776 protein-coding genes, 80 tRNA genes, 2 rRNA genes, 2 other RNA genes, 5 pseudogenes, 5 riboswitches and 8 other annotated features (1 of these 878 running past the window's edge) are annotated in these 873,285 nt (G+C 34.4%); of the genes and pseudogenes, 652 read left to right on the top strand and 213 right to left on the bottom strand.

What is annotated here, in order from left to right:
- On the top strand, positions 1-1,280 hold the 3' portion of the coding sequence (locus tag JRC48_RS07040; RefSeq protein WP_235068875.1) for a M18 family aminopeptidase. The gene continues 16 nt to the left of window position 1, outside the view; the window shows 1,280 of its 1,296 coding nt (coding positions 17-1,296); the start codon falls outside the window, past its left edge; it ends in the stop codon at positions 1,278-1,280.
- A gap of 81 nt (positions 1,281-1,361) precedes the next feature.
- Here the strand turns inward: JRC48_RS07040 and JRC48_RS07035 are convergent, their stop codons facing one another.
- The 4 genes from JRC48_RS07035 to yidD form a co-directional block, all read right to left on the bottom strand.
- Positions 1,362-2,648: an ISL3 family transposase gene (locus JRC48_RS07035; protein ID WP_235068874.1), complete on the bottom strand. Its 1,287-nt coding sequence runs from the start codon at positions 2,646-2,648 to the stop codon at positions 1,362-1,364.
- Between the two features lie 156 nt (positions 2,649-2,804).
- Positions 2,805-4,706 (bottom strand): ABC-F family ATP-binding cassette domain-containing protein, encoded by a 1,902-nt coding sequence (locus JRC48_RS07030; protein ID WP_235070997.1) that lies wholly within the window; start codon positions 4,704-4,706, stop codon positions 2,805-2,807.
- 103 nt (positions 4,707-4,809) lie between these two features.
- Positions 4,810-5,427 (bottom strand): trimeric intracellular cation channel family protein, encoded by a 618-nt coding sequence (locus JRC48_RS07025; RefSeq protein ID WP_235070996.1) that lies wholly within the window; start codon positions 5,425-5,427, stop codon positions 4,810-4,812.
- Between the two features lie 106 nt (positions 5,428-5,533).
- Complete coding sequence (gene yidD / locus JRC48_RS07020) at positions 5,534-5,782, bottom strand: membrane protein insertion efficiency factor YidD (protein ID WP_235068873.1); 249 nt, start codon at positions 5,780-5,782, stop codon at positions 5,534-5,536.
- A gap of 146 nt (positions 5,783-5,928) precedes the next feature.
- Here yidD and asnB (JRC48_RS07015) point away from each other — a divergent pair, with 146 nt between their 5' ends.
- The 9 genes from asnB (JRC48_RS07015) to pyk all read left to right on the top strand — a co-directional run bounded on the left by asnB (JRC48_RS07015) (position 5,929) and on the right by pyk (position 18,271).
- On the top strand, positions 5,929-7,737 hold the full coding sequence (gene asnB, locus JRC48_RS07015; protein ID WP_235068872.1) for an asparagine synthase (glutamine-hydrolyzing): 1,809 nt from the start codon (positions 5,929-5,931) through the stop codon (positions 7,735-7,737).
- 131 nt (positions 7,738-7,868) lie between these two features.
- On the top strand, positions 7,869-8,636 hold the full coding sequence (locus JRC48_RS07010; RefSeq protein ID WP_235068871.1) for a DUF2953 domain-containing protein: 768 nt from the start codon (positions 7,869-7,871) through the stop codon (positions 8,634-8,636).
- Position 8,637: 1 nt separating this feature from the next.
- The gene (gene ytfJ, locus JRC48_RS07005) at positions 8,638-9,057 is read left to right on the top strand and encodes a GerW family sporulation protein (protein WP_235068870.1); all 420 of its coding nucleotides are present in this window, start codon (positions 8,638-8,640) and stop codon (positions 9,055-9,057) included.
- Between the two features lie 203 nt (positions 9,058-9,260).
- Positions 9,261-10,247 (top strand): class I SAM-dependent methyltransferase, encoded by a 987-nt coding sequence (locus JRC48_RS07000; RefSeq protein ID WP_235068869.1) that lies wholly within the window; start codon positions 9,261-9,263, stop codon positions 10,245-10,247.
- Between the two features lie 16 nt (positions 10,248-10,263).
- Positions 10,264-11,451: an acetate/propionate family kinase gene (locus JRC48_RS06995; protein ID WP_235068868.1), complete on the top strand. Its 1,188-nt coding sequence runs from the start codon at positions 10,264-10,266 to the stop codon at positions 11,449-11,451.
- Between the two features lie 130 nt (positions 11,452-11,581).
- Positions 11,582-12,541, top strand: coding sequence for a bifunctional oligoribonuclease/PAP phosphatase NrnA (locus JRC48_RS06990; protein ID WP_235068867.1), 960 nt, complete (start codon positions 11,582-11,584; stop codon positions 12,539-12,541).
- A 123-nt stretch (positions 12,542-12,664) separates the two neighbouring features.
- Positions 12,665-15,706, top strand: coding sequence for a DNA polymerase III subunit alpha (gene dnaE, locus JRC48_RS06985; RefSeq protein WP_235068866.1), 3,042 nt, complete (start codon positions 12,665-12,667; stop codon positions 15,704-15,706).
- A 111-nt stretch (positions 15,707-15,817) separates the two neighbouring features.
- Positions 15,818-16,777 carry a 6-phosphofructokinase gene (pfkA, locus tag JRC48_RS06980; protein WP_235068865.1) on the top strand — a complete coding sequence of 320 codons (960 nt, stop codon included), beginning with the start codon at positions 15,818-15,820 and terminating at the stop codon, positions 16,775-16,777.
- 60 nt (positions 16,778-16,837) lie between these two features.
- Positions 16,838-18,271, top strand: a complete 1,434-nt coding sequence (pyk, locus tag JRC48_RS06975) for a pyruvate kinase (protein WP_235068864.1) — start codon at positions 16,838-16,840, stop codon at positions 18,269-18,271.
- Between the two features lie 245 nt (positions 18,272-18,516).
- Here pyk and JRC48_RS06970 read toward each other — a convergent pair whose 3' ends face one another.
- The 5 genes from JRC48_RS06970 to JRC48_RS06950 form a co-directional block, all read right to left on the bottom strand.
- Positions 18,517-19,848 (bottom strand): ISL3 family transposase, encoded by a 1,332-nt coding sequence (locus JRC48_RS06970; protein WP_235068863.1) that lies wholly within the window; start codon positions 19,846-19,848, stop codon positions 18,517-18,519.
- 243 nt (positions 19,849-20,091) lie between these two features.
- Positions 20,092-21,416 (bottom strand): IS3 family transposase gene (locus tag JRC48_RS06965; RefSeq protein WP_370630355.1). Its coding sequence is split into 2 segments (ribosomal slippage): positions 20,092-21,008 and positions 21,008-21,416, totalling 1,326 coding nucleotides; the frame shifts between segments, so codons are not numbered across the junction.
- A 121-nt stretch (positions 21,417-21,537) separates the two neighbouring features.
- The gene (locus tag JRC48_RS06960; RefSeq protein ID WP_235068861.1) at positions 21,538-22,029 is read right to left on the bottom strand and encodes a hypothetical protein; all 492 of its coding nucleotides are present in this window, start codon (positions 22,027-22,029) and stop codon (positions 21,538-21,540) included.
- A gap of 282 nt (positions 22,030-22,311) precedes the next feature.
- A complete protein-coding gene (locus tag JRC48_RS06955) occupies positions 22,312-23,343 on the bottom strand; it encodes an FAD:protein FMN transferase (protein ID WP_235068860.1) in 1,032 nt (343 codons plus the stop codon).
- A gap of 94 nt (positions 23,344-23,437) precedes the next feature.
- Positions 23,438-24,307, bottom strand: coding sequence for an FMN-binding protein (locus JRC48_RS06950; protein WP_235068859.1), 870 nt, complete (start codon positions 24,305-24,307; stop codon positions 23,438-23,440).
- Positions 24,308-24,801: 494 nt separating this feature from the next.
- Here JRC48_RS06950 and JRC48_RS06945 point away from each other — a divergent pair, with 494 nt between their 5' ends.
- The 10 genes from JRC48_RS06945 to JRC48_RS06900 all read left to right on the top strand — a co-directional run bounded on the left by JRC48_RS06945 (position 24,802) and on the right by JRC48_RS06900 (position 36,125).
- A complete protein-coding gene (locus JRC48_RS06945) occupies positions 24,802-26,766 on the top strand; it encodes an NAD(P)/FAD-dependent oxidoreductase (RefSeq protein ID WP_235068858.1) in 1,965 nt (654 codons plus the stop codon).
- 128 nt (positions 26,767-26,894) lie between these two features.
- Positions 26,895-27,860, top strand: a complete 966-nt coding sequence (locus JRC48_RS06940; protein ID WP_235068857.1) for a polyprenyl synthetase family protein — start codon at positions 26,895-26,897, stop codon at positions 27,858-27,860.
- Positions 27,861-28,075: 215 nt separating this feature from the next.
- Positions 28,076-29,653 (top strand): glucose-specific PTS transporter subunit IIBC, encoded by a 1,578-nt coding sequence (gene ptsG / locus JRC48_RS06935; RefSeq protein ID WP_235068856.1) that lies wholly within the window; start codon positions 28,076-28,078, stop codon positions 29,651-29,653.
- 125 nt (positions 29,654-29,778) lie between these two features.
- Positions 29,779-30,282, top strand: a complete 504-nt coding sequence (locus JRC48_RS06930) for a PTS glucose transporter subunit IIA (RefSeq protein ID WP_304941309.1) — start codon at positions 29,779-29,781, stop codon at positions 30,280-30,282.
- 85 nt (positions 30,283-30,367) lie between these two features.
- On the top strand, positions 30,368-30,631 hold the full coding sequence (locus JRC48_RS06925; RefSeq protein WP_235068855.1) for a phosphocarrier protein HPr: 264 nt from the start codon (positions 30,368-30,370) through the stop codon (positions 30,629-30,631).
- A gap of 161 nt (positions 30,632-30,792) precedes the next feature.
- Positions 30,793-32,523 (top strand): phosphoenolpyruvate--protein phosphotransferase, encoded by a 1,731-nt coding sequence (gene ptsP, locus JRC48_RS06920; protein WP_235068854.1) that lies wholly within the window; start codon positions 30,793-30,795, stop codon positions 32,521-32,523.
- 120 nt (positions 32,524-32,643) lie between these two features.
- The gene (locus JRC48_RS06915; RefSeq protein ID WP_235068853.1) at positions 32,644-33,429 is read left to right on the top strand and encodes a polysaccharide deacetylase family protein; all 786 of its coding nucleotides are present in this window, start codon (positions 32,644-32,646) and stop codon (positions 33,427-33,429) included.
- 145 nt (positions 33,430-33,574) lie between these two features.
- Positions 33,575-34,438 carry a polysaccharide deacetylase family protein gene (locus JRC48_RS06910; RefSeq protein ID WP_235068852.1) on the top strand — a complete coding sequence of 288 codons (864 nt, stop codon included), beginning with the start codon at positions 33,575-33,577 and terminating at the stop codon, positions 34,436-34,438.
- Between the two features lie 17 nt (positions 34,439-34,455).
- Entirely contained in the window at positions 34,456-35,139 is a 684-nt protein-coding gene (locus JRC48_RS06905; protein WP_235068851.1) for a hypothetical protein, read from the top strand.
- Positions 35,140-35,261: 122 nt separating this feature from the next.
- Positions 35,262-36,125: an NAD(P)-dependent oxidoreductase gene (locus JRC48_RS06900; protein WP_235068850.1), complete on the top strand. Its 864-nt coding sequence runs from the start codon at positions 35,262-35,264 to the stop codon at positions 36,123-36,125.
- Positions 36,126-36,145: 20 nt separating this feature from the next.
- On the opposite strand, the gene JRC48_RS06895 is transcribed toward JRC48_RS06900, so the two are convergent.
- Positions 36,146-36,532, bottom strand: a complete 387-nt coding sequence (locus tag JRC48_RS06895) for a hypothetical protein (protein WP_235068849.1) — start codon at positions 36,530-36,532, stop codon at positions 36,146-36,148.
- Positions 36,533-36,605: 73 nt separating this feature from the next.
- Positions 36,606-37,409, bottom strand: a complete 804-nt coding sequence (locus JRC48_RS06890; protein WP_235068848.1) for a metallophosphoesterase — start codon at positions 37,407-37,409, stop codon at positions 36,606-36,608.
- Between the two features lie 458 nt (positions 37,410-37,867).
- Between JRC48_RS06890 and polA the strand changes: the two genes are divergently transcribed.
- The 19 genes from polA to radC all read left to right on the top strand — a co-directional run bounded on the left by polA (position 37,868) and on the right by radC (position 62,990).
- Positions 37,868-40,504, top strand: a complete 2,637-nt coding sequence (gene polA, locus JRC48_RS06885; protein ID WP_235068847.1) for a DNA polymerase I — start codon at positions 37,868-37,870, stop codon at positions 40,502-40,504.
- Between the two features lie 668 nt (positions 40,505-41,172).
- Positions 41,173-42,018, top strand: coding sequence for a DNA-formamidopyrimidine glycosylase (gene mutM, locus JRC48_RS06880; RefSeq protein WP_235068846.1), 846 nt, complete (start codon positions 41,173-41,175; stop codon positions 42,016-42,018).
- On the top strand, positions 42,019-42,636 hold the full coding sequence (gene coaE, locus JRC48_RS06875) for a dephospho-CoA kinase (RefSeq protein WP_235068845.1): 618 nt from the start codon (positions 42,019-42,021) through the stop codon (positions 42,634-42,636). It abuts the gene before it with no gap.
- 42 nt (positions 42,637-42,678) lie between these two features.
- Positions 42,679-43,044, top strand: coding sequence for a hypothetical protein (locus tag JRC48_RS06870; protein WP_235068844.1), 366 nt, complete (start codon positions 42,679-42,681; stop codon positions 43,042-43,044).
- Between the two features lie 62 nt (positions 43,045-43,106).
- Entirely contained in the window at positions 43,107-44,477 is a 1,371-nt protein-coding gene (locus JRC48_RS06865) for a replication initiation and membrane attachment family protein (protein WP_235068843.1), read from the top strand.
- Between the two features lie 5 nt (positions 44,478-44,482).
- Positions 44,483-45,391, top strand: a complete 909-nt coding sequence (gene dnaI / locus JRC48_RS06860; RefSeq protein WP_235068842.1) for a primosomal protein DnaI — start codon at positions 44,483-44,485, stop codon at positions 45,389-45,391.
- 84 nt (positions 45,392-45,475) lie between these two features.
- Positions 45,476-45,687: a binding site (T-box leader), on the top strand.
- A 76-nt stretch (positions 45,688-45,763) separates the two neighbouring features.
- Entirely contained in the window at positions 45,764-47,701 is a 1,938-nt protein-coding gene (thrS, locus tag JRC48_RS06855) for a threonine--tRNA ligase (protein WP_235068841.1), read from the top strand.
- A 152-nt stretch (positions 47,702-47,853) separates the two neighbouring features.
- Complete coding sequence (locus JRC48_RS06850; RefSeq protein ID WP_235068840.1) at positions 47,854-48,837, top strand: hypothetical protein; 984 nt, start codon at positions 47,854-47,856, stop codon at positions 48,835-48,837.
- Positions 48,838-48,892: 55 nt separating this feature from the next.
- Positions 48,893-49,028 (top strand) — a sequence feature (ribosomal protein L20 leader region).
- 94 nt (positions 49,029-49,122) lie between these two features.
- Positions 49,123-49,590 carry a translation initiation factor IF-3 gene (infC, locus tag JRC48_RS06845; protein WP_235070995.1) on the top strand — a complete coding sequence of 156 codons (468 nt, stop codon included), beginning with the start codon at positions 49,123-49,125 and terminating at the stop codon, positions 49,588-49,590.
- 24 nt (positions 49,591-49,614) lie between these two features.
- Complete coding sequence (rpmI, locus tag JRC48_RS06840; protein ID WP_235068839.1) at positions 49,615-49,812, top strand: 50S ribosomal protein L35; 198 nt, start codon at positions 49,615-49,617, stop codon at positions 49,810-49,812.
- A gap of 43 nt (positions 49,813-49,855) precedes the next feature.
- Positions 49,856-50,215: a 50S ribosomal protein L20 gene (rplT, locus tag JRC48_RS06835; RefSeq protein WP_235068838.1), complete on the top strand. Its 360-nt coding sequence runs from the start codon at positions 49,856-49,858 to the stop codon at positions 50,213-50,215.
- Between the two features lie 243 nt (positions 50,216-50,458).
- Complete coding sequence (locus tag JRC48_RS06830) at positions 50,459-51,544, top strand: M42 family metallopeptidase (RefSeq protein WP_235068837.1); 1,086 nt, start codon at positions 50,459-50,461, stop codon at positions 51,542-51,544.
- 768 nt (positions 51,545-52,312) lie between these two features.
- Positions 52,313-53,719, top strand: coding sequence for a hypothetical protein (locus JRC48_RS06825; RefSeq protein ID WP_235068836.1), 1,407 nt, complete (start codon positions 52,313-52,315; stop codon positions 53,717-53,719).
- Positions 53,703-54,686 carry a phosphotransferase gene (locus JRC48_RS06820; RefSeq protein ID WP_235068835.1) on the top strand — a complete coding sequence of 328 codons (984 nt, stop codon included), beginning with the start codon at positions 53,703-53,705 and terminating at the stop codon, positions 54,684-54,686. The genes JRC48_RS06825 and JRC48_RS06820 overlap by 17 nt, the downstream gene beginning before the upstream one ends.
- 428 nt (positions 54,687-55,114) lie before the next feature.
- Positions 55,115-55,337: a binding site (T-box leader), on the top strand.
- Between the two features lie 1,309 nt (positions 55,338-56,646).
- Positions 56,647-59,283: a valine--tRNA ligase gene (locus JRC48_RS06815; RefSeq protein ID WP_235068834.1), complete on the top strand. Its 2,637-nt coding sequence runs from the start codon at positions 56,647-56,649 to the stop codon at positions 59,281-59,283.
- Positions 59,284-59,600: 317 nt separating this feature from the next.
- Entirely contained in the window at positions 59,601-60,095 is a 495-nt protein-coding gene (locus tag JRC48_RS06810) for a PASTA domain-containing protein (protein WP_235068833.1), read from the top strand.
- An 18-nt stretch (positions 60,096-60,113) separates the two neighbouring features.
- Positions 60,114-61,394: a folylpolyglutamate synthase/dihydrofolate synthase family protein gene (locus tag JRC48_RS06805; protein ID WP_235068832.1), complete on the top strand. Its 1,281-nt coding sequence runs from the start codon at positions 60,114-60,116 to the stop codon at positions 61,392-61,394.
- Between the two features lie 213 nt (positions 61,395-61,607).
- Entirely contained in the window at positions 61,608-62,282 is a 675-nt protein-coding gene (locus tag JRC48_RS06800; RefSeq protein WP_235068831.1) for an SPOR domain-containing protein, read from the top strand.
- Between the two features lie 24 nt (positions 62,283-62,306).
- Positions 62,307-62,990 carry a DNA repair protein RadC gene (radC, locus tag JRC48_RS06795; RefSeq protein ID WP_304941308.1) on the top strand — a complete coding sequence of 228 codons (684 nt, stop codon included), beginning with the start codon at positions 62,307-62,309 and terminating at the stop codon, positions 62,988-62,990.
- Between the two features lie 139 nt (positions 62,991-63,129).
- On the opposite strand, the gene JRC48_RS06790 is transcribed toward radC, so the two are convergent.
- On the bottom strand, positions 63,130-63,471 hold the full coding sequence (locus JRC48_RS06790) for a DUF1622 domain-containing protein (RefSeq protein ID WP_235068830.1): 342 nt from the start codon (positions 63,469-63,471) through the stop codon (positions 63,130-63,132).
- 291 nt (positions 63,472-63,762) lie between these two features.
- On the opposite strand from JRC48_RS06790, the gene asnB (JRC48_RS06785) reads away from it, so the two are divergent.
- The 17 genes from asnB (JRC48_RS06785) to JRC48_RS06705 all read left to right on the top strand — a co-directional run bounded on the left by asnB (JRC48_RS06785) (position 63,763) and on the right by JRC48_RS06705 (position 77,833).
- On the top strand, positions 63,763-65,346 hold the full coding sequence (gene asnB / locus JRC48_RS06785) for an asparagine synthase B (RefSeq protein ID WP_235068829.1): 1,584 nt from the start codon (positions 63,763-63,765) through the stop codon (positions 65,344-65,346).
- A 22-nt stretch (positions 65,347-65,368) separates the two neighbouring features.
- Positions 65,369-65,938 carry a GNAT family N-acetyltransferase gene (locus JRC48_RS06780; protein ID WP_235068828.1) on the top strand — a complete coding sequence of 190 codons (570 nt, stop codon included), beginning with the start codon at positions 65,369-65,371 and terminating at the stop codon, positions 65,936-65,938.
- 176 nt (positions 65,939-66,114) lie between these two features.
- A complete protein-coding gene (gene mreC, locus JRC48_RS06775; protein WP_235068827.1) occupies positions 66,115-66,966 on the top strand; it encodes a rod shape-determining protein MreC in 852 nt (283 codons plus the stop codon).
- Positions 66,959-67,477, top strand: a complete 519-nt coding sequence (gene mreD, locus JRC48_RS06770; RefSeq protein ID WP_235068826.1) for a rod shape-determining protein MreD — start codon at positions 66,959-66,961, stop codon at positions 67,475-67,477. The genes mreC and mreD overlap by 8 nt, the downstream gene beginning before the upstream one ends.
- 225 nt (positions 67,478-67,702) lie before the next feature.
- A complete protein-coding gene (locus JRC48_RS06765) occupies positions 67,703-68,497 on the top strand; it encodes a M23 family metallopeptidase (protein ID WP_235068825.1) in 795 nt (264 codons plus the stop codon).
- A 15-nt stretch (positions 68,498-68,512) separates the two neighbouring features.
- On the top strand, positions 68,513-69,331 hold the full coding sequence (locus JRC48_RS06760; RefSeq protein ID WP_235068824.1) for a site-2 protease family protein: 819 nt from the start codon (positions 68,513-68,515) through the stop codon (positions 69,329-69,331).
- 48 nt (positions 69,332-69,379) lie between these two features.
- A complete protein-coding gene (locus JRC48_RS06755) occupies positions 69,380-69,754 on the top strand; it encodes a response regulator (RefSeq protein WP_235068822.1) in 375 nt (124 codons plus the stop codon).
- Between the two features lie 181 nt (positions 69,755-69,935).
- Positions 69,936-70,011: a sequence feature (ribosomal protein L21 leader region), on the top strand.
- Between the two features lie 17 nt (positions 70,012-70,028).
- Positions 70,029-70,337 carry a 50S ribosomal protein L21 gene (gene rplU / locus JRC48_RS06750; protein WP_055243284.1) on the top strand — a complete coding sequence of 103 codons (309 nt, stop codon included), beginning with the start codon at positions 70,029-70,031 and terminating at the stop codon, positions 70,335-70,337.
- A 10-nt stretch (positions 70,338-70,347) separates the two neighbouring features.
- Positions 70,348-70,659 carry a ribosomal-processing cysteine protease Prp gene (locus tag JRC48_RS06745; protein ID WP_235068821.1) on the top strand — a complete coding sequence of 104 codons (312 nt, stop codon included), beginning with the start codon at positions 70,348-70,350 and terminating at the stop codon, positions 70,657-70,659.
- 11 nt (positions 70,660-70,670) lie between these two features.
- Complete coding sequence (gene rpmA, locus JRC48_RS06740) at positions 70,671-70,955, top strand: 50S ribosomal protein L27 (protein ID WP_235068820.1); 285 nt, start codon at positions 70,671-70,673, stop codon at positions 70,953-70,955.
- 269 nt (positions 70,956-71,224) lie between these two features.
- Positions 71,225-72,508 (top strand): GTPase ObgE, encoded by a 1,284-nt coding sequence (obgE, locus tag JRC48_RS06735; RefSeq protein WP_235068818.1) that lies wholly within the window; start codon positions 71,225-71,227, stop codon positions 72,506-72,508.
- Between the two features lie 259 nt (positions 72,509-72,767).
- The gene (locus tag JRC48_RS06730; RefSeq protein ID WP_235068815.1) at positions 72,768-73,631 is read left to right on the top strand and encodes a LysM domain-containing protein; all 864 of its coding nucleotides are present in this window, start codon (positions 72,768-72,770) and stop codon (positions 73,629-73,631) included.
- A 142-nt stretch (positions 73,632-73,773) separates the two neighbouring features.
- Complete coding sequence (nagB, locus tag JRC48_RS06725) at positions 73,774-74,550, top strand: glucosamine-6-phosphate deaminase (RefSeq protein WP_235068813.1); 777 nt, start codon at positions 73,774-73,776, stop codon at positions 74,548-74,550.
- Positions 74,551-75,183: 633 nt separating this feature from the next.
- Positions 75,184-75,645, top strand: coding sequence for a peptidylprolyl isomerase (locus JRC48_RS06720; protein WP_370630398.1), 462 nt, complete (start codon positions 75,184-75,186; stop codon positions 75,643-75,645).
- Between the two features lie 102 nt (positions 75,646-75,747).
- Positions 75,748-76,302 (top strand): PepSY domain-containing protein, encoded by a 555-nt coding sequence (locus JRC48_RS06715; RefSeq protein ID WP_235068811.1) that lies wholly within the window; start codon positions 75,748-75,750, stop codon positions 76,300-76,302.
- Positions 76,303-76,386: 84 nt separating this feature from the next.
- Complete coding sequence (locus JRC48_RS06710; protein WP_235068809.1) at positions 76,387-77,163, top strand: hypothetical protein; 777 nt, start codon at positions 76,387-76,389, stop codon at positions 77,161-77,163.
- 214 nt (positions 77,164-77,377) lie between these two features.
- Positions 77,378-77,833, top strand: a complete 456-nt coding sequence (locus JRC48_RS06705; protein WP_235068808.1) for a hypothetical protein — start codon at positions 77,378-77,380, stop codon at positions 77,831-77,833.
- Between the two features lie 11 nt (positions 77,834-77,844).
- On the opposite strand, the gene JRC48_RS06700 is transcribed toward JRC48_RS06705, so the two are convergent.
- Positions 77,845-79,020: an MFS transporter gene (locus JRC48_RS06700; RefSeq protein WP_235068807.1), complete on the bottom strand. Its 1,176-nt coding sequence runs from the start codon at positions 79,018-79,020 to the stop codon at positions 77,845-77,847.
- A gap of 179 nt (positions 79,021-79,199) precedes the next feature.
- Between JRC48_RS06700 and JRC48_RS06695 the strand changes: the two genes are divergently transcribed.
- From JRC48_RS06695 to JRC48_RS06270, 86 genes are all read left to right on the top strand, one after another.
- Positions 79,200-80,060, top strand: coding sequence for a hypothetical protein (locus JRC48_RS06695; protein ID WP_235068805.1), 861 nt, complete (start codon positions 79,200-79,202; stop codon positions 80,058-80,060).
- Positions 80,061-80,174: 114 nt separating this feature from the next.
- Positions 80,175-81,206, top strand: coding sequence for a hypothetical protein (locus JRC48_RS06690; protein ID WP_235068804.1), 1,032 nt, complete (start codon positions 80,175-80,177; stop codon positions 81,204-81,206).
- 194 nt (positions 81,207-81,400) lie between these two features.
- On the top strand, positions 81,401-82,573 hold the full coding sequence (locus JRC48_RS06685) for a class I SAM-dependent RNA methyltransferase (RefSeq protein WP_235068803.1): 1,173 nt from the start codon (positions 81,401-81,403) through the stop codon (positions 82,571-82,573).
- Positions 82,574-82,774: 201 nt separating this feature from the next.
- Complete coding sequence (locus tag JRC48_RS06680; protein ID WP_235068802.1) at positions 82,775-82,975, top strand: cold-shock protein; 201 nt, start codon at positions 82,775-82,777, stop codon at positions 82,973-82,975.
- A 108-nt stretch (positions 82,976-83,083) separates the two neighbouring features.
- Complete coding sequence (locus JRC48_RS06675) at positions 83,084-83,371, top strand: rhodanese-like domain-containing protein (RefSeq protein ID WP_235068801.1); 288 nt, start codon at positions 83,084-83,086, stop codon at positions 83,369-83,371.
- A gap of 264 nt (positions 83,372-83,635) precedes the next feature.
- Positions 83,636-84,457 carry a phosphatase PAP2 family protein gene (locus JRC48_RS06670; protein WP_235068799.1) on the top strand — a complete coding sequence of 274 codons (822 nt, stop codon included), beginning with the start codon at positions 83,636-83,638 and terminating at the stop codon, positions 84,455-84,457.
- Positions 84,458-84,634: 177 nt separating this feature from the next.
- Positions 84,635-84,711: transfer RNA gene (locus JRC48_RS06665), tRNA-Glu, on the top strand.
- Between the two features lie 6 nt (positions 84,712-84,717).
- Positions 84,718-84,793, top strand: a tRNA-Val gene (locus JRC48_RS06660).
- Between the two features lie 5 nt (positions 84,794-84,798).
- Positions 84,799-84,874, top strand: a tRNA-Lys gene (locus tag JRC48_RS06655).
- Positions 84,875-84,910: 36 nt separating this feature from the next.
- Positions 84,911-84,999, top strand: a tRNA-Leu gene (locus tag JRC48_RS06650).
- Between the two features lie 9 nt (positions 85,000-85,008).
- Positions 85,009-85,085 (top strand) — tRNA-Arg (locus tag JRC48_RS06645).
- A gap of 6 nt (positions 85,086-85,091) precedes the next feature.
- Positions 85,092-85,168: transfer RNA gene (locus tag JRC48_RS06640), tRNA-Pro, on the top strand.
- Positions 85,169-85,186: 18 nt separating this feature from the next.
- A tRNA-Ala gene (locus tag JRC48_RS06635) sits at positions 85,187-85,262 on the top strand.
- 25 nt (positions 85,263-85,287) lie between these two features.
- Positions 85,288-85,364: transfer RNA gene (locus JRC48_RS06630), tRNA-Met, on the top strand.
- Positions 85,365-85,377: 13 nt separating this feature from the next.
- Positions 85,378-85,470, top strand: a tRNA-Ser gene (locus JRC48_RS06625).
- Between the two features lie 17 nt (positions 85,471-85,487).
- Positions 85,488-85,563, top strand: a tRNA-Met gene (locus tag JRC48_RS06620).
- A gap of 123 nt (positions 85,564-85,686) precedes the next feature.
- A tRNA-Asp gene (locus tag JRC48_RS06615) sits at positions 85,687-85,762 on the top strand.
- 8 nt (positions 85,763-85,770) lie between these two features.
- Positions 85,771-85,846 (top strand) — tRNA-Lys (locus tag JRC48_RS06610).
- A 37-nt stretch (positions 85,847-85,883) separates the two neighbouring features.
- Positions 85,884-85,972 (top strand) — tRNA-Leu (locus JRC48_RS06605).
- A 9-nt stretch (positions 85,973-85,981) separates the two neighbouring features.
- Positions 85,982-86,058: transfer RNA gene (locus tag JRC48_RS06600), tRNA-Arg, on the top strand.
- Positions 86,059-86,070: 12 nt separating this feature from the next.
- Positions 86,071-86,147 (top strand) — tRNA-Glu (locus tag JRC48_RS06595).
- Between the two features lie 8 nt (positions 86,148-86,155).
- Positions 86,156-86,231, top strand: a tRNA-Thr gene (locus JRC48_RS06590).
- Between the two features lie 14 nt (positions 86,232-86,245).
- Positions 86,246-86,319, top strand: a tRNA-Trp gene (locus JRC48_RS06585).
- A gap of 2 nt (positions 86,320-86,321) precedes the next feature.
- Positions 86,322-86,397, top strand: a tRNA-His gene (locus JRC48_RS06580).
- Positions 86,398-86,403: 6 nt separating this feature from the next.
- Positions 86,404-86,477: transfer RNA gene (locus JRC48_RS06575), tRNA-Gly, on the top strand.
- 526 nt (positions 86,478-87,003) lie between these two features.
- Positions 87,004-87,080, top strand: a tRNA-Glu gene (locus tag JRC48_RS06570).
- Positions 87,081-87,086: 6 nt separating this feature from the next.
- A tRNA-Val gene (locus JRC48_RS06565) sits at positions 87,087-87,162 on the top strand.
- 37 nt (positions 87,163-87,199) lie between these two features.
- Positions 87,200-87,275, top strand: a tRNA-Thr gene (locus tag JRC48_RS06560).
- Between the two features lie 3 nt (positions 87,276-87,278).
- Positions 87,279-87,363: transfer RNA gene (locus JRC48_RS06555), tRNA-Tyr, on the top strand.
- Positions 87,364-87,371: 8 nt separating this feature from the next.
- A tRNA-Gln gene (locus JRC48_RS06550) sits at positions 87,372-87,446 on the top strand.
- Between the two features lie 5 nt (positions 87,447-87,451).
- A tRNA-Lys gene (locus tag JRC48_RS06545) sits at positions 87,452-87,527 on the top strand.
- A gap of 36 nt (positions 87,528-87,563) precedes the next feature.
- Positions 87,564-87,652, top strand: a tRNA-Leu gene (locus tag JRC48_RS06540).
- A 9-nt stretch (positions 87,653-87,661) separates the two neighbouring features.
- A tRNA-Arg gene (locus tag JRC48_RS06535) sits at positions 87,662-87,738 on the top strand.
- 6 nt (positions 87,739-87,744) lie between these two features.
- Positions 87,745-87,821 (top strand) — tRNA-Pro (locus JRC48_RS06530).
- Positions 87,822-87,839: 18 nt separating this feature from the next.
- Positions 87,840-87,915 (top strand) — tRNA-Ala (locus JRC48_RS06525).
- Between the two features lie 25 nt (positions 87,916-87,940).
- Positions 87,941-88,017, top strand: a tRNA-Met gene (locus JRC48_RS06520).
- A 13-nt stretch (positions 88,018-88,030) separates the two neighbouring features.
- Positions 88,031-88,123 (top strand) — tRNA-Ser (locus JRC48_RS06515).
- A gap of 17 nt (positions 88,124-88,140) precedes the next feature.
- Positions 88,141-88,216: transfer RNA gene (locus tag JRC48_RS06510), tRNA-Met, on the top strand.
- Positions 88,217-88,339: 123 nt separating this feature from the next.
- Positions 88,340-88,415 (top strand) — tRNA-Asp (locus JRC48_RS06505).
- Positions 88,416-88,423: 8 nt separating this feature from the next.
- Positions 88,424-88,499 (top strand) — tRNA-Phe (locus JRC48_RS06500).
- 15 nt (positions 88,500-88,514) lie between these two features.
- Positions 88,515-88,590: transfer RNA gene (locus tag JRC48_RS06495), tRNA-Asp, on the top strand.
- 9 nt (positions 88,591-88,599) lie between these two features.
- A tRNA-Lys gene (locus JRC48_RS06490) sits at positions 88,600-88,675 on the top strand.
- Positions 88,676-88,712: 37 nt separating this feature from the next.
- Positions 88,713-88,801, top strand: a tRNA-Leu gene (locus tag JRC48_RS06485).
- Between the two features lie 9 nt (positions 88,802-88,810).
- Positions 88,811-88,887, top strand: a tRNA-Arg gene (locus JRC48_RS06480).
- Positions 88,888-88,899: 12 nt separating this feature from the next.
- Positions 88,900-88,976 (top strand) — tRNA-Glu (locus JRC48_RS06475).
- A gap of 8 nt (positions 88,977-88,984) precedes the next feature.
- Positions 88,985-89,060, top strand: a tRNA-Thr gene (locus JRC48_RS06470).
- Positions 89,061-89,074: 14 nt separating this feature from the next.
- Positions 89,075-89,148, top strand: a tRNA-Trp gene (locus JRC48_RS06465).
- A 2-nt stretch (positions 89,149-89,150) separates the two neighbouring features.
- Positions 89,151-89,226: transfer RNA gene (locus tag JRC48_RS06460), tRNA-His, on the top strand.
- 6 nt (positions 89,227-89,232) lie between these two features.
- Positions 89,233-89,306, top strand: a tRNA-Gly gene (locus JRC48_RS06455).
- A 705-nt stretch (positions 89,307-90,011) separates the two neighbouring features.
- Positions 90,012-90,088: transfer RNA gene (locus JRC48_RS06450), tRNA-Glu, on the top strand.
- Between the two features lie 6 nt (positions 90,089-90,094).
- A tRNA-Val gene (locus tag JRC48_RS06445) sits at positions 90,095-90,170 on the top strand.
- 13 nt (positions 90,171-90,183) lie between these two features.
- Positions 90,184-90,259, top strand: a tRNA-Thr gene (locus JRC48_RS06440).
- Between the two features lie 3 nt (positions 90,260-90,262).
- Positions 90,263-90,347, top strand: a tRNA-Tyr gene (locus tag JRC48_RS06435).
- 10 nt (positions 90,348-90,357) lie between these two features.
- A tRNA-Gln gene (locus JRC48_RS06430) sits at positions 90,358-90,432 on the top strand.
- A 5-nt stretch (positions 90,433-90,437) separates the two neighbouring features.
- Positions 90,438-90,513: transfer RNA gene (locus tag JRC48_RS06425), tRNA-Lys, on the top strand.
- 37 nt (positions 90,514-90,550) lie between these two features.
- Positions 90,551-90,639, top strand: a tRNA-Leu gene (locus tag JRC48_RS06420).
- Between the two features lie 9 nt (positions 90,640-90,648).
- Positions 90,649-90,757, top strand: a 5S ribosomal RNA gene (gene rrf, locus JRC48_RS06415).
- 6 nt (positions 90,758-90,763) lie between these two features.
- A tRNA-Asn gene (locus tag JRC48_RS06410) sits at positions 90,764-90,840 on the top strand.
- A gap of 10 nt (positions 90,841-90,850) precedes the next feature.
- Positions 90,851-90,927 (top strand) — tRNA-Glu (locus JRC48_RS06405).
- Positions 90,928-90,935: 8 nt separating this feature from the next.
- Positions 90,936-91,011, top strand: a tRNA-Thr gene (locus JRC48_RS06400).
- Between the two features lie 22 nt (positions 91,012-91,033).
- Positions 91,034-91,110 (top strand) — tRNA-Met (locus JRC48_RS06395).
- Between the two features lie 13 nt (positions 91,111-91,123).
- Positions 91,124-91,216 (top strand) — tRNA-Ser (locus tag JRC48_RS06390).
- 17 nt (positions 91,217-91,233) lie between these two features.
- Positions 91,234-91,309: transfer RNA gene (locus JRC48_RS06385), tRNA-Met, on the top strand.
- A gap of 123 nt (positions 91,310-91,432) precedes the next feature.
- Positions 91,433-91,508: transfer RNA gene (locus tag JRC48_RS06380), tRNA-Asp, on the top strand.
- An 8-nt stretch (positions 91,509-91,516) separates the two neighbouring features.
- A tRNA-Phe gene (locus JRC48_RS06375) sits at positions 91,517-91,592 on the top strand.
- A gap of 6 nt (positions 91,593-91,598) precedes the next feature.
- Positions 91,599-91,674 (top strand) — tRNA-Val (locus JRC48_RS06370).
- A 10-nt stretch (positions 91,675-91,684) separates the two neighbouring features.
- Positions 91,685-91,759, top strand: a tRNA-Gln gene (locus JRC48_RS06365).
- A 5-nt stretch (positions 91,760-91,764) separates the two neighbouring features.
- Positions 91,765-91,840 (top strand) — tRNA-Lys (locus JRC48_RS06360).
- 37 nt (positions 91,841-91,877) lie between these two features.
- Positions 91,878-91,966 (top strand) — tRNA-Leu (locus tag JRC48_RS06355).
- A 9-nt stretch (positions 91,967-91,975) separates the two neighbouring features.
- A 5S ribosomal RNA gene (gene rrf, locus JRC48_RS06350) occupies positions 91,976-92,084 on the top strand.
- A 6-nt stretch (positions 92,085-92,090) separates the two neighbouring features.
- Positions 92,091-92,167, top strand: a tRNA-Asn gene (locus tag JRC48_RS06345).
- Positions 92,168-92,173: 6 nt separating this feature from the next.
- A tRNA-Pro gene (locus JRC48_RS06340) sits at positions 92,174-92,250 on the top strand.
- 13 nt (positions 92,251-92,263) lie between these two features.
- Positions 92,264-92,337: transfer RNA gene (locus JRC48_RS06335), tRNA-Trp, on the top strand.
- Between the two features lie 2 nt (positions 92,338-92,339).
- Positions 92,340-92,415, top strand: a tRNA-His gene (locus JRC48_RS06330).
- Positions 92,416-92,421: 6 nt separating this feature from the next.
- Positions 92,422-92,495, top strand: a tRNA-Gly gene (locus JRC48_RS06325).
- 102 nt (positions 92,496-92,597) lie between these two features.
- Positions 92,598-93,932, top strand: a complete 1,335-nt coding sequence (locus tag JRC48_RS06320) for a CoA-disulfide reductase (RefSeq protein WP_235068798.1) — start codon at positions 92,598-92,600, stop codon at positions 93,930-93,932.
- An 83-nt stretch (positions 93,933-94,015) separates the two neighbouring features.
- Positions 94,016-94,324: a hypothetical protein gene (locus tag JRC48_RS06315; protein WP_235068797.1), complete on the top strand. Its 309-nt coding sequence runs from the start codon at positions 94,016-94,018 to the stop codon at positions 94,322-94,324.
- Positions 94,325-94,423: 99 nt separating this feature from the next.
- Positions 94,424-98,824 carry an AAA domain-containing protein gene (locus tag JRC48_RS06310; RefSeq protein WP_235068796.1) on the top strand — a complete coding sequence of 1,467 codons (4,401 nt, stop codon included), beginning with the start codon at positions 94,424-94,426 and terminating at the stop codon, positions 98,822-98,824.
- A 115-nt stretch (positions 98,825-98,939) separates the two neighbouring features.
- Positions 98,940-99,016: transfer RNA gene (locus JRC48_RS06305), tRNA-Glu, on the top strand.
- A 130-nt stretch (positions 99,017-99,146) separates the two neighbouring features.
- Positions 99,147-99,222, top strand: a tRNA-Thr gene (locus tag JRC48_RS06300).
- A 6-nt stretch (positions 99,223-99,228) separates the two neighbouring features.
- A tRNA-Val gene (locus tag JRC48_RS06295) sits at positions 99,229-99,304 on the top strand.
- A gap of 10 nt (positions 99,305-99,314) precedes the next feature.
- A tRNA-Gln gene (locus tag JRC48_RS06290) sits at positions 99,315-99,389 on the top strand.
- Between the two features lie 5 nt (positions 99,390-99,394).
- Positions 99,395-99,470, top strand: a tRNA-Lys gene (locus JRC48_RS06285).
- Between the two features lie 62 nt (positions 99,471-99,532).
- A tRNA-Leu gene (locus JRC48_RS06280) sits at positions 99,533-99,616 on the top strand.
- Positions 99,617-99,842: 226 nt separating this feature from the next.
- Positions 99,843-101,033 carry a transposase gene (locus JRC48_RS06275; RefSeq protein WP_235068792.1) on the top strand — a complete coding sequence of 397 codons (1,191 nt, stop codon included), beginning with the start codon at positions 99,843-99,845 and terminating at the stop codon, positions 101,031-101,033.
- Positions 101,034-101,357: 324 nt separating this feature from the next.
- Positions 101,358-102,413 carry a patatin-like phospholipase family protein gene (locus JRC48_RS06270; RefSeq protein ID WP_235068789.1) on the top strand — a complete coding sequence of 352 codons (1,056 nt, stop codon included), beginning with the start codon at positions 101,358-101,360 and terminating at the stop codon, positions 102,411-102,413.
- Between the two features lie 93 nt (positions 102,414-102,506).
- On the opposite strand, the gene JRC48_RS06265 is transcribed toward JRC48_RS06270, so the two are convergent.
- Positions 102,507-102,647: a hypothetical protein gene (locus tag JRC48_RS06265; RefSeq protein WP_235068788.1), complete on the bottom strand. Its 141-nt coding sequence runs from the start codon at positions 102,645-102,647 to the stop codon at positions 102,507-102,509.
- A gap of 138 nt (positions 102,648-102,785) precedes the next feature.
- Complete coding sequence (locus tag JRC48_RS06260) at positions 102,786-104,150, bottom strand: sodium-dependent transporter (RefSeq protein WP_235068787.1); 1,365 nt, start codon at positions 104,148-104,150, stop codon at positions 102,786-102,788.
- Positions 104,151-104,423: 273 nt separating this feature from the next.
- Between JRC48_RS06260 and JRC48_RS06255 the strand changes: the two genes are divergently transcribed.
- From JRC48_RS06255 to JRC48_RS06225, 7 genes are all read left to right on the top strand, one after another.
- A complete protein-coding gene (locus JRC48_RS06255; protein ID WP_235068786.1) occupies positions 104,424-104,738 on the top strand; it encodes a DUF1540 domain-containing protein in 315 nt (104 codons plus the stop codon).
- A gap of 99 nt (positions 104,739-104,837) precedes the next feature.
- On the top strand, positions 104,838-105,539 hold the full coding sequence (locus JRC48_RS06250) for a 5'-nucleotidase (RefSeq protein ID WP_235068785.1): 702 nt from the start codon (positions 104,838-104,840) through the stop codon (positions 105,537-105,539).
- A 189-nt stretch (positions 105,540-105,728) separates the two neighbouring features.
- A complete protein-coding gene (locus tag JRC48_RS06245; RefSeq protein ID WP_235068779.1) occupies positions 105,729-106,700 on the top strand; it encodes a 5'-nucleotidase in 972 nt (323 codons plus the stop codon).
- A 239-nt stretch (positions 106,701-106,939) separates the two neighbouring features.
- Complete coding sequence (locus tag JRC48_RS06240) at positions 106,940-107,875, top strand: aldo/keto reductase family oxidoreductase (RefSeq protein WP_235068778.1); 936 nt, start codon at positions 106,940-106,942, stop codon at positions 107,873-107,875.
- Positions 107,876-108,020: 145 nt separating this feature from the next.
- Positions 108,021-108,827 (top strand): hypothetical protein, encoded by an 807-nt coding sequence (locus JRC48_RS06235; protein WP_235068777.1) that lies wholly within the window; start codon positions 108,021-108,023, stop codon positions 108,825-108,827.
- Between the two features lie 822 nt (positions 108,828-109,649).
- Complete coding sequence (locus JRC48_RS06230) at positions 109,650-110,093, top strand: DUF4430 domain-containing protein (protein ID WP_235068776.1); 444 nt, start codon at positions 109,650-109,652, stop codon at positions 110,091-110,093.
- Position 110,094: 1 nt separating this feature from the next.
- Positions 110,095-110,598: a hypothetical protein gene (locus JRC48_RS06225; protein WP_235068775.1), complete on the top strand. Its 504-nt coding sequence runs from the start codon at positions 110,095-110,097 to the stop codon at positions 110,596-110,598.
- Between the two features lie 25 nt (positions 110,599-110,623).
- On the opposite strand, the gene JRC48_RS06220 is transcribed toward JRC48_RS06225, so the two are convergent.
- Positions 110,624-111,442, bottom strand: a complete 819-nt coding sequence (locus tag JRC48_RS06220) for a site-2 protease family protein (protein ID WP_235068774.1) — start codon at positions 111,440-111,442, stop codon at positions 110,624-110,626.
- A 489-nt stretch (positions 111,443-111,931) separates the two neighbouring features.
- Between JRC48_RS06220 and JRC48_RS06215 the strand changes: the two genes are divergently transcribed.
- The 8 genes from JRC48_RS06215 (at position 111,932) to JRC48_RS06180 (ending at position 121,852) form a co-directional block, all read left to right on the top strand.
- Positions 111,932-113,089 (top strand): YecA family protein, encoded by a 1,158-nt coding sequence (locus tag JRC48_RS06215; protein WP_235068772.1) that lies wholly within the window; start codon positions 111,932-111,934, stop codon positions 113,087-113,089.
- A 318-nt stretch (positions 113,090-113,407) separates the two neighbouring features.
- Entirely contained in the window at positions 113,408-114,403 is a 996-nt protein-coding gene (locus JRC48_RS06210; RefSeq protein ID WP_235068770.1) for a LacI family DNA-binding transcriptional regulator, read from the top strand.
- Positions 114,404-115,288: 885 nt separating this feature from the next.
- Positions 115,289-116,728, top strand: a complete 1,440-nt coding sequence (locus JRC48_RS06205; RefSeq protein ID WP_235068767.1) for a sucrose-specific PTS transporter subunit IIBC — start codon at positions 115,289-115,291, stop codon at positions 116,726-116,728.
- A 93-nt stretch (positions 116,729-116,821) separates the two neighbouring features.
- Positions 116,822-118,294 carry a sucrose-6-phosphate hydrolase gene (locus tag JRC48_RS06200; protein ID WP_235068766.1) on the top strand — a complete coding sequence of 491 codons (1,473 nt, stop codon included), beginning with the start codon at positions 116,822-116,824 and terminating at the stop codon, positions 118,292-118,294.
- Between the two features lie 14 nt (positions 118,295-118,308).
- Positions 118,309-119,256, top strand: coding sequence for a carbohydrate kinase (locus tag JRC48_RS06195; RefSeq protein WP_235068765.1), 948 nt, complete (start codon positions 118,309-118,311; stop codon positions 119,254-119,256).
- A gap of 162 nt (positions 119,257-119,418) precedes the next feature.
- Positions 119,419-119,712, top strand: a complete 294-nt coding sequence (locus JRC48_RS06190; protein ID WP_235068764.1) for a hypothetical protein — start codon at positions 119,419-119,421, stop codon at positions 119,710-119,712.
- Positions 119,713-119,785: 73 nt separating this feature from the next.
- On the top strand, positions 119,786-120,865 hold the full coding sequence (locus JRC48_RS06185) for a hypothetical protein (RefSeq protein ID WP_235068763.1): 1,080 nt from the start codon (positions 119,786-119,788) through the stop codon (positions 120,863-120,865).
- A 120-nt stretch (positions 120,866-120,985) separates the two neighbouring features.
- Positions 120,986-121,852, top strand: a complete 867-nt coding sequence (locus JRC48_RS06180) for a patatin-like phospholipase family protein (protein WP_235068762.1) — start codon at positions 120,986-120,988, stop codon at positions 121,850-121,852.
- A 483-nt stretch (positions 121,853-122,335) separates the two neighbouring features.
- Here JRC48_RS06180 and JRC48_RS06175 read toward each other — a convergent pair whose 3' ends face one another.
- A complete protein-coding gene (locus JRC48_RS06175) occupies positions 122,336-123,130 on the bottom strand; it encodes a hypothetical protein (protein WP_235068760.1) in 795 nt (264 codons plus the stop codon).
- A gap of 670 nt (positions 123,131-123,800) precedes the next feature.
- Here JRC48_RS06175 and JRC48_RS06170 point away from each other — a divergent pair.
- The 6 genes from JRC48_RS06170 (at position 123,801) to yajC (ending at position 129,224) form a co-directional block, all read left to right on the top strand.
- The gene (locus JRC48_RS06170; RefSeq protein ID WP_235070971.1) at positions 123,801-124,592 is read left to right on the top strand and encodes a formate/nitrite transporter family protein; all 792 of its coding nucleotides are present in this window, start codon (positions 123,801-123,803) and stop codon (positions 124,590-124,592) included.
- Positions 124,593-124,878: 286 nt separating this feature from the next.
- A complete protein-coding gene (ruvA, locus tag JRC48_RS06165) occupies positions 124,879-125,439 on the top strand; it encodes a Holliday junction branch migration protein RuvA (protein WP_235070970.1) in 561 nt (186 codons plus the stop codon).
- Positions 125,440-125,602: 163 nt separating this feature from the next.
- Positions 125,603-126,604, top strand: a complete 1,002-nt coding sequence (gene ruvB, locus JRC48_RS06160) for a Holliday junction branch migration DNA helicase RuvB (RefSeq protein WP_235070969.1) — start codon at positions 125,603-125,605, stop codon at positions 126,602-126,604.
- A 76-nt stretch (positions 126,605-126,680) separates the two neighbouring features.
- Positions 126,681-127,712 (top strand): tRNA preQ1(34) S-adenosylmethionine ribosyltransferase-isomerase QueA, encoded by a 1,032-nt coding sequence (queA, locus tag JRC48_RS06155; protein ID WP_235070968.1) that lies wholly within the window; start codon positions 126,681-126,683, stop codon positions 127,710-127,712.
- A gap of 31 nt (positions 127,713-127,743) precedes the next feature.
- On the top strand, positions 127,744-128,880 hold the full coding sequence (gene tgt / locus JRC48_RS06150) for a tRNA guanosine(34) transglycosylase Tgt (protein WP_255703628.1): 1,137 nt from the start codon (positions 127,744-127,746) through the stop codon (positions 128,878-128,880).
- Between the two features lie 77 nt (positions 128,881-128,957).
- Entirely contained in the window at positions 128,958-129,224 is a 267-nt protein-coding gene (gene yajC / locus JRC48_RS06145) for a preprotein translocase subunit YajC (protein WP_235070966.1), read from the top strand.
- Positions 129,225-129,269: 45 nt separating this feature from the next.
- Here the strand turns inward: yajC and JRC48_RS06140 are convergent, their stop codons facing one another.
- The gene (locus tag JRC48_RS06140) at positions 129,270-129,647 is read right to left on the bottom strand and encodes a TIGR04086 family membrane protein (RefSeq protein ID WP_235070965.1); all 378 of its coding nucleotides are present in this window, start codon (positions 129,645-129,647) and stop codon (positions 129,270-129,272) included.
- A gap of 109 nt (positions 129,648-129,756) precedes the next feature.
- Between JRC48_RS06140 and JRC48_RS06135 the strand changes: the two genes are divergently transcribed.
- Entirely contained in the window at positions 129,757-130,425 is a 669-nt protein-coding gene (locus JRC48_RS06135; RefSeq protein WP_235070964.1) for a DUF421 domain-containing protein, read from the top strand.
- 77 nt (positions 130,426-130,502) lie between these two features.
- Here the strand turns inward: JRC48_RS06135 and spoVB are convergent, their stop codons facing one another.
- Complete coding sequence (spoVB, locus tag JRC48_RS06130) at positions 130,503-132,029, bottom strand: stage V sporulation protein B (protein ID WP_235070963.1); 1,527 nt, start codon at positions 132,027-132,029, stop codon at positions 130,503-130,505.
- 82 nt (positions 132,030-132,111) lie between these two features.
- Here spoVB and recJ point away from each other — a divergent pair, with 82 nt between their 5' ends.
- The 17 genes from recJ to JRC48_RS06045 all read left to right on the top strand — a co-directional run bounded on the left by recJ (position 132,112) and on the right by JRC48_RS06045 (position 153,863).
- A complete protein-coding gene (gene recJ / locus JRC48_RS06125) occupies positions 132,112-134,337 on the top strand; it encodes a single-stranded-DNA-specific exonuclease RecJ (RefSeq protein ID WP_235070962.1) in 2,226 nt (741 codons plus the stop codon).
- Positions 134,327-134,839, top strand: a complete 513-nt coding sequence (locus JRC48_RS06120) for an adenine phosphoribosyltransferase (RefSeq protein WP_235070961.1) — start codon at positions 134,327-134,329, stop codon at positions 134,837-134,839. Before recJ ends, JRC48_RS06120 begins: the two co-directional genes overlap by 11 nt.
- Positions 134,840-135,087: 248 nt before the next feature.
- A complete protein-coding gene (locus tag JRC48_RS06115; protein WP_235070960.1) occupies positions 135,088-137,280 on the top strand; it encodes a bifunctional (p)ppGpp synthetase/guanosine-3',5'-bis(diphosphate) 3'-pyrophosphohydrolase in 2,193 nt (730 codons plus the stop codon).
- Between the two features lie 12 nt (positions 137,281-137,292).
- Positions 137,293-137,733, top strand: coding sequence for a D-aminoacyl-tRNA deacylase (dtd, locus tag JRC48_RS06110; protein WP_235070959.1), 441 nt, complete (start codon positions 137,293-137,295; stop codon positions 137,731-137,733).
- Between the two features lie 41 nt (positions 137,734-137,774).
- Positions 137,775-137,992 (top strand) — a binding site (T-box leader).
- A gap of 101 nt (positions 137,993-138,093) precedes the next feature.
- Positions 138,094-139,497, top strand: a complete 1,404-nt coding sequence (gene hisS / locus JRC48_RS06105; protein WP_235070958.1) for a histidine--tRNA ligase — start codon at positions 138,094-138,096, stop codon at positions 139,495-139,497.
- A 15-nt stretch (positions 139,498-139,512) separates the two neighbouring features.
- Positions 139,513-141,270, top strand: a complete 1,758-nt coding sequence (aspS, locus tag JRC48_RS06100) for an aspartate--tRNA ligase (RefSeq protein ID WP_235070957.1) — start codon at positions 139,513-139,515, stop codon at positions 141,268-141,270.
- Between the two features lie 421 nt (positions 141,271-141,691).
- Complete coding sequence (locus JRC48_RS06095) at positions 141,692-142,372, top strand: hypothetical protein (protein ID WP_235070956.1); 681 nt, start codon at positions 141,692-141,694, stop codon at positions 142,370-142,372.
- A 12-nt stretch (positions 142,373-142,384) separates the two neighbouring features.
- Positions 142,385-144,490, top strand: coding sequence for an LCP family protein (locus tag JRC48_RS06090; protein ID WP_235070955.1), 2,106 nt, complete (start codon positions 142,385-142,387; stop codon positions 144,488-144,490).
- 194 nt (positions 144,491-144,684) lie between these two features.
- The gene (locus JRC48_RS06085) at positions 144,685-146,211 is read left to right on the top strand and encodes a hypothetical protein (RefSeq protein WP_235070954.1); all 1,527 of its coding nucleotides are present in this window, start codon (positions 144,685-144,687) and stop codon (positions 146,209-146,211) included.
- Between the two features lie 23 nt (positions 146,212-146,234).
- Entirely contained in the window at positions 146,235-147,236 is a 1,002-nt protein-coding gene (locus JRC48_RS06080) for a glycosyltransferase family 2 protein (RefSeq protein ID WP_235070953.1), read from the top strand.
- A gap of 20 nt (positions 147,237-147,256) precedes the next feature.
- Positions 147,257-148,222, top strand: coding sequence for a glycosyltransferase family 2 protein (locus JRC48_RS06075; RefSeq protein WP_235070952.1), 966 nt, complete (start codon positions 147,257-147,259; stop codon positions 148,220-148,222).
- A 94-nt stretch (positions 148,223-148,316) separates the two neighbouring features.
- On the top strand, positions 148,317-149,504 hold the full coding sequence (locus tag JRC48_RS06070; protein WP_235070951.1) for a glycosyltransferase: 1,188 nt from the start codon (positions 148,317-148,319) through the stop codon (positions 149,502-149,504).
- Entirely contained in the window at positions 149,494-151,077 is a 1,584-nt protein-coding gene (locus JRC48_RS06065; protein ID WP_235070950.1) for an O-antigen ligase family protein, read from the top strand. Before JRC48_RS06070 ends, JRC48_RS06065 begins: the two co-directional genes overlap by 11 nt.
- Positions 151,077-152,051 carry a glycosyltransferase gene (locus tag JRC48_RS06060; protein ID WP_235070949.1) on the top strand — a complete coding sequence of 325 codons (975 nt, stop codon included), beginning with the start codon at positions 151,077-151,079 and terminating at the stop codon, positions 152,049-152,051. Before JRC48_RS06065 ends, JRC48_RS06060 begins: the two co-directional genes overlap by 1 nt.
- A gap of 13 nt (positions 152,052-152,064) precedes the next feature.
- On the top strand, positions 152,065-152,529 hold the full coding sequence (pssD, locus tag JRC48_RS06055; protein WP_235070948.1) for a PssD/Cps14F family polysaccharide biosynthesis glycosyltransferase: 465 nt from the start codon (positions 152,065-152,067) through the stop codon (positions 152,527-152,529).
- Positions 152,526-152,996 carry a glycosyltransferase gene (locus JRC48_RS06050; protein WP_235070947.1) on the top strand — a complete coding sequence of 157 codons (471 nt, stop codon included), beginning with the start codon at positions 152,526-152,528 and terminating at the stop codon, positions 152,994-152,996. The genes pssD and JRC48_RS06050 overlap by 4 nt, the downstream gene beginning before the upstream one ends.
- A 12-nt stretch (positions 152,997-153,008) precedes the next feature.
- Complete coding sequence (locus tag JRC48_RS06045) at positions 153,009-153,863, top strand: beta-1,6-N-acetylglucosaminyltransferase (RefSeq protein WP_235070946.1); 855 nt, start codon at positions 153,009-153,011, stop codon at positions 153,861-153,863.
- Between the two features lie 73 nt (positions 153,864-153,936).
- Here the strand turns inward: JRC48_RS06045 and ssrS (JRC48_RS06040) are convergent.
- Positions 153,937-154,126: non-coding RNA, 6S RNA (gene ssrS / locus JRC48_RS06040), on the bottom strand.
- Between the two features lie 345 nt (positions 154,127-154,471).
- Positions 154,472-154,657, bottom strand: a non-coding RNA gene (gene ssrS, locus JRC48_RS06035) — 6S RNA.
- A gap of 355 nt (positions 154,658-155,012) precedes the next feature.
- On the opposite strand from ssrS (JRC48_RS06035), the gene JRC48_RS06030 reads away from it, so the two are divergent.
- The 13 genes from JRC48_RS06030 to JRC48_RS05970 all read left to right on the top strand — a co-directional run bounded on the left by JRC48_RS06030 (position 155,013) and on the right by JRC48_RS05970 (position 166,952).
- Complete coding sequence (locus tag JRC48_RS06030; RefSeq protein WP_235070945.1) at positions 155,013-155,774, top strand: ThiF family adenylyltransferase; 762 nt, start codon at positions 155,013-155,015, stop codon at positions 155,772-155,774.
- Between the two features lie 25 nt (positions 155,775-155,799).
- The gene (gene msrA / locus JRC48_RS06025) at positions 155,800-156,309 is read left to right on the top strand and encodes a peptide-methionine (S)-S-oxide reductase MsrA (protein WP_235070944.1); all 510 of its coding nucleotides are present in this window, start codon (positions 155,800-155,802) and stop codon (positions 156,307-156,309) included.
- Positions 156,310-156,408: 99 nt separating this feature from the next.
- Positions 156,409-157,455, top strand: coding sequence for an RnfABCDGE type electron transport complex subunit D (locus tag JRC48_RS06020; RefSeq protein WP_235070943.1), 1,047 nt, complete (start codon positions 156,409-156,411; stop codon positions 157,453-157,455).
- Between the two features lie 132 nt (positions 157,456-157,587).
- Positions 157,588-158,664 (top strand): AI-2E family transporter, encoded by a 1,077-nt coding sequence (locus JRC48_RS06015; protein ID WP_235070942.1) that lies wholly within the window; start codon positions 157,588-157,590, stop codon positions 158,662-158,664.
- Positions 158,665-158,937: 273 nt separating this feature from the next.
- A complete protein-coding gene (deoC, locus tag JRC48_RS06010) occupies positions 158,938-159,600 on the top strand; it encodes a deoxyribose-phosphate aldolase (protein ID WP_235070941.1) in 663 nt (220 codons plus the stop codon).
- Positions 159,601-159,629: 29 nt separating this feature from the next.
- On the top strand, positions 159,630-160,343 hold the full coding sequence (gene deoD, locus JRC48_RS06005) for a purine-nucleoside phosphorylase (RefSeq protein ID WP_235070940.1): 714 nt from the start codon (positions 159,630-159,632) through the stop codon (positions 160,341-160,343).
- 646 nt (positions 160,344-160,989) lie between these two features.
- A complete protein-coding gene (gene yfmF / locus JRC48_RS06000; protein ID WP_235070939.1) occupies positions 160,990-162,264 on the top strand; it encodes an EF-P 5-aminopentanol modification-associated protein YfmF in 1,275 nt (424 codons plus the stop codon).
- Positions 162,264-163,553 carry an EF-P 5-aminopentanol modification-associated protein YfmH gene (gene yfmH, locus JRC48_RS05995; protein ID WP_235070938.1) on the top strand — a complete coding sequence of 430 codons (1,290 nt, stop codon included), beginning with the start codon at positions 162,264-162,266 and terminating at the stop codon, positions 163,551-163,553. The genes yfmF and yfmH overlap by 1 nt, the downstream gene beginning before the upstream one ends.
- A 411-nt stretch (positions 163,554-163,964) precedes the next feature.
- Positions 163,965-164,342: a single-stranded DNA-binding protein gene (gene ssb, locus JRC48_RS05990; RefSeq protein WP_235070937.1), complete on the top strand. Its 378-nt coding sequence runs from the start codon at positions 163,965-163,967 to the stop codon at positions 164,340-164,342.
- Positions 164,343-164,565: 223 nt separating this feature from the next.
- Positions 164,566-165,345, top strand: a complete 780-nt coding sequence (locus JRC48_RS05985; RefSeq protein ID WP_235070936.1) for a class I SAM-dependent methyltransferase — start codon at positions 164,566-164,568, stop codon at positions 165,343-165,345.
- 60 nt (positions 165,346-165,405) lie between these two features.
- On the top strand, positions 165,406-165,894 hold the full coding sequence (locus JRC48_RS05980) for a dihydrofolate reductase (protein ID WP_235070935.1): 489 nt from the start codon (positions 165,406-165,408) through the stop codon (positions 165,892-165,894).
- A complete protein-coding gene (locus JRC48_RS05975; protein WP_235070934.1) occupies positions 165,888-166,607 on the top strand; it encodes a 1-acyl-sn-glycerol-3-phosphate acyltransferase in 720 nt (239 codons plus the stop codon). The genes JRC48_RS05980 and JRC48_RS05975 overlap by 7 nt, the downstream gene beginning before the upstream one ends.
- A 120-nt stretch (positions 166,608-166,727) precedes the next feature.
- The gene (locus JRC48_RS05970; protein ID WP_235070933.1) at positions 166,728-166,952 is read left to right on the top strand and encodes a hypothetical protein; all 225 of its coding nucleotides are present in this window, start codon (positions 166,728-166,730) and stop codon (positions 166,950-166,952) included.
- 165 nt (positions 166,953-167,117) lie between these two features.
- On the opposite strand, the gene JRC48_RS05965 is transcribed toward JRC48_RS05970, so the two are convergent.
- Positions 167,118-167,402 carry a hypothetical protein gene (locus JRC48_RS05965; RefSeq protein ID WP_235070932.1) on the bottom strand — a complete coding sequence of 95 codons (285 nt, stop codon included), beginning with the start codon at positions 167,400-167,402 and terminating at the stop codon, positions 167,118-167,120.
- A gap of 168 nt (positions 167,403-167,570) precedes the next feature.
- Here JRC48_RS05965 and JRC48_RS05960 point away from each other — a divergent pair, with 168 nt between their 5' ends.
- The 16 genes from JRC48_RS05960 (at position 167,571) to JRC48_RS05885 (ending at position 181,009) form a co-directional block, all read left to right on the top strand.
- On the top strand, positions 167,571-168,872 hold the full coding sequence (locus JRC48_RS05960; RefSeq protein ID WP_235070931.1) for a pyrimidine-nucleoside phosphorylase: 1,302 nt from the start codon (positions 167,571-167,573) through the stop codon (positions 168,870-168,872).
- Positions 168,873-169,151: 279 nt separating this feature from the next.
- Positions 169,152-170,321 carry a D-alanyl-D-alanine carboxypeptidase family protein gene (locus JRC48_RS05955; protein ID WP_235070930.1) on the top strand — a complete coding sequence of 390 codons (1,170 nt, stop codon included), beginning with the start codon at positions 169,152-169,154 and terminating at the stop codon, positions 170,319-170,321.
- 173 nt (positions 170,322-170,494) lie between these two features.
- Complete coding sequence (spoIIAA, locus tag JRC48_RS05950) at positions 170,495-170,848, top strand: anti-sigma F factor antagonist (protein WP_235070929.1); 354 nt, start codon at positions 170,495-170,497, stop codon at positions 170,846-170,848.
- A gap of 1 nt (position 170,849) precedes the next feature.
- Positions 170,850-171,290 carry an anti-sigma F factor gene (gene spoIIAB, locus JRC48_RS05945; RefSeq protein WP_235070928.1) on the top strand — a complete coding sequence of 147 codons (441 nt, stop codon included), beginning with the start codon at positions 170,850-170,852 and terminating at the stop codon, positions 171,288-171,290.
- Positions 171,291-171,335: 45 nt separating this feature from the next.
- Positions 171,336-172,046 carry a sigma-70 family RNA polymerase sigma factor gene (locus JRC48_RS05940; protein ID WP_235070927.1) on the top strand — a complete coding sequence of 237 codons (711 nt, stop codon included), beginning with the start codon at positions 171,336-171,338 and terminating at the stop codon, positions 172,044-172,046.
- A 147-nt stretch (positions 172,047-172,193) separates the two neighbouring features.
- Positions 172,194-172,688, top strand: a complete 495-nt coding sequence (gene spoVAC, locus JRC48_RS05935) for a stage V sporulation protein AC (protein WP_235070926.1) — start codon at positions 172,194-172,196, stop codon at positions 172,686-172,688.
- 39 nt (positions 172,689-172,727) lie between these two features.
- Complete coding sequence (spoVAD, locus tag JRC48_RS05930) at positions 172,728-173,732, top strand: stage V sporulation protein AD (RefSeq protein ID WP_235070925.1); 1,005 nt, start codon at positions 172,728-172,730, stop codon at positions 173,730-173,732.
- Between the two features lie 44 nt (positions 173,733-173,776).
- A complete protein-coding gene (gene spoVAE, locus JRC48_RS05925; protein ID WP_235070924.1) occupies positions 173,777-174,127 on the top strand; it encodes a stage V sporulation protein AE in 351 nt (116 codons plus the stop codon).
- Positions 174,128-174,167: 40 nt separating this feature from the next.
- The gene (locus JRC48_RS05920; protein WP_235070923.1) at positions 174,168-175,631 is read left to right on the top strand and encodes a spore germination protein; all 1,464 of its coding nucleotides are present in this window, start codon (positions 174,168-174,170) and stop codon (positions 175,629-175,631) included.
- A 396-nt stretch (positions 175,632-176,027) separates the two neighbouring features.
- On the top strand, positions 176,028-176,762 hold the full coding sequence (locus JRC48_RS05915) for a segregation/condensation protein A (RefSeq protein WP_235070922.1): 735 nt from the start codon (positions 176,028-176,030) through the stop codon (positions 176,760-176,762).
- The gene (scpB, locus tag JRC48_RS05910) at positions 176,749-177,324 is read left to right on the top strand and encodes an SMC-Scp complex subunit ScpB (RefSeq protein ID WP_235070921.1); all 576 of its coding nucleotides are present in this window, start codon (positions 176,749-176,751) and stop codon (positions 177,322-177,324) included. Before JRC48_RS05915 ends, scpB begins: the two co-directional genes overlap by 14 nt.
- A gap of 66 nt (positions 177,325-177,390) precedes the next feature.
- Complete coding sequence (locus JRC48_RS05905) at positions 177,391-177,534, top strand: hypothetical protein (protein WP_235070920.1); 144 nt, start codon at positions 177,391-177,393, stop codon at positions 177,532-177,534.
- 323 nt (positions 177,535-177,857) lie between these two features.
- Positions 177,858-178,961 (top strand): D-alanyl-D-alanine carboxypeptidase family protein, encoded by a 1,104-nt coding sequence (locus JRC48_RS05900; RefSeq protein WP_235070919.1) that lies wholly within the window; start codon positions 177,858-177,860, stop codon positions 178,959-178,961.
- Positions 178,961-179,587 (top strand): nucleoside recognition domain-containing protein, encoded by a 627-nt coding sequence (locus JRC48_RS05895; protein WP_235070918.1) that lies wholly within the window; start codon positions 178,961-178,963, stop codon positions 179,585-179,587. The genes JRC48_RS05900 and JRC48_RS05895 overlap by 1 nt, the downstream gene beginning before the upstream one ends.
- 4 nt (positions 179,588-179,591) lie before the next feature.
- On the top strand, positions 179,592-180,110 hold the full coding sequence (locus JRC48_RS05890; RefSeq protein ID WP_235070917.1) for a spore maturation protein: 519 nt from the start codon (positions 179,592-179,594) through the stop codon (positions 180,108-180,110).
- A 131-nt stretch (positions 180,111-180,241) separates the two neighbouring features.
- Positions 180,242-181,009 carry a pseudouridine synthase gene (locus JRC48_RS05885; RefSeq protein WP_235070916.1) on the top strand — a complete coding sequence of 256 codons (768 nt, stop codon included), beginning with the start codon at positions 180,242-180,244 and terminating at the stop codon, positions 181,007-181,009.
- Positions 181,010-181,095: 86 nt separating this feature from the next.
- Here the strand turns inward: JRC48_RS05885 and JRC48_RS05880 are convergent, their stop codons facing one another.
- On the bottom strand, positions 181,096-181,329 hold the full coding sequence (locus tag JRC48_RS05880; RefSeq protein WP_235070915.1) for a ferredoxin: 234 nt from the start codon (positions 181,327-181,329) through the stop codon (positions 181,096-181,098).
- A gap of 225 nt (positions 181,330-181,554) precedes the next feature.
- Here JRC48_RS05880 and JRC48_RS05875 point away from each other — a divergent pair, with 225 nt between their 5' ends.
- From JRC48_RS05875 to addA, 10 genes are all read left to right on the top strand, one after another.
- Positions 181,555-182,535 carry a hypothetical protein gene (locus tag JRC48_RS05875; protein WP_235070914.1) on the top strand — a complete coding sequence of 327 codons (981 nt, stop codon included), beginning with the start codon at positions 181,555-181,557 and terminating at the stop codon, positions 182,533-182,535.
- A 157-nt stretch (positions 182,536-182,692) separates the two neighbouring features.
- Positions 182,693-183,358 carry a (d)CMP kinase gene (cmk, locus tag JRC48_RS05870; protein ID WP_235070913.1) on the top strand — a complete coding sequence of 222 codons (666 nt, stop codon included), beginning with the start codon at positions 182,693-182,695 and terminating at the stop codon, positions 183,356-183,358.
- On the top strand, positions 183,358-185,034 hold the full coding sequence (locus tag JRC48_RS05865) for a S1 RNA-binding domain-containing protein (protein ID WP_235070912.1): 1,677 nt from the start codon (positions 183,358-183,360) through the stop codon (positions 185,032-185,034). Before cmk ends, JRC48_RS05865 begins: the two co-directional genes overlap by 1 nt.
- Positions 185,035-185,171: 137 nt before the next feature.
- Entirely contained in the window at positions 185,172-186,482 is a 1,311-nt protein-coding gene (gene der, locus JRC48_RS05860; RefSeq protein ID WP_235070911.1) for a ribosome biogenesis GTPase Der, read from the top strand.
- A 26-nt stretch (positions 186,483-186,508) separates the two neighbouring features.
- Positions 186,509-187,516, top strand: a complete 1,008-nt coding sequence (locus JRC48_RS05855; RefSeq protein WP_235070910.1) for an NAD(P)H-dependent glycerol-3-phosphate dehydrogenase — start codon at positions 186,509-186,511, stop codon at positions 187,514-187,516.
- 251 nt (positions 187,517-187,767) lie between these two features.
- Positions 187,768-188,016, top strand: a complete 249-nt coding sequence (locus JRC48_RS05850; protein WP_235070909.1) for a stage VI sporulation protein F — start codon at positions 187,768-187,770, stop codon at positions 188,014-188,016.
- Between the two features lie 372 nt (positions 188,017-188,388).
- A complete protein-coding gene (gene spoIVA / locus JRC48_RS05845) occupies positions 188,389-189,864 on the top strand; it encodes a stage IV sporulation protein A (protein WP_235070908.1) in 1,476 nt (491 codons plus the stop codon).
- Positions 189,865-190,071: 207 nt separating this feature from the next.
- A complete protein-coding gene (locus tag JRC48_RS05840; protein WP_055242063.1) occupies positions 190,072-190,344 on the top strand; it encodes an HU family DNA-binding protein in 273 nt (90 codons plus the stop codon).
- A 144-nt stretch (positions 190,345-190,488) separates the two neighbouring features.
- Positions 190,489-194,049: a helicase-exonuclease AddAB subunit AddB gene (gene addB / locus JRC48_RS05835; protein ID WP_235070907.1), complete on the top strand. Its 3,561-nt coding sequence runs from the start codon at positions 190,489-190,491 to the stop codon at positions 194,047-194,049.
- A complete protein-coding gene (gene addA, locus JRC48_RS05830; protein WP_235070906.1) occupies positions 194,039-197,647 on the top strand; it encodes a helicase-exonuclease AddAB subunit AddA in 3,609 nt (1,202 codons plus the stop codon). The genes addB and addA overlap by 11 nt, the downstream gene beginning before the upstream one ends.
- Positions 197,648-197,680: 33 nt before the next feature.
- On the opposite strand, the gene JRC48_RS05825 is transcribed toward addA, so the two are convergent.
- Positions 197,681-198,958, bottom strand: coding sequence for an FtsW/RodA/SpoVE family cell cycle protein (locus JRC48_RS05825; RefSeq protein ID WP_235070905.1), 1,278 nt, complete (start codon positions 198,956-198,958; stop codon positions 197,681-197,683).
- A gap of 194 nt (positions 198,959-199,152) precedes the next feature.
- Here JRC48_RS05825 and JRC48_RS05820 point away from each other — a divergent pair, with 194 nt between their 5' ends.
- The gene (locus JRC48_RS05820; protein ID WP_235070904.1) at positions 199,153-200,052 is read left to right on the top strand and encodes a hypothetical protein; all 900 of its coding nucleotides are present in this window, start codon (positions 199,153-199,155) and stop codon (positions 200,050-200,052) included.
- Positions 200,053-200,089: 37 nt separating this feature from the next.
- Here JRC48_RS05820 and JRC48_RS05815 read toward each other — a convergent pair whose 3' ends face one another.
- Complete coding sequence (locus tag JRC48_RS05815) at positions 200,090-200,566, bottom strand: CotY/CotZ family spore coat protein (RefSeq protein ID WP_235070903.1); 477 nt, start codon at positions 200,564-200,566, stop codon at positions 200,090-200,092.
- Between the two features lie 96 nt (positions 200,567-200,662).
- Positions 200,663-201,154, bottom strand: a complete 492-nt coding sequence (locus JRC48_RS05810; RefSeq protein WP_235070902.1) for a CotY/CotZ family spore coat protein — start codon at positions 201,152-201,154, stop codon at positions 200,663-200,665.
- 166 nt (positions 201,155-201,320) lie between these two features.
- Here JRC48_RS05810 and JRC48_RS05805 point away from each other — a divergent pair, with 166 nt between their 5' ends.
- The gene (locus tag JRC48_RS05805; RefSeq protein ID WP_235070901.1) at positions 201,321-203,057 is read left to right on the top strand and encodes a D-alanyl-D-alanine carboxypeptidase family protein; all 1,737 of its coding nucleotides are present in this window, start codon (positions 201,321-201,323) and stop codon (positions 203,055-203,057) included.
- A gap of 517 nt (positions 203,058-203,574) precedes the next feature.
- Here the strand turns inward: JRC48_RS05805 and JRC48_RS05800 are convergent.
- Positions 203,575-204,498, bottom strand: a complete 924-nt coding sequence (locus tag JRC48_RS05800) for an exonuclease domain-containing protein (protein WP_235070900.1) — start codon at positions 204,496-204,498, stop codon at positions 203,575-203,577.
- Between the two features lie 189 nt (positions 204,499-204,687).
- Between JRC48_RS05800 and JRC48_RS05795 the strand changes: the two genes are divergently transcribed.
- Positions 204,688-206,748, top strand: a complete 2,061-nt coding sequence (locus JRC48_RS05795; RefSeq protein ID WP_235070899.1) for a vWA domain-containing protein — start codon at positions 204,688-204,690, stop codon at positions 206,746-206,748.
- Between the two features lie 38 nt (positions 206,749-206,786).
- The gene (locus JRC48_RS05790) at positions 206,787-208,067 is read left to right on the top strand and encodes a VanW family protein (protein ID WP_235070898.1); all 1,281 of its coding nucleotides are present in this window, start codon (positions 206,787-206,789) and stop codon (positions 208,065-208,067) included.
- A gap of 94 nt (positions 208,068-208,161) precedes the next feature.
- Here the strand turns inward: JRC48_RS05790 and JRC48_RS05785 are convergent, their stop codons facing one another.
- Positions 208,162-209,865 carry an NFACT family protein gene (locus JRC48_RS05785; protein WP_235070897.1) on the bottom strand — a complete coding sequence of 568 codons (1,704 nt, stop codon included), beginning with the start codon at positions 209,863-209,865 and terminating at the stop codon, positions 208,162-208,164.
- 232 nt (positions 209,866-210,097) lie between these two features.
- Here JRC48_RS05785 and gmk point away from each other — a divergent pair, with 232 nt between their 5' ends.
- The 24 genes and pseudogenes from gmk to JRC48_RS05670 all read left to right on the top strand — a co-directional run bounded on the left by gmk (position 210,098) and on the right by JRC48_RS05670 (position 231,687).
- Positions 210,098-210,727, top strand: coding sequence for a guanylate kinase (gene gmk / locus JRC48_RS05780; protein ID WP_235070896.1), 630 nt, complete (start codon positions 210,098-210,100; stop codon positions 210,725-210,727).
- A 2-nt stretch (positions 210,728-210,729) separates the two neighbouring features.
- The gene (gene rpoZ / locus JRC48_RS05775; protein WP_235070895.1) at positions 210,730-210,957 is read left to right on the top strand and encodes a DNA-directed RNA polymerase subunit omega; all 228 of its coding nucleotides are present in this window, start codon (positions 210,730-210,732) and stop codon (positions 210,955-210,957) included.
- A 100-nt stretch (positions 210,958-211,057) separates the two neighbouring features.
- The gene (gene priA, locus JRC48_RS05770) at positions 211,058-213,430 is read left to right on the top strand and encodes a primosomal protein N' (RefSeq protein ID WP_235070894.1); all 2,373 of its coding nucleotides are present in this window, start codon (positions 211,058-211,060) and stop codon (positions 213,428-213,430) included.
- A 130-nt stretch (positions 213,431-213,560) separates the two neighbouring features.
- Complete coding sequence (gene fmt / locus JRC48_RS05765) at positions 213,561-214,493, top strand: methionyl-tRNA formyltransferase (RefSeq protein WP_235070893.1); 933 nt, start codon at positions 213,561-213,563, stop codon at positions 214,491-214,493.
- 26 nt (positions 214,494-214,519) lie between these two features.
- Positions 214,520-215,077 (top strand): peptidylprolyl isomerase, encoded by a 558-nt coding sequence (locus JRC48_RS05760; protein ID WP_235070892.1) that lies wholly within the window; start codon positions 214,520-214,522, stop codon positions 215,075-215,077.
- 374 nt (positions 215,078-215,451) lie between these two features.
- On the top strand, positions 215,452-216,690 hold the full coding sequence (locus JRC48_RS05755) for an FprA family A-type flavoprotein (protein WP_235070891.1): 1,239 nt from the start codon (positions 215,452-215,454) through the stop codon (positions 216,688-216,690).
- A gap of 102 nt (positions 216,691-216,792) precedes the next feature.
- Positions 216,793-217,686, top strand: a complete 894-nt coding sequence (locus tag JRC48_RS05750; RefSeq protein ID WP_235070890.1) for a TraX family protein — start codon at positions 216,793-216,795, stop codon at positions 217,684-217,686.
- Between the two features lie 109 nt (positions 217,687-217,795).
- Positions 217,796-218,266 (top strand): hypothetical protein, encoded by a 471-nt coding sequence (locus JRC48_RS05745; protein ID WP_235070889.1) that lies wholly within the window; start codon positions 217,796-217,798, stop codon positions 218,264-218,266.
- 157 nt (positions 218,267-218,423) lie between these two features.
- A pseudogene (locus JRC48_RS05740) lies at positions 218,424-219,604 on the top strand (IS3 family transposase).
- A 291-nt stretch (positions 219,605-219,895) separates the two neighbouring features.
- On the top strand, positions 219,896-220,765 hold the full coding sequence (locus tag JRC48_RS05735; RefSeq protein WP_235070888.1) for a S1 RNA-binding domain-containing protein: 870 nt from the start codon (positions 219,896-219,898) through the stop codon (positions 220,763-220,765).
- A 29-nt stretch (positions 220,766-220,794) separates the two neighbouring features.
- The gene (locus tag JRC48_RS05730; RefSeq protein ID WP_235070887.1) at positions 220,795-221,667 is read left to right on the top strand and encodes a YitT family protein; all 873 of its coding nucleotides are present in this window, start codon (positions 220,795-220,797) and stop codon (positions 221,665-221,667) included.
- A 72-nt stretch (positions 221,668-221,739) separates the two neighbouring features.
- On the top strand, positions 221,740-221,922 hold the full coding sequence (locus JRC48_RS05725; RefSeq protein ID WP_235070886.1) for a sporulation protein Cse60: 183 nt from the start codon (positions 221,740-221,742) through the stop codon (positions 221,920-221,922).
- Positions 221,923-222,124: 202 nt separating this feature from the next.
- Positions 222,125-223,006: a YitT family protein gene (locus JRC48_RS05720; RefSeq protein ID WP_235070885.1), complete on the top strand. Its 882-nt coding sequence runs from the start codon at positions 222,125-222,127 to the stop codon at positions 223,004-223,006.
- A 178-nt stretch (positions 223,007-223,184) separates the two neighbouring features.
- Positions 223,185-224,516 carry a 16S rRNA (cytosine(967)-C(5))-methyltransferase RsmB gene (rsmB, locus tag JRC48_RS05715; protein ID WP_235070884.1) on the top strand — a complete coding sequence of 444 codons (1,332 nt, stop codon included), beginning with the start codon at positions 223,185-223,187 and terminating at the stop codon, positions 224,514-224,516.
- A 200-nt stretch (positions 224,517-224,716) separates the two neighbouring features.
- Positions 224,717-225,757 (top strand): 23S rRNA (adenine(2503)-C(2))-methyltransferase RlmN, encoded by a 1,041-nt coding sequence (gene rlmN / locus JRC48_RS05710; protein ID WP_235070993.1) that lies wholly within the window; start codon positions 224,717-224,719, stop codon positions 225,755-225,757.
- Position 225,758: 1 nt separating this feature from the next.
- Complete coding sequence (locus JRC48_RS05705) at positions 225,759-226,511, top strand: Stp1/IreP family PP2C-type Ser/Thr phosphatase (protein ID WP_235070883.1); 753 nt, start codon at positions 225,759-225,761, stop codon at positions 226,509-226,511.
- Positions 226,508-227,830: a Stk1 family PASTA domain-containing Ser/Thr kinase gene (pknB, locus tag JRC48_RS05700; protein WP_235070882.1), complete on the top strand. Its 1,323-nt coding sequence runs from the start codon at positions 226,508-226,510 to the stop codon at positions 227,828-227,830. The genes JRC48_RS05705 and pknB overlap by 4 nt, the downstream gene beginning before the upstream one ends.
- Positions 227,831-227,876: 46 nt before the next feature.
- Positions 227,877-228,764 (top strand): ribosome small subunit-dependent GTPase A, encoded by an 888-nt coding sequence (gene rsgA, locus JRC48_RS05695; protein WP_235070881.1) that lies wholly within the window; start codon positions 227,877-227,879, stop codon positions 228,762-228,764.
- Positions 228,765-228,782: 18 nt separating this feature from the next.
- Positions 228,783-229,427 (top strand): ribulose-phosphate 3-epimerase, encoded by a 645-nt coding sequence (rpe, locus tag JRC48_RS05690; protein WP_235070880.1) that lies wholly within the window; start codon positions 228,783-228,785, stop codon positions 229,425-229,427.
- 5 nt (positions 229,428-229,432) lie between these two features.
- On the top strand, positions 229,433-230,062 hold the full coding sequence (locus JRC48_RS05685) for a thiamine diphosphokinase (protein ID WP_235070879.1): 630 nt from the start codon (positions 229,433-229,435) through the stop codon (positions 230,060-230,062).
- A 74-nt stretch (positions 230,063-230,136) separates the two neighbouring features.
- The gene (gene spoVM, locus JRC48_RS12770) at positions 230,137-230,217 is read left to right on the top strand and encodes a stage V sporulation protein SpoVM (RefSeq protein ID WP_370630397.1); all 81 of its coding nucleotides are present in this window, start codon (positions 230,137-230,139) and stop codon (positions 230,215-230,217) included.
- A 195-nt stretch (positions 230,218-230,412) separates the two neighbouring features.
- Positions 230,413-230,787 carry a hypothetical protein gene (locus tag JRC48_RS05680; RefSeq protein WP_235070878.1) on the top strand — a complete coding sequence of 125 codons (375 nt, stop codon included), beginning with the start codon at positions 230,413-230,415 and terminating at the stop codon, positions 230,785-230,787.
- A gap of 84 nt (positions 230,788-230,871) precedes the next feature.
- A complete protein-coding gene (locus JRC48_RS05675; protein WP_235070877.1) occupies positions 230,872-231,249 on the top strand; it encodes a hypothetical protein in 378 nt (125 codons plus the stop codon).
- A gap of 54 nt (positions 231,250-231,303) precedes the next feature.
- Entirely contained in the window at positions 231,304-231,687 is a 384-nt protein-coding gene (locus JRC48_RS05670) for a hypothetical protein (RefSeq protein WP_235070876.1), read from the top strand.
- A gap of 82 nt (positions 231,688-231,769) precedes the next feature.
- Here the strand turns inward: JRC48_RS05670 and rpmB are convergent, their stop codons facing one another.
- Positions 231,770-231,961, bottom strand: coding sequence for a 50S ribosomal protein L28 (rpmB, locus tag JRC48_RS05665; RefSeq protein ID WP_055245030.1), 192 nt, complete (start codon positions 231,959-231,961; stop codon positions 231,770-231,772).
- Between the two features lie 213 nt (positions 231,962-232,174).
- Here rpmB and JRC48_RS05660 point away from each other — a divergent pair, with 213 nt between their 5' ends.
- From JRC48_RS05660 to JRC48_RS05630, 7 genes are all read left to right on the top strand, one after another.
- Complete coding sequence (locus JRC48_RS05660) at positions 232,175-232,540, top strand: Asp23/Gls24 family envelope stress response protein (protein WP_055245032.1); 366 nt, start codon at positions 232,175-232,177, stop codon at positions 232,538-232,540.
- Positions 232,541-232,554: 14 nt separating this feature from the next.
- The gene (locus JRC48_RS05655) at positions 232,555-234,192 is read left to right on the top strand and encodes a DAK2 domain-containing protein (RefSeq protein WP_235070875.1); all 1,638 of its coding nucleotides are present in this window, start codon (positions 232,555-232,557) and stop codon (positions 234,190-234,192) included.
- 135 nt (positions 234,193-234,327) lie between these two features.
- Positions 234,328-236,373, top strand: a complete 2,046-nt coding sequence (gene recG / locus JRC48_RS05650) for an ATP-dependent DNA helicase RecG (RefSeq protein WP_235070874.1) — start codon at positions 234,328-234,330, stop codon at positions 236,371-236,373.
- A 77-nt stretch (positions 236,374-236,450) separates the two neighbouring features.
- Positions 236,451-237,455, top strand: a complete 1,005-nt coding sequence (gene plsX / locus JRC48_RS05645; RefSeq protein ID WP_235070873.1) for a phosphate acyltransferase PlsX — start codon at positions 236,451-236,453, stop codon at positions 237,453-237,455.
- Between the two features lie 121 nt (positions 237,456-237,576).
- Positions 237,577-238,287 (top strand): ribonuclease III, encoded by a 711-nt coding sequence (gene rnc, locus JRC48_RS05640; RefSeq protein WP_235070872.1) that lies wholly within the window; start codon positions 237,577-237,579, stop codon positions 238,285-238,287.
- Positions 238,288-238,369: 82 nt separating this feature from the next.
- A complete protein-coding gene (locus JRC48_RS05635) occupies positions 238,370-239,143 on the top strand; it encodes an SDR family oxidoreductase (RefSeq protein WP_235070871.1) in 774 nt (257 codons plus the stop codon).
- A 231-nt stretch (positions 239,144-239,374) separates the two neighbouring features.
- Positions 239,375-239,451: transfer RNA gene (locus JRC48_RS05630), tRNA-Arg, on the top strand.
- Positions 239,452-239,549: 98 nt separating this feature from the next.
- Here JRC48_RS05630 and JRC48_RS05625 read toward each other — a convergent pair.
- Both JRC48_RS05625 and JRC48_RS05620 read right to left on the bottom strand, forming a co-directional pair.
- Positions 239,550-240,203, bottom strand: coding sequence for a M48 family metallopeptidase (locus JRC48_RS05625; protein ID WP_235070870.1), 654 nt, complete (start codon positions 240,201-240,203; stop codon positions 239,550-239,552).
- A 73-nt stretch (positions 240,204-240,276) separates the two neighbouring features.
- Positions 240,277-241,179 carry a prenyltransferase gene (locus JRC48_RS05620; protein ID WP_235070869.1) on the bottom strand — a complete coding sequence of 301 codons (903 nt, stop codon included), beginning with the start codon at positions 241,177-241,179 and terminating at the stop codon, positions 240,277-240,279.
- A 140-nt stretch (positions 241,180-241,319) separates the two neighbouring features.
- On the opposite strand from JRC48_RS05620, the gene JRC48_RS05615 reads away from it, so the two are divergent.
- From JRC48_RS05615 to JRC48_RS05595, 5 genes are all read left to right on the top strand, one after another.
- Entirely contained in the window at positions 241,320-242,234 is a 915-nt protein-coding gene (locus tag JRC48_RS05615; RefSeq protein ID WP_235070868.1) for an ABC transporter substrate-binding protein, read from the top strand.
- Positions 242,234-242,932, top strand: coding sequence for an ABC transporter ATP-binding protein (locus JRC48_RS05610; RefSeq protein WP_235070867.1), 699 nt, complete (start codon positions 242,234-242,236; stop codon positions 242,930-242,932). Before JRC48_RS05615 ends, JRC48_RS05610 begins: the two co-directional genes overlap by 1 nt.
- Positions 242,913-243,656, top strand: a complete 744-nt coding sequence (locus JRC48_RS05605; RefSeq protein WP_235070866.1) for an ABC transporter permease — start codon at positions 242,913-242,915, stop codon at positions 243,654-243,656. Before JRC48_RS05610 ends, JRC48_RS05605 begins: the two co-directional genes overlap by 20 nt.
- Before the next feature lie 165 nt (positions 243,657-243,821).
- Positions 243,822-245,123, top strand: a complete 1,302-nt coding sequence (locus JRC48_RS05600; protein ID WP_235070865.1) for an IS4 family transposase — start codon at positions 243,822-243,824, stop codon at positions 245,121-245,123.
- A 289-nt stretch (positions 245,124-245,412) separates the two neighbouring features.
- A complete protein-coding gene (locus JRC48_RS05595; protein WP_235070864.1) occupies positions 245,413-245,682 on the top strand; it encodes a hypothetical protein in 270 nt (89 codons plus the stop codon).
- Positions 245,683-245,722: 40 nt separating this feature from the next.
- On the opposite strand, the gene JRC48_RS05590 is transcribed toward JRC48_RS05595, so the two are convergent.
- Complete coding sequence (locus JRC48_RS05590) at positions 245,723-246,811, bottom strand: PRK06851 family protein (RefSeq protein WP_235070863.1); 1,089 nt, start codon at positions 246,809-246,811, stop codon at positions 245,723-245,725.
- 228 nt (positions 246,812-247,039) lie between these two features.
- Here JRC48_RS05590 and JRC48_RS05585 point away from each other — a divergent pair, with 228 nt between their 5' ends.
- Positions 247,040-247,933 (top strand): DUF368 domain-containing protein, encoded by an 894-nt coding sequence (locus JRC48_RS05585; protein WP_235070862.1) that lies wholly within the window; start codon positions 247,040-247,042, stop codon positions 247,931-247,933.
- A gap of 94 nt (positions 247,934-248,027) precedes the next feature.
- On the opposite strand, the gene JRC48_RS05580 is transcribed toward JRC48_RS05585, so the two are convergent.
- Entirely contained in the window at positions 248,028-249,170 is a 1,143-nt protein-coding gene (locus JRC48_RS05580; protein WP_235070861.1) for a GntR family transcriptional regulator, read from the bottom strand.
- 296 nt (positions 249,171-249,466) lie between these two features.
- Between JRC48_RS05580 and JRC48_RS05575 the strand changes: the two genes are divergently transcribed.
- The 17 genes from JRC48_RS05575 to JRC48_RS05495 all read left to right on the top strand — a co-directional run bounded on the left by JRC48_RS05575 (position 249,467) and on the right by JRC48_RS05495 (position 266,050).
- Positions 249,467-250,603 carry an exonuclease SbcCD subunit D gene (locus tag JRC48_RS05575; RefSeq protein ID WP_235070860.1) on the top strand — a complete coding sequence of 379 codons (1,137 nt, stop codon included), beginning with the start codon at positions 249,467-249,469 and terminating at the stop codon, positions 250,601-250,603.
- A gap of 2 nt (positions 250,604-250,605) precedes the next feature.
- Positions 250,606-253,728 carry an SMC family ATPase gene (locus tag JRC48_RS05570; RefSeq protein WP_235070859.1) on the top strand — a complete coding sequence of 1,041 codons (3,123 nt, stop codon included), beginning with the start codon at positions 250,606-250,608 and terminating at the stop codon, positions 253,726-253,728.
- Between the two features lie 242 nt (positions 253,729-253,970).
- Positions 253,971-254,600 carry a YesL family protein gene (locus tag JRC48_RS05565; RefSeq protein ID WP_235070858.1) on the top strand — a complete coding sequence of 210 codons (630 nt, stop codon included), beginning with the start codon at positions 253,971-253,973 and terminating at the stop codon, positions 254,598-254,600.
- A gap of 376 nt (positions 254,601-254,976) precedes the next feature.
- Positions 254,977-255,354: a twin-arginine translocase subunit TatC gene (locus tag JRC48_RS05560; RefSeq protein WP_235070857.1), complete on the top strand. Its 378-nt coding sequence runs from the start codon at positions 254,977-254,979 to the stop codon at positions 255,352-255,354.
- A gap of 25 nt (positions 255,355-255,379) precedes the next feature.
- Complete coding sequence (gene mobB / locus JRC48_RS05555) at positions 255,380-255,883, top strand: molybdopterin-guanine dinucleotide biosynthesis protein B (RefSeq protein ID WP_235070856.1); 504 nt, start codon at positions 255,380-255,382, stop codon at positions 255,881-255,883.
- A riboswitch (molybdenum cofactor riboswitch) is annotated at positions 255,883-256,022 on the top strand. Its footprint overlaps the gene before it by 1 nt.
- Before the next feature lie 148 nt (positions 256,023-256,170).
- Positions 256,171-257,379 (top strand): gephyrin-like molybdotransferase Glp, encoded by a 1,209-nt coding sequence (glp, locus tag JRC48_RS05550; RefSeq protein ID WP_235070855.1) that lies wholly within the window; start codon positions 256,171-256,173, stop codon positions 257,377-257,379.
- Positions 257,380-257,392: 13 nt separating this feature from the next.
- The gene (locus JRC48_RS05545; protein ID WP_235070854.1) at positions 257,393-257,968 is read left to right on the top strand and encodes a molybdenum cofactor guanylyltransferase; all 576 of its coding nucleotides are present in this window, start codon (positions 257,393-257,395) and stop codon (positions 257,966-257,968) included.
- Positions 257,969-258,460 carry a MogA/MoaB family molybdenum cofactor biosynthesis protein gene (locus JRC48_RS05540; protein ID WP_235070853.1) on the top strand — a complete coding sequence of 164 codons (492 nt, stop codon included), beginning with the start codon at positions 257,969-257,971 and terminating at the stop codon, positions 258,458-258,460.
- The gene (gene modA, locus JRC48_RS05535; RefSeq protein ID WP_235070852.1) at positions 258,445-259,209 is read left to right on the top strand and encodes a molybdate ABC transporter substrate-binding protein; all 765 of its coding nucleotides are present in this window, start codon (positions 258,445-258,447) and stop codon (positions 259,207-259,209) included. Before JRC48_RS05540 ends, modA begins: the two co-directional genes overlap by 16 nt.
- The gene (modB, locus tag JRC48_RS05530; RefSeq protein WP_235070851.1) at positions 259,202-259,873 is read left to right on the top strand and encodes a molybdate ABC transporter permease subunit; all 672 of its coding nucleotides are present in this window, start codon (positions 259,202-259,204) and stop codon (positions 259,871-259,873) included. Before modA ends, modB begins: the two co-directional genes overlap by 8 nt.
- A gap of 20 nt (positions 259,874-259,893) precedes the next feature.
- Positions 259,894-260,913 (top strand): molybdopterin-binding protein, encoded by a 1,020-nt coding sequence (locus JRC48_RS05525; RefSeq protein ID WP_235070850.1) that lies wholly within the window; start codon positions 259,894-259,896, stop codon positions 260,911-260,913.
- Positions 260,914-260,938: 25 nt separating this feature from the next.
- Positions 260,939-261,436: a cyclic pyranopterin monophosphate synthase MoaC gene (gene moaC / locus JRC48_RS05520; RefSeq protein WP_235070849.1), complete on the top strand. Its 498-nt coding sequence runs from the start codon at positions 260,939-260,941 to the stop codon at positions 261,434-261,436.
- Between the two features lies 1 nt (position 261,437).
- Positions 261,438-262,409: a GTP 3',8-cyclase MoaA gene (moaA, locus tag JRC48_RS05515; RefSeq protein ID WP_235070848.1), complete on the top strand. Its 972-nt coding sequence runs from the start codon at positions 261,438-261,440 to the stop codon at positions 262,407-262,409.
- Positions 262,410-262,413: 4 nt separating this feature from the next.
- Positions 262,414-262,854: an MOSC domain-containing protein gene (locus JRC48_RS05510; RefSeq protein ID WP_235070847.1), complete on the top strand. Its 441-nt coding sequence runs from the start codon at positions 262,414-262,416 to the stop codon at positions 262,852-262,854.
- Positions 262,855-263,199: 345 nt separating this feature from the next.
- Positions 263,200-264,232 (top strand): IS630 family transposase gene (locus tag JRC48_RS05505; RefSeq protein ID WP_235069469.1). Its coding sequence is split into 2 segments (ribosomal slippage): positions 263,200-263,697 and positions 263,699-264,232, totalling 1,032 coding nucleotides; the frame shifts between segments, so codons are not numbered across the junction.
- 55 nt (positions 264,233-264,287) lie between these two features.
- A complete protein-coding gene (locus tag JRC48_RS05500) occupies positions 264,288-265,148 on the top strand; it encodes a metallophosphoesterase (protein ID WP_235070846.1) in 861 nt (286 codons plus the stop codon).
- A 389-nt stretch (positions 265,149-265,537) separates the two neighbouring features.
- Positions 265,538-266,050, top strand: a complete 513-nt coding sequence (locus tag JRC48_RS05495; protein WP_235070845.1) for a hypothetical protein — start codon at positions 265,538-265,540, stop codon at positions 266,048-266,050.
- 157 nt (positions 266,051-266,207) lie between these two features.
- Here JRC48_RS05495 and JRC48_RS05490 read toward each other — a convergent pair whose 3' ends face one another.
- The gene (locus JRC48_RS05490; RefSeq protein ID WP_235070844.1) at positions 266,208-267,050 is read right to left on the bottom strand and encodes a LysR family transcriptional regulator; all 843 of its coding nucleotides are present in this window, start codon (positions 267,048-267,050) and stop codon (positions 266,208-266,210) included.
- 214 nt (positions 267,051-267,264) lie between these two features.
- On the opposite strand from JRC48_RS05490, the gene JRC48_RS05485 reads away from it, so the two are divergent.
- Positions 267,265-268,965, top strand: a complete 1,701-nt coding sequence (locus tag JRC48_RS05485; RefSeq protein WP_235070843.1) for an ABC transporter ATP-binding protein — start codon at positions 267,265-267,267, stop codon at positions 268,963-268,965.
- Positions 268,965-270,698: an ABC transporter ATP-binding protein gene (locus JRC48_RS05480; RefSeq protein ID WP_235070842.1), complete on the top strand. Its 1,734-nt coding sequence runs from the start codon at positions 268,965-268,967 to the stop codon at positions 270,696-270,698. The genes JRC48_RS05485 and JRC48_RS05480 overlap by 1 nt, the downstream gene beginning before the upstream one ends.
- 657 nt (positions 270,699-271,355) lie before the next feature.
- Here the strand turns inward: JRC48_RS05480 and JRC48_RS05475 are convergent.
- Entirely contained in the window at positions 271,356-271,949 is a 594-nt protein-coding gene (locus JRC48_RS05475) for a hypothetical protein (protein ID WP_235070841.1), read from the bottom strand.
- A 355-nt stretch (positions 271,950-272,304) separates the two neighbouring features.
- On the opposite strand from JRC48_RS05475, the gene JRC48_RS05470 reads away from it, so the two are divergent.
- Positions 272,305-272,634, top strand: a complete 330-nt coding sequence (locus JRC48_RS05470; protein ID WP_235070840.1) for a hypothetical protein — start codon at positions 272,305-272,307, stop codon at positions 272,632-272,634.
- Between the two features lie 226 nt (positions 272,635-272,860).
- Complete coding sequence (locus tag JRC48_RS05465) at positions 272,861-273,532, top strand: hypothetical protein (protein WP_235070839.1); 672 nt, start codon at positions 272,861-272,863, stop codon at positions 273,530-273,532.
- Positions 273,533-273,542: 10 nt separating this feature from the next.
- Here the strand turns inward: JRC48_RS05465 and JRC48_RS05460 are convergent, their stop codons facing one another.
- Positions 273,543-273,827 (bottom strand): hypothetical protein, encoded by a 285-nt coding sequence (locus JRC48_RS05460; RefSeq protein ID WP_235070838.1) that lies wholly within the window; start codon positions 273,825-273,827, stop codon positions 273,543-273,545.
- Between the two features lie 295 nt (positions 273,828-274,122).
- Here JRC48_RS05460 and JRC48_RS05455 point away from each other — a divergent pair, with 295 nt between their 5' ends.
- From JRC48_RS05455 to JRC48_RS05425, 7 genes are all read left to right on the top strand, one after another.
- Positions 274,123-274,434: a hypothetical protein gene (locus JRC48_RS05455; RefSeq protein ID WP_235070837.1), complete on the top strand. Its 312-nt coding sequence runs from the start codon at positions 274,123-274,125 to the stop codon at positions 274,432-274,434.
- Positions 274,428-274,805: a hypothetical protein gene (locus JRC48_RS05450; RefSeq protein WP_235070836.1), complete on the top strand. Its 378-nt coding sequence runs from the start codon at positions 274,428-274,430 to the stop codon at positions 274,803-274,805. Before JRC48_RS05455 ends, JRC48_RS05450 begins: the two co-directional genes overlap by 7 nt.
- Before the next feature lie 161 nt (positions 274,806-274,966).
- A tRNA-Cys gene (locus JRC48_RS05445) sits at positions 274,967-275,040 on the top strand.
- A gap of 147 nt (positions 275,041-275,187) precedes the next feature.
- Positions 275,188-275,261, top strand: a tRNA-Cys gene (locus tag JRC48_RS05440).
- A 136-nt stretch (positions 275,262-275,397) separates the two neighbouring features.
- Positions 275,398-275,471, top strand: a tRNA-Cys gene (locus tag JRC48_RS05435).
- 326 nt (positions 275,472-275,797) lie between these two features.
- A complete protein-coding gene (locus JRC48_RS05430) occupies positions 275,798-276,274 on the top strand; it encodes a hypothetical protein (RefSeq protein WP_235070835.1) in 477 nt (158 codons plus the stop codon).
- A gap of 153 nt (positions 276,275-276,427) precedes the next feature.
- The gene (locus JRC48_RS05425; protein WP_235070834.1) at positions 276,428-276,613 is read left to right on the top strand and encodes a hypothetical protein; all 186 of its coding nucleotides are present in this window, start codon (positions 276,428-276,430) and stop codon (positions 276,611-276,613) included.
- 33 nt (positions 276,614-276,646) lie between these two features.
- Here JRC48_RS05425 and JRC48_RS05420 read toward each other — a convergent pair whose 3' ends face one another.
- From JRC48_RS05420 to JRC48_RS05400, 5 genes are all read right to left on the bottom strand, one after another.
- A complete protein-coding gene (locus JRC48_RS05420) occupies positions 276,647-276,961 on the bottom strand; it encodes a hypothetical protein (RefSeq protein ID WP_235070833.1) in 315 nt (104 codons plus the stop codon).
- 329 nt (positions 276,962-277,290) lie between these two features.
- The gene (locus JRC48_RS05415; protein ID WP_235070832.1) at positions 277,291-279,204 is read right to left on the bottom strand and encodes an ABC transporter ATP-binding protein; all 1,914 of its coding nucleotides are present in this window, start codon (positions 279,202-279,204) and stop codon (positions 277,291-277,293) included.
- Positions 279,191-280,948: an ABC transporter ATP-binding protein gene (locus JRC48_RS05410; protein ID WP_235070831.1), complete on the bottom strand. Its 1,758-nt coding sequence runs from the start codon at positions 280,946-280,948 to the stop codon at positions 279,191-279,193. The genes JRC48_RS05415 and JRC48_RS05410 overlap by 14 nt, the downstream gene beginning before the upstream one ends.
- An 83-nt stretch (positions 280,949-281,031) precedes the next feature.
- Complete coding sequence (locus JRC48_RS05405; protein WP_235070830.1) at positions 281,032-281,469, bottom strand: MarR family winged helix-turn-helix transcriptional regulator; 438 nt, start codon at positions 281,467-281,469, stop codon at positions 281,032-281,034.
- Positions 281,470-281,924: 455 nt separating this feature from the next.
- On the bottom strand, positions 281,925-284,624 hold the full coding sequence (locus tag JRC48_RS05400; RefSeq protein WP_235070829.1) for an LTA synthase family protein: 2,700 nt from the start codon (positions 284,622-284,624) through the stop codon (positions 281,925-281,927).
- 479 nt (positions 284,625-285,103) lie between these two features.
- Here JRC48_RS05400 and JRC48_RS05395 point away from each other — a divergent pair, with 479 nt between their 5' ends.
- The 10 genes from JRC48_RS05395 (at position 285,104) to JRC48_RS05350 (ending at position 297,178) form a co-directional block, all read left to right on the top strand.
- Entirely contained in the window at positions 285,104-286,348 is a 1,245-nt protein-coding gene (locus JRC48_RS05395; RefSeq protein WP_235070828.1) for a glycosyltransferase family 2 protein, read from the top strand.
- A gap of 6 nt (positions 286,349-286,354) precedes the next feature.
- Positions 286,355-287,113 (top strand): YwaF family protein, encoded by a 759-nt coding sequence (locus tag JRC48_RS05390; protein ID WP_235070827.1) that lies wholly within the window; start codon positions 286,355-286,357, stop codon positions 287,111-287,113.
- A 315-nt stretch (positions 287,114-287,428) separates the two neighbouring features.
- Entirely contained in the window at positions 287,429-288,103 is a 675-nt protein-coding gene (locus JRC48_RS05385; protein WP_235070826.1) for a response regulator transcription factor, read from the top strand.
- Positions 288,100-289,140, top strand: coding sequence for a HAMP domain-containing sensor histidine kinase (locus JRC48_RS05380; RefSeq protein WP_235070825.1), 1,041 nt, complete (start codon positions 288,100-288,102; stop codon positions 289,138-289,140). Before JRC48_RS05385 ends, JRC48_RS05380 begins: the two co-directional genes overlap by 4 nt.
- A gap of 168 nt (positions 289,141-289,308) precedes the next feature.
- Positions 289,309-291,066, top strand: a complete 1,758-nt coding sequence (locus tag JRC48_RS05375) for an ABC transporter ATP-binding protein (protein WP_235070824.1) — start codon at positions 289,309-289,311, stop codon at positions 291,064-291,066.
- A complete protein-coding gene (locus JRC48_RS05370) occupies positions 291,066-292,829 on the top strand; it encodes an ABC transporter ATP-binding protein (RefSeq protein ID WP_235070823.1) in 1,764 nt (587 codons plus the stop codon). Before JRC48_RS05375 ends, JRC48_RS05370 begins: the two co-directional genes overlap by 1 nt.
- Positions 292,830-293,020: 191 nt before the next feature.
- Positions 293,021-293,191, top strand: a complete 171-nt coding sequence (locus JRC48_RS05365; RefSeq protein WP_235070822.1) for a hypothetical protein — start codon at positions 293,021-293,023, stop codon at positions 293,189-293,191.
- Positions 293,192-294,068: 877 nt separating this feature from the next.
- On the top strand, positions 294,069-294,374 hold the full coding sequence (locus JRC48_RS05360) for a PTS sugar transporter subunit IIB (RefSeq protein WP_235070821.1): 306 nt from the start codon (positions 294,069-294,071) through the stop codon (positions 294,372-294,374).
- A gap of 22 nt (positions 294,375-294,396) precedes the next feature.
- Positions 294,397-295,689, top strand: coding sequence for a PTS sugar transporter subunit IIC (locus JRC48_RS05355; RefSeq protein WP_235070820.1), 1,293 nt, complete (start codon positions 294,397-294,399; stop codon positions 295,687-295,689).
- 19 nt (positions 295,690-295,708) lie between these two features.
- Positions 295,709-297,178: a glycoside hydrolase family 1 protein gene (locus tag JRC48_RS05350; protein ID WP_235070819.1), complete on the top strand. Its 1,470-nt coding sequence runs from the start codon at positions 295,709-295,711 to the stop codon at positions 297,176-297,178.
- A gap of 359 nt (positions 297,179-297,537) precedes the next feature.
- On the opposite strand, the gene JRC48_RS05345 is transcribed toward JRC48_RS05350, so the two are convergent.
- The 4 genes from JRC48_RS05345 to JRC48_RS05330 all read right to left on the bottom strand — a co-directional run bounded on the left by JRC48_RS05345 (position 297,538) and on the right by JRC48_RS05330 (position 302,491).
- Positions 297,538-298,581, bottom strand: a complete 1,044-nt coding sequence (locus JRC48_RS05345) for a PTS transporter subunit IIC (RefSeq protein WP_235070818.1) — start codon at positions 298,579-298,581, stop codon at positions 297,538-297,540.
- Positions 298,582-298,595: 14 nt separating this feature from the next.
- The gene (locus tag JRC48_RS05340) at positions 298,596-299,537 is read right to left on the bottom strand and encodes a 2-dehydropantoate 2-reductase (protein WP_235070817.1); all 942 of its coding nucleotides are present in this window, start codon (positions 299,535-299,537) and stop codon (positions 298,596-298,598) included.
- A gap of 546 nt (positions 299,538-300,083) precedes the next feature.
- Entirely contained in the window at positions 300,084-301,064 is a 981-nt protein-coding gene (locus tag JRC48_RS05335) for an Abi family protein (protein WP_235070816.1), read from the bottom strand.
- A 236-nt stretch (positions 301,065-301,300) separates the two neighbouring features.
- A complete protein-coding gene (locus JRC48_RS05330) occupies positions 301,301-302,491 on the bottom strand; it encodes a phospholipase D family protein (protein WP_235070815.1) in 1,191 nt (396 codons plus the stop codon).
- A 215-nt stretch (positions 302,492-302,706) separates the two neighbouring features.
- On the opposite strand from JRC48_RS05330, the gene JRC48_RS05325 reads away from it, so the two are divergent.
- The 3 genes from JRC48_RS05325 (at position 302,707) to JRC48_RS05315 (ending at position 304,656) form a co-directional block, all read left to right on the top strand.
- Positions 302,707-303,342 carry a type I restriction-modification system subunit M N-terminal domain-containing protein gene (locus tag JRC48_RS05325; RefSeq protein ID WP_235070814.1) on the top strand — a complete coding sequence of 212 codons (636 nt, stop codon included), beginning with the start codon at positions 302,707-302,709 and terminating at the stop codon, positions 303,340-303,342.
- A gap of 77 nt (positions 303,343-303,419) precedes the next feature.
- Positions 303,420-304,316, top strand: coding sequence for a bacteriophage abortive infection AbiH family protein (locus JRC48_RS05320; RefSeq protein WP_235070813.1), 897 nt, complete (start codon positions 303,420-303,422; stop codon positions 304,314-304,316).
- 43 nt (positions 304,317-304,359) lie between these two features.
- Positions 304,360-304,656 carry a hypothetical protein gene (locus JRC48_RS05315; protein ID WP_002576327.1) on the top strand — a complete coding sequence of 99 codons (297 nt, stop codon included), beginning with the start codon at positions 304,360-304,362 and terminating at the stop codon, positions 304,654-304,656.
- Positions 304,657-304,736: 80 nt separating this feature from the next.
- On the opposite strand, the gene JRC48_RS05310 is transcribed toward JRC48_RS05315, so the two are convergent.
- Positions 304,737-305,090 (bottom strand): helix-turn-helix domain-containing protein, encoded by a 354-nt coding sequence (locus tag JRC48_RS05310; protein ID WP_002576326.1) that lies wholly within the window; start codon positions 305,088-305,090, stop codon positions 304,737-304,739.
- A 165-nt stretch (positions 305,091-305,255) separates the two neighbouring features.
- On the opposite strand from JRC48_RS05310, the gene JRC48_RS12765 reads away from it, so the two are divergent.
- From JRC48_RS12765 to JRC48_RS05250, 12 genes are all read left to right on the top strand, one after another.
- A complete protein-coding gene (locus tag JRC48_RS12765; protein WP_009246557.1) occupies positions 305,256-305,453 on the top strand; it encodes a helix-turn-helix domain-containing protein in 198 nt (65 codons plus the stop codon).
- Positions 305,443-306,057, top strand: coding sequence for a bacitracin resistance transcriptional activator BcrR (gene bcrR, locus JRC48_RS05300; protein ID WP_083578802.1), 615 nt, complete (start codon positions 305,443-305,445; stop codon positions 306,055-306,057). Before JRC48_RS12765 ends, bcrR begins: the two co-directional genes overlap by 11 nt.
- A 180-nt stretch (positions 306,058-306,237) precedes the next feature.
- Positions 306,238-307,155 (top strand): bacitracin ABC transporter ATP-binding protein BcrA, encoded by a 918-nt coding sequence (gene bcrA, locus JRC48_RS05295; protein ID WP_235070812.1) that lies wholly within the window; start codon positions 306,238-306,240, stop codon positions 307,153-307,155.
- A complete protein-coding gene (locus tag JRC48_RS05290) occupies positions 307,148-307,897 on the top strand; it encodes an ABC transporter permease (protein WP_002576323.1) in 750 nt (249 codons plus the stop codon). The genes bcrA and JRC48_RS05290 overlap by 8 nt, the downstream gene beginning before the upstream one ends.
- Positions 307,897-308,724, top strand: a complete 828-nt coding sequence (gene bcrD / locus JRC48_RS05285) for a bacitracin resistance undecaprenyl-diphosphatase BcrD (RefSeq protein WP_002576322.1) — start codon at positions 307,897-307,899, stop codon at positions 308,722-308,724. The genes JRC48_RS05290 and bcrD overlap by 1 nt, the downstream gene beginning before the upstream one ends.
- A gap of 167 nt (positions 308,725-308,891) precedes the next feature.
- Positions 308,892-310,037, top strand: coding sequence for a DNA methyltransferase (locus JRC48_RS05280; RefSeq protein ID WP_235070811.1), 1,146 nt, complete (start codon positions 308,892-308,894; stop codon positions 310,035-310,037).
- Positions 310,037-313,114: a type III restriction-modification system endonuclease gene (locus JRC48_RS05275; RefSeq protein WP_235070810.1), complete on the top strand. Its 3,078-nt coding sequence runs from the start codon at positions 310,037-310,039 to the stop codon at positions 313,112-313,114. The genes JRC48_RS05280 and JRC48_RS05275 overlap by 1 nt, the downstream gene beginning before the upstream one ends.
- 271 nt (positions 313,115-313,385) lie before the next feature.
- Complete coding sequence (locus tag JRC48_RS05270; RefSeq protein ID WP_235070809.1) at positions 313,386-314,276, top strand: N-6 DNA methylase; 891 nt, start codon at positions 313,386-313,388, stop codon at positions 314,274-314,276.
- On the top strand, positions 314,266-315,537 hold the full coding sequence (locus tag JRC48_RS05265; protein ID WP_235070808.1) for a restriction endonuclease subunit S: 1,272 nt from the start codon (positions 314,266-314,268) through the stop codon (positions 315,535-315,537). The genes JRC48_RS05270 and JRC48_RS05265 overlap by 11 nt, the downstream gene beginning before the upstream one ends.
- 11 nt (positions 315,538-315,548) lie before the next feature.
- A complete protein-coding gene (locus JRC48_RS05260; RefSeq protein WP_235070807.1) occupies positions 315,549-318,578 on the top strand; it encodes a type I restriction endonuclease subunit R in 3,030 nt (1,009 codons plus the stop codon).
- 211 nt (positions 318,579-318,789) lie between these two features.
- Positions 318,790-319,674, top strand: a complete 885-nt coding sequence (locus tag JRC48_RS05255; RefSeq protein WP_235070806.1) for an Rpn family recombination-promoting nuclease/putative transposase — start codon at positions 318,790-318,792, stop codon at positions 319,672-319,674.
- Positions 319,675-319,820: 146 nt separating this feature from the next.
- A complete protein-coding gene (locus JRC48_RS05250) occupies positions 319,821-320,033 on the top strand; it encodes an Rpn family recombination-promoting nuclease/putative transposase (protein WP_235070805.1) in 213 nt (70 codons plus the stop codon).
- Here the strand turns inward: JRC48_RS05250 and JRC48_RS05245 are convergent.
- Positions 320,030-321,162, bottom strand: a protein-coding gene (locus JRC48_RS05245) for an IS3 family transposase (protein ID WP_235070804.1) whose coding sequence is annotated in 2 segments (ribosomal slippage) — positions 320,030-320,901 and positions 320,901-321,162 — 1,134 coding nt in all. Because the reading frame shifts where the segments join, the coding sequence is not laid out codon by codon here. The two genes, JRC48_RS05250 and JRC48_RS05245, sit on opposite strands and share 4 nt — an antisense overlap.
- A gap of 229 nt (positions 321,163-321,391) precedes the next feature.
- Between JRC48_RS05245 and JRC48_RS05240 the strand changes: the two genes are divergently transcribed.
- From JRC48_RS05240 to JRC48_RS05195, 10 genes are all read left to right on the top strand, one after another.
- On the top strand, positions 321,392-321,970 hold the full coding sequence (locus JRC48_RS05240; protein WP_235070803.1) for an Rpn family recombination-promoting nuclease/putative transposase: 579 nt from the start codon (positions 321,392-321,394) through the stop codon (positions 321,968-321,970).
- A gap of 125 nt (positions 321,971-322,095) precedes the next feature.
- On the top strand, positions 322,096-322,554 hold the full coding sequence (locus tag JRC48_RS05235) for a hypothetical protein (protein ID WP_235070802.1): 459 nt from the start codon (positions 322,096-322,098) through the stop codon (positions 322,552-322,554).
- Between the two features lie 116 nt (positions 322,555-322,670).
- Positions 322,671-323,144: a hypothetical protein gene (locus tag JRC48_RS05230; protein WP_235070801.1), complete on the top strand. Its 474-nt coding sequence runs from the start codon at positions 322,671-322,673 to the stop codon at positions 323,142-323,144.
- A 68-nt stretch (positions 323,145-323,212) separates the two neighbouring features.
- Positions 323,213-323,443, top strand: coding sequence for a hypothetical protein (locus JRC48_RS05225; protein WP_235070800.1), 231 nt, complete (start codon positions 323,213-323,215; stop codon positions 323,441-323,443).
- Between the two features lie 376 nt (positions 323,444-323,819).
- Entirely contained in the window at positions 323,820-325,466 is a 1,647-nt protein-coding gene (locus JRC48_RS05220; RefSeq protein ID WP_235070799.1) for an SWIM zinc finger domain-containing protein, read from the top strand.
- 576 nt (positions 325,467-326,042) lie between these two features.
- Positions 326,043-326,204 (top strand): hypothetical protein, encoded by a 162-nt coding sequence (locus tag JRC48_RS05215; protein WP_235070798.1) that lies wholly within the window; start codon positions 326,043-326,045, stop codon positions 326,202-326,204.
- 209 nt (positions 326,205-326,413) lie between these two features.
- Positions 326,414-326,504, top strand: a riboswitch (glycine riboswitch).
- A gap of 173 nt (positions 326,505-326,677) precedes the next feature.
- On the top strand, positions 326,678-328,075 hold the full coding sequence (locus JRC48_RS05210) for a sodium:alanine symporter family protein (RefSeq protein ID WP_235070797.1): 1,398 nt from the start codon (positions 326,678-326,680) through the stop codon (positions 328,073-328,075).
- Positions 328,076-328,355: 280 nt separating this feature from the next.
- Positions 328,356-329,531 carry a dicarboxylate/amino acid:cation symporter gene (locus JRC48_RS05205; RefSeq protein ID WP_235070796.1) on the top strand — a complete coding sequence of 392 codons (1,176 nt, stop codon included), beginning with the start codon at positions 328,356-328,358 and terminating at the stop codon, positions 329,529-329,531.
- 354 nt (positions 329,532-329,885) lie between these two features.
- Positions 329,886-330,608 carry a hypothetical protein gene (locus JRC48_RS05200; protein ID WP_235070795.1) on the top strand — a complete coding sequence of 241 codons (723 nt, stop codon included), beginning with the start codon at positions 329,886-329,888 and terminating at the stop codon, positions 330,606-330,608.
- A 683-nt stretch (positions 330,609-331,291) separates the two neighbouring features.
- Complete coding sequence (locus JRC48_RS05195; RefSeq protein WP_235070794.1) at positions 331,292-332,692, top strand: cation:dicarboxylate symporter family transporter; 1,401 nt, start codon at positions 331,292-331,294, stop codon at positions 332,690-332,692.
- A gap of 35 nt (positions 332,693-332,727) precedes the next feature.
- On the opposite strand, the gene JRC48_RS05190 is transcribed toward JRC48_RS05195, so the two are convergent.
- Entirely contained in the window at positions 332,728-333,213 is a 486-nt protein-coding gene (locus JRC48_RS05190) for a hypothetical protein (RefSeq protein WP_235070793.1), read from the bottom strand.
- A gap of 407 nt (positions 333,214-333,620) precedes the next feature.
- On the opposite strand from JRC48_RS05190, the gene JRC48_RS05185 reads away from it, so the two are divergent.
- The 4 genes from JRC48_RS05185 to JRC48_RS05170 are packed head-to-tail and all read left to right on the top strand — an operon-like array spanning position 333,621 to position 338,572.
- Positions 333,621-334,967, top strand: a complete 1,347-nt coding sequence (locus tag JRC48_RS05185) for an efflux RND transporter periplasmic adaptor subunit (RefSeq protein WP_235070792.1) — start codon at positions 333,621-333,623, stop codon at positions 334,965-334,967.
- Between the two features lie 13 nt (positions 334,968-334,980).
- Positions 334,981-335,673, top strand: coding sequence for an ABC transporter ATP-binding protein (locus JRC48_RS05180; protein ID WP_304941332.1), 693 nt, complete (start codon positions 334,981-334,983; stop codon positions 335,671-335,673).
- Positions 335,670-337,328, top strand: coding sequence for an efflux RND transporter periplasmic adaptor subunit (locus JRC48_RS05175; RefSeq protein ID WP_235070791.1), 1,659 nt, complete (start codon positions 335,670-335,672; stop codon positions 337,326-337,328). Before JRC48_RS05180 ends, JRC48_RS05175 begins: the two co-directional genes overlap by 4 nt.
- Before the next feature lie 2 nt (positions 337,329-337,330).
- Positions 337,331-338,572, top strand: a complete 1,242-nt coding sequence (locus JRC48_RS05170) for an ABC transporter permease (protein ID WP_235070790.1) — start codon at positions 337,331-337,333, stop codon at positions 338,570-338,572.
- 188 nt (positions 338,573-338,760) lie between these two features.
- Here JRC48_RS05170 and JRC48_RS05165 read toward each other — a convergent pair whose 3' ends face one another.
- Positions 338,761-339,507 (bottom strand): hydrolase, encoded by a 747-nt coding sequence (locus JRC48_RS05165; protein WP_235070789.1) that lies wholly within the window; start codon positions 339,505-339,507, stop codon positions 338,761-338,763.
- A gap of 422 nt (positions 339,508-339,929) precedes the next feature.
- On the opposite strand from JRC48_RS05165, the gene JRC48_RS05160 reads away from it, so the two are divergent.
- From JRC48_RS05160 to coaD, 16 genes are all read left to right on the top strand, one after another.
- On the top strand, positions 339,930-340,835 hold the full coding sequence (locus JRC48_RS05160; RefSeq protein ID WP_235070788.1) for a magnesium transporter CorA family protein: 906 nt from the start codon (positions 339,930-339,932) through the stop codon (positions 340,833-340,835).
- A 54-nt stretch (positions 340,836-340,889) separates the two neighbouring features.
- Complete coding sequence (locus JRC48_RS05155) at positions 340,890-342,263, top strand: aldehyde dehydrogenase (protein ID WP_235070787.1); 1,374 nt, start codon at positions 340,890-340,892, stop codon at positions 342,261-342,263.
- 44 nt (positions 342,264-342,307) lie between these two features.
- Complete coding sequence (locus tag JRC48_RS05150) at positions 342,308-342,670, top strand: YccF domain-containing protein (RefSeq protein WP_235070786.1); 363 nt, start codon at positions 342,308-342,310, stop codon at positions 342,668-342,670.
- Positions 342,671-342,756: 86 nt separating this feature from the next.
- Positions 342,757-343,461, top strand: coding sequence for a restriction endonuclease (locus tag JRC48_RS05145; protein ID WP_235070785.1), 705 nt, complete (start codon positions 342,757-342,759; stop codon positions 343,459-343,461).
- A gap of 243 nt (positions 343,462-343,704) precedes the next feature.
- The gene (gene uvsE / locus JRC48_RS05140) at positions 343,705-344,661 is read left to right on the top strand and encodes a UV DNA damage repair endonuclease UvsE (protein ID WP_235070784.1); all 957 of its coding nucleotides are present in this window, start codon (positions 343,705-343,707) and stop codon (positions 344,659-344,661) included.
- A gap of 237 nt (positions 344,662-344,898) precedes the next feature.
- Positions 344,899-345,891 (top strand): serine hydrolase, encoded by a 993-nt coding sequence (locus JRC48_RS05135; protein WP_235070783.1) that lies wholly within the window; start codon positions 344,899-344,901, stop codon positions 345,889-345,891.
- Between the two features lie 123 nt (positions 345,892-346,014).
- Entirely contained in the window at positions 346,015-349,590 is a 3,576-nt protein-coding gene (gene smc / locus JRC48_RS05130; RefSeq protein WP_235070782.1) for a chromosome segregation protein SMC, read from the top strand.
- Positions 349,591-349,673: 83 nt separating this feature from the next.
- Entirely contained in the window at positions 349,674-350,681 is a 1,008-nt protein-coding gene (gene ftsY / locus JRC48_RS05125) for a signal recognition particle-docking protein FtsY (protein WP_235070781.1), read from the top strand.
- Positions 350,682-350,719: 38 nt separating this feature from the next.
- A complete protein-coding gene (locus JRC48_RS05120; RefSeq protein WP_235070780.1) occupies positions 350,720-351,037 on the top strand; it encodes a putative DNA-binding protein in 318 nt (105 codons plus the stop codon).
- 142 nt (positions 351,038-351,179) lie between these two features.
- Positions 351,180-352,604 carry a signal recognition particle protein gene (gene ffh / locus JRC48_RS05115; protein ID WP_235070779.1) on the top strand — a complete coding sequence of 475 codons (1,425 nt, stop codon included), beginning with the start codon at positions 351,180-351,182 and terminating at the stop codon, positions 352,602-352,604.
- A gap of 194 nt (positions 352,605-352,798) precedes the next feature.
- Entirely contained in the window at positions 352,799-352,993 is a 195-nt protein-coding gene (locus JRC48_RS05110; protein ID WP_235070464.1) for a hypothetical protein, read from the top strand.
- Positions 352,983-353,339 carry an IS66 family insertion sequence element accessory protein TnpB gene (tnpB, locus tag JRC48_RS05105; protein WP_235070463.1) on the top strand — a complete coding sequence of 119 codons (357 nt, stop codon included), beginning with the start codon at positions 352,983-352,985 and terminating at the stop codon, positions 353,337-353,339. Before JRC48_RS05110 ends, tnpB (JRC48_RS05105) begins: the two co-directional genes overlap by 11 nt.
- A gap of 106 nt (positions 353,340-353,445) precedes the next feature.
- The gene (locus tag JRC48_RS05100) at positions 353,446-353,700 is read left to right on the top strand and encodes a transposase (protein ID WP_235070462.1); all 255 of its coding nucleotides are present in this window, start codon (positions 353,446-353,448) and stop codon (positions 353,698-353,700) included.
- Positions 353,655-354,950 carry an IS66 family transposase gene (locus tag JRC48_RS05095; RefSeq protein ID WP_370630394.1) on the top strand — a complete coding sequence of 432 codons (1,296 nt, stop codon included), beginning with the start codon at positions 353,655-353,657 and terminating at the stop codon, positions 354,948-354,950. The genes JRC48_RS05100 and JRC48_RS05095 overlap by 46 nt, the downstream gene beginning before the upstream one ends.
- 286 nt (positions 354,951-355,236) lie before the next feature.
- On the top strand, positions 355,237-355,797 hold the full coding sequence (gene rsmD, locus JRC48_RS05090) for a 16S rRNA (guanine(966)-N(2))-methyltransferase RsmD (RefSeq protein WP_235070778.1): 561 nt from the start codon (positions 355,237-355,239) through the stop codon (positions 355,795-355,797).
- Positions 355,798-355,833: 36 nt separating this feature from the next.
- Positions 355,834-356,328 carry a pantetheine-phosphate adenylyltransferase gene (gene coaD / locus JRC48_RS05085; protein WP_235070777.1) on the top strand — a complete coding sequence of 165 codons (495 nt, stop codon included), beginning with the start codon at positions 355,834-355,836 and terminating at the stop codon, positions 356,326-356,328.
- A 133-nt stretch (positions 356,329-356,461) separates the two neighbouring features.
- Here coaD and JRC48_RS05080 read toward each other — a convergent pair whose 3' ends face one another.
- Positions 356,462-357,931 carry an IS1182 family transposase gene (locus JRC48_RS05080; RefSeq protein WP_235070776.1) on the bottom strand — a complete coding sequence of 490 codons (1,470 nt, stop codon included), beginning with the start codon at positions 357,929-357,931 and terminating at the stop codon, positions 356,462-356,464.
- A gap of 150 nt (positions 357,932-358,081) precedes the next feature.
- Positions 358,082-359,194 carry a nucleoside recognition domain-containing protein gene (locus tag JRC48_RS05075; RefSeq protein WP_235070775.1) on the bottom strand — a complete coding sequence of 371 codons (1,113 nt, stop codon included), beginning with the start codon at positions 359,192-359,194 and terminating at the stop codon, positions 358,082-358,084.
- Between the two features lie 269 nt (positions 359,195-359,463).
- Here JRC48_RS05075 and JRC48_RS05070 point away from each other — a divergent pair, with 269 nt between their 5' ends.
- The 3 genes from JRC48_RS05070 (at position 359,464) to JRC48_RS05060 (ending at position 363,492) form a co-directional block, all read left to right on the top strand.
- Entirely contained in the window at positions 359,464-359,709 is a 246-nt protein-coding gene (locus JRC48_RS05070; RefSeq protein ID WP_235070774.1) for a FeoA family protein, read from the top strand.
- Positions 359,702-361,702, top strand: a complete 2,001-nt coding sequence (gene feoB, locus JRC48_RS05065) for a ferrous iron transport protein B (RefSeq protein ID WP_235070773.1) — start codon at positions 359,702-359,704, stop codon at positions 361,700-361,702. Before JRC48_RS05070 ends, feoB begins: the two co-directional genes overlap by 8 nt.
- A gap of 146 nt (positions 361,703-361,848) precedes the next feature.
- Positions 361,849-363,492, top strand: a complete 1,644-nt coding sequence (locus JRC48_RS05060) for an IS1182 family transposase (protein ID WP_235070772.1) — start codon at positions 361,849-361,851, stop codon at positions 363,490-363,492.
- Here JRC48_RS05060 and JRC48_RS05055 read toward each other — a convergent pair.
- Both JRC48_RS05055 and JRC48_RS05050 read right to left on the bottom strand, forming a co-directional pair.
- Entirely contained in the window at positions 363,447-364,115 is a 669-nt protein-coding gene (locus JRC48_RS05055; protein WP_235070771.1) for a CPBP family intramembrane glutamic endopeptidase, read from the bottom strand. The genes JRC48_RS05060 and JRC48_RS05055 overlap by 46 nt on opposite strands.
- 528 nt (positions 364,116-364,643) lie before the next feature.
- The gene (locus JRC48_RS05050) at positions 364,644-365,834 is read right to left on the bottom strand and encodes a transposase (protein ID WP_235070770.1); all 1,191 of its coding nucleotides are present in this window, start codon (positions 365,832-365,834) and stop codon (positions 364,644-364,646) included.
- 190 nt (positions 365,835-366,024) lie between these two features.
- Between JRC48_RS05050 and JRC48_RS05045 the strand changes: the two genes are divergently transcribed.
- The 7 genes from JRC48_RS05045 to JRC48_RS05015 all read left to right on the top strand — a co-directional run bounded on the left by JRC48_RS05045 (position 366,025) and on the right by JRC48_RS05015 (position 372,265).
- A complete protein-coding gene (locus JRC48_RS05045) occupies positions 366,025-367,230 on the top strand; it encodes an IS1380 family transposase (RefSeq protein WP_235070769.1) in 1,206 nt (401 codons plus the stop codon).
- 406 nt (positions 367,231-367,636) lie between these two features.
- Positions 367,637-368,143 carry a ribosome maturation factor RimM gene (rimM, locus tag JRC48_RS05040; RefSeq protein ID WP_235070768.1) on the top strand — a complete coding sequence of 169 codons (507 nt, stop codon included), beginning with the start codon at positions 367,637-367,639 and terminating at the stop codon, positions 368,141-368,143.
- Complete coding sequence (gene trmD / locus JRC48_RS05035) at positions 368,143-368,874, top strand: tRNA (guanosine(37)-N1)-methyltransferase TrmD (protein WP_235070767.1); 732 nt, start codon at positions 368,143-368,145, stop codon at positions 368,872-368,874. Before rimM ends, trmD begins: the two co-directional genes overlap by 1 nt.
- A gap of 249 nt (positions 368,875-369,123) precedes the next feature.
- Positions 369,124-369,474: a 50S ribosomal protein L19 gene (gene rplS, locus JRC48_RS05030; RefSeq protein WP_055241480.1), complete on the top strand. Its 351-nt coding sequence runs from the start codon at positions 369,124-369,126 to the stop codon at positions 369,472-369,474.
- 205 nt (positions 369,475-369,679) lie between these two features.
- A complete protein-coding gene (gene lepB / locus JRC48_RS05025; RefSeq protein WP_235070766.1) occupies positions 369,680-370,234 on the top strand; it encodes a signal peptidase I in 555 nt (184 codons plus the stop codon).
- Between the two features lie 70 nt (positions 370,235-370,304).
- On the top strand, positions 370,305-371,177 hold the full coding sequence (gene ylqF / locus JRC48_RS05020; protein WP_235070765.1) for a ribosome biogenesis GTPase YlqF: 873 nt from the start codon (positions 370,305-370,307) through the stop codon (positions 371,175-371,177).
- Positions 371,178-371,497: 320 nt separating this feature from the next.
- On the top strand, positions 371,498-372,265 hold the full coding sequence (locus JRC48_RS05015; RefSeq protein WP_235070764.1) for a ribonuclease HII: 768 nt from the start codon (positions 371,498-371,500) through the stop codon (positions 372,263-372,265).
- A gap of 132 nt (positions 372,266-372,397) precedes the next feature.
- Here JRC48_RS05015 and JRC48_RS05010 read toward each other — a convergent pair whose 3' ends face one another.
- Complete coding sequence (locus JRC48_RS05010; RefSeq protein WP_235070763.1) at positions 372,398-372,874, bottom strand: DUF4825 domain-containing protein; 477 nt, start codon at positions 372,872-372,874, stop codon at positions 372,398-372,400.
- A gap of 195 nt (positions 372,875-373,069) precedes the next feature.
- On the opposite strand from JRC48_RS05010, the gene JRC48_RS05005 reads away from it, so the two are divergent.
- The 23 genes from JRC48_RS05005 to JRC48_RS04895 all read left to right on the top strand — a co-directional run bounded on the left by JRC48_RS05005 (position 373,070) and on the right by JRC48_RS04895 (position 400,454).
- Positions 373,070-373,861 (top strand): DNA-processing protein DprA, encoded by a 792-nt coding sequence (locus tag JRC48_RS05005; RefSeq protein WP_235070762.1) that lies wholly within the window; start codon positions 373,070-373,072, stop codon positions 373,859-373,861.
- Between the two features lie 437 nt (positions 373,862-374,298).
- Entirely contained in the window at positions 374,299-376,362 is a 2,064-nt protein-coding gene (gene topA / locus JRC48_RS05000; protein ID WP_235070761.1) for a type I DNA topoisomerase, read from the top strand.
- Between the two features lie 221 nt (positions 376,363-376,583).
- The gene (trmFO, locus tag JRC48_RS04995) at positions 376,584-377,882 is read left to right on the top strand and encodes an FADH(2)-oxidizing methylenetetrahydrofolate--tRNA-(uracil(54)-C(5))-methyltransferase TrmFO (RefSeq protein ID WP_235070760.1); all 1,299 of its coding nucleotides are present in this window, start codon (positions 376,584-376,586) and stop codon (positions 377,880-377,882) included.
- Between the two features lie 129 nt (positions 377,883-378,011).
- On the top strand, positions 378,012-378,917 hold the full coding sequence (gene xerC / locus JRC48_RS04990; protein ID WP_235070759.1) for a tyrosine recombinase XerC: 906 nt from the start codon (positions 378,012-378,014) through the stop codon (positions 378,915-378,917).
- Positions 378,918-378,998: 81 nt separating this feature from the next.
- Positions 378,999-379,448, top strand: coding sequence for an NfeD family protein (locus JRC48_RS04985; RefSeq protein WP_235070758.1), 450 nt, complete (start codon positions 378,999-379,001; stop codon positions 379,446-379,448).
- Positions 379,449-379,462: 14 nt separating this feature from the next.
- Positions 379,463-380,392 carry an SPFH domain-containing protein gene (locus JRC48_RS04980; protein WP_235070757.1) on the top strand — a complete coding sequence of 310 codons (930 nt, stop codon included), beginning with the start codon at positions 379,463-379,465 and terminating at the stop codon, positions 380,390-380,392.
- A gap of 350 nt (positions 380,393-380,742) precedes the next feature.
- Positions 380,743-382,827, top strand: a complete 2,085-nt coding sequence (nrdE, locus tag JRC48_RS04975) for a class 1b ribonucleoside-diphosphate reductase subunit alpha (RefSeq protein ID WP_235070756.1) — start codon at positions 380,743-380,745, stop codon at positions 382,825-382,827.
- A gap of 19 nt (positions 382,828-382,846) precedes the next feature.
- Positions 382,847-383,812 carry a class 1b ribonucleoside-diphosphate reductase subunit beta gene (gene nrdF, locus JRC48_RS04970; protein ID WP_235070755.1) on the top strand — a complete coding sequence of 322 codons (966 nt, stop codon included), beginning with the start codon at positions 382,847-382,849 and terminating at the stop codon, positions 383,810-383,812.
- A 280-nt stretch (positions 383,813-384,092) separates the two neighbouring features.
- Positions 384,093-384,482 carry a hypothetical protein gene (locus JRC48_RS04965; protein ID WP_235070754.1) on the top strand — a complete coding sequence of 130 codons (390 nt, stop codon included), beginning with the start codon at positions 384,093-384,095 and terminating at the stop codon, positions 384,480-384,482.
- Between the two features lie 231 nt (positions 384,483-384,713).
- Entirely contained in the window at positions 384,714-385,457 is a 744-nt protein-coding gene (gene rpsB, locus JRC48_RS04960; RefSeq protein WP_235070753.1) for a 30S ribosomal protein S2, read from the top strand.
- Positions 385,458-385,732: 275 nt separating this feature from the next.
- On the top strand, positions 385,733-386,605 hold the full coding sequence (tsf, locus tag JRC48_RS04955) for a translation elongation factor Ts (protein WP_235070752.1): 873 nt from the start codon (positions 385,733-385,735) through the stop codon (positions 386,603-386,605).
- 76 nt (positions 386,606-386,681) lie between these two features.
- Complete coding sequence (gene pyrH / locus JRC48_RS04950; RefSeq protein WP_235070751.1) at positions 386,682-387,398, top strand: UMP kinase; 717 nt, start codon at positions 386,682-386,684, stop codon at positions 387,396-387,398.
- A 2-nt stretch (positions 387,399-387,400) separates the two neighbouring features.
- Positions 387,401-387,958 (top strand): ribosome recycling factor, encoded by a 558-nt coding sequence (gene frr, locus JRC48_RS04945; protein ID WP_235070750.1) that lies wholly within the window; start codon positions 387,401-387,403, stop codon positions 387,956-387,958.
- A 231-nt stretch (positions 387,959-388,189) separates the two neighbouring features.
- A complete protein-coding gene (locus tag JRC48_RS04940) occupies positions 388,190-388,648 on the top strand; it encodes a GNAT family N-acetyltransferase (protein ID WP_235070749.1) in 459 nt (152 codons plus the stop codon).
- A 93-nt stretch (positions 388,649-388,741) separates the two neighbouring features.
- Entirely contained in the window at positions 388,742-388,912 is a 171-nt protein-coding gene (locus JRC48_RS04935) for a hypothetical protein (RefSeq protein ID WP_235070748.1), read from the top strand.
- Positions 388,913-389,338: 426 nt separating this feature from the next.
- Entirely contained in the window at positions 389,339-390,103 is a 765-nt protein-coding gene (locus tag JRC48_RS04930; protein ID WP_235070747.1) for an isoprenyl transferase, read from the top strand.
- Positions 390,104-390,118: 15 nt separating this feature from the next.
- Entirely contained in the window at positions 390,119-390,931 is an 813-nt protein-coding gene (locus JRC48_RS04925; RefSeq protein ID WP_235070746.1) for a phosphatidate cytidylyltransferase, read from the top strand.
- Entirely contained in the window at positions 390,932-392,089 is a 1,158-nt protein-coding gene (gene dxr, locus JRC48_RS04920) for a 1-deoxy-D-xylulose-5-phosphate reductoisomerase (RefSeq protein ID WP_235070745.1), read from the top strand.
- A gap of 14 nt (positions 392,090-392,103) precedes the next feature.
- Complete coding sequence (locus tag JRC48_RS04915) at positions 392,104-392,520, top strand: site-2 protease family protein (protein ID WP_235070744.1); 417 nt, start codon at positions 392,104-392,106, stop codon at positions 392,518-392,520.
- Positions 392,474-393,358, top strand: a complete 885-nt coding sequence (gene rseP / locus JRC48_RS04910) for an RIP metalloprotease RseP (RefSeq protein ID WP_235070743.1) — start codon at positions 392,474-392,476, stop codon at positions 393,356-393,358. The genes JRC48_RS04915 and rseP overlap by 47 nt, the downstream gene beginning before the upstream one ends.
- 99 nt (positions 393,359-393,457) lie before the next feature.
- Positions 393,458-394,720 (top strand): proline--tRNA ligase, encoded by a 1,263-nt coding sequence (gene proS, locus JRC48_RS04905; protein ID WP_235070742.1) that lies wholly within the window; start codon positions 393,458-393,460, stop codon positions 394,718-394,720.
- Positions 394,721-394,989: 269 nt separating this feature from the next.
- Positions 394,990-399,579 (top strand): PolC-type DNA polymerase III, encoded by a 4,590-nt coding sequence (locus JRC48_RS04900; protein WP_235070741.1) that lies wholly within the window; start codon positions 394,990-394,992, stop codon positions 399,577-399,579.
- Between the two features lie 122 nt (positions 399,580-399,701).
- Positions 399,702-400,454 (top strand): hypothetical protein, encoded by a 753-nt coding sequence (locus tag JRC48_RS04895; RefSeq protein ID WP_235070740.1) that lies wholly within the window; start codon positions 399,702-399,704, stop codon positions 400,452-400,454.
- A gap of 263 nt (positions 400,455-400,717) precedes the next feature.
- Here the strand turns inward: JRC48_RS04895 and JRC48_RS04890 are convergent, their stop codons facing one another.
- A complete protein-coding gene (locus tag JRC48_RS04890) occupies positions 400,718-402,013 on the bottom strand; it encodes an MFS transporter (protein WP_235070739.1) in 1,296 nt (431 codons plus the stop codon).
- Positions 402,014-402,328: 315 nt separating this feature from the next.
- Here JRC48_RS04890 and JRC48_RS04885 point away from each other — a divergent pair, with 315 nt between their 5' ends.
- The 10 genes from JRC48_RS04885 (at position 402,329) to JRC48_RS04840 (ending at position 412,081) form a co-directional block, all read left to right on the top strand.
- Positions 402,329-402,769 (top strand): hypothetical protein, encoded by a 441-nt coding sequence (locus JRC48_RS04885; protein ID WP_235070738.1) that lies wholly within the window; start codon positions 402,329-402,331, stop codon positions 402,767-402,769.
- 344 nt (positions 402,770-403,113) lie between these two features.
- Complete coding sequence (locus JRC48_RS04880) at positions 403,114-404,031, top strand: manganese-dependent inorganic pyrophosphatase (protein ID WP_235070737.1); 918 nt, start codon at positions 403,114-403,116, stop codon at positions 404,029-404,031.
- A gap of 272 nt (positions 404,032-404,303) precedes the next feature.
- Positions 404,304-404,621 carry a hypothetical protein gene (locus tag JRC48_RS04875; protein ID WP_235070736.1) on the top strand — a complete coding sequence of 106 codons (318 nt, stop codon included), beginning with the start codon at positions 404,304-404,306 and terminating at the stop codon, positions 404,619-404,621.
- 60 nt (positions 404,622-404,681) lie between these two features.
- Entirely contained in the window at positions 404,682-406,634 is a 1,953-nt protein-coding gene (locus JRC48_RS04870) for a hypothetical protein (protein ID WP_235070735.1), read from the top strand.
- Positions 406,631-407,143 (top strand): ATP-binding cassette domain-containing protein, encoded by a 513-nt coding sequence (locus tag JRC48_RS04865; protein WP_235070734.1) that lies wholly within the window; start codon positions 406,631-406,633, stop codon positions 407,141-407,143. Before JRC48_RS04870 ends, JRC48_RS04865 begins: the two co-directional genes overlap by 4 nt.
- Positions 407,144-407,235: 92 nt before the next feature.
- Positions 407,236-407,700: a hypothetical protein gene (locus JRC48_RS04860; protein ID WP_235070733.1), complete on the top strand. Its 465-nt coding sequence runs from the start codon at positions 407,236-407,238 to the stop codon at positions 407,698-407,700.
- 715 nt (positions 407,701-408,415) lie between these two features.
- Positions 408,416-408,958 carry a chromate transporter gene (locus JRC48_RS04855; RefSeq protein ID WP_235070732.1) on the top strand — a complete coding sequence of 181 codons (543 nt, stop codon included), beginning with the start codon at positions 408,416-408,418 and terminating at the stop codon, positions 408,956-408,958.
- A complete protein-coding gene (locus tag JRC48_RS04850; protein ID WP_235070731.1) occupies positions 408,958-409,521 on the top strand; it encodes a chromate transporter in 564 nt (187 codons plus the stop codon). Before JRC48_RS04855 ends, JRC48_RS04850 begins: the two co-directional genes overlap by 1 nt.
- 221 nt (positions 409,522-409,742) lie before the next feature.
- Positions 409,743-410,636: a hypothetical protein gene (locus tag JRC48_RS04845; RefSeq protein WP_235070730.1), complete on the top strand. Its 894-nt coding sequence runs from the start codon at positions 409,743-409,745 to the stop codon at positions 410,634-410,636.
- 224 nt (positions 410,637-410,860) lie between these two features.
- Positions 410,861-412,081, top strand: coding sequence for a cation:proton antiporter (locus tag JRC48_RS04840; protein ID WP_235070729.1), 1,221 nt, complete (start codon positions 410,861-410,863; stop codon positions 412,079-412,081).
- A gap of 43 nt (positions 412,082-412,124) precedes the next feature.
- On the opposite strand, the gene JRC48_RS04835 is transcribed toward JRC48_RS04840, so the two are convergent.
- Complete coding sequence (locus tag JRC48_RS04835; protein ID WP_235070728.1) at positions 412,125-414,131, bottom strand: aryl-sulfate sulfotransferase; 2,007 nt, start codon at positions 414,129-414,131, stop codon at positions 412,125-412,127.
- Between the two features lie 174 nt (positions 414,132-414,305).
- Here JRC48_RS04835 and JRC48_RS04830 point away from each other — a divergent pair, with 174 nt between their 5' ends.
- The 5 genes from JRC48_RS04830 (at position 414,306) to hcp (ending at position 420,084) form a co-directional block, all read left to right on the top strand.
- Positions 414,306-415,247: a TRM11 family methyltransferase gene (locus tag JRC48_RS04830; RefSeq protein WP_235070727.1), complete on the top strand. Its 942-nt coding sequence runs from the start codon at positions 414,306-414,308 to the stop codon at positions 415,245-415,247.
- A gap of 46 nt (positions 415,248-415,293) precedes the next feature.
- The gene (brnQ, locus tag JRC48_RS04825) at positions 415,294-416,574 is read left to right on the top strand and encodes a branched-chain amino acid transport system II carrier protein (RefSeq protein WP_235070726.1); all 1,281 of its coding nucleotides are present in this window, start codon (positions 415,294-415,296) and stop codon (positions 416,572-416,574) included.
- Between the two features lie 84 nt (positions 416,575-416,658).
- Positions 416,659-417,669, top strand: a complete 1,011-nt coding sequence (locus JRC48_RS04820) for a Gfo/Idh/MocA family protein (protein WP_235070725.1) — start codon at positions 416,659-416,661, stop codon at positions 417,667-417,669.
- Complete coding sequence (locus JRC48_RS04815) at positions 417,666-418,328, top strand: Crp/Fnr family transcriptional regulator (RefSeq protein WP_235070724.1); 663 nt, start codon at positions 417,666-417,668, stop codon at positions 418,326-418,328. Before JRC48_RS04820 ends, JRC48_RS04815 begins: the two co-directional genes overlap by 4 nt.
- Before the next feature lie 109 nt (positions 418,329-418,437).
- Positions 418,438-420,084, top strand: a complete 1,647-nt coding sequence (gene hcp, locus JRC48_RS04810; protein WP_370630389.1) for a hydroxylamine reductase — start codon at positions 418,438-418,440, stop codon at positions 420,082-420,084.
- 41 nt (positions 420,085-420,125) lie between these two features.
- On the opposite strand, the gene JRC48_RS04805 is transcribed toward hcp, so the two are convergent.
- Entirely contained in the window at positions 420,126-421,208 is a 1,083-nt protein-coding gene (locus JRC48_RS04805) for a glycerol dehydrogenase (RefSeq protein WP_235070722.1), read from the bottom strand.
- A 197-nt stretch (positions 421,209-421,405) separates the two neighbouring features.
- The gene (locus tag JRC48_RS04800) at positions 421,406-423,592 is read right to left on the bottom strand and encodes an ATP-dependent helicase (RefSeq protein ID WP_235070721.1); all 2,187 of its coding nucleotides are present in this window, start codon (positions 423,590-423,592) and stop codon (positions 421,406-421,408) included.
- A gap of 217 nt (positions 423,593-423,809) precedes the next feature.
- Between JRC48_RS04800 and JRC48_RS04795 the strand changes: the two genes are divergently transcribed.
- From JRC48_RS04795 to JRC48_RS04770, 6 genes are all read left to right on the top strand, one after another.
- Positions 423,810-424,190 carry a zinc ribbon domain-containing protein gene (locus tag JRC48_RS04795; RefSeq protein ID WP_235070720.1) on the top strand — a complete coding sequence of 127 codons (381 nt, stop codon included), beginning with the start codon at positions 423,810-423,812 and terminating at the stop codon, positions 424,188-424,190.
- A gap of 133 nt (positions 424,191-424,323) precedes the next feature.
- Positions 424,324-425,676: a C4-dicarboxylate transporter DcuC gene (dcuC, locus tag JRC48_RS04790; protein ID WP_235070719.1), complete on the top strand. Its 1,353-nt coding sequence runs from the start codon at positions 424,324-424,326 to the stop codon at positions 425,674-425,676.
- 106 nt (positions 425,677-425,782) lie between these two features.
- Positions 425,783-426,346, top strand: coding sequence for a hypothetical protein (locus JRC48_RS04785; RefSeq protein ID WP_235070718.1), 564 nt, complete (start codon positions 425,783-425,785; stop codon positions 426,344-426,346).
- A gap of 231 nt (positions 426,347-426,577) precedes the next feature.
- The gene (locus tag JRC48_RS04780) at positions 426,578-427,603 is read left to right on the top strand and encodes an NERD domain-containing protein (RefSeq protein ID WP_235070717.1); all 1,026 of its coding nucleotides are present in this window, start codon (positions 426,578-426,580) and stop codon (positions 427,601-427,603) included.
- Positions 427,604-427,783: 180 nt separating this feature from the next.
- Positions 427,784-428,515, top strand: a complete 732-nt coding sequence (locus JRC48_RS04775) for a hypothetical protein (protein WP_235070716.1) — start codon at positions 427,784-427,786, stop codon at positions 428,513-428,515.
- A 360-nt stretch (positions 428,516-428,875) separates the two neighbouring features.
- Positions 428,876-430,492: an IS1182 family transposase gene (locus tag JRC48_RS04770; RefSeq protein ID WP_235070715.1), complete on the top strand. Its 1,617-nt coding sequence runs from the start codon at positions 428,876-428,878 to the stop codon at positions 430,490-430,492.
- Positions 430,493-431,154: 662 nt separating this feature from the next.
- Here JRC48_RS04770 and JRC48_RS04765 read toward each other — a convergent pair.
- Positions 431,155-431,241 (bottom strand) — tRNA-Leu (locus JRC48_RS04765).
- Positions 431,242-431,649: 408 nt separating this feature from the next.
- Here JRC48_RS04765 and JRC48_RS04760 point away from each other — a divergent pair.
- The 16 genes and pseudogenes from JRC48_RS04760 (at position 431,650) to JRC48_RS04685 (ending at position 450,610) form a co-directional block, all read left to right on the top strand.
- Positions 431,650-431,726: transfer RNA gene (locus tag JRC48_RS04760), tRNA-Arg, on the top strand.
- Between the two features lie 41 nt (positions 431,727-431,767).
- Positions 431,768-431,844 (top strand) — tRNA-Arg (locus JRC48_RS04755).
- 111 nt (positions 431,845-431,955) lie between these two features.
- Positions 431,956-432,924, top strand: coding sequence for a hypothetical protein (locus JRC48_RS04750; RefSeq protein WP_235070714.1), 969 nt, complete (start codon positions 431,956-431,958; stop codon positions 432,922-432,924).
- An 80-nt stretch (positions 432,925-433,004) separates the two neighbouring features.
- A complete protein-coding gene (tig, locus tag JRC48_RS04745; protein WP_235070713.1) occupies positions 433,005-434,288 on the top strand; it encodes a trigger factor in 1,284 nt (427 codons plus the stop codon).
- A gap of 179 nt (positions 434,289-434,467) precedes the next feature.
- The gene (gene clpX / locus JRC48_RS04740; RefSeq protein ID WP_235070712.1) at positions 434,468-435,694 is read left to right on the top strand and encodes an ATP-dependent Clp protease ATP-binding subunit ClpX; all 1,227 of its coding nucleotides are present in this window, start codon (positions 434,468-434,470) and stop codon (positions 435,692-435,694) included.
- 216 nt (positions 435,695-435,910) lie between these two features.
- Positions 435,911-438,235, top strand: a complete 2,325-nt coding sequence (lon, locus tag JRC48_RS04735; RefSeq protein ID WP_235070711.1) for an endopeptidase La — start codon at positions 435,911-435,913, stop codon at positions 438,233-438,235.
- A gap of 12 nt (positions 438,236-438,247) precedes the next feature.
- Entirely contained in the window at positions 438,248-438,871 is a 624-nt protein-coding gene (gene yihA / locus JRC48_RS04730; protein WP_235070710.1) for a ribosome biogenesis GTP-binding protein YihA/YsxC, read from the top strand.
- A 324-nt stretch (positions 438,872-439,195) separates the two neighbouring features.
- Positions 439,196-440,128, top strand: coding sequence for a 16S rRNA (cytosine(1402)-N(4))-methyltransferase RsmH (gene rsmH, locus JRC48_RS04725; protein ID WP_235070709.1), 933 nt, complete (start codon positions 439,196-439,198; stop codon positions 440,126-440,128).
- 21 nt (positions 440,129-440,149) lie between these two features.
- Positions 440,150-440,503, top strand: coding sequence for a cell division protein FtsL (locus JRC48_RS04720; RefSeq protein ID WP_235070708.1), 354 nt, complete (start codon positions 440,150-440,152; stop codon positions 440,501-440,503).
- A 61-nt stretch (positions 440,504-440,564) separates the two neighbouring features.
- Complete coding sequence (locus JRC48_RS04715; protein WP_235070707.1) at positions 440,565-442,787, top strand: penicillin-binding protein; 2,223 nt, start codon at positions 440,565-440,567, stop codon at positions 442,785-442,787.
- A 272-nt stretch (positions 442,788-443,059) separates the two neighbouring features.
- On the top strand, positions 443,060-444,967 hold the full coding sequence (locus JRC48_RS04710) for a stage V sporulation protein D (protein ID WP_235070706.1): 1,908 nt from the start codon (positions 443,060-443,062) through the stop codon (positions 444,965-444,967).
- Positions 444,968-444,988: 21 nt separating this feature from the next.
- Complete coding sequence (locus JRC48_RS04705) at positions 444,989-446,440, top strand: UDP-N-acetylmuramoyl-L-alanyl-D-glutamate--2,6-diaminopimelate ligase (protein WP_235070705.1); 1,452 nt, start codon at positions 444,989-444,991, stop codon at positions 446,438-446,440.
- 2 nt (positions 446,441-446,442) lie between these two features.
- Entirely contained in the window at positions 446,443-447,411 is a 969-nt protein-coding gene (gene mraY / locus JRC48_RS04700; RefSeq protein ID WP_235070704.1) for a phospho-N-acetylmuramoyl-pentapeptide-transferase, read from the top strand.
- 36 nt (positions 447,412-447,447) lie between these two features.
- Positions 447,448-448,806 (top strand): UDP-N-acetylmuramoyl-L-alanine--D-glutamate ligase, encoded by a 1,359-nt coding sequence (gene murD, locus JRC48_RS04695; protein ID WP_235070703.1) that lies wholly within the window; start codon positions 447,448-447,450, stop codon positions 448,804-448,806.
- A gap of 276 nt (positions 448,807-449,082) precedes the next feature.
- Positions 449,083-450,120, top strand: a pseudogene (locus JRC48_RS04690) (IS1595 family transposase).
- Between the two features lie 76 nt (positions 450,121-450,196).
- Positions 450,197-450,610 (top strand): hypothetical protein, encoded by a 414-nt coding sequence (locus JRC48_RS04685; RefSeq protein WP_235070702.1) that lies wholly within the window; start codon positions 450,197-450,199, stop codon positions 450,608-450,610.
- A gap of 327 nt (positions 450,611-450,937) precedes the next feature.
- On the opposite strand, the gene spoVE is transcribed toward JRC48_RS04685, so the two are convergent.
- A complete protein-coding gene (gene spoVE, locus JRC48_RS04680) occupies positions 450,938-452,035 on the bottom strand; it encodes a stage V sporulation protein E (protein WP_235070701.1) in 1,098 nt (365 codons plus the stop codon).
- A gap of 255 nt (positions 452,036-452,290) precedes the next feature.
- Here spoVE and murG point away from each other — a divergent pair, with 255 nt between their 5' ends.
- The 20 genes from murG (at position 452,291) to JRC48_RS04580 (ending at position 471,279) form a co-directional block, all read left to right on the top strand.
- Entirely contained in the window at positions 452,291-453,385 is a 1,095-nt protein-coding gene (murG, locus tag JRC48_RS04675) for an undecaprenyldiphospho-muramoylpentapeptide beta-N-acetylglucosaminyltransferase (protein ID WP_235070700.1), read from the top strand.
- A 9-nt stretch (positions 453,386-453,394) separates the two neighbouring features.
- Entirely contained in the window at positions 453,395-454,303 is a 909-nt protein-coding gene (gene murB / locus JRC48_RS04670) for a UDP-N-acetylmuramate dehydrogenase (RefSeq protein WP_235070699.1), read from the top strand.
- Positions 454,304-454,314: 11 nt separating this feature from the next.
- Positions 454,315-455,142 carry a cell division protein FtsQ/DivIB gene (locus JRC48_RS04665; RefSeq protein WP_235070698.1) on the top strand — a complete coding sequence of 276 codons (828 nt, stop codon included), beginning with the start codon at positions 454,315-454,317 and terminating at the stop codon, positions 455,140-455,142.
- 128 nt (positions 455,143-455,270) lie between these two features.
- On the top strand, positions 455,271-456,593 hold the full coding sequence (gene ftsA / locus JRC48_RS04660) for a cell division protein FtsA (RefSeq protein WP_235070697.1): 1,323 nt from the start codon (positions 455,271-455,273) through the stop codon (positions 456,591-456,593).
- Between the two features lie 29 nt (positions 456,594-456,622).
- The gene (gene ftsZ / locus JRC48_RS04655) at positions 456,623-457,777 is read left to right on the top strand and encodes a cell division protein FtsZ (RefSeq protein ID WP_235070696.1); all 1,155 of its coding nucleotides are present in this window, start codon (positions 456,623-456,625) and stop codon (positions 457,775-457,777) included.
- A 460-nt stretch (positions 457,778-458,237) separates the two neighbouring features.
- Positions 458,238-459,011, top strand: a complete 774-nt coding sequence (locus JRC48_RS04650) for a sigma-E processing peptidase SpoIIGA (protein ID WP_235070695.1) — start codon at positions 458,238-458,240, stop codon at positions 459,009-459,011.
- Between the two features lie 27 nt (positions 459,012-459,038).
- A complete protein-coding gene (gene sigE / locus JRC48_RS04645) occupies positions 459,039-459,749 on the top strand; it encodes an RNA polymerase sporulation sigma factor SigE (protein WP_255703627.1) in 711 nt (236 codons plus the stop codon).
- Between the two features lie 105 nt (positions 459,750-459,854).
- Positions 459,855-460,634, top strand: a complete 780-nt coding sequence (sigG, locus tag JRC48_RS04640) for an RNA polymerase sporulation sigma factor SigG (RefSeq protein ID WP_235070694.1) — start codon at positions 459,855-459,857, stop codon at positions 460,632-460,634.
- Positions 460,635-460,762: 128 nt separating this feature from the next.
- Positions 460,763-461,029: a YlmC/YmxH family sporulation protein gene (locus JRC48_RS04635; protein ID WP_235070693.1), complete on the top strand. Its 267-nt coding sequence runs from the start codon at positions 460,763-460,765 to the stop codon at positions 461,027-461,029.
- 106 nt (positions 461,030-461,135) lie between these two features.
- On the top strand, positions 461,136-461,792 hold the full coding sequence (locus JRC48_RS04630; RefSeq protein WP_235070692.1) for a YggS family pyridoxal phosphate-dependent enzyme: 657 nt from the start codon (positions 461,136-461,138) through the stop codon (positions 461,790-461,792).
- 46 nt (positions 461,793-461,838) lie between these two features.
- On the top strand, positions 461,839-462,345 hold the full coding sequence (locus JRC48_RS04625; protein ID WP_235070691.1) for a cell division protein SepF: 507 nt from the start codon (positions 461,839-461,841) through the stop codon (positions 462,343-462,345).
- A gap of 5 nt (positions 462,346-462,350) precedes the next feature.
- The gene (locus JRC48_RS04620; protein ID WP_235070690.1) at positions 462,351-462,602 is read left to right on the top strand and encodes a YggT family protein; all 252 of its coding nucleotides are present in this window, start codon (positions 462,351-462,353) and stop codon (positions 462,600-462,602) included.
- Complete coding sequence (locus JRC48_RS04615; RefSeq protein WP_370630388.1) at positions 462,602-463,372, top strand: RNA-binding protein; 771 nt, start codon at positions 462,602-462,604, stop codon at positions 463,370-463,372. The genes JRC48_RS04620 and JRC48_RS04615 overlap by 1 nt, the downstream gene beginning before the upstream one ends.
- A 14-nt stretch (positions 463,373-463,386) precedes the next feature.
- Positions 463,387-463,803, top strand: a complete 417-nt coding sequence (locus JRC48_RS04610) for a hypothetical protein (protein WP_235070688.1) — start codon at positions 463,387-463,389, stop codon at positions 463,801-463,803.
- A 332-nt stretch (positions 463,804-464,135) separates the two neighbouring features.
- Positions 464,136-466,871 carry an isoleucine--tRNA ligase gene (ileS, locus tag JRC48_RS04605; protein WP_235070687.1) on the top strand — a complete coding sequence of 912 codons (2,736 nt, stop codon included), beginning with the start codon at positions 464,136-464,138 and terminating at the stop codon, positions 466,869-466,871.
- A gap of 176 nt (positions 466,872-467,047) precedes the next feature.
- Positions 467,048-467,524 carry a dCMP deaminase family protein gene (locus JRC48_RS04600; protein WP_235070686.1) on the top strand — a complete coding sequence of 159 codons (477 nt, stop codon included), beginning with the start codon at positions 467,048-467,050 and terminating at the stop codon, positions 467,522-467,524.
- Positions 467,525-467,828: 304 nt separating this feature from the next.
- Positions 467,829-468,032: a cold-shock protein gene (locus JRC48_RS04595; protein WP_235070685.1), complete on the top strand. Its 204-nt coding sequence runs from the start codon at positions 467,829-467,831 to the stop codon at positions 468,030-468,032.
- A 482-nt stretch (positions 468,033-468,514) separates the two neighbouring features.
- Positions 468,515-468,982: a signal peptidase II gene (lspA, locus tag JRC48_RS04590; protein ID WP_235070684.1), complete on the top strand. Its 468-nt coding sequence runs from the start codon at positions 468,515-468,517 to the stop codon at positions 468,980-468,982.
- 105 nt (positions 468,983-469,087) lie between these two features.
- Entirely contained in the window at positions 469,088-470,002 is a 915-nt protein-coding gene (locus tag JRC48_RS04585) for an RluA family pseudouridine synthase (RefSeq protein ID WP_235070683.1), read from the top strand.
- Between the two features lie 17 nt (positions 470,003-470,019).
- Positions 470,020-471,279, top strand: coding sequence for a rhomboid family intramembrane serine protease (locus tag JRC48_RS04580; RefSeq protein WP_235070682.1), 1,260 nt, complete (start codon positions 470,020-470,022; stop codon positions 471,277-471,279).
- An 86-nt stretch (positions 471,280-471,365) separates the two neighbouring features.
- Here JRC48_RS04580 and rnhC read toward each other — a convergent pair whose 3' ends face one another.
- Positions 471,366-472,277 (bottom strand): ribonuclease HIII, encoded by a 912-nt coding sequence (gene rnhC, locus JRC48_RS04575; protein ID WP_235070681.1) that lies wholly within the window; start codon positions 472,275-472,277, stop codon positions 471,366-471,368.
- Positions 472,278-472,704: 427 nt separating this feature from the next.
- On the opposite strand from rnhC, the gene JRC48_RS04570 reads away from it, so the two are divergent.
- From JRC48_RS04570 to JRC48_RS04510, 13 genes are all read left to right on the top strand, one after another.
- Entirely contained in the window at positions 472,705-475,050 is a 2,346-nt protein-coding gene (locus JRC48_RS04570; RefSeq protein ID WP_235070680.1) for an endonuclease MutS2, read from the top strand.
- 180 nt (positions 475,051-475,230) lie between these two features.
- Positions 475,231-475,397, top strand: a riboswitch (Lysine riboswitch).
- Between the two features lie 76 nt (positions 475,398-475,473).
- Positions 475,474-476,283 carry a transporter substrate-binding domain-containing protein gene (locus JRC48_RS04565; RefSeq protein WP_235070679.1) on the top strand — a complete coding sequence of 270 codons (810 nt, stop codon included), beginning with the start codon at positions 475,474-475,476 and terminating at the stop codon, positions 476,281-476,283.
- A 10-nt stretch (positions 476,284-476,293) separates the two neighbouring features.
- On the top strand, positions 476,294-477,046 hold the full coding sequence (locus JRC48_RS04560) for an amino acid ABC transporter permease (protein ID WP_370630387.1): 753 nt from the start codon (positions 476,294-476,296) through the stop codon (positions 477,044-477,046).
- A 12-nt stretch (positions 477,047-477,058) separates the two neighbouring features.
- Positions 477,059-477,808 (top strand): amino acid ABC transporter ATP-binding protein, encoded by a 750-nt coding sequence (locus JRC48_RS04555; RefSeq protein ID WP_304941331.1) that lies wholly within the window; start codon positions 477,059-477,061, stop codon positions 477,806-477,808.
- 185 nt (positions 477,809-477,993) lie between these two features.
- Positions 477,994-478,308, top strand: a complete 315-nt coding sequence (gene trxA / locus JRC48_RS04550) for a thioredoxin (protein ID WP_235070678.1) — start codon at positions 477,994-477,996, stop codon at positions 478,306-478,308.
- A 202-nt stretch (positions 478,309-478,510) separates the two neighbouring features.
- Positions 478,511-479,533 (top strand): heat-inducible transcriptional repressor HrcA, encoded by a 1,023-nt coding sequence (hrcA, locus tag JRC48_RS04545; protein ID WP_235070677.1) that lies wholly within the window; start codon positions 478,511-478,513, stop codon positions 479,531-479,533.
- Between the two features lie 12 nt (positions 479,534-479,545).
- Positions 479,546-480,088 carry a nucleotide exchange factor GrpE gene (gene grpE, locus JRC48_RS04540; RefSeq protein WP_235070676.1) on the top strand — a complete coding sequence of 181 codons (543 nt, stop codon included), beginning with the start codon at positions 479,546-479,548 and terminating at the stop codon, positions 480,086-480,088.
- A gap of 27 nt (positions 480,089-480,115) precedes the next feature.
- Positions 480,116-481,924 (top strand): molecular chaperone DnaK, encoded by a 1,809-nt coding sequence (gene dnaK / locus JRC48_RS04535; protein ID WP_235070675.1) that lies wholly within the window; start codon positions 480,116-480,118, stop codon positions 481,922-481,924.
- Between the two features lie 87 nt (positions 481,925-482,011).
- Entirely contained in the window at positions 482,012-483,154 is a 1,143-nt protein-coding gene (gene dnaJ / locus JRC48_RS04530; protein WP_235070674.1) for a molecular chaperone DnaJ, read from the top strand.
- A 260-nt stretch (positions 483,155-483,414) separates the two neighbouring features.
- Positions 483,415-484,359 (top strand): 50S ribosomal protein L11 methyltransferase, encoded by a 945-nt coding sequence (gene prmA, locus JRC48_RS04525; RefSeq protein ID WP_235070673.1) that lies wholly within the window; start codon positions 483,415-483,417, stop codon positions 484,357-484,359.
- A 34-nt stretch (positions 484,360-484,393) separates the two neighbouring features.
- Positions 484,394-485,140, top strand: coding sequence for a 16S rRNA (uracil(1498)-N(3))-methyltransferase (locus JRC48_RS04520; protein ID WP_235070672.1), 747 nt, complete (start codon positions 484,394-484,396; stop codon positions 485,138-485,140).
- 33 nt (positions 485,141-485,173) lie between these two features.
- Positions 485,174-486,478 carry a tRNA (N(6)-L-threonylcarbamoyladenosine(37)-C(2))-methylthiotransferase MtaB gene (gene mtaB / locus JRC48_RS04515; protein ID WP_235070671.1) on the top strand — a complete coding sequence of 435 codons (1,305 nt, stop codon included), beginning with the start codon at positions 485,174-485,176 and terminating at the stop codon, positions 486,476-486,478.
- 21 nt (positions 486,479-486,499) lie between these two features.
- On the top strand, positions 486,500-487,942 hold the full coding sequence (locus tag JRC48_RS04510) for a UDP-N-acetylmuramoyl-L-alanyl-D-glutamate--2,6-diaminopimelate ligase (protein ID WP_235070670.1): 1,443 nt from the start codon (positions 486,500-486,502) through the stop codon (positions 487,940-487,942).
- A 30-nt stretch (positions 487,943-487,972) separates the two neighbouring features.
- On the opposite strand, the gene JRC48_RS04505 is transcribed toward JRC48_RS04510, so the two are convergent.
- Positions 487,973-489,286 carry a peptidoglycan bridge formation glycyltransferase FemA/FemB family protein gene (locus JRC48_RS04505; protein ID WP_235070669.1) on the bottom strand — a complete coding sequence of 438 codons (1,314 nt, stop codon included), beginning with the start codon at positions 489,284-489,286 and terminating at the stop codon, positions 487,973-487,975.
- 160 nt (positions 489,287-489,446) lie between these two features.
- Here JRC48_RS04505 and rpsU point away from each other — a divergent pair, with 160 nt between their 5' ends.
- Together rpsU and JRC48_RS04495 are read left to right on the top strand one after the other, a co-directional pair.
- Entirely contained in the window at positions 489,447-489,635 is a 189-nt protein-coding gene (rpsU, locus tag JRC48_RS04500) for a 30S ribosomal protein S21 (protein ID WP_161831894.1), read from the top strand.
- A gap of 19 nt (positions 489,636-489,654) precedes the next feature.
- Positions 489,655-490,107 carry a GatB/YqeY domain-containing protein gene (locus tag JRC48_RS04495; protein ID WP_235070668.1) on the top strand — a complete coding sequence of 151 codons (453 nt, stop codon included), beginning with the start codon at positions 489,655-489,657 and terminating at the stop codon, positions 490,105-490,107.
- 93 nt (positions 490,108-490,200) lie between these two features.
- Here the strand turns inward: JRC48_RS04495 and JRC48_RS04490 are convergent, their stop codons facing one another.
- On the bottom strand, positions 490,201-490,593 hold the full coding sequence (locus JRC48_RS04490) for a rhodanese-like domain-containing protein (RefSeq protein ID WP_235070667.1): 393 nt from the start codon (positions 490,591-490,593) through the stop codon (positions 490,201-490,203).
- Between the two features lie 266 nt (positions 490,594-490,859).
- On the opposite strand from JRC48_RS04490, the gene efp reads away from it, so the two are divergent.
- Complete coding sequence (gene efp / locus JRC48_RS04485; protein ID WP_235070666.1) at positions 490,860-491,417, top strand: elongation factor P; 558 nt, start codon at positions 490,860-490,862, stop codon at positions 491,415-491,417.
- Between the two features lie 228 nt (positions 491,418-491,645).
- On the opposite strand, the gene JRC48_RS04480 is transcribed toward efp, so the two are convergent.
- Together JRC48_RS04480 and JRC48_RS04475 are read right to left on the bottom strand one after the other, a co-directional pair.
- Positions 491,646-492,932, bottom strand: a complete 1,287-nt coding sequence (locus tag JRC48_RS04480; protein WP_235070665.1) for an ISL3 family transposase — start codon at positions 492,930-492,932, stop codon at positions 491,646-491,648.
- 468 nt (positions 492,933-493,400) lie between these two features.
- The gene (locus JRC48_RS04475; protein WP_235070664.1) at positions 493,401-493,994 is read right to left on the bottom strand and encodes a sugar O-acetyltransferase; all 594 of its coding nucleotides are present in this window, start codon (positions 493,992-493,994) and stop codon (positions 493,401-493,403) included.
- Positions 493,995-495,178: 1,184 nt separating this feature from the next.
- Here JRC48_RS04475 and JRC48_RS04470 point away from each other — a divergent pair.
- The 15 genes and pseudogenes from JRC48_RS04470 (at position 495,179) to JRC48_RS04405 (ending at position 507,465) form a co-directional block, all read left to right on the top strand.
- Positions 495,179-496,465 carry an IS256 family transposase gene (locus tag JRC48_RS04470; RefSeq protein ID WP_235069580.1) on the top strand — a complete coding sequence of 429 codons (1,287 nt, stop codon included), beginning with the start codon at positions 495,179-495,181 and terminating at the stop codon, positions 496,463-496,465.
- A 367-nt stretch (positions 496,466-496,832) separates the two neighbouring features.
- Positions 496,833-497,834 (top strand): annotated as a pseudogene (locus tag JRC48_RS04465) (NADH:flavin oxidoreductase).
- A gap of 116 nt (positions 497,835-497,950) precedes the next feature.
- Positions 497,951-498,199: an AAA family ATPase gene (locus tag JRC48_RS04460; protein WP_235070663.1), complete on the top strand. Its 249-nt coding sequence runs from the start codon at positions 497,951-497,953 to the stop codon at positions 498,197-498,199.
- Positions 498,200-498,424: 225 nt separating this feature from the next.
- The gene (locus tag JRC48_RS12760; protein ID WP_370630396.1) at positions 498,425-498,502 is read left to right on the top strand and encodes a hypothetical protein; all 78 of its coding nucleotides are present in this window, start codon (positions 498,425-498,427) and stop codon (positions 498,500-498,502) included.
- A gap of 526 nt (positions 498,503-499,028) precedes the next feature.
- A complete protein-coding gene (locus tag JRC48_RS04455) occupies positions 499,029-499,679 on the top strand; it encodes an epoxyqueuosine reductase QueH (protein WP_235070662.1) in 651 nt (216 codons plus the stop codon).
- 640 nt (positions 499,680-500,319) lie between these two features.
- Complete coding sequence (gene zupT, locus JRC48_RS04450) at positions 500,320-501,111, top strand: zinc transporter ZupT (protein WP_235070661.1); 792 nt, start codon at positions 500,320-500,322, stop codon at positions 501,109-501,111.
- A 278-nt stretch (positions 501,112-501,389) separates the two neighbouring features.
- The gene (locus JRC48_RS04445) at positions 501,390-502,901 is read left to right on the top strand and encodes a DNA methylase (protein WP_235070660.1); all 1,512 of its coding nucleotides are present in this window, start codon (positions 501,390-501,392) and stop codon (positions 502,899-502,901) included.
- A gap of 22 nt (positions 502,902-502,923) precedes the next feature.
- A complete protein-coding gene (locus tag JRC48_RS04440; RefSeq protein ID WP_235070659.1) occupies positions 502,924-503,337 on the top strand; it encodes a hypothetical protein in 414 nt (137 codons plus the stop codon).
- A 233-nt stretch (positions 503,338-503,570) separates the two neighbouring features.
- Positions 503,571-503,708 carry a hypothetical protein gene (locus JRC48_RS04435; RefSeq protein ID WP_235070658.1) on the top strand — a complete coding sequence of 46 codons (138 nt, stop codon included), beginning with the start codon at positions 503,571-503,573 and terminating at the stop codon, positions 503,706-503,708.
- Positions 503,709-504,170: 462 nt separating this feature from the next.
- A complete protein-coding gene (locus JRC48_RS04430; RefSeq protein WP_235070657.1) occupies positions 504,171-504,377 on the top strand; it encodes a stage III sporulation protein AC in 207 nt (68 codons plus the stop codon).
- 116 nt (positions 504,378-504,493) lie between these two features.
- On the top strand, positions 504,494-504,775 hold the full coding sequence (locus JRC48_RS04425; protein WP_235070656.1) for a stage III sporulation protein AD: 282 nt from the start codon (positions 504,494-504,496) through the stop codon (positions 504,773-504,775).
- Between the two features lie 34 nt (positions 504,776-504,809).
- On the top strand, positions 504,810-505,868 hold the full coding sequence (locus JRC48_RS04420; protein WP_235070655.1) for a stage III sporulation protein AE: 1,059 nt from the start codon (positions 504,810-504,812) through the stop codon (positions 505,866-505,868).
- Positions 505,869-505,904: 36 nt separating this feature from the next.
- On the top strand, positions 505,905-506,357 hold the full coding sequence (locus tag JRC48_RS04415; protein ID WP_235070654.1) for a stage III sporulation protein AF: 453 nt from the start codon (positions 505,905-505,907) through the stop codon (positions 506,355-506,357).
- A gap of 51 nt (positions 506,358-506,408) precedes the next feature.
- Positions 506,409-506,864, top strand: coding sequence for a hypothetical protein (locus JRC48_RS04410; protein WP_235070653.1), 456 nt, complete (start codon positions 506,409-506,411; stop codon positions 506,862-506,864).
- Position 506,865: 1 nt separating this feature from the next.
- Positions 506,866-507,465 carry a SpoIIIAH-like family protein gene (locus tag JRC48_RS04405; RefSeq protein WP_235070652.1) on the top strand — a complete coding sequence of 200 codons (600 nt, stop codon included), beginning with the start codon at positions 506,866-506,868 and terminating at the stop codon, positions 507,463-507,465.
- A 147-nt stretch (positions 507,466-507,612) separates the two neighbouring features.
- Here JRC48_RS04405 and rpsT read toward each other — a convergent pair whose 3' ends face one another.
- From rpsT to JRC48_RS04390, 3 genes are all read right to left on the bottom strand, one after another.
- Positions 507,613-507,876 carry a 30S ribosomal protein S20 gene (rpsT, locus tag JRC48_RS04400; RefSeq protein ID WP_235070651.1) on the bottom strand — a complete coding sequence of 88 codons (264 nt, stop codon included), beginning with the start codon at positions 507,874-507,876 and terminating at the stop codon, positions 507,613-507,615.
- A gap of 147 nt (positions 507,877-508,023) precedes the next feature.
- Positions 508,024-509,469, bottom strand: coding sequence for a nicotinate phosphoribosyltransferase (locus JRC48_RS04395; protein WP_235070650.1), 1,446 nt, complete (start codon positions 509,467-509,469; stop codon positions 508,024-508,026).
- Positions 509,470-509,484: 15 nt separating this feature from the next.
- On the bottom strand, positions 509,485-510,156 hold the full coding sequence (locus tag JRC48_RS04390) for a cysteine hydrolase family protein (protein WP_235070649.1): 672 nt from the start codon (positions 510,154-510,156) through the stop codon (positions 509,485-509,487).
- A 186-nt stretch (positions 510,157-510,342) separates the two neighbouring features.
- On the opposite strand from JRC48_RS04390, the gene JRC48_RS04385 reads away from it, so the two are divergent.
- The 21 genes from JRC48_RS04385 to JRC48_RS04285 all read left to right on the top strand — a co-directional run bounded on the left by JRC48_RS04385 (position 510,343) and on the right by JRC48_RS04285 (position 535,374).
- Positions 510,343-510,627 carry a PspC domain-containing protein gene (locus tag JRC48_RS04385; RefSeq protein WP_235070648.1) on the top strand — a complete coding sequence of 95 codons (285 nt, stop codon included), beginning with the start codon at positions 510,343-510,345 and terminating at the stop codon, positions 510,625-510,627.
- A 170-nt stretch (positions 510,628-510,797) separates the two neighbouring features.
- Entirely contained in the window at positions 510,798-512,255 is a 1,458-nt protein-coding gene (locus JRC48_RS04380; protein WP_235070647.1) for an aminoacyl-histidine dipeptidase, read from the top strand.
- Positions 512,256-512,404: 149 nt separating this feature from the next.
- Positions 512,405-513,472, top strand: a complete 1,068-nt coding sequence (gpr, locus tag JRC48_RS04375; protein ID WP_235070646.1) for a GPR endopeptidase — start codon at positions 512,405-512,407, stop codon at positions 513,470-513,472.
- Positions 513,473-513,605: 133 nt separating this feature from the next.
- Positions 513,606-514,655: a stage II sporulation protein P gene (gene spoIIP, locus JRC48_RS04370; RefSeq protein WP_235070645.1), complete on the top strand. Its 1,050-nt coding sequence runs from the start codon at positions 513,606-513,608 to the stop codon at positions 514,653-514,655.
- Between the two features lie 16 nt (positions 514,656-514,671).
- A complete protein-coding gene (locus JRC48_RS04365; protein ID WP_235070644.1) occupies positions 514,672-515,058 on the top strand; it encodes a hypothetical protein in 387 nt (128 codons plus the stop codon).
- 211 nt (positions 515,059-515,269) lie between these two features.
- Positions 515,270-517,102, top strand: coding sequence for a translation elongation factor 4 (gene lepA, locus JRC48_RS04360; protein ID WP_304941330.1), 1,833 nt, complete (start codon positions 515,270-515,272; stop codon positions 517,100-517,102).
- Between the two features lie 103 nt (positions 517,103-517,205).
- Positions 517,206-517,982, top strand: a complete 777-nt coding sequence (locus JRC48_RS04355) for a histidinol-phosphatase (protein WP_235070643.1) — start codon at positions 517,206-517,208, stop codon at positions 517,980-517,982.
- A 9-nt stretch (positions 517,983-517,991) separates the two neighbouring features.
- Entirely contained in the window at positions 517,992-519,128 is a 1,137-nt protein-coding gene (hemW, locus tag JRC48_RS04350; RefSeq protein ID WP_235070642.1) for a radical SAM family heme chaperone HemW, read from the top strand.
- A 20-nt stretch (positions 519,129-519,148) separates the two neighbouring features.
- Positions 519,149-520,048: a tRNA pseudouridine(55) synthase TruB gene (gene truB, locus JRC48_RS04345; protein ID WP_235070641.1), complete on the top strand. Its 900-nt coding sequence runs from the start codon at positions 519,149-519,151 to the stop codon at positions 520,046-520,048.
- A gap of 12 nt (positions 520,049-520,060) precedes the next feature.
- Complete coding sequence (locus JRC48_RS04340; protein ID WP_235070640.1) at positions 520,061-520,987, top strand: bifunctional riboflavin kinase/FAD synthetase; 927 nt, start codon at positions 520,061-520,063, stop codon at positions 520,985-520,987.
- A gap of 107 nt (positions 520,988-521,094) precedes the next feature.
- The gene (gene rpsO, locus JRC48_RS04335) at positions 521,095-521,364 is read left to right on the top strand and encodes a 30S ribosomal protein S15 (protein WP_235070639.1); all 270 of its coding nucleotides are present in this window, start codon (positions 521,095-521,097) and stop codon (positions 521,362-521,364) included.
- 254 nt (positions 521,365-521,618) lie between these two features.
- A complete protein-coding gene (gene pnp, locus JRC48_RS04330) occupies positions 521,619-523,733 on the top strand; it encodes a polyribonucleotide nucleotidyltransferase (protein ID WP_235070638.1) in 2,115 nt (704 codons plus the stop codon).
- Positions 523,734-523,924: 191 nt separating this feature from the next.
- The gene (locus JRC48_RS04325; protein ID WP_235070637.1) at positions 523,925-524,857 is read left to right on the top strand and encodes a polysaccharide deacetylase family protein; all 933 of its coding nucleotides are present in this window, start codon (positions 523,925-523,927) and stop codon (positions 524,855-524,857) included.
- A gap of 128 nt (positions 524,858-524,985) precedes the next feature.
- Positions 524,986-525,816 (top strand): dipicolinate synthase, encoded by an 831-nt coding sequence (locus tag JRC48_RS04320; protein WP_235070636.1) that lies wholly within the window; start codon positions 524,986-524,988, stop codon positions 525,814-525,816.
- 5 nt (positions 525,817-525,821) lie between these two features.
- Positions 525,822-526,859, top strand: coding sequence for an aspartate-semialdehyde dehydrogenase (locus JRC48_RS04315; RefSeq protein WP_235070635.1), 1,038 nt, complete (start codon positions 525,822-525,824; stop codon positions 526,857-526,859).
- Between the two features lies 1 nt (position 526,860).
- Positions 526,861-527,898 (top strand): aspartate kinase, encoded by a 1,038-nt coding sequence (locus JRC48_RS04310; RefSeq protein WP_235070634.1) that lies wholly within the window; start codon positions 526,861-526,863, stop codon positions 527,896-527,898.
- Between the two features lie 19 nt (positions 527,899-527,917).
- The gene (gene dapA, locus JRC48_RS04305; RefSeq protein ID WP_235070633.1) at positions 527,918-528,799 is read left to right on the top strand and encodes a 4-hydroxy-tetrahydrodipicolinate synthase; all 882 of its coding nucleotides are present in this window, start codon (positions 527,918-527,920) and stop codon (positions 528,797-528,799) included.
- Positions 528,800-529,465: 666 nt separating this feature from the next.
- The gene (locus tag JRC48_RS04300) at positions 529,466-531,184 is read left to right on the top strand and encodes a ribonuclease J (RefSeq protein ID WP_235070632.1); all 1,719 of its coding nucleotides are present in this window, start codon (positions 529,466-529,468) and stop codon (positions 531,182-531,184) included.
- A gap of 126 nt (positions 531,185-531,310) precedes the next feature.
- Complete coding sequence (locus tag JRC48_RS04295) at positions 531,311-533,596, top strand: DNA translocase FtsK (protein ID WP_235070631.1); 2,286 nt, start codon at positions 531,311-531,313, stop codon at positions 533,594-533,596.
- A 244-nt stretch (positions 533,597-533,840) separates the two neighbouring features.
- A complete protein-coding gene (locus JRC48_RS04290) occupies positions 533,841-534,953 on the top strand; it encodes a BMP family protein (protein WP_235070630.1) in 1,113 nt (370 codons plus the stop codon).
- A 142-nt stretch (positions 534,954-535,095) separates the two neighbouring features.
- The gene (locus JRC48_RS04285; RefSeq protein WP_235070629.1) at positions 535,096-535,374 is read left to right on the top strand and encodes a BMP family ABC transporter substrate-binding protein; all 279 of its coding nucleotides are present in this window, start codon (positions 535,096-535,098) and stop codon (positions 535,372-535,374) included.
- 19 nt (positions 535,375-535,393) lie between these two features.
- Here the strand turns inward: JRC48_RS04285 and istB are convergent, their stop codons facing one another.
- The 3 genes from istB to istA are packed head-to-tail and all read right to left on the bottom strand — an operon-like array spanning position 535,394 to position 537,694.
- A complete protein-coding gene (gene istB, locus JRC48_RS04280) occupies positions 535,394-536,146 on the bottom strand; it encodes an IS21-like element helper ATPase IstB (RefSeq protein ID WP_235070628.1) in 753 nt (250 codons plus the stop codon).
- Positions 536,134-536,439: a hypothetical protein gene (locus tag JRC48_RS04275; protein WP_235070627.1), complete on the bottom strand. Its 306-nt coding sequence runs from the start codon at positions 536,437-536,439 to the stop codon at positions 536,134-536,136. Before JRC48_RS04275 ends, istB begins: the two co-directional genes overlap by 13 nt.
- Positions 536,396-537,694, bottom strand: coding sequence for an IS21 family transposase (gene istA, locus JRC48_RS04270; protein WP_235070626.1), 1,299 nt, complete (start codon positions 537,692-537,694; stop codon positions 536,396-536,398). Before istA ends, JRC48_RS04275 begins: the two co-directional genes overlap by 44 nt.
- A gap of 137 nt (positions 537,695-537,831) precedes the next feature.
- Between istA and JRC48_RS04265 the strand changes: the two genes are divergently transcribed.
- The 22 genes from JRC48_RS04265 to JRC48_RS04160 all read left to right on the top strand — a co-directional run bounded on the left by JRC48_RS04265 (position 537,832) and on the right by JRC48_RS04160 (position 563,205).
- Entirely contained in the window at positions 537,832-538,647 is an 816-nt protein-coding gene (locus JRC48_RS04265) for a BMP family protein (RefSeq protein ID WP_235070625.1), read from the top strand.
- A gap of 224 nt (positions 538,648-538,871) precedes the next feature.
- Complete coding sequence (locus JRC48_RS04260; protein ID WP_235070624.1) at positions 538,872-540,020, top strand: BMP family protein; 1,149 nt, start codon at positions 538,872-538,874, stop codon at positions 540,018-540,020.
- Between the two features lie 428 nt (positions 540,021-540,448).
- Entirely contained in the window at positions 540,449-541,978 is a 1,530-nt protein-coding gene (locus JRC48_RS04255; protein ID WP_235070623.1) for an ABC transporter ATP-binding protein, read from the top strand.
- Positions 541,978-543,075, top strand: coding sequence for an ABC transporter permease (locus tag JRC48_RS04250; protein WP_235070622.1), 1,098 nt, complete (start codon positions 541,978-541,980; stop codon positions 543,073-543,075). The genes JRC48_RS04255 and JRC48_RS04250 overlap by 1 nt, the downstream gene beginning before the upstream one ends.
- Complete coding sequence (locus tag JRC48_RS04245; RefSeq protein ID WP_235070621.1) at positions 543,075-544,025, top strand: ABC transporter permease; 951 nt, start codon at positions 543,075-543,077, stop codon at positions 544,023-544,025. Before JRC48_RS04250 ends, JRC48_RS04245 begins: the two co-directional genes overlap by 1 nt.
- A 205-nt stretch (positions 544,026-544,230) precedes the next feature.
- Entirely contained in the window at positions 544,231-545,364 is a 1,134-nt protein-coding gene (mnmA, locus tag JRC48_RS04240) for a tRNA 2-thiouridine(34) synthase MnmA (protein ID WP_235070620.1), read from the top strand.
- 17 nt (positions 545,365-545,381) lie between these two features.
- Positions 545,382-547,805, top strand: coding sequence for an ATP-dependent RecD-like DNA helicase (locus tag JRC48_RS04235; protein WP_235070619.1), 2,424 nt, complete (start codon positions 545,382-545,384; stop codon positions 547,803-547,805).
- Between the two features lie 88 nt (positions 547,806-547,893).
- Positions 547,894-548,061, top strand: coding sequence for a hypothetical protein (locus JRC48_RS04230; protein ID WP_235070618.1), 168 nt, complete (start codon positions 547,894-547,896; stop codon positions 548,059-548,061).
- Positions 548,062-548,181: 120 nt separating this feature from the next.
- Positions 548,182-548,389 (top strand) — a binding site (T-box leader).
- A 57-nt stretch (positions 548,390-548,446) separates the two neighbouring features.
- The gene (gene alaS, locus JRC48_RS04225; protein WP_235070617.1) at positions 548,447-551,068 is read left to right on the top strand and encodes an alanine--tRNA ligase; all 2,622 of its coding nucleotides are present in this window, start codon (positions 548,447-548,449) and stop codon (positions 551,066-551,068) included.
- Between the two features lie 86 nt (positions 551,069-551,154).
- Complete coding sequence (locus tag JRC48_RS04220) at positions 551,155-551,400, top strand: IreB family regulatory phosphoprotein (protein ID WP_235070987.1); 246 nt, start codon at positions 551,155-551,157, stop codon at positions 551,398-551,400.
- Complete coding sequence (gene ruvX, locus JRC48_RS04215; RefSeq protein ID WP_235070616.1) at positions 551,397-551,828, top strand: Holliday junction resolvase RuvX; 432 nt, start codon at positions 551,397-551,399, stop codon at positions 551,826-551,828. Before JRC48_RS04220 ends, ruvX begins: the two co-directional genes overlap by 4 nt.
- Positions 551,829-551,850: 22 nt before the next feature.
- Positions 551,851-552,147 (top strand): DUF1292 domain-containing protein, encoded by a 297-nt coding sequence (locus JRC48_RS04210; RefSeq protein WP_235070615.1) that lies wholly within the window; start codon positions 551,851-551,853, stop codon positions 552,145-552,147.
- Positions 552,148-552,218: 71 nt separating this feature from the next.
- Positions 552,219-553,310 carry an endolytic transglycosylase MltG gene (mltG, locus tag JRC48_RS04205; RefSeq protein WP_235070614.1) on the top strand — a complete coding sequence of 364 codons (1,092 nt, stop codon included), beginning with the start codon at positions 552,219-552,221 and terminating at the stop codon, positions 553,308-553,310.
- A gap of 18 nt (positions 553,311-553,328) precedes the next feature.
- Positions 553,329-553,979, top strand: coding sequence for an O-methyltransferase (locus JRC48_RS04200; RefSeq protein ID WP_235070613.1), 651 nt, complete (start codon positions 553,329-553,331; stop codon positions 553,977-553,979).
- A 438-nt stretch (positions 553,980-554,417) separates the two neighbouring features.
- On the top strand, positions 554,418-555,584 hold the full coding sequence (locus JRC48_RS04195) for a sensor domain-containing diguanylate cyclase (RefSeq protein ID WP_235070612.1): 1,167 nt from the start codon (positions 554,418-554,420) through the stop codon (positions 555,582-555,584).
- A 365-nt stretch (positions 555,585-555,949) separates the two neighbouring features.
- Positions 555,950-556,885, top strand: a complete 936-nt coding sequence (locus tag JRC48_RS04190) for a peptidase U32 family protein (RefSeq protein WP_235070611.1) — start codon at positions 555,950-555,952, stop codon at positions 556,883-556,885.
- Positions 556,886-556,906: 21 nt separating this feature from the next.
- On the top strand, positions 556,907-558,172 hold the full coding sequence (locus tag JRC48_RS04185; RefSeq protein ID WP_235070610.1) for a U32 family peptidase: 1,266 nt from the start codon (positions 556,907-556,909) through the stop codon (positions 558,170-558,172).
- 242 nt (positions 558,173-558,414) lie between these two features.
- A complete protein-coding gene (gene udk / locus JRC48_RS04180) occupies positions 558,415-559,035 on the top strand; it encodes a uridine kinase (RefSeq protein ID WP_235070609.1) in 621 nt (206 codons plus the stop codon).
- Between the two features lie 253 nt (positions 559,036-559,288).
- Complete coding sequence (gene greA / locus JRC48_RS04175) at positions 559,289-559,759, top strand: transcription elongation factor GreA (protein ID WP_235070608.1); 471 nt, start codon at positions 559,289-559,291, stop codon at positions 559,757-559,759.
- A gap of 64 nt (positions 559,760-559,823) precedes the next feature.
- Positions 559,824-560,513, top strand: coding sequence for a 5'-methylthioadenosine/S-adenosylhomocysteine nucleosidase (gene mtnN, locus JRC48_RS04170; RefSeq protein WP_235070607.1), 690 nt, complete (start codon positions 559,824-559,826; stop codon positions 560,511-560,513).
- A 184-nt stretch (positions 560,514-560,697) separates the two neighbouring features.
- Positions 560,698-561,279, top strand: coding sequence for a nicotinate (nicotinamide) nucleotide adenylyltransferase (gene nadD, locus JRC48_RS04165; protein ID WP_235070606.1), 582 nt, complete (start codon positions 560,698-560,700; stop codon positions 561,277-561,279).
- 3 nt (positions 561,280-561,282) lie between these two features.
- Positions 561,283-563,205, top strand: a complete 1,923-nt coding sequence (locus JRC48_RS04160) for an NAD(+) synthase (RefSeq protein ID WP_235070605.1) — start codon at positions 561,283-561,285, stop codon at positions 563,203-563,205.
- A gap of 34 nt (positions 563,206-563,239) precedes the next feature.
- On the opposite strand, the gene sigK is transcribed toward JRC48_RS04160, so the two are convergent.
- A complete protein-coding gene (gene sigK / locus JRC48_RS04155) occupies positions 563,240-563,929 on the bottom strand; it encodes an RNA polymerase sporulation sigma factor SigK (RefSeq protein WP_235070604.1) in 690 nt (229 codons plus the stop codon).
- A 163-nt stretch (positions 563,930-564,092) separates the two neighbouring features.
- Here sigK and JRC48_RS04150 point away from each other — a divergent pair, with 163 nt between their 5' ends.
- From JRC48_RS04150 to JRC48_RS03930, 45 genes are all read left to right on the top strand, one after another.
- Positions 564,093-564,614 (top strand): YqeG family HAD IIIA-type phosphatase, encoded by a 522-nt coding sequence (locus JRC48_RS04150; protein ID WP_235070603.1) that lies wholly within the window; start codon positions 564,093-564,095, stop codon positions 564,612-564,614.
- A 282-nt stretch (positions 564,615-564,896) separates the two neighbouring features.
- Positions 564,897-566,006 carry a ribosome biogenesis GTPase YqeH gene (yqeH, locus tag JRC48_RS04145; RefSeq protein WP_235070602.1) on the top strand — a complete coding sequence of 370 codons (1,110 nt, stop codon included), beginning with the start codon at positions 564,897-564,899 and terminating at the stop codon, positions 566,004-566,006.
- 182 nt (positions 566,007-566,188) lie between these two features.
- Complete coding sequence (gene yhbY, locus JRC48_RS04140) at positions 566,189-566,482, top strand: ribosome assembly RNA-binding protein YhbY (protein WP_235070601.1); 294 nt, start codon at positions 566,189-566,191, stop codon at positions 566,480-566,482.
- Between the two features lie 2 nt (positions 566,483-566,484).
- On the top strand, positions 566,485-567,048 hold the full coding sequence (yqeK, locus tag JRC48_RS04135) for a bis(5'-nucleosyl)-tetraphosphatase (symmetrical) YqeK (protein ID WP_235070600.1): 564 nt from the start codon (positions 566,485-566,487) through the stop codon (positions 567,046-567,048).
- A 14-nt stretch (positions 567,049-567,062) separates the two neighbouring features.
- Positions 567,063-567,407 carry a ribosome silencing factor gene (rsfS, locus tag JRC48_RS04130; protein WP_235070599.1) on the top strand — a complete coding sequence of 115 codons (345 nt, stop codon included), beginning with the start codon at positions 567,063-567,065 and terminating at the stop codon, positions 567,405-567,407.
- On the top strand, positions 567,407-568,132 hold the full coding sequence (locus JRC48_RS04125; protein WP_304941329.1) for a class I SAM-dependent methyltransferase: 726 nt from the start codon (positions 567,407-567,409) through the stop codon (positions 568,130-568,132). Before rsfS ends, JRC48_RS04125 begins: the two co-directional genes overlap by 1 nt.
- A 123-nt stretch (positions 568,133-568,255) precedes the next feature.
- Positions 568,256-569,203, top strand: a complete 948-nt coding sequence (locus tag JRC48_RS04120; protein ID WP_235070598.1) for a site-specific integrase — start codon at positions 568,256-568,258, stop codon at positions 569,201-569,203.
- A 95-nt stretch (positions 569,204-569,298) separates the two neighbouring features.
- The gene (locus tag JRC48_RS04115; protein ID WP_235070597.1) at positions 569,299-570,756 is read left to right on the top strand and encodes an RNA-guided endonuclease TnpB family protein; all 1,458 of its coding nucleotides are present in this window, start codon (positions 569,299-569,301) and stop codon (positions 570,754-570,756) included.
- 2,917 nt (positions 570,757-573,673) lie between these two features.
- Positions 573,674-573,961 carry a hypothetical protein gene (locus JRC48_RS04110; protein WP_235070596.1) on the top strand — a complete coding sequence of 96 codons (288 nt, stop codon included), beginning with the start codon at positions 573,674-573,676 and terminating at the stop codon, positions 573,959-573,961.
- 45 nt (positions 573,962-574,006) lie between these two features.
- Positions 574,007-575,590: a DEAD/DEAH box helicase family protein gene (locus JRC48_RS04105; RefSeq protein ID WP_235070595.1), complete on the top strand. Its 1,584-nt coding sequence runs from the start codon at positions 574,007-574,009 to the stop codon at positions 575,588-575,590.
- A 108-nt stretch (positions 575,591-575,698) separates the two neighbouring features.
- Positions 575,699-576,418, top strand: a complete 720-nt coding sequence (locus JRC48_RS04100; RefSeq protein ID WP_235070594.1) for a hypothetical protein — start codon at positions 575,699-575,701, stop codon at positions 576,416-576,418.
- Positions 576,419-576,869: 451 nt separating this feature from the next.
- The gene (locus tag JRC48_RS04095) at positions 576,870-577,715 is read left to right on the top strand and encodes a hypothetical protein (protein ID WP_235070593.1); all 846 of its coding nucleotides are present in this window, start codon (positions 576,870-576,872) and stop codon (positions 577,713-577,715) included.
- A 130-nt stretch (positions 577,716-577,845) separates the two neighbouring features.
- Positions 577,846-580,512 carry a hypothetical protein gene (locus tag JRC48_RS04090; protein ID WP_235070592.1) on the top strand — a complete coding sequence of 889 codons (2,667 nt, stop codon included), beginning with the start codon at positions 577,846-577,848 and terminating at the stop codon, positions 580,510-580,512.
- Between the two features lie 29 nt (positions 580,513-580,541).
- Complete coding sequence (locus JRC48_RS04085; RefSeq protein WP_235070591.1) at positions 580,542-581,618, top strand: hypothetical protein; 1,077 nt, start codon at positions 580,542-580,544, stop codon at positions 581,616-581,618.
- A gap of 106 nt (positions 581,619-581,724) precedes the next feature.
- Complete coding sequence (locus tag JRC48_RS04080) at positions 581,725-581,952, top strand: hypothetical protein (RefSeq protein WP_235070590.1); 228 nt, start codon at positions 581,725-581,727, stop codon at positions 581,950-581,952.
- 25 nt (positions 581,953-581,977) lie between these two features.
- Positions 581,978-582,619 (top strand): hypothetical protein, encoded by a 642-nt coding sequence (locus tag JRC48_RS04075; RefSeq protein ID WP_235070589.1) that lies wholly within the window; start codon positions 581,978-581,980, stop codon positions 582,617-582,619.
- A gap of 624 nt (positions 582,620-583,243) precedes the next feature.
- Positions 583,244-584,119: an antA/AntB antirepressor family protein gene (locus JRC48_RS04070; protein WP_235070588.1), complete on the top strand. Its 876-nt coding sequence runs from the start codon at positions 583,244-583,246 to the stop codon at positions 584,117-584,119.
- 69 nt (positions 584,120-584,188) lie between these two features.
- Positions 584,189-584,416, top strand: coding sequence for a TMCO1/EMC3 family protein (locus JRC48_RS04065; RefSeq protein ID WP_235070587.1), 228 nt, complete (start codon positions 584,189-584,191; stop codon positions 584,414-584,416).
- A 1-nt stretch (position 584,417) separates the two neighbouring features.
- Positions 584,418-584,657: a hypothetical protein gene (locus JRC48_RS04060; RefSeq protein WP_235070586.1), complete on the top strand. Its 240-nt coding sequence runs from the start codon at positions 584,418-584,420 to the stop codon at positions 584,655-584,657.
- A gap of 206 nt (positions 584,658-584,863) precedes the next feature.
- The gene (locus JRC48_RS04055; RefSeq protein ID WP_235070585.1) at positions 584,864-585,298 is read left to right on the top strand and encodes a terminase small subunit; all 435 of its coding nucleotides are present in this window, start codon (positions 584,864-584,866) and stop codon (positions 585,296-585,298) included.
- 165 nt (positions 585,299-585,463) lie between these two features.
- On the top strand, positions 585,464-586,582 hold the full coding sequence (locus JRC48_RS04050; RefSeq protein ID WP_370630395.1) for a PBSX family phage terminase large subunit: 1,119 nt from the start codon (positions 585,464-585,466) through the stop codon (positions 586,580-586,582).
- 20 nt (positions 586,583-586,602) lie between these two features.
- Complete coding sequence (locus JRC48_RS04045; RefSeq protein ID WP_235070584.1) at positions 586,603-587,955, top strand: phage portal protein; 1,353 nt, start codon at positions 586,603-586,605, stop codon at positions 587,953-587,955.
- 2 nt (positions 587,956-587,957) lie between these two features.
- Positions 587,958-588,965: a minor capsid protein gene (locus JRC48_RS04040; protein WP_235070583.1), complete on the top strand. Its 1,008-nt coding sequence runs from the start codon at positions 587,958-587,960 to the stop codon at positions 588,963-588,965.
- An 11-nt stretch (positions 588,966-588,976) separates the two neighbouring features.
- Positions 588,977-589,171: a hypothetical protein gene (locus tag JRC48_RS04035; protein WP_235070582.1), complete on the top strand. Its 195-nt coding sequence runs from the start codon at positions 588,977-588,979 to the stop codon at positions 589,169-589,171.
- A gap of 105 nt (positions 589,172-589,276) precedes the next feature.
- The gene (locus tag JRC48_RS04030; protein ID WP_235070581.1) at positions 589,277-589,882 is read left to right on the top strand and encodes a DUF4355 domain-containing protein; all 606 of its coding nucleotides are present in this window, start codon (positions 589,277-589,279) and stop codon (positions 589,880-589,882) included.
- Positions 589,883-589,980: 98 nt separating this feature from the next.
- Positions 589,981-590,751 carry a hypothetical protein gene (locus JRC48_RS04025; protein ID WP_235070580.1) on the top strand — a complete coding sequence of 257 codons (771 nt, stop codon included), beginning with the start codon at positions 589,981-589,983 and terminating at the stop codon, positions 590,749-590,751.
- A gap of 30 nt (positions 590,752-590,781) precedes the next feature.
- Positions 590,782-591,120 carry a phage head-tail connector protein gene (locus tag JRC48_RS04020; protein ID WP_235070579.1) on the top strand — a complete coding sequence of 113 codons (339 nt, stop codon included), beginning with the start codon at positions 590,782-590,784 and terminating at the stop codon, positions 591,118-591,120.
- 7 nt (positions 591,121-591,127) lie between these two features.
- A complete protein-coding gene (locus JRC48_RS04015; RefSeq protein ID WP_235070578.1) occupies positions 591,128-591,460 on the top strand; it encodes a hypothetical protein in 333 nt (110 codons plus the stop codon).
- Positions 591,457-591,915: a hypothetical protein gene (locus JRC48_RS04010; RefSeq protein WP_235070577.1), complete on the top strand. Its 459-nt coding sequence runs from the start codon at positions 591,457-591,459 to the stop codon at positions 591,913-591,915. The genes JRC48_RS04015 and JRC48_RS04010 overlap by 4 nt, the downstream gene beginning before the upstream one ends.
- 13 nt (positions 591,916-591,928) lie before the next feature.
- Positions 591,929-592,312: a hypothetical protein gene (locus JRC48_RS04005; RefSeq protein ID WP_235070576.1), complete on the top strand. Its 384-nt coding sequence runs from the start codon at positions 591,929-591,931 to the stop codon at positions 592,310-592,312.
- A gap of 17 nt (positions 592,313-592,329) precedes the next feature.
- On the top strand, positions 592,330-592,737 hold the full coding sequence (locus JRC48_RS04000) for a hypothetical protein (RefSeq protein ID WP_235070575.1): 408 nt from the start codon (positions 592,330-592,332) through the stop codon (positions 592,735-592,737).
- A 69-nt stretch (positions 592,738-592,806) separates the two neighbouring features.
- Positions 592,807-593,157 carry a hypothetical protein gene (locus JRC48_RS03995; RefSeq protein WP_235070574.1) on the top strand — a complete coding sequence of 117 codons (351 nt, stop codon included), beginning with the start codon at positions 592,807-592,809 and terminating at the stop codon, positions 593,155-593,157.
- 521 nt (positions 593,158-593,678) lie between these two features.
- Complete coding sequence (locus JRC48_RS03990) at positions 593,679-594,032, top strand: hypothetical protein (protein WP_235070573.1); 354 nt, start codon at positions 593,679-593,681, stop codon at positions 594,030-594,032.
- Between the two features lie 110 nt (positions 594,033-594,142).
- On the top strand, positions 594,143-599,200 hold the full coding sequence (locus JRC48_RS03985) for a hypothetical protein (RefSeq protein WP_235070572.1): 5,058 nt from the start codon (positions 594,143-594,145) through the stop codon (positions 599,198-599,200).
- A 66-nt stretch (positions 599,201-599,266) separates the two neighbouring features.
- Entirely contained in the window at positions 599,267-599,629 is a 363-nt protein-coding gene (locus tag JRC48_RS03980; RefSeq protein WP_235070571.1) for a DUF6711 family protein, read from the top strand.
- 128 nt (positions 599,630-599,757) lie between these two features.
- Positions 599,758-603,945: a hypothetical protein gene (locus tag JRC48_RS03975; RefSeq protein ID WP_235070570.1), complete on the top strand. Its 4,188-nt coding sequence runs from the start codon at positions 599,758-599,760 to the stop codon at positions 603,943-603,945.
- 1 nt (position 603,946) lies between these two features.
- The gene (locus tag JRC48_RS03970) at positions 603,947-604,261 is read left to right on the top strand and encodes a hypothetical protein (RefSeq protein ID WP_235070569.1); all 315 of its coding nucleotides are present in this window, start codon (positions 603,947-603,949) and stop codon (positions 604,259-604,261) included.
- Positions 604,251-604,412 (top strand): hypothetical protein, encoded by a 162-nt coding sequence (locus tag JRC48_RS03965; RefSeq protein WP_235070568.1) that lies wholly within the window; start codon positions 604,251-604,253, stop codon positions 604,410-604,412. The genes JRC48_RS03970 and JRC48_RS03965 overlap by 11 nt, the downstream gene beginning before the upstream one ends.
- Before the next feature lie 28 nt (positions 604,413-604,440).
- Positions 604,441-604,584 (top strand): hypothetical protein, encoded by a 144-nt coding sequence (locus tag JRC48_RS03960; RefSeq protein WP_235070567.1) that lies wholly within the window; start codon positions 604,441-604,443, stop codon positions 604,582-604,584.
- A 49-nt stretch (positions 604,585-604,633) separates the two neighbouring features.
- Positions 604,634-604,912 carry a hypothetical protein gene (locus JRC48_RS03955; protein ID WP_235070566.1) on the top strand — a complete coding sequence of 93 codons (279 nt, stop codon included), beginning with the start codon at positions 604,634-604,636 and terminating at the stop codon, positions 604,910-604,912.
- Positions 604,905-605,657, top strand: a complete 753-nt coding sequence (locus JRC48_RS03950) for a hypothetical protein (protein WP_235070565.1) — start codon at positions 604,905-604,907, stop codon at positions 605,655-605,657. The genes JRC48_RS03955 and JRC48_RS03950 overlap by 8 nt, the downstream gene beginning before the upstream one ends.
- Before the next feature lie 206 nt (positions 605,658-605,863).
- Complete coding sequence (locus JRC48_RS03945; RefSeq protein ID WP_235070564.1) at positions 605,864-606,463, top strand: NUMOD4 domain-containing protein; 600 nt, start codon at positions 605,864-605,866, stop codon at positions 606,461-606,463.
- A 153-nt stretch (positions 606,464-606,616) separates the two neighbouring features.
- Entirely contained in the window at positions 606,617-606,760 is a 144-nt protein-coding gene (locus tag JRC48_RS03940; protein WP_235070563.1) for a hypothetical protein, read from the top strand.
- A gap of 530 nt (positions 606,761-607,290) precedes the next feature.
- Entirely contained in the window at positions 607,291-607,851 is a 561-nt protein-coding gene (locus JRC48_RS03935; protein WP_235070562.1) for a hypothetical protein, read from the top strand.
- Positions 607,852-608,381: 530 nt separating this feature from the next.
- A complete protein-coding gene (locus tag JRC48_RS03930; RefSeq protein WP_235070561.1) occupies positions 608,382-608,765 on the top strand; it encodes a hypothetical protein in 384 nt (127 codons plus the stop codon).
- 259 nt (positions 608,766-609,024) lie between these two features.
- On the opposite strand, the gene JRC48_RS03925 is transcribed toward JRC48_RS03930, so the two are convergent.
- On the bottom strand, positions 609,025-609,570 hold the full coding sequence (locus JRC48_RS03925) for a signal peptidase I (protein WP_235070560.1): 546 nt from the start codon (positions 609,568-609,570) through the stop codon (positions 609,025-609,027).
- 79 nt (positions 609,571-609,649) lie between these two features.
- A complete protein-coding gene (locus JRC48_RS03920) occupies positions 609,650-610,147 on the bottom strand; it encodes a hypothetical protein (RefSeq protein WP_235070559.1) in 498 nt (165 codons plus the stop codon).
- 285 nt (positions 610,148-610,432) lie between these two features.
- Here JRC48_RS03920 and JRC48_RS03915 point away from each other — a divergent pair, with 285 nt between their 5' ends.
- From JRC48_RS03915 to JRC48_RS03875, 9 genes are all read left to right on the top strand, one after another.
- A complete protein-coding gene (locus tag JRC48_RS03915; protein ID WP_235070558.1) occupies positions 610,433-611,029 on the top strand; it encodes a helix-hairpin-helix domain-containing protein in 597 nt (198 codons plus the stop codon).
- Positions 611,010-613,211 (top strand): DNA internalization-related competence protein ComEC/Rec2, encoded by a 2,202-nt coding sequence (locus tag JRC48_RS03910; protein ID WP_235070557.1) that lies wholly within the window; start codon positions 611,010-611,012, stop codon positions 613,209-613,211. Before JRC48_RS03915 ends, JRC48_RS03910 begins: the two co-directional genes overlap by 20 nt.
- Positions 613,212-613,373: 162 nt before the next feature.
- Positions 613,374-614,339 carry a DNA polymerase III subunit delta gene (gene holA, locus JRC48_RS03905; protein ID WP_235070556.1) on the top strand — a complete coding sequence of 322 codons (966 nt, stop codon included), beginning with the start codon at positions 613,374-613,376 and terminating at the stop codon, positions 614,337-614,339.
- A 248-nt stretch (positions 614,340-614,587) separates the two neighbouring features.
- Positions 614,588-616,414 carry a translational GTPase TypA gene (gene typA / locus JRC48_RS03900; RefSeq protein WP_235070555.1) on the top strand — a complete coding sequence of 609 codons (1,827 nt, stop codon included), beginning with the start codon at positions 614,588-614,590 and terminating at the stop codon, positions 616,412-616,414.
- A gap of 479 nt (positions 616,415-616,893) precedes the next feature.
- A complete protein-coding gene (locus JRC48_RS03895) occupies positions 616,894-617,436 on the top strand; it encodes a helix-turn-helix domain-containing protein (protein ID WP_235070554.1) in 543 nt (180 codons plus the stop codon).
- A 23-nt stretch (positions 617,437-617,459) separates the two neighbouring features.
- Positions 617,460-618,503 (top strand): spermidine/putrescine ABC transporter ATP-binding protein, encoded by a 1,044-nt coding sequence (gene potA / locus JRC48_RS03890; protein WP_235070553.1) that lies wholly within the window; start codon positions 617,460-617,462, stop codon positions 618,501-618,503.
- 2 nt (positions 618,504-618,505) lie between these two features.
- Positions 618,506-619,351 carry an ABC transporter permease gene (locus JRC48_RS03885; RefSeq protein ID WP_235070552.1) on the top strand — a complete coding sequence of 282 codons (846 nt, stop codon included), beginning with the start codon at positions 618,506-618,508 and terminating at the stop codon, positions 619,349-619,351.
- Positions 619,345-620,124 (top strand): ABC transporter permease, encoded by a 780-nt coding sequence (locus JRC48_RS03880; protein ID WP_235070551.1) that lies wholly within the window; start codon positions 619,345-619,347, stop codon positions 620,122-620,124. The genes JRC48_RS03885 and JRC48_RS03880 overlap by 7 nt, the downstream gene beginning before the upstream one ends.
- A 7-nt stretch (positions 620,125-620,131) precedes the next feature.
- A complete protein-coding gene (locus JRC48_RS03875) occupies positions 620,132-621,181 on the top strand; it encodes an ABC transporter substrate-binding protein (protein WP_235070550.1) in 1,050 nt (349 codons plus the stop codon).
- Between the two features lie 225 nt (positions 621,182-621,406).
- On the opposite strand, the gene JRC48_RS03870 is transcribed toward JRC48_RS03875, so the two are convergent.
- A complete protein-coding gene (locus tag JRC48_RS03870) occupies positions 621,407-622,693 on the bottom strand; it encodes an ISL3 family transposase (protein WP_235070549.1) in 1,287 nt (428 codons plus the stop codon).
- 361 nt (positions 622,694-623,054) lie between these two features.
- Between JRC48_RS03870 and JRC48_RS03865 the strand changes: the two genes are divergently transcribed.
- From JRC48_RS03865 to JRC48_RS03845, 5 genes are all read left to right on the top strand, one after another.
- On the top strand, positions 623,055-624,056 hold the full coding sequence (locus JRC48_RS03865) for a hypothetical protein (RefSeq protein ID WP_235070548.1): 1,002 nt from the start codon (positions 623,055-623,057) through the stop codon (positions 624,054-624,056).
- Between the two features lie 258 nt (positions 624,057-624,314).
- Complete coding sequence (locus JRC48_RS03860; RefSeq protein WP_235070547.1) at positions 624,315-625,541, top strand: NAD(P)/FAD-dependent oxidoreductase; 1,227 nt, start codon at positions 624,315-624,317, stop codon at positions 625,539-625,541.
- A 142-nt stretch (positions 625,542-625,683) separates the two neighbouring features.
- The gene (locus tag JRC48_RS03855) at positions 625,684-626,238 is read left to right on the top strand and encodes an ECF-type riboflavin transporter substrate-binding protein (protein WP_235070546.1); all 555 of its coding nucleotides are present in this window, start codon (positions 625,684-625,686) and stop codon (positions 626,236-626,238) included.
- 188 nt (positions 626,239-626,426) lie between these two features.
- Complete coding sequence (locus tag JRC48_RS03850) at positions 626,427-628,130, top strand: ABC transporter ATP-binding protein (protein ID WP_235070545.1); 1,704 nt, start codon at positions 626,427-626,429, stop codon at positions 628,128-628,130.
- Entirely contained in the window at positions 628,130-628,960 is an 831-nt protein-coding gene (locus tag JRC48_RS03845) for an energy-coupling factor transporter transmembrane protein EcfT (protein WP_235070544.1), read from the top strand. The genes JRC48_RS03850 and JRC48_RS03845 overlap by 1 nt, the downstream gene beginning before the upstream one ends.
- A 28-nt stretch (positions 628,961-628,988) precedes the next feature.
- Here the strand turns inward: JRC48_RS03845 and JRC48_RS03840 are convergent, their stop codons facing one another.
- The 6 genes from JRC48_RS03840 to JRC48_RS03815 all read right to left on the bottom strand — a co-directional run bounded on the left by JRC48_RS03840 (position 628,989) and on the right by JRC48_RS03815 (position 631,960).
- Complete coding sequence (locus JRC48_RS03840; RefSeq protein ID WP_235070543.1) at positions 628,989-629,180, bottom strand: hypothetical protein; 192 nt, start codon at positions 629,178-629,180, stop codon at positions 628,989-628,991.
- Between the two features lie 59 nt (positions 629,181-629,239).
- Positions 629,240-630,475 carry an IS66 family transposase gene (locus JRC48_RS03835; RefSeq protein WP_235070983.1) on the bottom strand — a complete coding sequence of 412 codons (1,236 nt, stop codon included), beginning with the start codon at positions 630,473-630,475 and terminating at the stop codon, positions 629,240-629,242.
- 14 nt (positions 630,476-630,489) lie between these two features.
- Entirely contained in the window at positions 630,490-630,744 is a 255-nt protein-coding gene (locus tag JRC48_RS03830; RefSeq protein ID WP_235070462.1) for a transposase, read from the bottom strand.
- Between the two features lie 106 nt (positions 630,745-630,850).
- Entirely contained in the window at positions 630,851-631,207 is a 357-nt protein-coding gene (tnpB, locus tag JRC48_RS03825; RefSeq protein WP_235070463.1) for an IS66 family insertion sequence element accessory protein TnpB, read from the bottom strand.
- Positions 631,197-631,391, bottom strand: a complete 195-nt coding sequence (locus JRC48_RS03820) for a hypothetical protein (RefSeq protein WP_235070464.1) — start codon at positions 631,389-631,391, stop codon at positions 631,197-631,199. The genes tnpB (JRC48_RS03825) and JRC48_RS03820 overlap by 11 nt, the downstream gene beginning before the upstream one ends.
- A 68-nt stretch (positions 631,392-631,459) precedes the next feature.
- On the bottom strand, positions 631,460-631,960 hold the full coding sequence (locus tag JRC48_RS03815; RefSeq protein WP_235070542.1) for a hypothetical protein: 501 nt from the start codon (positions 631,958-631,960) through the stop codon (positions 631,460-631,462).
- Positions 631,961-632,329: 369 nt separating this feature from the next.
- On the opposite strand from JRC48_RS03815, the gene JRC48_RS03810 reads away from it, so the two are divergent.
- The 25 genes and pseudogenes from JRC48_RS03810 (at position 632,330) to JRC48_RS03695 (ending at position 661,376) form a co-directional block, all read left to right on the top strand.
- Positions 632,330-633,622 (top strand): Na+/H+ antiporter NhaC family protein, encoded by a 1,293-nt coding sequence (locus JRC48_RS03810; protein ID WP_235070541.1) that lies wholly within the window; start codon positions 632,330-632,332, stop codon positions 633,620-633,622.
- 581 nt (positions 633,623-634,203) lie between these two features.
- Complete coding sequence (locus tag JRC48_RS12720; protein ID WP_304941328.1) at positions 634,204-634,701, top strand: sugar phosphate nucleotidyltransferase; 498 nt, start codon at positions 634,204-634,206, stop codon at positions 634,699-634,701.
- Between the two features lie 48 nt (positions 634,702-634,749).
- Entirely contained in the window at positions 634,750-634,974 is a 225-nt protein-coding gene (locus JRC48_RS12715; RefSeq protein WP_304941327.1) for a hypothetical protein, read from the top strand.
- A 14-nt stretch (positions 634,975-634,988) separates the two neighbouring features.
- Complete coding sequence (locus JRC48_RS03800) at positions 634,989-635,216, top strand: glycosyltransferase family 2 protein (protein WP_235070540.1); 228 nt, start codon at positions 634,989-634,991, stop codon at positions 635,214-635,216.
- A gap of 93 nt (positions 635,217-635,309) precedes the next feature.
- A pseudogene (locus JRC48_RS03795) lies at positions 635,310-636,350 on the top strand (IS1595 family transposase).
- A 69-nt stretch (positions 636,351-636,419) separates the two neighbouring features.
- Positions 636,420-636,896 carry a DUF4825 domain-containing protein gene (locus tag JRC48_RS03790; protein ID WP_132942917.1) on the top strand — a complete coding sequence of 159 codons (477 nt, stop codon included), beginning with the start codon at positions 636,420-636,422 and terminating at the stop codon, positions 636,894-636,896.
- Positions 636,897-636,999: 103 nt separating this feature from the next.
- Positions 637,000-637,689, top strand: a complete 690-nt coding sequence (locus JRC48_RS03785; protein WP_235070539.1) for a hypothetical protein — start codon at positions 637,000-637,002, stop codon at positions 637,687-637,689.
- A 27-nt stretch (positions 637,690-637,716) separates the two neighbouring features.
- Positions 637,717-639,060, top strand: a complete 1,344-nt coding sequence (rfbH, locus tag JRC48_RS03780; RefSeq protein ID WP_235070538.1) for a lipopolysaccharide biosynthesis protein RfbH — start codon at positions 637,717-637,719, stop codon at positions 639,058-639,060.
- A gap of 21 nt (positions 639,061-639,081) precedes the next feature.
- Positions 639,082-640,155, top strand: coding sequence for a CDP-glucose 4,6-dehydratase (rfbG, locus tag JRC48_RS03775; protein ID WP_235070537.1), 1,074 nt, complete (start codon positions 639,082-639,084; stop codon positions 640,153-640,155).
- A 3-nt stretch (positions 640,156-640,158) separates the two neighbouring features.
- Positions 640,159-641,109, top strand: a complete 951-nt coding sequence (locus JRC48_RS03770; RefSeq protein WP_235070536.1) for an NAD(P)-dependent oxidoreductase — start codon at positions 640,159-640,161, stop codon at positions 641,107-641,109.
- On the top strand, positions 641,106-642,827 hold the full coding sequence (locus JRC48_RS03765) for a thiamine pyrophosphate-binding protein (protein ID WP_235070535.1): 1,722 nt from the start codon (positions 641,106-641,108) through the stop codon (positions 642,825-642,827). The genes JRC48_RS03770 and JRC48_RS03765 overlap by 4 nt, the downstream gene beginning before the upstream one ends.
- Positions 642,824-643,756 (top strand): glycosyltransferase family 2 protein, encoded by a 933-nt coding sequence (locus JRC48_RS03760; RefSeq protein ID WP_235070534.1) that lies wholly within the window; start codon positions 642,824-642,826, stop codon positions 643,754-643,756. The genes JRC48_RS03765 and JRC48_RS03760 overlap by 4 nt, the downstream gene beginning before the upstream one ends.
- 246 nt (positions 643,757-644,002) lie before the next feature.
- On the top strand, positions 644,003-644,644 hold the full coding sequence (locus JRC48_RS03755; RefSeq protein WP_235070533.1) for a bifunctional 4-hydroxy-2-oxoglutarate aldolase/2-dehydro-3-deoxy-phosphogluconate aldolase: 642 nt from the start codon (positions 644,003-644,005) through the stop codon (positions 644,642-644,644).
- A 124-nt stretch (positions 644,645-644,768) separates the two neighbouring features.
- Entirely contained in the window at positions 644,769-646,103 is a 1,335-nt protein-coding gene (locus tag JRC48_RS03750; protein ID WP_235070532.1) for an MBL fold metallo-hydrolase, read from the top strand.
- A 271-nt stretch (positions 646,104-646,374) separates the two neighbouring features.
- Entirely contained in the window at positions 646,375-647,670 is a 1,296-nt protein-coding gene (locus tag JRC48_RS03745; protein WP_235070531.1) for a hypothetical protein, read from the top strand.
- Positions 647,671-647,957: 287 nt separating this feature from the next.
- Positions 647,958-648,761: a MerR family transcriptional regulator gene (locus tag JRC48_RS03740; RefSeq protein WP_235070530.1), complete on the top strand. Its 804-nt coding sequence runs from the start codon at positions 647,958-647,960 to the stop codon at positions 648,759-648,761.
- Positions 648,762-648,892: 131 nt separating this feature from the next.
- Entirely contained in the window at positions 648,893-650,827 is a 1,935-nt protein-coding gene (locus JRC48_RS03735; protein WP_235070529.1) for an FAD-dependent oxidoreductase, read from the top strand.
- Between the two features lie 111 nt (positions 650,828-650,938).
- A protein-coding gene (locus tag JRC48_RS03730) for an IS3 family transposase (RefSeq protein WP_370630384.1) occupies positions 650,939-652,269 on the top strand; the annotation gives its coding sequence in 2 pieces (ribosomal slippage) (positions 650,939-651,340 and positions 651,343-652,269; 1,329 coding nt in all).
- 616 nt (positions 652,270-652,885) lie between these two features.
- Positions 652,886-653,452 (top strand): hypothetical protein, encoded by a 567-nt coding sequence (locus JRC48_RS03725; protein WP_235070527.1) that lies wholly within the window; start codon positions 652,886-652,888, stop codon positions 653,450-653,452.
- 117 nt (positions 653,453-653,569) lie between these two features.
- A complete protein-coding gene (locus JRC48_RS03720) occupies positions 653,570-654,979 on the top strand; it encodes an IS66 family transposase (protein ID WP_235069119.1) in 1,410 nt (469 codons plus the stop codon).
- 120 nt (positions 654,980-655,099) lie between these two features.
- On the top strand, positions 655,100-657,253 hold the full coding sequence (locus tag JRC48_RS03715; RefSeq protein ID WP_235070526.1) for a glycosyltransferase: 2,154 nt from the start codon (positions 655,100-655,102) through the stop codon (positions 657,251-657,253).
- Positions 657,254-657,309: 56 nt separating this feature from the next.
- Entirely contained in the window at positions 657,310-659,745 is a 2,436-nt protein-coding gene (locus JRC48_RS03710) for a glycosyltransferase (RefSeq protein ID WP_235070525.1), read from the top strand.
- Between the two features lie 12 nt (positions 659,746-659,757).
- Positions 659,758-660,615, top strand: a complete 858-nt coding sequence (locus JRC48_RS03705; RefSeq protein ID WP_235070524.1) for a glycosyltransferase family 2 protein — start codon at positions 659,758-659,760, stop codon at positions 660,613-660,615.
- 42 nt (positions 660,616-660,657) lie between these two features.
- On the top strand, positions 660,658-660,981 hold the full coding sequence (locus JRC48_RS03700) for a DUF3784 domain-containing protein (RefSeq protein WP_235070523.1): 324 nt from the start codon (positions 660,658-660,660) through the stop codon (positions 660,979-660,981).
- Between the two features lie 41 nt (positions 660,982-661,022).
- Entirely contained in the window at positions 661,023-661,376 is a 354-nt protein-coding gene (locus tag JRC48_RS03695) for a hypothetical protein (protein ID WP_235070522.1), read from the top strand.
- Between the two features lie 213 nt (positions 661,377-661,589).
- On the opposite strand, the gene JRC48_RS03690 is transcribed toward JRC48_RS03695, so the two are convergent.
- Both JRC48_RS03690 and pulA read right to left on the bottom strand, forming a co-directional pair.
- Complete coding sequence (locus tag JRC48_RS03690; protein WP_235070521.1) at positions 661,590-662,444, bottom strand: glycosyltransferase; 855 nt, start codon at positions 662,442-662,444, stop codon at positions 661,590-661,592.
- 240 nt (positions 662,445-662,684) lie between these two features.
- Positions 662,685-664,826: a type I pullulanase gene (gene pulA, locus JRC48_RS03685; RefSeq protein ID WP_235070520.1), complete on the bottom strand. Its 2,142-nt coding sequence runs from the start codon at positions 664,824-664,826 to the stop codon at positions 662,685-662,687.
- Positions 664,827-665,166: 340 nt separating this feature from the next.
- On the opposite strand from pulA, the gene JRC48_RS03680 reads away from it, so the two are divergent.
- The 18 genes from JRC48_RS03680 (at position 665,167) to JRC48_RS03595 (ending at position 682,917) form a co-directional block, all read left to right on the top strand.
- A complete protein-coding gene (locus tag JRC48_RS03680; protein ID WP_235070519.1) occupies positions 665,167-665,673 on the top strand; it encodes an HdeD family acid-resistance protein in 507 nt (168 codons plus the stop codon).
- 110 nt (positions 665,674-665,783) lie between these two features.
- Positions 665,784-666,779 (top strand): tyrosine-type recombinase/integrase, encoded by a 996-nt coding sequence (locus JRC48_RS03675; protein ID WP_235070518.1) that lies wholly within the window; start codon positions 665,784-665,786, stop codon positions 666,777-666,779.
- A gap of 191 nt (positions 666,780-666,970) precedes the next feature.
- Positions 666,971-667,687 carry a hypothetical protein gene (locus JRC48_RS03670; protein ID WP_235070517.1) on the top strand — a complete coding sequence of 239 codons (717 nt, stop codon included), beginning with the start codon at positions 666,971-666,973 and terminating at the stop codon, positions 667,685-667,687.
- Between the two features lie 73 nt (positions 667,688-667,760).
- Positions 667,761-668,360: a hypothetical protein gene (locus JRC48_RS03665; protein WP_235070516.1), complete on the top strand. Its 600-nt coding sequence runs from the start codon at positions 667,761-667,763 to the stop codon at positions 668,358-668,360.
- Between the two features lie 354 nt (positions 668,361-668,714).
- Entirely contained in the window at positions 668,715-669,584 is an 870-nt protein-coding gene (locus JRC48_RS03660) for a hypothetical protein (protein WP_235070515.1), read from the top strand.
- Between the two features lie 18 nt (positions 669,585-669,602).
- Positions 669,603-670,502, top strand: coding sequence for a GGDEF domain-containing protein (locus tag JRC48_RS03655; protein WP_235070514.1), 900 nt, complete (start codon positions 669,603-669,605; stop codon positions 670,500-670,502).
- A gap of 102 nt (positions 670,503-670,604) precedes the next feature.
- The gene (locus tag JRC48_RS03650; protein WP_235070985.1) at positions 670,605-672,221 is read left to right on the top strand and encodes an IS1182 family transposase; all 1,617 of its coding nucleotides are present in this window, start codon (positions 670,605-670,607) and stop codon (positions 672,219-672,221) included.
- A 578-nt stretch (positions 672,222-672,799) separates the two neighbouring features.
- Positions 672,800-674,320, top strand: coding sequence for an aminotransferase class I/II-fold pyridoxal phosphate-dependent enzyme (locus tag JRC48_RS03645; protein WP_235070513.1), 1,521 nt, complete (start codon positions 672,800-672,802; stop codon positions 674,318-674,320).
- A gap of 18 nt (positions 674,321-674,338) precedes the next feature.
- Positions 674,339-674,764, top strand: a complete 426-nt coding sequence (gene speD / locus JRC48_RS03640; RefSeq protein ID WP_235070512.1) for an adenosylmethionine decarboxylase — start codon at positions 674,339-674,341, stop codon at positions 674,762-674,764.
- A gap of 21 nt (positions 674,765-674,785) precedes the next feature.
- Positions 674,786-675,652 (top strand): polyamine aminopropyltransferase, encoded by an 867-nt coding sequence (gene speE, locus JRC48_RS03635; RefSeq protein WP_235070511.1) that lies wholly within the window; start codon positions 674,786-674,788, stop codon positions 675,650-675,652.
- A complete protein-coding gene (speB, locus tag JRC48_RS03630) occupies positions 675,633-676,505 on the top strand; it encodes an agmatinase (RefSeq protein WP_235070510.1) in 873 nt (290 codons plus the stop codon). Before speE ends, speB begins: the two co-directional genes overlap by 20 nt.
- 30 nt (positions 676,506-676,535) lie before the next feature.
- Positions 676,536-677,696, top strand: a complete 1,161-nt coding sequence (gene metK / locus JRC48_RS03625; protein ID WP_235070509.1) for a methionine adenosyltransferase — start codon at positions 676,536-676,538, stop codon at positions 677,694-677,696.
- A gap of 423 nt (positions 677,697-678,119) precedes the next feature.
- Complete coding sequence (locus tag JRC48_RS03620; RefSeq protein ID WP_235070508.1) at positions 678,120-678,704, top strand: histidine phosphatase family protein; 585 nt, start codon at positions 678,120-678,122, stop codon at positions 678,702-678,704.
- Between the two features lie 339 nt (positions 678,705-679,043).
- A complete protein-coding gene (locus JRC48_RS03615) occupies positions 679,044-680,195 on the top strand; it encodes a serine hydrolase (protein WP_235070507.1) in 1,152 nt (383 codons plus the stop codon).
- Between the two features lie 277 nt (positions 680,196-680,472).
- A complete protein-coding gene (locus tag JRC48_RS03610; protein WP_235070506.1) occupies positions 680,473-681,042 on the top strand; it encodes a LemA family protein in 570 nt (189 codons plus the stop codon).
- Between the two features lie 59 nt (positions 681,043-681,101).
- On the top strand, positions 681,102-681,896 hold the full coding sequence (locus JRC48_RS03605; protein ID WP_235070505.1) for a YgcG family protein: 795 nt from the start codon (positions 681,102-681,104) through the stop codon (positions 681,894-681,896).
- 247 nt (positions 681,897-682,143) lie between these two features.
- The gene (gene msrB, locus JRC48_RS03600; RefSeq protein ID WP_235070504.1) at positions 682,144-682,599 is read left to right on the top strand and encodes a peptide-methionine (R)-S-oxide reductase MsrB; all 456 of its coding nucleotides are present in this window, start codon (positions 682,144-682,146) and stop codon (positions 682,597-682,599) included.
- Between the two features lie 84 nt (positions 682,600-682,683).
- On the top strand, positions 682,684-682,917 hold the full coding sequence (locus JRC48_RS03595; RefSeq protein ID WP_235070503.1) for a hypothetical protein: 234 nt from the start codon (positions 682,684-682,686) through the stop codon (positions 682,915-682,917).
- A 102-nt stretch (positions 682,918-683,019) separates the two neighbouring features.
- On the opposite strand, the gene JRC48_RS03590 is transcribed toward JRC48_RS03595, so the two are convergent.
- Entirely contained in the window at positions 683,020-684,279 is a 1,260-nt protein-coding gene (locus JRC48_RS03590; protein WP_235070502.1) for an ISL3 family transposase, read from the bottom strand.
- A gap of 453 nt (positions 684,280-684,732) precedes the next feature.
- On the opposite strand from JRC48_RS03590, the gene JRC48_RS03585 reads away from it, so the two are divergent.
- The 4 genes from JRC48_RS03585 to JRC48_RS03570 all read left to right on the top strand — a co-directional run bounded on the left by JRC48_RS03585 (position 684,733) and on the right by JRC48_RS03570 (position 689,647).
- Positions 684,733-685,449: a glucosaminidase domain-containing protein gene (locus tag JRC48_RS03585; RefSeq protein WP_235070501.1), complete on the top strand. Its 717-nt coding sequence runs from the start codon at positions 684,733-684,735 to the stop codon at positions 685,447-685,449.
- A gap of 305 nt (positions 685,450-685,754) precedes the next feature.
- Complete coding sequence (locus tag JRC48_RS03580) at positions 685,755-687,263, top strand: FAD-dependent oxidoreductase (protein WP_235070500.1); 1,509 nt, start codon at positions 685,755-685,757, stop codon at positions 687,261-687,263.
- 509 nt (positions 687,264-687,772) lie between these two features.
- Complete coding sequence (locus JRC48_RS03575; protein WP_235070499.1) at positions 687,773-688,198, top strand: HutP family protein; 426 nt, start codon at positions 687,773-687,775, stop codon at positions 688,196-688,198.
- A gap of 468 nt (positions 688,199-688,666) precedes the next feature.
- Complete coding sequence (locus JRC48_RS03570) at positions 688,667-689,647, top strand: asparaginase (RefSeq protein WP_235070498.1); 981 nt, start codon at positions 688,667-688,669, stop codon at positions 689,645-689,647.
- A gap of 38 nt (positions 689,648-689,685) precedes the next feature.
- Here the strand turns inward: JRC48_RS03570 and JRC48_RS03565 are convergent, their stop codons facing one another.
- From JRC48_RS03565 to JRC48_RS03550, 4 genes are all read right to left on the bottom strand, one after another.
- Positions 689,686-691,068, bottom strand: a complete 1,383-nt coding sequence (locus JRC48_RS03565) for a GTP pyrophosphokinase family protein (protein WP_235070497.1) — start codon at positions 691,066-691,068, stop codon at positions 689,686-689,688.
- A gap of 109 nt (positions 691,069-691,177) precedes the next feature.
- Positions 691,178-691,864 carry a YiiX/YebB-like N1pC/P60 family cysteine hydrolase gene (locus tag JRC48_RS03560; RefSeq protein WP_235070496.1) on the bottom strand — a complete coding sequence of 229 codons (687 nt, stop codon included), beginning with the start codon at positions 691,862-691,864 and terminating at the stop codon, positions 691,178-691,180.
- Positions 691,865-691,925: 61 nt separating this feature from the next.
- Positions 691,926-693,587, bottom strand: a complete 1,662-nt coding sequence (locus JRC48_RS03555; protein ID WP_235070495.1) for an asparagine synthetase B — start codon at positions 693,585-693,587, stop codon at positions 691,926-691,928.
- A gap of 316 nt (positions 693,588-693,903) precedes the next feature.
- Positions 693,904-694,779, bottom strand: a complete 876-nt coding sequence (locus JRC48_RS03550; RefSeq protein ID WP_235070494.1) for an SDR family oxidoreductase — start codon at positions 694,777-694,779, stop codon at positions 693,904-693,906.
- Positions 694,780-694,965: 186 nt separating this feature from the next.
- Here JRC48_RS03550 and JRC48_RS03545 point away from each other — a divergent pair, with 186 nt between their 5' ends.
- On the top strand, positions 694,966-695,880 hold the full coding sequence (locus JRC48_RS03545) for an aromatic acid exporter family protein (protein ID WP_235070493.1): 915 nt from the start codon (positions 694,966-694,968) through the stop codon (positions 695,878-695,880).
- 25 nt (positions 695,881-695,905) lie between these two features.
- On the opposite strand, the gene JRC48_RS03540 is transcribed toward JRC48_RS03545, so the two are convergent.
- From JRC48_RS03540 to JRC48_RS03530, 3 genes are all read right to left on the bottom strand, one after another.
- Positions 695,906-696,490, bottom strand: coding sequence for a hypothetical protein (locus JRC48_RS03540; RefSeq protein WP_235070492.1), 585 nt, complete (start codon positions 696,488-696,490; stop codon positions 695,906-695,908).
- Positions 696,491-696,559: 69 nt separating this feature from the next.
- Positions 696,560-698,584: a thioredoxin domain-containing protein gene (locus tag JRC48_RS03535; protein WP_235070491.1), complete on the bottom strand. Its 2,025-nt coding sequence runs from the start codon at positions 698,582-698,584 to the stop codon at positions 696,560-696,562.
- A 354-nt stretch (positions 698,585-698,938) separates the two neighbouring features.
- On the bottom strand, positions 698,939-699,313 hold the full coding sequence (locus JRC48_RS03530) for a zinc ribbon domain-containing protein (protein ID WP_235070490.1): 375 nt from the start codon (positions 699,311-699,313) through the stop codon (positions 698,939-698,941).
- A 186-nt stretch (positions 699,314-699,499) separates the two neighbouring features.
- On the opposite strand from JRC48_RS03530, the gene JRC48_RS03525 reads away from it, so the two are divergent.
- Positions 699,500-700,609 carry a hypothetical protein gene (locus JRC48_RS03525; protein WP_235070489.1) on the top strand — a complete coding sequence of 370 codons (1,110 nt, stop codon included), beginning with the start codon at positions 699,500-699,502 and terminating at the stop codon, positions 700,607-700,609.
- Positions 700,610-700,659: 50 nt separating this feature from the next.
- On the opposite strand, the gene JRC48_RS03520 is transcribed toward JRC48_RS03525, so the two are convergent.
- Together JRC48_RS03520 and JRC48_RS03515 are read right to left on the bottom strand one after the other, a co-directional pair.
- A complete protein-coding gene (locus JRC48_RS03520) occupies positions 700,660-702,021 on the bottom strand; it encodes an MATE family efflux transporter (protein WP_235070488.1) in 1,362 nt (453 codons plus the stop codon).
- Positions 702,022-702,101: 80 nt separating this feature from the next.
- Entirely contained in the window at positions 702,102-704,039 is a 1,938-nt protein-coding gene (locus JRC48_RS03515; protein ID WP_235070487.1) for an LTA synthase family protein, read from the bottom strand.
- 277 nt (positions 704,040-704,316) lie between these two features.
- Here JRC48_RS03515 and JRC48_RS03510 point away from each other — a divergent pair, with 277 nt between their 5' ends.
- Positions 704,317-705,165, top strand: a complete 849-nt coding sequence (locus JRC48_RS03510) for an alpha/beta fold hydrolase (protein WP_235070486.1) — start codon at positions 704,317-704,319, stop codon at positions 705,163-705,165.
- An 84-nt stretch (positions 705,166-705,249) separates the two neighbouring features.
- On the opposite strand, the gene JRC48_RS03505 is transcribed toward JRC48_RS03510, so the two are convergent.
- From JRC48_RS03505 to JRC48_RS03460, 10 genes are all read right to left on the bottom strand, one after another.
- A complete protein-coding gene (locus JRC48_RS03505) occupies positions 705,250-706,068 on the bottom strand; it encodes a Cof-type HAD-IIB family hydrolase (RefSeq protein WP_235070485.1) in 819 nt (272 codons plus the stop codon).
- 374 nt (positions 706,069-706,442) lie between these two features.
- The gene (locus JRC48_RS03500) at positions 706,443-706,613 is read right to left on the bottom strand and encodes a hypothetical protein (protein ID WP_235070484.1); all 171 of its coding nucleotides are present in this window, start codon (positions 706,611-706,613) and stop codon (positions 706,443-706,445) included.
- A 201-nt stretch (positions 706,614-706,814) separates the two neighbouring features.
- The gene (locus JRC48_RS03495) at positions 706,815-707,630 is read right to left on the bottom strand and encodes a PHP-associated domain-containing protein (RefSeq protein ID WP_235070483.1); all 816 of its coding nucleotides are present in this window, start codon (positions 707,628-707,630) and stop codon (positions 706,815-706,817) included.
- Positions 707,631-707,642: 12 nt separating this feature from the next.
- Complete coding sequence (locus JRC48_RS03490; protein WP_235070482.1) at positions 707,643-708,458, bottom strand: energy-coupling factor transporter transmembrane protein EcfT; 816 nt, start codon at positions 708,456-708,458, stop codon at positions 707,643-707,645.
- A gap of 1 nt (position 708,459) precedes the next feature.
- Positions 708,460-710,142, bottom strand: coding sequence for an ABC transporter ATP-binding protein (locus tag JRC48_RS03485; protein WP_212725256.1), 1,683 nt, complete (start codon positions 710,140-710,142; stop codon positions 708,460-708,462).
- Positions 710,139-710,987, bottom strand: a complete 849-nt coding sequence (locus JRC48_RS03480) for a hypothetical protein (protein ID WP_212725255.1) — start codon at positions 710,985-710,987, stop codon at positions 710,139-710,141. Before JRC48_RS03480 ends, JRC48_RS03485 begins: the two co-directional genes overlap by 4 nt.
- Before the next feature lie 840 nt (positions 710,988-711,827).
- The gene (locus JRC48_RS03475) at positions 711,828-712,583 is read right to left on the bottom strand and encodes a S1 RNA-binding domain-containing protein (RefSeq protein ID WP_235070481.1); all 756 of its coding nucleotides are present in this window, start codon (positions 712,581-712,583) and stop codon (positions 711,828-711,830) included.
- Positions 712,584-712,901: 318 nt separating this feature from the next.
- Positions 712,902-713,003, bottom strand: a riboswitch (purine riboswitch).
- Between the two features lie 90 nt (positions 713,004-713,093).
- Complete coding sequence (locus JRC48_RS03470) at positions 713,094-714,146, bottom strand: M42 family peptidase (protein WP_235070480.1); 1,053 nt, start codon at positions 714,144-714,146, stop codon at positions 713,094-713,096.
- Positions 714,147-714,179: 33 nt separating this feature from the next.
- On the bottom strand, positions 714,180-714,827 hold the full coding sequence (locus JRC48_RS03465; RefSeq protein WP_235070479.1) for an SIMPL domain-containing protein: 648 nt from the start codon (positions 714,825-714,827) through the stop codon (positions 714,180-714,182).
- A gap of 144 nt (positions 714,828-714,971) precedes the next feature.
- Entirely contained in the window at positions 714,972-715,448 is a 477-nt protein-coding gene (locus tag JRC48_RS03460; RefSeq protein ID WP_235070478.1) for a hypothetical protein, read from the bottom strand.
- A 227-nt stretch (positions 715,449-715,675) separates the two neighbouring features.
- On the opposite strand from JRC48_RS03460, the gene JRC48_RS03455 reads away from it, so the two are divergent.
- Positions 715,676-716,611, top strand: coding sequence for an L-lactate dehydrogenase (locus JRC48_RS03455; protein ID WP_235070477.1), 936 nt, complete (start codon positions 715,676-715,678; stop codon positions 716,609-716,611).
- 85 nt (positions 716,612-716,696) lie between these two features.
- Here the strand turns inward: JRC48_RS03455 and JRC48_RS03450 are convergent, their stop codons facing one another.
- The 6 genes from JRC48_RS03450 to JRC48_RS03425 form a co-directional block, all read right to left on the bottom strand.
- Entirely contained in the window at positions 716,697-717,077 is a 381-nt protein-coding gene (locus JRC48_RS03450) for a MerR family transcriptional regulator (protein ID WP_235070476.1), read from the bottom strand.
- 134 nt (positions 717,078-717,211) lie between these two features.
- A complete protein-coding gene (locus JRC48_RS03445) occupies positions 717,212-719,026 on the bottom strand; it encodes a hypothetical protein (protein ID WP_235070475.1) in 1,815 nt (604 codons plus the stop codon).
- A 279-nt stretch (positions 719,027-719,305) separates the two neighbouring features.
- Complete coding sequence (locus JRC48_RS03440) at positions 719,306-719,815, bottom strand: GNAT family N-acetyltransferase (RefSeq protein WP_235070474.1); 510 nt, start codon at positions 719,813-719,815, stop codon at positions 719,306-719,308.
- A 140-nt stretch (positions 719,816-719,955) separates the two neighbouring features.
- Positions 719,956-720,150 carry a DUF4177 domain-containing protein gene (locus JRC48_RS03435; RefSeq protein ID WP_235070473.1) on the bottom strand — a complete coding sequence of 65 codons (195 nt, stop codon included), beginning with the start codon at positions 720,148-720,150 and terminating at the stop codon, positions 719,956-719,958.
- Positions 720,151-720,617: 467 nt separating this feature from the next.
- Entirely contained in the window at positions 720,618-720,893 is a 276-nt protein-coding gene (locus JRC48_RS03430; protein ID WP_235070472.1) for a hypothetical protein, read from the bottom strand.
- Between the two features lie 106 nt (positions 720,894-720,999).
- Positions 721,000-721,614 carry a PH domain-containing protein gene (locus JRC48_RS03425; protein ID WP_235070471.1) on the bottom strand — a complete coding sequence of 205 codons (615 nt, stop codon included), beginning with the start codon at positions 721,612-721,614 and terminating at the stop codon, positions 721,000-721,002.
- 610 nt (positions 721,615-722,224) lie between these two features.
- On the opposite strand from JRC48_RS03425, the gene JRC48_RS12755 reads away from it, so the two are divergent.
- Positions 722,225-722,332 carry a YjcZ family sporulation protein gene (locus tag JRC48_RS12755; RefSeq protein ID WP_235070440.1) on the top strand — a complete coding sequence of 36 codons (108 nt, stop codon included), beginning with the start codon at positions 722,225-722,227 and terminating at the stop codon, positions 722,330-722,332.
- Between the two features lie 462 nt (positions 722,333-722,794).
- Positions 722,795-723,178 carry a hypothetical protein gene (locus tag JRC48_RS03415; protein ID WP_235070470.1) on the top strand — a complete coding sequence of 128 codons (384 nt, stop codon included), beginning with the start codon at positions 722,795-722,797 and terminating at the stop codon, positions 723,176-723,178.
- Between the two features lie 95 nt (positions 723,179-723,273).
- On the opposite strand, the pseudogene JRC48_RS03410 reads toward JRC48_RS03415, so the two are convergent.
- Both JRC48_RS03410 and JRC48_RS03405 read right to left on the bottom strand, forming a co-directional pair.
- Positions 723,274-724,405 (bottom strand): annotated as a pseudogene (locus JRC48_RS03410) (IS3 family transposase).
- Between the two features lie 17 nt (positions 724,406-724,422).
- Positions 724,423-725,555 (bottom strand): IS3 family transposase gene (locus tag JRC48_RS03405; protein WP_235070469.1). Its coding sequence is split into 2 segments (ribosomal slippage): positions 724,423-725,294 and positions 725,294-725,555, totalling 1,134 coding nucleotides; the frame shifts between segments, so codons are not numbered across the junction.
- Positions 725,556-725,830: 275 nt separating this feature from the next.
- Between JRC48_RS03405 and JRC48_RS03400 the strand changes: the two genes are divergently transcribed.
- Positions 725,831-726,343, top strand: coding sequence for a YcxB family protein (locus JRC48_RS03400; RefSeq protein WP_235070468.1), 513 nt, complete (start codon positions 725,831-725,833; stop codon positions 726,341-726,343).
- A gap of 522 nt (positions 726,344-726,865) precedes the next feature.
- On the opposite strand, the gene JRC48_RS03395 is transcribed toward JRC48_RS03400, so the two are convergent.
- Positions 726,866-727,201 (bottom strand): hypothetical protein, encoded by a 336-nt coding sequence (locus tag JRC48_RS03395; RefSeq protein WP_235070467.1) that lies wholly within the window; start codon positions 727,199-727,201, stop codon positions 726,866-726,868.
- 490 nt (positions 727,202-727,691) lie between these two features.
- Positions 727,692-729,218, bottom strand: coding sequence for an IS1182 family transposase (locus JRC48_RS03390; protein WP_235070984.1), 1,527 nt, complete (start codon positions 729,216-729,218; stop codon positions 727,692-727,694).
- 381 nt (positions 729,219-729,599) lie between these two features.
- Between JRC48_RS03390 and JRC48_RS03385 the strand changes: the two genes are divergently transcribed.
- Complete coding sequence (locus tag JRC48_RS03385) at positions 729,600-729,971, top strand: helix-turn-helix domain-containing protein (protein WP_235070466.1); 372 nt, start codon at positions 729,600-729,602, stop codon at positions 729,969-729,971.
- Between the two features lie 370 nt (positions 729,972-730,341).
- Here JRC48_RS03385 and JRC48_RS03380 read toward each other — a convergent pair whose 3' ends face one another.
- Positions 730,342-730,500: a hypothetical protein gene (locus JRC48_RS03380; protein WP_235070465.1), complete on the bottom strand. Its 159-nt coding sequence runs from the start codon at positions 730,498-730,500 to the stop codon at positions 730,342-730,344.
- Positions 730,501-730,564: 64 nt separating this feature from the next.
- Here JRC48_RS03380 and JRC48_RS03375 point away from each other — a divergent pair, with 64 nt between their 5' ends.
- The 4 genes from JRC48_RS03375 to JRC48_RS03360 all read left to right on the top strand — a co-directional run bounded on the left by JRC48_RS03375 (position 730,565) and on the right by JRC48_RS03360 (position 732,716).
- Positions 730,565-730,759, top strand: coding sequence for a hypothetical protein (locus JRC48_RS03375; RefSeq protein WP_235070464.1), 195 nt, complete (start codon positions 730,565-730,567; stop codon positions 730,757-730,759).
- Positions 730,749-731,105, top strand: coding sequence for an IS66 family insertion sequence element accessory protein TnpB (tnpB, locus tag JRC48_RS03370; protein ID WP_235070463.1), 357 nt, complete (start codon positions 730,749-730,751; stop codon positions 731,103-731,105). Before JRC48_RS03375 ends, tnpB (JRC48_RS03370) begins: the two co-directional genes overlap by 11 nt.
- 106 nt (positions 731,106-731,211) lie before the next feature.
- Complete coding sequence (locus JRC48_RS03365) at positions 731,212-731,466, top strand: transposase (protein ID WP_235070462.1); 255 nt, start codon at positions 731,212-731,214, stop codon at positions 731,464-731,466.
- A complete protein-coding gene (locus tag JRC48_RS03360; RefSeq protein WP_370630394.1) occupies positions 731,421-732,716 on the top strand; it encodes an IS66 family transposase in 1,296 nt (431 codons plus the stop codon). Before JRC48_RS03365 ends, JRC48_RS03360 begins: the two co-directional genes overlap by 46 nt.
- Before the next feature lie 84 nt (positions 732,717-732,800).
- Here JRC48_RS03360 and JRC48_RS03355 read toward each other — a convergent pair whose 3' ends face one another.
- A complete protein-coding gene (locus JRC48_RS03355) occupies positions 732,801-733,049 on the bottom strand; it encodes a hypothetical protein (RefSeq protein ID WP_235070461.1) in 249 nt (82 codons plus the stop codon).
- Positions 733,050-733,601: 552 nt separating this feature from the next.
- On the opposite strand from JRC48_RS03355, the gene JRC48_RS03350 reads away from it, so the two are divergent.
- Positions 733,602-734,153 carry a hypothetical protein gene (locus tag JRC48_RS03350; RefSeq protein ID WP_235070460.1) on the top strand — a complete coding sequence of 184 codons (552 nt, stop codon included), beginning with the start codon at positions 733,602-733,604 and terminating at the stop codon, positions 734,151-734,153.
- A gap of 259 nt (positions 734,154-734,412) precedes the next feature.
- Here JRC48_RS03350 and JRC48_RS03345 read toward each other — a convergent pair whose 3' ends face one another.
- Both JRC48_RS03345 and JRC48_RS03340 read right to left on the bottom strand, forming a co-directional pair.
- A complete protein-coding gene (locus JRC48_RS03345) occupies positions 734,413-734,826 on the bottom strand; it encodes a hypothetical protein (RefSeq protein ID WP_235070459.1) in 414 nt (137 codons plus the stop codon).
- A gap of 67 nt (positions 734,827-734,893) precedes the next feature.
- Positions 734,894-735,430, bottom strand: coding sequence for a YcxB family protein (locus JRC48_RS03340; RefSeq protein WP_235070458.1), 537 nt, complete (start codon positions 735,428-735,430; stop codon positions 734,894-734,896).
- A 754-nt stretch (positions 735,431-736,184) separates the two neighbouring features.
- Here JRC48_RS03340 and JRC48_RS03335 point away from each other — a divergent pair.
- The gene (locus JRC48_RS03335) at positions 736,185-737,615 is read left to right on the top strand and encodes an IS66 family transposase (RefSeq protein ID WP_235070457.1); all 1,431 of its coding nucleotides are present in this window, start codon (positions 736,185-736,187) and stop codon (positions 737,613-737,615) included.
- Between the two features lie 282 nt (positions 737,616-737,897).
- Here JRC48_RS03335 and JRC48_RS03330 read toward each other — a convergent pair whose 3' ends face one another.
- The 4 genes from JRC48_RS03330 to JRC48_RS03315 all read right to left on the bottom strand — a co-directional run bounded on the left by JRC48_RS03330 (position 737,898) and on the right by JRC48_RS03315 (position 742,324).
- On the bottom strand, positions 737,898-738,119 hold the full coding sequence (locus JRC48_RS03330) for a hypothetical protein (protein WP_235070456.1): 222 nt from the start codon (positions 738,117-738,119) through the stop codon (positions 737,898-737,900).
- A 126-nt stretch (positions 738,120-738,245) separates the two neighbouring features.
- Positions 738,246-739,760, bottom strand: a complete 1,515-nt coding sequence (locus tag JRC48_RS03325) for a sucrose-6-phosphate hydrolase (RefSeq protein WP_235070455.1) — start codon at positions 739,758-739,760, stop codon at positions 738,246-738,248.
- A gap of 2 nt (positions 739,761-739,762) precedes the next feature.
- Positions 739,763-741,196 (bottom strand): PTS transporter subunit EIIC, encoded by a 1,434-nt coding sequence (locus JRC48_RS03320; RefSeq protein ID WP_235070454.1) that lies wholly within the window; start codon positions 741,194-741,196, stop codon positions 739,763-739,765.
- Between the two features lie 135 nt (positions 741,197-741,331).
- The gene (locus JRC48_RS03315; RefSeq protein ID WP_235070453.1) at positions 741,332-742,324 is read right to left on the bottom strand and encodes a LacI family DNA-binding transcriptional regulator; all 993 of its coding nucleotides are present in this window, start codon (positions 742,322-742,324) and stop codon (positions 741,332-741,334) included.
- 649 nt (positions 742,325-742,973) lie between these two features.
- Here JRC48_RS03315 and JRC48_RS03310 point away from each other — a divergent pair.
- Both JRC48_RS03310 and JRC48_RS03305 read left to right on the top strand, forming a co-directional pair.
- Positions 742,974-744,002: an IS1595 family transposase gene (locus tag JRC48_RS03310; protein ID WP_235070452.1), complete on the top strand. Its 1,029-nt coding sequence runs from the start codon at positions 742,974-742,976 to the stop codon at positions 744,000-744,002.
- A gap of 172 nt (positions 744,003-744,174) precedes the next feature.
- On the top strand, positions 744,175-745,329 hold the full coding sequence (locus tag JRC48_RS03305) for an MFS transporter (protein ID WP_235070451.1): 1,155 nt from the start codon (positions 744,175-744,177) through the stop codon (positions 745,327-745,329).
- Between the two features lie 770 nt (positions 745,330-746,099).
- Here the strand turns inward: JRC48_RS03305 and ribE are convergent.
- The 4 genes from ribE to ribD are packed head-to-tail and all read right to left on the bottom strand — an operon-like array spanning position 746,100 to position 749,531.
- A complete protein-coding gene (gene ribE / locus JRC48_RS03300; protein WP_235070450.1) occupies positions 746,100-746,564 on the bottom strand; it encodes a 6,7-dimethyl-8-ribityllumazine synthase in 465 nt (154 codons plus the stop codon).
- Positions 746,565-746,584: 20 nt separating this feature from the next.
- A complete protein-coding gene (locus JRC48_RS03295) occupies positions 746,585-747,769 on the bottom strand; it encodes a bifunctional 3,4-dihydroxy-2-butanone-4-phosphate synthase/GTP cyclohydrolase II (protein WP_235070449.1) in 1,185 nt (394 codons plus the stop codon).
- 11 nt (positions 747,770-747,780) lie between these two features.
- Complete coding sequence (locus tag JRC48_RS03290) at positions 747,781-748,434, bottom strand: riboflavin synthase (RefSeq protein ID WP_235070448.1); 654 nt, start codon at positions 748,432-748,434, stop codon at positions 747,781-747,783.
- Positions 748,435-748,448: 14 nt separating this feature from the next.
- Complete coding sequence (gene ribD / locus JRC48_RS03285) at positions 748,449-749,531, bottom strand: bifunctional diaminohydroxyphosphoribosylaminopyrimidine deaminase/5-amino-6-(5-phosphoribosylamino)uracil reductase RibD (protein WP_235070447.1); 1,083 nt, start codon at positions 749,529-749,531, stop codon at positions 748,449-748,451.
- A gap of 278 nt (positions 749,532-749,809) precedes the next feature.
- Positions 749,810-749,924: riboswitch (FMN riboswitch) on the bottom strand.
- A 781-nt stretch (positions 749,925-750,705) separates the two neighbouring features.
- Between ribD and JRC48_RS03280 the strand changes: the two genes are divergently transcribed.
- Positions 750,706-751,449, top strand: coding sequence for a hypothetical protein (locus JRC48_RS03280; RefSeq protein ID WP_235070446.1), 744 nt, complete (start codon positions 750,706-750,708; stop codon positions 751,447-751,449).
- Between the two features lie 560 nt (positions 751,450-752,009).
- Here JRC48_RS03280 and JRC48_RS03275 read toward each other — a convergent pair.
- The 5 genes from JRC48_RS03275 to JRC48_RS03255 all read right to left on the bottom strand — a co-directional run bounded on the left by JRC48_RS03275 (position 752,010) and on the right by JRC48_RS03255 (position 759,640).
- The gene (locus JRC48_RS03275) at positions 752,010-752,495 is read right to left on the bottom strand and encodes a hypothetical protein (RefSeq protein WP_235070445.1); all 486 of its coding nucleotides are present in this window, start codon (positions 752,493-752,495) and stop codon (positions 752,010-752,012) included.
- A 2,052-nt stretch (positions 752,496-754,547) separates the two neighbouring features.
- The gene (locus tag JRC48_RS03270) at positions 754,548-755,690 is read right to left on the bottom strand and encodes an SEL1-like repeat protein (RefSeq protein ID WP_235070444.1); all 1,143 of its coding nucleotides are present in this window, start codon (positions 755,688-755,690) and stop codon (positions 754,548-754,550) included.
- A gap of 145 nt (positions 755,691-755,835) precedes the next feature.
- Complete coding sequence (locus tag JRC48_RS03265; protein WP_235070443.1) at positions 755,836-756,984, bottom strand: hypothetical protein; 1,149 nt, start codon at positions 756,982-756,984, stop codon at positions 755,836-755,838.
- A 441-nt stretch (positions 756,985-757,425) separates the two neighbouring features.
- Positions 757,426-758,256, bottom strand: a complete 831-nt coding sequence (locus tag JRC48_RS03260) for a GIY-YIG nuclease family protein (RefSeq protein WP_235070442.1) — start codon at positions 758,254-758,256, stop codon at positions 757,426-757,428.
- Positions 758,257-759,052: 796 nt separating this feature from the next.
- Positions 759,053-759,640 carry a DUF1349 domain-containing protein gene (locus tag JRC48_RS03255; RefSeq protein WP_235070441.1) on the bottom strand — a complete coding sequence of 196 codons (588 nt, stop codon included), beginning with the start codon at positions 759,638-759,640 and terminating at the stop codon, positions 759,053-759,055.
- A gap of 870 nt (positions 759,641-760,510) precedes the next feature.
- On the opposite strand from JRC48_RS03255, the gene JRC48_RS12750 reads away from it, so the two are divergent.
- A complete protein-coding gene (locus tag JRC48_RS12750; RefSeq protein WP_235070440.1) occupies positions 760,511-760,618 on the top strand; it encodes a YjcZ family sporulation protein in 108 nt (35 codons plus the stop codon).
- A 362-nt stretch (positions 760,619-760,980) separates the two neighbouring features.
- On the opposite strand, the gene JRC48_RS03245 is transcribed toward JRC48_RS12750, so the two are convergent.
- Positions 760,981-761,772, bottom strand: coding sequence for an ABC transporter ATP-binding protein (locus JRC48_RS03245; RefSeq protein ID WP_235070439.1), 792 nt, complete (start codon positions 761,770-761,772; stop codon positions 760,981-760,983).
- Between the two features lie 10 nt (positions 761,773-761,782).
- Positions 761,783-763,321, bottom strand: a complete 1,539-nt coding sequence (locus tag JRC48_RS03240; RefSeq protein WP_370630393.1) for a glycine betaine ABC transporter substrate-binding protein — start codon at positions 763,319-763,321, stop codon at positions 761,783-761,785.
- A 920-nt stretch (positions 763,322-764,241) separates the two neighbouring features.
- Here JRC48_RS03240 and JRC48_RS03235 point away from each other — a divergent pair.
- Positions 764,242-765,572 (top strand): IS3 family transposase gene (locus JRC48_RS03235; protein ID WP_370630383.1). Its coding sequence is split into 2 segments (ribosomal slippage): positions 764,242-764,643 and positions 764,646-765,572, totalling 1,329 coding nucleotides; the frame shifts between segments, so codons are not numbered across the junction.
- Positions 765,573-765,662: 90 nt separating this feature from the next.
- Here JRC48_RS03235 and JRC48_RS03230 read toward each other — a convergent pair.
- Positions 765,663-766,283, bottom strand: a complete 621-nt coding sequence (locus JRC48_RS03230) for an FMN-dependent NADH-azoreductase (protein ID WP_235070436.1) — start codon at positions 766,281-766,283, stop codon at positions 765,663-765,665.
- A gap of 698 nt (positions 766,284-766,981) precedes the next feature.
- Here JRC48_RS03230 and JRC48_RS12675 point away from each other — a divergent pair.
- From JRC48_RS12675 to JRC48_RS03215, 4 genes are all read left to right on the top strand, one after another.
- Positions 766,982-767,104 carry a hypothetical protein gene (locus JRC48_RS12675; RefSeq protein WP_255703625.1) on the top strand — a complete coding sequence of 41 codons (123 nt, stop codon included), beginning with the start codon at positions 766,982-766,984 and terminating at the stop codon, positions 767,102-767,104.
- A 220-nt stretch (positions 767,105-767,324) separates the two neighbouring features.
- Positions 767,325-767,714 carry a hypothetical protein gene (locus JRC48_RS03225; protein ID WP_235070435.1) on the top strand — a complete coding sequence of 130 codons (390 nt, stop codon included), beginning with the start codon at positions 767,325-767,327 and terminating at the stop codon, positions 767,712-767,714.
- 110 nt (positions 767,715-767,824) lie between these two features.
- Positions 767,825-768,097 carry a hypothetical protein gene (locus JRC48_RS03220; protein WP_235070434.1) on the top strand — a complete coding sequence of 91 codons (273 nt, stop codon included), beginning with the start codon at positions 767,825-767,827 and terminating at the stop codon, positions 768,095-768,097.
- Positions 768,051-768,431 carry a hypothetical protein gene (locus JRC48_RS03215; RefSeq protein WP_235070433.1) on the top strand — a complete coding sequence of 127 codons (381 nt, stop codon included), beginning with the start codon at positions 768,051-768,053 and terminating at the stop codon, positions 768,429-768,431. The genes JRC48_RS03220 and JRC48_RS03215 overlap by 47 nt, the downstream gene beginning before the upstream one ends.
- A gap of 85 nt (positions 768,432-768,516) precedes the next feature.
- Here JRC48_RS03215 and JRC48_RS03210 read toward each other — a convergent pair whose 3' ends face one another.
- The 5 genes from JRC48_RS03210 to JRC48_RS03195 all read right to left on the bottom strand — a co-directional run bounded on the left by JRC48_RS03210 (position 768,517) and on the right by JRC48_RS03195 (position 770,883).
- Positions 768,517-768,744, bottom strand: coding sequence for a hypothetical protein (locus JRC48_RS03210; protein WP_235070432.1), 228 nt, complete (start codon positions 768,742-768,744; stop codon positions 768,517-768,519).
- Positions 768,745-768,839: 95 nt separating this feature from the next.
- On the bottom strand, positions 768,840-768,974 hold the full coding sequence (locus tag JRC48_RS12670; RefSeq protein ID WP_255703624.1) for a hypothetical protein: 135 nt from the start codon (positions 768,972-768,974) through the stop codon (positions 768,840-768,842).
- 87 nt (positions 768,975-769,061) lie between these two features.
- The gene (locus JRC48_RS03205) at positions 769,062-769,607 is read right to left on the bottom strand and encodes a GNAT family N-acetyltransferase (RefSeq protein WP_235070431.1); all 546 of its coding nucleotides are present in this window, start codon (positions 769,605-769,607) and stop codon (positions 769,062-769,064) included.
- Between the two features lie 41 nt (positions 769,608-769,648).
- Positions 769,649-770,188 carry an HD-GYP domain-containing protein gene (locus tag JRC48_RS03200; RefSeq protein ID WP_235070982.1) on the bottom strand — a complete coding sequence of 180 codons (540 nt, stop codon included), beginning with the start codon at positions 770,186-770,188 and terminating at the stop codon, positions 769,649-769,651.
- A 122-nt stretch (positions 770,189-770,310) separates the two neighbouring features.
- Positions 770,311-770,883 carry an HD-GYP domain-containing protein gene (locus JRC48_RS03195; protein ID WP_235070430.1) on the bottom strand — a complete coding sequence of 191 codons (573 nt, stop codon included), beginning with the start codon at positions 770,881-770,883 and terminating at the stop codon, positions 770,311-770,313.
- 392 nt (positions 770,884-771,275) lie between these two features.
- Between JRC48_RS03195 and JRC48_RS03190 the strand changes: the two genes are divergently transcribed.
- The gene (locus tag JRC48_RS03190) at positions 771,276-771,722 is read left to right on the top strand and encodes a Dps family protein (protein ID WP_235070429.1); all 447 of its coding nucleotides are present in this window, start codon (positions 771,276-771,278) and stop codon (positions 771,720-771,722) included.
- Between the two features lie 1,183 nt (positions 771,723-772,905).
- Here JRC48_RS03190 and JRC48_RS03185 read toward each other — a convergent pair.
- Complete coding sequence (locus JRC48_RS03185; RefSeq protein WP_235070428.1) at positions 772,906-773,385, bottom strand: flavodoxin family protein; 480 nt, start codon at positions 773,383-773,385, stop codon at positions 772,906-772,908.
- A gap of 558 nt (positions 773,386-773,943) precedes the next feature.
- Here JRC48_RS03185 and JRC48_RS03180 point away from each other — a divergent pair.
- On the top strand, positions 773,944-775,605 hold the full coding sequence (locus JRC48_RS03180) for a leucine-rich repeat domain-containing protein (protein ID WP_235070427.1): 1,662 nt from the start codon (positions 773,944-773,946) through the stop codon (positions 775,603-775,605).
- 387 nt (positions 775,606-775,992) lie between these two features.
- On the opposite strand, the gene JRC48_RS03175 is transcribed toward JRC48_RS03180, so the two are convergent.
- From JRC48_RS03175 to JRC48_RS03005, 35 genes are all read right to left on the bottom strand, one after another.
- On the bottom strand, positions 775,993-777,315 hold the full coding sequence (locus tag JRC48_RS03175; protein ID WP_235070426.1) for an McrC family protein: 1,323 nt from the start codon (positions 777,313-777,315) through the stop codon (positions 775,993-775,995).
- An 8-nt stretch (positions 777,316-777,323) separates the two neighbouring features.
- Complete coding sequence (locus JRC48_RS03170) at positions 777,324-779,222, bottom strand: AAA family ATPase (RefSeq protein ID WP_235070425.1); 1,899 nt, start codon at positions 779,220-779,222, stop codon at positions 777,324-777,326.
- Between the two features lie 174 nt (positions 779,223-779,396).
- Positions 779,397-781,127: a DEAD/DEAH box helicase gene (locus tag JRC48_RS03165; RefSeq protein WP_370630392.1), complete on the bottom strand. Its 1,731-nt coding sequence runs from the start codon at positions 781,125-781,127 to the stop codon at positions 779,397-779,399.
- A gap of 234 nt (positions 781,128-781,361) precedes the next feature.
- Positions 781,362-781,901, bottom strand: coding sequence for a sugar O-acetyltransferase (locus JRC48_RS03160; protein ID WP_304941326.1), 540 nt, complete (start codon positions 781,899-781,901; stop codon positions 781,362-781,364).
- Positions 781,902-782,160: 259 nt separating this feature from the next.
- Positions 782,161-782,397, bottom strand: a complete 237-nt coding sequence (locus JRC48_RS03150; protein ID WP_235070424.1) for a DUF2922 family protein — start codon at positions 782,395-782,397, stop codon at positions 782,161-782,163.
- 20 nt (positions 782,398-782,417) lie between these two features.
- Positions 782,418-782,627 carry a DUF1659 domain-containing protein gene (locus JRC48_RS03145; RefSeq protein ID WP_235070423.1) on the bottom strand — a complete coding sequence of 70 codons (210 nt, stop codon included), beginning with the start codon at positions 782,625-782,627 and terminating at the stop codon, positions 782,418-782,420.
- A 184-nt stretch (positions 782,628-782,811) separates the two neighbouring features.
- Entirely contained in the window at positions 782,812-783,111 is a 300-nt protein-coding gene (locus JRC48_RS03140; RefSeq protein ID WP_235070422.1) for a hypothetical protein, read from the bottom strand.
- A 27-nt stretch (positions 783,112-783,138) separates the two neighbouring features.
- Positions 783,139-783,957: a hypothetical protein gene (locus tag JRC48_RS03135; protein ID WP_235070421.1), complete on the bottom strand. Its 819-nt coding sequence runs from the start codon at positions 783,955-783,957 to the stop codon at positions 783,139-783,141.
- A gap of 1 nt (position 783,958) precedes the next feature.
- The gene (locus JRC48_RS03130; RefSeq protein ID WP_235070420.1) at positions 783,959-787,393 is read right to left on the bottom strand and encodes a hypothetical protein; all 3,435 of its coding nucleotides are present in this window, start codon (positions 787,391-787,393) and stop codon (positions 783,959-783,961) included.
- Positions 787,377-788,270 carry a DUF4007 family protein gene (locus JRC48_RS03125; protein ID WP_235070419.1) on the bottom strand — a complete coding sequence of 298 codons (894 nt, stop codon included), beginning with the start codon at positions 788,268-788,270 and terminating at the stop codon, positions 787,377-787,379. The genes JRC48_RS03130 and JRC48_RS03125 overlap by 17 nt, the downstream gene beginning before the upstream one ends.
- 13 nt (positions 788,271-788,283) lie before the next feature.
- A complete protein-coding gene (locus JRC48_RS03120; RefSeq protein ID WP_235070418.1) occupies positions 788,284-788,811 on the bottom strand; it encodes a hypothetical protein in 528 nt (175 codons plus the stop codon).
- On the bottom strand, positions 788,811-790,799 hold the full coding sequence (locus tag JRC48_RS03115; RefSeq protein WP_235070417.1) for an AAA family ATPase: 1,989 nt from the start codon (positions 790,797-790,799) through the stop codon (positions 788,811-788,813). Before JRC48_RS03115 ends, JRC48_RS03120 begins: the two co-directional genes overlap by 1 nt.
- Positions 790,799-790,963: a hypothetical protein gene (locus JRC48_RS03110; RefSeq protein WP_235070416.1), complete on the bottom strand. Its 165-nt coding sequence runs from the start codon at positions 790,961-790,963 to the stop codon at positions 790,799-790,801. The genes JRC48_RS03115 and JRC48_RS03110 overlap by 1 nt, the downstream gene beginning before the upstream one ends.
- On the bottom strand, positions 790,956-793,118 hold the full coding sequence (locus JRC48_RS03105) for a DEAD/DEAH box helicase family protein (protein WP_235070415.1): 2,163 nt from the start codon (positions 793,116-793,118) through the stop codon (positions 790,956-790,958). Before JRC48_RS03105 ends, JRC48_RS03110 begins: the two co-directional genes overlap by 8 nt.
- 583 nt (positions 793,119-793,701) lie before the next feature.
- Positions 793,702-797,127 (bottom strand): AAA family ATPase, encoded by a 3,426-nt coding sequence (locus JRC48_RS03100; RefSeq protein WP_235070414.1) that lies wholly within the window; start codon positions 797,125-797,127, stop codon positions 793,702-793,704.
- 578 nt (positions 797,128-797,705) lie between these two features.
- Complete coding sequence (locus tag JRC48_RS03095) at positions 797,706-798,176, bottom strand: hypothetical protein (RefSeq protein ID WP_235070413.1); 471 nt, start codon at positions 798,174-798,176, stop codon at positions 797,706-797,708.
- A gap of 1,591 nt (positions 798,177-799,767) precedes the next feature.
- Positions 799,768-801,048, bottom strand: coding sequence for a sulfite exporter TauE/SafE family protein (locus JRC48_RS03090; RefSeq protein ID WP_235070412.1), 1,281 nt, complete (start codon positions 801,046-801,048; stop codon positions 799,768-799,770).
- Between the two features lie 42 nt (positions 801,049-801,090).
- Positions 801,091-802,425 (bottom strand): ATP-binding protein, encoded by a 1,335-nt coding sequence (locus tag JRC48_RS03085; RefSeq protein ID WP_055275819.1) that lies wholly within the window; start codon positions 802,423-802,425, stop codon positions 801,091-801,093.
- A gap of 3 nt (positions 802,426-802,428) precedes the next feature.
- Entirely contained in the window at positions 802,429-803,100 is a 672-nt protein-coding gene (locus JRC48_RS03080; protein ID WP_055275817.1) for a response regulator transcription factor, read from the bottom strand.
- Positions 803,101-803,467: 367 nt separating this feature from the next.
- A complete protein-coding gene (locus JRC48_RS12745; protein ID WP_202966247.1) occupies positions 803,468-803,707 on the bottom strand; it encodes an AraC family transcriptional regulator in 240 nt (79 codons plus the stop codon).
- Positions 803,708-804,321: 614 nt separating this feature from the next.
- Complete coding sequence (locus JRC48_RS03075) at positions 804,322-806,748, bottom strand: glycoside hydrolase family 31 protein (RefSeq protein ID WP_235070411.1); 2,427 nt, start codon at positions 806,746-806,748, stop codon at positions 804,322-804,324.
- Positions 806,749-806,784: 36 nt separating this feature from the next.
- Positions 806,785-807,603, bottom strand: a complete 819-nt coding sequence (locus JRC48_RS03070; protein ID WP_235070410.1) for a carbohydrate ABC transporter permease — start codon at positions 807,601-807,603, stop codon at positions 806,785-806,787.
- A gap of 13 nt (positions 807,604-807,616) precedes the next feature.
- Positions 807,617-808,531, bottom strand: coding sequence for a carbohydrate ABC transporter permease (locus JRC48_RS03065; protein ID WP_235070409.1), 915 nt, complete (start codon positions 808,529-808,531; stop codon positions 807,617-807,619).
- Between the two features lie 24 nt (positions 808,532-808,555).
- Complete coding sequence (locus tag JRC48_RS03060; RefSeq protein ID WP_235070408.1) at positions 808,556-809,923, bottom strand: extracellular solute-binding protein; 1,368 nt, start codon at positions 809,921-809,923, stop codon at positions 808,556-808,558.
- A gap of 217 nt (positions 809,924-810,140) precedes the next feature.
- A complete protein-coding gene (locus tag JRC48_RS03055) occupies positions 810,141-811,142 on the bottom strand; it encodes a LacI family DNA-binding transcriptional regulator (protein WP_235070407.1) in 1,002 nt (333 codons plus the stop codon).
- A 508-nt stretch (positions 811,143-811,650) separates the two neighbouring features.
- A complete protein-coding gene (locus JRC48_RS12710) occupies positions 811,651-812,553 on the bottom strand; it encodes an N-acetylmuramoyl-L-alanine amidase (protein ID WP_304941325.1) in 903 nt (300 codons plus the stop codon).
- A 2-nt stretch (positions 812,554-812,555) separates the two neighbouring features.
- On the bottom strand, positions 812,556-812,990 hold the full coding sequence (locus tag JRC48_RS03045) for a phage holin family protein (protein WP_235070406.1): 435 nt from the start codon (positions 812,988-812,990) through the stop codon (positions 812,556-812,558).
- Between the two features lie 31 nt (positions 812,991-813,021).
- Complete coding sequence (locus JRC48_RS03040) at positions 813,022-813,366, bottom strand: phage terminase small subunit P27 family (RefSeq protein WP_235070405.1); 345 nt, start codon at positions 813,364-813,366, stop codon at positions 813,022-813,024.
- 212 nt (positions 813,367-813,578) lie between these two features.
- On the bottom strand, positions 813,579-814,133 hold the full coding sequence (locus JRC48_RS03035; protein WP_235070404.1) for a single-stranded DNA-binding protein: 555 nt from the start codon (positions 814,131-814,133) through the stop codon (positions 813,579-813,581).
- Entirely contained in the window at positions 814,130-814,507 is a 378-nt protein-coding gene (locus JRC48_RS03030) for a hypothetical protein (protein ID WP_235070403.1), read from the bottom strand. The genes JRC48_RS03035 and JRC48_RS03030 overlap by 4 nt, the downstream gene beginning before the upstream one ends.
- A gap of 14 nt (positions 814,508-814,521) precedes the next feature.
- A complete protein-coding gene (locus JRC48_RS03025; RefSeq protein WP_235070402.1) occupies positions 814,522-814,701 on the bottom strand; it encodes a hypothetical protein in 180 nt (59 codons plus the stop codon).
- A 93-nt stretch (positions 814,702-814,794) separates the two neighbouring features.
- Positions 814,795-815,721, bottom strand: coding sequence for a hypothetical protein (locus JRC48_RS03020; protein ID WP_235070401.1), 927 nt, complete (start codon positions 815,719-815,721; stop codon positions 814,795-814,797).
- A 152-nt stretch (positions 815,722-815,873) separates the two neighbouring features.
- Positions 815,874-816,104 carry a hypothetical protein gene (locus JRC48_RS03015; RefSeq protein ID WP_235070400.1) on the bottom strand — a complete coding sequence of 77 codons (231 nt, stop codon included), beginning with the start codon at positions 816,102-816,104 and terminating at the stop codon, positions 815,874-815,876.
- Between the two features lie 16 nt (positions 816,105-816,120).
- Complete coding sequence (locus tag JRC48_RS03010) at positions 816,121-816,447, bottom strand: hypothetical protein (protein ID WP_235070399.1); 327 nt, start codon at positions 816,445-816,447, stop codon at positions 816,121-816,123.
- A 160-nt stretch (positions 816,448-816,607) separates the two neighbouring features.
- Entirely contained in the window at positions 816,608-816,838 is a 231-nt protein-coding gene (locus JRC48_RS03005; RefSeq protein ID WP_235070398.1) for a helix-turn-helix transcriptional regulator, read from the bottom strand.
- A 367-nt stretch (positions 816,839-817,205) separates the two neighbouring features.
- On the opposite strand from JRC48_RS03005, the gene JRC48_RS03000 reads away from it, so the two are divergent.
- Genes JRC48_RS03000 through JRC48_RS02990 form a run of 3 tightly spaced genes read left to right on the top strand, consistent with a single transcriptional unit; the run spans position 817,206 to position 820,580 of the window.
- The gene (locus tag JRC48_RS03000) at positions 817,206-817,811 is read left to right on the top strand and encodes a helix-turn-helix domain-containing protein (RefSeq protein ID WP_235070397.1); all 606 of its coding nucleotides are present in this window, start codon (positions 817,206-817,208) and stop codon (positions 817,809-817,811) included.
- Between the two features lie 18 nt (positions 817,812-817,829).
- Positions 817,830-819,188: a recombinase family protein gene (locus tag JRC48_RS02995; RefSeq protein ID WP_235070396.1), complete on the top strand. Its 1,359-nt coding sequence runs from the start codon at positions 817,830-817,832 to the stop codon at positions 819,186-819,188.
- 30 nt (positions 819,189-819,218) lie between these two features.
- Positions 819,219-820,580 (top strand): recombinase family protein, encoded by a 1,362-nt coding sequence (locus JRC48_RS02990; RefSeq protein WP_235070395.1) that lies wholly within the window; start codon positions 819,219-819,221, stop codon positions 820,578-820,580.
- A 30-nt stretch (positions 820,581-820,610) separates the two neighbouring features.
- On the opposite strand, the gene JRC48_RS02985 is transcribed toward JRC48_RS02990, so the two are convergent.
- Complete coding sequence (locus JRC48_RS02985) at positions 820,611-821,327, bottom strand: phospholipase D-like domain-containing protein (RefSeq protein WP_235070394.1); 717 nt, start codon at positions 821,325-821,327, stop codon at positions 820,611-820,613.
- 116 nt (positions 821,328-821,443) lie between these two features.
- Between JRC48_RS02985 and JRC48_RS02980 the strand changes: the two genes are divergently transcribed.
- Positions 821,444-821,752, top strand: coding sequence for a nucleoside triphosphate pyrophosphohydrolase (locus tag JRC48_RS02980; RefSeq protein ID WP_235070393.1), 309 nt, complete (start codon positions 821,444-821,446; stop codon positions 821,750-821,752).
- Between the two features lie 137 nt (positions 821,753-821,889).
- Here the strand turns inward: JRC48_RS02980 and JRC48_RS02975 are convergent, their stop codons facing one another.
- The 9 genes from JRC48_RS02975 to JRC48_RS02935 all read right to left on the bottom strand — a co-directional run bounded on the left by JRC48_RS02975 (position 821,890) and on the right by JRC48_RS02935 (position 834,494).
- The gene (locus JRC48_RS02975) at positions 821,890-822,627 is read right to left on the bottom strand and encodes a hypothetical protein (protein WP_235070392.1); all 738 of its coding nucleotides are present in this window, start codon (positions 822,625-822,627) and stop codon (positions 821,890-821,892) included.
- Positions 822,617-823,465 carry a hypothetical protein gene (locus tag JRC48_RS02970; RefSeq protein WP_235070391.1) on the bottom strand — a complete coding sequence of 283 codons (849 nt, stop codon included), beginning with the start codon at positions 823,463-823,465 and terminating at the stop codon, positions 822,617-822,619. The genes JRC48_RS02975 and JRC48_RS02970 overlap by 11 nt, the downstream gene beginning before the upstream one ends.
- A gap of 2 nt (positions 823,466-823,467) precedes the next feature.
- A complete protein-coding gene (locus JRC48_RS02965; RefSeq protein WP_235070390.1) occupies positions 823,468-825,342 on the bottom strand; it encodes a hypothetical protein in 1,875 nt (624 codons plus the stop codon).
- 278 nt (positions 825,343-825,620) lie between these two features.
- Positions 825,621-826,214, bottom strand: a complete 594-nt coding sequence (locus tag JRC48_RS02960) for a bifunctional 2-polyprenyl-6-hydroxyphenol methylase/3-demethylubiquinol 3-O-methyltransferase UbiG (protein ID WP_235070389.1) — start codon at positions 826,212-826,214, stop codon at positions 825,621-825,623.
- A gap of 121 nt (positions 826,215-826,335) precedes the next feature.
- Complete coding sequence (locus JRC48_RS02955) at positions 826,336-830,748, bottom strand: hypothetical protein (RefSeq protein WP_235070388.1); 4,413 nt, start codon at positions 830,746-830,748, stop codon at positions 826,336-826,338.
- Positions 830,717-831,457, bottom strand: coding sequence for a DUF6063 family protein (locus tag JRC48_RS02950; protein WP_235070387.1), 741 nt, complete (start codon positions 831,455-831,457; stop codon positions 830,717-830,719). The genes JRC48_RS02955 and JRC48_RS02950 overlap by 32 nt, the downstream gene beginning before the upstream one ends.
- Positions 831,458-833,059 (bottom strand): hypothetical protein, encoded by a 1,602-nt coding sequence (locus tag JRC48_RS02945; protein ID WP_235070386.1) that lies wholly within the window; start codon positions 833,057-833,059, stop codon positions 831,458-831,460. It lies immediately after the preceding gene.
- Positions 833,060-833,069: 10 nt separating this feature from the next.
- Entirely contained in the window at positions 833,070-834,050 is a 981-nt protein-coding gene (locus tag JRC48_RS02940; protein WP_235070385.1) for a Wadjet anti-phage system protein JetD domain-containing protein, read from the bottom strand.
- Between the two features lie 258 nt (positions 834,051-834,308).
- Complete coding sequence (locus tag JRC48_RS02935) at positions 834,309-834,494, bottom strand: DUF4177 domain-containing protein (RefSeq protein WP_235070384.1); 186 nt, start codon at positions 834,492-834,494, stop codon at positions 834,309-834,311.
- A gap of 232 nt (positions 834,495-834,726) precedes the next feature.
- Here JRC48_RS02935 and JRC48_RS02930 point away from each other — a divergent pair, with 232 nt between their 5' ends.
- Positions 834,727-835,101 carry a hypothetical protein gene (locus tag JRC48_RS02930; protein WP_235070383.1) on the top strand — a complete coding sequence of 125 codons (375 nt, stop codon included), beginning with the start codon at positions 834,727-834,729 and terminating at the stop codon, positions 835,099-835,101.
- Between the two features lie 80 nt (positions 835,102-835,181).
- Here JRC48_RS02930 and JRC48_RS02925 read toward each other — a convergent pair whose 3' ends face one another.
- From JRC48_RS02925 to JRC48_RS02915, 3 genes are all read right to left on the bottom strand, one after another.
- Entirely contained in the window at positions 835,182-835,985 is an 804-nt protein-coding gene (locus JRC48_RS02925) for a ZIP family metal transporter (RefSeq protein ID WP_235070382.1), read from the bottom strand.
- Positions 835,986-836,124: 139 nt separating this feature from the next.
- Entirely contained in the window at positions 836,125-836,886 is a 762-nt protein-coding gene (locus JRC48_RS02920; RefSeq protein WP_235070381.1) for a class I SAM-dependent methyltransferase, read from the bottom strand.
- A gap of 416 nt (positions 836,887-837,302) precedes the next feature.
- Positions 837,303-838,757 (bottom strand): DUF4352 domain-containing protein, encoded by a 1,455-nt coding sequence (locus tag JRC48_RS02915; protein ID WP_235070380.1) that lies wholly within the window; start codon positions 838,755-838,757, stop codon positions 837,303-837,305.
- A gap of 421 nt (positions 838,758-839,178) precedes the next feature.
- Between JRC48_RS02915 and JRC48_RS02910 the strand changes: the two genes are divergently transcribed.
- Entirely contained in the window at positions 839,179-839,598 is a 420-nt protein-coding gene (locus JRC48_RS02910) for a hypothetical protein (RefSeq protein WP_235070379.1), read from the top strand.
- Between the two features lie 32 nt (positions 839,599-839,630).
- On the opposite strand, the gene JRC48_RS02905 is transcribed toward JRC48_RS02910, so the two are convergent.
- From JRC48_RS02905 to JRC48_RS02880, 6 genes are all read right to left on the bottom strand, one after another.
- Entirely contained in the window at positions 839,631-840,209 is a 579-nt protein-coding gene (locus JRC48_RS02905) for a DJ-1/PfpI family protein (RefSeq protein WP_235070378.1), read from the bottom strand.
- A 205-nt stretch (positions 840,210-840,414) separates the two neighbouring features.
- Entirely contained in the window at positions 840,415-841,413 is a 999-nt protein-coding gene (gene trpS / locus JRC48_RS02900) for a tryptophan--tRNA ligase (RefSeq protein ID WP_235070377.1), read from the bottom strand.
- A 76-nt stretch (positions 841,414-841,489) separates the two neighbouring features.
- Positions 841,490-841,703 (bottom strand) — a binding site (T-box leader).
- A 39-nt stretch (positions 841,704-841,742) separates the two neighbouring features.
- Positions 841,743-844,994, bottom strand: coding sequence for an SNF2 helicase associated domain-containing protein (locus JRC48_RS02895; protein ID WP_235070376.1), 3,252 nt, complete (start codon positions 844,992-844,994; stop codon positions 841,743-841,745).
- A 264-nt stretch (positions 844,995-845,258) separates the two neighbouring features.
- The gene (locus JRC48_RS02890; protein ID WP_235070375.1) at positions 845,259-846,098 is read right to left on the bottom strand and encodes a hypothetical protein; all 840 of its coding nucleotides are present in this window, start codon (positions 846,096-846,098) and stop codon (positions 845,259-845,261) included.
- Positions 846,099-846,384: 286 nt separating this feature from the next.
- Positions 846,385-846,543, bottom strand: a complete 159-nt coding sequence (locus JRC48_RS02885) for a hypothetical protein (RefSeq protein ID WP_235070374.1) — start codon at positions 846,541-846,543, stop codon at positions 846,385-846,387.
- Between the two features lie 270 nt (positions 846,544-846,813).
- A complete protein-coding gene (locus JRC48_RS02880) occupies positions 846,814-847,239 on the bottom strand; it encodes a DUF2680 domain-containing protein (protein ID WP_235070373.1) in 426 nt (141 codons plus the stop codon).
- Between the two features lie 183 nt (positions 847,240-847,422).
- Between JRC48_RS02880 and JRC48_RS02875 the strand changes: the two genes are divergently transcribed.
- Positions 847,423-849,039, top strand: a complete 1,617-nt coding sequence (locus tag JRC48_RS02875) for an IS1182 family transposase (protein ID WP_235070372.1) — start codon at positions 847,423-847,425, stop codon at positions 849,037-849,039.
- Between the two features lie 178 nt (positions 849,040-849,217).
- Here the strand turns inward: JRC48_RS02875 and JRC48_RS02870 are convergent, their stop codons facing one another.
- From JRC48_RS02870 to JRC48_RS02810, 13 genes are all read right to left on the bottom strand, one after another.
- Positions 849,218-849,970, bottom strand: a complete 753-nt coding sequence (locus JRC48_RS02870; RefSeq protein WP_235070371.1) for a metallophosphoesterase — start codon at positions 849,968-849,970, stop codon at positions 849,218-849,220.
- On the bottom strand, positions 849,963-850,844 hold the full coding sequence (locus JRC48_RS02865) for a metallophosphoesterase (RefSeq protein ID WP_235070370.1): 882 nt from the start codon (positions 850,842-850,844) through the stop codon (positions 849,963-849,965). The genes JRC48_RS02870 and JRC48_RS02865 overlap by 8 nt, the downstream gene beginning before the upstream one ends.
- 83 nt (positions 850,845-850,927) lie before the next feature.
- Positions 850,928-852,343 (bottom strand): cardiolipin synthase, encoded by a 1,416-nt coding sequence (gene cls / locus JRC48_RS02860; protein ID WP_235070369.1) that lies wholly within the window; start codon positions 852,341-852,343, stop codon positions 850,928-850,930.
- Between the two features lie 80 nt (positions 852,344-852,423).
- Positions 852,424-852,927, bottom strand: a complete 504-nt coding sequence (locus JRC48_RS02855; RefSeq protein WP_235070368.1) for a DedA family protein — start codon at positions 852,925-852,927, stop codon at positions 852,424-852,426.
- 144 nt (positions 852,928-853,071) lie between these two features.
- Positions 853,072-853,332 (bottom strand): autorepressor SdpR family transcription factor, encoded by a 261-nt coding sequence (locus JRC48_RS02850; RefSeq protein WP_235070367.1) that lies wholly within the window; start codon positions 853,330-853,332, stop codon positions 853,072-853,074.
- A 61-nt stretch (positions 853,333-853,393) separates the two neighbouring features.
- Positions 853,394-854,182, bottom strand: a complete 789-nt coding sequence (locus JRC48_RS02845; RefSeq protein ID WP_235070366.1) for a YhfC family intramembrane metalloprotease — start codon at positions 854,180-854,182, stop codon at positions 853,394-853,396.
- 103 nt (positions 854,183-854,285) lie between these two features.
- Complete coding sequence (locus tag JRC48_RS02840; RefSeq protein WP_235070365.1) at positions 854,286-854,771, bottom strand: GNAT family N-acetyltransferase; 486 nt, start codon at positions 854,769-854,771, stop codon at positions 854,286-854,288.
- Positions 854,772-854,814: 43 nt separating this feature from the next.
- The gene (locus JRC48_RS02835; protein ID WP_235070364.1) at positions 854,815-855,603 is read right to left on the bottom strand and encodes a potassium channel family protein; all 789 of its coding nucleotides are present in this window, start codon (positions 855,601-855,603) and stop codon (positions 854,815-854,817) included.
- A gap of 100 nt (positions 855,604-855,703) precedes the next feature.
- A complete protein-coding gene (locus JRC48_RS02830) occupies positions 855,704-856,822 on the bottom strand; it encodes an alpha/beta fold hydrolase (RefSeq protein ID WP_235070363.1) in 1,119 nt (372 codons plus the stop codon).
- A 92-nt stretch (positions 856,823-856,914) separates the two neighbouring features.
- Complete coding sequence (locus JRC48_RS02825; RefSeq protein WP_235070362.1) at positions 856,915-858,285, bottom strand: MATE family efflux transporter; 1,371 nt, start codon at positions 858,283-858,285, stop codon at positions 856,915-856,917.
- A gap of 14 nt (positions 858,286-858,299) precedes the next feature.
- Entirely contained in the window at positions 858,300-859,469 is a 1,170-nt protein-coding gene (locus JRC48_RS02820) for an aminotransferase class I/II-fold pyridoxal phosphate-dependent enzyme (RefSeq protein WP_235070361.1), read from the bottom strand.
- On the bottom strand, positions 859,466-859,945 hold the full coding sequence (locus JRC48_RS02815) for an Lrp/AsnC family transcriptional regulator (protein WP_235070360.1): 480 nt from the start codon (positions 859,943-859,945) through the stop codon (positions 859,466-859,468). The genes JRC48_RS02820 and JRC48_RS02815 overlap by 4 nt, the downstream gene beginning before the upstream one ends.
- A gap of 42 nt (positions 859,946-859,987) precedes the next feature.
- Positions 859,988-860,220 (bottom strand) — a binding site (T-box leader).
- A gap of 64 nt (positions 860,221-860,284) precedes the next feature.
- On the bottom strand, positions 860,285-861,637 hold the full coding sequence (locus tag JRC48_RS02810) for an MATE family efflux transporter (protein WP_235070359.1): 1,353 nt from the start codon (positions 861,635-861,637) through the stop codon (positions 860,285-860,287).
- Between the two features lie 249 nt (positions 861,638-861,886).
- On the opposite strand from JRC48_RS02810, the gene JRC48_RS02805 reads away from it, so the two are divergent.
- Positions 861,887-862,036 carry a hypothetical protein gene (locus JRC48_RS02805; protein ID WP_235070358.1) on the top strand — a complete coding sequence of 50 codons (150 nt, stop codon included), beginning with the start codon at positions 861,887-861,889 and terminating at the stop codon, positions 862,034-862,036.
- A 183-nt stretch (positions 862,037-862,219) separates the two neighbouring features.
- On the opposite strand, the gene JRC48_RS02800 is transcribed toward JRC48_RS02805, so the two are convergent.
- A complete protein-coding gene (locus tag JRC48_RS02800) occupies positions 862,220-863,344 on the bottom strand; it encodes an AI-2E family transporter (RefSeq protein ID WP_235070357.1) in 1,125 nt (374 codons plus the stop codon).
- Between the two features lie 93 nt (positions 863,345-863,437).
- On the bottom strand, positions 863,438-863,719 hold the full coding sequence (locus JRC48_RS02795; protein WP_235070356.1) for a DUF503 domain-containing protein: 282 nt from the start codon (positions 863,717-863,719) through the stop codon (positions 863,438-863,440).
- 131 nt (positions 863,720-863,850) lie between these two features.
- Here JRC48_RS02795 and JRC48_RS02790 point away from each other — a divergent pair, with 131 nt between their 5' ends.
- Both JRC48_RS02790 and JRC48_RS02785 read left to right on the top strand, forming a co-directional pair.
- Positions 863,851-864,003, top strand: coding sequence for a hypothetical protein (locus JRC48_RS02790; protein ID WP_235070355.1), 153 nt, complete (start codon positions 863,851-863,853; stop codon positions 864,001-864,003).
- A gap of 51 nt (positions 864,004-864,054) precedes the next feature.
- Positions 864,055-865,206 (top strand): DEAD/DEAH box helicase, encoded by a 1,152-nt coding sequence (locus tag JRC48_RS02785; RefSeq protein WP_235070354.1) that lies wholly within the window; start codon positions 864,055-864,057, stop codon positions 865,204-865,206.
- A 25-nt stretch (positions 865,207-865,231) separates the two neighbouring features.
- Here JRC48_RS02785 and JRC48_RS02780 read toward each other — a convergent pair whose 3' ends face one another.
- The 3 genes from JRC48_RS02780 to JRC48_RS02770 all read right to left on the bottom strand — a co-directional run bounded on the left by JRC48_RS02780 (position 865,232) and on the right by JRC48_RS02770 (position 868,312).
- A complete protein-coding gene (locus JRC48_RS02780; RefSeq protein ID WP_235070353.1) occupies positions 865,232-866,242 on the bottom strand; it encodes an aromatic acid exporter family protein in 1,011 nt (336 codons plus the stop codon).
- A gap of 22 nt (positions 866,243-866,264) precedes the next feature.
- Positions 866,265-867,722: a cardiolipin synthase gene (cls, locus tag JRC48_RS02775; RefSeq protein ID WP_235070352.1), complete on the bottom strand. Its 1,458-nt coding sequence runs from the start codon at positions 867,720-867,722 to the stop codon at positions 866,265-866,267.
- A gap of 155 nt (positions 867,723-867,877) precedes the next feature.
- Positions 867,878-868,312, bottom strand: a complete 435-nt coding sequence (locus tag JRC48_RS02770; protein ID WP_235070351.1) for a YaiI/YqxD family protein — start codon at positions 868,310-868,312, stop codon at positions 867,878-867,880.
- 165 nt (positions 868,313-868,477) lie between these two features.
- Here JRC48_RS02770 and JRC48_RS02765 point away from each other — a divergent pair, with 165 nt between their 5' ends.
- The 3 genes from JRC48_RS02765 (at position 868,478) to JRC48_RS02755 (ending at position 871,408) form a co-directional block, all read left to right on the top strand.
- Positions 868,478-869,326 carry a DegV family protein gene (locus JRC48_RS02765; protein ID WP_235070350.1) on the top strand — a complete coding sequence of 283 codons (849 nt, stop codon included), beginning with the start codon at positions 868,478-868,480 and terminating at the stop codon, positions 869,324-869,326.
- A 75-nt stretch (positions 869,327-869,401) separates the two neighbouring features.
- Positions 869,402-869,818 (top strand): hypothetical protein, encoded by a 417-nt coding sequence (locus JRC48_RS02760; RefSeq protein WP_235070349.1) that lies wholly within the window; start codon positions 869,402-869,404, stop codon positions 869,816-869,818.
- 156 nt (positions 869,819-869,974) lie between these two features.
- Positions 869,975-871,408, top strand: coding sequence for a sodium:alanine symporter family protein (locus JRC48_RS02755; protein WP_235070348.1), 1,434 nt, complete (start codon positions 869,975-869,977; stop codon positions 871,406-871,408).
- A gap of 125 nt (positions 871,409-871,533) precedes the next feature.
- Here the strand turns inward: JRC48_RS02755 and JRC48_RS02750 are convergent, their stop codons facing one another.
- Both JRC48_RS02750 and JRC48_RS02745 read right to left on the bottom strand, forming a co-directional pair.
- Positions 871,534-872,631 carry a radical SAM protein gene (locus tag JRC48_RS02750; protein ID WP_235070347.1) on the bottom strand — a complete coding sequence of 366 codons (1,098 nt, stop codon included), beginning with the start codon at positions 872,629-872,631 and terminating at the stop codon, positions 871,534-871,536.
- A gap of 127 nt (positions 872,632-872,758) precedes the next feature.
- Positions 872,759-873,184, bottom strand: a complete 426-nt coding sequence (locus JRC48_RS02745; RefSeq protein WP_235070346.1) for a hypothetical protein — start codon at positions 873,182-873,184, stop codon at positions 872,759-872,761.
- Positions 873,185-873,285: the final 101 nt, after the last annotated feature.

Genomic DNA, 873,285 nt, shown 5'->3' with positions numbered 1-873,285 from the left:
CACTGGAATTAATTGATTTTTTATATGCAAGTCCAACAGCATTTCATAGTGTTTTACAAACAGAATCATACTTAATGAACCATGGTTATACTGAATTAAAAGAGACTGATTCTTGGTCTTTACAAGCTAAAGGAAAGTACTATGTTAAGAAAAATGATTCTGCCTTAATTGCTTTTGAAATTGGAACAGGAGATATTGTTGATCATGGAATTCGCATGATTGGGGCACATACGGATTCACCAGGTTTTAGAGTAAAAGCTAAACCAGAGATGGTGACAGAAGGAACATACTTAAAATTAAATACAGAAGGTTATGGAGGACCTCTTTTATATACTTGGTTTGATCGTCCATTAGGATTAGCAGGAAAAGTAACGTTAAAAGGAGAAACACCACTTAAACCCATTACGAAGTTAGTCAATATTAATAAACCATTATTAATCATTCCAAGCTTGGCTATCCATATGAATCGATCAGTTAATGAAGGTTTTGAAGTTAATAAACAAAACGACACGTTACCTTTACTTGGATTAGTTAACGATCAGTTTGAAAAAGATAACTACTTAGTAAAATTATTAGCTGATGAGTTAAACGTGAATCATCAAGATATTATGGGATTTGATTTAAGTTTATACGAGTATGAAAAAGGTTCATTAGTTGGAATGAATGAAGAATTCATTTCATGTGGTGGACTAGATGATATGTGGATGGTTTACGCTGGAGTTAAAGCATTAGTTGAAAGTAAAGACAATGCAGCAACTAAAATGATGATTTGCATGGATAATGAGGAAATTGGAAGTTTAACAGCACAAGGTGCAAATTCAAATTTCATTCCTAATATTATTGAACGTGTCACATTAGCACTTGGAAAAGGGCGTGAAGACATGCATCGTACGTTAGCTCAATCAGTTATGATTTCTGCTGACTTAGCACATGCTGTTCATCCGAATGCGGCGCAAAAACATGATCCAACGAATCGTCCAGTGTTAGGAAAAGGTCCAGTGCTTAAAATTGCAGCATCGGGTTCATATAGTACAGACAGTAACTGTATGGCTATTTTTGAAGGACTGTGCCAAGTAGCAGATATTCCATATCAAAAATTCTATAATCGTTCAGATGTTCGTGGTGGAACAACAATTGGTCCAGTTACATCGTCTATTTTAACGATTCCAGTTATGGATATGGGAGCACCATTACTTGGAATGCACTCAGTTCGTGAATTAGCAACAGTTGAGGATCATGATTTAACGGTTAAATTATTTACAACATTCTTCGGAGCATAAAAAAGCGGCTCTTTGTCAAATAGTGTTGCTGATTAATTTTTAACCTATTACAATGAGTGACTTGAATTGAAATCCTAGTGGCTATGCTGCTAGGATTTTTACTTTGGGTTTAGTTAGATTTTGAGTAATAAGAATTCTTGATTTAAAATGATAGAAACTACGATAGCCAAAAGCGATTCGTTTAATGACTTTAATTTTATTGTTAATCCCTTCAATGGGACCATTGGTATACGAAGTGGTCAGTGTGTTTTCAATATAAGACTGGTACGTTTTAAACGTTTGAAAAGCGGTTTGGAATTCAGGAGAAATCAGAGGATATTTAGCTTGAAGTAAGTGATGGAATCGCTCTAAGTTTTTGGTTTGAAGAGCGAAGAGTAAGTCTTGATAAAGATCATAGGTTGCTTTTAATTCAGGAGATAAATCAAGTAAAAAGTTTAGGATATCAATTTCTCGCATCGGTTGTTTGAAACAGTAAACGGAGCGATAAGTGGTGGTATTAATTAACGTGTGGGACTTTAAGAATAAGCGCCAGTAACGTTTAAATTTACGACTGTGTTTTTTGAATTGTTTCATGAATCGAATCCTTGTTTTATTTAACGCACGAGAAATATGTTGAACGAGATGGAATTTATCAATGACAATTTTCGCGTGCGGAAAAAGCTCCTTAATTAAGCTGATATAAGGGGCATACATATCAATGACAATGTGTTTGACACGAGAACGTGCTTCTTTGGTATAGCGTTTAAAATACGTTTGAAGGGAGCTTAAGCGACGATCTTCAATGATATCGATGATTTGTTTGGTATCGGCATCACAAAAGATGAAGGACATGTGGCCTTCTGCTGACTTCACCGATTTAAATTCATCAAAACAAAGATTTTCAGGAAGGGAATTAAAATTTAATGATTGAGACTCATAGAAGCTATGAATGATCCGATTGACAGTGGAATGGGACACTTGATGACGACGGGCGATATCAGACTCTGAAATCTTATTTTGAGCCTCTAACGCAATGGCGTGTTTAGTGTGATAAGAGATGAAGCAGTTCTTTTCAACAATCGATGTTTTTAGAGTGAACGTTGACTGACAATGCCCACAGTAGTAACGTTGTTTCTTTAAATCTAAATAAGTATCATGGAGTGAAACTTTAGGAATGACAATTCGAGACGTTTTGAACCCATGCTTTTTAAATTTAGAATCAAATAGTGTCCCACAGTGTTCGCAATGAGTGGGTTGATAAGATAAAATTCCTTTAAAAATGAAGCTAGTCACACCATGAAGCTTCACCTCTTCAAAATAATCTTCTTGGAACGTAATATTTTTATCTTTAATATTTAAAAATTTTCTAGTAAAATATGAGTGAGACATTCAATCCATCCTTTCTATTGTTTTCTTGGTCGATAACATTGTAACAGGATAGAGATGAGATGTCTCTTTTTTTATGCCATGAAAAAAGGTGTTGCTTGATCAGCAACACCAAATATTATAGAACCAAAAAAGCTCGACCATTTGGTCGAGTCTTTTTTATTTCTTAGAATTTTCAATTTCTTCTGCCAATTGATTTAAATATTCCCAACGTTCATATTTATAAGATAATTTCTCTTCAACTTCTGTTTTTTGTGCCATAATTTCTTGTAGTTTAACGTAGTCGGTTGAATATTGAATCAGTTGTTCGTCTAATTCAACCACTTTTTCTTCTAGCTCAGAGATTTCATCATCAATTGTTTCAAATTCTTTTTGTTCAGCGAATGTGAATTTTATCTTTTTCTCTAAGCGTGGTTTAGCTTTTTGAGTTTCTTTTAGTTTGGTCTCTTCTTGAATGGCTTCTTTTAATGCTTGGTTAGTTTCTTGAAACGCTAGATAGTCACTATAATTACCTGTATAGATGTTGATGTGACCATTTCCTTCATACGCAAAAATTTTATTACAAATACGATCTAAGAAATAACGGTCGTGTGAAACGGTAATTACAATACCATTAAAATCATCTAAATAATCCTCTAAACGTCTTAACGTATCAATGTCTAGATCATTCGTTGGCTCATCAAGAAGTAACACGTTTGGAGCATCCATTAAAATGCGTAATAAGTAGAGGCGACGACGTTCTCCACCTGATAATGTTCCAATTTGAGAATATTGAAGATGACCATCAAATAAGAAACGTTCACACATTTGAGAAGCCGTAATACGAGTTCCATCAGCTGTTTCGATATATTCACGCTTTTCTTTAATATAGTCAATCGCACGCATATTCGGATTCATTTCTTCACTTTCTTGAGCGAAGCATCCGATGTTTACTGTTTCTCCAATATCGATCGTTCCAGCATCCGGTTTAATTTTTCCACGAATGAGGTTAATTAAAGTAGATTTTCCAACTCCATTAGGACCTACAATTCCGATGCGATCCGTTCTAGCGAGTGTGTAGTCAAGATCATGAATAAGGCAGCGATCCCCATAAGATTTACTCACATGATTAAACTCCATGATTTTACGACCTAAACGTGTTGAAGCAACTGAGATATCGAGTGTTTCTTGAGAGGTATTTTTTTCTTGATTTTTTAAATCTTCAAAACGTTGTAAACGTGCTTTTTGTTTCGTAGAACGGGCTTGCGCTCCACGGCGAACCCAAGCTAATTCTTTTCTTAATAAGTTTTGGCGCTTATCTTCCATGGCAGCTTCAAGTTGAAGACGTTCCATCTTCTTTTCAAGAAATAACGAGTAGTTTCCATCATAGCTATATAAATTCCCTTTATCAAGCTCAATAATACGGTTTGTGACACGGTCAAGGAAGTAACGGTCATGGGTAATCATTAATAACGATCCTTTTCTTCCATTTAAATAATCTTCTAACTTAGAAATTGTTTCGTTATCTAAATGGTTGGTTGGTTCGTCTAAAATTAATAATTCGCATGGAGTAATAAGCGCTGAGGCTAATGCGACACGTTTACGTTGTCCCCCAGATAACTCTTTAACTTTTTGTGAGAAGTTTGTAATCCCAAGTTTGGTTAAGACAGATTTAGCTTCACTTTCTAAATCCCATAAATTCAAGCTATCGATTTGATCTTGAATTTTTAATAAGCGTTCATTGATTTCATCATTGTAATCTTTTTGTAAAATCTCAAGAATTTCTTGATAGTCACGTAGAAGTTTCATTTCAGGAGAATTTCCTTTGAAAACCTGTTCTAAGACAGTTGCCTCTTCATCAAATTCTGGATTTTGCGAAAGATATTCGATACGAACTCGATTTCCTTTTGTAATTTTTCCTGTTTCTGATGTTTCAATACCAGCAATAATTTTTAAAAGTGTTGATTTTCCGGTTCCATTCACACCAATGATTCCGATTTTTTCACCCTCACTGATTCCGAATGAAATATCTTTAAGTAATGTTTTAACAGAGTAGCTTTTACTTATATTTTCAATTGTCATTAAATTCAACTTTATCACCACTACATTTCTTAAATTATAGAACTATTATACCTTGTTTTAAAAAGAGAGGAAATAAAAAACCCGATTTAATCACGAATCGGGTCTATTGATCTTGTTTAAAGTGAATTTTTCCATTTTCAATATAAGGAAGGTGAATCTGGCAGTAGTAGGTGATTATGCGAATAGAAAAAATGAAGATTAGGCAAAGATAAGAACTAATCGTGAGTCCAATTAAAGGATAAAGCATCCAAAAACTAATCGCTCCAACTAAAGAGGCAACTGCATATATCTCGCGTTTTAAAATAGTGGGAACCTCTTGTGCTAATATGTCTCGAATAAGCCCACCTCCAACAGCTGTAATGACAGAAACAAATAAAAATGTCATAAAGTTATAATCTGATTCAATAGCTTTTATTCCCGCTGCAATAGTGAAGACAGATAAGCCAACGGCATCTAACATAATAAAAGAGATCTTCCATTTCATGCTTCCTCGCAACAGAATAACTAAAATCGTTGAAATAAGGATAATCATCATATATTCAGATTTAGAGAAAAAAATAGGAATTCCAATGTTAGTGACGACATCACGAGTCACTCCTCCTCCAATGGCAGTAACCGTAGCAAGCGTTAAAATCCCAAAAAAGTCCATTCTTTTTTCTATGGCACAAATAGCACCTGAAGCTGCAAAAACAAACAAACCGATATATTCAAAAAAAGTCATTAAGTCCACTTCAAATCCTCCCCCTAACATAAAAAATCGCATGATGGCAAATCTAATAATCTATTTATCCTATGCCAATTTTTTATGCATAAAACTCATTTGTCGTCTATTTTTTTGAATTTTTATGATGATGATGTTTACAAGTTTGAGGGACTGGGTCATAGCCCATTCCTCCCCATGGATTACAGCGTAAAAGTCGTTTAAAAGCAAGAAATCCTCCTTTTAATGCCCCGTGCGTTTCAATGGCTTCAATCGCATAATGGGAACATGTCGGAATGTAGCGACAACTTGGAGTAGAAAGAGGAGAAATATACGTTTGATAAAAACGAATGAGTTTGATCATCAAGTGTTTCATAAAAGAAAAGATCCTTTCGATAGTAAGATAATTTTATATTATCAGAAGTGAAAGTTTGTTTCAACTAGGTGGGTTTTATCATAACATATGTCGTACGATTTAGTTATGATTTCAGACTAATAGTTAATTTTAGTGAGGTGAGATGGATGTGTGGAATTTTTGGAGTGGTAAACTATCAAGTGAGTGATGTGAAAACAGCTGATGATCTAAAATGTGTACAATCGGTTATTCATCGTGGTCCAGATGAGGGGGGAACATTTTATGATAAGCATGTGTTTTTAGGTCATCGACGTTTATCAGTTGTTGATCTTGAACAAGGAAAACAACCGATGAGTTTTTATCATTACACCATTGTCTATAACGGAGAGTTGTATAATACCGATGAAATAAGAGAAGAGTTATTAGACAAAGGATATACGTTTAAAGGACATTCAGATACAGAAGTTTTGTTAAAAGCTTATGTTTGTTTTGGAGAAAAAGTGGTTGATAAGTTGAACGGAATTTATGCTTTTGCTGTTTGGAATAGCCAAGAACAAACGTTATATGTAGCACGCGATCGTGCAGGCGTAAAACCACTGTATTATCACTTGCTATCTGATGGAATTTTGATTGCATCCGAACAAAAACAAATTTTACAATACACTCATAAAAGTGAAATTACGTTAGAAGGATTTAAAGAATTATTAGCTGTTGGTCCTTCTCATACGCCAGGTCAGGGACTTTATCACGGAATTAACGAGTTAAAACCTGGTCATTATATGACGGTTTCTAGAGGGCAGATTAAATGTCATCAATATTGGGATGTAAAGGCAAATAAGCATGAAGATGATTTTGAGACAACCGTTGAAAAAACAAGAGCACTCTTATTAGATGCCTTTAAACGTCAATTAGTTTCAGATGTTCCACTTTGTACCTTTTTATCAGGAGGAATCGATTCTTCAGCGATTACCGCAGTAGCGGCTAGCCAATTGAAAAATCTTCATACCTTTTCAATTGACTATGAAGATAATTTAAAATATTTTAAAAAAACAGATTTTACTGTATCGCAAGATCAAGAGTTTATTAAGTTAATGTCGGATGTATATAAAACTCAGCATCACTATTGTGTGATTAGTAATCAAGACTTAGCTGATGCTTTAACTGACGCTGTTCATTTACGTGATATGCCAGGAATGGCTGATGTGGATTCTTCGCTATATTGGTTTTGTAAAAAGATAAAAAATGAGTTTACCGTGAGTTTATCTGGAGAATGTGCAGATGAAATTTTTGGTGGATATCCTTGGTTCTATCGTGAGCCACTAAATGGCATGTTTCCATGGCTTCGTGATTTAGAGGTTCGAAATACGTTATTAAAACCAGAGTGGCGAGAAAAATTAGATTTAGTTGGTTATGCTAAAGAACGATTTAATGAATCAATGGCACTAGCTCCTATTTTAGAGGGTGATCACGAATTAGAAAATGAAAAACGACAACTAACTTATTTAAATATGAAATGGTTTATGACGACTTTACTTGATAGAAAAGATCGAATGAGTATGGGAGCAAGTCTTGAAGTTCGTGTTCCATTCGCTGATCATCGAATTATGGAGTATTTATACAATATTCCTTGGGAAATGAAGTTTTATGAAGGAATGGAAAAAGGATTATTGCGTAAATCGTTAGAAGGATTACTGCCTAATGAAGTTTTATATCGTAAAAAAAATCCATATCCAAAAACACATAATCCTCACTATAAAGAATTAACTCAGGCGTTACTAAGAGAGGCACTTCGTGATTCAAACTCGATTTTACATGAGATTTTCGATGAAAAAAAACTATGGGCATTAGCTAATACGGATGACGAAATTATCACTCGACCTTGGTTTGGTCAGTTAATGACTCAGCCACAGTTAATTGCTTATTTATATCAATTTCATTTATGGTATAAAGATTATCAGATTTCTTTTGTTGAATAAGAAAAGGTCGTTAGCTGATTTAGCTAACGACCTTTTTATCGTAGAGGGGAGGGGGGGATAAAAAAGTGAGGAATAAAAGTTTTTGTTTTGTGACATACTAACAAAAAAGTCTAAGTTAAGGGGATTATACTATGCGTTGGATTGGTTATTTTTTGTTGACTGTCTTGGGGATTTTTATACTCTTATTATTCATCAAAATCAAGATTGAGATTTTAATCCAAAATCAAACAGGTTGGATTGAATTTAGATATCTTTGGTTGAAGTATCGAGTAAATTTAGATGATCTGATGAGTCAGTCGATGAAAGAAGAAGTCAAAGAGCAAGTTCAAGAAGTTAAAGAAGCAACAGAATCAAAAGTCATGAAAAAAGAAGTAAAGACAGATGTAAAAGTTAAGAAAGTTACAGAAGTGGAAACTGTTGATCAACCATCGATTAAAGATCATCAATCAAAAAAAATAAGGGTCACAAAAGAAGAAAAATTTAAAGAAAAAAAAGTGAAGAAACAGCTAAACTTAAAAAAACTAAAAAAGATATTACATCGTTTTAAACGTATTTTTAAAGAAAGTAAGATTGTTTTGAGACGAGTTACGAAGCAAATAAAAATCAATAAGCTTGATTCATGGATTGAGTTTAGTGTAAATGATGCGATGACAACCGGATGTTTGCTAGGTGTAATTTGGGGGATTCAAGCAAACATCTATGCACTGATTGAACGTTATGTGAAAAAGATTGAGTCGTATCATTTTAATGTCACAAGTAAATTTAATGGAAATTCAATTTTATTAAATCTATCATGCATACTCTCTTTCAGATTGGGAAATATTATTATTGTTCTTTTATTATCGTTTAAAGAATTATTAAGAATTAAAAGACTGGTAAAGCTAGAGGAGGAAAGATAAAATGGCTGAACATCCAATTCATAATTTAATGAAAATTTCCATGGAAAATATTAAACAAATGGTTGATGTCGATACAATTGTTGGAAATCCTGTTAAAACTGATCAAGGAGAAACGATTATCCCTGTTTCTAAAGTCAGTTTTGGATTTGCAGCGGGTGGTAGTGAGTTTGAATCAGAACATAAAATAGGCCCAAATAATCAACCACCATTTGGTGGCGGAAGCGGTGGCGGAATTTCAATCACACCAATTGCTTTTTTAGTCGTTAATCAATCAGGTGTTGAATTAAAGCACTTAGAAGAACGTACCTCTTTATATGAACGTTTATTAGATCAAGTGCCTAGAGCGGTTAATAGTATTATGAATGAGTTTGATAAATCAGGTCATAAATCATCTCAAGTTGATGATAATGAAAATGAGTAAAACATTTGTTTTACTCATTTTTTATGTTAAAACATCTAGATGAAATAGGAAAAACTTAGTGAAATAATGTATAAAGTCTCCAAAAAGCGCTTTTTTAGTAGTTGTTGTTCTATAAAGGTTATAACATTTTTTGGACTAAAGCAGTGACATTAACTTAAAGTTGTAGTAAAATCAATGTGTATATCATGAAGAGGTGATTTTTAGTGCTTAGACCTGAGGTAATTGAACAACTATTTGATCTCGTAGATGAAACCTCGATGATCATTAGCTCGGAGTTAAAGATGAGCTATTTACATGCGATGTGTGAATCATGTGAAAATATCATGTCGCAAGAAATTAGCCAATCGATTAGCGAAGAGTCGAAGGAAACGTTACAGCAACAATATGCTGTATTAGAGGGGTTAGAGTTTACACAAGAGGAAATAAGAAAAGCGCTTCAGTTAGCGATTTTGAAAGGACTAAAATCAGAACGTTTAACAAATGCAATTATGACACCTGATTCAATTGCTCTAATTTTAGGATATTTAATCTCTAAGTTTGTCAAAAACTTTAATGAAGTTCGAATGGCTGATTTAACGGTTGGAACGGGTAACTTATTAACTGCGACTTTAAATCATTTACAAGTTGAGCCACAAGAAATTTTTGGGGTTGAAATTGATCGTGATTTATTAAAAATTGCATGTACACTTTCTGATATGCAAGAATATGCAGTGCAATTTTATCAACAAAGTTCATTAAAACCATTATTCATTGATCCACTCGATTTAATTATTGGAGATTTACCTGAAGGACAATTAGAAGAAGAGGAAATGAATCAATTAGGATTAACATTAGCTCAAAAGGGTGTTAATTATCTACCTTATTTATTAATTGAGAATCATCTTAATTATTTAAAACCAGGCGGATATGCTTTTTACGTCATCCCAAATGATTTATTTAGCCAAACTCATTCACAAGCGTTTCATCAATTACTGACATCAAAGGCAAATATTCAGGCTTTATTGCAGTTACCAACCACTCTATTTAAACAAGATGAACTTGGGAAAAGTTTATTTATCATTCAAAAAAATGGAGAGCATGTGAAACCAGTTGGTGAAGTGTTAGTTGCACAATTACCGAATTTCAATGATGCGCATCAATTTAATAAGATGCTTACACGTATTGAAAATTGGATAAAACTTAACAAATAAAATGGAGGGTATCGTCATGACTAAAATTTTATCAGTCAATGCAGGAAGTTCATCATTAAAATTTCAATTATTAGAAATGCCAGCTCAAACAGTTATCACTAAAGGATTAGTTGAGCGTATCGGATTTGAAGATGGGGTATTTAACATCAAATTCGAAGATCAAAAAATTGAAAAAGTATTACCAATCAAAGACCACAGTATTGCGGTTCAATTATTATTAGAAGCATTATTAGAATTAAACATCGTTTCTAGCTACGAAGAAATTAGTGGAGTTGGACACCGCGTTGTTCATGGTGGAGAAAAATTCGATCGCTCAGTAGTTGTAACACCAGAAGTATTAGCAGAAATCGAAGCATTATCAGAATTAGCACCACTTCATAACCCAGCAAATGCTTTAGGAATTAAAGCATTCATGAAAGAATTACCACACGCTGTTTCGGTTGCTGTATTTGATACTGCCTTCCATCAAACAATGGATAAAGATGCTTACTTATATCCAGTAAAATATGACTGGTATACAAAATACGGAGTACGTAAATATGGATTCCACGGAACTTCTCACCAATACGTTGCAGAGCGCTGTGCTGAATTATTAGAAAAACCATTAGCAGAAACTAAAATCATTACCATCCATATCGGAAATGGTGGATCTTTATCAGCAGTTAAAGGTGGACACTCAGTAGATACAACAATGGGATTCACACCATTAGCAGGAATCATGATGGGAACACGTTCAGGAGATGTTGATCCAGCTGTTTTACCATTCGTGATGGAAAAAGAAAACTTAACGATTGATCAAGCAGTCAATGCGTTAAATAAAGAATCAGGATTATACGGAGTATCGGGAGCTTCTTCAGATATGCGCGATATCTTAAAATTAGTAGCTGAAGGAGATGAGCGTGGAACAATCGCGTTTAACTTATTCATTAAACGTATTTGTGACTACGTTGGATCATACTTTGTTTATTTAGGTGGAGTAGATGCAATCGTATTTACAGCTGGTATTGGTGAAAACTCTATTCCAGTTCGTGAAGCAGTTGTGAACCGTTTAGGAGCATTAGGAATTCAATTAGATGCACAAGCAAATAATGTGATGGGAGAAGAAGCGTTAATCTCAACAGCTGATTCAAAAATCAAAGTATTTGCCATTCCAACAAACGAAGAGTTAATGATCGCCAAAGATACATACGCATTTGTTAAATAATGATTAATAAATGATAAAAAGAAGCGGGATTCTATATAGGATCCCGCTTTTAAATTAGGTAGTATTCCATCATGTAATTTAAAGAGGTTGTGATATAATTTAATCATTATATGCGCTTAGAGGTGAAATTATGTTAAATGAAATTTGGAATCAAATCGTTCGCTTTAATAAAATTATCATTCATCGTCATGTGAGCCCTGATCCTGATGCACTAGGTTCTCAACTAGGATTAGCAGAGCTTATTCGTCATAATTATCCAGAAAAAATGGTTAAAACCGTTGGATTTACAGAACCATCATTAGATTGGATGGGAGTCATGGATGAAGTCAGTGATGAAGAGTATGAACAGGCTTTAGTGTTCATTATGGATACCGCTAATTCAGCTCGTATTGATGATGGACGCTATAAGCTAGGAGCTAAACTGATTAAGTTAGATCACCATCCAGTTGTTGAAGATTATGCTGAAATTAATTACGTTGATACACAGGCAACTGCAACTTCTGAAATTGTGGTAAATTTATTTTTAGCTAATGAACAAGCATATAACTTAAAGATGCCTTTAAAATCGGCTGAGCATTTGTATACAGGAATTATTGCTGATAGCGGACGTTTTTTATACGACAGTACAACGAAGCATACATTAGCTGCTGCAAGCTTTTTATATGATTGTGATATTGATCGTAATAAAATTCATGAATTATTATACCGTCGTCCGTTAAATATCGTTCAAGCACAAGGCTTCGTTTTAAGTCAGTTTGAAGTCAGCGAGGCAGGAGTTGCCTATTTTAAAATGTCTAAAGACGTTCAAGAATCTTATGGATTAACGACAGGAACACGTTCAGCACTAGTTAATACGTTAGCCAATATTGAAGGAATTCGTGTTTGGGTTTGCTTCTTTGAAAATGAAGATGGGCGTATTCGCGCGAATATTCGCTCGAACGGACCGATTATTAATGAAGTAGCCGCTAAATTTGAAGGTGGTGGTCATCCAAAAGCATCAGGTGCGATGGTTAAGACATGGGATGACTGTCAACTACTGCTTGATGAATTAGAGCAAACCTGTTTATCTTATCTAAAAGAGCTAAGTTAATTTTTGATAGATAAAAATAAAAATTAAGGGAAGACTATCCATCGTTAGGAGTCGTCTTTTCTATCATATTAAAATTAAAAGTAAATAAACGTTTTGATGATAAAGAAATGGTAGGGGGTTCGAATGGGATTTACACATTTACAGGTACGATCAGCTTATTCATTACTAACAAGTTCCATTAAAATAGCTGATTATATCAACTTAGCAACCTCGCGGGATTTAAAATCACTGGCCCTAGTTGAAGATGGGACGATGCATAGTGCCATCAAGTTTTATAAGGCTTGTCAGCTAGCAGGAATTAAACCCATCATAGGAATACGTTTAAACATAAAAGTAGATGAGTTTAAAGATGATTGGACATTAATTGCCAAAAACAATAAAGGCTATCAAGCACTATTAAAATTAGCCTCTGCCGCAGCACTAGAGGATGGAGAAGTAACGATTGAGGACATCATTACTTACTCGTCAGATGTAATTGTGATTACTAGTGGTGAACAGGGATTTTTAGTCTCTCTGATTGAACAACGTCAGCAAGAGTATTTAACTCAATATTATGAGCAATATTTAAGACGAATTAAACATTTGTATATAGGTCTTTTACGTGTGAATCGTCAAACCTATGACCTTTCACAAGGATTGATTTATTGGGCAAAAAGTATTGGATTAAAAACAGTCGCTTTAAATGATGTTCGATATCTTGAACAAGAGGATGCAAAAACATTAACCTTTTTAACCGCAATCAAACAAAATCAATCGATTAAGCAAATTGAAATTCAAGATGTTGAACGTTATTTTAAAACGGAAGAAGAAATGCGTACACTATTTAGTGATCATTTAGAATCCATTGAAGTAGTAAGTGAAATTGTTGCAAGTTGTGAAATTGAAATTCCACTTCATCAACAATTATTACCGAAATTCACGACACCTGAAGGTATTTCTTCAGATAGTTATTTAGAAGCACTTTGCTATAAGGGGTTAGTCAAACGATACAAAGAAGAGTTATCGGCTACTCATAAACAGCGATTAAGTTACGAGTTAGGCGTTATTAAAGAGATGGGATTTGCTGATTATTTTTTAATTGTTTGGGATTTTATTAAATACGCTAAAACGAATCACATTTTTGTTGGCCCTGGTCGTGGGTCTGCAGCGGGTTCTATTGTTGCTTATGTTTTAGGAATTACGAATGTCGATCCAATTAAATATAAGCTGTTATTTGAGCGCTTCTTAAATCCTGAACGTATAACGATGCCAGATATTGACATAGACTTTCAGGATAATCGTCGTGATGAAGTAATTGAATATGTACAGACTAAGTATGGTCCTAAATGTGTGGTACAAATTGCGACTTTTGGAACTTTTCAATCGCGATCAGCTTGGCGTGATTTAGCTCGTATTCATGAGGTTGACATTCAATTAATTAATAAAGTCGCAGCTTTTATTTATTCGGGAATGACGTTAAAGGAAATTTACAATCAAAATCAGGAGTTACGAGAGTTCTTTTTAAGCTATCCTAAATTAGAGACTATTTATCAAGAAGCAATGAAAATTGAAGGACTACCTCGTCATACTTCTATCCACGCAGCGGGAGTTATTATTAGCGATCATGACTTAACCGATTATACAGCGATTATGGAAGGTCCAACTGGCATCTATGTTTCTCAATATGAAGCTGAAGATTTAGAAGCCATTGGCTTATTAAAGATGGATTTTTTAGGATTAAAAAATTTAAATATGCTACAGCAAATGACGTCTTTAATTAAACAAACGTCTGATCCAACCTTTGATATAGCTAAAATTGATTTTAATGACGCCAAAACGTACGAGATGATCGCAAGTGGTCAAACAACGGGAGTATTTCAGTTAGAATCTGATGGGATGCGACAAGTTCTAAGAAAGGTTCGTCCTTCATGTTTAGAAGATATTGTCGCTTGTAATGCTTTATTTAGACCTGGGCCTATGGAAAGTATTCCTCTTTTTGCGGCTAGAAAAAATGAACAGCAAGCTATTGATTACTACCATCCGAGTTTACAAGGAATTTTACAAGATACCTATGGAATTATTGTTTATCAGGAACAAATCATGCAGATTGCTCACGTCGTTTCAGGATACACATTAGCTGAAGCAGATGTCTTAAGACGTGCCGTTTCTAAAAAACAAAAAGACGTACTTGAAGAAGAAGAAAAAACATTTGTTTTTAAAGCTGTTGAAAGAGGCCATACTCAAGAAATTGCGACGCAGTTATACGCTTTAATTTTAAAATTTGCCAACTACGGATTTAACCGAAGTCATGCAGTCGCTTACAGTATGGTTGCTTATCAAATGGCTTATTTAAAAGTTCACTATCCGACGTATTTTATGAGTGTGGCCTTAACAAACGTCATTGGAAGTGAGCGTCATACTGCTCAATATATTAAAGAGGCTAAGCAACTAAACTTATCTATTTTACCACCTTCTGTGAATTCGAGTGGATTAGTTTATCAAATCGAAGGTGAAGCGATCCGTTTTAGCTTACTACCTATTAAGCATATTGGGTTAAACTTAACTCGTCAGCTAGTTCAAGAACGCGAAGAGGGATTGTTTCACTCATTCTATGACTTTATTATTCGAACGAAACGTTTTATGAATCAAAGAGCTTATGAATGTTTAATAGACGTTGGTGCATTAGATGAGTTTGGTTATAATCGTCAAACACTTCATCATAATCTTAAAGCGATTCTTGATTTTTCTAAATATGATGGTGGTTTATTTGAAACAGATTTCGAAGTTCAAGTATTAGCTAAAGAGTTTTCCCAATTAGAGCTAATGAAGCGAGAAAAAGAATTGCTAGGATTTTATTTAAAAGCTCATCCTATTTATTTGATGGCTAATGCCGCTAAGGAAAACGGATGGTATTATCCAAGTGATATTGCTCATTTGACACTTTCTCAAGCAACTTTTGTTGGGTTTGTTGAGAGATTTAGAGAAATTAGAGATAAAAAAGGGAATTTAATGGGATTCTTAGAAATAAGTGATGAACATGTATCGTTAACTGTGACTGTTTTTTCTGATCAATATAAGAGTGAATATCGCAACCTTTTAGGAAAAGTGGTAGCGGTTAACGGAAGAATTACTATTCGAAATAATGAAAAAAATCTCAATCTTAGTAAAATAATAGCGGTTTCATAGCAGAAACCGAGAGGAAAAGATTTATAAATATTGAAAATACTGATATAATATGTGAGGAATAATCTTCATTAAATGGATGATGATCAAAATTCTAGTGTGAGGTGAAACACTATGGTAAAAAGAATTGGTGTGCTTACTAGTGGTGGAGATGCACCTGGTATGAACGCAGCCATTCGTGCCGTTGTAAGAGCAGGTATTGCTAACAATATCGAAGTATTCGGTATTTACAATGGATATGCTGGATTAGTTAAGGGTGATATTAAACCATTAACGAATAGTGATGTTGGTGGCATCATTAATCGCGGTGGAACATTCTTAGGATCAGCACGTCTTCCAGAGTTCAAAAACATTGAAGTTCGTGAACTTGGTGTAGAGCAACTGAAAAAGCACGGAATTGAGGCATTAGTTGTTATTGGTGGCGATGGTTCTTATATGGGAGCCAAAAAATTAACTGAGATGGGAATCAACTGTATCGCTTTACCGGGTACAATTGATAATGACATCGTAAGTAGTGATTTCACAATTGGTTTCGATACTGCTTTAAACACAGTTATTGATGCAATTGATCGTTTACGTGATACATCAGCATCACATGCTCGTTGTAGCGTAGTAGAAATCATGGGCCGTCATTGCGGTGACTTAACTGTATGGGGAGCGATTGCAAGCGGTGCTGAAGACTTAATCGTACCTGAAAAAGGTATCAACATGGATGAAATTGTAGCTCAAATTGAAGAAGGTAAAAAACGTCAAAAGAAACATTTCATCGTTACTTTAGCTGAATTAATGACAGATGCTCATGAATTAGCAAAAGAAATCGAAAAACGCACTGGTGTTGAAACTCGTGCAACTGTTTTAGGGCACACACAACGTGGTGGAGCACCAACAGCAGCGGATCGTGTTTTAGCAAGTCGTATGGGTGCTTATGCCGTTGATTTATTAATTGAAGGTCAAGGTGGACGTTGTGTGGGAATTCGTAACAACGAATTAACACATTACGATATTTTAGAAGCACTTGATTTACCACGCGTATTCGATGAAACAATGTATAACTTAGCAAAACAATTATCTTAATGAAAACAAATAGTTGAAGTAAGATTATTGAATATAACTTAAAAAGGAGTGTACTAGGAAATGAAACATACTTTCAAAAACACAAAAATGATTTGTACAATTGGTCCTAAATCAGAACCAAAAGAAATGTTATCAAAATTAGTAGATGCAGGAATGAACTGTATCCGTTGTAACTTCTCTCACGGTGATCATGCTGAGCAAAAAGCTCGTATGGATTTAATCCGTGAAATCAACAAAGAAAAAGGAACTCACGTAGCTATTTTATTAGATACTAAAGGACCTGAAATCCGTACTCACTTATTCGAAAATGGTGGAGTTGACTTAGTTGCTGGTCAAACTGTACGCGTTGCTATGAACGAAGTATTAGGAACAGCCGAAAAATTCTCTATCACTTACCCAGGATTAATCAATGACGTAGTTGTTGGTGGAACAATCTTAGTTGACGATGGATATGTTGAATTAACAGTTACTGAATTAGATCAAGCTAACCAAGAAATCGTATGTACAGTTAAAAACTCTGCATATATTAAAGACCGTCGTGGAATCAACGTTCCAGGTGCTAAATTAAATATGCCATTCATCTCTGAAAAAGATCGTTCAGACATGATCTTTGGATGTGAAATGCAAGTTGATTACATCGCTGCATCATTCGTTCGTCGTGCAGAAGACGTATTAGCAATTCGTGAAATCTTTGCTGAGCAAGGAAATACTCATACTCAAATCATCTCTAAAATCGAAAACCAAGAAGGTGTTGAAAACTTAGATGCAATCATCGAAGTATCAGACGGAATCATGGTTGCTCGTGGAGACTTAGGGGTAGAAGTACCAGCTGAAGATGTACCATTAATCCAAAAAGAAATCATTGCTAAATGTAATGCTGCAGGAAAAATCGTTGTAACTGCAACTCAAATGTTAGAATCTATGCAAAAAAATCCACGTCCTACACGTGCAGAAGTATCAGACGTTGCTAACGCAATCTTCGATGGAACTGATGCAATCATGTTATCAGGAGAATCAGCTGCTGGACAATATCCATTAGAAGCTGTTGAAACAATGGCTCGTATCGCTCGTCGTACTGAGCAAGCTTTAGATCATCAAGAAATTATCGCTCGTGCTATGGCATCATCTACACGTAACGTATCTTCTGCTATGGGATTAGCTGTTGCAGATACTGTAGAAGATTTAGGAGCTCAAGCTGTTATCGCTTGTACACAATCAGGAGCTACTGCTCGTGCAATCTCTAAATACCGTCCATCTGCACCAGTTGTTGCTGCAACTTCTTGCGAAAAAACAGCTACATCTTTAGCATTATACTGGGGAGTTCAACCAGTTGTTGTTGAAGAAACAGCTAACACTGATGAATTATTAGCTACAGCTGCTAAAGTTGCTGAAGACTTCGCTGGATTAGAATCAGGAGAAATCGCAGTTGTTACTGCTGGATTACCTGCAGGTGAAGGAAACACTAACTTAATGAAAATTCATGAAGTTAAATAATTAATTTCTTTTGATTAAGGAGGGGATATTCCCCTCTTTTTTTATGCGATGAAAAAAGGCGTTGTTTCACCAGCAACACCCTATGTTATAGAATTACAGTTCTATACTTATAAAATAACATTTATTATTATACTTTTTCGTGACTAAGATAGAAAATCGTAAGTTTTTGCGGCTCTTTGTCAAATAGTGTTGCTGATTAATTTTTAACCTATTACAATGAGTGACTTGAATTGAAATCCTAGTGGCTATGCTGCTAGGATTTTTACTTTGGGTTTAGTTAGATTTTGAGTGATAAGAATTCTTGATTTAATTACCCTACTAGTGGAGGAGACATGCTCCGCATGGTAGGTGACCCAATGGTAAAAGCTTCGATAGCCAAAAGCGATTCGTTTAATGACTTTAATTTTATTATTAATCCCTTCAATCGGACCATTGGTGTACGAAGTGGTCAGTGTGTTTTCAATATAAGATTGATACGTTTTAAACGTTTGAAAAGCAGTTTGGAATTCAGGAGAAATCAGAGGATGTTTGGCTTGAAGTAAGTGATGGAATCGCTCGAAGTTTTTGGTTTGAAGAGCGAAGAGTAAGTCTTGATAAAGATCATAGGTTGCTTTTAATTCAGGAGATAAATCAAGTAAAAAGTTTAGGATATCGATCTCACGCATCGGTTGTTTAAAACAGTAAACGGAACGATAAGTCGTGGTGTTAAGTAAGGTGTGAGACTTTAAAAATAATCGCCAGTAACGTTTAAATTTGCGACTGTGTTTCTTAAACTGTTTCATGAATCGAATTCTTGTTTTATTTAACGCACGAGAAATATGTTGAACGAGATGGAATTTATCAATGACAATTTTCGCGTGCGGAAAAAGCTCCTTAATTAAGCTGATATAAGGGGCATACATATCAATGACAATGTGTTTGACACGAGAACGTGCTTCTTGGGTATAGCGTTTAAAATACGTTTGAAGGGAGCTTAAGCGACGATCTTCAATGATATCGATGATTTGTTTGGTATCGGCATCACAAAAGATGAAGGACATGTGGCCTTGTGCTGACTTCACCGATTTAAATTCATCAAAACAAAGATTTTCAGGAAGGGAATTAAAATTTAATGATTGAGACTCATAGAAGCTATGAATGATTCGATTGACAGTGGAATGGGACACTTGATGACGACGAGCGATATCAGACTCTGAAATCTTATTTTGAGCCTCTAACGCAATGGCGTGTTTAGTGTGATAAGAGATGAAGCAGTTCTTTTCAACAATCGATGTTTTTAGAGTGAACGTTGACTGACAATGCCCACAGTAGTAACGTTGTTTCTTTAAATCTAAATAAGTATCATGGAGTGAAACTTTAGGAATGACAATTCGAGACGTTTTGAACCCATGCTTTTTAAATTTAGAATCAAATAGTGTCCCACAGTGTTCGCAATGAGTGGGTTGATAAGATAAAATTCCTTTAAAAATGAAGCTAGTCACACCATGAAGCTTCACCTCTTCAAAATAATCTTCTTGGAACGTAATATTTTTATCTTTAATATTTAAAAATTTTCTAGTAAAATAGGAGTGAGACATTCAATCCATCCTTTCTATTGTTTTCTTGGTCGATAACATTGTAACAGGATAGAGATGAGATGTCTCTTTTTTTATGCCATGAAAAAAGGTGTTGCTTGATCAGCAACACCAAATATTATAGAACCGTTTTTGCTTTAATTTTAAAACGTCTTATAGGATGAGTTTATAAATATTAGAAGTTTGTATCATAGAAAAAAGAACGGACTAATCTGTACCCTTTGTCAAGGACAAAGAAAAAAAAACCTATGCTGCTAGTAGCTGATTCCTGAATTTTACAGGAGTCAGCTTTTTTAGATTCCATTGATATCTGTAATGATTATAGTAGTAAATATAATCGTAAATTTCTTCTGCTAATTCTTCAAATGTTTGTTGTTGTTTGATGTTGGCTTCATCTTTTAAATGACCGAAAAATGATTCTTGGGGTGCATTATCCCAACAGTTTCCTCTTCGTGACATCGATTGTTGAATTCCTAATTCCTTCAATTTAGTCGAAAATTGTGGGCTGCTATAATGAACTCCTTGATCTGAATGAATCATACTTGTTTCAGTTAATTGAATATTAGGATTTTCACGTAGCTTATCTAACGTTTGAAGAACAAAGTCAATTTTCAAATTTTCGCTAATCTGAGACGCAACCACTTCATTTGTCGCACTATCTATAATGGTTGATAAGTAGGCGGTACGATTCTTTCCATACTTTAAATAGGTAATGTCTGTTAAAAATACCTCATTAGGTTTTGAACGTTTAAATTCACGATTAACTTTATTTGAATAAATACGATGTTCATGTGTTGCTTTTGCGATTTTACGATAAGGATTGGCACGTCGGACAGGACTAAGTAAGTGATATTTTCTCATGATGCGATGAACAGATTTGAGATTGTATGTCAGATTAAACTCCCCCTGTAGAACCATTGCGACTTGACGAATCCCTTTAGTTGTACGGTTTTTGAAGTTAATCGCTTGTTTAATGGCCTCTAAACGAGTCTCTTCTTCTTGTTGCCGTTTTAATCGCGCTGCTTTTGCGCATGACGAAAAATAGCGATAATATCCTGAACGTGAAACACCACAACTATCGCATAAATAAGAAATTAAATGTTTAAACCGTGATTGCTTAACAATCTCGTGAATGATTTGAAACTTTAAACTGGGTGAAACTATTCGAGCAGTTTTCTCATGAGTCTCAACTTTTTTAATAATTCATTTTCAATCTTTAATATCTCTAACTCGGCTTGCGTGCGTTGCAGTTGTTCTTCTAATGTTAACTCACGCTGAATCGGTCGTCCTGAGTATTTCGTACGTGCATCATCTAATCCTAAAGCCCCTTGTGTTTTATAGGCGCGTCTCCAACGTTTAGCCGCTGATGCCACACGAGACATGCCAAGAACTGAGAGATCAAATCCATGAGCCTCAAATATTTCTCTAGGCAAATGACCTTTCTCACTCATCTTAATAAAATTTTCTTTGAATTCTTTTGTATACGTAATGCCTTTTTCAGACACTGATTTAACACAGGTATTTTGTTTTAACTGTTCAATTTCTTCTGATGTAAATAACTTCTTGCTCATTTTTAATCCTCCAAAAACTATATACTTTCTATTCTATCAAAAAACCCTAGAGGGTAGACTTTTTTCTTTGTCTACTCTCTAGGGTACATTTTAGACTGAGTCCGTTCTTTTTTTAATAAAATTAGCACATTGGTTTTGTTGGGCAACCTTGACCTTGCATTGCCAATCCACACCAGTCTTCATTACGAAGTCCGTGATCATATTGATGAGTTTCCATACCTTCTTGTTTGCAGATGACATAATCATGATGATTATGATGATGGTGAACATTGCGTACAACAACTGGTACGATATGTTCTACTCGGTGATGGTGATGAACTTCTGGCATACAGCATACAGTTGGTTCTACTACTTGACAGCAGCTTTCAAAATGCATAGGGCCACAAGCATGTGCTGGCATTTGCATTGACATTGGATGAGGCATTGACATTTGATTAGCCATTGGCATTGGAGCCATTTGAGGAACTCCCATTTTTGAATCACATGTTTTTTCTGGCATATTCACCATTTCCGTTTTTACTGACATTGGTTGTTGCATTGTAGGTACTGCATAAATCATAGGTTGTTGAACCATTGGAGCTTGACATCCTCCACATCTATTGTATCCATTCATAACATATAACATCCTTTCCTTTGAAAATCAACTACAATATAGTATATTACCTAAAGCAAAAAAGGGTTTGGCAGTAGCCCAATTTTTTTGAAGTTTTATTATTCTTTCAGATGGCAGATTAGAAAATAAAGTGAATTCATCTGTTAAGATGGATACTTTCTTTAGTACCTTTGTAAAAAAGTGGATATTTTAGCTATGATCAACATTTAATTCAAAGTCTTTTGCATTGAGAAAAATAGGCTTTAGTCAAATAAAAAAAGACCAATAAATTGGTCTTAGTCTTTAATTAGCAATTGAAAAAGTTTGATCAGTTAATTCAAAGTTATTAAGAAAACCTGATGAGGCATATAGTAACTTATCGTTTGTGACATAAAGTGCTTCAACATCCTCAAGAGATTCAATTAGCTTCAATCCTTCCTCAATTCCAAGTGTAAAGGCAATGGTTGATAAGGCATCCGCTGTCATTGAGCTATCTGCAATAATTGTAACCGACATTAAGCCATTTTCAACGGGATATCCCGTCTTAGGATCTAATATGTGATGGTATGTGACACCATCTTGTTCAAAGAAACGTTCATAAGTTCCAGAAGTAACAATACTTTTGTTTTTAACTTTAGCAATTCCAAGATACTCACCACGTAAAGAGAATGGATTTTGAACCCCTACCTTCCAAGTTTCTTTATTTGTCTTTTCACCATAAGCATAAACATTACCACCTAAATTAATAATTGCCTGTTGATTACCGTGTTTTTTTAAAATAGAGGCAGCGACGTCAGCCGCATATCCTTTAGCAATTCCCCCTAAGTCAATCATCATATTAGGTTCTGTTAATTTCACTGTTAACTCGTCTTCGTTTAATTCTACATTTTCATAATTAATTAAGGTTAAACTCTCTTCAATTTCTAACGGATTTGGAACATGAGCATCTTCAAACCCAATTTCCCACAGTTTAACTAGAGGCCCAACAGTAATATCAAATCTTCCCTGTGAAAGTTTTGAATACTCTAATCCTGTTTTTATCACATCAAAAGTTTCTTGGGAAACTTTAACAGCTTTATTTCCTGCCTCATGATTAATTTCAATGATTTCACTCGTTGTTGCGTTATTTATCGTCATTTTTGTCTCAATTTCCTCAATAGCTGTAAAAATTTCATCAAAAATGCTTTGTTGAGGATTATCATAAAGGGTAATATTTACAATGGTTCCTAATAAAAACTTATTTTGTGAGATCGGTTCGAACGATTCTGGTTCCTTTTGCTGACATCCTACTAATAGAAGTAGAAGTAAAAATGGTAAGTATTTTATACGTTTCATAGGGCAATCCTCCATAGTTATTTTGTTAATAGCATATCATATTTTAATGACTAAAAAAAAGGAAGATTTTCAACTTGTGAAAATCTTCTTTGTTTTAGTCGATGACAGGACCATTAGCTAATGCGTTAGTTGCTAACTCAATAAACTGTCGAACATCAATCGTTACTCCATTAATATCTGTCGTTTTATTTTCTTCATTAAACGTCATTTGCATAGGGTCTTGAATGTCAATTAAATATTGCTCTAATAAATTGGACTGTTCTAGCCACTGTTTGGATGATTTTTCTTGTTCAACTGTTTGAGAAGCGAGTGAAGTTGTTTCGGAGTTAGAGGCGGTATTCCAGTTAACTGAAATAATATATCCATTTTGAACAAGTAAGTCCATTGTATGTAATAAATTACTATCTTCAATTAACGTTTCGGCATAGTAATGACCGTCTCGATAATTTCCAAGTTCAATGGGACCCGTTGCCAGTGCTGTATTCATTAGATTAGTAAAAGAATTAAGATCCATGTTATTTTCCGAATCGTTAATCAGATCCCAATTGTTTTCTAATAGTTCAGCAAGTTGATATTTAGCCATATTTTTTTCAATGAATTGGACGCTTTTATACCAATTGGTTTCATCTGAGGTGTCGATTTCATTGAAAGAAAGTCCACGCTTGAATGCTGTGGCATCCTCATTTATGGCATCAAACATCAAGTTATTCAGTTCTCCATCGATAATATCGAAATTAACAATATTTTTCCACCCATCAGTTGAGTAGTCTGCTTCTTCAGCAAAGTAATGACCATCACTTAAAGCAGAGATGGAAGTTTGTTCATCCTTTAGTTTTGTATCCACTTGACTTGACTCTTTTAATTGATCGTCTAGATGAGTCATAGATGTATCGTTAGCTGCTTCACAGGCTGTTAACAGACCTATGAGTGAGATAATCGTCAGTGATAGAGATTTATAGTTCATAAACTGTCCTCCTAAGCGTTCAAATAGAGTACTTTTTGTTATTTTAACATAGGTTCGATGTAGAATGGGTGAGAAGTTATTGCTTTTATTGTCGATGAAGGAGGTAGGCTATTTAAAGTAGAGAACCAAAAATAATGATGAAACTTGTTGAATTTTCCCCATAGAATTCATAAAAATATTGAAATTGTGAAAAAATGTGATAAAATAAAAATGAATTAAGAAGATTTATACTTTATAGAATTAACTTTTTCTATTCTTTAAGTATTTTTCTAAGTTAAGGAGAATACTTAATAAATGGATGGGGAGAGTTACTTTTTTATGACGGGAGAGGTTATATATAAGTCCAGATAAGTTTTTCATATCGGAAAACTTTTAGCTGGACTATAGTCTGTCTTAGTATTAAAGCAATCGATTAACTAAGACTGATGTAGAATGATGAAATACATTTCTGTTTCTATATAGAAAAAAAGTATTGTTATTTGAGGAGGAGTCTCATGAAGAAGGTAGTTGTACTTGGTGGAGGATACGCAGGTGTTCTTACAGCTAAAAAATTAGCTAAAAAATTCAAAAAGAACAAAGATGTTCAAATTACTTTAATTGATAAGCAATCTTATCATACGATGTTAACAGAATTACACGAAGTAGCCGCAGGACGTGTAAACGAAGAGTCTATTCGCATGGATTTAAAAAATATTTTCGCGGGGCGCAATGTTAATGTCGTATTAGATGAAATTAAAAACATTGACTTTGATCGTAAAGTATTAAAATCAGATCAAGCAACTTATGAGTATGATTATTTAGTAATGGGGACAGGATGTAAGCCAACATTCTTTGGAATTCCAGGAGCAGAACACGCTCATCAATTATGGTCGTATACTGATGCAGTTAATTTACGCGAACACATTTTAAATATGTTCCGTCAAGCTGCTTTAACATCAGATAAAGAAAAACGTCGCGAGTTACTAACATTTGTAACGGTTGGAGCAGGATTTACTGGTGTTGAAATGGCAGGTGAGTTAGGAGAGTGGAAAGATGAATTATGTCGCTCATTTCATATTGATAAAGAAGAAGTGACATTATATGTGGTTGACTTCGCACCAAAAGTTTTACCAATGTATCCTGACAAACTAGTTCGTAAAGCAGAGCGTCGTTTAGAAAAATTAGGAAACCAATTAGTCATGAATTCTGCTGTAAGCGAAATTCAAGCTGATAAAGTTATCTTAAATAAAGGTGAAACAGTTATTAATACACGTACTGTTATTTGGGCTGCAGGTATTGAAGGATCAGATATTGTGGATCAGGCCCAAGTTGAAAAAGCAGGTCGTGGACGTATTGTAACAAATGCACACTTACAAGCTAAAGATTATTCAGATGTTTATGTCGTTGGAGATAATATTTTCTATATTCCAGAAGGTGAAGAACGTCCAGTTCCTCAGATGGTTGAAAATGCAGAACATTCAGCACCAGTGGTTGCGCATAATATTGCAGCAGATATTAAAGGTGGAGAGTACAAATCATATAAACCAACTTTCCACGGTTCAATGGTATGTATCGGTTCACGTTACGGGGTAGCTCAAGTCGGAATGCCAGGAATGTGGTTCAATTTATCTGGATTCTTTGCGATGGCATCAAAACATTTAATTAACTTAGTTTATTTTGTTCAAGTTTTAGGATTTAATAAAATTTGGTCATATTTAATGCATGAATTTTTCCATACAAAAAATAATCGTTCAATGGTAGGAGGATTATTATCAAATTCAGCTCCAGTTTTCTGGAAATTCCCATTACGAGTATTTGTTGGATTCATGTGGTTACAACAAGGGTTATCAAAATTACCTAAGATTGTTCATGACTTTAATAATGTTTTCTTATTACCACAACCTCCAAAAGCTGATACGCTTACTGCAGCATCAGGAGCAGTGTCTGATGCAGTAACACAAGCATCAGGAGCAGTAGCAGATGCAGTAACACAAGCATCAGGAGCAGTAGTAGAAGCAGTGGGTCAAGCAGCTTCAACTAATGGAGATATCTTCACAATGATGGCTGACTTAATTCATAATTTCATGGAATGGATTGCAGTTTTACCAGTTCCAGGATTTGTTGAGAATATGGTTGGATGGTCAATGGATACATTCTTCTATACAGCAGATGGAACTCAGTTTACGCAATTAGCAAGTTTAGTTCAAGGTGGAATGATCTGCGGAGAAATTATCTTCGGTGGTATGTTAATTATTGGTTTATTTACACCAGTTGCAGCAATCGCAACGATTGCTATGGGATGTATGATTTGGGCTTCAGGTATGGCACCAACTGAAATGTTATGGTATTTAGTTGGTGGATTTGCATTAATCGGAAATTCTGGAATGGTTCTAGGATTAGATTATTACGTTTGGCCTTGGTTACGTGATACGATGAAACGTATCCCATTATTAAGAAAATGGTATTTATACGTTGACTAATTTATAATAAAGCAATTAGGGGAAACATAGTTAATACAAAAGGGTATTGACTATGTTTTTCTTAGGTAGACTTTATTTTCAGAGGATTGACTTAAGGAGTAGCACTCCATTTATGTAGGTGATAACGTATGAATTCATTTTGGAAAGAAAAACCTTTAATGATTGATCATCTTAATCAAGTTGATCAAATTATTATTGAGCAACTAACAGTAAAACAACAAAAAATGAATGAGATATTGCAAGATTTAGCTCAATCAGGTGGAAAAAGAATTCGCCCAGGTCTTTGTGTCCTAGGTGCTGGATTTGGTTCAAAATCAATTGAGTCTATTTATCCATTGGCAGCTGTTCTTGAAATGTTGCATTTAGCTACACTTGTTCACGATGATATCATTGATGATGCCACTCATCGTCGTGGTCATTTAACAACTCAGCAAAAGTATGGAAAAGATTACGCGGTTTACACAGGTGATTATATTTTTACAAAATGCTTTGAAATTTTAGCGGAGCACTATGAGCTTCATCATATGCGTGAATTATCAAGAGCTGTTTCACGTGTTTGTGTTGGAGAAATTGATCAATTTGATGGTCGATTTAAATCAAATACTTCAGTTAAACGATATTTAAAAATTATTGGAGCTAAAACGTCTGCACTTTTAGCAACGAGTTTAGCTGTGGGAGCATATGAATCGGGTTGTGACGAAGCCTTTTGTAAGAAACTTGGTAAAATCGGGCTACATGTTGGGAATGCTTTTCAAATTATCGATGATATATTAGATTATACGGGTGATGAAGCTCGTGTAGGGAAAACGTTAGGAAATGATTTAAAACAAGGATACTACACGTTACCTTTAATCTATGCACTTAGAAAAAATGATAAGCAATTAAATGATTTATTAGCGTTAGAAGTTTATGATGATGAAGTTGTTCAACAAATTATTCATCGTGTGAATGAATTAGGTGGCGTTGATAAAGCACAAGAACTGGCTAAAAAGTATACAACTAAATCATTAAAAGCAATTGCTTCTTTACCAGCTTGTCAATCACGTGATGATTTAGAGTGGATCACGAAGCGATTATTAGTTAGAGAACATTAGAGTCAATCTAATGTTCTTTTTTTAATTTACGAAAATAAAAATAGATGATAAATATCCAAAACCGTGAAAAAGTAACAAAAATATGGATTTGTTATCTACATAATCTAAAAAAGATAGGTTAAAATAGAAAAAGTGGTACTTGTTTAATGATTATAAAAATGAAGAGAGTGTGAATCGTCGTACTACTTACAACTTATTTTGAAAGGAGATTTTCAATGAAAACTTTACAACGAATTGGTAAAGCATTTATGGTTCCGGTTGCGTTGTTACCGATTGCTGGATTGTTATTAGGAATTGGTGCATCAATGCAACAATCATTATTAAACTATTTACCATTTTTAGAAAGTGACTTCTGGCAGACAGTTGCAGCTGTTATGAATAATGCAGGTGATATTGTTTTTGCAAACTTACCATTGTTATTTGCTGTTGGAGTAGCATCAGGATTAACAGGTGATAAAGGGGTTGCAGCTTTAGCTTCAACGGTTGGTTTTTTAATTATGAATGTCGTAATTGGGGTATTTATGCCTGAGACATTACCTGAAAAATTGTATGCAAGCGTATTGGGGATCGATACGTTACAGACATCGGTATTCGGTGGAGTCATCATCGGACTACTAACGGCTTATCTATATAATAAGTTTTATAATATTAAGTTTCCTGATTTTCTTTCATTTTTCGCAGGTGCACGATTTGTTCCTATTATTACAGCTTTAGCATCAATTATTGTTGGGATTTTATTAGCTTATATTTGGCCACCTATTGGAAATCTAATTGCTAGTTTTGGAAACATTGTGGCTGCGGAAGGAACAAATCCATTATATATCTTGATTTATGGAATAACAGAACGTGCTTTAATTCCTTTTGGATTACATCATGTGTTTTATTTCCCGCTTTGGTATACAGAAGCAGGAGGAATTTACACTTCAATTGATGGTGTAGTTGCCATGGGAGATCAACGTATTTGGTTCCAACAATTATCTGATTTTTCAAATTACGGATACCAAGCGATGATTGAAAATATCCAAGATCAGGAAGCAACGTTAGCAGGTCGCTTTATGACAGGAAAATATCCATTTATGATCTTTGGACTTCCTGCAGCTGCTTATGCAATGTATCAAGAAGCAGCGCCACAACGTAAAAAAGCAATTGGTGGATTACTGTTATCAGCTGGATTAACATCAGCTTTAACGGGTGTTACAGAACCAATTGAATTTACGTTCTTATTTGTGGCCCCTATTTTATTTGCTATTCACGCTGTATTAGCAGGGGTATCATTCATGTTAATGTATCTATTAAATGTTCATGTGGGAATGACTTTTTCTGGTGGATTAATTGATTTATTGGTATACGGAATTTTACCTGGTGCTGAGTTTACAAACTGGATCAGAATTATTTTAGTTGGTGTTTTTTATGCTCCTGTTTATTACTTTATTTTCCGATTTGCTATTCGTCGTTTTGACTTATCAACACCAGGACGTGGGGAATCTGAAGATAAGTTAATCTCTAAGGAAGATTATCAAACATCAAAAACTACATCACGTAGTGAAAAATCAGTTGCTATTTTAGAAGCTTTAGGTGGAAGTTCTAATATTGATACATTAGATGCATGTATGTCACGTTTACGTGTTTCGGTCCATGATATCGATGAAGTCGATCAATTAAAAATTAAAGAATTAGGTGCATCTGGTATATTTGTATCAGGAAATAATATGCAAGCGATTTTTGGAACGATTTCAGATCAGCTAAAATCACAAATTGAAGATATTATGCAGAATGAATTAAAAAATAAATAAAAAATAATAAAAAAAGATAACGTTAAGCAAATGATAGCGTTATTATTTAAAAAAATTGCAAATTACATCTATATTTGTTGAAAAAAAACAATATAATAGATATGAAAGATATTAGGAGGTGCACCATGGGAATTTTTGACGCATTCAAAAACTTATTCAATAAGAAAACTGAAGAACCAAAAAAAGGAATCTTCGCACCGATTACTGGTACATTATTACCAATTAGCGAAGTTCCAGACCCAGTATTTAGTCAAAAAATGATGGGAGATGGATTTGCTATTGAACCAACTGAAGGTAAAGTTTACTCTCCAGTAACAGGTAAAGTATTAAATGTTTTCCCAACAAAACATGCGGTAGCGTTAGAATCTAACGAAGGACATGAAATCTTAATTCACTTTGGTATGGACACTGTTGCATTAAAAGGTGAAGGATTTAATGCTCATGTTAAAGAAGGGGATACAGTAACACCTGATACTTTATTATTATCAGTTGACTTAGATGCTGTACGTCCAAAAGTACCATCATTAGTGACACCGGTTGTTTTCACAAACTTAGGTGAAAAAACAATCGAGTTAAAGAAAACTGGATCAGTGACACACGGTGAAGCTGATATTTTAGAAATTAAATAAATTTGTGAATTATATAACTTGATTTCTCCTGTTTGAAACGTTAAAATAAACATGGAAATCATTACTAGAAGAGGAGCGATTATCAATGGAAAAAATCTTCAAAATTACAGATGAAACTGGATTACATGCTCGTCCTGCTACAGTATTAGTAAATACAGCTAGCAAATTTAACTCAGAAATTTCATTAACATACCGTGACAAAAAAGTTAACTTAAAATCAATCATGGGTGTAATGTCTTTAGGAATCCAACAAGGTGCTGAGATCACAATCTCTGCTGAAGGTGATGATGCTGAAGCAGCAATCGCAGCTTTAACAGAAACAATCACTACTCAAGGATTAGGTGAATAATAATTATCTAATTTAGATACAATAGTACTGGGAAACCAGTACTTTTTTATTTTCCAAAAATAAACAGAAAATGCGACAAATAAACATATGTAACGAGTTACATATAAAACGCTATTGTGAAAATGCTTTAATCTGTTATAATAATTAAGTATAAAACCGTTATGAATGAAAGGGGTAGCATTGTGAATATTAAAGGTATCGCAGCATCAAATGGTATTGCAATTGCAAAGGCATTTAAATTAATTGAACCAGAATTAACAGTTGTCAAAACGACAATTACAGATGTAGAAACTGAAATCAATTTATATAAAGAAGCTTTAGTTAAAACAACTGAAGAGTTACAAAAAATTAAAGTAAAAGCAGCACAAAACTTAAGCGAAGAAGAAGCAGCAGTTTTTGATGCTCACATCAATATGGCAAATGACCCTGAGTTATTAACTCAAACAACAGATAAAATCAAATCTGAAAACGTTAATGCATCTTATGCTTTTGATGAAGTTTCAAATATGTTTATCATGATGTTTGAAAGCATGGATAATGAATATTTCCGTGAGCGTGCAGCAGATATTAAAGATATTAAAAAACGTATTTTAGCTCACTTATTAGGTGTTAAAGTGAATGATCCTAGTACAATTGATGAGCAAGTCGTTATTATTGCAGAAGATTTAACACCATCTGATACAGCTCAATTAGATCGTAATTTTGTTAAAGGATTTGCGACTAACATTGGTGGACGTACTTCTCACTCTGCAATCATGGCTCGTTCTTTAGAAATTCCAGCAGTAGTTGGAACAAAAACAATTTTAGAGGATGTTAAAGATGGAGATATGATCATTTTAGATGGATTAGAAGGAAATGTTATTGTTAATCCATCAGCTGAGCAAATTGCTCACTATGAAGAAGTAGCTCAAGCATATGAAGCGCAAAAAGCAGAATGGGCTAAATTAAAAAATGAAAAAACAGTTTCTAAAGATGGACAACACGTTGAGTTAGCAGCAAACATCGGAACACCTAAAGATGTTGAAGGTGTTTTAGCTAATGGTGGAGAAGCAGTTGGATTATACCGTACTGAATTCTTATACATGGGACGTGACAACTTCCCAACTGAGGAAGAGCAATTCGAAGCATACAAAGCAGTATTAGAAGCGATGGGAGATAAACCAGTCGTTGTTCGTACGTTAGATATCGGTGGAGATAAAGAATTACCTTACTTACACTTACCAAAAGAAATGAACCCATTCTTAGGATATCGTGCGATTCGCTTATGCTTAGATGATACAGATTTATTCCGTACACAATTACGTGCTTTATTACGTGCAAGTGCTTATGGGAAATTACGTATTATGTTCCCAATGATTGCAACATTAAATGAGTTCCGTTCAGCAAAAGCTTTATTATTAGAAGAAAAAGCTAAATTAGTTGCTGAAGGTGTAACAGTTTCTGAAGAAATCGAAGTAGGTATGATGGTTGAAATTCCATCTGCGGCAGTATTAGCTGATCAATTTGCTAAAGAAGTAGACTTCTTCTCAATCGGAACAAACGATTTAATCCAATATACAATGGCTGCTGACCGTATGAATGAAAAAGTTTCATACTTATATCAACCATATAACCCAAGTATTTTACGTTTAGTAAAAATGGTTATCGATGCTGCACACAAAGAAGGTAAATGGACTGGAATGTGTGGAGAAATGGCAGGGGATCAAACAGCTATTCCATTATTATTAGGATTAGGATTAGATGAATTCTCAATGTCAGCGACTTCAATTTTACCTGCTCGTTCATTAATCAGTAAATTATCAAAAGCTGAAATGGCTGATTTAGCAGCTGAAGCATTAAATAAATCAACAGTTGAAGAAGTTATTGAACTAGTTGAAAGCATTCAAAAATAATGATTGAAAAAGTGTGAAGATTTTCTTCGCACTTTTTTTTATTTGCTTAATATCAGCAATAATTGTTACGGATAAATCACATAATAAAGAAGAAGTTTATATGAAAAGAGTTGAAAGATAATGAGAAATTTATTATTTAATTTCAAGGTCAATAAAAGCTCACATATCGTGAGATTTTTATTTAGTGCGGTCATGTTACTTTCTTCGCTATTAGTCCAAACCGTATGTATTGAAGCAGCGACTGTTGATGATCGAATTGAAAAATTTATATACAATGAGCCTAAGCCAGAGAAAGTCGTTTATCTAACGTTTGACGATGGACCGTCTAAATATACAATAGAAATTCTTGATTTGTTAGAAAAGCTTGATGTTCCCGCTATTTTTTTTGTGATTGGTGAAAACTTAGATCTGCTTTCGAATGCAGAGGATAGTTTGAAACAGATCATTCATAGAGGGCATTATATTGGATTACACAGTATGACACATGATATGAATAAGCTATATGATTCAAGTAATGCACCACAAAATTTTGTTAATGAAATGTTAGAAGTACGAGATAAAATTAAAGAAATGACAGATGGGTTTGAAAGTCATCTTTGCCGTCCTCCTTATGGGGGAAAAACACATTTTAAATCAGGACATTACAAAGCATTAGAAGAGGCAGGAATTGAATGTATTGATTGGAATGTTGATTCATTAGATTGGGCAAAACCAAGTGCAGATCAAATTTTTAATCAAGTCGTTGCCGACTTAAAGCGTAATGAGTATCCAAAAGAAGTGGTTTTACTATTTCACGAAAAGAAATTAACATTAGATGCTTTACCACGTGTGATCGAATACTATCGTGATCTTGGATACGTTTTTATGCCTTATTATGAAGGACAGGAATTTGAGTGTTTAAACTAAAGATTACATAATATTATGGACAAAAAATAAATGAAATAATCCATATATTACCTTCTAATTTTGTAGAATAATGTTGAAAATTCGAATGCATTTTAATTACTAGTATTGTATAATTAAAACAAATATAACAGATGGAGGGAATATAGTGGCAAGACATCAGTATTATTCAAATTATGGTAGTTACGGTCGTCGCAATCGAGTAAAACCACGTAATTATGTGCTTTTTACATTTGTTACCTTTCTTTTAATTGTTGGAAGTTTTGTTTTTAATATCTTTCAACAAGTATATAGTTTGAGTGTAGCAACAGTTGAACCGACTTATTTAAATTTTGAGCCAATATCAACAGTTAATAGTTGGCATAATAAAGAAGTGAAATTTGTTTATTTAACATTTGATGATGGACCATCTCGAAACACAAATAAAATTTTAGATATTTTAGATAGTCATGATATTAAAGGGACGTTTTTTGTGTTAGGTTCATCTATTGATAACGTGAGTGGATCAAAAGATATTTTAAAGAGAATGGCTAGCACAGGACATTATATTGGGATGCATTCAATGACTCATGATTATGACCACTTATATGGTGAAGAAAATGCTGCACAAAACTTTGCTGCTGAAATGTTAGAAGAGCAAGCATTGATTAAACAATTAACAGATGGATTTGTTAGTGAGTTATGTCGTGCTCCGTATGGAACCGGTGGAACCTTCACAGATGCTCATGTCGATGAGTTGAATAAGATTGGCATTAAGTGTTGGGACTGGGATGTTGATTCATTAGATTGGGAATCAAAAGCTACGGTCGATAGCATTATTGAAAATATTGAATATTGTATGACTCTTTGGAATTATCCAACTCATACGGTTGTCTTATTCCATGAAAAAGATATCACAGTTGAGGTATTACCAAAGGTTATTGAGTATTATGAAGAATTAGGATATGAGTTTTTACCATATAATCCTGATAATCATGTTGTGAAAAATTTATTCGGTAGTGATAATTTATAGGAAGGGGGAGTTTATTTATGCGTAAATCTTTTTTACCGTTACTAATCATTGGATTAATTGGAGCCGTTGGAATTTACTTTGCTTTAACATATAAATTTCCTGAAGTTGAAGCCTTTCAATTTTATCAGCGAATCGATCAAAATATTATTTCGTGTGAGAAAAAATCACCTGTGACATTAGAAGAGAATCTAGATGCATTACAACAATCGACGCGTCAGTTAATCTTAGCAGGACAAACTTATGATGGTAGTCAGGATTTGACCGATTTATTTGCTGATTTTAATAGTGAATATGAAGTATTAAATGGTTATACTTCAGAGGTTGTAACATGTATCAATCATGAAGTTGGACAAATTAACTTTAATAAGATGGAGTCAACATTATCAAAACTTCCAGAGGACTTATCCGCTCTAGCAGATGAGATGTTAGTTTTGCAACAAGCACGCACTGAGAAATTAGTAGAGTTAAATACGGAGTTACAGACGCTAGCTGAATCTTTAGCAAACTTTGAAGAGATGTTTTATAATACAAAAACAAGTGAGGCTGTTCAATACTTCCAAATGATTAATGGAGTTTTTACGACAATTGAGACACTACATACTGAGTATATGGATTCAATTAAAGATTATTATGCTGTAAAAACGAAGTATTACGAATCAATTGCTAATAAAGGTGTTTTAGACTACGTATTTAATAAATAAAATTAAGCTATGAATTTAATTCATAGCTTTTTTAAAATGAGAACATGCTATAATTGATAAAAGAAAGCACATCATCAGTGAATGGCTAGCTGGTTAATCATTAAAAGAAAGAGGGGAAAACAATGAAGATTGGATTTATTGGGACTGGTGTCATGGGTCAATCAATGGCAGGTCATTTATTAAAAGCAGGACACGAATTGTATGTACATAATCGAACAAAAAGCAAAGCGGATGGCCTTGTATCAGAAGGAGCCATTTGGTGTGAAAAGGTGACTGATGTTGCCAAACAGTGCGACTTAATCTTTACTATTATTGGTTTACCTCAAGATGTAGAAGAGGTTTATTTAAGTGAAGAAGGACTTATTAATCAATCGAAAAAAGGGACTATCTTAGTCGATATGACAACGTCAACTCCAGATTTAGCAAAACGTATTTACGAAGCAGGTGTTCAAAAAGAATTACAGTGCTTAGATGCACCGGTTACAGGTGGTGACGTAGGTGCTAAGAATGGAACGTTAACGATTATGGTCGGTGGAGATCAACAAACATTTAATGAAATATTACCGATCTTAGAGTTAATGGGAAAAACAATCGTTTATATGGGCGCTGCTGGAAGCGGTCAGCACACTAAAATGGCAAATCAAATCGCTATTGCTGGAGCTGCCATTGGGATGGTTGAATCATTAGCGTATTCAAAAGCAGCGGGACTAGATTTAGAAACAGTTCTAAAGGCAATTACGAGTGGTTCAGCTGCTAGTTGGCAGTTAAGTCATATGGCACCGCGTATTATTCAAGACGATTTTAATCCGGGATTTTTCATTAAGCATTTTATTAAAGATATGCGAATTGCTTCTAATGAATCAAAAGATATGGACATTGAACTTCCAGGACTTGATTTAGTTTTAAGCTTATATGAAGAGTGTCAAAAACGACAGTTAGAAGATCTAGGAACGCAAGCCTTATATAAACTTTATGAAAAAAAGTAGACCGGAATGGTCTACTTTTTTTATGATAAGTAATATTTGTTGCTTTCTAAAATAGTTGTTTCTGTTGGCATGACTGGATTATATGGTCCATAGTATCCTGTTTGTGACGCTTGTTGTTGATACACTGGATAAGTGGGTTGAGGGGAATACGTTGGTTGATAGATCGGTTGTTGATAAACAGGTTGATACACTGGATAGTTATATCCACCACCACAACAAGGGCGACCCCCTCCTCCGTTAAATAATAATCCACCTAAAGCTAATCCACCGACAAACGGTAAAAACCCAAATCTCTCATCTTGAGCAGCACCTGGAACATTAGATAAATAAGGAACTTGATTAGTTAGTGGTGCAGCATTTTGGTATGAGATTTGAGAGGGAAAATTACCTCTATAGTTATTTCGCATCAATTTAAACTCCTCCTTCAGACTTATAGCCTTACTATAAAATATGCAAGAGAAATCTATTTGGTTTCAAATTTTATTTTTTCATTAAAAGAAATGAATGAAGTGTCGGTCGTTTGAGTAAAGTGGTTAATTGATTTGGACGATTTAAGCCACTATTAACATATAACGTTAATTGATCGGCAAATCGATAAACTCCTTGATTAAATTGAGAGCATCCTTTGGTTGTTGTTAATCCTTGACAATGTCCTGAGATTTGAAGTTCAATTGGAAAATCTGTTGATTTTGCTGCTAGTGTAGGTTCATGAAGAAGAAGAACATTAAATTGCTCACCATTTGTAAGAGTCGAAAGTAAATCATCTAACTGAGGGGCGCTTGATAGGGAATCAATACCGATAAAATTAACCCCCTCACTACTTCCGTTATATAATTCAATGGAATCATTACGAAGAATTTTAAAGGAAGCAGAAGTTAAAATTTCTGTCAGTTCCTCTTGTTGAGGTAAATCTTGATCACCTAAAACAGCAAGTTTAGCTAATGAGGGATTAAGATCCGATAAAATTTCAATTAGACGACTACTTAAACTCGAACTAATTGCGCCCTCTTTAAATAAATCTCCTGTAAATAAGACGATGTCAGCTTCAAGGTGATTGATTTCATTCACTGCTTTTTCAACTAGTTTTAAATCATCTTCGTTTCTAATTAAGACATCACTTAATTGAACAAGTCGAACGCCATCAAAACTGCTCGGAATACTTTGGCTTTCAATAATGGTTTCATCTACTTTAATGTTGTATTTAACAATACATAAAGAATAAAAGAAAAAGAGAATAATAAGGAATGCACCTGTTAATACGTAAATAGGAAATTTCTTAATCATAAAATCATCCTTTACCAAAAAAACTATTATAAGGATATTATATCATAGATTATTTAGTTCGATATACAAACAGTGACGAGGAATCATCTCATATGTCGTGTTAAGTCATTAGTAGAAATAAAGATCTGTATCTATTGGTTGAAAAACAAGTATCAACGGATAGACTGACTTAAAACGTGATAATCGTTCACTCATTCAATGAAGTATGACATCAAAAAGAGCATTATGTATACAAGAATGATTAGTTATTAATTAAGTTTGTTTTATCATGAAAGATGGAAGTCAACTAAGGCTAATAGATGATGATAAAATCCCTTTTTGTTTTAATAACGGTCTATTGTTGATTCATTTATCACTGTCTTTGTAAAAATGTGTTTTAAATGGTAGGGATGTGTTAAAATAATAGTACAAGATAGTAAATAAGGCTTTAAAAGATGCCATAGATAAGGGTTGATGCAATGAATACATTAGTTTTAATAGATGGAAATAGTTTAATGTACCGTGCTTATTATGCTACTGCTTACAGTGGAAATTTAATGAAGACAAGTACGGGAATTTTCACAAATGCACTGTATGGTTTTGTCAATATGATGAATAAAGTGATGGATGAGTATAATCATACACACATGTTAGTAGCCTTTGATGCGGGGAAAACGACATTTAGACATGAATTTTTAGAATCATATAAAGATGGGCGCAAGCCAATGCCAGATGAAATGCGCTCACAAATTAACTTAATAAAAAAATATTTAGATCTACTTGGTGTGAAGCGTTTAGAGTTACCAACTTATGAAGCAGACGATATTATTGGAACGTTAGCGAAGATGGGTGAAGCCACTGATTTTGAAAAGATCCATATCATCACAGGTGATAAAGATTTACTACAAATGGTAGATGAAAAAACAACGGTTCATATTACTCGAAAAGGTGTAACAGATATTGAATCATTTAACAAAGAGGAAGTGTTTGCTAAGTATGAATTAACACCAAGTCAAATTGTTGATTTAAAAGGTTTAATGGGAGATCCTTCTGATAATTTACCAGGAATACCAGGCGTTGGTGAAAAGACAGCCATTAAGTTATTAAAGCAATTTGGAACAGTTGAAAATCTAATTGAACATACAGATGAGTTAAAAGGAAAGATGAAAGAAAAAGTTGAAACTCATACCGAACAAGCCTTACTTTGTAAGCGAATGGCTACTATTCATAAAGATGTTCCGCTACCGTTAACATTTGATGATTTAGTTTATCATGGGGCTCAAACTACAGAATTAATGGAATTCTTTAAAGAGATGGAGTTTAATGCGTTCCTAAAAAAAATGAAGATTGAAGAAGGAAAAGATAAAGAACCTAAAGCGCCAGTTCGCATTATTTCAGAAGCAAAAGAGTTAGAAACACTAAGTTATGTCAATAGTGCGATTCATGTTGAGATTTTTGAGGAAAATTATCATCAAGGAACGATTTTAGGGATAGCTGTTGTCAATGAAAAGGAATCTTACTATGTGCCTTTTGAAGTGGCTAAGGAAAGCCAAGTATTCATGTCATTTTTATCAAACGAAGAAATTAAAAAATCAGTGTTTGACGTGAAGCGTTCACGTGTTGCGTTAATGTGGCAAGGGTTTGATTTACGTGGGGTTGAATTTGATTTATTATTAGCTACTTACGTCATTAATCCAACGAATGTAAGTAATGAAATCAAAAAAGTAGCCTTACATTATGATTATGATGATGTGTCATATGATGAAGAAGTTTATGGAAAAGGTGCTAAACGTGCAACTGCTCCGATTGAGAAGGTGGCCGAGCATTCGATCGATATCGCTACTGCTGTTATGAAATTGAAAGAAACAGCACTTGAGCAATTAAAAGAACAAGAACAGTTAAGTTTATTTAAAGAAATGGAAATGCCATTAGCTGAAGTATTAGCAATGATGGAATACACGGGAATGGCTTTAGATTTAAAAACATTAGATGAGATGGGACAAAATCTAAAAGGTCGCATTGAAGCATTAGAAGCGAAAATTTATGAACAAGCTGGAATGGCATTTAACATTAATTCACCTAAGCAATTAGGAGAAGTATTATTTGAAAAATTATCACTACCTGTTATAAAGAAAACAAAAACAGGATACTCAACGAATGTTGATGTATTAGAAAAATTAATGGGGACTCACCCAATCATCGAATGTATTATGGAATACCGTACGTTAACCAAACTTTATTCAACTTATATTGAAGGATTAAAAAAAGCGTGCTACGAAGATGGAAAAGTTCATACAATTTTCAATCAAGCGTTAACTCAAACAGGACGTCTTTCTTCAATTGAGCCAAACCTTCAAAACATTCCAATTCGTTTAGAAGAAGGTCGCATGATTCGACGTGCCTTTGTTCCAAGCGAAGAAGGATGGATCATTTTAGGAGCTGACTATTCACAAATTGAGTTGCGTATTTTAGCACACATTTCAAATACTGAATCGTTAATTGAGGCATTTAGACAAGGTGAGGATATCCATAAGAAAACAGCAATGGATGTTTTTAAAGTATCTGAAGAAGAAATGACGTCTGATCTTCGTCGTTCAGCAAAGGCGATTAACTTCGGAATTATTTATGGAATGAGTGCCTTTGGGTTATCAGAGAATTTAAATATTACTCAAAAAGAGGCAAAAAAATATATTGATCATTATTTAGAAACTTATTCAGGAATTCATCAGTATATGGAGGATACCGTGAAGTATGCTAAATATAATGGATATGTTTCAACGTTATTTAAGCGCCGTCGCTATATTCCTGAGTTAACTCAGAAAAATTATGCGATTCGTCAGTTTGGGGAGCGCACGGCAATGAATGCACCGATTCAAGGAACAGCAGCAGATATTATTAAAAAAGCAATGATTGATGTTTATCAAGCGATGCAAGAGAAAGAGGTTAAATCTCGTCTATTACTTCAAGTACACGATGAACTAATTTTTGAAGTTCCAAAAGAAGAGTTAGAGACAATGATTGAGTTAGTCACGAAAACAATGGAAGATGTTGTCGAACTACAAGTTCCGTTAAAAGCTGATTACTCGTACGGTCCAACTTGGTATGATGCGAAGTAAAGTGTTATAAAATAAACATGTATTGATGAAGCATCATAAGTGCCACGGTATAAAAACAATTAGAAAAGGACATCATGTAGCTTACTTGATGTCCTTTTCTGCGTTTATAAATAAGAGGTTAGACACTTTTAAATAAAATGTTTCCCAGGTAATATAACGATTACTGATGATGTTAAAAAATGAGAGATGTTTTTTGTTTGCATATCGAAAAAAGATGAATAAGCTAAGCAAGGCTGTGGTGTCATGCATAAGCTGGTACAACGATGTATAAAGGCTTTAGGACTTTCATGAATGGACTTGGATGAGTTGACAGCTAGAGTAAGAATCACTTATGATAGTCTTTTAATATGCAACTAGCATCATATCTGAGATTGGGTCATAGAGGTGATGATGACATCACCTAGTGTATTTAGAGCAGTTTAAAGAATTGATTTTGTTGAACTAGCAATAATATATAAGTGGCGATAAGTTTTTCATGATTGAAAAAATTTTAACGCCACTATAGTTAGTCTTTATACCAATGAAATCAATCAACTAAGGCTATTTCGTTTTATGTGAAATCTTTTTCGCTTCATATATAGAAAATGAATTGGAAATTAGAGTGACTGAGTTTTATCAGTTCATGGTTAAATAAACAATTAGATTAGACAAAAAGGAAGTTTGAGAATATGCCAGAATTACCAGAAGTGGAAACGGTTAAAGAAGCACTAAATCAAAATGTTAAAGGGCGAATGATTCAAGATATTGAACTACGTTATGAACCTATGATTAAAAATATGGATTCAGAGGAATTTAAAAATAAGCTGAAAAATCAAACGATTCAAGAAGTGAGTCGTCGAGGTAAATATTTAGTTTTTCACTTGGATCATTATTATTTACTTTCTCATCTTCGAATGGAAGGGAAATATTTTTATGCAGATGATGAGTTTGAACTAAATCCTCACGTTCATGTCATTTTCACATTAGATAACGGAAAACGCTTGTTATATCAAGATACCCGAAAATTTGGAACTTATCATTTATATGATAAAGAAATTGACTTAGAAACAACTTCTCCATTTCAAGTCCTAGGGCTAGAACCTTTTTCACAAGAGTTTACACCTGAATATGTTAAACAAAAAATTTATAATAAAAAGAAACCAATTAAGTCATTACTTCTTGATCAAAGTGTTGTTTGTGGACTGGGAAATATTTATGTTGATGAAGTGTTGCATCGTGCCAAACTTCATCCATTAACTTCAAGTTCAGAATTGACAGACAAAGAGATTGAAGATGTGGTAAAATATACAGTAGAAGTTTTAGCTAGAGCGATTGAGTTAGGGGGAACGACGATTCGCACCTTTACTTCATCGCATGGTATTTTGGGAACCTTTCAAAATGAATTGTTAGTTCATCAGCGAAAGGGAGAAAACTGCTATATCTGTCAAACACCTATTGAAAAAATTAAAGTGGGTGGACGAGGAACATATTTTTGCCCAACATGCCAGAAGTTACTGTCAAAGGAGATGAAATAAATGTTAACCGTAGGATTAACAGGTGGAATTTCATCAGGAAAAAGTACGATTACATCATGGTTTTTAGAAAAAGGAATTATTGTCTTAGATGCGGATGAAATTGTTAGGCAACTTCAAAAGCCAGGTAGTCCATTGCTGAATGATTTAGCGCGTGAATTTGGATCGAATGTTATTTTAGAAACTGGAGAATTGGCTCGAGATGTACTAGGATCGATCATTTTTCATGATGAAGTCGCAAAGCAAAAATTAAACGACATGATTCATCCACTGGTAAAAAAGAAGCTAGTTGAGGGGATTGAACAAGCAAAAGCCTGTGGAGAACAATTGGTCATTTTAGATGTTCCACTACTGTTTGAAAGTGGATTTGAATCATTAGTTGATGAAACGTTAGTGATTTATGTTTCTCGTGACATTCAAGTGAAACGTTTAATGCAGCGGGATCAGATTGGTGAAGATTATGCCTTAGCAAAAATTAATTCACAGATGTCATTAGAAAAGAAGCGAGATCGTGCAGATTATGTTATTAATAATGAACGTTCAATCCGTGAGTTACGAACTCAGTTTGAGCAGATGTTTGAAATGCTTTGGGAGAAGGCGTGTCAACTATCTTCAAATTAGTCTTAAAATATAATCATTGATGAAACATGGGAGGAATTAAAAATGGGATTTATGGATCTGTTTAAAACGCATTATGAGTCGGGAGAAAGAGCGACAGATGAAGGATTATTAACACATTATTACAAAAATAATTATCAACAAACGAAAACTGCTTTATTAGAGGTAGCTCGTGAGTTAGAATTTACATTGGCGTTTGAAGATGATACTCGCCAAGAGTTAATGTTAAAGCGTAAAGATTGTGAAGTCATTGTAACCGTTGTTAAAATAAATCCAATTGAAACAACGGTTGACTTTACAGTGAATACATCTGGAATCATTAGCTTTGGAAAAGGGAAAAAAGTCATTCAATCTCTTTATCAAGCATTAGATAAACGATTAATGTTTAAAGGGCTTGCTTTAAACCGATAATATAGTACATCAATCCCTATTTTCGATAGGGATTTCACATTTTAACAGGAGGAGTGTTTGTGGTGGATACAACGATAATAAAACCCAATCTTCAATTCGAACTTTGTGTCACACAAATGATGACTTCGGAAGAGTTACAAATTTTAACGTTACTTTATCAACCTATTATTGGCCCTCAGGCGGTTAGCTTATATATCACCTTAAATACATTAGCTAATAAAAGTAGTTCCTCTTTATTTACACATCATCTATTATTACAAGTTTTAAATGTTGGAGTCGAAGAATTATTGGCTTTAAGATATAAGTTAGAAGCGGTTGGATTGATTCAAGTTTATGTCACTGAGGAAAATCATCATTTGACCTATTATCTTAAAAAACCGATGCAATCAAAAGCTTTTTTTAATGATGGGATTATTAATGTCTTTTTAAATTTAAAAGTGGGAAATAGTGATTATCAGCAATTAAAGCAATTGTTTATTCAAGATATTCCAAAAATTGAAGGAACCAATATTTCAAAACCGTTTAATGAAGTATTTGATACCACTGTTTTAATGCAATCTTCTGCTAATTTAGAGGCAAGTCCCTTACCCCAACATCCAGATGGACAACGTGGGGTGAAGTTAGAATTAGCCTTTGATCAAGAATTGTTATTTGCATTATTAAAACAATTTGGAATGGATGAGCAACTATTATCAGATAAGTTACTGGATCAAATTAATAAAACTGCTTTTTTATATAAGTTAGATGAACATGAATTAGCACGTTTAATTTTTGATGCCTTAGATTCAGATGGTTTTGTTAATTTAGATACGTTTAGAAAACAAGCGAAGCAATATTTTCAATTCTTAAATAAAGGAAAGCCAATTGAAGTGGTAGAGATGCCAAAAATAAATCAGCCATCTCCTGGGATGGATGAAGAAAAAGTGATTCTTTCTAAAGAAAAACAGTTACTCGTACACTTGTCTCAAAATCCACTTGATTTTTTACGATTTAAACAGCATCAAAAAGAGCCTGTTCCAGCTGATCGTCAATTAGTAGAATGGCTCGTGTTAGATCAAATGATGCCAGATGGCGTTGTTAATGTCTTAGTCGATTATGTTTTAAATATTTCCGATGGTCGATTACCAAAACAATTGGTTGAAAAAATTGCAGGGGAGTGGCAACGCAAAGAAATTGATACAACCGAAAAGGCCATTGCCCAAGTTCGTGCCACTTTAAAAGCGAAGCAAAAAAGAGAACTCGAAAAAACGATGCCAGCAGCCAAAAAAGTATATCCAAAGACGACACGCGTCGTTCGTCAAGAACAAGTTCCTGATTGGTTGAAGACAGCTAATCAACCGAAACAAGAAAAGAAACAGTTAAGCGAGGAAGATTTACAAAAAATTGAGCGTATGAAAAAATTACAAAGTCAACTTTTAAATCAGAAAGGGTGAGAGTCGTGCAACGTATTGGAGATTTAATGGTAAAGTCAAAAGGGGCAAATGAAGCGTACGCTGAAATTTTAAATGAACCAGAAATTGTAGCAGCGATGAATGAATACAAAGCCGAGGTTGATCCTAATTTAATCTCAAGTTATATTTCTGATTTAGATGAATTTTTAAGAAACAAAGAAAAGTGTCAAGGATGTCAAGGATTAAAAAGTTGCAAGCAACCTGTTAAAGGACATCATCCAACACTAAAACCTTCATATAAGCAATTAAAAGTTGCTTATACACCTTGCCAGTTTGAAATGAATCAAAAACACTTAGTCAATATTAAAAGTTTTCATATGCCAATCGATATTTCAACGGCCAACTTTGAACAGTTTATCATGGATCCTGAACGAGTAGAGTTTTATGAGAAAGCCTCGATGTTTATTCATGAGTATATCACAACAAAAAAGGGGCGCGGACTATATTTATATGGGCCGTTTGGAACGGGAAAAACTTATATGCTTAGTGCGATTGCTAATATTTTATCGCAACGAGGGATTGTTTGTGGGCTCGTTTACTTTCCAGAGCTCATTGCTGAAATCAAGTCAGGATTTAATAGTGAAAATAGTAATGCCTATGATAAAATTGAACAGTTAAAAGAAATTGATGTTTTAATGTTAGATGATATCGGAAGTGAATCGATGACAAGCTGGATGCGAGATGAAGTGTTAGGTCGTATTTTAAACTATCGAATGCATCAAGGATTACCGACTTTCTTTACCTCTAACTTAGATTATAATGAACTCCAACATCATTATTCTTATACTCAAAAGGGTGAAGTTGAAGAGATCAAAGGAGCCCGAGTACTAGAACGTATTAAAGCATTGACGATTCCAGTCGCAATTACAGGAACAAATTATCGTCAAAAGCGATAATTTAATTGTTTTTTGCTTGATTTCAAAAAAATCCTGCATTATAATAAGTGTCATACACATATTATATAGGACATAATAGATACATAAAAAGTATAGATAAGGATATGATTTAATAAAAACGACTTTTCAGAGAGGAAATCCTAGGCTGTAAGATTTCTAAGAACGATTATTAAGTTACTCCCTTTGAACTGGACTTGAAAAAGATTCCCGTTGACCGCGTTAAAGTCGAATTAAGTTGCTGATAAAAGTTATTTTATCGGAAATAGGATGGTACCGCGATTTCAATCGTTCCTACTCGAAAGAATTAGGAGCGATTTTTTTTATGCTTATAAAAATTCGCTCCAATGATGAGACATAAAGGAGGAAATAATTATGATTAACATTACTTTTCCAGATGGAAATGTGAAGCAGTTTGAAAATGGAATTACTGCAGAAGCAATTGCACAATCAATCTCACCAGGATTACGTAAACGCTGTGTAGCGGCTAAGTTAAATGGACATTTATATGATTTAACTCGTCCAATTGAAGCAGATACAAAAATCGAATTAATTACAAATGATCGTCCAGAAGCATGGGAGATTATTAATCACTCAGCGGCGCATTTAATGGCAGCAGCAATTAAACGTTTATATCCAGATGCAAAATTCGGGGTAGGACCTGCCATTGAAGATGGATTCTACTATGACGTCGATACAGAATCTAAAATTACTGAATCGGATTTAGCAGCTATTGAAAAAATGATGCAAAAAATCGCTTCAGAAGCTTTACCAATTATCCGTCGTGAATTAAGTCGTGAAGAAGCAAAAGAATTATTTGCAACAGATGAATATAAATTAGAATTAATTGATGCGATTAAAGAAGGAGAAGTAATCACAACTTACTCTGAGGGTGATTTTACAGATTTATGTAGTGGTGTTCATGTTGGAAATACAAAAGACATCAAATTCTTTAAATTATTAAATGTAGCAGGTGCTTATTGGCGCGGAGATAGCGACAATAAGATGTTAACTCGTATTTACGGTGCAGCAGCATTTACTAAAGATCAATTAGCTGATCATTTACGTGTTTTAGAAGAGCGTAAAGAGCGTGATCATAAAAAATTAGGACGTGAATTAGAGTTATTTACATTCAGTCCATTAGTTGGACAAGGGTTACCAATTTGGTTACCAAACGGAATGAAAGTTCGTCAACAAATTGAACGCTATATCATTGACTTAGAAGAAGAATACGGATACCAACACGTGGCAACGCCTGTTATGGGATCAGTTGATTTATATCGTACGTCAGGACACTGGGCGCACTATCAAGAAGATATGTTTGTTCCAATGAACATGGACAATGAAGAATTAGTTTTACGCCCAATGTCATGTCCTCACCACATGATGGTTTACAAAACAAAATTACGCTCATATCGTGATTTACCAATCCGTTATGCAGAACAAGTCATCCAACATCGCTTTGAAGCATCAGGTGCTTTAACAGGACTTGAACGTGTACGTGCGATGACTTTAACAGATTCACATATCTTTGTTCGTCCAGATCAAATTAAAGAGGAATTTTCACGCTGTTTAGAATTAATTCACCGTGTGATTAAAGATTTCGGTGTTGAAATCAACTACTATCGTTTATCATTACGTGACCCTGAAAACAAAGAGAAATACTATGATGATGATCAAATGTGGCAAAGTGCTGAATCAATGTTACGTGAAACATTAATTGAAAATAACATTCCATTCATTGAAGCAGAAGGAGAAGCTGCATTCTACGGACCAAAATTAGATATTCAAATTAAAACAGCATTAGGTCATGATATTACGATGTCAACAATTCAGTTAGACTTCTTATTACCAGAACGCTTTGATTTAACTTATGTTTCTGAATCAGGAGAAAAAGTACGTCCAGTCGTTATGCACCGTGGATTAATTGGAACATACGAACGTTTCATGGCTTATTTAATTGAAACTTATAAAGGGGCATTCCCTCTATGGTTAGCACCAACTCAAGTGACAGTTATCCCAGTTAACAATCAATATCATTTAGACTATGCAAAAGAAGTAGCTAAAGAGTTACGTAAATATAAAATCCGTTTAGAACTTGATGATCGTGAAGAAAAAATGGGATATAAAATTCGTGAATCTCAAACGAAGAAAGTACCAATGTCTATCGTGTTAGGGGATAAAGAAACTGCTAATGGTGAAGTGACATTCCGTCGTTTTGGAGAACAAAAAACTCAAACATTACCACTTAAAGAATTCGTTCATTTCTTAGTAGAAGAGATTGCAGAACGTAAAAATCATAAACCTGAATAAAAAATAGGAGACTTAGTCTCCTATTTTTTTATATTCATTGGACAAAAAATAATCGTTACAGGAATATAATGGTGAAATAAAACTTACAATGTAAAGAAAAGAGTGAGAAAGATAACTTTGTGAAAGTGGTGACAACGTTGGGTGTAATGGAAGTGATAAAAGTTTTACTAGTTGATGCAGTCGTATTATCAATTTTTGGTATAGCAGCATATAGGGGGTATTATCAATCTTATCGAATCAGTCTTACCCATTTACTTATTCAGTTAACAACCATTAGTTTATCGTTTTTAACAGCATGGGAACTAGTTCATCAATTAATAGGATATATTCCAAAAAGTATGAGCTTATCTCTTTTTATTCCAGATAGTTTTTACTACTTAGTTGAGCCGTATGAATCTTACTTAATTCCACTTATTATTTTCTGTCTGTTGTTTATAATCTTTTTTATTATCATTAAAAGTATTTTATATGTTTTTTCAGTCAATTATGAGTGGCATCAATATGTTTTTAAGACCGTCAAATTTGATCGATTACCAGATCAATGTTTTAGTCTTTTTTTAAGTGTATTAAATATGTATACCTATATGATTGTGGTTTTAATAATAATAGCATTTCCTCTTTTTAATCTGACTAAACCGTATTCTATTTCAAGTCTTTTATTAAAAGTTAATCCGGTGATCTCTTCGTTAGTAAGTGACTTTTATAAACCTTATCGGCAACTGCAAGAGAACATTCTTTATTTTGAAGATGATTTTGATCTTATTTTTCATAATAATCAAGTGAACTTCGATCAACTTGAAACATTTATGAAAAAGCATCCCAATGAACAAGAAAAGGTACACGACGCTTTTAATGATTTAATTCCGTTTATCGCAACGACTTCAGGATTTTTAAGTTTTTTTCCTGATAATAAAATTAGTGAACAAGAAATGAAAGATTACTTAGCTCATATAAATTCTTATATTGAAAAAGACGTAATGACGTTGGAAAATTTTAATTTTTACTATAAAGAGTTGATTCAAAATGGAACCTATGATAGACTTGTTGAAGATGAAGTCATTAGTGATAAAGCACTACAGACTTTAATCAATAGCGGCATGCTAAATGATGTTAATCTAAAAAATAAAGAATATTAAACACTTGATTGACATATAATAATTAAAGTGTTATAATTAATAACTGTGAATATCATGTGGAAAGAAGAAGTACCCACTTCTCACCTGATTAGCTAGAGCTGATAGGTTAAACGTCACTATCGTTACGACGATATTGTTAATGTGATTGTGATTAAAACGTGGGCACTTTGTGTTTGCGTTTTTCTTTTTTTCCATGAATGTTCTATAAAATTGGAGGTGCTCATCATTAGCAAGAAAAATGTAAAAAACGAGAGCTTAATCAACGAAGATATCCGCGCAAAGGAAATGTTAGTGGTTGGTCCTAATCGCGAACAACTTGGATTAATGCAACGTAAGGATGCATTACGTGCTGCTTCTGAGCAAAACTTAGACTTAGTATGTGTTGCACCACAAGCTAATCCGATTGTGTGTCGTATTATGGACTACGGTAAATACCGCTACGAACAACAACGACATGCTCGCGAAGCTAGAAAAAACCAAACAGTTGTTAGTCTTAAAGAAGTTCGTTTAAGCCCTAACATCGAACAGCATGACTTTAATACAAAATTAAAAAATGCTCAAAAATTCCTTGCAAAGGGTGATAAAGTTAAAGTTAGCGTACGTTTCAAAGGTCGTGAAATCGCGCACACTGAATTCGGACGCAATGTTTTAACTCGCTTTGCTGAGGCGTGTGCTGAAATTGCGGATCTTGAATCAAATCCAAAACTTGATGGACGCTCAATGTTTCTCGTTTTAGCACCAAAGAAAAAGTAGAAAAGATAAAGGAGGAACTCTACCATGCCAAAAATGAAATCTCATCGTGGAGCTGCTAAACGCTTTAAACGTACAGGATCAGGAAAATTAAAACGTTCTCATGCTTATACAAGCCACTTAGCTCATAACAAAACAACTAAACAAAAGAAACATTTAGCTAAAGCTGGTATTGTATCAAACAGCGACTACAAACGTATCAAAGATATGTTATATAGCTTATAATAATCACTAAACATTTTTCGTAACAACAAAGGAGGAACTCATTATGCCACGTGTAAAAGGTGGAGTTGTATCACGCAAACGTCGTAAACGCGTTTTAAAATTAGCAAAAGGTTACTTTGGATCTAAACATACATTATATAAAACAGCAAACGAGCAAGTAATGAAATCATTACAATATGCTTACCGTGACCGTCGTCAGAAAAAACGTGACTTCCGTAAATTATGGATCACTCGTATCAACGCTGCTGCTCGTATGAACGGATTATCATACAGCAAATTAATGCACGGATTAAAATTAGCTGGAATCGAAGTTAACCGTAAAATGTTAGCAGATTTAGCTGTATCTGATGCTGCTGCATTCACTGCTTTAGCAAACACTGCTAAAGAAGCAATGAACAAATAATTAATTTGCTCATTATTTTTGAATAACTATTTAGACACTATCTTTTGATAGTGTCTTTTTTTATTAAAAAATTAACTTCATCTATATATGACATGAATAAATAAAAGGAATTTAGTCAAATTAAAACTAAAAGTAATTAATCATAAACTCTGTTCTTGAAAATCCATTTAAAAATATTTTCAAATATTGTATATAATGGTATGATACTACAGTGAGTACATTATGAATTGGAGGAGAAAACTAATGAGTCAATTAGATCAAACATTAACTTTTTTAAAAGAGTTGACTGATGCTAATGCCGTTCCAGGACAAGAACGACAAGCCAGAGAAGTCATGAAAAAATATATCGGTGATAGCGCTGATGAGATTTATCAAGATAACATTGGATCATTAATTGCAAAAAAAGTTGGGGAAGAAGATGGTCCTAAAGTTGTGATTGCAGGACATATGGACGAAGTCGGATTTATGGTTCGCCAAATCGATGATAATGGATATATTAAATTCGTAACACTCGGTGGATGGTGGGGGCAAGTCATGCTTGCTCAACAAGTGACAATTACCACTCATTCAGGAAAAACGTATCATGGAGTGATTGGATCAATTCCACCACATATTTTAACACCAGAGGCGCGTCAAAAACCGATGGATATTAAAGATATGTATATTGATTTAGGAGTAGACAGCAAGGAAGAAGTTGAAGCATTAGGAATTCGCCCAGGCGATATGATTACTCCTTATATTGAATTCCGTACGATGGCAAATGAAAAATATTTGTTAGCAAAAGCATGGGATAACCGTATTGGATGTGCAGTAGCGGTTGAAGTTTTAAATAATTTAAAAGAAGAAAAACATCCTAATATCGTTTATGGTGTTGGAACAGTTCAAGAAGAAGTTGGATGTCGCGGAGCATCAACAACAAGTCAAATGATCAATCCATCTATCGTATTTGCTTTAGATGTAGGATTAGCTGGGGATGTACCAGGTGTAACGAATCAAATTCAAGCTAAAATGGGAAAAGGACCGATTATTACCTTAATTGATGGAGGTCTTGTAGGTCATAAAGCACTTCGTGATTTTGTAATTGAAGTAGCTGAAGAATTAAACATTCCTTATCAATTTGACGTAACACCAGGTGGAGCAACAGATGCTGCTAAAATGCATTTAGCACATGATGGAGCACCAGCTATGTCTGTTGGAATTGCATCACGTTACATCCATTCACATACTTCAATGATCCATCGTGATGACTATGAGAATACAGTTAAATTAATGACGGAAGTTGTTAAACGTTTAGATAAAGAAACAGTTCATAAGATTACATTTGAATAATAGTTTAACTGACATCTTAAGAGGATGTCAGTTTTTAAATTAAAGGCTGTGTTATTCATATATATCTATAATTCTTAAATGATAATTTATATGGAGGGATGAAAGTAGCTAAACAAAAAAAGGGATTTGAGAATTTGAAGAATAAAATTTATGTTGAAATATGTCCTCGATGTGATGAAATTAAATTATACTCAAAAAATAGAGAATAAATACCGTTTGTTTAACTCTGAAACACATTACTAAAATCATTCAAATTAGGTTGTTCTAACATTAGAGCAACCTAATTTAACATATCAAACAAACAATTGAGTCTAATAGAGCCAAATAAAAAAAACAGCTAACCAAAGGATAGCTGTTTTTTTGTTGTTAATTAGAGAAAAATGTCTGTAAAAGAGTTTTTTAACAAAGATGAGGTCCATTCAACCTCAAAAGAATAATAAAAATTAGAATGGAAAGAGAATACATTTATTAATACAACGAGATGGGATATGTTGTATTAATAGGGTACTGTTATGTCATCCAATTTCTTGGATAGCTATATTATATCATAAATAATCGACTAAATATACAAAAATTGGATATAAATCGAGGGTTTTTTTGTAAAATTTTAGTAAATACTATCAGATAATCGAGATAAGAATTGACGGTAATGATTAAGATGGTTCATCAATAAGTATTAAAGACCTTGGGTGTTCATTAAGATATCTTTCATATTTTTATGATTGACGAATATAATGAACTGAAATATCAAAATTAGGAGGTCAAAGAATGAGTTATTCTTTTAATTGGGATTGTACATTACCGATCAGTAACATAAATGACATTGTATCAATCAATATTGATCCACAAGCTAAAGCGTATGATGAGGGGGACTATTTATCATTACGTGGGCAAGTTTTAATCGATGGGGAATATACGACAACAAACGGAAATCAAGAGTCGTTTAAAGAGTATATTCCAATTGATATTACTTTACCTAACAACGGTAGAGGAGAGCAAATTAAGCCAGATATTACGAATTTTGATTATCAAGTTCAAGATGGAAGTAATTTATTTTTAACCTTAAATCTTAATTTAGATGGTTATGATTTGGATAATTCAATCACACTTGTTGAAGAACAGGAAAATGAAGTTGAAGTGCAAACACAAGCACCTGTTCTATTTACAAAAGAAGCTGTTGTTGCACCAGCTGAACATGCTAACCAAATAGAAGTTCCTCAAGAACAAAAACAAGAACCTTGTGAAGAAAAAGAAGTAGCACAAATGAATCAAAATGACGAAGTGACAGACTATATTGATTATTCTCAAGGGAATTTAAGTGATAACGTTAGTAATCAAGAAACAGAGGTAGATGATTTAGATTATATTGATTTTGATGAAGTGGTTTTGGATCATGTCCAAGAAGCGATTGACCCTAAATTAGCAACAGAGCGTAAAGAGTCTTTAACTGATAAAGTGAAACAATTTATGCAAAAAGCACCTGTTAAAGCTGATGAAACTGTCGTTGAAGCCGTTTCAGAATTACCAAAAGAAGTTGAAGTGGTTGAAACTGTACAGAGTGAATCATCAGTTTCAAAACCAGCAGTTGAAGAAGTCGTTGAAAAAGTTAAAGTAAATCCTGTGGTTCCAATGACAAAAGCTTCAAATGTCGTGAAACCTCAAGAAACATTAGTGATCAAAGAGGAAGAAGAAGTGTTACCATTTCCAATCAAAGAAAAAGAGGTCGTACAAGAGGCACCGGCTCCAACGCAAAAATCAGATATCTTTGATATGTTATATTCTTTAGATGAGGAAGAAGAGTGCGAAGAAGAAACGAATTCACAACCAATGACTGAAGAGGTTTTAACAGCTCCTATGGTTGAAAAAAATCAATCGGCACAAGTTTCAGAAAAGAAAGAAGACGTGATGCAATCAACTGAGGCAAATGAAGAAGCAATCATCACAGAACAAAATCATATCGTTTCAAGTGATTCATATGATGATTCAATTGCTACTCAGTTTTTAGATGGAGAAAGTATTTTAAAAATTGTCTTTGTCCAAGAAGAAGAAACAACTATTTCAACGATTTGTACAAAGTATAATGTTCCTGAAAAAGCTATCTATAACTTAGAGGAGTTAAATCATTCCTTACAGTGCGGTGATCGTGTGATGATTAATTATGGCAAATTACGATGAGATAAAAACCTTTGTAGAAGCTCATTACGATTTAAAGATCGAATCGATGACAGCCATCACTCGTAAATCAATGAAAATTAGAGCCTCAAATCATGATTATTTATTAAAGATTGCCAGTGGTGATGATGAGTTTATTATGAAGCAACTTTTTGCTTATAAGGCGCTGTCTCATAATGTTTTACCAATTTATCGTACGAGAGATAATAATCATTATGTTCCATTTGATCAACAATTTTTCTATTTGACCGATTACGTTAAAACCATTCCTCTGCCGTTAGAACAACAAATTAATTACTATATTGAACTGTTAAATAAGTTACATGCACAAACGCAGTTAGAGGTAGATGTGAGTGATGATGAGTTGCAACGTATTTATAGTAAAGATTATAAGCGACTAAAAAATAGTTATGATTATTTACAAAAAAGTATCGAGGAGTGTGAGTTACAACGCGAACGATCACCGTATGACTGGTATTTTATGATGGTCTATCCGATGCTTTATACCATGTTGCATCATGCGCATGATGAGCTTAAAAAGTTTTATGACCTCATTAAACGAGATAAAAAAATGCCAGTTAGTTTAATTCATGGCGATGTGAACGTTGCTAACTTATTAGTCACTGAAAAATCAACTTACTTAATTAATTTTGAGAAAAGTATGTTTTCAATTGCTTCACTAGATATTTATTATTTTTTAGAAAATTATCATGCCGTTCCGGGAATTCATTCCATCATTTCAGATTATGTAAAAAATGAAAAAGCCGCAGCATTGCGGCACTATTTCTTTTTTCGCTCTCTGTGTATCGATTTAGATGATCTTTTTGAAAACTTAAATGATCATTCATTAATTAATATTGCTTTATTAAATGAATGTATTGCTCCTCACTTATTAGCATTACAGATTTATGATCAGTTTAACAAACCCACCACAACAAACCAAGCAGCCCCCCAAGAATCAACAACATAACAAAATCAAATTGAGAAAATGAAAAAATAATAAGAAATAACTGATAAAAAAATAATAATGAAACGATAGATCGTACGGTTAATAAGTAAGATCTAAAGCCACCGCCACCACGCTGATAACGTCCCATATACTCACCCCCATCATAGATAAGTTTAGATACGTTTTTCAAAACATTCTATCGTGCAACAATAAAAAGAACTTATAATCACGTACTTTAGTCTAACTAGATAGAAACTAATGAAAAACATGTCTACTTACATATAGTTTATGCATGGGTCAAGAGAGATAACATCGAGAAAATAAAAATAATTGAGTTATTTAATTCATGATCAATGAAAAAGGAATTTTACGGAATTAATTGTAATTTCCTGATCAACTATTGAATAAAGTTGTTTGTTGTTGTAGAATACTAACATATATATGATAGTTGAACAACCATGACCAGGAGGAGTAAAAGTCTTCTTACATTTTAGAGAGAAGTTCAGTTGGTGAAAGAACTTTATGTAACAACTTTGAAGGTAGCCTGTGAGTTGGGTTTCTGAAATAAAGATGAAGTAGGGAATTCCGTTAGCTGCGTTAAAGCGTCAAGTGGTAGATGATCAATCTACAATCAAGGTGGTACCGCGGAATTTTAAGCATTTCGTCCTTACGAGGATGAGATGCTTTTTTTTGTTGATAACAAGAAAAACTTGATTTTCAGTTAGAGCACGTATCATTTTAAGGAAGATTATCATGATAATGAAATGAAGCAAGTGGCGTTATTCTTTAACATGAAATAGGCTTGCTCTTAATAAGAGGGCTAAATGCTTTTATCATTCTTGATCAAATACTTTTAAAACTAACATTAAAAGTTGAATTGTATATGAATTCAACCATTGAATCAGTCCAAAATCCAGGTGGTTTGATTTAACAGTTGATTCGTTTAAAAAGCGAATGAGTTGAATAATCAGTAATTCTCTGCTGACCTTTAAAATCAAAGAATAAGTGAAGCACAATTTTATAAGAGGAATTTATTTTATATAATCGATTATCCAGGTGGTTTATATGAAATCTAAAGAGCTTTTTATGTCATTGTGAAATTTGTTCTTAGAGATTAAGATTCTAGTTAGAGCATTAATTGAGAATATACACGATTTAACATGTCATAAGGTCTATTATCCAGGTGGACAATAAATGAACATTTTTAGTTAGTTAATAAAAATAATAATGTTTCCTCGTTTTTATCTCGAATCAAGAGAAAATTCATTCATTTAATCATAGAATTTGTTCATCATCCAAGCGATTATTGAATGATAATGAAGATTCCTTTTCACCAATAAAAAGCCAAAACTAAGTATTATTTCAGCATGAGAAAATGAAAAAATAATTCATTATCCAGGTGGTTATTTTATCAACTTAAACTCAGCAAAATGACTTAGTATCACTGGATTCATTATTATTTTTTCTGAAGTAAACAGTTGATCAAAAAATGAAAAAGATAAAATTAGTCATTAGAAATTAGCGTTTTTCATCAAAGATAACTAGTCATGAGGCATCATACATTAAAACTAATCACGTCTTAATGAAATCAAGAGCGTTATGAAAACAAACGGTACACGAGCTAGAATCATTCATAAGTGATGAGTTAGATTAATGATTTACAGTGATTAAAACACTTAATCATCATTTTTTATTTAGATATAGGAATTCAACAACTATCATTCATCCATCTGATAGTAAGACAACCCACCAAGTTGTCTAAAGATTATTCCACCAATTATTTTAAGTTGAGAGCCTATAACTGAATGAGATATAGAATGTTAAATTAGTATTTAATTGCAAAATCGTCAACGCTATAGCTGATTGAATGAAGTTCAATGCCTTGATTGTAGCGAAATGATTGATGTTAAATGAATCATTAGTCGATCCAAACTGCTTTAGTTGTTCAATGATCAAAGATTAAGAAAAGGAGGACACTAAAATGACGAAAAACTTAGCACCTAAGTATAATCATTTAGATGTAGAACAAGGTAAATATGCATTTTGGTATGAGCAAGATTGCTTCAAAGCCCAACCACAATCAAACAAACCTAAGTATACGATCGTTATTCCACCACCAAACGTAACAGGTAAGTTACACTTAGGACATGCCTGGGATACATCATTACAAGATATCATCATTCGTATGAAACGTATGCAAGGTTATGATGCTTTATGGTTACCAGGTATGGACCATGCCGGAATTGCCACTCAAGCAAAAGTTGATGCTCGCTTAAAAGAAGAAGGTGTTTCTCGTTATGACATCGGGCGTGAAGCATTCTTAGAAAAAGCTTGGGAATGGAAAGAAGAATATGCAGGATTCATCCGTCAACAATGGGAAAAAATGGGGTTATCATTAGATTACTCTCGTGAACGTTTCACATTAGATGAAGGGTTATCGAAAGCTGTTCGTCGCGTATTCGTTCAATTATATGAAAAAGGATTAATCTATCGTGGTGAGCGTATCATCAACTGGGACCCAGCTGCACGTACAGCTTTATCAGATATTGAGGTTATCCATAAAGAAATTGAAGGGGCATTCTACCACTTCAAATATATGATTGAAGGAACAAACGAGTTCTTAGAAGTTGCAACGACTCGTCCTGAAACAATGTTTGGAGACGTTGCTGTTGCGGTTCATCCTGAAGATGAGCGTTACCAACACTTACTAGGTAAAAATGTCTTAATCCCAGGAAACAACAAACCGATTCCAGTTATCGCTGATGAGTATGTTGAAATGGATTTTGGAACAGGTGCTGTTAAAATTACACCAGCTCACGATCCAAACGACTTTGAAGTTGGAAACCGTCACGACTTAGCTCGTCCAATCTGTATGAACTTAGATGGAACGATGAATGAATTAGCAGGTAAATACAATGGAATGGATCGTTTCGATGCTCGTCGTCAATTAGTTGCTGATTTAGAAGAAGCGGGATTAGTTGTTAAGATTGAAAAACATGTTCACTCAGTTGGACACTCTGAGCGTACAGACGCCGTTGTTGAACCGTACTTATCAACTCAATGGTTCGTTAAGATGGAAGAATTAGCAGCACGTTCAGTTGCTAATCAACAAACAGACAATAAAGTAAACTTCGTACCCGATCGTTTTGAAAATACGTTCTTACGTTGGATGGAAAATATTCATGACTGGTGTATTTCGCGTCAGTTATGGTGGGGACACCAAATTCCAGCTTGGTATCATAAAGAAACAGGTGAAATGTATGTCGGTGAAGAGGCTCCAGCTGATCTTGAAAACTGGAACCAAGATGAAGACGTATTAGACACATGGTTCTCATCTGCTTTATGGCCATTTACAACGTTAGGTTGGCCAGATGTTGAGTGTGAAGATTTTAAAGCATATTTCCCAACAGATACATTAGTCACTGGATATGACATTATCTTCTTCTGGGTGTCTCGTATGATTTTCCAAAGCTTAGAATTTACTGATGAACGTCCATTTAAAAATGTTTTAATTCACGGATTAGTTCGTGATGCTGAAGGACGTAAAATGAGTAAATCATTAGGTAACGGGGTTGACCCAATGGATGTTATTGCAAAATACGGAGCTGATAGCTTACGTTACTTCTTAACAACTAACTCAGCACCAGGACAAGATTTACGTTATATTGAAGAAAAAGTAGAATCAACATGGAACTTCATTAATAAAATCTGGAATGCTTCTCGTTTCGTTATCATGAACTTAGAAGGAATGACAGTAGAAGATGTGAAGTTAGAAGAAGCGACATTAAATGTTGCGGATCAATGGATTTTAGGACGTTTAAATGAAACGATTGAAGCCATCAACTACAATGCCGATAAATTCGAATTTGGTGAAGTTGGACGTCACTTATATAACTTTATCTGGGAAGACTTCTGTAACTGGTACATCGAAATGGCGAAGTTACCATTACAAGGTGAAGATGAAGAAGCAAAACGTTCAACACGCATGGTCTTAACGTATGTCTTAGAATCAATCGTGAAATTATTACATCCATTTATGCCATTCGTAACAGAAGAAATCTATCAAATGATTACGCGAGAAAATACGGCATGTGCAGTAGCCGCTTGGCCAGTTGTTAAACCAGAGTATAACAACGAAAAAGCGATCAATAATTTCACGTTATTAATGGATATTATCCGCTCAGTACGTAACATTCGTGCAGAAGTGGATGCGCCAATGAGTAAACAAATCCGCATCTTCATCAATGCTAAATCAGAAGAGGTATTAGAAAACTTAAGTACAAACCAAGCTTACTTAAAACGTTTCTGTAACCCAAGTGAATTAGTAATTGAAAGAGATTTAACAGTAGAGGAAGAAACAATGACAGCCGTTGTAACAGGGGCAGACATCTTCTTACCAACTGAAGGATTAATCGATGTAAGTGCTGAAATTGAACGTTTGAAAAATGAGTTAAAGAAATTAGCTGCAGAAGTAAAACGTGGAGAATCAAAACTTGCAAATGAAAAATTCGTCGCTAAAGCTCCGGCTCACTTAGTTGAAGAAGAGCGCAATAAACTCGCGGATTATAAAGAAAAATATGCAACCGTTGAAGCTCGCTTAGCTCAATTAGAAAAATAATGATACCAAAAGCTCTCAGTCAAACTGAGAGCTTTTTTGTATGAAAGAAGTAGAAAGAACGTTTTACCCTTTTAAAAAATAACTTTAGTTGGTAGAATTATGTTATGATTTTATAGTTTAGTGATCAGTCATAAATTTAGGTATGTTGGTGAAAAATATTATATTGCTTCTATATATAAACAGAAATAAAATCTATAGTTATCATCATACACTAAATACTTAATACTGGTGCCATAAAAGTCAGATGATAAAACAGTGATTCGTTTTTATAATTTAAAAATGGATTTAGACTTATATCAATAGAAGGACGTGAAAATTTGGGTAAAAAAAAGAAACGAAAAAAGTATCGATTAAATGCTAGATTCTATTGTCTAGTGTTTGGAATATGTACGGTGGTTGCGTTAACGATTAACATCAAATCAACACTTGAGTTTAATACCATTCCAAATTTTCATGGATGGTCAGCAGATGAAGTTATGAAGTATGATGAAAAGCATGAGAATATCTCGGTGATCTATGAGCTTGTTTATTCATATGATGTCTTACAAAATTGTGTTATGGAACAATCGATTAAACCACGAACAAAAATTGGAGATGATCCGTTAATTTTAACAGTTTATGTTTCAAAAGGTTATCCCATGATGGAGGATTTTGTAGGAAAACGTTTAAGTGAGTTAAATGAATTTGCTAATCTATACGACTTAACCGTGGAGTCATCTGAGGAAGAGGGAATCATTGAAAGCCAATCAGTTTTAGCAGGAGAATTATTAACAAAGGGAATGGTTGTTTCAGTTACGACAAAAACAGATTAAAAAAGAAGGTGAGAAAACATGTTTAGAAGTGGAAAAGAAGTCATTGATTGGGTTTCAGAACAACTACGATTTGGAATTCGTCCAGGTCTAGAGAGAATGGAAGCGGCATTAAGTCGTTTAGACAATCCTCACTTAAAAATCAAAACCATTCATATTGCCGGAACGAATGGAAAAGGATCGACTGTTACTTATTTACGTTCTGTATTACAAGATGCGGGTTATCGTGTCGGAACCTTTACGTCACCTTATATCGAAACGTTTAATGAACGAATTTCATTAAATGGAGTTCCAATTAGCGATGATGACTTAGCTTGGTGTGCCAATGTATTAAAGCCTATTGTAGAAGAAATTAATCAAACTTCAATGGGGCCGTTTACAGAGTTTGAAATTATTACGTTAATTTCATTTATTTATTTTAAGCATTATCAAACAGATGTCGTTATTTATGAAGTTGGACTAGGTGGAAGACTTGATGCCACGAATGTTATATCACCTATCGTTTGTGGAATTACTAATATTGGTCATGATCATGAAGCCATTTTAGGGGAGACACTAGTAAAAATTGCTCATGAAAAATTAGGAATTGTTAAGAATGAAGTTCCACTGTTTACAACGGAAGAAAATGAAGATGTTTTAAAAGAATTTGTAGAGGTTACAAATCAGAAAAATAGTCCATTCGTTCAATCACTTAAAATGTATCCTGCGACTCAAGTTCATGTTAATCAAAATGGCTTACAGTTTGATTGGCCTCATTTAAAAGATGTAGAATTGACCATGAAGGGAACGCATCAAATTAAAAATGCCACACTAGCTTATTCCATCATTCAATATTTAAAAGAAAAAAGGATTTTTAGTATTTCAGATGTAAATATATATAGGGGAATGAAAGAGGCGTTTTGGAAAGGAAGATTCGAGGTTATTCACGAAAATCCAACGATTATCTTAGATGGGGCACACAACTTAGAAGGAATGATGCAACTATGTGAGACGGTTAAAACTCTTTATCCTACTGAGCGACGCTTGTTTATGGTCAGTGTTTTAAAAGATAAGGACTATGAAAAGATGTTTAATCACATGAATGAAGTAGCCGATCATGTTTACTTTACGACGTTTGATTATCCACGCGCTCAATCTGCTAAAGCCCAATATGAGGCATATCATCGTGAGAATTCATCGTATGAAGAAGATTTTCATGAACTTCTCGATCATTTATTAGGTGAAGTTGAAGAGGATGAATGTCTAGTTATTACAGGATCTCTTTACTTCATTTCAGAAGTTCGAAAATCATTAGTCAGATGAGATTTAGACAATTTTCTTGATTAACCTTTGATATCATCATACCTATATAAAAACAGAAACGTCTTTCATCAGTTAATAGCTGTCTTAGTTGATTAATGACTTGAAGACTAAGACCAACACTAGTTCGGTTAACTATTCTTTGATAGAAAAAACTAATCTGAACTTATATATAATGAGATGAAATAATGACTGAAAATGATAGGTGGGGTCATGATGAAGAAAAAGAAAGCTAAATTCAGACTAAAAGTGGATTTAAAGTCGATGCGTTTATGGATTTTATTGACATTGATTATTGTAATGATGGGGTTATCATTTGGAAAACTACTAGATAATTTCTTAGGTTCATCAGAGGGAGTGGCTACAACGAGTGGTGTAGCTGATGAGACTCAACCTGCTAATGAAGAGCAACCAAAAGATGAGACAGAGCAATCAGAAAACGCAGAAGACGTGGCAGCAGAAAATAAAATCTATGTCATCCAATTAGGGGTGTATGAAACGTATGATAATGTTTTAAACTTAGCAGGTCAATTACAACAGCTAGGCTATAATTATGGAATTTTAAAAGTTGACGGAAAATATTCTGTATTTTCTCATATTTCAGGAACAAAAGAAAGTTTAGCTTCTGTTGAAGAGGCGATGAGTAATAAAGGAATTGATCATTTTATTAAAGAGGTAGACGTTTCAACGGATGATTTAAAGTGGAATTACTTTTTACAAGCTGTCAAACAAAAACCATTTGAAATGACGGGAGATTTTATTCAAACATTTACGGATGATGAAATGCATATATGGGGTTATTATGTAACACTTTCAACAGCTTCTTTTGATGCTTTAGCGTCAGAGCGTCAGAAGATGCTACTTGAAATTTATCAATGGTTAAATGGATAAGAACAGGAAGTGATGAAATCAAACATGGAACCCTTTATGATTCGTGATTTACCTCTTGAAGAGCGGCCTCGAGAACGTTTGTTGTTAGAAGGGGCCGCCTTTTTATCAAATGCAGAGTTATTGGCTATCATATTACGAACGGGGACTAAACAACAATCAGCGTTGAGTTTAGCGCAAACGATTTTACAAAAGACACAAGGAATTAAGCTTTTAAACGAAATAACGATAGAGGAATTAAGAAGTATACATGGAATTGGTGAAAGTAAAGCCATTCAAATTTTAGCAAGTATTGAGCTAGGGAAACGAATTGCTAAGGCAAAACATCAAAAATTTGATGCGATCTTATCACCAAGCGACTGTGTCTCTTATCTATCGGCAGAGATGAAACATTTAACACAGGAACATTTTGTTGTATTATTTTTAGATACTAAAAATTTTATTATAGGAAAAAAGACGATTTTTATAGGATCGTTGAACAAAGCCATTGTTCATCCTCGAGAAGTATTTAAAGAAGCGATTAAACGATCATCGGCTGCTATCATTTGTGCTCATAACCATCCAAGTGGAGATCCTATGCCTTCACAACAAGATATTCAACTTACACATCGTTTATATGAAGCCGGTGAATTACTTGGCATTAAAGTGTTAGATCATTTAATTATTGGAGATGATCAGTTTACTAGTTTAAAAGAAAAAGGATACTTATAAAAGATGAGTTTTAATCCTATTAAAATTGTTACTTAAAAGATGAGATTCTTTTATTTGAGTGCGAGTTGAATTATAAAACTGACTTTAAAGAATTAAAATAACTATAACTAAAAAGCTCTCGCATTCGAGAGCTTTTTAGTTAAGCAGAAGGATTTTGTTTTTGTTTATTATCTTCTTTCATTTCCCATTCGATAACAATCGTCATCAGAACACGAAGTAAAAAAATTGAACCTAAAATAACAAGTTCACTTAAACTTTGGATAAGAACGGTTTTTAAAATTTCAGCTGCCAACTTAAACTCAAGTCCTGTTGCCATGGAATTAGCAAATTGATGTTTAACGGGATAATGATCTTTAAAAAGTAATGTTTTAACATAGTGATAAAAGGCACGAAATGCACCAATGGTCACGATGAAAATCCCCATAAACTCTAAAATCCCAATAATAATTGGGAGAATTGATTCAATCAGATGATCAAACATACGAATGTTCCTTTCAAAAGTTGACGACGTAAATTTTTGTCGTCACTGATAGACTTTAAGCATAAAAAATTAAGTATTAGCAGTTTCTTAACACATAAATGGCTATTTGCTTTACTTATTGATACGTCTAGTTTGAACGAAAATAGCTGTTTTATTCTAAGATTGTTTTTTATTTTTGAATCGGAATCGAAAATGATGATAAAAATCAAAAAAGCAGTTATTTTGAACGCAGTTAGATGCATAAAATAAAAGAAAAGGAATTGATGATTGATCATTAAAGGAGGGAATGTTATGTGTGGATTTATGGTGTATACAGCCAATGATATTAAGGTCGAAGATTTTGAAGAGGGTTTTATTCGAATTTCATATCGAGGACCAGATTTTTGTATTATTGAAAGTCGTGAACGAGGATTATGGGGATTTCATCGACTATCAGTTATGGGAGTGGGGGAGTCAGGAAATCAACCCTTTGAACTGCACAATAACTTAGTCGTTTGTAATGGAGAAATTTATGGATTCAAAAAGATCAAAGAACAATTGAGCCCAAGATATGTCTTTAATTCAGATAGTGATTGTGAAGTGATTTTACCTCTTTATGAAACGTATGGATTAGACTTTTTTAAACAGTTAGATGGAGAATTTGCTTTAGTTATTTACGATGCTAAAAAGGATGAATTTATTGCTGGAAGAGACCCTATCGGAATCCGACCACTTTTTTATGGTTATTCAAAAAATAGTCATAAAATGATGTTTGCCTCAGAAGCTAAATCATTAGTTGAGCTATGTGACGAAGTTTATCCATTTCCTCCTGGATATTACTATGCTAATGGTTGTTTTACCTGCTATTATGACGTGGCACAGTCTAAAGGATATTATAATGGTAGTCTTGAAGAGGTGACAAAAGAGATTAAAGACCGTTTAATACAAGCAGTTTACAAACGATTAGACGCAGATGTTCCCGTTGGATTTTTATTAAGTGGAGGGTTGGATTCTAGTTTGGTTTGTAGTATTGCTTCAAAATTATCTGATGAGCCGATTAAAACGTTTGCTATTGGAATGGAAGATGATGCAATTGACTTAAAGTACGCCAAAGAAGTTGCAACGTATCTTGGGGCAAATCATACTGAGGTTATTATGACAAAAGAAGATGTCATTAATCATTTAGAACAAGTCATTTATCTTTTAGAAACGTACGATATTACAACGATTCGGGCTTCAATTGGAATGTATCTATTATGTAAAGCTATTCGTGAAAAAACGGATATCAAAGTGTTGCTAACTGGAGAAGTGAGTGACGAATTATTTGGCTATAAATATACGGATTATGCACCAACTGCCATGGCGTTTCAGGAAGAGTCACAAAAGAGAATTCGTGAACTTTATATGTATGACGTCTTAAGAGCCGATCGCTGTATTTCAGCCAATTCTATTGAAGCCCGTGTTCCGTTTGGTGATTTAGCCTTTGTAGATTATGTCATTGGACTTAACCCGCAACTTAAATTAAATACATATAATAAAGGTAAGTATTTATTACGTCAAGCCTTTATTGATGATTATTTGCCTGAGCATATTTTAATGCGTGAAAAAGCTGCTTTTTCAGATGCAGTTGGTCATTCCTTAGTCGATACTTTAAAAGATTACGCAGAATCTAAATATACCGATGAAGAGTTTGAAAGAAAAGTAAAACAATATCACGGTCATTCCGTTCCGTTTACAAAAGAGTCACTCCTTTATCGTGAAATTTTTGATAGTTACTTCAAAGGACATGCGACATGGATTAAAGATTATTGGATGCCGAACAAAGAGTGGGAAGGATGTAACGTGTTAGATCCGAGTGCTCGAGTATTAGCGAACTACGGTAATAGTGGAAGATAAGAGATTTGAAGGAGTTATGAAAATGAAACATTTAGGAACGTGTCAGTTGCAAACAAGGCGACTTGATTTAAGAAAATTTAAAGTTAGTGATGCCGATATGGTTTATCACAATTGGACCAGTGATCCGGAGGTTGCTCGATATGTTGCTTGGCCTGTTCATCAAAGTATTCATACAACGAAACGAATTTTAGCCAATTGGGAGTGGAGTTACCAACACTTGGGTATTTATCAATGGGCAATCGTTTATCGTGAAAATGAGCAGGTCATTGGTTCCATTTCACTTCATCAATTTAATCGTCGAGGTCGACGTTATGGATGTGAGTTAGGTTATTGTTTATCTAAAGAGTATTGGAACCAAGGGATTATGACTGAAGCAGCAACAGCCGTTTTACAATTTGCTTTTGAACAGCTTGAAGTGGATATGGTTAGTGCTAAGCACGATGTTAGAAATCCCGCTTCTGGTCAAGTAATGAAAAAAATAGGAATGCATCATGATCGATTAGTCACACGAGCTGTTTTAAATGGGCATCGAGAGTGGGTAGACTGTGACACTTACGTTATTGATCGAGATCATTTCCTAAAAACAAGATAAAAAATTCTCACGATCGTGTGAGAATTTTTTAAATGTAAAGACAATTTCCATGTAAAAAGTGTGAAAACTCGAAGAGTTCAAGTTTATGTCATGAATTAGACTTGTTTCATACATATCAATTCTATATAATAAGCATTATAAAAAAAGATTATTGTAAAGACTTAGGATGTGTTTAAATGAAGGGTGTTAACCATTTAAAAGTATTTGGAATTATCGTAATAATTTTCATGACTTTAATTACAGTCGGTTATACGATGAATCAAGAGACAAGAAATCCATTGCCAGAACGTCTAATTAAAGATGGAATGACGGCGATTCAAACAGGATATACAGGAATTGTCGATAGTGTTAAAGGTTTTTTAACTAATGTCAACGATTTATTTCACACGTATGAAGAAAATAAATTATTAAAACAGCAGATGTATAATTATGAAGCATTAGAGGTATATGTTCATCAATTAGAAGAGCAAATCAATTCGTTAGAAGAGTTGCAGGAAACGGGTGTTTCTTTAATGAATTATACGACAATCAATGCCTCAACTGTTATGCGTAATGTTGATCAATGGCATGATTTCATTGTGATTAACAAGGGAAGTCAACAAGGAATTAAAGAGAACATGGCTGTTCTTTCAAAAGAAGGATTCCTAATTGGAAAAGTTATTTCGGTTAATGATTTATCTGCTAAAGTCAAATTGATTAAAAATCAAGATTTTGGAAGTAAAGTCTCGGCTATTATCGATGGAAAAGATGACTCCATCGGAACCGTTGAAGGATACGATTATAAAACGGATGAACTTGTCATGACACAAGTATCTAAAGATGTCGTGGTTGAAGAAGGCGATGCGGTTATTACAAGTGGGTTAGGTGGAGTTTATCCTCGAGCTCTTTTAATTGGATACGTCAGTCGAATTGAAATAAGTAAAGACGGATTAACACAAACACTTTATTTAAAAGGTGAAAAAAATTATAACAATATGGATTACGTGATTGTTGTTTCACGTGAGGCGGTGACACCAACTAATGATTAGATTAATTATGACATTTATGACATGCTTTGTACTTGATAATTTATTAGTCATTTTTCTGCCCATCCAACCGATTTTCGGAGCTTACATGGTGATCCCTAATGTCTTTTTAATTTGTTTATCGTTTTTTACATTTTATGATAAAGGGTTTCGTCCTCTTTTAATTGCTTTTATTTTTGGAGTGTTATATGACATTTGTTACGCTGATTTAATTGGCTTATATACGTGCTTATTTCCGATTATCACGTTTATTTTATTACGATTTGTTTCACAAACGATGCCAGTCAATATTTTATCCATGATGGCATTAGTCATGATGGTAGTTATTTTTGAGGAATGGTTTATTTATTTTATTGTTAATACAATGAAGACGACAAATATGACCTTATTAACGTTTATAAAAATGATTTTAATTCCAACTGCTATTTTTAACACGATAATTACCATTCCAATTTATCCAATTTTAAAACGACAATTTAAAAAATATCAACGAGCGGTTTTAAATGAATTTTAGGCCAAGTAGATCATTAAATGAAAACCTTAGAAAATAGTGAGTTTACTAGTTTCTAAGGTTTTTTTTATTTGAACATCTTCTATGAATTTTTTAACAATGTCTATGATTAAAGGGACTGGGTTAAATCGGTTAGTCCTTGTGATGAAGGTTCTAATTTTTAATAAGTGCTCATATGATTCATTGAACAAGCTTACGTACATGAAACAATAGTTGGGAGGAATTGTCGTGGCTAATCAAAAAAGAAATCGTATCCCTTATCGCTCGAATTACACGGGGTATAAAGCAAATCATTCATCATCTTATTATAGACGAAAACAACAAGAAGACGAGGCAGTTCTATTTGTTCGGCGTTTCATTTGTCAATCCATGATTTGTTTATGTTTATTAATGAGTATCTTAGTGTGTCAAAAGCTTCCGAATGTACCGCTTTATGAAAGTGTTAAGAGTATCATGCTCGGAAATTTTCCGTTTACTAAGTATGAAAAGATCTATCAAGACATGTTATTTAAACTGTTTCCATTTGATCATCGTTTAACAAAAGAAGAGGAAACTACCATTGCTACAGGTGGAATACAAGGAACAACCGTTGATGAAGCGGGGCAGGTTATAAAAGAAGATAGTACCAATTCAACGTTTGATGTTTCACAGGCGATTAGTGATATTCGGGATAATATGGTGCTAAGTAATTATGAAAATGGTGCTGTGATTCAAACTAAAAAGGATGAAAAGATTAAAAGTATCATTTCTGGAATTGTTTTAAATGTAGGAACAGATGATAAAATTAGTAACTATATTAATATTCAGTTAGAAAATGACTGGACATTAACGATTGGATTTGTTGAAAATCGAACCGTCAATCAATATCAACATATTAAGGTTGGTGATGTTTTAGGCGTAGGTTCTGTCATTGGAGAAGCTGGAACTGAATTAGGAGAGGGTTCTTACTACTATTTAGCGTTAAGAGATAAAGATGGAAAATATCAAGATTTTACAACCTATTTAGATCAGTTTGTTCAATAACTAGGAGGACCATGAATGCGTAAAAATAGGTTAATATTTACTCCATCTTTTTATGCAATGACTCTTTTGGCGATTATACTCGGTTATTTAAATGAATATGTTATTTTTGCCTTAACGATTATGATACATGAGTGTGGGCATTTGATGATGGCTTTTTTTTATCGATGGGAGCTAGAAGAGTTACGGTTCTTTGCTTTTGGTGGAGTAATGCAATTTAAAGGTGAGTTAAATAAACCTAATAAAGAGGATTTAATCGTAAGTAGTGGTGGAGTCATTTTTAATGCAATCACCTTACTAATTTTATTGCTGACTCGAAATTATTCGAGTTCTGATCTTCGCTTATATTTTTACGATTATGCCATTTGGGCACAAATCTTTGTCATTGTCTTTAATCTTATTCCATTACCTCCGCTTGATGGAAGTCGACTAGTGAGTGCTATTTTATGTTGTTTTTGGCCATATAAGACTGTTTTACTCATCACGAAGTGGTTAAATCTCATCTTAGTGATAATTGGCACAACTCTAACATTTTTATACGATATTCGACAAATCTTCTTTATTGTGAGTTTTTTAACATATTCGACAATAAAGTACAATAAGCAAATTGGATATATTTTTCAGCGCTTTCTTTTACAGAAGAAAATGTATATAAACGTTGATTTACCAAGAAAAATTGTAGAAATTAGAAATGATTCATGGGAAGATAAAATTTATCGAGGATATTTAAATTCATTTCAAGTCAAAAATCGACTTCACGAAGAAATTAAATGGTTAAAATTAAAATATCAAGAAAATGATACGTTAATTGTTGACGCTCAAATTAAAACTGACTAAAATGATAAATACAAAATGAGTGAACATCAGTGGGAGGAAGCGTTTAACATGGGACAATTATGCGAAGATTTTTCTGTTTTAGTAGTCGATGATAATGAAATTAATTTAATGTTAATGGAAGACATTTTAGATGTAATAGATATAAAAAAAGTAAAAACAATCGATAGTGGCATTCAAGCGATTCATGAGATAGAGCAAAATCCAAACTATGATGTTGTTGTGATGGATATTTGTATGCCTGGAATGGATGGTTATGAAGCATCAAAAAAAATACGACATATGGGGTATCAAGGACGTATTGTCGCTTTAACAGCTAACTTATTATCAAAAGAAGATCCAAAGTTTCAAGAGGCGATGATGGATGATATCTTATTAAAGCCAATCGATTTAAATATGATTAAGAAGGTCTTATGTTTTTCATAAAAAAACATAAGATTTTTTGTTTAAAAAGTTTTAAATGAGACAAAAATAAGTAGTCAAAAAATTTTAAAAGAATCAATCATGAGTGAACTAAAAAATAATCGAAAAAGGTAGACATAACCATACATAAATGATTGACGAACAGTATAGGCTCTGATATAATGAATCATGTTGTTAGCACCTTAGGGTACTACAACCGCACGGATAAGGTCAAAATATGTCAAAGACATATACCTTTAATGGCGAGTCTTAGTTAAATTTTAAGGAGGTGCAGGTAATGTACGCTATTATTAAAACTGGTGGTAAACAATTAAAAGTTGAAGTAGGTCAAGCTATCTACGTTGAAAAATTAAATGTTGCTGAAGGTGAAGTTGTTACTTTCGACGAAGTATTATTCGTTGGTGGAGAAAACGCAAAAGTTGGTGCTCCATTAGTAGAAGGTGCAACTGTAACTGCTAAGGTTGAAAAACACGGTAAAGGTGAAAAAATCATCGTGTTTAAATATAAACCTAAAAAAGGTTACAAAAAGAAACAAGGTCACCGTCAACCATACACTAAAGTTGTTATCGAAGCTATCAACGCTTAATTGTTAGACGATGATTACAGCCAATTTTAACTATAAAAATAATAAAGTTGAGTCATTTGAGATCAGCGGCCATGCCTTTGCAGGTGAACCAGGTGAAGACTTAGTCTGTGCTGCGGTGAGTGCTGTGACATTTGGCTTAACCAATTCCATTATCAGCTTAGACGAATCAGAACTTAGTATAAAAATGGAAGATGGTTATTTATTAGTTGAAAATCTTCCAAACAGTGAAGCGTGTCAAACGCTAATCTATGGAATGATCACTTCTTTACAAACAATTGAAGAAGATCAATTTAAATACTTAACAGTCATAGAGAATAAGTAGGAGGTGGACTCATGTTAAAGTTAAACTTACAATTTTTCGCATCTAAAAAAGGTGTTGGTTCTACTAAGAACGGTCGTGACTCTGAATCTAAGCGCTTAGGTGCTAAGAAAGCAGACGGACAATACGCTTCTGCAGGATCAATCATCTACCGTCAACGTGGAACAAAAATTTATCCAGGTACAAACGTAGGTATGGGTGTTGATCATACTTTATTCGCTAAAATCGATGGTATCGTTAAATTCGAACGTTTAGGACGTGACAAAAAACAAGTTTCTGTATATCCAGAAGCTAAGTAATCGATTTAATAAATCCCCTAATCACATGATTAGGGGTTTATTTTTATGTTCATTTTTTGTATGAGCTCATCCGTTTATTTTAATAATATATATAAGTCCAGATAAGTTTTTCCTATCGGAAAACTTTTGCTGGACTATAGGAGGCTTTAGTATTAAAGCAACATATTAACTAGGACTGATGTAGAATCATGAAATATATTTCTGTTTCTATATAGAAGAAGACAAGAATGAAGTGAATTTATTTCATTAAATAGAATTGAGGGATACATTTGTTTATCGATCAAGTCAAACTAAAAGTAACGGCTGGTAACGGTGGTAACGGTGCTGTTGCTTTCCGTCGTGAAAAATATATCGCAAATGGTGGTCCTGCAGGTGGTGACGGAGGTAACGGAGGAAGTGTTGTTTTCGTTGCTGATGAAGGATTATCAACGTTATTAGATTTACGTTATAACCGTGTATTACAAGCTAAAAACGGTGAAAACGGAATGGCAAAAAGCTGCCATGGTAAAAATTCAGATGATTTAATTGTAAAAGTTCCAGTTGGAACAATTGTTTATGATAATAGCACAAACTTAATCATTGCAGACTTAACTGAGAATGGTCAACGTGCTGTCATTGCTAAAGGAGGACGTGGAGGACGCGGAAATATTCACTTTGCAACGCCACGTAACACAGCTCCAGAGCTTGCGGAAAACGGTGAATTAGGTCAAAAACGTGAAGTTCGTGTTGAATTAAAAGTATTAGCAGATGTTGGATTAGTGGGATTCCCGAGTGTTGGTAAATCAACTTTAATCTCGGTTGTTTCAGCTTGTAAGCCGAAAATTGCAGCGTATCACTTTACAACATTAGTTCCTAATTTAGGAGTTGTAGGTGTTCCAGATGGTCGTTCATTTGTTATGGCGGACTTACCTGGATTAATTGAAGGAGCTGCTAGTGGAGCAGGACTTGGACATCAGTTCTTACGCCATATTGAACGTACACGTGTTATTTTACATGTGATTGATATGTCTGGAATGGAAGGACGCGATCCTTATGAGGATTATGTCACAATTAATAACGAGTTAGCCCAATATCGTTACAAATTATTAGAACGTCCACAAATTATCGTTGCAAATAAAATGGATATTGGTGATGCTGAAGAAAACTTAAAAGCATTTAAAGAAAAAGTCGGAGACGATGTGACAATTGTTGAAATTTCAGCAGCAACACGTCAAGGAATTGATCAATTATTATATAAAACAGCTGATTTATTAGAACAAACACCTCAATTCCCATTATACGATGAAGATGAAGTGGAACAATCAGTTACATATAAATTCAAACCTGAAGAAGCTAAGTTCCATATTTCTCGTGGAGATGATGGAGTTTATGTGGTTACAGGAGCTCACGTTGAAAAAATCTTCCATCAAACAGACTTCAATCGTGAAGCATCAATTATGCGATTTGCCCGTCAATTACGTCAAATTGGTGTGGATCAAGCATTACGTGATCTTGGAGTTGAAGACGGAGATCTTGTACGTATTCTTAACTTTGAATTTGAATTTAAAGATTAATTTATCTTATAGTCACTTTACTTTTAGTAAAGTGGCTTTTTTTATGGGTTAGAAAGAACATTTTATTTCATTTATCTTAATTTAAGACTGATAAGTAGGGTTGGGTTAAAAAAGATTACTTGTTGAATGAAGGGATTAATTGTTGATTAGACTGATCTTTTAAATTTTAGAAAACCTTTCACTTCGCCTAAGTTTGTTATATTTCAGAAAACTTCATCATATAGTGTAAAGAGATAATGTAGAAAGGAGAATCGGACTTATGAAAATCCACATTGTACAGCGAAATGATACGTTTGAATCAATAGCTAGAAAATATGATGTTAGTATTCAGGACTTAGTGGGGATGAATACTCATATCAACCCGCAAGCTGGTCTTGTACCCGGATTAAAAGTTAAAGTTCCTTCACCTGTCAGAAAAGAAGAATCGAATGTCGCACAACATATTCAAAAATATTATCCAAATTTAGATACTAATCCTATTGAGCTGAAGACAGCAACAACGGTTGAAAAAGAACCTGTTGTGGTGAAGCAAGAAGTTGTTAAACCAACTCCTCAAGTTATTGAGGTACAGGAGGAAGTGATTCCAATTCCTTTAAAACCTATTCAAACGGAGACGCCAAGTCAACCGAATGATGGAGTTAAAGTGGGGGGAGCCATAGCGAGTGTAGAACAATATAATGTATCCATTAATCAAAAAACATATCAGCAACCGAAACAAACGACAACAACGACTACATCAACAAAACCAGCAGTATCCCAATTAAAACCCTCACAAGCACCTGTTAATCCAATTCCCAACTATTTAGAACCACCTATTCCGCCACTAATGAATGTACCATATGTACCAAGTTGTTCTTCGGGAGCTATGCCATATCAAGTTCCAGGAATGACACCTTATGGTAATTCTTATCCTGGAGCCTATTATCCTTATGGGGGAGGGTATCCAGCTCCATATGCCATGAGAGGTGGACAGGACGAGCGCTTTTTTGTTGGAGGAGGATTTGGCTATCCATTCTACGGAGGATGGGGCTTTGGAGGATTTGGCTATCCATTCTATGGAGGATGGGGATTCGGAGGATATCCTCATTACGGTGGATGGTATCGTAGCCCGTATTTTTATTAAGCTAAATAAATCTTTCCTAAAAAAGAAGATGAAAACATCTTCTTTTTTTATGTTTGAAGTTATCAGTCAAACTGTATAGGCATAATTACATAGATGAGTATCATAATTATTAAGGAAGAAAAAAATTAGGGGATGAGATGTTATGGAAGTTATTCAAGTAAGATCAATTGAGGAAATCGGACAGGTCGCTTTAAGAGAGGTATTAGCTGTTGTTAAAAGAAATTCGAGAGCTGTATTAGGATTAGCGACGGGAAGTAGTCCAATAGGGCTGTATCACGCCATGATTAAAGATCATCAAAAAAATAAAACATCTTATGCAAATATACGGACGATTAATTTAGATGAGTATGTTGGAATTGAATCTTCTCATTCGCAAAGTTATCGTACGTTTATGAATGAGCACTTATTTAATCATATTGATATTAATCCTAAAAACATTCACTTACCTGTGGGAAATGGTGATGATTTGAGATTAGAGTGTGAACGTTATGAGCGTGTTTTACAAGAAAATAACGTAGATTTACAAATACTTGGAATTGGATCCAATGGACATATTGCTTTTAATGAACCAGGAACATCATTTCATTCAAGAACACATGTTGTTACTTTAGATGAACGTACACGTCAGGATAACGCCCGATTTTTTAATCATCTAGACGAAGTGCCAAAATATGCGATTACAATGGGTATTGAGTCCATCTTACGTGCAAAACAGATTGTTCTAATCGCAATGGGAAAAAATAAAGCGAAAGCAGTCGCACATATGATTGGAGGAAGTGTAAGCACTGATTGTCCAGCATCTGTTTTGCAACTTCATCCAAATGTTGTTGTAATTGCTGATGAAGAAGCTTTATCAGAACTAAAAGTTAAGCCTTCTATTCTAATCGATGGCGTGAAGTTGTTCAAATGTAATGGATAAAAATAGCGTCAAGATTGTTTAAATCAAAAAAAGTCTTAGAACATGGAAGAATGCTTGTTCTGAGGCTTTTTTATATTAGTTTTTCATATCCCATGCTTCACACTTTTTATTTATTTTGGTAAAATCAAATAACGATATGAAAAAATGCTTTTCGTAGGTTCTTAATGGATTGTCTTAAGATGAAGAATTGATCTTATTAATGATTGAGAATTTTCAGCAACCATTATTAAAGAGGATTGGAAAAATATTGATTCATAATTACTTACGCTTAAGGTGAATGAGATGATTCACTATTCATTTAGATAAGCTAAGAAGCCTATAATCAAAGGTTGAGATTTGAAATTTTTGTTTTCTGATTCATCTAAAATTATATAAAACGGAGAAGTTTTAGAGATTATTAGGGGCTATTATTTAGCCCTGCACAATAATTTTATTGAATGAACGGATTTTGAAATCATTAAATAAAAAAGGAGAAAAGAGATGAAAAAGATAGTTTATGTTGTTTGCTTAATGTTATTGGTAGTTGGGGGAATTTCAGGGTGTCAAACGAAACCGGATGAAGTTAGATTATCTGATGTACAAGCGCCTGAACAATTACCGTTAGTGACGATAAAGATTAAAGATTATGGAACAATGGAGGCGGAGTTGTATCCTCATATTGCGCCAAACACTGTCAATAATTTCATTTCACTAATTAATCAAGGATTTTATAACGGATTAACGATTCATCGAATCGAAAAAGGATTTGTTTTACAAGGTGGAGATCCAACAGGAACTGGTAGTGGTGGACCTGGTTACAGTATTGAAGGGGAGTTTACAACTAACGGTTTTTTAAATGAGCTAAAGCATACAGAGGGTGTTTTATCGATGGCTCGCACAAATCAACCTAATAGCGCAGGAAGTCAATTTTTCATTATGTTAGATGATGCACCACACTTAGATGGAAATTACGCTGCCTTTGGTAAAGTCATTTCTGGAATGGATATTGCTCATCAAATTGAAGAAGCGGGATTGAATCATGGTTCGATTACGATTGAAGAAATGTCTGTTGAAACGTATGGAGTTGACTATCAAGAACCTGAAATAATGAACTAAAAAGAGTCTAATAAAGGCTCTTTTTATCTTGATTTAGTTTTAAATCTCAAATACTGGTTCATACTAACAAACGTTAGATTACAAAACATGAGGTGATGTACAATGAAGAAATATACAGCTTGCTTTTTAATTGGGGGAACAGTCTTATCTTTAATGGCTTGTGCTAAAAAAGATTTAACAACAAATCCATCAACTATGGAAAATCAAATGATGAGTGAATCAGGAACTTCTCAAGTAAAAGCAACTGATTTACCAATTGAAGACATTTTAAATCAGGCCAGAAAAGCAATTGGTAATGGAACAGTGACAGCGATTGAATATGAAAAAGGAAATCCCAATTATTACGAAGTAGATATTTATGTTGGAGATTTAAAGTATGAACTTCAAATAGATGCACTAACAGGAGATCTTTTTAATCAAGAGCAAACATCAGTGAATGCTTACATTTTAGATGGTGTAAATATTTCAATTGATGAGGCGATTTCGATTGCAACATCTCAATCAAATGGAGGAGTCGTTCATTCCATTCAATTAGAACCAAAAGAAATCGGTGTCGTTTATGAAGCAGAGGCTATTAAAAATAATAAAAAACAGGAAATAGAGATTAGTGCTACGGATGGAAAAATTATTTCGTTTGAGGAAGAAATCAATGATTAAAATTGAACAAAAGATGACATTTATCTCCTAAGATAAACATATCCTTAATTGAAGAGGAGGATCAAATAGGAAGTAGGGAGAAAAATGGATGATGTGAATCGTGCGTATGATATTCTTGGAGTAAAACCAACTATGTCACTAGAAGAAATAGAAGGTGTTTACGAAGAATTATTGCAAAAATACGAACATCTTGCCGAGGATAACATGTATTATCAAGAAAAGCTCGTTGAGTGGGATCGTGCTTTTGATTGTATTATTGAACATCGCATTGACATAGCAGATGATAGTGATTTCCCTAATGAACGAAAGCGATCATCAAAATTTTTAACGTTAATGGCAATTCAAATGATTTTTCTTGGATTCATTTCAGTTACCGTTTTTAAAGAGTTTGATGAATTAAAATTATGGCCACTATCGAGTGATTCCCCTGGAATTTATGAGTTATCAACGAACTTTAAGTTATCGTTGTGTAAATTTAGTGAATTTGATAACTGGGACTGGGGGTATTATGAAGAAGATGGTGAATGGGTCATTGTGGTAGCTGTTGAAGTTTCTAAAGCAGCTAAAGATGGTGCCTTAATTAATGCTACTAATTTTCGTTTAGAGGAAGACTATCCGACCACTTATATTACTAAAGAGATTTATTCAGATGAAGATTTAAATCAAGTTCATTACTTAGGAAACAATAGTGAATTAGTTAAGGTAAATGAGAAGTTTGGTGTTGTGTTTCAAGTCGAAGCGTTTGAACAGGGAGAAGAGCGAGTGCTTTATTACTATCATCCAGATGGTAGTAAACATGAAGTTGGACGATTGATCTTTGATGTTTTTCAAGAGTCAGAAAATCCTGGTATTTTTATTTAGTGAAACATCCTTAAAGGATGTTTTTTAATAGTGTTTAAATTCGTTAAGTTCTTCTTGTTGTCTAAGAAGTAAATTTACTTGTAATTAAAAATAATTTTATGTCACGGTATGATGTCAAAATAACGAGAGTGGTTTATTAAAAGAACAAGGTGATTTTGATATGTTTTCGAGTTAGAGTCATAAAATAAACTAAAGATAGAAAAGGAGGAGTTCGATGGAAATTAAAATCATGAGTGAAGAAGAGGCGAAAACTTGGAGTTATAATCAGTGGATAGAAGTGGCTGTGTTAGTTTCTATTTTAGAAACGCATAGTGAAACACCTAACTTTTATAAAAATCCTCGAATTATTGACAAAATTTCTTTAAGATTTGATGATGTGGACACCGTAGAAGATAAGCATACGTTATTATCAGATAAACAGTGTATGGAAATTAAAGATTTTATTTTAGAGCACGCAGAAGAAGTCGAGACAATTGTCATTCATTGTCTAGCAGGAGTTTCACGAGGAGCAGCGATTGCTTTTGCAATCTGTCAGTTGTTAAATTTAGATGATTCATGGCTATGGAATTCAAAATATGATCCGAATAAATATTGTGTTTATAAATTAAACAATGTTTTAAGGTTAGGATTAACAGAACAAGACATAGAGGCGCGATATGCTTATAAATAAAAAAACATCAGCTAGGCTGATGTTTTTTTATTACGACGATATTGTAAAATTAAAATGAGACAAGCAATAACGGCCGTCCCGCTTCCGAATAAGAATGGAAGTTTACTACCGATTTGATATAAGAAACCAGAGGTTAACGATCCGATAACCATTCCTAGTGAACGAGCTGAATTTTGAATCCCCATAATCTCACCTGCATTATCTTGAGCATACTTAGAAATCATGCTTTGATAAATCGGTTGAGCTAATGGCATAACGATAAAGAAAATAATGATAAAGATTCCCACTACGATAAGATTCGTACTATATGCCCATACAAATAAAGAAACTGCTGTTAGCGCGATAACAACGATGAGTGTTTTTAATTCATCATACTTAGCCGCTAATCTAGGATTAACGAAGAAGTTCACTAAAATTGCACCAATTGGGGCGATACTTAGAACTAATCCATTTAATTGAGTAGGTAATTTCAGATCAGATTCAACAAAGTATCCAATCGTTGAGTTATAAGCTGTTGTTGTAATATTCATAAAAGCAACGGTTAGAATAAGTGTTCCTAATAAAGATTTAAAATCGATATTTGATTTTTTTAATTTTAAGTGGTTTAAAGCAACGATGACTTTTCCATCTTTTTTCTTTTCTAATGTTTCAGAGGTGAACAGCCATAACCCAATCGTTAGGACAATACAACTAAGAAATTGAATGATAAACGTAGTTTTATAGTCTGAACTACCAACCCAACCACCAATGTTAGATCCCGCTGCAGCTCCCATTGCTGTTGTGGCTGCCAAGTAAGCTAATGATTTCGCACGATTTTCTCTTGAAGATAAGTCACTGATGCAAGCCATAGTGACTGCAACATAACTAACACTCAGTATTCCACTCAGAACCCTAAAGATGGAGATGATTCCAGCGGTTTTGCTAAGTCCAAATCCGAGTTGTGCAACTCCATAACCTAATACACCAAACATTAAAAATTTCTTACGACCTTTATAATCAGAAAGGCTACCCCAAATAGGAGAGAAAACATAGCTTCCAATAGACATTAGAGCAAAAAATAAACCAAACATATAAGAAGGGAGATGCAGTTCGTTAATGAGACGTGGAGTTACGGGATGAGCGAAATTAAATACCGTCATAATTAAAAAATTAAAAAATAAAAATTTTCGTAATGAATTTTTTTTCATAAATCCTCCTTGTGAAGTTGTCACTAATAAATATTATACAGAATTTAACAGATAAGCTCAAATTGTAAAGCTTAAAAAGTCGAACGAATTTCATTCATTCTTTATCATATGAGATTGTGAAGTTGCGTATGCTTTTAGTAATCAAGAGTTAAAACGTATTAGGAGATCAAGAACGAGAGTTGAAAGGGGGTAGTTGCAAATCATTTGATGTTGCAACGAGGCAGATGGGGACAAAAAATAAAACTTACTACCGAAATTGGTATCAGCACTGGAAAGAGGAAGATCAGGAAAAGCAAGAAAAGTTAGAGCAATCACTGAATGAGTTACGAGTGTACCAAAACTATAACGTGGAAAATGTTCAATATAAAGCAAATCATGATTTAAGTAGGCAGTCTATAGGACAGCCTCATTCTAAACATCGGCGTTCATCTTCACCCTATAGTTCGACACGTAAAAAATCACAAGTGGCCGATATTAACCTATCAAAGCAAAATCAATTTTCTGATACTTTGCGTGGCATTTTAGTTGGCTTACCACTTGTTGTTGTTTTATTAACGCTTCTTTATGCAACGGGAGCTATTCCACAAGATAAAGTAGATGCATTATTTGGGATTTCAACAGCTAGTCCAGTGAGTGAATATATTAAGCAGTACGATGAATTAATGGTTTTACATAATAATATCAATCAAAATCTATCTGAACACATTATGAATAATAATATTAGTCCCGTTTATATTCAGGAGTTAAAAACACAGCAGCAAACGATTATTAACAAAACACAACAGCTATTATCAACGAATGATGAATCATTGAGTGAGATGGGACGTTTATTAAATTTAAAATTAATGAGTTTGGATCAATTGATTACAAAAGTTTCAAGTAGTGAAAGTGTCACAGATGAAGTAACCGAGATGTACAATCAATTTGTGAGTGATCAAAATGAAGTAGGAGATCAAATTGTTTTAGCTTTGACTAATATTTTGGATGAAAATGATATTAATTACACTAAACAAATTAACGGCGCGATACAAATTAAATAAAAAAATCCATTCAATATCTTATTGAATGGATTTTTTTAATGTTCTTACAGATTAGGTTAAATATATGTTAAAATGTTCATGATAAAGATAGAAATAAAGCTCTTGGAGGAATATATGAATCATCGGATTAGTAAAACATTAGGATTGGGTCAAGAGGCCTATCTTTTTGACTCGCCGTTATATCTGACTAAGTCACTGCTCGCGGTTGCAACTGGATATATAATCGGAAAATACGTTCCCATTGCAAACTTAGACATGATGTCTTTGCTACTTGGGATTATGTATAATTTAGAACCACTTAATCGACTAGGAATTCGTCGGGTAGTGAGTCAAATTTTAGCTTCTGTTATTGGAGCAGCTGCGATAGGAATTTTAATTTTAGCATTTGGTGTTAGTGTGTTTAGTGTTAGTATTGGGGTGGTATTAACATTATATGTGTGTTTAAAAATTAATTGGCGTGTCGTTTCGCCTGTTGCTATTTTTACATCTATTTATATGACACAATATTTACAATTAAATGAAGCGGGATTACCGAGTATTTGGTTAACGTTTCGTTTACGAATTATTTCGCTTTGTTTAGGAATAGCCATCGCCTTATTTTATAATTATATTTTTTCAAATTTATATTATAAAAAGTTTGCTGAAAAAAGATTACAGTATGCCAATGAGCAAGTGCTTAATGGAGTTAAATATACGACTCAAGTTTTTCAATGTATCTTGCCTCGTGGAAAAAGAGGCTATATTCAATTGTTCAGTCAGCAAATGAATGATTTAGATCGCATTTATTCAAATATTGAATCACTTAAAACGGAGTTTTCCTTTTTAAAAAAAGAGAGTAAGCTAGTTGAATTAAAAAAGTTACAGGACATTGCTGAACTTTATCGAGATATTAATCATTTAACTTATGACCTAAATTTTTTACTTGAATCAACACCAGACGTTAAACTTGATAAGGAGCTAGAACTTTTATTAGAAGAGGTCATTGTTGTTTTAGAGTCGATCGACTATACCCATTCTATCGTTCCTCCATTACATGAATTAAAAGTTGAAAAACATTATCTTGATTTAGGTGATTCGTTCGCAGAACGAATTAATAAAATCTGTGAAAAGGTGAATTTAGTTGTAGAAAAGTTACAGGATCTTTAATTAGTCATAAAAAGATAATTATTGCCACGTTTAAAGATTAGTGATAAACTTAAAACTGGTGTTTTTGACGATTTATAAAACAGAGTTTTGAGACTCAATAAAATGGATAAACTAAAGATAGATTAAATAGAATAGTCATCTCAGTACACATTCGTTTGAGGCGAATAGTTACTTTAAGGTAAGGAGAAATAAATATGGATTATCAATTAATTGCAACGACGACTTTTGGAATCGAAGCTGTTACGGCTAAAGAGTTAAGACGATTAGGATATGAAGATTTAAAGTTAGAAAATGGTAAAGTTCATTTCGAAGGAGATGAAATGGATATTGCCATTACAAATACTTGGTTACGTACAGCAGATCGTGTCTTAATTAAAGTTGCGGAATTTGAAGCAACAACATTTGAAGATTTATTCAATCAAACAGAAGTTATTGATTGGAGTCAATATATTCCTGTTAACGGGAAAATGCATGTAGTTGGAAAATCAATTAAATCAACCTTACATAGTGTTCCAGATTGCCAATCAATCGTAAAAAAAGCAGTTGTTAAAAGTATGCAACGTGCCTATAATCAAGATTGGTTTACGGAAGATGGACCAGTTTATAAAATTGAAGTCGCATTGTTAAAAGACGTGGTGACATTAACAATCGATACAACTGGACCAGGGTTACATAAACGAGGATATCGTGAGTATGCAGGTGAAGCGCCGTTAAAAGAAACGTTAGCAGCATCATTAATTTTACTATCTCGTTGGAAGCCAGAACGCTTATTAGTTGATCCATTCTGTGGATCAGGAACAATTTTAATTGAGGCAGCATTAATCGGTAACAATATTGCTCCAGGATTAAACCGTAACTTTGTTTGTGAAGATTGGCCGTCAATGGATAAGGAAATTTTCGAACAAGTTCGTGATAGTGCACGTAAAGCAATTAAAAATAATACATTACGTATGTTTGGATATGATATTGATGCACAAGTTTTACGTACAGCTCGCCAAAATGCTGAAAAAGCAGGTGTTGCAAAATCAATTGAGTTCCATCAATTAGATTTCCATAAATTCTCTTCTAATTACAAATACGCTTATATGATTACCAACCCACCATATGGTGAGCGTATCGGTGAAGAAGATGAAGTATTTAAATTAAATAAAAAATTAGGAATGATGAAACGTAAATTATCAACTTGGGATTTTAACATCTTAACGTCATTCTCTAAATTCGAAAAAGCATTTGCTCGTGAAGCAGATAAAAATCGTAAATTATATAATGGACGTATCTTAACTCGTTATTATCAATATTTCGATAATAATTTAACACAAAAATATGGTGTTGTTGCTCAACAATTACAAGAAGCTTCTGCAGAATAATAAAAAGTGACTAGCTTGCTAGTCACTTTTTAATTTTTTTAAAATAAATAGGGAAAAAACGTATATAAAATGAAAAATAGCCCAATATATAAGGGATAGTTCCAACACACTTAACGCATATCTGTAAAACTAAAAATTAAGATAGTCGTTTTAAATGAAGGCAACTAGTAATATGATTTAAATTTTGGAGGTTTTTTTATAATGGCAACAGGTACAGTAAAATGGTTTAACGCTGACAAAGGTTTTGGATTCATTACAGTAGATAATGGCGATGAAGTATTCGTTCATTTTTCTGAAATTCAAGGAAATGGATTTAAAACATTAGAAGAAGGTCAAAAAGTAGAGTTTGATGTAACACAAAGTGATCGTGGGCCTCAAGCTTCAAATGTTCAAAAATTATAGATAGAAAAAGAGTTGATGACAGATCAACTCTTTTTCTATCTATAAAGTATACCATTTTTATCTGAGGACTTATCGTGATAGAATAATAACGATAGGATGGTGAATCAAATGAATTCAATACATATTAATGTAATAAAAAGTCAATTGAGTGATCTCAATCTCATTGATATTCGTGAAGAGATAGAATTTTTAGCATTACCTAAATTAGCAGAAGCAAAACACATTCCAATGATTAAATTAATTCAATCTCCTGAAAACTATTTAAACCAAGACACGTGTTATCATTTAGTTTGCCGATCAGGCGCAAGAACTGCTCAAGTGACTGAATATCTAACTAGCCTAGGTTATAATGTTGTTAATGTTGAGGGTGGTATGCTTGAATTTTATCATGATTAAAATCTCTTTTGAAAAGAGATTTTTTTATATCAGGCTTAAATAAGGCTTATCTCGAATGATAAAGTGTGTCGATTCATAATGATCCTTTTAACTATCATTTGTTATTTGAAAAACTATTTATCATAAGTAACTGTAAAACTTAATATAGTATACAAAAAGTTTTATTAAATCGTTTCCTTACTTATAAAAGAAAAGGGAGTATCATCTGCATAAGTAAATAAGATTGATAAGACATAAAAAATTATAACAGCAAAGGAGTAAAGTATGACTGAGTTAGATATTATTAGAATCATTCAAAGTATTCATAATCCTTTTCTTGATAACTTTTTTCAGCTCATAACGATGTTGGGTGAAAGTTTTACCATTATGATTATTGTGTTAGGGATTTACTGGTGCATCGATAAAACAAGTGGAGAGTATATTGGTTACTCATTTTTTACAAGCGGAATGTTAAATAACAGTATAAAAAATATTGTCAAAGCTAAGCGTCCTATAGGAGAGGAAGGCATTCGATCACTTCGCGTTCAAACGGCAACAGGGTATTCATTTCCAAGTGGTCATACTCAAGGAGCGGCTTCAACGTATGGAGCGTTATATTTACTATTAAAGAAAAGTAGATATGCTTTTGTGTTTATGATTATTATTTTCTTAGTGGGGTTATCAAGGTTATACTTAGGTGTTCATTACCCTAAAGATGTCTTAGGAGGAATGATATTTGGAGGATTAACTAGCTATGTTACTTACCGATTGTTTAAGAAATCAACTCATCGAACCAAACTATACTTCATAACCTTAATTATTTTTCTTCCGTTTGTACTCAATTCATCCGTAGATTTTGCAAGATCGATGGGAGGGTTTATTGGTTTTATGGCAGGTATCAGTTTTGAACAAAAATTTGTTAAATTCAAAGTAAATGTTAGTACAGCAAAAAAAATATTACGTTTTACAGTAGGTGTAGGTATTTTGTTTACTATAAACTTTCTCTTTTATCAATTATCGCTAGAATCCGTCTATCTGAAATTTATAAAAGAGAGTTTAATCAGCTTTATTGGATTTGGAGCTTATCCCTATTTATTTAAGAAGTAATGAAGAAACAGATTTAATACCATCTGTTTTTTTTATTGCTTTTTTTAAAAAGTGTTTGACATATTTCGACAAAGATGTTAATATTAAAAAGCACCAACGAGTGATGAAAGAAGTTAAAAAAAGTATTTGACACGTTTCGACAATGGTGCTAAAATAGAAAAGTCGCAAAACGGAACAGGCCCGTTGGTGAAGCGGTTTAACACACATGCCTTTCACGCATGCATACACGGGTTCGAATCCCGTACGGGTCACCATCAAGTGGAGGATTAGCTCAGCTGGGAGAGCATCTGCCTTACAAGCAGAGGGTCGGCGGTTCGAGCCCGTCATCCTCCACCATAAAAGTCCTGCTAGCTCAGTTGGTAGAGCATCTGACTTTTAATCAGAGGGTCAGAGGTTCGAGTCCTCTGCAGGACACCATTTTAGAAAATAAGGCGCGTGCCTTGAAATAGAAATGCCTGGGTGGCGGAACTGGTAGACGCACAGGACTTAAAATCCTGCGGGTGGTGACACCCGTGCCGGTTCGATTCCGGCCCTAGGCACCAACTTAAAAAGCGCCCATAGCTCAATTGGATAGAGCGTTTGACTACGGATCAAAAGGTTAGGGGTTCGACTCCTCTTGGGCGCGCCATTATATCGGGAAGTGGCTCAGCTTGGTAGAGCACCTGGTTTGGGACCAGGGGGTCGCAGGTTCGAATCCTGTCTTCCCGACCATTAAAAAAAAATACCCAAGGGGACTTAGCTCAGCTGGGAGAGCGCCTGCCTTGCACGCAGGAGGTCAGGGGTTCGATCCCCCTAGTCTCCACCAAATTAAATAAGAATTTAATAAATCAGGCGGAGTAGCTCAACTGGCTAGAGCGTACGGTTCATACCCGTGAGGTTGGGGGTTCGAGTCCCTCCTCCGCTACCAATGATAAAAATGTGGAGGAATACCCAAGTCCGGCTGAAGGGATCGGTCTTGAAAACCGACAGGGCGTGAAAGCGTCGCGGGGGTTCGAATCCCTCTTCCTCCGCCATAATTATCAAAAAACATCGCGGGGTGGAGCAGTTGGTAGCTCGTCGGGCTCATAACCCGAAGGTCGCAGGTTCAAGTCCTGTCCCCGCAACCAATAAAGAAAAGTAAAAACGAGCGTTCATAAGACGTAGAAAATGAAAGCATGAGGAAATAACGATTAGTTATGACAAATGATTGAATTTTACAAGTCTTATGCGAGTGTTACTAGACAAAAAAAGGTCCAGTGGTGTAGCGGTTAACATGCCTGCCTGTCACGCAGGAGATCGCGGGTTCGATTCCCGTCTGGACCGCCATTTAAGAAGGCTTGCTAGCTCAGTTGGTAGAGCATCTGACTTTTAATCAGAGGGTCAGAGGTTCGAGTCCTCTGCAGGACACCATTTTAGAAAAGAAGGCGCGTGCCTTGAAATAAAGAATGCCTGGGTGGCGGAACTGGTAGACGCACAGGACTTAAAATCCTGCGGGTGGTGACACCCGTGCCGGTTCGATTCCGGCCCTAGGCACCAACTTAAAAAGCGCCCATAGCTCAATTGGATAGAGCGTTTGACTACGGATCAAAAGGTTAGGGGTTCGACTCCTCTTGGGCGCGCCATTAAAAAATAATGGCCCGTTGGTGAAGCGGTTTAACACACATGCCTTTCACGCATGCATACACGGGTTCGAATCCCGTACGGGTCACCATTCAACGTGCCGGAATAGCTCAATTGGTAGAGCAACTGACTTGTAATCAGTAGGTTGCGGGTTCAAGTCCTGCTTCCGGCACCATTAAATTAAATAATAGGGGTGTAGTTTAACGGTAGAACAGCGGTCTCCAAAACCGTTAGTGTGGGTTCGATTCCTGCCACCCCTGCCATGGCGATTGTGGCGAAGTGGTTAACGCATCGGATTGTGGCTCCGACATTCGTGGGTTCGATTCCCATCAGTCGCCCCATAAAATGCGGGTGTAGTTTAATGGTAGAACTTCAGCCTTCCAAGCTGACTGTGAGAGTTCGATTCTCTTCACCCGCTCCAATATGAATGACTAACATCCTTTGGGATGTTTTTTTTATGAATTAAGGAATGAAAGTAACTAGTTAATCAAAATATATTACCGGTTAGTTAAATAACAATTAAATTCATTTAATTTATTTGTTCATGATCAAGTTTATATAACCTTATAGGTTAATCTTTATTGTTGATTGATTGCACGCCATGATTAAATGAAAAGATAAGCGTAAGAAGATTAAACCTAACTGATTGATAGACGAAAATAGTTTCTTTTCTGTAAAGAAGATAGAATAACGATTGTTATGACAAGGAATGATTATGGTATCACTTACTTTTGGGCGTCTTTAAAATAAAAGGTGCTCTAAAATATAATTCATCTATATTGGTTGAAAAAAACGTTTGACAAAAATCGACACAGATGATAAGATAAAAAGCGTTGAAGAAAATACTCAAAAAGATTTAAAACTATCAATTGTTTTTGAAAAAAATAAAAAAATATTTGACGAAAATCGACAAAGATGCTAAAATAAAAAAGTCGCAAAACGCAACAGGCCCGTTGGTGAAGCGGTTTAACACACATGCCTTTCACGCATGCATACACGGGTTCGAATCCCGTACGGGTCACCATTAAGTGGAGGATTAGCTCAGCTGGGAGAGCATCTGCCTTACAAGCAGAGGGTCGGCGGTTCGAGCCCGTCATCCTCCACCATAAATAAATAAATAAATAAATAAATAAATAAATAACAGCCGGAATAGCTCAATTGGTAGAGCAACTGACTTGTAATCAGTAGGTTGCGGGTTCAAGTCCTGCTTCCGGCACCAGCTGGTGGGGTAGCGAAGTGGCTAAACGCGGCGGACTGTAAATCCGCTCTCTCCGAGTTCGGCGGTTCGAATCCGTCCCCCACCACCACTTAATCATGGGCTATAGCCAAGCGGTAAGGCAACGGACTTTGACTCCGTCATGCGCTGGTTCGAATCCAGCTAGCCCAACCAATGATGTCCTGCTAGCTCAGTTGGTAGAGCATCTGACTTTTAATCAGAGGGTCAGAGGTTCGAGTCCTCTGCAGGACACCATTTTAGAAAATAAGGCGCGTGCCTTGAAATAGAAATGCCTGGGTGGCGGAACTGGTAGACGCACAGGACTTAAAATCCTGCGGGTGGTGACACCCGTGCCGGTTCGATTCCGGCCCTAGGCACCAACTTAAAAAGCGCCCATAGCTCAATTGGATAGAGCGTTTGACTACGGATCAAAAGGTTAGGGGTTCGACTCCTCTTGGGCGCGCCATTATATCGGGAAGTGGCTCAGCTTGGTAGAGCACCTGGTTTGGGACCAGGGGGTCGCAGGTTCGAATCCTGTCTTCCCGACCATTAAAAAAAAATACCCAAGGGGACTTAGCTCAGCTGGGAGAGCGCCTGCCTTGCACGCAGGAGGTCAGGGGTTCGATCCCCCTAGTCTCCACCAAATTAAATAAGAATTTAATAAATCAGGCGGAGTAGCTCAACTGGCTAGAGCGTACGGTTCATACCCGTGAGGTTGGGGGTTCGAGTCCCTCCTCCGCTACCAATGATAAAAATGTGGAGGAATACCCAAGTCCGGCTGAAGGGATCGGTCTTGAAAACCGACAGGGCGTGAAAGCGTCGCGGGGGTTCGAATCCCTCTTCCTCCGCCATAATTATCAAAAAACATCGCGGGGTGGAGCAGTTGGTAGCTCGTCGGGCTCATAACCCGAAGGTCGCAGGTTCAAGTCCTGTCCCCGCAACCAATAAAGAAAAGTAAAAACGAGCGTTCATAAGACGTAGAAAATGAAAGCATGAGGAAATAACGATTAGTTATGACAAATGATTGAATTTTACAAGTCTTATGCGAGTGTTACTAGACAAAAAAAGGTCCAGTGGTGTAGCGGTTAACATGCCTGCCTGTCACGCAGGAGATCGCGGGTTCGATTCCCGTCTGGACCGCCATTTAAGAAGGCTTGGTAGCTCAGTCGGTAGAGCAAAGGACTGAAAATCCTTGTGTCGGCGGTTCGATTCCGTCCCAAGCCACCACGAAAAAACAAAAAAGGTCCAGTGGTGTAGCGGTTAACATGCCTGCCTGTCACGCAGGAGATCGCGGGTTCGATTCCCGTCTGGACCGCCATTTATAAAAGTCCTGCTAGCTCAGTTGGTAGAGCATCTGACTTTTAATCAGAGGGTCAGAGGTTCGAGTCCTCTGCAGGACACCATTTTAGAAAAGAAGGCGCGTGCCTTGAAATAAAGAATGCCTGGGTGGCGGAACTGGTAGACGCACAGGACTTAAAATCCTGCGGGTGGTGACACCCGTGCCGGTTCGATTCCGGCCCTAGGCACCAACTTAAAAAGCGCCCATAGCTCAATTGGATAGAGCGTTTGACTACGGATCAAAAGGTTAGGGGTTCGACTCCTCTTGGGCGCGCCATTAAAAAATAATGGCCCGTTGGTGAAGCGGTTTAACACACATGCCTTTCACGCATGCATACACGGGTTCGAATCCCGTACGGGTCACCATTCAACGTGCCGGAATAGCTCAATTGGTAGAGCAACTGACTTGTAATCAGTAGGTTGCGGGTTCAAGTCCTGCTTCCGGCACCATTAAATTAAATAATAGGGGTGTAGTTTAACGGTAGAACAGCGGTCTCCAAAACCGTTAGTGTGGGTTCGATTCCTGCCACCCCTGCCATGGCGATTGTGGCGAAGTGGTTAACGCATCGGATTGTGGCTCCGACATTCGTGGGTTCGATTCCCATCAGTCGCCCCATAAAATGCGGGTGTAGTTTAATGGTAGAACTTCAGCCTTCCAAGCTGACTGTGAGAGTTCGATTCTCTTCACCCGCTCCAATATGAACGATTAACATCCTTTGGGATGTTTTTTTTATGAATTTAGGAATGAAAGTAACTAGTTAATCAAAATATATTACTGCTGGTTGAATAATTATTGGATTAGTAGCTTATATTAAATGGTGAATGATAACTAATTGAGTAAATAAATAGTTAGGAATACGAATAGTTAACTAAAATTATAGAAATTTGATTGGTAATAATTCTGTAATTATTGGGTATTTTATTTGGAAAAGGAAATCATGTCCATAGATGGTAATAAGGTTTCAACTTCATTATTCTATGAATTCTAAAGACATAAGAGATTTACCTTTTATACAGTGTAAAAGAGGATTCTTAGTAGAAATATAACTGACACATTAAGAGAGAATAGGTTTAAATCTTTTACGCTAATAACAGGATCTGTAGTTTTATATTTTAGTGAAAGTATGAATCCCTTCTAATAAGTCATTGAATGTTTAATTATGCATGAGTACTTCAAGGAAAAATTATTTTAAATATTAATGCATTGTCTCTTATGAATCAGGATCGTGTATGATAGTAATAATATTTTTTAAAAAAGATGTTGACACAAAAAAGTGAAAATGATAAACTAATTGAGTGTCAAATTTGGAAGATAAAAAACGATTTAAAAAAAAGTTTTTTAAAAAAATGTTTGACAAAAAACGACAAACTTGGTAAACTAAAGAAGTAGCGAACGGAACAGGCCCGTTGGTGAAGCGGTTTAACACACATGCCTTTCACGCATGCATACACGGGTTCGAATCCCGTACGGGTCACCATAAAGTGGAGGATTAGCTCAGCTGGGAGAGCATCTGCCTTACAAGCAGAGGGTCGGCGGTTCGAGCCCGTCATCCTCCACCATAAATAAATAATAGCCGGAATAGCTCAATTGGTAGAGCAACTGACTTGTAATCAGTAGGTTGCGGGTTCAAGTCCTGCTTCCGGCACCAGCTGGTGGGGTAGCGAAGTGGCTAAACGCGGCGGACTGTAAATCCGCTCTCTCCGAGTTCGGCGGTTCGAATCCGTCCCCCACCACCATATAAAATCATGGGCTATAGCCAAGCGGTAAGGTAACGGACTTTGACTCCGTCATGCGCTGGTTCGAATCCAGCTAGCCCAGCCAATGATGTCCTGCTAGCTCAGTTGGTAGAGCATCTGACTTTTAATCAGAGGGTCAGAGGTTCGAGTCCTCTGCAGGACACCATTTTTAAAAAGAAGGCGAGTGCCTTGAAATAAAAAATGCCTGGGTGGCGGAACTGGTAGACGCACAGGACTTAAAATCCTGCGGGTGGTGACACCCGTGCCGGTTCGATTCCGGCCCTAGGCACCAATTAAATAGTCTAGTGATGATGGCAAGGAGGTCACACCTGTTCCCATACCGAACACAGAAGTTAAGCTCCTTAGCGCCGAGGGTAGTACGTAAGTGCGAGAGTAGGACGTCGCTAGGCGAAAATGCCTCAATAGCTCAGTTGGTTAGAGCACTTGACTGTTAATCAAGGGGTCCTAGGTTCGAGTCCTAGTTGGGGCGCCATTTTAAAAATGGCCCGTTGGTGAAGCGGTTTAACACACATGCCTTTCACGCATGCATACACGGGTTCGAATCCCGTACGGGTCACCATTCAAAGTGCCGGAATAGCTCAATTGGTAGAGCAACTGACTTGTAATCAGTAGGTTGCGGGTTCAAGTCCTGCTTCCGGCACCAGAACTTAATAAAATTAAAATTAGGCGGAGTAGCTCAACTGGCTAGAGCGTACGGTTCATACCCGTGAGGTTGGGGGTTCGAGTCCCTCCTCCGCTACCAATGATAAAAATGTGGAGGAATACCCAAGTCCGGCTGAAGGGATCGGTCTTGAAAACCGACAGGGCGTGAAAGCGTCGCGGGGGTTCGAATCCCTCTTCCTCCGCCATAATTATCAAAAAACATCGCGGGGTGGAGCAGTTGGTAGCTCGTCGGGCTCATAACCCGAAGGTCGCAGGTTCAAGTCCTGTCCCCGCAACCAATAAAGAAAAGTAAAAACGAGCGTTCATAAGACGTAGAAAATGAAAGCATGAGGAAATAACGATTAGTTATGACAAATGATTGAATTTTACAAGTCTTATGCGAGTGTTACTAGACAAAAAAAGGTCCAGTGGTGTAGCGGTTAACATGCCTGCCTGTCACGCAGGAGATCGCGGGTTCGATTCCCGTCTGGACCGCCATTTAAGAAGGCTTGGTAGCTCAGTCGGTAGAGCAAAGGACTGAAAATCCTTGTGTCGGCGGTTCGATTCCGTCCCAAGCCACCATCAAGTGGAGGATTAGCTCAGCTGGGAGAGCATCTGCCTTACAAGCAGAGGGTCGGCGGTTCGAGCCCGTCATCCTCCACCATATAAAATCATGGGCTATAGCCAAGCGGTAAGGCAACGGACTTTGACTCCGTCATGCGCTGGTTCGAATCCAGCTAGCCCAGCCAATGATGTCCTGCTAGCTCAGTTGGTAGAGCATCTGACTTTTAATCAGAGGGTCAGAGGTTCGAGTCCTCTGCAGGACACCATTTTTAAAAAGAAGGCGCGTGCCTTGAAATAAAGAATGCCTGGGTGGCGGAACTGGTAGACGCACAGGACTTAAAATCCTGCGGGTGGTGACACCCGTGCCGGTTCGATTCCGGCCCTAGGCACCAATTAAATAGTCTAGTGATGATGGCAAGGAGGTCACACCTGTTCCCATACCGAACACAGAAGTTAAGCTCCTTAGCGCCGAGGGTAGTACGTAAGTGCAAGAGTAGGACGTCGCTAGGCGAAAATGCCTCAATAGCTCAGTTGGTTAGAGCACTTGACTGTTAATCAAGGGGTCCTAGGTTCGAGTCCTAGTTGGGGCGCCATTATATCGGGAAGTGGCTCAGCTTGGTAGAGCACCTGGTTTGGGACCAGGGGGTCGCAGGTTCGAATCCTGTCTTCCCGACCATTAATTAAATAATAGGGGTGTAGTTTAACGGTAGAACAGCGGTCTCCAAAACCGTTAGTGTGGGTTCGATTCCTGCCACCCCTGCCATGGCGATTGTGGCGAAGTGGTTAACGCATCGGATTGTGGCTCCGACATTCGTGGGTTCGATTCCCATCAGTCGCCCCATAAAATGCGGGTGTAGTTTAATGGTAGAACTTCAGCCTTCCAAGCTGACTGTGAGAGTTCGATTCTCTTCACCCGCTCCAATATGATCTATTAACATCCTTCGGGGTGTTTTTTTTTGGTAAAAATTCATATGAATATAATGAGACCCATAATGCGTTTGTTATTATCTAAGGAGGAAAACTATGAAGGTTATTATTATAGGTGGTGTTGCTGCAGGAATGAGTGCAGCTGCAAAATTAAGACGTGCTAATAAAGAAGCACAAATTACAGTATATGAAAAGTCAAAACATGTTTCATTTGGGGCATGTGGCTTACCTTATTTTGTTGGAAATTTCTTTGAAGATTCTCAAAAGATGATTGCTAGAACGGTAGAACAGTTTAATGCATCAGGAATTACGGTTCATATTGAACATGAAGTTCTAAACGTAGATTCAACAAACAAGACGATTACTGTTAAAAATTTATTAACTCAAGAAACATTTACAGATACATATGATAAATTAATGATTGCTACAGGGGCAAGTGCAATTATCCCACCTATTAAAAATGTTGATCTCAATCATGTTTACACATTAAAAAGTATGGAAGACGGAGAGGTTTTAAAACAGGCAATGGCAGATGAAAATCTAAAACGTGTAGCTATTGTTGGAGCCGGTTTTATTGGGTTAGAAGTAGTAGAAGCGGCGAAGCAATACGGAAAAGAAGTTCATGTTTTCCAATTAAATGATCGTGTTTTAGTAGACACTTTTGATAAGGAAATAACTGATTTATTAGAAGAAGAGTTACGTGCACATGATGTTCATTTACACTTATCAAAAACAGTCACTGAGTTAGTTGGAGATGAAGCAGTGACACAAATTAAAACAAAAGATGAAACATTTGACGTGGATGTTGTTGTCATTACGGCGGGGGTTCGTCCAAATACTAATTTCTTAAAAGAAACAGGAATTGAAATGCTACGAAATGGCGCCATTATTATTGATCATGAAGGTCGCACTTCAATTGATGATATTTATGCAGCTGGAGACTGTGCTACAATTAATCATCTATTAAAGAATGATCCAGCGTATATTCCTTTAGCAACTGTTGCGAATAAAATGGGACGTATTATTGGAGAAAACTTAGCGGGTGCTCACCAAACCTTTAATGGCGCATTAGCCTCAGCTTGTTTAAAAGTAATGGATTTAGAAGCAGGGCGTACTGGTTTATCAGAACAAGAGGCGATTAATTTAGGAATTGATTATAAGACTATTTTTATCACAGACATGAATCAAACGTCTTATTATCCAGGACAATCAAAAATTAATGTCAAATTAATTTATCATGCGAAAACAAAAGTTATTTTAGGAGGTCAAATTGTTGGCCGTAAAGATGCTGTTCAACGTGTCAATGTATTAGCTACGGCTATTTTTGCTGGATTAACAACTGATCAATTAGCGATGTTAGATTTATGTTATGCTCCACCATTTGCAAGAACTTGGGATGTTTTAAATATTGCAGGTAGTGTTGCCAAATAATTTTAAAGGGACGTTCTTTTGAACGTCCTTTTTGTCACGAAAGTGGTGCGAGTTACTATACTATAGTAGAAGGAGGGATTATTATGAAAGAAAATGATATGACTCCTATTATTACTTATAATGATGCCCTAGTTTATGAAGAATTTAAAAAGGAAGATCTAGATGAAGCTGGTGTCGTGATTGATTACGTAGATGATGAATTTATCGATGTATCAGTTAAGAGAACGAAAAGACAACAACGTGGTTTCAGTCAATTAATGTTTCTTTTTTTAGTTTTTTCCTTTTTAGTTATTGTTTATGTTGGAAGTGTTTGTATTTTAAATTCCAGTGACAATATAAGTATGGTAGACTCTTTTTTTCAAACAAGTGAAATCGTTAAAGAAAGGATTTAGTGATAGATCCTTTTTTTATTTTGTCGGAATATGTAGACACATAATAACGAGAAGTTTGTTATTTTTCGTGATATAATGAAGAAAAGTGAGAGTTAAGGAGTGGAAAGTTTGAATCAAAAAGTAAAGCAGTTATTTGAATATTTATTAGCACTCCGCCATTTAACGAGTCAACCTATTCGAGAGTTGAAAAAGTATGAAAAATACTGGATGCTAGAGGATTTACCATCGGGAGATGGATGTTTTTTAGGGGGAAGCGGATTAGATGAGAATGCTTATCTTGAAGTTCATCAACAAACATTCAAAAACGATTACCCTATATTTGATCAATCATTGGGAAGAATTTTTGAATTACTTCAATTTGACTATACGAAAGATGGAAGTCAAATTTGTTCAGCTATAGAACTTGAACAAATTCTGCTTCGGTCTTTACAAACCCTTCAAAAAAAGATAGATCAAGAACCAAACAATAAAATTGGGTTAGCTCCATGGGAGCGATTTTTAATGAAGCATCATCAAGTGGATATGACAGTTAGTGAAGCATTAGAGAAAATGAGTAATATTCCACATGAGGTGCAAACCTATTTAAAAACATATGAAGAGTGGATTGAGCAGTGGCAAGAATGGGCAAAAATTCAAAAACATAAACGCCAAGTTCAAAAGTTGTATGATTATTTCTTTCAGTTAAGGCAAACGATTAAATCAGAAGAGAAATCTCTTGAAATTATGATGGGAATCGGGATGCTGACTTATCAGATAAAACATCCGATTCATCATCCAATCTTATTAATAAAATTAGAATTAGATTTTGATGCTGAAAGAGGGGTAGCTAAGCTATTACCAACAAGTAAAGGCTATCAGTTAGATTTAGAGGTCTTATCAGGTGTAGAGTTTTCAAATCAACAAGAAATTATGCAGTTAAAGGAATCGATGTCAGGATCAATGATTAATGCGTTTATCTTAGAGGAGTCGGAAGGAATTTTACGACAATTTATTCATTACATGCATCCTAACGGTCAGTATTTAAAGGCGGATGAAGTGGAGCCTGTAAGTAAGTTTCCGATAATCAAACAACAGAGTGTCATTTTTATCAGACAACGATCAGAGCAGTTGCTTAAAGAAGATTTACAGACGACTATTGATTATCTTGAAGCTGGAGGACAAATTCCAAAAACCGTACAAGCAATTATTGAAGTGGATGGGTTAAGACAATCAGAGGAAGAGCTTAAAGATTGGAGAGGAATTGGAGAAAATCTCTTATTTCCATTACCTGCGAATGAGGAGCAAAAGGATATTGCAAGACGTCTAGCAAATAATATTGCAGTAACGGTACAAGGCCCTCCTGGAACCGGAAAAAGTCACACGATTGTCAACTTAATTGCACATTTATTAGCGCATGGAAAGCGAATATTAGTAACGAGTGAAAAAGATAAGGCGCTACGCGTCTTAATCGATAAATTACCAGAAGAAATTCAGTCATTATGCGTCTCATTTTTAGGAGGCGATCGTCAGTCATTAACTCAAATAGAACAATCCATTCGTATGATTTCTGAAGGATTAGCTACTTACGATACAAAACTACTTGAAAAGGAAATTCAGGTGTTAAGTCGTCAACTCGATATGATTCGTCGTCAAATGGCGATTACTAAAAACAATATTATTCGATTTAAAGAGTTAGATTCAAAAGGACAAGTTTGGAAAGATAAAGTTTGTCAACCTTATGAGATGGCTCAACTGGTTAAAGAACAGTCAGAGCATTTAGGATGGATTAAAGATAAGGTCGCAATGGAGATGGCGTCCCCACTTTCAGAAGATCAATTTGTGACGCTATGGGAGTTAAAAGGAACGCTTCCTGTTCAGTATAAAGATTTAATTCATTTAAAGCTCCCAGCTTTAAGTCGTATAATGAGTACTGAGGAGTATCGTAAATTACTCAGTGAAGAAGAATGTTATGCTAAACGAATTCATGAACTTAGGCTAATGCCTAAACTGTATGAGTTTGAAGAAAATCGTGTATTTATCGATGAACTGAGTCAACTTTTAATTCCACTACGACAAAAACTTGAAAAACTGAACGATCCGCTTGAGCAAAGAATTTTAGAAGAGTGTTTATTAAATGAAGAGCGTTCTCTCATCTGGGAAACGATCTTTAATCGTTTACAAGATATCATTATAAAAGTGAATGAATGTGAAGTAACGATTATTAATGATATTGTAGAATGTGATTACTACAATCATCCTAAATATGAAAATATGATGACCTCTTTAAGAGAACGTCTTCAGGCTGGAAAAAATATTGGTGGATTATATCTAACTTTTAATGCAGATATACGAGCTTTTTATGAGAACACACGTATTAATGGACGTAAAATTGAGACATTGGACGATTTAAATCGTATTGAATGTCAACGACAAAAAATTGACTTATTAGCTAAGTTCGCAAAGATTTGGAATAAGAATATGGCAGTTAACGGAGGAGACTTCATTGAGGTGAGTGAAGAACAAGTGCTATTTGCTCATAATCAAAAAATGAAGCAGTTCAGTTTAATATTAGAATGTGCAGAGCAAATTATAAAGTTAAATGAATTCTTATTGCCAATCGTTCCAGAATACAAAGAAATTGGATATGAAAATTTAGATGACCTAAAGGCCTTATCTTATTCGATTGAATTAACACAAAATAAAATGAGACAAAAAAGTTGGCATGATGTTTACCAAGTGCTTTTAAGTAAATACAAGCCACTATTGATCGGTGAACAGATGCATTCAATTGGACAAGAGTTATATGATGCATTAGTTAATCGAAATCTAGAATTATTTATCGAAATTTTAGGTAAGGTTCAATCTTTAGCTCAAATTAAAGAACAGTATCAGAACTTCTATGCCCTTTTACATGATTTAAAAATCGCTATGCCACTATTTGCGAATGAGATCATGAATGGAATTGGGATAAATGAACCTATTCCAGGAAGTTTTAGTGAACTATTTGACTATGCAAAGCTTGTCACGTTTTTAGATGAGTTAGAAGAATGGAAAAATGATGATTTAGAACTGAAATTAAAGATGCTTGAAAAAGAAGAAGTATCGTTAATTAAGCAATTAATTTTTAAAATGACATGGAAAAATCAATTAGATCGTGTGACTCCAGAGGAAGATCGAGCATTACAAACATGGATGCAAAAGATGGGGCGCATCGGTAAAGGAACAGGGCGACACGTTCAAAAGTTTAGACGTGAAGCACGAGTTGAGATGGAAAAATGTCAAAGTGCTATTCCAGTTTGGATTATGCCGGTGAAAGAAGCCATTGAAAATTTCAAAGTGAATCCAGATTTATTTGATGTGGTCATTATTGATGAAAGTAGTCAATGTAATGTGCTTAGCCTTCCAATTCTAATGCGTGGTAAGAAGGTCGTCGTTGTAGGAGATGATCAGCAGATCAGTCCGATGATGCCTGGAATCTCCGATGTAGCTGTAAAAGATTTAATGAATCGATATTTATATAATATTGAAAGTGGAAATTCATATGATTTTCAAACGTCACTATATGATATCGCTTGTCGAGTTTTTTCAAGTAAAGGCAAGTTAATGTTGAAAGAACATTTTCGTTGTGTACCAGAAATTATCGGTTTTTCGAATCATTTATCTTATCATAATGAGATGATTCCACTCAGATTACCGATGTTATCTGAACAATTTAATCCAGCTGTTATGGCCATCTATGTTGAGGACGGTTCACGTAATGAGAAGAAAACGAATTTAAATGAAGCTAAAAAGATTGCTGAGGATATTAAGTCTTGCATTAACGATAACGCGTACAAAGATAAGACCATCGGTGTTATTTCATTGCTAGGAATTGATCAAGCAAAACTGATTCAAAAGCTTTTACTAGAGATGATTGGTGAGAAGGTCATGGTTGAGCGTCAAATCATTTGTGGAGACGCTTATTCATTCCAAGGAGACGAGCGAGATATTATGTTCTTATCATTAGTCGTTGCTCCTAATATGCGTTATAACGCGCTTAACAAGAAGATGTATACGCAACGATTTAACGTGGCGGCGAGCCGAGCAAAATGTCAAATGCGTCTGTATCATTCAGTCAAGTTAAGTGATCTCTCACCTGAAGATTTACGCTATGAGTTGTTGGCGTATTGTCAACATCCGAAGCCAATGTATCATTTAGTAAGCTCTGAGTGTGAGACACTATTTGAGCGTGATGTTATGAACGCCATTGAGGCTCATGGGTACACAGTGAAGTCGAAAGTTTCAATTGGAAAGTATCAAATCGATTTAGTCGTTGAAGGAGAGAGTCAACGATTAGCTATTGAATGTGATGGAGATACGTTTTATGGCGTTGAACGAATTGAACAAGATATAGACCGTCAACGAGTATTAGAACGAGCAGGATGGACGTTTATTCATATTCGTGGAAGTGTCTTTTATCGTAATCAAGAAGCTGCTTTAAAACCTATTTTAAACAAACTTGAAGAGTTAGGGATCAAATAAAAAAGAAGTCTATCTTAAGATAGATTTCTTTTTTTAATAAAAAATTTAAAAAAGTTGTTGACACTTTTCGACACGGATGATATTATATATGTGTACCAAGTACAAGTGTTAAAAAGGCCCGTTGGTGAAGCGGTTTAACACACATGCCTTTCACGCATGCATACACGGGTTCGAATCCCGTACGGGTCACCATTAAAAGAAAAGCAAAAACGAGCGTTTATCACACGTTGAAAGTTAAAAGAACAATAATATAACTAAAGGTTATGAATTGTTATTATACTTTATAAGTGTGATGCGAGTGTTGCTAGACAATATAAAAAAAGCCGGAATAGCTCAATTGGTAGAGCAACTGACTTGTAATCAGTAGGTTGCGGGTTCAAGTCCTGCTTCCGGCACCATCAAGTGGAGGATTAGCTCAGCTGGGAGAGCATCTGCCTTACAAGCAGAGGGTCGGCGGTTCGAGCCCGTCATCCTCCACCATATAAAATCATGGGCTATAGCCAAGCGGTAAGGCAACGGACTTTGACTCCGTCATGCGCTGGTTCGAATCCAGCTAGCCCAGCCAATGATGTCCTGCTAGCTCAGTTGGTAGAGCATCTGACTTTTAATCAGAGGGTCAGAGGTTCGAGTCCTCTGCAGGACACCATTTTTTTATTTTATAGCTTGATTTTCTTGCTAAAAATGGTATAATGAAAAAGTAATGGAAATGCGGGTGTGGCGGAATTGGCAGACGCGCTAGATTTAGGCTCTAGTACCTTTGGTGTGCAGGTTCAACTCCTGTCACCCGCACCACTTAATATCATGAAAACATCCTCAGAGGGATGTTTTTTTGTTATTCTCAAAAATAGTTTTAGGTTGATTAAAGAATTCAGTTATAGTTATTTTGTCCTATTAATGTGCAAAACTACTTCCAATTAATTTCCAGTTATAAAATACCAATGCAAAAAGAAAAAACATTAACTCAAATCCTTGTATAATTAAGTCTCGCACAACCAATTAACAAGGGGGAATTGAGTTAATGTTCATGGAAGGTATTATATCAGATTCTCATTCAATTTTCAAATTTTTAAAAGGGCTAGACTTAGACTTATTTCTATCGAAACCACAGTTTAAGCATCTTAACCATTTCCTAAATTTGATGATTAGTGAAACTTATACGGGCAAAATCTCTGCCGTTAAGCATTGTCATCGGACAACTTTTGGACGATTTTTAAATGATAGTTCCTGGGATGATGAGATGATTTCTAATCAAATTCAATCCTATCTTCTATCTTGCATTTACAATCGTTCACATCAAACAGGAAAACCTATTTACGTATTAGTAGATGATACAACATGTGTTAAAACTAAGCCCTCGTCACAGGCGACTTATCCTATTCAAGGATGTGGTTGGCACTACTCTCATCTTCATCATCAATACGTCTATGGCCATCAATTTGTTACCCTGATGCTTCAATGTGATGACGTCACCTTACCGTATCAAATCATTCCGTATGAGAAAGATAAACAGAGTAAAATTGAACTCGTTAAGGAGATTCTCACCACTTTACCTAAACCGCCTCATAAAGGATACATCCTAGCTGATAGTTGGTATACTTGTGAAACCTTATTCCAAATCGCTAATCAATTAGGCTTTTATTACTTAGGAGGAATCAAAACCAATCGAATCATTCTTCCGAAAGGCTATCGTCCGAAAGGGATTCAACTTAAATCATTTGCGAACACCTTATCCCTCAAAGATCTCGACTTAGTCACAGTTGGATCAGAGACCTATTATACTTATACATATGAGGGTCGAGTGAGAGGTGGCCATGTCGTCAAAATCATTTTGAGTTGGCCACAAAAGGCTCCACTTGAAGAAAAAGCCTTACGTTGTTTTATGAGTCATGATTTAAAATTGTCTGCTAAACAAATTCTTAAGCACTACACGAAACGTTGGCCCATTGAAATATTCTTTCGTGAAACGAAACAAAACTTTGGATTGGCTCGTTACCAAGTTCGAACATTAAAAGGGATTAAACGTTTGATGTTAATGATTCAATTCGTTTACCTGTATCTAAAGCGTGTAACTAAGACAGGGGATTGTATTGGCGAGAGTTTACGCGAATGCCAACGAAAACAAAAACAGGAATTAGTTAAGTTCATTTACATCAAAGCGCAAACCGGAGTAGGGTTAAATACCATTTTTGAAGAATTGAAAATTGCATAGAATCAGTGTATTTTCACCACATGGAAAATTTTTCTTAAAAACTGCACGTTAATAGTTTGTCTTTATTCTGATGGATATGATAAATCAACGGAATAAAAACATTATAGTCCAAAATCACTTAAAATTAGCGGCCCCTATTAAGATTTATTAGTAGATGAAATTAAAAAGATGTTTAATGTCAAACATCTTTTTATTTTTCGATTCATTCGGATTTATTGGAAATATGAAATATTTTTTATTTAGACAGATGGGGTAAAAGGATAGATGATTAATTCTTTTTTTATCATATAGTAATAGTAGTCGATCGAATCAGGGGGTGATAAGATGAAAAGAAAAATTAGAATCTTATCGATTGATGGTGGAGGGATAAGAGGGATTATTCCTGCAAAAATTATTGCTAGGATTGAAGAGCTTTTGCAGCGATATAGTCAAAATCCTGAAACTAGAATTAGTGATTATTTTGATTTAATTGCCGGAACAAGTACAGGGAGTGTATTATCTGCATTGTATCTTTGTCCTCGCGAAAAAGGGGAAACAAAAGTGAAGTACAGTGCTCAGGAAATATTAGATTTATATTTGAATTATGGATCGGATATCTTTAAGCGTTCGTGGAAAACGCAAACGATTGATTATTTGGGGTTAGGAAATCCTCTATATAAAGCTGATAAACTTGAAGACATGCTTGATGATTATTTTGGCGATCTTCGATTAGCGGACTTACTAAAACCTTGCTTATTCCCGGCTTACGATGTTGAAAGCGGGAAAGCTATTTTTTTTAATCAAATGAATGCGTATCGTCATGAAAATAAAAACTATTTAGTTAAAGAAGTCGTACGTGCATCAACAGCTGCGCCTACGTACTTTCCCATTGCTAAAATAAATGACGAGATTGAAAAAAGGAGCTACTCTTTAATTGATGGTGGAATGTTTGCTAATAATCCAGCTTTATGTGCCTATATAGAAGCATGTAAGTTCCCATCTCAACCTGCTGCTACTGATATTATGATTTTATCTCTTGGAACCGGATCGAATGGAAAAACATATCCCTATGCTTCATCAAGTAAATGGGGAAAAATCGGTTGGGTTATTCCAGTTATTGATATTTATGGTTCAGCCAGTTCTCAAACCGTTGACCATCAATTAAATGTGTTATATAAGTATCATCACGCTAAAGATCAGTATTTAAGACTTGAACCTAATTTAAGCCAGTATGATGTGAGCTTTAAAATGGATGATGCATCAAAAAAAAATGTGCTCGCATTAGAGTCTGTCGGTGATCAGATGATTGAAAAATATTCAGAGGAAATTAATGACTTTGTTCGAAAATTATATGTTAGTCAAATGGGACGACAATCTAATGAGTTTTATCGATTAGATTAATTAATGGTTGTGTAAATTATTGGTAAATCTAAAAAAATACCATCATTAAAATAAATGATTTAAATTAAAAGAGAAAGCGAATAGCTTTCTCTTTTATTCTTCTTCAAATAAAATTAATTCACGTATTTTTTTAGTATAGGAGGACAATACTAATACTATCTGTTTCATCCATTTTTGATAAAAATGATCCGTATTTCTAGATTTTAAAAGATGAATTAATTGATTAGCATGCATCGTTATTGACCTCCTCGTCACAGTTACTTCATCATTAGTATAGGCGAAAAAAACTCAAAATATGTCGAACTGAGGGTGTCAGTTATTTGTAATTAAATAAAAAACTGCTTCTAAAAGAAACAGTTTTTAAAGTGATATTTAATTAAATAATGCTTGAATTCCCGTTAAGAAAACAATAGCAATAGCGACAGGTGCCACAAACTTTGTGACAGTTAGATAAGCCATTGTTCCTTTAATTGATTTTGCTCCTTGTTGTAACTCATCTTCTAAATCAGATGGCTTCATAATGAAGGCAACAAAAAGCATAATTAATAACCCACCAATCGGAAGTAAAACGTTAGCTGATAATAAGTCCATCCAGTCAAATAAAGTATGTCCATTAAAAATTAATGATGAGTTTGGTGTTTGTGATAATGAACAAAATGATGAAATGACAATGGCAGCTAATGTAATTAAAGCCATCGCTTTATGACGGCCTACATTTAATTCTTCTGTGATGTAGGCAATAATAACTTCAAAAATAGAAACAACTGATGTTAAAGCAGCAATAAATAATAAGAAGAAAAATAAGGCTCCAAAAAATGTTCCGCCACTCATTTGTAAAAAGACGTTTGGTAATGTAATAAAGACTAATCCAGGACCTGATGTTGGATCAATGCCAAAGGCAAATACGGCTGGGAAAATAGCTAATCCAGCTAATAAAGCAATTAATGTATCTGCTGCGGCAATGGATAATGCTGTAGACGTTAGATTCTCTTTTTTACTAATGTAAGAACCATAAGTTAACATCGTTCCCATCCCAACACTTAAAGAGAAGAACGCATGTCCAAGTGCATCTAAAACGGCATCCATCGACAATGCACTGAAATCTGGTTTGAATAAAAATTCAATTCCTGCGCTCGCACCAGGTAATGTGACGGCACGAATAACTAATAAAAGAATGATTCCGACTAAACCAGGCATTAAAATTTTACTGTATTTTTCAATCCCATCTTTAACACCACCAAATAAAACAACCAGTGTTAAAAAGATAAAGATAATAGTATAAATAATCGGTAATGTTGTGCCTGTTGCAAAGGTATTAAATGTTTGCGAAATATCTGCTGAATTCATACCAGCAAAGGAATTGGTGATGGTTAAAATGAAATAGTGAATCGTATATCCTGCAATCACGGTATAAAATCCTAAAATCATAAATGCAGCCACAATTCCCATCCATCCAATGGCTGACCATTTACTGTTTGGTGCAATTTTTTTAAACGAGCGAACTGCATTAGCTTGTCCTCGACGTCCAATAATAAATTCGGCTAATAAAACAGGAACGCCGATAGCTAAAATGGAAATCAAATAAATAAAAATAAAGGCTGATCCTCCGTTTTCCCCGACAATATAAGGAAACTTCCAAATGTTACCTAAACCGACGGCTGAACCTGCTGCAGCCGCAATGATACCAAAACGTGAACTAAAACCATCACGCTTAGTTGTCGTTGCTTTTTGACTCATATTCAATTCCTCCTACTAATCTACCGTGTATTTAACCCGTTGTTAAATACGTCTACTATATTTTCTTTTATATTTTGCTAAACCCACCTACCTACAAAATTCTACATTTAGGCTTAACGTATAAAAGTGAGTATATTGTAACATGTCCTTTTTTATTTGGAAAGTGAAAGAAATTAAAATTATTTATTTCAACTTAAAAAGAGAATAGTAATCATACAAAGTGGAAAAAATAGAAGAGATTAGTGATTAAGTTATAATAAAGGAGAGTTCAATATGTCAATTAAATGCGGAACACATAATTGTGTACATAATGATAATAACGGAAATTGTTATGCTGGTGTTGTAAGTGTTCGTGGGATTCATGCCTTAACGACTGACGAAACATTATGTAAAAGCTTTGCGGACGAAGGAATTAGAGAAGATGCTGAGTTTGCGACTGAGTTTAATGCAACGCATAAAAAAGCAGACGTTAGTAACATTAAATGTAGTGCTTGCCGTTGTAAATATAATGAAAATTTAAAATGTCATGCTGATGATGTTCAAATTAATCGTGTGACTGCAAGCTGTGATACATTCAAACAAGATTAAGAAAAAAGCTTCCGCTAAGGAAGCTTTTTTTATGTCCTTTGTTCTATTCAAAATGTTCGTTTCATATATTGTCATACAGATGTTAGGGGAGAGAATGAGATGGAGACGCTCAATATCGGGATAGATTTAGAAGTAATCTTTCACACGGAAGAAGTAAATGAATCGCTTTACGTTAAAGGTGTTTTGTTTTCATTAATCGAACAGATGACGAAGTTAAATTCTGACGTCGTCGAACTTATTTTGTTTTCAACGGCAGATCCATCTATTTCCTCACTTGTCTTTGAAAGTTTATCTAGTTATGGATTAAGTTTTAGCCAAGTTATTTTTACTGGTGGGGGAACAATTCTCCCTTATTTAAAGGCATTAGAAGTTGATGTTTATTTATCTGTTCATCAGGACACCATACGCGAAGCGCGATCAAGCGGAATTTTATCTGCATATGTTTCAGTTAAGGCATCCACATCTCCACTAACGATTGTTTTTGATCATCGTCTCTTTTTAGACGAGATCACATATAACGGATTAGGGAAGTGGGTTCCTTTTTTAGGCTATTTACAACAACAAGATAAGCAATTTCTTTCGGTGGAGTTAATGACAACCCGATTATACAGTGTTGATCGATGGATTAAGGAGTTTTTTCAAAGTGCCCAGTGCAAGGTTAATGCCATTTGTTTTATTGCATCGGGAAGAGGAGACGATTTACTAGAGCTATATGATGTTAATCTTTATTTTGAAGGAAATAATGATGAACCACTATCTCCGCTACCTCATTCAGAATGTCTTTTAAATATTGAGTTTTAAAGCTGATACAATCATTCTTTTTTAGTTTATTAATGATTGAGATTAAACCAGTTATTCTCTTAAATTAATAAGTGAAAGATGATTATAAATAATGGTTAATAATTGATAAATATACAATAAATAGATATAATGAACATAGAAAAAGTTATCCACATGTATTATGGGATTGGATTGTAAGAGGTGATCTAAATGGCATATGATTTAAGTGATAAATTAGTCGTTGCAATTTCAAGTCGTGCTTTATTTGATTTAGAGCGTGAAAATCAAATCTTTGAACAGGAAGGCATAGATGCTTATACTAAACATCAAATCGAGCATGAAAATACTATCTTGCCTAAGGGAACAGCCTTTCCATTAGTTGAAGCGTTATTAAGTTTAAATGAAAAATTTGAAGAACCGATCGTAGAGGTGATTATTTTATCTAGTAATAGTCCTGAAACAGGTTTACGTGTTTTTAATAGTATTGCAGAGTACGGATTAACAATTGTACGAGCAGCATTTACTGGGGGAGAGGCGAAGCATCCTTATCTTGATGCGTTTAATATCGATTTGTTTTTATCACGTAATGAAAAAGAGGTTCAAGATGCGATTGATCAAGGAGTTGCAGCAGCTTTAGTATACGATGCACCTCGTGAGTATCATCCAAATCAAAAAGAAATTCGTATCGCTTTTGACGCCGATGCCGTTGTTTTTTCAGACGAGTCGGAACTTATCTATAAACAAAAAGGATTAGAGGCATTTTATGAAAATGAAAATGCCAATGCAGAAAATGCCATGAATGAAGGTCCCTTTGCAAAGTTATTAAAAACATTATCTAAGATCAAAGAAAAAGATGATACTTTAGTGAAGATTGCAATTGTGACAGCGAGAAATTCTCCGGCACATAAACGAGTGATTTTGACATTAAGAGAATGGGGATGCAAAGTAGACGAGATGTTTTTCCTCGGTGGTGTAGCCAAGGATAAAGTCTTGAAGGCGTTTAATGCTCATATTTTTTTTGATGATCAAGATTATCATGTAGGTCCAGCCTCACAATTGATACCATCCGGACGTGTTCCATACAAATCGGACTCGATGTTGAATCAACTTCAACAACATCAAGAAGTTGAACATGAACACTCATCGACAGAAGAACATCATGAGGAATATCAAGGAGAGTAAGACTATAAAAAGTAAAAAATAATTTAATTATCACTTATATCAGTAGTGACAATTTTTATAAGCTAGAAAATTTTTCGTATATGAAAAATATCTGACTATTTTGATAGATGGGCATAAAAAAGGTTGAAATCTGTTAAGGGTTTAAACCTTTTTTCATTTCGTATCATTAAATTGTTTAATGAAAAAAGAGAAATCTTTTTATATAATAAAGGTAAGCTTTGGATGAAGGGGAGTTTATGATGAAACAGATTAAATTAGGAAAAAGTAATCTTAATGTCTCTCAAATTGCACTAGGATGCATGGGACTAGGTGGAAGTTGGGATGCAAGTATCCCTATTACTAAGGAGGATGAGATAAAGGGGTTAAAGGCAATTGAAGCTGCCTTAGAAGAAGGGATTAACTTCTTTGATCATGCCGATATTTATAAACGTGGGAAGGCTGAGACTGTATTTTCGAAAATATGGGAAACTAACTTAGTCAAACGCGAATCCATTTATTTACAATCTAAATGTGGAATTCGTTTAAGCAATGATTTAAGAGAAGGATCAGCACCTCACTATGACTTTAGTTATGAGTATATTATTCAATCGGTTGATGGCATTTTAAAGCGTTTAAACGTCGATTACTTAGATAGTTTATTATTGCATCGCCCAGACGCTTTAGTTGAGCCAGAAGAAGTCGCTAGAGCTTTTTCAGAGTTACAACAACAGGGAAAAGTTCGACACTTTGGGGTAAGTAATCATAACGCGTCTCAAATCGATTTTTTACAATCTTATCTTGATCAGCCTTTAATAACGAATCAGATGGAATTGTCGTTAGTTCATGCTAATCTTATTGATGAAGGAATGAATGTGAATAGTTTAATGAATTCAATCGATCATAGAAGTCATGGGACCTTAGAGTACTGTCGTCGTCATGAGATCACGCTGCAAGCTTGGTCACCGTTAGTTGGGGGAGCTTTAACTAAAGAAGATGTTTTACCTGAATATAAAGAAATGGCAAAGCTTATTTCCTTATATGCTAATGAATATGGAGTCAGCCAAGAGGCAATTATCGTTGCTTGGTTACTAAGACATCCGGCTAAAATTCAACCAATTGTAGGCACAACAACTCCATCACGTTTACATGCAGCTTGTGAAGCTAATCAAGTCAAATTAACCCGTGAACAATGGTAGCATCTTTATAATTCATTACCAGGACGAAAATTGTTGTAAAAAGCAAGCGTACATAACGCTTGCTTTTTTGTTTAGGCTAAATGAAGTATAAAAGTGCTTTAATTCGCTCATGTTAACATTAAAAAAGAAAAAGGATTGAGTGAACATGAATCAAAAGAAAGTCATGGTGTTATTGTGGATTGCTATTTTCTTTGGCTTATGTGGATGTCAAATGGAGACTGAAGAAGGACAAGTCAATAAACGCTATCTTGAAATTGATGAAATTGAGTTTGTCGAACCGACCATTGAATATCAAGAAGATAGTGACTTTGCGATCTATAAGACAAAGATAAAAAATAATTCATCTTATATTATTAAAGGGGTAACAATCGAGGTACAACTCGAGAATGGACAACATACAACGATTGTCACGGAAGATACACTCAAACCAAATGATATAAGCAGTTGGATTAAGTGTGTTGGACCGAGTAGTTTAGAGATAGATGATTTAGAGCTAACGCGATTTATGATTAAGACACTAGATGAAAATTTACAAGAGATGATTATTACCTATGATGTCGGACGAGACTTTTACACCTATAAAGAACAGGAAGTAATTGGGGAGCAAACACCCTTAATTAAAGTAGAAGACATTGAATTTATAGATCCTAACTTAGTAAAACAAGAAGAAAGTGTTGTTTTTCAAACTTATTTAAAAAATAATTCAACTTATGATTTGAAAAGTATTAGCTATGAATTTGAAGATAAAGACAAAGAAACATTCACATTATTTCATCCGTTAGAAATTAAGAGTGAGAGCGAAAGTTCTTTACTAACGGTTTACTCTTTAAAATATTCAGAATGGAAAGACTATGAATTTAAGCGAATCTCATATACCTATCAGCAAAAAAATGAGCTCGTTCGTGTGATTTATGATGTCCGATTAAAAAAATACTTCATTAATAAGGAGTAGATTCTTTAATAATAAAACTGAAGCTAACAAAAAAACACTGAAAAATCAGTGTTTTTTTACAAGTTTTTTAAAGATAGGTCCATCGTTATTAAAACATGGTTAGAAGATATGAAAGTGTACCATTTTTATTATTAGCTATTTTAATGTAATTCATACGTGGTTAAATAAAAATATCACTCTGTTTTCATTAATTGCGAAAACGTAAGTGATGAGCTATTCCTTTTTAGGTACTAACATTTATTTTTAAAATGTGAAAGATGTTTCCAAGTTATCTAGTTGTCAGCCTAATGAGATTTAGTTATAATAAAACCGATTGATAAAACAACGGGGAATAATTTAATAAGTTAGGCATAAAAATTAAGGAGTGCTAAAATAACGAGTCAAAATTGGGATTTGAGTGCTTATCCTTTTTAAATGGGAAAATTCGCTTGGTCGATTACGAAGTATTAACGGATCAATTATCATCTACTCTTAGAATGAGTTGTTTGTTAGAGACATCTGTAAAAGAGGAGATAGGTTACGTATCAATCGATCAATTCGAGGGAATTTTGCAATTAGTGAAGAGGGGCTTGTCTAAAGATTTAATCTTACTTCATGACCTAAAAGAGAGAAATAAAGATCGGTTCAATTGATTTTATCTTGGTATCATTTAGCAAGAGGTTAAGGCAAGCGGATTGTTAGAAATTTATATCTCTTAGAACAATAGGATGTTGGGGTTCTGTCAATAGTCATTAATTACTAATTTATTATTTGCTTTCTCTGTTGAAGTAAATGCTATCTATGAGATAGGAAAAAAGAGTCATATTAAAGGGGGCGTTTAGGGTGAAAATAAATATGAAAAAAGGGATCATCGCATTGGTTGCGGTTATGTTAGTAGCCGTTGTTGGATTTATCATCTCACCAATGAGCAAACAAGCAGGTGACAAAACGATTACGATCACAATCGTGAATGATGAAACAAACGAAACATTATTACAAAATAAAGAGCTAAAAACAGATGCCGAGTCATTAGGTGAGGTGTTAGTCGAGTATCAAGACGAATTACAACTTGAAGCTTCGGAATCAGAATATGGGTTATATATTACTGGATTTTTAGGATTAAGTGCTAAAGATAATGGAGCAGCGGGTCCTTGGTGGATGTATAGCTATGAATCACCTTCACAAGATTTACAAATGCCAATTGGACAAGCGCCTGGAGTTGATAGTTTAATGATTCATGATGGCGATCGTGTTGTATTTAGCTACACAACAGAAACAGGTTGGTAAAATGAGGATTAAAGAAATGACAAGAGTGTCGCTATTAGCGACACTTTTATTTATCATTTATAGTTGTGGTTCATGGATGATGTATGTTGAACTGTTTAATTTTACGGTCTTGTTATATGGTGTTAACCTTCCTAAAAAACAGTCGTTTTTAGCCGTTTTATTATTTTGTATTTTATTAATTCTTGTGTATGGTCTTCAGTTATGGACGATCATGTATGTGTTAGTTTTCCCAACCTATACATGGATTTATGATGTAATAGGTAAAAATTTAAAATCTGAGTATAGTCTGGCTATACTAGGATTTATATTGGCATTTTTATGTGGGACACTCATTGATTTACCATTCATTATGCTAAGTGGAATGACTTGGAAAGCTCTTTGGATACGGTTATTACTAGGATTTCAAGTATCTCTTGGCAATGGATTAAGTACATTTTTAGCCACGTTATTTTTATATCAGCCACTTGCAGCTATTATTCAAAAGTGTATAAAAACAAAGGTCTGACACCATGCATTAATGGGTCAGACCTTTATTTATTAAGTTTAAAGTGATGCAGAATCGAAGTAAGAAGACGCTTAATTAGAATAGCACCTAAAATGATTAACATCCATCGAATCATGGGTTTTGAAGCAATACGCGTCGTTTGAAAGTAGTTGAAAACTTCATTTATAATTGGAATAGATACTAAAACAATCAAAAGAATACCTACTAGTTGATTGATGCGTTCTTTGAATTTATTTAATAAATTCTCCTTTATTCCGATCTTGTAAAGGATTGGATCGATTAATAATGAAAGCATCTGACCTCCATCAAAAAAAGGAACAGGAAGAAGATTAAATAAAAAGAGCAGTAAATTCATAAAGATAAAAATAAATAAAATAAATTTTATTGTTGTGAATTGTCCCGCTACCCACTCGATAGAGTCTGTTAATCCAACTTGAGGAGCGATCAAATCATTAAATGAAAATAAGTTAAACAACGTATAGATAAAACTAACAATCATTTGATTAAAGGCGAAGAAGCCCTTGACTAGTGACGTTTGAAAATAGAGTGTTGTTGCAATGACAGCCGTTAAGTAGTTAAAAGAGACACCAGAACCTAAAATAATAAACTGCTGAAATGTTGAAAGGTTTAACTCCTCGTTTGATGAATAAATCGTCATGCCACCACCAGGAATCATGTTAAACGTAAAAGTGGTATGTTTAGTTGAAAAAGAAAAGAGTTTAAACCCCATTCCTGTGATGACATCGGTTGCTTTAATTCCGAAAAAATAAGCTGACCAGTAATGACCTAGTTCATGAATAAAAATACTAATATAAGAAATAAAAATATACCAAAAGATCGCCATTGTATCCCCCTTTCGTTTGATAGTCATAATATTTATACACTATATGCAGTGTGAGTTGAAAATATCATTCGTATCAAATGAAACGGAAAGAGAAAATGTAGTCAGAACAAAATCAAAGGGTCAGTTATTAGAACATACTGGAGATAAAATCCTAGCTGATTTAAAATAAATTTGAAAAATTCGGCAAAAATAACTCCCAATAGTGCATGAATAGATATAACACATGAAAAAAATATAATAAAGCCATTTATTTCACTCCTTTTTTTTTGTATAATACGAATAGTTTGCATTTTTAATGGAGAATTTATAAGCTAAAATCGATGTTTTTTCTACATATTTTGAGACTGAAAAACGATAATTTATGATCAAATTCAACAAAATATGTGTCGAAATAGGAGCTTTGAATGTTAGTTTCTTTTGCAATTTGAAGAATTATATGATAAAGTATAAATTTCGAGTTGACTTTTCTTTTGTAAGGTGGGATTACTGATGCAAAATATAAATGAGATTATAAAAGAATCAATGATTGCTAATGCGATTAAATGTAATTATGATGAAAGTTTTGAAACAATTTTAAATAAGTTAAAAAAGCCAGAATTAAAAGCGATTGTTGATACACATGGATTAAAAGGTTGTTCATCATTAGCTAAAGGTGGGCTTATTGAACGCATTAAAACGACATTATCTGATGCAGCACGTTTAGAATATATTCTTTGTGGATTAGATGAAGTCATGATGAGTGATTTCGTCATGTTAGTGAACGAACCATATGTTTCAGTTGATGCAGTGATGAGTAACTGTGTTCAGGTTTTATTTAGTTTAGGATATGTTTTACCCGTCATGAATGGTAAAGAAGTGGTTTACGTTATGCCACAAATTGTAAAAGATGTTTATGCGACGATTGATCACGCCTCATTAGAGGAAGCTAAAGTTCGTACAGATTTAATTTACTTATACATGAAAGCATTAGTTAATCTATATGGAGTTTGTGAGTTTAACCAATTAGTTTCTGTATTTAATCAATATGAAGCACCTGAGTTAACGCCAGAAGAGGCTTTAAATGTTTTATTCTGTAAGTTAACGTTTAAAGGTGATGTTCAATCATTTGGTCCATTATTTGTAAGTGATGTATTATTAATTGATTCTGAAATGGAAGCTGTTATGTTATATGAAATGCATCAAGATAAACCATATTACATGCCAACTAAAGAAGAGGTGATGCAATATGGAATTGATCAAGGAGAATGGACGCCTCAGTTAGAACAGGTTTATAAATTTATTTCAGAAAACATTTGTGAAGATCAAAAGATGGCTCGTGAAATTGCACATGAAATGGGTGTCGCTTTTACTTATAAATATCAAGCTAAATTAGCGTTTATGGCACTTGAAAGCCGTGGAATTGAGATTGAATCATATAATATCGGACAAGCCTTAATGGTATTATTAATGGATGCATTCAACCATGCACGTACATGGGAAAACAAAGGATTCCGTCAGATGGATCAAGAAGTTGAAGCATCAAATGACGCTCAAGCGAATCAAGTGATTGTGCCAATGATTAATCCGATGAAATCGACAAAAATTGGACGCAATGAACCATGTCCATGTGAAAGTGGTAAAAAATATAAAAAATGTTGCGGACGCTAATTTTAAAAAAACGATAATGCCTTTTGCTTATCGTTTTTTTATTGGGATTTATTTGAGAAGTAAAATAAGAAATTAAAATAATATTCAAAAGGTGTTATTTAATAGAGAAAATTAATTTTAATCATTAAAAATATAATAAGTTGATTTTGTGAGACGGAAAGTGTCAAATGCTTTTTAATGTGAAGGTTATTGTCACTTATATAAATAAGATTTCATGATAAAATAAAGTTAGATTTTATCTGATTTTTAATTGTTAGAAGAAATGTAGCGGTTACTAATCATAATAAAGTATAATTAGAAATAAAGGTGTGATTGAAGGTGTCAACAATCAAAGAGGTGGCTAAACGAGCAGGGGTATCAGTAGGGACCGTTTCAAAAGTGATCAATAATATTGAAGTAAAGCCAAAAACAAAACAGGCGGTTGAGTTAGCGATTAAAGAATTAAACTATCAACCGAATGTATATGCTCGTGGTTTAAAGGTTAATCGCACACAGACAGTAGCTCTTATTTTACCAACAGTATGGCATCCTTTTTTTGGTGAATTAGCATATAATATTGAAAAATGTTTAAGACAACAGCAGTATAAGATGATTTTGTGTAACTCTGAAGGTGATTATCTAACGGAGCTAGCCTATATTACAATGGCTAAACAAAATCAAGTAGATGGTATTATTGCGATTACTTATAGTGATATTGAAGCCTATGTTTCATCTAATCTTCCGATTATTAGTATAGATCGCTTTTTTAATGATCAAGTTCCATATGTAAGTAGTGATAATTTCTTAGGTGGGGAGTTAGCAGCTCAGGGATTAGATCAAGCAGGATGCCAATCGCTTTGTTTTATTGGTGGGGGTTCTAAGAAAGAAAATACGACACGTAATCGTCGTAAAGGTTTTATTAATTATTGTGAAAAAAATCAAAAGAATTATGAAATTTTTGATTTAACTGGAAAGAGTGATAATTTCAATCAGAAAATGGAACAATTTTTACGTGAAAAAGTCATCGAGAAACGAGAAATTGATGGAATATTTGCTGTTACGGATACTTATGCGCTTCAAATCATTCATTTTTTAGAACGGTTTAATATCCGTATTCCAGAAGAAGTCCAAGTCATAGGCTTTGATGGTGTTAAAACCTCCTTAAATGACCAAATTGAAATATCAACGATTCGTCAACCCATCGAAAAAATCGCAAAAGAAAGTGTCAAAGGAATTATTGCCTTAATTGATGGACAAGTCGTTTCACCAGAAATGATTTTACCTGTAAAATTTATTCAAGGTAAAACAACTAAAATAAAAAAAACAGCTAATTAATGAAGGGTCCACTGAAAACACCTCACAAAAAAAGAAAACACTGAAACATGAATGGTTTCAGTGTTTTTTATCATTAAGGATATCATTTTTTTACTGATGACATCTTTAGAGGTTCATCATGATGAAAGACTTTGAACAAGTATCATTAAATCTTTCTCAAGAACATTCCTTATACGATAAAATTTTTCCCTAACATCAGCCTTTACGCTTAATCAATGAAACCTACCAAGCTATTCTCTCTGTCTCAGATCCAGAAGCTAAAATAGTTTATAAATCTAAAACTGAGGCGTTTGCTGGATATAAATCACATATTGCCATCACTGAGGAGCGTATCATTACGGTGATTGAAGTGAACGAAGTCTTAGCTGATGCAGCCTATTCAATTGAAGAGAACTTGCCATACATGGAACAAGAAAACATAATAGCAGTGACGTCATCAAACAAAAAATGGATATTATAGGGAATAAGAAAAAGGAGCCTATTATTTTAAAAATAATAAGCTCCTTTTTCAGTGGCCTCATTAATGGAAGGCTGTTTTTTATTTGATAAAAAGAGACAAGTAATTAGCTTAAATGTATTCTATCATTTAGGGGTTCTCTGACAGTTTCACTGAGAATTCTTCTTTACTATTAGGGAAATAAAACAATTCTTTGAAGAAATTTTATTTAAATTATAGATTTTATTAAAGGATAATGTTTTGAAAAAATAAAACATTTTATGAAAACGGTGAAAAAATGTTGACGGTTACAAAAAAATATATTATTATATTAATGTAAAAATGAAACGTTTCATTTTTAGGGATAGTTAAATGGTCTTTTTTTTAGAGATGAAAATGAAACGTTTCATTTTTAAAATATAAGGAGGAATTAGTAAGGAGGAATTAGCATGGCGAATCATCAATACCAAGAAGCAGCAAAGCAAATTCTTGCATTCATAGGTGGAGAAGAAAATGTCATTAGTGTCGCAAGTTGTGCCACACGTTTGCGTATCGTTGTAAAAGATGACAAAAAAATTGACATTGAACAAATTGAGTCGATGAATCTAGTTAAAGGAACATTCAATAATGGTGGACAATTTCAAATCATATTAGGAACGGGAATTGTTGATCAAGTTTATCGAGAATTTGTACAAGTGGCAAATATTCAAGAAGTTAGTAAAGAAGAGTTAAAAGAGGCGGCAGGTGCAAAACTAAATGTATTTCAACGTGTGCTAAAGTCATTAGCCGATGTCTTTGTTCCTATTTTACCAGCTTTAGTAGCTGCCGGATTATTAATGGGATTAAATAATGTTTTAACAGCAGAGGGATTATTTATTGAAGGAAAATCTTTAATTCAGGCATATCCTCAAATGGCTGATTTAGCAGATATGATCAATCTATTCTCAAATGCTGCCTTTACATTCCTACCCGTTTTAATCGGATTTTCTGCAACTAAGATCTTTGGTGGAACGCCAGTACTTGGAGCGGTTATTGGGGCCATCATGATTCATCCAGATTTATTAAATGGATATAGTTATGGACAAGCCTTATTAGATGGAACTGTGCCAGCATGGAGCATTTTCGGATATGAAATCGCAAAAGTAGGATATCAGGGAACAGTATTACCTGTTATTGTTTCATCATTTGTTTTAGCTAAAATTGAACAACGTTCACGTAAAATCGTCCCAGCGATGTTTGATAATATTATTACGCCATTAGTTTCAGTTTTAGTTACTGCTGCTTTAACATTTATTATCATTGGACCAGCAATGCGAGTGGTGGGAGATGGATTAACAGAAGCAGTTATGTGGTTATTCTTTAGTTTAGGACCAGTTGGTGGAGCAATTTATGGTGTTGCCTATCCATTATTAGTAATTACAGGAATGCATCATTCTTTAGTAACGGCTGAGACACAAATTTTAGCTAACATTGGAACATTGGGAGGATCACCAACATTTGCTGTTGTTGCAGCTTCAAATGTCGCACAAGGGGCCGCAGCTTTAGCAGTGATGTATTTAATGAAGAAAAATGCGAAAATGAAGAGCTTAGCTTCTGCAGCGGGAGTATCTGCTTTACTTGGAATTACAGAACCAGCAGTATTCGGTGTTAACTTAAAGTTTAGATATCCTTTTATTGGAGCGCTAGTTGGTTCAGCTGTTGCGTCAGCTTATTGTACATTTATGCAAGTCTTATCAGTTTCTCCAGGACCTGCGGGATTACCAGGAGTCATTGTTATTCGCCCTGAATCAATGCTTCAATATATGGTTACACTATTAATTGCATTTGTCATTGGATTTATTGCAACAATTATTTTAGGGAAAGTTTTTAATAAAAAACAAAATATCTAATTAAGACTGCTTTAATCTCCTTGGGGATTAAAGCAGTTTCTGCTAGTTAGAAGAAAATAAAACGATTACTTTTTAAAAAGGAGTGCAAAAAATATGGAGTGGACAAGAGAACAGCGTTATCGTCGAATTGAAGATGTATCGAAAGAAGAATATGAGGCATTAAAGAGACAAGTGAGCGAATGTCCGTATCGACAAACTTATCATAATCAACCAGTGACAGGGTTATTAAATGATCCAAATGGGTTTAGTTATTTTAATGGAGAGTATCATCTATTTTATCAATGGTTCCCATTAGGACCTGTTCATGGTGTGAAGTATTGGTATCATACCACATCAACTGATTTGATTCATTGGAAAGATTGTGGGATTGCTTTAGAACCTGATCAATCTTTTGATAGTCATGGTGTTTTTTCAGGAACAGCGATTGAACATGATGAAAAACTATATTTAATGTATACAGGAAATTCACGCGATGAAGATTGGGTACGTTATCCTACTCAATGTCTAGCGGTAATGGATAAAAAAGGAGAAATTTATAAATATCCAGAACCTGTTATTAAAGCTGCTCCAGACAATGTAACAGAACACTTTAGAGATCCAAAAGTTTTTAAAGTAGATGATACATTCTATTGCTTAGTTGGAGCGGAGATGGATAATAATCAAGGTACGGTTGTCTATTATGAATCAAAAGACTTATTAAACTGGAATTATAAAGGAGAAGTAAAGACAACGTTTAAAGGAAATGGATTTATGTGGGAATGTCCTGACTACTTTACACAAAATGGGAAAGGTGTTATGATTATATCACCTCAAGGGATGGAACCAGATGGAGATAAATATCAAAATATTTTTCAATCAGGATATTTAATCGGAGAAGAAATTGATTGGAAAGAGGCCGTATTTAACCATGGTGAATTTACAGAGTTAGATCGTGGATTTGAATTTTATGCGCCACAAACAATGGTTGACCCTCAAGGAAGACACATTTTAGTTGGATGGTTTGGACTTCCTGGTATCGACTGTGTGAGTGATGAAAATGGGTGGGCTCACTGTTTAACGTTACCTCGCGAATTACAGGTTGTTGGAAATAAGTTATTACAAAAACCTGTAAAGGAACTACAGCAATTACGTGGTAATCGTGTAGAGGTTAATACCCAACTTCAAAATGAAAGTAAATCGTTTATTGGTTTTGAGGGAACGGTTTATGAATTAATGGCTAATTTTACGTCATTAGACGCACAATTAGTTGGGGTAAAGCTGCGTACAAGTCAAGATGAAGAAACGTTATTCTACTACGACTTACGTAATAAAAAGCTTGTTTTAGATCGCTCAAAATCAGGTCGTACATGTGGAGATGAATATGGGGTACAACGTAAATGTGACTTTGATTCAAATAAGTTAACACTACAAATTTTTGTTGATACATCATCGATTGAGATTTTTGTCAATGAAGGAGAAGAAGTTTTTTCAACACGAATCTTTACTAAAGAAGAGAGTACAGGTATTGAATTCTTTGTTGATGGAATAGCAAACTTAGAAACAACAATTTGGGAATTAAACAAGTAAAAAGAGGTGGAGTCATGGCAAAAGTAATCTGTCCTGGTGAAGTATTAATTGATTTTATTTCACTTGAAAATGGAAAAAAATTAGTTGATGTTGAGAAATTTCAAAAGAAAGCGGGAGGAGCCCCTGCAAATGTAGCAACAGCATTAGTGAAGTTAGGGGCATCTGCAGAATTTGTAGGAGCCGTTGGAAAAGATTCATTTGGAAAGTTTTTAATTGAAACATTGAATCGTTACGAGGTAGGAACATCTCAAGTGATTGAAGATGAACACTTAGGGACAACGATTGCTTATGTTTCAATTGATGAAAACGGAGAACGTGATTTTGAATTCATGCGTGGTGCGGATGGAAATATTTCACCACAACAAATTGATTTCAATGCTTTTAAAGATTGTAAAATTATTCATTTAGGTAGTGCGACTGCCTTATTAGGTGCACAATTATATGAAGTTTATCAAGCGTTTATTGAGTTTGCAAATCAACATGATAAATTTATTTCTTTTGATCCAAATTATCGTGATGCCTTATATCATGACAAACAAGAGTTATTTGTAAAACACTGCAAAGAAGTTATTAAACATGTCGATTTAATTAAAGTCTCAGAAGAGGAAGGACAAATTATTACAGGAGAGTCTGATCATCAACAGATGATTGCTGCCTTACATGACTTAGGTGCTAAAATCGTGACGTTAACATTAGGTAAAGAGGGATCACTGGTTTCGATTGAAAACACACACAAGGTTGAAAGTATTGCAGTTAAAATGGTTGATTCAACTGGAGCAGGAGATGCATTTATTGGTGCCTTATTATCACAAATTGCTAATTTAGAACAACCAAAAGTTATTTTAAAGGATGAAAAGATGTTAGTTGACTTCACGAAAAATGCTAACAAAGTTGGTGCATTAACAACAACTAAATTAGGAGCTTTAGATTCAATTCCATCATGGGATGAAATTACAGCATAATTAGATGAATTAAATGTAAAAAGAAGGGATTTAGTTAAAATTCCTTCTTTTTTTTATATAAAGTTATTGAGTTTTAAGGGGGAAATCAAGTTTGTGAACATAATTCATTATTTGCTTAGTAAGATGTATTGAGAAGTAATTTAATGAACGAGGAGGGGAACTATGGAGAGAAGTTTTAAGCGTATTAGAATAGTCGTTGTTCAACCCGATGAGCAAGTGTATTTTGACCGCTACTATCAGGATCCAATAGAAGCAATGGATAAATTTAATTATTTTTGTAAGTTAGCTAAAATTAATTATTCTGAAGAGATTGAGTTTGCCATGGAGCGAACGCCTTTATATAATGAAATGAGTGCTTATTTTCCGTATAATGAAATCAATCCGTCAAATCAGTCAGGATTTGTTCAAGTGTCAATGTATTTTGAAGTTGAGCGTCTTCAAGTTGTAGATTTATAATAGAATTACATACTTTTCGTCATCTTCTCATATAATGTAGCATTACGAAATTAATTGATGGGAGATGAGGTGAATGAGACAGTTAAATCCAACGTTATACGGGGTTATTTATGAATGGTTTCATCAATTACCAAAGGATTATGACGCGAAAAAGAATGGAAATTCATCTGATAACTTAAAAAATAGTCAAGAAGCCATTATCGCGTCCTTAATCGAACAATTTCCAAAAAGTTATCGAGAAGCGTATGAAGTTTACGAAGATTTATTTAGTCAACGTGATATTTTTTCGGTCTATCATCATTTAGAAGAAATTAATGTACTTGCCTTAGCTACTGGTTCAGGAGGAGATGTCTTTGGATTTATTCATGCGTGCGAATCCTACTTAAGAGGGAAAAAAATTAATATTTTTACGGTAGAAGGAAATAAAGATGCTTTAAGAAGTCAAATGAATTTATTTAGACAATGCATTGAGTTTAACTTAGTTGAAAATGAGATTAACTTAATCCCAATCGAGACAGTCATCGAACCAGGGTTTATGAAACTCACAGCAGAGTTGAAGGAAGTTTGTTTAAAAAAATATGGGATAAAAAAATTTGACGTCATTCAAAGCTTTAAATGGATGAATGAGCAATCTGTTCGTGGAAAATTAAGTTTTTATGAGCTGTATCATTGGATGAATCATTGGCTACTAACTGATCGCATCGCTGTTATTTTAGAGTATGCAAGCCCTGTTTCAAAAGAAAAGTATGAACGAGAAGTTTCTATGCGAGCCTTAAATGATTTTGCTCTTTTTTGTAAACATCAGTGGCGAAACAATAAATTAGTCGCGTTAACACCGACGCCTTGTATCGCTCGAAAATTAAATGGGAATAAAGGGATACCGTGTCGTGGATGCACGGGCTGTTATAGTGAAATTGAATGTTATGTTAAATTAAGTAATCAGAAAAAATATGCTTGGCAAAGTCACTGTGTTTTTGTGATGAAGTTAGCAACTGGAGAATTAGGCCAAGTGATTGCAAGACATTTACAAGATGAAAGAGTTGGTTATCAGACAGCCACTCATAGAGGAGATCATCCGACACGTTTTTGTACATTAGATGCCAACGTTTTAGCAAACGAGCAGGCGGATGCTTTTTTACTTAATCAAAAATGAAATGAAAAAGTTAGTGCTAATTAAAAGTTGGTACTAACTTTTTTTATTTTGCATCATAAAAAAATAGCACAGAGTTAGGACAAACACATAGATTATGTTAGATAGAAAGGGGGGATAAAAATGAAAAATATTGGTCTAGTCTTTTCTGGCGGTGGTGCTAAAGGAGCTTATCAAGTCGGTGTCATTAGAGTACTTGAGGAGTTTGGATTATTAGATAAGGTTCAATGCGTTGCAGGATCATCTATTGGAGGTATTAATGGGGCTTTATTTTTACAATATACTCCTGATGAAATTGAATCGTTTTGGCTGTCTTGTCCGTGGTCCTCTGTGTTTTCAGTCAGTAAAGAAAATATGAAACGAATGAGTCAAATCATTGATTCAGTAAACACGCGGCAATTATCTCCCGTTTTCGGAATGATGAATTTAGCTGGTGTTGCAAATAATGTGGGATTACCACTTAAACGTCAAGGATTCGAGAAAGCTTTTCGTTATTACTTAAATCCTACTTTAATTCAAAATAGTGAGATTGATTTATATGTTTCATGTGGAATTTCAAAATCAAGGGAGAGACGTTACTTTCATTTAAATGATTTAGATGAAAAAGGAATGAAAAAAGCACTTCTTGCAACAACTGCTGTACCGATGTTGTATCAGCCTGTTGAGATTAATGGGGCTTATTATGTCGATCCAATGAAGTATGAGCGAGCACCATTGCGTCCGTTGCTTGAAACGGATTGTGAAACGATTATCGTTATTTATTTGGATCCACGTTCAAGGTTAAATCAACCGATGATTAATGGAAAACGAATTATAGAAATTTTTCCAAGCAAAGAACTTGGAAATGGTGTTTACGGATCATTTGATTTTAGGCCATCAGTTTTAAAATATTATATGGAATTAGGAAGTGAAGATGCTTATCGGATCTTGTATCAAATTTTAAGTAAAAAACCTAAAGCACCTCAAGGGGTTAAGTATAGAAACAAATAACAAAGAGATGAATTAAAATTAAATCTTCTTTTTTAATAAAGCTACTGATTATTAGAATTAAGTTCGATTAAAATCTTTTCATTCGTGTTTGAAAGGTTTTAATGGTTTACTTTAAAAAAATCCATAAGGTGATTATTGACGATAGGCTATAAAAACAAGTACCTATTGTTTTTATCAAAATATTTTATCTTTTAGCCAGTTTCTTATATTTTTGAAAATTAAGGAATAGCGAGATTAAAAAGTTTTGTTGAAGAAAAACTAATCTGTAGATGACATTCAAATAAAAAATGACTCTTATTAAAAGAGTCATTTTTTATTTGAAATCCTAGACCATTATAGAGCTTTTTCAGTGAGTGAAAGAATGAGATCTAGACACAATTATTTTTGCTAAGATTTCATTGGGAGGTATGTTTAGTAATGTATGTCGTTCGTTGATAAGTAGCATAATAAACGGGTTAAAAAAATTAATAATATAAACTTGAACTAAACGATATTAAAATAGTAACGATTATTAGGGTTAAGCCATTTTTGAACTTTATCTGAGGATAGCGTGGTATAAATTATTTGAGAAATTACCGATTCTTCATGAGATGAGGTATGAATCAGAAGATTAGTTACTTGAAGAAGCTGACTTAATGTTAGATTTCCCCAATCTTCCACGTTAGAAAATGACGGGAAAAGGTTGAGCGCTAATTCTGTAAACATAAAAATATCTGAATGAGGGCTAATGGTATGAGTGGTTGGAGAATATTTCATTTGTATTAAAAAGATTGTAGAAATATTGGTTCTCGTCAAACACCAAATGCCACCATAAGTATCTTTGAAAAAGATGCTAGTTAAAAGATCAATAGACTTTAAACGTGTTTGTTCAGGATAGAGTTTGTCTTCAACGGGCTTCATTATTAAAACTTGTAAAGGAAAGTCTTGTTGCAAAAGAGCATAATCTAAAGGTTTAAAATTAGAGGGCATAGTCCCAGTGAGGGTTTTAAAAATTTTCCAATCCCGAACGACTTGCTCTAATGAAATTTCGTAAGCATCAAACGAGTTTTTTAAATGTTCAGGACATTCCCAAATAAATCCGGGCTCTTTTTCACAAAACAGGGTTGTTTGAGGAGGCGTCGGTTTGGGACTTTCCATTAAAACTGCAAATAGAAATTCATATTCACTTTGTCGATAAACTAACATTCCGGCATAAGGGGTATCGGTTGTAGTGGGATAATAATATCTCACGTCAAATTCAAAGGCGTTTAATGCCCAATTATCATGTGACATTAGCATGATAAAAACATCCTTTCTTGTAGGTCATAGTTGTCGATTAATAAAATCATATCGTAAAAAAAAGAGGACGAAAACCTTTAATAAATACCAAAAATTCTATTTTTTAACATTTAAATTTAATGATTTAAGGAGAAAAAGAAAAGTTAGTAAAAATGTTTTACAACCTAACTTTAAATCTGTTTGATAACTACATGATTGGTAATTAATGAATCATATATAATCAGTTTTTTTGAACAGTTGTTGTTTATGAGATCAATTAGTTAATTAAAAAACGAAACGTAAAAAATAAAATTCATTGTTTTCTTGATTCAGAATTAGTGTTATACCTCTTAAACAGAATAAGATAATTTATAAATTTGAAACATAAGCACCTGTCTTATATTAGAAAATTAACATAAAAATACAATTAAATTCATAGTTCATCATAAATAGTTTTACATAATTGTTGTAATCTAATATAGAGCTTATTTAGACTTGAAATTCGACTAATAAATTTAAAAAAACACAAGTTTTATTAATTTCCCTCTCTCTTTAAAATAAAATCGTTTTCTTGTAGCTAAATGTAGAAAAATTATTTGAAAAAAATATGAAAAAATGATATTTTATTAAAGGAATTTTATCTCAAGTGAGAGTTGGAAAAGACTAAGATATAAAAATGGAGGAAAAGTATATGCAACAGCCGCGTATGTTATCAGCTAAAGAAATTGCAAATGAAGTAGTTGAAGTTGGTAAGTATAAAGTATCACGTAAAAATAGTGTCGTTATTATTTCAGGTATGTTAGCGGGATTATTTATTGGATTAGGTTATACAGGTTATTTATTAGTTTATGGACAAATGGAAAATCATTTCGTTGGTAAATTAATCGGATCATTCTTATTCCCTGTTGCCTTAATTTTAATCTTATTAACAGGAGCAGACTTATTTACTGGAAACACATTAATTGGGAAAGCTTACTTTAAAAAAGAAGTGCCACTATCAGCTTTTGTTAAAAACTTAGCATTAGTTTGGATTGGAAACTTCTTAGGTGTTTTATTAGCCGTTGCTTTATTAGCGGGAGCAAACTTATTTACAAATGGAGTCGATCCAGAAGTAGCAAATAGTATTCGTCATATTGCTGAGGTTAAGATTAATACATTGTCAACCTCTGAAGTATTCTTCCGTGCGATTTTATGTAATGTTTTAATTGCAGGTGGGGTATATGTTGCTTATGCAGCTAAAGACGTTGCAGGGAAATGTTTATTAAGTATTTTAGTTGTTGCTGTATTCGCTATTATGGGTGTAGAACACTGTATCGCTAATATGTTCGTTTTATCTATGGCAAAAGTTTTAGGTGCTGATATTACTTATACAGGAATGGCATGGAACTTATTCATTGCAACAATTGGTAATATTATCGGTGGATTTATTATTGTTTGCCCTTACTACTATAACTTCATTCATAGTTATAAAAATAAACATTAATTAATGTTAATAAAAAAAGTACTAGTTCTAAATGAGTTGGAGCTAGTACTTTTTTATTTCATCATAAAGTTTGTATAAAAATTAGAAGAGAGCTTATAGATTAATGATGATATTCAAGATTCAAGTAGGTTGATCATTTTATTAGTTAAGTAGTATTAGGTTATTTTAAAGATGAAAAATTAAAATTTACTTAGATAGGTTTTCCAAAATAGAACTAATGTTTGCTTTGTGCTCTTTTTACAACTGTTTTTTTGTGTTATAATGAACCGATAAAGAGGTGATGATGATGTTTGCATATTTAAAAGGATATGTTGCTTATAGTGGAAAAGATTTTGTTGTCATTGATGTTAATGGCGTAGGTTATAAAGTCTATACAGCTAATCCGTATGAATTTAAAAAAGAGGAAGCTGTTCAAGTGTTTACTCATCAAGTCGTATCAGAAAATGATATGAGTTTGTACGGATTTAAAACAATGGAAGAACATGATTTATTCATTAATTTAATCAGTGCTCGTGGAATTGGACCGAAGACCGCTTGTGCGATATTAGCAATGAAAGATATGAGTGGATTAAGAAATGCCATTGAAAATGGGGATGCAAAATATTTATGCAAATTCCCAAAAATCGGACCGAAGACCGCTCAACAAATTATTTTAGACTTAAAAGGTAAGTTAGTCGTTCCAGAGGCTGCTTTATTTATGAACAATAGTTTAGCTGAAGCTCTTGAGGCACTACAAGCATTAGGATACGGGGATAAGGAATTAACAAAAGTTAAAAATGCATTTAAAGACATTGATGCATCAGTTGATGAAATTATTAAAAAAGGATTACAGCTACTTGTAAAATAATGAGATTATTTAATGTCTAATGGTCTCACATTTTTGAATTGGATTCACAGGAAAATGAACCGAGAGACTGTTTATAAATAAATGATAAAAAGGTTAAACGATGAGTTTTGTATGGTTTGAACATCTTGTGTAAAAATAAAAGAATGAGAAAGTAGGTTGGAGCATGACAGAAGAACGTTTAGTTGCACCTGATGAAATGATGGAGGATGAGTCAGAGTTAAGCTTACGTCCTGAGCGATTAAATCAATATATTGGGCAGACAGCAGTTAAAGAGAATTTACGTATTTTTATTGAAGCAGCAAAAAATCGTAATGAATCATTAGATCATGTCTTATTATTTGGCCCTCCGGGTTTAGGTAAGACGACGTTAGCAACGATTATTGCTAATGAAATGGGAGTTAATATTAAAACAACATCAGGTCCAATGATTGAAAGAAGCGGTGACTTAGCAGCTATTTTATCAGTTTTAGAACCAGGAGATGTTCTTTTTATTGATGAGATTCACCGTCTGCCAAAAAGTATTGAGGAAGTTTTATATCCTGCGATGGAGGATTATGTTTTAGATATTGTTGTTGGAAAAGATGAATCAGCACGCTCAATTCGTGTAGATTTAGCACCTTTTACACTAGTTGGAGCGACAACACGAGCAGGAGATTTATCAGCACCTTTACGTGATCGTTTTGGTGTCATTAATCGCCTAGAGTATTATAATGAAGAACAATTACAATCGATTGTTAAGCGAACAGGGATTGTCTATGAAACACCGATTGATGACCAGGCATCGTTAGAACTTGCGCGTCGCTCACGTGGAACACCTCGTATTGCTAATCGCTTATTCCGCCGTGTTCGCGACTATGCGCAAGTAATTGGAGATGGGGAGATTACTCATGAGATTGCAAAATTAGCGCTTGATCGTTTAGATATTGATTCATTAGGTTTAGATTATGTTGATCATAAATATTTAATGGGAATCATTGAACGTTTTGGTGGCGGTCCTTGCGGGATTGAAGCTATTGCAGCCTCAATTGGTGAAGAACCACAAACATTAGAAGATGTTTATGAACCGTATCTGCTTCAATTAGGATTCATTAAACGAACACCGCGTGGACGTGTTATCACACCACAAGCCTGTGAACATTTAAACGTGCCTTATCCTTTAAAATAAAGATTGAAAAATAACGATATTTGGTAGATAATTTATAGAGAGCTATAAATTTTGCAACATAGAAAGTTGGTGTGTTATGCGAGTAGATCAATTCGATTTTGAATTGCCGGAAGAATTAATCGCACAAACTCCATTAAAAGATCGCGATACGTCGCGTTTAATGGTTTTAAATAAAAAGACGGGTGAATTAACTCATGAAGTGTTTCATAACATCATTAATTATTTACGACCAAACGACACATTGGTTTTAAATAATACAAAAGTAATGCCAGCTCGTTTAATGGGGCAAAAACCAGATACAGGAGCAAGTATCGAAGTTTTACTTCTTAAACAAGAAGAGCAAGATTGCTGGGAAACACTTGTTAAACCTGCTAAGCGTGTTAAATTAGGAACAATCGTTGAGTTCGGTGACGGACGCTTAAAAGCTGAATGTATTGGGACAGGAGATATGGGAAAACGTATCTTTAAATTCATTTATGAGGGTATTTTTTATGAAGTGTTAGATTCTTTAGGAGAAATGCCTTTACCGCCGTACATTACTGAAAAGCTCGATGATCGTGATCGTTACCAAACCGTATTTGCAAAAGAAATCGGTTCGGCAGCGGCCCCGACAGCAGGATTACACTTCACCGAAGAATTATTAAATCAGATTCAAGAAAAAGGTGTGAAGATTGCTTACGTGACGTTACATGTTGGGCTTGGAACGTTTAGACCAGTTTCAGTGGATAGTGTAGAAGATCATGATATGCATGCAGAGTTTTATCAAATGTCTCAAGAGACGGCTGATATTTTAAATGCAACACATGAGTTAGGTGGGCGTATTATCACTGTTGGAACGACATCGACACGTACACTTGAAACCATTGCACGTGATCACGGAAAATTTGTGGCATGTGAAGGATGGACAGATATCTTTATCTATCCACCGTATGAGTTTAAAGGAATTGATGGAATGATTACAAATTTCCATTTACCAAAATCAACGTTAATCATGTTAATCTCAGCATTAGCAGGAAAAGAACACGTGATGAATGCCTATCATAAAGCGGTAGAAGAAAAGTATCGTTTCTTTAGTTTTGGAGATGCGATGCTGATTATAGAAAAATAGCAACTAAGATTATAAAAGTGAGGTGCCAAACTTGGCTATTAGATATGAATTAATACACGAATGTAAACAGTCAGGTGCGCGTTATGGAAAGTTACATACGCCACATGGGACGTTTGAAACACCTGTGTTTATGCCTGTTGGAACATTAGCAACAGTTAAGACATTATCACCAGAAGAATTAGACCAAATGGGAGCAAAAATTATTTTAGCAAACACTTACCATCTATGGTTACAACCGGGTGAGAAAATCGTTGAAGAAGCGGGTGGATTACATAAATTTGAAAACTGGGGTGGAGCTATCTTAACAGACTCTGGTGGATTCCAAGTTTTTAGTTTAAGTAAATTACGAGAAATTACAGAAGAAGGTGTAACATTCCGTGATCACCGAAATGGAGCACCATTATTTATGTCTCCTGAAATTTCAATCGGAGTACAAAATTCATTAGGTGCTGATATTATCATGTCATTTGATGAGTGTCCTCCATATCCAGCGACATTCGAATATATGAAAAATTCTGTTGATCGTACAATTCGTTGGGCAGAGCGTGGTAAAAAAGCTCATAAAAATCCAGATACACAAGCATTATTCGGAATTGTTCAAGGTGGAGAATTCCCTGAATTACGTAAGTATTGTGCAGAGAAGTTAGTTGAAATGGATTTCCCAGGATATTCAATTGGTGGAGTATCTGTTGGTGAACCTAAGGATGTGGCACGTAAAATGATTGAGTATACAGTTCCTTATTTACCAAAAGATAAACCACGTTATTTAATGGGAGTTGGATCACCAGATGATTTAATTGATGGTGCAATTCGCGGAATCGATATGTTTGACTGTGTTTTACCAACGCGTATCGCTCGTCACGGAACGGCGATGACGTCAGTTGGGCGTGTCGTTATTAAGAATAAAGTTTATGAACGTGATTTTACACCGCTTGATCCAAATTGTGATTGCTATACATGTAAAAATTATACGCGTTCATATATTCGCCATTTAATTAAGGCAAATGAGTCATTCGGTCAACGATTAGTATCATATCATAACTTGCATTTCTTAATTAACTTAATGGAACAAGTTCGTGAGGCTATCCGTAACGATCGTTTACTAGATTTCCGTGAAGAGTTCTTTGAGCAATATGGATTAAATGAACCAGGATCACGCGGATTTTAATTAAACCGTTTAAAGTCTTTTAAAATAGTTTAATCACTATAAAAGAATGATTAAAAATGATAAAGGAGAAAATTAGCATGAATGTAGGCGTTATTTCAATGATTGCACAGTTTGTTTTACTAGGATTAATTTTTTATTTCTTATTAATTCGCCCAGAAAATAAGCGTCGTAAAGCAGTTAATACGATGCAAAATAGTTTAGAAAAAGGAGATCGCGTTGTAACGATTGGCGGAATTCATGGACGTATTCATTCGTTAGAAGAGCAAACAGTTACATTAATTAACGATGAAGGACAAAAGTGGATTTTTGAACGTCAGGCCATCTCTCGTAAGTTAGAAAAATAATATAAGAAAAGAGCACTTTAGAGTGCTCTTTTCTTATATTAATGATTAGTTTTTTCTACTTGGTAGATTAACTCCAATCATTCCACCTGCAATACAAACCACAACAGTAATGATGCTACGAATCACGAATTTAAATGTTAATGAAGTCTCAACACCAATTGTGTAAAATAGCATGCTTAATAATACCATAAAAGTTGCCATCGCGATTCCAATTAACCATCCTTTTTGAGCAAATCCTTTTGAGATGATTGCTGTTCCAATAAAGAACGTGGCGATAAATGAAACATAGATTAATTTTTCAAGGGTACCGACGGAAATCCATTCAAAATAAGCTAAAGTTGTTATAAGAAGCCCAAGGATGAGGATACTAATAACAATAAATGCAATACCATGTAGTAATGCTTTTCCTAGTCTTTCTGACATACGCTCAACTCCTATTACAGTTTTATTTGTATTCATTACAACTGTATGAGAGTTAAGCGATATTTATGCGGTTTAAACTAATAAAATAAATAATTGGAGAGGGTATCGTATGGATTCTAATTGTTATGTTGTTATATATCGAACGACACTTTTTTATTTTGTCCTATTAATCGTCTTTAAGTTAATGGGAAAAAGGGAAGTTGGTCAGTTAACCTTATTAGACTTAGTTGTCTCTGTTTTAATGGCAGAAATTGCAGCCATGGGCATTGATAGCTTGGATCGTCCGGTTCATGAAGTGCTTTTAGCCGTTGGACTGCTAGGAACTTTACAGTTTACATCCGCTTTCATGACCCTTAGATTTAAAAAGATTCGCGAGATAGTGGATGGAAAACCATCTATACTAATTCATCAAGGAAAAATTAATTTAGATGAGATGCGAAGACAAAGATATACGTTTGACGATTTAATGGTACAGTTAAGAGCCAATAACATTTCATCTATTTTTGAAGTCGAGTATGCTATTTTAGAGTCAAATGGTCAACTGTCTTCGTTCAAAAGAAAAGATACTTCATTTTGTCCATTACCCATTATTACGTCTGGTGGGTTAGAAAAAGAAAACTTAACTAGAATTCAAAAAACGCCGGAATGGATAGATGAAGAATTAGAAAGACAGGGTATATTTAGTGTTAAAGATGTTTACTATGCTGCTTATGATGGCCAGCAACTTCGTTGTTTAACTCGACAATCTCTTAATATGAAAGAAAAAAAACGTCACTAACTTAGTGACGTTTTTTCATATGGATTCTCAAAGGAATTGTTCTATCCCTTTTATCATTTTATGTTATAATATGGTTGTTATTTAGAACGTAGAGTATCTACCATCTTATCTTTTGGAAATAATCCGCAGACAATAACTAAGAAAAGATAAGCAATTCCCATGATGAAGCAGATGATGATCATATTTAAAAGAGTGTTAGGGCTAAAAATAATCGTCGATTTTAAATAAGATCCAAGTAAAAAAGTAATTCCGATGATTAAGACAGCGTTAATAACAGCATTTAAATTTAAGTGATAACCGATATACTTTCTTACAAGAAGATAGTGCCAAACAGTAACAAATACAACATTAAATAAGACGGCGATGACAAGTCCGTAAATATTTAAATTTGGAATAGGTAAAAGGACAATCATCATCATAATTTTTATAATTGAAGAAATTAATGTTGTATTCATCGCTTTTGTAGCCTCATCAATGGCTTGTAATGTAGACGTTAGTGGAGCTTGAAAATAAAGTAATAAAAAGACTGGTGCCATAATAATTAAATAGTTGGCCCCGGTTGAAGAGGCAAATAATAAGTTCATAAGCTCAACAGGAAATACCATAAGTAAAACAGTATAAATTCCACTTGGTAAAAACGACAATTGGAAAGCATTATTTAAATGATAATGAATGCGATCATATCGTTTACTCGCATAGGCTTGGCTAATTGGTGGGACAATCGCCTGTGTGACAGCATTTGGGATAAACGATGGCATTAATACCATAGGAAGTGCAAAGCCAGCTACAGCTCCGTATAACTTAGCGCTGACCTCACTTTGATAACCAATCTTAAATAAACATTGAACGACGATGATAGGTTCAAGAAAGTGTGAAAATGAACCGATCAGGCGACTTCCAGTTGCAGGAAGAGAAATTGCTAAGACGTCTTTAAAGTTCTGCGGGCTTAGCCGAACTGGTTTTAAGGTTGCCCCACGATGATTTTGATGTAGATGTTTCATGAATAAAAAGAGAAGAATTAAAATAGAGGCAAATTCACCAGCAATAGAGGCCCAAATGGTTCCGACAACTGCGTAAACAATACCGTACGGTAAGAGCCAATTGATAAAATAGATACAAATGACGATACGAACGATTTGCTCAATTAACGTTGAGATTGCGGAAGGAACCATGTTTTGTTCCCCTTGGAAATAAGCTTTCATAATCGTTGACAAAGATACCAGGAATAAAAGAGGTCCAATTGAAATAAGAGGTAAATAAGTTCGTGGATCTTTTAATAAATCATTAGCCAACGGTTTTGCAACGAAGAAAAGAATAATACTTACCATTAAGCTTGAAATCATTGCAATAATTAATGAAACAGACAAGATCTTTTTTTGGCGTTCATTGGCTCTAGAAATTAATGTTGGAATGGCAATTGGGAGTCCTATGCTTGAAAATGTTGTTAAAAGCATGAGGGTTGGAGCCATCAACATATAAATTCCAATTCCATCTTCGCCAAGTAATCGTGTAACAATAACCCGGTTCACCATCCCTAAGACTTTTGTGACTAAACCGGCTAAAACGAGAATCATTGTTCCTTGTGCTACGCTTTGTTTTTTCATAATTTTTCCACCCATACTTTAGTTATGATTTTGCTTAAGCCTATGAGGATGAACTTAAAAATATGAAGGTGAGGAGATAACTTTGTTTAAATCAACAATGAATTGGAAAAAATCTGACATATTTAGAGACGACTATGAGTCGTTGAATACGCTTTTGCATCCTGTAGTTGAACAACTTGTCTTATCACGAGGATTGGCGACAAAAGAGAATATTGAGACATTCTCTACTGAAGAAATGGTTCATCATGATCCTTTTTTATTTTCACAAATGGATAAAATTATTACACGAATTAATGAAGCCATCGATGAAGGACAGCCGATTTTAGTTTATGGAGATTACGATGCTGATGGGGTAACGGGAACGACCATTTTAGTTCGTTGCTTGAGAGAATTAGGTGCATTAGTTAACTACTATATTCCCAATCGCTTTTATGAAGGGTATGGACCAAACGAAGATGCATTTATGCAGGCTATTGCTGATGGTTATCAATTAGTCATTACGGTTGATAATGGGATTGCTGGAGTTGATGAAGCAAAAATCTTACGAGAACATGGGGTGGACCTAATTATTACAGACCATCACCAAATTAAAGAAACATTACCTAATGCCTTTGCCATCTTACATCCAGAACTTGATGATCAGTATCCCTTTCATAAACTGTCAGGAGCGGGAGTCGCTTTAAAAATAGCAGAGGCCTTATTACAGGAAGTTATTCCTGAAGATTTTTATGCGATTGCTATGCTTGGAACAATTGGAGATGTTGTTCCACTAATTGATGAAAATCGTTCAATTGTTAAACGTGGACTAGCTGCCTTACGTGAGACAGAAATTGAAGGATTAAATGCAATCATGGAATTAGCTAAAACAGATAAAGAAGAAGCGACTGAAGTGAATGTTGGTTTTGAAATTTGTCCTCGATTAAATGCACCCGGACGAATGGATGAAGCTGCTTTAGCTGTTGAATGTTTAATAGCAGAAACGAAAGAAGCGGCTCAGTTAATTGCTAAACAGATTGAAAGTTTTAATAGTGAGCGTCAAAAAACGACACAAAAAGTTTTGGATGAAGCGAGTCAATTAGTTGACCCAATCACGTTAAAGAAAAAGAAAGTCGTTATCTTATATTCTTCAAATTGGCATGAAGGGATTTTAGGAATTGTTGCTGGAAGATTAGCAAAACAGTGGCAAAAAGCTGTATTTGTGGTGACAGATGATCATGAAGGATTAATTAAAGGATCGGCACGAGCGGTTGAAGGATATCACTTGTTTGAGCTATTAAGTGAATGTCATGAACTGATTGAACGTTTTGGGGGACATGCTTTGGCAGCTGGTATTACGTTTGCCCCAGAAAATTTACAAGCCTTAGAAGATAAGATGAATGATCTTTTAAAAGATGTTGAAGTATCACCGAGTTTACAAGTAGATTTAACTCTCTCACTAGGTGATTTAAATGTGACATTTGTTGACCAACTATCGATGCTTGCTCCGTTTGGAGAAGGAAATCGCCCCCCACTCATTGAAATTAGAGATGTTTATGTTAAAAATGTAAAAACGATCGGAAATAAACTACAGCATTTAAAATTCACCTTATATAAAGATCAAGAATCAGTCGATGTGATTGCGTTTAATCAAGCTTCGCTTGCGATGTATTTAACTCCTGATACATTATTTAGCTTTGTAGGAGAAGCTAAAATTAACGAATGGAATGGAAATCGTAGTGTTCAGTTTCATTTTTTAGATATGATGTGTGAGGAATTTCAATTGATTGATCTTCGTAACAAGCAAGTTTATGAACAAAGAAAGAACGAACTTCAACTAGCTACGCCATATAAAGCAGCTTTAGAAGCAAGTGAAGTCGACACGTTATTAATTGATCAACTCCCAGCGTCAAAGGAGGAGTTATTGGAGTTAATTACTTCAAAAAAACCAGGAAATATTGTGATGGCTCCGTTAGAGACAAATGTCACGTTTGCTGCACGTGAGAAGTTTATCACGGTTTATAAAGTCGTTAAGCAGCATGGACCAATTACATTAAATAATCAAATGATTAATTATTTTACGCGTTTAGGAATTAGTAAAAATGAATTATTGTTTATTTTACAGGTGTTTTTTGAAGTAGAACTTGTTATAATAAGAAATGGTTCTGTTTTTCCAGCAGATAGCGCAACGAAGCGAGACTTGTCCGAAGCACAGACGTATCAACAGCAAAAGTCAAAGCTTGATATGCTTGAATTTTTTGAATTGACGACATGGTCAGAATTAAAAACAACCTTTAAAACAGCTAGGGAGGAAATGACACATGAATCTTAAGGATTATGTTGCGAATGTACCTAACTTTCCAAAAGAGGGCATTCAATTTAAAGATATTACACCATTAATGGCAGATGGAGCTGCTTATAGCTATGCAACAACACAAATGGTTGAATTTGCAAAACAACAGCAAGCGGAAATTATTGTTGGACCAGAAGCACGTGGATTTATTTTTGGATGTCCAGTGGCTCATGAATTAAAAATTGGTTTCGCACCTGTCCGTAAACCAGGTAAATTACCACGTGAAACAGTTTCATTCAATTATGATTTAGAGTATGGTTCAAATACATTATGCATGCACAAAGATGCGATCAAACCAGGACAACGTGTTTTAATTGTTGATGATTTATTAGCAACAGGTGGAACAGTCGAAGCAACTGTTAAGTTAATTGAACAACTTGGTGGAGTAGTTGTTGGATGCGCCTTTTTAATTGAATTAGAAGAGTTAAATGGTCGTAAAACATTAGAAAACTATGAAGTTTTATCATTAATGAAATATTAATAGACGAAATATTAAAGAATAAGTAGAGATGGAGCATTTATTGTTGCATTTCTACTTTTTTTTATGTTAAAATTTTAAAAACAGTTATTAAATGACAAATTTAAGATGATAAAGATGTAAGCGGTTGATGAAATATCACCCTTTTTTTTCATCTCAAGAAAGTTTTAAAAAGAATGCTTTTTGTTGAAACAAATGATAGTTTTAGCTTTATAATAAAATAAGTAGATTAAACAATAGGAGTAGTGCTTATGTACCAACTAAACGGGTATGAAATATCAATTGATCATGTTTTAGAGCAAGCTAAAACGTATATTAAAAATCCAGACAGTATTGCCATTATCGAGCGTGCTTTTGAACTTGCCTTTCAAAAACATAAAGATCAGCTGCGTAAATCAGGTGAACCTTATATTATTCACCCAATTGAAGTAGCTCATATTTTAGCGAAGTGGCAAACAGGCCCACGAACAATTGCTTCTGGGCTATTACATGATATTATCGAAGACACTGAAATTACAAAAGAAGAGATTGCCGAGTTATTCGATGAAGAAATTGCTGAAATTGTAGATGGTGTGACGAAGTTAACGAAGCTTAAATATAAGTCAAAAGAAAAACAACAGGCTGAAAATCATCGTAAAATGTTATTAGCGATGAGTAAAGATATTCGTGTCATTTTAGTAAAGTTAGCCGATCGTTTACATAACATTCGAACGTTAAAGTTTTTACCACCTGAAAAACAATGCTCTATTGCTCATGAAACGATGGAGATTTATGTTCCGATCGCCCATCGTTTAGGGATGTATCGTGTCAAAGCTGAACTTGAAGATACGTCACTTCGCTTTTTAAAACCGGAAGACTTTTATCGAATCGCTCAGTTAATTAAGCAGAAAAAACATGAGCGTGAACAACAAATTCAAGAAATGGAAGCAGAAATTACAGCTGCTTTAGAGGAATATCATATTCCATTTGAGATTAAAGGTCGTATCAAAAATATTTATAGCGTGTATAAAAAAATGTTAACACGACAAAAAGATTTCGAAGAAATCTATGATTTATTAGCTATTCGTTTAATCGTTAACTCTGTTCCAGAATGTTATTCTGCTCTTGGTGTCATTCATGCGAATTTCAAACCAATTCCCAATCGTTTTAAAGATTATATTGCGATGCCAAAACCAAATATGTACCAATCGTTACATACGACCATTATTGGTCCAAATGGACATATTTTTGAGGTGCAAATTCGTACGAAGGAAATGGATGAAATTGCGGAACAAGGGGTTGCTGCACACTGGGCGTATAAGGAAAATCGTCAAATCACACCAAAACAAGAACAAAAAGAGATTCAAGATAAACTAAAGTGGTATGAAACGCTGATTGCTTATCAAGAAGAAGTTAATGATGCCGAAAAGTTAATGAAGCTAGTTAAAGATGATATCTTTAATGCGAACGTTTATATTTTCACACCAAATGGTGATGTATTTGATTTTCCACCAGGATCAACACCCCTTGATTTCGCGTACCGAATTCATACAGACTTAGGTCATAAAACAACAGGTGCCATTGTAAATGGAAAAATTGTGACGTTAAATTATCAGTTAAAGACGGGTGATATCGTAGAGATTAAATCATCACGTAATTCGTTTGGCCCAAGTGAAGATTGGTTAAATATCGTTAAAACGTCACAAGCTCGTCATAAAATTCGTCAGTATTTTAATCGTATTAAGCGAGAAGAATATACTCGTAAAGGAGAGGAAATGTTCTTAAAAGAACTTGCCTCAAAGGATTTATCATTAAACAATATTGATATTAAAAAATTGTTAAATATTTACAAAAAACAAAGTGTTGAAAAAATTGATGAGCTGTATTATCAAATTGGTCGTGGGCGTCTTATTTCAAAAACGATTATTGAACGTTATTTCTTAGATGGAAAAGAAGTCAATGATACAGAATTAATTCAACAAATTAATGAAGCGGCAAAATTCAAAGAAGAGCACCGAAAGAAAGCTAAAAATCGTTTTGGAATTATTGTAGATGGGTTAGATAATGTCGATTTGAGGATTGGAAAGTGCTGCTATCCTGTGCCTGGTGATCCGATTGTTGGGTATATTACAAAAGGAAGCGGGATTACGATTCATCATGCAGATTGTCATAATGTGAAAGCAGATGGCCGCATTGTTCCGGTAGAGTGGGATGATGAACATTCTAATTCATTTAGTGCAAAGATTAAGATTACGACACTTGATCGTAAAAATGTACTAGGAGATGTTATTCAAAAATTAACGGTGTTAAATACGAATATTACAGAACTCAATGCCTTAACATCAAATGATACAACCGTGATTCATTTATCGTTATCCGTACGTAATGTAGAACAGTTAGTTGGAATTGTGAATGCCATTAAACGTATTAAAGATGTTTTTAGTGTTGAGCGTATCATTCAGTAGTGAGGTGAGAGAATGAGGGTCATTGTTCAACGAGCAACAGATGCCAAGGTGATGGTCGATGGAAAAGTGACAGGACAAATTGAACAAGGATTGATGTTATTAGTTGGTTTAACACATGAGGACAGTGTGAAAGATTTAGAATACTGTGCTAAAAAAGTAGCTAATTTACGAATCTTTGAAGATGAAGAAGGTAAGATGAATTTATCTGTTAAAGACGTTGGGGGAGCTATTTTATCAGTCTCTCAATTTACTTTATATGGTGAAACGAAAAAGGGAAATCGACCAAGCTTTATCGAAGCTGCTCGTCCTGAAGTGGCGAAGCCTTTATACGATCAGTTTAATCAAATTCTGAGAGAAGATTACGGATTAAAAGTTGAAACAGGAATTTTTGGAGCGATGATGGAAGTATCATTTACAAATGATGGTCCTGTTACTTTAATCGTTGAATCTTAAAAAAAAATGTATTATAATAAAGAAAACAGTCTATAATACACATACATTCGATGACCGAGAAATTCTTTAAATACTATGCGTACCAGAGAACGGAGCCTAGGCTGGAAGCTTCGACGGATAATTTATAGATAGACACTCGTGAGGAAATATTCTGAACTCATATAGTAGGAATATTCGTTGACGGCGTTAACGTTTTAAAGTGGTAACAGTAAAAGAACTGTTACAAGTAAGGTGGCACCGCGTAGATTACGTCCTTAGAATCATTCTAAGGACTTTTTTTATACTCGAAAAGAACCTCACACACTTAGTTAATGAAATGGTTAAAAAAGACTTAAGTAATGTAGCGAAAGGAGATTTAACATGAATTTTAGTAAACCTAAAGGAACATATGATGTTTTACCGAAAGAAAGTGCCCGTTGGCAAAATGTTGAAAGTTTAATTCGTGAAATCTGTTCAATTTTCAACTATAAAGAAATTCGTACCCCAATGTTTGAGAGTACGCAACTATATCATCGTTCGGCAGGAGAAACATCAGATGTTGTTTCAAAAGAAACGTACGATTTTAAAGATCGTGGAGATCGTTCAATGACATTACGTCCAGAGGGAACAGCTGGGGTTGTACGTAGTTATATTGAAAATAAACTATATGCAGACCAAATGGTTCAAAAAATGTTTTATATTGGGCCAATGTTTAGATATGAACGTCAACAAAAAGGACGTTATCGTCAACACGTTCAATTTGGAACGGAAGTATTCGGAAGTGCCGATCCTGCTATTGATGCAGAAGTGATTTCTTTAGCAGTTACGTTATATCAAGTATTAGGGTTACGTAACGTTAAGGTTAAATTAAACTCATTAGGAGATACTCAAAGTCGTGAAAATTATCGAGAGGCGTTATTAGCACACTTTGAAGGACATAAAGAATCATTATGTTCAGATTGCCAAGTTCGTTTAGAAAAAAATCCATTACGCGTATTAGATTGTAAAGCGGATCGCCATAAAGAAATTATGAAAAATGCGCCACAAATGATTGATCACTTAACTGACGAAGATAAATCTTACTTTATGAGTGTTCAAAAATACTTAAAAGCGATGGGAATTGAATACGAATACGATGCAACGTTAGTTCGAGGATTTGACTATTATACGCATACAATTTTTGAAATCCAAGCAGAAATCGAAGGATTTGGTGCACAAAATACGTTATGTGGTGGAGGACGCTATAATAAATTAGTCGGGGAATTAGGTGGACCATCTGTTCCTGCCATCGGATTTGGTATGGGATTAGAACGTTTATTATTAGCACTTGAAGCAGAAGGAATCCAAGTAGCAGGAGAAGATTCAGTCGATCTTTTCTTAATTACACTTGGTGAGGATGCAAAAGTCTTTGGATCACGCTTATTATTTGATTTACGTTCACGTGGATTAGCTTGTGAAACAGACTACTTAGGAAAAAATCTAAAAGGTCAGTTTAAGCAAGCGGATCGCTATCGTGCACGTTATACAGCAATATTAGGTGATGAAGAGTTACAACAAGGAATGATCAATATTAAAAATAACCAAACAGGAACACAAGAAAGTATTCCAGTAGGATTTATTATTGATTATATTATTCAAGATCAACAACGTAATCATCAACATGGTGGAGGATGTTGTGGAGGACATGGACATGATCATGAGCACGAATGCTGCGGAGGACATGGACATGACGATGAGCATGAATGCTGTGGTGGAACTGGTCACGGTTGTGGATGCCAACATTAAAAAGAGGTGAGTCAGATGAATCGTACACATAATAATGGAGAGTTAAGACTTGAACATGTTGGTCAAGTCGTAGAATTAAAAGGTTGGGTTGCAAAAACTCGTAACTTAGGGGGATTAGTTTTCATTGATTTGCGTGATCGTTACGGAATTACTCAGTTAGTGGCTAATCCTGAAACGGTGAGCGCTGAAGTATTAGAAGCGGCTAATAAAGTAAGAAATGAATATGTAATTGCTGTTAAAGGAACAGTGGCAGAACGTCAAAGTAAAAATCCTAACATGTTAACGGGAGATATTGAGATTGTTTTAGATGAATTAACAATTATCTCTGAAGCAGAAATGACACCGTTAATTATTGCAGATGAAACAGATGCGTTAGAAGATACACGTTTAAAATATCGTTATTTAGATTTACGTCGCCCAGTGATGCAAAAGAACTTTATCTTACGTCACAACATTTTAAAGTCAATTCGTAGTTATTTAGATGGAAAAGACTTTATTGAGGTTGAAACGCCTTATTTAAATAAATCAACACCAGAAGGAGCTCGTGATTATTTAGTTCCAAGCCGTGTACACGAAGGACATTTTTATGCTTTACCACAGTCGCCACAAATCTTTAAACAATTATTAATGGTTTCAGGATTTGAGCGCTATTATCAAATTGCACGTTGCTTCCGTGATGAAGACTTACGTGCTGATCGTCAGCCAGAGTTTACTCAAATTGATATTGAAACATCATTTTTAACGCAAGAAGAAATCATGAATATGATTGAAGAAATGTTAGTTAAAATGATGAAGGATGTTAAGGATTTAGAAATTCCGCGTCCATTCCCACGTTTAAGCTACGAGGAAGCTATGGCTCGTTATGGGTCAGATAAACCAGATACACGCTTTGAAATGGAATTAATCGCATTAAATGATGTCGTTGCTAACTGTGGTTTCTCTGTGTTTGCTCAGGCTGTTGAAGCAGGAAACGAAGTTAAGGCGTTATGCGTGAAAGGAGCAGCTGATCGCTTCTCTCGTAAAGATATTGATAAGTTAACAGACTATGTTAAAAAATATAAAGCTAAAGGGTTAGCATGGGTTAAAGTCGTTGAAGAAGGATTCAACGGACCAATCGCTAAGTTCTTTAATGAAGATGAAGTTGCTAATATTAAATCAGCAACAAATGCAGAAATCGGAGATTTATTATTATTTGTTGCAGATAAGAAATCAGTCGTTGCAGATAGTTTAGGAGCTTTACGTTTACATTTAGGTAAAGAACTAGAATTAATTGATGAATCTAAATTTAACTTCTTATGGGTAATTGATTGGCCGTTATTTGAGTACGATGAAGAAGCAGGACGATTCTTTGCTGCGCACCATCCATTCACAATGCCAAGCTTAGATACCCTTGATACATTTGATACAGATCCACATCATGCAAAAGCGCAAGCTTACGATATCGTATTAAATGGTTATGAATTAGGTGGAGGATCATTACGTATTTACCGCCCAGACATTCAATCACGTATGTTTGAAACATTAGGATTTACAAAAGAAGAAGCTGAAGAACAATTTGGGTTCTTAATCAATGCATTTAAATACGGAACACCTCCACACGGTGGATTAGCATTAGGATTAGATCGTATTGCTATGATTTTAACTGGATCACAAAGTTTACGTGATGTTATTGCCTTCCCTAAAAATGCATCAGCATCTTGCCCAATGACAGAAGCACCTGGTACAGTAGCCGATGCACAATTAGAGGAATTAAACATTCAATTAAAAAAATAAATAATAAAAGACCAATTTTTCAAAAAATCTTCTTTCGTTAATTCAACGATAGGTCTAAAGGTTAAAATGATAAAAAATCTTAGAAAAACGAGTCCCTCTTTTTCTAAGATTTTTTTGTTTAATAAAATTTAGGTTTAGTTTTTTTCTTTATATTATTTCAGTTTTTAATTGATTGAGAGGAAAACTATTTTTTATTTAAAGATAAAAACATGTATAAAAATGCAATTTTTTGTGTAAAAAAATAGTCAACTGTTTTCAATTATGTTTAAATCAGGTAAAATTATTTTATATGTCTTCTCTTCGAATAGTTATCACTATGGTTTGTGAAAGAAGCAGAATCCAACCAAGAAGTATGATAGGCAGAAGAGGTTATAAAAAATTTTATGTAGTTGTAAAGGAATTAGAAAGGGATGGGATAGACGTGAAGATGAAGAAGACGATGAGACATCCACTAATAGTTTTTGGAAGTCTTTCTTTGATTACCACATTACTACTAGTAGGGGTTTTACTTTATCAAGTTAAAGGAGTTACTGATAATGACAATAATCATTCAGTAAGACCAACTTCGCCGCTTGTTGAAGAGTCACGAGAGAATTATCAACTATCAGATATGGCAACAGCTTATCAAAAAGAAATTTTTGAAGAGCTAATTCAAGCTCAGGAGGATTATCAATCAAATCAAGCAAATTTAACGAAAGAAACTTATGTAGAATTAGTCGTTAAAAATTTTATTGCTGATTTTTATACTTGGTCTAATAAGACAGGACGTAATGATGTGGGGGGATTACAGTTTATTGACGAAGAGATGAAGTCTAATTTTAGAAAACAAGCAATTGATAACTTTTATGAGAATTTAGATTACTATCTTAAAGACTATGACGAAACCTCTTTATTGACAGTTAATAATGTTACTATTTTAGATGTTAATTTAGAAGATACAATAGAAGTAGTAGATGAAGTCATTGAATGTATTTCAGTTAAAGCAAGTTGGGAATATGAAAAGACTTCTTTAGAAGATGTTGAAAAGTTTCAGAATGAAGCTACATTTATTTTAACGGAATCGAATGATGACGTCGTTATAAAAGCTATCTTAGGTGAGTAAGGAGGGAAAGACATGTTTAGTCATAAAAATTTGAAATGGATTTATAGATTGATTTTATTCTTACCAATTATTCCGATAATTTGGAATATTATTTACTTTAATCAGTACTCGGGATTTGATTCTTTATTACGTTTAAATATTTCATTAATTCTTATCTTTTTGTATCTAACTGTTTTCTTATTTGGTTTATTTTTTATTAAATCAAATAACAAAGTTGGAACAAGTATTCTAACTGTAGTTTCGCTTATCGGTTTTTGTTTTGGATCTTATTTTGGATATGTTAATACTCGTGTTTATAATTCTTTAAATAATATGACAATGCAAGAATCAGTGATTAATTATAGTTTAGTGACAATGACGGATCGTTCTTTTAGTGAAGTTAGTGATTTAGAGGGACATACCATTGGAACATTAAACTTAACAAAGCAAGAGGTTATTGATAACATTAATCAGTTTTTAGAAGAAAATGAATTGAAAGATGAAGCTGAAGTTGAAAAATATGATTCACCGGTGACAATGATTCATGATTTATATGATGGAAAAATTGATGCTATTATTGTTGGAGACAACTATTCATCTTTATTTTCAGAGCAATTAGGATTCGAAGATATTAAAAATGAAACGAAAGTTTTAGCTAATATTGAAACAGTGATTAAACAAGAAGGATCTAACTTAGCAATTACTAACACCTCGTTAATTGATGAACCGTTCTCTATGTTATTAATTGGAGTTGATTCAACAGAGCAGGGACTAGAAGCTGCCTCATTAGCAGATTCTTTAATTGTAGCAACAGTTAATCCAAAGAATTTATCAGTGACCATGACATCTATTCCACGCGATTCATATGTTGAAATTCCATGTTTTAATAATACTAAAGATAAAATCACACACTCAAATAATGGTGGAACGACATGTGTTATTGAGTCAGTTGAAAAGATGTTTGATTTAAATATTCCTTACTATGTAAAGATCAATTTTAAAGGGGTTGTAGAGCTAGTTGATACAATTGGAGGGATTTATGTTGATGTTCCTGTTACGATTGAAGAACAGGACAGTAATCGCCAGTTTGGTGAACATTTGATTACCGTTGAAGAAGGGTATCAACACCTAAATGGTGAGCAAGCATTAGCTCTATCACGCCATCGTAAAACGTTAGCTAAAGGCGATTTAGGTCGTGCAGAACACCAGCAGTTAGTTATCGAAGGAATTGTTAATCAAATGCTAACAGAAATGAATACAGTGAATGAGTTTTTAGATCTATTAGATGTACTAGGAAATAACATTGAAACTAATATTTCAATTAATCAAATGACATCTGGTCTTCAATATTTATTAGGTCTAGTTCCAACTTTTAATGGCCAAAATCCACTAGATTTTATTCATATCAAGAGCATGGTTTTAAGTGCCCAATACGGTTATATGGATAACCCGTATTATAGTTTTAAATTAAGCTACGCGTTTCCGTATGAAGGGGCAATTGAAGATGCTCGCAACCAAATGTTGATTAATTTAGAAAAACAATCTCCAAACTTTAATTTTAATTTTAGCTTCAATGGATTCGAAGAGTATGAAGGTGCACAGTGGGTGAAAACATATTATAATGAGTCGCTTCCAAGTGGTGCATCAGAAAATAGTACAAGTACTGATGAGAGTATTGAAATAGAGACGCCTGTAAAAGGTGAATCTAATTCAACTGTAAATGATAACTTAGTAATAACACCACCAACTAGTAACTCAGGTAATACAGGTAACTCAACAGGTGGAGGAACAGGTAACTCAACAGGTGGAGGAACAGGTAACTCAACAGGTGGAGGAACAGGTAACTCAACAAATGGAGGAACAGGTAACTCAACAAATGAAGGAACAGATAACTCAACAAATGGAGGAACAGGTAACTCAACAGGTGGAGGAATAGATAACTCAACGAGTGGAGGACCAGACAACTCAACAGGTGAAGGAACAGATAACTCAGCAGGTGAAGGAACAGATAACTCAGCAGGTGAAGGAACAGATAACTCAACAGGTGGAGGAACAGACAACTCAGCAGGTGCAGAAACAGAAAGTTCAACCAGTGTAGAAAGTGAGGATAATTCACTAGTTCCAAGCTCAATTCAGTAGCTCGAAAATTTACTCACCTAAGGAAAACTCATTAAAATTATTTTAGAGTTAAATAATAAAACAAAGACAGTCAAAAGTCTTTAGAGAGAAGTGTGTGTCATAGGTATTTCTATGACACACCTTTTCATAATGTTAAAATTTGATAAAATATAGTCAATCGGAAAGACTATCAAATTAGAGGTGGTTCTATGCGTATGAAACATTCGCTACTAAATATGCTAGTAGCTACAATTCCTAGTTTAATTTTACCTGTCATCGGATTTGTGAAGTTCAGCTTGTTTTCACATATTTATGGAGATTCTATTAATGGATTATACTCAACGATGGTACAAATTATGGCGGTTTTAAACTTAGTAGAAGGAGGCTTTGGAGTTGCCTTTCAGCAAATACTTTATCAACCATTAGCTCATAGAAATGAGAAAAAGGTAACAGAATTATATAATGGAGCTATTTATCTATTTAGAAAAATAGGAATAATTATACTTGTTTTAGGAGTTATTGTTGGAGCTGTTCAACCATTATTTATTAGTCAAACTAGTGGACACATCTCTAACTTTTCAATCTATAGTATTTATTTTTTATTACTAGTACCTGTTGTTATTTCTTACTTTTTAATGGGACCAAATATCGTTGTTCAAGCTGATCAACAGTATTATAAAATTAATTTAGGGATACAAATCATTACATTATTACGTTCTATTTTAGTCATTGTTATTGCTATTATGGGGTTATCACTTGAAGTTGTTTTAATTTTAGATGGGATACTAAGTATTGCTTCATACGTCTATTCACGTGAAAAAGCTTTAAAGTTGTATCCATATTTAAGAAATAACCATGAAGGTCGAGATTTAAGTGCACTTGAAAATACAAAGCATGTATTTGTTCATAAAATTTCTGGTGTTGTACTATCAAATACAGATCCGGTTTTATTAACCTATTTTATTTCACCTTTTATGACCAACGTTTATAATGCTTACAATATGATTTGTTCTAGTTTAATTAAAGTTCTATATGGTATTATTCAGGCACCATCGGATAGTTTCGGTCATTTATTTTCAAGTGATGATGACCACAAGTATGAAATCTTTTTGCAGTATGCTAATTTTGCATTCTTTTTAAGTTCAATTGTTACAAGTATTTTATTTATTACAGCAACCGATTTTGTACGGCTATGGATGAAAGATGAACTGTATGTTTTATCATACTTTTCGGTTTTCTTATTTGCTATGAATACTTATTATTTAGTTTCACGTGAACCGTTACTAGTGGTTCGAAATGTAAATGGATTATTTAAAGAGACTAAAAAAATAGCTTTGTTATCGGCGATTACAAATTTAGGTCTTTCTTTGTTATTAGTCAAACCGTTAGGAATTGTTGGTATTTTATTAGGAACCTTTTTAACCCACTTAATCATAGATTTTTTTATGTCCGTACAACTCGTTTATCCTAAAGTATTTGGATTACCTTCATCGAATTACTATCAGTTTGTATTCACTCGTACTGTCATCATGTTTGGATTTACTTTTGCTGGAGTCTATTTATGGAGATTGGTTTTTCCAAATGGGATACAACATCTTATGATTTGGTTTATTGGGGCAACAGGCTTGGGAATTATTGCATTAGTTAGTTATTCATTCATTTATTATATGTTCTTTAATGAATTTAAATTGTTTGTAAAGCGAGCTACTCATTTACTTAATCGTAAAAGGGCTAATCACTAAACTGTAAGAAGGTAGGTAAAAGAATGTGTAAGATAAGTGTTATTATTCCTGCTTATAATGTTGAAGATTACATTGATAAAAGCTTTGAAAGTTTATTAAATCAAACATTTGAAGCGTTTGAGATTATTGCAATTAATGATGGTTCACAAGATCAAACGTTAGAAAAAATGAAAGTGTATGAAGCTAAAGATACTAGAATTCGTGTCATTGATAAGATAAACGAAGGTGTTGGTGCGACTAGAAATTTAGGATTAAGTTTGGCATGTGGAGAGTATGTCATTTTTATTGATCCAGATGATTATGTTCATGAAGACTTTTTAAAATCATTATATAAAAAGGCAATTGAAACGAAAGCTAATGTCATTATTTGTAATTATTATGAGTGTTATGAAAATAGTAATGATTTAGTGGAGATGAAAATACCCATTGAATCGAATAGTTTACTATCTATTAAAGAAAATAAAGATTTACTATTTAAAATTACACCAGCTCCATGGAATAAGTTGATTAAGACATCGGTGTTAAAAGATAATCATATTATGTTTCCATTAGACTATCGTAGTGAAGATTTAACTTTCACGCTTAAACTTTTAGCAAAGTGTGAAACATTAGCAATAGAGTCCCAATTACTTTATTATTACTTAGCTAATCGAATGAATAATGTTTCAAGTGCTAATGACGAACGAATATTACATACAATCCTAGCTTTACAAGAAATCATGAAAAGCTATCAAGAATGGAACTTAAAACAACAGTATGCCTGTGAATTAGAGATGCTAATGATTAAACAAATACAATATGAACTTCATAAAGTGATTTATATTTCAGATAAAAAAATGGCTTATGAGATCATTGATAAATTTTATGATTTCTTAAAATTAAATGTTGGGAATTGGAGGAATAATAAATACTATCAATCAATTAAGCGTGAATTAAGCTTAGTTGATAAATATCGATATTGGATTTACGAAAGTCCTAAGCGATTAAAGTTCTATTATCGTATTCGTCAGTTAAAGAAAGATTAAATATAAGAAGGTGATTAATTGTGCCGAAAGTGAGTATTATTGTACCCATTTATAATGTAGAGAAGTATTTAGCTCGTTGTTTGAAGTCCTTAGTGAATCAAACGCTACAAGAAATCGAAATTATTTGTGTAAATGATGGGAGTCCTGATCAATCACAACAAATCGTTAATCAATTTGTGTTAGATTATCCTGAAAAAGTCATCTCTGTTCAAAAGAAAAATGGTGGATTAGCCGATGCTAGAAATTACGGATTAAATTTTGCAAACGGAGAGTATTTATTATTTGTCGACAGCGATGATTGGATTGAGGAAAAAATGTGTGAAATCATGTACCATAAGGCGATTTCCGAATCAGCTGATTTAGTTGTATGTGATATTCAAAATGTTTATGAAGATGGGCATAAAGTATATATTTCCTGCGGAGATTTTATAGAAGGAAATGTTCGAACGCAACCCTCTTTATTAACGATAGATAATAGTGCCTGTAATAAACTATTTAAGAAAACATTATTTGAAGATATAAAATTCCCATTAGGTATTTGGTATGAAGACTTAGGATGCATTCCAATTGTCTTATCAAAAGCGCAAAAAGTAGTTAAAGTTAATCAAGCATTTTATTATTACTTTCAACGAGAAGGCTCTATTATGAATACTTATTGTGAAAAAAGTTTGGATATTTACCGAGCACTTCAATTAGTGGATGATTACTGCGGTAGTAACTATCGTGTAGAAATAGAGTTTTTATATATTAAAAACTTGATGCTTTATGGATGCTCTCGTCATTTAAACGTTGAAAATGGAGATATTTATATCAATCAAGCAGTGAATTTTATGAAGAAAAAATTCCCGTTTTGGTTAAGAAACTCGTACGTCAAAAAGTTAGTCGTTAAAGATCGTTTTATTTTATGGTTATATAGTAAAAGACGGTATGATTTAGTACGCATTCTTTTAAGTATTAAACAATCGCTAGGGAAGATGAGAAAATAGGGCATCTATAAAATGTGGTTAAGAATGATGGTTTACTCAAATTAATCATCAACTATTTAAGTCGTATAGCGATAGAATGATTGGAAGTGAAAATGTGTCAAAAAAAGTTTTATTTGTGACAGATGAAATGACGTTAGGCGGTGTTTCACGTGTTTTAAATAATTTATTAGATCAATTAGTTAGTCAAACTGACTATCACATTGATTTACTTGTTTTACACAAACATGGGGAAATGTTAAAAGACATTCCAGATAGCGTTAACGTCATAGAGGGAACAAAATTCTTTAGAGTCATTGATCAATCATTAAGTCAACTGCTAAAACAAAAAAATATTCCTTATTTAATCAATAAGTTATATTTAGTGAGTTTAATGAAAACAGGATTGATTGGCTATAAGATAAAAAAAGAGCGTAAAAAAATGAACCTAGGGCACTATGATGTTGAAATTGCATTTAAGGAAGGATTCTGCACAATTTTTGTTGCAAACGGGTCTAGCCCTAAAAAAGTAAATTGGGTGCATTTAGATTATAAGAAACAAAATTTTTCTTCAAATCATATGCCACTCATGAAAAAAACTTTAAATTCGATTGACACTAATGTTGCTGTTTCTGAAGTAGCTGCTCAATCATATGAGGAAGTCTTTAATCTTAAACAAAAAGTATTAGTGATTCATAATATTATTCAAAGTGACTTAATACGAAATAAGTACGAAGAAGATGTGCAAGAAGAGGATTTACATTTATTCAATAATCAATATTTAACATTTATAAGTGTCGGACGTCTAGTTTCACAAAAAGGATACGATCGTCTTATAAGTATACATAAGCGTTTAATTCAAGAGGGACTTATGCATAATATTATTATAATAGGTCATGGTGAGGATGAAGATTCATTAAGACAGCAAATTAACGAGCTAGGATGTCAAGAGACGTGTCGATTAATTGGTTATCGTGAAAATCCATTTGCTTATTTCAAATTAGCTGACTGCTTTTTATTACCTTCTCGCTATGAAGGATTACCAACTGTTGTATTTGAATCTTTAATTTGTGAAACACCAGTTATAGCGACAAAAGTAGCGGGGGTTGAAGAACAATTAAATCAAACTGATTTTGGATTAGTCGTAGATAATGAGAATGAAAGTTTTTATGAGGCCATGAAGCACATAATAGGTCATCCAACAGCGTTAAATAAAATGAAAGTTGCATTAAAACAATATCAATATCAAAATGATAAAATTATTTCTCAAATTAAAGAGTTGGTGGAGGGAAAATATGAAAGATAAAATAGTTAAGATCTTAAAAAGTCCAAAAACTTATTGCTCTTTAGTCTTTATTTTTTTAGTTATACAACCCATTGTTGATTTAGATTATCTATTAAATGATTTTTTAAAACAATATAATCTAATTGTTCCATCAACCGTTATTCGTTTTCTAGGACTTCCAGTACTTGCAATCATAGGCTTTTTATTTATTGATAAAAACAAAGATAAAACATTTAAAATGACACTCATCGTTGGAACTGTTTTAGTTATTTATTCACTGTTGCATTTTAAAACGATGAGAACGCTTGATATCAATTTACCAGATACGTTTAGAAGAGATTTAAAAATAGAGTTAAAATATATTTTAATGCTCATCTTGCCTTTTGTATTAATGTATTGTGTATATCTAGCTCGTTTTACAACAACTACCTTTAATAAGATTGTTATTATGACTTCATTTATTATTTGTAGTATTATCTTTATCACCGATTTATTTAGTGTTTCTTTCAGTAGTTATGGTGGAAGAACACAGGCTAACTTTTTATCTTGGTTTACAGGTGGATATGAGAGGTATCAAGATCCTAAGTTATTGATGTCTAAAGGACTGTACCACGCAGCTAATGTATTAGGTGCATTATTATTTATGCTTTTACCTTTGTTATTTAAAGCTTTATATGAAGTAAGAAAAAAATGGCCGATCTTTTTGCTCATTCTTCTTCATTGTTTATGTATGATGATGGTAGGAACCAGAGTGGCAACAATGGGTTCCGTATTAATCGTAATTGCAGCTTTAGTAACCTATATTGGATGCTCTGTTATTAGATTGACAAAGTTTAATTTAAACTTTTTATTGTCATTAGGTATTCTTACTTGTCTATTAATAGGAATTTATCCGTATACACCTGCTGTAAAGTATCAGTCATTTAATACCCAGTTAATTAATAATTTAAAATCTGAAGAAGAAAAAAATGATGCCGTAAATGAGATGTCTACACGGTTAGAGGCTTTGCAAAGCAATTTAGATGAAGAAGGGAAAAATGCTGTATTAATAGCTATTTTACGAGAAAATACTCAGTTAATGACCTTCCCATCTATTTATTATGATGAAATCTATCCAATTGAATTTGATCCACAATTTTGGAACTTTGTTGTAAATCAACCGTTTGAAAAGCGAAGTGATGCTAGAAAACTTCAAAAATTATTTTCTGACTATAAGTGGGACTTAATGAATGATGAAGAAAAGTTATTAGGAATGGGATTTGCTACGCTTAGTGAAGGACGATTTATTATAGAACAAGATGGATGGCGTCAAGTTTATACGATGGGATTAACAGGAGCCGTTCTTTTTATCTCTCCTTATCTCATTTTAATTTTAGCTTCAATAGTTAATGCTTTAAGACGATTTAGAACCGTTGTTAATTTTAGCAATTTAATGCTATTATTATCTACTATAGTTGGTTTAGGAGCTGCTTATTATAGTGGTCATGTATTAGACGAGATGTTTACCAATTTATATTTAGGATTTATTACTATTACATTATTTTTAAATACCCTCGTCAATAGAAAGAATTTAAAGAAGGTCGAGGTGAATTAATGCCTAAAGTTAGTGTTATTGTACCCGTATATAATGTTGAAAAATATTTAGAGCGCTGCTTGAATTCGTTGGTTAATCAAACATTAGATGATATTGAAATTATTGTCGTTAATGATTCCTCACCTGATGAGTCTCAAAAAATTATTGATAACTACATACAAAATTATCCGAATAAAGTGTTTGGATATATAAAGCCAAATGGTGGACTTTCAGATGCCAGAAACTTTGGAATGGGTAAAATGAGTGGAGAGTATTTTGGATTTGTAGACGGTGATGATTATGTTGAAGAAACAATGTTTGAAAAACTGTACACTACAGCCATAAAAGAAGAAGCTGATTTAACTTGTTGCGATTTTTATTGGGAATACCCTGATCATTTAAAAAAATCAGTGGATGGTCCTTATGCTAATGAAAAACAATTATTAGTTAATATGATGCCCACTGTTTGGAATAAATTATATAAAAAACAGTGGTATGAGAAGTTAGATGTTAAATTTCCCATTGGTTTAAGGTACGAGGATAGCTCTTTTTCAATTAGAATAGCTCCCTTTATTAATAAAATTGCCTATGTCAATGAACCCTTGATCTATTATGTTCAGCGTCAAGATTCCATTACATATACGCAAAATTCTAAAGTTGGGGATATGATTACAGTTTTTCAAGAGATTTTTGATTATTATAAAAAACATCAATTATATGATAAATATTATGATGAGCTAGAATATTTAACATTGAAGTATTTTTTAGGAAGTTCTTTTTTAAGGGCTTCTCAAATCCAAAATAAAGATTCACGTCATTTAATTCTCGAAGAGGGATGGAATCTATTAAACAATCAATTTCCTAATTGGAAGAAAAATCGTTATTTACTAAGTAAAAAAGATAAAAAACATTTATATTATCGATACACAAATCATTTTATTTATAAAATGTTAGCTAATAGTATTTATGTACTTAAAGTAAAACTTAAAAAGTAATGTGGTGATTAAGGTGAAAAAAGGAAAAGTTTTATTTTGCTCTAGTGCAGGTGGTCATTATACAGAATTACTGCAACTAAGTCATCTCATAAAAAAATATAATGGGGTCATTGTTACCGAGAAAACAGCCATTTCACAAGAAAGTTCTTTTCCTACAGAATACTTAATGTATTGTTCGAAAAATGATGGTTGGATCTATATTTTTGAATATCTCTATGTTTGGTTGGTTTCTTTTATTTATTTTATTAAGTATAATCCAAAAGTTGTGGTGTCAACAGGAGTTCATTCAACTATTCCTATGTGTGTGTATGCGCGTTTATTTTTTAGAAAAGTTATCTATATTGAAACAGTGGCTAATGTTCATACGCCATCTGTTAGTGGCAAGTTAATGTATAAAATTGCGACAGATTTCTATGTACAATGGGAGGAATTACTTGAAGTATATCCAAATGCCATTGTAGGAGGGTGTTTATTTTGATTTTAGTCTTGTGTGGAACACAAAAACAGAATTTTACACGTATTATGCGTCTAGTAGAACCAATCGCCGATAAAGAGGAGATTGTTATTCAGGCAGGGCATAATCATTATGAAACAGACAAAATGAAGTTATTTAGTTTTATCCCTGCTGATGAGATGAGTGAACTTTATGAAAAAGCTAATTTAATTGTAACTCATGCAGGAGCAGGATCTATTTTACAAGGAATCCAACATCAAAAAAAGGTCATTGCAGTTCCAAGATTAACAAAATATCATGAGCACGTTAACGATCATCAAATTGAATTAGCTAGTAAGTTAGAACAACTAGGGTGTATTTTAATGTATAAAGATGGAGAAGATTTTCTAGCACTATACGAAAAATCTAAAACATTTCAACCATTACCATTTAATCAAAAAGGAAACATAGGTGACTTAATTGATCAAAGATTAGAACAATACTTGAGTTAAGGTGGAATGATTATGAAACAAGCTTTTTTAATTGTTGCTCATAAAAATTTTGATCAGCTTGTCAAACTGGTTGAATATATAGCAGATGAAGAACATCATGTTTATTTACATATTGATAAAAAAAGTGAAAATCTATTTCATCAGCTAAGAGATTATTTCAAAACTTATGAATATGTTTATTTGTTAGAGAAGCAAATCTCAGTTAATTGGGGAGGGTTTTCTCAAGTACAGGCCACGTTATTACTATTAGAAAGTGCATATAAACAGCAATACGATTTCTATCATTTAATCAGTGGACAAGATTTATTTATTAAGTCTAAGCAGACAGTTGATGAATTTTTAGTTCAATACAAAGGACATCAATTTTTGGAAGTAATTGATGATGAAAAAAATTTATGGCGTATCAAAGGATATTATTTGTTGAGTGATTGTAGATATAGTCGTTCTCGACCATGTGCAATTCTTAATGATTGGTGTTCTAAGTTTTTTAAGAAGTTTCCAATTCGCAAAAATTTGAAAGGTTTTAAAATTTATAAAGGCGCAAATTGGTTTACTCTATCAGGAGACTGTACGACCTATATTATGGAATATTTAAAGAAACATCCAGAATATATAAGAGGATACAAATATACTTTATGTGCAGATGAACATTTTTTTCAAACGTTAATCTTAAATTCTTCATTTAAAGATACGGTGATCAATGAGACACTTCGGGAAATTCAATGGAACGGACAGTCTAATCCTAAAGTATATACGATAAACGATTACGAGATGTTAAAACAAAGTACCGCTCTATTTGCAAGAAAATTTGATAGTTATATTGATCATGAAATTATTGAAAAAATATATAAAGATATAGCTATGTGAGGAATAGAAAAAAGCTATACGAATTATTAATTCGTATAGCTTTTTTCAAAATAAAAAACACAAGCATAGCTTGTGTTTCTCCAAAATACCGTAGGTGTTAGGATATAAACCCGCTAAATTAGCAGGTGGGCATCGTATCTAATACGTTAGGAGTCCTAGGTGGAAAAAGCTAGGCATTCAACACGGTATTAGAGCGTCGGATTCCCTTATCAGAAGTGTTCGGATTTAAAGAACTAATCACCTTACGCATATTCCAGATGTTAATTAGATTTTATCATGTTGCTAGTCAAAAGACAATAACATAGCTTAATATATTCAATCAATAACATCTTTATTATAACACCAAATTGATTGACAATCTTAGTTAAGATTGTTAGATTATCTTTTCATCACCTTACATGTTTAGGGGACATGAAGAGGAGATTCATTTGATCATCTAATTAAAATGTATGTGTGTTTATTCGGTATAAATATGAGGCTCAATCAATTTGGATTTTTATTTTATCATGTCTGTTAAGTTTAATCAATAAAAAAATATATTTTAAGAAATTTTTAAATAGTTTAATTTATAAATAAAAAAACACGAGTATAAAACTCGTGTTTTTCCTTAATGCCCCGGAGTGCCGTAGGTGTTAGGATAAAAACCCGCTTTGAAAGCAGGTGGGTATCCTGTCTAATACATTAGGATTCCCAACAGGCCGTTGGGCATTCAACACCGTATTAGAACGCCAGATTCCCTTATCAGAAATGTTCGGATTCAACAACTAATCACCGTACGTACATCCCAGGGGATATTAAGAGTAGAGTGTATATTCATTACAATCATAAAATGAAATTCAGAATATACGATGACAAAAAGAGAAATAACTAGTTATTATGAGTTTATATCTTATATAATCGCTTAATTACAGTGACTTGATGTTGCATACCAGCATCGAAATATAGGTATTATAACGGCAACAAATGCTCACTGCAAAGTTACTTCTCTTCCTGACAGTTATATTATAAGCAAAAAATTTAGATTTAATCATAAATAAAGTAAAAAAACTTATTATAATTTTTTTTGAGAGTCTTCATAGCATTTTGCACATAATAAAGGTATAATCAGTTTATAACATTTGATATAGGAAAAGTAAGGAGCTTCATGTTATGTTACATCAATTTTCTAGAAATGAATTGGTATATGGACCAGAAGGAACAGAAATTTTAAAAAACAGTACCGTTGCTATTTTAGGGATAGGAGGCGTCGGATCTTTTGCTGCGGAGGCCCTAGCTAGAACTGGTGTCGGAACATTGATTTTAATTGATAAAGACGTGGTTGATATTACCAACGTCAATCGACAAATTCACGCAACATTAAAAACGGTAGGTCGTTCTAAAGTAGAGGTAATGGCTGAACGCATTGCAGAGATTAATCCAAATTGTCAGGTCATTCAAATGCACATGTTTTATAATGAAGAAACAGCACCGACATTGTTTGAACATCATATTGATTTTATGGTGGATGCATCAGATACAATTACATTTAAAATTCATTTAATTAAACAATGTTTACGTCGTAAGATAAAGTTTATTTCATCGATGGGAGCAGCTAATAAGTTAGATCCAACCAAGTTTGAAATTGCAGACATTCAAAATACGTCTTATGATCCGGTTGCGAAGGTCATTCGTACAAAACTAAAAAAAGAAAAAGTTAATGGAAAGGTACCGGTTATTTATTCAACCGAGAGTCCAATCATTGGTCGTGAGGACACAATAAAAGTGGTTGGTAAGGAAGATAGTGAAGTACGTAAGCAGCAATTGCCACCCGCTTCAAATGCTTTTGTTCCAAGTGTAGCAGGATTAATTGCAGCTAGTTATGTCGTTCGTGAATTAACGAAGTCCATTCCGATTCGTCGAAAAGGTCAATAAATTCTAAAAGGGATGTGAAAACAAAATGAAACAAATCGTTTTAGCTGGAGGATGCTTTTGGGGGGTAGAAGCATACTTCAAACGTATTAAAGGAATTATACAAACAAAGGTTGGTTATACCGACGGAACAACGATTAATCCAAGCTATCAAGAGGTTTGTACCGGAAGAACGTATCATGTTGAAGCTTGTGAGTTGATTTATGATGAACAGGTGATTTCACTTGAAAAAATCTTAAAACATTTATTTTCAATTATTGATCCAACTATTTTAAATCGACAAGGTAATGATGTTGGAACTCAGTATCGTACGGGAATTTATTACGAAGATGAATCAGATGCTCAAGTAATTCGTGATTTTATCCAAAAAGAACAAGCTAATTACGAGCAGATGATTGTTGTTGAGGTTAAGAAGCAGACAACCTTTTACGATGCAGAAGAGTTTCATCAAGATTATTTAACAAAAAATCCTATGGGTTACTGCCATGTTAACTTATATCGTATCCCAAAAGAAGATTTGAAGGATGAGTATCGTTAAAATTAAAAAGATTAGCCTGTGCTAATCTTTTTAAATTGAGATTATTTTGAAGAGAGAATGAATATGAAAGGATATTAATGGGAGTGGGTGGATTTAAAAATGAATCGAATTAAAGAAGTAATCAAGCAAAAGTCAAAAGAGTATCATGAAAAGCGTGTTTTTTGTGAACATCAAGTAGGATATTTTATAGGAGTGTCACTAATTTTAATCGCAATAGGATTATTTGTTGAATATAGCTATTATTCAACCATTGGTTATTTAGGTAAAACAATCGCATTTGAAATTTTGAAAATACATGTCATGAAATTAGCTATAATTTTAGGATATGCCTGGTTGAATGATTTAATATTAGCCTTTATCGTTAGAACGATTCCTAAATCAATCAAGCAAGCTATTTGTTTTCCGTTTAAAAGACCTACGTTTTTATTTACCTTATTATTAGTTTTAATGCTATCACTAGATGGGCCTATTTCTGTTTTTTGTGTAGCCATTACAGCAATCGCTATTTTTTCGCAAAATACAAAAAAAGGACATACGTTTTATCGGATCCATCCTGTTTTAATTGGTTATTTTATCAGTGTTTTAGGAATTTTATTTACTAACAATAATTTAGGATTAATTGAACTTCCACCGATGTTAACAGCACCTTATGTAGAAGTGACTCATTCGTTAAATCCGTTAACTTATTCTCAATTTAAAGCTGCTTATTATTCATTAGCTACCGTTATCTTTGGGATTTTTGAAGGAAGTTTATGTTTTACACTGATTATTCCCTTAATCGTATGCGCCTTATTTTTGATCAAACGAAAAATCATTGACTACAAATTATTAACGATTTATTTAGGAATTTACACATTAATAGGAATTAGTTTAGGTTTTATTTTTCAGTATCCCTACTGGATTAATGTGTTATTTTTATTAAATGGTTCAATTTTTATCACAGGAATTTTTCTTTTATCTGATTTAGTTATACTTGAAAGTTATCACAATTATAAATATGTTTATTGTATTAGCTTAGGTATTTTATCTGCTTTACTTTGTTATTTTTTTGATTTTATGGCAGCTCCCTATCTTGCTTTAGCCATCATACAACTTTTAATGTGGTTATTTGATGGAGTGAATAAAATCATTCATGCAAAAAATTAAATGATGACATAAATCTAAGAGCTCTAACTGATGTTGGAGTTTTTTTATAGTTAAAATAAGCATAATCATACTTTAGACACTTATAATATAAAGACAATAGTAGCAATTAGTTGAGATAATGAGGTGTTAGAGATGAATGAATTTTTCAATAAATATAGCAGGATTATTCGTTTTTTATTGTATGCAGTATCTTTTTTAATTAGTTTAGTTATCTTGTTTTTATGTATTCAAACATCTTCAGTCTGGGGGAGAATTTGGAACGATATTCTAGGAAGTTTATTTCCTTTTTTTGTGGCATTTTTACTAGCCTACATTATTCATCCACTTATTCTATGGATTGATCGAATTCGGCTACCACGTGTGATTTCTGTCTTTTTATTTTATGCTGTTGTTTTTGGAAGCTTATATGGAATTGTTTCCTGGTTTTTACCAACGATTATTCGCGAGGTTCACGACTTAGTTATGAATTTACCAACCTATTTAACAGCGATTCAAAATCAATTACTTATTTTTGATGAACAATCGGGTTTACATTTATCTGATTTATTTTTAAGTCAATATAGTAAGTGGGTCAGTACATTAACGGAACATATTCGTGAGGTAACAGGGTTTACATTTAATATTGTTTTTTCAATTCTCGGATCCTTAATGTTTATTGTCATTGTGCCCATTGCATTATTTTATTTTTTAAAGGATTATGAAAAAATTCTAAATGGTTTATTAAATTTAGTACCTACTCGTTATCGTTCTCACGTAGCCTCTATTTCTAGTTTGTTAGATGATTCATTAGGATCGTACATTCGTGGACTTGCTATTATTATGGTTTGTGTTTCATTAATCGCGACAGTTTTACTCATGTTTGCTGGGATTGATTATGCTTTATTATTTGGATTTTTAATTGGACTCACTGATTTTATTCCATTTATCGGTCCGTTTATTGGGGCTATCCCTGTTCTTATTTTTGCCTTGTCTATTTCGTGGAATAAAGTTTTATTAGTCATCATTATATTAGCTATTTTACAAGCAGTCGAAGGCAATTTTCTTCAACCATTTATTATTGGACGTAACTTAGACATTCACCCTTTGTTTATTATGATGCTAATGATGGTTGCTGGAACTTTACTTGGACTAAAAGGGGTATTCTTTGCTATTCCAGTTTTTTTAGTGATTCGTACCATTAGTCGGTATATTAGTGACTTGAAACATTAAATAATGTTAAAAAGACTTTCATTGATAGAGATTTATTAGAAAAACAAAAAATGACAAAAAATATAATTATATGATGAAAACTGTTTTAAAATATAGTTATTTTTGGTAGAATTATTTATGATTTGTTATATAGTCCCAGTCATCATAAATAACTTTATATTATTTTTCATAAAGACCGAAGTTTTTTGTTTTTTTACAATAAACCTAGTAAACTTCAGATATAATAATAAGGACCTGTATAGCGTGATTTTAAAGTCATGAGGAGGACTTCATATGAAAGCAAGTAAATACATTGATCATACTGTTTTAAAACCTGAAACAACAAAAGCTCAAATTTTAACGTTATGTAACGAAGCTAAAGAACATGATTTTGCTTCAGTTTGTGTTAACCCATCATGGGTATCTGTTTGTGCTGAGGAGTTAAAAGGGACAGATGTTAAAGTTTGTACAGTCATTGGATTCCCTTTAGGAGCAACAATGAAAGAAGTTAAGGCTTTTGAAACAAAATGTGCTATTGAAGCAGGAGCAACTGAGATTGATATGGTTATCAATGTAGGGGCTGCTAAAGATGGTAATTGGGAATTAGTATATGAAGATATTAAAGCAGTTGTAGATGCAGCTAATGGAACATTAGTTAAAGTGATTATTGAAACATGTTTATTAACGGATGAAGAAAAAGTAAAAGCTTGTGAGATGTCTGTTAAAGCTGGAGCTCACTTCGTCAAAACATCAACTGGATTTTCAACAGGTGGAGCAACGGTTGAGGATGTTCGATTAATGCGTCAAACAGTTGGTGAAACAGTAGGAGTAAAAGCATCTGGTGGTGTTCGTACATCTGAAGATATGAAAGCTATGGTTGAAGCTGGAGCGAACCGTATCGGAACATCTGGTGGAGTAGCTTTAGTTCAAGGTAAAGAAAATACAACAGCTTATTAATCATTAATTAAATTAAAGGAGTGAAAGTTATGTCAATTCCAACACCTCATATTGAGTGTAAAGAACAAGGGATCATTGCTGAAACAGTTTTATTACCAGGAGATCCATTACGTGCAAAATTTATTGCGGATACATTTTTGGAAGATGTGGTTCAGTTTAACACTGTACGAAATATGTTCGGATATACAGGAACATATAAAGGGAAAAAAATCTCTGTTATGGGATCTGGAATGGGGATTCCTTCAATCGGAATTTACTCATATGAGTTAATCCATTTTTACGGAGTTAAGAACTTAATTCGTATTGGTTCATGTGGATCAATTCGTGAAGATGTTAAAATTCGTGATGTTATCATTGGAATGGGAGCTTGTACAAACTCTAATTACGCTGCACAATATGAGTTACCTGGAACATATGCTCCAATTGCTTCTTGGGAATTATTAAACAAAGCTGTAACAGTAGCAAATGAAAAAGGAATCAATGTTAAAGTAGGTAATATTTTATCATCTGATACATTCTATGATGCTCAAAAAGATTCATGGAAAAAATGGGCTTCAATGGGTGTTATGGGAATTGAAATGGAAGCCGCTGCTTTATATATGAATGCTGCTTATGCGGGAGTGAATGCATTATGTATTTTAACTGTTTCAGATTCATTAGTCACACATGAATTAACAACAGCGGAAGAACGTCAAAATACGTTCACTCAAATGATGGAAATTGCTTTAGAATTAGCTGAGTAATTTTAAAAAGAACAATCGTTAGCGATTGTTCTTTTTGTTTAGGACATTTAAGAATGATTGTCTTTTTTGAGAAGAATCTCGTCTTAAAAAAAGGTATAAAATTAACATTCTAACTGATATTAAATAAAGTAATAATAAAAGGATAAAGAATATAAAAAATTAAATAAATGGATTAACAATCTATCTGTCTTTTAGTAATAATGATAGAAGTTGATTTAAATAGGAGTCATTTTTCTTCTTTCATCTAATTATTATTTGAAAATTAAAAAAGATCTCATTCACGAAACATATCACAGGTAAATGACTCGAACGATGTAAGCAAACATCAAAAAATCGTTTAGCTATTAATTGAGATAGCTTAAAAGTAATGATAAAAGTAAGTCAATTACAGGATATAAAACCATATGAATTGTCTAAGACAATAGATACTTATTTATTAGACAATTATAAAGGTTATAAGCTTAATCGTGCATAAGTTCTTGTCGTGAAAGATCCATGTTCTTGCTAAATAAAAGGAGATTGTATTTATTTCATGTTCTACATTTGAAAATCATAATTAAAATGGAACTTTTTTGATTTAATGTTTAAAATATCCTATAATGAAGAAGCATAAAAAAGATATTAACTATAAATAGGTGGTGACTTTATGGAAGTTCGTCAATTTGATGATTTAGGTTATACATTAACGGTGATCAAAACAGATAAATTTAAAACGAATTTGATTTCAATTTCTTTTCAATCTGAAATTGATCGCGAAACAGTAACAAAACGTTCTTTACTTCCTTATGTTTTACGTTCAGCAACAGAAAAATATCCATCAAAAAAAGAGATTAATACATACTTAGAATCTCTTTATGGAGCATCTTTATCAACGACTGTTGAAAAAAGAGGAAAGATGCATAATATTAAATTTTATCTGTCACTCGCTAATGAAAAGTTTTTAGGCGATCGTGAACCATTACTAGAAGAGGGGGTCGAACTTTTAAAAGAAGTTATTTTAAATCCTCTATTTATTAATGGAGCCTTTAAAGAACAAGTCGTAGAAATCGAAAAACGTTTATTAAAAGAATACATTGAATCTATTTATGACGATAAAGTTTCTTATTCTTTACAAAAGCTTGTGGAGACGATGTGTCAAAATGAAAGCTTTAGTATTAATTCAACTGGATATGTAGAAGATTTAGTAAACATTAGTGCTAAGTCTTTAGTAGAAACTTATCAGCAAATGTTAAATGAAAATCAAGTAAATATTACAGTAGTTGGAGATATTGATCATGAAAAAGTGCATGATATTTTCAAAAAATACTTTGATTTTCAACATCGTTCAGTTAACTTACAAGTGATTGATAAAGAAGATAAAGTCATTGAAGAAGTAAAAGTTATTAAAGAAGAACAAGATATTGCTCAAGGTAAATTAAATATAGGATATCGTACGTATACTCGTATTGGAGATGAAGATTACTTACCTTTACTAGTATTTAATGCCATGTTCGGAGGCTATGCTCACTCTAAATTATTCATAAATGTTCGTGAAAAAGAATCTTTATGTTATTACTGTGCTTCTCGCTTAGATAATTACAAAGGTTTAATGTATGTTTATTCAGGTATTGAATCGCAAAACTATGAAAAAGCATTAAAAATTATTGATAAACAGCTAAAAGACATGATGGCGGGTAATTTTACAGATAAAGAAATGGATTTAGCTAAAAAATCATTAATTAATTCAAAATTAGAATCAATGGATCAAGCTTCAGGGATGATGGCACATGAGGCACTAAATCGCTTATTATCAAAACCATTAACAGTAGAAGAATGGGTTCGTGAAGTCAATTCAATTACAGCTGATCAAATTGTCTCAGTCGCTAAAAAAATTAAAGAAGATTCGATTTTCTTCTTAACTGGGAAAGAGGTGGCAGAATAATGGAGTTTAAAGAATTTCCCCAATTACAAGAAAAGCTATATTATGAACAATTAGAAAATGGTTTAGAGGTTTACATGTTACCTAAGGCAGGATTTAATAAATCATTTGCGACGTTCACAACAAAATATGGATCAATTGATAATCAATTCGTGCCGATTGGTCAAAGTGAAATGAAACGTGTTCCGGATGGAATTGCTCACTTTTTAGAGCACAAGCTATTTGAAAAGAAAGACTATGATGTCTTTGAAACATTCTCAGCACACAGTGCTTCTTCGAATGCTTTTACGTCATTTACAAGAACATGTTATTTATTCTCATGTACAAGTGAGTTAAAAGAAAATTTAACGACATTAATTGACTTTGTCCAATCACCGTATTTTACGGAGCAAACTGTTGAGAAAGAAAAAGGAATCATCGCACAAGAAATTAAGATGTATGATGACAATCCTGATTTTCGTTCATATTATGAAATCATCGGAAATTTATTTAAAGAACATCCAGTAAAAATAGATATTGCAGGAACAGTAGAATCCATTCAGGATATTACGGCAGACTTATTGTACGAATGCTATAATACCTTCTATCATCCATCAAATATGTTATTATTTGTAATTGGCGATTTTGATGTACAAGAAATGATGACTTTAGTTCGTGACAATCAATCAAAAAAAGATTATCAAAAAGAAGATACGATTCCTCGTCAATATCCTAAAGAATTACCGCAAGTTGTTCGTAAAGAAAGTACATTAGAGATGGAAGTAGGAACAGCAAAAGTATTTGTTGGAGTTAAGGACGCCATTAATCATGGTGAGGGAAAAGATCTTTTGAAAAAAGAAGTGGCCTTAGATATTATTTTTGATTTAATGTTTGGTAGTTCTTCAGCATACTATGAGGAAATGTTAGATAAAGGATATATTAACGATACGTTCTCATATGAAACAAACTGTGAGCAATCATTTGGATTTTCAATTATCGGTGGAGACACTCGTTATCCAGATGAACTAGCTGCTAGTTTAAAAGAAACATTATTATCTATCCCTAATATGACATTTGATGAATCAGAGTTTAATCGAATTAAAAATAAAAAGGTAGGTCGTTTCTTATCCGCTTTAAACTCAGTTGAGTTTATTGCTAATCAATTTACCCAGTATGCTTTTAATGGTGTTCAATTATTTTCAATTGTAGATGTTTTAGATGAATTAACGATTGAGGATTTACATCAATTAGCTCAAAATTATTTTGTTGATGATCATATGAGTATCTTCAAATTATTACCTAAACAAGCATAAAAAGCTCCCCATCGGGGAGCTTTTTATGATAAATAAAAAAAGGAGAACCGATGGGGGGCATCAGTTCTCCGAGAGGGGAATAGTATAAGGTTGCATTGGTACTTAGCGAAAAAAGTTTGCTAAGTTCATAACCCAATACGTTTGTTTGATGAGGGGATGTAAAAAATTAAAAATGGAATGAAAAACAATAATGAAAGGAATGTATTGCATGAACGGGGGGGGTGTTCATGAATACATATGAAATTATATCAAAATTCGACAAAGTTATGTGTCCTTTTTGTGTTCAAAACTCAAAATCAGAATGAACACGTTTTCGGAGTAAAAAATAAATAAATGATAAAAGGAAATAGATAGGGCAGATCGTATATATAAGTGAATATGAACAAACAAACTCTAAAGGAGATGATTTTAATGTTAAATAATGTTGTTTTAGTTGGTCGAGTGGTGCGTCAACCTGAGTTAATACAAACACAAGATGGAAAGAGAGTATCAACGATTACACTCGCAGTCACACGCTCATTTAAAAATGCTGCAACTGGTGAGTACGAAACGGATTTTATAAATATCACCCTCTGGGAAGGAATTGCACGAAACGTTGTTGAGTATTGTGGTAAAGGTGCTATTATCGGTGTTAAAGGCCGTCTAGTTCATAAAACATACGAAATTCCTAATCATAAATCAATTCGTGTCGTTGAAGTTGTTGCTGAGAAGGTCTCGTTTATTCAAACAAAAACAACTGATCAAAAAGATCAGTTAGAAACTGAAAGAGTTAAAGAACTGGCTATATAAAAATAAACGTATTTTTATTAGATGTGAAGCATGAATCAGATTTTTAAACCTCAATTAGATATTTCTCGTATATTTATTAAACCGCTAATCTTAGTTTAAGTAGCGGTTTTTTAAGTTTAAACTAGTCTTTAAGGTTAGGAAAAGAAGTTTTTAAAACGTCTTGAACTTGAAACAATTATCTGTCAAAATAGAAAGATAGAGATTAACGAAAAGCGGTGACATGATGATTATTACTACAGCATTTGATGAAACAGAAGAACTGATTGTAAAAGCAAAAAAACTTTCTGAGTCATTAAACGTTCCATACATTGCTCGAAATAAAAAAACAGTAAAGTATATGTTAGAACATAAAGATGCACAGATTTTTGTTGTGAATAACCAACGTGGGCTGAGTTATTATGAAAAAGGACATGATGAAATTTTCTTTCATCCTAACATGGCAATGCATCGAATTAAACAAATAAAGAGTGGACAATCGGATAGTTTAGTTACGGCTTGTCAATTGAAAGAAGGGATGACCTTTTTAGATTGTACGTTAGGATTAGCATCTGATACACTAGTAGCTAACTATGTGACAGCTTCTAAGGGGAAGGTAATTTCTCTTGAAAAAAGTTTTCCTTTATCGGTTCTAGTCAGTGAAGGATTACAATATTATGCTACTCATGAAAAACCTGAGTGGAAGTCGCTGATTGATCAAATCAATATTGTTCATACCGATAATTTAGACTACTTAAAACAGTGCCCTGATCATTTTGTTGACGTTGTTTATTTTGATTTTATGTTTAATCAATCTGTTGAAAGTTCTCACGGGATTAAGGTTATAAAACCCGTTGTCTCATATGATATGATGACAAAAGAGCATGTCACAGAAGCTCTAAGAGTGGCTAAACAGCGTGTCGTTGTAAAATCAAGTTATGGAAATCACTCTATTAGTGAGCTTGGCTTTACAATTGAACGTCAAAATCAAAAGCGACATTTCTTTTATGGCGTGATTGAAAAATAATTTTAAGAAATAACTTTTAGAAATAACTATCGATTTTAATGGCTAGAGAGGAAAGATAAGATGATTTCGTTAATTGTGGCATTCGACTCTCATCAATTGATCGGTTCAAACAATCAACTTCCATGGTATTATCCAGAGGATTTAGCTTATTTTAAAGAAAAGACATTAGGACATGATCTTTTAATGGGAAGACAAACTTTTGAATCCATTTTATCTTATAAAAATCAACCGTTACCTAAGCGTCATCATTACGTTTTAACAAAAACAAAATCATACGATTATGAATCAGTTACGGTTTTAGAAAATTGGCAACTATTTATCAAACAGTATCCAAAAGACAGGGAGTTATTTATCATTGGGGGGCGTTCAGTCTATGAACAAACCTTACCTTATGTGGATCGTTTATACATTACACATATTAATCAAGTATTTAAAGGAGATACTTATTTTCCAGTGATTGATTGGAATCAATGGATTTGTATAAAAGAAGAGTTAAGTGGTGAGTTAAAGTTTGCTATCTATGAAAGAAAGGATGAGTTAAAGTGTTAAATATTTTATGGATTCTATTAGCTATTCTATTAATCATTTTAATTGGATCAATTGTTTTAGTACTGTGCGTTAACGGACGCGTTCAACAACTGAAGGATGAAAAGTATACAAATAAAGAACGTTTTGATTTTATTAGTTGGCTTGTTTCGTGGGCAATTCCTTTATTATTTAATGTAAAAGTGGATGCGAAGGGATTAGAAAAGTTAGATGAGATTGAACATGGAGTCATTTATGCTAATCATCAAAGTAATCTAGATATTGTGGCCATGTTAAAAGCGATTAAGAAGCCACACGGTTACATTGCTAAGAAAGAACTAGATAATATCTTTTTATTAAGTGATTCGATGCGTTTAATTCAATGTCAGTTTATGGATCGTACTGATGTAAGACAGTCTGTTAAAGTGATCTCAGCAGCGGCAAAAAGCGTAAAAGATGGACATTTAATGGTCATCTTCCCAGAGGGAACACGCAAAATTCAAGGTGAGATGGGAAGCTTTAAAGCAGGAAGCTTTAAGCTAGCTCAAAAAGCTAAGGCTGAGATTATTCCTGTTACTATTTATAATAGTTATGAAGTAGCTAAACGTTGGCCTCGTCGTACGACTATTCATTTAGAAATTCATGATCCAATCCCTTACGAAGCATATGAGCAATTATCAACTAATGAAATTTGCGAGCAAGTTGAACAGATTATTAAATCTCCGATAAATAAATAATAAAAGACTGTTTTGTTAATCAAAACAGTCTTTTTTATGATAAGAGATAATATGTTTGTATAAAATTTGGTTTATTTGGAAAAATATAAATATCTGTTAATGGAGGAGGCAATAAAAAGTATGGAACCTCAACAAGAGAAGGTGCAACTACAACCTGTCATTAAAATTGAAGAGTGGCTTTTTCTTATTTTATTAGGAATGATCCCTGTTATTAATTTAGTTGCCTATGTTTATTTTAGTTTTAATCGAAAGATAAATCCTAATCAGCGTAATTTCGCAAGAGCAGCTCTTATTTATTTAATCATTATTATTGTTTTAGCTACCTTAACAACAATTTTGCTATGAAAGAAAAGATATCTACGTCAGAAAGTATTTATCTAATAAAGTAATGAATACTTTGCGTAAATATAAAAATAAGTTATAAAATCTGTCATTTTTTCGTTACGTATCCTATAACTTAAAATAAAAAGTGATAATCATTAGACTATCACTGATAGATTACATGTTAAGTTAGCGATAAAGGCTCACTACATTTGTTGCATGTGATTTAGATTGATAATGCTGATTAATAAAGAAATCTTTGATAATTGTTGCATGATAAACAATTCGTACATGATTACCTAGACATTTAATATGGTGTTGATTGAAGTAATTAATAATTCGTGATTCGAGCGTCGTGATAGCGATTTGAGAGAATATATTTTTCATCGTTTCTAAATCGATTTGTTGATCGTATAAAAAGAGATAGATGACTGTTTCTTTATTCTCGCATAAAATTTTATGTTGTCGAAACATACTTTCACCTCATTTTGTCGGGGTTATATTTATATTTTCCCACGGGATAAGCTAAGTATTCAATAAATTATGTTTTTTGATAGATATTTTAGAGAACCAATTCCAACCAGAATTAGTTTAAGGTATAATGTAAAGGGCTTTTATTATGTTAAGAAATAGGTGATAACAATGAGAATGACTGATTTGATTTCTAAGAAAAGACATAACATTGAATTAACAACTACGGAAATTGAATGGATAATAAAGGGGTATACAAATAAAGAAATTCCAGATTATCAAATGTCATCTTTTTTAATGGCAGTTGTTTTTAATGGAATGACTAAAGCAGAACAGTTAGCATTGACTCAAGCGATGGTTAATAGCGGAGATGTTATTGATTTATCAGCGATTGAAGGAATTAAAGTAGATAAGCATTCAACAGGTGGTGTTGGTGATAAAACATCTTTAATTTTAGGTCCTTTAGTCGCTTCAATGGGGGTTCCTGTGGCAAAAATGAGTGGTCGTGGATTAGGCCATACCGGAGGAACACTCGATAAACTTGAGTCTATTTCGGGAATGAAAATTGAACTTGATATGCAAGATTTTGTGAAGCAAGTGAACGAGATTAAATTATCGATTATTGGGCAAACGGGGAACTTAGCTCCAGCCGATAAGTATTTATATGCTTTACGAGATGTAACCGGAACGGTAGAATCAATTCCACTGATTGCCTCATCCATTATGAGTAAAAAAATTGCGGCTGGTGCTGACGGGATCGTTTTAGATGTTAAATTTGGTGCCGGAGCATTTATGAAAACATTAGATGATGCAAAAGTATTAGCAAAAGCTATGGTGGAAATCGGGCGTGATGCAGGTCGTGAAACGGTTGCCTTCTTAACGGATATGAATCAACCATTAGGATTTGCGATTGGAAATGCATTAGAAGTTAAAGAAGCGATTGAAACATTAAATGGAAGAGGACCTGCTGATTTAGAAGAACTTGTATTACAGTTAGCAAGTTATATGGTTGTTTTAGCTAAAAAAGCTGCTAATACTGAGCAAGCCTATGTGCAACTGAAAGAAAAATTACGTAATGGAGAAGCATTACAGAAATTTAAAGACTTCGTTGCTGCACAAGGTGGAGATATTAATCAAATTGAAGATCCTAATTTATTACCGTCTGCTTCAACTGTTTTACCGGTCATAGCCTCTCAAACAGGATATGTTGAAAAAATAGATGCTTTAAAAATCGGAATTGCTGCGATGAAATTAGGAGCAGGACGTGCGACGAAAGAAGATACGATTGATATGGGAGTTGGCATTGTCCTAAATAAAAAGGTTGGTGAATTCGTTAATATGGGTGATGTGTTAGCTTATATTCATACTAATCAGGCTGACTCAACAGAAGTAATAGCTGACATTCATCAAGCTTATGAGATGACTGAATCTCCAGTTTGCTCACCTACATTAATTTATGATATTATTGCCTAGCTTAACATAAATTTAGTTTGACAAAATAGGTGTGTTTCTTTACGTTTTTATTCATTTAAAAAGGAGTTGACTGAATATCGACTCCTTTTTTTAGTTAACTCTGTTATTCAACGGGATTAGGCAAATTGAGTGAGTGTTTGTCTTATTTCTTTCCAAACGCTTAGACGTGTTAGTTAATGTTGATAGAAAAATAAATTCATGTCTCATGCACTGTGCATATTTTAATCATTCCTCTCATACAAGTGTAATAACGCTGCAGGTAGAAAAAGAGGTGCAAAAATGAAAACAAGAAAAATGTTAATGAGTCTAGTTACATGCTTTATCTTCAGTTGTTTTATTCATGTCACTGTCGCTCGAGCAGATGAACTAGTGACGGATGGAAAAGCTGCTATTTTGATCGAAGCACAAACAGGGGAAATCTTATATGAGAAAAACCCTCATGAACAATTACCGCCAGCAAGTATGACTAAAATGATGTCTATGTATTTAATTCTTGAAGCGATTAACAATGAATCAATGCAATGGGATGAAGTGATTCGCGTAAGTGAGAATGCAGCGAGTTATGGTGGATCACAAATCTTTTTAAAGCCAGGGGAAGAAATGACAGTACGAGATTTATTTAAAAGTATTGCAATTGCCTCAGCTAATGATTCAGTAACGGCGTTAGCAGAACGAGTAGCAGGTAGTGAAGAAGCCTTTGTTGAAAAGATGAATGAAAAAGCACAAGAGTTAGGGATGAAAAATACTGTTTTTAAAAATCCAACAGGATTGACAACAGAAGGGCATTTAACAACACCATATGATATGTCAATTATCGCCCGCCACTTATTGAGTGACTATCCTGAAATCACAGAGTTTTCTTCACTTTACGAAGACTATATTCGTCAAGATACGGAGTCACCATTTTGGTTAGTTAACACCAATAAGCTTTTAAAGTATGTTGATGGTGTGGATGGACTTAAAACTGGATTTACACAAGAAGCTGGCTATTGTTTAACAGCAACTGCTAATCGTAATGATATGCGTGTCATAGCAGTTGTAATGGGCGGAAGTAAATCAGATATTCGTAATCAGGAAGTAACTCGTTTAATCGAGTATGCATATGAACAATATGAACTTGTTCCAAAACTTGAGAGTGAAAAAATTGTCTCAAGTGGCTACAATATGTTAGCTAAAAATCGTCAATTTGATATTGTAACAGCTGAACCGATTACAGTTCTAAAAAAGAAAACTGATAAAGAACAAGAGTCAAATTATGAAGTGAAATTAAACAAAGAAATTAAATTACCAATTCAACCAGGGGATCAAATTGGGACATTAACTTACTATTATAATGGTGAAGTCTATCGAGAAATCCCATTAACAGTTAAAGAATCTGTTGAGAAAAATAGTTTTATTGGCCTATTAGGTTATATTGTGTCACAAATGATTTTTGGGGAAAATGCATAACAAGTTTTATGCATTTTCCTCTTTTTTTTTATTTTTAAGACAAATAGCATAATAATTTTAAGCTATATTTTTTGAAATGCTAAAAAATAAAAACACTACAATTGTCGAAAGTAACATATTCTGATAGCTTTTCATTTAAAATGAACTTAATCTAGCACGGGAAGGGGATTATCATGAGTATAACAGTCTCGCTTTATGTAGAAAATCAAGTGTTATATGTAAATTTAAATGGTGAACTAGATCACCACACATCTGATCAATTACGCAGTCGACTTAACACTGTGATGAGTGAGTCACAGATTAAACATATCGTTTTTAATCTTAAACATTTAGATTTTATGGATAGTTCAGGAATTGGAATTATATTAGGACGATATAATCAATTAAAAGCAATTAATGGATCAGTTATGGTTATTGGGATGAAACCATTAGTTTCAAAAGTTTTTGAATTATCGGGGCTTTCAAAAATTATAAAAGTAATTAACGATGACTCACAACTAGAGTCTGTAATTAGGGGGATTGCATAATATGAATAATGAAGTGCATTTACAATTTCCTGCAAAAAGTATTAATGAGAGTTTTGCAAGGCTAGTAATTATTGGATTTGTTACACCGCTTGATCCAAGTGCGAACGAATTAAATGAAATTAAAACGATTGTCTCGGAAGGGGTTACAAATGCCATTATTCATGGATATGAAGACAATGAAGAGGGCATTATTGACATGAAGGCAAGTATTGTTGGGCGTCGTTTAAAAGTAGTCATCCAAGATTTTGGAAAAGGGATTGAAAATATTGAATTAGCTAAACAGCCACTTTATACAACTAAGCAAGAAGAGGAACGTAGTGGATTAGGATTTATGATTATGGAGTCATTCAGTGATCAATTTGAAGTTCATTCTGCTTTAGGTGTTGGAACAACCATTTCGTTTGAAAAAGAATTTTTACCTATAGATTCATCAACGAAGTAGCATGAAAACATGATACTTAAATGACAGGGCATGAGGGATGGTTACATGAATAAAAAAGAAATTCAAGAGCTTATTAAGAAAGCTCAAAGTGGTGATGAAGAAGCGAAATTAACTTTAGTAAAGAATCATATGGATTTAGTTTGGTCAGTCGTACATAAATTTGCTCATCTTGACGTGGAGAAGGATGATCTTTTTCAAATCGGATGTATGGGATTATTAAAATCGATCAATCAATTCGACGCTTCGTATGACACGACCTTATCTACTTATGCAATTCCACTCATTATTGGAGAGATTAAAGCATTTATTCGAGAACAAAGTCCGATTAAAATTAGTCGTAGTATTAAAAGTAATTTGCATAAGATTCAAGAAGCTAAAGACCAACTCACTAAAAGTCTAGAAAGAGAGCCAACCATTAAGGAACTATCGGAGGTAACTGAATTATCGGAAGAACAAATCATTTTAGCAATGAATGCCCCGATGAACGTGGCTTCTTTAGATAATTATGAAAAAGAAGATATGCCTTTAATTGAACGTATTCCAAATCATCAAGAAGGAATGAGTTTAGAACAAAAAATTGTCTTAAAGCAACTTGTTTCAGGATTAGATCCAATGGAAAGAATGCTAATTTATTTACGCTTTGATTTAGGATACACGCAATCAGAAGTAGCCAAGCGATTAGAAATTAATCAAGTGGCTGTTTCACGACTTGAAAAAAAGATATTAAAAGAATTAAAAGAAAAAATGACGACTTAAAAAAGATTGTTATCAAAAGATAACAATCTTTTTTTGTTGATAACAAAATATGAGTTTATTAGCGATTTTAAGTTCAAAGCTCATAATTTTTAGAAAAAAAGTCATATTAAAGAGTAGAGTTTAATTTTTGAGGAGTGGTGACTAAGCGTGAAAACGAAAAAATATGAAGAAATTATCAAAAGTCATGAAGTTAAACCAAATTATTTAAAAAATGCAGGCGTATCATTTTTCTTCGGTGGACTCATTTGTGTATTTGGGCAAGTATTAATTGAAATTTATATTCGTTGGTTTGGATTTGTTCGTGATACAGCGAGTACACTGGCACTTGTCACAGTAATTTTAATTGCATCTATTTTAACAGGGTTAGGTGTTTATGATGAGTTTGGTCAAATGGCTAAAGCAGGAGCGTTTGTTCCAATTAGTGGATTTGCCAACTCATTAACAGCAGCTGCGTTAGAAAGCAAAAGTGAAGGTGTGATACTAGGAATAGCAACGAATTTATTTAAGTTAGCTGGAGCTGTAATCGTATTTGCAGTTATTTCTGCTTATGTGTTTGGGAGTATTCGTTACTTATTACTTGAATTTAATATTGTCCCACAATTAGAGAAAATGATGACATTAGCTTGTTTTTATCTTCAATGAAAAGTATGAATAAAAAGCGGCCAAGAAAGGATGATAGTCATGAAGGTTGGAAGTCAATCTTGGAAATTTAATAATAGTGTTTTCCTATTAGAAACAGGAACTGCCGTTGGGCCATTAGAATCACAAGGACCGTTAAAAGATGATTTTGATGTCTTGTACGATGATCCATATTGTGGGCAAAAATCATGGGAACAAGCTGAGTCTCAACTCATGAGAAGTGCTATTCATCAAGCTTTAACGAAAGCTCAGTTAAAGGAAAATGATGTGACAGTAGCATTTGCGGGTGATTTAGTCAATCAAATTGTTCCTACTCACTATGCATTTAGAGAAATGGATATACCTTTTTTTGGGGTTTATGGTGCTTGTTCAACTGCGATGGAGTCATTATTACTTAGTTCCATTTTTATAGATAGTGATAGTGCTAAAATTGCTCTGGCAGCGACAAGCAGTCATAATTCATCCGCAGAACGTCAATTTAGAAATCCTACTGAATACGGAGGACCAAAACCTGAAACAGCACAATATACGGTAACAGGTTCAGGTGTGGCATTAGTTAGTCATAAAAGAACAAAGATTCGCATTGAGTCTGGAACCGTTGGTTTTATTGTAGATGCTGCTCAAAAAAATCCGTTAGATATGGGATCGGCTATGGCGCCAGCAGCTGCTCAAACAATTAAACAACATTTTAAAGATTTAGGGGTAGAGCCGTCATATTATGATCTAATCTTAACGGGTGATTTAGCGAGATGTGGAAGCCCTATTTTGATTGATATTCTAAAACAGGAAGGCTACGATATTAGCCAACAACATAATGATTGTGGAAAACTCATCTATTCTGAGGATCAATCAGTTTTTTCTGGTGGTAGTGGCTGTGGTTGTTGTGCAGTAGTAACTTATGGACATATTAAAAAGTTACTTGAAGAGAAAAAATTAAAACGTGTGCTAGTTGTTGCTACAGGAGCTTTATTAAATCCACTTATTGTTCAGCAAAAAGAGACAATTCCGTGTATTGCACATGCAGTTGCTTTGTGCGCTGAAGATTGAGATGAAATGAAAATAATTTAACAAAAAAGGAAGCGATTATACAGATGATGTTCTTAAAAGCTTTTGTTGTTGGAGGTGCAATTTGCGCTATCGGACAATTAATCTTAGATTATTTTAAATTGACACCTGCACATATTACGTGCGGATTTGTTGTAGTAGGTGCAGCACTTGATGTGTTTGGGTTATACGATCAGCTGATTAAATTTGCAGGAGCAGGTGCACAACTTCCCATTATGAGTTTCGGACATTCGATTATTCATGGTGCAATGGAAAAATCAGAACAATTAGGATTTATTGGAATTGGAATGGGAATGTTTGATTTAACGGCAGCCGGAATTACGGCAGCCATTTTGTTTGCCTTTATCGTTGCTTTAATATTTAAACCAAAAGGATGAGAGGTTAAAGATAGATTTAATCAGGGAAAGGTGGGATACTATGGCAGATGATGCACATGTATCTGTTGAGAAGGATATCAATGAAACACAAAAGATATTAGAAGACAATCTAGGTATCGGCAAGAGTTTTGATGTTGGTCAACGTGAAATTGTTGTTATGGAGCGACGAGTTCAGTTTTATTATGTTACTGGATTGATTGACTCAGAATTAGTTGTCGATTTAATGACTCAGTTATTATTATTAAATAGCTTGCCACATCCTGATAACGATGTTTTTCAAACGATTCATAATCGATTAGTTCATCAACAAGTTAGTGTCACAGATAAAATTGATGATATTTGTACAGCAGTGTTAAGTGGACTAATTGCTGTGGTTGTTGATGATGAAACACAAGCTTTTGTTGTTGATGTTCGAAGCTATCCAGGTCGTGGTCCATCGGAACCAGATACAGAAAAAACAGTCCGAGGATCAAGAGATGGATATACGGAGAACGTCATTGTTAACACAGCTTTAACACGTCGACGAATTCGAACAGGAAAACTTCGAAATATTATTTTGAAAGTTGGCGATCAGTCGAAAACTGACGTTGTCTTAATGTATATCGAAGATATCGCTGATCCTCAAGTGGTTAGTGAAGTGAAACATCGTATTGAACAAGTGAAGGTTGATGGATTAACGATGACGGATAAGGAATTAGAAGAGTTTATCACGAATCAAGTGTATAATCCGTTCCCGCTTGTTCGATACACTGAGCGTCCTGACGTTGTTGCTGCGCACTTATATCAAGGAATGGTAGCTATCGTGGTTGATACTTCACCAAGTGTCATGTTAGGACCTGTGACGCTATTTGATCATTTAACAAGTGTAGAAGAGTATCGCCAAACCCCTGCTGTTGGAACATTTTTAAGATTAATTCGTTATGCCGGGATTATTGTTTCAATCTTCTTAATGCCAACATGGTTGTTATTTGTCTTACATCCAGAGTATTTACCAGACTTTTTCAACTTCCTCGGACCGCAAGAAGAAGGAAATATTCCACTTGTTCTTCAAGTAATCTCGGGTGAAATTGGGATTGAGTTTTTACGTATGGCATCTATTCATACTCCGAATGCCATTTCATCAGCACTTGGGATCGTATCAGCTATTTTAATTGGACAAGTAGCGGTTGATGTTGGATTATTTGGACCTGAAATTTTATTTTATGTAGCTATAGGAGCTTTAGGGTCGTTTGTTACACCAAGTTATGAATTAGGGCTTGCTAATAAACTCTTTAAGCTATTTATTATTGTTGGAACAGCTTTACTTGGAATTTGGGGTTACCTTGGAACCATTATTGGAGGATTTATTTTCTTAGCAACAATGAAAAGCTTCGGTAAACCATACTTATATCCATTAATTCCATTTGACTTTAAAGGATTATTAAAAGCTATTATTCGTTATCCAATTCCTTATCGCTATAATCATAGTAAAAGACAGGATGAAAAAAAATCACAACCTGAATAATATAATTTCCTCACTGTTACAAAATTACGGTGAGGAAATTTTTTTATAGTTATGTTTTTTTAAGAAAGGATAAAGATGTCTTTCGTTATTTTATTTCAGTTTTAGTTAAAGAATTTTTTAAGATTAAGACAGCCAATCAGCCAACGATTTCAAGTTAAGAATAAAGATTAAAAGTTTTAAGATTTTAAAAATGAATGTTGACTGATATATAAGTGAAGAAACAGAATCCACCTTGTTAGTAAGGTGATGAAAAGAAATTCTTTTATGTTTAACGACCTATGACCACGGATATAACTGTCTATAAAAGGAAAAGTGATTTTTTCATAAGACTTATTGTGAAAATACTAAAAATTCGTTACAATTAAGAAATGTTATTAAGTAGGAAGTAGGTGGGTTATGAGTTATGAAGTACGAATTGATGCGTTTGAAGGGCCACTTGATCTGCTTTTACATTTATTAAAAGAAGCTAAAGTTAATATTTATGATATAAAAATTGCCGAGATTACGCAGCAGTACTTAGATTATATTCATGCCATGGAGAACTTGCAGCTTGAAATTGCTTCAGAATATTTAGTAATGGCTGCAACTTTAATCGAAATTAAAAGTAAGAGCTTATTACCGAAACAGGTCGTTGAAATAGAAGATGAATATGAAGAGGATTCAAGAGAAGCTTTAATTCAACGTTTAGTTGAATACCAGCAATATAAAGAGGTAACGAAAGAATTACGAGAACTAGAAGAAGAGCGTGGGCAGTTTTTCACTAAGCCACCTATTGATTTCTCAGATTATATTGATCAAGAAACAAAACTTCCACAAAATCTTCAAGTTGAGCAGTTAATTTCTGCCTTCGAAAAATTATTGCGTCGTCATAAATTAGCTAAACCATTAAAGACAAGAATTGTGCCACAAAGTGTTTCAGTTGAAGATCGAATGAAATCACTGAGCCAACAATTAAAGTATAAAAAGCGTGTTGCATTTATAAGTTTATTTGAGCAATTTGATAAAGAATATATCGTTGTGACCTTTTTAGCATTACTTGAACTGGTGAAAGCAAATCAAATCAGTATTTCTCAACAAAATTATTATGAGGACATTTATATTTCAAGTTTAGAAGGTGATGAAGTTGTTTAGACAAGAACGTTTAGGTATCTTAGAAGGGTTATTATTTGCTGTAGGTGATGAAGGAATTAGTACACAGCAATTAGAGTATGTACTGGATGTTAATGAGGTTGAAATTAAATCACTATTAATTGAATTAAGAGAGCGTTATTCGTCAATTAGCAGTGGGTTTGATATTATTGAAGTTGCAGGTGTCTACAAAATGACGACTAAAAAAGATCACGCCATTTATTTAAAGCGCCTCATTCAAAATCCAAATCAGCGTGGGTTAACCAATGCAGCTTTAGAAGTGTTGGCGATTATTGCGTATCGTCAACCTATTACACGTCATGAAATTGAAAATATTCGCGGAGCAAGTAGTGATAATGTATTAAGGAAATTATTAACATTTTCGCTAATTGAAGAAGCGGGACGTTTAGAAGGACCTGGACGACCTATTTTATTTCGAACAACCGATGATTTTTTAGATTATTTTGGGATAAAAACATTAGAAGAGTTACCAGAGCTTCCATTTGTTGCTCCAGATTTTAATTTAGAGGAAGAAACGGATCTATTTAGCATATCAGAAGAGTAGTAAATAGAGCGATGGTATTTGGGCATACTATAAGTGTAACTTAGTTATATTAAAGGAGGCTTTAGTATGCCAAGAGATCCGAAAAGTAAAAAAGTAAGTCAGGCAAAAGCAGCTCAAAACACAGTTGATGTGGAAATTGCCGCAGAAGTTATAGACGACTCAAAACCAAAACTTAAAAAAGGTAAAAAACCTAAAAAAACATATAATTAATAAAAAAAGCTACCATATCGGTAGCTTTTTTATTTCCATCAATAAAACTTGAGATGAACTTTCTTCAAAGAAAAGTTTAAAATTCAACTAGTAATCACTTGATGGACTGTCTTTGTACGTGAAGGATAATCTTTATTTTTAATAGGTTGCTTAGAAATTAGATTTCAATAGTTTTTTAGATGAAAAACTCATCTTAATAATCACCTTAAAAAATAATCGAGAATATTCTTAAAAATCTGTCATAAGAGGCGTTTTTATTCATTGATATTTTTAACATGTTTATCATAGAGTTGTAATAGTTATAGGACTGAGGTGAGCAAAAGATGAAAAAAATTAAAGGACTACTGATTGTTGCGATACTAGGGGCTTTCTTGATGATTAATCAAGAAAAAGTATCAGCAATGGGTATCAGTTCTCAATGTGGAATTTTAATGGAGCAAACAACGGGACGAGTGTTATACGAGAAATGTGCAAATGATCAAATGTACATTGCAAGTATTACAAAAATTTTAACGACTGTTGTTGCTATCGAAAATGCACCGCTTGATGCATGGGTTGAAATTAGCGATAACGTAACAAGACAAGAAGGATCAGCATTATATCTAACGTTAGGTGATCAAGTAAAGTTAATTGATTTACTATATGGATTAATGCTTAGATCAGGAAACGATGCAGCAATGGCGATTGCAGAATTTGTTGGAGGCAATGAAGCAGATTTTGTAAAGATGATGAATGAAAAAGCTAAAGAAATTGGAATGACCAATAGTATTTTTCAAAATCCATCAGGGTTGGATGAAACAACGTATAATCTATCAACGGCTAAAGATATGGCACTTGTTATGCAATATGCCATGAATAATCCAATCTTTAGAGAGATAACAGGAACAAAAACGCATAAAGCAACGACTAAAAACGGTATGACTTACGTTTGGCACAATAAACATAAGTTAGTAACGGGTTATTATGAGTATGCGATTGGTGGAAAAACTGGCTTTACTAAACAAGCAAGACGTACATTAGTCACATCTGCTAGAAAAGATGAGATGGAACTCATTGTTGTCACGCTTAAAGCCGGAGATGACTGGAATGATCACATGAGTTTATTTAATTATGGATTTGATAATTATGAAGTCCAAACGATTATGGAACCAGGAGAAATTACAATCGAAAATCATAAGTTAGATGAAAAACTATACGTTAACAAGACAGTAAATGTTGTCGTTAAAAAAGATGGAAGTGAAAAAGTTACGACTAATTTATCTCTTTATGAAAAGCCTAAAGATAATGAAGTTGGAGTACTTGAAGTTCTGTTAAATAATGAGGTTGTAGAAAAAGTACCTGTTTATAAAGCTATTACACCGAAAATTGAAGGGCAATCTTGGTTTGATAAACTCATGAACTGGTTTACAGGGGCGGTGACCTTCTAATGATTCATAAAATTTGGATGGGACTTTTTACGATTGGAATCGTTTATAGTTTTTTTAATGGAACGACAAGTGAAGTTAATAATACTATTTTATCAGGAGCTCAAGATGCGATTAATTTAGTTATGTATTTAGCAGGAATTATGATATTTTGGACGGGGATTTTACAAGTTGCTAGTCAGTCAAAAATGTTAGATGGACTCTGTAAACTTTTAACACCTGTGACTCGTTTCTTATATCCAAACTTAAAATCAGATCACCCAGCGCTTAAATATTTAACGACGAATATGGTCAGTAATTTATTAGGGCTAGGAAGTGCGGCAACACCAACAGGATTGAAGGCAATGAAAGAGTTGCAGGCAACTAATCCTGAACCGAGTAAACCAAGCTTTGAAATGTATACGTTACTAGTCATGAACACGGCAGGCTTTACAATTATCCCAACAACCATTATTGGGGTCAGACATATGTATCATTCACAAAATCCAAGTGAAGTGTTTCTACCTATTTTATTTGCATCTGGAGTTACTACAATTGGTGGGTTAATTATTCATAATATTTATAGTCGAATGAAAAAAGTTCAGTCTTCTGGTGATAAAATCACTATGAAGCGATACGAAAGAAGGTGATGAGATGGGAGCTATCAGTGTTTATGTCGTACCAATATTTTTACTTTCCGTGTTTGTCATGGCGTTTATTAATCAAACAAATGCGTTTGATCATTTTGTTGATGGTGCAAAAGAAGGAATGAAAACAACCATACAACTCATTCCAAATATTATGGGAATGATTGTTGCGATTAAAGTGTTTCTTGCATCAGGAATTATTGATGCCATTGCGAATATGTTAAACCCGCTTCTTACAGCCATTAATCTTGATGCTCACGTTTTACCGCTGATGATTTTACGTCCCCTTTCTGGATCCGCTGCTTTAAGTGTGACGACTGATCTGATTTCGATTTATGGTCCAGATTCTACAATGGGACGTTTAGTGTCCATTATGCAGGGAAGTACAGACACAACGATTTATATTATTACGGTTTATTTTGCTGCAGTAGGATTAAGTGAAATGAAACATGCATTAAAATTAGGATTAACAGCAGACGTGATTGGATTTGTAGCCTCAGTTTTAGCTGTTTCGTTTTTCTTCTAAATAAAAACAGATGGGAAATAACATCTCCATTGGATTAAACATTGATTTTTACCTATAATAAAGGTAAAATGATGGGTACGCATAAATTCTTGTCGAATTTAATATGATCTCTGATTGGAGGATTTTTTACAATGGAACGATTACAAAAAGTTATTGCCCATGCAGGAGTTGCTTCACGTCGTAAGGCAGAACAACTTATTTTAGAAGGAAAAGTAACAGTTAATGATAAAGTAGTCCGTGAGTTAGGTGTGAAAGTAACAGGAAAAGAAAAAATTGAGGTAGAGGGGATTCCGCTACAACGAGAGAAGAAAGTTTATTATGTGTTACATAAACCACGCGGATATGTGAGCACGGTTTCAGATGAAAAAAATCGTCGTACTGTTTTAGATTTTTTCAAAGACAAGGTGTCAGAACGTTTATATCCAGTAGGACGTTTAGATTACGATACATCAGGTGTTTTATTATTAACAAACGACGGTGATTTCGCTAATAAAATGATGCATCCAAGTGGTGAAATTGATAAAGTTTATTTAGCACGTGTCAAAGGGATCGTCACACAAGAAAGTTTAAAGCCATTAGCACGTGGAGTTAAAATTGATAATTATCAAACAAAACCAGCAACAGCACAGCTAATTTCGGTTGATAAAAAGAACCAATCGTCTTTAGTGCGATTAGTGATTCATGAAGGACGCTATCATCAAGTAAAAAAAATGTTTGATGCGATTGGGTTCCCAGTGAAAAAATTACGTCGTGAGCAATTTGGAAATATTGATGTTGTTGGATTACCAGCAGGAGAATTCCGTCCATTAACACCACATGAGATTAAAACATTAATTTCAATGGCTAATGATAAAAAAGAAAAACCAAAATTACGCTTTACAAAAATGCGACAATTTTAAAAAAAAGAGCGATTAGTAAATCTAATCGCTCTTTTTTTGAATAAAATTAAAACAACTCCTACATAATTAAGTAGGAGTTGGAAAAATTAGTTAAAAGGTGAGTCTTGAACCTTGATTGCTTCAGTTGGGCAACCTTCTGCTGCGTCCATAACATCAGCTTCTAAGCTAGCTTCAATTTCAACAGTCCCAGTGTTGTTATCTCCTGAGAATACGTTTTCTGCGTATCCTTCATCGTCATAACCAAATACATCTGGAGCTACAGCACCACATGCACCACAAGCGATGCACTCATCTTTTGAAACAATTGTGAATTTTGCCATTGTTTTGTCCCCCTTCACAGGATTTAGTTTTTAATTACATATAATTCATATGAATTATACGAATTATTATAAACTAAAAAGATAAAAAAATTCAAATTTAATACTCTAAATAAATTGAATTTGTGATATAATTATTTAGTCTTATTTGTTTTTTTTACAAAATAGTAAATAAATCGATTAAAATGTCGATAAAAATATAAAATTTTTAAAAGGAGTGTGAGTGAGGTGGAACAAAAGGCGGATTATGCTGAATTACGACGACTGTATTTTAGTCCTCGTGAACAAGACAAAACGCCATCTCATTCGAATGTATCTAGCTTTGAATCAAAACTAGAGGATGAACCACTTGAAACGTCTAGCCTACATGAGATGATTAAAACAACTCTTGGGGCAAGCGAGGGGTTATCGTCAATGGATCAAGATGAGGTAAAGGAATTCAAAACGCACTTAAGTCAACGCTCAAATGATATTATTAATACACTACAAGATAAATACGGGACGCGTACATATTCAAAAATTACCCAAATGATTAAAAGTGAAGATTTCAGTGAATGGGAGCAATTAGAGCAGGAATTATTATCTGTTCGAATTGATTCATTAGTAGACAATGAGTTAGAAAAATCTGAAATAAACAAGCCTAATTTAGGATCATTTGCATTTGAAGATTCATTTGAAGAATTAGCGCTTGATGCAGATGCCGATTTAGATTATTTAGATGCTCTTGTTCAACATGATTATGGTCGATTACGTCGTTTACAATCTGATAGTGAAAGTATTAGTTCGATTTTTAGTGAGATTCTTGAAAATGAACAAAAATCAAACTCAAATTATCAAGATGATATTTTTAATAAAAATATTGAGTTAATTTTTAACTCCGATGTTGATTTAGATGACTGTGAATGGGAAGTTATTGAGCGATCAGAGCCAAACTCACTTGCTGTAAATTTAGATGAAGCCATTGATCAATTAAAACAAAGCTCAATCTCAAAAGAATCAGTAGAACATCGTTTTGAACATAAACAAGCTAATTTAGATGCTTTTTATTCTGATCAGAAAAAAGAAGAAATTAAATTGAATGATCAGCTGTCATTAGATGAAAATCAAAACAAGATAAATGATTGTACGGAATCTAAAAAATTTAACCCGATATTATGGGCAGTAGTTGTTTTAGTATTAGCTCTTTTAATTTATTTTGTTTTACAATAAAAGAAAATAAATTCGCTAAACTAAACGAAGTCGAAAACGTTTCGATTTTGTTTAGTTTATTTTTGTAAATATAATCAATAATTGGTGGGTGAACCCTATTTTGTAGTTGTTTATAAATGAAATAGTGTGATAAAATAATGATAGTTGAGGTGATAATATGGTTCGTTCTAAAGTAATCGCAATTGATGGACCAGCGGCAGCAGGAAAAAGTACAATTGCACAAAAAGTAGCTCAAATGTTAGGGTATATTTATATCGATACAGGTGCTATGTATCGAGCAGTAACATTAAAAGCATTAAATAATAATATTAGTGTTGAAGATGAAGAAACTATTGCAAAAATGCTTGAAAATACAACAATTCGTTTAACAAACGATAAGAAAGTATTTTTAGATGGAGAGGATGTCACTGAAGACATTCGTCAACCGATTGTTTCACAAAATGTCTCGGCTGTTTCAGCACATAAATTTGTACGTGATGAATTAAAGCGTCGTCAAATTGAATATGCAAAAACGGATAATGTCGTTATGGATGGTCGTGATATTGGAACAAATGTGTTACCAGACGCAGACTATAAAATCTTTATGACAGCTTCAGTAGAAGTTCGTGCACAACGTCGTTATGATGAAAATTTAAAACGAAATATCCCATGTGATCTAGAAACATTGAAGCGTGACATTCAAACGCGCGATGAATTAGATTCAACAAGAAAGCATTCACCATTAGTTAAAGCGGAAGATGCAGTAGTGGTAGATACTTCAAACTTAACAATTGATGAAGTCATAGAGGTTATTATAAATATTGTAAAAGGTGGGGAAAAATAATGAAACATTTTGATGGGATTAACCACGAAGAAATGACAATGGGTGATGTCTTAGCAATGGAAAACTTTGATTTACCATCTGTTAATGATGTCATCGAAGGTGAAGTTGTTCGTGTAACCAATCAAGAGGTAACGATTGATATTCAAGGTGCAACGGAAGGAACCATTTATTTAAATGAATTATCCTTAGAAAAGGTTGAATCAGCGAAAGACATCGTTAAAATTGGAGATAAAATTAAAGCGATGGTTAAAAAAGTAGATGATGAGCAAATCTTATTATCTCGTCGTGCTTTACTTGAATATGAACGATTCCAAGAATTAAAAGAGGCTTTTGAAAAAGGGGAAAAATTAGAAGCAACTGTTGAACGTGCTGTTAAAGGTGGTTTAATTGTTAACATCGGAATGGAAGCTTTCTTACCAGCTAACATGATTGATGTTAAATATGTTTCGGATTTAGAATCGTTCGTGGGTCAAACGATCGAAGTTCAAATCGTAGAGCTTAATGTACGTAATAAAAAGATTAAAGTTTCTCGTAAAATGGTTGTAGCTGAACAATTAAAAGTTGCACGTGATGAGCAATTTTCAACGTTAGCAGTTGGTGATTTAGTAGAAGGAACGGTAGTTCGTATTGAAAAATATGGGGCATTTGTTCGCTTTGGAGCTTTAGAAGGGTTAGTTCATATCTCTGAAATTTCTCATTTACCGGTTGCGAAAGTAGAGGATGCTTTAACGGTTGGTCAAACGGTAAAAGCAAAAGTGATTAAGGTTGAAGGTACTAAGCTACAGTTATCAATTAAAGCTGTTTTACCAACACCATTTGAAGTGTTCGTATCAACTCATCAAGTAGGGGATGTTCTTGAAGGTGAAGTTGTACGTTTAATGGACTTTGGGGCTTTTGTTGAGGTAGCTCAAGGTGTAGAAGGATTAGTTCATCTTTCAGAATTATCTTGGGATCATAAAGCGAAGCTTGAAGATATCGTTTCTGAAGGAAAACGTGTTTCTGTGCGTCTTTTAGCGATAGATCATGAAAATCGACGATTAGCGTTATCAATTAAAAAAGTAGAAGATGATCCATGGGTTGTTTTCCCACATCAAGTTGGTGATGTTGTTAAAGGATCAATTACAACCATCACTGATTTAGGGGCATTTATTAAAGTGGCGCCATATATTGAAGGATTATGTCATTATACAGAAGCGTCATGGAATCCTAATGTCTCATTAGCTTCGTTAGTTAATGTAGGAGATGAAGTAGAGGTTAAAATCATCTCATTAGATGCTAAAAAACATCGTTTAGGTTTATCATTACGTCAAGTAAAATCAAATCCTTGGAAAGAATTATCAATTAAAGCTGGTGATGTTATAACTGGAACAGTACAATCAGCTAACGATAAAGGTGCGTTTATTGCAATCAATGAAGATGTAGTTGGTTTCTTACCAATGAATCAAATTGTTGAAAAACGTATCACTCGTGTTGAAGATGCTTTATCAATCGGACAAGAGGTAGACGTTAAAGTGATGCGTTTTGAACCAAACCAATTTAAATTAGAATTAAGTATTCGTCGTATTAAAGAAGATGCAGAACGCGAAGAATATAATAAATACATGCAACAACAAGAACAAGTAGAAAATGAAACATTAGGGGATTTATTTGGAGAGGCTTTAAAAAACTTACTATAATAAAGACTAAGTTCTACTAATAAAAAGGGGGATTTTCCCCCTTTTTATATTCATAAATGAGAATTTGACTAAAGTAGTTAAAAACTACTATAATATTAACGACTTATTTTTTGTGTAAAGATGAAAGAAGGTGCAACATGGTATTACCAGTAGTAGCAATCGTTGGACGACCAAACGTTGGTAAGTCTACAATTTTTAATCGTATTATCGGATCGCGCGTGTCAATTGTTGAGGATGAACCAGGAATTACACGTGATCGTATTTACAGTAGTGGAGAATGGTTAACACGTAAATTTAATGTGATTGATACAGGTGGAATCGAAATTGGTGATGAGCCATTCATGAAACAAATTAAACATCAAGCAGAAATTGCAATGGATGAAGCAGATGTGATTGTATTTGTCACTAATGCACGTGATGGAATTACTCAAGCGGATCAAGAAGTTGCAAATATGTTATATAAAACAAATAAACCAGTTGTTTTAGTGGTTAATAAAGTAGATGATGTGAACTTTAAAGAGCAAATCTATGAGTTTTATTCATTAGGTTTAGGTGATCCAATTGCAACATCAGCGGTGCATGGTATTGGATTTGGAGATATGTTAGATCAAATCGTGTTAAACATGCCTGAGAAAAAGGGAATGGAATATGATGAAGATGTAACAAAATTCTGTTTAATTGGACGACCAAATGTTGGTAAGTCATCGTTAACAAATGCTATTTTAGGTGAAGAACGTGTCATCGTTAGTGATATCGCAGGAACAACACGCGATGCAATCGATACAGAGTTTACAAAAGATGGACAAAAATATGTTGTCATCGATACGGCCGGAATGCGTAAACGTGGTAAGGTGTATGAAACAACTGAAAAGTATAGTGTTCTTCGTGCTTTAAGTGCGATTGATCGTAGTGACGTGTGTTTAATTGTTATTGATGCTGCCAAAGGATTAATCGAGCAAGATAAGCGTGTCGCAGGATATGCTCACGAAGCTGGAAAAGCGGTTGTTATTGTGGTTAACAAATGGGATGCTATTGAAAAAACAGACAAAACAATGAAAGAATGGGAAGACTTAATTCGTACGGATATGGCGTTCTTAGATTATGCACCAATTGTTTTCTTATCTGCCTTAACAAAACGCCGTTTACATACATTATTTGAACCGTTAAATTTAGCAGCAGAAAATCATAAGAAACGAGTAGTCACTCACGTCTTAAATGATGTCATTATGGATGCAGTAGCAATGAATCCGACACCAACTCATAATGGACAACGTTTACGTGTTTATTACGCAACACAAGTTTCAACACAACCACCAACATTTGTTATCTTTGTTAATGATCCAGAATTATTACACTTCTCATACAAACGTTACTTAGAAAACTGTTTACGTCAAGCCTTTGGATTTGAGGGAACACCAATTCATATTATTGCAAGAAACCGTGATTAATCATAGGTTAATGAGGAGGATTTATAATGACTAAGAATATAACCGTTATCGGTGCTGGAAGTTGGGGAACGGCGTTAGCACAAGTTTTATGTGATAATAAAAATAATGTGACGTTATATGATTTAAATCAAGATGTAGTAAATGATATTAATCAAAATCATCAAAATTCACGTTTTTTTGCTGACATAACGTTACCGTCATCATTAGTAGCGACAACAAATTTAAAAGAAGCGTTAAAAGAGGCGCAACTTATTTTACTTTCTGTTCCTACTAAAGTAATGCGCGATGTTTTAAAGTCAATCAATCAAGAGTTAGATCATCAAGTGATGATTATTAATGCTAGTAAAGGAATTGAACCTGGAACACATAAGCGTGTATCTGAAATTGTTAAAGAAGAAATTGATCCTAATTATTTAGAGGCATTTGTTGCATTAACAGGGCCATCTCATGCTGAAGAAGTGATTGAACGTGCTGTAACAACTGTGACATGTGCGTCAACGGTAGCAGAAAAAGCAAACATTATTCAAGAGATGTTTAATAATCAATATTTCCGTGTTTATCGTGTGGATGATTTAATCGGTGTTGAAATTGGTGGATCGATTAAAAATGTTATTGCGCTTGCAGCGGGTATTATTGCTGGACTGGGTTACGGTGATAATGCAAAGGCGGCATTAATCACACGTGGTCTTGTCGAAATTAAACGTTTAGGAACAGCAGTAGGTGCTAAAGAAGAAACGTTTAGTGGATTAAGTGGTTTAGGTGATTTAATTGTAACGTGTACATCTGTTCATAGCCGTAACTGGCAAGCTGGTTATAAAATCGGAAGTGGTTCAGATCTTCAAGAAGCCATTGATAGTATGACCATGGTTGTTGAAGGTGTTCGAACTTGCCAAGCAACGTATGAAATGATACAAAGCTTACAAATTGAAATGCCAATCGTCGAAACAGTTTATGGAGTTATTTTCAATAAATTAGATCCTCGTGATGCTATTGCACAATTAATGATGCGTGATATGAAACCTGAGTTCTATTAATATAAACTTAAACATTATCTGTTTATTCGATGAAATCGGTCAAAAAAAGACTTTTATTATAGATGAGAGTTATTGATAAATCGAAGGAATTGGACGCTAATCCAACAAGATATGAAATGAATAGGTTAGAAGTTAAACATACATTTTAGCTTCTTTATAGACAAAAATAATAAATTATTTGCCTAAATGGTACAAAATACCTCCTCTTATCATATGTTATATTGAACATGAGATATGAGGAGGTTTTAATTATGTTTGATAATCTTTTTGGACGATTTGGGAAAGATGTAAATGTGAATCAGGCAGAGCTTTTTAATATTGCGGATCAAGCAACAGAAATGGATTTAAAAAACGAAAAACAAGTTCGTGCACTTATTCAAAGTGTCGGGGCAATGGTTGGTCGTAAAGTTGATCAATCCGTGGAAGATCAATTAACTAAAATGATTATTGATGGGGACGTTCCAACAGATATGGATCAATTATTAAAAATGATGATGTAATCATCAGATTACGAAAAAGGACTTAGTGAAGCTAAGTCCTTTTTTGTCTTTTGTTAAAAAACTAATTTAGTACTCTTATTACTTCATTAAACTCTTTTTATAAGATAAGTGGGGGTCTAATTTATAAATATTTCACTTAAAATGATTAAAAGTTATCATATCTTTAAGTCGTTAGTGCATATAATTCGAAGAAAACGCAGGCTTGCACCCTAATTAGCAGTGTTAGTTAGGTTTAGGAATGAATCTACTAAATTCATTCAATGCAGTAAAGTAGAAAAGTTTTTAAAGTTTTATTAAAATTCTCTCATAAAGTAGAGGATAAGCAACATACATTGATATTGACAAATATAAGTGAAAATGGAGGTTTACGATATGGAAACTAATGAACTGATGAGAGACGTCTTTGCACGAACTAATGGGGAGTTCTACTTAGGGGTAGTAGGAGCGGTTCGTACGGGTAAATCAACGTTCATCAAAAAATTCATGGAGTCACTTGTGATCCCATTAGTTGAAGATGAAAATGTAAAAAAACGTATGATTGATGAGTTACCTCAAAGTGCTAATGGTAAAACGATCATGACAACAGAACCAAAATTTATTCCGGCACAAGCGGTTAATGTAACAGTTGAGGGGGAAGTATCAGCAAGTATTCGTTTAATTGACTGTGTTGGATATGTCATTCCAAGTGCTGTTGGTTATGAAACAGAAGAAGGGCCACGTATGGTCAATACACCTTGGTATGAAGAACCAATTCCTTTTGTAGAAGCAGCAGCTATTGGAACACAAAAGGTAATTGAAGATCACTCACATATTGGAATTGTAATGACAACAGATGGATCAATTGGAAACTTTAATCGTGACGATTACTTAGAAGCAGAACAATTAGTAATCGAGCAATTAAAAGCAATCAACAAACCATTTATTGTTATTTTAAATACAACTCATCCAAAAACTGATGACGTTGCTGAGTTACGTGGACAGTTACAAGAAGAGTATGGAGTACCAGTGTTACCTTTAAGTGTTGAAAACATGACGAAAAAAGATATCTTTAGTGTGTTAAAAGAAGCATTATATGAATTCCCAGTATCTGAATTAGATATTAAATTACCAAGCTGGGTAGATGCTTTAAGTGATGATAATTGGTTAAAAGCTCGTTTCTTAAAATTAATCAATCAAAGCACAAATGAGTTCTATAAACTTCGTGACATCAACTATTTAGCAGATGAGTTTAAAGAAGAAGATATCGTTGAAGATTGCTACATCAGTGCTTTAGATGCAGGAGCTGGGTTAGCTGAGTTAGAAATTAAAGTACCAAATCAACTATATGATCAAATCTTAACTGAGTTAGTCGGTCCAATTAAAGATAAAGCTGATTTAATGTATTTATTACAAGACTATGCAAATATTAAGAAAGAGTACGAGCCAATCGCAAGTGCTTTACAAATGGTAAAACAACTTGGATATGGAATCGCTACACCTGCTATTGAAGATATGACATTAAGTGAGCCAACAGTAGTAAAACAAGGTTCACGTTACGGTGTTCGTCTAAAAGCAAGTGCGCCATCTATTCATATGATTCGTGTAGATGTTGAATCAGTGTTTGAACCAATCATCGGTACAGAACAACAAAGTAAAGATTTAATTGATTTCATCTTAAAAGATGTGGATGAAAATCCATTATCAATTTGGTCAACTGAGATCTTTGGGCGTTGCTTAAGTGATATCGTACGTGATGGTATTTCAGCGAAATTATATTCAATTCCTGAAAATGCACGTATGAAACTTCAAGAAACATTAATTAAAATTGTCAACCAAGGAAATGGCGGGTTAATTGCCATCATGCTATAATGTATGTGAAAAATCTCTCATCAATCGGTTGATGAGAGATTCTTTTTTATTAATTTCCAATTATTCGTTTAAAAAATTAAAAAGTATTACATAATAGGATAAAATAGTGTTCTATCAACAAAATATGCAAATAAATGTTTGCAACGCCATAGGGTGTGTGGTAAACTTTTACTTGCAATGAAACATCTTAGGAGGTATTTAAAACTTATGAACCGTTCTCAATTAGTAGATAAAATCGCAGAAAAAGCTGAGTTAACAAAAAAAGATGCAGATAAATTTTTAAGTGCTTATATTGAAACTGTAACTGAGGCTTTACAACAAGATGATAAAGTAGCTTTAGTAGGATTTGGTACATTTGAAGTTCGTGAACGTGCAGCACGTCAAGGACGTAATTTACATACTGGAGAAACAATCGAAATCGAAGCAAGCAAATACCCAGCATTTAAAGCAGGTAAAGCTTTAAAAGATGCTTTAAAATAATTAATAGAAACGAAGGAAGACAACTTTGACGGTTGTCTTTTTTTTCATTTTAGTCTACTGATAGGAACGTGGTATAATAGCAATAGATGTCGTTATCAGTCAAATATAAAAATCGTTTAGATAGATGAATAGAGGTGAAAATTGATGAGTATTCGTTTTATAACGGGACGATCAGGGGTAGGGAAAACTCGTGTCATTTTAAGTGAGATAAAAGAAGCCTGTGATACGCATCCTCAAGGGGATCCGATTTTTGTGATCGTTCCGGATCAGATGTCTTTTCATATGGAATATCAGTTGTTAAAACAAAGTGAACAACCAAGTTTAATGCGTGTTCAAGGGCTAAGTTTTAGTCGTTTTGCTTATCGTATTTTACAAGAAACAGGAGGAGTTAGCCGATATCATCTCGATCAGGTGGGATTGTCTATTTTACTTCAAAAGGTGATGAATGAAAAAAGGGAAGAATTAACGTTATTTCCTTTTTACGCGAATAAACCAGGATTTATTAATAAGGTAAGTGAGATGATTGCCGAGTTTAAAAACTATTGTGTCAGTCCTTCTCAATTATTTCAATGTGTCAACGAATCAACTGAAGCGATGAATTGGTCTATTCAGTCGAGTAAAAAAATTAATGACTTGGCTCTTTTATACGATACGTTTGAGAAAGTTTCACTCAATAAATATTTAATGAGTGAGGATTATTATGCCCTTTTAAGTGAACAAATTGCGAACAGTCAAACGATCGCGAATAGTGATTTTTACATTGATGGTTATCATATTTTTAATAAACAAGAAGAGTTAATTTTATTTCAATTAATGAACTATGCGAAGTCTGTGACGGTGGTGTTAACACACGACTTAAATTCTGAAAGTTCGGTTTTTGAATTATCAGGACGAACACTTTCACGTTTACAAAATGGTGCGAAAGAACGTGGACTTAATTATGAAGTGTGTGACATTACTGCTCATGAACAGTCACGCTTTTATGAGCCAAGTGGCTTGAAACATTTAGAACAACATTTTTTACAAGTGCCACTTGTTCCGTCTTCTCAAGAGGGAGTCTTTTTCTTTAATGCGGCTAATCGTCGCCTAGAAGTTGAAGAAGTTGCTAAACGAATTCATCGACTAGTTCACGAACAGAATGAAACGTATAGTGACATTGCCATTTATACGGGTGATGCCAATGTCTATGATGAGCTGATTGCCGCTATTTTTCCTAAGTATCAAATTCCTATTTTCTTAGATTATAAAGAATCGATGATCAATCACCCGTTAATGACGATGATTTATCATTTATTTGATGTGATTTTAAATCATTGGCGTCATGAATCGTTATTTACGGTTATTAAAACAGGTCTTTTCATTAATGTGGAGGGCTTTAAAAAAGGTCAGTCATTTTATGACTTATACCAAAGCTACCAACGTGACATTGATTTATTAGAAAATTATTGCTTAGCAAGAAATATGAAAAAGTTTGATTGGGTGTCTTCTGACTCATGGGTTTATGAACGTTATCAGGGACTTGGGCGCGGTTATGTTAAAACAGATGAGGATTTAAAGACTGAACAAAAAATTAATCAAGTTCGAAGTGAGATTAGTCGTCTGATTACATCATTTGAGGCGAAGTTAAAAAAAGCAAAAACGTATAAAGACTATGCGATTGCTACATTTACGTTTTTAGAAGAGTGTCAAATTCCTCAAAAGCTCGCTTTATTTGAGGAAAGTGCACAGGAATTACAGGATTTAAAACTTTATAAACAGCATAATCAAGTTTGGAATCAACTACTGTCTCTTTTTGAACAGCTTGTTGAAATTGGTCAAGAAGAAGTCGTGAGTTTAGAAGATTTTGTGATTGTTTTTAAATCAGGAATTGAAGAGATGACTTATGCAACCGTCCCTCCACGTTTGGATCAGGTAGCAATCGGAGAGTTAAGACGTGCTCGTTATCAATTAGTGAGTGACTTAAAAACACCAGGGCAATACGGAATTAAGCATGCGTTTGTTTTAGGGGTGAATGAAGGTCAAATTCCGAAGTTTGTGACAGAAAGTAGCTTGCTAAATGAAGCAGAACGTGAATCACTTAAAGCAGCGGGAATTGAATTAGCGCCAAGTCTTGTTCAAACACAAGTGGATGAGCAGTTTATTTTATATACCGTATTTACTTCTGCTAAACAATCTTTAACGTTGTCTTATGCTAATAGTAATGATGAAGGAAAAGAGTTTTTACCATCTTATATTTATAATCATGTCAAGGCGATGTTTCCTAACGCTGTTGAGGCGCATATCGGACGTGAATGGGAAGATGATGTTTACGATCACTTAACAACTCATATGCAAGCCGTTGCTCATTTAATTGCCGTGTTAAAAAAATCACCACAACGTCGAGAGTACTATCAACCGCTGTTAGACTACTATAAGGAAACACAACCGCTTGTTTACCAAATGATCACGCAAATTTTAAATTATCAAAATGATGTTACCAACTTAGATAGTGACATCACGAAACAATTATATAGTGAGGAAATCGTCGCAAGTGTTTCTCGTTTAGAACTGTTTAATCAGTGTGAATTTGCGCATTATCTTCGTTATGGACTACAGTTAAAAGAACGAGAACAATATAAGTTAGACTTACCTCACATTGGAGAGTTATATCACGAAGCGTTAAAGCGAATTGCTGATCGAATCACAAAAGAAAATCGTTCCTTTAAAGATTTAACACCAGAAGAATGTTTAACGTTAGCGAAAATGGTCTCAGATGAATTAAGTGATCAATTACTTTATAAAATTTTACGTCAAAGTAAACGAATGATGAAGCTAACGGAGCGCTTAACGCAAGTCGTTTACAAAACATTACTCGGGTTAAAATATCAAGGAAGTCATAGTGCGTTTAAGCCGCTTTTCTTTGAGCTACCGTTTGATACGAAGCAAACAAGTGGTATTCATTTAAAATCACGCGAACTTCCAAATGGATTTAGACTGGCACTCAAAGGAATTATTGATCGTGTGGATGTTGCTAAAAGTGAAGATGGTCAACAAGCGTATTTGAGAATCATCGACTATAAGTCAAGTCAAAAAGAGTTAGAGTTAGATAAGGTGTATTATGGATTAAGTTTACAACTGCTCACTTATTTAGATATTGTTGTTTCAAATGCTTTACAACTCATTGACTTACCAGCAGAGGTAGGGGGCTTATTATATTTTCATGTTCATCGACCACTCATTAGTCAAGACTCAGAGGACTTATTGCGTCAAGAGTCCTATGAAGAAAAAATCATTCAACTTCAACAAGAAAAGTACAAAATGAATGGGTATTTACCAGAAGATTATGATGTCGTTCACTTAAGTGATCAGCGACTAAGTGAACAGGCGAAAAGTGATATTGTGCCGATTACTTTAAAGAAAGATGGAAGTTTTTCAGCACGAGGGAATGCCACTTTAAATAAAGAAACACTCAAAATGCTTCGTCACTATACGAATCAGATGATTGAAGAATCTGCCATCAAAATTACACAAGGACAGCTGAATATTAATCCGATGAAATATGGGGAACGAAGCGCTTGTGATTACTGCCAATATCGAGGAATTTGTCAATTCGATCCCGATTTCCTAGGAAATACTTCTCGTTTATTACCAAAGATGAAATCAGATGCTGCGATGGAAGCGATGAAATGTAAATTAGAGAAAGGAGGGGCAGAGGATGAGCTCTAATTCTATTCCTAAAAAACCAAGTGAGGCCATCTGGAATGATGAACAATGGCAAGCTATTTATGAAAAGGGTCATGATTTATTAATTTCTGCTGGGGCAGGATCAGGTAAAACAGCAGTTTTAGTTGAGCGAATCATTCAAAAGATTTTAATTGATCAAATCCAGGTAGATGAACTACTCGTCTTAACCTTTACTGAAGCGGCCGCTGCTGAAATGAAGCAGCGTATTCGCTCACGAATTGAACAAGAACTGGGGACTCAACCGGATAATTTACTACTTTCAGCTCAGTTAAATAAGATTTCATCTGCTAATATTTCAACCTTTCATGCATTTTGTAATAAATTAATTCGTCGCTATTATTACTTATTACAGTTAGATCCAGTCTTTAAAATTGCGGATGATATTGAGGTTGGTATTTTACAAGATGATGTCATTGAATCACTATTTGATGATTTAGCTGAAGCAGACGATGAAGAGTTTTTACGACTAACAGACATTTTTAATAGTGATCGTGATGACGAAGCGTTAAAAGTCATGCTTTTAAAAGTATATGAACTGGCGCGCTCTAATCCAAATATGATCAATTGGTTGATGAATCTATCTTCTTTATATGAGTGGGATGGACAAGATTTAAAATCATGGTGCTACTACGATGAGATTAAAAAATTAATGTTGCCATCCATCGAAGAAGCTTTAGTAGACCTAGAAAAAGCTCGTCAATTTGCGATTGATTCTGAAATGATGGGAACTCCTCATAAATATCCGACTGATGTTTATCCTGAGGATTTAGCTTACGTGACGCGTTTAAAAGAAAGCCATCAATCAAGTTATGATGAGTTACGTCAAGCTTTTAAAAATACAAAGCTTTCAACGTTCCCTCGTTTAAATAAAAAGCAATTTGATGAAGTAGCACATGGCCAAAGTAAAGACGCCCGTGATTTATTTAAGAAACGTTTAACGAAATTAGAAGAAAAATATTTTGTTTACTCAAATGAAACACATGCTCGCCATTTTAGTGAAAGCATTGAGACGGTCAATGCGTTATCTCATCTCGTTCTTAAGTTTCATGAGCGATTTACAAAGGCAAAGCGTGAGCGTCAATTATTAGATTTTTCTGATTTAGAGTGGAATACACTTGCATTATTAGTTGAAGATGATCAACCAACTGAGGTGGCGGTTGACATTTATCAGCAGTTTAAAGAAATTATGATTGATGAGTATCAAGATACAAATTCCATGCAAGAGTGCATTATTAGTTCTATTGCTAAAGTGAAAAATCCAGAAATTCCAATTTTCATGGTTGGAGACGTTAAACAATCTATTTATCGCTTTCGTTTAGCAGAACCTAGTATTTTTCAAGGAAAGTATCAGCGATTTGCAAAAGATCAAACAGTAGGCAATAAAATTGATTTAATGAAAAATTATCGTTCACATCAACAAGTCATTGATGCGACGAACTTTATTTTTAAACAATTAATGGATGAACCTGTGGGAGAAATTGAATATGATGAAGCGGCTATGTTAAAGCTTGGTGTGGATCAGGAAGTAAACGATGCCTTTAATCAAAGTGAAATTCATCTTCTTGATAAAAAACAATTTGAAGAAGAGGGAGATACTGATTTAAATGCGATTGAAATTGAAGCTCACCATATTGCTCGGTTAATCTTACAATGGATAGCAAGCGATCAACAAATTTATGATCGTAAAAAGGGAGTACATCGTTCTATTACGTATCAAGATATTGTGATTTTAATGCGTTCATTAAGTAGTGTTGCTATTTTTCAAGATGTTTTTAGACTGTATCAGATTCCACTGTTTACAGAGCAAACGACTGATTTATTCGATTCAATTGAAATTATAAATCTGATTTCTTGCTTAAAGGTGATTGATAATCCTTATCAAGACATTCCTCTAGTTGGCTTAATGCGTTCGCCTATGTTTTTCTTTACAGAACGTGAGTTATCACTGATTAAAGTCGCAACAAAAGCTCAATCTTTTTATGAACTAGTACGCTATTATCAAGCGTATGGAGAAGATGAAGGCTTAAAAGAAAAAGTGACCGCGTTTGTTCAAACGATTGAACGTTGGCGATTTCAATCAAAGACAACGTCTTTATCTCAATTAATTACACGTATTTATGAGCAAACGTTATATTATGAATTCGTTTTAGGATTACCCCATGGGTATTTACGAAAAGCAAACTTAGATGTTTTTGTCGATAAAGCAAGAATTTATGAATCAAGTACAAAAAAAGGATTGTATGGATTTATTAATTATATTGATCGAATGCAAGCATTAGGAAAACATTTTGGAAAGGCAAAAACAGTAACAGCTAATGAAAATGTCGTTCGTATTATGTCCATTCATAAATCGAAAGGATTAGAGTTTCCGATTGTCTTTGTGTCACAAATCCATAAAAAATTCAATGAGCAAGATGAAAAAGGTAATTATCTCGTTCATAAAAAATATGGCGTGGCAGTGAAATATATTGATCCTGTTTTGCGATTAAAGCAAAAAACGATTGTTCAAAATGTGGTAGGATCAATGATTCATAAAGAAATGCTAGCAGAAGAAATGAGATTACTTTATGTGGCAATGACACGAGCTAAATCAAAATTAATTTTCACAGGTGTATTTGATACAGATAAAAAGTTGGCCTCAATGAGTGAAGTGATCAAAGAGTCACAGTGGATGCTTCCTTCAAGTCATCGATTGAATGCGAAAAATTATGCGGATTGGATTATTCCTGCCGTGTTAAAGCATAAAGACTCAAAAGAAATTGTTCAAACTTATTGTGATAGACAAGCTTATTTATTAGACGATGAAAGTTCATGGCAATTGCGCGTTATTACGGAGCATGAACAACTACAAGAACAATCATCTAAAAGTGAACAACAAACAATGGACCCACCTAAACTTGATTTTGAGAAGATCTTTTATCAAACTTACGAGTATCAACCACTCGTTGAGATTAATGCGAAACAATCTGTTTCACAGCGAAAAGAAGAAGAGTCAACGCCAATTTTTAAAGTTATTCCAGAAGTAAAGCCTCAAGTGGCTTATGATCGCCCTTCTTTTATGAAAGAAAATCAAGTCAGTGGACCAGAAGCAGGAACAGCACTTCATCAATTTATGCAACATCTTCCGCTTTCACTCAATCATACGACTGAAAGTCTTCAAGAACTGAAAGAACGTATCATTGAAAAGGAAATGATGACGGAAGCGATGGCAAATAAAATTAACTTTGAACAAGTGTTAGCTTTTACGAAAACACCGCTTTATGAAACGATTACGAAAGCAAACATGGTTAAAAAAGAAGTTCCATTCATGACCTTAGTTAAAATTGCGGATCATGAACAGTCACAAATTTTATTACAAGGGGTCATCGACTTATTAGCTGAGTTTGATGATGAAGTTTTTATTATTGACTATAAAACCGATTACGTCTTTAACTTTGAATCTCAATACAATGAACTAAAAGAACGTTATGCGGTTCAAATGAAGTATTATTCAAAGGCTATTAAAGAAATTTATCCAACTAAAAAAGTTAGTTGTTATGTTTACTTCTTAAAAGTTCAACAATCTATTATCTATGAATAAAAAAAGCTGAATCCCAGACGGGGTTCAGCTTTTTTAATCATCAAATTTAACATTATCTTTAATATAGGCTTTTGTTTTTAAGTATAACGTACGCTCATGGAAGTCCACTTCATTATGTTTAATTCGAATTCCCTCAATATAAGAAGCGAGTACAAGTCCAAACAAAATCATATAAGAGATCGAAGAACTTCCTCCAGAGCTAATGAAAGGTAATGTAACCCCGGTAATTGGCAACAATCCAATCGTCATTCCGATATTTTGAATTTGCTGGAAGAATAACATTCCAAAAATCCCAATACATACATAACTATTATAATGTCCTCGATTTAAGGTCGCTGTATTTAAGATTTCATAATCGAATAAGCCACATAAAATCACTGTAATCAGTGTTCCAATTAATCCAAAATCCATGCCGATCACAGCAAAGATAAAATCGGTATGAGCTTCAGGGAAATAAACTGTTGAACTTTGAAATCCATTTCCAACGAGATTTCCAGAACCAATCGCGAGTAATCCTTTAGCTAGCTGCATTCCTTCACTTCCCATTGTTCCAAAGGGATCAAACCAGCCGAAGAAACGATTAAGTTTGTAGGGAGCTACTCCTAATGTATCCGTTAAAAAATCAGGAAATATTCCGACTAAGACAATAAAGAGAGTGATTAACGCGATTGCTAATCCACCAACTGTTAAAATGTAACGCCACTGTATTCCTGAAGCAAAAATCATTAACGCGATAAAGAATAAGACAATCATCGTCACTCCTGAGTCGGGTTGGATAAATATTAAAATAGCAGGTGGTAAAACAGCTAACATAATTTTACAAAGCAGTTGGAAATCGGTTTTAAAATTACGACTTAGATGAGGATAATGTTCGTTATGACTTTGAATAATATCCGCAACGACAAGAACTAGACCAATCTTCATAAACTCTGAAGGTTGAATCGTCCCAATCCCCGGAAGTTCAAACCATGAAACAGCTCCGTTAAGTTCTTTAACAAAAGGAATTGGAATATGAAGATGTTTGTAAGCGAATAACCCCAAGAGAGGAATCATCCAAAAACCGTAAATCCACCATCGAAGAGCGCGAATGCGATCACTTCCAATAATGACCACAAAAAGGGCAACAATCGCACCAAGTGAGATAAATAAAAGTTGTCGACTCGCATAATTAATGGTGATAGCCGGATAGTTAATTTTAGTGAGCGGAACCGCTGACTCAATGGCGACTAAACCAATTCCAATAATTAAAATTAGATATACAATAATTGGATTATACAATAAAATCCGAAGGTTGTTAAAAATAGTTCTCAAATTTATCACCTATGATGTAAGGATAGTCTTATTCTATCAGATAATTGTAGAATTGATAAGAGATAGAGAAGAAATGTTTTGATAAAATAGAATTCATCGTTTGACGTCACCTTTTGAAAAGAAGTAGCAGAGAGTGACAGAAGATTTAAGCCTGCATAAATTATAATATGACGAAGGTAAGGGAGGTTAGTCGAATGCCTAAATCAGTTGAAAAAGAGCCGCTTTTATTTGTAGATACTTCATTTAAGGGATGTTTTGTGCAAGAACAAAGTTTTTTTAAAACACCAACACCTAAACCTAAAAATATTGCCGCCTCAAACTATGTTCATAATTTTGATCAACTTAGTGAAAGTCACTTTGAACAACTCGTTCCATCTAATGTGACCATTCACGAAGTAACAAAAGAAGAGTCTTTTTTTGAACCTGTATCACTTAGTTTTAAAGAGAAAAAAGAAGAGATAGAGGAGAGTTTTCCTTATGAAACGGTGAACATTGTTGTAGATTATGAGAGCCAGTCATCATCTTTGCTATTTGAAGATGAGCCAATCGATTCTACAGATGAGATACCGGTAGTTGAAGCGATAGCATTTCATGAAGTACCCGCTTCTTTTGAAGAAGAGATAAACGAACCAATCGATTTGTTTTCACCAGAGGAAAGTACAGGCGAAACCGTTGAAGATAGTTCAAATCAATTAGTAAATAATGAAGAAGATTTTATGATAGCTGACTCAATGGTGAACAGTTATGATGATTTTAACGTTGAATTATCAGAAGAGTTAGTTTCATTTTCATCTTTAGATACAAGTGAAAGTCCGCTTATCCATGAAAATGAGGAAGACAATTCTTTAGATGTTGTATCATCTGTTGAGGTTGATGAAAAGCATGAAGAAGTTTTATCATTTATAAGAGATTTAACTCATCGTCCATCAATGATGAGAGCACCGATTGTTCAAATCGTCAAACAGGATGGTAGTTTAAAATCAGGAATGATTGAATTGGTTGATGAGTGGCATATTAGTATTGATGATTTAATGAATGAAGTAGAAGTCATCCCTCTTTCAGAAATTGAAGGAATTAGAATTCTACACTTATAAAAAAGAAGCCAACGATTTGGCTTCTTTCATTTTAATTTTAATAAAAACAACCTTTTAGAGAAAGCTCGACATCGTCTAGACATTGAACGGCACTAAATTCATTTAAATCAACAGTCACACATGTTTTTGTCACTTGATAGGTTTGATTAGTTGAAGATGGACGATTGATATGATGACAATCTGATTTAAGCGGGATTAGTAGTCTTAAGGTTGCACAATTTCCTCTGACGTCTTCAACCCTAAAAATCATTCGACAATCAACCATCGTTTCATTGCAATAGGATAAGTTAAAGGGTTGACCATTTTTTAAATATAAAATAATAGGTCTAGTGTTTGCGGTAGAACGTTGTCCTAAAAATGGTTGATGACATCGTAGACATGAATCTTGTTTTTCTTTAGATAAGCTTTGACGTTGTAATCGATCAATTTGTTTTAAAGTTGTTAGCACACATTTTTTTTCAACACAAGAAGGAATTGTTTCATAATAAATAGTCTGATGATAATTACAACTCATCTTTCTCACCTCCTTCCTTACTATAAGTTATGTCACAAGTTTTAGTTGGTATAGTCGTTTTTCCTTGAACTAAAAAAAGAGGACTTAGTCCTCTTTTTAATTACAGTTACACATCTCTAAGTTTAAGCACACATCATCTAAACACTGAATCGCAATGAAATCATTTAAGTTAACAGTGACGCAAGTGCGTGTTGGAAGAAGTTCTGTTTCAAATCCAGCTCCATTGAATTCATCAAAAGAAGCTGAATTAGGATGACATGGTAGTCTTCGGTTTGCTAAGGCTCTTAAGGTCGCACAGTTTCCATTGACTTCTTCGACACGAAAAACTGGAATCGGTTCACTTGGATTATCAGTTAAAACGGCTAATTTAAATGCTTCTCCGTTTGGAAGATATAATATAAATGGTCTAGTGTTCGCTTTAGAAGTTTCCCCTAAGATAGGGGTGTTACAACGAGAACAACCGATTTCAGTTGGTACAACAGCTTGCTGTAAACGGTTGATGAATCTTACAATATCAGACACACAATTTGCTGATCGATTTGCATTTGGGTTAGTAGTTGTAATGGGTGTATTATTTTCACAACTCATATCCTCACCTCCTAGGTACACTAATAATTTATGCCTTTTTCAAATAGTTGACTATTTAAAACTCCCAAATTTAAGATAAATACATTCATTTTAATTGTTAAAATTTAGGTTTATTTTTAAAAACATGGTACATACTAAATCTGATATGAAAAGGGGTGCGTATTAGATGCAAAAGATGCAAAAAATATTAGTTCTTGGTAGTGTCGTCACTTTGTTAGCTTTAGGATTGTTTTTTTATTCTTATATGATGAGTGATGAGATGGTTTTAATACGATTAGGTTATGATCGTGAACTAATTGATGTGTTAATGGAAGAACAACCTGATCTTGTTCAAGATTTAATTGCTGATCATCGTAACAGTGACGAAATCTCAGACTATTTAACGGTTAACGGATTTAATTATGATTGTTATGATGCCTATGTGGAATTAGCTAAACAATATCCTGATCAGGAAGCCAGTGATATTGTTTATTTAGCAACGTTTTTAGATCATGTTTTTTTCCCAACGTTATTAAAACAAGGGTATACAGAGGAAACCATTGAACTATGGTTTTCAGATCCCGACTTTAATACGTATATTGAATCTGTTGACATCGTGACATTGAATCGACTTTTAAATTATGCGAAAGAAACAGGTAATGATTTAATGAGTTTATTTAGTTACGTTAACTATGAAACGAGATATCCGTATTTGAAAATGGATGAAGTCGTTTCTTCCGTTAACGAGTATCAAACGGTGATTTTACCAAGTCTTAAAGAAAAAGGATTTAAATCTTTACAAGTTGAGCAGCTGTTTAATCAGTTTGGATTGTCAGATTTAAAGTCACTAATGGAAACCACTTTAAATCCTGATCAAGCTTTTGAGCTCATGACAGCTAGTAGTTTTGATTCGTCAAGTTTTGCTATTTATGATGAAATCTTAAGTCAGAGTGAAAATTATTCCGTTACCTATGCTTTGCAATATGCGAAGTATCCAAATGTTAAGACAAACTTTTATGAAGCAATTGTTGAAACACCTAATCCAAATAGTTTATATGTTTTAGTCAATAAAAATTATCGCTTAAATGAAACATATACACCGACTGATTTTGTTCCAGTAGATGTATCGTTATCAGAATATGCTCAAGTTAATACAAACTACTTACGTCGTGATGCGGCTGATGCCACGGAGTCCTTATTCGCTAAAGCGAAAGAAGCGGGATATGAGTTAACGTTGAGAACCGGTTATCTTTCATATGACATTCAAAAAAATCTATATCACCAAGATGTCTATGAGATGGGGTATGAGTATGCTGACCAGTTTAATAGTCGACCAGGTCACAGTGAACATCAGACAGGATTAGCCATTGATATTACAACACCATCCATTAATAATGAATTATCGATGGAGTTTGCTAATACAGGCGAGGGAAAATGGGTACTAGAGCATGCTCATGAGTTTGGATTTATTATTCGATACCCAGAAAATCGTGAAGAAGAAGTGGGTTATAGTTACGAACCTTATCATCTTCGTTATGTCGGGGTTGAAGCTGCTACTGAAATTTATAATAATGACTGGACGTTAGAAGATTACGTCTTAAATTATGCTTTGTTAGATCAAACAGAAGACCAACAAGTAGCACCTAGTGCCCCAAGTCAAGAAGAATCTGATGGAATTAATAATCCTAAAGATGAATTGAGCGATGATGAGGCAACGACTGATGAATCAGTGGATTCAAATTTAAATGAGTCAGAAATTGAAGGTAATCAAGATCTCGAATCAGACGATCACCCTGGTACGTTAGAAGAGAAAAATCCTGATGAATCTGATTCATCAACTGTAGAAGATCAAGACGATAGTCAAAAAAGTCAAGCCATCCAAGAAGATAGCGAATTAAATGAACAAGAAAAATATGAATTATAACTCTATTCGTCTAGTTAAAAGGGTGCCTCGTGCACTCTTTTAATTTTGGAAAAAAAAAAAAAAAAACTGTCGGGAAATGGTTGTCGTTTTAAAGGGGATGAAAAACGTGTCGGGAAATGAAATGTCGATAAACAAAGAAATAAAGTGCTGTCGGGAAATTTCAGAAATTAGCTTTTTAGGTCGGTAAAACAAGATAGAATAATTCATCCAAATGAAACTAACTTTATCCTAGAGAGAAATGTTTCATGGATTAGGAAGTTGTTAAAGTGTTAGAAGAGATTGTTATAAAAATTTATTCGAATAGGTTATGCTCACTTTAGACATTCAAATTAAAATGAGTGTTCTTCTCCTGTTTTATGAAATTTTTTAGATAATTCTTTCTTACTTAGCAAGACATAAAAAAAGCTCTGACGATGCAAGTGACAGTCAGAGCTTTTTTTGTACGAGATAAATTTATGATTGGTTAGTATTAGCGGCTTATAAAAATAAAAGAGGTGTTAACGATCGTATCTAAGTTTTAGGATGATGTTAAAAGCGTTAAAAATTCTTCCTCGTTTAAGAAAAGAATATCTTGTCCGTGATAAACAAGCTCAATCGCTTTTCTTAGCTTTGTGCTCATTTCATCTGGAGAAAGTTCGTAAATATTTTTAATTCCTGTGACAACAATGTTTGTTTTTTTTGTTACCGAGCTACCAACGGTTCCACCTAGTTGTCCAATTAAAGCAATGGCTTCCTGACGAGATAGACTTTTTAGTGCTCCAGTGAAGACGACCGTTTGATGCTTAAAAAATTCCGTTTGACTATAAAAGAGTGGAGATGAGGTTAATTGTTTTTTTGAGCTTGATGAAACAGAGGAAGACCCTTTTTTAGGTGAGCGATAACCTTTTTCAAACACGCATCCAGGATTAATACCCACTTGATGAAAAAGATCCTCGATTGAGGGTGCCTGTAATTCTTCATTCACTTTTAGTAAAATATTGGCACAAGCAAATGCATCGGCAGCGGCGTGATGATGATTGAACTCAAGTCCAAGATAGTGATTAACGGTATTTAGTTTAGCATTTTCAAGCATAGGAAAGAAGTTTTTGGATAAAAGCATCGTACATCCATAATTAAATGATGGATAAGGAATATTGTAAGTATCGAGCATGGCACGTAAAACACTCATATCAAATGAAGCGTTGTGCGCCACAATAAAGGTATTATTAAAATATGGCTCAAGTTCAGGCCATAATTCATCAAATTCTTTAGCCTTTTTTACATCGTGACTTCTGAGTCCATGAATCCAAGTATTCATCGGATTAAATCTTAATTCTTTTGGTTTAATTAAATAATATAATTCTTTAATGACTTTTCCGTTTTTTACAACAGTTAGTCCAAGTGAACAAGCACTTGCGCGCTTTTCATTGGCAGTTTCAAAATCAATAGCAATAAAATTCATGAGTTAATCTCCCTACATAATATCTGTCGTTACTATTATAGACCGGTCTTTATAGTTTGTTAAGTAAAAGAAAAAAGGTTAAGGATTAAAAGGAGTTAGATAAAAATCTATGGTTTTAATGAAACGAATAACGCTTTAAAGTCTTTCATATATTGGGTAATAGTTTGGAGTTAGAAGGGGGAAGTCACATTGACACAAACAAAACTCATCGTAGAAAGTCTTGGTCGAAAATCATTGCAATTAGCACCAAATCTAACGAAAACGTGTTGCTTTTATGAGGTTCAACAAACACCAACTAAAAGTTTATCGACTCATATGATACTTCTAATTGATCGCTCAGCTAGTATGATCGATTATCTTGAAGACCTTAAAGAGATGATTACTTTAACCATAGATCAATTAAAATCAAGCTTTAAACATCGGATATCTGTCATCTCATTTGGAAATGATGGAGAGATGGAGTGGTTAGTTGATAATCTTAAAGCATCTGAAGCAAAGTCTCAGCTAGAATTTATTCATCAGCGATTAGAAGAAAGTTGTGGAGATGAATTTACTGTTTTATCAACGGCACTTGAAACGACTTTTCATGATCTAATCAAATATCGGAAGCAGAATGAAGCCGTTCAAGTCGTTGTGATGACGGATGGTTATTTGTATTCAGAGACGACCTCATTAGAAGTCGAGCAATCACGCTGTTATGGCTGGATGCTAGATTTTACAGCTCAACAAATAGTGACTCAAATCATTGGTGTTGGAACCTGTGATTTGAACTTTTTAACGCAATTAGCAGGAACAACAAAGATAGGCGATTTTTATCCTTATATCGATCGTCAAAGTTATCGTTCCTGTTTGAAACACTGGATGAAGTGTAGTCAATCTCTCTTAGATGCTTCACATCAAATTTTAAATAACAACTATTTTTTATCGCTAACGTCACAGAAAGTCAATCAACCAAGACACCTAATCACGATGGGAAATGTTTCGCAACTCATCGTTACCTTTGATGAAGTGTTACAAATTGATGATCAGTTAGTTCCAACGATAGCTCGTGACATTTCAGATGAATTAGAACATCAGTTTAAACTGTTATATGCCTATTATTTATTAAAACAAGGTCAAGTCAATGAGGCCACTTTCTTATTGAAAGAAACTCATCTTTTTTCGGTGCTTAATCAAGGGTATTCCAGTGGTGAAATTTGTCGAAGTTTAGCTGTCATTAATCGTTATCGATTTCAATCAAAGTTCATTCGTCATTTCAAACAAGTATCGTTAAAAAATATCTCTGTCTTAATGTTGTTAGAAATGATTTTAGATGATCCTTTTTCAACTTTACTTTGGCAATATGAACAAAAAGCTCTTCCAAAAATTGAGGAAGATAACGTGACGTTTATAGCTAATGAAAAACGTTATTTTGAAGTGACAAACGTAAAAGTAAGTACAACAAAACAAAACATAACACTGACTGTCAAAGTGGACGGAGTAGCAAAGCAAAAACAAACCAACTTAAAACTAGATTGCTTTGTTTTTAGAACGTATCATTTAATTAAAGATGGAAATTTAAAACTGAAACAGTTAGCTTGTCAGTTATCTCCGAAGTTAAGAAAAAGATTCAGGGAGTTAAAACTAATCAAAGCAACGACAAGTGATTCATCAGGCATCGATGTCATTGATTTAAAAGATTTAAAATTAGTCACACAAAATTCAAAAGAACTGATTGACAGTGAACAAATAGCCAAGCAGTTATATGAACTAGAACAAACAAAATTAAGTATTCAAATTTTAAAAACAATGCTTAATCAACAATGGCAAAAACGAAATTCGGTTAAAGATATTAGGCAACATCATCAAGTGAGTCCGTCTTTCATGTTTCAGCCTCAAATAAAGCCATCTCCTTTGTTGAAACGAGATGCGACGTTACAGTTAGTCACTGAATGGACAATTGAAAACTTTTTAAAATCAATAGAGCGGCAAAAATGTTATGAGGGGATTCAATCTGGATTGTTAACCACTAATCAATCTGCTTTTAATTATTTAAAGGATCAGTTAAATCAAGAAAAACAAAAACAATTAGCGCTTCAAAATAAAATTTACTTATTAAGATTAAAATCTCAGTTGTTAAATGATCCTGTTTTTCATTGGGATGAAGTAAATGTTGTCCAAGAAAAACATCATCAAAGAGTGATCTCTAAACAAAAAATTGGTGAAATAATCATTAAAGAGAATAAATACTTCATTCACTCCACAACCTAAGAACAGATAAGAATGCATGAAACGGAGGTATGTAAAAAATGGGGATAAAACAACAGTCAATGAGTCAAGCGAAACTGTTTTTTTTAAGAGCTATTTTTGTATCTGTCTTTCTATTTTGCGAACTGTTTGTCTTAGGGCCAGAGCCGATGTTTATTCATGCATATGAGAAGTTGCCATCGTCAAGTCTTTTAATCAATGGGTTAGATGTTTCTACCTTAACAGAAGATAAGATTATCGCTATGATTGAAGAACAACTCAATCAATATCAAAATCGTCAAATCATCGTTCGTGTTCATGATCAATTGTTTGAGACAACCGTATCTGAATTTGATCCGAAGGTGAAAGAAGACACTTCACAGTTAGTTAAAGATGTCTTAACACTAGGAAAAGATTTAGAGTTAATGCAACAAATTTCGCAAGTTAATCAAGATCAATCTTATGAGTTTATAATTGAATATACATATAATCACGAAGCATTGGAAAAGTGGGCGCGATTAATTGAAAAAGAAGTATACATTGAGAAGATCGAACCAACCTTTCAAAGAATCTCTTCAACAGAACTTAAGTTAGATGAAGGACGAGATGGTCAATTCCTTGTTGTTGAGCAGTTGTTAGAAGAGCTAGGAAAACAGCTCAATCAAAGTTCAATGGATCCAATCGAAGTTGATGCCAATGTGATGATTGATCCTCGAGAATTAGATATTGAGGCATTGAAGACAATTGATACAAAGGTGTCCTCTTACTCAACGGAATATTTAGCTGGGATTCCCCGTGCTAAAAATGTCGAATTAGCTTCGTCAAAAATTAATCATACTATTTTAATGCCTGGTGAAGAATTTTCTTATTACAAAAAAGTGGCTCCGATAGATTCTGCTCACGGTTATGTGAATGCGACTGTCTTTTTAAACGGAAAACCGATTCCCGGAATTGGGGGAGGCATTTGTCAAGTTTCATCGACTTTATATAATGCTCAATTAAAAGCGGGAATTATAGCGACAGAACGACTTAATCATAGTTTACCTGTTCGTTATGTACCTCTTGGACAAGACGCCACTATAGCAGATAACGCCATTGATTTAAAGTTCATCAATACATACGAATATCCTATCTTAATTTTTACTTATGCTAAATATGGAAGTTTAACGGTTGAGTTTTGGTCAAATTCAAGAGCATTAAACGGTATTAACTATGAACCAAAAACTGTGATTTATAATGATGGATTAAAGGCAGATACGACATTATACGGCTATAATGAAGAAGGAGAACTCGTTTACGAGCAATTTTTACACACAAGTGTTTATCGTAAAAAGGCCCATTAAAAAATGAACGAGTTACTTTGATAAACATAGTGATACTTTTAAAGTAGTCGCAAGGATATAAGAACAAAATAAAAAGCTGAGTGATCTCAGCTTTTTATTTTACTTTTTTTAAATTCATAATAAACGATTCATCAGGATCGATATAAATGGTTTTTTGATTGTCGTAGGTTACAAATCCAAGATGAGCGGCTGGTACTTTTTTAACGTGACGAACACGTGTATAATCAATTGGAACACTAGAAGATAAGCGTCCTTTTGAAAAGTAAGACGCTAATTGAGCAGCCGAACGAATCGTTGCTTCACTTAATTCATCTATGTCACTTCGTACTAAAACGTGAGAACCAGGCATGTCTTTAGCATGGAACCACCATTCATGACGACGAGCAAATTTATGAGTTAAGTAATCATTTTGTAAATTATTTTTTCCAACAAAAATTTCAACTCCATCGGTTGAAAGATATTTTTCAATGCTTGGCTTTCCATTTGCTTTACGTTTTTTCGTTTGACGCTTACGTAAGTAACCAGCTAATTCTAATTCTTCTTTAATCTCATAAGCATCTTTTAACGTCGCTGTTTCCATTTGAATCATTAATGTTTCAAAGTAAGCAATCTCTTTTTCTGTTAATTCAAGTTGTTCTAAAATATAATTAACGGCATTTTTAGCTTTACTGTATTTTTGGAAATACTTTTGAGCATTTTCTGATGCGGATAACATAGGATCAAGTTTAATTTTGATAGTTTCTAAATTTTCAGAATAGAAATTTTGAACATGTACTAACGAATCTCCACGATTAATTTGATAAATGTTCGCTAAGATTAAATCACCTAATATTTTATACTGCTCTGCTTTTTCTGAGTGAAGAAGTTCTTCATGAAGTTTTTCTAATTTCTTTGTATTTTTTTCATATTCCTGACGAATAAATCGTTCAATATCGTGATATTGTTGCTTAATACGATCGCGTTCATCTTTTCCAAAGTAAAAGCGATCAAACATCTCCCATAACGTGTCGCATGGAATAAGCTCACCTTCGACGTGATAAAGTGGAAGAAGATAAAAATACTCTTTCGAACTAATTATGACATGAGGAGAAGGCATCTCTTTAATTTCAGTCATTACTGCTTTAAATGATTCAAATAAATGAAGGATCGAATCGGATTCACTACGATAAACGATTTCACGAGCAATCAGTGGAGACAGACCTTGAAATTTAGCGACTAGCTGTTTATCATAACGTTCATTTTCAGTAATTAATGATGAAAAGAAATCAAAGTCAAGGTCATCTGGACATTGTTTTTCTTGAGTCGGTGGTAAAATATAAGTAGCACCAGGTTGTAAAGAACGGTAACGATTGACAAGAGGTGAGATGTGTTTAATGGTATCTAAAATTCGATGATTAACATCGGTTAAAATTAAATTACTATGTTTTCCCATAATCTCAATGTATAAAAATTTAAGCATTTGATCGCCGAGTTCGTTCACATGACGAATAGTGAATTTAATCATGCGATCATGATTAATTTGCTCAATATTATAAATAATTCCACCTTCAAGATGTTTTCTTAAAAACATACAAAACATAGGTGGCTCATCTGGATATTGATAATCAAGTGTCGTAATTTGCACACGAGCATACGATGAATGTGTTGAGAATAAAACTTTTTGATTTTTTCCTTGCGCACGAATTTGCATTAAAATTTCGTGGTTTGATAACTGATAAATTTTATTAATTCGTCCAGCTAATAGCGACTCTTTTAAAGCAGTTGCTACACTTGACGTCATAAGACCATCAAAAGCCATGAAAATCACCTCGTTAATACTGGATTATATTAAAAAGTATATCATTTTTTAGGATGATTAGACATAAAAATAGAATAAAAACGTCATAATAATGATAGGACTTGTCTATAAAATTTTAAAAAAGCTATAATAAACTGTAAAATAATTCATGATAAAATCCGTACAGAGCTATTTAATTTTGATAAAATTCATGCTATTATAATGGAATGAAAGTTTAAGGAGAAGTGAATGCATGAGATTAGTAGAAAAAGGCGTACTAATAGTCATATCAGGTCCTAGTGGTGTAGGAAAAGGAACTGTGCGCGCATCAATATTTGAACAAAAAGATCATAATTTAGAGTATTCCATTTCGATGACAACAAGAAAGCCACGCGTTGGAGAAGTCAACGGTGTCGATTATTTCTTTGTTGAAAAAGAAGAATTTTTAGATAGAATTGATCAAGGTCAATTATTAGAGTGGGCTGAATTCGTAGGAAATTATTACGGAACGCCACTAGATTATGTGAATGAAAAATTAAATGAAGGTAAAGACGTCGTTCTTGAAATTGAAGTTCAAGGAGCTTTACAAGTTAAAAATGTCATGCCAGACGCATGTTTCATCTTCATCGCACCTCCAAGTATGGAAGAACTTCGTAACCGCATCATGACTCGTGGAACAGAGGCGATGGAAGTTATTAATAAACGTATGCAAAAAGCGGAGTCTGAAATTGGACTTGCTCATGAGTACGATTACATTGTGATTAACGATACGGTAGAAAATGCTCGTGATCGAATTATGGCGATTATTGAAGCAGAGCATTCACGTTCAAACCGTGTCTTAGAATACTATAATAAAAATATTAATACTGTGGAGGTTGAATAATTATGACAGGAATGCGCTATCCATCAATTGATAAATTATTAGATAAAGTAGATTCTAAATATAAGATTGCTTATATCGCAGCTAAACGTGCACGTCAAATTGTAGATGCTGGTCAATCACAATTAGACTATGTAGATGGATTACCAACAGCAAAATGTGCAAAACCAGTAGGGGTTGCTTTAGAAGAAATTCTTAATGATGTTGTAGACTTTGAATTAAAAGAACAATAATAATTAAACCTTAGCAGATGCTAAGGTTTTTTATTGTGGTGACGTTTATCAGAATCTGTCGTGTGCTATAATAAAGGTAATAGATTGGGGAGGTGTTGACATGATTGCTGAGGTTGTCGTTGATATCAAAAGTAAAGCAGTCAATAAAGTATTTGATTACATAGTCCCTGAAGAGTTGAGTCACTTAATCCAACCAGGAGTACGTGTGTTAGTTCCATTCGGACCCCGCACGATCATGGGGTTTGTTATTTCCTTAAAAGAGAGTACGAACCTTCAAAAATTACGTCCACTGAAAGAATTAATCGACGTCGTACCTGTCTTAAATGATGAGTTACGAGAACTAGGAATGAGTTTGAGTGAAGAAACAGGAAGTACGATGATTCAATGCTTTGAAGCCATGATTCCAAATGCAATGAGGGCCAAGTATAAAAAAAGACTCGTTCGTTTAAATGAAAATCTTCCGTCAGCATTAAACACGTTATTTTTACATTCAACAAGTATTGATTACGAACAAATCCCATCTTCACTTCTAAAGGAAGTTAAACAGGCCATTGAGCGTAAGGAAGTTGAGCTTGTTTATGAAGTGAAAGATAAATTAGGAAAAAAATTAATCAAGTATTTAGCATTAGTTGACCCTAATATAGATCTAACGCCATTTAAGCGTGCCATGAAGCAAAAGCAAGTCATTGAATATCTAATGAAAGCATCAAAACCGATTTTAAAGTCAACCTTAATGGAAGAACTACAGGTCACACATGCAATGATAAAAACATTGGTTGATAAAAAAGTTATTCAAGAAATCGAAGTAGAGGCATACCGTGATCCTTATGCTGATACAGTGCACTTACAAACTAAGGCGCTTCACTTAAATCAAGAACAACAAGTAGCAGTGACAACCGTTGCTCATGCTTGCCAAGCGAAGGCGCACGACGTTTTCTTATTACATGGAATTACAGGTAGCGGGAAAACTGAAGTTTACTTACAAATGATTGAAAATGTATTAGCCCAGGGGAAACAGGCCATTATGTTAGTTCCTGAAATTGCCCTAACTCCACAAATTGCAAGTCGTTTTAAAAGCCGCTTTCAAAATAAAGTCGCTGTCCTTCATAGTGCTTTATCGATGGGAGAGAAATATGATGAGTGGCGTAAAATTTTAAAACAAGAGGTTCAAATCGTGGTAGGAGCTCGTTCAGCTATCTTTGCCCCGTTTAAAGACATTGGAATCATTATTATTGATGAAGAGCACGAAGCCACTTATAAGCAGGAAGAGGCTCCACGTTATCATGCGATTGAGGTCGCTAAGCAACGTGCCATTACACATCGTTGCCCAGTCGTGCTTGGAAGTGCGACCCCATCATTAGAATCATTTGCTCGTGCTCAAAAAGGGGTTTATCGTTTATTAACGCTTTCTAAGCGAGCTGTTGCAACTGCGAAATTGCCGACGGTTAAACTCATTGATATGCGTGAACATTCAGCTGTTAGTGAGCAAATGATTTTAAGCAATGAACTAAAAGAGGCGATCGCCGAGCGTCTAAAACGTCAAGAACAAGTCGTCTTATTATTAAATCGTCGTGGTTATTCTAACTTTATGCAATGTCGAGAATGTGGTGAAGTGGTTAACTGTCCAAACTGTGACGTGTCATTAACTTATCATAAACCGAATCAAAAGTTAAAATGCCATTACTGTGGTTTTGAACATTTTATTTTAAAGCGATGCCCATCTTGTCAAAGTGAAGAACTACGCTTTTTTGGATTAGGAACTCAAAAGGTAGAGGAATATTTACAAAGTGAGTTTGAAGAAGCAAGAATTATGCGAATGGATGTTGATACAACCTCTAAAAAAGGATCGCATCAAGAATTAATTGCTGCCTTTGAACGAAAAGAGGCGGATATTTTAATTGGAACACAAATGGTTGGAAAAGGACTCGATTTTCCGGATGTTACATTAGTTGGAGTGTTAGCAGCAGACTTAATGCTTCATTTATCTGATTTTAAAGCGGCTGAACGCACTTTTCAGTTGTTAACACAAGTCGCCGGCCGTGCCGGTCGTCATGAACTAGAAGGTGAAGTGTTCATTCAAACCTATAGTCCTGACCATTATGTGATGCAATGCGTGGTGGAACAAAACTACTATAAGTTTTACGCAGAAGAAATGAAGATGCGCCGTCGATTTGGATACCCCCCATATTATTATTTAGCAAGTGTTAGACTCAGTAGTGAGGACTATAATGAGCTTATTTTAGCGTGTGATAAAGTGAATCAATATTTAAGAAATCAACTCGGACATAGTTGTTTGATTACGGGTCCAACAATGCCATATGTAGGTCGAATTAATCAGCGATTTAGAATGTATTTTATGATCAAATATAAGCAAGAACCAAGACTTCGAGCGATTTTAGGACAACTTTTAAGTTATTTTCAAGAGAGTGCTGTTAGTTTATCGTTAGATTATTATCCTAATCAATTCAATTAATTTAAAAAACTTATGAAAGATAGTAGTAAAATGTCGATAGATGTGGTAATAATAATTAGAGTCTAGATTTATCGTTTAAGCTCCTATGTTATTTTGCATATAATTTGAGCGACCAAAGAGGAGGGACAACATGACACGTGTTGTATTTATGGGAACTCCTGACTTTTCAGTTCCTGTTTTAGAAACAATTATTAAAGAAGGTTATGAAGTAGTAGGTGTGGTCACACAACCCGATCGTCCAGTCGGACGTAAACGAGTTTTAACACCAACACCAGTTAAACAAAAAGCGTTAGAATACAATATTTCGGTTTTTCAACCTGAGAAAATCAAAGAAGATTACCAAACTGTTTTAGATTGGAATCCAGATTTAATTATTACAGCTGCTTTTGGTCAAATTATCCCGAAAATTTTATTAGATGCACCAAAGTTTGGATGTATTAATGTTCATGCTTCATTATTACCAAAATATCGTGGTGGAGCACCGATTCATAAAGCCATTATTGATGGTGAAAAAGAAACAGGCGTAACCATCATGTATATGGACGTTAAAATGGATACAGGTGACATGATTAGTAAAGTAGTTGTCCCAATTGAAGAAACGGATCATACAGGAAGTATGTTTGAAAAGTTAAGTTTAGCAGGGGCAGAGCTTTTAGCTCAAACATTACCTAAATTATTAGCAGGTGAAATCGAAGCAACGCCACAAAATCATGAGGAAGCAACGTTTGCTTGGAACATTAAGCGTGAAGACGAACGTATCGACTGGTATAAACCAGCTAATGTTTTATATAATCAAGTACGTGGTCTTCATCCTTGGCCAGTTGCATTCACTCAACTCGATGATGTATCAGTAAAAATTTGGTGGGCTGAACCAAACAATCACTTATATGATGCTGAACCAGGAACGATTGTAAAAGTTGAGAAAGACGGAATCGTTGTTGCTTGTGGTGATCATGCAGGTCTTAAAATTACTGATATTCAAATTTCAGGTAAAAAACGTATGGATGTTGCAAGCCTTTTAAACGGTTCACATCCAATTGAAGTTGGAAAGAAATTCAACTAGTATGATATTATAGGAGGCATGAAAAGATGGCAAAACAATATGTTGGACAAACAGAATATTCAAAAGACACAAATCCAATTGCAACAATTGAAATGGAAAATGGCGGAGTAATGAAAATTGAATTATACCCAGAAGTTGCTCCACAATCAGTACGTAACTTTATTTCATTAGCAAACAAAGGATTTTATAACGGGGTTATTTTCCACCGTGTCATTCGTAGCTTTATGATTCAAGGTGGAGATCCACAAGGATTAGGAATCGGTGGACCAGGATACAGTATTTATGGAGAATTCAAATCAAATGGATTTGATAATCCAGTGAAACATGAACGTGGTGTCATTTCAATGGCCCGTACGAATGTTCCTAACTCAGCAGGATCACAATTCTTTATCATGCATAAAGACTCATCACATTTAGATGGAAGCTATGCTGCTTTTGGAAAAGTCATTGAAGGAATTGAAGTGGTAGATGAGATTGCAAGTGTTGAATGTAATCATTTAGATCAACCAGTGATTGGACAAGTGATGAAATCAGTGACAGTTGATACAAAAGGCATCGATTACGAAGAACCAAATAAATTATAAAAAAATATAAAAAGCTAGGTTACCTACCTAGCTTTTTTATATTTCAATAGTAAAGTATTGGATAAGAAGAGGGGACGTAATAGAGAGGATCTTGTTGAAAACAATTATGATTGATTTTTATGATCAACGTGAGAAGAAGATGATTTATTTTCCTTTATATAGAATGAATGAGTCGCTAGATGAATACATATAAAAAGTAGGTTTTTTGATTGGTTCAAAGAGTGATTTTAGTGTTTTATAAACGTTCAATTTTAAAACATACTGACGTTTAAAATGAAAAGCATATTAGTGGGAAACAAAAGGATAGTATGTTAAAATTTAATCGTAAAAATCTATATCAAGCACTTTACGTTTTATAAAGGAGAGGTCAGTTAATGGAGAGTTTAAAGCTAGCTGAAAATGTTTACTGGTTGGGGGTTCAAGATCATGATCTTGAAGTTTTTGACGTAGTGATGGAAACAAAATATGGAACATCATATAATTCATACTTTGTAAAAGGTGAAAATAAAGTTGCCTTATTTGATACAGTTAAAGCGCCTTATTTTGAGGATTACTTAAAGAAAATTGAAAATCATGTTTCTGTAAATGAAATTGATTACATTATTGTTCATCACACGGAACCTGATCATGCGGGATCAATTGAAAAATTAATTAAGTTAAATCCAAATATTACAGTCATTGCATCTGCTGTTGCGATTCGTTATTTACGTAACATTGTCAATATTGATTTTAAATCACAAGCTGTTAAAATGAATGATGAATTAGATTTAGGTGGACGTACCTTAAAATTTATTTCGGCACCAAATTTACATTGGCCAGATACGATTTATAGTTATTTAGTAGAAGATGAAATTTTATTTACTTGTGATTCATTTGGTAGTCATTATGCGTTTGATGACGTCTTAATGTCAAAATTACCACAGGAGAAAAATGAAGATTATATGGATGCTTTATTAAACTACTATAATCCAATTTTTTCACCTTTTAAAACATATGTCTTAAAAGCTATTTCAACGTTATCTGGATTAAATATTAAAATGATTTGTCCAGGACACGGACCGGTTCTTGATACACGTATTGAGGAAATTATAAATGTTTATAAACAGTGGTCAACAGAAGAATGTTCAACTGAAAAATTAGTCGTCATTCCTTTTACATCAGCTTATGGATACACTAAAATGATGGCTGAAACAGTTAAAGAAGGAATCTTAATGGTAAATCCTAATGTAACAGTTCGCTTATACGATCTTGATATTAAGAGTTTCCCAGAAGTTAAAGATCAATTATTTGCAGATTTATATCAAGCGGATGCGATTGCTATTGGGGCGACAACGATTAATAAAGATGCGGTTCCAATCATATGGGATGTATTAACTAATTTAAATCCAATTACTCACGGTGGAAAATTTGGTGCAGTCTTCGGATCATATGGATGGAGTGGAGAAGCAGTAGATAATGTACATGCTCGCTTAACTCAATTAAAATTAAAAATGTTTGAACCAGTGAAGTTATGCTTTAAACCAGATGAAGAAAAGTTAGCAGATGTTTTAAAACTTGGAAAAACAATTGGTCGTAGTCTAATTAAAGGATGTTTAGTTTGCGACTTAGACTAAGGGGGAGAAGACAGTCAAATTTTGACTGTCTTTTTTGAAAGAGTAGTTATTTCAAATGGGACATGTTATAATTTAAGAAAAATATGGAAGAGGGGTGCTTGAATGGAAGCTTTAAATGAGCTTAAAGTGAATCAAGACACAATAGTGGAAGAGAAGAGTGGAATAAATGCAACACAATTAAAACTGATTGCACTGCTCACCATGTTCATTGATCATATTGGGGCCATTATCATGCCCTGTTTAATTGATTCTGCTCAAGCTAATCAAAATTTATCTTTATTTATTTCGCTAGAAGGAATTCTGATTTTAATGCGCTTAATTGGGAGGGTGTCATTTCCTATCTTTGCTTTTTTAATCGTTAATGGATATTTTCATACGTCAAATAAGTCAAATTACTTATTGCGGTTGACGGTGTTTGCATTAATTTCAGAACCATTTTTTGATTTTGCAAATACAGGAATGTGGCTAGAGTTTACGCATCAAAATGTTTTCTTTACATTAGCATTAGGATTATTAACGATTTGGGGATACGATAATATCGCTAAAGCTAATAGTTTTAATTTTGTTGCGGGATTGTACGTTCTAACGATGAGTTTAATGGCTGTCAATTTAAGAACGGACTATGATTTTTATGGGGTTTTAATGATCTTTATTTTTTATCTTTTTTATCAAAATAAAATGCGTTTATGCGTGATGATGATTTTATTGAATCTTTTATTATATGGTCCATCTATTGCCATGTGGCCTTATGTTTCATCATTAATTCATGATTCTTATGGTTTTCAATTGACAGGAATTAAAAATCTTTTATTACAGATCTTTGTTTATTTAAAATGTATTTCGCAATTATTTTCAGTTATTGCTCTTTGGCCATTAGTTAAATACAATGGAGAAAAAGGAGATTCAACTTTAAATAAATATGCTTTTTATTTATTTTATCCGATTCATTTATGTTTGTTAGGTTTAATTGTCAGTGTCTTAAAATATATTTTATAGCTCGTGAGCGACAGCTCATGAGCTTTTTTAATGAAGATGTAAAATAGTGTATTTTTTACTAAAAATATGATATAATCCGAATGGATTTTAGTAAAAGGTGGTCATTGAAATGTCTAATATGAATATCAACAAATCGTATAAGAAACAACTTATTTTAGCAAAAGCTTTATATAAAGAAGGTTTTTTTGCTAGCTATCATGTTTCAAGACATTTGAAAAATTTATTACGTATCCGTTCGATCTTATTAGCTTTAGGTTCAGAGTGGGAACAAACACATTATTTAGAAGCTTCTTTAAGTAAAAAACTACAAACCTTACATGAAAATACACAAAAAAGTTTAAAACAATCAACGATGTCGGTTAAGGAGTGGGAAGCGAAAGTTTATGAACTAGAGGCACAAATAGAAGAACTCCCGCTTCAACGAGGGAATGAACAATTGTTTTTGTTAATCCAACAATTAAGAAGTCTAATGGTTGATTTAAATGATAAACTACTTACTTATCATCAACGTTTTAAACGAATGGAAGCAGATTTACTTTTTATTATGGAACACGTCGAATCAGAAGAAAAAGTAGCATAACGCATTAGTCATAAAGAAAAGTCTTAGGGGGAAATCTAAGACTTTTTTAATCGGATTTTATTCGTTTGACTTAATTTTGGATAGGTTACAATTAATTAGACAGTTTTTTTAAGGTCATGTAAAATGATAAATTATATTAATCTAAAGGAGCTTTAATATGACCCAAACGAAAACTCGTAGACCTCGCCGTACTTACTCAGATGAATTTAAGAATCAATTAGTTCAACTTTATCTCAATGGTAAACGTAAATGTGATATTGTTCGTGAATACGATCTCTCATCGTCTTTACTCGATAAATGGATTAAGCAATCAACGTCTACTGGTTCTTTTAAGGAGAAAGATAACCGAACAGACGAAGAAAATGAATTGATTCAACTACGCAAAAAGATTAAACAGCTTGAAATGGAAAATGATATTTTAAAGCAAGCCGCGCTGATCTTAGGACGAAAATAAATGTGATTAAAAACAATACTCACAAATATTCAGTTTCAGCGATGTGTAAAGTCCTTCAGGTGCCTCGTAGTACCTACTATTATGAATCTAAAGCGAACAAAGATGAGTCTCAACTAGTGGCTGATATCGTTGAGATTTTTCGTCGAAGCCGAAATAACTATAGGGTCCCCGTCCTTTCCGAAGGAAAGGTATCCTCCTTTGATGGGCAGTAGACGCGAAAAATTAAGCAAGAATTGAAAAAGATGGGACAACAAGTCTCACGCCGTCGCATCGGTCGTATCATGAAACAAGTTGGTCTTGTCTCAAATTATACGGTCGCTCAATTTAAACCGCATCCAGCTAAATGTAACGAAGATAAGATCAAAAATATCGTGGATCGTAACTTTGATGAACAGCCTCATTTAAACGTAGTTGTCAGTGCTTTAACGTACGTTAGAGTTGGTCATCGCTGGCACTATCTTTGTGTGCTTGTTGACCTGTTTAATCGTGAAATTATTGGTTATAGTTCAGGTCCCAATAAGGATGCAGAGTTAGTTAAGGAGGCTTTTTGTACAGTCAAAACTAACCTAAGTCAAATCAAGATCTTCCACACAGATCGGGGAAATGAATTTAAGAATCAAATCATTGATGAGATTTTAGATACGTTTAACATTGAGCGATCTCTAAGCATGAAGGGTTGTCCTTATGATAACGCTGTCGCAGAAGCGACTTATAAAGTCATTAAAACCGAATTTGTAAACAATCAAAGGTTTGAAACACAAGAACAATTAGGCTATAAATTTGCCGATTACGTTAACTGGTATAATAACCATCGGATTCACTCTTCACTGGGATACTTATCCCCAGTTGAATATCGTCAAAATACCCTTAAAAAAGTTGTTTAGTTTAGTGTTGACAATCCATTTTTCATATTAAAAAATCTATCGTTAATCAGAGGATTAAGGTGTATAACATTTGGTGATATACGACTTCAGGACGAGCTCAGCTTTTAAAATTTGATGAGGATCATGAAAAATTATCATTCTTTCGAATTGAATGAATGAACGTCGTCGATAATAAAAGATAGGAAATCTTTTAGACGTTGCCTTTAAATGGAGCGAAAAGTTAATTTCTACTTTTCACAAATTTTGGCGCGTGTTATAATATAATGACTTTAAAGGAAAGAAAGTGATGAAATGTTAGCAGGAAAATTTCATGAAATGACAGTGGAACGTCAAACACCACTTGGCTATACATTAACGCTAGATGGTGAAGAGTTCTTTTTACATCAAGCAGAAATAACAAGACCAATTGAGATTGGAGAAACAGTTGAAGTTTTCGTTTATTACGATGCAAAAAAACGATTAACTGCAACGATGCAAGAACCAGTCGTTACAACGGACGAATTTGGTTGGACAGAAGTGGTAGATGTTCGTGAAGATTTAGGTGTCTTTGTAGACATTGGAATTAATAAAAATATTTTAATTGCACCATCAGATTTACCAATTTTTAAATCTTTATGGCCACAAGTTGGAGATTATGTTTATTGCTATTTAAAAGAATCTCAATCAAATTACCTCTTTGCGATTTTAGCTCGCCCACAAGAGTTTGGTGGAGTAAAAGAAGAAGCGCCACAATCATTACACGGTAAAACAGTTAAAGCACGCGTCATTCGTACAGGTAAAATTGGAACGAATGTGATTACGGAAGAAGGATATATGGGATTCATCCATGAAAGTGAACGTCGTGAAGAGCCTCGCTTAGGAGAAGTGGTTGAAGGACGTGTCGTACGCGTGAAAGAAAATGGAGAGTTCAATATGTCGTTAATTCCGCAAAAAGAATTCGCCATTGTAGAAGACTCAGATATTATTTTAGACTACTTAATGGGTCGTCGTGGAGCGATGCCGTTTTATGATAAATCAGAACCAGACGATATCCGTCGTGTCTTTAAAATGAGTAAAGCTTCATTTAAACGTGCACTAGGACGCTTAATGAAAGAAGGGAAAGTGTATCAAGAAGATGGATGGACTTATTTAAAAGAAGAGCCAACATCAGAAGATAACTAAACTGACATCAAAGATGGAGGGTGCGATAGATGAATATTTTGAAGCATGAGCAGGTTTCGGTTAAGTTGAAAAACTTAGGTATTATGATCATTGGATCATTTTTATATGTTTTAGCGATGAATATGTTTATAACACCTGCTAATTTATATACGGGTGGTGTGACAGGGATTTCACAGTTAATTATCGCCTTTGTCTTTTCAACCACAGGTATCCAGTTAAGCTTAGGATCGTTAATCTTCATCTTAAATGTGCCACTACTTTATTTAGCTTGGCGCTCAATTGGTAAACGATTTGCTTTCTTAAGTATTGTGGCTGTTGTGTTGCAATCAGTCATTTTAGAATTGGTACCAATTGGAATATTTTCTGATGACATTTTATTAAATGCTGTCTTTGGTGGCGTATTAATTGGTGTTGGACTAGGCATGATCTTAAAAATTGGTGCCTCTACCGGAGGAACAGATATTATTTCACAATATCTTTCGATGAAAGTTAATGGTTCATTTGGAAAATATTCATTTGCCATTAATGCCGTGATTATTGTCTTAGCTGGAGTGACACAAAGTTGGGAAACGGCGTTATATACGATTATCTCAATTTATATTACTTCTGTTGTCGTTGATAAAATTCATACCGTTCATCAAAACTTAACGTTATATATCGTAACAAGTAAGGAAGAAGAAATGATTGAATCGCTTCAGCAGCAACTTTATCGAGGGATTACTGTTTTAGAAGGCCGAGGAGCTTATACAAAAAATAATAAAAGTGTTTTAATGATGGTTTTATCTAGCTATGAGTTATATGAAGCATTAGCTGTCATTAAAATGGTTGATGAGCATTCATTTACTAATGTGGTTCAAAGTGAAATGATTCAAGGACATTTTGTTAGAAAAGAAATTAAATAAGTGGGGGTTTTTGACAAAAATTAAAACTTTCACGTGATATCCTATCTCTACTTGTGATAGGAGGGGAAGTAGATGGCAATTCAAGTAAAGTGTTTTGATGAAGAACATGAGCTCGACTTAGAAACTGTCGTCAATGAATTTTTAAAAACATTACCTTATCAATCCGTCGTAGATATTAAGTACTCAATTTCACATTTTAGTGATACAGAAGGACAGGTTTATAGTTATTCTGCGATGGTTATATATGAAACCTAAAAAGCGTCTTTTGGACGCTTTTTTATATTTGTTTCAAACTTTTGAAAAGATCAAAAATTAGATGAAGAAAAGTTCACAAAATAGTAACAAATTTTTCATTTCATATCTTCAAAAATCATGTTATAATTTCACAAGAATTAAAACATGATTCCGTTTGAAAGAAGAAAGGCTTCGGGGTAAACGGAAGTGGAGGAAGTTAGGAATGGGTATAGTAAAGACAGAACACTTTAGAAAAGAATTTAAAAGTCTAGCAATGATTTCGGTTGGGACGTTATTATTTGCCATAGGAATCAACTGGTTTATTAATCCATCGGGGTTGTATGTCGGTGGTGTGACAGGGATTTCACAGTTAATTAGCCGCCTCTTGTATACGTCTTTTGGAATTAAAATTAATTTAGGGTTATTAATTTGGTCGATTAATATTCCATTATTGTTAATTTCATACAAATTTATAGGTAAAAGATTTACCTACCATACGTTATATACGGTTACGTTTATGACACTGAGTTTAAATATTATTCCTGAGATTACTTTATCAGACGATGTCTTATTAAATATTGTCGTTGGTGGAATGATTTATGCTTTAGGTGGAGGAACCATTTTAAAGTATGGTGGATCAACCGGAGGACTTGATATCCTATCACAAATTTTATCGATGAGAACTCAAGGGTCGTTTGGACAATATTCTTTTGCTGTTAACTGTGTGATTATCGCAATTGCTGGCTACTTTGATGGGTGGGAAGTGGCATTATATACAATTTTATTAATTTTTGTACAAATGCAAATTATTGACCGCATACATACTCCACATCAAAGTTATACTGTCTTTATTGTTACAAATAAACAAGAAGAAGTGATTTCAACTTTACAAAGCCGTTTAGGGCGTGGGATTACTATTATTAATGCAGAAGGGGCTTACACGCATCAAAATCGTAGTTTATTAATGATGGTCGTTTCAAGTTATGAATTATACATTGCATTACAACTGTTAAATGAAGTGGATCCAAACTCATTTACAAATGTTTTACAAAGTTCACGAATTCAAGGGAACTTTGGACGCAAAATTGTCGATAAAGCTCAATAAGTAAAAAGCTGTTTCTGATAAAGAAGCAGCTTTTTATTGTTTTTATTCGTTTCAAGAAAGGGTGATGAATTTAGGGGATAATTGTGTGAAATCGCAGATGAAAGTAGGCAGATTATGTTATAATATAAAATGACATCACTAGACATATAACAGACAAGCAGGAGAACGGAGTGATATTATGGCAAATGCCCGAGAATTGGCATTGCAGACGTTAACCGATATTTTAATAGAAGGAGCTTATAGCAATCATGCTTTAAGCGAACAAATTGAAAAAAATGAGTTAACAGTTCAAGATAAAAACTTTATGACTGAATTAGTTTATGGAACGTTACAGCATGAACAATTATTAAATTTTTATGTAACGCCATTCTTTAAAGGAAAAGTGAAAGCATGGATTCGCATTTTAATCCAAATGACTTTATATCAAATTTTATTTTTAGATAGTGTTCCAGAGCATGCAGCTATTTCTGAAGCTGTAACGATTGCCAAAAAACGTGGCGGGCAGTTTAATGGAAAATTAGTCAATGCTATTTTAAGAGAGATCATGCGTACGCCATTACCAAGTTTTGAAACCATTAAAGATCAAGAGGAACGTTTAGCAATTGAAACGTCACATCCGCTTTGGTTAATTAAATTATGGAGTAAGCAATATGGTTATGAAAAAGCGGTTCAAATGGCGAAGGCTAACAATGAGCGTGTTCATGTCACGATTCGTGTCAATGGTGTTAAAGGAACGCGTGAAGAGTTAAAACAAAAACTTGAATCTGAAGGAATTACATGTACTTATGGATCGTTAAGTGAAGATGCTTTAGTCGTGTTAAAAGGAAATGTCATTCAAACAAAAGCATTTGAACAAGGGTGGTTTTATGTTCAAGATGAATCATCTATGCTAGTCGGTCGAGCATTAAAACCAAAACATCATTCAAAAGTATTGGATACTTGCTCAGCACCAGGTGGAAAAACAACACATCTCGCTGAAATCATGCGTCAAACGGGAACGGTATATGCGCATGATGTGTATGATCATAAAATCAAACTCATTGAAGCTAATGTCAATCGACTAGGATTAACGAATGTGGTCGCAACATTACAAGATGCAATGACGTTAAATGAACGCTATGAAGCTGAAAGTTTCGATGCCATTTTAGTGGATGCTCCTTGTTCAGGACTAGGAATTTTAAGACGACATCCTGAAGTGAAGTTGACAAAAAAACCATCCGATCTTGATGAAATTACGAGTATTCAAAAACAGATTTTAAATACAGTTGCTCCTCTTTTAAAACCAGGAGGAACACTCGTTTACAGTACGTGTACAGTGAATCGTAAAGAAAATGATAAAATGATTGAACAATTTTTAGGTCAACATTCAGATTATGAACTTGATTCAACCTTAGTTAAACGACTTCCCGATGCTTTAAGCGATCAAACACAGCATGGAATGGTTCAATTATTTCCAGGTGACTATCAAACGGATGGATTTTTTATCGCTTGTTTAAAACGTCAAGGCTAATCGTGATAAAACATGCATGAGAATCGATCGTTTCGCCCGATAATAAAGAGAAGGCCGATTCATATAGATAAAGGATGATCATTTAAAGAGAGCTAATTGAACTCAAAAAGACTGTTTAATTTACTTTCTTATTTTTTAGGAAGTAAACATAATGAATGAGTTATAATTTAGATGAATTTAGTAGAAATGGTGGTGCTAATATGGAGTTTAAATCCATTTTTAGTTTAGATATGACAGATTGGCAAGATTGGTTAGTCGCTAATAAACAACCTAAATTTAGAGCGTCACAAATCTTTGATTGGTTATATAAAAAACGTGTTAAAACAATTGATGAGATGAGTAACTTACCAAAAGATTTAAAAGCTTTATTAAGTGAATCGTTTGATTTTACTACGTTATCAGAACGTAAAAAACAAGTAGCAAGTGACGGGACGACAAAGTTTTTATTTGAATTAGCTGATGGAAACTTAATTGAAACGGTATTAATGCGACATAAGTATGGATGTTCTGTTTGTGTGACGACACAGGTTGGATGTCGCATCGGATGTAAGTTCTGTGCTTCGACATTAAGTGGGTTAAAACGTAATTTAGAAGCGGGAGAAATTGTTAGCCAAGTATTACGTGTTCAACAATACTTAGATGAGACAGATGATCGTGTAAGTCACATCGTTGTCATGGGAATTGGGGAACCTTTTGAAAATTATGAGAATCTCTCTCAATTCATTAATATTATTAATAATGAAAAAGGTTTAAATATTGGAGCACGACACATTACAGTTTCAACAAGTGGGATCGTTCCTAAAATTTATAATTTTGCTGCTGATCATCCTCAAGTTTCGTTTGCTATCTCGCTTCATGCCCCAACGGATGAATTACGTACAACGTTGATGCCAATTAATCGTGCCTATCCGTTAGAAAAATTAATGCAAGCGGCACACTTTTATGTGAATGAAACGAACCGACGAATTACTTTTGAATATGGATTGATTAAAAATGTGAATGATACGGTAGAGTGTGCGAATCAATTAGCCGATTTAGTTAAAGGGCTTAATTGCCACATTAATTTAATACCAGTGAATTACGTTCCAGAACGTGGATTTGATCGTACACCACTTGAACATATTGAACAATTTGAGAAGACATTGAAAAAACGTGGGATAAATGCAACTGTTCGACGCGAGTTAGGAAGTGACATTGACGCGGCTTGTGGGCAGTTAAGAGCTAAAGAGGGGGCTTTATAAAATGTTTGACCAGATGTGTTATAAGACTGATATTGGAAAAATTCGACCACACAACGAAGATGCTGTTAAAATTTATAAAAATCAAAATTGTACAATCGTAGTCATTGCCGATGGTATGGGAGGCCATGAAGCTGGAGAAGTGGCTAGTGCGATGGTACTGCATAGCATTGAAGAGCATTTTAATGAGGATTTAATTTTTAATGATTCTGAGGTGCTCAGAAAATGGTTAAAGCAATTATTACAACAAGTTAATGAAAATATTTTGAGTTATATTGAAGAACATCATCTTTCACATGGAATGGGAACAACAGCCATTGTCGCCGTGATGACAGAGTCTTTTATCGCATTTGCACATATCGGGGATAGTCGAGCATATGTTTTATCTCATGACCAATTAAGACAAATTACAAAAGATCATACGTTTGTTCGTAAACTTGTTGAGGAAGGTAAGTTATCTGAGCAAGAAGCTAAGAATCATCCGCATCGTAACATTATCATGAATGCTCTTGGGGTGAACAAATCATTAAAATTTGACTATTTAGTGTTAGAACGTTATCAGTTAGATGCCATTTTACTTTGTACGGATGGATTAACATCGATGGTGGATGATCAAGAAATTCTTTCTATCTTAAATGAAAAAAGATCAACAGAAGAAAAAGTAAATTTACTAATTGAATTGGCAAATCGTAACGGAGGAACTGATAATATATCTGTTGCCTTATGTGAAAGCCTCGAAGGGAGTGACTGTCTATGATTATCGGGACAACCATTAATTCACGATATGATATTAAGATGTTGATCGGTGATGGTGGGATGGCTAATGTTTATTTAGCCTATGATCGTACGTTAAAAAGACATGTGGCTATTAAAATGTTACGTTATGAACTATCAAAGGATGAACGATTTATCAAGCGATTTAAACGAGAATCAGCACAAGTCATTAATTTAGATCATCCAAACATTGTTCATGTTTATACAGTAGGTGATTACAAACAACAACCATTTATTGTCATGGAGTATGTAAAGGGAAAAACACTGAAAGATTATTTGCGTGAACATAAAGCGCTGGATCCTCAAATAGCGATGCATATTATGACGCAATTAGCTGAAGGGGTCTTATATGCTCATCAAAATAAAATTATTCATCGTGATCTTAAAACGCAAAATATCATGATTACGGATGAACAAGTTGTTAAAATCACAGACTTTGGAATTGCTCTTTCGAGCAATGAAGCAGATGTGACTCAAACGAATACGATTATGGGATCGGTTCATTATTTAGCACCAGAGCTTGCACGCGGAAATTTAGCAACAGAGCGATCAGACATTTATGCGTTAGGAATTATTTTATATGAGTTATTAACGGGAGATGTTCCATTTAAAGGTGAGGGAGCCGTTAATATTGCGCTTCAACATTTAGAAGCCGAAATGCCATCGATTAAATTAGTGAATGAAGACTTACCAAATAGTTTAGATAATATTATTAAGCGCTGTACATGTAAGGTTCCGGCTGATCGTTATCATAGTGTGACTGAGTTGCTAGTTGATCTTAAGTCAGCTTTGGCAACTGAGCGTGCAGATGAGCCGTTATTAAATGGAAGTTTAAAAGAAGAAGATTTAGAAAAAACAATGGTGATGACGGACTTGAAGAAGGAGGTATCTGAAGAAATGGCGAAAAAAGCAACAAAAGGTCGTCCATCTAAGAAGCGAAAAGGAAACATGCAAAAGAAATTTGGCTTCTTAAACTCAGCTATCTTAGTCTCTTTTACAGTATTTATTATTTTAGCGATGATTTTGTATTACATCATTATTTATCAACCTGCTAAGCATAAAGTAGCTGAAGTTCATGTTCCTGATATTTCAACCATGACTGTATCAGAGGCAGAAAAAGAACTAAGTGAAATTGGCCTTAAGTATGGAAGTGTTATTTATATTGAAGATGAAAATTACGAAGATGGAGATGTATTTAAAACCTCACCATCGATTGGAACACGCGTTAAGGTGAATTCAAGTATCACGTTATACGTCGCTAAAACACCAGAAAAATCATCTTCAACCGATCAAGAAGAATAAAGAAGAATCAAATGATAAAAGAATTTATCATTTAGTAGGTGATAACTTGAAAAAAGGAATTATTTTAAAAGCATTAAGTGGATTTTATTATGTTGAAGATCAAGAAACGAAAGAGATGATTCAATGTCGTAGTCGTGGATTATTTCGTAAACAAAAAATTACGCCACTTGTTGGTGATCATGTTGAATTTTTAGTTGAGCCGGATGGAAACGGTTATGTCATGGACATTGGGCCTCGTAAAAATGAATTAGTTCGTCCACCGATTGCTAATGTGGATTTGGCACTCGTTGTGTTTTCTGTCAAAGAACCAGACTTTAGCCCTAAATTACTCGATCGTTTTTTAGCGGTTATTGAAATGAATCAAATCGAACCGATCATTGTTTTAACTAAAATGGATTTATTAAGTGAAGAAGAACGACAAGCCATCGATTCAAGTATTCAGTACTATAAACAAATTGGATATGAAGTTATCGAAACGTCATCTAAACAACATGCAGGAATTAATGTGGTCAATGATTTAATTAAAGATCGCATTGTTGTCATTTGCGGGCAGTCAGGAGTAGGAAAATCTTCATTACTAAACGCTATTGATCAAACGTTAAAAATTCAAGTCAATGAAATTTCTAAGGCACTTGGGCGTGGAAAACATACGACTCGTCACGTTGAATTACATAAGCTAAGTGATGGTTTAATTGCCGATACTCCAGGATTTAGTTCCTTAGATCTTGATCAATTAGAAGCGATCGACTTATCACAATGTTTTGTTGAGTTTTATGAACGATCTGAACAGTGTAAGTTTAGAGGTTGCTTACATGAAAACGAACCACGCTGTGCTGTAAAAGCAGCTGTTGAAACAGGAGAGATTTTACCAACGAGATATGAAAACTATCTTCAGTTTTTAACTGAAATTAAGTCTCGAAAACCAAAGTATTAATTTAAAGGAGTAGAAAAGATGTTAAAAATTGCACCATCAATTTTAGCCGCTGATTTTTCTAAGTTAGCAGAAGAAGTGAAATGTGTTGATTCATTAGGAGCAGATTATATTCATATCGATGTGATGGACGGTCATTTTGTTCCTAATATTACATTAGGTCCAGGAATTGTTAAGTGTTTACGTCCGCATACGAATCTTCCATTTGATGTTCATTTAATGATTGAAAATCCCGATCAATATATTAAAGAATTCAAAGATGCTGGAGCTGATATTATTACGGTTCATGTAGAGGCGTGTCGTCATTTACATCGTACATTACAATTAATTAAACAATATGACATGCAATGTGGTGTCGTTTTAAATCCGCACACGCCACTTGAAATGATTAAACACGTGCTACATGATGTGGATTGGATTTTAATTATGTCAGTTAATCCTGGATTTGGTGGGCAGGCATTTATTCCTGATGCCTTATCGAAAGTTGCAACATTAAATCAGTGGCGTCAAGAACAAAACTTATCTTATATCATTGAAGTTGATGGTGGAGTTAACGAAGAAACAGCTCGTTTATGTGAAATGGCTGGAGCAGATGTTGTAGTCGCTGGATCAGCCGTTTTTAACGCTGCTGATCGTGCGTTAGCCATTCAAAAAATTAAGGGGTAATAATCATGAAGATTGCAATTATTAGCGGAGCGCCTCAGCCATGGTTAGATTTAGAAGAGATTCGTTCAAGTTTTGTAATTGGTGTTGATTACGGGGCACTAACAGCCGTGAATCAAGGATTACATCTTAATTTGGCAATTGGTGATTTTGATTCAGTCACAGACTTAGAGTTTGAGGTCATTAAACAGGGTTCATCAGAAATCATTAAGTTATCTCCTCAAAAAAACGAGACAGATACAGAAGTCGCTTTAAACGTAGTTCTTGCTAAACAAGCCACTGAGGTTGTTATTTATGGAGCTTTAGGAGGTCGAATCGATCATAGTTTAGCTAATATTCGTTTATTATTGCAATTTATCAAAAAGGGAATCTCTATTACGTTAGTGGATCAAAAAAATATACTAACCATTTTATCTCCAGGGCAACATGAAATTAAGCAGCCTAGGTTGCCGTATATTTCTTTTTTTGCTCTAGAATCAACGGTTGAAAATCTAACTTTAACAGGGTTAAAATATCCATTAAAAAATTACACGTTAACTCAAGAGGATATTCGTTGTATCAGTAATGAAATCATTGATTCCTCGTTTAATGTGTCGTTTAGCAGTGGTTATTTATTAATGATCTATAGCTGTGATTAAGTTTTAGTCATATCCTCTCTCTTTAGGCCATATAGTGTACAGTAATTAATATCGTTGAACAGGGAGTGGATGAGATGAGATTTTATACCATTAAATTACCAAAGTGGATCAGTGCGATCGTTGTAGGTATTATGAACATGTTTAAAAAACACTAAAAATAGTTGTCGATTAAATCGGCAACTATTTTTTTATACTTAAAAGGCAGTAAGATCAAAGCCGATTTTTTCATCCTTTTAGCTTATGAATCATAAACTTAAGGTAGATGATCGTAAAAATAAAAAGTGTGATAGTTGTTTAGTTAAAAATCTAGAAATTAAGAAAATGATTTAAGTTTGAAGGAGGAGAATTTAATGTCCTACCTATCTATCTTAGAGGAAGTTGAAAAAAGACATTTGAGTGTAGCAAAAGCCATTAAAGAGATTGAAAAAGAATCCAAACGTCAGCAAAAACAACAAGTTAAAAAACTAAAATTATATTTCATGGATGGCAAAAGAAAGCGATCATTACCTGGTGTTTCTTTTGGATTCGTTAAGCATTTTTTTAAATTATGTGCCTCTTTTATTCAATTAGATGTAGAGGAAGGTCAAGCTCAATATAGTAAAGAAGAGTTAGATACAATATTAATGCATCTTGAAGAAGTGTTACAAATGATGAAAGAGTACCCGCCACTAGAAGTCATTAGTATTCAGGCAAAAGATAAGAAAATTCAAATTATGACGAGATAGGAATAAACGCTTAAGTTTCTTATAAAATTTCTTCTCATATAAAAACTGAAAATCAACATACCAAACGTCAAAGGAGGGGAGAAGATGGAAAAAGAAATTGAAAAAATCATGAAGATGATTGAACGTGGAACGATTACTGCAAACGATGGCCAACAATTACTTCAAGCCATTAATAAAGGAAAACATCAAGTCAAAGAGAGAAAAAAGAAAATGTTGGGACAGATGTTACATATTAATATAAATAGTTATGAGATTGATCAAGTCATTGATATTAACATCCCCCTTCGATTAACTCAGTCAATATTAAAAATGAAATGTATTCAAAAACAAATTAAGTCACCATTAAACTCCGACTTAGAGATCGATTTAGATGAATTAATAGAGTTAATTAATCAGCAAGATACCGATGAAATTATGAGCTTGCAAACAAATTCAACGAGTATTCAAGTTTCAGTGAAATGAATAATGTTTCAAAGGATAAGAAATAAACGATTTACAGTAGAGAGGATGATGAAATTGAATCAAGAATTCAGCCAAGTGTTAAAGATGATTGAAGCCGGAACCATTACAGCAGAGGAAGGTCAAAAATTAATTCAAGCGATGGATAAAAATCAGTTAGAAAAGAAACCGATAGATACTAATTCAATAGGACGATTTTTGAAAATAGACATTTTAACAAAAAAAGCAGGAGAAAAAGAGGATGTTCAATTTAAGTTTCCTCTACGTTTAGCGAAAGTCTTTTTAAAAACGGGAGTCGTTCAAAAGCAACTAAAAGCTAAACTAGGAGAAGAGATTGATTTAAAGATTGATGATCTTTTATTGTTAGTTGATTCTCAAAGTAAAGAAGAGCTAATGACGATTGACACGAATAACGCTCAAATTCATATTTCTATTGAGTAAAGTGCGCATTAAAAGTTTTAAAATGAAGCAGATTAATAACATAAAAAAGGTTATCTCCGAAGAGATAACCTTTTTTATGTTATTAATAAACGCGTTCTACTTTTCCTGATTTTAATGCGCGAGCAGAAACGTATACTTTTTTAGGTTTACCGTTTACTAAGATTTTAACTTTTTGAACGTTAGACTTCCAAGTACGTTTTGAAGCGTTCATAGCGTGTGAACGAGCGTTTCCTGTTTTAGTACGACGTCCAGTAACTGTACAAACACGAGCCATTAGTAAAAACCTCCTTACTTCACATTCTTATCTAAGACTCCTATTAATTTATCATACTTTTTGTTGATTAGCAAGTTTTTTTGAAAGAATTGCAAAGAATAGTGATGAGAAGTTGGTTTTCCGATGAGGAGATGGCATTTTATATTTGTCAATGTGTATAATATATAGTAAAATTGAACTTAAGAAAATAGCGCTAAGGGAGGTTTGTCACCTATGACAGTCCAAATTAAAAATGAATATGGTCGAATTGACATTTCAAGAGATGCTCTTTCAACAGTCATTGGAAATGCAACAACTGAATGTTACGGTGTAGTTGGAATGGCTTCTAAAAATTTAGTTAAAGATGGATTAGCTGTTGTTTTAGGAAAAGAGAATTATAGCAAAGGTGTTACACTACGCGCAGATGAAAATAATAAACTAATTGTTGACTTATATGTCATCGTTGGAATTGGTATTAAAGTTTCAGAAGTTTGTTTTGAAATTCAGAAAAAAGTTCAGTATGTGATCGAAAAAACTTTCGGAGAACATGTTAAAGAAGTTAATGTGTTTGTGCAAGGAGTTAAAGGGTTAGATCGCTAGGAGGAGTATTATTCATGTCGTTAAAACAAATTAATGGTATTTTATTTAAGCAAATGGTAATTAACGGAGCTAACAACTTAGCGAATAAATCAAAATACGTTGATCAACTTAATGTTTTCCCAGTTCCAGATGGAGATACAGGGACGAACATGAGTATGACAATGACAGCTGGAGCTAAAGCATTAGTTTCTTTAGAAGAAGCCTCAATCGGTAAAGTAGCTAAAGTGTTATCACGTGGGTTATTAATGGGCGCACGTGGAAACTCAGGTGTTATCTTATCTCAGTTATTTAGAGGATTTGCAACAGGTCTTGAGGGGAAAGATGAAGCGAACATCGAAGAGATTGCAAAAGCATTAGAAAGCGGAGTTAAAACAGCTTATAAAGCAGTTATGAAACCTGTTGAAGGAACGATCTTAACGGTTGCTCGTGAGTCAGCTGAAGCTGCGGTTGAAAAATATGAAACAGTTGATTCAATTGTTGATTTATATGAATTAGTGGTTAGCGAAATGCAAGTTTCATTAGATCGTACACCAGAATTATTACCTGTTTTAAAAGAAGTAGGGGTAGTAGATAGTGGTGGACAAGGATTAACTTATATTTTTGAAGGATTCTTAAAAGCATTAAAAGGTGAAACGATTGCCTTAGAAGAAGTAACAGAAACAAACGCAGAATCTGCACAAATGGCTTTATCAAATGATGAAGCTGAGTTTGGTTACTGTACAGAGTTTATTTTACGAATTGATGAAAAACGTACACCATTCAAAGAAGATGTTTTCCGTGGACGTTTAGAAAAATTAGGAAACTCAATTGTAGTCGTTCAAGATGAAGATATCGTTAAAGTTCATGTTCATACGTTAACTCCAGGTGAAGCATTAAATTTAGCTCAAAAACATGGTGAATTCATGAAGTTAAAAATTGAAAACATGACTGAGCAACATAATGAAATCATCGGACAAAATGCACCACAAGAAGCACCAGCTAAACGTGAACAAGCTGAATATGGAATTATTTCAGTTGTAGCCGGTGAAGGAATTAAAAATTTATTTGAAGAACAAGGATGTCATTATGTGATCGAAGGTGGACAAACAATGAACCCTTCAACAGAAGACTTCTTAAAAGCAATTGATGAATTAAATGCAAAAAACATTATCATATTACCGAATAATAGTAATATTATTATGGCCGCTAACCAAGCTGCACAAGTAACTGAAGATGTGAATGTAGTTGTTGTTCCATCAAAAACAATTCCACAAGGATATACAGCATTAATGATGTTCAATGAGAATGCTTCAGTTGAAGATAATACTGAAGAAATGACTCAAGCCATTGCAGAAGTTAAGTCTGGACAAGTAACTTATGCTGTTCGTGATACACAAATGAATGGTGTAGATATTAAAGAAAATGACTTTATCGGAATTTTAGATAAAGATATTGTGGTTTCTGTTCCAAGTCGCTTCGAAAGTGCTTGTGCCTTAGTGGATCAAATGATCGATGAAGATAGCGAAATCGTCACAATTCTTTTCGGAGAAGGTGTCGATGAAGATGAAGCAGATGAGTTAGCAGAATATATTGAAAATAAATTTGAAGATGTTGAAGTAACAATTTTTGAAGGTCAACAACCTGTTTATTCATACATCATTTCTGTAGAATAGTTGTTAAAAGGCGTAAGTTTAAAGCTTGCGTCTTTTTTATGCTTTGAATGGCTAATTTGTTTATGCTAAAATAAAGATAAGACAGAACAAATGTTTACTAAATTTATTTCATAAAAATTGAGAGGATGTGATGACATGTCACTAGCAGCGATTCCAGTAGAAAAAGTAAAAGGTGTAGGTCCTTCACTTCTTGAAAAACTTCACCAGCTTAAAATTAAAAGTGTGAAGGATTTGCTAGAGTATTTTCCTTATCGCTACGAGAATTATGAGTTAATTGACATTCATCGCGCCATGCATGAAGAAAAAATCACAGTTGAAGCGAAAGTGATTACGGCTTGTCAAGTTCAGTATTATGGGAAAATGAAAGCACGAATGACGTTTAATGTCTTAGTGAATCATGAAGTCGTCAAAGTAGTTGTTTTCAATCGAACCTTTTTGAAAAATCAACTAAAACTTGATACACTGATTACGGTCACAGGGAAATGGGATCTCGGTCGAAAAGTCATTACTGCAACGGATATTAAAATTGGATCATCAGAAGGACGAGGGATTGAACCCGTCTATTCTTTAAAGGAAGTTCCATTAAAAACATTTAAAAAAATTTTAAAGTCAGCTTATGATCAGTATAAAACTCAAATCGAGGACGATTTACCGTTGCAACTAAAACAGCAGTATCGCCTGATTTCTTATGAAGATGCGGTATTGTTTTCACATTTTCCAGAAAACAAAGAACAAATTCGACAAGTTAAGCGTCGGATTAAATATGAAGAGCTTTTAAAATTTCAATTAAAATTACAATATTTACGTTACCAGACCAAATGTGAGCGTCAAGGAGCAGAAAAAGTTTTTGATGAGCAACAAGTGAGCGAGTTTATTAATCAACTTCCCTTTGAGTTAACGGATGCGCAGCTAAAAGTAATCGGTGAAATTAAAAAAGATTTACAATCAGGAAGTCGGATGAATCGCTTATTACAAGGAGATGTAGGTTCGGGAAAAACCGTTGTTGCAGCGGTCAGTTTATTAATGGTCATGCTTTCAGGCTACCAGACCGCATTAATGGTACCTACTGAGATTTTAGGCCAACAGCATTATAAATCACTTGTTGAGTTATTTGGTCCATATGAAGGATTTAAAATAGAGTTTTTAAGTAGCTCGGTTAAAGGGCGACGTCGTCGTGAGATTTTAGAAGGATTAGCAGCAGGTGAGATTCATTTAATTATCGGGACACATGCCATTATTCAACAGGATGTCGCGTTTAAAAACTTAGGATTAGTCATCACTGATGAACAGCACCGATTTGGTGTCAATCAACGAAAGATGTTACGAGAAAAAGGGGAGTTTGTTGATGTCTTAATGATGACCGCGACCCCTATTCCGAGAACATTAGCCATTTCTGCTTTCGGTGATATGGATGTGTCAATTATTAATCAACTTCCTCAAGGTCGAAAGCCGGTTGAAACATTTTTAATGGATAGCTCAAAGCTTGATCGAGCACTGGGATTTATTCAAGAAAATATTTTGGATCAAGGTCAGCAAGCCTATGTTATTACCCCACTTATTGAGGAATCTGAGGTCATGGATGTTCAAAACGCAGTTGAAGTCTATCACTTATGGCAACATCATTTTAAGGGACGTGCTAACGTTGGACTCATGCACGGTCGCTTATCACAGGCTGAAAAAGATGCTGTGATGGAAGATTTCGTAGCTAACCGTTCACAAATTTTAATTTCAACAACGGTCATTGAAGTTGGGGTGAACGTCCCGAATGCTAACCTGATGCTGATTTATGATGCTCACCGATTTGGATTGTCACAATTGCATCAGCTAAGAGGTCGCGTTGGACGTGGAAGTCAGCAAGCTTATTGTTTATTAATGAGTGACATCAAAAATGAGCAGAGTTTAGAACGCTTGAAAATTATGACGGGAACGACGGATGGATTTGAAATTGCTGAGGCAGATTTAAAATTACGTGGACCAGGTGATTTTTTTGGTGAGAAGCAATCGGGAGCACCTGTTTTTAAAATGGCAGATCTAATTGAAGACTACAATATTTTAGAAGTCGCCATGCAAGATGCTTATCGTTTAGTGAGCAGTGACGAGTTTTATCATAATAATGAATTTTTATCATTACGAGACTATATTCAAGAAACCGTTGCAAATGAAATGCATCAATTTGATTAAAATGGTATTCTTTCTGATCTAAAATGGTTTATAATGTTTATTAGCAAATAAAATAGAGGAAATAGGTGAATTAATTAATGATTAAAATTGGATTAGATGCAATGGGTGGCGATTTTGCACCTGAACAAACAGTCTTAGGAGCCTATGCTGCTGTTGAAAAGTTTGATGATATTGAAATTACTTTATATGGAATTGAATCAGAGATAAAAAAATTCATGAAATCATCACACGATCGTATTAAAATTGCTCATTGTGAGGAAGTCATTCCAATGGATATTAAAGATCCTGCGATGGCAATTCGAAAATATAAAGATTCATCGATGGTTCGCGCGTGTAAAGATGCAAAAACAGGTGAGATTGATGCGGTCGTTTCAGCTGGAGCAACAGGTGCGTTAATTGCAGCGGGAACATTAGTCGTTAAGCGATTAAAAGAAGTGGAACGTCCAGCTTTAGCACCAATCATGCCAACGATTAAAGAAAATAAATATACTATTTTATGTGACGCTGGTGCAACGAGTGAAGGGAAACCACAGTATTTATATCAAAATGCTAAAATTGCATCGATTTATGCACGTGAAGTGATGCATATTCAAAATCCAACCGTAGCTCTTTTAAATATTGGAACAGAGGATGGAAAAGGAACAGACTTACAAAAAGAAGCCTTTGCTTTAATTGCTGCTGATCAAACAATCAACTTTGTTGGAAATATGGAAGGAAAAACAATGATTTCAGGAGAAGTTGATATTATCGTTGCTGATGGTTATTCAGGAAACATTGCGTTAAAATCAGTAGAAGGAACTTCAAAATCACTATTATCATTAATTAAAGAAGAGCTAATGTCTTCAACTCGTGGGAAAATTGGTGCTTTATTATTAAAGCCTGCTTTTGCACGTATTAAAAAACGTATGGATGCATCAGAAGTGGGTGGAGGAATTTTACTTGGAGTTTCAGCACCTGTGATTAAGGCGCATGGATCGTCTGATTCAGTTGCTTTAATGAATGCCATTCGTCAAGCACGTGAAACAGTGGTTCAAGATGTTGTTTCAAAAATTAGTGAGGCTTTAAAAGCAGAGGAGAAATAGTTAGTGATTCCGGCGAAAATCTCATCTATTTTCGTCGAAATCTATCAACTCACGCTGAATAGCTTGTGTAATAACAGGAAAAGGGTTATAATTATTTGGACTTTGAATGGAGGTGAAAAATATGGCATATTTAGATCAATTAACGGAGTTTTTAACTGAAAATAAGATTCCATTTAAACAATTGGATCGTTATTGTCAGGCATTTACGCATTCATCTTATGTGAATGAGCATCGTCACTTAAAAATTGAAGATAATGAACGTCTTGAATATTTAGGAGATGCTGTGTTAGAGCTGACCGTATCAAATTATTTATTTAATTTAAAACCTGCGTTATCTGAAGGGGAAATGACTAAAATTCGTGCCCAATTAGTCTGTGAGCCGTCTCTAGAGTCTTATGCACGCAATTTAAATCTTGGGCAATTAATGTTGCTTGGGCGTGGAGAAGAAAATTCAGGTGGACGTGAGCGTCCAACTGTATTAGCGGATGCATTTGAAGCTTTTATTGGGGCAATGTACCTTGATTTAGGAATGGATGTTGTTTATTCATTTGTTCATGAAATTATTCATAACGCCTATCAACAAGGTTCAGTCACACAAGTGTTTGATTATAAGAGTACGTTACAAGAGCTTGTACAGGCTGATTCTAAAAAGGCAATTGAGTATCGTATTGTCTCTGAAACGGGGCCAGCTCATAACCGTTCATTTGAATCCATCGTTTTATTAGATGGTATTACGCTAGGACGTGGAATTGGTAAAACGAAAAAAGAGGCGGAACAACAAGCCGCTAAAGGTGCTATTGAAATCTTAGCTAAATCATGTGAGAAAAAATAGTCAGATGCAGGAAGAAAGCAAAACTTTATTTGTTTAAAATATAGTTTTGCTTTCTTCTTTTTATTTTAAAGGAGGGATAAATGTGTCTTATTTTGTTGTAACAGGAGCTTCATCGGGAATTGGAGAAGCAATGTGTTATGTGTTAGCTGAGCATGGATATGATTTAATCATGGTGGCTAGACGAGCTGAACGCCTGAATCAAATTAAAGAAGATATTAAACAGCAGTATAACTGTGAGGTAGTGACAATACCAGTGGATCTTTCTGATTTTAAAAGTCTTTACTCACTTTATGAACAATGTCAGGCTTACAACGTGATTGGTTTAATTAATAACGCAGGATATGGATTATATGGTGAGTTTTTAAATCTTGAACTAGAGAACGAATTGAACATGATTGATTTAAATATTAAAACGGTTCATTGCTTAACAAAACTATTCTTAAAAGATTTTGTTAAAAATAATAAAGGATACATATTAAATGTCGCCTCAACAGCTGCTTTTCAATCAGGTCCATTAATGGCGACTTACTATGCTACAAAAGGATACGTGTTACAGTTAACAGAGGCTATTGCGAAAGAACTTGAGGTTAAGAAATCAAAGGTGGTTGTCAGTGTTCTTTGTCCGGGACCAGTTGATACGGAATTTCAACAAAAGGCAGAGATTAAGGTTGCAAAATCTTTAGTTGCTCCTCCAACTGCACATGAAGTCGCTGAGTATGCATACTCTCAGTTAATGAAGAAAAAGACATTGATTATACCAGGCTATTTCAATCGAATGTTATTGATTTTAAATCGATTCATTCCAAGAAAACTAGGCTGTCAAATTGTTTATCAAACACAGTTAAAGAAAAAATGATCAGAGTTTAATGAAGATTAAAACTGTTAAGCAATCTAAAAATTTATTCAAACCGATCTAGAACTGCTTTTTAATGATTGAGAGAAAATGTTAAAAACAGTTCTAGATAAATAAGCAGTCGAACTATCATTTTAAATTGGTAAAAATTGATTGACTAAATGGTCATATAGGTCTATAATAATCATATCAGATAGTCCACAAAGAAAAGTTAGATTGTCAGTGTTGATTTATGCGCTTGTAGCTCAATTGGATAGAGCATCTGACTTCGGATCAGAGGGTTGTGGGTTCGACTCCTGCCAGGCGCGCCATTTTTTAATCGATAATTAAACATCATTCAGTTTGAGATGATGTTTTTTATTTTAATTAGCAAAAAAGCACTTTAGATGAATCTGAAGTGCTTTTTGTGTTATACCGTCATGACGCCACCAAATTTTTCAAGATAGGCTTGATGTTGTTTATAGTTAGGATCAAACATTCCAACTTTACGCCAAAATGAACGGTCGTGATTCATATGAAGAATATGACACAGTTCATGAATGACGACGTAATCGATGACTTGTGGGAGGGCCATTGAAAGTTTGTAATTAAACGTTAGATCTTTGTTAGAACTACAAGTTCCCCAAGTACGAGGGGAATCAACAACAGTGATTGATTTTGCTTTAATGCCAATGACTTTTTCATAATGAGCTACGCGCTTTTTAACGAGTTGCTTTGTTTTTTTCGTATATAGTTTTTTCAAAGCTAGCTGAATGCCTTCCTCTGTTGAAGGAATGTCTTCTAATAGTTCATGAAGCGGAAGTGCCTTTCCAAGAAAGAGGAATAGCTCTTTTTCATGATATGATTTTTGATCTGAGATATATTGACGATTTTGAAGACGATCATGAAGTGATAATAGAAATTTAGATTGAGACTTCATATAGTCCATGATTGCTTGTTCACTCGTTTTAGTAGGAACTTTGAGTGTTAAATAACCATCATCACTGACATCAAGTGTTATTTTTGAACGTTTTGAAAATTGAACTTCAAAATGAATCGGGACTTCGTTAATTATGACTTGCATTTTTTTCACCATGACTTTTCAATTGATTCAACTTATTATAACACAAATAAAAAAAGGATGAGCTCTCACCCTTTTAGAAAAATAGTGAAATAATTAAAATTAAAGTAAATTTCCAATGTAGGCTATTAGTATAAGGAATTCCTAGCTTTTCAAAGTTTGTCACCGAATGATTGGCCTTTAAAGCAAGTGGTAAGGTTAAAAATACCGCCAGTGAAATTGGATGATAGATGCCAGCAATGACATATAGCACAGTTAAAATGTAAGCACCAAACACTAATGTTCGATAAAGATAAGTACTGTACTTACTTCCAATACGGACACTAAGCGTTCCAATACTTAAACGTTCATCACGTGTGAAATCACGCATTTCATTACTAATCATTAAGGCTGGAATAAATAGTGAAGCGGGAAGCGCAAGGTAAATGGGATAAAGGGATAATTCTTTAGTGAAAGGAAAGCTTGCGCCAAGCACCATTAAAGGTCCCATTGCGATAAAGGAGATAATAACCCCTAATCCTTTACGTTTAAAAACAAAAGGTTCCCCTGTGTAACCGTAAGCAATAAAGATCCCGATTAATCCAATCCAAAGCATATTGAAGTTTGTTAGGTAAATTAAATATAAACCAATTAATCCCGCAACCGCAAAACATGCCATAGCCCATAAAAACACATAAACATCAAAATAAGTACGTAAGACACCGAGGAACATCATTTTTCTTCCACTTGGTCGATAGTAACGAAACGAGCCCTCAAAGTAATCGTTGACTAAGTTTGCTCCTGATTGTGCTAATAATCCAGCGACTGTAATTAGAAAAATCAGAAATAAATCAAATGGGTTATGGTAGTCGATCGCTCCCATCTTGTATGCAGCTAAAATTCCTAAGGTTGTCGATCCAATGGCTAATGTTAATGAAAGAGGACGAAGAGCAATCCAGGAATCTTTGATGAATGTTAACATGTATTTCTTATTAAACATAACTCACCTCACTGATGTATTTTGAAATAATAAGTCTAATTTTATCATAAAACGATAAAATTAACAAAAACTTGTAAAAATATAATAATATTGTTAAAATAATAAAGGTTATTAATTGGAAAAATATGGAGGTATTAAATATGGGGATGAAACGATTAGTTACCGTGATTAGTTTCATGATGATCTTTTTGACGTTAGGGTGTGAAAAAAATCAAGTCATTGAAGAAGAATTCACGACGTTATCGATTGGACTAATGCCAGCTGTAGATACGGCACCTATTTTAATGGCAGAGAAAGAAGGATTTTTTGAAGAGTTAGGGTTAGATGTGAACATTGAAATTTATAGCAATGCTTCTAATCGTCAAAGTGCTTTACAAAGCCAAACCATTGATGGAGCCATGACTGATTTTATTGCTGTTGCAACAAATGTTGATGGTGGATTTAAAATTAAAGCAACGACAATGACCGATGGAATTTTTCCAGTCTTATCAACTCAAGAAGTGATTGATAAAAAAGAGATTAAAGTCGGGATGATGGAAGTGAGTGTATCAAACTATTTAATTGATAAATGGTTAAGTGATCGTTATGAGATTGAAAAAGTTTTCATCAATGAAATTCCAGCTCGATTAGCGGCTATTGCTAGTGGAGAATTAGATATGGGATTATTTCCAGAGCCGGTTGCTAGTAATGGAGAGGTACAAGGGTTAATTAAAACAATGTATGGGCAAGATGACGCGTATTCACCGGATTGCTTAGTCTTTACAGAAAAAGCAATCACAGAAAAAAGTGAGGCTGTTGCTAAGTTTCATGAGGCCTATAATAAAGCAGTCAAAGTGATTAATGAAGATCCAACAAAAGTTATTGATCTTTTAGTAGAAAAGATTCCAAATATTGCACCAGAAGCCAAAGAGCTAATCCTTTTACCAACTTATAAAGAAGCCGCTTTACCATCTGAGGAGTATTTACAAGAAATTATCGATTGGACATCTGAAACGTTAAATAAATCTTTATCAGTTAAACCATTAGATTTAATTGATGGTCAGTTCATTAACTAATGATTGAATTAAAGCAAGTCACAGTCGAATATGAGAAACAGCCGATTATTAAAGAGTTAAGTTTTAAGTTTCAAGCCCATAAAACCTATGCCATTATTGGTCCCTCAGGTTGTGGAAAGACGACGTTACTTTATGCCATTGCAGGATTATTACCGCTACATGAGGGACAGATTTTTATGTCATCTCAGGTTAAACCGAGTCTTATTTTGCAGAATTTAGGATTATTTCCTTGGAAAACTGTCGAACAAAACGTAGCGTTAGGGATTCGTCAAAAAAGAAGTGAGCATATCCAAAAGATTTTAGAAAAAGTTAAGATGTCTCATTTAAAAGATAGGTATCCTCATCAATTGAGTGGGGGGCAAAAACAACGAGCAGCTATTGCAAGAGCGCTAGTTAATCAATCACCGATTTTGTTATTAGATGAAGCGACATCGGCTCTTGATGCGATGACAAAAGAAAAAATTCAAGATCTTTTACTAGATATTCATTTAAATGATCAAAATACGATGATTTTAGTCACTCATAGTATTGAAGAAGCTGTCTTTTTAGGTCAAACCATTATCATTATGAATGACGGTCAATTTAAAACGGTTATTCATAATCCATACTTTGGGAACCAAGACATGAGAAAACAAGCGTCTTATTATGAGCTATGTCAAAAGGTAAGGGAGCAGTTAGATGATGAAGCGAATCATTAATCAAGGATACGCCTGTCTGGTCATTATCGGACTATGGCAACTTCTACATGTGATGCTCGGTGAGTCAATGGTCCCTTCCTTTTTATCAACGATGGAGCGTCTTGTGTTTTTATTACAGCATGATTTAATTTATCATGTGCTCTATAGTTTTTGTCGAATTTTTGTCTCGATTGTTTGTTCCTTACTTATTGGTGTTCCGATTGGGATTTTAATTGGATGCCATGATAAGAGTGATCAGCTCATTTCACCAATTGTTTACTTACTCTATCCCATTCCTAAACTTGCCTTCTTACCCATCTTTATGGTTTTGTTTGGAATAGGTGATACGTCTAAAATTATTTTAATGATTAGTATTATTGTCTTTCAAATGATCATAGCGACAAGAGATGGGGTTAAGCAAATCGATACGAGTCTTTTGCAAGTTGCAACCTTAATGGAACTAAGCTTTTTTCAAAGGCTTTGGCACATGATTTTACCGGCTATTTCGTCTCAGTTATTTTCTGGATTAAGAATTAGTACAGGAATTGCAATCTCAGCCTTATTCTTTAGTGAGAACTATGCCACTCGTTATGGAATTGGTTATTTTATTATGAATGCCTGGTCAATGGTTGATTATAAAGATATGTTTTCAGGTGTTATTGTATTAAGTTTATTGTCATTAGCGATTTATAAAGGACTTGATTTATTACAACTAATATGTTGCCCTTGGCTAAGAAAGAAGTGAGTGTATGACTCAATGTCATTAAGTTAATAAATTAATGATCAAAATCTCCAAAAGGGAGGGGTACAAAAATGTACACCTCCCTTTTTTCTTGTAAAAAACACTTGACATAGAAGCAAAAATCTGTGGCGTAGCCTCTTAAATATATCTATTTAAGGAGGCTATCGCATGGCTAAGTATTCAACCAAGATCAAGCAAAAACTCATTCATATTATTAAGAAGATGAGTGGTAACCCAAAGGACTTTGTCCAAAATCCTGAGAAAGATTTTACTCGAAATCGTAAACTCTCATTTGAAAGTATGGTGAGTTTTATTCTCGCGATGAATGGCAATAGCCTTTATACAGAGTTAATGACTTATTTCAATTATGATGTGACAACTGCATCTACCTCTGCTTTTATCCAACAACGTAGTAAAATACGACCGGATGCATTTAAACATTTATTTCAACAGTTTACTGCCTCATACGATCAGTATAAATACTTTCGAGGATATCGACTTCTTGCGGTTGATGGGTCAACGTTTAATATTGCACATAATCCTGATGATGAAAAAACGTACATTAAATCTTCAACGGCTAAAAAGGGCTATAACTCCCTTCATCTGAATGCACTTTATGATTTAATGAATCGATTATATATCGATGCACAAATTCAACCGATTCGTGAATTAAATGAACGACAAGCACTGATTGAAATGGTCGGCAACTCTCCACTTAAAGATCCTGTGATTCTTGTTGCGGATCGTGGTTATGAAAGTTACAATACCTTCGCTCATATTCAAGAAAAAGGTTGGAAATACGTGATTCGCGTGAAAGATATCAAAAGTAAAAGTATGATCTCATCACTTAGGTTACCTCATACAGATGAATTTGATGAAACCATCCATTTAACCTTAACCCCAAAACAAACAAATGAAGTTAAAGCTAATCCCCATCGGTATAAATTCTTACCTCAAAATGTCCGCTTTGATTATTTTAAATTAAAGCAGACTGACTATTATGAACTTTCATTTCGTGTGGTACGGTTCAAACTAACAGAAGATACTTACGAAACGCTGATCACCAATCTAAATCAGGAAGAGTTTTCAAAAGAAGCCTTAAAGGAATTATATGAAATGAGATGGGGAATTGAAACAGCATTTAGAGAACTAAAATATGCGATTGGTTTAATTCATCTCCATGCGAAGAAACGCTCATTTATTGAACAAGAACTATTCGCTAAACTAACCATGTATAATTTTTGTGAGATGATTACCTTAAATGTTGTCTTGACTAAGAAAGAGCGAAAATATAACTATCAAGTGAATTTCACGGTTGCGATTCATGTCTGTTGTCAATTTTTTAGATCGTCGAAGATTCCTGTAGAAGAACTTATTCAGAGAAACATACTACCAGTTCGAAAGGGCCGACATAGTGAACGGAGAACCAGAGTTAAACCGAGTGTGAGTTTTATGTATCGAGTAGCTTAATCCTATTTAAAGGTGTCAAAAAAGCAGATTGAGGCTATCTGCTTTTTTGGCATGCCTTAAAGATGAGTTTTTAGTGCTTAACAGATAGAAAAAAAGGCATGGTGAAATTAAAATTGATTTCACGATGCCTTAAAAAATCCCAATGATACTTAACTAAATGACATTGGTGTATGACTCACTTTTTTTGCATATTTAAGGCGAGGGAGCATACAGTTTAATATATCGAATGCCTATGATTGTAGGTTCATGAGATGACTTTAAAACTTTTTGACTAAAGGGAGAGAGAAACATGTGGAACGAAACTAGCACAGGTTCAACAAGAGAATTTGAAACCAACAAAAAAGAAACAGTCACGGTTGAAATTAAAAAGAAAGAAGGTATTGCTATTGTTCATCGATCAAACCATGAGCAAGTGTTGGCAGGAGTTCGAGATAATAAAGTGAAAATTTGGAATGATTTGTTGTTTGATCCGATGACTTATCATCAAATTAAAACAAAAATGGAGACGTTATTAGTTAAAAAAGACGGAAATGGATCAGATAAATCTAAACGTCGTTAATGAGAAAAATGAGGTGTATCTTTATCGATACACCTCATTTTTATTTGATTAAGTTCATAATTTCAGCTTTAATTTGTTGGTAAATACCTTCGATGATATCGAAATTCATCGCTTTAATGTAGATTTTTTCTAATTCATCATGAAGTCTTTTTGCCTGAGCTAAGGCATCGGTTCCTTTTTTAACGGTTGTTTTATATAAGATTGATAATTCATCAAGTTGTTGAGCATAGCGTTCATCGGTTCCTGGGGTGATGAATGCTTCATATGTATCAATAATTTCATCTGTTTCAACGGTTGGGAAATATTCATGAGGTGCGGTAGAGTCAAAGAAGCAAACGTTAAGCTCTGGAATTAAAACCATGTCGAGTGATTGTGGGTCAAATGAACAATGATAAATTTCAGTATCATAACCTAATGACTCACTTTTTTTAGCTAATTCTTTCAATAAAGTTGATTTTCCTGTACCTGGACGTCCTTTGATCATATAGCGTTTAAAGCCTTCAGTTAAATCTTGAATGTGATTCACTGAACCTTCTGGTGTTGATGCTCCGAAAAAGCGATGTTTAATGACTGGTGTGTGATCAATCGAAGGATAGTCAAGTAGTGTGTCACAAATAGATTGTCTAAATTCAGAAGCTTTGTCGAAATCCATTTCATTAATATAAATTTTTTCCCAGTCATCATGAACTTTTAAAGCTTCAGCGTACTGAGCATATAATTCTGTGTAACAGTCACTAATTTGACTTCTCAATGAAAGAATGTGATCTTTATAAGGTTGAAGTTTTTTTCGATCCCATGCAATTCCTAAATTGACATATTGCTCAATTGCACCGGGAGCCAGTGGTTCAATGACATGAGGAGACGTTCCATCAACGACCCCCACTTTTAAAGCTGGAATAATGATTCCATCTAATGAACTAGGATCAGAAGAACAATAAATAAATTCAATATCATAACCACGATCGTAAAGGTCTGCCCCTATGTTTTTCATCATCGTTGATTTTCCAGTCCCAGGCCCACCTTTTAAGATATAAAGATGTTCAAGCCCCTCAAGATTTGATTCAAAGTAATTGCAAAATCCTTGTGAACTATTTGCGCAGGCAAAATAGTTTTTTATATTTGCACTCATTCAGATACCTCCTTAAACTAACAATACAATATCCAATACTATCTTATGGGAACTTGCCCAAAGTGTGAGTGATATGTCGTATTTATGAGCTTAAAATCTGTCTGACATTGAAGTTTGGTGTAGATTATGTTAGAATGGTTTGGTAAAGATTATCTTATATAGAAATAAAATGGATAATAAATCTCTTATAATATGGATGAAAATTTAGAATAGGTCAAGGTGAAAAAAATGTTTATCGTCAATGTAATTCGTGGATTTTTTATGGCATTAGCAGATAGTGTTCCTGGCGTTTCAGGTGGAACGATTGCGTTCATTTTAGGTTTTTATGATCAGTTTATTAATTCATTAAATAAACTTGTTTCAAAAAGTAGCAAAGAAGAGAAAATGGAAGCTTTACACTTTTTATTTAAAATAGGGATTGGATGGGCAGTTGGAATGGTTGCCTCAGTCTTATTCTTAGCCTCAATTTTTGAAGAGCAGATTTATAGCATTAGCTCATTATTTATTGGGTTTATTATTTTCTCAATCCCGCTTATTATAAAAGCAGAAAAAGAAACCATTAAAGGAAAATACATTAATAGTGTTTGGGCCGTAACAGGTGTTTTAATCGTTGTGGCATTAACCGTTTTTAACCCTGCATCAGGTGGACAAGGAATTGATGTTTCATTTGGAAACTTAACGATTGGATTAAGTTTATATGTTTTTGTAGCTGGTATGATTGCTATTTCAGCAATGGTATTACCAGGGATTTCAGGATCAACCCTACTTTTAATTTTCGGATTATATACGGCTATTATTAGTGCGATTAAAGAGGTGTTATCATTAAACTTCTCTTATTTACCTGTTTTATTGGTATTTGGGGTAGGGGTTATTGTTGGGATTTTATCAACAATTAAATTAATTCGTCATTTCTTAGAGACAGCACGTCCGCAAATGATTTACTTAATCCTCGGGTTAATGATTGGATCACTTTATGCGGTTATCATGGGGCCAACGACGTTAGAAGTACCAAAAGCGCCAATGTCATGGGATACATTTAGTATTCTCTTCTTCATTGTAGGTGGTGTCATCATCATTGGATTAGAGCAGTTTAGTAAATTTATCGAAAAAAAGAGAATGTAAACTTAAGCTAGCTGAGCGTATCAGCTAGCTTTTTTACGTTGGTAAAAGAAGCAAAGCTGATTGAAATAAAAAAGAGCTTTTCTACAAAGCTCTTCTATAATTTTTTAACCGATTCTCGTATGATTAGCTCTGGTTTGTAAAGATGTTTAATTTCAAATGCTTGATTTTCAATCATCGTTAGTAGTGATTCAGCGGCTAAGCGTCCAAGATCTCCTTTAGGATGAGAGACACTCGTTAAGGTGACGGTTCCAAGTTCACAAAGTGTTGAGTTATCGAAGCTGATAATGGATAAATCATTAGGAACTGATAATTGCTGATGTGCTAATAAATTCATCAGCTTCATGGCAATTTGGTCGTTATGACAAATGATGGCAGTACAGTGACGTAATTTCGTTAATAAGGAGTGATCTTGATCAAGAGAAAACTGGCGATTCATGTCTTCAGTAGAATACCAAATGATAGAGGATTCATCAACTGAGAGATGATGGTGATACATTTCGGTTAAAAAGCCTTTGTAACGAAGACTTCCTTGTAAGTCATCATATTTAAAGATCCCGGTAATACGTTCATGACCTTTTTCTATTAAGTGTTTAGTGGCGAGACGACCACCTAACTCATCATCAACGACAATATAATTACAGTTTAAAGACGGATAGTAATTATTAATAAAGATAACAGGAATGCCACGTTCGGTAAATTGCTCATAAATATCTAAGTTGGGGTTAGGTAAAGCAGACTTTGTTCCTTGAACAATTAAGCCGTCAATATCAGAATCTAATAACGTTAGCAGTTGCTCTCGTTCATGATTAACTTTGTTTCTTGTCAGTCTTAAAATCGTATGATAGTCGTTCGCTGATAAAACATCTTCTATTTCAGAAATAATTTCAGAAAAAAGGAAGTTATCCATCGAATCGATGACTAGTCCAATTGTTTTAGAGTCAGCTTTTAGTCTGATAAAATCAGGATTAACGTATGTCCCGCTTCCTTGTTTTTTCAACACAAGTCCTTCTTTTTCTAAAACAGCAATCGCTTGGCGAGCCGTTTGTCGACTGATGGAGAATTTTTCACATAATTGATTCTCACTAATTAATTTTTCACCGGCTTTAAAACGATGATGATAAATTTGTTGTTTCATCCATTCAGAAACAGCTAAATATTTAGGTAGGTTTTGATTCAGGATAAGGCATCCCTCCTTTTTCTTAGGTGTTAATAAATCATCTATTTTCTTTGAAATCATTGAGTGTTGCGATCAACATCGATTTTATTTTTACTTATATATAGTATATAATTTTTTTAATCTGAAGCCAATAGATGAAAAAATCTCTAATGATTAGTCTTTTTAAGAAACAGACATGCTAAATTGAGGTACAAGAAAGTCGTCACAGCTGCAGATAACATGGGGGGATGAGGGATTATTTCTTAGGAAATAAAATCAAGAAATTTGTCGATGAGTTCAAGCTTTATTTGATTGACGATTCTTGTAAAAAAGACTTATAATTAGAACAAATATTCGCTTTTTAAGGAGGAAGACGTTTGAGGTTTTTACATTTAGGTGATTTACATTTTGGAAAAGTCATTCATTCATTTTCGATGATTGAAGATCAACAATACGTATTAGATCAAGTCAAAGAATACATTCAAATCTATCAACCAGATGCCATTTTATTAGCTGGCGACATTTATGATCGAAGTGTTCCACCCGCAGTGGCTGTTTCATTATATAGTCGATTTTTAAAGGAAGTTCTCATTGATTTAAAAACCCCTATTTTAGCGGTTGCGGGAAATCATGATGGTGCTGATTTAGTGAACTTTGGTAGTGAATTGTTTGAATCAGCAAATTATTATGTAGCGGGGCATTATACAAAAGAAGTGAAAAAAGTCGTTTTAAAAGATGAACATGGTCTAGTTAATTTTTACTTAATTCCATTTGCTGATTATGCAGTCGTGCGTGAAGTCCATCAAGACGATAACATTAAGTCATTAGACGCAGCGATGAAAATGACACTTGAAAAATTAGATCTTAATCGCAAAGAACGCAACGTATTAATTACTCATGCCTTCGTTGTTGGAGGTGATGAAGAACCGCAAGCATGTGAATCAGAGAAAAAATTAGTCGTAGGAGGGAAAGAATCTGTTTCAGCCTCTTATTTTGATGATTTTGATTATGTCGCGCTAGGTCATTTACATCGAACTCAAAAAGTTGGAAATGATAACATTCGATACAGTGGATCGTTATTAAAATATTCGTTCTCAGAAGAAAATTATCATAAATCAGTGACGATGGTTGATTTAGATGAATCAGGTGCGATAACTTACGAACTTTTACCATTAATACCAAGACGAGACATGCGAACGATTAAGGGCGAGTTAAATGAGTTACTGAATCAACCTTCAAGCGAAGATTATCTTCGCGTTATTTTAACAGATCGTGGGGAACTTTTAGAACCAATGGCGAAGTTAAGAAAAGTTTATCCTAATATTATGATCTTAGAGTTAGATCAAAAGTTTAATGAGTTTAAAGGAAGTAAGCTCGATAAATTCACTCGAGAACAAAAAACACCAGAACAATTATTTAGTGATTTTTACTTACATCATAAAGGCAACACGTTGCATGAAGAAGGAACACAACTCATTCAAAAAATCATTCACCAAGTTAGAGAGGAGATCTAGCGATGAAGCCATTAGCGTTGAAGCTGACTGCGTTTGGGCCATATGCTAAGCAAACGACATTAAATTTTAAAGAGGACTTAGTTAATCAAGAAATTTTTGTTGTAACAGGACCGACAGGAGCTGGAAAAACAACGATTTTTGATGCCATTTGCTATGCGTTATATGGGGAAACAAGTGGGGGGAGTCGAACAGGAAAAGAGCTACGTAGTGATTTTGCTGCTCAAAGTGAAATCAAAACAGAAGTAGAATTTACCTTTCAAGTGAAGGATAAAATTTATAAAATCTTGCGTGCTCCTCAACAACAACAAAAGAAAAAAAGGGGAGAGGGATTTAGAGAAGTTCCCGCTTCAGTTGAACTTTTAGAAGTAGGAGGTGAGGAGCCTCCTGTGACAAAAGAAAATGAAGTTAGAGAATTGATTCAACAAATTATCGGTTTAAAGGTGGAGCAATTTCGAAAAATAGTCATGATTCCGCAGGGGGATTTTAAAGAATTCTTATATGCTAACACCACAAATAAAGAAGAGATTTTGCGGAAAATATTTGGCACTGATTTTTATAAAAAAATTCAAGAACAGTTAACGACCAAATCTAATGCCTTAAAACTAGAAGTAGCAGACACTCAAAAAGCGATTTTAGCGGAATTAAAATTAATTAAAACAGATGAAGAACATACGATTGATTATGAACAGCCACTACCAACGTTACTTGAGGTCGTTAAATCTGTACAAAAAAAATGGGGCGAATCTCTTGAAACGTTAAGTGGGATGATTCAATTTTTAGGGGAATCTATCCAGGAACATCGAATGAGCTATGAAGCAGGAAAGCATTTAAATGAAAAATTTAATCAATATGAACAGACGTTGAAAACAGTCGATCAATTGAAACATTATGAAAGGGTCATTAAAGATCAAGAACAACAAATACAGGTTATTAAATTTGCACAGTCTATTATTCCAAGTGAAAACGAAATGTTAAAGTATGAGGCGTTTAAACGAGACGCTGATTTAAAAAAACAACAGTTGCAACAGTCATTAGAAGAAACCAACCATCAATTCATTTTGGTGAAAAAATGTTATGATGCTATCGAGTCTTTAAGAGAACAATTAGTCGGTTTAAACCAACAAGAACTAGAGTTAAATCGCTTTGTAGATGGAGTCATGAAATTAGAAGAAAAGGAACGTCTATTACACACCTTGATAGTAGAAGGGAATTTGTTGAAAGATCAAGTGGAGGAGAAACAAAAAAAATTAGCAGAACTTAAACAAAAGGTATCGCTATTAGATGAGTTGTCCCCTCAATTAACTGATTTAAACGAACAATTACAGGCCTTAAGCTTTGAAAAGGAAAAACAAGAAGAAACGATTCAACAGCTTCAACGTTTAATTTTAGTGGTGACATCAAAAGAGCAGACACAGCAGCGTCTTGATCAGTTACAATTAGACTATACCCACGTTAAAAACGAGTCGGAAGCAAAACGTGAATTCTATGAGCATCAAGCAGAATTATTTATTAATGCTGCGGCGATTCGCTTAGCAAATGAATTACAAGTGAATCAAGCTTGTCCTGTTTGTGGATCGAAGGAACATCCTAATCCTCGTCGAAGTGAGGAGAAAATTCTAACGAAGCAAGAACTTGAACAAGAAAGAGCACAAGTTGAGGCGTTAGAATCAAAATCCCATCACATCAACCAAGAGTTAACTGCTTTACAGATGAAAAAATCACAAGAAGATGAGTCAATTGCACAGTTTATCGAGTGGTTGAAGCAACGTTTATCACAAGAAGAAGTGATGGAAGTTTCAAGACTTAGACTAGAACAATTACGTGACCAACTCATGATAAGTTTTAACGATTTAAGTCAACTTCAACAAACATTAAACGAAGAAAGTCAAAGAATAACGGAGCAAATTAAACAGTTAACCTCTGAAAAAGAAAACATTCATCCACTAGAAGAAGAATTGCTTAAAGAAGAACGATTACTCCAAGCAAAACGTGAGTGTTATAGCGTTGAAAAACGTTCAAAAGAAGATTTAGAGTTAACGATTCCAATGGAGTACCGAGTGTTGACGGTATTAAAACAAAGGATATCAGAAATCTCAGATCAAAAGATCAAACTTCAACAAAATATTACACAAAGTCAATTAGACTATGAACGAGTCACTCATCAATTGACAGAGCTACAAGCTAAATTATCTGAAGCTCAGGAACAGTTTGTTCATTATGAGGAACAACACCAGATGATTTCTCAAACGTTTAAAAACCAAGTAGAAGGTTCGTTTACTAGTCTAAGTCATTATGAAGAAGCAAAACAAATGATTGATCAATTGGTACAACTAGAGCAACAAGTTCAAACCTTCTATCAAGAACTACACACGGCGACGAAGATGGTAGACTTGTTAAAAGGAGAACTTCAAGGAAAAGATCGTGTCAATATCAGTGTCATTGAAGAGATATTGGCAGACTTAGAAAGTCGAAAAAATCAGTTAACAAAAGAACAAGCGACATTATTAGCAAATCTTGAGCAAAATGATTATTTATTAAATTCAATTCAGAAAAAATACGAGACGATTCAAAAACGTGAACAAGAATATTTAGTCATCGGAGAGCTAGAATCACTGGCTAATGGTCGAAGTGGTGGAAAAATGTCTTTTGAAACTTACGTGTTATCAAGTTATTTTGATGAAGTGTTAGAGGCTGCTAATACTCGTCTTCAAAAAATGACAGCGCGTCGTTATTATTTACTTCGTCGAGAAGAAGTGAAAGGAGGCGGGCGTAAAGGATTAGACTTAGATGTTTACGATAGTCATACGGCAAAAACGCGTCCTGTTAATACGTTATCAGGTGGTGAAAGTTTTAAAGCGTCACTTGCACTTGCGCTAGGGCTTTCAGATACCGTTCAGCAAAATTCAGGTGGGATTCAATTAGATACGATGTTTATTGATGAAGGATTCGGAACCTTAGACTCTGAGTCGTTAGATCAGGCGATTGACATTTTAATGGAATTACAAGATCACGGGCGACTAATCGGAGTCATTTCCCATGTTCATGAATTAAAGGAAAGAATTCCAGCTAAGCTCGTTGTAGAAATGGATAATCGGGGAAGTCATGCTTACTTTAAGATGAGTTAATTTTATCTAATATTAAATAAAAAACAGGTCCAAAGTATTGGACCTGTTTTTTGACGATATAAGTGAAAAGGTAAAAATATAGAATGAACCTTAATTTTGAGAGAAGCGTCTTCTTTAAATGATATGAAAAAGTTGATTTAAAAATGACAAAAATTACAACAATTTTCGAAATAAAACCATATTAAATTATGGTATAATCCCCATAAGCAATATGATGAAAAAGCGATGTTGGAGGGATGAGAATGAGAAAACAGGATGATGAAAACATATTTTTAAAGATGATTTATACGTTAAGCGATATGGGGGTTATTTCGATATTATGGATGATTGGATGCTTACCCATTATCACAATTGGAGCTTCAACGACAGCGTTATTTTATGTGGCAGATAAAAAAGTAAGTGGAAAAGAATCTAAGATTCTTTTTGATTTTATCAAAAGTTATAAACAAAATTTTGTTCAATCACTTTTAGTGACAGTCATCTTAGGGGTTTTATGGTTTAGTGCCACGATCTATTTAATGATGGGATACTCATTCTTACAACAAGGATTCAGTCTTTCTTTGTTCATCCTTGTTGTCATTGTTTTTGAGGTGATGATGCTGAGTTTTTATATGTGTGCGTTGTTAGCGAAATATGAACTCAAAACGATCATGCTCATTAAAAATTCTTTTTTATTTACCCATGCGTATTTACTTGAATCGATTAAAGCATTTGGTGTCATCATTGCGATGTTATTTTGTTTAGTCATGATACCAGGTCTTTTAATCATCTTACCAGCAGCGATTGCCTTAACAGCTAGTCATTATATCAGACAGTCTATTTTGAAATTTCTCGATCGAAAAGACGTGTTGAATGAGCTTGAAGAAGTTTAAAAAATAGATAATCATATCATTTAAATCAAAAAGATGAATGTCAAAACAGGCATTCATCTTTTTTAATGGATTAAAACTTTGACGTGATTGATGAGAAAACAAGGTTTTATTTATAGATAATTCTTGTATATAGTTAACAGCGCGAAGTGATTGTAATAAATATTGAAAAAATATAAATAAATCTCAAGAGGAGTTTAAAAGTCAACACTAACATATCATAGCCTGAGTACGTATCTAATTAATAAACAGGTTTTTGATTGAAAAGGGAGCATATGAGGAATACACTTGTTAGAACTTTTTGACGATATGAGTTTGTTAACATTTATTTTGAAGTGATTATATCACAAAAAGAATTTTTTATTATTTTGCTTGATAATTGGGGCTATTTTTTTGCTATACTATTGTTTTACCGACCACATTTGAGTTTTTTGTTAATATCGCCGTATCAGGAATTAAACCAATGATCTCTATTGAATCTTTTGTCTCTTTCATTAGTACGATGATTTTAGGATTTGGTTTAGTGTTTGAAATGCCAATGGTCATTTTGTTATTATCGATGCTAGGATTGGTGACGCCTAACTTTTTAATTAAACAACACCCAATATTTGTTATGGCTATTTTTATAGCTGCGGCTTTTATAACATCGCCTGATGTTGTATCATTATTATTAGCTGTTCCTATGATTTTGTTATTTGAAATTAGCATTGGATTATCATGGCTAGTACAATTGACTAAAAAGAGAAAGAAACAATAGATAGAGTATGAAGGGGACTGAAACGATGGCGAAGGTTATAAATGTTATTGGTCAAGGATCAAATGTAGGAAAAACGGTCTTAATGGAAGGGTTAATTAAAGAGTTAAGAAGTCGAGGCTTAACTGTTGCTACGGTTAAACACGATGTTCATGGATTTGATATCGATCATCCAGGAAAAGATACATATCGTCATCGTGAAGCGGGTGCTAATACGGTTGTTATTTCATCAAAAAATCGTTTTGCAATGATTAAAGAAGTCGAAGAAGAAATAGAGTTAATTAATATCTTGCAATTATTAAAAGATAAAGATATCATTTTAGTAGAAGGCTATAAAAAAAGCCCACTAAGAAAAATTGAAGTTTATCGTGATGGTGTAAGTGATTGCATCATGACGAAGGAAGAGTTATTAATCGCGGTTGCAAGCGATGTACCACTAGATTTAAATGATGTGTCAGTGTTTCAATCAACAGACTACATCATGTTTGCTGATTTGATTGAAAAAGAAAAAGAGTTTGAATTTGAAAAATAATTGAATAAGTTTTCTTGAGCCTATTAAGCCTAAGGACGTTACTCTATGGATAATAGGCCTGAATCCAATGAGATTCACAGGGTGATATTTGAAAAAGTATGATCTCCACAGTTTGGGAAGGAAAATAAGTCGAGTTTATATAGATATATATAGGCTTATTACTCATACCCAAAAATAGTTGAGTAATAAGCCTTTTCTTTTGCTTTGTTATTAGCTTAATACCTTAAAATGAGGGAGTTAACAACAGAGCAAAAGATGTTAACAGCATTAAAAAGAAGGTGAAGGTCATGAAGTCATTTATTAGCTTAGAAGAGGCTATTCATATTTTAGATGAACGAGTTGATTCATTGGACATCGAGCGAGTTCCTTTACTTGAGGCCATCGGACGAGTTTGTCATGAATCAATTTATTCAAGTATGAATAATCCTCCTTTTGATAAGTCAGCCATGGATGGGTATGCCATTATCGCAAATGATACTCAACATTTGCCTGTAACATTAAAGGTCATTGATGAAGTATTTGCTGGTGGACATTCTAAGAGGGAACTAACAGCTAAAACAGCGATTAAAATTATGACTGGAGCTCCCATTCCTAAAGGGGCAACGGCAGTCATTAAACAAGAAGATGTTGTCATTAGAGACGGAATTATTTTTGTTGAGAAAGTGGTAAAGCCCGGTGAAAATATTTGTCCAAAAGGAGAAGATATCACCGATGGAACTCTTTTAGTAAGGAAAGGGAAATGTTTAGACTACGCAGACATCGGAATTTTAGCGAGTGCAGGAATTGAAGAGGTAGATGTGTATCAAAAACCTCGAGTGGCCTTTATTAGTACCGGTGATGAAGTTTCTGAACTTGGACAACCCCTACCGTTTGGAAAGATTTATAACAGTAATAAGTACGCGATTTTAGGTCGTGTTAAAGAGCTAGGGTATGAGGTGACGTATACTAATCACGAAAAAGATTGTGTGAGTGGTATTGCTCAAAAGATCAAAAAATCATTAGAAGTCGCTGATGTGATTATTACGACAGGTGGAGCGTCAGTAGGTGAGAAAGATTTAATCAAAGAAGCCATTGATGAACTAGGTGGCGAAAAATTATTTTGGAAAATCTTAATTAAACCAGGATCGGCGCTTCTTTGTAGTCAATATCAAAATAAAATGATTATTAGTTTATCAGGAAATCCAACGGCTGCCTTAACGACGTTTGAATTAATTGCTAGACCAACGCTTAGCAAGTTAGCGGGTCATCAAATGATAGGCTTGAGATATGAACAAGCACGCCTAAATCATGAGATGACAAAGGTTGCAAAACAACGACGTTTTATTCGTGGATTTGTTGAATCAACGCCTAAAGGTCAGGTAGTCACAGTGACTCAACAAAAAGGTGGAAATGGTATTTTAAGTTCGACAATCGGGTCTAATTGCTTAATAGAAATAAAAGCAAATGTAGGACCACTCAGTGAAGGAGATTGGGTATCCATTATTAAATTATCCTAAAGGAGGATATTAAATGAATGATAAAACGTTAGCTATTTTAGCAGGTGGTCAATCAAGTCGAATGAACCATCGTAATAAAGCCTTAATGACTTATCAGGATAAAACGTTTATTGAACGTTTAATTGAAGCGGGTGAAGATTTTGAAGAAGTGATTATCATTGCTAATGACCCAACACCTTATCAATTATTAAATGTTCGAGTCATTCCTGATCTTTCTCAAGGTCATGGCCCATTATCAGGGATTGAGGCTGCCTTGCATGAAGCCAAAACAGCCCACGTTTTATGTGTGGCTTGTGATATGCCATTAGTTCGTAAAGAGGTTTTAAATTATTTAGCTGATTATGAAGAAGGATATGACGTTTTAGTTCCCGTTTATGACGAACGACTTCAACCGCTTTGTGCCGTTTATCATCAATCGATAAAAGATAAAGTGCATGAAGCGTTAATGAATCAAGAGTATAAATTACAGTCCTTCATCAGACGTTTGAATTATGAAGTCGTTACAACGATGGGGGATGAATGTTTTTTACAGACGGATTTTATGAATGTAAATACCCCAACCGATTTTTTAACTTTGGAGGCGATTTAAGTGTATACAGTTGGAATTATTACGAGTAGCGACAAAGGTTACGCAGGTGAGCGTGAAGATAAAAGTGGTGCAGTCATTAAAGAAATCATCGAACAAAAAGGATTTAAAGTTGAAAAATACGTTATTTTACCTGATGATCAAAACATGTTATCAGAAGAAATGGTTCACATGTGTGATGAATTAAAGGTGAATTTAATTTTAACAACAGGTGGCACAGGTTTTTCTATGCGAGATGTGACACCAGAGGCGACTAAAGCCATTTTAGATCGTGAGGCATTAGGAATTTGCGAAGCGATTCGTTATTACAGCTTGCAAATTACAAAACGTGCGATGTTATCGCGTGCCGTTTCAGGAATTCGTAAACAGACATTAATTGTGAATTTGCCAGGAAGTCCGAAAGCTTGCCAAGAAGCATTAGACTTTGTGTTAGATGAGATTATACATGGAATACAGATTTTATTAGGTGAGGCTAAAGAATGTGCAAGAAAATAACGATTTTTATGACCGTTTTAGTCACTTTGTTATTAGCAGCTTGCCACAAGACAGATGATCAAACAAAAGACATTCATATTAGTGTGGCAGCGAGTTTAGTTCCAGTGATGAATGAAATCATTGAAGCATACGAAAAAGAAGTGCCAATTAATATTCATCTAAACTCAGGTGGGTCTGGAACCCTTAAAAAGCAGATTAGTCAAGGGGCCGAGGTAGGGTTATTTTTTTCTGCTGATGAAAAGTATGTCGATCAATTAATAGAAGAAGGTTTGATTTTGGCAAATAAAAAAGATTCTACCATCTCTAATACGTTAGTGTTAATTAAAAGTGAAGATGCGCCTACTATCTCAACACTCACTGATTTAACGAAGCAATCGTTCACGTTAGCGATTGGAGACGTCAGTACGGTGCCGGTAGGAGAATATGCAAAGGAATCGTTTGTGAACTTAAATCTTTGGGAAGAACTCAACGATTCACTGATTTATGCTAAAGATGTCACGGCTGTTAAAACGTATGTAGAACGAGGCGAAGTTGACTATGGTGTGATTTATCAAACCGATGCACTGACTTTAACTCAAGCTTCAGTAGTTCTGCCACTTCCTCAAGATTCATATGAGCCTATCGTTTACTCGTTAGCACCAATTGAGGGATACAAAAATCAAAAAGAGTGCGAAGCATTTATGGATTTTATTTTATCAAGCACAGGAAAAAATATTTTGAAGTCTTATGGATTTGATATTAATGAATAATAAAGTATTAATTGAAGCTTCGAAAGTTTCATTTACTGTTGTTTTATTAGTGGTTCTCATTGGGCTTTTACTAGCGATGGGGGCTGTTATTTTTATTGGATTTAATCAAAAGAAACGTTACCGTTGGTTAGAAGGATTATTTATTTTACCGATGTTTATTCCTCCTTCAGCGATCGGTTACATCATCTTAATGATTTTCGGACGTCAAGGATGGATTGGACGATTTCTTTATCAAATGTTTGATATTTCAATTATTTTTACACTAACAGCTGCCGTGATCGCAGGAATCGTTGTGACGTTTCCCATTATGTATCAAAGTATAAAAGCAGCCGTCTTATCAATTGATGAGGATGTGTTAAATGCTGCCCGCGTGTATGGAGCCAGTGAGCTAACCATTTGGATAAAAATAATTTTTCCTCTTTCTATTCAAGGCATTTTAAACGGGATGCTATTATCGTTTGCTCGAGCATTTGGTGAATTTGGGGCAACGATATTAGTAGCAGGAAATATTCCGGGAAAAACACAGACGTTACCGATGGCGCTTTATTATGCGATAGAAAATAATGATAATCAGCAAGCGTTGTTAATTTTAGTTGTCATTTTTATAGTTGCTATCTTTTTAGTGAGCTTATATAAAACATTGTTAAATTACATGAGGTACTAAATGAAGGAGAAGGATCAGTCATGATGAAAATGATTAAAGTAGAAGATGCTATTGGAACCGTGCTTTCACACGATGTGACACAAATTATTCCTGGGGAATTTAAAGGTCGTTTATTTAAAAAAGGACATTTAATTCAAGAAGAAGATATTGAGAAATTACGTGCGATTGGAAAAGAGCATATTTATGTTTGGGAAGCAAAAGAAGGGCAATTACATGAAAATGAAGCAGCCACACGTTTGGCTCATTTAGTTAAAGGTGAAGGAATTGCATTATCAGAAGAAATTAAAGAAGGAAAAATTGATTTCTTTGCAGCAACAGATGGGGTATTAAAAGTTGATAAAGAAAAATTATTTACACTAAATTCAATTGGTGAGATGATGATGGCAACGATTCATCATAACACGCCATTAAAAAAAGGTGAAAAAATTGGTGGAACACGTGTCATCCCATTAATTATTGATGAAGAAAAAATTATTCAAGCCGAAAACTTAATTAAAGAACGTGTGATTTGGTTAGAAACATTTAAACCTAAAAAATGTTTATTGATTACTACAGGAAATGAAGTTTATAAAGGAACGATTAAAGATGCTTTCTTACCTGTCATTGAACGCAAGTTGGGAGAGTATGGAAGTGAAGTCATTCGTCAAGTGATCTTACCGGATCAAAAAGAACGAATTATTGAAGAAATTCAAAAGGGAATTGAAGAAAAGGTAGATTTAATTATTTGTACAGGTGGAATGTCGGTTGATCCAGATGATGTGACACCAACTGCGATTAAAGAAAGTGGTTGTGATTTAGTGACATATGGTTCACCTATTTTACCAGGTGCGATGTTCTTATTAGCTTATCATGGAAATATTCCAGTTCTAGGTGTTCCAAGTTGTGCGATGTATTCAAAACGTACCGTTTTAGATCTTGTTTTACCTCGTATTTTAACGGATGAAATCTTAACGAAAGATGATATTGCAGCATATGGACATGGTGGACTTTGTTTAGATTGTGATGTTTGTTCATTCCCACATTGTTCGTTTGGTAAATAATTTAAACAGGATAGGAGAAACGAAAATGGAAAATAAATTAACTCACTTTGATCATAATGGAAATGCACAAATGGTAGATGTATCAAATAAGCAAGAAACAGCACGCGTGGCGACTGCCGTTTCTAAAATTAAAGTTAGCCAAGAGACATTAGCTTTAATTGAAGCCGGTAAAATTGGTAAAGGTGATGTCTTAGGGGTCGCGCGTGTTGCAGGAATTATGGCAAGTAAGCAAACGTCTAACTTAATTCCAATGTGTCACCCTCTTATGATTTCTAACTGCCAAGTTGACTTTGAAATCGATCATGAAGAATGTGCGATCCATATTACAGCAACCGTAAAAATCGTTGATAAAACAGGAGTTGAAATGGAAGCTTTAACTGCTGCTACAGTAGCTGCGTTGACGATTTATGATATGTGTAAAGCGGTTGATAAACGTATGGTCATTGAAGGAACCCATTTATTGAAAAAAACAGGCGGGAAAAGTGGTGAGTTTAACTTCTTTGAAGAGGAGTTAAACGAATAAAATGAGAGATCGATATAATAGAGATATTGACTATTTAAGACTTTCCATTACTGATAAATGTAATTTACGTTGTGTTTATTGCATGGAAGATAAAGAGCAAGACTTTTTAAAAAATAGTCATTTAATGACGAATGAAGAAATTATTAGAGTGGTAAAAGCTTCGGCTAAATTAGGAATTAAAAAAATAAGATTAACGGGTGGAGAACCGTTAGCACGCCCTAAAGTTGATGAACTCATTAAACAGTTAAATGACATTGAGGGTATCGATGAAATCTATATGACAACGAATGGGACGCTTATGGCCGATCAAGTCCATCTGTTTGCAAAGCATGGATTAAAAGGAGTCAACATTAGCTTAGATACATTAAAAGAAGATCGCTTTAAACAAATTACTCGTCGAGGGAATTTATCAGATGTTTTACAATTTATTGAGGAATGTTTAAAGTATCAGTTAAAAGTTAAAATCAATACGGTTTTGATGGAAGGGGTTAATGATGATGAAATTTTAGACTTCGTTAACTTAACCTTAACTCATCCGATTGATGTTCGTTTTATTGAATTAATGCCAATTGGGATTGGAAAAAAACATAAAGGTGTATCTAATGCTAAAATTTTAGATTTAATTAAATCAAATCACTTAGAGATTAAAGAAAGTGGACGCGTTAAAAAGGGTGGACCTGCAGAATATATTCAAGTAGCTAATGCAGTAGGGCGGGTTGGCTTTATTAGTGCGGTTTCGAACTGTTTTTGTCAAGATTGTAATCGAATTCGTATTACAGCTGATGGTTTTTTAAAACAGTGTTTACATTTTAGATTCGGAGTGAATTTAAAAGATAAGCTTCGTGAGGGAATCAGTGATGAAGCATTAGTTCAGCTGATCTCTCAAAACATTTATGAAAAGCCTGAAAAACATCTCTTTAATCAAAAAGACAAAAATGAAGAAATAAAGTTAATGAATCAAATTGGAGGATAAAGATATGAGTCAAGTGATCGCAATCTGTACAAGTGAAAAAAAAGGAACAGCTAAATATATGGTAGAAGAGGCAACATTAATTGAAAACTTCGGAATCGAAGGGGACGCACATGCTGGAAAGTGGCATCGTCAAGTGAGCTTATTAGCACTTGAGAAAATTGAAGATTTCAATAGCAAGGGAGCTAATGTTGGTTTTGGGGCCTTCGGTGAAAACTTAGTCGTTTCAGGCATTAAATTAAATGAATTACCAGTTGGACAAAAAATTAAAATCGGAGAAGTTGAATTAGAAGTAACACAAATTGGGAAAGAGTGTCATACACGTTGTGCCATCTATTATCGTGTGGGACAATGTATCATGCCTAAAAACGGAATTTTCACGCGCGTTTTAAAAGGTGGAAAAATTAAAGTAAATGACGAATGTGTATTAATTGAAGAAGCTAATTAATAATGAAGACCAATTTTTTGGTCTTTTTTTATTGAGGGTTTTATTCTGTTAGTATGAGAAAGACAAAACCACCTGGGATGGTTTTATGTAAATGAAAAAAATAATCATATCGTAAATCGTTGTATGGTTCGCTACTATGAAAGGTAAGTTTATAATTAGAGATAAAAAGTCAGATTATAATTTTCCAAATATTTGAATTTGAATCGTTACTTGTTATATAATATATAGAAACAGAAATGTATTTCATAGTTTTTTAATTCAAATACTTGTGGTCAAAATTCGTTAAAATGTATGTTAAAATAGTAGATATTAAACATACATTTTAGGATAGAAATTGGGGCAACTATGAATCAGACAGAATTAAAATTAATTGAAACAGCGATGCGTGAAACATCATCGAAACAACTTTATACTCGTTATCAAGTCATCTATTTACACTTACAAGGATATAAAAATGTAGAAATCGCTAGGATAGTTCCCTTTACTGCTCAGACCATCGGAACACATGTTAGAAATTATAAAAAATATGGACTTGAGGGATTAAACCCACGCCCAAAATCAGGCTGCCCGAAGAAACTTTCACCTGAGCAAGAAGCTGAGTTAATCCATACTCTCATCCATAAAACGCCCGCTGATGTTGGGATTGAACCGTACATGACTTGGGATTGTAAGCTATTATGCATCTGGGTGAAGCAAACCTTTGGAATTTCATTCTCTAAAGGGGGAATGCGTGACATGTTGTTACGCTTAGGTTTTAGCTACACACGCCCGACTTACTCATTAGCGAGAGCTAGTCAAGAAAAACAAGAGGGATTTAAACAGGAATTTGAACAATTAAAAAATTTTGATTCGTGGAGAGATTGATCATTTATTGTTTCAAGATGAAAGTTCTATCAGAGATTATCAATCATTAGTCAACAATTGGTTTCCTAAAGGAAAACAACGGATTATTCCTACTTACGGAAATAATAAAAGTGTCAAATTAATAGGAATCCTTAACTATGAGACAGGTCATGTTTATGTCCAGGAGGAAGAACGTTATACAGCAGATATCTTTTTAGAATTCCTCAAAAAAGTACTGAAACAATATCCAACGGGAAAGATTGTCATGATTTTAGATAACGCAAGAATTCATCACGCTAAACTCATCCAACCTTTTTTAAACGAACACAAAAATAGATTAAGGTTAATCTTTTTACCACCATATAGTCCAGAATTAAACTTAATTGAAGGATTATGGAAATGGTTAAAACAATCTGTGATTCATAACGTCTTTTATAAAAATATAAATGAGATTAGAAACGCTGTTCAAGGATTTATTCAACATATCAATGAAAGACCTTCGGAAGTGATCCAAAGACTCTGCGAAAAAATGTGAAAAACTTATCTGTTTCTATATAGATTATAAATTTTGTAAAACTAAGGGGAAAGTAATGATTGAAAAACGTAGAAAAATCATGGGATGGACTTTAATAATTGTCACATTGGCAGTAATTTATTATTTTTTACAACTGAACTGGATTTCTGTTACGACTCATGTGATTCAGTTAGATGATTTACCAAAAGAATTTGATGGATATAAGATTGTACAGCTATCTGATTTGCATAATCAGGAATTTGGATATGAAAATGAAAGGTTAATAGAAAGAATTAATCAAATTAAACCAGATATCATTGTTATGACAGGTGATATGTTAACGAATACGAGAGAGGTATCAACGAACGGAGATGTTTTAATTAAGTTGGTTGAAAGTCTTAATCAACAGTATCCGATCTACTATGTAACGGGTGAGCACGAAGAAGGTTTATATTACGAGGATCGAAATAAGTATCAAATAGACGGAACAAAAGAAGATTACGAAGAAAAACTAAGTCAGTTTGGTGTGACTGTTTTAAATGATGAGCAAGTAACAATTACACGACAAGATGCAACCATTAATGTATACGGATTGAAAGAACATTTATCAGGAGACATCCAGATTGACAAACGATTGGGGCAGTCAAATAAAGAAGAAGTAACTATTTTACTGTCACATAGACCCACTTATTTTGATGATTATACAAAATGGGGAGCAGATTTAATATTCTGTGGTGACACTCATGGGGGAATGATCCGTTTGCCAGTGATCGGTGGGATTCTTTCAGCGGAGGGATTTTTCCCCGAATATGATGGAGGATTATTTCGCAAAGAAAACTCAGTCATGGTTGTCAGTAGAGGACTAGGGAATAATCCAATTCCGCTTAGAATAAACAACAGGCCAGAGATAGTTGAAGTCATACTCAAAAGTAAATAAGAATGGATTTTGTTTTATATTAAAAAATTTTTAACCTAAATTTAGTCCGTACAGATCAGAAGTTTTTTAAAACCTGCTTATATCAATCAAATTTCTAATAAGTAAATTTAGTCAAGTAGGAGTTTGAGAGTATTAACATGTAACCGCTCATTTCTTAGAGAAATCTCTTGTTATTCATTAAACTTATAATTTTTTGTAAAATTAAGAACAAAAAAAGAGCCTGATGTCATATATTGGACATTAGATAAAGGCTCTTTTTTTTGTTGAGAAAAGAGAATGTTTATCTTCTAGTTTAAAAATATTTGGGATGACTGGTTGCAATACTTAATCAAGGGTCCTATAATAGACGTGAAAAATGAAGAAAGGGTTTGCAAAAATGGGGGGGTGAAATGAGAGATGAAAATTTAAAAATTATTTTACCTAATCACTTACAAGGGCGTCAACTAGATGATAAAGTTATTCCAATGTTGTGTGGACTTAAAAAGATGTTAGTTCATTTAGTCGAAGTTAATGGAGATCAAACATTGTTAAGACAATGGGAAAAACGTTGTTATAAAGCCTATTGCTTAAATGAAATACAAGATTTAATTTTAGAAAGTTATCAAGAAGATTGGCCGCAAATCATTAAAGAACATCTTCTAAGAAAAGATCCTATTGAGCTAGGAGCCAGTGCGATCGATATTTATTTAGTAGCTTATGTCACTGAAACATTTGGAATTGGAAAAGATATTTTTGTTCAGTTCATTAAAGATTCAAACATTACCACAAAAGATAATACAGCAAATGCGATTTGGAGTGTGGGGAAAAACGATGGCGTTTATTTGGGAATTTTAAATTCAGATGGAACGATTCGGGATATTAATTTTTTTCGTCAATGGACAAAAACAGAGCTTGCGTATTAGAGATTTATTTTCATTAATCATTTAAGATGACAAGAGACATGGGAGAAAATGAGCTATGTCTTTTTTATTTTGTCATTCGTTTGCACTTTAAGAGGGTATTTATTGATTGGTGTGAACTATTATTTCATTAGCAATGAACACTTTTCTAAAATAAAATCTAATTAAAGAACTGTTGAATCAGCTCTTGCGTTTTAGAATGGAGTTTTTCTTGTTTTCGTGTAATAAAAACAACATGGGTATATAACTCTTGATCTTCTAAAGTGATGACTGTTAAATCAGTATCATTTAATAACGGAAGTGCACTTTTTGGAATGATGGCGACTCCTAACCCAAGTTGTGCCCAAATCAGAGAAGTCCGACAATCATCACTTGACATTTTAATAAATGGATTAAATTGAAGATTTAAGCAATAGTCTGTAATGAGGGGAAGATATCGTTGATGGATAATGAGGGGAACCTCTTTATAATCGTTCATTTTCGTCATAGACTGATTTAAATATTCGTTAGTTCCTACGGCTATCATCGGTTCTTTTCTTAATTCATAGACTTCTAATTGACTATGATCAAAGGGAGTTCTAACAATTCCAACATCAATATTATGGGCTAATAATAAATCGATGATCTCATAAGTCGAGCCCTCATGAATTCGAAAAGATAAGTGAGTATTTGTTACAATAAAATCTTTTAATTCTTGAACCAAGGCAGAATTAGAAGAGGTGATGCCGATTCGGATCATTTCGTGTTGAGTATCTTTGAGTTCATGAACAGTCATTTCACTTAAAGCAATAATTTGAAGACTTCGTTTGTAAAAAAGACGACCCGCAGGCGTTAATTCCACTTTTCGATGCCCACGCTTCATTAATTGCACGCCTAATTCCTCTTCGAGTTGTTTGAGTTGCATAGATAAGGGGGGTTGTGCCATATGAAGAACTTGTGCCGCCTTTGAAATCGTACCTTCTTCTACAATTGTTTTAAAATAGATCATTTGTTTAATCTCCATAACTCTCTCCCATATCCAAAAAGTATACTCATTATATTTTATATATATTATACATATATTACCATATAGACTATAATAAAACAATGAAGGGCTTGGTAGTAGACTAAAAGGATGAAATCTTTTATGAACCCAAGCGAGTGCCTGACGTTACTTAATTAACCGGCTAGGTAGTAAAGAAAATATTTTCGTTTTTAGATAATAGGGAGGGAATAAGATGTGGAGAACGTATTTGAAGCCTTATCGGTTTCAAGCAATGATTGGTTTCTTATTCAAAATGATTGAAGCATTTTTTGAATTATTAGTTCCATTAGTGGTAGCGCGGATGATTGATGATGGAATTAGACATCAAAATCAATCTTATATTTTAAAGATGGGGGCAATTTTATTTTTATTTGCCATTATCGGATATCTTTGCGCCTTAGTTTGTCAATATTTTGCATCTAAGACATCTCAAGGATTTGGAACCTATTTAAGAAATGATATGTTTAAAGTCATGAATCGATATGATTATGAGACGATTGATCAAATTGGAACGCCATCTTTAATTACACGTCTAACAAATGATGTGAATCAATTACAAGTAGCTGTTGCCATGACGATTCGTTTAGTTTCAAGATCACCTTTCATCATCATTGGGTCGTTTATCATGGCGTTTAAAATTAGTCCTCAAATGGCACTCATCTTCTTAACGAGTATTCCATTGTTAGCTTTGACGATCTATTTCGTCATGTCTAAATCTTTACCGTTATATCTAAAAATTCAAAAACAGTTGGATGCTGTGTCGTTAGTTTGTCGTGAAAATTTATCAGGTATTCGTGTCATTCGTTCCTTTTCAAAACAAGAACAAGAAAAAGATAGATTTGCCCAAGCGACTGATGAACAAAAAGAGATGCAAGTGAAGGTAGGGAAGATTTCAGCTTTATTAAATCCAGCAACGAATGTTATTGTGAATTTAGCGATTGTTCTGATACTGTTTGTTGGAGGTTTTAAGGTAAACGAGGGGACGCTTACGCAAGGTGAGATTATTGCGCTCATTAATTACATGAACCAAATTTTATTATCGATGTTTGCTTTTGCTAATGTCGTTATTATTTTTAATAAAGCAAGTGCAAGTTATAAACGGGTTGAAGAAGTATTAGCAATCCAACCAACTATATATGGAGGAGAACAAACGGCTGGTGTAAATGAAGCGAGTTTAATTCAGTTTGATCAAGTGTCTTTCTCTTATCAAAAAGCAGAAGCCTTAAAACAGTTAAACTTTGAAATTCATTCAGGACAAACCATTGGAATTATTGGAGGAACAGGTTCAGGAAAAACAACACTCATTAACTTAATGGCGCGTTTTTATGAAAAAACAGAAGGGCAAATTTATATTAAGGGCCTACCTATTGAGGAGTATTCCATTCCGACATTAAGAAAGATGATTGGATTGGTACCTCAAGAAGCTGTTTTATTTACAGGAACGATTAAACAAAATCTTTGTTGGGGTAAAAAAGATGCTTCTGATGAAGAAATTAAAGAAGCGTTAGCGATCGCACAAGCGACATTTGTTAATGAACTAGAAGCGGGAATTTATACGGATATTCACCAAGGAGGAAAAAATTTATCAGGTGGTCAACGACAACGTTTAACAATCGCAAGAGCATTAGTGAAAAAGCCTGAAATTTTAATTCTTGATGATAGTGCGAGTGCTTTAGATTTTGTGACGGATGCCGCTTTAAGAAAGTCATTATCAACGTTAAAACAAACGACGATTATTGTTTCTCAACGAGTGAGTAGTTTGATGCATGCTGATCAAATTTTAGTTCTTCATCATGGTGAGCTAGTTGGAATAGGAAATCATGAGCAATTAATGAAGACGTGCGCGGTTTATCAAGAAATTGCAACCTCTCAATTATCAAAGGAGGAATGTTAATGGATACTCAAATCTTAAAACGATTACTCTCGTTTAGCCGACCTTATTTAAAGTATTTACTTTTAGTGTTACTTTCTTCAATCGGACAAATTATTTTTACCTTACTGACTCCTATTTTAATTGGGCAGGGAATCGATTACTTAGTTGGTCAAGGATTAGTTGAATTTGATTTATTATTTCATCAAATCATAGTCATTATGATGAGTGTCTTGCTAACGTCATTATTTAGTTGGTTAGTTGTTCGATTTTCTAACTTAGTGACTTATTCAATGACAAGAGATTTAAGAATTCGATTATTTGATAAGTATTCATCATTACCTCTTCGTTATATTGATGCTCATTCGCATGGTGATTTATTAAGTCGAATGATTAATGATATTGATTTAATTGGGGATGGCTTACTACAGGGATTTACGAATTTATTTAATGGAATAGCTACCATTGTAGGAACGATTGGATTCATGATTTATATTAATATCCCAGTGGCGATGATCGTCATTATTTTAACCCCGTTATCTTTGGTTGTTGCTACGATCATTGCTAAGAAGACTTATAAGTATTTTGGTGAACAGCTAACGGTCAGAGGAGAGTTAAGTGGATATGTAGAAGAGATGATTGGAAATCAAAAATTAGTGAAAGCCTTTGGTTATGAGTTAGAAAATCAAGCGATTTTTGAAGAGATTAATCAACGACTTTATGTGAGTGGATTAAAGTCTCAATTTTTAGGAGCCCTTGTTAATCCAAGTACGCGAGTAGTTAATAGCATCGTTTATGGAAGTGTTTGTATTGCAGGATCTTTATTTGTCATAGGTGGCTATATGAGTGTCGGTGCTTTATCGAGTTTTTTAAGTTATGCGAATCAATACACAAAACCATTTAATGATATTTCAAATGTTTTTACCGAGCTTCAAACGGCGCTTGCAAGCGCCACAAGAGTTTTTAATCTACTAGACATGAGTGGTGAAGTAGAAAGGGAATCCACTCAAACAGTGACAGAGGTAAAGGGTCATGTTCAAATTCAAAATGTATGCTTTTCTTATGAAGAGAATCAACCACTCATCGAAGATTTAACGGTTGAAGCAAAGCCAGGACAAATGATTGCCATTGTGGGACCGACTGGATGTGGAAAGACGACATTCATTAACTTATTAATGCGATTTTATGAACCTAAAAGTGGTCATATTTTGATTGATGGAATAGATACGAAAGTCATGAATCGAAGCTATTTAAGAAGTTTATATGGAATGGTTTTACAAGATTCTTGGCTATTTAATGGAACCATTCGAGAAAATATTGCTTATGGGAAAGACGCCAGTGAGGAAGAGATTATTGAAGCGGCTAAAAATGCTCACGCGCACCAATTCATTATGCAATTAAAAAATGGCTATGATACGTTAGTCAGTGAAGACGGAGGCAATCTTTCTCAAGGTCAAAAGCAATTACTATGCATTGCTCGTATAATGTTGTTGAAACCGCCAATGTTAATTTTAGATGAGGCAACATCATCGATTGATACCCGAACAGAAAGACAAATTCAAGAAGCCTTTGATCACATGATGCAAGGACGCACAACATTCGTTGTGGCGCACCGACTCTCAACGATTCAAAAAGCCGACCAAATTTTAGTGATGAATCATGGCCAAGTTATTGAACAAGGAACTCACGATGAATTATTACAAGAGGAAGGATTTTATCACAAGCTATATTACAGCCAGTTTGATTTAGGTTGTTAGATGAAAAACTTATGTTGATATTAAGTATGAAAAAGTAAATCGCTAATGAAATGAAGAAAGAGAAGTCATTAAAGTTAAAAATGACTTCTCTTTTTGTGTTAAATGAAAACCACCTGCTATGCGGGTGGTTCCGGAAAGCTTTTAGCGTGGTAATCAAAGGGTACTTAGAGTAAAAAGTAGACGAATATTAAGAGAAGTGAGATAAGAGGTAGAATGTAATTATAAAAGAAGATTTCACTTTATTTAGAAAGTAAGGCTAAAGGTGACAAGATAATTCGTGTAAAAATTCGATAAGCTGCTAGTAAAGAGATAGGAAAGAGGTAACTGGTCTGATGACGCTTGAATGAGTGGTTGCTGAAAAACAAGATGAAGAGAGTAAGTAAGAAATCCTTTGAGGATTAATAAGTGAATGTGGTGCAGAAGTTAAGGACTTCAGGAGGCCTTTCAGGCCTAGGCCGGCAATAGAGGCTTTCAGCCGCAGAGAAAACCACCAGTTCGCACTGGTGGTTATATTGCTTGAATTTATTTTAGAAATCTTAAGTTCATAAAAAAATGATGTTCTTGACTGAGAGACTCAAAGAAGTGACAAAAATAAGAAAAGCCTATCTCATTCATGATGAGACAGGCTTTATTGATTGTTTACTGTTTCATAACTCGTTAATGTGCTTCAGAGGTATCAATGGAATGAATGGTTAATTCGGTTCCACTTTGTTCAAGATCACCTACCACTTCACCTGATTCTGACAATCCAATTAACGTAAACGATTCGCCTTTAAAATCTGGAGAATAGGCCATCCAAATATAAACACCTTCAACATCAGATTCAAATACTTTAGCACTATGTGCGATGTTAAACGTTGGTTCCGTTACAAGAACTTCATATAGATCAGGATTAGTTGTAACACCAGCATAAATGGTGTATGGAAGATCATCTGATTGACGAAGAGTGACATAGGTAATCCCAGCTTGTTCTTCAAGACTCGTTGTTTCATACTGAATCGTTCCATCAACATATTCATAACCTGAGAAATCACGATTTAAAAAGGCAAGTGAGATTTGATCTTCTCCAGGAACTCGATATAAAAGAATACTTCCTTCTTCTGTCTTTTTTTCATACAGGGTTTCAAGGGTAGTTAAACCGGCAATCGTCATGGCTTCTTCAGTTGTTTTGGCACCACTATTATACTGTAAGACAAAAACGACGAGTAAGGCAGTTACCGATAGAGATATTGTAGAGATTATTTTTTTCAAATAGGTCAACCCTCTCTCATATAAATAGTTTTGTTACATTATATAATACAGAGTGAACATTTAAGACGTAGATTACAGAATCTAACAAAAGTTCATGAGAACTTTAAAGGAAAGTGTGGGTCGATTTGATAAAATAAACCAATCCTCTTCTTTTATTTAAATCGAATGATTAAGAAAAATCAAACTTTGTCAGATAAATGCTTATCATAAAGCTTAGGTGAAAAAGAATGAGGTTATTCAAGCAATAGACGTGAGTTTATCAATCAAACGGACTAAGAGATCAATCAATAATAATTTACAATTCATGTGCTAACTTGTAAAATGTAAGATGAGATTGATGATTAACGGGGGAGTTATGGATAAAAGAGAGGTTACTTATTTTAAACATTATTTATCAACAATTAAAGAGCGTGAAATTAAAGAAAAAGAAATACCTGCGCCATCTAGAAAGCTAAAGTTAGAAGACGTCATTCAATTGTATGATAAAATTAAACTTTTAAATTTAACCAATCAGTTGGCTTTAGATGTGATGATTGTGCCAGATGACGAGATCAATGTCTATGAGGGAAAGTATGGGCAATCCTCTTTATTTGGACAACACATCTTAGGAAAAACCATTTCAACGCAATTTCAAATTGATGAGGTTGATTATAAAATTGTCTCAGCTCATGGTCATCGCAGTTAAAAAGTAGCCTTCTTTTAAGGCTACTTTTTTCATGCAGATGAATCGTGTTTTGAACCTTTAAAGAAATTAAAAAGGCTAAATAGGATTTGAAGATAGATAAAACTTCATTTTATGACTCAGAAAGAGAGATCCAAATAGGGATTATGTCTTTTTAGTGTCATTTTTAGGCGAATAATTGAATATGATGTAATAAGTCATAGTTGACTTCAAAAGGAGAGGTGATTAAATGATAATCGAAATCATCTTTTTGTTTAGCGTTATTTGGTTTATCATTTATTGTTTTAGCGATGATGACTCGATAAGAATAAAATCGGTCAATGATAAAATAAATAGTAATCAAACTTTAACAGAGGAACAAATTCAGGAATTAAATAACTATTTCAAAGCCTTAACGAGGCTTCATTTTAAAGACTACGAGCATGGTGAGGAAAGTACGTTAGAACTTTTAAATTTTGGTAGTCAATTAATACAACTTGAATATCCTGCTATGATTGATCAAGTGAATTATGAGGAACAATTATATCTTTCTTTTGATAAACGCATGTTATTATCTATCATTGATCAATATTTTAATGAAAAAGTTACGGCTGTTGGCATGTATGTAGATTTAGGTGATTACATCATTAGACCAGACATCAATGTTAAAACAGATACGATATATCCGCAATTTAAACAACGTCAGTTAAATGAGGATGGAACCTATACCATTGATTTTGACTTATATGAAACAACAGAAGCATTAGATGAGGATTTTGATTTCACGTTTGATTGGCACACAAGAACAAAGTGTCGTCGAGTAGGAGCTGCTAGCGTGATTTTTTATTATGAAGATAGTGAAGGATATCTATTAAGTTATCATCCGATTTATTTTGATGAATGTCAAAAAAGCACGCTGTAAACGTGCTTTTTTATATGATTTGATCAGTTTTTACGAGATCGTCTAAAATTTGATTCATTTGATGAAGTTGAATTTGAACGGTATTCCATTCGGTTTGATGTTTTTTATAGTCTCTTTGTAAGTTCCATAACGACTCATATAGAGGTTGAACCTCTGTTTCTAAAAAGTTAGGGTTTCTTTCAATGCCATTAATATTCTCTTCTATCATCGTCATTTTTACTTGTAGAGTTTCTAGTTCACTTGCTAAGTCAGATTCTTTTGCTTTTAATAATTCATAAGTTTCTTTTAAGCTCATTTAAATCACTCCCGCTAAAAAACTATCATTAGTTTATCCAACTCAACTAGAGTTATAACGATAAAATGGAAATTTTATTAAAGACTTAATAGAGAAGTCATGACTTAAAGGTATGTGAATGAAAACAGTGACATAAATTAAGATATATAGATTAGTCATTAATAAGTATGACTGAAAAAGGTGAAAATCTTTAAATGAAGGTCATTCGTTTTCTTTAAAAATAAAAAGGCCTTAATCGATCAAGGTCAAATATGAAGTGATTATTTGTTTTTAGCTCATGATGGAGGTGAATAGGTTGAAGCCTTTTACACAAGAAAGTTTGCGAATTATAAAAAAAGCATCTGAAGATAATAAACTCGTGATTGTTGTCGGAGCAGGGGTGTCCATGCTTTCAAACTTCCCATCTTGGAAAGAAGTCATTGATCGATTCTCAGGACCATTTTCAGAACAAAAAGAATGTTATTCTCAGAATGAATATTTGCGAATTCCTCAAAAATATTATAATCTTCGAGGTCATAAAGAATATTATGATTTGTTGCGAGAAATTTTCGATTTAGATTTACAAAGTCATCAAATCCACGATGAAATTTTAAACTTGAAGTGTTAGTCCAGGCGTTTCAAGAAGAGTTTTTACTACCTTATCAGCGCTTTAGTGAGGCGATTAAACAACATCTCAGTCAAACACCAACCGATCTTTTTAAGGTCGCCTTATGGATTGCTTGTGGTTATTTAGAAAGAGAGTTATTTGAAGACTATTTACTCACAGATGAAAGATCCTACTTCATTACACATGACGAGGAGATTGAGACACTTCCTCTTCAAAACGAGTGGTTTTGGCAGTTACCTACGTTTATTCATCAAAAGTTAGCTCAAACGAAACATCAAGAAAAAATTACAACGGAGTTAATTAAAAAAATTCGCTTTGAACAGGCGAGTGAGCAGTTATTAAACTTATATTTTGATATTTATCAAAGATAAAATGATTATCAGCTTTTGATAAGTTTAAATTTATAAAAGTTTTGAGACACCGAAGGGTGTCTTTTTTAATGAGAAGTCATTATTAAAACTTATTATTTTTAAAAAGTTGTTCTCAAATGAATGACGTCAGCATATATTAAATTGTAAGGCAAAAGCAATCAGGCGCTATAGCCAAGCGGTAAGGCAAGGGACTGCAACTCCCTGATCATCGGTTCAAATCCGATTGGCGCCTCCATTGATAATGATTAAATGAAGTCCGCCAGAATCATTTAAAGAATGATGAAAGGTCATAGTTAAGGCACGAAAAAGATAAAATTATTTCAACGTTTAGTTCTCAAGTTAATGATGTCATCATATACTAAATTGTAAGGCAAAAGCACAAGGCGCTATAGCCAAGCGGTAAGGCAAGGGACTGCAACTCCCTGATCATCGGTTCAAATCCGATTGGCGCCTCCATTGATAATGATTAAATGAAGTCCGCCAGAATCATTTAAAGGTCATAGTTAAGGCACGAAAAAGATAAAATTATTTCAACGTTTAGTTCTCAAGTTAATGATGTCATCATATACTAAATTGTAAGGCAAAAGCACAAGGCGCTATAGCCAAGCGGTAAGGCAAGGGACTGCAACTCCCTGATCATCGGTTCAAATCCGATTGGCGCCTCCATTGATAATAATTAAATAAAGCCTGTCAGAGCTATTTGAAAAATAAATAGTTGCGACAGGCTTTATTTTTATTTTAAATGCTTTTGTCATGAGTCTAAGTAACTGAATTGAGAAAGTAAGACCGGATTGATAATGAGAGCACACTTGCTTTGAAGTGAGAAAAGTATGAGAGGTTATATCCAATTAGATAAGAGGGAAGGGTAGGCGTTTTTCCTATTATTTGATATAATTTAAAATAGTTAAAATACGGGGGGAATGATTCTTTAAAAGATTGTGTGCCGCATTTAAACTACTGAATTAGAGCTAATCAGAAAGGGATGATGTTTCATGTTAAATTCTTATTTTTATATGACCATGACAAATGATTCAATTGTTTGTCAACAAAATGCTTTAGATGATGAGCAAATTTTACGTGCTATTTTTTTAGTGCTCAGTCGTTTTGAACGTGATGCAGATTTAAAACTAGCTTGTCACTGGATGCTTGAAAGTGAAAACTGTTCATTAGAAGCGTTAGAACAAAAGCTTTTACAATTTAAACAGCTGATGCATGATCAAGATAATAGTGAATTGTTATTAGAATTTGATACTGAAAAAATCAACATTAAAGCAAAAACAAAAGTAGCGGGAATGTTCTGTTCAATTGCCTATCTTTATACGGGCCTACAACCAGATGGGATGATTAAGAAAAATCTTCATCACGATATGGTGACGCATGGAATTGAAAATATTAAACGTCATTTAGATCGTGAAGGAGTTAAACCAGATCGTGCTCTTCACTCTCAAGAGGCAACTAATGTCTGTTAATTTACCTTAAATGTGATAAAAGTTTAAAATAAATGGGATGCCTTCTTCGTATAATGTAGTAGGACGAAGGGAGAGATGACTCTGATGGTTGATTAACAAGCGAAATTTTTAAGTGAACGGTTAGGGTGGGGGAACGAAGCTCAAAAAGCTAACATGATTAAGGAAGTTGAATTAGCGCCACGCGTCAGCTTAATGAGTTATTTAAAACAAACCTTTCATAAACGAAATCGTGAATTTGTTTCGAGTAAAAAAGTAGCTAAACAGTTTGTTCCATCTCATCAACAACATCAGTTTATTCTCACCATGCGGACGCAATACGAAGCACGACCACATAGTTAAGTAAAAGCCCACCTTAGTTTAGGTGGGTTATTTTTATGGATTAAAATATAAGTATTTAAGAGGACGATAAAAAACAGTAAAGCAACCAACAATTAAGAGATAAATGAGCAATGGATTAGAATGGTAAGGAAGCACAAGACTAGCTATGGTTAGAAAAATTCCAAGTAGAGTTTGATAACCACCCTCAAAGTGGCAAAGCTCATCTTCCTCAATTAAATGATCATATCGCTCACACAACTCATCTAAACGGATCATCTTATGAGGGACCCAATTTAAAAAAATCATTCCAACTCCAAGCACTATTAAAACCATACCTATTGTAAAGAAAAATAGATGTATCATCCACATAAATAACCTTCCTTTACGATCTAATTTAAAAAAGAATCACCTAATTAAAATGATTACTCATCAATTGAAATGAGATGGTATAACCTATGATTTAATTAGTGATTAAATACCAAGAATCTCACCGTTAAGTGTAAGAAGAATTAGTGTTCTAGTCATTTAAACATTAGATTTTTTCATAAATTTTCAACTAGCGATGACCTTATATAGATTGTCTCGATTTTCAAATACTAATCATTATATAAAACATAATGTTGAGATTAATAGAGATATAAATAACGAAAGATTGTCGAATAAAATAAAAGCTGAATCGATGAGATTCAGCTTTTATTTTATTCAAGTTCGAATGCACCTGTATATAGTTGATAGTATTTTCCACGTTTTTCGATTAGTGATTCATGATTTCCTCGTTCAATAATGCGACCATGTTCAAGCACAATGATGACATCGGCATTTTGAACGGTTGATAGACGATGGGCGATGACAAATACAGTTCGTCCATGCATCAATGCATCCATTCCTCTTTGAACGATGGCTTCTGTTCTTGTATCAATTGAAGAAGTGGCTTCATCTAAAATCATAACAGGTGGGTTAGCGACGGCTGCTCGTGCAATCGAGATTAATTGACGTTGCCCTTGTGATAACCCGCTACCATCTCCAGATAAAACGGTTTGATAGCCGTGTGGAAGCATTTCAATAAATTGATGAGCGTTTGCTAATTTAGCAGCTTCAATACATTCTTCATCTGTGGCATCTAATTTTCCATATCGAATGTTTTCAAGAACGGTTCCGGTAAATAAGTTAACATCTTGAAGAACGATTCCTAATGAACGACGAAGATCTTGTTTATTGATTTCATCAATTGGTATTCCATCGTATGTGATTTGACCATTGGCAATATCATAGAAACGGTTAATGAGGTTTGTGATTGTTGTTTTTCCCGCTCCGGTTGATCCAACAAATGCTACTTTTTGACCTGGTTTAGCGTAAAGGTTAATATCATGTAAAATTCGCTTACCTGGTTCATATTCAAAATCGACATGGTTAAATTCAATATCACCTTGTAACTCAATATACTCAACTTTTCCATTTCCAAGATCACGTTTCCAAGACCAGTGTCCGGTATAATCTTTTGACTCTGTTGAATGTCCATCGTCACTAGTCACATTAACAAGATGAACAGTACCATGATCACTTTCACTTTCTTCGTCAAGTAAATCGAAAATACGTTCTGCACCAGCTAAAGCCATAACAATCGAGTTAATTTGTTGTGAAATTTGTGCAATCGGATTAATAAAGTTACGTGATAGTTGTAAGAATGAGGCAATCATCCCAAGTGAAATAACGCCACTTCCAACGATCGAGAAATTAGTAACACCAGAAATGGCAAGAATTCCTCCAAATAAAGCAATTGCCACGTATAATACGTATCCAAGGTTATTCATGATTGGCATTAAAATGTTAACGTATTTATTAGCTGCTGTTGAATTTAAGCATAATTGTTCATTTAAAACATTAAATCTTTCTTTTGCCTTATCTTCATAACAAAAGACTTTCACGACTTTTTGACCATGAATCATTTCTTCAATATATCCATTCACATCACCGAGTGATTTTTGTTGGGCAATAAAAAATTTTCCACTTCGTCCAGCGATTGTTTTAACAATCGTTAAGGCAATCACTAAGAAGACAATAACGACAGCTGTTAACCAAAAGCTTAGCGTTAACATTGAACAAAAAACAGCGGTAACCGTCATAGATGATGAAATTAACTGAGGAATACTTTGAGATAACATTTGACGTAATGTATCCGTATCATTGGTATAATGACTCATTAAATCCCCATGTGTATGAGTATCAAAATACTTAATCGATAACGTTTGCATATGAGCAAACATCTCATCTCGAATTTCTTTTAGCACTTGTTGGGAAATGATAGCCATAAAACGATTATAAAATAATGTAGCTAAGACCCCAATAAGATAAAGGCCGGCCATTAATAAAATAACACGAAATAGACCTGAAAAATTTGGAACGGCTTCTAGTAGTAGGGGAGAGATATAATCGTCAATCAAGACTTGTAAAAATAAAGAAGAGGCAACTCCTGTTAGAGCGCTTGTTACGATACAAGCTAAAACGAATGTAAATTTTAACTTATGTTTAAATAGATAACCTAACAAACGTTTAAATGTTTTTGAATCTTTTTTACTTTGATTTAGTTTCCCAATCGAATTAGATTGTTTCATCAACGTTCCCTCCATTCACTTGCGAATGATATACTTCTTGATAAATTGAACATGTCTTTAATAATTCATCATGAGTTCCAATCGCGTTAATTTCTCCGTCATTCATAACAAGAATTTGATCAGCATCTTGAATAGAGGAGATACGTTGAGCAATAATGATTTTTGTCGTATTTGGGATATCTGAAGCGAATCCTTGACGAATTAAAGCATCTGTCTTCGTATCAACAGCACTTGTTGAATCATCTAAAATTAAAATTTTAGGTTTTTTTAGTAAAGCACGTGCAATACATAGACGTTGTTTTTGACCACCTGATACATTGCTTCCACCTTGCTCGATATAAGTATCATATCCATCAGGAAAGTTTTGAATGAAGTCATCAGCTTGTGCTAATTCACAAGCTCTTTTTAATTCTTCGTCTGTTGCTTGTTCATTTCCCCAACGAAGGTTTTCTTTAATTGTTCCTGAGAATAGGATATTCTTTTGAAGAACCATCGCAACTTGTTGACGAAGTGATTCTAAATCATAGTCACGAACATCTACGCCACCAACCGTTACACGTCCTTTTGTAACATCGTACAGACGTGGAATCAGCTGAACTAGACTTGTTTTAGATGATCCAGTTCCTCCGATAATTCCAATTGTTTGTCCTGATTCAATGGTTAAATTAATTTGTTTTAGACATTCTTTTTCAGCTGATTGATAGTATTTAAATGAAACATTTTCGAATGTAATTGAACCATCTTTCACTTCATAAATCGGATGAGCACCATTTTTTAAATCACTCTCTTCTTCTAACACTTCAACAATACGCTCAGCCGATGCACGAGAAATAGTTATCATGACAAAAACCATTGATAACATCATTAAACTCATTAAAATTTGAGTAGCATAAGCGATTAAACTCATTAATTGTCCGGTACTAAGTCCTGAAACAGGATCATTACCTGTTGTAATAATTAAACGAGCACCAAACCAAGAGATGAGTAAAGTACAAGAGTACATACAAAATTGCATTAAAGGCATATTAAATGCTAATATTTTTTCAGCCTTTGTAAAGTTTTGATAAATTTGATCCGAAACATTCATGAATTTTTCTTCTTCATATTCTTCACGAATAAAAGATTTAACGACACGAATACCATGTAAATTTTCTTGGATGATGTTATTTAATCGATCATAAATTTGAAAAATGCGTTCAAATATTGGATGTGCATTAATCATAATGATATATAACCCGATTCCAAGGATTGGAACTGCGACTAGAAAGATTAAAGATAATTGGGCATGAATTCTAAAAGCTGCAATCATTGCGAACGTTAACATGATTGGCGCACGAAAAGCCATGCGAATAATCATCTGAAAAGCATTTTGCACATTGGTGACATCTGTCGTTAAACGCGTGACAATACTCGCCGTTGAAAATTTATCAATGTTAGAAAATGAAAAGTTTTGAACATTATAATACATATCTTGACGAAGATTTTTAGCAAATCCTGATGATGCAATAGCTGCACTTCGACCGGCTAAAGCTCCTGTTAATAAACTAATAGCAGCAAAGACTAATAACATAACCCCCATTTTTATAACATAATTTAAATTTCCCGCATCGATTCCATAATCGATTAAACTTGCCATTAGGATTGGAATGACAACTTCTAAGAGAACTTCTAAAGAAACGTAGATCGGTGCTAAAATCGAATCTTTTTTATATTCTCGAATCGATTGTGATAAGCGATTAATCATACAAATTCCCCCTATCTTTGATCTAATTTTGATATTTTGTTTGACATCAAACAATTAGGGCATAAAAAACTGATGACTCTTACTTAAAATGATCTAATATTATTTCTGATTTTTGATAAACAGTGAAATAAAAAATTAATTTCTTGTTCATTTAAGCCCTTAATTAATTGTTTTTCAAATTGCTGAATATCGTTGAGAATCGTCGCCTCCATTTCTAATGCTAACGGAGTTAACGTTAATTTTTTTAACCTCGCATCGTGAGGGACAGTAGTTCGAGTGAGCATTCCTTTCTTTTCCATTAAAGTAATTACCTTTGAAGCGGTCGAGCGAGTGACTTCAAATATTTCCTCGATATCCTTTTGAAAAATATCTTGGTCTTGATGATGATATAAGTAATCAATAATCCATCCATTTGTGCCGGTTAGTTGATCAGCATATCGAATAGAACTTAAATTATCGACTTGTCTTTTAATTAGATTTCCTACGGAATGTATTTCTTTTCCTACACAATTTGGTTTCATTAACTGGACTCCTCACTAATTATTTGATATCAAACTATATATTCATTATAACCTTTTTCCTTTTTTTGTAAATAATGGTTTTGGGTGATTTGTTGTAAAGTTTTAACTAAATAATCTATGTTTAGAGATTGTTTATTTCTATAAAAATCTTTAGATAAAGAGCGCGATAGCCTTCGTTTTTTATCTTTGAAAAACAATCTCTTGCCATAAAAAAACAACTGATTGAGAACCAGTTGTTTAATGAAAGGGAATTAATGAAAAAAAAGGAGTTAGAAAGTTGCAAGTTTTTCACTTACGATTATGTTATGGAAAATATTTTTAGTTTTAAACAATAAGAGAATCGTTATTTGAACTATTTTTTATTTATTGACTGAATAAAAAGTTTCTTCGTTTAGTTATACCTTTTTAAAGATTCACCAGGAGTTAAAAGAATCATGATTGTAACTCATGTTTGATTAATTAGGAGCGTTAAAGAACGTAGCTGCCGTATACTCTTTTCCTTCTAAAATATCATATTGAATCAGTTCAAGAGCGAGTAGCAATTGTTCTTGTTCATCGGTTAGCTCATCAACTTGATTTTGATTCGCATCGAGTTTGAAGTTATTATGTAACACGCTAAATTGATCATATAGATCAAGTAAGAAAAGATAAAATGGCGATAACGGTAAGTTTAGCTCCTTTAAAACGATTGGAGCAATAAAGATAGGACTAATGTCATGAATGTTTTCGATGCTGAAATCTTCTAGATTCGACATGATAAGAAGCGGGGTTTCAAAGAACATTTTTGTACGAGCGGCATCAGTGTCTTTTTCAATATATCCGTGTCGTTCATGAATATCAGATTGAAAATTAATTAAGTGATCACCAAAGAAGATGACAATGGTCGGTTCATCATATTGTTCAATTTTTGTGATAAATTCTTTTAAAGCGACGTCGCTTTGTTTTAAGCCTTCCGCATACGTTTCCATTTCTGTTTCGTGTTCACCTGTTGAATTCACAACTTCAATTGTATTGTCGCCAAATTTTTGATCAAAAATAGCAATATGATTCGCCATGGTTAGGCCATAAGCAAGAAGGGGTTGATCAGAGGCGATCAGTTCATCATAAAGTTCATTAAATACCGATTCATCACTGACATATTTTTCGCTCTCAATATACTCTAGATTTTTCATATTATTAATCGATAAAAAACGTTGGAACCCAATCGCTGGATAGACAACCTTTCGTTTATAAAAAGCTGGATTATTAGGGTGAATGGCAACAGATGAGTAGCCAAAATCGGTCATAAAGGAAATGAAAGATGGGATTTTATCCTTAGTGCTTAAAGCTTGTTGAAATGGAATAGTACCTTCTAATAACAATGAATTAGAAAAGCCCGTTAAATATTCAAACTCAACATTCGCAGTACGGTTTCCTTTAAAAGGTGATAGAAATTGTCCGGATGAGTAGGTTCGCATATACTGACGAAGATTTGAGAGCGGATCTTCACTAAAAGTTAATTGATCAAAAACCAGTGGATCACTTAATGATTCACTCACGATTGTTATAATGTTTGGTAGCTGAGATGACTCTTTAGATTCGTTATAGTCTTTGGCTTTTTTTGTATAGTAATCGACTAAGTCAGTCATATTTTTCTCGTTGTAGTTTTCATTTTTAATCATTAATTCATTTTGAAGATTCGTAATGAATCCAAATAAAAATCCATTTTGTTGATAGTTATTTAATTGATTCCATTTAGTAAAATAAACCGTTTGATTCACCAGCGTTTTAAGTGGTGTTTTTTCGTAATAAAAAATAGAGCCTAAATAAATACTAAATAAAGTGAACAAGACAACACGTTGCTTCATGCTTAACTTAAAGCCTTGACGAAAGATGAAAGAACAAATGATAAATAACGTTACCCCGATAAATAGTGCTGTTAAAACAGTTGGAGATAAAAGATCTTTCACGTAACCAATAATATCTGTCAGGTTGGTTATCATCGAGACATCTGATGGATAAATCGGTTCGCCAACAACAAGCATTTTATAAAAGTTAGCAATTGCGACCCCAATCATTAAAAGGGTGGAAACTCCAATGGCTAACACTAAGTGATTGAACAAACAAAAACAAAGAACACTCATACTAAAGATAATGGTTGAAGATAGAAAAATGAGATTGACGTGATGCGTAATCCAAGTCATGGCAACATCAAAATTTGGAAAGAAATAAATCACTTGCATGCCAATCATCGTTAGGATTGAAGCATATAAAAGGTAAAAAATCATCCGACATGCGTTAGTTTTAGATGACTTAATCGGATTATTTTTAAATAAGATGACTTCAATCATTGGCATGATTACAAAAAATAAAGCTAACAAATAAGGACGAAGACTGATGTTAGTGAGTGCAGTCCATTTAAAAAGCGTTAAAAATAAAATAGGTAAACTAACGTATAAAATACCATGAGTCGATAGATCTTTCTTAAAGATTAGAAAAGGCGCATTAACTTTTAGTTGACACCACTGAAATAACTTGCTAAACGATAGATAAACCATGCATATAGTTCCGATATAGGCAGGAATTAAAAGAATGAGAAAATCCTTTGAAATTTTCGTTTTAAATGAATACTCTGTGTTACTTGATAAATCTAACGTCTTAATGAGCGTATCATTTTGATAAATCGAGACGCTGCCTGATTTTGATGTTTTTAAAAAAGAGACATTAATTGACTCATTCGTTAAACCACTCAGCGTCAGTGGTGTGTTAGAAGTCGTGCTTAATGTTTCTTGATAACTCCAATCTGATGTCTCACTAAATAATGCTAAATTAATTGTTTCATTATTGACACTAATTTCAGAGATTTCAATCGGATGAGTTGAGTCGTTTGAGATTATACTGATCGTATACGGACGAGTTAAAAAGGAAAGAGGTCGTTCAATGGTCAAGTTTGTATAACTCAACAGCATGATAGTTAATAAGAAGATGACGAATTGTTCTACCTTAGTAAGTGAAGGACATTCTTTTGTCTTATGTCTTAAAAAAAGATAAAAGGCCATCCAGATCAGTGTTACCATAACGCCTAATGTTAGCGACTGAGTTTGGCTTGTGATCCAAGATAAAATTCCATAGCCAAGTAGTGTGCTAAGGATCATTGAGATTATTTTATTTTTCATAATAAGTTCCTCGCTCATAATAAAAAGTCACATTCATACGAATGAGTTCATTTTGTTATCATCGATAAGATGTCGTAAAATGACTGCGTTTGTAAAATAAATGATCATTCAACGCAGTCTTAACTGTTTAAATAACAAATAAGTGTGTCCTTTATGTCGAAAAAACTGTGGATTTAGTGTGGAAAATATCATGAGAACATGAATTTTTTGTATAGATATCATTCAATCCCTTGATAAAAAGTCATTAATTTCTTTAAATAGAGAGATAGATGTTTTAATCCTAGTAGCTTGACGGTAAAAAAGAAAACGACAAAAATCGGTCTAAAAGAAATGAAAAAGGAAACAATAAATTCATGGCCATTTAATCGTCAAGCTCCTTTTGTGTTAAATAAACATGCGATTGTCATGTAATAGAATAAAAAAGAGACAAAGATTTAAATTAATCATCCCGACTGCTAGGTCAATTTAAGGAGAGTACTATGCAAAAAATTATTTTGATTAACTTAGTGATTGCTATCGTTTTTTTTCTCTGCTATAGTTATCAGTTTTTATATGTGATAGCCTCATTTTTTAAAAATGAGTCACGCCAAGAGCAAGCAAAGCCTCATCGTTTTGCTGTGTTAATTGCTGCTCGTAATGAAGAGTCAGTGATTAAACATTTAATTGATAGCCTTAATAAACAAACGTATGATCAAAATCAACTCACTGTCTTTGTTGTTGCAGATAATTGCACCGATGCAACAGCTAAATGTGCCAAAGAGATGGGAGCTGTTGTTTATGAGCGATTTAATCAAACAAAGGTTGGAAAAGGTTATGCGATGGACTATTTACTAGAAAAAATTGAATGTGATTACGAGCCGTTTGATGGTTATTTTGTTTTTGATGCAGATAATGTCTTAGATCGAAATTATATTTCAGAGATGAATAAGACCTTTTCAAATGGCTATGATATCATCACAAGTTATCGAAATTCAAAAAATTATGGCGATAACTGGATTACAGCCGGTTATGCATTATGGTTTTTATGGGAATCAGAGTTTTTAAATCGTGGTCGTATGTTGCTTGGTAATAGTTGTGCGGTTTCAGGAACTGGTTTTTTATTTAGCCGTCGAATTATTGAAAAATATGGGGGCTGGAAATTTTTCTTATTAACGGAAGATATTCAGTTTACAATAGATAACGTGTTAACAGGTGAAAAAATTGGTTACTGTCAAAAAGCGATGCTTTATGATGAACAGCCTGTCACGTTTGAGCAATCGTTTAAACAACGTTTAAGATGGGCAAAAGGATTTTTTCAAGTCTTTCATCGCTACGGTTTAGATTTATTTAAAGGAACGTTCGAGCGCCGTAATATGTCGTGTTATGATATGCTCATGGTCATTATGCCTGCTATTATCTTAACCATTTTTACATTAATTTTTAACGGAAGTGTTCTGTTATTTGGTGAATATAGTGACCATCAAAAGGATTTAATTTTGACCATGTTAGGACAAATGATCATGAATATTTACTTCATGTTAGTGATGATTGCCGTGATTACAACGTGGACACAGTGGAAAAATATTCACACGACTAGCTTAAAAAAAATACTGTATATTTTTACGTTCCCATTTTTTATGTTCACCTATATTCCAATTACCATTGTGGCATTCTTTAAAAAGGTAGAGTGGCAACCAATTGAACATAGTCGTGCCAAAACATTAGCAGAAATTAAAGAAGGTTAGATCAATATGTTTACAAAGTTAGGACAATTATTTTTTGCTCCATTAGATGCCTATGAACCTGCAGGTATGTTTACGATGCCTCACTTCATCGCCTTAGGGATTTGCTTTGTCATTTTATGCTTAGCTTTCTTTATGTCAAGGCGTTTGACTTGGGATCAAGTTCAACATATGACGCGTTGTTTTGCGATAACAATCACTGTTTTAGAGCTGATTAAAATCGGCTATAACTTTTATTATGGTTATAGCTGGATTGATGCGTGGTTTCCTTTATCGTTTTGTTCTTTATTCATCTACGCCACTTGGTTTAGTGGCTATGGAAAAGGGATGATTAAAGAGATTGGGGATGCTTATATTGTTATTGGATGTCTGCTAGGAGGAGTTGGATTCTTATTGATGCCAACGACTTCATTAATGCGTTATCCTATTTGGCACTTCTTATGTCTTTATAGTTTGCTTTTTCATATGATGATGATATATTTAGGTGTTTTATATATGATTCATCGACGCGTCGTCATTAATAAACGAACATTTCTTTATTTTGGGTTTTATTTTTTAAGTTCGGCGCTCATTTGTATTGTGATGAATACCATGTATGGATTAAATTTAATGATTTTGCGTGAACCATTTAATGTTCCATTTGAGTGGATTAGTCAGCTTCAAGCCAATCATCCAGTTGCTTATACAGTCATGGCTGTCTGTTCTTATTTAGTTGGACCAGGATTATTTGCATGGTTGATGAGTCGTTTCTTAAATAACAAAAAGTGACCTGAACGATTTTCATTAAGGTCACTTTTTTCATTGATTAAATATGAGGGATTGAAACAAGCCTGGCATTTATGAGAAAGAAATTATGTTATAATAATAAAACTAGCCACAGCTTTTAATTAGAAAAAATCTTAATAAAATAGTAACGTGATTTTTTAACTATGCTACTGATTTCATTAGGTGATCAGTCAGTTTAAACGGCTATTTTAGGGAAACAAAAATGTGTAGTGGTTTAGAATATGTAGAGTTTATGTTTATTTCATATCATTTAAAGGGATTTAAATGGAGAGGTAGACTTTTTAGTGAGGTGTGAAGATGATTCATATTTTAGTGGCAGAAGATGATAAACATGCGAGAAAGCTACTTGAAACCGTTTTAAAACGAGAAGGTTATGAAGTCTTAACTGCACAAGATGGAGAAGAAGTTTTGACTACTTTAGAACGTCAGCATGTGGACTTAATTCTTTTAGATATTATGATGCCTAAAATGGATGGATATGAGGTAGCTCGACAGTTAAGAGAGGCTAACTTTAACTTACCGATCTTAATGGTGTCTGCCAAACAATTACCGGAAGATAAGAAAAAAGGATTTATTGTCGGGACAGATGATTATATGACCAAGCCGATTGATGTGGAAGAAATGCTTTTGCGAGTCCGAGCGTTATTACGTCGCTCACAAATCGTAAATGAACGAAAACTAACTATTGGCAGTGTGACACTAGATTATGATTCACTAACAGTGACGCGTGAAGGTGAAAGTCAAACACTTCCCCAAAAAGAATTTTATTTACTTTATAAACTGTTATCTTATCCCGGACGTGTCTTTACTCGAATTCAGCTAATGGATGAAATTTGGGGGCTTCAAACAGAAAGTACGGATACAACGGTGAATGTCCATATTAATCGATTAAGAAAACGTTTTTCGAATTATCCTGAATTCGATCTCATCTCTGTTCGAGGGCTTGGATACAAAGCGGTGAAAAATGTATGAAAAAGTTACTTAGTAAGATAGGATTAAGTTTATATTTTGCTTTATGCTTATTCATTATTCATCTCATTACTTTAGCTGTGACATGGACGCTTCTTTATATGGGAATTTCATTTAATTGGATGAGTGAGACAATCCAAGATCAACCCTGTGTGGTGATAGGGATTACACTTGTTTCTTGTATCATTATCGGATTTATTATTTTTGCGATCGCGAGTCGAAAGGTGATTGCAACGATTTGTCAGTTTATTGAAGCAACGAATCGATTAGCAAGTGGTGATTTTTCAGCTCGATTAAACATTACGCATCCTCCAGAATATAGAGTTTTGTCTGATAATTTTAATCATATGGCAGAAGAACTGGCGGGAATCGAAGTATTGAGAACGGATTTTATTAATAATTTTTCTCATGAATTTAAAACACCTATTGTTTCAATTAAAGGATTTGCTGAGATTTTAAAAGATCCAACCCTCTCACAAGAAGAGCGTGATGAATACTTAGATATTGTCATTGAAGAATCAACGAGACTTTCCGCTTTAGCAACTAATGTGTTGACATTATCTAAAGTTGAGGGACAAACCATCTTAACCAATCAGCAGTCATTTAATTTAGGTGAGCAAATTCGACAATGTGTTTTAATGCTTGATTCTAAACTTGAGAAAAAAGAGATTCTTCTTCAGGCAGATATTCAGGATATCCATGTTTTTGCTAATAAAGAAATGCTAAATCAAGTGTGGTTAAACTTATTAGATAATGCAATTAAATTTACCCCAACTCAAGGAATCATTGAAGTGATCGTACAAGAAAAAGAGAGTGACGTGTTAGTCACAATTAGTGATACAGGATGTGGAATTACCGATCAAGCCCTTCCTAAAATTTTTGATAAGTTTTATCAAGAAGATCGCTCACATGCAACGATGGGAAATGGACTGGGACTGTCTATTGTTCATGAAATTATGACGTTACATAAAGGAAATATTAAGTGTATGAGTACAGTTTCTAAAGGAACAACGTTTGTAGTCTCGCTTCCAAAGGAGTAAAAGGAATTTAGCCTATTTAGGTTAAATTCCTTTTTCATTACGTTAACTAGGGATCAATCATCAAAAATCGTTTCATTTATTAAAAAAATAAAATGGTAGCGCTAAGAGTTTATGTTAAGTTTATCTTTTATACATATATTAGAGTTATCATAGGGAGGAGTGTCAAATATGATTCAATTATTTAAAAAATTAAAAGCAATTGAATGGGGTTTATTTGGTGTTAGCTTCATTTTTATTGTGACTCAAGTTTGGTTAGATTTAAAAATACCAGATTATATGAGTGAAATTACTCGACTGGTTCAAACGCCAGGAAGTGAAATGAAGGATATTTTAGTAGCGGGAGGCTGGATGTTACTTTGTGCATTTGGAAGTTTGGCAACTTCAATGGTTGTAGCAGCGATCTCTGCTAAAATTGCGTCAAACCTTTCAGCTCGTTTACGCTTCATTTTATTTGATAAAGTTCAGTCATTTTCGATGGAAGAGATTAATCATTTTTCAACGTCAAGTTTAGTCACTCGTTCAACAAACGACGTCAATCAAGTTCAAATGTTCATTGTCATGGGGTTACAAATGTTAATTAAGGCTCCTATTTTAGCTGGATGGGCATTAATGAAAATCATGGATAAAAGTTGGCAATGGACACTATCAACGGGAGTGGCTGTCATCGCCTTATTAGTCATCGTTGGAGTTTGTGTGTTAATTGCTCTTCCAAAGTTTAAACGTGTTCAAAAGTTAACAGATAATTTAAATCGAATTGCTCGCGAAAACATCACAGGATTACGTGTGGTTCGTGCTTATAATGCGGAGGACTATCAAGAAGACAAGTTTGAAATAGCGAATAAAGAATTAACGAGCACTAACTTATTTACGAACTCTGTATTAGCCTTTTTAATGCCAAGTATTAGTTTAATTATGAGTGGATTAAGTTTAGCGATTTATTGGGTAGGGGCTATTGTGATTAATGAAGCTGATCTGCCATCTAAAATGACGCTATTTTCAGATATGATAGTTTTTTCATCTTATGCGATGCAAGTCGTGATGGCGTTTATGATGTTAATTATGATTTTTATGATTTTACCGCGTGCCACTGTTTCAGCGAAACGTATTAACGAAGTTTTAAATACAAAAGTAACGATTGAAAACGGAACAGTCGAAGAATCACCAGCCGGTATATCAGGTGAAATTGAATTTAAAAATGTTGGCTTTAAGTATCCAGATGCGGACGATTGTGTGATTAAAGATATTACCTTTAAAGCAAATCGTGGAGAAACGATTGCGTTCATTGGTTCAACAGGGTGTGGAAAAAGTACACTGGTTAACTTAATTCCACGTTTTTATGATGTTAGTGAAGGTGAGATTTTACTCAATGGTATTAACGTTAAAGATTATGATCAAAAGGCGTTACGTAACAAAATCGGTTATGTTTCACAAAAAGCGGTCTTATTTGGTGGAACGGTTCAATCAAATGTTTCTTTTGGTGATAATGGAAAGGCATCAGCAGATATTCATCAAGTGATGGATGCGATTGACATTGCACAGTCAACGGATTTTGTTGAAAAGATGGATGGAAGTTATGAGGCACATGTTGCTCAAGGTGGAACGAATCTTTCAGGTGGACAAAAGCAACGTTTATCGATTGCTCGTGCGATTGCTCGTCGCCCAGAAATTTTAATTTTTGATGATTCTTTCTCAGCACTTGATTATAAAACGGATCGTCGATTAAGAAGTGCGCTAAAAAAAGAAACGTTAGGAACAACATTACTTATTGTCGCTCAGCGAATTGGAACGATTAAAGATGCGGATAAAATTATTGTTTTAGATGAAGGGAAGATTGTTGGGGTAGGATCGCATGAAGACTTAATGAAAACATGTGACGTTTATCAAGAGATTGCCTATTCTCAGCTTTCAAAGGAGGAATTAGCGTAATGAATCAAACAAACGAACAAAAAGGGAGTTTAATTAAGCTATTTCATTATTGTAGAAAATATCTTCCACTCATTTTAATCGCCTTAATCGGAGCTTCAATCGGAACGGTTCTAACGTTATTTGGACCGGATAAATTATCAGAAATGACCGATTTAATTACAGGTGGTTTATTTGGAAGTATGGATTTAGAGGCGATTGCCGATATTGGATGGACGTTAGTTATCATTTACGGTGTAAGTTTTATTTTGTCATTAGGTCAAGGCTTAATTATGGCGAATATTACTCAACGTATTTCTAAACAGTTAAGAACAGCGTTATCAGATAAAGTAAACAAGTTACCAATGGCTTATTATAATAACACGACAACAGGTGATATTTTATCGCGTGTGACAAATGATATTGATACGATCGGTCAAACGTTAAATCAAAGTATTGGAATGTTAGTTACGGCGCTGTGTTTATTTATCGGTTCATTGATCATGATGTTTAAAACAAATGTCATCATGTCACTCACAGCTATTTTATCGATTTTACTAGGATTCGTTTTAATGATGTTACTCATGAAAACATCTCAAAAATATTTCTTAAGTCAACAAGAATCGTTAGGTGCGATTAATGGTCATGTTGAAGAAGTTTATAGCGGTCATTTTATCGTTAAAGCTTATAACGGTGAAAATCAAATGCGTGAAGCCTTTGAAACCATTAATGAAAATTTACGAGACAGCGCCTATAAAGCTCAGTTTTTATCTGGATTAATGATGCCAATGATGATGTTTATCGGAAACTTAGGTTATGTCGCCGTTTGTATTGTTGGAGCTGTTTTAGCCATGAATGATAAGATCTCATTTGGAGTCATTGTGGCATTTATTATGTATATCCGTTACTTTACTCAACCACTTGCTCAAATGGCGCAAGCTGCCCAAAGTTTACAATCAGCATCAGCGGCAAGTCATCGAGTATTTGAATTTTTAGAAGCAGAAGAGATGGAAGATGAACGTCATAAACAACAGAAGTTAACTTCTGCTACAGGAAAAGTTGAATTTAAAAACGTTCAATTCTCTTATTCAAAACACGGAAAACCTGTCATTAAAAACTTCTCAACACTTGCTAAACCGGGACAAAAAATTGCCATTGTTGGTCCAACAGGAGCAGGGAAAACAACGCTTGTTAATTTATTAATGCGATTTAATGAAATTAACGGGGGAGACATTTTAATTGATGATGTTTCGATTCATGACTTAACGCGTGAAAATATCCATGACTTATTCTGTATGGTATTACAAGATACGTGGTTATTTGAAGGAAGCATTAAGGAAAATTTAATTTATAATCAGGATCATATTACAGATGAACAAGTTCAACAGGCTTGTCAGGCGGTTGGATTACATCATTTCATCGAAACGTTACACGATGGTTATGACACGATTTTAAATGATAAAGTCAATTTATCAGCCGGTCAAAAACAACAGTTAACGATTGCACGTGCGATGTTAAAACAAGCACCGATGTTAATTTTAGATGAGGCGACAAGTTCAGTTGATACACGAACAGAACTACTAATTCAGCAAGCGATGGATCAACTCATGGAAGGGCGTACCTCATTTGTGATTGCTCACCGTCTATCAACGATTAAAAATGCAGATGTGATCTTAGTCTTAAAAGATGGAGATATTTTAGAAAGCGGAAATCATGAAGAATTACTAGCTAAAAACGGCTTCTACGCTGAACTTTATAATAGCCAATTTGAACAAGCAGAAGAATAATTTTCAATAACAAAAAAGCTACCCAAGCGTCACATCGGTGAACAAGGGTAGCTTTTTTTTATGTTTCAAACCTTAATTCTATGCTGAATTAATTTAAAAAATGACTAAAATTTCATGAAATTTAATCATATTTTTTCATTTCTCAGATAGTTAAAAAATAATAATTAAAGCGTTTACGAAGTATAGATAGTATGGTAAGAACAAAAGGTCAAAGACCCAAATCATTATGTATTCCAGCTGTGATTTCAGGATTTTTCGGTGTCAATGAACCAGCTATTTACGGGATTACGTTACCCCGTAAAAAACATTTATCCTTAGCTGTATCATTGGAGCCATCACAGATGGGATTACTGAATATTTAAAGTCAACTGGATATATGGCTGGTGGTATGGGAATCTTTGCTTTGCCAAGTTATATTAATTCTTCAGGGATTGACCGAGGATTTTATGGAATCGTTATATCGATGGTGGTAGGATTGGTGTTAAGTTTTATTATGATGTATATTTTATACAAAGAAGTAAAATAGATCATCTAATCAATGACAGATTATTTTAAAGATAAAAATTTTTGTAAGCGTCATCTAAAGCTGATAGAAGAAGTTAGTCAAATAAGGCTAGCTTCTTCATTCTTAAAATGAAGGGATAGTTGATCATGAGTTGTAGAATTGTCTTTTGTGATCAACATTCTTGCATCGGTGAATTTAAATTTCTTCAAAAATGTTTAAAATAACTGGTTATTAATTAATAGATGAATGAGCGTTTTTAATTTAGAACTAATTTTTTTGTAGAAAAGACGACATTTTATTCATCTATGAAAGCGTTGACTTTTAAGTTTGAAAGCGTTATCTTGTAGGTGTTAGGGAGTTGAGTCTTGAAGAATTGCGACTCTTATATGATTAAAATAGAGAAGGAGGATTGAAAAATGATTGAAGAAAAGTGCAAAGAGGGGGGGATTCTTAATGTATATAATGCAAAAACACCAGTATTAATGGTGATTAATTGCACTAAAGATGAGATATAACAAAAGAGTTATTAGATTTGGTTAGTAGCTTATGAGGTGCAATTTAAGTTAACTGAAGAATAGACAAATGAAAAAGTAGTAGACGTTAATATTCTTTCAGCTCATGTGCAGAATCATTTGATATAGAGATTATGGTTAAAGATTTTGTACAGAAGTTAGTTAGTTTATACGTTAAAAATTAATTCATTAATAAATAAAAATACAATGGGGGAATAAAAAATGAAAATTATGTTAGCATGTTGTGCTGGAATGTCAACAAGTATAGTAGTGTCAAAAATGGAAGAAGCAGCGAAAAAACAAGGAAAAGATTATAAAATTTGGGCTGTTGAACAGGGACAGATAGAGGAAGAATTGGGGAATTTTGATGTATTATTGCTTGGGCCTCAAGTAAGACACATTCAACGAAAAGTAAAAAAAATAGTTGGCGATTCATTTCCAATGGGAGTTATTGATCCAATTGCATACGGTAGATGTGATGGCGAGGCTGTACTAAATCAAGCTGAAGAGTTATTCAATCAAAAATAAGCTTCTTAGAGGGGGGATTAGTGTGTCAAAGTTATCTGAAAATTTCGAAGATTTTTTGATGTTAATTGCAGAAAAAGTAGACGATAATAAGTATCTATCTGCAATAAAAAATACTTTTACTATTTATATGCCATTTGTTATTGTTGGATCATTTTCAACATTATGTAAGTTATTACTTTGTAGTGAAACAATTGGAGTTGCGAAATGGATACCAGGGCTAGTAAAAATTGCTCCTGCCTTTACTGCTGTTAATTTTGCAACATTAACCGTTATGACATTGCCAATTGTATTTTTATTAGGAATGCAACTAGCTAAGAAAAATAAAACTCCTGATTTTATTACCGGTGTCATAGCCTTACTTGCTTATATTTCAGTAGTACCAAACGAGGTAGGAGTAATTATTAATGAAATTTCAGGGTCCGCACCAGGTCTTTCGAGTAGTGTAATGGGAGCCCAAGGACTTTTTATTGGAATGATTTTAACAATTATTGTAGCTGAAGTATTTAAATTACTCTATAACATTGATAGGTTAAACATTAAAATGCCAAAAGAAGTTCCGGCACAAATAGCAACATCTTTTAATACACTTATACCTATCTTTATTACATTATCTATTTTTTCAATTTTCGGAGTCTTATTTAAAGAGTTAAGTGGTGTATATATAAATGAGTATGTATATCAAATTATTCAAGCTCCACTTGAGTCAATATTCCAAAGTCCACTCGGAATCGTAGCAATAGTTATATTTATGCAGTTTTTCTGGTTTTTAGGAATACATGGAGGATTGGTTATCTCACCAATACGTAATCCATTAATGATCGCTGCGTTAGCTACAAATATTGAATTAGTAGAGAAAGGATTAACAGCGACTGAACCAATTACAGCAGGTTTTTGGAATGTCTTTGTTACCTGTGGAGGAGCAGGAGTGACGCTAGCTTTAATTTTCTCATTGCTCCTTTTTGGAAAAAGAAAAGAAGAGCGAGCAGTTGCAAAGCTAGCACTTGCACCAGGTATTTGTGGAATTAGTGAGCCGTTGGTATTTGGATTACCGCTTGTACTTAATCCTATTTATGCATTGCCATTTATTATTAACTCAGCGGTTGCTACTATGATTGCTTTAGTTGCTATTAACATTGGATTCATTGCTCCCTCTACCATTGATGTACCATTTGGAATTCCAATCATACTAAACGCATTTATAGGATTTGGTTGGAAAGGAATCATTGTACAGATAGTTTTATTAATTGTTTGTACATTAATTTGGACACCATTTGTATTAATTTCAAATAAACAAGGAATGAAGGACATTAAATAAATTTATTTTGGAGGTATTTATGAAGAATAATAATAAATTTCCTAAAGGATTTTTGTGGGGGGGAGCTACAGCAGCTAACCAATGTGAAGGTGCATGGAATGTTGATGGAAAAGGATTATCTGTTGCAGATTGTAGTAAATTTAAACCAGATGTTGATCCAAAAGACTATATTGCTCAACATGGGATTACTTTACAAGATATAAAAGAAGCAATGGAAAGTGAAGATACCATTTTATATGGGAAAAGAAGAGGAATTGATTTTTACAATCGATTTAGAGAAGACTTAGATTTATTTGCAGAGATGGGATTTAAAGTATTACGAGTTTCAATAGCATGGACACGGATTTTTCCAACAGGGGTTGAGGAACAGCCAAATGAAAAAGGTTTACTGTATTATGAAGAGCTATTTAAAGAAATGAGAGCTCGAAATATTGAGCCACTTGTTACGTTACATCATTATGAAATGCCACTATATCTTTCTGATCACTATGGTGGATGGTATAGTAGAGAAGTTATTGAAATGTTTGTTAAATTTTGCAAGGTAGTCTTTGATCGATATAAACATTTAGTTAAGTATTGGTTAACATTTAATGAAATTGATAGTATCTTTCGTCACCCATTTACAACAGCTGGGATTGTAACAGAACGTTACCCGAAGGAAAAGCAAGAAGAGATCATTTATCAAGCTTTACATCATCAATTTGTGGCTAGTGCATTAGCTACAAAATGTTTACACGAAATTATTCCTCAGGCAAAAATGGGATGTATGGTTACTCGAACACTTACTTATCCTGAAAACTGTCACCCTAAAAACTGTTTATTGGCTTTAAAAACTAATCGTGAAAATTATTTTTATGCAGACGTACAAGTTTTTGGAATGTATCCTAGATTTATAAAAGAAGAATGGAAAGCAAAAAGAATATTTATTAAATTTAACGAAGAAGATGAAGAGATTTTAAAAAGTTATCCTGTTGATTTCGTTTCATTTAGTTATTATATGTCATTAGTTTCAAGCATTGAAGCTGAAAAAAAAGAGAAGGTAAATGGAAATCTATCTACAGGAGTAAAAAATCCATATTTAGATGTAACTGAGTGGAATTGGCAAGTTGATCCTATCGGCCTAGAATATTCATTAGTTGAGATGTACGATCGATATAAAAAACCGTTGTTTATTGCTGAAAATGGTATTGGTGCTAAAGATATAGTAAACGATAATGGGATTATAATAGACGATTACAGAATTGAATATTATCGACAACATATTGAAGCAATTGCTAGTGCTATTAGCGATGGAGTAGAGGTAATGGGATATACGCCTTGGGGATGTATTGATTTAGTTAGTATGTCAACGTGCCAAATGAGTAAAAGATATGGATTTATTTATGTAGATGCTGATGATTACGGTAATGGAACTTATAGTAGAATAAAGAAAAAGTCTTTTTACTGGTATAAGAAAGTTATTGAATCAAATGGAGTGCATCTACAGTAAAGTGATGATATTGTATAGTCAAACTGTTATTAATTGAAAGAGTAATTTTTAAAAGGCTAATATAATTATTTAAACAAGAGATTAATAAAAGAGTCACATATGAATTATTTCTAACTCATATGTGACTTTTTCTCGTGATGAGAGCTTATTAAGAATTCATGTTAAGTATCTCTAAAAGACTATAGAATTTAATTTTTATAGGGGGATTTTTAATATTAAGATCTTTAACTGTGTTTAATTAAAAAGATAGCAATAAAATGCTTATGGTATATGCTATAAAAAATCCCCACTTGAAAGTAGGGAAATGATTGATTTAAGTCAAGTCTTTATCTGATCATTAGCTAATGATGAACCATTACTTATCCAAGATACGCAAATGCTTCTTCTTTTTTATAAAGTTTAAGTCCTTTTTCAAAAATTAATAATGACAGTAGAGCACTTAGAGTCGGAATAATAAACCAGACAACGATCGCTGTCAGTAGATTTAATCCGGCGTCAATTGAAGCTAATGGCCCAACTAATCCAACTAAGCCAAATCCAGCGGAAGATGCGGTTCCCATGACATTAAATAGTGCCACAGGTAGAGAGGATAAAGAAGCGGTAAATAAAATGGGAATTAATATGATAGGATAACGAAATAGATTTGGCATCATCGTTTTCATGGCGCCTAATGCAATGGCAAGAGTTACTCCTGATTTATTGACTTTGAGTGAGTGAACCACAAGCACTAATGTTGTGGCTGCAACGCCCATGGCTGCTGAGCCTGCAGAAACACCATTTAATTGAATAGCTAATGCAATGGCAACGGTTGAGATAGGAGAAATAATTAAGATGGCAAATGAACAGGCAATGAGTAAACTCATCAATATGGGTTGTAACGTCGTAAATGAATTAATGCCATCCCCAATTAATGTAGTGAAGCTTTTAACATACGGAAGTAGATATAAACCGATTAACCCAGAACCGGCTCCAATTAAAATAGGAGATAAGATAATATTAACTGCACCAAATCGATCAGCAACTAACAAAATTAAAAAAATGGCTATTGAAGCTGTTAGCATCGTATTGATGATGTCACCTGTTCCAGCACTCAGATAGACACCTAGTTCAGCGTTATACATGGTTACACCAGATCCCACTAAACATGCTCCTGCAACAACGGCTGTTTGCATCGGATTCAGTTTAAACTGTAGGGCAATTAGCGCACCGATTAATAGTGGAGTAGCTAATTGAAATAGGACAACGGTTTGACTTAATAAGATGACAAAGTTTGTTTGAGGAAAATACTTTAAAATCGATCCTAGTACCGCATTTGGCATCAGACCGATGATAATTCCTAATGCAGTACCAGACAGAACTTTATTGAAAAAGAGTTTTGAAGTTATTTTTGGCTGATTTGACATAAAAATGCCTCCTTTTATTTAGCTTTTAAAAGTTCTTCTTTGGCATGAACTAACTGCGTTAAAAATTGACAATAAGGGGTTGCAATCTGATAGGTTTCTCCTTTTTTACAGACAGCCCCGTTTATATAATCAATTTCAGTTAGACGATGTTTTTGAATTAAATCTTGATACATCGATGGATAATGATGTCCGATTCCGTGAGGATCAAAGGTCGATTTAACATGATTGACAATTTCTTCTTCATCTAAAAGAATTCCCTCGTGCTTAGCGACTAATGCAAATTCATGAATGATCGTACGAATGATTTCATCTGTGACGCTTGTAGATCCAAAACTTGCAATATTAGCATCTAAAATCGTACATGTTCCGTTTAATGTCCCGTTCACACAAGCTTTTCTCCAGATTGAATACATCATATCTTCACTATATTTGCAGTTTAATCCTGCTTCGTTAAACACTTGAACCAGTTCAAGCGCCGCGTCTTGTCCCTTTGGATGAATATTTTGTAATTCAACACTTCCATGACCAAACATGTTGACCTCACCAGGTCCTGTTAGACCAGCCGTCCACATCGTGTTTCCAAGTAAAATGTTTTCTTTAGCGACATAATTTTTGATCGTATCTTCATGACCTAATCCGTTTAGTAGACATAAAACGGTCGTATGTTCAGATAAGATAGAAGTAATCGATTGTAACATGTCATCTAACTGCATCGCTTTTGTAAATAAGATGACCGTATCAATTTCATCATGATAATCTGTTATGTCCTTTGGAAGAAAGGCAGGAATATTCTCAATAATTGTTTCACCATCATGAATGGCTTTTAGACCGTTATGTTTAATGGCACTCACATGTTCTTCCCATTGGTCAATCAAAATCACGTCATTTCCCGCTTGATGTAACATCATTCCAAATCGACTTCCCATCGCACCTGCTCCAGCAATGGCTATTTTCATTTGAATCACTCCTTTATATCGTCTTTTTACATCATACTAAAGTCAAAAGTAGAAAAGACGTTCATGACATTTCTTTACATTATTCGTGTGCGGTTCATTTAATCAAACAAGATGCTATAGATAGGGAAAGTGGAATCTTAGGTATCAAATATTATAAAACGTATTGTGTCTTTTTTTCAGGTGACATTAAGGATTAATCTTTGAATCACGAAGCAGGGGATGTAAGTAATTATCTATAAATAAAGTATTTAGATTTGAAAGGTGCAGTCTAGATCTCTTATAAGAAACTGTCTTGGTTATTTTGATAAGGAGAAGTGAATAGGTATTTAGATAGAAAGCATAAAGACGAATCATATGTTACATAAGTTTGTTTATAAAGAAAAAAACCTATTTGCTCGTACTAGCAAATAGGATTAATCAATCAATTAGTATAAAAATTAAAAGGAGAGATAGACGCATCCATCTCTCCTAGGTGTAGTCCGCAGACATTCACCGCTATTCAATATATATAGTATACATTTAGTAGTAATAATATGCAATATTTTTTTAAAGTTTAATATAATTTCTTAATTCTAACAATTTATTATTTGTGTCAGTATGAATAATTTTGGAGTATATGTTGTATGGTATTTTTTTTCGAAACTCTTCTTTTAGGTGATCAAAATTAGAAATCATTTTGCTTATTTCTGTTTTAGAAACTTCTAACTGCTTTAGGATAAAGCTAATTAAAATAATATAATCAGTTATGGTATTAAAATTAATACCTTGAACTTTAGAGTCATATGAAATGGAATGTATTAGAGTCTTTTTTACCTGACCGGTTTTGAATCGAGTATCAAAGATAATATCATTATGAGCAACAGCATTTCTCAGATCTCTTAACAAGTAGATAATAGACTCAGTTAGTTTAGCATCCGTATCAAAACTTTGATTTAAGCCAATCGATGTTGAAATTAGCTTACGTGTATTTTGATTTAGACAATGAATGAATTTTCCGAATTCACCTAGAGTAATGACCTCGAAAATTGCCCAAATTGGGACATTTCTATCTTGATGGTAATAATGTTGAATGACCAATTTAGTAGTATAATTACGAGAAAGCGAACTATAAATTTTATTTTGTAGTTCTAGACGTTGCTTTAACTCAGATTTATAATCCTTTGAAGCAACTGGAAATGAATTGTAATGTGTTAGGAGATTAGAATATACGTCATTAAAAGAATCAGTTCCGGTACAATCTAATATAACTTCTAAAGTATAATTTTTAATAGCTGTTTCAATAAACATGATTTTGGGATAAAGCAGAGCTTTTAATGCCATATCAAATTCATTTATCGCTAATACCTGATTAAAATCTGTGAACAAAAATTGATTATTAGGCGTTTTAAAATAACGATAACCTTTATAACCATGATAGTACCCTATATGACGTAACTTTTGTTTTTGAATACTACCTTTAATATCAATATTGTGAGTATCACGTAAATGACGCATTAACCCATCAATACTCTTAACTTTAGAAGCCATATAAAACCGTCCTTTATGTTGATAATAAGGATATTATAACATTAGAGATTATAAAAGGACAATATAGGTGTCATTACGTGAAAAAATATAAACAATAGGGAATACCTTAATCATCTGTTTGAAGATCTGGATTACATTGATTAAAGGTTTATAAATGAGGGATTATATAAAATAAAGGCTACCCAATCTTCGTAATTAGTTAAGAAGATGGGTAGCTATTTTGGTATTTATGTGCTTCAATTTTCATTTATTTTTATTTGGATGATTTCATATAATTCTTTTTTCATCTCAGAAGGGAGAGAAAGATGGATAGCATTTAAGTTTAGGGTTGTCACTAGCTTTTTATATTTCCATGTGCTAAAAGTGACTTCTAATGCTGAAAAAGCGCCCAACTTCTCAATTAAGCAAATAATTTCATCGCAAGGAGAAACAGTATTCTTAATTTCTTCAATAAGTTTTTGATGTTCATCCGGATAAAACCAATTTTCCTTTAATTGATGCCATTCAATGATTTCTGAGAAACGTTCATAGCGTTGAACCTCGGTCTTCAAAAGACTGAGTAGTTTACTGTCATTTAGAGTAGGATGCAAATCTAAAATATGGCTCATGGTAAAACGTTGCTCTAAGGTAGAACCATTTTTTTTCATACTTCGGATGACATCTATTTCAAAGCATATATCGCTAATGATTTCTAATAGTCTAGTGTCTAATTCTGAATTAGATGACTCAAAAAATGTATGTTCTAAATAGTTTAACATCTCTAACGGGGTATTTGATCGCTCAATGAGATGATTACGTGAGATTGTCTTTAGTGAATCATGAGTTTGGAGTGCTTGATACAACGTGTCTAGTAGGATTGTAATTTTTTGCTCTTGAAGTTCTTCATAGTCAATCTCTTTTTCATCACTAGTTTCTATCACATCAATCCCTTTGAAATTATCTAATAAGTCGTGATCCCAAATGAGTAGATCACATTCAATATTGAACTTATAGTCTTTATGAGTATAGTTATACTCGGAATAAGCGGGTGCAGTTAAATTGCTGCTCCCTATGATGGCCATAACGGGTGTTTTGTTAATGAGTTTCATGGCGATTTTTGCATGCCAATTTAAATATCTAGGCTTGTAGTAAGTTACTTTATAGCCTAAATACATTAAATATTTAATAAATCCTTCAAACTGATATTGATTTTTTAAATTAGAATCAAACATCCCACCAATAATGATAATCTCAGTATAGGGCAAATCTTTAAAACCGTTACGAATCGCATGAAAGAAATCATCGTGATTGTAATCGTTAAATAAACTACTACTAATATAACCAGTGCTTAAAATAAGTGTTTCCCCACGAGTAGACATGAGTTGATTTAATGCTCGTCTAAAGTTAGACCGTTGTTGATTTGAACGTAAGAAAAACTGCATTCCCACAAAAAGCTCCCCCTTTATTTCTTAACTGTCTATTAACGATATGAGGGGAAGATTTCTAATAGAAGGAAGTAGCAAAGGTTTTCAAAATTAGATTAATAGTCAAAAAATCCTTTTAATTTATAATTTATTAATTGTTATTAAATGGCTGTTATTGTAATCAGTGCAAACAAGTTTTAAAATATGGTTATAAGGAATGAAATTAGGAGGAACAGAGAATGGCTACAATTGGTTTTGAAGAGAAGCTGTGGCAAGCAGCAGATAAATTACGTAATAATATGAATCCATCGGAGTATCAGCACGTGGTACTTGGATTGATTTTCTTAAAATATGTATCTGATACCTTTAATGAACGTTATGTGGAATTATTAGCAGATGATCCGGAGTTTGCTGAAGATCGTGACGAGTATATTTCTGAAGGAGTGTTTTGGGTTCCAGAACACGCGCGTTGGAGTTATATTTCAGATTATTCTAAACAACCTGAAATCGGTCAGATTGTGGATCAGGCACTTGATTCAATTGAAAAAGAAAATGACTCTTTACGTGGGGTACTTCCTAAAAACTACTCACGTCCAGAACTTGATAAACGTATTTTAGGTGAAATCATTGACTTATTTACAAACATCAATGTCGGTGGAGAAGATGCTCGCGATAAAGATGTTTTAGGTCGTGTATATGAATATTTCTTAGGTAAATTCGGAGCCAATGAAGGTGGAGAATTCTATACACCAAAATGTGTCGTGAAATTAATGGTTGAAATGATTCAGCCGTATAAAGGTAAAGTTTATGAAATAATCATACCGAGTTTGATACAAGGTATGGGTAAAATTAAAAAGTGTGCCCTTGCGGTGTAAAATCTGCTCTTGGGGTGTGTTGACAGACCGGGGCATCCCGGCTATTTTTATATTGCCGTTCAAATAGGAGGAATAACATGAAAACATTGTATTTGGTAGGAAACGGTTTCGACATACAGCATGGTATTAGAACTCCATATTCTGAGTTCAGAAGTTTCTTAGAAACGCATCATGAGTCATTTCTAACGGATTTTGAGGCTATGTATAACATTCAGCCTTTAGATGATACAGAGCCTTGGTACACTGAAGCGGCACAAGAAAGATGGAAAAAATCAGTGCTAAAAGATTTATGGCAAACATTTGAGGAAGAAATGGGTAACCCAGATGTAGAAGGAATGCACGATATGGCAAGTTCCCTTGCAGAGCAAATGCCAGAAGAAGGTATAAAATATACTCTGGATCTTCACTGGAAGGAACAGTATGGGTTTTCTTCAGATTTACAGAAATATGTACTTGAGTGGTTAGAGTCTATAGATACATCAGGTGTGTGCCCCATTAAAAAGAGTTTCATAGGAAATTGTTCTGATATTTTCATTAATTTTAATTATACAGATGTCCTAGAGCGGGTATATGGGGTAAAAACAGTTCTTCACTTGCATGGAGGAGTACCATCATGCTCTGCAATACCACCCATCATGGGGCATGGAAATAAATTTATTATAGATTATTACAAACGAAGAGCACAGTGTGCAAGTGAAGAGTTCGTAGAATGGGAAGAAAGTATATGCTCCGCGATAGCAAAATTTTGCTCGTCATTATATAAAGACACGGATGCAATTATATCGAGAAATGAATCGTTTTTTTCAAGTCTAAAAGATATAGAGCAAGTAGTATCCATAGGTTTGTCGTTTGGGAATGTAGACACTCCTTATCTCTTGCGAATTGCTGAAGAAATAAAGCCAACATCAAAATGGATTATTTATTATTATAGTGAAGACGATACTTTTATTATCATAGTCGTAATAAGTATATAAACTACTTACATATAAGCACCTAAAATATGAAAGGGCTGATAAAATGATGACCTTTGAAAAGGTTTTAGAAGTATTCAACGATTACCTAAATAAAGATAGTGTTTTGGAGGTGGTGAACACTAAGCGAGGATACACCGTTATGATTTGGGATGAAAAAGATGAGCAATGGTTTGGTGTGGAACATTGCAAAGCCCCCGAGCTTTTACGGGATGCCTTACTTGATGGCTATCGTGATTTTTTAGAGCAACAACTTACTCATAACCGCAGGAGTTTAACCGAAACAGAAATCTTAGATATTCAAAACCGATGTGAACAGCTTTATGATTTGTGTGGAGAATAAAAAAATAACCTAAAAAGTGCGATAGCCTGTGTAGGTGTCGCACTTTTTTCAGTTGGCTTGGCTTACGAAAACAGCGTTAATTATTCCGCAGTTTCTCTTGCCTTTTTCAAGCCTTGAGCCGTAGCTTCCATCACGATAAGCTCCTTTTCTTCCATATCATTCAACAGTACATCAACTTGTTTGCGGCGATTGTTGTCGCCATCTTCATTGCATGGAAAAAAGAACTGGTCTACAGAGATGTCAAGCAAGGTAGTAATGAGATAAAATTTGTTAAGCCTTGGGTGCTGCCCCCTGTTCTCTATATACATAATAGAGCGTGGCGTAAGGTCTACCAGTTGGGCAAGATATTCCTGTGTCCACCCTTTTGCTTCCCGAGCTTTTTTTATCGCTATACCTAACGGCTTAAAATCAAGTTTTCTTTCATCTTGGTACATTTTAATATCATCCTATATCATTGTACATTTCGGGTGATGATATTTGAACGAAGTATGATTTTATGTTTAGTAGTGTATAATTTCGTATTAGTGGAGAGAAACTTGCTATTATTCGTCATTCCGTATATAATAATTATATACTCTTTGCGAAAGGAAGTTGATATTATGAATTACATTTCTGTGAAAGCCGCTTCTGAAAAATGGGGCATATCGGAAAGACGGATACAAAAATTATGTGAGGAAAATCGCATTGACGGAACTGAAAAATTTGGTCGTGCATGGATGATACCAAAAGATGCAGAAAAACCCGTTGATGGACGTATGAAAACAAGGAACAAACAGGAGGAGAATCATGGAATTTAATGAAAAGCTACAACAGCTTAGGACTGGAAAGAACTTAACGCAGGAACAACTTGCGGAGCAATTATATGTATCAAGAACAGCCATTTCAAAATGGGAAAGCGGCAAGGGTTACCCTAACATTGAGTCGCTCAAGTGTATTTCTAAATTCTTTTCTGTGACCATAGATGAACTGCTATCGGGCGAAGAACTGATTACACTTGCCGAAACTGAAAATCGTTCCAACTTGAAAAAAATTTACAGTTTCATTTATGGAATATTAGATATGATGGCGGTTACTTTTATACTTTTGCCGTTGTATGGTAACCTTGTTGACGGATATATTTATTCTGTCAATCTACTTTCATTTACAGACACTACCCCAATATATCTTGCAATCTATTGGATTGTTTTTATTGTTTTGATTGCACTTGGGATAGCGAAACTGATGTGTGTTTGTTTTGAAAAGGAATCATGGAGCAACATAATCACAAAATGCTCTCTCGTGCTGAGTACGCTTTTTATCTGCTTCTTCGTTGCGGCAAGACAACCCTATGTAACCGCCCTTATGTTTCTGCTATTTGTTGCTAAAATATTTGTCTGGATAAAGCAAACCCAAACAAAGTAAAATGCCATAAACCCTTTAAAATAGGCTCTGACACGATAAGTGTCGGAGCTTTTTTCGTGCTGACATCTATTGTGTCGGCATTGTGACGGTAGATTTCTTGGCTTCTATGCAATACTCGTGGATAATAAGATTGTGGTCAGCGAAAACAAGAACAGCAACCCACGGAAAGGAGAATCAAATATGGATTATATCATTGAAACAGAAAATCTTACGAAGCGATACGGAACAGCCACCGTTGTCGATAAGGTAAATCTTCATGTGCCAAAGGGCAAAATTTATGGTTTGCTCGGCAGAAACGGAGCAGGCAAAACCACAGCAATGAAAATGATGTTGCAGCTTGCTTTCCCAACGGAGGGAACGGTACGCTTGTTTGGCACAAACTATAAGGAAAATATCCATACCCTTTATAGCAAAGTAGGCTCTATTATCGAAACACCGGGATTTTACAGTAATTTAACAGGGTATGAGAATTTGCAAATTCTCGCTAAACTGCGAGGGGGAGTATCTAAAAGTGGAGTAGAAAAAGCTCTTGAAGTTGTGGGGCTGCATAAGGAGAAAAGAAAAGTCTTTTCCGATTATTCCCTCGGAATGAAGCAACGGCTTGGTATTGCCGCCGCCATTATGCACGAGCCGGAGCTTTTAATACTTGACGAACCGATTAACGGACTTGACCCCATTGGAATAGTTGAAATACGCTCACTTTTATCTGAACTTAGTCACAATCATGGCATTACCATTTTTATCTCAAGCCATGTTTTAAGCGAGATTGAACAGATAGCAGATATTATCGGCGTTATGCACGAGGGGCATTTAGTAGAGGAAGTGAATATATCCGAGCTTCACAAAAGGAATCGAAAATACATTCAATTTGATTTATCTGACAGTGAGATAGCCGGAAAGATTTTAGAAAACCACTACCACATGACGGATTTTACAGTGCAGGACGGTACGGTGAGAATTTATGACTTTAGCCAAAGTGTTGGAGAAATCAATCGAGAATTTGCACGAAATGGACTGCTCGTGACAAGGATAAATGATAGTGAGGAAAACTTAGAGGACTACTTTTCTAAACTGATTGGAGGTGGCGGTATTGCTTAATCTTATTTCTTGTGAATTATTAAAACTAAAGCGTTCAAAAATGGTGCTAATTAGTGTGGCAGGGGTATTATCTACCCCACTTTTGATGTTAATAGAAGCCTTGCAAACACATTTTGATAAGCCGGAGATTATCTTTACCTTGTCTGACATATACAGCGACAGTGTACTGTATATCATGCTGCTGGTAAACATTATGATATATGTGGCAATTGCAGCTTACTTGTTTAGCAGAGAGTACACAGAAAGCACCCTCAAAACCATATTGCCCATACCCATTTCAAGGACAAAACTATTAATTGGAAAATTTTGCACCCTGCTTCTTTGGATTGTTATGCTAACCCTTGTAACATGGGCAGGTATATTTATCGTTTGTGGGCTATATGACGCTGTCTTTACATTGGAGGGATATAGCTTACTAGTGGCAATAGTATGGCTCCCCAAGTTTTTGTTTGGCAGTATCCTGATGTTTTTAACAGTTTCTCCTTTTGTGTTTGTTGCTATGAAAACAAAAGGATTTGTCGCCCCGATGATTGGCTCTGCCGTGATTGTCATGGGAAGTGCCGCACTTTCAAATCAAGAATGGGGAGCGTTGTATCCGTGGACAGCCACCTATTTCTTGGTGCAGGGTAAACTTCAGAGTACCGGCTATCCTACACTGCTGTCTGTATCTATTATTATTCTTGTATCAGCAGTTGGTTTTCTTATGACCTTTCATCATTTTAAAAAGGAGGATTTGAAATAATGGTACTTGATTTTATAGAAATTTTAAAAGTTATTTTTCTTGGAATTGTTGAGGGTATTACTGAGTGGCTACCTATCAGCAGCACAGGACATATGATTCTTGTGGACGAATTTATCACACTTAATATGAGCGAAGCATTTAAAGAAATGTTTTTTGTTGTTATTCAACTTGGAGCTATACTCGCAGTGGTTGTAATGTTTTGGAACAAGATGTTTCCCTTTCAATTTAAGAACAAAGCACAGTCAATTGTTAAAAAGGATACTTTCTCGTTGTGGTTCAAGGTTGCGGTAGCTTGTGTACCGTCAGCTATTATGGGGATTCTATTTGATGATTATTTGGATGCTTACCTCCAAACCCCCATTGTGATTTCAATCATGTTAATCTTTTATGGTTTGTTATTCATTCTCATAGAAAATTGGAATAAAAAGCGTACTCCTACTACTATGGCACTTTCTGACATCAGCTATAAAACAGCAATCTTGATAGGGGCATTTCAAGTGTTATCACTTATACCCGGCACATCACGGTCGGGAGCAACGATTATAGGTGCTTTACTCATAGGAGTTTCACGAGTGGCAGCAGCAGAGTTTACTTTTTTCCTCGCAGTACCTACTATGCTTGGAGCAAGTGCTTTTAAGCTGTTAAAATTCGGGTTTGAATTTACAAGTGCAGAACTGCTCGCTCTTGTTCTCGGTATGGCTGTGGCATTTGCGGTATCTGTCTTAGTAATTAAATTCCTAATGAACTTTATCAAAAAACATGATTTTAAGGTGTTTGGTTGGTATCGAATTGTGCTTGGTATACTTGTTGTACTTATAAAATCTTAATAATGCGTTTTCTTTGTGCGCGAATAAAAATGCCAGTTGGTCCTTAAGATCAGCTGGCATTTTTGTTTCTGGGGATGGAAAACAACCCAGAGATTCTCGTTGTCGATCTCCTCCTGATTTTAGTTTGCATGGTGAATTTTGCAAATTGAATCTACAGGAGGTTAATAATGGGATTTAATTATGGATATGAGAAAAAGAAGTTTGATAGTAGATGGAAGCGTTTAGAAGTTGAGTATTGTGATGCAGGGATGAGCGAAGAACAGATTGCTGCCATGAAAGAATATGACTGGGCATGGTTTTGCAGTCAAAGGGTTTTTCAAAACCATACGCAACCAATACCTTGTGAACAATATGATGAAGTATGTGGTCAATCACAGCTGTTCCGAAAGTTTGCATCGTTATCTTATCAATGGGATGTTGATAAGATTGATCAAACGCGATATGGATGGTTGGCTTCGGTGGAAAACGAACAAGAGAGTTTACCAAAGCAGAAAGAGTTTTTATATGAGATGACAAATGAAAATAAGGCAATTAAGAGTAGCTGGGGTGTTTTCGATGCGCAAAGCACGACAGTTTTTCTTAAAAAACTTATACCACAGGTACATTTTGACAATCCGAAGCCAATAAACCTTATGAAATACCTTATGAGTGTTGCAGTAGGTCCAGAAGATTACGTGATGGATTTCTTTTCTGGTTCAGGAACTACCGCTCATGCACTGCTTCAGCAGAATGCAGAAGATGGAGGTCATAGGAAATTTATATTAGTTCAAATACAGGAGCCATTAGGCGAAGAAACAGATGCCTATGCTGCTGGATTTAAAAATATATGTGATGTGGGTGAAGAACGGTTGCGTCGCGTTGGAAAGATAATCAGAGAAGAATCTCCTTTGACGACCGGCAACCTTGATATCGGCTTCCGTGTGTTCAAGGTGGACAGCAGCAATATGGAAGATGTGTTTTATCGCCCTGCTGATTACAATCAGGGGCAGATGGAGCTGTTTGCTGACAACATCAAGCCGAATCGTACCCCGGAGGATCTGCTTTTCCAGGTAATGCTCGACCTGGGCATTCTGCTCTCTTCTGACATTCAGGAAACAGAAATTGCTGGCAAGAAGGTCTTCTCTGTAGCAGATGGCTATCTCATTGCCTGTTTTGATTTGGAGATCACAGAGGAGACAGTCACCGAGATTGCCAAGAAAAAGCCGTTCTACGCTGTGTTTCGTGACAGCGGCATCGCAAGCGACAGCGTGATGACAAACTTTGAACAGATTTTTGAAACCTACAGTCCGAAAACGCAAAGAAAGGTATTGTAATGGCAGATATGAAATTCAAATTTACCATACAGCCTTACCAAACCGAGGCTGTAGAAAGCGTAGTAGGTGTGTTTGCAGGTCAACCGTTCAACGATCGCTTCACCTACCGCAGAGATGTGGAGATTAAACGAGACGTAACAAACTGGATGATTCCAGAAGAAGAACTGTATATGGGCTTTGCCAATGCCCGTGTGCAGCTTGATTCCGGACAGCTTCTTAATAATATACGCAGGATTCAGACTCGCAATAATATCAAGCTGTCGGAAACCGTAACGACCGGAGGACTTGGCACCTGCTCCCTTGACGTGGAGATGGAGACTGGAACGGGTAAGACCTACGTCTATATAAAGACCATGTTTGAACTGAACAAGCAGTACGGCTGGAGCAAGTTTATCGTGGTCGTGCCGAGCGTTGCTATCCGAGAGGGCGTCCGCAAGAGTTTTGAGACCATGCAGGATCACTTTATGGAATATTACGGCAAGAAGGCTCGTTTCTTCGTGTACGATTCTAAGAATCTGGCGGAGATTGATAACTTCAGCCAGAGTGCAGATATCAACGTCATGATTATAAACATTCAGGCTTTCAATGCCCGTGGAAAGGATGCAAGGCGTATCCGCACGGAACTGGATGACTTCGGCAGCAGAAAACCAATTGACGTTATCAAGGCGAACCGTCCTATTGTTATCCTTGATGAGCCGCAAAAAATGGGCGGCACTGCCACGCAGGAAAGTCTGAAAGAGTTTAATCCGCTCTTTTGCCTGAACTATTCCGCTACGCACAAACAGCACCATGAACTGGTGTATGTGCTTGACGCGCTGGATGCCTACAACAAGCGGCTGGTTAAGCGAATCGAGGTCAAAGGCTTTGATATCAAGAATCTGCGCGGAACGGACAGCTATCTTTTCTTGGAGGGCATTGTTATCTCTCCGAAGAAACCGCCGATGGCGCGCATCGAGTTTGAAATCGGATACAATAAGTCCATCAACCGCGAGACAAGGCTCTTGGGCGTGGACGATGACCTTTTCGCACTCTCCAAAAATATGAATCAGTATCGAGGATACCGTATCAGCGAAATTGATCCTATTCGTGGAATTGTGACCTTTACCAACGGTGAAACAATCCATGCCGGAGAAGTCGTTGGAGATGTGTCCGAGGCTGACCTGCGCCGTGTACAGATCAGAGAAACCATCCGTTCTCACTTTGAAAAGGAGAAGGATTTGTTTTCCCGCGGCATCAAAACACTGTCCTTGTTTTTCATTGATGAGGTTGCGAAGTACCGAAAATATGATGACGATGGCAATGAGGTGAACTCGCAGTACGGAGAGATTTTTGAGCAGGAATATATGGATATCTTGAGCGAGTATCTTACGCTTTTCAACACGCCGTATGAGCAGTATCTCCGTGGTATTGATGTACATCAAACCCATGCCGGATATTTCAGCATAGATAAAAAAGGTCGTAAGGTAGATAGTTCTACCAAGCGTGGCAGTGATGAAAGTGACGATATCTCGGCTTATGATTTAATTTTGAAGGACAAGGAGCGGCTGCTTTCTTTCAGCAATCCCGTGCGTTTCATTTTCTCGCACTCGGCATTGCGTGAAGGCTGGGATAACCCGAATGTATTTCAGATTTGCACCTTGAAGCATGGTGGCAGTTCCCCTACGCAGAAACGTCAGGAGGTTGGCCGTGGCCTGCGTCTTTGCGTGAATCAGAACGGCGATCGTATGGATGCTGATACACTCGGCAGTCAGGTGCAACAAATCAACCAGCTGACCGTTATTGCTTCTGATGGGTATAAAGGCTTCGTTGCCGATTTGCAGAAAGGCATTCGTGACGACCTTTACGAACGTCCTACCAAGGCTACGGCGGAATATTTTATTGGCAAGACGCTCATTATCGGTGGCAACGATGTCACTGTTTCCGATAAGCAGGGACGGGATATCTACCGTTACCTCATCAAGAACGACTATATCGATGAGGACGATCATGTTACCGATAAATACCGCGCTGACCTTGCGAACGGCGTACTCGCTCCCGTTCCGGAAAGCTGCACGGAAATTTCTGAGGGCGTCCATGCGCTTATCCAGAGCATCTTCGATGAACACGCCCTTGACAATATGATCAGTGATGGTCACGAAACGAAGATTCAGGAAAATGCACTGAACGATAACTTCTATAAGAAGGAGTTTCAGACGCTTTGGAATTATATTAACCACAAGTATGCGTATACTGTGGAGTTTGATAGCGAGGAACTTATCCGAAAAGCTATCGCGCATATCGATGATAAAATGTTCGTTGCAAGGTTGCAATACACTGTTACCACCGGCGAACAGGGGCAGGACTGGAATTCCGATAAGTTGAAAAGCGGCGCCGGATTCGTTGCGGAAAAGAGCCAGACCTATACTCTTGATCGAGCAGAAGGAAGCCAGGTTACATATGACCTTGTGGGTAAGATTGCTGAAGGTGCTAAACTGACCAGACGTACAGTTGCGCGAATCCTTGAGGGAATTAAGCCGTACACCTTTGCCATGTTCAAAAATAACCCGGAGGAGTTTATTACAAAGGCTATCCGCCTGATCAACGAGCAGAAAGCTACGATGATCGTGGAGAAGATTACTTATAATCAGACCGAAGGAACCTACGACAGTGCCATCTTTACAGCCGAAAAGAATACGGATTTTTCCAAGGCGTATCGGGCAAAGAAGAATGTACAGGACTATGTATTTGCGGACGGTTATGCAAAAGACGGCCAGAGCGTGGAGAGAAAGTTCGCTGAGGATATGGATTTAGCAGAGGAAGTCTGCGTTTACGCCAAACTTCCGAAGGGATTCTCTATTCCGACTCCGGTCGGCAATTACTCGCCTGACTGGGCGATTGCTTTCAACAAAGGTACGGTAAAGCACATATTCTTTATCGCCGAGACAAAAGGCACGATGGAAACGCTGAATCTGAAGCCGATTGAAAAAGCAAAGATTGACTGTGCAAGGAAATTGTTCGCAGAACTCTCATCGGCGGATGTGGTCTACGACAGCGTTGATAGTTATCAGCATCTGCTGGATATAATGGAAAGCCTGTAAGCAAGATAAAGGCATGAGAATGATTGTAACTTTTTAATTTTTCCCCACCTTTTAATTATTCCAAAATCGCTACACCGCAAGGCTGGTACCCCGCCGCATTACCGAGCGGCAGCAGGATAACTAAACACATAAAACAAGGGCTTCCAAAGTCAGAGTATGACCTTGGAAGCCCTTGTTTCAAGTCTTTTTCGGCAGCTTTTGCTCCGAAGAAGGCTTTTTCTTTTGTATCAAAATCGGTAGGAACATAGACCCAGCTTGTGGAAGTGGGGGAATGTTTGTTCAATCGTATAAATTCGTCAAAGAGCATAGTGGAAATACATTTGATATTTCGGTTTATGGTCAAGAGTGGAACCCAACGACTTGGAAGTTAGCGAAGATGAATTTAGCGATTCGTGGAATTGAAAATAACTTAGGGTCTAAAAATGCGGATACGTTTGGCGAAGATTTACATCCAACGTTAAAAGCAGATTATGTGTTAGCCAACCCTCCATTTAATGATAGTGATTGGGGAGGAGCTTTACTTGAGAATGATGCGCGTTGGAAATGGGGTGTTCCACCAGCTGGAAATGCGAACTATGCTTGGTTATCACACATGGTTGATAAGTTAAATCAAAATGGAATTGCAGCAACGGTTCTTGCGAATGGTTCCCTTTCAAGTAACATGTCAAATGAAGGGGTGATCCGTCAAAACATGATTACGGCTGATTTAGTCGACTGTATTGTGGCGTTACCTGATAAATTATTCTACTCAACAGGAATTCCAGTTTGTATTTGGATCATGAACCGAAATAAATCTCATAAAGGGAAAACGTTGTTTATTGATGGGCGCAAACTTGGAACGATGGTGACACGTCGTTTACGAGAATTAACAGACGAAGAAATTAGAAAAATTGCGGATACGTATATTAACTATAAAAATGATGAAAATTATGAAGATATTCAAGGGTTCTGTAAAGTGGCAGATCTTGATGAAATTAAAGAACATGATTACATTTTAACGCCAGGTCGTTATGTTGGGATTGAAGAGGCAGACGATGATGGAGAACCGTTTGAAGAAAAAATGGAACGTCTAACAAAGCAATTAGCAGAGCAATTTCAAAAATCTAAAGAGTTGGAAGATGAAATTAGAAAACAACTTGGAGGCATTGGATATGAGTTTTAATACTTTATTCGGTAAGGTTCCAGAAGATTGGACTATTTCAAAAATTGGTGATATTGCAGAGTTAAGACAGGGGCTACAAATAGCTTCAAAGAAAAGATTACAAAGTCAAGAGTTGGGCAGTATACCTTTATTAAAAATAACTGATTTACCACGGAAAGTTTTTAGTGAATATGTGAAAGATATTCCAGAAAATTATATAGCAACTAAAGAAGATATCATTTATACAAGGACAGGACAAGTAGGTTTAGTTTATACTGATGTTGAAGGGTGTGTACATAATAACTGTTTTAAGGTGATATTAGATTATAATAAGTTTGATAAAAAATATATGTATTACTATTTAAATTCTCCACAGGTAAGAGAATATGCTAATATAATCGCATCAGGTAGTGTACAAAAGGATTTAACCCATAAAGCATTTAAAATTGTCAAAGTAGCTTATCCTTCTTTAAAAGAACAAAAAGCGATTGCTGATATTCTTTCATCTTTAGATGAGAAGATTGAGTTGAACAATCAGATGAATGAGACGCTTGAGGAGATGGCGCAGGCGTTATTTAAGCGATGGTTTGTTGACTTTGAATTTCCAAATGAAGAAGGACAGCCTTACAAATCAAGCGGTGGGGAAATGATCGAAAGTGAACTAGGAATGATTCCTAAAGGGTGGACTATTGAACAAATAGGAAAAATTAGTGAGATTCAAAATGGTTTCGCATTTAGAGCGGATGAGTATGTTGAACAGGGGATTCCAGTGTTGAGAACGTTAAATATAAAAGATGGAATATTTGAAAATACGAATACTGTTTTTCTTCCAGAAGAATATAAAGACTCAAAATATAGCAAATATATTTTTGAAAAATTTGATTGTGCACTTGTAATGGTTGGAGCAGGGATTGGCAAGATTGGATTAATATTAGATAATACAAAAGGTGGATTACAGAACCAAAATATGTGGAGGTTTAGGAGTCTAAATGATGCCATTCCTCAGCTATACTTAAATTTCTTAGTTAAACAAGCACGTGATAAATCTAAAAATTGGGGTAATGGTAGTGCTAGAGAATTTTATAGAAAAGATAGTTTTTCAAAAATTAATGTTTTAGTAGCGAATCATACTTTGTTAAAACAATTTAATGAACTTATTTTACAATTATATAATAAGATAAGTGAAAATGTAGCAGAAAATGAAGTATTAGTTCAATTTAGAGATACCTTATTACCTAAACTGATGTCCGGTGAAATTCGTGTGAGTGATTTGAAAAGTTAGGGGGGATTGAGTTGTTTACGGAGACGAGTTTTGAAAATGTCGTCATCGACTATTTAAAAGAATTGGGATATGAGTATGCTCATGGAAGTGAGTTAGTTAAAGAAGAGAAAGAAGTTTTATTACTGGATCGTTTAAAACAAGCGTTAGTTCGCTTGAATCCTAATATTCCAACATCAAGTCTTTTAGAAGCGATTCGATTCATAAAAAACTTTGATACGAATGATGTGTTTACGAATAATAAAACCTTCCATCATTATTTAACAGAAGGTGTTGAAATTAGTGATTTTATTAATGGAAAAACAGAGTATTATCGTATCAAGCTAATTGATTTTGAACAAATTTCAAATAATGATTTTTTAGTCGTGAATCAGCTTGAAATTACGGAAGATGGAAGCAAAAAGATTCCAGATGTATTCGTGTATATCAATGGAATTCCACTAATTGTGATGGAGCTTAAAAGCACGTCGCGTGAAGAAGTCACGATAGAAGACGCGTATAAGCAATTGATGAATTATAAAAACGTTCATATCCCTTCATTATTTTACTATAACGCCTTTTTAGTGATTAGTGATGGTGTGGAAACTAAAGCAGGGACTATTACTGCTTCCTTTGATCGCTTCATGAGTTGGAAAAAAGTCAATTCTGAAGATGATCCTGCGATGTATCAAAATCGATGGCTTGAGAGCTTAATGTTTGGGGTATTGGATCAAACGAGATTGCTTGATGTCATTAAAAACTTTATCTTATTTACAAAGAATGCAAAAATTATGGCACAGTATCATCAATATTATGGAATGAAAAAGGCCATTTCAAGTTGTGAGCGTGCCGTTTGTGGTGACGGACGAGCAGGTGTGGTCTGGCATACTCAAGGAAGTGGAAAAAGTTTTTCCATGACGTTTTTAGCAGGAAATCTTGTTAAAAGTATGACGCTTAAAAATCCAACTTTAATTGTGATTACCGATCGTAACGATTTAGATGGTCAGTTGTATGAAACCTTTAAATCAGCGAGTGATTTTTTACGTCAAAAACCCGTCAAAATGGATTCACGTCAAGAAGTGAAAGATTATTTGGGGGGATGTGAAACCGGAGGAATTGTCTTTTCAACGATTCAAAAGTTTGTTGAAGAAACGGGCTTATTATCTGAACGTCAGAATATTGTCGTGATGGTTGATGAAGCACATCGCACGCAATATGGTCTTGATGGAAAGTTTGATTTAGATAAAGGTGAGATGAAATACGGCTATGCGAAGTATTTACGTGAAGCCTTACCAAATGCGACGTATATTGCCTTCACTGGAACACCCATTGAAACAACTGATAAATCAACTTATGGGGTGTTTGGTGATCTAATTGATGTGTATGATATGACACAGGCTGTCGATGATGGAGCAACCGTTAAAATTTATTATGAATCACGTTTAGCTAAAGTCCAACTCAATGAACGAAAACTTCAAGACATTGATAATGAATACTGGAGTATGCAAGTCAATGAGGGCGTTGAAGATTACGTTATTGAACAAAGTCAAAAACAAATGAGTCGAATGGAACAAATCATTACCCATCCTGAGCGTATTCGCCAAGTCGTGAGTGATTTAATAGAACACTATGAAGATCGTCAACACTTAGTCGCTGGAAAAGCGATGGTTGTTGCTTATTCACGAAAAGCTGCGTGGGCTATGTATCAAGAAATGATGGAACAACGTCCAGAGTGGAAAAACAAAGTGCGTATGGTCATGACGTCGAACAATCAAGATGAAGAAGACATGGCTAAACTCATTGGAAATAAAAAGACACAAAAACAATACGAAGTTGAGTTTCGTGACATTAATTCTGAATTTAAAATAGTCATTGTTGTCGACATGTGGCTCACTGGTTTTGATGTTCCTTCATTAGATACGATGTATATTGATAAACCGATGAAAGCTCATAATCTCATGCAAGCTATTGCGCGTGTCAATCGTGTATATGAAGGAAAAACTGGTGGCTTAGTGGTCGATTACATTGGACTAAAAAAAGAGTTATTTGATGCGCTTAAAACGTACACGAATCGTGACCAAGATAAAATCCAAGAAAATGAGGAAGCGAAACGTTTAGCATTTGATTATATTGAATTATTACGTAATATGTTTCATTCTTTCGATTACAGTGACTTCTTTAAAGACAGTGATCGTCGTCGTTATGAACTCATTCGTGATGGGGCTGAATATGTGCAACTTAATGAAAAACGAAAAGCACAGTTTATGGACACGACCAAACGCTTAAAAGATGTTTTTAAAATCTGTACGAGTTTATTAGAGAAGGAAATGAAACAAGAAATTTCATACTTTATCGCGGTGCGTTCGTTTATCATGAAAACAAACAAAACAGGAACACCGGATTTGAAAGAAGTGAATAATAGAATCTCTAAAATGCTAGAAGAAGCCATTTTAGGTGATGAAGTGTTAGTTCTTTCTGAGGCGGGAAGCTCAGATAACTTTGATCTACTAACAGAAGAAAATCTTCAAAAACTTCAAGCCATGCCACAAAAAAATATCGCTGCTAATATTTTAATGCGTGTGATGAAAGAAAAAGTGAACAGTTTAAAGAAAGTGAACTTAGTCAAAAGTAAAGAATTCTCAGAAAAGCTACAACGGATCTTAGAACAATATAACAATCGTCACGATCAAGAAGATGTGTATCTTGTGCTTGAAGAGTTAATTAAATTAAAAGATGCAATTTTAATTTCGATTGAAGAAGGAACACAACTTCATTTAACCTATGAAGAAAAAGCCTTCTTTGATGTCTTAACCGATGATTTAGAAATTTTAGAAAGCATGGATCGTGAAGTTTTATTACTCATTGCAAAAGACCTAGCGAAAGTCATTCGTGAAACCATTGGGGAAACAGGGGACGAATGGTATAAAAGTGAACGAGCACAAGCCAAAATGCGTACTAAAATCAAACGCCTGTTAAGAAAGTACGATTATCCACCAAACAAAAGCGAAAAAGCCATCAACCAAGTTCTTGAACAAGCCGAACTCCAATGCATGAGTATGAAATAAAAGATAAAGCCGTCACATAATTTTTGTGATGTTTGATGACTTTATTATTTTAAGTGAATAGAGGAGTATTATTTTTTCAAAAAATATATGATATTAGTGGGCTAACTTTGTGAAAAAAACATAAATTTTGAATGAGAGTATTACGAGTATAGAGCAATATGAAGGGGAATTGTTAGATAGCTACAGAGAAGAAAGAGAGGTTTGATAGCTTATGACTCTAGCGTTGTTACCACCAAAGATGGATTTTGTTTTTAAACGCATTTTTGGGAATGAAGATCATCCTAATGTGTTAATTTCATTTTTAAATGCAGTCTTAAATCCAATTGATCCGATTAAATCAGTTAGTTTAAAAGATACGACCATTGAAAAAAGTCATTTAGAAGATAAGTGGGGTCCCCATCCTGCAGAGCAGGTGCCATCAATTAATGGGGTAATAAGTCGATTAGATGTGAAAGCTATCACTAATAATGGTGAACATATTAACATTGAAATTCAGCTAAAAGATGAATACAATATGATTAAACGTAGCTTATATTATTGGAGTAAGTTATATGAAGGACAACTTGAAAATGGAGACAACTATCAAAAATTATCAAGAACAATCTGTATCAACTTATTGGATTTTAATTTATTAGATCATAATAAATTCCATAGTGTTTATCGTTTGAAAGACTGTGAAACGAATGAAGAATTAACCGATGTGATGGAGTTACATTTTATTGAGTTGAAAAAAATGAAAGATGTAAAACATGTCAAAGAGGTTAAAAGTAAGTTAGAAGCTTGGTTATATTTCATTAATCAACCTGATAGTGAGTTAGTTCAGGAATTAGAAAAAGTAGAAGCCGACATTAAAGAAGCGAAGGCTGAATTAGTTCGATTAAGTGGCGATCGTAAAGAAAGAGAACGATATGAAAAACGCAGAGAATCGCGATTAAATGAAGTCAGTGCTTTAGCCTATGCAGAAGAAAAAGGGGCAAAAAAAGAAAAAATAGAAATTGCTAAAAATTTATTAGATGTGTTAGATGATGAAATCATTTCATTGAAAACAGGATTATCTGTTGAAGAAGTGAAACAAATAAGAAAAGAGCAAAACTAGAGAGTAGTTTTGCTCTTTTCTTATTGTAAAAATAACATCGATCAAGGTATAAAAGAAGTTATTAAAGCCATAGATCGTCAAAAGGAGATTCTAATTAATCACCGTAATTTATATTGAATATAAAAATATTATATGAGGTGATTAGGTTGAAGTGGAAAGTGAGTCCATTTAATGATTTTATTTTTAAAAAGCTATTCGGAACGGTCGGTGATGAAAATTTATTAAAAGCTTTTTTAAATGCGGTCATGAAGGATAAAAAACTACCTTTGATTGAGGAATTAACCATTATAGAGAAATTAGAGTTAGACAAAAATCATTTCGAAGAAAAGCTAGGAATTGGATTGTCAACACTAAACTAAACAACTTTTTTAAGGGTATTTTGGCGATATTCAACTGGGGATAAGTATCCCAGTGAAGAGTGAATCCGATGGTTATTATACCAATTAACGTAATCGGCAAATTCATAGCCTAATTGTTCTGGTGTTTCAAATAAGTGTTGATTAACAAATTCGGTTTTAATGACTTTATAAGTCGCTTCTGCGACAGCGTTATCATAAGGACAACCCTTCATGCTTAGAGATCGCTCAATGTTAAACGTATCTAAAATCTCATCAATGATTTGATTCTTAAATTCATTTCCCCGATCTGTGTGGAAGATCTTGATTTGACTTAGGTTAGTTTTGACTGTACAAAAAGCCTTCTTAACTAACTCTGCATCCTTATTGGGACCTGAACTATAACCAATAATTTCACGATTAAACAGGTCAACAAGCACACAAAGATAGTGCCAGCGATGACCAACTCTAACGTACGTTAAATCACTGACAACTACGTTTAAATGAGGCTGTTCATCAAAGTTACGATCCACGATATTTTTGATCTTATCTTCGTTACATTTAGCTGGATGCGGTTTAAATTGAGCGACCGTATAATTTGAGACAAGACCAACTTGTTTCATGATACGACCGATGCGACGGCGTGAGACTTGTTGTCCCATCTTTTTCAATTCTTGCTTAATTTTTCGAGTTCCGTAGTTATTTCGGCTTCGACGAAAAATCTCAACGATATCAGCCACTAGTTGAGACTCATCTTTCTTCGCTTTAGATTCATAATAGTAGGTACTACGAGGCACCTGAAGGACTTTACACATCGCTGAAACTGAATATTTGTGAGTATTGTTTTTAATCACATTTATTTTCGTCCTAAGATCAGCGCGGCTTGCTTTAAAATATCATTTTCCATTTCAAGCTGTTTAATCTTTTTGCGTAGTTGAATCAATTCATTTTCTTCGTCTGTTCGGTTATCTTTCTCCTTAAAAGAACCAGTAGATGTTGATTGCTTAATCCATTTATCGAGTAAAGACGATGAGAGATCGTATTCACGAACAATATCACATTTACGTTTACCATTGAGATAAAGTTGAACTAATTGATTCTTAAATTCATCTGAGTAAGTACGGCGAGGTCTACGAGTTTTCGTTTGGGTCATGTTAAAGCTCCTTTAGATTGATATTATTTATAATTTTACATGACCTTAAAAAAACTGTCTAATTAATTGTAACCTATCCAAATCATTGATGTACATGCTAAAACCGATAAAGGCGAAGTAAAGCCCTATCAGTTGGGGATAGCTAAGGAATCTTTTAAAAAGATTCACTTAGCATAGGGAACCCATTGAGGTTCAACTTTGTAATGAGTATAATATAGATAAACGAACATTGTTTTATTGGAGTAAATTATATTCTTCAAATATTAAGAAGGGGCAGAACTACGAGGTGCTTCCCAAAGTCATTACCATTAATATTTTGAATTTTAACTACTATGATGAAAAATGGATTCATTTATTCTTTACTCCAACGGCTGATGTAGATTCAAATCTTAAGATGAATGAACTTGAAGTTCATTTTATCCAGTTACTAGCCTTTCGCAAGAAACATGACAAAAATTTCAAAACACATGATTTAGAACGCTGGTTAACATTTTTGACACAATCAGTTAATAAAGAAGAGTTAGAGGAGATTGTAGCCATGGATCAGGAGATTTTAAAAGCGTATGAAGAAATTAAGCACTTATTAAGTGATGAGGAAGTCTTAGCAGTTGCCGAGGCAAGAGAAAAACAGTTTTTAGACTATAACAGTGCCATGATTAATGCAGAAGCAAGAGGTGTCCAACAAAATAAGTTAGAAAATGCAAAGGCGTTACTTGATGTTTTAGAAGACGAAGTGATAGCTGAAAAAATTGGATTAGAACTGGAAATTGTTCAAGAGTTAAGAAAAAATATGGAGTTAAAAAAATAAAACAAGCTAAAATATTTTAGCTTGTTTTTGTTTGTGACAACTTATTTGTAAGTGTTTAAAAACATGGTACGTTTGCCCGGTCATTTGCGTATATTACAGTAAATGATGAATCGAGGGGTGAAACAATGAAAAAAGTTGCAGATTCTTGTTTAAGTCGAGATTTTGTAGAAGGAAGAATTAAGGAAGCCTTTAAGAAGAATAAGTTTTGTCAGTCGTTTGAGTTAAATTGTAAGTTTCCAAGACAGGCAGAGCAGTTTTATGATTATGCTTCAAAAAAGATAGCGGTGAAGTCAAAAATTAAAGCCGATCTTCGTGAGCAGATTTGTGCTCATTTTGAGGTGGAAAGTATTGACGAAATTCCATGTTGTGAAGTTGAACAACTTGAACGCTTTATTCAAAAGGAATACTATCCATCGGTTCGTGTCTTAAAAGAGATTTATAATTTAAGTTTATTTTATGATTCTATTCGTTTACGCCAAGAGTTGAAGTTAGATGAATCCAGTGTTAAGAGTAAGTATAAACGTGAATTAACGACTTCTGAAGATTTAAGACGCATTGTTGATGATGAAATTCATTTAGATTAGAAAAAGATGTTAGACGGGTTGTCTAACATCTTTTTTAGTTTCATTGAGGCAATTGAGAATTGAAATGATACTTAGTTTTTGGTAATATCATACAATGAGAGAAGGGAGGAAGCGGGATGAAAGATAAGATTTTAGATTGGTTAGGTGTTATTAAAGATGAAGATGCTCATTTGTATGAAGAATACATTCCTACTAAAGAAGAAAAACGTAAAGAATTCATCATTCAATTTGGAATCTCATTTTTAGTGATAATGTTAGTAGTAGGTTGGTCATTCGCCAATTATCGCGTATTGGGAATTCCTGTTGCTTATGATGATCAGGTGTTGAAACTTGAAGTGATGGTCTTTTCCAATAGCTTTATTGCTCGAAATGGAGTAAAAGTCGATGATTTAGTTTTAGTTGAAATCCATGATTCTCAACAAATTTATGGAACTGTTTATGAAATAGATGAAAATAATATTACGATTGAAGATGGAGGATTTGCTCGAATTAGCGTTCCTAAAAAGCAAATCATTAGCGTGAAAGTAAATCATCCTTATGGTAAAATTTTTGGCTGGATGATTATGAAATCCCGTTCTCTATATTTATGAGATTGTTTGATGAAGTGTTGCATAGTTTCAGCGTTTATGTTCTAAACTAAAGGCATGGAGGCAGATTAATGAAACATTATCAGCGACTAGGAGTAGAGCAACTTATTAGAGAACGAACTCGCTTGATGGAAATTAAGCGCACATTAATAAATGAACAAAAAAGTCGAAAACAACAGTTATCAGAATCAGGTGTCGAGATGGAACAAATGAAATCAATGGCAGATCAGTTATTAGAGATTATTTTGCTTAATCATAAAATACAAACGATAACAGAGTGTATTTCAAAGAAAAGAAGTTAGATCGTTACAAATTTAAAACAAGTCTTATCATTAAAAGACTAAAAATTAATAAATTTAAAAACCTTAGAAAAGTGGACTAAAAGAGCCTATTTTTCTAAGGTTTTTGATATTCACTGGATAATCCCTCTTATTGATTAGCTTTAGTTGTTTCAGTCGATGAGAAAATATCTGTTTCGTAAGATTAAATGATGTAATAACTAAATCACTTAGGACACTCCATTTTGGATCAAAATGTTTTTTTATTAGAAGTGACAGATTCATTGTTTTATACAGTCATGTTCTTTGAATCATTAAGTGAAGACCTCATTCTTTTTGTGTATGATAAATCGACAAAATACCCCATAATAAACTATCTCTTGAAAAGAGGTGATGGTTTATGAAGCTATCGAATTTTAAACAAGAAGTAGATGAGGTGATTTTAAAGCGTGGCTATGATTATTATAAAGAAGGTCATGTGTTAGGAAAACGATGTGTTCATGAGGGTCATTACGAAGTCTTAGTGGTTGGTCATGAGAATTACAAAGTCAATGTTTGGCTTGATTCAAATGGAACGCTACTTTCTTATCACTGTAATTGTCCGTTTAAAGGAGGACCGATTTGTAAACATGAAGTGGCAGCTTTTTATGCGCTATCTATCTCCTTTAAACCAAAAGAAAGCGAGCTTGTTCAACTACTTAAAACGTTGCCTGTTGAGACATTAGTTCATGAGTTAGCAGAAGTCGCAGGTTATGATGTGAATGTCTATCAGCACTTGATGACGTATCAAAAACATAGCGATTTATTGGCTCAGTTTGAGTTAGAATTAGAGGCGATTGTCGCTAAACATCTTCATTTCGGTCATATCATTTTTGGAAAGGCGATTGAGCGATTAACGAACGATTTGAGTATGTTAATGATGAAAATTGATCAATTACCGGATTCTCATATGATGTTGTTAAAATGTGAGATGGCGCTTTTGTTACGAGAAGAATGCGCGGGAATGGATGAACAACTTGATGATACAAATGCTGTTTTCACCGATTTTTTAGGTGAACTTCATGCCCTTTTACAAAGTCTAGTTTTTCAAGCGCTTGATGATGAATGTGCCGCTCATGACGTTTTTGATTTTTTAATGACTAAGTTAAGTTCAACAACCGACATTGATTTTGAACTGCTTGATCTTATTTTTGAATATGGACGTCATCCAAAATATCTATCACTCATTATGAACTACCTAAAAGAGAAGGTAGATGTTGTTGATGAGACAATGAAATCTTCGTTATACCAATGTTGGTATGAGTTGTTAGTTCGTTACAGTGAGGAAGAAGCCATTCACTTTTTAGATCAGTATCATCAAATTAAAGGATTACAAATCTATCGACTCGAACAATTGATTCAAAAAGAGGCATATGATGAGGCACTGCTACTTGTTTTGACGCTTGAATCATTAGAAGGTTATCAATACGATCTTTCGTTAAAAGAAACTCGCTATCTCATTTATGAAAAGTTAAATCAAGTCGAGGACATGAAGCAGTTAGCTGAGGCGTTGTTTTTAGAGGGTCACGTCTCGTATTATGACGTGCTAAAAAATCTTTATCATGAGAGCTTTGCAACGTTTTATGAGTCATTAAAGAATCGATTAAAGTCGACAAATGATTCATCCATCTACTTAAAACTCATAGAGTTTGAGAACGATAAGGAAGCGATGGTTGAGTACATTCGAGAACATTTATCAACGATTGAAGTGTATGCCAAGCTTCTTTTTGATGGGTATCCGCTTGAGGTTTGTGAGTTATATGAACAGTATATTTGTGAGGAAACAAAGCAAGCGATGAATCGAGTCGCTTATCGTCGAATTTGTCTAATTTTAAGACGATTTGGTGCTTATACAACACTAAATCAGCTTGAATCCTTTATTCATTCACTCATTCAAATGTTTCCAAGACGTCGAGCCTTAAAAGAAGAGTTACATCAATTACTTCAAGAACTAAAGGGTGAGAATAAGGAAGTAGAAATCGAGCAACTTTCTATTGAAATTGCTTAAAAAGAAGATGACTAAGTCGCCATCTTCTTTTTAATTGTTTGAGATTATATAATTAATAATCAAGCTATGAATTAATTGGTCTTCACTGGCGAACGTCGTTTTATAGTAGGTATGATAGTTAAAGGACTGAATGTAGACATTAGTATGATCTTTCAGCCAGTCGTTGACAGTATTCACCAAAACCTCTTCTCCTTCTGAGCTTGAAAAGATTTTAAGCATGGGCACTCCTCCTTTAACAACAAGTTAGTACATCATATGTGATGAAGTTGAAAACGGTACCTTTTTAGGCGAAAGTCGTTTCCTTTATAATGATGTGTTTGGTTATTAGAATTCATTTCATTAAGCATGAGAGTTAACGCTGACATAGATTGAGTCTAGTTGCATATGCTTTTCTTAAAGGAGGGGATGGGGATGAAGTGAAGAGGTCGTGATCTGTTTTTTGGAACAGTCCTTATCATAATGGGGCTAGGATTTTTGGGAGAATCTTTAGGGGTTTGGAAGTTTGAATTGTTTTTCAGTAGTTGCTGGCCATTTTTTATCATCATTCCGTGCATAACGCATTTATTAGAGTTTGGCATGAGACGTTCTAATGTCATTGGAATGACGATTGGCAGTTTATTACTTTTATCAAGTTGGACGCTTTTAGCTTCTCGTTTTGTCATCCCTATTTTATTTATTGTGATTGGCATTGTTTTGGTAGTTATTCCAGCTTATCAGAGTGAAGAAAAAACAAAGTGAGATATTACTTCAAAAGTTTGGATCGATTTTTAAGTGGTTCATGATTGATCGTAAATTTTATTCTTGCATTTTTTTGACGAACGAAGTAAGATAAAAGTATAGAAAAAATATAAGATGCACCGGTTGAAGCTTTATAGAAGAGTGTCCCAATGGGAACACCGAAGGAGTCATACTCTCAGGTACTTGATGACAAGTGAGGACTGTAAAGTGGACGGAACTCTGGAGAGACCTATTTATTAGGCGCCGAAGGGGCAAGGCAGTGATGCTCAATCTCTCAGGCAAAAGGACAGGGATATTATCGACTTTTTTGAGACGCTTTTTTAGTGAACTCAATTTTTCGTTAATGTGAACTTCAGAGTCATCTTCTTTTAGGTGGCTTTTTTTAATGAATTCATTGAGTTTAACTTCTTAAAAAAGATAATCCCTTCTTTTTTAGGCAACCAGTTGGGTGTAAAAAAAGGAGACGATCAATGATGATTGAATACTTAGATCAGTTAGATAGCTTCGTATGGGGGCCACCTCTACTCATTTTACTTGTTGGAACAGGGATCTTGTTAACCATTCGCTTAGGAGGAATCCAGTTACTAAAACTTCCTCATGCCTTAAAGTTAATCTTTAAAAAAGAGCAATCAGGTGAGGGCGATATTTCATCATTTGGAGCGCTTTGTACCGCTTTAGCGGCAACTGTTGGAACAGGAAATATTATTGGTGTGGCGACTGCGATTGCAGCGGGAGGACCAGGTGCTTTATTTTGGATGTGGTTAGCCGCTTTCTTTGGAATGGCAACCAAATATGCAGAAGGTGTTTTAGCGATTAAATATCGTCAAATCGATGCCAACGGTCAAGTAGCGGGTGGACCGATGTATTATATTATTAACGGGATGGGTGAAAAATTCAGACCGTTAGCGAGTTTCTTTGCTTTTAGTGGGGTGCTCGTTGCCTTACTTGGAATGGGAACTTTTACGCAAGTGAATGCAATTACTTCAAGTATTGAAAGTACATTACATCTTCCCGCTGAGGGAGTGGGAATTGCATTAGCGATCTTAGTCGGAATTATTACCTTTAAAGGGATTAGCTCGATTTCAAAAGTGGCAGAAAAAGTGGTCCCAGTGATGGCGATTTCTTATTTAATCATTTGCTTAACGATTTTAGCGACTCACCATGCTTCAATCGTGCCAGCCTTTAAGCTCATTATTGAAAGTGCCTTTAAGCCTTTAGCAGCCGTTGGAGGATTTGCTGGAGCGACAGTGTCAATGGCGATTCGAAATGGGATTGCTCGTGGGGTCTTTTCAAATGAATCTGGACTTGGAAGTGCGCCGATTGCAGCGGCAGCGGCTAAAACAGAGTGGGCAGCTGAACAAGGATTAATTTCGATGACAGGAACGTTTATTGATAGTTTAGTGATTTGTACATTAACCGGATTAACGTTAATTGTCACTGGCGTATGGCAAACACCAGGTGTGACTGCTTCGGCGTTAACAGAGACAGCCTTTAACTCGGTTCTTCCAACCATAGCTGGGATTCCGTTAGGATCAGTTCTTTTAATGGTTTGTTTAACGTTATTTGCATTTACAACGATCTTAGGATGGAACTATTACGGGGAACGTTGTTGTGAGTTTTTATTTGGTGTCAAAAGTATTAAACCTTATCGACTTCTGTTTGTTTTCATGGTAGGTGCAGGTGCCTTTTTACAGCTTGAAGCGGTTTGGTTAATTGCGGATATTGTGAATGGATTAATGGCCCTTCCTAACTTAATTGCGATTGTGGCGTTAAGTAAAGTCGTTGTTTCCGAGACAAATGCTTACTTTGATTACTTAAATCAATCGAAGGAAGTAGAAATCAAATCTGTAAGAGTCGTTAAAGAACAGTAGAATGATATTAAGAAAATTGGGGAAATAAGTAAAAGGGCTGAGAATTCCTCTAAATTTATGAAAAAAACTTAAAAACAGGTGTTATCTGTTTTTAAGTTTTTTATTATCTAACCACGAATCCTTGAAAGTTAAGAAGTGTTTTTCACTAACAAAGAACTCATTGGCTTAAAAAGTGGTAGTTAAAAATAAATTTTTCATTTTTATGGAAAAAGTTTGAAATTTTTTATTTTTTTAGTGATAATAGTATCAATCATTAATAGAGAAAAAGGAGGATGAAAGTATGAAAAAATTACCGTTAATTGCGCGTATTATGATTTGGCTTGTTATCGGAATTAGTCTGGGGGTGATTTGTCAGACCAGCAATATAGAATGGCCAATTGCAATTATGGCTACGTTTCGCCAGTTATTTGGGACCTTCTTATCCTTTGTGATTCCTTTAATTATTATTGGGCTAATTGTTCCAGGGATTGCCTCTCTTGGGAGAGAGTCTGGAAAAGGATTGTTATTAACGACAGGACTTGCCTATCTTTCAACGATTAGTGCTGGATTCATTGCTTTTATCATTGGACACATTTTTTTACCAGCATTTATGGGTAAAGTAGGGATTTTACCGAATGAAGGGGCAACCGTTTCACCCATTTTTACGATTGAAATTCCAGCTATGATGAGTGTGATGAGTGCGTTAGTTTTTGCTTTTGTACTTGGAATTGGATTAGGATCTAAAACTGAAAGTCCACTCTTAAAGGTTTGTCATGATTTTAGTGAGATTGTGATGGGGGTGATCAGTCAAGTCATTGTTCCACTTGTTCCATTTTATATCGGATCAGTCTTTTCAGAGCTAAGTTATAGTGGTGAGATTTTTGTAACCATTCAATCCTTTTTAATGGTATATGTAGTGTTATTCATACTTCAAGTGGCTTATTTACTGCTTTTATATATAGTTGCTGGTGGAATTAAGCGACAAAATCCATTAAAGTTACTAAAAAATATGTTACCTGCTTATTTAACAGCTGTTGGAACACAATCCTCAGCAGCAACGATTCCGGTAACACTTGAATGTACAAAATCTAATCAGGTGGATGAAGAGATTTGTGAATTTGTGATTCCTTTATCAGCAACGATTCATATTGCAGGGGATACCATGACTCTTGTATTAACCTCAATGGCTATTTTCTTTATGAATGGGCAAACACCAACGTTGGGGCAGTATTTCCCCTTTATTTTGATGCTAGGTGTCATTATGATTGCAGCACCTGGAGTTCCTGGTGGTGGGGTGATGGCAGCATTAGGTTTATTAGAGTCGATGCTAGGTTTTAAAACATTAGAAATTCCATTAATGATTGCGCTTCATGCAGCACAAGATAGTTTTGGAACGGCAACGAATGTAACAGGGGATGGGGCAGTGGCAATTTTTGTTGAACGTTTGTTGAAGCGACCATCTAAAAAGGATCATTAGACAGGCTAAGTCTAGTTTAACTGATAGAAATCAAAAAAGAGTTCAACGCGTTAATGTGTCATAGTATTTATGATTTTATGACTAGCTCCATGATGAGGGGGAGTCATTTATTATGAAGAAGTGAAACTTCTAAAAAAGAGCAAAACTAGCGAGTAGTTTTGCTCTTTTTATATCGAATTATCTATTTAAAAATAGATATATCTTTGATAATTCTTTTGCTTTTGACTAAAGGGTTAATGAGTAAAGTAGATGTAATTTTAGACTCAATTGAAGTTTGATTAATTGTTTTTTTTGGATATTTTTATGCTAAATGTCCATACTAGTATGTAATTAGGATGGAAGGATGGCTAGAGGATGGATTTATCAAATTATCGATCACTACGAGCATGTTCAATGAATGAAGTGCTTGAACAACTAAGACAGGCGAAAAGTAAGCTGGAACTATACGTTTCAGAGATTAATCCCGATCTTTTTGTTAGTTTACAGTTGCCAACTTCATTTAAAGCGAATATTGTTACCTCACGTGAGGTTTTAGACTTAGAAGATGATGAATTTTTAGCGTTGTTTCATCGTGTCTTATATGAATCAGTGCAAATTGAAATTGATTTAAAAAAAGAAAAGCGAATAAAAACCTTAAAAACTTGGTGTTTCCTTTTTTTAATTGTCGCTAGCTTTTTATTTGTGGGGGTTCAGGCGATCCAAGCAATGAAACTTTTAATGTTTTTAGTGGTCATAACGCTTTGTGGATGTTTATATCTTTTATTAAAACATAAAACAGATATATTGGTTTCACAAATTAAGCGTCGAACTAATTTTAAGGTCATGGCGGATAGTTTTCTAAAGTTTTTACCAACCGTCTATATTATTGATGAAAAAATGTACATTGGTGCTAATTTATTAAAGCGCCCTTGTAACATGCAACTCTATGCTGTAGAGTCAGAAGAGGAGCAAAAACAATTAAAATCTCTTTACGGTCAGTATATGATGGCCAACCGTGAGATAAGAGATGAGTTTATCATTGGATTATACGTTGAACGTCTACATTCTACGGAACTTTCAACGATGCGTTGGCAATAAAAGAGTCACAAAAATGTTTACCATGCATAGAATGAGATTTTTTTATAAGCGATAAAGTGGCAAATAAAAGATAAATCCTTTATGATAGTAATAAAGCTCTTATAAAAATGATTTCAATGATGGGGGAATGAAAAATAAGTTTAGAGTTTCATACCATATTGAAAAAATAGTTCAAATCATGTAAGGTAATAAGAGGATAAAATACCATGTCTTATTTTGGATTAATTCAGTTCATTTTAAAACGGTCGTGAGATCGTATCAAGATGAGATGGTTTATTATTAAAAATGAGCTGGTAAGTCGTACATAGGGGAGTTTCAAATGATAGATTCAAATGAATGGTCATAAGCAACCTAGTGCTTACTCATAAATGAGAGGATCACAGTGATTTTTAAGGTTAAATGAAGGAGTTTTAATTTAGCACTAAACATGAAATAAATCATAAAATGATAAAGTCTAGTTTTTTATGAGGATGATAGGTTAACCATTTATTTAAGTTTTCATTAAAACTAATATCATTCACTCTTTCTGAACTAAAAAGTCATGGTGAAGGGTTTAAATGATGGAAGAGAAAATGGGGAATGAATGGGGAAGACATTTGGTTTTTTAAGAAGTAGTGGAGGGATAAAGGGGAGACTTCAAAAGAAGTCGTTCCTAATTAAGTTATTGGAGGTTAGAGTGACTCATGCAAAGTTCATTTTTTAAAGACTTTTTATATTTAACAGATGTTAAAACGTTAATTTTTATTGCGATCTTGTTGGGGCTTTTCTTTGTAATGAAGCAATTAGAGAAGAAAAAAGTTAAATTTTCAACTCGAATGCTTAGCGCCACAGGAATTGGTTTAGTTTTAGGATTACTCATTCAATTTGTTGGAGGATTTCCTGATGCCCCATTAGAAGTACCTTTTATCGCTGAAATTAATAAGTGGTACGGTTTATTCGCTAACGGATTTATGGATTTATTAAAAATGTTAGTTGTTCCATTAATTTTCGTCTCAATTATTCGTGTCATTATTAACATGAAACAAGGTGAGAATTTAGGGAAATTAACGGCTCGTACGCTTGGAACGTTAATTGGAACAACAGCTATTGCTGCGATTATTGGACTTATTGTTGGAAATGCGTTCCAACTAGGTGTTGGTTCAAATTTAATCGCTGGAGATGCTTCTATTCGTGAGGTTAGTTCTTTAGTCGATACACTTAGAGGATTAATTCCATCTAATCCAGTTGAGGCTATGGCAAGTGGAAATGTCGTAGCGGTTGTTATCTTTGCTGCTTTTTTAGGATTAGCAACGAAACGTCAAACTAAAAAATATTATGACATTGTTAAACCATTTATCGATTTAGTCGAAGCTTTTTATAAGATCATTTTAAGTGTGGCTATGACAATTATTAAATGGATGCCTTATGCGGTTATTGCGTTATTAGCTAATACCATTGCTGGTCGTGGGGTGGCAGCATTAGCTGAGGTTATTGATTTTATTATTGCTCTTTATCTAGCAGTTGCCGTCATGTTTGGAGTCCACCTAATTTTAATTGCCGTCAATGGATTAAATCCATTCCGTTATGTGAAAAATGTGTTAGATGCCTTAGTTCTAGCTTTCACGTCACGTTCTTCTCTTGGAACATTACCAGTTAGTATTGAAAAGTTAACGGAAAATGTTGGACTAGATAATGGGATAGCGACATTTGTTGGGAGCTTAGGGTCGAATGCTGGGATGAACGGATGTGCAGGAATTTATCCAGCTATGGTTGCTATTATGGTTGCCAATATGACCGGCACACCAATTGATATGACATTCATTATCATGCTTGTGATCATGATTGCCTTAGCTTCATTCGGAATTGCAGGATTACCTGGTTCTGCCACAATGGCGATTTCAGTTGTTTTATCAGGAATGGGATTAGGTGAATATTTCCCATTAGTTGCAGGAATTATTGCAATTGATCCAATCTTAGATATGGGTCGTACAATGTTAAATGTTAATGGAACGTTAGTAACGGCAGTTTTAGTTGGAAAATCATTTAATCAAATTGATTCAGATATTTTCTACGGTCGTAAGCAAGCGCCAACAGAACAAGAATAAAAAGACGGACTTCGGTAAGAAGTCCGTCTCTTTTATTATGCTTTGATTTCGGTGATTCCCATATCTAATAATTGAAGTTTAATCGAACCGATTTTTGAATCTTTAGCAATCTCATATTGTTTTGGAGGAATTGATTCGATTTCCCCAACAACATCGATAATTTCATTCGTTTCAGAAAGTCCTTGTAAAGTAATGACTTTATAAGTCGCGACAAGATCTTTATTTTCTTTATGTTCGATTTTTGCGTATTCGGTATAACTGTTGGCTGCCACTTCATTCCAAGCGTGAAAGAATTCAGTTTCGAAATTTAAAGCTTCAAAATGTTGACGAAATAAATCAAGTCGTTCAATTAAATAAGCGTCTTTTAATTCATCTATCTCGACTGTCATTAATTCTTGTAAAAAGTTATGATATTCTTCGTCGGTTGCTAAGCGTGTTGTTTCACCTTCATCAATTGTTAATTGTTTTTCATAACATCCGTATACGTTTGTATCTAATTCGATTCTCCATTCTGCTTGCATTCATCTAACTCCTAGTCTTTAATTGATTGATTCCATTTTACTATACTTTTAAAAATAAACCTATACTTCATCAAAAATTACAGGCTTCATATCATTAATTGGAATATATTTACTTATTGTAGAGGTGAAATAGTTAAAAATAGTCATCAGAATGTTTGAAAATGTCGAAATTTAACCCGATAATACTTCATCAAATATAAAAATAAAGTAAGGTCTGTATTTTTATGAAAAGTTAGAGGGTTTATTAACTAGCTTAGTTATGACTTAGTTTAGTTCGTTTTTGTAACGACAGAATAATCAAAAACGGATCATCCATCAAATTCTTAATCTTTTCTTAAATTTAGTTTATTCCATAATAATCCAAGTATTATGTGGTATAATTTAGTAAAGTTAGGAGGAATTAAAGAATGGGGAAAATGAAAAAACTAAAAATGACAATAATAAGCGGACTAATCATTGTGATTGTTTTAGCGATGGGATTTTTTATTTTAAGCAGGGGATCATCTAACGATGAATTAACAGCATATGTTGATTCTGTTTCGATGATTACGGGACTTGGAAGTGGTAGCGGTTTAGTCAATCGATACAGTGGTATCGTTGAACCACAAGAAACCATTCAAATTAATCGCAATGAAGAACGAAAAATAAAAGAATTATACGTCAAAGTTGGCGATAAAGTTGAAGAAGGAACGGAATTATTTGCTTATGATACAGATGAAATGAGTCTAAAACTAAGTCAAGCTGAGTTAGAACTTGAACGATTAACAGCTTCTATTACGAGCTTAAAGGAACAAATTAAATTGTTAAACTCTCAAAAGGATTCAGTATCAGCAGATGAAAAGTTAGAATATACCTCACAAATTTTGAATGCTGAAAGTGAGTTGAAACGAGCAGAATATGATGTTAAAAGTAAACAAGTTGAAATTGATCAACTTAAATTATCACTAGAAAACTCAGTGGTCAAAAGCTCGGTAGCAGGAGTCGTTAAATCAATTAGTGAAACAGGAATGGATATGTATGGACAAAGCGAAGCTTACATGACGTTACTATCGACAAAAGATTATCGCGTGAAAGGAAAAGTAAGCGAGCAAAGTGTTTGGTTGTTGCAAACGGAACAGCCGGTTATCATTCGTTCACGAGTTGATGAAACACAAACATGGAATGGGATTATTACAAGTGTGGATTTAGAAAGTACCGAGTCATCAAATAATAACAATTACTATGAACAAAATACGGAATCAGCGACAACTTATCCCTTTTATATTGAACTACAGTCAGCAGTTGGTCTAATTTTAGGGCAACATGTCTACATTGAATTAGATTATGGTCAAGATGAAGTTAAGGATGGAGTTTGGCTATATGACTACTATCTAGTTCACGAAGGGGATCAAGCTTATGTTTGGGTAGCAACAGAGGACAATAAATTAGAAAAACGCGAAGTTCAATTAGGGGATTTTGATGAGGAATGGATGCGTTATGAAATAATAGATGGATTAACATTAGACGATTATATTGCCTTTCCAGATGAGCGATTGAGTGAAGGAATGCCTTGTGAACGATTTGAAGGTTCAGGAGGATATTTACCAATGGATGAATTAGAAGTTGAGGAAAACCTTGAAGGTACTTTTGAAGAAAACTTTGGTGAAGTGACTGAAGAAGGGCGTGTCGAGTTAGAAGAAATAATAGATGAACCATCGAGTGATTCGATTCATGATGACAGTGATCAATCATCTGAAGACGTCATCGTTCAGTAAGGGAGGACGACTGATGATTTTAAAGTTAACGAATATTAATAAACACTATTTACAAGATAAATTAGAAATACCGGTTTTAAAGAATATTACATTTGAAGTTGAAGCGGGAGAATATGTGGCGATTATGGGGCCATCAGGTTCAGGGAAGTCAACATTAATGAATATTTTAGGATGTTTAGATCTTCCTTCTTCAGGGGATTATTTTTTAAATAATCAGGACGTCTCAAAGTTAAGTGACCGAGAGCTTTCAGATTTAAGATTAAAAGAAATTGGATTTGTCTTTCAAAGTTTTCAACTATTATCACGACAAAGTGCACTTGAAAATGTTGAATTGCCTTTAACTTATGCTGGTGTTTCTAAAAAAGAAAGACGTGAACGTGCGATTTTAGCACTTGAACGGGTCGGGCTTAAAGATCGAATTCATTTCAAGCCCACTCAATTATCAGGGGGACAAAAACAGCGTGTGGCGATTGCAAGAGCGATGGTCAATCATCCAACTATTTTGTTAGCAGATGAACCAACAGGTGCATTAGATAGTAAATCGGGTGCACAAATCATGGAGTTATTTAAAAAGTTAAATGAAGAGGGCGTGACGATTGTCATGATTACCCATGATCATCAGATTGCAAAGCAAGCAAAGCGTCAAATTGCGATTTTAGATGGTGAAATGGTTCAACCATTTTCTAAAGGAGGTTATGAATCATGAAAAAAACACCTTTAATCATTGGAGGAACTGTTTTAACATTAGGCTTAATTGGTGGAGGAATATTTGCTTTTCAAGCGTTAGGAAACCGTAGTGAAATAGAGGTAATCCCTGTTTCTTATGTTTCAACCTCATGGTGGGGAGATTACAATGAATCAAGTGGATATGTCTCATCTGATATGGTGCAAGAAGTGAAGTTACAAGATCAAAAGGTTGTTCAAGAAATTCTGGTTGAAGAAGGGCAGCAAGTGTCAATTAACGATCCATTAATGGTTTATGATGGAACATTAGTTGAGTTAGAACTTGAAATGCAGCGCTTAATGATTAAAAATTTAGACGTTCAAATTCAATCATCCAAGCAAGCTTTACAAAAGTTACAATCGACCAAACCGATTGCTGTGGTCACAAAAAAATCATCTCAAGTGATCCCTGTTACTTCTATAAATGTAAAAGAATCACAAATCAATGAATCGGAGTTGAACTATGCGACTGAATTAGTTCTTCAAGAAGATGGAACCTATACACTTGAAGTTCAGTCCTCTCAACTTTTAACTGTTTCATTTTTATATCGACTAAAAGGATTAGATGAAGTAGGGCAAACACAAATTTCAAATCCGATGCAACTCACATTAACGATTCTTGGGGAAGATAAAACGGATCCTATGGTCAAATTTTTAGACGGTTCAGTTTTAGAAATTAAAGAAGGTTTTACTCAATCAACCGTCAGCGACTATTTTAAAGAGGAAGAAAGTCAACCGGTTTGTCCAAATCCTGAACCTTGTCCAACGCCAGAATCGACACCAGATTCTGAACCTTGTCCAACACCAGAACCGACACCAGAGCCTGAACCTGAACCGACGCCGGAGCCTGAACCTGAGCAAACTCCAGAGCCAGACCTCGAACCAGATGTTGTGATACCAGAAGAAGGCTATACTCAAGATGAATTAAATCAACTCATTCAAGAGAAAAAAACGGAAATCATGAATTTAGAGCTGGATTATAAGGAAGCCCTTTTAAAGGAAGAGCAAATTAAAAAAGAACTTGAAAATTTAACGGTTCGTAGTAGTGTCAATGGGATTGTGAAGAAAGTCGGAGATCCAATTGTTGATTCAGTCAATGAATCACCACTTATTGTCGTGAGTAGTGAAAGTGGCCTCTATTTAAAGGGAACGATTACGGAGCATCAACTTGGAAAAGTTGAAGTTGGACAGTTAGTTGATGTGATGTCTTGGGAAACTGGAGGAAGTTATACGGCAACCATTACCGATATTTATCCTTATCCAGTTGATGCAGATCCATATTCAAACATGAATGCTAATGTTTCTAATTACCCATTTGTCGCTTATATTGAAGAAGCGGGCGACTTAAAAAATAATATGTATGTGTCTGTTACCGTACAAGAGGCAGTTGAGAATTCAAATGCTATTTATGTGGATATGGCCTATATTGGAGAGGATAATGGGCGTCATTTTGTTTATAAAGCGGATGAAAACTTTCGTTTAAAAAAAGAATATATTCAAACGGGTAAAATCATTTACGGATCATACATGGAAGTCGTTTCAGGGTTAACAGAAGACGATCAAATTGCATTTCCATATACAAAAAATATTAAAGATGGTGTGAAAGCCAAAGAGCAAACGGATATGTGGGGGTACTAGTTATGATAGAAAATATTAGACTATCGTTAAAAGGAATCTGGTCCCATAAAATGCGTTCCTTTCTAACAATGCTTGGGATCATTATTGGAATCGCAGCGATTATTGCTATTGTTTCCACCATTAAAGGAACAAATGAGCAAATTAAACGAAATTTAATTGGCTCAGGAAATAATGTGGTCAATGTTAAATTAAGTCAAGATGGATATGAAGTGGATAGTGATCAACTTCCATATGGCACACCAGTGATGAATGAAGAAGCGTTAAATCAGATTAAATCGATAGAAAATGTTGAAAATGCTTCGTTTTATCGTAGTCGTAGTTATGCTGATAGTATTTACTATCAAAGCACCTTGTTAGACGGGGCTTCGGTAAAAGGCATTGATGAAAATTACTTTTCAACGATGGGGTATATCATAAAACGTGGACGTTCTTTTATTGAATCAGATTATAATGAATTTCGAAAAAATGTCATTTTAGATCAAGTGGCAGCCTCAAGTTTATTTCAAGGAACAGATGCGATTGGAAAAACGATTGAAATCAAAGGAGAACCTTTTATTGTCGTTGGGATTGTAGAGCTAGCAAGTACCTCACAACCGGTCATTCATTCCATTGAAGATTACTATATGTATCATCAAGACCAAAGTGGAACGGTCTTTATGCCAGATGCGACTTGGCCTGTTGTTTATAGTTATGATGAACCACAACATGCGGTTGTTAAGGCAAGTCACACGGATATGATGAGTGAAGTTGGAAGACAAAGTGCAGAGGTGTTGAATAGTTATTTATTAGATTCTACTCTTGAATATAAAGCGACAGATGTTTTAGAGCAGGCGAAGCAATTACAAGAGCTAAGTGCAGCGACAAATCAGCAACTCCTTTGGATTGCAAGTATTTCTTTACTAGTTGGTGGAATTGGTGTCATGAATATTATGCTAGTATCCGTGACAGAACGAACGAGTGAGATTGGTTTGAAAAAAGCGATTGGTGCTCGAAAAACGGTTATTTTAGGACAGTTTTTAACAGAGGCAGCCGTTTTAACTAGTTTAGGTGGATTGATCGGTGTTTTAGTTGGAATTGGTCTAGCACAGATTATTTCTCAAATCTCACAAACACCGGTTGCCATTAGTGTGCCAGCTATTATTTTCTCTGTTGTTTTTTCTATGATAATCGGAATTGTCTTTGGATTATTACCATCTATTAAGGCTGCTAACTTAAATCCAATTGAAGCGTTGCGTTATGAATAAATCATCATTAAAAGGAGGCATCAGCCTCCTTTTTCATTACAGTTCAATAAAAAAACTCGTCATTATTCAAAGTGATTTGAATAACAACGAGTTTAAAAAGATAATTATTGAAAGAGTTTCTTAAGAAACAAAGATGTATTGATATTTAGTTTTAGATTACCTTGATCAAAGCGTTTAACTCAAAACTTTTATTCGGTTAAGGCTAACTCTTCTTCATGAATTTTATCAATCGGTTCGTGGTGTTGAACACTATTTTCAATCTCACGATAGTGATCCATTTTAACGCGGAAGAGTTCTCCATTTGACGGTGGAGTATACGTAATGGCATTGGCTCCCGCTGCAATCGTTTCAAGAATTGATTCGTCTGTTGGACCACCCGTTGCAATGATTGGGATCGTTGGATATTTTTCGCGGATTTTACGAACGATACTTGCTGTTTTTGCGCCTCCACTCACATTTAAAATATCTGCACCAGCATCAATGCGAGATTGAACATCTGTGTGTTCTGATACAACGGTGACAACGACAGGGATATCGATGGTTTCTTTAACATATTCAATTGTTTCTCGTGGAGTGGGTGCATTTAAAACAACGGCGATCGCTCCTTGAAATTCCGCATGTAGGGCAATATTTCCTGAGCGTGTTCCATGTGTTAATCCACCTCCAACACCACAGATAACAGGAATATCAGAAACGGACATAATCGCTTGAGTAATCGTTGGTTGTGGGGTAAATGGATAAACCGCGATCACGGCATCCGCATTTGTATTTTTAATGATGGCAACGTCTGTTGTAAAAATAAATGATTTTAATCGCTTACCAAAAATTCGAATTCCACTAGCATTTCGGATGACATCTGGGACGCGAACGAAATTTTTACGCAAGTTACTCGTTACCTCAGGTACAAGTTTTTCTGAAACATTTAGTTTATTCAAACTATCACATCCTTTCTTGATGTCAATGATTTTAATACACTTATTATATCGAAATTAGTTTGAATAGTTAAGTGAAATATCGTTGATATTTTATAATTCGCTCTCTTTTTCTTCACTGTTAATCACTTTTTTAGAAAAAAATAACATAAGTCATTAAGTTTGTCGAAAGGTGAAAAAAAATAGATTGGAAGGTGGTCAATTGAAGGGATTAGTAGTATACTTAAAAAAGGAAATAATCCTGTTATATTTCTTAGTAGCATGCAAAAACTAAGGCTAACGAGTTGTTAGTTCTTTTGTCATGTTTGATATCAATTGGAGGTGACATCAAGTGGAAGATTCCATTCCCATACGGACAATTAAATTAGTCATATTGATGTCATCTAGTAAAATTGACGTCATGTGAGAGTATAAGAGGTGATTCGATGAGAAATGAAGTGAATTTTGTTAATTCACTAACCAGTGGTGGATTTGAGTGGGTCAATTTAGTTAATCCAACACATCAAGAAGTAGAGGCATTGTGTAAATCACATCAGTTAGAGTATGAAACAGTTATTACCGCACTCGATGAAGAAGAACGCTCACGTGTTCAAATTGAAGATAATTTTACGATGATTATCGTCGATGTACCTGTTTCATTTGAGTCAGATACCTACTACTCAACCGTGCCCCTTGGAATTGTAAAAACGGATCATATGTTAGTCACATTATGTACGCAAGAATTAAATGTTTTTAGTAAACGTTTAAAAGTTCCAACAACAAGTATTAATGGTCATATTTATCAGATTTTATATACGATTTCAATTCAATATCTTGGTTATTTACGAGTCATTGAACGTAAAAGTAGTCAGGTTGAACGTGCGTTACGTCATTCGCCACAAAATGAAGATTTAATTGAAATGCTAGACTTACAAAAAAGTTTAGTGTACTTATCTTCATCACTTCGCTCTAATCAAATTGTATTAGAACGTTTACTTAAGCTTGAAAAAAGGGATACATCAGAAGCGGAAATGCTAGAAGATGTGATCATTGAAAATAAACAGGCGATTGATATGTCAAAAATTTATGGAAATATTTTAAGTAGCAACTTAAATGTCTTTGAAACGATTATCTCAAATAATTTGAATATGGTGATGAAATTTTTAACGGTGGTCTCTGTGATTATAGCGGTGCCTACGGTGGTTTCAAGCTTTTGGGGAATGAACGTTCCCGTTCCATTTCAAGATAATCCCTATGGTTTTTTAGTGGTTTCTATTATTTCAGTCATTATTACCGTTTTAGCCGGTCTTTATATTAATCGTAAAGAAAATCGACGCTATAAAAAAAAATAGAAAGGCCCGTTTGCTGTTTACAGCGGGTTTTCTTTCATAACATGAGGTGGTTAGATGAATTTAAGTGAACAATTACAAGGTCAAAAATCATATTTACAAAGTGTGGGTCCTATTCCCGTTTCAAAGCGAATTGAGGCTTTGAAAAAACTTAAACAAGCGATTAAACAATATGAAACGGATTTAGAGGTAGCTCTTAAACAAGACTTAGGAAAGTCCGCGTTTGAGGCGTATACTTCAGAAATTGGTTTCGTTTACGCATCGATTGATTATACGATCAAAAATCTTAAGAAATGGGCACGTCCTCGTCGAGTGAAAAGTGATTTTGCACAACTGGTTGGAAGCTCGTATGTTTATCCATCTGCTTACGGGGTGGTGTTAATTATTGGTCCATTTAATTATCCTGTTCAGTTGTTATTAGAACCATTAGTCGGGGCGATTGCCGGAGGAAATGGAGCGATTTTAAAACCTTCAGAGTTAACACCGACAGTAGAAAAAGTTTTAGTTTCATTAATTAAGACAGCGTTTGATGAGAACTATGTTTCAATTGTGACAGGTGGTGTTGAGGTGAATCAACAGTTACTTGATCTTCCATTTGATTATATTTTCTTCACAGGTAGTGTTCGAGTAGGAAAAATTGTCATGGAAAAGGCTAGTCAGCACTTAATTCCTGTGACACTAGAACTTGGTGGGAAATCTCCAGTCATTATTGATGAAACAAGTGATTTGAAATTAGCGGCTAAGCGAATTGCTTGGGGAAAATTTATGAACAATGGACAGACATGCGTCGCTCCAGATTATGCTTTAGTGCATCATCGTGTTTATGATGAGTTTTTATCAGTTTTAGCAGAGACGATCCGAAAGTTTTATGGTGAAAATCCATTGTTAAGTGAAGATTATGGTCGAATTGTTACCACACAACACGCGAATCGATTAGCTAAATTAATTGATGAAAATAAAGATAAAGTCACGATAGGTGGAGACGTTGATTTGGCGCAGCGCTACATTGCGCCAACGATATTTAAAGATGTAAAAGCTGATGACACGCTAATGATGGAAGAGTTGTTTGGACCTTTATTACCGACTATGAGTTATGAGTCAATAGAAGAAATTGACGCTCATTTAGCTCGTCATCCTAAACCACTTGCCTTTTATGTCTTTTCAGAAAATAAAACCTTTGCGAATGAACTGATTCATCGTTATGCTTTTGGTGGTGGATGTATTAACGATGTTGTGACACATGTAGCCTCACATTATTTACCATTTGGAGGGGTTGGTCCATCTGGAATTGGGCGTTATCATGGAGAAGCTAGCTTTACGACCTTTACTTATGAAAAAGCTATCGTTAAACGTTCGACGAAGTTTCCAATGTCTTTAGTCTTTCCTCCTTATGAAGATCGATTACGATGGGTGAAGAAGTTCATGAAATAAGCCAACACTCATAAGCATACGATTTAGTAAAGGAGGAGAAGTAGATGTCGTGTCTTGGAAATTTAATTTGGTTGATTGGTGGAGGGTTTGTCAACGCTTTAATGTGGTGTTTCTTTGGTCTACTTTGGTGCGTCACGATTATTGGAATTCCAGTAGGGCTTCAATGTTTTAAATTAGCAAGGTTACAGTTTGCTCCGTTTGGAAAAGAAGTCATTACCACGAATTCTTCAACCAGTACTTTTTTACTGAATATTTTATGGCTTTTATTTGGTGGATTGGAATTAGCTTTAGCAAATTTAGTGAGTGCCTTTTTCTTAACGATTAGCATCATTGGAATTCCATTTGCGATTCAATCTTTAAAACTAGCTAAAGTTTCGCTGATGCCATTTGGAAAAGATATTATTTAAAACGTCTCGATTTGAGGCGTTTTTTAATTTTTATAAGAAAAGTGATTAAAATTTGTCTATTTTTCCATAATACTGATGGTGGTGTTATGGAAAAAAGAGTGGTTTATATCGCTTATTTAATTATTGCATTTGTGATCTTTGATGTTTGTTATGGATTTAGTGACTGGGTCGCTTCATGGCAAATGTGGAATTGGTATCTAGTAATCTTACTTATTACAATTACCAGTTTATTAATTATTAAGTATAAGCAAAATCAGCGAAAATTAGCACTAGAACAGTATGCAAAAGAAAATGATCGTCGACGAATTCAATTAAGTCAATTGTTGTTATTTGAACAGTTAAATCAACTAAACGAGGAGCTATTTAGTGAGTTGCTACAGCGTTTTTTTGAGCTTGAGGGTTATGAACATATTGAACGTGTTAACAACCCAGCTGAGCAAGGCTATGATTTAATCATGTGGAAACAAGGACAAAAAATTATTGTCAAATATTTCAGACGAGTTCCTGTTATTGAAAATGTCTACACCAAAACTGAATCGTTAGACTTAGCATTAGGAGAACTGGTGTCTCTTAAAGAAATACGCGAGTTTTATGGTGTCATGAAAGATTACGAGGTTCAAGCTGATATTGCGATTGCACTAACGACTAGTGACTTTGAAGAAGATGCGATGTTATTTGGAAGTCGAAATGCCGTGACGCTTATGAATGGAGATGCCTTTTATGAAGTTTTAGATCACTTAAAAGAGGATCAGTTAAAAATGGAGTATGAAAGAGAAGTATTTGTTTCTTAGTCACTCGTTCGTTTAGGTTTAGCATATATTAATTGTAGCAAGGATAGGATGGTGAGCGTATGTTTTTTAGTGGGTTTATGACCGGAAGTGCCCTTACTTTTATAGGTATCGTTATTTATAGTTGTTTAGTCGTCGCCTCTCGCGCCGATGACGAGATGGAAAAAGAGTTCGAAAAGTTAAATAAATAGTTTCACTCACTCTCGGATAAACTAAGTGTAAATATAAAAATTCGAGGGTGTAATTATGAAAGTTCGATTTGGTTATGTAGCAATTGCTATGCGTTTAGATAAGGTGACCAGCTCCTCACCCGTAACGTATAAAAAATATTCTTCACTAGATTCTGAGCGTGAACGGTTAAGTTTACTTAAAAAAGTAACGCAATCTAATTTAAATGATTTAATTAAAATTTTAAATTATAACATTGCAAATGATATCCATTTTTATCGATTAACATCTAAGTTAATTCCTTTAGCAACTCATCAAGAGGTTCTATGGGATTATTCAAAAGTCATTCAAAAACAGTGTGAAGAAGTGGCGCACTTAATTCAAAAGTATAATATGAGAGTTGATGCCCATCCGGATCAGTTTAATGTGCTAAATAGTGTAAATGAGTCGGTGATTCAATCAACTATTGCAACGTTGGAGCATCAACTCGACTTATTTGAGCTATTTAAAATGGAGCATGGGAAATTAGTTCTTCATGTGGGTGGCAAAGCGGGAGGTAAAGAAGCCGCACTTGATCGTTTTGAGCAAACGTTTAGGACTTTACCGACTCGCATTCAACAAACTTTAATTTTAGAAAATGATGATAAGACTTATTCGGCAAAAGACGTGTTAGGTTTATGTCAACGACTTCAAATTCCCATGGTTCTTGATATTCATCATCATCGTTGTTATCATGAAGGTGAATGCTTAGAAGCATTAGTTGAACCTATTTTTAAAACATGGGATGCTGATTTTTGGCCACCAAAAATTCATGTTTCAAGTCCAAAGGAATTTGAAACTGATCGTCGTCATGCTGATTTTATTAATGTGGAGGATATGTTAGGTTTTCTTGATCTCATTAAACCTCTTAATCAAGACATTGATGTCATGATTGAGGCTAAGCAAAAAGATTTAGCATTATATCGTTTAGTTCATGAGATTAAACAAGCACGTCCTCATTGGCAGTGGCTCGATCATACAACACTCGAGATTTAAAGCCATTTTTTTAATTTAGTCTCATTATGCCTATATTCTCTTAACAGGGTTAAAAAGATATAGGCTTTTATTATGGTTAAAATGAGGTATCGTTTGTTCATGATTTAAATCGCGTGTTTGTTTTTAATAGATGAAAATGCTTAGAATCCTGTAATTTGTTTGTTATTCAATTCATGAAGCTAGAGAGGTTTTAATACAGTTTAATAGAGACAGTTAAACATAAAAGGGGAGAAAAGGATGAGAAACTTAGTCGATGAGAGTTTTAATGGGGTTATTTCTATTGAAGAGCATGGCAAATGGGTGTTTAAGCAGGCTTATGGAGAAGCCGATTTAGCGAATCAACGCTTAAATCGATTAGAGACAAAGTTTTCAATGGCTTCAGCGAGCAAAATTTTTATTGCCGTGGCTATTTTACAACTAATCGAAGGTAAATTTATTAAGTTTGAAAGTACCATTGGTGAACTGTTGCCGATGAATTGGCATCATATTGATAAAAGTATTACCATTCGTCAATTATTAACTCATACATCGGGTATTCCGGATTATTTTGATGAATCGAGCGATAGTGATTATGCAAAGTTGTGGGAAAACTATCCGAATTATCGCATGCGAACTGATGAAGAAAGACTTCCATTGTTTTTACATAAGCGAATGATTTTTCCAAAAGGCCAAAAGTTTCAATACAGTCAATCGGGTTATGTGGTGTTAAGTCTAATTATTGAGGCGATCACGCAACTGCCTTTTGAACGCTATTTAGAGAAAATGATTTTTGTTCCTTGTGGAATGGAAGATACGGGATATTATGAGCTTGATCGATTACCCCTTCACTGCGCCACAGGGTATTGCTTAGATGAAGAATCTCAAACCTATTACAGCAATATTTACAGTCTAGATGTTAAAGGTAGCGGGGCAGGTGGTGCTTATACAACGGCAAAGGACATGGAGCGTTTTTGGAATTCATTAATCAAAAATCGTTTACTTTCTACTTCAATGATTAATGAAATGTTATCACCCCAAGTAAAGGAAGGGTGGTATGGTTATGGCGTGTGGCTTAAATCACTTGATGATCACGGCTATTTACCTTTTGTACAAGGAAGTAACAAAGGGGTGAGTTTCATTAGTTCTTATGATCGAGAAAAATCTCGTTCGATTACGATAATGAGTAACTTTGCTCAAGATGTCTGGACGTTACATGGAAATTTTTATAAGGCATTAAGTCAGTCATTTTAAATGATTAGAAAAAATTGTATGACACTATAGAACTAGTGTTTGAAGTCACGCGTTCTCCCTTTATTTTACGACAAAGTTTCGGTATAATAAGAAAGTTAAGAATGTAGATAAAGGATGAAACGTATGTACTTAAAAAGAATTGAAACAATTGGTTTTAAATCTTTTGCCGATAAAACTGTCGTTGAATTTGAACAAGGAGTTACCGCTGTTGTCGGACCGAATGGATCAGGGAAAAGTAACATCTCAGATGCGATTCGTTGGGTACTTGGTGAGCAGTCAGCAAAAAGTTTACGTGGAGGAAAGATGGAAGATATTATCTTTGCCGGAACATCGACGCGTAAACCACTAAACTTTGCGGAAGTAACGCTTGTATTAGACAACAGTTGTCAAAGTTTACCGATTGATTATGAAGAAGTTAGCATCACGCGTCGTGTTTATCGTACGGGTGATAGCGAGTATTTAATTAATAAACAAAAAGTTCGTTTAAAAGATGTCATTGATTTAATGATGGATACAGGGATTGGTCACGATTCGTTATCAATTATCTCTCAGGATAAAGTTAAATCAATGGTTGAAGCACGCGTTGAAGACCGTCGTGTGATTATTGAAGAAGCAGCAGGTGTTTTGAAGTATAAAATGCGTAAAAAAGAAGCAACGCGTAAACTTGAATCGACAAGTAGTAATTTAAGTCGTGTTCAAGACATTATTTTTGAACTTGAAGATCAAGTAGAACCCCTTCGTAAACAGTCTGAACAAGCTGAGAAGTATATGGTGTTAAAACAAGAATGTAGTGAATCTGAAATTAGTGTTTTAGCGTATGACATTAAAAACTTAAATGATCAAATTGAACGTTTTAAAAAAGATCGAAAAGAAGCTGAATTTGAACACTTAAGTATTAATGCCAAAATTGCTAATGATGAACGTCGTCGTGATTCATTAAAGCAAAATCAACAAGCGCAAGAACGCCAATTAGAACAATCACAAGCTCAGTTAGTTGAGACGTCTGAATGGATTCAAAAACTTCAAGGTCAGCGTGACGTTTTAAAAGAGCGTCATAAAAATGCCTCTACAAATAAAAAAGAGTTAGCTGAACAGCAAACACAACTAGAAACACAACTCCAATCGTCACAAGATGAGCTAAAAAAGGCTGAAGAGACGATGAAACAAACAAGTGATGCACTTGAAACGAAACAAAACGAACTTGAGACTGTTTCACAACAATATCAACACTTAGAAGAGAATTTAAAGGGTCAATTAGAGACGACACGAGAAGCTTATTTTGAAGATGTGAATCAGTTAGCAAGTGTTAAAAATCAATACATTTCAATTAACCAGCAAATCAAGCGAACAGAAACAACGCTTGAGCGAATTACAGAAGATGAAGAAAAATCGTTACTTGATCGTGACGCACTTGAACAAGAACAACAAGCGTTTAAAGAAAAATACGAAAAATTACAAGCTTCATTAAAAGAAAAGCGAGAATTATATCAGCAACTTTATAAAGAGCATCAACAAAAGTTAAAACAGTCTGAGATGGAAACGAATCGTCATCGACATTTAACGCATCAGTTAGATAAAATGACCAATCGTTTACAGTGGCTTGAAGATGCTCAAAAAGATTTTTCAGGCTTTAATGAAGGGGTAAAAAAAATCTTAAAAGCACGTGAACAACAGCAAGTGTCTGGAATTGAAGGAGCAGTGGCGGAATTAGTCACGATTCCAAAAGAATTAGAGCTTGCGATGGATGTTGTCTTAGGTCCTGTGATGCAACAAATCGTCACAACGAATGATGATGCCGCTAAAAAGGCGATTGATTTTTTAAAGAAACATCACGCAGGACGTGCGACATTCTTACCGTTAAATGTTATTAAGTCACGTCTTTTACCGATGGATATTCAAAATCGTATTCAAGGAAATCAAGATGTTGTTGGAGTTGCCTCTCAATTAGTCGGATATGATGAGCGTTATCGACAAATCGTTGAAAATATACTTGGAAGCATTATTGTAACCAAAGACTTAAATGTCGCTAAAAATTTAGCGAAACAGTTAAATTACCGATATCGTATCGTGACTCTTGAGGGTGATGTGATTAATGCGGGAGGAGCGATGACTGGAGGGGCTGTGAAGCGTCAAGGTTCATCTTTACTTCGCCAAAAGAATGAGATTGAGGATTGTCAACGTCAAATCAAGCAATTAACGGACGATCTTAATCAGTCAAAACAGCTTCAAGAAGAATGGATTCAAGTCGTTAAAGAATCGGAAAAAGAACTTCAAAAGGTACAACTCGCAGGCGAACGCATGAAAGAAAAAATGGCCGAAGTGAATCAGCAAAAACTAGCGTTTGAATATCGTGATAAATCACAAGAAGAACGTGAGCAATTACTTCGCATTGAACGTCGTGAACATGAGACTGAGTTGAAACAATTAGTCGATCGAAACAATAAGTTAGCGGATGAGCGCTTAGTGCTTGAAGAGCGAATTGAAGTCGCGAAGCAATCGATTGAAACATTAGAAGAACAGCTTGAGCAACAAGAGGAGTTAAAGTCACAGTTACTACAACAAATGACGGAACTTAAAGTAGAAGTTGCTAAGTTAGAAACAGCCTTACATAACGAATGTGCGACTTATGAGCGTTTAAAAGGTGAAACAGAACAAGCAAGAACTCGTTTAAAAGAGTTATTAGATAAGATTGCTGAAAGTGAACAAGCTTTACTTGGAAATGATGATGAAGTGGTTCAACTTGATGATCAATTAGCGACTAAAAAAGAAGAGCGTGAATCCATTGTTGAGCAAATTCAAAATCAACGCATTACGTTAACGAAAGTGAGTCAGGAGTTAGAAGTGCTTGAACGAGAAGTTCGTGAAAGTCACAAGGTGTCACATAAAATGTCAGATTCATTAACTCAACTAGATGTTTCAATTGGAAAAGTCGATGTTGAGATGGATCACATGATTAAAAAATTAGAAGAAGAATATCAGATGACATTTGATCATGCAAACGAAAATTATCCGTTAAAAGGATCAGTGGATGAGATTAAATCACGAATTAAAAACATTAAAGGACAAATGGCGGCTTTAGGTGAAATTAATATGGGAGCCATTCAAGAATATCAACGTGTTAAAGAACGTTATGACTTCTTAACGAGTCAACGCGATGATTTAATTGAAGCGAAGGCAACACTTGAAGAGACCATTAATGAAATGGATCAAGAGATGACGGTTAAATTTAAAGAAACATTTGATCAGGTTCGTGAGCAATATACTGAAATCTTTAAAAAATTATTCGGTGGAGGAAGCGCGGATTTAGTGTTAACGGATCCTCATGATTTACTTCACACCGGAGTCGAAATTATTGCGCAACCACCTGGAACAAAATTAAAAACATCTAATTTATTATCGGGTGGTCAAAAAGCATTAACGTCTATTGCGTTATTATTTGCCATTTTAAAAGTGCGCACCGTTCCGTTTTGTGTGCTTGATGAGGTTGAGGCCGCTCTTGATGAGGCCAATGTTGCTCGTTATGCGAATTACTTAAAAGCATTTAGTAGCGAAACACAATTTATCGTCATTACTCACCGTAAAGGAACGATGGAAAAAGCCGACGTTTTATATGGTGTCACAATGCAAGAGCGTGGAGTAACCAAATTAGTTTCTGTCCGTATGGATAACGTTTCTGACTATATGGATGATGAAAAATAATAGTCAGATGTAAAAAAATGTGATAGAGTAACAGTAAAGCAATAGTTTAACTATCGTACAATATAATAATTGAGGTGGCACTTATGGGTTTATTTGATCGTTTGAAATCGATCGTACGTGGAAAGAAAGAAGTATCTGAGACAGAATTACGTGCTCAGCAACATTATAAAGAGGGTATGAAGAAAACACGTGGGAACTTGTTAAAACAGTTACAATCTGTGTTTTCAAGCTATACAGATGTGAATGAAGAATTATTTGAAGAGTTAGAAGACATTTTTATTATGGCAGACATTGGTGTTTCAACTGTTGTTGAATTTATTGATCAATTAAAAGAAACCGTACGTGAACATAATGTAACGGATCCAAAAGAATTACAACGCCTGATGGTTGATAAATTATTTGAAATCTATGTTAAGGGTGAGATTGTTAACTCAAACTTACGTATGAATAAAGAAGGATTAACCGTTATTTTATTCGTTGGAGTCAACGGTGTTGGGAAAACAACGTCGATTGCTAAGATTGCTCATCAGTTAAAAGGAAAAGGAAAGTCTGTATTATTAGCAGCGGGAGATACATTCCGTGCAGGAGCGATTGAACAATTAGAGGTTTGGGGAGACCGTATTGGTGTGGATGTCGTTTCACTAAAAGAAGGAACGGATCCATCAGCTGTTATGTTTGATGCGATTAAAGAAGCTAAAGCTCGTCAAGTTGATGTCTTATTATGTGATACAGCAGGGCGTTTACAAAATAAAGTAAACTTAATGAAAGAACTTGAAAAAATTAAACGTGTCATTGAACGTGAAGTACCGGGTGCACCACATGATACGCTATTAGTCATTGATGCGACAACTGGTCAAAATGGAATGAGTCAAGCGAAAGCCTTCTTAGAAGCAACGGATGTGACAGGAATTGTATTAACGAAGTTAGACGGAACAGCTAAAGGTGGAATTGTCCTAGCGATCCGTAATGAAATCGGAATTCCAATTAAGTATGTTGGTTTAGGAGAAAAAGCAGATGATTTAGTTCATTTTGATATTGAACAATATATTTACGGTCTGTTTGCTGACTTATTCGAAGAAGAAGCTAACTAATGGATGCTTTTGAAATGGATTGTACTGGGGGCAGAAAAATGCTAGAAAAAGTCAATCGAATGAATGAACTATATGATACGTATCAAGAGTTGCTCACTTCTAAACAAAAGATTTATTTTGAACTGTATTATCAAGATGACCTATCATTAAGTGAGATTGCTGAACAATTTGAAGTCAGCCGTAACGCCGTATTTGATAATATTAAGCGAACAGGAAAGTTGCTTGAGGATTATGAAGATAAGTTACAGTTATTAAGTAAACGTGAGGCACGTGAAAAAATTCTTGATCAAATGATGCTGTCAACATCCGATGAACAGCTCATAAAGTGGATTAGTGAGTTACAGTTATTAGACTAATGATTCATTAATAGTTATTATCGGAGATAGCTTCATTTACTTTTAGCTACAGCAAAATGAATGAACTGGATGATAAAAGACAGGATGATTTTAATCAGTCTAATGAATAGGATTAGTGGTTTTAATTTAGGAGGTTTATAATATGGCATTTGAAACATTATCAGAACGCTTACAGTCAGCGCTGAAAAATGTCACACGTAAAGGTAAATTAACTGAAAAAGACGTTGATGTGATGATGCGTGAGGTGCGTCTAGCGCTATTAGAAGCGGACGTTAATATTAAAGTCGTACGTGAATTCATTAAAGAAGTCAAAGAAAAAGCAATTGGTGAAACGGTTTTAAAAAGCTTAACACCAGGTCAACAAGTTATTAAAATTGTTAATGAAGAATTAACGAAATTAATGGGAGAAAGCGCGGTTGATTTAAACTTTGGATCAGCAAAACCTGCTGTTTTTATGATGGTTGGTTTACAAGGGGCAGGTAAAACGACTCATACTGGGAAATTATCAACGTATTTACGTAAAAAAGAGAAGAAAAATCCTTTATTAGTGGCTTGTGACGTTTATCGTCCCGCTGCGGTTGATCAGTTAAAAACACTTGGAAAACAATTAAATATCCCAGTTTTTGAAAAAGGAACATCAATGAATCCTGTTGACATTGCTAATGAAGCGATGGCATATGCACGAGAAAATGGTCACGATTTAGTGATTATTGATACGGCAGGTCGTTTACATATTGATGAGCAATTAATGAATGAGTTAAAACAAATTAAATCATTAGTTAAACCTCAAGAAATTTTATTAGTTGTTGATGCCATGACAGGTCAAGATGCGGTTAACGTCGCCGAATCATTCCATCAGCAATTAGATTTAACAGGGGTTATTTTAACGAAATTAGATGGGGACACTCGTGGGGGTGCCGCATTATCTATTCGTAAGATTACTAATGTTCCAATTAAATTTATGGGGATGGGGGAAAAGCTTGATACATTAGAAGTATTCCATCCTGAGCGTATGGCATCACGTATTTTAGGAATGGGCGATGTCTTAACTTTAATTGAACGTGCTCAAGAAAACTTTGATGAAGAAGAAAGCATGAAATTAGCAGACAAAATGATGAATGCGACTTATGACTTCAATGATTTCTTAAAGCAAATGAAACAAATGAAAAAATTAGGAGCTTTTGAAGATATCTTAAAGATGATTCCCGGTGTTGGAAATCAATTAAAAGATGTTAATATTGATCCAAAACAAATGGCACGCGTTGAAGCAATTATTTACTCAATGACTGAAAAAGAACGTAAAAATCCAGATTTAATCAATGCTAGTCGTAAAAATCGTATTGCAAAAGGTTGTGGGTGCGACATTGCAGAAGTCAATCGTTTAATTAAACAATTTACAGATATGAGAAAAATGATGAAACGTTTTTCAAACATGGATCCTCGCCAAATGGAACGCATGGCAGCAGCGATGCAACGTGGTGGAGGAAATCCAATGGCTGGTCTTGGTGGGATGATGGGACCAGGTAAAAAAGGAAAAGGAAAAGGTCGTGGAGGCTTCCGTTTCTAATCACCCTTATTTAATCAAAAAAACCTTAGAACATGGACTACGCGTGTAGTTTGTCTAAGGTTTTTTTATTTCTTTGGAAAGAGAGAGTATACATTTAATTTGATAAAACGTAAGCACGTAATATAAACATGTCTATTTTGACCTCCAACTTTGGGCTATACTGTAGCTATCAAAGAAAAGGAGGTCAATTTTCTATGAAAGAAAAGCCTATGATAATTCCAGTCGCATTGAGTGACTCTCATTTAAAGTCTCACTCAAAATCTGCGACTAATAAGGATATACCTACTTGTCAGTTTAAAATCAAAGATGCTGAAGTGCTGTTTTACAATGGCGTTGATAAACATATCTTACATGCTGTTTTAGCGGAGATGTCAAAGTATGCTCGTTAATTTTACAGAAGTTCAAAACATCTTCATTGTTTGCGGTCACACCGATATGCGTTGTGGAATTGATGGCTTAGCGAATTTAGTTTCAGATAAATATAATCTAGACTTATTTGACGATGCCATCTTCTTGTTTTGTGGAAGAAAAAAAGATCGCTACAAAGCTTTATACTGGGATCATGACGGATTTATGTTATTTTATAAACGAATTGAGAACGGTCATCTACAATGGCCAAAAGATCAAGATGAGGTTAAGAAATTAACGTCCCAGGAATTACGCTGGTTATTAGAAGGTCTCTCTATTCAACAACCTAAAGCCATCAAACCAGCTAAAACTGGTGACCTATATTAATAGAAATAAGGGATTTTCGACAAAATCCCTTATTTCTATTTTCATCTGTTGTGAGATTAGGTATACTAGGGTTAAGATATAGACATTTTGAAAGTAGGCGACTTGGATGACAGAACTTGAACAACACTTAATGGAACAAAATAAGGCACTTCTAGAACAAGTTCGCCAATTAACTGAACAAATTCAGTATCTAAATAAAAAGCTATTTGGATCTTCGAGTGAAAAGACTAAAGTAGCCGAAGGCCAAATTTCATTATTTGATCCAGATGATTTTTTGAAGAGACAGAGACAACTGAAGACCAAACCGTCGAAGAAATCACGTATCGACGTAAAAAACAAAAAGGAAGAAAAGCAGAATTAATCAAAGACTTACCCATTGAAGAAGTTCATTGCCAATTACATGGGGAAGACTGCCGATGTATGAATTGTGGAAATGAAATGAAACGAATGGGGAAAAGGATCATTCGTGACGAAGTCTGTTTCGTTCCAGCCCGATTATATAAAAAGCGTTACATTGCTTATACTTATGCTTGTGATTGTCATGACGAATCTATCGAAGCTAAACCGATTCGTTGTGCCGAAACACCAAAAGCTCCGATTCAAAGAAGCTTTGCCGGAGCCAGTGTTTTAGCTGAAGTTTTTCATCATAAATACATCTTAAGTATTCCTTGTTATCGCCAGGTATCAGAATGGGCACGCTATGGATTGAGTGTGAGTGATAAAACCCTCTCTAATTGGATTATTATCGCTAGTCATGATTGGTTACGCCCCATTTATGATTTACTTAGAAAAGCGTTAGTCCAAAATAAGGTTTTACATGCGGATGAAACACCTTATCAAATCTTAAATCGAACAGATGGTAAATCAGCGACCTCTCAAGCACGGATTTGGTTATTCCGTACCATCAAAAATACCGAACATCCTGTGGCGTATTACCATGCCGATCTGACACGTGAACGTGCGGTGGCAACCACCATCTTAGAAGGATTCAAAGGATATCTTCATTGTGATGGTTATTCAGGATATAAAAATATCCCGAACATTTCATTAGTTGGGTGTTGGGCCCATGTCAGAAGAAAATTTTTCGAGATACCAGGAAACAACGGAAAAGCGAAAAAAGCAGTGGAGTACTGCGATCAAATCTTTAGCTTCGAAAAGACTATTAAAGATTTATCTCCTGAGCAACGTCAAAAGCAGCGCCAACTGATCATCAAACCTGTTGTGGAAGAATTTTTTGACTGGCTAGAATCGTTCTATGCCATGAAAGGAAAACTTCAAACAGCGGTGATGTATGCCTTAAATCAAAAGGTAGAACTTTTGCGCTTTTTAGACGATGGAAATCTTGAAGCCTCGAATAATCTAGCTGAACAAGCGATTCGCCCTATCGCGATTGGTCGTAAAAACTACCTCTTTTCAACCAGTATGAAAGGCGCGACTGCTAATGCGATGGCATACACGATCATTGAGACAGCCAAAGCAAACAGTCTAAATCCGTCTAAATATCTCACTTATCTTTTTGAAAAACTGCCAAATGTAGATTTCATACGAAATCCAGACTTGTTGGTGGGCTTTTTGCCATGGGCAAAAAACGTTCAAGAGAATTGTGGATAGCGATATAAAATAACAGCTACCAACTCTGTACCTTTAGTTTACAGGATTGGTAGCTTTTTTTGTACCCGTGTTATTATTACGTGCTTACGATAAAACAAAAAAATAAGCCGCCTAGGGGGAGGCGACTTATTGTTCATACTTTGACCATATGTGAAAGGGAGAGGAGAAGTATGATAGAAGAATAGGGGGGATTATTTTTACAGTAACCTCTCGGCTACAATTATAATATTGACATTACCTTTATTTTTTATACAATTAAAGTAGAAAAATATTAGGAAGTGATAAAATGCGAGTTGTTGCCGGAACATTAAAAGGACGTAGCATCAAGGCAGTTAAAGGAACAAATACGCGACCAACGACAGATAAGGTTAAAGAAAGTATTTTTAATATCATTGGCCCATATTTCGATGGTGGTTTAGCGCTAGACTTATTTGGTGGTAGTGGAAACTTAGGAATTGAGTCGTTAAGTCGAGGGATTGAACGTGTGATTTTTGTCGATCGAGAAACAATTGCGATCAATACTATTAAAGAAAACGTCAAAGATTTAAGAATTGAAAATCGTGTAGAGATTTATCGTAATGATTATTTTCGAGCATTAAAAGCGTTAGTGAAACGCCAAGTTCAATTTGATTTAATCTTACTAGATCCACCGTATAAAGGTCAAAAAATTAATGAAATTATTGAATTTATTCATGAACATGAATTATTGGCGGTAAATGGGATTATCATGGCAGAGTGTTTAAAAGAAGATCCATTACATGAAGTTGTTGGAGATATTGAACAAGTAAAGCGTGAAATTTATGGAATTACAGCTATTACGATTTATCATCGAGTAGAGAAGGAATAATTTAAATTATAGAAGTCGTTATGGAGGATGTAAAAGATGAAAAAAGTAGGAATTTATTCTGGAACATTTGATCCTGTCACAAACGGCCATATAGATATCATTGAACGTGGCTACGAGTTATTTGATTATCTTTATGTTACCGTGGCTCAAAATATTAATAAACAAACGTTATTCAGTTTAGAAGAACGCGTTGAGATGTTAAAACGTGCAACCGCTCATTTACCAAATGTAGAAGTGGTTGTATGCATTGATCAGCTAGTTGTTGATTTTGCCAAAGAGGTTGGTGCTAAAACGATTTTACGTGGACTTCGTGCAGTAACCGACTTTGAATACGAGTTTCAAATTGCAACAACGAATAAACGTTTAGCGCCAGAAATTGAGACCATTTTCTTAATGACAAAGGCAGAAAATATGTTTTTATCTTCATCAACGACTAAAGAAGTGGCTCGATTCGGTGGCGATGTCTCGAGTTTTGTTCCAAACTTTGTAAAAGAATCATTAGAAGAAAAATATCGTAAAAAAAGAGGCTAATATAGGAGGCCACTGAAAATCTATTCTGATTTTTAGTACTCAGGTAATCTCAAATAAAAAAGTTAGAAAATCAGGATTTAAATTCCTATATTTTCTAACTTTTTTTATGTGTTATGACTTAAGAGCGAAATCCTTACGCTTTTTCATGGATTAATTTTAGAATTCTTTTTAAATTAACTCCAAATAATGTTGTGGCTGCTTGCAACTGCATACCAAAAAGACCTGATGACGTCGCTTGATCGTAACCATGTCTACACTTTAACTCACTATTTTTCGCTTCAATCATATAGCGATACTTTGCTTCTTCTTTAAAAGCGTCCGTCTCTTGAAATTCAGCTTGTGCTTGATGTGTGTTGGATTTGATGGAAACCGAATATGACCTTGTTTTCGCACCCTCTTTGTAACACCCATCTCTTAATGGACACACCTGACACTTCTCTACATCAAACCAATAAGACTCAACAGTTCCTTCACCATCTTCTTCATGTTTTTTAGGTCGTGTACTTGTCTTTTTAATGCTCATGTGACCTGCAGAACAAACATACATCTTTGCATCTTTGTTGAACTCAAACTTTTCTGCATTTTTTCGATTGCCATGTGTGACTGTTTTACTTAAACGTGAAACTAACTGTATCTTTTCTTTCGATGTAAACTTTAAATTATCTTTTTCTGAATAGGCTGCATCACCGATAATTGTTTCAACTTTCATCCCTGCAGTTCTTGATTTTTCTACTAATTCTTGTAGTTGTTTTCCATCATGTTTTTCCCCTGTTGTCACAATAGCCCCCACCATGATTCGTTCCTTTGTCATGGCAATATGTGTTTTATATCCAAAATAATGACTATCCGCTGTCTTATGTCCCACGCGTGCATCTTTATCGTGCATGCATTGGATATGTTCTAAATCATCCTCGATGACTTCTTTTAATAAATTAAGTGTTGATTTAACAGCAGGCATATTTGAGACAACTTCATTTCTTTCAATAACTTCAACGACACTTTGAGCATCATTTAATTCTTCTTCTAAATTATTATTAGGATTTTTATCGGGCATTAATTCTTTCATTGTTTCATCAACTTCATAAACTTGACGACGAAGCTTTTTAGATAACTCAACTAAGTACTCCTTAGGTGATTTTTGATGGTAACGGCTTTGAGTGTGGGTGGAATCCACAATAATAGCTTTACTTTTAATTAAGTCATGTTCAATCGCAATCTCTACCGATTTCTTCATTAATAAATCTAATAGTTCAACATCCTTTAAACGTAACTTTCTAAACTTCGTTAATGAACTGGGATGAATAACATCTTCTTCTGGTGCCATTCCTAAAAAATACTTAAATGACAGATCATAACGCGAACGCTCCACCACATCTACATCAGATAGTTCATAAATGACTTTTAATAATAGATATTTAAATAAGCGAATGGGATCAATTGCATTTCGACCATTATCCACACAATATTTTTCTTTTAACTCATCGTAAATAAATGAAAAATCAACCACTTCATTCATTCGTCTTAATAAATTATCTTTTGGAACCACCATATCATATAATCCTGCGTATGCGCTAAGTGGTAAAGCATTTTGTTTAACTAACATAAGCACCCCTCGACAAAGTTTGACGTTAGTTTCATTTTACCGTAAATCAAAAAAACATCCAACACTTCTATTGAAATGTTAGATGTTTTTCAGATAGAGGACTTTTTCAGTGGCCTCCTAATATAGCCTCTTTTTTTAATAAGATGTTAATTAATTTAAAATGATGGTTTTAACTTGATGATAAGCTTTAAGTACAAAGTAAAGACTTAATAAAATTATCATCAATGAAATAAGCGATGATGACGTTATGACTTCTGCTGATCCTATCGGTAAGAATGTCTGAACCTCTTCTGTTGAGAGGCTTTTCCAAGTGAAACATAAAATAGTTGCACTGGTTAATCCATGAAGAACACGCATCATCAAATATTTGAAGTATGAAATATTTAGGTTTTTAGCAAACATAAAGCTTTGAGTATGAACAGATAAGCCTGTAAAACTTAAAATAAAGGCTGTTAATACGAGTTTAGTTTGAATCGGTGCCTTTGTTTGAGAGACCTTTGTTACCCCTTGTGTGAATTCTAAAATCCCAGCAATAATTGGTTCGGTTGAATCAAGTCCAAACGGACGGACGAAAGGAAGAAGTAACACATCAAGAAGTTGAGTGAAATGAATCACATTAAGTGCTTCTGAAATGAGATAGAAAAACACAATAATGCCACCAACACGAATTAAGGTCTGAATACTCGTTTCAATACAATCAATTAAAATAGTTGAAAATGATTGAGTTGGAAACTCAACAGAAACTTGACGAATACTTCCTTTTGAACGAAGTAAAGGATAACAAAAGATAAATACAGTGAGTGCCCCTAAAATATGAGCCATTAGTAACAAATAGCCAACTTGAGTCGATCCATATAAAACAACACCAACCGTTCCAATAATGAAAAGAGGACTTGAAAAGTTACATACATACATTAATCCTTCCATTTCTTTTGAACTAATTAATTGTTGGTCGTAATAATCCCTCGCCATTTTTGACCCCGATGGATTTCCACTAATCAAACTTAAAAAGATAACAAAAAAAGTAATCGGTGATAAGTGGAGCAGGTATTTAAATAATGGCGCAAGTATTTTACCAATGAGCTGCGGCACTTGATAATAAATCATCAAGCGCGTAAGGACAAAGAAAGGAAAAAGTGAAGGAATAACTTTTTCAGCCCATGTCGTGAATCCAGTTTTTGTAGCTGCAATCATGGGTGCGGGTTGTAATAATAAGATCCCAAGAAATAAAAGAAGAACAACAGATTTCATGATATTTTTCATAGTTCATCACCTATAATGAATGTATTGTTAAATCCGAAGAAGTATGTCTATTTTTTATTGACATAGAGTTACAAACAAAAAAATCAATTTTTAAGAGATATGACATGATAAACAATACTTTTTTAGTATTACTTTAAGAAGGGTTGAGGAAATTAGGCTAAAAGTCCCACTTAAACTAATCCATTGATCGGAAAATAGACATGAATTAACAAATATGGTATAATATAGTAAATTGAGAATCGTTATCATTACAAAAGGAAGGTGAAAACATGAACTTATCGGCACTGAAAAAGGGAGAAACGGCAACTATTTTAGCTTTTAAAGATTTATCAGAGAGTTTTAGTCGCCGACTTTATGATGTTGGGATTTCGATTGGTTCTGAAGTGACCATATTAAACATCTTAAACTTTGGTCAATTATTTTATATATCTATTGATGACGTCGATTTTTGTATTCGAAAAAAAGATGCTAAAAAAATCGCAGTTGAGAAGCTAGAAGGAAATGGAGATGAGTGACTTGCGTTTCATGCTAATTGGAAATCCTAATGTCGGAAAAACAACACTTTTTAATGCGTTAACAGGATCAAATGCCCATGTAGGGAATTGGAGTGGAATTACGGTTGATAAACTAGTCGGAATCATCAAACAAACGGATCATGAGTTAATTGATTTACCCGGAACTTATAGTGTGACGCCAAGTAGTGAAGATGAAGGGGTCGTGACGTATGCTCTTTTGAATGAATCATACGATGGCCTTTTAAATATTGTCGATGCAACTCACTTAAAGCGTAATCTTCATTTAACCATTCAATTACTTGAAGCGAATGTTCCAATGATTGTTGCGATGAATATGATGGATGCCTTGACCAAAAAGGGATTTAAATTAAATGTTGAGCAGTTAGAGAAATTGTTAGGAATAGAAGTTGCCTTAATTTCAGCACGTCAAAATGAAGGGGTCAATGAATTAAGTCAACAACTCTCACATTTAACGCTTAAAAAAACGTTTAGTTTATATTATGGGGTTGAGATTGAAACAGCCATTTCACAAATAAAATCTCTTTTAAAAGAAGTTCCCGAAGGAATTGATGCTCGTTGGATCGCTATTCAAGCGCTAGAAGGAAATGATGGGATTTATCGATCACTGAAACTTGTCAATGAAGCTCAAATTAAAGAAATCGTTAGAACAACAGAAGAAAAAATTATTAACCAAAAGATTGCCCTCTCTTTAAAAGGCGCTATTTTTAATAAACGACGCGAATTCATTCATAAAATTTATAAGTCTTGTGTAGAAGTGATTCCTGGAGCGAGACTTGAAACGAAACCTAAATTAACGCAAACGGATCGTTATTTAACCCACCCCGTCATTGGAGCTATTTTCTTTTTAATGATCATGTTCTTCATCTATTCGATTACGTTTGATTTAGTTGGAAATCGTATCTCAGACGGATTTAGTGCAGTTTTAGACAATTGGATTACCCCGTGGCTTTCTAATCTTGTGATTAGTTTAGGGGCTAATCCAGATGGATTTATTTATGGAGCACTCATCGATGGATTAGTAGCCGGTGTTGGAGGTGTTCTTGTCTTTTTACCTCAAATTTTAATTTTATTTTTCTGCTTATCATTAATGGAAGCGACTGGATATATGGCTCGCGTGGCGATTGTCATGGATTATATCTTCTCAGGATTTGGGTTAAACGGGAAGGCTATTGTCCCTTTAGTAACAGGATTTGGATGTAACGTTCCAGCCATTATGGCGACGCGTACGATTCCTGATCGTCAAGAACGAATTAAGACGATGATGGTTGTTCCATTTATGTCATGTTCAGCTCGATTACCTGTTTATGTTTTATTTGTCGGTATGTTTTTTAGCCGCTATCAATCGCTTGTGATTATGGGGTTATACTTACTTGGAATTATCATTGCGTTATTGAGTGCTAAATTACTATCCGTTTCAATCTTTAAAAAGACAGAAGATCATTTTATTTTAGAAGTGCCGCCTTATCGATTACCGCAAGTTAAAAACTTACTCAGTCAAACGTTTGATCGTGGAAGTGACTTTGTTCATACGGCTGGAAAGTTTATTGTCTTAGGGTCGGTTATTTTATGGATTTTGCAAGAGATGGGGCCTAATGGCTTGCATGTTGCAGGAGATGAAAGTTATTTAGCGATGCTTGGTGGAGTGTTAGCGCCAATCTTCATTCCTTTAGGATTTGGAACGTGGCAAGCCGCGAGTAGCTTAGTTGTTGGTTTTTTAGCTAAAGAGCTTGTTGCCTCATCAATGTTAATTATTTGTGGGGCAGAAACAGGACTTTTAACTTTATTTACTCCGTTACAAGCTTTTAGTTTCTTAGTCTTTTCACTGTTATATATTCCATGTCTTTCAACAGTTGGTGTGATGTATCAAGAAACGAAATCTGTTAAAACAACGACGTTCATGGTTTTATTTGGATTAGTTGTTGCTTATGTTGTTAGCTTTGTTGTTTATCAATTAGGATTAATCATAATTTAAGGATAAATAAAAAAGACACAACGCCAGGTGGAGGTCACTGAAAAACGCATCACAATAAATGGAAACCACTGAAGCAAGAATTGTCTCAGTGGTTTTTCTTATACATGATATAATTTTACTATCATTGACATCTTTGGAGGCTCACCATGATTAAAGACTTTGAACAATTATCCTTAAATCTTTCTCAAGGACATCCCTTATACGATAAAATCGTTCCCAAAAATCATCCCTTACGTTTAATCGAGGAACAGATTGATTTTTCATTTGTCACACCGTTACTAAGTGATCGTTATTCCATTGATTATGGACGTCCTGCCTATTCTCCTGAAGTCATGTTTAAGTTATTATTCCTTAAAATGCTTTACAATCTGTCGGATGAGCGTGTCATTCAAGAGGCTCAAGTCAATATGGCTTATAAATACTTTTTGAATTTAGACCCCGAAGATCCACTCATGCATCCGTCTTCCTTAACTAAGTTCAGAAAACTGAGATTAAATCAAGAGGACATCTTAGAGGATTTATTAGGTGAAGTGATTAACCAAGCGATTCAAAAGAACTTAATTCCATCAAAGACACTGATCCTGGATGCCACACATACACGAAGTCAGTATCAAGTTAAAACTCCCATTGAGAATTTAAGAGAGGTTTCTAAAAATATCCGAAAACAACTTTATCGTTACGTTCCTGAGGTGAAGGATCATGTTCCTCCAAAGCTTCATTCCACTGCTTCACTTGAAGAAGAGGTCATTTATACTCAAGAATTAATAGAGTTTTCTCATCGCTATCAAGATAAAAATAGACAGATTCAAGAAGCGAGAGAAAAAGCGTTAGATATCCTAAAAAATCGAACCTACCAAGCCATTCTTTCTGTCTCAGATCCAGAAGCTAAAATGGGTTATAAATCTAAAACTGAGGCGTTTGCCGGATATAAGACACATCTAGCCATCACGGAGGAGCGTCTCATGACAGCGATTGAAGTGACCACGGGTGAAGTCAGTGATGGAAAGTATTTGAAAACATTGGTTGAAAAATCAAAAAAGAACGGGATAGAAGTGAAAGAAGTCTTAGCGGATGCCGCCTATTCAAGTAAAGAGAACTTAGGGTACATGGAGCAAGAAAATATAACGGCTGTAACGCCGTTAAATCCAATTGTCTTAAATGGTGGAAAACGAGAAGTTGAAGGATTTGAATATAATAAAGATGCGGGACAAATGAGATGTCCAGCTGGACATTTAAGTGTCAGAAAAGCCCGTACGGGAAAGAAAAATCAAAAAAAGAATCAGAGTTTAACCTATTACTTTGAGATAGAAAAATGTAAGCATTGTCCTTTAAGAGATGGATGTTATCGACCAGGGGCTAAGTCGAAAACCTATTCTATGACCCTTAAATCGGACATTCATCAAAAAGCTATCGACTATCAGAAGACAAATGAATTTAAAGAGAAGAAAAAACAACGTTATAAAATTGAGGCCAAAAATGCCGAGTTAAAACAGTCTCACGGATTTCAAACATGTAAATTCGCGAGACTTTTCGGCATGAAAATCCAAGCCTATTTAACTGCCTTTGTCGTTAATGCCAAGAGAATAGTGAAGTTAGTGACAGAAAAACAAGCGATCTTTCAGATAGGTTTATTGGATCTCATACAAAAAATGGATATGATAGAGAATAAAGAAAAAGGAGCCTATTATTTTATAAATAATAAGCTCCTTTTTCAGTGGCCTCCGCCAGGTGCGTTGTGTCTTTTTTATAAGCTTGTAAAAAGAACGAGTAGGGTTGAAATTAAGTTTTGAATGGCATGAACACCGATTGAAAACCAAATGTTTTGATGACGATAATAAACGTAACCTAAGGCAATTCCCATTGCCATATATTGAATTAAATAAACAAAGTCACCTGCGCTCACAACATGAATCATTCCGAATAAAAAGCTACTTAGTAAAATTCCAACCCATGGCTGTTTCATGAGACCACCCATAATGGTAAATCGAAAGACTACTTCTTCAGCTAGTGGAGCACAAAGAACGGTCATGATCGCCATTAAAATTGGATGAACATCCATTAAGTTAGTGATGAGTTGTTGATTGACTGATGTATCCGTTGATTGAGTTAATAAAATAACTATCATTCCAGAGACGTATGATGCAGCAAATAAGATCCCCCATCCTGCTAAAATACCTTTAAGGTAGGTTGCAGGTGAAGAAATACTTTTAAACTGTTCTTTAAGTTCGCGTCCAAAGAAAAGAAAAGACACAGCCACTAAAACGATGTAAGAAATTAAATTAGCGTAAACTTGAATATCTGCGTCATTAGTTAAAAATATTGATAGCGCATAGACTGAGATCATTGGTAATAAGAACATGACAAAGATATAAGTGAAAATCAATAGCGTTGATTTAGCTTGACGTAAATTCATTTGACACCTCCTATATCTATTATGGTAATTATGATTTATTATAGCATATCACTGATTAAAAAGGAACATGGTATCCTATTCTTCCCAACGAACATTAGGAGGTGCTTAGATTTATATTTTATTAAAAATGGGAGGCATAGCATGTGTTCATGGCCTCCCACTAAGGCCATTTTTTAAGATCAAGTCTTTTGAGTAAACTCTTAAAGTTAAAAGTCATGATGACAGATGATTTTCTTAGAACATTCTCTATCCTAAATTATTCACCATAAAAATGTAAAAAGCGTTGAGCCCTTAGTGGAATCAACGCTTTTTATCTATTTTTTATTTCACCTTTTAAGTGAAGCATTTTACTATGAAAATAATCTCTCATTTGATATCGTTTTAATCGCCAAACAAAAACATATTTAAGGAGAGATTACTTTTTTATGATACATCAAGACCAACTTCATTTCAATAAAAAGATTAAATTTAATCTATTAACGTGCAGTTTTTAAGAAAAATTTTCCATGCGGTGAAAATACACTGATTCTATGCAATTTTCAATTCTTCAAAAATGGTATTTAAACCTACTCCGGTTTGCGCTTTGATGTAAATGAACTTAACTAATTCCTGTTTTTGTTTTCGTTGGCATTCGCGTAAACTCTCGCCAATACAATCCCCTGTCTTAGTTACACGCTTTAGATACAGGTAAACGAATTGAATCATTAACATCAAACGTTTAATCCCTTTTAATGTTCGAACTTGGTAACGAGCCAATCCAAAGTTTTGTTTCGTTTCACGAAAGAATATTTCAATGGGCCAACGTTTCGTGTAGTGCTTAAGAATTTGTTTAGCAGACAATTTTAAATCATGACTCATAAAACAACGTAAGGCTTTTTCTTCAAGTGGAGCCTTTTGTGGCCAACTCAAAATGATTTTGACGACATGGCCACCTCTCACTCGACCCTCATATGTATAAGTATAATAGGTCTCTGATCCAACTGTGACTAAGTCGAGATCTTTGAGGGATAAGGTGTTCGCAAATGATTTAAGTTGAATCCCTTTCGGACGATAGCCTTTCGGAAGAATGATTCGATTGGTTTTGATTCCTCCTAAGTAATAAAAGCCTAATTGATTAGCGATTTGGAATAAGGTTTCACAAGTATACCAACTATCAGCTAGGATGTATCCTTTATGAGGCGGTTTAGGTAAAGTGGTGAGAATCTCCTTAACGAGTTCAATTTTACTCTGTTTATCTTTCTCATACGGAATGATTTGATACGGTAAGGTGACGTCATCACATTGAAGCATCAGGGTAACAAATTGATGGCCATAGACGTATTGATGATGAAGATGAGAGTAGTGCCAACCACATCCTTGAATAGGATAAGTCGCCTGTGACGAGGGCTTAGTTTTAACACATGTTGTATCATCTACTAATACGTAAATAGGTTTTCCTGTTTGATGTGAACGATTGTAAATGCAAGATAGAAGATGGGATTGAATTTGATTAGAAATCATCTCATCATCCCAGGAACTATCATTTAAAAATCGTCCAAAAGTTGTCCGATGACAATGCTTAACGGCAGAGATTTTGCCCGTATAAGTTTCACTAATCATCAAATTTAGGAAATGGTTAAGATGCTTAAACTGTGGTTTCGATAGAAATAAGTCTAAGTCTAGCCCTTTTAAAAATTTGAAAATTGAATGAGAATCTGATATAATACCTTCCATGAACATTAACTCAATTCCTCCTTGTTAATTGGTTGTGCGAGACTTAATTATACAAGGATTTGAGTTAATGTTTTTTCTTTTTGCATTGGTATTTTATAACTGGAAATTAATTGGAAGTAGTTTTGCACATTAATAGTTTAATTTTAAAGGTGGAGATTTAACGTCGGATGCAGGACTTTTATTAATCCAAGAATTTATGCATCACGTGAAGTTTCCAGAACTATTGAAACAACATTTTCATTTAGAAACTGATCAAGCGATTCGAACTCATACAAATCATGAGCTTTGTCTTCAACAAATCTTTCAAACGATTGCCGGTTACCACTGCGCTGATGATGCGGATGAATTACGAGTTGAACCTTTATTGACAACTTTGCTTGATAAGCCCTCGTTAGCTTCTCAACCAACTTTATCTCGTTTTACTCATCGATTGACGCAGGAAACAAGTAAGCAATTTGAACTCATCAATCAAAAACTCCTTTCGCAATTTTATCAAGTCGAAGCTCCTAATCATTTTATTTTTGATGTGGATTCCACTCATTTTCAGACCTATGGTCATCAATATGGGAATGCCTTTAATGCTCATTATCAAGCCCAAGGGTTTCATCCCCTCATGGTTTTTGATGGAATGACTGGAGACTGTTTAAAAGTTGAGCTTCGTGCGGGGAATGTCTATACTTCAAGGAATATCGTTTCTTTTATTGGTCCCTTATTATCACGCTATCAAAAGGAGTTTCCATCGAGCTATCGACTCGTTCGCGGAGATAGTGGATTTGCTCATAAAGAACTTTATAAGTTATGCGAAACGTTAAACACAAACTATGTGATCCGTTTAAAGGCAAATGCCACTCTCTATCGTTTAGCTAAAGAAGTAACGGATGTTTTTTTCGAAGAGTGTTCGCTTCAATATTCTCAACAATTCTATGGGGAGTTTGACTATCAGGCAAAGAGTTGGAATCACCCAAGACGTGTCATTGTTCAAGTGAGACGAAAAGCAGGTGAACTCATTCCCGATTATTTATTTTTAGTGACGAACATGGAAACAAGACCAGAGATGGTTGTTAGCCTATACGCTAAACGTGGGACGATGGAAAACTATATCAAAGAGTGTAAAAATGGATTTAGAATGGATAAAGTGAGTCATAAATACTGGATGACTAATGTCAACCGAATTCAACTCGTGGTGTTAGCCTACAATCTCATCAACGGATTCAGACGATTAACGTTACCTCATGAGTTTTCTAAGATGCAGATTGAAACCTTACGCACTAAACTTATTAAAATCGCTGCAAAACGAGTGAAACAATCACGAAGAATCGTGTTCAAACTCTGTAGTCATTATCCCTACAAAGAAATTTTTCATCACTGTTTAAAAACGATCCAGTTGATTCAGTTAGAGTAAATGAGTGGATTCGTTCTTTGAAAACGAAATATTTTTTAGAGAAACACATCACCAAGGGGGGAGTCTACCCTTTTTTAGGGAGTTGGAGTATTAATTTACCCAAATTTAAGATCAAAACGATAAAAAGCTGTGGTTTAGGCTAAAATTTAGTCTATCCACAGCTTTGTTTGAATGATCATGAATAATTCAGGTCTATTGTATAAAAAAAGACATTTAAGTATAATAAAAAACTGATAGGATACGAAGTAAATCGTTCATGAGAGCGTCATGGCGATAGGTGTAGATATTTGTATTATAGTATGGTGGTAATGTGTTATAATATTACCATAATAAAGAGAGTACTTGAGTTGCCACTGCATCTTTCCTATAAAGAGAAGTGCCACTCGAAAATAGGAGGTTCAAACTTATGGATTTTTTACAAGTTGGAAAAATCGTCAACACTCATGCCTTACAAGGTGAAGTGAAAGTCGTTTCAAATAGTGATTTTAAAGAAGATCGTTTTAAAAAGGGAAGTCAATTAGTCATCGATTTTAATGGTGAGCATATTGAGGTTGTTGTAGCGACTCATCGCGTTCACAAAGGAGCCGATTTATTAAAATTCAAACATTTAAACTCAATCAATGATGTTGAAAAATATAAAGGATGCGCGTTATTAGTTTCGGCTGATGAATTAGATGAATTAGATGAAAATGAATTTTATTACTTTGAGATCATCGGATGTAAAGTTGTGACAACAGATGGTGAAGAAATCGGAGAAATCACGGAAATTTTAGAAACAGGAGCGAATGACGTTTGGGTCGTTAAACGTCCTGGACAAAAAGATGCACTCATTCCTTACATTGAAGACGTGGTAAAAGCTGTTGATATTGAAGCAAAACAAGTAACAATTCAAGTGTTAGAAGGGTTATTATAATGAAAATAGATGTGTTAACATTATTTCCAGAAATGTTCTCTGGTGTTTTTAATGATTCGATCTTAAAACGCGCTCAAGAACGAGGAGCGGTGCAGTTAAATACGGTTAACTTCCGTGATTTTTCAACGAACAAACATAAAAAAGTAGACGATTATCCTTATGGTGGTGGAGCGGGAATGCTACTTGCCCCACAACCTATTTTTGATGCGGTAGAGTCAGTTTGTCAAAATACGATGTCAAAGCCACGTATTATTTTAATGTGCCCACAAGGAGAAAGATTCACACAAGCTAAAGCGGAAGAACTAGCTAAAGAGGAACACTTAATTTTTATTTGCGGTCACTACGAAGGATTTGATGAACGAATTCGTGAGCATTTAGTGACCGATGAATTGTCATTAGGTGATTACGTCCTTACAGGAGGCGAATTGGCAGCAATGGTCATGACAGATGCGGTTGTTCGTTTACTACCTGATGTGTTAGGGAAGCAAGAATCGCATGAAAATGACTCGTTTTCAACTGGATTATTAGAGTTTCCACAATATACAAGGCCAGTTGATTTTAGAGGCATGACGGTTCCTTCAGTTTTAACATCAGGAAATCATAAAGAAATTGAAAAATGGCGTCATGAACAGTCACTTTATCGTACGTATACACGTCGCCCTGATTTATTAGAAAATCGCGAACTAACAGAGGCGGAAAAGACAATCATTGAGACATTCAAAAAAGAATAATAAGGAAAGAGGCTAATGGTAAAAAATAGCCTCTTTTTTAAACAAAGTTATACAAGTAAGGAAAAAATTAAATAGTATTATAAAAAAAGTCAATCTAAAATACAAAAAAATATGAATAATTATAAAAAATGATTGAATTAACGATCTGATTATGATATGATTTCAAACGTGCCAAAGAGCACTACCCCAAGTTCCGCTGAATTAGTTCACTAATTTAATGAACTTGCGTAATGAAGGAGCGTGAGATTAATGAGTCAACAATTAATCAATGAATTAACACAATCATACTTAAAAACTGATTTACCAGAATTCCGTGCTGGAGATAACGTACGTGTACACGTTCGTATCAAAGAGGGTAACCGTGAGCGCGTTCAGGTATTCGAAGGTTTAGTATTAAAACGTCAAAATGGTAACGGAATTAGCGGAACTTTCACAGTTCGTAAGATTTCTTTCGGATGTGGAGTTGAACGTACATTCCCATTACACACACCAATCATCGAAAAAATCGAAGTTACTCGTCGTGGTAAAGTTCGCCGTGCGAAACTTAACTACATCCGTAGCTTATCAGCTAAAGCTGCTCGTATCAAAGAGCGTCGATAATTTTAATTTTTTAAAACAATTACCTCAATTGCAACCAAGATGCCCTAAAAACTTAGTTTTAGGGCATCTTTTTTTATGAAATACTTCAACTTTATGGTAAAATTAACAGTAAACTGTATGTTTGCACTTGCTTTCGCAAATAATAAAGGGTAATTTTTATTTGAGAAAAGTGCTTAACTGAAAAAATAATGGTGGAGTGAAGGGAATGAAAAAAGTATTTAGTGAAATTTTTGACTGGGTGAAAACATTTGTTGTTATTTTCATCATTGTTACGCTGATTCATAAGTATGTGTTCACGCCAGTAAAAGTTGATGGACCATCGATGTATCCGACGTTACATGATGGAGATTCAGTTATTTTATGGGAATTAGGGTACGAACCTCAGCCGTTTGATGTGATTGTTTTTGAATATTCACCAGACGTTTACTATGTAAAACGTGTCATTGGTGTACCAGGACAAACGATTTCTTATGAGCAAGATCAACTTTATATTGATGGGGTAGCGGTAGAAGAACCGTATCTGGATGAAGGGAAACAATTAGTTTCATATAGTGGTGAATTTACTTGGGATTTTACTTTGCAAGAAATTTGTCAGTTTGATCCATGTAATACGATTCCAGAGGGATATTATCTTGTGCTTGGAGACAATCGTCCCCGCAGTAAGGATAGCCGTCATATTGGGTTGATTAGTAAAGATCAAATTTTAGGAAAAGCGACATGGATTCAATGGCCTTTATCAAGTTTTGGCCGTATTAACTAAAACAGTCGTATGAAAGTTTTAAAAATGTAGGAACCTAATGATAGGTGAACATACAGCTAGGAGTGACAAGATGACAGTACAATGGTTTCCAGGGCATATGGCAAAAGCCCGTCGTCAAATTCAAGAAAAATTACAATTAGTCGATATTGTTTATGAATTATTAGATGCACGTATTCCATACTCATCAAGTAATCCAATGATGAATGAAATCATTAAGCATAAGCCCAAATTAATTATTTTAAATAAAGCGGATATTGCAGATCCTAATGTAACCCAACAGTGGTTAAATTATTTTAAACAAAAAGGGCAGCCAGTTATTACGATTGATGCTTTACATCAGAATGCGATTAAGCAAATTACAGAAGCCTCAAAAGAAATTTTAAAAGCTAAATTTGAAAAAGAAAAAGCTAAGGGATTACGTCCACGTCCAATTCGTGCCATGATTTTAGGTATTCCTAATGTTGGGAAATCAACGTTAACTAATAATTTAGCTAAACGTAAGGCAGCTCAAACCGGAGATCGCCCAGGTGTAACAAAAGCACAACAGTGGATTAAAGTTGAAAAAGAGCTAGAACTATTAGATACACCGGGTGTTTTATGGCCGAAGTTTGAAGAAAAACGTGTCGGTTATAATCTTGCAGTCACAGGTGCGATTAAAGATACGATCTTGCACTTAGATGATATCATTTTATATGCTTTAGATTATTTAATTAAGCATTATCCTGATCGCTTAATTGAACGTTATCATTTAAGTGGTCAATTTGAAGATAAAGTGGCTGTTCTTGATGAGATTGGGCAAAAGCGAGGATTTTTACAATCAGGTGGCTATGTAGATTATGATAAAGTGTACGAAATTTTACTTCGTGAAATACGCAGTGTTAAATTAGGTCGTTTATCATTTGAAACACCGAGTGATCTTTTGCCACCAGTAGAAGAAAACTAACCTAATAAAAAAGGAATCAGTGAAACTACTCATTGATTCCTTTTTTATTAGCCGTTTTTTGTTAAAAGTTTAAGAAGAAATGATTAATCACTTCAAAATCTGTTCATAATGTGAAAGTTAACCTTATTTTCTGAAAAAAATAGTAAAATTTAACTAGAATCCCTTATAGAATGATGTTAAAATAAACAAGTGCAAATTTGCAAGAAACTCGTTTTCTCAACAAAATAAGACATAACTTACATGAAGTTGACGAATAGAAAAAACATTGATAGAATAAATAAGTTATCGCTTTTTATCTTAGAAAGGTGAGCTGCTCAATAATGGAAAAATATACAGTAGATCAAATAAAAAAAATACTACAGCAAGACGTTGTTGATGAATCATTTGTTGAACAACTCAAACAGGACGAACGTTCAAGTGTTCAAAAACTAGTCAAGCAGTATGAAAATAAAATTCAAAAAGAATATGATGAATTTCAAAAGTTTATCACTATGTCAATTTATGAAAATGAACTACGCTACAGTGGGGTTGAACTCATCGCTGGGATTGACGAAGTAGGACGTGGACCATTAGCCGGGCCTGTCATTGCAGCAGCGGTTATTTTACCTGCTGATTGTTGGCTATTTGGTATTGATGATTCTAAAAAGTTATCCGAAGCTAAACGTCTTTACTTTTATGAAGAAATTAAAAAACATGCCATCAGTATTGGAGTTGGCATTTGCACGAGTGAGGAAATTGATCGATTAAATATTTATGAGGCAACGAAAGTAGCAATGGAGCGTGCGGTGGCTCATTTAGATCCTAAACCTCAACATTTATTATTAGACGCTATGACCTTACCAAGTGTTGATATTCCTCAAACTCCAATTATTAAAGGTGATTCAAAAAGTGTATCTATTGCAGCAGCAAGTATTATCGCTAAAGTGACGCGTGACGCCTATATGAAACACTTAGGACAAAAATATCCAGCTTACGGATTTGAGCGTCATGTTGGGTATGGAACTAAGGAACATTTACAGGCGATTGAAACTCATGGAATTATTTCAGAACATCGTAAATCGTTTGAACCTATTCGTTCAAAGTTTTAAAAGAGATTACCTTTTTGTGATCTCTTTTTTTGTTGTTTAAAAATTAAATTTAAATGAGTCAATTCTATGTTTTAGATAAAGATTAATTAAAGCGATAAAAAAAGATGTTCAAGTGTGAACATCTTTTTAGCATTATTTATGAGCATAAGATTTTATAAAATTTTGCAAAGATGATAGATCTTCCGAGATACTATCTAACGTATTGCCATAGGTTTTCGATAATGTTGCTCGATCAAAAGTTATAGTTTCCTGATTTTCAATATTGAAACTTACAATTTCTGCATTTTTCACAAGCGATAAGATCATCATTGAGTTGCTTTGTAAGATCTCGTTTAAGGAAACTTTTGATGTTGAGCCATCTTCTAACTCAATCGTTGCTTCGTCGAAATTTTTATAATTGATTGTAATACCATACGGTTCTTGGCTCGTTTGTAATTCAAAACCATCTAAATACTCATGAGCTGGCAATCTTTCAATAATATGACCAACCGCAGCATTGTCACCAATGTAAGAGCCTTTGTAATTTAGTAGCTCAGTCATAGGATTAGATTGTTTACAACCGACAAGAGCTAATAAAGTTAACATCAAAACCATCATTAATCGCTTCATTTTTATCCCCCTTTATCTTCTATTACATATCTTAATCCATTTTTTACAATTTATTCAAGTCTTAATCCTTAGTTTATTAAATTAGTTTTTTTAAACAAAGTCTTAACGAAAAAGAAAAAAACTCTGAATCTAAGTTTTTTGAAATGACGAAAAGAAAATGAATAAAACATTCGTATAGTAAGTTAGGTGATAAATATGGATTTAAGAGATCGACTCATTACACTCAGCGTCATGAAAAATGGAAACTGGTTCAAGATGTATGAGGTATTAACACAAGATATCCAGTTAAAACAAATAACTGATAGACAAGTCAAGGAGGCTTTGGAAAAGCTTAGAACAACTCAAACATTAACGATATTAGATGAAGATTATCCAAAGAGTTTAAAAGAGATGCAACAGCCACCGTTTGTGTTGTATTATCAAGGTGATTTAGCTCTTTTAAAGAAGAAAAAGATAGGAGTCATGGGAAATCGAAGACCCTCTGTGTATGGAATAAAATCGTGTCAGTCCATCATTGGTGAATTAGCTTCATCAGATGTTGTCGTCGTAGGAAATTTACAACTCGGAATTGATGCCATTGCACATCTGTTATCAGTCAGGCAAGGAAAAACAATCGCTATTTTATCCTCTGGTTTTTTACATATTTATCCGAGTGAAAACTTTGATTTATATAAACAAATTGCACAAAATCATTTGGTGTTGAGCGAATATCCACCTTTTGTTTATCCAAGTGCTCCCCAGTTTTATCGTGCTCATCAACTGATGCAAGAACTGAGTGAGGTAATGGTCGTTATAGAGTCGGTAAAAGATGATAAGCGCTTAAAGTTAGTTGAACAATTAGTAGAGGAGGGAAAAGTCATTTATACGCTACCTGCCGAGTATAACTCGATTCATTCAGCAGGTAGTTTAGCATTAATTAAAAAGGGGGCTTACTGTTTAACACATCATGAAGAAGTACTAGATGCCTTAGAGTGGGTACATGATTAAAAATATTAAAGATTAGTCTATTTTAACGTTCGCTTAAAATAGACTTTTTTATTTGAGGATCTTAAATAAAGGAGGACAATATATCATTGAACTTCAGTTACTTTTATGATACCGATGTCAGTCACTTCAAATTTATTCTTAAAAGAAATGGATAAATCGATAAAAACAGTTCAGACTAAAAAATTAGAAGTGAAAATAAGAAAAATAAGTTTAATCATAAAAGTTCAAAAAATGTAGAAATAGTTCATGGTTTAATGGGAATTTATAACGAAATTGTTGACAAGTAGCAAAGAAACAAGTAATATTTTTTGTGTTTTATTTGGATTGGTTGTAAAAAAATTTCAATTAAATCATTTAAGAATAACGAGTTAAAGAATAATCAAACGTTTGGTGAGATTGGTTATTCATTAATTATTGAGATAGAAAAGGTGGTAGACATGGGGAAAAATTTAGTAATTGTAGAGTCGCCTGCCAAAGCTAAAACCATTGAAAATTACTTAGGATCTGACTACACGGTTCTTTCAAGTGTCGGTCATATTCGTGATTTAGCAACAACGGGTCCAGGTGGATTAGGAGTGGACGTTGAAGACCATTTCAAACCGAATTATAAAAATGTGACTGGAAAGTCAAAGGTCATTAAAGAGTTAAAGCAAGCATCTAAAAATGCAGAAGCTGTTTATCTGGCAACCGACCCCGATCGTGAAGGAGAAGCAATTAGTTGGCATTTAGCTGATGTGTTAGGTTTAGATGTTAATTTAAATCGTCGTGTGGTTTTTAATGAGATTACAAAAGATGCGATTCTTGAAGCGTTTAAGCATCCACGTGCCATTGATATGGACTTAGTTCGTTCTCAAGAAAGTCGTCGTATTTTAGATCGTATTATTGGATTTAAACTAAGTAAATTATTACAAAGTAAAATAAAAAGTAAAAGTGCAGGACGTGTTCAATCTGTTGCTTTAAAATTAATTGTTGAACGAGAAAAAGAAATTCAAAAATTTGAAAGCAAAGAATATTGGTCAATTCATGCGATGTTTGAGCGTGAAAGTGCCAAAATTGAAGCAGAGCTTGTCAAAAAGGCAAACAAAAAGATTGCTATTGCTAATGAAGAAGAAGTTAAGGCCATTTTATCTGAGTTAAGCGATCCGTATGTTGTTGAAAAAGTTGAGAAAAAGAATAAATCAAAGCAACCGAAGTTACCATTTATTACGTCAACTCTTCAACAAGAAGCTGCGAGTAAGTTAGGATATAATGCGAAAAAGACGATGACGATTGCTCAAAAACTGTATGAAGGAATTAATATAGGATCGGAGACGGTCGGATTAATTACTTATATGCGTACCGATTCAACGCGTTTAGCAGATAACTTTGTTGATGCGACAAAATCGTTCATTAAGCAAACATACGGTGCAAATTATGTAAAAACAGGTGCAACGAATACGAAAAAAGTTAAGAATGCTCAAGAGGCTCACGAAGCGATTCGTCCATCATCTGTCACACGAACACCAGAAGATATGAAACCTTATTTAAAACGAGACGAACTTCGTCTATATAAATTAATTTGGGAGCGTGCCGTGGCAAGTCTTATGAAGAGTGCGACGGTTGAAGCGACGACGATTGAAGTTCGTTCAAATGATTATTTATTCCGTGTGAATGGACAAATTTTAGTCTTTGATGGTTACTTGCGTGTCTATAGTTATGAAGAAACTAAAAATGCGGCACTTCCTCGATTAACAGAAGGGGATACGTTAGCTTTAGTTGATGTCGATCCTCAACAACACTTTACTCAACCACCCGCACGTTATAGTGAAGCGAAGTTGATTAAAGAAATGGAAGAGTTAGGGATTGGTCGTCCTTCAACATATGCTCAAACGATGGAAACTTTAAAAAATCGTGGGTACGTGACGTTAGAAGATAAAAAATTTAAGCCAACTGATCAAGGAATTTTGACGAGTGACAAATTAGCCGAATTTTTCTCAGAGTTTATTAACGTCGAGTACACGGCTGAAATGGAAAATAATTTAGATGAAATTTCTAAAGGTCAAAAAGTTTGGTATGATGAATTAAAAGGGTTTTATGATCACTTCATGCCAATGCTTGAGAACGCACAAAAGAACATGGAAAAGATTGCTCCAGTCGAAATTGGAGAGGAATGTCCAGAGTGTGGAAGCCCGCTGGTTGTTCGACGTGGCCGTTATGGTGAGTTTATCGCTTGTAGTGGATATCCAACGTGTAAATATATTAAAAAAGAGGCAAAAGAAGAGGCCGCTCCTATTTCAACGGGTGTTAAATGTCCAAAGTGTGAATCCGGTGAAATTGTTGAGAAAAAAACAAGACGTGGAAAAGTCTTTTATGGATGTAATCAGTATCCAGGTTGTGACTATGCACTTTGGCATAAACCAATTGATAAAAAATGTCCAAAATGTGATAGTTTATTAGTTGTTAAAGGAAAGAAAAACGAAGTTCAATGTCCGAATAAAGAGTGCGACTATAAAGAAGAATAGTAAAAACCACCTATTAGAGGTGGTTTTTACTATATGTGTTTGAAACTGAGAAATCCACTGATAGAAAAATCTTTTAAGAAATGATAAAATTTTTCAGATTACGATTTAATTTTTGTTGATGATAGAGGAGTTATGATAATTTTTTTTAGCACAAGTGAGATTTTATGATATAATTCTCAGTTGTAATGAGGTGTTAATTCACAACTTAGGAGGCAAGTAAAATGAAATTTGTAAATGTTATTGGAGCAGGTTTAGCTGGTTCAGAAGCAGCCTATCAATTAGCTAAACGTGGCATTCAAGTTAAGTTATATGAAATGAGACCCGTAAAAAATACACCAGCCCATCACACACAAAACTTTGCAGAACTTGTTTGTTCAAATTCACTTCGTGCAGATGGATTGGCAAATGCTGTTGGGGTTTTAAAAGAAGAAATGCGTATTTTAGATTCTTTAATTATGAAGGCAGCTGATGAAAATGCTGTTCCTGCAGGTGGAGCGTTAGCAGTCGATCGTGAAGGCTTCTCAGGACAAATTACAGAGTATTTATCAAATCATCCAAATATTGAAGTCATTCGTGAGGAATTAACTGAAATTCCTGAAGGACCAACTATTGTTGCGACAGGACCGTTAACGAGTGATGCGTTAAGTGCATATATTCGTGAAATGACAGGACATCATTCATTTTATTTCTATGATGCAGCTGCTCCAATTATTGAAAAAGATTCAATTAATTTTGATAAAGTTTATTTAAAATCTCGCTATGACAAAGGAGAAGCAGCTTATTTAAACTGTCCAATGTCAGAGGAAGAATTTAATGCATGGCATGAGGCTTTAATTAATGCAGAAGTTGTTCCGGTTAAAGAGTTTGAAAAAGAAGTATTCTTTGAAGGATGTATGCCAATTGAAGTCATGGCCAAACGTGGACGTCAAACCGTTTTATTTGGACCAATGAAACCAGTTGGGCTTGAAGATCCGAAAACTGGGGAAACGCCTTATGCTGTTGTTCAGTTACGTCAGGATAATGCAGCGGGAACTTTATATAACCTAGTTGGATTCCAAACGCATTTAAAATGGGGAGAACAAAAACGTATCGTGCAAATGATTCCTGGATTAGAAAATGCAGAGATTGTTCGTTATGGTGTAATGCATCGAAACTCATTTATTAATTCACCTGTCTTACTTCGTCCAACTTATCAATTTAAAACACGCGATGACTTATTCTTTGCAGGTCAGTTAACAGGTGTTGAAGGATATGTAGAGTCAGCTGCATCTGGAATGGTAGCGGGAATTAATATGGCAAAATATATTTTAGGTGAAGAATTAATTGAATTCCCACGTGAAACAGCTATGGGATCAATGGCTTATTATATTACACATACATCACAAGATGGTTTCCAACCGATGAATGCTAACTTCGGATTATTCTTAGATTTACCTGGACGTGTTAAGAAAAAAGAGAAAAAAGCCTTATATGCAGCTCGTGCGATTGAAAAAATTAATGAATGTAAAGCATTAATTTAATCATCATCAGGTGATAAAGTCGAATGAACGAGGGGATTTAAGTGAACCTCATTTAAATAATAACTGATAGATAAAGAAAACAGTACATCGTGTACTGTTTTCTTTGTAAATGAAAGGGAGTGATGAGAGTTGAAGTGTTATTTTGATGACTATTTTGAATATTTAACCTATGAAAAGCGTTATTCTTCGCATACCATTTTAAGCTATCAATTAGATTTAGAAGAGTGGCAATCGTTTTGTGAAAAAGAATTGATTCAACCACTAGAAGTAGAATATGGTGAAGTGAGAGCTTATTTGAATGAGTGTTATTTACAAAAATTAAGTCGAAGTACAGTGAGTCGTAAATTATCTTCTTTACGTTCATTTTATCAATTTTTATTAAAAGAGGGTGTAGTCTCTAACAATCCGTTTTCTATGATTAAAGCTCCAAAAGGAGGGCAAGTCTTACCTAAGTTTTTATATGAAGAAGAGATAGAAGCTTTATTTAACAGCATTGATCAAACAACCGTTTTAGGTTGTCGTAATTACGCATTGTTAGAAATTTTATATGCAACAGGAATTCGCGTATCAGAATGTTGTGGGCTGACACTTAAGCAATTAGATCTTGATGCTGGGATGCTTCTTGTGCATGGTAAAGGCGGGAAAGATCGTTACATTCCATTAGGTGCATTTGCTTTAGAATCCATTGAAGCTTATTTAAAAAAGAGTCGTCCCGCTTTATTAAATAAATCTAAAGTTGAAACGGATCGATTGTTTTTGAATCACTACGGGCTTCCTTTGACAGAACGCGGCGTGCGAGATATTTTAAATCGTTTAACGAAGCAAACAGCCCAACATATTAAGTTAGCTCCACACATGATTCGACATACTTTTGCCACCCATTTACTCAATCATGGGGCCGATTTACGATCAGTTCAAGAACTTTTAGGGCACGAGCATTTATCAAGTACCCAAATTTACACCCATGTTTCAAAGGATCATTTGCAGCAAGCTTACGTCATGGCTCATCCTAGAGCTAGAAAAATGGAAAAATAATAAAATTTATATAAGGTGAATATACTAAATAGAAGCTGAATCTGTTATAATCAATAAGTAGTGAGAATGGAGTGGGAGAAAATGGTCAGTTTAACGAGTCTGGTTTCAGGAATTCCTTCGATATGGATCTGGTTAGGGGTTGCTATTGCGTTTGCACTAGTTGAGGCACTTACTTTAGGAATTATTTCAATATGGTTTGCCATGGGGGCCTTAGTGGCGATGTTAGTTGCTTTTGTGATTGATTCGTTTTTAGTTCAACTTCTTGTCTTTTTGGTTGTTTCTTTAATCTTAGTGGCAACGACCCGAAAAATAGCCGTTGAAAAACTAAAAGTTGGACAAATTAAAACAAATATTGATGATTTAATCGGGAAAGAAGCGATTGTTGTTAAAGCCATTGAGCCTCATGTAGCAGGTGAGGTCAAAATAAATGGTCAATTTTGGCGAGCCATATCTGAAAGTCAACAATCATATAAGGTTAACGATATTGTGACGATTCTACGCATTGAAGGTGTCACAATCTTTACGAAATAAAAGGAGATGAGAGCATGATTTTTGTACTTGCTGTTGTTATTATCATTATTTTGTTAGTATCAGCTAACATTAAAGTTGTTCCACAAGCAAATGCTTATGTTATTGAGCGATTTGGTGCTTATGCGACGACTTGGAACGTTGGATTACATGTGAAAATTCCAATTATGGATCGCGTGGCGAACAAAGTCTTATTAAAAGAGCAAGTGATTGATTTTAGACCACAACCTGTCATTACAAAAGATAATGTCACGATGCAAATTGATACGGTTGTCTTTTTCCAAATTACAGATCCTAAATTGTTTACTTATGGCGTAAGTAATCCGTTTGCTGCCATTGAAAATTTAACAGCCACGACATTACGTAATATCATTGGTGAGCTTGAGTTAGATGAAACATTAACGTCACGTGATATTATTAATACACGTATGCGTGCTGTACTAGATGAGGCAACAGATCCTTGGGGAATTAAAATTAATCGTGTAGAAGTTAAAAACATTGTGCCACCACAAGATATTCAAGCGGCAATGGAAAAACAAATGCGTGCTGAACGTGAGCGTCGTGAGAAAATTTTACAAGCTGAAGGAGAAAAAACATCGGCGATTTTAAAAGCAGAGGGATTAAAAGAATCTCAAATTCTTGAAGCCGAAGCCCATAAACAAGCGATGATCTTATCAGCTGAGGCGGATAAAGAAGCCGCGATTCGTCGTGCTGAAGGTGAGGCAGAAGCTATTTTAAAAGTTCAAGAAGCTACAGCAAAAGGACTTCAAATGTTAAATGAGTCTTGTCCGACAAAAGAAGTTATCACGTTAAAATCATTTGATGCTTTAACGAAAGTCGCTGATGGTCAAGCAACTAAATTAATTATTCCATCTGAAATTCAAAACATTAGTGCATTAATTGCTTCATTAACTGAAACATCAAAAATGGTTAAGGAAGATGAATAACGAAAATGGCCTTCAATGAAGGTCATTTTTATTTATCCAAAAATCAATCCATTTGATTAAATGAGAAACGTTAGATGAGGTATGAGAATGATGAAAGTGTAAAAAATAAAAAGGTTAGTCGTAAAAAATATCTTTTCTTGTTGATTAAGGAGTGTAGTCTTATAACTGCTTACTACAACGGGACATACGAGTTTACAGAGTTAAAAAACATAATATTTTAAAAGGTTTTTGAATAAAAAATAGGTAGCCATGTTGTTAAAAACATGCAAGTCGTTTTAGTAGAAAAAGACGAAAAAGGTATGATATCATAAGGTACCTAATTCAAAGGGTATTCTTAAAGGGGTGGACATATGAAACAAAACTATATTCAGCTAAATAATGAATTAATGCAAAAAAAAGATGGTTTTTACCAGTTAGCTAAAGATCGAGAAGCTGTGCAAGTATTCATTGAAGAAGTTGAAGCAAAGATGAAGCGATTTGAAAGTGAAGAAGAACGTTTAAAATGGTTAATTCGAGAAAACTATTATGAAGATTTTTTAAAGATGTATCAACTAGAAGAGATTTTAAAAATTAGTGAAGTGGTTTATTCTTATCAATTTAAATTCCAATCGTTTATGGCGGTTTCTAAGTTTTATAAGGATTATGCGTTAAAAACAAATGATCATGAGCAATATCTTGAATATTATGAAGATCGAATTGTCGCTGTGGCTTTGTATTTAGCTCAAGGCGATGCGAAGAAAGCCATGCAATATGCTAAGGCGATGATTGAACAACGCTATCAGCCGGCAACACCAACGTTTTTAAATGCAGGGAAAGCACGTCGTGGAGAAATGGTTTCTTGTTTTTTACTTGAAATGGACGATTCCTTAAACTCAATTACTTATAACCTTAATACTTCCATGCAGTTGTCTAAAATTGGAGGAGGCGTGGCGTTGAATTTATCAAAGCTTCGTGGACGAAATGAAGCCATTAAAGGGATTGAAAATGCGGCCAGTGGTGTGTTACCTGTCATGAAGCTATTAGAAGATTCATTTAGCTACGTTAATCAACTAGGGCAACGCCCAGGTGCAGGAGCGGCCTATTTAAACATTTTTCACTGGGATATCGAGGAGTTTTTAGATACTAAAAAAATTAATGCCGATGAAAAAAGTCGAATTCAAACCTTATCGATTGGATTAGTCGTTCCAAGTAAATTCTTTGAACTAGCAAAAGCAAACGAACCGATGTATGTATTTGCACCTCATACGGTTTATCAAGCTATCGGTCAACATTTAGATGATTTAGATCTTGATGAGAAGTATGATGAGCTAGTCAAAAATGAAGCGATTAAAAAACGTACAATTGATGCAAGAAGATTATTAACACATATTGCTAAAATGCAATTTGAATCAGGCTATCCATACATGGTGTTTAAGTCAAATGCTAATCGGGCTCATGCCTTAAAAGAGATGGGTCAAATTAAGATGTCTAATCTTTGTACAGAAATCTTTCAATTACAAGAAACTTCAACGATTACAGATTATGGTGAAGAAGACATCATTGCCCGAGATATTAGTTGTAATTTAGGCTCACTTAATATCGTAAATGTCATGGAGCGGCAGTCCATTCGTGAAAGTGTTCATATTGGAATGGATGCTTTAACGAGTGTTAGTCAATTGTCTTATATTCATAATGCGCCTGGTATTAATAAAGCAAATGACGAGTTACATGCGGTTGGATTAGGATGCATGAACTTACATGGTTTTTTAACAAAAAATAAAATTGCTTATGAGAGTGATCTAGCTAAAGAGTTTGTGCGCACCTTTTTCATGATGATTAATTATTACTCGATTGAACGTAGTATGCAGATTGCAAAGGAAAAAGGGCAAACATTTGTTGGATTTGAAGAATCTGAATATGCAAATGGAAATTACTTCAAACGATATCTAGAAACAGATTACACGCCAACTAGTGATCGAATTAAAGAACTTTTTAAAGGAATGGAAATTCCAACAACGAAAGACTGGGAAGCTTTAGCAAAAGCTGTTAAACAAAATGGAATGTTTCATGCTTATCGCTTAGCGATTGCTCCAACACAAAGCATCGGTTACGTTCAAAATGCAACCGCTAGTATTTTGCCGATTGTTGACTTAGTTGAGCGTCGAACGTATGGAAATGCAACAACTTATTATCCGATGCCATACTTAGCGGAAGATAATCTGTTCTTTTATAAGTCAGCATATCACATGAATATGATGAAGGTACTCGAGTTAGTGGCGGAAATTCAACCTCATATTGATCAAGGAATTAGTACCACACTTTACGTCGATAGTAATACAAGTACTCGTGAGTTAGTTCGCTATTACTTATATGCCCATCATTTAGGGCTAAAGAGTTTATATTATACACGAACAAAAAACTTAGCATTTGAAGAATGTTTAACATGTTCAGTTTAAAAGGTAAGGGTGAAGAGTCATGAAAAAGCAATATCAAGCGGTGAATTGGAACGCACCAGATCATCAGTTTTATGATGAGTTATATTTAAAGCAAACAGAACAATTTTGGTTACCAGAAGAAATTCCCGTCTCAGAAGATAAATCGACATGGGAGACACTAGACCCTAAAGTCAAACAAGCTTATGAACGCATTTTAGCTGGATTAACATTACTCGATACCGAGCAGTCAACGGGCATACAAAAAATTGCTGAAAAGTCTTCAAATCTTTTTGTAAAAAGTATTTTAGCGCTGTTTGCTGGGTTTGAAAGTATTCATGCGCGCTCGTACTCGACTATTTTTCAAACCTTATGTACAACAGAGCGCATTGACGAACTGTTTTTATGGGTTGAAGAAACAAAATTACTGCAACAAAAAGTGGATCACATTATGAAAACCTACTATACAATTGAAAATGATGAATCGTTATTTATGTCTATGGTTGGTTGCCTTTGTTTAGAGGGAATTTGTTTTTATAGTGGCTTTTTCTTACCGTTATGGTTAGCGGGTCAAGGTCAGATGGTTAATAGCGGTGAAATTATTAATTTGATTTTACGTGATGAAAAATTACATACGGTAGGGGTGGGCTTCTTCGCACAAGAGCTCTATCAAACTTTTGATCAGGTGAAGCAAGAGGAATTAAAAGCAAAAACTTATTCGATGATTCAAGAGATTTATGACATTGAATGTGAATATTCTAACTTATTGTATCAAGAGGTTGGGATGTTAGAAGAAGTCAAAGTTTATATCCAGTACAATGTCAACTATGCCTTACAGTGTTTAAACTTTGAACCATTATTTCAAACAACAGAACAAGACATTAATCCAATCGTGATGAATGGAATTTCAACTGAAACTAAAAATCACGATTTCTTCTCAACGAAAGGAAATGGATATATTAAAACGACAAAAGTTGAAGCTTTACAAGATTCAGACTTTGAGTTTTAGAATAGTTATTAAATCAGATACTCCAACACAATCATCCCTTTTTTCTACAAAATAAGCTATTTTCAAAAAAGATAGCTTATTTTTTTGTGAAATAATTATCTAAAAGAGCATAATTTGTCAAATTATCGGTAGAAAAATGTCGAAATAAATCGTGTTTTTGTGAAAGTGTAAAACAACGTCAAAATTAAGAAAAAAAACTCATAATATTGTTGATTTTGCCTTCTGAATTCGCTAAAATTCTTATATAAACGAATCCAAAAAAAGGTAACGAGGTGATATCGTGCAAACCGTAATGTTGTTTAGTATCATCATCATACTGGTTATTGGAGTAGGGCTTTTTATTTACTTTTTAATTTCCAGGCAAGATGAACAACAAGTCAAGGATGAAATTGAGGATCACTTCGTAACTAGTGATTATTATTCGAATGAGCGTGTGACAATTGTCGATGTACAATTTAAAGGATATAGTGGGAGATTTACATATGCGATTATGCAGCAAGATATTAAGAAAGGGCAGTATGTCTTAGTTTTGACGCAAGATGGAATTCGTTGTGCAAAAGTTGTGACTGATCCTAAATGTATTAAACAAAGTCAACTTTCATTTCCACCATTTTTGTTACAAAGTATTATTTGTGTAGCAGATGAGGCGGATTTAGAATACTATAATTAGGTAAATAGAAGATGATAACCTCAAAAACTTTCTCAAAGAGAAAGTTTTTTTAATTTAAAGACAAAAAAACTAAATAAGCGATTGAAAAAAAAGACGAAGTATGATAAATTAGTTCATGGCATAAAAATACACACACATATGGAGCAAATTGTCGAGTGCTATGACATCATAGTGGCAATAGGTGAAGAAGTATGTGGCGGCCGAACAAATTTTAATTTAGGAGGAACTACAATGGCTATTATTTCAATGAAGCAATTGTTAGAAGCAGGGGTACACTTCGGACACCAAACTCGTCGTTGGAACCCAAAAATGAAAAAATACATCTACACAGATCGTAACGGAATCTACATCATCGACTTACAAAAAACAGCTAAAAAATTAGATGAAGCATACTATGCTTTACAAGAAGTAGCTAAAGATGGTGGACGTGTTTTATTCGTAGGAACTAAAAAACAAGCTCAAGAAGCTGTTAAAGAAGAAGCTATCCGTGGTGGACAATTCTGGGTTAACCAACGTTGGTTAGGTGGAACTTTAACTAACTTCAAAACAATCCAAGCTCGTATCGCTCGTTTAGAAGAGTTAGAAACTATGGAGCAAGATGGTACTTTTGAAGTATTACCTAAAAAAGAAGTTATCACATTACGTAAAGAAATGGATCGTTTAAATAAATTCTTAGGCGGAATCCGCGATATGAAAGAATTACCAAGCGCAATCTTCGTAATCGATCCTCGTAAAGAGCGTATTGCAATCGCTGAAGCTCGTAAATTAAACATCCCAGTATTCGGTATCGTTGATACTAACTGTGATCCTGAAGATGTTGATTACGTAATCCCAGCTAACGATGACGCTATCCGTGCGGTACGTTTAATCGTTGGTAAAATGGTTGATGCAATCATCGAAGTTAACCAAGGTTCTACTGAAGAAGTAGCTGCTGAAGAAGTAGTTGCTGAAGAAGCAGTAGTAGCAGCTGAGTAATTTGATAATGAATACCTTTTTCTCACTATGAGTTAAAGGTATTTTTTTTGAAACTTACTTGCTCAGGATGAAGGTCAAACTGATAAATTTAAATTAAATGAATAAACCCTTTAGAAACCTGTTACAATAGATAGGGAGTATTTTAGATTGAATTCGTTTAAATAGGTCATTGAAACATGGAATGACTTGCAATATTTGTGTTTTTTTGTTATTATCAAGAAGATGCAACTACAAGCAAACTCTAAATCTTTAATAAAATTTTAGGAGGAATCATAATGGCAATTACAGCAGCTATGGTTAAAGAATTACGTGAAAAAACTAGTGCAGGTATGATGGACTGTAAAAAAGCATTAGTTGAAACAAATGGAGATATGTCTGCTGCGATCGATTGGTTACGTGAGCGCGGAATCGCTAAAGCAGCTAAAAAATCTGATCGTGTAGCAGCTGAAGGATTATGTTCAGTAGCAATCGAAGGAAACACAGCAGTTATCTTCGAATTAAACTCTGAAACTGACTTCGTAGCTAAAAACGAACAATTCTTAACTTTATTAGATAAATTAGGAAACATCTTAGTAGCTAACAAACCAGCTACAGTTGAAGAAGCATTAGCAATCAATGTTGATGGAACAACTGTAGATGCAATGTTAATTGAAGCAACTTCAACAATCGGAGAAAAAATCACTTTACGTCGTTTAACAGTTGTTGAAAAAGCAGATAACGAATTCTTCGGATCTTACTTACACATGGGTGGACGTATCGCTGCTTTAACAGTTGTTGAAGGTAAAGAAGAAGTAGCTAAAGATGCTGCTATGCATGCTGCTGCAATCAACCCTCAATACTTAACTGTAGAACAAGTTCCTGCAGAAGTTGTAGCTAAAGAACGTGAAATCTTAACTCAAGAAGCATTAAACGAAGGAAAACCAGCTAACATCGTTGAAAAAATGGTTGAAGGACGTATCCGTAAATTCTTAGCAGACGTATGTATGTTAGAACAACCATTCGTTAAAGATGGTGATGTAACTGTTGCAAAATATGCTGCAAACAACGGATCAACTATCAAATCATTCATCCGCTTAGAAGTTGGAGAAGGAATTGAGAAAGTTGTTTCAAACTTCGCTGAAGAAGTAATGAGCCAAGTTCGCGCATAATTACGATTTATATTTAAGGGACACATCACTGTGTCCCTTGCTTTGGATATAAAAGGATGAGAAAGTGGGTGCCGTAATGTCTGCATATAAACGTGTAGTTTTAAAGCTTAGTGGTGAAGCTTTAGCAGGAGGAAAAGGATTCGGAATTGACGCCGAAACAGTACAAGAAATTGCCTTACAAATTAAAAATGCCTACGAAACAGGTGTTGAAATTGCCATCATCGTTGGTGGAGGTAACATTTGGCGAGGTAAAACGGCAAGTGAAATGGGAATGGAGCGCTCAAGTGCTGATTACATGGGAATGTTAGCAACTGTCATGAATGCTTTAGCTTTACAAAATGCTTTAGAAGGATGTGGGATTCAAACACGTACCCAAACATCAATTCACATGAATCAAATTGCTGAACCATACATTCGTCGTCGTGCCATTCGTCATTTAGAAAAAGGTCGTATTGTTATTTTCGGTGGAGGAACAGGAAATCCTTATTTCTCAACAGATACAACGGCTGCACTTCGTGCGGCTGAAATTAATGCCGATGCTATTTTAATGGCTAAAAATGGTGTTGATGGAGTTTATAACGCGGATCCTCGTTATAATCCAGAAGCAACTAAATACGACGAATTATCATATTTAGAAGTATTAAATCAAGGATTACAAGTGATGGATTCAACAGCAGCTTCTTTATGTATGGATAATGATATTGAATTATTAGTGTTTAATATGAATGAATCTGGGAATATTAAGAAAGCTGTTGCTGGTGAAAAAATTGGAACAATTGTAAAGGGGAGATAATCATGCCTAAAAATGTATTAAATAATGCTGAAACTCGTATGAGCAAAGCAATCGACTCATTAAAACGTGAATTTTCTGTATTACGTACAGGACGCGCAAGTGCTGCTTTATTAGAAAACATTAAAGTAGACTACTACGGAATGCCAACACCAATTAACCAAATGGCTCAAGTGACAGTTCCTGAAGCTCGTCAATTAGTAGTTAAACCATATGATAAGTCAACATTAGCTTCAATTGAACGTGCAATCAACGAAGCAAACATCGGGTTAACACCAAACAACGATGGTGAAGTTATTCGCTTAAACGTTCCTGCTTTAACAGAAGAGCGTCGTCGTGAGTTAGCTAAAAAAGTAAAAGGATTTGCTGAAGATGCAAAAGTTGCTGTACGTAACGTGCGTCGTGATGCAAACGATGAATTAAAGAAATTACAAAAAAATGGTGATATCACTGAAGATGCATTAAAAGGATACACTGAAGATGTGCAAAAGTTAACTGATAAAAAAATCAAAGAAGTTGACGCTGTTGCAGATGAAAAAGAAAAAGACATCATGTCAATCTAATGTTATAAAGGACTGCTAAATTAGCAGTCCTTTTTTTATGATCATCAAGAGTGAAGTTATAAGAAGAGGATTCATTGACTCAAATAAAGTTTTCTTAGCCAATTCGTTTTAAATGCCTAATTAGGTACTTAAAATTGAACAAAAGATGTGTATATTTTTTTCATCTTTCTAACACATTTGACGTATGATGTTAAAGAAGTAAGGTTAAGGACACGAAAGGTGTTGAGTTTAATGTTTCAATTTAAAGAAGTTGGCTATTTGACAGATGGAGAAATTGATTTAATTATTGAAAAAAAAGTGCCGGCACACTTAGAAAAATTTGCAGCTCCATCGTATCATTTTCAAATTAAAAAGCATCTGATGCCCTATGAAATTGGTAAAATAGATATTCGTATTGGCTATAATGAAAACACGTTTTATGGAGGAAATATTGGCTATGAAATTTATCCTCCTTATCGTGGCCATCATTACGCAGCTAAAGCATGTGAAATTATTAAAAGAATCGCAAAAATTCATGGAATGAACTACTTATATATTAGTTGCCTTCCCGATAATATCGCCTCTAATAAGACTTGTCAATTGTTAGGAAGTCGTTGGCTAGGAAGATATGTCGTTCCTTTTTACTTAGAGATGTATCTGATGGGAGTTCGAGAGATCAATGTCTATGAATGGGATTTAAACATGAATTAAGAAGCCATCTCTTAGCGAAAGATCGTGTATAAAATTCGACAAAAAAACCAAAATAACATTGTCATCGTTCTTACACGTTAAGGAGGTCGTCATATGGCAAAGCAATTAAAGAAAAATGCATTAAACATCGATCTATCAAAAATGGATACCGAGTTAGGAACCGAGTTTTTTGATGATACGAAACGAGAACGAGTAAATCATAAAGTTGAAACACGAGTTAAAACGAGTGCACAACGTTATGGATTTTTCAAACAAGAAGATTAATTAAAATAAATTGATCATGAACGAAAAAGATGATAAATTTATTAAATTATCTTTTAGTAAGGACATCAAAAAAAGCGATGTAGAGTTAAGCCGCGACATTTCCCCACTAATGAAAGAAGAAGTTTCTCGAATTAAAAACAAAGCTCAAAAGCGAAAATAAATACTAATATAGTATGAATGGATGTCATGAGTTTATACAGTGTAAGGCGATGATTTCAAATAGATAAAGCTGCTAAGATTTGATCTTAGTAGCTTTTTTTATTTCTTGGATCGCGAATAAGAATATTGCGCGGTTTTATGAAAAAATAAAGCAAACTTTAATCAAACTGTATTTATTTGTATAATTCTTGAATGTCAGTGGAAAAAAGATGTTAAGTGTATTAAAATATATAAGATAGGTTAAATTTATGAAAGGCGGTTTCTTGAATGTTCTTTAAAAAGAAGAGAAAGTTAAAGGTAAATCAAGAGCAGATTTTAAAAGCTCCGTTACCTCAACATATTGCAATTATTTTAGATGGAAATGGAAGATGGGCTAAAAAGCGTGGACTTCCAAGAACAGCGGGACATCAAGAAGGAGCAATGAATGTTCGAGAAATAACAAAGCTATGTGCCACAATTGGAATTAAAGCTTTAACAGTATATGCTTTTTCAACAGAAAATTGGAAGCGTCCAGAGGAAGAGATAAAATTTTTAATGAAATTACCCATCAAATTTTTTGATGATTTTGCTCCAGAACTAGTTGAACATGAGATTAGACTGAAAGTGATTGGAAATGTTGAACAACTTCCAAAAGATTTACAACAAAAAGTACAAGAAATTACGGAATTAACGAAAGATAATAAAAAGATGACCCTAACAATTGCTCTAAATTATGGATCACAAGATGAGATTAAACAAGCAATTCAAAAAATTGCGTTAGAGGTTCAAAACGGTGAGTTAGCCGTTGATGAAATTGATGAGTCTGTCATTGAGCAGCATCTAATGACGTGTGATTTACCACCACTAGATTTAATGATTCGTACAAGTGGAGAATTACGTATTAGTAACTACTTATTGTGGCAATTAGCTTATGCAGAATTATATTTCACCTCAGTTGCCTGGCCTGACTTTAAAGAGGAACAATTATATGAGGCCTTAGCAGATTATCAAGCACGTAACCGACGATTTGGTGCTTTAAACGAATCAAAATAAAGGAGTGGTTAATCAATGAAGCAGCGTGTTATAACAGCTATCATTATGATTGCAATTTTACTACCTATTTTAATTTATGGAAAACTTCCATTTATCATTCTAGGAATCTTGTTAACGCTAGTCGCAACGCAAGAGATGATCGATATGAAAGAAACTAGAGCAAAAACACCGATTGAAGTGAAACTTTTTACAATGGTTGCCACGTTAATGCTTGTATTTAGCTCATTTAACTTTAAAACTTTATCATTTACGAATACACTAACGGTTGGACTAGGAACGATGTCTTTATTATTATTTATCTTATTACTAGTGGTCATTATTCGTAAAGAATTTACAGTTAATGATGCGGGTTATTACTTATTAACGATTTTTTATGTAGGTTCGACGTTTCATTCCATGTTATTTATTCGCTTTTTAGGATTACCATTATTTTTCTTTATGATTTTAGTGGTTGCGATTACCGATTCAGGAGCGTACTTTATCGGACGCAAGTTTGGAAAACGAAAGCTAGCTCCTCGAATTAGCCCAAATAAAACATTAGAAGGTTCAGTTGGAGGAACTTTATCGGGTGTAATTGTTGGGGTTTTATTTGGAGTCTTAACAGGTGTTTCAACAAATGTTGTGACATTAATTATGATGAGTTTAGTTGTAGCAGTGGTGGCTCAATTTGGAGATTTAGTGGCCTCTTCTATGAAGCGTGAATATGGAATTAAAGATTTTGGTAAGCTATTTCCAGGGCATGGTGGTGTCCTTGATCGTTTAGACAGCCATTTATATGCTTCTTTAGCGCTTTATATCTTGATTAATGTTTTAAATGTGGTGATATAGATGAAAAATATTTATTTATTAGGTGCAACAGGTTCAATTGGTACGCAAACATTAGATGTAATCAGACAACATCCTGATCAATTTCGCTTAGTTGCTTTCTCAGCAGGGCGTAATATTTCATTAACTCAATCCATTATTGAAGAGTTTAATCCAGCCTATGTATCAGTCATTCATGAAGAAGATGCGAAACAACTTGCCACTCTTTATCCAAAAGTAACCTTTGGGTTTGGAGATGAAGGTTTAGTGAATGTTGCCACTTATGATTTAATTCCAGCCGATGAACACTTTGTTTTATCTGCGGTGATGGGATCAGTGGGGTTATTACCAACATTAAAAGCCATTGAAATGAGACGAACGATTGGAATTGCTAACAAAGAGACGCTTGTCACAGCAGGGCATCTTGTCATGGAAAAGGCGAAACAATACGGGGTTGAGTTATTACCTGTTGACAGTGAGCATTCAGCGATTTATCAGTGCTTACAAGGTGAAGATTCAAAGTCTGTTAAAAAACTCATCATTACAGCGAGTGGAGGATCTTTTAGAGACTATACAAGAGACATGCTAAAAGGTGTGACACGTGAGCAAGCGTTAAATCATCCTAACTGGTCAATGGGAGCTAAAATCACGATTGATTCAGCATCTATGATGAATAAAGGACTAGAAGTCATTGAGGCGCATTGGTTATTTGATATGCCTTATGATCAAATTGAAACGATTTTACATCGTCAAAGTATTATTCACTCGATGGTAGAGTTTGAAGATACGAGTGTCATTGCACATTTAGGAACACCAGATATGCGTATTCCGATTCAGTTTGCGATGAGTTATCCTAAACGCATTGATTTAAAACAAGCTAAATCTTTAAATTTAGCCGAAGTTGGAACGTTAGAGTTTAAACCGATGGATTTTGAACGTTTTCCATGTTTAAAAATGGCTTATGAAGCAGGTCGTCAAGGTGGAAGCTGTCCAACGGTTTTAAATGCAGCAAATGAAGCTGCGGTTGATTTATTTTTAAAGGATAAAATCAGTTTCTTAGAAATTGAAGACGTCGTGTATCAAGCTTTAGCCTCGCATCAAAAAGTGGTAAGTCCAACGTTAGAAGAGATATTAGCAATTGATAGTGATGTTCGTCGACAAATCATGACGAAATATAAATAATGGAGGAAGAATAGATGATTGGAATATTAAGTTTTATTTTAGCACTAGGTATCATTATTTTAGTTCATGAATTAGGACATTTTCTTGTCGCAAAGCATTACGGTATTTTATGTCATGAGTTTTCAATTGGAATGGGACCGACTATTTGGAGTAAGAAAAAGGGGGAGACAACTTACTCTATTCGTGCGATTCCATTCGGTGGATATGTTGCGATGGCCGGTGAAGAAGCTGAAAAAGAAATGGTTAAGGTTGGACAATTAGTTGGCTTAGATTTAACACGAAATGGGCTAGTTAATAAGATCTACTTAAAACCACAAGCGAATCAATCCATGATTCAAGGAACCATTCAATCGGTTGACTTATATAAAGAATTAGTGATTTGTATTGAAACAGAAGACGGGGGGGCAACAAGAGTATCGAGTAGAACCTAATGCTCAGTATATTCTTGAAAAAGGAACTCAGCAAATTGCACCTTATGAACGTTGTTTAGAAGCTAAATCGAAATGGGCACGTTTTGCAACAATGGCAGCGGGTGCAACGATGAATTTTATTTTGGCACTTGTTTTATTTTTTATTGTTGGCTTATCAGTTGGAATGCCGACCTACTCAAATATTTTAGGTGGAGTATTAGAAGACTCATCAGCACAAATTGCTGGCTTACAAGCGGGTGATCAAATCGTTTCATATAATGGACAAGCGATTAGTAATTGGGAAGAGTTAACTAATGCCATTCAAAGTACAACAGAAGCAGCTGATTTAACTTACATTCGTGAGGGGAAAACATACACTGTTCAAATTGAACCTCAGATGATTGATCGTGAAGGCGTAAAAACAGCTGTTTTAGGAATTCAGCCCGAATATAAAAAATCAATCGTTGGTGGATTTGAATATTCAATTTATAAAACAAAAGAAGCCTTTTCTCAAATTTTCTTAACATTTAAAATGTTATTTGTGACAAAAGAAGCAGGAATTGGCGATTTATCAGGACCCGTTGGGATTTATAAAATGACCTCAACTGTCGTCACTTATGGATTAACCTCGCTGCTAATTTGGATCGGTTTTTTAAGTGTCAATATCGGAATTATGAACTTATTACCGATTCCAGCACTAGATGGAGGACGTATTTTATTCGTTTTAATTGAGGCGATTATTGGGCGACCAGTTGATCGAAAAATTGAAGGTTATATTCATATGACAGGTCTTCTTTTATTCTTTGGATTATTTATTTATGTCACTTTTAACGATGTGATTCGTTTAATTGGTGCATAAAAAGATTGAAAAGGTCGTTAAAAGATGCGATAATGAACAATTAGAGACAGTAATTTGTCGATATAATATGAAGCATAGTAAGTTTTAGGAGGATCAAACATGAAACAATCCATGATGTTTATTCCAACGTTACGTGAAGTGCCAAGTGATGCAGAAATTCGTTCTCATCAATTCTTATTACGTGCTGGATTTATTAAACAAGTTGCAGCGGGAGTTTATACTTACTTACCGTTAGCTAAACGTGTTTTAAATAATGTCGAAGGAATCGTTCGCGAAGAGTTAGATGCTATTGGCGGAAATGAATTATTAATGCCTGCTTTACAACCTAAAGAGTTATGGGATGAGTCAGGACGTTGGGAAGTTTACGGTTCAGAGTTAATGCGATTAACCGATCGTAATAACCGTGAATTTGCTTTAGGGCCAACGCATGAAGAAGTCATTACACATGTTGTGCGTGACTTTTTAAATTCATACAAAAAATTACCATTAACAGTTTATCAAATTCAAACTAAATTCCGTGATGAGGCTCGTCCACGTTTCGGATTAATGCGTGGACGCGAATTTATCATGAAAGATGCTTATTCATTCCATGCGACACAAGAATCATTAGATGAAGCTTATAATAACTTTGTGAAGGCTTATACGAATATCTTCACACGTTGTGGATTAAACTTCCGTATGGTTGAAGCAGATAGTGGGCAAATTGGTGGTTCTCAATCAGCTGAGTTTATGGCATTAGCTGAAGTAGGAGAAGATACAATTGTTTATTCAACAACAGGATCATTTGCCGCTAACATTGAAGTTGCTGATTTACCAGTTGGTGCGCCATCTCCAGATGGAATCGGTGTTGTTGATCATGCAAAAGGAATCGAAGTTGGGCATGTCTTTAAGTTAGGAACAAAATATTCTGAGCCTATGAATGCTGTTTTCTTAGATGAAAATCAAAAGAAACAACCGATCATTATGGGATGCTATGGAATTGGTGTAAGCCGTGTCATGATGGCTGTTATCGAACAAAACAATGATGAAAATGGAATGATTTGGCCAAAATCAATTGCACCATTTGATATTCATGTTGTTCCTGTTGATGTGAAAAAAGCCGATCAATTAGACGCTGCACAAAAAATCTACTCAGACTTAAAAGCTATCGGATTTGATGTCTTATTAGATGATCGTAAAGAACGTGCAGGAGTTAAATTCTCAGATGCAGATTTAATCGGTTTACCAATTCGCATTACAGTTGGACGTGGAATCTCTGAAGGATTAGTCGAAGTTAAAGTTCGTCAAACTGGTGAAACTCAAGAAGTCGCTTTAGCTGATTTAATGACATTTGTTCAAGAAAAATACGAAACATTAGCTTAATAAAAAAAGTTCTCTCATTTGAGGGAACTTTTTTATTTAAATGATGTCGCTAACTAAAAAGAATTTTAAAAAATTATGCGTTTACTTAAGTTAACGGGAAGCTTAGAAGTTATTAAATTTGATGGCTACTGATTAGAGAAATAAAGGGATCACTCTCAATTTCAAGGCTAGGTTGGTTAAATTTTAATAATGAAATAATTGATAAATAATGATAAAATGTATAAGTTATGATTAATTATTCTTTTGAGATAGAAAAGGGGGATCCCCGCATGCAAAAACAGATGCAGATTTTATTAGAACAAATTCAATATCCAGAGCATCAACTTTTTTTATTTGAAGAAAAAATGATTGAAAAAGTAGACGTTTTTCGTCAGCGTCAAGAGTTACTTTTTCATTTAACATTTGATACACCTCTTGTTTTAGCTGCTTTTTATGAATTTTACTCACGATTTGATCAAACATTTGGACGAATTCAAACCGTTAATCAAGCCTCATTTACGATTCGCTATTTATGTCGTCCAACAGAAGAACAAATTTTAGAGTATTGGCCGTTAATGATTGAGTATTTAAGTCGTCAAGATTTGTTAATTCGTTGTTTAGAAAGTTTTAAAGCAACCGTTGTTGGTGAGGAACTGCAAATTGCGGTGAAAGAGGAGCAGTATTATCAAGAAATTGAACAAAAATATGCGTTAAAACTTCAGCAAACTTATGAACGATTTGGATTTCCAATTAAAAAAGTTCGCCCCATCTATTGTGAGGAAGCTTTATCAGATGCAGAAATCTTAACAAAACGTGAGACCGAATTACCGCCAATTGTTGAAGTTCCAAAGCCGGTTGAACCTAAACCAGAACCAGCTAAACCGTCTTATCGAAAAGAAGAAGGGACTTATGGAGGAAGTAGAGGGGGCTATTCACGTAAGGAACCAGAAGTCACAGAAACATCCATTGGTGGCCCGATTAATGGAACCCCAATGAATTGTAAAGATATTGATGATGAAATGAGTCGTTGTATTTTAGAAGGTTATATCTTTGACGCAGAAACACGTGATGTCCGAAATGGTGAAATGATGCTTATTACCGCTAAGTTCACGGATTATACAGACTCAATCTATATTAAAATGTTTGCTAAATCAGCAGAAACGAAAAAAATGGTCCCTAAAATTTTGAAAAAAGGGAATTGGGTTCGTGTAAGTGGACGTATTCAATTTGATACGTTCTCAAAAGAACTAAGTATGATGGTAAATTCAGCAACAGTGATCGATGCTAAAACCGAACCACGAAAAGATTTAGCGCCAGATGATGAAAAACGTGTTGAACTTCATGTGCATACGAAAATGAGTGCGATGGACGCCGTGACAGATATTTCAGATTATATTAAGCAGGCAGCGCAGTGGGGGCATAAGGCGATTGCGTTAACGGATCATGGGGTGGTGCAAGCCATTCCGGATGCTTATCATGCGGCAAAGAAAAATGATATTAAAGTGATTTATGGACTTGAAGGAAATTTAGTTGAAGATCTGCCAAAAATCGCTTGGGCTGAACAGCCAATCAATTTAAACGAAGCCACTTATGTTGTCTATGACGTCGAAACAACAGGATTTTCAACAAATTATGATGTGATTATTGAGATTGCAGCCGTTAAAATTAAAAACGGTGCAATTATTGATGAATTTTCAGATTTCGCCAATCCTCATCGTAAATTATCTTTAAAAACGATTGAACTGACACACATTTTACAAAGTGATGTCGATCAGGCGCCAGAACTTGAAGATGTCATGAGACGATTTAAGGAATGGTCAGAAGACTGTATTTTAGTTGCTCATAATGCATCATTTGACATGGGGCATCTACATGCAACGTATAAAAGATTTAATTTAGGAGAATGCACAAATCCAGTCATTGATACATTAGCTGCTGCACGTGTCATGTATCATCATGAGTTTGGGGTGTATTGGAACTACGCAACAGACGCAACCATTGATGAAAAATTCAAACGCAAAATGAAACGATTTAACTTAAAAGCTTTATCAAAATTCTTTAAAGTTGACTTAACACAACATCACCGTGCCATTTATGATGCTCGTGCAACGGGGCAAGCTTTTATTTTATTATTAAAGGATATGATGAAGCTAGGAATTAAGCAGCATGATGAAATTAATCAATTAGTCGATGAAAAGACATCGTTTAAACTTGATTATTCAACGCATGTCACGATTTTAGCGAAAAACGATGTAGGATTTAAGAACCTATTCAAAGTCGTTTCTCAATCGATGACGAATGATTTATATGGTCAACCTCGAATTAGACGTAGCTACTTAGAAGCTCATCGAGAAGGCTTATTAATTGGAAGTAGTTGTGTCAACGGAGAGGTTTTTGAAACCGCACTAAATAAATCATACGAGGAGTTAAAAGAAAAAGCTAAGTTCTATGATTATTTAGAAGTTCAACCCCCAGAGGTTTACTCTCATTTAATTGATTTAAACTCTAAAGAGATGGCAGGATATATTCTTCAAACAATCGAGCGAATTATCAAGGTAGGAGAAGAATTAAATATCCCCGTCTGTGCCACAGGAGATGTTCATCACTTAAATCGTGAAGATAAAATATATCGTCAGATTTATACACGTACGCCATCAATAGGAGGTGGACGCCATCCATTAAATCATCCAGATATTAAGTCGATTCCTAGTATGCATTTTAGAACGACAGACGAAATGTATAAAGATTTTCATTTCTTAAGTGAAGAAAAACAAAAAGAAATCATTGTGACCAATCCGAATCAAATTGCGGATCAGTGCGAAATGATTAAGGCGATTAAAGATGAGTTATTTACGCCAGCTGATGATTTCTTGAAGGATAAAGGAATTCCAAGTATTAAAGATCGCTTACGTGAGATGTGTTATGAACGTGCTTACGAGTGGTATGGAAAAGAACTTCCACAATACGTGCTTGATCGTTTAGAAAAAGAGCTAAATAGTATTATTGGGAATGGATTCGCTGTTATTTATTATATTTCGCACATGTTAGTTAAAAAATCACTCGATGATGGTTATCTAGTTGGATCACGAGGATCAGTCGGATCTTCATTTGTTGCAACGTTAATGGATATTACAGAAGTTAATCCACTATCTCCGCATTACCGTTGTCCAAATTGCTTATTTGCAGCCTTTAAAATGAATGAAGATGAAAAAAGTCGTTATGGGATTCGTGCAGAAGAAGAAGCATTCCAAGATATTTTAGCAAATGCTGAATCAGGATTTGACTTACCTGATGCTAATTGCCCACATTGTGGTACTAAAATGCGTAAAGATGGACATGATATTCCGTTTGAAACATTCTTAGGGTTTAAAGGAGATAAGGTTCCAGATATCGATTTAAATTTCTCAGGAGAGTATCAACCCATTGCCCATTTATATTGTCGTGAAGTGTTCGGTGATGATTTTGCTTTCCGTGCAGGAACAATCGGAACCGTTGCTGAAAAAACGGCTTTTGGATATGTTCGAGGATATTTAGAAGATACCCATCGTGAAATGCGAACAGCAGAAATTGAGCGTTTAGCTAAAGGATGCGAGGGCGTTCGTCGAACATCGGGACAACATCCAGGTGGAATTATTGTTGTTCCAAACTATATGGATATTTATGACGTGACCCCGATTCAATATCCCGCTGACGATCCAACAGCAGAGTGGCGTACAACGCACTTTGACTTCCACTCAATTCATGATAACTTATTAAAACTTGATATTTTAGGACACGATGATCCGACGGTGATTCGTTACTTACAAGACATCTCAGGAATTGATCCAAAAGATATTCCAACGGATGATCCAGAAGTTTATAAACTATTTTACTCAACGGAATCATTAGGAGTAACGCCAGAGCAAATTCGATCAACGACTGGTTCGTATGGGGTTCCGGAGTTTGGGACACCGTTTGTTCGTAACATGTTAGAGGATACTAAACCTAAAACATTTGCCGAACTTGTAAAAATTTCAGGGCTTTCACATGGAACTGACGTTTGGTTAAATAATGCGGCTGACTTAGTTTCAGGTAAATATGAAAAGTTCGGAAAAATCGAGTTTAAAAATGTTATCGGTTGTCGTGATGATATTATGGTTTATTTAATGTACGGTGGATTAGAGCCTGCATTAGCCTTCAAAATTATGGAGTTCGTTCGTAAAGGAATGGCAAGTAAAGTTCCAGATGGATGGAAAGAATTCGAAGAAGAGATGCGTAAGCATAATATTCCAGAGTGGTACATTTGGTCGTGTGGTCAAATTAAGTACATGTTCCCAAAAGCCCATGCCACAGCCTACGTTTTAATGGCTATTCGAATTGCTTGGTTTAAAGTACATCATCCAATTTATTATTACTGTGCTTACTTTTCAAAACGAGCAGATGTGTTTGAAATCGAAACAATGGTCAAAGGTCCAGATGCTATTCGTAAACGATTAGATGAAATTGAAGAAAAAGGATTTGAGGCCACACCAAAAGAGAAGAACTTAGTCACGATCTTAGAAATTGCGCTTGAAATGACAGAACGAGGTTTTTACTTCCAAAACTTTAATATTGAAGAATCACAAGCGGTTGATTTTAAAATTTCAGAAGATAAAAAATCATTAATTCCACCTTTTACAGCGTTAGATGGTTTAGGAGAAAACGTTGCGCGTCAGATCGTTGCCGCACGAGAGGAAGAACCTTTTAAAACGATTAAAGATGTTCAAGTGCGTGGAAAAGTATCTAAAACATTAATTGAAAAATTACAGTTAATGAATGTCTTTGGTGATATGGAGCTTGGAAATGATAAACCAACTAAAGCAGCCGTTCAACCACCAAGTAATCAAATGACATTATTTTAATGAAAGAGGTCTAGCTTCTAGACCTCTTTTTATATTCATCGCAAATTTAGTGGATGAGCTTCATAGGTTTTTCATAACTGGTTATACTAAGAGTAACTTAAGTTTGAAAGGGGCTTGTTCATATGTTTTTAGAGGCTTATATCCCGCCACAGATTGAATTAAAAGTTGAAATGGATGCACCTTATATATTTGATAGCCAAATCACAGATGTGACAGGGGATCAAATTGATGATTTTGTCTATTTAGCAGGAAATAAAAAAAGTCCAGATGCGATTTATCAAGAAGACTTAACAATCTATGTGGTTGATGGTGTCACTAGTGAGATAACAGAACAGAAATTAGATTTAACTGGTGGTTATGGAGGGACACTTTTTTTAGGTGATTTTAATAAAGATGAAATTAACGATGTCTATGTAGCGATTAGTTCTGGTGGGAGTGGAAATATTCATTATTATTATATTTACAGTTTTAAAGATAAACAGCCAACAGAAGTGCTCGATTATACGAAAATCAATGAGTTATATGATTGGAACATTAGTTTTGTCAATGATTACGGTGTTGTCGTTAAAAATAATACGTTAAATCAAACTTATCAACTCAATCTGTCTAATCAAAATCAAGAACTATTAGAGAACTATTATACGTCTGAAGGGAAAGTGAAAGATAATTTAAAAGGGGAAGTCTTACCACTAGGTGATCTTTCACCAATTATGACATTAGCTGATCATCAAACCTATGATTTGTTAGCTTCACAGCGAATTATAGGAGTGGCAACAGTAGATGGTTTAGGTGTTATTCAAATTTATTTAACATATAAAGATGGAGCGTTTGTTCCTTATGAAATTGTGGTGGGAACAGAGACAGTTTTAGATTAGAGGATAGTTTAATTAAAAATTTTAAAAAAATGCCTCATGATTGACCTACGTTATTGTTATCGGGTGAAGATGATTTAGTAGGTAATGATGGGCAGATGATGAAAGTACAGAGTGTCATGAAAGAAGCGGGATTGATTCAGTTAGACTATAATTTATAGTTTAATATACTTAATGACATTTTAAATAAATCAAATAGTAAGCATAATCACATTAAAAATGTCATTAAAAAACAGAGACTTTGTCTCTGTTTTTTTAAGGAATGATTAATTCGTAGAAGCAATGGAAGGAGCTATTTTTTCTTTTTCTTGTTTAGATGGAATAAAGCTAGTTAGAATACCTAGAGCAGAGATGAATAAGAAGATTAAAAAACAAAGCTGATATTGAGTGGGTGTATATGATCGAACGCCATTCATCGTTGTACCTGTATAGGTTAAATCTAAAAAAATTCCAATAAATAAAGTGATCACTGAGCTAGAAATAAATTCTCCTGCATTGATAAAACTACTTGCAAGACCACTATAATCGCTCGTACATCGATCAGTAATGTCAGTGAATGATAAAATATGTGCAGTCGCTGAAAAGCCGATTAAAAAGAATAAAATAGGTAAGACGACGAGACTTGGTTTTCCTGCGGTAATAAGTAAGAAATAAACCCAGCAAAGTGTCATTAAAATAGAAGCTCCTCGTTGGCATAAGACGGGTTGATGGTTAAACCAGTTTAAAATCGGATGAATGCATAACGCACCGACAATTAAACCAACTAAAATAAAGGAAATATAAAAAGAGGCTTTAGTTTCTGTGATTTGATACACGGTTATTAAGTAATTAGTCCCCCAAACACCCGAAAACGCAGTTGTACATCCGACTAATGTAAATAAAGCAAAGAAGTTACGCCAAATAGCGGTGTTGAAAATCACGGATTTAAATGAATCTTTAAGGTGAAGAGGTGAAGAGTTTTTAGCTTCTCCTTGAGGTTCATATCCATAGTCATTAGGATGGTTTTTAACGTAAAAGAAGATGACAACAAATAGAAGAAGACAGATGATTCCCATGACTATCATTGAAAAGCGCCATCCGATATAGGTCACTAAGAAGGCTAATGGAAAAGTTGCTAGTACGCCTCCTGTGTTTCCAATAAAAGCAAGAAGACCAGAAGCTTTTGTAAATTCATCTCGACTAAACCAAATACTTTGAGCCTTCAAAACAGAAATGAAGATGACAGACGTTCCTAATCCTACGAGTAATCGACTAATATAGGCTAAAGGAATTGAAGAAGTCACGCCTAGCAAAAGCGCACCTAATCCAGTGATTAGCATTCCAATCCCATTAATTTTACGATACCCATATCGATCAAGTAATAATCCTGCGGGAATTTGCATGAGAGCATAGGTGTAAAAGGTGACAGAGGCAATATTGCTCATTTGTGAAGCAGAAGCATTTAAATCAAGACTCATTGAAGGTGAAATAACCCCCATGGCTCCACGATGAAAAAGTGAAAGAACTAAAGAAAAGGCAAGAATTGTCCAAACTCTCCATTTGTAAAAATTATAACTTTTCATAACCAGACTCCTTTAAAGTTAGAAAATCAATTAAACCTCTACTATTATCGAGGATAAAATAAAAAAAGGCAACAAAAACCAGATTTAATTAGCGTTTAAATTAAAGAGCATCGTTTAGATGAAATTTCTGTTAGACTTTAAAGTTGAAGTTTAAATAGTTCATTTTACTCTCATCTTTTTTAGCATATATCAGCTTTAATTTAAAACAGTACCTTAGATAAATGGATATTTTGTATAGCAAATCTTTGCACCAAATATGATATACTATAATAAAATAGAAAATTATGTAAATTAAATTTAAGTGGGGGGATTGTATTGAATAAGAGATCTATGCTTTACTTAGTTTTTGCAGCCTTAATGGTCTATTGTTGTTTTATTTCTTACATTCATTTCTTTAATAAGGAAAATGTAAAAGAATATGAATTCAACTTTTCAACTGAAGAATTAGCTTTAACCAATTTTGATATACTTGTAGGAGATGACTTTATATACATTCCTGCATCTTACTATTTTGAAAAACAAATGGATAAAGAAATTTCGGGTTTTAGACTGGAGCTACACATTAATGATGAGGTGGTATTTGAATTTACGACTGGAGAACCGTTTAAAAAGTATGACCACACTCTTCCGGGGGTGAGTAAGATTATAGATAAAAATATTTCTGAAAATTCAAACATTAAATTAAAATTAATCTATACTATTGATGGGATTGAGTATAAACTTGAGGAGCCGATTAATTTAAATGATAAAAAATAGAGGGATTATTTCCCTCTATTTTATTTTGAAGCTAATTTCAACATTTTCGTCTAATAGTACCTAACTAAAAAGAGTTGTTAGTTCATCAGGATGAGCATGTTAGTGACTATCTAATCATTTCACTCTTTTAAAGTGCGATAAATTCATCATAGTGAATGAAATAACTATCTGTGTTTAAATGTCAAAGAATTTTTATATTCAGTATAATCATTCGTTTGAAGATCATTTTTGAAGGAATGAGCGATCTCATTGAAATTTTGTAATTTTCGATCAAAAGACGATGAGTTTTTTGACAATTTAGTGTAAAATAAGAGAAGTGAAATTTCAGAAGGAGGAATGAATAAATGGCTACATTAGTATTCGGACATAAAAACCCAGATACGGATTCAATTACATCAACTTTAGTCATGACAGACTTACAAACTAAATTAGGAATGGATGTAAAGGCATGCCGTTTAGGAGATATTAATAAAGAAACACAATACATTTTAAATCACTTTGAAGTAGAAGCTCCAGTTTTAATTGATGGAGTAACTGAAAATGATGAAGTGATTTTAGTTGACCATAATGAGTTTAACCAAAGTGCAAACGGAATTGAAAAAGCAACGATCAAAATGGTTGTTGATCATCACCGCATCGCAAACTTCCAAACATCTGAACCATTATTTTACCGTGCGGAACCAGTAGGATGTACAGGAACAATCTTATATAAAATGTATAAAGAAAACGGAATTGAAATCGAGCCTAAAATCGCAGGTTTAATGGCAAGTGCTATCATTTCAGATTCATTATTATTCAAATCACCAACTTGTACACCACAAGATGAAAAAGCATGCCGTGAATTAGCAGAAATCGCAGGATTAGATGTAGAAACTTACGGTTTAGAAATGTTAAAAGCAGGAACAGATCTTTCAGATTTAACGGCTGCTCAATTATTAGGAATTGATGCAAAAGTATTCCCAATGGGATCATCAACAGTTGAAATTGCTCAAATTAACGTGGTTAGCATCGAAGATATGATGACTCGTAAGGCAGAGTTAGAAGAACAAATGCAAGCAATCATTGCTGAAAAAGGATTAAACTTATTCTTAGCCGTTATCACAGATATTTTAAATAGTAACTCACAAGTGATTGCTTTAGGAGATCGTCAAGATATCGTTGAAAAAGCATTTAATGTTGAATTAACAGAAAACACAGCTTTACTTGAAGGAGTTGTTTCTCGTAAAAAACAAATCGTTCCTGTGATGGATCGCATCGCCTAATTAGCGAGAGAAAATAAAAAACATCTTTAAGTCTTTAAGGTCTTAAAGGTGTTTTTTATTTTTATGAATAGAAAAATTCTTTTTTAGAAGATTTTTAGAGGAGTTATTAAAAGATGAAAATTTCAAACCGAAAAAGGTATAAAATTACAATTTATGAGGTTGTTTCTATGATAAATTTTAGTTATAGAGATGAATGAAGACGACTCTATAACTAAGAAATTTAAGATGGAGGTTAGGAAATTAGAAAAATAGGAAACTATGGATTAGCATTAATGACTGTTATAGCTTTAGGAAGCGGTGCGGAGTTGACGGCCCATGCAGGTTCAGTATCTAGAACGGTAACTAGTAATTTTACGAGTGCTTGGGAAAAAACGGTTAACGGAAGTAATGGAATTAAATTCCAGTATGGATATAATACCGTTTTAATTAATGAGGATACGGCGTATGCCTATCATCCGTCAGCAAGCCACTATGCTAAAATTAAAAATGGAAAAGGGGTTCATACTTCTAGGTCTTCTTTTGGCGGTCAATGGTCAAAGCTTGAAGTTGTTCATTCTGGACAAACGGTTATTTATAGTTGTGAATGGTAAGATGAAAAAGTGCGAATGTTATATTCGCACTTTTAGTGTATAAGGAAGGGCGTGTGTCGGGTGAAGTGGGTGAAGTATCTCATTGGGATTCTTTTGATTGCCATGAGTTTGATTTTTACTGGGGAGCTATTTATTTTTCATTTTGATCAATTTCAAGAAAGCTATTATCAAGCAACCTTTGTCTTTGAGGAGACGACTTCAGAGGTATCAGAGATTATTTCGGATTTTTTAGAAGCGGCCGAACGTTATGATGTCGATTTTTTCTTTGTAGATGGTGAAATAACATCGGATATAAAAAAGGAAATTAAGATTTATGGAACAGAAGGTGCGTTAAAAAGCTTAGAGAATCGCCAAATTAAAACTCAAGAATACGATAGTTTATTTGTTGGAAAAACGGAGGTCATGTTACGACCGATTACTGAATTTTTAAATATTAAGAAGATGAAATCTTGTTATTTTATCGGGGAAGATGTTGAAACATTAAGAGCCTTTAAAACCCAGTTAGTTGATAAATATTCGGGGGGGATGCCAAAACTTTACTCTTCCGATCAACAGACGGTAGCGAATTTAGTGCTTGTTTGGGGTGGAAGTTTTGCGATTATTTTACTCATGTCCTCTTATGAGATGTTAATTAGTAAAAAAGAACGAATGGTACGCTACATGCTAGGTGAGGATATTCGTCAATTTGTTTGGCGAAATATTTTAGCAGATACATTTGTTTTTAGCGGGAGTTATGCCCTTGGAAGTCTTTTATTATCTAAGGTTTCAAATGTTACGTTTATGTCCTCATTAAGTTTTTGGATGTTAGTCATCTTTTTGATAATGAATGGTGTGTTATGGCTGTTTAGCCTGAGGTATCAGCTAAAAAAAGATTTAGCAAAGGATGTCAATGGTCAAGGCTTACTTTTCGTGAGTTATGGAATAAAAGCCATTACGTTTGTTCTCACACTTTTATTAATCACTTTAAATTTAATCGTTTTTGTCGAAGGATATGATTATTATCAGCAACGTGATTTTTTTAAAGCACACAAAGACTATGCTTATTATCAGATTAATTATCGGTTAGAAGATGATTTAACGGGGGAACGAACGAGTGAGATCATTCAAAAATTTCATCAGACGTTTGAAAATCAGAGTTTGATGTATGCTGATTTATCAGATGAAGAGCATACGGTTCGTTTAATTAATGAACAAACAAAACGTGAGTTGCTTAAGCAAAATAGTCCGATTGCAGATGTTTTAAGTCAGTGTACGGAGGAGAAGGTTTATATTCTCACCCCTTCATCGATTAAACAAGAAGCGAATTTTAAAGCGTATTTTCAAATGATGGTACGCATGTATTTAGGGGAGGCATTTACCGACTTGTCGTTGATTGAGTTTATTCTGTATGAGGAAGAGGTGCGCTTACTTGGAATTAGTGACCCGATGTATACGTATCGCAGTTATTATTCAAAAAATCCTGTTATCCTTTTAAATCAAACAACGATCCAACATGACTCAACTGGAAATGCGATATATTATGCTTACGATGTGATGTATGATATATCTGATGAGGAATTTTCTGAATTTATTAAGGATTATGGAATACAAAATCAAATTTTAAAGAAAACGAATGTGTATGAGTTGTATCAGTATAATTGGGCGATGGCTAAGCGTTGTATGAAATTAACAGCCTTATTGCCCATTTTTATGATTTCCCTTGAGTGTGTCATGATTTTATTTGTATTACGGCTAGAATATAGTTTTAAAGCGATGGAAATGGTTTTAAAAAAGACACTCGGGTATAGTTTGTTTGAAAGAGAAAAAGTTTTAGTTGGGTTAACACTTCTTCTTTCATTAATAAGTTGTTTACTAGCGATGATTATTGGTCAGTTCCTATTGATAGAAATAGGCGTTTACTTTATAGGATTGAGTCTTTTTCTAACCGTGATTGAACTGATTTATATCGGATATAAGACAAAGCAATTAGAAAAATTAAAAATGGCATCCATTTTAAAGGGGGAACGGATATGATTGAAGGGATTGAATTAAGCAAGCGATTTGAAGGGCGTGTTTTATTTGAAAACTTTAATTTTAAAATAGAGTCTGGTGAATTTGTTTGCTTTTCGGGAGTAAGTGGTTGCGGCAAAACAACGTTATTAAATATGATTGGGATGATTGAGCCTTTTGATTCCGGAAAATTATTGATTGATGGGGATGCAATTGTGACGCCTAAACAAAGGATGCAATATTTTCGAAAAAAACTTGGCTTTTTATTTCAAAATTTTGCGCTTGTTGAAAACAAGACAGTTGAACAAAATTTAAAGCTTATTCGTAAGCAAGATCGCACTAACTTAACGATGGAAGAAGCTTTAAAACGGGTGGGACTTTCTGGCGTTTTAAAGCAAAAAGTATATACACTATCTGGTGGGGAACAACAGCGTGTGGCGTTAGCACGCCTGTTTTTTAAACAAAGTGAAATTATTTTAGCGGATGAGCCAACGGGATCTTTAGATGAGGCAAATGCTAATCGTATCATGTAGATTTTAAAGGAACTTCATCAAGAAGGGAAAACGATTATTTTAGTGACACATGATGAAAAAATAAAAAGAATGGCAGAGCGGGTGATTGAGTTATGAAGTTAAAAAAAGTCTATGTAGTTATTGGGATGATGGTTGTTAGTCTACTTATTTTTCATGGGGTATGGTATATGAATCAAAAAGCGTATGAACCCTATTGTGAAGGGTATGATTTATACTTTACGGCCTATGGCAACACAAAGGATCAAGCACAGTATACGGTATCTTTACCTAAGTATCCTCAGTTCACTGGAAATGTAGCGATCGGAAATTTAGAGGATACGTTAGCGATTATTATGTGGCCTGGGTTATTTGCTAAAGAAATAAAAGAATACGGTGTGATGCTTGTTAATCAAGGAATCGGGTATGAGGTCTACGTTGATGAGAATATGAATTATTTAGAGACGAAGAAAAATCAATTTCTATCCGATGAACGGGAAACCGTTGAACAATTATTAGAACAAAATCATGAAGAACTTGTTAACATGCGTGAGCTTGCTAAAGAGGAATGGGGGCTTTAAGCGTAAGTACATGGGCGCCAAGCTTTGTAAATGGGTAATTAGAAACCCTCTTTATAGATGGAAAAATGTTTTTTTTATCGTGGAATACTCTCCATGTCATCAAAAGGAGTTAGGCTTGAGTGGCTTGATTCCTTTTATTTTTTTGATAAAAAGTCTAGTTTTGAATGATTAAAACCTTAGCTTTAATTTCTCTATTAGTGGAGAAAGGAGGCGATAACAATTAAGAAGGGCTCTATGTTATATAAGGAATTCCTAGGTGAAAATTGAAAATGAGTAACGTTTTGCTTAAATGTTGGTTTTTCTATACATTTACAGATTAAGGAATATCTTTTATAATAGTTTCGGCTCTTAAAAGTAAATCTTCTCACTAGGAGGAATCCATTTGAAACAAGAACAAGTAAAAGTAGGAAAAGGTCCGCAGGGACATCAGAAAATGGAACGGGATTAGATCATATGAGGAGTCTTAGGGGGATTGGTTGTTTCTGTAATCGTGATGTCGATTATTTAACACGGTTTAGAGATGAAACTTTTACAACTTGGGTGGATAAAATTGATAGGTGTGTTAGTTGGTGGGGAATATTGTTTTTATTTCCAAACCTATCACACCTCTTCAAATCATTAAAATAAATCACCTTTTTGAGGATAAAAATCGAGTTTAAAAGCTAGGATTTTGTCTATACTAAGAAGCGAATTTATGTGCTGGAGGGTTTTACGTATGAAAGATTATTTTGATTTATTTTGGACGTTTTGCCGAATTGGAGGATTGACTTTCGGTGGTGGATATGCGATGTTACCGATGCTTCAAAAAGAAGTTGTAGAAACGAAAAAGTGGGCAACTGAAGAAGAAGTGATGGATTACTACGCTGTTGGACAATGTACGCCAGGTGTTATCGCTGTTAATACAGCTACTTTTATTGGTTATAAACATCATGGAATTATCGGTGCTCTCGTGGCAACTTCAGGCGTTGTTTTTCCATCTTTAGTCATTATTATGATACTTGCTTCATTTTTACAAAGCTTTGCGGAATTTCCTATTGTCCAACATGCGTTTAATGGAATTCGTGTAGCAGTTTGTGTGTTAGTCTTAAATGCAGTGATTAAGTTGTGGAAAGGATCGGTCATTGATCGAATTTGTTTAATGATTGTTTTAGCAACTATTTTACTTGGAATCTTTACAAATATTTCACCTGTGTTTATTGTTATTGCCACTGCTATCGTTGGTCTTTTAGTAAAAGGTGGGAAGGGTGAGAAGAAGTAATGACGTATTTAATTTTATTTTTAGAATTTTTTAAAATTGGTTTATTTGCAGTAGGTGGTGGGTTAGCAACGTTACCATTCCTATCTGAATTAGCTGGAAGATATCCATGGTTTGATGAAGCGATGCTTGGAAATATGATTGCGATCTCACAATCCACACCGGGGCCTATCGGAATTAATATGGCAACTTATGCTGGTTTTAATGCCGGAGGAATTTTAGGTGGGATTATTGCCACTGTTGGATTAGTGACTCCATCTGTTATCATTATTATTATTGTCGCTCATGTATTAAATAAGTTTAAGGAAAGTCAGGCCGTGCAGTCGATCTTCTATGCACTTCGTCCAGCCGTAACGGGATTAATTGCAGTAGCAGGATTTGGTGTTTTCAAAATTTCGGTCTTAACATTAGATCGATTTGAAATAACAAAAAACTGGGCTGATTTTTTCGATTTTAAAGCTCTGTTATTATTTGTTGGGCTTTATATATTAACGAATAAAACAAAAAAACATCCGATTCTTTATATCACCATCGGAGCTGCAATCGGCGTAGTTATTGGATTATAAGACGTAACTAGATAGTTTTAGCTATCTAGTTTTTTTATTCCTAATAAAGAGGTTACAGACCATTATTATCCTATATTTAAGAGTTAACGTTTGCTAAATAAGTTAAAAGTTATATTTTTTGTCGATTTATGCGAAAATTGTATATGAAAATAGTTAAAAATACGATATATTTAGTTAAGGACAGCATCAAATTTATTTGTTAATGATATGAGGTGAAATCTTTGTTAAGTGAAGTTGATAAATGGAGTCAAAAATATACATGGTATCGTAAACTAACTGTCATGTCCTTAGTGATCTTAGTCATCAGTATAGTGGTATTTTTCTTGAATTTATCGTCACTGATGATGAGTACGATTTGTTTAATGATGAGTTTTATTTCGGTATTAGTGACTCGAATTGGTTTAAGTAAGATGGATGAATTCAAGTCTTTATACGTAAACACGGTTCCAATGATTGATCCTGAAAGAGATTTTAAAGAAAGTCAAACTTTAAATGAAAATCAAGATGAACTTGAAGTGGAATTATCAGAAATTGAAGAGATGTTTGTTGAATCTTTTGATTTAACTGAAACAACAACGATGGATGAGTTACAATCACTTGAGACACAAGAACAAGAAGATCTTGAAGAAGTAAAAATTTTAGAAGAAGATGATGAAGAAACGTCTTTAGAGAATTCGTTAGTTGATGAATCAAACGTCTTTGAGATAAAAACAGAGGAAGAAGCATTGCCTGTTGACTCAAAAGACGCAACAGCTGATGAAACAACTGAAATAGCAAGTGATGAGGAACTTTCTTTAGAAGGACAAGTTTTTCAAGTGATAGAAAACATCCTGACAAAAAATCAGTGTCAAGTTGACGTGTTATCTTTTAAAACAGTTAGCAACTATTTAACGATCTATGTTAAAAACCGTGTCTTTATGCGTATCAAACTAACGGGACGTAAACAATATGTACTGACTTATTTATCTCAAGCAGAAGTCGAAGCACTAGGACTTACTTATGAAGAGCCATCAAAAAGTGAGGCATACACAAGTCGTGTTAAATTTACTTCAATTGAGGTTTTAGCTCCATTAGAAAATCAAATTGTTGAGATGTATAAACGATTCGAAAAATAAGTAAAAGACATTGCCTCTTAAGAGGCAATGTCTTTTTAGTATGAAGAAAAAAACGTATTCATTTATCTAACTTTTTCATTCGACAAAGAACGGTAGAATATACGATTTACTCATGCTATGTTAGTAGAGAAAATCATTCATTTGAAAGAAAAGTCAATCGATCGCTCTTTCAATACTTAACCATAAGGAGATGAATGAAATATAAATAATGGAGATGAGTAAAGATGCTGTCATATAATTACTTATTTGATTTAGCATTAATTTTATTAAGTACGAAGGTGCTAGGATTAGTGACGAAAAAGTTTTCAATGCCGCAAGTGGTAGGGGCATTGTTAGCAGGACTCATTTTAGGACCAGCGATGTTAAATATTTTACATGAAACAGACTTTATTAAACAGATCGCTGAAATTGGGGTTATTGTTTTAATGTTTACTGCGGGGCTTGAAACGGATTTAATGGAGTTAAGAAAAACGGGAAAAGCATCCTTTATCATTGCCTTATTTGGCGTATTAGTTCCTTTAATTGGTGGTTTTTTAATTGCCTCACTGTTTAATCAAGGTCATTCATCTGAGGAAATTAATGATTTATTACAAAATATTTTCATCGGAATTATTTTAACGGCTACATCCGTTAGTATTACGGTTGAGACTTTAAAAGAGTTAGGAAAATTAAATACACGAGCTGGAAATGCGATTTTAGGTGCTGCCATTATCGACGACATTTTAGGAATTGTTGCATTGACGATCGTGACGAGTTGCGCAGATTCAAGTGTGAATGTGGCAGTCGTTTTAGGTAAAGTCGTTTTATTTTTCATTTGTGCGATTGGTTGTGGAATTATTTTTTATAAATTTTATAATCACTGGGTTAGCATGTATGAAAAAGATATGAGACGTTTTGTGATCGTGGCCTTCGTTTTTTGTTTACTACTTTCTTTTGGAGCAGAAGAATTTTTTGGGGTTGCTGATATTACTGGAGCCTTTATTGCTGGTTTAATTTTATCCAATACACCTTGTGTTCACTATATGACGGCTCGATTTGAAACGGTTTCTTACATGTTGCTCTCACCGATCTTTTTCGCTAGTATTGGAATTCAAGTGGATTTAAGTGGCATGAATAGTCAGCTCTTCTTTTTTACGTTAAGTTTAGTCGTCATCGCCATTGTTTCTAAAGTAGTGGGATGTGGTGTAGGAGCAAAATCTTGTCGCTATTCGAATGAAGAAAGTTTACAAATTGGAGTAGGGATGATCTCACGTGGTGAGGTGGCGCTTATTGTCGCAACGAAAGGGGCTTCCATCGGATTAATGAGTGCAGCCTTTTTTGGACCGATTGTCGTTATGGTTGTTATTACAACGATCATCACGCCTGTGCTATTAAAATTAGTTTTTATTTCAAAGCACGATAAAACCACTCATCCGCAATCAAAATCAAAGTTAATTCAATCATAAAAAGTGGTGCTGATTATCAGCACCACTTTTTATATGACAAGCATCAGTTATTCAAACTTAAATCAATATCATAGGTCGTTTCATAGAGAGTATCATTTGTAAAAAAAGCAAGACGATAACAATCTTTTGGGAGTGAACTTAAATCAATTCGATCCACCACTTGATAAAGTCGCTGTTGTTTCAGTGCCTTTTTATAAGCTCGAGGTAAGAAAGATAGGTTCTCGCTTGAATCAACTAAGTAGCAATCATTAGGTGAGATACTAAAGGTATAAGATTGATTCTTTGTATTCGTCAGAATCAGTGTTAATTCATCAGTAATCGATGATTTCATTTGATAATAATCAAGAAATAAAACGGAATCCGTTAAAGTGAGGTCATTAAAAAGTTTTAAGCTCATTTCTTCGACGTTTGATGGTGTTGGTAAGTCAGGAGAAGTTCTTTGAAGATTTAAATGAAAAGAAGCAAGAGAAGAGATAGTTGAATCAGTAAAATCAAAACTTAAATTTAAATCTGTTGGTTCAATTGATTCAATGGTATAGATACGATTAATGCCTTCTTTTAAAAGCTCCATCTCAAATAAAATGTTTGAAGAATCAGTGGCATCTACTTCAAACACCTGTCCACCGGTTTGTGTTCCTTTTTGAATAAACCCGAATAAAACAAGCATCGTATTTGCCTCGCCGTTGAAATCGACTTCACTAATAATCGTTGAAAAAAGTGGAGGCGTTAAGTCTTCACCAAATGACCAAACTTGTTCAATGGTGCGATCGACTTCATTAATTCGATAATGAACAGCACGACTATATTGACTTAAACTAGGGTAGACTTGTCGAGAAAAAACACCGATATCGACATGATTATCAAATAAAATTATATCCGTTGTGTCTTTATTTTGATCGAGATCAGGTAAGACTTTGGCAGAATGTTGGGCAAATGGCCAGTTAAAAGGTTCATTCGTCGGTGTTAGTAAATAAGGTTGTAAAGTTTCATCAACCTCATCAGGCGCGCCTAAAATCCAGTTTATCGTTTTTGTTTGAGGATCGATTTTAACGACCATACTCTGTGAACGACCTGAAGCAATAATCGTTTCATCCTGTGAATCCATCATGGCGTAGTTTAAGTGAAACCAGTCGTTAAAATCTCCTTTTACTTCGGGTAAGTCATCCTCAAATCGAGAAACATCTAAATAATCACGTAAATTAATCATCTCTAAAATTTCTCCGGTTTCATCATCAAGTAAATAGATAACGTCTTCAATGTAGCGTTCATCTGATTTATCGGATGAATTAATTAAATAATCTCCACTTTTAGTTTCAACTAAAGAGTGATGACCCGCACCTGGAATATACATTTGTTTTAACGTTTGACCTAAGTAATTCCGTTCGATTAATGCTTGATGATAGTAATAATAAGATGGAAGATCATAAGTCAGTAGCGTTCCATTTCTTAAAGGAGTAACCGATCCTGATGAGGCGTATTGAATCCATCTGATGTCACCTGCTCGGTCGACTAAATAATGATAGTTGTCATCTGAGATCAGATAAAGATTTGACAACGTTGAGGGTTGAGTTGAGTTAGATGTCACGTTAGGATGGATGACATTTTGTGGTAGTGGTTCTGTTTGGATGGATAAGGTGTTAGTTAAGACCTCTCCTGTTGACAATGTGACATTAAGATGAATGGTATTGACCTCATTTGGATAAAGTCCGGTTAAAATCAGTTGATGAGTTTGACGAGGCGCCGTTGTTTCATAACTAAACGAGGTTTCAGTAGTATGGCCGACGACTTCATAGCTAACAGTAGCCATTTCAGGTGTTTTAAACATGAGAAGATAAGATAAAGGAGAGTTATCATAAGGATCATGTAGTAAAAAAGGAGAGGATACCGTATACTCACCTTGTTCAAACGTCGTTAACCAATTTTGCTCTAATGTTTGTTGTTTTGTAAAAATTGTTGCATTTGGGTTAATAATAGTAGTAGAAGGAGAGTGACACCCAAATAAAAGACTCATTAAAGATAAGGATAGCAGACGATAGATGATAGTTTTCATAAAAACCTCCTTAAAATCATTTCGTCTTATTGTACTATACAATGATAAAAAAATGAAGAAATGAACGCGAAGAAGTCGTTTCGTGTGGTTTTTTGTTGCATTTTATAAATGGATTATTTTATAATAAAGCATAGTGTTTACACCACGAGACTATAAAGAAAAGGACGTTAAATAATGATGAACAGCCAACCAATACAAGGATATTTATACGTGATTAATTATGCAGAAGGTGAAGAGTCTTTATGTAAGCTTGAAATGAAGGTTTTATTTGGTGAAGACTTAACTGATAAATATCTTTTTTCTAAAGTTGATATCGATCCTTCTCGTAGTGTATTTATTAAAGAGCGTTTAACGATTTTATATCGTCATGAAACATATGAGGGGCTTTATGAACAAGTCAAGGAACATCCATTAAGTTATGAGACGTTTAAATGTTTATTTTTACGTTTTAAAGGACAGACTATCGACTATAAGGAACGTTTAGAACGCCTTAAAAAAATTGGCTTTTTAATTGGTGGAGAAGCAGATATGTATCATCCTAAACAATTGTTAGGATTAACAGAATTAAATGGAGAATGGTTTTTTGGGACATTAGAACCTAACTCGAATGAATGGGTTTTACATGAAAATAAACCTCACTCGTATTCATTTTCTTTAAGTGTTCGTGTGTCACGTGCGATTGCGAATTTAGCCGTCGGACGTGATTTCAGTAAACGAATCATTGACCCATGTTGTGGAGCAGGAACGGTCGTGCTTGAAGTTTTAACGATTGGCGGAACGATTGTCGGAAATGAACTGAATCCGAAAGTCGCTTTTAAAGCGGAAGAAAACTTAAAGCATTATGGATATGAAAATGTCGTTCAAGTCGGCGATATTCAAGATATTCAAGAACACTATGATCTAGCGATTATTGACTTGCCGTACGGTCATTTTAATCCGATAGCGCCAGAAATTCAGCAAATGATTATGAATGAAGCGCGCCGAATTGCAGATGAACTGATTATTGTGACACAAGTTAAAATGGAAGAGCAACTGAAAGTAGCGGGATTTGAAATGATTGATCAATGTGAAGTCGTTAAGGGGAAATTTGTTCGCTACATTACGAGATGCCGTTAATCAAAACGAAATGAAAACAACATGGAGTTACAACTAGGAGGACATTATGAAAAGTAAATCATTTAAAGACTCAATCGTTGTTGGGTTTGCTTTATTTGCGATGTTTTTTGGAGCAGGAAATTTAATTTTTCCGCCGTTTTTAGGAAATGCTGTTGGAGATCAGTTTTTTCCAGCGTTAATTGGATTTTTAATTACGGGAGTCGGGCTTCCGTTACTCGGAATACTAGCCTGTGCTCGAATTGATGGTTCATTTGAAAAGATGGCAGCACCTGTTGGAAAGATTTTTGCTTTGGTGGCGACATCTATTTTAATCTTAGCCATTGGTCCGCTCATTGCGATTCCTCGAACAGCCTCAACGACGTATGAGTTAGGAATTTCAACATTATTTCCTATGGCAACATCAGGAATAACAACGATTATTTTCTTTGCTATTTGCTTATTTTTCGTTTTAAAACCTACTTCAATCGTTGATGCCATTGGAAAATTTTTAACACCGATTTTATTAGTGGTGTTAATTTCGATCGTCATTAAAGGAATTTTCGTGCCAATTGGTGAGATTGTTCCTGTTTCTTATGATGACGTCTTTGTTTCAGCGTTTAAAGAAGGGTATCAAACGATGGATGCGATTGCAGCTGTTATTTTTGGATCAATTATCATTTCTTCGGTTCGATCAAAAGGTTACACGGATCGAAAAGATGCGTCTAAAGTGATTATGATGGCAGGGTTAGTGGCCATTGTTGGTTTAGCTATTATTTATGGTGGTTTGATGTATTTAGGAGCACAGACCTCAAGTCTTGAACAAGTCACTTTCACACGTTCTCAATTAGTAATGTATATTGTGAAAGAAGTATTTGGTCCATTAGGAACTGTTTTCTTAAGTATTTCAGCCACTGTTGCTTGTTTAACAACAGCGATTGCTTTATTAAGTGCTAGTGCTAAGTTTTATACGGATTTATTTAAGGGGCGTATTCCTTACGCAGTGAATGCGGTGATTTTGACGATCATCAGTGCTTTAATGGCGACGAATGATGTGGATTCAATTGTAGCATTAGCTGGACCTGTGCTTGATTTAATTTATCCAGTTGTCATTGTTTTAATTACGTTGACATTAGCTTCAGCTTATGTAAAGTCTAATCATGTCATTCGATGGACAGTGTATGTCACGTTATTCATTAGCTTCATGACTACTATCACTTCGATGTTTAATTTATCAATGCTTCATCAAGTTCTTGCGTATTTACCATTACAAAGCTCAGGATTTGGATGGTTAATTCCAGCGATTTTAACGTTTATTATCGTAAGTGTTTTAACAAAGTCAAATAAGTAATAAAAAAGTCCCTCTCGTCAAAAGCTTGACAGAGGGACTTTTATTTTTTATGCTAAAAGTATGCCAGTAAATGGAGGATTAAAAATGAAGCAAAAAATTAGATTTGGAGTTATAGGGACCAATGTGATTACCGAACAATTTATTAAAGCTGCTTCTAAGTGTGAGGCTTTTGAATTAAGTGCCATTTATTCAAGAACAAAAACACGCGGTGAAGCATTTGCTAAAACGTATGGTGTGAAACATGTGTTCACTGATTTAGAGGAACTGTTAACAAGTGATGTGGTTGATGCGATGTATATTGCCTCTCCTAATGCCTTGCATGCTGATCAAGCCATTTTGTGTTTAAATCATAAAAAACACGTTTTATGTGAAAAACCATTAGCTTCAAATATTAAAGAAGTTGAGGCGATGATTGAAGCTGCAAAAGCTAATCAGGTTGTATTAATGGAGGCGATGAAAACAACATTGTTTCCTAATTTTAAAGTGATTAAAGAAAACTTACATAAGATAGGAACGGTCCGTCGTTATTTCTCAAGTTTTTGTCAATATTCGTCGCGCTATGACGCGTATAAAGCAGGAACAGTGCTAAATGCCTTTAATAAAGAGTTATCCAATGGAGCTTTGGTTGATATAGGGGTCTATACGATTGCTCCAATGATTTCACTTTTTGGTATGCCACAAGAGATTAAGGCAAGTGCTTATTTATTAGAGTCTGGTGTCGATGGTGAAGGAACGGTTATTTTTAAATATCCTCATATGCAGGCCACTGTGATGTACTCTAAAATTTCTAACTCCTATTTACCATCAGAAATTCAAGGAGAAGAAGGTAGTCTACTAATGAATAAAATTAATCAATTAGATACAGTAACCATTCATTATCGAAATGGAAGTGTTGAAGAGATTGCAATCGAGCAAGATGAAGACAATATGATTTATGAAGTTCAAGAGTTTATTGACTTAATCTTAAAGGATCAAAAAGAATCGCAGATTAATTCTTATCAATTCTCACATGACGTGATGAAGGTTTTAGATGAGGTTCGTCGTCAAATCGGTTTAGTTTATCCTGCAGATTTAAAGGATATGGATAAAGCATGAGATTTTTAAAAGAGCATCCATTATTAAGTCAAATTCATCCGACACATCTAGATGAATTACAACGTGTGAGTCAGGAAGTGACTTTAAAAAAAGGTGAGTTTTTATTTCATCAAGAGGATATCGCTCACTTCATTTATTTTGTAAAAACAGGAACGGTTAAAATTTTAAAAACATCCTCACTTGGACAAGAGAAAATTTTTTCTTTATATCAAAAAAATCAATTTATTGCGTTAAGTACGTTGTTTAATCCCCCTTACTTTTATCCAGCCACAGCCGTTGCTGTTGAGGTCACAGAAGTGATTAAAATTCCTCGTCAAGTTTTAGAAACAGGTATTTTATCAACGGAAGCTGCTACAAGAGAGTGGTTTAAACAGCTCAACCGACGTTTAGAAGGTGTTCAGCAGATGTTAACGGATCAAGTATTTATTGATGCGAAAGATCGTTTTAAAAAGTGGCTTCAGCGTTTTGCTCGTTTAGAAAAAAACACGACCTCATCAGTTGTTTTGATGACCATTCCGGTCACTAAACAAGAAATTGCTGATCTTTTAAGTATTCGTAGAGAAACATTTAGTCGTCTTTTGTCTGATTTAAAGGACGAAGGGGTGTGCGAGGTGAAGGGAAAAACATTTAAAGTGAATCGAGAGTGGTTAGAAAAGTAGCATGATTTTTGCTACTTTTTTATGTAGATGTGACGTACCTCACATTTTTTCGAAAAAATTGACGGTATAATGAATAAGCAAAATCAACAACGAGGTGAGAGTTATGGAAATGAACTGTAATCAATGTCAAGAAGCAGCAAAAGGAATTGGCTGCACTGTGTTTGGGGTTTGTGGGAAAACTCCCGAGTTAAGTGCATTAATGGATACATTTATTTACTCATTAATTGGATTATCATCACTAGCGCTTGAAGTGAAAAAAGTGAATATCGAAACAGAAGTGTTAGATTTATTTGTGATCGAGGGGTTATTTGCAACGATTACAAATGCTAACTTTGATGAAGATGAATTTGTTTCTCGTATTTTAAAAAGTATCGAGTATCGTGAAGCTTATAAAACGTTATTACAACAAGAAGGAATTGTGTTAGAAAACAAAGCGATTTACGAACTTGAATTAACAACAAAAGAAGAAATGATTCAAAAAGCATTAAGTCTTGCGATTCATCAAACCGAAGATGAGGATATTCGTTCAATTCGTGAACTGATGTTATTTGGATTAAAAGGATTAGCCGCCTACTTATCTCATGCTGAAAAATTAAATTATAAAAATGAAGCGTTATTTGAAGCCATGCATCAGTTTATGGCTGCCTTAGTTAATGATTCATTAACGCTTGAAGATTATGTTCCAATGACGTTAGCGCTTGGAGACGTTGGGGTACAAGCGATGGCATTACTAGATGAAGCAAATACACAAACGTTTGGAAATCCAGAAATTTCAACGGTTGAGATTGGTGTGGGAACTCGACCAGGGATTTTAATCACAGGTCATGATTTACACGACTTAAAACAATTATTAGAGCAAACAAAAGATCAAGGGATTGATATTTATACACACAGTGAAATGTTAGCTGCTCACTATTATCCAGAGTTAAAAAAATATGAGCATTTAAAAGGAAACTATGGGAATGCGTGGCATTTACAAACGAAAGAATTTGAAACATTTAATGGTCCGATTATCTTTACGACAAACTGTTTAGTTCCACCACGCCAAAATGCAACGTATGTCGATCGTGTTTATACAACAGGAAATACAGGATATAAAGATTTTAAAGTCATTCCTGTTTTAGAGGATGGATCAAAAGATTTCTCACAAGTGATCGAGCAGGCGAAAACATGCCAAGCTCCGCAAGCGATTGAACAAGGTCAATTAGTGGGTGGATTTGCACATCATCAAGTCTTAAGCTTAGCGGATTCTATCATTGAAGCTGTTAAAGGTGGAGCCATAAAACACTTTGTTGTGATGGCAGGATGTGATGGACGTCATAAAGAACGTCAATACTATACGGACTTTGCACAAGCTTTACCAGAAGATTCGGTTATTTTAACGGCAGGTTGTGCAAAATATCGTTATAATAAATTACAATTAGGTGATATTAACGGCATTCCACGTCTGTTAGATGCCGGGCAATGTAATGACTCTTATTCATTAGCTGTTATTGCCTTAAAATTAAAAGAAGCGTTTGGATTAGATGACATTAATGATTTACCAATTATTTATAACATTGCTTGGTATGAGCAAAAAGCAGTCATTGTTTTATTAGCTTTATTATCACTTGGTGTGAAAAAAATTCACTTAGGTCCAACGTTACCTGCCTTTTTATCACCAAACATCGTTAATTTCTTAGTGGAAACTTTTGAAATTGGTGGAATCTCAAGTGTAAATGAAGATTTAAAAAAGTTTTTATTAACAAATGAATAACATGCAAAAACCTGAAGTTATCACTTCAGGTTTTTTTATGATTATCCGAGTTGATCGGCCACTAAAATCGCGTGATAGACCTCCTCAGCCGTCACGTTAAAAGGTAAATGATGAATCGTTTCATGAGGTAAACAACTAGCCGTTGCAACGTTCATTAGTTGCTCTTTGGTTGGATGCGAGATCCCTAAGGCATTTAAAGAGGTTGGAAGGCCAACTGAACGACAGAAATTTAATACTGCCTCAATTTCTTTTTGAGGTGCTTTTTCAAGAATGAGTTGAACAAGCGTTGAAAAGGCTACTTTTTCTCCATGATACATACCTTGGCATTCTTTTAAGCGAGACAGTCCGTTGTGAATGGCGTGAGCTGCTGCTAAACCTCCACTTTCAAACCCAAGACCACTTAAGTACGTATTCACCTCAATAATATTTTCTAGTGCTTGAGTGGGGACTTTTTGATCACTTGCTTGTTTAGCGTGTAGTCCATCGCTTAGCAAGGTTTCATAACAGTGTTTGGCAAGGTGTAAAGCAGTGAGTGAACAAACACCGCCTGACGTGGTTGTGGCTTTTGAATGATAACAAGCACGTGTTTCAAAATAAGTAGCTAACGCATCGCCCATTCCTGCAACAAGCGACCGAGTAGGTGCTTTAACAATGACATTTGAATCGACAATGACGATATTAGGATTTTGATCTAAGTATAAATATCGATCAAATAATCCATCCGAGGTATAAAGAACGGAAATGGCGCTACATGGGGCATTGGTTGAAGAAAGGGTTGGAATAATGATGACCGGTTTCTTAGAAAAGTGAGCGACTGCTTTGGCTGTATCTAATGTTTTTCCACCCCCAATGCCAATCACTACGTTAGCGTTAGAATGTTCTATCTTTTGTTGAAGTCTTTGAATTTCATCTAAACAACATTCTCCACGAAAGGCTTCCATAATCAGTGGAATTTGATGGTTTTTAAAACTACTTTCAATCGTCTTTGCATCGTTTGCTAAAATGAAGGGATCAACAATGGCATAAGCTTCGTTGATCGTTAAGCTAAGTGCATAGTCGCAAATATGTGCCAGTTCGTTTGGCCCTTGAATATATTTTGTTGGTGAACAAATGATTCGTTTCATTCGTGAGATTCCCCCTAGTTTGTTAGGCATTATAATGACGCTAATTTCATCATACGCTTAATGAAACAAAAAAACGATAGAAGTTCGACGAAGATTAAAAATAGAGATGACTGACTTAAAAAGATAAACGAAGGAGAGGTGGGATGTCATTGATTGATGAGTATAAAAAAAGTCTATTCGTTAATGAAATAGACTTTTTATGACGATTTTAAGCGCACATTTCCGTTTTCGGTCGTAATTCGTAAGCTAATCCGCTTTTGTTCATCTGCAAATTGAATAGTTGCAATTTCACCCTCTAAATTAATAATTTCACCGTCTCCAAATCGTAAATGATGAATGAACGTTCCGATTTGATAAGGACTTAAATCAACAGAAGCGGTCAGAACTAATGATTTAAGTTCAGAAATTGAACGTCCACTTGTTGTTTTTTTGACGCGAGGTGAGGAGTCATTTGATTGAGGGTCTAAAATTTGATGAACATCTTTAACAAAGATTGATCGGTTGAATAATAAGTTATGCTTATTAGCGACACTGATGATTTCAAGCCTTGTTCGAGCTCGAGTCATAGCAACATAAAAGAGACGTCGTTCTTCTTCAAATTCTTCATCTTTTTGTAAGAGATGGTGACTTAAAGCGTTAGATGTTGGCGTGATTCCATCCATACAATCAATTAAAAAGACGGTATCAAATTCTAAACCTTTAGAGGCGTGAAAGGTGAGTAAGTGAATGGCAGGTATTTGTTGTAATGAACTTTGCTGACTGATGTCCTGTAAGTGAGTGAGACGATGTAGGAATTCATCGACATGATTTGTTTCTTTAGCAATACTTTTTAGTGTTTCAACGACAGCTAGTCCTTGAGTATAAAGACGTTCCTGATCTTCTTTAATGAATCCTCGTTTAATCAAATAACTTTCATAATCAAGCGTGTCTAAAATATAGTGAATGGCACGACGAGGCGGCATTTCTTTTAGTTTAGGAAGATTAAGTTTAAATTGTCGGATTTTATCTCGTTGAAAGGCAGTCTTAAAGGCAACTTGACGGGTTAAGTAATCAAGATAGTCACTTTCAGTTTGTGAAAGTGTTTGCCCGATAACAGAAGCTGATAAGTATAAGATTTTTGCAATACGCTTAAAAGCTTCTGTTTGTCTTGGATTTTTAGCGAGTTCAAAAAACGAAACGACATCTTTGACAATAGGGTGTGAAAAAAATGAAAGCTTTCCTTCTTGAAGTTTAAAGGGAAGTTGATGACGCTCAAAGGCTTCAATTAAAGTGATAGCTGATACGTTTTGACGATATAAAATAGCGACTTCATCTAAGTTTTCAATCGTTTTTAATTCATTAATTAAGTAAGCCAACTGTTCTTTTTCGGTTTGAAAATGATGAAGTGTTGGTTCGAGCTTGGGGGGATTAGGCGTTTGAATCTCTTTTTTATATCGATGTTTATTTTGCTTAATAAATGTTGAAGATAACTGAACAATATTTTGACTTGAACGGAAATTTTCATTTAAATAAATAAAATTAGCGTGTTCAAACGTTTGTTTAAACTCTAGTAACTGTTTTGGATAAGCCCCTCGAAAGGCGTAAATACTTTGATCATCGTCACCCACTAAAAATATATTGTTGTTAGGTTTAGCAATTAATTTAATGAGTTCGTATTGAATTTTAGACGTATCTTGTGCTTCATCAATTTGAATGTGAGTGTAACGTTGTTGGTAAAATGAACATAAGAAGTCATGATGTTTTAAGATTTGATAAGCTGTCGTTAATAAGTCGTCATAATCAAGTAGATAATGATTTTCTTTTTTTTGTTCGTAGGCTTTATAAACTTCAATAAATAATTCTACTTCATTTTCAACATATTGTTTAATTTCTTTTGGTTGTTGAGGAGAAATCATTAAATTTTTTAGTAAGCTGATTTGTCCTGTGAGTGTTTCGTATTCATCATCACTTAAATAGCGTTCCGTTTTTTCAAGATAAATAGACGAGAGAAGTTGGCGTTTACTTTGTGTTTGATTAGTTTGTGTATCAATAAATTCATAACGAGTGCCACTCAGTTGTTCAAAATGTCGAATGACGTGGAAGGCGAAGCTATGAATCGTTGCAAATTTGACGTGAGAAGCGAGTGAGGGAAACAACGTTTTGAATCGATCGTTCATGTCTTTGGCAGAGGCCTTTGAGAAGGTAAGAGCTAAAATTTGATGAGGAGGCACTTTCCCTTTGACAATCAAATTGGCTAAGCGAATCACGGTCACCGTCGTTTTTCCACTTCCAGGACAGCTAATCACACACGTCGGGCCATGTAAAGCTTCAACGGCCATTTTTTGTGACGGCGTCAGCGTCATTTGAAAATGATCATATAAATATGAGTCCAGTTCATCTTTCATAAGAGATCCTCCTTTAAGCGTGTTAACTGTCTTCATTATACAAGAAGTTTCAGGATTTGACTAATGACTTTGATGAGGTCATTATTTATTTTCATCAAATACATTCGAGATACAAGGCGAGCTGATTGTTTATAAAAGCTAACAACATTCATGTACAGAAAAGAGGTTCACATGATGAGGAAGGGTAATATGATAAAGTAGGAAAGAAGGTGACGAGTTGGCTTTTTGGGATGATTTTCAAAAAACGATGTCGAAAACAGCAGCAGTAGGAATGAAGCAGACAAGTAAATGGGTTGAAATCGGGAAATTAACGGTATCGCTTAATGCAGCGAAACTTGAATTGAATGAATTATTTGAACAAATTGGAGAATATATTTACGTCAATAAAATAAATGAAATTAATCAATCAGAAGCGGTTCAAGAGTTATTTCATCAGGTTTCACTCCAAAAGGGAAAAATAAAAAAAATCGAACGAGAGATTAATCAAATTAAACAAATTAGATCATGTGAAAGTTGTGGTGCTGAACTGGATGATGAGGTTAAATATTGTCCTTATTGTCGAGCGCCCCAATCGAATCGAATTGATTGGCAGATTTAAGTGTTAGATCCTCCTAAAGTCGCGAGACATTGGTAGGGTCTTTTCTTTTGTTGGATAATGACAAGAATTGTTGAAATGGATTATAATAGACTTACAAGTTAGGATAAATTTAACAAAAGAAGGAGCTAACAGCATGATTATTAGTTTAACGTTAGTCATTTTAATTTTAGCAGGATACTTTATAAAGAAAAATTATGATATTAAGTGGATTATGTTTGGAAGCGGGATGGCATTAATGGGAAGTGCTAGTTTGCTTCAGCGTCCGTTATTACCAGAAGAAGCTAGTAGTGGAATCGTCTGGTTTGATCTATTCACGCTCATTGGAACGCAATTTACGAAGCAATTAACAGGAGCCGGTTTTATTCTCATGATTTTATTTGGATATACGGCGTATATGAAATGTATTGGAGCGAATCAAATGACGGTTCAAGTCATGAGTCGACCATTATTAAACTTAAAGCATAAAGGGTTATTAATTCCGATCTTTTATTTGATTGGAAATATATTAGGTTTAATGATTCCAAGTGCATCTAGTTTATCTGTTCTTTTAATGTCTACCGCTTACCCCATTTTAGTATCAGCTGGCATTTCACCTCTTGCTATAGGGGCGGTGATTGCGATGTCAGCAACGATTGCTCCAACGCCACTTGGAGCTGATAATTTATTAGCATCTGAGGCTTTACAGATGAGCGTAGGTGAGTATGTCTTTAGTTATCACGCAAAAATCTCAATTCCAATTATTTTGATTTTATCGATTGTTCATTTAGTTTGGCAAAGCTATGCGGATTCAAAAGAAAAAGAACAAAATAAAGAGATTTTAATGATAGAAGAGGTTCATTCAATCAATCGTCCGATTTTTTATGCAATGTTACCAATGTTACCGTTACTTTTAATGTTTATTTTTAATGTGTTATTAAAAAACGATAAAATCGGAATGATTGAGGTGACGCTTTGTTCATTTTTAATCAGTCTATTTTGTGAGATGATTCGTTTGAAATCAATGCATAAGGCATTAGAATCGGTTCAAATCTTTTTTGATGGTATGGGAACTGGTTTTACAACGGTCGTCATTCAAGTCGTGGCGGCACTAACCTTTGTTGAAGGTTTAAAAAGTATTGGAATCATCGATTTGCTTACTGATTATATGACTCAAATAAGTGGGGCTGGCATCGTTTTAACGCTTTGTTTTTGTTTATTAGCCCTTAGTGTCGGTTTGTTAAGTGGAAGTGGTCTCGCCCTCTTTTATGCTTGTGTGGAATTAATGCCAACTTTTGCGGCCTCAGCTGGAATGAATCCTGTTTTGTTAGCTATTCCGATGCAGTTTGTTTCTCATTTAGTTAAAAGCATCTCTCCAGTGGCCCCAACTGTTATTATTATTTCATCGATGATGAAGGTCTCTCCTTTACGGTTAATTAAGCGAACGATTGTTCCGGTGTCAGTAGGAATGATTTTATCCATTATTTTGTCTTTTGTGATGTTATCGTAACTGTCAACCATAAATCATTTTATACGTCAGTAGCAGATTTCCTCGCCCTTCATATAATGCATTAAAGATGTGAGTGAAGGTGTTCATGATAGAGGGGGGAAATCAGATGATAAGAATTAACCGAACCTTTTTATTGATCTACAATTTATTAATCGGATTAGGATTTTTATTACGTTATATCACGGTTGGTCCAGTTTTATTTGGGCAAGTTTTTGGCTATTGGTTACTTTTAGGTCTTGTCGTTATTTTTATCGGATTACTCGATTATTTAACCTATTGGCATCCAACACCAGCTGAAATTGTTGCTTATCATGTCAATTTAATTATGCGTCATCGGGTAAATGATCAGACAGATGTTGAATATGATGATAAGAATAAGCGATATCTTTCTGAGCGATTTATTGAAAGTTTTAATTATCAATTTTTTTATTATGATGATTGTTGTGCGAAAACGAATCAATATCGTCGAATGAAAATTAAACTGGCTATTTCAGAAGAATCGTTTAATAAAACATCCATCATTATCAAAACCATGGATGAACAATATATTCAGTTCAAGATGATTAAAGACACTGATTATGCCCCATTAGCTTTTTTATATGAATGGGAAATTGATGACATTGAATATAGTGATCAAACGACGTTTGAGCGAATGGTCAGAGGTTATTAGAGAAGTGAAATTTATTTCACTTCTTTTCTTTTTGGTTATGATTTAAATTATCATTAAGATGTAATGAAGGGATTGTAGGAGGGAGTTGATCGAAGAAATATTGTCAGTAGAAACTGTCACCCACTCACATGAAATGACAATCCTCTTTATTTTTGAACAAAAAACATGAAGAATGAATATAACCGTTAATGATTGGTAAAATAATACAAGTAGTTAAAGGGAGGCATCTTCATGAGGTTTAGTCTAATTTATTTAATGTACCTTTTGGGGTGGCATAATCATCCCAACGAGTTTTTTAACAATCCTTTAGTTATGTTCCTCTATTTAAAAAAAGATAAATTAAGTTGGAATGGTTGGATGATTATTGGTTTTATCTTAGTTCTTTTAATTTGGTATGAATCTGGTCGAAATCAAAAGTTAAACGAAATTAAAAATCGTTTTAGCTTCAGTCATCACCAGTCTTTATATCAAGCGTCCTTACCGCCTAATGTTTACAAAGTCAGTGACTTAAACTGTCTTAATCAACAGATTAATCATTTGTTATTTACTGATTGTGTAATTTATCTCATTCAATCGCTTCATTTAAAAGGGCAGTTAGTAGGAAATACGAAAAATTGGTTGCTAGAAATTCATCAATTTTCAACAATCAAGATGATTAACAATCCGATCAAACGTTTAAATGCGAAACAATTAGTCATGAAAGAGTTGATGCAACTGTATGACATTCAATTGCCTACTCAAAGTTATTACGTTTACGATGAACAGAAGTTGAATGTGCAACTAATAGATGAGTTAAAGGAATCAAGATTTATTAAAAAGCAATCGTTTAAAACATTTTTAAAGAAACTGTCGAGTTCGGCCAGTGAGAGTCATGATCAAGAAGAGGTGCTTGAACAAATTCTTTATTTTATTATTTCAATGCGTTATCTCGAGTATTTAAAAGGATTTTATCATGGGCTTAGTCTAGTGAATAAAGTTGAATTAGTATCCTTTTTATCCTCAGATTCTAAACAGCTACTTTCTTTTTTTATGAGTTCATCAACTATGACAGTAAGTAATATCCATCAGTTTAAGCACAATTATTTAACTAAACAAGCTAAAAGTTTAAAAGTGCTTCAAACCAAATTATTTCACGAATTAAGTGAATGGGTATTAAATCATCCGATGCTTGAGTTTATGACATTTAATGAAGAGGTGATGATTGTTTTAGAAGGGTTTGAATGTCAAAGAGTGACACCTTCTGAAATTTTTGCGTAATCATGTGTTGATTTTCAAGGAAGTAAGACCTTGCTTCAGTCAACACATTCAACATTTTAAGGACTTAAAGGTTAGAAGAGGGGGATCACTAACGCATTTGTTTTTAAATCTATCTATTTCAAGTTTCGCCTAAATAGATTCATCATATAGTAAATTAGATAGATAAAGTGAGGGGATACAATGGAATACGGAATTAGTGGTTATCAAACGGATTATCGCTTTGAGAAAAAGACAGTGGTAGAGCTTGATAGTCAGCTAGCATATTTAACCGAAGATACGGTCTTAGATAAAGTCTACTTACTAGGAACTAAACAAGGTGATCACTTAATTTATACTGAGATTACACTTGTCATTGAAAATGGAAAAACGGGAGATAGACAATTCTATCCTATTCCTACTTCAAGTGGAATGGGTGGAGGTTTAGATATTGGAGACTTTAATCATGATAAACAACAAGACATTGGCGTTTATATTTTAAGTGGTGGAACGGGAAATCAAGTGGATTACTACTTGTTCTTTAATGAAGAAAGAAAGGTTCAACTTGGATTTAGTAATCGCCTATTTGAAGAAGGCTTAGAGTATAAAGTCACCTACTTGCCTTATTATCAAGTGGAGGTTAAGAACTTAAAAACAGATGAGGAAACCATCCTTAATCTGACGAATAAAAGCGCCGATTACTTAGCGGCCATTTATGATGATAGAGGTCAGTTAAAGCAATCGTTAAATGGGGTGGTAGCACGGGTAAGTGATTCAAACTCCATTAATAGTAAAGTGCACGATGAAGGTCATGACTTAATTTTAACTCAAAGAATTTTAGGTCGTTCTCATAATGATACACTAGGATATGTGCAGTCATACATTAGCTTTGATGATGGGAATTATTACGTCTATCGATCATTAATCTCTCAATAACAGGAGATTTAACTAAAAAGTATGACTAAAAGTCAAAAAAAATCAAATACTAAAGCTAGAAATTGTAAGTTGGAGTGATAATGATGACAATTGAAGCTTTTGTATTTGGTGCTATCTTTGAGATGTGTATCACTTATTTAATCTTATGTGAGTTATTCTTTTAAAAAACATCATCTCTCATTAGGAGATGATGTTTTTTTATGAGAAACGATACATTTAACAAAAGAACTATGACGATGACTGCACGAAAAAATTATAAAAAAAGGGGCTGTCTCAAAATAGATGGCCCTTGAATTAAAAATCTAAAAGATACAAAAAAAGGCAGTCCCATTCGGGACTGCTTTTTTGTATACTTTTTTTATGCGTAATCAAGAAAATATACATCAAGATTATACAACTTATTCAGCTGGATATCAACTCTCTTTAACGATGGATATTCAAGTTTATATTCCACCTCATGATCCTGTACGTTTGCTTAATCAATTATTGGAGGGATTAGATGATAAAAAATTATTAAGCACTTACTCTGATAAAGGGAGAAATTCTGTCGTACCACCGGTGATCATGTTTAAGATTTTAATTTACGCGTATATGAATCGCTCTTTTTCTTCACGAGAAATTCAGCGACTTTGTCAACGGGATATTCATTTTATCTGGTTATTAAATGGATATCCAGCGCCTAGCCATCATACGATTAATCGATTTAGAAAACATCATTTAAGCGATGGTGTCATGGAAGATTTATTTGATCAATTCATTGAGCGTCTTCACACCTTAGATGAAATTCATTTTAAAAACCTATTTATTGATGGAACAAAAATTGAAGCCAATGCCAATCGCTATTCGTTTATTTGGTTAAAATCAGTGACTAAAAATGAAGCGAAGCTCCAGGTCAAAATAGAAAAACTCCTTCAACAAGTGAATGACAGCTATCTCACTTCCTATTCATTTGATGTTAAGAATCCATTACCTGTGTTAGAGGCTTGTTTATTGAATTTAAAAGAAAAAGTCATCGAGCAATCTCTTGAATTTGTTTATGGGAAAGGGAAGCGAAAAACAGAGCTTCAACGTCAGATTGAAACACTTGAAGCATTCATAGAGAAACAAATCATTTACTTGGACTATCAAAAAATGATCGGTTCAACCCGCTCAAGTTGTTCAAAAACAGATCCGGATGCCACCTTCATGCGAATGAAAGAAGATCACATGAAAAATGGGCAACTCAAACCTGGGTATAATGTCCAGATTGGAGTTGAGGCCGAGTATATCGTAGGTGTGGGCGTTTTTCAGTCAGCTAACGATGTCCCCACACTCATTCCATTTTTAGATTCCCTGAAAGGTCGGCTTTCCAGAACGTTTAAACAAATCATTGCGGATGCTGGATATGAAAGTGAAGAAAATTATGCTTATTTGAAGGAAAACCATCAAAAAGGTTTCATTAAGCCCCTCAACTATGAAACCTCAAAAACAAGAAAATATAAAGCTCAACTGGGGAAACGAGAAAACATGACGTACGATGAACTCAACGATACCTATACGTGCGCAAATGGCAGAACGTTAAAACCGATCGAAGTTAAAATTCGAGAAAGTCAGACCGGTTATCGAAAAGAAGTCACGATTTATGAATGTGAAACCTGCCAAGATTGTCCTTTGCGTTTAAAATGTACAAAAGCGAAAGAAGGAAACTCAAAACGATTGGAAGTGTCTAAAAAAATGCTTTCGCTAAGAACAGAGTCACTTAAAAATATCCAAAGTGAAGAAGGGATTCTGTTAAGAAAGAATCGTTCGATTCAAGTCGAAGGTGCTTTTGGCGTGTTAAAACAAGATTACGGCTTCAGAAAATTTTTAACCCGTGGAAAAATTCAGGTCACAGTCGAACTATTGCTTCTATGTTTTGGATATAATGTACAAAAATTACATAAAAAAATTCAAAGCCATCGTTGCGGACAACAACTTCATCCAGGGAAAGTGGCTTAAAAAATCAGAATAGACTGTCATTTTGAAGGAAAGAAACGTCCTTCTTTTCGTCGTGCTTAAAATTAAGTCTAACCCATAAAATTAAATTTACAGACTGATTTTTTTACGATGAATAGCCAAAAAAAGGAGCATGTCGCTCCATGACTATAAAATTTTAGTCATTTTGATACAGCCCCCTTATAAGTGACAGTATGGTGGAGTAAAATGTGTGGGTATGAGTGGTAAGACGTCGTGTTTGTTTAATAAAGTGATAAAAGGATCGGGTATTATGATAAGTTTAAGTGAAAAGAATAAGGAAAGGAGTAGTGTGTCAAATGTTAGGATTAAAACAATGGATTAAAGGAATGAATGATTAGGAAAGGGAGTATGAAAGTAAAGGAGAAGTATGAGTGATGGATCATAGAATTTTTTAAAATAATCAATTGTTTCATAGGGTCTACTGTCCTTAATCGACTGAGGATACGTAGAAGTGATTAAGCGAATAGATGTTTTGTTAAAGGTTTGTAGGAAAGTTAAATGTTAGACTGAATTAGGAGTGTTTGTGGGATGTTTGATTGATTTCGTATCCTCAATATACTGTATGATAATTTAAGTGAGTTGAATGTGTTTTATTCCTATCTAATAAAAAAAACATCTCATTAAGAGATGTATCGTACTTTTTATGGTACCAGTGGCCGGACTCGAACCGGCATGAAGTAAACTTCGGTGGATTTTGAGTCCACTGCGTCTACCAATTCCGCCACACTGGCATTTATAAGACTATTATAGCATAAAAAATTTCTTTTTCAAGTTAAAATATGGAAAAAATTTTATCAGATAAAAAATGCCCAATTAATTGAAAGGAATTGATTTGATCATGAATTCATTTTAAACAACGATCGATAAGAAAGATGAAACTTTTTTAAGAATAGTTGTTTTTGATGCCATGATGAAGGGATTAATTTTAAAGAAGCAATAGTTAGTGAAGATGATTTAGTTCAGTTGTTATCAAACGATATTTAATAAGAGTTAAATGAAGAAGAACAATAAATTTAATCAGAGATGAAAGTTTATGGAAAAAATTTCTTAGAGAAAAATATTCATAATTTATTTACAAACATCGTCAAATGGTTTATTATACTTAATGTGGAAAACAACAACAAATCATAATCTTAAATGTCTCGGTAGCTCAGCTGGATAGAGCAACGGCCTTCTAAGCCGTCGGTCGGGGGTTCGAATCCCTCCCGGGATGCCATTTTTAAATAATATAAATGATTTAAAATGTTAAAAACAAATGTCTCGGTAGCTCAGCTGGATAGAGCAACGGCCTTCTAAGCCGTCGGTCGGGGGTTCGAATCCCTCCCGGGATGCCATTTATAGACGATAGCGAACTACAAGAATGTAGTTCTTTTTTTATTATCCATTGAACAAAAACTAACTAGAGTTAAAAATTGAATTTTTAAAGACATAGATGAGGTGAACAGATGGGTGAAATTTATGATTTTCAAACAAACTACATCGCAAAAATTGAAGAATCATCTAAATTAATTGAAAAAGGATACATCGATCAGGCGATTTGTATGTTAGAGGATTTTTTAGCTGTAGTCAAAGATCCTAAAATTAAACAGGAAGTGAATAAACAATTAATGACAGCCTATCTGTTAAAGGGAGAATTAGACACCTGTGAAGCATTAATTTTAGAAATTAAGAATCAAAAAAGTTTAGATTTAACGATAGCAGCCTATGATATATTAGTTGCTATGTTTCAAGGGCAAGAAGCGAGTGCCAAACAAAAACAAGAAGAGTATCAACAACTCTTAGGACTCACTGCGTTATCCTCTAAAAATTTAGTGGAACTGATTTATCAATTAAAGACCTACTACGAAAGTGTTTGGTATGAGATGATTGAGAAAAAAATTCAAGTGTTAGAGCGCGAGGGGGATTTGGAAACTCAATTACTTGTCATTTCAGACTTACGTACTGTTGATTCATGGAAACTTCAGTTATTTCAAGAGAAATTTGAACAACTATTAAATCAATGTGAGATAAATATCGTGAAGACAATGTTATTTGAATTGTTAGCTCAAAAAGACATTGAGTGTTCTGTTAACTTCACGCAAGAACAAAATCATCAAACTTTAATCACAACAACGGTCAATTTTGAAGCCTTTTATGCGACGTTAGAAGAAGCTTTGGCTCTTTTAACTGAGATGACGCTTGATGAAGTCACTCGTGAGGTATTAAAACAGCACGTCATTTTCTTTTATCAGTTTTCTTTTCCTTTCATTGAAGAAATGAACCCTCAAGTGGTTATAAATGAATTAGCTCAAGTTTTATTCAGAATGAATTTAACTGAAACTGAGGATGAGGAAGCAGTTGAAAAAACAGAAAAAATAGCTGGAATAAGATACAAAATGAGTCAGTATATCCTAAGTTTATCATCATTAATGTAGAAATTAGAAAAAGCCTATGTTATAATTTAAAAGTTGTTACAAAGATGTAAACGCAACGTTAAAAGATGGAGGTTATGATCATGTCAGTTAAAGTTGAAACAGTAGAAACTAACAAAGTAAAATTAACAATCACTCTTTCAGCAGAATCATTTGATAAAGCATTAGATGGTGCATTCAAGAAAGTATCAAAAAACTTACAAGTACCAGGATTCCGCAAAGGGAAAATGCCTCGTGCAATTTTTGAACAAAAATTTGGTGTAGAAGCATTATATGAAGATGCATTAGATATGTTATTACCAAAAGCATACATGGATGCTGTAGCAGAAACAAATGTTGCACCAGTTGCTGCACCATCATGGGATATTAAACAAATCGGAAAAGGGCAAGAGTTAATTGCTGAAGCAACAGTTGCTGTTAAACCTGAAGTTGAATTAGGGCAATACACAGGAATCGAAGTTGAAGAATTATCAACAGAAGTAACAGAAGCAGACGTAGAAGCTGAATTAGAAAAATTATTACAAAACCATGCTGAAATCGTTGTAAAAGAAGGTGCAGTAGAAAACGGTGATACTGCTGTTATCGATTACGAAGGATTCAAAGATGGAGTTGCATTCGAAGGTGGAAAAGGTGAAAACCATCCATTAGTTATCGGATCAAACTCTTTCATTCCAGGATTTGAAGAGCAATTAATCGGAATGACTGCTGGAGAAACAAAAGATATTACAGTAACATTCCCTGAACAATACCATGCAGCTGAATTAGCAGGAGCTGAAGCAGTATTTAAAGTAACATTACATGAAGTGAAAACTCGTGAATTACCTCAATTAGATGATGAGTTCGTTAAAGATTTAGATCGCGAAGGAATCGAAACAGTAGCAGACTTAAAAGCAGATTTAGAAAAAACAATCAAGTCTCAAAAAGAAACAGCTGCTCGTAACCACGTGATTGATACAGTTGTTGAAAAAGTAACTGAAAATGCTAAATTCGAAATCCCAACTGAAATGATTGATTCTGAAGTTGAACAAATGGTACGTGAAGCAGATCAACGTTTCCAAATGCAAGGATTTAACTTAGATTTATACTTCCAATTCACAGGAATGGATATGGATAAATTCAAAGCACAATTACGTACGGAAGCACAAAAACGTTTAAGCTACAACTTAACGTTAGAAGCAGTTGTTAAAGCTGAAAACATCGACGTAACTGAAGAAGAAGTAGATGCTAAATTAGCTGAAATTGCACAAGCATACGGACGTGAGTTAGAAGAATTAAAAGCTCAATTACCAAGCTTAGCAATGTTAAAAGAAGATTTAAAAGTTCAAAAAGCTGTTGACTTCATCGTAGAAAAAGCGGTTCGTAAATAATTCATAGATAAATATAGGTTTAACTTATAATGAGGCGCGTACCATTCGTGCCTCATTTTGTGCAATATAAGAGGTTGCAAAAAATGTCTAAAATGGACATTAATAATTTTAGGCCTAGTTGAATATATTGATATTAGTTATTCAATAATGAGAGTGGTCACTGTATGGAGGTGTAAAGGATGAATAATATAGATATTACCTGCTCATTTTGTGGGAAAAGTCACGATGAAGTGAATAAAATTATCGCTGGACCAGGTGTATACATTTGTGATGAATGTATTGAAATGTGTTCAGAAATTATTGAAAATGAACAGACGGATGAATTAAGCGAAGAATTTAAAACATTACCTAAACCAAAAGAAATCTATGATTTATTAAATGAGTATGTTATCGGCCAAGAAGATGTTAAGAAAGTTTTGGCTGTTGCCGTATACAATCACTATAAGCGTTTAACTTCAAATAGTGAAGGTGAAGACGATGTTGAAATCTCAAAAAGCAATATCTTATTGCTAGGATCAACAGGTAGTGGGAAAACATTACTAGCTCAAACATTAGCAAAGGTTTTAGATGTTCCATTTGCTATTGCTGATGCAACATCATTAACTGAAGCGGGATATGTTGGAGAAGATGTTGAAAATATTTTACTTCGATTATTACAAGCGGCTGACTTTAATGTTGAAAAAGCCCAACGAGGAATCATTTATATCGATGAAATTGATAAGATTGCTCGACGCTCAGATAACCCATCTATTACTCGTGATGTCTCAGGAGAAGGGGTACAACAAGCCTTATTAAAAATTTTAGAAGGTGTTGTAGCCAATGTACCGCCACAAGGTGGACGTAAACATCCAAACCAAGAATTCATTCAAATTGATACGACTAACATTTTATTTATGGCAGGTGGTGCATTTGCCGGAATAGAAGACGTGGTGAAACGCCGTATCGGTAAAAAAGTGATTGGGTTTGGTGCTGACTCAAAAGCAAACACCATGAGCAAGAAAGAAATTTATAGTCAAATTCAACCCGATGATCTTCTAAAATTTGGATTAATTCCTGAATTTATCGGTCGTTTCCCAATCATTGGGGCATTAAATCCGTTAGAAGTTGAAGATTTAGTTCGTATCTTAACAGAACCTAAAAATGCTTTAACAAAACAATACAAAAAAATCTTTAAAATGGATAATGTTGAATTAGAATTTGATGAGGATGCTATTTCAGCGATTGCAGAGAAAGCAGTTGAACGAAAAACTGGAGCACGTGGACTACGTTCAATCATCGAGTCAATTATGACAGATGTGATGTTTGAAATTCCATCAACCGATAACGTGGAAAAATGTATTATCACACGTGATGTCATTGAAGAGAATAAGCAACCGACATTAGTTTTTAAAAATGATGTAGCATAATTATCATTTACTAATATTTTTGGAGTTTTTTGTGTTATAATAGAGGATAGAGTAAGGAAGCGATAAGCTTCCTTTTCTATATCATCTGAATTGTCCGCTTAAACTATAAATGAAACTGATGACTGTTAAATAACCGTAAAGCAACGAGTTTGAATTCAAAGTCGTTGTAATCGATCCAAATATGTTGTATTAAAAGTACTAGTGAGGTGAGTGGAAATGAGAATAGATGTAAACAGTGTCGAGATGCATACGTTACCTGTTTTACCAGTTCGCGGTGTCATCTCATTACCAAATACAGAGATTCGATTAGAAATTGGACGTCCACAATCAATTGAAGCATTAGAAGCTTGTGAGGCGAATGGGAACTATGTGGTATTAGTGTCTCAAGTCGATCCAAACGTTGAAGTGCCTCAAAGCGATGATTTATTCCAATATGGAACGATTGCGAAAATTACGATGAAAATTAAACTTCCAAATGGACATTACAAAGTAAAGTTTAATTCAATTACGCGCGTTGAAGTGGATGAATATACTCAAGTTGATCCTTATTTTGAAGCTGTTGTCAAAACAATGCCTTCTGTTTTAATGGAATCTGATCAAGAAGAAGCCATGCTTCGCTTATTATTAGACGAAGTATCTGAACATGGAAGTTTACTATTTGCTCATCCAGCCGATGTAACAGCCTTAATTGATGCTGCACAAACAGCTGATAAAGTTTCAGATATTATCGCTTTTTATTTACGAATTTCTGAAGAAGATAAAATGAAGTATTTATCATTAACTTCTGTTGAGGAGCGCTTAAGTACTTTATTAAAAGATATTGAAAAAGAAAAAAATATTGCTGAATTAGAAATAAAAATTAATCAAGAAGTAAAACGTTCATTAGATGAACATCAAAAAGAGTTTTACTTACGTGAAAAGATGAAGGCGATTCAGAAGGAATTAGGAGACGATTATTCTAAAGATTCAGTGAGTCAGGAATTTAGAGAAAAAGTTCAATCACTAAAAATGCCAGAAGCTGTTAAACAAAAGGCGTTAGAGGAAATTAAACGCTTTGAAATGCTACCTGCAAACTCGAGTGAATCAGGTGTTGTTCGAACATATTTAGAATGGTTAGTTGCTCTTCCATGGGATGTCAAAACAGAAGATAACAAAGATATTTTATTTGCAGAAAAAACGTTAAATGATCAACACTTTGGTCTAGAAAAGGTTAAAGAACGTATTTTAGAATATTTAGCAGTCAAAATAATGACAGGAAAAAATCCATCGACGATTTTATGTTTAGTTGGGCCTCCAGGTGTTGGGAAAACATCTTTAGCGCGTTCAATTGCGGATGCATTAGGACGTCAGTTTGTTAAAATTTCACTTGGTGGTGTAAAAGACGAATCTGAAATTCGAGGACATCGCCGTACTTATTTAGGAGCTTTACCTGGACGTTTAATTCAAGCGATGAAAAAAGCGGGAACTACCAATCCAGTTTTCTTATTAGATGAAATTGATAAAATGGCAAGTGATTATAAAGGGGATCCAGCATCAGCTATGCTAGAAGTATTAGATCCTGAGCAAAACAGTCACTTCAGTGATCATTATCTTGAAGAAGAATATGATTTATCACAAGTTTTATTTGTTGCAACTGCAAACTATTTAGAAAATATTCCAGCACCACTTCGTGATCGTATGGATATTATTCATGTTGATAGTTATACAGAACAAGAAAAAGCTGAAATTGCGACACGTTATTTAATTCCACGTCAATTAGAAGCACATGGTTTAGAGGCGAGTCAATTAACAATTGCTGATGGTGTTGTGATGGAAATGATTCAGTACTATACACGAGAAGCGGGTGTTCGTCAGCTTGAGCGATTAGTTGGTTCAATTTGTCGTAAAGTAGCAAGAAAATTATTAGCTGAAAACTTAGAAACTGTTCATGTGGATTCAACCATGCTTGTTTCATTACTTGGAAAACATAAGTTTAACCATGGATTAATCGAACAAGACGATCAAATTGGGGTAGTAACTGGATTAGCCTATACGCAATTTGGTGGAGATATTTTACCTGTTGAAGTGACTTATTATAAAGGAACTGGAAAAATGGTTTTAACAGGTAAATTAGGAGATGTCATGAAAGAATCAGCTCAAACAGCGATTAGTTATGTTAAAGCGAATGCAGAGAAGTTTTCAATCGATCCAGCGATTTTTAAAGATCATGACATTCATATTCATGTTCCTGAAGGAGCAACTCCAAAAGATGGACCATCGGCCGGTGTAACGATGGTGACTGCCCTTGTCTCTGCGTTTACGCAAAAAACAGTTAAGCGTGAAGTTGGAATGACCGGAGAAGTGACGTTACGCGGACGTGTCTTACCAATTGGCGGATTAAAAGAGAAATCAATCTCAGCACATCGTGCCGGCTTAAAAGTCGTGATCATGCCAAAAGACAATGAAAAAGATCTAGATGATATTCCAGAAAGTGTGAAAAAAGAGATTACATTTATTCCAGTTTCTACAGTGGATGAAGTTTTACAACAGGCATTACGATAAGGTGTTGATGATATGCAAATTACAAAAGCAGAATATGTAAAAAGTTGTGTTCGTGCAGAACACTATCCAACAGATGGATTACCAGAGATGATTTTCGCGGGTCGTTCAAATGTTGGAAAATCTTCGTTTATTAATTCTTTAACGAATCGTAAACATTTAGCGCGTGTATCGAGCCGACCAGGAAAAACACAAACGTTAAATTTTTATAATATTAATGATGTGATGTACTTAGTCGATGTCCCTGGATACGGATACGCAAAGGTGAATCGTTCGTTAAAAGAATCATTTGGTCGTATGATTGAAGAATACTTAGTAGAGCGCGAAGAATTAATCTTAGGTGTTTTACTAGTCGACTACCGCCATAAACCGACACAAGAAGACATTGCGATGTATAGTTTATATAAATACTATGAGATCCCAACGTTAGTGATCGGAACGAAGAAGGATAAGGTTAATCGCAGTCAGTATAAAAAGCAAGAAAAATTAATTAAAGAAACATTAGACTTTGATGAAAATGATGTTTTCGTCGCTTATTCTTCAGAAACACATGAAGGTCGTGAAGAAGTGCTAGGTATTTTTGAAGATTTAATTCAACAATATCATGAAATTATAGCTGAAATGGCAGAAGAAGAATAATTCAAAAGCTCCCCAAAACTGGGGAGCTTTTTTGATGAAATCATAATTATATGAAAGATTTGAAACTTTAGAACATTTTTTATATAAATCAGCTTAATTTTATTTCAAATACAGATGAGATAATGTATAATTAGTGGTGAAAAGTGGATATAAAAGCAATCATTCATAATTTTCGGATGATTTTTGATTGTTTATAATAATAAATGATAGTTTCACAATGAATGAAAGATAAAAAGTTTTTTATCTCAAACGATAGACAATAAATAAAGAAATTGAACTTGATATAAAACCTATATCAGAGTTGATTTATAGGAGGTTTCAACCATGTTTAATCACTACTCAGTCTTACTTCATGAATCAATTGAAAATTTAAACATCAAAGAAGATGGAATTTACGTTGATTGTACATTAGGTGGTGGAGGTCACAGTAGCGAAATTTTAAAGAGATTAACAACAGGTCATCTTTATTCGTTTGACCAAGATACATTTGCCATTGAAAATGCAACGAAACGATTACAACAAATTAGTGATCATTTTACGATTATCAAAAGTAACTTCGTTCATTTAAAAGAAGAGTTAGCAGCACGTGGCGTTCATCAAATAGATGGTATTATTTTTGATTTAGGCGTCTCTTCGCCGCAGTTTGATACACCAGAGCGTGGATTTAGTTATAATTACGATGCCAAGTTAGATATGCGTATGGATCAAGAAGCCGAGTTAACGGCTTATGACATTGTAAACGAATGGGAATACAAAGATTTAGAATTTATTTTCCGTGTTTATAGTGATGAGAAATTTTCAAAACAAATTGCACGTGCAATTGAACGCTATCGTGAAAAACAACCGATTGAAACAACGTTTGAATTAGTTGAGATTATTAAATCAGCTATTCCGGCACCGGCGCGCCGTAAGGGAGGACATCCTGCCAAACGTACGTTTCAGGCGTTACGTATTGCCGTTAATGATGAGTTAAAAGTATTTGAGTATGCGTTAAAAGATGCCATGGATTTACTTGCTGTGAATGGCCGTGTAGCGGTTATTACGTTCCACTCGCTTGAAGATCGAATTTGTAAGCATATGTTCAAAGAACGCGGGGAAGCAAAAGATATTCCAAGAGGATTACCGATTATTCCTGAAGAGTTTCAACCAGAGTTTAAGATTATAACTCGTAAACCTATTGTAGCAACAGAAGATGAGTTAGCCGAGAATAATCGCTCACATTCAGCGAAATTAAGGGTAGCGATGAAATTAAAATAAGTTCTAAGGGGGAAGTAAAGAATGAGTCCAGTTAAAAAACAGTTAGTCCATCAGCAACCACTTCAAGAAGTTCGTTTAAAACCAACACAAAAACGTAAAGTAAAGAAGAAAGGATTATACTCATTACAGGGGATTGTGGCCATGAGTGTCGTTGGGGTGTTTCTTCTTTTATTAGGTAAAGTTCACTTAGATGGACAAATTAATCAGTTACATTATCAAGTCGAGCAATTAAAGCTTCAAATTGATCAACAAGTCGTCGCAAATGAAGAACTTTATTCGAAGATTTCTGAGTTATCGACTTATTCACGTGCCATGGAAATTGCAAAAGCCAATGGACTATCGACTTATGAAAATATCATTACCATTGGAGAGTAACTTCGGTTACTCTCCGTATTTTTATCAGTTAATAAAGAAATGAGTTGTGAGGTAGAGGTTAGTGAAACGAAATAAGCAACAATTAAATAATTTAGGGAGACGGACACTCGTATATATAATAGCTGCTTTTGGTGGCGCTTTTTTATATGTCGCTTTTTGTTTTATAAGAATTGCGGTGACTGGAGAAATTAAAGGGCATGATTTATATGAGTATGCACTAGAAAAGTACTTAGTTGAAGAGGTGGTGACAGGAAGACGAGGAACGTTATATGATCGAGATGGAAATGCACTGGCTGAACAATTAACCTCTTATACGTTATATGCTAACTTGTTCGACGGATATGGAGATTATGTAGAAGATATTGACTATACCGCTAAACAGTTAAGCACCGTCATTGATCTAACAGAAGAAGAGATTGTGACGATTTTATCAAAGGAAAATGTCACACAAGTAGAGTTTGGAACTGCCGGAAAGCAGTTGACTTATTTAGAAAAAGAGAAAATCGATGATTTAGGTCTGAGTGGAATTAAGTTTCGTCAAAATACGAAACGTTTTTATCCTCATGGTGTCTTTGCTTCCCATACGATAGGATATACGAAGCTTAATGATGAAACAGGCTCATTAACAGGTGAAATGGGCTTAGAGCTTTATTTAGATGAATATTTAGCTGGAAAAGATGGGATTATTCAGTACATTAAAGATAAGCGAGGATATTTACAGCCAAACAAAGAGGAATATGTCGTTGAGCAAGCATATGATGGTTATGATTTTTATTTAACCTTAGATTCAACCATTCAAACTTTTTTAGAAGAGGGGATGGATACGGTTTATGAACAAGCGAATCCGGAAAATTTAGTCGCTGTTGTCGCTAATCCAAAAACAGGTGAAATCTTAGCGATGGGAAGTCGATCAAGTTTCGATCCTAATATAAGAGATATCGAAAGTTATAATAACCCGATTGTTTCTGAGCCGTTTGAACCCGGTTCAACGATGAAAATTTATACGTATGCAGCCGCGATTAATGAAGGTAAATACTCAGGAAGTCAAACGTATCAATCAGGATCTCGTTTGGTCAATGGATCAACACTTCGAGATTATAATACGTCATGGGGAACGATTACATATGATCAAGGATTTTATCGCTCATCAAATACAGCAATCATTGATATCTTAAATAATTGGATTAGTCCGGATCAATTTATTGAGTATTTAGAAGCCTTCGGATTTGGTTCAACAGTTGGGGTACCATTACCTTCAGAAAGTTCAGGAACACTACCAACTGATTGGGATTTAACACAAAAGATAACCGCAGGATATGGGCAAGGGATTTTGACGACACCGATACAACATATTCAAGCAATTACTGCGATTTTAAATGAAGGAAAGCTAATGAAACCCCAATTAATTTCACAGGTGTACGATCCAAATAATGAGGAAATCATATATGAAGTGGAGCCTGAACAGGTTGGAACGCCAATTAGCGCACAAACGGCCGAACAAGTGAAGCAATTAATGATTGGGGTCGTCGAAAGTGAAGATGGATCAGGACGTATTGCCTATAGTTTGAAAGATTTTTCAAGTGGTGGAAAAACAGGAACGGCTCAGATTGCGGATGGTACTAATGGTTATTTAGCCAATGAATATGTATATAGTTATATTGGATTTGCCCCAGCGGATGATCCGCAATTAGTGATGTATGTCGCGATGAAAAGACCTGAAACAGGTGGACATGATCAACTAGGACAAATCTATCGATTTGTGATGCAAAATGCACTCATTTATTTAGGGGCTGAAAAAACACCAGTGACAGATATTTCTGACGTTTATCAAAACACAGAAGTTCCACAACTCATGAATGAGTCTGTTGAAAGTGCGGTAACTAAGATTGAGGAACAACAGTTGGAACCGATTGTCATTGGTGATGGGACACAAATTTTTGTACAGTCACCAAAGGCTCAATCGTCAGTCAGTGTCGGAAGTAAAGTGTTTATTCAGACGTCTAAGACGTACTCACTACCAAACTTAACGGGATGGACAAAAGATGAAGTCGTTCAGTTTGCGATGTTAACCGGACTTGACGTCGAATATGTTGGTGAAGGGTATGTCATCGATCAATCCATTCCTGAGGGACAGTTGTTAACGAATCCGATTGGCATTAGAATCACGCTCACGAAAGATACTGAGTTATTAAATGACAAAATAGCAGAACAACATAAACAAGACAATTCGGCTATACAAGAATCGAATACAACGGAAGAAACAGACGAGGAATCTCAAGAATAAGAGAGGCTTCATCATTCGTGATTGAATGATGAAGTCTTTTTTTTTATGTCATTTTTAATAAGAAAGAATACTGGATTTGAAGGAATCATGATGGATTCTTTCATCCATCAGAAATAATTTACATAAAATTAGAATAGTTGTAATAAATTTAAATTAAAAGAATTTTAAAGGGGATGTTTATGTATTTACTTTAACAGGAACTCATATATTTACTATGGATATGAAAAGAAATAATAAACGAATCTCAATTCATCGAATAAGGGGGATAAGAAATGAAACAGTCAGGAGTTATACAGCGAAGACTAGTGATACTACTTTCAATTGTTTTAATTTATTTTGTTGCACTTTTTATACGTCTTGGATATCTACAAATCTTTGATTCTAAAACATTAGTCGATCGAGCTGAGGGATTATGGTCACGTAATTTACCGATTGAAGGACAACGTGGAATTATTTATGACCGAAATCATGAAGCGATTGTTGATAATGAGATCGCTCCCTCAGTCATTGTCATTCCAAGACAGGTAACGGATGTTGAAAGAACTTCTGAAGTATTAGCCGACGTTTTAGAGGTGAGTGTAGAAGAAGCTAATAGACACGTCACACGAAAAGTTTCAATTGAACGAATTCAGCCAGAGGGGCGAAAACTGTCGTTAGAACAAGTTCAGGCCATTCAAGAAGCTAACTTAGATGGTGTTTATTTAGTGAATGATGTGAAGCGAAGTTATCCGTATGGAAGTTTATTAGCTCATACGCTTGGATTTACCGGAATCGATAATCAAGGGATTACAGGTCTTGAGTATGTGTATAACGATTATTTAATGGGAGAGAATGGAGTTTGGAAATACTTTTCAGATAATAAAGGAAATTCATTGCCGCATTTTTCTGATGATTATTCTCTTTCTTCGCGTGGATTAGATATCGAGTTGACGATTGATCTTCATTTACAAGAGATTCTTGAGCGAGAATTTGATAATGCCGTTGCAAAATATAGCCCTGATCAAATGATTGGTCTTATCATGGATCCAAATACAGGAGAAATTTTAGCGATGTCTTCACGTCCAACCTACGAACCAGAAAACTATCAAGACTATGATCAAGAAATTTATAATCGAAACTTACCCATTTGGTCGACATACGAACCAGGATCAACGTTTAAAATTGTTACGTTCTCTGCTGCTTTAGAAGAAGGCGTGATGAAACTAGAGGATCGTTTTATGGATCCTGGATATGCGATCGTTGATGGCGTACGAATTCGTGACTGGAAAGCAGGGGGACATGGTGATCAATCAATGCTTGAAGTTATTATGAATTCATGTAACCCAGGTTTTATTGAACTCGGTCAACGATTAGGAAAAGAGAAGTTGTTTGAATATATTAGAGCGTATGGATTTAATGAAAAAACAGGTGTCGATATGCTTGGAGAATCACAAGGAATTATTTTTAATCCAGACAACATTGGAAATGTTGAGTTAGCCACTTCTTCATTTGGGCAAGGAAACTCAGTGACCCCAATCCAATTAGTAACGGCGGTGAGTGCAGCGGTTAATGGTGGAAACTTAATGCAACCGTATATTGTGAAACGAATGATTCATCCATACACGAATGAAATTTTATATGAACGTGAACCAAGTGTGAAGCGACGCGTCATCTCTGAAGAAACGTCTGAAACGATGCGCTATGCGTTAGAGATGGTTGGAGCACAAGGAAGCGGGAAAGGTGCTTATATTGATGGTTATCGAGTAGGAGGAAAAACCGGAACGGCACAAAAAGCAAAAGATGGGGCTTATATTAGTGGGGAGTATATTCTATCATTTGTTGGAATTGCACCGATGGATGATCCACAATTAGTCGTTTATGTAGCGATCGATAACCCGAAAAATACAATTCAATACGGTGGGGTTGTTGCGGCACCGATTGCAAGATCAATCTTAGCTGAAGCCTTACCTTATATAGGGGTAGAACCAAGTGAGGAACAAATTGAGAAGAACTATTTATGGACGGATACAAAATATGTGACTGTTGCTGATTTTGTTGGGAAAGAAAGAAAAGAAATTGAATCATCGTATCTTTATAACATTGAGTATTACGGGGAAGGTTCAAAAGTTATCTCACAACAACCAGCAGCTTATTCACGTACAATAGAAGGTGGAACCGTGAGATTGTATTTAGGTGATTAATTTGAAGATGGGAGAGATAGTATGAATTTGTATGAGATGAGTGAACTGTTAGGGTGTATTTTTAAAGGAGAAAACAAGCCTGTATCACATTTAGCCTACGACTCTCGTGAAGTTGAGGCAGGAAGTGTCTTTTTTGCCATTCGAGGTCAAGACCAAGATGGTCATCAATATATTGAAAAAGCGATTGAAAAAGGAGCCATTGCCGTTGTTGGTGAAGAAGATTTAACACTTGAAGTCCCGTACTTTCAAGTGTTAAATACAAAAAAAGCACTGGCCATTGTATCAAATGAATTTTTTGGAAAACCGTCAAAAGATATTAGTTTAGTAGGTGTTATTGGAACGAATGGTAAAACAACGATTACTTATTTAATTCAACATGTCTTTGAATGTTTAGGCGTGGATAGTGGATTAATTGGGACGAATGGTTCATGGGTTGGGCAAAAGATAAAAGCCACGCATACAACGCCAATGAGTGTCGATTTAAATGAACTCTTACAAGAAGGCGTGAAGCATAATCTTCCTTATCTCGTGATGGAAGTTTCATCACACGGAATTAAAGAAAACCGCGTCGATCAAATTCAATTTAATCACTTAATTTTTACAAATATTACGCCAGAACATTTAGATTATCATAAAACATTTGAAGATTATCTGTTTACAAAAATGAGACCATTTATTCAACTAAATGATTATGATCAAGACAAGGTGGCCATTATTAATTGTGATGATGATCATGCGATGGACTTCATTGGAGCAACCAATGGTAAAATTTTAACTTATGCCTGTCAAAAACGGGCAGATGTCTTTGCTGAAGATATTGTTTATGCATTAGAACGAACAGAGTTTTCGCTTTATATTAAAGGAGAGTATATTACTCGAATGACAATTCCTTTGTTTGGAAAATATAATGTTTACAATGTATTATCAGTCTTGGCATACTTTTATTCACTGGATTATGATTTATTGGAAATCGTTTCTTACATTGAAAATGTTTCGGGTATTGAAGGACGATTTGAATATATCAAAACAAGTGATGATATTACAGTGGTGATTGACTATGCTCATAATCCAGATGCTATCTTTCAAGTGCTAACTTGTTTAAATGTGATTGCTGATGGAGAGGTGATTACCGTTTTAGGTGCCGGTGGAAATCGTGATAAAGAAAAACGAAAGATTATGGGGAAACATGCGACTAACTTGTCAGACCATGTCGTTTTCACTAGTGATAATCCACGAAATGAAGATCCTCTCAACATTATTTATGACTTATTATCAGGAACAAGTGGTGTGAACTATACTGTCATTGTCGATCGGGCAAAAGCGATTGAAGCGGCTATTAAACAGGCGAAACCCCATGATTTAGTTGTTGTTTTAGGAAAAGGTCATGAAAAAACCCAAAATATTAATGGTAAAAATGTTCCTTTTAGTGATAAAATAGTCGTTGAAGAAGTGATTAGAAAAAGGGGTATCTAGAAATGTTAAAATCAACTTTATTTGTATTAATTTTTTCATTTTTTCTTTCGACGATGATTGGACCATTTTTCATTCCTTTTTTGCATCGCTTGAAATTTGGTCAAGCGATTCGTGAAGAAGGGCCACAATCTCATCGTAAAAAATCAGGAACACCAACAATGGGAGGTATTATCTTCATTACTTCAATTGTTGTGATTTTATTAGTGACTGTGTTCTTTACTCAATATGCAACCATGAGTAATGAGTTAATGATGTTATTATTAACACTTGTAGGATTTGGTGCGATTGGATTTATTGATGATTTCATTATTGTGGTTCGAAAAAATAATGAAGGATTAAAACCCAAACAAAAAATGTTAGCACAACTTGTCTTAGCAGCAGTCTTTTTCTATTTGTTTTTAATCAGTGACTATTCAACTGAGCTATCTTTCTTTAACTTATTTAGCATTGAATTATCATGGGTTTATGGCTTATTTATTTTATTTTGGATGGTTGGTTTTTCAAATGCCGTTAACTTAACAGATGGTTTAGATGGATTATGTGGTGGAGTTAGTGTCATCACGTTTGGAACTTTTGGAATGATTGCGATCGCTCAACAACAAATCGGAATTGCATTATTCTGTTTTGCTGTTGTGGGAGCTTTATTTGGCTTCTTAGTATTCAACTTAAATCCGGCAAAAGTATTTATGGGTGATACAGGTTCTTTAGCGTTAGGAGCCTCTATAGCAGCTGTTTCGATTTTATTAAAGCAAGAATTATTACTTGTGATTGTTGGATTAGTTTATGTTATTGAAACATTATCAGTTATCATTCAAGTCGCTTACTATAAACGAACTCAAAAACGTATTTTCAAAATGGCACCTATTCATCATCATTTTGAATTATGTGGTTGGAGTGAGTGGAAGGTTGTAACCTTCTTATGGGCGGTTGCCTTAGTTTGTGGAGTGATTGGATTACTGATTGCTATTTAAAAAAGTCATTTAAACTTTTATTAAAGGAAGATTTTTATGAAAAAGTCAATTAGATATGAAAACAAAAAGGTATTAGTTTTAGGTTTAGCTAAAAGTGGAAAAGCAGCTGCACGACTTTTATGTCAATTAAACGCCGAGGTTGTCATTAACGATGGGAATTCGTTAGATGGAAATTCAGATGCTGAAGAAATGTTAGCAGAAGGATTTGAAGTCATTGCAGGTTCACATCCTGTTGAGTTACTCGATCGTGGATTTGATTTGATTGTGAAAAATCCAGGAATTCCTTATCGAAAAGTTCCATTATTAATGGAAGCCATTAGACGTCAAATTCCAATTTTGACAGAAGTACAACTTGCTTATGATATTTGTGAGGCACCTTTTATTGGGATTACTGCTTCAAATGGAAAAACAACAACAACGACTTTAATTTATGAGATGTTAAAGGAATCAAACTTAAATCCATTAATTGCAGGAAATATCGGAGAGGTAGCGTCTTTAGTGGCTCAACAAGCGACAGCTGATCAAGTGTTAGTCACTGAGCTTTCTTCATTTCAGTTAATGGGAATTGATACGTTTAGTCCAAAAATTTCTTTATTGCTTAATATTACGGAAGCACATTTAGATTATCATACAGATCTTAACGAGTACCAACAAGCGAAATTAAATCTGATTTCAAATCAGCAAGCGGATCAATTTTGTGTTTATAACATGGATGATGAAGTGATCGTTAATGGATTATCACGCACCAATGCAACGTGTATCCCGTTCTCTTTATCAAAAGTAGTAGACGGTGCTTATCTTTTAGATGGATGGGTTTATTTTAAAGATGAAAAAATTATAGATGTCGATTCGATTTTGTTAAAAGGAGATCATAATTTACAAGATGTTTTAGGTGCCGTTGCAGTCAGCAAACTATACGGCTGCGAAACAGAGGCGATTAAACGTGTCTTAATGCGATTTGTTGGCGTCAAACATCGACTACAGTATGTTGATGAAGTAGCAGGTGTTAAGTACTATAACAACTCAAAAGCGACGAATGTTATTGCAACACAAACAGCCTTAAAAGCATTTGATCAATCCGTCATTTTATTAGCTGGAGGATTAGATCGTCAGCATGATTTAACGGGCTTAGTTAAATATTTTCCTAAAATAAAAATGATGATCTCATTTGGTGAGACAAAGCATCGATTCAAAGCGTTAGCAGATGAATATTCAATGCCTTGTGTAGTCGTTGAACATCTCGATCAGGCGGTTGCTGAGGCAGCTGCACACTCAAACTCTGGTGATGTCGTCTTATTATCACCTGCTTGTGCAAGCTGGGATCAATATCCAAACTTTGAAATTCGTGGCGATCGTTTCATCGAATTAGTTGAGCAGTTAAAACTTAATCACTAAAAAGGCTTGATGGAATTCCATCAAGCTTTTTTCAATTCTTAAAGATAGGCTCTGTTTTAGAAGCGTGTTGATATTTAACTAAAATCACGAATGTCATGTTAATGTCGTTAAACGATTCATCTGTTAAAATTGGTACAATCAATGCTCTTAGTCATCAACCTTTATTTAAACGCTGTGTTTTAGAAAAGCGTCGATATTTCATACAAAATTTGCATAACTAACCCCTAAATTATCCATTATAATGTTATTAGAACATATGTTTGAGGAGTTTTATCTATGCCAAAAGCAGTTATTTTAGCACTTTTAAAGCGAGTAGCATCCATTGATTTACCAGAAATCTTAGTTGAAGTTGAGAAAGGAATTTTTAAATCTGATTTATCTAAACTCAAAACTGAGATTCAAGAAACCAGGTATTCATCAGGGCAATATAAATGCCCTTTTTGTCATGACGACCATATCGTAAAGAATGGTAAAGTAAAAGGAAATCAACGTTATCTCTGTCGTAACTGTGGAAAATCATTTAGCCAACAAACTCAAACGCCAACCGCTTATTCAAAGAAAGAAACAAAAGTATGGATTGATTATATTGAATGTGTGATTAAGGGATATAGCTTACGTCGTTGTGCATGGGAATGTAATATTAACCTCGCCACAGCCTTCTTTTGGCGACATAAAATTTTAGATGCTCTTAGTTCATTCATGGGAACAGGAGAAGTGGATGGATTGGTTGAAGCAGACGAATGTTATCTTCGTTATAGCTATAAAGGAAACCATTCTAAAAGTAAATGATTTACAATGCCACGTCCAGCTCGTAAACGTGGCGGAGAATCTGTTGGCAAGCGTGGATTATCAAGTGAACAAGTTTGTATTGGAACGGCATTAGATAGAACAGGCAATATTTTAATTGGTATGATAGGAACGGGACGAGCGAAATATGATAACCTAAAACGTTTCTTTGAAGGGCGTATCGCCCCTCATTCTATTTTGTGTACCGATAGTGCTCATGGCTATGGTAAATTGGCGACTCAATTAGATTTAGAGCATAAGGCGATTCCATCAGGAAAGCATATGAAAGGTATTTATCATATCCAACATATCAATGCATTTCATAGTAACTTCAAATCTTTCTTACAAAAATTTAGAGGCGTTTCAACTAAGCATTTAAATAGTTATTTAATGTGGTTCAAATGGATTGAACTTTTTAAAGATGAAAAAGAACTTCTAAAAATTCAGAAAGCTTATATTCAATCACAAGCGACATATGCAGGGACTTTAATCGAAGAAATTCTTTCAAGGAAACCTGTGTTTGTTTAGATTAAAAAGTTAAGAATATTGTTAATTGTTATTTCATAGTTATTATCGTATACTATTTCTGGATAGGGGGGTATACATGGATAAAAAAAATAATAATATAGTAAAAAAGATATATTTTAAAGTATTGATGGTGCTATTTTTATTTAGTACCGTAATTGTAATTGGAGGTAGCGTAGTTAAAGAAAGACTTGGATATGGTTATGTTTTTCATTCTTGGTTGGATGTTACTTATTTAGTAGCATGGGTTTTAATGATAGGATTAATTTTAATCATAACTTTTAGCTATCTAAATGTATGGCTTGGAGGTATTTTTATACCATGTGTTTTAGTTTTTGCATTTATTTGGGGAAATATTGGATACAGCAAAGAAATTAGACAAGACCAATACATAGTAATCGAGACTCAACAATTAGGCGAAAAAGTTATCCGATACTATGAGGATATTAATATATTTATTATGAAAAGGCATCATGAGGAAATTGTGCGATAACATTTCCAGAACATAGTGAATGTTTTCCGATAATGTTTTTAAGCTTAGTCTTAAAATACGCAAATTTAATATAATGCGAACTAAATAAAGAGTTGTATTTGATTATTCATATAACTCTTTATTTTTTTATTATTCAAAACTTATCTAATTTCAACATTTTGTTAAAACACAGCCTATTTAAAACACATCCTAAAGATAAATAAAAAAACATCTTTTATAAAAAAGATGTTTTTTTAAAAGATGAATCAAAATAAGGACATTTTAATCAAAGTAGAATACATTAGTAGTGGTTAGTAAAATAGGCATTTAAAGAAGTAAGTGAAACACTTACTTCATATAGCGACTAATATTTAAGATAATTCCAATAGATATTAAGGTGATTGTTAGTGACGATCCACCATAACTCATTAGAGGTAAAGTAATTCCTGTAACAGGTAGAAGCCCAATAACAACACCAATATTAATCATGACCTGAATCATGAGCATGGACATAATCCCGACGACAATATATTTTCCAAAAAGATCGTCTGTTTTAAGGATAATATAAGCACATCGGGTAAAAAATAAAATAAATAGGATAAGTGTACCAATTGATCCTATAAATCCTAGCTCTTCAGATAAAATAGCAAAAATAAAGTCTGTTTGAGGTTCTGGTAAGTAAAAGTATTTTTGAACACTATTACCTAATCCAGCGCCGAACAATCCACCCGGTGCAATAGCATAGAGGGATTGGATAATTTGAAATCCTGATCCGATGGGATCACTCCAAGGATCTAAGTAAGCTGTAATTCGTTGTAATCGGTAAGGAGCGGAAATAATAAGAGCAACAATACCAGCAACCCCAGATAGAATAAAGTACATGAAGTAGCGAATTGGAACACCACAAATAAATAGCATCACAAATCCAGTTGCTACAAGAACCATCCCGCTTCCGAAGTCTGGCTGTAACATAATGACACCAAAGACGAGTAAAATAAAGAAAAGAAGAGGAAGCACACCTTTTTTAAATGTTTTCGCTTCTTCGACATAGTTACTCATGTATTTGGCTAAGAAGATGATTAGTCCAAGTTTCATAAATTCTGATGGTTGAAGAGAAAAAGCACCAATTCCAATCCAACTTCTTGCGCCCCCGCGAACAAGACCGATTCCAGGCACTAAGACAAGAATTAACAAGACTAAACTAATTAAGAAAAATGGAGTCGCATACTTTTTATAAATTTGATAATCGATACGTGAGACGGCGATCATCCCTACTACACCAGTAGACGCAAACAATAGCTGACGTTTGAAAAAGTAAAAGGCATCGTCAAATTTATATTCTGCCCAAATATAGGAAGAGGAGAGAACAAAGATTAAGCCGATGGTACTAATACTTAAAGCGAGTAGTAGGGTCATAAAATCAATTGAAGGTAATTTGTTTTTCATTCGAATTCCCCTTTGCTTCAAAATATATAGTAATGTATATGTTAGTGCGCAAAAGGAATTGAAGTAAATCTCATAAAATTCAAAAATAAAGTTATAAATTCCCATAAATAACAATATTTTATATGAATAAATGAGAAAAAAAGATGAAATCAGACATTATTTAGATGAATTTTAAATTCCGCTAACGGATTTTGTTTAAAGTATGTTAAAATATAAAATGATAAAAAGACGATTAGTCTAATAAGGAGTGAGAATATGCGCGTCCTTGTCACTGGTGGTGGGACAGGTGGTCATATTTACCCAGCACTTGCAGTTATTCGTGCATTGCAACAAGTAGATGACCAACTAGAAGTTTTATATATAGGAACCGAAAACGGATTAGAAAATAAAATTGTAACTCATGAAGGGTTACCTTTTAAGCATATTGAAATTGCCGGATTTAAACGTTCATTGTCATTAGAAAATGTTAAAACGATTATGAAGTTTTTTAAATCGGTCTCAATTTCAAAAAAATATATTAAAGAGTTTCAACCAGATGTCGTGATTGGGACAGGTGGATATGTTTGCGGACCTGTCGTTTATAGTGCGGCTAAAATGAAAATTCCAACGATTATTCATGAGCAAAATAGTTTACCAGGTGTGACAAATAAATTTTTAGCTCGTTATGTCGATAAAGTAGCGATCTGCTTTGAAGAAGCTCGTTCGTATTTTCCACAACAAAAGGTTGTTTTAACAGGAAATCCTAGAGCGACTGAAGTCGCTTCAACATTAAAAACAGGTAAAAGTAGTCTTGGGTTAAATCCACATAAAAAGACAGTCATGATTAGTGGAGGAAGCCGTGGGGCTGAACCGATTAATGATGCATTTATCTCAATGATTAAAGCATATGAAAAAGCAGATTACGAAGTGGTTTTTGTCACAGGAGATAAGCATTATGAGTCAATTAAAGACCGTATTGAACATGTTGAACAACTTAAAAATGTACATATTTTACCGTTCATTAGTAACATGCCTCAATACTTAGTAAACATGGATTTATTTGTTGGGCGATCAGGTGCAACCTTCTTAGCAGAAGTAACGGCACTAGGGGTACCATGCATTTTAATTCCCTCTCCGTATGTCACAGCAAATCATCAGGAGTTTAATGCACGTAGTTTAACGGATCATGGTGGGGGCGTTTTATTACTTGAAAAAGAGTTAACAGGAGAGCGTCTATATCAAGAAATAGAAAAAATTATGAACGACGATCAATTACGTCTAACTATGCAAAACACCTCAAAGCAACTTGGTATTCCAGATGCTGCGCAACGTTTAATTAAATTGATGAATGAAATTATTGAGAAAAAGTAGGTGTTTTAAATGTTTAAAAGTTTTATAGAAGAGTATACCAAGAATAATTTAGGGTTATTATTAGAAAATGAGCCAATGGCTAAACATACATCTTTTCGTGTCGGAGGACCTGCTCGAGTTTTTGTCACACCAAATTCTAAAGAATCGTTAATTCAAACCCTTGATTTAATTCATAAATATAAGTTGGCCTTTAAGGTCGTCGGAAGAGGGTCAAATTTATTAGCATCTGATCAACCATTTGAGGGTGTCATTGTCAAGTGCGATAAAGGATTAGATCATATTGAAATTAATGATACTCAAGTAACAGTTGGAGCAGGGGTTTCAACGATCTTACTTAGTAATCATGTAGCCAAACAAAATTTATCGGGATTAGAATTTATCTCAGGTGTTCCAGGATCATTAGGTGGGGCCGTTTATATGAATGCGGGTGCCTATAATAAGGAAATTAAAGATGTTTTAATTAAAGCTTTAATTGCTGATGAAACTGGAAAAGTACGATGGTTAACGAATGAAGAATTAGGGTTTACGTACCGTACATCGATGCTTCAAGGTAAGAAAAATTGGACTATTATAGAAGCTGTTTTACAATTAGAGCCTGGTAATTATGAGGAAATTTCGGAACTCATGAAAGCTAGAAAAGTACGTCGTATCGAATCACAACCAACAAAACTACCATCAGCAGGAAGTACGTTCCGTAATCCATTACCTCAGTATTCGTGGAAATTAATCGAGGAAGCTGGGTTAAGAGGATTCCGTATAGGTGGAGCAGAGATTTCAACCAAACATTGTAATTTTATTGTGAATGTAGATAATGCTACCGCACAAGATATCTATGATCTAATTCAGCATGTTCAATCTGTCGTGTTAGAAAAACATGGCGTTGAGTTACACCCAGAGGTTGAAATGTTTAACTGGTAGGTGAGGGGACAATGGAAGTAAAAAAAGTTGTTAAAATGGAACAATATCGGCACAAGTACAATAATAAGCCTAAAAAAAGACTAAAGAAGAAGTTAAAAGGCTTCTTTTTTAGTCTCTTTATTATACTTATTATCGGAAGTATCTTCTACTTTACGTCTTCAATGAGTAAATTATCCATGATTTATTTTGATGGATTAAACTACGTGTCACGTTCAGAATTAATGAAGTTAACGGGATTAAGCTATCAAGATCGGTTTCTGACGTTAGATAGCCAACAAATCGAAGAAAATGTGTTAAAGCATCCCTTAATTATTGACGCCACAGTTAAGAAAAAAGGGTTTAATCAACTATTCATTGAAGTTCAAGAAAAAGACGTGATCGGCTGTGTAGAACTAGACGGTGGATTTCGTTATGTGTTGAGTGATGGTCAACTTGTGGAGGACAATCAATCAGTTAAGGTGACTTGTCAAGGAACGGTTATTTATGGACTAACAAATGAAGCACTAAAAAACTCAATTTTGACTTTGTTCATTCAATCCGTAACTAAACTAGATCCTATTTTCGTGAATCTCATTAAAGAGATTAGTTATGAACCGATGTATGGGGATGTTAATCGCTTTTCACTCTTTTTAAAAGATGGAAATACCATTAAGGTTAATAGCTATAGTATGGTCAATAAGTTAAATTATTATCAAACAATGGTTGATCAAGTCTCAAAGTTATATGAAGGTGTAAAGGGGACGTATCATTTAGATGTGGGGGATCATTTCGAACCTTATACCAACGAAGAAAGTGTATCATTAAGCCAAGAAATGATGGAAGAGCACTCAGAGGAATAGGCTGTGGATAAATAATGTGTATAATGCGTCTGATATTTTGGAAATAGTCTTTTCATTGTGGCAAAAATATAGTAAAATAAATTATGATATTGTGGTAATAGTACCATATGTTAGTGGAGTGGTTTGAGGTGAAAAATAATATTTATGCTTGTTTAGAAATAGGTTGTGCAGAAGCTAGGATAATGGTGTGTAATATTAGGCAAGAACGTTTGTACGTATTATCACAACAATCCATTGTAGCGACTGGGATTGAAAATGGAAATGTCGTAAATGTAAATCAAATTGTAGAAAAGCTAAAGCAACTAAAAGCTAATGTGGAGGCTGATTTAAAGCAGGACATTCAAAATGTCTTATTAGCTATTCCGAGCATAGAATGTCGCATTGATAATGTGACTAACACATTGGACCTTGATCCTAATCAACCCATTAGTCATGCTAACATTAAACAGTTGTTCCGTGATATTATTAATCAGCCAACATATCATGATCAAGTTGCCATTAATATTATACCGCGAGCGTTTGTTGTAGATGATAATCATGCGATTCAAAATCCGCTAGGCATCCTAGGAAATGAATTGACGTTGCATGCCCAAAAAGCAACGGCGTCATCGTCGCTCGTTTATAATTTAATTAACGTAGCGGAATTAGCGGGATTTAGAATTGTTGATATTGTTTTAGGAAGTGTAGCAGAGGCCTTGTATGCTTTATCGCCTGAACAATTGAAAAAAGGAGCGTGTCATGTCAATATTGGGAAAGGCATGACAACGATTACCGTGGTTCATTCAGGTAAAGTAGTCTCTTCTGTTTCATTATCAACAGGTGGTCAAGATGTAACACAAGCGATTAGTGAAGCATTTAAAGTGGATGAAGCAACAGCAGAAATGATAAAGTTAAACTTTGGTCAACTTTATCATGAATCAACGGCACCTGAGATTATCTATGCAGATGAGGGAGATGGGCAGTTTGTCTGCATTACAAGACAAATGTTAACCGACATAATCACATCGCGTTACGAAGCAATTTTTAAGTTGATTAAACAGTATTTAATTGAAAATTGCTATAAACATGATCAAATGGATTACGTATTTACAGGTGGTGCTAGTGAGATAGAAGGCTTTACATGGTTAGCAAAAACGATTTTCACGCAGGAGGTAACCGTTGTTACGCCATCAATGCTTGGAGCAAGACAAGCTAAATATGTAAAATTAATTGGGATGGCAACATTTAATCATGAAATGTCGTTGTTGATCGGACAAAAAAGTAATATAATTGATTTTGACCAATATGCTAATGTCACACCAGATACATTTTCGAATGAGTTGCCTACTGTGTCTTTAAACACTCCAGTTATAGACAAAGGGCGAGAGAAGTCTTTTATGGATCATAAGTTAGAGAACAGTGGTGTACTATTACGTATATTCGATATGATATTTGATGAAAAAGTAGAATAGAACAAAAGAAGTAAGAGGAGGTTTCAGGGATGGAAGGTTTCGGATTTGGAAATGAGTTTACGTATGCCCCAAGAATTATTGTAATTGGTGTCGGTGGTGGTGGTAGTAACGCCGTTAACCGTATGATTGAAAATGATGTACAAGGTGTAGAATTTGTGGTTGTTAATACAGATGCACAAGCTTTAAACCTTGCCATTGCTGATCGCAAGTTTCAAATTGGGCGCGATTTAACTCGTGGTTTAGGTGCAGGTGGAAATCCTGAGGTAGGTCAGCATGCAGCTGAAGAAAACTTAAGCGAAATTAAAGAATTAGTAAAAGGTGCAGACATGGTCTTCATCACATGTGGAATGGGTGGAGGAACTGGAACAGGTGCTGCTCCAGTTATTGCAAAAGCTGCTAAAGAAAGTGGTGCATTAACAGTCGGAATCATTACACGTCCATTCACATTTGAAGGAAAACGTCGTACAGATTTCGCTTTACGAGGAATTGCTGAATTAAAAGCAAACGTGGATACATTAATTTCAGTACCAAATGACCGCTTATTACAAATTGTTGATCGTACAACACCAATGTTAGAGGCATTCCGTGAGGCAGATAATGTCTTACGCCAAGGGGTACAAGGGATTTCAGAAATTATCGCTGTACCAGGATTAATCAACCTTGACTTTGCTGATGTAAAAACAGTTATGCATAACAAAGGTTCAGCGATTATGGGAATCGGTCTTGGAAGTGGTGAAAACCGTGCAACAGAAGCGGCTAAAAAAGCAATCGCCAGTCCATTATTAGAAAACGATATTGATGGAGCAACAGATGCAATCATTAATATTTCAGGTGGAATGGATATTGCCTTATTCGAAGTTGATGAAGCTTTACGTACAATTCGTGATGCATCAACTACAGAAATTAACATTATTTACGGTGCAACGATTAACCCAGATTTAGGTGAAGATTTAATCGTAACAGTGATCGCGACTGGATTCGATGAAACAAATGCAACAGCTAAGCCAGTTGAAATGTTAATCGGAGATAACCGTAATAAAAAAGTTCAACCAGCTCAACCAGAGCAAGAAACACAAACAACTGAACAACAGCAACAATCAAAACCAGCTCAACCTAAACGTCAACCATTCGGTGGCGATAGTGTTGAGATGATTCCAAACTGGTTAATGAATCGTTATAAATAATAAGAGAGAGAAAATCTCTCTTTTTTTTTATGCTCAAAATTCTAAAAGAAAGACTAATTAGACGATTTTCTAATGATTCAAAAATTAAAATGAAGACATCATGTTGTTTTATTGCACTCAAAGATCGAACAAGTTATCAGTTAAATTTATGAATGTCTATCTTAATATATGATGAGATAAAGACTAAATTGATGAAAAATAATCTTCTCGCCTCATGTATCTATTTTTTGTTTAGTAAGATGAAAGGGGAAATTTTAACAGACGATTAAGAATGAAATGAAAAATTTTTCAACTTTAAAAATCATTATAATTAGTTTTATCTTGATTATAGGAAAAATTTTACAAAATAAGGGAAGTGTTTCACTAAATAATCTAGGTACACAACAAAGAATTGACAGATTTTACACTAAACTTTATATAAAATATAGAAGTAATAATCGTTAGAAGAAGGAGGGGGTTTATGTATCTTGATCTGTTCATCATTCAAAATTTGGTCTATGATTATCTTATTTTAAATGGTGTAGCTATTTTAACCGATGAAAAATTAAAGCTCTCTCGAGTCAGCTTAGGCTTATTAAGTAGTTTAGGTCTAAGTACACTTCTGTTTATAATGGATTTTACAATGTTAGTTGGATTAGTACCGTTTGTTATGTTAATTCTTGTCTTTCCCAAACAGCATATCAAGCATTTCATGACTAAAGTTTTATATTTTTATTGTTTGAGCTTACTTTTAAGTGGGGGAATCTATACTATTAGTCATTTTATTAAATTTGATTTAACGATTATTCCATATATTTGTACGTTAGCCGCTTTAGCGTTTGTTGTGACAGTGGCATATGTCTTAAAGTTTCGCTGGTTAAATGATCAGCAGCTGATTAATCAATTCGTCTATGAAGTGCGTATTTATTGTGGGCCTTACGAAATAAAAGGAAGTGGTTTCGTAGATACGGGAAATCATTTACTTGATGAAAAAACACAGTTACCTATTATGATGGTCCCAAAAGAGATGATTTCAAACCAATCAATTGAATTATTTTTAAAAAAGTATCGATTATCATGTTGGCAAACAAGCTACTCTGTCATTAATAGTCAACCACAACAGTTGCTTGTTTTTAAACCAACCTTATTATTAGTTAATGGAAAAGTTGTTCGAAACGTACTCGTTGGGGTCGTAGAAAATTCATTTCATGATTATGACTTTTTGTTACAACCGAGTATCGTTAGAAGTATATAAGTGATAGGGAGTCAAGGGGGAAATAGAATGCAGTCATTCATGATGTTTATTATTAATTTATTCGAAAAGTTTTTCAAAAGAAAGAAAAAGTATGTTAACTACATTCGGGGAAATGAAACTTTACCAGAACCGTTATCAAAGGAAGAAGAATTTAGAATTTTAACAAATTTCCAAGAAGGAGATGAGTTAGCACGACAAATATTAATTGAGCATAACTTACGACTAGTCGTTTACATTGCCAAAAAGTTTGAGAGTTCAGGTGTCAACTTAGAAGATTTAATTAGTATCGGAACGTTAGGTTTAATCAAAGGGGTACAAACCTTTAAAATGGATAAGAACATTAAACTGGCAACTTATGCTTCAAGATGTATAGAAAATGAAATTTTAATGCATTTAAGAAAAACAAATCGAATTAGACATGAGGTGTCACTAGACGAACCATTAAATGTCGATTGGGATGGGAATGAATTATTACTCTCAGATATACTAGGAACAGAAGAAAATGAGGTCTATAAAGACATTGAGGAAGATGTAGAGCGTCAACTTGTCTTTGATGCGATTAATCGTCTAAAACGACGAGAACGTGAGATTATGTATATGCGTTTTGGATTATGTGGCGAAGATCCATTAACACAAAAAGAAGTAGCACAAAAACTTGATATTTCACAATCTTATATTTCTAGATTAGAGAAAAAAATTATTGATAAAATTCGAAAAGAAGTTCTAAAAACTAAATAGTGTGTCGAAAAATAGAAAATGATAAACTGACAAATCATGAATGATATGACGTGATGTTGCTCATACTCTTGGGTAGAAACAAAGTTATGCAACAGGAGGGCCATCATGTCGAAACATAAAGTTGATATTGTCGGTGTAGATACATCAAAGTTAGAGGTATTAACAAATACGGAAATGGTTGATTTATTCAAAAAATTTCAAAGTGGTGATATAGAGGCTCGCGAAAAACTCATTAAAGGGAATTTAAGGCTAGTATTAAGTATCATTAAAAAATTTAATCATCGTGGAGAAAATTTGGATGATTTATTCCAAGTTGGGTGTTTAGGATTAATGAAAGCTATTGATCACTTTGATTTATCACATGAGGTAAAATTTTCGACGTATGCTGTGCCAATGATTATTGGTGAAATTAGACGTTATTTACGTGACAACAACTCACTACGTGTCTCTCGTTCTTTAAGAGACACTGCCTATAAAGTGCTTCAAATGAAAGATCAATTATCGGTTCAGTTGCAACGTGACCCAACAAATGAAGAAATTGCAGCTGCTATCGGGGTTGAACCGATTGATGTCGTCTTATCGGTAGAAGCGATTTCTGATCCGATTTCAATCTATTCTCCTATTTACAATGACGGTGGTGATACTATTCATCTCATTGATCAAATTGGAGATGACAGCATCACGGATGAAAAATGGGGTATTAAACTCATGCTTGAAGAAGGATTTAAGCGACTAGGGAAACGTGAAAAGCGTATTATTCACGATCGCTATTTTATGGGAAAAACTCAGATGGAAATTGCAGCTGAAATTGGAATTTCTCAGGCACAAGTCTCAAGATTAGAAAAAAATGCATTACAAGTCATGGAAGAAATGATGAAAAGTTAAAACATGAAAAAGAGTCACTTTATAGAAGTGGCCCTTTTTTTAAACCAATAAACTAAATTTGAATATTACATATTTAGTCTAGGAGATACATAAAATAAACTACAAAGAGAAGAAGGTGGGGGGAGAAAATGAAAGATTCAATCATGACATTAAGTGATATTGAAGAAAAAGATGTGATCAATGTAGTCACAGGAGAACGTATTGGATTTGTTTCAAGTTTAAGAATTGATACCAATTCGGGACAAATTATCGCTATAACGGTTCAACAATCGATGAGATTTGTAAACTTTTTCTCAAAAGATGAAGAGTCAATCGTTGTTCCATGGAATCAAATTCTAAAAATTGGTGAAGATGTCATCATTGTCAATGTTGCTCAACGACTAAATGAATATTAAAGAGTTATTTTAGACTCAGAGCTATAAAAAAAATTTCCATTCAATATGAAATATGGTATAATTTATAGTATCATGCAGTAATATTAGAAGTTGATAGGTGTGTTATATGAATATTTCAAGAAATGTCGAGTTAATCCGACAAAACATCGAGAGTTTAGCTACTCATTCAGAAGCTGTAAACATTGTTGCTGCAACAAAATACGTCAATGCTAATCAAATGGAGGAACTTTTTGAAAGTGGTATCACGATGATGGGAGAAAATAGAGTCGATGCTTTACTTGAGAAAAAAGCACAGATGACGTTACCAATTGAATGGCATTTCATTGGAACGTTACAATCACGTAAAGTGAAGGACATGATTAATGAAATTGCCTGTCTTCATTCACTCGATCGATTATCACTTGCAAAAGAAATTCAAAAATACCGTCAAGAACCACTACCGTGTTTCATTCAAGTCAATGTAAGCGAAGAAGAAAGTAAACACGGACTTAACGTCGAAGAGGTTATCCCTTTTATTGAAGCATTAAAACGGTATCCCATTATTGAAGTTATTGGACTCATGACCATGGCACCACATACGGATGATGAGAATGTGATTCGCGATTGCTTTAAAAAGTTAAAGCAATTACAGACCACTATTTCAATATCTGGTTTTGCGAAAAACTGTTTGATGTTATCGATGGGAATGAGCAATGATTATCAGATTGCCATTGAAGAGGGAGCCACACATATTAGATTAGGTTCAGTTCTATTCCAAGACTAGGGTATATCTAACAGAGAAAAACTAATAATTATAGGAGGAGAAGAAGATGAGTTTTAAAGATAAGATTAAAACAATGATGGGAATAGATGAAGAGGAATACGAAATGGATGATTTTGAAGAGGAGTTCGAAGAACCAGAAGTAGTAAAACCTGCGCCATCAAAGCCGGATTTAACAGTGGTAACGAACCCAACAACGTCAGTTAATCAATCAACAAACAAAGGAAAGAGTACTGTGATGCAAATGAATACAGAAGCAAATAAATTAAAATTAGATAGCAATTTAAATAAAGTCATTATTCGTGAACCAAATGAATATTCAGACGCACAAGATATTGCAGATTGCTTAAAAGAAAATTATCCTGTTTTTATTAACTTACAACGTTTAGAAAAATCACAAGCAAAACGTGTCGTTGACTTTTTAAGCGGAACGATTTATGCCATTGATGGTGATATTAAACGTGTCGGAACGAACTTATTCTTATGTACCCCAAAAACTGTCGAAACAGAAGGTCAAGTGACCATGAATGAAGTACAACCAGAAATCGAGGAGTAACAGCAATGATACAAATCATCTTATTATTTAAAGCGATTTTAAGTCTTTATCAAACGCTCATTGTCATTTATGTTTTAATGAGCTGGATCCCAGAAAGCCGCACGACACAATTAGGTCGTATTATTGGTGAACTTGTTGAACCGTACTTATCAATTTTTAGAAAAATCATTCCTCCAATTGGAATGATTGATATTTCACCACTCATTGCGGTTGTTGTGCTAAATTTAGCGATGCAAGGGTTGTTTAACATTTTATAATGAGACTCGAACACTTTAGCGTTCATGAACATGAGTTTGTCACTAAGGTTAATGATTGGATTCAACAGGTTTATCATCACGATAAAATCAAAATGACCAAATTTTTAACACCACGTGAGCAACAGATTGTTCAAATTCTTATTAATGAATATGACGAAATAAATGTCAAATTTGTAGGAGGGTTTAAAGAGGCTGAGCGAAAGCGAGCGATCATTATCCCCTCTTATTTATCTCACAGCACATTTGATGATACGGTGGTTGGATATGAGGTGTTGTATCCGATTCGACATGTTACCTTTGAACATCGCCAAATTTTAGGCTCATTAACGGCCCTAAATATTGATCGATCTCTTATTGGAGACATTTTAGTGCTAGATTCTAAAAAGATTTATATCGCTATTTGTGAGGAATTTTCAAGTTTCATTCTTCAACATTTTACAAAAATCGGGCGACATAGTATTAAGTTGATTGAACACAACATTGATGATTTACAACGAATTGAAAACTACGAAACAAACGAATATATTATTAGTTCGATGCGATTAGATGTGATTGTCGCTAGTTTAATGAAAGCATCTCGCTCGCAAGTTTTTGAATATATGAAGCAAGGAAATGTTCATGTGAATTTTAAGGTGGAACATAATCATTCTTATACTTGTCAACTTGGCGACATCATTTCAATTAAGCGATATGGTCGCTACAAATTATTGACTCAAAAGTCAACGACAAAGAGTGGAAGAGCCGTAGTTATTATTGGGAAAACCGTGTAGTTAGGGGGGACGAGATGACGCCAGCAGAAATGTTAAAGACTCAAATGAAAAAGTCATGGGGAAAATTTTCAGATGATGAACTTTATCGTGTCTTTTGTTTATTGATTGAGCAAATAGAAGCATTAGAGAAGCAAAATAAATCATTTAAAAAAGAAGTTCAAGCGATGCAAGAAAGTTCCGAATCACATTTGAAATCAGAACTTGAGCAAATTGAATTGTTAAAAACACATGCTAAGCGTGATGCGATAAAAATTATTCAAGAGACTGAAAAAATTTCTAAGTTGATGATTGAGCAGGCTATTTGCGACGTAGAGAAAATTATGGAAGAAACAGCACAGTTTGAACAGCAACAACTACAAATCAAAGATGAATTAATCGAATTTTTAAACTCTAAAGTTGACGATATTCGAAATTGTTTTGGAAAAAGCTAAAAAGCTATTGATTTTTTTGACAGAATTCATTAAAATGATAGACAAATATAGTAAATATTAGCGAAGAGTGGACCATGCTATATTATGAACTTTTTCTAAGCGAGTCGGTGGCGGTGTGAGATCGATAAAAAGAATAGTATAGAATCAACCAGGAGCTTTCATGTGATCAAAAAGCATGACGTAGACTATGCGATAAATAGTTTGAGGCAGTAGCTTTTTTTTCTTTCTACTGTGAATTAAGGTGGTACCACGGAACTTTTCGTCCTTATGTGATGAAAAGTTCTTTTTTATTTTCGCAAACTATATGAAAACTAACAAGGAGTGATTAGACGATGGAATTAAAAGAAACCTTATTAATGCCTAAGACGGATTTTCCAATGCGTGGAAACCTTCCAAATCGTGAACCACAAATCGAACAAAAATGGTATGAGGAAAATGTCTACCAACGTGTATTAGATAAAAATAAAGATAAAACACCTTTCGTTTTACATGACGGACCACCATATGCAAATGGTAATATTCATATGGGACACGCGTTAAACAAAATTTTAAAAGACTTTGTTGTTCGTTATAAAAACATGAATGGATTTTATTCACCGTATATTCCAGGTTGGGATACACACGGATTACCAATCGAGCAAGCTTTAACAAATAATAAAAAAGTAAATCGTAAAGAAAAGACAATTGCTGAATTCCGTGAGTTATGTCAACAATATGCCTTAGAACAAGTAGAAGGGCAAAAACAACAATTTAAACGTTTAGGGGTATTAGGTGATTGGGATAACCCATATATTACGTTACAAAAAGAGTTTGAAGCACAGCAAATTAAAGTGTTTGGTAAAATGGTTAAAGATGGTTTAATTTACAAAGGATTAAAACCAATTTATTGGTCACCATCATCTGAGACAGCGTTAGCAGAAGCAGAAATTGAATATCATGATAAAAAATCACCATCAATCTATGTTGCGTTTAAAGTACAAGATGGAAAAGGAATTTTATCAGGTGATGAAGAGTTTGTTATTTGGACAACAACACCTTGGACAATTCCAGCAAACTTAGGAATCTGTGTGAATGCTGATTTAGACTATGCAACGGTTGCAGCGAATGGACGTAAATTCATTGTTGCCGAGGAATTAGTAAAGCAGTTAGCAGAAGAGTTTGGATGGGAAACTTATGAAGTCGTAGCGACTCACAAAGGATCTGAGTTTGAGTATATGACAGCTAAACATCCAATCTTTGATCGTGAGTCATTATTAATTTTAGGAGACCACGTAACACTTGATGCCGGAACAGGATTAGTTCATACGGCACCAGGACACGGGGAAGATGACTTCAATGCAGGTCGTAAATATAACTTAGAAGTGTTATGTCCAGTTGATCACCGTGGATACATGACAAAAGAAGCGTTAGAGTTTGAAGGAATGTATTACGAAGATGCAAATAAAGCCGTTGGACAAAAATTAGAAGAAAACGGTGCGTTACTTGGATTAAAATTTATTACCCATTCATATCCACATGACTGGCGTACGAAAAAGCCAATTATTTTTCGTGCAACAGAACAATGGTTTGCGTCAATTGAAGCATTAAAAGGTCAAATGATGGAACAAATCAAAGAAGTAAACTGGTTACCAGCATGGGGAGAAGTGCGCTTAGGAAACATGATTAAAGATCGTGCAGACTGGTGTATTTCACGTCAGCGTGTTTGGGGAGTTCCAATCCCAGTGTTCTATGCAGAAGATGGAGAAGCTATTTTAGACGAAGCAGTTATTAACCATGTGGCAGACTTATTCCGTGAAAAAGGATCAAATATTTGGTTTGAATTAGAAGCTGAACAATTATTACCAGAAGGATTTACACATCCGGGAAGTCCAAACGGAAAATTCCGTAAAGAGATGGATATCATGGACGTATGGTTTGATTCTGGATCATCACATCACGGTGTCTTAGTTGAGCGTGGATTACCATACCCAGCTGATTTATACTTAGAAGGATCAGATCAATACCGTGGATGGTTTAACTCTTCATTATCAACAGGAGTAGCCATGACAGGACGTGCACCATATAAAACAGTTGTGAGTCACGGATTCGTTTTAGATGGACAAGGACGTAAGATGTCTAAATCAATTGGAAATGTTATCGATCCATTAAAATTAATTAACATTTATGGAGCAGATATTGTTCGCTTATGGGTGGCTTCAGTTGATTATCAAGCCGATGTTCGTATTTCAGAAGACTTAATTAAACAAGTGTCTGAAAGCTATCGTAAAATGCGTAATACGTTCCGTTTCTTATTAGGAAACTTACATGATTTTAACTTAGAAACAGATTTAATGGCGTATGAAGACTTAAATGAAGTGGATCAATTCATGATGATTCGCTTAAATGAATTAACCGCTGAATTAAAGCAAGCCTATGAAGAATATCGTTTCGATGATGTATTTAAATCAGTTAACAATTATATTTCAAATGATTTAAGTGCTTTCTACTTAGATTTCACAAAAGATATTTTATATATTGATGCGGCTGATAGCAAAGCACGTCGTTCAATTCAAACGGTTTTATATCATCATATTTCAGACATGGTTCGTTTATTAGCACCAGTTATTCCTCATACAGCGGATGAAGTTTATTCATATATCCCAGGAAGCACAGAGGTTTCAGTTTACTTAACAGACATGCCTGAAGTAAAAACATATGCTAATGCTAAAGAAGTTAGCGAAAAATGGAATCAATTATTAACGCTTCGTCATGACGTATTAAAAGCGTTAGAAGAAGCTCGTAATGAAAAAGTAATCGGAAAATCATTAACAGCAGCGTTACATTTATATCCAAATGCAGAAACAAAAGCATTGTTAGAATCGTTACAAGCTGATTTAAAACAAATCTTTATCGTTTCTGAATTAGTGATTGAAGACACAGAAACACCAGAAAATGCGTTACAATTTGATGGATTAGCTGTTTTAGTTAAAGCAGCAGAAGGTCATACATGTGATCGTTGTTGGTTAGTTGTTTCTGATGTCAATGAACAAGGAATTTGTCCACGTTGTTCAGATGTTGTGAATGGATAATTTAAATCAATGAAAAGACAATAGCTAAGGGCTATTGTCTTTTTTAAATGATAAATCGAAGTGAATAAGACTGTAAAGATGGTTCTTTACAAACTATGATATAATTAGAGTCAAGCGATGAAATACTTGTTAGAATTAAAGGGACATCACTCTTTGAATGAAGGAGGAATGATCAAATGCGTGAAAATTATTTAAGCTGGGATGAATATTTTATGGGGATTTCATTACTATCAGCCATGAGAAGTAAGGATCCTCAAACACAAGTAGGTGCATGTATCGTCAATGAGGATCATCGAATTGTAGGAATTGGTTATAATGGATTTCCACATGGATGTTCAGATGTCGAATTTCCGTGGGAGCGTGAAGGAGACTTTTTAAATACGAAGTACCCTTATGTCGTTCACGCCGAGCAAAATGCGATTTTAAATAGTACGATTCCATTAAAAAAATGTCGTCTTTATGTTTCGTTGTTTCCTTGTCATGAATGTGCGAAATATATTATTCAATCAGGCATTGAAGAAATTATTTACATGAGTGATAAATATGCTCATACAGATAGTACGATTGCTTCTAAACGAATGCTTGATGCAGCGGGAGTTAAATATCGTCAGATGAAAGAGGTTAAATTAACGGTTGAAACTCAAATTGATTAAAAAGATTGAGCGTAGTCGAAATTGTCACCAAAGTTCAAGTTGGTGACCATTTTTATGATTGATTAAAAGTTCAGATCAAACGTTAGGCAAAAAGGAGTTATGAACTAAAATCAAAAAACAACTAACTTTCATTGACATTTTTAGGAAAGTCGCGTATAATAAGAGTATGTTCAGTAGTTGTTTATAGCCTTAACGTTTGTGAAATTCACATGTTATTAGAGATTATATTCCACCACTTGATGTAATCTGTAATAATACGTGAATTTTTCATTTATTACAGAAATAAATTTTAGGAGGTACCAATATGAAAGGTACAGTTAAATGGTTTAATGAGGAAAAAGGTTTTGGATTTATTTCTACAGAAAATGGAAACGATGTTTTTGTTCACTTTTCAGCTATTCAAACAGACGGATTTAAACGTCTTGAAGAAGGTCAAAAAGTAACGTTTGAAGCAACACAAGGACCACGTGGGTTCCAAGCTCAAAATGTAGTTCCAAAAAGTTTATAACTAAGAGATCATAAATGAAAGACCGCTGAGTGTTCAGCGGTTTTTTTGTGCTTAAAAAAGAAAAGAAGAAAATTAAACTTTAAAACTTCATTTTTGTGATAGACTATAAAAGTAACATTAAAAATTTTAATGAATGAAACAGATTTAACACCTGATGGAATTAGAGAATCAAATCTAAAAAGAACATGATGTGATCTAATTGCCAATCGTCGAGATAAATAAACAAATCGTTAAGTTAAGTTAAATAGTGATTTTTGATTTGAAAGATAGTGATCGTTTTCTCATGAAAAAAAGTGATTCGCAGATGACGTTTCTTACAAAAACTAGTAAAAAAAAGATACGACTTGTGAATGAAGAACGAAGTCATTAAAATTCCAAGAAGTGCTTTCCACTAAAGGTAAATATTATATACAAATAATGAATTGTTTGTTATAATGTTAAAATGTCAAAATAAAACGAATACTAAAGGAGTAGTGAGGTAAATGTGGCTTGTGTTATGGATTGTAGCTGCAACGATTATCATCGATCAATTAACAAAGTTTTTAGTTGTTAAGTACATGACAATCGGGCAATCGATTTCAATCATCGATCATTTTTTATACATCACATCTCATCGTAACGAAGGGGCTGCGTGGGGTATTTTACAAGGGAAAATGCTTTTCTTTTATGTGGTCACTTTAATCGTTATTGGAGTGGTGATTTTATGGATTCGTCGACTAGATGTTAAAAAAGAAAAACTTTTAGTCATTGCGTTATCACTTATTTTAGGTGGGGCCATTGGAAATTTCATTGATCGTGTGATGTATCAGCATGTGGTTGATTTTATCAATACGTATATTTTTGGTTATGATTTTCCAATCTTCAATATCGCCGATAGTGCGTTATGTATTGGGGTCTTTTTAATGGCAGTCGATGCGTTTTTAGATGTAAAACGTGATCCTAAGTCGTAATAATAGCTGCATTTCACTCTACACCTAAGTATCGATATAAAAATAGCAACAAGATAAGTAGTAAATGCATAAATAGCTTTCTGCTTTGTGAAAGGATGGGCGTTTATGGAACAAGAGACAGTCTTAGTACCAAGTGAATTAGTAGGTGTGCGTTTAGATAAAGTGTTAAATGAATTATTTAGCGATTTATCACGTTCATATATTCAACAGTTAATTAAAGAACAAAAAGTATTAATTAATGGAAAACATGAAAAGGCGAATTATAAATGTCGCTTAAACGATGAAATCGAAGTGACAATTCCTGAACCAGAAGCATTAGATGTCGTTCCTGAAGAGATGGACTTAGATATCGTTTATGAAGATGATTATGTCATTGTGGTTAACAAACCATCAGGAATGGTGGTGCATCCAGCTCCAGGAAGTATGAGTGGAACATTAGTAAATGGATTAATGGCTCAAGCTAAAAATTTATCTGGAATTAATGGTGTCTTACGTCCGGGAATTGTTCACCGAATTGATAAAGATACGTCAGGATTATTAATGGTCGCTAAAAACGATGTGGCACATGAGTCTTTAGTAAATCAACTAGTGGAAAAAACAGTGACTCGTCGCTATATTGCGTTAGTTCATGGAGTGATTCCACATGATAACGGAACGATTGATGCGCCAATTGGTCGAGATCCAAAAGATCGTAAAAAAATGACGGTCATCGAAGGTGGAAAACATGCGGTGACACACTTTAAAGTGTTGAAACGTTTTAAAGACTTTACGATGATTGAATGTCGTCTTGAAACAGGTCGAACACACCAAATCCGTGTTCATATGAAGTATATTGGTTATCCATTAGCAGGAGATCCTCAATATGGACCACGTAAGACAATTGGTGGAGAGAATGGACAATTTTTACATGCAGCTATTTTAGGATTTGACCATCCAAATACAGGAGAGTATATGGAGTTCTCGACGCCACTTCCATCGTATTTTGAAGAGGCATTAGAGAGTCTTGAAATTTTAGGATAGGTATAGGTGATATAAGCATGAGTAATCCAGGTGTGATGAAAGAAATTCGAATTGATATACAAAGTGAATTAGCCATGAATATTATTAACTATTTAATGGTCGAAGAGGATTATATTTATGTAGGAAATGAACGTGATATTTGGCTCGAGAACTTATCTCATCCGACTGTTCAGTTAATCTATGTGAATCAACGTAGCATTTTTAGTGAAGAACAAGCTAATCATTTGTTTAAACAAGTCGATCTCGTTCGTTCACGAATCCGACGTCGCTATTTAATGGGACGATTGAATGTCATTATTTTAAATTTAGATTCCTATAGTTCACGTATCCTTGACTCTCACCGCACCTATTTAAAGATTGTTCATGTCAACCAATCCACGGATTTAACAGAAAATACGGAGTTACAACCACTTTTTCCTAAATTAAAAAAAGCGGATTTAAATCGTCCGATGGTTGAATTAATTAGTCAAATGCAGCAGTCAACGAAAGAAAAAGCATTAAGTGTTAGAAAAATGTTACTTTTTCAAAATAAATCAATAGTTACTTATTTATTTATGGCTAGTTTAATTGCTGTTTTTGCCTTTTTACAATTTAAGCCTGTTTCACAATGGGGAGCAGCGGTGGCCATTGAATATGGTGCGAAATATAATCCGCTTATTTTAAGTGGACAGTATTATCGTTTGTTGACATCAGCATTTTTACATATTGATCTGATGCATTTATTATTTAATGTTGTCTTTATTTATCAATTTGGAAAAATGATCGAGCAAGTCTTTGGCTGGTGGCGCACGTTAGTCATTATATTAGGATCCGCTTTCTTTGGGAATTTGTGTAGCTATGCCTTTGTCGAAGGACCTTCTTTAGGTGCCTCAACCGTAGCGTATGGATTATTAGGAGCATTACTATTTTTAGGAATTGAAAAGCGCAAAGTCTTTATGCACTTTGTTCGCACGTTAGTTTTTCCTATTTTATTGATTTCTGTTTTTTGGCTTGTGCTTGATCCAAGCATTGATTTTTATGGACATCTAGGAGGCTTTTTAGGAGGCTTTTTAATTGCTAGTATTCTAGGATTGCCAAAGCATACTTATTATCTTTCACGAACATTATTAGCCACAGCAACGATGATTTTGTTGTTAGTAGGATTAATGAATCGTGGGGCAGCTCTTACGGAGCATACCGATTATAATCAAACGAATCAGGCCATGATTGCTTATTACTTAGAAACAGGGCAACCTAAAAAAGCGTTAGAATTTATTAAAACACTTGGTTTAGAATAAAACTCAGGTTTAAGATCAGAGTTTAAAAGTCATAACTAAAAAAGAACTGGATGAGATCCAGTTCTTTTTTGATTTTGTTTAAAAGATTATTTTAGAATTTTTTGAGTATTTGCAAAATGCCACTTCGTTAGTTCTTTTAATTTAGCCTCGCCAAATTGTTTAACAAATTGGCGTCCCGCTGCATCGACTGGACTTCCAGCACCTTTAGGTAAATCAAAGTTTAGTTTTTTACTCATAATATTCATGTATTTAACAAATGAAGCACGTGCTAAAATAGAGGCAGCGGCTACTGCCACGTGAACGGATTCTCCCTTTTGAATGAAGTGAAGATTTTCTTTTACGATGACAGGTTGTTTAGGTAATTGCTTTAAGTATTCAAAATATTTTTTTTCATTCACAAATTCATCCATGATTAAATAATTAGGATAAGTAGGTAATGATTGTGTTAATTTATTAAGGGCTTGATTATGTAAAAACGCCTTAATAGCATTAGCATTCATTCCTTGATCGACCATTTTATTATATTTTTCATTCGGTAAAATAAGCACTTGATGTGGAATTAACGTTTCAATTTTCGAAGCTAAGTGACAAATTTCAGGATCTTTTAAAGCTTTAGAGTCTTTAATTCCCATTGTTTGTAATTGATCGATTAAATGTTGTTCAACATAAGCACAGCAAACGACTAATGGACCAAAGTAATCACCGGTTCCCACTTCATCACACCCAACGGCACTTAATGTTTTAATCGTTGCTGGAAGTGAAGATGTTAATGCTTTTTTGGATGAAGACATAGTAGGTGATGATTGCCATTTAGCTGCTTCGATTTCAGGTGATTTTCCTTGGAAGACGACTTTTTTACTTAAGTAAGCTGTAATCGTACAATGAGAAGTTTTTGCTTGAAAAAGTGTATGATTGGGCACTTTTATAATCTGGTTTTGATAGGTTTGATACATTTTTTCTAATTGTTGCTGAGATACTGTTAGTGTGATTGTTGCCATCTTTACACCGTCCCTTTTTAGATATAAGTTTAGATCCGTCATCTAAATGAACGTTTATCTAACCTTATCCATATAGATATGGAAACAGAAATATATTTCATCATTTTATAGCAGGATTAGTTAGGAATTCTTTTTAATACTAAGACAGACTATAGTCCAGCTAAAAGTTTTTACGATATGAAAAACTTATCTGGACTTATAGATATTATAATTTTACCAAAAAACATCTAAAATTCCTATGTCTAATGACAAACATGGGGTACACTATTGATAAAACCATTGCTGATTAAGCAAGAGTAAAAAGCTTAAAATGAACGCTTATTTCTTAGTTATCGGATTCGTTCGAAGGCTAGGTTTTTATTTGTTTTTATGTTAAAATAAAACAGATCAAATTTTTTCATTTTTTAAATTAGTTGGAGTGAGGTAAATGAAACAAGCCATTCAAATATTAGAATTTAATAAGATTAAACAAACGGTTGACTCATTATGTGCTTGTTCACTTGGTCAAAAGCGAGTGGAGTATTTAACTCCATCGGTCGATGAAAAACAAGTGGAGTATTCACTAAATCAATCTGAGGAAGCTTTACGTATTATTTTAACCTTAGGAGAAGCCCCATTAGGTGGTGTGACAGATATTACAGAAGCGATTAAACGAGCAAAAATTTCTGCGATGTTAAACGCACAAGAATTATTATCGATTAGTCGCTTATTATATGCGGTTTCACAATTAAAAGCATTCGCAGAGCGTTTAAATGAAATTAAAGTAGAAACACCTATTTTTTCATCACAAGTGAGTAGTTTAGTTTCTTTAAATAATTTACAAACAGCTATTAATGATTGTATTGATGAAACAGGGTATGTGTTAGATAGTGCATCACCTGAGTTACGTAGTATCCGTCGTGCGATTCAAAGTACGGAAGCAAGAATTAAAGAGCGTTTAAATCAAGTTGTATCCGAACGTCGTAATAAGTTAACAGATGGTATTGTGACGATGCGTAATGATCGTTACGTGGTTCCAGTTCGTGCGGAGGCAAAAAACACATTTGGTGGAACGGTTCACGATCAATCTTCTTCAGGAAATACGTATTTTATTGAACCTAAAGAAGTGGTTGATTTAAATAATAAGTTACAAGAATATCATGTAGAAGAACGTCGTGAAATTGAACGTATTTTACGCGCTTTAACAGAAGAAGTGAAAAAGTTCGTTGATGCATTAGCCGTTAACGTGGATGTCCTTGGTGAAATTGATTTTATGTTTGCTAAAGGTAAATATGCTCGTATGATTCAAGCGACACGTCCAACGATGAACACAAAAGGAATTATTCGATTAGTCGCAGCTCGTCATCCATTAATTGATCCGAAAACTGTTGTTCCAAATGATATTGAACTGGGTGATGAGTATACGACGATTGTGATTACCGGACCAAATACAGGTGGAAAAACAGTCACACTAAAAACAGTGGGATTATTAACATTAATGGCTCAATCAGGACTTTTAATTCCAGCTCATGAAACATCACAGTTAGCGATTTTTGATCATGTTTTTGCTGATATTGGAGATGAACAAAGTATTGAACAAAGTTTATCAACCTTTTCATCGCACATGACTAATATCGTTCGTATCATGGAACGTTTAACGGTTAATAGTTTAATCTTATTTGACGAATTAGGAGCGGGAACAGATCCAAAAGAGGGAGCATCACTAGCTATTTCTATTTTAGATTATGTCAAAGTTCGTGGAGCAAGAACGATTGCCACGTCACATTATCCAGAATTAAAAGCGTATGCTTATGAAAATGATGATGTCATTAATGCATCAGTTGAATTTAATATTGAGACATTATCTCCAACATATCGTTTATTAGTTGGAGTTCCAGGACGTTCAAATGCCTTTGAAATTTCAAAACGCCTTGGATTAAAAGAAGTTATCTTATCATCAGCTCGTGCTTATGTTGAAACGGAACGTACAGAGATGACCGATTTAATTACAAAATTAGAAGATCGTGGACTTGAGCTTGATCGCGAAATTCAACTGTTACAAAAGCAAAATCAAGAAGTAGAAGAGATGCGTCTTGATTATGAACGTAAGATTGCGAAGTTTGAAGCCGAGCGTGAACGTGTCCTTGAAGACATTAAAAAAGAAGCGTTTGAAAATATTCGTCAAGCGAAAGAAGAGGCAGAACAAATCGTAGCAGATTTACGCCAAGCGAAAAAAGTCGCCGATTTAACAATTAAAGATCATGAGTTAACAGAAAAATTAACCTCACTTAAACGATCAGAAGCGAAGCAAGCAGAACAATTTAAACGTAAAGCTAAAAATAAAGGACCATTAAAAGCTGGAGATGAGGTCATGGTGCTTTCATTAAGTCGTCAAGGAGAACTCATTGAAAAAACGAAAAATGGTGAGTGGATGGTACAACTTGGAATGATGAAAGTTAACATTAAAGAAGAGGACTTAGAATACATTCGTCCAGCGGTTAAAAAACAAGAAACGAAAAAAGGTAAAGTGATTCATAAACGTAATACAAACGTAGGGATTCAATTAGATTTACGTGGAGAACGTTATGAAGATGCGATGTTACGTTTAGATAAATACTTCGACGATATTTTATTAGCGGGATATCAATCCGTTACCATTATTCACGGACATGGTACAGGTGCACTTCGTCAAGGGGTTCATAAATATTTAAAAAATAACAAACATGTCGCTTCATTTAGATTTGGTGGAGCTGGTGAAGGTGGAACGGGTGCAACCGTTGTTGAATTGAAATAGAATAAAAGACATAGGATTAGCCTATGTCTTTTTGTTTAAGAGGATAGAGTTTATAAATTACAGTTATATTTTATTAAAAATGATTCTAAAATAAATGATCTTGAAATATAAAATGAATAAAATTAATTAACAATACTTGCACTATATGTAAAATTATGGTATATTAACTTCAACAAGAAAAAATCGTATAGAGGTAGCGGTGCGTCAGAGTACTATTTGGAGTCGGCAGACGAAGAAGAATAGGAAAGGTAATCATCGCCGAAAGTTAGCATTGGCGGATGTCTAGCTTGGGGTTGCAGGGAATACCTGTAACACTCCTTCAGTAATGAAGAGGAGCTATTAATACAACGAACTTTAAAAGTAGTCGTGTTTAATAGCACGGCTTTTTTTGTTAAAGAAAATCAAAAGGGGAGCGTCAAGCATATGAAAAAATTTATTGGAGTTTTAGCAGTTGGTTCGTTATTAGTTGGATGTGGAGCTAATCAAACAAATGAACAAGATCAGTTTATTGTCGGAATGGAGTGTAACTATGCACCGTTTAACTGGCAAACAACTCAGCAAACAGACACAAGTGTTTCGATTGGTGGAGCGGGACTATGTGATGGTTATGACGTCAGAGTCGCTTCAAAAATTGCGGATTCATTAGGAAAAGAACTAGTGGTGAAAAAATTAGATTGGGACGGGTTACAACCTGCACTTGAGTCAGGGGAAATCAATGCGATCATTGCAGGAATGACGGCAGATGAAGAACGTGAACAAGGGATTGATTTTACGACACCATATTTTGAGTCAGAAATGGTCATGATTGTAAGAGGAGATGGAAATTATAAAAATGCAACATCAATTGCTGACTTTAATGGAGCAAATGTCATCGGGCAAATGAATACGAGCTATGATGAAATTATTGATCAAATTCCTGGAGTTAATCATTTAACGCCACGTTCAAGTTATCCAGAATTAGTTCAAACGTTATTAAGTGGTGAAAGTGATGGAATCACGGCAGAATTACCAGTTGCTGAAGGGGTTGTTCAAGCAAATCCTGATTTAACGATTGTTCAGTTCAATGAGGGACAAGGATTTGATGTGGATACATCAGTTTCAATTGGGTTAAAAGAAGGTAGTCGAGGAACGGACTTCTTTAATGACGTTCAGTCTGCTTTAGATTCAATTTCAGAGGCAACACGTGATGAGTGGATGATGGCGGCACGTGAGTCAGCGCCAACAGGGGAGTAGGTCGAAATTTATGATGTTTCAAGTTGACTTTTTAGAAAAAGCTTATCGTTTATTTACAAATAATTATCAATTGTTTTGGTACGGAATTAAAATGACGTTATTTTTAGCGTTATTAGGGACGCTTTTAGGGCTCATGATCGGTTTAATCTTAGGAGGCGTTCGTGCAATTGAGATTGAACCACGTGACTCAAGAAGTGCTAAGGTAACTAAAAAAACCTTACATGCATTAATAGGAATTTATGTTTGGTTCTTTAGAGGAACACCAATGATGGTTCAAGCTATGTTTTTGTATTATGCACTACGTCCGGTTTTAGGATGGGATGCGATGACAGCTGGGATTGTCATTATTTCAGTTAATACAGGTGCTTACATGTCAGAGATTATTCGTTCTGGAATTCAGTCGGTTGAACGTGGACAAGTCGAAGCGGCACGTAGTATCGGAATGAATAGTGTGCAGACGATGATCTACATCGTTTTACCTCAAGCCATTAAGAATTCATTCCCATCGATCGGTAATGAGTTTATTGTTAATATTAAAGATAGCTCAATGCTAAACGTGATCGGAGTAATTGAATTATTCTTCCAATCACGTTCAGTAGCTGGAAGTGCCATGTTATACTCGGAAACTTTTTTCATTACATGTCTCATTTATTTAGTTCTTACAACGATTACCTCTCAAATTTTAAGATTAGTGGAAAAGAAAATGAATATGCCAAAAACATCTTTTCCAGCATCCCAAACCATGCCGAACTCGCTAAGCTAAGGAGGGATTAAAGTGGAAGCAAGTCAAATCATTAACATTCATGGATTAAAAAAATATTTTGGGAATTTAGAAGTTTTAAAAAATATTGAATTTCAGGTCAATAAGGGAGAAGTTATTACCATCATCGGTTCAAGTGGAAGTGGAAAATCAACCTTATTACGTTGTATTAATTTATTAGAAAACCCAGATAGTGGACAAATCTTTTATCAAGGAAAAGATATCCTAACAGGAAGTATTAATATTAATCATCATCGTACAAAAGTAGGAATGGTTTTTCAAAATTTTAATTTATTTCATCATAAAACAGTTTTAGAAAATTGCATGATGGGGCAAATTAAAATTTTAAAGCGTAGCAAAGAAGAAGCAAAAGAAAAGGCAATGTTTTACTTAAAAAAAGTAGGAATGGAACGATTTGCAGATTGCAGTAGCACTCAATTATCGGGTGGCCAAAAACAACGTGTAGGCATTGCAAGAGCGTTATGTATGGATCCTGAAGTTTTACTTTTTGATGAGCCAACAAGTGCACTCGATCCAGAAATGGTCGGTGGCATTTTAGATGTCATGAAGCAGTTAGCAGATGAAGGATTAACGATGATTATCGTGACCCATGAAATGGGATTTGCTAAAGAAGTCAGTGATCGAGTGGTGTTTATGGATCAAGGGGTGATTGCAGAAGAAGGAACACCTGAAGAAATTTTTATTCATCCAAAGCAAGAGCGAACAAAAGCCTTTTTACATCGTTATTTATCAAATAGCTTGTAACCGTTAGTTTTCTAACGGTTTTAAACTATCTACTGATCGTAATCTTTGTCTTTTTTTAGTATAAGTAATTGTGAATGTAAAAATATAAGTGTGAGATACTATGAAAGAAAGTGCAAACTATTTGTAATTTCATGCCAATATGGTATACTAATTTTATATAAATCGGTAGGTAAGGAGGAATAAATATGTCAGTTATTTATGCAACAGAAGAAACATTTGCTCAAGAAATCAGCAGCGGATTAGTTTTAGTTGATTTCTATGCAGATTGGTGTGGACCATGTAAAATGATCGCTCCAGTTTTAGATGAGTTAGCTACAGAATTAGAAGGAACAGTGAAAATCGTAAAAGTTAACGTTGATAATTGCCAATCAGTAGCTGCTGAGTATAAAGTAATGTCAATCCCAACATTAATTTTATTCAAAGACGGACAAGCGGTTCAACAAACAGTTGGATTCCAACCTAAAGCATCATTATTATCATTAATTCAATCAAATAAATAATGAAACATAAAAAAGAGGGCATACTATGTATGACCCTCTTTTTTCATAACTGTTAATTGTTAAAAATAAATTTGGAGTGTTAAAACGAAATGAAATCCATAAAAAACTAAAAAATTAGCACTATGGTGTTGACAGTGCTAATTGATTTATATATAATGATATTAGCACTTAAGATGAACGAGTGCTAAAAGAGGTGTTTACATTGCTAACAGAACGTCAAATATTAGTTTTAAAGGCAATTGTAGAAGAGTTCATACAAACTGCACAACCTGTTGGCTCTCGAATCCTCTCTAAAAAAGAAGATTTGAATTTTTCAGCGGCAACCATTCGTAATGATATGGCTGATCTTGAGGATTTAGGTTTTATTGAAAAAACTCATACATCAAGTGGACGTGTTCCGAGTCAAAAGGGATATCGATACTATGTAGATTTTATTGTAAATCAAGAACCGATTGAGACAACACCAGAAGTAGGGATATTTAAACAATTGTTAGAAAAGAAACAGTTTGAACGTGAGACGACAATTAAAGAAGCTGTTAAGCTTTTGTCTAGTTTAACCAATTATACATCGATCTTACTCGGTCCATCACGTGATTATAGTCGAGTTAAAAAAATTCAATTTGTTCCGATTTCAGATCGTCAAGCGGTATTTGTCTTGATTACTGATCAAGGGCATGTTGAAAGCCGAACAATCACCCTTCCAACTAATATTGACATCACTAGAATGGAAAGCATTATTAAGGCACTCGATGAGTTATTAGTAGGAGAGTATATTGGTCATGTTCAAGAAAAGTTGACAGAGAGTTTTGAAAATCAACTACATGATTTTATCTCCTATAAAGAAGAGATTATGTACGCGATGCTACAACTTTTATCCCAATCATTAAATCAACAAAATTATATTTTGAGTGGGAAGTCAAATATTTTAAAACAACCTGAATTTAACGATTTAGAAAAAGCTTATCGTTTATTTAATATGATAGAAGCAGATGAAATTGTTAAAGTAATAGAGGCCGATGAAGGTGGCCATCAATTAACAGTTAAAATTGGACAAGAGAACGAAATTAAAGCGATGGAGAATTGTACATTAATTACGGTTCCTTATCAAATTAGTGATCAAGAATATGGAAAGATTGCGGTATTAGGTCCAACTCGAATGGAATATCGTAAAATTATCCCTCTTCTTGAACATGTTGCTCGTATCATGTCTGATTTATATAAATAGGAGGTGGGACGATTGAATAAAGATGCCCAATCAGTTGAGGAATTAAATGAGGAACAAACAGAAGCTTTAGAATCAACGTGCTGCCAAGAAGATGAGTGTGAAACGATTGATGAAACAGAAAGCTTAAAACAACAAATTGAAGACTTAAAAGATCAATTGTTACGTAATGCGGCTGAACTTGAAAACTTCAAACGCCGTATGAACGAAGAACGTGCTCGTGAAACGAAATATCGTTCTCAATCATTAGCTACAAATATTATTCCAGCTATTGATAACTTCGAACGCGCGTTATCATCAACAGTTGAGGATGAGAATACAAAAACATTCTTAACAGGATTTAAAATGATCCATACTCAATTAGTGGAAGCTCTAAAACAAGAAGGAGTTGAAGCGATTGAAGCAGAGGGTGTAGCCTTTGACCCAACTGTTCATCAAGCGGTAATGCAAGAAGCTGTAGAAGGTGTAGAATCAGGTATGGTTTTACAAGAATTACAAAAAGGATATAAGCTAAAAGATCGTGTCATTCGACCATCAATGGTTAAAGTTAGCGAATAAAAAATAGATCAAGGAGGATGAATCTCTATGGGTAAAATTATTGGTATCGACTTAGGAACAACAAACTCATGTGTTTCTGTTATGGAAGGTGGAGAAGCAAAAGTTATTGCTAATCCAGAAGGGTTACGTACAACACCATCTGTTGTTTCATTTAAAGGTGACGAGCGTCAAGTAGGTGACGTAGCTAAACGTCAAGCAATCACAAACCCTAACACAATCATGTCTATCAAACGTCATATGGGAACAAACCATAAAGTGACTATTGAAGGAAAAGAATATACACCACAAGAAATCTCAGCGATCATTTTACAAAACTTAAAAGCAACAGCTGAAGCTTACTTAGGTGAACCAGTAACTGAAGCAGTTATCACTGTACCAGCTTACTTTAACGATGCTGAGCGTCAAGCAACGAAAGATGCAGGGAAAATCGCAGGATTAGATGTTAAACGTATCATCAACGAACCAACTGCAGCAGCATTAGCATACGGATTAGATAAAACAGATAAAGAACAAATCATCTTAGTATACGATTTAGGTGGAGGAACATTCGACGTTTCAATCTTAGACTTAGCAGATGGAACATTCGAAGTATTAGCAACTGCCGGAGATAACCGTTTAGGTGGAGATGACTTCGACCAAGTGATCATTGATTGGTTAGTAAAAGAATTCAAAGCAGAAACGGGTGTTGATTTATCAGCAGATAAAATGGCAATGCAACGTTTAAAAGATGCAGCTGAAAAAGCGAAAAAAGACTTATCAGGTGTAACTTCAGTTCAAATTTCATTACCATTCATCTCAATGAATGCAACAGGACCATTACACTTAGAAAAAACATTATCACGTGCACAATTTGATGCAATGACAGCAACATTAGTAGAACGTACAATGGGACCAGTTCGTCAAGCATTAAAAGATGCTAAAATGACAGCTAATGACTTAGATCAAGTTTTATTAGTAGGTGGATCAACTCGTATCCCAGCTGTTCAAAATGCAATTAAAAACGAATTAGGAAAAGAACCTAACAAAGGTGTTAACCCAGACGAAGTTGTAGCAATGGGTGCTGCAATTCAAGGTGGAGTTTTACAAGGAGACGTTAAAGATATCTTATTATTAGACGTCACTCCATTATCATTAGGTATTGAAACAATGGGACAAGTAATGACAGTTTTAATCCCTCGTAATACAACAATCCCAACTTCAAAATCACAAGTCTTCTCAACAGCAGCTGACAACCAACCAGCAGTAGACATTCACGTATTACAAGGTGAACGTCCAATGGCTAGTGACAACAAAACATTAGGACGCTTCCAATTAGGAGATATCCCACCAGCACCACGTGGAATTCCTCAAATCGAAGTAACATTTGACATCGATGCAAATGGTATCGTAAATGTAAAAGCAAAAGATTTAGGAACACAAAAAGAGCAACGTATCACTATCACTTCAGGATCAGGATTAACTGACGAAGAAATCGATCGCATGGTACGTGAAGCAGAAGAAAATGCAGATGCAGATGCTAAACGTAAAGAACAAGCAGAACTTCGCAATGAAGCAGAGCAATTAATCTTTGCAGCTAAAAAATCAGTAACTGAATTAGGTGATGAAGTAACTGAAGAAGAAAAAGCAAATGTAGAAGCTGGTGTTGAAGCATTAGAAAAAGCATTAAGCGAAGGAAACGTTGAAGAGATTAAAGCGAAAAAAGAAGAACTTGAAAAAGTTGCTCAAGAGTTAGCTGTAAAAGTTTATTCAAAAGCAGCTGAAGCTGGACAAGCCGCACAAGGTGACGTTCAATCAGGTGATGATTCAGTAGTAGACGCTGAATACAAAGAAGTTTAATAGACAAGTAAAAAGTCAAAGTCTACTATGACTTTGACTTTTTTTTATGATATAGTAGGAAAGTAGAAAAAAGGAGGGTAAAAACGCATGGCAAAACGTGATTACTATGAAGTCCTTGGCGTTTCAAAAACGGCAAGTGATATTGAAATCAAACGTGCATATCGTAAATTGGCAAAACAATACCATCCCGATGTTTCAACAGAAGAAAATGCAGAAGAAAAATTCAAAGAAGTTCAAGAAGCTTATGATGTGTTAAGCGATGAACAAAAACGTGCTGCATATGATCAGTTTGGACATGCAGGAGCAGAAGGCTTTGGTGGACAAGGTGGATTCGGTGGCTTTGGTGGCTTCGGTGGAGCCGGAGGTTTTGAAGACATCGGTGACATTTTTGAAAGCATGTTTGGTGGGGGATTCGGTGGCTTTGGTGGAGGCGCTAGTCGTCGTAATCCAAATGCTCCTCAACGTGGAAATGATTTACAACAAACCATTACGATTTCATTTGAAGAAGCTGCATTTGGAACAACAAAAGAAATTTCAGTTAATCGTGAAGAAGAATGTACAAAATGTGGTGGAAGTGGGGCACGCTCTAAAGATGACGTGGAAACATGTTCACGTTGTAGCGGAAGCGGTCGTGTCACTGAAGTTCAAAATACTATTTTAGGACGCGTTCAAACACAAACGGTTTGTCCTGACTGTCATGGAGCAGGAAAACGTATTAAACATAAATGTGATGCATGTGTTGGACGTGGAACTGTTCATAAAACAAAAACAATCGAAGTTAAAGTTCCTGCAGGAATTGATGATGGACAACAAATCCGCTTAAGCGGACAAGGTGAAGCGGGACGAAATGGTGGACCAAGCGGTGACTTATATGTGGCGTTCCGTGTGTTACCACATGATTTCTTTGTTCGTGATGGATACGATCTACGTTGTGAAATTCCAATTTCATTCTCTCAAGCAGCATTAGGAGCAGAAGTTGAAGTTCCAACATTAAATGGAAAAGTAGCGTTAAAGATTCCAGAAGGAACGCAACCAGGAACAGAGTTTAGAGTTCGCAATAAAGGGGTTAAGTATATTAATCGCGAGATGACGGGTGACTTATACGTCAAAGTAAAATTAGTCGTACCTAAAAAACTTAACCATCGTCAACGAGAATTATTAAACGAATTTGATGAATTAGAAGATAAATCAGGTTCAATTTGGGATAAATTAAAAAAAGCTTTTAAATAAAGAATAAAGGTTATGAGTTTTGCTCATAACCTTTTTAATTTCTAAACGAGTTTGTTGGGATTTACCAAATTAAACAAACAGACATAATTTTATGTTTAGGCTATTTTATGTTATAATTAAAAAATGAGAAAAAGTAGGTATCAAGTCGAGCCTTGTTTATATAAGTCTGTATTCGTTTCATCATAGAAGTGAAGATGAGGTTTATGTCGCGTTAGGCTAGGCGAATTTGATAAAATTATAAATTTAAATGAGGTGACCATATGAACTGGTTAGAACTAAGTTTTCATACAACTCATGAGGCATTTGATTTAGTTAGTAATATTTTTATTGAAGCTGGTTCAAAGGGCGTACTTGTTGAGGACTCAAATACATTAACTGAAGCACATGACGATCATTTTGGTGAGATTTATCGTTTGAATCCAGATGATTATCCGGCTGAAGGTGTCATTATTAAGGGATACTTGGCTGTCACGTCAGACATTGAAAATCAACTAGAATTTGTTCGAACACAATTATTAAATTTAAAGCTTGATCATTATGACCATAATAAACTTGAAGTGACAATGCTAGATGAAGAAGATTGGGCGAATAGTTGGAAAAAACATTATACCCCAATTGAAATTACAGATAAATTAGTCATTAAACCTTGCTGGTTAGAACCGACAACTGATCCTTCGGTGGTTGAAATTTTACTAGATCCAGGAATGGCGTTTGGTTCTGGGACGCATGAAACGACTCAACTTTGTTTAGAGTTGATTGAAGAATACGTCACTTCGGATGAAGTCGTTGTCGATGTTGGGACTGGTTCAGGAATTTTAGCGATTGCTGCTTCAAAATTAGGAGCTAAATCGGTTTATGCCGTTGATTTAGATGCGATGGCTGTGATTCGTGCGAAAGAAAACATCGAAATGAATCACTGTGAGAATATTTTAGTTGAAAAAAATAACTTAATTGATGGTGTAGAGGCATTAAATGAATCACCAACCTTAATGGTAGCTAATATTTTAGCTCCGATCATTATTAATATGTTAGATGATGTGGAGCAAGTGTTACCAGTTGGAAAAACATTTATTTGTTCAGGGATTGTTGATCATGAAAAAGAAGCTGTTTTAACGGCACTAAACACACATCATTTCACAGTTGTTGAAGTAAAAGAAAAAAATGGATGGGTTGCTATTGTAGCTAACTATAATGGTCGCCACTAATTTTTATGAAGAATGAATCATTGGAGGCAATTAAATGCAGCGTTATTTTTTAAACAATACTCAATTTCAAGAGACATCTGCTGTTATTACGGGAGATGATGCCCATCATATTTCGCGTGTGATGCGTATGGAAAGTGGGGATCAAATTATTGTCTGTGATGAGGATAAAGTTTGTCATTATGCGACGATTAAGCAACTTGATGGACAAGAAGTTGAGGTTACACTAGACTCTATCATCGAAGCGCAAACGGAGCTGCCAATTGAGGTGACGATCGCACAAGGACTTCCTAAAGGGGATAAGTTTGAATGGGTCATTCAAAAGGCGACTGAATGTGGGGCGCATCAATTTATTCCATTAAATATGGAACGATCAGTAGTTAAATTGGACGCTAAAAAAGCGATGAAAAAAGTTGAGCGCTGGAATAAAATTGCTAAAGAAGCAGCTGAACAGTCACATCGTCAATGGGTACCAACGGTTACAGATGTTCAATCGTTTAAGCAGATGTTAGAACAAGCTAAACAATATGATGTTTGTCTATTTGCTTATGAAGAAACGGCCAAACAAGGACAATTAGCTCAATTAAAACAAACATTAAATGAGATGAAAGAGAAACAAAAGTTATTGGTTATCGTTGGTCCAGAAGGTGGGATTAGCGATCATGAAGAAGCACTTTTATTACAAGCGGGATTTAAACCATGTGCACTAGGGCCTCGCATCTTACGAACAGAAACAGCTCCGATTTATATTTTAAGTGCCATTTCTTACGCATTAGAATTATAAAAGACAACAAGAGTATGGAAAGGATTGATATTAATGCCGACTGTTGCATTTCATACCCTAGGGTGTAAAGTAAATCATTATGAAACAGAAGCCGTATGGGAATTATTTAAAAATGAAGGTTATGAGAAAGTAGATTTTAAAGACGTAGCAGATGTTTACATTATTAACACATGTACCGTTACGAATACAGGCGATAAGAAGAGTCGCCAAATCATTCGTCGTGCGATTCGCCGTAACCCAGAAGCTGTTATGTGTGTCATGGGATGCTATGCTCAAACGAAACCAAAGGAAATTATGGATATTGAAGGTGTTGATATCGTCATTGGAACACATGGACGTGATCAAATTCCAGCATTAGTTCAAAAATATCGTGAAGAACGTCAACCTATTTCACAAATTCAAAATGTTTTCAAAGTGGACGGATTCGAAACACTTAACGTGACACAATTTTCAGATCGTACACGTGCAACATTAAAAATTCAAGATGGATGTAATAATTTCTGTACGTACTGTATTATCCCATGGGCTCGTGGAACGGTTCGTTCACAAAAACCTGAAGTAGTGATTGAACAAGTTAAACAACTTGTTGCAAATGGTCATTGTGAAGTTGTATTAACAGGAATTCATACTGCAGCTTATGGTGAAGATTTAGAGGATTATAGCTTCGGAAAATTATTACAAGACTTAGTTGAAATCGAAGGGTTAAAACGTATTCGTATTTCATCCATTGAAGCATCAGAAATGACAGACGATGTCATTGAGGCGATGAAAAAGTCAGATAAAATTGTAAATCATTTACATATGCCAATTCAGGCAGGATCAGACGCCATTTTAAAAGGAATGAAACGTCCATATACAGTGGCTGAGTTTGAACAAAAAGTAAACGAGTTACGTGAGTTATTTGATAATTTAGCGATTACAACAGACGTTATTGTTGGATTCCCAGGTGAAACAGAAGCGTTATTTAATGAAACTTTAGAAACAATTAAACGAATTGGATTCTCTGAATTACACGTCTTCCCTTATTCGGTTCGAAATGGGACACCAGCTGCTCGTATGGAAAACCAAGTTCCTGAATTAGTGAAATCAATGCGTGTGAATCAATTGTTAGCCGTGAGCGAACAACTTGCGAAAGAATATGCAAGTTCATGTGAAGGACGCGTGTTACAAGTCATTCCTGAAGAAGTTTCACATACGAAGGAAGGCTATTTAGTTGGACATGCTAGTAACTATGTCAAAGTTGAATTTAAAGGAACACCTGATTTAATTGGAGAGGTAGTGCCGGTTAAAGTGGTCAAAGCAGACTATCCGATCTGTCAAGGGGAAATAACGAAATAATGGTAGATGAGAGGCGATGGCATGAATATTAAATTGTTATTTGATGTAGAGTTTGATTTAGAAGTCACAGGAATCGCGACAGACAACCGTCGCGTTCAACCTGGAGATTTATTTGTTTGTATTAAAGGGTACACGGTTGATGGTCATGCCTTTGCCAAGCAAGCACAAGAAGCCGGTGCGGTAGCTATTGTTTGTGAGCACCTGATCGAAGGAATTGAAATTCCACAAATTATTGTGGAAGATACTAAAGTTGAGTTACCACGCTTAGCACATTTAATCTTTAATAAACCAACTGAACAACTGCAGTTATTTGGGTTAACAGGAACGAATGGAAAAACAACAACAGCTTATATTCTTGAACATTTACTAGGCGGGTTTGAAGGACATGTTGGGTACATTGGAACGAATGGAATTCGTTATAACGACGTGTTCATCGAACCTAAAAATACAACACCTGAACCGTTAAGTTTACAACAAACGTTTCATAATATGGTAGAAGCGGGTGTTAAGAACGTCGCTATTGAGGTGTCATCGCATGCACTTGAATTACATCGCGTGGACTATTGTCGTTTTAAAGTCGCTTTATTTACCAACTTAACACCAGAGCATTTAGATTTCCATCCAACGATGGATGAATATTTTGAAGCAAAATATAAATTATTTACGATGCTGACATCAGATGGCTATGCGATTGTCAATGTAGACGATGAGTATGGCGTGCGATTAGTTGAACGAGTGAAGGCAAACCATTCACCCGTTTATACCTATGCCATTGAAGCAGAGGCTGATTTTAAAGCGATGGACGTGACAATGACAACATCAGGAACAACGTTTACGTTAAAATCACCGGTCGGAGAGTACGAAGTAAAAACGCCATTACTTGGAACGTTTAACGTTCACAATGCATTAGGAGCAATGGCTTCGGCTTATGCAGCGGGAATGCCAATGGAACAAATCGTTGATTTAATGGCTAAATTATCACCAGTTGATGGTCGTATGGAAATTATTAACGAAGGACAGGATTTCACGGTTATTGTAGACTATGCTCATACCCCAGATGGAGTAGAGAAAGTGTTAGAGTTTGTGAACGATATTAAACAAAATTCTGTTAAAGTTGTGATTGGATGTCCAGGCGATCGTGATCGTACGAAGCGTCCAGTGATTGCAAAATTATCAGTTGATTATGCAGATGATGTTATTTTCACAACGGATGATCCACATTCTGAAGATCCTGAAGATATCTTAAATGAGATGACACAAGGCATGTCAGAAAGTCATTATGAAGTGATCGTCGATCGTATTAAAGCCATTGAAGCTGCGATTAATAAAGCACAAAAAAATGATATTGTTTTAATTGCGGGTCGTGGTCATGAAAAAGTTCAATATTGGAAAAGTGGAAATATTGAATTAGATGATCGTGAGGTAGCAAAAGAAATTTTACGTAAAAAACTTCAAATTGGATAAAAAAAGTGTTCCTCAATCGAGGAACACTTTTTATTTTCTTTTTTGGCGTAATTTTTTCTTAAACTTTTTAAATTGAGGAAGTAGTTTCGTCCATGCAAAATAACCAACTGGATCAATGACATAATCAAATTCTCCAATAAATTCAGTAAACTCTCCACCGAATCCTTTTTTAAAGCGATATAATCCGTAAAGAGGATCTGATTCATCCGTTTTTCCACTGATTCCAAAGAAGTCATAAATTTCATAACCTGCTGCTTTAGCTTCAGTGAAGGCTTGCCATTGAATATAATAGTTTGGCATAAATTCACGATAGACATTGTCACTCGCTCCGTATAAATACCAAGATTTATTTCCAAAATAGGTCGCGATAATTCCTGACATCGTAATACCATCTGGGTGTTTTTGATATAATGTTTCAAGTTCAGCCTTTTGTGAAGTTAGATTATTCAGCTTATTCATTTCAGGATCGAGTTTATTTTGAAGTTTTTGACGTTTTTTCTCGTTTAATTCTTGGTTTTGAAGTTGAGTTTGTAAATTTTCGATTGAGGATTGAGTTTGTGTGAGTTCTTGCTCAATATTGGTTAACGCTTGTTTAGTATTTAATTTGGCTAGATAGAGTTTACACATTCCACTTGGGGATAATGTGTCGTACATATCTTCAAAGTATGAAAGAGGACGTGTTAAGAACCCATCACGTTCACCTGTGACACGCATAATCGCTTCAAAGGTTTTTAAGTCTTCTTTCGTTCCTTCAATGATTTCAATTCCTTTTTTCTGAGCAACCTTAATATTATAGCGTGTTTTTGATTGACAACCTTGTAATAATTCTTTTTCTGAAGGCGTTAAGTCTAAACGGAACGTATAACGTGGTTGAATACTAGAATCAAAGTCTTGGGTGAATCCTAAGTGGCGATAGCCTAACTCATTCAGCGTTTGAATTAATTCGTTATTTTCTAAAGCCCCCTCAATTTTTTCACCATCCACGTTACGGTCCACGTATTTAATGTCTGGGTCTAATTTAATAAAGATTACTTTTTTAGATTTAGCATATTGATGCATCGCTTTTGTAAAAGTTTCAAGTAGCTTTTTATCTTCAAAATCAATAATATAACCACGAGGAATATAAAGAAATGGGCGTTTAATAATAGGAAGAAAACGAATAAGGACAAGCGCACCAGCGACTAAGTTTCCATCTTGATCTTCTAATCCAACAGCATCGAATGACCAATCAGGGGATTTAGATTTGAATACACCCCATTCGTAACTTTGTAAAAAATGATTTTTTTTATGATTGGCAGCAAATTCATTAAAACGTTCTGCCGATAAATTCGTCACAAATTTCATAAAACTCCACCTTTAAGTTAATGTTTAGCACAATTATTATTATCGGTTATTATTATAACATAAAATCATTTTAATGAATTTATTTTGTTTTATTTACATCACGCTAGATTTGTTGTATAATATTACTGTTAATCGTAGCGAAGCGGAAGGAGGGTTAGTGGTGGCTAAAACTGTAGTTCGAAAAAACGAATCATTAGATGATGCATTACGTCGTTTTAAGAGAGAAGTATCTAAAGTAGGTACCCTTACTGAAGCTCGTAAACGTGAATATTACGTTAAACCGAGTATCAAACGTAAACAAAAATCTGAAGCAGCTCGTAAAACAGCTAATAAACGTAACAAATACTAATTTTAAATAGGTGATTTCAGTGGCATTACTCGATCAATTAAATGCTGATATGAAAGAGGCAATGAAAGCGAAAGAAAAAGAACGCTTATCTGTCATTCGTATGTTAAAAGCATCATTACAAAATGAATCTATTCATTTAGGTGTAGCAGAGTTAAATGAGGAGCAGGAATTAACTGTTCTGTCACGTGAAGTTAAACAACGTCGAGATTCTTTAAAAGAATTTAGAGATGCTGATCGTGAAGATTTAGCAGAAAAAATCGAGCAAGAATTAGTGTACTTAAATGCTTATTTACCAGCACAGCTTACTGAGGAAGAGATTAAACAACTTATATCTGAAACAGCTAAAATGATTAACGCAGTAAATCCATCTCATATGGGTAAGTTGATGGGTGCTATTGTTCCTAAAACAAAAGGACGTGCAGATGGTGCTCTAGTGAGTACATTAGTAAAAGCTTACTTAAACCAACAATAAAACACACATTTATGTGTGTTTTTTTTATTTTGTGCAACTTAATCATAAAAATAAAAAGATTATTAAATCTATTAGATTTAATAATCTTTTTATCTATTTCTTAACTGTTTTTTTTAATGGACCGTTCCAGTTAACTAACCCACCATCAAGTTGATAAATTTGTTCGTATCCTTTTCCATAAAGAACTAAAGCCGCACGTTTACTAACTTTTCCTTTTTCACAATATAAGTAAATAGGTAAGTCTTTACGTAATCGTCCTGGATTACGAGTTAACATCACAAATGGAATGTTACGCGCACCATTAATATGTCCTTCTTCAAATTCTTCTTTTTTGCGGAGGTCTACTAATTGTCCTTTGCGCATATTTTCAATAAATTCTTTTTCAGATAAATTTACAACAGCTTTTTTTGATTCGCGACGCATCATAATAAATAGCCCTAAAATAATCCCAATAATGATGGCGATGATAAATAAACTCCAATTCATTGTTAGAACCTCCTTCTTCTTACTATATTATATTTTACAGAATTTTTAGTTAAAAATAAAGCACTTTTATCGTTAGAGCATGAGAGAAATTAAAACAAATGTTAAAGCTTCTTTAAATATAGTGGATTTGGCTAAAAAAACGGAGGTTATCGTGGAAAAAAGGCGGCTTAGCATGGACAATTTTATTATTAATCGTTATAATTAAATACGGAAATGATTATCATACTATTAATGAGTAGTTTGTATAGTGTTCAAGGAGGATTTTTATGATTTCTACAAATGATTTTAAAACAGGAATGACGATCGACTATGATGGGAACTTATTCCAAGTAATCGAATTCCAACACGTAAAACCAGGTAAAGGACAAGCCTTTGTACGTTCTAAATTACGTAACTTACGTACAGGTGCTGTCATCGATAACACATTCAACGCAGGTGAAAAAGTTAAACGTGCTCACATCGAAAAATCAACAATGCAATTCTTATACTCAATGGGTGAAGAATATGTATTCATGAACAATGAAACATACGAACAATTAGAAATTCCAGTTGCTCAATTAGAATATGAGAAAAACTTCTTAGTAGAAGGTATGGAAGTTAAAATCAACACATTCAACAGCGAAATTTTAGGAGTTGAAGTTCCTGAAAAAGTAACATTAGAAGTTGTTGAATGTGAACCAGGAGTTAAAGGAAACACAGCATCAAATGCAACTAAGAGTGCAACAGTATCAACTGGATACTCTTTACAAGTTCCATTATTCGTTGAAGTTGGAGATAAATTAATCATCAACACAAATGATGGACGTTACGTATCTCGCGGATAATTAAGTTTAGCTCTCTGTCACACGAACTGGTAACGGTGATAAGGGACTAAAACTATTGAAACTACAACATTGAAGGCACTTTGGTAGTGAAAGCTACTGAAGTGCTTTTTTGTTGAATTTAAGCATTTACCATCCGTTTGCCATCCAATTTTGGGCTCTTTGTCAAATAGTGTTGCTGATGAATTTTTAACCTATTACAATGAGTGACTTAAATCCAAATCCTAGTGGCTAAGCTGCTAGGATTTTTACTTTGGGTTTAGTTAGGTTTTGAGTGATAAGAATTCTTGATTTAAAATGGTAGAAACTACGATAGCCAAAAGCGATTCGTTTAATGACTTTAATTTTATTGTTAATGCCTTCAATGGGACCATTGGTGTACGAAGTGGTCAGTGTGTTTTGGATATAGGATTGATACGTTTTAAACGTTTGAAAAGCAGTTTGGAATTCAGGAGAAATCAGAGGGTGTTTGGCTTGAAGTAAGTGATTGAATCGCTCTAAGTTTTTGGTTTGGAGGGTGAAAAGTAAGTCTTGATAGAGATTGTAGGTGGCTTTTAACTCAGGAGATAAATCAAGTAAAAAGTTTAGGATATCAATTTCTCGCATCGGTTGTTTGAAACAGTAAACGGAGCGATAAGTGGTGGTATTAATTAACGTGTGGGACTTTAAGAATAAGCGCCAGTAACGTTTGAATTTACGACTGTGTTTTTTAAATTTTTTCATGAATCGAATTCGAGTTTTGTTCAGTGCACGAGAGAGATGTTGAACAAGATGGAATTTATCAATCACAATTTTGGCATGAGGAAACAGCTCCTTAATTAAACTGATATAAGGGGCATACATATCAATGACAATATGTTTAACGCGAGAACGTGCTTCTTGGGTATAGCGTTTAAAATACGTTTGAAGGGAGCTTAGCCGACGATCTTCAATGATATCGATGATTTGTTTCGTATCAGCGTCACAAAAAATGAAGGACATATGCCCCTGGGCAGATTTAACCGATTTAAATTCATCAAAACAAAGATTTTCAGGAAGGGAATTAAAATTTAATGATTGAGATTCATAGAAGCTATGAATGATCCGATTGACAGTGGAATGAGACACTTGATGACGACAAGCGATATCAGACTCCGAGATTTTATTTTGTGCTTCTAACGCAATGGCATGTTTGGTGTTGTAAGAAATGAAGCAGTTCTTTTCAACAATCGATGTTTTTAGAGTGAACGTCGACTGACAATGCCCACAGTAGTAACGTTGTTTCTTTAAATCTAAATAAGTATCATGGAGTGAAACTTTAGGAATGACAATTCGAGACGTTTTGAACCCATGCTTTTTAAATTTAGAATCAAAGAGAGTTCCGCACCGCTCACAATGAGTCGGTTGATAAGATAAAATGCCTTTAAAAACAAAGCGAGTGACACCCTCAATTTTAACTTCTTCCAAATAATCTTCCTCAAATGTGATCTGTTTGTCTTTAATATTTAAGAGTTTTCTAGTAAAATATGAGTGAGACATCCAATCCATCCTTTCAATATTGTTTTAGCCGATAACATTGTAACAGGACGGAGACGGGATGTCTCTTTTTTTATGCCATGAAAAAAGGTGTTGCTTCATCAGCAACACCAAATATTATAGAACCATTTTTTGATGATAGGAAAGCTAGTTGAATTTATGATCAGACTTTCTAATTGTATCAGTGATTAGTTATGTTACTGGGCAAATCATCGCTTCATTAACTCTAAAGTCATTGGAACAGTGAAGCGGAAAGAAGTCTGATCATTGCAGAGGAAAACGGATTTGGTAAATTCAAATCAGATGTAGGCTATTAGTATGAATTTAAAATACGTGAAAAAAAGTATTAAGCGTGAGAATGATAATGATATTTCATTAGGTAAACTAGCAACTAAATAAAAACAGGATACCAATTCTAGTATCCTGCTTCGCAATCTATTCAAATGGTTCACTAAAACTTTCTAAAGTCTATTATTTTTCAAGTTTTGTTAATGTCACTTGATCCTTGTCTGTTATAGGTCGTAACACACGACAAGGATTTCCTACTGCAATAGTATTAGATGGAATATCTCTTGTTACGACACTACCTGCACCTATTACACATCCATCTCCTAGAGTTACCCCATCACAAATAGTGGAATTTGCCCCAATCCATACATTATCTCCTATCGTAATTGGCTTAGAAGTTAATATCCCTTCTTTACGTTGTTCAGAGATTATCGGATGCCCAGCACAAGCAATACATACTCCTGGTGCAATAAAAACATTTTCCCCAATATGAACGGGGGAAGTATCTAAAATAACGCAGTTATAATTGATGATGGTTAAGCCCTTCATATGGATGTTAAAACCATAATCACATTTAAACGAAGGTTCAATAAATACTAATGGATGATAAGTTCCAAGTAATTCTTTCAATATTATGCTACGTTCTGATGAAGCATCAGGTCTCGTTTGGTTGTACTCCCAACAAAGAGTTTTGGCTTTATTTTGTAATTCTGTTGGCATATCCATATGATTTACGTTATATCTGATATTTTGTTGCATTAATTCTAATATGTTCATATATTCTCCTTATAAAATTTATATTTATAATTATTCTGAATATTTAGATCTAATATTATTCTTAATTGGCATGATAATACAATTTTTCTTTTATAATTTTAAGGCTACCGCTCTCTTTTTTAGTTAATTTAAAAATTAGACACTTATCTAAATATTTAGGTTATAAATAGGAGATGTGAAGGCTAAGAATAAAACTCGTCTTAATAAAAACATGTTCACCAAAAAAGAATTAAAAGACACATCGGAAGATAGTAACGATGTTTCATATAATATAATTAAGTTTGTAGTGGATCGCATGAAATTGAAAAAAGGGGGAGAATGAGTTTGAATATTTTTTTGGTACTATTTTTTCTAGTTGCTTTTATTATGTTTTTGATTAAGGGATATAAACAGAGAAATAATTTATATCAATTGATAGCTTTGAATTCATTTGTAGCTATGACGATTCAATTGAAAGAAGTTTTACCGACAACTTGGAATAACTCCATTAACATATTTAGAATTTTTGTCGGTTTACTGCTGATCAGTATCGTTTTTTATCATGATTTTAAGTATCGTGAATAAAATAAATAGATAAAAATGAATAAAGGTATTAGGCAAGAAGTTAGATGTTAAAAAATAATTTAGAATTAACAAAAGCATCCCGCTACCAGTTGTGATCTAACTTCATCCTGTCTAATAACAGCAACGGATAGGCGAATGGTGTTTACACATCATTCGCTTTTTCCGATTAAAAAATCCTTATCTTAGTGGAGTTTCTTTAGAAATAAAAAAAAGCCATAAGCGTTGTATGGGGGATACAACCATTAGAGCTTCATTAAAAGTATATAATTATAAGGAGAGAAAAAGTAAGAAAAGATTTCGGAGAGAGTATTTCATAAATACTAGGGGAATTACATCTATGTTATGGAATGAATTTCTGATTTTATTCAACTGATTAAAAATTAACTCAAATTTTTATTGAGTCTATCGTTAGTTTATATTATCTAATTACAAGATTTGAATAAAAAAAGTCCTAGTGATTGTATGGGGGATAGCAACCAGTAGGACTTTTTTAAAAAATTATATAATTATAAGGAGAGAAGAAAGTAAAAAAGATTTTAAAGGAGGTTGTAAAATAAAGTGTGTAAACTCTTAGAACTGTTACCATAATAAGTTAACTATTTTCGAAGGAGTTTATTGTTATGACAAGAAAAGCTGCAATGAATCAATTATTTAATCTTATTCAAGATGAATACGAAATTAAATCAGCAGGGGATATCGAAGCTGCTCTATTAGACATGTTTGGAAGTTTTATCGAAAAAGCATTAGAGGCTGAATTAGACCAACATCTTGGATACAGCCGTTACGATTTTCGAAACAAAGCCACTTCAAATACAAGAAATGGACGGAAACCTAAAACCGTTCAGACTCGACTCGGAGAAACAACCATCCAAGCTCCACGAGATCGAGAAGGTTCATTTGAGCCTCAAATCATTCCTAAGCGTCAAACGAATGTTATTGGAATTGAGGATAAAATTTTAGCGCTTTATGCGAAAGGCTTATCAACACGCGATATTTCTAAAGCTTTAGAAGAGATTTATGGCTTTGAAGCGTCACATGAAACGATTTCCAATGTTACGGATAAAATCATTCCGTTAATTCAAGATTGGCAAAAACGTCCCTTAGAAGCTGTCTATCCGATCATTTATTTAGATGCTCTTCATGTCAAAGTAAAGGACGGAGTAGGAGCCTCAACTAAAGCTGTTTATTGTATCATAGGCGTCTCTTTAGATGGTCGTAAAGACGTTTTAAGTCTCTCGATCGGAGAATCAGAAAGTGCCTCTTATTGGATGAGTTTATTAGATGAATTAAAGGCTCGTGGTGTGCAAGATATTTGTATCGCTTGTGTCGATGGTTTAAGTGGTTTTAAACAAGCCATTCAAGCTGTTTTTCCTCATGCGCTCGTTCAACGTTGCTTAGTTCATTTAATCCGACAATCAACCCAATTCGTTTCCTATCAAGATAGAAAATCATTCTGTTATGATTTAAAACAAATCTATCAAGCCATCAATCGGCAAGCTGCAGAACAAGCCTTTGAGACCTTTAAGGATAAATGGAATCCTAAGGTGCCTTTAGCCGTTAGAGTGTGGGAAAATAACATCGAAGAGATTTATCAACTGTTTCATTTCCCTCAAGAAATACGAAAAATGATCTACACCACAAACTCTATTGAAAGCTACAATAGTCAATTAAGAAAAGTTCTAAAAGGTAAAGGAGCTTTCCCAAATGAAATTTCTGTGATGAAATTAATCTATCTTCAAACCATGGGTCCCCTGGCAGAGAACGAAGTGAACAATCCTCCACTGCTAGGGAATGAAAGTCACGAAGAAATGGCAACGTCAACTTTCAAACTGGAGTCAAATATTAAATCAATTATTAATCTTATATCCCGATCGTTTAACACCCTTTATATAATTTTAAAAAATTAGTTTACACACTTAACTTGACAAGGTCTTTTAAAGAGAGTTATATAAGTACTAGGGGGAGTAGTACATTCATGTTATGGGAATAAATATTTAAATTTATTCAAGTTAACTAAAAATGATTGCTTTTTATTAATCAGGCAACCTTATGACTATGTTGGCTTATGATCATTCTTTATAACTCACAACAGAAAAAGAAGTAAATAGGATTCTGAGAAAAATGTATGATGTCTTGAGTTTGCTAATATGATGATTTATGATAAGAAGAGGGAGGAAGAGAAAAAGTGATTGATTTAAAAGGAAAATAGGGAAAACCAAACGATACGATTTTTAATGATAAATAATTTTTATTCATTTAGGGGGAGATGAGAGAATGGCGTTAATCAACGAAAAGTTTAAACTAAAAAATATTGAATTGTCTTCTAGACTTGTTATGCCACCCATGGCTACGTCAAAATCAGTGGATGGCGAAGTCAATCAAGAACTTTGTGATTATTACAATGAAAAATCAGCTGGAAATTATATAGGTCTTATTATTACGGAGCATAGTTACATCAGCCCTGAAGGAAAAGCTAGCATGGGGCAAGTCTCTATTGCAAAAGATAGCGATATTGAAGGATTAAAAAAATTAGTTTCAACCATTCATCAAAACGGAACTAAAGTCATGGCACAACTGAATCATGCTGGTAGTTGTGCGAAATATAGCGTCACGGGTCATGAAGCTCTAAGTGCTAGTCATGTCAAAAATCCTAGCCGTTTAGCGAGTGAATCCGAACTTCCTAAAGAAATGAATGAGGAGGATATTAAAAAATTAATTAATGACTTTACTCATGCTGCTATTCGTGCGAAAGAAGCGGGATTTGATGGCGTTGAAATTCACTCGGCTCATGGCTATCTACTAAATCAATTTTACTCTCCACTCACTAATCAAAGAACGGATTGATATAGTGGAAATACGTTATTAGGAAGAATACAATTACATCTAGACATCATCAAAGAAGTCCGTCAAGCGGTTGGAGAGGACTATTTAATAGGGTTAAGACTCGGTGCTTGTGATTATACAGAAGGGGGATCAACTGTGAAAGATAGCGTATTAGCCGCTATTGAGTTTGAAAAAGCAGGCATCGATTTACTAGATATATCGGGTGGATTATGTGGGTATCGAAATCCAACGAATGAAGAACAAGGATATTTTAGTGAGATAACAGAGGCTATCAAGCAAAATATTTCTATTCCTGTCATTTTAACGGGTGGAATTAAAGATATTCATGTCGCTGAGAAGCTGATTGAAGAAAATAAAGCAGACTTAATTGGAGTCGGGCGAGCCATTTTAAAGGACTCTAATTGGGCTAAAGATGCATTAAACTCACTGTAAAAAAGAGCACTAGAAATAGCAAAAAGGCGAACGATACTGAGTTATCGTTCGCCTTTTATTATAGGGAATTATAGATCTTTTTTGTTTAATAGCCAAAAATCAAATGATAGTTTGGAGTGGAAGTCGATCGTTCAGGATTGGTAGCAGGTTACATCGGACAGACAGCTCTTAAAGTGACAGAAGTTGTTGAGAAATCATTAGGTGGTATTCTTTTTATTGATGAGGCCTACTCACTAACGGTCAATAAATCGGATAATGATTTTGGATTTGAAGCGGTTGACACGCTTTTAAAAGCGATGGAAGATCACCGAGATGATTTCATTTTTATTGTAGCAGGATATCCTGAACCGATGGATGAATTTTAAAATTCAAATCCAGGATTACGTTCACGATTTAATAAACATATTAATTTTTCAGATTATACTTCAGAGGAATTAGTTTCTATCTTTGAAGGAATGTGTCGTCATGCGGGATATAGCGTGAGTGAGGATTGTACGACTTACGTTAGAGACTATTTTTAAAAACGTTGTTTAGCGCGAAATATCAATTTTGCGAATGGGCGAGAGGTAAGGAATTTCTTTGAAAAGGCGATGATGAATCAAGCTAATAGACTTTCGATGACTCAAAATATTACGGATCAAAAATTGATTGAACTAATCGGACTTTAGATCGAGAAATGATTTTTTGTTAACTAAAATTACCATGAATGAAGATGACACCTTTTATGCAATCGTTTTTGAAATGAAAAAAGCCCTAATGATCACAGGGGGAGTGCGATCATTAGGACTTGATTATAAGGAGAGAGAAAAATTAAAAAGATTTCAAAGAGAGTTATACATAAATACTAGGGGGAGTAGTACATCAATGTTATGGGAATAACTCTCTCAAATTATTCAAGTTCTCAGAAAAAAATTCATTTTTTGAAAATTAATAACTAATGACAGCACCAAGAAAAGATAAATAGCGTAACGTAGCATTTCTCTTTTCTAAAAAATATTTGTTTATTGATAATTACTAAGCAACATTTCTCTCATTTTCTTACCTTACGTCAATTGGAGATTTGGTTGCTTAGTTTTTTATTTATATCGGCAAATAATAAATCAGCAAGACATCCCGCTACTAGATTGTTGTCGTTTGTTGTATAATGAATAGGAGATAAGATTAAATTTTTACTAGTTATAAAAGGAGTTTAGTATGAAAATTAATTATCATAAATTAATGTTAGATGAAATTGAAAGAATGACAAGCGAAGAGAAACGCCCGAAGCTGTTATTACATAGTTGCTGTGCACCGTGTAGTTCATTTGTCATTGAGTATTTATCGACTTATTTTGAAATGGAGGTTTATTTCTTTAATCCAAATATTCACCCTAAGAAGGAGTATCTTCGTCGATTAGATGAACAAATCCGTATGGTTGAGGAGATGGGATTAAATTATCAAGTCATTGGTCCTGAGCATCAAAGTGAGTTGTTTTATGAAGCGGTTAAAGGCTGTGAGCGTTTAGGAGAAGGTAGTGAACGCTGCGTGAGATGTTTTGACCTTCGCTTAGAAAAAGCCGCTGAGTATGCAGCAGCACATGGGTTTGAATACTTTACAACCAGTTTAACGATTAGTCCGATGAAAAATGCAGCCAAGTTAAATGAGTTAGGAGAAGCAGCGGGACTAAAATATGGGGTGAAGTTTTTAAATTCAGACTTTAAAAAGAATAATGGGTATAAACGTTCGATTGAGTTATCGAAACAATATGATCTTTATCGTCAACATTATTGCGGATGTGCCTTCTCAATTAAAGAACAACAAGAACGAGAAGCTAGAAAACGTGAACAATTAAGTTCGGGAGAGTAAGTTAAAAATTCTCTCAAAGGAATATAAAATCTATTGAATATAACTATCAAAAAAGTGGACATGTCAGCCATGTCCACTTTTTATATTAACAGAAGCTCGAGCTTTATTTTTTTCGATCTTTATTTGATGAATGAAAAAAATCGTTCCATGCTTTTGCTCGCATCAATACGACAGCTACTAGTAATACAAGAAGGCCGATTAACCAAAGATAGCCTACATCCACCGATATTCCCCCTAAAAACTAATGATAATTATAATTTAACATAAATTTCAATTTCATACTATCTAAAAATCTGGATTCCACGGTACAAAAAACATAATCAAAATACTTTTTTATCTAAGTCACACCACTCATTTCAAAGAAAATATCATCTTCTTGTGAGTGGGTTAACGACATTGAATTTCTAACGTTATAACAACTTCTAATATGAAATGAAACCAATTAATCATGTCTTAGTTATTCAGTGAAATCATCTGATTGCTTAATCATTGAGCGAATATCAGAAGTGAGTTGATTTTATATAATTAGGGATAGAAAAAATAAATGTATAAAGGTTCATAAAAAAAACATAAGATGTTAGTATGGATTTAAAGTTAATTTATGATGACTTTTATTTAATCTAAAAAGGGGGATATCATTTTGGATATTTTTTATGCTTTTTTATTAACGCTCATTGCGGGATTATGTACCGGTATCGGGAGCTGTATTGCTTTTTTTACTAAACATACTAATCGAAAGTTTCTTTCAATCAGCTTAGGATTTTCTGCGGGTGTGATGATTTATGTATCGATGATCGAAATTTTTGTTAAAGCTCAAAACTCGTTAGTAGCAGAGTTAGGAGAACGATTAGGTAGCTGGGTAACGGTGATTGCTTTTTTTGGAGGAATGCTTTTAATTGCCATCATTGATAAATTAGTGCCCTCTGAAAAAAATCCGCACGAACCTAAAGTATTAGAAGGTAGTGTAGCTGATAAAAACACAAAATTAATGCGTATGGGCATTTTTACAGCAGTGGCGATCTCAATTCATAACTTTCCAGAAGGTTTAGCAACGTTTGTTTCTGCTTTAGATGACACAAGTATTGCGATTCCAATTGTCGTTGCCATTGCCCTTCATAATATTCCAGAAGGTATTGCGGTCTCGGTTCCTATTTATCAAGCTACGGGGTCAAAAACTAAGGCATTTAAGTACTCGTTTTTATCAGGACTATCTGAACCAGTCGGTGCATTAGTGGGATGGTTAATTCTGATGCCCATTATGAGTGAGGTGGTGTTTGGCATTATTTTTGCTAGTGTTGCTGGAATTATGGTATTCATTTCATTTGATGAATTGCTGCCTGCGGCAAGAGAATATGGTGAGCATCATCTTTCCATTTATGGGTTGATTGGTGGAATGATTATGATGGCGATCAGTTTATTAGCCTTTATTTAACTGTCATCTGAAGGTAAAGTTCATCTTCGATAAGTAATCATCTGATTAGAAAGATGTTAATCAAAAACTTGTTATTCATTAAAAGAATGTATTCATCGAAACAGTGAGGCATCACAAACAATTAATGATCAAGCTTCAGATTTTTTAATAAGTATAAGCAAATGAAAAGACGAATCATGTTCATACATCATTCGTCTTTTTTTTATTGGAATTGAACAAAACATTGAACATTTGTTCGCTTTTGGTTATAATAAGAAATAAAGAAGGGAGGAACTGGTATGGATGATCGGATTTATATCGCCATCGACTTAAAGAGTTTTTATGCATCGGTCGAGTGCCACGAGCGAGGGTTAGATCCAATGACGACGAATCTTGTGGTAGCAGACGAAGGGCGAACAGAAAAGACTATCTGTCTAGCTGTTTCTCCCTCCCTAAAGGTGTTTGGGATTTCTGGTCGCCCTCGTTTGTTTGAGGTGGAACAAAAGATAAAAGAGGTGAATGCTAATCGTCAACGCAACACGAAATATCAACGATTGACGGGAACATCCTCTGATTATACGGAGTTGATGAATGATCCTAACTTAGCGGTTTCTTATCTCGTTGCTACGCCAAGAATGGCACATTATATCGAGTACAGCGCTCGAATTTATGAGGTGTATTTAAAATACATAGCACCTGAAGATATTCATGTTTACAGTATTGATGAAGTATTTATTGATGCAACGACTTATTTGAAGATGTATCGAATGACGGCGTATGATTTAGCGACACGCCTCATTCATGATGTGTTAAAAACAACAGGGATTACCGCCACAGCTGGAATTGGAACAAATTTATATTTATCCAAGGTCGCAATGGATATTGTAGCAAAGAAATGTCCGGCGGATTCGTTTGGCGTTCGAATTGCGGAGCTGAATGAGCAAACGTATCGAAGACTGCTTTGGAATCACCAACCGCTCACTTCCTTTTGGCGCATCGGTAAAGGGTATGCAAAAAAGCTGGAAGCACATGGGATGTACACGATGGGGGATGTCGCTCGCATGTCTTTATCAAAGTCAGGAGAGCATTTATTGTATCAGTTATTTGGGGTGAATGCTGAGTTAGTAATTGATCACGCGTGGGGCTATGAGTCTTGTACGATGGAAGCTATTAAAGCTTATCAACCTGAAAATAGTTCCATGAGTTCAGGACAAGTATTACCATACGGCTATTCGGTAGATCAAGCGAGATTAGTCGTTCGTGAAATGACAGATTCACTCGTTCTTGAACTCGTTGAAAAAAAATTAGTGACGAGTCAAATCGTCTTAACGATTGATTATGATCGAGCGTGTCTAGTAAATTCTAAACACTCTAAAGAAGCCATCAACGACATCACGACGGATGCGTATGGTCGAACCATTCCAAAGCCTAGTCGTGGATCGAAACGTCTTGAAAGTCATACCTCTTCAACAACCGCGCTGATGCAGGCAATCACAGCGTTATATGATGACATTGTTCAACCTAAACGTTTAGTGAGACGTTTAACGATTGCCTTTCATCAGTTAAAAGAAGAAACGATGATTAAAAATACACCAACGATCAAGCAACTCGATTTGTTTACAGATTATAAGGTCGTTGAAAAGAAAAAACAACAAGAAACGGTTGCCCGAAAAAAAGAACGTCAAAAACAAGAAGCCTTGCTTCAAATCCGAAAAAAGTTTGGAAAAAATTCAATCTTAAAAGGAATGAATTTAGAAGAAGGAGCCACGACAAGAGAAAGAAATAATCAAATTGGGGGTCATAAAGCTTAAATCATAAGGGAGGTGCATCATTATGAGCCATCCGTATGCAGACATCATTCATTTACCATATCAAAAGTCCAGTCAACGACCGAGGATGTCTCTTCATCATCGCGCTGCACAGTTTGCGCCCTTTGCTGCGTTAACGAGTCATGAAGGAGCTATTAAAGAGGTCGCTAGGCAAACGACCGATCAACTAGAGCTAGGGGAGTCAACGATTGAGCAACTAAATGAAAAATTAAACGTATTAAAGCGACAGTTAAAGCATCAACCTAGTGTGACAATCACCTATTTTCAATCGGATGAATCCAAATCAGGAGGAGCCTATGTCGCGTTAACTGCAAATGTGAGAAGAATTGATGAAGTCCATCAATGCCTTGTGATGAGTCAGGGTCTCACGATCACGCTTTCGAGTCTCTTAGACATTGAGTGGGACGGATTATTTTAGTGAATCTATCAAACGTTATTTATTAGGAGAGAACTTAATGAAAAGATACACGACACAAAAAGTGGTATATAAAAGAATATCATGTAAATAAATGGTATAAAACGACGAAAACTCTTGTATAAATATGTAAAATTTGATACGATGAATTCTTGTATTTTAAAGAGAGAATCTTTAGTTGTATTTAAAATACAGGTAAAACCATTTAAAATATACACGAGTATAAGAGGATAGTTATGGATAAGAAAGGGATTTTTTTAATTTGCGACATCGCCTTTTGGGGATTACTAATTGAATTAGTCATTTGCGTCATTTTTTATGTGGTTTATTTGATTCAATATTATTTTTATATGATGGATGGGATGCAACAGTAAAAAAGCAATCGAAAGTAATTTCGATTGCTTTTTTACATTGATTAAGAATGGTTTTAGCGAAAAGGCTTTCTTTTTAGAGAAAACATAAGTAACTATATAAGTCCAGATAAGTTTTTCATATCGGAAAACTTTTATGCCCTACTAACGGTAGATACATGCTACGCATGGTAGGTGACCCCTGGACGATAGTCTGCCTCAGTATTAAAGTAATTGTTCAACTAAGACTGACATACAATGATGAAATACATTTCTGTTTTTATATAGATTAGGTTGGCGAAGATGTTTTTCCGACAGATTTTAAAGGATGGCATCATGATTAAGGCGTTTTAAGGAGGAATCTGACGTGTTGTTTGTGAGCATCGTTAATAAATGAACTGGAATGAATAGAAGTCATCATTTTTTACTTTAAATGGACATACAGTTAAATAGCAAATTAGATGAAAGGGATGAGGTGTAACGTACATGCCGATGATTGATGTAACAGAAATACTAAGATTTGCAGGAGTGGCATTTTTACTCGGATTTATTGGGATGGTTTCTAAAAAAATTGAAATTGGGAAAGAGATTAGTGAGTTAATCATGTTAGCGGGTTATGTCTATCTCTTAGTTTTTATTGTCCAATTAATTGAAGTCTTAATGACCAGTTTACGAACTATTTTTATGCTGTAAGGGAGGGGGACATCATTGATATTGTAAGAATACTGACACTAGCTATAGGGTTTACCATCATCTACTTATTACTAGAGGAAGTCAATTCAAAGTTTGCCAAAGGATTTAGTTTTATTTTGCTGACGTATTTTTTCATGATGGCCTTACAACTGTTATCCGGTATGATTGGAGAGATTACAGCGGTTTTCTTAAACTTCAATGTGGAACAGCAGTATGTGACGATTATTATTCGCTTGATCGGAATTGTTTATTATGCTGAATTCGTTAGCTTTTTATTATCCGAGGCGAAGCTTGGAACGGTTGGGAAAATGTTTGAGTACATTGTAAAGCTATATTTAATAGGATATAGCTTACCGATGATTATCACACTCTTTGAACTTATCTTATCAATTGTTTAATAAGAACTAATCCAACGTACTAGGAGGGGGAGTAATGGATGGAACAAGTGTGGATCTTTCGTCTTTTGAAAATATATGGGCTGAAATTTATAATCAGTACGACTGGATTGTTGAAGCTGATTTCTTAGATAAAACAAATTTATTAAAGGTTGAAAATTTTAATATCATTCATTTTTTTCAGTCACTCGGTGACTATGCCCTACATGAGTTATCGATTGGCTTTTCTCAGTTTAAAAGTATTTTAATCTTTTTACTCATTATTGCGCTTTTTCAAAATATTCAATCGTCTTTTTCAACGAAATACGAAAAGGTGACCAATACTGTTTTGAAATTAGTGTTGATTGTGCAACTCTTTCAGTTATTTATTTTTTATCATGATTATACGTTAGAGGTTTTAACTCGCTACATGAATATTGTCGTTGCAATCTTTCCAATTCTGCTGTCTTTGATTACGATTACAGGAGCACTTTGGAATCAAGCGTTATTTAAGCCAGCTGTTATCTTTTTAATTAATGCGTCTTATTTTTTTATTAATACGATTAGTTTACCTTTAACAGTCATTGGAACTGTTTTTGGATTTATCAATCAGATCAATGTGGAGGACTTATACAGTCGATTGATCGATTTTATTAATAAAATCGCACTTTGGACGCTTGGTGGTTATTTTGCGTTTTTCTTAACGCTGATGTCCATTCAAAATATAACGCTTAGTTTTGCAGACGGTTTATTTTTTCGAACGACGCAAAATCTATTAAATCATGTTCCAGTAATCGGAAGTCGTTTTACAGATACGGTTGTGTCCGTCGTTTCAACGCTATCGATATTGCGAAATAGTATTGGATTGCTTGGAATTATTACACTGGTTGTCGTCGTTGCTTTTCCAGTTGTTAAAGTAGGGGTGAGTCTCATTTTATTTCGCTTATTAAGTGCCGTCATTCAACCCGTTATTAGCAAAGATTATATTAAGATTTTAGATGTATTTAATACGGGCGTGATGAATTTGTTAGTCATTATGATGATTATTGCCGTGATGTTTATTTTTACATTCTTCATTATTTTATACAGCTCAAATATGATGCTATTAACGAACTAAAAACAGGTGACAAGATCCGAGGAGATGTGAAAAGATATGCTATATGAGTATGCTAGGCAAATGATTGCGATGTTTTTTTTGATAGCTGTTGTCAATTTATTGGTCATTCCGGCTTCGTATAAAAAAATTATAACATTTTATCTTCACTTTTTTATCATTGTTATCATTTTAAAGCCGTTGATTAGTATAATGAATAATGAAGTTAGTTCCTTCATTGATTCAGTCTCGTTTGTTAATGAAGATGAATTTGATCAATCGATTGAATATTATCAAGGCTTGGTTGAAAATGATTTATCAAAGATGACGATGACAGAGATTGAATCATTAATTCGAAAAGCTGAAGACGATTGCCAAGTTCAATTGACAGACTTTGAATTGGGTGAAGTACTAACAGTAAAAATGGTTGAGACTGATGCGAAGCAAAAAACATGTCTGCTTCATCAGCTAGGTCTTGAGCAGAGTGATGTGATCTTTGAGAGAGGGGGATGATGACACAAGCAACTTGATACGTTAATATGAGTGGGATAGGAGGTAGATGATGTGGAAAAAGAACAAGTAGAACAGTCGGAGTCCATCGGTAAAAAGATACGCCAGATGTTAAGCGATTTAGGACCATCTGGAATGTTAATGATCGTTGCCGCCATCTTTTGTATCACGTTATTGTTAAAAGATGATTTTGGCTCTTTGTCTGGGAAGAATGTCTCTTCGGCACACTCATCTGTCGAGGTAAAGCACAGAGAACAGATCACAGCTATATTTGAAGCAATAGAAGGAGTAACAGTTGATAGTATTAACATCTCATATAAAACGGTTGCTGATTCCTCAACGACGCTCTTTGCTTCAAGTCAAACAGACACGGTTTCAAATGGTGTTGTGATCGTCTATCATGGAACGTTAAAAGCATCTTATGATGTGACAGAAGCGATTAGTTTATTGCTTGATGTTCCAATTCATCAAATTTCATTATTAAATGCATCTGAACTAGGGGGAAATTAAAATGAACAAAAATTCGTATGTAACAGCCGCATTATTCGTAGTTTTCGTATTATTAACTGTTTTTTATTATAGTCTTGATGATACAGCTAATCAAACAGTAGCAGGAACAGCTGTTGGAACAACAACAACCGTACCACAAGCAAACTTAGAGTTTGAAGAAGTGGATGATCCAAATGGAAGTGAATTAGTATCTAGCGAAGGTTCTGAAGATGAAGAAACAACAGAAACAGCTGGACAATCAACTTCAATTCAAGCATTACGTGCAACACTTGCAAAAGAAAAAAGTCAACGTGAAGCAGATTTAACAGCCATCATTGCAAGCAAAGATTACGATGCTGAAGAAAAAAGCGAAGCGAAAGATAATTTAGAAAAAATTAATAGCGATGCTCAACACCAAAGTGCATTAGAAACAATGATTAAATCAAAAGGATATTCTGACGTTTTAGTTCGTGTGAATGATGATGCCGTACAAGTTCACTTAGAATTATCAGAATCTCAAAGTAAATTATCAGTAGAAGAGTTAAATGAAATCATCATGATGGCTAAAACAGAATTTACAAATAATCCTGATGTAAATATCGTATACACACCAATTAACTAAAAATAAAAAAATGAGCTAAACTAGTTTTAGCTCATTTTTTATGCGAGAGAAAAGAAGATAATAAAAAAGGACCTTACTTGAGACAAATAAGATCCTTTTTTATCATGTTTAAGAGATAAAAAACACCGACAAAGTGTCGGTATTCGATTATCCTAAAGCGTTGATTTTTTTGCTTAAACGTGATTTTTGACGAGCTGCGAAGTTTTTGTGGCAAATTCCTTTTGCAACAGCTTTGTCTAATTTTTTGTTAGCTGTATTGTAAGCTTCTTTTGCAGCTTCAACGTTTTGGTTTTCGATAGCAACTTCAACGTTTTTGATAGCTGTGCGCATAGATGCTTTGTAAGAAGCATTGAATTGACGACGTTTTTCGTTTGTTTTCACACGTTTAACTTGTGATTTGATATTTGGCATTCTATTCACCTCCATTGAAAATACAACAAACTCATTCTATCAGACGAATGTTCAAAATGCAAGAAGAATTTACAATATTTCATGAAATGGTAAAAATTCCATTAAAATCATCTTGCTACTCATTCATTTTAGCTTAAAAAACAGTGATTATTTCGAATGTTTTTCTAATAATTCTGTTTTTAACGTCCATAACTCTTCTGATAAATCAACATAATAGCGATGAGGTTTTTCAAAACGTAAAACTTCTTCCCATAACGTTTCGATTTGTTCTTTTGAGTAAGTAACGATGTCTTCAAGTGAAGGTGATTCATACACGCATTCACCGTTTAAGAAGATAGGAGTTAATAATGGGCGTGCCATAAAGTTTGTAATTTCTTTACGCTTCCAAGTGTGCTCAGGATCAAAAATCGTATACGGTTTTGTATCGTCAATCGTTTCATGAGCTAAAGAAATAACGTCTGCAATCGCTTTGTTTGTGTCACGATCGTATAAACGGAACACTTGTTTCGCACCAGGGTTTGTAATTTTTTCAATGTTATTACTAATCTTGATTTTTGGAATCATTTGACCATTTTTTTCAACGGCGACAATTTTGTAAACGCCACCAAAGACAGGTTCTGTTTTTGACGTAATCAGACGTTCACCCACTCCAAATGAATCAATCGGAGCGTTTTGAATTAATAAATCTTTAATGATGTATTCATCCAATGAGTTTGAAATCACGATTTTTGTTTCTGTTAATCCTGCTTCATCTAATAATTTACGAGCTTTTTTGGATAAATAAGCGGCATCTCCACTGTCAATACGAATCGCACCTGGTTGATGTCCATTAGCAATTAAAACTTCTTTAAATACTTTAATCGCGTTTGGAACCCCTTGTTTTAACGTATTATACGTATCAACTAATAGCGTACAATTGTCTGGATATAACTCTGCATAACGTTTAAACGCTTCGTACTCAGAATCAAACGTTTGAACCCAGCTATGTGCCATTGTTCCAAGAGCAGGAACATTAAAGTCACGATCAGAAATCGTACATGCTGTTCCTTTACATCCTCCAATATAAGCGGCACGTGCCCCTAAAATCGCTCCGTCTGCTCCTTGAGCACGACGTGCCCCTAATTCAAGAACGGGACGTCCCTGAGCCGCACGAACGATACGATTTGATTTGGTTGCAATTAATGATTGATGGTTAATGCTTAATAAAATCATCGTTTCAATGAATTGCGCTTGGATGATTGGCCCACGAACCGTTAAGATGGGTTCATTAGGAAAAATTGGTGTTCCTTCTGGAATCGCATAAATATCACAAGCAAACTTGAAGTTTTTTAAATAGTTTAAAAAGTTTTCAGAAAATAGTTCTTTTGAGCGAAGATACTCGATATCTTCTTCTGTAAATGTTAAGTTTTTTAAATATTCAATCAGTTGTTCAAGTCCAGCCATAATCGCGAATCCTCCTTCATCGGGAACGCGACGGAAGAACATATCAAAATAGGCAATTTGATTTTCCATGCCACTTTCAAAGTAGCCATTTGCCATTGTTAATTCATAGAAGTCTACGAGTAGGGTTAAGTTGATTGATTTTAAATTCATAATAAATGCCTCTTTCTAGTTTGTAATTTCACGAACGATCTCAATTCCATTCATTTGCATCTTATATAAGGCAATGGCATTCATGAAGTCACCGACGTGGGCTTCGCTATCGTACGTTTCAACCGCCTGAATAGGCACGATGATTCGACTGAACGAATTGAGTGTTGTAAAGTAAGTTTTTAAGGTAATGACAAATTGCTCAATGCAAATGTCTGTACAATCCCCAACGACAATAAATTGGTTAATCTGAGGATGTTTAGCTAGCCACTCATGAAAAGCAGGTTCTAAAAAACCATTGGTTGAGCGTTTTAAGACTAATTCATAGTCACCAACTTCTTTGAGTTCATCAATGATTTCACTTTCTGTACTTCCTACTAAGCAGTGAGGAGGGTAAGCATCAAATTCGATGGATGTCGGTTCATGACAATCTGCAAACGCAAGCATCTCAATGTTTTGTACTTTGGCGCGTTTCATTAAGTCAGAAATCGTAGGGATAATGGTTTGAATGCGAGAAGAAGACATGGGTCCTTCTTTTACAAAACCATTGACCATATCGACAATAATGAGTGCTGTTTGATCGGCTTCAAGTGATTGAAGCGATAACGACGGAGCCTTTTGAAGCGTTTCAACAATTTGAATCAAAGATGCTTCACTTGATTTTAAAAATGGCGATAAGTCATTCTTCATTCCAAAACCTCCTAATGGTTTTATTTTTTATCTATCCACAAGATATAGAACTATTATAGTATATTTAACCTTTATCACCAACTCTTTCATGATGACAATTGAAAATAACCGACAAAAAAGTTGTCATTGTTTTTTAAACTAAGCTATAATAAATGAGGTATTCGTCTGATGAAAGGAAGGATTAAGATGTCAGGTAAACGTTTATATCGTGTAAAACAAGGTGCTATGTTAGCAGGTGTTTGTCAAGGGATTGCGGATTATTTGAAGATAGATGCAACGATCATTCGATTAGGATGGGTCATGCTAAGTATTTTTTCATTCGCCTTTCCGATGATTATCTTATATATTGCGTGTCTTTTTATCATCCCCTTAGAAGAAAAAACAACCTACTTTAACCAACAAAATAACTCAAAACGTTCAGTCTTTGATTCAACTGACTATACCGTTAAAGATGAAGATAAATCTCATTAAAACGCGATCAATGTATATACTAAAATCATCGTCATTGACGAAGTTTTTTTCTTATATACTTTATAGTATCTCTTAACTGAAAAACTATTTAAACAAAGACAATAAAAGTAGAGAAATGTTATCATTTTCTAAAAGATATGATAGAATGGTAATAAAAAGGAGGTCAATTTATGTCAGAAATTTTAGGTCATTTAAAACCACAAGCCGTTTTTCATTATTTTGAGCAAATGACAAAAATTCCACGTGAATCAGGAAATGAAGCTGCCATCAGTGATTATTTAGTTAACTTTGCCAAAGAGCATCAATTAGAATACGTCCAAGAACCATGTAAAAATGTTATTATTAAAAAACCTGCGACACCAGGTTATGAAAATGCCCCTCGTGTTATTTTACAAGGACACATGGACATGGTTTGTGTTAAAGATGATGAATTAGATTTTAACTTTGCAACAGATGCGTTACCGATCTATGTTGATGGCGATTGGTTACGTACAAAAGGAACAACACTAGGAGCAGATAACGGAATTGCGGTGGCGATGTCGTTAGCTATTTTAGCGGATAACACGTTAAGTCATCCTGCGTTAACTGTTTTAGTGACAACGGAAGAAGAAACAGGAATGGACGGAGTGATGGCGTTAAATCCTGAAAATGTTTCTGGAGATATTTTAATTAATATTGACTCAGAAGAAGAGGGGGTTGCCTTAGCTTCATGTGCAGGTGGTGTGCGTAATTCATTAAAATTACCAATCGAATGGACGGAAGTTGAAGCGACAAATATGGTTTCTTATGAACTTATTATTAGTGGTTTAAAAGGTGGTCACTCAGGAATTGAAATTAACAAATGCCGTGCCAATGCGAATAAATTGATGGGGCGTTTATTACATGAAATCGCTGATTTAGATCTTTTGGTGGCATCAGTAGCAGGTGGAGAAAAAATGAATGCCATCTCAAAACGTGCTAGTTTAAAAGTGACACTTCCAAGTGAACAAGTTGCTTCGTTAGAGTCAAAAGTAAAAGCATTTGAACAAATGGTTCGTGCTGAATTTGAAACGTCGGATCCAGGTGTGTCAGTCGTTTTACAACAAACAGAGGTGACAACTAAAGTTTTCACGAAACAAACGGCACAACGTTTAATGTATATTTTACAATTAATTCCTTATGGACCACAAACGATGAGTGCGAACATTTCAGGATTAGTTGAAAGTTCAAGTAATATCGGTGTAGTTGAAATGAATGAGTCAGAAATTGAATTTAGTAGCGCGATTCGTAGTTCGGTGAGTTCGTTAAAAGGTGAGATTAATCATCGCATTCAAGCCATTGCTGATTTAACAGGAGCAAGCATGGAATTAATTGCAGATTATCCTGAATGGCAATTTGAAACAGAATCAAAAGTTCGTGACGTGATGAAAGATGTTTATCAACAAATGTATGGAAAAGAATTAGAAGTCTCAGCCATTCATGCTGGACTCGAGTGTGGATTCTTATCTCAAAAATTAGGTAAAATTGATATGATCTCAATTGGACCAGACATTACAGGTGCTCATACACCAAAAGAATCGTTATCTATTCCATCAACGGAACGTGTTTATGACTTCTTATGCGAAGTTTTAAAAGCGATTAAAGCATAATTTGATAAAAAGTACGTTTGATCCGTCAAACGTACTTTTTTTATTGAGCAGATGAATATAAGAAGAGGATTCGCTTCTTTTAATAAATTTCAAATAACTTTTCATGAAAAGAGATAATCTAGCTCACACTAACGTTGAGGTGATTACTTATGAATGAAAAGGAAATGAAAAAGTGGCAATGCCGTTCAGACTTAGCGCTAGAAGCGGTGGAGCAAATGGTTGGTCAAGTCGATCAATCACAAGAAGAAGGCGTGAAATATGAAGAAGATGACATTCGTGGCCTAAAGGTCACATGTATTGATGTCGCACCTGAAGCGGTAGAACGTGTCGGTAAAAAGGCGGGTCGTTACATGACATTAGACACGTCAGCTATTATGACGCATGATCATGATCAGTTAACGGTGGCGATGGAAGTGTTTGCTGAACAATTTGGAAAACTTTTAAAACATCGAGGAATTAAGGAGACGGATACGTGTTTAGTCATTGGTCTTGGAAATGATCATGTCACGCCAGATGCCTTAGGACCGCTAGTCGTTGATGAAGTGATTGTGACACGTCATTTATATGAGTTAAGTCCAAATGACGTCGATCGTAATTACCGTGAAGTGAGTGCGTTAGCACCCGGAGTCATGGGAATGACAGGAATTGAGACGTCAGATATTATTGAATCGCTTGTGAAAAAAATAAAACCAAACTTTTTAGTGGTGGTCGATGCGTTAGCTTCACGTTCTATTTCTCGCGTCAATAAAATGATTCAAATGACGGATACTGGAATCGCACCTGGAAGCGGGGTTGGAAATAAACGAAAAGCTGTTGATGAAGAGACATTAGGAATTCCAGTGTTTGCTGTAGGTGTTCCAACCGTCGTTGATGCGGTTTCAATTACGAGTGATACCATTGATTTATTACTTAAACATATTGGAAAATCGTTAAAAGAAGAAAATCGCTCATATAAAAAGTTAGTCCCTTTTTCTGCTGCGCGTCAAACGTATACAGAGGACGATCTTCCATCACCTGAACTTCGTGAACAATTTTTAGGGCAAATCGGAAATTTAGAAGAAGAAGAAAAAAGACAACTTATTTCTGAGGTTTTAACACCCAATGGATTTAACTTAATTGTGACGCCAAAAGGGATTGATAGTGACATGGAAAACTTAGCAACGCTCATCTCGAATGGAATTAATCGCGTGTTGCATCCAAATGTACAATTTAGCTAATTCTTGACCATAAAACAACAATAATTAACACCGCTGACTTTGTATAATAGCTTATATGATCCTAAATGATTTGGACATAAAGCGATAGGGGAAACCTTCTCGATGAAATACATTAGTCAGGGGGCGGGGAAGCGTGAATCGAAACAGACAACAGCGGATCAGAAGAAAAAAAATCAAGAAAATGCTGAACAAACTAACACCCTATGTCATCGTTCTTGGTTTTGTTTTAACTCTTTGTTTTACTCAGTTTTTCCAGTTATTTTATGTAAATCAAAAAGAAGCGTATGATAAACACGTCGATGAACAAACCATTCTTTCGGGAATCTTTGATTTTTCAACGGCAGGCGATGTGGTTGATGTCATGACGAATTTACAAAAATATTTCACAGAAATTATGACGTCACTTGATTTAAATCAACTCTACTCGTTTATTAACGATGGCTTTGCGTTTATTAATATGACTGCACCAAGCCAAAATGCAACGGCAGCAACGTCGCCACAAGATTATAAATATACCTATGTCAGTGGAGAATTAAACGTGGAAGAGCGTCAAGAAGAAGTGACCACGGATCCACTCGTTTATATTTTCAACTCTCATGATGGAGAGTTATATGAAGAAGGCTTGATTAATACGTCATTTGGGCGAACGCTAAGTGTGGTGGACTTATCTTATATGGTGGCTAGTCATTTACAAGAACAAAATATTAATACGTTAGTCGAATCACGATCAGCTGGATCGGTCGTTAGTAAAAATGGTTGGGGCTATTCATTATCTTATAAAGCGTCACGCATGCATCTAGAAGATACAGCGAGTCAATATGGAAGTTTACGTTATTTTATTGATTTTCATCGCGATTCAGGAAGTTATGAAAAAAATGTGATTAGTATTGGCGGAAAGTCGTATGCTAAGGTGATGTTTGTTTTAGGAACAGATAATGAACGATACAAAGAGAACGAGGTCATTTTAAATGAGTTGAATGCGATGTTAAATGAGAAGTATCCTGGTTTATCAAAAGGCATTAGACCAAATGGTGGATACGGCTATAATGGGGTTTATAATCAAGATTTTGCTACAACCATGATTTTAATCGAAGTAGGGGTAGAGAAAAATACGTATGAAGAGGTTTCAAATTCAGCTAAGGCGGTCGCAGAAATATTAGCAGAATATATTAAATCACATTAATGGGGAGTGAGTGGGAGTGAAAAAGAGATGGGTGATTTTAGGAATGATGACTTGCTTAATCACCGGATTAAATCGTCATATCACAATGAACACGTCAATGAATCAAGCAACCGCGTATGCCTCAAGCTCTTTAGAGGAGCAAATTAAACAGTACGAAGAAAGTTTAACAAACGAAGAAAATACATTTATTCCGTATAGTCAAACGTCTCAAAACAACTCAAGTCCTTCATCCTCTGTCGTTTCTCAAACGACAGAAACAACCATTAAAAAGCAAGTCAATGGAGTGGCGCATAATAATATTTCAAGGCTTGGGCAAGATGTGGGAGATGCATTAAAAACGGTCGTACGCGAAGTTTTACGAAGTTTGATTAAGATGATTGATCAATTAATTAGTGAGTCATAAAATGGGGGAAACGGTTTATTAAGCTAAAAAGACTATGAACTAATGGAGTTGAGTTCATAGTCTTTTTTTTTGTGTCGTCGTCATTTACAAATGACTGAAAAATGAGTTCAGCAGGGATAAAAACAAGAGATTCCACAAATTTTTCTTGTGAGAAAGTTAAATTTAAAGTAAAATAAAGGGGATATTATTTTACCGAAATGGAGTGAGCTTTGTGAGTGCGATTAATAGCGAGCAAATTAAAGAGCGACAAAAACGAATTCGCAACTTTTCAATTATAGCCCACATCGATCATGGAAAAACAACACTTTCGGATCGTATTTTAGAGCGAACGAATGCGTTGGAACAACGTGAGATGAAAAATCAGCTGTTAGACTCAATGGAACTTGAGCGTGAGCGCGGAATTACCATTAAATTAAATGCCGTGCAGTTGACATATAAAGCTAAAGATGGAAATGAATATATTTTACATTTAATTGATACCCCAGGACACGTGGATTTCACGTACGAGGTATCACGTTCATTAGCGGCATGTGAAGGGGCAGTTTTAGTCGTTGATGCGGCGCAAGGAATTGAAGCTCAAACATTAGCAAATGTTTATTTAGCTTTAGATAATGATTTAGAAATTTTACCTTTAATTAATAAAATCGATTTACCAAGTGCTGAACCTGATCGTGTGAAGCAAGAAGTCGAAGATATTATTGGATTACCAGCCGATGATGCAGTTTTAGCTTCAGCAAAAGCTGGAATCGGGATTGAAGAAATTTTAGAACAAATCGTTGAAAAAGTACCTGCACCAGAAGGAGATCCTGATGCACCGCTTCAAGCATTAATTTTCGACTCAGTTTATGATCAGTATCGTGGAATTATTGCCTCAATTCGAGTAGTTAATGGAACGATTAAAAAAGGTCAAATCATTCGAATGATGGCAACAGGTGCTGAATATGAAGTGGTTGAAGTAGGAGTTCACACGCCACATGAAAAAATCGTGGATTATTTAAGTGTTGGAGATGTAGGGTTTGTAACGGCTTCAATTAAAGATGTGAAAACAGTAAGTGTTGGGGATACGATTACATCAGTTGATCACCCAGCAGAGGAGCCATTACCAGGTTACCGTAAATTAAATCCAATGGTATTCTGTGGATTATATCCAATTGATGCGGCACGTTACAACGATTTACGCGAGGCGTTAGAAAAATTAGTATTAAATGACTCATCATTACAATTTGAACCTGAAACATCACAAGCGTTAGGATTTGGATTCCGTACCGGATTTTTAGGTTTATTACACATGGATGTTATTCAAGAACGTATTGAACGTGAGTTTAACATTGATTTAATTGCGACAGCACCGTCAGTAATTTATCATGTTTATTTAACAGATGGAACAATGGTCATTGTCGATAACCCATCACAAATGCCAGAACCACAAACAATTAAGGCGATTGAAGAACCTTATGTTAAGGCTTCAATTATGACACCAAATGATTACGTGGGTCCAATCATGGAATTATGTCAGAAAAAACGTGGAACATTCATTGACATGCAATACTTAGATGAAACACGTGTTCATGTTAACTATGAAATTCCATTAGGAGAAATCGTTTATGATTTCTTTGATCAATTAAAATCATCAACAAAGGGATATGCTTCTTTTGATTATGAATTAATTGGATATAAACCATCTAAACTTGTGAAGATGGATATCTTATTAAACGGTGAGATTGTCGATGCCTTAAGCTTAATCGTTCATAAAGATTTTGCTTATGCACGCGGAAAAGTGATTACTGAAAAATTAAAAGAAATTATTCCAAGACAACAATTCGAGGTTCCGATCCAAGCTGCCATTGGTGGGAAAATTATCGCCCGTTCAACAATTAAGGCCTTACGTAAAAATGTCTTAGCTAAATGTTATGGAGGAGACATTTCACGTAAACGTAAATTACTTGAAAAACAAAAAGAAGGTAAGAAACGTATGAAGTCAGTTGGATCAGTTGAGGTTCCACAAGAGGCATTCATGGCAGTTTTATCAATGGACGAAGACTAAGAGAGGGCAAAGACCTCTCTTTTTCTATTAAGGGGAATAAAAAAGAGTAAGTTTATTTATTGTTTTGATCATTTAAGATAAACTAACAAAAGAGGTGAGAAACATGTTGTTAACGAATTACCATACTCATCATAACCGTTGCAAACATGCGAAAGGGAATGTTGAGGATTACGTCAAAGAAGCAGTTAAACATCAGTATGCTGAAATCGGAATGAGTTGTCACACTCCCCATCAAAACTTCCCGCAAATGGGAGTTCGTCGAATGGATTATTCTGATTTAGCGACTTATTTTAATGATATTGAACAAGCTCAAAAAAAATATCCACAAATCAAAGTGTTAAAAGCGTTAGAATGTGAGTATTTCCCACATCTTTACGATTATATGGTGGAGTTAAGAAAGCAAACGGATTACTTAATTTTAGCCCAGCATTACATTGAAATTGATGGGAAGTTTCAAGATGCGTTTCATTTTACGAAACCTAAACAACTTGAAGTGTATGCGGCCTGTATTGAAGAGGCGATGGCTACTAAGTTATTTGCTATTTTAGCTCATCCTGATGTGTTCATGACCCTTTATCCACGTTTTGATGAAGCGTGTGAAGCAGCTGCTCGTCGCATCGGTAAGGCTGCATTAGAAAACGATGTGATTTTAGAAGTGAATGCAAATGGATTACGACGTCAAAAACAAACGTATGAAGATGGTGTGCGTTATCCGTATCCATCAGAAAAATTTTGGTCAATCATTGCCACTGAATTCCCAAGTGTTAAAGTTGTTGTCAATTCCGACTGTCACGATCCCGCTTACTTAAATGATGAATATATGCAAATGGCGCGTGACATGGCAAAACGTTTAAATTTAAATGTCATCGAACGCTTGTAGAGGTGACTGATGGCCAAAGGATTATATATACATATTCCGTTTTGTGATCATATTTGCACGTATTGTGACTTTCCTAAATTAGTCACTCAAGGTCAACGACATTCGGAATATATTCAAGCACTTTTAACAGAATTAAAAGCCTATGAAAAGCAAGTTGGGTTTCATGATTTACAATCGATTTATATCGGTGGTGGCACGCCAACGGCTTTAAGTGTGGAACAAATTCAACCGTTATTTGATTATTTGCACAAAGCTATCCATATGCCACAAATTAAAGAGTTTACGATTGAAGCGAACCCTGAAAATTTAACAAAAGAGAAAGTGAGCTACTTACTTTCACAACAAGTCTCTCGCTTTAGTTTAGGCGTTCAAACGTTTCAAGAGGAACTTTTAAAGCGAATTGGTCGAAAACATCAGTGTCATCAAGTCAAAGAAGCGGTCTCATTATTAAAATCACAGGGAATGACTAACATTAACTTAGATTTAATTTATGCGATTCCGGGTCAAACCCTGAGTCAGTTAGAGGCTGATTTAGCGGAGGCGCTGGCACTTGATGTTGAACATATTTCAGCCTATTCACTGATTGTTGAAGAACATACTCAACTTTATCTAGCTTATATGAAAGATAAACTAACGCTGACTGATAATGAAGTTGAAGCGATGATGTATGAGAAGGTGATTCAAACCTTATCACAGCATGGGTATCAGCATTATGAAATTAGTAATTTTGCAAAGTCATTCCCAAGTCTTCATAATCAATGGTATTGGAAAAATGAAGAATATATTGGCGTTGGACTTGGTGCACATGGTTACATTAATGGTGTTCGTTATCAAAACACACGTTCTATTAATGCGTATATCGATGCATTAAATGAACAAAAGTTACCGATCGTTGAATCAAATGTCCTCTCTCAAGAAGAAAAAATTGAAGAAGAGATGTTTTTAGGATTACGATTAATGAATGGAATTAATTTGAAGCAGATTTCAACTAAATATCGTGTCGATGTCGACGCGTTATATCATGAAGCCCTCTCTAAATTAATCGAAGCGGGCGATTTAAAACGAATAGATGATCGGATTTGTTTAACGAGTCAAGGGTTATTAATGGCAAATGATGTATTTGAACAGTTTTTATTATCGATTTAAAGAAAGTAATGAGGTGAACTATGGACGGGGTATTATTGCTAGATAAACCAGCAGGAATGACGTCACATGATTGTGTCAATATAGTCCGTAAAGTATTAAAAACAAAAAAAGTAGGGCATACAGGAACATTAGATCCAAGTGTCACAGGTGTTTTACCTATTTGTGTCGGACGCGCGACTAAGATTTCACAATTTTTAACAGCCAACGAAAAAGAGTATTTAGGTGAAGTAACCATCGGATTTTCTACAACGACTGAAGATGCAGATGGTGACGTGGTTGAGAAAAAAGTAGTCGATCGTGTGATGACAAAAGAAGAAGTATTAGATGTTTTAAAAAGTATGTTAGGAACTAGTATCCAAGTGCCACCGATGTATTCAGCGGTTAAAGTAAACGGTAAAAAGTTATATGAATATGCGCGCGCAGGAATTGAGGTCGAGCGTCCTCAACGTGAAGTAACGATTTATGAACTGGAACTGTTAGGTGATCTTCATCAAACAGAGGATGGATGTGTTAAATTTAGTTTCCGTGTCAAAGGAAGTAAAGGATTATTTGTTCGTACGGTTGCAGTAACGATTGGTGAAAAGTTAGGTTATCCGGCACATATGTCTCATTTACGACGCATTGCCTCAGGTGTATTTAAAATTTCGGATTGTTTAACCATTGATGCATTTAAAGAAAAAGTGGAACAGGAAACCTTAACATTATTAACACTTGAAGAGGCAATGGCAGACTTTCCATCCGTTATAGTGGATTCATGGGTTGAAAAATTAGTACGTAATGGCGTACAATTATATCCAAAGCAAGTGAATCATACGAAACATTCGCCAGTCGCACTGTTTAATCAAAATGGCCAATGTTTAGCAGTATACGAAAAGCACCCAACCAATGATATCTATCGATCAATGAGGGGCTTCTTTTAGGAAGTGAGTTAGATGGAAGTGATACGTTTAAATTTAACAAAGAAATTAACAACACCAATCTCTGTTGCCTTAGGATATTTTGATGGATTGCATCTTGGCCATCAAGCAGTTATTGAAGAAGCGGTCAGTTATGCGAAGACGCATCAAATACGAAGTGCTGTCATGACGTTTTCACCAAGTCCGAATGTCTTTTTAAAAAAGTTAACGAGTAATCGTCTATTGACGCCTTATCAAGAGAAGGTTCGCCTGTTAACAAAACTTGGGGTGGATGAATTAATTATTTTACCGTTTGATGAAGTGTTAGCTAATATGGAAGCGACGGATTTTATTGAACAGTATTTAATTAACCAAGGCGTGGCTCATGTCTCAACTGGTTTTGACTTTCGATTTGGCCGAAAAGGTGAAGGTGATGTTGCGTTATTAGCCACTTACGCTGAATCTTTTACCTTAAATGTCACTGCTAAATGTGAGTTAGAGGGTGAGAAGATCGGGGCAACAGAGATTAAACGCTATTTATCAGATGGTCATATTGAGAAAGTGACTCAAATGCTTGGTCGTCCTTATCAATTACATGGAACGGTAGTGACGGGACAACAACGTGGGCGTGAAATTGGCTTTCCAACCGCGAATCTTAAGCTAAGTGAAGCATATGTCATTCCTAAAAATGGTGTTTATGCGGTGAAGGTTGAAGTTGAAGGAAAGCATTATTTTGGAATGTGTAACATTGGTCATAACCCAACCTTTAATTTTAATGATCAAATTTGCATTGAAACGAATATTTTCAACTTTGAAGATGACATTTATGGAAAAGACATCACTCTTTCGTTTGATCACTATTTACGTGAAGAGAAAAAATTTGCTTCTATCGAAGAATTGATGACACAATTAGATCATGATCGACATTATGTCAGAAGTTATTTTAAATTAAACTTGAATTAATTAAAAATTATGATACAATTAAACATGTCCTTATTCTATGCTTTTAGCTCCTCCAGCGATTGGCTTGGATTAAGGCGTATCTATAAGAATTACAGGAGGTAATAGTAATGGCTATTTCTAAAGTAGAAAAACAAGAAATCATCAAAGCTTACGCAGTACACGAAGGAGATACAGGTTCTCCAGAAGTACAAATCGCAGTTTTAACTGCTGAAATCAATCGTTTAAACGATCACTTAAAACAACACAAACATGACCATCATTCACGTCGTGGATTATTACGTATGGTTGGTAAACGTCGTAACTTATTAACTTACTTACGTAACAAAGACATCAACCGTTACGCTACATTAATCGAGCGTTTAGGATTACGTCGCTAATTGAAAGGAACCTTCATCTGAAGGTTCCTTTTTTTATCATAGGATGAGATAGACACTGATAAATCAAGCAAAGAATGTCTATAATAAAAAGGTCATTAAGTAAGAAAACAAGAGAAAAGGGTATTTTTAAGCAGAATTTTATTTAAGTTGCCAAATTAGGGATGAATATGAAAAAAATTATTTCTTTAAATTATTTGCTTATGGTATGATAGAAAAGAATAAATATAAATGTAGAAAATGAAGGAGTAATATATATGTCAGATAAACACGTTTATTCGTTTGAATTAGCTGGCCGCCCGTTAACATTTGAAATTGGTGAACTAGCAAAACAAGCGAATGCTTCGGTTTTAGTACGTTATGGTGATACAGTTGTTTTATCAACATGTGTTGCTTCAAAAGAACCTAAAGATATAGATTTTTTCCCATTAACCATTGGATATGAAGAACGTCTTTACGCGGTTGGTAAAGTTCCAGGTGGATTTATTAAACGTGAAGGTCGTCCAAGCGAGCATGCCATTTTAGCGGGACGCTTAATTGACCGTCCAATTCGTCCGTTATTCCCAGATGGATTCCGTAACGATGTTCAAGTAATCAACTACGTTATGAGTGTGGATCATGATAACTCACCTGAAGTATCAGCGATGATTGGTTCATCTTTATCGTTATCAATTTCAGACATTCCTTTTGAAGGACCGATTGCTGGAGTGATTGTTGGACGTGTCAATGGAGAGTTCGTTTTAAACCCAACGGTTGAACAGTTAGAGCAATCAGATATCGACTTAACGGTGGCAGGAACAAAAGATGCAGTTAACATGGTTGAAGCTGGTGCAAAAGAAGTGACAGAAGAAGACATGTTAGAAGCAATTATGTTTGGTCATGAGGCGATTAAACAAATCATTTCATTCCAAGAACAAATTGTAGCTGAAATCGGAAAAGAAAAAATGGAGTTAAACTTATATGAAGTTGATCCAACGATTAATGCTCGTGTTCGTGAAATGGCAGAGGCAGATATGTTAGCCGCGATTCAAGTCGTTGAAAAACATGCGCGTCAAGAAGCAATTGATGCAGTTAATACTCGTGTATTAGAAGTATTTGAAGCCGAAGAAGCAACAGATAAAGAATTAAAACAAGTGAAAGAAGTTTTAAATAAAATCGTTAAAGAAGAAGTCCGTCGTCTAATTACAGATGAAAAAGTTCGTCCTGATGGTCGAAAAATTGATGAAATTCGTCCACTTTCTTCTCGTGTTGATTTATTACCTCGTACACACGGATCGGCTTTATTCACACGTGGGCAAACACAAGCGTTATCAATTTGTACATTAGGTGCCTTAAATGAACACCAAATGTTAGATGGATTAGAAGTTGAAGAAACAAAACGCTTCATGCACCACTACAACTTCCCACCATTCTCAGTTGGAGAAACAGGACGTTATGGAGCACCAGGTCGTCGTGAAATCGGTCACGGAGCTTTAGGTGAGCGTGCCTTAAAACAAGTCATGCCATCAGAAAAAGAATTCCCATATACGGTTCGTTTAGTATCTGAGGTATTAGAATCAAATGGTTCAACGTCACAAGCCTCAATTTGTGCGTCAACGATGGCGTTAATGGCTGCAGGTGTACCAATCAAAGCACCGGTTGCTGGAATCGCGATGGGACTTGTTAAAAAAGGTGAAAACTATACAGTCTTAACGGACATTCAAGGAATGGAAGATCACTTAGGTGATATGGACTTTAAAGTAGCGGGAACTTCAAAAGGTGTAACAGCTTTACAAATGGACATTAAGATTGAAGGATTAAGCCGTGAAATTTTAGAAGAAGCACTTCAACAAGCTAAAGTTGGACGTATGCAAATTTTAAACCATATGTTAGGAACGATTGCTGAAACGCGTCAAGACTTATCAGCTCATGCGCCAAAAATCAGAGTGATGACGATTAAAGTTGATAAAATTCGCGATGTCATTGGCCCAGGTGGAAAACAAATCAATGAAATCATCGATAAAACAGGGGTTAAAATTGATATCGAACAAGATGGAACAGTTTATATCTTACATGATACAACTGAAAATATTAATCAAGCCGTTGCAATGATTGAAGACATCGTTCGTGAAGTTGAAGTTGGTAAAATTTATTTAGGAAAAGTTGTTCGTATCGAGAAGTTTGGTGCGTTCGTAGAAATTTTCCCTGGACAAGATGGATTAGTTCACATTTCTCAATTAGCCGAAGAACGTGTCGCTAAAACAGAAGACGTTGTTGCGGTTGGTGATCAAATTTATGTTAAAGTAACAGAAGTTGATGATCGTGGACGTGTGAATTTATCACGTAAAGAAGCAATGAAAGAACAAGGACAAGAAACAAAAGCAGCAGAATAGTTAAAATCTCGCCTATGGCGAGATTTTTTTGTTAAGCATTTAATCAAGGCGTTAACTTTAAAATTATAAAACGTTTTCTGATGGTGATTATACTAACAGTAAGCAGAAAATGTGTTAAAAATGAATAAATTCAGGCGAAAAGTGGCACAATAATAATAAGTAAACCGCGTGTAGAACTAGAGGTGAAAGTTGTGAAACAAAAAATAGGAGCAATCTTAGGAATTGCGACTTATATGACACTCGTCATCGGTGTTAATTTTTATCATAAAGCTTATCCTGTTTCTAATATAAAGACTGATCTTCATGTTCAGTTAACAGACTATATGGAAACTCATCGATTTGAGCCCGTTGAACCCCGACTTGATGATGTGTGGAAGTTTATCCCTGGATTAGAAGGTGCGGAAGTCGATTACGAACTGTCTTATAATAATATGTTATTAAATGGAGGATTTGATCCCTCTCTTGTAGTGTGCAAACGAATCCCATTAAAAGAAGAAGCAGAGCAGTATCGTGCTGAACCGATTTATAAAGGAAATGAACAAGGTGCTTACGTCTCTTTACTCATCAATGTAGCATGGGGTGAAGAAGAACTGGATAAGATGATAACGATTTTAGATCGTCTAGGTGTTCGAGCGAACTTTTTTATGGAAGGACGTTATGCTGAAAATCATAAAAACCAAGTGTTGAAGTTATATAATGATGGACATGTCATTGGAAATCACTCGTATTCACACCCGTCACGTTGGGGTGGTTTTACTTATGAACAATATGTTGATGAAATTAAAAAAACGAATGATGTTTTAAGTTCAATTATCAATGAACCTATCATTTACTTTGCGCCACCAGCAGGAGAGTTTAATGATCGTACGTTAAAAGCTGCTTATGATGAAGGAATGTATACCATTATGTGGACGGCCGATACGATTGACTGGAAAGGTGATAGCGCTGATGTATTAGTCAATCGAGTGCTAAAAAAACTAGAACCTGGAATGTTAGTTTTAATGCATCCAAAACCAGAAACTGTATTAGCCCTTGAGTCAATGATTACTCAACTTAAAGAAAAGGGTTATCAATTTAAAACGATTGATGAGATGGTTAAGGGCACAAGACCTGAATGTAGTTAATAAAAAAAGCAACGCTTCGTTAGAAGGGTTGCTTTTTTGCATTCTTGAACAATGAGCGGATAAATGTCACCACTACCTTTGTAGTTTCATAAAATACAACGTAAGAAGATAGGAGGTAGGTGGTTATTATGATATTGCTCATAAACAACGACAAACGGATGAATTATTTATCTGAGTATATTCGAGACGGTGGTTTAGATTTGGTTCAGTATCATCGTGATTCGGTGAGCTTTGATTTTCATATTTTAAAAGAAACTCATTATTTTATTTTACCCTTTGGTGGAATTAGTGAAAGCGGGCAAATTGCTAACACACACTTACGATTAACAGAAGAAGTGTTGTTAAGTTTACCTGAAGATTGTGTGATTTTAACACCAATTCGATATCCAAAATTAATGGAATTATTAACAAAAGTTCCAAGAAAATGTGAAGTTATTTTTGATTACGATGAAGTTGCGATTTATAATTCAATTCCAACCGCAGAAGGCGTGATTTACAACATTATTAAAAATACAGATATTACAATTCATCAAGCCGAAATTTTAGTCATTGGTTCCGGTCGAACTTCATTAACAATTGCTCGTGATTTAAAAGCATTAGGAGCCTATGTAAGTGTAACATTTAGAAAAAAAAGAGACGAAGCGCGTTTATTCGAAATGGGATTACAACCTATTCATGTCGATCTAATGGTGGAAGACTTACAACATTACGATGTCATTGTTAATACAGTTCCTGCATTAGTTCTTGATGAAAAAGCATTAGATCACGTCAATAAAAATTGTTATATTATGGATGTTAGTAGTAAACCTGGTGGAGTAGACTTTGATTATGCGAAACAACTAGGCATTCAAGCAGAATTAGCAGGAGCACTCCCAAGTATAGTAGCACCAAAAACGGCTGCTTATTACTTATTCCGTTTTGTGAGAGATTACATCGCTTTAAATGGGAAAAAGGAGTGATGGATGTGGATCAAAAAGGATATAAAGTCGCTATTGTTGGAGCTAGTGGTGAAGTAGGGAGAAGTCTGATTCAGACATTAGAACGTTATCCCATTCCTGTTGCGTCGTTACGATTGCTTGCATCTAAACGTTCAGCTGGAAAAACGTTAATGTTTAAAGGACAATCACTTGTGATCGAAGAATTAAATAAAGACTCTTTTGAAGGAATTGACTTAGCTTTTTTTAGTGCGGGAGGAGATGTTTCATTAGAGTATGCTCCCATTGCGGTTAACAGTGGAGCCGTTGTAATTGATAATACGAGTGCTTTTCGAATGGATCCTAATATCCCATTAGTTGTTCCCGAAGTGAATGCCCATGTGTTATCAAAAGACACTCGATTAATTGCAAATCCAAACTGTTCAACCATTCAGTTGGTGGTTGCCTTAAAACCGTTAGTTGAAGTGTATGGAATTGAATCTGTTAATGTTTCGACTTACCAAGCCATTTCAGGAGCTGGAGCAAAAGCCTTGTATGAGTATGACCAGGAATTAATCGATCCGTCATATGAACCACAAATCTTACCTGCACGTTCGGATCAACGTTATTATCAGATGGCTCATAATGTCATTCCACAAATTGATGTCTTTATGCCAAATGGCTATACAAAAGAAGAACTAAAAATGATTAACGAAACGCATAAAATATTAGATGATGATACGATTAAAGTAAATGCGACGTGTGTTCGTGTGCCTGTGCGTTATGGTCATAGTGTCGCTACAACTGTTAAACTAAAAAAAGCGGTTGAGAATAAAGATCAAGTGATTCAATTATTTAAAGAGAGTGAAGGTGTTATCGTACGCGATGATATTCATCATCAAGAATATCCGATGCCTGCTTATATTGCCCATTGTGATGAGGTCTTTGTTGGAAGAATTAGAAAAGACTTAGACGAAGAAAATGTTATTCACTTTTGGGTTGTCGCAGATAACATCTTAAAAGGAGCCGCCTTAAACAGTGTACAAATTGCTTATTATATGCATCGTCAGGGATTGTTAGGTGATTAAAATGGATATTGTCGTTATGAAATTTGGTGGAACCTCGGTACGTGATCAAGCAACAAAATATCAAGCATTTAAACATATTCGACGTGAAGTAGATGCTAATTATAAAGTGTTAGTTGTTGTATCAGCTATGGGAAGAGGCGGAGAACCCTATGCAACCGATACACTAAAAGAGTTGCTCACATACCATGTCTCTAAACAAGAACATGATCGTTTGCTTGCTTGTGGTGAAATTATCTCAAGTATCGTCATGTCTGATTTTTTACAACAACAAGGACTAAATGTAACGTCATTAGCCCCAGCAGAAGTGGGAATAAAAACAGATAATAACTACAGTAATGCAAATATCATGACCGTAGAAACAAATAAAATTATGTCGATGTTTAATCAGCACGATGTGTTAGTCGTTCCAGGTTTCGTTGGTACAACGGTAGAGGGATATATTACAACGCTCGGTAGAGGTGGAAGTGATACATCCGCTGTTGCGCTAGGGGGAGCTCTTAACGCAGTTTATGTTGATATTTATTCAGATGTTGAGGGGGTCATGACGGCTGATCCTAAATTGGTGAAAAATGCACGAGTTCTTGAAAAGATTAGTTACGATAACTTAATTGCTTTAGCTGCAAGAGGTGCAAAAGTGATTCACTTAAAAGCCATTGAACTAGCTAAGAAAAAACATGTAACGTTACGCTTACGATCGACAAGCAGTGATCATATTGGAACTTATGTCGTGGATGAAGAGGTTAGTACATTAGGGTTAGCTTATAAAACGGGGTATACTCGTTATGAACTGATGGAATTACATCATCCGGTAACGTGCGAATTATTAAAAAAACATGGGGCTTATTGGTATGCTAAGGCTCGTGATGAAGAGGCCGTTGAACAGTATCTTAAAGAAGAAAAACTGGACTATACGAAAAACGAGAACTACGTTCGAGTGAGTTGGATGAATCAACAACAAACACCGATTGAGTTAACGTTTTATGTTAGTGAATCAAATCTTAAAGAGACATTAAACTTTTTACATTATAATTTAATTTAAATAAAAGGATGTGAGAGTCATGAATAGTTTTGGTCCGGTTATTACAGCGATGGTAACCCCCTTTGATGAATACAATCAATTAAATATCGGCAGCTTAAGAAAATTGATTATTCATTTATTAAAACACGGATCAACCAGTTTGGTGATAACAGGAACAACTGGTGAGGCACCGACGTTAACAGCGATTGAACGATTACGTGTTTGGGAAACAGCGGTAGACTTTGCGGGTGGAACAGTTCCCATTATTGCTGGAGTAGGAACGAATAATACGAAAACAACGATTCACAATGTGAAGTTAGCAGAAGAAGTGGGCGTTGATGGTGTTTTAGTGGTTACTCCTTATTATAATAAACCTAATCAACTTGGGTTGATTACGCATTATAAAGAAATTGCGAATTCAACAAATTTACCTATCTTACTATATAATATTCCATCACGAACAGGCGTAAGTTTAACAGAAGAAACGATTTTAGAACTAGCAGAGGTTAAAAATATTGTCGGTATTAAAGATTCGAGTGGAGATTTATCATTACTCAAATCTTTAAAAGAACATGCACCCGCTAACTTTTCACTCTATAGTGGAGATGACGCGAGTTATTTAGATACTTTAAAATTAGGTGGAGACGGTATTATTTCCGTTGCCTCTCATCTCGTTGGAAATCAAATGAATCAAATGTACCGTCTGTTTACAGAAGGTAAGTTAGAAGAAGCTGAGGCATTAAATGAAAAATTAAGCCCACTATATCAAGGTTTATTTTGTACAACCAATCCAATTCCTGTTAAGTCTCTTTTAAATCAACTAGGAATGGAAGTGGGTGGATTAAGACTGCCACTGGTTGAAATGGATCAATTTGAAAGCCTTGACTTGTTCAATGAATTAAGAGGCTTATTTGATGAGTAATAATGTTAAAACATCTGTTTAAGTTTATAACAGATGTTTTTTTGTTTGACTTTCCTGAAAAAAAAGACGGTAACACTTGTCAGTTCCTTACTAGATGTACTATAATGAATATAGAGCATAAACATTTTCCTTTTTTGTAACTAAAGATGAAATTCTCTATTTTTTTAAGCTTTATGAATGAGAATGCGTCTTTAATTTAATGATGAAACAGATTAAATAGAATCTTTTGTGGATGATTTAAACTTAAATTTAACCAAGTTAGAAACGTTTTGATGGATGAATAAAGATTGTTTTTTTAAAAAGTAGACGTGAAAGATGTATGTTATATCTAATGGAGTGAAATGATAATAAAGAAGCTATCATTTACTATTAATAAAAATGAATTAAGACTCACGTCTTTTTTTGAATTAAATCGCTATAAAAAAGTCTATTTCATACAGAAGCTAATGACTATGCAATAAGAATTAAAGTTTAAAAAGAAAAGCTGTTCAAAAAAAGGAAACAACAAGTGATAGAAACAATAACCATTCGTTTCTTTTAAATAAGTGATCTTTAAACTAATATAAGGTTAAAATTTGATAGATTAGGGTTACAGTGAGGAATTTTTTAGTAAGATTAAAAAGGAGGTGAGTCGTTGTCAACTGACGTAACCGATGAAGTAAGCGATTGTTTCATACGGTTGGCAACGATAAGAATGTGGCATCAGTAGTAGAACAAAAAATTAAAGTGTTCGCCTTAGGTGGACTAGATGAAAATGGAAAGAATTTATATGTTGTAGAAGTTAATGGTAAAATTTTTATTTTAGATGCAGGATTAAAGTATCCAACTGAAGATTTATTAGGGGTAGACGCTGTTATTCCTGATTTTAATTACTTAAAAGAGAATGCGTCACGTATTCAAGGGGTATTTTTATCTCATGGACATGAAGATCATATCGGGGCAATTCCACAATTATTAAGCATTATCAATGTTCCGGTTTATGGAATGCGTTTAACGATGGCGTTAGTCGAAGACTCTTTAACAGAAAATGGATTAGATATTAAGAAATATAAACTTTATAAAGTTCGTGAAAATAATGAATTATTCTTTGGTGATGTAAAAGTCACATTCTTTAAAACAACACACAGTATTCCTGATTCAGTGGCTATTTGTATTCATACGACAGACGGAGTTATTGTTTATACATCAGATTTTACATTTGATCAAAATGCTAAAGGACGTTATCAAACGAATTACGGACGCATGTCAGAAATTGCAAAAGAAGGTGTTCTTTGCTTACTTTCAGAAAGTTTAAATGCCGAAAAACCTGGGTTTACAAGCACAGGAAACTCGTTACAATGTGAGTTAGATGAAGCTTTTTCACGCGCAAATGGACGTATTATCTGTTCGCTATACTCATCAGACTTACATCGTATTCAATTAGTCATTGACTTAGCGATTCAATATAAGCGTAAAATTGCGATTATTGGGCGTAAAATGCAACGAGTGGTTGATATCGCGGTTAAGCTAGGGTACTTACGTATTCCAAAATCAATGTTAATGAATTTATTATACATTGACGAAAAAAATGATAATAATTTTTCAAACTTAGTCGTTTTAGCAACAGGAAATCGTTACGAACCGTTTAATTCATTAATTCGTATGGCTAAGCATCAAGATCGCTTAATTCATATTGAAAAATCAGATACGGTTATTGTCGCAACTCCACCAATTCCAGGGAATGAGGTTAAAGCGGCACGTACGATCGATATGTTATATCGTACAGGAGCAAAAGTTTGTGTCATTAATAAAAACTTATTACCATCTTCTCATGCAAGTAGTGAAGATTTAAAATTAATGATGAATTTATTAAAACCACAATATGTGATGCCGGTTATCGGTGAATACCGTAACTTAGTCGCTCATGCCAAAGTGGCTGAACAAATTGGTTATCGTTCAGAAAACATCATTTTACTTGATAATGGTGATGTCGTTGAATTCCAACAAGGAGAACTGGTTAATCACACCGAACACATTCAAATTGATCAAGTGTTAGTAGATGGACTTGGCGTAGGTGACATCGGAAGTGTGGTTCTTCGTGATCGTCAGTTAATGGCAAATGACGGAATCATTGTTGTCATTGCTAACTTAAATAAAAATACAAAAGAAATTGTAGCGGGTCCACAAATTGTGAGTAAAGGATTTGTTTACGAAAAAGGAAACGAAGAGCTTTATCAATTACTTGATGAACTCGTTCGTGAAATTATTGGAAAGTTTGTCACAGAACAATATGTGAACTGGCAAGGATTACGCCAAGAGTTACGTGATAAAGTTGGAAAATTATTATTTAATAAAACAAAGCGTAAGCCAATTATTATTCCAATCGTAGAAGAATTTAATTTATAAGATATTAAAGACTATCTTTCGTTCTGAAAGGTAGTTTTTTTATGTAGAGAATCAGATTAATAATGGAAAAAATAGAATTTTATGAGATAATATTTACATTAGATTTCAAATGATAGAGGTAACAGTATGGCAAGTAAGAAGAAAGTGAAGCAAAAGAAGCAAAAAATATTAAATGATTTATATTTAGAGTTATTGGGGATTGGGTTAGTTGTATTAGCTATCTTAATGATTGGACAGCTTGGATTAATTGGGACTTTTTTCAAGCAACTGAGTTTGTTAGTGTTTGGTGAGTTTTTTTGGTTGATCGCCATTGCAATGATGATTTATGGAAGTCGAATGATTGTCAAACGAGAAGTTCCTACCTTTTTTAGTTCAAAGCAAATGGGTTGGTATTTAGTATTTATATCGCTAATTATTTTTAGTCATTTACCGGTGTATCGTGAATTTCATACCCACAGTATTCCATTACTTGGTGGACTTTGGAATTACTACTGGACGAATGATTTATTGAATTCATCGTTTACAGTCGGGGGAGGAATTGTTGGGGCCATTATTTATGGCTTGCTAGTTCCGTTAATTACGGCAAATGGGTTATATGGACTTTCGCTTTTACTGCTTTGTTATGGAACATTACTCATCTGTGATATGACGTTTAAAGATTTATATGATGGATTTAAGGAGTATCAGTCTAAACAACAAAAACAAGCAACGATGAAAAGAAAACCAGTTAAAGCTAAAAAGCAGCGTCATCATGAAGTAGAAGAAGAGGAACTTGAACATCATGAAGCGGTTGTGACAATACTTAATGAAACGGTTGAAGAAGATGAGACCGAGTTAGAGGAATTAGAAGTTGACGAAATGACTGAGCCAGAGGAAGATTTTGAAATTAAGGAGTTTGACAAACAACCCTATGTGGAGCCAAATGAGCCCGTTTTTGAAGAAGAGATCTCGGTGTTTAATGATTTTGATTATGTGTTACCGCCACTTGATTTATTAGTTGATTATCAGCAATCGAATAATTCTCAACGTTTATTAGTGAGTGCTAAATCACAAGCGAGAAAGCTAGAGGATACATTTAAAAATTTCGATGTGAAAGCTAAAGTTCAAGAAGTTCATATTGGTCCTTCAGTGACAAGATTTGAAATTTTACCAAACGTCGGGGTCAAAGTGAGTAAAATTTTAAATTTAACGGATGATATTGCGTTAGCGTTAGCGGCTAAGGGAATTCGAATTGAAGCACCGATTCCAGGAAAGTCGGCTATTGGAATTGAGGTTCCAAATCCTAAACAAACGTTAGTAACGTTTAAAGAAATCGTCAAAGAAGTTCCGCAAAAGCAACAAAAAGAAAAGTTACTCATGGTACTTGGACGTGATATTTCAGGAAAAACGGTGTATTCACCTTTAAATAAAATGCCGCATTTATTAGTAGCGGGAGCGACTGGTTCAGGAAAATCAGTTTGTATTAATACCATCATTTGTAGTATTTTAATGCGATCGACACCAAATGAAGTAAAAATGTTAATGATTGACCCGAAAAAAGTTGAATTAAATGGGTATAATGGAATTCCTCATTTATTAGCTCCTGTTGTAACCGATCCAAGACTTGCTTCATTAGCCTTAAAGAAAGTTGTATCTGAGATGGAGTATCGTTACGAACTGTTTAGTCAAAGTGGAACACGAAATATCGAGGGGTATAATGAATATGTCAAACAATACAATGAAACGCAAGAGACACCAAAACCGTTTCTTCCATTTATCGTTGTCATTATTGATGAGTTAGCTGATTTAATGATGGTCGCTTCAAAAGAAGTTGAGGAATGCATTATGCGTTTAACTCAGATGGCGCGTGCCGCTGGAATTCATTTAATTATTGCCACTCAGCGTCCATCAGTCGATGTTATCACTGGGGTTATTAAAGCGAATATTCCATCACGTATTGCGTTTGGGGTTTCTTCGGCTGTCGATTCAAGAACGATTATCGATATGCCAGGAGCGGAGAAGTTACTTGGAAAAGGTGACATGTTATTTTTACCGATGGGGGCTTCAAATCCAACTCGTGTGCAAGGAGCTTTCATTTCTGATGAAGAAGTCGTGCGCATTGTTGAATTTATTAAGTCACAAGTAGAACATGAAGAAATTAAGCAAGACTTCTTAGAAAATATTGAGCAAGCTCAAAATGAAAGTCAGGCCATGGATGATCCACTGATGAAAGAAGTGTTAGGGTATATTGTTGAAACTAAAAAAGTGTCCGCTTCCTTATTACAACGACGTTTTAGAATTGGTTATAATCGTGCCGCTCGTATTGTTGATGATTTAGAGGCAAGTGGTTTAATTGGACCAAGTGAAGGAAGTAAGCCGCGAGAAGTGTTAATGACAGAGTCTCAATATCATGAACTGATCTCTAATCTATAAACGAGACAGGTTTTTGATAAATGATTAAGAAGGTGATTTTATGAATCACCTTTTTTTCATCAATAAAAGATAAAAAATGGATGATAAAAGTGACAAAAAAATTCATATCTTCATTAAAAGTTCAAATACTATAAGTAGTAATTAATTGAATAGTCAGCGTAAAAATGTAAATTAATCTACATATTTACAAAAAAATGTCTTTCTGATAAACTATTCAAGGCATTATAATTAAAGGAGGACAACTATGAGAAAACTTTTATCAATGTGCATGATTGTAATGTTAACAATGGTAGCATTAGTTGCATGTAGTAGTGACAAAGAAAATCAAAGTACGGCGACAGACGTCAAATTTAAAGTGGGAATGATGATTGATTCAGGAACAATTGATGATAAATCATTTAACCAAGGAACGTGGGAAGCTATTTTACGCTATACAGATGATCATAAAGGTGTTAAAGGACAATATGTTCAACCAAGTGGAGAAACAACATCTGATTACTTAAGTGCAGCAGATAATTTAATGATGGCAGGTAATGAAATTATTATCGCACCAGGATTTAAATTTGAAGAAGCGATTACTGAGCTTCAAACCGCAAATCCTGAAACATCATTTGTCATTTTAGATGGACAACCTTCAACGATGGCAGATAATACATTATCTATTTATTTTGCAGAAGAACAAGGTGGATTTTTAGCAGGTATGGCAGCTGCTTTACAATCAAAAACTGGTAAAGTTGGATTTATCGGTGGAATGAAAATTCCTGCAGTTGAACGATTTGGATGGGGGTTTGTAGCAGGTGTTGCTTATGCAAACGAAGTTTATGAAACAAACGTAGAAGTCGTTGATTATCAATACCAAGGAACATTCAATGATGTTCAAGGTGGACAAATGATGGCTGGTGGAATGTACGATAAAGGGATCGATATTATTTTCTCAGCAGCGGCTGCAGTTGGAAATGGTGTCATCAATGAAGCAAAAGCACGTACGGAATCAGGAGAGCATGTTTATGTCATTGGTGTAGACGTTGATCAATATGAAGAAGGATTAATGAACGATGGAAAATCTGTTATCTTAACTTCAGCGATTAAACGTATTGATAATGCCGTTTATGATGCATTAAAAGCTTATGGAGAAGGTAAATTCCCTGGAGGACAAATTATTTCAATGGATGCTTCAATGGATGGAGTAGGTTTACCAGAAAATAATCCTAACTTAACAGTGGAAACACAAGAAAAAGTGGACGAAGCATTAGCAAAAATTAAAGATGGTCACATCGTTGTGCCAACATCAGCAGACGAATTAGAGACGTTCTTATCTAATACTGGATACGATGCAACAATGATTAATTATAAATAATCACCAAAAAACTCATTACTTTTGTAATGAGTTTTTTTATTAAACGAGTTAAGTCACAAAAAAACTAGTTAAAAAAGGATTTACAGAAGAAAAAGTTTTTGCTAGAATAAAAAATTACAACTTATGAGGAGGCCATACAACTATGAAAAGAAAACTATTTATGTTAACGACGGTTCTAACGGCAAGTCTAGGACTAGTCGCATGTGAATCAAAAGGTGAATCACAAGATTTAGTGAAGATTGGGATGATGACGGATTCAGGAACGATTGATGATCGTTCATTTAATCAAGCCACTTGGGAAGGGATTGAACGTTACAAATCAGAACACCAAACCATTACAACTCAGTATATTCAACCATTAGGTCAAACAACAGCCGATTATATGCAAGCGGCGGATTGTATATTGCAAGTGAAAAGTTAACTTAATTGAAATTTAAATTTTAACTTTCTTGATTTTCTAAGAATTTTTTTGATTGTTGTAAACGATAGCTTGTTCCATTCATGTTAATCACATATGATTGATGGGTAATGCGATCAACAATTGCCGCTGTAATAATCGGATCATGGAAGATTTCATTCCATCTTGAAAAGGGTAAGTTAGTCGTAAACATTGTGGATGCTTTTTCGCATCGAGTCGAGATAAAGTTAAATAGCAGCTCTGCGCCTTCTTTATCAAACGAGATATAGCCAAGCTCATCTAAAATAATGAGATGATATTTGTCAAATTTCTTTTTTAAACGTTGAAGGACACGTTCATTCTTTGCTTCTTTTAACTCAATAATTAAAGTTGGAACATGTGCAAAATACACATGATACCCAGCTTGACAGGCCTTAATTCCGAGTCCAATGACCGTGTGACTTTTACCCGTTCCAGGGTTACCTGCCAATATGACAGTTTGCTTCTTCTCAATAAATTCTAAGCTTCTTAACGTTTGATAATGTTTTTGAGCTTCTAATGGTAAAGCAGCAACATCTAATTCCTCTAAATGTTTCAAATATGGAAATTTAGCTGCTCTTATACGAGTATTAATACCATTCTGTTGTCTAAGCTCAACCTCATATTGAAAAAGATTCAGTAAGAACTCTTCATAGGATTGATTTTCTAACCGAGCCTGTTCTAAATGAAAAGATAAATTTTGATGAATATAAGGTAAGCGTAAATGTTTAGTGTAAGTTTTAATTAATTGATCCATGAGTTTTCTCCTTGACTATACATTGAACTAATTTCAGATAATTGATGATAACAAGCCTGTTCAATAGGGGCTTGAATTAAATCTTGAGTATCAGCCTGACTAGGGGTTAAATTCAATAAGTAATTGATGACTTGATCATTTTGAATGGGTAACCCTTGTCGCTTTAAAGATTCAATCGCGAATTGAACCGTTTCAAGAGAGTTCTGCTCAATGATTGTTAATAGGTAGATAAAATCTCGTGGATTTGTGCTATAATAATTTTGGAATATGTTTTGAAGCCAGGGAGTAGGCAAGTTTTTGAGCCAAGCTATGCGCAATTGCCCCGGGCTTCTTTTTTAATGTCGCTAGATAGTGGTGAATATCTATATGATATTGGTGACGTCCGATTAAGCGTTTAGCCTTAAATAAAAATCGATCATCAAAATAAACTTTAATCTGGTCAATGTTTTTACGGACAGTCACCTCTTTTCCGACTAAGTAATCGGGAACAGAATAAAAATTTGAATCGACATGAATGAGGCTATATTTATTCACTTTATAGGTAGCAGTTAAGTAAGTATCTAACGGTAATCGATAGGGAAGTAAATCCTTCTGTTCTTGTGCAAATACAGTCTCTGCAGATTGGTTGGTTCGTTGTTTTATTTTTTGATTTTCACGACTAGTAGCTTCTAAAAGTGCAGTTACCGCATCTGCAATGGTTTTGAAATGATGGGACTTACTATACGCTTTTCGTCGAATTAATTCAACAGAACGCTCCACATGACCTTTTTCATGACCGCTGTAAGGATTCGTGTATCGCGGCGTATAACCATAATAATTCATTAATTTTTTAACCGCCTCAGTGGGGTGTTTTTCTCTCCCAGCTAGATGTTTAACTTGAACACGTGCATTATCATAGACGATTTCAGTTGGAACCCCTTTGATTTCTTCAAAGAAGCGAGTGTGAATATCGAGAAAAGCCTCCGTGTTTTCGTGTGAATAAAGATAAGCAAATCTCTTATCACTATATTTCAAGTCAAACACTCCAATTTTAAAGCGGCGTTCAGTCCCCAATTCGTCAATATAAAGAGTGACATCTCCCCAATCAAACTCAGCCACTTGTCCTGGCTCATAAGCTTGTCTAATAAAGGCCTCTTTTGAACGTTGTGTTTGTTTAGAAACATAAGCACAAACTGAACGGTAGCTAATATCAATATTTTTCGAAATCAGCCATTCATAAATATCTGTATTTTTCATCACGAGTTTACGTTTACCCTGTTGAATCTTTTGTTTATTTTCTTCTAAGCAAGAATCAATTATTGACTCAACATCAGGTGTTAATTTAATCCGTTGACGTTTACTACTATCATACTTAGGCTTAGCAGATGAACGGATAATAATCTGTTCTTTTTCTTCAGGAGTCGTAGCCAATTCTAACGCCTTCTGATCCTTCTCATATTGCTTGATATATTTACTAACCGTTTGTCGAGTCATTCCTATCTCTTTAGCAATGTCTGTATAAGATAGACCTTTTAGATATAAACGAATCATTTTTTCTTTCTTCTCCAAAGTTAGCACTCCTATCTCCTCCATATCTCTAGTTGATATGGATCATTTTATAAAAGAGATGTTAACTTTTCAAATGCATCCCTGTTAATTATTAGAATACTATAAACACGGATGATTTAATTTTAGCAGGAAACCAAATGATTGTTGCCTCAGGATTTATGTTTGAAGAAGCAATCACTGAGTTACAAGAACAGTATCCAGAGATTAAGTTTGTTATGATTGACGGAGCACCAACAACAGTTTCTGAAAATTCAGTTGGGATTTGTTTTGCTGAACAGGAAGCAGGCTTTTTAGCAGGTATTGTTGCCGCATTACAGACACAAAGTGGTAAAGTAGGATTTATTGGTGGAATGAAAAGTAGTTCAATTGAGAGATTTGGTTATGGATATGTAGCCGGTGTTGCTTATGCGAATCAACATCTAGGAACAGATGCTGAAGTTGCGGATTATGTTTATAATGGAACATTTGATGATGTAGCTGGCGGACAAGCACAAGCGGGAAGTATGTATGATAAAGGCATCGATATTATTTTTACAGCAGCAGGACGCGTGGGGAATGGTGTCATTACAGAAGCAAAAACTCGTTCAGAGGATTCAGAAAATGTTTATGTTATTGGTGTAGATATTGATCAATATGAACTTGGAAAAATGCCAAATGGAGAGTCAGTTATTTTAACATCAGCCATTAAACGTGTCGATAACGCGTCTTATGATAAAGTGAAGGAATTTATGAATGGAACGTTCCAAGGTGGAGAAGTGATCACCATGAATGCTCAAAATAATGGAGTAGGGTTGCCAGAAAACAATCCGAATCTAACAGAAGAAACGCAAGCGTTAGCAGAGGAAATATTAGAAAACATTAAACTTGGAAATTTAAGTGTTCCATCGACGGAAGAAGAAATAAATGTATTTTTAAGTGAAATGGAATATGAGGGACCAACTATTGATTTTTAAAATTTAACCAAAAGAGTGCGCTTTTAAAAGTGCACTCTTTTTCTATCATGAAAAACTTAGAAAGATTAAGTAAGAATTTTAAAAATAGATCATTCATATGAAAATTAATGAAACTAGCGATAGATGTTTACAAAATTCAACAGAAATTTCAAACAAGTAATTTACATGAATTAAAAATTTTGTTAAACTATAGTTGTAGTAATTATGAGGAGGCCATACAGATTATGAAAAAGAAACTTTCGATGTTAACGGTTGCTGTTGCAGCAACATTCGGATTAGTTGCTTGTGGAACAAGTGAGAATAATGATTCAACAAAAGTTAAAGTTGGGATGATGACAGACTCTGGAACAATCGACGATAAGTCATTTAACCAAGGGACTTGGAACGGGATTAAACGTTATGAATCAGAAAAGGGAACAATTGTTTCTCAATATATTCAACCAACAGGTGAATCAACACAAGATTATTTAGAAGCGGCGAACAATTTAATTGCAGCAGGAAATGAAATGATCGTTGCTCCAGGATTCAAGTTTGAGGAAGCGATTGGTCAATTACAATCTGAAAATCCAGATTTAAAATTCGTTATTATTGATGGTCAACCAATTGTTGGTTATGAGGGAACTGGAGATAATAAAATTGCTATTTACGAAGAAGCTGAGAATACAGTATCTATTTACTTTGCTGAGCAAGAAGCAGGATTTTTAGCGGGAGTTGCGGCAGCACTTGAAACAAAAACAGGAAAAGTTGGATTTATTGGTGGGGTGATTCTTCCGGCCGTACAAAAATTTGGATATGGTTTCGTTATGGGAGTTGCCTATGCAAATGAAAAATTAGGAACAACAGTTGAAGTTGCTGATTACTTATACAACGGAACATTCAACGATGTAGCAGGTGGACAAGCACAAGCTGGTGGAATGTACGATAAAGGAATCGACGTTATTTTCGTTGCTGCAGGTGGAGTAGGAAATGGTGTTATTTCTGAAGCTAAACAACGCGCTGAAGCAGGTGAAGAGGTTTACGTAATCGGAGTTGACGTCGATCAATACGATGAGGGAATTATTTCTGATGGAAGCTCAGTTATTTTAACATCAGCAATTAAACGTATTGATAATGCAGCTTACGATAAAATTGATGAGTTAGTAAATGGTGAGTTTGTTGGTGGACAAGTTATTACAATGGATTCAAAAAATGACGGAGTTGGATTACCAGAAGAAAACCCTAACCTTTCTGAAGATACACAAAAAGAAGTAGATAACGTTTTTGCATTAATTAAAGAAGGAACGCTTGTCATTCCAACGGAATTAGCAGATGTTGAAAAAATGTTAGAAGAGTTAAACTTTGACGCAAGTCATTTAAATTTAGAAGGAAAATAATTGTTTCTTTCACAGAAAATACGCGAGTAAAACTTGCGTATTTTTTTTATTCTTTCTGATCAAGTGCTACTGTCGTTGAGAATGCGTCCTCATTTAATCACAACGTTAAAATTCAAGTATTAATCTTAATTCCTGAGAAACAAGGGGAAATCGCTCATTTATAAAAATTTAAAAATTTCATCACACGTCATTAAAAGATAGTTTTGTATATTTTTTGAAAAAATAGATATCTTTTTACAAAATTCGCTATTTATAGTTGATAATCGCGTTTAAATTATCCTATAATAGATAAGAATGGGGATAAAATAATGATTTCCCTATACTCTAAAAAAGAATACTCTAATATAAAACGATTCAAACATCCCGAAATGACACAAGAATCAAAAGGTAAAGAGGACATTACATTAATTGCAGAAAGGGGTAAAACTATGGAATATGTTATTGAGATGCTCAATATTACAAAAGAATTTCCAGGGATTAAAGCTAACGATGATATTACCTTACAAGTTGAACCAGGAGAAATTCATGCCCTTTTAGGAGAAAACGGTGCTGGAAAGTCGACGCTAATGAGTGTCTTATTCGGACTTTATCAACCAGATGGAGGATGCATTAAAGTACGAGGAAAAGAAGTGAAAATAACGGATCCCAACGTCGCAACAGATTTAAAAATTGGGATGGTTCATCAGCACTTTAAGCTAGTTCATAACTTTACAGTAACGGAAAATATTATTTTAGGAAATGAACCTAAACTATTTGGTGGACGTATTAATATTAAGCAAGCAGCTAAGCGTGTCGCTGAATTATCAGAACGTTATAATTTACACGTTGATCCATATGCGAAAATTGAAGATATTTCAGTTGGGATGCAACAACGTGTCGAAATTTTAAAGATGTTATATCGTGATGCTGATATCTTAATTTTCGATGAGCCAACAGCCGTATTAACACCACAAGAAATTGAACATTTAATGAAAATTATGAAGCAATTAACGGCTGAAGGAAAATCAATCATTATTATTACTCATAAATTAAAAGAAATTAAAGCGGTGGCTAAACACTGTACGATCATTCGCAAAGGAAAAGGAATCGGAACGGTTGTCGTTGACGAGGTAACGGAGCAGGATTTAGCGGATTTAATGGTTGGACGTAAAGTTACGTTTAAATTAGACAAAGAAGAAGCTAAAACGGGGGCACCAGTTTTAGAAGTTGAAAATTTATGTGTTAAAAATAATCGTGGGGTTGACGCCTTAAAACAACTCTCATTAACTGTACGTGAAGGTGAAATTTTAGGGGTTGCTGGAATTGAAGGAAATGGACAAACAGAATTAATTGAAGCCATTACCGGATTAAAACCAGCAGATAGTGGAACGGTTAAGCTTGCGGGTGTTGATATTAGCAAAATGTCAGTTCGTAAACGAACAGAAGAAGGAATTGGCCATATTCCTGAAGACCGTCATAAGCACGGATTAGTTTTAGAGTATTCATTAGAAGACAATTTTATTTTACAAACGTATTATCAAAAACCATTTAGCCAACACGGTATTTTAAATCGTAAAGCCATTCGTGAACAATCAGAAACGTTAATTGAACGTTTTGATGTTCGTAGTGGTCAAGGAAGTATCACAACGACGCGCAGCATGTCTGGAGGTAATCAACAAAAGGCTATTATTGCTCGTGAAGTGGTACGCTCACCTAAATTATTAATTGCTGCTCAACCAACGCGTGGATTAGACGTTGGAGCCATTGAGTATGTTCATCGTGAATTAATTGCTGAACGTGATAAAGGTCGCGGTGTATTATTAATTTCATTAGAATTAGATGAAATCTTAAATGTCTCGGATCGTATCGCCGTTATTTATGAAGGAGAAATTGTTGGAATTGTCGAAACAGCTAAGACAAATGAACAAGAGATCGGATTATTAATGGCAGGTGCCGGACGTGAAAGAGGTGAGCAGTAATGAAAAAAATTAATTTTAATTTATCAGATGATGCTGTTCAAAAGAAGTTATCGCCTTTTGCATCAGTTATTTTAGGATTTATGGTTGGGTTTGTTGTTTTATTTTTATTAGGATATAACCCAATTGAAGGATTTAGCTACTTATTCCAAGGTGGATTTAAAGGAATTTTATCAGGTAACTTTAAACAGTTTGGAAATGGTTTATTACAAATGACACCACTGATTTTAACAGGTCTGTCTGTTGCCTTTGCATTTAGAACAGGACTTTTTAACATCGGTGTTCCGGGACAAATGTTAGTGGGTGGATTTGCCGCTGTTTATTTAGGGGTTACGTTAGATTTACCACGTATCGCTCATTTAGTTGTTGTTGTGATCGGAGCCATGATTGCTGGTGGAGTTTGGGCCGTTGTACCAGGGCTTTTAAAAGCGAAATTTAAAATTCATGAAGTTGTAACATCAATTATGATGAATTATATTGCGCTTTGGGGTGTACAATATGCTGTTAAAGTGTTAATCCCAGGAAAATATTCAACAGAATCGGCAACAATTTTAGAAACTGCTTCTTTAAAAACAGAATGGATGACGTCATTCTTTAGTGGATCAGCGGTTAACTTAGGATTAATTTTAGCGATTTTAGCTTGTTTTGCCATCTGGTTCGTTTTAGAAAAAACGACGTTTGGTTATGAGTTGAAAGCGGTTGGATATAATCAAGATGCTGCTCACTATGCCGGAATGAAGGTGACTCGAAATATTATCCTTTCAATGATTATTGCTGGGGTATTAGCAGGGCTAGCCGGAGCAACATTTTATGTAGGATACACAAATCACATTAAAGTTGGCGTGTTGCCAACGCAAGGTTATGATGGAATTGCCGTGGCGTTACTTGGGTTAAACACACCAATTGGTGTTTTCTTATCAGCTGCTTTATTTGGATTTATGAAAGTTGGTGGGGCATTTATGCAAGCCATGAGTAATATTCCAAGTGAGTTAATTGATATCATTATTTCAACGATTATCTATTTCTCAGCGATTTCTTTATTAATCCAAAGCTTCTTTAAAAAAGTAGCTTCTAAGAAAAAAGATGGAGGTGTGAAATAATGTGGGATTTTTTAGTTTCAATGATGCCATATGCCTTAGCCTTCACAGCTCCAATGTTAGTGACGGCATTAGGTGGATTATTTAGTGAACGCAGTGGAGTTGTCAACATTGGTTTAGAAGGATTAATGATTGTCGGAAGCTTCACGACAGCGTTCTTTATTAATCAATTTTATGCAGGACAAGATTCAATTATTTGGATTGGAATTTTACTAGGTGGTCTTGCGGGATGTGCTTTCTCATTACTACATGCATATGCAAGTATTAATTTAAAAGCGGATCAAGTTATTTCAGGAACAGCGTTAAACTTATTAGCACCTGCTTTAACCATTTTCTTAGCACGTACGTTAACAGGATCACAAAACATTAGTATCATTAAAGGTGTGTCTCGATTTGATGCTCCTGTTTTATCAGACATTCCAGTGATCGGTCCACTATTTTTTAGTAAGATGTATTTAACGACGTTTATTGTGTTAGGATTAGTCGTTTTAACATGGTATATTATTTTTAAAACATCATTTGGATTACGTTTACGCGCGTGTGGAGAACATCCTCAAGCAGCGGATTCAATGGGAATTAATGTTTATAAAATGCGTTATTTTGGTGTGTTAGCTTCAGGATTTTTAGCGGGTCTTGGAGGAGCGATTATCATTGTTACGACATCGAATGAATTTAATGGTTCAGTAGCGGGACTTGGATTCTTAGCTTTAGCGGCATTAATTTTTGGAAAATGGAATCCTTGGTCAGTGTTATTTGCTTCATTTTTCTTTGGATTTATGAAAACATTAGGACAATTAGCATTAATCAACGATACATTAAAATCGTTTGAAATTCCGATGGAGTTTTATAATGCCTTACCATACATCATGACAATTATTGCCTTAATGATTTTCAGTCGTAATATTGTCGGTCCAAAAGCGGCTGGAGAACCTTACGATAAAGGAAAACGTTAATTAAAAGAAGACAGTTTAGCTGTCTTCTTTTTTTACCTGATAAGCGCGGTGTCGAAAATCCTCAAGCATTGCTTATCTTGAACTTTTTGCTTATAATAAAGAATAGAACATCATGTTCATGCACGATACTATATTAAACTTGCTTGTCAATGATGCGGTCTGTTAGACGTTAAAGAGATATAAAGTAATATTGGAGGTTCAATGAATGAATTTAAATAAAGGAAAAAAAGTGATTGTTGGGATGTCAGGTGGTGTCGATTCATCGGTTGCTGCTTATTTATTAAAAGAACAAGGCTATGAAGTCGAAGGGGTGTTCATGAGAAACTGGGATAGTGCGGCTAACTCAGATATTTTAGGAAATCCAACGGTCAATGACGATGTTTGCCCTCAAGAAGTGGATTATATGGATGCAAAAGCGGTAGCGGATCAGTTAGGAATCCCACTTCACCGAGTGGACTTTGTACAAGAATATTGGGATCGCGTGTTTATGTATTTCTTAGATGAATACAAAGCAGGACGTACGCCAAACCCGGATATTATGTGTAATAAAGAAGTTAAGTTCAAAGCCTTTTTAGATTATGCGATGAATTTAGGTTGTGATTATATTGCGATGGGGCACTATGCACGCGTTGAACACGGTGAAGAAGTAAAAATGTTACGTGGTGTGGATAACAATAAAGATCAAACGTATTTCTTAAGTCAATTAACTCAAGCTCAATTAAGTAAAACGTTATTCCCAGTCGGTGAATTACAAAAATCAGAAGTTCGTGAGATTGCACAGAAAATGGACTTAGCCACAGCGAAAAAGAAAGATTCAACAGGTGTATGTTTCATTGGGGAACGTAACTTCACGCAATTTTTACAAAACTACTTACCCGCTCAACCCGGGAAAATGCAAACGTTAGATGGCGAAGTAATGGGTGAGCATATCGGATTAATGTATTATACGATTGGTCAACGAAAAGGATTAGGAATTGGTGGTCAAGGAGACGCTTGGTTTGTGATCGGAAAAAATCTAAAAGAAAACATTTTATATGTTGGACAAGGATTTGATCATGACTATGTGTATGCCGATGAAGCGCACGTTTCAAATGTGAACTGGATTCCAACCGATAAATTTACAGGAACCATGACATGTACCGCGAAATTCCGTTATCGTCAACCAGATGTTAACGTCGAGTTAGAATGGATGGATGATGAGACGTTAAACGTTCGCATGTTAGAACCTGTTCGTGCGGTGACACCAGGACAAGCGGCTGTCTTTTATTTAGGTGATGTTTGTTTAGGTGGAGGTCGTATTGAAGCAGCCTTCAAAGATGGAGAGCGTCGAATGTATTAAGAGAGGATGAAAAGTGAATGGGAGAAGCCAGTTATATTCAAGGGATATTTTTAGATCATATATTTTTTAATGAGGACAACGGCTTCTCTATTGGAACAGTCTTAGTGACCGAACATCAATGCAACGAAGAACAGTTTAAAAAAGCCTATAAAACGGTGGATGAAAAAGTCGTTGATCAGTTAGGATTAGATTCAAGTGAGACGCATTATAAAATGACCGTTTCTGGATATTTTCCGAAGTTAGTTCCTCAAAAAAATTATCGTTTTACCGGTCAGCTCATTGAGCATCCGAAGTATGGGTGGCAATTTCAAGCGAACGCTTATGATAGTGTGAGTGTTCGTGGAAAGTCTTCGCTCGTCCATTATTTAAGCAGTGATATTTTTGAAGGCATTGGACAAAAAACAGCGGAACGAATTGTTGAGACATTAGGTGAAAATGCAGTTGATGTCATTTTGCGAAATCGACAATCGTTAGACGAAGTGCCGAAGTTATCAAAAAAGCTCGCGGATAAATTGTATGCCACGCTGGTTGATCAGCAAGGAACGGAGCAAGTGTTAGCTCCTCTTTATGGATACGATTTAAGTCCGCGCCTTGTCATGAAAATTTTCAAAAAATATCAATATCAAGCCCTTGAAATGATTCAAGAAAATCCGTATCGACTCATTGATGATATTGAAGGCATTGGTTTTATTAAAGCAGATGAACTGGCTAAACGATTAGGTGTTTCAAATGATGATCCTCGTCGAATTCGTGCGGCTTTGCTTTATGTTATTGACCAAATTGCCATTCAAAAAGGACACACCTATGTTTATCATAAGCAACTCTTACAAAGTGCCTTACAGTACTTAAATCAAAAATCAAATCAACTTTTAGATTATTCTCAAATTGAAGGACAGATTGAAGAATTAATCAAAAAGAAAAAGATTTATATAGAGGGAGACTTTTTGTTTATCCCGCTTCTTGTTAATAGTGAAAAAGGAATTGCACAGTCCATTCTTAGACTTCAAGAAGAAGTATCTAAAAGTGAGACAGACATTCAAGATTCACTCAATCATCTAAAAGAAGAACTTGCGATTAACTACTCACCCGAACAAGAAGAGGCGATTAAAATGGCCTTGACCCAACCGGTAAGTATTATTACAGGTGGACCAGGAACGGGGAAAACAACGGTTGTTCAAGGGATTTTAAAAGCTTATGCGCATCTTCATAACGTCACACTAGACCCTAACAAATACGCCACGTCAGAAAAACCATTTCCAATTGCATTAGCGGCTCCGACGGGTCGAGCGGCTAAACGAATGACTGAAACGACAGGTCTTAAAGCATCAACCATCCATCGATTGCTTGGATATGGTGTGGATGGTGTGTTTCAACATGATGAGTTTTCTCAGTTAGAGTATGATTTGATTATCATTGATGAAAGTTCAATGCTTGATACGTTACTTGCGTATCAGTTGTTTCAAAGTATTAAAACAGGGGCTCAAGTCATTTTAGTTGGTGATGATAATCAGCTTCCATCGGTGGGTCCCGGGCAAGTGCTAAAAGATTTAATTGAAAGTCACGCCATCCCACTCACTCGATTGTTAACCGTTCATCGTCAAGCGCAAGATTCATCGATTATTTCTTTAGCTCATGCCGTTAAAAATCATCAGTTACCACCGGATCTGCGAGAGAAAAAGCCCGATCGTTTATATGTCGAGTCTTCACATCAAAAAATTCCGGCGTATTTAAAACAAATTGTAAGCAACGCTATTTCAAAAGGATATACCGCGAATGATGTGCAAGTTCTTGTACCAATGTATCGTGGTGATTGTGGAATTGATAGCTTAAACTTAATGCTTCAAGAGATTTTTAATCCGCCTGATGAGGAAAATAAGCGTGAAATGGTCTTTGGCCAACGTGTCTTTCGGATTGGAGATAAAGTGTTACAGCTGGCTAATCAACCTGAAACAGGTGTCATGAACGGTGATGTAGGAGAAGTCATTGGGATTTCTTATAAGAATGAAAATGAGGATAAGGAAGAAAAACTGATTGCTTGTTTTGACACGAAAGAAGTCACGTATAAAAAAGGTGACCTTCAAAATTTGACCCATGCTTATTGTGTATCGGTTCATAAATCACAAGGGTCTGAATATCCAATTGTTATTTTACCAATGACCCATGCTTATCATGTCATGCTTCAAAAAAAATTAATTTATACGGCGATTACACGCGCTAAAAAATCACTCATTATTATTGGCGAGTATTCGGCGTTTGATAAAGGCGTGAAAAATGAAGGAGAAGAACGTCAAACAACGTTAAGGCTTCGTTTTGATCTTCAAAAAGAACAAACGTTAAAAGAAAATCCATTTGCCGATTACTTTAAAGAACATGACATTCCTTTTGATTACTTAGATGAAGAGCAATTAGAAGGCATCACACCGTATGATTTTATGGATTAAAAAGGATGTTTAACTTTGCTGTCATTTAGTCATAAAAAAATCAAAATCACCCAAACTAAAACTATCATGTTTAAGTGAGGTGAATGAGATGAAAAAGATGATGTTATTAGTGTTATTTTTAGTGGCACTAGTCGTTACTTTAATGTATTACGATGATCCACATTATTATCAAAAAGGAATGCATCGACAAATGAAAAAATATCGCAAACAAATGTGCCATTGGCAAGATTACATTCATGATATGATGCCGTTTTAATAAAAACTCTCTCGAAAGAGAGAGTTTTTATTATTTGATTTAGCATTTTGTCTAAATCTTTCATCAAATCCAAAAAAAAGCTTGAAACTAGCCGTTAAAATAGATAAAATAGAGTCGAATAGTAAAATGTTGATAGAAGAAAGTAGAGATTTGAAGTTTCACAGAGAGGGATTTCTAGGCTGAGATAAATCCTAACGAAAAATACTCGAAAGCTACTTCTTGAGTGTAGGTAAAACCTATCGGTGAGCGCCGTTATTGCTGTTGAGTGTTATTTTTTCATCATGAAAAAATAAAATTAAGGTGGTACCGCGTTCAATTCGTCCTTATTTCGTAAGGGCTTTTTTTATACTCAAAGAGACTTAATCTTAAAAAGAGGTGACAAAAGATGAAATACATGACAGGTTCAGAAATTCGATCAATGTATTTAAACTTCTTTAAATCAAAAGGGCATATGATCGAACCAGGTGCACCATTAGTTCCTGTAAATGATCCAACGTTATTATGGATTAATAGTGGAGTTGCGGCCTTAAAAAAATATTTCGATGGACGTGAAATTCCGAAAAACCCACGTATTACAAATGCTCAAAAATCGATTCGTACGAATGACATTGAAAATGTAGGGAAAACAGCCCGCCACCATACATTCTTTGAAATGTTAGGAAACTTCTCAATTGGAGATTACTTCCGTGAAGAAGCGGTTACTTGGGGATGGGAATTATTAACTTCACCTGAGTGGTTTGGATTTGATAAAGAGTTATTATATGTAACCATTTATCCAAATGACCAAGAAACATATGATTTATGGATTAAATTAGGTGTTAAACCAGATCATATCGTTAAACTGGAATATAACTTCTGGGAAATTGGAGAAGGACCATGTGGACCTAACACAGAAATCTTCTTTGACCGTGGAACAAAATACGATCCTGAAAACATTGGAATCCGCTTATTAGAAGAAGATATTGAAAATGATCGCTACATTGAAATTTGGAATATCGTTTTCTCTCAATTTAATTCAAAAGAAGGATTAGATCGCAGTGAATATCCATTACTTCCAAATAAAAATATAGATACTGGAATGGGTCTTGAGCGTATGGCTTGTGTGTTACAAGGAGTAGAAACAAACTTCGATACAGACTTATTTATGCCAATCATTAAAAAGACAGAAGAAATTTCAGGTGTTCGCTATACAGAGGAAACAGGTGTTGCCTTTAAAGTGATTGCAGACCACGTTCGTACAGTAACATTTGCAGTAGCAGATGGGGCTTTATTATCAAACGAAGGTCGTGGATACGTGTTACGTCGTTTACTACGTCGTGCGGTTCGCTATGGTAAAAACTTAGGAATTGATCGTGCGTTTATGTATGAATTAGTTCCAGTCGTTGCAGATATCATGAAAGATTACTATCCATATGTTTGCGATAAAGTTGAATTAGTTCAAAAAGTCATTAAGTCAGAAGAAGATCGTTTCCGTCAAACATTAACGGATGGAGAAAAAATCTTAACAGAATTAATGGCTAAGAGTGAAACAAAAACAATCAACGGAAAAGATGCGTTCATGTTATACGATACTTATGGATTCCCATATGAGTTAACATTAGAATATGCTGAAGAATCTGGATTTACAGTGGATAAAGAAGGATTCGATGCTGAAATGGAAGCACAACGTGAACGTGCGCGTAATGCACGTGAAGACGTGGCTAGTATGCAATCACAAAACGAAGCTTTAATGAACTTTAAAGACGCATCAACGTTTGTTGGATACAATGAGTTAACAGCAACTGGAAAAGCCATTTTCTTATTAAAAGATGGAGAAATGGTTGAGTCATTAACAGGTGAAGGTCAAGTTATTTTAGATGTCACACCATTTTATGCAGAAAGTGGAGGACAAGTAGCTGATACAGGATCAATGACAACTCCTCATGCAACGATTGAAGTATTAGATGTCATTAAAGCACCTAATGGACAACATTTACATACGGTAAACGTTCATGGAACATTATCGTTAAATGATGAAGTTACATCATCAGTGACAGTCAATAGTCGTTTAGCGTTAACGAAAAATCATACGGCTACGCATTTATTACACCAAGCGTTAAAAGATGTGATTGGTGAGCATGCAAACCAAGCAGGATCATTAGTTTCAGCTGAACGTTTACGTTTTGACTTTACAAATATGCAAGGATTAACGCACGAAGAGTTACAACGTATCGAAACAATCGTGAATGAAAAAATTTGGGCATCACTTGCAGTTGAAACGTTTGAAAAAACAATTGACGAAGCTAAAGAAATGGGAGCCATGGCTTTATTTAGCGAAAAGTATGGAGATACGGTTCGCGTCGTTAAGGCAGGTGAGTATAGCATCGAGTTATGTGGAGGATGCCACGTTTCAAATACATCTGAAATTGGATTATTCAAAATCGTGTCTGAATCAGGAATTGGAGCTGGAACACGCCGTATCGAGGCTGTAACAGGACAAGCCGCTTATGAATACATGAATACGTTTATTAATCGTTTCGCGGCTGTAGCTGAGACATTAAAAACAAAGCCAGCTTTACTAGAAGAGCGTGTGGAAGGTGTCTTAGACGAGTTAAAAGAAGCACATCGTGAAAATGAATCATTAAAATCTAAATTATCGCATTTAAAAATGAAGGAAATTGTCAATAATACACATGAAGTGAATGGGTTCACTGTATTAACGGCAAACTTAGTAGATGTGGATATGAATCATTTACGTCAAATGGTAGATGAATTCAAACAACAATTAACATCTGCAGTGATTGTTTTAGCAAGTGCAGTTGATGGCAAAGTCGCAATCTCTTGTGGTGTGACAAGTGATTATGTGAAACAAGGTGTTCATGCCGGTAAGATTGTTAAAGAAGTAGCAAGCATTTGTGGCGGAGGCGGAGGCGGACGTCCAGATATGGCGCAAGCCGGAGCTAAAGATGCAAGCAAAATCAATGAAGCTCTTCAAAACGTTGATGAATGGTTAAAAAATAATTTATAGTTCTTTTCATCCTTTTAACAATATTGTAAAATAGAGTTAATGACTATTTATGGGTGGTGAGTTGCATGATGTCAAATCATACTATGATGCTAGACGACGCGCTGCAAAGCAAGTTAAGTCCAAATGAAACTGTTGAAGTCATTTTAACAGATGTGTTTGATGCATTAGAAACAAAAGGATATAACCCAATTAATCAAGTCGTTGGATACTTGATTTCAGGAGATCCCGCTTATATTTCAAGCTATCAAGGGGCAAGAAATAAAATCCAACAAATTGAACGTGATGAAATTATTGAAGTCTTATTAGAAAAGTTTGTTGAAACTAAAAAATGAAAACACTTGGATTAGACTTAGGAACACGTACACTAGGGATTGCGATTAGCGATGCCCTAGGTATGATGGCTCACGGAGTCGAAACGTTCCGCTTTGAAGAGAATCATTATAAAAAAGCAATTCAACACGTTCAGCAACTAGTCAAAACACAACACGTTTCAAAAATTGTTTTAGGATTACCTAAAAATATGAATGGATCAATCGGAGAACGTGGACAAGTGACACAAGATTTTGCCAAAAAATTAGAAGAAGCGACGAATGTTCCTATAATTTTATGGGATGAGCGCCTAACAACCATGCAGGTTGAGCGCGTTTTAATTCAAGCTGATGTTAGCCGTAATAAAAGAAAAAAAGTTGTCGATAAAATGGCAGCAACAATCATTTTACAAAGCTACTTAGATTCAAATCAAGCACGTTCATTCGTGTAAAATAAAACAAGAGGTGTTAATCATGTTAGACGAAAATCAATTAACAGTTATCGACGAAAATGGAAATGAATTATTATGTGAAATCTTATTCACATTCGATTCAGATGATTACAATAAATCATATGTTGTTTATTATCCAGCTGGAGCAGAGCACGAAGATGAAGATGGAAACGTAGATTTACACGTTTCAGCTTACGTTCCGACTGAAAACAACGAAGGTGGAGAATTATTACCAGTTGAAACAGATGCAGAGTGGGATATGATCGAAGAAGTCATTAACACATTCTTAGCTGACGAAGAAGCTGAAGGTGAAGAATAATTCATAAGTAACAGTGCAAGAGTGAACCTTTAAGGTGCATTTTTGCACTGTTTATTTTAGAGGTGAAGTTCATGAAGAAAATGATGAAAAACATAATGATCATCATCTTAGTCGGAATCTTGGCCGCTGGTGGTTACGGATATTATCTTTATCAAGAGACGATGAATCCGATAAATCCTCAAGATGAAACAGTGATCAATTATAAAATCGAGCTTGGTTCTACAACTAAAAAAGTGAATCAACAATTAGCTGAATTAGGACTCATTGATCATCCTAAAGTCGCGGATTTAATTGTTCGATTTAAGGGGTGGTCACATATTCAAGCCGGTGAATATGCCTTATCTCCTTCCTTAAGTTTAGAACAAATCTATGAAAAGTTTGAAACGGGCGATGTTATTGAACCTAATATGGTTAAAGTGACCATTCCTGAAGGTTATGACTTAGAATATATTGCAGCCGCGATGTCACCTTTAGTCAACTTAACTGCTGAAGATTTGTTAGCAGAGTGGAGTCGCAAAGACTACTTAGAGCAGTTAATTGATGAGTATTGGTTTTTAACGGATGATATTTTACAAGAAGGCATTAAATACCCACTTGAAGGATATATTTATCCGATTACTTATGCATTTGCTGAAGGCGTGTACACGGTTGATGAGTTAACGCATCAATTATTAGATTTAACAGAAAGTAAGCTGAATCAAGTCCGTGAGTTATTTGATCAAAGCGAGTTAAGCATTCATGAAGTCATGGCATTAGCTTCTGTTATTGAAGGAGAAACACAGCGCATAGAAGAGATGCCGACTGTGGCGGGTGTCTTTTTAAATCGAATTCATTCAGGAATGTATTTACAAAGTGATATGACGGTTTTATATGCTTTAGGGGAACATGCGGTTCGTGTGACGGAAGCGATGACGAAAGTGGAGTCGCCTTATAATACATACGTGACACAAGGAATTCCAATTGGCCCTGTCAGCAGCCCAACATTAGATGCCGTTAAAGCTGTGTTACAACCAGAGCAGCATGAGTATGTGTACTTTATTGCAGACATGTTTAGTTGTGTGGATGGAAAAACACATTTTTTCAAAACATACGAAGAACACATGGCATTTTATCGCGAGCACTTGCTTCCATCTTATGAGGCAGGAACGAGCGTTTGTAAGTAACAATAAGGTGGTAAAGAAATGAACGAACAATTATTAGAGTTAATGAGTCGTTTTAAGACGATCATTCATGATGATCTTTCATTAGAAATGAAGCAATACGCAGAAGAATTTGATGTGCCAATTATTCAAGATCAAGGACTTGAATTAATGCTTCAATTATTACGCATTAAACAACCCAAAGCGATTTTAGAAATAGGAACAGCCATTGGCTATTCTTCACTTATGATGGCTAGACATTTACCTCATGCACAAATTGTGAGTATTGAACGTGATACTAAACGTTATCAAGAAGCAGTCGCGTATCATGAACGTTCATCGATTCAAGATCAAGTAACGTTAATTGAGGCAGATGCACTCGAAATCGCAAATGAAGAGTTACCCATTCAAAAATATGATGTTATTTTCATTGACGCTGCAAAGGCTCAATATCAAAAGTTTTTTGAAAAATATGAGTCGTTATTAAATGAAGATGGAATGATTATTAGTGACAACTTAATTTTCCATGGTCATATTTTTGATAATAATCAAAAGCAAAGTCGTAATTTAAAGCAATTAGTTCGTAAAATTAACCGATATAATGACTGGTTAGCGAATCATCCAGACTACGACACACTATTACTTCCAATTGGTGATGGGGTAGCGATTAGCTTAAAGAAAACAATTAAATAAAAATGAAACCATCGTTAGTTCGCTAACGATGGTTTTTGTCGTTTGAGGACAAATGACGACCTTTAAAAAGGACATTATTTGACAAAAATCGATAATTTTGTTATATGTGGAATCTAAGCGAGTGGTCATCACTCGTGATAAAAAATTAACAAGTCTAGTTGACTAAAAGATTTGAGTGAATGTCAGAATGTTTTGATGATGAATTGAGGTAAGATTATCAATAAAAAAGATCGATTGATTTTGAAAAATAGAGACCCCTGGGTGATAGGCTGTTAAGTTATCATTGTTTTGATAGAATAACTTAAAGTTCAAGTAAGTATTAAAGAGTGATGAAAAGTCAAATAGACTTTGTCATACACCTTATTAAGTTAAAGTCTTATCGTTATGACATTTAAATGAATTGAAAAGTTTTATAATAAAGGAGATGCGATTAAGCAGATGAAAGTAGAAAATAACATGTTTAAGACTATTTTAGAGTCTTCTCAAACAGGATTCGTCGTTTTTGATGAACAGCTAAATGTTCTTTATGTTAATCCATATATGGAAAGTTTAAGTCATGAATCGTGTCCACTGTTAACTCATTTATGGACATCTCAGACTAATTTTTGTTTAGATGTTACGTGTTGTCAATGCTGTGATGAGCAGATGTGTGATGTGTTACACGTGCTAAAAGAAGTAGCTTGTGATAAAAAACGTCGATCATTAAATCATTTTTTAGTTGATACTAAAACAAGTCAGCGTCGCTTAAATGGCTCAGTTCAGTGGCTAGATGGCCATGTGGTGATGGAACTTCAAGACATAACTTGTAATCATCAGTCATCGAATTTAATTGAAAATCTTTTAGATAGTATCGATGAATTACTGTGCTATAAAGATGAACAGTTAAAATATCAATATATTAATAAAGCTTATGCTCAATTTTTAGGCAAAAGTAAGGAAGAGGTCTTAAATCTAACCGATCACGAGCTACTATCACCTGAATTAGCGATGCACTGTATCAATAGTGATTTATTAACGTTACAAAATGGAGAGGTGATTACTTACGAAGAGGCAGGGGATGTCGTTTATAAAGTGAGAAAGTTAAAATATAAAAAAGGCATATTCTTTGTCGGTAAAGATGTGACGAAGGAGCATTATTATGGAAAACTAGCCTACGTCGATCAGTTGACAGGTGTGTATAATCGCCATAAATTCATGGAAGACATTTCATCAATCTATCGTTTGGAAAATAAAAACTGTTATCTTGGAATTATTGATTTAGATGGACTTAGAGACTTGAATAACACGTATGGACATCATAAGGGAGATTCTTATCTAGCAACATTAGGACGACTTTTGCAACGTATTTTTAAAGAGGTTAGTTATCGAATCGGTGGAGATGAATTTGCAATATTACTGACAGAAGAAGAATCGAAGTTGCAAAATCAAATTAATCAGTTATTTGATGAACTCAAACAGTTAAATTTACAGCCACAACTCACGATTAGTATGGGGGTTCGAACATTTGACTGCTCATTAAGTTATGAAGAAAATTATGAAAAAACGGATCAATTATTATATCGTGTGAAACAAGCGGGTAAAAATCATGTGATTTATGACATTTAATCAACATTAAATACTAAAAGTAATGAATAAAAACCCTAGTATATAATAAAAAAACAGTGATTGACCTGAGTTTAATGAAAAAAAGAATAAAGAAATGGTTTTTTGATAAAAAAGCACTTCTCTTATCCATAATAAATAAGAAAAGAAGCATCTCATTTAAACGTTTCATAGGTGTTAACATAAAAAATTAAAATAAATTAATCATCATCTTGATTAGGGTGAAAAAATAATTTCATTCATTTAAAATATGTTGAATGATTGAGGATTATCAGAGATTTTAGATAAAAATAAATCAAAATCAGTGCAATTATCTTTCAAGTAGTTTATAATCTTATATTGTCATTATTATAAAGTGAGTTGATAAAATGAAAAAACCAGAATTAGTTGTTACACCTCATGGATTACATGAGATTGAAGCATTAATTGAAGCAGGTGCCGATGCCTTTATTATCGGTGAGGAAAAATTCGGCTTACGCTTGGCTGGTCACTTTAAAATGGACGAGTTACGTCAAGCCGTTGAATTGATTAAAAGACATAATAAAAAAGTATATGTAGCCATTAATGCAATTATGCCAAATGGATTACTAGACGATTTAAAAACATATATTGAAATGCTTAAAGAATTACCGATCGATGCGCTTCGCTTTTCAGACCCAGGGGCTTACATGATTGCAAAAGAAGTCGCACCTGAGATGACGCTTCATTGGAGTAGTGAAACATTAGGAACGAACTATTTTACAGTGAATTATTGGTATGATCGCGGCGTGGTTCGTACGGTATTAGCGCCAGAAATGATGAAAGAGCCTGTAATTGAAACGAAAGAACACTCAAAAGGTGAAGTAGAAATTTTAATTCATGGCGCGATTTGTATGTTCCAATCACGTCGTCATTTAGTGGGGAACTATTTAAAATTCCAAGGACAAGTCGTTGAAACGGTGCAATCACGTGAAGAGGGATTAATGTTATTTGATCCAGAACGAAGCTTATATTATCCAGTTTATGAAGATGAACAAGGAACACATATCTTCAATGGATCAGATGTGTGCATGATTGATGACTTAGCTGATTTTATTGATGCAGGCATTGATAGTTTACGAATCGATGGTGTTTTAAAATCAAGTGATTATTTAATTAATGTCACAAAAGCTTATCGTTTCGCGATCGATTTATGTCTGAATGATCGTGAGAAATATCATCAAGTCGGACGTGCCTTATATAAAAAATTAGAGGAAATTCAACCAACCTCTCGTGGATTAGATCGAGGATTTTTCTATAAACCATCCATTTATAAAAATAAGTAGAGTAGAAGGGAGTACTAGGACATGGCAAGAAAACCAGTATCAGCAATCGTTGATGGCAAACGCATCATCGTAAAAAAACCAGAATTGTTAGCTCCAGCCGGTTCACTTGAAAAATTAAAGATTGCCGTTATGTATGGTGCTGATGCAGTCTTTATTGGTGGACGCGAGTTTGGTTTACGCTCAAATGCCCAAAACTTTTCATTAGATGAAATCCGTGAAGGGGTCGAATTTGCAAAACAATACGGATCAAAAATTTATATTACGACTAACATCATTGCTCACAATGAGAATATGGAAGGGTTAGAAGCGTATTTAAAAGCATTAGGTGAAATTGATGTAGCGGGAATTATTGTTGCAGACCCATTAATCATTGAAACATGTAAACGTGTCGCTCCAAATGTTGAAGTTCATTTAAGTACGCAGCAATCAACAATGAATCATATGGCGGTTAAGTTTTGGCAACAGGAAGGACTTCACCGTGTCGTTTTAGCCCGTGAAACAACAAAAGAAGAAATCAAAGAGATCATGGAAAAAACGGATGTTGAAATTGAGGCCTTCGTTCATGGAGCGATGTGTATTGCGTATTCAGGACGCTGCACGTTATCAAATCATATGACAGCCCGTGACTCAAACCGTGGAGGGTGCTGTCAATCATGTCGTTGGGAATATGATTTAGTTAAAGGTCAAAACGACGAAATGACGTCATTATTTAAAGAAGATGACATTAAGTTTGCCATGAGTCCAAAAGACTTAAACTTATTACGTTCAGTTCCAGAAATGATTGAACTTGGAATTGATAGTTTAAAAATCGAAGGACGAATGAAATCTATTCATTATGTAGCGACAGTTGTTAGCACGTATCGTAAATTAATTGATTTATATTGTGAAGATCCTGATCATTTTGTGTTCAATGAAGACTTATTAGTTGAGTTATCAAAATGTGCAAATCGTGAAACAGCGCCCGCTTTCTTTGAAGGGATTCCATCACATGAAGAGCAAATGTTTAATAATCGTGATGAGCATCCAACACAAGAGTTCATTGGATTAGTTTTAGATTATAATGATGAAACACAAGAAGTGACGTTACAACAACGAAATCATTTCCGTCTGGGAGAACGTGTGGAATTTTTCGGACCAAAGATTGAGACACAAATCATGACGATTAATGAATTGTATGATGAACGAGGAGAAGCACTGGATGTGGCTCGTCATCCAAAACAAATTTTAAAATTCAAAGTTCCGTTTAAGTTATATCCAAATGATATGATGCGTAAACACGTTAAATAAGCAACCATAGCGTTTATTCGCTATGGTTTTTCTTATGAAGAAAAGGAAAAGTGGCAAGCTAATGAGAAGGGTGATTTCTTACTGAATTATTGTTGAATTTTGTAGAAAGATAGTGTATACTTCTTATTTGGAAATCAGACCACTTTAGATGGTATGAGATAAAAGTTTAAATAGCTGTAAACGAGCTATGAAATCATCCCGAAATCTTTTTAGAAAAATTTTTAAAAATGAGGTAGAGAAATATGAATAAACCATTAATTATCGGTGTTGCTGGTGGAACAGCCTCTGGAAAAACAAGTGTATCACGTATTTTATATGATGCCTTCTCAGATCGTACCATTACCTTACTAAGACAAGATGATTACTATAATGATCAAAGTCACATGACAATGGAAGAACGTGTCAAAACGAATTACGATCATCCACTATCAATGGATAATGAATTATTAGTTAAACATTTAAAAAAATTAATGTTAGGTTACTCAATCGAGAAGCCAATTTATGATTATACGCAACATACGCGTAGTGAAGAAACAGAAAAAATAGAGCCAACAAAAATTATTATTGTTGAAGGTTTATTCGTTTTAGAAGATGTAAAAATTCGTGAATTATTAGATATTAAGATCTTTGTTGAGAGTGATGATGATATTCGCTTTATTCGTCGTTTATTACGCGATACAACAGAACGTGGCCGTACGATTGATTCAGTGATTTCACAATACATTGAATCGGTTAAACCGATGCATGAACAATTCGTTGAACCCACTAAAAAATATGCGGACATCATTGTTCCGGATGGAAAAACAAACACGGTAGCTATTGACTTATTAATCACAAAAATTAATAGTATTTTAAATGCTTAATCGATAAAACTATAATCATGCAAGTAAGGCAAACGCCTTACTTTTTATCTCTAATACCTTATTTTTTGTAATTTTTTCGGAAAAATGAATAAATTATGCTAAAAGTGGAAAACTAAATGAAGAGATGTAAAAGAACACCTTAACACTTTTGGTGGATTAATGGCATAATGTTTACTAAATGAATAAGTTCATGTATAATATATAGTTGAAATTATCAATCTTATTGGTTTCAATTGATTCGGAGGAATTTTTGATGAAAGAAAAACAACAACATTTAACCCTTGAAGGGATTAAAAAGTTTCAAGATGAATTAGATCACTTAACGCAAGTGCGTATGGAAGAAATTAAAGTTAAATTACAAGAAGCTCGTGCACAAGGGGACCTTTCAGAAAATGCTGAGTATGATGCAGCACGTGAAGAACAAGCAATGGTCTATGAGCGTATTCAAGAATTACAATACATTTTAAAAAATGCAGTTGTTATTGAATCAGATGAAGATAGCGACGTGATTACTATCGGATCAACAGTAACATTCCGTGAGGAATCAACATCAGAAGACGTAACATATAAAATTGTAGGTAGCGCTGAGGCAAATCCATTTGATGCAAAAATCTCAAATGAATCTCCTATTGCTCAAGCTTTAATGGGTAAACGTCAGGGTGATACAGCAATGGTTTCAACGCCAAAAGGTGTTATTACAGTTGCTATTGTTAATGTTCAATAATTTTGAGCTGCCCATAAGCAGCTCTTTTTCTTTCAAACGAAATAGAAATAAAGGTGGTTAAAACATGACGATTGCAATTATTGGTGCCATGGAAGAAGAAGTCACGTTATTACGTGAAGCAATGACTGTTGAAGAAGTTAAAACCATTGCACATGTTGAATTTACAAAAGGAACATTAAATGATAAAGAAGTTGTTCTATTAAAAAGCGGAATCGGAAAAGTCAATGTTGCGATTGCAACAACGTTATTATTTGAACATTACGATATCGATTATGTGATCAATACAGGATCAGCGGGAGGATTACACCCTCAAGCAAATATCGGAGATGTTGTCGTTTCTAATGGGACGTTATATCATGATGTCGATGTCACAGGATTTAACTATGCTTACGGACAAGTTCCGGGAATGCCTGCTGTTTATGAATCAGACGCTGATTTAATGAAAAAAACAGAAGAAGTATTACAAAAAGCAAATAAAACATATTGGCTAGGGCAAATTGGGACAGGGGATTCATTCATTAATCGTCCTGATCAAATGGAATTCATTAAAACGAACTGTCCATCAGTTGTAGCGACTGAAATGGAAGCAGCTGCGGTGGCACAAGTTTGTCATCATTATGAAAAACCATTTATTATTGTCCGCGCGTTATCAGATATCGCTGGAAAAGAATCACACATTTCCTTTAATGAATTTTTAGCGGTTGCAGCAAAAGAATCTTCACAAATGGTCACAGAATTAGTGGCAATGATCTAATAAGCAAAAACAATCGCAAATTATTTTTGCGATTGTTTTCTTTTTTATGTCAAAACTAAATGAAGAGAGTACATCACTTAGTTTTGATTGGGAGTTAGTAAAAATTCAATAGCTCACTTGATTTAAGACTAAAGATTATCGAGCTAGCTCATACTAAAGGTGATAGAAATGGAGTGATATAGACATGATCGTTGTCTTTGGTGGTTCCTTTAATCCCCCAACGATTGCACATGATCAGATTGCTAAACATATTTTAAAGCAAACAGATTGTGAACAGTTTTTCTTTTTACCTGTTGGGGACCAATATCCTAAGAAAGGTTTAATTTCATCACATCATCGAGTGAATATGTTAAACCTTGTTTGTAAACAGCTACCACATGCATCCGTTTCAATGATTGAAGTCGAAGCAGATCGCGTCTTAACAAGTTTTGAGACATTAAGCATCATGAAAAAACAGTATCCAACTCAAGACATTGCATTTGTGATTGGGGCCGATAATTTAAAAGATTTACCTAACTGGGTTCAATACGAGCAATTAATTCAACAGTTTAAAATCATCGTCTTTAGACGAGATGATATTGACGTTGATCAGATTATAAAAACACAATTTGGGCTTTATTACGATCAATTCATTGTCTTAAATTCATTTGGAAAAATGGACGTGTCATCAACGATGTATCGTGAAAATTTAAATCGATCAGACCTTGTTTTAGCGTGTGTCGATCAGTATGTTAAAGAACATCAATTGTATGGAAGAGGTGAGTAATTCATGTATCATAACGGATTTTTAAAAGTGGCGACCTCATCACCTAAAGTGACGGTTGGCGACCCAATGGCTAATGTAGAAGTCATGTTAAAAGCTTTACAAGTAGCACAAGATCATGAAGCAGGAATTTTAGTTTTCCCAGAACTTTCGATTTGTGGTTATACGTGTGGTGATTTATTATTTCAAACGTATTTATTACAAGATGTAAATGAAGCCATTAAAACATTACTAGAAAATAACCCATTTGATGGTGTTTTAACAGTTGGAGCACCTATTTCTATTCAAAGAAATTTATATAACTGTGCCATTGTCATTCAGAAAAATCAAATCTTAGGGATTATTCCAAAACGCTACTTACCTAATGATATGGAGTTTTATGAAGAACGTTGGTTCACACGTGGTTATGAGATTGTTAAACATTATGATGAAATTGAATTTTTAGGACGTAAAGTTCCATTTGGTGATTTAATTTTTGAAAACAATGAACATAATGTTTCATTTGGAGTGGAAATTTGTCAAGATTTATGGGTCCCATCTTCACCTAGTCAACGATTAGCCTTAAATGGGGCAGATATTATCTTAAATTTATCAACAAGTAATGAAGTTTATCAAAAAAATCACTTAAGACGTGATTTAGTTCGTATTCAAAGCTTGAAATTAGTAGCGGGTTATATCTACTGTTCATCAGGTGTTTATGAATCAACAACAGATGGTGTCTTTGGTGGTCATAGTATGGTTTCCCAAAATGGAACCTTACTTGCGGAGTCGAATATTTTTTCTCGTGAAGAGTTAAATGTGATGTTTGCTGATTTAGATATTTCAAAAATTCAATTTGATCGTCGTCGTTCCTCATCGTTTAGACAAAGTGCTGAAGATAATATGACGTATCTTAAACATGTAACGTTTGAGTTAGTTAACTGTCCAACTTACAAGTTTGAGCAATCGATTGATCCAACGCCATTTGTTCCTAAAAAAGAGGAAAAAGAAGCATTTGAAGAAATGATGAATATTCAAATGGCAGGTCTTGCTAAACGAATGGAACACACGAAGGCTCAAACCCTTTTAATTGGGGTTTCAGGTGGATTAGATTCAACATTAGCTTTATTGTTAGCGGCTAAAACGTTTGATTTAATCCATATGCCTCGTCAAAATATTATTGCTTATACAATTCGCGGATTTGGAACGTCTAATCGTACGAATACAAATGCCAATCAATTAATGAAAACATTAGGAGTAACTCATCATGATATTGACTTACGTGAATCCGTATTAGCTCATTTTGAAACGATTGGTCATGATCCAAATGTCGTTGATATTACGTATGAAAATGCTCAAGCTCGTGAACGTACGAATATTTTAATGAACTTAGCCAATAAGATGAATGGTCTAGTATTAGGAACGGGGAATATGTCTGAGTTAGCACTTGGATGGTGTACGTATAATGGCGATCAAATGTCAAATTATGCAATTAACGCAGGAATTCCTAAAACATTAGTTAAATTTATGGTGAAACAATTCATGTTACGTGAAACGAAAAATTTAACAACTAATGAGGAAGATGCTCAATTACTTCAATATACATTAGGTGATATTTTAGATACCCCTATTTCACCAGAATTAATTAATACGGAACAACATACAGAAGAGATCATTGGAAAATACGAAGTGCACGATTTTATTTTATATCACATGTTAAACAACGGTGATACAGAAGATCGTATCTATGCGTTAATGAAAGAAGCGTTTAAGGGAGAGTTTGAAGAAGAAAAATTATTAGAGTATTTACAAATCTTTTTCCGTCGTTTTTACTCCCAGCAATTTAAACGTTCAGCGATGCCAGATGGACCAAAAGTGTTGGATGTTTCACTCTCACCACGAACAGACTGGCGTATGCCGTCTGATGCAAGCTATCGCAATCGTTTATAACATGACAAAAAGGGGATTAAGATCCCCTTTTTGGTTAGTTTTTAAGAAACTCTCGATACAATTTCATCAACGCACGTTTTTCAATGCGTGACACATAACTACGAGAAATTCCATAAGACTTAGCAATTTCTTGTTGTGTTTCTTCTTCTTGATTATTAAGTCCAAATCGACGAACAATAATGTCGCGTTCTCGTTGAGTCAGTGAATCTAAGTTGCGTTCAACTTTTTCAATAGCAAGCTGTTGAATAATCACATCATTTAAATCCTTCTCTTCATCTTTAACCACATCAATTAAACAAATCTCATTTCCCTCTTTATCGTATCCAATAGGATCGTATAATGAAACATCATTTCTCATTTTTTTAGTGGATCTAAATAGCATTAAAATTTCGTTATCAATGCAGCGAGCAGCATAGGTGGCTAGCTTTGTTCCTTTGTCAGGTGAAAAAGAGTCAATGGCTTTAATGAGTCCGATGGTTCCGATAGAAATTAAATCTTCTTTGTCGTCATTTTGACCTTGATATTTTTTTACAATATGAGCTACTAGTCTTAAGTTATGTTCAATTAACTTTTCGCGAGCCTCTTTATCGCCTTCTGCCATTTTGTTGAAGTAGTATTCTTCTTCCTCTGCGGTTAGTGGATTAGGAAATGCTTGATTATTAATTGCCCCCACAAGTGGAATGAGATTAGAGAAGAGTGAGGCAATAAATTGAAATAAAAACATAGAATAAAATCCTCCCTCATAAATCGACTTAGTAGATTATATGCACAACTTCTTGTCGATAGACTTAAAACTATAGTGAATTTATGTTAAAATTAAATGAATGCGTAGAAAAATGAAGGTTTACTATGAAACCGAAAGCATCGATAGGAAAGGAGAGATTCAGTTGCTTCATCATTTTATTGCCGATGAATATGTGAAAGATGTTTTCCAAATTGATTTAATGGCATTAAAAAACAATGGAAAGCGTGTGATTCTGACGGATCTTGATAATACATTAGTTGGTGCATCTGTAAAAAAACCAACTCAAGAAATTATTGATTTTTTAACAAATGCACAAAGTTTAGGATTTGAAGTGATTATCGTTTCAAATAATAAGAAAGAACGCGTTCTTCATTTTGCCGAAGATTTATCGATTAAAGCGGCACATCATAAAGCGTTAAAACCGTTAAAATTAAAATTACGTAAAATTTTAAAACAGTATGATCGCAATCAAGTCGTTATGATTGGAGATCAATTAATGACAGATGTGTTAGTCGCTAAGCGTTTAGGGTTATATACGATTTTAGTTGAACCGATTCATTTAGATTCAGATGAAAATTCAACAAAGTTTAATCGTCGTTTAGAGCGTTTTGTCGTGAAACAATTAAAGAAACGTCAGTTACCGACACCACCTTATTTAGATTAATCATCAAAATCATTTTTTCAAACAAATGGTTCAAGATCTTTGCATGATAGAAAGCTATTTGTTTGAACTGATTCAAACTAAGATTCATCTTACAGGGAAAACTTCACTCCCTTAGATCAATCATCTTTATTTAGTTTCTGATAAGTAGTGAAAAGATTAAGCTTTGAAAAGTGCATTGTAAGTAAAATTAAAAATCAGCTTTTCGTGCTTTCCCCTTTACATGATAAAAGCTTATGAAAATAAATCACGACGTATGAAGAAACGAGTTGTAGGAGGCCTTTAATGGAACAGTTAAAATGTATCGGTTGCGGAGCAACTATTCAAACCGAAAATCCAAAAGAAGTTGGATATACTCCGAAATCAAGTATTGAAAAAATGGAAAATCAAATTATTTATTGTCAACGTTGTTTTAAGTTAAAACACTATAATGAAATTCAAGATGTTTCGTTAACAAGTGATGATTTCTTAAAAATTTTACAACGTGTTGGAGATACAGATGCTTTAGTCATTAATATCGTTGATATTTTTGATTTTTCTGGAAGTATGGTGACGGGAATTTCACGTCATATTAACGGAAATGATATTTTATTAGTAGGAAATAAAGTGGACTTGTTACCGAAGTCAGTTAATAAAACAAAATTAAATCATTGGATGCGTCGTTCATTAAAAGAGATGGGGCTTAAACCATTAGATGTTGCTTTAGTAAGTGCTGCTAAAGGAATTGGAATCGATGAACTGATGGAAATGATTGAAAAATACCGCAAAGGTCGTGACGTTTATATTGTTGGATGTACGAATGTTGGAAAATCAACATTAGTTAACCGTATTATTAAACGCTTTACAGAAGAACGTGAAGACATTATTACGACATCACATTTCCCTGGAACGACTCTCGATATTATTGAAATTCCATTAGATGATCACACCTCAATCATCGATACACCAGGGATTATTAATGAGCATCAGTTAGCACACTATGTCTCTCCTAAAGTTTTAAAAGAAATTACACCGAAAAAAGAAATTAAAGCGGGAGTTTATCAATTAAATGATCAGCAAACACTATTTGTTGGTGGATTAGCACGTATGGACTTTGTTAAAGGAGAACGTACATCATTTATCACGCATTTTTCTAATTCATTACATATCCATCGTACAAAATTAGAAAAAGCAGATCAATTATGGGCTAATCAAGCAGGACAAGTGTTAAAGCCAATCGTTGAAGAAAACGGAACGCCAATGCCGTTAGAAAAACATGTGTATCGAATTGGAAATGAAAAAACAGACATTGTGATTTCTGGATTAGGATGGATTACGGTAGCGGGAACAGGTCAAGAAATTACAGTTCATGCACCTAAAGGAGTTGGCGTTATCTTACGTCCATCGTTAATTTAAGTCATTTTTTAAGATAAACTTGACAAAAGATACTAAATATGTAACAATTCGAGTTTGACGATATACTAAATGTTAAAAAGTAATTAAAACAAAAGATCAACTGGTCACAAAGAAGACATGCCAACCAAGCGCTCTGAGTTAGAAGCGCTAAATTATAAATACCAGTTAGAGGTGAAGTAATAATGTTAACAGGAAAACAAAAAAGTTATTTAAAAGGATTAGCACATACGATGCAACCGATTATTCAAGTTGGAAAAAACGGTGTGAACGATGCGTTAATCAAAACGGTTTATGATGCATTAGAAGCGCGCGAATTAATTAAAATCTCAGTATTACAAAACTGCTTTGAAGAACCAAAAGCGATTGCAGCAGAAATTGCTGAAGTCATTAATGCTGAGATCATTCAAGTCATTGGGAAAACGATTGTTTTCTACAAAGAATCAAGTAAGAAAAAACAAATCGTCTTACCAAAATAGTGATGATTGATTTAAACACATTAAAATTAAAAGTAAAAGAACAGCTGCCAACCAAGCGCTATGATCATACGTTAGGAGTTGTTACAACAAGTATCGAACTTGCTAATCGTTATCAAGCACCGGTGGAGTCCGTTCAAATCGCCGCTTTATTGCATGATATTGCAAAATATGTACCAAATGACCGTTTAAAAGAATTATTAGAACAGGCAAATGAGACACAGTATCTCACTTATAGCCCATTAGTTTGGCATGCACCAGCAGGTGCTATTGTCGCAAAAAAAGATTATCAAATTGAAGATTTAGAGATTTTGAATGCGATTAAATATCACACAACAGGTAAAGCAGCGATGACGACTCTTGAGAAAATTGTGTTTTTAGCCGATTATATAGAACCAGGTCGAAGTCAACCAGGTGTTGAAAGAATTCGTCAGTTAGCGACCGAGGATTTAAATGTCGCTGTCGCTCAGACACTTTCAGATACGGTTGCTTACTTAGGGGCTAAAGGAAATGGCGATATTCACCCAGACACATTAGCAGCGTATGAATACTATCGTCAATATTTATAATGGAGTTGATTTAATTGGAAAACTTATCAAAATTCGTAAAAGCATTAGATGAAAAACATGCAGAAGATATCGTTGTTTTAGATATGCAAAATCATTCACCAATTTATGATTACATGGTGATTACAACGGCTAAAAATGATCGTTTAGCACAAGGGATCATTCGTGAATTAAAAGATTTAGAAGGAACAACAGACTTAACATTAAAGCACATTGAAGGTGCACATCAAGCACAATGGGTACTTGCTGATTTTGGACGTATCATTGTTCATGTCTTTACACCAGAAACTCGTCTTGAGTATAATTTAGAAAAATTATGGGCCGATGTGCCTCGTGTTAATGTTGAAGGGATGTTAGCATAATGGCTTATGAAGCATTTTCATATTACTATGATATTTTAATGCAAGATGTTCCATATCATAAATGGATTGCTAAAACAAAGCAATATCTTCCGATCGGAAGTTCTATTTTAGACGTTGGATGTGGAACAGGAACCATTTCAATTCTTTTAGCTAAAGAAGGATATAATGTAACCGGAATTGACTTATCGGAGGATATGTTATCATTAGCGTATGAAAAAACATTATCTGAAGGATTAGGGATTCATTATGTCCAACAAGATATGTGTCGCTTAGAAGGATTTAGTGGATTTGATGGAGCGGTCATTTATGTCGATTCATTGAATTACTTGAAAAAAGATAATGAAGTGTTCCAAACCTTTGTTCATCTTTATGAAAGTTTAAAAGAGGGTGGCATTTTAATTTTTGATGTTCACTCACTATTTAAAGTCACTGAAATCTTTCAAGATTACTTATATGCTGATACAAACCCAGATTTAACATATATTTGGCATGTATGTGAAGGAAAATATCCATATAGTATCGAGCATGAACTAACATTCTTCAAACGTGAAGGCGATCGTTATGAGCGTTTCGAAGAAACGCATTACCAACGTACCTTCGCAATCGAAGAATATAAACAATGGTTAGAAGATATCGGATTTAAAATCTTAGAGATCTCAGCTGATTTCTTAGATGAAGCGCCGACAGAAGAAAGTGAGCGTATTATCTTCGTCGCACAAAAGTAAGTAATACTATCAACCTTTCTAGCTAATTTCAATAATAATTACTAGATTTGAAGCGAGATTTTATCGATAAAAAACATATCCAATATCCTTTTGATAAAAAATCAGAGGATATGGGGTGCAAAAATGGTTAAAAAAACTGGTCGAAAACGCATGACTTTGAGTGAAAACACACTTGAAGATATAACACTAAGAGAACTATATGAAGAGCATTTGGCTCATTGTAGAGTTAGAAGATTAAGTGAGTATACGATTGATACGTACATCTCAAACTATCGACTACTTGAGCAATGCTTAGGAGCAGATTATATCGTTAGTGAAACTGATGATTTAACAGTACAACGATATATAGATTTTCTAAGTGAGAATTACAGTGGCAAAACCACAACTATTAATTCGAGACTAAAATACGTAAGAACTCTATTCTACTTTGCCATTGAACGAGGGTATTGTAGACGAATGACGATTCACTTACTCAAAAGCAATCAAGAGAATAAGACCCCTTTAACTAAAGAGGAAGTACAGAAACTCATTGCTAGACCTGAGAAGGAAACCTTTAATGAGGTGAGAATGTGGACAATTACTAATCTTGTCTTATCGACTGGGATTCGCTCTCGTAATGTGCGTGAGGTGAAAGTCAGTGATTTGAATTTACAAAATAGGACTTTATATCTGCGAGATACTAAAAATCACAAACCACAAACTATTTATCTATCTCAAAGAATAACCAATATCCTCACTGACTGGTTAAAGCTAACAGGATTTAAGGGTGAAGTACCATTGTTTCCAACTGTTTACGGGGATCAAATGGAGCTACACATTTTAAAACAAGCCTTTACCAAGTATGCAGAAAAGAGAGGAGTAAAGACCTCGTTGCATATCCTTCGGCATACTTACGCAAGAGATTTGGTCAAAGCTGATGTCAATCCAGTAATTATAAAGGAGCTACTTAATCATTCGTCATTAGAGGTAACTAATCGCTACATTAAACTTTTTGGAGAAGAGATTCAGAAAGCAACTGATGGATTAGATACACTAGCTCAGTATCAAAAGAATCGTATCAAACTAAAATAAGGCACTCAATTACGAGTGTCTTTTATTTTTTTCGCATAAAACGACTAATTCCCACATATAATAGTCACACAAAGTCTAATCAAACTGAGGTGACTATGACAACAAAAATACAATCAGTTCAAAAATTAAAAGTTACAATCGTTGCAGAAACAGAAGAAGAGCGTAATGCTAAATACCAAATGATACGTGACGAAATGTATAATCAGTGGAGAGGATTAAATCTCTGCATGAGCCTACTAGCTACTCACCACACCTTAAACCAATACAATAGTGGTGCAGAGTATCGACTAAAATCTCAACTGAAAAAGATTGATACTCAAATTGGTAAGCAACAGAAAGTCATTGATGATCCTAAATCAAAAGAAAGTAAAGTTGAAGAAGCTCATCAAAAGATTGAAACCCTCAAAGAACAAGCAGAACAATTAAAGCAAGACTTTGAGGATAAGAAAGAGTATCGCACTGATATTGATGTTAAATTCAATGAGATGTACTTAAAAGACATTCATCAAATTCTAGTTAATCAAATTAATTTCATATCAACTGAAACTGCATCTTGCGTGGTGAATAGAGCAAACAAAGATTTCAAAAATTCTCTTTCTGATTATATGAAAGGGAATGCAAGTCTAATTAGCTATAAGCGTAGTTTCCCTTTAATGCTAAAAGGTCGTTCCGATGCTAAGTATGAAAAAGAAGATTATCGTGGTGGTCTCCACATTTACTACGAAGGTGATGAAGTCCACATTCGTTGGGTTAAGGGAATTGTATTCAAAGTCATTACTGGCAATAATCCAACTCGTAATATTGATTTAAAATACACATTGAACAACCTAGTCAATGGTCAATATCGTATCAGTCAATCTCAATTAAAGTTTGACAAAAACAACCACTTGATTCTTATGTTGAATTATCGTTACAATAAAGAAGTAGAGCCAAGCTATGTCGAAAATCGTACTCTAGGTGTTGACTTGGGAATCGCCATTCCTGCTTATGCTTGTCTATCAGATGATACCTATATACGCAGAGGATTTGGTAGCTACACAGATTTTAAGCGTGTGCGAGATCAATTTGCCAAACGTAGAAGTCAACTGCAAAAATCATTAGTCATGGTTAAAGGTGGAAAAGGTCGTACTAAGAAGTTAAAAGCTATGCAACAATTCAGAGATAAAGAGCGCAACTTCGCTAGAACTTACAATCACCAACTTTCTCATAAGATTGTTAAATTTGCTAAAGACAACAAATGTCAATTTATCAATCTTGAGCATTTGACTAAGGAAGGTTTTGACAATCGTCTACTTGCTAGTTGGTCATACTATGAGCTACAAACGATGATTAAGTACAAAGCTGATAGAGAAGGTATTGAAGTTAGATTTGTTGATCCTGCTTATACAAGTCAAACGTGTAGTCACTGCGGTCATGTTGATAAGGAAAATCGTAAGTCTCAAGCTAAGTTTGAGTGTACTGAATGTAAACTCACACTTAATGCCGATCATAATGCAGCTATAAATATTGCTAGAAGTACAAATTTTGTTAAAGAAGATAAAAACGACGATTAATTTCGTCAGGGCTGATTTTACCGCCTTAAGCTGAGGGCAGATAGCCACTCGGTAAACTCCTTAGAATTGAATTTGAGGGTAGATACCCACTGAAATTGTAAGGGGTATAAAACTACCATCTTTGGTGAATGTTTCATGTTTAAGGTAGATACCCACTGAAATTGTAAGGGGTATAAAACACACATTTGATGAAGTTGACAATCATCTCGCGGTAGATACCCACTGACTTCCAAATCATATAAACACATAATAGAAAATAACCTAAAAATTAGCACTCCATCGTGAGTGTTTTCTTTTTGTACTCAACCCCAGTTTGGAGTTAGTTTTGGGTTGAGTTTACACTCAATCATACCAACGTCAAACAAACTAACGATTTTTAATTAATTATTTTTACCTACAATGTCAAATGAAATGGGTAAAAATGGGTAAAAAATTTTACATAAATAAATAGTAGAATAATAATAAGTAATAGAATAATATGAGTGTCGCTACTGCGTAGCTCCCCTTTGTGACCTAACTGCAATAGTTGAATTAAACTCAATTACACCACGTAAACGACTTTACACACTCTCTCAGACCTACGTAATGGGCGATTACAGCGTTGTAAGGCTTAGGGGTAAAATTATACCAACCACACTGTAAAGGCTCTCAGATTGGCGATTAGATAGGGCATTCTAGCAAATAACAGTGAGATATGATGCAAACTCCACAACGGACATTTTTGTCCATAACTCAACTACCACAAAGCACTATAACTAATAGTTATATTGGTGTAACTGCGAGCTATTTCAATGGCTACCACTCTAACATTAATTCTACGCTCAGTATCTCCTAGTTTATGGCACTTCTGAGAGTTTGTAGCATCTACCCTACAAATTATACTAGGCAAGTCCTATCGCTCCTCAAATGGGCGAAAAACGGGCAAATACGAGGTGTTAAACTGACCCTAGCTCTAAGAGTAACTTCCTCTTTAAAAGGGTCGTTAAAATATTCTACCCCAAAGCAGGGTATCGTGTTCACTGACTACCTTATGTAAGGGTATCGGCATAGATTAGCTTATACGCTCTTTCAGACCGTCAGAAACCCACCTATTTGCTCTTGTAAGCGTTTCCCAGTGTTATTTATAGGGTAAAGGTTAAAGGCTCTTAAATCGCCTAAAAACGTGGTATAAACGAGCGTATAATTCAAATTGCGATTGAGATTCGAGTCACAAAAAAAATTTTTTTCAATTTAAAATTTTGAAAAATGAATCAAAACCGAAAAATTGGTTATCTATTTCTAATAATCTTTAGATTATTAGAAAGTAGATAATTATAAAAAAGTTTTTGGAAAGTGTCACATTTTGAATATGGGTAGCATATGCTATTGCATAAGCAACTATGCAAGTGCATAGCACAAGCAAGGTGCAAAGCAAAAGCCTACCTGCCACCACTATACCCTTGTGTATTCTGCAATTAATTAAATAAAATTACCTACTCAATTAGATTAAGTTACCTACATGGTAGCTTATTTTTTTTGCTAAAGTTACTAACTTCAAATTGCTATTGCAATCTACATACATATTGCAGTAGTGAGGGTTATTGCAATTACAATAGGCTCTATTGCAAATTGAATAAGATTTATTGGAATCATCATACTATTTATTGGTAATGCAACATGGAATACTGTGTTGTGATGGCAATAGATTTTACTGCATTTTATTTGATCTGCAATAAATCCTAATCTCGCAAAATGGAGAAGTTGTAAATAAAATTATACAATTAATTCAATTTGACGCTTACTTATGTGAGTAATTTATTTACAAGTGTAAGTCATTTTGGTAAAAGAAGAAAAAATGCTCGACTCTCGTAAACGTTGATATTACAACATTTTTTGAAAATAATTTGAGAAAAAGTTTAAATTAATTTACATGAGTATAATAACGAAATTGAGAGGTGCATAAATATCTTTTTTTTTGAAGAATGTGATAACACCAGTGCTTGTAGGGTGTTTTTACCAAAGTAATCATAATAATTTACAACGGATATATATACGAAATTGAAGTTTTCACAATTTACCACCATAAAACATAATTGCAAAACATGATAACCTCAATGTTTATGAGCATTTTTCTTCTTAAATCCCCTTTTTATTTACAACGGATATATATAGCAACTTGCAAATACATAACTACACATTATTTCACCTCATTAAAAACATGATAAAATCAATGCTTTGAGCTACATGGATTAGACACTTTTAAGTTTTGTCTGTAAGGGTAGAGAGTGCATAGAAATTACTTTTCTCGATTGTCGTAAAAGTGCCTCAACCCCAAGAAGTACTTGGGGTTTTGGCGTACTTTTGGCGTACTCACCCTAATGCTTTACATGATAGATATAACAACGCAATTTTGCACTATATGTTTTTTGAGCAATATTGCAAAGGTGGAAAACTCAAATATTGTGAAGTATGTGGCAAGTTGATTTTAGCTACAAACAATAAAGCTAAATATTGTAAACCTTGTGCAAAAAAGGTAAATATTGAAAAAACAAACTCAAAAATAGATTGCAAAATGGAAAATTATTGAAATAGAAAAACCGCTAGACCCCAAGTACTTCTTGGGGTTTTGGGCATTTTTAACCAAGTCTTTAGGTTACACCAATTTGAGGTAGAGAAGAAGAGGAAGTAGCCTTCTATCTACCTAACCTCATAACTCCATACCTATTCATACTGATTTCGTGGAAAAAATTGGGGAACGGAATAGGATAGAGAGTAACACAACTAAGGACACAAGATTGACACACTTTATGACAACCCCCAATGGTCTATCAATAGGTAGAGACAACTAGCACTATTTATGAGTGCTTTTTTTGTTGTTGTCTTAAAAAAAATAACGTTTGTGTAATCAACAATAACACAATCAAATAACGAGAAAGGAATGATTAAAATGATAACTTATAGCAAAGTAAAAGAATTAAAAGTAGGAGAGAAATATAAATATTGGGAATTGTGTGGCAAGTTTAATGAAGAAGAAGTACGTGGTAGGTCTCGTATGATTCAGCTTGATAAATGGCGAAGATTCTTCTCTTGGCATAGCGAGGGTAAGACTAAGGCTTGTTACTTTGTAATTGATAAGATTTACAAGGAAGTTGAAACCCGCTACGAGGTTGAAGGAAAGCTATTTAATAACAGATCAGAAGCAGAAGAATATGCTAAGTCGTTGTAAATACGTTTAGTTTATTAGAAATGAAAAATGAAAGGAATGATGTTGATGAAAACAATCAAATTAGACAAATCAAAATTTTTAAGTGAGCAAATTACACATGAGGATGTGAAAGGTTGGATTGATACATACAAACAAGGTGAGCAAGTTATTGTTAAGATTGGCTGTGCAACAGGAATGGGAAAAACTCACTTCATTAACAATACAATTACCAGCTTCTTAGAGTCGGAAGATTTATATATGCTATATCTATCACCACGCAGTAACTTAAACGCACAACAAATCGCAGACACAGAAGGATTAGAATGTGTGAATCGTTACGGGATTACAACAACTCAAAGTTTACAACAAATGCTAGTTGAATCAGAAGATTATGTCAGAGAGCAGGAAGATGAGAATGTTGTTAAGAAAAGTGACTTGCCTACTTTTGACATTATCGTGGTAGATGAATCTCACTTATTAGTAAATGATTCACTATTTAATCAAGAGTCACTATTAGTGTTGAATTGGCTAAAAGAACAAAATAAAATTGTCATCTTCCTAAGTGGTACAGGTCACAATCTATTTAGCCAAGAACTGTCACCGAATGAAATTAGCTACACTTCTGATGATGATTACTCAATGGTTAAAGAGGTTGTTATTGCAAATTCAGATGAGCAATTAATCGAAAAGACAAATGAAATTTACACTAATCTTAAAGAAAATGAGAAGATCTTAATCATCACAGAGAAACTACTAACTGGTAAAGGTGAAGATACTCAATTGTCAAAATGGAGCAGAACACTACCAAGCGACCAAGTTTCATTCGTTTATTCTAAAGGTAGTGACAACAAATTCAAAATGTTTAAAGCACAACAAGGTGAAATCAAAGATGGAACATTCTCAACACCTGTATTGGTAGGAACTAAAACTATTGCAGAGGGGATTAACGTAACAGACACAAATTGCAAGTATCTCATTCAAAACTTCTCTGATGAAGATACACACCTACAAGCAAATGGTCGATTACGCAATCGTGAAGGAATTACTTTAGTTGTACGTGCTTACAACAATATGGAACTGAATGGGAAAGTTAGAGCGTTGAATGAGAAGTACGGTGTAGCGATTGACGCTTATGGTAATGACGAAAAGATTAAAGTTGTTCAAATGAGATTTAAAAATAAAATTCATGGACTACCAAATGGATTTTATCGAGATTCAAATGGAGTAATCAAAATCAACAAGTCAGAGATGATTGCAGTATTGGATACAATTAATCAATATAAATATGCAATTGCTCACAAAGAAGGTCATGCAGGTGTGTTGAAAGAATTGTATACCAATCTACAAGTAGCTGGTGACAAAATCATTGATATGGATGATGTTGAGAACATGATGGCAGATAAAGAACTGATTGCTTACTTTGAGAAGTCTATTGAGATTGGTGAAAAGTTTGTTACAGACGAACAAAAAGATACTTTAGTTAGATTCTGCAACTGTCGAGATAAGCAAGGTCGATTAGTTAAAACTCCTAAAGCTATCAACAAGATTCTAACTGCTTGTGGGATTGATTACGAAATTAAAACCAAAAGAACTAATAAAAGAGTTGAGGGGAAAGTTGTAGCTGTGAATTATTGGATCATTGAAAAATAAATTAATTTGTGTACCAAATTTTGTAAAAGTCTTATAAATATTATAAGAGTATTACAAGTTTTAGTACACATTGAGTTTTTGGCATAAAAAAATGAAAGGATGATTAAGATGATGAATAAAGAAATGAAAGAAATGAATGAAGTAATTAATAAGGTGAATAGACGAGTATACGGTGTAGGTTACCTAGGTGACACATTAACAGTTGACGAAAATGGAAATCGCAAGAAATCATATGTAGCGTGGAAGGAAATGGTTCGCCGTTGTTATTCGAATAAAAAAGAAGCGAAGAAACATCAAGCATATGAAAACTGTACTGTGTGTGAACGTTGGTTATGTTTTGCTAACTTTGAGAAAGACATTGTGAATCTACCTGGTTATGAGGAATGGCTAAAAGGTGAAGTCCGAATGTCACTTGATAAAGATATTTTGCAGTACGGAGCTGAACACAAAGTGTACTCGCGTGAGACGTGTATGTTTGTTCCGCAGTCCATCAATTCGCAAGTAGCAAAGAGAGAGACGAGAGAGGTCGTGTGTGTCAATGCAGAGACAGGTGAGCTTCGAGTCATTAATAATCTGCACGAAGAGTGGGGAGCTAAGAGTGGAAATATCATCAACGTTTGCAAAGGAATTGGTGGAAATCAAGCATATGGACATTACTGGTGGTATGATGACTTTTTATTCGATGTAATGGATAAATTCGATAAAGTTAAGGATGGCTTAACCCAAGAGCAAATGAAGAAAATGAATAAGATGATTGATGAGTGTAACATTCAGAAATTGAATAAATATTTAGATAAAATTTTACTTTCTACATACCAAAAAGTATAAAACGTAATCTAATTTATGTATAATACTCTCAAAAATAACAAAAATAATTTTTTACATTTTTTACATAAGGTGGTTGGAAGCCAAGTACTTCTTGGGGTTTATTTTTAAAATGTTTCGGTTTACAATGTTGCAATTTATTAAAAAAATCAAAAACACGCTATAATATAAATGAAGGGAAAAATAAAAAAGATACACGAAAAGCAGTTGACTTCAGCAACAGTTCGTGTATAATGTATTCACAATTTTGGAAGTTGATGTTGGTAAGCTGTATGTGGATATAAACTCTGGTTTCCACAATTTAAAAGAAATCCCCCAAGAAATCTACTAGGTCTTTAGCCTAGTAGCAGTTGACTTACAGATTCATTCTATATCATATTGTATGCAACGTCAATAGAAATATGCAAAAAACGTAAAAAAATTTTACATTGGAAATGAAAGGGAAGATGAAAACATGGCAAGAAAGAGTAAATATGATGAGTTAGTGAATCAAACTTTTAAGGTTGAATATAACAATGAAACCTTTGAGATAGACGTACTCGGTACTGAGATGGTTGAGAAGGTATCAAAGAAAACTGGTCGTAAGTACAAAGTAAGACGATTATGGGTTGGCTTAACTGGAAGTGCAACTGAGTTAGAGATTGGGACACAGTCATGGAATAAAAAGTCATTCATGAAGAGATTGTTAAAGGAAAGCGAAGTTGAAGAAGTTAAGCAAAGCACTATTCGTATTGTTGATGGAGTTGCATATGGCGATGTTGAAGATTTAGTCGAACTTGGAATGAAGAGTGGAATGTACAAATACTACCGCACTAAATATTCATACAAATCTTATAAGGAGCGACTTGATAACCTATACGATTTACATATGAGTGGTGATTCTAATGGTGCTGTTGAAAAAATGAAAGAATTGTCTGCCGAGGTTAAACGATTCAAAGGAATTTATGAAGCAATCAACATGTGTGAAGCAAAAGGAACATTAAGACTAATCGACTTAAACCTAGAGCAATATTGTAGAGGGTTATTTTACGAGGTCTATGGTGAAAAATTAATTCAACTAATTGACTCATATAAAAGCAAAGTAATGCTTGAGTGGTGGAAGGGGATTGGCAATAGTGGATTTGGTAGTAGTCTTGCTTTCTGTAAATTTGGATTCAACAAATGCAAAGATGAGCGAGAAGTGAAACGATTATATCGAAAATTGAGCAAGGAGCTACACCCAGATTTAGGGGGCGACCAAGCTAAATTCATCGAGATGAAGAAAGAGTACGATAAAACATTAGAAAGATTAAGTGCATAGGCGTAATCGTGCGAGAATCAACGTGTGAGAGGTTTTGGAAGTTGAGTAGACAAATTATAAGGGTAAATGCTGAAACCTCTTACACGCAAGAAAATCAATGAAAAATGAAAAATGAAAGGATGATGAAAATATGGCAAACGTGAATTTATACAAATTAACAGGTGAAGTATTTAAAGTACAAGTAGAAGGGAAAAAGGAAAAAGCAATTACGAATGAAGTAAATATTACGTATCGTGAAGCAGAGCGATTAGGGTGTGTAATTGCATTTGGAGAGTCTCAATTAATGGAATGGATTTATGCTAATCGTGGTATTGAGCTAGATCAACTAGGTAAAATCGCAGGAGAGTTGAAAACTAAAATTCGTAACAGTCAAGGTGATGAGAAAGAGCAATACAAAAAGGAATTGCATGAATCGTTGTTCGTAGACGAGATTGTGCAAGTCGAAATCAAAAGCAAAAAGTTATTCAACAAGATTTCAAAAGGATTCACTCTCAATGGGCAACCTTATACATATCTCGTTTCAAAAGGGAAACAGACTCTGACTTTTATTAAACAAGAATTATACCAAAAATTTGCAGAAAAATTAAACGGTGGTCGTAATGTTAATACACCAATCAATGCGAGTAAATTGTCTGCATACAAATCATTAGCAATGACTGACTCAAAGAAAGTATCAGCTCCTAATAAAGTAATCGTAGTGCCTGAGCAAGAAGTACAATTCCAAGCTGAATACACATGGGTAGGGGAGTATGAGATTGAGAATAGAAATGAGATTGTAAGTCGAACTGTTAATGACGGGGCATCGCTAATCTCAATTGACTTGGGTATGCGTTGGTCACAAGAACTGGGTAAAGATGAGATGATTAGTGCATTTCAGGTACGTCAGATGTTTACCAAAGGTGTGCAATATGTCGTAGATTTTCAAAGATATTTTCAAGAGCAAGGAATTACTCATATCACTGATGCGTGGGGGCATGAACAATCTGTTCAAAATGTGGAATGTATTCTCAACGCTAGTCAGGTGAAGCTATGGTCAGCTTATGACTCATGTGAAGATTGGTTAGCAAATGCAGATAAATTCGGGTATGGTTGGCGAATTGGAAAGTATAGCAAAAAGAGTAGTTCACATAAATCAAATTACCAACAATTAATTACATACGAGGACTTAACAGATAATGACATTAAGGAATTAATCACACCAAGTGTTTCGCACATTAACAAGGTACAGTCGAGTTGGGAACATCAGGTGTTATATCTAAATGGTCGAGATATGGATGAGGATTTTGAAATTGGAGATGCCAATATCGCAACTGCTTTAATGATTGAGCCTCGACTAGCTAAAGATAGATTTGTTCGTGCTAAAATTATGAGAAATTTGAGAAGAACTAAGAAGGATATGGGAACAGGAAGCTTGTTACTGGAGAAAGAATCATATTTCAGAATTGGACTGCCTGATCCTTTACAGCTACTACAAGGAATGATTGGGATTGAAAATGCACAAGGAAGTTTACAATCAAATGAAATCTTCTGTCGTGCGTTTAACAGTGGAGAAGAAATGTTAGTTTTCCGCAGTCCTATGCTCGTTCATGAGAATATTGCAAAAGTAAAAAATGCCCACCTTAACAGTGAGCATGAGTTTTTATATGAATATTTAGATGATACAGTTATTGTATTTAATGGTTTGGATATGCTCCCTGAGACACTGTGCGGCAGCGATTGGGACGGCGACTCATTCCAAATCACTCAACCAGTCTTAATGAGTAAACACAAAAAGTCCCTACCTATCTGTTGTTCTAACCTAGGTGGAGGAACAAAAGAGATTATTGTTGATGAAGTACCACTTCTAAAAGCAGCGAGTATCATGTGTAGTTCAAGTATTCCGTCAATCGGATCGGTAATCAATGATGCCACCGCAATGTTCTCGGTTTTATCTACACTTGAAAAAGACAGTGAAGATTATCTTGAAATGCGTAATCGCTTAAAGCACATGGTTCGCATATCACAGAGCGTAATTGATTGTGCCAAAAACGGAAAGTATTACCATACTCCTATTGAATGGTTAAAAGGTGATGACCACTTAGCTACTCAAAAGAGAAAACCAATGTTCCAAATGGACAAGTATGATAATAAAAAAGCTGACTTAAACAGATTAAAAGATAAAATCAACTTCTTGTCACTTGCTAACTTCGGGATGCTATTTGCAGATTTATTAAAAGTTGAAGAAGATAAATTGACTGCCAATCAAATCGAGCTTATTCAACTTTATAATGATAACTGCAATGTATTCGTACACGATAACAATACCATGAATCGCATTCACGAGCAAGTGCATACTCAACTAAAAGAAGATAGTTCTTCAATTAAAGTTGATAAATCAACAAAAGAACTTCTACAAACAAGTTTAACATATGAAATGCGAATAGTCAATGAGCTAAAACAAATTTTAACAACATATAGCGAAGACGTAAAAGAGTTTAAAGTGAATACTAAAAATACGATTATTGACGCTGAGGAAAGAAAACAACTCAACAAAACTTACATCACTAATCGTCAAGATAAACTCATCGAAGATATTCAAGCACTAGGCAATACTGAGGTAGTAACTAATGCCTTTGTTGATATTGTGTATTCAACAAGTAGATTCTCTGAAATTATGTGGTCTTGTGTTGGTGAGCAAATCATCGAGAATCTGTTAGCAAAAAACAATAACATTATGAAAGTTATCGTTAAAGATGATAATGGTAGTATCGACTACTTAGGTGAAAAATATACAGTAATTGAAAAGGAAATGAAGTAACAATAAACATTGAAAGGGATGATGAAGATATGGCAATTGAAATGCACAAATTGGTGATGAATGAATATGAGTTGGTTGATGGGTTGGTGAATAACCCACTCGACTCTCAACTGAAAGGAATTATTGATTACTATTGCGGTAAGATCAACTCACGATTAATCGACCGAGTTAATAGATACTTGTTGATGAATGGAGTTACAAATGAAGAAGAGAGAATCAAATTAATTAGTGAGCAACTTGATAAATACAATATGCTTTACAATCGACAAGTAATCGAGAAACAGTTGCAACACGATTTTGTACCACTACGTAAAAGCGATGAAAGAATTAAATACTACCAAAGTGAAATTGACATAATTAATTCGTTAGGAAGTTGGAAATTAAAGAAGTTTGCATTTGCTATCTTAACTTTTGCCAAATATGAGTTAATTGTGCGTGGTGAAGCTAAGTTACTTAATGATTATGACCACATGGCTGATTTATACAACTTGTGTGAGCCAGGTGGAATATCAAGAGAAAAGATGTACTTGTTATTGCATGAATTAGTTAAGAGAGATTTAATTCGTATTCCAATCTCATTAGATAAATATGAAAAGATTGAGGTTAAGTACGTGAGCATTGGTGATGAAGATGTTGTGTATGAGTTAGGTAATACTGATGTATTCAAAATGGGAGAAGTATTTGAGCGAATTTTTGGGGAGTTTCGTCATGAAGTGCAAAAAACTATTTTAGAGATTTCACTTGTTGAGGATTTTCATGCGGTTCATAGCTCGATTGGTGAAGCAGTTAGACATCATAACAATAGATGTGGGAATAAGTTAGAGAAAGGTCATGTAAGTAGATGTATAGCATTTAGCTCAATAAGTGCAGGAAATAGTGCTTTCATTGAGATTGATTTCGATGATAAAGATGACGTAGAATACATCAAACGTATTTGCAACTTTGTAAGATTTCAAATCAAACCAAATTACACTAAGGCTAAAAAGTTAAAATGGAATTGGATCATTAGTCGTGACCTTATTTGTGCTAAATGTGGTGATGAGATTGTAGTGCGTGAGGGAGAGTTATGCCGAAGAGGAAGAAAGTTGTGTCTAAATGTAGCCTAAAAAGGACACGAAAAGGACACATTTCATGATAACCTCCGAGGGCATAACCAATGGTAATAACAATTACTAATATTTTATATAAGAATTAGAAAGCGAGGTGATTCGTATGGGATATGAACCGAATAAAATGTGCAAACGATTTGTCGATGTGAATAAATTGCGTGAAGTTGAAGGACAGTTGTTTGGAAGTGTTAAGGCATTAGAACGAGCAATTGGCTGGGACGCTTACACAAGTGGAAATATGAAACATTGTGATTTGAAACGACTACAACATTATTGTGAACTTAAATTTGAACAAGACTCCCAGCGAGTCACAGTCGTAAAAGTATATTAACAATTAAATAGAAGAGGTGGTCAAAGTGACTGATGATATATGCAATATAGTACAAGTCGGTCACAAGGGAATCACCAAAACTGGTGAGCGATTTGTCATACTTGAATACGTAAAGAAAAAAGGCTATAAAATTAAATTTTTAGATGAATATGGTGCAGAGATAATTCGCAATCAAGATATGGTGAAAAAAGGTGGAGTAAGAAATCCATATGAAATTTCTGTTTGTGGTGTTGGTAGAATCGGAGTTTGTACCTACTCATACAAAGAACGTGATTTTTGGCGAAGAGTGATTGAGAAGTATTCAAAAGGTAAGTTGCCACGTTTGAATCCAAGATGGCTAGTGTTTGAATATTGGCTTGAAGATACTCGTAAGTTACGAGACTATGATATTTTTCTAACTCGAAAAGGTCATACGCTATTTGATCCTTTTATGCGTTACGATAATATTGACCACATTATTGTCAGTGAAAATGCAACTTATACTCGTGGAGTAGTTGTTAAAGACCTATTCTCAGGCGATTATGAAGTTTACTCAAGTCGATTTGAATGTGCCTATGAGACAGGTTATAACCATGACACTATTTTTGAATTTTGTCGAGATAAAGCAATTCGTGATGGATACCAGTATCATTGGGCATCTGACTATGCTGAATTGTATTTCGATTGAGGGGATTATACCTCTCATTAGCTACTTTAGTATTTTTGTATCTTCCTCGACTAGAGTAGCTAATGAGGTGCATAATGTACCTCACTTTTCTTTTTCATTTTTTTCATTTTTCAATCATCCCTTTCAATTTTCATTTGGGAGTAGTTAATGCTACTCCTCTTTTTTATTTGTAAGCGTTAATGCGGATAGTAATTAGTAGTCAAGATGAGTAAAAAAATATCATCTCCTTTCAATCAGCCATAAAGTATCTTCCTTCCCTTTCTTTCATATAAAATGGCTCACTTGACTACTAATTAGTGTCTGTATTGATTTGATTATGGCTGACACGAGATTAATCAGAAGGGAATGATCTTAATGGAATTTATTAAAGAAATGCAACAGTTACAAAAGGAATTTAACGCAGAAGTTGAAAAGGTTTCAGAGAAAGTTGAATTGTTAGTTAAGGGTAGTGAGTAATTCACTACCTTTTTTGTATTAAATAACTCCGAGAGTCGCATACGAGTATAAACTAACTCCCATGCGTGGGTGTGACAAATTTTTAATGAAGTCCTATGGTATTGGCTTCACAATGAAGAGATGGTGGTTTACACTTTCTCCACCATTTACTTATCGGGACATTGTGAAGTGAATAGCATAGTTGGTCAACCCGATGACTATGACTTTAAACAGAAAGAAGTGATTCTATTTATGAAATTAACCAAAGCAAACATGAAGAAAAAATTAGGAATGAGTGACGAAGAAATTCAATTAGTATTGGATTATCAAGAAGCATTTCCTAGTCTACAAGACACAAGTAAAGATGCAGTAGTTGATGGTAGAACTTTGTGGGAAGAATTGAAAGTACAACAAGACTTTACCCACTGGATTAAAAAACAACTGGAGAAAGTGGATGCAGTTGAAGGTGAAGATTTTAGCGTTGTTTTTGAAAACTTCGCTCAGTTTACACAAGACGAACTAAAAGAAATGTCAAGTCAACAACGTTCTGCATATGGTGTGACTGTTGAATATGTGTTAAACATTGATATTGCAAAAGAGATTGCTATGGTGACTGGTGTTGCTCAAAAGATGAATGAAGAAACTAAACGATTGTCAAAGCTAGTTCGTAAATATTTCATCGCTATCGAGAAAGCAATTAGATTAGCTCACGATTGGGAAGATACTCGTTTAGAGAGTAGAAAGTTACAAAAGCATATGATGAGAGCCTATGAAGAAGCATATGTGTCTGAGTATAATCGCAAACCACGTAACTACGGTACGATTCAAGATGATGTTTACTATGTGTGTTTTGACATGAGTGCTAAACAATTGAAAAAAGAATTGGAGCTAAAATACTATCAAGCTGTGCCTGAGTGGGTAGAAGAGGAAATTGAAAAAGCATTATGTTATACATATGAGAAAATGATTACTTTCTTTGAGATGGGTATGTTAGATGACAAAGAAAGATTCAATATGGCGGTTAAATTGTTTGATAAGAAATTCGGTGGAGTAATCGAGATTTAGAGCGTACTAACAGCACCTATGTATTCAAGGTACATGGGTGTTTTATTTATATAGAAAGGAAGATGAAGAATGAATGAGAAAGAACAGCAATTGATAGAAGAATTTGAAGAAACGAAAAAAGAAGTTGCAGAATTTGAGAAGTTGTGCAAAGAGTTTCAGGTTAAGGCTATGGAACTGAAAGCCATGAAGAAGAGAATTGAGCAAGAGAAAACTAGAATTTTGAATAAGATTGAGCAACAAAAGATTAAAGAAGATCAGCTTGCTGAGTTAAAGCAAATGATGAAAGGAATGAAATAGCATGGCAAGTGTGATGAGTTTTAAACGTGAGGAAATGGAAACGGTAGCGATATTTGAATATCAGACAAATAGCTGGACAATTTGTAGCAATGTTCCAAATCACATGACTCAAATGAAAAAGAAGATTGATGAAGACAAGATTGAAGTTATGTGTGTAGATAAGAATGGTAGACCAACTCAATTAATGGCTAAAGGAATTAAGAAGTTAGTTACATTCAGAAATACAAAGGAAGGTGAGTAAAGATGCTAACAACAGTAATTTTGTGGATTTGTATTGTATTTTCTTTTCTCTGTGCATTTCAGAGTTTCTACCAAGCATTTACAGGAGAATTAGTACAAACGAGAGTAGTTAGTTTTGTCGCTATGATGTATTACGTAGCTACATTTTGGCTATTAATGATGTTGATTTAATTTGATTTTAATTTATATAGGAAGGTGGTGAGCAGAGTGGCTTGTTCAGATATTAAAAAGAAAAAATTAACACCAAAAATGAAACGATTTGCAGAATTATATGTGACTAATGGAAATGCTACAAGAAGTTATATTGAAGCATACAACAAAGAAGTAGGAGATATAAATAGTGCTTCTTACAAGTTATGTAAGAACGAGGGATATTTACTATTAAAGAACGAGGTAGTTAAAGAGTACATCGAAGAGCTAACCAGTCAACGCTCACCACTTGCAAAGAAAGAGTGGATTATTGATAAGTTACTTCAAATAGTGAATGATCCTGACTCTAAAGACTCAGACAAAATCAAAGCAATGGACTCAATCTTAAAATGCTTAGGAGCATATACAACTAACCAAAACATTAATGCTAAGGTTGAGGGAACTACTGAAACTATCATCAGAGTATCGATTGAAGATGATGAAGATGAGTAAGGTAGGTGATGCACAATGAACCATATAAATTTACAGATTAGCAAGAAGTTGTTTAGTCCACATTTCTATCCATATTTATTTGACTACTCACATCGCTGGAATATTTATATGGGTGGTTAGCTTGGAGCAGGTTCAGGCAAAAGCCACTTTGTAGTTCAGAAGTTAATTATTAAAGCCTGTCAATCCAAACGTAAGATTTGTATGTGTAGACGTTATGGAACAACTATTAACAATTCCATTTGGGATTTAACTAAGCAAATGCTAAGACAGTTAAAGTTATTAGATAAGTGTGCAATCAATAAGACAGAAAGGACTATCACACTTCCTAATGGCTCAATGATAATCATGTTACCTTTAGATGAGGAAGAGAAGTTATTGAGTATTAATGGTATTACTGACTTCTTTATTGAGGAGATATTTGAAGTACCACAAGAGATAGTAGACCAAATAGACTTACGTTTAAGGGCGAAAGCTCCTAATCTACAAATTTATGGTTGCTTTAACCCGATTAGTCCTCATCATTGGTTGTATGAGTTCTGTGAAGGGGATAGAAAACCAGCTGACTTATTCTACGATAGAAGTAGCTATAAGGATAATCCATTTCTACCTCAATCATACGTAGATTCATTAGAGAGTTTAAAAACTCGTAACCCTAATAAATATCGAATATTCGCTGAGGGAAATTGGGGAACAGACCTAGATGGCTTAGTCTTCAAACATATTAACTTTATCAATAGCCATGAGGTAGATATCAATGCTATGTTGAAAGATAAAGCATGGCAAGTTAGATGTGGTATGGACATTGGAGAACTAGATCCAACGGCTATTGCGGTTAGTTTATTTAACGAAAAGACACAAGAGTTATACCTCATTAAAGAGTTCTACCAACGTGGAGCAACTTTAGATGAAATGTATGAAGCAATTATCAATCTAGGAATAGAGAAACAGAGAATCTATGTCGATAGTGCCTCACCACAGGTCATTAGTTATTTAAAGTCTAAAGGTATCAATGCTCAACCATGTATCAAAGGTAGTGGAAGTGTTGAAGCTAGAATTTCATACTTACAGAACCTAGACATATACGTACTAGTTGATAGTTGCCCTAATGCACAAATCGAGTTTGAAAATTTCGTTTATCTGAAAGATAAGAAAACAAATGCTTATACAAATAAGACAGACCATACCTTTAGTCACTTATGCTGCGATGCACTAGGGTATTCAATTTGTGATATATACAGTAAGAACAAAGCAAGAGTCCATTCAGGATTTGGACTTGGAATTTAACAAGAAAGGAAGTGAGAGTTATGTTAAAAACACATTCAATCAAGCAAGAGCTATCTCGTACAGAGATTATCAATTTAGTCAATAAGCACAATATGATGTTGCCTAAATACATAAAACTTAAAGAGATGTACGAAAATAAAAATGCAATTAAACATAGAGTACAGAAAGATCCTAGCAAACCTAATAATAAAGTTTCCCATCCGTATGCTGATTATATTGTAAGCTCTATCGTTGGCTACTTTATGGGGAAACCAATCTCATATTCATTTGGTGACAATGAAGAAGTTACAACATTATTTGATGACTTATTTAGTTTCAATGATGAAAGTGCCGAAAACACTCAACTGGCAACAGATGCTTCTATTTATGGGGTAGCTTGTGAGTTAATGTATGTTGATAAAGACTTAAACCCACGCTTTAAAGCAATAAGTCCATTGGAAAGCATTGCTATCTATGATACAAGTATCGAGGAAAATCTAATTGGTTTCGTTCGCCATTGGAAGATTAAAGTAGATGATGAAGATGTAGATTACATTGAATACTACACAGCAAATAAGATTCTCAAATTCACTAGCAATGGTGGAGCAACAGAAGAGCTAGAACACTACTTTGGTGATGTACCAGTTGTTGTGGTTGAGAATAATAGAGACTTATGCTCAGACTTTGAGAAAGTTGTAGATTTAATTGATGCGTTAGATAAAGTCGTATCAGATACAGCTAATGATTTTGAAACATTTACTAATGCTATCTTAATGATTACTGGTACAAGTCTTGATGATGAATTAATTCAGACATTAAAGGATTCTCGATTATTAAATATTGATGACTCAAGTGGTAAGGCAGAATATTTATTTAAAGATATTCCTGATACAGCTTTAGAGAACTATAAGAACAGATTAGTTGATGATATTCATAAGTTTAGTGCAGTACCTAATATGAGTGATGAAAACTTTGCTAATAACCTAAGTGGAGTATCTATGCAGTTTAAATTATCATCATTAGAGTTCAAGTGTGCGACTAAGGAAAGTTACTTCCGTAAGGCACTATTGAGACGTATTGAATTGATTTGTAATTTATTATCACTGTTAGGTAAATTATCATTAGCTACTGAGGAAATTGTTAAGAATGTAGACATTCGATTTACACGTAATACAATCAACAATAATGAAGAATTAGTAACTCGTGCAATTCAATTAAGCACTATGTTATCAAAAGAAACAATCTTAGAGAACTTATTACCATTTATTCCATCTGTTGAAGCAGAGCTTGAGAGACTTGCAACTGAACGTGAAGAAAGCATCTCATTTATGGAAGATAACTTTGACTCACATGAACCAGTAACAGATGAAGAAGATGTTGAAGTAGGTGAGTAATCATGCCTAGCTATTGGGAACGCAGAGATGCTCAAGCAGAGAAAACCTACAACAAGACAGTTAAAGAGTATATGGATTTCTTGAAGAAAGAATATAGAATCGCATTAAAAGAGATACAAGATGAAGTAGCTAAATGGATTGCTAGAAAAGAAGAAATCGAAAGTATTAATCCTAATTTCAAGTTCTCAGAATTGAAGATGGCTCAAGACTTAGAGAAGCAAGTATCAATCATTCTATCTCAACTTGCCGACAAAGAGATAGATAGATTAGGTAACACGCTCATGAAGTTCTATGAGGAAGATTTCTTGAATTTTGATGAGATGTTGAAAGAATACAAGAAAGAGAAGATTAATGGTATCCATGATTTCAACAACCTAAGTAGTTATGAGACATTGACTGCACTAGAGCAGACAGGACTACATACTAGCAATCAAGTAGCTAACTTTTTATCTAAAAATATATGGAATGAAAAGCTACCTTGGTATAAGCCTATTGCAGATGGTCTATGGTTCAATGATAGAGTTTATAGACGTGCAGAAAAGGTAGCACAAGTAATTAGCAAAGAACTAAAGATGGCAACTATTCGTGGAGATGGGTACTCTAAAGTAGCGGGAACAATCGCTAAACAGTTAGATGTATCATTCTCATCTGCTAAGACTTTAGTTCATAACGAATTACGTATAGCAGAAAATCAAGCACATATTGATTCTGCTAAGAAGAATGGATTCACACATTTTAAAGCAGATACTATTCATGACGATAGAGTGTGTGCAATTTGCCAAGAGAATGAAGGCAAGATTTATCGCATTGACCAGTACGAGCCTAAGCAACTACATCCTCATGTGAATTGTAGATGTGTGTTCGTACCTATCGTAGTTGATGAAAACAATCAACCAGTCAAATCACAATACTATGATGAAGCACAAGAGTATGTGAAACAACGTGCTAAAGAGAATGCAGAACGTACTAAGAAGATACGTGCAGAATATGAATTAAGCAAGAAGAAGTGAGGTGATAGCTAGTGATTGCATTAACAAAAGAGAATCAAGATACAGATGTGTGTTCATTCGTTGTTAATCGTGAAGATGAGCTAACTACACTCACTCACACATTTAACGGTAACAAAATTGGGCATGGTAGTGATTGCCTATGCTTAGAGAATAAAAGTGTTTATATTTACGATGAAGAATCACACACATGGATTCAACTTGCTTAAGAGTTACTGGTGACTACATTAAAGATACCAGGTTTTTAAACAATATCGCTTTACTTGTTGAGCATATCAACAAGGAATTTAATTACTCAATGGAGGTTATATATTATGGAAGAAAATCAAGTATTAAATAATACAGAAGTAACATCAGAACAAACAGAGGTGACAGTGGAAACTCAACCACAAGATGTTAAGACATTCACTCAAGAGGACTTAGACCGTATCGTGACTAAGCGACTTGAACGTGAAGCTAAGAAATGGGAAGCTAAGTTTAATGCTTTAGAAGAAGCTCAAAAGCTATCTCAGATGAATGAGGAACAAAAAGCAGAATATGACTACAATAAGAAGTTAGAAGAATTAACTCAACGTGAACAAGAGTTAGAAGCTAAGATTAATCAATACAACCAACAACAATATAAGGCGACAATCCAAGCTCAATTACAAGAAGCGGGATTACCTGTAACAATGGCAGATATGCTAGTTAATATGGATGCAGAAGCAGTAGCTACACAAATCAATGCTATGAAAGAAATGTTTAGCACACAGATTAACGCACAGGTGCAATCTAAGGTACAAGCGTCTGCTAATGTACCTACACAACCAGTAGAACAAGTCAAGTTATTATCACTAGATGAAATTAAAGCTATGAGTTCTAGTGAATATATTGCAAATAAAGAATTAGTAGAGAAATCGTTAAAGGCACTAAGTAAATAGTGCTTTTTATTATGCCTTTGAGTGTGGGAGGTTAAACACTTCACCAACTATCGGTGGGTAGATAGATACTATATTAGACAACGAAAGAGGTAATGCAAATGGCAATTACGAATTTTATTCCAACTATGTGGCAAGCAGAATTATTAGAATCTTTTAAAGGACAAGCAATCATCAATCAAATTACTTATCCAGTTCCAACTCAAGGTGGTAAATTAATCATCAACAAAATGGGTTCAGTAGCAGTTAAAGAATATAACGGAACTGTAACTTATGATGATTTATCAACTGATAAAGTGGAAATTCCATTCGATCAAAAACGTTTCTTTGGAATTAAAATCTCTGATATTGATGCAGTTCAAGTAGCAGGTGAATTACGTGCACCAGCAGTTCGTGAAGGAGCTTATCAATTAGCTAAAGCAGTAGATGATTATGCAGTAACTAAAATCTTAGCTTCAGGAGCTAATGCAACAACTGTAACTTTAAACAAATCTAACGTGTATGATTCAATCGTGGATGCTAATCGTGCATTAGACCGTAAAGATATTCCTCAAGATGGTCGTATCATCGTATGTGGATGGGATGTTATCGCATTATTAGAAAAATCTTCAATGAAAGAATCTTTCCACCAAGATGTTCAAGCTAATGGTGTAGCTTATCGTTTAAATGGAGTAACAGTATTACCAACAAATCGTGTAGCTGATGGAACAGTTATTGTGTTACATAAATCAGCAGTAGCTTACGGTATGCAATTAGAAGAAATGGAAGCATTACGTTTACAAGATTCATTCTCTGATGCTATTCGTGCGTTAGAAGTATTCGCAGTTGAAGTAGTACGTGAAGAAGCAATCGAAATCGTAAAACCTGCTTAATCAACCAAACAATAAAGGAGTGTGATGTAGATGCTTGAACTAATCAAAAAGCTAACTAACACTAAGGTAGATGATGAAGTAATCAACTTCTACATCGCCAATTCTATTAGTGCTATTAAGTCATATCTAAATGACTACACAATCAACGTGAGTGAACTCTATCCTAATGAAGTGGTAGAGTTGACTTGTTATTATTTAAACAAAGCTACCATGTCACAAGGATCAGTAGAGAATGGAGCTGTTAAATCCATTTCATCAGCAGGTCGTAGTGTGACATTCATGAGCTTTGATGAGTTGAATGAGATTGGTATTCCTAAGTCTATTCTAGCTAGATTACCTAAGCCTAAAATCACTGTGAAAGTATGGTGATAGTATTATGAGTATTAATGATTTATTCTATACAGATAAAGCAACACTCATGGTAGGAGTAGCGGGAAAGCCTAATGAATGGGGAATAGTTGAGAAGAATTATGAGTTCATCGCAGAAGATATTCCCGCTTCACTCACACCAATTAGCACTTACCATTCACAACAGAAGTACGGTATCGAATCTAAAGTAACATTTGAAGTATCTATGGACTACATTGAGAATTGTGAATTAGCTAATGAGATTATAGTTGATAATCAACCTTACAAAGTAGTCAGCTACATAGTCTATCCTGCTTTCATGTGCTTACCTAAATCTATTACCTATGGTGTTAAGCGATGATTATTAAGATTGATGTATCTGATTTAATCAAAGGCTTAGAGAAGGACATTGAGAACATTCAACAAGGTATCGAAGATGGTATGAGACAAGTAGGCTCAGAGATTGCTCAAATGCAACATGACATCATTGATAACAATGTTGGTGGTGATGGAAGTTACGTTAGAACTGGATTACTCAAAAGTGGTGTGACAATCATGCCTTTAGAGTGGTCTCCTAGTGGTGTATCAATGACTATCACTAACACTACTAGCTATGCGATTTACAACTCATATGGTACGGGAATTTACGCAGAGAATGGACAAGGTAGGCAAGGTGGTTGGTACTATCCAGTAGGTGATGGGACTTATCGTTTTACACTTGGTATGCCACCTAAACGCTTTGTTCAAGACTCTTATGAGTTCTACAAGGATAAAGCACCAAGTATCATTCAACAATCAATATTCAACAAGTTATAGGAGGGATTGACTCATGTTATCCATTCGCAAAGAGATTAAACAGGGATTAACAGATGCAACTGGATTGGAAGTCTATTTTGTGCAACCACCAGTGGATGTAGATGTAGCAATCCCTCTTTTAATATTAGAAGAGAAAGGCAATAGCCAATACTACCGAGATAGAAATTCAAACATTGAGGTAGTCAATTTATCATACGACATTAGCATCTACACTAATGATCCAAGTCAGTTATTCGACTTAATGGAGAGTGTAGATGACTATATGTTTGGTGTAGGACTCAAAAGGTCTTATACTAGCTCAGACATGAGTATTGATAACAAGCTATGGTGTAAAACAATGACTTATAACTGCAAAGCCACTCAATTAGAAGATGGCACAATTCAAATTTCACAATAGAAAGGAACGTGACAAATATGGCATTATTAACTAAAGGTGCAACATTAAAATTAGATTCAACATTAGTAAATGGTGTTAAATCAATGGGAGAAATCACTGAGAGCTGTAGCAAAATTGAAATTACGACATTAGCAGATGAAGCTCAAAAATTCATCAATGGTATTAAATCTTATGGTGATGCAATCTCATTTACATGTGTTTATGACAAAGCACAATACTTAAAAGTACGTGCTATGCAAAATAATGCAGAACACGCAGTAGAAATCAAATATGCAGATGGATTAACTATCACATTCCAAGCATATGTTTCAACTACTTTATCAGGAGTAGAAGTTGACTCTGCTCATGAATATACAATCGAATTAACACCTGCATCAGCTATCTCAATCGCAGACGGTGCATTATCAGCAAAAGCTACTAAGTAATAACCAACCGAGTCCTCTTTATGGGGACTCTTTCTATATTATATATACCTAAAGAAAGGATGATTATACATGATTAAGACAGTAGAATTTATGAACCTAACATTAACATTAGCAGGTACAAAAGAGAAAATGGCATTAGAGAAAGCATTAGGAGGTTCACCGTTAAACCACATCTTACCAATGATGGCAGGTGCAACAGAAGGTGAAATGGATTTCTCAAAAATGCAAATTCCGTCATTGCCTTTTATGGTTACTGTTTTACACGCATCAGCACAGAAATTAAATGCAGGTGTGACGATGGACAAGATGATGGATTTAGTAGACGTTTACTTAGAAGGTGAAGATGCTTCTGTATTCGGATTATTTGCTATCGTTATGGAAGTATTACAAACTGGAAAATATTTACCATCTGAAGGCTAGTAATTTGTTAGGTGGATTTGAAGTCGGCTCAAATTCATCAATACAGATTATTAGCATTGATGTAAGTAAAGTAGTTTTACTTACAAGGTTTTGACCTTACTAATTAATGTTAAAAGGTTTTGAGTAATGGATTTTACTTAAAACATATGACAAGGCAACTGGTGAAAGGAAGTGATTGAATGATAGTGCTACGGAATGGTCATAAGGTCTACTACCCAAAGCTATCCATTAGAGGTTGTTTGACACTAGATAAGATCTATGGTGATGTAACTGCACCTTTGCTTTCCTACATGAGCTTAGAAACTCAAATCCTAATCGTATCTCTATCACTTCAGCACTACCATCTAACAGAAGATGAATTATACGACTTGATAGACACTGTAGATGACCTAAATAGCTTGATTCTGAGCTTATATCAAGAGAGTGGATTAATTAGTCTAGGAGAGCAAGAAAGCCCGTCAGACGTTGATTCTGTGGGGGATTCTGAGCAATCTAGCGAGGTTATAACCTTTGAGTCACAGATGATGGAGTTGTTAGAGCAATGTATGTCTATTGGCATGAGAGAGGAAGATTTCTACAATAGCACGATTAAGCAAATCACTAGATATGTAGAGTCATACAACAAGCAACAAGAGAATCAGTTACAAGAGAAAGCATTCTTTGATTATCAACTAGCTAATCTCATTGGAATGTCAGTAGCTAGACTTTTATCGAAAGATGCCAAGTTCCCATCATTTGAAAAGGCATATCCATTCCTTGATAAAGATGCTAAGACATTAGTTGATGAAGAGTGGGAGATGGAAGTACAACATAATCGCCTACGAGAATGGGCAGAACAAATCAATAAAAAATTTAAAGCAGATGAGGTGGAGTAGGTTATCTACTTTGTCTTGTCTGCTTTCTTTTTTGCCTCGCCTTTAAGGGGCATAAAAATATATAGAAAGGAAGTGTTCGCATGGATGAACAAAAAGTCATAGACATTAAAGTGCAAGTCGATAAGTCAGATGTTGATAAATCCTTTAAAGATATTCAGAAACAATCACAACAAACTTCTGACAAGGTGAGTAAATCATCTAAGAAGATGAATGATAATATGGTCAAAGACAGTAAGAAAGCTACTGATAAATTGTCCAAGCAGTTTGAATCACTAAGCAAACAAATGACTAAAGCACTAGACAGCACTAAGCTAGGCAAACAGTTGAATACTACCCTAAGCAAGTTGAAAACACAAATCTCTGACACTCTAGGGAACATTAACATTACTGCCAATGTGAAAGCTAATAGTCAACAAGCTAATGCACAACAGGATTCTCAGATTGACTTAGGTAATGCAGTTAATATGATAGGATTAGAACAAATGGGTAATCTAATCTCAAAAGAACTTGCACTAATTGGTGGTGATTTAGGCGAGGTATTTAATAAACTGCCTGACCAACTAGAAGTTGATATGAAAGATACTGTATCAGCAGTACAACCTCATGTAGAAAACATGAAACAATTAATTCAAGACTTATCAAATACAGACTTTGATTTAGGTATTGATCCTAACGATACCAAGTCTATCCTCACTGGAATGTTAGAAGATGAGAAGGATGCGCTTGAGAATTTCAAGAAAATGCCTGAGCATATTAAAACAGTTATTGAAAATACTAAAAAACAAATGGAAGGGTTAAGTGGCGAGGAATTAGAACAAGGCTTCCAACGTCTCGATAGTCTTGGAAAAGAATACCTTAATTCTGTTAAACAATCGGAAGCTCTTGTATCACAAGCTGAGAAGAATATCTCTGACTTGAAGAAAGCTCTAGTATTCGAGAACTTAGACTCAATGATTGGTGACTTAGATAAAGTATTCTCTGTGTGGGAACAATCATCTACAAAGGCTAATGCCAAACCAGTTATTGACCAATTAACTGCTATGAAACAAGCATTTAGAGAAGCGGGTATTTCTACTGAAATGTTCGATAATGCTTTATATCAATGGGCATTAATGAATGAGAAAGGTACTAAATCCACTGTTGGATTAAAGAACGCTTTAAATCAAAGTAGAGATGCCATTAAGCTAACCAACATAGCTTATAGAGATAGTGTTAATGTAGCTTCACAAACTATATCAACTAACTCTCGAATGGCTCAATCAACTAATACAGTAACTCAATCTCAATCTAAGATGCAAAGAGCTGTGCAAGGTTTATCACAATCATATCAAACTTATGCTCCTAAGATTCAATCGTACATTGATAAGATTAAAAATAAAACCTCTCAGTGGTTGAGTAGTCATAACAAGGCTAGTAAAGGTATTCAATCTGCTAATAAGAAGATGGCAAGTAGTTTTAAATCGTTACTAAATGCTATGATGCCATTCTTGTCTATCTACGCAGTATTCAATGGTATCAAGACTTCAATTAATAACGCTATGGACAGCATCGAAACAGATGATAAGTTTGGTGCAGTGTTCGGTAGTCAAGCTAGTGAGATGAGTAAATGGATTGATGAACTCAATAAAAAATTAGGTGTTAGTGCCACTCAGATGAAAGATTGGACTTCAACTCTGTATAGTATGGGAACTAACTTAGGTTTCACTTCGCAAGAAGCTATTGGTTTCTCTAAAGACTTATCTAAGTTAGCTCAAGATATGTCATCGTTCTATAACATTGACCCTGCTACTGCTTTTGAAAAATTACGTGGTTATATGGCTGGATCAACCGAAGTGTTATATGACTACGGTGTAGTAGCAACAGAAGCAAACTTATCTGCTTTTGCTTTATCACAAGGTATTACTAAACAATACAGTGCCATGAGCCAAGCAGAGAAGTCTATGATTAGATACCAATTTGCTATGCAAGGCTTATCACAAGCTAATGACAATCTTGAAATCACATTAAAATCTCCTGCTAATCAAACTAGAATTTTAAAGCAAAGACTTGAAGAATTATCAGTAGCACTAGGTAGATGCTTCATGCCTATCTTGACTGTGGTTCTACCTATCTTAAATACATTCGTATCTGCATTAACAACTACAATCAATGCAGTAGCTAATTTCATCTCACAAGTCTTTGCACTATTTGGTGTTCAAGTTGACTTTGGTGGTGTAGGTGGAGCAGTTAGTGATATGGCTACTGCTATTGAGGGAGCAGATGTAGGTAGTGGAGGACTAGCAGATAACCTCGGCAGTGGTGCAGAATCAGCAAAAGAGATTAATAAATATTTATCAGGAATTGATGAGTTAAACATCGTATCAACTAAACAAGACAGTGGTTCAAGTAGTGGCTCAGGAAGTGGAGGAAGTGGCTCAGGAAGTGGAGTTGGTACTGGTGGTATCGACACAGGAGCTATGGATAGCGCCTTATCACAGACAGAAACTAAGTTCTCTCAATGGGTAGAGAAAGTGGCTAATGCTATGAAGTCAGTTTGGGGAGCTTTAAAAGATGGATGGAACAGTGTAGGTGACTACATTGATACTTCATTAGCTAATCTTAAACAATCATTTGCTAATTTAGGTTCTTCTATTGAATCATTCTTAATTGGAGCATGGAACAATGGTGGAGAAGAATTAATCTATAACATAGGTCGCTTAGGTGGAGCGTTCACTGGATTAGCATTAGATATTAGTGGACAAGTGATTAATGCAGTAGCTAATCTATTTGAATACATGAATCCTGAAAGAAATGATTATACTAAGAAATTCATTGAAGCTATGAACAATGCCTTAGAAGCAGTAACTAACTTTGCTCTTTCAGCAGGTGGTTGGCTACAAACATTCATGAGTTCAGGTGGTCAAGCCTTCTTAAATGTGATGGGCGACATTGCCATGCTAATTGGCTCTACTGTGGTTAAAGCATTTGCTAACTGTGTTGATTGGATTACTAAGTTCATGAACAGTTGGGCAGGTCAAACTATCCTTAAAATAGTGGCACTTAGCTTAAACGTAGTAGCGGGAGCTATCAAATTAGTAATGATATCTGTTGAAAAGCTAACACCAGTATGGTCGGCTTTATTGTTATTGATTGGTGCTAAGAAAGCATATACTGTTGCTGTTACATCATTAACATTACTTGGTAAAAAATTAGTTGATTTTGGATTGACAATCGCATCTAGTATTGAATCTTTAGTTGTATGGATAAAGAATATCCTAACCGCTTCTATCAGTCTGACTAAGAACTTGGTTGCTGGATTAGTTAGTGCAACTAAGAATGTATTAAGTTTTGCTACTTCTATGCTTGTAAATGCAGGTAAAGCATTAGCTTCATTTATTATATCAATTGCTTCTACCGTAGCAGGATTACTTGGATTGGATGGGGCTTTAATCGCTTCAACTCTGTCTGCAGGTGCATTAAAGGTAGCATTAGACTTAATGGGTATTGGATTAATTGTTACTGCGGTAATTGCTTTAGTAACTGCTGTTATTAAAATTGGTGAGAAGTTCAACTGGTGGGCTAATATCTCTGACTGGCTAGGTGAGAAACTAGGTTGGGTATGGGATAAAATCAAAGGCTTCTTTGGATGGACAGGTGACAATAATGTAGAAGAAGAGTTTGATAACACTTCTGATTCTATCGAAGGTATGGGAACAACTTTTGAAGAAACAACTAATGAAATCGAAACAACATCTGATAGATTTGGTACTATTGCTTCTAAAGTAAATCAACACTTTGCTTCTATTGGATTTGATGCAGGTAAGCTATCACAAGACTTAGATGAAGCTCAAGCTATGATGGAAGAGAAATTTGGCATGATGTCAGCAAATGCTCAAGAGTATCTAAATGCACTAGCTACTGGTAATCAAGAAGTCTTAACTCAAATGAGTGCAGATAGTGAAACTTACACAGCAGAGATTCTATACTCATATCAGAAGTTATCAGAGAATGAGAAAAATACATTCTATGAAACTTATGGTTACATCAAAGGGGTTAATGATGATTGGCTAGATTACTCTAACTTAACGTATAGTCAGTTGATGGCTAAACACGCTAGTTACAGTGCCAATATCATGAAACGTGAAGATTTAACTGCTCAAGAGAAAGATAAGTTAATTGATGAACATTTAACTAAAGTTGAATTAGCATATGAAGAAGAATTAACTACCCTCAAAAAGCAGAAGAAAGAAATCTTAAATAACTCTAAGCTATCTGATACTGAACGTCAAAGATTGCTAGAAGAAGTTAATGCTAAGATCATCTCTAAGGAGCAAGAGAAAACTGGTAAAGTAATTGATGAAATTGAGTCTGTAACTGATGCTCAAGAGAAAGCCACTAAAGAACAACAGAAAGCGGTAGAAACTGCAACAGATGCTCAAGTAGATGGATTGAAAGATGTAGATAAAGCATTAAGCAATACTAAGAAAACTTTATCTTCATTCAAATCTGAATCAGATAAAATTGCTAATGCTATTCCTAAAGCATGGAGTGGAATTGGTAAGAAGATTAGTCAAGAGTTCACATCTGCTAAAACTAGCATCTCTACGACAATGACTTCTTTACTTAATACTATTCAGACCAACATCAATAAAATTAAATCTAGTATGTCGGGTATGACTACTGGTATTTCAACTGATTTCACTAAATCATTGAATACTCTATCAAATAACATTAATAACAAGTTCAAGACTATGGTAAGTAACATCAAGTCATTTGCCACTCAGATGAAAAATGCTATGAACTTTAACTTCCCAACTCCTTACCTTAAAATGCCACACCTATCGGTAACAGGAAAATGGGACTTCGAGAAACAACAAGTACCTAAATTTAAAGTAAACTGGTACTCAAGTGGAGGTATCTTCACCAATAGAACATTAATTGGTGTAGGAGATGCTAACAATGGTGTAGGTAACAATGCAGAGGCAGTCTTACCTTTAGACGTGTTATGGGATAAGTTAAACAATAACTTTGCCAACCAAAATAAACAATTAATCTCTGCATTAGGCAATAACAATCAACCAATCAGTTTAGCATTATATCTTGATGGAGATACATTAGCAAAGAAACAATTTAAAAACTTCAAAGAACTAAGTCGCTTAGGTGTCTTAGACTTTGCAGAATTAGTATAGAGAGTCATATCCGATGGCTCTCTTTTTATATATGAGCCAAATTTAATAGAAAGGATATGATAATTTATGGCAACAAGTTTTATTACAATCAATGGGAAAGAATTTAATCCCGCTTCATGTAAGTTTGAATACGAAACATTTGATGGAGAGAACGCAGGTCGTACTTTAAGTGGACTGATGTATCGAGATGTGATTGCCACTAAAATCTCAATTCAATTAGAGTGGAACTCAATTAGCGTACAAGAAATGTCACGATTACTAACTGCATTGGATTCACCATTCTTCACTGTAAAATACTTCAATCCACAACAAGGTAAGTTTGTAGAAGATACATTCTACTGTGGTAATCGTTCAGTACCAATCTATTCATTCGTCAATGGACAAATCAAATATGACAGTGGGTTCTCAGTTAATCTAATTCAACGCTAGGAGGTGAAATCATGTATCAAATTCAAGAAGATAAGTTACTCTATTTTCAACGACAAATAGATAATCCAAACCGTAAGATTACCTACAAATTTACTTTAAATAACGAACCACTACAAGTTAATCAAATCATGGATAATCCTACAATCACTTATGACTGTGGACTAGATCAGTATGGTGTTGGTTGTGCGTTAGTCACTCAATTACAAATGTCAGTTAAATCAGATGTGTTAATCATTCCAAATGATAAGATTGCGATTGAGATTGGATTAGACATTTACAATGAAGTAACACAACAATGGGAAACTATTTACACTCCATTAGGTGTATTCTATGTCGATACCATTGAAGAAAAAGGTATTAAGAAATCTATCAAAGCCTATGATGGAATGTTCAAACTTAATAAAGGATACTTCCCAACAACTAAACACACAACTACACAAGCTATTGCTAACGATATTGCAACTTCTAATGGATATAAGATTAAAGGTATCTCTAACGTCACTATCAATAACGAACAACTAGATGGTAAGACTTGCCTAGAGATGTTATCACTTGTAGCTAGTGCTATTGGTGGTCATGTACGTATTAGTCGTGATGGTTCTACTATTGAGTTCATTGAGCCTACCAACTACGGTGAAACTTATGATGAATCAGATTATACAACACCTACCATTGACGATACGACTTCATACAACATCACTAAATTACGTGTTAATTATTCTGACCAAGTAACCAATGATGAAGGTACGGTAACTGATGAGGGTTATTATGAAGTTGGAAGTGGAACAGATGCTAACACACTAGCTATCTCAAACCCACTACTTAAAGGTCAGAAATCACAAGCTCAAATTATCTTAGATAAAGTCAAAAGATTAAATGGCTATAAGAGATTCGATACCTCTATGCCACTAGCAGATTTCCGATTAGACCCAATGGATTTTATCACCTACATTAAAGGGGAAAAAGAGTGCATTGTGCCTATTCTCTATATGAAGATGACTCTAAGCTACAAAGGTATCTCTATCGAAACTCACTCTCCAACAGTAGCTGAAACTAAAACTGAGTTCTCGTTCAAAGGTACATTGAGCCAAAAGGTAGAGAACATCTACACAGACATTATCCAAGTGAAGCAATTAACCGCTAATAAAGTTACAACTGATGAATTAGAAGCAACAGTAGCTAAGATTGAACAACTTTACGTTTCTAAAGTGGATGCTGATGAAATCTATGCAAATAAAGCCGAGATCGGTGACTTAGTAGCGGGTACTATTGTTGTTGAAGAATTAAAGGCTCAAATCGCAGAGATTGATAAAGCTATTATCAACAAGGCAGACATTGAAGACTTAAACGCAACTAATGCTACTATTAATAGTCTTAAAGCTACTGTGGCAGAAATCGATAATTTAATTGCAGATAGTATCTTATCTGAAATCATTCAATCAGGTAGCGTATCATCTGACCTATTAAATGTTAAAGATGGTTTCATCAAAGACGCTATGATTAGCTCATTAAGTGCTAGTAAGATTGAAACTGGAGTAATCAACACTAACAATGTAACTATCCAGTCAGACAATGGGAATATGTTATTGCAAGGTAACTTGTTACAATTCAAGGATAAGAACAATAAAGTACGAATTCAAATTGGACAAGACACAAGTGGTAACTATACATTCACATTGTATGATGCTACTGGTCAAGGTGTATTAATCAATCAAGATGGAGTTCAATCATCTAATGCTATTAAAGATGGTTTAATTGTAGACAGTAAAGTGTCAGACAACGCTAATATTAGTGGCTCTAAACTTAATATTTCTAGCGTATACGATGAGATGAACGCAGATGGAAGTAAGACACTCAAGGCTTCTAAAGTCATGTTAGACGAGCAAAATCAAACCCTAGATGTATCATTCAAAGAGATGACGACTAAACAAGATGAACTTGAAGAAAGTATGTCTACTGCTATCACAGATATTAGTGTGGCTCAAGGTCAAATCTCTCAGTTAATCCAAAATACGACCATTACTACATCAGAGGGTACGACTACAATTAAAGATGCTTTTAACTCGATTAAATCAACAGTAGATAGTCATACTACTCAGATTGGTAAGGTAGAATCTACGATTGATGATGTTGAGACACGTGTTTCTACTGCAGAATCTAAAATCACCGATACTGCCATTACTAATGTTGTTAAACAAAACTTTTATACTAAAACCGAAACCGAAAATGCTATCACTTCAAAAGGGTATGCAACTCAATCTCAAGTTCAACAAACAGCAGACAATATTCAGTTTAAGTTTACACAAAGTGGAGGATACAACCTTGTTAGAAATGGTAACCCTAAACCGCACAACTACCGTAACTGGTGGGTAAGCGGTAATGCTAACTGGTATTCGGGAAGAGCGGCAGATATTGGTGTTCAAACTACTGATACCAACGAAGCCTATGCAGGAAGTGCCACTTTCAAAGTTCAACCAGGGAAAGCTTACTCGTTCAACTGTTGGTTAATGGCAGAATCTAACACTAAAGGAACAGATGTTTATTTTATTGGTAGTGCAAACGATGATGGAGCTTATACAGAAGTTCATCACTTATTTACTAGCGGTGCTTGTGGATGGACTCACGTAAAGAAAACATTTACAACTGGCTCTAATATTAACTATGGGTTTATTCGTATTGATAATAATGGTCGAAAAGATACGTCTACTGGAAATAATACCGTTGTTTTCTTTAGCGAGGTTTTACTAGTGCAAGGTTCGGAGTATTACCCACAGTGGAGTCCCAACCCTAACGAAGTATATGACGGAATTATCGAAATGGATAAAGACGGTATCAAGGTTTCTACATCTAACGGTGGATGGACGGACTTTACCTCAGCTGGTATGAATGTATACAATAAATCAAGCATGTTATCGTTAGGAACTCGAAATGGCGGATTAACATATCACAATAGTAAAGGGTATTTAGGGTTCACGTCTGAATCAAATATTAGTTCATATAATGTTAGTGGTGTGACTCTTTCTACTGCCAATAATGGGTCGTATATTGCTTTAGGTACATCTACAGCAACAGATCCTTTTGGAGGATTTAGTTCTACACCAGCTCTATCTATCGCAAAAGCAGATTTAGGTGACTCTAGCTCTTTCTATCGTCAAGGAGTCAATCTACATACATCATTAAACGTTAATACTAAACCGATCAATCGAATCGGGACAATGTATTACGGTGTTAACGGTACAACTAGAACGTTTGAATCCACAACCGGTAATCTATGTTTATTTGGTGATAACGGTATCCGAATGGGTTATTATGAAGGTACTACTCTCGTTAGTAAATTCGAACTCACAGAGGGTAGCGATAAAAGCACGAGTTATATCGATACGTACGCGCATTGGAGATTTCATGGGTGGAATTTAACGGATGTCGCGAACCTTAGTATCAAGAATAATCTCAAAATGGAAACAACAGCGACAATCCAATTTAACTCAACCGCCACATATCCTTCACTCATATGGGAAGCTTCGAATCGACTCAAGTTATATGGGAATGATGGTATAGATTTTGGTTATAGAGAGGGAGCTACGAATAAGCCAGTATTCAAAATCACAGAGGCTGCTAGCTCATCATATAAATTCGAATCTTATGGTCATTGGAATTTTAACAACTGGAATCTTGATAACGTAAACATTTTAAAACCTCGAAGACTTCAGTTACCTAGTAATTACGGGTCTAACTGGATCGAATTAGGTACTGGTGATGGTAACGATTACACCACTTATAATGTTAAATTCCGCACCCACAACGGTTTAGTCTTTACCGATAATAGTGACAGTGCAACCGTAATCGTCCAAGGTCGTCAAGGTCGTATCATGGGTAAAAACGCTTATTATGTCAATTGTTCGAGAAGTCTAAAATCAGATATTAGAAGTGTAATCTCTGAAGACGATGTGACCACTTTTGTAGCAAAAGAAGGAGAATCTCTAGATACAAACATTAGTGCAGAGACCGTATGTGATTTCTTAGACACCATTGATGTTAAAACATACGTAACAGACTTTAAACAAGAAGGAGCCACACAAGAATGTTTCGATGTCGAAAAAGGGAATAGTCTGACACTAGGGTATGTGGCAGATGATATTGCAGACCACCCAATGTTTAAATATGTTGGTGAAAAAACTAACGATGGATTATATGCTATCAATAGCAACTCGTTAACAACAACTTTAATTGTGGGATACCAACAAGAAAAGCGAAAAAGAGAACAACTGGAAGAACGTTTAGTAAGATTGGAACAGTTGCTAAAAGGAGATGAATAGAATGTCAAAAGCAGTAGAATATATACGAGAGTTACTTAAGAAAAAACAAGAAAACCTAGGTATTAGTACACTTGACCATCAGGACTTCTCCCTAGAACTAGCGAAATTTAGTTCCGAAGATATTGTATACGAAAATGATATCACGGTCTTACAAGAGGAGAAATTAGTCTCATACGACGATTATTTAATGTATGGAGGGCGAGTTAGTGCCGATCTACAAGAAACACCTGATCTAGACACCGCATTACCATCGCATTGTACAACGCAGGAAATTCAACCAACACCTAGAGAGGAGACGATTCAGTATGAATTATAGTGAAGAAGTGTTATATAAAACTATTGACAATTTATCACGACAAGTGGGGCAACTTTCGGTAGACAAGGCTTTACTTGTCGCACAATGCGAAGAGTTACTCACAAAACTACAGCAGTACGAAGGTGACTCGGAAGCGAATAAAACAGCATAATATAAAAACAAGAATAGGAAGTGATACGATGGAATTAACACAAGACGAGTTACAATTAATGGTACACCACTTAACACAACAAGTGGCTCAATTAACTGCCGATAAATCTATGTTAATGGCTAAGTTAGAATTGGCTACTGTTCAATTAAATCAAGCACAAGGGCAAGAGTAATATCTTGTCCTTTTAATATATGCAAGGAGGTGGAAAGGAGGTAGATTCAGTGGAGTATTTGAATCTCTTGATATTAACTGTAATGTTGATAATTTTGGGATTGCTACTCAGAAATTGGCAACCACCAATTAAACATCAATATATTGTTATCCTACTACTGAGTATCGGAAGTCTACTAGGTAACTACATGATTGATTCATGGACATGGGGATTCTGCATCGGTGGACTGACTTATTATAAAGACTTACTTGTAACAGACTTCAATCTAGTTGCAAGTTCATTTAAACAATTACTATCTATTGGAAAGGAGATTGATCCAAATGATTAAAAATGCAACACTTACAATCGATGCTGATAATACATCTGCAACATTAAGCAATCAGATTAATGTGTATCGTGGAGATGGAAATATCACTTTAAAATTAACAGTGGCACAACAAGTCTATCAATTTGGGAAACCAATGGTTAAGACTATGGCATTATCTGATTCTGATGTGTGCTTTGTTAATGTTGATGTAGTTGTGCCACAAGCAAACTCATACTTCACGTTAGATACTGTTGAGTTAGTTGATAATCAATTTACAATCACATTGGCTAAAGAGTGGTGTGATGAAGTGCAAGAAGTAGGAACATACAAGCTCCAAATTAATATGTTCGATTCTGAAAACAATAAGGCTTCATTGCCACCATTTAGCATTAATGTGCTTCCACGACTAATTGACACTGTTCAAACTTCTAAAGTTGGAGATACTATCAACACTGGAATTGTGCGTAGTGATTCTGATTACGTTCAAGTAGAAACTGCTGAAGAATTAGCATATTGGAAAGATGGAGATGTAGTGTCACCTGAGAGAATGAACAATCAATTAGATGTGATTAAAAATTCAGAAGCTAAGATTAATACTGCTATTGCTAAAGCTGATAGTGCATTAAGTGAAACTAAAGCAATTCAAACTGAAATGATTGAGAATAACAAGCAAATGGTACAAGAATCAACTTCTCGTGTAGATGAAGCAATTGATTTATGCGAACAGGTATTTTCCACAACTTTACGCTATCATATTGTTGAGTAACATGACCTTTGAATTTAGGGCATCTTGACAACTACATAGAAGTAGACGTGGTGACGATTCCTTTAAAGGAAACGTGGGCTATAAGCGTTCTGAAAAAAGAGAATGCAGTGAGTCCACCGATGTACCGACCTAACAATTAACTAGGACTATTCATTAAGTTGAGTAGTCCTTTTTTACTTTCTATATTATAAGGAGATGAATAACGAATGATTAATGAAAAAGAGATTTGGAGAAATGTTCCTATTGAGGGATATGAAAGATATTTAGTAAGTAACTATGGTCGAGTGATGAATGGAGATACAGGCAGAATTTTAAAAGGTAATGTGAAAGAAAATGGCTATATAAAAGTTGATTTGTATAATAATTATAAATTAAAAACAGCATATATTCACAGATTGGTCGGACTAGCTTTCATTGAGAATGATGATCCTATTAATAAGACTCAAATCAATCACAAAGATGAGGACAAAACAAATAATCATGTCTCAAATTTAGTGTTTGTCACACCAAAAGAAAACTCTAATTATGGAACTAGAAATGAAAGAATTTCTAAAGCTCGAAGAGGAAATAACTACGGTAAACTTGGAGGAAATCATCACAATGCTAAGAAAGTAGTTCAATTAACTCTTGATGGTGAGCTACTTAAGGTTTGGGATTCAACTACGGAAGCAGAGCGTAGTGGAGAATTTACAAATTCAGGTATTTCTAAATGTTGTAATGGAAAACTAAAAACTCATAAAAACTTCCAGTGGATGTATTACGAAGATTACCTAGCCAACAGTAAACAAGAGGAAACTATACACTAATATTAGGACTATTCAATCAATTTGAGTAGTCTTATTTTTTTTGCATTTTCAGTTGTATATCTAATTGAAATCCGTACATAATAAATTTCGTAGGATATTGGATATGTTTCCGAAAAGGATATTGGATATCTAGCTGAGAATGTGGTAATATCAATGGTTTCACGTATCACTACCATCTCTAACTTTTGTCAATGGTTAGAAGATATCGGATTTAAAATCTTAGAGATCTCAGCTGATTTCTTAGATGAAGCGCCGACAGAAGAAAGTGAACGTATTATCTTCGTCGCACAAAAGTAAATATTTAAGATATTAATAACCATTGATGTTATCATAAAAAAAAGACTTGAAATTTTTGTTTCTCAAGTCTTTTTTATGTATTAGCCTATTAAAGGAATGCTTAGAAAATATTGATTACCATAATACTCTTTTCTGAGAAGTTGAGACCATCTGTACTCTTTTAATCCACGAATAAAGATAGGAGTTAGAACACATCCGGAATATATAAAAAATGTAGAAATAGTAACTTAAATGCTAAAAATGATGATTAGAGTGTATTGAGGAAAATTGAATCCGTAGCAAGTCTATTTAAGACGAATATGTTTTTTATTTTGGAATAGATCGTCAAAAGATTCAAATAAGTAACTTGTATGTATCTTTTGAACCTTAAAACTGCTAGACAAATTAAACTTTATGATGATGTTTTAGACGTTGCTATTTATTCAGAAGGCATTAGACTTAAAAATTAAGGTAAAGAGTAGGGTCAAATTAGGACTTGGAATTTTTTATTTAATAATATAAAATTAAATTTATATTAAAGGGGAGATTTTGTGTTTGTAGAGCAAATTATTTATATGCCTGAGCCGAAAACATGGTGGGAAATATGGTTGAGTCCTGCTGTGACAGTAGTCGGTCTAGGAGTAACATGGTATTTAACGACTAAAACTATTAAAAAAGAGGTTGAACATAAAAAGGTAAATATAGCTTTAGATAAATTAGTGGATGTACCAAGTGAACTGTTACATCTATTTGAATCCATGGGAAAAAAAACAAAAGAGAAAGATACAAAAGATTACACAGAAGATTTTATGAAATTAGTGGTGAAAATATTTACTTATGGTAAAGAGGATGCTATAAAGATTGCAGCCAGTATGCAAGAATATAATTATTTAAATAGTGAGCAAGAAAGTTTTAGTCCATACATAGTAATGGCATATTATATATTATTGATATGCCAAATTAAGTATGATTTAACAGGAATAGAGATTAATCCCGAGTATTGGTATAAAATTAAGCTGAAAGATTATGAGAAAGTGAGACTAGACCTTAAAGATGCAACTAATAAGATTGTAAAAGATTTAAATTTAAATAAGTTTTTAAAAGTAAAATAGATTAGGGGCTCTTTGAGTTCTTTTTTATTTTTTTTACATAAAGCTTTATAACCTTCTGTGTTTCGTGTATGTGTAATGGTTGAGATTATACTTTTTGATCCTACAATTAATAGATTACATATCTTTGTTCCAGCTCCATCTTTAGTAACAAGTGGAAATTTAAAAATCTCATTTTAATTGTTTTGTTTGACTCGATAAACTCTCTTTTCATCCATGTATCTGAGTATTTTATTGTATAAAGTAAATCCCTATCTTTATAACTTAATACTTGTCATAACAGTAATTCTAAAAATTTAATCGCGTTTATTTAAATATTCTTTAGTATGTTTGGTGTGTTATAATTTTGATTACTTTTTAAAAATTAAAAGACATATCAAATTCAAATATCGAAAGAAAAAGTTATATAAATGGTGTGTCAAGAAAAATCAAAGGTTTAAAACGGATGCTAGTATGTTTCATTCGTTGTATGCTGCTTATAATAATTGTATAATATTGGATATACGTTTTAGGGAGAGGAAGTGTAGGGATAAATGACAAGATTAGTTATGTTATTGGTTTTTATGATGGTGATATCAGGATGTCAAAATACTGACGAACAACTACAAGAAATTGATCAGTTAAAGGCAGAAGTTGAGGATTTAAAAACAGAAGTTGAAGAGTCAAAAAAGGTATATCATGAACTTACAGATGAAGAAAAATTTGGAAAAGAAATGGCAATTAAGCGAATAGAGGAAAAATTAGAGAAATTTATGAGTTTAGGAAAAGATCAATCCACTTGCGAGAGAATGATAAAAGTCATTGAAGAAAAAATCAAATTATTTAAAGAGAAGTATAATTATGAAGTAGATTCTCCGTATAGTGGTTTATCATATGATGAGGCATATGAATACTTTCAACAAAATCGAAGTGAATAAATGAAGTAAGAGTCAATCGAACCTACACATTAGCAGGATTGATTATTTTTATTACATTTAAAAGCAATTGAGGGATATATTTAACAGATTGATTAAAAGAGTCAGTATATAATCATGAATTAATGATTGAAGATATATATTGAATCTGCAAATTAAAAGTACAAATAACAAAAATAAGACAAAAAAGACACTCACCAGTTACTGGGAGTGTCCTTTTTTTACGACAAATGAAGTAATTGTTAAGATAACAAATGAAACATTATTCATCATGACGTTGTGCTTCTTCTTCCCAGCGGGATTTGATGAGTGCGTTGATTAAAAAGATACTTAAAAATTCACCGTATAAGATAAAACCAAATTTACTTTTTAAAAATAAAACGATTTTACCGATATAGGGGATATGAAATAGATAAGTTCCGATTAAGTCTTCTCTTGTTGTCTGATAGATATCTAATTGATCTTTTCCTTCGGCATTTGTTCGGTAGATGGTAATGCCCTCATCAGTTATCTCTGTTTTATTAAAATGATGGGTAATAATAATTTTTTGACCAAAGCGATCAGCATGAAACGTAATAATTTGCTGAGGTTGTAACTGAATATTTTCATCTATTTGGAATTTTTTCACCAAAACAAGAGAGTAGGTTGGAATTTTGGGTTCCATACTGTCTGTTAATACCGTATAGAATTGATAATTAAGATGAGATGTTATTTTTTCGGGTTTTATTATCATGATGGTGATGTAAAGTATTAAAACTAAAATAAGCACTGAAATAAATGTTTGAATCATTTTCTTTAGCAGTTTCATTAGTATCACCTATTGTGATCAAACGTTAAAAATAGAAATAGTCACCAAATACATGGTGACTAAGTTGATCTCATGAAAGTTATTCTGATTTAGATAAGGTAGCAGTTAAGCTAATTTTAACTTCTTGACCCGCTACTTTAGCAGCACTTCCATCTTTTGGAGTCACTTTCACAGTATAATTGGTTGAAGTTAATGTTTTATCAACAAATCCATCTGTGGCATCTCCAACAAGCGTTGGGGTGTTGCCTTCTGATGAATCGACAATGACAAAATCAAAATCATCGACCGTTGCAGAGCTTCCACCGCTTACGCTTGGAACAATGGTTAAGGTATTAGCTAAATCTCCATCATTTTCGATGGTGAAGTTGACAGTCCCTTCTGCTACTGGAAGGGTATCTAATGTAGATGGCGTTTCTGCTAATGTATAACTCTCTTCAACGGTCACAGTGACTGGATTTCGGAATGTAATAGTAGCTGATGTATCATCAACTAAAGAGTCCCATGCAGCGTAAGTTCCTGCTGATGTAGCGATGATAGCTCCTGCTGTGGCAAAAGATAATATTGTATTTTTTTTCATGAATTTAGGCCTCCGTTAATATATATATAAATTCCATTATTAGTATATTTAAAGCGAAAGAGAAGGTGATTCTTTTCATAAAAAAGATAGAAACATAATTCTTAATCCCCTAAAAATGAGAGACGTTAAGAAAAAAGTATGCATTTAGGAAAAGATGATCCATTCATCATCAAAAACACTCGCTCATGGCGAGTGTTTTTTCATTTCGTCTAAAAAGTGAATAATTTAATAAATCTTTAAAAGAAATCATCAGAATTTAACGTAAGTTAATATGAGGTGATACGTTTGAAAAGACAATTAAAAATGATAGCAATAGCCATCTTGGTTATGGTGTTTGTTTATTACTTGAGCCAGTTCAAAACACCTGATGAATCTGTGTTATTAGATGAATATTTAGAACAAGAAACAAAAGAAGTAGATGAAATCGTCCCTGAAGAGATTCAAGAGCCGATTTATTATTTAGTGGATGTGAAGGGGCAGGTCACTCAACCGGGTGTTTATGAAGTAGAAAGTACCCTTCGAATTCATGAGGTCATTCGTTTAGCGGGCGGATTTTTAGAAACGGCAAATGTTGAAGCCATGAATTTAGCTCAAAAAATTAAAGATGAAATGGTCATTTATGTACCCCATCTAGATGATGAGATACCTACTGATGTTGAACAAACTTGGTCAGAGACAAACGAAACGAATTCTAAAGTGTCACTTAATGACGCCACAGAAGCTGAGTTGCAAACTTTACCAGGGATTGGTCCTTCTAAAGCAGCGGCTATTGTTAACTATCGTGAAGAGTCCGGATCATTTCAATCCATTGATGAGTTAGTGAATGTGAGTGGAATAGGCGAAAAAACATTGGAGAAATTACGTGAATATATCGAACTTTAAGATACGCCAACATTTAATTTATATTGTTTTGTGTGTTGTTGTCGGTTTACTAGTAAAAGAGGGCGTCTTTTTTGCTATATTCGTTGGATTTGTCTATTTTAAGCGATTTCCTAAGACATACTGGATCTATTTCCTTATTTCCATTGGAGCTGTTGTTTATGTGAATTTCTTAGCAGACTCAATTGAACAAAAAAGCGAGGAAGTGGCTTTCTTAAAAGAAGCAAAAGTAGTTGAGATAAAAACTCAAAATGAGAAGAAACAAACAGCAAAAATAATGACAGAAGCGGGAAATTTCTATTTAACGTTAGCAACTTCTGAGCCACGGTTATCACCAGGAGATGTCATTGAAATTCAAGCCGAACCCAAGCCATTAACTAATCCCACAGTCCCGCATGCGTTTAATTTTAAAAACTATTTACTTTCTAGTGGAATAATTGGAACGGTTTATTTAAATCAAACAAGTATTCTTCGACATGAGTGGTCGATTAGAGAATATCAGTCCCAATTAGCTTACTGGATCAAAGAACGCTATCCAACGTTGACTGCTACCTATCTTCAATCTTGGGTACTAGGTGTCAAACATGATTTAGCAGAGGAAATGAATGATTGTTTTTCAATACTCGGGGTTCTTCATTTATTTGCAGTTAGTGGATTACATGTTGGGCTATTAGTTGGTATCGTTAGCTATTTATTGAAGCGACTTGGCATCATTGAAGAGTTAGCTAATTTTCTTTTGATTTGTTTAATCATCGTATTTGTCATTGTGAGTGGTGGAAGTGCATCCATTATTCGTGCGGGTGGAATGTTTGTTTTAACGAAGCTAAATTCCCAATTTAAATGGAAGTTATCTTCATTAGATAGTTTCTCCATTATGTTTTTAATGAACTTTCTATTCTTTCCACTTCAAGTGTATCAATCGGGTTTTATTTATACTTACTGGCTGACGTTTTGCTTGATACTTTGTCAAAATTTTATGAAACGTTTATCTGGCAAATCAGTCTTTTTTATCATCCCGCTTCTCGCTCAGCTAGCTGTTTTTCCAATTCAACTTTATCAGTCTTATTACATCAATCTCATGGGGTATGTTGCTAATTTAGTCTTAGTTCCACTAGTCACGACGCTTTTAATGCCACTTTTATTGATAGCATTAATCTTTCCTATTCTTTCATTTGTCACAGAACCACTTTTATCTAGTTTTGAACAACTTGTCACCTTGATGAGTCAATACTTGGAATTTCCTTGGATTGTTGGGTCGTTATCACTATCTGTCGTCTCAGTAATTATCTTTGTTTTATGTTTAACAGGGTGGCTAGTTGAACGCCAAGCTCACTGGAAGATCTGGTCGATTCCGCTTCTCGCTATTATTTTTTTGATTGAGATAACACGAGTTTGTCAAATGAGTAGTCAAGTCACTTTCTTGGATGTGGGACAAGGGGATAGTGCCATCATTCAATCACCTTATCAAGACTGCACGATTGTCATTGATACAGGAGGAAAGATTTCGTATCAAAATGAAACAATCTCTATTTTTAATCAAACGCTAAAACCTTATTTACTAGGAGAAGGCGTTCGAACAATTGATTATTTAATTCTTTCACATGGGGATCAGGATCATCTTGGAGAAGCACTACCACTCATTAATTCCTTTAAGGTTAAAAATTTGGTCATTTCTAAGTATTCAAAAAGTGACAAACTTAAAGAAATTCTCTCAGTCGCTAAACAAAAAGGCATTCATATTTTAACACCAAGCACTCATGAGATCATGACATGTTCGAATCAGACGCTCACGTTTTTACAGCCCGATATCAATGCAAGTAACGAAAATGATCGATCATTGGTAATAAGGCTTGAGATTGATGAATTCTCCATTCTTTTTACTGGAGATATTAGCACAGCTGTGGAGAATGCTATTTTATCAGCCTATGATGGAGCGAACTTAGATGTCTATAAAGCAGCGCATCATGGCTCTAAGACATCGAACTCTTTATCTTTTTTGAAACAATTAGCGCCATCGATGAGTGTTGTATCTGTTGGAAAGAACAATCGTTATGGTCATCCAAGTGAAGAGTTTTTACAAGTAATGACTGAACTAAACATCCCACTTCTTAGTACGTTAACCGATGGAACGATTCAATTTAAAATAAGCCATAATCAAGTAACGCTTCATCGATTCAATAATTAATATATTAAAAAATTAGACAATACTCTAAATATTTAATGTATAAAAATCGGTATCTCATTGATTACTAAACAAAGCAACCCATAAGCGTCCAAATGAAAAAGAAACTAGGGGAGTCTTGTTTGTCGAATTTGCTTTGTGTTAAAATAGCAATGAGGTGAAGCCATGGCGATTTATACAATCCTCGGCGAACAGTCAGTTTTGTGCGAGAAAAAAATTAATGATTTATTAAGCAAGCATCAAATTGAACCCTTTGATGTTATTTCTTACGATATGAAAGAGTCAACGATTCAACAGGCATTATTTGATTTACAAACCGTTGCCTTTTTAAGCAATAAAAAAGCAGTCATTGTTCGTCATCCGTCTTTTTTAACCGCAAAAGAGACTAAAGGTGATCTTGATCATGATTTGAATAGTTTAATTAAGTTTTTAGAACATCCAGTGACGGAGAATGTTTTAATTATTTATGCTCCTTATGAAAAGTTAGATGACCGTAAAAAGGTTGTTAAACTGTTAAAGAAACAATCAGAAGTGTTTACGTTTGAAGTTTATTCAGAACAATCACTAAAGCAGTGGGCAGAAAAAAAGCTTAAGGATGAAGGGATTGAGAGTCATCCGAAAGCAACTGAATTATTAATTAAGCTAACCCATGCTAAAATTGATGTTCTTTATCATGAAATTGAAAAAATCTATCTGTACTTTTTAGATCAAACGTCAAAAGTTTTAACCGTCGAAGTGGTTGAACTATTAGTGGCTAGACAATTAGAAGATAACGTCTTTTTACTAACGGATGCGCTTGTTCAGCGAAAAGTGAAAGAAGCGTACTTGATTTATCAAGATTTGATGACCCAAAATGAAGAACCCTTTAAGTTATTAATTTTAATTGCAAATCAGTTCCGATTAATGTCTCAGATCATTGGATTAGCAAAACAAGGATATCGAGAAGCAGATATAGCTAAGACACTTAATGTTCATCCCTATCGTGTTAAACTGATTCATGGCCAATCGCATCGATTTGAACAGGAAACGATTACAAGATATTTAGATTCCTTAGCAGATATTGACTATAAGATTAAGTCGGGGACTCTTCAAAAAGAATTAGCGTTAGAAATGTTTATTTTAAATTTATAGGATGATGAAGCTTCATCGATTTCAATCCATCATTTTTGCTTCCTTTTTAAGCTGAGCTTATTTTTTATGGATAGTCTAAACAATAGGTGTTAACTTAATAATCGAGCGCCAAATCAGGTAAAAATTGAATTTGAAAAGGCTTTTGAAAAATTTTCATAAATTTAAGTCAAAATTCGATACAGGAACTCTTATTTTGTTGTATAATATTTCAGTATGAAATTTTAAATTTGCCAGACAGAGGTGCCGATATGAATATTAAAAATATTGCAATTATTGCCCACGTCGATCACGGTAAAACGACTTTAGTCGATCAGTTATTACGTCAAGCGGGAACTTTCCGTGAAAATGAGGCTGTAGCTGACCGTGTCATGGACTCGAATGATATTGAGCGTGAACGTGGAATTACGATTTTAGCTAAAAATACTGCGATTGATTATAAAGATTACCGTATTAACATTTTAGATACACCAGGACATGCTGACTTCGCTGGAGAAGTTGAGCGTATCATGAACATGGTTGATGGGGTATTATTAGTTGTTGATGCTTACGAAGGAACAATGCCGCAAACTCGTTTCGTATTAAAAAAAGCATTAGAACAAAAATTAACACCAATCGTTGTTGTTAATAAAATTGACCGTCCAGCAGCACGTCCAGAAGAAGTAGTCGATGAAGTATTAGAATTATTTATCGAATTAGGGGCAGATGACGATCAATTAGAATTCCCAGTTGTTTATTGTTCAGCGTTAAACGGAACAGCAAGCTTAAGTTCTGATCCAGCTGACCAAGAAGAAAACATGGAATCAATCTTTGAATCAATTTTAGAAAACATTCCAGATCCAGGTATGGATCCAAACGGAACATTACAATTCCAACCAGCATTATTAGACTATAACGAATATGTTGGACGTATTGGGATTGGACGTATTGTACGCGGAACGATCAATGTTAACCAAATGGTTTCAATTTGTCGTTTAGATGGAACAACGCAACAATTCCGTATCACAAAATTATTTGGTTTCTTAGGATTAAAACGTATCGAAATCGAATCAGCACAAGCAGGAGATATCGTTGCGATTGCAGGATTACCAGATATTAACGTTGGAGAAACGGTTTGTGAAGTTGGTAAAGAAGAAGCATTACCTATCTTACACATCGATGAGCCAACATTAAAAATGACGTTCTCAACAAACTCTTCTCCATTCGCTGGACAAGAAGGAAAACACGTCACAGCTTCAAAAATCGATGAGCGTTTATACAAAGAAATTCAACGTGACGTTTCATTATTAGTTGAACGTGTAGGAACAAAAGAAGAGTGGGTTGTTTCAGGACGTGGAGAGCTTCACTTATCAATCTTACTTGAAAACATGCGTCGTGAAGGATTCGAGTTAGAAGTTTCTAAACCAGAAGTTATCATTCGTGAAATTGATGGTGTATTATGTGAACCATACGAGTATGTTCAAATTGAAACACCTGAAGAACATGTTGGAAGTGTCATTGAAGCGATGGGATATCGTAAAGGGCAATTACAAAATATGATTCACAATGAAAATGGACAAGTTCGTTTAATTTACGATGTACCATCTCGTGCTTTAATCGGATTTATGACAGAATTCTTAACATTAACAAAAGGTTACGGAATCATTAACCATACGTTCTCTGAATATCGTCCAATGGAAAAAGGATCAGTAGGAGAGCGTAAAAATGGTGCCTTAGTTTCAATGGAAAATGGTAAGGCAACAAACTACGGATTAATGGGATTAGAAGACCGTGGAGTTATGTTCATCGAACCAGGAGCTCCAGTTTATGAAGGAATGGTTGTTGGTGAAAACAACAAAGACTTAGACTTAGCTGTTAACGTCACACGTGCAAAACAATTAACCAACTGTCGTTCAGCTGGTAAAGATAACACAGTTGTCTTAAAGAAACCACGTTTAATCACATTAGAGTATGCCTTAGAGTACATTAATGAAGATGAATTAGTTGAAATCACACCAACATCAGTTCGTTTACGTAAGAAAATTTTAGACACAAATGAGCGTAAAAAATACGACAAACGTAAACGTAATGCTGAATAATTAGACATGAACTCAATCAAAGAAGTAACTTTCTTTGGTTGAGTTTTTTTATTTGTTTAACATGGTTTACAATTCATAAGATCCATTCACGTCGATGCAAATAGTGTAAATGCTTTTAAAGCAAAGATTAAAAAAATTAATTCGTTTGTTTAATTTCACTAAATAAAATCTATCAAGAGAAAGTGTCGAATAAAATGTCGAACACTTCAAATAATAAAAAGAGTGTTAAAATATTTTCTCCTTTTATCCGATAATTATCTCTCATTTCTTTTAGATAAGGGTGTCTAAGTAACTCAGTAAACACCATAAATAAGAAAGGTTGTTGTGAAAGCTATCTAATCTGCCTTCTTCTATTGAAAAAAGTCTTTTTTTGGCCGATAAATTATTGACAAAATCATGAATCATATTATAATAGAAGAGGTTTATTATTAGTAAACAAAAGGTTTATTTATTAGTGAATGAAAATTTGAGGTGTAACCATGATCATAGGAGAAAAAATTAGGCGTTTAAGGATGGAACTTCAATTAACGCAAGAAGAATTAGCAGATCGAACCGAATTGACAAAGGGATATATTTCTCAAGTTGAACGCGATCTCGCTTCACCATCGATTGCAACGCTTGTTGATATATTAGAAGCTTTAGGAACAACGCTAGGAGAATTTTTTTCAGATGAAAAAGCAGATGAAAAAATCGTGTTTCAACGTGAGGACGTTTTTATAAAAGAAGAACCAGATTATAATATGACCATTCGCTGGATTATTCCAAACGCACAAAAGAACGAAATGGAACCCATTATTATTGATTTAGAACCCGGTGGGATGTCATATGATGATGAACCCCATCATGGAGAAGAGTTCGGATATGTATTAAAGGGTGAAGTAGAACTGGTTTTAGGTGCTAAGCGATATAAAGTGAAAAAAGGCGAAAGCTTTTATTATAAAGCTGATGTGGATCATAAATTAAAAAATAATTCAAAAGTTTCGGCCTCTGTTCTTTGGGTTGCAACACCACCAACATTCTAAGGATTATATAAGGAGGGTCAAGTATGACTAAAGTACCAATTATTGAGATTAAAAATTTAACAAAAGAATACGATGGGGATATCGTTTTAAAAGGGATTGACTTAACCATTCATGAGAATGAATTTGTGACCTTACTTGGACCATCTGGATGTGGGAAAACAACTTTATTACGTATCATTGGTGGTTTTGATACACCAACTTCGGGTGAAGTTGAATTTAACGGAAAAGATTTAATTCAAATCCCATCGTATAAACGTGAGATTAATACGGTATTTCAAAAGTATGCACTTTTTCCTCATTTAAATGTATTTGATAATATTGCGTTTGGTTTACGTATGAAAAAAGTACCAGAATCAGAAGTAACAGAACGTGTAAACCGTATGTTAAAAATGATTAAACTAACAGATTTCGCTAAACGTGGAATCGATTCATTATCTGGAGGACAACAACAACGTATTGCGATCGCTCGTGCCTTAGTTAATCGTCCTAAAGTTTTATTACTTGATGAACCATTAGGAGCATTAGACTTAAAATTACGCCAAGATATGCAATATGAATTAAAAGAGATTCAACGTGAAATGGGAATTACATTTATTTTTGTTACACACGATCAAGAAGAAGCGTTAACGATGTCAGATACGATTGTCGTTTTAAATGATGGATTAATTCAACAAATTGGAACACCAGTTGATATTTACAACGAACCACGTAATCGATTTGTAGCAAACTTCATCGGAGAAAGTAATATTGTCAATGCAACGATGATTGAAGATTATAAAGTTGAATTTGAAGGACATGTTTTTGAGTGTGTCGATCGCGGATATAATCCAAATGAAGCGGTTGAAGTTGTTATTCGTCCAGAAGATTTACAAATCGTATCAAAAGAACAAGGGGCTTTCACAGGAATTGTAGATAGTGTTATTTTCAAGGGTGTTCATTATGAAATTATTGTAATGGTCGAAGGACGCGAGTACATTGTCCATAGCACACAAAGTGCTGAAGTCGGAACAGAAGTAGGAATGACGGTTTCACCGGCAGATATTCATGTTATGGAAGTTGGTGTTTAGTGATGCATGAATCAACAAAACGTTTAAGTTATCCGTACATCGTATGGATTTCGATTATGATAATCGTTCCAATGATCTTAATTTTCTTATACAGTATCATCGATCCAGGGGATGGAAATCCAATGGCCTTTCGCTTTACGCTTGATAATTATATGAAATTTTTTAATTCCATTTATATCTCGACGTTAGCTCGCTCATTATGGATTGCGTTTATTTCAACTATTTTTTGTTTGTTACTAGGATATCCACTTGCATGGATCATTGCTCAATGTTCACCCAAACGTCAGTCATCAATTCTTTTATTATTCATTATGCCGATGTGGATCAATATGCTACTTCGTACCTATGCATGGATTTCAATCTTAGGTAAAAATGGGATTTTAAATAATATTTTAGAGTTTTTCCATCTTGCACCAATTGATATTATGTATAGCGATTTTGCGATTATTTTAGGAATGGTTTATAACTTTTTACCATTCATGGTCTTACCAATTCACACGGCTATTACGAAAGTAGATAAAAATTTAATTTATGCTGCTCGTGATTTAGGGGCAAATAGTCGTCAAGTGTTTACTCGTGTTGTTTTTCCGTTAACGTTACCTGGAATTATTACGGGAGTTATTATGGTATTCTTACCTGCCGTTAGTACATTTGTGATCCCACAATTATTAGGGGGAGGACAGTACATGATGATTGGTAACTTAATCGAAAAACAATTCTTATTAACAGGGAACTGGTACTTTGGTTCAGCATTATCAATGATTTTAATGATCTTTATCTTGCTGTCAATTTGGTTAATGAAAAAATTTGATACCGATAAACAAGCAGGAGGTGCACTACCTTGGTAAATAAATGGCTTTCTCGATTATATTTAGCAATTATGTTCTTATTTTTATATGCACCGATTGCTGTATTAATTGTATTTTCATTTAATGAATCAAAATCAAGTGGAAAATGGACAGGGTTCTCACTACAGTGGTATGAAGAATTATTCAAAGATAGTCAAATGCAAACGGCTGTTTTTTATACCGTGATTGTCGCTGTGATAGCGACAGTTATTTCAACTTTCATTGGAACTTTTACATCAATTGGGATTTATAAATTAACAAAAAAGACAAAAGCTTTTGTTTTAAATATTAACTACTTACCTGTTATTAGTCCAGACATTGTGTTAGCAGTTGCCTTAATGATGTTATTTAAGACAGTTAGATTAGAGTTTGGATTTACGACGATGTTATTAGCTCATATTATGTTCTGTATTCCATATGTCGTTTTATCTGTTTTACCTCGTTTATATGCGATGAATCAAAATATGGCTGAAGCAGCGATGGACTTAGGGGCAACACCGATGCAAGCCATTCGAAAAGTCGTTATTCCAGAAATTATGCCTGGAATCATGGCGGGTGCGTTAATGGCATTTACGATGTCAATTGATGATTTTGTTATTAGTTACTTTACGGCAGGAAACGGTGTAACTAACTTATCGATTGAAGTTTACTCAATGGCGAAACGTGGAATTCGACCAACGGTTAATGCATTAGCTACGATTATGGTGAGTTTAATCTTAGTTTCGGTTTTAGTTGCAAATAATTTATCAATTAGAAAGAAAAGGGAGGTCTAACCATCTAATGAAAAAATTAATGATGATGTTTATTGCCTCATTTATCTTACTGTTAACAGCTTGCTCGGGAGATACTCGAGAACGATTATATGTTTATAATGTGGGTGAATATATTGATCGAGAAGTTTTAACACTTTTTGAAGAAGAATTCAACTGTGAAGTTGTTTATGAATTATATGATTCAAATGAGACGATGTATCAAAAAATCAAGGCTGGAGGAACGCATTATGACGTAGCGTTTCCTTCAGATTATATGGTTGAGAAAATGATTAAAGAAGATTTAGTTCTTCCCTTAGATTATAGTAAAATTCCTAACTTTAAGTATATTAGTGATCAGTATAAAAACTTACCTTACGATCCTGAGAACTTATATACTGTGCCATACTTTTGGGGAACGGTTGGAATTTTATATGATAAAACAGTCGTAAATGAACCTGTTGATTCATGGTCTATCTTATGGGACGAAACATATAAAGGAAATATTTTTATGTATGATAGTCAGCGTGATTCATTAATGGTTGCCTTAAAGTTATTAGGTTATTCGATGAATACGCAAAATGTTGACGAATTAGAAGAGGCAAAACAACTTTTAATTGAACAACGTCCATTAGTTTATGCTTATGTAACCGATCAAGTCATTGATAATATGATTGCGGGGAATGCAGCGTTAGCCGTTGTTTACTCAGGTGATGCGACTTATATTATGGATGAAAACGAAAATATGGAGTATGCGATCCCTAAAGAAGGATCAAACATTTGGGTCGATTCAATGGTCATTCCATCAACAGCTCAAAATGTTGAGTTAGCACATGAATTTATTAACTTCATGCAACGTCCAGAGATTGCCTTAATGAATACAGAGTATGTCATGTATTCAAGTCCCAATACTGAAGTTTTAGCGATGGTATCGGAAGATGAATGGACACAAAATGAAGCGTATAGTCCATCTCAAGAGTTATTAGATTCTTTACCAATGGAAACGTTCCGAGATCCAGGAGAATTTATCAAACAGTATGATGATATTTGGACACAAGTATTAGCTGCTCCTAATCGATAACGTCTATGGCTTTTTTAGGATGATGAGTGGTCCATTGACACTTTTTAGTTGCTATGTTAAAAAACTCAAAAAGGAGCCTATAATTAAAAGGATAGGCTCGTTTTTTGTAGATTAAAGTGTCAAATTAACTGTTTTATTACTTTAAATGATGGCTCTTTGTCAAATAGTGTTGCTGATTAATTTTTAACCTATTACAATGAGTGACTTAAATCGAAATCCTAGTGGCTAAGCTGCTAGGATTTTTACTTTGGGTTTGGTTAGGTTTTGAGTGATAAGAATTCTTGATTTAAAATGGTAGAAACTACGATAGCCAAAAGCGATTCGTTTAATGACTTTAATTTTATTGTTAATCCCTTCAATGGGACCATTGGTATACGAAGTGGTCAGTGTGTTTTCAATATAAGACTGGTACGTTTTAAACGTTTGAAAAGCGGTTTGGAATTCAGGAGAAATCAGAGGATATTTAGCTTGAAGTAAGTGATGGAATCGCTCTAAGTTTTTGGTTTGAAGAGCGAAGAGTAAGTCTTGATAAAGATCATAGGTTGCTTTTAATTCAGGAGATAAATCAAGTAAAAAGTTTAGGATATCAATTTCTCGCATCGGTTGTTTGAAACAGTAAACGGAGCGATAAGTGGTGGTATTAATTAACGTGTGGGACTTTAAGAATAAGCGCCAGTAACGTTTAAATTTACGACTGTGTTTTTTGAATTGTTTCATGAATCGAATCCTTGTTTTATTTAACGCACGAGAAATATGTTGAACGAGATGGAATGGATCGAGGACAATTTTGGCCTGAGGAAAAAGCTCCTTAATTAAGCTGATATAAGGGGCGTACATATCAATGACAATATGTTTGACACGAGAACGTGCTTCTTGGGTATATCGTTTAAAATAGGTTTGAAGGGAACTTAAACGTCGATCTTCAATGATATCAATGATTTGTTTCGTATCGGCATCGCAAAAGATAAAGGACATATGCCCCTGGGCAGATTTAACGGATTTAAACTCATCAAAACAAAGGTTTTCAGGCAAAAAATTAAAGTTTAAGTTTTGTGACTCATAAAAGCTATGGATGATGCGATTCACAGTTGAATGAGAGACTTGATGACGACGGGCAATATCTGACTCCGAGATTTTATTTTGTGCTTCTAACGCAATGGCATGTTTGGTGTTGTAAGAAATGAAGCAGTTCTTTTCAACAATCGATGTTTTTAGAGTGAAGGTAGATTGGCAATGCCCACAGTAGTAACGTTGTTTCTTTAAATCTAAATAAGTATCATGGAGTGAAACTTTAGGAATGACAATTCGAGAGGTTTTAAACCCATGTTTTTTGAACTTTGAATCAAATAGTGTCCCACAGTGTTCGCAATGAGTGGGTTGATAAGATAAAATGCCTTTAAAAATGAAGCTAGTCACACCATGAATCTTCACCTCTTCAAAATAATCTTCTTCAAAGGTGATCTGTTTGTCTTTAATATTTAAGAGTTTTCTAGTAAAATAGGAGTGAGACATCCAATCCATCCTTTCTATTGTTTTTTAGCCGATAACATTGTAACAGGACGGAGACGGGATGTCTCTTTTTTTATGCCATAAAAAGAGGCGTTGCTTCATCAGCAACACCAAATATTATAGAACCATCTTTATAACAGGTTATCATGCTCAATGGTTTAAATCACAAATACAGATTACTTTTAGAACGACTTTATTGACTGATGATTAAAATGAAGAATACGTTCGTTTCTATGTTTGATCTGTTTTTTGACGATAACGGTGTACAATTTAATTTATAAATAGATCTTTAGAATGTGTCATTTATTATTAGGATATTTTATGATAAAATACAAATACAATGATTTACAGGGGGATTGGCTTCATGCAAGAACAAAAAATGTCCGTCATTTTTGAGCCATCTTATACATTAGATGTGCTTCATTTTTTAGATCACTTATTTACACCACGTGCCTTACCGAATGAAGAGATGGTTTGTTATTTTGAAGAGTTTTTAGGTGATGATCACGAAAAAACATTACAACATATTCGTAAACGTTTAATGAAATTTGAAACGATAGCTGAAGTTTTAATTCCTTTATTAACAGCCGATCCTGAATTTAATGATTTACAATTTTCTGAGCTATTAGCAAGCCCTAAATACTTAATTCATCAGTATAAAAGGACTGCTTCTTATCAAGATGCTTCAAAAGAATATAAAAAGTTTTTAAAAAGTGAGGCAGAATCGATTTTACTTAAAGTAGGACCACTCATTCAAAGATTAGAAAAGGCGAAATTTAAAACGTATTGGTTACATTCTTGCCTACCGTTAGTTAATCAAAAAATAAAAGAGTATTCAAAGGACATCCATTCATTAAATCTTTCGAAGCGATTTGGACCTCAAGATCAAATCATTTATATTTTAAGTTGCATCGATACTGATCGAGTCGACTGGGTTCATCAAAAATTAATGGTTTCACAGACGTGTTCTTTTCAAACATTCATGTACGATTGGGTGGAAACTTATCTTAAATCTGACTGCCCACTCACGAAACCAAGAGGTTATGAACGAAAGGTCAAACGAAATAAGGAATTGATGATAATTTATAAAAAGGTGAAAGAGAATCATGCCTCTATTTTTGATTATATTGAAACGACCATTAAATTAGCGATGACTGTGCATATTAGTCAAGAATGGGGAATACTTGAGAACCCTCAGGATTATTTAAAGGACTATCAATCGGGGCATTATCAAGTGGCGTTGTTATTTTATCAAGAACTAGAAAAAGGCCAGTATCGTCACCTGACGCTACAACAATGTGCGCATCATTTGCTTGAACATGTTGATATTCAATGGTATGATGCTCATCTAGGTCTTATGAATTAGACATTTTGTTGACGCTATGTCACCCTCTAGGGGTGAATGCCTTGATTTTAGAGGTCAGAGACTGGGTTACTTAGAAGAGCTAAATGACTTTGAGATGAGATAGATTCAATCATTAATCAGTGGAGACTTTGATCGATTAATCCAGATGGTGGAAGAGGTGGAAAAACTAGCAAGTATGCTAGTTTTTCTTTATCTTGACTTAAAAAGAAAATGTATAATACAATGATGAAAATAATCAACGAATCGGAGGATTAACGAGTGAATAAATATGATGTGATCATTATTGGTGGTGGACCGGCAGGTTTATTTGCTGCGATCATGTGTGCGGCAAATAAAAATAAAAAGGTCGCCCTTTTAGAAAAAAATAAATCATGTGGTCGTAAATTACTCATGGCGGGTGCAGGAAAATGTAATATCACTCAAGCCGGAGATATCGAGCATTTTTTAACGTGCTATGGCCCAAATGCTAAGTTTTTAAAGCACGCACTTTTAACGTTTCAAAATGAAGATTTATTAAACTTCTTTAGAAAACGTGGGCTTGAATTTAGAACGACAGAAAAAGGAAAAGTATTTCCTAAATCAGACAAATCACAGGATGTGTTAAATGTTTTATTACAAGAGTGCCAAAAACGTCACGTTCAAATGTGTTATGAAACGAAAGTCGAATCATTAGAAAAAGTTGACGATTTATTTCATCTTAAAACGTCACAAGGCGATTATGAAAGTCCGGTTGTGATCGTCGCAACAGGGGGATTAAGTTATCCTCATACCGGTTCAACGGGAGAAGGGTATGTTTGGGCGAAGTCATTAGGACATAAAATTATTCCAACAAAACCGGCATTAACGCCATTAAAAATTAAAAATTATGAACTAAGCGATATGTCAGGAACATCGTTTGAAGACTTATCCTATACGTTATGGCGTCAAGGTAAAAAGATTGGATCTTATCAAGGGGATTTTCTTTTAACGCATACGGGTGTTTCAGGGCCTGGAATTATTAATAATTCTCGATTTATGCAATCAGGAGATGTCATTAAGTGTAACTTTGTTGGTGCAGCGTCTATTGACGAATTTAGAAGTGATTTAACTAAGAAGTTAAATCAAGGGGGGAAAGCGCTAGTTAAATCCGTTGTTCGTGAGTTAAATTTAACGAAACGATTTGCTGATAAAATTCTAGAATTATGTGAGATTTCTGATGATTTAAAATGTGCTGAACTAACAAAGGCAACCCGTCAAAATCTTTTAAAACATTTAACGGAATATGAAATGGAAGTTAAAGAATTAGGTGGTTATCACGTTGCGATGGTAACAACAGGTGGCGTTTCGATCAAAGAGATTTCTCCAAAGACGATGGAGTCTAAAAAGGTGAGTCAGCTTTATTTTATCGGTGAAGTGTTAGATATCGATGGTGATACGGGTGGTTATAATATCCAAGCTGCCATGTCGATGGCATATATCGCCGCACAAGCGATTAATAAATCATGAGACATAGGATAGCCTATGTCTTTTTCTGATCGTTTCGCTACAGCAAGTATTCGTTTGTTTATTGACAGTATAAACATCTCCTTATATACTAAAGAATAGATAAAAATGTCGATTATTGAATGAGAATTAAGGAGATAGTTTAATGAATAAAAAATTACCAATTAAAACCGTTGTGGCGATCGGGATTGGATCTGCCATTTTTGTGGTGTTATCACGATTTGCTTCGATTCCAACAGGGATTCCGAATACGAGTTTAGAGACGTCATATGCGATTTTAGCGTTAATTGCCCTTTTATATGGACCTTTAGCTGGATTTGCCACGGGACTCATCGGGCACTTTTTAAAAGATGTTTTAATTTTTGGTTCTCCATGGATGAGTTGGATTCTTGCTTCAGCTATGATTGGCTTAGTGATTGGACTTGCTTCTAAGCAAATTAGCATTGAAGATGGAATTTTTGGAGTTAAAGAATTAATTAAGTTCAATTTAACACAAATTGTGGCTAATATTATCGGATGGTTCATCATTGCTCCAACACTCGATGTTTTGATTTATGCAGAACCAGCGGATAAAGTGTATTTACAAGGAATCGTTGCTGGATGTGTGAATATGGTGAGCATTGGTATCTTAGGATCGTTACTTGTCACGACGTATGCAAAAACACGTATACCAAAAGGAAGTTTAATGATGGAAGACTAAAATTGAGGGAGGGATCCCTCAATTTTTATTTTGGAAATAGTTGTAAGCTTTTTCAATCGTTATTCGACAAAAAAGTATGTTATAATATAAAAGTTGACCATTTTTAAGATGAGTTAACATGAGTTTTATCACAGATATAAAGTTGATTTTAACTCATCTTACGAGTAAGAAGAGAAAGGATGAAGCGTATGCGAAAGCCAGTCATTGAATTCGAAAATTTTAGCTTTCAATATCGAGTTCAGTCAAGCCCAACGCTTAAAAATATTAATCTAAAAATTTATGAGGGCGAGAAGGTTGTGATTGTTGGACCTTCTGGATCAGGAAAAAGTACGATTGCGCACTGTATTAATGGATTAATTCCAAATATTTATAAAGGAACAACAAGTGGAGCCTTTAAAATTAAAGGGCAAAATGCTTTAAATCATAATATTTTTGAACGTTCAAATGAAGTAGGAACGGTGTTACAAAATCCAGATGATCAATTTATTGGATTAACCGTCGAAGAGGATATTGCCTTTAAGTTAGAAAACTTAGTCGTTCCTCAACAAGAGATGATTGAAACAGTTCATAAAGTGGCACAATTAGTTGATGTGGATGGCCATCTTTCATCCTCACCGCATGATTTATCAGGTGGGCAAAAACAACGTGTGACGTTAGCAGGTGTTTTAGTCGATGATATCGATATTTTATTATTTGATGAACCGTTAGCAAATTTAGATCCTGCAGCGGGACTTCATACGATGACGTTAATTGATGAGATTCATAAACAAACGAATAAAACGATTATCATGATTGAACATCGTTTAGAAGATGTGTTATATAAACCCGTTGACCGAGTGATTGTGGTGAATCAAGGTGAACTTGTGGCTGATCTAACGCCGAATCAATTACTCGCTTCCTCTTTACTTCAAGACGTTGGAATTCGAGAACCCCTTTATGTCACTGCGTTAAAATATGCAGGATGCACCATTACAGAGGAAATGAATCCACAATGTCTAGAGCAGATGGATTTAACGTCATGTACGGACGTGGTTAAAAATTGGTTTTTAACGACGGATGTTCATTTACCAAAGACCGATCAACCGATAATTTTAGAATTTAAAGAGGTTAGTTTTGGTTATCAGCCGAATCAACAAACGTTAAAAGGCGTTTCCTTTAAAATTCATGAAGGCGAAATGATTAGTATTGTTGGAAAAAATGGGGCTGGAAAATCAACGATTTCAAAATTAATTAGTGGATTTTATTCACCAACCAGTGGAACGATTGAGTTTAAAGGTGAAGATTTACGTCAACAAACGATTAAAGAACGTGCTGAAAAGATTGGATTAGTGATGCAAAATCCAAATCAAATGATTTCAAAAACGATGATTTTTGATGAAGTTGCCTTTGGTCTACGTATTCGTGGGGTGAATGAGGAAGAAGTCAAACGTCGTGTGTATGAAACGTTAAAAATTTGTGGCTTATATCCTTATCGTAATTGGCCGATTTCTGCTTTAAGTTTTGGGCAGAAAAAACGAGTAACGATTGCCTCAATTTTAGTTTTAAATCCAGAAATTTTAATTTTAGATGAGCCAACAGCAGGTCAAGATCTAAAGCACTATACGGAAATTATGGAGTTTTTAAAAGAACTCAATGAACGAGGAATTACGATTATCATGATTACTCACGACATGCATTTAATGCTTGAGTATACGACACGTGCTCTTGTGATTACTCATGGTGAGTTAGTCGGTGATGATCGGACGTGGCATGTGTTAACGAATGATGAGTTAATTAAAACGGCTCATTTAAAGAGAACGTCATTATATGAATTAGCGAATCGAATTGGAGATTTACCTCCAGTTGAATTTATCTGTAAGTTTATTTCAAGTGATAAGGCGGTGAGAACGTAATGAATGCTAAATTATTAGCTTATATTGACATTGATTCTCCCATTCATCGCTTAACAGGAAGTACAAAACTCATTTGTTTTTTATTGTGGTCGATCACAGCGATGTTAAGTTATGATACACGTGTCTTAGTCAGTATGTTAATTTTAAGCTTTGTCATCTTTAAAATTTCAAAAGTAGATTTTAAAGATATCGCATTTGTTTTTTATTTTATTTTAGTGTTCTTACTTTTTAATAATCTAGCGGTCTTTTTCTTTTCACCACTAGAAGGAGTCGCCATCTATGGAACACAGCACAATCTAGTTAAACTGATCGGTCCTTATGTCATTACGACGGAACAATTATTCTATCAGTTTAATATGACGATTAAATACTTAACCATTATTCCGATCGGGCTCATTTTCTTAGCAACGACGAATCCAAGTGAATTTGCTGCCTCATTAAATAAGTTAGGAATTAGTTATCGAATTGCTTATTCGGTTTCAATAGCCATGCGTTATATTCCAGATATTCAGCGTGATTTTATTGAAATCGCCCAAGCACAACAAGCAAGAGGAATCGATTTATCCTCTAAAGAAAAGCTAAGTAAGCGCGTGAAAAATATGGGAGCTATTTTATTTCCGCTTATTTTAACAAGCTTAGAACGTATTGAAACGATTAGTTATGCCATGGAATTACGTGCGTTTGGAAAACATAAAAAACGAACGTTTTATAACGCTCGTCCTCTTCAAAAATCGGATGTCATTGTTTTAATTGGTATGATTGTCTTAATGGCTGTCTTTTTATGGGTGACCTTTAGTAATGGCACACGTTTTTATAATCCATTTATCTAAAAAGCTGTATCGCAATCGATACAGCTTTTTAATAGTTTAAAATTTTTGGGAAAACACCGTTTTTTTTCCAAGCATAAAACACGCTAGGTTGAAAGACGAGTGTTGATTTAACTGTCTCTAAAAAGGTTGCTGCTTCTTCATCAGCTGTAAAGATTGCTTTAATAGCAGGGCACTTTTCAAGTGCTTGTTCAGTAAGCACGTAATAATAACACGGGTACAAAAAAAGCTACCAATCCTGTAAACTAAAGGTACAGAGTTGGTAGCTGTTATTTTATATCGCTATCCACAATTCTCTTGAACGTTTTTTGCCCATGGCAAAAAGCCCACCAACAAGTCTGGATTTCGTATGAAATCTACATTTGGCAGTTTTTCAAAAAGATAAGTGAGATATTTAGACGGATTTAGACTGTTTGCTTTGGCTGTCTCAATGATCGTGTATGCCATCGCATTAGCAGTCGCGCCTTTCATACTGGTTGAAAAGAGGTAGTTTTTACGACCAATCGCGATAGGGCGAATCGCTTGTTCAGCTAGATTATTCGAGGCTTCAAGATTTCCATCGTCTAAAAAGCGCAAAAGTTCTACCTTTTGATTTAAGGCATACATCACCGCTGTTTGAAGTTTTCCTTTCATGGCATAGAACGATTCTAGCCAGTCAAAAAATTCTTCCACAACAGGTTTGATGATCAGTTGGCGCTGCTTTTGACGTTGCTCAGGAGATAAATCTTTAATAGTCTTTTCGAAGCTAAAGATTTGATCGCAGTACTCCACTGCTTTTTTCGCTTTTCCGTTGTTTCCTGGTATCTCGAAAAATTTTCTTCTGACATGGGCCCAACACCCAACTAATGAAATGTTCGGGATATTTTTATATCCTGAATAACCATCACAATGAAGATATCCTTTGAATCCTTCTAAGATGGTGGTTGCCACCGCACGTTCACGTGTCAGATCGGCATGGTAATACGCCACAGGATGTTCGGTATTTTTGATGGTACGGAATAACCAAATCCGTGCTTGAGAGGTCGCTGATTTACCATCTGTTCGATTTAAGATTTGATAAGGTGTTTCATCCGCATGTAAAACCTTATTTTGGACTAACGCTTTTCTAAGTAAATCATAAATGGGGCGTAACCAATCATGACTAGCGATAATAATCCAATTAGAGAGGGTTTTATCACTCACACTCAATCCATAGCGTGCCCATTCTGATACCTGGCGATAACAAGGAATACTTAAGATGTATTTATGATGAAAAACTTCAGCTAAAACACTGGCTCCGGCAAAGCTTCTTTGAATCGGAGCTTTTGGTGTTTCGGCACAACGAATCGGTTTAGCTTCGATAGATTCGTCATGACAATCACAAGCATAAGTATAAGCAATGTAACGCTTTTTATATAATCGGGCTGGAACGAAACAGACTTCGTCACGAATGATCCTTTTCCCCATTCGTTTCATTTCATTTCCACAATTCATACATCGGCAGTCTTCCCCATGTAATTGGCAATGAACTTCTTCAATGGGTAAGTCTTTGATTAATTCTGCTTTTCTTCCTTTTTGTTTTTTACGTCGATACGTGATTTCTTCGACGGTTTGGTCTTCAGTTGTCTCTGTCTCTTCAAAAAATCATCTGGATCAAATAATGAAATTTGGCCTTCGGCTACTTTAGTCTTTTCACTCGAAGATCCAAATAGCTTTTTATTTAGATACTGAATTTGTTCAGTTAATTGGCGAACTTGTTCTAGAAGTGCCTTATTTTGTTCCATTAAGTGTTGTTCAAGTTCTGTCATCCAAGTCGCCTACTTTCAAAATGTCTATATCTTAACCCTAGTATACCTAATCTCACAACAGATGAAAATAGAAATAAGGGATTTTGTCGAAAATCCCTTATTTCTATTAATATAGGTCACCAGTTTTAGCTGGTTTGATGGCTTTAGGTTGTTGAATAGAGAGACCTTCTAATAACCAGCGTAATTCCTGGGACGTTAATTTCTTAACCTCATCTTGATCTTTTGGCCATTGTAGATGACCGTTCTCAATTCGTTTATAAAATAACATAAATCCGTCATGATCCCAGTATAAAGCTTTGTAGCGATCTTTTTTTCTTCCACAAAACAAGAAGATGGCATCGTCAAATAAGTCTAGATTATATTTATCTGAAACTAAATTCGCTAAGCCATCAATTCCACAACGCATATCGGTGTGACCGCAAACAATGAAGATGTTTTGAACTTCTGTAAAATTAACGAGCATACTTTGACATCTCCGCTAAAACAGCATGTAAGATATGTTTATCAACGCCATTGTAAAACAGCACTTCAGCATCTTTGATTTTAAACTGACAAGTAGGTATATCCTTATTAGTCGCAGATTTTGAGTGAGACTTTAAATGAGAGTCACTCAATGCGACTGGAATTATCATAGGCTTTTCTTTCATAGAAAATTGACCTCCTTTTCTTTGATAGCTACAGTATAGCCCAAAGTTGGAGGTCAAAATAGACATGTTTATATTACGTGCTTACCTTGTTCATAACGATACGGATGCTCACACGGTGTTTGAGGTCCGGTGTGCCACCGAATTAATAACATTTCATCAATGGTTAATTTAATATATTGTTGAGCAAGAATAACACTTTTTTCACCATGTCCGAGTGGAAGATCATCCACACAGTCATAAGTAAAGTAACATTCTTTTTCATTTTTTTGATTATAGCGTAGTTTAAGCGTCGGATAAAAGATATTCGTTTTACATAAATCATGTAAGTAACCAGCCAAGTAGATCGTTTCAGTTGATAAACCTAGATGAAATTGTTTATTCTTTTGAATCAGTAATTCAACGACGTTATGGCTATGAACGGCTAATCCGTGCGGATAGTTACAATGCCCTTTAATGCTAGCTGGTGCTGTAAAGTAGTCACTCTCTGATGTTAAAAAATGAATTAAATCACTCATTCCTTCACGCTCGATACTATGAAGTCGGCTCAATATAATTTGCTTTATACTCATTTTAATGTAACCCCTTTTAGTACGCTTTTCTTTACTTCATTATTATAAAAATAGTTTTCATTCATTTAAATTTATCTCATGCATGATTTAAAGACTCGTTTTCTTAACGCTAAAAGTTTCTGATTGGTAAACCCCTGATCACTTCTTATATATAGCGTAAATGAATTAGTTATTCTTAGTTTATTTTGTCGATTTGCTTAAGTTTTTAAAAAAATGCAAAAGAGATGATCTTTTTAGTGGATTTAGATCGATACATTTGATGTAAAAATGCAGAGTCCAAACATTGACAAGTATCGACAGAGTCAGTAAACTTGATACTGTAGCTTTGTAGGGATAGTCTCATGAAAGGGACTTAGAAGGAGGAGAAACATGAACCTTAAACAGAAGAAGGGAAATCCATGGGCATTATTGCCACTGGGTGTATTTTTAGTTTTATTTGTAGGAAGCGGGATCTTAACAGGTGATTTTTATGCGATGCCTGTCTTAGTTGCCTTTGGCCTAGCAGCGGTGGTCGCATTTATGTTTAATCGAAAAGAACCTTTTAACGATAAAGTGATGGTTTTTTGTAAAGGGGCAGGAAATGAAAATATCATCATGATGGTGATCATTTTCTTATTAGCTGGTGCCTTTTCTAGCGTTGCTAAAGCAATGGGTGGTGTGGATGCCACAGTCAATTTAAGTTTATCGGTTTTGCCAGCTAACTTAGTTGTCGTTGGATTATTTGTCATTGCTAGTTTTATTTCTGTTTCAATGGGGACTTCTGTTGGAACGATTACGGCTTTAACGCCGGTTGGATTAGGAATTGCACAGGCCACATCCATTCCAGTTCCACTGGTTATTGGAGCGATTGTCGGTGGTGGAATGTTTGGTGATAATTTATCGATGATTTCTGATACGACGATTGCAGCGGTTCGTACGCAAGGGTGTGAACTGAAAGATAAATTTAAAGTGAATTTTTTAATTGTATTACCCGCTGCGCTTCTTTCACTTGTTATTTTGTTTTTATTAACGTCAAGCTATCAAGTACATTTAACAGAAATTGAGGCCATTGAATGGGTGAAAGTCATTCCTTACTTGGCGATTTTAGTCGGGGCTTTACTTGGTGTCAATGTGTTTATTTTACTTGGAAGCGGGATTGTATTAGCTGGATTGATTGGCTTTATGACACAATCTTTTCAGTTACTTGAATGTATCACGGCTATTTCAGAGGGAATGGCAGGAATGCAAGAATTAGCGATTCTTTGTTTAATTGTCGGTGGTGTCTTAGAATTAATTAAACATAATGGTGGAATTGATTATTTACTACATTTAATTAAATCACGCATCCGATCTAAAAAAGGGGCTGAACTAGGAATTGCGACGTTAGTGAGTGCCATCGATTTATGTACGGCTAATAATACGATCGCCATTGTGATGGCTGGACCATTAGCCAAAGAAATTGCAGAAGAATTTGACATTGATCCACGTCGTTCAGCCAGTCTTTTAGATATTTTTTCATCGTGTTGGCAAGGGTTAATCCCATATGGAGCGCAAGTGTTAGGAGCCGCAGGTTTAGCTGCCATCTCACCCGTTGAAATTATTAAATATGTTCATTATCCGATGTTAATGGGTGTTTGTGGGTTAATTGCTATTATCATGGGATTCCCTAAATTAAAAAAATAAAAAAATGCTTTATAAGCTAAAAGAATTGAAATCATTACTCAGTAAAGAGGTCTTTCCTGTTAAGGATGACTTCTTTTTTTATGCCAAACATAAAAAGCTCACCTATGAGGTGAGCTTTTTTAGTAGAAGAGACCCGGAAAGAAGATCTCGTTTTGAAAATTGTTTGGAATTCGGAATAGATGAAGACGATTAGGGATGACTTCATCTGATTAGGTGGTCTATGTCTGCTGACTCTTATATTATGACAAATAACGAGATGTTTTTCAATAGTTTTTCGATAAAAAAGCAAACTTTTGTTCGTTTTTAGTTAGTGAAAGAGATTATCTTATCATCAGCGAAAAAAAAGTGGATGATTTCACATGTCTTAACGATCATTATCTTTTAACCATTTTCTTTTTATCAGGAAATCAACTTGACTAAGTAGAGTTAGTCATTCTTATTCAAAATCAACGCTAAACTGAGAGGAACTCTGAATTCATGAGTTTGAAGATTGAAATGTTATGAGAGATTTCGTTCTTTTATGTTGAGATAAAGTATAAAATTTGATAGAGATTGATGAATTAAGATAGTGAGGTGTTGTCATGAAAGTGGTCATTTTAGCAGGGGGATTTGGAACCCGATTAAGTGAAGAAACTGATATTCGTCCTAAGCCAATGGTGGAAATCGGTGGGAAGCCAATTCTTTGGCATATTATGAATATGTACTCCACTCATGGATTTAATGAATTTATTGTTTGTTGTGGATATAAAGGGCAGGTGATTAAAGAATATTTTATTAATTACTATGAAAATACGAGTGACTTTACCATTGACTTATCGAGTGGGGAGTTGGTGATTCATCAACCTATTTCAGAGCCTTGGAAAGTAACACTTGTCGATACAGGCTTAAAAACCTTAACGGGTGGACGAATTAAACGTGTGAAAGATTATATCGGAAACGAACCTTTCATGCTGACATATGGGGATGGGGTATCGGATATCGATATTAAAGCGTTAGTTGAATTTCATCAAAAACATCAAAAGCTAGCAACAGTCACCGCTGTTCAACCAATCGGACGTTTTGGAGCGCTTTCTTTATAGAAAAATCAAGACGTCTTAAAATTTTATGAGAAACCATCAGGAGATGGCATGTGGGTCAATGGCGGATTTTTCGTTTTAGAACCTGAGGTCATGGATTATATTGAAGATGATTTGACAATTTGGGAAGAAGAACCGTTGCAACAATTAGCAAATGATCAACAACTGATGGCTTATAAACATTATGGATTTTGGAAACCGATGGATACCTTACGAGATAAAGTGGAGTTAGAACGCATGATTAACGAGAAAAAAGCGCCGTGGATCACTTGGTAAAAGGAGAGGGATGGATGGAACAGCTAAATGATGATTTGCCGCTTGTGAGTATTTTAATTCCAACGTATAACCGCTTAAATTATTTAAAACGTGCTTTAGATAGTGCCTTAAGTCAAACGTATCCGAATCTTGAGATTATTATTTGTGACAATAGTGAGCATGACGAAACAAAGGAGTATATCGAAGCGTTAATGAAAACAACTTCGAATATCTTTTATTATAAAAATAAGGCTCTGTTTTAAAATAGTGTTGATATTTCACACAGAATTTGCATAACTAACTCTTAAATTATCCATTATAATATTATTAGAACATATGTTTGAGGAGTTTTATCTATGCCAAAAGCAGTTATTTTAGCACTTTTAAAGCGAGTAGCATCCAATGATTTACCAGAAATCTTAGTTTAAGTTGAAAAAGGAATCTTTAAATCCGATTTGTCTAAACTTCAAAATGAGATTCAAGAAACCAGGTACTCATCAGGGCAGTATAAATGCCCTTTTTGTCATGACGACCATATCGTAAAGAATGGTAAAGCAAAAGGAAATCAACGTTATCTCTGTCGCAACTGCGGAAAATCATTTAGCCAACAAACTCAAACACCAACTGCTTATTCAAAGAAAGAAACAAAAGTATGGATTGACTATATTGAATGTATGATTAAGGGATATAGCTTACGCCGTTGTGCATGGGAATGTAATATCAATCTCGCCACAGCCTTTTTTTGGCGACACAAAATTTTAGACGCTCTTAGCTCATTCATGGGAGCAGGAGAAGTTGATGGATTGGTTGAAGCGGACGAATGCTATCTCCGTTATAGCTACAAAGGAAATCATTCTAAAAGCAAACGGTTTACAATGCCAAGACCACCCCGTAAACGAGGTGGAGAGTCTGTTGGCAAGCGTGGATTATCAAGTGAACAGGTCTGTATTGGAACGGCATTAGATAGAACAGGTAATATTTTAATTGGAATGATAGGAACAGGACGAGTGAAATATGATAACCTAAAACGTTTCTTTGAAGGTCGTATTGCATCCCATTCTATTTTGTGTACGGATAGCGCTCATGGATATGGAAAATTAGCTAAAGAATTAGATTTAGAACATAAGGCAGTTCCATCAGGAAAATATATGAAAGGTATTTATCATATTCAACACATCAATGCTTTTCATAGTAATTTTAAAGCTTTCCTACAAAAGTTTAGAGGAGTATCAACTAAGCATCTATATAGTTATTTAATGTGGTTCAAGTGGATTGAGCTTTTTAAGGATGAAAAAGAACTTCTAAAAATTCAGAAAGCTTATGTGCAATCACAAGCAAGTTATTGTGTAGTATCTAATGAAATGATTCGAGAAAGAAGAGCTAATTTTATTATGTAAAGACTAATACATTAGTTTGTTGTTAAAAAATGGAATAAGATATATAATAGAAAACAGGAGGTGATTGGAATGAAGAAGTTACTTATGCTTTCAATGTTGTTATCATTCGTTCTTGTCGGTTGTGGTAAACCAACTAATATGACTGAATTGTTAAATTACAAGGGGTCTTTCGTTGGTGATAATTCTGCTGTTGGTCATATTATAGAGCTATTGCCAGCTCATGAGTATTTAGATGGATTTGAATTACAAACAAGTCAAGAACCATATGAGGTGACGATTAATTACAAATCATTTGACGAGGCTACTGTTGAGTTAGAAGATGGTTCAACGTCAAAAGTTGCATTAAACGAGGTATTACAAGGAAACTCAATGATTATCTTATCTCTCGTTACAAATGCAGAAATTGTAAATTTTAATATCGGAGACCAAGAAACGATAACCTTTGATAGAACGACATTATCTGAAAATTATGGAAATGATTTAGAAAGTATTTCAGAAGATGTATCATCTTTACAAAATTTTATAAACACTTATACCGTTAAGTAATAAAAAGCTGTTCAACTATTTGAACAGCTTTTTATTATTGTTAAAATCAACATTTACTTAAAACACAGCGAAAAATAAAGAAAATATTAAATACATTGGTAATATGCGACGCTGTTTAGAGTTAGCGAAGGGTGAGTATATTAATTTTTTAATGGATGATGATTTATTCGCACCTCAAAAAATTGAAATAATGATGGCTTATTGTCTAAAAGATTCTGACATTCATCTGGTGACGTCACCCAGATATGTCATTAATGATGATGATCAAGGAATTGCTCCTTATCTCATGGGATTGCAGTTAGAGCAAGACTGGATGGGAGAAGGTCAAGAGTTATTAAAGTTATCTATTCAAACCATTGATAATTTTATCGGAGAGCCAACAACCGTTTTATTTAAAAAATCGGCTTTAAAATTTCCTTTTGGGCAGTACTATCATCACGAGTTTATTGTTTATTCCGATCTAGTGACGTGGTATTCACTTTTAGAATCAGGGAAGTGTGTTTATCTGAAAGAAGCGTTAAGTTATTTTAGACGGCATCAAAGTCAAACAACAGCTGAATCAGAAAAAGATTGGGGAGATGAATTGCGAGGATTTGACGAAGCGGCTAAATTAGCGGATGTTGCTTCACTCAATCATGTCTTTGAAACTAAAGTTGAATATACCCAATTTATCACAAAGCTTTTAGAGATTTATAGCGTTGCCTTTAAGCGTTTGATCGCTGAAAAAGGAGAAGGATTACAGATTCCTTCGACTTATCCGAGATTAATGTATGACTTACTATCAAGAATTTAATTCGTTTTTAAATTTAGGAGGGAGCAAATGAGTCGAGTAGAGGAGTTAAAGAATCAAATTTTAGAGCAAGTGAAGGAATATTATGATGAAAAGTTTAAGACGTCACCTTTTATTGAAGGAGAAACCTACATTAATTATGGAGGACGTTATTTTGATGAACATGAATTAATAAATCTCGTCGATGCTAGTTTAGACTTTTGGTTAACTTCAGGTAAATGGGTGAAACAATTTGAAAAAGACTTTGCGAAGTATTTAGGGGTTCGTTATTGTTCGTTATGTAATTCTGGATCATCGGCTAATTTATTAGCTTTTATGGCCTTAACCTCACCCCTTTTAGGTAATAGACAAGTTCAGCGGGGAGATGAAGTCATTACTGTGGCAGCTGGATTTCCAACGACCATTTCGCCGATTATTCAATACGGAGCCGTTCCCGTTTTTGTTGATGTTGAGCTACCATCGTATAACATTAATATTGAGGAAATGAAAAAAGCTTTATCTTCTAAGACAAAAGCTGTGATGATTGCGCATAGCTTAGGAAATCCATTTGATTTAGAACGTGTGAAAGCTTTTTGTGAAGAACATCAATTATGGTTAATTGAAGATAACTGTGATGCGTTAGGATCAGAGTATTTCATTGATGGAACGTGGAAAAAAACAGGAACGATTGGGCATATTGGAACGTCAAGCTTTTATCCCCCTCATCATATGACGATGGGAGAAGGAGGCGCTGTTTATACGAATCATCCGAAACTTCATCAAATTATTCAATCGCTTCGAGATTGGGGACGCGATTGTTGGTGTGATAGCGGTCGAGATAATACATGTGGCTATCGATTCACAAAACAATTTGGAGAACTTCCGGTGGGATACGATCATAAATATGTTTACTCGCACTTTGGATATAACTTAAAACTGACGGATATGCAGGCAGCGATTGGGTGTGCTCAGCTTGAAAAGTTAACGGAGATTGTAAAGATGAGACAAAAAAATTGGGACTATTTACGTGAGCATTTAAGTGAGCTCGAACCTTATCTCATTTTACCGGAACCCACTTTAAATAGTCGTCCAAGTTGGTTTGGATTTATCATGACCGTGAAAGAAAGTAGTGGGAAGCGTCGTGTTGATTTGGCGAAGTATTTAGAAGAGAATCACATTCAAACACGAAATTTATTTGCCGGAAATATTTTGAAACACCCTGTCTTTCATGAATTAAAACAAACACCCGATCGTTTTAGAGTGGTAGGAGAGTTAGAAAAAACAGATATGATTATGAATAACTCCTTATGTATTGGGGTTTATCCAGGTATGACGAGAGAAATGTTAGATTACATGATAAAGACAATTAAAGATTTTTTCTTAATGGAACAATAAACGATCAGCGATGGTGATGATATGAAAAAGTTTAATGGGATTTATGAAGGAAAGACCGTCTTAGTCACGGGACATACTGGTTTTAAAGGATCTTGGCTTTGTATTTGGTTACTTGAATTAGGAGCAACTGTCATTGGATATTCACTCGATCCATACACAAAAAACGATAACTTTGTGTTAGCTAAGTTATCGAATCGATTAGTCGATATTCGCGGAGATATTTGTGACAAACATAAATTAGAAGAGGTTTTTTCAACGTATAAGCCAGATATTGTTTTTCATTTAGCGGCTCAACCCCTCGTTTTAGAATCTTATCGCGATCCGGTTCACACGTATGACGTAAATGTCATGGGAACGATTAACGTGTTAGAAAGTATAAGAAAAACGAATGAAACTCGAGTGGGAATTTTTATTACAACCGATAAATGTTATGAAAACAAAGAGTCACTTTGGCCATATCGAGAAAGTGATGCGATGGGAGGATATGATCCGTATTCTTCTTCTAAAGGAGCTTGTGAACTCGTCATCAATTCTTGGCGACAATCTTATTTTCATCCAAAATCGTATGAGACGCATCAAACAAGCATCGCGTCCGTTCGAGCGGGAAATGTCATTGGAGGAGGCGATTGGTCCATGCATCGAATTGTTCCAGATTGTATCAAATCTATCGAAGCCAATGACCCCATCATCCTCAGACATCCACAGGCGATTAGACCTTGGCAACATGTGTTAGAACCGTTAAGTGGGTATTTATTATTAGGTGAAAAATTACTCACTCATCCAAAAGATTACTGCGAGGGATGGAATTTTGGACCGAACGTAAAGGATGTCAAAACCGTGAGAGAGTTAACCGACTTATTAGTGAAAAGCTATGGAAAAGGAACGATTGTTGAACAAGTAGATGAGACGTGGCATGAAGCTAATCTTTTATTACTTGACATTACGAAGGCCCAGTTAAAACTAGGATGGACACCAACGTTAGATGTTTCTCAATGTATCGACTTGACGTGTGAGTGGTATCAACAGTATCAATCAGCGGATATTTATACTTTATGTGTTCAACAAATCGAAAAATTTTCGTTGTTGGGAGTTTAAGTTATGGAAAAAATATTAATTACCGGAGCTAGTGGTTTTTTTGGCTCAAACTTAGTTCATCGATTGGTTCAGGAAAACTATGATGTGCATATTTTAACGCGTGAAAGCTCGAATCTTTGGCGACTTCATGAGGTTTATGAACAAGTGACTGATTGGAAGTGTGAATTAACAAATGCCACGAAGTTAAAAGAGATCATCGAGTTTATTCAACCGCAGCATATCATTCATAGTGCGACTTATGGTGGGCGACCTTTTGAAAATGAAGAGCAGGCGATTGTTCAGACGAATTTAATGGGGATCATGAATTTATTAAGTGCTTGTCAAGATATTGATTTTGAAACGTTTATTAATACGGGGAGCTCCTCAGAATATGGACTGAAAGAAACGGCCATGAAAGAGTCGGATGCTTGTTTTCCATCCAGTGTTTACGGCATTAGCAAGTTATCAAGCACCCTTTATTGTGATTACTGTGCCAAGCAGTGGAATAAAAATATCGGAACCATTCGTTTATTTTCACCATTTGGTGACTTTGAAGATCAAGGTCGATTGTTTCCTGATCTCATTTTAAATGCCATCCATAATGAACCGATTTATCTTTCTAATCCTAATGCCGTTCGAGATTTTATCTATGTTCAAAAAGCAGTCGACTTATACGTGGAGATGATTAAAGAAAAGAAATCGATCCAAGGTGAAATTTATAATTGTGGCAGTGGCACTCAAACCTCAGTACTTGAGGTTGCGTTACAAATTAAAGACATCACTCGCTCAACAAGTGAAATCTTAATTCATCCCAATCCAAGAAAAGAACAGTTGGTGTCTACTTGGGTTGCTGATGTTAGTAAAACAACGGCTCATTTTAACTGGAAACCAACCGCTTCACTGCATGATGAGTTGATTCAGGCGTGTACTTGGTTTAAGCAACATCAAAACTTATATAAAGGAGAGAAAATGTGAAGGTCTCAGATTTTATCGCTTCTTTTTTAGAAAGTAAACAGATTGAATACATTTTTGGATATATGGGGGGGATGATCACTCATTTAGCAGATTCGATTGACAAAAATCCGTACACCAAGTTTATTCAGGTGTATCATGAACAAAGTGCAGCGTTTGCAGCTGAAGGGTATGCTCGTGAAACCAATCGAGTAGGAGTGGCTATTTCAACGAGTGGGCCAGGCGCCACGAATATGGTGACTGGAATTGCGAATGCTTATTTTGATTCCATTCCCGTGATTTATATGACGGGACAAGTGAATACGCAAGACTATAAATATGAGTTGCCAATTCGCCAACAAGGATTTCAAGAAACAGATATTGTGTCGATCGTCTCACCGATTACGAAGTATGCCGTCTTAGTGGATGAGGCGAAAAACATTAAATATGAGTTAGAAAAAGCTTATTATTTAGCAACGACGCATAAAAAAGGACCTGTTTTGTTAGATATTCCATTAAATATTCAAAGAGAAGAAATAGAGATTGATGAGTTAATCGGATTTGAGCCAACTGCTCAGGTCATGAGTGATTCTTCATTTGATCTTGAAAGTATCGTGTCGATGATTCATCAGGCTAAAAGGCCCCTCATACTAGCAGGTGCTGGGGTGATGGAACCAGATACGAAAGAAGTATTTCGCACCTTCATTCATCAAACAAAACTTCCAGTCGTTTATTCGTTAATGGCTAAAGGCTGTTTAGATGATGATTTACCTGAAACAGTTGGGATGATTGGGAGTTACGGCAATCGGTGTGCCAATTTATTAGTTCCAGAATCTGATTTATTAATTGTTTTAGGATCAAGACTTGATAATCGTCAAACGGGAAATTTACTTGCTCATTTTCATCCAAATGGGCCTATCATTCATGTGAATATCGATCAAAATGATTTAGACTATCACCGTCTCAATAACCGAGTTAAAGTTCATCAATCTGTTGAGGAGTTTTTAACTTCAATTCAGCCGTTTGTTGCTGATTTTTCTATTTCAAATGAATGGCAAGAAAAGGTGACTTACTATCAGCAAGCATTTAGTCAAGAACAAGAGATTAAACATTATGTGGAGAATAAACTTCCGTATCAATGGATAGGCGTCTTGAATCAGTATGCGAATCAAAAATCAAGTTTTACTGTTGATATTGGACAAAATCAAATGTGGAGTGCACAGTATTTAACGATGCATACCGATCAAAACTTTTATACAAGTGGTGGATTAGCTCCAATGGGCTATGCGATTCCCGCTGCGCTGGGAGTTGCTTTTGCTAATTTAACTCGTCAAGTCTATGTCATTTGTGGCGATGGTGGATTTCAGATGAGTCTTCAGTCGTTAATGCTAATTTCACAATATGATTTACCGATTTTAGTAATTGTGTTTAACAATCGATCGCTTGGAATGATTACACAATTTCAAAGTCTTTATTTTAATGGTCGTTATACAGGAACGACGGAAGCGGGAGGTTATCAAGTCCCGGATATTGAATCACTCGCCAAGGCTTATTCATTACCGTATTTTAAAGCTTTACCGTCTCAACTTGATGACTCTGAGTATTTAGCCTCTGTCTTTAAAGCTAGAAATGGAATTGTTGAATTGGTCATTGAAGGAGAAACAACGGTTTGTCCAAAATTAGAGTATAATCGTCCGATTAATGAACCAAGTCCATATGTAAAAAAAGGGGAGATTGAATGAAACCATTAGTGAGTATTTTAATGCCAACGCGGAATCGCCCATTATTTTTTAAAAAAGCGTTAGACAGTGCACTTGCACAAACGTATGACAACATTGAAATTATTATTTGTGATAATAGTGACAACGATGAAACAAAGCAAGTCGTTGAAACGTACTTATCGATCTATTCATTTATTCGTTATGAAAAAAATGAGACAGATTTAAAGTATATCGGAAATATGAATCGATGCCTCTCTTTAGCAAAGGGGGAATTTATAAATTATTTATTTGATGATGATTTGTTTGCTCCAACTAAAATCGAAATGATGATGAATTATCTGTTACTACATGAGGACATTCAGTTAGTTAGTTCACCGTTTTACTTCATTAACGAACAGGATGAAGTGTTAGGAATGAATCAGTCCGTGTTTCGAAGTGGTGAGAACTGGCTAGGCTCTGGAAAAGTGATGATTGATCAGATGATTGGTAAAATTAGTAACTTTGTAGGCGTTCCAACGACGGTTTTATTTAGAAAAAGTGCCATGAAACAACCCTTTGGAAAATATCATGAATTTGAATTTATTTTTGCTTCGGATATGGCGTTATGGTTAGATCTTTTATCAACTGGAACGTGCGTTTATTTAGATGAGCCACTTAGTTATTATCGCTTTCATCAAGGACAAACCACGGCAGAAGATGAAAAATCGTGGGGAAAAGTGATGCCAGGGTTTATTGAAGGCGTGCAACTGGTAGTAATTGTTGGACGTGAACGATTAGCACAGTCCAAAGAACATTACGTGTTAATGCTTGCTAATTTACTGAAGCATTATGAGGAAAAATTATTACAACTCACGAGTCAACATCATAATGAGGTTGACATTCCAAACGAGTTAGGGAAGTTGATTCATGAAGCCTTTGATTGTATTCAAAATTATGATAATCAAGGTTAGAAACAGAAGCCTTTTAAATATGAAGTTGATAAAAAGATGTTGTGAAACTATTCATGACATCTTTTTTGTGCATCTAGGACTAGAGAGATTAAAATAGAAAATGATATAATAAAGACGAAATTTAGATAATAGGTGTGATGAATATATCAGGATGATAAGCATCAAAAAGTAATCAAGGATCAATTTTTTAGACAACACAATTATAACCACTAAACATTTAATACAAGAGAAAATACGAGGTGCAGGATGAAAAAATATGAAGTGATTAAAGAAATTTGTGAAACAGGAGTCGTTGCCGTTGTACGTGCAGAAAATGAAACTGAAGGAATTGAAATTTCAAAAGCTTGTTTAGCGGGAGGAATTAAAGCGATTGAATTAACGTTTACGGTTCCGTTTGCGGATGAAGTGATTAAGTCGTTAGTTAAAGAATTCGGATCAAAGATGTTGATTGGGGCTGGAACGGTATTAGATAGTGAAACAGCTCGCATCGCCATTTTAGCAGGAGCAAACTACATCGTTTCACCTGGATTTGACTTAGCGACAGCTAAGCTTTGCAATCGATATCAAGTGCCGTATATGGCAGGATGCATGACGATCACAGAAATGGTGACAGCTATGGAAGCGGGAGTCGATATTGTCAAGTTATTCCCTGGAAGTGCGTTTGGTCCAAGTTTCATTAAAGCCATTAAAGGCCCGCTGCCTCAGGCCAATATTATGCCAACCGGAGGAGTAAATTTAGAGAATGTCAATCAGTGGATTAAAAACGGTTGCGTGGCTGTTGGTGTTGGAGGAGATTTAACGGCACCAGCGAAACATGGAGATTATGCAGGGGTGACTGAACTAGCCAAACAATTTGTTCAAAAGGTAGCTGAGGCTAGAAAGTCATAGCTAAAAATAAACAAGCGGAAGATTGTTTTTAATTAGGCGGATTAGTTTAAAGACTAGTCACTCGTGCAAAGGCTTAGAGAGTTATGTATAATAAAAGTATCAATTTTTAACTGGGGGTAATTAGATGGGTCAATTTACATTTAAAAAGTTGCTAATTCTAGGAATAACAATTCTTTTGACAGGTTGTTCGGCAGCTAATGAATATGTAGAGGAAACTTCAGATGATCATGAAACCGTGCAAGAGATTGAATCAGAAAACGTGGAATTGGGTGAAGTCGAGTCAAACGAAGAAGCAGTTATTCAATCTGAAGAGGAAAGTGAAGCATTAAAAGTAGAAGATGTGACTATAGAAACGGTGAGTGATAGTCAAATTCACTTTATTAATACGGGGAATTCAGATGCGATCCTAATCGAGAACGCGGGACGATTTGCGATGATTGATACAGGAAATACAGATGATGATGCGACAGTGAAAGCTTATTTACAAAATCAGGGCGTTGAAAGGATTGATTATTTAATTTTGACTCATTTTCATGCCGATCACATGGGAAGTGCAGATACGGTCATTGCTGATTTTGATGTGAAGACGACCTTAGTTCCCAATGGTGATGCCACAACACAAGTCTACCAAGACTATATCCAGGCGTTATCTAATAAAGGATTACAACCGAGTGTGCCACTAGAAGGGGCGACGTTTGAGTTAGGAAGTGCGACTTTAACTCTTTATAATACAGCAGGTGGAAATAGTAACGAAAATAATAATTCCTTAATTGTGTTATACGAAAATGGCGATGATCGAGCAATCTTTATGGGCGATGCAGAAGCTGAGGTTGAGTCAAAGTTATCGATTGGGGATGTTGATTTACTGAAAGTCGGACATCATGGATCAAATACGAGTTCGTCAGCCTCATTTATTCATCAAATTCAGCCTGAATATGCCGTCATTTTAGTTGGACAACCGAACCAATACGGGCATCCAAGCCAAGAAACATTAAGTTTATTTGAGTCTAAAGACATTCCAGTGTATCGAACAGATGAACAAGGCGATATTGTGTTTACGTCAACCGGGCATGGATTTAAAACGGAATTAACACCAGCGTCATATACCCCAGGCAAAGATAATTCAAGTACAAGTAGCTCAAACACAGGAACAAGCAGTTCAAGTACAAGCAACTCAAACACAGGAACAAGCAGTTCAAGTACAAGTAGCTCAAACACATCAACAAGCAGTTCGAGTTCAAGTAACTCAAGTACATCAACAAACGGTTCTAGTTCAGGATCAACTAATTATAAAGATGATAATCCCAACGGAATTTATAATCAAGAATCGACTACAACTAAAGAATCCTATAAAAACTGTACGTTATTAAGAGAAGTTTATCCCGATGGAGTTCCACAAGGACATCCAGCCTATGAATCTAAACATGATCGTGACAAAGATGGATGGGCGTGTGAATAATAGTGATGAAAAGAGGCACTAGAAAATCCTAATGCCTCTTTTTATTCAAGTCTAATAATAAAGCGAGATTCTTCCTAATCCCAATCAGGCTTCTACAATATAGGATTTTAATTTCAGTGTTCATCAGTAACAACATAAGATGTTAAAATAGGGTCTATTACTTAAGTATTCCGAGAAGAAGTGTATGCTTTTATAGGTAAACAACCTATTTATATAGAATATTTATTTATATAAATATATAATTAGATTATATAGAAAATGGGAGGGAATCATGAATAATGTAAGAATATTGCATTGTGGTAAGTTGATAGACAACTACTATTTATGTGTAAATGAAAAGGTAGCGGGATTTAGTCAAAAATTTAGAATCGGTGGCACAGGAGATTTAATATATCTTTCCATAAAGATAGGAAAAGAAAGTCTATGTGGAGCAAGAGGGGTTTTGGGAGAGATAACAGATATAAAGCCATGGGAAGATTCAGAAAAGTATATACAGTGTTTTAAAATTAAAGATATCGAATTTTGTGAACCATTTGATATGAGTGTACTAAGAGAAGCAGGTGGACAAGCATGGGGAGCTAAATATCTGCAAGGTTCAAAATTGATAAAAGATAGAGATGCTATAAATATATTAGATAAGAACTTTGTAACTAATAAAAGAGATACGCTATATATTTTTAATGATTTAAGTGAGAATACTTCAAGTGAAGAATCGCAAATAAAATTTCAGTTGAAATTTAAAGAGTCAGAATGTGAAGAATATGATAAATCAGATGAAGAAGAAGAAATTTTAGATATACTAGGTACATTTCAAACAATAAGATTTAGAAATGAAACAGATCCGATTAGAGGATTGGAACCTTTAGTAACAAAGTATTTTTATAATTTATTTCAATTTTTTACAGAAGACAAGAGTATATTGATTTCGAATAATAGATTATTTTCAACAGTGGGTCTAAAAAATGATAAAAATGAAAATATACCAGGAATAAAAGGGATCCCAGATGCTGTATTAATTACTTACGATAGGGATTCTACTAATACACCATTAAGAATAAATTTAATAGAGTACGAATGTTATGGGGAAGGAAAATATAGGAACACGCAGAAACTTAACTATTTAAATGGAACCATACTACCTCAGCTAATAAGATTCGCATCTACGTTTAGCATTGTTACTGATTATAAAATAAGAGAAAAAACAATAAATGAATGGATAGAGAAAATAATTTCATATATTGATAGCAATCAATTTCTTATGGATAAGGTTGATGAATGGATGAAAGATTTAAATCCTAAAATAAGAGATAGAGAAATAAATAGTACTCTTAAGAGTGAACTAAAGAAAGCTTTTGAATCTAATATAAAGATTATACTTATAATAGATGAATTAACTATAGAACAAAAAGAAACAATTAAAAATGTTATAAATTCGTTTAAATTAAATAATACAAGCATTAAAGAGAGAGAAAATTGTGTAGGATTTAGTTCCTATGTTGTTAGGCTAGAACAAAAAGTAGGAGCATTCAATGAAAAGGCTAATTTTGCCTTATCGTTCCAAGAATAAAGTCTAAAAATGAGTGTTTAATGTTACACTTCCTGTACTTTAAAAATAGCCGTTACAAAAACGGCTATTTTTTCTTTGTGAACATCATGAGATTTAATCTTTCAAATTCATAACTGAATGTGTTATTAATCTGTTGAAATCGTACTGATCAACGGGGATGAATTATGGTGAGACATGAATGAATCAATTGCTTAAGTTAAAGGGGATATAACGGGTGAAGTGAAAGTAATCGTCTGAAATCATTTTGTTATCATTAGGTTGAAGTAAGATAGGGAGAGTTAGATGAAATGAGTTATAGTACCAGTCAATTTACTAAATTATTAGGTGTAAGTGTAGATGCTTTACGGCACTATGAAAAAAATCAAATTTTTTTACCGACTAAAAATCCGTGTAATAATTATCGTGAATATACTAATCGAGATGGCTTCAAGGTTCTAACAGCAAAGTTATATCGAAGTTTCGAGTTACCCGTTTCAAAAGTATCTGAAAAAATGAATGGTGTGACAAATGAAAGTCATCTAGATTTGATTGAACAAAAGAAGTTAGACATTGAATATGAGATTCAACGATTACAGTTATTAAAATCACGTTTAGATGAAATTCATAATTCCTATCAGTGGCAGTGTGAAAAAGTAGGTGAGATTATGGAGGTTGAGTTGCCACCTATTTATCGATTAAGGTGTGATAAAGATTGTAAAAAGAGTACACAGTTAATGAAACAATGGATTGAGCATTTACCTTATACCGTTTTATCGATGACGATTCCACTTGAGTCTATTGAATTAGGAAAGACCTCCCATTCAGTTCAGTTAGGCTTACATGCCAAAAGCAAATATGTTGAGCAGTGTGATCTATGTATAGAGGAGCCAGTTGAATTTTTACCAGGAGGGCTCGGTCTTTGTATGACACTGATTGTTGACGATGTCTGTTCTATTGATCAGTCTTGTTTAATGCCATTACTAAAAAAGGCAAGAGATTATCATTACCGTTTTCTAGAAGACTTTAGCGTAAAGTTAGACGGATTAGAAGTGGAGAACGGATCGGTTAAATATGTCATTTCAGTTCGCGTAGCTGTCGAAAAATATAAATAATATGAGATATTTTCATTATTTTTGTAATTTTTTTAAAAACTTTATTGACTCAGGGGTTACACCGGACCTTACACTTTAAATACTTGTGAATTGATGAACAAGTTTTGATTTAGTTTTAAGGAGGAGAGTCAATGAACAAATTACCGAAAAGTTATTTTGCGGCCTTATTAATGTCTTTAACATTAGTAGGATGTCAAACAAATGAAACAGAAGCACCAACAGAAGCTAAAAACTCGTTTGAAGCGGGAACTTATACGGGAACTGCGATGGGGAACAATGGAGAAATTAAAGTTGAGGTAGAATTCAGCGAAACTGAAATCTTATCAGTTAAAGTTCTTGAACATCATGAAACTGAAGGTCTTGCAGCTCCAGCTATTGAACGTATTCCGAGTGGGATTGTTGAAAATCAAACATTAGCAGTTGATACAGTATCAGGTGCAACAAATGTAAGTAATGGGATTTTAGATGCCGTTGCTGACTGTGTGACACAAGCAGGTGGAGATGTTGAATCTTTAAAAGTGAAACAAGAGTCAACAACAACTGCACAAGTTGAAGAAATTACAACAGATGTTGTCGTTGTAGGAGCAGGAGCTTCTGGTTCAGCGGCAGCTGTAGCAGCTAGTGAAGCTGGAGCAAATGTTATCTTACTTGAAAAAGCACCAGGTGTTTCAGGAGCAGGGTCAATGGCCGGTGTTATTTTCGCCGATCATAGTTCAATGCAAGTTGAAGCAAATGATACAGCAGATTCAGAGTGGTTATATGAAACATACATTAAGGAAAGTGGATACTTTGCTAATTCACGTTTAGTTCGTGCAATTATCAATAAATCAGCTTCAACAATTGATTGGTTACTTGAGCAAGGTGTAAACTTAAATTTATTAGAAGCTGGACACGGAGCACAATATAATCACGTAGGAATGCCAACAACGGCTCATGGATATGCAGACGGTGGAACAGTAGCAATCCAAACGTTACATGATAAAGTTGTTGAAAATGGTGGAACAGTCATGTATGAAACACCAGGAGAATCATTAATTATGGATGATTCAGGAAAAGTAACTGGAGTTGTTGCACGTCGTGCAGATGGAACAGAGTTACGTATCACGGCTGACTCAGTTATTTTATCAACAGGTGGATACGGTGGAAATGCAGAAATGATGAAAGAACATTTCGGTGAAGAAGCTGGAACTGGATTAATCGCTACAGCAACTGGTGACGGATTAGAGATGGCTTGGTCAGCAGGAGCTGCTGAATTAGGAACAGATGTTGCTCAGTGGTTTGGTATGACGTTTGAAGCTGAAGCGAAGAAGAAGATGCAAGATTCATCTGCTTTAACAGATTTAGTTCGTAATCCATTATTATTTGTAAACAATAAAGGATATCGTTTTGGAAATGAAGAAGAAGCTTACGAAAGTGCAGCTTTATCAACGATGATTTATACACAACCAGATGCAGAAATGTACATCATCTTAGATCAAGGGATTGTTGAACAAGTTGCAGAAAAAGGATTAGCTAGTGTATTTGCTGATCGTTGGGGACACTTATATGGTAAAGGTGTATCCTATATTGAAGCTGGACATTTAAAAGATATAGATAAAATGGCTGAAGCAAATCGTGCACCATTTGATTACAGTGCTGTTTTAGCTGATGCTGTTCAAGCAGGTGTTGCATTTACAGCAAATAGCATCGAAGAATTAGCAGAGTTAATTGGAGCGCCTTACTTAGTAGAAGAAGTAGCGAATTATAATCAAATGGCGAATAATGGAGAAGATACTCAATTCTTCAAAGATTCTAAATATATGTATGCGCTAGAAAAGGGTCCATATTACGCGGTAAAAGTTAAAACACGTTGTCTTGGAACGTTAGGTGGCGTTGCAATTAATGAAAACATTCAAGCTGTTGATGAATCTGGAACACCTATCGATAACTTATGGGTAACAGGTGCTGATGCAGGAGGAATGTACGGAAATAACTATGTGACATTTGAAGGTGGAACATTAGGATTTGCTTACAATTCAGGACGCATTGCTGGAGAAAATGCAGCAGCAAATGCTTTAAGTAAATAATAATTGACGGATGGTTTAAAATGTACCCTAGAGAGTAGACAAGTAAAAAAAGTCTACCCTCTAGGGTCTTTTTGCTATCATATAAACTATTAGATTTTAGGAGGATTTCAGATGAGCAAGAAGTTATTTACACCGCAAGAGATTGAACAACTCAAACAAAACGATTATGTTAAGTCAGTGTCTGAAAAAGGGATTACTTATACAAAAGAATTTAAGGAAAACTTTATTGCGATGAGCGAGAAAGGAAAGTTTCCTCGAGAGATATTCGAATACTATGGATTCAATGTTGAGATGCTTGGTATGCAGCGTGTGAATTCTGCAGCTAAACGTTGGAAACAAGCCTTTAAAACTCAGGGGCCATTAGGATTGGATGATAGTCGTACTACCAATTCTGGAAGACCTCTAAAGCGAGAGTTAACGATAGAAGAACAGTTGTTACGTACGCAAGCCGAATTAGAAGTTTTAAGGATTGAGAACGAATTATTAAAAAAGTTGAGACTCGTGAGAAAAATGCTAGAATAGTCTCTAAAGAAGTAAGGTTTCAAATGATTCATCAAGTGGTGAGCCAGACATCAACTAAATTTAACTCTTTAATTTCTCATTTATGCGATAGTCTTGGTGTTTCAAGATCAGGTTATTATCGTTATTTTTCGTCATGCGCTGAAAAAGCACGCTTAAAGCGACTAAAAGACGAACAACAACGTTTAGAAGTGATTCAACAAGCCATTCATTTCAAAGGACGAAAGAACAAAGGAATTCGCCAAGTAGCGATGGTTCTTAAAGGAGAATTCAACATCTCCTTTAACCTAAAATCTATTCATCGCATCATGAAAAAATATGGATTGTTGAGTAAAGTTCGTCGAAGTAATCCCTATCGTAAACTCGCTAAAGCTACGCAAGCACATCGCGTTTGTCCAAATCTTGTTAACCGTAAGTTTAGACCATCAGAACCTTACAAAGTTCTATTAACCGATATCACTTATTTAAAATATGGAAAGGGTCAGACTGCCTATCTCTCTACCATTTTAGATAGTGCAACGAATGAAGTTTTAGCCTTTCAATTAAGTGATCATTTAAAGATAGATTTTGTGCTTCAAACACTGAAAAAACTTCAAGAAAATCCGACTGTCCAATTAATGAAAGAAACGATCATTCACTCCGATCAGGGAGTACACTATACTAGTCCACAATTTTCAAATCAAGTAAAAGAATTAGGAATTCAACAATCCATGTCAAGAAAGGGTAATTGTTGGGATAACGCTCCACAAGAATCATTTTTTGGGCATTTAAAAGATGAAGCAGAGATTACGAATCAAATGTCATTTGATGATTTATTCATCGAAATTAAAGATTATATAGATTACCATAACAACTTTAGATATCAATGGAATTTAAATAAGCTGACTCCTGTAGGATACAGAAATCAGCTTCAAGTTGCTTAGGTTTTTTTTCTTTGTCCTTGACAAAGGGTACAGATTAGTTTTCCATCCGTTTTTTTTTATGAAGAAGTTTATGATAACGAGTTAAAAAGAGGACGTTTGACTTAATCGTAGCTAAAAGTTAATGATCAAAGAAGTCATCTAAGTTCAAGAGGGCTTCTTTTTTATTGAAGTACGATGATTGGAATGTGGGTTTTCAGAGTTTGTCTAGGATATTTGCTTGGTGTAACACTGAAATGAGGATTTTACGGTGTTTTTATCGGAATGTTTGTCGATTGGGGCGTTCGAGGAATCCTTTACTATATATAAACAGAAATGTATTTTATAATGCTACACCAGTCTTAGTTGGTAAGCCGCTTTAATATTAAGGCATCCTATAGTCCAGTTAAAAGTTTTCCGATATGAAAAACATATCTGGACTTATATATATGAGATTGTGTGGGGATGAGTGGTTAACTCATCAATTAGCAGATGAAGAGGATGAATCGTTAGAAGTTGTAACATCTTAATAAAAATGAAAAATAATGAGTTCATGAATAACACTTAAATTCTTTTTATCATAAGATATATTAATTATGGAATTTTCGCCCATTTTAATGAAAAAGAAAGAGGGGATGTTATGGAGATTGAGTTTCAATCCAAATTAGAACTTATTAGTTTTTTAAATTTACATCAGGAGGATTTTATTCTTGAAATATCAGGGGAGTCTCCCTGGATAGCACCTCTTTTAAAAAATATGTATCCCAAATCAACTTATAAAGTCGATGTTTGTCTTGCAGAAGATCAAGCGTTTGAGACAGAGGTGATGAGTTGTTATGAGCGAGTTTTTTTCTTATCCCACTTACAACAATCGTCTACCACTTTTGATCAAATGTATCATACTGCTATTATTCCATCTTTATTTAATCAATTAAGTAAAGAAGAGGGGATTAATCTCATTCATGAGCTTCTTAAGCGAGGAGTTGAAGAGATTTATTTAGTAGTGGATCATGAAAATGGAGCAAACACATGGATTCTTTCTGATTTTAAAGATTTCGATGTTTCGTTTTTTAATTTGAAACACTTACCTAGCAAATTAATTAAAATTTATGCGACTCACTTTTTAGAGACTAAACAGCCACTACCACTTGTCAAAAACGGCCAAAAGCTTTCTATTTTAGTAACTATTCAGCCACCAAGTAAATGAATTCCATTCCTTGGTGTTTTTGTTAATGATATGTAGCTCTCGTGAATAACTTACCTATTTGTAAGATTTACGTTATAATATCCTTACTATTCCAACTTTAGAAGAAGGTGTCATCTCATGTCAGAATCTGAAATCATCAAAGTTTATCAGGAGGGGATTCAATCCGTTATTAGTTTAGTTCAAGGACTTTCCACTCAAATCTCTGAGTTATCTCAGACTGTTTCAGATTTAGATGCTCGCCTTAAGAAACTTGAAAAACAATCAAATCAAACCAGTCAAAATAGTAGCTTACCTCCGTCAACCGATGGTTTTAAAAAGACAAAAAGTTTGCGTCAACCTTCAAATAAAAAACCGGGTGGTCAAGTCGGACATCAAGGTTCAACCTTAAAAATGATAAAAGATCCGGATCATGTCGTCACACATCATCCGAAAACTTGCCAAGGGTGTGGGTGTTGTTTAGAAAACGTTGAACCTCAAAAAACGATTCGACGTCAAGTTTTTGATTTACCGAGCTTAAGGCTTCAAGTGACTGAGCATCAATCCCAAATTAAAGTATGTCCTAACTGTCACTTTAAAAATGAAGGACTATTTCCGAAACATGTCACACAACCGACACAATATGGGCCACATTTAACAAGTGTATTAACTTATTTCAGTCACTATCAATTGATTCCTTTCAACCGTCTGAAACAATTGACTCAAGATATTTTCAAAGCGACCATCAGCCAAGGAACACTGGTGAATATGACGAAACGATGTGATGAGTTATTAGAAACGACTGAAGCCTCAATCAAAGAAAATCTTTTGGCATCAAATCATCTTCATTTAGATGAAACAGGCTGTTATGTCAATGGAAAGAGACACTGGCTTCACGTGACTTCAAATCAAAAATTCACGCATTACTTTGTTCATGAAAAGCGTGGCTCTCAAGCCATTGAAGCCAATGGCATTCTTCCCTCTTTCAAAGGAACCGTCATCCATGACCATTGGACCCCGTATTTTAAATATGATGATTGTACGCATGCTTTATGTAACGTTCATCATTTAAGAGAGTTTAAAGGAATCATCGATTTTGAGAACCAACAGTGGGCAAAAAACATGACGAAATTATTACTTGAAGCTAAAACTTATTCAGAAGAGACGGAATATCCTTTACCCTTATCTAAAATACAGGAGTTTGAGAAACGATACCAACAAATCATCGAAGAGGGTTACCGTGAGAATCCTTTAAAACTGCATGAAAAGAATACGGATTCCGTTCGATTACTCAATCGTTTATCGAAACGACAAGAAGAAGTATTAGAATTTCTGTATCAAGTTGAAGTTCCGTTTGATAATAATTTAGCTGAGCGTGATGTCCGAATGACTAAAACTAAACAAAAAATATCCGGATGTTTCCGAACAGAAAAAGGTGCTCATTGTTTCGCCCGAATCAGAGGTTTCATCTCTACTTGTCAAAAGCAAGGATTAAATATTATCGAAAGTATTGAAACCATTTTAATGGGAAATACGATTCAATTTTCATAACATTCACAAGGAGTACTTCACTAAATGAGCACTCCTTTTTGTGATACTCTTTTCTACTAGGCTGAATAGTTACCTATTTTATATATTTTACCCCATCAAAACGTGACGGGTGGGCTAAAAATGTTATACACTCAAATGAAGGCATTACAGCAACGAGGACATCGTATCACTGTTTTACTTCGAGGGGCCTATGATCGAGTCGTTCCAAATTGGATTACGGATTTTACTCCCGATCAAGAGTTTGTACTTCAAGGACATGAAACGTATACTGACTATTTAAGTGGAGTTGACGTTGTTTTTGCCGGTTTTTATAATCAAATTAAAGAGTTAATGAATGCAAATGTTCCTATTTTATACTGGGAACAAGGTCATGAGTTCTTATATGGGGATGTCGGTGATCAAGAAAAAGAAAAAATCATTCGCGCCTCTTTGCAGGAACAATTTAAAGAAGAGATTTATTATGCGACGGATTCGGTTTATGTTCATGATATTGTAAAAGCGCGATTTAATCAGGAATCTTATGTTTTACCGGTTTTTATTGATACTGAGCGTTATTATCCGGTTGAAAGAGAAGAATCGAAAGAATTAAGAATTTTACTCGTTGGAAATCCAATGTTATCGTTTAAAGGATTTGTCACTGCGTTGCAAGTCTTGGTTCAGGCGTGGCATCAAGGATTTCGTTTTAAAGTCACTTGGGCTTGTCAGGTTCAACCAACAACGAGTGCCTTACCTTTTGAAGTTGAATATGTGGTTAATGCGTCCCAATTAGAGTTAGCTAACCTTTATCGTCAATCGGATATTTTACTAAGTTGTTCGATTTATGAAGGGTGTCCATTACCTCCTCTTGAAGCAATGGCATCTGGGGTGGCAGTTGTTTGTACGAACTGTGGTGGCATTAATCAATACGCTAAACATGAGCAAAATGCACTGATTGCTTCATCTAATACGATTGAAGAATTAACGGAACATTTAAAACGCGTGTTAACAGATTCAACACTAAGAGCGCATTTAGTTGAAAATGGACTAAAAACAGCCGAGCAAATGAGTCCAGTCAACGGAGCTTGTTTGCTAGAAGACATCTTACATAGTACGATTCATCAGTTTAAAGAAGACAAAAAACAAATAAAACAAACGAAAAAAGTGAAAATCTTATTTCTAATTGGAACGTTGCTTGGTGGAGGAGCTGAAAAAGTGCTTTTAAACCTTGTGAAAGGACTCGATCAATCGAAATTTGATATTACCGTTCAAACTCGAATTGACCAAGGAATTTACATTGATGAAATTAAAAAATATGCGACTTATAAAACCATTTATAGAGTAACGGCACAGAGTGAAGAAGAAGCGAATGCTTTAAAAGAATACTATACGTACTTAGAGACATTAACGCCGACACGACTAAGTCAAGAAGTTATTGATCAAGACTATGATATTGAAGTGGCCTTTTTAGAAGATCAATCAACTCGGATCATTGCCTATTCACCGAATAAACATGCTAAAAAAATTGCATGGGTTCATACGGATTTAATGGCTAATCGAGGGGCGGACTTCTGTTTTTCTAGTGAAGAGGAGCATAAATCATGTTACGAAGCCTTCGATGAAATTGTTTGTGTGTCAGAAGGAGCCAAAAAGGCGTTCATTGAAAAATTTGGAATTTATGATCATGTCCATGTCATTTATAATCCAATTGACGAGGTAGAAATTAAAGAAAAAGCTGCGTTACCATGTCAAGCGTCGCTACCTGAAGAATTTAAAATTGTGTCTGTGGGGCGTTTAACGCCAGAAAAAGGATATGATCGATTACTTATCATTCAACAAAAATTAAAAGAATTAGGCGTTAACTGTCAGCTCATTATTATCGGAGAGGGCGTTAAGCGTCAAGAATATGAAGACTATATTCGACAAAATCAGCTAGAAGATTGCGTTACGCTCATGGGGTATCACCCAAATCCTTATCAATTAGTGAACCATTGTCAGTTATTTATCTGTTCTTCATACGTTGAAGGGTTGAGTTCTGCCGTGATTGAAGCGTTGATTTTAGGCATTCCTATTATTGCGACCGACTGTGCGGGAAATCGAGAACTTCTGAAAGATGGAGAGTATGGATTTTTAGTCGAGAATACGCTTCAAGCGTTGTATGACGGCGTGATTAACGTCTTATTTAATACGATGACTTATTTAGAGTTAAAACAAAAAAGTCAAAAAGGTGGCGAACAGTTTTCTTATCACCAACAACTATCCAAAATTCAATCATTTTTATTAATACCGAAAGAGTAACTTAATGTGTTGATTAAACGAAAAGAGAAATTGATTGAAGAAATGAGGGATGGCTTATGAAATCTTATCCAGTTACAGTTTTTACGCCAACATATAATCGGGCTTATACCTTAACTCGGTTATATGAGTCTTTAAAAAGACAAACCGTTCAATCGTTTGAATGGATTATTGTTGATGATGGATCAATGGATGAAACGGCAAATCTGATTTTTCCTTGGATTGAAAGCGAAGCAAACTTTGAAATTATTTATATTCGGGTTAAAAACGGAGGAAAACATCGAGCGATTAATAAAGCAACTGAACTCGCTCGAGGAAAACTATTTTTAATGGTCGATTCAGACGATTATCTTAAAGATGATGCCGTTGAAACGATTATTCGCTGGGAAGAAAGTATTCAAAACTTATCGGGTTATGCGGGTGTCGCCGGAAATAAAGGAACCAGTGAAACGGATCTCATCGGTCAAACCTTTGAGGGAGAGTATTTAGATGCGACTTCACTTGAACGTGAAAAATATCATATTGACGGAGATAAAGCCGAAGTTTTTTATACTGATGTTTTAAAACAGTATAAGTTTCCTGAAATTGAGGGAGAAACCTTTATGACAGAATCAGTTGTCTGGTTTCATATTGCACACGATGGATTAAAGCTTAGATGGTTTAATGACATTATTTATATTGCCAATTATTTAGAAGATGGTCTCACCAAAAATGCACATCAACTATTTCAAAAAAATCCAAAAGGAATAGAGTTAGCAGCCACCTTACATCAACAGTTTTATGAATCATTTTTACAAAAAGAAAAAGAGCAACTCCTAACTCAAATTCAATCATTCGTTACAAGTGGAAACTTATCTTATGCCATGAATCAGTTAAACGAAGCTCTTCCAGCGCTCAAAGAAGATCTTGATATTAAACGAATTCATGCGCAAGTGGCTATTTATGATCATCAGTTTGAATTCGCTCGGAAGCTTTTAAGTGAAATCCTATTAGTCGCTCCGTTTGACTCGCAGACTCATTTGAAATTAGCTGAATTAAGGGAACAAGATCAGCAACTAAACTTAGCCATTCAGTCTTATCAAGATGCCTTGTTATATACAACCGATCCAACAATAGAAAAACAAATCACAGAAAAGTTAGTTCGTCATTATCACTTAAATCCAAATCAGCTGAAACGAGTGGGATATCAAACGTTAAAGCAATTGGTTGAAGGAAATAATTTAGAAGAGGCTAAACAATTTATTTTAACTCAACCATCGTTTGATGAAGTGTTTCAGTTAGAAGTCTGTTACTACTGGAATCAAAATAATTATGTGTCAGCCATTCTTTCATGTATGCTAAATGCACTAGAAGATGAGCAAGATTCTCTTATTCACTCGCATTATTTACAAGGGCATCGTCTATTTAATCAAGGGAAGTATGAACAAAGCTTGAATGAGCTTTTGCAACTTCCGCCTGATGAGATGAGTCCAGTGAGTTTATATCGATTAGCGATTTTATTTAAGTTGGCAGGACAATTAGAGGTTTCACAAATGTATGAAAAACAGTATGAACTCATGGTTCAAACGATGAAAGCGGTGGGTGAGAAGTACTATTTTGATGAGATTAATCCTCAAAACATCGTTGCGTTACAACAACTTGGGTTCAAGTCCTTACAACAACATTTACAATCAGAAGCGAATTCGCTGAATATTATGGATCTCATCTTTTTTGAATATCCTTTAACAAAGAAAGAGGGTCAAGCGCTATTTGAACTGTGTCATTTTCATCAAATTAAAACAATTTTATATATGAGTGCCTCTTGTTTCAAACAACTAATCGACGGTCACGAGTTTGAACAGGAACGCTCGATACTCAATCAAGCCTCTTATTTAATTGCACCAAATGAAAAAATGAAACACTGGTTACTAGATCATGGGGTTTATACATCGATTCATACGTTAGAACTTATGGATGACATCGTTATCGAAAAAGGTGAGTTGACATTGAAAAACCGTGAGCTTTCGAGTTCCATTGTTTTCGTGAACGATTTAGCATCATCTGAAGATTTGCAATTAGTAAAATCATCCGTGATTCATGACTGCAAGCTAAATGTCTATCACTGCGATGTCAAAGAAATGAAGATGAGTGAGTTGAATGAGTTAGACGGAAGTTTTGGTTTGTTATATCAAGATTCATTGACGACATTAAATAACTCCGAGATGGATGCATCGCTTCAAACAGCGTATCAATTAGCCCTTTATCTTGTAGCGGGATTGCCGATTATTTGTTTACAAAACTCAAAAGAGGCGTCGTTTATTTTAAATCATCACTTAGGGATCACGGTTTCTTGTTTAGCTGAAGTAAAAGAAAAGATAAATGAGCTAACGACGGATGACTATGAGAAAATGAAAGCACAAGTGGCTATTTTCTCAAAGAAAATGAATGAAAAAAATTATTTTAAAGCAAGTGTTCAATCGATTTTACAAAAATTAAGGGGAGAAACGTTTGAATAAGGGGGAAGAAAAATGAAAGTAAGTGTCATTATCCCGGCGTATAATTCGGAAAAATACATTGCTCGTTGTATTGATTCTGTTTTAAGACAAAGTCTAGAAGATTTAGAGGTGATTATTGTTAATGATGGATCGACTGATCAAACACAAGCCATCATCGATCAATTTTTAACAGACTCTCGTCTTCGTGTTGTTCAATTGCCAAATAATGAAGGAATCATTAGAACAAAAGAAAAAGGGGTAAAACTTGCAAAGGGAGATTATATTCTTTTTGTTGATAATGATGATTGGATTGCTCTTGATACATTAGAAAAATTATATAATTATGCCATTAAAGAAGACGCGGACATGGTTTATTACAATTTTTATCAGGTCATTGGAAATATCGGATACCCTCAACCAGGGATCAAGGAGCCGTTACAAACGTTTAAAGACCATTTAACTGATGAAAGCATTCGTTCCATTTATCACTGTACCTTATGGAGAAAGTTAATTCGAAGATCACATATTCAAGCCATCGATTTCTCTAAAATGCCAAGTATTAATTATTGGGAAGATTGGGTAGTGGGTGTATTATTAACATTAAATGAACCGAAAATTGCTTATTTAGATGAGTATTTATACTTTTGGAACATGCATCCAGAAAGTACGGTTGGAACCATTCGTGATCGTTGCACGAGTGATATCATTCAGGCATTTGATTTTGTCACAGATACCTTTAAAGAACTTGGACTTTATGAACAGTACAAACATACGTTTAAACAACGATTAGAGGAACATACCGCTTGGATGGAATCTGTTAAAGAGCAAAATTTAAAATGTGCCAATGAAATGATGGCGTATTATCAGAAATGGATTGAAGCGTTTCATTAAATGAAAAAATAAGGTTTGATTTTATTTAAAGGAGCATTTGAGATGGTTGAGGCTTGTGCCAGTTTATCACTGATATTTTTAATTCTAGCAGGATTATTTATCATACTTAAGGATAAAGGAGCTATGTTCATTAGCGGATTTAATACACTCTCAAAAGATGAACGAGAGTTGTATGATAAACATCAGCTTGTTCAAGCGACGAGAAACTCGTTATTCTTATGGAGTATCATATTAGGCATAGGGGGCGTGTTATCTTATATTGTGTCTTCATATGCTGGGGTCATCTCATTCATCATTTGGATCTTCTTATTTTGCAAAGATTTACATTGGGATGCTAGAAAAGCGTTTGAAAAATATAAGAAATAGGTTGGCGAAATCCATTAAACTCCATTATCCCATCAAAAGTAGTGTTAAAAGGAGCGTTAGAAACAGGAACGTCGTGGACGGAAACCTTTGAATACAATGGTCAGACCTACGAAGCAATCAATCAATTAACGGTTCAAACCTCTGAGGCAGGTGTCACCCAATATCGAGTGGATACAACGGTTAAAGATATGCCGGGTTATATTCAACCCGATTATGTAGAAACTCGCATTTATGAAGAAGGAAAAGGATTAGTTTCATTTACGAACTTACAACCCTTAAGCCAATTTGATGAAGATTACCCAAAAGACTATCCAGAGGTTGAATTCTATCAGTTTGGATATAAACAAACAGGGGTTCAACAAGCCTCTGATCAAGAAAGTTCTTGGGAAAACTAAGAGGCAGTTAAGTATGTCAACAAACGATGACGATTTAACGAGACGTCGCTAATTTGAAATAAAATAAGGATTTACCACTCTATTCTTTAGCTAAATCCTGGGTATGGTTGTCTATTATGCTACGGCATTACATAAAAAGAAGGGGAGTTAGTCAATTTGTACTAGCTCCCTTATTTTTATCTTTATCCAATCATAAATAATTTATTTTTAAATTCAACTGTTTTGTCTCCACTGTTCATAGAAGGTTAATAATTGTTGTTGAAGTTGTGTATGATGACCTAACATGGTGTATCCAAATGAAGCGATTGAATAAGCATACGTATTAAATGGAGTCTGATAGGTCGTATATAAATCATTTTTTTTCAGTTCATTTGTCACAAACTCGATCGTATAAATAAAGTCGTTAACTCGTGAGGTCGGTGTATGGCTTGTACTAGCCGAATAATCAAACCAATAATATAAACATTGAGGACAAAAACTGATTTTAGGATGATGCATCAATAAACTGGCTGTCGTTGCCGAATCTTCACAATGATTCAGACCTTCAGGAAATGAAACATGATCTAAGTATGACTTTTTAATGAATTTGCACCATAACGGTGTTCGAATCTGTCCATTAAAATAAACCGTTAATGGATCTTGTTGAATTTGCTTCTCAAGGCCCCTTTCGTACGTCCACATGTTTATGATTTGATTTTCAATGACTTGATAGGCATGATATAACACAATATCAGCATTTGATGCTTTAGCCATTTCATATAACACTTCAAGTGCTTTTAAATCGAGTTGATCATCATTGTCCATGAAAAGGATGTATTCTCCAGTCGCCAATTCAAGACCTCGTTTTTTAGTTGTACTAATTCCGGCATTTTCTTGTTCAATGGCTATAAGATGAGGGTAGTTTAACTTAAATTCATTAATGATACTTTGGGTTTGATCCGTTGAGCCATCGTTGATGACAATGATTTCAATCCCTGGTAACGTTTGATTGACAAGAGACGATAAACAACGGAATAGATGCTGTTGTGCCTGATAAGCAGGAACAATCACACTCACTTTTGGTTGCATACGATGAACCTCCTTTGATTATAAAATATGGATTGTTAACTAAGTACGCTCAGTTCTTAAAAAATGAAACGGTTATCGTCATTTAATAGAAAGCATATGTGAAATGATAATTAAAAAATGAAGTTGAATGATTCAATTAACTTAGTATGATATAGTTTATTCGATTGCTAGGTTAATTTGATAGAAGATAAAACATTTATCAAAAAACAAGCCTCCATCATCAAAGAAGGAGGCTTGTTTTTATTTAATGGCAAGAACAACTAACTCAATAGAATCAACGGTAATGGTTTGAATCGGTTCAGATGAATTAACTCGTCCATATTGATTAGCAAGTAACACATAATCTTGTTCTAACTCTAAAGTCATTGCTTGATGAGTTGGGTTGATTAAAATTTTAAGTGATTCATAATCGCCGTAGGCTTTAACGTTTTTAATTGTATAGTCAATGATTCCGTTTGGAAGAGATTGAACTAAGATATGTGCTTGAATTTCTTCGCTAGTTGATAATCGAAAAGCTTTGATCGATTGGCGAAGAGAAATAAAATCTTTAACAAAATCAACGGTTTCTTGGTACTGATCTTTACGATCCCAATCTAATTGATTGATTTCATCAGATGATTTATAACTGTTGTGATCGCCATTTTTCGTTCGATTAAATTCTTGCCCCGCGTGTAAAAATGGAATTCCTTGAGATACTAAAATAAGAGCGTTAATCAGTTTTTGACGTTTTAATCGCGTTTCTAACGATTCACACTTATTGGCTAACATCATCTTATCAAATAAGGTTAAATTATCATGACATTCAACGTAATTAAGACTCATCGTTGGTTCAACAAATAGTGGGTCCATCCCAATTTTCGTACATGAACCGGCAATGACATTCATAACGCGGTTTAAGTCTTCTGTGTATCCAAGACCGTATCCAATATCAGATAGCTCGGTTTCAAAAGGTGAGCCTTTAATTCCACGGCTAAAACGATCATTAAAGTGAGCCACGTTTGGCATTTGGTCATTATTAAACATCATCGCCTTTTTTTCTTCAGGCATTAATGATGGCATATTCCATCCTTCACCGTAAACCATGACAGACGAATCGATCATTTGACATTCTTTTGCAATGTCATTCATCGTTTCTGTATCTAAAATCCCCATTAAATCAAAGCGGAATCCATCAAATCCATAATCTCTAACCCACATTTTACAAGAATTTATAATAAACTGACGACCCATCGGACGTAAGGAATCAAAGTCATTTCCACAAAATGAACCATTTGAAATTTCACCATTTTCTCCAAGCTTAAAATAATAATTAGGAACGATGTTTTCAAATGAAGAGGTTTGACGATCAAACATATGATTATACACCACATCCATAATCACTCGAAATCCTTTTTCGTGAAGTTTCGCGATCATCTGTTTCATCTCAATAATTCGTGAGTAAGGGTTATGAATGTCAGTGGCATAACTTCCTTCTGGTACATTATATTGAACAGGATCGTATCCCCAGTTATAAGATTCAAATTGATTTAATTCATCGACTGATCCAAAATCATACGTTGGAAGAAGTTGAAGGTGAGTGACTCCTAAATCCATGAGATAATCAAGTCCAGTTAATGTTCCACGATCCGTTCTTGTTCCTTCTTCAATGACGCCTAAAAACTTTCCAACATGCTTAATTCCTGAGTTTTTGTGCATGGAAAAGTCACGAACATGTAGTTCATAGATAATTGCATCCGTATAAGATTCAAGTGGTTTTAATCCATGACGCTGATTGTTCACTTCTACTTTTTGAGGATCAATAATCACTGTTCGTTGATGATTTGGTGTTGAGGCGATAGCATAAGGATCGGTAGCCTGATTCCATGAACCATTGACTTTGACCAGATAAATGTAAGAAGCAAGTTCATAGTCACCCATCAGTGTAAGGCTCCAAACACCTTGATTTCCTTTAGTTAAATCATGCGTTTGAACGTCATTGTTGTGATGAATTTCAACTTTAATTTGTGAGGCAATGGGCGACCATACTTTAAAAGTAGTCGCAAGTTTTGTGTAAGTGACCCCTAAATCATCTCCCTCATAATAAAAGGCCTCATCAAATGCTTTTGTTCTAACCACGTACCCAAATTGTAAAGGTGTGGTGAGTTGACGATCATCGGTTAATCGATAGCTTTCTCCTAACTCTAGTAGCGGTGTTTTTAAAATATATTTGACGTAGTTGTCATCATCTATGATATTAAGAATCTCTAAATTAACACTGTTAGACTGTTCATCTTTTAATCGGAAGCTTTGGTTCTTTCCTTCGTAATAATTTTTACTTAAATAGGCTGTAATGGTTTCAAATGTATCTAAATAGGCTTCAAATGTTTGACGTTTCCTCATCATAAAAATTTCCCCCTCAGTCATATTGAGTTCATTATATCTAACCCCATATATTTTTGAAATAGTTTTCTTGAAGTATTGTTGTGTAACGCTTTTCAGTTTTGAATGTTCTAGTCGATGTTGACGATGAGACGACTGCATTTTAAATCGTGAGATAAATAAGAACGATGAATTATCACATAATAAAACTATCTCATAAAAATGAAGAATATCTTTTCATCTAGCCTAAGCAGTTGAATGATTAAGTTAGTCACTTTAATCTTTTATGAGATCAGTGATTAGAATTTAAATTAAGCTTTTTTATCAGGATGATTTAATCAACGGATAGAAAGGAGTCATGAACATGACATCATTTTTAGAAAAAATGTTTATAGTTGAAGGTTTATTATTTGGAATTATTGGTCTTTTATTTTTCATCTTCCCGCTTCAAACCATTATTAGCTTGAGTGTTTTAATTGCTATCTTATTTATCATCGTCGGTGTTTCGACGATCCTTCGATGCCGACATCGCGAGGGACGTGCCTTTTTTATCTTTAATGGGATCATTAATATCTTATTTGGATTAGTCTTATGGCTTTATCCGATTCCAACCATTGATTTACTCATTGTTGTTTATGGGGTATGGGTACTCGCTCGTGGCGCTTATTTAATGTTCATGTCGTTTAGAAACGGCCATTTTGGATGGAATGCTTATACGGTTTATAATGCGATTCTAGTCGTTTTTGGAATCCTTGTCATTGTTCAACCTCTTTCGGTTTTAGTGACTGCTCCTTACTTTATCGGTGCAGCTTTGATCTTAACAGCGATTAGTGAAATTTATATCGGTGTTAAACTAAAAGATACGTTTTAAGTTAAAGAACCTGTTTAAGCGGGTTCTTTTTCATTTCAATTAAATTTTCACTGACGGTCTCTATCGTTTTATGTTATGATAAGGATACAATAATAAAGATGGTGAAACTAATGGAGATCGTATTAACACAAAATCGAGTACTTGGCGAAGCTAAAAAAGTTCATTTTATTCGTCATTTTTTAAATTTAAAAGCTAGTAGTAGTCAATATACAGCTATTTCATATGAACGAGATATTTTAGATTTTTTTCAAGTCGAACAAATTGAAGACATTAGACTCGAGCAAATTATTGCGGTGAATATGTTTGATGTCGAGCATTATTTATTAGATTTAAAGGGGAAAGGGTGTGCTTCAGCGACGATTAATCGCAAAGTGTCATCTTTAAGCTCGTTATATAAATGGTTACTAAAGTATCAAGATAATCGAACGGGAACGGCGTTATTACATTTTAATCCATTTGGTAATTTGAAAGAGGAAAAGCCAAAGGTCAACTCAAAAGAAACCGAATTTCTGACAGCTGAAGAATGTATACAACTGTTAAAAGTGTTTGATACAACAAAACTTGTGGAGTTGCGTAACAAAACGATTATGTACTTAGCGTTAACCACAGCGCTTCGTAAATCTGAGTTAATTAATATTCGTCTTCAAGATGTGACAAAATACGGAGATTATGACGTGATTCATGTTACTCGAAAAGGACGAAAAAAAGACATGGTTAAAATTCAACCCGGTGTCAAATTACTGATTGAAGAGTACGTGAAGCGAACGAGTCGTAACTTTGAAGAGCATAAAGAGGCTTATTTATTTATCGGCCACTCTCGTAACAAGCGTAATAATGAAAAGCTCGATCCAAGTTCATTAAATTACATGATGAAAGCGGTCTGTAAGCGAGCGGGTATTACGAAGCATCTTAAAGTTCATTCCACTCGTCACACGGCGATTACACTTGCAATTACAAATGGGGCGAGTATTGAAAAAGTTCGTGACTTTGCAGCGCATCAAAATATTGCAACAACCAATCGCTATATTCACTCAATTGAAAAGTTAAAAGATAATGCCGGAGATCTTATTCAGTTTGATTTAATGAATGACGCATCCGCTAATTAAATTTTATGACTCTTAAAAAGTAAAGCATAACGTCTAGCATGGACGTTATGCTTTACTTTTTAAGAGTTTTTTTATACTTAAGCTTAAGTATATCAATGAATGTCATGTTTTGATGAGGTGCAAAAATGAGTTCGTAATCTTGTTCATGACACATACAATGAATTAGATGTCTTGCATATAGGGAGGAAAAAATGAAACAAAAAATTAGGTACACCATCATCAATGTCATTTCTTATTTGTTTTTAATCGTTTTATCATTTACAACGAACGGAGCAAAAGCCTTCACGATTCCTTCAGCTCAGCCACTCATTACACCCGCTCCATATACGTTTTTAATTTGGCTTTTGATTTATGGACTTTGGGGAATTTGGATCATTTGGTTTGGTTTTCGTCAAACAAAAGCAGATGATGCTTATCAAAGAGTCAGTCGATTTTTACCCATCAGTTTTATTTGTTCGGCGTTATCGTTAATCGTTGGTCAGCCGATAGCAGGTCTATTTATTGTTGGAGCACTCATGACGGCTAGCTTTGTCTACTTGTCATCTCAACATGCTAAAGGAGAGCGAGTTCCTTTTTTTCGACTTCCTATTTCTGTTTATTTAGGATGGTTATCGATTGCGACGATTGTTGAAATTTCTATTTTATTAAAAGCTAATGGTTTTAGCGAGTTATTTGGATTGACTGAAACTTTTTGGGCTATTTTTGTTTTAATGATGGGTGGTTTTTTCGCGGTTGTTTTTACAGAGAGTCAGCTTGACTTAGTTTATCCGCTTGTTTTTATTTGGGCGTATATCGGGATTGCTATTAAAAACTTAGATCACATCACTATTTTTCTGACTTGTTGCTTCGCGATTTTATTAATAGGCTGGATGATGGATCAAGTCAAACGAATGTTAGCTCAGTTCTAAATGTTTTACTAATAAGATTTGGCTTCCTTGAATACAGTGTAGTAAACTGCATGCATCGAAAGGGAAGAGAATCATGAAAGTCGGGGAAGAATTACTAAAGGAAGCTTTAAGTAAAATCAAGCAAAACTATCTTACTTATCAATTTATGGTTCATCGTGATGTGGCCTGGACCTTTCAAAAAATTTGTTACCAACTCATTGAAGAACAAGGCTATCTGTTAGATGTCTATCAAGACTATCCCTTAGAAAAGGGGCGAAAGGAATCTAATGATAATGAGTTATTCTTTATTTTACAAGGGATGAATTATAAAGAAATGTTTAAGCCAACCTCTAGTGTTCAATTAGTCGTTCGGATTTTATTTGAACCCTCTAAACATCGGCGTGACATTTGTGAGTATCATTTACCACGTCTTAATTCATCAAAAATTAATGATCATTTATCCGAGTTAAAATCACTTGTTGAGTCAAAGAAAGCTAAAGAAGCTATTTTGATTATTTTTGATGAATATTCTAGACATCAAGCACTTCTTCATGAGACCAAAGACTTGTTTTGTGAAGAGTGGGGAACGTTTGATGATCCAGGGCTAAATGTTTCAATTTTAATGGCTCATTATCATGACTTATCTTTATTAGATTTAAATAACTCTTGTCTTCATGAAACCACCTCTTCTTAAAGGTGGTTTTTATTATGTTTTTCTCTCTTATTTCAATTTTTTTAGACTCAAAAACTCATTTCCATATTTTAACTCGTCTCTTCACTTTTTTCTCCCCCTGTTTTTTACGTATTTTCCCCTTATTTTTATGTCATTTTTAATCATCCCACTTATATTCAATATAATGAAAGTTATATTGAATATAATCAATCACCAACTATGATGTATACATCCGTATACTTACGTAAACTACCTGTAAATTAGCTTATTTTATGTTGTATACAAAAGTATACAATTAATTGATGTATACAAGGAGGGTGTAAAAAGGATAAAAATGTGATATAATAGATAAAAATGTAGTAAAAAGGTGAGAAAATGGCAGATGCAGTATTTAGTGTGCGTATTGATGAAGAATTGAAGAATCGATTTATTGAATTAGCGCAACAAAATGGAATTAATAATAAAGATTTGATGCAACTGATGCTAACGCAATTTGAGTTAGGACAAATAAGTGCAGGATCAAATCAATTTACAAAAGATATCGAGGAGTTGCAACATTTAACGAAACGTATAGCAGATATTTACATTCACTTAGTTGAAGGTGTACAATTAAAAGAGCTAGAATATAAAAATAAAGAAAACCAACAACTTCAAAAGCAACAAGAAGAAATCGAGAAATTAAAAGAGCAACTTTTACAACTTGAACAAAAAGAGCAACAAATTCAACAATTAAAGGATCAAGTTAAAGGATTAAAACAAGAAGTTGGGGTTCAAAAAGAGGAGCAACGTAACTTAAAAGAATTAAATGATTTGTTACGTCAAAAAAATAGTGAACTAGAAAAGAACTTTGTAGCAGCTGAAGTTAAAATTGAAGCGGCGAACGAGGCATTAGAGCAACTGACAAAACTAAAAGCATTAGTGGATGATAAAGAAGATGAAATGAGGCGCTTAAACAGTCAGCTTCACAGGATTGAAGATGAAAAGGAAAAGCAAAAGAATCAGTTTGCTGAAGAACTGAAACAAAAAGAGCACGGGGTAGAACAAGAAGTTGAGTTGTTAAAACGAACGCAACAGCTTGAATTACAAGAATTGCGTCTTTCACTTCAACAAGACTATAATGATAAGATTGAAAAGCTAAGAGATGATTACAACACAAAGAATTCATTATTAGTAGAAGAAAACGAACAATTAAAACAGAGATTAAATAATCAGCTATTAAAAGGAGACGCATTAGAAGCGAAATAGAAAGAGGGAAGAAACCTGATGGCGAAAGAACTAATTCAAGAAGTTCGAGAACGATTAAGCATCTTTATTGATTTATACGATAGTATTCGGATTGTTGATCCGATTAAAAAAGAAATTATTGGGGAAGAAGGAAAAATCAATACACTTGAATTTTTTAAAAATGGAAATAACTGCTATGATTTTTGGCAACGAAATTCAGTTTGTCGAAATTGTGCTTCCTTTGTTGCTTATAAAAATAAGAAATCAACATTTAAAATTGAAAGATATAACGATGAAGTTTACTTGATCTTTGCGTTACCGATTGAACATGACGATCGATTTTATGTTGTTGAATTGTTAAAAAAGATGTCCACAGATGATTTCTTTTCTGATTTATCCTCTAACTTAGCGATCCCACTAGATACGACAACGACAACATTAAATCATTTAGTTAATGTAGATGAATTAACTAAAGTTTATAATCGACGTTATTTTGAAAAACAATTAACAAAAGAACTAATGTATAGCAGCATTTATGAAACGGATTTAGCCGTACTGCTCTTAGATATTGATCACTTTAAACAAATTAATGATGTTCATGGTCATTTAATGGGGGATGAAATCTTAAAACAATTTGTAGAGGTCATTAAGTCTGTACTTCGTCAAGATGTAGATTGGATTAGTCGATATGGTGGAGAAGAGTTTGTCGTTATTTTAAAACATGTTGACTTTAATCATGCGAATGAAGTGGCGGAACGCATTCGACAATCCGTAGAACGCTATGCATTTAAAATCGGTGATAAGATTCAACAAGTAACATGTAGTATCGGCCTTTCAATGTGTTATGCAGGTAATTTGACACTAAAAGAGATACTGCAAGATGCAGATGAAAAGTTATATGAGGCGAAACATAGAGGAAGAAATCGTGTCGTTAGTTAACAAAAAGGGGCTGTCTCAAAATAGATGGCCCTTGAATTAAAAATCTAAAAGATACAAAAAAAGGCAGTCCCATTCGGGACTGCTTTTTTGTATACTTTATTTATGCTGACTAAAGAAAATATACATCAAGATTATACAACTTATTCAGCTGGATATCAACTCTCTTTAACGATGGATATTCAAGTTTATATTCCACCTCATGATCCTGTACGTTTGCTTAATCAATTATTGGAGGGATTAGATGATAAAAAATTATTAAGCACTTACTCTGATAAAGGGAGAAATTCTGTCGTACCACCGGTGATCATGTTTAAGATTTTAATTTACGCGTATATGAATCGCTCTTTTTCTTCACGAGAAATTCAGCGACTTTGTCAACGGGATATTCATTTTATCTGGTTATTAAATGGATATCCAGCGCCTAGCCATCATACGATTAATCGATTTAGAAAACATCATTTAAGCGATGGTGTCATGGAAGATTTATTTGATCAATTCATTGAGCGTCTTCACACCTTAGATGAAATTCATTTTAAAAACCTATTTATTGATGGAACAAAAATTGAAGCCAATGCCAATCGCTATTCGTTTATTTGGTTAAAATCAGTGACTAAAAATGAAGCGAAGCTCCAGGTCAAAATAGAAAAACTCCTTCAACAAGTGAATGACAGCTATCTCACTTCCTATTCATTTGATGTTAAGAATCCATTACCTGTGTTAGAGGCTTGTTTATTGAATTTAAAAGAAAAAGTCATCGAGCAATCTCTTGAATTTGTTTATGGGAAAGGGAAGCGAAAAACAGAGCTTCAACGTCAGATTGAAACACTTGAAGCATTCATAGAGAAACAAATCATTTACTTGGACTATCAAAAAATGATCGGTTCAACCCGCTCAAGTTGTTCAAAAACAGATCCGGATGCCACCTTCATGCGAATGAAAGAAGATCACATGAAAAATGGGCAACTCAAACCTGGGTATAATGTCCAGATTGGAGTTGAGGCCGAGTATATCGTAGGTGTGGGCGTTTTTCAGTCAGCTAACGATGTCCCCACACTCATTCCATTTTTAGATTCCCTGAAAGGTCGGCTTTCCAGAACGTTTAAACAAATCATTGCGGATGCTGGATATGAAAGTGAAGAAAATTATGCTTATTTGAAGGAAAACCATCAAAAAGGTTTCATTAAGCCCCTCAACTATGAAACCTCAAAAACAAGAAAATATAAAGCTCAACTGGGGAAACGAGAAAACATGACGTACGATGAACTCAACGATACCTATACGTGCGCAAATGGCAGAACGTTAAAACCGATCGAAGTTAAAATTCGAGAAAGTCAGACCGGTTATCGAAAAGAAGTCACGATTTATGAATGTGAAACCTGCCAAGATTGTCCTTTGCGTTTAAAATGTACAAAAGCGAAAGAAGGAAACTCAAAACGATTGGAAGTGTCTAAAAAAATGCTTTCGCTAAGAACAGAGTCACTTAAAAATATCCAAAGTGAAGAAGGGATTCTGTTAAGAAAGAATCGTTCGATTCAAGTCGAAGGTGCTTTTGGCGTGTTAAAACAAGATTACGGCTTCAGAAAATTTTTAACCCGTGGAAAAATTCAGGTCACAGTCGAACTATTGCTTCTATGTTTTGGATATAATGTACAAAAATTACATAAAAAAATTCAAAGCCATCGTTGCGGACAACAACTTCATCCAGGGAAAGTGGCTTAAAAAATCAGAATAGACTGTCATTTTGAAGGAAAGAAACGTCCTTCTTTTCGTCGTGCTTAAAATTAAGTCTAACCCATAAAATTAAATTTACAGACTGATTTTTTTACGATGAATAGCCAAAAAAAGGAGCATGTCGCTCCATGACTATAAAATTTTAGTCATTTTGATACAGCCCCTTTTTGTTAGTTTATATAAATTAAACTTCTGGATTGATTAAAGTAAGTTTAGTTTAGTAATACCAAACAAAAGGTTAAAAAAAATTAAATTTTTATATTTTTTGCTAAAAAGGTATTGATAAAGGAGAAAAAGTGTACTATTATAATCGATGTTGTGCTGGCAATCAGCTAACAGGGCGAAAAAAGATGAATTAAAATCCATTTATAGGAAATTAAGGGTTTTATCTTATTTTTTTGTTGTGGATTTTTGTGTGATAAAGCAAAAAATGAAAGAGTTTATTTTATGTTTTTAGCTAAAAAATCTTTTTTTTACCCAAAAAGTTTATAAATACTAAACAAACAGTCTTATATTAGTAACTGGAAGAGGAATGAATCTCTTTGCATAGAAAGGAGGAGAATAAGGTGAGTCATTTAAAATGTATGGATTTAAACGAACCATCTGTCTCAGTCATAGATAGTAATCGATTAGAAAAACATCGTGACCTACCACTTTTAGCGGCGTTAAAAGACTATAGCCTTCAAGATATTGCAGCTTTTGATGTTCCTGGCCATAAACGCGGACAGGGAGTAAAGGTGTTAAATCAATATTTTGGACATGATCTCATGAGAATGGATGTTAATTCCCTTCCATTGCTTGATCATGTTTCAAATGCTAAAGGCGTAATTAAAGAAGCACAGGAATTGTTAGCGGATGCTTATCATGCAGATGCTGCCTTTTTCATGACAAATGGAACGACATCGGCGATTCACTGTATGCTAATGTCAGTATTAGGACCGAACGATAAAGTATTGCTACCGAGAAATATTCATAAATCAGCATTAAATGGTTTGATTTTATGCGGTGCAACACCTATTTATTTGCAAACTGAATTACTTCAACAAGAAGGAATTGCTTGTAATGTGAAACCATCTGTGATTGAAGCGATGCTTGATCAAGATTCAAGTATTAAAGCTGTCTTTTTATTAAATCCAACTTATTATGGTTTTGTCACAGATTTAGAGCAAATTATTAAGGTTTGTCATGAGCGTCACGTTCTTGTTTTAGTGGATGAAGCACATGGAGCTCATTTTCCATTTCACCCTGATTTGCCACCCTCAGGAATGGAGTTAGGGGCAGATGTCTCATGTGTGAGCCTTCATAAAACCGGAGGAGCGTTAACACAAGCATCAGCCTTACTTGTGAATAAAAAACGAGTGGATATTAAAAAAGTTCAACAAGTGATTAATATGTTACAATCCACATCATGCTCTTACTTACTCATGAGTAGTTTAGATGGAGCACGCCAAAACTTAGTGTTAAATGGTTATGAACAATTATCGAAAACAATTTATTTGAGTGAGTATGCTCGATATAAAATTAATCAAATTCCTGGCCTATATACCATTGAACCGATAGGTGTTTATCACCAGTCTTATGATGTGACTAAATTAGGGGTAAATGTTCAAGGATTAGGATTAACGGGATTTGAGGTCTATGACATCATGTGGAAAAAATACAATATCCAATTGGAGATGCCTGATTTTAATAACGTCTTAGCTATCATCAGCTTAGGTGATCAGTTAAAACATATTAATCGTTTAATCCACGCGTTTAAAGAAATTGCAAATCAATCGTATAAAAAATCAAAGATTGAATCGACGCCATTTAAACTCGTGAGTCATCCTCAAGTTGGATTATCACCGCGTGAGGCCTATTTTTGCGAAAAAGAACTAGTGCCACTTGAAGAGGCCGTCGGGAGATTATCGGGAGAATCTATTTTAGCTTATCCTCCGGGTATTCCAATTGTGGCTCCAGGTGAGCGAATTACATCAGAAGTCATTATTTCATTAAAGCACTTAAAACAAAGTCATGCTTTTTTAACAGATAATGTTGATAACGAACTAAAACAGTTATTAGTGATTAAAGAAAACAATCTCTCTTAAGATAAAGGAGTGTTAACTATGCATAAAGTTGAAACATTAGGACGTCATATTTTAGTAGAATACTACAATTGTGATTCAGACGTATTAAAAAATCCTGAATTCATTGAACAATCAATGAATGAAGCGGCATTAGAAGCAAAAGCAACCATTGTGGATTCAGTTTTCCACCACTTTAATCCATGGGGAGTGAGTGGAGCTGTCATTGTAGCTGAATCACACTTAACCATTCATACTTGGCCGGAATATGGATTCGCATCAGCTGACTTTTTCACATGTGGGGATATTGATCCATGGAAAAGCTTTGAACATTTAGAAACGATTTTAAAATCAGAGTTTAGTGAATCGATTGAAATCCCACGTGGTTTAACGTCAAAAATTCAAAAACATAGCAAAGAGGAGTTAGGATTAATTACACATAAACCAGTTGAAGCAAAAGCTGTTTAATCAATAAAAGGAGAGATTATGATGGAATTTTGGTATACAGAAGAGTGGACAGAAAACGTACGTTTTTCAATTAAAGTCGATAAGCAGTTATATTCAAAAAAATCAGACTTTCAACAAGTAGATGTGTTTGAAAGTCAAGAGTTTGGAAAGTTTTTAACGTTAGATGGATTAATGATGGTAAATGAAAAAGACGAATTTATTTATCATGATAGCATTGTTCATACGCCAATGTGTGTGAATCCAGACATTAAAAATGTTTTAATCATTGGTGGTGGTGATGGGGGGACAGCTCGTGAATTATCACGTTATCCTCATATCAAACGCATTGATATGGTTGAAATTGATGAATTAGTCGTTCGTGCTTCATTAGAATTTTTACCTATTACAGCTTCTAAATTAGAAGAAGATGAACGTATTCATTTATATTTTGAAGATGGGGTTGCTTGGGTAGCGAATGCTCACGATGAAAGCTACGATTTAATTATTGTGGATTCAACCGATCCAATTGGACCAGGAGAAGGATTATTCTCAACTGTATTCTATGAAAATTGCTACCGTATCCTTTCAAAAGATGGAATTTTAGTCAACCAAAATGAAAGTCCCTATTTCAATCAAAATGCACATGAAATGAAACGTGCACATGAAAAGATTAACCGCATTTTCCCAATTGCAAAAGTCTATCAAGCCCATATCCCAACGTATCCATCGGGACATTGGTTATTTGGATTTGCTTCAAAAACATTTGATCCGGTTCAAGATGCTAAATTCAATGAATGGCAAGCATTAGGATTAAAGACAAAATACTATAACACAGATCTTCATGTGGGATCGTTTATGTTACCAACGTATGTAAAGGAGATGCTTGAAGATGCAAAATCATCTAACTAATGCGGCTCAGTTTTTAGCAATGGATTCGTCTTATGAAGAAGCAAACGTCATCGTATTCGGTGCGCCATTTGATGGAACAACTTCTTATCGACCAGGAACACGTTTTGCAGCAAGTCAAATGCGTCTTGAATCAGATGGAATCGAAACGTATAGTCCAAGACTGGATTTAGATTTAGAAGAGTTTTTAATCTGTGATGCAGGAGATGTCTCTTTATCAAACGGAAATACGGTTAAAATTTTATCTGAAATAAACGAAGTTGCTTCACAAATTATTCAAGATGATAAAAAACCGTTAATGATTGGTGGCGAGCATTTAGTAACCTTACCAGTTATTGAAGCACTTATTAAAAAGCATCCTGATGTACACCTTTTACATTTTGATGCGCATACCGATTTACGAGATACATATCATCACGAAAAATTATCGCATGCCACAGTCATTCGCCGTTGTTGGGATTTACTAGGCGACCATCGAATTTATCAGTTTGGGATTCGTTCGGGAATGAAACAAGAATTTGATTTTGCATTAAAAGAACAGCATACTTATATGGAGCCATTTACAGTTCATAGTGTGAAAGATATCGTGGCACAATTAGCAGGGAAAAAAGTTTATATTACGATTGATTTAGATATTCTAGATCCATCCATCTTCCCTGGAACGGGAACGCCAGAACCTGGTGGCATTACGTATAAAGAATTGGAAACAGTTTTTGAAGTCATTAAAGAGTCAACGATTGAAGTAGTGGGAGCTGATTTAGTCGAATTAAGTCCTCATTATGACCAAACGAATGTGTCAACCATTGTGGCTTGTAAAGTCTTAAGAGAATTAGCCTTATTAGTGGCAGTAAAATAAATAGAAATAAGATAGGTAGGAGAAGAGATTATGAAACAACGTAAATTATTCACATCAGAATCAGTAACAGAGGGGCATCCAGATAAAGTTTGTGATCAGATTTCAGATGCAATCTTAGATGCGGTGTTAGCACAAGACCCCATGGCGCGCGTTGCTTGTGAAACGGTTGCATCAAAAGATTTAGTGTTAGTGACAGGAGAAATTACAACAGATGCTAAAGTTGACTTTGAAGCAATTGTTCGCCAAACCATTCGTGAAATTGGTTATACGGCCAAAGAAGTGGGCTTAGATGCTGATCAGTGTCGTGTGATGATTGAATTAAATGCTCAATCACCAGATATCGCACAAGGAGTCGATACATCTTTAGAAGCACGTGAAAATGAAGAGGAAGAAGCCATCATTGGAGCTGGAGATCAAGGGTTAATGTTTGGTTATGCTTGTCGTGAAACGGAAGAATTAATGCCCTTACCGATTTCGTTAGCTCATAAGCTGGCGAAGAGGTTAAGTGAAGTTCGTAAAAATCAAACCTTACCTTACTTACGACCTGATGGTAAAACACAGGTGACAGTAGAGTATAATGAAGCGAATGAGCCTATACGTGTCGATACAATTGTGATTTCAACGCAACATGATGAAGCTGTCACACATGCTCAAATTGTTTCAGACTTAAAAGTACATGTTATCGAACCCATTATTGAACAAGCATTAATGGATGAGAAAACACGTATTTTTATTAACCCTACTGGACGATTTGTGATCGGTGGCCCTGACGGAGATGCGGGGTTAACTGGACGCAAAATCATTGTTGATACATATGGCGGATATGCTCGTCATGGAGGTGGAGCATTTTCAGGAAAAGATTCAACAAAAGTGGATCGTTCAGCAGCTTATATGGCCCGTTTCATTGCCAAAAATATTGTGGCGAATGGGTTAGCAGAAAAATGTGAAATCCAATTATCATACGCTATTGGTGTGGCTGAACCAACTTCGATCTTAGTTGAAGATTTTGGAACAGCGAAAGTTTCAAATGAAGAATTAGTCGAAATCATTAAAAAGAATTTTAAGCTTCACCCACAAGGCATTATTGAAATGTTACAATTAAGACAACCCATCTTTAAACAAACAGCGGCTTATGGACATTTTGGACAAGGAAATTTACCTTGGGAACAAGTCATTTCACTAGCCGTCTAACCCCCTAAATCGCCTTTTTAGTGTGAAAGTAATCGAACTAAGACTGATAAATATTTCTGTTTCTGCTTTGAAAAGAGGAACTTTATCAAATCGTATTACTGATTAAATAGTAACCTATTACAATAAAAAACTAAATTAAAATCCTAGTAGCTACACTGCTAGGATTTTAATTTTAGGTTTAGTTAAATTTTGAATCAAATAAAATCCCCCACTTTTGACAATGATTCGGTTTGTACGAGAGAATTCCTTTGCTAATAACAATGTACCAGGACAGAGACTTGACGTCTCGTTTTTTATGTCATGAAAAAAGGTGTTGCGTAATCAGCAACACCAAATATCATAGAATTTTTTTGGTGAAACCGCTTGACTTGGAGTGTGCTCCATCAGCTACAATAAAAGTAATGAATGATTGGAGGGATTTGGATGAAAAAAACATTTTATTTAATGCGTCATGGACAAACGTTATTTAATTTACGTCGAAAAATTCAAGGAGCTTGCGATTCACCATTAACTGAACGAGGAATTGAACAAGCTAAAATGGCTGGGGACTATTTAAAGGATGTATCATTTGATCATTTTTATAGTTCAACCGCTGAACGAGCTTGTGATACATTAGAATTTGCGATTGGGGAAGGGGTTACTTATTTGAGACTTAAAGGATTAAAAGAAATGAATTTTGGAACATTTGAAGGAGAAAGTGAAGATTTAAACCCCAAAACACCTGGGGGTTATGCAACCTTTTTTGTACCTTATGGAGGGGAATCCCAAGAAGAAGTGAAAAAGCGCATGAAAAAGACGTGTACGGAGATCATGGAAAAAGACGATCATCATACAGTTTTGGCAGTGTCTCACGGGGGAGCTTGCTTTCATTTTATGAGAAATTGGGTTAGTGAGGAAAAGGTGCAACAAATTATGAGTGAAGGTGGCTTTCCAAATTGCACGATTTGTAAATATGAGTATGAAGATCAAGTATTCAAACTCATAGAAGTCATTCGTCCCTGTCTATAAAAGAGGTTATCAAAACCTCTTTTTTTATGCCCTCATTAGAATAACCTCATTTTATGTTTCATAGACTAATAAAGAACGAACCTATATGTTTTTAATGATTCATCTTATATTTAAAAGAATTAACTAAGTGTAGAAGTTAAAGAAAATGCCCATAATGAAATTAAAGTTTAAATTTCAATGAATGGATGTCATCAGAGCTTTGCCATGAAAATTGCATCACACCTTGTATACATAACATTTTGAGTTTTTTGTCGAAAAATAAAGTTTTTTAAGGAAAATTATGCTACAGTAAATAAAGGATAAAACAGTGGATCAATTTTGTTAATATTGGGAGGATTTATGAAAATAAAGTTTAATTTAATTGGTTTAATGACTCTTCTTTTAGTGGGATGTGGGATTCAATCGAAACAGTTAAATATGATTCCAAAGCTAAACAATCAATCAGTCGAATCAAACGAGAATGAGGCGATTGATGAAGTCATCACTGAAACGGTCTCTTTAACGTACCCAACGTTAGCAGAGTCCATTGATGCTTATTTAGTTGATCAAGCATTTAACGGCGTGACCTTAGTCGCATCGGAAGGTGAAATTATTTTATTAAAAGGATACGGATTAGCCAATGTGGCGCAAAGTGAAGAAATGTCGGTCAATCATCAATTTCATATTGCATCTGTTTCAAAATCTTTTGTTGCTGTTAGTATTTTGCAATTAGTCGAAGCGGGAAAATTAACACTCGATCAAACCATTGATTTATATTTTCCTGATATGCCACATGCGGATCAAATAACGATTCATCAATTACTAACTCATACATCAGGTCTTTACTGTGGTGATGATTTAACCAACTATAGTAAAGTCACAACGGTAGATGAAATGATTGTGCCTGCTTTTAGAACTTCGAATCTATATTACGAAGAACCAGGAACTTACTCGATTTATTCTAATTTAGGCTATGACGTTTTAGGCGCGATCATTGAAAAAGTAAGTGGTCAACCTTACGAAGCGTATCTTCAAGAACATATTTTAGAACCTACTGGTATGACACATTCAGGATTAAATATCTCTAATGAACCGTTAGAAATGTTAGCAACTGCATATACTGAAAATATCTCTGAAAATTCTGAAGCTATCGTCTTACATCCTTCATTTGGTTATGCATCAGGTGGCATGCATTCGACAGCGATGGATTTATATAAATATGATCGTGCCTTAAAAAATAACACTCTCATTTCAAAAGCAAGTTACGATCTCATGACACAAGCCTATTCAAAGGTTGGGAATAAGCCTTATGGTTACGGATGGTTTGTAAGTAGTGGTGTTGAAAATACCATTTCTCATACTGGAAATTTAATTGGTTGGCATTCGATGTTTTTACGCCACCAAGAAGATAAAGTAACCGTTATTTTATTAACTAATCACGATGAAAGTGATATGTATATGGCCTATAATATTGCCCGTCTTGTCTTATCAGAGGTAGAAATTTCAAGATAAGTACTAAAAATCCTACGAAAACTTGATTCATAGGATTTTTTTATTGCTTGCTCCTTTAGATATAAATAGGAAAAGTTCCTGTGAAAATGACTAAAATCTTTATATAGATGTAGGATCATAACTAGGTGTCTTGCAATAAGATATATTAAAAGTTCTTTGAATAAAACATTCTAATCAAGCAAAAAAAGTTTAGAAAACGGTTATTTTTTTATGAGAGTGGGGAAAAATAGTGGTATAATTTATTCAATTAAAATGGAAGATAGGGAGGTATTAGATTATGAAGAAAACAACAACGATCTTAGTTGGGATATTTGCTGTGATTGCATTAATCGCTGGCTGGTTCATCAGCTCTTATAATGGAATCGTGTCCCTAGAGGAAGCGGTAGACACGCAGTATTCGAATGTTGAAATCCAGTTACAGCGCCGATTTGACTTAATTCCGAATTTAGTGAATGCAACTAAGGGATATATGACCCATGAAACAGAAGTTTTTACTTCAATTGCAGAGGCTCGTTCGAAGTTAGCAGGTGCCACAACGATTGATGATAAAGTTGAAGCTTCATCTGAATTAGAAGGAGCTTTATCACGTTTACTAGTAGTGGTAGAAAACTATCCTGAATTAAAAGCTGATACACAAGTGACGGCTTTAATGGATGAATTAGCAGGAACAGAAAATCGTGTCGCCACAGAGCGTAGTCGCTACAATACTGCTGTACAAAACTTCAACGCTAAAATCCGTAAGTTCCCAACTAATTTAGTAGCAAGCATGATGGGGATTGAAAAACGTGAACAATTTACAGCGCAAGCGGGAGCCGAAGAAGCTCCAAAAGTCGACTTCAACAATTAATGAAAAAAGGTTGCTTCATGTAACCTTTTTTCATTAGATAAAAAGAGAGGTTTTTAATTTTGAGAAAAAAGAAATGGATTAAAAAACTTATTTTATCTGCTACTTTATGTTTGATCAGTGTTTTAGGTGCGATTAGTCTTGATGTTTTTGCAACGGTTAATCCTGATAGCAATTACTATGTCACCGATAAGAGCTCCGTTTTATCAAGTGAAGTCAAGCAGCACATCATACAAATCAATCATCTCTTTGAAAAAACAGAGCAAAAACCCCAAGTAGCTGTTGTCATCATTCCAACGTTGGATGGCGTCCCCATTGAAACCTATGCTGTTGAACAGTTTGAGAAAATGAAGATAGGAAATTCAGACTACGATAATGGCGTTCTCATCTTACTGGCAACAGAGGATCGAGAAATACGAATTGAAGTGGGTTACGGATTAGAAGGAGCTTTACCTGATGGAAAAGTTGGAAGAATTCTTGATCAATCCATGGAACTATTAGCGGACGGTAATTATTCACTCGCGATTCGTGATATTTTTGATCAAGTGATAGTTGCCATTCAAACCGAGTATGGATATGAGGATGTATTTAATGGTAGTGTTTCAGGGATTGATGTGGACGTAGCGGAAGATGACCATACTTCTTTTAATACATTAACGTTAACTGCTGTCATTGGATTTGTCATTTACTTCACCGTTTGTAGATTCATGGGACTAAGTTTTGCGGAGTCTTTACTTCTTTTAATGAACTTTATCGGACAAACATCAAGTGTGTCATCTTCTTCCCTTTCAGGCAATTCAAGAAGTTCAGGAGGAGGGGGACGCTCAGGTGGTGGTGGAGCATCCAGACGTTTTTAAATCACAAAAAAACTTGCACAAACATGCAAGTTTTTTTAGTAGGTTCTATTAAAATGAAATTAGGATGACATCTAAAACTTCATGAGTGATAGATTTTCACAATAAAGCCTATAATAACTAAGGAAATAAAACGTCTTATAAAGCATTAACATGATGATTTAGTTTCATTGAGTTAAAGAGAAGTTCATCGTGATAATGATTTCAATTTAAAATAATTAAATTTTTTATCTGATAAGGAGGTTTATTTATGAACAAATACGAAAAACCAGCGGATGCTATTTTAAAACAAACGTTAACACCGTTACAGTATGAGGTCACTCAACATAATGCCACAGAGCGTCCCTTTGAAAACGAGTATGATCAACATTTTGAAGAAGGAATTTATGTTGATATTGTGAGTGGAGAACCTTTATTTTTATCCTGTGACAAATTCAACTCTGGATGTGGTTGGCCAGCTTTCTCAAAACCGATTCAGCGAAACATGATTAAAGAAAAAGCGGATTGGTCACATCACATGCATCGAATTGAAGTTAGAAGTGCTCATGCCGATTCTCATTTAGGTCATGTCTTTAATGATGGTCCGCTTGATCAAGGAGGATTGCGTTACTGTATTAACTCTGCCGCGCTTCGATTTATTCCTAAAGCTGAAATGAAAGAAGCGGGATATGGTGATTATTTACCTTTATTAGAGGCCAAATCTTAAGTAATCTATAAAGAAAGAGCAGCATCACTTGACGAAAAAAGGATAATCTGATTATGATAGGGAGATCAGATAGGAGGGATTTAGGTGGATGACCGTGAGTATATTCAAAAAGAAATAGAGGTTCTTTATCAATATCTCATCGATGATGGTGAAACATTTAAAAAATCAAAGCAAATTTATCATCGGTTATTTAAAAGTATTGAAGGAAGCGTCACTTGTGAAATAGGGGGGCTAGATCAATTAGATTGGTCTACACAAGAAATTAAAGAAATGATTCAATCCTATGTTGATCAGCATCCGATTTGTTTAATTAAGTAAAGATCTACTCAAAGTAGATCTTTTTTTGGCTCTTTGTCAAATAGTGTTGCTGATTAATTTTTAACCTATTACAATGAGTGACTTGAATTGAAATCCTAGTGGCTATGCTGCTAGGATTTTTACTTTAGGTTTGGTTAGATTTTGAGTCATAAGAATTCTTGATTTAATTACCCTACTAGTGGAGGAGACATGCTCCGCATGGTAGGTGACCCAATGGTAAAAGCTTCGATACCCAAAAGCGATTCGTTTAATGACTTTAATTTTATTGTTAATCCCTTCAATCGGACCATTGGTATACGGAGTTGTCAGTGTGTTTTCGATATAAGATTGATACGTTTTAAAGGTTTGAAAAGCGGTTTGGAATTCAGGAGAAATCAGAGGGTGCTTCACTTGAAGTAAGTGATGGAATCGCTCGAAGTTTTTGGTTTGAAGAGCGAAAAGTAAGTCTTGATAGAGGTCATAGGTTGCTTTTAATTCAGGAGATAAATCAAGTAAAAAGTTTAGGATATCGATCTCACGCATCGGTTGCTTAAAACAGTAAACGGGGCGATAAGTCGTGGTGTTAAGTAAGGTGTGAGATTTTAATAATAAGCGCCAGTAACGTTTAAATTTGCGACTGTGTTTCTTAAACTGTTTCATGAATCGAATTCTTGTTTTATTTAACGCACGAGAAATATGTTGAACGAGATGGAATGGATCGAGGACAATTTTGGCCTGAGGAAAAAGCTCCTTAATTAAGCTGGTATAAGGGGCGTACATATCAATGACAATATGTTTGACACGAGAACGTGCTTCTTGGGTATAGCGTTTAAAATAGGTTTGAAGGGAACTTAAACGTCGATCTTCAATGATATCAATGATTTGTTTGGTATCAGCGTCACAAAAGATGAAGGACATGTGGCCCTGAGCAGATTTAACCGATTTAAATTCATCAAAACAAAGATTTTCTGGAAGGGAATTAAAATTTAATGATTGAGATTCATAGAAGCTGTGAATGATACGATTGACAGTGGAATGAGAGACTTGATGACGGCGAGCAATATCAGACTCCGAGATTTTATTTTGTGCTTCTAATGCGATGGCATGTTTGGTAGAGTAAGAGATGAAGCAATTTTTTTCAACAAGAGATGTTTTTAGAGTGAACGTCGACTGACAATGTCCACAAAAGTAACGCTGTTTCTTTAAATCTAAATAAGTATCATGGAGTGAAACTTTAGGAATCACAATTCGAGGCGTTTTGAATCCATGCTTTTTAAATTTAGAATCAAAAAGAGTTCCACAGTGTTCGCAATGAGTGGGTTGATAAGATAAAATGCCTTTAAAAATAAAGCTAGTCACACCATGAATCTTGACTTCTTCCAAATAATCTTCCTCAAAGGTGATATGTTTATCTTTGATATTTAGGAGTTTTCTAGTAAAATATGAATGGGACATTCGATCGATCCTTTCAATCTTGTTTTAGCAGATAACATTGTAACAGGATGGAGACGAGATGTCTCTTTTTTTTATGTCATGAAAAAAGGCGTTGCTTCATCAGCAACACCAAATATTATAGAACCCTTTTTTTCATAGAATAATATTAGACTGACGATGAATAAGACGGTTGGTTACGCCTCTAGATGGATAATTTCAATCATTAAACTTAAATCTAATTGATAAAGTGGACTACAGTTAGGATGAAAACCTAGAGTAAAAGGATGTTAAGTGTTAAAACACCTTTGATGAATGATAAGATGTAACCAAATAGCTGATCGCTTAATAGTCTATGATAGGTCAATTCATATATTTATTAAAAATCTAAAGGAGGATGATGAGATGAGTACAAAGACAGATCATTTTATTCAAAAAATAGCGCCATTAGCTATTTCTGATATGGCAAAGACAAAGGTGTTAGCTTCACTAACAATCGCACAAGCTATCTTAGAATCAGGATGGGGTGAGAGTGAGTTAGCGGTTCATGCGAATAATCTTTTTGGAATGAAGGCAACGGATGCTTGGCGAGGGGTCACCTATACAAAAGAAACACGAGAATACAAAGACAATGAGCCTTATACGATTAAGACTAAATTCAAGGTTTATGACGGATGGGCTGAAAGTATTCGAGATCATTCTAGCTTACTTCAAAAAGAAAGATACACGAAAGTATTAGAAGCCAAAGATTATAAAGTGGCATGTGAAGAAATCTATCAAGCAGGTTATGCTACCGATCCTAATTATCCAAATAAGTTAATAGGGTTAATTGAGCAATATGACTTACAGCGCTATGATTTTACATCTGTAAAGGAAACTGGACTCACACTTTATTATCGTGTCGTTGTAGGATCATATACAAGCAGAGTCAATGCCAGAGCACAGCAACAAGCTTTAGAGCATGAAGGATTTAAATCGTTCTTAGTGACAGTCCCCAAAGATGGAGTCGATTACTTAAGGGTCATTGTAGGTTCTTATACTAGCCAGGAGAATGCTTTAAGTCAACAAGCTAAACTGAAAGCCAAAGGATTTAATTCATTTTTAGTCGCAGATTACGTTTAACTAATAGTTAAGTACCGTTGTTAATCATTAAGTAAAAAATGCTACTTATTAAAGAGATCGCTTCGAATTATTTTGTCGCCATCTCTTTTTTTGATCATTAGTGAACAAGAAATAAATGAAAGAGCATGAGAGATTATCATTTAAGACTTAATATATAACTTCCTATAATATATATTATGTAAACTTATAAGTTTACATAATTAGGATTATGGGTATTTTAGGATTTATTTGTAGTAAAATCATACATATTTCTTTTTTTGTGATGAACACTATAATTAGTCTAATATTGTAGGAGGTTTTTCATTATGCGTGTTCCTTTATGGCTTGATACCATCTCAGCACCAAAGTTTTCACAACTAACACATGATCGATCAGTTGATGTGTGTATTGTAGGTGCCGGAATGGCTGGTGTCACATTAGCTTATTTACTTAAAGATACTGAGTTAAATGTTGCATTAATTGATTCTGATGAAGTTTTACATGGGACAAGTGCGTATACGACAGCAAAAATTACAGCTCAACATAATCTTGATTATCATAAAATCTTAAATCATTACGGTGAATATCAAGCTAAGTGTTATGCTAATGCTCAATTAGATGCCCTTGATTTCATTGAACAAACAATCAAAAAATTAAATATTGATTGTGATTTTGAGAAAAAGTTTTCAGCTGTTTATACGCAAGATGAAAAGTATGTTCCTATTCTTGAAAAGGAATTTAAAGCTTATCAAAAACTTGGTTTAAACGGACGATTAGTCGATGAACTTGATTTACCTTTTCCAATTGAAAAAGCGTTGATTTTAGAAAATCAGGCTCAATTTCACCCACTTAAATATCTGATTTGCTTATTACAAGAAATAAAAAAATCATCGAATATTGAAGTTTATGAACATACTCCAGCAGTTGAGTTAAAAAAACAACCCACTCATCACATCATTGAGACAAAAACGGGCTTTCACATTGAAGCAAAAAAAGTGGTTCAAACGTCACACTTCCCATTTTATGATGATCTTGCCCTACTCTTTGCTAAAGTTGAACCTTCACGCTCATATTTAACAGCTTGCAAAGGGGCAAAAACAATGCCTGATGGGATGTATATTTCATATGAAGAACCGACCCGTACCATTAGAACCTATCAAGATTACTTAATTGTAGGTGGTGAAGATCATCGCACGGGAACAACAGATGATACGGTTCAGAAATATGAAATCATTGAACAATTTGCACGCGACATGTTTAATATTGATGAGATTAGTTATCAGTGGTCAACACAAGATTATAAAACGATTGATCAAATTCCATTTATCGGGCGTATGCAAGAAAATGACGAGATTTACGTGGCGACTGGATTTAAAAAATGGGGAATGACTAATAGTACGGTGTCTGCCCTACTCCTTCGTGACTTAATACTACAAAAAGAAAATCCATGGCGTTCGTTATTTAGTCCTCAACGTAAAAATATTCGTGCGCAATTTAAAAATTTAGTGCTTTATAACGCCCAAGTCGCGTCTGAACTGTTAAAAGGAAAACTAAAACTTGGTGATGATTTAGAGTCACTCGATCGTGGACAATCAACAGTGATTCATACCGATGAAGGTAAATACGGAATTTATAAAGATGAAAATGATGAGTTATTTGTCGTTGATATTACGTGTCCTCATTTAGGATGCGAATTAAACTTCAATCGTGCCGAAGCGACTTGGGATTGTCCTTGTCATGGTTCACGCTTCTCTTATAAAGGAGAAATCATTACAGGACCTGCTCATCACCCCTTAACCTCAACTAAAAATAAAATTGATCCTAACCTATTTTAAGCACTGAATCTATCTACAAAATGATTCAGGATATGCATTTTCTATTCATTTCCCTGTGTTTTTCGTGTCGGAAGTTTATTTAAAATGTCATATTCATGAACTTTTGTGCCCCTACTTCTTGCAATTCTTCTTGGTTTGGGTAGATTTTATTGAACCAACCTTCAATAGAACGTATAATAGATTTGAGCCAGTTGTGCTCACACTCCTTATCTTTACCTACATTCCTAAAACACCATTGACCGGCAATGGTGTTTTTTTAAAAAATTTTTATTTTAACTGTATAATCAAAATAAAACAATCCATAATAGTAGTGAGCACAACTTAGACATTCACCTAGAGCTCACCTTTCTTCTCTTTCTCATACCTCTTATTTTCTAAAGAGCACTATAAATGGAAAAGACACTGAATCAGTGTTTTTTTTATTGTTTCCTGATAAAGAAGCATTTTTATTTTGTATTTTTTATTAAAAAGGTGTAACCTTAAAGAGTAGCTTAAGGAGGTAACCGTAGATGAAAACATATAGTAGTTTAGATGTAGCAAAAGCTGCCATTAAAGTTTCGATGACCGGTTCTCGAACAGAAGAAGAAGAAGTTGTCCGTGAATTAAAAGAACAAGGCATTCACGCGACGGCTGTTGATATTGGTGGAAATTTAATTCAATCGATTCCCAAAATTATTGAACGTGCAATCATCGCTTCACGTAAAACCAATGTCACGAAGGAATCATTTGTTTTAGATGGAGCTGTTGCAGGGGCAACGCGCGATGCAATTATGCAAGTTTCAATGAAGGCCACTGGTTTAAATGCAGGTGGAAAAATCGCCATCGCTCGATGTGGCGAAAATTTAACGGTTTGCATCTTTTTAAGTATTGGGTTACTTCATTTAGATGACGTTGTCATTGGACTCGCCCATCGATCAGTACCTGCAAATATTTAATCTTTACATATAAGTCAATGAAGTTAAAACGCGGCATACTGCTATGAAAAGTGATAGTGGGAGATAAAAAAATTGATTGCTTAGTAGCATGGTAGCTTAAATAAAAAATCATAGCGTATTCGTTATAAACTCTCTTGAATAGAGAGTTTTTTTGTGGGAATTCTGTTAAAAATTCAAATCACTCCCCTATTTTCAAATTTAGATATCATACATTTATCTTATATTTTCGACAACTCTTTCTTTTTTTGGTAAAAGGTTGCAACAAGCAATTGGAATGAGTAAAATATTATGTGTATCAGTAGACGGTTGTTATCTCGTTAGCTAGATATCACCGATCATCTTTAGGAGGCCATCTATCGCGCAGTGATGAGAAGCAGCCTACGGTTTCGACTTTAAAACGAGTCGAACGGATCAAATAAGTTTAGTTTGTCAATGAAAAATTAAAATAAGAAACGTGGAGGCTTTTTTATGTCAAAAAAAGTAGCAGTAATCTTTACAGGTGGAACCATTTCAATGAAAGTAGATCCACGTCTGAAAGCCGCCATTCCTTCAATGTCAAGTGAAGATATTATGTCGATGGTAACAAATATTGATCAAATTGCTGAGCTTGATATTGTGGAGTTTGGTAAATATCCAGGACCACATATGACACCAGAAAAAATGATGGCGTTAAAACAGTTGGTTGAACAAAAGTTAAATGAAGAAGATATTGCGGGTGTTGTTGTGACACACGGAACAGATAATTTAGAAGAAACAGCTTATTTATTAGATGTTTGTTTAAATAATGAAAAGCCTGTGGTGGTGGTTGGAGCGATGCGTAACGGTTCAGAGCTTGGGTATGATGGACCAAGTAACTTAGCGGCTGCAATCTGTACAGCGATTCATCCAAAATCACGCAATAAAGGTGTTTTAGTCGTTTTAAATAATGAAGTCAATGCGGCAAGAGAAGTGACTAAAACCCATACGATGAGCTTAGATACGTTTAAATCATTAGAATTTGGACCGATTGGAATTGTCGATCAAGACGATGTGATTTATTATCATAAGCAATCAATTCCAACTAAACATGTTTTTACAAATTCAATTGAAACAGATGTTCATTTATTAAAGGCCGTTTCTGGAATGGACTCTACCCTTCTTCACTTCTTAGTTGAAAAAGGAGCAAAAGGAATTGTCATTGAGGCCATGGGGCGTGGAAATGTTCCACCGATGATGATGGATGGAATTAAAGCGGCACTTGACGCACAAATTCCTGTTGTGATTGTTTCACGCTCTCCAATGGGACGTGTTTTAGGTTCTTATGGATATGATGGTGGTGGTGCTCAATTGCAACAATTAGGAGCCATCTTAGCAAGTAATTTAAATGGACAAAAAGCACGTATTCACTTAATGTTAGCTCTAACAGTAGCTAAAACATTCGATGAAGTTAAATCATATTTTATCGATTAAAAAAAGCAAACGCGGATGATTCCGTGTTTGCTTTTTTGTTACGCTAATTCTTCTAGTAAACGGGCTTTTAATTCTTCTAAGACCCCTTCTTTTTCAATCATCCATTGATCATACGTCGTAATCGTTGCGGTCACCTCACGTAAAGAATCAGTCATAATCGATGCAACTTCTGTTATTTTATCTTCATATACACATTCGACATCATCAATGATCACAATCGCATGAGCAACCGTTTCATTGAAGGCCGTTAAAACTTCATCAGCATGTTCATCTAATTGCGAATAAAGTACTTTTTTAAGACGCGTCATGGTCGGTGAGGTTTGATAAGCTGTTTCTAAAAAGCCTAAAAACTTTTCAAAATCGTCGACGCTATCTTGTGGTTCGATCGCAAATAAAATTTTAAAGAATAAATTCCAGTGAAATTCTTTATTCATGACATCTCTAAAATAAGGACCGACGATCTGAGCAAAAGTCGTACTATAAATTGGTTCTCGTGAGAAGATGATTGGAACATTAAATTCCACGTTTTCGTTCGCAATTTCAGAGATGCGTTCTAGTGCCTTAATTAACGATTCACTCATCTCCGTAAACTCAAGCATCTCAGTTGGTGAAAACGTATATTTCATGATCGTTTGACACGCTTTTTTAATATTCACGTTCATTCCAATTTGTTCTTTTAATTGCTTAGCAAAGACATCATTACACATTTTAGCCATGACATCTTCTAATGTTTTTCGTTGATAGTCTTCATCGGTTTGACGCTGTTCAACATTTCGATAGATCGTTAATAGTTGTTTATCAAGTAAGGCTAAATTGTTTTTAATCGAGTGCATCATTTCAATTAATAAATCGTCGACTAAAAGATAGTTATAGTTTTTGTAAATAATTTTATGTTCAATTTCACCCCAAAAAGAGTTAACGAGTGATTTAATTTGTAGTTCAAATGGAAGATCCGTATTCGTATCTGTGACGATTCCATCAATACGAAAGATTTTAAAGCCATTTTTTTGTTTTTGAGGTTGTCGTCCGTCTAAACTTAATTTGACATTGGGATTCATTTCGTTGTAGTAGTATCCCTCTTCGTTTCGAATGTTAAAGTGTTTTTTTAACATTTTATAAATGGCACGTTCATCTTGTTCAAAGCGACACTCAATGCGAACACCAATTAAATCAGAGAGTTGATAAATTAAACGGATGGGATCATTATACTTTTTATAATACCCCTGGCGTAAAATTTTTTCTTTTAAACTATCTCTGCTTTTGACGCGTGTCGTGATGTTTAAATAGTCCATCGTATAAAGTTTCATAATTTCCGTAAACTCCATTTGAAGAAGTTTAGAAATCACTTCTAATTGATCGTGTTTTTCATCAAGTGTTGTTAACGCCTTATCGATATATCTAAATTCCGCTAATGGCAACATGAACTCCCCTTTTTTCATTAATTTATGCTTTTATTATATCGCGAATGAACATCATAGAGTCATGTAAAAATCGTATAAATTAAAAGTCTAGCTTCTGATGAATGCTAGACTACCAAACACGATGAGGTGAAAAACCAAAAGATTTTACTTCATATAAATACGGGCTTTGACTAATATCTTTTGGTGTGACGATCCATCCACCATTACTATCTAAGTCGATGCCAATGCTATTAAATACTTTCCAAACAATATCGGAACAATGCGTCATTTTTAAGTTATACTTTGAAGCGATTAAGTTATAATTTATATCTAAGAAGTTGGATAGCGCTGAATCAATGAGGCTTGAAATGAGGGCTTCATTTTTTTCTTTTAAGCGTAGTACTTTGACGGTTGGATAGTAGTTCCATTTTTCAAGTGGCTCTAATCGAGATTTAGTTCCATACCCGATTGCTTCAAGAACTAGTCCCGCTTCAACATCAACGACAAGGCCAGCATGACCATGTCGATATAACAAGGTATGATTTGATTTTGTAATTAAAATATCTCCGTTTTGAATATCGTTTAATTCATGACACGCCATTTGTTGATGATCATCATCGACACATCGTTCTTCTAACGTAAATAACGTCACCGGATAATCGGCAATATTTATTAAGTCTGATGATTGTTCCATGACGAGGGTGTCAACTTGATTCGCATGAGGCGTATAAGCATTTAATTCAACTAAAAAATTTAAACAAGCGACTAGAATTAAAAGCATTAGAAACGATATAAAATAATAATTCTTTTTTTTCATAAACTCCTCCAAAAGCAGTCTGTTCATATCGTTCCTCTATTATAACATATCTTTTTAAGATTTAAAGAAGTCCCGTTTCACTTCCCCATCCGTCATACCATAAAAGATACATGAGCAGGGGCCATAGCTCATTTGAGTAATCCCGCTTCCCTTTAGCATGTAATTCTAAATACGAGAGTGCCTTTGATTGATCAATGAACGGTTGATCTCTTTCAGATAAAAGAATCTGTCGTGCCTCATCAAAAAGCTCATTTTTAAGCCAATTTTTTAACGGGATGATGGATTGGGCTTGATAGGTGTTTAGCAAAGGAAATGAAGTGACATCATTAAAAGCTTCGCGTAACACTGTTTGAATGGAGTTGTTTTTAAGCGATGTATCATGATTTAGTCTATTAGTGAGCTCAACAACCGTTGAATTTAAAAATGGAAGATGTAGCTTTAAAGCATGTGCCATTCTTAGCTCATCGAATGCAATTAGATCATTTTGGGAAGATAAGGGAGGCTTGATGATAAGTGGGTGAGTCGGTGGTTTAAACGAACAGTGTTTTTTAAAGCTTAGTAACTTCTCTGTTTCTTTGTTTTTAAAGATAGACAATAAAAGACAGATGAGTCGTTGAAGAAGCCTCGAAGAATCATCCTCATGCTTTAAAGAATTAAGTGGATGATGACTCCACAGTTCATTTACTCCCTCTCCTGATAAGAGAATATCGACTTCCTGATTCGCCACTTTTGCTAGATGATAAAGTGCAATCGCTGATGGATCGGTAATGGGCGTTCCTAAAAAGTTTATTGCTAATTTTGCCTCATTTAAAAATTCGGTAGCCGTGATGGTTTTTACTTTTAAATCAAGATTTAATTGGTCGGCTAATTTTAAAAGATGCCCATGATTTTCACGATCATTTTCTTTATAGCAAAGAGTATACGTTTTAAGATGAGAACTGAACGTATTTGCACATGCTGCTACCGTCATGGAACTAACACTTTCTGTTAAAAGACAGCCGACTTCATGACTTCTTTTCAATGAAGATTCAATAGAAGTTAAGAAAGCTTGTTGAAGTTCTTTTAAAGTATGATCGTCTTTTTTTATTGGCATTAACTCAACCGTTGCAAATGGTTGAAGCGTAAGTCCCTGTTTAAAAGAATACATTAAAAGCGTTCGTGGTTGTAGTTGTTTCACCGTCTTTAAATTAGTTAAGTTATCATCGGCCGGTGAATGAATGACATTCAGTTTAAACGGATGAAGTTGAGAGCTCAAAAAAATCCCCTCTTCAAAAACAGTGTAATAAAGTGGATGAATCCCAAAGGAATCACTGACGACAAACAGTTGATTTAACGCTTGATCATATAAGAGCAGCGAAAAAAGGCCTCGTAATTGGGTAATAAACGTTTGCCCAATTAGTTGATACAACGTTAAAATCACGTCACCTATTGGTGAGTGTTGACATTCAAATCCTAACTTTTCAAGCTGTTGGCGAAGTGCTAAGTCATTATAAACTTCACCATAAAAGATGAGATGGCACCCTTCTTCCGTTGAATGAATAGAGGGGACCTGATCATTAAAATTCATTAAACTTAAGCGATTGAATCCTAACATGAATGGTTCAACTACATATAATCGTTCGTCATCTACTTCATGATGCTTTAGTGTTTTTAAAGCGTGCTGCATGAATTGGAGATCATCAATCGTTGTTTGTTTTTTCATTAAAACAACTAATTCAAACATGAGTATCACCTATTTATGCTTTGTTATATCAAAGTGTACGAAACAGCGTCTCATTTAATGCCTAAAATACAAAATAAAACAACGAACAAATGTTTGTATTTTATCCAGCCAGTGGAAAAAGTAGACTAAAGCGTCCTTAAATGACGACTTTTTCCTTGAAAATGACTAAAATGAGAAGAGTGATTCCTTAATTTTGTTCGTTTTCTTAAAATTAATAACAAATACAAAAGCGAACACTCGTTCTAAAAGTACAAAAAGGATAGTCTATGCTATCCTTTTTCATCTACTTGAATCAGTCTTATTAACTACAAATGAATTAGCAGTTAATAATGGTTCCTCCATTCACATGCAGTGTGATTCCTGAAATATATGATCCTTCATTAGAAGCGAGTAAGACATAAGCACCTGCTAATTCAACAGGATGTCCCATTCGTTTCATCGGTACATTTGCGCCATGTTGAGACACTTTTTTAGCATCAAATGAAGCGGGAATAAGTGGTGTCCAAATCGGTCCTGGAGCCACTGCGTTGACACGAATTCCTTTTTTCGCTAAGTTTGCTGATAATGAACGTGTAAAGGCTGTGAGTGCTCCTTTAGTCGAAGAGTAATCGATTAACGTTTCGTTTCCTTCAAAGGCGGTAACGGATGTCGTATTAATAATGCAATCTCCTTCTGTTAAATGGGGAACAACCGCACGAGTGAGATAAAAGGTTCCAAAATAGTTGACCGCAAAGGTTTGGTGTAAATCTTCATCTTTAATTTGCGTAATATCGTTTTGTGGATATTGTACGGCTGCATTATTAACTAAAATGTTAATTTGATGAAACGTTTCTAGTGTTTGATTGACAATCTCGTTAGCAAAGAATTTATCCGTTAAATCACCTGAGATCAGTAAACAATTGCCTTGAATATTTTCAATGGCTTGTTTTGTTTCGTTTGCATCCTCGTGTTCATTGTTATAAACAATAACGACTTTAGCACCTTCTTTCGCATAGGCTAAAGCAACAGCACGACCGATTCCAGAATCACCACCGGTAATAATAGCAACTTTATCTTTTAATCGACCGTTTCCAAAGTGATAATCCGGATGATCATAAATGGGTCTTGGATTCATTTGTGTTTCTAGACCTGGTTGTTGATCTTGGGTTTGTTCAGGGGCGGTTTTAGGAAATTGACTCCACGGTGTTGTCATAGCATGTCCTCCTTTAGGATTAAAGCGTTTAGTTCTATTCTTTGTCAAATTTAACTTTTTATTAGTGAAGTTTAATAAAAATATGAGTTAAATTGTTTCCACTCTAGGACTTGTCGAACCGAAAAACACATGCTATAGTAAAAAGTATTAAATAAGAATCGCTCAACGAATTTAGGGGGATATGACATGATTTTCAAACAATGGATTGGCATGAGAACGCTCAAAACAGGACTGGCTGTGATTATAACGAGTTGCTTAAGTGGAACCTTTTTAATTAGCAATCCCTTTTATGCGGTCATCGGGACGGTGTTTGCGATGCAAAACACGGTGAAAAGTTCATTTGTCGCTGGAAAAAACCGATTGCTTGGAACCGTCTTAGGAGCAGTCATTGGTTACTTTTTTGCGCTCATTCATTTAGAGTGGCCCGTTTTTCATGGCGTCGCCGTCATTGTCGTCATTATTTGCTGTAATGCATTAAAAATCAGTTCCTCAATCATCATTGCTTCAACTGTTTGCCTCTCTATTTTAATGGGAATTACGGCTGAGCAAAATCCCCTGATCTACTCTTTTTTAAGAACAACGGATACGTCGATTGGAATTATCATCGGGATTTTAGTCAATTATTTTATTGCACAGCCTAATTATTTAGGACGATTAACGGATGAAATTGAAAAAATTGAGAATATGACGATTGAACTCGTTAAAAATATTTTAATTCATCAAGATTTAAACACAGCCCCCCTCAATTCCGAGCTCACTCGATTAAATGCGCTTTATCACAACTATTGTGCCGATACGAAGTTTCAAAAAAATCCCGTCTCTTCTAATCAATTAAAGCGTTCAATTGATGCTTGTCACGACATTTATTTTCATGCCAAATGCATCGCTCGACTTGATCTTGAACAAACCGATTTAACGTTTGATAATAAAATGGAGATTATTGAGTTTTTTAATAACGGCTGTCATGCGAAAGTGAATCTCAATCACCCGATCCATCCGATTTTTGAATATCATATTCATAAAATGCTTGATCAAATTTACTTATTAACCTCTACGGTTGAAGATTTAACGGAGCATCTCAATCCTGCTCAAGAATCATAAAAGGACTAATTCAATTAGTCCTTTTTTAAATAGGTTTTAAAGAAAATCGATTCATGACATGGTCTTTCCCACATCCTGGCATTTGCATTGCAAAGGTTAATGCCTCTGCTTTTGATTTCCAGACGGAGTAATGACAAACTTTGATATTATTTTCAGGAACAACATATAAACATAACCAAAAACGATCGGTGTGCTGCATCACCAGTTCTAAATCATCAATATCAATGACTACATCCCCATCTAAATCAAGAATCAAAATCGCTTGTGCTAGTGTATATTTATTAATATCAATATCTCCCTCTGTCCACTTCGTTTCAATGAGTTGAATGATATCATTAATTTCTTGAATTAATTCATGTCCATCAAGTGTCAGATCAAGGACATACGGTGTAAATTCAGTTTCTAAATGACTATAAATTTTAAATAATGCCTGTCTAATCTTTGCTAGTTTTTTACACTGATCTTTAAGCTGATGATATAAAACGGCATCAATCACGATGACAATGTTATTGTTTTCTAACAAACTATGACAACAATCTAAGATTTCATCCATTTCATCTAGACAAGTGCCAATGTTTGCTCTAATTCGCAACATCGTTTGACTTAACATCGTCTAAACACCCCCTTTTCTATAATATATGACACTGACCATCCTGATGAGAACCTAAAAAAAGAAGGCTTACGCCTTCTTTTTAAATACTTCATTTAATTGGTTCAAATCATGAATGGGTTGACGACAGCTTCCTCCTTCACAAACGTAAAAAGCTGGCTGAGAAGAGTACGCGTAATTAGACAAATAAGGAATTAACTGATTTAACTCTAGTTCATTTTCTTTTGTTTTAACAACGACGGTTAGATGAAATAAAGGATTGGTTGAAAGAAATGATTTAAAATCATTAAGCATTTGTGCTTGCGGTAAGACTGCGATTAATTCTTGACTAGATTCAATTGCAAATTTAGCCGCAATTAGGTAAAAGGCATGGCTAATTTCATAATGTGTCGCATGAGTGGCCATAAATTGAAGCTGTTCCATCGCTTCTTTTTCTAAATCAACATCACCTGTGAGTCTTGCTAGACGTATTAAATTATACGCCGCGACGGAATTTCCTGATGGCATTGCTCCATCGTATGTTTCTTTCGGACGAATCATTAAGGTTTCAGCATCTTTTCCGTATAAGTAATAACCTCCCGCTTCAACATCCTTAAACAACTCAATCATATCGCGTGTTAGTTTGATAGCCAACGATAAATAATCTGTGTTAAAAGTGCTTTGATAGCTTTCAATTAAGCCGTAGACGTAAAAAGCGTAATCATCTAAATAGCCAAGAAAATGACTTTTTCCTTCACGAAATCTTGCTAATAAGCGACCTTGATCCAAAAGATTTTCGTTAATAAAGGTAATCGTTTCATGAATTAATGATTCATACTTTTCTTCTTGTGTGACACGATAAGCTTTAGCCAGTGCGACAAGCATTAACCCATTCCAAGATGTTAAAATTTTATCATCTTTATGTAAGTGATAGCGTGAGGCGCGATAAGCAAGCACTTTTTCACGTAATGGTTCGATTTTTTCTTCATCTAGTTCAATGGATGTATGAAGTCGATTAAGAATCGTTTTACCTTCAAAATTCCCTTCAGATGTTACGTTATAATAGTGATTGAAAAATTCCCCTTGCTCTTTTCCTAAAAGTTTAATGATTTCTTCATCGGTAAATAAGTAATACTTCCCTTCTTCTCCCTCACTATCCGCATCTTCTGCACAATAAAACCCACCCTCTTGATGATGAAGATTCCTTAACACATAATCAAGTGTTTTCGTTGCAATCATTAGATAGCGTTTTTCTTTTGTCACCTCATAGGCTTCTAAATACGTCATAATTAATAGAGCATTATCATATAACATTTTTTCAAAATGTGGAACAAGCCACGCTTCATCCGTTGAATAGCGTGAAAAACCATAACCAATATGATCAAACAGTCCTCCTTTATACATCTGATCGAGTGTTTTTTTTACCATTTCAATGGCTTCTTCATCATCGGTTCTTAATAAATACATTAACCGATGTGGCGTTGGAAACTTAGGCGCTTCTCCAAACCCACCAAATTCAAAATCATAAATGGCTTTGAAATGTTGTAAAGCATTTTTAAATAGCGTTGGACTGAGTTCTGTTTGTGAAGAGATATGTGTGCTTAAATCAGTCAAATGCGCTTGAATATCTGAGGACACTTCTTCAATTTTTTCACGATGATTTTGCCACGTTTTTATGAGACTTTTTAAGATATCCATTAACCCTGGACGTCCATAACGACTTTGTTTCGGAAAATAAGTTCCCGCATAAAAGGGATGACCCTCTGGAGTCATTAAAATCGTCAGTGGCCATCCACCTTGTCCGGTTAAACTTTGACAAACTGTCATATAAACACTATCAATATCAGGTCGCTCCTCACGATCGACTTTAATCGAGACAAAATATTCATTTAAATAGGCAGCGACTTCTTCATCTTCAAAAGACTCATCCTCCATGACATGGCACCAGTGACACGTTGAATAGCCAATACTTAAAAAAATGGGTTTATCTTCTGTTTTGGCTTTAGCAAACGCCTCCTCACTCCATGGATACCAATTTACCGGATTATAGGCATGTTGCAATAAATACGGTGATAATTCATGAATTAAATGATTAGGTTTTTTATTTTGACTCATCAATGCTTCATCTCCTTTTTAATTGTTTTAGTATGTAAGAGAACGCATCTGCTTATTCATTTGGATCAACATAACAATTATTGTTCATTCTCTGATCATCTATTTCATGCAAAACATTAGTGAATTTGTAGACCATATGTTTCTATAATCAATAAATTACAATAAAATGTTAAAAAATATATTTTATTATAAAATTTTACACATTATAATGGTATGTTAAGAACCTCTCGACTTTCCTTTTGAAAGACAATCTTGCAGCGTAAACGGACTAAGTGTCAAGAACTTCTACTCAACTTAACAAACATCATGTCAAATTAAAAGCGAGTTCAATAACTGGACTCGCTTTTTCAGTATTTATAAATGGTTCCCACAGTGTGGGCAGTATTGATAGGTTGAATCGACAACCTCTTGGCAATTTGAACAACGTTTTTTAATTTGTGACGGTTCTTCGATGATGTCTTGATCCCATAGCGTAAGCTCAACGGCCTCGCCCATCTCCAAAGCCTTTCCTTTTTCAACTGGAATCGTTGCAATAGACTGACAAGATTCACAAACGATGTAGTAGTTCATCTTCCACTTCAATAAGGGAATAAAAAAGAAATGAAATTGATGATAATGTTTAAATAAATGAAAAGCAACTGTCTCACGACAATGCTTACACATCATAGGTGATAAGCGTTTGATTTCCTTATTTTTCGTTTCCATGCCAAAAATTCCAATAAAAAACATTTGAATAACCCTTTCTCATAAGTCTTTTTCTTTTATTATAATAGACCTTTGATTGGTTTTAAATGAAGAAATGTGTCTGTTTTTGATTTTTTCGCTTTTTATGAAAAAGGATAGGACTTCATACACTAACTTTTTGTTCGTCTTTCATATCATATAGTAATTCATAAAAAGGATGTGAGCAAAATTATGGCTTATACGTACCAGGTGATGCCTCTTGATGAAACGTTGCATCACATAAATAATCCCGATCAAGAAAGCTTAACACCTACTCAAATTGCTTATGATTTTATAACGCCCAATCATTCTGCCCTAAAGGAACGAAAAAGTTTAGATAATGAATCACATACAAGGTATCATCTGATTGTCGATCATCAAGCAGTCATTGAACGTATCCCTCTTCATATAAAAACGTGGACTGCTGATTCGAATGCTGATCGTCAACACACTATTCGAATTAAACTGATGGACTCTGAGAAATCTGAAGAAACAAAGTTAAATGGAGCTACCTTAATTGCAGATCTTATGAAACGTTATGGCATCGATATTCATCATGTGTTTTCTACTCAAAATGATTCCTCTTGCTTCATCGATTTAATTCAAAAAGAGTATCAGCAACTCATTAACTCTAATCCAAACCATCTTGTTGACTTAACACAATTTCATACATTTTCAGTCGGTGAAAACGCGCTGTTATATGAATCAATTCCAGGATTTTTATCATCTAAAGCGACGGTTTCTTCAACAAAAGTAGAGGCTGGAACTTATATCATCGATGAGGTAATTCTTGAAGCCAGACACCCCATTAAACTTTTAAAAGATGGGGCTACAAAAGGCATTTGGGTCGATGCAGACAAGCTTTATAAACCAGCTTGTGGCTTTTTCCCATCTGATCCTGTTTATGTCACTTACCCAACAGTTGCTTATGAAACGGCCATGAGTTCAGACATTATTTCAACCCTTCCCTCTGGCTATTACATCGTCTCTAGGATTGCTAATGGTAGTAAACACCCTGTTTATCTTTTATCGGATGACTTAACCTCTGGCGTATGGGTAGGAACAGAGAATTTAATTTTAAAAGTCAAACCGCCACTTTATCAAGTAGGTGAAGAAGTCACACTTGTAAAGAAAACCCCTAGTTATAAGACATCAAACGCACTTAAACAAGGAAAGCTACTAAAAGCTGGGACTTACTATGTTTATCAATATAAAGAAGGTGAGCCTCATCCTCTTAATCTAACACAAACGCTAGGTCAGGAAGGATTATGGGTTAACACCACCACTCTTAACCATGAATAAGTATACACTCATCTAAAAAAGAGTCTTCAACGCTGTTGAAGACTCTTTTGTTAAACCAATTGATTAATCCATTTTTTTGAGTGAACACGAAACATCCCAATAAAAACTTTTGCGACTTCTTCAAGTTGAACAATGATGGCAACAATCAGAAGCGGAGCGTGGAAGAACTTCACAGCAATAAAGGCTCCTAAAACACCGACGGTCCAAAGAACACCTAACTCTAAAATCATCGCATATTTTGTATCTCCACCTGCACGAAACACCCCAACGATATTAATGATATTAATGAATCTAAACGTTAACCCGATGGCAAATACCACTAAAACCTGTGCCATCGTCAATAAGGTCGATGCTTCAAAATCTTTATATAACGTTAACATCATCGGAATACAGAAGACTAATAAAAGTCCTGATAAAACCCCAAGCACAATTCCAACCTTTAAGAATAAGATCGCATCTTTATACGTTTGCTCTTTCTCACCGGCTCCTAATTGTTTACCGAGCATAACGGTCGAGGCATTTCCAACTCCGATCGCTGCGATAAAGAAAATATTAAAAATAGAGGTCACAATATTCATAATCGAGATGGCTTCGACATTAATCATTCCATAAATAACCATGTATGCCGTTGTTCCAAGTCCCCAGAAACATTCATTCACCACAACCGGAAGACTGGTCACAGCTAATTTACGAATGAGTTCACGATCAAAGGATAGTAACACCGATAATTTAGGATTCATCGTATCTGTTTTTAAATAAGCAAATCCAATGATTAAAACAAACTCAACAATTCGAGAAATTAACGTCGCAATGGCCGCACCGATAACACCAAGTGCTGGAAAGTTAAATAAACCAAAAATTAAAATCAAGTTAAGAACCGTATTTAAAGTTAAAGCAATCACTGAGGCAATCATCGAGAATTTTGGCTTTTCTACCGCACGTAATCCCATGCTAAACCCAAAGGATAAAATCATAAACGGATAACTTAAGCACGCCATTCGTAAATATTTCGCCCCTAACGCTTGAACCGCCGTATTGTCAGTAAAGATACTAATAATTTGCTCAGGAATAATCAGGGCTAAGCCCGTAAACACGACAGCGAGTATGGTCCCTAAAACAAGCGTGAAGCCAAGTAATCGATGAATGTTACGAATGTCTCGCTTTCCCCAAAATTGAGCAAAGTACACCATTCCTCCACTGTAAATCCCAAACATAACCATATTTAATAAAAAGTAGTATTGGTTTGAAACCCCGACAGCAGCGACAGCATCGACCCCTACTTTTCCAACCATTAACGTATCCACCATATTTAAACTTGAGGTTACGAGTTGTTGCAAAGCAATCGGGAGTGCAATCACCCATAAATCTTTGTAAAAAGCAGCATTTTGTTTAAAATGTTGCCTAATCGTCATACTCTCACATCCTTTTCGTTCATGAAAAAGAGGAAGAATAAATTTCCTCCTCTTTCCTATTTCTTTTTAATCTAGCAGATTTATTTTTTATTGTCAACTCTTGAGTCATCTTCAATGATGAAGTCAATGGCTTCTCCAAGAACGTGATGTCGTCGGCTTAACTGTTTTAAAGTCACCTTTTTAATCTCTTTTCGTTCAGTTGAAATGAAAAGCTGTGTTTCACTCATAAAAATGGTCTCCATCTTTTTATCATCTAGATAAAGTTGCGAATCAATATTAAAGCCAGTTCCATGAATTAAAAGTCCCGCTTCTACCCACTCACAACGCTTGATGCTTTGCTCGTGCAACCCAAACTTAAGTACAGTCGGTTGCAAAGATGGCTGGTGATTATATAAGTATCCCTTCCCTTCAATGAGATCATATTGGCATAAACGTAAGATGTCTTGATAGTTTGGATGAGTCACATACGTTTCATGAATTCGTTGCATTAAAGAAAGTGGGATTGACATTAAATTCATGAGTTCAGCTCCTAATTGATAACACTCAAGCTGCCTCGGAACATGAACGTTAAGTTTAGAATGAAAGGACGTCATAAAATAATCGACTTTAAAGGGATCATCACCGTAATGCTTGCTTGAACTTAAAATCGGTAAGTTTGGAAGATGATCGGAAAACATGATAAGGATGGTTTCTTTTTTCGTTTCCTCTAAATACTTCATTAACCGGTTAATCTCTTGATCAAGAAGGTGAAGTCGCTTCACGTAATTGGTTAACGTCTGTTGCATCGTCTCGTCATCAATGCCACTGATTTTAATGCAATCCGATTCCTCTTCAACTAATTCATCGTACGGTTGATGCGTTCCTGCCGTAATGCCATAAATAAATGCTCGGTCATCTGTCTCCAGCGTTTTAATGACATAATTGATCAAATCGGCATCCTTCATTTGCGCCAAATCATGTGCTTGATTAATGCCACTCATATATTCAATCGGAATGTATCGTGAAAACCCTAAGTTTGAATAAGCAAGCTCCCGATGATAAAAATTCCCTTCATAATTATGAATCAGTGTGGCTTCATACCCAAAAGGTTGAAGTTGTGTCGCAAGTGACTCAAGCGGGGTATGCTTTAAAAAGGAGTTATGAGGAATTTCGCCGGGTTTAAGCAGTTTAGCATTCATAGCCGTTAACACGGAAAACTCGGTTTTAGCTGTTCCTCCCCCAAATGTGGGGACATTTAGTTGCCCACTGTTTCCTGTCTTCATCAATGATCGAAACGTAGGAATCGGATCTTCACTAAATGTCACGCCGTTTAGTTTCAATGGATCAAAAAATGATTCCAGTTGAAGAATAATAAGTTGCGGAAAAACGGTTGGTGGTAATAAAGACATCGGTAATAAGTGATGAGAAATTTCTTTCATTACTTTTTCATGATACTCATCTGGTTTACGGTTAATATACGGATAAATGGAATCGGCCATCGCATACGCAAACCCAATTTCTTCACTTTCTTTTGGCTTTTGTTCGATGATCTGACCCTTTTCAATGCGATTAAAAATGAAGCCAGCAACCGTGACATAAACTAAGGCTAATAGATAATCTAGGGCGTCCACGGCATACTCTAATTGATAGCAATAATAAATGATGTATCCGATTCCCACCATTAAAAGCAGAAGGCCTATGATGAGCGAAGGTTTAAAATAATGAGACGATAAACTTAATCCTTCTTTAATTAAAAAGATGTCAGAAAACATGAGTGGATACCCTCGAAGATGAGTGACGATGGCATTAATAATGGATAAGGCTAACCAAAAAAATAAAACCGTCATGATTAAAAAGATTTTTCGCGACACAAAAAAAGAAAAGGCAAAGGTGGCGGAAACAATTAAAAAGTTAATCCCAAAATAAAGGGGCCGTTGTTTAGCAAAATGAAACGCTTTTTTAATGGATTGAAATTTAATCATTTCTAAAATTAATGTTAAGATCAATGATAAGGTTAACCATCCGATCCAATTTATCATGTCATCACCTCCTCGATCGCTTCTTAATCATAAACAGTATCACAACTTCTTCTTTCATTCAAGACACTCAAAAGCGCTCCTATCAAAACGTTAAATGAAGTGTTACTTTTATTTACATTATACCTTAATGATCTTTATTCATTTGTCACAATAAGCAACAAAACGCAAGTCCTTTTATTTTTATGCATCATTGATAAAGGATGTTAAAAAAAGATTCATATCGAATCATGTCTTTTCATAAAATGTAAAGAAACAAATACGTTGAGAAGGTGATGAAATGAATTTATTTGTAAAAGTGAGGAAAGATGTCAGAATCTTTGTTGAAGACACGAATTCAAGTTCTGAGAAGGTGATCTTGTTTATTCATGGATGGCCTTTAAATCATCAGATGTGGGAATATGAAGTGGAATATCTCATGGAATTTGGTTATCGTTGTATAACGGTTGATTTACGTGGATACGGCCGCTCTGATCGTCCATTTGATGGATATGATTATGACACAATGGCTTCTGATATTAAAGCGGTTATTGAAGCGTTGAACTTAAAAGATATTACACTGGTCGGTCATTCGATGGGGGCTGCCATTGCCATTCGCTACATGGCTAAATATCAAGGGTATGGAGTCTCAAAACTTTGCTTATTATCAAGTGCAGCGCCATCGTTTGTCCAAACAGATGATTGGCTTTACGGTTTTTCGCGAGATCAAGTAGGTGATTGGATTGAGATGATTTACAACGATCGCCCGAGCGCCATTGTCATCATCCGAAATCTGATGTTTTATCGCTATGCCGATCCTTCGACTGACAACTGGTTCGATACAATGTGTTTAGAAGCCTCTGGATGGGCAACTGCTAAATCATTATTGGCGCTCGATGAAGAACGACTGTTTGATGATTTGGATCAAATTCAAGTGCCAACACTCATTATGCACGGCGTTCATGATGTGATTTGTCCGTATTATTTTGCGACTTACTTAAACGAACACATTAAAGATTCTAAGTTACTCAAATTACATCAAAGTGGTCATGCGGCATTTTTTGAAGAAAAAGAAAAAATTTGTGACGCAATTAATAAATTTATTAGAGATCGTTTAGTTGTGCCTAAAGAGAATGAAGAACCGATTTAAACACCGCCTACACTGAATAAATTTAACTCATAAAAAAGATTAATCGAATGGAGATATCTCCATTATGATTAATCTTTTTTAGTTCTATTTGATAAAATGATAAATGGCTTGTGCCACTCCACCGTGTTGATTATCAGCTGTGATATAATCGGCTTGTTCTTTCACCTCAGGCGTCGCATTTCCCATGGCCACACTCACTCCAGCAACTTCTAGCATCGATAAGTCATTTTCACTATCCCCAATACACATCACATTATCATAAGAAATATTTAAATAATCGGCCAAGTGTTGCACCGCTTCTCCTTTAGAACTTCCCTTTTTCATGATTTCAAAATTATCATTCCATGAAGAGACGACTTCTAAATGAGGATGGGTTTTCTTTAGCTTTTCTTTTAACTCAACAAGAAGTGAGTGATCCTCACCAATACAAACTCCTTTTAAAATGTCCTGCTCATACTGACTCAGTTCCTCTAATGATGAGATGACCTTTAAACTAATCTTTTCGCTTTCAGGTAACGTTTGATTTAAAACTTTATAAATATTTGTTTCAGGTAATTCCACTGTTGAGATAATGCCAAAATTAGCCGTTAAATACGAGAGAACGCCTGCTTCTTGGGTGAGTGTCATGAAATCATAAACATCTTTAAGATCAAGAGGATTGTGATAAATCACCTCGTCCTCTACGCCACCAATAAAGGCTCCATTTGATGCGATGATTGGCGTTTGTAAGCCAATTCTTTTAGCATATAATCGAGCACAATTATAGACACGTCCCGTCGTAATTGCCACATGCACGCCTTGATTAAGTGCATACTCAATCGCTTCTTGATCCACTAAAGCAATATCGTGCTGATTCATGAGTAATGTTCCATCCATATCAATACAAATCAATTGAATTGCCATCGTTAACCTTCTTTCATTATTTAAAATTAATGTATCCTACTTCATTAACATACGACGATTCAGTCATTTAATACCATAATTTCATGTTAACGTTTATTTTTTTGATGAAAGTGATAATAAATCACTAGAAAAAGAAACGTTGGTAAATTGCATAATAACAGTGTATAAATCACTTGAATGATGAATTGAAATAGAGTTTCCCCCTCAACCAACATCAGGTTTAATACCGTAAAGATAGATAGGATAAATGTAAGGCTTGGTAAAATAAGTCCATAAAATCGAGAGGTCTTTCTAGATAAATAAATTTGCAATAAAATAAGACCAATGATTAAAAGTAAAAAAATCACGACATTTTTCATTTCATTCTCTCCTTTTTATCCGTGACTGATTAAAAGAAAGCTATTAATCAGAATTAAAGCGACGGTACATGCTAAAATCAATTGAAATCTTTTTTTCTTCGTTGCATCTTGTTTGTATTCTTCATAATAAGAAAATAAGGCGAACAATGAACAGAGCATGGTCATTAGAATTAATGGTTTATTCATGACTCATCTCCCCTCCTTCAAAGCTTGTCATCTTTCATTATACCAAAACATATTCCATTTATAACCATAAAGTGGAAGAACTCATAAAAAATACCCTAGCGAGCCACTCTCGGTAGGGTATTTTTAAAGTCTAGTTATGATAAAGCCTTTTGCAATGTTAAAAACTTATCTAGCATAGATGAAAGGTATTTAATTGAGCAACTATCCGATGTCTTCTAAGACATATTCTCCACATTTCGCGTACATCATTTTTAATGATTTCTTTAATAAATTTGCCGACTTCACTTTAAACGCAATATAGTCAAGCATTTCAATCTCATAACGTCCGGCGTTTAATTCTTCATGAATCTCTGTAATTGTCGTACATTCTCGCTCAAATACGTTATAAATACATCCATATTGCAAGCATTGGTGCGTATCACTTCCAGCAACGACCGGCTTATTGAAACGAGCTGCTAATTTCTTGATTTTTTCTTCCATTTCTAAATCTTTGCTGCAGTCTTTTCCATTTAGATCAAAGAAATCAAACTGTGATAACACGTCATCACTTAATGTCTTGATATTACTTCCTTCTCGAACTGCATGAGCAGCTCCTACTAAGACAAGATATTTTTTACAAAGTGTCATTAAGTCACTGGCTTTAATAAATGAATCTCCTCGCATATAACTTTCATAATCTAACTGCTTAGGGCCACTCATATAATCTTCTAACTGTTCATGAATAGCTAAAATATCATTAACATTTCCAATCACTAATACATGACCTGATTCTTCGATATCAACTTCCATGCCAATAAAAACTTTCAATCCTTCGACGTCATAGCAATCTCCAAGACATGGATAATGATTGACAATAAACTGTAGTAAATCACGATATCCTCGACTATTAAAATGTTCAGTTAAACAAATCGCATCTAATCCAAACTCACGTGCCTCTTTAAATAAATTGATGGTATATGAAGTTGAAAAAGGTAATCCCTTTGCTAATTTCCCATGTGTATGAAAATCAATTTTCATGTTTTTATCCTCCTATAATGTCATCGCAAATACAACGGCGACATATAAAATCGACGCTGATGCAAAGTAATAATCACGACTTGTAAATTGCAGGTGTGATAACTTCATTTGACGTACCGCCTTGTTACTCATTGCATATTTATAACCTTTCATCTCAAGTGCCTCAACGGTTGTTCTTGAACGCTTAGCCATATTTAGCATTAAAGGATAAAAGGATAAAATGGCAACCTTAATTTGATAAGCTAAAAAACGAAACTTTTCAATAATCCCTTTTGAATCTGGTGTTGTCCCACGTAAACGAAATGATAACATAATATTTTGAAATTCTTCCATAATTAACGGTAAAATTCGGTATCCAAAAGAAATACTAAATGAAAATTGATCGGGGCACCCAAAGGCTAATAGCCCATTCGCTAATTTATCAGGATCCATTCCTGAAAAGACAGTAATTGAGGCTAAAGAGACGACGGCGACTTTTAAACTTAAAACTAATAAAGCTAAAATAGTTTCCAAATTTCCCCCAAAGAAAATAGAAATAATAAACAAATAACCCGTTTGAGATAAAATCCCTAAACAAAAGACAAACATTAATAATGGAACTGTTTTGGCCAGCTTCGTTGTGATGATAACAAAGGCAAATAACGCTAGTAAAACCTTGGCATCATCAACAAACCAAGGCACGACCCCAAAAAATAAATACCATAATAATAAAGTTCGAGGATCTAAACTCGCAATAAATGTATCATCATTTCCATACGCATTTTTTAAGACTTGATTACGAATATAATCAATCGAAAACTTGTCTAATATATTCTCAGTTGCTTTCATTTTACCCCTCCAAAGCCTCTACAAATTGTTCAATATGATAACAATTCATTCGATCATCGACTAACTTAGCTAATGAATAAATATCAGGTGGTCTAATTCCGGCTTGTCTACAAATTCGTTGATTACCAAAAATCTCATCTCGGCTACCATCTGCAATAATATAGCCATTATTTAACACAATAATTCGATCAGCCCACTCGGCCACCAGTTGCATATCATGCGTCGCAATAATCGCGGTTTGCATGACATCTTTTGTGGCATTTAAAATTTTCATAATCTCTTGTCGTGTGGCGATATCTAAATTAGCAGTCGGCTCATCAAGTAAAATGACCTCTGGTCCTAAAGCAACCCCAATGGCTAAAGAGGCACGACGCATCTGGCCTCCACTTAACAAGCGCCCATCACGGTCACGCAAGTTTTCTAATCGAAACATTTTTAAAAGTTCTTGAGTTCGTTGTTCATAATCTTCATAAGCTCTTAGTTTCATAGAAAAAGCAATATCATCAAAAATATTATCTTTAATAAACATCTGCTCTGGATTTTGATAAACTAATGAAACATACGAAGATAACTGTTCCGCACTAAAGGCTCTTGTATCGTGATCACAAACAGTAACAGAACCTTCTTTTGGTTTCATTAATCCAGTCATTAATTTTAAAATCGTTGATTTACCTGCCCCATTGTTTCCAATCAATGCAATTTTATCACCTTTATAAACATTCAAATTAAACTGATTTAACGCAACCTTATTGTCACCTTTAACCGCTCGATATTCGTGGCGAACATCTGAAAACTCGATGACACATTCATCACTTGGACGAACATATTTTTTGATTGAACTTCTTTGTAGACGTTTCGATTGAAATAAGTGTGCAGCCTCTTCTATTTTGATGGGATAAAGGCCATTAACTTCAATTTTTTGACACTCATGCGCCTGTTTAGAGGCTAATGTAACTTGTGGCGGAAAGACATGAATGCCTTGCAATTCTTCAATTCGATTTAAAGCCTCTTTTGTTGGTAATTTCCAAGCAATACGCCCATCCTTCATCATCATCACTTCGTGACAATAATCAGCAATAAATTCCGTGTGATGCTCAATGACGATGATCGTCATCTTCTGTTCTTCATTTAATCTTTTTAATAACTCATAAATCATCGTGGCATGTTGAGGATCTAATTGAGCAATCGGTTCATCTAAAATAACAATCCCAGGCGAAAGTGCGATCGCTCCCGCTAACGCTAATAAATGTTTTTGTCCTCCACTTAATTGCCAAATATAGGCTTCTTCCTTATGATAAAGTCCTGTTAATTGAAGTGCTTCACGACCGCGATCAATGTAATCTTTCATGGCATAATTCAAACAAGCAAACGAAGCTTCATCTAAGACTGTTGGACGAACAATTTGATTTTCAAAATCTTGATAAACGTAGCCAATTTCTTGAGCTAATTCTCCAATACTATAATCTTGCGTATTTTTTTCATTAATCCAGACATGACCCGAAAAATCCCCAGAAAAATAGTGCGGAATCAATCCATTCAACGTCTTACAAAGTGTTGATTTCCCACACCCATTATTCCCAACAATCGCAACGAAGTCCCCTTGTTTAATCTCAAGATCAACCTCATTTAATTGAGGTTGATCGGCACCAGGGTAAGTAAAACACAAATTCTCAATTTTTATCATACACTCACCTTTTCTTGTTTTTTCATGACTTTAAAAAAGACACCTAATGCGACAATAAGTGCTAACGCCATCGCCATAATTAATGCCGGTGTACTTTCTGCCCATTCTGCTTCCCAATCAATAAAATTAATTCCTAAGTCAGCCATGAACTCAAAACCAACAGCAGCCACGAAACATCCAACAATCGTTAACATCATTTTGGCATTAAACAATTCTGTTAATGAAACGGTATATTCTTTGCTACGTGGTTGAATCCCTAATAATGGCTCGATTTTTCCATAAAGACGTGGCACTAAATACATCGTTGGAATCATACAGAATAAAATCCCTGAGAATAAGATATCATTTAAACAAGCAAACCCTTCCGTAAAGTAAACACTCTCAGGTAATCCAGCGACCGCTTCAAACTCTTCAATGGCAAATTGAACTTTTAAAATATCAACGCCACATGCTAATAATTGATGAATCGCAACCCCTATAATTGAAGCCACTGCAATTTGACGACGATTTTTCGGATCTTTCACCATTAATCCTGCCACATACATCCCAAGTGAGAATAAGATAAACTTTTCAACTTCTCCAAACCCACCAAATTGCCCTAACATAATTTCACTAAAAATGATTTCTCCTGTTGCCGCTCCAATAGCGGCTGAAAAAGGATCAAATAATATACAAAGGGTTAAAGGAATAAATGCAAAATACTCCACCGAAAGTTCAACAAATCCAATTTGAAACTTAGGAATTAACTCCGTAAATAACATCGATAGTCCATACAATGACATTGATAAAACAAAAACCATCAATTTTTGCGATTGATTCAACTCATACTTTTTCTTTAAACTCATCTCAATATCCTCCTTAATCGTTTATAGCTCTACTTTATCACTATCATCACCATTTTTTGTTAACAAACTGTTAAAAAATGGTTAATTATTGATTTAAATATGAAGAAGGAGATTTTGAATTACCACATAAAGTCATAAAATCCATGTTAGCAATGAAATCCAATTTTCCTTAAACGTAAAACATGAAATAAAAAAATCATCACAACTATTTGCGTGATGATTTTTTTACTATGGCAAAACATACAATAAGTACCAGAGGATTACCCAAGATGAAACAATGACCTTAAGACAGTGTATGAGTTCATCACTCTTTCGTTGGGGAAGGAAAATATATAAGTCCAAATAAATTTTCTTCAAACAATTTTTTTAAACCCTACTAGCGGTAGATCCATTTTCTTCGAGAATAAAATGTGAGTTCTGAACGATAGAATGTCTTGGTACGTCAAGTCATCATTGCTTTTTATAGACTATCTTAGATGTAGAATACTTATCTGTTTCTACTATGAAAATCAATGCAAACCCCCTGTGCGAAGGCAGCTTTGAAAAAACCTCCCTGATGTAAATCTTTAAAATGAGGAATAAAGGCATACAAATGAAAGACTCATCTTGTCTCCTTTTTAATCTATTAGGGTAAAATTAGAATCTAACATTCAAGAAGCCGTTTAGTTTCGTTTATACGAGTGCCGCTAGGGCGTTATGATCTATATAATAAATGATTTTTTCATTAAAACTTCAATATTTTTTACTTTGCAGCACTTATCAATTGATTTCTTATGTCATTTTATTTCTCTTTAATAGCAATGACTTCTTTAAGGCTGATGCTAAAAAAATAAATGACGATTAAATAATTTTAATAATTTTTCCTCGAACTCTACCTTCTTCAATTCGAACTTGATTAATTCGAAAGGCTACTTTCATCCCTTCTTTAACAGTAAAGTAACTAGGAACAGGACAAATCGCATCTAAATTAGGTGCAATATTGACAAAGCAGGCCCATGATTTCACACTTCGGACTAACCCTAAGACCACCGTTTTAGGTTGAAAATCTTCAATGGTAATGGTTGAGTTTGATTCGTACTTATGAACCGCTTGCACATTAATTTTCAAATTCTCATTGACTTTTAAATGACACACTTCAATGTGATCTCCCTCTTGATACACATCAGCAACCGTCGTGTAGTCACTTGCGAAGTCTTGATTTCTTAAAATGACCGGAATGCCATCAATATTTAAGTAGGCTCCAAAATAAACGAATCGAATGACTTCAGCCTCAAACACTTCCCCCGCTTGTAGTCGTTTGATGAGTGCTGCTTGTTTTTGTTGCTTTAATTTTTTACAAGATCCTAAGTGGACATGACGATTAGCATCGTAAGCTGTGGTGATATATTCAAGTGTGCTACCAATATAGTGATTTAAACTTCCTTTAATGTCATATAGTTCAAGTTCTTGACGCGGAATGATAACCTTCCCCTCTTTAGAATCTAGCCAAATTGCGTAATCCTTTAAAACAACATCGTACTGAATCAGTCTGACAATCCCCTTTTTTATCGGTTCCTTTATTTTTAACGGAACCATTTGATGAGAAAAATTCTCCATTTCATCCCCCCTATGTTTAGTCATTAGGATCAAAGATTAAACGAATCTTTAACAAATAAGAAAGCGTTTATAAATTTATTGTACCAACAAATCATTGGAATTGGAACTCCTGTTTCAAATAAAATTAAAAGATTTTATTGATAACATTTCATAGTTTTTTGATCAACAAAAAAACCTACCCGCTGGGTAGGTTCATATGAATTCAGTTTTATCATCTTCGTTCATCTAAGAAGAAAAACGTTTTATTTTCTTGGTTAAAAAGAAAGAACACCGAAGGCCATTTCGGTGTTCTACAAGTAAAAAGGATGTATGATGAGGACATACAAATCTTTCACCTGTAGTCCACGAGATAATCGGTCGTGGGTAGAAACTAGTTAACCATATCTTAACAATTATACAAGTAAAATATTATAACTATTTGGAGTAGGAAATAAATTAATTATTTCCGGACTTTTATAATATCATCCTTTCAAAGCTTTTGCAACCTTTTTTTAAAAGTTTTTTAAAAAATTAGAATAAAACATCTTGATACGGAGAAAGGTTCACTGATTCATCTAGATTAACTAAGAAATGAGCAATCAATTCAATGATTTGCTCCACATCCGTTAACGATCCGACTTCACTTGATGAGTGCATATAGCGAAGCGGGATTGAAATTAAAGCTAATGGAATCCCGTCGTTTTCAAGATGAATGCGATCGCCATCCGTTCCTGTTCGTCCAGGCGCTGCTTCATACTGAATATTCATGTTTAATGACTGGGCTAAACACGCTAATTTCTTATTCAACTCGTTATTAATGATGGATCCATTCGCTAACACAGGACCATACCCAACTTTAATTTCTCCAATTTCTTCTTTGTGAGTACCTTCATAGTCTGTCGCAAAAGTAACATCTACAACTAAGGCAAGCGTTGGTTTCACACGTTTAGCGGCCCAAACTGCTCCACGCATCGTTGTTTCTTCTCCCACAGTTGTGGCGCTGTAAATACCAACACTTGCGCCTAATTCTTTCGCACGTCGTAACGCCTCAATGACAATGAAAGCTCCTAAACGATTGTCAAGGGCACGTCCTGAAATACAGTTATTCATCAACTCACAATAATCAGTAGCCGCCACGACATAATCACCTGGTTTAACAAGCGTTAACGCCTCTTCTTTTGATGTGGCGCCAATATCAATAAATAACTCAGACGCTTTTAGTGATTTACTTTCAAGTAAAGACTGATGATAACCAACGACACCATTTACGATTTGAGTGTCGGTTAAAACTTGAACCTTTTGTCCTAAATATAGCGGCGCGCGAACACCTCCGACATTAGTCACTTTTAAGAAACCATCTTCTGTAATCATTGTCACCATGAGTCCAATCTCATCGACATGACCGGCTAACAACACTTTACATGACGATTCCTTGTTTAAAACACTGATTACGTTTCCTGTTACATCGGTTTCAAATGTATCCACGACCTCTTTCATATAAGTCATGATTTTCTTTTGTAATTCAAATTCACCTCCTGATGGAGAAGGTGTTTGAATCATCTCATATAAAAAAGCTTTATTCATGTAAAAGCTCCCTTCTTTACTTGTTATCGCTTCTTAGAAAATCTCCCAAACAATCGTTACTGTCTCTGTTGCAGTGATATCTTCCGGCTGCAAGTCCATTAAAGCGACTGAATAGTTATCTAATTCATTATACATGATTTCACGAGGTTGAAACGGAAGATCAACCGTTCCGTAATCAATCGTTTGAATCGGTCCTAACGTCACATTTGCACTTTTTGCTAACACTTGTGCCTGATTCGTTGCCTGTTTAACCGCATCTGCAAGCATTAATGCTTTTAATTGATTTTGATCCTTTAATAGATATTTAATGGAAAACTCAGCATACGATGGACAACTACTAATCGCTTGAACGACCATTCCTAACTTTTTATTATCTAATGGAAATCCTAGTTTTAGTCGATGGCGAATCACATAGCCACGAAAGACTTGAACATAATTTCCACTTTCATCTTTAACTTGTTCATAATCTGTATCTAAATTAAAACTTGTTGTTTTTAAATCAGTCGTTGAAATACCGACGGCTTTTAAACACTCACGTAATTGTTCAAGCTTCGTTTGAGCAATGAGCACAACCTCTTCATATTGCTCTGCCTTAGCTTCTAAAAACATTGAAATCTCGATGTAATCTGGTGGTAAAGACCCTTGCCCACTTCCTTTAACGGTTAACAATCGATGACTCATCTTAAATCCCCTCCCTTTCATCTTTATCATTATAGCATATTCTTTCATAAACAATTCCACAATAAACCAAACAATGTGTCGTAAATGTATCGTTTCAAGCATGAAAAAATTGCACCTTTAGTCAAACTGTGCAATTTCAAATGATTAAATCATATCTTCATCATATTTTGAACCATACTGATGTTCAATATAGTAACTATCCCACTTTATTGATACCTTTAAATCGGGACATAACTTAGCGATACAGGTAGGCATCGGATTAAAGTGATTCACTAAATCCTGAAAAATAGCCTGTTCATGATCCATTTCGTTTAACTGAAACCAAGCCTCGTCCGTTAGTTCATGATTACTATAATTAATCATGTAATTTACTCGATATTTGAACACTTCTTTTTTTCCACGTTCAAACAGACGAACTTTATGCTTTAAATTAGAACTTGAAAATTTCCAACAAGAGTTCTCGTTTACCGATTCCGTTAAATAATAATCCAGATTTTCCTTTGATTGATGACCTCCCGTGCCATACCGATATTCTGCGGATTGTTTAATCCACTCTAAATAATGATTCATCTGATCTTTTGGACCACTTATCTTGACCTCAACACAATTTTCAATCTCCATCCCAAACACTCCCCTTAAAGACTTCATCTCATGACTATAGTCTAGTATATGTTTTTATTAATTCATTTGATAACTAATATTTTAAGCGCTCCCTAATAAAGTAAAACGTGCATAAAATTAAATGAATGAGTATTTTAAAACGTATCTTTGCTTCATTAGCCTCACACTCCGCCTAAACCATCGTATAAATAAACTAACACATCATTATTAATGGAGGTGTTTAAGAAGTGAGTAAAATTACAATCATTGGGGCTGGTGCCGTAGGAGCAACAACGGCTTATACGTTATGTACGCATGCCATTGCAGATGAAATTGTGATGATAGATATCAATTCTCAACAAGCTATGGGAAATGCGCTTGATATCGCGCATGGCATCCCTTTATCAAAACCAGTCACCCTTTATTCAGGAACTTATGCAGATAGTGCTGACTCTGATTTAATCATTATCACCGTAGGTGTGCCTGAAAAGGTGGGCGAGTCTCGCCTCATCCCGCTTCAAAAAAACATTGACATCTTAAAAGACATTCTTCCCCAAGCTCTAACTTACAGCCCTAATGCTTGTCTGTTAATCGTCACCAATCCTGTTGATCTTTTAACATACGCCGCTCATCAAATCTCTCATCTGCCTCAATCAAGAGTCATCGGTTTAGGAACGGTCATTGATACGTCAAGGCTGAACTACTTTTTAAGCCAAGTCTTTCAGTTAGATGCACGCTCAATTGATGGGTATGTGATTGGAGAACATGGTGATTCACAAGTCATTGCTTGGAGCAAAACAACGATTGCAGGTTGCTTGGTTGAAGACTATGCTAAAGTCATTCGATTTCCACTAGACGATGATTTTAAAGCAGGGATAGAAAATGAAGTCAAACAAACAGCGTTTGATGTTTGGAAGATGAAAGGTCCTAACTGCTATAGCATCGCTGATGCGATCAAAGTCGTAGCGGAAGCCATTTTAAGAAATGAACGAAGAATACTACCTGTGTCATCCGTTTTACATGGGGAGTACGGTATATCGGATGTGTCACTTAGTTTACCATCCATTATTGGTAAAAACGGAGTCGAAAAAGTACTAGCCGTTGATTTAAATGACAGTGAATTAACAAAACTTCAAACCTCTGCATCGCTCATGAAATCGTTCATTCAACAACTCAATCTATAAATTCATCTTTAAAACACCTAGTGACAACGTTTTTAATGAAAAACAAAAAAGATAAGTCAATCGACTTATCTTTTTATCATGGCCATTAAAGACTTTTAAGTTTTTCTTTAAAAGTTAACGTATTGTTTTCATAATTATTAATCTTAAGATTTAAGTAAGCAAGCATATTTTGTAATTCTTCAATTTTACCGACTAACGACTGTCGTTGTTCGATCAACAACTCTTTTCTTTGATCAGTTGTCTCACTTCCTTGTTGATATAAGGTCACGTATTGAATTAAGTTCTCAATTGATAAGCCTGTATTTTTCATGCACTTAATGAAGTTAATCCATTTACAATCTAGTTCTGTATACTCACGATTTCCACGACTATTTCGTTTGATGGGAGGCAACAACCCGATTTTTTCATAGTATCGTAAAGTATCCGCTGAGATGTTACATTTCACACTCACTTCGGTAATGGTCATCCTATTTCTCCCCCTATCTGTCATCTTGGTTTTATTATATCATTTGAAGTTCACTCTAACACAAGTCCTCGATTTAAAATAAATGCGTGATTTTTCACTTCATCAGAAGAGAAATTTTAGATGCTAGATAAGTTTTACTCTTCACTTAACGCTCGAACAATTCTTCCTCGGATTTTTCCTTCTTCACGAATTTGATTAACTTTAAAAATGACGCAATCGCCCTCCTCAACCTCAAAATATTTGGGATTAGAAGAAATTCCCTCTAACTTAAATCCAATCGATGTAAAGATCATGAACTCTTCTTCATTGGTTTGAATATTGACCTTTGAAATGATGCGACGAACAACGCCATAAACGAACATCCCTACTTTAAGCTCGTCTTGGGTTAATCCTGTATGCTCAATAAATCTTGGATTCGCATGAACAATAATTTTTTTATCTTTATGCGCATGAATTTTAACAGAGAGTGTTTCTTGTTCTTGATACACATCCTTGACTCGACTTAAACCTAAAGAAAACAACGTATTTGGTAAAAAGACATCAAGGCCTTGTAGTTTAATATAGGCTCCTTTTTTCATTAATTTTGTAATCACACCGTCATACGTTGGAAGCAAATAGCCAGACGTGTGATTCAAGTGTTCTTCTTTTAAGTTTAAAGCGGCTAACTGTTGGCTTTTTAAATGCGTCACTGATTTTACATGAATGATAGATCCTTGAACTGATTTTAATTGAACATGAAGTTTATCGTGCACTTGAAGTGGGCCGGCACCTTCTTCACCCACGTAATCTGATTTTAAAAGAAAGACTTCTTCTTGATCCACCTCTAAAATATAACCAAGGGTGCCGATTTCTTTTAAATAAGCTAATTTAATCATATCGGGATGGCGTTGCCAGTGATGAATAAACGATTGGCGGTTTTCATCATCTTTTTGTTTTTTTGAACCTAGCAACCGTCCAGCTACTTCTGTCACTTTAACAGTCACTGTTTTTCCAATCCAGGTTAGCTCAGATCCTTGATAACCGCACGCATTAAGATCCGAACAAGGAAGAAGAACTTGTTGATCCTTTCCGATGAGAAGATATACTTTCTCACCGCTTTTTTGGTCATATCGTAAAAGTTTAATTTGACCGGTAAAATCATCGGTTCTTTTTAAAAATGAAGAAAGAGAATCAATGGAATAACGTCCTTTTCCTGTTTTTCTTTGAATCAGGATTAAAATTTTTCCTCTTGCTCGTCCATCAGAATGAAGTTGATTAATCTTAACAACGACTTCATCCCCCACTTCTACGTTAAAATAATGCGGAAGCGGCGTTAAGATATCTAATTCATGAGCAATTCTAACAAAGACATGATTGACTTTTTCAAATCGGCCCTCTCGCTCACGTTCATCGGAATCAATTTTACTCACAACGCCATAAACTAAATCCTCTTCTTTCAAATCTTCAAACGTCATCTGTCTTAAGACTACTTTTTTCTTAACGGGTTCAACTTGAACATAATTATTTTTAATCATTTGAATTCGCACGTTAAGTTGATCGTTGTTTTTTATTAAATCACACATTCTAATCGGATCGTCACTTAAATCAAAGAGATTTAACGTGGCGATGCAATGATTGACTCTCACTTTAGCACGATTTTTTTGAACTTGAACGACCTCAGCGACATAGTCTTGATTAGGATTTTTTTTAAATTGTTCATTTAAAGCGGCTAACGCCAGCTCTTGAACTTTTGACACACTAGCGTATTGGCGATCATTTTTAAAAGGTTCATAAATGTATTCAACATGCCGACCAATCGCATTCATTGCATTTTTAATCTTAATGTGACGTTTTAAAACATACACCGTTTCAGTCTCATTTTTCACCAGTAGAACTTCTTCATCAGATTCCTCTTCCTTTGAAATGGCCATCACTTGTCCCTTATTAATTCCTAATTCCTGTAATCTCATCTTTTCATCCCCACACTTTTTAACCTGTTTATTTAATTTAACCCCTTTTATTTCACATTAACCTCACCTTTCATTCATAAAAGGAAGAAATCTATTAATGTATATGTTTCATAAAGCGTCCATATTCGTGTGTCAATATTGAGACAACCTCGGGCAACTCATGAATCATCCGACTTTTTGGCAACTAAAAAGGTAGAAGCTAATGCGTTCTACCTTTTGTAATTATTGAAATGTTACAGGTATATTAATTCGTTCTTGCTGTACTTCGTTAATGATGCATTATTTCATGATTTTTTGAAATCTAAAAAAGTCCTCTTTAAACCCATTTTCATCTTTTTTTAACTTTGGATTTGGATGATATTTATTAAAAAACTCGACAATTTTAAATCCACATTTATTCACATAAAAATTAATGTTTCTTTTTTCAAAATAAGGTGTGACTAGTTCCCAGACTTTCGTTTCTGGATATTTTTCTTCTATTCCTTTCCAAATCGTATAACCGATTCCTTGACTGTGACAGTTCGGATAAACATATAACAACTCAACCGAATTATGGTGAGTGTCATCATCTATTTCTAAAACAACGCCACCTACTTTCTTTTGATCGACATAGACATAATAAACTTGTGCCTTCGGTTTATCTAAAGACTCATTAATTTCTTCATCAGTGATGACCTCATCTTCAAGTTCTCCGAACTCTTCTTTCACAGCAATCGAAAAAATATCTTTCACATCTTTTCTAAATACCTCATATTCTGCTTCTTTAACGACTTCAAAATGAACGTTCATTGTAGCTCTCCTTTTCATTTACTTTATAATGTCTGACAGTTGTTAGACAAAACTCTGTAATCAGTATAAAGTGTCCTATCAGGGTAGAGTCAAGGAGTTTTTATTCAAATTAACATCAATATATCAATTAAGACGTTGGACTAACCTATCTTTTTTTCAAAGATGATCTGATAACAATATGAAAAATATTCACCTGAATGATCGGTGGGTGGAATGACTACTTGGTTTAACCGACACCCATTGTTAGCTTCTTCATGAATAATCGTTTTACATTCTTCAAAATGATCACCTTTTCTCACTTTAAATCCCTGCTTTAGCGGTACCTCTATAAACACTAATAGTCCCCCTTAATAAAATCATAATCCTCTATTCCTATCCTTTATATTATCCCTACTTACACGTTTTCTTGAAAAATCATAGATACCAAAATATTTGCATTCATGTAAGAATATTGACAAAGTACAGACAACCTTAGATTTTTTTAAAAAAATCTCGCATCATAATAATGAGGTGATTGCAATGGATTTTTGGACGGCCTGGGTTCTTTATGGCATTTGGAATTTTGCTGAGTGGATTTACTACTTTGTTCACGCATTTTGTAATTAATATACAAAATACTCTTCCTCAAAAAGATAAGACCCCCCACACCGCACTTTGTGTCGTGTGGGGGGTCTTACTACCTTTGATGATTTAAAGCGTTTGAACGACTCGTTTATCATGAAGCCGTTTAAACACTAAGGGATTACAAATAACCTATTGAAAAATGTTTCGTTTTTTCAACCCCAAAACTGAAACTGTTGTTTTATTCTTGCTCTCTTTTTTTATTTTCAATAATCTGAAATATAGAAAAAAATATTCCTATAATCCCTGCTATTGCTCCTAAGTTCAATAAAGATATAGAATTTTCATAATTAGAAATCGAGAAATTAAAAGGACTCAAATATTTTATCTCTATCCCATAAACATCACATAACCACAATAATTCATTCATCCATAAAACTTGAATGTTACTTGCTACAAAAAGAATACAAAAACACACTAACGAGATAATATTTCTCTTCATCATTGATTTGTCCATACTAACCTTCCATTTTTAATATATTTTAAATAACCATTAGTCAACTTGGTTTGCTAAAGCTGTACCTGCATTAATAATGGATTCTAGAATAGAATTCTTAATATATTTAATTATTAATATAATTTTTAAAAATATTACCGAAGTCTTTTTGAATATAAAGGTCACGTGATTGTTTCATCCAGTTAAATGAGTACTCATTCACTTTAATAAAATATTCTAGTACATTCCCACTTTCTTGGCGTTGTGATCCACAAGCAGTTGCAGCAATGCTCAATGAAGTTTCTGACTTTTCTAGTAACAGACGATTTTCTTCAATAACATGAGAAATTTTAATGAGAGCCTTATAAATATCTTTTAACTGTTCTAATTGATGACGAGTCACATCGATTGAAAAAGCTTGTTCATCCATTCTAAATTTTAATTCACAATCAAGGTCTACTGTACCTGCTGTTTCAATCGTAACATCACTGATTTTGTGTTTATAGTAATCATATCGCTTAATCAGACGTTTACTGCTCACAGCGGATGTCCCATCGACATGAATGAATGCTAAGTTCGTAAAACAATATTCATCCGTTTTAGATTTAATGAGAAAGAAAATTTTCTCTTCGTCTTCATGCATAATATAGTCATCTGCGATTACTTTATCGTAATCCTCTGGACTAATAATTTTCCCAATATCACTAATTCCTAAAGCATCAGCTGCAAACTTTTTTAACATTTTATTCTCTCCTTTACTAAATAATAAGAAAATTATAGCATAATTCTTTTTATGATTGGATAAAAGATCCAAAATAGAGTGATATAATTAGTTAGACTAAAGTCAACATTTAAATTTTTCCATTAGCAAAATAACAACGAACCCACTGGCCTCCACTTTGAACAGACAATAGTATGTCGGGCACTTTGAGGATGGACGGTTCATGTTAGTTTGCGTATTAAAAATCCAATAAGAAATGGCGAATGATGTGATAAATCTGATTTACCTATCCGTTTTCTGTTGTTAATTTTGAGTATTGAAGTTTAGTCATGCCTGGTAGCGCGAGATCATTGATTATTGAAATTGATGTTTTATATCCTGTTTGCAAAAAGATGAGTTTAATCAATTTTTACCCCTGTTAAATCAAGAATATGAGATGCCTTCTAGATAATCCCCTTCAGTCATACAATTAATATCATTCTCTATCATAAAGTTCTTACTCGTCACTAATTTATAAATGATAGCATAGCTCGCACCTATTGAAAGTTCTATTTAATTCATTTTTCAAAGCATTCTATAAATTCACCAATTACAAATTAAAACATATAATATATTGAGCACAAGATGCTAGATGTTAGATGAGGTGGTAAATATGTTTGGTTGTTCAAATAATAATTTTGCTTTTATTTTAGTATTATTTATTCTTTTAGTTATTATTGGTTGTGTCTGCGGACGATAATAAAGATTTCGAAACGTTTTTAAATAAACGTCTTTAATAAAAAGGAAATAGGTACGCCTATTTCCTTTTCTATTTCACAAAAAATGTCTAATTAATGATCTATTTGATCAAATAACTAATTAAAAACATCTCCAAAGTCCGTAGTTCTAGATGAATACATCCCACCTTCAGTCATGGTGATAGACAAGGATTGAGTATTTATTAATCCATCAGGCGAATGATGTCACTCTTTTCTGACATGATTCGCCTATCCATTTACTGTTATTGATGGTGGATTATGAAGTTTAAGTTCTTCATGGTAGCGGGATCTCCTGATTAATAAAGGCACTGTTTTAAAAAAAGTGTTGATATTTAACACAAAATTTGCATAACTAATTATCAAAATATCCTCTATAATTTAATTGTTATTTTTTGGTATAAATTGTATAATGGAATTAAATTATGACTCAATAGGAGGGATTTATGAAAAAGAAAACGATTGTTATAACTTTATTTCCTGCCATTTATACAATGATCATAATATTCTTAACAATTCTTTCTTCCACTTCTCTCAATGCCACTGGAGCATTAGATTTTGTTAAAGGGATTATGGTTATTTCATTGGTAGTGTTATTTCCTTTGTTGATTCTGATACAAGCCATCGTAAGTGCTTTAAATCGTATCAATATATTCGTATCATTAGGGGTTTCTATTTTAGCAACAATGCTATTTATTATTGTTTTACATACTCACGACACACGTCATTTATTTTCTACAATGTATCATTACAGTAAGATATATTTGATGTCTGGAATTGTCGGATACGTAGTAGGTAAACTCTTTTACAAATTTAAAAAGATTAAATAACTTATTAGGGTACTTAAATAAAGTGGACAGTATATCTGTCCGCTTTATTATTTTTATTATCAACATTTACTTAAAATTGGATTGTCAACACTAAACTAAACAACTTTTTTAAGGGTATTTTGACGATATTCAACTGGGGATAAGTATCCCAGTGAAGAGTGAATCCGATGGTTATTATACCAGTTAACGTAATCGGCAAATTTATAGCCTAATTGTTCTTGTGTTTCAAACCTTTGATTGTTTACAAATTCGGTTTTAATGACTTTATAAGTCGCTTCTGCGACAGCGTTATCATAAGGACAACCCTTCATACTGAGTGATCGCTCAATGTTAAACGTATCTAAAATCTCATCAATGATTTGATTCTTAAATTCATTTCCCCGATCTGTGTGGAAGATCTTGATTTGACTTAGGTTAGTTTTGACTGTACAAAAAGCCTTCTTAACTAACTCTGCATCCTTATTGGGACCGGAACTATAACCGATAATTTCACGATTAAATAGGTCAATAAGTACACAAAGATAGTGCCAGCGATGACCGACTCTGACGTATGTTAAATCACTGACAACCACGTTTAAATAAGGCTGCTTATCAAAGTGACGATTCACGATATTTTCAACCTTATCTTGGTTAAATTTTGCTGGATGTGGCTTAAATTGAGCGACTGTATAGTTTGATACCAGGCCTTCTTGTTTCATAATACGACCAATGCGACGACGTGAGACTTGTTGCCCCATTTTGTTTAATTCGTGTTTAATTTTTCGCGTCTACTGCCCATCAAAGGAGGATACCTTTCCTTCGGAAAGGACGGGGACCCTATAGTTATTTCGGCTTCGACGAAAAATCTCAACGATATCAGCCACTAGTTGAGACTCATCTTTCTTCGCTTTAGATTCATAATAATAGGTACTACGAGACACGTTAAGGACTTCGCACATCGCTGAAACTGAATATTTGTGAGTATTGTTTTTAATCACAGTTATCTTCGTCCTAAGATCAGCGCTGCTTGCTTCGGCGTACCCCTTGCGGGTATAAAATATCATTTTCCATTTCAAGTTGTTTAATCTTCTTACGAAGTTGAATCAATTCATTTTCTTCGTCTGTTCGGTTATCTTTCTCTTTAAAAGAACCAGTAGAAGTCGATTGTTTAATCCATTTGTCGAGTACAGAGGGTGAAAGATCGTATTCGCGAACAATATCACATTTACGTTTCCCATTTAAATAAATGGATTGTCAACACTAAACTAAACAACTTTTTTAAGGGTATTTTGACGATATTCAACTGGGGATAAGTATCCCAGTGAAGAGTGAATCCGATGGTTATTATACCAGTTAACGTAATCGGCAAATTTATAGCCTAATTGTTCTTGTGTTTCAAACCTTTGATTGTTTACAAATTCGGTTTTAATGACTTTATAAGTCGCTTCTGCGACAGCGTTATCATAAGGACAACCCTTCATACTGAGTGATCGCTCAATGTTAAACGTATCTAAAATCTCATCAATGATTTGATTCTTAAATTCATTTCCCCGATCTGTGTGGAAGATCTTGATTTGACTTAGGTTAGTTTTGACTGTACAAAAAGCCTTCTTAACTAATTCTGCATCCTTATTAGGACCCGAACTATAACCGATAATTTCACGATTAAATAGGTCAATAAGTACACAAAGATAGTGCCAGCGATGACCGACTCTGACGTATGTTAAATCACTGACAACCACGTTTAAATAAGGCTGCTTATCAAAGTGACGATCCACGATGTTTTCGATCCTAGCTTCGTTACATTTTGCTGAATGCGGCTTAAATTGAGCGACCGTATAGTTTGATACTAGACCAACTTGTTTCATGATACGACCGATGCGACGACGAGAAACTTGTTGTCCCATTTTGTTTAATTCGTGTTTAATTTTTCGCGTTCCGTAGTTATTTCGGCTTCGACGAAAAATCTCAACGATATCCGCCACTAGTTGAGACTCATCTTTGTTCGCTTTAGATTCATAATAATAGGTACTACGAGACACCTGAAGGACTTTGCACATCGCTGAAACAGAATATTTGTGAGTGTTGTTTTTAATCACATTTATTTTCGTCCTAAGATCAGCGCGGCTTGCTTTAAAATATCATTTTCCATTTCAAGTTGTTTAATCTTCTTACGAAGTTGAATCAATTCATTTTCTTCGTCTGTTCGGTTGTCTTTCTCTTTAAAAGAACCGGTAGAAGTCGATTGTTTAATCCATTTGTCGAGTACAGAGGGTGAAAGATCGTATTCGCGAACAATATCACATTTACGTTTCCCATTTAAATAAAGCTGGACTAATTGAGTTTTAAATTCATCTGTATAAGTACGGCGAGGTCTACGAGTTTTCGTTTGGGTCATGTTAAAGCTCCTTTAGATTAATATAATTTATCATTTTACATGACCTTAAAAAAACTGTCTAATTAATTGTAACCTATCCAAGGATACATATGTAACTAGTACCACTATTAGAAATAGATTCATTGAGTTAACCTAAAATAAGGAACTTTACTTCAAATTAATGAAACCATTTTATAATTGGAAAATAATCGAATATTTCGTATAATATAATTAAGTTCGCAATTGTTATATATTGAGAATAAAATTATTCTAAACAACATTTTTGGGAGGATAAAATGGAAATTAAATTTGAGGTTACAAAAGAAGATTATATTAAATTTAACCTGTACCATACCGAAAATTCACCTTCTCAGAAGAAGAATTTAAACTTATTAAGATACGTAATACCTGTATTATTTTCTTTACCTATATACTTCATAGGTACTAATTTATTTAATCAACCAAGTATTTACTGGACTATTATAGCCATATTATTTTTACTAATATGGATGATTACTTATCCAAAGCAGTATAGATACTTAATACAAAAAGAAACTGAAAAATTAATAAATGAAGGTGATAACTCAGAAATCTTTGGAAAAAAGAAGATGATCATAGATAATGAAACTATAACTGTATATAATAAATCTTCTTCTGAAACCATGCAAATAAATACTATAAAAGATGTAAAAATTTATGATGATATAATTGCTATTTATACAAGTGCAATTACTGCACATATTGTTCCAATTAGATATTTAGATAAGGATTTAAAAGATAATTTTATAAAAAAAGTGAGTAATGTATAGTCTAATATACAATATTAATATAGTACGAACAATTTATAGTAAGTTATAGAAGCAACCACATCTTAGGATTCAATATATTGAAAAGTCTAAGGCGTGGTTGTTTTTATATCATATTTATCACGAAGAGGGCTAACATAGCCTATTATTTTTAATACTAGGTCATGAAGTTTAAGTTCTTCATGGAAGCGGGATGATCTTGATCAATAAAAAGTAAATATTTTTAAATCAATTGAATAAAAACTAATCCCTGTTAAGACATGATATTTAACAACTTTCCACCCCAATCCGTTGCTTCGCAACCGTTTGGATTGGAAGTACCTCTCTACTATGATGATTTCTAAGTATTAACATCCCGCTACTAAGAACGTTCTATATTAAATAAGGCTCTGTTTTAGATAAGTGTTGAGAAGTAAAGTAAAAAAGAGAGGAAATTGGATTTAGTAATATTCCCTCTCTTTTTTGTGTTATTCAATATTAAAATAGCTGCAATAATTAAGCAGATTATCCCTATTTAATAAACCATTAGATTCCAAAATGAATGATATACTTATTTTCTTGTTTTGCTTGATTAGCTAAAGAAATTAAATCATTATATTCTGATTGATGTTGTGAGGACAAAATTTGCATGAACAATTCTAGTGACTGAGGAGGTATCAATGTAGTACCACAGTATGCAAGACCTTTACCTGGAACTTGAAGTGTATGCCAATAGCAAGGTACATTTTCTAAATCCGTTAAAATATCTTCAATCAAATCATCGTGAAGCTGAATGCAGTGGTATTTCTCAGGTTCATATACATCGAATCGTTCGTTATTCATAGGCTCATTTTGCATAATTCCAAAGTCATGTTTTGCCACATTATCACCTCTTTAAAATTAGATGTAACTTCTAATATAATTGTATCACATTTTTAAAAACATCTTCTTTTCACAGAAATAATTAATATCAACACTTCTCTAAAATACAGCGTTAAATAAAAAAACTAAGCAGCCACCCCACCGCCCCAATATCGGCACGATATGGGGAGAAAAAGGGATGGATGCTTAGTGATCATTGAAAATTAATTAGATATTCGCTAAGGACGAAAATCATACGATTTGAGTCTTAGCATCCGATGAGAAAAGGCGAATGATGTGCATCTTTTCTGACATGATTCGCCTATCCGTTTAGTGTTGCTTTTTTATGAAAAAAGGAAATTTAAATGTTGCTTATAGCGGGATATTACTGGTTATTTCAACTGATCTTTTATATACCGGTTCAAAAAATAAGGATACCCACACCGCACTTGTGTCGTGTGGGTTTGGTTATTGTCGGTAATTCATTATTATTAATATCTTTCAATTCTTTTCATATTCGTTTAAAACTTTGGATGACTCGATTTAAAAAAGTATCTACTAAATATTGAGGCCACTGAAAAAGGAGCTTATTATTTATAAAATAATAGGCTCCTTTTTCTTTATTCTCTATCATATCCATTTTTTGTATGAGACCCAATAAACCTATCTGAAAGATCGCTTGTTTTTCTGTCACTAACTTCACTATTCTCTTCGTATTAACGACAAAAGCTGTTAAATAGGCTTGGATTTTCATGCCGAAAAGTCTCGCGAATTTACATGTTTGAAATCCGTGAGACTGTTTTAACTCGGCATTTTTGGCCTCAATTTTATAACGTTGTTTTTTCTTCTCTTTAAATTCTTCTGTCTTCTGATCATCCATTGCCTTTTGATGGATGTCTGATTTAAGGGTCATGGAATAAGTTTTAGATTTTGCCCCTGGTCGATAACATCCATCTCTTAAAGGACAATGCTTACATTTTTCTATCTCAAAGTAATAAGTTAAACTTTGATTTGTTTTTTGATTTTTCTTTCCCGTACGGGCTTTTCTGACACTTAAATGTCCAGCTGGACATCTCATTTGTCCCGCATCTTTATTATATTCAAATCCTTCAACTTCTCGTTTTCCACCATTTAAGACCATTGGATTTAACGGCGTTACAGCCGTTATATTTTCTTGCTCCATGTACTCTAAGTTCTCTTTACTTGAATAGGCGCCATCCGCTAAGACTTCTTTCACTTCTATTCCGTTCTTTTTTGATTTTTCAACCAATGTTTTCAAATACTTTCCATCACTGACTTCACCCGTGGTCACTTCAATCGCTGTCATGAGACGCTCCTCCGTGATGGCTAGATGTGTCTTATATCCGGCAAACGCCTCAGTTTTAGATTTATAACTCATTTTAGCTTCTGGATCTGAGACAGAAAGAATGGCTTGGTAGGTTCCATTTTTTAGGATGTCTGACGCTTTTTCTCTCGCTTCTTGAATCTGTCTATTTTTATCTTGATAGCGATGAGAAAACTCTATTAATTCTTGAGTATAAATGACCTCTTCTTCAAGTGAAGCAGTGGAATGAAGCTTTGGAGGAACATGATCCTTCACCTCAGGAACGTAACGATAAAGTTGTTTTCTGATATTTTTAGAAACCTCTCTTAAATTCTCAATGGGAGTTTTAACTTTATACCGACTTCGTGTATGTGTGGCATCCATGATCAGTGTCTTTGATGGAATTAAGTTCTTTTGAATCGCTTGGTTAATCACTTCACCTAATAAATCCTCTAAGATGTCCTCCTGATTTAATCTCAGTTTTCTGAACTTAGTTAAGGAAGACGGATGCATGAGTGGATCTTCGGGGTCTAAATTCAAAAAGTATTTATAAGCCATATTGACTTGAGCCTCTTGAATGACACGCTCATCCGACAGATTGTAAAGCATTTTAAGGAATAATAACTTAAACATGACTTCAGGAGAATAGGCAGGTCTTCCGTAATCAATCGAATAGTTCACGCCAAGTAGTGGAGTTACAAACGAAAAATCAATGTGTTCATGGATTAAACGTAACGGGTGATTTTTTGGAATAATTTTATCGTATAAGGATGTCCTTGAGAAAGATTTAAGGATAATTGTTCAAAGTCTTTAATCATGATGAGCCTCCAAAAATGTCATTAGTCAAGTCATTATATCACAAATGATAAAAAAACACTGAAACCCTTCAGGCTTCAGTGTTTTCCTTTTTTTGTGAGTTGTTTTTCAGTGCCCTCCTAAATATTTAGTCAATTGTTTACATCGGTTGAAATAATTAGAATATTTTAAAGAGGATAACTGCATGGTGTAAATAGTATTAATTATAAAAATTTACTATAATTAATATACTTTAATATAGTATAATGTAAATAAATGGTAAATTAAAGGGGGATGAAGATGAAAAGTAATAAAGAGTTAATCATTTCAATTATTATTCTTGCATGTACAATCGTGATTGGCTCGTCCATTATCGCTACAAAGGTATCAACTGCGATTAATATGACTTCAATCGATTCAAAAGAAAATAGTCAAGCGTTAGGTATAAATGAAGCAGCAGATTATCTTCATTTATCAGAAGAACAAGTCATTAAAATGATGAATATTGAAAAAACAGATTTAGAAGAGGATGGGATTTTTTCAGGAATGATGCTTCCCTATTTTACAGTTGATAGTCAATACTACTTTTCTAAAGCAGCATTAGATAATTGGTTAGAAGAAGTGGCGAATGAGCATACAGAATATAATACGGCTGAGGGATGGATGAGATAAAAAATAATAATCCAAAGTTTATTAAAGTCATTTGGGAATAAGGAATTATTCTTAACTGACTTTTTTAATTATAAGCTCTGTTTTAAAATAGTATTGATATAAATAAAAAACGTAAGATCTTTGCCCACAAAGTACCCCAATTCCCTTGTTCTTGAAATTCAATCAATCAGTTGAAAATTAATATTCGTATAGACTTGACTATTATTTCTTGCTACAATCTTTTTATGATGATATTTTACATTAAATTAAAAGGCTGTGTTTTAAAATAATGTTGATATATCTACCTAACTAAATAAACCGACAGCTCATAAATAATAAAAAAGAGAAGTTATCTAAGTTAAAATAACTTCTCTTTTTATTTGATTATATTTTATTTCACTTTTACCCCTTTTTCCAAAAGAAATGCTTCAAATGCTTCAGGTGTTCCTTTTGAAAATCCAGACTTTTTAACAGGAACTGTCACCACTTTTTCATAAAAAATTATCATAAAATGAGCTGTCTTTTTAACGTAAGCACGTAATATAAACATGTCTATTTTGACCTCCAACTTTGGGCTATACTGTAGCTATCAAAGAAAAGGAGGTCAATTTTCTATGAAAGAAAAGCCTATGATAATTCCAGTCGCATTGAGTGACTCTCATTTAAAGTCTCACTCAAAATCTGCGACTAATAAGGATATACCTACTTGTCAGTTTAAAATCAAAGATGCTGAAGTGCTGTTTTACAATGGCGTTGATAAACATATCTTACATGCTGTTTTAGCGGAGATGTCAAAGTATGCTCGTTAATTTTACAGAAGTTCAAAACATCTTCATTGTTTGCGGTCACACCGATATGCGTTGTGGAATTGATGGCTTAGCGAATTTAGTTTCAGATAAATATAATCTAGACTTATTTGACGATGCCATCTTCTTGTTTTGTGGAAGAAAAAAAGATCGCTACAAAGCTTTATACTGGGATCATGACGGATTTATGTTATTTTATAAACGAATTGAGAACGGTCATCTACAATGGCCAAAAGATCAAGATGAGGTTAAGAAATTAACGTCCCAGGAATTACGCTGGTTATTAGAAGGTCTCTCTATTCAACAACCTAAAGCCATCAAACCAGCTAAAACTGGTGACCTATATTAATAGAAATAAGGGATTTTCGACAAAATCCCTTATTTCTATTTTCATCTGTTGTGAGATTAGGTATACTAGGGTTAAGATATAGACATTTTGAAAGTAGGCGACTTGGATGACAGAACTTGAACAACACTTAATGGAACAAAATAAGGCACTTCTAGAACAAGTTCGCCAATTAACTGAACAAATTCAGTATCTAAATAAAAAGCTATTTGGATCTTCGAGTGAAAAGACTAAAGTAGCCGAAGGCCAAATTTCATTATTTGATCCAGATGATTTTTTGAAGAGACAGAGACAACTGAAGACCAAACCGTCGAAGAAATCACGTATCGACGTAAAAAACAAAAAGGAAGAAAAGCAGAATTAATCAAAGACTTACCCATTGAAGAAGTTCATTGCCAATTACATGGGGAAGACTGCCGATGTATGAATTGTGGAAATGAAATGAAACGAATGGGGAAAAGGATCATTCGTGACGAAGTCTGTTTCGTTCCAGCCCGATTATATAAAAAGCGTTACATTGCTTATACTTATGCTTGTGATTGTCATGACGAATCTATCGAAGCTAAACCGATTCGTTGTGCCGAAACACCAAAAGCTCCGATTCAAAGAAGCTTTGCCGGAGCCAGTGTTTTAGCTGAAGTTTTTCATCATAAATACATCTTAAGTATTCCTTGTTATCGCCAGGTATCAGAATGGGCACGCTATGGATTGAGTGTGAGTGATAAAACCCTCTCTAATTGGATTATTATCGCTAGTCATGATTGGTTACGCCCCATTTATGATTTACTTAGAAAAGCGTTAGTCCAAAATAAGGTTTTACATGCGGATGAAACACCTTATCAAATCTTAAATCGAACAGATGGTAAATCAGCGACCTCTCAAGCACGGATTTGGTTATTCCGTACCATCAAAAATACCGAACATCCTGTGGCGTATTACCATGCCGATCTGACACGTGAACGTGCGGTGGCAACCACCATCTTAGAAGGATTCAAAGGATATCTTCATTGTGATGGTTATTCAGGATATAAAAATATCCCGAACATTTCATTAGTTGGGTGTTGGGCCCATGTCAGAAGAAAATTTTTCGAGATACCAGGAAACAACGGAAAAGCGAAAAAAGCAGTGGAGTACTGCGATCAAATCTTTAGCTTCGAAAAGACTATTAAAGATTTATCTCCTGAGCAACGTCAAAAGCAGCGCCAACTGATCATCAAACCTGTTGTGGAAGAATTTTTTGACTGGCTAGAATCGTTCTATGCCATGAAAGGAAAACTTCAAACAGCGGTGATGTATGCCTTAAATCAAAAGGTAGAACTTTTGCGCTTTTTAGACGATGGAAATCTTGAAGCCTCGAATAATCTAGCTGAACAAGCGATTCGCCCTATCGCGATTGGTCGTAAAAACTACCTCTTTTCAACCAGTATGAAAGGCGCGACTGCTAATGCGATGGCATACACGATCATTGAGACAGCCAAAGCAAACAGTCTAAATCCGTCTAAATATCTCACTTATCTTTTTGAAAAACTGCCAAATGTAGATTTCATACGAAATCCAGACTTGTTGGTGGGCTTTTTGCCATGGGCAAAAAACGTTCAAGAGAATTGTGGATAGCGATATAAAATAACAGCTACCAACTCTGTACCTTTAGTTTACAGGATTGGTAGCTTTTTTTGTACCCGTGTTATTATTACGTGCTTACTTTTTAACAAAGGTAATCTGATCATAGTGAACAGTTAATTTAGCACCGTTTGATGAATGAAATTCCATGTATTCATCAAACATCATTGTTGTTTTAACGATAGGGCTATGATTATGCAAAACCACTTGCTGTTGTTGAAAAATCGTTAGTTGTTTTCGAAGGGCTCGAGCTCGACTAATGAATAACCATGCTACCATAATCACCCATGCCATAATGATATACCAATACTGTGCCCACCATGACACCACACAATCGCTTACGAGTATAACACCCAAGCATAGCATCAGTAAAGAAGTTCTTCTGTATCTTTGTGTATTTACTTTATGTATTTCCTTCGTATCTTCTTGGGTTAAAGTAAACTGATTTTTAAATAAAATTTCCATTTTGTATCTCCCCTTTCAACCCCTTATGAATTCTCTATTGAATATATCCTTTTTTTACCAAGTATTCAACGAACAACTAAACTATATGTGAAAAATCAACATTCTTCTAAAACAAAGCCTTATATTTAAAAATATCCCACTACATGAAGCTAACGATCAAGCACACCCCACCCGACATATGCCATAGGCGGGTAACTAGGTGGGATGGATCGTTAGTGACTATCTAGAAATATGACATTTGATGTCCTGTTGTAGCGGGTATTTCTGGTTATTTCAATTCTCTTTTCTATTCAATTATAAGCAAAAGAAAAAAAGTGATTTTAACACAATACCTAGGCATTATTGTTTATATGCCAAAAAAAGGTTATAATATGAACTATCTAAAAGTGCGTTAGAGAGGAATGAGTGATAACCATGGAGATTTTATTTAAAAATGAAACGACATTAAATAAATTAGTTAACATCGATCTTTGCAAGGTAACACTTAACCCCTTTATTCGACCGATGCTTTTGACTGCAACGTTTGTATACTTATGCCTTGCCATATACGGCTATTTAGTTGAAGATTATATGCTCGTTATGGTTTGTTTATTTTTAGTGCCTATTATGTTAATGACTCCCATTCAAATTTATCGATCGAATGGAGCAAAAGTTTATAAACAACAAAAAGTTCTATTAGGTGATGAAGATCCCATTATTAATATAACTGTTTTTGAAGACTATCTTGAACTGAATGGGGATTTTTCTAAGGCTAATACAAACAATCTGCTAATTAATAAAAATAATCTTGATGCTAAGTTACCTCATGATCGTATTAGTTTAGTATACAAAACAAAGAATGTATTTGTATTGATTTATGAAAAAGAATTTGCTTTAGCAATTGATAAGGATAAGTTTACTACGGGGTCATCCGAAAGATTTGAAGAATTTCTTTTAACAAAAGGAATAAAAATCAAACAAAAATAATTTGAAGCATCATATAACATAATCTATAATCAGCAAAAATACGACTTGGATTAATCTTAAATCTCAAGTCGTATTTTTATTTGTGTGACCTTAAAAAAACTGTCTAATTAATTGTAACCTATCCAGTTGACAATCCAACAGATGACTTAATCAAAAAAGTTAATACTCTTTAAATCAAAATTTATTTAAATTTCGTTTTGTTAGATAAAAATGTTGTTATACTATCAATTCTTTATTTTAACTCTAATTACCTACATAGTTATTGTAATTCAAACATATTTGGAGCAATGAAAGAAATGATTTGGTCATAATCCCCATTCAGAGTAATAGTAGCAGTATGATCGTCACTCCATTCAAACGAAACCTTTGAAGCATCGAAATGAGTGTGGCTAACCACAGGCACTTCTATCCTTGTCTCATCATCAACTTCTATATAAATTATATATTTTCCATGAAAGCCGATATCCCTTGGAATAACTGAAAGTGTATATTTCTGATTAGGAGAAGAACTTTCAAAAATAACAGTTTCGTTTGTTACTTCATTATAAATAGAGCGAAAAAAACAACTCAGAATAAAAAAACAAATACTAAGTGGAACAAGACAGCTAATTAAACCAAGAAGACAGCCACATCCCATTGTTTTCGATTTTTCTTGTTCATCTATTTCATCCATAAAAATCACCTTCTTATTGTCTAACACAGCGTTAAATTTAAGTAGCTGTCTCATCGGTAGCCGAAGCTTAGATAATTTTTCGTTTCACTTTCATTCCTTTTTTTAGCAGAAACTCTTTGAAATCCTCAGATGAGCCTTTTGTAAATTCTGTCTTTTGTATGGGAAGATAAATTTGATTGGCATAAACAATCACAAAATTCTCTTTAAAGTTATAGACAGCAGTAATTTTATCATGTTTAATACTCGATTCACTTTTATCTCCGTTTATTGATGAAATACACTTATTAAATGTGAGGTAATCCTCATAAATCGTTATATTAACTTGAGGCTCACTTCCTTCAAACAGCATCAACTGACTCTTATAATTTTTGATGCCTTGAGAACGATAAATGTAAAAAGGCGTAACAAATGCAATAATGGCTCCCCCCATACAACATAAAAGTAATGTGTATTCTTGAATCATATAAGCCGTATACCCTGTATGAATGAGTCCAACCCCTGACAAAAATAATAGAATACTTATGTAGGTTTTATTTGCTGATAAGGCAGCTTCTATACAAGCTGTTTTAGTGAATGTTGTCTGATTTTTAAATAAAGCTTCCAATGATGATCCCCCTTCATTCAATTTATTTTTAAATTAATTATAACCTCTTTTTACCATTATCTCAATAAAAGGATAACAAACAATAAGGATACCCACACCGCACCTTGTGTCGTGTGGGTTTTCTTATTGTTTGCCAATCCACTTCTTTCTTAGAAAAAAGCCAACGAATTAAGAACCTTAATCTCTTAATTAACTTAATTGTAAGATCATGAAGCGCTAGTCGTTGCCTTGCAACCGTTTGGGTTGGAAGTGCCTCTCTACTCAGATGATTTCTAAGTATTAAAGTCCCGCTACTAGAAACGACTTTTATTGAGCAAAAAACTAAACATCAATCGCCCAAGTCGAAATCGATATGATGAAGGCTACTGGCAAGATTGAATGTTTAGTTATTCCTTTGTTTTAGTTGAGATTCGCTAAGATTGAAAATCATCAGATTTGAGTCTTAGCATCCAATTAGAAAAGGCGAATGATGTCAATCTTTTCTGACATGATTCGCCTATCCTTTTTCTGTTGTGAAGAATGAAGTTTAATCCTGCATGGTAGCGGGATGAAATTTGTTAATGAAACAACATTGATTATAATAAATGGAAAAATTTAATAATCATTATTTGTAACTATTCAGCCACCAAGTAAACAAATTCCGTTTCTTAGTGGTTTTGTTAATGATATGTAGCTCTCGTGAATAACTTACCTATTTATAAGATTTACGTTATAATATCCTTACTATTCCAACTTTAGAAGAAGGTGTCATCTTGTGTCAGAATCTGAAATCATCAAAGTTTATCATGAAGGAATTCAATCCGTCGTTACTTTAGTTCAAGGACTTTCCACTCAAATCTCTGATTTATCTCAAACGATTGAGAAACAAAATAAAATCATTTCAGATTTAGATGCTCGCCTTAAAAAACTTGAAAAACAATCAAATAAAACAAGTCAAAACAGTAGTTTGCCTCCCTCAACCGATGGTTTTAAAAAGACAAAAAGTTTGCGTCAACCTTCAAATAAAAAACCGGGTGGTCAAGTCGGACATCAAGGTTCAACCTTAAAAATGATAAAAGATCCGGATCATGTCGTCACACATCATCCGAAAATTTGCCGAGGGTGTGGGTGTTGTTTAGAAAACGTTGAACCTCAAAAAACGATTCGACGTCAAGTTTTTGATTTACCGAGATTAAGGCTTCAAGTCACCGAGCATCAATCTCAAATTAAAGTATGTCCTAACTGTCATTTTAAAAATGAAGGACTATTTCCGAAACATGTCATACAATCGACACAATATGGGCCACATTTAACAAGTGTATTAACTTATTTCAGTCACTATCAATTGATTCCTTTCAACCGTCTGAAACAATTGACTCAAGATATTTTCGGAGCGACCATCAGCCAAGGAACACTGGTGAATATGACGAAACGATGTGATGAGTTGTTGGAAACGACTGAAGCTTCAATCAAAGAAAATCTTTTGGCATCAAGTTATCTTCATTTAGATGAAACAGGCTGTTATGTCAATGGAAAGAGACACTGGCTTCATGTGACTTCAAATAAACGATATACTCACTACTTTGTTCATGAAAAACGTGGCTCTCAAGCCATTGAAGCGAATGGAATTCTTCCCTCTTTCAAAGGAACCGTCATCCATGATCATTGGACACCGTATTTTAAATATGATAATTGCACACATGCTTTATGTAACGTTCATCATTTAAGAGAATTCAAAGGAATCATCGACTTTGAGAAACAACAGTGGGCCAAAGACATGACGGAATTATTACTTGAAGCTAAAATTTATTCGGAAGAGACTGAATACCCGTTGCCCTTACATCAGATTCAAGAATTTGAGCAGCGATATCAAACAATCATTAAAGAAGGTTATCTGGCGAATCCTTTAAAAGCTCATGAAAAAAATACAGATCCCGTTCGATTACTCAATCGCTTATCTAAACGACAAGAAGAGGTGCTAGAATTTCTATATCAAGTTGAGGTTCCGTTTGATAATAACTTAGCTGAGAGGGATGTCCGAATGACTAAAACGAAACAAAAAATATCCGGATGTTTTCGAACAGAAAAAGGGGCTCATTGTTTCGCCCGAATCAGAGGTTTCATCTCTACTTGTCAAAAGCAAGGATTAAATATTATCGAAAGTATTGAAACCATTTTAATGGGAAATACGATTCAATTTTCATAACATTCACAAGGAGTACTTCACTAAACGAGCACTCCTTTTTGTGATACTCTTTTCTACTAGGCTGAATAGTTACCATTATTTTTTTAAAAGGCTATGTTTTAGAAGAGTGTTGATATTTAACTAAGGCTCTGTTTTAATACACTGTTGAAATTAAATAAATTTTAATTGATAAAAAAATTAGAGCTATCTGATAAAAATATAGCTCTAATTTAGTTCGCATTATATTAAGATTGCGAAGTAAGATAACTTCTGATTATGCTCATAATTACAATGTTAACGCAACTATTTTATATATTGTTTCAGCCAATCTGGCATGTTAGGGTCATCAATTGCCCAACATTCTACAATGTGCTCACCTTCATCCCAGTTATTTTCATCGCCGTCAAAAAACTTCTTCCTATGACACTTGTACTTAACAACTTCATTTCCTTCAAGTCTGTACTCGTTCCAATAATAATTCTGCTTACCGTAGCCCTTCCACTCGTTAGTAGTGTAAATTATCATATATATATCACCCTTTCATTAATATATATATTCTTAACTTTCCATTATATAACAATTGTGAAGTTGATTATATTGTACCATTTTCAACATTCATTTAAAGCATAGCCTTTTAAAAAGCAGTCAACCTTAACGATTAAAAACTTCTAGATCATCTTCTCTTTTTACAATTCCTTGTTTTAAATCATACTTTTCGTATTGATATGTCATGAATTGATCACTAAAAATCTCGATATTTGTTGATGTTTTTAATGGAAATAATCGAGTAGTAAACACCACTTCACCTTGATTAATAAAAATTTCAGCAATACTGTTATCCATTAAAATCTTAACTTCTACTTTATCTCCAATGGTTAACTGTGACTGACGATATACTCCAAACTCTTCAACAAATTGATGTTTTAATTTGCTGCGATCTAATGTTACCGTTTGAGATGATTTGTTAAATTCAAGATTCAAATGTTCCTCATCTGAAACAGCTAAATGAATTCCAAATAAGTTAGTATTATTAGTTTCAAGTGTTACGTTTAATTCATATGTATTTGTCTTGTTTTCTATCAATACAACGCCTTGACATCTATCACTTTTACTTTCTCTATCTAAGCGTAACAACGATAATTCTTTAGCTGGCATTTGAAGAACTTTATTCTCTTTTATGGTAATTTCTCTTGGGAATGTTAAGCAGTGTGCCCACCCAAATTCATCCGTTGGGTACTCAAACTCACCTAGACCAGCCCATGCAAAGAGTAACGTTTGTCCATCTTTTCCTTTAAACATTTGTGTAGCATAAAAATCAAATCCACTTTCAAATTCATCAAATGATTCAACTTCAAATGTTAATGTTTCTAAATCTAACATTCCAATAGCATAAGTCACATTAAATAGGTTTTTATATTTTTCATTCTGTGGCTCGATACCCTGTGGTGAAAAAATCAATAAATCTTTTCCATTAATCTCCATATAGTCAGGACATTCCCACATGTAACCTAATGATTGATTTAGATTTTTCAACGTTAATTCACCTAAGAAGTTCCAATCTAATCCATTTGATGACTGATATACAATAAATGCTCCTGTTTCATTAACTCGTTGGGCTCCTAAAATCATATAATAACTATCATTCTTTTTAAACACTTTTGGATCTCGAACATGTCCCGTATATCCTTCTGGAATTCCTTTAATTAATGGATTAAATGCGTATTTTTCGATTTTCCCTTCTCCGTTCATGATGGCTAGACATTGATTGGCACTGCGATTTATTTTATCTAGCTTGATATTTCCTGTGTAATATAAGTACAACTGATGATTGATTTCTAATGCTGTTCCAGAGTAGGCCCCATGCGCTTCATAATCTTCTGTTGGAATTAATGCGACTTTCTCTCGTGTCCATTCAACTAAGTTTTTAGATTTCAAATGGGCCCAATGCTTCATTCCATGTGTTGTTCCATAAGGATACCACTGATGAAAAAGATGATAATACCCATTAAAATAAGCCAATCCATTTGGATCATTTAGTAGGCCAAATTCTGGGTGAATATGATAAATGGGCTTCCAATTATCATTTTTTGATTTTTCTAAAAGTTGAGCTAATTCTTCTTTTGTTGCTTCTAAAATAGTACGATGTTTAGGCTCTTTATATCTCATGATTAAGCTACCTCTCTTTTACCTTTTATCTTTCCATAGGCATATGTGAAAATAAATCCTGCCACTAAGGCAATTAAATGAGCAATAATGTAATTTAAATGTCCATTTCCTTCAGCTGCAACGATTGCAATCCCAGGGATAGCCGTCGCTCCAAATCCAATAGCTGTGACATGTGCTAAATAAACATATGCTCCACCTAGTGCCGCTCCAAGACATCCTGTAATTAATGGAAATTTATTTTTAAGTGTTACCCCAAAAATTGCAGGTTCTGAAACCCCGAATAGAATTGATCCAAATGAAGAAATACAGATTTGTTTTGTTTTATCATCTTTCCAATTTAAAAGTAAGAATCCTAAAACTGCTCCACCTTGTGCGATTAATGCAACTGACATTAATGGCATAATAAAGTTACGGCCTGTATCAGCAATCAGTTGTGCTTCAACTGCTCCGATCACATGATGAATTCCTGTAATAACAATAATCTGTTGAATTCCAGCAAATAACATATAACCAAATACACCTAAACTTGTTGTGGCCCATAATAATGAATAAGTGATGATGTCTGCTAACCCACGTCCTAGTGGACCTATAATTGTAAATAATAGGAATGCCGCTACTACTACTGTCAATAATGGAGCAAAGAATAACTTAACCATATCCGGGATTTTTTTATTAAAGAAAACATCTAACTTAGCTGTAATGAATCCCATCATTAAAGCAATAATAATTCCACCTTGAAAACCAACTAATTCAATATTTAAACCTAAAATATTTATAACCTCCGGTTCAACCGTCCCATTTCCAACTGAATAGGCATTAGCTAAATCTGAATGTAACATAATTGCTCCTATTACTAATCCTAAAACAGGTGTTCCACCATAACGTCTAGTTGCTGAATAAACAACTAGCATCGGTAAGATAGTAAAGATTCCAGTTGAACAAATAGATAGAAAGCGATTAATTCCTGATAAAGATGGGAACATTTCTACCACAGATTGAGCGCCAAAAATTCCTTGTTGCTCAAGTAAACCTGTTAATCCCATCAATAAAGCCGCTGCTAATAATCCTGGAATAATGTCTACAAAGACATCTGATAACGATTTAATCCCTTTTTGGAAAGGATTTTGTTTTTGCATGGATTGAGCCTTCACATCACCTAAAGACATTTTTTCCGTTCCACTAACTTCCGTAAAGACATTATAAACGTCATTAACTATTCCCGCACCAAAAATGATTTGTAACTGATCTCCCGCTACAAACACTCCTTTAACTAATTCTAATTCTCCAATTTGATCTAAATCTGCTAATGAATTATCCATTAATACAATTCTTAATCGTGTCGCACAGTGCGCAACTCCTTGGATATTTTCTTTTCCTCCAAGCAATACTAATAATTTTTTCGAAATTCTTTGATAACTTTCTGTTTTATTAGACATAGCCTTTTTCTCCTCTCACCAATGGGAACCGGTTCCCCTTTTTGTTACAAAATTAATATAACATACTCCATTATATCTGACAACCTTTTTTGGTAAGCATTTACAAAAAAAAGAGATAATTAATCCAAAGACTAATTATCTCTTTATAACACTATCTGATTTAATAAGTTCATAGCCTATAGTCTGTAACTCTGAAACTTTCTTTTCTGCTATCAAATTAAGCATGGTTTGAGCCGCAATTTGTCCTGTTTTTTCATTTTCAAATTTAATAGTAGTAAGCGATGGCGTTACTAAGTTTGCTAAGTCATAACCACCAAATCCAGCTAATGAAATATCATGCGGAATACTTAGGCCATGAGATAAAATAGCTTTTTTTGCACCTAATGCCATTCGATCTGTCGCACAAATAATGGCAGTTGGTTGATGTTTTTCCAAAGACTCACTAATAACTTTTTCCGATAATTCACTCGTAAAGTCTGACACTAACACATTGATTAAAATGGAATCATTCTTATAACTTAATCCATCTATTACTCCCTTACGACGCTGAATCCCGACTGAAACATCCTCTTCTGGGACTCCTAAATAGACCACATTTTTATGTCCCATTTCTCGAATATACGTCCCCAACTCAAATCCTGCTTGATAATCATCATTAATGATAGAGACTATTCCTTCACTTGACTGCCCTACCATTACAATCGGAATATTTAATTGACGAATAACGTGTCGATGTTCTTCTTTAATTTCTGTTGCAACTAAAATAATCCCATCAACTTTTAAACGTACTAAATTCTCTATACTTTCAATCTCTAAATCTTTTCTTAAACTCGTATTAATAATCAAAGGATTATATCCATTCTCTCGTAACGTCACATCAATAGCCATAATAACCTTTGACGTTACCATTGAATCTAATCCTGGGGCAATAATTCCGACGAATCTAGTTTTTTTTGCTTTTAAACTTTGGGCAAAGGCATTCGGTTCATAATTATGTTCTTCGATCACTCGTCTTATTTTTTCTTTTGTTTGTTCACTAACCTTTCCATTATTTAAATATCGAGAGACTGTACTTTTTGCTACACCACAAAGCCTCGCAATATCATTAATCGTTAAGGCTTTATTCATCCTGATCCTCCTATTAAATGGTTAAAAGTTATCTATTTCATTATAAAGCAAAACAAATAACTTTCATACAATAATCCTAATTTTTTAGGCTCTGTTTTAAAAGAGTATTGATATTCAACTATAATCATCAATTCAATGTCAGTTACGTTGATGTATTAACTTATTAGAGCTAGCAACATCAATTGATTTAGTCATCAACATTTATTTAAAACACAGCCATTTTTTATGATGTTTATCACCTCATGATACTTTACGTCTACCACAACCGATTTCCTCTGTTATGTTTAAGTTTTATATCTATATCACAATTTCTAGAAACGGATACCCACACCGCACTCGTGTCGTGTGGGTTTTCTTACTGCCTTGTTAGATAGCTGTTTCTTGAATGAGAAGATCAATTTAATAAAAATTAATCCCTTGTTAAATACACGAGATTAAATTATCCTTCCACCCCAATTCGTTACTTTGTAACCGTTTGGGATGGAAGTTCCTCTCTACTATGATGATCTTTAAGTATTAACGTCCGGCCACTAAGAACAACCTTTATTAGATAAAAAAACTACGCTGTGTTAGACAATATTGTTGATAAGTTGAATAGAGCCCCCCGAATATGGTAAACTAATAATAAACAAATGTTCGAGGTGGATTTATGCCAACGTTAAGTTCCATCAAAGCCGATATCTTAACTTTAAATGATGAACAACAAGCTAATTTATTAAGCTATATTTCAGAGATTTTATCACTTAGCCCTGTTTCTATAACTGATTGTCGAGAAGCTCGTTTTTCAAAAGGAAAGGCTTGTCCTCATTGCGATAGTCATGAGGTATGCAAGTATGGAATTACATGTGGTAAACAACGTTATAAATGCAAATCTTGTCGTCGAACATTTACAGACCTTTCCAAATCTGTTTTATCAAGTTCAAAGTTGCCATTAGAAGACTGGTTAGAATATGCTAAATGCATGATTTTAGGTTTTAGTATCCGTCGTTCAGCTATTCAAATTGGGGTGTGCGTAAAGACCTCTTTTTACATGCGCCATCGAATTTTAGATGCCATTCGGCCGTATATTGGGATGGGACATTTAGAGGGAATCGTGGAGATGGATGAAACATATATTGCTGAATCTTTCAAAGGAAATCATGTGAAGAGTGGGTTTGTAATGCCTCGACCTTCTCGTAAACGTGGTGGAGAAGTAACGAAGCGTGGGATTAGTTCTGAACAGGTTTGTGTGTTAACAGGTTTAGACCGCCAAGGAAATATCTATGCAGAGCTCGTTTGTAAGGGGCGAATAAAAAGTTCTGATTTAAGTCGTGCATTAGAGGGGCATATTGAAGTCGGCTCTATTCTGTGTACGGATAGTCATCAAAGTTATATTAAATTTGTTGAGGATTTTGGATTAGAGCACAAGCGAATTGAGAGTGGAAAGCGTAGAACGGATGACTTCTATAATATTCAACGTCTCAATTCTTTTCATAGTCGTCTAAAACTTTGGCTGGCTCGATTTAAAGGGGTTTCGACTAAGTATTTAGTTAACTATTTATATTGGATGAAATGGTTAGAATATTTCAAAGATGATAAGGAAGTATTGAAAGGAAAAAATATGCTTCTTCAAACAGTTTCCAGTCAATTAGAGCTAAATATTGAAGATTATAAAATTAGAACCGCATTATTTAGATAAGTTACTTGTTTTTATTGATGATTTTTACTAATGTATGTGATTAAATAGTATGTCTAAGAAATAAAGAAAAATCTGATTCCACTTCAGTACTATAGATATCTAAGATTGATAATTGTTAAAAAATGTTAATTCTGATATAATTGGTTTATTCATTATAAAAAGGAGAGAAAATATGAGTAATGCCAGGGGAGAAAATTTTGGATTAAGAAAAATATTGATTTTAACTTCATTATCTGGAGGAGTAATTTCTTTTTTATTACCTATATATAGTAAAAGCGTAGATATGAATGCGATTCAAATAACAGGACTTTTTTCGGTTATTTCTTTTATACTCATAATCATGAGACCCATTATAGGAAGTTTGATTGATAAGGTAGGTAGAAAATTTATCTTAATTAGCGCTATCATTTCTTTCTCAATATCATTTATCTTATTTTCAAATTCAAATACGATTTTATCTCTGTATGTAGCTCGAATAATTCAAGGCATTGCAATAGCTTTGATGACGATTTCTGTATATACAATCATAGCCGATACAACTGAATCAAATAATATTTCAGAACGATTTGGAAAAATAAATTCAGCAAAGTCTACTGGAAATCTATACGGATGTATTTTATCATTTATCATACTTTCCATTGTTCCATTCATTAAAGCCTGGAAATTATTATTTATGATTTTTTCTATATCTTCATTATATGGGTTAGTTATAGTAATTAAGAATTTCGAAGAGACAAAACATAGTTTTTTAACTAACAATTATGGAAAACAGAGATTTTCAAAAGAAAATATTGGACTATTATCAATAATTTTTATTGGTTCAATTTTATCCTCTATGTTGAGTCCTATTTTTATGATATATATGCAAGAAAAGTTTTCTAATAATATCGTAATATTAGGAATAGCATTTTTCCCTGCTCTCTTATCTGAAAGTTTATATGCACACAAATTTGGACAACTTTCAGATAATATTGGAAAAAAGAAATCTATGATTATTGGTATAATAATTTGTAGTATAGTAACAATTATTACTCCGATGGTTACATCAATTTTGATATTATCATTATTATGGTTGATATCCTCAATAGGAGCCAATCTTTATACCCTTTCCGAAAAGGGCATATACACTCAAGTTAATGCTAAATACTATAAAGGGCAAATATATGGAACATATACATTAGTATGTGAATTAGGAATGATTGTAGGGCCTTTAATAGGTGGAATGATATATGAGTATATTTCTCATGAAACGCCATTCTATATAAATGCAATCGCTATGTTTTGTTTGGCAATTTTAACATTTATACTAATAAAAGAGGATTTCTAAATTTTAAAATTTTTTATTTTTCAATATTTTTATCTAACAGAGCTAAAAACTAAGCAACCACCCCACCGCCCCACTATCGGCACGATATGGGGAGAAAAAGGGATGGATGGTTAGTGATCACCTCGTTTAATAAGATATTCGCTAAGGACGAAAATCATGTGATTTGAGCCTTAGCATCCATAAGAAAAGGCGAATGATGTGTGAACATGATTCGCCTATCCTTTTTCTGTTATGATTAAAACCGCTATATTAAACAACTCCTAACTAAGACATCCACCGTACCTGAATATCCGTTAGGATAGAAGCCGAGTGGATGGATCGTTAGGGGAAATGTACTAAAAGTAATGCTTGTAGCGGGATATTCCTGATTAGTAAAGCCTGTCTTTTATATTCTGCCTCAAAAGATAATGATACCCACACCGCACGTTGTGTCGTGTGGGTTTTCTTATCATCTTGCTACGATGATTTTTTATATAATCAGAAGATCTACCTTTAGAAATCAGCATCCATAACCGTTCAGTCTTTTAAGATTGAACCGTTATAGATCGTCTTTATGAATATCGTGGGATGGATAACGAAAAAGCCTCAATCATTGCTTTGCAATCATTGGGGCTTTTTCAATGTCTTGATATTGAGATGAACACCTCATCAGTAGGTTTTCCCGCTACGATGAAGGATTGTGATTAGATAAAAAAAGGCGAATGATGTCACTCTTTTTTAACATGATTCGCCTATCCGATAACCTGCATTTATTTTATTATTTTAAAAACTTAGTTCATCACTTTTAATAAGTTCGCCATCTCTATAGCAGTCATTGCCGAATCGTAACCTTTGTTCCCCGCCTTTGTTCCTGCACGTTCAATAGCTTGTTCAATTGTATCTGTTGTTAAAACGCCAAAGATAACTGGAATTTCTGTATCTAATGAAGCTGATGCAATTCCCTTTGACGCTTCAGCACAAACATAATCAAAATGAGGTGTCGATCCTTTAATAACTGCTCCTAAACAAATAACAGCATCATATTTCTTTGTATTCGCCATCTTCTTTGCGACAAGCGGTATTTCAAAAGCACCAGGAACCCAAGCAATTTCAATATCTTCCTCAGTCATCCCATGACGTTTTAATCCATCAATAGCACCACCTAATAATTTTGAAACAATAAATTCATTGAATCGTCCAACCACAATTCCAACTTTCAAATTTTGTGCGACTAAATTTCCTTCATACATTTTCATTTTAACTCTCTCCTTTTGATTTAATTAAATAAATGATTTAATTTTTCTTTTTTTGTTTTTAAATAAAACTCATTTTTTTCATTATGATTCATTTGAATAGGAATGCGTTCCACTAACTCAAATCCATAATTTTGTAACGCCTCTAATTTTCTAGGGTTATTTGTCATTAACTGAATCTTTTTAACGCCTAAATCCTTTAATATAGCAGAGGCCACATCATACGTACGCATATCCGCTTGAAATCCTAATTTCAAATTAGCTTCAACAGTATCAAATCCTTGATCTTGTAGAGCATAAGCCTTTAACTTATTAATTAATCCAATACCTCTTCCTTCTTGTCTCATGTAAAGAAGTACACCACTATTATTTTGTGCGATATTCCTCATAGCCGCATCATACTGCTCTCCACAATCACAACGTTTAGATCCTAGAGTATCCCCTGTTAAGCATTCAGAATGAATACGTAATAAAACTGGAGTTTTTTCATTAATTTCGCCTTTTACTAAAGCAACATGATGTTCACCATTTTCCTTATTAATGAAGCCATACATTTGAAAATCACCATATTTAGTCGGCATTTCCGTTTGAACAACTCGGCTTACCAATTGTGATAAACGATAATCAACTAAGTCCTTAATAGTAATAATTTTGAGATTATGTTGTTTAGCAAATTCAAGGAGATCATCTCGTCTTGCCATTGCTCCATCATCTTTCATGATTTCGCAAATGACACCAGCCCCTTTAAGTCCTGCTAACTTCGCTAAATCAACAGCTGCTTCAGTATGTCCTGGTCGGATTAAAACACCTCCTTCTTTAGCAATTAACGGGAACATATGTCCGGGACGTTTAAAATTAATCGCCTGACTCTGTTCTTCCAATACCTTTTGTATGGTTAAGGCTCGCTCATAAGCAGAAATTCCAGTACTTGTCTCTTCGTGATCAATTGATACTGTAAATGCCGTTCCATGATGATCTGTATTTTCTAGTACCATTGGATGAAGGTTTAATTTATGAGCTAAATTCTCTTCTATGGGCATACAAATTAATCCACGTCCATACATCGCCATAAAATTAATGGATTCAGCTGTCACTAAATCAGCTGCCATTAATAAATCTCCTTCGTTCTCTCGGCTTTCATCATCTAAAACAATGATCATTTCTCCTTGTCTAATGGCTTCAATTGCCTCATCAATCTGATTAAACATCTAATTCCTCCTTATAAAAAACCATGATTTTTTAAAAATTCTTCACTAATCGTACTAGTGTTTGAAATAGTTTTAGATTGAAAGTTTAAAAATTTCTCAACATATTTACCAATCATATCAACTTCTAAATTAACTGAGTCTCCTAGCTTTTTATTTAATAAAGTAGTCTCCTGACCTGTATGTGGAATAATTGAAACTGAAAAACACGTTTCCTCAACTGTTGCAACTGTTAAACTAATTCCATCAATTGCAATAGAGCCTTTTTCTACAACATACTTCAAGAGATGATAAGGAGCCTTCACTGTTATCCACGTCGCATTATCTTCTTTTCTCTTTGAAACAATTTGGCCTAAACCATCAATATGACCGCTGACAAGATGACCACCTAAACGACTCTTCAATTGGATAGCACGTTCTAAATTGACTGAACTACCAAGCACTAAGTCATTTAAATTACTACGACGCAAAGTTTCAGCCATGACATCCGCTTCAAACCAGTCTTGACCTAACTTAGTAACGGTTAAACACACTCCATTCGTAGCAATACTATCTCCTAGCATTGTTTCCTGTAAGACTTTATGAGCTACGATAGTTAGTTTAGATGACTTTTCTCCTTTTTTAATTCCTTTAATCGTGCCTACTTCCTCAATAATTCCAGTAAACATTTAACTCCTCCGTCCTACATTAAATCTCCTTCTAATACAATATCTTCTCCTATTCTTCGCACGTTTAAATCTGAAAGTTTAAAAGCATCTTGTAACCTAGAAACCCCATCCCCACCAATTGGAGTTTTGGCTTGTTCTCCTCCAATTAACTTAGGTGCCACATATACTTGAACTTTATTGACAACTCCTGCTTCTAAAGCTGAATAGGCTAACGCAGCTCCACCTTCAAGTAACACACTATCAATGCCTAATTCCCCTAATACTGTCATTAAGTCATTTAAATCGACACGATTATTTTTCTTTTTAATTACCAATACTTCAATACCTAACTCTTCTAATTGGTAACGTTTATTCATAGGAGAACGATCAGTTGTTGCAATGATGGTTTTTGCCGCTTTATCATGAATAACTTTTGATGATAAGGGGATTCTTAATGAACTATCGACAATTATTCTTATAGGATGATGTCCATCTGGAATTCGACAAGTTAATAACGGATCATCCTTAATCACTGTATTCACTCCTACCATGATGGCCATCAGTTCATTTCTCAACTGCTGAACTTCAAGACGTGATTGTTGTCCACTAATCCATTTAGAATCACCACTAGCTGTCGCGATTTTACCATCTAAAGTCATGGCGATTTTAAATAAAACAAATGGCTTTTTAGTTTTTATGTAGTGCATAAAAATCTGATTAACTTTAATCGCCTCTTCTTCTAACACACCTACAACAACTTCAATACTTGCCTCTTTTAATTTTCGAACACCTTTTCCCGAAACGAGTGGATTCGGATCCAAACAGGCAATGACAACTTTTGCAATTTGATGTTTAATAATTAAATCTACACATGGAGGAGTTTTTCCATAATGGCAACATGGTTCTAATGTTACATACAGAGTAGCCCCTCTAGCAGAAGTTTTTAAACTATTAAGTGCATTAACTTCCGCATGAGCCTCACCATAATTTTGGTGATATCCTGATCCAATTATCTGGTTATCTTTGACAATGACTGCTCCAACTAATGGATTTGGATTTACATGACCTTTTCCCTTTTGGGCTAACTCCAGAGCGATCTGCATATATTGTTCATCCAAACTCTTATCCTCCTTAAAATTCGGGCATTTAGAACAAAAGAAAAAGCCCCGATTTAATAATCAGGGCTTTTAGATCATTAAACTATTAAAAGAATTATTAACTCATTCATTACAAGTCTCCATTGACCAATTAGACTTAATAATTAATGATTAAAAACAAATCCTTTTAAACAGTTATTAGATTATATATACTCAACCTAAAAAAGCTCTGAAATATTTAAAATATTCCAGAGCAAATAAGCATCAGAAAAAGTATATAGTTAATCTATATAAACATCTCTTATCTTCTTCCATCCAGACTATACTGTCGGCTTCGGAGTTTCACCGAATCATGCCTTACGGCTCGCGGGCTGTACCGCCGGTAGGGAATTTCACCCTGCCCTGAAGATTTATTTAATTATACGGTAATTATAAAAAGTAATTATTTAAAAGTCAATAGAAAATTATATTTTTTCTCTTCATCTGTCCTGCTAATAGTTATAGAGAAGAGCCGTACATATGATAACACTTTACTGTTATCATAAAACCCCTTATATCAAAGTACCCTAACTAAGACATCCACCACACCTGAATATCCCGCTAGGATAGAAGCCGAGTGGATGGTGAGTTAGGGGAAATGTAGTTAGGTCAATTCTGGTAGCGGGATACCTCTTGTTATTAAAATTCCTTTTTTATATCCTGTCTCAAAAGAATAAAGATACCCACACCGCACCTTGTGTCGTGTGGGTTTTCTTATCGTCTTGTTATCTAAAAATTCTCTTGAATGAGAAGATTAATCTAATAAAAGCTAATCCCTGTTAAATACATGAGATTTAAACACCTTCCAACCCAATCCGTTGCCTTGCAACCGTTTGGGATGGAAACTCCCCTCTACTATGATAATCTCTAAGTATTCAAGTCCCGCTACTAAGAACGCTCTTTGTTAGATAAAAAAACTAAGCAACCACCCCACCGCCCCAATATCGGCACGATATGGGGAGAAAAGGGATGGATGCTTAGTCAACAGTCTCAGTTTTGGAGTTGAAAAGAGTAAAATACCTTAATTTTTACATAACTAAATTTTACTCTATGGTTGTAAAATGTAAAGTTTTTCCTATTTTTATGATATAATCAAGAGGATAAGACTAATATAGTTCCTGATAAGTAAAAATTAACCGATAAGGAGACATAAAAAATGAAAGTATTGAAAATAATTAGGTTCAGTCTGGCTATTGTGATCATTGGCTTACTCTCATTGTTTGCATGGGGATGTGTCGGGGGACAATACAATCAAGATGTTTTAAATGAGTTAACCGGTCAAATTATATATACCCGACGTGATACAGATTCCATTTTGAAAATTTATACCGCTCAAGCTAATTTAGAGAATGAACAATTACTCTACCAACATCAAGATTCTATTGATAATGGAAACGTTTCGGGTATTACCTATGATAAAGCCAATAACCGTCTTATTTTTGAAGCCTATGATGACACATTAGAAGATTGGGGACTTTTTGAATTAAATGAGGATGGAATAGCAACCTCTCTTGGAATTTCCACCCTCGGTTTAGAAGAAGATTGGCGTGTTCACTCCCCAACGGCTGAAGATAGACTTTACGAAGAAGATGGTAGTTTATACTTAAAAGATGTCATTACGGATGAAAGCATGTTAATCAAAAATTTCTACGGAACATATGATGCAAAGTTTTCACCAGGTTACGTTCCAAAGGCTCTTTCTCAAGATGAAACCTTTGTGTTCTTTTCTTACAGCAAACACCTGACACCTTTTGGTGCTTTATTAGAGGGATTACTGAATTCAGATTACCACTTTCAAACCTATGTGCGAAACGTAAAAACAGGAGAAGAAAGTTTATATGTTAATTTTGGAGAGATTATCTTTCTATCAGAAACCGATAATTTCCTCGCCCATAACTAAGGTTATGGGCTTTTTTACTTTTATTATCACGAGAGTACTTCATGCTTCATTTTGCTTGTTGAAAACAGTACAGAACATCCTGTTATTTAATCCCTTTAATCACCCTTTTATCTTAATTGTACAATAAATATCAATTTTCTGTTGTAACCCAAGCACCTCTAACTAGCACATCCACTGCACCTGAATATACGCTAGGATAGAAGCCGAGTGGATGGATAGTTAGGAGTCATTTATTTAAATCAATCCTTGTAGCGGGAGGCATCGAGTTAATCAAACTCTTTTTTATATCCTGTCACAAAAGAATAAGAAAACCCACACCACATCTTGTGTCGTGTGGGTTTTCTTATCACCTTGTTATCAAAATTATTTCCTGAATGAGAAGATGAATTTAATAAAAAATCATCCCTGTTAAATGTATGAGATTAAAATAACTTCCACCCCAATCCGTTCCTTTGCAACCGTTTGGGGTGGAAGTTCCCTCTCTACTATGATAATCTCTAAGTATTAACATCCCGCTACTAAGAACACTCTTTATTAAATAAGAAACTAATCAACCACTACTATTGATTATCTCCTGGAGTTACTTTTGTCACATCTAATTTTATTTGATAACTTTGTTTATCTCCATTTGTTTTAGTCACAGTCAACTCAAAATAAAAATCATTCTCTATATTGTTTTGAAGATGATTTGTCAATTTATTTTCAGCTATTACACTTGATAATGCTTGATGATCCTGTATAGACCGTCCATTACCTTCGGTCATATCACTTACTTTAGAGATTAATAAAGTCTCTTTTCCTTCATCAGATAAAGTGAAAAATTCCATTGAATAATTCAAGAGACTTGATAAGTTTTCCTGTTTAAACTGCAATTCCCCCCCATAAAGAATTTGTTGTGTTGGTGATAGAACTACAACTCCATTATTTAAAATTAGATCCTCACTTTCTCCTTTAAAAGAATAAACAATCGTATTATCTGTGTTCTGTACTGAATGACAGCCAACTAATAAAAGTATCATCAGTATCATCCCAATTTTTTTGATCATTTATCTCCCTCCTATATTACTAACATCCTTATTATACCAAATATATACTCAAATCTCTATTATTCATGGATACCCACACCGCACCTTGTGTCGTGTGGGTTTTCTTATCACCTTACTATCTAAAGGCTCTCTTGAACGAGAAGATGAATTTAATAAAGGTTAATCTCTGTTAAATAACAGAGATTAAAATAACCTTCCAACCCAATCCGTTGCCTCGCAACTGTTTGGATCGGAAGTCCCTCTTTGAATATTAGGACATAATTTTTTTAAACTATTAATGTATTAAGTAGCATATATACCCATTAACAACCATATAATGTGTCGTGTAAGTAAAATTACACAAACACGATCCTTTATAATCTTTTACTGTTTTTACGTTTGGTGTTTACTTTCTTTTTCTTTTTTTAATCTTTTCTTTTTTGAGGAGACCATTTAGGTCTCTTTTTTCTGTTTTTAGTCATGGATCATGAAGTTTAAGTTCTTCATGGTAGCGGGATCATCTTGATTAATAAAAAGTAAATATTTTTTAAATTACTTGAATAAAAATTGAAATTTATTCCTATAACATAGATGTAATTCCCCCAAGTATTTATGAAATACTCTCCTAAATCTTTTCTTACTTTCTTCTCTCTCCTTATAATTATATAAATCAAGTGAAGCCCTAATGGTTGTATCTTTCATGCAACGATTAGGGCTTTTTCATGTTTAAAAATATCCAGCTACAATAAGTTTCTCAGATTAAATGTAAAACTAAATAACACATCTACCTGCTTAAAAAATTCACTTGGATGTAGTCATGGGGAGGTGGATATTCAGTGATTATGTGTTATTTTTGGTTCTATTTTAAAAAGGTGTTCTAAATTAGAACACCTTTTTTATTTGGAAATCTTAAGTAAATTATTTTAGAAATTAATCAAGAAATATTTTTATTAGATTATATTTATCTCTTCAACACCTAAACACAAATTAACACTTATAAATCGAATAAATTTATTTTCTTTTTTCCAGGATCCAGTCAAGTATTCCAATCGCAAATATTAAAAATCCTATTAACATATATGAATACATGTATCCATTCAATAGTAACGGAAATTCTGAAGTTAAATTTTTATTCATGTAAACAAAATTTAAAGTTAAATAACCTAAAGAAGCGCTGAATTGAATTATGATAATACCTAATACAAACAAAAAGATTCGCTTTACCATGCTAACATTCCTCTCCAATCTGTTTCTGAGTTGATTTTATTATACAATATTATCCAAAAATAACGATATTTCATTTTATAAATGTAGAGGTTCTTGTTTTAATCGCCTCAATGTTAAACTAAATATCAAGCCCACATCCTCACCATAAGCTAGTATGGTGGCACTGGTGGATCGAATGTTTAGTGACTCCTCTTATTCATGGATGAAAAATCCAATGAGAAAAGGCGAATGATGTGTGAACATGATTCGGCTATCCTTTTGTTGTTGTCATAAAATCTCTATATCCAAATAACCCTAACTAAAAAATCCACCGAACCTGAACATCCGCTAGGATGTTGGCAGAAGTAGATGAGTCTTTTAGGGAACATGTAGTTAGATAACAGTTAGTAGGGGGACTCACTTGGTTATTCAACCTTCTTTTTATGTCCTGTTTCAAAAGATACGAAAACCCACACGATACAAAGTGTCGTGTGGGTTTTTTTATCACCTTGTTATCTAAAGGGCTCTCTTGAATGAGAAGATCAATTTAATAAAAGCTAATCTCTGTTAAATCCATGAGATTAAATAATCCGTTGCCCTGCAACCGTTTGGGTTGGAAGTTCCCCTGTACTAAGATGATCTCTAAATACTTTAATCCCGCTACTAGAAATCATCTTCATTAATCAAACCACTAAACATCAATCGCCCAAGCCGAAACTGTGTGTATTAGACGAAACAACACATGAATTAAGTGTTTAATGATAACTCTATTTTTCTGTAGAAAGCGAAATAGGATGACCTTAATTTGTATTAAGCCTCTTTCATGACTGATGCACACACTTCATTTTTTTCTACTTTTTAGATTAATTATTCAGAATAATCTTCTCCATACCACTCGTCTAATTTTTTTATTGCACAACTATACCCCTGTTGTGCTGATTTTATTAACCACTTTCTAGCTTTTCTATCGTCACGAACTACACCACAACCATCATGATAACAAACAGCGATATTGTACTGAACCACCTTATGCTCACTTTCAACAATCCTAGGAAAATCCTTTTTAACCTCTTCATAATCACGATCAAATTTGCTTTCAATAACTACCTTTTCTTTCTCATCAAACTCCCCTTCATCTTCCTTCCCTTTACTTCTAATACGATTAGTATTAATAGCAATTTTGCTGCTTATAAAATCATGATAAATTTCATTAATACATAAACTCGCTGTATCAACAAGCCCCTCTTTTTGTATAACTTCTCTAATTAAAGTATCCTTATTTTTTAATTTTCTTTCTATATCAGATAAGAAACAATATTTATCCATCGTTTTAAGAATAATATTAGCCATGAAATTATTATTGATTGTACTCAACTCTAAATATATCTGTCCAAATTCATCTACTGGCATTTCAAGAACTTCCATAAGATAATCGGTTAGATAAATAGATTCTTCATTAATGATTTTCTGTGCTATTAGATTTCGCGTAAGAATATCTAATTTTCTATCATCCTCTAAAATTCGACTATCAAATTGAGAAATCACCTTACAGATTGAAATAATTGGTGACGTTTGCGAATAAACACCTTGTTCGATTTCTGTTATTAACATATGAAAATTATCAATACTATCAATTTTTTCGTTAAGTTTACTAACAAATGAACCTAACATGTTCTTAAGTTGCAAATGATCTATATAAATTTCATTTAATTGGGTTCCTAAACTCAACATTACCTGATGATCAATACAATTTCTATTGTATAATTCAGCTATAGCTTGTGACATATAGGCATTTAACTTGTCATGATTTTTCTGTATCTCATCTTGCGTTAGCTTATTTTTCCCAGTAACAGTTTTCACCATTCTTTGAAACCACTTCTGAGACTCAAGCATAGCTACCTTCCCATCAGTGTCATTCATTAATGCTATCATTCCAGATAAAATTATATTTATACGTCCAGACGATTGCTGACATAAATAATTAACATCCTCTATGATCATATTTTCCATCCAACCCTACCTCCGTCTCCTTATATATATAAGTCCAGATAAGTTTTTCATATCGGAAAACTTTTAGCTGGACTATAGTCTGCCTTAGTATTAAAGTAATTGCTCAACTAAGACTGATATAAAATGATGAAATACATTTCTGTTTCTATATAGAATCATATAAATTCTTTAATTCTTCATTCATCTTCATGCTACTTTTCTTAACTTCCTGATGAATAACATTCTGTTGGCTGATATGACTTACAAAATCATAGTATTGTTCTGACGCATACTGCATACTATCAACCAAATCATCATATACATTTTCAACGTTTTGATAATACTTAGCTTTAGATAAAATCTCTCTATACGCTCCACGCGCAAAACATGGTGCTACCACTTTATTAACAGTTTCTCCAACAACAAATGCTACAGGAATAGTCAAAAAGGTGGATGCTCCTGCAGCAGTAATGGCTGCTGAAACAGGAATCATAACACCTGCCGTTACTCCCCCGCTCACTCCTGCATCACCACCTGATTTTAAGAGTTCCTTCAAATACTCGTCAGTTGTCAGTTGTCCATTTTTCCATGATCTATAAGAACTAATAGCCTCTGTACTAATTCCAATTGTACATCCAACTAATCCCGCCTTTGCCATCGTTCCAGCTACATTTCTAAAATTATACGCGGTATATGCTTTACCATCTTTTATTTGTTCTAATCGTTCATTCGTTGCATTTTTTATAGTTTGTATATCTTGGAACTCTTCAACACTTTCATATTGATTAGCCTTGATAACATCTACTTTTTCAATGTTGGTTACAATATTCATTTCCTTCGGTGTATTCTTTAAGTGTGGATTTGATTTACTTGTATAAGCTTTCATCTGATACTCGCTACTTTTTCTAGTTAAAATACTTCTTTCAGTCACATCACTCGCCGCTCTATTAGCCACATCACCAGCATCATATGTATTGAAAATCTTTTTAGCACTCTCTCTTTGTGCTGTTATCCAATCCCATTCATATCCTTTACCTTGTAGTTGCTTTATCATCCATTCTTCTTTTCCTGCCCCTTGTGAAATGTATTGTTGCATTGATATACTTGAGTCAAAAATCCCTGATTTATCGTAATTTCTCCCCATCCATTTCCAGAACTCAACATTATTTGCAAGAGCATTACTCTCTTTCGCCGCAATAGCAGCAGACGATAATTGAATTGCATTATGTTTTCCTACAAGTTGACTTATTTCATTTAACATTTGTACCATTTCATCTTCAGAGAAATCAATCATCTCATTGGAATCTTCTATCATTATTCTCACCTGCCATCATTATTTTATTTATTTGATAATCATGTCTAATCTAATAACCCTATTTTTATCTTCGTTAGGGAGTTATCACTATTCTAGTTAAACGTCATTCAAATAGGCTTTTTTGTTAAATAATAACTAAAAATATTTAATTCATTCAATCTAATCATATGTCAGAATATTTATCTTCATTACTATTGGGTTTAGTGATTTTCAATTTTAGTAAGGAGATTCGCTAAGAATGAAAATCGTTTAATTTGAGTCTTAGCATCCATAAGAAAAGGCGAATGATGTCACTCTTTTTTTGACATGATTCGCCTATCCTTTTATTGATGTTATTAGGCAGGATGAAGTTAGATCAAAACTGGTAGCGGGATTGATTAATTCAATAATACTCTGTATCTGTGTTTCAAAGATTATTGATATAGACAAAATTTTATATTTTTAATTACTGTTATAACCAAAAGTCCTAGTTTGCAATGTTTCTTTCCACCAAGATTCCCTTTCCAAGATGACACGATCATCTACTTTGGCATTATAATTTTCAAGAATAGAATAGTAAAAGTTTGTTTTTATATAATCAATGCCTTTCCTCTCGACTAATTCTATCAACTCTTTATTTCCACCATGACCATTGGCTATGTAACTTCTCCATCGTTGTAATAACATTCCATAATCACTAGTGGCAGAACCTACATACATTTTCCCACTTTCTTTATCAGTAATTAAATACACTGCCTTTTGATTTTCTAATGCTGCAATCCAATCTCTCTTACCACGATTTAAAACCGTCTCCAACTGCCCATAGGATAATCTAACTTTGTCATATCCTGGAAAATCATTACCATCAAAAATGGCTGGTAGTATTTGTTGAACTTCCAAATCATCACAGATTGATCCATAGTAACATCCTTGTGCCTGGAACGTCTTACGGTATTTAATAACTACTCGTCCAAAATAAGATTTATATTTCTCTAACTCCTCACCTTCATAATTAATCCCATCATAGAGATTGAAATCTTTTGTCACTTTTTTAATAGTCGTAAATAACCAAGTATCATATGATAACTTTAATAAACAGATAGCAATCTGTCCTACTTGAAAATAACGTTGTTTACTTCGCCAAAATAGCCACTGATTATTAACGATATCTGGATTATGCTGATATAAGTCCATAGGATCATCATAACCATTAGATTGATTAAATCTAATTTTAACATTCCCGTATTCTTCTTCACTAAAATGAAGTAAGTCTCTAAGATAAAGTTTCTCCATTTTCACATCTCCCTCTAACTATTAACATATTGCTCATAAATAAATTATAACAAAATTCCCCTTTAACTAATATGAAGTCAGTTAATAAACTGTAAAGTATTTGTAATAACTTTTACTCCTTGGTTATAAAATGGGGAATAAGATAACTGCTGTTACAGGTGACACCTTAAAGTCCCGCTACAATAAATTTTTCAGATTAAATATAAAACTAAATATCAAGCCAAACCTCACCCGACGGATGAAATAGGCGGGTAACTAGGTGGGATGGATCGTTAGTGACTGTTTTAGGATATGAAATTTGATGCCCTCTTGTAGCGGGACATCCATGATTAGTAAAGTCTGTCCTTTTATATCCTGTCTCAAAAGATAAGGATACCCACACCACACTCGTGTCGTGTGGGTTTTCTTATCGCCTTTTTATCTAAATACTCTCTTGAATGAGAAGATCAATTTAATAAAAACCAACCCCTGTTAAATAACTGAGATTCAATATCCTTCCAACCCAATCCGTTGCCCTGCAACCGTTTGGGTTGGAAACCCCTCTCTACTATGAAGATGTCTCATTATTAAAGTCCCGCTACTAAGAATGATCTATATTAGATAAAAAAAGCCCTCGCACGCCAACAGCCGCAGGATGTGGTTGCTAATAGGGATAGATGTTTAGTGAACACTTGGATTCATGAGGATTTAGGCTAAGGTCGAAAATCATTCGATTTGAGTCTTAGCATCCATAAGAAAAGGCGAATGATGTGTGAACATGATTCGCCTATCCGTTTACATTTTCAGTTAATGATTATTATTTATGTTCGTCCCATTTACATTCTGTCCATTCGATGTCTGTAAAAGTTGCTTCAAATGAGGAATCTTCTGGACTACAAGCATATACTCCAATTCGTATTTCGCCCTGCCCTTCAAATAGATGGAAAATTCTCATTTGTTTATAATGAACACCATCGTATGAATTTTCTATACAGTAGTCACTCCCACGTCGGCTGAGTCTATAATACATTTCTTTTTGTTGAGCTGGGATATCTGTTGTTGCCCAATCTGAATAGCCGTGATTAGTCACGACACTCCCTAATCGTTGGTAGTCCTCATTTTCATATTCAATAGATGCCTTAAACCAATTATCACTATCTTGATAAATGATCACACCACATTGATCAAATCGGTGTTTACTGTTAAATTGTGTTTTCACACTAAAAGAAAAATATGTTTCACTGGTAGACATCAGTAATGCAGGTGCATTATCATTTTGAAATCCATAGTAGGTTCTTTGCCAAAAATCTGTCTTTGGTTCTGTTTTAATGATTAATTTTTCGTCTGATAAACTATATTCTTTAGGTTCGTAAATCCAAGTAGCGTTACAATCTTTGAACAACATCTCTTTCCCTCCTATAAAAAGTATGAAACACTCATACTCTTGTCTTTCATTTCACATTCATAACAATTAAATTATATACAATATATAGTAAAAATCAAATATCCTTGTAGTAAGATTTTCTAGTGAATTATGACTATTTTTTAACTTAGTTGAATAAAATGTGAAAGTTCTTTCCATAACATAGAGCAGTATTTATGAAATACTCTCTCCGAAATCTTTTTTTATTCTCTCTCCTTATAATGATATACTTTTAATGAAGCCCTAATGGTCGTATCTCCCCATCCAACGATTAGGGCTTTTTCATGTCTAAATATTTCCCGCTACCATGAAAAATCTTAATTAGATAAAAAAACTAACTAGACAAGCCCCACGCCTCACCATACGTCTCGTATGGGAGGGGGTGATTGACTAGTTAGTGTTAGCTTTAGTTCTAGGTTGATGTTGCTAAGGACGAAAATCGCTCGATTTGAGCCTTAGCATCTATAAGAAAAGGCGAATGATGTGATTTTTTTCTGACATGATTCGCCTATCCGTTTTCTGTTGTTAATTTTGAGTATTGAAGTTTAGTCATGCCTGGTAGCGCGAGATCATTGATTATTGAAATTGATGTTTTATATCCTATTGCAAAAAGATGAGTTTAATCAATTTTCACCCCTGTTAAATAAAGAATATGAGATGCCTTCTAGATAATCCCCTTCAGTCATACAATTAATATCATTCTCTATCATAAAATTCTTTCTCGTCACTAATTTATAAATTATAACATAGCTCGCACCTATTGAAAGTTCTATTTAATTCATTTTTCAAACCATTCTATAATTTCACCAATTACAAATTAAAACATATAATATATTGAGCACAAGGTGCTAGATGTTAGATGAGGTGGTAAATATGTTTGGTTGTTCAAATAATAATTTTGCTTTTATTTTAGTATTATTTATTCTTTTAGTTATCATTGGTTGTGTCTGCGGACGATAATAAAGATTTCGAAACGTTTTTAAATAAACGTCTTTAATAAAAAGGAAATAGGTACGCCTATTTCCTTTTCTATTTCACAAAAAATGTCTAATTAATGATCTATTTGATCAAATAACTAATTAAAAACATCTCCAAAGTCCGTAGTTCTAGATGAATACATCCCACCTTCAGTCATGGTGATAGATAAGGATTGAGTATTTATTAATCCATCAGGCGAATGATGTGATGAACATGATTCGCCTTTTCTTATATTGATCATGAAGTTTAAGTTCGTCATGGTAGCAGGATAGACTTGATGAATAAAAAGTAAATATTTTTAAATCGATTGAATAACATGTGAAACAGTCGCTTTTCTTCCTAGATTATATGCTATCTCTCCATTGCTCCAAAACAGTTAAACGTTCATCTGGAAAATGACAAGTACATCTCTCTTGATCGACTAACTGTTTTACAAAGTCGGTATTCGGACTACGCAAAAGCGTCTTTGGCTCATCATATTGCACGATCTTTCCTTTATCCATAACAAGCACCTTTGTGCCAAGCTTCAGTGCTTCCGAAATATCGTGAGTGACAAATAAGATGGTAATCCCCGTTTTTTGGTGAATTTGTTTTAATTCATTTTGAAGCTGTCCACGAGTAATTTCATCAACAGCACCGAAAGGCTCATCCATCAAAAGAATATCAGGAGACGCTGCTAAAGCTCTCGCTATGCCGACTCTTTGTTGTTGTCCACCTGATAGTTCAGATGGATAGCGATCTTTTAATTCTTCATCAAGACCGACAATGTTCATCCATTTAGAAACTGCCATGGTGGTCTTTTCTTTGTTTTTCTTATTGATTAGATTGGGAACATAAGATATATTTTGTTCGACTGTCATATGTGGAAACAAAACACTCCCCTGAATGGCATACCCGATATTGCGTCGGAGTTCCGTCAAGTTTTTATCTCGAATATTTTCTCCATCCACAAAAATATCACCGCTTGTTGGTTTAATTAATCCGTTTATCATTTTTAAGGCTGTTGTTTTCCCGCATCCTGAAGATCCGATGATGGTAACAAATTCTCCTTGTGTAACGGAAAGATTAAATTCTTCAAGAATGATCTGATTTTTATATGCTTTTTTAATATTCTTAAATTCAATCGCTGTACTCATTCTTTATCCCTCATTTCAAAAGACCTACCTGTTGTAAAAATGTTTCAGCTACTTGTCTCGGCTCTTTTCCTTCACTTTCGACAGCGTAGTTCATTTGTGCCATCTGTTTATCGGAAATAACATCCGTCAGCTCGTTGAATATCTCTGTCAGTTCAGGATGTTTTGCTAAAACTTCAGCGCGAATCACATTACCACATCGATAGGAAGGATAGAAATTCTTATCATCTTCTAAAACAGTCACATCAGAAACACTTAGTTGGCCATCAGTGGTGAAAATAACCATAACATCAATTTTCTCCTGATTGATGGCTTGGTATTTTAGCCCAATATCCATATCTATTGTTTTTTTAAATGTGAAGCCGTAGGTATCACAAAGCGCATCATACCCGTCCTCACGCTCAAAGAAATCATATTCGGCACCGAATATAAGTTGATTAGATACAGCCATCAGGTCTGAATAAGTTTTAATATTGTATTTCTTTGCAATTTCACGGCGGACAACCAAACCGTAAGTATTATTAAAACCATACATCCCCATCCATTGCATCTTAAGTGAATGTTCATATTCATCCTGCATAGTTTCAAACAAATCTTCGGTATACAACCCTTCTTGTTTCAAAACCATATTCCATCCTGTTCCCGTATATTCAGGATAGATATCAAATTCACCACTTTCCATTGCGGGATGAATATTCGATGTGCCACCGCCTACACCATGCGTCAGCTCTACGTTCAGATCTGTATTCTGTTCGATAAGAAGATCCAACATTTCACCTAATACATATTGTTCAGTCATCGGTTTTGTGGCAATGTGGATGGTATCTTGTTTATGAATAGGACGTAATGTAACGATTCCAATACACAAAACAAGCAGTAGGGCCGTCATTAACATCATACGATTTGCCTTCTTCGCTTTCACACGATGTTTATTCATCCGTTTTTCAATGAAACCGAGCAGAAAATCCATGACTAAAGCAAGTAACGCAATAAGCAAACTACCAATCATAGTCATTGCCGTATTATTTGTCGTAATTCCTCTGTAAATGGAAACCCCCAAGCCACCTGCACCGATAAATGAAGCGATACCTGCAAGGGCGATCGTCATTGTCACCATATTGCGAATACCTGACACAATAACCGGCATAGCAAGTGGCAGTTTAATCTTGAAAAGGACTTGTATTCGGGTGCTTCCCATTCCTTTTGCTGCTTCTAAAATAGCGGAATCAACATTCGTCATTCCCGTGTAAGTATTTCTTACCATTGGCAAAAGAGCATAAACCATCAGTGCAATGACTGCTGTAACATTTCCAATCCCTGAAAAGGGAATTAAAAATCCAAGCATCGAAATTGACGGAATGGTATATAAGAAGTTTATGATCCCTAAAGTCGGCTTTGCTGTTTTTTTAAATTCACTAATTAAAATTCCAAGCATTCCCCCGAGCAAGATAGCAATCACAATAGCAAGTAGAGAAATCTTCAAATGTTCCTCCAATAAGCCTAAAAAGAAGTCTTTTCTTTCTATAAAGACCGACCATATATTTTGTAACAGCTTTATCCCCCCCTTTTTTAATGAATCTGATCTAACATTCTTCAGCACACAATCTTGAGTACTTTCTACATTAAATCAATAGATCTTCCAACGTCTGTTCTTTTATCACATTTTTAGCCTTAGCTATAATCATCATACGGTTTTCTAAGTAAAATTATTAATACTATTTATCATTTTTCATCTTTTGTTTTACAATTGAAAACGAATACGTACAAATTAACCCAGTATCAGACAAATTCCTACCCTACCTCCTGCCAAAGGAGGAAACACGCTTCGCACGGCAGGGGACCCATTCCCTGCCAGAGGAGGAAACATGCTTCGCATGGCAGGGGACCCATTCCCTGCCAGAGGAGGAAACATGCTTCGCATGGCAGGGGACCCCTTCCCTACCAAAGGAGGAGACATGCTTCGCATGGCAGGGGACCCCTGGACGATAGAATGTTTTGGTACGTAAAGTGGTTATCGTTTTTATACTACACCTTACATGTAGACTACTTATCTGTTTCTATAAAAATAAATATTTTTAACTCACCTGAATAAAATTTTAAAATTCTTTCCATAACATAAGTGTAATTCCCCTTAAGTATTTATAAAATACTCTCTCCTAAATCTTTTTTCATTCTCTCTTCTTATAATTATATAATTCAATTAAAGCCCTAATGGTTGTCACCCTAGACACCTATTAGGGCTTTTTCCATATCTAAAGACATCTCGCCACAAACGATCAGCTCCCCCACTCGACATATAAAATGGTGGAATGGATTTATTCAAAATTGTTTAAATTAGGAAGTTCACGATATCAATTAAAAAAGCAACGACTTAATCTAAAATGTACCCTAGAGAGTAGACAAGTAAAAAAAGTCTACCCTCTAGGGTCTTTTTGCTATCATATAAACTATTAGATTTTAGGAGGATTTCAGATGAGCAAGAAGTTATTTACATCGCAAGAGATTGAACAACTCAAACAAAACGATTATGTTAAGTCAGTGTCTGAAAAAGGGATTACTTATACAAAAGAATTTAAGGAAAACTTTATTGCGATGAGCGAGAAAGGAAAGTTTCCTCGAGAGATATTCGAATACTATGGATTCAATGTTGAGATGCTTGGTATGCAGCGTGTGAATTCTGCAGCTAAACGTTGGAAACAAGCCTTTAAAACTCAGGGGCCATTAGGATTGGATGATAGTCGTACTACCAATTCTGGAAGACCTCTAAAGCGAGAGTTAACGATAGAAGAAAAGTTGTTACGTACGCAAGCCGAATTAGAAGTTTTAAGGATTGAGAACGAATTATTAAAAAAGTTGAGACTCGTGAGAAAAATGCTAGAATAGTCTCTAAAGAAGTAAGGTTTCAAATGATTCATCAAGTGGTGAGCCAGACATCAACTAAATTTAACTCTTTAATTTCTCATTTATGCGATAGTCTTGGTGTTTCAAGATCAGGTTATTATCGTTATTTTTCGTCATGCGCTGAAAAAGCACGCTTAAAGCGACTAAAAGACGAACAACAACGTTTAGAAGTGATTCAACAAGCCATTCATTTCAAAGGACGAAAGAACAAAGGAATTCGCCAAGTAGCGATGGTTCTTAAAGGAGAATTCAACATCTCCTTTAACCTAAAATCTATTCATCGCATCATGAAAAAATATGAATTGTTGAGTAAAGTTCGTCGAAATAATCCCTATCGTAAACTCGCTAAAGCTACGCAAGCACATCGCGTTTGTCCAAATCTTGTTAACCGTAAGTTTAGACCATCAGAACCTTACAAAGTTCTATTAACCGATATCACTTATTTAAAATATGGAAAGGGTCAAACTGCCTATCTCTCTACCATTTTAGATAGTGCAACGAATGAAGTTTTAGCCTTTCAATTAAGTGATCATTTAAAGATAGATTTTGTTCTCCAAACACTGAAAAAACTTCAAGAAAATCCGACTGTCCAATTAATGAAAGAAACGATCATTCACTCCGATCAGGGAGTACACTATACTAGTCCACAATTTTCGAATCAAGTAAAAGAATTAGGAATTCAACAATCCATGTCAAGAAAGGGTAATTGTTGGGATAACGCTCCACAAGAATCATTTTTTGGGCATTTAAAAGATGAAGCAGAGATTACGAATCAAATGTCATTTGATGATTTATTCATCGAAATTAAAGATTATATAGATTACCATAACAACTTTAGATATCAATGGAATTTAAATAAGCTGACTCCTGTAGGATACAGAAATCAGCTTCAAGTTGCTTAGGTTTTTTTTCTTTGTCCTTGACAAAGGGTACAGATTAATCGTTGCTTTTTAATAGTGTATTTATAGTTTTAACAAGCTTTAAGTTAGCTATTAAAACTGTTTAGCGACTTCTTTAGCTTGTTCAGTGATTCGTGACATGATCGCATCTTTTTGTGATGGGTCATAATCGATTCCTTCAATAAAGATTGTTGGAGCAACTTCGATTCCCATGAATCGTAATGCTCCTGTCACATATGAATCAGCATGTTCGATTCCTGTTGTGTTTGAGTAAACACCACCTGATCCATGAATATGAATGGCTTTTTTACCTTTCATTAATCCAACTGGTCCTTCAGCTGTATATTTAAATGTTTGACCTGCAACCATCACTGTATCAAAATATGCTTTTAATAAGGGTTGAATCCCTAAGTTCCACATTGAAGATTGAATGATAAATTTATCAGCATTCATGAATTGATGAGTAAAGTCATTAATAGCTGTGACTTTTCGTGCTTCTTCACTTGTTAATGGTTGACCTGCTCTTGATTTTTCCCACCCGTTTAGCACGTCGGCATCAATTAACGGAACATCCATTCCATATAATTCTAGCTCAATCACTTCATCAGCTGGATTATTTTTTTTATATTCTTCGACAAACGTTCTTGCAATATGTGAACTTTTTGATTTTTCTTCACTTTGTGGTGTTCCTTTAATATATAATACCTTTGACATTATGATTTCCTCCTTAAAATGATTCCTATTTCCCGATCCTAACCCCATGATTCATTTATCACGATTTGATGCGTTAAAATGAAAAACCATTTCGTTTCTATACAGTTTTATTTACCTTCTAATCTATTCGAATGAACAATGAATAGATGACACTTCATTAATTAATTATAGCTTATGCAAAATAACTAGTAATTATTCCTATTATTTAATCTTTTTTTCTCCTTCTCTCTCAAAGAAACCAAAACGTTTCTTATGCTGTCGATTTTACTTAGCTCTAAATCACTCGAAATTCAATTCATCTTTCTGGTTAGCAAAATAATAAGAACGATCATCCATGATTTAAAGTACAGCTTCATTGAAGCCGATTAGAAGTCATGAGTATGAAGTTATCCACTTATTTGAAACGTCTTATCCGCTATCATAAGGATAAACATCTAAAGACTTTTTCCTTGCATCCAATTCATTACGCTAATGCTTTTTTGATTGTGGTGGCTTCTTATGATTAAACTATATAACGATTTCCAAATAATAACAAATGATTTGACTCGAGAATTTAAATGAATTAAAAACTCTTCTGATGGAAGTCTATTCCTTGTGCAGTGACTATGACTGGCTTGACAACCCATCAAATAAATTATATAAATAAGCCTAGATTAGTTTTTCATACGATCATAATTGAAATATTGGAGAGTGTAACCATGAAAAATAAAGCAGTAAAACTAATGATGATTCTCATTGCTTTCGTTCTCTTAGCCGCTTTAATACTAAATTTATGGCCAGGACTTGAAGAAGCGTTACATAAAATCACAGGATGGAATTAATTCAGATGATTGTCGATGCTCAGACATAGATGAAAACCCTTAATTTGTTTAGCGATAAATTAAGTGTCTCATCTATGTCTTTTTTTATTATCGTTAAATACATGACTTAATGATCTCATTTTGGATTCCATGAATTCCTCTCATTTCTCTTAAATAGTTGTTCATATTTGGAAATATTTGTGTGATAATAGAATAGATTTAAAAAAGAAGGAGGATTATGATGAAGCCACTCTATTCAAAAGAAAACGACTTTTTAAGTATGAATCATCAATATAAGGGATTAACGATCCTTTCATTGTTGCCGTTTATTTTAAACACTCTCTTTGTCTTAGTGCTTGTTTTAGCGACTGGAATGGATAGTTTCACTTGGTATATCACCATTCCAATCTTAATTTCGTTATGGATGAGTGGCGTTGGATTTCCATCCAGTAATAAAAAGTGGAACACAGCGGCTTGGATTTCAACACTGATGCTAACCATCAGCTCCATTATTATCGGTTACTATGACTATTTTCAATGGGCCACAACAAAGCTTTGCTTTGGATTATTCATCTTCTATATCATCATTTTTATGATGAAACGTTTTTTAGATCACAAAACGAAACTTTAATGAACATCAGAGCGCACTTGATTGATCTAAAATATGACCCTGTGGTTTAAGTCACTGACTGCTTTTGGTTCAGTCGGCTTATTTTTAATGATTGTTTAGGAGGGTAATCAATGAAAAGATTCTTATTTATCTGTTTATTCATCATCTCCATGCTATCAGTAAGCGCCTGTTCAAGTCTTAATGATTCAAAAGTCGGAGTCAAACCTTACCCATTAAGTGAAAAAGAGGAATCTTTATTAGAGGCTTTTGACTTACTCAATCAGTCTCAGCTTCTATCTTTTAATGCGCCAAAAGACGCAACATCCGTCATGATTCATGTATACTCATTAGATGAACATGGGAATTGGCAAGACGTTCAATCAGGGGGGTGGCCTCTCGATTGAAACCGAACGTGACACTGATACTCGTTTAGAAGGTACATTTGCTTTGACACTAAACGATGATCGTAGTATTAATTTCGTGATCAGCGCACATGGAAAATTATCATCTCATGTTGACCTTGATGATTTAGATTTTGATGCGACAATCTCAACTCATGCCTTTCTCACTGATTTTCACCCCATTGAACTCAACCAAGAAATCCCTGTTGCGATTATCGTTTCTGATGAGGGGACGAGTATGAGAAGTTTCGCGGTCGATTCGTATTTTGAACCTGATGTTTTTCAAGATATGAAATCGGTTCAGGCTGTGACTTTAACATTCACAACTAACCATTAATAATCTTAGGATATAACATTAAAAAGAGGATCGTCTTTAATCAAGAGAAGGTCCTCTTTTTGTTCTTCTAAATATAAAGATTCATTTAAAATGAGACTAATTTTTGAAACTCAAGCAGCATTTCATGATCTGATAAGCAATAATTACTTGAAAATTCATCTAATAAACTTAAAAACTTTTCATCTTCACCTAAAGATATTACCTCTTTCATTTGAAGGCTCACCTCTAACATTCGTTCAACGTGATCCATTTGGTGTTCTAATCGATATCGTTTAATAAAAAACATTAACTCTTTTTTTAGTTGATCATCCACTACTTGTCCCCTCACTGACTGATGTTACTTGTTACTATTATTATAACATAAAACGAGTTAATTGAAAACTAAAAAAGTAATCGTTTTCTTTTCGGTTATTCCTTGTTAGAGATATATTTTTTTAACGCTTTTGATAATAACACACACAAATAAACAAAGCCACCCATCATGAGGAGTGATAACATTTGAACGACCAACATTCCCGGACTTGGTAGAATGTAAATTTCCACGATCATCTCCCCCCTTTCATTTGCACTAATGTATAAATGATTCAATTATTGAAACAGCATCAATTCTTGTTCCTAGCAAATCGTTCGTTATTTTCGATTAAAATAATCCTGTTTTGATAAGTGATAATATAGCGTATTCACTTCTTGATCATCTAATAAATGTAAGGTTTTCTGTTTGGTAAATTGATAGTTAAACCCGCATTTTTCAATGACTCGTTTAGATTTAGCATTAAAATCGTAGTGAGCACACCAAATCAAATCTAACCCTAGGTGATGAAATCCATGATCTAACAAGCAAGTCACTGCTTCTGGAACGATCCCTCGTCCCCAATAGTTTGGATTTAACACATAACCAATCTCTCTTTGCTTTAAGTGTTGAAGAGATTCATCTGGAAATCGGTGATGTAAGCCAATTCCACCAATCACTTTATTTTCATCTTTTAAAACGATAGCATACGTATCATCCGCTTCAATGAATCGTTTAATAATTTCTTTACTTTCCGCTTCATTTTGATGAGGCTTCCATCCCGCAAATGGACCTACCCACTCACTTTTTGCGTATTCGTATAAATCAGCACTATCGCTCTCTTGCCAACTTCTTAAAAGTAATCGTTCCGTCGTTAAACTCAACATTAAGTATTCCCCCAATCTTCCCACTTTTTTGAACTACTAAGTTATTGACTGAGTAGTTTCATATGTTCACTTTTTATTTTTTCTAATTTATGATTAAATTCAGATATTTCAACTTCGATCAAATTCAATATCCTATCATAATGATTCGATACGAGACTTACAATATTTGAATCTAATTCATGTTTCAAAGTACAATTTTTTAATATCCTTAAAACTTCATCTTTAGGTAAAGAATCTTTATAGTATCTTTTCTCTGTTAGAGCTGAAAAAATATCAGCGACTGCTATAATTCTATCTTCTAACGTTAGCATCTCTTCGGTCAAACCTCTAGGGTAACCCTTTCCATTTAATTTTTCATGATGATTAGAAGCGATATTTTTAATTTTTTCATGATCAAGATATTCAAGAATTTCTCTCGTTTTAGATACATGACCTTTCATGATCTTAAAACCTGTCTCACTTAACTGACCTGGACATTTTAAAATTTCGATAGGTGTAGATATTTTACCTATATCATGTAATAGTGCTGATATGATACACATCTCTTTATTTTTTTCATTGAAGTTTAACATAGAGCAGATCTCTTTAGTGACAATCGAGACGGTTAAAGAGTGAGTTAAAGTATTTTCGCTTCTAAAATCAATACTAAAACCTAATAATTCGATATACTTTTTTACCTCATCTTGAGTATAGCTTAAACGATTTAAATATAGGCATCTAACTCTATTAAATAACTTCCATCAAACAGCTTTTGACAACTAGACTCTTCTTTATGAAGTTTTATAAAAGTATTAATATAGTCTTGTTTATACTTTTTTGAATCATTGATCTCAAACATCACATTTTTTTCAAACTCGTCATAATGACTGCATTTAATCTTATGAACAGATACGGCATCACATATACGAATTAAGTTTGCATAATTCTCTTCTATCGTATCGTTTAAATGATTAATATCTTCATGATGATATAAGATACTTTTTGACATATGTGGCAGAGGTGAAAAATACTTAAAAAACAGATAACCATAAATGGAATGATTTTTATAATTATAATTTTCAAAAGTTACAATATTACTTAAATCATCTGTTTTACAAGCTCCTATATCATGAAACATAGCCGCGATAACGATAGATTTTAAATCTTCTTCATCTAGATTTAAACTTGTTCCTAATTTATAAGCGATATAGGCGGTTTCATCACCATGATTTGTTATTTTTTCATCAATACAGTTCAGAGTTTTTCTTATGGTATTAATGACATTAAAAAAATTCAATTGAAGCTCCATAATTTCCCTTTCATATAACTAAAAATCTATTAAACTCTAATCGTTTTGATTCTATCTATTGACTGATAAATATTACCGATCATATCTAAACTAAATACCTATTATATAATAATCTATCTATTTATATTAGGCAATGTTTAATAGATACCTTTTCTTCGAAAATGGCCGGTGACTCTTGCTTCCTATCAAAAAGATCCACATACTGAGACACGTTTGAAAATGTGAAAAATCTTTCTTTTTCTATCCTCATAAATAGTAGTGACTGCTGCTAAAATCAGATGAAGTGATGATCGTTAAAATGATCCTTATTTCATACACCCCATCAGGGCTTTAGCATATGATACTAGTGAGTATTAACTCTGATGAATGGAGGAGATTAAATGGATCAAAATTTATGTGTTGCACTTAATCAATTATTAAAAGACTTAACTGTTGCCGAACGAAATGTTCATATTCTTCACTGGAACTTAATTGCTAAAGGTTTCGTCTACTTACATCCTTACTTAGGTGAGGTTTATAATCAACTGTTTCAATACGTGGATGTTACAGCAGAACAAATTCGTTTTCAAGAGGCATTCCCTGAAGGAACGTTACAAGACGCTACTTCTGGTTCACGTTTAACAACGATTGACTCAAAAAGCCCTTATAATCAAGACGAAGCGATTCGTATTACGATTGCTAACATTGAATACTTAAGAAAATTTACTAACAATATTATTACTTATGCCGATGATCATGAGTACTGGAGTGTCGCCGATGTCTTCACCGCTCAAGTGGTTTACTACGATAAAGTATTATACTTCTTAAAAAGCTCTCTGGGGCAATAACACCCATTTAACTTCAATGAAGGAAATGTTTCATGATGACCTCATCGTCTCTTGTTAAATGCATGACACGACATCACATGAATCATCTTTCATAAAAAGACGAACAAACTTAACAAAAACTTACATCGAATGAACTTGGGAATGCACAAGATGAACTCCCATTTTAAATGAGGCTCTGTTTTAATAGAAGGTTGACAAAAGACGTAGGGAAAAAAGTAGGCGATTTCGCCTACTTTTTAATTTCTTTTTTTAGGACAAACGGTACACATATTCCTTATTTTTCGGCTTTCTTTAGTAGACGGCTCATGAGAGGTATGCTAATATGAGTGTCGTTATTAAATCAAGGAGTCGTTACAAGATGAAAAAAGAAAACAATGCCAATACTTATTGCTCATTTATAGTCTCGTCATTATTTATTGTATGTTTTTTTTTGCATTTAATCGACTAAGTGGCATCGACACTTACATTCCTAATAAATGGCGGAGACGCTAAGTTGTGGGATGTCGGCCGCGCACAACTTAAATACCGATGGGAATAAAACATCTGAAGATTTAGGTATGTATCATATCAAGAAAAATAACTTTCTTTCTTGGAACTTATTTTTAATGATTAACTCTGTGGGACTCTATCACTAAGCTCATTTGCTGTAGCCTAGATGATAAAACATATGAAATTAATCTAAAGTCTTAATGAAAGCTAATTGAAGCTTTTATTAAGACTTTTTTAACTTTCGCTACATTAGATTTTTTAAGATTAACAAAAAACCCCTTAACCATTGACTAAACGGTTAAGGGGTTTAAACCAAAAACAAACCAAATAAGAAAGAAAGAAAAACATGGTTAAAACCACGATTTTAGTATACAATATTTTCTTTTTTATGACAAGGATTAGTTAATATTCATCATTAATCGACATCGTGTTTAAACATGGTAATCTATCGTTCCCAATTAAAAATATTGATCCTGATTTTCAAACGATGTTCATTTAAAAATATGCTACTCTAAAATTAACGATGAACCTTTAGTTAATCGTTAATTTTAAGTAAGAAACGTAAAGTGACTTAAGGGGTTACTTTTATGCCCCCTTTACGTTTCATTTAGAAAAAGTATTTAAATTTGGAACTAATCAAGATGCCATGATCTTAACCATGACAAAGTGAATCGAAGTTTTAACTTTTTTCAACTTATTTAATCACTTTTTCAACAGCAACGACTAATGCATCTAAGTCTGCTTGATTCGGATGATTTTCTGATGAAGCTAATTTGTCTTTCATCTCTTCATATTTTTCAGGCATGACTTCTTTAATACGATTTTTCATCGCCTCTGTTACTTTACCTTGACACATGTAAGTCCCAATGATCTCATTTGATGCTGGAATGTGTTCTTTAGCATTAGATAAAATCTCTTCAAAGTATTCTTGTGTATCATTGTATCCAGCTGTTCCGAATAAGAAAATTTTCTTATTTGATAATTTTTTCATGAATCCTTGAACATCCGCCCCGCAAGAGTGTTTTGTTGCCCAAAATCCAATAAATAAAACCTCTGCTTCTAAAGCTTCATCTGAAAATTTTCCGCAAAATTCAGCTCCCACTGTTTCCTTAATCGTTTCAGCTAATCTTTTTGTATTATTTGTTACACTACTATAAACAACTGCGTATTTCATTATTGTTTCCTCCTCAAAATTGTGTTTGTTAAAATATAACACATTTACTAATCATTTTCAATTAATATAGTAATAATTACTATTATTTAACTTTAAAATAACTACACTCTTTTTTGTTTTACCCCATCATCCAACAAATTAAACATAAATTGATACATTTTATCACACAGTCTAAAACGATTTAGATTCTCAATCTCGCTTTACATTACATAATGTTTTTTTCATCTAATGACTTCTTACAGCTAAATGATTTTTGTAAAACTCTTATTTTCTAAGTTCGATCGCATCTTTGATGTGTTCAATAAAGGATAGATCCTTTCGATACGGTGATTGACATAGAAGTTTCATCTTTCCTAAAGGAATCTGATTCACTTTAACAAAGAAAATGAATCGCATTTTTACGTGCTAATTTAACAAATTCAGCTATTCATTATAAACAGGTTACAAACTAATCATTGACACTATGTGATAAAAACATTCTTTTTTCGATAAAATATGTGTGGATAGAATAATATAGATCGTTAATTATAATACTGATCATTAATTAAGGAGGTTAAAATGAGAAAAATTTTTTGTTTTTTTATTATTAGCTCATATCTTTTAATAAATGTAAGTAGTATTGGCATCTCAGTTCAGGCTATGGAAGATGGTTCAGCTTCATTAAATACTGATTTAATGAGCAAACAGGAGGTTGTAACAATTCCTGATGAAAATTTAAAAGCTCTTCTAAACGAAAAACTTAATAAACCTTTAGATTCAGATATTACAAAAGCTCAATTGGAATCCATTACTAGGCTTTATGCACAAAAACGTAATATAAAAGATTTAACAGGATTAGAACATGCTGTTAATTTAACTTACTTATCGATATGGAAAAATGAAATTAGTGATTTATCTCCATTGCAAAATTTAACTAAGTTAACTTTTTTAGACTTAAGTCAGAATCAAATTAGTGATTTATCCCCCTTACAAAATTTAACTAAATTAAATCAGTTATATCTTATTGAGAATCAAATTGACGATTTATCTGGATTACAAAATCTACTCCAATTAAGGGATTTATATCTTAGTCAGAATCAAGTAAGTGATTTAGTTCCATTACAAAATTTAACGCAATTAGAGTTTTTAGATCTTAATCAGAATCAGGTGAGTGACTTAACTCCATTACAAACTTTAACTCGATTAAACTACTTATATCTCAGTGAGAATCAAGTTAGTGATTTATCTGGATTACAAAATTTAACTCAATTAGGGGTTTTAGATCTAAGCAATAATCAAATTCATGATTTAAGCTTATTAAATATGACCAGCGGATTTCTCAACGCAGATAATCAAACGATTTCATTGCCGGACCTTATTACATATGAGGATGTTGCTACTATAGAGAATCCATTAAAATTTTCTGATGGGAGTTTTGTAAATTTAATTGATCTTCCTTCTGATACAACATATGATTCAAATGGGATCATTAAATGGGATGGAATTACATCTACAACAACGAAAGAAATCTTATTTTCTGATAGTATTCCTGGAGTCGAAGGAACATTTAGTGGTGCATTATACCAAACAATCATTAGAATGAATAAACCTATTTTTCAGGCTAATGATATTACCATTAAACAAGACAGTGTGTTTAATCCATTAGACCATGTAACAGTGACAGACGTTGAAGATGATTTAGCTCAAAAACCTATTCAAATAAAGGTTATTCGAGACGAGGTAAAAGTTGAGACTCCTGGAAAATATGAAGTTGAATATCAGGCAATTGATAGTGATGGAAATACAACAAATAAAACTATTATTGTGACTGTTATCCCTAAGCTTACTTTAATAAATCAACCGCCATTAATTATGGCATCTGATGTAATAATTTCAGTTGGAGAAACTTTTGATCCATTAGCTAATGTGAAAGTTGAAGATTTAGAAGATGGCCCCATTGAAATAACGAGTCAAAACGTAATTGAAAATACAGTTAATTCAGATAAACCAGGAATTTATAAAGTTGTTTATCGAGTAACCGATCAAGATGGTGAAACAACGATAAAAGAGATTGATGTCGAAGTTATCTCAGAAACACCAGAGACTCCAGAAACCCCGGAAACTCCACAAACTGGAGAGACTCTACAAACTCCACAAACGGGAATGGATATAGGGATGATTGGATTAATAGGATTATTTTTTATTGTTTTAGGAATAATAAAATTTAAGGGCCTATTTTAATATCGTGTTGACATATGTATGGTGTTCTTCAAAACTTCTATATTCTAGCCTATATTTACTTCACTATTAGTTAGTTATTAAATTTCAATTTCGTATTATATGAAATCAACTAGAAAATAAGGAGAAGATTTATTTAGCGAAAACCATAGCCTTATTTGCTCAATTAATTATTTTAAGAGTTTTCTAGTAAAATATGAGTGAGACATCAAACTCAATCCTTTCAATATTATTTTAGCCGATAACATTGTAACAGGATAGAGACGAGATGTCTCTTTTTTTATTCCATGAAAAGGGCGTTGCCTCATCAGCAATACCAAATATTATAGAGCCTTTGTTTTCCCCCATTATCCAACATTCAATACATTTTCTTACACATTCTAAAACGATTTAGATCATCAGTGTCGCTTGACTTAAAATATTTGTCTTCAAGTGGGATAAGCAGTCTTCAATATTTACTAAGTCAATAAAGTAAATATATACCTTTACTTCATCATTACTTTCAAAAATAATCTGGGTTTGATCGCGAATTTCATCATGTAACGGATACAACAACCAAATTTCCGAGGTTTGATATTTCTTAGCATATGCATACATTTGATACATATCATTTTGCGAAATTCCGTAATTAGATCTAGCATTTGGAATAAGTCGCTTCCATTTCATATCCATGATAATCTGTCGTCCTTCATTAGCATTAATTACAATATCCGGTCGTAAAGCAAACTGTTGAGGGTTATCAAACAAGAAGTAGCCTTTATGTTGGGACAAAACTTCCCAATCTAAATCATTCAATAACCGTTTAAGTTGCTGTGTCATGTAGGATTCGAAGACTTTTTCCATTGGGAATAACAATGCCTGATTGGTTGTTACCCCTGAAAACATGGTAAAACCTTTTTTTAATAAAAATATTTTTGACCACTGGATGAGAAGTTCATAATCTTTTGTTTGTCGATTAATTGTAATCTTACAAAAGTCCTTCTCGTAATTAGTAGATAATTGAACCTTTTCAAAGAAGGTTAGTAATTGTCTAATTTCTTTTTGATTTTCATGACTTGTTGTTTGCTTTAGTAAGTAAATTAACGTTGATTTTATGATTCGATTTTCTGATCGATTCACTCCATATTCGTCATACGAGACATAACATCGTTGCTGATGAACAAGATTTCGCTTGATTTGTTCTGAAAAGAGTAATTTCCCTTTATAGTAATTCAAATTATCTTCTGTTTCTAAATAGGAAGCTTTAAGACCTTTTTTCACAAGCTGTCTAACCTCTTTAAGATACAAATTAATAAAAATTTCATACAAATTCATTTTATCTGTCATCAAATTGGCTTCATTAAAAACTTTACTTGGAAAATCTTTTAGACTACGTAACATCTTTAAGAAGATTCGCTTCGTTTGGATCGTACTATTTTCTTCGGTATCAAATGAAATTTTAGGAAGAACTTGAATTCGATATCCACTCGTTAACTGAATAAGACCAACATAATTACTAACAGAGATAACTTCACCGACACCTCGATGACTTCTTATTCTTAAAAACTCCAATATGGCTAACTCAGGCTTTTCTTCAGCCAGTTCATAGATAATCAGCTTTAATTCCTGAAAGATTTGAGGTGGTAGATAGTGATACTTATTATCTTCTTTAAATGCATCATTGCAAGTGAGCATTTCAAATTCTCGAACTTCAATTAATTTATTCATACTCATGGGATAATCTATACTCCAACCCCAATTTTTTTATAGCTTTGTAAATAATAAAATGCTGATCTTTGAATGTTATATTTCTTATCCGGCAAGTCTAAATCAGGATGACCACTAAATATTTCTCTCACTCTCAACGGTTCATCTAAAATAAATTTATATTGGTCTTCTTTCGCATTATCTCCTAAGACAAGTTGAATTTTTTCATAATCTTCATAAAAATATTCTTGTAAAAGAGGAATAATGGATTTTTCAAAAATAGTAGCTAATCGCCCGAGTGTCGGATCTTTTTTTAAGGGGGTGAAGAAAGCATGACCAATCATGTGTTCTCGATCAAAAAGATATTCAATTCGCCTATTCATAAGTTCTAACAAATTAACTAAATTTAGTGTCTCATCATTTATTGTAATTGACCCTATCCCTATTTCCTCTAAAACCTTTGAATCAGGTAGCATTTCAATAAAATTAAATCTTCTTCTTAGGGCAGTATCCATTAAAGCGATTGATCGATCCGCAGTATTCATTGTTCCTAATAAATAGACATTATTTGGAACACCAAATGAGTCTCCAGTATAAGGTAATGAAACTGTCATTTCTTCACTCATCCCTAAACGTTTCGTTGCTTCAATCAAAGTTATTAATTCCCCGAAAATTTTCGACACATTTCCACGATTAATTTCATCAATGATAAACACATAGGGTTTAGGCTGTGAAGTAGATAAAGAACACTGAGCAGTTTGACAGAATCGCTTAAATATACCATTCTTATAGCAATATTTAATTTCACCTGCCTCATGATCTGTAATAAGTGGTTGAATTCCTTCGATAAACTCTTCATAACCGTATGATTGATGAAAGGTCGTAAAACAAATGCGTCCCTCATCTTTTAATTGATGATATCTTGATAAAACTTCCTCATAAGGTTTAGCTTTTAAAGTTTCTATCTTTATTTGATCACAAATAGCAACGGCATAAAGTACTGAATGATAGGTCTTCCCTGTTCCAGGTGGCCCGTATAAAATCGTATTATAGAAGAATTCTTGTTCATCTTTCATACATTCAAATATCCCTTTCTTATTCATTGATTGAATTGCTTCTAATAAAGGCTCTCTCAACTTCCAAATAAATTCTCCTTCATTACTACTTCTTAACTCTTTTCCATAAAACAGGATAGGCCAATAAGTGGTTTTATTATCTTTATTTAGATAAAGCTTGCAATCTATTTCGTTATGAATAGCTTTGGCAATGTTAATCGCGTGACGATTATAATGTTGAGGCGTATTTCCATATTTAATAGAGATCTGCTTACACGTGCCTTCTCCTCCCATTTGATATAGAAAATATAAAGTGTCTAACCATGAACGTTTCACTACTGATTCATTCAATAATAATTCTTCAAATTGGTTAACTGTAATATCCGGATCATATTCTGATAAAGACGGATAAAAGGAGCAATTTTCTTTCTTAATGATACCGCGTGTTTTATTCCAAACTTGTTCTAGTAACGTAAACTCCTCGTCACTTAATTTAAAATTCGTCCCGCTTGGTTGTTTAATAATCTGCAACTCACTTAAAACTATATCCTGTTTTAACTCACTGCGTAAAATCATTCCCGCTTCAGGGGTTACTTTACGTTCAATCACCTTAACCTCAACTTGATTAACATCCTTTTCTACATTAAAACGCACATCAGAAACAACTATTCCTTTTGCTATAATTCCCCCACTACCTTTTTGGTTTCCATCAGCTCTCCAAATAAAAACTAAGTCATCCGTTTTAATTTGATTAACATAATGCTTTTGACGAACCTCCCAAGTCAAAACATCTTCTTCTAAAACATACTTAGTCACATCAAAATATCGATCATCCTTATCTTTGTGACGAGGATTACCTTGAAAAATCCAATAATTCATACTACACCACTCCATCTATCAACTCTTTTAAAATCAATCACTCATCCTAAAAAGAATTCTGTATTAATCATTTTATAACTCTTTTGTAAATGAACGAGTTAGTCGTTTACTAACACATAGTTTCTTTCTTAATAGATTGCCTTAATTATTACTTTCGGTAATTAAAAAATACAATTAATGTAATTTATCTAAACGATTTTTGTAAAACTCTTGTTTTCTAAGTTCAATCGCATCTTTGACGTGTTCAATAAAAGATGGATTATTTCGATACGGTGAGAGCTTATCGGTTAAATACATATACGTCTCATCTTTACTAAAGAAATCTGATTCACTTTGACAAAGAAAATGAACGGGGTTTTTACGTGCTAACTTAACAAATTCAGCTTTTTCCCACTCTTTAAAATTCTTTGTGCTTTTATCACGTAATAAATCGATGGCATTTGATCCATGAGAATAAAATTCATGAAAAGATTCATATAACCCCTCATCATCAATTTTTAATAACAACTGATTATCATCAATAAAGGCTAAGAACGTGGGTAACTTATATGTTTTTGACATCGCTGTTTTTTCAATCATCTGAATAAAGTCAGAAGCCGGGGTTTCAAACCACGCGAGTTCTTGCTTTGTTAAATCGTTTTGTTTCTTTAAAAACGCTAAATAGTTTTTGAATGGATTTATTTTTGATTTACTCTTTACATTCACATAAATTCGATCATCTAAGTAGGTGAAAAATTCAGTCCGTGACGGACGATGACCTAACTCGTCTTTAATCCGTTCATACTCTTCTGCTAACAATTGCTCTATTTTAAGTGATGAACGTTCCATTCTTTCAAATAAATCAACCAGTCTAAAATCAAAATCAATCAAGCAATCTTCTGGTAATAACGATGGATCTTTAATGACTTCACTTGCTCTTTTATAGTCTTTTTGTGACGTGCCTGTGATTAAATACGGTGAAAAATTAGCTTTTTTATAGTTTCCTATGAAATCTAAAACATTTAAATAATGCTTATTCTTAGATAAACGTAACCCACGTCCGAGTTGTTGCATAAAAATGGTCGGTGATTCAGTCGGTCTTAACATCATGACCATATCTAATGAAGCAATATCTAACCCTTCATTAAACATATCAACTGAGAAAATAACGTTTAATTCCCCTTTAACAAGTTGGCTTAATGCTTCTTCACGTGCTAAGTTATGAACACCCCTCTCTCCACTATAAACTGCACACGCTTTAATACCTTGATCTTTAAAAGATTGAGCCATAAAATCTGCATGACGTTTACTCGTACAAAATCCAAGCGCCTGTTTTGAACGATATTTTTTATAATGATTTAAAATTAAATCAGCTCGTTGATGAATACTGAGTGCTTCTTCAAGTTCATCACTTTGATACTTTCCATTTTGGTACGTAATATCTTCATAATTGACCGTTTCATCATAAATTCCATAATAACGAAAAGGGACTAACCACCCTTGATTAATCGCCTTTTTTAGTGGTGCTTCATACACGACGTTATAATCACAAATGGCTAACACATCTTTACTATCTAATCGCTCAGGAGTAGCTGTGATTCCTAGAAGAAACTTCGGTTGAAAGTAATGAAGAATGTTTTGATAATTTGACGCAACGGCATGATGAAATTCATCAATGATCACATAATCAAAATAGTCACGTTCAAACAAACTCAAATTCTCAACTTTTCCTAAACTTTGAACAGAAGCAAAGACAATATCTTTATTCATCTCTTTTTGACTTCCTATAAAGAATCCACGTTCACTTAACGGACGAACATTTGCAAAACTTCGCTCCGCTTGTTTTAAAATTTCTTCACGATGGGCAACAAACAAGATACGTTTATATTCTTTTGAATCAAATGCAGCTAAGTATGTTTTACCAATTCCCGTAACAGCTACTTCTGAAAACGGAAAATAATTAGATATTAGTTTTAATAGGAATCACAATGAGATGGATGAAGCCGACACATAAAACAACTAAAATGGAAATATGATTTAAAGTTTCAAGTCACAGTCGTAAATAAAAAAGCAGTTAGATAGTACACAGCTATTTAACTGCCTTTTTTATAGCCAAAATCTTAACTTTAGTTTAGAGATGACGCTTATAATCATTAGATGTTATTCTTCTTCAATTACTCTTAAAACTTTAGCAGGATTTCCAGCTACAATCACATTTGATGGAACGTCTTTAGTAACCACTGATCCCGCAGCGACAATGGAGTTATCTCCAATACTGACCCCAGGTAAAATAACACTACTTCCACCAATCCAAACATCGTTTCCTATTGTAATAGGAATACCATACCCGTCCTTATTTCTATTTCTCGGAGTAATCTTATGACCAGCAGTATATAGGCTGACATTTGGACCAAACATACAATGATCACCAATACGAACTTCTGCCATATCTAAAATCGTACAGTTAAATCCTGCATAAAAATGATCTCCAACGTGAATATTCGTTCCTAAATCACAATGGAAATTATCTTCAACACAAGGCGATTCTCCCACTGTTCCAAATAACTCACGAATTAATTCCTCTTTACCTTTATCATCTTCTAAATCGTGCATATTGATCGCACGTACTAATTTCGCTGCACGTAAAGCTTTTTTTCGAAGTTCATCAGTGCCACGAACATAATAAATTCTTTCTTTCACCGTTTCACCTTCTATTCCTTTTAGTATCAATTATTGATTTGATTATAGCACATTAATAAGCATCCATAATCTTCTGGATTACAGACTTCTCTAAATCAATGATAGAACAAAAATAGACTCAACTTATAAGCGAGTCTATTTTTATTTGGGTAATTGCTGTTCAATTTTTGAAAGATTATCGTCATTATTATATCATGAATACTAATCATCTTCTAGCAAAAACAAAAGAGCCACAATTAATGTTGCGGCTCCTTCATGATTAAACTAAATCAATTTCTTCAACTGTTTTCGTTGTTAATTCTGCCCCTAAAATACTTGCATATTTTAAGTCAGGATCTAAGTCATCAATGATTAAAATTTCATCATCAATGACACAGTTCATGAAGTCTTTGATTTTATCGTCACTTAAATCCTCGGTTGGATTATTAATCATAATTGAACGTGTTTTGTTTTTAGTATCTTTAAACTTGCAAGTGAGTGTGTATGTTTCTTCCATAACCTTTTATCCCCCTTTAATTAGTCGATTAAACGATAGTCTGCGACGACTGATTTCGTATGTGTTCCCGCTGCTAAAGCAATGTACTTATCTCTAAAGTTTGATAACTCTTCATCCGTTGTATCTAGGCGCACATTTGAAAAAGTTTTCGTTTTCGTGATGTCTTTTCCTTCCTCATCAAATCCATCCTTCATATAGATGGATAACTTGCGATCATAAATTTCTTCCATGTTCATTCCCCCGAATTCATTATGTTTTTTAGATAGCGCTACCTACAAGTTAATTATATCGTGATTTGCGTTTTCATCCAAAGGTATATCCATTTGAAGTAGATAAAAATGAAAAAGAGGCTAATCACGTCCATCCGTCATTAACCTCTTTTCTTATTATAAATAAATTAAACTGAAAGTTGAATTAATACTCGATTTTTTTCCATTTGATTTGTTCAACAGTTCTTTGAGATTTATCTTTTTGATCGTTAGCTATAAACAAAGGATATTTTGCTTTATATCTCCCAGCTACTCCCCCATCAGTATATATTCCATAGTCTAAAATAGTATTTTTGACTGCGGAAGCGGGATAATCATAACATTCTAGAGATATATTTTGTTTATATTCTATATGATCTACAATCTCTTGATAAGATAAATAAGTATTATTTTCAAATGCTTGTAGCATATACTTTAATAAATCATTCCGATTTTTATTTTTCATCTCATCCTCTACTTTCCTTGATCTAAATTAAGAAAAGGTACAAACACATGGAATGGATTGAGATTCATCATCTTTTTCTTGAACTAAGACTTCAAATCCTTTGGTATCCATCATTTTTCGATATTCTTCTAGAGTAAAACGTGTTCCATTTCTTTTTAAAATAGAGACATCCTTTTTGAATTCTTCTCTAAAACGACGTTCCATATCTTCTTGCTCTAAATAACGTTCAGGCCAAACTTTATATAGTGTGGCGTAATGGCGATACCCCCCACGTACACAACGACCTGCACAATTGGCATGTTCAAAGCCAAGAGCATACATACGTGGTAATTTAATTCCCCATTCATTTTCAATAATATGTTTAGCATCTAGATCCTCTCTAAACGTCTCAATTAAAGGAAAACGTGTGGCGACAGGCTCAATTGGAAAATGTTCATAGAAGCTAGTTAAATTTTCGGCACGATGTTTCTCATGTGGACCAATTCCAAAATAAAGAATTGGTTCATAACCTTCCATACGTTTTTCTTCAATATAAATTAACGTTTGACGAACTTTAATTTCCTCTGAACATTTAGCAAGTCTAGAATTTCCTAAGTACCCCATATCAAAAAATACATCCTCTGGTGTACGACCATCTACAATATAGGTCATTTCTAATCCAATATAATCAGCGACTTCCTCCATGAAGCGATAATTATCTTCATCTTCCCACTGAGTATCGGTAAAGAATAATACACAGTTTTCTATGCCATTTTGTTGTACCATACGATAGGCTACATATGCACTAGATGCACCGCCACTAAACATAGCTACGTGTAGTGGCTTTCTTTCTTCTTTCGGTAACATATTAAGCCTCCTCTACATCATTTAACTTCTCGTTAATGATCGTATATAAAATGTATTCTAATTCGTTGTTTGTAATTCGTTTACCTGAGCTATTAATCATACGTTGTAAGTTATCTTGTAAGCTTTTAGCTCTTGGTGTTAATTCGGTTTTCATGATAAATTTTGTTGAGTCATTTAGTTTTAATGACACATATTTTTCTTCATCAAAGTCAGTTTCATTAACTGAAAGAATTAAATCAGTCATTTCGTTTATAAATGTTTGAGTAAAGCTATCTGTCCATTCAGTAGCATAGAATTCAAACAAACAATAAGATAACTCATTTAATAATTCCACAGATGTTTCGTGTTTACAAGCTAACAACTGTTGAATGAACTTATTATCTTTATTAGTTTCATACTTTTCTTTAGCCCAGCTATAAAGATCAGTCATATCATTAGCTTTCACTATTTCATTATAAACAGATTGTACTTGGTTTTCAAACCATCCATCTAACGCTGTCTTATATTCATTGAGGTTAGTTAAATGATTTTTTAACCAGTTTAGAGAATCAGTTGGATCAACTTCTAAACGTCTAATATATGTTTTAAATAATAGTAGGTCTTCTGATTGTAGACTTGAAACTTGTGTATATCGAGGTAAACTTTGTAACCAACCTAATAAAGCACTACTTGCTTGAATATGAATAGATTTATCTCGAACATGCTCAGAAATATAGCCATTAAATACATCTAGTACCTGATTAAAGAACTCAAAATCTTGTTCATTAAAATTATTAACCTGATAAGTTATCCCTTCACTATTTACGACCATTTCACATAACTCATGGCTAGTAACCTTGCTGATATACTGCCCTTTATTAAAGAACATAATATTTGACCAAGTATCTTGTAACATTCCAATAAGCAGCACTGGGATAAGTGGTTCTCGAATTCCAAATGGTTTATTTCTGAAGATATTCACTAATGAGCTAAATGAAGAGTTATTTTTCAACTCTTTCATTAAAGCTTCTCGTAATTCAATCATATTAACATCTGTCATACGCTCTAAATCAGTAGCGTTCATAATCCCATTATTTTTAAAGGTTGTCGCATAAATCAAATAATCTGGACCAAAGCCTTTAATGTTATAGTTGTCTTGCTTCGGATACGTTAAGATTGCATCAATCACTTTTTTTGATGCACTTTTTTGAACATTAGCCACATTTCTTCGGTTAAAGGCTTCGTTATTGATCACAGGCGTATGGGGATAATCTCTAAAGAACATGTCTGAAAGAATGTTTTTTAACTGTAACTCGCTTTGAATCATCAATACGTTTTCATAATGCGGAATAAACCACTGAGCTTTTGAAGGAAAAGAGGTTAGATCACTAATTAACTCCTTTAAGTAATACTCTGTTTCTTGGAGTTCAATTTGTAATTCCACCTGAACAAAAGAATCTTCATTTAATAAAGTATAATTTTCTAAAAGTGACTTGATGGCACAATATTTTTTAACATCTCTATCAAATGTCGCTAAAGGTTTATGATAGATAACATAAATATTATTAGTAAATTGCTCTTTTAATTGTTGTATTTTTCTCTCTAATTTAGTAGTCTCTTCGCCCGTTGGAATAATGAGATTAATTCTTGCATCTGAATCTTTGTCTAAAAACTGATAAGATAAATCTTCTTTTAAGATCTCTTTATCAGTGAACACATGAATGGTACTAAAACGAATCATTTTCTTCGTCAAGTTATAACGATCAGCAGTAATGAATCGTTTTTCTAATAGAGATTCAATGAGATTACATTGCATTTTTTCCGTAAGAGCTAGATTAAATACTTTATTTTCAATCTCTTTATCAATATCTACTGAACTACCCTCATACATCTCCCATTGAGAGTATAAACGATTGAATCGAATAACTCTAAATCCTCGAAGTTTAGCCAGTAATTGTTCCGTATATGACAGATCTAACTGTTGGGCATACGAAATGAATTCAGTCGTCAACGCTTGATTAGAGTTCATATTGGTAATTTGCCAAAGCGTAATAAATTTTAGAATCTCCATCATATTCTCATAATGGTCTGAGTTTTTATTTTGTGGCAGTTTAGTTTTATTTTTTAAATACGTCTTTAATAAGGCGTGTTTTTCTTCAATTTGAGAGATGCTTTTTAAATCTGGAAAGAAAAAGTCAAACAATTTAGAAGGTTTATAATAACCTGATCCATTTTTTAAAAAATATTTTAATCCATTTGTATCTGTACTATCTAAAAACGTGAAAAGTGTTCGCTCATTTTGACCAAAAATATTAGAAAGCGGCATTAATAACCTTAAAGTAATCGGATGTAGCGGGTAACACCCTGTAACAACTAATGATTGAAGTTCTGTACGATTCAGATTAAAAATAGGATATTGTCTTAGTAAGTTTAAATGGGATTCTAATTCAAATGCGTTAATATCAGTTGCTCTCTCTTTAGAAATGATACTTTCTGCAATATTTAAAAACATATTTGTATTTGAGCTAATATACTGTTTCTTAAAACGTTTTTCAATACGTTGAAACTCATCTCTAAATTTTGAGTTTTCATCAAAATAGTGTCTCATATCTTTATGAGAAATCAGGACTAATTGTGCATTATTAATTCCATGATCAAATAACTCTGCTAAATCTTGAAGATATTGCATCGTCACATAGGTTTTATCCTCGGGTAATGTTTGTAAAAAGCGTCCAAACTCATCATAAATAAAAATTAACCCATATCCTTGTTCGTTTAGTTGGTGTAAGATATTCTCCATTTCAACAATAAAATTATCGTTGTTCGTATAATTGAATGTTGCACCTGCTGTTAATTGACTATAAATCTTTTCAAATAATTCAATTGTATCTTCGTTAAGTGATTCAATTTCTAAACTAAACGTTTTAATCGTTTTTCCATAAGTATTTAATAATAATTTAAATTGTTCAAACGTTTGTGGGAACTCTTTCTCCCATCTTGTGATTGTTTGAAAGATTTGTTCGCTTTTATTATTTTGAACAATGTTAATCCCATTATTTTTTAACACTTGATAAGTATTAACTAAAATCGCATTTTGCAATGATCCTTCATTTCCGTTTATAAAGACTGGAAGATACTTAATTTTTAAGGATTTCAGTTTATTTATATTGTTTTCAATGGAATCATCATACTTTGAAAATGAGTGTTGTAATTGTTTTATTTCGTTAGAAGAGAAAGTATTCGAGATTAAATTTGCAATCAGTAACCCTAATAACGATTTCCCTGTTCCGTAAGCCCCAATGATAATATGATTATTTGTATTCTTTGATTTTAAAACAGATTGAGCAATTGAATTAATCGCTTCTATGTGTGTTGGAGTAGGAATATAGTAATCTAATAAGTTATTAGCACTAAAATCGTATTTTATATTGATACTTGGTTTAAATGATTGTTCCATCTAATTTCCTACTTTCCATATAATAATCTTCTATGATTGAGATACAATTTAAATCACGTTTTTTTAGATGAATTGTGTCTAGGTTATTCGTTTGAGTAAATTCTATTAATCCTTGTTTTTTCAGAGAATAAACGACCTCTAAAAGATCCGATTGCTTTAAATTAAATATTTTACCTGGTAGTGTTTTCTCATTCACTAGCTCATTTAAGGTGATTGAGTCCACATCATGTACTGATAAATAATCGCAAATACTTAATAAAATGATTTCATTTGGTATAAAGGAAAGATTTCCGTCCATTTTACTAATATAATCTGTTTTCGTTAATAATTTCAGATCAGCTAACGGACTGTGAAGCACATCTTCTGGATCAAAGTAGGTGTTATTAACATCATACATTTGGATTAAACATTCAATATCCCGCTTCAGAGAATTTTCTGCTACGTCTTTTTGCATCGTCGCCCACTTCGTATACTGATCTAGTAAGAATTGTTTTTCAAATACCGTTCCTTCTAGCTCATTAAAGAACCAGTAGATAATCGTCGCACTTTTACTTCCATTCAAATCAGCGATATCGGAATTTTTAGCTAAGTAATAATGAATTAGAGCTTTAGAAAAGTTTAAATTTAAATTTGAGTCATTATTAAAAATCAATTGCCCCATTTCAGTTATGTGGTATGATTTGTTTTTCACATCGTACTCTGCTACTCCACACGCCACTAACCAAAAGCGTAAGGAAGCGATCATATTTTTTCCAATTCCTAATTTTTCAAATGCATCTTTTTGTGTTAATAGGGTATTATCTTGAGTAATTGCTTCTAATCCTTTATGTAGCCATCCCTCTCGCAGATAAAAACTTTGATGTTGGCCAAATCCCATAATATAATCCTTCCTAATCTTTTAAATATTTATATAACGTTTCCTCATTCAGTTCATCATTTTCGATAATATTTGTATGCTGAAAATCTTCTAATAGTTCGATCATGCGTTCTAGATATTCGTCCTTACTTGTACCGTTTGACGTGTACAGTTCATAAATTTTCTCAACACCGCCTAAAACATAACTATGAAATAAGTCCATATTATCCTTCATCTTACTTTCGTTATTTTGCTCTACATCATCACGAAATGCTCGATTTAAACGGTTTTCTATATTCATTTCCTCATCTTTTATATCTGAAAGTAGCATCACTAATCGATAAATAAATGTACAAGTTGGTTTTTCATTAATAAATACACTAACTGGTATCAATGTGTCATTATCTGAATTTGTATCCTTTGTTGCTGTTTTATTATAAGTTATACCTATTAATGCCCCTAACATATATACATCAATATTTCGCTGAAAAATTTTAGCTTTAACTAAGTCCTTAACATATTTTGCATGCTTCCCAACAAACCTAAAATCCTTTTCAAACATTATTCGCACTCCTTAATATATGTTGTGGTTTCTGATTGCTTATCTAAGTAATATTTTTTATTAACTCTATGTCCCATAACTGTTTTGGCATGTTGCCAGTCCTTTTCCATCACAAAAATTAATACTTGCTCCGCAACTTCAGGAACTAATTTAGCAATATTCTTTACATGCGTTTCATCTGCATTTGAAAAGGGCGCATCCATAACAAGTGGATAAGCTTCAGATTCTAGTTCCAACCCATTATCTGAATCAGTATTTTTCAGCTTTTCTTTAGCCAATGCGACCAATCCTGTTATAAAAGCAAAGTTTTTAACAGTCTCTAATCCTGTTGAGGCCTCAGTTGATACAGTTCCCCCTGAATTATACAAAGTTACTCGGTATTTTTCATCAATGGTTAAGTATCTTTCACCATGATACATACGAGTAAATATTTCATTTACTCTTTTCTCTAATGCCTCACGAATCCCTATTTCTTTCTTAGAATATGTTTTGTTAATTATATTATATATTTCTTCTGCGTAAGCAATATATGTAGCAAGCTTTAAATTTTTGCCTTTAACTTCTATTAAAGAATCCTGTTGTTTTTTCAAGTTTTCTATCTCATTAATCAAAATTCCTAATTCTTGATTTGATTCTTCTATTTTGTGTTCATAATTAGCGATAATAGCCTGAACTTCATCCATTTGCTCCTGATACTTTGTAGCATCCTCTTTACCATGTATCTTCTTAGCTAAAAATTGAATTTCTGATTCATATTCTCCAATAGATTCTGATAACTCGTTAATATTTTCAATTAACAAATCTAATTCTGAAGATGAAGATTTAGCATTATCTTTCCAATTCTTCATCTCTAACTTGAACTTATTAATAGTCGTCCCTAAAGATTCCGGTGGAACAAACGACTTTTCATGAACTAACGCTAAATAGTGTTCATCTCCCTTACAAAATTCCGTTCCACAAATACATTTCTTACGTTTAAGGATTTCATTGATTGTTCTTGAAGTAACATCAATAACTCCCTTGTCATCTACCTTTGTATCATGTAATAACTTATTTACATCTTTAATTAAAGAAGATGCTACAATACTAAGGATTGATTTACTGTACTTCGCTTTAAATTGATTTTGTTTATCTTGATATTTTTTTTCCGCTTTATCAAGCTTTATTTCTAAGCTATTCTTTTTAATTTGATCTTCTGCTACAGACTTAAGATTACTCAGCTTATCATGTAAATCATCTTTAATTTGTAAATTACGAACTCTTTCCAATTTATATTGTTTTATTTCCTCTTCTAACTTGTCTCTCTCATCACTCTTTTTATATAGTTCTTCTCTTATTGCGTCAATTGCCTCATTTCCTTCGGCATCATATTCAGATCTAAATTGCCCAATTACGGAGATCTTCTCTCCTTTATTTAAATGTCTCATTGTGTTATCTAATACAGTTAGTCCTAGTAACCCTTTAACAGCGGCAGACACATCACTTTTCGCACTGATACTACCAATTCTTTCTGTATCAAAAAAGAAGTAATTAGACAAATCTTCTGGTAAAATTTCATTAATATTATCTCTTATTTGCGGTTGTTTTACATTAACTGTTTGACCATCTTTATCTTTAAAGGTCACCTCAACTTCCGATGCTTCCTTAGCTAATTTACCAGTAGAAGTTATATAATAAGTTTGTTTTCTATAAATGACATACTCTATTTCACTATGAATCAACCCAATTTCAACTCTAACCTCTTCTGTATCTCCAGGCTTCATCTTAAAAGCTTTATCACTATTTAATAAATTATCTTTTTTGAAATCAGTTTTACCATAAAAACACCATTTAAATGCTTGTAATAAAGTTGTTTTCCCTGCTGTATTTTGTCCTAAAATAATAGTAACATTTTTATCATCCTCCGATAAAGTCGATGATGATAACTGAATCTCTTGTGTCCCAATGTACTGCCTAAAATCCTTTAATTTAATATATTTTAGAAACATTACTCATTCTCCTTCAATTCATCTATAATAATTTTTTTGATTTCAGATACCATGTCCCTGTCTAGTTTCGTTTTTGTCTTATTATTTTTTTTCTCTAATCGTAAAATATTTTTCATCATTCGTTCTAACTTTTGATAATTAATTTTAATGTTATCTCTACTCATCTTCATAACTCCAATCAATTATTCTATCATAGCTCTCTATTATCTTATAAATTGTATTAAATGACTCTGAAGGATTTAAAGAAATACCAGAAAACTCCTTTATCCTATCAACTTCATTTTTAATGAGAGATTTATAAAAATTTAACTGCTCTAACGGAATATCATCCGTCTCTAAAGGATACGGTAAAGTTACAAAGTCATAAATTTCGGCATAATCCTTATCCTTAAACTTTCTTAAAACTCTCCCTCTTCGCTGAATATATTCTTTTGGGTTCGTACTACTAGCTAAGATAAACGCCTTTTTAATGCTAGGAATATCGACCCCCTCATCCAAACATCTAATAGCAACTAAGCCCTGTAATTTTGTGCCACTTGCTAAGGAATCCTTAAGCTGCAGCCTAGTTGGGATATCCTCCGTTGACGTATATTTAGCCACTTTTAAGCCTAATTTATTTCCTAACAAATCAACGGCGGCATCAATTTGCCTAATTTCGCACTCATCAATGTCTAAACTTTCAACATCATCGTATCTTCCACTTGTGGCACCACAATAAAATAACATATGAGAATCATTAAGATGATCCTTCATCACCCGCTTCAGTGTCGATAATTTATTTTTCGCTCCTGCTACAATTCGAGATCTTTGAATTAATAACATCTTCCCGCTCTCACTAATGGATACATTTCCATCTTTATCAAACTTACAATGTTTTATAATTTTCTTAGATAACTCTATGTACTCAAACCTTTCATCATCTGTTAATGAGACAATAATAGGATAATAATAATAAGGAGTTAATCGTTTATTCTTAATAGCTTCTTCAATCGTATAATCGATACATTTTTCTTTAAAGTACGCAGATAAGTACTTTGTTCCTTCTTCATCATTTTTTCGACTAATTGTAGCTGAAAGTGCAATTCGATAAGGAATATTTTCAGGTAATGTTTTAGATAACTTATACGCACCAAAGTTATGTGCCTCATCAATGATAATCAACGTATTTTTAGTTATTTTCTTTATCACCTTTTGTACTTTTTCTGTTGCAAATGTTGCGTTCGTTGTAATAAAACAAAAATGATTTTTTGTCCCCTTTTCAAAAGCCTTTATGTTATTTTTTAAGCGAATGTACCAATTCAATTGTGAAGATTTAGAATAACCGATGATTGGTTTCATATTAAACAAATTAGCTTCATCTACCCACTGCTCTACAAGATGTTGATACGGGCAAACAATGATCACACCTAGATTAGATTTTAAATCGTTATATAGCTCGATGCAGGCTGCTAAACTGGTTATCGTTTTCCCAGTTCCTGTGGCCATACTAAAAATCCCACAATAACCATTATTTTTCCAGTTCAATATTGCTTGTTGTTGGTAATCATAAAGTTGTAAACTAGGAGGCAACTTGAAATCTGTTATTTTTAAGTCTTTTACCTCCTTTGGTAGTTGATCTTCATTGTCTAAACTTAAATCTATCGTATTGTTCTTTTGATACTTTTTAAACAATTCTTCCGTAACCTCTTCAAATTTAACAACTTCGATATTTGGCTCATTATTATTCCAAATTGTGTTAAATGCATTTTCTTTAGCTAATACTCTATTTCTATCATGTGTCCAAGACTTATAAACTTCAATTGTTTCATAATTATAGTTAAACGCAGTACTTGTCTCGTTCATTGAACCTGTAAATGCAATAGAGTTTCCTAAATCATCACTCATCAATCCCATCTTTTCGTGATACATACATACCTGATTATCACCAGATGTCATAATAGCAATTCTTACCTCTAGTATCCCTTTAGCGATAAGATTACAGATTAAATTTAACCGCTCTTCTTCAAAGTAACTAGTTGCATCATATAAACTTGCCTTCAAGTTCTTCACAATCACTTCATCTCTAAGTTCAATCCCTTTATTAATAGCGCTAATATCTTCTTCAGAGAGCCGAGGTGAGGCTACTACTTGAATTTTACCTCCATTTCTCACTAAGTGAGTAATTCCTTTCGATAATTCAACTAAAGCCGTTGAAGAAAAAAAACCGACTGCCCGTTGATAAATAATTGATTTTGATAGAATAGGAGTATAAAACTCCTCTATAATATTGTTTGTTAAACTCCTGTATTCATCTCTTATATCCAAATCTATAAAACTCACTCCGCATATCCCACCTATTTCATTAACTTTATTTGATATCTCTAATCAGAAATATCATTATGTAATTTTATAGATAATTTTATATAATTCATCCAATTTTTGTAACATTATAATAATAATTATATAAAATATTCATTCTTTTTCAATAGTTCATTAAACAGTTAATAAAAGTAAATTAATTATTAATTTAAAAATACTGAGAGTTATATTAATAGATCTATTATTTTGATTTAGTAAAAAAACTAATAGTTATTCTCACTAAAATAAATTACTATCCATAAATTCACTTCATCAAAATATATGAATAATATTAGGAAAAAAGACTGATTTATTAATTATTGACTTACAATGATTTTAGAAAACTTTAATAATGGTATGAATTATAGTAGCGAGATAATCCTAATGATTACTCGTGCTTTTTACGTTCTCAAAAGAATAAGGATACCCACTCCGCACTTGTGTCGTGTGGTATCCTTATCTCCTTGTTATATACATGTTTACTTGAATTAGAAGATAAAATTAATAAAAGCTAATCCCTGTTAAATATATGAACCTATATTCCCCTGAAAAAGCGTACATTTATTTAACGCCTGAAGAGTGTCATTAGCTTGCGTGATAGACCACTTAAAAACTTAACTTTTTTATGTCCTAATTGTTGACCTAAATCCAATACAGTCTGTTCAACATCTTCTACTGTTAATTCAATCAAGTTTTGATCAGTAATGTTTTGAGTCATCGAAAGTCTATTAGCTTGATTCATCATCGCCTTTTCGAAGAAGTCCCTTACCTCTCTTCCATTCTTAAAATTGATATCTCGCTCTAAACAACGTTTTTCAAAATAGTGTCTAACGTAGGTCGTACAATCAACACTCACTCTATACCCAGCATGATGACACATCCCTTCAAAAATATGAACTAATTCATCTGAGCTATAATCTGAAAAATGAATCTGTTTATTAAATTGTGCATGCAGTTCTGGATATGAATTTAAAAATTCATCCATAGGTTCAGGCGATCCTGACACAATCATAATAAAATCATCTCGATGAACTTCCATCGCTGTTAAAAGCGCGTTAACCAAATCATTATCCAATTTATTAATCATTAACGAGTAGGGTTCATTAACAAAAAGAATACCACCTAATGATTTTTCAACCACTTCTGTCAATTTGAGCGTTGTCTGTTCGACATAACCTCCCGCTAATGTTGAACAATTCAATTCAACTAAATGCCCTTTCGAAAGAACATCTAAACGATGATAAATTTCACCTAATAACCTGGCAACGGTAGTTTTTCCTGTTCCAGGATTACCCGAAAAAATGAGATGTAACGATAACGGAATATTGATTAGTCCTCTTTCTTCACGAATTTTTCTAATGCGTAGTAAGTTAATTAATGAATGAACCTCTTCCTTTACATTTTCTAAGCCAGTTAGTGAATCAAGTTGTTGTAATAAATCATCTATTGATTCCGTTAAATCTGATTCTCTATTCTCCTCCATCTCGTTAATCGCTCTCTCTTCTTCTGATTCTTTCAGCAAGTCATTCTCATTTTCATAAACCTCTGACTTCTCTTCTAATTCATCGTATTCCATGATCTCATCCAAATCCAAATCGATGTCTAAATCGTCTATTGAATCTGAAGCTTCATTCTCCATCTCGTTAATCGCTCTCTCTTCTTCTGATTCTTTCAGTAAGTCATCCTCATTTTCATAAACCTCTGACTTCTCTTCTAATTCATCGTATTCTATAATGTCATCCAAATCCAAATCGATGTCTAAATCTAAGTCTTCTATTGAATCTAGGGTTTCGTTCTCCTGTACCTCATTAATCTCACTCTTGTCTTCTTCCTCTTCTAATTCTTTCAGCAAGTCACTATCCTTTTCACGAACCTCTGACTTCTCCTCTAATTCATCGTGTTCCATGATCTCATCCAAATCTAAATCTAGGTTTAAATCATCTATTAAATCTGGAGTTTCATTCTCCTGCACTTCATTAATTACTCTCTTTTCTTCTTCTAATTCTTCCAGCAAGTCTTCTAATGCTTTCAGCAGCTCTTCTAAATCAAAATATAGGGCTAAATCATCTATTAAATCTGGAGTTTCATTCTCCTCCACCTCATTAATTTCACTCTTATCTTCTTCCACTTCTAATTCTTCCAACAAGTCTTCTAAATCAAAATCTATCTCTAAATCATCTATTGAATCCGGAGTTTCATTCTCCTGCATCTTATTAATCTCACTATTTTCTTCTTCCTCTTCTAATTCTTCCAACAAGTCTTCTAAATCAAAATCTATATCTAAATCATCTATTGAATCTAGGGTTTCGTTCTCCTCCACCTCATCAACCACTCTCTTTTCTTCTTCTAATTCTTCCAGCAAGTCTTCTAAGTCAAAATCTATATCTAAATCATCTATTGAATCCGGAGTTTCATTCTCCTGCACTTCATTAATCACTCTCTTTTCTTCTTCTAATTCTTCCAGCAAGTCTTCTAAATCAAAATCTATATCTAAATTATCTATTAAATCTGGGGTTTCGTTCTCCTCCACCTCATTAATCTCACTCTTGTCTTCTTCCTCTTCTAATTCTTTCATCAAGTCTTCTAAATCAAAATCTATCTCTAAATCATCTATTGAATCCGGAGTTTCATTCTCCTCAATTTCATTAATCTCACTCTTGTCTTCTTCTAATTCTTTCAGAGAGTCACTATCTAACTTTGCCTCTAATTTATCGTATTCTATAACATCACCTAAATCCAAATCTGATAATCGATAATATTCTCTAAAGGTCTCTAAACGTCGACGTGTATTAAAATCAGTATCAGAAGCGCTTATAAATCCATGAAATTTTATGTAAGCATTCCAATCATGATAGCGATCAAGCATCAAATCTGATTTATATGGATATCCAGCGTATTCCATTGAATAATTCCAGACACCTAATTCATCTAGCCAATCATTTAAATCTAAATTAAAAGAGTCTATTAAAGACTGGTATTGATACTTAAAATCACCATCACTATTTTCACGTATCACTTGTGTTCCAATAAAATCATCTAGTGTTGTTAAATACTTATTAAGATATTGAACACCACTATTTATACTAAACGGTTCACACATTAAAAATAATCTTCCTAAAATATAATAAATACGGTATAAGTAATGACTGACTAAAAAATCATAGAAGTGGTTATTATCTGCCATAACACATAAATACATACCAATCGGTATAGCGCTCTTATAATTTTCATAATCTATTTTATTCATACGCTTTTTAATTTCATTACACGATAAATCATAATCTAAGTATTCTTTAATAAACTTTGCTACATGATCAGGTTCTGTCCAGCATAACGAAGATAGATACACTAAAAAATTCAATAATTCTATTTTTAGAATCTCTCTAAAAGGTATTCTAATCATCGTCAATAGTTCGTCTAGTTCATCTCCGTATTCATATAATTGATTCATAATATTTTTGATTTGTTTAATTACTATGGCTTTATTTTCAATGAATTCACGTCTCACTTCTGTTCTAATAAAGCCTTTGATTCTTCTTAAATAAGTATCAAAATTTTGATTCTGATTACTTCTCTTTTCATCCTCTGTCGCAGCCAAGTCACAGTTCAAAAACGATTCCCCTAAAATAGAATAAACAGTATATAAATACTCGCTTATTAAAAAATGATCATCAAATTCTTCGTTATCAGCTGTGACAAATAGCTTCATGCTGTAGGGTATATTATTTTCAAAATCAATACGGTAAGTTTGATTTTGATTTATCATTTCTTTGATATCGTTAGGTGATAAATTATAACCTAAGTATTTCTTGATAAAGGTTACCTGTTGATCACTGACTGTACAATCTGATGTGCATAAATACATTAAGAATTTCAAGAACTCTATCTTTAAAATATCTCTAGTCGGTGTATGAACTGTTGTCAAAAACTCATCCAACTTATCTCCAACACGATAAATATAATCAATCCAATCTTTTAAAGTTTGATTCATCTAATCCCCCATTTCAAAAGTCAAACTATATTTTTAATTATATCTAGATTCGAAAACAAAAGCCATATTTTACCGATATAATCTGGTGTTATTCGTGGAATTTTATTATTGCAAACTTTTAAAAATATCCCGCTACACTAAACTAACGATCAAGCACACCCCACCCGACGGATGCAATAGGCGGGTAACTAGGTGGGCTTGACGTTAGTGACTATCTAGAAATATGACATTTGATGCCCTGTTGTAGCGGGATATTCCTGATTAGTAAAGTCTGTCCTTTTATATCTTGTCTCAAAAGAATAAGGATACCCACACCGCAGCCCTGCCGTGTGGGTTTTCTTATCACCTTGTTATCTCAATGATCTCTTGAATGAGAAGATCAATTTAATAAAAACTAATCCCTGTTAAATAACTGAGATTCAATATCCTTCCAACCCCTATCCGTTATTGATTCTGTAAGGAATTCTAGGGTATTTAAGGTATAATAAAAGACACTAACAACTTAATGCTAATGTCTAATATACTTTTCGTTCATCCAATAATTATCTGCAATCAATTCATAATGATATAAAAACTATCTACTTATTGGATTTTTCTTTAATTTCTTTTAAGGTATCCAATAACTCTCTATTTATTTGTGCATTAACATAGCTACTTTTTGCACTAAAATTAATTTCACTTTTTAAATCAATTACTAACTCAATTAGATTTGAGACAATAAAACATGAAATACCTATAGTTGCTGTTGTAATAAGCCCTATTAAATCCATAAAGTTAAATCCTACAATAGTGACCACTACTTGCAAGATTAATGCTATAATAGTTGCTACACCAACATATGATACAACCTTTGCATATAACTCTAAGGCTGAATAATCTCCGCTAGGTATTTTATTCTCTGCCTCAATATACATTTGCTTAATATCCATCTCTTGTAATGTCTTTTTTTGTACTGTAAATCCCTTAATATCTTCTTGCCTCTCTCCACAAGTTTGACAATAAGCCGATTGGTTAGGATTCTCAGTACTACACTTTCTACACTTCCACATAATAAACACCCCATTTTTATAATCATCTAACCAACATTATATATTATTTACAATATTTTCTTCAATGTTTAGATTTGCTAATATAGTGAGAAATCTTTTGATATGATAGACTGTAATATTATATCAAAGCAACCCTAACTAGCACATCCACCGCACCTGAATATCCGTTAGGATAGAAGCCGAGTGGATGGATCGTTAGGGGAAATGTACTAAAAGTAATGCTTGTAGCGGGATAGTCTTGATTAGTAAAGCATGTCTTTTATACTCTGTCTCAAAAAGATAAGGATACCCACACCGCACTCGTGTCGTGTGGGTTTTCTTATCACCTTGTTATCTCAATGATCTCCTGAATAAGAAGATGAATTTAATAAAAGATAACCCTGTTAAATACGTGAGATCAAATATCCTTCCACCCAAATCCGTTGCCTTGCAACCGTTTGGGTGGAAGTCCCTCTCTACTATCAAGATGTGTAATTATTAATGTCCCGCTACTAAGAACGCCCTTTGTTGGATAAAAAAACTAAGCAACCACCCCACCACCCCAATATCGGCACGATATGGGGAGAAAAGGGATGGATGCTTAGTGATAATCTTGTTATCAGTTATGGATCATGAAGTTTAAATTTTTCATGGTAGCGGAATAGTCTTGATTAATAAAAATTTGTTTAATTACTTGAATAAAATAAGCAATTTATTCCTATAACATAGATGTAATTCCCCTTAGTATTTATGAAATACTCTCCGAAATCTTTTTTACTTTATTCTCTCTCCTTATAATTATATACTTTTAATGAAGCCCTAATGGTTGTATCCCCCTACAACGATTAGGGCTTTTTTCATATCTAAAAACGTCCCGCTACACGAAGCTAACGATCAAGCACACCCCACCCGACAGATGCAATAGGCGGGTAACTGGTGGGATTGATCATTTAGTGACTCTTTCTTTTGGATATAAGATTTTATCTTTCCTTGTAGCGGGATGACAGTGGTTATTTCAATCCTCTTTTATATCCCTATTACTATAAAAGACATGGATACCAAAACCACATGAGTTCATGTCATTTTGGTTTTCTTATTGTTCTTGCTACATCGATTTCTTCCTTAATCAGAAGATACTATTTAGTAATTCGATTAAATAACAGTTCAGGATCTACCGTTTACGGATCACGACTGAACGGTTATTTATAGACCTTGTATTTATATTTCTCTTGATGATGATAAAAGCCCCAATCGTTGCCTTGCAACCGTTGAGGCTTTTATCAAATTCTAGGTACTAAGCTTTAGTCTTTATTCACAACGAAAAATCTCCCGCTACTATTAATGACCTTCATTGAATACATTTGACTAAAACAAAGGTCTTGGTACTGCCCCCACTACGCCAGTAGCCAAGGCAAGTAACAAGACCATGAGTTTTAGGGTAAAGTTGAAAGTAGATTATTCTTTGTAGCGGGATTACACATGATTATGAAAATACCTTTTGTAACATAAAGCACTCTAGTTTCTAGAACAGATGATTTATCTTTAAATACCCTATTTCTGAATAAAAAAACAGTCAAAAAAGCTCATCAGAATTTATCTGACGAGCTTTTGTTTATTCGATTACTTTAATGGTATTACGAATCATTCCCATCCAGCATGAGTAGGTAAATGTTCCTGTTTTGGTTGGGGTAAAAGTGACTTCATTATTTCCATAATCTAAATTCATCTGAATATTAAACTCTGGAATTTTCAAACTACGATTACAGCCGTTTAACATTCGAGGCGTCGCTTCAATTTGAAGTTTGACTGGAATTCCTTTTTTCACAACGATATCTCCATAATTACGTGACTCTAAGTTTAAGGAAACGACCTGTATGTCCCCGTCCATTTGAGCCTCGATTCGTGAAGATGACCCGAATGAAAAATCAGCGCCAATTCCTAAGGTTGCTAATCCACTCATGGTCATATTTAGTCCTAACACGATAATTAACGCTCCTCCAATTTTAAACACTAATGTTCGAGCGTAAATAGACATTCGAGTTAAAAAGACACCTAGTCCCAGCATCAACGGCACGGTTCCTAAACTAAAGAAGAACATCGATAAGGCACCTTGCGTAAAACTTCCCGTTCCTAGTGCATAAAGTTGCATCAACTGAAGCGGACCACATGGCATGAATCCATTTAATAGTCCAACAAAGAAAGGCCCATGATTCGAACCTGCTTTTCGCTTCACATGTCCCAACGTTCGATTGACACTTTTCCCCATAATCGTTGGCTTGAGTTTAATAATCCCTATCTTACCAAGCCCCATGAAAACCATCGCAATTCCAAGACCAACAGGTAGCACCTTAAAAATAGCTAAATCCGCCGTTATAAATGAACCGAGTGCTCCAATAATTCCACCTAATAACGTATATGAAATGACACGCCCTAGATTATATAACACTGATCGTTTCACATTATTCCCCTGATGAACGAGTTGTGATAGAGCCATTCCACCACACATCGACACACAATGAAATGATGTCGTCACCCCAACAACCCATAACAATACAAAACTGACACTCTCACCCGTCGCTAAAACACCACTTAAGTCTGGAAGCACTCGTTCGAGTAACACATATGAAATCAGCGCTAGCCCAATAGCCCAGATCACTTGAATTTGATGGTGTTTCTGTTCATCCTTCGTCCATAATTGATACCCCTTTTTTTCAACAACACGCTTTAGTGCTTCAAGTGTGACCACTTTCTCATCATACTTTAGCTTCAATAACTTCTTTTCCACATTCACTCGGGCAACTCTCACGCCGTTTTGTTCTTTTAACGCCTCTTCAATGAGATGCTGACACGACTGACAGTGCATCCCTTCAACAACTAACTCGATTTGCTTCATCTTCTCACCTCTTCGATATCTTATCAAAAAAATATAAAGGAGTTATGAAGAATAGCGATGAAAGGTCAAAATAAACGTACTTCCTCTCCCTACTTCACTTTCTACCTCAATCAGCGCCCCATGGAGTTTGACAATTTTCTTTACAATAGTAAGTCCAATTCCACTCCCTTCGGTTTGATGACGGCTAGGATCAACTCGATAAAATCGGTCAAAAAGCTTAGAAAGATGCTCTTTCTCAACTCCAATTCCAGTATCACAAATACTGACTTGCACCGTATTTTGACTAGATGTTAAACAAATTTGAACTTCCCCGAACTCAGGTGTAAATTTATAGGCATTAGACACTAAATTAATAAACACTTGTTTTAATTGATCAGAATCCCCTTCAATCCATGCCTCTTGTAAATCGACAGTTAATTTTATTTTCTTTTGCCTAAGTAACGTTGTGAACTCTGGGACTTGCTGTAAGATAAGTGGTTTTAAATCAAGTGGTTTTAGTTCTAATTTCATGGTCTTCGTATCAAACTGCTTTAATACTTCTAAATTACTAATCAGTTTTCCAAAACGAACAACTTCTTGATGAAGAGCTTGAAGTCTTATTTCATTAACTGGGATGATCCCATCAATCATTCCTTCTAAATTGGTTTGCAAAATATTAAGTGGCGTTCTTAATTCATGTGATACATCTGATACAAGTTGCTTCCGTGCCTCTTCATGAGAGGTCAATGTACTGGCCAGAAGATTCATACTTTTTTGTAAACTATCAAGCTCTTCAATGTTAATCGACTCGATCATCTCTTCTTTGAAATCACCTTGCGCTAAGCGAAGCGCCATTTCTGACACTTTTTTAATCGGTTTTGATAATGGTTTGGAGAAAATAAAACTAATTCCCCCAACTACAGCGATTGTAATGACTGCACTCATCACAATACTTTGATTGATCGCTTGTTTGAAATAGATATCTTCTGTTGATAAAAGCAGTGGTGTATGTTGTCCGATTTCTAAATACCCAATCGTTTCATCGTTAACCATTAAATGATAGGTCTTTGCCTGATAGATTTCTCCCGCTTCTAATTTCATCTCATCTGGGCTCATACCCCAGATGACGTTAGAGTTAGCATCCATCAAAACCAAGCAATAATCATTCATGTAAGCTTCATGTGCAAGCTCTGCCCCTGCTCGCTCATCAAACGTTCCATGTGACTGGTAATAATCTTCAAAATACGTGATGAGGCGCTCATTACGCTTCGCTTGATTGTCATGCATATACTGCTCAAATTGATGTTGAATGGTTCGATTGACAAAAAAGGTAATAAGAACAGTCGTTAAAAGAGCACAGCCAAAAAGTAAGAGACCGAGTTTTCTTCGCAATGCCATGTTCTAACCTCCAAACTTATAGCCGACTTTCATGACGGTCACAATGTAGCGGGGTTGCTTCGTATCGACTTCTATTTTCTTACGAATATTTTTAATATGAACATCAATCGTACGATCATAACCATCAAAATCAGCACACAGCGCCTGTTCAATGAGTTGCTCCCGCGATAATACTTGCCCTCTGTGCTCAATTAAATAAGCCAATAACTTAAACTCTGTTGTCGTCAAGGAAATGACTTCACCGTTCACTTTGACCACATGCCCAGCCAAATCTAAACTTAAACGCTCATCAATTTGAAGTTCTGATGATGTAGGTTTCAATCGACGAAATAACGCATTGACGCGTGCCACTAGCTCACGTGGACTAAAGGGTTTCACTAAGTACTCATCAGCTCCCATATTTAAGCCGTCGATTCGATGTTCAAGGCTTCCTTTTGCCGTTAACATAAATAGATGAACATCAGATGTTTGACGAATCTCCTGACAAATCGACTCCCCGCTACGATCCGGTAACATTAAATCTAAAATCACAAGCTGCACCTCATGCTCATGAAACAGACGCATCCCCTCACGTCCTGTTGTCGCTGCTAACACTGAATAGCCTTCCTTTTCAAGGTAGGCACGCAAAACATCCAAAACCATCACTTCATCTTCAATCAATAAAATCTTAAACATAACCATAGCCTCCAAAAAAACAAACTAACATTAGTTAGGTTAAATCATACTTCCCCTATTATACAAAAAAGATATGAAGAACAAATAAAGAAATCATCAATAACTTTCAGGATGAGGTTTCGATTCCCCCATATCCACAAAAAAATAATCGTACGTAATGATTACAAATAAAAAATAGTTATCTATTGTTAGAAAAGTTCTAATTTAAGATAACTATTTTTTTATTTATTATCAAGGATTTCAAAGATTTTTCTGATTATTCCTGTTAAAAAATGAGTTTAAATCGATATTTTCAAATTTCATTTTGATATAATGTATCAAAATATAATTTTATGTATAATTGTCTCTAATCCTGCTCAAATATCATCTACTTTTTTCTATATTCACTAATAGTGACTCCTGTCCACATCTGAAAGGCGCGTATAAATGAATTTGAATCTTGGTATCCCAATAAATAAGCGATATCCTCATTTGTCAGATCTGAGTTTTTTAGATAATGTTTCGCTAATAATTCTCGAGTATGATTGAGTTGCTGTTGAAAGGTTGTATTTTCTTCCTTTAATTTTCTTTGAAGTGTTCGCTTACTATAACCAAGTTTTAATACCACCTGTTCGATACTATTTTCTGCACTAGGTAAAAGCTCGATAAGCTTAGAAGTTATATCCCTTTTAAATGTGAAAGATAGGATAAGAAAGGGCTAATGATGTGTATACATGATTAGCCTATCTATTTTATATTCTAGTTATATACTATCATTAGCAAATGCACCTAAATAGCAATTCTACCCGTCTAAACTATCCGTAGGATATGACGCAGGTGGATTGATATTTAGGGAAAATGCAGTTAGATTAATTCTTGCAGCGGGAGGCACATGATTAATGTGAATGCTTTTTAAATTCATTCCCAAAAAATCAAGGATACCAACACCGCATTTATGCCGTGTTGGTTTTCTTATTCGTCTTGTGACTTCAATTTCTTCCTTAATTAATAAGAAGATATAACTTAATAGCAATAGTAAATAACAGTTCAGAGCCTAGCGTGTAACGCTCACGTCTGAACTGTTATTTATAATTTTTGTATTTAATGATTCTACAAACTTATCCTCAATTTACTAGGAATGTAGTAACAGTACCTATGAGTTGGCATTTAACACCTACTATTGATGATGAGCCTCCTCAAAAAACTATAGAAGCCACAATGAATGTAAAAAGCTATATTTTTTTATTCTTCATCCATTTTGGCTTTGACTAAAATAGATAAGACGGCTTGTTTAATTTCATCATCAATTGGCATTGCAAGAGTACGCATAATTCTTTCACTAATTGTTATACTTTCATCTAAAACCCCATACGCATGAGTTTCAAATTTTTGTTTGTCATTCATTGGAATATTTGCTTCTTGTACGAAATCAATAATAGCTCTATTAATATCTTTTAGATACTTATATAAGTAATTATCCTGTAATGTTACGACAACTTCATCCTCATAACGATAAGTTGGTAAACTAATACTTAACGTTGCGCTAGTTGCCTCATATGATATACTTGCTTCAATCGTTAATCCATTGACTTGTATTGAGACTGCTGCCTGCTCACATACACCTCTAAATTTTAAGGTAATATCACGAGTTTTTGGTAAGACACTAATCTCACCTTCAACCGGTGATACTTTAAAAATCAGACAATTATCTTGTGCCTGTAAATTAAAGCGTGTTACAGCATAAGCTCCACGTTCATACTCACGACTTTCGCCATCATCTTCATATAACTTAAATTCATTTGATTTTTTTCCAAATACTAAAACATCCAGTTTTTTAGGATTTTCAATAGAATTATCATCAATATGCGCCATTGGGATTATTGCTCCTGCTTTCGCAAATACTGGCATTTCTTCAAGACATCCATACATCGAATATATATTATCCCCCTTATAAGGCTCACCAGTAAAGAAATCAAAATAATCTCCTTCTGGCAACCATACTTCTGTACAACTGCGATGCGTTACCTGTGATCGTGGTGTTAAATGGGGTGCAACTAATAACTCTGAACCGAAATAATATTCCCCTTTATAATTATATGATTTTTGATTATTTGGATAATCGTAGTAAAGTGGTGTAACAAGTGGAATCGCTTCTTGTTCATTACGCCAAGCCATTGAATAAATATACGGCACTAATTCATGACGTAATTTTAAAAACTTTTTCGCAGTCATAAATGCTTCATGACTATGCCTCCATGGCTCACGACGATTAAAAATACCGCTTGACGTATGAAGCCGATTAATCGGACTAAAGACTCCATATTGTACCCAACGCGCATACAACTCCGAATCATCAATTCCTTGCATATGTCCCCCAATATCATGACTCCACCAACCGTAACCAACATTTGCTGCCGTTGCCGTAAAGTAAGGTTGATACTGCAATGACTCCCACGTCACAATAGTATCCCCTGAAAAACCAATTGGGTAACGATGACCACCAAGTCCAGGCCAACGTGAAAACGTAAACCCACGTTTTTTTGTATTGCGCCCTAAATCAAGGTAATGTAAATGATTTAGAAAGAACAGTGGATCCAATCCCTTCATACTCGAATTTTGACCTTGTTGCCAATCTATCCACCAAAAATCTACCCCATCAGCTTCCATTGGATGATGTACCTTTTCAAAATAAGCTTTCATAAATTTTGGATCACTAATATTAAACTGAACCGGCTGTTCCTCTTCGACATTTACTCCCATAAAACGCGCCACGTCTTCATAGCAATCTTCATGTCCGCGAATTCCATCTGCCGGATGTAAATTTAACGCTGTTTTCAACTTGTGATCATGTAGCCATTTTAAAAATTCCGTTGGATTTTTAAATAAATCCTGATTCCACGTATATCCTGTCCAACCACTACCGTACTTCGGATCGATTTCAACATTATGCCAATCCATATCAATAATACATACTGAAAGTGGAATCTCCTCTGTTTCAAATCGTGTCATTAATTTCATTAACTCCTCATCAGAGTAGCGCCAATAACGACTCCACCAATTTCCAAGTGCAAAACGTGGAATAAGAGGTGTCTTTCCTGACACTTTTGCATAATCTTTTAAACAACCTTTATAGTCCGTTCCATAACCAAAGAAATAACAATCCACACCAGATGCCGCGCGTGGTTGTAGCCATCCCGCTTCATTGAAAACAAGTGACTTTGAATCATCGATAACAACATAACCATCTCTTGACATTAATCCTTTTTCAAGCTGCAACTCTCCATTTACTTCATCTAATGTACGAGCTGTACCTTGTAAATTTTGAATTTCCTGCATCCCATAACGCCACATTTTACATGAATATTTCAACTCAATACTTAACGTATCTCCTCTAAACACCTCATCTTTCACATATCTCAAGCGCAAATGTTCAGTTGAAACTTCAATCACTGATTCATCCTCTTTAATCTCTAAATCTGGAACCTCTTGTTCACGATACCAAAATGCTTGACTCGGAAAGTCTTCAAAACGTCCATGTTCCTCATACTCTAATCGAACTAAACGAGACGTTAAAAATGAAATGCGATATGCCTTTCCTTGAATAACTGCCCCTGTTGTTACCAATGGCTTAAACTTCACCTGAAACTGTTTATTAATATAACTTTCCATTACTTGTCCCCATCCTTTTTATCCATTCTATTTAACTTATCCTTTAACAGCAGAAGCTGCTACTCCTTCAATAAATCGTTTTTGGAAAATTAAATACACAATAATGACTGGAATAATTGAAATCGTCGTGGCTGCAAACAATCCCCCATAATCCGTTCCATAACGTCCATTAAACGCCTTCAAACCAACCGATAGCAACTGCTTTGCCTCATTATTAATCACTAAATATGGCCATAAATAATCTTCCCAAATCCACAAAAATTGAAAAATGGCAATACTTGAAATTCCATTACGTGCCATTGGAAAAATAATTTTATGGAAAATATAAAATTCATTTGCCCCATCAATACGTGCTGCCTCAATAATTTCATCTGGAATTGTTGAAATATATTGTCTTAACATAAAAATACCAAATGCACTGACCGATGATGGAATAATAAGAGCCGCATAACTATCGATCCAACCAAACTTCAAAATCATACTATACCGTGGAATAATCGTTACCGCCCATGGAATCATCATCGTTGCCATAATGAGTCCAAACAACAAATTACGTCCCTTAAACTGATACTTACTCAACACAAATCCACTAATCGTACTCGTATAAATTACAAGCCCTGTGACTGCTAAGGCGACAAACAAACTATTCATAAACAAACGAATAAAATCAAAATTATCTTGAATTCCAACATAATTATCAAACGTAAATTCCTTTGGGAAAAAACTCTGACTTAATGAAACAATCTCCGTGTTATGTTTAAATGAAGATAAAAACATCCAGACGAAAGGAATAACCGTTATAATCCCTAATAACCCTAGTAATACATTACATAAAAACTTATACTTTTTATTCATCCTTTATGCCCCCCTATGACTCTGAATTCGTAATTTTAAACGATAACATTGTCAATAAGCCAATTAAAATAAATAAAACAAAAGACATCGCTGAAGCATAACCAAAATTATATTTTACAAATGCTTCTTCAAAAATGATATACGACGATAAATACGTCTCTGTACCAGGCCCCCCCTGCGTCATAACCATAATTGGAACATACGTCTGTAAATATGAAATTAATGATGTCACGACAACAAATAATGTAGTTGGTTTTAATAGCGGTAACGTAATATGACGAAACGTTTGCCAACCATTTGCCCCATCAATACTACTTGCTTCAAAACAATCACTTGGCAATGAGCATAAACCAGCGATATATAGAACAACCGCATATCCAAAGTCTTTCCAAATCGTCATCATCATAACTGATCCTAAAGCATATTTCGCATCAAAGAGCCAGTTAATATTTGTTCCAAGTATACTATTTACTAACCCGATTTGTGGGTTATACATAAAAGTCCACACATAAGCTACTGCGACAAGTGGTGTCACAACAGGCATATAAAAAATAGTTCTAAAGAAGGTTTTATTTTTAACGAACTTACTGTAAATTGCTAACGCAATTCCAAGCCCTAAAGCGACGCGAAATATAATAACGATAGCTGAGAAAATAAACGTATTCGCAATTGATTTCCAAAAGAGCCCACTACTAAACATCGTTATGTAGTTTTCAAGACCTATGTAATTAAACTCACCTTTTAACGGATTCCATTGATTAAAACTTCCAACAAACGCAATAATAATTGGAATAATTAAAAATACAGTAAAGTAAGCTAACAAACCGATAACAACTAAATTACGAAGTAAGATTTCACTCTTACTTCGTAATCCTTTCTTTGATCGGACCATGCTTACTTTTTTTGTTTTAGAAGCTAATGTCGTCATGGTAACTGTCCCCCCAACCGCTACTTATTCGGCATATTCATATGCTGCTTCACTCGATACAAAGTCAACTTTACTTAAATCAGCATTCATTGTTTTTTCTCCGTCTTCTAATGCTGCTTTAATGTCCATTCCGTTATAAATAATATTTTCCGCAACTTGTTTCAATGTGTTTTCAATTGTTGCTGGCATTGTTCCTGGCCAAATATAATGATCGATGTGATCCGTTAACACACTCATAATTGGATGAGCCTGAATGTCAGCATCCTCAGCAAGTGAATATTTATTTGGGAATACACTTAATGCTAAACATAAATCTTTTTGTAGGTCGTCATTTGCTAAGAAGTAACGAATGAAATCTTGCGCAACTGCTTGTTCTTTTTCATCTGCATTTTTGTTAATTCCAAATGTTGATTCTCCATTATAGCGGTCATATGCGAATGGTTGTTCTGTGAATGTTGGGACTTCAAATACACCGTAATTAATATCAGGATATTTGTCTAATAATGTATTGTTGTAATGTCCCCATTTATAAACCATAGCTGACTGGCCTTGTCCAAAGCTTTCCTCAGCTTTTGTTCCAAAGTCACCTGAACCAACACCAACTTCTGTATATAAATCATAGAAATATTGCGCAACTTCAACGTTTTTATCTGTTGAAACTGTTGCTTTTGTACCACTTTCATCAAATAATGTTTGTCCTAATTGATATGGTATTCCTGATAAAATATTTCCAAAATCGCCATTCATATTAAATCCAGCCTGTGTAATTTTATCTCCATCTTTAATCGTTAATTTTTCAGCGACTTTAGTGAATTCATCCCATGTCGTTGGAATATCATTGTCTGTTAAACCTGCAGCAGCCCATAAATCTTTATTGTAAAAAATAACTCCCGTCATCATTCCATAATCTGTGTAGTAAACTTCACCATCAATCACGTGAGGTTCAACACCTAAAAAGTCAGCTGTTAAATCTTCAAGAGGAATATCATAAGGTGCCATGTAATTAATAATATTATCATGATGACTATTATGCACATTAAATAATGCAGGTCCATCATTTCCAGATAGTGCAAGTGGTAGTTTCGTCCAATAATCGTCCCATGGATTCACGACAATTTTAATATCAACATTCGGATATAGGGCTTCATAACTTTCAACAATTTCTTTAATTGCACTATCATCCCACACGTAGAACTCTAATTCGATGGGCTCACCATTGTTCACTAACTTGTTTGGATCATATTTAATTGTATCTCCTAACACTTCTAATCCTGAATTAGGCTCAGTCACCGCAGTAAAATTTCCACCCCCATTTGAACAGCCAATCAGTGTACTAACTCCCCCAAGAAATACTGTTGAATACAATAATACTTTCTTCACATTTAAACTCATTTTTTATTCTCTCCTTCAAGTTAGGTTTAACATTACACCTATATTCTAACCTCCCCTAAAACACTTGTAAACAGCGCTTACAAAAAAAACGAGTTTAACGATAAACTTTTTTTGTAGCTAGCCACAACCCCCACTATTATTAGTCGAAAGAGCCTTGATTGTCGAATATAGGCTCTTTTTAAATAAATAAGAGTTGAGGTCATATCAACTTCAACTCTTATTTGTTTAGTTTTTTAACACTTTCTCGATAGACTATATCCGGTTTTATCTTCACGGTTTTTCCCACTAATGTTTGTCCATTTAACATTTCTAATAATGTCTCAATCGCCACATCTACTTTTTGTGGCACTTGTTGATTAATGCTCGTTAAACTTGGCGTCACTAGATTACTCACATCTAAATTATCAAATCCAATGACTGAAACATCATCAGGAACACATTTACCTAACGCTTCTAATCCTTTCATAATTCCAATTGCTAAAATATCCGCCGTTGCGAAGACTGCCGTCACACCTAGCTCAACAATTCTTTGTGCCAACTGCTCCCCTTCCTCCACTGTACATCTATTTACTTCTAATACCTGCATCTCTTGAATTAAACACGCCTCACGTAAAGCCCTGCAATAGCCATCATAACGTTCCTTAACAACTCCATTAATATTAATTTTAGGAGAAATAAATAGAATTTTTTCATGTCCGTTAGCAATTAAATACTTCGTTGCCTCATAGCCGCCCTGAGCATCATCAGCGGAAATACAGCTTACCCCCTCTAAATTCACAAAAGTATCTATACAAATGAACGGGATATTAATTTCATCTTTAATCAATTGAACATTTTCTTCAAATAATCCTACAAAAATAACCCCTTCAACATTCCAGGTGTTAATAACACTCACTGCTTCCCGCATCGAACCAATGGACTTTACCAATAAAAAATAATCATGCTTTCCAAGCCGTGATTCAAACATCCCAATCAAATTACAATAATACGGATTATCAATATAACCATCTTCGTTTACATTCAATATCATACCAATCAGACGCGACTTCGCTCCGACTAAGGTTCTTGCATTTTGATTCGGTGTATAATTATACTTCTCAATAATTGCTTCTATTCGTTCACGTGTCTTATCCGATACCTTTCCATACTTTCCATTGATGACATTCGATACTGTCATTACACTTACCCCAGCCTCTTTTGCAATCATCTTTAAATTCAAACCTAACTTCTCCTTTTTCCTGTTAAATCCACTTCAAATGAATAAACAATATATTTTTATAATACACGACTGTCTTTTTTATGTATAGCAAATCTAAACGTTTTACCTCAATCTAGTTATTCTATGGCAGATATCATTTCATTAACTTAATAATATTAGAGGTTCCCTTCGATTTTTTCATTTATTTAGCGACAGTATAGTTAAAGACATGACCTTCTCATCATTCATCAATAAATGCCTAATTAATTGTAACATATCCACTTTATTCTACTGCAAATTTTAGAGGAATTTAAACAATCTATATCAAAATTAAACAACATTAACTATTATAATTCAAATCAGATTTAAAATAAATATAGATTGAGTTCAATTGAATATTGACTTCATACTGTTTTAACCTATTATTCAAGTATTTAAAGAAATGTCTAATTTTTAAATTATTTATTGATTAAAATTACTGCATTCTACTCGAACTCAGCAAAAAAGGAGAACTTTTGTTCTCCCCCTGTTATTTTCTTTTCACGTATTTCGTGTTCAGGCTAATGTAACCAACACCTGATTTGAGTTTACCAAGTCCATTCTCTTCGTTGATGATCGTGTAGACTTCCCCCCGTTTCACTGTGCCAACCACTTTAGAGTTAAAGTCGGCTTTTTGTCTAATATTGAGTTCATCACAGATAATCTCTACTAAGAAGGAGGATTCTGTTGTAATGGCTGTACTGCCTTCATTGACTTTTTCAACGTCTCCTTCCTTTACCCATGAAATGATTTTAGAGAGTAAAAGCTGACTCCCATTCACTCGAATGACTTCATAAATTGAGCCTTTAACAAATGAAGCGATGGTTTGTCCTGTGGCATACGTGGTCGCTGTTGCTTTCACCTTCACTTGATCACCGACTTTAAAGCCTTGTGATGAAATGGTTGGAACGTCATTTAGATAACTTTTAATCGTCTGAATAAAGCCATTCCATCCCTTATCAAGGGTTCGATGCGGACAATATTTGTTACTAAAATCTTGATGCTTTTTAACCTTCTCAATGCCCCACCCTCGCTCTCTTAACAAGTTAGCGATAAAGTGTGCGGCATTTTTTTCGGCTTGATCAAAGCGTCCTCCTCCTGATTTAGAGTAACAGATTTCTACTTGAATGCCTTTTCGATTCCCATTTCCATTTGCTCCATCTCCACACGCCCAAGCGTTACGATCAATCGGCAATCCTTGAACGACTTCTTGATTATCAATCGCATAATGAAACGACACTTGATTTTTGTTGTTAATCATATAGGCCACTTCATTTTGTGCCGAGGCATCATTTGCTGTATTATGCACCACGATCCATTCGGCTGTCATCTCGTATGGACATTTAATGGCGTAGTTTTCTTTGGAAACTAAGTTTTGTTTAACGATATACATCCTTATTCCTCCCCCTCTAATGTCTCCTTCAACCGTTCAAGCGACTTCGTAATAAAACTTGGCAAGGGAACTCCAATCTCCCCTAAATTCTCAAATAAGCTCACGAGTTCAAACAGTCCAAAAAAACAAAGCATCACATGACCTAATCCTATCTGTTCAACGTTAAAGAATGTTAAAATCTCACTTGGAATAAAGGTCACAAAGTTAAACTCAATCAATGAATCCATCACAATGAACACTAATAATGCTAGTAAGACACCCGCCTTTCGAATCAGTCCATTTGTTCCAACGGTTGAATTAATGCCACGCTTCTGTGCGATAGCTTTAAAGATTCCACTTAAAATGTCACAGACCATAAAAAAGACCACCAGTGTCATTCCCCCAACTGGCACTAAAATTTCATGTGAAAAGATTTCAATGACTTTTGTTAAAACCACACCGACACCCCCTTTCTGCTATCTCATGACATTAGTGTTGCTCTAACTTCGCTCGACTGACTGGACTTAATCCAAGTTGAAGGCAACCTTGCCAAAAAATCTTTTGATAGTCTTTTTCAATGTTAGCGGCTGGATTTTTAATGAGTTTATCGCCTTGTTGAATGAGTAACCCTTCTTGATCAAGGGATTGTCTCGCTTGTCGCATTCGATAAATGGCATAGGCAGTCATTTCAATTAAATCAATGTCTAAGTTACTTAACACATCTGCCCCTTGTAAATGCCAAGCAATCGCCTCATAAAGTCGCTTCACTTCATCAGGCAAATCCTCTCTCGCTTGATACACTAAATCCGCACGCCCTCTTAATCGTTTTTCCATTTTTCCTCCCCCTTAGTCGATTATTTCTAACTTTAGTATACGTCCATTTGCGCTTTCATCCCAATCTCCACCCTATCCTCTTGGATGTGTACGACACCTCAGCGATCTACTAAACGTCATTGAAAACTCTGGGAGTTTTCCACGTCCATCTAAACCAAGTCCGTACAGACCAAAAAGCAGCGTTTCATCATCCAAGCTGTTACCGATGCCCCCTAAAACGGTAAGTCATCCTCATGTATTGAAATCGTTGGGATATTAGAATGTAATCCTCCTGCTAACGTGGTAGCGGTGATAAATGGATTATTGTAATTATTCTGCTGATTGGAAGTGGATGAGTTTGAGTTCTCAGATGGTGCTTGTAAGTACGTCGGCTCCATTGGTTCAGGAGTGGCACTATTTTTTCTAGCTTCTAAGAAGAAAAATCGGTTCACTAAAACCTCACAGATGTACTGACGAATCCCCGCTTCATTCCCTGCCAGTTGTGGATTGCTAATAGCTCCGCTACTTAGCGCAGGTGACCCATTCTGATAAGTCCTCACTTGTAATCGTCCTTCAATGCCAATTAATACGCCTTTAGATACATACTGAGCCAATGTTTCAGCCGTTTTACTCCATGCCACACAGTTAATAAAATCCGCTTGTTGTTCACTCCCTTTATACGTTCGATTCACCGCTAACGTAAATTGAACATAATTCGTTCCGCTTTTAGTTTGCCTAAGTTCGATGTTTTTGGTCGTTCGCCCAACGAGTATTACTTGATTAATCATTCCCTCGCCTCCTTATCATATTTCACCAGCCAATGATCGTTTGCTTGTCTCACGTAATACGGAATACGATACCGAGTTAGATACGCTTCAAGTTGTTGTAAGTGATGAAGATAATAGCAATAAATCTCCCCTGAACTTTCTAACGAAATACAAATCCGCTCTTGGGAAAGAAACAACATATTCGGCTCTCCATCCACGTCCTTTTCCTTTGAAGGGTGACTGATTCCTAACTCTTCAAACACTTGCTTAATTGCTTCATCTCTTGTCATCGCGCCCTTCTTCACACGATATAAACGATGATAATCAAGGTTATACTGCTTAGAAAATGTCGATAGCTCCATCCCCTCACGATGTAAGTAATCTTCTAACGTCATCATGATCCCCCCTATCAATGATTGATAAACTGTTGTAGTCTCCGTTCTAATTGTTCACAGTGCTTAGCACAAAATTCTGCTCGATTTCTTTGTTCCATAGCGACCAATTCATTATTCGTTAAAAGTCTTAAAATACGTTTTGTTTCTGCTAACACTTCAATATCAAATCCATGAATTTGATTTAACTCCTTCATTTTCTCCCCCTCATTCGCTTTAATCTAGCTTCATACGGCATCCAACCTATGAACTCACTAGCATCGCAAAAATTTCATGATGAATTTTGGCTACTAGGTTCGAGTTGTACATTTGGATTCCCGCCTTCTCAGCTTTTTAGATTGCATCCTGGCATAAATATAAAATAAACCGTTAAACTCACTATATCTAATTTCAACTTCCTTAAAGTGATACATCGGATATTCACGTTCTAACTTTTCAGAAATCGAATCTTGATTTAGCACTAGATCCATCACTTTACGTCTGCTCATTTTCGTGCGATTCTTAGTCGGTTTAGGCATCACTAAATTCCCCTTACTACTTCCCCAACGTCGCTTCCCCTTCATCCGAGCAGCAGTGGGTTGATACGTCTGTTCATCTTTCATCATGTATTTGCATACCCCAATAAAATTTTCATCTTTGTAATAATTAAGGGTGCGAAGGGTACATGCACCGATTTTCCACTTCGATTCAACTTCTGCTTTGGTTAAGCCATTGTCCATAATTAAATGAAGGTGAAATCGCTCAGTACCCGCTGTTCCTTCCTCGATCACATACACATACTTGGCATTCTCTAATCCTTTTTTCTTTCTTGCTCGATTAATTCGTCTAAAAAAATTGTGACATAACTTTTCTGTTGTTTCTAAATCCTTTGGTTCATCTTTAAACGTGAACGTACACCAATAGTCTCCTGTATAAAAATTCTCATGAACGAGTCGCATCATTTTTTTCTTAGCATTTCGATCATTTAAATTCTTTTGTTTTTCACTACTTTCACGACGTTTCTTTTGTTTAAATCGCTTAATCATCTCTGGAATCTCTTTTTTAAATGAAGGATAGATTTCTACTTCTAATTGATTTCCCGCTTTGATCGTTGCGGTTGTATAAGCCACTCCCCTTAACGGTTTCACAACTTCATTTAATAATTCCCCTGTTAACTCATTAAACGATTGATTATAAACCCGTTCATAATCATAATCATCAAATACTTTTTTCTTCATCACGATTTCCCCCACATTCATTTCCACTTATTCGACATCCCTCTACTAAAAGAACACATGTACGACTTGTTAATATCCTATACAAGTTCGTTAAAGAGAAGAAATTCTTCTCTTTTTGTCGAATCCCTTTTTATATTTATCGTGATGAATGACTAAGAATGATGACACTCGATTTCATGAATAAGCCAATCTACCACTCGCATCACTGATCGGTCACATCTTGTGATGATTTTAATGTCTTTTAACATCGCCCCAATCCACATCTGATGTTGGCTACGATATTCCAGTGTTGCTACTTGTTCATTTTCTAAAATCACTTGATACCCTGTGACCATCCCTTCTTGATTGATTTCGTACTCTTTAAATAAAAATCCCGCTACCATCGTCATGCCCCCATTTCTAAACGACTTTTGCAATTAATCCAATATAAGATTTTGTCATCAGTTTCCCACACTCATGACACTGAATACTTTCTAAATCGAATCCTGATGTTAATTTATAACCACAGCCACACGTATACACGTAATCTTGTGGTTTGTTTTTAACCCAACTAATTTTTGTAATAATCTGATCAGTTGCATCTTTATACCATAAAACCTCTTTTTCATCTTCAAACGTTTGAACGTCTAATTTTTTTAATGGCTTATTGGTATCAACTGACCGATAGCCGTAATTTTCTAAAGCATCTGAAAACTCTAAAACTCCAAGTGGCGTATTAACCTTCAAAATGCTCCCCCCCTAATTATTTTCAAAATTTGATTCACAAAAGATGAATAAAATCACGTTAAATACGAAATATATTAATATTATGTGAGTATTAATCACGCTATAAAGAAATAAAAAAGTTGAATTAAATCACATAATGGTTAAAAAATAAGACTGATGATTAAAGATCAGAGAGGCTAAAATTAGCCTCTTCTGGAAAAAACACATTCGTAATTTCATAAGGTCTTAGGTTCAATAAGCGTGACATTGACATAATATCACCGATTGATAATCGATCAGGATACTTCATTCGAGCACAAACATAGCTTCTTTTCACCCCTAGAGCATTTGCGAACTCAGTAATCGTCATTCCTCGTAATTCAAGGTATTCCTTAAATAATACAATATTCATGATATTCCCCCCTAATGTCTCTTTTCTAATGAAACTCAACCTATCCTGCCCCCTCAAATGTTGTCTTGAGTCACACCTATAATATAACAATCTTTTCGCTTCAACAATATGAAAACACTAACATTTGTGAATTGTTATTTGAATATTAACTCGAAATAAGCATTATTTTATGAGACTTTTCTTAGTTTCGACATAAAACCTATTTTATGTTGGATATGATGTTAAATTCTCTTTCTTTTGTTAATTAATGTTTTGATTTGTCGAATTTATCTTCAAAGTGATTTAGAATCACATCCATATATTGCATATCCTCTTTAACTTCGATATGATGATAATAAATTCATACAGACAAAGGATGATAGACAAGATGACTCATGGGTTAATGGAAATGAAAGATGTTATTAAATCACGACGTTTAGAGCTTGGACTGACTCAACAAGAACTAGCAGATTTGTGTCATGCTGATCGGACAACGATTGTTAAATGGGAATCTGGAGACATTATCAATATTAAACGCGATAAGCTAAAGCTACTTTCAAAAGCGTTAAACATTTCACACCTAGCCATCATGGGGGCAGAAGAATATGTAACGTGTGAACTCGATGAAATATCAATCTATGATGATGTTTATGGAGATAAACTAGGAAATCAGGTTGCTAAAATTAAAAATCCCTATCCGCAGATGAAAGGACAATTCATCGGAATTAAGATGGCACATCCAACCTTCATTAATAGTGAATGTTATGCCATCTTTGATAAGAAAGCCAAAATCAATAGTGGTGACATTGTGGCAGTTTCACTTAATGAAAATAAAGCCATCATTAGAAAGCTATACCTGGTCGATAAAGATATTGTGACACTTCGCCCTGTTTTAGAAGATGGCGATATCTTAACACTCGTAGCAGATCAAATTAAAAATATCAATATCATCGGAAAGTATTGTTATGCGATTAGCCCATTCTTAAATCAATAAACAGTAGGAGGAATTGCATTGAAAGTTGCCTTATATGCTAGAGTTTCCACTGAGCAACAAGTAGAAAATTACAGTATCCCGCTTCAAAAGGAACGAATTAAAGCATTCTGTGTTTCTAAAGGATGGACTGAAATTACAGAGTACATTGATGGTGGTTACAGTGGCTCTAATTTAAATCGTCCTGCCTTACAGCAATTACAAAAAGATATTGAAAATAAAAAAATTAATGCGGTCATTGTTTATCGGCTCGATCGTTTAAGTCGTAGTCAACGTGACACCCTGTACTTAATTGAGGAAATGTTTCTTCCTAATAATGTTGAGTTTATTTCAATCTCAGAAACCATTGACACCTCTACTCCTTTCGGTCGTGCCATGATTGGGGTGATGTCAGTCTTTGCTCAACTTGAACGTGAGACCATTACGGAACGACTACGATCAGGACGCTTAAAGATGGTGAAAGATGAAGGCTTATGGGCGGGTGGTTCTGATTTTATCCCATATGGTTATACCCGTCATCCTCGCGGAAAGCTCGTATTAAATGAACGAGAAGGCGAACACATTAAACGGATTTTTGAAGAATACGTGATCTTAAAGTCCTATATTAAAGTTCAACAAAAGTTAGAAAAAGAAGGATTTGAACCTTTACCCAAACACCGTATTATAAAATTACTTAAAAATAGACTTTACGTGGGTGAAGTTTCTTTTGCAGGTGAATGGTTTAAAGGTTCACATGAACCGATTATCTCTGTTGATTTATTCAATGCGGCTCAAAAAGTGAATGAACATTTTAAAGGACAAAACGTTGGAAAGATTAAAAATAACGTCTTTCGTCAGAAAGTGATTTGTGGCTGTTGTGGTGAAACGTATCTCTCTTACGGGAAGCAACAAAAAAAGAATGGTCCGGTTTACTACTATATGATTTGTCGTCGTCGCAAACTCCCTGCTAAATATGAAAGCAAATGCTTTAATCGTAACATTAAACGAGCTGTTTTAGAGCATGAAATCTTCACCCGCATTAAAAATCTAGAGACCAGTGGTGAAATTCAGTTTGCTAAAAAATCTAAACCTATTAACTATGAACAAAAAATTAAAGTCATTAATGACAAGATCAATAAACTGCTCGATTTATATATGGATGATCGTTTGCCACAAGCAACACTGAATACGAAGTTAGAAGAACTTAATAGCCAAAAAGAAAAGTTATTAACTCAGTCTAAAGAAACAGAGTATGAAACAAATCTGATGCAAGATCTCATCAAAAATGGAATTCCTAATCTATTTGAATCTGATATTGATACCCAAACAGCCATTGTCGATTTATTTATTGATAAAATTATTATTAAAGATGATGAATTAGAAGTGATTTGGAATCAATAAACAAATGAATGGATAGTTGGAGGTATTAAAATGAAGGTCGCCTTATATTTAAGAGTCTCAACTGAACAACAAGTTGAAAAATACGGAATTCCTATGCAACGAGAACGTCTTCACGCTTTTTGCACCGCTAAAGGATGGTCAGAAGTCACCGAATATGTGGACGGTGCATATAGCGGTTCTAACTTAAATCGTCCGGCTCTTGAACAATTACAAAAAGATATTAAAAAGAATAAAGTGAATGTCGTGGTTGTTTATCGACTGGATCGTTTGAGTCGTAGCCAACGTGATACGCTTTATCTCATTGAAGAAGTTTTCACTCCCTATCAAGTTGAATTTATCTCTTTATCTGAAACCATTGATACCTCTACTCCCTTTGGTCGTGCAGCCATCGGTGTGTTATCCGTTTTTGCTCAATTAGAACGTGAAACGATAGCCAGTCGCTTATGGAACTGTCATCGTAAAATGGTTCAAGAAAAAGGGCTTTGGTCAGGATCGTGTAGTAAAGTCCCCTATGGTTATAAGAGACTTGATGATGGGAGTCTTGTCATTGAGGAACAAGTGTGTCACCATGTTAAAAAGATATTTGAAACGTATCTTGAATTACAATCCTTTACCCAAGTCAAGCAACAACTCGAAAAAGAAGGGTTTAAAGAGATTGAACTCAAGCGAATCATCCGTATTCTTAAAAATAAAATTTATATTGGTGAGGTTTCATTTGCTGGAGAATGGTTCAAAGGCTCACATGAACCCATTATTTCTCAAGAACTGTTTAATCAAGTCCAAACGGTCATTGAAGGCAATAAAGGTACGTATTCAACGAATACGAAAAATAAAGTTTTCACCAAAAAAGTTTTTTGTGGGAAATGCGGTGAAGAATATAGACCTTATTTAGTTAAAATAAAAGGAGCTAATCAAACCATTAAAACAAGACTAGATATGGTTTGTCAGCGTTGTCGCTTACCATCCCGCTACGAGAGCAAGTGTTTTAGTCGAAAGATTAAACGTGAAGATTTTGAAAAAGAAGTCTTTCATCGAATTGAAAGACTTGGAAGTAGCGGAGAAATTAAGTTAAAATCAAAACCCATTAACTTTGAAAAAGAACAAGCCCGTATTGATAAAAAAATAGCCAAACTACTTGATTTATATATGGATGATCGGTTATCTAAGTTTGCACTTGATGAAAAGCTAAAAGCTTTAAATGAACAAAAAGAGGAACTCTTACGACAAGAACAACTGGCTGAACAGGAACAATCAGAAATTGAAGAACTCATTCAAAACGGAATTCCTAACCTACTTGAATGTGATCTACAGACTCAAACAGAAATTGTGAATTTGCTCATAAAAAAAATCATCGTAACAGATGATGGACTTGATATTATTTGGAATCAATAGCTTATTTTTTTAATAACTTTTTTTCCGTTTTCAATACATAGCACCAGTAGCTGCAACCACCACGCCTTTATCAAATCCTTCTTCTCTTGTTTTCTTTAAGTGGTATAAGGCTTCAATCTGAGCCCCACGAGGTGTATATAAGTCCACCACATAACGACTCGATTGATCTGCTACTAAATCAGTCGATGTTGTATTTGGAAACGGAATCGTATGATAAATTTTATTTTTCTTCCAGTTCTTTGAATAAAAATCAAGCTCCACATCTGTGATTTGAATCGAGTGATTATAAAAAAGATCTTCAAACACTTGATAATAATGATGATAGTCCGCTTCATGTGAGGATTTATCTAGCCTAAAATTCCATTCAACACCTGATGTTAAAGCAGATTTTGATAAATTAGACGATCCGATATACATATCTGCCCCAGTTTCATATTCAAAGAAATAAGATTTTGCATGAAAACTACGATTTGGCTCATTAAAAAAACGTAAATCAGCACGATCTCCAAAGATATCTTTTAGCCGATATAACGCAGAAGGTTGTGTAATATTCAAATAATTTCCTGTTAGAATGCGAATAGGAATATCTCTATCTTTAATCTCGATTAACTCATTTTCTAAAAGTTTAACGCCTGATTCCATTAAAAAAGACACGATAATATCAACTTTAGTCGCCTTTTTAAAACTTTCTTTTAAGTGATGATATAAATAATCATCATACCCAGTAATACATCTTTGTGATTGCATTTGTCATTCTCCCCTGTTAAATCTTTAGTTAATATTCTATCATTTTTTAAATGTTTTTGACAGAAATTCCCGCTTCTACTATAATAAAATTATTCAAAATATAGAGGAGACATTTTATGAAAACCTATGATAAATTAGTTCGTGACCTCATCCCAGAAATCATTGAAACCTCTGGAAAAACAGCAACCATTGAAGTCGTAAATAACGAAGTTGCCTTTGACTACCTGTTAAAAAAGTTAGATGAAGAAGTCAGTGAATTTAAAACGGATCAAAACTTAGAAGAGTTGGCTGATGTCATGGAAGTCTTATTTGGACTAGCTCATAAACTTGGCTATTCAGAACAAGACTTATTAACTAAACGCCAAGAGAAAAAACAAGCTCGTGGTGGTTTTGAAAAAAACATTATCTTAAAATCAACAAAATAATAAAATAAACCACCCGTTATGGACGGGTGGTTTTAATATAGATCTATGAAATTTCATTATACAATTCACTACGTTCATGTCTATCCAAACTTTGTTCAATTTTCAATCAGACAAAAATAATGACAAGCTAATAAAATTTAGTTATTTGGCTCTTTATACATCTCTAAATACTCAAAAAACAAAGGCTCTAATTCTTCCTTACTTAGCATAGGAAATAAGACAATTGGATAACTTTTATTAAACTCAAATAATACACGACGTCCTACACGCTCATCTTTTCCTAAATCATCACGCCATGTAATTTTTTGTTTTAAGGTACTTGATAAGTCATGCTCATCAATAATATCCAAAATATTAATCATAAACTCTCCATTACGAAAAACTGCATACTTCAACATGTAATTGAACATGTCTAAATTTTCAGCAATTAAGCGAAAATAATGCTCATGTCTTGTTTGATCAGCAACATGATCAACGACATATTGAGCACCAAGAATACATTTATAAACATAATTTTCCCAGTCAAACTTCTTTAGTACAACGTTATTAAACTCTTTTACTCCCATTTTAACTTGAGGATAATTATTTAAGATATATTCTCTTTTTGCTGTACATAAAAACGAGTGCCAAAATTGTTCATCAAAATGTATGTCACGATCAGTATGTAAATAATGATTAGCGATCACTGTAAATGCTTGGATGAATTGATTGGTGCGTTCAGTTTCATCCGCTATATTAAGATAAATTGGAAAGTCTGGAGCAGATTCTAAATTTATGATCTCGTCGCTTAAAAACTCTTCCATATTATTTGATAAAAAGGCATTATAGAAGGCTTCGTTATTTTTATAACCTTTATTTAATAAACTAATCTCCATTTTTATATAGCCCCCTTACTGCACTCGTAAACTTATTTAAAATTCTATCTGAGATTTTAGAAATAACTTCATCCATATTTTCAGGATTTAACTCTGTTACCATTTTGCTCTTCATTAAATTATACAGTTTGAAATCTAGCCCATCTTCTGGATATTCAATATCATCTAAATAAACTTGATCATCTTCACCGTACTTAATAATAAAACGATACAGTGCTTTTTGAAGTCCCATATAAATATATGGATTATTTAAGATTCCACTTAAACTTGAATCATTGAATTGTAATTCTTCATTCTTATAGCTAATAACGATCGTTTCACTACCAAGATCAATGGCGATTTCAGATTTTAAATCAGGATTTAATTTCTTTTCAAACAGATCGAACGGTTTGTTTGTACTTCCATCAAAAAGGACACAATTTGAAAATCCAAGCACTGAGTGTTTAGGTACGGTAATATCTTGTTTTATAGCATCATAAAATTTTGCTAAATCCTCATTTGTTGCAAAGTTCACATCGCTTACTGCCTGAATGAGTAATTGAAGTGTTGTTCGTTTACTTAATGAGAGACGTGTTTTTGGAATGGTAATTTGATCTTCTTTTAACTTTACGTCATAAAATTTATTATCTTTGGATTGAATGACAAGAATAAGTTTTGCTTGTTGGGTTTGAATTAGATTTTTAAGAAATTCTGATTCAACTTCTGATGTAACATTAAGTTGATAATAATCCGTATTCTCTTGTAAATCGATATCTAAAATAAATTCACAGTGTTCGTATGAGTCTGAGGTGTTGGTTAAGAGAGGATATGGAAAATTAGCTTCTTTTTTATAAATCATTTCTACACCTCCACATAGTAAACGAATTTTAGATTTTTATTAAAACTGTTACCACTCGATTGTAGTTTTAACTGAGCTACCCCTTTAGTTAATACTACATCTTTAATTATATTATTTTGGATTTTTACTGTTTGACTTGTTGTTAAATCAATAATTTTTGTATAAGCGTCGTTCAATTTTAATTCATTAGGATACTCTTTCCCCATCCCATCAACAACAGCAAGTGAAACATCACAAGTATTCACATGTTTAATCTCAGGACTTTTTGAGAAATCAAAGCGCAGAATTTCAGAATCACCAATCATAGCACGTTGCACACGATCAGGTTGTGCTTGATATTTAATTTTACCTTCAGCTTCATCTTTAGCCCGAGGCTTACGCTTTAGCGGTGGTTTTGGATCTTGCTCTCCTGATTCTTTACTTTTTGGTTTCTTCTTCGGTACATCTGTCGGGATTTTCACCACAGTTTTTTCTCGACTACCTTTTTTTAACTTCACAGATGAAACAGCTTTAGATAGATCTTTCTTAAACTGTGTTTCAACCACGTATAAAATATCACTCGTATCCATCTTTCCATCTGTTGGATTATTTTGTTTAATTGCCTCATCAATCACCTGACTAATTTGTCTAGTAATATTATTAATAAAACGTTTAGCATTTTTTTGAAGTTCTTGATTTTTAATATGATCAAACGATAATTGTGTATGTGATTCATTTTCAAGCGACTTCAAATAGCCATCTTCTTTTGATGACACTGGAATCAATACACCATTAAAGGGTTTATTAATATGGCCACTAATTTTCTTATCTTCAATTTTCATTCCGATAGTACGAATAATGCCAATGCGTCCTTTTGGAATAGATAAATCATATTTAAAATACAAATTAAATTCGTAAGCCTCTTTTTTATCTTTAATTATAATTCGTTGTGGTTCTTGTTCCATATATGTCTGATAATAAAATGGAGTAAAGTTTAAGTCTTTAGGTTCTACATCACTTGGATAGTACGTTGGATTTGTCATATATTGACCAATAGTTTGAGCATTCAAACAATGATCATTAATATCAACTTGTAACTTGCCTTCTAAAATAGATAAGAAGAAACTATCACAAACAGCTTTTATAATTTCTACCTCGTTACTAAACTCATTTCGTAAAAAAGGTACAATAATCTTTAAACCACGTGTTTGCTTTTGAAACACCTCATGAAAATTATTTTCAAATGGATAAAACTTACCATTTTGTATTTTTGTGAAATAGCCTGTGGCACGATAACATTTTTCATTTAACTCGTGTTCTATTAATTGAATGGTTCCCCCTAGATGCTGATGTCCAAATTCATCACAGTTAGCAAAATACATGAGATATAAATCTGATGCTGCGTTGGATGCAATTTTTCCTATTCCATGAGAACCTCCGCGTGCCTGTTCTGCGGATTCATCCGCTTCTATCGTATGTACCCCTTTGTTATAAGCATAAATACTCCACGTGTCTTCATTAGAATTGGTTTGTCCATTCATTGCACCACGTAAACCTTTTGTATGACTATCTTCAAAAGAAATATAATGAATGGTTTCATCATGCATTTTATTTTGCATATGAGCAATGGTTTCTTTTGTATATCCATTACGCCCCTGTAAGCTTAAAATACGTTCTTTAACTTCATTCAACCCCGGAATATGTTCTTGATCAATCATACCTGTTTTAATGGTTACAACAACAGGATGGTCATTTCCTTTTAACTTTCCATCCAGCGAATTTTGTATATTCTCACGAATTAGACCAGATATCCCATTCTTATAAAATCGCTCTAAAACAGGATGAAAAGTTGATTCTTCAATACGATCAACTGGTGTGAACTGCCAGTATTGTGTCATTTTTATCTCCCCCTACCCAATTTGATGTCGTTTTGTAAACAATGCTGTTATTTATTGTCATAATATTATTTTCACATAGTTTACGTTTTAGATCAACTAAGAATAATGAATTTTTCAGTTGATATAACTGGGGTACTTATTCTAACCTTTAAAATCTTTAATCAGACAGATACACCATCTCTTCTTGCGCCATAAAAAAAGGTGTTACTGTATCAGTAACACCCTAAAACCTTGAATAATTAATTAACAATGATAATCATCTCTACTCTAGCTACTCGCTATTTAGACATCTTTTTCATCATGAGATTTAGCCAACTGACGTTTTCTCTCCCTGGAATAACATCTGTCGTGACTTCTGTTTCTATAATGGTTAGCGTAGGGATATCTTTTAATAAAGTCTTGAAAGATTCTTCTGTAAAATCGTTAAAGAAACGTTCTTCTCGATATCCTTCAAATTCACCGTATTTAAATGAAGCGTAAAAGTAGCCTTCATCCTTTAATGCTTTTTCGATTTTTTTTAACGTTTGTTTAAGTTCAATGGTCGGTAAATGAAGTAAAGAAGCACACGCCCAAACAGCATCATAAGTGTTTATATCATCCAGTTCACTAAATAATTGGCATTTTACAGGTTGACCAATCGTTTCACTCGCAAGCTGACATAGTTCTTGTGATCCATCTATCGCCGTCACTTCATACCCTTGTTGAAGAAAGGCTTTGCTATCTCTTCCCGATCCACATCCTAAATCTAAAATATGGGCATGGGGGTTCAGATATTTTAATAAAAATTCACGTTTTGATTGAAATTCGATAGTTAAAGTTGTTTCATTGTATGCTTTTGCAAATTGATTATAATATGCTAATGTTTTTGTCATGATAAAGCTCCTAACTTTCAGTTTTTTTATAAATCTAATAAATTTATTCAATCATCGTCTAAAGATCGTTAAGCGTTGATGGAAAAACGGGCTGTCTCATCATAAGACAGCCCGTTTGGATTTAAAACAGTAATGCTTCTTGAACACCATCTTCGACGTAAATACGCGTGGGAATCACTAAGTGAGGTTCTACACTTCCTTTAATCTGATGACTTTTCATATATTCACAGCCTTTTTTAAAACTCGATGGGACTAAACTTAGGGAATAAATATTTTCAAATCGACTGTAAATCGAATCTCCCCCTAGTCCAGAGAAACAAATCAATTGAGTATTATTCTTTTTAGCTAATTCAATTAATGGTTTTAATAAGTGGGCAGCATTCGTTTGTGCAAATGGATTGTCCATCACTAACACTTTTCCTTCTTCAAAACTTGAAAAAAGGTCGGTTTCATCTTTTCGCATAAATGAAAGTAGACTCGTTAAAACAACAAAGGCAGATAAGAACCCTTCTCCACCTGAATTTTTGGCGACTTGTTCCCAGGTGATTTGATATTCACGTTGCTCCTCAATTTTGTATAATTTTATTTCAACATTTGCCGTTCCAACAATTTGATCATACAGTTGCTTCGTTGTCACTTGATGGCCAATAAACTCTTCAATTGTTTCATTATTCTGTAATAATTGTAAACAATGAGTCGTTAATGTTTGAACAAAATCATTCATCCGAACTTGATAAATGCCCTGATGATCCTCCCATTTAGGAGGTGTAATTCTAAGCATTTTAATATTTTTCCCACGAATCGGAATACTTGAGTTTTGATCAATAAGCCCTAATTGCTTATGAATTTCAAAAACATAATCTAATAATAACTCAATCACATGATCTTTTTCTTTTTCACTCATTTCAATATCAACATCTAGCTTCTTGATTAAACTAGCAAAGACTTGTTCCATCGTTTCATATTGTTCAATAAATGAAGCAGGTTGATGTTTACAATGACTAAATCGTTGAAAAGGTCTTGCAAAAAATTCATCTTCAAATAAGGCTAAACGCCCCACTTGATTGAATTCATCACTAATTTGATGCTTCATCTCATTAACGATATGTTGCTGATGTTTATAATCACGAAGTAGTTTACCTCGTTTCGTTTGCCAATCTTTTTCCGTATACTCACGATAACTTGAATCAATAATTATATCATCTGTAGCATCTTCTTTTTTATATTCAACTAAATTGGATAACTCACGTGCATAAAGATCTAATGTGCGAACGAATTGCTCTTTTTGCTCATTAACTTGACGTAATTGCTCTTTCGTTTGCGCGATTAATTTTTCAAAATCACAGTTGATAACAAGTGATTTTTCTAAAATTTCTGTCTCATTTAACTCACGTTTTAAACGTTGGTAAGCATTTTTTTCTTCAGTTTCAAGAGTTGCAAACTGAATCTCTAACGCATGAAGCTGCTTTGTAGCATCCTCTAATTGTTGATCGAATCGTTTGAGTTCCATTAAAATTTGTTCATAAACAAACTTATCATATTTCGTTCCTTGATAATCGGCATCCACTAGTTGATATCGCTCCGTGAGTTGTTGAAGTTGATCTTCTTCTGAAATAAATCGTTTTTTCGCTGCTAATAGATCTTCTTCACTTCGACGAATATCACCATTTAATTGATCTTCAATCGCCTGATACTCAGCTAATAAATCTTCGACATCTTTTTGAAGAACGATTCCTTCACTATATCGTTCAAATTTTTGAAAACTCACTTTTAACGTTTCTAAGTAGTTTTGTTTTTCACGCTCACTGGCCTTTAAGGTATTTAATGTTTCATATAATTCATCTTGCTGTTGTGATAGCGCTGCTAGCTCGACTTGTTTAATCTCTAGCTGCTCCTCACTCATCCCTAAATCTTGTCGCGTACGAACATATTGATCATATTGAGTCGAAAACGTTTCGAAGGCGTCTAATTTTTCTTTCGTTGTACGCATCAACATTTGAGTGTCTTGAATTTGCTTAATGGTCGCGTCGATGTCTAATCGTAATTGTTCTTTTGTTTGTTGCAATTGAATTAAACGTTGTTGCCACTTGACTTGATTATCTAACGATAACTGCAATTGCTCTTTAGCAGCCTCATAGGTGCTCGCTGATAATTTTTGATACTTTAAACGATTTATTTGTTCTTCATAACGTTTGAAATGAAGGGTTTGTGTATCATGATGAGCTTGAATCTCTTCAATTTCTTTATCTTTTAACAATAACAGTTGCGCGAGGCGTGATTCATCTAATAATTCTTCATTAAACCAAACATAAAAATCAAGGGTTTCTAAATGATAATGGCCAAGTTTATAATCATGAGTTGGCACTTCATCTAGTTGCTCTCGAATCATAATTGGAATTGGAAATGACGTGCTCATTTGTAAATGGATTTGCTTAAAGCGAATCATCTCCGCTTGACTTAAAATTAAACTATAAGGTAAAAATGGATGATTTGTAATTAATTGATGATTTTGTTCAATCGAACGTTTATTATGTTTTAACCAATCGATTCCTAATACGTATTGGATTCCCTCTTCATCTAAACGTTGCTTAAATGCTTGAGGTAATGGGGTAATATCTCCTGATTGCAATTGTTGCTTTTCTTGATTCAGGCTATCTAATTGTCGTTCAAGCTGACGTAAGCGTTGTTCAACTACTTGACGCTTTTGGATAAAGGCTTGAATCATTCCTTCAGTGTCTAATAGATGTTCTTTCGGCCAGGCAATATAAGCAGACAGTGTCTCTCGCTCTTTTAACTCGGCTTCTAATTGATCTAACGCCTGACGCTGATGATCAATGGTCATTTTTAATGAACCTAATGTTTCTTTTACGTCTTCTAAGTCACGATGTGTTTTATGCTGCTCTTCTTTTAATTGGTGTTCATGTTCTAACCCTTGCTTGTTTTGTTTTTTTAGTTGTTCGATCGTTTCAGATAAAGTCGAGAGTTTATGTTCTAAAAATCCCGCTGCATAATATCCTTCTAAATTTCGTTGCAGTGATTCATTATATTTTTGACTCATCCATTGTTCTTGTGTATCAAATTGAGTTATCGTTGCTTCAAGACGCCCGATTTGAGCAAATAATTGCTGACAATCCTCTTGCTTAACTTCTAATTGAGTCTTAATTTGTTTTTGTTCATTTAATGTATCTTTTAATTGCCAATGAAGTCGATTTAAAGCTTCCTCTTCTCGCTCAATTTGTTGTTCATAAATTAAACTTAAACTGTAACCTAAATCATTTAATCGTGGCAATAATTCTTCTTGACTTTTTTTAGCAACCTCTAATCTTGATTCACAGCGTTGAACCTCTTCAGATGCTTGCTTATAATACTCATAACGCTGAGCTGCTTCATAAATATGTTGTTGTTTTTTTGTTTTTGCTTGTCGTTCTTGAAGTTGATACTTAACATGTTCAACTCGCTTCTTTTCTTCTTGGACTTCCTCTTGTTGATCCATTAACTCATAAATAATTAACGATTGTTGCTCGTGAGCTAGGCGATGTTGTTTTTGTAACAACCTCTCTAACTCTTCTTCTTTTTCTTCATAATGATTGATCGTTTCTCGTTGTAACTGCTCTAAAATAGCGGCTAACTGTGCGAGTTCTTCCTCATAGTTAGACACTTTAGCTTCACTCTCAAGCAACTCACGCTCACTGGCTAAAATCGGTTGCATAATATCTTGAAACTTTAAAATTCCTTCTTTTCGCTTAAAATTCCCTTCATTTTCTTTATATTGCAACACATATTTTTTAATCAACGCTTCAAATCCTTTAATGCGATTTTGTTGGTGATTCAATTTATTTTCAATTGCTTCTAAAAACCACTTTTCAGTTAATCCTTTTTCATCTTTTGCCTCTTTAAACAACTCCGATAAGCCTGATTCCTTTAAATTAACCTTTTTAATAATCGATTCCCATTCTTTAGAGTAAATTTGAAATTCTTCTAGTTTAGAAAAGTAGGCGCGAGCACGTGCCGGCTGATTCATATCATAGTAATCAAACTTTAATTGTTTATTTTGCTTGCATTGCTCAAACAATTGTCGACAAACATGAAATCCTTTTAATGTTTTCTTTTGATCTTCTTGAATCAGTAGCGGCAAATGTTTAATATCAAACTCATTTTCAAATTCATATTCGTGAATAAAGTTAATCATTTCAAGTTCTGGGCGCTGTTCATCATCTTCTTTTGTTTCTTGATTTTTACGAACCATCATTCCTGTTAACACGTAACCGGCTTCTTGATCTAAGCTCCACTCAACCAAAATAAACGTGGGTTGGTTCGTGTTAAAATAACTGGCAAATGGTCGATCTAGCGTATCACGATAACGTTTATGGACAAAAGGCGCGGTTAACATTTGAATTAAAACCGATTTTCCTCCTCCATTTCGTAACGAGAATAACGTATTTTCATTGACTAATTCAAAGCACTCATCATCAATACGAATGGCATCTTGGTTATAACTTAAATTAACGATTCGAATTCGATTCATTCGACTCATATTCTACCTCCTTTAAAACAGTTAACACGCGTTTAAAATGATTTTGATTTAACAGATTAAAATCCATTAAATGATCTAACTTTTTAGTCGTTGTAATCATTTCATCTGCTTCAATGTATTCAATTAACTGTTGCTGTTGTAAAAACTTAAAAATGCCGTGTAAAAAACCTTCTTTCGTTGTTTTTTGCTTAGAACCTTTCTCATCACTACGTAAGGCTTCAAAGGCTTCTAACATATTACTATAAGCAATTCCGACTTGTTGTTGAACCTCTTCTTCATAATAACTTGCGCCTTCTTTTAGTCGACTCGCGATGATATTTTGTAGCTCACCAATACGGATGAAATCGCGACTTTTCGAACTTACACCTTGTCCATCATAAAACTCAACTAGCAGCGTTAAAATAACAAACTGCGATAAATAATAATCTTTATCTGTCCCTGACGACTTACATAAGATCTTTTTTAACTCACGCTTTGAAAAACCAAGCCACTCGTTTGTTTCTTTTGGAATCAAATAAATACTACTTCCATAACGTTCAATGCTGCAGTTCGCAATCTCTCCTTGACTTTTGACTAAATTCATCACATTTTCACTTGACGTATACGCATAATAAAGTGCCTTATCCGTCTGCTCACTTAGTTCTGTTTCTGATAATAAATGATAAAAAATTTGTTGACTCAATTTGATTTCTTCTAGTTGATAACTCAATTACGACACCTCTAATCTAATATTTGAACATCGAATCGTTTTTTTACGTCCTGTCTCATCACTAACTTGTTCAAACGAAACCGTTTCACCATCTTCCGTTCGCATCACTGATAGTTGATTCACTGATTTTAACGGGAAGTGTTCCTCTAGTACATCAAGTAGGCACGTACTTAATTGAAAATCATAACTCGTTTCACTGAGTGTTTCTAATCGTTCTTGCTTTAATTGACAAATATCTAGTGTTTTAGCTTGTAAAAGTTCAATCATCATTTCTTTAAAAATTTCAACGCTCGGAATTAATACCTGACGCTTTTGTTCATCTAACTGCGCCTTAATTTCGCTCAGTTCGATCACTTGATGCTCAAGCACAAACGATAATAACAGCGTTAAACTATCCATATAGTGTGCTAATCGTTTTTTCTTTTGTTCTTGAATAAAAGACTCCATTGATTCTTCTTCAATCGTTGTAAAAAATTCTTCTTCTTTTTTCTTTTTTGAAATGGGACGCTGAAGTTCAATACATTTACTTAAGTTATACGTCTTATCTAATGATTTTAAAAATACGGGACGTAAGAAATGCTCGAGATGTTCAAGCGCTAGGGGTTGCTTTAACACTTCATCATAAAAGTTAGTTCGAAAATTAAACCGTTGAATATAACTCATTTGTGTTAATCCCTCTAATTCCTTTGTATAAAGATTTTTTAAATCAAAATGTGAATTTAAAATGCGCTGATGCTCATCGAGTGCCTGATTTAAATAGCTTTCAATCGTTTTTAAATGCCCTAAGTTTTGACGTTCATCATCTGCTAATTTTTGAATGGTAATATCTTTTTCTTCTAACTCCTGCATCCTGCGTTTAATATTTTCTCGATAGCCTAAAAACTTTTCTTTTGTTTCTTCGATAATGGTTAAATTTTGTTCGACCACCTCTTTATAATCATCAACAGAATAAAGTAAGGCATTTTGTCTAATTTTACGCATCGCTCCTTCAATTTTTTGAAATTGAATGCGAAGTAAGTTAAAAATTGTTTTAACATCATCCACGGCTTTATCATACGTTGATTTTTCTAAATGAAGTTTAAAAATCATTTCTTGAATCGTTAACTGTAAATGGCTATCAACTTCTAACGTCGATAACATCAGTTCATACCCTTCATCGGTTAAATAATAAGACGTTCGTTTTAACTCTTGATCGATATACACAACTTTATTTCCAACAAAGCTAATATAAATTGATTCATAGTGATTGTCTTCATAATTAAAACCATCAAAATACATCGGACGTCCTTCATTACATAACGCCACGTCAACGATAAAAATAGCAAGCTCCTTTGCTTGTTCATAAGAAAGTGGCTTTTGATAAGCTTGCATATTTAATTGATCAATGAAGTTTGCAATATCATCCATCGTACAAACGTCTTCTTTTAATGAACACTCCATAATATAAAGTAACACCGAAAACATGAGGTTCACTTGTTCATGAGCCTCATCAAATCCATAGTTTTTCCAAGTCGTTTTAGCTAAACTATTTTTAAAAAGCGTCGCATAAGCACCCACTTTTTTCATTCGTGTTTGAAACTGTCTTAAAAAATCAAACTGCATGTTTATCCTCCTAAATATCCTGCATCGTTAAAATTTCTTGTGGAATATAACGATCGGACTCTAAGATTTCTTTCATTACGGTACTATCTTCAAAATAATCAAAAAACATCTCACTAATTTGTCGGTTTTGCTTTTCTTTTGTTTTAGGCAGTTGAAGTGAACGAGCTTTTTTGAGCATGGCCTCATAACCTAATACAAATGGTTCACAGTAAAAGTGATCACGTAATTTTTCAAAAATTAAGATTCCCTCATAATCTAAGTCACCAAAATAATAAAATTGATTTGCTTTATCTAATAAATAAGGTTCAACACTTGCTTCAAAATGTTGAAACCCTTTAATTCCCCGTTTACCACCGGCATAAATGAGCGTTTTAATCGAACACCCAAGAATCAGTGGATGCCCCTCAATTAAAAATTTACGTAGACTATAAAAAGTATCTTTGTTTTCAATAATTAAAATATTTTGAGGCGTCTCTTTAGAAACACTGTAATACGCTAACGGTTCAGCTGTTTCATAAATATTTAAATCATCAACGGTCAATCCGACATTTTTTAACAATCGTTGCCCTTCCTGAGCTAAAAATTTTTCTTGTTGCCAAATTTGAAAACTACGTTCATTTAATGAGGTCGAAAATTGTAAACAATCACGATGATCAGAAAAAAAAGCGCTGAGTTTTAAAATTGCCTCACGATCAAGTGCATATTGTCTTAGATGATTCAAATAATAATCATTTTTTAAAGCTGGAGAAAGTGAAAACAACAATTCTTGACGAAGCTTATCTTCGTTTTTAATCTTTGTCACAATGTGGTATTTTTTATAAAGAGCCGGCTTTTTTCCATTACTTCCACTCGCTTTGACGGGTTCAAGATCCCCTTGTTGTAGCGCTCGTTGAATAAATTGATAAAGTTCTTGATAGTTAAATAACTCATAATGCTTCTCAATAGCCGCTAACTCGATTCGCTTTCGCGGATAATCTTTCAAAAACTGCACGTTATTCACCTCTTTTAATTGACACTTATTAACGTAATTATACACAAAAGTAAGAAAAGATTCTATTTTGTTTAAAACTTTTCTGATTATTCCTCTTACAGTCAATAAAAAAAGAGACTTCTTACGAAGTCACCGAAAAAACTTATTCTATTATAATAAGTGACAATCATTTAGGATAAGCCCATCAACTATCTTATAACATAAGATGTTTGAGTTATGACCTGTCTTATTCATCCCTTTTAGGTGATTTTAGTTTTTTCATTTATTCATTGGTTTTTCAAAAACTAAATCGTATTTTTTGATATAGCCATTACTATTCATTTGAGTTGGAATAGCGGTTACCAATCGCCATCCTTTTTGGCTATACTCATCAATGAGTTCTCGATGATTGGCAGTATTAAAAAATGTTTCAGCTTGAGCTTCTACATAAATATAGCGATACATCGCGCTTCCCCCTTTTTTTCCATGATATAACCATTATATCATGTGATCTCATGAAGAAAAGAATGTGTTTCTATGATTTAACCAATCATGATGAACTTCTGCTTCTTTCTTTTAAGTCGTGCACCTTATCTTTTTAACAAAGGAACTTTCTAAAATTCCACACTTTCTTATAGTCGTGAAGTTTTTCTCATGTTAAAATGGTAAAGATATGTGAATAAAGGATGTGGAAGTAATGAAACAAGTGTCTGCTAAATATTTAAATTTAAACTTATTATCAGCTATGGCAAACGCTGGTGATGGTTATGTGATATTAATAACAAATTTTGGACATGTGATGGGACGATTATTTTTTGCTGGTGATGTGTTAGATGAAACAACATGTGGAATGATTTCAGCAGCTAAAGATGAAATTATTAAAAATATGTCGTTAGAAGATGAAGTTGAACTAATCGGTGATGGTAGCATGATCTGTGTCAAAGATGCGATTGTGACTTATGCTAATGGACACCGTTTAACATTTGAAGAAATGACATTACACTGTGATCAAATTGTTGGATTTTCACCGATTGATCGTGAATCTTATGAATCACAACTTGTTCAAGAATAAAAAATTAAATGATTAAAGAGACTCATCAAATTTAACCATGAAACAAAAAAACTGTACGAGACATTCGTACAGTTTTTTTGTTATCCTAAGGCCACGTCCATGATCATCATGACCATAAACCCAATGATTACACCAATTGCAGCTAAGTTTTTATTATCTCGTGCACTTTCAGGAATTAATTCAGAAGCAACGACTGAAATCATAGCTCCTGCAGCAAAAGATAGTAAAAAGGGTAACAATCCGCGAACACTAATCGCAGCGAAAGCTCCAATCACACCGGCAATAGGTTCAACTAAACCTGATGCTTGTCCAGAAAGAAATGATCTCATTCGGCTGTAACCTTCTCGGCGAAGTGGTAGTGAAACCGCAGCACCTTCAGGGAAGTTTTGAAGCCCAATCCCAATCGCAAGTAAAATCGCTGAAACTAAAGAAGCACCTTCTATACCAGCAACGACTCCACCAAAAGCAACCCCAACAGCTAATCCCTCTGGGATATTGTGAATGGTAACTGCTGAGACAAGCAATAAACTTCGTTTTAACGAGTTTTTACACTCTTTATCTCGCCATTGATTGAAGTAAAATCTATCCATTAACCTTTCGGATAAGACGACAAATAAACCACCTATTAAGAAACCAATCGCCGGACTAAGCCAGACAATTTCAGAACCTAGTTGTTCAGAAAGTTCAAGTGCTGGATTTAATAATGACCAAAAACTTGCGGCAATCATCACCCCTGCACCAAAACCAAGCATTCCATCTAGTAATCGTTTGTTTATGTTTTTGAAGAAGAGAACTGTAGCAGCTCCAAGAGCTGTAACTCCCCAAGTAAAAATCGTCGCACATAAGGCTTGAATGACTGGGGAAAGACTAGCAAACCATTCCATGTTGATTATCCCTCCTGTTTCGTAGTCCTCTAACTACAATTTATTCTAATCTTGAAAATTTGTGATAAGAACTAACAGGAATTAATTAATTTTGATAAATGGTCTGACCAAGATCTTTTCATCAAAAAAAGTTAAGCCACTAGTCGTGCTTAACTTTTTTTACAATCATTAAAAATCGATGCTTTGTTAAATCAATATATCCTTGTTGATCAATAATTCCCTTCATGACTTGAAGGCGATCAAAATATTTTTCCACTGAGAAGTCACGGATGGGTGAACGCTTCGATTTTAAGTAATAAACAATAGCCCCAAGGTCATAAAAACGTGTTCGAGAAATATCTTCTTTCTCTTCAACAATGGTTAATCCAGCGTCTCTTAGGGAATTAATTGTCGAACGGAAATTTTTATTTAAAGACTCTGACGTCTCTACATTTAACCATAAATTTAACTCACAATCATTCAGTCCCCCGACTTGTTCTGTAATAAAGTAGCCATTTTCATGAAGTAAACGCTCAATTTCACTCGCGTCAAATGATTCATGTTTGTTGATGATTAAATCAAATGCCTCATCTTCAAACGGTAACAAATCATTCGTTAAAACAGGAATGACTTCAACTCCAAGTGACTTTAATTCATCTCCAACTGTTGCATCCGCTTCATCACTCATCGTGACTCTTGTTTGTTTTTGACAAGATGAAACAGAGACTAACATCTCTTTATCTTTCGTTCCCATCTGTAATAGACGACCACACTCATTTAAATAAGGTTTTAAAACATTTGAAAATTTCCATTGTAGTGGGAATTTCATCATTCGCTCGCTATCCTTCAAATAACTTAAATTCCATCCCGAAATTGATTGTTGTTCTTCTTTAATTAGTTCTTCAAAAAGCCTTTGATTCATACTCCCTACCCCTTTACCACGTTGTTTTTTATGTTAGTTTTTCCCCAACTAACACTCGTCATTAGAAGTCTAATTGATTAAAAAGAAAAGCATTTTTTAACTGATGAACTATATGATTCTCATTAAGAAGTGAATGAGTCCACTGCTTATCAAGTATTTAATTATGAAAACAAGTTAAGCAAGATTGTTCAAACTTCCCCTCTAAAACGAGAAGATGTTTTGTAGACGATTAATCATTTCACCGTCTACAACGATTCGCATTTATCTCATTTCAACTTACTTAGAGATAACATCTTCGTTTGAAATCAGATACTGATTTACATAAAATGTATTCATCCTTTTCTTTTTTTAAACAACTTTATTATACAATATGTACACAAAAAATACACTAATTTCCAAACGGAATTCATTTTTTCTTAATTTTCAGAAATTTTATGAATGAGATAGTTACTTGTTTCCCAATGATTTGATGAATAAACTAATGTAAATTCATCATGCAAATCAGAGGCTTCAAACAAAACATAACCACTGACTTCTTCATTTGGATGAAGGGCTCCGTTTTTAAGTTCATGTTCATTATCCACTAAAAACAAGCTCGGTAAGAGCAAGCGTCCTTGATCATTCATTAATTTAAAATCATACGTCGTATACTCTTTAATGTCGGCTGATATATTACTTAGTTTGACTTCAACTAAGATAAACTGTCGATGTGAACTAGCCTGACTATATTGAGTCTTTGTTGTAAACTCGGTATTTAAAATCTCGAGGTTCATTCCATTTTCTTGTGTTAAGTTTTGTTCATGTTCCTCAAGCGTTACCTCAGACTGAAGTGGAAGAGGTTGCGGTGTGGTCTCCATTAAATTGATCTGATACCGTTGCTTCGTAAATAGGCCCGGTTCATTATAAAACAATGTTAGCTCACTGGCTCCTTTTGGCACTTCAAATAAAAGCGTTCCACTCACTAATCCCCCGCCTGCAAGTTCTGTAATTGTTAGCGTGTTTGCTTCAGTTACACCAATCATCGGCTTAGTATTTGATGGACTTAGGCTACATCCTAGCTCAAAGTGAAACGGATAATAAGTGATCAATTGATTTGTTGGATTTTTAATACTTAAAGAAACTTCAATGTACTCATAGCCGACTTTTTCTTTTTGAGTCATGCGACTCATGTCATGAACTTGAATCATCGCCTGTTTTGTTTTTAAGACCTCTCCAATTTTGCTAACGACAAGGTCCTCGGTCTCTTCATCCTCACTTCCCATTTCATAATGTAACGGTAAGTAAGTCACCGTTAAGTAAGCTTCATCAATCGGTTGCAAATAAATGAGTGAAAGTTCTTCACTTTTTTTAGGATCGAGAATTAATCTGGTTGACGATTCATCAACTAACTGAGGCGATAACATCTCAGATGTTTCCGTTTGAAGTTGTAGTTCGTTCATATCTAACGTGTAAGGGTCTTCTAACTGATTCGTGATCTGATAGGTGACTTGAACGAATTGATAGCCCTCTGGTGCTTGATAAACGTCATTTCCTTTAGTTGTTTGTTCATCAATTACTTCAATTGATAAATGCTGTGTGTAGCCAGTATCTGCGACTTTATATACTTTCATTTCCTCTTCATCTTCAAGTGATGAAAAGAGAAAGACTTGTTTTGACTCCGCCGTTTCATTTTCTAAGTAGGCCTTAGGTTCGGACATATCAGGCTGATTTACTAAGATAAAAAGAACAATGAGACCACTAAAAGCGGTTAAGGTACGTCTTCTTACGATGGAAGATGAAAGTCCCCATTTAATCACAATGCCTGGGCTAAAGATTCCAGTCATAAAACATAAGAAGGCGCAAAGTCGTAAGATTAATTGTGCGTCTAGCATAGATATCCTCCATTTCGCCTCATAAATATGCTTTATTATATCGTAAGATAATCCCCCACTTATGATCCGTATGTTTTTTCGCTAAAAAATATTTTCTCTTAAATGTCAATTGAGTCATAAAAGCTGTCTTAACTTATCAAATTCTCATTCGCCTTGTCTAACGATAACAAAAAATAGAACGTATCGCTTCTTTTGCTAATCTTAGGACTTAATGAAGGTTAATTTAATCATCTGCTTTAAAACTCATCACCTAATTCCATATATTTTTCTCAAAATAAGACTGAATTTTAGAAAAAATACGAGTTAAAAAACGCTTTTTTACGCTATATTCGAGCAAAATGTATTTTATTATGGTTTACATTAAATAAATCTTATGTTAAATTAGATAACGTTCGTCTAAAGTATAACACTGGAGGTAAATATGAAATTACAGCAACTGTTATTCGCAGCGTTTGCAAGTAGTGTTTTAATTATTGGTTGTCATGAATCATCGAAGTTTACAGCTGTGGCAGATGTTCATTCAAGCATTGACATGCAAAACCAATTAAATGATCAAACACCGACTGAATTATTTATGCTAGATGAGCTTATCGAAAAAAACAACACGTTTAAATCTCTTAAACAATTATTAACAAAACTAACGGCTTATTTTTCATTGGACCAAATGAAGCAAGAACTAGCTCTCATGACAAATCCGACACGATTAAGTCATAAAATCATGTTTATAAATAAACTTTTCGAACTAGATGACTTATATCCAAGTTCATTTAAAGGACTTGAAACATTTGTGAAAGAAGAAGAACTCATTATTCACGGTGAACTAAGACCCATCAATATATAAAAGGTTAACTCCATCATAGAGTTAACCTTTTTTTATGCCCCTTTAATTAATTTAGCAAACGCATGTTTTTCTTGATGATTTTGAAATAGTTTAAACCAAGCACAAATTTCTAATGTGAAATCTAAAAAAGCAATCGGTTGTGCCGTAATAATATGACGATCTCTCACTAATCGTTTTTCAATATAATTATCTCTTGGAAATGGGTCTTGAATTCCGTAAACATACTGATACTTCGTCGACCACTCCGTTAGCGTCGTTGTATAAGTTGCTTCATCTAAAACACCTGATTTAGCTAACATAATCGTTCCAGCACTTCCAATCGCAGCTAATAGCTTTCGTTCTTGATTAAAACGTTGAATCAATTTCATTAATGATGGTTTAATGTCGACTGATCGCCCTCCGCAAAGAATTAAACCATCTGCTTGTAAATCGACCACTTCAGAAATCGTGCAATCTGGTTCAAAAGAAAAACCTGACTGTGCTTTGACGACACGATCTTCATAAGCAACCGTAATAATATCTTTTCCTGCATCTGTATTTAACACATGACAAATGAATGTAATTTCATAATCGGTCATTCCATCAAATAAAAAAACCAAAACTTTCCCCATACTTAGCCCCCATCTAACGTGTTACTTGTTTAAGTTAATCTCATTTTATTTGAAATTGCTGTTCATTGTCAATTGCTTCCACAGTATCGTTCAATAATAGAACTAAACTCCAGTCGTTCGACAGAAGGATCTGATAAGAAACGCCCTCTTTAATTGATTTCATCCCATGAAAAAGACTAGCTTAAAAAGCTAGTCTTTTAAAAAATTATTTTTTACGACCTAATCCCATCTTATGTTCGACTTTTTTAACTTTTTTAAATGCCATTCGATTCGCCTGTTCCGCTCCGCGATCAAGTACTTCATCAATTAACGAAGAATTTAATAATTCTTTCATACGTGCTTGAATTGGTTCTAATTCACGAACAACAACTTCTGCTAAATCAGATTTAAACTGTCCGTAACCGCAACCTTCATAACGCGCGACAATCGAATCAATTGACTCACCTGTCATTGTTGAATAGATTTCTAATAAATTTGATAATCCTGGTTTATTTTCACGATCAAACGCAATCACACCATCTGAATCCGTCACGGCTGATTTAATTTTTTTACGAATGACGTTTGGTTCATCTGTCATTAAGATAAAGTTACGTGGATTATCATCTGACTTACTCATTTTCTTCGTTGGTTCTTGTAATGACATAATGCGTGCTCCTGTTTTGGCGATTAACGGTTCAGGAATTTTAAACGTTTCTCCAAAACGGTTATTAAAGCGCTCCGCTAAATCACGCGTTAATTCTAAGTGTTGTTTTTGGTCATCACCCACTGGAACAAAATCAACATCATATAATAAAATATCTGCTGCCATTAAAACAGGATACATAAATAATCCTACCCCAATGCCCTGACCTTTAGAAGCTAACTTTTGAGATTTATCTTTAAACTGTGTCATACGCTCTAATTCACCCATTGATGTATTACACGTTAACATCCATGCTAATTGTGTATGTCCTGGTACTTCTGATTGAACAAAGATGGTCGCTTTTTCTGGATCTAAACCACAGGCCAAATAAAGAGCCGTTAATTCTTTAATTTTTTTACGTAATTCTAAGCGATCTTGTGGAACGGTAATTGCATGTTGATCCACAATGAAAAATAAACATTCATGCTCATCTTGTAATTTAACGAAATTTTTTAAGGCTCCTAAATAATTTCCAATCGTTAACGTTCCTGATGGTTGAATTGCAGATAAAATTCTTGCCATAATAAACACTCCTTTAGTTATTGTCATCATCCTTTAATAGAAATCCAAATAAAAAAATCGCCCCCTATCTAAATCGATAGAGGACGATTGTTAAACCGCGGTACCACCTCAATAAAATAGCACCTGCTATTTCACTTCAAACTCGTAACGTAAGTTAACCGGGTTCCCTACTCTTTTTATTCAGGTTCCACTCATGAGCCCATTCATTTAAGACATTTATCGATTTGCACCAACCATCGACTCTCTATAAAATGCGATTTAAACTACTACTTCTCAATCTAAGGTTTATTATTTATTTTCATTTTATGCAAAGCCTCTCACTTTGTCAATTAAAAATCATCATCACTTTCAAAAAGTGCCGTCAATTCTTCACTACTTAATTGATTAATAAATGTCTCGCCTTCTTGAACGATGGCTTCCGTTAAATCACGTTTTCGCTGTTGCAGACGCTCAATTTTTTCTTCAATCGTGTTTTTAACGAATAACTTAAAGACTTGAACCGTTTTTTCTTGTCCTAAACGGTGAGCTCGATCGGTTGCTTGGTTTTGGACACTCATGTTCCACCATGGATCATAGTGAATGACAACGTCTGCACCTGTTAAGTTTAATCCTGTTCCACCCGCTTTTAATGAAATTAAAAAGACTGGTGTTTGATCGGCGTTAAATTGTTCCGTTAATTTGAGTCTGTCACTACTTTTCGTTGAACCCGTTAAGATCAGATGTTCAATTTGTTTCGCTTTAAATTCTTTAGATAAAATATCAAGCATCGACGTAAATTGAGAGAAGATTAAAACTTTATGACCCGATGAAATACATTCATCCACAAGTTCTAAACAAAGTTTTAATTTTGCACTTTCTCCTTGATAATTTTCTAAATATAAAGATGGGTCGCAACAAATTTGACGTAATCGCATTAAAAGCGCTAAAATTTTAATTCGACTACGTTCAATGCCCTGAACTTGAATTTCTTGATTCATTTCCTCTTTCATTGCATAAACCATCGCGTGATATAAATCTCGCTGTGTTTTATCCATCTCACAGTACATATTAGTTTCGATTTTTTCTGGTAACTCTTTTAAAACTTCTTTTTTCAGACGACGTAAAATAAACGGTGCCACTTGTTGATGAATACGACTTAATAAGTTTAAGTTTTCTTGTCTCATGACAGGCGCTTCATATTTCTTTTTAAATTGACTGTAAGTGCCAAAATAACCCGGTAAAATAAAATCAAAAATGGACCATAAATCCGATAACGAATTTTCAATCGGCGTTCCCGTTAAGGCAAAGCGAACTTCACTGTTAATCTTTTTGGCGGCTTTTGCATTTAACGTCGTATGATTTTTAATGTAGTGTGCCTCATCAAGAATACAATATCTAAAACGCTGCGTTTGATAGCTTTCAATGTCTCGTCTAATTAAATCATACGAGGTAATTAAAATATCGTGATGATCGCTTTTAGCAATTAATTGTTTTCTTGTGGCAGGATCACCTTGAATAATTTGTGTCTTTAAGCTTGGGGCAAATTTATGAATTTCACTTTCCCAGTTATAAACTAGCGAACTTGGAGCAACAATTAAAGAAGGTTTTTTGGTCTGTTCTTTTTCTGATAATAAAACCGAGATTACCTGTATCGTTTTCCCAAGCCCCATATCATCAGCTAAAATACCTCCCATTTGGTACTTAGCCAATGTTTTTAACCAACGATATCCCGTTTTTTGATAATCACGTAAGATGGATTCAAGCTCATTTGGCACGTTGTAATCAGCCTCATCTACGTGTTTAAATTCATCAATCATCTCATTAAAGGAATCCCCACGCTTCACATCAAGAGATTGACTCATAGTTGTTAGTTGATCAAGATACAATGCCCGATACTTAGGAATTAAGATTTCATCTTCATCAAGATCTGAATCATTTAAATTTAAATCATCAACAAAGGATGCTAACGTGTCCACATATTGATTTTTTAAATGAAGGAAGGAACCATCTTTTAAACGGAAATACTTTTTATTTTGACGATACGATGCCAAAATCTTTTTGTACTCAGAGGCACCAAACTCTAAATCTTCAAAGTTAACACTTAACCAATCATTTTTCAAATGAATTCCCACTGAAAAAGACTGTGGTTCTTTAATCTTAATCGCTTTAAACGTATCGGATGCATAAACATCACCTAACTGTTTTAACTCATGAACGCCCTCATGAATAAAGGAATAAATGCCATCTTCATCTGATAAAACATAGCTTCCATCTTTTGATTTTTCAAAAAGATATTGTTCAATCATTGCGAGTGTCTTAGCTTCTTTATTAGCATCTCTTAAAATCGTTGTATTTTGTTCAAATGAATGAGGATCATTCGCTTCAATCACCGTGTCACCATAACAAAATTGAATCTTTAAACCAATATTCCCGCGTTTTAATGAATCTAAATAAAATTTAATCGTTAACGGATACACTTTAAATTTTTCATATAAAGCATCTAAGGAAACATCTCGGACATAAGATTTAATTTTAGGCATGACTAACGATAAAAATTTGCCCATTTCTGCTTCATTTAGTTTTAATTCAAAATGAGGAGACTGAATCATTGTTTTTAAAATAGGTAAAAGTGGTTTTATAAACGATGCGCCGCAGCGATAAGCTTCTCGTTCACAAATAATATACGTATATTTTTGTCCATCCACTAGTTTAAAAGGTCCCATATTATGTGAGAAATAATAGTCATTTTTTTGTTGCGTTAATCGAAATTCAAGCTTTGGCTCATAAGGATAAAGAATGGCGTGTTCACTCATTAAGCCCTCTAACTCACATGAAATGGTTTCACGCTTATAAAGATCATAAAACTTATCTAACCAAGCTGGTGTTAAAATAATTGATCGAGTCGATTTGATAGGACCTAACGTTGGAAGTTGCTTCGCATAAATATCATATTCTTTAACGATTTCACAAATAAACTGAGCTAATGGACGTGATTGTTCATCAAAATGTTGAATCGAATGTTTAAATTGGAGTTCTTTCCCATAACTCACTACATTTTCATTCCAAATATCACTTGCTAACTTATAAATATCTCGAACAACATAAGGACGTTGATGCCCGATTGAAACTTCAAGATGAATTTCATCGAGCGATTTGACGACTAGTTTCGGATAAAGCACCACATCTTTTGTATACATCTCATAATTAAAATCAGTTGTTAAATTTGCCTCATAAGCAGACAATAGCTCATCAATTAGTCCCTCTTCTTCGTCGGCACTTGAATGAATGACTAATTTATTATGAATTTGATCATCATACACCTTCAATAAAGTGGCAATGACATGTTTACATGAGCCAAATTTAGCAGTAAACGTTCCACAATCACATTGATGATGAATAAACTGACTCTTCTCATCTAAATTAATAAGAACTTGATGTCTCTCCTCATCCTCAGTCACTTCCCCAAAGATCTGATAAAAGTCAACAGAATCATAAGTGATATAATACTGAATTTTTCCCCCACTATTATAAAATGACTGAGCACGCGAAAAAACAGCAGGATTAGCTGCACGATCTTTAATCATACTCGGGTTTAAATTCACGCTACTCACACTCCTATTTTCACTCATCTCTATATTTTACCATAAATTTCTTAACTAAGGAATGAGTGTTGTTTCGCTTTTATAAATATCGGTTATCCTCTACTTTTCATGTACAACAATTCTTCACTTATTTTATCGACCGCTGTCGAAAAACTAGGCACTTCAAGCCTTATCACAGGCGCCTTTAATCTTTAACCAAGCATTTAATGCTGTTTTTAACTTTGAATTGCCTTTCATTACTTACGTAAAATTAATAAATCTCTGTTAATTTGCCCTAAATATCTCTAAATTATTACTTTTAGCAACATTTATTTCCTGATTGATAAGGTAATCAATATAATCTTTAAGGAGGTTTAATTTTCCACTGACTAATTGATAATTCATACAAACTAAATAACGTAACACTAGCTCATCCATAGCTTTAAGGTGCAATAAAATCGCCTCAATCGATATCTCTTCACCTCTTTTAATCGGAAGATTAATTAACTCATCAATTTGTTTAAATTGATCCTCTGAAAAACACTCACCTAAAAAGTTAAGCCACTGAAGTAAATAAATTATGGGACGGACTAATAATTCATTTTGTTTTAAAAGGGAGTTATCTTTTAGCGATTTCTTATGCAAATGACAAAGGCGAAGAACAAGCTCGTAAAAATCAATCATCATTTCCTCTAGTTCCGTTTCTTCTGGTAGATCGTGCCATTGATCATTTTTTAGCGCCTCAAATCGAATTTGCTCAGATTTCACGAGTTGATCACGATCAATAAAAACGAGTCGATTAGATTGTTTTAAAAAAATGGTTTGTTCATTTTTTTCAATAAAAGTAAATTGACAGCTCCACCCTGTTTTAAAAATGACACACGAATTAAAAAAGATCTTGCTATTTTGATAAAATGAATGTTCTCTTTCCACATGCTCAACTTCATCGATTTCTTCCATCCAATCTAGATTTTTCAAAAACATCATCGGATTAGTACTCATGACGATGAATTTGTAGTTCAATTCGGATGCTTTAAAATCATCTTGATCAAGAAGTAACATTCGTATATTCTCACGTTTTAATGCCATGTGATAAATTGCCCATAGTTGTCGATTTAAAAACACGAATCCCCCTCCTTAGGCAGACATTACTACAGTCTATGTCCCTTCATCTAAAAAAAGAAATCTTTTTCAACAATAAAAAGCTTATTTTGACTTATTAACGTTAAAATAGTCCAACTAACATTGTGAAGTAAATCACAACAATACTAATTTCTCATAGTTTAATTCATATTTATATTACTTTATGAATCAACATTCGTTGTATTTTTTTATAAATCTATTATTTAGAGTTTTGTCTAATTTTTTAATTATGTATTTTTATTTTATCCAAAAAAGCTATCGCAACAGATTATGATCGGTCACGATAGCCTCTTAAACGAGCAAAATAGATTTTTGTTTTCTGTTCTTGATCTGTCAGTTTCAATTTATACGTATGATGAATAGTTGAAGAGAATGTTTGTGGTTTTGATGTTAATGTAGAAGACTTACTATCTTTCAATCGAATCATCCCATCTCTTTTTTATTTGTAAATATAGACAAATAACTATTTTGTATAGAAGTCATTTGATAAAAACTAATACCGACTTCATGCATCTAAATCTTTTACTCTTCAGAGGTTAGCTATCTAGTAATCGTTAAGCTAACACCGTCTCTCTGTCTAAAATTTATTTAAACTTCTTACTTTATCATATGCAGTTTTTTAGTTTTTGCGATGGTGATTCATACACCTAATAAAAAAACCTCAACTAAGTTGAGGTTTTTCGTTATTTGACTTTGCTTATGATTGTGGTTGATTAGATGACACTTCATTTTTTGCTTTTTTAGTATGAGGTGCTTTAAATCCAATGAATTGTTGTTCATTACGAATTTTTTCAGCCATTTGAGACATACGTTGTTGGATGTCTTTAGCTTCATCTTCTGACATTAATCCAAATTCAACATATTTATCTAATAATCTAATTTTAGCAACATTCACTTTATCATAAAGATCATAGATTTCTTTTTTCTGATCGTCAGATAAAGCATTGAATTTTTCCTGCATCGCTTTGTATTCGGCTTCCATTTGTTTAGCCATTTCATCTTTTTGCTCTTCTGTCAAAGCAGGTGGCATTTGCCCTTCTTTTGTTGCTTCTTGTGCCTGTCCTGTTAAGCCAATAGTTGCAGCTAATAACATAGCACTTAATGTTAATCTTACTTTTTTCATCTGAATTCTCCTTTCTGAATAAACCAACAGTTTTAGTTTTAACGAATTCAGCGAAAGATTGTATTCCAAGTTTTTGAAAATATAAATGGGGCTGTCTCAAAATAGATGGCCCTTGAATTAAAAATCTAAAAGATACAAAAAAAGGCAGTCCCATTCGGGACTGCTTTTTTGTATACTTTTTTTATGCGTAATCAAGAAAATATACATCAAGATTATACAACTTATTCAGCTGGATATCAACTCTCTTTAACGATGGATATTCAAGTTTATATTCCACCTCATGATCCTGTACGTTTGCTTAATCAATTATTGGAGGGATTAGATGATAAAAAATTATTAAGCACTTACTCTGATAAAGGGAGAAATTCTGTCGTACCACCGGTGATCATGTTTAAGATTTTAATTTACGCGTATATGAATCGCTCTTTTTCTTCACGAGAAATTCAGCGACTTTGTCAACGGGATATTCATTTTATCTGGTTATTAAATGGATATCCAGCGCCTAGCCATCATACGATTAATCGATTTAGAAAACATCATTTAAGCGATGGTGTCATGGAAGATTTATTTGATCAATTCATTGAGCGTCTTCACACCTTAGATGAAATTCATTTTAAAAACCTATTTATTGATGGAACAAAAATTGAAGCCAATGCCAATCGCTATTCGTTTATTTGGTTAAAATCAGTGACTAAAAATGAAGCGAAGCTCCAGGTCAAAATAGAAAAACTCCTTCAACAAGTGAATGACAGCTATCTCACTTCCTATTCATTTGATGTTAAGAATCCATTACCTGTGTTAGAGGCTTGTTTATTGAATTTAAAAGAAAAAGTCATCGAGCAATCTCTTGAATTTGTTTATGGGAAAGGGAAGCGAAAAACAGAGCTTCAACGTCAGATTGAAACACTTGAAGCATTCATAGAGAAACAAATCATTTACTTGGACTATCAAAAAATGATCGGTTCAACCCGCTCAAGTTGTTCAAAAACAGATCCGGATGCCACCTTCATGCGAATGAAAGAAGATCACATGAAAAATGGGCAACTCAAACCTGGGTATAATGTCCAGATTGGAGTTGAGGCCGAGTATATCGTAGGTGTGGGCGTTTTTCAGTCAGCTAACGATGTCCCCACACTCATTCCATTTTTAGATTCCCTGAAAGGTCGGCTTTCCAGAACGTTTAAACAAATCATTGCGGATGCTGGATATGAAAGTGAAGAAAATTATGCTTATTTGAAGGAAAACCATCAAAAAGGTTTCATTAAGCCCCTCAACTATGAAACCTCAAAAACAAGAAAATATAAAGCTCAACTGGGGAAACGAGAAAACATGACGTACGATGAACTCAACGATACCTATACGTGCGCAAATGGCAGAACGTTAAAACCGATCGAAGTTAAAATTCGAGAAAGTCAGACCGGTTATCGAAAAGAAGTCACGATTTATGAATGTGAAACCTGCCAAGATTGTCCTTTGCGTTTAAAATGTACAAAAGCGAAAGAAGGAAACTCAAAACGATTGGAAGTGTCTAAAAAAATGCTTTCGCTAAGAACAGAGTCACTTAAAAATATCCAAAGTGAAGAAGGGATTCTGTTAAGAAAGAATCGTTCGATTCAAGTCGAAGGTGCTTTTGGCGTGTTAAAACAAGATTACGGCTTCAGAAAATTTTTAACCCGTGGAAAAATTCAGGTCACAGTCGAACTATTGCTTCTATGTTTTGGATATAATGTGCAAAAATTACATAACAAAATTCAAAGCCATCGTTGCGGACAACAACTTCATCCAGGGAAAGTGGCTTAAAAAATCAGAATAGACTGTCATTTTGAAGGAAAGAAACGTCCTTCTTTTCGTCGTGCTTAAAATTAAGTCTAACCCATAAAATTAAATTTACAGACTGATTTTTTTACGATGAATAGCCAAAAAAAGGAGCATGTCGCTCCATGACTATAAAATTTTAGTCATTTTGATACAGCCCCATTTATCGACTATAACAACCTGTTTTTATTTCATTAATATAAGCCTCTTGATCAGGCATTTTAGATGCTAATGCTTGTGAAATAGCTTTTTCACGGTCATACTTCACGCGGCAAAATTGAATGGAAAAATCCGCTTCTTCCTGACTGTGTAATTTTCCTTCTAAAATTACATAAGCAGCCATCGGAATAAAATCACATGAATTCCCCACACTTCCAACATTAAATATCATACGGCCTTGATCAATATGTTGCAGATACCCTTCATGAATATCTCCATAACCAACGACATCTGATTTTAAAGTCAATGCTTCGGTTGAAGGAAGTTGTGGAACTTCAAATAGCGCTAATCGTTCACTTAAAGGCGAGGTTTGATAAACTCGGCGAAAGACACTATGCGGATTCGCATGAAATAAGCGAATGTATTTCCCACTCAGCCAAAAACCAGTGACACCAGGTAAATTTCTAATTAACGATAAATAGTGATCTCCTAATTGATCACGATAAAATTTAATAAAGTCCGTTTCTTTTGTTTGAGGATCGGAAATAAATTCTTCCCAATTCCCCTTAATAATCACATGGCAATGATCTAAACATTGCTCAAGCACTTCCATTGAATGTGGCCCTTTTCCAATCATATCGCCTAAGCAAATAATCTGAGAAATTCCTTTATCTTTAATATCCTCTAATACCGCTTCTAAAGCAGGCAAATTACCATGAATATCTGAAATAATGGCTATTTGATCAAGCTTAATCATTTTTATTCTCCTCCCAAACGTCTTGTGGCATGAGATCGACAACGACAATCTCAGGTCGATTAAATAATCGTAAACGCCCTAATCCTCGACTCACAATCATCTTCATTTTCCCAATCTGATAGACACCGGCACTGTATTTCGGAAATAACGTTCGTTCAGGTGATAATACGCCACCTATGAAAGGTAATCGAATCGCTCCTCCGTGAACGTGACCACAATACACCTGATCAAATCCATGTGCTTCATATAAAGAAGCTAAAAAAGGATTGTGTGCTAATAAGAGGTTAAATTCATCTAAATTAAGATCAGGTAAAACATCATGAAGATGCTCAACTTTTTTCACATTTGCTTGTTTTTGAATGGACTGAGGAACTGCATAATAGTGGGCTAAGGGAACCGTAAAGCCACACACATTAATGACCTCATCGTTAATGATGACTTGTCGTTGTTCATTATTTAAGAGATGAACACCTAGTGCTTCTAAAGATTTCAAATAATCTTCATACCAGCCTGTTTGGCGATTGAGTTCATCATATCTTGCTGTAATTTCGTGATTGCCTTCAACATAAAAGATGGGATACTGATCAATCAGCGACTTAACGACATTTAAAAAGACCTCTCCATTTTCATCTGTTGAAGTAATCATATCGCCTGTTGTCACGATAAAATCAGGATTCAAGCGCTTAATCCTTTGTATCAGTCGACGATTTTGATGTCCAAATGACTTTGAATGTAAATCCGATAAATGAACGATTCGAATCGGTCCTTTCGTTAAGCGTAGTTTTTTTGTTTTTAATGGATAAAAAGAGGTTGAAAACAGTTCTTGTTCCCCATAACAAAATAAAATAATTAGTAGTAAATAAACTATTAGCATATCTTCCGTCTCCAAATGATTCATTAGCTAGTAGAAAAGTCATCATTTGGATAAACGTCTCTCCTTTCTTCTTAAACTTAACGCTATAACAACATCGAAATCAGTCGATAAATCGCTTCTTCTATACGAATGATTAATGATTTTTCACGTTCATATGTTTCATCGACGATGCGGCAATTGTTCACATCTTTGTGAAACTGATAAACAACCTGATCCGTCAATTCTTTATCGTAAATAAACGCATTAATTTCGTAATTAATTTTAAAACTTCGTTGATCAATATTGGTTGATCCAACAGTGCAAATTTCATCATCAATAATTAAATTTTTAGAATGTAAAAAGCCTTCATATAAATACACTGTAATGTTCGCTTCTCTTAATTCTTTAATATACGAAGTTGTTGTTCGATGAACATAATGATGATCCGCAATCGTTGGGATCATGACCTCTACTTTTACCCCTGAATAAGCAGCAATTTTTAACGTCTCTAAAAATAACGAATCTGGAATAAAGTACGGTGTTTGAATTCGAATTGACGTTGTTGCCACTTGCATCATTTTAATAAATGCCATCTTGATATCATCGGTTGGCGTATCAGGTCCTGCTGAGACAATTTGAATCGGACAAGGCGTCATGACTAAGGAAGACTTATAATAGTGATTAAGTTGTTCTTTAATATGCAGTTCGTCTTTATCGTCTTCACAAACTAATAAGTAATCTTTAATGAAGCGATACTGTAAATCAGCGACTGCTTCTCCGACTAATCGAATATGACCGTCTCGCCAAGGAGCATATTTAGGATCTAACGACATATACTCTTTACCGATATTCATGCCACCTAAATAGCCAATTCGCCCATCAATCACCACAATTTTTCGGTGATTTCGATAATTATAATTCAATCCAATTAAGCGAAAAGTTGGGGGATGAAAGTGATAAACATGTCCACCTGCTTCGATGATTGGTTTAAAATAGTTTAAACGCGTTCCAAAGCAGCCTGCACTATCATAAACTAACCGAACTTCAACGCCTTGAGAAGCTTTTTGTGTCAACAAGTCAATCAGCTTTTCTCCTACTTCATCCTCACGAACGATGAAATATAATAAATGAATCGATTCTGTTGCTTGTTCAATATCAGCAAATAATTGTTTATACTTATCTTTTCCATTTGAAAAGTACATCCAATCATGAAACATATACAGTTTACTTCCGTTATAAATTTCATTAAAGGCAATGACCGAAGCAACTGAATTATTAAATGATCGAGAAAACGTCCGAGTTTGTTTTTGTTCGTGATATTCATTTAAAAACAACGTCTTCTTTTTAGGAATCGGTGTTCGTTCAAATAATTGATACATGACAAATCCAACTGGGGGAAGAAAGATTAATAATAAAATCCAAGCTAATAACAAAGCTGGTTCTTTTCTTTTATAAAAAATTAAGATCCAAATCAGTATCAAGTTAATCGTTCGAAAGATGATAAAGAGCCATGTGATCATGAGTGGTCCTCCAATAAGCTTAATGATTTCATCTTTTGAGTTCATTAAGCGATAATAGATTTCCCCCTACTTCCCCACATTTAATTTAAAAACAAATACCCAAAAGCATAACCCGCATAAATGAACACTAAGTTCCAAATCGTAATTCCAAGGACAGAATAAAAACTAAAAGAAACAAAATTCATTCGGACTGTCCCCACAGTCAGCGAAATTAACGTTCTTGCTACTGGAATTAAACGTGCTAAAAACACCCCTTTATTTCCGTGTTTTTCAGTATAACTGACGGCTTTATCAATAGAAGGTCGTAATTTTTTATATTTTTTATAAAATTTTTCAAGTACGGAATGACCTAAGAAAAAGCCGAGAAAGTATAAGACATAACTTCCAAGTAATCCTGCGATGACAGAGACAATTAACGCCATCCCAAAGTTCATTCCATGACTAGCAATTAAAATTCCCGCTGCTGGCATAATAATTCCTGCGGGTAAGCCAGGTAAATTCATATACTCTAAGAAAACAATGATAAACATAAAGAGTAATCCATACTCCGTAAAGTAATTTAAGATTGTCTGAATATTTTCCATTTCTACATCATCCTTTTGCTATTCATTCATTTATTATTTCACAACATCTAAAAAACATTCAATCAGATAGGATAGAAATATTGGTATAAATTATGTAAAAACAAAAAGAAGTCCAACATCACTCGATTTAGACTTCTTTTAGTATTACATTCGATGCGTAAATTCATAAAACCAACCGACAACATCTGAAATGACCGTTGTATTTAACGTATAGACGACAAATTGACCCCGTTTTTCACTTTGTATTAAATCCGCATTTTTTAAAATATTTAAATGATGCGTAATCGACGGCTTACTCATATCAAAACAGGCCGCAATTTGTCCCGCTGTCATTTCTCCCTTATTTAACTTTTTTAAAATCGTTCGTCTTGTTGGATCCGCTAGTGCTTGAAATGCTTTATTCATGTTGTCTTCTCCGTTGCTTCTTTTAGCAAACGAGACCTGCCTCCTTTTTTAAAAACTAAATTTATTTTTCACTACTCAAATCTTCTTGATAAAATTTGGCTTGTTTTAACATAAAAATCATGAAACCAATGGCGTAAAGGGTAACAAATCCTTCAATCCAATATAAATTTAAAAATCCTAGCTGTGCAAAGACCGCTTTGAAGTCTAAGCATGCATGAATGAAAATGGCCATTGCGTAATAATAGTTTTTTCTCTCACGAATGGCTTTAAACACGAGAACAGACAGTCCGATTTGAATGATTAATGTCATCAATCGTTCATAACCAGCTAAGCTAAAAAGAAGCGGTGACGTTTGTGTTAATTGCGTGACAATTGTCTCTTGAAGCTCTGCTTCTAGCCCTAACTTTTCAACAAGCCCTTGATTGATCATTAATGATAATACTAAATTATTCAAATAAGTCGTTCCCACGATTAACATGGCCTCTATTCCACCGTGACCCAGTCCATAGCTTAAGCTATCTTGAAAACGTGTTTGTTTTTTTAAGATCCATTTAAAACTTACATAACGCGCCGTTTCTTCTAAGATTCCAGCCATTAATCCTCCATATAAAGCATATAGCCATGGATGAGTCGCAAACCATTGAATCGTTGTTTCGTTATACATTAGAAAATAAGCATGAATAGGTGCTTCAATAACTTGTGTCGCCACAATGAAGGTAATCATTCCCACTAAGAAACTTTTAAATGAGGCGTGATAGCGACGACGAACGCCCCATAATAAAAGAATTGGCACGACAAAACAAATTAAAAGTGTGATCCCCATGCTAATCATTGATAAAGTACTAACCATATACTCCCCCACCTCATCATAAATCCTTCATCACACGCTTTTGTAAGCTTGATTTAAACCTTTTGTATATAAAACAGAGCTTTCTTTTACAGCGTTTAAAGGATTATTTTAAAATCTTTTCGTATGACTTTTCCGTTTCATTTTCCCCCACTTTTTTAAATCCACAGGACTCAAAAAGTCGTAATGATCTTTCATTATAATGATAGATGGCTGGAACTGAAATTTTTGTCATTCCAAGGCTTTTTGCTCGTTTTAATAATGTTTGAATGACCAATTTACCAATGCCCTGTCCCCAGTAAGCTTCTTCTCCGATGGCAATGGGTAGGTTTTCTTCCCATAACGTCACATCGCCAATGGCTTTAAAACGTCCATCTTCTTTTACTTCAATAAAATAAAGCTCGCCTCTTGTACTTAAGTATTCATACATATTATAAATATGATTTAACTCATAAGTTTGATGTTTCACACCTTCTGATAAATACATCACTTGTTGATTTTGATACCAGGGATAAGCTAAATCCCAGTCTGTTTTTTTAGGTGTTTTTAATCTTAAGGTGTCATTAATGTTAATAATTTCAGGTTGTTTCATGATGCGCTCCCCCCTCTTTTTTAAGTATATCACATTTTTAATTTCATTTTTTCTCCAAATCACTTCCTTCTTTATTTTTTTCCTGTCCCTGTTTGACTAACTGTAAAAGACTGACGATCTCGTTAAACTCCGCTTCACTTAATTCATCAAAATGATGAAGTCGTTCTAAAAGTTCCGTTACATATTTAGGTTGATGCTCATTCACCCGACGATTTAAAAAGTAGCTGGAGATCGTTCCGGTAAAAAGCCCTATAAATCCAATCCCACTCATCATACTCAAACTTGCGATAATACGTCCTAATCCTGTTTTAGGAACAATATCCCCATATCCAACCGTCGTTACGGTCACAATGCTCCACCACAAAGCATCTTTAAAGGGCATCGCTTCAACTAATGAGACTCCACCCGCCCCAAGTAAAATCACGATGAGAGTAATTCCTGCGACATAATGAAAATTATTCGTTCTAAAAAACACGCCGATCCGCTTAGAAACATTACTTAACATCGCAGCGGCACGCAACACCTTCATAAAGCGAAACAAAGGCATAACCTCTACCACTCGAATCAACCGAAGCAAGCGAAAGGCTGAGAAATAAGGAATAATGGTTAAGACATCAATTTTGTTTTCTTTAACAAATGTAATCTTATGCTCACTTTTCATTAAGCGATAGATGTAATCAATTAAAAAAAACAACCACATTAACACGTCTAACACATTAAACACTTGGTTCGTTTCCGGGGATAAATTCATGGTTAATTGCATGATGGTCATCACCACCACAATTAATGAACAAACAATAATACTAAATTGATATACGTTATTTTTACTCATAAATCTACCTCGTCATTTCGATTTATGTTTAGTATGAATCAAACGTATTTCAATTATGAAAAAAGTGATGCCTTCTGTGCATCACTTCTTTTTGATTCATTTACTTAGAAGAAGAATCTTCTATCACCTCTTTTAGCCACTCATAAATTTCTTTTTCATCATTTGTTGAAAAGTAATGGGCTGATTCCTCTAAAAGCAAGAATTCTTTTTGAGGGGCTTGAAGTTTTTCTAACCATGTTTTTAGTAACTCAGTTGAGCAAATATAATCATTCACACCGCTTGCAAAATAAACAGGAATGTTTACTTCATTGACTTCTTCTAATAAATTCACGTGCTGAAGTTCTTCCCAATACTCACTTTTATTTAACATCTCATGAGACGCTTGAATTAACGTGTCATAAACTTCTGATAACGTCAAATCAGGAGAAGAAAACACTTGTAAAATCCAACTTAACACATTTACATTGGGTAGTCCGTCCGTCCACTTTGCGTAAGCATTACTTTGATTCATTAGTTTTTGAAATTTTTCATAAACACTCGCTGATTGATAAGGGGGTTCCCCAATTTGTTTTAAAGCAAAGGCTAATTCCGTTTCTCCCTCCATCCTAAATTCTTCAATTAACCAATGATAAAGCTCTTTTTCAGATAAACTTGGGCTTAACACTTGAGACAGTCCTATATAAGCGTGTAGCTGATCTGGAATTTTCTCTGCTAAACGTAATCCGAGCACACTTCCCCAAGTATAGCCAATTAAATAGATTTTGTCTTGTTTAAAGGTATCTCTTAAGTAATCAATTAATTCCACGGCATCGGTTTCTAGTTGCGCATAGTTTAATGATTCAATCTCTTCTGTTTCGCTATATGTTTTTCCTGATCCTCGTTGATCCCAATATACAACTGTACAATGTGAACTCAACGTTTCTTGATAATTTCGACCACTGATTCCATAGGGAACTGCAAGTCCTGGGCCTCCATGTAAAAATAAGCAAACCGGTTGATCAAGACGCTTTCCTTCAATCGCGATATACTGCTTCATCCCTCCAAGCGTCACCTCTTGGACTTCACTAGTGCCCCCTTGATCCACCATTTCCTGTGCAGATGATAGAACAGACTGTTGTAATAAGTGACGCCAAACAAATAGGCATCCTAGAACTAAAAATGCAATGATTATCATTATTCCTAATAAACGTACGACTAGTTTTTTTATCATCTTTTTCATTGATTCTCTCCTTTTAACTCTCTTTTTGAAGCGTATGAAAAAAAGGAGAATAATATGATAAAAAGCCGTTCTAACAAGTAGAACGGCTTTTATTAATTTTTAAAATTTAACTCATCAAATTCTTTTTGATGTAAATGCTTAAACTGTCTAATTAAACATATGAGGGTAATGATAATGGCTAATGTATCTGAAATCGGTTGAGCTAGCCACACGCCATCTAATCCCATAAAGCGAGGTAAGACAAGAATAAGCGGAACTAATAAAATAAGTTGTCGAAGTAAACTTAAAACAATGGCTAAACGAGCTTTTCCAATAGATTGGAAAAAATTCGAGCCCACAATTGAAACAGAGACAAAAATTAGCATAAACAAATAGATTCGGATGCCTCGAATCGTAATCTCCATGAGTTCAGGATCCGAGTTAAAGAATGAAATAATCGTCGCGGGAAAGAATTGAACAACAATGAATCCAATCGCTAAAATAAACGTTCCAAAGCCTAGTGAGATTAAAAAGGTCTCTTTCACGCGTGAATACTGTTTAGCGCCATAGTTATAACCAATAATCGGTTGCGATCCTTGGTTAAGTCCAAAGATCGGCATTAAAAAGATGAGAGAAATCGATGAAATGGTCGCCATCGCTCCAATGGCTAAATCGCCTCCATACGTCTTTAAGGCATTATTCGCAATGACTTGAACAAAACTAGTCGCTAGTTGCATCGCAAAAGGAGCTGAACCAATCGCTAAAATCATTCGAACTAACGCGGCATCTAATTTTAGGTCACTTGGTTTAAATTTCAAATTGGATTTTTTCAAAACGAAGTAAAGAAGAACCCAAATCGCAGTGACAAATTGCGAGATAACCGTCGCAATCGCTGCTCCTTTAATTCCCCATCCAAACTTAAAAATTAAGATCGGATCTAAAACAATATTAATGGCACACCCTACAATCATCGTTAAGGCGGCAATCATCGGATTTCCATCTGCACGGATATTACTGTTTAATGAATAACCTAACACACTAAAAATGGTTCCCATTAAAATAATGGTGATATACTGATTCGCATAAGGAAGTGTTTGTTCACTTGCTCCAAACGCTCTTAAAATAGGCTCTTTAAATCCTAATCCAATCGCGGTAATGAATAGGCCAATTATCACGGATAACGTGATATTATTTCCGATGATTCGCTCAGCTACTTCGCGTCTACCTTCACCAAGCTTAATAGAAATGTTCGCCGTGCTTCCAACTCCAACGAGCATTCCACACGCTAAGATAATTGTAGAAATTGGCATGGTAATTCCGATTCCTGTAATAGCGAGCGATCCTTCTTGTGGAATATTTCCGATAAAGACGCGATCGACAATGTTATAAAGGGCATTCACTAACATTCCGGTAATGGCTGGCACTGAATATTGAATTAATAATTTAGTAATTGATTTCGTTGCTAATTCCTCTTGATGTTTCAAACTTTCACCTTTTTCTATTTCTTTAATTGATCTAAGAAACGTTCAATACGCTTTAGTGCTTCTTTTATATTTTCCATCGATGAAGCATAACAAGCGCGGATAAATCCGTCGCCACAGTCTCCAAAGGCGTTGCCAGGGACTGTTAAAACTTTCTCAGTTAATAAGAGTTTCTCACAAAATTCATCAGAAGATAACCCCGTTGATTTAATACATGGGAAGACATAAAAAGCACCTAATGGTTCAAAACAATCGAGTCCTAACTTTTTAAATCCATCAACTAAAACTCGGCGTCGTTGATTATACTCCTTCACCATCATTTCAACGCTAGCATCTCCATTTTTCATCGCTTCAATGGCCGCATACTGAGAAGTTGTTGGCGAACACATGATGGCATATTGATGAATTTTTTTCATCGCACTAATTAACGTTTTGTGCCCACACACATAACCTAAACGCCATCCGGTCATGGCATATGCTTTTGAAAATCCATTGATCACGAGTGTCTGTTCTTTAACTTCTTTGAAACTTGCAATTGAGACATGCTTTTGATCATACGTTAGCTCGGCATAAATTTCATCTGAAATAATAATAATTTCTTTGTCTTTTAATACATCCACTAACTCTTGTAACTCATCTTTTGTCATAATCGCTCCGGTTGGATTATTTGGAAACGGCATAATAAGCACTTTTGTTTTAGGTGTAATCGCCTCTAAAAGTTCTTCCTTCGTTAGTTTAAACTCATTTTCAGCTTTTAATTCAATAATTTTAGGTGTTGCTCCTGTGAATGTCGTACAACCTTTATAAGCAACAAAGCTTGGTTCGGGAATAATGACTTCATCTCCTGGACCAACTAAGGCACGAAGCGCTAAGTCAATCCCTTCACTTCCACCCACTGTGACTAAGATTTCATCTTCTGGATGATAACATAGCTCAAAGCGGCGATATAGATAGCGAGAAATTTCATAGCGTAATTCCATAAATCCAGCATTTGAAGAATAGTGAGTATGCCCTTTTTCTAACGAATAAATTCCCGCTTCACGAACATTCCACGGTGTAACAAAATCGGGTTCCCCAACACCTAAAGAAATAACACCTTCCATCTCATGAACCATATCAAAATATTTACGAATTCCTGAAGGTGGCATATTTTTAACATTTTCTAAAATCATATCCTCTAATCTCATAAGAAAATTACCTCACGATCATCAAATTCTTTCTCTTTAAAAATGGTTCCATGGTCTTTATATTTTTTTAAGACAAAATGCGTTGCACAGCTTAACACATATTCTTGAACCGCTAATTTTTCTGAAACAAACATCGCTACTTCTTTCATTGTTTTTCCTTCAACAATAACGGTTAAGTCAAATCCACCTGACATTAAGTAGCACGCACGAACTTGTTCAAAGTTATAAATGCGTTCTGCCACTTTATCAAATCCTTCTCCACGTTGTGGTGTCACTTTAACTTCAATTAAAGCTGTTACGGTTTCTTTTCCTGTGTTTTCCCAGTTAATTAAAGTCGTATAGCCTGCAATAATGCTACGCTCTTCATAATCACGAATCGCTTCACGAACTTCTTCCACTGTTTTTCCTGCCATAACCGCTATTTCTTCATCGGTATAGCGACTGTTCTTTTCTAAGATTTCTAAAATCTCTTCCATCATTTAACCTCCTATGTTTAAAATAAAAAAAACCTTCATCCCAAAAGGGACGAAGGTTATCTTCGCGGTACCACCCTCATAAGTCATTCTAAACTCATGACTCACTCGATACTCGTAACGTGAGTAAAACGGCTACACCTACATTAGATCAACGACCTAGTTCTCAGTGCGCGATTCAAAGACTGCTTCAATTTATCGTCACTTGCTGAATTTTCACCCTCATCAGCTCTCTAAAAAGTTCGTCTAAATTTACTCTTTCTTCTCACTATCTTTGCTATTTTTTTCTATTATAGCGAGAAAATGAAAAAGTGACAAGTCATTTTTAAAAATAATCAGGTTTTAATCGATATCTTTTACCATATTATTAATCCATTTATTTGATTTAAATCGACGTCTTAAAATGATGCAACGTAAAATTTCTTCTAAGGCACCAAAGAAAATAACGTAAGAAATCGACCAGTTCATCACATAGGCGGCTATAAATGCTAATGGAATTCCGACTAACCAGATCGATAATCCTTGTGCAATCGACCCGTACTTTGCATCGCCACCTCCGCGTAAAATTCCAACAATTAAAATTCCGTTATAAACGCGTGGTAACATGAAAATTCCATAAATCCATAAGATTTTCATCGCATCTTCGCGAACGATGGGTGACACATTATAGATTTTTACAATAAACGGAGCTAATAAAGCTAAAATAATGGCCATTAAAACACCGACACCCATCGATAGACGGATAATATTTTTGGCATAAGTGATTCCTTGTTCTTCTCGGTTTGCTCCAATTTCATTTCCAATTAACACAACCGATGCATGAGCCATTCCAAAGATTACAATCGTAAATAAGTTCATAATCGTTGATGTAATTTGAGTTGTGGCAATCGCATTAACGCCGATATGACCATAAATCATCGTATAAGTAACATTCGCAAGTCCCCAACATGCCTCATTTAATACAACTGGTAAAGCAGTGAGGTATAACAGTTTAGCCATTGGCGCATCGATATGTTTAAAATCTTTAAGTGTTAAGCGCAGCGGCTTTACCTTCAATGTCACAATCATTAAAATAATCAAACATTCAACGATACGTGCAATTAATGTCGCAATGGCAGCCCCTGAAACACCTAACGCTGGCATGTTAAATAAACCAAAAATTAAGATGGCATTTAACACAGCATTTACTAATAATCCAACAACACTTCCCCACATCGGTAAGGCGCTATTTCCAATACTACGTAAGGCTCCCGCAAAAACAAACGAGATGGCTGACACCATATAACTCATGATCGAAATACGTAAGTATTCACTTCCTAGTCTAATCACCTCTCGATCTTCATTAAATAATGAAATAATAGACTCTGCACCAAAATGTCCAATGATCATAAAAATAGACGCTAACATGATGGCTGCGATTAATCCTAACTTTAACACAGAATGAATTTTCGCTTCATCTTTTTTCCCCCATAGCTGAGCAATTAAAATGGAACATCCTGCTCCAATTCCCATCGCAAGTAAGCTATATAAGAAATAAAATTGATTCGCCACCCCGACAGCGGCTAATTGAACTTCTCCTAAACTCCCGATCATAATGGTATCTAACATATTTAAGGATGTGGTAATTAAATTTTGAACCACAATCGGAAGTGCTAACATTAACAATCGTTTATAAAATAATTGATTTGATTTCATTTAATCCCTCTTTCTCTTCTAAAGTTTATTAAAGTCACGATCTTTTATAAAAATGCATACAAAAACCCCCAATTTGAAGTTTGTTCAAAGTGGGGGTTCAACACTTGTAAATTAAATATATTTTTATACAAAATCCACTATATTCTAACAAAAACTAACACTGAAATCAAGTTTTTTTTCAAGGTGACTAGTCAAGTTTATCATTTTTCGATAAAATGAACATAATTTAGTGTGAAAGGAGCAACTAGAATGAGTCAAACGAAACAATCCATTCAAGCATTATTAGAACAAAAGAAACAATCAACAGCCAATCAAAAAACACAATTCATGCCAAGTCGTGAAATGGTCAAAGGTCAAAAAGGAAAAAGCAAGCGAAGAAAAGCAGGTATTTTAGGCTAGTTTTTCTCACAACAAGCGATAGTTACAAGCTTCTCTATCGCTTTTTTCATACCTATTTAACGATCATCGTTAATTATAAAATGTGATTCTCTAAGACGAATAGTTCATGAAAAGATGTGTAATTGTACGAACTGTAAAAAAGACATTTTCCGTCACGAAAATGTCTTTTTGATATGATTTAACTTATTCAGTTTGTGTTTCTACCGCCGGATAAAGCGTGTCATACTGTTGATTAATGAACGTCGTGACATAAAATTTAATCATCCCCATCACTGGGACACTTAAAATCATTCCAAACATTCCAAAAAACTTACCACCGATCGTCACAGCGAGTAACGTGAAAAATGGATTTAATCCCATTTTTTCACCGACGACTTTTGGATCGATGACGAGTGTTTCAACTTGCTGAACAATGAGTAAAAAAATGAAAGTCACGAAAGCGACTAATGGATTATAAAAAAGATTAATCCCAACAGCTACTAATGTGCCGATAATAGGTCCAACGAATGGGATCATATTCATAATCCCAAAAATAACACCGAGTAACACCGCATACTTAGCGCCAATAAATGACAAGCCGATAATCGCACAAACACCAACAAAGATAGAATCTAATGATTTACCAATTAAATATTTACCGATGTTTGCATGAAACAGTTGCCCAGCTCCTACAAAATGAGTGGCCATTTTTTTACGAAAAACAATAAAAATTAGTTTCTTGACGATTGAGATAAACTTCTCTTTTTCAAGTAAAACATAAATACTAATAATGAACGCCATTAAAAAGTTACCGGTCCCCATTAAAGCACTATAAGTCATTCCTACTAACGAACTTAATGAGCGTGTTAACACATCCGTTAGCTTAGGAATGGTCGTCATGATTTGGTCCTGAATCGGTGCTAAATCACTGAGTTCAAGTGGATAAGAGTTCATCATCCACTGATCCATTAACATTTGCATCTTAATCGCAAATGTCGGAAGTTGTGAAATTAAATCTCTTCCACTTTGATAAATAATAGGAAATAAAAAACTTCCCGCCACATAACAAAGGAAAAGAAGTCCAACATATGTAAAAGTGACACTCCATGCACGCTTTAATTTAAATTGTCGTTCTAAAAAAACAATAATAGGATTTAATAAATAGGCAAAAATAAACGCCATTAAAAATGGTGAAATCGTCGAGAACATCCCACCTAAACTTGCAAAAATTAAGTGATAAGAATCAATGACTTTAATTAAAATATAAGCTGCTGCTACAAACGCTAAGCCTCTTAAAAAGGTCACTGGTTGTTTCATTGATTGATTCATGTGGGAACCCCCTGTCAACAATAATATAACAAATTATACTATTTATTACTTTCATTGACAATTTAAAACCTACAATTACATCATTATTTTACATTAGATAATTTCTGTGAAAATATCATCAACACTCGTCTCATAATTTGATTCAATAAAGTTCACCACTTGATCAAGGACGGATTGAAGTTGTGGGAAAGAATTTGATCCCGTTGTCACGCCGAGCGTAATGATTTGATGCTCATCTTGCGTGCCAATTTCATGAATCGAAACATTAAAGCTTTGTCTCACTTTTGCAATGATACTTCGAACAATCATCCGTTTTTCTTTGAGACTATGAACCCAAGGAGCTCCTAATTTTATTTCTAAATAACCAATTTTCATTTCATTCCACCTCGAATCAATACTTTTTTCGACAAATGTATCTTGAATAATAGATAAAACCTCTTAAATATTATAAAATAAGAGAGTTAAAAAATTTTAACATCATTATTTTATGTGTAGGAGAACAAATTATGGCAACAAACATGGATTTAATGAAAAAAATTATCGAAGAAAAGCGTCAAAAAACAAAACAACAAGATAAATTAAAGCGTCCAGATAAACAAATTGGTGAGGCGCGCAAACGCATTAAAAATCATAAAGGTGGCGGATTATTCGATAAATAAGACAAGCCCGTCCCTAGTTGGTCTTTAGTGAATTTTAAAAGGAGGATGACTATGTCTTTATCATTTGAAGCCTTAGGATTAAATGCTTCGATCGTCGAAGGTTTAATCAAACAAAACATTACAACCCCAACTGCCATTCAAGCCCAAGCAGTACCCGTTATTTTATCTCATCAAGATGTGATTGCTCAATCACATACAGGAAGTGGAAAAACTTTAGCTTTCGTTGCTCCTTTATTTCAAAAGGTTGATACTAGCAAACGTGAAATGCAAGTTCTTATTTTAGCGCCCACACATGAGCTTGTCATGCAAATTGATCAACAAATTAAATTATTAGCAACTAATTCAGGTGAAGCGGTGACTTCAACCACTATTATTGGTGGTGCGAATATTGAAAAACAAATTAAAAAATTAAAAGATACGAAGCCGCACTTTATTGTTGGAACACCTGGACGAATTTTAGAATTAATCAAAAAGAAAAAAATTACAGCTCATACAATTAAAACGATTGTCTTAGATGAAGCGGATAGCTTATTAGATAACACGAACACTAAAACGATTCAAGACATTATTAAAACAACGTTAAGAGATCGTCAACTTTGTTTATTCTCAGCTTCAATTAGTGAAAACACATCTGCATTAGCTCAATCAATGATGAAAGAACCCGTCATCATCAAAGCTTCTGATGAAGTTGAAATGAATCCAAACATTCAACATTACTATTTAAAAGGTGATCGTCGTGATAAATTTGAATTATTACGCAAACTGATCGTTGCTGAAGAACCAACTCGTGCTTTAATTTTTGTTAATCAAAATGATTCCATGCAAGAAATTGCTGAAAAGTTAAATTTCCATAAAAAAGAAACGTTTATGATGCGTGGAAATATTAAAAAAGAAGAACGAAAACGTGCCTTAGATGCGTTTAGAAATGGAAGCATTCGATTATTAATTTCAACGGATTTAACTGCACGTGGATTAGACATTCCAGAAGTTACACATGTCATCCACTTAGACTGCCCTGCTAATCCAAATGAGTATTTACATCGTGCAGGTCGTACGGCACGCGGATATCAATCAGGAAAATCAATTTGTATTATTACTGAAAAAGAATTAAGCACGTTAAAAAAATATCAAAAGAAATTTAAAATTACCTTTGATGAAATGACAGTTAGTCATGGTAAATTTATTCCTTTAAAATCAAATTAAAAAAGATGACCTGGGGTCATCTTTTTTAATTTGTCGCTTTTTCAAGCGCTTGTGGATTAAACAATTCGATTTGTTTAGGCGTTAAGTTTTGAATAAATTGACGTTTAATCTCAAGTAAATGCATCACATCATTTAAATATTGAAATAACATGGCCCGATTTTCAAACTCTTCTCGTGATTTAGGTAGCTCTTGATTACGACAACATATTAATACCGTTTGAGTCTCTTGGATCAATTCATCAGCTGTATTAAATTCGTGTAAAGAGTTCGCAATATGTTCGGTTAAATCAGCCAAAAGATTTGATTGTTCAACGGTCATCATGACTTTCCCAAGCGTCTGACGCATACTCGTTAAAACTTGATATTGCATCGCTCGCATTTCCATGTATTGAACGTAATAAGTCATTTCCTCTAAAAAATAGTTTTGACGATTTCGCTCTGCTCGAGTTCTTGCCTCATCTAGATGCCTCTCAAGTGATTCAAATAACTCTTCTTCATCAATAGCTACTGCTTGACTTCTTGTTGTATTAGCTAAGCAAAATAACACGGTACGAAAATGTTCCTCAATTTCATCTTGATCTTTTTTAATTTGTGCAATCATATTTGGCATGTATAAGTTAAATAAGATGGCAATCCCTGCACCGACGACCATTAACATGACTTCATTCCAAAGGATTGCTAAACTAATAGTTCCTTCTCCTAAAACATGTGTCACTAAAACAGAGCTAACTGCGATACCATCACTTAACTTAAATTTCACCGCTAACGGAATGAAAATTAATAAATAAATTCCAAACGCTACCGAGTTGAATCCAAAAAGTGTAAACATTAAACAACTAATTCCTAATGCAAGAAGGGTTGAATTTAAACGAGCTAACCCTGTTTCAAGCGATTTTCGTTTCGTATTTTGAACACTTAATACGGTAATAATTCCAGCAGACAGGGCGTAATTTAATCCAAGTGATTCAGAAATTAACATCGCAAGCGTTGCACCTACCGCTGTTTTAATGGTACGCATCCCTAATTTGTGCTTCATGTGACTCTCCTCTCCTTTCCTATTACATTAACATCGATAATAAACGATAAACCGATTCTTCAGCTTTCATGAACCATGACTTACTTTGTTCATAATTCCAATCTAGCTTTTGACAGTTTAGTTGATCCGTTTTAAATTGATTTACTAACTCACTCGTCATTTTTTCATGATAAATGAACGCAGCTAACTCAAAATTAATACTAAAGCTTCGCACATCCATATTCACTGATCCAACAGTTGCCATTTCTTCATCAATAATAAACACTTTTGAATGTAAAAATCCTTCATAAAAATAAACTTCAATATTAGCTTCAAGTAATTCTTTAATATAAGATGTTGTTGTTCGATGAACAAAATGGTTATCTGGAATGACTGGAATCATAATTTTAACATCTAATCCAGAATGAGACGCTATTTTTAACACATGTAAAAATTCACTATCGGGAATAAAATAAGGACTTTGAATCCAAATACTTTTTTTAGCAGACATAATGAGTTTAATGTAGGCCGCGCGCATGTGATCTATTTTTTGATCAGGCCCATCACAAACAAGCTGCATATACATCTCCTCTTCTTCACTTGAAATTGGTGGAAAATAACGATCAATTTGTTGTTCCACCTCGTCAAGATCAGCGACTTCCTCAATAACCGCAGCGTAATCTTTTAAAAATCTCAGTTGCAGTAACTTAACCATTTCACCTTTAACACGTAAATGAGCATCACGCCAAGGCGTATATTTTGGATTTTTTGATAAATACTCATCTCCAATATTCATTCCACCAAAATAACCGATTTTTCCGTCAATCACGACAATTTTTCGATGGTTTCGATAATTCCAGTTTAAGGTAAAAATCTTAAACTTAGCAGGATAGTGTTTGACAACAATTCCTCCCGCTTCTTTTAACGGCTTAAACACTGATGACGGTGTCAAAAAGCTTCCTCCATCATCATAAACTAATCGCACTTTAACCCCTTGTTTCGCTTTTTTCGTTAAGGCCTCAATTAATGCTTTTCCAGAGTGATCACCACGAATAATAAAGTAAAGCACATGAATCGTATCAGTGGCCTGTTCAATATCTTTCATTAATTGCTCGTACTTATCGTTCGCATCACTAAAATACGTTAAACTATTATATCTAGTTAAGACACTTTTATTGTAATTTAAATTGAACTCAATCAATGACGTATAGGGAAAATAATTGGCTGATGTTTGCTCAACCATTTCTAACTGTAAATCAACCGCCTCTTGATAACCTAACTCTTCGATTTCATCTAAAAAGGTTCGCTTTTTTTTTATAATCGGTCCATGACCGAATAAAAGATACAATAAAAATCCAATAAACGGAATAAATGTCATAATCATCGTCCAGGCTATAATATAAATGGGTTCATCTCTGCGACGAAAAATCATTATTAAAATCGTACATAAGTTAATCATTTGTATGACGAGTAATGATAATGCGATGATCCATGCTAACATGAAAAAAACCTCCAATCCTTCACTCTCTTTTACCTGCTAGAAAATGAAGAAAGTCTACTCCCTTACTAATCCCTTTTAGTTCATTAAAAGAAATTATAAGCTTTCCTATTATACCTTAATTTTTATTTTTTGATAAGGGAAACTACCTTCCCCGCCTATTTGTCACTTAAAAAGAAGGTTAATGCTTGAACGAATTGATCGTTGTCTTCTTTTTTTCGTTTTTTAGGACCTTTTAATCGAACACCTGATTGTCTCATTTTTTGTGAATGATAACGTAGATCTAACAATTCATTAATGTTATTTTCTGTGTACCATTTACCGTTTTGATTTAAGACAACTCCCTTTTTAGCTAAAACTAAGGCGGCAAGACCATAATCTTGTGTGATCACTAAATCGTTTGGTTTTAATCGATTAATAATTTCAAAATCCACTGCATCTGCGCCTTGCATCACCGTGATGGTTTGAACGCCTTCAATCATAAACTGATGAGCAGCGTCACAAACAATGACGACTTCTATTTGAAATGAATGAGCCACTTTAATCGTTTCATGAATGACGGGACATCCATCTGCATCAATATAAATTTTCAACTAAATCAACGCCTTCTTTCTACTTTTGTTTGATAGATTCGACTAAATTAAGTCTATCTCATGATGAAACACATCTGTTTATGATAAATTTGATGACTTTTTAGGCGAATTTGCGATATAATTAATTTTATCCTATTTTATCCATTAATCAACTGGAGGCTTATTATGACTGTTAAAATTTTAACCGATAGTACATCTTATATTCCCGCATCTATTTGTGAAGAATTAGATATTACTGTCGTCTCTCTTAATGTCATTATTAATCACGATTCTAAACGTGAAGTAGATATTGATTTAGCTGACTTTTATCAGCAACTCCCTACCTATCCTACTATTCCAACGTCTTCTCAACCTTCTCCTGAGGAAATGTTAGCCGCATTTGAAAAATTAACGAATGACGGACATGAGGTATTAGGGATCTTTCTCTCGTCTAAAATGAGCGGCACGTATTCGAGTGCACATCTTGTTAAAGACTTAATTTTAGAACAAAATCAGGACGCTGTCATTGAGATCTTTGATTCACAAACTAATTGCATGCAAATGGGATTGATGGCGATTGAAGCGGCTAAGGCAGCTAAACAAGGAGCGTCATTAAATGAACTATTAACGCTCGTTCAAACGATTCGAGACAATAGTCGATTTTTATTCACACCTGAAACACTTGATTATTTAAAAAAAGGTGGACGTATCGGAAATGCATCGGCACTTTTAGGAAACATCTTGCAAATCAAACCGATTTTAACGGTTGAACAAGGAGAAACAACCGTGTTTACGAAGGTTCGAACGAAGAAAAAAGCGATTTTAAAACTCATTGAAAAACTGAAAGAAGATTTAGAAGGACGTGAACTCGGAGGCGTCGTTGTTCATCATATTAATTGTGCCGCTGAAGGTCAAAAACTTGCACAACAAATTGAAGATGAACTTCAAACAACCGTTATTATTCAATCCATTGGTCCCGTGATTGGATGTCACGTTGGACCTGGAAGTATTGGAATTGCATATTTTGTAAAATAATGATTGCTACCTCTTCTAATGAGTGGTATAATGCAAAAGCTAAGGAAAACTATTAGAAATGCGAAGTGAGATATTATGAAAAGTTCAGCTATCGAAAAGCGTATTGTTAAAATCGATCAAGAGATTCAAGCTATGAACATTGCTAAAAAATATTTAAAAAATCATCAAGAAATTGAACAAGTGATTTTAGAATTAAACCGTGAACGTCAATTATTAGTTAATGATTTATATCGTGACGATAAATTATCTTACCAAACAGTTCGCGATCATTTAGAAACATTAGTTGAGAAGGAATTAGATGCCACTCAACAAAAAGAGTTATTAGACTTTATTAAAGAAACATTTGGACGACAAGCCGCTACGGATGGAAAAACAGCAACTGGACTAAACGCTTGGTTAAAAAAATTAAATATTAAATATCAATGGAAAACTGTTGATGAATCAGATTGGGCAACTTTAATCATCACAGGATTCGATCCTTTTAAAAACTAATTTGATTGACCTTTAAGTCCTCTACTTAAAGGTCTTTTTTAAATTACCAATTTTTTCTAATTTCTGTGTTTTTATTCCATTTATCCTAATTTTAAGCTATACTTAAACACGGAGTGTCAAAATATGACGAGGATGTAGAGTAAGAAGGAGGACATTATGGAAAATTTAACGCTTATGGGTAGCAAGATTTTGGATGTTTTAAGTAACATCATTAGTTTCGGAAACACGTACATCGGAACTTACTTATTAATTGTTTTACTTTTAATTGCAGGGTTTTATTTTACATTTAAAACAAACTTTGTCCAATTTAGAATGATGAAAGAAATGATTCGTTTATTAGGAGACGGTGTTGGGAGTTCAACAAAAGATGGAAAAGTCTCTTCTTTTCAAGCCTTTTGTATTAGTACCGCTTCACGTGTTGGAACAGGAAATATCGCTGGGGTTGCTTTAGCCATCGCAGTCGGTGGTCCAGGATCTGTGTTTTGGATGTGGGTCATTGCTTTAATCGGTGGTGCTTCGAGTTTTGTTGAAAGTACGCTAGCGCAAATTTATAAAGTAAAAGATGAATCAGGTGGTTATCGTGGAGGACCTGCTTACTACATTGAAAAAGGATTAAATAAACGTTGGTTAGGACTTCTGTTCTCAATTTTAATTACAATTACGTTTGGATTCGTGTTTAATGCCGTTCAAGCCAATACGATTACAGAAGCGTTCCAAACAGCCTTTGGAGCAGATAAATTAATCGTCGGAATTATCTTAGCCATCTTCACAGCTGTGATCATCTTTGGTGGGGTACAACGTATCGCTAAAGTTTCAGAAGTCATTGTTCCTATTTTAGCAGTAGCTTACGTTTTAGTGGCTGTTTTAGTCATTATCTTAAATATCACAAAAATCCCTTCAGTAATTACATTAATTGTTTCAAATGCCTTTGATTTTAGTTCATTTGCATCAGGTGCTTTTGGTGTCATGTTTATCCAAGGGGTTAAACGCGGTTTATTCTCAAATGAAGCGGGTATGGGGAGTGCACCAAACGCAGCGGCAACAGCTGAAGTCTCTCACCCAGTTAAACAAGGTTTAATTCAAACATTAGGTGTTTTTACAGATACGATTTTAATTTGTAGCTGTACAGCTTTTGTCATCTTATTATCAGGAACACACGCTGATTCAAACTTAACAGGGATTCAGTTAACACAAGCCGCTTTAACATCTGAAATTGGTATCTTTGGAAACTACTTCATTGCTTTTTGTATTTTATTATTTGCTTTTAGTTCAATTATCGGAAACTACTACTATGGTGAATCGAATATTGAATTTATGAGCACTAATAAATTCTGGTTAGTTTCTTATCGTGCGATTGTCGTTGGGATGATTATTTTCGGATCATTAACAAAAGTAGATATCGTTTGGAATTTAGCTGATTTATTCATGTCATTTATGGCTATCGTTAACTTAATTGCTATTTTATTATTAGGAAAATTTGCTTTCAAAGCTTCACAAAACTACATCGATCAAAAGAAAAAAGGAATTCAAGATCCTGTGTTTAAAGCTTCTGATATTGAAGGTTTAGTCAACGCAGACGAATGGAAATAAGAAAAAGCAGCTCTTAACAAAGAGCTGCTTTTCTTATTTGTCCTAAAACAATAAATCAGATTCTCGTGGTGATCGAACTAACCTTTGTCAAAATGACGTCTTTAACAGTCGTATAACTAGACCTTTTAACTATTCATCTCTCTTAACACTTGAAGAAGTTGTTTATTTTGACTCTTTTGAACATTGACTTGTGGCAGATGAATTTGTTGTTTTTGCCCGTTTAATTCATAATCAAAATAAAATGGCCCCACTAAGCGGCGACAAACAAATGGCTGAGAACTTCTTAATAAGAAAGTCACATAAGGTCTTGTTTGACGAATAAATGACACGCGTGCCTCTAACTCTTCATACTCTTGAGGTTGTAAGGGTTCATCGTGAGTGATAACATAAGCATTTAATCGTGAACCTTTACGAATTAAAGGTAAGATAAAATCATCTGATGAAATGAGCTTAAGAGTTGAACGTTTAACCGGCGTTATCGCCCCGAATAAAATACCGTATGATTTTAATCGTTCTAATCCAGCCATAATCTCTTCATAGGCTGATCCTAGAATCGCTTCACTCACCTGCTCTTTATTTCCCTCAAGCAGAATCAGTGGAAAAACATTTCCAAGTTTAGATAATGTCAAACAACGTTGGTCATTTAGTAAACTTCCATTCGTTAAAACCATAAATTCCACATCATTATGTTTTTCATACATTTTTAATAAGCTATCGTTAAGAAATGGATCACCGCCCGTTATCAGAATTTGATGAATTCCAAGTTCTTTCGCTTCTAATACGAGACGATTCACTTCTGATAAAGGCATCGCTAAATTGGGATCAAACTGAGGCGAACACCCCTGACTTGATAAGCTATCATTCATTCCAAGATCAATGACAATCGCATGTGGAATATGGATTCGATACTGAGCCGATAATTGCTCACGCTTAGGTAACCCCTCCCATAATTCTTTAACTGCAACATTTTGTAAAAAGTAGTTCAAACACGTTTTATTCGTATTATAAATCATATTCTTAATATATCGCTTAATTGACGGATGTGTATCGTAATACCCTTTAATTTGCCCTACAATTGCTTTGACTTGTGGATCAGTGACAAATGTCTGAGACATCTCATACAACTTCTCTACCCCATTTTCAGGGTCTTCTTTTAAAACTTCTACCACATTCGCAACAATAAAATTTTTAGGTAATAAGTTCATATTATTTAAAAAGTTCATCATCCATTTCACCTCATTCATTTAATTGATGAAAGTTTATCTCATTTCATTATATTGTCGATTTATATAATTCATGACTGTTATTGTAAATTTGACACAAAAAAAAGGAGAGCAGGCTCTCCTTGATCTAATAAAAAATAACATTATGATAGTCAATTTCTACTGAAACAGGTTGAATTTTATTTTGCAGTAATAAAGGTTTTAATGTTTCATAAACATAGGTTCTTGCTTCAACTTCTTCTTTATCAAAGAAGATAAAAACATAACGTAATCGTTTGCCCTTTAACTTTTTCACCTCATAAGAGGCGCTTGAATTTAAATGATTAACGGCGACGACGACATTAACTTCATCATCTTCATCACTAATCGTTGCCATATGATGTGCAACAATACAGGCTTCATTAATCCCAAACCAATGTTGATATAAATCATTCACTAACTCACTGCTCTCCTCTTCTTGATAATAACGAACAGCAGAGCTATTTCGACCAAACTTTTCGACTGCTTTTTGGCTATGATTTAAAACAAGCACTTCCACTCGATTAATAGCCATGATCTTTCATCCCCTCTACTAAATTTGGAGGGTATGCCTATTCGAGACTCTCCCATCACTTTTTGTGTTTTGATTTGATAGTTTATTATATGTGAGTCGTC

This window comes from Turicibacter sp. TJ11, from assembly GCF_021497505.1.
Taxonomy (GTDB): domain Bacteria; phylum Bacillota_I; class Bacilli_A; order MOL361; family Turicibacteraceae; genus Turicibacter.
This window is presented reverse-complemented; position numbering and strand designations above follow the sequence as displayed.

Bases quoted from the DNA above. Each gene is read 5' to 3' on its own strand.
- JRC48_RS03515 (WP_235070487.1), bottom strand. From the start codon at position 704,039: ATGATAAATTGGATCGGATGGTTAACCTTATCATTGATCTTAACATTA.
- JRC48_RS04520 (WP_235070672.1), top strand. From the start codon at position 484,394: ATGCAGCGTTATTTTTTAAACAATACTCAATTTCAAGAGACATCTGCT.
- JRC48_RS06060 (WP_235070949.1), top strand. From the start codon at position 151,077: ATGCCTAAAGTTAGTGTTATTGTACCCGTATATAATGTTGAAAAATAT.
- JRC48_RS04405 (WP_235070652.1), top strand. From the start codon at position 506,866: ATGAACAAAAATTCGTATGTAACAGCCGCATTATTCGTAGTTTTCGTA.
- JRC48_RS04030 (WP_235070581.1), top strand. From the start codon at position 589,277: ATGGAAGAAAATCAAGTATTAAATAATACAGAAGTAACATCAGAACAA.
- JRC48_RS05720 (WP_235070885.1), top strand. From the start codon at position 222,125: ATGGGTATAGTAAAGACAGAACACTTTAGAAAAGAATTTAAAAGTCTA.
- JRC48_RS12710 (WP_304941325.1), bottom strand. From the start codon at position 812,553: ATGTATATCGTTAAACAAAACTTAGTTTCCAAAGAAAACTACGCCATT.
- JRC48_RS04565 (WP_235070679.1), top strand. From the start codon at position 475,474: ATGAAAAAATTTATTGGAGTTTTAGCAGTTGGTTCGTTATTAGTTGGA.
- rpoZ (WP_235070895.1), top strand. From the start codon at position 210,730: ATGACAGGAATGCGCTATCCATCAATTGATAAATTATTAGATAAAGTA.
- JRC48_RS05410 (WP_235070831.1), bottom strand. From the start codon at position 280,948: ATGATTAATCGCTTATCACAATCGATTCGAGAATATAAAAAAGATTCG.
- JRC48_RS04915 (WP_235070744.1), top strand. From the start codon at position 392,104: ATGATTGGAATATTAAGTTTTATTTTAGCACTAGGTATCATTATTTTA.
- murG (WP_235070700.1), top strand. From the start codon at position 452,291: ATGCGCGTCCTTGTCACTGGTGGTGGGACAGGTGGTCATATTTACCCA.
- JRC48_RS05490 (WP_235070844.1), bottom strand. From the start codon at position 267,050: ATGGAGATTAAACAAATGATCTATTTTAAAACAATTGTAGAAGAAGGT.
- JRC48_RS02990 (WP_235070395.1), top strand. From the start codon at position 819,219: ATGAAGGTCGCCTTATATTTAAGAGTCTCAACTGAACAACAAGTTGAA.
- JRC48_RS03345 (WP_235070459.1), bottom strand. From the start codon at position 734,826: ATGGATGAAATAGATGAACAAGAAAAATCGAAAACAATGGGATGTGGC.
- JRC48_RS02835 (WP_235070364.1), bottom strand. From the start codon at position 855,603: ATGAGTAAAAATAACGTATATCAATTTAGTATTATTGTTTGTTCATTA.
- spoVM (WP_370630397.1), top strand. From the start codon at position 230,137: ATGAGATTTTATACCATTAAATTACCAAAGTGGATCAGTGCGATCGTT.
- nrdF (WP_235070755.1), top strand. From the start codon at position 382,847: ATGAAAAAGCAATATCAAGCGGTGAATTGGAACGCACCAGATCATCAG.
- JRC48_RS05210 (WP_235070797.1), top strand. From the start codon at position 326,678: ATGATTGAATACTTAGATCAGTTAGATAGCTTCGTATGGGGGCCACCT.
- JRC48_RS04685 (WP_235070702.1), top strand. From the start codon at position 450,197: ATGGATAAAAAAAATAATAATATAGTAAAAAAGATATATTTTAAAGTA.
- JRC48_RS05570 (WP_235070859.1), top strand. From the start codon at position 250,606: ATGAAGCCATTAGCGTTGAAGCTGACTGCGTTTGGGCCATATGCTAAG.
- JRC48_RS04340 (WP_235070640.1), top strand. From the start codon at position 520,061: ATGGAAGTGATACGTTTAAATTTAACAAAGAAATTAACAACACCAATC.
- ptsP (WP_235068854.1), top strand. From the start codon at position 30,793: ATGAATGAAAGGGGTAGCATTGTGAATATTAAAGGTATCGCAGCATCA.
- nagB (WP_235068813.1), top strand. From the start codon at position 73,774: ATGGAAGTTATTCAAGTAAGATCAATTGAGGAAATCGGACAGGTCGCT.
- mraY (WP_235070704.1), top strand. From the start codon at position 446,443: ATGTTAAAATCAACTTTATTTGTATTAATTTTTTCATTTTTTCTTTCG.
- JRC48_RS05980 (WP_235070935.1), top strand. From the start codon at position 165,406: ATGATTTCGTTAATTGTGGCATTCGACTCTCATCAATTGATCGGTTCA.
- JRC48_RS06755 (WP_235068822.1), top strand. From the start codon at position 69,380: ATGGGACAATTATGCGAAGATTTTTCTGTTTTAGTAGTCGATGATAAT.
- JRC48_RS04480 (WP_235070665.1), bottom strand. From the start codon at position 492,932: ATGTCTCACTCATATTTTACTAGAAAACTCTTAAATATTAAAGACAAA.
- JRC48_RS06030 (WP_235070945.1), top strand. From the start codon at position 155,013: ATGTTACATCAATTTTCTAGAAATGAATTGGTATATGGACCAGAAGGA.
- JRC48_RS03950 (WP_235070565.1), top strand. From the start codon at position 604,905: ATGATTAAAAATGCAACACTTACAATCGATGCTGATAATACATCTGCA.
- priA (WP_235070894.1), top strand. From the start codon at position 211,058: ATGATTGCTGAGGTTGTCGTTGATATCAAAAGTAAAGCAGTCAATAAA.
- coaD (WP_235070777.1), top strand. From the start codon at position 355,834: ATGAAAAAAGTAGGAATTTATTCTGGAACATTTGATCCTGTCACAAAC.
- JRC48_RS04385 (WP_235070648.1), top strand. From the start codon at position 510,343: ATGTCAGGTAAACGTTTATATCGTGTAAAACAAGGTGCTATGTTAGCA.
- JRC48_RS05170 (WP_235070790.1), top strand. From the start codon at position 337,331: ATGATAGAAAATATTAGACTATCGTTAAAAGGAATCTGGTCCCATAAA.
- JRC48_RS05080 (WP_235070776.1), bottom strand. From the start codon at position 357,931: ATGTTAGTTAAACAAAATGCTTTACCACTTAGCGCATACGCAGGATTA.
- JRC48_RS02800 (WP_235070357.1), bottom strand. From the start codon at position 863,344: ATGAATCAATCAATGAAACAACCAGTGACCTTTTTAAGAGGCTTAGCG.
- JRC48_RS05220 (WP_235070799.1), top strand. From the start codon at position 323,820: ATGAAGCTATCGAATTTTAAACAAGAAGTAGATGAGGTGATTTTAAAG.
- asnB (WP_235068829.1), top strand. From the start codon at position 63,763: ATGTGTGGATTTATGGTGTATACAGCCAATGATATTAAGGTCGAAGAT.
- JRC48_RS06250 (WP_235068785.1), top strand. From the start codon at position 104,838: ATGGAGACGCTCAATATCGGGATAGATTTAGAAGTAATCTTTCACACG.
- JRC48_RS03675 (WP_235070518.1), top strand. From the start codon at position 665,784: ATGGAGATCGTATTAACACAAAATCGAGTACTTGGCGAAGCTAAAAAA.
- JRC48_RS03750 (WP_235070532.1), top strand. From the start codon at position 644,769: ATGGGTCAATTTACATTTAAAAAGTTGCTAATTCTAGGAATAACAATT.
- JRC48_RS05785 (WP_235070897.1), bottom strand. From the start codon at position 209,865: ATGGCTTTTGATGGTCTTATGACGTCAAGTGTAGCAACTGCTTTAAAA.
- JRC48_RS03090 (WP_235070412.1), bottom strand. From the start codon at position 801,048: ATGAAGCAAATCGAGTTAGTTGTTGAAGGGATGCACTGTCAGTCGTGT.
- pknB (WP_235070882.1), top strand. From the start codon at position 226,508: ATGATTATCGGGACAACCATTAATTCACGATATGATATTAAGATGTTG.
- JRC48_RS03025 (WP_235070402.1), bottom strand. From the start codon at position 814,701: ATGAAGGAGTTAAATCAAATTCATGGATTTGATATTGAAGTGTTAGCA.
- JRC48_RS05405 (WP_235070830.1), bottom strand. From the start codon at position 281,469: ATGAAACCAAATTGTGTAGGAAAAGAAATACATTCCGTAGGAAATCTA.
- pnp (WP_235070638.1), top strand. From the start codon at position 521,619: ATGTCAGATAAACACGTTTATTCGTTTGAATTAGCTGGCCGCCCGTTA.
- JRC48_RS05805 (WP_235070901.1), top strand. From the start codon at position 201,321: ATGCAAAAGATGCAAAAAATATTAGTTCTTGGTAGTGTCGTCACTTTG.
- JRC48_RS04940 (WP_235070749.1), top strand. From the start codon at position 388,190: ATGTTTCAATTTAAAGAAGTTGGCTATTTGACAGATGGAGAAATTGAT.
- JRC48_RS04610 (WP_235070688.1), top strand. From the start codon at position 463,387: ATGACGCCAGCAGAAATGTTAAAGACTCAAATGAAAAAGTCATGGGGA.
- JRC48_RS03525 (WP_235070489.1), top strand. From the start codon at position 699,500: ATGGCTTATACGTACCAGGTGATGCCTCTTGATGAAACGTTGCATCAC.
- queA (WP_235070968.1), top strand. From the start codon at position 126,681: ATGCGAGTAGATCAATTCGATTTTGAATTGCCGGAAGAATTAATCGCA.
- cls (WP_235070352.1), bottom strand. From the start codon at position 867,722: ATGTTAGCATGGATCATCGCATTATCATTACTCGTCATACAAATGATT.
- JRC48_RS03975 (WP_235070570.1), top strand. From the start codon at position 599,758: ATGGATAATCCTACAATCACTTATGACTGTGGACTAGATCAGTATGGT.
- JRC48_RS04705 (WP_235070705.1), top strand. From the start codon at position 444,989: ATGAATTTGTATGAGATGAGTGAACTGTTAGGGTGTATTTTTAAAGGA.
- JRC48_RS03885 (WP_235070552.1), top strand. From the start codon at position 618,506: ATGCATGAATCAACAAAACGTTTAAGTTATCCGTACATCGTATGGATT.
- JRC48_RS03725 (WP_235070527.1), top strand. From the start codon at position 652,886: ATGGAGATTGAGTTTCAATCCAAATTAGAACTTATTAGTTTTTTAAAT.
- murB (WP_235070699.1), top strand. From the start codon at position 453,395: ATGTTTAAAAGTTTTATAGAAGAGTATACCAAGAATAATTTAGGGTTA.
- JRC48_RS02855 (WP_235070368.1), bottom strand. From the start codon at position 852,927: ATGGAAAATATTCAGACAATCTTAAATTACTTTACGGAGTATGGATTA.
- rsmB (WP_235070884.1), top strand. From the start codon at position 223,185: ATGGCAAATGCCCGAGAATTGGCATTGCAGACGTTAACCGATATTTTA.
- JRC48_RS03845 (WP_235070544.1), top strand. From the start codon at position 628,130: ATGAATGCTAAATTATTAGCTTATATTGACATTGATTCTCCCATTCAT.
- JRC48_RS03745 (WP_235070531.1), top strand. From the start codon at position 646,375: ATGAATAATGTAAGAATATTGCATTGTGGTAAGTTGATAGACAACTAC.
- JRC48_RS03655 (WP_235070514.1), top strand. From the start codon at position 669,603: ATGGCGAAAGAACTAATTCAAGAAGTTCGAGAACGATTAAGCATCTTT.
- speE (WP_235070511.1), top strand. From the start codon at position 674,786: ATGGAATTTTGGTATACAGAAGAGTGGACAGAAAACGTACGTTTTTCA.
- JRC48_RS02985 (WP_235070394.1), bottom strand. From the start codon at position 821,327: ATGCAATCACAAAGATGTATTACTGGGTATGATGATTATTTATATCAT.
- mreD (WP_235068826.1), top strand. From the start codon at position 66,959: ATGATTAGATTAATTATGACATTTATGACATGCTTTGTACTTGATAAT.
- JRC48_RS06140 (WP_235070965.1), bottom strand. From the start codon at position 129,647: ATGTCAGAAAGACTAGGAAAAGCATTACTACATGGTATTGCATTTATT.
- JRC48_RS06175 (WP_235068760.1), bottom strand. From the start codon at position 123,130: ATGCTAATGTCACATGATAATTGGGCATTAAACGCCTTTGAATTTGAC.
- JRC48_RS05525 (WP_235070850.1), top strand. From the start codon at position 259,894: ATGATGAAAATGATTAAAGTAGAAGATGCTATTGGAACCGTGCTTTCA.
- JRC48_RS04815 (WP_235070724.1), top strand. From the start codon at position 417,666: ATGAGATTTTTAAAAGAGCATCCATTATTAAGTCAAATTCATCCGACA.
- JRC48_RS04710 (WP_235070706.1), top strand. From the start codon at position 443,060: ATGAAACAGTCAGGAGTTATACAGCGAAGACTAGTGATACTACTTTCA.
- JRC48_RS04065 (WP_235070587.1), top strand. From the start codon at position 584,189: ATGAATGAGAAAGAACAGCAATTGATAGAAGAATTTGAAGAAACGAAA.
- JRC48_RS05815 (WP_235070903.1), bottom strand. From the start codon at position 200,566: ATGAGTTGTAATTATCATCAGACTATTTATTATGAAACAATTCCTTCT.
- JRC48_RS03035 (WP_235070404.1), bottom strand. From the start codon at position 814,133: ATGATTAATCAAGTAATACTCGTTGGGCGAACGACCAAAAACATCGAA.
- mreC (WP_235068827.1), top strand. From the start codon at position 66,115: ATGAAGGGTGTTAACCATTTAAAAGTATTTGGAATTATCGTAATAATT.
- JRC48_RS02880 (WP_235070373.1), bottom strand. From the start codon at position 847,239: ATGAAAAAAGTAAGATTAACATTAAGTGCTATGTTATTAGCTGCAACT.
- JRC48_RS04980 (WP_235070757.1), top strand. From the start codon at position 379,463: ATGATTTTTGTACTTGCTGTTGTTATTATCATTATTTTGTTAGTATCA.
- JRC48_RS04195 (WP_235070612.1), top strand. From the start codon at position 554,418: ATGAAAGTAGAAAATAACATGTTTAAGACTATTTTAGAGTCTTCTCAA.
- JRC48_RS04890 (WP_235070739.1), bottom strand. From the start codon at position 402,013: ATGAAAAGTTATAATTTTTACAAATGGAGAGTTTGGACAATTCTTGCC.
- speD (WP_235070512.1), top strand. From the start codon at position 674,339: ATGCATAAAGTTGAAACATTAGGACGTCATATTTTAGTAGAATACTAC.
- JRC48_RS06680 (WP_235068802.1), top strand. From the start codon at position 82,775: ATGGCAACAGGTACAGTAAAATGGTTTAACGCTGACAAAGGTTTTGGA.
- JRC48_RS05705 (WP_235070883.1), top strand. From the start codon at position 225,759: ATGTTTGACCAGATGTGTTATAAGACTGATATTGGAAAAATTCGACCA.
- JRC48_RS02865 (WP_235070370.1), bottom strand. From the start codon at position 850,844: ATGCTAATAGTTTATTTACTACTAATTATTTTATTTTGTTATGGGGAA.
- JRC48_RS02910 (WP_235070379.1), top strand. From the start codon at position 839,179: ATGAAATTACAGCAACTGTTATTCGCAGCGTTTGCAAGTAGTGTTTTA.
- modB (WP_235070851.1), top strand. From the start codon at position 259,202: ATGAATAATAAAGTATTAATTGAAGCTTCGAAAGTTTCATTTACTGTT.
- JRC48_RS06315 (WP_235068797.1), top strand. From the start codon at position 94,016: ATGAAAGAAAATGATATGACTCCTATTATTACTTATAATGATGCCCTA.
- JRC48_RS05420 (WP_235070833.1), bottom strand. From the start codon at position 276,961: ATGTGGATGATACATCTATTTTTCTTTACAATAGGTATGGTTTTAATA.
- JRC48_RS05120 (WP_235070780.1), top strand. From the start codon at position 350,720: ATGCTAGAAAAAGTCAATCGAATGAATGAACTATATGATACGTATCAA.
- JRC48_RS04020 (WP_235070579.1), top strand. From the start codon at position 590,782: ATGCTTGAACTAATCAAAAAGCTAACTAACACTAAGGTAGATGATGAA.
- clpX (WP_235070712.1), top strand. From the start codon at position 434,468: ATGAATAATATAGATATTACCTGCTCATTTTGTGGGAAAAGTCACGAT.
- JRC48_RS03400 (WP_235070468.1), top strand. From the start codon at position 725,831: ATGGAAATTAAATTTGAGGTTACAAAAGAAGATTATATTAAATTTAAC.
- JRC48_RS05430 (WP_235070835.1), top strand. From the start codon at position 275,798: ATGTTAAATTCTTATTTTTATATGACCATGACAAATGATTCAATTGTT.
- JRC48_RS04430 (WP_235070657.1), top strand. From the start codon at position 504,171: ATGCCGATGATTGATGTAACAGAAATACTAAGATTTGCAGGAGTGGCA.
- JRC48_RS06925 (WP_235068855.1), top strand. From the start codon at position 30,368: ATGGAAAAAATCTTCAAAATTACAGATGAAACTGGATTACATGCTCGT.
- yhbY (WP_235070601.1), top strand. From the start codon at position 566,189: ATGTTAACAGGAAAACAAAAAAGTTATTTAAAAGGATTAGCACATACG.
- JRC48_RS05905 (WP_235070920.1), top strand. From the start codon at position 177,391: ATGCCAAGAGATCCGAAAAGTAAAAAAGTAAGTCAGGCAAAAGCAGCT.
- JRC48_RS03380 (WP_235070465.1), bottom strand. From the start codon at position 730,500: ATGTTTATATTACGTGCTTACGTTAAAAAGACAGCTCATTTTATGATA.
- JRC48_RS04320 (WP_235070636.1), top strand. From the start codon at position 524,986: ATGATATTGCTCATAAACAACGACAAACGGATGAATTATTTATCTGAG.
- JRC48_RS03270 (WP_235070444.1), bottom strand. From the start codon at position 755,690: ATGGAAAATATGATCATAGAGGATGTTAATTATTTATGTCAGCAATCG.
- rpmA (WP_235068820.1), top strand. From the start codon at position 70,671: ATGTTAAAGTTAAACTTACAATTTTTCGCATCTAAAAAAGGTGTTGGT.
- JRC48_RS04110 (WP_235070596.1), top strand. From the start codon at position 573,674: ATGATTAAAATGATAACTTATAGCAAAGTAAAAGAATTAAAAGTAGGA.
- JRC48_RS03245 (WP_235070439.1), bottom strand. From the start codon at position 761,772: ATGAGTACAGCGATTGAATTTAAGAATATTAAAAAAGCATATAAAAAT.
- JRC48_RS03040 (WP_235070405.1), bottom strand. From the start codon at position 813,366: ATGGAAAAACGATTAAGAGGGCGTGCGGATTTAGTGTATCAAGCGAGA.
- JRC48_RS04235 (WP_235070619.1), top strand. From the start codon at position 545,382: ATGGGAGAAGCCAGTTATATTCAAGGGATATTTTTAGATCATATATTT.
- yidD (WP_235068873.1), bottom strand. From the start codon at position 5,782: ATGAAACACTTGATGATCAAACTCATTCGTTTTTATCAAACGTATATT.
- murD (WP_235070703.1), top strand. From the start codon at position 447,448: ATGAAAAAGTCAATTAGATATGAAAACAAAAAGGTATTAGTTTTAGGT.
- JRC48_RS04025 (WP_235070580.1), top strand. From the start codon at position 589,981: ATGGCAATTACGAATTTTATTCCAACTATGTGGCAAGCAGAATTATTA.
- truB (WP_235070641.1), top strand. From the start codon at position 519,149: ATGGACGGGGTATTATTGCTAGATAAACCAGCAGGAATGACGTCACAT.
- JRC48_RS04040 (WP_235070583.1), top strand. From the start codon at position 587,958: ATGCCTAGCTATTGGGAACGCAGAGATGCTCAAGCAGAGAAAACCTAC.
- tsf (WP_235070752.1), top strand. From the start codon at position 385,733: ATGGCAATTACAGCAGCTATGGTTAAAGAATTACGTGAAAAAACTAGT.
- JRC48_RS03930 (WP_235070561.1), top strand. From the start codon at position 608,382: ATGACAAGATTAGTTATGTTATTGGTTTTTATGATGGTGATATCAGGA.
- JRC48_RS05685 (WP_235070879.1), top strand. From the start codon at position 229,433: ATGAAGATTGCAATTATTAGCGGAGCGCCTCAGCCATGGTTAGATTTA.
- JRC48_RS05145 (WP_235070785.1), top strand. From the start codon at position 342,757: ATGGAAAAAAGAGTGGTTTATATCGCTTATTTAATTATTGCATTTGTG.
- ruvX (WP_235070616.1), top strand. From the start codon at position 551,397: ATGAAAACACTTGGATTAGACTTAGGAACACGTACACTAGGGATTGCG.
- JRC48_RS03385 (WP_235070466.1), top strand. From the start codon at position 729,600: ATGAAAAGTAATAAAGAGTTAATCATTTCAATTATTATTCTTGCATGT.
- JRC48_RS06240 (WP_235068778.1), top strand. From the start codon at position 106,940: ATGAAACAGATTAAATTAGGAAAAAGTAATCTTAATGTCTCTCAAATT.
- JRC48_RS03445 (WP_235070475.1), bottom strand. From the start codon at position 719,026: ATGAGATTACAGGAATTAGGAATTAATAAGGGACAAGTGATGGCCATT.
- JRC48_RS05580 (WP_235070861.1), bottom strand. From the start codon at position 249,170: ATGATTTCAAAGAAAATAGATGATTTATTAACACCTAAGAAAAAGGAG.
- JRC48_RS07035 (WP_235068874.1), bottom strand. From the start codon at position 2,648: ATGTCTCACTCATATTTTACTAGAAAATTTTTAAATATTAAAGATAAA.
- ylqF (WP_235070765.1), top strand. From the start codon at position 370,305: ATGACAGTACAATGGTTTCCAGGGCATATGGCAAAAGCCCGTCGTCAA.
- coaE (WP_235068845.1), top strand. From the start codon at position 42,019: ATGTTAACCGTAGGATTAACAGGTGGAATTTCATCAGGAAAAAGTACG.
- JRC48_RS03920 (WP_235070559.1), bottom strand. From the start codon at position 610,147: ATGAAAAAAAATACAATATTATCTTTTGCCACAGCAGGAGCTATCATC.
- JRC48_RS02960 (WP_235070389.1), bottom strand. From the start codon at position 826,214: ATGACAAAAACATTAGCATATTATAATCAATTTGCAAAAGCATACAAT.
- yfmF (WP_235070939.1), top strand. From the start codon at position 160,990: ATGGAAGTTCGTCAATTTGATGATTTAGGTTATACATTAACGGTGATC.
- tnpB (WP_235070463.1), top strand. From the start codon at position 352,983: ATGCTCGTTAATTTTACAGAAGTTCAAAACATCTTCATTGTTTGCGGT.
- JRC48_RS06900 (WP_235068850.1), top strand. From the start codon at position 35,262: ATGAAGATTGGATTTATTGGGACTGGTGTCATGGGTCAATCAATGGCA.
- JRC48_RS05900 (WP_235070919.1), top strand. From the start codon at position 177,858: ATGAAAAAAATTAAAGGACTACTGATTGTTGCGATACTAGGGGCTTTC.
- JRC48_RS04395 (WP_235070650.1), bottom strand. From the start codon at position 509,469: ATGAATTTAAAATCAATCAACTTAACCCTACTCGTAGACTTCTATGAA.
- JRC48_RS05675 (WP_235070877.1), top strand. From the start codon at position 230,872: ATGGAAAAAGAAATTGAAAAAATCATGAAGATGATTGAACGTGGAACG.
- JRC48_RS05680 (WP_235070878.1), top strand. From the start codon at position 230,413: ATGTCCTACCTATCTATCTTAGAGGAAGTTGAAAAAAGACATTTGAGT.
- JRC48_RS03585 (WP_235070501.1), top strand. From the start codon at position 684,733: ATGAGTACAAAGACAGATCATTTTATTCAAAAAATAGCGCCATTAGCT.
- JRC48_RS03265 (WP_235070443.1), bottom strand. From the start codon at position 756,984: ATGATAGAAGATTCCAATGAGATGATTGATTTCTCTGAAGATGAAATG.
- JRC48_RS12715 (WP_304941327.1), top strand. From the start codon at position 634,750: ATGTGGGTCAATGGCGGATTTTTCGTTTTAGAACCTGAGGTCATGGAT.
- JRC48_RS05385 (WP_235070826.1), top strand. From the start codon at position 287,429: ATGATTCATATTTTAGTGGCAGAAGATGATAAACATGCGAGAAAGCTA.
- JRC48_RS06115 (WP_235070960.1), top strand. From the start codon at position 135,088: ATGTACCAACTAAACGGGTATGAAATATCAATTGATCATGTTTTAGAG.
- JRC48_RS05970 (WP_235070933.1), top strand. From the start codon at position 166,728: ATGGAACCTCAACAAGAGAAGGTGCAACTACAACCTGTCATTAAAATT.
- JRC48_RS06760 (WP_235068824.1), top strand. From the start codon at position 68,513: ATGCGTAAAAATAGGTTAATATTTACTCCATCTTTTTATGCAATGACT.
- JRC48_RS03960 (WP_235070567.1), top strand. From the start codon at position 604,441: ATGGAATTAACACAAGACGAGTTACAATTAATGGTACACCACTTAACA.
- JRC48_RS04805 (WP_235070722.1), bottom strand. From the start codon at position 421,208: ATGAAACGAATCATTTGTTCACCAACAAAATATATTCAAGGGCCAAAC.
- JRC48_RS04880 (WP_235070737.1), top strand. From the start codon at position 403,114: ATGGCTACATTAGTATTCGGACATAAAAACCCAGATACGGATTCAATT.
- holA (WP_235070556.1), top strand. From the start codon at position 613,374: ATGGCGATTTATACAATCCTCGGCGAACAGTCAGTTTTGTGCGAGAAA.
- trxA (WP_235070678.1), top strand. From the start codon at position 477,994: ATGTCAGTTATTTATGCAACAGAAGAAACATTTGCTCAAGAAATCAGC.
- JRC48_RS03480 (WP_212725255.1), bottom strand. From the start codon at position 710,987: ATGAGTTTAAAGAAAAAGTATGAGTTGAATCAATCGCAAAAATTGATG.
- JRC48_RS04665 (WP_235070698.1), top strand. From the start codon at position 454,315: ATGGAAGTAAAAAAAGTTGTTAAAATGGAACAATATCGGCACAAGTAC.
- rpsT (WP_235070651.1), bottom strand. From the start codon at position 507,876: ATGCCAAATATCAAATCACAAGTTAAACGTGTGAAAACAAACGAAAAA.
- JRC48_RS03700 (WP_235070523.1), top strand. From the start codon at position 660,658: ATGGTTGAGGCTTGTGCCAGTTTATCACTGATATTTTTAATTCTAGCA.
- ruvB (WP_235070969.1), top strand. From the start codon at position 125,603: ATGACAGAAGAACGTTTAGTTGCACCTGATGAAATGATGGAGGATGAG.
- JRC48_RS12760 (WP_370630396.1), top strand. From the start codon at position 498,425: ATGATGAATCAAGCTAATAGACTTTCGATGACTCAAAATATTACGGAT.
- JRC48_RS04125 (WP_304941329.1), top strand. From the start codon at position 567,407: ATGGCTTATGAAGCATTTTCATATTACTATGATATTTTAATGCAAGAT.
- JRC48_RS06930 (WP_304941309.1), top strand. From the start codon at position 29,779: ATGGGAATTTTTGACGCATTCAAAAACTTATTCAATAAGAAAACTGAA.
- JRC48_RS06890 (WP_235068848.1), bottom strand. From the start codon at position 37,409: ATGATTAAGAAATTTCCTATTTACGTATTAACAGGTGCATTCCTTATT.
- JRC48_RS06020 (WP_235070943.1), top strand. From the start codon at position 156,409: ATGAATCGAATTAAAGAAGTAATCAAGCAAAAGTCAAAAGAGTATCAT.
- recG (WP_235070874.1), top strand. From the start codon at position 234,328: ATGTCACTAGCAGCGATTCCAGTAGAAAAAGTAAAAGGTGTAGGTCCT.
- JRC48_RS05160 (WP_235070788.1), top strand. From the start codon at position 339,930: ATGAGAAATGAAGTGAATTTTGTTAATTCACTAACCAGTGGTGGATTT.
- JRC48_RS06700 (WP_235068807.1), bottom strand. From the start codon at position 79,020: ATGAAAAAAAATTCATTACGAAAATTTTTATTTTTTAATTTTTTAATT.
- JRC48_RS06200 (WP_235068766.1), top strand. From the start codon at position 116,822: ATGGAGTGGACAAGAGAACAGCGTTATCGTCGAATTGAAGATGTATCG.
- JRC48_RS03670 (WP_235070517.1), top strand. From the start codon at position 666,971: ATGAAACAAAAAATTAGGTACACCATCATCAATGTCATTTCTTATTTG.
- JRC48_RS06120 (WP_235070961.1), top strand. From the start codon at position 134,327: ATGAATCTTAAGGATTATGTTGCGAATGTACCTAACTTTCCAAAAGAG.
- mtnN (WP_235070607.1), top strand. From the start codon at position 559,824: ATGACGATTGCAATTATTGGTGCCATGGAAGAAGAAGTCACGTTATTA.
- JRC48_RS04650 (WP_235070695.1), top strand. From the start codon at position 458,238: ATGTATCTTGATCTGTTCATCATTCAAAATTTGGTCTATGATTATCTT.
- JRC48_RS04445 (WP_235070660.1), top strand. From the start codon at position 501,390: ATGGATGATCGGATTTATATCGCCATCGACTTAAAGAGTTTTTATGCA.
- JRC48_RS03350 (WP_235070460.1), top strand. From the start codon at position 733,602: ATGGAGATTTTATTTAAAAATGAAACGACATTAAATAAATTAGTTAAC.
- JRC48_RS04850 (WP_235070731.1), top strand. From the start codon at position 408,958: ATGACGTATTTAATTTTATTTTTAGAATTTTTTAAAATTGGTTTATTT.
- JRC48_RS03080 (WP_055275817.1), bottom strand. From the start codon at position 803,100: ATGTTTAAGATTTTATTGATTGAAGATGAAGTGATGGTTTTGGATGTT.
- typA (WP_235070555.1), top strand. From the start codon at position 614,588: ATGAATATTAAAAATATTGCAATTATTGCCCACGTCGATCACGGTAAA.
- JRC48_RS04250 (WP_235070622.1), top strand. From the start codon at position 541,978: ATGAAAAAAATTAATTTTAATTTATCAGATGATGCTGTTCAAAAGAAG.
- JRC48_RS04355 (WP_235070643.1), top strand. From the start codon at position 517,206: ATGTTGTTAACGAATTACCATACTCATCATAACCGTTGCAAACATGCG.
- JRC48_RS05070 (WP_235070774.1), top strand. From the start codon at position 359,464: ATGAACTTATCGGCACTGAAAAAGGGAGAAACGGCAACTATTTTAGCT.
- efp (WP_235070666.1), top strand. From the start codon at position 490,860: ATGATTTCTACAAATGATTTTAAAACAGGAATGACGATCGACTATGAT.
- JRC48_RS03615 (WP_235070507.1), top strand. From the start codon at position 679,044: ATGAAAATAAAGTTTAATTTAATTGGTTTAATGACTCTTCTTTTAGTG.
- JRC48_RS06940 (WP_235068857.1), top strand. From the start codon at position 26,895: ATGAATTCATTTTGGAAAGAAAAACCTTTAATGATTGATCATCTTAAT.
- JRC48_RS04785 (WP_235070718.1), top strand. From the start codon at position 425,783: ATGATAAGAATTAACCGAACCTTTTTATTGATCTACAATTTATTAATC.
- JRC48_RS06015 (WP_235070942.1), top strand. From the start codon at position 157,588: ATGAATGAATTTTTCAATAAATATAGCAGGATTATTCGTTTTTTATTG.
- JRC48_RS05225 (WP_235070800.1), top strand. From the start codon at position 323,213: ATGAAACATTATCAGCGACTAGGAGTAGAGCAACTTATTAGAGAACGA.
- tnpB (WP_235070463.1), bottom strand. From the start codon at position 631,207: ATGCTCGTTAATTTTACAGAAGTTCAAAACATCTTCATTGTTTGCGGT.
- yajC (WP_235070966.1), top strand. From the start codon at position 128,958: ATGAATGTAGGCGTTATTTCAATGATTGCACAGTTTGTTTTACTAGGA.
- JRC48_RS04015 (WP_235070578.1), top strand. From the start codon at position 591,128: ATGAGTATTAATGATTTATTCTATACAGATAAAGCAACACTCATGGTA.
- JRC48_RS06705 (WP_235068808.1), top strand. From the start codon at position 77,378: ATGGAAATTAAAATCATGAGTGAAGAAGAGGCGAAAACTTGGAGTTAT.
- JRC48_RS02850 (WP_235070367.1), bottom strand. From the start codon at position 853,332: ATGAATAAAGCATTTCAAGCACTAGCGGATCCAACAAGACGAACGATT.
- JRC48_RS06995 (WP_235068868.1), top strand. From the start codon at position 10,264: ATGACTAAAATTTTATCAGTCAATGCAGGAAGTTCATCATTAAAATTT.
- JRC48_RS03130 (WP_235070420.1), bottom strand. From the start codon at position 787,393: ATGGAACAATCATTTAAACCAAGTATCAATATAAAATACGATTTTAGT.
- JRC48_RS03660 (WP_235070515.1), top strand. From the start codon at position 668,715: ATGGCAGATGCAGTATTTAGTGTGCGTATTGATGAAGAATTGAAGAAT.
- msrA (WP_235070944.1), top strand. From the start codon at position 155,800: ATGAAACAAATCGTTTTAGCTGGAGGATGCTTTTGGGGGGTAGAAGCA.
- JRC48_RS04930 (WP_235070747.1), top strand. From the start codon at position 389,339: ATGTTCTTTAAAAAGAAGAGAAAGTTAAAGGTAAATCAAGAGCAGATT.
- JRC48_RS05855 (WP_235070910.1), top strand. From the start codon at position 186,509: ATGACTAAGAATATAACCGTTATCGGTGCTGGAAGTTGGGGAACGGCG.
- lon (WP_235070711.1), top strand. From the start codon at position 435,911: ATGAGAATAGATGTAAACAGTGTCGAGATGCATACGTTACCTGTTTTA.
- JRC48_RS05345 (WP_235070818.1), bottom strand. From the start codon at position 298,581: ATGTCAAATCAGCCAAAAATAACTTCAAAACTCTTTTTCAATAAAGTT.
- JRC48_RS03690 (WP_235070521.1), bottom strand. From the start codon at position 662,444: ATGCAACCAAAAGTGAGTGTGATTGTTCCTGCTTATCAGGCACAACAG.
- spoVAD (WP_235070925.1), top strand. From the start codon at position 172,728: ATGAAGGTTGGAAGTCAATCTTGGAAATTTAATAATAGTGTTTTCCTA.
- sigE (WP_255703627.1), top strand. From the start codon at position 459,039: ATGCAGTCATTCATGATGTTTATTATTAATTTATTCGAAAAGTTTTTC.
- JRC48_RS05325 (WP_235070814.1), top strand. From the start codon at position 302,707: ATGGCTACAATTGGTTTTGAAGAGAAGCTGTGGCAAGCAGCAGATAAA.
- JRC48_RS03230 (WP_235070436.1), bottom strand. From the start codon at position 766,283: ATGTCAAAGGTATTATATATTAAAGGAACACCACAAAGTGAAGAAAAA.
- JRC48_RS04570 (WP_235070680.1), top strand. From the start codon at position 472,705: ATGAAACAAGCCATTCAAATATTAGAATTTAATAAGATTAAACAAACG.
- pyrH (WP_235070751.1), top strand. From the start codon at position 386,682: ATGTCTGCATATAAACGTGTAGTTTTAAAGCTTAGTGGTGAAGCTTTA.
- JRC48_RS06135 (WP_235070964.1), top strand. From the start codon at position 129,757: ATGGATTCTAATTGTTATGTTGTTATATATCGAACGACACTTTTTTAT.
- JRC48_RS06260 (WP_235068787.1), bottom strand. From the start codon at position 104,150: ATGAGTCAAAAAGCAACGACAACTAAGCGTGATGGTTTTAGTTCACGT.
- JRC48_RS06970 (WP_235068863.1), bottom strand. From the start codon at position 19,848: ATGTCTCACTCCTATTTTACTAGAAAATTTTTAAATATTAAAGATAAA.
- rnc (WP_235070872.1), top strand. From the start codon at position 237,577: ATGGCATATTTAGATCAATTAACGGAGTTTTTAACTGAAAATAAGATT.
- JRC48_RS04010 (WP_235070577.1), top strand. From the start codon at position 591,457: ATGATTATTAAGATTGATGTATCTGATTTAATCAAAGGCTTAGAGAAG.
- dtd (WP_235070959.1), top strand. From the start codon at position 137,293: ATGAGGGTCATTGTTCAACGAGCAACAGATGCCAAGGTGATGGTCGAT.
- trmD (WP_235070767.1), top strand. From the start codon at position 368,143: ATGAAAATAGATGTGTTAACATTATTTCCAGAAATGTTCTCTGGTGTT.
- JRC48_RS05655 (WP_235070875.1), top strand. From the start codon at position 232,555: ATGTCGTTAAAACAAATTAATGGTATTTTATTTAAGCAAATGGTAATT.
- JRC48_RS02755 (WP_235070348.1), top strand. From the start codon at position 869,975: ATGGAAAATTTAACGCTTATGGGTAGCAAGATTTTGGATGTTTTAAGT.
- yihA (WP_235070710.1), top strand. From the start codon at position 438,248: ATGCAAATTACAAAAGCAGAATATGTAAAAAGTTGTGTTCGTGCAGAA.
- JRC48_RS12765 (WP_009246557.1), top strand. From the start codon at position 305,256: ATGAATTACATTTCTGTGAAAGCCGCTTCTGAAAAATGGGGCATATCG.
- JRC48_RS03965 (WP_235070568.1), top strand. From the start codon at position 604,251: ATGAATTATAGTGAAGAAGTGTTATATAAAACTATTGACAATTTATCA.
- JRC48_RS05055 (WP_235070771.1), bottom strand. From the start codon at position 364,115: ATGAATTTACGTCAAGCTAAATCAACGCTATTGATTTTCACTTATATC.
- JRC48_RS04490 (WP_235070667.1), bottom strand. From the start codon at position 490,593: ATGAATTGGAGTTTATTTATCATCGCCATCATTATTGGGATTATTTTA.
- JRC48_RS04220 (WP_235070987.1), top strand. From the start codon at position 551,155: ATGCTAGACGACGCGCTGCAAAGCAAGTTAAGTCCAAATGAAACTGTT.
- JRC48_RS05625 (WP_235070870.1), bottom strand. From the start codon at position 240,203: ATGCAAGTCATAATTAACGAAGTCCCGATTCATTTTGAAGTTCAATTT.
- JRC48_RS05725 (WP_235070886.1), top strand. From the start codon at position 221,740: ATGGCAATTCAAGTAAAGTGTTTTGATGAAGAACATGAGCTCGACTTA.
- JRC48_RS03505 (WP_235070485.1), bottom strand. From the start codon at position 706,068: ATGGCAATTCAATTGATTTGTATTGATATGGATGGAACATTACTCATG.
- ftsZ (WP_235070696.1), top strand. From the start codon at position 456,623: ATGGAAGGTTTCGGATTTGGAAATGAGTTTACGTATGCCCCAAGAATT.
- JRC48_RS05235 (WP_235070802.1), top strand. From the start codon at position 322,096: ATGAAAAAAGTTGCAGATTCTTGTTTAAGTCGAGATTTTGTAGAAGGA.
- JRC48_RS04505 (WP_235070669.1), bottom strand. From the start codon at position 489,286: ATGAAATTTGTGACGAATTTATCGGCAGAACGTTTTAATGAATTTGCT.
- JRC48_RS06045 (WP_235070946.1), top strand. From the start codon at position 153,009: ATGAAACAAGCTTTTTTAATTGTTGCTCATAAAAATTTTGATCAGCTT.
- JRC48_RS03225 (WP_235070435.1), top strand. From the start codon at position 767,325: ATGAAGCCACTCTATTCAAAAGAAAACGACTTTTTAAGTATGAATCAT.
- rplT (WP_235068838.1), top strand. From the start codon at position 49,856: ATGCCACGTGTAAAAGGTGGAGTTGTATCACGCAAACGTCGTAAACGC.
- sigG (WP_235070694.1), top strand. From the start codon at position 459,855: ATGTCGAAACATAAAGTTGATATTGTCGGTGTAGATACATCAAAGTTA.
- JRC48_RS05275 (WP_235070810.1), top strand. From the start codon at position 310,037: ATGGCAGATATGAAATTCAAATTTACCATACAGCCTTACCAAACCGAG.
- hcp (WP_370630389.1), top strand. From the start codon at position 418,438: ATGAACTGTAATCAATGTCAAGAAGCAGCAAAAGGAATTGGCTGCACT.
- JRC48_RS06780 (WP_235068828.1), top strand. From the start codon at position 65,369: ATGAAACATTTAGGAACGTGTCAGTTGCAAACAAGGCGACTTGATTTA.
- JRC48_RS03490 (WP_235070482.1), bottom strand. From the start codon at position 708,458: ATGAAAGCAACTGAGAATATATTAGACAAGTTTTCGATTGATTATATT.
- JRC48_RS06215 (WP_235068772.1), top strand. From the start codon at position 111,932: ATGCAAAATATAAATGAGATTATAAAAGAATCAATGATTGCTAATGCG.
- JRC48_RS03760 (WP_235070534.1), top strand. From the start codon at position 642,824: ATGAAACCATTAGTGAGTATTTTAATGCCAACGCGGAATCGCCCATTA.
- deoD (WP_235070940.1), top strand. From the start codon at position 159,630: ATGTCAATTCCAACACCTCATATTGAGTGTAAAGAACAAGGGATCATT.
- JRC48_RS04415 (WP_235070654.1), top strand. From the start codon at position 505,905: ATGCTATATGAGTATGCTAGGCAAATGATTGCGATGTTTTTTTTGATA.
- gmk (WP_235070896.1), top strand. From the start codon at position 210,098: ATGAGATTAGTAGAAAAAGGCGTACTAATAGTCATATCAGGTCCTAGT.
- JRC48_RS04285 (WP_235070629.1), top strand. From the start codon at position 535,096: ATGAAAAGAAAACTATTTATGTTAACGACGGTTCTAACGGCAAGTCTA.
- JRC48_RS03945 (WP_235070564.1), top strand. From the start codon at position 605,864: ATGATTAATGAAAAAGAGATTTGGAGAAATGTTCCTATTGAGGGATAT.
- JRC48_RS05185 (WP_235070792.1), top strand. From the start codon at position 333,621: ATGGGGAAAATGAAAAAACTAAAAATGACAATAATAAGCGGACTAATC.
- JRC48_RS03785 (WP_235070539.1), top strand. From the start codon at position 637,000: ATGCGACGCTGTTTAGAGTTAGCGAAGGGTGAGTATATTAATTTTTTA.
- JRC48_RS05915 (WP_235070922.1), top strand. From the start codon at position 176,028: ATGAGTTATGAAGTACGAATTGATGCGTTTGAAGGGCCACTTGATCTG.
- aspS (WP_235070957.1), top strand. From the start codon at position 139,513: ATGAATCGTACACATAATAATGGAGAGTTAAGACTTGAACATGTTGGT.
- JRC48_RS03680 (WP_235070519.1), top strand. From the start codon at position 665,167: ATGACATCATTTTTAGAAAAAATGTTTATAGTTGAAGGTTTATTATTT.
- JRC48_RS06945 (WP_235068858.1), top strand. From the start codon at position 24,802: ATGAAGAAGGTAGTTGTACTTGGTGGAGGATACGCAGGTGTTCTTACA.
- lepB (WP_235070766.1), top strand. From the start codon at position 369,680: ATGAAAAAAGTATTTAGTGAAATTTTTGACTGGGTGAAAACATTTGTT.
- JRC48_RS04800 (WP_235070721.1), bottom strand. From the start codon at position 423,592: ATGAAAGATGAACTGGACTCATATTTATATGATCATTTTCAAATGACG.
- JRC48_RS06685 (WP_235068803.1), top strand. From the start codon at position 81,401: ATGGATTATCAATTAATTGCAACGACGACTTTTGGAATCGAAGCTGTT.
- JRC48_RS05500 (WP_235070846.1), top strand. From the start codon at position 264,288: ATGATTGAAAAACGTAGAAAAATCATGGGATGGACTTTAATAATTGTC.
- spoVE (WP_235070701.1), bottom strand. From the start codon at position 452,035: ATGAAAAACAAATTACCTTCAATTGATTTTATGACCCTACTACTCGCT.
- JRC48_RS03095 (WP_235070413.1), bottom strand. From the start codon at position 798,176: ATGTGGAAGTGTAGAAAGTGTAGTACTGAGAATCCTAACCAATCGGCT.
- JRC48_RS03000 (WP_235070397.1), top strand. From the start codon at position 817,206: ATGACTCATGGGTTAATGGAAATGAAAGATGTTATTAAATCACGACGT.
- JRC48_RS06895 (WP_235068849.1), bottom strand. From the start codon at position 36,532: ATGCGAAATAACTATAGAGGTAATTTTCCCTCTCAAATCTCATACCAA.
- JRC48_RS03560 (WP_235070496.1), bottom strand. From the start codon at position 691,864: ATGAAAAAAAAGAATTATTATTTTATATCGTTTCTAATGCTTTTAATT.
- JRC48_RS02885 (WP_235070374.1), bottom strand. From the start codon at position 846,543: ATGATTCGATTGAAAGATAGTAAGTCTTCTACATTAACATCAAAACCA.
- JRC48_RS03215 (WP_235070433.1), top strand. From the start codon at position 768,051: ATGGGAATTGGCAAGACGTTCAATCAGGGGGGTGGCCTCTCGATTGAA.
- JRC48_RS03540 (WP_235070492.1), bottom strand. From the start codon at position 696,490: ATGTTAAGTCAAACGATGTTGCGAATTAGAGCAAACATTGGCACTTGT.
- smc (WP_235070782.1), top strand. From the start codon at position 346,015: ATGTACTTAAAAAGAATTGAAACAATTGGTTTTAAATCTTTTGCCGAT.
- JRC48_RS05610 (WP_235070867.1), top strand. From the start codon at position 242,234: ATGATTGAATTAAAGCAAGTCACAGTCGAATATGAGAAACAGCCGATT.
- hisS (WP_235070958.1), top strand. From the start codon at position 138,094: ATGAATTTTAGTAAACCTAAAGGAACATATGATGTTTTACCGAAAGAA.
- JRC48_RS04380 (WP_235070647.1), top strand. From the start codon at position 510,798: ATGTCAGAAATTTTAGGTCATTTAAAACCACAAGCCGTTTTTCATTAT.
- JRC48_RS05425 (WP_235070834.1), top strand. From the start codon at position 276,428: ATGATTAAGGAAGTTGAATTAGCGCCACGCGTCAGCTTAATGAGTTAT.
- moaC (WP_235070849.1), top strand. From the start codon at position 260,939: ATGGAAAATAAATTAACTCACTTTGATCATAATGGAAATGCACAAATG.
- JRC48_RS03875 (WP_235070550.1), top strand. From the start codon at position 620,132: ATGAAAAAATTAATGATGATGTTTATTGCCTCATTTATCTTACTGTTA.
- JRC48_RS03015 (WP_235070400.1), bottom strand. From the start codon at position 816,104: ATGGTAGCGGGATTTTTATTTAAAGAGTACGAAATCAATCAAGAAGGG.
- JRC48_RS04635 (WP_235070693.1), top strand. From the start codon at position 460,763: ATGAAAGATTCAATCATGACATTAAGTGATATTGAAGAAAAAGATGTG.
- JRC48_RS03870 (WP_235070549.1), bottom strand. From the start codon at position 622,693: ATGTCTCACTCCTATTTTACTAGAAAACTCTTAAATATTAAAGACAAA.
- rlmN (WP_235070993.1), top strand. From the start codon at position 224,717: ATGGAGTTTAAATCCATTTTTAGTTTAGATATGACAGATTGGCAAGAT.
- der (WP_235070911.1), top strand. From the start codon at position 185,172: ATGGTATTACCAGTAGTAGCAATCGTTGGACGACCAAACGTTGGTAAG.
- JRC48_RS06950 (WP_235068859.1), bottom strand. From the start codon at position 24,307: ATGAACTATAAATCTCTATCACTGACGATTATCTCACTCATAGGTCTG.
- JRC48_RS12720 (WP_304941328.1), top strand. From the start codon at position 634,204: ATGAAAGTGGTCATTTTAGCAGGGGGATTTGGAACCCGATTAAGTGAA.
- JRC48_RS06670 (WP_235068799.1), top strand. From the start codon at position 83,636: ATGACTGAGTTAGATATTATTAGAATCATTCAAAGTATTCATAATCCT.
- udk (WP_235070609.1), top strand. From the start codon at position 558,415: ATGAATAAACCATTAATTATCGGTGTTGCTGGTGGAACAGCCTCTGGA.
- JRC48_RS04230 (WP_235070618.1), top strand. From the start codon at position 547,894: ATGAAAAAGATGATGTTATTAGTGTTATTTTTAGTGGCACTAGTCGTT.
- JRC48_RS03925 (WP_235070560.1), bottom strand. From the start codon at position 609,570: ATGAAACTGCTAAAGAAAATGATTCAAACATTTATTTCAGTGCTTATT.
- JRC48_RS04440 (WP_235070659.1), top strand. From the start codon at position 502,924: ATGAGCCATCCGTATGCAGACATCATTCATTTACCATATCAAAAGTCC.
- JRC48_RS05465 (WP_235070839.1), top strand. From the start codon at position 272,861: ATGATAATCGAAATCATCTTTTTGTTTAGCGTTATTTGGTTTATCATT.
- JRC48_RS05885 (WP_235070916.1), top strand. From the start codon at position 180,242: ATGGAACGATTACAAAAAGTTATTGCCCATGCAGGAGTTGCTTCACGT.
- JRC48_RS03740 (WP_235070530.1), top strand. From the start codon at position 647,958: ATGAGTTATAGTACCAGTCAATTTACTAAATTATTAGGTGTAAGTGTA.
- JRC48_RS04935 (WP_235070748.1), top strand. From the start codon at position 388,742: ATGGCAAAGCAATTAAAGAAAAATGCATTAAACATCGATCTATCAAAA.
- dnaK (WP_235070675.1), top strand. From the start codon at position 480,116: ATGGGTAAAATTATTGGTATCGACTTAGGAACAACAAACTCATGTGTT.
- JRC48_RS03020 (WP_235070401.1), bottom strand. From the start codon at position 815,721: ATGAAGAAAAAAGTATTTGATGATTATGATTATGAACGGGTTTATAAT.
- JRC48_RS02930 (WP_235070383.1), top strand. From the start codon at position 834,727: ATGAAACAAGTGTCTGCTAAATATTTAAATTTAAACTTATTATCAGCT.
- JRC48_RS03030 (WP_235070403.1), bottom strand. From the start codon at position 814,507: ATGACGTTAGAAGATTACTTACATCGTGAGGGGATGGAGCTATCGACA.
- JRC48_RS06905 (WP_235068851.1), top strand. From the start codon at position 34,456: ATGCGTAAATCTTTTTTACCGTTACTAATCATTGGATTAATTGGAGCC.
- JRC48_RS04005 (WP_235070576.1), top strand. From the start codon at position 591,929: ATGTTATCCATTCGCAAAGAGATTAAACAGGGATTAACAGATGCAACT.
- JRC48_RS02945 (WP_235070386.1), bottom strand. From the start codon at position 833,059: ATGCAGTTTGATTTTTTAAGACAGTTTCAAACACGAATGAAAAAAGTG.
- JRC48_RS05010 (WP_235070763.1), bottom strand. From the start codon at position 372,874: ATGAAGCGATTAATGATGGTTTTGATGTTAACTTTATTAGCTCTTGTC.
- fmt (WP_235070893.1), top strand. From the start codon at position 213,561: ATGACACGTGTTGTATTTATGGGAACTCCTGACTTTTCAGTTCCTGTT.
- JRC48_RS03810 (WP_235070541.1), top strand. From the start codon at position 632,330: ATGAACCTTAAACAGAAGAAGGGAAATCCATGGGCATTATTGCCACTG.
- JRC48_RS06825 (WP_235068836.1), top strand. From the start codon at position 52,313: ATGAGTTATTCTTTTAATTGGGATTGTACATTACCGATCAGTAACATA.
- cls (WP_235070369.1), bottom strand. From the start codon at position 852,343: ATGATCACATGGCTCTTTATCATCTTTCGAACGATTAACTTGATACTG.
- JRC48_RS04770 (WP_235070715.1), top strand. From the start codon at position 428,876: ATGCGTAATCAAGAAAATATACATCAAGATTATACAACTTATTCAGCT.
- JRC48_RS04105 (WP_235070595.1), top strand. From the start codon at position 574,007: ATGAAAACAATCAAATTAGACAAATCAAAATTTTTAAGTGAGCAAATT.
- JRC48_RS05370 (WP_235070823.1), top strand. From the start codon at position 291,066: ATGAATCAAACAAACGAACAAAAAGGGAGTTTAATTAAGCTATTTCAT.
- asnB (WP_235068872.1), top strand. From the start codon at position 5,929: ATGTGTGGAATTTTTGGAGTGGTAAACTATCAAGTGAGTGATGTGAAA.
- JRC48_RS03125 (WP_235070419.1), bottom strand. From the start codon at position 788,270: ATGGGATTTGGCCAACATCAAAGTTTTTATCTGCGAGAGGGATGGCTA.
- JRC48_RS03545 (WP_235070493.1), top strand. From the start codon at position 694,966: ATGATTTTCAAACAATGGATTGGCATGAGAACGCTCAAAACAGGACTG.
- prmA (WP_235070673.1), top strand. From the start codon at position 483,415: ATGAACTGGTTAGAACTAAGTTTTCATACAACTCATGAGGCATTTGAT.
- ribE (WP_235070450.1), bottom strand. From the start codon at position 746,564: ATGAAAATGTATGAAGGAAATTTAGTCGCACAAAATTTGAAAGTTGGA.
- JRC48_RS05340 (WP_235070817.1), bottom strand. From the start codon at position 299,537: ATGAAAATAGCCATTGCTGGAGCAGGTGCGATGGGAAGTCGATTTGGA.
- JRC48_RS06710 (WP_235068809.1), top strand. From the start codon at position 76,387: ATGGATGATGTGAATCGTGCGTATGATATTCTTGGAGTAAAACCAACT.
- JRC48_RS03110 (WP_235070416.1), bottom strand. From the start codon at position 790,963: ATGAGTAGAGATAACATTAAAATTAATTATCAAAAGTTAGAACGAATG.
- JRC48_RS02760 (WP_235070349.1), top strand. From the start codon at position 869,402: ATGAAAAGTTCAGCTATCGAAAAGCGTATTGTTAAAATCGATCAAGAG.
- JRC48_RS05585 (WP_235070862.1), top strand. From the start codon at position 247,040: ATGTTTATCGTCAATGTAATTCGTGGATTTTTTATGGCATTAGCAGAT.
- cmk (WP_235070913.1), top strand. From the start codon at position 182,693: ATGGTTCGTTCTAAAGTAATCGCAATTGATGGACCAGCGGCAGCAGGA.
- JRC48_RS06745 (WP_235068821.1), top strand. From the start codon at position 70,348: ATGATTACAGCCAATTTTAACTATAAAAATAATAAAGTTGAGTCATTT.
- JRC48_RS03770 (WP_235070536.1), top strand. From the start codon at position 640,159: ATGGAAAAAATATTAATTACCGGAGCTAGTGGTTTTTTTGGCTCAAAC.
- JRC48_RS03145 (WP_235070423.1), bottom strand. From the start codon at position 782,627: ATGGAAGAAATTTATGATCGCAAGTTATCCATCTATATGAAGGATGGA.
- JRC48_RS05135 (WP_235070783.1), top strand. From the start codon at position 344,899: ATGAGAAACTTAGTCGATGAGAGTTTTAATGGGGTTATTTCTATTGAA.
- JRC48_RS03100 (WP_235070414.1), bottom strand. From the start codon at position 797,127: ATGAATCAAACTTTAAAAGATTGGATTGATTATATTTATCGTGTTGGA.
- JRC48_RS05965 (WP_235070932.1), bottom strand. From the start codon at position 167,402: ATGTTTCGACAACATAAAATTTTATGCGAGAATAAAGAAACAGTCATC.
- rfbH (WP_235070538.1), top strand. From the start codon at position 637,717: ATGAGTCGAGTAGAGGAGTTAAAGAATCAAATTTTAGAGCAAGTGAAG.
- JRC48_RS05335 (WP_235070816.1), bottom strand. From the start codon at position 301,064: ATGGCTTCTAAAGTTAAGAGTATTGATGGGTTAATGCGTCATTTACGT.
- metK (WP_235070509.1), top strand. From the start codon at position 676,536: ATGAAACAACGTAAATTATTCACATCAGAATCAGTAACAGAGGGGCAT.
- JRC48_RS03820 (WP_235070464.1), bottom strand. From the start codon at position 631,391: ATGAAAGAAAAGCCTATGATAATTCCAGTCGCATTGAGTGACTCTCAT.
- JRC48_RS03570 (WP_235070498.1), top strand. From the start codon at position 688,667: ATGTCAAAAAAAGTAGCAGTAATCTTTACAGGTGGAACCATTTCAATG.
- JRC48_RS03280 (WP_235070446.1), top strand. From the start codon at position 750,706: ATGAAAGTATTGAAAATAATTAGGTTCAGTCTGGCTATTGTGATCATT.
- rplS (WP_055241480.1), top strand. From the start codon at position 369,124: ATGAGTCAACAATTAATCAATGAATTAACACAATCATACTTAAAAACT.
- JRC48_RS03940 (WP_235070563.1), top strand. From the start codon at position 606,617: ATGGTTTCACGTATCACTACCATCTCTAACTTTTGTCAATGGTTAGAA.
- JRC48_RS05155 (WP_235070787.1), top strand. From the start codon at position 340,890: ATGAATTTAAGTGAACAATTACAAGGTCAAAAATCATATTTACAAAGT.
- JRC48_RS04265 (WP_235070625.1), top strand. From the start codon at position 537,832: ATGATTGTTGCCTCAGGATTTATGTTTGAAGAAGCAATCACTGAGTTA.
- JRC48_RS03150 (WP_235070424.1), bottom strand. From the start codon at position 782,397: ATGGAAGAAACATACACACTCACTTGCAAGTTTAAAGATACTAAAAAC.
- trpS (WP_235070377.1), bottom strand. From the start codon at position 841,413: ATGGCAAGAATTTTATCTGCAATTCAACCATCAGGAACGTTAACGATT.
- JRC48_RS02975 (WP_235070392.1), bottom strand. From the start codon at position 822,627: ATGGAGATTAGTTTATTAAATAAAGGTTATAAAAATAACGAAGCCTTC.
- JRC48_RS05230 (WP_235070801.1), top strand. From the start codon at position 322,671: ATGAAAGATAAGATTTTAGATTGGTTAGGTGTTATTAAAGATGAAGAT.
- spoIVA (WP_235070908.1), top strand. From the start codon at position 188,389: ATGGAAACTAATGAACTGATGAGAGACGTCTTTGCACGAACTAATGGG.
- JRC48_RS03980 (WP_235070571.1), top strand. From the start codon at position 599,267: ATGGCAACAAGTTTTATTACAATCAATGGGAAAGAATTTAATCCCGCT.
- JRC48_RS03620 (WP_235070508.1), top strand. From the start codon at position 678,120: ATGAAAAAAACATTTTATTTAATGCGTCATGGACAAACGTTATTTAAT.
- JRC48_RS02810 (WP_235070359.1), bottom strand. From the start codon at position 861,637: ATGAAATCAAATCAATTATTTTATAAACGATTGTTAATGTTAGCACTT.
- JRC48_RS04095 (WP_235070593.1), top strand. From the start codon at position 576,870: ATGGCAAGAAAGAGTAAATATGATGAGTTAGTGAATCAAACTTTTAAG.
- JRC48_RS03790 (WP_132942917.1), top strand. From the start codon at position 636,420: ATGAAGAAGTTACTTATGCTTTCAATGTTGTTATCATTCGTTCTTGTC.
- JRC48_RS06185 (WP_235068763.1), top strand. From the start codon at position 119,786: ATGAGACAGTTAAATCCAACGTTATACGGGGTTATTTATGAATGGTTT.
- JRC48_RS03535 (WP_235070491.1), bottom strand. From the start codon at position 698,584: ATGAGTCAAAATAAAAAACCTAATCATTTAATTCATGAATTATCACCG.
- alaS (WP_235070617.1), top strand. From the start codon at position 548,447: ATGAAATACATGACAGGTTCAGAAATTCGATCAATGTATTTAAACTTC.
- JRC48_RS06805 (WP_235068832.1), top strand. From the start codon at position 60,114: ATGTTTAGAAGTGGAAAAGAAGTCATTGATTGGGTTTCAGAACAACTA.
- JRC48_RS03275 (WP_235070445.1), bottom strand. From the start codon at position 752,495: ATGATCAAAAAAATTGGGATGATACTGATGATACTTTTATTAGTTGGC.
- JRC48_RS05820 (WP_235070904.1), top strand. From the start codon at position 199,153: ATGCCTAAATCAGTTGAAAAAGAGCCGCTTTTATTTGTAGATACTTCA.
- JRC48_RS06170 (WP_235070971.1), top strand. From the start codon at position 123,801: ATGCAACAGCCGCGTATGTTATCAGCTAAAGAAATTGCAAATGAAGTA.
- JRC48_RS03510 (WP_235070486.1), top strand. From the start codon at position 704,317: ATGAATTTATTTGTAAAAGTGAGGAAAGATGTCAGAATCTTTGTTGAA.
- JRC48_RS02935 (WP_235070384.1), bottom strand. From the start codon at position 834,494: ATGTATCGCTATATTTATGTAGAAGCTCAAGCTGAAACATTTTTTAAT.
- JRC48_RS06815 (WP_235068834.1), top strand. From the start codon at position 56,647: ATGACGAAAAACTTAGCACCTAAGTATAATCATTTAGATGTAGAACAA.
- JRC48_RS05920 (WP_235070923.1), top strand. From the start codon at position 174,168: ATGGCAGATGATGCACATGTATCTGTTGAGAAGGATATCAATGAAACA.
- JRC48_RS06690 (WP_235068804.1), top strand. From the start codon at position 80,175: ATGAATCATCGGATTAGTAAAACATTAGGATTGGGTCAAGAGGCCTAT.
- JRC48_RS05180 (WP_304941332.1), top strand. From the start codon at position 334,981: ATGATTTTAAAGTTAACGAATATTAATAAACACTATTTACAAGATAAA.
- JRC48_RS04865 (WP_235070734.1), top strand. From the start codon at position 406,631: ATGATTGAAGGGATTGAATTAAGCAAGCGATTTGAAGGGCGTGTTTTA.
- JRC48_RS05615 (WP_235070868.1), top strand. From the start codon at position 241,320: ATGGGGATGAAACGATTAGTTACCGTGATTAGTTTCATGATGATCTTT.
- dnaE (WP_235068866.1), top strand. From the start codon at position 12,665: ATGGGATTTACACATTTACAGGTACGATCAGCTTATTCATTACTAACA.
- dnaJ (WP_235070674.1), top strand. From the start codon at position 482,012: ATGGCAAAACGTGATTACTATGAAGTCCTTGGCGTTTCAAAAACGGCA.
- JRC48_RS04895 (WP_235070740.1), top strand. From the start codon at position 399,702: ATGTTTTTAGAGGCTTATATCCCGCCACAGATTGAATTAAAAGTTGAA.
- tig (WP_235070713.1), top strand. From the start codon at position 433,005: ATGTCAGTTAAAGTTGAAACAGTAGAAACTAACAAAGTAAAATTAACA.
- JRC48_RS04630 (WP_235070692.1), top strand. From the start codon at position 461,136: ATGAATATTTCAAGAAATGTCGAGTTAATCCGACAAAACATCGAGAGT.
- rsmH (WP_235070709.1), top strand. From the start codon at position 439,196: ATGTTTAATCACTACTCAGTCTTACTTCATGAATCAATTGAAAATTTA.
- JRC48_RS02785 (WP_235070354.1), top strand. From the start codon at position 864,055: ATGTCTTTATCATTTGAAGCCTTAGGATTAAATGCTTCGATCGTCGAA.
- JRC48_RS04190 (WP_235070611.1), top strand. From the start codon at position 555,950: ATGAAAAAACCAGAATTAGTTGTTACACCTCATGGATTACATGAGATT.
- JRC48_RS05045 (WP_235070769.1), top strand. From the start codon at position 366,025: ATGCATCACGTGAAGTTTCCAGAACTATTGAAACAACATTTTCATTTA.
- JRC48_RS02905 (WP_235070378.1), bottom strand. From the start codon at position 840,209: ATGGGGAAAGTTTTGGTTTTTTTATTTGATGGAATGACCGATTATGAA.
- JRC48_RS04720 (WP_235070708.1), top strand. From the start codon at position 440,150: ATGAGTCCAGTTAAAAAACAGTTAGTCCATCAGCAACCACTTCAAGAA.
- JRC48_RS04090 (WP_235070592.1), top strand. From the start codon at position 577,846: ATGGCAAACGTGAATTTATACAAATTAACAGGTGAAGTATTTAAAGTA.
- JRC48_RS04780 (WP_235070717.1), top strand. From the start codon at position 426,578: ATGAGGTTTAGTCTAATTTATTTAATGTACCTTTTGGGGTGGCATAAT.
- JRC48_RS04750 (WP_235070714.1), top strand. From the start codon at position 431,956: ATGGGTGAAATTTATGATTTTCAAACAAACTACATCGCAAAAATTGAA.
- frr (WP_235070750.1), top strand. From the start codon at position 387,401: ATGCCTAAAAATGTATTAAATAATGCTGAAACTCGTATGAGCAAAGCA.
- JRC48_RS03135 (WP_235070421.1), bottom strand. From the start codon at position 783,957: ATGTTACCGAAAGAAGAAAGAAAGCCACTACACGTAGCTATGTTTAGT.
- JRC48_RS03850 (WP_235070545.1), top strand. From the start codon at position 626,427: ATGCGAAAGCCAGTCATTGAATTCGAAAATTTTAGCTTTCAATATCGA.
- JRC48_RS05760 (WP_235070892.1), top strand. From the start codon at position 214,520: ATGGCAAAACAATATGTTGGACAAACAGAATATTCAAAAGACACAAAT.
- JRC48_RS02745 (WP_235070346.1), bottom strand. From the start codon at position 873,184: ATGGCTATTAATCGAGTGGAAGTGCTTGTTTTAAATCATAGCCAAAAA.
- ftsY (WP_235070781.1), top strand. From the start codon at position 349,674: ATGGGTTTATTTGATCGTTTGAAATCGATCGTACGTGGAAAGAAAGAA.
- potA (WP_235070553.1), top strand. From the start codon at position 617,460: ATGACTAAAGTACCAATTATTGAGATTAAAAATTTAACAAAAGAATAC.
- JRC48_RS04470 (WP_235069580.1), top strand. From the start codon at position 495,179: ATGACAAGAAAAGCTGCAATGAATCAATTATTTAATCTTATTCAAGAT.
- JRC48_RS05495 (WP_235070845.1), top strand. From the start codon at position 265,538: ATGAGAGATGAAAATTTAAAAATTATTTTACCTAATCACTTACAAGGG.
- ytfJ (WP_235068870.1), top strand. From the start codon at position 8,638: ATGGCTGAACATCCAATTCATAATTTAATGAAAATTTCCATGGAAAAT.
- JRC48_RS04085 (WP_235070591.1), top strand. From the start codon at position 580,542: ATGGCAATTGAAATGCACAAATTGGTGATGAATGAATATGAGTTGGTT.
- JRC48_RS05790 (WP_235070898.1), top strand. From the start codon at position 206,787: ATGGGGATAAAACAACAGTCAATGAGTCAAGCGAAACTGTTTTTTTTA.
- JRC48_RS02805 (WP_235070358.1), top strand. From the start codon at position 861,887: ATGAGTCAAACGAAACAATCCATTCAAGCATTATTAGAACAAAAGAAA.
- JRC48_RS03650 (WP_235070985.1), top strand. From the start codon at position 670,605: ATGCTGACTAAAGAAAATATACATCAAGATTATACAACTTATTCAGCT.
- JRC48_RS05015 (WP_235070764.1), top strand. From the start codon at position 371,498: ATGGAAAAATATACAGTAGATCAAATAAAAAAAATACTACAGCAAGAC.
- JRC48_RS05380 (WP_235070825.1), top strand. From the start codon at position 288,100: ATGAAAAAGTTACTTAGTAAGATAGGATTAAGTTTATATTTTGCTTTA.
- JRC48_RS06730 (WP_235068815.1), top strand. From the start codon at position 72,768: ATGAAAATCCACATTGTACAGCGAAATGATACGTTTGAATCAATAGCT.
- JRC48_RS03865 (WP_235070548.1), top strand. From the start codon at position 623,055: ATGCAAGAACAAAAAATGTCCGTCATTTTTGAGCCATCTTATACATTA.
- spoIIAA (WP_235070929.1), top strand. From the start codon at position 170,495: ATGAGTATAACAGTCTCGCTTTATGTAGAAAATCAAGTGTTATATGTA.
- JRC48_RS03320 (WP_235070454.1), bottom strand. From the start codon at position 741,196: ATGTCTAATAAAACAGAAAGTTATCAAAGAATTTCGAAAAAATTATTA.
- JRC48_RS12750 (WP_235070440.1), top strand. From the start codon at position 760,511: ATGTTAGATGAGGTGGTAAATATGTTTGGTTGTTCAAATAATAATTTT.
- JRC48_RS04210 (WP_235070615.1), top strand. From the start codon at position 551,851: ATGTTAGACGAAAATCAATTAACAGTTATCGACGAAAATGGAAATGAA.
- greA (WP_235070608.1), top strand. From the start codon at position 559,289: ATGAAAGAAAAACAACAACATTTAACCCTTGAAGGGATTAAAAAGTTT.
- JRC48_RS04615 (WP_370630388.1), top strand. From the start codon at position 462,602: ATGAGACTCGAACACTTTAGCGTTCATGAACATGAGTTTGTCACTAAG.
- JRC48_RS06830 (WP_235068837.1), top strand. From the start codon at position 50,459: ATGAGTCAATTAGATCAAACATTAACTTTTTTAAAAGAGTTGACTGAT.
- JRC48_RS03485 (WP_212725256.1), bottom strand. From the start codon at position 710,142: ATGATAAAAATTGAGAATTTGTGTTTTACTTACCCTGGTGCCGATCAA.
- rpsO (WP_235070639.1), top strand. From the start codon at position 521,095: ATGGCTATTTCTAAAGTAGAAAAACAAGAAATCATCAAAGCTTACGCA.
- JRC48_RS02955 (WP_235070388.1), bottom strand. From the start codon at position 830,748: ATGAGTCGAATGAATCGAATTCGAATCGTTAATTTAAGTTATAACCAA.
- msrB (WP_235070504.1), top strand. From the start codon at position 682,144: ATGAACAAATACGAAAAACCAGCGGATGCTATTTTAAAACAAACGTTA.
- JRC48_RS05810 (WP_235070902.1), bottom strand. From the start codon at position 201,154: ATGAGTTGTGAAAATAATACACCCATTACAACTACTAACCCAAATGCA.
- JRC48_RS02920 (WP_235070381.1), bottom strand. From the start codon at position 836,886: ATGAATCAAAGGCTTTTTGAAGAACTAATTAAAGAAGAACAACAATCA.
- JRC48_RS03075 (WP_235070411.1), bottom strand. From the start codon at position 806,748: ATGGAAAGTTATATTAATAAACAGTTTCAGGTGAAGTTTAAGCCATTG.
- JRC48_RS07030 (WP_235070997.1), bottom strand. From the start codon at position 4,706: ATGACAATTGAAAATATAAGTAAAAGCTACTCTGTTAAAACATTACTT.
- pyk (WP_235068864.1), top strand. From the start codon at position 16,838: ATGAAACATACTTTCAAAAACACAAAAATGATTTGTACAATTGGTCCT.
- JRC48_RS05320 (WP_235070813.1), top strand. From the start codon at position 303,420: ATGAAAACATTGTATTTGGTAGGAAACGGTTTCGACATACAGCATGGT.
- spoIIAB (WP_235070928.1), top strand. From the start codon at position 170,850: ATGAATAATGAAGTGCATTTACAATTTCCTGCAAAAAGTATTAATGAG.
- JRC48_RS05745 (WP_235070889.1), top strand. From the start codon at position 217,796: ATGTCTAATATGAATATCAACAAATCGTATAAGAAACAACTTATTTTA.
- JRC48_RS05595 (WP_235070864.1), top strand. From the start codon at position 245,413: ATGTGGAACGAAACTAGCACAGGTTCAACAAGAGAATTTGAAACCAAC.
- modA (WP_235070852.1), top strand. From the start codon at position 258,445: ATGTGCAAGAAAATAACGATTTTTATGACCGTTTTAGTCACTTTGTTA.
- JRC48_RS06275 (WP_235068792.1), top strand. From the start codon at position 99,843: ATGTTCATGGAAGGTATTATATCAGATTCTCATTCAATTTTCAAATTT.
- yfmH (WP_235070938.1), top strand. From the start codon at position 162,264: ATGGAGTTTAAAGAATTTCCCCAATTACAAGAAAAGCTATATTATGAA.
- JRC48_RS03705 (WP_235070524.1), top strand. From the start codon at position 659,758: ATGAAAGTAAGTGTCATTATCCCGGCGTATAATTCGGAAAAATACATT.
- ptsG (WP_235068856.1), top strand. From the start codon at position 28,076: ATGAAAACTTTACAACGAATTGGTAAAGCATTTATGGTTCCGGTTGCG.
- hemW (WP_235070642.1), top strand. From the start codon at position 517,992: ATGGCCAAAGGATTATATATACATATTCCGTTTTGTGATCATATTTGC.
- JRC48_RS03375 (WP_235070464.1), top strand. From the start codon at position 730,565: ATGAAAGAAAAGCCTATGATAATTCCAGTCGCATTGAGTGACTCTCAT.
- ileS (WP_235070687.1), top strand. From the start codon at position 464,136: ATGGAATTAAAAGAAACCTTATTAATGCCTAAGACGGATTTTCCAATG.
- JRC48_RS06255 (WP_235068786.1), top strand. From the start codon at position 104,424: ATGTCAATTAAATGCGGAACACATAATTGTGTACATAATGATAATAAC.
- JRC48_RS03715 (WP_235070526.1), top strand. From the start codon at position 655,100: ATGTTATACACTCAAATGAAGGCATTACAGCAACGAGGACATCGTATC.
- JRC48_RS03205 (WP_235070431.1), bottom strand. From the start codon at position 769,607: ATGTTGAGTTTAACGACGGAACGATTACTTTTAAGAAGTTGGCAAGAG.
- JRC48_RS03990 (WP_235070573.1), top strand. From the start codon at position 593,679: ATGATGGAGTTGTTAGAGCAATGTATGTCTATTGGCATGAGAGAGGAA.
- JRC48_RS04510 (WP_235070670.1), top strand. From the start codon at position 486,500: ATGAATATTAAATTGTTATTTGATGTAGAGTTTGATTTAGAAGTCACA.
- JRC48_RS04310 (WP_235070634.1), top strand. From the start codon at position 526,861: ATGGATATTGTCGTTATGAAATTTGGTGGAACCTCGGTACGTGATCAA.
- JRC48_RS06915 (WP_235068853.1), top strand. From the start codon at position 32,644: ATGAGAAATTTATTATTTAATTTCAAGGTCAATAAAAGCTCACATATC.
- JRC48_RS05215 (WP_235070798.1), top strand. From the start codon at position 326,043: ATGAGACGTTCTAATGTCATTGGAATGACGATTGGCAGTTTATTACTT.
- JRC48_RS04200 (WP_235070613.1), top strand. From the start codon at position 553,329: ATGAACGAACAATTATTAGAGTTAATGAGTCGTTTTAAGACGATCATT.
- JRC48_RS03330 (WP_235070456.1), bottom strand. From the start codon at position 738,119: ATGATAATTTACACTACTAACGAGTGGAAGGGCTACGGTAAGCAGAAT.
- JRC48_RS05850 (WP_235070909.1), top strand. From the start codon at position 187,768: ATGTTTGATAATCTTTTTGGACGATTTGGGAAAGATGTAAATGTGAAT.
- ssb (WP_235070937.1), top strand. From the start codon at position 163,965: ATGTTAAATAATGTTGTTTTAGTTGGTCGAGTGGTGCGTCAACCTGAG.
- JRC48_RS05840 (WP_055242063.1), top strand. From the start codon at position 190,072: ATGAACCGTTCTCAATTAGTAGATAAAATCGCAGAAAAAGCTGAGTTA.
- rpmI (WP_235068839.1), top strand. From the start codon at position 49,615: ATGCCAAAAATGAAATCTCATCGTGGAGCTGCTAAACGCTTTAAACGT.
- scpB (WP_235070921.1), top strand. From the start codon at position 176,749: ATGAAGTTGTTTAGACAAGAACGTTTAGGTATCTTAGAAGGGTTATTA.
- JRC48_RS03720 (WP_235069119.1), top strand. From the start codon at position 653,570: ATGTCAGAATCTGAAATCATCAAAGTTTATCAGGAGGGGATTCAATCC.
- rimM (WP_235070768.1), top strand. From the start codon at position 367,637: ATGGATTTTTTACAAGTTGGAAAAATCGTCAACACTCATGCCTTACAA.
- JRC48_RS02815 (WP_235070360.1), bottom strand. From the start codon at position 859,945: ATGGAAGAGATTTTAGAAATCTTAGAAAAGAACAGTCGCTATACCGAT.
- JRC48_RS04100 (WP_235070594.1), top strand. From the start codon at position 575,699: ATGATGAATAAAGAAATGAAAGAAATGAATGAAGTAATTAATAAGGTG.
- JRC48_RS04260 (WP_235070624.1), top strand. From the start codon at position 538,872: ATGAAAAAGAAACTTTCGATGTTAACGGTTGCTGTTGCAGCAACATTC.
- topA (WP_235070761.1), top strand. From the start codon at position 374,299: ATGGGGAAAAATTTAGTAATTGTAGAGTCGCCTGCCAAAGCTAAAACC.
- JRC48_RS06320 (WP_235068798.1), top strand. From the start codon at position 92,598: ATGAAGGTTATTATTATAGGTGGTGTTGCTGCAGGAATGAGTGCAGCT.
- JRC48_RS04860 (WP_235070733.1), top strand. From the start codon at position 407,236: ATGAAGTTAAAAAAAGTCTATGTAGTTATTGGGATGATGGTTGTTAGT.
- rpe (WP_235070880.1), top strand. From the start codon at position 228,783: ATGTTAAAAATTGCACCATCAATTTTAGCCGCTGATTTTTCTAAGTTA.
- dcuC (WP_235070719.1), top strand. From the start codon at position 424,324: ATGATTATTAGTTTAACGTTAGTCATTTTAATTTTAGCAGGATACTTT.
- glp (WP_235070855.1), top strand. From the start codon at position 256,171: ATGAAGTCATTTATTAGCTTAGAAGAGGCTATTCATATTTTAGATGAA.
- JRC48_RS03895 (WP_235070554.1), top strand. From the start codon at position 616,894: ATGATCATAGGAGAAAAAATTAGGCGTTTAAGGATGGAACTTCAATTA.
- JRC48_RS06090 (WP_235070955.1), top strand. From the start codon at position 142,385: ATGTTTAGTCATAAAAATTTGAAATGGATTTATAGATTGATTTTATTC.
- rpsB (WP_235070753.1), top strand. From the start codon at position 384,714: ATGGCTATTATTTCAATGAAGCAATTGTTAGAAGCAGGGGTACACTTC.
- JRC48_RS02965 (WP_235070390.1), bottom strand. From the start codon at position 825,342: ATGACACAATACTGGCAGTTCACACCAGTTGATCGTATTGAAGAATCA.
- JRC48_RS05460 (WP_235070838.1), bottom strand. From the start codon at position 273,827: ATGAGCTTAAAAGAAACTTATGAATTATTAAAAGCAAAAGAATCTGAC.
- JRC48_RS03365 (WP_235070462.1), top strand. From the start codon at position 731,212: ATGACAGAACTTGAACAACACTTAATGGAACAAAATAAGGCACTTCTA.
- JRC48_RS02830 (WP_235070363.1), bottom strand. From the start codon at position 856,822: ATGAAAAAGATGATAAAAAAACTAGTCGTACGTTTATTAGGAATAATG.
- JRC48_RS02970 (WP_235070391.1), bottom strand. From the start codon at position 823,465: ATGATTTATAAAAAAGAAGCTAATTTTCCATATCCTCTCTTAACCAAC.
- rpmB (WP_055245030.1), bottom strand. From the start codon at position 231,961: ATGGCTCGTGTTTGTACAGTTACTGGACGTCGTACTAAAACAGGAAAC.
- JRC48_RS05750 (WP_235070890.1), top strand. From the start codon at position 216,793: ATGGAAGCTTTAAATGAGCTTAAAGTGAATCAAGACACAATAGTGGAA.
- JRC48_RS04580 (WP_235070682.1), top strand. From the start codon at position 470,020: ATGAGTAATCCAGGTGTGATGAAAGAAATTCGAATTGATATACAAAGT.
- JRC48_RS05470 (WP_235070840.1), top strand. From the start codon at position 272,305: ATGGATAAAAGAGAGGTTACTTATTTTAAACATTATTTATCAACAATT.
- JRC48_RS05940 (WP_235070927.1), top strand. From the start codon at position 171,336: ATGAATAAAAAAGAAATTCAAGAGCTTATTAAGAAAGCTCAAAGTGGT.
- JRC48_RS04840 (WP_235070729.1), top strand. From the start codon at position 410,861: ATGCTGTCATATAATTACTTATTTGATTTAGCATTAATTTTATTAAGT.
- JRC48_RS04185 (WP_235070610.1), top strand. From the start codon at position 556,907: ATGGCAAGAAAACCAGTATCAGCAATCGTTGATGGCAAACGCATCATC.
- JRC48_RS03415 (WP_235070470.1), top strand. From the start codon at position 722,795: ATGAAAAAGAAAACGATTGTTATAACTTTATTTCCTGCCATTTATACA.
- sigK (WP_235070604.1), bottom strand. From the start codon at position 563,929: ATGTTTTTATTTCAATTTATTGCCTCACTCTTCTCTAATCTCATTCCA.
- JRC48_RS04620 (WP_235070690.1), top strand. From the start codon at position 462,351: ATGATACAAATCATCTTATTATTTAAAGCGATTTTAAGTCTTTATCAA.
- JRC48_RS03170 (WP_235070425.1), bottom strand. From the start codon at position 779,222: ATGAATTATTGGATTTTTCAAGGTAATCCTCGTCACAAAGATAAGGAT.
- JRC48_RS03830 (WP_235070462.1), bottom strand. From the start codon at position 630,744: ATGACAGAACTTGAACAACACTTAATGGAACAAAATAAGGCACTTCTA.
- nadD (WP_235070606.1), top strand. From the start codon at position 560,698: ATGATCGTTGTCTTTGGTGGTTCCTTTAATCCCCCAACGATTGCACAT.
- rsmD (WP_235070778.1), top strand. From the start codon at position 355,237: ATGCGAGTTGTTGCCGGAACATTAAAAGGACGTAGCATCAAGGCAGTT.
- JRC48_RS02780 (WP_235070353.1), bottom strand. From the start codon at position 866,242: ATGAAGCACAAATTAGGGATGCGTACCATTAAAACAGCGGTAGGTGCA.
- JRC48_RS03520 (WP_235070488.1), bottom strand. From the start codon at position 702,021: ATGACGATTAGGCAACATTTTAAACAAAATGCTGCTTTTTACAAAGAT.
- pfkA (WP_235068865.1), top strand. From the start codon at position 15,818: ATGGTAAAAAGAATTGGTGTGCTTACTAGTGGTGGAGATGCACCTGGT.
- JRC48_RS03085 (WP_055275819.1), bottom strand. From the start codon at position 802,425: ATGGCATTGCGAAGAAAACTCGGTCTCTTACTTTTTGGCTGTGCTCTT.
- JRC48_RS04390 (WP_235070649.1), bottom strand. From the start codon at position 510,156: ATGAAGAATGACTTATCGCCATTTTTAAAATCAAGTGAAGCATCTTTG.
- JRC48_RS05865 (WP_235070912.1), top strand. From the start codon at position 183,358: ATGAAACATTTTGATGGGATTAACCACGAAGAAATGACAATGGGTGAT.
- spoVB (WP_235070963.1), bottom strand. From the start codon at position 132,029: ATGAAAAAACAAAGCGTAGCACAAGGAACAATGATTCTCGTTTTAGCC.
- JRC48_RS03065 (WP_235070409.1), bottom strand. From the start codon at position 808,531: ATGACGACATTAGCTTCTAAAACAAAAAAAGTAAGCATGGTCCGATCA.
- JRC48_RS03565 (WP_235070497.1), bottom strand. From the start codon at position 691,068: ATGTTGCCATTAGCGGAATTTAGATATATCGATAAGGCGTTAACAACA.
- JRC48_RS05605 (WP_235070866.1), top strand. From the start codon at position 242,913: ATGATGAAGCGAATCATTAATCAAGGATACGCCTGTCTGGTCATTATC.
- JRC48_RS05880 (WP_235070915.1), bottom strand. From the start codon at position 181,329: ATGGCAAAATTCACAATTGTTTCAAAAGATGAGTGCATCGCTTGTGGT.
- JRC48_RS03425 (WP_235070471.1), bottom strand. From the start codon at position 721,614: ATGTTAAAAAAGTTTGCAGCTGATGCTTTAGGAATTAGTGATATTGGG.
- JRC48_RS06960 (WP_235068861.1), bottom strand. From the start codon at position 22,029: ATGAATGGATACAATAGATGTGGAGGATGTCAAGCTCCAATGGTTCAA.
- JRC48_RS04925 (WP_235070746.1), top strand. From the start codon at position 390,119: ATGAAGCAGCGTGTTATAACAGCTATCATTATGATTGCAATTTTACTA.
- JRC48_RS05590 (WP_235070863.1), bottom strand. From the start codon at position 246,811: ATGAGTGCAAATATAAAAAACTATTTTGCCTGCGCAAATAGTTCACAA.
- JRC48_RS06790 (WP_235068830.1), bottom strand. From the start codon at position 63,471: ATGTTTGATCATCTGATTGAATCAATTCTCCCAATTATTATTGGGATT.
- JRC48_RS04045 (WP_235070584.1), top strand. From the start codon at position 586,603: ATGTTAAAAACACATTCAATCAAGCAAGAGCTATCTCGTACAGAGATT.
- bcrA (WP_235070812.1), top strand. From the start codon at position 306,238: ATGGATTATATCATTGAAACAGAAAATCTTACGAAGCGATACGGAACA.
- uvsE (WP_235070784.1), top strand. From the start codon at position 343,705: ATGAAAGTTCGATTTGGTTATGTAGCAATTGCTATGCGTTTAGATAAG.
- JRC48_RS04835 (WP_235070728.1), bottom strand. From the start codon at position 414,131: ATGAAAACTATCATCTATCGTCTGCTATCCTTATCTTTAATGAGTCTT.
- JRC48_RS03970 (WP_235070569.1), top strand. From the start codon at position 603,947: ATGTCAAAAGCAGTAGAATATATACGAGAGTTACTTAAGAAAAAACAA.
- speB (WP_235070510.1), top strand. From the start codon at position 675,633: ATGCAAAATCATCTAACTAATGCGGCTCAGTTTTTAGCAATGGATTCG.
- JRC48_RS06720 (WP_370630398.1), top strand. From the start codon at position 75,184: ATGGAGGCGGAGTTGTATCCTCATATTGCGCCAAACACTGTCAATAAT.
- JRC48_RS05660 (WP_055245032.1), top strand. From the start codon at position 232,175: ATGACAGTCCAAATTAAAAATGAATATGGTCGAATTGACATTTCAAGA.
- JRC48_RS03140 (WP_235070422.1), bottom strand. From the start codon at position 783,111: ATGAAAAATAAAAATCGGAATGATTTATTAAAGTATATGCTACAAGCA.
- mutM (WP_235068846.1), top strand. From the start codon at position 41,173: ATGCCAGAATTACCAGAAGTGGAAACGGTTAAAGAAGCACTAAATCAA.
- infC (WP_235070995.1), top strand. From the start codon at position 49,123: ATGTTAGTGGTTGGTCCTAATCGCGAACAACTTGGATTAATGCAACGT.
- JRC48_RS04420 (WP_235070655.1), top strand. From the start codon at position 504,810: ATGGATGGAACAAGTGTGGATCTTTCGTCTTTTGAAAATATATGGGCT.
- JRC48_RS03755 (WP_235070533.1), top strand. From the start codon at position 644,003: ATGAAAAAATATGAAGTGATTAAAGAAATTTGTGAAACAGGAGTCGTT.
- mtaB (WP_235070671.1), top strand. From the start codon at position 485,174: ATGCCGACTGTTGCATTTCATACCCTAGGGTGTAAAGTAAATCATTAT.
- JRC48_RS02790 (WP_235070355.1), top strand. From the start codon at position 863,851: ATGGCAACAAACATGGATTTAATGAAAAAAATTATCGAAGAAAAGCGT.
- JRC48_RS03175 (WP_235070426.1), bottom strand. From the start codon at position 777,315: ATGAGTATGAATAAATTAATTGAAGTTCGAGAATTTGAAATGCTCACT.
- JRC48_RS03460 (WP_235070478.1), bottom strand. From the start codon at position 715,448: ATGGAGATTGAAAATTGTGTTGAGGTCAAGATAAGTGGTCCAAAAGAT.
- JRC48_RS04625 (WP_235070691.1), top strand. From the start codon at position 461,839: ATGAGTTTTAAAGATAAGATTAAAACAATGATGGGAATAGATGAAGAG.
- JRC48_RS05150 (WP_235070786.1), top strand. From the start codon at position 342,308: ATGTCGTGTCTTGGAAATTTAATTTGGTTGATTGGTGGAGGGTTTGTC.
- JRC48_RS03180 (WP_235070427.1), top strand. From the start codon at position 773,944: ATGAGAAAAATTTTTTGTTTTTTTATTATTAGCTCATATCTTTTAATA.
- JRC48_RS06955 (WP_235068860.1), bottom strand. From the start codon at position 23,343: ATGAAACGTATAAAATACTTACCATTTTTACTTCTACTTCTATTAGTA.
- JRC48_RS05415 (WP_235070832.1), bottom strand. From the start codon at position 279,204: ATGAAACAATCTAATTCGATTGGGAAACTAAATCAAAGTAAAAAAGAT.
- JRC48_RS05800 (WP_235070900.1), bottom strand. From the start codon at position 204,498: ATGAATTTTATTGCTATTGATTTTGAAACTGCCAATGAAAAGCGCGCA.
- JRC48_RS05600 (WP_235070865.1), top strand. From the start codon at position 243,822: ATGGCTAAGTATTCAACCAAGATCAAGCAAAAACTCATTCATATTATT.
- JRC48_RS02765 (WP_235070350.1), top strand. From the start codon at position 868,478: ATGACTGTTAAAATTTTAACCGATAGTACATCTTATATTCCCGCATCT.
- JRC48_RS04290 (WP_235070630.1), top strand. From the start codon at position 533,841: ATGAGAAAACTTTTATCAATGTGCATGATTGTAATGTTAACAATGGTA.
- JRC48_RS03450 (WP_235070476.1), bottom strand. From the start codon at position 717,077: ATGACCATTACCGAAGTGAGTGTGAAATGTAACATCTCAGCGGATACT.
- JRC48_RS03315 (WP_235070453.1), bottom strand. From the start codon at position 742,324: ATGAATAAAGCCTTAACGATTAATGATATTGCGAGGCTTTGTGGTGTA.
- JRC48_RS03465 (WP_235070479.1), bottom strand. From the start codon at position 714,827: ATGAGTCATCGATTGTTAACCGTTAAAGGAAGTGGGCAAGGGTCTTTA.
- feoB (WP_235070773.1), top strand. From the start codon at position 359,702: ATGAGTGACTTGCGTTTCATGCTAATTGGAAATCCTAATGTCGGAAAA.
- JRC48_RS06205 (WP_235068767.1), top strand. From the start codon at position 115,289: ATGGCGAATCATCAATACCAAGAAGCAGCAAAGCAAATTCTTGCATTC.
- JRC48_RS04830 (WP_235070727.1), top strand. From the start codon at position 414,306: ATGATGAACAGCCAACCAATACAAGGATATTTATACGTGATTAATTAT.
- mltG (WP_235070614.1), top strand. From the start codon at position 552,219: ATGAAGAAAATGATGAAAAACATAATGATCATCATCTTAGTCGGAATC.
- JRC48_RS03115 (WP_235070417.1), bottom strand. From the start codon at position 790,799: ATGTTTCTAAAATATATTAAATTAAAGGATTTTAGGCAGTACATTGGG.
- JRC48_RS03325 (WP_235070455.1), bottom strand. From the start codon at position 739,760: ATGAGATATAAAGAGCCTAAACATCGTACTATTTTAGAAGCAACAAAA.
- JRC48_RS05565 (WP_235070858.1), top strand. From the start codon at position 253,971: ATGAGAAAACAGGATGATGAAAACATATTTTTAAAGATGATTTATACG.
- JRC48_RS04115 (WP_235070597.1), top strand. From the start codon at position 569,299: ATGACAACAAAAATACAATCAGTTCAAAAATTAAAAGTTACAATCGTT.
- ffh (WP_235070779.1), top strand. From the start codon at position 351,180: ATGGCATTTGAAACATTATCAGAACGCTTACAGTCAGCGCTGAAAAAT.
- JRC48_RS02870 (WP_235070371.1), bottom strand. From the start codon at position 849,970: ATGATTAAGCTTGATCAAATAGCCATTATTTCAGATATTCATGGTAAT.
- JRC48_RS07025 (WP_235070996.1), bottom strand. From the start codon at position 5,427: ATGACTTTTTTTGAATATATCGGTTTGTTTGTTTTTGCAGCTTCAGGT.
- ruvA (WP_235070970.1), top strand. From the start codon at position 124,879: ATGTTTGCATATTTAAAAGGATATGTTGCTTATAGTGGAAAAGATTTT.
- JRC48_RS03855 (WP_235070546.1), top strand. From the start codon at position 625,684: ATGAATAAAAAATTACCAATTAAAACCGTTGTGGCGATCGGGATTGGA.
- JRC48_RS05110 (WP_235070464.1), top strand. From the start codon at position 352,799: ATGAAAGAAAAGCCTATGATAATTCCAGTCGCATTGAGTGACTCTCAT.
- JRC48_RS03440 (WP_235070474.1), bottom strand. From the start codon at position 719,815: ATGAACGTTCATTTTGAAGTCGTTAAAGAAGCAGAATATGAGGTATTT.
- JRC48_RS06715 (WP_235068811.1), top strand. From the start codon at position 75,748: ATGAAGAAATATACAGCTTGCTTTTTAATTGGGGGAACAGTCTTATCT.
- JRC48_RS05890 (WP_235070917.1), top strand. From the start codon at position 179,592: ATGGGAGCTATCAGTGTTTATGTCGTACCAATATTTTTACTTTCCGTG.
- JRC48_RS05390 (WP_235070827.1), top strand. From the start codon at position 286,355: ATGTTTACAAAGTTAGGACAATTATTTTTTGCTCCATTAGATGCCTAT.
- nrdE (WP_235070756.1), top strand. From the start codon at position 380,743: ATGAAACAAAACTATATTCAGCTAAATAATGAATTAATGCAAAAAAAA.
- JRC48_RS05060 (WP_235070772.1), top strand. From the start codon at position 361,849: ATGATTAAAGACTTTGAACAATTATCCTTAAATCTTTCTCAAGGACAT.
- JRC48_RS06195 (WP_235068765.1), top strand. From the start codon at position 118,309: ATGGCAAAAGTAATCTGTCCTGGTGAAGTATTAATTGATTTTATTTCA.
- spoVAE (WP_235070924.1), top strand. From the start codon at position 173,777: ATGATGTTCTTAAAAGCTTTTGTTGTTGGAGGTGCAATTTGCGCTATC.
- JRC48_RS03530 (WP_235070490.1), bottom strand. From the start codon at position 699,313: ATGTTTTTTATTGGAATTTTTGGCATGGAAACGAAAAATAAGGAAATC.
- JRC48_RS03580 (WP_235070500.1), top strand. From the start codon at position 685,755: ATGCGTGTTCCTTTATGGCTTGATACCATCTCAGCACCAAAGTTTTCA.
- istB (WP_235070628.1), bottom strand. From the start codon at position 536,146: ATGGATCAATTAATTAAAACTTACACTAAACATTTACGCTTACCTTAT.
- JRC48_RS03610 (WP_235070506.1), top strand. From the start codon at position 680,473: ATGAAGAAAACAACAACGATCTTAGTTGGGATATTTGCTGTGATTGCA.
- JRC48_RS07010 (WP_235068871.1), top strand. From the start codon at position 7,869: ATGCGTTGGATTGGTTATTTTTTGTTGACTGTCTTGGGGATTTTTATA.
- JRC48_RS04775 (WP_235070716.1), top strand. From the start codon at position 427,784: ATGGAATACGGAATTAGTGGTTATCAAACGGATTATCGCTTTGAGAAA.
- JRC48_RS03310 (WP_235070452.1), top strand. From the start codon at position 742,974: ATGCCAACGTTAAGTTCCATCAAAGCCGATATCTTAACTTTAAATGAT.
- JRC48_RS02980 (WP_235070393.1), top strand. From the start codon at position 821,444: ATGAAAACCTATGATAAATTAGTTCGTGACCTCATCCCAGAAATCATT.
- JRC48_RS05205 (WP_235070796.1), top strand. From the start codon at position 328,356: ATGAAAAAATTACCGTTAATTGCGCGTATTATGATTTGGCTTGTTATC.
- JRC48_RS04255 (WP_235070623.1), top strand. From the start codon at position 540,449: ATGGAATATGTTATTGAGATGCTCAATATTACAAAAGAATTTCCAGGG.
- JRC48_RS03475 (WP_235070481.1), bottom strand. From the start codon at position 712,583: ATGGAGAATTTTTCTCATCAAATGGTTCCGTTAAAAATAAAGGAACCG.
- radC (WP_304941308.1), top strand. From the start codon at position 62,307: ATGGAACCCTTTATGATTCGTGATTTACCTCTTGAAGAGCGGCCTCGA.
- JRC48_RS12755 (WP_235070440.1), top strand. From the start codon at position 722,225: ATGTTAGATGAGGTGGTAAATATGTTTGGTTGTTCAAATAATAATTTT.
- trmFO (WP_235070760.1), top strand. From the start codon at position 376,584: ATGAAATTTGTAAATGTTATTGGAGCAGGTTTAGCTGGTTCAGAAGCA.
- JRC48_RS03470 (WP_235070480.1), bottom strand. From the start codon at position 714,146: ATGAATAAAGCTTTTTTATATGAGATGATTCAAACACCTTCTCCATCA.
- JRC48_RS04475 (WP_235070664.1), bottom strand. From the start codon at position 493,994: ATGAACATATTAGAATTAATGCAACAAAATATCAGATATAACGTAAAT.
- JRC48_RS05270 (WP_235070809.1), top strand. From the start codon at position 313,386: ATGTTTGTTCAATCGTATAAATTCGTCAAAGAGCATAGTGGAAATACA.
- JRC48_RS04120 (WP_235070598.1), top strand. From the start codon at position 568,256: ATGGTTAAAAAAACTGGTCGAAAACGCATGACTTTGAGTGAAAACACA.
- JRC48_RS02845 (WP_235070366.1), bottom strand. From the start codon at position 854,182: ATGGTTAGTACTTTATCAATGATTAGCATGGGGATCACACTTTTAATT.
- JRC48_RS12675 (WP_255703625.1), top strand. From the start codon at position 766,982: ATGAAAAATAAAGCAGTAAAACTAATGATGATTCTCATTGCTTTCGTT.
- JRC48_RS05200 (WP_235070795.1), top strand. From the start codon at position 329,886: ATGGATTTATCAAATTATCGATCACTACGAGCATGTTCAATGAATGAA.
- JRC48_RS04985 (WP_235070758.1), top strand. From the start codon at position 378,999: ATGGTCAGTTTAACGAGTCTGGTTTCAGGAATTCCTTCGATATGGATC.
- bcrD (WP_002576322.1), top strand. From the start codon at position 307,897: ATGGTACTTGATTTTATAGAAATTTTAAAAGTTATTTTTCTTGGAATT.
- addB (WP_235070907.1), top strand. From the start codon at position 190,489: ATGAGTATTCGTTTTATAACGGGACGATCAGGGGTAGGGAAAACTCGT.
- JRC48_RS03260 (WP_235070442.1), bottom strand. From the start codon at position 758,256: ATGGAGAAACTTTATCTTAGAGACTTACTTCATTTTAGTGAAGAAGAA.
- JRC48_RS04160 (WP_235070605.1), top strand. From the start codon at position 561,283: ATGTATCATAACGGATTTTTAAAAGTGGCGACCTCATCACCTAAAGTG.
- JRC48_RS06180 (WP_235068762.1), top strand. From the start codon at position 120,986: ATGAAAAATATTGGTCTAGTCTTTTCTGGCGGTGGTGCTAAAGGAGCT.
- dxr (WP_235070745.1), top strand. From the start codon at position 390,932: ATGAAAAATATTTATTTATTAGGTGCAACAGGTTCAATTGGTACGCAA.
- JRC48_RS06235 (WP_235068777.1), top strand. From the start codon at position 108,021: ATGAATCAAAAGAAAGTCATGGTGTTATTGTGGATTGCTATTTTCTTT.
- JRC48_RS05730 (WP_235070887.1), top strand. From the start codon at position 220,795: ATGAATATTTTGAAGCATGAGCAGGTTTCGGTTAAGTTGAAAAACTTA.
- JRC48_RS05195 (WP_235070794.1), top strand. From the start codon at position 331,292: ATGCAAAGTTCATTTTTTAAAGACTTTTTATATTTAACAGATGTTAAA.
- JRC48_RS05985 (WP_235070936.1), top strand. From the start codon at position 164,566: ATGATTATTACTACAGCATTTGATGAAACAGAAGAACTGATTGTAAAA.
- JRC48_RS03495 (WP_235070483.1), bottom strand. From the start codon at position 707,630: ATGAAAATTGATTTTCATACACATGGGAAATTAGCAAAGGGATTACCT.
- yqeH (WP_235070602.1), top strand. From the start codon at position 564,897: ATGGAACAGTTAAAATGTATCGGTTGCGGAGCAACTATTCAAACCGAA.
- thrS (WP_235068841.1), top strand. From the start codon at position 45,764: ATGATTAACATTACTTTTCCAGATGGAAATGTGAAGCAGTTTGAAAAT.
- rfbG (WP_235070537.1), top strand. From the start codon at position 639,082: ATGAAAAAGTTTAATGGGATTTATGAAGGAAAGACCGTCTTAGTCACG.
- JRC48_RS05280 (WP_235070811.1), top strand. From the start codon at position 308,892: ATGGGATTTAATTATGGATATGAGAAAAAGAAGTTTGATAGTAGATGG.
- JRC48_RS06085 (WP_235070954.1), top strand. From the start codon at position 144,685: ATGAAACATTCGCTACTAAATATGCTAGTAGCTACAATTCCTAGTTTA.
- JRC48_RS03665 (WP_235070516.1), top strand. From the start codon at position 667,761: ATGAAAGTCGGGGAAGAATTACTAAAGGAAGCTTTAAGTAAAATCAAG.
- JRC48_RS02750 (WP_235070347.1), bottom strand. From the start codon at position 872,631: ATGAACTTTTTAAATAATATGAACTTATTACCTAAAAATTTTATTGTT.
- JRC48_RS02820 (WP_235070361.1), bottom strand. From the start codon at position 859,469: ATGAGATTAGAGGATATGATTTTAGAAAATGTTAAAAATATGCCACCT.
- JRC48_RS04000 (WP_235070575.1), top strand. From the start codon at position 592,330: ATGGCATTATTAACTAAAGGTGCAACATTAAAATTAGATTCAACATTA.
- JRC48_RS02915 (WP_235070380.1), bottom strand. From the start codon at position 838,757: ATGCTAGACGCACAATTAATCTTACGACTTTGCGCCTTCTTATGTTTT.
- JRC48_RS03555 (WP_235070495.1), bottom strand. From the start codon at position 693,587: ATGTTTGAATTAGTTGTTTTAATGAAAAAACAAACAACGATTGATGAT.
- JRC48_RS05375 (WP_235070824.1), top strand. From the start codon at position 289,309: ATGATTCAATTATTTAAAAAATTAAAAGCAATTGAATGGGGTTTATTT.
- JRC48_RS04560 (WP_370630387.1), top strand. From the start codon at position 476,294: ATGATGTTTCAAGTTGACTTTTTAGAAAAAGCTTATCGTTTATTTACA.
- mobB (WP_235070856.1), top strand. From the start codon at position 255,380: ATGGCGAAGGTTATAAATGTTATTGGTCAAGGATCAAATGTAGGAAAA.
- JRC48_RS05545 (WP_235070854.1), top strand. From the start codon at position 257,393: ATGAATGATAAAACGTTAGCTATTTTAGCAGGTGGTCAATCAAGTCGA.
- moaA (WP_235070848.1), top strand. From the start codon at position 261,438: ATGAGAGATCGATATAATAGAGATATTGACTATTTAAGACTTTCCATT.
- JRC48_RS06245 (WP_235068779.1), top strand. From the start codon at position 105,729: ATGGCATATGATTTAAGTGATAAATTAGTCGTTGCAATTTCAAGTCGT.
- JRC48_RS05510 (WP_235070847.1), top strand. From the start codon at position 262,414: ATGAGTCAAGTGATCGCAATCTGTACAAGTGAAAAAAAAGGAACAGCT.
- JRC48_RS05350 (WP_235070819.1), top strand. From the start codon at position 295,709: ATGAAGAATAATAATAAATTTCCTAAAGGATTTTTGTGGGGGGGAGCT.
- JRC48_RS05395 (WP_235070828.1), top strand. From the start codon at position 285,104: ATGCAAAAAATTATTTTGATTAACTTAGTGATTGCTATCGTTTTTTTT.
- JRC48_RS05400 (WP_235070829.1), bottom strand. From the start codon at position 284,624: ATGAAAAATAAAATAATCTCAATGATCCTTAGCACACTACTTGGCTAT.
- JRC48_RS05955 (WP_235070930.1), top strand. From the start codon at position 169,152: ATGAAAACAAGAAAAATGTTAATGAGTCTAGTTACATGCTTTATCTTC.
- JRC48_RS04820 (WP_235070725.1), top strand. From the start codon at position 416,659: ATGAAGCAAAAAATTAGATTTGGAGTTATAGGGACCAATGTGATTACC.
- tnpB (WP_235070463.1), top strand. From the start codon at position 730,749: ATGCTCGTTAATTTTACAGAAGTTCAAAACATCTTCATTGTTTGCGGT.
- JRC48_RS03995 (WP_235070574.1), top strand. From the start codon at position 592,807: ATGATTAAGACAGTAGAATTTATGAACCTAACATTAACATTAGCAGGT.
- JRC48_RS06990 (WP_235068867.1), top strand. From the start codon at position 11,582: ATGTTAAATGAAATTTGGAATCAAATCGTTCGCTTTAATAAAATTATC.
- JRC48_RS03430 (WP_235070472.1), bottom strand. From the start codon at position 720,893: ATGGACAAATCAATGATGAAGAGAAATATTATCTCGTTAGTGTGTTTT.
- JRC48_RS05255 (WP_235070806.1), top strand. From the start codon at position 318,790: ATGACTCTAGCGTTGTTACCACCAAAGATGGATTTTGTTTTTAAACGC.
- JRC48_RS03190 (WP_235070429.1), top strand. From the start codon at position 771,276: ATGGATCAAAATTTATGTGTTGCACTTAATCAATTATTAAAAGACTTA.
- JRC48_RS05175 (WP_235070791.1), top strand. From the start codon at position 335,670: ATGAAAAAAACACCTTTAATCATTGGAGGAACTGTTTTAACATTAGGC.
- JRC48_RS02925 (WP_235070382.1), bottom strand. From the start codon at position 835,985: ATGGAATGGTTTGCTAGTCTTTCCCCAGTCATTCAAGCCTTATGTGCG.
- JRC48_RS04600 (WP_235070686.1), top strand. From the start codon at position 467,048: ATGCGTGAAAATTATTTAAGCTGGGATGAATATTTTATGGGGATTTCA.
- JRC48_RS05480 (WP_235070842.1), top strand. From the start codon at position 268,965: ATGGATACTCAAATCTTAAAACGATTACTCTCGTTTAGCCGACCTTAT.
- JRC48_RS05315 (WP_002576327.1), top strand. From the start codon at position 304,360: ATGATGACCTTTGAAAAGGTTTTAGAAGTATTCAACGATTACCTAAAT.
- JRC48_RS06820 (WP_235068835.1), top strand. From the start codon at position 53,703: ATGGCAAATTACGATGAGATAAAAACCTTTGTAGAAGCTCATTACGAT.
- JRC48_RS04455 (WP_235070662.1), top strand. From the start codon at position 499,029: ATGAAAATTAATTATCATAAATTAATGTTAGATGAAATTGAAAGAATG.
- JRC48_RS06220 (WP_235068774.1), bottom strand. From the start codon at position 111,442: ATGGCGATCTTTTGGTATATTTTTATTTCTTATATTAGTATTTTTATT.
- JRC48_RS04855 (WP_235070732.1), top strand. From the start codon at position 408,416: ATGAAAGATTATTTTGATTTATTTTGGACGTTTTGCCGAATTGGAGGA.
- JRC48_RS05005 (WP_235070762.1), top strand. From the start codon at position 373,070: ATGGATTTAAGAGATCGACTCATTACACTCAGCGTCATGAAAAATGGA.
- JRC48_RS02875 (WP_235070372.1), top strand. From the start codon at position 847,423: ATGCGTAATCAAGAAAATATACATCAAGATTATACAACTTATTCAGCT.
- JRC48_RS03815 (WP_235070542.1), bottom strand. From the start codon at position 631,960: ATGAGTATAAAGCAAATTATATTGAGCCGACTTCATAGTATCGAGCGT.
- JRC48_RS05190 (WP_235070793.1), bottom strand. From the start codon at position 333,213: ATGCAAGCAGAATGGAGAATCGAATTAGATACAAACGTATACGGATGT.
- JRC48_RS05620 (WP_235070869.1), bottom strand. From the start codon at position 241,179: ATGTTTAATAAGAAATACATGTTAACATTCATCAAAGATTCCTGGATT.
- JRC48_RS03005 (WP_235070398.1), bottom strand. From the start codon at position 816,838: ATGAATATTGTATTATTTAAGGAATACCTTGAATTACGAGGAATGACG.
- JRC48_RS03295 (WP_235070449.1), bottom strand. From the start codon at position 747,769: ATGTTTAATCAGATTGATGAGGCAATTGAAGCCATTAGACAAGGAGAA.
- JRC48_RS06190 (WP_235068764.1), top strand. From the start codon at position 119,419: ATGGAGAGAAGTTTTAAGCGTATTAGAATAGTCGTTGTTCAACCCGAT.
- JRC48_RS05755 (WP_235070891.1), top strand. From the start codon at position 215,452: ATGGAGAGTTTAAAGCTAGCTGAAAATGTTTACTGGTTGGGGGTTCAA.
- deoC (WP_235070941.1), top strand. From the start codon at position 158,938: ATGAAAGCAAGTAAATACATTGATCATACTGTTTTAAAACCTGAAACA.
- JRC48_RS05365 (WP_235070822.1), top strand. From the start codon at position 293,021: ATGGTAAGAACAAAAGGTCAAAGACCCAAATCATTATGTATTCCAGCT.
- polA (WP_235068847.1), top strand. From the start codon at position 37,868: ATGAATACATTAGTTTTAATAGATGGAAATAGTTTAATGTACCGTGCT.
- JRC48_RS04060 (WP_235070586.1), top strand. From the start codon at position 584,418: ATGGCAAGTGTGATGAGTTTTAAACGTGAGGAAATGGAAACGGTAGCG.
- addA (WP_235070906.1), top strand. From the start codon at position 194,039: ATGAGCTCTAATTCTATTCCTAAAAAACCAAGTGAGGCCATCTGGAAT.
- JRC48_RS03120 (WP_235070418.1), bottom strand. From the start codon at position 788,811: ATGTTTGAAAAGGATTTTAGGTTTGTTGGGAAGCATGCAAAATATGTT.
- pulA (WP_235070520.1), bottom strand. From the start codon at position 664,826: ATGATGAGGAAACGTCAAACATTTGAAGCCTATTTAGATACATTTGAA.
- JRC48_RS03800 (WP_235070540.1), top strand. From the start codon at position 634,989: ATGGAACAGCTAAATGATGATTTGCCGCTTGTGAGTATTTTAATTCCA.
- JRC48_RS05895 (WP_235070918.1), top strand. From the start codon at position 178,961: ATGATTCATAAAATTTGGATGGGACTTTTTACGATTGGAATCGTTTAT.
- JRC48_RS04295 (WP_235070631.1), top strand. From the start codon at position 531,311: ATGGCAAGTAAGAAGAAAGTGAAGCAAAAGAAGCAAAAAATATTAAAT.
- JRC48_RS04245 (WP_235070621.1), top strand. From the start codon at position 543,075: ATGTGGGATTTTTTAGTTTCAATGATGCCATATGCCTTAGCCTTCACA.
- JRC48_RS06080 (WP_235070953.1), top strand. From the start codon at position 146,235: ATGTGTAAGATAAGTGTTATTATTCCTGCTTATAATGTTGAAGATTAC.
- JRC48_RS03185 (WP_235070428.1), bottom strand. From the start codon at position 773,385: ATGAAATACGCAGTTGTTTATAGTAGTGTAACAAATAATACAAAAAGA.
- JRC48_RS03710 (WP_235070525.1), top strand. From the start codon at position 657,310: ATGAAATCTTATCCAGTTACAGTTTTTACGCCAACATATAATCGGGCT.
- JRC48_RS05100 (WP_235070462.1), top strand. From the start codon at position 353,446: ATGACAGAACTTGAACAACACTTAATGGAACAAAATAAGGCACTTCTA.
- JRC48_RS04595 (WP_235070685.1), top strand. From the start codon at position 467,829: ATGAAAGGTACAGTTAAATGGTTTAATGAGGAAAAAGGTTTTGGATTT.
- JRC48_RS06870 (WP_235068844.1), top strand. From the start codon at position 42,679: ATGGGATTTATGGATCTGTTTAAAACGCATTATGAGTCGGGAGAAAGA.
- proS (WP_235070742.1), top strand. From the start codon at position 393,458: ATGAAACAATCCATGATGTTTATTCCAACGTTACGTGAAGTGCCAAGT.
- rplU (WP_055243284.1), top strand. From the start codon at position 70,029: ATGTACGCTATTATTAAAACTGGTGGTAAACAATTAAAAGTTGAAGTA.
- JRC48_RS05360 (WP_235070821.1), top strand. From the start codon at position 294,069: ATGAAAATTATGTTAGCATGTTGTGCTGGAATGTCAACAAGTATAGTA.
- JRC48_RS05310 (WP_002576326.1), bottom strand. From the start codon at position 305,090: ATGTACCAAGATGAAAGAAAACTTGATTTTAAGCCGTTAGGTATAGCG.
- JRC48_RS04875 (WP_235070736.1), top strand. From the start codon at position 404,304: ATGACTGTTATAGCTTTAGGAAGCGGTGCGGAGTTGACGGCCCATGCA.
- JRC48_RS04900 (WP_235070741.1), top strand. From the start codon at position 394,990: ATGCAAAAACAGATGCAGATTTTATTAGAACAAATTCAATATCCAGAG.
- JRC48_RS02795 (WP_235070356.1), bottom strand. From the start codon at position 863,719: ATGAAAATTGGTTATTTAGAAATAAAATTAGGAGCTCCTTGGGTTCAT.
- JRC48_RS03550 (WP_235070494.1), bottom strand. From the start codon at position 694,779: ATGACAACACCGTGGAGTCAATTTCCTAAAACCGCCCCTGAACAAACC.
- JRC48_RS06675 (WP_235068801.1), top strand. From the start codon at position 83,084: ATGAATTCAATACATATTAATGTAATAAAAAGTCAATTGAGTGATCTC.
- JRC48_RS04080 (WP_235070590.1), top strand. From the start codon at position 581,725: ATGGGATATGAACCGAATAAAATGTGCAAACGATTTGTCGATGTGAAT.
- JRC48_RS03575 (WP_235070499.1), top strand. From the start codon at position 687,773: ATGAAAACATATAGTAGTTTAGATGTAGCAAAAGCTGCCATTAAAGTT.
- JRC48_RS05050 (WP_235070770.1), bottom strand. From the start codon at position 365,834: ATGTTCATGGAAGGTATTATATCAGATTCTCATTCAATTTTCAAATTT.
- JRC48_RS04435 (WP_235070658.1), top strand. From the start codon at position 503,571: ATGGATAAGAAAGGGATTTTTTTAATTTGCGACATCGCCTTTTGGGGA.
- JRC48_RS03060 (WP_235070408.1), bottom strand. From the start codon at position 809,923: ATGAGTTTAAATGTGAAGAAAGTATTATTGTATTCAACAGTATTTCTT.
- JRC48_RS04585 (WP_235070683.1), top strand. From the start codon at position 469,088: ATGGAACAAGAGACAGTCTTAGTACCAAGTGAATTAGTAGGTGTGCGT.
- JRC48_RS03255 (WP_235070441.1), bottom strand. From the start codon at position 759,640: ATGTTGTTCAAAGATTGTAACGCTACTTGGATTTACGAACCTAAAGAA.
- mnmA (WP_235070620.1), top strand. From the start codon at position 544,231: ATGAATTTAAATAAAGGAAAAAAAGTGATTGTTGGGATGTCAGGTGGT.
- JRC48_RS05960 (WP_235070931.1), top strand. From the start codon at position 167,571: ATGAGAATGACTGATTTGATTTCTAAGAAAAGACATAACATTGAATTA.
- JRC48_RS06270 (WP_235068789.1), top strand. From the start codon at position 101,358: ATGAAAAGAAAAATTAGAATCTTATCGATTGATGGTGGAGGGATAAGA.
- JRC48_RS06065 (WP_235070950.1), top strand. From the start codon at position 149,494: ATGAAAGATAAAATAGTTAAGATCTTAAAAAGTCCAAAAACTTATTGC.
- JRC48_RS03070 (WP_235070410.1), bottom strand. From the start codon at position 807,603: ATGAATAAAAAGTATAAGTTTTTATGTAATGTATTACTAGGGTTATTA.
- brnQ (WP_235070726.1), top strand. From the start codon at position 415,294: ATGAAAAGTAAATCATTTAAAGACTCAATCGTTGTTGGGTTTGCTTTA.
- JRC48_RS06265 (WP_235068788.1), bottom strand. From the start codon at position 102,647: ATGCATGCTAATCAATTAATTCATCTTTTAAAATCTAGAAATACGGAT.
- JRC48_RS03735 (WP_235070529.1), top strand. From the start codon at position 648,893: ATGAACAAATTACCGAAAAGTTATTTTGCGGCCTTATTAATGTCTTTA.
- JRC48_RS03305 (WP_235070451.1), top strand. From the start codon at position 744,175: ATGAGTAATGCCAGGGGAGAAAATTTTGGATTAAGAAAAATATTGATT.
- JRC48_RS06225 (WP_235068775.1), top strand. From the start codon at position 110,095: ATGAGGATTAAAGAAATGACAAGAGTGTCGCTATTAGCGACACTTTTA.
- bcrR (WP_083578802.1), top strand. From the start codon at position 305,443: ATGGAATTTAATGAAAAGCTACAACAGCTTAGGACTGGAAAGAACTTA.
- JRC48_RS02840 (WP_235070365.1), bottom strand. From the start codon at position 854,771: ATGAAACAACCTGAAATTATTAACATTAATGACACCTTAAGATTAAAA.
- JRC48_RS03290 (WP_235070448.1), bottom strand. From the start codon at position 748,434: ATGTTTACTGGAATTATTGAGGAAGTAGGCACGATTAAAGGAATTAAA.
- yqeK (WP_235070600.1), top strand. From the start codon at position 566,485: ATGATTGATTTAAACACATTAAAATTAAAAGTAAAAGAACAGCTGCCA.
- gpr (WP_235070646.1), top strand. From the start codon at position 512,405: ATGAATGAAAAGGAAATGAAAAAGTGGCAATGCCGTTCAGACTTAGCG.
- JRC48_RS05265 (WP_235070808.1), top strand. From the start codon at position 314,266: ATGAGTTTTAATACTTTATTCGGTAAGGTTCCAGAAGATTGGACTATT.
- lspA (WP_235070684.1), top strand. From the start codon at position 468,515: ATGTGGCTTGTGTTATGGATTGTAGCTGCAACGATTATCATCGATCAA.
- JRC48_RS03220 (WP_235070434.1), top strand. From the start codon at position 767,825: ATGAAAAGATTCTTATTTATCTGTTTATTCATCATCTCCATGCTATCA.
- JRC48_RS06800 (WP_235068831.1), top strand. From the start codon at position 61,608: ATGAAGAAAAAGAAAGCTAAATTCAGACTAAAAGTGGATTTAAAGTCG.
- JRC48_RS03500 (WP_235070484.1), bottom strand. From the start codon at position 706,613: ATGAATAAACCATTAATTCTAATGACCATGCTCTGTTCATTGTTCGCC.
- JRC48_RS05075 (WP_235070775.1), bottom strand. From the start codon at position 359,194: ATGAAAAATATCATGAAATCTGTTGTTCTTCTTTTATTTCTTGGGATC.
- JRC48_RS05735 (WP_235070888.1), top strand. From the start codon at position 219,896: ATGTTAGCAGGAAAATTTCATGAAATGACAGTGGAACGTCAAACACCA.
- rnhC (WP_235070681.1), bottom strand. From the start codon at position 472,277: ATGGCAACAATCACACTAACAGTATCTCAGCAACAATTAGAAAAAATG.
- JRC48_RS05485 (WP_235070843.1), top strand. From the start codon at position 267,265: ATGTGGAGAACGTATTTGAAGCCTTATCGGTTTCAAGCAATGATTGGT.
- dapA (WP_235070633.1), top strand. From the start codon at position 527,918: ATGAATAGTTTTGGTCCGGTTATTACAGCGATGGTAACCCCCTTTGAT.
- plsX (WP_235070873.1), top strand. From the start codon at position 236,451: ATGATTAAAATTGGATTAGATGCAATGGGTGGCGATTTTGCACCTGAA.